At 72.8% G+C, this 899,377-nt stretch carries 837 protein-coding genes, 11 tRNA genes, 4 pseudogenes and 1 riboswitch (2 of these 853 only partly in view); of the genes and pseudogenes, 498 read left to right on the top strand and 354 right to left on the bottom strand.

The window, feature by feature from the left end:
- The 5 genes in view from QDR37_RS04490 to QDR37_RS04470 are tightly spaced (each overlapping or abutting the next) and all read left to right on the top strand, a layout consistent with a single transcriptional unit that may run on beyond the window.
- On the top strand, positions 1-522 hold the 3' portion of the coding sequence (locus QDR37_RS04490; RefSeq protein WP_347882092.1) for an Rv3654c family TadE-like protein. Its footprint begins 78 nt before the window's first position; the window shows 522 of its 600 coding nt (coding positions 79-600); its start codon lies off the left edge, out of view; the stop codon is at positions 520-522.
- Complete coding sequence (gene topA, locus QDR37_RS04485) at positions 449-3,142, top strand: type I DNA topoisomerase (protein WP_347882091.1); 2,694 nt, start codon at positions 449-451, stop codon at positions 3,140-3,142. Before QDR37_RS04490 ends, topA begins: the two co-directional genes overlap by 74 nt.
- A complete protein-coding gene (gene tmk, locus QDR37_RS04480) occupies positions 3,139-3,765 on the top strand; it encodes a dTMP kinase (protein ID WP_279712383.1) in 627 nt (208 codons plus the stop codon). Before topA ends, tmk begins: the two co-directional genes overlap by 4 nt.
- Positions 3,762-4,931: a DNA polymerase III subunit delta' gene (locus QDR37_RS04475; RefSeq protein WP_279712382.1), complete on the top strand. Its 1,170-nt coding sequence runs from the start codon at positions 3,762-3,764 to the stop codon at positions 4,929-4,931. The genes tmk and QDR37_RS04475 overlap by 4 nt, the downstream gene beginning before the upstream one ends.
- The gene (locus QDR37_RS04470) at positions 4,928-6,448 is read left to right on the top strand and encodes an alpha/beta hydrolase (protein ID WP_279712381.1); all 1,521 of its coding nucleotides are present in this window, start codon (positions 4,928-4,930) and stop codon (positions 6,446-6,448) included. Before QDR37_RS04475 ends, QDR37_RS04470 begins: the two co-directional genes overlap by 4 nt.
- A gap of 145 nt (positions 6,449-6,593) precedes the next feature.
- Here the strand turns inward: QDR37_RS04470 and QDR37_RS04465 are convergent.
- Positions 6,594-6,669: transfer RNA gene (locus tag QDR37_RS04465), tRNA-Thr, on the bottom strand.
- A gap of 77 nt (positions 6,670-6,746) precedes the next feature.
- Between QDR37_RS04465 and QDR37_RS04460 the strand changes: the two genes are divergently transcribed.
- The 4 genes from QDR37_RS04460 to QDR37_RS04445 are packed head-to-tail and all read left to right on the top strand — an operon-like array spanning position 6,747 to position 11,353.
- Entirely contained in the window at positions 6,747-7,748 is a 1,002-nt protein-coding gene (locus tag QDR37_RS04460) for a Gfo/Idh/MocA family oxidoreductase (protein WP_279712380.1), read from the top strand.
- Between the two features lie 25 nt (positions 7,749-7,773).
- Positions 7,774-9,201 (top strand): D-alanyl-D-alanine carboxypeptidase, encoded by a 1,428-nt coding sequence (locus tag QDR37_RS04455; RefSeq protein ID WP_279712379.1) that lies wholly within the window; start codon positions 7,774-7,776, stop codon positions 9,199-9,201.
- 39 nt (positions 9,202-9,240) lie between these two features.
- Positions 9,241-9,828: an isochorismatase family protein gene (locus QDR37_RS04450; RefSeq protein WP_279712378.1), complete on the top strand. Its 588-nt coding sequence runs from the start codon at positions 9,241-9,243 to the stop codon at positions 9,826-9,828.
- Between the two features lie 52 nt (positions 9,829-9,880).
- Positions 9,881-11,353 (top strand): NAD-dependent succinate-semialdehyde dehydrogenase, encoded by a 1,473-nt coding sequence (locus QDR37_RS04445; protein ID WP_279712377.1) that lies wholly within the window; start codon positions 9,881-9,883, stop codon positions 11,351-11,353.
- A gap of 138 nt (positions 11,354-11,491) precedes the next feature.
- On the opposite strand, the gene QDR37_RS04440 is transcribed toward QDR37_RS04445, so the two are convergent.
- The 4 genes from QDR37_RS04440 to QDR37_RS04425 form a co-directional block, all read right to left on the bottom strand.
- The gene (locus tag QDR37_RS04440) at positions 11,492-11,773 is read right to left on the bottom strand and encodes a hypothetical protein (protein ID WP_279712376.1); all 282 of its coding nucleotides are present in this window, start codon (positions 11,771-11,773) and stop codon (positions 11,492-11,494) included.
- A 366-nt stretch (positions 11,774-12,139) separates the two neighbouring features.
- Positions 12,140-12,406, bottom strand: a complete 267-nt coding sequence (locus QDR37_RS04435; protein ID WP_279712375.1) for a hypothetical protein — start codon at positions 12,404-12,406, stop codon at positions 12,140-12,142.
- 221 nt (positions 12,407-12,627) lie between these two features.
- A complete protein-coding gene (locus tag QDR37_RS04430) occupies positions 12,628-14,442 on the bottom strand; it encodes an ABC transporter ATP-binding protein (RefSeq protein WP_279712374.1) in 1,815 nt (604 codons plus the stop codon).
- Positions 14,443-14,450: 8 nt separating this feature from the next.
- Positions 14,451-14,666: a hypothetical protein gene (locus tag QDR37_RS04425; RefSeq protein WP_347882090.1), complete on the bottom strand. Its 216-nt coding sequence runs from the start codon at positions 14,664-14,666 to the stop codon at positions 14,451-14,453.
- Positions 14,667-14,829: 163 nt separating this feature from the next.
- Between QDR37_RS04425 and QDR37_RS04420 the strand changes: the two genes are divergently transcribed.
- The 8 genes from QDR37_RS04420 (at position 14,830) to QDR37_RS04385 (ending at position 22,604) form a co-directional block, all read left to right on the top strand.
- Entirely contained in the window at positions 14,830-16,017 is a 1,188-nt protein-coding gene (locus QDR37_RS04420; RefSeq protein ID WP_279712373.1) for a 4-hydroxybenzoate 3-monooxygenase, read from the top strand.
- A gap of 68 nt (positions 16,018-16,085) precedes the next feature.
- Positions 16,086-16,805 (top strand): protocatechuate 3,4-dioxygenase subunit beta, encoded by a 720-nt coding sequence (gene pcaH, locus QDR37_RS04415; protein WP_279713549.1) that lies wholly within the window; start codon positions 16,086-16,088, stop codon positions 16,803-16,805.
- Positions 16,795-17,481, top strand: a complete 687-nt coding sequence (gene pcaG / locus QDR37_RS04410) for a protocatechuate 3,4-dioxygenase subunit alpha (protein WP_279712372.1) — start codon at positions 16,795-16,797, stop codon at positions 17,479-17,481. Before pcaH ends, pcaG begins: the two co-directional genes overlap by 11 nt.
- Complete coding sequence (locus QDR37_RS04405; protein WP_279712371.1) at positions 17,478-18,797, top strand: lyase family protein; 1,320 nt, start codon at positions 17,478-17,480, stop codon at positions 18,795-18,797. Before pcaG ends, QDR37_RS04405 begins: the two co-directional genes overlap by 4 nt.
- Positions 18,794-19,954, top strand: coding sequence for an alpha/beta fold hydrolase (locus QDR37_RS04400; RefSeq protein WP_279712370.1), 1,161 nt, complete (start codon positions 18,794-18,796; stop codon positions 19,952-19,954). The genes QDR37_RS04405 and QDR37_RS04400 overlap by 4 nt, the downstream gene beginning before the upstream one ends.
- A complete protein-coding gene (locus QDR37_RS04395; RefSeq protein ID WP_279712369.1) occupies positions 19,954-20,730 on the top strand; it encodes a CoA transferase subunit A in 777 nt (258 codons plus the stop codon). Before QDR37_RS04400 ends, QDR37_RS04395 begins: the two co-directional genes overlap by 1 nt.
- A 3-nt stretch (positions 20,731-20,733) precedes the next feature.
- Entirely contained in the window at positions 20,734-21,393 is a 660-nt protein-coding gene (locus QDR37_RS04390; protein ID WP_279712368.1) for a CoA transferase subunit B, read from the top strand.
- Entirely contained in the window at positions 21,390-22,604 is a 1,215-nt protein-coding gene (locus QDR37_RS04385) for an acetyl-CoA C-acetyltransferase (RefSeq protein WP_279712367.1), read from the top strand. The genes QDR37_RS04390 and QDR37_RS04385 overlap by 4 nt, the downstream gene beginning before the upstream one ends.
- 3 nt (positions 22,605-22,607) lie before the next feature.
- Here QDR37_RS04385 and QDR37_RS04380 read toward each other — a convergent pair whose 3' ends face one another.
- The 5 genes from QDR37_RS04380 to QDR37_RS04360 all read right to left on the bottom strand — a co-directional run bounded on the left by QDR37_RS04380 (position 22,608) and on the right by QDR37_RS04360 (position 26,174).
- Positions 22,608-23,369 (bottom strand): IclR family transcriptional regulator, encoded by a 762-nt coding sequence (locus tag QDR37_RS04380; protein ID WP_279712366.1) that lies wholly within the window; start codon positions 23,367-23,369, stop codon positions 22,608-22,610.
- A complete protein-coding gene (locus QDR37_RS04375) occupies positions 23,366-23,935 on the bottom strand; it encodes a carboxymuconolactone decarboxylase family protein (RefSeq protein ID WP_279712365.1) in 570 nt (189 codons plus the stop codon). Before QDR37_RS04375 ends, QDR37_RS04380 begins: the two co-directional genes overlap by 4 nt.
- Positions 23,932-24,729: an IclR family transcriptional regulator gene (locus QDR37_RS04370; RefSeq protein WP_279712364.1), complete on the bottom strand. Its 798-nt coding sequence runs from the start codon at positions 24,727-24,729 to the stop codon at positions 23,932-23,934. The genes QDR37_RS04375 and QDR37_RS04370 overlap by 4 nt, the downstream gene beginning before the upstream one ends.
- A 72-nt stretch (positions 24,730-24,801) precedes the next feature.
- A complete protein-coding gene (locus QDR37_RS04365; protein ID WP_279712363.1) occupies positions 24,802-25,605 on the bottom strand; it encodes an alpha/beta hydrolase in 804 nt (267 codons plus the stop codon).
- The gene (locus tag QDR37_RS04360; protein WP_279712362.1) at positions 25,602-26,174 is read right to left on the bottom strand and encodes a quercetin 2,3-dioxygenase; all 573 of its coding nucleotides are present in this window, start codon (positions 26,172-26,174) and stop codon (positions 25,602-25,604) included. The genes QDR37_RS04365 and QDR37_RS04360 overlap by 4 nt, the downstream gene beginning before the upstream one ends.
- Before the next feature lie 110 nt (positions 26,175-26,284).
- Between QDR37_RS04360 and QDR37_RS04355 the strand changes: the two genes are divergently transcribed.
- From QDR37_RS04355 to QDR37_RS04305, 11 genes are all read left to right on the top strand, one after another.
- Positions 26,285-27,199 carry a LysR family transcriptional regulator gene (locus QDR37_RS04355; RefSeq protein WP_279712360.1) on the top strand — a complete coding sequence of 305 codons (915 nt, stop codon included), beginning with the start codon at positions 26,285-26,287 and terminating at the stop codon, positions 27,197-27,199.
- 45 nt (positions 27,200-27,244) lie between these two features.
- A complete protein-coding gene (locus QDR37_RS04350; RefSeq protein ID WP_279712358.1) occupies positions 27,245-28,009 on the top strand; it encodes an SDR family NAD(P)-dependent oxidoreductase in 765 nt (254 codons plus the stop codon).
- Between the two features lie 31 nt (positions 28,010-28,040).
- The gene (locus QDR37_RS04345) at positions 28,041-28,835 is read left to right on the top strand and encodes an SDR family oxidoreductase (protein ID WP_279712356.1); all 795 of its coding nucleotides are present in this window, start codon (positions 28,041-28,043) and stop codon (positions 28,833-28,835) included.
- 25 nt (positions 28,836-28,860) lie between these two features.
- Positions 28,861-29,739, top strand: a complete 879-nt coding sequence (locus tag QDR37_RS04340) for a fumarylacetoacetate hydrolase family protein (protein ID WP_279712355.1) — start codon at positions 28,861-28,863, stop codon at positions 29,737-29,739.
- Positions 29,736-30,581 (top strand): fumarylacetoacetate hydrolase family protein, encoded by an 846-nt coding sequence (locus QDR37_RS04335; RefSeq protein ID WP_279712354.1) that lies wholly within the window; start codon positions 29,736-29,738, stop codon positions 30,579-30,581. Before QDR37_RS04340 ends, QDR37_RS04335 begins: the two co-directional genes overlap by 4 nt.
- A 98-nt stretch (positions 30,582-30,679) precedes the next feature.
- Positions 30,680-31,921: a family 1 glycosylhydrolase gene (locus QDR37_RS04330; RefSeq protein WP_279712353.1), complete on the top strand. Its 1,242-nt coding sequence runs from the start codon at positions 30,680-30,682 to the stop codon at positions 31,919-31,921.
- A gap of 154 nt (positions 31,922-32,075) precedes the next feature.
- Positions 32,076-33,662 carry an ABC transporter substrate-binding protein gene (locus tag QDR37_RS04325; RefSeq protein ID WP_279712352.1) on the top strand — a complete coding sequence of 529 codons (1,587 nt, stop codon included), beginning with the start codon at positions 32,076-32,078 and terminating at the stop codon, positions 33,660-33,662.
- Positions 33,663-33,738: 76 nt separating this feature from the next.
- The gene (locus tag QDR37_RS04320; RefSeq protein ID WP_279712351.1) at positions 33,739-34,680 is read left to right on the top strand and encodes an ABC transporter permease; all 942 of its coding nucleotides are present in this window, start codon (positions 33,739-33,741) and stop codon (positions 34,678-34,680) included.
- Entirely contained in the window at positions 34,677-36,659 is a 1,983-nt protein-coding gene (locus QDR37_RS04315) for a dipeptide/oligopeptide/nickel ABC transporter permease/ATP-binding protein (protein ID WP_279712350.1), read from the top strand. The genes QDR37_RS04320 and QDR37_RS04315 overlap by 4 nt, the downstream gene beginning before the upstream one ends.
- Positions 36,656-37,693 (top strand): ABC transporter ATP-binding protein, encoded by a 1,038-nt coding sequence (locus QDR37_RS04310; protein ID WP_279712349.1) that lies wholly within the window; start codon positions 36,656-36,658, stop codon positions 37,691-37,693. The genes QDR37_RS04315 and QDR37_RS04310 overlap by 4 nt, the downstream gene beginning before the upstream one ends.
- Entirely contained in the window at positions 37,690-38,541 is an 852-nt protein-coding gene (locus tag QDR37_RS04305) for a nucleoside hydrolase (RefSeq protein ID WP_279712348.1), read from the top strand. Before QDR37_RS04310 ends, QDR37_RS04305 begins: the two co-directional genes overlap by 4 nt.
- Before the next feature lie 114 nt (positions 38,542-38,655).
- On the opposite strand, the gene QDR37_RS04300 is transcribed toward QDR37_RS04305, so the two are convergent.
- Positions 38,656-41,265: a family 78 glycoside hydrolase catalytic domain gene (locus QDR37_RS04300; protein ID WP_279712347.1), complete on the bottom strand. Its 2,610-nt coding sequence runs from the start codon at positions 41,263-41,265 to the stop codon at positions 38,656-38,658.
- Between the two features lie 227 nt (positions 41,266-41,492).
- On the opposite strand from QDR37_RS04300, the gene QDR37_RS04295 reads away from it, so the two are divergent.
- The 4 genes from QDR37_RS04295 (at position 41,493) to QDR37_RS04280 (ending at position 46,745) form a co-directional block, all read left to right on the top strand.
- The gene (locus QDR37_RS04295; protein WP_279712346.1) at positions 41,493-43,223 is read left to right on the top strand and encodes an alkaline phosphatase family protein; all 1,731 of its coding nucleotides are present in this window, start codon (positions 41,493-41,495) and stop codon (positions 43,221-43,223) included.
- Positions 43,224-43,486: 263 nt separating this feature from the next.
- Positions 43,487-44,566, top strand: a complete 1,080-nt coding sequence (locus tag QDR37_RS04290; RefSeq protein ID WP_279712345.1) for a substrate-binding domain-containing protein — start codon at positions 43,487-43,489, stop codon at positions 44,564-44,566.
- Between the two features lie 113 nt (positions 44,567-44,679).
- Complete coding sequence (locus QDR37_RS04285; protein ID WP_279712344.1) at positions 44,680-45,444, top strand: ATP-binding cassette domain-containing protein; 765 nt, start codon at positions 44,680-44,682, stop codon at positions 45,442-45,444.
- Entirely contained in the window at positions 45,441-46,745 is a 1,305-nt protein-coding gene (locus tag QDR37_RS04280; RefSeq protein ID WP_279712343.1) for an ABC transporter permease, read from the top strand. Before QDR37_RS04285 ends, QDR37_RS04280 begins: the two co-directional genes overlap by 4 nt.
- Before the next feature lie 134 nt (positions 46,746-46,879).
- Here QDR37_RS04280 and QDR37_RS04275 read toward each other — a convergent pair whose 3' ends face one another.
- The 3 genes from QDR37_RS04275 to htpX all read right to left on the bottom strand — a co-directional run bounded on the left by QDR37_RS04275 (position 46,880) and on the right by htpX (position 49,274).
- Positions 46,880-47,311: an RbsD/FucU domain-containing protein gene (locus QDR37_RS04275; RefSeq protein WP_279712342.1), complete on the bottom strand. Its 432-nt coding sequence runs from the start codon at positions 47,309-47,311 to the stop codon at positions 46,880-46,882.
- 28 nt (positions 47,312-47,339) lie between these two features.
- On the bottom strand, positions 47,340-48,266 hold the full coding sequence (locus QDR37_RS04270; RefSeq protein WP_279712341.1) for a nucleoside hydrolase: 927 nt from the start codon (positions 48,264-48,266) through the stop codon (positions 47,340-47,342).
- A gap of 135 nt (positions 48,267-48,401) precedes the next feature.
- Positions 48,402-49,274 carry a zinc metalloprotease HtpX gene (htpX, locus tag QDR37_RS04265; RefSeq protein WP_279712340.1) on the bottom strand — a complete coding sequence of 291 codons (873 nt, stop codon included), beginning with the start codon at positions 49,272-49,274 and terminating at the stop codon, positions 48,402-48,404.
- A gap of 170 nt (positions 49,275-49,444) precedes the next feature.
- On the opposite strand from htpX, the gene QDR37_RS04260 reads away from it, so the two are divergent.
- From QDR37_RS04260 to QDR37_RS04250, 3 genes are all read left to right on the top strand, one after another.
- Entirely contained in the window at positions 49,445-50,644 is a 1,200-nt protein-coding gene (locus QDR37_RS04260) for an acetyl-CoA C-acyltransferase (RefSeq protein WP_279712339.1), read from the top strand.
- A 78-nt stretch (positions 50,645-50,722) separates the two neighbouring features.
- Positions 50,723-51,730, top strand: coding sequence for a sugar phosphate isomerase/epimerase (locus QDR37_RS04255; RefSeq protein ID WP_279712338.1), 1,008 nt, complete (start codon positions 50,723-50,725; stop codon positions 51,728-51,730).
- 131 nt (positions 51,731-51,861) lie between these two features.
- Positions 51,862-52,725: a TIGR03620 family F420-dependent LLM class oxidoreductase gene (locus tag QDR37_RS04250; RefSeq protein ID WP_279712337.1), complete on the top strand. Its 864-nt coding sequence runs from the start codon at positions 51,862-51,864 to the stop codon at positions 52,723-52,725.
- 8 nt (positions 52,726-52,733) lie between these two features.
- On the opposite strand, the gene QDR37_RS04245 is transcribed toward QDR37_RS04250, so the two are convergent.
- Positions 52,734-53,411 carry a response regulator transcription factor gene (locus QDR37_RS04245; RefSeq protein WP_279712336.1) on the bottom strand — a complete coding sequence of 226 codons (678 nt, stop codon included), beginning with the start codon at positions 53,409-53,411 and terminating at the stop codon, positions 52,734-52,736.
- A gap of 165 nt (positions 53,412-53,576) precedes the next feature.
- Here QDR37_RS04245 and QDR37_RS04240 point away from each other — a divergent pair, with 165 nt between their 5' ends.
- Positions 53,577-53,858 (top strand): GlsB/YeaQ/YmgE family stress response membrane protein, encoded by a 282-nt coding sequence (locus QDR37_RS04240; RefSeq protein ID WP_347882089.1) that lies wholly within the window; start codon positions 53,577-53,579, stop codon positions 53,856-53,858.
- A 68-nt stretch (positions 53,859-53,926) separates the two neighbouring features.
- Here QDR37_RS04240 and QDR37_RS04235 read toward each other — a convergent pair whose 3' ends face one another.
- The 6 genes from QDR37_RS04235 to QDR37_RS04210 all read right to left on the bottom strand — a co-directional run bounded on the left by QDR37_RS04235 (position 53,927) and on the right by QDR37_RS04210 (position 62,811).
- A complete protein-coding gene (locus QDR37_RS04235; RefSeq protein ID WP_279712335.1) occupies positions 53,927-55,168 on the bottom strand; it encodes an alpha-hydroxy acid oxidase in 1,242 nt (413 codons plus the stop codon).
- Positions 55,169-55,185: 17 nt separating this feature from the next.
- On the bottom strand, positions 55,186-56,607 hold the full coding sequence (locus QDR37_RS04230) for a rhamnulokinase (protein WP_279712334.1): 1,422 nt from the start codon (positions 56,605-56,607) through the stop codon (positions 55,186-55,188).
- Between the two features lie 34 nt (positions 56,608-56,641).
- Positions 56,642-58,678, bottom strand: a complete 2,037-nt coding sequence (locus QDR37_RS04225) for a bifunctional aldolase/short-chain dehydrogenase (RefSeq protein ID WP_279712333.1) — start codon at positions 58,676-58,678, stop codon at positions 56,642-56,644.
- A gap of 128 nt (positions 58,679-58,806) precedes the next feature.
- Positions 58,807-59,973 (bottom strand): L-rhamnose isomerase, encoded by a 1,167-nt coding sequence (rhaI, locus tag QDR37_RS04220; RefSeq protein WP_279712332.1) that lies wholly within the window; start codon positions 59,971-59,973, stop codon positions 58,807-58,809.
- A gap of 76 nt (positions 59,974-60,049) precedes the next feature.
- Complete coding sequence (locus QDR37_RS04215) at positions 60,050-60,403, bottom strand: L-rhamnose mutarotase (protein ID WP_279712331.1); 354 nt, start codon at positions 60,401-60,403, stop codon at positions 60,050-60,052.
- Positions 60,403-62,811 carry a glycoside hydrolase family 3 C-terminal domain-containing protein gene (locus QDR37_RS04210; protein ID WP_279712330.1) on the bottom strand — a complete coding sequence of 803 codons (2,409 nt, stop codon included), beginning with the start codon at positions 62,809-62,811 and terminating at the stop codon, positions 60,403-60,405. Before QDR37_RS04210 ends, QDR37_RS04215 begins: the two co-directional genes overlap by 1 nt.
- A 146-nt stretch (positions 62,812-62,957) precedes the next feature.
- Here QDR37_RS04210 and QDR37_RS04205 point away from each other — a divergent pair, with 146 nt between their 5' ends.
- Complete coding sequence (locus tag QDR37_RS04205; protein WP_279712329.1) at positions 62,958-63,950, top strand: LacI family DNA-binding transcriptional regulator; 993 nt, start codon at positions 62,958-62,960, stop codon at positions 63,948-63,950.
- Positions 63,951-63,992: 42 nt separating this feature from the next.
- Here the strand turns inward: QDR37_RS04205 and QDR37_RS04200 are convergent, their stop codons facing one another.
- From QDR37_RS04200 to QDR37_RS04190, 3 genes are read right to left on the bottom strand one after another with little or no spacing between them, the layout of a single operon-like run.
- On the bottom strand, positions 63,993-65,066 hold the full coding sequence (locus QDR37_RS04200) for a LacI family DNA-binding transcriptional regulator (RefSeq protein WP_279712328.1): 1,074 nt from the start codon (positions 65,064-65,066) through the stop codon (positions 63,993-63,995).
- Between the two features lie 54 nt (positions 65,067-65,120).
- The gene (locus QDR37_RS04195) at positions 65,121-67,922 is read right to left on the bottom strand and encodes a glycoside hydrolase family 78 protein (protein WP_279712327.1); all 2,802 of its coding nucleotides are present in this window, start codon (positions 67,920-67,922) and stop codon (positions 65,121-65,123) included.
- Positions 67,923-67,951: 29 nt separating this feature from the next.
- The gene (locus QDR37_RS04190) at positions 67,952-68,737 is read right to left on the bottom strand and encodes a nucleotidyltransferase domain-containing protein (RefSeq protein WP_279712326.1); all 786 of its coding nucleotides are present in this window, start codon (positions 68,735-68,737) and stop codon (positions 67,952-67,954) included.
- 267 nt (positions 68,738-69,004) lie between these two features.
- Between QDR37_RS04190 and QDR37_RS04185 the strand changes: the two genes are divergently transcribed.
- The 7 genes from QDR37_RS04185 (at position 69,005) to QDR37_RS04155 (ending at position 79,673) form a co-directional block, all read left to right on the top strand.
- The gene (locus tag QDR37_RS04185) at positions 69,005-70,378 is read left to right on the top strand and encodes an ABC transporter substrate-binding protein (RefSeq protein ID WP_279712325.1); all 1,374 of its coding nucleotides are present in this window, start codon (positions 69,005-69,007) and stop codon (positions 70,376-70,378) included.
- A gap of 105 nt (positions 70,379-70,483) precedes the next feature.
- Complete coding sequence (locus QDR37_RS04180) at positions 70,484-71,419, top strand: sugar ABC transporter permease (protein ID WP_279712324.1); 936 nt, start codon at positions 70,484-70,486, stop codon at positions 71,417-71,419.
- On the top strand, positions 71,416-72,249 hold the full coding sequence (locus tag QDR37_RS04175) for a carbohydrate ABC transporter permease (RefSeq protein WP_279712323.1): 834 nt from the start codon (positions 71,416-71,418) through the stop codon (positions 72,247-72,249). The genes QDR37_RS04180 and QDR37_RS04175 overlap by 4 nt, the downstream gene beginning before the upstream one ends.
- A complete protein-coding gene (locus tag QDR37_RS04170) occupies positions 72,246-74,849 on the top strand; it encodes a glycoside hydrolase family 78 protein (protein WP_279712322.1) in 2,604 nt (867 codons plus the stop codon). The genes QDR37_RS04175 and QDR37_RS04170 overlap by 4 nt, the downstream gene beginning before the upstream one ends.
- A gap of 32 nt (positions 74,850-74,881) precedes the next feature.
- Positions 74,882-77,350 carry a family 78 glycoside hydrolase catalytic domain gene (locus QDR37_RS04165; protein WP_279712321.1) on the top strand — a complete coding sequence of 823 codons (2,469 nt, stop codon included), beginning with the start codon at positions 74,882-74,884 and terminating at the stop codon, positions 77,348-77,350.
- 138 nt (positions 77,351-77,488) lie between these two features.
- Positions 77,489-78,838, top strand: coding sequence for a carboxylesterase family protein (locus QDR37_RS04160; RefSeq protein WP_279712320.1), 1,350 nt, complete (start codon positions 77,489-77,491; stop codon positions 78,836-78,838).
- Positions 78,839-78,842: 4 nt separating this feature from the next.
- Positions 78,843-79,673 carry a PfkB family carbohydrate kinase gene (locus QDR37_RS04155; protein ID WP_279712319.1) on the top strand — a complete coding sequence of 277 codons (831 nt, stop codon included), beginning with the start codon at positions 78,843-78,845 and terminating at the stop codon, positions 79,671-79,673.
- A gap of 85 nt (positions 79,674-79,758) precedes the next feature.
- Here the strand turns inward: QDR37_RS04155 and ribH are convergent, their stop codons facing one another.
- The 11 genes from ribH to QDR37_RS04100 form a co-directional block, all read right to left on the bottom strand.
- Complete coding sequence (ribH, locus tag QDR37_RS04150; RefSeq protein WP_279712318.1) at positions 79,759-80,244, bottom strand: 6,7-dimethyl-8-ribityllumazine synthase; 486 nt, start codon at positions 80,242-80,244, stop codon at positions 79,759-79,761.
- Entirely contained in the window at positions 80,241-81,521 is a 1,281-nt protein-coding gene (ribA, locus tag QDR37_RS04145; RefSeq protein ID WP_279712317.1) for a GTP cyclohydrolase II, read from the bottom strand. Before ribA ends, ribH begins: the two co-directional genes overlap by 4 nt.
- Positions 81,521-82,144: a riboflavin synthase gene (locus QDR37_RS04140; protein WP_279712316.1), complete on the bottom strand. Its 624-nt coding sequence runs from the start codon at positions 82,142-82,144 to the stop codon at positions 81,521-81,523. The genes ribA and QDR37_RS04140 overlap by 1 nt, the downstream gene beginning before the upstream one ends.
- A gap of 14 nt (positions 82,145-82,158) precedes the next feature.
- Positions 82,159-83,196, bottom strand: a complete 1,038-nt coding sequence (gene ribD, locus QDR37_RS04135; RefSeq protein WP_279712315.1) for a bifunctional diaminohydroxyphosphoribosylaminopyrimidine deaminase/5-amino-6-(5-phosphoribosylamino)uracil reductase RibD — start codon at positions 83,194-83,196, stop codon at positions 82,159-82,161.
- A gap of 67 nt (positions 83,197-83,263) precedes the next feature.
- A riboswitch (FMN riboswitch) is annotated at positions 83,264-83,417 on the bottom strand.
- A 39-nt stretch (positions 83,418-83,456) separates the two neighbouring features.
- Complete coding sequence (locus QDR37_RS04130) at positions 83,457-84,347, bottom strand: alpha/beta hydrolase (RefSeq protein ID WP_279712313.1); 891 nt, start codon at positions 84,345-84,347, stop codon at positions 83,457-83,459.
- Entirely contained in the window at positions 84,344-85,492 is a 1,149-nt protein-coding gene (locus QDR37_RS04125) for an FAD-binding oxidoreductase (protein ID WP_279712311.1), read from the bottom strand. The genes QDR37_RS04130 and QDR37_RS04125 overlap by 4 nt, the downstream gene beginning before the upstream one ends.
- A gap of 53 nt (positions 85,493-85,545) precedes the next feature.
- Positions 85,546-86,274 (bottom strand): HAD family hydrolase, encoded by a 729-nt coding sequence (locus tag QDR37_RS04120; RefSeq protein ID WP_279712310.1) that lies wholly within the window; start codon positions 86,272-86,274, stop codon positions 85,546-85,548.
- Complete coding sequence (locus QDR37_RS04115) at positions 86,271-86,825, bottom strand: GNAT family N-acetyltransferase (RefSeq protein WP_279712309.1); 555 nt, start codon at positions 86,823-86,825, stop codon at positions 86,271-86,273. Before QDR37_RS04115 ends, QDR37_RS04120 begins: the two co-directional genes overlap by 4 nt.
- Entirely contained in the window at positions 86,825-87,832 is a 1,008-nt protein-coding gene (trpS, locus tag QDR37_RS04110) for a tryptophan--tRNA ligase (RefSeq protein WP_279712308.1), read from the bottom strand. Before trpS ends, QDR37_RS04115 begins: the two co-directional genes overlap by 1 nt.
- Positions 87,833-87,901: 69 nt before the next feature.
- A complete protein-coding gene (locus QDR37_RS04105; RefSeq protein WP_279712307.1) occupies positions 87,902-88,738 on the bottom strand; it encodes an exodeoxyribonuclease III in 837 nt (278 codons plus the stop codon).
- A gap of 9 nt (positions 88,739-88,747) precedes the next feature.
- Positions 88,748-90,013: a YihY/virulence factor BrkB family protein gene (locus tag QDR37_RS04100; protein WP_279712306.1), complete on the bottom strand. Its 1,266-nt coding sequence runs from the start codon at positions 90,011-90,013 to the stop codon at positions 88,748-88,750.
- Between the two features lie 106 nt (positions 90,014-90,119).
- On the opposite strand from QDR37_RS04100, the gene ptsP reads away from it, so the two are divergent.
- Positions 90,120-91,763 carry a phosphoenolpyruvate--protein phosphotransferase gene (gene ptsP / locus QDR37_RS04095; protein ID WP_279712305.1) on the top strand — a complete coding sequence of 548 codons (1,644 nt, stop codon included), beginning with the start codon at positions 90,120-90,122 and terminating at the stop codon, positions 91,761-91,763.
- A gap of 93 nt (positions 91,764-91,856) precedes the next feature.
- On the opposite strand, the gene QDR37_RS04090 is transcribed toward ptsP, so the two are convergent.
- From QDR37_RS04090 to sdhC, 10 genes are all read right to left on the bottom strand, one after another.
- Positions 91,857-92,675 carry a DUF559 domain-containing protein gene (locus QDR37_RS04090; protein WP_279712304.1) on the bottom strand — a complete coding sequence of 273 codons (819 nt, stop codon included), beginning with the start codon at positions 92,673-92,675 and terminating at the stop codon, positions 91,857-91,859.
- A gap of 205 nt (positions 92,676-92,880) precedes the next feature.
- Entirely contained in the window at positions 92,881-94,146 is a 1,266-nt protein-coding gene (locus QDR37_RS04085) for a GTP-binding protein (RefSeq protein WP_279712303.1), read from the bottom strand.
- The gene (gene cysD, locus QDR37_RS04080; RefSeq protein WP_279712302.1) at positions 94,146-95,087 is read right to left on the bottom strand and encodes a sulfate adenylyltransferase subunit CysD; all 942 of its coding nucleotides are present in this window, start codon (positions 95,085-95,087) and stop codon (positions 94,146-94,148) included. The genes QDR37_RS04085 and cysD overlap by 1 nt, the downstream gene beginning before the upstream one ends.
- Positions 95,084-95,854 carry a 3'(2'),5'-bisphosphate nucleotidase CysQ gene (locus QDR37_RS04075; RefSeq protein WP_279712301.1) on the bottom strand — a complete coding sequence of 257 codons (771 nt, stop codon included), beginning with the start codon at positions 95,852-95,854 and terminating at the stop codon, positions 95,084-95,086. The genes cysD and QDR37_RS04075 overlap by 4 nt, the downstream gene beginning before the upstream one ends.
- Positions 95,851-97,083 carry an adenylyl-sulfate kinase gene (cysC, locus tag QDR37_RS04070; protein WP_279712300.1) on the bottom strand — a complete coding sequence of 411 codons (1,233 nt, stop codon included), beginning with the start codon at positions 97,081-97,083 and terminating at the stop codon, positions 95,851-95,853. The genes QDR37_RS04075 and cysC overlap by 4 nt, the downstream gene beginning before the upstream one ends.
- Before the next feature lie 50 nt (positions 97,084-97,133).
- Positions 97,134-98,072: a sulfite exporter TauE/SafE family protein gene (locus tag QDR37_RS04065; protein WP_279712299.1), complete on the bottom strand. Its 939-nt coding sequence runs from the start codon at positions 98,070-98,072 to the stop codon at positions 97,134-97,136.
- A 187-nt stretch (positions 98,073-98,259) separates the two neighbouring features.
- A complete protein-coding gene (locus QDR37_RS04060; protein ID WP_279712298.1) occupies positions 98,260-99,051 on the bottom strand; it encodes a succinate dehydrogenase iron-sulfur subunit in 792 nt (263 codons plus the stop codon).
- Positions 99,051-100,970 carry a succinate dehydrogenase flavoprotein subunit gene (gene sdhA / locus QDR37_RS04055; RefSeq protein ID WP_279712297.1) on the bottom strand — a complete coding sequence of 640 codons (1,920 nt, stop codon included), beginning with the start codon at positions 100,968-100,970 and terminating at the stop codon, positions 99,051-99,053. The genes QDR37_RS04060 and sdhA overlap by 1 nt, the downstream gene beginning before the upstream one ends.
- A complete protein-coding gene (locus tag QDR37_RS04050; protein ID WP_279712296.1) occupies positions 100,967-101,422 on the bottom strand; it encodes a succinate dehydrogenase hydrophobic membrane anchor subunit in 456 nt (151 codons plus the stop codon). Before QDR37_RS04050 ends, sdhA begins: the two co-directional genes overlap by 4 nt.
- On the bottom strand, positions 101,422-101,868 hold the full coding sequence (gene sdhC, locus QDR37_RS04045) for a succinate dehydrogenase, cytochrome b556 subunit (protein ID WP_279712295.1): 447 nt from the start codon (positions 101,866-101,868) through the stop codon (positions 101,422-101,424). The genes QDR37_RS04050 and sdhC overlap by 1 nt, the downstream gene beginning before the upstream one ends.
- Positions 101,869-102,166: 298 nt before the next feature.
- On the opposite strand from sdhC, the gene QDR37_RS04040 reads away from it, so the two are divergent.
- The 9 genes from QDR37_RS04040 (at position 102,167) to QDR37_RS04000 (ending at position 111,933) form a co-directional block, all read left to right on the top strand.
- The gene (locus QDR37_RS04040; protein WP_279712294.1) at positions 102,167-103,318 is read left to right on the top strand and encodes a mannose-1-phosphate guanylyltransferase; all 1,152 of its coding nucleotides are present in this window, start codon (positions 102,167-102,169) and stop codon (positions 103,316-103,318) included.
- A gap of 137 nt (positions 103,319-103,455) precedes the next feature.
- Entirely contained in the window at positions 103,456-104,553 is a 1,098-nt protein-coding gene (locus QDR37_RS04035) for a BMP family ABC transporter substrate-binding protein (protein WP_279712293.1), read from the top strand.
- Between the two features lie 80 nt (positions 104,554-104,633).
- Positions 104,634-106,148: an ABC transporter ATP-binding protein gene (locus QDR37_RS04030; protein WP_279712292.1), complete on the top strand. Its 1,515-nt coding sequence runs from the start codon at positions 104,634-104,636 to the stop codon at positions 106,146-106,148.
- A gap of 68 nt (positions 106,149-106,216) precedes the next feature.
- Positions 106,217-107,428, top strand: coding sequence for an ABC transporter permease (locus QDR37_RS04025; RefSeq protein WP_279713547.1), 1,212 nt, complete (start codon positions 106,217-106,219; stop codon positions 107,426-107,428).
- On the top strand, positions 107,425-108,705 hold the full coding sequence (locus QDR37_RS04020; RefSeq protein WP_279712290.1) for an ABC transporter permease: 1,281 nt from the start codon (positions 107,425-107,427) through the stop codon (positions 108,703-108,705). Before QDR37_RS04025 ends, QDR37_RS04020 begins: the two co-directional genes overlap by 4 nt.
- Positions 108,702-109,109: a cytidine deaminase gene (locus QDR37_RS04015; RefSeq protein ID WP_279712289.1), complete on the top strand. Its 408-nt coding sequence runs from the start codon at positions 108,702-108,704 to the stop codon at positions 109,107-109,109. The genes QDR37_RS04020 and QDR37_RS04015 overlap by 4 nt, the downstream gene beginning before the upstream one ends.
- A gap of 112 nt (positions 109,110-109,221) precedes the next feature.
- The gene (locus tag QDR37_RS04010; RefSeq protein WP_279712288.1) at positions 109,222-110,538 is read left to right on the top strand and encodes a thymidine phosphorylase; all 1,317 of its coding nucleotides are present in this window, start codon (positions 109,222-109,224) and stop codon (positions 110,536-110,538) included.
- Positions 110,539-110,548: 10 nt separating this feature from the next.
- Positions 110,549-111,658: an adenosine deaminase gene (locus QDR37_RS04005; RefSeq protein WP_279712287.1), complete on the top strand. Its 1,110-nt coding sequence runs from the start codon at positions 110,549-110,551 to the stop codon at positions 111,656-111,658.
- A complete protein-coding gene (locus QDR37_RS04000) occupies positions 111,655-111,933 on the top strand; it encodes a PTS sugar transporter subunit IIB (RefSeq protein WP_279712286.1) in 279 nt (92 codons plus the stop codon). The genes QDR37_RS04005 and QDR37_RS04000 overlap by 4 nt, the downstream gene beginning before the upstream one ends.
- Before the next feature lie 15 nt (positions 111,934-111,948).
- Here QDR37_RS04000 and QDR37_RS03995 read toward each other — a convergent pair whose 3' ends face one another.
- Positions 111,949-113,571 carry a phospho-sugar mutase gene (locus QDR37_RS03995; protein ID WP_279712285.1) on the bottom strand — a complete coding sequence of 541 codons (1,623 nt, stop codon included), beginning with the start codon at positions 113,569-113,571 and terminating at the stop codon, positions 111,949-111,951.
- On the bottom strand, positions 113,568-114,416 hold the full coding sequence (locus QDR37_RS03990) for a purine-nucleoside phosphorylase (RefSeq protein WP_279712284.1): 849 nt from the start codon (positions 114,414-114,416) through the stop codon (positions 113,568-113,570). Before QDR37_RS03990 ends, QDR37_RS03995 begins: the two co-directional genes overlap by 4 nt.
- A gap of 88 nt (positions 114,417-114,504) precedes the next feature.
- Here QDR37_RS03990 and QDR37_RS03985 point away from each other — a divergent pair, with 88 nt between their 5' ends.
- Positions 114,505-115,941 (top strand): NAD(P)H-quinone dehydrogenase, encoded by a 1,437-nt coding sequence (locus QDR37_RS03985; protein ID WP_279712282.1) that lies wholly within the window; start codon positions 114,505-114,507, stop codon positions 115,939-115,941.
- Positions 115,942-116,088: 147 nt separating this feature from the next.
- Here QDR37_RS03985 and QDR37_RS03980 read toward each other — a convergent pair whose 3' ends face one another.
- Together QDR37_RS03980 and QDR37_RS03975 are read right to left on the bottom strand one after the other, a co-directional pair.
- Entirely contained in the window at positions 116,089-117,894 is a 1,806-nt protein-coding gene (locus QDR37_RS03980; protein WP_279712281.1) for a biotin carboxylase N-terminal domain-containing protein, read from the bottom strand.
- 93 nt (positions 117,895-117,987) lie between these two features.
- Positions 117,988-118,641: a Maf family protein gene (locus tag QDR37_RS03975; RefSeq protein WP_279712280.1), complete on the bottom strand. Its 654-nt coding sequence runs from the start codon at positions 118,639-118,641 to the stop codon at positions 117,988-117,990.
- 40 nt (positions 118,642-118,681) lie between these two features.
- Here QDR37_RS03975 and QDR37_RS03970 point away from each other — a divergent pair, with 40 nt between their 5' ends.
- From QDR37_RS03970 to QDR37_RS03955, 4 genes are all read left to right on the top strand, one after another.
- The gene (locus tag QDR37_RS03970) at positions 118,682-119,905 is read left to right on the top strand and encodes a class I SAM-dependent RNA methyltransferase (RefSeq protein WP_279712279.1); all 1,224 of its coding nucleotides are present in this window, start codon (positions 118,682-118,684) and stop codon (positions 119,903-119,905) included.
- A 117-nt stretch (positions 119,906-120,022) separates the two neighbouring features.
- Positions 120,023-120,721 carry a response regulator transcription factor gene (locus QDR37_RS03965; RefSeq protein ID WP_279712278.1) on the top strand — a complete coding sequence of 233 codons (699 nt, stop codon included), beginning with the start codon at positions 120,023-120,025 and terminating at the stop codon, positions 120,719-120,721.
- The gene (locus QDR37_RS03960) at positions 120,711-121,988 is read left to right on the top strand and encodes an ATP-binding protein (protein WP_279712277.1); all 1,278 of its coding nucleotides are present in this window, start codon (positions 120,711-120,713) and stop codon (positions 121,986-121,988) included. The genes QDR37_RS03965 and QDR37_RS03960 overlap by 11 nt, the downstream gene beginning before the upstream one ends.
- Entirely contained in the window at positions 121,985-123,076 is a 1,092-nt protein-coding gene (locus QDR37_RS03955; protein WP_279712276.1) for a hypothetical protein, read from the top strand. Before QDR37_RS03960 ends, QDR37_RS03955 begins: the two co-directional genes overlap by 4 nt.
- 291 nt (positions 123,077-123,367) lie before the next feature.
- Here the strand turns inward: QDR37_RS03955 and QDR37_RS03950 are convergent, their stop codons facing one another.
- Positions 123,368-123,571, bottom strand: a complete 204-nt coding sequence (locus QDR37_RS03950; RefSeq protein ID WP_279712275.1) for an acyl-CoA carboxylase subunit epsilon — start codon at positions 123,569-123,571, stop codon at positions 123,368-123,370.
- A complete protein-coding gene (locus QDR37_RS03945; RefSeq protein WP_279712274.1) occupies positions 123,568-125,172 on the bottom strand; it encodes an acyl-CoA carboxylase subunit beta in 1,605 nt (534 codons plus the stop codon). The genes QDR37_RS03950 and QDR37_RS03945 overlap by 4 nt, the downstream gene beginning before the upstream one ends.
- Before the next feature lie 61 nt (positions 125,173-125,233).
- Here QDR37_RS03945 and QDR37_RS03940 point away from each other — a divergent pair, with 61 nt between their 5' ends.
- The 3 genes from QDR37_RS03940 to QDR37_RS03930 all read left to right on the top strand — a co-directional run bounded on the left by QDR37_RS03940 (position 125,234) and on the right by QDR37_RS03930 (position 127,610).
- Positions 125,234-126,004: a biotin--[acetyl-CoA-carboxylase] ligase gene (locus QDR37_RS03940; protein WP_279712272.1), complete on the top strand. Its 771-nt coding sequence runs from the start codon at positions 125,234-125,236 to the stop codon at positions 126,002-126,004.
- A 4-nt stretch (positions 126,005-126,008) separates the two neighbouring features.
- Positions 126,009-126,557, top strand: a complete 549-nt coding sequence (locus QDR37_RS03935) for a PH domain-containing protein (RefSeq protein ID WP_279712271.1) — start codon at positions 126,009-126,011, stop codon at positions 126,555-126,557.
- Positions 126,558-126,776: 219 nt separating this feature from the next.
- Entirely contained in the window at positions 126,777-127,610 is an 834-nt protein-coding gene (locus QDR37_RS03930) for a DUF559 domain-containing protein (protein ID WP_279712270.1), read from the top strand.
- A gap of 110 nt (positions 127,611-127,720) precedes the next feature.
- Here QDR37_RS03930 and QDR37_RS03925 read toward each other — a convergent pair whose 3' ends face one another.
- A complete protein-coding gene (locus QDR37_RS03925) occupies positions 127,721-128,203 on the bottom strand; it encodes a GtrA family protein (RefSeq protein WP_279712269.1) in 483 nt (160 codons plus the stop codon).
- Between the two features lie 140 nt (positions 128,204-128,343).
- Here QDR37_RS03925 and QDR37_RS03920 point away from each other — a divergent pair, with 140 nt between their 5' ends.
- The 4 genes from QDR37_RS03920 (at position 128,344) to QDR37_RS03905 (ending at position 132,617) form a co-directional block, all read left to right on the top strand.
- Positions 128,344-129,465, top strand: a complete 1,122-nt coding sequence (locus tag QDR37_RS03920; protein WP_279712268.1) for a 5-(carboxyamino)imidazole ribonucleotide synthase — start codon at positions 128,344-128,346, stop codon at positions 129,463-129,465.
- A gap of 4 nt (positions 129,466-129,469) precedes the next feature.
- Positions 129,470-129,985 (top strand): 5-(carboxyamino)imidazole ribonucleotide mutase, encoded by a 516-nt coding sequence (gene purE, locus QDR37_RS03915; protein ID WP_279712267.1) that lies wholly within the window; start codon positions 129,470-129,472, stop codon positions 129,983-129,985.
- Positions 129,982-131,388 (top strand): LCP family protein, encoded by a 1,407-nt coding sequence (locus QDR37_RS03910; RefSeq protein WP_279712266.1) that lies wholly within the window; start codon positions 129,982-129,984, stop codon positions 131,386-131,388. The genes purE and QDR37_RS03910 overlap by 4 nt, the downstream gene beginning before the upstream one ends.
- Before the next feature lie 80 nt (positions 131,389-131,468).
- Positions 131,469-132,617 (top strand): hypothetical protein, encoded by a 1,149-nt coding sequence (locus QDR37_RS03905; RefSeq protein ID WP_279712265.1) that lies wholly within the window; start codon positions 131,469-131,471, stop codon positions 132,615-132,617.
- A 58-nt stretch (positions 132,618-132,675) separates the two neighbouring features.
- On the opposite strand, the gene QDR37_RS03900 is transcribed toward QDR37_RS03905, so the two are convergent.
- Positions 132,676-134,769, bottom strand: coding sequence for a DUF6541 family protein (locus QDR37_RS03900; protein ID WP_279712264.1), 2,094 nt, complete (start codon positions 134,767-134,769; stop codon positions 132,676-132,678).
- A 185-nt stretch (positions 134,770-134,954) separates the two neighbouring features.
- On the opposite strand from QDR37_RS03900, the gene QDR37_RS03895 reads away from it, so the two are divergent.
- From QDR37_RS03895 to QDR37_RS03865, 7 genes are all read left to right on the top strand, one after another.
- Complete coding sequence (locus tag QDR37_RS03895) at positions 134,955-135,548, top strand: hypothetical protein (protein WP_279712263.1); 594 nt, start codon at positions 134,955-134,957, stop codon at positions 135,546-135,548.
- Positions 135,545-137,896 carry a hypothetical protein gene (locus QDR37_RS03890; protein WP_279712262.1) on the top strand — a complete coding sequence of 784 codons (2,352 nt, stop codon included), beginning with the start codon at positions 135,545-135,547 and terminating at the stop codon, positions 137,894-137,896. Before QDR37_RS03895 ends, QDR37_RS03890 begins: the two co-directional genes overlap by 4 nt.
- A gap of 144 nt (positions 137,897-138,040) precedes the next feature.
- On the top strand, positions 138,041-139,021 hold the full coding sequence (locus QDR37_RS03885; RefSeq protein ID WP_279712261.1) for a glycosyltransferase: 981 nt from the start codon (positions 138,041-138,043) through the stop codon (positions 139,019-139,021).
- Positions 139,018-139,875, top strand: a complete 858-nt coding sequence (locus tag QDR37_RS03880) for a glycosyltransferase (RefSeq protein ID WP_279712260.1) — start codon at positions 139,018-139,020, stop codon at positions 139,873-139,875. Before QDR37_RS03885 ends, QDR37_RS03880 begins: the two co-directional genes overlap by 4 nt.
- A 53-nt stretch (positions 139,876-139,928) precedes the next feature.
- Positions 139,929-141,029 (top strand): UDP-galactopyranose mutase, encoded by a 1,101-nt coding sequence (gene glf / locus QDR37_RS03875; RefSeq protein WP_279713546.1) that lies wholly within the window; start codon positions 139,929-139,931, stop codon positions 141,027-141,029.
- Between the two features lie 88 nt (positions 141,030-141,117).
- On the top strand, positions 141,118-142,914 hold the full coding sequence (locus QDR37_RS03870) for a CDP-glycerol glycerophosphotransferase family protein (RefSeq protein WP_279712259.1): 1,797 nt from the start codon (positions 141,118-141,120) through the stop codon (positions 142,912-142,914).
- Positions 142,911-144,647 carry a hypothetical protein gene (locus QDR37_RS03865; protein ID WP_279712258.1) on the top strand — a complete coding sequence of 579 codons (1,737 nt, stop codon included), beginning with the start codon at positions 142,911-142,913 and terminating at the stop codon, positions 144,645-144,647. Before QDR37_RS03870 ends, QDR37_RS03865 begins: the two co-directional genes overlap by 4 nt.
- A 100-nt stretch (positions 144,648-144,747) precedes the next feature.
- On the opposite strand, the gene QDR37_RS03860 is transcribed toward QDR37_RS03865, so the two are convergent.
- The gene (locus QDR37_RS03860; RefSeq protein ID WP_279712257.1) at positions 144,748-146,163 is read right to left on the bottom strand and encodes a bifunctional cytidylyltransferase/SDR family oxidoreductase; all 1,416 of its coding nucleotides are present in this window, start codon (positions 146,161-146,163) and stop codon (positions 144,748-144,750) included.
- Between the two features lie 112 nt (positions 146,164-146,275).
- Between QDR37_RS03860 and QDR37_RS03855 the strand changes: the two genes are divergently transcribed.
- On the top strand, positions 146,276-148,273 hold the full coding sequence (locus tag QDR37_RS03855) for a glycosyltransferase family 2 protein (RefSeq protein WP_279712256.1): 1,998 nt from the start codon (positions 146,276-146,278) through the stop codon (positions 148,271-148,273).
- A gap of 15 nt (positions 148,274-148,288) precedes the next feature.
- Here QDR37_RS03855 and QDR37_RS03850 read toward each other — a convergent pair whose 3' ends face one another.
- The 6 genes from QDR37_RS03850 to rfbA all read right to left on the bottom strand — a co-directional run bounded on the left by QDR37_RS03850 (position 148,289) and on the right by rfbA (position 153,099).
- Positions 148,289-148,714, bottom strand: a complete 426-nt coding sequence (locus tag QDR37_RS03850) for a Fic family protein (RefSeq protein ID WP_279712255.1) — start codon at positions 148,712-148,714, stop codon at positions 148,289-148,291.
- 75 nt (positions 148,715-148,789) lie between these two features.
- Positions 148,790-148,996: a CopG family transcriptional regulator gene (locus QDR37_RS03845; protein WP_279712254.1), complete on the bottom strand. Its 207-nt coding sequence runs from the start codon at positions 148,994-148,996 to the stop codon at positions 148,790-148,792.
- A 157-nt stretch (positions 148,997-149,153) separates the two neighbouring features.
- Positions 149,154-149,726, bottom strand: a complete 573-nt coding sequence (locus tag QDR37_RS03840; RefSeq protein WP_279712252.1) for a type 1 glutamine amidotransferase — start codon at positions 149,724-149,726, stop codon at positions 149,154-149,156.
- Positions 149,727-149,828: 102 nt separating this feature from the next.
- Positions 149,829-151,226 (bottom strand): bifunctional dTDP-4-dehydrorhamnose 3,5-epimerase family protein/NAD(P)-dependent oxidoreductase, encoded by a 1,398-nt coding sequence (locus QDR37_RS03835; protein WP_279712251.1) that lies wholly within the window; start codon positions 151,224-151,226, stop codon positions 149,829-149,831.
- On the bottom strand, positions 151,223-152,227 hold the full coding sequence (gene rfbB / locus QDR37_RS03830; protein ID WP_279712250.1) for a dTDP-glucose 4,6-dehydratase: 1,005 nt from the start codon (positions 152,225-152,227) through the stop codon (positions 151,223-151,225). Before rfbB ends, QDR37_RS03835 begins: the two co-directional genes overlap by 4 nt.
- The gene (rfbA, locus tag QDR37_RS03825) at positions 152,224-153,099 is read right to left on the bottom strand and encodes a glucose-1-phosphate thymidylyltransferase RfbA (protein WP_279712249.1); all 876 of its coding nucleotides are present in this window, start codon (positions 153,097-153,099) and stop codon (positions 152,224-152,226) included. The genes rfbB and rfbA overlap by 4 nt, the downstream gene beginning before the upstream one ends.
- Before the next feature lie 68 nt (positions 153,100-153,167).
- Here rfbA and QDR37_RS03820 point away from each other — a divergent pair, with 68 nt between their 5' ends.
- Positions 153,168-153,707 carry a VanZ family protein gene (locus tag QDR37_RS03820; RefSeq protein WP_279712248.1) on the top strand — a complete coding sequence of 180 codons (540 nt, stop codon included), beginning with the start codon at positions 153,168-153,170 and terminating at the stop codon, positions 153,705-153,707.
- A gap of 70 nt (positions 153,708-153,777) precedes the next feature.
- A complete protein-coding gene (locus QDR37_RS03815; RefSeq protein ID WP_279712247.1) occupies positions 153,778-155,637 on the top strand; it encodes a DUF4012 domain-containing protein in 1,860 nt (619 codons plus the stop codon).
- A 205-nt stretch (positions 155,638-155,842) separates the two neighbouring features.
- On the opposite strand, the gene QDR37_RS03810 is transcribed toward QDR37_RS03815, so the two are convergent.
- From QDR37_RS03810 to QDR37_RS03795, 4 genes are all read right to left on the bottom strand, one after another.
- Positions 155,843-156,265, bottom strand: a complete 423-nt coding sequence (locus QDR37_RS03810) for a hypothetical protein (RefSeq protein ID WP_279712245.1) — start codon at positions 156,263-156,265, stop codon at positions 155,843-155,845.
- An 89-nt stretch (positions 156,266-156,354) separates the two neighbouring features.
- Positions 156,355-156,810 carry an adenylyltransferase/cytidyltransferase family protein gene (locus QDR37_RS03805; protein WP_279712244.1) on the bottom strand — a complete coding sequence of 152 codons (456 nt, stop codon included), beginning with the start codon at positions 156,808-156,810 and terminating at the stop codon, positions 156,355-156,357.
- A gap of 102 nt (positions 156,811-156,912) precedes the next feature.
- On the bottom strand, positions 156,913-158,142 hold the full coding sequence (locus tag QDR37_RS03800) for a glycosyltransferase (RefSeq protein WP_279712243.1): 1,230 nt from the start codon (positions 158,140-158,142) through the stop codon (positions 156,913-156,915).
- Positions 158,143-158,326: 184 nt separating this feature from the next.
- Entirely contained in the window at positions 158,327-159,610 is a 1,284-nt protein-coding gene (locus tag QDR37_RS03795) for an O-antigen ligase family protein (RefSeq protein ID WP_279712242.1), read from the bottom strand.
- Between the two features lie 122 nt (positions 159,611-159,732).
- Between QDR37_RS03795 and manA the strand changes: the two genes are divergently transcribed.
- Together manA and QDR37_RS03785 are read left to right on the top strand one after the other, a co-directional pair.
- Positions 159,733-161,067 (top strand): mannose-6-phosphate isomerase, class I, encoded by a 1,335-nt coding sequence (gene manA, locus QDR37_RS03790; RefSeq protein WP_279712241.1) that lies wholly within the window; start codon positions 159,733-159,735, stop codon positions 161,065-161,067.
- Between the two features lie 128 nt (positions 161,068-161,195).
- The gene (locus QDR37_RS03785) at positions 161,196-162,449 is read left to right on the top strand and encodes a Wzz/FepE/Etk N-terminal domain-containing protein (protein WP_279712240.1); all 1,254 of its coding nucleotides are present in this window, start codon (positions 161,196-161,198) and stop codon (positions 162,447-162,449) included.
- A 551-nt stretch (positions 162,450-163,000) separates the two neighbouring features.
- On the opposite strand, the gene QDR37_RS03780 is transcribed toward QDR37_RS03785, so the two are convergent.
- From QDR37_RS03780 to QDR37_RS03740, 9 genes are all read right to left on the bottom strand, one after another.
- Positions 163,001-164,548 carry a polysaccharide biosynthesis C-terminal domain-containing protein gene (locus tag QDR37_RS03780; RefSeq protein WP_279712239.1) on the bottom strand — a complete coding sequence of 516 codons (1,548 nt, stop codon included), beginning with the start codon at positions 164,546-164,548 and terminating at the stop codon, positions 163,001-163,003.
- Positions 164,545-165,831 (bottom strand): O-antigen ligase domain-containing protein, encoded by a 1,287-nt coding sequence (locus tag QDR37_RS03775; protein ID WP_279712238.1) that lies wholly within the window; start codon positions 165,829-165,831, stop codon positions 164,545-164,547. Before QDR37_RS03775 ends, QDR37_RS03780 begins: the two co-directional genes overlap by 4 nt.
- Positions 165,828-166,592 carry a CDP-alcohol phosphatidyltransferase family protein gene (locus tag QDR37_RS03770; RefSeq protein ID WP_279712237.1) on the bottom strand — a complete coding sequence of 255 codons (765 nt, stop codon included), beginning with the start codon at positions 166,590-166,592 and terminating at the stop codon, positions 165,828-165,830. Before QDR37_RS03770 ends, QDR37_RS03775 begins: the two co-directional genes overlap by 4 nt.
- Before the next feature lie 8 nt (positions 166,593-166,600).
- Positions 166,601-169,495 (bottom strand): fibrinogen-like YCDxxxxGGGW domain-containing protein, encoded by a 2,895-nt coding sequence (locus QDR37_RS03765; RefSeq protein ID WP_279712236.1) that lies wholly within the window; start codon positions 169,493-169,495, stop codon positions 166,601-166,603.
- 68 nt (positions 169,496-169,563) lie between these two features.
- Positions 169,564-170,211 (bottom strand): hypothetical protein, encoded by a 648-nt coding sequence (locus tag QDR37_RS03760; protein WP_279712235.1) that lies wholly within the window; start codon positions 170,209-170,211, stop codon positions 169,564-169,566.
- A 230-nt stretch (positions 170,212-170,441) separates the two neighbouring features.
- The gene (locus QDR37_RS03755) at positions 170,442-173,306 is read right to left on the bottom strand and encodes a fibrinogen-like YCDxxxxGGGW domain-containing protein (protein WP_279712234.1); all 2,865 of its coding nucleotides are present in this window, start codon (positions 173,304-173,306) and stop codon (positions 170,442-170,444) included.
- Between the two features lie 195 nt (positions 173,307-173,501).
- A complete protein-coding gene (locus tag QDR37_RS03750; protein ID WP_279712233.1) occupies positions 173,502-174,146 on the bottom strand; it encodes a glycosyltransferase in 645 nt (214 codons plus the stop codon).
- Entirely contained in the window at positions 174,143-174,592 is a 450-nt protein-coding gene (locus QDR37_RS03745; protein ID WP_279712231.1) for a UDP-N-acetylglucosamine--LPS N-acetylglucosamine transferase, read from the bottom strand. The genes QDR37_RS03750 and QDR37_RS03745 overlap by 4 nt, the downstream gene beginning before the upstream one ends.
- A 95-nt stretch (positions 174,593-174,687) precedes the next feature.
- Complete coding sequence (locus QDR37_RS03740) at positions 174,688-175,620, bottom strand: glycosyltransferase family 2 protein (protein ID WP_279712230.1); 933 nt, start codon at positions 175,618-175,620, stop codon at positions 174,688-174,690.
- A gap of 439 nt (positions 175,621-176,059) precedes the next feature.
- On the opposite strand from QDR37_RS03740, the gene QDR37_RS03735 reads away from it, so the two are divergent.
- Complete coding sequence (locus QDR37_RS03735; RefSeq protein WP_279712229.1) at positions 176,060-176,683, top strand: hypothetical protein; 624 nt, start codon at positions 176,060-176,062, stop codon at positions 176,681-176,683.
- A 6-nt stretch (positions 176,684-176,689) separates the two neighbouring features.
- On the opposite strand, the gene QDR37_RS03730 is transcribed toward QDR37_RS03735, so the two are convergent.
- Both QDR37_RS03730 and QDR37_RS03725 read right to left on the bottom strand, forming a co-directional pair.
- The gene (locus QDR37_RS03730) at positions 176,690-177,583 is read right to left on the bottom strand and encodes a GDSL-type esterase/lipase family protein (protein ID WP_279712228.1); all 894 of its coding nucleotides are present in this window, start codon (positions 177,581-177,583) and stop codon (positions 176,690-176,692) included.
- Positions 177,584-177,720: 137 nt separating this feature from the next.
- Entirely contained in the window at positions 177,721-179,193 is a 1,473-nt protein-coding gene (locus tag QDR37_RS03725) for a glycosyltransferase family 39 protein (RefSeq protein ID WP_279712226.1), read from the bottom strand.
- A gap of 180 nt (positions 179,194-179,373) precedes the next feature.
- Here QDR37_RS03725 and QDR37_RS03720 point away from each other — a divergent pair, with 180 nt between their 5' ends.
- The 3 genes from QDR37_RS03720 to QDR37_RS03710 all read left to right on the top strand — a co-directional run bounded on the left by QDR37_RS03720 (position 179,374) and on the right by QDR37_RS03710 (position 181,570).
- Positions 179,374-180,312 (top strand): alpha/beta hydrolase, encoded by a 939-nt coding sequence (locus QDR37_RS03720; RefSeq protein ID WP_279712225.1) that lies wholly within the window; start codon positions 179,374-179,376, stop codon positions 180,310-180,312.
- Complete coding sequence (locus QDR37_RS03715; protein WP_279712224.1) at positions 180,309-180,503, top strand: hypothetical protein; 195 nt, start codon at positions 180,309-180,311, stop codon at positions 180,501-180,503. Before QDR37_RS03720 ends, QDR37_RS03715 begins: the two co-directional genes overlap by 4 nt.
- A gap of 80 nt (positions 180,504-180,583) precedes the next feature.
- A complete protein-coding gene (locus QDR37_RS03710) occupies positions 180,584-181,570 on the top strand; it encodes a DUF308 domain-containing protein (RefSeq protein ID WP_279712223.1) in 987 nt (328 codons plus the stop codon).
- A 10-nt stretch (positions 181,571-181,580) separates the two neighbouring features.
- Here QDR37_RS03710 and QDR37_RS03705 read toward each other — a convergent pair whose 3' ends face one another.
- Positions 181,581-182,582, bottom strand: coding sequence for a hypothetical protein (locus QDR37_RS03705; RefSeq protein WP_279712222.1), 1,002 nt, complete (start codon positions 182,580-182,582; stop codon positions 181,581-181,583).
- A 65-nt stretch (positions 182,583-182,647) separates the two neighbouring features.
- Positions 182,648-183,046 carry a hypothetical protein gene (locus QDR37_RS03700; RefSeq protein ID WP_279712221.1) on the bottom strand — a complete coding sequence of 133 codons (399 nt, stop codon included), beginning with the start codon at positions 183,044-183,046 and terminating at the stop codon, positions 182,648-182,650.
- Between the two features lie 242 nt (positions 183,047-183,288).
- On the opposite strand from QDR37_RS03700, the gene QDR37_RS03695 reads away from it, so the two are divergent.
- The 3 genes from QDR37_RS03695 to QDR37_RS03685 all read left to right on the top strand — a co-directional run bounded on the left by QDR37_RS03695 (position 183,289) and on the right by QDR37_RS03685 (position 185,505).
- On the top strand, positions 183,289-184,008 hold the full coding sequence (locus QDR37_RS03695) for an HNH endonuclease family protein (protein ID WP_279712220.1): 720 nt from the start codon (positions 183,289-183,291) through the stop codon (positions 184,006-184,008).
- 149 nt (positions 184,009-184,157) lie between these two features.
- Positions 184,158-185,180 carry a DUF2382 domain-containing protein gene (locus QDR37_RS03690; protein WP_279712219.1) on the top strand — a complete coding sequence of 341 codons (1,023 nt, stop codon included), beginning with the start codon at positions 184,158-184,160 and terminating at the stop codon, positions 185,178-185,180.
- Positions 185,181-185,337: 157 nt separating this feature from the next.
- Entirely contained in the window at positions 185,338-185,505 is a 168-nt protein-coding gene (locus tag QDR37_RS03685; protein ID WP_279712218.1) for a hypothetical protein, read from the top strand.
- A 323-nt stretch (positions 185,506-185,828) separates the two neighbouring features.
- Here the strand turns inward: QDR37_RS03685 and QDR37_RS03680 are convergent, their stop codons facing one another.
- Entirely contained in the window at positions 185,829-187,988 is a 2,160-nt protein-coding gene (locus QDR37_RS03680) for a LuxR family transcriptional regulator (RefSeq protein WP_279712217.1), read from the bottom strand.
- 269 nt (positions 187,989-188,257) lie between these two features.
- On the opposite strand from QDR37_RS03680, the gene QDR37_RS03675 reads away from it, so the two are divergent.
- The 11 genes from QDR37_RS03675 (at position 188,258) to QDR37_RS03625 (ending at position 202,581) form a co-directional block, all read left to right on the top strand.
- Positions 188,258-188,875, top strand: coding sequence for a hypothetical protein (locus tag QDR37_RS03675; RefSeq protein WP_279712216.1), 618 nt, complete (start codon positions 188,258-188,260; stop codon positions 188,873-188,875).
- A 78-nt stretch (positions 188,876-188,953) separates the two neighbouring features.
- Entirely contained in the window at positions 188,954-189,754 is an 801-nt protein-coding gene (locus QDR37_RS03670) for a GDSL-type esterase/lipase family protein (protein ID WP_279712215.1), read from the top strand.
- A 239-nt stretch (positions 189,755-189,993) separates the two neighbouring features.
- Complete coding sequence (locus tag QDR37_RS03665) at positions 189,994-191,187, top strand: glycosyltransferase (protein ID WP_279712214.1); 1,194 nt, start codon at positions 189,994-189,996, stop codon at positions 191,185-191,187.
- 185 nt (positions 191,188-191,372) lie between these two features.
- A complete protein-coding gene (locus QDR37_RS03660) occupies positions 191,373-192,050 on the top strand; it encodes a LamG-like jellyroll fold domain-containing protein (protein WP_279712213.1) in 678 nt (225 codons plus the stop codon).
- Between the two features lie 185 nt (positions 192,051-192,235).
- Entirely contained in the window at positions 192,236-193,663 is a 1,428-nt protein-coding gene (locus QDR37_RS03655; protein ID WP_279712212.1) for a polysaccharide biosynthesis tyrosine autokinase, read from the top strand.
- Between the two features lie 11 nt (positions 193,664-193,674).
- Positions 193,675-195,144: a hypothetical protein gene (locus tag QDR37_RS03650; protein ID WP_279712211.1), complete on the top strand. Its 1,470-nt coding sequence runs from the start codon at positions 193,675-193,677 to the stop codon at positions 195,142-195,144.
- Positions 195,141-196,340 carry a glycosyltransferase family 4 protein gene (locus QDR37_RS03645; protein WP_279712210.1) on the top strand — a complete coding sequence of 400 codons (1,200 nt, stop codon included), beginning with the start codon at positions 195,141-195,143 and terminating at the stop codon, positions 196,338-196,340. Before QDR37_RS03650 ends, QDR37_RS03645 begins: the two co-directional genes overlap by 4 nt.
- Before the next feature lie 231 nt (positions 196,341-196,571).
- Positions 196,572-198,227, top strand: coding sequence for a hypothetical protein (locus QDR37_RS03640; protein WP_279712209.1), 1,656 nt, complete (start codon positions 196,572-196,574; stop codon positions 198,225-198,227).
- A gap of 147 nt (positions 198,228-198,374) precedes the next feature.
- On the top strand, positions 198,375-199,850 hold the full coding sequence (locus QDR37_RS03635) for a lipopolysaccharide biosynthesis protein (protein WP_279712208.1): 1,476 nt from the start codon (positions 198,375-198,377) through the stop codon (positions 199,848-199,850).
- Positions 199,850-201,466, top strand: a complete 1,617-nt coding sequence (locus tag QDR37_RS03630; protein ID WP_279712207.1) for an aminoglycoside phosphotransferase family protein — start codon at positions 199,850-199,852, stop codon at positions 201,464-201,466. Before QDR37_RS03635 ends, QDR37_RS03630 begins: the two co-directional genes overlap by 1 nt.
- Positions 201,463-202,581 (top strand): hypothetical protein, encoded by a 1,119-nt coding sequence (locus QDR37_RS03625; protein WP_279712206.1) that lies wholly within the window; start codon positions 201,463-201,465, stop codon positions 202,579-202,581. Before QDR37_RS03630 ends, QDR37_RS03625 begins: the two co-directional genes overlap by 4 nt.
- Here QDR37_RS03625 and QDR37_RS03620 read toward each other — a convergent pair.
- Entirely contained in the window at positions 202,548-203,147 is a 600-nt protein-coding gene (locus tag QDR37_RS03620; RefSeq protein ID WP_279712205.1) for a hypothetical protein, read from the bottom strand. The genes QDR37_RS03625 and QDR37_RS03620 overlap by 34 nt on opposite strands.
- 227 nt (positions 203,148-203,374) lie before the next feature.
- Here QDR37_RS03620 and QDR37_RS03615 point away from each other — a divergent pair, with 227 nt between their 5' ends.
- The 8 genes from QDR37_RS03615 (at position 203,375) to QDR37_RS03580 (ending at position 212,242) form a co-directional block, all read left to right on the top strand.
- Positions 203,375-205,483: a DNRLRE domain-containing protein gene (locus tag QDR37_RS03615; RefSeq protein WP_279712204.1), complete on the top strand. Its 2,109-nt coding sequence runs from the start codon at positions 203,375-203,377 to the stop codon at positions 205,481-205,483.
- Between the two features lie 201 nt (positions 205,484-205,684).
- A complete protein-coding gene (locus QDR37_RS03610; RefSeq protein ID WP_279712203.1) occupies positions 205,685-207,799 on the top strand; it encodes a DNRLRE domain-containing protein in 2,115 nt (704 codons plus the stop codon).
- A 212-nt stretch (positions 207,800-208,011) separates the two neighbouring features.
- Positions 208,012-209,001, top strand: a complete 990-nt coding sequence (locus QDR37_RS03605) for a sulfotransferase (protein ID WP_279712202.1) — start codon at positions 208,012-208,014, stop codon at positions 208,999-209,001.
- A 120-nt stretch (positions 209,002-209,121) separates the two neighbouring features.
- Positions 209,122-209,349, top strand: coding sequence for a hypothetical protein (locus tag QDR37_RS03600; RefSeq protein WP_279712201.1), 228 nt, complete (start codon positions 209,122-209,124; stop codon positions 209,347-209,349).
- Between the two features lie 196 nt (positions 209,350-209,545).
- Complete coding sequence (locus tag QDR37_RS03595; RefSeq protein WP_279712200.1) at positions 209,546-209,722, top strand: hypothetical protein; 177 nt, start codon at positions 209,546-209,548, stop codon at positions 209,720-209,722.
- 213 nt (positions 209,723-209,935) lie between these two features.
- Complete coding sequence (locus tag QDR37_RS03590) at positions 209,936-211,105, top strand: glycosyltransferase family 4 protein (RefSeq protein WP_279712199.1); 1,170 nt, start codon at positions 209,936-209,938, stop codon at positions 211,103-211,105.
- Positions 211,106-211,532: 427 nt separating this feature from the next.
- Complete coding sequence (locus QDR37_RS03585) at positions 211,533-211,733, top strand: hypothetical protein (protein WP_279712198.1); 201 nt, start codon at positions 211,533-211,535, stop codon at positions 211,731-211,733.
- A 338-nt stretch (positions 211,734-212,071) separates the two neighbouring features.
- Positions 212,072-212,242, top strand: a complete 171-nt coding sequence (locus QDR37_RS03580; RefSeq protein WP_279712196.1) for a hypothetical protein — start codon at positions 212,072-212,074, stop codon at positions 212,240-212,242.
- A gap of 148 nt (positions 212,243-212,390) precedes the next feature.
- Here the strand turns inward: QDR37_RS03580 and QDR37_RS03575 are convergent, their stop codons facing one another.
- On the bottom strand, positions 212,391-214,400 hold the full coding sequence (locus QDR37_RS03575) for an Ig-like domain-containing protein (protein ID WP_279712194.1): 2,010 nt from the start codon (positions 214,398-214,400) through the stop codon (positions 212,391-212,393).
- Between the two features lie 427 nt (positions 214,401-214,827).
- On the opposite strand from QDR37_RS03575, the gene QDR37_RS03570 reads away from it, so the two are divergent.
- The gene (locus QDR37_RS03570; protein WP_279712192.1) at positions 214,828-215,958 is read left to right on the top strand and encodes a hypothetical protein; all 1,131 of its coding nucleotides are present in this window, start codon (positions 214,828-214,830) and stop codon (positions 215,956-215,958) included.
- A 164-nt stretch (positions 215,959-216,122) separates the two neighbouring features.
- Here the strand turns inward: QDR37_RS03570 and QDR37_RS03565 are convergent, their stop codons facing one another.
- A complete protein-coding gene (locus tag QDR37_RS03565; RefSeq protein ID WP_279712190.1) occupies positions 216,123-216,260 on the bottom strand; it encodes a hypothetical protein in 138 nt (45 codons plus the stop codon).
- Positions 216,261-216,722: 462 nt separating this feature from the next.
- On the opposite strand from QDR37_RS03565, the gene QDR37_RS03560 reads away from it, so the two are divergent.
- The gene (locus QDR37_RS03560) at positions 216,723-216,953 is read left to right on the top strand and encodes a hypothetical protein (RefSeq protein ID WP_279712189.1); all 231 of its coding nucleotides are present in this window, start codon (positions 216,723-216,725) and stop codon (positions 216,951-216,953) included.
- 76 nt (positions 216,954-217,029) lie between these two features.
- Here the strand turns inward: QDR37_RS03560 and QDR37_RS03555 are convergent, their stop codons facing one another.
- Positions 217,030-218,049 (bottom strand): glycoside hydrolase family 6 protein, encoded by a 1,020-nt coding sequence (locus tag QDR37_RS03555; protein WP_279712188.1) that lies wholly within the window; start codon positions 218,047-218,049, stop codon positions 217,030-217,032.
- Between the two features lie 315 nt (positions 218,050-218,364).
- Between QDR37_RS03555 and QDR37_RS03550 the strand changes: the two genes are divergently transcribed.
- The 6 genes from QDR37_RS03550 to QDR37_RS03525 all read left to right on the top strand — a co-directional run bounded on the left by QDR37_RS03550 (position 218,365) and on the right by QDR37_RS03525 (position 226,017).
- On the top strand, positions 218,365-219,702 hold the full coding sequence (locus QDR37_RS03550) for a UDP-N-acetylglucosamine 1-carboxyvinyltransferase (protein ID WP_279712187.1): 1,338 nt from the start codon (positions 218,365-218,367) through the stop codon (positions 219,700-219,702).
- Entirely contained in the window at positions 219,699-220,724 is a 1,026-nt protein-coding gene (gene murB, locus QDR37_RS03545; protein WP_279712185.1) for a UDP-N-acetylmuramate dehydrogenase, read from the top strand. The genes QDR37_RS03550 and murB overlap by 4 nt, the downstream gene beginning before the upstream one ends.
- On the top strand, positions 220,721-222,040 hold the full coding sequence (locus QDR37_RS03540) for an oligosaccharide flippase family protein (RefSeq protein WP_279712184.1): 1,320 nt from the start codon (positions 220,721-220,723) through the stop codon (positions 222,038-222,040). The genes murB and QDR37_RS03540 overlap by 4 nt, the downstream gene beginning before the upstream one ends.
- Before the next feature lie 10 nt (positions 222,041-222,050).
- Positions 222,051-223,073: a glycosyltransferase gene (locus QDR37_RS03535; protein WP_279712182.1), complete on the top strand. Its 1,023-nt coding sequence runs from the start codon at positions 222,051-222,053 to the stop codon at positions 223,071-223,073.
- A 112-nt stretch (positions 223,074-223,185) separates the two neighbouring features.
- Complete coding sequence (locus QDR37_RS03530; RefSeq protein ID WP_279712181.1) at positions 223,186-224,436, top strand: O-antigen ligase family protein; 1,251 nt, start codon at positions 223,186-223,188, stop codon at positions 224,434-224,436.
- 132 nt (positions 224,437-224,568) lie between these two features.
- A complete protein-coding gene (locus tag QDR37_RS03525) occupies positions 224,569-226,017 on the top strand; it encodes a polysaccharide biosynthesis tyrosine autokinase (protein ID WP_279712180.1) in 1,449 nt (482 codons plus the stop codon).
- A gap of 138 nt (positions 226,018-226,155) precedes the next feature.
- On the opposite strand, the gene QDR37_RS03520 is transcribed toward QDR37_RS03525, so the two are convergent.
- Genes QDR37_RS03520 through QDR37_RS03510 form a run of 3 tightly spaced genes read right to left on the bottom strand, consistent with a single transcriptional unit; the run spans position 226,156 to position 229,071 of the window.
- Positions 226,156-227,031: a hypothetical protein gene (locus QDR37_RS03520; protein WP_279712179.1), complete on the bottom strand. Its 876-nt coding sequence runs from the start codon at positions 227,029-227,031 to the stop codon at positions 226,156-226,158.
- Position 227,032: 1 nt separating this feature from the next.
- Positions 227,033-228,109: a Gfo/Idh/MocA family oxidoreductase gene (locus QDR37_RS03515; protein WP_279712178.1), complete on the bottom strand. Its 1,077-nt coding sequence runs from the start codon at positions 228,107-228,109 to the stop codon at positions 227,033-227,035.
- The gene (locus QDR37_RS03510; RefSeq protein ID WP_279712177.1) at positions 228,106-229,071 is read right to left on the bottom strand and encodes a glycosyltransferase; all 966 of its coding nucleotides are present in this window, start codon (positions 229,069-229,071) and stop codon (positions 228,106-228,108) included. The genes QDR37_RS03515 and QDR37_RS03510 overlap by 4 nt, the downstream gene beginning before the upstream one ends.
- Positions 229,072-229,767: 696 nt before the next feature.
- Between QDR37_RS03510 and QDR37_RS03505 the strand changes: the two genes are divergently transcribed.
- The 7 genes from QDR37_RS03505 to QDR37_RS03475 all read left to right on the top strand — a co-directional run bounded on the left by QDR37_RS03505 (position 229,768) and on the right by QDR37_RS03475 (position 242,058).
- Entirely contained in the window at positions 229,768-230,604 is an 837-nt protein-coding gene (locus tag QDR37_RS03505) for a hypothetical protein (RefSeq protein ID WP_279712176.1), read from the top strand.
- 473 nt (positions 230,605-231,077) lie between these two features.
- Positions 231,078-231,611 (top strand): hypothetical protein, encoded by a 534-nt coding sequence (locus tag QDR37_RS03500; RefSeq protein ID WP_279712175.1) that lies wholly within the window; start codon positions 231,078-231,080, stop codon positions 231,609-231,611.
- A 1,383-nt stretch (positions 231,612-232,994) separates the two neighbouring features.
- The gene (locus tag QDR37_RS03495) at positions 232,995-234,122 is read left to right on the top strand and encodes a glycosyltransferase (RefSeq protein ID WP_279712174.1); all 1,128 of its coding nucleotides are present in this window, start codon (positions 232,995-232,997) and stop codon (positions 234,120-234,122) included.
- Positions 234,123-234,217: 95 nt separating this feature from the next.
- Entirely contained in the window at positions 234,218-235,669 is a 1,452-nt protein-coding gene (locus tag QDR37_RS03490) for an oligosaccharide flippase family protein (RefSeq protein WP_279712173.1), read from the top strand.
- Positions 235,669-236,697 (top strand): hypothetical protein, encoded by a 1,029-nt coding sequence (locus tag QDR37_RS03485; RefSeq protein WP_279712172.1) that lies wholly within the window; start codon positions 235,669-235,671, stop codon positions 236,695-236,697. Before QDR37_RS03490 ends, QDR37_RS03485 begins: the two co-directional genes overlap by 1 nt.
- Before the next feature lie 2,111 nt (positions 236,698-238,808).
- Positions 238,809-239,855, top strand: coding sequence for a hypothetical protein (locus QDR37_RS03480; protein WP_279712171.1), 1,047 nt, complete (start codon positions 238,809-238,811; stop codon positions 239,853-239,855).
- A gap of 961 nt (positions 239,856-240,816) precedes the next feature.
- The gene (locus QDR37_RS03475; protein ID WP_279712170.1) at positions 240,817-242,058 is read left to right on the top strand and encodes an O-antigen ligase family protein; all 1,242 of its coding nucleotides are present in this window, start codon (positions 240,817-240,819) and stop codon (positions 242,056-242,058) included.
- 61 nt (positions 242,059-242,119) lie between these two features.
- On the opposite strand, the gene QDR37_RS03470 is transcribed toward QDR37_RS03475, so the two are convergent.
- On the bottom strand, positions 242,120-243,460 hold the full coding sequence (locus tag QDR37_RS03470; protein WP_279712169.1) for a polysaccharide biosynthesis tyrosine autokinase: 1,341 nt from the start codon (positions 243,458-243,460) through the stop codon (positions 242,120-242,122).
- A 626-nt stretch (positions 243,461-244,086) separates the two neighbouring features.
- Positions 244,087-246,435: a PKD domain-containing protein gene (locus tag QDR37_RS03465; RefSeq protein WP_279712168.1), complete on the bottom strand. Its 2,349-nt coding sequence runs from the start codon at positions 246,433-246,435 to the stop codon at positions 244,087-244,089.
- A 281-nt stretch (positions 246,436-246,716) separates the two neighbouring features.
- On the opposite strand from QDR37_RS03465, the gene QDR37_RS03460 reads away from it, so the two are divergent.
- Positions 246,717-248,606, top strand: coding sequence for a glycoside hydrolase family 16 protein (locus tag QDR37_RS03460; RefSeq protein ID WP_279712167.1), 1,890 nt, complete (start codon positions 246,717-246,719; stop codon positions 248,604-248,606).
- A gap of 49 nt (positions 248,607-248,655) precedes the next feature.
- Here the strand turns inward: QDR37_RS03460 and QDR37_RS03455 are convergent, their stop codons facing one another.
- The 4 genes from QDR37_RS03455 to QDR37_RS03440 form a co-directional block, all read right to left on the bottom strand.
- Positions 248,656-248,808, bottom strand: coding sequence for a hypothetical protein (locus tag QDR37_RS03455; RefSeq protein ID WP_279712166.1), 153 nt, complete (start codon positions 248,806-248,808; stop codon positions 248,656-248,658).
- Between the two features lie 513 nt (positions 248,809-249,321).
- Complete coding sequence (locus QDR37_RS03450; protein ID WP_279712165.1) at positions 249,322-249,486, bottom strand: hypothetical protein; 165 nt, start codon at positions 249,484-249,486, stop codon at positions 249,322-249,324.
- A gap of 152 nt (positions 249,487-249,638) precedes the next feature.
- The gene (locus QDR37_RS03445) at positions 249,639-250,676 is read right to left on the bottom strand and encodes a M4 family metallopeptidase (RefSeq protein WP_279712164.1); all 1,038 of its coding nucleotides are present in this window, start codon (positions 250,674-250,676) and stop codon (positions 249,639-249,641) included.
- A 93-nt stretch (positions 250,677-250,769) separates the two neighbouring features.
- Positions 250,770-251,060, bottom strand: coding sequence for a protealysin inhibitor emfourin (locus QDR37_RS03440; protein WP_279712163.1), 291 nt, complete (start codon positions 251,058-251,060; stop codon positions 250,770-250,772).
- A 118-nt stretch (positions 251,061-251,178) separates the two neighbouring features.
- On the opposite strand from QDR37_RS03440, the gene QDR37_RS03435 reads away from it, so the two are divergent.
- The 3 genes from QDR37_RS03435 to QDR37_RS03425 all read left to right on the top strand — a co-directional run bounded on the left by QDR37_RS03435 (position 251,179) and on the right by QDR37_RS03425 (position 253,981).
- Positions 251,179-252,492 carry a UDP-glucose/GDP-mannose dehydrogenase family protein gene (locus QDR37_RS03435; protein ID WP_279712162.1) on the top strand — a complete coding sequence of 438 codons (1,314 nt, stop codon included), beginning with the start codon at positions 251,179-251,181 and terminating at the stop codon, positions 252,490-252,492.
- 581 nt (positions 252,493-253,073) lie between these two features.
- Positions 253,074-253,760, top strand: a complete 687-nt coding sequence (locus tag QDR37_RS03430) for an LCP family protein (RefSeq protein WP_279712161.1) — start codon at positions 253,074-253,076, stop codon at positions 253,758-253,760.
- Entirely contained in the window at positions 253,757-253,981 is a 225-nt protein-coding gene (locus tag QDR37_RS03425) for a hypothetical protein (RefSeq protein ID WP_279712160.1), read from the top strand. The genes QDR37_RS03430 and QDR37_RS03425 overlap by 4 nt, the downstream gene beginning before the upstream one ends.
- Positions 253,982-254,312: 331 nt before the next feature.
- Here the strand turns inward: QDR37_RS03425 and QDR37_RS03420 are convergent, their stop codons facing one another.
- Positions 254,313-254,996 (bottom strand): hypothetical protein, encoded by a 684-nt coding sequence (locus tag QDR37_RS03420; RefSeq protein WP_279712159.1) that lies wholly within the window; start codon positions 254,994-254,996, stop codon positions 254,313-254,315.
- Positions 254,997-255,105: 109 nt separating this feature from the next.
- On the opposite strand from QDR37_RS03420, the gene QDR37_RS03415 reads away from it, so the two are divergent.
- A complete protein-coding gene (locus QDR37_RS03415) occupies positions 255,106-256,068 on the top strand; it encodes an FhaA domain-containing protein (protein ID WP_279712158.1) in 963 nt (320 codons plus the stop codon).
- Between the two features lie 4 nt (positions 256,069-256,072).
- On the opposite strand, the gene QDR37_RS03410 is transcribed toward QDR37_RS03415, so the two are convergent.
- Positions 256,073-256,324 (bottom strand): hypothetical protein, encoded by a 252-nt coding sequence (locus QDR37_RS03410; protein ID WP_279712157.1) that lies wholly within the window; start codon positions 256,322-256,324, stop codon positions 256,073-256,075.
- A gap of 161 nt (positions 256,325-256,485) precedes the next feature.
- Here QDR37_RS03410 and QDR37_RS03405 point away from each other — a divergent pair, with 161 nt between their 5' ends.
- Complete coding sequence (locus QDR37_RS03405) at positions 256,486-258,444, top strand: carboxypeptidase-like regulatory domain-containing protein (RefSeq protein WP_279712156.1); 1,959 nt, start codon at positions 256,486-256,488, stop codon at positions 258,442-258,444.
- An 18-nt stretch (positions 258,445-258,462) separates the two neighbouring features.
- Here the strand turns inward: QDR37_RS03405 and QDR37_RS03400 are convergent, their stop codons facing one another.
- From QDR37_RS03400 to QDR37_RS03385, 4 genes are all read right to left on the bottom strand, one after another.
- Positions 258,463-258,642 carry a hypothetical protein gene (locus tag QDR37_RS03400; RefSeq protein ID WP_279712155.1) on the bottom strand — a complete coding sequence of 60 codons (180 nt, stop codon included), beginning with the start codon at positions 258,640-258,642 and terminating at the stop codon, positions 258,463-258,465.
- 143 nt (positions 258,643-258,785) lie between these two features.
- On the bottom strand, positions 258,786-259,853 hold the full coding sequence (locus tag QDR37_RS03395; protein WP_279712154.1) for a hypothetical protein: 1,068 nt from the start codon (positions 259,851-259,853) through the stop codon (positions 258,786-258,788).
- Positions 259,850-261,127, bottom strand: a complete 1,278-nt coding sequence (locus QDR37_RS03390) for an ATP-binding protein (RefSeq protein WP_279712153.1) — start codon at positions 261,125-261,127, stop codon at positions 259,850-259,852. The genes QDR37_RS03395 and QDR37_RS03390 overlap by 4 nt, the downstream gene beginning before the upstream one ends.
- A complete protein-coding gene (locus QDR37_RS03385; RefSeq protein ID WP_279712152.1) occupies positions 261,124-261,786 on the bottom strand; it encodes a LuxR C-terminal-related transcriptional regulator in 663 nt (220 codons plus the stop codon). The genes QDR37_RS03390 and QDR37_RS03385 overlap by 4 nt, the downstream gene beginning before the upstream one ends.
- Positions 261,787-262,090: 304 nt before the next feature.
- On the opposite strand from QDR37_RS03385, the gene QDR37_RS03380 reads away from it, so the two are divergent.
- A complete protein-coding gene (locus QDR37_RS03380) occupies positions 262,091-262,339 on the top strand; it encodes a hypothetical protein (RefSeq protein ID WP_279712151.1) in 249 nt (82 codons plus the stop codon).
- Between the two features lie 34 nt (positions 262,340-262,373).
- Here QDR37_RS03380 and QDR37_RS03375 read toward each other — a convergent pair whose 3' ends face one another.
- Entirely contained in the window at positions 262,374-263,924 is a 1,551-nt protein-coding gene (locus QDR37_RS03375) for a sugar transferase (protein ID WP_279712150.1), read from the bottom strand.
- Between the two features lie 223 nt (positions 263,925-264,147).
- Here QDR37_RS03375 and QDR37_RS03370 point away from each other — a divergent pair, with 223 nt between their 5' ends.
- Complete coding sequence (locus tag QDR37_RS03370; protein WP_279712149.1) at positions 264,148-264,924, top strand: HAD-IIB family hydrolase; 777 nt, start codon at positions 264,148-264,150, stop codon at positions 264,922-264,924.
- A 107-nt stretch (positions 264,925-265,031) separates the two neighbouring features.
- Here the strand turns inward: QDR37_RS03370 and QDR37_RS03365 are convergent, their stop codons facing one another.
- Positions 265,032-265,763 (bottom strand): SOS response-associated peptidase, encoded by a 732-nt coding sequence (locus QDR37_RS03365; protein WP_279712148.1) that lies wholly within the window; start codon positions 265,761-265,763, stop codon positions 265,032-265,034.
- Positions 265,764-265,949: 186 nt separating this feature from the next.
- Between QDR37_RS03365 and QDR37_RS03360 the strand changes: the two genes are divergently transcribed.
- The 5 genes from QDR37_RS03360 to QDR37_RS03340 all read left to right on the top strand — a co-directional run bounded on the left by QDR37_RS03360 (position 265,950) and on the right by QDR37_RS03340 (position 272,976).
- Complete coding sequence (locus tag QDR37_RS03360) at positions 265,950-266,285, top strand: hypothetical protein (protein ID WP_279712146.1); 336 nt, start codon at positions 265,950-265,952, stop codon at positions 266,283-266,285.
- Between the two features lie 72 nt (positions 266,286-266,357).
- Positions 266,358-267,326, top strand: coding sequence for a UDP-glucose 4-epimerase GalE (gene galE / locus QDR37_RS03355; RefSeq protein WP_279712144.1), 969 nt, complete (start codon positions 266,358-266,360; stop codon positions 267,324-267,326).
- Between the two features lie 523 nt (positions 267,327-267,849).
- Positions 267,850-268,167 carry a WhiB family transcriptional regulator gene (locus tag QDR37_RS03350; protein WP_279712143.1) on the top strand — a complete coding sequence of 106 codons (318 nt, stop codon included), beginning with the start codon at positions 267,850-267,852 and terminating at the stop codon, positions 268,165-268,167.
- 271 nt (positions 268,168-268,438) lie between these two features.
- The gene (locus QDR37_RS03345; RefSeq protein WP_279712141.1) at positions 268,439-271,501 is read left to right on the top strand and encodes a glycosyltransferase family 2 protein; all 3,063 of its coding nucleotides are present in this window, start codon (positions 268,439-268,441) and stop codon (positions 271,499-271,501) included.
- The gene (locus tag QDR37_RS03340; protein WP_279712140.1) at positions 271,492-272,976 is read left to right on the top strand and encodes a DUF5719 family protein; all 1,485 of its coding nucleotides are present in this window, start codon (positions 271,492-271,494) and stop codon (positions 272,974-272,976) included. The genes QDR37_RS03345 and QDR37_RS03340 overlap by 10 nt, the downstream gene beginning before the upstream one ends.
- Positions 272,977-273,141: 165 nt before the next feature.
- On the opposite strand, the gene QDR37_RS03335 is transcribed toward QDR37_RS03340, so the two are convergent.
- Positions 273,142-273,582 carry a metallopeptidase family protein gene (locus tag QDR37_RS03335; RefSeq protein ID WP_279712139.1) on the bottom strand — a complete coding sequence of 147 codons (441 nt, stop codon included), beginning with the start codon at positions 273,580-273,582 and terminating at the stop codon, positions 273,142-273,144.
- Positions 273,583-273,656: 74 nt separating this feature from the next.
- Here QDR37_RS03335 and QDR37_RS03330 point away from each other — a divergent pair, with 74 nt between their 5' ends.
- Both QDR37_RS03330 and ahcY read left to right on the top strand, forming a co-directional pair.
- On the top strand, positions 273,657-273,920 hold the full coding sequence (locus tag QDR37_RS03330) for a DUF3499 family protein (RefSeq protein WP_279712138.1): 264 nt from the start codon (positions 273,657-273,659) through the stop codon (positions 273,918-273,920).
- A 145-nt stretch (positions 273,921-274,065) separates the two neighbouring features.
- Complete coding sequence (gene ahcY, locus QDR37_RS03325; protein ID WP_279712137.1) at positions 274,066-275,568, top strand: adenosylhomocysteinase; 1,503 nt, start codon at positions 274,066-274,068, stop codon at positions 275,566-275,568.
- 91 nt (positions 275,569-275,659) lie between these two features.
- Here the strand turns inward: ahcY and QDR37_RS03320 are convergent, their stop codons facing one another.
- Together QDR37_RS03320 and QDR37_RS03315 are read right to left on the bottom strand one after the other, a co-directional pair.
- Entirely contained in the window at positions 275,660-276,595 is a 936-nt protein-coding gene (locus tag QDR37_RS03320; RefSeq protein WP_279712136.1) for a phosphotransferase, read from the bottom strand.
- A gap of 37 nt (positions 276,596-276,632) precedes the next feature.
- Positions 276,633-277,463, bottom strand: coding sequence for an RDD family protein (locus QDR37_RS03315; protein WP_279712135.1), 831 nt, complete (start codon positions 277,461-277,463; stop codon positions 276,633-276,635).
- A gap of 68 nt (positions 277,464-277,531) precedes the next feature.
- On the opposite strand from QDR37_RS03315, the gene QDR37_RS03310 reads away from it, so the two are divergent.
- On the top strand, positions 277,532-278,527 hold the full coding sequence (locus tag QDR37_RS03310; protein WP_279712133.1) for a stage II sporulation protein M: 996 nt from the start codon (positions 277,532-277,534) through the stop codon (positions 278,525-278,527).
- Between the two features lie 15 nt (positions 278,528-278,542).
- On the opposite strand, the gene QDR37_RS03305 is transcribed toward QDR37_RS03310, so the two are convergent.
- The 5 genes from QDR37_RS03305 to QDR37_RS03285 all read right to left on the bottom strand — a co-directional run bounded on the left by QDR37_RS03305 (position 278,543) and on the right by QDR37_RS03285 (position 284,409).
- Positions 278,543-279,442, bottom strand: coding sequence for a GNAT family N-acetyltransferase (locus QDR37_RS03305; protein ID WP_279712131.1), 900 nt, complete (start codon positions 279,440-279,442; stop codon positions 278,543-278,545).
- Entirely contained in the window at positions 279,439-280,287 is an 849-nt protein-coding gene (locus QDR37_RS03300) for a carbohydrate ABC transporter permease (protein ID WP_279712130.1), read from the bottom strand. The genes QDR37_RS03305 and QDR37_RS03300 overlap by 4 nt, the downstream gene beginning before the upstream one ends.
- Entirely contained in the window at positions 280,287-281,162 is an 876-nt protein-coding gene (locus tag QDR37_RS03295; protein WP_279712129.1) for a sugar ABC transporter permease, read from the bottom strand. The genes QDR37_RS03300 and QDR37_RS03295 overlap by 1 nt, the downstream gene beginning before the upstream one ends.
- 79 nt (positions 281,163-281,241) lie before the next feature.
- Positions 281,242-282,588 (bottom strand): extracellular solute-binding protein, encoded by a 1,347-nt coding sequence (locus tag QDR37_RS03290; RefSeq protein ID WP_279712128.1) that lies wholly within the window; start codon positions 282,586-282,588, stop codon positions 281,242-281,244.
- A 105-nt stretch (positions 282,589-282,693) separates the two neighbouring features.
- Positions 282,694-284,409 (bottom strand): DUF4091 domain-containing protein, encoded by a 1,716-nt coding sequence (locus tag QDR37_RS03285; RefSeq protein WP_279712127.1) that lies wholly within the window; start codon positions 284,407-284,409, stop codon positions 282,694-282,696.
- A 135-nt stretch (positions 284,410-284,544) separates the two neighbouring features.
- Between QDR37_RS03285 and QDR37_RS03280 the strand changes: the two genes are divergently transcribed.
- From QDR37_RS03280 to QDR37_RS03265, 4 genes are all read left to right on the top strand, one after another.
- Positions 284,545-285,480, top strand: a complete 936-nt coding sequence (locus QDR37_RS03280; RefSeq protein WP_279712126.1) for an ROK family protein — start codon at positions 284,545-284,547, stop codon at positions 285,478-285,480.
- Positions 285,477-286,265 carry a DeoR/GlpR family DNA-binding transcription regulator gene (locus QDR37_RS03275; protein WP_279712125.1) on the top strand — a complete coding sequence of 263 codons (789 nt, stop codon included), beginning with the start codon at positions 285,477-285,479 and terminating at the stop codon, positions 286,263-286,265. Before QDR37_RS03280 ends, QDR37_RS03275 begins: the two co-directional genes overlap by 4 nt.
- Positions 286,262-287,395, top strand: coding sequence for an N-acetylglucosamine-6-phosphate deacetylase (gene nagA / locus QDR37_RS03270; protein ID WP_279712124.1), 1,134 nt, complete (start codon positions 286,262-286,264; stop codon positions 287,393-287,395). Before QDR37_RS03275 ends, nagA begins: the two co-directional genes overlap by 4 nt.
- Positions 287,396-288,225: 830 nt before the next feature.
- Positions 288,226-288,813: a hypothetical protein gene (locus tag QDR37_RS03265; protein ID WP_279712123.1), complete on the top strand. Its 588-nt coding sequence runs from the start codon at positions 288,226-288,228 to the stop codon at positions 288,811-288,813.
- Positions 288,814-288,817: 4 nt separating this feature from the next.
- Here the strand turns inward: QDR37_RS03265 and QDR37_RS03260 are convergent, their stop codons facing one another.
- The 5 genes from QDR37_RS03260 to QDR37_RS03240 are packed head-to-tail and all read right to left on the bottom strand — an operon-like array spanning position 288,818 to position 294,121.
- The gene (locus QDR37_RS03260; protein WP_279712122.1) at positions 288,818-290,149 is read right to left on the bottom strand and encodes a DUF58 domain-containing protein; all 1,332 of its coding nucleotides are present in this window, start codon (positions 290,147-290,149) and stop codon (positions 288,818-288,820) included.
- 34 nt (positions 290,150-290,183) lie between these two features.
- The gene (locus QDR37_RS03255) at positions 290,184-291,137 is read right to left on the bottom strand and encodes an AAA family ATPase (RefSeq protein WP_279712121.1); all 954 of its coding nucleotides are present in this window, start codon (positions 291,135-291,137) and stop codon (positions 290,184-290,186) included.
- A gap of 25 nt (positions 291,138-291,162) precedes the next feature.
- Positions 291,163-292,317 carry a DUF4350 domain-containing protein gene (locus QDR37_RS03250; RefSeq protein WP_279712120.1) on the bottom strand — a complete coding sequence of 385 codons (1,155 nt, stop codon included), beginning with the start codon at positions 292,315-292,317 and terminating at the stop codon, positions 291,163-291,165.
- Complete coding sequence (locus QDR37_RS03245) at positions 292,314-292,964, bottom strand: DUF4129 domain-containing protein (protein WP_279712118.1); 651 nt, start codon at positions 292,962-292,964, stop codon at positions 292,314-292,316. The genes QDR37_RS03250 and QDR37_RS03245 overlap by 4 nt, the downstream gene beginning before the upstream one ends.
- The gene (locus QDR37_RS03240; RefSeq protein WP_279712117.1) at positions 292,961-294,121 is read right to left on the bottom strand and encodes a hypothetical protein; all 1,161 of its coding nucleotides are present in this window, start codon (positions 294,119-294,121) and stop codon (positions 292,961-292,963) included. The genes QDR37_RS03245 and QDR37_RS03240 overlap by 4 nt, the downstream gene beginning before the upstream one ends.
- A 173-nt stretch (positions 294,122-294,294) precedes the next feature.
- Between QDR37_RS03240 and mtrA the strand changes: the two genes are divergently transcribed.
- From mtrA to secA, 6 genes are all read left to right on the top strand, one after another.
- The gene (gene mtrA, locus QDR37_RS03235; RefSeq protein ID WP_279712116.1) at positions 294,295-294,975 is read left to right on the top strand and encodes an MtrAB system response regulator MtrA; all 681 of its coding nucleotides are present in this window, start codon (positions 294,295-294,297) and stop codon (positions 294,973-294,975) included.
- 11 nt (positions 294,976-294,986) lie between these two features.
- Positions 294,987-296,642 carry an MtrAB system histidine kinase MtrB gene (gene mtrB / locus QDR37_RS03230; RefSeq protein ID WP_279712115.1) on the top strand — a complete coding sequence of 552 codons (1,656 nt, stop codon included), beginning with the start codon at positions 294,987-294,989 and terminating at the stop codon, positions 296,640-296,642.
- A complete protein-coding gene (locus tag QDR37_RS03225) occupies positions 296,639-298,300 on the top strand; it encodes an LpqB family beta-propeller domain-containing protein (RefSeq protein ID WP_279712114.1) in 1,662 nt (553 codons plus the stop codon). Before mtrB ends, QDR37_RS03225 begins: the two co-directional genes overlap by 4 nt.
- Positions 298,301-298,392: 92 nt before the next feature.
- On the top strand, positions 298,393-299,043 hold the full coding sequence (locus QDR37_RS03220) for a phosphoribosyltransferase family protein (RefSeq protein WP_279712113.1): 651 nt from the start codon (positions 298,393-298,395) through the stop codon (positions 299,041-299,043).
- Positions 299,044-299,217: 174 nt separating this feature from the next.
- Positions 299,218-299,961 carry a ribosome-associated translation inhibitor RaiA gene (gene raiA / locus QDR37_RS03215; RefSeq protein ID WP_279712112.1) on the top strand — a complete coding sequence of 248 codons (744 nt, stop codon included), beginning with the start codon at positions 299,218-299,220 and terminating at the stop codon, positions 299,959-299,961.
- Positions 299,962-300,093: 132 nt separating this feature from the next.
- Positions 300,094-302,970 (top strand): preprotein translocase subunit SecA, encoded by a 2,877-nt coding sequence (secA, locus tag QDR37_RS03210; protein ID WP_279712111.1) that lies wholly within the window; start codon positions 300,094-300,096, stop codon positions 302,968-302,970.
- Positions 302,971-303,074: 104 nt separating this feature from the next.
- On the opposite strand, the gene QDR37_RS03205 is transcribed toward secA, so the two are convergent.
- The gene (locus QDR37_RS03205) at positions 303,075-303,530 is read right to left on the bottom strand and encodes an Rv3235 family protein (protein WP_279712110.1); all 456 of its coding nucleotides are present in this window, start codon (positions 303,528-303,530) and stop codon (positions 303,075-303,077) included.
- A 148-nt stretch (positions 303,531-303,678) separates the two neighbouring features.
- On the opposite strand from QDR37_RS03205, the gene QDR37_RS03200 reads away from it, so the two are divergent.
- Positions 303,679-304,245 carry a hypothetical protein gene (locus tag QDR37_RS03200; RefSeq protein ID WP_279712109.1) on the top strand — a complete coding sequence of 189 codons (567 nt, stop codon included), beginning with the start codon at positions 303,679-303,681 and terminating at the stop codon, positions 304,243-304,245.
- Positions 304,246-304,381: 136 nt separating this feature from the next.
- On the opposite strand, the gene QDR37_RS03195 is transcribed toward QDR37_RS03200, so the two are convergent.
- Complete coding sequence (locus tag QDR37_RS03195) at positions 304,382-304,654, bottom strand: helix-turn-helix domain-containing protein (RefSeq protein ID WP_279712108.1); 273 nt, start codon at positions 304,652-304,654, stop codon at positions 304,382-304,384.
- 120 nt (positions 304,655-304,774) lie between these two features.
- On the opposite strand from QDR37_RS03195, the gene QDR37_RS03190 reads away from it, so the two are divergent.
- From QDR37_RS03190 to QDR37_RS03175, 4 genes are read left to right on the top strand one after another with little or no spacing between them, the layout of a single operon-like run.
- The gene (locus QDR37_RS03190; protein WP_279712107.1) at positions 304,775-305,413 is read left to right on the top strand and encodes a hypothetical protein; all 639 of its coding nucleotides are present in this window, start codon (positions 304,775-304,777) and stop codon (positions 305,411-305,413) included.
- On the top strand, positions 305,410-306,657 hold the full coding sequence (locus QDR37_RS03185; RefSeq protein WP_279712106.1) for a P-loop NTPase: 1,248 nt from the start codon (positions 305,410-305,412) through the stop codon (positions 306,655-306,657). Before QDR37_RS03190 ends, QDR37_RS03185 begins: the two co-directional genes overlap by 4 nt.
- A gap of 40 nt (positions 306,658-306,697) precedes the next feature.
- Complete coding sequence (locus QDR37_RS03180; RefSeq protein WP_279712105.1) at positions 306,698-307,585, top strand: aminotransferase class IV; 888 nt, start codon at positions 306,698-306,700, stop codon at positions 307,583-307,585.
- A 46-nt stretch (positions 307,586-307,631) separates the two neighbouring features.
- Positions 307,632-309,140 carry a PAS domain-containing sensor histidine kinase gene (locus QDR37_RS03175; protein ID WP_279712104.1) on the top strand — a complete coding sequence of 503 codons (1,509 nt, stop codon included), beginning with the start codon at positions 307,632-307,634 and terminating at the stop codon, positions 309,138-309,140.
- A 101-nt stretch (positions 309,141-309,241) separates the two neighbouring features.
- Here QDR37_RS03175 and QDR37_RS03170 read toward each other — a convergent pair whose 3' ends face one another.
- Entirely contained in the window at positions 309,242-309,490 is a 249-nt protein-coding gene (locus QDR37_RS03170; RefSeq protein WP_279713545.1) for a WhiB family transcriptional regulator, read from the bottom strand.
- Between the two features lie 289 nt (positions 309,491-309,779).
- Between QDR37_RS03170 and QDR37_RS03165 the strand changes: the two genes are divergently transcribed.
- The gene (locus QDR37_RS03165) at positions 309,780-310,196 is read left to right on the top strand and encodes a hypothetical protein (protein ID WP_279712103.1); all 417 of its coding nucleotides are present in this window, start codon (positions 309,780-309,782) and stop codon (positions 310,194-310,196) included.
- A 6-nt stretch (positions 310,197-310,202) separates the two neighbouring features.
- Here the strand turns inward: QDR37_RS03165 and bcp are convergent, their stop codons facing one another.
- Complete coding sequence (bcp, locus tag QDR37_RS03160; protein WP_279712102.1) at positions 310,203-310,679, bottom strand: thioredoxin-dependent thiol peroxidase; 477 nt, start codon at positions 310,677-310,679, stop codon at positions 310,203-310,205.
- 60 nt (positions 310,680-310,739) lie between these two features.
- Between bcp and QDR37_RS03155 the strand changes: the two genes are divergently transcribed.
- A tRNA-Lys gene (locus tag QDR37_RS03155) sits at positions 310,740-310,815 on the top strand.
- Between the two features lie 1,299 nt (positions 310,816-312,114).
- Positions 312,115-312,822, top strand: coding sequence for a lipoate--protein ligase family protein (locus tag QDR37_RS03150; protein WP_279712101.1), 708 nt, complete (start codon positions 312,115-312,117; stop codon positions 312,820-312,822).
- Between the two features lie 73 nt (positions 312,823-312,895).
- Here the strand turns inward: QDR37_RS03150 and QDR37_RS03145 are convergent, their stop codons facing one another.
- Positions 312,896-313,684: an SDR family oxidoreductase gene (locus QDR37_RS03145; RefSeq protein WP_279712100.1), complete on the bottom strand. Its 789-nt coding sequence runs from the start codon at positions 313,682-313,684 to the stop codon at positions 312,896-312,898.
- A gap of 212 nt (positions 313,685-313,896) precedes the next feature.
- Here QDR37_RS03145 and QDR37_RS03140 point away from each other — a divergent pair, with 212 nt between their 5' ends.
- Complete coding sequence (locus QDR37_RS03140) at positions 313,897-314,883, top strand: sugar-binding domain-containing protein (protein WP_279712099.1); 987 nt, start codon at positions 313,897-313,899, stop codon at positions 314,881-314,883.
- Between the two features lie 2 nt (positions 314,884-314,885).
- Here the strand turns inward: QDR37_RS03140 and QDR37_RS03135 are convergent, their stop codons facing one another.
- From QDR37_RS03135 to QDR37_RS03075, 13 genes are all read right to left on the bottom strand, one after another.
- Positions 314,886-316,544 (bottom strand): glycerol-3-phosphate dehydrogenase/oxidase, encoded by a 1,659-nt coding sequence (locus QDR37_RS03135; protein WP_279712098.1) that lies wholly within the window; start codon positions 316,542-316,544, stop codon positions 314,886-314,888.
- Positions 316,541-318,025, bottom strand: a complete 1,485-nt coding sequence (locus QDR37_RS03130) for an FGGY family carbohydrate kinase (protein ID WP_279712097.1) — start codon at positions 318,023-318,025, stop codon at positions 316,541-316,543. Before QDR37_RS03130 ends, QDR37_RS03135 begins: the two co-directional genes overlap by 4 nt.
- Positions 318,022-319,581 (bottom strand): FGGY-family carbohydrate kinase, encoded by a 1,560-nt coding sequence (locus QDR37_RS03125; RefSeq protein WP_279712096.1) that lies wholly within the window; start codon positions 319,579-319,581, stop codon positions 318,022-318,024. The genes QDR37_RS03130 and QDR37_RS03125 overlap by 4 nt, the downstream gene beginning before the upstream one ends.
- Positions 319,582-319,591: 10 nt before the next feature.
- Positions 319,592-320,626, bottom strand: coding sequence for an ABC transporter permease (locus QDR37_RS03120; protein ID WP_279712095.1), 1,035 nt, complete (start codon positions 320,624-320,626; stop codon positions 319,592-319,594).
- Positions 320,623-322,161 (bottom strand): sugar ABC transporter ATP-binding protein, encoded by a 1,539-nt coding sequence (locus tag QDR37_RS03115; RefSeq protein WP_279712094.1) that lies wholly within the window; start codon positions 322,159-322,161, stop codon positions 320,623-320,625. Before QDR37_RS03115 ends, QDR37_RS03120 begins: the two co-directional genes overlap by 4 nt.
- Positions 322,161-323,516 carry a sugar ABC transporter substrate-binding protein gene (locus QDR37_RS03110; RefSeq protein ID WP_279712093.1) on the bottom strand — a complete coding sequence of 452 codons (1,356 nt, stop codon included), beginning with the start codon at positions 323,514-323,516 and terminating at the stop codon, positions 322,161-322,163. The genes QDR37_RS03115 and QDR37_RS03110 overlap by 1 nt, the downstream gene beginning before the upstream one ends.
- Positions 323,517-323,600: 84 nt before the next feature.
- On the bottom strand, positions 323,601-323,861 hold the full coding sequence (locus tag QDR37_RS03105; RefSeq protein WP_279712092.1) for a biotin/lipoyl-containing protein: 261 nt from the start codon (positions 323,859-323,861) through the stop codon (positions 323,601-323,603).
- Positions 323,858-326,008: a dehydrogenase E1 component subunit alpha/beta gene (locus tag QDR37_RS03100; protein ID WP_279712091.1), complete on the bottom strand. Its 2,151-nt coding sequence runs from the start codon at positions 326,006-326,008 to the stop codon at positions 323,858-323,860. The genes QDR37_RS03105 and QDR37_RS03100 overlap by 4 nt, the downstream gene beginning before the upstream one ends.
- On the bottom strand, positions 326,005-326,898 hold the full coding sequence (locus QDR37_RS03095) for a class II fructose-bisphosphate aldolase (RefSeq protein ID WP_279712090.1): 894 nt from the start codon (positions 326,896-326,898) through the stop codon (positions 326,005-326,007). The genes QDR37_RS03100 and QDR37_RS03095 overlap by 4 nt, the downstream gene beginning before the upstream one ends.
- 125 nt (positions 326,899-327,023) lie before the next feature.
- Entirely contained in the window at positions 327,024-327,401 is a 378-nt protein-coding gene (locus QDR37_RS03090; protein WP_279712089.1) for a VOC family protein, read from the bottom strand.
- A gap of 412 nt (positions 327,402-327,813) precedes the next feature.
- On the bottom strand, positions 327,814-329,010 hold the full coding sequence (locus QDR37_RS03085) for a site-specific integrase (protein WP_279712088.1): 1,197 nt from the start codon (positions 329,008-329,010) through the stop codon (positions 327,814-327,816).
- 343 nt (positions 329,011-329,353) lie between these two features.
- Positions 329,354-330,298 carry a hypothetical protein gene (locus tag QDR37_RS03080; RefSeq protein WP_279712087.1) on the bottom strand — a complete coding sequence of 315 codons (945 nt, stop codon included), beginning with the start codon at positions 330,296-330,298 and terminating at the stop codon, positions 329,354-329,356.
- Positions 330,299-330,603: 305 nt separating this feature from the next.
- On the bottom strand, positions 330,604-331,401 hold the full coding sequence (locus QDR37_RS03075; RefSeq protein ID WP_279712086.1) for an alpha/beta fold hydrolase: 798 nt from the start codon (positions 331,399-331,401) through the stop codon (positions 330,604-330,606).
- A 94-nt stretch (positions 331,402-331,495) separates the two neighbouring features.
- Between QDR37_RS03075 and QDR37_RS03070 the strand changes: the two genes are divergently transcribed.
- Positions 331,496-332,824: a GAF domain-containing serine/threonine-protein kinase gene (locus QDR37_RS03070; protein ID WP_279712085.1), complete on the top strand. Its 1,329-nt coding sequence runs from the start codon at positions 331,496-331,498 to the stop codon at positions 332,822-332,824.
- Positions 332,825-332,879: 55 nt separating this feature from the next.
- Here QDR37_RS03070 and QDR37_RS03065 read toward each other — a convergent pair whose 3' ends face one another.
- From QDR37_RS03065 to QDR37_RS03020, 10 genes are all read right to left on the bottom strand, one after another.
- Positions 332,880-334,448, bottom strand: coding sequence for a phospholipase D-like domain-containing protein (locus tag QDR37_RS03065; protein WP_279712084.1), 1,569 nt, complete (start codon positions 334,446-334,448; stop codon positions 332,880-332,882).
- 59 nt (positions 334,449-334,507) lie between these two features.
- Positions 334,508-335,629, bottom strand: coding sequence for an acyltransferase (locus QDR37_RS03060; RefSeq protein WP_279712083.1), 1,122 nt, complete (start codon positions 335,627-335,629; stop codon positions 334,508-334,510).
- Positions 335,630-335,726: 97 nt separating this feature from the next.
- The gene (locus tag QDR37_RS03055; RefSeq protein WP_279712082.1) at positions 335,727-336,305 is read right to left on the bottom strand and encodes a dihydrofolate reductase family protein; all 579 of its coding nucleotides are present in this window, start codon (positions 336,303-336,305) and stop codon (positions 335,727-335,729) included.
- An 88-nt stretch (positions 336,306-336,393) separates the two neighbouring features.
- Positions 336,394-337,428, bottom strand: coding sequence for a GAF domain-containing protein (locus tag QDR37_RS03050; protein WP_279712081.1), 1,035 nt, complete (start codon positions 337,426-337,428; stop codon positions 336,394-336,396).
- Between the two features lie 164 nt (positions 337,429-337,592).
- The gene (locus QDR37_RS03045) at positions 337,593-337,841 is read right to left on the bottom strand and encodes a PLDc N-terminal domain-containing protein (protein ID WP_279712080.1); all 249 of its coding nucleotides are present in this window, start codon (positions 337,839-337,841) and stop codon (positions 337,593-337,595) included.
- Positions 337,842-337,926: 85 nt separating this feature from the next.
- Positions 337,927-339,171, bottom strand: a complete 1,245-nt coding sequence (locus tag QDR37_RS03040; RefSeq protein ID WP_279713544.1) for an LCP family protein — start codon at positions 339,169-339,171, stop codon at positions 337,927-337,929.
- 199 nt (positions 339,172-339,370) lie between these two features.
- On the bottom strand, positions 339,371-339,505 hold the full coding sequence (locus tag QDR37_RS03035; RefSeq protein ID WP_279712079.1) for a hypothetical protein: 135 nt from the start codon (positions 339,503-339,505) through the stop codon (positions 339,371-339,373).
- A 158-nt stretch (positions 339,506-339,663) separates the two neighbouring features.
- Complete coding sequence (locus QDR37_RS03030) at positions 339,664-339,906, bottom strand: hypothetical protein (protein ID WP_279712078.1); 243 nt, start codon at positions 339,904-339,906, stop codon at positions 339,664-339,666.
- A 66-nt stretch (positions 339,907-339,972) separates the two neighbouring features.
- Complete coding sequence (locus tag QDR37_RS03025) at positions 339,973-340,428, bottom strand: SRPBCC family protein (protein WP_279712077.1); 456 nt, start codon at positions 340,426-340,428, stop codon at positions 339,973-339,975.
- Between the two features lie 116 nt (positions 340,429-340,544).
- A complete protein-coding gene (locus QDR37_RS03020; protein ID WP_279712076.1) occupies positions 340,545-342,389 on the bottom strand; it encodes a glycoside hydrolase family 15 protein in 1,845 nt (614 codons plus the stop codon).
- Between the two features lie 50 nt (positions 342,390-342,439).
- On the opposite strand from QDR37_RS03020, the gene QDR37_RS03015 reads away from it, so the two are divergent.
- Positions 342,440-343,630 carry a mechanosensitive ion channel domain-containing protein gene (locus tag QDR37_RS03015; protein WP_347882088.1) on the top strand — a complete coding sequence of 397 codons (1,191 nt, stop codon included), beginning with the start codon at positions 342,440-342,442 and terminating at the stop codon, positions 343,628-343,630.
- A gap of 7 nt (positions 343,631-343,637) precedes the next feature.
- On the opposite strand, the gene QDR37_RS03010 is transcribed toward QDR37_RS03015, so the two are convergent.
- Positions 343,638-343,898: a hypothetical protein gene (locus tag QDR37_RS03010; RefSeq protein WP_279712075.1), complete on the bottom strand. Its 261-nt coding sequence runs from the start codon at positions 343,896-343,898 to the stop codon at positions 343,638-343,640.
- Positions 343,899-344,001: 103 nt separating this feature from the next.
- On the opposite strand from QDR37_RS03010, the gene QDR37_RS03005 reads away from it, so the two are divergent.
- The 19 genes from QDR37_RS03005 to QDR37_RS02915 all read left to right on the top strand — a co-directional run bounded on the left by QDR37_RS03005 (position 344,002) and on the right by QDR37_RS02915 (position 367,469).
- Positions 344,002-344,559 carry a TetR/AcrR family transcriptional regulator gene (locus tag QDR37_RS03005; protein ID WP_279712074.1) on the top strand — a complete coding sequence of 186 codons (558 nt, stop codon included), beginning with the start codon at positions 344,002-344,004 and terminating at the stop codon, positions 344,557-344,559.
- Positions 344,560-344,617: 58 nt separating this feature from the next.
- Entirely contained in the window at positions 344,618-347,458 is a 2,841-nt protein-coding gene (locus tag QDR37_RS03000) for an MMPL family transporter (RefSeq protein WP_279712073.1), read from the top strand.
- Positions 347,455-349,464: a YhgE/Pip family protein gene (locus QDR37_RS02995; RefSeq protein ID WP_279712072.1), complete on the top strand. Its 2,010-nt coding sequence runs from the start codon at positions 347,455-347,457 to the stop codon at positions 349,462-349,464. The genes QDR37_RS03000 and QDR37_RS02995 overlap by 4 nt, the downstream gene beginning before the upstream one ends.
- A gap of 18 nt (positions 349,465-349,482) precedes the next feature.
- Positions 349,483-350,253 carry a fructosamine kinase family protein gene (locus QDR37_RS02990; RefSeq protein WP_279712070.1) on the top strand — a complete coding sequence of 257 codons (771 nt, stop codon included), beginning with the start codon at positions 349,483-349,485 and terminating at the stop codon, positions 350,251-350,253.
- A 138-nt stretch (positions 350,254-350,391) separates the two neighbouring features.
- Entirely contained in the window at positions 350,392-351,807 is a 1,416-nt protein-coding gene (locus QDR37_RS02985) for a trehalose-6-phosphate synthase (protein WP_347882087.1), read from the top strand.
- Positions 351,807-352,604: a trehalose-phosphatase gene (gene otsB / locus QDR37_RS02980; protein WP_279712068.1), complete on the top strand. Its 798-nt coding sequence runs from the start codon at positions 351,807-351,809 to the stop codon at positions 352,602-352,604. The genes QDR37_RS02985 and otsB overlap by 1 nt, the downstream gene beginning before the upstream one ends.
- A 58-nt stretch (positions 352,605-352,662) precedes the next feature.
- Positions 352,663-354,039 (top strand): MFS transporter, encoded by a 1,377-nt coding sequence (locus QDR37_RS02975; protein WP_279712067.1) that lies wholly within the window; start codon positions 352,663-352,665, stop codon positions 354,037-354,039.
- Between the two features lie 5 nt (positions 354,040-354,044).
- A complete protein-coding gene (gene ilvD, locus QDR37_RS02970; RefSeq protein ID WP_279712066.1) occupies positions 354,045-355,760 on the top strand; it encodes a dihydroxy-acid dehydratase in 1,716 nt (571 codons plus the stop codon).
- A 21-nt stretch (positions 355,761-355,781) separates the two neighbouring features.
- Positions 355,782-357,710, top strand: a complete 1,929-nt coding sequence (locus QDR37_RS02965; protein WP_279712065.1) for an acetolactate synthase large subunit — start codon at positions 355,782-355,784, stop codon at positions 357,708-357,710.
- Entirely contained in the window at positions 357,707-358,213 is a 507-nt protein-coding gene (ilvN, locus tag QDR37_RS02960; protein WP_279712064.1) for an acetolactate synthase small subunit, read from the top strand. Before QDR37_RS02965 ends, ilvN begins: the two co-directional genes overlap by 4 nt.
- 31 nt (positions 358,214-358,244) lie before the next feature.
- The gene (ilvC, locus tag QDR37_RS02955; RefSeq protein ID WP_279712063.1) at positions 358,245-359,270 is read left to right on the top strand and encodes a ketol-acid reductoisomerase; all 1,026 of its coding nucleotides are present in this window, start codon (positions 358,245-358,247) and stop codon (positions 359,268-359,270) included.
- 598 nt (positions 359,271-359,868) lie between these two features.
- Positions 359,869-361,071, top strand: a complete 1,203-nt coding sequence (locus QDR37_RS02950; RefSeq protein ID WP_279712062.1) for an NlpC/P60 family protein — start codon at positions 359,869-359,871, stop codon at positions 361,069-361,071.
- A gap of 25 nt (positions 361,072-361,096) precedes the next feature.
- The gene (locus QDR37_RS02945; protein WP_279712061.1) at positions 361,097-361,501 is read left to right on the top strand and encodes a PPOX class F420-dependent oxidoreductase; all 405 of its coding nucleotides are present in this window, start codon (positions 361,097-361,099) and stop codon (positions 361,499-361,501) included.
- Between the two features lie 14 nt (positions 361,502-361,515).
- Complete coding sequence (locus tag QDR37_RS02940; RefSeq protein ID WP_279712059.1) at positions 361,516-361,944, top strand: hypothetical protein; 429 nt, start codon at positions 361,516-361,518, stop codon at positions 361,942-361,944.
- The gene (locus QDR37_RS02935; protein WP_279712058.1) at positions 361,941-362,333 is read left to right on the top strand and encodes a hypothetical protein; all 393 of its coding nucleotides are present in this window, start codon (positions 361,941-361,943) and stop codon (positions 362,331-362,333) included. Before QDR37_RS02940 ends, QDR37_RS02935 begins: the two co-directional genes overlap by 4 nt.
- Before the next feature lie 22 nt (positions 362,334-362,355).
- Positions 362,356-363,543: a mannitol-1-phosphate 5-dehydrogenase gene (locus QDR37_RS02930; protein WP_279712057.1), complete on the top strand. Its 1,188-nt coding sequence runs from the start codon at positions 362,356-362,358 to the stop codon at positions 363,541-363,543.
- Between the two features lie 89 nt (positions 363,544-363,632).
- On the top strand, positions 363,633-365,222 hold the full coding sequence (serA, locus tag QDR37_RS02925; RefSeq protein ID WP_279712055.1) for a phosphoglycerate dehydrogenase: 1,590 nt from the start codon (positions 363,633-363,635) through the stop codon (positions 365,220-365,222).
- Between the two features lie 76 nt (positions 365,223-365,298).
- Positions 365,299-366,369, top strand: a complete 1,071-nt coding sequence (locus tag QDR37_RS02920; protein WP_279712054.1) for a 3-isopropylmalate dehydrogenase — start codon at positions 365,299-365,301, stop codon at positions 366,367-366,369.
- A complete protein-coding gene (locus QDR37_RS02915; protein WP_279712053.1) occupies positions 366,366-367,469 on the top strand; it encodes a branched-chain amino acid aminotransferase in 1,104 nt (367 codons plus the stop codon). The genes QDR37_RS02920 and QDR37_RS02915 overlap by 4 nt, the downstream gene beginning before the upstream one ends.
- Positions 367,470-367,621: 152 nt before the next feature.
- On the opposite strand, the gene QDR37_RS02910 is transcribed toward QDR37_RS02915, so the two are convergent.
- Positions 367,622-368,482 carry a DNA-formamidopyrimidine glycosylase family protein gene (locus QDR37_RS02910; RefSeq protein WP_279712052.1) on the bottom strand — a complete coding sequence of 287 codons (861 nt, stop codon included), beginning with the start codon at positions 368,480-368,482 and terminating at the stop codon, positions 367,622-367,624.
- Between the two features lie 38 nt (positions 368,483-368,520).
- Entirely contained in the window at positions 368,521-369,030 is a 510-nt protein-coding gene (locus QDR37_RS02905) for a GNAT family N-acetyltransferase (protein WP_279712051.1), read from the bottom strand.
- Positions 369,031-369,082: 52 nt separating this feature from the next.
- Between QDR37_RS02905 and QDR37_RS02900 the strand changes: the two genes are divergently transcribed.
- Positions 369,083-369,853, top strand: a complete 771-nt coding sequence (locus QDR37_RS02900; protein ID WP_279712050.1) for a fumarylacetoacetate hydrolase family protein — start codon at positions 369,083-369,085, stop codon at positions 369,851-369,853.
- 7 nt (positions 369,854-369,860) lie between these two features.
- Here the strand turns inward: QDR37_RS02900 and QDR37_RS02895 are convergent, their stop codons facing one another.
- Positions 369,861-370,223 (bottom strand): hypothetical protein, encoded by a 363-nt coding sequence (locus QDR37_RS02895; RefSeq protein WP_279712048.1) that lies wholly within the window; start codon positions 370,221-370,223, stop codon positions 369,861-369,863.
- A 9-nt stretch (positions 370,224-370,232) separates the two neighbouring features.
- Between QDR37_RS02895 and QDR37_RS02890 the strand changes: the two genes are divergently transcribed.
- The 3 genes from QDR37_RS02890 to QDR37_RS02880 are packed head-to-tail and all read left to right on the top strand — an operon-like array spanning position 370,233 to position 373,774.
- Positions 370,233-371,243: a putative sulfate exporter family transporter gene (locus QDR37_RS02890; RefSeq protein WP_279712047.1), complete on the top strand. Its 1,011-nt coding sequence runs from the start codon at positions 370,233-370,235 to the stop codon at positions 371,241-371,243.
- Positions 371,244-371,300: 57 nt separating this feature from the next.
- Positions 371,301-372,818: a glutamate--tRNA ligase gene (gene gltX / locus QDR37_RS02885; protein ID WP_279712046.1), complete on the top strand. Its 1,518-nt coding sequence runs from the start codon at positions 371,301-371,303 to the stop codon at positions 372,816-372,818.
- A gap of 53 nt (positions 372,819-372,871) precedes the next feature.
- Positions 372,872-373,774: a cytochrome b/b6 domain-containing protein gene (locus tag QDR37_RS02880; protein ID WP_279712045.1), complete on the top strand. Its 903-nt coding sequence runs from the start codon at positions 372,872-372,874 to the stop codon at positions 373,772-373,774.
- On the opposite strand, the gene QDR37_RS02875 is transcribed toward QDR37_RS02880, so the two are convergent.
- Both QDR37_RS02875 and QDR37_RS02870 read right to left on the bottom strand, forming a co-directional pair.
- Positions 373,771-374,958, bottom strand: coding sequence for a DUF6596 domain-containing protein (locus tag QDR37_RS02875; RefSeq protein WP_279712044.1), 1,188 nt, complete (start codon positions 374,956-374,958; stop codon positions 373,771-373,773). The two genes, QDR37_RS02880 and QDR37_RS02875, sit on opposite strands and share 4 nt — an antisense overlap.
- Positions 374,955-375,329: a YciI family protein gene (locus tag QDR37_RS02870; protein ID WP_279712043.1), complete on the bottom strand. Its 375-nt coding sequence runs from the start codon at positions 375,327-375,329 to the stop codon at positions 374,955-374,957. Before QDR37_RS02870 ends, QDR37_RS02875 begins: the two co-directional genes overlap by 4 nt.
- A gap of 180 nt (positions 375,330-375,509) precedes the next feature.
- Here QDR37_RS02870 and QDR37_RS02865 point away from each other — a divergent pair.
- A tRNA-Gln gene (locus QDR37_RS02865) sits at positions 375,510-375,581 on the top strand.
- Positions 375,582-375,664: 83 nt separating this feature from the next.
- Here the strand turns inward: QDR37_RS02865 and QDR37_RS02860 are convergent.
- Positions 375,665-375,952 carry a hypothetical protein gene (locus tag QDR37_RS02860; protein WP_279712042.1) on the bottom strand — a complete coding sequence of 96 codons (288 nt, stop codon included), beginning with the start codon at positions 375,950-375,952 and terminating at the stop codon, positions 375,665-375,667.
- 158 nt (positions 375,953-376,110) lie between these two features.
- Between QDR37_RS02860 and QDR37_RS02855 the strand changes: the two genes are divergently transcribed.
- Positions 376,111-377,019 (top strand): 5'-3' exonuclease, encoded by a 909-nt coding sequence (locus QDR37_RS02855; RefSeq protein WP_279713541.1) that lies wholly within the window; start codon positions 376,111-376,113, stop codon positions 377,017-377,019.
- Positions 377,020-377,043: 24 nt separating this feature from the next.
- Here QDR37_RS02855 and QDR37_RS02850 read toward each other — a convergent pair whose 3' ends face one another.
- Positions 377,044-377,301, bottom strand: a complete 258-nt coding sequence (locus QDR37_RS02850) for a hypothetical protein (RefSeq protein ID WP_279712040.1) — start codon at positions 377,299-377,301, stop codon at positions 377,044-377,046.
- 137 nt (positions 377,302-377,438) lie between these two features.
- Between QDR37_RS02850 and QDR37_RS16400 the strand changes: the two genes are divergently transcribed.
- Positions 377,439-377,861: a GPR1/FUN34/YaaH family transporter gene (locus QDR37_RS16400; RefSeq protein WP_347882086.1), complete on the top strand. Its 423-nt coding sequence runs from the start codon at positions 377,439-377,441 to the stop codon at positions 377,859-377,861.
- Positions 377,862-377,883: 22 nt separating this feature from the next.
- Positions 377,884-379,851, top strand: coding sequence for an acetate--CoA ligase (gene acs / locus QDR37_RS02840; protein ID WP_279712037.1), 1,968 nt, complete (start codon positions 377,884-377,886; stop codon positions 379,849-379,851).
- Between the two features lie 64 nt (positions 379,852-379,915).
- On the opposite strand, the gene QDR37_RS02835 is transcribed toward acs, so the two are convergent.
- The 4 genes from QDR37_RS02835 to QDR37_RS02820 all read right to left on the bottom strand — a co-directional run bounded on the left by QDR37_RS02835 (position 379,916) and on the right by QDR37_RS02820 (position 384,792).
- Positions 379,916-381,601: an endonuclease/exonuclease/phosphatase family protein gene (locus QDR37_RS02835; RefSeq protein WP_279712036.1), complete on the bottom strand. Its 1,686-nt coding sequence runs from the start codon at positions 381,599-381,601 to the stop codon at positions 379,916-379,918.
- On the bottom strand, positions 381,601-383,388 hold the full coding sequence (locus tag QDR37_RS02830; protein ID WP_279712035.1) for an endonuclease/exonuclease/phosphatase family protein: 1,788 nt from the start codon (positions 383,386-383,388) through the stop codon (positions 381,601-381,603). The genes QDR37_RS02835 and QDR37_RS02830 overlap by 1 nt, the downstream gene beginning before the upstream one ends.
- An 89-nt stretch (positions 383,389-383,477) precedes the next feature.
- Complete coding sequence (locus tag QDR37_RS02825) at positions 383,478-384,164, bottom strand: ferredoxin reductase (RefSeq protein ID WP_279712034.1); 687 nt, start codon at positions 384,162-384,164, stop codon at positions 383,478-383,480.
- 34 nt (positions 384,165-384,198) lie between these two features.
- The gene (locus tag QDR37_RS02820; protein ID WP_279712033.1) at positions 384,199-384,792 is read right to left on the bottom strand and encodes a molybdopterin-dependent oxidoreductase; all 594 of its coding nucleotides are present in this window, start codon (positions 384,790-384,792) and stop codon (positions 384,199-384,201) included.
- Positions 384,793-384,880: 88 nt separating this feature from the next.
- On the opposite strand from QDR37_RS02820, the gene moaA reads away from it, so the two are divergent.
- Positions 384,881-386,005, top strand: a complete 1,125-nt coding sequence (gene moaA, locus QDR37_RS02815) for a GTP 3',8-cyclase MoaA (protein WP_279712032.1) — start codon at positions 384,881-384,883, stop codon at positions 386,003-386,005.
- Positions 385,998-386,249, top strand: a complete 252-nt coding sequence (locus tag QDR37_RS02810) for a MoaD/ThiS family protein (RefSeq protein ID WP_279712031.1) — start codon at positions 385,998-386,000, stop codon at positions 386,247-386,249. Before moaA ends, QDR37_RS02810 begins: the two co-directional genes overlap by 8 nt.
- A 140-nt stretch (positions 386,250-386,389) precedes the next feature.
- On the opposite strand, the gene QDR37_RS02805 is transcribed toward QDR37_RS02810, so the two are convergent.
- Genes QDR37_RS02805 through QDR37_RS02790 form a run of 4 tightly spaced genes read right to left on the bottom strand, consistent with a single transcriptional unit; the run spans position 386,390 to position 390,105 of the window.
- Positions 386,390-386,803, bottom strand: a complete 414-nt coding sequence (locus QDR37_RS02805) for a molybdenum cofactor biosynthesis protein MoaE (protein ID WP_279712030.1) — start codon at positions 386,801-386,803, stop codon at positions 386,390-386,392.
- Positions 386,800-387,816, bottom strand: a complete 1,017-nt coding sequence (gene moaCB, locus QDR37_RS02800; protein ID WP_279712029.1) for a bifunctional molybdenum cofactor biosynthesis protein MoaC/MoaB — start codon at positions 387,814-387,816, stop codon at positions 386,800-386,802. The genes QDR37_RS02805 and moaCB overlap by 4 nt, the downstream gene beginning before the upstream one ends.
- A 23-nt stretch (positions 387,817-387,839) precedes the next feature.
- Entirely contained in the window at positions 387,840-389,027 is a 1,188-nt protein-coding gene (gene glp, locus QDR37_RS02795; RefSeq protein ID WP_279712028.1) for a gephyrin-like molybdotransferase Glp, read from the bottom strand.
- 1 nt (position 389,028) lies between these two features.
- Positions 389,029-390,105, bottom strand: coding sequence for a ThiF family adenylyltransferase (locus QDR37_RS02790; protein WP_279712027.1), 1,077 nt, complete (start codon positions 390,103-390,105; stop codon positions 389,029-389,031).
- 97 nt (positions 390,106-390,202) lie between these two features.
- Here QDR37_RS02790 and QDR37_RS02785 point away from each other — a divergent pair, with 97 nt between their 5' ends.
- From QDR37_RS02785 to QDR37_RS02770, 4 genes are read left to right on the top strand one after another with little or no spacing between them, the layout of a single operon-like run.
- Positions 390,203-390,622, top strand: coding sequence for a TOBE domain-containing protein (locus tag QDR37_RS02785; protein ID WP_279712026.1), 420 nt, complete (start codon positions 390,203-390,205; stop codon positions 390,620-390,622).
- Positions 390,619-391,437, top strand: a complete 819-nt coding sequence (gene modA / locus QDR37_RS02780; RefSeq protein ID WP_279712025.1) for a molybdate ABC transporter substrate-binding protein — start codon at positions 390,619-390,621, stop codon at positions 391,435-391,437. Before QDR37_RS02785 ends, modA begins: the two co-directional genes overlap by 4 nt.
- Positions 391,427-392,239: a molybdate ABC transporter permease subunit gene (modB, locus tag QDR37_RS02775; protein WP_279712024.1), complete on the top strand. Its 813-nt coding sequence runs from the start codon at positions 391,427-391,429 to the stop codon at positions 392,237-392,239. Before modA ends, modB begins: the two co-directional genes overlap by 11 nt.
- The gene (locus QDR37_RS02770) at positions 392,236-392,958 is read left to right on the top strand and encodes an ATP-binding cassette domain-containing protein (RefSeq protein ID WP_279712023.1); all 723 of its coding nucleotides are present in this window, start codon (positions 392,236-392,238) and stop codon (positions 392,956-392,958) included. Before modB ends, QDR37_RS02770 begins: the two co-directional genes overlap by 4 nt.
- Positions 392,959-392,970: 12 nt before the next feature.
- Here the strand turns inward: QDR37_RS02770 and QDR37_RS02765 are convergent, their stop codons facing one another.
- Positions 392,971-393,609, bottom strand: coding sequence for an MBL fold metallo-hydrolase (locus tag QDR37_RS02765; protein WP_279712022.1), 639 nt, complete (start codon positions 393,607-393,609; stop codon positions 392,971-392,973).
- A gap of 96 nt (positions 393,610-393,705) precedes the next feature.
- Here QDR37_RS02765 and QDR37_RS02760 point away from each other — a divergent pair, with 96 nt between their 5' ends.
- Together QDR37_RS02760 and QDR37_RS02755 are read left to right on the top strand one after the other, a co-directional pair.
- On the top strand, positions 393,706-395,022 hold the full coding sequence (locus tag QDR37_RS02760) for an aromatic acid exporter family protein (RefSeq protein ID WP_279712021.1): 1,317 nt from the start codon (positions 393,706-393,708) through the stop codon (positions 395,020-395,022).
- A gap of 76 nt (positions 395,023-395,098) precedes the next feature.
- Positions 395,099-395,171 (top strand) — tRNA-Glu (locus tag QDR37_RS02755).
- Here QDR37_RS02755 and QDR37_RS02750 read toward each other — a convergent pair.
- From QDR37_RS02750 to QDR37_RS02740, 3 genes are all read right to left on the bottom strand, one after another.
- Positions 395,153-395,857, bottom strand: a complete 705-nt coding sequence (locus QDR37_RS02750) for a site-specific integrase (protein ID WP_279712020.1) — start codon at positions 395,855-395,857, stop codon at positions 395,153-395,155. The two genes, QDR37_RS02755 and QDR37_RS02750, sit on opposite strands and share 19 nt — an antisense overlap.
- Entirely contained in the window at positions 395,782-396,354 is a 573-nt protein-coding gene (locus QDR37_RS02745; RefSeq protein ID WP_279712019.1) for a hypothetical protein, read from the bottom strand. Before QDR37_RS02745 ends, QDR37_RS02750 begins: the two co-directional genes overlap by 76 nt.
- Positions 396,355-396,937: 583 nt before the next feature.
- Positions 396,938-397,954: a LacI family DNA-binding transcriptional regulator gene (locus QDR37_RS02740; RefSeq protein ID WP_279712017.1), complete on the bottom strand. Its 1,017-nt coding sequence runs from the start codon at positions 397,952-397,954 to the stop codon at positions 396,938-396,940.
- Between the two features lie 230 nt (positions 397,955-398,184).
- Here QDR37_RS02740 and QDR37_RS02735 point away from each other — a divergent pair, with 230 nt between their 5' ends.
- The 5 genes from QDR37_RS02735 to QDR37_RS02715 all read left to right on the top strand — a co-directional run bounded on the left by QDR37_RS02735 (position 398,185) and on the right by QDR37_RS02715 (position 403,714).
- Entirely contained in the window at positions 398,185-399,243 is a 1,059-nt protein-coding gene (locus QDR37_RS02735) for a Gfo/Idh/MocA family oxidoreductase (RefSeq protein WP_279712015.1), read from the top strand.
- A 687-nt stretch (positions 399,244-399,930) separates the two neighbouring features.
- Positions 399,931-400,518, top strand: coding sequence for a GNAT family N-acetyltransferase (locus QDR37_RS02730; RefSeq protein ID WP_279712013.1), 588 nt, complete (start codon positions 399,931-399,933; stop codon positions 400,516-400,518).
- Between the two features lie 110 nt (positions 400,519-400,628).
- Entirely contained in the window at positions 400,629-401,957 is a 1,329-nt protein-coding gene (locus tag QDR37_RS02725) for an ABC transporter substrate-binding protein (RefSeq protein ID WP_279712011.1), read from the top strand.
- The gene (locus tag QDR37_RS02720) at positions 401,954-402,886 is read left to right on the top strand and encodes a sugar ABC transporter permease (protein ID WP_279712009.1); all 933 of its coding nucleotides are present in this window, start codon (positions 401,954-401,956) and stop codon (positions 402,884-402,886) included. The genes QDR37_RS02725 and QDR37_RS02720 overlap by 4 nt, the downstream gene beginning before the upstream one ends.
- Positions 402,887-402,913: 27 nt before the next feature.
- Positions 402,914-403,714, top strand: coding sequence for a carbohydrate ABC transporter permease (locus tag QDR37_RS02715; protein WP_279712008.1), 801 nt, complete (start codon positions 402,914-402,916; stop codon positions 403,712-403,714).
- Positions 403,715-403,803: 89 nt separating this feature from the next.
- Here QDR37_RS02715 and QDR37_RS02710 read toward each other — a convergent pair whose 3' ends face one another.
- Positions 403,804-404,673 (bottom strand): SDR family oxidoreductase, encoded by an 870-nt coding sequence (locus QDR37_RS02710; RefSeq protein WP_279712007.1) that lies wholly within the window; start codon positions 404,671-404,673, stop codon positions 403,804-403,806.
- A gap of 32 nt (positions 404,674-404,705) precedes the next feature.
- Here QDR37_RS02710 and QDR37_RS02705 point away from each other — a divergent pair, with 32 nt between their 5' ends.
- The 8 genes from QDR37_RS02705 (at position 404,706) to QDR37_RS02670 (ending at position 415,252) form a co-directional block, all read left to right on the top strand.
- Positions 404,706-406,133, top strand: a complete 1,428-nt coding sequence (locus QDR37_RS02705; RefSeq protein WP_347882085.1) for a neutral/alkaline non-lysosomal ceramidase N-terminal domain-containing protein — start codon at positions 404,706-404,708, stop codon at positions 406,131-406,133.
- Positions 406,134-406,473: 340 nt separating this feature from the next.
- Positions 406,474-407,403, top strand: coding sequence for a dihydrodipicolinate synthase family protein (locus QDR37_RS02700; protein WP_279712005.1), 930 nt, complete (start codon positions 406,474-406,476; stop codon positions 407,401-407,403).
- The gene (locus QDR37_RS02695) at positions 407,400-408,272 is read left to right on the top strand and encodes an SMP-30/gluconolactonase/LRE family protein (RefSeq protein ID WP_279712004.1); all 873 of its coding nucleotides are present in this window, start codon (positions 407,400-407,402) and stop codon (positions 408,270-408,272) included. The genes QDR37_RS02700 and QDR37_RS02695 overlap by 4 nt, the downstream gene beginning before the upstream one ends.
- Positions 408,269-409,162 (top strand): sugar kinase, encoded by an 894-nt coding sequence (locus QDR37_RS02690; protein WP_279712003.1) that lies wholly within the window; start codon positions 408,269-408,271, stop codon positions 409,160-409,162. Before QDR37_RS02695 ends, QDR37_RS02690 begins: the two co-directional genes overlap by 4 nt.
- Positions 409,159-409,839, top strand: a complete 681-nt coding sequence (locus tag QDR37_RS02685) for a bifunctional 4-hydroxy-2-oxoglutarate aldolase/2-dehydro-3-deoxy-phosphogluconate aldolase (RefSeq protein WP_279712002.1) — start codon at positions 409,159-409,161, stop codon at positions 409,837-409,839. Before QDR37_RS02690 ends, QDR37_RS02685 begins: the two co-directional genes overlap by 4 nt.
- A gap of 193 nt (positions 409,840-410,032) precedes the next feature.
- A complete protein-coding gene (locus QDR37_RS02680; RefSeq protein ID WP_279712001.1) occupies positions 410,033-413,341 on the top strand; it encodes a DUF5107 domain-containing protein in 3,309 nt (1,102 codons plus the stop codon).
- A 141-nt stretch (positions 413,342-413,482) separates the two neighbouring features.
- Positions 413,483-413,854, top strand: a complete 372-nt coding sequence (locus tag QDR37_RS02675; protein WP_279712000.1) for a hypothetical protein — start codon at positions 413,483-413,485, stop codon at positions 413,852-413,854.
- A gap of 225 nt (positions 413,855-414,079) precedes the next feature.
- Positions 414,080-415,252, top strand: a complete 1,173-nt coding sequence (locus QDR37_RS02670) for a hypothetical protein (protein ID WP_279711999.1) — start codon at positions 414,080-414,082, stop codon at positions 415,250-415,252.
- A gap of 109 nt (positions 415,253-415,361) precedes the next feature.
- Here QDR37_RS02670 and QDR37_RS02665 read toward each other — a convergent pair whose 3' ends face one another.
- Positions 415,362-415,727, bottom strand: coding sequence for a metalloregulator ArsR/SmtB family transcription factor (locus tag QDR37_RS02665; protein ID WP_279711998.1), 366 nt, complete (start codon positions 415,725-415,727; stop codon positions 415,362-415,364).
- An 82-nt stretch (positions 415,728-415,809) separates the two neighbouring features.
- Between QDR37_RS02665 and QDR37_RS02660 the strand changes: the two genes are divergently transcribed.
- From QDR37_RS02660 to QDR37_RS02650, 3 genes are all read left to right on the top strand, one after another.
- Complete coding sequence (locus QDR37_RS02660; RefSeq protein ID WP_279711997.1) at positions 415,810-416,247, top strand: arsenate reductase ArsC; 438 nt, start codon at positions 415,810-415,812, stop codon at positions 416,245-416,247.
- Positions 416,248-416,365: 118 nt separating this feature from the next.
- Positions 416,366-417,184 carry an aquaporin family protein gene (locus tag QDR37_RS02655; RefSeq protein ID WP_279711996.1) on the top strand — a complete coding sequence of 273 codons (819 nt, stop codon included), beginning with the start codon at positions 416,366-416,368 and terminating at the stop codon, positions 417,182-417,184.
- An 81-nt stretch (positions 417,185-417,265) separates the two neighbouring features.
- Positions 417,266-417,463, top strand: a complete 198-nt coding sequence (locus QDR37_RS02650; protein WP_279711995.1) for a hypothetical protein — start codon at positions 417,266-417,268, stop codon at positions 417,461-417,463.
- A 76-nt stretch (positions 417,464-417,539) separates the two neighbouring features.
- On the opposite strand, the gene QDR37_RS02645 is transcribed toward QDR37_RS02650, so the two are convergent.
- Genes QDR37_RS02645 through QDR37_RS02625 form a run of 5 tightly spaced genes read right to left on the bottom strand, consistent with a single transcriptional unit; the run spans position 417,540 to position 422,724 of the window.
- Positions 417,540-418,610, bottom strand: a complete 1,071-nt coding sequence (locus QDR37_RS02645; protein WP_279711994.1) for an ABC transporter ATP-binding protein — start codon at positions 418,608-418,610, stop codon at positions 417,540-417,542.
- On the bottom strand, positions 418,607-419,488 hold the full coding sequence (locus tag QDR37_RS02640) for an ABC transporter permease subunit (protein WP_279711993.1): 882 nt from the start codon (positions 419,486-419,488) through the stop codon (positions 418,607-418,609). Before QDR37_RS02640 ends, QDR37_RS02645 begins: the two co-directional genes overlap by 4 nt.
- On the bottom strand, positions 419,485-420,381 hold the full coding sequence (locus QDR37_RS02635) for an ABC transporter permease subunit (protein ID WP_279711992.1): 897 nt from the start codon (positions 420,379-420,381) through the stop codon (positions 419,485-419,487). The genes QDR37_RS02640 and QDR37_RS02635 overlap by 4 nt, the downstream gene beginning before the upstream one ends.
- A 4-nt stretch (positions 420,382-420,385) precedes the next feature.
- On the bottom strand, positions 420,386-421,546 hold the full coding sequence (locus QDR37_RS02630; protein WP_279711991.1) for an extracellular solute-binding protein: 1,161 nt from the start codon (positions 421,544-421,546) through the stop codon (positions 420,386-420,388).
- A gap of 59 nt (positions 421,547-421,605) precedes the next feature.
- Positions 421,606-422,724 (bottom strand): TIGR03364 family FAD-dependent oxidoreductase, encoded by a 1,119-nt coding sequence (locus QDR37_RS02625; RefSeq protein WP_279711990.1) that lies wholly within the window; start codon positions 422,722-422,724, stop codon positions 421,606-421,608.
- 160 nt (positions 422,725-422,884) lie between these two features.
- Here QDR37_RS02625 and QDR37_RS02620 point away from each other — a divergent pair, with 160 nt between their 5' ends.
- From QDR37_RS02620 to QDR37_RS02610, 3 genes are all read left to right on the top strand, one after another.
- A complete protein-coding gene (locus QDR37_RS02620) occupies positions 422,885-423,559 on the top strand; it encodes a phosphonatase-like hydrolase (RefSeq protein WP_279711989.1) in 675 nt (224 codons plus the stop codon).
- Positions 423,560-423,762: 203 nt separating this feature from the next.
- Positions 423,763-426,807 carry an acetoacetate--CoA ligase gene (locus QDR37_RS02615; RefSeq protein ID WP_279711988.1) on the top strand — a complete coding sequence of 1,015 codons (3,045 nt, stop codon included), beginning with the start codon at positions 423,763-423,765 and terminating at the stop codon, positions 426,805-426,807.
- A 7-nt stretch (positions 426,808-426,814) separates the two neighbouring features.
- The gene (locus QDR37_RS02610; RefSeq protein ID WP_279711987.1) at positions 426,815-427,528 is read left to right on the top strand and encodes a 4'-phosphopantetheinyl transferase superfamily protein; all 714 of its coding nucleotides are present in this window, start codon (positions 426,815-426,817) and stop codon (positions 427,526-427,528) included.
- 12 nt (positions 427,529-427,540) lie between these two features.
- Here the strand turns inward: QDR37_RS02610 and QDR37_RS02605 are convergent, their stop codons facing one another.
- Positions 427,541-427,774 carry a hypothetical protein gene (locus QDR37_RS02605; RefSeq protein ID WP_279711986.1) on the bottom strand — a complete coding sequence of 78 codons (234 nt, stop codon included), beginning with the start codon at positions 427,772-427,774 and terminating at the stop codon, positions 427,541-427,543.
- Positions 427,775-427,788: 14 nt separating this feature from the next.
- Positions 427,789-428,817, bottom strand: coding sequence for an NAD-dependent epimerase/dehydratase family protein (locus QDR37_RS02600; RefSeq protein WP_279711985.1), 1,029 nt, complete (start codon positions 428,815-428,817; stop codon positions 427,789-427,791).
- A gap of 463 nt (positions 428,818-429,280) precedes the next feature.
- Here QDR37_RS02600 and QDR37_RS02595 point away from each other — a divergent pair, with 463 nt between their 5' ends.
- Positions 429,281-430,894 (top strand): APC family permease, encoded by a 1,614-nt coding sequence (locus QDR37_RS02595; protein ID WP_279711984.1) that lies wholly within the window; start codon positions 429,281-429,283, stop codon positions 430,892-430,894.
- 196 nt (positions 430,895-431,090) lie between these two features.
- Here the strand turns inward: QDR37_RS02595 and QDR37_RS02590 are convergent, their stop codons facing one another.
- The 3 genes from QDR37_RS02590 to QDR37_RS02580 are packed head-to-tail and all read right to left on the bottom strand — an operon-like array spanning position 431,091 to position 433,218.
- Positions 431,091-431,423 carry an SMR family transporter gene (locus tag QDR37_RS02590; protein WP_279711983.1) on the bottom strand — a complete coding sequence of 111 codons (333 nt, stop codon included), beginning with the start codon at positions 431,421-431,423 and terminating at the stop codon, positions 431,091-431,093.
- Positions 431,420-431,788, bottom strand: a complete 369-nt coding sequence (locus QDR37_RS02585; RefSeq protein WP_279711982.1) for an SMR family transporter — start codon at positions 431,786-431,788, stop codon at positions 431,420-431,422. The genes QDR37_RS02590 and QDR37_RS02585 overlap by 4 nt, the downstream gene beginning before the upstream one ends.
- Positions 431,785-433,218, bottom strand: coding sequence for an FAD-dependent oxidoreductase (locus QDR37_RS02580; RefSeq protein WP_279711981.1), 1,434 nt, complete (start codon positions 433,216-433,218; stop codon positions 431,785-431,787). Before QDR37_RS02580 ends, QDR37_RS02585 begins: the two co-directional genes overlap by 4 nt.
- A 74-nt stretch (positions 433,219-433,292) precedes the next feature.
- Here QDR37_RS02580 and QDR37_RS02575 point away from each other — a divergent pair, with 74 nt between their 5' ends.
- Positions 433,293-434,657 carry an NAD(P)/FAD-dependent oxidoreductase gene (locus QDR37_RS02575; protein WP_279711980.1) on the top strand — a complete coding sequence of 455 codons (1,365 nt, stop codon included), beginning with the start codon at positions 433,293-433,295 and terminating at the stop codon, positions 434,655-434,657.
- A gap of 6 nt (positions 434,658-434,663) precedes the next feature.
- On the opposite strand, the gene QDR37_RS02570 is transcribed toward QDR37_RS02575, so the two are convergent.
- Together QDR37_RS02570 and QDR37_RS02565 are read right to left on the bottom strand one after the other, a co-directional pair.
- On the bottom strand, positions 434,664-435,503 hold the full coding sequence (locus QDR37_RS02570; protein ID WP_279711979.1) for an RIO1 family regulatory kinase/ATPase: 840 nt from the start codon (positions 435,501-435,503) through the stop codon (positions 434,664-434,666).
- Positions 435,504-435,820: 317 nt separating this feature from the next.
- Positions 435,821-436,816, bottom strand: coding sequence for a squalene cyclase (locus QDR37_RS02565; protein WP_279711978.1), 996 nt, complete (start codon positions 436,814-436,816; stop codon positions 435,821-435,823).
- Between the two features lie 97 nt (positions 436,817-436,913).
- On the opposite strand from QDR37_RS02565, the gene QDR37_RS02560 reads away from it, so the two are divergent.
- The 4 genes from QDR37_RS02560 (at position 436,914) to QDR37_RS02545 (ending at position 439,106) form a co-directional block, all read left to right on the top strand.
- Positions 436,914-437,285 carry a DUF1801 domain-containing protein gene (locus tag QDR37_RS02560; RefSeq protein ID WP_279711977.1) on the top strand — a complete coding sequence of 124 codons (372 nt, stop codon included), beginning with the start codon at positions 436,914-436,916 and terminating at the stop codon, positions 437,283-437,285.
- A gap of 72 nt (positions 437,286-437,357) precedes the next feature.
- Positions 437,358-438,230 (top strand): alpha/beta hydrolase, encoded by an 873-nt coding sequence (locus QDR37_RS02555; RefSeq protein WP_279711976.1) that lies wholly within the window; start codon positions 437,358-437,360, stop codon positions 438,228-438,230.
- A gap of 43 nt (positions 438,231-438,273) precedes the next feature.
- Positions 438,274-438,678, top strand: coding sequence for a DUF2255 family protein (locus tag QDR37_RS02550; protein ID WP_279711975.1), 405 nt, complete (start codon positions 438,274-438,276; stop codon positions 438,676-438,678).
- Between the two features lie 56 nt (positions 438,679-438,734).
- Positions 438,735-439,106: a hypothetical protein gene (locus QDR37_RS02545; protein WP_279711974.1), complete on the top strand. Its 372-nt coding sequence runs from the start codon at positions 438,735-438,737 to the stop codon at positions 439,104-439,106.
- Here QDR37_RS02545 and QDR37_RS02540 read toward each other — a convergent pair whose 3' ends face one another.
- Positions 439,107-439,355, bottom strand: a complete 249-nt coding sequence (locus tag QDR37_RS02540) for a zinc-ribbon domain-containing protein (protein WP_279711973.1) — start codon at positions 439,353-439,355, stop codon at positions 439,107-439,109.
- A 151-nt stretch (positions 439,356-439,506) separates the two neighbouring features.
- Between QDR37_RS02540 and QDR37_RS02535 the strand changes: the two genes are divergently transcribed.
- Complete coding sequence (locus tag QDR37_RS02535; protein WP_279711972.1) at positions 439,507-439,758, top strand: hypothetical protein; 252 nt, start codon at positions 439,507-439,509, stop codon at positions 439,756-439,758.
- 79 nt (positions 439,759-439,837) lie between these two features.
- On the opposite strand, the gene QDR37_RS02530 is transcribed toward QDR37_RS02535, so the two are convergent.
- The 3 genes from QDR37_RS02530 to QDR37_RS02520 all read right to left on the bottom strand — a co-directional run bounded on the left by QDR37_RS02530 (position 439,838) and on the right by QDR37_RS02520 (position 442,340).
- Positions 439,838-440,239 (bottom strand): hypothetical protein, encoded by a 402-nt coding sequence (locus QDR37_RS02530; protein WP_279711971.1) that lies wholly within the window; start codon positions 440,237-440,239, stop codon positions 439,838-439,840.
- A gap of 78 nt (positions 440,240-440,317) precedes the next feature.
- The gene (locus tag QDR37_RS02525; RefSeq protein WP_279711970.1) at positions 440,318-440,452 is read right to left on the bottom strand and encodes a hypothetical protein; all 135 of its coding nucleotides are present in this window, start codon (positions 440,450-440,452) and stop codon (positions 440,318-440,320) included.
- Between the two features lie 43 nt (positions 440,453-440,495).
- On the bottom strand, positions 440,496-442,340 hold the full coding sequence (locus QDR37_RS02520) for a phosphoenolpyruvate carboxykinase (GTP) (RefSeq protein ID WP_279711969.1): 1,845 nt from the start codon (positions 442,338-442,340) through the stop codon (positions 440,496-440,498).
- Between the two features lie 112 nt (positions 442,341-442,452).
- On the opposite strand from QDR37_RS02520, the gene QDR37_RS02515 reads away from it, so the two are divergent.
- The 3 genes from QDR37_RS02515 (at position 442,453) to QDR37_RS02505 (ending at position 445,943) form a co-directional block, all read left to right on the top strand.
- The gene (locus QDR37_RS02515; RefSeq protein WP_279711968.1) at positions 442,453-443,871 is read left to right on the top strand and encodes a helix-turn-helix transcriptional regulator; all 1,419 of its coding nucleotides are present in this window, start codon (positions 442,453-442,455) and stop codon (positions 443,869-443,871) included.
- A gap of 35 nt (positions 443,872-443,906) precedes the next feature.
- The gene (locus tag QDR37_RS02510) at positions 443,907-444,770 is read left to right on the top strand and encodes a fumarylacetoacetate hydrolase family protein (RefSeq protein ID WP_279711967.1); all 864 of its coding nucleotides are present in this window, start codon (positions 443,907-443,909) and stop codon (positions 444,768-444,770) included.
- A 171-nt stretch (positions 444,771-444,941) separates the two neighbouring features.
- Positions 444,942-445,943 carry a helix-turn-helix transcriptional regulator gene (locus QDR37_RS02505; protein ID WP_279711966.1) on the top strand — a complete coding sequence of 334 codons (1,002 nt, stop codon included), beginning with the start codon at positions 444,942-444,944 and terminating at the stop codon, positions 445,941-445,943.
- A 4-nt stretch (positions 445,944-445,947) separates the two neighbouring features.
- Here the strand turns inward: QDR37_RS02505 and QDR37_RS02500 are convergent, their stop codons facing one another.
- The 3 genes from QDR37_RS02500 to QDR37_RS02490 all read right to left on the bottom strand — a co-directional run bounded on the left by QDR37_RS02500 (position 445,948) and on the right by QDR37_RS02490 (position 447,480).
- Entirely contained in the window at positions 445,948-446,088 is a 141-nt protein-coding gene (locus QDR37_RS02500; protein WP_279711965.1) for a hypothetical protein, read from the bottom strand.
- Between the two features lie 237 nt (positions 446,089-446,325).
- Positions 446,326-446,493 (bottom strand): hypothetical protein, encoded by a 168-nt coding sequence (locus QDR37_RS02495; protein WP_279711964.1) that lies wholly within the window; start codon positions 446,491-446,493, stop codon positions 446,326-446,328.
- Positions 446,494-446,634: 141 nt separating this feature from the next.
- The gene (locus QDR37_RS02490) at positions 446,635-447,480 is read right to left on the bottom strand and encodes an alpha/beta hydrolase (RefSeq protein ID WP_279711963.1); all 846 of its coding nucleotides are present in this window, start codon (positions 447,478-447,480) and stop codon (positions 446,635-446,637) included.
- Positions 447,481-447,631: 151 nt separating this feature from the next.
- On the opposite strand from QDR37_RS02490, the gene QDR37_RS02485 reads away from it, so the two are divergent.
- From QDR37_RS02485 to thiL, 13 genes are all read left to right on the top strand, one after another.
- Positions 447,632-448,510 (top strand): oxidoreductase, encoded by an 879-nt coding sequence (locus tag QDR37_RS02485; RefSeq protein ID WP_279711962.1) that lies wholly within the window; start codon positions 447,632-447,634, stop codon positions 448,508-448,510.
- Between the two features lie 78 nt (positions 448,511-448,588).
- The gene (locus QDR37_RS02480) at positions 448,589-448,753 is read left to right on the top strand and encodes a hypothetical protein (RefSeq protein ID WP_279711961.1); all 165 of its coding nucleotides are present in this window, start codon (positions 448,589-448,591) and stop codon (positions 448,751-448,753) included.
- Positions 448,754-448,944: 191 nt separating this feature from the next.
- A complete protein-coding gene (locus QDR37_RS02475) occupies positions 448,945-449,163 on the top strand; it encodes a hypothetical protein (protein ID WP_279711960.1) in 219 nt (72 codons plus the stop codon).
- A gap of 174 nt (positions 449,164-449,337) precedes the next feature.
- Positions 449,338-450,375 (top strand): TerC family protein, encoded by a 1,038-nt coding sequence (locus QDR37_RS02470; protein ID WP_279711959.1) that lies wholly within the window; start codon positions 449,338-449,340, stop codon positions 450,373-450,375.
- A 165-nt stretch (positions 450,376-450,540) separates the two neighbouring features.
- Positions 450,541-450,966 (top strand): hypothetical protein, encoded by a 426-nt coding sequence (locus QDR37_RS02465; protein ID WP_279711958.1) that lies wholly within the window; start codon positions 450,541-450,543, stop codon positions 450,964-450,966.
- A 337-nt stretch (positions 450,967-451,303) separates the two neighbouring features.
- Positions 451,304-452,710, top strand: a complete 1,407-nt coding sequence (gene leuC / locus QDR37_RS02460) for a 3-isopropylmalate dehydratase large subunit (protein WP_279713540.1) — start codon at positions 451,304-451,306, stop codon at positions 452,708-452,710.
- Positions 452,710-453,312 (top strand): 3-isopropylmalate dehydratase small subunit, encoded by a 603-nt coding sequence (leuD, locus tag QDR37_RS02455; protein WP_279711957.1) that lies wholly within the window; start codon positions 452,710-452,712, stop codon positions 453,310-453,312. Before leuC ends, leuD begins: the two co-directional genes overlap by 1 nt.
- Positions 453,309-454,679, top strand: a complete 1,371-nt coding sequence (murA, locus tag QDR37_RS02450) for a UDP-N-acetylglucosamine 1-carboxyvinyltransferase (protein WP_279711956.1) — start codon at positions 453,309-453,311, stop codon at positions 454,677-454,679. Before leuD ends, murA begins: the two co-directional genes overlap by 4 nt.
- Positions 454,672-455,454 (top strand): lysophospholipid acyltransferase family protein, encoded by a 783-nt coding sequence (locus QDR37_RS02445; RefSeq protein WP_279711955.1) that lies wholly within the window; start codon positions 454,672-454,674, stop codon positions 455,452-455,454. The genes murA and QDR37_RS02445 overlap by 8 nt, the downstream gene beginning before the upstream one ends.
- Positions 455,447-456,445: an NAD(P)-dependent glycerol-3-phosphate dehydrogenase gene (locus tag QDR37_RS02440; RefSeq protein WP_279711954.1), complete on the top strand. Its 999-nt coding sequence runs from the start codon at positions 455,447-455,449 to the stop codon at positions 456,443-456,445. The genes QDR37_RS02445 and QDR37_RS02440 overlap by 8 nt, the downstream gene beginning before the upstream one ends.
- A gap of 64 nt (positions 456,446-456,509) precedes the next feature.
- Positions 456,510-457,592: a D-alanine--D-alanine ligase gene (locus QDR37_RS02435; protein ID WP_279713539.1), complete on the top strand. Its 1,083-nt coding sequence runs from the start codon at positions 456,510-456,512 to the stop codon at positions 457,590-457,592.
- The gene (locus QDR37_RS02430; protein WP_279711953.1) at positions 457,589-458,095 is read left to right on the top strand and encodes a DUF3515 family protein; all 507 of its coding nucleotides are present in this window, start codon (positions 457,589-457,591) and stop codon (positions 458,093-458,095) included. Before QDR37_RS02435 ends, QDR37_RS02430 begins: the two co-directional genes overlap by 4 nt.
- Positions 458,041-459,072 (top strand): thiamine-phosphate kinase, encoded by a 1,032-nt coding sequence (gene thiL / locus QDR37_RS02425; RefSeq protein ID WP_279711952.1) that lies wholly within the window; start codon positions 458,041-458,043, stop codon positions 459,070-459,072. Before QDR37_RS02430 ends, thiL begins: the two co-directional genes overlap by 55 nt.
- A 472-nt stretch (positions 459,073-459,544) precedes the next feature.
- On the opposite strand, the gene rsmD is transcribed toward thiL, so the two are convergent.
- Entirely contained in the window at positions 459,545-460,111 is a 567-nt protein-coding gene (gene rsmD / locus QDR37_RS02420; RefSeq protein ID WP_279711951.1) for a 16S rRNA (guanine(966)-N(2))-methyltransferase RsmD, read from the bottom strand.
- A gap of 61 nt (positions 460,112-460,172) precedes the next feature.
- Here rsmD and QDR37_RS02415 point away from each other — a divergent pair, with 61 nt between their 5' ends.
- From QDR37_RS02415 to QDR37_RS02405, 3 genes are read left to right on the top strand one after another with little or no spacing between them, the layout of a single operon-like run.
- Positions 460,173-462,353 carry an ATP-dependent DNA helicase RecG gene (locus tag QDR37_RS02415; RefSeq protein WP_279711950.1) on the top strand — a complete coding sequence of 727 codons (2,181 nt, stop codon included), beginning with the start codon at positions 460,173-460,175 and terminating at the stop codon, positions 462,351-462,353.
- A gap of 27 nt (positions 462,354-462,380) precedes the next feature.
- A complete protein-coding gene (gene coaD / locus QDR37_RS02410; RefSeq protein WP_279711949.1) occupies positions 462,381-462,875 on the top strand; it encodes a pantetheine-phosphate adenylyltransferase in 495 nt (164 codons plus the stop codon).
- Entirely contained in the window at positions 462,868-463,524 is a 657-nt protein-coding gene (locus QDR37_RS02405; RefSeq protein ID WP_279711948.1) for an MOSC domain-containing protein, read from the top strand. The genes coaD and QDR37_RS02405 overlap by 8 nt, the downstream gene beginning before the upstream one ends.
- Here QDR37_RS02405 and QDR37_RS02400 read toward each other — a convergent pair.
- Positions 463,521-464,009 (bottom strand): pyridoxamine 5'-phosphate oxidase family protein, encoded by a 489-nt coding sequence (locus QDR37_RS02400; RefSeq protein WP_279711947.1) that lies wholly within the window; start codon positions 464,007-464,009, stop codon positions 463,521-463,523. The two genes, QDR37_RS02405 and QDR37_RS02400, sit on opposite strands and share 4 nt — an antisense overlap.
- Positions 464,010-464,092: 83 nt before the next feature.
- Between QDR37_RS02400 and QDR37_RS02395 the strand changes: the two genes are divergently transcribed.
- The 4 genes from QDR37_RS02395 to QDR37_RS02380 are packed head-to-tail and all read left to right on the top strand — an operon-like array spanning position 464,093 to position 468,251.
- A complete protein-coding gene (locus tag QDR37_RS02395; RefSeq protein ID WP_279711946.1) occupies positions 464,093-465,094 on the top strand; it encodes a TIGR03557 family F420-dependent LLM class oxidoreductase in 1,002 nt (333 codons plus the stop codon).
- A gap of 5 nt (positions 465,095-465,099) precedes the next feature.
- The gene (cofE, locus tag QDR37_RS02390) at positions 465,100-465,930 is read left to right on the top strand and encodes a coenzyme F420-0:L-glutamate ligase (protein ID WP_279711945.1); all 831 of its coding nucleotides are present in this window, start codon (positions 465,100-465,102) and stop codon (positions 465,928-465,930) included.
- Complete coding sequence (cofC, locus tag QDR37_RS02385) at positions 465,927-466,568, top strand: 2-phospho-L-lactate guanylyltransferase (RefSeq protein ID WP_279711944.1); 642 nt, start codon at positions 465,927-465,929, stop codon at positions 466,566-466,568. The genes cofE and cofC overlap by 4 nt, the downstream gene beginning before the upstream one ends.
- A gap of 48 nt (positions 466,569-466,616) precedes the next feature.
- Positions 466,617-468,251, top strand: coding sequence for an alpha-amylase family glycosyl hydrolase (locus QDR37_RS02380; RefSeq protein ID WP_279711943.1), 1,635 nt, complete (start codon positions 466,617-466,619; stop codon positions 468,249-468,251).
- 84 nt (positions 468,252-468,335) lie between these two features.
- On the opposite strand, the gene QDR37_RS02375 is transcribed toward QDR37_RS02380, so the two are convergent.
- The 8 genes from QDR37_RS02375 to QDR37_RS02340 all read right to left on the bottom strand — a co-directional run bounded on the left by QDR37_RS02375 (position 468,336) and on the right by QDR37_RS02340 (position 474,612).
- Positions 468,336-468,878: a hypothetical protein gene (locus QDR37_RS02375; RefSeq protein ID WP_279711942.1), complete on the bottom strand. Its 543-nt coding sequence runs from the start codon at positions 468,876-468,878 to the stop codon at positions 468,336-468,338.
- A 181-nt stretch (positions 468,879-469,059) separates the two neighbouring features.
- Positions 469,060-469,659: a hypothetical protein gene (locus tag QDR37_RS02370; RefSeq protein WP_279711941.1), complete on the bottom strand. Its 600-nt coding sequence runs from the start codon at positions 469,657-469,659 to the stop codon at positions 469,060-469,062.
- Positions 469,656-470,186, bottom strand: a complete 531-nt coding sequence (locus QDR37_RS02365) for a sigma-70 family RNA polymerase sigma factor (protein WP_279711940.1) — start codon at positions 470,184-470,186, stop codon at positions 469,656-469,658. The genes QDR37_RS02370 and QDR37_RS02365 overlap by 4 nt, the downstream gene beginning before the upstream one ends.
- 84 nt (positions 470,187-470,270) lie before the next feature.
- The gene (locus QDR37_RS02360) at positions 470,271-471,104 is read right to left on the bottom strand and encodes a hypothetical protein (RefSeq protein WP_279711939.1); all 834 of its coding nucleotides are present in this window, start codon (positions 471,102-471,104) and stop codon (positions 470,271-470,273) included.
- A gap of 234 nt (positions 471,105-471,338) precedes the next feature.
- Positions 471,339-472,331 (bottom strand): 2-phospho-L-lactate transferase, encoded by a 993-nt coding sequence (gene cofD, locus QDR37_RS02355; RefSeq protein ID WP_279711938.1) that lies wholly within the window; start codon positions 472,329-472,331, stop codon positions 471,339-471,341.
- Between the two features lie 101 nt (positions 472,332-472,432).
- Positions 472,433-473,620 carry a S53 family peptidase gene (locus QDR37_RS02350; protein WP_279711937.1) on the bottom strand — a complete coding sequence of 396 codons (1,188 nt, stop codon included), beginning with the start codon at positions 473,618-473,620 and terminating at the stop codon, positions 472,433-472,435.
- A 145-nt stretch (positions 473,621-473,765) separates the two neighbouring features.
- On the bottom strand, positions 473,766-474,167 hold the full coding sequence (locus QDR37_RS02345; RefSeq protein WP_279711936.1) for a VOC family protein: 402 nt from the start codon (positions 474,165-474,167) through the stop codon (positions 473,766-473,768).
- Between the two features lie 10 nt (positions 474,168-474,177).
- Positions 474,178-474,612 (bottom strand): AraC family transcriptional regulator, encoded by a 435-nt coding sequence (locus QDR37_RS02340; protein ID WP_279711935.1) that lies wholly within the window; start codon positions 474,610-474,612, stop codon positions 474,178-474,180.
- A 92-nt stretch (positions 474,613-474,704) separates the two neighbouring features.
- Here QDR37_RS02340 and QDR37_RS02335 point away from each other — a divergent pair, with 92 nt between their 5' ends.
- The 4 genes from QDR37_RS02335 (at position 474,705) to mutM (ending at position 477,097) form a co-directional block, all read left to right on the top strand.
- A complete protein-coding gene (locus QDR37_RS02335) occupies positions 474,705-475,229 on the top strand; it encodes a DUF177 domain-containing protein (protein WP_279711934.1) in 525 nt (174 codons plus the stop codon).
- A gap of 3 nt (positions 475,230-475,232) precedes the next feature.
- Positions 475,233-475,436, top strand: coding sequence for a 50S ribosomal protein L32 (rpmF, locus tag QDR37_RS02330; RefSeq protein ID WP_279713538.1), 204 nt, complete (start codon positions 475,233-475,235; stop codon positions 475,434-475,436).
- 67 nt (positions 475,437-475,503) lie between these two features.
- Positions 475,504-476,148 (top strand): ribonuclease III, encoded by a 645-nt coding sequence (gene rnc / locus QDR37_RS02325; RefSeq protein WP_279713537.1) that lies wholly within the window; start codon positions 475,504-475,506, stop codon positions 476,146-476,148.
- Positions 476,141-477,097 carry a bifunctional DNA-formamidopyrimidine glycosylase/DNA-(apurinic or apyrimidinic site) lyase gene (gene mutM / locus QDR37_RS02320; protein WP_279711933.1) on the top strand — a complete coding sequence of 319 codons (957 nt, stop codon included), beginning with the start codon at positions 476,141-476,143 and terminating at the stop codon, positions 477,095-477,097. Before rnc ends, mutM begins: the two co-directional genes overlap by 8 nt.
- On the opposite strand, the gene QDR37_RS02315 is transcribed toward mutM, so the two are convergent.
- Genes QDR37_RS02315 through QDR37_RS02300 form a run of 4 tightly spaced genes read right to left on the bottom strand, consistent with a single transcriptional unit; the run spans position 477,054 to position 480,914 of the window.
- Positions 477,054-478,157: an enolase C-terminal domain-like protein gene (locus QDR37_RS02315; protein WP_279711932.1), complete on the bottom strand. Its 1,104-nt coding sequence runs from the start codon at positions 478,155-478,157 to the stop codon at positions 477,054-477,056. The two genes, mutM and QDR37_RS02315, sit on opposite strands and share 44 nt — an antisense overlap.
- Positions 478,154-479,824 (bottom strand): GMC family oxidoreductase, encoded by a 1,671-nt coding sequence (locus QDR37_RS02310; protein WP_279711931.1) that lies wholly within the window; start codon positions 479,822-479,824, stop codon positions 478,154-478,156. Before QDR37_RS02310 ends, QDR37_RS02315 begins: the two co-directional genes overlap by 4 nt.
- Complete coding sequence (locus tag QDR37_RS02305; RefSeq protein ID WP_279711930.1) at positions 479,821-480,453, bottom strand: gluconate 2-dehydrogenase subunit 3 family protein; 633 nt, start codon at positions 480,451-480,453, stop codon at positions 479,821-479,823. The genes QDR37_RS02310 and QDR37_RS02305 overlap by 4 nt, the downstream gene beginning before the upstream one ends.
- Positions 480,450-480,914 (bottom strand): hypothetical protein, encoded by a 465-nt coding sequence (locus tag QDR37_RS02300; RefSeq protein ID WP_279711929.1) that lies wholly within the window; start codon positions 480,912-480,914, stop codon positions 480,450-480,452. The genes QDR37_RS02305 and QDR37_RS02300 overlap by 4 nt, the downstream gene beginning before the upstream one ends.
- 122 nt (positions 480,915-481,036) lie before the next feature.
- On the opposite strand from QDR37_RS02300, the gene QDR37_RS02295 reads away from it, so the two are divergent.
- Entirely contained in the window at positions 481,037-482,875 is a 1,839-nt protein-coding gene (locus QDR37_RS02295; protein WP_279711928.1) for a thiamine pyrophosphate-requiring protein, read from the top strand.
- A gap of 40 nt (positions 482,876-482,915) precedes the next feature.
- Here the strand turns inward: QDR37_RS02295 and QDR37_RS02290 are convergent, their stop codons facing one another.
- Positions 482,916-483,782, bottom strand: coding sequence for an alpha/beta fold hydrolase (locus QDR37_RS02290; RefSeq protein WP_279711927.1), 867 nt, complete (start codon positions 483,780-483,782; stop codon positions 482,916-482,918).
- 107 nt (positions 483,783-483,889) lie between these two features.
- Between QDR37_RS02290 and QDR37_RS02285 the strand changes: the two genes are divergently transcribed.
- Both QDR37_RS02285 and smc read left to right on the top strand, forming a co-directional pair.
- Complete coding sequence (locus QDR37_RS02285; protein WP_279711926.1) at positions 483,890-484,852, top strand: acyl-CoA/acyl-ACP dehydrogenase; 963 nt, start codon at positions 483,890-483,892, stop codon at positions 484,850-484,852.
- Positions 484,853-484,903: 51 nt separating this feature from the next.
- Positions 484,904-488,311, top strand: a complete 3,408-nt coding sequence (gene smc, locus QDR37_RS02280; RefSeq protein ID WP_279711925.1) for a chromosome segregation protein SMC — start codon at positions 484,904-484,906, stop codon at positions 488,309-488,311.
- A gap of 278 nt (positions 488,312-488,589) precedes the next feature.
- On the opposite strand, the gene QDR37_RS02275 is transcribed toward smc, so the two are convergent.
- Positions 488,590-489,396 (bottom strand): shikimate 5-dehydrogenase, encoded by an 807-nt coding sequence (locus QDR37_RS02275; protein ID WP_279711924.1) that lies wholly within the window; start codon positions 489,394-489,396, stop codon positions 488,590-488,592.
- Positions 489,397-489,407: 11 nt separating this feature from the next.
- Entirely contained in the window at positions 489,408-490,295 is an 888-nt protein-coding gene (locus tag QDR37_RS02270; RefSeq protein ID WP_279711923.1) for an NAD(P)-dependent oxidoreductase, read from the bottom strand.
- A gap of 102 nt (positions 490,296-490,397) precedes the next feature.
- On the opposite strand from QDR37_RS02270, the gene ftsY reads away from it, so the two are divergent.
- Positions 490,398-491,273, top strand: a complete 876-nt coding sequence (gene ftsY, locus QDR37_RS02265; protein ID WP_279711922.1) for a signal recognition particle-docking protein FtsY — start codon at positions 490,398-490,400, stop codon at positions 491,271-491,273.
- 62 nt (positions 491,274-491,335) lie between these two features.
- On the opposite strand, the gene QDR37_RS02260 is transcribed toward ftsY, so the two are convergent.
- Positions 491,336-491,851 carry a gamma carbonic anhydrase family protein gene (locus QDR37_RS02260; protein ID WP_279711921.1) on the bottom strand — a complete coding sequence of 172 codons (516 nt, stop codon included), beginning with the start codon at positions 491,849-491,851 and terminating at the stop codon, positions 491,336-491,338.
- 27 nt (positions 491,852-491,878) lie between these two features.
- Between QDR37_RS02260 and QDR37_RS02255 the strand changes: the two genes are divergently transcribed.
- Positions 491,879-492,481: an HD domain-containing protein gene (locus tag QDR37_RS02255; protein ID WP_279711920.1), complete on the top strand. Its 603-nt coding sequence runs from the start codon at positions 491,879-491,881 to the stop codon at positions 492,479-492,481.
- 2 nt (positions 492,482-492,483) lie between these two features.
- Here the strand turns inward: QDR37_RS02255 and QDR37_RS02250 are convergent, their stop codons facing one another.
- On the bottom strand, positions 492,484-493,392 hold the full coding sequence (locus tag QDR37_RS02250) for an aldo/keto reductase (RefSeq protein ID WP_279711919.1): 909 nt from the start codon (positions 493,390-493,392) through the stop codon (positions 492,484-492,486).
- Positions 493,393-493,429: 37 nt separating this feature from the next.
- Here QDR37_RS02250 and QDR37_RS02245 point away from each other — a divergent pair, with 37 nt between their 5' ends.
- The 6 genes from QDR37_RS02245 (at position 493,430) to QDR37_RS02220 (ending at position 498,536) form a co-directional block, all read left to right on the top strand.
- A complete protein-coding gene (locus QDR37_RS02245) occupies positions 493,430-494,452 on the top strand; it encodes an NAD-dependent epimerase/dehydratase family protein (protein WP_279711918.1) in 1,023 nt (340 codons plus the stop codon).
- A 168-nt stretch (positions 494,453-494,620) separates the two neighbouring features.
- Entirely contained in the window at positions 494,621-496,180 is a 1,560-nt protein-coding gene (ffh, locus tag QDR37_RS02240; protein ID WP_279711917.1) for a signal recognition particle protein, read from the top strand.
- A gap of 1 nt (position 496,181) precedes the next feature.
- On the top strand, positions 496,182-496,730 hold the full coding sequence (locus QDR37_RS02235; protein WP_279711916.1) for an MOSC domain-containing protein: 549 nt from the start codon (positions 496,182-496,184) through the stop codon (positions 496,728-496,730).
- 32 nt (positions 496,731-496,762) lie between these two features.
- The gene (locus QDR37_RS02230; RefSeq protein WP_279711915.1) at positions 496,763-497,155 is read left to right on the top strand and encodes a PPOX class F420-dependent oxidoreductase; all 393 of its coding nucleotides are present in this window, start codon (positions 496,763-496,765) and stop codon (positions 497,153-497,155) included.
- Between the two features lie 20 nt (positions 497,156-497,175).
- Positions 497,176-497,994: a GNAT family N-acetyltransferase gene (locus QDR37_RS02225; RefSeq protein WP_279711914.1), complete on the top strand. Its 819-nt coding sequence runs from the start codon at positions 497,176-497,178 to the stop codon at positions 497,992-497,994.
- Complete coding sequence (locus tag QDR37_RS02220; protein WP_279711913.1) at positions 497,991-498,536, top strand: YbhB/YbcL family Raf kinase inhibitor-like protein; 546 nt, start codon at positions 497,991-497,993, stop codon at positions 498,534-498,536. The genes QDR37_RS02225 and QDR37_RS02220 overlap by 4 nt, the downstream gene beginning before the upstream one ends.
- A gap of 70 nt (positions 498,537-498,606) precedes the next feature.
- Here the strand turns inward: QDR37_RS02220 and QDR37_RS02215 are convergent, their stop codons facing one another.
- Complete coding sequence (locus QDR37_RS02215; RefSeq protein WP_279711912.1) at positions 498,607-499,032, bottom strand: ester cyclase; 426 nt, start codon at positions 499,030-499,032, stop codon at positions 498,607-498,609.
- Between the two features lie 131 nt (positions 499,033-499,163).
- Between QDR37_RS02215 and QDR37_RS02210 the strand changes: the two genes are divergently transcribed.
- Positions 499,164-499,961 carry an LLM class F420-dependent oxidoreductase gene (locus QDR37_RS02210; RefSeq protein ID WP_279711911.1) on the top strand — a complete coding sequence of 266 codons (798 nt, stop codon included), beginning with the start codon at positions 499,164-499,166 and terminating at the stop codon, positions 499,959-499,961.
- Between the two features lie 339 nt (positions 499,962-500,300).
- Here QDR37_RS02210 and QDR37_RS02205 read toward each other — a convergent pair whose 3' ends face one another.
- Positions 500,301-501,440, bottom strand: a complete 1,140-nt coding sequence (locus tag QDR37_RS02205; RefSeq protein WP_279711910.1) for a glutamate--cysteine ligase — start codon at positions 501,438-501,440, stop codon at positions 500,301-500,303.
- Positions 501,441-501,559: 119 nt separating this feature from the next.
- Between QDR37_RS02205 and QDR37_RS02200 the strand changes: the two genes are divergently transcribed.
- From QDR37_RS02200 to trmD, 7 genes and pseudogenes are all read left to right on the top strand, one after another.
- Entirely contained in the window at positions 501,560-502,582 is a 1,023-nt protein-coding gene (locus QDR37_RS02200; protein WP_279711909.1) for a 3-oxoacyl-ACP synthase III, read from the top strand.
- Positions 502,579-505,161: an alpha/beta fold hydrolase gene (locus QDR37_RS02195; protein ID WP_279711908.1), complete on the top strand. Its 2,583-nt coding sequence runs from the start codon at positions 502,579-502,581 to the stop codon at positions 505,159-505,161. The genes QDR37_RS02200 and QDR37_RS02195 overlap by 4 nt, the downstream gene beginning before the upstream one ends.
- Positions 505,155-506,129, top strand: coding sequence for an NAD-dependent epimerase/dehydratase family protein (locus QDR37_RS02190; protein ID WP_279711907.1), 975 nt, complete (start codon positions 505,155-505,157; stop codon positions 506,127-506,129). The genes QDR37_RS02195 and QDR37_RS02190 overlap by 7 nt, the downstream gene beginning before the upstream one ends.
- A 197-nt stretch (positions 506,130-506,326) precedes the next feature.
- Positions 506,327-506,797 (top strand): 30S ribosomal protein S16, encoded by a 471-nt coding sequence (rpsP, locus tag QDR37_RS02185; protein WP_279711906.1) that lies wholly within the window; start codon positions 506,327-506,329, stop codon positions 506,795-506,797.
- A gap of 2 nt (positions 506,798-506,799) precedes the next feature.
- Entirely contained in the window at positions 506,800-507,036 is a 237-nt protein-coding gene (locus tag QDR37_RS02180; protein WP_279711905.1) for an RNA-binding protein, read from the top strand.
- Positions 507,037-507,154: 118 nt separating this feature from the next.
- Positions 507,155-507,667: pseudogene (gene rimM, locus QDR37_RS02175) on the top strand (ribosome maturation factor RimM); the annotation flags it as partial.
- Between the two features lie 188 nt (positions 507,668-507,855).
- Positions 507,856-508,548 (top strand): tRNA (guanosine(37)-N1)-methyltransferase TrmD, encoded by a 693-nt coding sequence (gene trmD / locus QDR37_RS02170; protein WP_279711904.1) that lies wholly within the window; start codon positions 507,856-507,858, stop codon positions 508,546-508,548.
- A gap of 373 nt (positions 508,549-508,921) precedes the next feature.
- Here trmD and map read toward each other — a convergent pair whose 3' ends face one another.
- A complete protein-coding gene (gene map, locus QDR37_RS02165; protein ID WP_279711903.1) occupies positions 508,922-509,689 on the bottom strand; it encodes a type I methionyl aminopeptidase in 768 nt (255 codons plus the stop codon).
- Positions 509,690-509,776: 87 nt separating this feature from the next.
- Between map and QDR37_RS02160 the strand changes: the two genes are divergently transcribed.
- The 7 genes from QDR37_RS02160 to QDR37_RS02130 all read left to right on the top strand — a co-directional run bounded on the left by QDR37_RS02160 (position 509,777) and on the right by QDR37_RS02130 (position 514,696).
- On the top strand, positions 509,777-510,286 hold the full coding sequence (locus QDR37_RS02160; RefSeq protein ID WP_279711902.1) for a hypothetical protein: 510 nt from the start codon (positions 509,777-509,779) through the stop codon (positions 510,284-510,286).
- 186 nt (positions 510,287-510,472) lie between these two features.
- Positions 510,473-510,820, top strand: coding sequence for a 50S ribosomal protein L19 (gene rplS, locus QDR37_RS02155; RefSeq protein ID WP_279711901.1), 348 nt, complete (start codon positions 510,473-510,475; stop codon positions 510,818-510,820).
- A gap of 148 nt (positions 510,821-510,968) precedes the next feature.
- Complete coding sequence (lepB, locus tag QDR37_RS02150) at positions 510,969-511,694, top strand: signal peptidase I (RefSeq protein WP_279713536.1); 726 nt, start codon at positions 510,969-510,971, stop codon at positions 511,692-511,694.
- A complete protein-coding gene (locus QDR37_RS02145) occupies positions 511,691-512,392 on the top strand; it encodes a ribonuclease HII (RefSeq protein ID WP_279711900.1) in 702 nt (233 codons plus the stop codon). The genes lepB and QDR37_RS02145 overlap by 4 nt, the downstream gene beginning before the upstream one ends.
- An 11-nt stretch (positions 512,393-512,403) precedes the next feature.
- Positions 512,404-512,727 carry a DUF2469 domain-containing protein gene (locus tag QDR37_RS02140; protein ID WP_279711899.1) on the top strand — a complete coding sequence of 108 codons (324 nt, stop codon included), beginning with the start codon at positions 512,404-512,406 and terminating at the stop codon, positions 512,725-512,727.
- A 294-nt stretch (positions 512,728-513,021) separates the two neighbouring features.
- The gene (locus QDR37_RS02135; RefSeq protein ID WP_279711898.1) at positions 513,022-514,254 is read left to right on the top strand and encodes an MFS transporter; all 1,233 of its coding nucleotides are present in this window, start codon (positions 513,022-513,024) and stop codon (positions 514,252-514,254) included.
- Positions 514,255-514,291: 37 nt separating this feature from the next.
- Positions 514,292-514,696, top strand: a complete 405-nt coding sequence (locus QDR37_RS02130; RefSeq protein ID WP_279711897.1) for a nitroreductase/quinone reductase family protein — start codon at positions 514,292-514,294, stop codon at positions 514,694-514,696.
- A 60-nt stretch (positions 514,697-514,756) separates the two neighbouring features.
- Here the strand turns inward: QDR37_RS02130 and QDR37_RS02125 are convergent, their stop codons facing one another.
- Complete coding sequence (locus QDR37_RS02125; RefSeq protein ID WP_279711896.1) at positions 514,757-515,587, bottom strand: hypothetical protein; 831 nt, start codon at positions 515,585-515,587, stop codon at positions 514,757-514,759.
- Between the two features lie 190 nt (positions 515,588-515,777).
- Between QDR37_RS02125 and QDR37_RS02120 the strand changes: the two genes are divergently transcribed.
- From QDR37_RS02120 to dprA, 3 genes are read left to right on the top strand one after another with little or no spacing between them, the layout of a single operon-like run.
- Complete coding sequence (locus tag QDR37_RS02120) at positions 515,778-516,137, top strand: YraN family protein (protein WP_279711895.1); 360 nt, start codon at positions 515,778-515,780, stop codon at positions 516,135-516,137.
- Positions 516,137-517,675 (top strand): YifB family Mg chelatase-like AAA ATPase, encoded by a 1,539-nt coding sequence (locus QDR37_RS02115; protein WP_279711894.1) that lies wholly within the window; start codon positions 516,137-516,139, stop codon positions 517,673-517,675. Before QDR37_RS02120 ends, QDR37_RS02115 begins: the two co-directional genes overlap by 1 nt.
- The gene (dprA, locus tag QDR37_RS02110) at positions 517,672-518,856 is read left to right on the top strand and encodes a DNA-processing protein DprA (RefSeq protein ID WP_279711893.1); all 1,185 of its coding nucleotides are present in this window, start codon (positions 517,672-517,674) and stop codon (positions 518,854-518,856) included. Before QDR37_RS02115 ends, dprA begins: the two co-directional genes overlap by 4 nt.
- A 5-nt stretch (positions 518,857-518,861) precedes the next feature.
- Here dprA and QDR37_RS02105 read toward each other — a convergent pair whose 3' ends face one another.
- On the bottom strand, positions 518,862-519,974 hold the full coding sequence (locus tag QDR37_RS02105; protein ID WP_279711892.1) for an NAD(P)-binding domain-containing protein: 1,113 nt from the start codon (positions 519,972-519,974) through the stop codon (positions 518,862-518,864).
- Positions 519,975-520,073: 99 nt separating this feature from the next.
- Complete coding sequence (locus QDR37_RS02100; RefSeq protein WP_279711891.1) at positions 520,074-521,684, bottom strand: LuxR C-terminal-related transcriptional regulator; 1,611 nt, start codon at positions 521,682-521,684, stop codon at positions 520,074-520,076.
- 100 nt (positions 521,685-521,784) lie between these two features.
- Between QDR37_RS02100 and QDR37_RS02095 the strand changes: the two genes are divergently transcribed.
- Positions 521,785-522,639, top strand: a complete 855-nt coding sequence (locus tag QDR37_RS02095; RefSeq protein WP_279711890.1) for a metallophosphoesterase — start codon at positions 521,785-521,787, stop codon at positions 522,637-522,639.
- Between the two features lie 42 nt (positions 522,640-522,681).
- On the top strand, positions 522,682-523,593 hold the full coding sequence (locus tag QDR37_RS02090; RefSeq protein ID WP_279711889.1) for a tyrosine-type recombinase/integrase: 912 nt from the start codon (positions 522,682-522,684) through the stop codon (positions 523,591-523,593).
- Here QDR37_RS02090 and QDR37_RS02085 read toward each other — a convergent pair.
- Positions 523,556-524,095, bottom strand: coding sequence for a M23 family metallopeptidase (locus QDR37_RS02085; protein ID WP_279711888.1), 540 nt, complete (start codon positions 524,093-524,095; stop codon positions 523,556-523,558). The two genes, QDR37_RS02090 and QDR37_RS02085, sit on opposite strands and share 38 nt — an antisense overlap.
- Positions 524,096-524,485: 390 nt before the next feature.
- Here QDR37_RS02085 and rpsB point away from each other — a divergent pair, with 390 nt between their 5' ends.
- From rpsB to QDR37_RS02040, 9 genes are all read left to right on the top strand, one after another.
- Entirely contained in the window at positions 524,486-525,535 is a 1,050-nt protein-coding gene (rpsB, locus tag QDR37_RS02080) for a 30S ribosomal protein S2 (RefSeq protein WP_279711887.1), read from the top strand.
- 99 nt (positions 525,536-525,634) lie between these two features.
- Positions 525,635-526,462 (top strand): translation elongation factor Ts, encoded by an 828-nt coding sequence (tsf, locus tag QDR37_RS02075; protein ID WP_279711886.1) that lies wholly within the window; start codon positions 525,635-525,637, stop codon positions 526,460-526,462.
- Positions 526,463-526,620: 158 nt separating this feature from the next.
- Positions 526,621-527,319, top strand: coding sequence for a UMP kinase (gene pyrH, locus QDR37_RS02070; RefSeq protein ID WP_279711885.1), 699 nt, complete (start codon positions 526,621-526,623; stop codon positions 527,317-527,319).
- Between the two features lie 50 nt (positions 527,320-527,369).
- Entirely contained in the window at positions 527,370-527,924 is a 555-nt protein-coding gene (gene frr / locus QDR37_RS02065; protein WP_279711884.1) for a ribosome recycling factor, read from the top strand.
- Positions 527,925-527,929: 5 nt separating this feature from the next.
- Positions 527,930-528,895: a phosphatidate cytidylyltransferase gene (locus QDR37_RS02060; RefSeq protein WP_279711883.1), complete on the top strand. Its 966-nt coding sequence runs from the start codon at positions 527,930-527,932 to the stop codon at positions 528,893-528,895.
- Between the two features lie 16 nt (positions 528,896-528,911).
- Positions 528,912-529,460, top strand: a complete 549-nt coding sequence (locus tag QDR37_RS02055) for a DivIVA domain-containing protein (protein WP_279711882.1) — start codon at positions 528,912-528,914, stop codon at positions 529,458-529,460.
- Between the two features lie 189 nt (positions 529,461-529,649).
- The gene (locus tag QDR37_RS02050) at positions 529,650-530,300 is read left to right on the top strand and encodes a lytic transglycosylase domain-containing protein (RefSeq protein ID WP_279711881.1); all 651 of its coding nucleotides are present in this window, start codon (positions 529,650-529,652) and stop codon (positions 530,298-530,300) included.
- Between the two features lie 14 nt (positions 530,301-530,314).
- Entirely contained in the window at positions 530,315-530,587 is a 273-nt protein-coding gene (locus QDR37_RS02045) for a hypothetical protein (protein WP_279711880.1), read from the top strand.
- Positions 530,584-531,324, top strand: a complete 741-nt coding sequence (locus tag QDR37_RS02040; RefSeq protein ID WP_279711879.1) for an alpha/beta hydrolase — start codon at positions 530,584-530,586, stop codon at positions 531,322-531,324. The genes QDR37_RS02045 and QDR37_RS02040 overlap by 4 nt, the downstream gene beginning before the upstream one ends.
- Here QDR37_RS02040 and QDR37_RS02035 read toward each other — a convergent pair.
- Together QDR37_RS02035 and QDR37_RS02030 are read right to left on the bottom strand one after the other, a co-directional pair.
- On the bottom strand, positions 531,321-532,388 hold the full coding sequence (locus tag QDR37_RS02035; protein WP_279711878.1) for an AI-2E family transporter: 1,068 nt from the start codon (positions 532,386-532,388) through the stop codon (positions 531,321-531,323). The genes QDR37_RS02040 and QDR37_RS02035 overlap by 4 nt on opposite strands.
- Before the next feature lie 21 nt (positions 532,389-532,409).
- Entirely contained in the window at positions 532,410-533,762 is a 1,353-nt protein-coding gene (locus QDR37_RS02030; protein ID WP_279711877.1) for a hypothetical protein, read from the bottom strand.
- Positions 533,763-534,025: 263 nt separating this feature from the next.
- Here QDR37_RS02030 and QDR37_RS02025 point away from each other — a divergent pair, with 263 nt between their 5' ends.
- Together QDR37_RS02025 and QDR37_RS02020 are read left to right on the top strand one after the other, a co-directional pair.
- Positions 534,026-535,765 carry a hypothetical protein gene (locus QDR37_RS02025; RefSeq protein ID WP_279711876.1) on the top strand — a complete coding sequence of 580 codons (1,740 nt, stop codon included), beginning with the start codon at positions 534,026-534,028 and terminating at the stop codon, positions 535,763-535,765.
- 4 nt (positions 535,766-535,769) lie between these two features.
- The gene (locus QDR37_RS02020; RefSeq protein ID WP_279711875.1) at positions 535,770-536,735 is read left to right on the top strand and encodes a tetratricopeptide repeat protein; all 966 of its coding nucleotides are present in this window, start codon (positions 535,770-535,772) and stop codon (positions 536,733-536,735) included.
- A 29-nt stretch (positions 536,736-536,764) separates the two neighbouring features.
- Here the strand turns inward: QDR37_RS02020 and QDR37_RS02015 are convergent, their stop codons facing one another.
- The 3 genes from QDR37_RS02015 to QDR37_RS02005 form a co-directional block, all read right to left on the bottom strand.
- Positions 536,765-538,246: a sugar transferase gene (locus QDR37_RS02015; protein ID WP_279711874.1), complete on the bottom strand. Its 1,482-nt coding sequence runs from the start codon at positions 538,244-538,246 to the stop codon at positions 536,765-536,767.
- A gap of 331 nt (positions 538,247-538,577) precedes the next feature.
- A complete protein-coding gene (glgB, locus tag QDR37_RS02010; RefSeq protein WP_279711873.1) occupies positions 538,578-540,794 on the bottom strand; it encodes a 1,4-alpha-glucan branching protein GlgB in 2,217 nt (738 codons plus the stop codon).
- Positions 540,795-540,828: 34 nt separating this feature from the next.
- Positions 540,829-542,796, bottom strand: a complete 1,968-nt coding sequence (locus QDR37_RS02005) for an alpha-1,4-glucan--maltose-1-phosphate maltosyltransferase (protein ID WP_279713535.1) — start codon at positions 542,794-542,796, stop codon at positions 540,829-540,831.
- A 295-nt stretch (positions 542,797-543,091) separates the two neighbouring features.
- Here QDR37_RS02005 and glgP point away from each other — a divergent pair, with 295 nt between their 5' ends.
- Positions 543,092-545,686 carry an alpha-glucan family phosphorylase gene (gene glgP, locus QDR37_RS02000; protein WP_279711872.1) on the top strand — a complete coding sequence of 865 codons (2,595 nt, stop codon included), beginning with the start codon at positions 543,092-543,094 and terminating at the stop codon, positions 545,684-545,686.
- A 178-nt stretch (positions 545,687-545,864) separates the two neighbouring features.
- On the opposite strand, the gene glgX (QDR37_RS01995) is transcribed toward glgP, so the two are convergent.
- Positions 545,865-547,937, bottom strand: a complete 2,073-nt coding sequence (gene glgX, locus QDR37_RS01995) for a glycogen debranching protein GlgX (protein ID WP_279711871.1) — start codon at positions 547,935-547,937, stop codon at positions 545,865-545,867.
- A gap of 20 nt (positions 547,938-547,957) precedes the next feature.
- Between glgX (QDR37_RS01995) and QDR37_RS01990 the strand changes: the two genes are divergently transcribed.
- From QDR37_RS01990 to gatB, 7 genes are all read left to right on the top strand, one after another.
- Complete coding sequence (locus QDR37_RS01990; RefSeq protein ID WP_279711870.1) at positions 547,958-549,109, top strand: aminotransferase class V-fold PLP-dependent enzyme; 1,152 nt, start codon at positions 547,958-547,960, stop codon at positions 549,107-549,109.
- A 125-nt stretch (positions 549,110-549,234) separates the two neighbouring features.
- The gene (gene mnmA / locus QDR37_RS01985) at positions 549,235-550,329 is read left to right on the top strand and encodes a tRNA 2-thiouridine(34) synthase MnmA (RefSeq protein ID WP_279711869.1); all 1,095 of its coding nucleotides are present in this window, start codon (positions 549,235-549,237) and stop codon (positions 550,327-550,329) included.
- Between the two features lie 67 nt (positions 550,330-550,396).
- Positions 550,397-552,676 carry an NAD-dependent DNA ligase LigA gene (gene ligA / locus QDR37_RS01980; protein ID WP_279711868.1) on the top strand — a complete coding sequence of 760 codons (2,280 nt, stop codon included), beginning with the start codon at positions 550,397-550,399 and terminating at the stop codon, positions 552,674-552,676.
- Positions 552,677-552,820: 144 nt separating this feature from the next.
- Entirely contained in the window at positions 552,821-554,068 is a 1,248-nt protein-coding gene (locus QDR37_RS01975) for an alpha/beta hydrolase (RefSeq protein WP_279711867.1), read from the top strand.
- 40 nt (positions 554,069-554,108) lie between these two features.
- On the top strand, positions 554,109-554,426 hold the full coding sequence (gene gatC / locus QDR37_RS01970) for an Asp-tRNA(Asn)/Glu-tRNA(Gln) amidotransferase subunit GatC (RefSeq protein ID WP_279711866.1): 318 nt from the start codon (positions 554,109-554,111) through the stop codon (positions 554,424-554,426).
- Positions 554,426-556,027, top strand: coding sequence for an Asp-tRNA(Asn)/Glu-tRNA(Gln) amidotransferase subunit GatA (gene gatA, locus QDR37_RS01965; protein WP_279711865.1), 1,602 nt, complete (start codon positions 554,426-554,428; stop codon positions 556,025-556,027). The genes gatC and gatA overlap by 1 nt, the downstream gene beginning before the upstream one ends.
- A 2-nt stretch (positions 556,028-556,029) precedes the next feature.
- On the top strand, positions 556,030-557,553 hold the full coding sequence (gene gatB / locus QDR37_RS01960; RefSeq protein WP_279711864.1) for an Asp-tRNA(Asn)/Glu-tRNA(Gln) amidotransferase subunit GatB: 1,524 nt from the start codon (positions 556,030-556,032) through the stop codon (positions 557,551-557,553).
- A gap of 70 nt (positions 557,554-557,623) precedes the next feature.
- On the opposite strand, the gene QDR37_RS01955 is transcribed toward gatB, so the two are convergent.
- Genes QDR37_RS01955 through QDR37_RS01935 form a run of 5 tightly spaced genes read right to left on the bottom strand, consistent with a single transcriptional unit; the run spans position 557,624 to position 561,436 of the window.
- Positions 557,624-558,574, bottom strand: coding sequence for a proline iminopeptidase-family hydrolase (locus QDR37_RS01955; RefSeq protein WP_279711863.1), 951 nt, complete (start codon positions 558,572-558,574; stop codon positions 557,624-557,626).
- A 20-nt stretch (positions 558,575-558,594) separates the two neighbouring features.
- The gene (locus QDR37_RS01950; RefSeq protein WP_279711862.1) at positions 558,595-559,359 is read right to left on the bottom strand and encodes an SDR family NAD(P)-dependent oxidoreductase; all 765 of its coding nucleotides are present in this window, start codon (positions 559,357-559,359) and stop codon (positions 558,595-558,597) included.
- Position 559,360: 1 nt separating this feature from the next.
- Positions 559,361-559,504, bottom strand: coding sequence for a hypothetical protein (locus QDR37_RS01945; RefSeq protein ID WP_279711861.1), 144 nt, complete (start codon positions 559,502-559,504; stop codon positions 559,361-559,363).
- Positions 559,505-559,551: 47 nt separating this feature from the next.
- On the bottom strand, positions 559,552-560,478 hold the full coding sequence (locus QDR37_RS01940; RefSeq protein ID WP_279711860.1) for a hypothetical protein: 927 nt from the start codon (positions 560,476-560,478) through the stop codon (positions 559,552-559,554).
- A gap of 31 nt (positions 560,479-560,509) precedes the next feature.
- Positions 560,510-561,436, bottom strand: a complete 927-nt coding sequence (locus QDR37_RS01935) for a hypothetical protein (protein ID WP_279711859.1) — start codon at positions 561,434-561,436, stop codon at positions 560,510-560,512.
- 404 nt (positions 561,437-561,840) lie between these two features.
- On the opposite strand from QDR37_RS01935, the gene QDR37_RS01930 reads away from it, so the two are divergent.
- Both QDR37_RS01930 and QDR37_RS01925 read left to right on the top strand, forming a co-directional pair.
- Positions 561,841-562,230, top strand: coding sequence for a VOC family protein (locus tag QDR37_RS01930; protein WP_279711858.1), 390 nt, complete (start codon positions 561,841-561,843; stop codon positions 562,228-562,230).
- 420 nt (positions 562,231-562,650) lie between these two features.
- Entirely contained in the window at positions 562,651-564,153 is a 1,503-nt protein-coding gene (locus QDR37_RS01925) for a methyltransferase (protein ID WP_279711857.1), read from the top strand.
- A gap of 24 nt (positions 564,154-564,177) precedes the next feature.
- Here QDR37_RS01925 and QDR37_RS01920 read toward each other — a convergent pair whose 3' ends face one another.
- Both QDR37_RS01920 and QDR37_RS01915 read right to left on the bottom strand, forming a co-directional pair.
- Entirely contained in the window at positions 564,178-564,669 is a 492-nt protein-coding gene (locus QDR37_RS01920; RefSeq protein WP_279711856.1) for an FBP domain-containing protein, read from the bottom strand.
- A gap of 81 nt (positions 564,670-564,750) precedes the next feature.
- Positions 564,751-565,026, bottom strand: a complete 276-nt coding sequence (locus QDR37_RS01915) for a GNAT family N-acetyltransferase (RefSeq protein ID WP_279711855.1) — start codon at positions 565,024-565,026, stop codon at positions 564,751-564,753.
- Between the two features lie 122 nt (positions 565,027-565,148).
- Between QDR37_RS01915 and QDR37_RS01910 the strand changes: the two genes are divergently transcribed.
- From QDR37_RS01910 to QDR37_RS01900, 3 genes are all read left to right on the top strand, one after another.
- Complete coding sequence (locus tag QDR37_RS01910; protein ID WP_279711854.1) at positions 565,149-566,591, top strand: NAD(P)/FAD-dependent oxidoreductase; 1,443 nt, start codon at positions 565,149-565,151, stop codon at positions 566,589-566,591.
- Positions 566,592-566,682: 91 nt separating this feature from the next.
- Positions 566,683-568,161, top strand: a complete 1,479-nt coding sequence (locus tag QDR37_RS01905) for a cytosine permease (protein ID WP_279711853.1) — start codon at positions 566,683-566,685, stop codon at positions 568,159-568,161.
- Positions 568,161-568,625 carry a nucleoside deaminase gene (locus QDR37_RS01900; RefSeq protein ID WP_279711852.1) on the top strand — a complete coding sequence of 155 codons (465 nt, stop codon included), beginning with the start codon at positions 568,161-568,163 and terminating at the stop codon, positions 568,623-568,625. The genes QDR37_RS01905 and QDR37_RS01900 overlap by 1 nt, the downstream gene beginning before the upstream one ends.
- A gap of 87 nt (positions 568,626-568,712) precedes the next feature.
- Here the strand turns inward: QDR37_RS01900 and mscL are convergent, their stop codons facing one another.
- From mscL to QDR37_RS01880, 4 genes are all read right to left on the bottom strand, one after another.
- Positions 568,713-569,126 carry a large conductance mechanosensitive channel protein MscL gene (mscL, locus tag QDR37_RS01895; RefSeq protein WP_279711851.1) on the bottom strand — a complete coding sequence of 138 codons (414 nt, stop codon included), beginning with the start codon at positions 569,124-569,126 and terminating at the stop codon, positions 568,713-568,715.
- 98 nt (positions 569,127-569,224) lie between these two features.
- On the bottom strand, positions 569,225-569,596 hold the full coding sequence (locus QDR37_RS01890; protein WP_279711850.1) for a VOC family protein: 372 nt from the start codon (positions 569,594-569,596) through the stop codon (positions 569,225-569,227).
- 151 nt (positions 569,597-569,747) lie between these two features.
- Positions 569,748-570,479: a DUF72 domain-containing protein gene (locus QDR37_RS01885; RefSeq protein WP_279711849.1), complete on the bottom strand. Its 732-nt coding sequence runs from the start codon at positions 570,477-570,479 to the stop codon at positions 569,748-569,750.
- Entirely contained in the window at positions 570,473-571,282 is an 810-nt protein-coding gene (locus QDR37_RS01880) for an NAD(P)-dependent oxidoreductase (RefSeq protein WP_279711848.1), read from the bottom strand. Before QDR37_RS01880 ends, QDR37_RS01885 begins: the two co-directional genes overlap by 7 nt.
- Positions 571,283-571,353: 71 nt before the next feature.
- Here QDR37_RS01880 and QDR37_RS01875 point away from each other — a divergent pair, with 71 nt between their 5' ends.
- Positions 571,354-572,187 carry a DUF3097 domain-containing protein gene (locus QDR37_RS01875; RefSeq protein WP_279711847.1) on the top strand — a complete coding sequence of 278 codons (834 nt, stop codon included), beginning with the start codon at positions 571,354-571,356 and terminating at the stop codon, positions 572,185-572,187.
- Positions 572,188-572,224: 37 nt separating this feature from the next.
- Entirely contained in the window at positions 572,225-573,229 is a 1,005-nt protein-coding gene (locus QDR37_RS01870) for a hypothetical protein (protein WP_279711846.1), read from the top strand.
- Here the strand turns inward: QDR37_RS01870 and QDR37_RS01865 are convergent.
- On the bottom strand, positions 573,172-573,666 hold the full coding sequence (locus tag QDR37_RS01865) for a metallophosphoesterase (protein ID WP_279711845.1): 495 nt from the start codon (positions 573,664-573,666) through the stop codon (positions 573,172-573,174). The genes QDR37_RS01870 and QDR37_RS01865 overlap by 58 nt on opposite strands.
- Positions 573,667-573,811: 145 nt before the next feature.
- On the opposite strand from QDR37_RS01865, the gene QDR37_RS01860 reads away from it, so the two are divergent.
- From QDR37_RS01860 to QDR37_RS01795, 14 genes are all read left to right on the top strand, one after another.
- Positions 573,812-574,483: an HAD family hydrolase gene (locus QDR37_RS01860; RefSeq protein WP_279711844.1), complete on the top strand. Its 672-nt coding sequence runs from the start codon at positions 573,812-573,814 to the stop codon at positions 574,481-574,483.
- 44 nt (positions 574,484-574,527) lie between these two features.
- Positions 574,528-574,764 (top strand): DUF3072 domain-containing protein, encoded by a 237-nt coding sequence (locus QDR37_RS01855; RefSeq protein ID WP_279711843.1) that lies wholly within the window; start codon positions 574,528-574,530, stop codon positions 574,762-574,764.
- Between the two features lie 164 nt (positions 574,765-574,928).
- Positions 574,929-575,630: a hypothetical protein gene (locus QDR37_RS01850; protein ID WP_279711842.1), complete on the top strand. Its 702-nt coding sequence runs from the start codon at positions 574,929-574,931 to the stop codon at positions 575,628-575,630.
- Between the two features lie 90 nt (positions 575,631-575,720).
- Complete coding sequence (locus QDR37_RS01845; protein WP_279711841.1) at positions 575,721-576,641, top strand: oxygenase MpaB family protein; 921 nt, start codon at positions 575,721-575,723, stop codon at positions 576,639-576,641.
- A gap of 42 nt (positions 576,642-576,683) precedes the next feature.
- Complete coding sequence (locus QDR37_RS01840; RefSeq protein ID WP_279711840.1) at positions 576,684-577,124, top strand: OsmC family peroxiredoxin; 441 nt, start codon at positions 576,684-576,686, stop codon at positions 577,122-577,124.
- Positions 577,125-577,230: 106 nt separating this feature from the next.
- Positions 577,231-578,328 carry a 3-oxoacyl-[acyl-carrier-protein] synthase III C-terminal domain-containing protein gene (locus tag QDR37_RS01835; protein WP_279711839.1) on the top strand — a complete coding sequence of 366 codons (1,098 nt, stop codon included), beginning with the start codon at positions 577,231-577,233 and terminating at the stop codon, positions 578,326-578,328.
- Positions 578,329-578,330: 2 nt separating this feature from the next.
- Positions 578,331-578,894 (top strand): isoprenylcysteine carboxylmethyltransferase family protein, encoded by a 564-nt coding sequence (locus QDR37_RS01830; RefSeq protein WP_279713534.1) that lies wholly within the window; start codon positions 578,331-578,333, stop codon positions 578,892-578,894.
- Positions 578,891-579,922: an FAD-dependent oxidoreductase gene (locus QDR37_RS01825; protein WP_347882083.1), complete on the top strand. Its 1,032-nt coding sequence runs from the start codon at positions 578,891-578,893 to the stop codon at positions 579,920-579,922. Before QDR37_RS01830 ends, QDR37_RS01825 begins: the two co-directional genes overlap by 4 nt.
- Complete coding sequence (locus QDR37_RS01820; RefSeq protein WP_279711837.1) at positions 579,919-580,407, top strand: GNAT family N-acetyltransferase; 489 nt, start codon at positions 579,919-579,921, stop codon at positions 580,405-580,407. The genes QDR37_RS01825 and QDR37_RS01820 overlap by 4 nt, the downstream gene beginning before the upstream one ends.
- 49 nt (positions 580,408-580,456) lie before the next feature.
- The gene (locus tag QDR37_RS01815; protein WP_279711835.1) at positions 580,457-581,710 is read left to right on the top strand and encodes a DNA polymerase IV; all 1,254 of its coding nucleotides are present in this window, start codon (positions 580,457-580,459) and stop codon (positions 581,708-581,710) included.
- A gap of 142 nt (positions 581,711-581,852) precedes the next feature.
- Entirely contained in the window at positions 581,853-583,967 is a 2,115-nt protein-coding gene (locus tag QDR37_RS01810; RefSeq protein WP_279711834.1) for a hypothetical protein, read from the top strand.
- Between the two features lie 11 nt (positions 583,968-583,978).
- Positions 583,979-584,839: a DUF4397 domain-containing protein gene (locus QDR37_RS01805; protein ID WP_279711833.1), complete on the top strand. Its 861-nt coding sequence runs from the start codon at positions 583,979-583,981 to the stop codon at positions 584,837-584,839.
- Positions 584,836-585,549, top strand: a complete 714-nt coding sequence (locus tag QDR37_RS01800) for a class F sortase (RefSeq protein ID WP_279711832.1) — start codon at positions 584,836-584,838, stop codon at positions 585,547-585,549. The genes QDR37_RS01805 and QDR37_RS01800 overlap by 4 nt, the downstream gene beginning before the upstream one ends.
- 2 nt (positions 585,550-585,551) lie before the next feature.
- Positions 585,552-586,931 carry an MFS transporter gene (locus tag QDR37_RS01795; protein ID WP_279711831.1) on the top strand — a complete coding sequence of 460 codons (1,380 nt, stop codon included), beginning with the start codon at positions 585,552-585,554 and terminating at the stop codon, positions 586,929-586,931.
- Between the two features lie 2 nt (positions 586,932-586,933).
- Here QDR37_RS01795 and treZ read toward each other — a convergent pair whose 3' ends face one another.
- From treZ to glgX (QDR37_RS01780), 3 genes are read right to left on the bottom strand one after another with little or no spacing between them, the layout of a single operon-like run.
- Entirely contained in the window at positions 586,934-588,694 is a 1,761-nt protein-coding gene (treZ, locus tag QDR37_RS01790; protein WP_279711830.1) for a malto-oligosyltrehalose trehalohydrolase, read from the bottom strand.
- Positions 588,691-591,018, bottom strand: a complete 2,328-nt coding sequence (gene treY / locus QDR37_RS01785) for a malto-oligosyltrehalose synthase (RefSeq protein WP_279711829.1) — start codon at positions 591,016-591,018, stop codon at positions 588,691-588,693. The genes treZ and treY overlap by 4 nt, the downstream gene beginning before the upstream one ends.
- The gene (gene glgX / locus QDR37_RS01780) at positions 591,015-593,234 is read right to left on the bottom strand and encodes a glycogen debranching protein GlgX (protein WP_279711827.1); all 2,220 of its coding nucleotides are present in this window, start codon (positions 593,232-593,234) and stop codon (positions 591,015-591,017) included. Before glgX (QDR37_RS01780) ends, treY begins: the two co-directional genes overlap by 4 nt.
- Positions 593,235-593,397: 163 nt before the next feature.
- Between glgX (QDR37_RS01780) and QDR37_RS01775 the strand changes: the two genes are divergently transcribed.
- Both QDR37_RS01775 and QDR37_RS01770 read left to right on the top strand, forming a co-directional pair.
- The gene (locus QDR37_RS01775) at positions 593,398-593,733 is read left to right on the top strand and encodes a hypothetical protein (protein ID WP_279711825.1); all 336 of its coding nucleotides are present in this window, start codon (positions 593,398-593,400) and stop codon (positions 593,731-593,733) included.
- 44 nt (positions 593,734-593,777) lie between these two features.
- Entirely contained in the window at positions 593,778-595,283 is a 1,506-nt protein-coding gene (locus tag QDR37_RS01770) for a molybdopterin-dependent oxidoreductase (RefSeq protein ID WP_279711823.1), read from the top strand.
- A 313-nt stretch (positions 595,284-595,596) separates the two neighbouring features.
- Here the strand turns inward: QDR37_RS01770 and QDR37_RS01765 are convergent, their stop codons facing one another.
- Complete coding sequence (locus QDR37_RS01765; protein ID WP_279711822.1) at positions 595,597-596,505, bottom strand: TIGR03560 family F420-dependent LLM class oxidoreductase; 909 nt, start codon at positions 596,503-596,505, stop codon at positions 595,597-595,599.
- A 52-nt stretch (positions 596,506-596,557) separates the two neighbouring features.
- Here QDR37_RS01765 and QDR37_RS01760 point away from each other — a divergent pair, with 52 nt between their 5' ends.
- Both QDR37_RS01760 and QDR37_RS01755 read left to right on the top strand, forming a co-directional pair.
- Entirely contained in the window at positions 596,558-597,163 is a 606-nt protein-coding gene (locus tag QDR37_RS01760; RefSeq protein ID WP_279711820.1) for a hypothetical protein, read from the top strand.
- A 4-nt stretch (positions 597,164-597,167) separates the two neighbouring features.
- A complete protein-coding gene (locus QDR37_RS01755) occupies positions 597,168-597,452 on the top strand; it encodes a hypothetical protein (RefSeq protein WP_279711819.1) in 285 nt (94 codons plus the stop codon).
- A gap of 22 nt (positions 597,453-597,474) precedes the next feature.
- Here the strand turns inward: QDR37_RS01755 and QDR37_RS01750 are convergent, their stop codons facing one another.
- From QDR37_RS01750 to orn, 5 genes are all read right to left on the bottom strand, one after another.
- Positions 597,475-597,753 carry a metallopeptidase family protein gene (locus QDR37_RS01750; protein WP_279713533.1) on the bottom strand — a complete coding sequence of 93 codons (279 nt, stop codon included), beginning with the start codon at positions 597,751-597,753 and terminating at the stop codon, positions 597,475-597,477.
- 68 nt (positions 597,754-597,821) lie between these two features.
- Positions 597,822-598,334 carry an AAA family ATPase gene (locus tag QDR37_RS01745; RefSeq protein ID WP_279711818.1) on the bottom strand — a complete coding sequence of 171 codons (513 nt, stop codon included), beginning with the start codon at positions 598,332-598,334 and terminating at the stop codon, positions 597,822-597,824.
- Positions 598,335-598,386: 52 nt separating this feature from the next.
- Complete coding sequence (locus QDR37_RS01740) at positions 598,387-598,626, bottom strand: DUF3263 domain-containing protein (RefSeq protein ID WP_279711817.1); 240 nt, start codon at positions 598,624-598,626, stop codon at positions 598,387-598,389.
- 106 nt (positions 598,627-598,732) lie between these two features.
- Positions 598,733-598,808, bottom strand: a tRNA-His gene (locus QDR37_RS01735).
- A gap of 52 nt (positions 598,809-598,860) precedes the next feature.
- The gene (orn, locus tag QDR37_RS01730; RefSeq protein WP_279711816.1) at positions 598,861-599,487 is read right to left on the bottom strand and encodes an oligoribonuclease; all 627 of its coding nucleotides are present in this window, start codon (positions 599,485-599,487) and stop codon (positions 598,861-598,863) included.
- Between the two features lie 114 nt (positions 599,488-599,601).
- Here orn and QDR37_RS01725 point away from each other — a divergent pair, with 114 nt between their 5' ends.
- Together QDR37_RS01725 and QDR37_RS01720 are read left to right on the top strand one after the other, a co-directional pair.
- The gene (locus tag QDR37_RS01725) at positions 599,602-600,507 is read left to right on the top strand and encodes a DUF2090 domain-containing protein (RefSeq protein ID WP_279711815.1); all 906 of its coding nucleotides are present in this window, start codon (positions 599,602-599,604) and stop codon (positions 600,505-600,507) included.
- A gap of 68 nt (positions 600,508-600,575) precedes the next feature.
- Positions 600,576-600,854, top strand: coding sequence for a hypothetical protein (locus QDR37_RS01720; protein ID WP_279711814.1), 279 nt, complete (start codon positions 600,576-600,578; stop codon positions 600,852-600,854).
- A 59-nt stretch (positions 600,855-600,913) separates the two neighbouring features.
- Here the strand turns inward: QDR37_RS01720 and QDR37_RS01715 are convergent, their stop codons facing one another.
- On the bottom strand, positions 600,914-601,984 hold the full coding sequence (locus QDR37_RS01715) for a magnesium transporter CorA family protein (RefSeq protein WP_279711813.1): 1,071 nt from the start codon (positions 601,982-601,984) through the stop codon (positions 600,914-600,916).
- A 116-nt stretch (positions 601,985-602,100) separates the two neighbouring features.
- Here QDR37_RS01715 and QDR37_RS01710 point away from each other — a divergent pair, with 116 nt between their 5' ends.
- Positions 602,101-603,147, top strand: coding sequence for an acyltransferase family protein (locus tag QDR37_RS01710; protein ID WP_279711811.1), 1,047 nt, complete (start codon positions 602,101-602,103; stop codon positions 603,145-603,147).
- Between the two features lie 70 nt (positions 603,148-603,217).
- Positions 603,218-604,438, top strand: coding sequence for a hypothetical protein (locus tag QDR37_RS01705; protein WP_279711810.1), 1,221 nt, complete (start codon positions 603,218-603,220; stop codon positions 604,436-604,438).
- A gap of 1 nt (position 604,439) precedes the next feature.
- Here the strand turns inward: QDR37_RS01705 and QDR37_RS01700 are convergent, their stop codons facing one another.
- On the bottom strand, positions 604,440-604,883 hold the full coding sequence (locus tag QDR37_RS01700; protein WP_279711809.1) for a hypothetical protein: 444 nt from the start codon (positions 604,881-604,883) through the stop codon (positions 604,440-604,442).
- A 96-nt stretch (positions 604,884-604,979) separates the two neighbouring features.
- Here QDR37_RS01700 and QDR37_RS01695 point away from each other — a divergent pair, with 96 nt between their 5' ends.
- Positions 604,980-605,105 carry a hypothetical protein gene (locus QDR37_RS01695; RefSeq protein WP_279711808.1) on the top strand — a complete coding sequence of 42 codons (126 nt, stop codon included), beginning with the start codon at positions 604,980-604,982 and terminating at the stop codon, positions 605,103-605,105.
- Positions 605,106-605,152: 47 nt separating this feature from the next.
- Here QDR37_RS01695 and QDR37_RS01690 read toward each other — a convergent pair whose 3' ends face one another.
- From QDR37_RS01690 to QDR37_RS01680, 3 genes are all read right to left on the bottom strand, one after another.
- A complete protein-coding gene (locus QDR37_RS01690; protein ID WP_279711807.1) occupies positions 605,153-605,422 on the bottom strand; it encodes a hypothetical protein in 270 nt (89 codons plus the stop codon).
- Positions 605,423-605,601: 179 nt separating this feature from the next.
- Positions 605,602-606,612 (bottom strand): endonuclease/exonuclease/phosphatase family protein, encoded by a 1,011-nt coding sequence (locus tag QDR37_RS01685; RefSeq protein WP_279711806.1) that lies wholly within the window; start codon positions 606,610-606,612, stop codon positions 605,602-605,604.
- Complete coding sequence (locus QDR37_RS01680; RefSeq protein ID WP_279711805.1) at positions 606,582-607,343, bottom strand: SDR family NAD(P)-dependent oxidoreductase; 762 nt, start codon at positions 607,341-607,343, stop codon at positions 606,582-606,584. Before QDR37_RS01680 ends, QDR37_RS01685 begins: the two co-directional genes overlap by 31 nt.
- A gap of 59 nt (positions 607,344-607,402) precedes the next feature.
- Between QDR37_RS01680 and QDR37_RS01675 the strand changes: the two genes are divergently transcribed.
- The 7 genes from QDR37_RS01675 to QDR37_RS01645 all read left to right on the top strand — a co-directional run bounded on the left by QDR37_RS01675 (position 607,403) and on the right by QDR37_RS01645 (position 611,815).
- Complete coding sequence (locus QDR37_RS01675) at positions 607,403-608,014, top strand: TMEM175 family protein (protein ID WP_279711804.1); 612 nt, start codon at positions 607,403-607,405, stop codon at positions 608,012-608,014.
- Between the two features lie 161 nt (positions 608,015-608,175).
- Positions 608,176-608,964 carry a CHRD domain-containing protein gene (locus tag QDR37_RS01670; protein WP_279711803.1) on the top strand — a complete coding sequence of 263 codons (789 nt, stop codon included), beginning with the start codon at positions 608,176-608,178 and terminating at the stop codon, positions 608,962-608,964.
- Positions 608,965-608,968: 4 nt separating this feature from the next.
- A complete protein-coding gene (locus QDR37_RS01665) occupies positions 608,969-609,670 on the top strand; it encodes a class F sortase (protein ID WP_279711802.1) in 702 nt (233 codons plus the stop codon).
- Between the two features lie 129 nt (positions 609,671-609,799).
- On the top strand, positions 609,800-609,922 hold the full coding sequence (locus QDR37_RS01660) for a hypothetical protein (RefSeq protein ID WP_279711801.1): 123 nt from the start codon (positions 609,800-609,802) through the stop codon (positions 609,920-609,922).
- Positions 609,923-610,011: 89 nt separating this feature from the next.
- Entirely contained in the window at positions 610,012-610,302 is a 291-nt protein-coding gene (locus QDR37_RS01655) for a hypothetical protein (protein WP_279711800.1), read from the top strand.
- Between the two features lie 159 nt (positions 610,303-610,461).
- The gene (locus tag QDR37_RS01650; RefSeq protein ID WP_279711799.1) at positions 610,462-610,809 is read left to right on the top strand and encodes a nuclear transport factor 2 family protein; all 348 of its coding nucleotides are present in this window, start codon (positions 610,462-610,464) and stop codon (positions 610,807-610,809) included.
- Positions 610,810-610,885: 76 nt separating this feature from the next.
- Positions 610,886-611,815, top strand: a complete 930-nt coding sequence (locus QDR37_RS01645; protein WP_279711798.1) for an META domain-containing protein — start codon at positions 610,886-610,888, stop codon at positions 611,813-611,815.
- Positions 611,816-611,825: 10 nt separating this feature from the next.
- Here the strand turns inward: QDR37_RS01645 and QDR37_RS01640 are convergent, their stop codons facing one another.
- The 5 genes from QDR37_RS01640 to QDR37_RS01620 form a co-directional block, all read right to left on the bottom strand.
- The gene (locus tag QDR37_RS01640) at positions 611,826-612,092 is read right to left on the bottom strand and encodes a hypothetical protein (RefSeq protein ID WP_279711797.1); all 267 of its coding nucleotides are present in this window, start codon (positions 612,090-612,092) and stop codon (positions 611,826-611,828) included.
- Positions 612,093-612,176: 84 nt separating this feature from the next.
- Positions 612,177-612,803 (bottom strand): response regulator transcription factor, encoded by a 627-nt coding sequence (locus QDR37_RS01635; protein ID WP_279711796.1) that lies wholly within the window; start codon positions 612,801-612,803, stop codon positions 612,177-612,179.
- Positions 612,800-613,945: a sensor histidine kinase gene (locus QDR37_RS01630; protein WP_279711795.1), complete on the bottom strand. Its 1,146-nt coding sequence runs from the start codon at positions 613,943-613,945 to the stop codon at positions 612,800-612,802. The genes QDR37_RS01635 and QDR37_RS01630 overlap by 4 nt, the downstream gene beginning before the upstream one ends.
- Before the next feature lies 1 nt (position 613,946).
- The gene (locus tag QDR37_RS01625; RefSeq protein ID WP_279711794.1) at positions 613,947-614,810 is read right to left on the bottom strand and encodes an ABC transporter permease; all 864 of its coding nucleotides are present in this window, start codon (positions 614,808-614,810) and stop codon (positions 613,947-613,949) included.
- On the bottom strand, positions 614,807-615,685 hold the full coding sequence (locus QDR37_RS01620) for an ABC transporter ATP-binding protein (protein ID WP_279711793.1): 879 nt from the start codon (positions 615,683-615,685) through the stop codon (positions 614,807-614,809). The genes QDR37_RS01625 and QDR37_RS01620 overlap by 4 nt, the downstream gene beginning before the upstream one ends.
- 214 nt (positions 615,686-615,899) lie before the next feature.
- Between QDR37_RS01620 and QDR37_RS01615 the strand changes: the two genes are divergently transcribed.
- From QDR37_RS01615 to QDR37_RS01600, 4 genes are all read left to right on the top strand, one after another.
- Positions 615,900-616,565: an SDR family oxidoreductase gene (locus QDR37_RS01615; RefSeq protein WP_279711792.1), complete on the top strand. Its 666-nt coding sequence runs from the start codon at positions 615,900-615,902 to the stop codon at positions 616,563-616,565.
- Positions 616,566-616,575: 10 nt separating this feature from the next.
- Positions 616,576-616,935, top strand: a complete 360-nt coding sequence (locus QDR37_RS01610) for a GntR family transcriptional regulator (protein WP_279711791.1) — start codon at positions 616,576-616,578, stop codon at positions 616,933-616,935.
- A gap of 147 nt (positions 616,936-617,082) precedes the next feature.
- Positions 617,083-618,003 carry an ABC transporter ATP-binding protein gene (locus QDR37_RS01605; RefSeq protein WP_279711790.1) on the top strand — a complete coding sequence of 307 codons (921 nt, stop codon included), beginning with the start codon at positions 617,083-617,085 and terminating at the stop codon, positions 618,001-618,003.
- A gap of 1 nt (position 618,004) precedes the next feature.
- Complete coding sequence (locus QDR37_RS01600; RefSeq protein WP_279711789.1) at positions 618,005-619,615, top strand: polyketide antibiotic transporter; 1,611 nt, start codon at positions 618,005-618,007, stop codon at positions 619,613-619,615.
- A 64-nt stretch (positions 619,616-619,679) separates the two neighbouring features.
- On the opposite strand, the gene QDR37_RS01595 is transcribed toward QDR37_RS01600, so the two are convergent.
- The 3 genes from QDR37_RS01595 to QDR37_RS01585 all read right to left on the bottom strand — a co-directional run bounded on the left by QDR37_RS01595 (position 619,680) and on the right by QDR37_RS01585 (position 621,212).
- Complete coding sequence (locus QDR37_RS01595) at positions 619,680-620,318, bottom strand: class I SAM-dependent methyltransferase (protein ID WP_279711788.1); 639 nt, start codon at positions 620,316-620,318, stop codon at positions 619,680-619,682.
- On the bottom strand, positions 620,315-620,527 hold the full coding sequence (locus QDR37_RS01590) for a hypothetical protein (protein WP_279711787.1): 213 nt from the start codon (positions 620,525-620,527) through the stop codon (positions 620,315-620,317). Before QDR37_RS01590 ends, QDR37_RS01595 begins: the two co-directional genes overlap by 4 nt.
- A gap of 70 nt (positions 620,528-620,597) precedes the next feature.
- Positions 620,598-621,212: a cation diffusion facilitator family transporter gene (locus QDR37_RS01585; RefSeq protein ID WP_279711786.1), complete on the bottom strand. Its 615-nt coding sequence runs from the start codon at positions 621,210-621,212 to the stop codon at positions 620,598-620,600.
- A gap of 180 nt (positions 621,213-621,392) precedes the next feature.
- On the opposite strand from QDR37_RS01585, the gene QDR37_RS01580 reads away from it, so the two are divergent.
- Together QDR37_RS01580 and QDR37_RS01575 are read left to right on the top strand one after the other, a co-directional pair.
- Positions 621,393-621,815, top strand: coding sequence for a hypothetical protein (locus tag QDR37_RS01580; RefSeq protein ID WP_279711785.1), 423 nt, complete (start codon positions 621,393-621,395; stop codon positions 621,813-621,815).
- Positions 621,816-621,881: 66 nt separating this feature from the next.
- The gene (locus QDR37_RS01575; RefSeq protein WP_279711784.1) at positions 621,882-622,343 is read left to right on the top strand and encodes a hypothetical protein; all 462 of its coding nucleotides are present in this window, start codon (positions 621,882-621,884) and stop codon (positions 622,341-622,343) included.
- 21 nt (positions 622,344-622,364) lie between these two features.
- Here QDR37_RS01575 and QDR37_RS01570 read toward each other — a convergent pair whose 3' ends face one another.
- A complete protein-coding gene (locus tag QDR37_RS01570) occupies positions 622,365-622,772 on the bottom strand; it encodes a hypothetical protein (protein ID WP_279711783.1) in 408 nt (135 codons plus the stop codon).
- Positions 622,773-622,975: 203 nt separating this feature from the next.
- Between QDR37_RS01570 and QDR37_RS01565 the strand changes: the two genes are divergently transcribed.
- Entirely contained in the window at positions 622,976-623,407 is a 432-nt protein-coding gene (locus QDR37_RS01565; RefSeq protein WP_279711782.1) for a nitroreductase/quinone reductase family protein, read from the top strand.
- Between the two features lie 5 nt (positions 623,408-623,412).
- On the opposite strand, the gene QDR37_RS01560 is transcribed toward QDR37_RS01565, so the two are convergent.
- The 3 genes from QDR37_RS01560 to QDR37_RS01550 form a co-directional block, all read right to left on the bottom strand.
- Complete coding sequence (locus QDR37_RS01560) at positions 623,413-624,153, bottom strand: alpha/beta hydrolase (protein WP_279711781.1); 741 nt, start codon at positions 624,151-624,153, stop codon at positions 623,413-623,415.
- Between the two features lie 110 nt (positions 624,154-624,263).
- Positions 624,264-624,746 (bottom strand): hypothetical protein, encoded by a 483-nt coding sequence (locus QDR37_RS01555; protein WP_279711780.1) that lies wholly within the window; start codon positions 624,744-624,746, stop codon positions 624,264-624,266.
- A complete protein-coding gene (locus QDR37_RS01550; protein ID WP_279711779.1) occupies positions 624,743-626,008 on the bottom strand; it encodes a hypothetical protein in 1,266 nt (421 codons plus the stop codon). The genes QDR37_RS01555 and QDR37_RS01550 overlap by 4 nt, the downstream gene beginning before the upstream one ends.
- A gap of 281 nt (positions 626,009-626,289) precedes the next feature.
- Between QDR37_RS01550 and QDR37_RS01545 the strand changes: the two genes are divergently transcribed.
- Complete coding sequence (locus QDR37_RS01545; RefSeq protein WP_279711778.1) at positions 626,290-627,543, top strand: glycosyltransferase 87 family protein; 1,254 nt, start codon at positions 626,290-626,292, stop codon at positions 627,541-627,543.
- Here QDR37_RS01545 and QDR37_RS01540 read toward each other — a convergent pair.
- From QDR37_RS01540 to melA, 5 genes are all read right to left on the bottom strand, one after another.
- The gene (locus tag QDR37_RS01540) at positions 627,540-629,150 is read right to left on the bottom strand and encodes a hypothetical protein (RefSeq protein ID WP_279711777.1); all 1,611 of its coding nucleotides are present in this window, start codon (positions 629,148-629,150) and stop codon (positions 627,540-627,542) included. The two genes, QDR37_RS01545 and QDR37_RS01540, sit on opposite strands and share 4 nt — an antisense overlap.
- 237 nt (positions 629,151-629,387) lie before the next feature.
- Entirely contained in the window at positions 629,388-630,779 is a 1,392-nt protein-coding gene (locus QDR37_RS01535; protein WP_279711776.1) for an MFS transporter, read from the bottom strand.
- A complete protein-coding gene (locus QDR37_RS01530; RefSeq protein ID WP_279711775.1) occupies positions 630,773-631,741 on the bottom strand; it encodes an aldo/keto reductase in 969 nt (322 codons plus the stop codon). The genes QDR37_RS01535 and QDR37_RS01530 overlap by 7 nt, the downstream gene beginning before the upstream one ends.
- Positions 631,742-631,783: 42 nt before the next feature.
- Positions 631,784-632,677, bottom strand: coding sequence for a helix-turn-helix transcriptional regulator (locus tag QDR37_RS01525; RefSeq protein ID WP_279711774.1), 894 nt, complete (start codon positions 632,675-632,677; stop codon positions 631,784-631,786).
- Between the two features lie 117 nt (positions 632,678-632,794).
- Complete coding sequence (melA, locus tag QDR37_RS01520; protein WP_279711773.1) at positions 632,795-634,117, bottom strand: alpha-galactosidase; 1,323 nt, start codon at positions 634,115-634,117, stop codon at positions 632,795-632,797.
- 207 nt (positions 634,118-634,324) lie between these two features.
- On the opposite strand from melA, the gene QDR37_RS01515 reads away from it, so the two are divergent.
- From QDR37_RS01515 to QDR37_RS01505, 3 genes are all read left to right on the top strand, one after another.
- The gene (locus tag QDR37_RS01515) at positions 634,325-635,473 is read left to right on the top strand and encodes an FAD-dependent oxidoreductase (RefSeq protein ID WP_279711772.1); all 1,149 of its coding nucleotides are present in this window, start codon (positions 634,325-634,327) and stop codon (positions 635,471-635,473) included.
- Positions 635,470-636,195, top strand: coding sequence for a YoaK family protein (locus QDR37_RS01510; protein ID WP_279711771.1), 726 nt, complete (start codon positions 635,470-635,472; stop codon positions 636,193-636,195). Before QDR37_RS01515 ends, QDR37_RS01510 begins: the two co-directional genes overlap by 4 nt.
- A gap of 169 nt (positions 636,196-636,364) precedes the next feature.
- On the top strand, positions 636,365-637,120 hold the full coding sequence (locus QDR37_RS01505) for an SDR family oxidoreductase (RefSeq protein ID WP_279711770.1): 756 nt from the start codon (positions 636,365-636,367) through the stop codon (positions 637,118-637,120).
- Positions 637,121-637,162: 42 nt separating this feature from the next.
- Here the strand turns inward: QDR37_RS01505 and QDR37_RS01500 are convergent, their stop codons facing one another.
- A complete protein-coding gene (locus QDR37_RS01500; RefSeq protein ID WP_279711769.1) occupies positions 637,163-637,345 on the bottom strand; it encodes a hypothetical protein in 183 nt (60 codons plus the stop codon).
- 169 nt (positions 637,346-637,514) lie between these two features.
- Between QDR37_RS01500 and QDR37_RS01495 the strand changes: the two genes are divergently transcribed.
- The 5 genes from QDR37_RS01495 to QDR37_RS01475 all read left to right on the top strand — a co-directional run bounded on the left by QDR37_RS01495 (position 637,515) and on the right by QDR37_RS01475 (position 642,073).
- Positions 637,515-637,745, top strand: a complete 231-nt coding sequence (locus QDR37_RS01495) for a hypothetical protein (RefSeq protein ID WP_279711768.1) — start codon at positions 637,515-637,517, stop codon at positions 637,743-637,745.
- Entirely contained in the window at positions 637,742-639,061 is a 1,320-nt protein-coding gene (locus QDR37_RS01490; protein WP_279711767.1) for an ABC transporter substrate-binding protein, read from the top strand. The genes QDR37_RS01495 and QDR37_RS01490 overlap by 4 nt, the downstream gene beginning before the upstream one ends.
- 4 nt (positions 639,062-639,065) lie before the next feature.
- Positions 639,066-639,995, top strand: coding sequence for a sugar ABC transporter permease (locus QDR37_RS01485; RefSeq protein WP_279711766.1), 930 nt, complete (start codon positions 639,066-639,068; stop codon positions 639,993-639,995).
- Positions 639,995-640,867: a carbohydrate ABC transporter permease gene (locus tag QDR37_RS01480; protein ID WP_279711765.1), complete on the top strand. Its 873-nt coding sequence runs from the start codon at positions 639,995-639,997 to the stop codon at positions 640,865-640,867. The genes QDR37_RS01485 and QDR37_RS01480 overlap by 1 nt, the downstream gene beginning before the upstream one ends.
- 153 nt (positions 640,868-641,020) lie before the next feature.
- On the top strand, positions 641,021-642,073 hold the full coding sequence (locus QDR37_RS01475) for an amidohydrolase family protein (RefSeq protein ID WP_279711764.1): 1,053 nt from the start codon (positions 641,021-641,023) through the stop codon (positions 642,071-642,073).
- Between the two features lie 120 nt (positions 642,074-642,193).
- Here the strand turns inward: QDR37_RS01475 and QDR37_RS01470 are convergent, their stop codons facing one another.
- Positions 642,194-643,486: an alpha-glucosidase/alpha-galactosidase gene (locus tag QDR37_RS01470; RefSeq protein WP_279711763.1), complete on the bottom strand. Its 1,293-nt coding sequence runs from the start codon at positions 643,484-643,486 to the stop codon at positions 642,194-642,196.
- 103 nt (positions 643,487-643,589) lie between these two features.
- Here QDR37_RS01470 and QDR37_RS01465 point away from each other — a divergent pair, with 103 nt between their 5' ends.
- Positions 643,590-644,405, top strand: a complete 816-nt coding sequence (locus QDR37_RS01465) for a DeoR/GlpR family DNA-binding transcription regulator (RefSeq protein ID WP_279711762.1) — start codon at positions 643,590-643,592, stop codon at positions 644,403-644,405.
- A gap of 28 nt (positions 644,406-644,433) precedes the next feature.
- Here the strand turns inward: QDR37_RS01465 and QDR37_RS01460 are convergent, their stop codons facing one another.
- Positions 644,434-645,609, bottom strand: a complete 1,176-nt coding sequence (locus tag QDR37_RS01460) for a Gfo/Idh/MocA family oxidoreductase (protein ID WP_279711761.1) — start codon at positions 645,607-645,609, stop codon at positions 644,434-644,436.
- Between the two features lie 100 nt (positions 645,610-645,709).
- Here QDR37_RS01460 and QDR37_RS01455 point away from each other — a divergent pair, with 100 nt between their 5' ends.
- Together QDR37_RS01455 and QDR37_RS01450 are read left to right on the top strand one after the other, a co-directional pair.
- Positions 645,710-646,552, top strand: coding sequence for an ROK family protein (locus tag QDR37_RS01455; RefSeq protein ID WP_279711760.1), 843 nt, complete (start codon positions 645,710-645,712; stop codon positions 646,550-646,552).
- A gap of 130 nt (positions 646,553-646,682) precedes the next feature.
- Positions 646,683-647,993, top strand: a complete 1,311-nt coding sequence (locus tag QDR37_RS01450; RefSeq protein ID WP_279711759.1) for a D-tagatose-bisphosphate aldolase, class II, non-catalytic subunit — start codon at positions 646,683-646,685, stop codon at positions 647,991-647,993.
- A gap of 79 nt (positions 647,994-648,072) precedes the next feature.
- Here the strand turns inward: QDR37_RS01450 and QDR37_RS01445 are convergent, their stop codons facing one another.
- The gene (locus QDR37_RS01445) at positions 648,073-649,239 is read right to left on the bottom strand and encodes an amidohydrolase family protein (RefSeq protein ID WP_279711758.1); all 1,167 of its coding nucleotides are present in this window, start codon (positions 649,237-649,239) and stop codon (positions 648,073-648,075) included.
- A gap of 435 nt (positions 649,240-649,674) precedes the next feature.
- On the opposite strand from QDR37_RS01445, the gene QDR37_RS01440 reads away from it, so the two are divergent.
- Together QDR37_RS01440 and QDR37_RS01435 are read left to right on the top strand one after the other, a co-directional pair.
- On the top strand, positions 649,675-650,775 hold the full coding sequence (locus QDR37_RS01440) for an SIS domain-containing protein (RefSeq protein ID WP_279711757.1): 1,101 nt from the start codon (positions 649,675-649,677) through the stop codon (positions 650,773-650,775).
- Positions 650,772-651,719 (top strand): BadF/BadG/BcrA/BcrD ATPase family protein, encoded by a 948-nt coding sequence (locus QDR37_RS01435; RefSeq protein WP_279711756.1) that lies wholly within the window; start codon positions 650,772-650,774, stop codon positions 651,717-651,719. The genes QDR37_RS01440 and QDR37_RS01435 overlap by 4 nt, the downstream gene beginning before the upstream one ends.
- A 249-nt stretch (positions 651,720-651,968) precedes the next feature.
- On the opposite strand, the gene QDR37_RS01430 is transcribed toward QDR37_RS01435, so the two are convergent.
- From QDR37_RS01430 to QDR37_RS01390, 9 genes are all read right to left on the bottom strand, one after another.
- Entirely contained in the window at positions 651,969-654,065 is a 2,097-nt protein-coding gene (locus QDR37_RS01430; RefSeq protein ID WP_279711755.1) for a beta-galactosidase, read from the bottom strand.
- Positions 654,066-654,213: 148 nt separating this feature from the next.
- Entirely contained in the window at positions 654,214-655,476 is a 1,263-nt protein-coding gene (locus QDR37_RS01425) for an MFS transporter (RefSeq protein ID WP_279711754.1), read from the bottom strand.
- Positions 655,469-656,599: a Gfo/Idh/MocA family oxidoreductase gene (locus QDR37_RS01420; RefSeq protein WP_279711753.1), complete on the bottom strand. Its 1,131-nt coding sequence runs from the start codon at positions 656,597-656,599 to the stop codon at positions 655,469-655,471. Before QDR37_RS01420 ends, QDR37_RS01425 begins: the two co-directional genes overlap by 8 nt.
- Positions 656,600-656,706: 107 nt before the next feature.
- Positions 656,707-657,624: a carbohydrate ABC transporter permease gene (locus QDR37_RS01415; RefSeq protein ID WP_279711752.1), complete on the bottom strand. Its 918-nt coding sequence runs from the start codon at positions 657,622-657,624 to the stop codon at positions 656,707-656,709.
- Positions 657,621-658,535 (bottom strand): sugar ABC transporter permease, encoded by a 915-nt coding sequence (locus tag QDR37_RS01410; protein ID WP_279711751.1) that lies wholly within the window; start codon positions 658,533-658,535, stop codon positions 657,621-657,623. Before QDR37_RS01410 ends, QDR37_RS01415 begins: the two co-directional genes overlap by 4 nt.
- A 59-nt stretch (positions 658,536-658,594) precedes the next feature.
- Complete coding sequence (locus QDR37_RS01405; protein WP_279711750.1) at positions 658,595-659,953, bottom strand: extracellular solute-binding protein; 1,359 nt, start codon at positions 659,951-659,953, stop codon at positions 658,595-658,597.
- 26 nt (positions 659,954-659,979) lie between these two features.
- On the bottom strand, positions 659,980-662,088 hold the full coding sequence (locus QDR37_RS01400) for a beta-galactosidase (protein ID WP_279711749.1): 2,109 nt from the start codon (positions 662,086-662,088) through the stop codon (positions 659,980-659,982).
- 123 nt (positions 662,089-662,211) lie between these two features.
- Entirely contained in the window at positions 662,212-663,195 is a 984-nt protein-coding gene (locus tag QDR37_RS01395) for a LacI family DNA-binding transcriptional regulator (protein ID WP_279711748.1), read from the bottom strand.
- Positions 663,196-663,237: 42 nt separating this feature from the next.
- Positions 663,238-664,935: a beta-N-acetylhexosaminidase gene (locus QDR37_RS01390; RefSeq protein ID WP_279711747.1), complete on the bottom strand. Its 1,698-nt coding sequence runs from the start codon at positions 664,933-664,935 to the stop codon at positions 663,238-663,240.
- Between the two features lie 354 nt (positions 664,936-665,289).
- Here QDR37_RS01390 and QDR37_RS01385 point away from each other — a divergent pair, with 354 nt between their 5' ends.
- Positions 665,290-666,186 (top strand): GNAT family N-acetyltransferase, encoded by an 897-nt coding sequence (locus tag QDR37_RS01385; RefSeq protein WP_279711746.1) that lies wholly within the window; start codon positions 665,290-665,292, stop codon positions 666,184-666,186.
- A 58-nt stretch (positions 666,187-666,244) separates the two neighbouring features.
- Here QDR37_RS01385 and QDR37_RS01380 read toward each other — a convergent pair whose 3' ends face one another.
- Positions 666,245-667,462, bottom strand: a complete 1,218-nt coding sequence (locus QDR37_RS01380; RefSeq protein ID WP_279711745.1) for an ROK family transcriptional regulator — start codon at positions 667,460-667,462, stop codon at positions 666,245-666,247.
- 438 nt (positions 667,463-667,900) lie between these two features.
- On the opposite strand from QDR37_RS01380, the gene QDR37_RS01375 reads away from it, so the two are divergent.
- The 5 genes from QDR37_RS01375 (at position 667,901) to QDR37_RS01355 (ending at position 674,149) form a co-directional block, all read left to right on the top strand.
- Positions 667,901-669,808 (top strand): alpha-N-acetylglucosaminidase TIM-barrel domain-containing protein, encoded by a 1,908-nt coding sequence (locus QDR37_RS01375; RefSeq protein WP_279711744.1) that lies wholly within the window; start codon positions 667,901-667,903, stop codon positions 669,806-669,808.
- On the top strand, positions 669,805-670,701 hold the full coding sequence (locus QDR37_RS01370; RefSeq protein WP_279711743.1) for an N-acetylmuramic acid 6-phosphate etherase: 897 nt from the start codon (positions 669,805-669,807) through the stop codon (positions 670,699-670,701). The genes QDR37_RS01375 and QDR37_RS01370 overlap by 4 nt, the downstream gene beginning before the upstream one ends.
- Positions 670,701-671,663, top strand: coding sequence for a BadF/BadG/BcrA/BcrD ATPase family protein (locus tag QDR37_RS01365; protein ID WP_347882082.1), 963 nt, complete (start codon positions 670,701-670,703; stop codon positions 671,661-671,663). Before QDR37_RS01370 ends, QDR37_RS01365 begins: the two co-directional genes overlap by 1 nt.
- Positions 671,664-671,957: 294 nt before the next feature.
- Entirely contained in the window at positions 671,958-673,613 is a 1,656-nt protein-coding gene (locus QDR37_RS01360) for an ABC transporter substrate-binding protein (protein WP_279711742.1), read from the top strand.
- 176 nt (positions 673,614-673,789) lie between these two features.
- Positions 673,790-674,149 carry a DsrE family protein gene (locus QDR37_RS01355; protein ID WP_279711741.1) on the top strand — a complete coding sequence of 120 codons (360 nt, stop codon included), beginning with the start codon at positions 673,790-673,792 and terminating at the stop codon, positions 674,147-674,149.
- Positions 674,150-674,278: 129 nt separating this feature from the next.
- Here the strand turns inward: QDR37_RS01355 and QDR37_RS01350 are convergent, their stop codons facing one another.
- Positions 674,279-674,596, bottom strand: coding sequence for a RidA family protein (locus tag QDR37_RS01350; RefSeq protein ID WP_279711739.1), 318 nt, complete (start codon positions 674,594-674,596; stop codon positions 674,279-674,281).
- A 296-nt stretch (positions 674,597-674,892) separates the two neighbouring features.
- Between QDR37_RS01350 and QDR37_RS01345 the strand changes: the two genes are divergently transcribed.
- Genes QDR37_RS01345 through QDR37_RS01320 form a run of 6 tightly spaced genes read left to right on the top strand, consistent with a single transcriptional unit; the run spans position 674,893 to position 681,520 of the window.
- Positions 674,893-676,428, top strand: a complete 1,536-nt coding sequence (locus QDR37_RS01345; RefSeq protein ID WP_279711738.1) for an amino acid permease — start codon at positions 674,893-674,895, stop codon at positions 676,426-676,428.
- Positions 676,425-677,198: an FCD domain-containing protein gene (locus QDR37_RS01340; RefSeq protein ID WP_279711737.1), complete on the top strand. Its 774-nt coding sequence runs from the start codon at positions 676,425-676,427 to the stop codon at positions 677,196-677,198. Before QDR37_RS01345 ends, QDR37_RS01340 begins: the two co-directional genes overlap by 4 nt.
- A gap of 31 nt (positions 677,199-677,229) precedes the next feature.
- Complete coding sequence (locus tag QDR37_RS01335; protein WP_279713531.1) at positions 677,230-678,576, top strand: glutamine synthetase family protein; 1,347 nt, start codon at positions 677,230-677,232, stop codon at positions 678,574-678,576.
- 2 nt (positions 678,577-678,578) lie between these two features.
- Positions 678,579-679,973, top strand: coding sequence for an aldehyde dehydrogenase family protein (locus tag QDR37_RS01330; protein WP_279711736.1), 1,395 nt, complete (start codon positions 678,579-678,581; stop codon positions 679,971-679,973).
- A gap of 42 nt (positions 679,974-680,015) precedes the next feature.
- Positions 680,016-680,795 (top strand): 3-oxoacyl-ACP reductase, encoded by a 780-nt coding sequence (locus QDR37_RS01325; protein ID WP_279711735.1) that lies wholly within the window; start codon positions 680,016-680,018, stop codon positions 680,793-680,795.
- Complete coding sequence (locus QDR37_RS01320; protein WP_279711733.1) at positions 680,795-681,520, top strand: gamma-glutamyl-gamma-aminobutyrate hydrolase family protein; 726 nt, start codon at positions 680,795-680,797, stop codon at positions 681,518-681,520. Before QDR37_RS01325 ends, QDR37_RS01320 begins: the two co-directional genes overlap by 1 nt.
- 158 nt (positions 681,521-681,678) lie before the next feature.
- Here the strand turns inward: QDR37_RS01320 and QDR37_RS01315 are convergent, their stop codons facing one another.
- The 8 genes from QDR37_RS01315 to QDR37_RS01280 form a co-directional block, all read right to left on the bottom strand.
- On the bottom strand, positions 681,679-682,254 hold the full coding sequence (locus tag QDR37_RS01315; protein ID WP_279711732.1) for a flavin reductase family protein: 576 nt from the start codon (positions 682,252-682,254) through the stop codon (positions 681,679-681,681).
- A gap of 20 nt (positions 682,255-682,274) precedes the next feature.
- The gene (locus tag QDR37_RS01310) at positions 682,275-683,726 is read right to left on the bottom strand and encodes an APC family permease (RefSeq protein ID WP_279711731.1); all 1,452 of its coding nucleotides are present in this window, start codon (positions 683,724-683,726) and stop codon (positions 682,275-682,277) included.
- A gap of 95 nt (positions 683,727-683,821) precedes the next feature.
- Positions 683,822-685,222 carry an LLM class flavin-dependent oxidoreductase gene (locus QDR37_RS01305; protein ID WP_279711730.1) on the bottom strand — a complete coding sequence of 467 codons (1,401 nt, stop codon included), beginning with the start codon at positions 685,220-685,222 and terminating at the stop codon, positions 683,822-683,824.
- Positions 685,223-685,226: 4 nt separating this feature from the next.
- Complete coding sequence (locus QDR37_RS01300) at positions 685,227-686,408, bottom strand: acyl-CoA dehydrogenase family protein (protein ID WP_279711728.1); 1,182 nt, start codon at positions 686,406-686,408, stop codon at positions 685,227-685,229.
- Positions 686,405-687,625 carry an acyl-CoA dehydrogenase family protein gene (locus tag QDR37_RS01295; protein WP_279711727.1) on the bottom strand — a complete coding sequence of 407 codons (1,221 nt, stop codon included), beginning with the start codon at positions 687,623-687,625 and terminating at the stop codon, positions 686,405-686,407. Before QDR37_RS01295 ends, QDR37_RS01300 begins: the two co-directional genes overlap by 4 nt.
- Positions 687,626-687,782: 157 nt before the next feature.
- Positions 687,783-688,643: a carbohydrate ABC transporter permease gene (locus QDR37_RS01290; RefSeq protein WP_279711726.1), complete on the bottom strand. Its 861-nt coding sequence runs from the start codon at positions 688,641-688,643 to the stop codon at positions 687,783-687,785.
- On the bottom strand, positions 688,640-689,578 hold the full coding sequence (locus QDR37_RS01285) for a sugar ABC transporter permease (protein ID WP_279711725.1): 939 nt from the start codon (positions 689,576-689,578) through the stop codon (positions 688,640-688,642). Before QDR37_RS01285 ends, QDR37_RS01290 begins: the two co-directional genes overlap by 4 nt.
- Positions 689,575-690,717 carry an extracellular solute-binding protein gene (locus QDR37_RS01280; RefSeq protein WP_279711724.1) on the bottom strand — a complete coding sequence of 381 codons (1,143 nt, stop codon included), beginning with the start codon at positions 690,715-690,717 and terminating at the stop codon, positions 689,575-689,577. The genes QDR37_RS01285 and QDR37_RS01280 overlap by 4 nt, the downstream gene beginning before the upstream one ends.
- A gap of 590 nt (positions 690,718-691,307) precedes the next feature.
- Between QDR37_RS01280 and QDR37_RS01275 the strand changes: the two genes are divergently transcribed.
- The 4 genes from QDR37_RS01275 to QDR37_RS01260 all read left to right on the top strand — a co-directional run bounded on the left by QDR37_RS01275 (position 691,308) and on the right by QDR37_RS01260 (position 697,171).
- A complete protein-coding gene (locus QDR37_RS01275) occupies positions 691,308-692,210 on the top strand; it encodes a GNAT family N-acetyltransferase (protein WP_279711723.1) in 903 nt (300 codons plus the stop codon).
- Positions 692,207-693,901 (top strand): DUF4091 domain-containing protein, encoded by a 1,695-nt coding sequence (locus QDR37_RS01270; RefSeq protein WP_279711722.1) that lies wholly within the window; start codon positions 692,207-692,209, stop codon positions 693,899-693,901. Before QDR37_RS01275 ends, QDR37_RS01270 begins: the two co-directional genes overlap by 4 nt.
- A complete protein-coding gene (locus QDR37_RS01265; RefSeq protein WP_279711721.1) occupies positions 693,898-695,826 on the top strand; it encodes a DUF5107 domain-containing protein in 1,929 nt (642 codons plus the stop codon). The genes QDR37_RS01270 and QDR37_RS01265 overlap by 4 nt, the downstream gene beginning before the upstream one ends.
- 124 nt (positions 695,827-695,950) lie before the next feature.
- Entirely contained in the window at positions 695,951-697,171 is a 1,221-nt protein-coding gene (locus QDR37_RS01260; protein ID WP_279711720.1) for an SIS domain-containing protein, read from the top strand.
- Between the two features lie 543 nt (positions 697,172-697,714).
- Here QDR37_RS01260 and QDR37_RS01255 read toward each other — a convergent pair.
- The gene (locus QDR37_RS01255) at positions 697,715-698,158 is read right to left on the bottom strand and encodes a hypothetical protein (protein ID WP_279711719.1); all 444 of its coding nucleotides are present in this window, start codon (positions 698,156-698,158) and stop codon (positions 697,715-697,717) included.
- Between the two features lie 536 nt (positions 698,159-698,694).
- On the opposite strand from QDR37_RS01255, the gene QDR37_RS01250 reads away from it, so the two are divergent.
- Positions 698,695-699,609, top strand: coding sequence for an EamA family transporter (locus tag QDR37_RS01250; protein ID WP_279711718.1), 915 nt, complete (start codon positions 698,695-698,697; stop codon positions 699,607-699,609).
- Positions 699,610-699,968: 359 nt separating this feature from the next.
- Here the strand turns inward: QDR37_RS01250 and QDR37_RS01245 are convergent, their stop codons facing one another.
- Positions 699,969-700,268 carry a hypothetical protein gene (locus QDR37_RS01245; RefSeq protein WP_279711717.1) on the bottom strand — a complete coding sequence of 100 codons (300 nt, stop codon included), beginning with the start codon at positions 700,266-700,268 and terminating at the stop codon, positions 699,969-699,971.
- Between the two features lie 629 nt (positions 700,269-700,897).
- Positions 700,898-701,404, bottom strand: coding sequence for a hypothetical protein (locus QDR37_RS01240; protein WP_279711716.1), 507 nt, complete (start codon positions 701,402-701,404; stop codon positions 700,898-700,900).
- A 457-nt stretch (positions 701,405-701,861) separates the two neighbouring features.
- On the opposite strand from QDR37_RS01240, the gene QDR37_RS01235 reads away from it, so the two are divergent.
- Positions 701,862-702,719 (top strand): hypothetical protein, encoded by an 858-nt coding sequence (locus tag QDR37_RS01235; RefSeq protein ID WP_279711715.1) that lies wholly within the window; start codon positions 701,862-701,864, stop codon positions 702,717-702,719.
- A 130-nt stretch (positions 702,720-702,849) separates the two neighbouring features.
- Here QDR37_RS01235 and QDR37_RS01230 read toward each other — a convergent pair whose 3' ends face one another.
- Positions 702,850-704,598, bottom strand: coding sequence for an AAA family ATPase (locus QDR37_RS01230; protein ID WP_279711714.1), 1,749 nt, complete (start codon positions 704,596-704,598; stop codon positions 702,850-702,852).
- An 847-nt stretch (positions 704,599-705,445) separates the two neighbouring features.
- Between QDR37_RS01230 and QDR37_RS01225 the strand changes: the two genes are divergently transcribed.
- Complete coding sequence (locus QDR37_RS01225; protein WP_279711713.1) at positions 705,446-706,570, top strand: site-specific integrase; 1,125 nt, start codon at positions 705,446-705,448, stop codon at positions 706,568-706,570.
- A 23-nt stretch (positions 706,571-706,593) separates the two neighbouring features.
- Here QDR37_RS01225 and QDR37_RS01220 read toward each other — a convergent pair.
- Both QDR37_RS01220 and QDR37_RS01215 read right to left on the bottom strand, forming a co-directional pair.
- Positions 706,594-706,666: transfer RNA gene (locus QDR37_RS01220), tRNA-Arg, on the bottom strand.
- A 14-nt stretch (positions 706,667-706,680) separates the two neighbouring features.
- The gene (locus QDR37_RS01215; RefSeq protein ID WP_279711712.1) at positions 706,681-707,949 is read right to left on the bottom strand and encodes a hypothetical protein; all 1,269 of its coding nucleotides are present in this window, start codon (positions 707,947-707,949) and stop codon (positions 706,681-706,683) included.
- A gap of 130 nt (positions 707,950-708,079) precedes the next feature.
- Between QDR37_RS01215 and msrA the strand changes: the two genes are divergently transcribed.
- From msrA to QDR37_RS01195, 4 genes are all read left to right on the top strand, one after another.
- On the top strand, positions 708,080-708,607 hold the full coding sequence (gene msrA / locus QDR37_RS01210; RefSeq protein ID WP_279711711.1) for a peptide-methionine (S)-S-oxide reductase MsrA: 528 nt from the start codon (positions 708,080-708,082) through the stop codon (positions 708,605-708,607).
- Between the two features lie 192 nt (positions 708,608-708,799).
- Positions 708,800-709,345 carry a single-stranded DNA-binding protein gene (locus QDR37_RS01205; protein ID WP_279711710.1) on the top strand — a complete coding sequence of 182 codons (546 nt, stop codon included), beginning with the start codon at positions 708,800-708,802 and terminating at the stop codon, positions 709,343-709,345.
- An 11-nt stretch (positions 709,346-709,356) separates the two neighbouring features.
- The gene (gene ettA / locus QDR37_RS01200) at positions 709,357-711,039 is read left to right on the top strand and encodes an energy-dependent translational throttle protein EttA (RefSeq protein WP_279711709.1); all 1,683 of its coding nucleotides are present in this window, start codon (positions 709,357-709,359) and stop codon (positions 711,037-711,039) included.
- Positions 711,040-711,041: 2 nt separating this feature from the next.
- On the top strand, positions 711,042-711,521 hold the full coding sequence (locus tag QDR37_RS01195; RefSeq protein ID WP_279711708.1) for a thioesterase family protein: 480 nt from the start codon (positions 711,042-711,044) through the stop codon (positions 711,519-711,521).
- An 89-nt stretch (positions 711,522-711,610) separates the two neighbouring features.
- On the opposite strand, the gene QDR37_RS01190 is transcribed toward QDR37_RS01195, so the two are convergent.
- Positions 711,611-712,474: an acyl-CoA thioesterase II gene (locus QDR37_RS01190; RefSeq protein ID WP_279711707.1), complete on the bottom strand. Its 864-nt coding sequence runs from the start codon at positions 712,472-712,474 to the stop codon at positions 711,611-711,613.
- 67 nt (positions 712,475-712,541) lie between these two features.
- Between QDR37_RS01190 and QDR37_RS01185 the strand changes: the two genes are divergently transcribed.
- Together QDR37_RS01185 and QDR37_RS01180 are read left to right on the top strand one after the other, a co-directional pair.
- A complete protein-coding gene (locus QDR37_RS01185; RefSeq protein ID WP_279711706.1) occupies positions 712,542-713,213 on the top strand; it encodes a hypothetical protein in 672 nt (223 codons plus the stop codon).
- Between the two features lie 115 nt (positions 713,214-713,328).
- A complete protein-coding gene (locus tag QDR37_RS01180) occupies positions 713,329-713,538 on the top strand; it encodes a hypothetical protein (protein WP_279711705.1) in 210 nt (69 codons plus the stop codon).
- A 16-nt stretch (positions 713,539-713,554) separates the two neighbouring features.
- Here the strand turns inward: QDR37_RS01180 and QDR37_RS01175 are convergent, their stop codons facing one another.
- The 3 genes from QDR37_RS01175 to pepN are packed head-to-tail and all read right to left on the bottom strand — an operon-like array spanning position 713,555 to position 717,681.
- Complete coding sequence (locus QDR37_RS01175; RefSeq protein WP_279711704.1) at positions 713,555-713,956, bottom strand: globin; 402 nt, start codon at positions 713,954-713,956, stop codon at positions 713,555-713,557.
- The gene (locus tag QDR37_RS01170) at positions 713,946-715,145 is read right to left on the bottom strand and encodes a mechanosensitive ion channel domain-containing protein (RefSeq protein ID WP_279711703.1); all 1,200 of its coding nucleotides are present in this window, start codon (positions 715,143-715,145) and stop codon (positions 713,946-713,948) included. The genes QDR37_RS01175 and QDR37_RS01170 overlap by 11 nt, the downstream gene beginning before the upstream one ends.
- Positions 715,138-717,681, bottom strand: a complete 2,544-nt coding sequence (gene pepN, locus QDR37_RS01165) for an aminopeptidase N (RefSeq protein WP_279711702.1) — start codon at positions 717,679-717,681, stop codon at positions 715,138-715,140. Before pepN ends, QDR37_RS01170 begins: the two co-directional genes overlap by 8 nt.
- Positions 717,682-717,937: 256 nt before the next feature.
- Between pepN and QDR37_RS01160 the strand changes: the two genes are divergently transcribed.
- The 3 genes from QDR37_RS01160 to QDR37_RS01150 are packed head-to-tail and all read left to right on the top strand — an operon-like array spanning position 717,938 to position 720,969.
- The gene (locus QDR37_RS01160) at positions 717,938-718,447 is read left to right on the top strand and encodes a ribose-5-phosphate isomerase (RefSeq protein ID WP_279711701.1); all 510 of its coding nucleotides are present in this window, start codon (positions 717,938-717,940) and stop codon (positions 718,445-718,447) included.
- A gap of 1 nt (position 718,448) precedes the next feature.
- Positions 718,449-719,534, top strand: coding sequence for a DNA glycosylase (locus QDR37_RS01155; RefSeq protein WP_279711700.1), 1,086 nt, complete (start codon positions 718,449-718,451; stop codon positions 719,532-719,534).
- Positions 719,535-719,538: 4 nt separating this feature from the next.
- Positions 719,539-720,969, top strand: coding sequence for an amidohydrolase family protein (locus QDR37_RS01150; protein WP_279711699.1), 1,431 nt, complete (start codon positions 719,539-719,541; stop codon positions 720,967-720,969).
- Positions 720,970-721,133: 164 nt separating this feature from the next.
- Here the strand turns inward: QDR37_RS01150 and QDR37_RS01145 are convergent, their stop codons facing one another.
- On the bottom strand, positions 721,134-721,382 hold the full coding sequence (locus QDR37_RS01145) for a DUF6458 family protein (protein ID WP_279711698.1): 249 nt from the start codon (positions 721,380-721,382) through the stop codon (positions 721,134-721,136).
- Between the two features lie 132 nt (positions 721,383-721,514).
- Here QDR37_RS01145 and QDR37_RS01140 point away from each other — a divergent pair.
- Together QDR37_RS01140 and QDR37_RS01135 are read left to right on the top strand one after the other, a co-directional pair.
- Positions 721,515-721,585: transfer RNA gene (locus QDR37_RS01140), tRNA-Gly, on the top strand.
- Positions 721,586-721,698: 113 nt separating this feature from the next.
- A complete protein-coding gene (locus QDR37_RS01135) occupies positions 721,699-722,178 on the top strand; it encodes a hypothetical protein (RefSeq protein WP_279711697.1) in 480 nt (159 codons plus the stop codon).
- Positions 722,179-722,227: 49 nt separating this feature from the next.
- Here QDR37_RS01135 and QDR37_RS01130 read toward each other — a convergent pair whose 3' ends face one another.
- Positions 722,228-722,665 carry a GNAT family N-acetyltransferase gene (locus tag QDR37_RS01130; RefSeq protein ID WP_279711696.1) on the bottom strand — a complete coding sequence of 146 codons (438 nt, stop codon included), beginning with the start codon at positions 722,663-722,665 and terminating at the stop codon, positions 722,228-722,230.
- Positions 722,666-722,738: 73 nt separating this feature from the next.
- Here QDR37_RS01130 and QDR37_RS01125 point away from each other — a divergent pair, with 73 nt between their 5' ends.
- Positions 722,739-722,861: a hypothetical protein gene (locus QDR37_RS01125; RefSeq protein ID WP_279711695.1), complete on the top strand. Its 123-nt coding sequence runs from the start codon at positions 722,739-722,741 to the stop codon at positions 722,859-722,861.
- 176 nt (positions 722,862-723,037) lie between these two features.
- On the opposite strand, the gene QDR37_RS01120 is transcribed toward QDR37_RS01125, so the two are convergent.
- From QDR37_RS01120 to QDR37_RS01105, 4 genes are all read right to left on the bottom strand, one after another.
- Positions 723,038-724,429 carry an FAD-binding oxidoreductase gene (locus QDR37_RS01120; protein WP_279711694.1) on the bottom strand — a complete coding sequence of 464 codons (1,392 nt, stop codon included), beginning with the start codon at positions 724,427-724,429 and terminating at the stop codon, positions 723,038-723,040.
- Positions 724,430-724,585: 156 nt separating this feature from the next.
- Positions 724,586-724,912, bottom strand: coding sequence for a hypothetical protein (locus QDR37_RS01115; protein ID WP_279711693.1), 327 nt, complete (start codon positions 724,910-724,912; stop codon positions 724,586-724,588).
- A 224-nt stretch (positions 724,913-725,136) separates the two neighbouring features.
- Entirely contained in the window at positions 725,137-725,343 is a 207-nt protein-coding gene (locus QDR37_RS01110; RefSeq protein ID WP_279711692.1) for a hypothetical protein, read from the bottom strand.
- 3 nt (positions 725,344-725,346) lie between these two features.
- Positions 725,347-725,865 carry a hypothetical protein gene (locus QDR37_RS01105; RefSeq protein ID WP_279711691.1) on the bottom strand — a complete coding sequence of 173 codons (519 nt, stop codon included), beginning with the start codon at positions 725,863-725,865 and terminating at the stop codon, positions 725,347-725,349.
- A gap of 89 nt (positions 725,866-725,954) precedes the next feature.
- On the opposite strand from QDR37_RS01105, the gene QDR37_RS01100 reads away from it, so the two are divergent.
- Positions 725,955-726,884, top strand: a complete 930-nt coding sequence (locus tag QDR37_RS01100; protein ID WP_279711690.1) for an aldo/keto reductase — start codon at positions 725,955-725,957, stop codon at positions 726,882-726,884.
- 138 nt (positions 726,885-727,022) lie between these two features.
- Here the strand turns inward: QDR37_RS01100 and QDR37_RS01095 are convergent, their stop codons facing one another.
- Positions 727,023-727,268 carry a BON domain-containing protein gene (locus QDR37_RS01095; protein ID WP_279711689.1) on the bottom strand — a complete coding sequence of 82 codons (246 nt, stop codon included), beginning with the start codon at positions 727,266-727,268 and terminating at the stop codon, positions 727,023-727,025.
- A gap of 177 nt (positions 727,269-727,445) precedes the next feature.
- Between QDR37_RS01095 and QDR37_RS01090 the strand changes: the two genes are divergently transcribed.
- The 4 genes from QDR37_RS01090 (at position 727,446) to QDR37_RS01075 (ending at position 731,826) form a co-directional block, all read left to right on the top strand.
- The gene (locus QDR37_RS01090; protein WP_279711688.1) at positions 727,446-728,228 is read left to right on the top strand and encodes a universal stress protein; all 783 of its coding nucleotides are present in this window, start codon (positions 727,446-727,448) and stop codon (positions 728,226-728,228) included.
- Between the two features lie 96 nt (positions 728,229-728,324).
- Positions 728,325-730,058: a GAF domain-containing protein gene (locus QDR37_RS01085; RefSeq protein WP_279711687.1), complete on the top strand. Its 1,734-nt coding sequence runs from the start codon at positions 728,325-728,327 to the stop codon at positions 730,056-730,058.
- Between the two features lie 86 nt (positions 730,059-730,144).
- Entirely contained in the window at positions 730,145-730,795 is a 651-nt protein-coding gene (locus tag QDR37_RS01080; protein WP_279711686.1) for a response regulator transcription factor, read from the top strand.
- A gap of 158 nt (positions 730,796-730,953) precedes the next feature.
- Positions 730,954-731,826: an LLM class flavin-dependent oxidoreductase gene (locus tag QDR37_RS01075; protein WP_279711685.1), complete on the top strand. Its 873-nt coding sequence runs from the start codon at positions 730,954-730,956 to the stop codon at positions 731,824-731,826.
- Positions 731,827-731,842: 16 nt separating this feature from the next.
- On the opposite strand, the gene QDR37_RS01070 is transcribed toward QDR37_RS01075, so the two are convergent.
- Positions 731,843-732,322 (bottom strand): hypothetical protein, encoded by a 480-nt coding sequence (locus QDR37_RS01070; RefSeq protein ID WP_279711684.1) that lies wholly within the window; start codon positions 732,320-732,322, stop codon positions 731,843-731,845.
- Positions 732,323-732,416: 94 nt separating this feature from the next.
- On the opposite strand from QDR37_RS01070, the gene QDR37_RS01065 reads away from it, so the two are divergent.
- The 9 genes from QDR37_RS01065 to QDR37_RS01025 all read left to right on the top strand — a co-directional run bounded on the left by QDR37_RS01065 (position 732,417) and on the right by QDR37_RS01025 (position 738,880).
- Complete coding sequence (locus QDR37_RS01065) at positions 732,417-732,995, top strand: DoxX family protein (protein ID WP_279711683.1); 579 nt, start codon at positions 732,417-732,419, stop codon at positions 732,993-732,995.
- 176 nt (positions 732,996-733,171) lie between these two features.
- A complete protein-coding gene (locus tag QDR37_RS01060) occupies positions 733,172-733,633 on the top strand; it encodes a DNA starvation/stationary phase protection protein (RefSeq protein ID WP_279713530.1) in 462 nt (153 codons plus the stop codon).
- A 156-nt stretch (positions 733,634-733,789) separates the two neighbouring features.
- A tRNA-Pro gene (locus QDR37_RS01055) sits at positions 733,790-733,863 on the top strand.
- A gap of 61 nt (positions 733,864-733,924) precedes the next feature.
- A complete protein-coding gene (tig, locus tag QDR37_RS01050) occupies positions 733,925-735,355 on the top strand; it encodes a trigger factor (RefSeq protein WP_279713528.1) in 1,431 nt (476 codons plus the stop codon).
- Between the two features lie 75 nt (positions 735,356-735,430).
- Positions 735,431-735,901 carry a GNAT family N-acetyltransferase gene (locus QDR37_RS01045; RefSeq protein WP_279711682.1) on the top strand — a complete coding sequence of 157 codons (471 nt, stop codon included), beginning with the start codon at positions 735,431-735,433 and terminating at the stop codon, positions 735,899-735,901.
- 117 nt (positions 735,902-736,018) lie between these two features.
- On the top strand, positions 736,019-736,630 hold the full coding sequence (locus QDR37_RS01040; RefSeq protein WP_279711681.1) for an ATP-dependent Clp protease proteolytic subunit: 612 nt from the start codon (positions 736,019-736,021) through the stop codon (positions 736,628-736,630).
- Positions 736,631-736,659: 29 nt separating this feature from the next.
- Positions 736,660-737,337: an ATP-dependent Clp protease proteolytic subunit gene (locus QDR37_RS01035; RefSeq protein WP_279711680.1), complete on the top strand. Its 678-nt coding sequence runs from the start codon at positions 736,660-736,662 to the stop codon at positions 737,335-737,337.
- A 108-nt stretch (positions 737,338-737,445) separates the two neighbouring features.
- Complete coding sequence (locus tag QDR37_RS01030) at positions 737,446-738,303, top strand: alpha/beta hydrolase (protein WP_279711679.1); 858 nt, start codon at positions 737,446-737,448, stop codon at positions 738,301-738,303.
- Positions 738,296-738,880: a TetR-like C-terminal domain-containing protein gene (locus tag QDR37_RS01025; RefSeq protein ID WP_279711678.1), complete on the top strand. Its 585-nt coding sequence runs from the start codon at positions 738,296-738,298 to the stop codon at positions 738,878-738,880. Before QDR37_RS01030 ends, QDR37_RS01025 begins: the two co-directional genes overlap by 8 nt.
- Positions 738,881-738,994: 114 nt before the next feature.
- Here QDR37_RS01025 and QDR37_RS01020 read toward each other — a convergent pair whose 3' ends face one another.
- Both QDR37_RS01020 and QDR37_RS01015 read right to left on the bottom strand, forming a co-directional pair.
- Complete coding sequence (locus QDR37_RS01020; RefSeq protein WP_279711677.1) at positions 738,995-739,729, bottom strand: class I SAM-dependent methyltransferase; 735 nt, start codon at positions 739,727-739,729, stop codon at positions 738,995-738,997.
- Positions 739,726-740,775, bottom strand: a complete 1,050-nt coding sequence (locus QDR37_RS01015; RefSeq protein WP_279711676.1) for an alpha-hydroxy acid oxidase — start codon at positions 740,773-740,775, stop codon at positions 739,726-739,728. Before QDR37_RS01015 ends, QDR37_RS01020 begins: the two co-directional genes overlap by 4 nt.
- 177 nt (positions 740,776-740,952) lie before the next feature.
- Here QDR37_RS01015 and clpX point away from each other — a divergent pair, with 177 nt between their 5' ends.
- Entirely contained in the window at positions 740,953-742,230 is a 1,278-nt protein-coding gene (gene clpX / locus QDR37_RS01010) for an ATP-dependent Clp protease ATP-binding subunit ClpX (protein ID WP_279711675.1), read from the top strand.
- Positions 742,231-742,379: 149 nt separating this feature from the next.
- Here the strand turns inward: clpX and QDR37_RS01005 are convergent, their stop codons facing one another.
- Entirely contained in the window at positions 742,380-744,428 is a 2,049-nt protein-coding gene (locus tag QDR37_RS01005; RefSeq protein WP_279713527.1) for a M3 family metallopeptidase, read from the bottom strand.
- Between the two features lie 75 nt (positions 744,429-744,503).
- Here QDR37_RS01005 and QDR37_RS01000 point away from each other — a divergent pair, with 75 nt between their 5' ends.
- From QDR37_RS01000 to QDR37_RS00990, 3 genes are all read left to right on the top strand, one after another.
- The gene (locus tag QDR37_RS01000; RefSeq protein WP_279711674.1) at positions 744,504-745,127 is read left to right on the top strand and encodes a helix-turn-helix domain-containing protein; all 624 of its coding nucleotides are present in this window, start codon (positions 744,504-744,506) and stop codon (positions 745,125-745,127) included.
- Positions 745,124-745,348 carry a hypothetical protein gene (locus tag QDR37_RS00995; RefSeq protein WP_279711673.1) on the top strand — a complete coding sequence of 75 codons (225 nt, stop codon included), beginning with the start codon at positions 745,124-745,126 and terminating at the stop codon, positions 745,346-745,348. Before QDR37_RS01000 ends, QDR37_RS00995 begins: the two co-directional genes overlap by 4 nt.
- A 315-nt stretch (positions 745,349-745,663) precedes the next feature.
- The gene (locus QDR37_RS00990) at positions 745,664-745,915 is read left to right on the top strand and encodes a hypothetical protein (protein WP_279711672.1); all 252 of its coding nucleotides are present in this window, start codon (positions 745,664-745,666) and stop codon (positions 745,913-745,915) included.
- A 72-nt stretch (positions 745,916-745,987) separates the two neighbouring features.
- On the opposite strand, the gene QDR37_RS00985 is transcribed toward QDR37_RS00990, so the two are convergent.
- The 3 genes from QDR37_RS00985 to valS are packed head-to-tail and all read right to left on the bottom strand — an operon-like array spanning position 745,988 to position 749,297.
- Positions 745,988-746,242, bottom strand: a complete 255-nt coding sequence (locus tag QDR37_RS00985) for a hypothetical protein (protein WP_279711671.1) — start codon at positions 746,240-746,242, stop codon at positions 745,988-745,990.
- 2 nt (positions 746,243-746,244) lie between these two features.
- Positions 746,245-746,691 (bottom strand): GNAT family N-acetyltransferase, encoded by a 447-nt coding sequence (locus QDR37_RS00980; protein WP_279711670.1) that lies wholly within the window; start codon positions 746,689-746,691, stop codon positions 746,245-746,247.
- Positions 746,688-749,297 (bottom strand): valine--tRNA ligase, encoded by a 2,610-nt coding sequence (gene valS / locus QDR37_RS00975; RefSeq protein ID WP_279711669.1) that lies wholly within the window; start codon positions 749,295-749,297, stop codon positions 746,688-746,690. The genes QDR37_RS00980 and valS overlap by 4 nt, the downstream gene beginning before the upstream one ends.
- 155 nt (positions 749,298-749,452) lie before the next feature.
- On the opposite strand from valS, the gene QDR37_RS00970 reads away from it, so the two are divergent.
- Complete coding sequence (locus QDR37_RS00970; protein ID WP_279711668.1) at positions 749,453-750,625, top strand: MFS transporter; 1,173 nt, start codon at positions 749,453-749,455, stop codon at positions 750,623-750,625.
- A gap of 4 nt (positions 750,626-750,629) precedes the next feature.
- Here QDR37_RS00970 and QDR37_RS00965 read toward each other — a convergent pair whose 3' ends face one another.
- Together QDR37_RS00965 and crtI are read right to left on the bottom strand one after the other, a co-directional pair.
- Positions 750,630-751,067, bottom strand: a complete 438-nt coding sequence (locus tag QDR37_RS00965) for a VOC family protein (protein ID WP_279711667.1) — start codon at positions 751,065-751,067, stop codon at positions 750,630-750,632.
- A gap of 85 nt (positions 751,068-751,152) precedes the next feature.
- Positions 751,153-752,691 (bottom strand): phytoene desaturase family protein, encoded by a 1,539-nt coding sequence (gene crtI, locus QDR37_RS00960; RefSeq protein WP_279711666.1) that lies wholly within the window; start codon positions 752,689-752,691, stop codon positions 751,153-751,155.
- Positions 752,692-752,706: 15 nt separating this feature from the next.
- On the opposite strand from crtI, the gene QDR37_RS00955 reads away from it, so the two are divergent.
- The 6 genes from QDR37_RS00955 (at position 752,707) to ndk (ending at position 760,203) form a co-directional block, all read left to right on the top strand.
- Positions 752,707-753,489: a glycosyltransferase gene (locus QDR37_RS00955; RefSeq protein ID WP_279711665.1), complete on the top strand. Its 783-nt coding sequence runs from the start codon at positions 752,707-752,709 to the stop codon at positions 753,487-753,489.
- On the top strand, positions 753,486-754,376 hold the full coding sequence (locus tag QDR37_RS00950) for a prenyltransferase (protein ID WP_279711664.1): 891 nt from the start codon (positions 753,486-753,488) through the stop codon (positions 754,374-754,376). Before QDR37_RS00955 ends, QDR37_RS00950 begins: the two co-directional genes overlap by 4 nt.
- 217 nt (positions 754,377-754,593) lie before the next feature.
- On the top strand, positions 754,594-757,974 hold the full coding sequence (gene ileS / locus QDR37_RS00945) for an isoleucine--tRNA ligase (protein WP_279711663.1): 3,381 nt from the start codon (positions 754,594-754,596) through the stop codon (positions 757,972-757,974).
- Positions 757,967-759,394, top strand: coding sequence for a bifunctional folylpolyglutamate synthase/dihydrofolate synthase (locus QDR37_RS00940; protein WP_279711662.1), 1,428 nt, complete (start codon positions 757,967-757,969; stop codon positions 759,392-759,394). Before ileS ends, QDR37_RS00940 begins: the two co-directional genes overlap by 8 nt.
- A complete protein-coding gene (locus QDR37_RS00935) occupies positions 759,391-759,759 on the top strand; it encodes a DUF4233 domain-containing protein (RefSeq protein WP_279711661.1) in 369 nt (122 codons plus the stop codon). Before QDR37_RS00940 ends, QDR37_RS00935 begins: the two co-directional genes overlap by 4 nt.
- Before the next feature lie 15 nt (positions 759,760-759,774).
- On the top strand, positions 759,775-760,203 hold the full coding sequence (gene ndk / locus QDR37_RS00930; RefSeq protein ID WP_279711660.1) for a nucleoside-diphosphate kinase: 429 nt from the start codon (positions 759,775-759,777) through the stop codon (positions 760,201-760,203).
- A gap of 85 nt (positions 760,204-760,288) precedes the next feature.
- Here the strand turns inward: ndk and QDR37_RS00925 are convergent, their stop codons facing one another.
- Entirely contained in the window at positions 760,289-760,930 is a 642-nt protein-coding gene (locus tag QDR37_RS00925; RefSeq protein ID WP_347882081.1) for a vitamin K epoxide reductase family protein, read from the bottom strand.
- Positions 760,931-761,256: 326 nt separating this feature from the next.
- Here QDR37_RS00925 and QDR37_RS00920 point away from each other — a divergent pair, with 326 nt between their 5' ends.
- Entirely contained in the window at positions 761,257-763,683 is a 2,427-nt protein-coding gene (locus tag QDR37_RS00920; protein WP_279711659.1) for an Rne/Rng family ribonuclease, read from the top strand.
- Positions 763,684-763,774: 91 nt separating this feature from the next.
- Here the strand turns inward: QDR37_RS00920 and QDR37_RS00915 are convergent, their stop codons facing one another.
- Positions 763,775-764,050, bottom strand: coding sequence for a DUF4031 domain-containing protein (locus QDR37_RS00915; protein ID WP_279711658.1), 276 nt, complete (start codon positions 764,048-764,050; stop codon positions 763,775-763,777).
- 189 nt (positions 764,051-764,239) lie between these two features.
- Between QDR37_RS00915 and rplU the strand changes: the two genes are divergently transcribed.
- The 12 genes and pseudogenes from rplU to QDR37_RS00855 all read left to right on the top strand — a co-directional run bounded on the left by rplU (position 764,240) and on the right by QDR37_RS00855 (position 774,159).
- The gene (gene rplU, locus QDR37_RS00910; protein ID WP_279713525.1) at positions 764,240-764,548 is read left to right on the top strand and encodes a 50S ribosomal protein L21; all 309 of its coding nucleotides are present in this window, start codon (positions 764,240-764,242) and stop codon (positions 764,546-764,548) included.
- Between the two features lie 14 nt (positions 764,549-764,562).
- Positions 764,563-764,829, top strand: a complete 267-nt coding sequence (gene rpmA / locus QDR37_RS00905; protein ID WP_279711657.1) for a 50S ribosomal protein L27 — start codon at positions 764,563-764,565, stop codon at positions 764,827-764,829.
- A gap of 80 nt (positions 764,830-764,909) precedes the next feature.
- The gene (gene obgE / locus QDR37_RS00900) at positions 764,910-766,436 is read left to right on the top strand and encodes a GTPase ObgE (RefSeq protein ID WP_279711656.1); all 1,527 of its coding nucleotides are present in this window, start codon (positions 764,910-764,912) and stop codon (positions 766,434-766,436) included.
- Positions 766,433-767,218 (top strand): glutamate 5-kinase, encoded by a 786-nt coding sequence (proB, locus tag QDR37_RS00895; RefSeq protein ID WP_279711655.1) that lies wholly within the window; start codon positions 766,433-766,435, stop codon positions 767,216-767,218. Before obgE ends, proB begins: the two co-directional genes overlap by 4 nt.
- Positions 767,219-767,319: 101 nt before the next feature.
- Complete coding sequence (locus QDR37_RS00890) at positions 767,320-768,594, top strand: glutamate-5-semialdehyde dehydrogenase (RefSeq protein WP_279711654.1); 1,275 nt, start codon at positions 767,320-767,322, stop codon at positions 768,592-768,594.
- A 65-nt stretch (positions 768,595-768,659) separates the two neighbouring features.
- Positions 768,660-768,854 (top strand): hypothetical protein, encoded by a 195-nt coding sequence (locus QDR37_RS00885; protein WP_279711653.1) that lies wholly within the window; start codon positions 768,660-768,662, stop codon positions 768,852-768,854.
- A 54-nt stretch (positions 768,855-768,908) separates the two neighbouring features.
- Positions 768,909-769,481 carry a nicotinate-nucleotide adenylyltransferase gene (gene nadD / locus QDR37_RS00880; RefSeq protein WP_279713524.1) on the top strand — a complete coding sequence of 191 codons (573 nt, stop codon included), beginning with the start codon at positions 768,909-768,911 and terminating at the stop codon, positions 769,479-769,481.
- Positions 769,478-771,061 (top strand): hypothetical protein, encoded by a 1,584-nt coding sequence (locus QDR37_RS00875; protein WP_279711652.1) that lies wholly within the window; start codon positions 769,478-769,480, stop codon positions 771,059-771,061. Before nadD ends, QDR37_RS00875 begins: the two co-directional genes overlap by 4 nt.
- Positions 771,062-771,068: 7 nt before the next feature.
- Positions 771,069-771,438 (top strand): annotated as a pseudogene (gene rsfS, locus QDR37_RS00870) (ribosome silencing factor).
- Positions 771,381-772,544 carry a serine hydrolase gene (locus QDR37_RS00865; RefSeq protein WP_279713523.1) on the top strand — a complete coding sequence of 388 codons (1,164 nt, stop codon included), beginning with the start codon at positions 771,381-771,383 and terminating at the stop codon, positions 772,542-772,544. The pseudogene rsfS and the gene QDR37_RS00865 overlap by 58 nt, the downstream one beginning before the upstream one ends.
- A gap of 47 nt (positions 772,545-772,591) precedes the next feature.
- Positions 772,592-773,182, top strand: coding sequence for a copper resistance protein CopC (locus QDR37_RS00860; RefSeq protein WP_279711651.1), 591 nt, complete (start codon positions 772,592-772,594; stop codon positions 773,180-773,182).
- Between the two features lie 122 nt (positions 773,183-773,304).
- The gene (locus QDR37_RS00855; protein ID WP_279711650.1) at positions 773,305-774,159 is read left to right on the top strand and encodes a Rho termination factor N-terminal domain-containing protein; all 855 of its coding nucleotides are present in this window, start codon (positions 773,305-773,307) and stop codon (positions 774,157-774,159) included.
- A 9-nt stretch (positions 774,160-774,168) separates the two neighbouring features.
- Here QDR37_RS00855 and QDR37_RS00850 read toward each other — a convergent pair whose 3' ends face one another.
- Genes QDR37_RS00850 through QDR37_RS00840 form a run of 3 tightly spaced genes read right to left on the bottom strand, consistent with a single transcriptional unit; the run spans position 774,169 to position 776,532 of the window.
- A complete protein-coding gene (locus QDR37_RS00850) occupies positions 774,169-774,957 on the bottom strand; it encodes an LLM class flavin-dependent oxidoreductase (RefSeq protein WP_279713522.1) in 789 nt (262 codons plus the stop codon).
- A gap of 5 nt (positions 774,958-774,962) precedes the next feature.
- Complete coding sequence (locus QDR37_RS00845; protein WP_347882080.1) at positions 774,963-775,685, bottom strand: RNase H family protein; 723 nt, start codon at positions 775,683-775,685, stop codon at positions 774,963-774,965.
- Positions 775,686-775,722: 37 nt separating this feature from the next.
- Positions 775,723-776,532 (bottom strand): DarT ssDNA thymidine ADP-ribosyltransferase family protein, encoded by an 810-nt coding sequence (locus tag QDR37_RS00840; RefSeq protein ID WP_279711649.1) that lies wholly within the window; start codon positions 776,530-776,532, stop codon positions 775,723-775,725.
- Between the two features lie 103 nt (positions 776,533-776,635).
- Here QDR37_RS00840 and QDR37_RS00835 point away from each other — a divergent pair, with 103 nt between their 5' ends.
- Both QDR37_RS00835 and QDR37_RS00830 read left to right on the top strand, forming a co-directional pair.
- A complete protein-coding gene (locus tag QDR37_RS00835) occupies positions 776,636-777,457 on the top strand; it encodes a PPK2 family polyphosphate kinase (RefSeq protein ID WP_279711648.1) in 822 nt (273 codons plus the stop codon).
- A gap of 40 nt (positions 777,458-777,497) precedes the next feature.
- A complete protein-coding gene (locus QDR37_RS00830; RefSeq protein WP_279711647.1) occupies positions 777,498-778,175 on the top strand; it encodes a ThuA domain-containing protein in 678 nt (225 codons plus the stop codon).
- On the opposite strand, the gene QDR37_RS00825 is transcribed toward QDR37_RS00830, so the two are convergent.
- From QDR37_RS00825 to QDR37_RS00805, 5 genes are all read right to left on the bottom strand, one after another.
- Positions 778,160-778,801 (bottom strand): YitT family protein, encoded by a 642-nt coding sequence (locus QDR37_RS00825; RefSeq protein ID WP_279711646.1) that lies wholly within the window; start codon positions 778,799-778,801, stop codon positions 778,160-778,162. The two genes, QDR37_RS00830 and QDR37_RS00825, sit on opposite strands and share 16 nt — an antisense overlap.
- A 116-nt stretch (positions 778,802-778,917) precedes the next feature.
- Positions 778,918-779,277, bottom strand: coding sequence for a hypothetical protein (locus QDR37_RS00820; RefSeq protein ID WP_279711645.1), 360 nt, complete (start codon positions 779,275-779,277; stop codon positions 778,918-778,920).
- A gap of 71 nt (positions 779,278-779,348) precedes the next feature.
- Positions 779,349-780,338, bottom strand: a complete 990-nt coding sequence (locus tag QDR37_RS00815) for a DMT family transporter (protein ID WP_279711644.1) — start codon at positions 780,336-780,338, stop codon at positions 779,349-779,351.
- Between the two features lie 76 nt (positions 780,339-780,414).
- Positions 780,415-780,864, bottom strand: a complete 450-nt coding sequence (locus QDR37_RS00810) for a DUF1772 domain-containing protein (RefSeq protein ID WP_279711643.1) — start codon at positions 780,862-780,864, stop codon at positions 780,415-780,417.
- Entirely contained in the window at positions 780,861-781,247 is a 387-nt protein-coding gene (locus tag QDR37_RS00805) for a DUF4326 domain-containing protein (protein WP_279711641.1), read from the bottom strand. Before QDR37_RS00805 ends, QDR37_RS00810 begins: the two co-directional genes overlap by 4 nt.
- Before the next feature lie 73 nt (positions 781,248-781,320).
- On the opposite strand from QDR37_RS00805, the gene QDR37_RS00800 reads away from it, so the two are divergent.
- A complete protein-coding gene (locus QDR37_RS00800) occupies positions 781,321-781,845 on the top strand; it encodes a GNAT family N-acetyltransferase (RefSeq protein ID WP_279711640.1) in 525 nt (174 codons plus the stop codon).
- Between the two features lie 243 nt (positions 781,846-782,088).
- Here QDR37_RS00800 and QDR37_RS00795 read toward each other — a convergent pair.
- From QDR37_RS00795 to QDR37_RS00785, 3 genes are all read right to left on the bottom strand, one after another.
- Positions 782,089-782,161 (bottom strand) — tRNA-Ala (locus QDR37_RS00795).
- 66 nt (positions 782,162-782,227) lie between these two features.
- On the bottom strand, positions 782,228-782,626 hold the full coding sequence (locus QDR37_RS00790; RefSeq protein ID WP_279711639.1) for a hypothetical protein: 399 nt from the start codon (positions 782,624-782,626) through the stop codon (positions 782,228-782,230).
- Between the two features lie 403 nt (positions 782,627-783,029).
- Positions 783,030-783,551, bottom strand: a complete 522-nt coding sequence (locus tag QDR37_RS00785; protein ID WP_279711638.1) for an MFS transporter — start codon at positions 783,549-783,551, stop codon at positions 783,030-783,032.
- 70 nt (positions 783,552-783,621) lie between these two features.
- Between QDR37_RS00785 and QDR37_RS00780 the strand changes: the two genes are divergently transcribed.
- Positions 783,622-784,821 carry an MFS transporter gene (locus QDR37_RS00780; protein ID WP_279711637.1) on the top strand — a complete coding sequence of 400 codons (1,200 nt, stop codon included), beginning with the start codon at positions 783,622-783,624 and terminating at the stop codon, positions 784,819-784,821.
- On the opposite strand, the gene QDR37_RS00775 is transcribed toward QDR37_RS00780, so the two are convergent.
- Together QDR37_RS00775 and QDR37_RS00770 are read right to left on the bottom strand one after the other, a co-directional pair.
- Complete coding sequence (locus tag QDR37_RS00775) at positions 784,816-785,985, bottom strand: acyl-CoA/acyl-ACP dehydrogenase (RefSeq protein WP_279711636.1); 1,170 nt, start codon at positions 785,983-785,985, stop codon at positions 784,816-784,818. The two genes, QDR37_RS00780 and QDR37_RS00775, sit on opposite strands and share 6 nt — an antisense overlap.
- Positions 785,986-786,017: 32 nt before the next feature.
- Positions 786,018-786,848 carry a UbiA family prenyltransferase gene (locus QDR37_RS00770; protein ID WP_279711635.1) on the bottom strand — a complete coding sequence of 277 codons (831 nt, stop codon included), beginning with the start codon at positions 786,846-786,848 and terminating at the stop codon, positions 786,018-786,020.
- 52 nt (positions 786,849-786,900) lie between these two features.
- Here QDR37_RS00770 and QDR37_RS00765 point away from each other — a divergent pair, with 52 nt between their 5' ends.
- Positions 786,901-788,301: a glucose-6-phosphate dehydrogenase gene (locus QDR37_RS00765; protein WP_279711634.1), complete on the top strand. Its 1,401-nt coding sequence runs from the start codon at positions 786,901-786,903 to the stop codon at positions 788,299-788,301.
- A gap of 175 nt (positions 788,302-788,476) precedes the next feature.
- Here QDR37_RS00765 and QDR37_RS00760 read toward each other — a convergent pair whose 3' ends face one another.
- The gene (locus QDR37_RS00760) at positions 788,477-789,532 is read right to left on the bottom strand and encodes a phosphatase domain-containing protein (protein WP_279711633.1); all 1,056 of its coding nucleotides are present in this window, start codon (positions 789,530-789,532) and stop codon (positions 788,477-788,479) included.
- A 161-nt stretch (positions 789,533-789,693) separates the two neighbouring features.
- Between QDR37_RS00760 and QDR37_RS00755 the strand changes: the two genes are divergently transcribed.
- Genes QDR37_RS00755 through QDR37_RS00740 form a run of 4 tightly spaced genes read left to right on the top strand, consistent with a single transcriptional unit; the run spans position 789,694 to position 793,037 of the window.
- Positions 789,694-790,614: an ATP-binding cassette domain-containing protein gene (locus tag QDR37_RS00755; RefSeq protein ID WP_279711632.1), complete on the top strand. Its 921-nt coding sequence runs from the start codon at positions 789,694-789,696 to the stop codon at positions 790,612-790,614.
- Positions 790,614-791,309: an ABC transporter permease gene (locus tag QDR37_RS00750; RefSeq protein ID WP_279711631.1), complete on the top strand. Its 696-nt coding sequence runs from the start codon at positions 790,614-790,616 to the stop codon at positions 791,307-791,309. Before QDR37_RS00755 ends, QDR37_RS00750 begins: the two co-directional genes overlap by 1 nt.
- Positions 791,309-792,055: an ABC transporter permease subunit gene (locus tag QDR37_RS00745; RefSeq protein WP_279711630.1), complete on the top strand. Its 747-nt coding sequence runs from the start codon at positions 791,309-791,311 to the stop codon at positions 792,053-792,055. The genes QDR37_RS00750 and QDR37_RS00745 overlap by 1 nt, the downstream gene beginning before the upstream one ends.
- A 7-nt stretch (positions 792,056-792,062) precedes the next feature.
- Positions 792,063-793,037, top strand: coding sequence for an ABC transporter substrate-binding protein (locus tag QDR37_RS00740; RefSeq protein ID WP_279711628.1), 975 nt, complete (start codon positions 792,063-792,065; stop codon positions 793,035-793,037).
- A 68-nt stretch (positions 793,038-793,105) separates the two neighbouring features.
- Here QDR37_RS00740 and QDR37_RS00735 read toward each other — a convergent pair whose 3' ends face one another.
- Positions 793,106-793,744 carry a DedA family protein gene (locus QDR37_RS00735; protein ID WP_279711627.1) on the bottom strand — a complete coding sequence of 213 codons (639 nt, stop codon included), beginning with the start codon at positions 793,742-793,744 and terminating at the stop codon, positions 793,106-793,108.
- Positions 793,745-793,859: 115 nt separating this feature from the next.
- Here QDR37_RS00735 and leuS point away from each other — a divergent pair, with 115 nt between their 5' ends.
- The 5 genes from leuS (at position 793,860) to QDR37_RS00710 (ending at position 802,367) form a co-directional block, all read left to right on the top strand.
- Entirely contained in the window at positions 793,860-796,400 is a 2,541-nt protein-coding gene (gene leuS / locus QDR37_RS00730; protein ID WP_279711626.1) for a leucine--tRNA ligase, read from the top strand.
- Between the two features lie 106 nt (positions 796,401-796,506).
- Positions 796,507-797,115 (top strand): helix-hairpin-helix domain-containing protein, encoded by a 609-nt coding sequence (locus QDR37_RS00725; RefSeq protein WP_279711625.1) that lies wholly within the window; start codon positions 796,507-796,509, stop codon positions 797,113-797,115.
- Positions 797,112-799,433: a ComEC/Rec2 family competence protein gene (locus QDR37_RS00720; protein ID WP_279711624.1), complete on the top strand. Its 2,322-nt coding sequence runs from the start codon at positions 797,112-797,114 to the stop codon at positions 799,431-799,433. Before QDR37_RS00725 ends, QDR37_RS00720 begins: the two co-directional genes overlap by 4 nt.
- Before the next feature lie 11 nt (positions 799,434-799,444).
- Positions 799,445-800,482 carry a DNA polymerase III subunit delta gene (gene holA, locus QDR37_RS00715; protein WP_279711623.1) on the top strand — a complete coding sequence of 346 codons (1,038 nt, stop codon included), beginning with the start codon at positions 799,445-799,447 and terminating at the stop codon, positions 800,480-800,482.
- Positions 800,483-800,540: 58 nt separating this feature from the next.
- A complete protein-coding gene (locus QDR37_RS00710) occupies positions 800,541-802,367 on the top strand; it encodes a helicase HerA-like domain-containing protein (RefSeq protein WP_279711622.1) in 1,827 nt (608 codons plus the stop codon).
- 70 nt (positions 802,368-802,437) lie between these two features.
- Here the strand turns inward: QDR37_RS00710 and rpsT are convergent, their stop codons facing one another.
- Positions 802,438-802,698 (bottom strand): 30S ribosomal protein S20, encoded by a 261-nt coding sequence (gene rpsT / locus QDR37_RS00705; protein WP_279711621.1) that lies wholly within the window; start codon positions 802,696-802,698, stop codon positions 802,438-802,440.
- A 168-nt stretch (positions 802,699-802,866) separates the two neighbouring features.
- Here rpsT and QDR37_RS00700 point away from each other — a divergent pair, with 168 nt between their 5' ends.
- Positions 802,867-804,048, top strand: coding sequence for an aminotransferase class I/II-fold pyridoxal phosphate-dependent enzyme (locus tag QDR37_RS00700; RefSeq protein WP_279711620.1), 1,182 nt, complete (start codon positions 802,867-802,869; stop codon positions 804,046-804,048).
- A 133-nt stretch (positions 804,049-804,181) separates the two neighbouring features.
- Here the strand turns inward: QDR37_RS00700 and QDR37_RS00695 are convergent, their stop codons facing one another.
- The gene (locus tag QDR37_RS00695; protein ID WP_279711619.1) at positions 804,182-804,661 is read right to left on the bottom strand and encodes an NUDIX domain-containing protein; all 480 of its coding nucleotides are present in this window, start codon (positions 804,659-804,661) and stop codon (positions 804,182-804,184) included.
- Between the two features lie 65 nt (positions 804,662-804,726).
- On the opposite strand from QDR37_RS00695, the gene lepA reads away from it, so the two are divergent.
- The 3 genes from lepA to QDR37_RS00680 are packed head-to-tail and all read left to right on the top strand — an operon-like array spanning position 804,727 to position 807,697.
- Positions 804,727-806,574, top strand: coding sequence for a translation elongation factor 4 (gene lepA / locus QDR37_RS00690; RefSeq protein WP_279711618.1), 1,848 nt, complete (start codon positions 804,727-804,729; stop codon positions 806,572-806,574).
- Positions 806,571-807,188, top strand: coding sequence for a DUF1990 family protein (locus QDR37_RS00685; protein WP_279711617.1), 618 nt, complete (start codon positions 806,571-806,573; stop codon positions 807,186-807,188). The genes lepA and QDR37_RS00685 overlap by 4 nt, the downstream gene beginning before the upstream one ends.
- Positions 807,185-807,697: a DUF1990 domain-containing protein gene (locus tag QDR37_RS00680; protein WP_279711616.1), complete on the top strand. Its 513-nt coding sequence runs from the start codon at positions 807,185-807,187 to the stop codon at positions 807,695-807,697. The genes QDR37_RS00685 and QDR37_RS00680 overlap by 4 nt, the downstream gene beginning before the upstream one ends.
- Here QDR37_RS00680 and QDR37_RS00675 read toward each other — a convergent pair.
- Positions 807,673-808,359: an HAD family hydrolase gene (locus QDR37_RS00675; protein WP_279711615.1), complete on the bottom strand. Its 687-nt coding sequence runs from the start codon at positions 808,357-808,359 to the stop codon at positions 807,673-807,675. The genes QDR37_RS00680 and QDR37_RS00675 overlap by 25 nt on opposite strands.
- 381 nt (positions 808,360-808,740) lie before the next feature.
- Between QDR37_RS00675 and hemW the strand changes: the two genes are divergently transcribed.
- Positions 808,741-809,967 carry a radical SAM family heme chaperone HemW gene (gene hemW, locus QDR37_RS00670; protein ID WP_279711614.1) on the top strand — a complete coding sequence of 409 codons (1,227 nt, stop codon included), beginning with the start codon at positions 808,741-808,743 and terminating at the stop codon, positions 809,965-809,967.
- A gap of 3 nt (positions 809,968-809,970) precedes the next feature.
- On the opposite strand, the gene QDR37_RS00665 is transcribed toward hemW, so the two are convergent.
- Positions 809,971-810,336, bottom strand: coding sequence for a DUF4870 domain-containing protein (locus tag QDR37_RS00665; protein ID WP_279711613.1), 366 nt, complete (start codon positions 810,334-810,336; stop codon positions 809,971-809,973).
- A 304-nt stretch (positions 810,337-810,640) separates the two neighbouring features.
- Here QDR37_RS00665 and hrcA point away from each other — a divergent pair, with 304 nt between their 5' ends.
- The 11 genes from hrcA to QDR37_RS00610 all read left to right on the top strand — a co-directional run bounded on the left by hrcA (position 810,641) and on the right by QDR37_RS00610 (position 822,258).
- The gene (hrcA, locus tag QDR37_RS00660; protein ID WP_279711612.1) at positions 810,641-811,672 is read left to right on the top strand and encodes a heat-inducible transcriptional repressor HrcA; all 1,032 of its coding nucleotides are present in this window, start codon (positions 810,641-810,643) and stop codon (positions 811,670-811,672) included.
- 95 nt (positions 811,673-811,767) lie between these two features.
- Complete coding sequence (gene dnaJ / locus QDR37_RS00655; protein WP_279711611.1) at positions 811,768-812,868, top strand: molecular chaperone DnaJ; 1,101 nt, start codon at positions 811,768-811,770, stop codon at positions 812,866-812,868.
- Positions 812,869-812,873: 5 nt separating this feature from the next.
- Positions 812,874-813,614: a 16S rRNA (uracil(1498)-N(3))-methyltransferase gene (locus QDR37_RS00650; RefSeq protein ID WP_279711609.1), complete on the top strand. Its 741-nt coding sequence runs from the start codon at positions 812,874-812,876 to the stop codon at positions 813,612-813,614.
- A 62-nt stretch (positions 813,615-813,676) separates the two neighbouring features.
- Positions 813,677-814,093 (top strand): HIT domain-containing protein, encoded by a 417-nt coding sequence (locus tag QDR37_RS00645; protein ID WP_279711608.1) that lies wholly within the window; start codon positions 813,677-813,679, stop codon positions 814,091-814,093.
- Positions 814,094-814,185: 92 nt separating this feature from the next.
- Complete coding sequence (locus QDR37_RS00640; RefSeq protein ID WP_279713521.1) at positions 814,186-815,268, top strand: PhoH family protein; 1,083 nt, start codon at positions 814,186-814,188, stop codon at positions 815,266-815,268.
- Positions 815,265-815,729 (top strand): rRNA maturation RNase YbeY, encoded by a 465-nt coding sequence (gene ybeY, locus QDR37_RS00635; protein ID WP_279711607.1) that lies wholly within the window; start codon positions 815,265-815,267, stop codon positions 815,727-815,729. The genes QDR37_RS00640 and ybeY overlap by 4 nt, the downstream gene beginning before the upstream one ends.
- A gap of 6 nt (positions 815,730-815,735) precedes the next feature.
- A complete protein-coding gene (locus tag QDR37_RS00630; RefSeq protein ID WP_279711606.1) occupies positions 815,736-817,034 on the top strand; it encodes a hemolysin family protein in 1,299 nt (432 codons plus the stop codon).
- Positions 817,031-817,915 (top strand): GTPase Era, encoded by an 885-nt coding sequence (era, locus tag QDR37_RS00625; RefSeq protein WP_279711605.1) that lies wholly within the window; start codon positions 817,031-817,033, stop codon positions 817,913-817,915. The genes QDR37_RS00630 and era overlap by 4 nt, the downstream gene beginning before the upstream one ends.
- A 178-nt stretch (positions 817,916-818,093) precedes the next feature.
- Positions 818,094-819,392 (top strand): alpha/beta hydrolase-fold protein, encoded by a 1,299-nt coding sequence (locus QDR37_RS00620; RefSeq protein ID WP_279711603.1) that lies wholly within the window; start codon positions 818,094-818,096, stop codon positions 819,390-819,392.
- Entirely contained in the window at positions 819,389-821,932 is a 2,544-nt protein-coding gene (locus tag QDR37_RS00615; protein WP_279711602.1) for a DUF2156 domain-containing protein, read from the top strand. The genes QDR37_RS00620 and QDR37_RS00615 overlap by 4 nt, the downstream gene beginning before the upstream one ends.
- A 113-nt stretch (positions 821,933-822,045) precedes the next feature.
- Complete coding sequence (locus tag QDR37_RS00610; protein WP_279711601.1) at positions 822,046-822,258, top strand: hypothetical protein; 213 nt, start codon at positions 822,046-822,048, stop codon at positions 822,256-822,258.
- A gap of 42 nt (positions 822,259-822,300) precedes the next feature.
- Here QDR37_RS00610 and QDR37_RS00605 read toward each other — a convergent pair whose 3' ends face one another.
- A complete protein-coding gene (locus tag QDR37_RS00605) occupies positions 822,301-823,338 on the bottom strand; it encodes an alpha/beta hydrolase-fold protein (RefSeq protein ID WP_279711600.1) in 1,038 nt (345 codons plus the stop codon).
- Positions 823,339-823,603: 265 nt separating this feature from the next.
- Between QDR37_RS00605 and leuA the strand changes: the two genes are divergently transcribed.
- The 4 genes from leuA (at position 823,604) to QDR37_RS00585 (ending at position 827,638) form a co-directional block, all read left to right on the top strand.
- On the top strand, positions 823,604-825,358 hold the full coding sequence (leuA, locus tag QDR37_RS00600; RefSeq protein WP_279711599.1) for a 2-isopropylmalate synthase: 1,755 nt from the start codon (positions 823,604-823,606) through the stop codon (positions 825,356-825,358).
- A gap of 214 nt (positions 825,359-825,572) precedes the next feature.
- Positions 825,573-825,932 (top strand): hypothetical protein, encoded by a 360-nt coding sequence (locus QDR37_RS00595; RefSeq protein WP_279711598.1) that lies wholly within the window; start codon positions 825,573-825,575, stop codon positions 825,930-825,932.
- A gap of 87 nt (positions 825,933-826,019) precedes the next feature.
- Positions 826,020-826,841, top strand: a complete 822-nt coding sequence (gene recO / locus QDR37_RS00590; RefSeq protein ID WP_279711597.1) for a DNA repair protein RecO — start codon at positions 826,020-826,022, stop codon at positions 826,839-826,841.
- Complete coding sequence (locus tag QDR37_RS00585; RefSeq protein WP_279711596.1) at positions 826,838-827,638, top strand: isoprenyl transferase; 801 nt, start codon at positions 826,838-826,840, stop codon at positions 827,636-827,638. Before recO ends, QDR37_RS00585 begins: the two co-directional genes overlap by 4 nt.
- A 36-nt stretch (positions 827,639-827,674) precedes the next feature.
- Here QDR37_RS00585 and QDR37_RS00580 read toward each other — a convergent pair whose 3' ends face one another.
- On the bottom strand, positions 827,675-828,253 hold the full coding sequence (locus QDR37_RS00580; RefSeq protein ID WP_279711595.1) for an AAA family ATPase: 579 nt from the start codon (positions 828,251-828,253) through the stop codon (positions 827,675-827,677).
- A gap of 135 nt (positions 828,254-828,388) precedes the next feature.
- Between QDR37_RS00580 and QDR37_RS00575 the strand changes: the two genes are divergently transcribed.
- A complete protein-coding gene (locus QDR37_RS00575; protein ID WP_279711594.1) occupies positions 828,389-828,793 on the top strand; it encodes a hypothetical protein in 405 nt (134 codons plus the stop codon).
- 4 nt (positions 828,794-828,797) lie between these two features.
- Here the strand turns inward: QDR37_RS00575 and QDR37_RS00570 are convergent, their stop codons facing one another.
- The gene (locus QDR37_RS00570) at positions 828,798-829,121 is read right to left on the bottom strand and encodes a hypothetical protein (RefSeq protein WP_279711593.1); all 324 of its coding nucleotides are present in this window, start codon (positions 829,119-829,121) and stop codon (positions 828,798-828,800) included.
- A 202-nt stretch (positions 829,122-829,323) separates the two neighbouring features.
- Between QDR37_RS00570 and QDR37_RS00565 the strand changes: the two genes are divergently transcribed.
- The 6 genes from QDR37_RS00565 to QDR37_RS00540 all read left to right on the top strand — a co-directional run bounded on the left by QDR37_RS00565 (position 829,324) and on the right by QDR37_RS00540 (position 836,795).
- Entirely contained in the window at positions 829,324-830,703 is a 1,380-nt protein-coding gene (locus tag QDR37_RS00565) for a glycine--tRNA ligase (protein WP_279711592.1), read from the top strand.
- Positions 830,704-830,721: 18 nt separating this feature from the next.
- Complete coding sequence (locus tag QDR37_RS00560) at positions 830,722-831,447, top strand: DUF2071 domain-containing protein (protein ID WP_279711591.1); 726 nt, start codon at positions 830,722-830,724, stop codon at positions 831,445-831,447.
- A 77-nt stretch (positions 831,448-831,524) separates the two neighbouring features.
- Positions 831,525-832,697: a CoA transferase gene (locus tag QDR37_RS00555; RefSeq protein ID WP_279711590.1), complete on the top strand. Its 1,173-nt coding sequence runs from the start codon at positions 831,525-831,527 to the stop codon at positions 832,695-832,697.
- Complete coding sequence (locus tag QDR37_RS00550; protein ID WP_279711589.1) at positions 832,694-833,866, top strand: acyl-CoA dehydrogenase family protein; 1,173 nt, start codon at positions 832,694-832,696, stop codon at positions 833,864-833,866. The genes QDR37_RS00555 and QDR37_RS00550 overlap by 4 nt, the downstream gene beginning before the upstream one ends.
- Positions 833,867-834,000: 134 nt before the next feature.
- Positions 834,001-835,605, top strand: a complete 1,605-nt coding sequence (locus tag QDR37_RS00545) for an amino acid permease (RefSeq protein WP_279711588.1) — start codon at positions 834,001-834,003, stop codon at positions 835,603-835,605.
- Positions 835,602-836,795 (top strand): geranylgeranyl reductase family protein, encoded by a 1,194-nt coding sequence (locus QDR37_RS00540; RefSeq protein ID WP_279713519.1) that lies wholly within the window; start codon positions 835,602-835,604, stop codon positions 836,793-836,795. The genes QDR37_RS00545 and QDR37_RS00540 overlap by 4 nt, the downstream gene beginning before the upstream one ends.
- Positions 836,796-836,831: 36 nt before the next feature.
- Here the strand turns inward: QDR37_RS00540 and QDR37_RS00535 are convergent, their stop codons facing one another.
- Both QDR37_RS00535 and QDR37_RS00530 read right to left on the bottom strand, forming a co-directional pair.
- Positions 836,832-838,664, bottom strand: a complete 1,833-nt coding sequence (locus tag QDR37_RS00535; RefSeq protein WP_279711587.1) for a glycoside hydrolase family 15 protein — start codon at positions 838,662-838,664, stop codon at positions 836,832-836,834.
- A 191-nt stretch (positions 838,665-838,855) separates the two neighbouring features.
- Positions 838,856-839,311, bottom strand: coding sequence for a YbaK/EbsC family protein (locus QDR37_RS00530; RefSeq protein WP_279711586.1), 456 nt, complete (start codon positions 839,309-839,311; stop codon positions 838,856-838,858).
- A 50-nt stretch (positions 839,312-839,361) separates the two neighbouring features.
- Between QDR37_RS00530 and QDR37_RS00525 the strand changes: the two genes are divergently transcribed.
- From QDR37_RS00525 to QDR37_RS00500, 6 genes are all read left to right on the top strand, one after another.
- Entirely contained in the window at positions 839,362-840,027 is a 666-nt protein-coding gene (locus QDR37_RS00525; protein WP_279711585.1) for a DsbA family oxidoreductase, read from the top strand.
- Positions 840,028-840,172: 145 nt separating this feature from the next.
- Positions 840,173-841,348 carry a tRNA dihydrouridine synthase DusB gene (gene dusB / locus QDR37_RS00520; RefSeq protein ID WP_279711584.1) on the top strand — a complete coding sequence of 392 codons (1,176 nt, stop codon included), beginning with the start codon at positions 840,173-840,175 and terminating at the stop codon, positions 841,346-841,348.
- On the top strand, positions 841,341-842,606 hold the full coding sequence (locus tag QDR37_RS00515; protein WP_279711583.1) for a deoxyguanosinetriphosphate triphosphohydrolase: 1,266 nt from the start codon (positions 841,341-841,343) through the stop codon (positions 842,604-842,606). Before dusB ends, QDR37_RS00515 begins: the two co-directional genes overlap by 8 nt.
- Complete coding sequence (locus tag QDR37_RS00510) at positions 842,603-843,415, top strand: oxygenase MpaB family protein (protein WP_279711582.1); 813 nt, start codon at positions 842,603-842,605, stop codon at positions 843,413-843,415. Before QDR37_RS00515 ends, QDR37_RS00510 begins: the two co-directional genes overlap by 4 nt.
- A 10-nt stretch (positions 843,416-843,425) precedes the next feature.
- The gene (gene dnaG / locus QDR37_RS00505; RefSeq protein ID WP_279711581.1) at positions 843,426-845,309 is read left to right on the top strand and encodes a DNA primase; all 1,884 of its coding nucleotides are present in this window, start codon (positions 843,426-843,428) and stop codon (positions 845,307-845,309) included.
- A 53-nt stretch (positions 845,310-845,362) separates the two neighbouring features.
- A complete protein-coding gene (locus tag QDR37_RS00500; RefSeq protein WP_279711580.1) occupies positions 845,363-846,220 on the top strand; it encodes a dipeptide/oligopeptide/nickel ABC transporter ATP-binding protein in 858 nt (285 codons plus the stop codon).
- Between the two features lie 65 nt (positions 846,221-846,285).
- Here the strand turns inward: QDR37_RS00500 and QDR37_RS00495 are convergent, their stop codons facing one another.
- The gene (locus tag QDR37_RS00495; RefSeq protein WP_279711579.1) at positions 846,286-846,885 is read right to left on the bottom strand and encodes a hypothetical protein; all 600 of its coding nucleotides are present in this window, start codon (positions 846,883-846,885) and stop codon (positions 846,286-846,288) included.
- A 375-nt stretch (positions 846,886-847,260) separates the two neighbouring features.
- On the opposite strand from QDR37_RS00495, the gene QDR37_RS00490 reads away from it, so the two are divergent.
- Positions 847,261-847,860 (top strand): hypothetical protein, encoded by a 600-nt coding sequence (locus QDR37_RS00490; RefSeq protein ID WP_279711578.1) that lies wholly within the window; start codon positions 847,261-847,263, stop codon positions 847,858-847,860.
- An 89-nt stretch (positions 847,861-847,949) separates the two neighbouring features.
- Positions 847,950-849,722, top strand: a complete 1,773-nt coding sequence (locus QDR37_RS00485) for a hypothetical protein (protein WP_279711577.1) — start codon at positions 847,950-847,952, stop codon at positions 849,720-849,722.
- On the opposite strand, the gene QDR37_RS00480 is transcribed toward QDR37_RS00485, so the two are convergent.
- From QDR37_RS00480 to QDR37_RS00455, 6 genes are all read right to left on the bottom strand, one after another.
- A complete protein-coding gene (locus tag QDR37_RS00480; RefSeq protein ID WP_279711576.1) occupies positions 849,643-850,512 on the bottom strand; it encodes a phosphatase PAP2 family protein in 870 nt (289 codons plus the stop codon). The genes QDR37_RS00485 and QDR37_RS00480 overlap by 80 nt on opposite strands.
- Before the next feature lie 176 nt (positions 850,513-850,688).
- Positions 850,689-851,267: a Chromate resistance protein ChrB gene (locus QDR37_RS00475; RefSeq protein WP_279711575.1), complete on the bottom strand. Its 579-nt coding sequence runs from the start codon at positions 851,265-851,267 to the stop codon at positions 850,689-850,691.
- A 125-nt stretch (positions 851,268-851,392) separates the two neighbouring features.
- Positions 851,393-852,193 (bottom strand): hypothetical protein, encoded by an 801-nt coding sequence (locus QDR37_RS00470; RefSeq protein ID WP_279711574.1) that lies wholly within the window; start codon positions 852,191-852,193, stop codon positions 851,393-851,395.
- Between the two features lie 213 nt (positions 852,194-852,406).
- Complete coding sequence (locus QDR37_RS00465) at positions 852,407-853,609, bottom strand: cation diffusion facilitator family transporter (RefSeq protein ID WP_279711573.1); 1,203 nt, start codon at positions 853,607-853,609, stop codon at positions 852,407-852,409.
- Between the two features lie 23 nt (positions 853,610-853,632).
- Positions 853,633-854,025 (bottom strand): metalloregulator ArsR/SmtB family transcription factor, encoded by a 393-nt coding sequence (locus tag QDR37_RS00460; protein ID WP_279711572.1) that lies wholly within the window; start codon positions 854,023-854,025, stop codon positions 853,633-853,635.
- Between the two features lie 66 nt (positions 854,026-854,091).
- Positions 854,092-854,400: a metal-sensitive transcriptional regulator gene (locus tag QDR37_RS00455; protein WP_279711571.1), complete on the bottom strand. Its 309-nt coding sequence runs from the start codon at positions 854,398-854,400 to the stop codon at positions 854,092-854,094.
- Between the two features lie 89 nt (positions 854,401-854,489).
- Between QDR37_RS00455 and QDR37_RS00450 the strand changes: the two genes are divergently transcribed.
- The 3 genes from QDR37_RS00450 (at position 854,490) to QDR37_RS00440 (ending at position 857,305) form a co-directional block, all read left to right on the top strand.
- Positions 854,490-855,998: a permease gene (locus tag QDR37_RS00450; RefSeq protein ID WP_279711570.1), complete on the top strand. Its 1,509-nt coding sequence runs from the start codon at positions 854,490-854,492 to the stop codon at positions 855,996-855,998.
- A 172-nt stretch (positions 855,999-856,170) separates the two neighbouring features.
- Positions 856,171-856,611: a hypothetical protein gene (locus QDR37_RS00445; protein WP_279711569.1), complete on the top strand. Its 441-nt coding sequence runs from the start codon at positions 856,171-856,173 to the stop codon at positions 856,609-856,611.
- Between the two features lie 70 nt (positions 856,612-856,681).
- Complete coding sequence (locus QDR37_RS00440) at positions 856,682-857,305, top strand: DUF305 domain-containing protein (protein ID WP_279711568.1); 624 nt, start codon at positions 856,682-856,684, stop codon at positions 857,303-857,305.
- Positions 857,306-857,479: 174 nt separating this feature from the next.
- Here QDR37_RS00440 and QDR37_RS00435 read toward each other — a convergent pair whose 3' ends face one another.
- The 5 genes from QDR37_RS00435 to QDR37_RS00415 form a co-directional block, all read right to left on the bottom strand.
- Entirely contained in the window at positions 857,480-858,739 is a 1,260-nt protein-coding gene (locus tag QDR37_RS00435; protein WP_279711567.1) for a phosphatidylserine decarboxylase family protein, read from the bottom strand.
- 741 nt (positions 858,740-859,480) lie between these two features.
- The gene (locus tag QDR37_RS00430) at positions 859,481-860,104 is read right to left on the bottom strand and encodes a DedA family protein (RefSeq protein ID WP_279711566.1); all 624 of its coding nucleotides are present in this window, start codon (positions 860,102-860,104) and stop codon (positions 859,481-859,483) included.
- Positions 860,105-860,581: 477 nt separating this feature from the next.
- Positions 860,582-860,977: a BlaI/MecI/CopY family transcriptional regulator gene (locus QDR37_RS00425; RefSeq protein WP_279711565.1), complete on the bottom strand. Its 396-nt coding sequence runs from the start codon at positions 860,975-860,977 to the stop codon at positions 860,582-860,584.
- A gap of 199 nt (positions 860,978-861,176) precedes the next feature.
- Complete coding sequence (locus QDR37_RS00420) at positions 861,177-861,926, bottom strand: phosphatase PAP2 family protein (RefSeq protein WP_279711564.1); 750 nt, start codon at positions 861,924-861,926, stop codon at positions 861,177-861,179.
- A 703-nt stretch (positions 861,927-862,629) separates the two neighbouring features.
- The gene (locus QDR37_RS00415; RefSeq protein ID WP_279711563.1) at positions 862,630-863,289 is read right to left on the bottom strand and encodes a hypothetical protein; all 660 of its coding nucleotides are present in this window, start codon (positions 863,287-863,289) and stop codon (positions 862,630-862,632) included.
- A 305-nt stretch (positions 863,290-863,594) separates the two neighbouring features.
- Here QDR37_RS00415 and mraY point away from each other — a divergent pair.
- The 4 genes and pseudogenes from mraY to QDR37_RS00395 all read left to right on the top strand — a co-directional run bounded on the left by mraY (position 863,595) and on the right by QDR37_RS00395 (position 868,314).
- Positions 863,595-864,697 (top strand): annotated as a pseudogene (mraY, locus tag QDR37_RS00410) (phospho-N-acetylmuramoyl-pentapeptide-transferase).
- Between the two features lie 366 nt (positions 864,698-865,063).
- Positions 865,064-866,296 (top strand): site-specific integrase, encoded by a 1,233-nt coding sequence (locus QDR37_RS00405; RefSeq protein WP_279711562.1) that lies wholly within the window; start codon positions 865,064-865,066, stop codon positions 866,294-866,296.
- A gap of 183 nt (positions 866,297-866,479) precedes the next feature.
- Entirely contained in the window at positions 866,480-867,775 is a 1,296-nt protein-coding gene (locus QDR37_RS00400) for a PQQ-binding-like beta-propeller repeat protein (RefSeq protein WP_279711561.1), read from the top strand.
- Positions 867,775-868,314, top strand: coding sequence for a hypothetical protein (locus tag QDR37_RS00395; protein ID WP_279711560.1), 540 nt, complete (start codon positions 867,775-867,777; stop codon positions 868,312-868,314). Before QDR37_RS00400 ends, QDR37_RS00395 begins: the two co-directional genes overlap by 1 nt.
- Positions 868,315-868,560: 246 nt before the next feature.
- On the opposite strand, the gene QDR37_RS00390 is transcribed toward QDR37_RS00395, so the two are convergent.
- Positions 868,561-869,652, bottom strand: coding sequence for a hypothetical protein (locus QDR37_RS00390; RefSeq protein ID WP_279711559.1), 1,092 nt, complete (start codon positions 869,650-869,652; stop codon positions 868,561-868,563).
- 152 nt (positions 869,653-869,804) lie between these two features.
- On the opposite strand from QDR37_RS00390, the gene QDR37_RS00385 reads away from it, so the two are divergent.
- The 4 genes from QDR37_RS00385 (at position 869,805) to QDR37_RS00370 (ending at position 873,996) form a co-directional block, all read left to right on the top strand.
- Complete coding sequence (locus tag QDR37_RS00385) at positions 869,805-870,554, top strand: hypothetical protein (RefSeq protein ID WP_279711558.1); 750 nt, start codon at positions 869,805-869,807, stop codon at positions 870,552-870,554.
- Between the two features lie 225 nt (positions 870,555-870,779).
- On the top strand, positions 870,780-871,115 hold the full coding sequence (locus QDR37_RS00380) for a DUF4190 domain-containing protein (RefSeq protein WP_279711557.1): 336 nt from the start codon (positions 870,780-870,782) through the stop codon (positions 871,113-871,115).
- A 176-nt stretch (positions 871,116-871,291) separates the two neighbouring features.
- Positions 871,292-871,729 (top strand): hypothetical protein, encoded by a 438-nt coding sequence (locus tag QDR37_RS00375; protein ID WP_279711556.1) that lies wholly within the window; start codon positions 871,292-871,294, stop codon positions 871,727-871,729.
- A 986-nt stretch (positions 871,730-872,715) separates the two neighbouring features.
- A complete protein-coding gene (locus tag QDR37_RS00370; RefSeq protein ID WP_279711555.1) occupies positions 872,716-873,996 on the top strand; it encodes a PQQ-like beta-propeller repeat protein in 1,281 nt (426 codons plus the stop codon).
- Positions 873,997-874,235: 239 nt separating this feature from the next.
- On the opposite strand, the gene QDR37_RS00365 is transcribed toward QDR37_RS00370, so the two are convergent.
- Positions 874,236-874,308 (bottom strand) — tRNA-Asn (locus QDR37_RS00365).
- Between the two features lie 102 nt (positions 874,309-874,410).
- On the opposite strand from QDR37_RS00365, the gene QDR37_RS00360 reads away from it, so the two are divergent.
- Positions 874,411-875,298, top strand: a complete 888-nt coding sequence (locus QDR37_RS00360) for a histidine kinase (protein ID WP_279711554.1) — start codon at positions 874,411-874,413, stop codon at positions 875,296-875,298.
- A gap of 41 nt (positions 875,299-875,339) precedes the next feature.
- Here the strand turns inward: QDR37_RS00360 and QDR37_RS00355 are convergent, their stop codons facing one another.
- Together QDR37_RS00355 and def are read right to left on the bottom strand one after the other, a co-directional pair.
- Positions 875,340-875,612 carry a GNAT family N-acetyltransferase gene (locus tag QDR37_RS00355; protein ID WP_279711553.1) on the bottom strand — a complete coding sequence of 91 codons (273 nt, stop codon included), beginning with the start codon at positions 875,610-875,612 and terminating at the stop codon, positions 875,340-875,342.
- Positions 875,612-876,178 (bottom strand): peptide deformylase, encoded by a 567-nt coding sequence (gene def / locus QDR37_RS00350; RefSeq protein ID WP_279711552.1) that lies wholly within the window; start codon positions 876,176-876,178, stop codon positions 875,612-875,614. Before def ends, QDR37_RS00355 begins: the two co-directional genes overlap by 1 nt.
- Before the next feature lie 81 nt (positions 876,179-876,259).
- On the opposite strand from def, the gene QDR37_RS00345 reads away from it, so the two are divergent.
- The 5 genes from QDR37_RS00345 to QDR37_RS00325 all read left to right on the top strand — a co-directional run bounded on the left by QDR37_RS00345 (position 876,260) and on the right by QDR37_RS00325 (position 881,270).
- A complete protein-coding gene (locus QDR37_RS00345; protein WP_279711551.1) occupies positions 876,260-877,201 on the top strand; it encodes a DMT family transporter in 942 nt (313 codons plus the stop codon).
- 168 nt (positions 877,202-877,369) lie between these two features.
- Positions 877,370-878,602, top strand: coding sequence for a glycosyltransferase (locus QDR37_RS00340; RefSeq protein WP_279711550.1), 1,233 nt, complete (start codon positions 877,370-877,372; stop codon positions 878,600-878,602).
- A 122-nt stretch (positions 878,603-878,724) separates the two neighbouring features.
- A complete protein-coding gene (locus tag QDR37_RS00335) occupies positions 878,725-879,828 on the top strand; it encodes a glycoside hydrolase family 3 N-terminal domain-containing protein (RefSeq protein WP_279711549.1) in 1,104 nt (367 codons plus the stop codon).
- A 54-nt stretch (positions 879,829-879,882) separates the two neighbouring features.
- Entirely contained in the window at positions 879,883-880,497 is a 615-nt protein-coding gene (locus tag QDR37_RS00330) for a hypothetical protein (protein WP_279711548.1), read from the top strand.
- Positions 880,497-881,270 (top strand): PspA/IM30 family protein, encoded by a 774-nt coding sequence (locus tag QDR37_RS00325; RefSeq protein WP_279711547.1) that lies wholly within the window; start codon positions 880,497-880,499, stop codon positions 881,268-881,270. Before QDR37_RS00330 ends, QDR37_RS00325 begins: the two co-directional genes overlap by 1 nt.
- A gap of 6 nt (positions 881,271-881,276) precedes the next feature.
- Here QDR37_RS00325 and QDR37_RS00320 read toward each other — a convergent pair whose 3' ends face one another.
- Positions 881,277-882,071, bottom strand: coding sequence for an alpha/beta fold hydrolase (locus QDR37_RS00320; RefSeq protein WP_279711546.1), 795 nt, complete (start codon positions 882,069-882,071; stop codon positions 881,277-881,279).
- 44 nt (positions 882,072-882,115) lie between these two features.
- Here QDR37_RS00320 and QDR37_RS00315 point away from each other — a divergent pair.
- Positions 882,116-882,189: transfer RNA gene (locus QDR37_RS00315), tRNA-Ile, on the top strand.
- On the opposite strand, the gene QDR37_RS00310 is transcribed toward QDR37_RS00315, so the two are convergent.
- Positions 882,187-882,399, bottom strand: a complete 213-nt coding sequence (locus QDR37_RS00310) for a hypothetical protein (RefSeq protein WP_279711545.1) — start codon at positions 882,397-882,399, stop codon at positions 882,187-882,189. The two genes, QDR37_RS00315 and QDR37_RS00310, sit on opposite strands and share 3 nt — an antisense overlap.
- Before the next feature lie 132 nt (positions 882,400-882,531).
- Between QDR37_RS00310 and QDR37_RS00305 the strand changes: the two genes are divergently transcribed.
- Positions 882,532-883,122: a hypothetical protein gene (locus QDR37_RS00305; protein ID WP_279711544.1), complete on the top strand. Its 591-nt coding sequence runs from the start codon at positions 882,532-882,534 to the stop codon at positions 883,120-883,122.
- 436 nt (positions 883,123-883,558) lie between these two features.
- Positions 883,559-883,702, top strand: a pseudogene (locus QDR37_RS00300) (DUF2510 domain-containing protein); the annotation flags it as partial.
- Between the two features lie 133 nt (positions 883,703-883,835).
- Here QDR37_RS00300 and QDR37_RS00295 read toward each other — a convergent pair.
- Positions 883,836-884,765, bottom strand: a complete 930-nt coding sequence (locus tag QDR37_RS00295) for a DUF5677 domain-containing protein (RefSeq protein WP_279711543.1) — start codon at positions 884,763-884,765, stop codon at positions 883,836-883,838.
- Positions 884,766-885,427: 662 nt separating this feature from the next.
- On the opposite strand from QDR37_RS00295, the gene QDR37_RS00290 reads away from it, so the two are divergent.
- The 7 genes from QDR37_RS00290 (at position 885,428) to QDR37_RS00260 (ending at position 892,710) form a co-directional block, all read left to right on the top strand.
- Positions 885,428-886,336 (top strand): undecaprenyl-diphosphate phosphatase, encoded by a 909-nt coding sequence (locus tag QDR37_RS00290; protein ID WP_279711542.1) that lies wholly within the window; start codon positions 885,428-885,430, stop codon positions 886,334-886,336.
- 199 nt (positions 886,337-886,535) lie between these two features.
- Entirely contained in the window at positions 886,536-887,738 is a 1,203-nt protein-coding gene (locus QDR37_RS00285; protein WP_279711541.1) for a globin domain-containing protein, read from the top strand.
- Positions 887,738-888,931: a globin domain-containing protein gene (locus QDR37_RS00280; RefSeq protein WP_279711540.1), complete on the top strand. Its 1,194-nt coding sequence runs from the start codon at positions 887,738-887,740 to the stop codon at positions 888,929-888,931. Before QDR37_RS00285 ends, QDR37_RS00280 begins: the two co-directional genes overlap by 1 nt.
- Positions 888,932-888,942: 11 nt before the next feature.
- On the top strand, positions 888,943-889,650 hold the full coding sequence (locus QDR37_RS00275; RefSeq protein WP_279711539.1) for a hypothetical protein: 708 nt from the start codon (positions 888,943-888,945) through the stop codon (positions 889,648-889,650).
- Positions 889,651-889,832: 182 nt separating this feature from the next.
- Complete coding sequence (locus QDR37_RS00270) at positions 889,833-891,002, top strand: hypothetical protein (protein WP_279711538.1); 1,170 nt, start codon at positions 889,833-889,835, stop codon at positions 891,000-891,002.
- Between the two features lie 115 nt (positions 891,003-891,117).
- A complete protein-coding gene (locus QDR37_RS00265) occupies positions 891,118-892,305 on the top strand; it encodes a M23 family metallopeptidase (RefSeq protein ID WP_279711537.1) in 1,188 nt (395 codons plus the stop codon).
- A gap of 195 nt (positions 892,306-892,500) precedes the next feature.
- Positions 892,501-892,710, top strand: coding sequence for a hypothetical protein (locus QDR37_RS00260; RefSeq protein WP_279711536.1), 210 nt, complete (start codon positions 892,501-892,503; stop codon positions 892,708-892,710).
- 21 nt (positions 892,711-892,731) lie between these two features.
- Here the strand turns inward: QDR37_RS00260 and QDR37_RS00255 are convergent, their stop codons facing one another.
- Positions 892,732-894,114: an FtsW/RodA/SpoVE family cell cycle protein gene (locus QDR37_RS00255; RefSeq protein WP_279711535.1), complete on the bottom strand. Its 1,383-nt coding sequence runs from the start codon at positions 894,112-894,114 to the stop codon at positions 892,732-892,734.
- 327 nt (positions 894,115-894,441) lie between these two features.
- On the opposite strand from QDR37_RS00255, the gene QDR37_RS00250 reads away from it, so the two are divergent.
- Complete coding sequence (locus tag QDR37_RS00250; protein WP_279711534.1) at positions 894,442-895,692, top strand: LCP family protein; 1,251 nt, start codon at positions 894,442-894,444, stop codon at positions 895,690-895,692.
- A 54-nt stretch (positions 895,693-895,746) separates the two neighbouring features.
- Here QDR37_RS00250 and QDR37_RS00245 read toward each other — a convergent pair whose 3' ends face one another.
- The 3 genes from QDR37_RS00245 to QDR37_RS00235 form a co-directional block, all read right to left on the bottom strand.
- Complete coding sequence (locus QDR37_RS00245; protein ID WP_279711533.1) at positions 895,747-896,565, bottom strand: Pr6Pr family membrane protein; 819 nt, start codon at positions 896,563-896,565, stop codon at positions 895,747-895,749.
- Between the two features lie 126 nt (positions 896,566-896,691).
- Positions 896,692-898,095: an aminotransferase class V-fold PLP-dependent enzyme gene (locus QDR37_RS00240; protein WP_279711532.1), complete on the bottom strand. Its 1,404-nt coding sequence runs from the start codon at positions 898,093-898,095 to the stop codon at positions 896,692-896,694.
- Between the two features lie 338 nt (positions 898,096-898,433).
- Positions 898,434-899,377: the 3' portion of a SidA/IucD/PvdA family monooxygenase gene (locus QDR37_RS00235; protein ID WP_279711531.1), read on the bottom strand. 778 nt of this gene lie beyond the right edge of the window; 944 of the gene's 1,722 nt are visible here — the last part of the coding sequence; the start codon falls outside the window, past its right edge; the stop codon is at positions 898,434-898,436.

Raw genomic sequence — 899,377 nt, 5'->3', positions numbered from 1 at the left:
CATGCCGACCGGGGAGCGGGCACGGTGCTCGCGGTCGGCGTGGTCGCGGCCCTCGCGGCCCTGCTCGTGCTGCTGCTCCCGCTGGCGGCCGTGCTCGCAGCGCGCGGTACGGCGGCGCAGGCGGCCGACGCGGCGGCGCTCGCGGGGGCCGACACCGCGCTCGGCGCCGCACCGGGCGTACCCTGTGACCGTGCCGCTGCACTCGCAGCGGCGAACGGCGCGGCTCTCGCGACCTGCGAGCAGTCCGCCCTCGTCGTGCGCGTCGACGTCGTCGTGACGGTGCTCGGCCTGCCGCTGCACGCCGTCGCCACGGCGGGGCCGCCCGGATGCGCGACCCGGTGTCGAGCGCCGGGTGCCCTACGCAGTCCGTCGGAGGCCGCTGTGTATGGTGTGCGGGATCGCGGCCGGGTCTCCCGCCGCGGACCCCGTCAGGGGAGAGGAGGACGCCGTGCCCGGCACGAAGAAGCTCGTGATCGTCGAGTCGCCCGCGAAGGCGAAGACGATCGCGAAGTACCTGGGTGACGGGTACGAGGTGCAGGCGTCCGTCGGGCACATCCGCGATCTCATCGAGCCGAAGAACCTGCCGGCCGAGCTGAAGAAGGGCTCGCTGGGCAAGTTCTCCGTCGACGTCGACAACGGGTTCGAGCCGTACTACGTGGTCTCCGACCAGAAGAAGAAGACGGTCTCCGACCTGAAGCGCGCGCTGAAGGACGCCGACGAGCTCTACCTCGCGACTGATGAGGACCGCGAGGGCGAGGCCATCGCGTGGCACCTGCTCGAGGTGCTGAAGCCGAAGGTCCCCGTGAAGCGCATGGTCTTCCACGAGATCACGAAGGACGCCATCGCCCACGCCCGTGACCACACGCGGCAGCTCGACACCGCCCTCGTCGACGCGCAGGAGACCCGCCGCATCCTCGACCGGCTCTACGGCTACGAGGTCTCGCCCGTGCTCTGGCGCAAGGTCGGGCCCGGGCTGTCCGCCGGACGCGTGCAGTCCGCCGCGACCCGGCTCGTCGTCGACCGCGAGCGCGAGCGCCTCGCGTTCGTCTCCGCCGGCTACTTCGACGTCACCGCGCACTTCGCCGCCGAGGGCGGCACCGACTTCGCCGCGCGCCTCAACCGGCTCGACGGCCGCCGCGTCGCCACCGGCCGCGACTTCGACGACCGAGGGCGGGTCAAGACCGACGCCCTCGTCCTGTCGGGCGCCGACGCGCAGGCGATCGCCGAGGCGATCGGCACCGGTCACCCCGGGGCGACCGTGCTCTCGGTCGAGTCGAAGCCCTACACGCGCCGCCCGGCCGCGCCGTTCACCACGTCGACCCTCCAGCAGGAGGCCGCGCGCAAGCTGCGGTTCAGCGCCCGGCAGACCATGTCGGTCGCGCAGGGGCTGTACGAGAACGGCTACATCACCTACATGCGCACCGACTCGCCGGCCCTGTCGGCGCAGGCGACGCAGGCCGCCCGCGCGCAGGCCCGCGCGCTGTTCGGCGCCGAGACGGTGCCCGATGCGCCCCGGGTGTACGCGGGGCGCAACAAGAACGCCCAGGAGGCGCACGAGGCCATCCGGCCGTCGGGCGAGGTCTTCCGCACGCCCGACGAGCTCCGCGGCGCGCTCAACACGAACGAGCTGCGGCTCTACGAGCTGATCTGGCGCCGCACCGTGGCGTCGCAGATGATCGACGCGCGGGGCTCCACCGCGTCCGTGGTGGTCGGCGTGCCCGCCGCGGGCCGCGCCGCCGAGTTCACGGCGAGCGGCACGGTCATCACCGTGCGCGGCTTCCTCGCGGCCTACGAGGAGGGCCGCGACGAGGAGCGCAACGCCGACCAGGGCGGCGAGGCGAAGCTGCCGCCGCTCGCGGAGGGGCAGGCGCTCGCGTCGCAGGACGCCACCGCGAACGGTCACGAGACGTCGCCGCCGCCGCGGTACACCGAGGCGAGCCTCGTGAAGACGCTCGAGGAGCTCGGCATCGGCCGTCCCTCGACCTACGCCACGATCCTCTCCACCATCGTCGACCGCGGCTACGTCACCGCCCGTGGCAACGCGCTCGTGCCGAACTGGATCGCCTTCTCGGTCGTCCGGCTCCTCGAGGACTTCTTCGGCGCGCTCGTCGCCTACGACTTCACCGCCGAGATGGAGAACGACCTCGACCGCATCGCCGACGGCGAGCAGGACCGGGTCGACTGGCTCCGAGAGTTCTACTTCGGAGACCCGCAGCACCCCGGGCTGCGCGGCGTCGTCGACAACCTCGGCGACATCGACGCGAAGTCGATCAACTCGATCCCGCTCACCGACGACATCACGCTCCGCATCGGCAAGTACGGGCCCTACCTCGAGGTCGTCGAGCCGGGCGAGCCGCAGGTCGACCCTGAGACGGGCGAGCTGCGCGAGGCCGAGCAGTCGACACGCCGCGTCAACCTCCCTCCGGACCTCGCGCCCGACGAGCTCACCGAGGCCAAGGCCCGCGAGCTCGCCGCCGCGCCGCCGCAGGAGGACCGCGTGCTCGGCGCGCACCCCGAGTCGGGGCGCACGATCATCGCCAAGGACGGCCGGTTCGGCCCCTACGTCACCGAGGTGATCCCCGATGACGAGGCCGGCAAGAAGGGCGCGCCGAAGCCGCGCACCGCCTCGCTGTTCAAGTCGATGTCGCCCGACACCGTCGACCTCGCCACCGCGGTCCAGCTGCTCGACCTGCCGCGCACGGTCGGCGACGACCCGGAGAGCGGCGAGGCGATCACGGCGCAGAACGGCCGGTACGGGCCCTACCTGAAGAAGGGCACCGACACCCGCACGCTGCCCGACGAGGACAGCATCTTCACGGTCGACCTCCCCGGCGCGCTCGAGCTGTTCGCGCAGCCGAAGTACGGCGCGAAGCGTGCCGGCAGCAGCGCGCTCAAGGAGTTCGAGGCCGACCCGGTGAGCGGCAAGCCGATCCGCATCAAGGACGGCCGCTTCGGCGCCTACGTCACCGACGGCGAGACGAACGCGACCATCCCGCGGGGCCAGGACCCGCTGCAGATCGACTTCGCCGGCGCCGTGCAGATGCTCGCCGACAAGCGCGCCAAGGGACCGGCGCCGAAGCGGGCGACCCGCACGGCGAAGCCGCGCACGACGACGGCGAAGCGCACCACGAAGCGCACGTGACCGGGCTGTTCGTCACGCTCGAGGGCGGCGACGCGGTGGGCAAGACCACTCAGGCCGAGGCCCTCGAGGCGTGGCTGACGGCGCTCGGCCGCCGCGTCGTGCGCACCCGCGAGCCCGGCGGCACAGGCCTCGGCGGTGGCATCCGCGACCTCGTGCTGCACCGGCCCGAGGCCATCACCCCTCGGGCCGAGGCGCTGCTCTACGCCGCCGACCGCGCCGAGCACATCGCGACGGTGGTGAGGCCCGCGCTCGCGCGCGGCGACGTGGTGCTGCAGGACCGCTACCTCGACTCCTCGGTCGCCTACCAGGGCGCCGGCCGCGTGCTCGACGCCGACGAGGTGCGCCGTCTGTCGCTCTGGGCCGCGGACGGGCTGCTGCCCGACGTCACCGTGCTGCTCGACCTCGACCCGGCGGTCGGTCGCGCACGCCGTGCCGACCGCGAGCGGTTCGACCGGCTCGAGGCCGAGCACGACGACTTCCACGCCCGGGTGCGCGACGCCTACCTCGCGCTCGCCGACGCCGAGCCGCACCGCATCGTCGTGGTCGACGCGGCGCTGCCGCCGGACGAGGTGCAGCAGCGCATCCGCGCGGTGCTGCAGCCGTGGGTCGGGACGACGGCATGAGCACCGAGACGCCGTTCGCCGAGCTCATCGGGCAGCAGCAGGCCATCGAGTGGGTGACGGCCGCCGCCCGCGACGCGTACCGGGGCGAGCAGTCCACCGGTGCGATGACGCACGCCTGGCTGCTCACCGGGCCGCCCGGCTCCGGCCGCTCGAACCTCGCCTACGCGTTCGCGACCGCGCTGCTGAGCCCCGGCGGCGTGCCCGATCCGGCCGTAGCCGCGCTGGTGGACGCGCGCACGCACCCCGACCTCGCCGTGCTCGCCTCCGAGCGCGTGACGATCACGATCGACGAGGTGCGCCGCCTCGTCACCTCCGCCGCCTACTCGCCGTCGGTCGCCGCGTACCGGGTGCTCGTCATCGAGGACGCCGACCGGATGACCGAGCGCACCTCCAACGTGTTGCTGAAGTCGCTCGAGGAGCCGCCCGAGCGCACCGTGTGGATCCTCTGCGCACCGAGCGAGGCGGATCTGCTGCCGACGATCCGTTCGCGGGTTCGCGTGGTCCGCCTGCGCGTGCCCGATCCCGCCGAGGTCGCCGAGCTGCTCGTCCGCCGCGACGGCGTCGACCCCGCGCTCGCGCTCCGTGCCGCGCAGGAGGCGCAGAGCCACATCGGCATGGCGCACCGGCTCGCGACCGACGCCGACGCCCGCGCGCGGCGCGACGAGACGATCCGCATCGCGTTCGGCGTGCGCAGCGTGCCGCAGGCGGTGCGCAGCGCGCAGCGGCTGCTCGACATCGCGAAGGAGGACTCCTCGGCGCTCACCGAGGAGCGCGACGAGGGCGAGCGCGCCGCGGCGCTGAAGTCGATGGGCGTGCAGCCGGGCGCGGCCGTCCCCCCGCAGCTGCGCAGCATGCTGAAGCAGCTCGAGGACGACCAGAAGCGCCGCGCGACCCGCGGGCTCCGCGACAGCGTCGACCGCATCCTGCTCGACCTGCTCGCGCTCCACCGCGACGTGCTGCTGCACCAGCTCGGCGCGGGACTCACGCCGGTCAACGGCGCGTACGGCGACGACATCGAGCGCCTCGCCACCGACACCCCGCCGACCGCGACGCTCGCGGTGCTCGACGCGATCGCCGACGCCCGCCGGCGCCTGCCGGCGAACGTGCCGCCCCTCCTCGTGCTCGAGGCGGTGCTCGTCACCGCGGCCCTGGAGCGACGCCGGTGAGGCGGGTGCTCGCGCCGCTCGCGGCGCTGCTCGTGCTGCTCGTCCTCGCCGGGTGCGGCCTGCTGCCGACGCCCGACACCACCTCGACCCCGGTGGCGGCCACCACCGCCCCCGCCTCGGCGCGACCGTTCTACGGGCAGCGGCTCGTCTGGAAGGGCTGCGCCGACGGGTTCCGCTGCAGCACCGCGACCGCGCCCCTCGACTGGTCGTCTCCCGGCGGTGGCCGCATCCACCTCGCGCTCACGATGCGGCCGGCCTCGGGGCACCGCATCGGCACCCTGTTCATGAACCCCGGGGGACCGGGCGTCTCCGCGGTCGCGTTCCTGCAGACCAGCGCGAAGCAGATCTTCGACAAGACGCTGCTCGACGCCTACGACATCGTCGCGTGGGACCCGCGGGGCGTGGGCAGATCGAGCGCGGTCGACTGCTACGACACGAAGCGGCTCGACTCCGTGCTGTTCCTCGACCCGGACCTGCCCGAGGGCAGCTCGGCGCTCCGCAGCCGCATCGAGCACGCCGACACCGCGTTCGGGCAGGCGTGCGCGGCCCGCACGGGTGCGCTGCTCGCGCACGTCGACACGGTCAGCACCGTCCGGGACCTCGACATGCTCCGCGCCGCCGTCGGGTCGCCGAAGCTCGACTACTTCGGCTTCTCCTACGGCACGTCGATCGGCGCCGAGTACGCCGACCGGTTCCCGACCCACGTCGGGCGCATGGTGCTGGACGGCGCCGTCGATCCGTCGATCAGCTCGTTCGAGGAGAGCCTCGCGAACACCCGCGCGTTCGGCGCCGCGCTGCAGACCTATCTCGCCGACTGCGTCACACGCAGCTCCTGCCCGTTCCACGGGCTCACCGTCGCGCAGGCGACCTCGACGATCGCGCAGATGCTCGTCGCGCTGCGCCGGTCGCCGATCCGCGCGTCGGACGGGCGCGAGGTGAACAGCGCCTACCTGCGCACGGCGATCGACGCGGCGCTCTACGACCAGGGCTCCTGGCAGTACCTGACGAAGGCGTTCGCGCAGATCCTGCACGGCGAGACCCAGCTGACGCTGGCACTCGCCGACTCCTACGTCGACCGAAGCGACTCCGGCTACACCGACAACCTCTTCGAGGCAATCTACGCGGTCGACTGCCTCGACAAGCCCGTCGAGACCGACCCGGCGGTGCTGAAGGCCGAGGGCCGGCAGCTCGACGCGGCCGACCCGCTCCGCGCGGCGGACAACACGAACGATCTCGGCGACCCGGTCTGCGGCAACTGGCCGGTGAAGGCGATCGGTGCCCCGCACCGGGTGCACGCGGTCGGCTCGCCGCCGATCCTCGTGCTCGGCACGACGGGCGACCCCGCCACCCCCATCGCGTGGGCGCGGAGCCTCGCGGGCCAGCTGCCGAAGGGCGTGCTGCTCACCCTGAAGGGGCAGGGCCACACCGCGTACCGCAACCACGTCGCCTGCATCGACGACCCCGTCGACCGCTACCTCACCTCGGGCGCGGTGCCGTCGGCGGCCACCTGCGGCTGAGGCTCGGACCGCGCGCAGGTACTTCGCCCTCGTGAAGGTGCGGATAGCGCGTGTCGCACCTCCACCCGGGCGGATGACCTCCGCGCGGTACTCCCGCACAACGAGAAGAAGGCACCGACCCTGACGGGACGATGCCTTCTTCTCGTGGAGCCGCCCAAGGGAATCGAACCCTTGACCTATTCATTACGAGTGAATCGCTCTGCCGACTGAGCTAGGGCGGCGGACCGCGTCGAGTGTAATCGATCGCGCAGCGCACCTCACGCGGCGCACCGGGAGCGCCGCGGGCTAGCGTTCGCGCATGACCGATCGGGACGGCCTCGGCTGGGGCATCCTCGCAACCGGGCACATCGCCGGAGACTTCACGCGGGACCTCCACGACGCGGGCCTCCGCGTCGCCGCCGTCGGCAGCCGCACGACGGAACGGGCGCGGTCCTTCGCCGCTGAGCACGACGTGCCGAACGCGCACGGCACGTGGGAGGCCCTCGTCTCGGACCCCTCGGTCGACGTCGTCTACGTGGCGACCCCGCATCCGGCGCACGCCGAGGCGGCCCTGCTCGCGCTCGAGCACGGCAAGCACGTGCTCGTCGAGAAGCCGTTCACGCTGAACGCCCGCGAGGCGGAGGCGGTGGTCCACCTCGCCCGCGCCCGCGGGCTCGTCGCCCTCGAGGCCATGTGGACGCGCTGGCTGCCGCACATGCTCGAGATCCACGAGGTGCTGCGCTCCGGCGAGATCGGCGACCCGCAGCTGCTGCTCGCCGACCACACGCAGTCGCTGCCGAAGGATCCCGGTCACCGCATCAACGACCCGGCGCTCGGTGGCGGTGCGCTGCTCGACCTCGGGGTCTACCCGATCTCGTTCGCCGTCGACCTCTTCGGGCTGCCCGCCGACGTGCAGGTGGCCGCGACGTTCACCACCACGGGCGTCGACCAGCGGGTGTCCGGCACGTTCGTGCACGACGACGGGCGGCACACGGTGTTCAGCACGGCGTCCGACCTCAAGGGTCCGAACCGCGCCGCGATCGTCGCCACCGGCGGCTCCATCGACATCGACCCCGTCTGGTACACGCCGACCGGCTACACGGTGCGGGACGAGCGCGGCGAGGTCGTGCGCACCGGACGGCCGGCGACGTCCGGGCGAGGCATGCAGTACCAGGCGCTCGAGCTCGAGCGATTGGTGCGTGAGGGACGGACGGAGAGCGAGCGGCTGCCCGCCGCGCAGGTCGTGGGCATCATGGCGCTGCTCGACGAGATCCGGCGGCGCATCGGCCTCGTCTATCCCGGCGAGGCCACGCAGGGCTAGATCAGTCCGTCCTTACACTGGCGCGATGGTCCGGCGTCGGACGCTCGCGGTGGCGAGCGGGGTCACCGCTGCCCTGCTGGCGGGCAGCTGGTCGGCGGCGTACGCGCTCTCCGCGCATCCCGCGCCCGCAGCGCGCGCGACGGCGGCATCGGCCGTGCAACCCGCCGGGCAGGTGGCGCGGACCCCGGTCACCGATCCCACGCCGACCCGGACGCCGACTACGACACCGGCGCCCCGCGTCCGTCAGGCGCTCGCCCGGAACTGCTCGATCTCGGCCGCCGCCCGTGATCCGCGGCTCGCGTCGTTCCAGGGTCGCGTGGTCGACGACGCGAGCGGCGAGGTGCTCTTCGACCGCCGCGGCGCCGTGGCCTCGCGCACGGCGAGCGTGCTGAAGCTGCTCACCACCGCGGCCGCCCTCGAGGTGCTCGGGCCCGACCACCGCTTCACGACGACGGTGGTGAAGGGGTCCAAGCCCGGCCAGATCGTCCTCGTCGGCGGCGGCGACGTGACCCTGTCACGCACGCCCGTCGGCACGACCACGGCCTACGCCGGCGCCCCGCACCTCGCGACCCTCGTCGCGCAGGTGAAGAAGGCCTGGGCGGCGGACCCCGCGAACCGCGGGCAGCGCATCACGCAGATCGTGCTCGACAGCTCCTACTTCGGCGGTCCGTCGTGGCAGCCGACCTGGCACGACCAGGACCGCATCGACGGCTACATGCCGCGGATCACCGCGCTGATGGTCGACGGCGACCGCGACGTGCCGAGCGCGCCCGTCTCGTACCGCGGCCTCGACCCCGTCGGGCGCGCCGGTGCAGCCTTCGCCGCGTACTTCGGTCCCGGGGTGACGACGGTGCGCGGCACGGCGCCCGCGCACGCGGCACGGCTCGGGCTCGTGCGCTCGCAGCCGGTGTCGACGCTCGTCCAGCAGACCCTGATCGTGTCGGACAACACGATCGCCGAGGCGCTCGCCCGCGAGACGGCGATCGTCTCCGGCGCCGGCGACCGCTTCACCGACGAGCAGCAGGGCACGGTCACCGGCCTGCAGGGGTACGGCATCGACACGTCCGCGCTGCGCATCGTCGACGGCTCCGGTCTCAGCGACGACAACGCGGTGCCGCCCACCTATCTGACGCGCCTGCTCCACCTCGTCCGGCTGCGCGTCGGATCGCTCGGCGCGATCTACGACGGGCTGCCCGTGTCCGGTCGGACCGGCTCGCTCAGCTACTCGGACCGGTTCCAGGGCGCCGCCGCGCGGGCCGACGGCGCGGTCCACGCGAAGACCGGGTGGATCGACACCGGGTACACGCTCGCCGGCGTGATCCACGCGAAGGACGGCACCCCGCTCGTCTTCGCCTTCTACGCGCTCGGTCACGTCACCGAGTCGACGAAGGCGGCGCTCGACGAGCTGACCGCCGACGCCTGGGCGTGCGGGTCGCACCTGTCGAACCGGTAGGGCCTCGGCACGCGGGAGGGCCTGCCTAGGATCGGGCGCATGGCCCGGGCGCTCCTCGTCATCGACGTGCAGAACGACTTCACCGAGGGCGGCGCGCTCGGCGTCGACGGGGGCGCGGCCGTCGCGGCGGGCATCACCGAGCACCTCCGCGCCCATCGCGGCGACTACGACGTCGTCATCGCGTCGCGCGACTGGCACGACGGCGACAACGACAACGGCGGCCACTTCGCCACCGGGGCCGCCCCCGACTTCGTCGGCACCTGGCCGCGGCACTGCGTGAGCGGCACCCCCGGTGCCGACTACCACCCGGCCCTGGATGCGGATGCGATCGACGTGCACGTGAAGAAGGGGCAGGGGCGTCCCGCCTACTCGCTCTTCGAGGGCACCACCGACGACGGGCGGACCGTCGCCGAGGTGCTCCGCGAGCGCGGTGTCACGGACGTCGACGTCGTCGGCATCGCCACGGACTACTGCGTGCGTGCCTCCGCCCTCGACGCGGTCGGAGACGGCGAGCGCGTCCGGGTGCTCACCGACCTCGTCGCGGGAGTCGCGCCGGCCTCGAGCGCGGCGGCCCTCGAGGAGCTCCGGAGCGCCGGCGTCGTGACGGAGGACAGCGCCTCCGGCTGAGGCCCCAGGGATCCCCTCCTAGGCTCGGAGGTCGAGGACGAGGAGGCGCACGATGGCGGCTGAGGACGAGTCGAGGGTGCTGGGCGACGTGCCCACGGGGCTGCTCATCGGCGGCAGCTGGCAGGACGCGACCGGCGGCGAGCGCTTCGACGTGACCGACCCGTCGACCGGGAAGGTCCTCGTGTCGGTGGCCGACGGGCGTCCCGAGGACGGCATCCGCGCCCTCGACGCCGCTGCCGCCGCGCAGGAGTCGTGGGGGAGGACCTCGCCCCGGAGCCGCAGCGACGTGCTGCGGCGCACGTGGGAGCTCGTGCAGGAGCGCAAGGACGACATCGCGCTGCTCATGACGCTCGAGATGGGCAAGCCGCTGGCCGAGTCGCACGGCGAGGTGACGTACGGCGGCGAGTTCCTCCGCTGGTTCTCGGAGGAAGCCGTGCGCATCACGGGCCGCTACGGCGTGAACCCCGAGGGCACCGGCCGCACCATCGTGTCGCAGCACCCCGTCGGGCCCTGCTACCTGATCACGCCGTGGAACTTCCCGCTCGCCATGGCGACGCGGAAGATCGCGCCCGCGCTCGCCGCGGGCTGCACCGTCATCGTGAAGCCGGCCGAGCTGACGCCGCTCACGACGCTCTACGTGGCGAAGCTGTTCGAGGAGGCGGGCGTGCCCGCCGGTGTCCTGAACGTCGTCCCGACGACGAAGGCCGGTGCGCTCACCGAGCCGGTGCTCGCCGACTCGCGCCTGCGCAAGCTGAGCTTCACCGGCTCGACCCCGGTCGGTGTGAAGCTGCTGCAGCAGGCGGCGGGCAACGTGCTCCGCACGTCGATGGAGCTCGGTGGCAACGCGCCGTTCATCGTCTTCGAGGACGCGGATCTCGACGCGGCGGTCGAGGGCGCGATGCTCGCGAAGTTCCGCAACATCGGTCAGGCCTGCACCGCCTCGAACCGCTTCGTCGTGCACGAGTCGGTCGCCGACGAGTTCGCCGCGAAGCTCACCGAGCGGGTGCAGGCGCTGCCGATCGGCCGTGGCACCGACGAGGGCGTGCGCATCGGCCCGCTCATCAACGAGGCGGCGATCGAGAAGGCCGAGCGCCTCGTGAAGGACGCCGTCGAGCGGGGCGCCACCGAGCGGATCGGCGGCGGGCGCGTCGACCGTCCGGGCACCTTCTTCTCGCCCACGGTGCTCGATCACGTGAAGCCCGGCAGCGACATCCTGAAGACCGAGATCTTCGGGCCCGTGGTGGCCGTCAGCCGCTTCTCCTCGGAGGAGGAGGCGGTGCGCATCGCGAACGACACCGAGTTCGGCCTCGTCTCCTACGTCTTCACCCGCGACCTCGCGCGAGGGCAGCGCATGATCGAGCTGCTCGAGACCGGGATGATGGGCCTGAACGTGGGCGTCATCTCGAACGCCTCGGCGCCGTTCGGCGGGGTGAAGCAGTCGGGTGTCGGCCGCGAGGGCGGCTTCGAGGGCATCCACGAGTACCTCTCGACGAAGTACACGATGACCCCGTCCCCCTTCGCCTGACCCCCTCCCACCCACCCCCGTCGCGGATCCGGATTTCTTGCGCGGATCCGGATTTCTGGTGCGACACCCCGCTTCCCCGGGGTGAGGAGCGGCGTGTCGGCGAGTTTCTCCGGATCCGCGAAGAAGGGGCAGCGGGGATCAGCGGCGAGGTGGGCCCCCGAGCCAGACCCGCCGCACTGCGCCGACCACGAACGGCAGGTCGTCCACGACGAGCCGCTGGCTGAACCGCAGCGGATGCGACAGGAACCAGGCGAGCGTCGCGTCCCGCTCGCGGTCGTGCTCGAACCCCTCGGGTGTGGCGTGGGTCGAGGCGCCGTCGACCTCGACCGGCAGCCAGCCGTCGACGAGAAGGTCGGCGCGGTAGCGCTGCGTGAGCCAGACCTGCGGCTCGACGGGGATGCGAGCATCCTGCAGGCCCACGCGCAGCAGGGATTCGCCCGGCGCCTCCGACCTGGCGTCCGCACGGTCGACCGCCCCTCGATGGTGCTCGGGCAGCAGAGACCGCAGCCTCGACAGCTCGGACGCGGCGAGGAGCGGACTGCGCTGCGCAGGGCTCAGCGCGGAGTCGATCGCCGCGACCAACCACGGCTCGGGGACGCATGACGCCATCTGCAGCAGCACGTCCAGCGGATGCGCGCGATAGCCCTGGGCGGGTTCCGATCGGCGCTCCCAGTGCCACCGCACCCCGCGGTCCTGCCCCGCGACCGCCCGTCGCGACGCGTCGTCGGCGCGGCGGAGCCGAGTGGCGTCGGGTGCCAGGCTGACGTGCAGCAGGCGAGTTGACCGCTAGGGTGTCACGATCCCGTGCTCCGCTGCCCCGGACACGCAGCCGAGCACGCCGCCGACTCGGATCGCCCGGACCGCGCCGCTCGGAAGCGTCGGCAGGCAGTACCAGCCGATGCGCGGCCGCTGCACGATGCCGAGATGCAGCGCACGGGCGACGTCGTTGCGGCTGAGACCCGCTTCGAGGAATCGCTGGAGGTGCGCGACCCCGTCGTGCGCAGCGAGCACCTCGTGGGCGACGAGCTGGAGATGCGCTGCGGCGAGGGACACGGCGGGAAGGGTGGCCCATCCGAAGTCGCTCCGGCGCGCGCTCCCAGGACGGGAGCTCGAACCACGGGCGCTTCAGGGCCTGGGGAGGACCGGATGCACCGATCGCGGATCCGGAAGAACTCCGCGACACGCCGCGCCGCCGGGCTCGGGAGCGGCGTGTCGGACCAGAAATCCGGATCTGCGCAAGAAATCCGGATCCGCGAACGGGGGAGGGGGGAGGGTCAGACGAGGAGCTGGCTGGCCGCCAGCTCGCGGTAGAGCGGTGAGGTGTCCACCAGCTCGTCGTGGGTGCCGCGCGCGAGCACGCGGCCCGCGTCGACCACCACGATCTGGTCGGCGTCGACGACCGTGGAGAGGCGGTGCGCGATCACGACCACGGTGCGGCCGACGGAGGCCGTCTTTAGCGACTCGCGGAGCAGCTGCTCGTTGCGGCCGTCGAGGTTCGAGGTCGACTCGTCGAGCAGCAGGATCGGCGCGTCGGCGAGCAGCGCCCGCGCGATCGCGAGCCGCTGCCGCTCGCCGCCGGACAGCAGCACGCCCTCCTCGCCGACCGGGGCGTCGAGGCCGTGCGGGTGTCGCAGCACCGCCTCGCGGAGGTTCACCGCGTCGAGGGCCCGCAGGCAGTCCTGCTCGGTCGCGAGGGGCGCGGCGAGCATCAGGTTGTCGCGGATCGTGCCGGCGAGCGCCGGGGCGTCCTGCTCGACGTAGCCGAACTGCGCCCGCAGCACCTCGCGGGGGAGCCGCCGCACGTCGACGCCGCCGACCCGCACCGTGCCGGCGGAGACGTCGTAGAAGCGCTCGAGCAGGGCGAGCATCGTGCTCTTGCCGGCGCCGGACGGTCCGACGAGCGCCGTGCGGGTGCCGCGCGGCACCGCGAACGTGACGTCGTGCAGCACGTCGGTCGGGCCGTCCTCACCCGCGTACGCGAACGCCACGGCGTCGAACTCGAGCGCGGGCGCCGCGGGTGCGGCGTCGGCGTTCGCGGGACCGACGAGGTCGGCGTCCTCCGGGTCCTTCGCCGACTCGGCGGGCAGGTCGAGCACCTCGGTGATGCGGCCGAGCGCCCCCAGCGCGGAGGCGACCGAGCTCGCGGCGCCGAACGCCTGGCCGAGCGGCATCACGAGCAGGAAGAGGAAGAAGAGGAACGCCGAGAGGTTCGCGATCGTGGTCGTGCCGGCGGCGACCTGGTAGCCGCCGACGCCGATCACGACGAGGAAGGCGAGGTTCAGCGTGAGGCTCGCGACCGGCACGACGGGTGCCGAAGCGCCCGCGACGCCGATGCCCGCGGCCCACGCCTCCTTCGCCACCGCGATCACGCCGTCGGTCTCGCGCTCGGTCGCCCCGGACGCGCGGATCGTGCGCACGGCGCCGATCGAGCGCTCGACCTCGGCGGTGAGGCGGCCGACCGCGTCCTGCTGCGCGCGGCTCGCGCTGCGGATGCGCCGCGCGAGACCGCCGACCACGAGGATCGCGAACAGGATGATGAGCACCGTGAGCCCGAGCAGCACGGGGTCGACGACGAGCATCCCGATCAACGCGCCGACGAAGGTGACGGCGCCGCCCGCGGCGTCGACGAGCCCCTGCGTGAGCACCGCGTAGAGCAGCGTCGTGTCGGTGCCGATGCGCGAGACGAGGTCGCCGGTGCGGCGCCGGTCGAACTCGGCGACGGGCAGCCGCAGCAGGTGCCGGATGAGCCGCTGCCGGGCGGTGAGCACCACCGAGGTGCCCGTGCGCTGCAGCAGGTAGTGCTGCACGCCGTTCGTGACCGCGGCGAACGCGACGACGACCGCCATCAGCACGATGACGTCGCCGAGCGCCTGCCCGTGCTGCACCCGCTGCACGACCTGCTGCAGCAGCAGCGGCTGCGCGAGCGACGCGAGCGCGCCGAGCACGCTGATGCCGACGACCACGAGGAGCACGGTGCGGTGCTCGGCGAGGTAGGGGAGCAGGTCGCGCAGCCCGGCTCGGGGACCGGTGTCGGTGCCTCGGCGGAAGCGGAACGAGCGAGCGCGTGCGGGCGGGTCGGAGGAGCTCATCGGTGCCGTCATCGTCGCCCGTAGCGCTTATGAACCGCCTGACGGGTGACGCCGAGCAGCGTCGCGATGAACGCCCACGACGCCCCGCCGACGCGGGCGCGGCGCACGGCCACGGCCTCGGCGCGATCGAGCTCGCGGCGCTGCGCGGCGATGCGGCGCAGGGTCTCCATGGGATCCCCGGACTCGGCTGCGGCCACGGTCACGGCGTCCTCCTCCTTCGACACGGTCGTCAACTCTAGTTGACGGACGGACGGTAGTCGCGCACCGATGACCATGTCAACTCGGGTTGACATGGTGATCCTGCCTCTTCCGCTCAGCGGAAGGAGCGGTGCGTGCGGCAGGATCGGCTGCGAGCGTGGGGGCTCGGCGTCGGCGAAGGAGGCGGCAGTGGCGGAACGCACGACGGTCGCGGTGATCGGCGCGGGACCGGCCGGCCTGCTGATCGGCGCCGTGCTCGCCGCGCACGCGGTGCCGTTCGTGATCGTCGAGCACCGCTCCCGCGAGCACGTGCTCTCGCGCATCCGGGCCGGCGTGCTCGAGCAGGCGTCCGTCGACGTGCTCGAGCGATACGGCCTCGCGGAGCGCCTGCACGCCGAGGGACTCGTCCACGGCGGCATCCACCTCCAGGTCGAGGGCGAGCGCACGCACGTCGACTTCCGCGCGCTCGTCGGGCGCACCGTCACCGTCTACGGTCAGCAGCAGGTCGTGCTCGACCTCATGCGCCACCACGACGCGCTCGGCAGCGCGGTGCACTACTCGGCGGAGGACGTGCGGCCCGAAGGGATCGACGGCGACGCCCCGGTGGTCCGGTTCCGTGTCGACGGCGTCGACCACGAGCTGCGCGCCGACTTCGTGGTCGGCGCCGACGGCTACCACGGCGTCTGCCGCACCCTCGTGCCCGACGGGGTCCTCGCGCCCGCCGAGCGCGGCTACGACGCCGCCTGGCTCGGCATCCTCGCTGACGTCGCGCCGAGCACCGACGAGCTGATCTACGCCCTCCACCCCGAGGGCTTCGCCATGCACTCGATGCGCAGCCCCACCGTGTCGCGGCTCTACCTGCAGGTCGACCCGGGTGAGGACCTCGCGCAGTGGGAGGACGACCGGATCTGGGCGGCGCTGCAGGAACGGCTCGGCTCGCCGGGCTGGACCCTCACCCCCGGGCCGATCACCGAGAAGTCGATCACCCCGATGCGCTCCTCGGTGGCGGCGACGCTCGTGTACGGGCGGCTGTTCCTCGCCGGCGACGCCGGCCACATCGTGCCGCCCACCGGCGCGAAGGGCCTGAACGCGGCGATCGCCGACGTCGCCCTGCTCGGCGAGGCGCTCGCGGCGCAGGCCCGCGGGGATGACGGGCCGCTCGCCGCGTACAGCACCACGGCGCTCGCGCGGCAGTGGAAGATCCAGTCCTTCTCGCAGTACATGACCGAGCTGCTCCACGTGCCCGGTCCCGACGTCGCGCGCGATGAGCGCGCGTTCGACTACGCGAGCCGCGTCGGCCGGCTCCGGTACGTCACCGGCTCGCGCTACGCGCAGCAGTCCCTCGCAGAGCAGTACACCGGGTTGGCCATCGCATGACGGATCCCCAGCAGCGCCCCGTGGCGATCCCACCGGGCGAGGAGCCCCAGGCGGCCCTCAGCACGGAGATCGCCGCGGTGCACGAGGGCGCGGCCGGTCGCACCGCCCGGCACGCGCTCCGCGACTTCCCGCCCTACCGCTCCAGCGTGCTCCGGCACCCGACGCACGAGCTCGTGACGGTGGACCCGGAGGAGATCGAGCTCGTCTCGCCCGCCTTCGGGCACGTCGACGTCGACCCGTACGAGAGCGACCTCACCATCCAGCACGCCGGGGAGCCGCTCGGCAGCCGCATCGTCGTCGAGGGCCGCGTCGTCGACGGCGAGGGACGGCCGGTCGCCGGGCAGCTGCTCGAGGTCTGGCAGGCGAACGCGTCGGGCCGCTACGCGCACAAGCGCGACCAGCACCCCGCCCCGCTCGACCCGAACTTCACCGGCGTCGGCCGCACGCTCACCGGCCCCGACGGCTCGTACCGCTTCGTCACGGTGAAGCCCGGACCCTACCCGTGGCGCAACCACCGCAACGCCTGGCGGCCGGCGCACATCCACTTCTCGCTGTTCGGCACCGCCTTCGTACAGCGCCTCGTCACGCAGATGTACTTCCCGGGCGACCCGCTGTTCGCGCTCGACCCGATCTACCAGTCGATCCCCGGTCAGGCCGCACGGGACCGGCTGGTCGCGCGCTACGACCACGACCTCACCGTGCCGGAGTGGGCGCTCGGGTACCGGTGGGACATCGTGCTCACCGGCGCGACCGCCACGTGGCGGGAGGACGAGCACGGTGAGCACTGAGGACACGGGGCACGGCGGCCGCCCCGGCTTCGACACCCCGGCGGGTGCGGTCGCGGGGCAGGAGCATCGCACCGCGGCGGAGGCGCTCGCCGACGAGCAGCCGCTCGAGGGGCTCCCGAACCTCGCGCAGACCCCGTCGCAGACCGTCGGCCCGTTCTTCGGCTACGCGCTGCCCTTCGCAGGCGGTGCCGAGCTGGTGCCGGCGGGACGCCCCGACGCGGTCGTGCTGCACGGGATCGTGCTCGACGGCGCGGGCGATCCCGTGCCCGACGCCCTCCTCGAGCTGTGGCAGCCGGACGCCGCCGGCGTCCTGCCGCACGTCGCCGGCAGCCGGCGCCGCTCCCTCGGCCGGTTCACCGGCTTCGGTCGCACGGGCACCGAGGCCGACGGCGAGTACGCCTTCACGACGCTGCTGCCGGGAGCCGTCGGCGACGGCCCGCGCTGGGCGCTCGTCACCGTCTTCGCCCGCGGGCTCTCGCACCACCTCTTCACCCGCGCCTACTTCGTCGCCGACGGCGAGCCGGATCCGTCGGACGCGCTGCTCGACCGCGTCGGAGCGCGGTCCAGGACGCTGCTCGCGCGGCAGGACGGCCCCGGCAGCTACCGTTTCGACGTGCGGCTGCAGGGCGACGGCGAGACCGTCTTCCTCGACTACCGGGAGGCTCCGGCCCGATGATCGACGTCGGACTGCTCGATCCCGCCACCGGGGACGCCGCCGAGCTCGTCGGCGACGCGGCCTACGCAGCGGCGATGATCGAGGTCGAGGTCGCGCTCCTCGGCGCGCTCGCCGACGTCGGCGCCGCGCCGGCGGTGGAGATCGACCCCGCGGCGCTAGCGGGGACCGTGGACGTCGCGGCCGTCGCGCGGGAGTGCCGCGGCGGCGGCAACCCTGTGATCCCGCTCCTCGGCGCGCTGCGACCGCTCCTGCCGGGCGACGTGCGCGACGTCCTGCACCTGGGCGCCACGAGCCAGGACGTGCTCGACTCCGCGACCATGCTCGTCGCGGCCCGCGTGCGGGAGCGGGTGGCCGCCGATCTCGCGGAGGTGCGCGCGGGGCTCGCGGCGCTCGCCGACGCGCACCGCGGCACCGCGGTCGCCGGCCGCACCCTCGGCCAGCAGGCGGCGCCGACCGTCTTCGGGCTCCGCATCGCGGTGCTGCTCGACGGGATCGACCGCGCCGGCGCCGCGCTGGCCGCGCTCGAGCTGCCGGCGCAGCTCGGCGGCTCCGTCGGCTCCGTCGCGGTGCTCGCCGACGTGCTCGGCCAGGAGCGCGCGGCGCAGGTGCGGAGGCGCTTCGCCGAGCGGCTCGGCCTCACGGAGCGTGCCGGGGTCTGGCACGTCGAGCGCGGTCCGGTCGCCTCGCTCGCGGCGGCGCTCGCGATCCTGCTCGGGGCGCTCGGACGCCTCGGGCTCGAGGTGGCGCAGGGCGCGCGCAGCGAGCTCGGCGAGCTCGACCTCGCGCTCGACGCGGGGGAGGGCGGCTCCTCCGCGATGCCGCAGAAGCGCAACCCCGTCGCAGCCGTGCTGCTCGTCGCCGCCGGCCGGCGCGCCCCCGGCCTCGCTGCGACCGTGCTCGGCGCGCAGCTCGCCCTCGACGACCGTCCCGCCGGGGACTGGCATGCGGAGTGGCAGCCGCTGCGCGAGCTGCTGCGCCTCGCTGTCGAATCCGCCGCGCTCGCCCGCGGCCTCGTCCCGGCGCTCGCCGTCGCCGCCGACCGGATGGCGGCGAACCTCGACGCGACGGACGGCGCGATCCACGCCGAGCGCGCGCAGTGGGCGCTCGTGCCGGCCGTCGGCCGCGCCCGCGCGGCGGCGCTCGTCCGCGACGCGCTCGCGACCGGTGAGGCCTTCGTGCCCGCGCTGCTCCGTCTCGTCGAGGGGGATCCCGAGGCCGCGCCCGCCGTGGAACGGCTCCGCGCCGTCACCGCCTCGGGCGGCCCGGTCGGCCTCTCCGACGCCCTCATCGACGCGTCGATCGGCGGGACGCGATGAAGCCGGTGCTCCGGGCCGTCGTCGACCCCACGACCGCCGACGCCCCGGGCGTGCCGCTGCTCGTGCTCGGTCCCGGCCTCGGCACGACCTCGGACACCTGGGCGGCTGTCGCCGCCCGCCTGATGGGCGCCTTCCGGGTCCTCCGGATCGACCTGCCCGGCCACGGCTCGAGCCATGCCGCTACGGCGCCGTTCACCGTCGCCGACCTCGCCGGCGCGGTCCTCGACCTCGTCGACTCGCTCGGCGGCGGCCGCTTCACCTACGCCGGTGTCTCGCTCGGCGGCGCGATCGGCCTCGAGCTCGCCTGCGGCGCGGGCGCCGACCGGCTCGACGGTCTCGTCGTGCTCTGCTCGAACGCCCGGATCGGCGAGCCCGACGGCTGGACCGCCCGGGCTGCTCAGGTGCGGACGCAGGGCACCGCCTCCATGGTCGCGGGCAGCGCCGAGCGCTGGTTCGCGCCGGGCTTCCTCGCCCGCGAGCCCGACGCCGGGGGTCGCGCGCTGAACCAGCTGCTCGACGTCGACGACGAGTCCTACGCCCGCTGCTGCGAGGCGCTCGCCGCCTTCGACCGCAGCCCGGACGTCGGCGGCATCGCGGTGCCCACCGTCGTCGCGCCGGGCGACTCCGACCCCGTGGTGACGGTCGAGGCCGCCCGGGCGCTCGCCGCCGCGATCCCGGGTGCGGAGCTCGTCGTGCTGCCGGACACCGGGCACCAGGCGCAGCTCGAGCGCCCGGCCGAGGTCGCCGACCTGATCCGCGGCACGCTCGCCCCGGCGACCGACGACCGCTACGCGGCCGGCCTCCGGGTGCGCCGCGCGGTGCTCGGCGAGGCCTACGTCGCCGCCTCGCTGCAGCGGATCACGCCGGAGACGGCCGACTTCCAGCGGTTCATCACCGAGACGGCATGGGGCTTCGTCTGGACCCGGCCGGGCCTCGACCGCCGGATGCGCAGCGCCGTCACGATCAGCAGCCTCGTCACCGCGCACCACTGGGCCGAGCTCGAGCTGCACCTCGCGGCCGGGCTGCGCAACGGGCTCAGCAGGGACGAGCTGGCGGAGATCCTGCTGCAGACCGCGATCTACGCCGGGGTGCCGGCGGCGAACACCGCGTTCGGCGTGCTGCGGCGCGTGCTGGGCGAGAAGGAGGAGGAGCGCTGATGGACAAACGGGTGGCGAGCCCGGCGGAGGCCGTGGCGGACATCCCGAGCGGGTCGTCGATCGCGGTCGGCGGCTTCGGGCTCGTGGGCGTGCCCATCGAGCTCATCCGCGCGCTGCTGGAGCGCGACACCGCCGACCTCGAGGTGGTGTCGAACAACTGCGGCGTCGACGGCTGGGGCCTCGGCCTGCTGCTCGAGCAGGGTCGCATCCGCCGGGTCATCGGCTCGTACGTGGGCGAGAACCGCGAGTTCGCGCGCCAGTACCTCGGCGGCGAGCTCGAGGTCGAGCTCACCCCGCAGGGCACGCTGGCCGAGCGGCTCCGCGCCGGCGGTGTCGGCATCCCCGCGTTCTACACGGCGAGCGGCGTCGGCACGCTCGTCGCCGAGGGCGGGCTGCCGTGGCGGTACGGGAAGGACGGCGAGGTCGTCGTCGCCTCCCCGCCCAAGCCGACCGCCGTCTTCGACGTGCTCGGCGCCGAGAAGGAGTACGTGCTCGAGCAGGCGATCCGCACCGACTACGCCCTCGTGCGCGCCGCGAAGGCCGACCGGCACGGCAACCTCGTGTTCGAGAAGTCCGCGCGCAACTTCAACCCGCTCGTCGCCATGGCGGGGCGCCTCACGATCGCCGAGGTCGACGAGGTGGTCGAGCCCGGCGCCATCGATCCCGACGCCGTGCACCTGCCCGGGATCTACGTCGACCGGGTCGTGCAGCTCACGCCCGAGCAGGCGTCCGACCTGCCCATCGAGAAGCGCACCGTGCGCGAGCGGAAGGAGTAGGCGATGCCCCTCACCAGGGAGCAGATGGCCGCGCGGGCGGCGCTCGAGCTCGAGGACGGCTCGTACGTGAACCTCGGCATCGGCCTGCCGACGCTCATCCCGAACCACGTGCCGGACGGCCTCTCGATCGTGCTGCACTCCGAGAACGGCATCCTCGGCGTCGGTCCCTACCCGTGGGCGGGCGAGGAGGACCCGAAGCTCATCAACGCGGGCAAGGAGACGGTCACCGTGCTGCCGGGCGCGGCGTTCTTCGACTCGTCCGCGAGCTTCGGCATGATCCGCGGCGGCCGCGTCACCGTGGCCGTGCTCGGCGCGATGCAGGTGTCGCGCACCGGCGACATCGCGAACTGGGCGATCCCCGGCAAGCTCATCAAGGGCATGGGCGGCGCGATGGACCTCGTCGCGGGTGCGCAGCGGGTGATCGTCCTCATGGAGCACGTCGCGAAGAACGGCGACCACAAGGTCCTCGCCGACTGCACCCTGCCGCTCACGGGCCGCGCCTGCGTCGACCGCATCATCACCGACCGCTGCGTCTTCGACGTCACCGACGAGGGCCTCCGGCTCATCGAGCTGGCCCCCGGCGAGACGGTCGACTCGATCCGCTCGCTGACCGGATGCGACTTCGCGGTCGCGGAGGACCTCTCCAGCGAGGTGCCCGCGTGACGGAGCTCCGCGAGGCGGTGATCTGCTCGCCGCTCCGGACCCCCGTCGGCCGCTACGGCGGTGCGCTCGCCGCCCTGCCGGCGCAGCGGCTCGCCTCGCACATCGTGACCGCACTCGTGCAGCGCACGTCGCTGCCGGGCGACGCGGTCGACGACGTGATCGTCGGGCAGTGCTATCCGACGATGGAGGCCGCACCGATCGGCCGGGTCGCCGCGCTCGACGCGGGCCTGCCCGTCACCGCGACCGGCTACCAGCTCGACCGCCGCTGCGGCTCCGGGCTGCAGGCCGTCGTGAACGCGGCGATGCAGGTGCAGACGGGCGTCTCGGACCTCGTGATCGCGGGCGGCGTCGAGTCGATGAGCAACGCCCCGTACTACACCGAGGAGGGCCGGCGCGGGCTGCCGCCGGGCTCGCTCGTGCTGCACGACGCGCTCACCCGCGGCCGGGAGCGGGCGGGCGGCGAGCTCCATCTCACCCCCGAGGGGAACCTCGGCAGCGCCGAGCTCCTCCGTCTCGAGTACGGCATCGGCCGGGAGCGGCAGGACGCCTACGCGCTGCAGTCGCACCGGCGGGCCGTGGCCGCGCAGGAGTCGGGTGCCTTCGACGCCGAGCTCGTGCCGGTCGAGGTGCCGGGCCGGAAGGGGTCCGTCGTCGTCGACCGCGACGAGCACCCGCGCGCCGACACCTCCCTCGAGGCGCTCGGGCGGCTGCGGCCCGCGCTGTCGCGCTCGGATCCCGAGGCCACGGTCACCGCCGGCAACGCGAGCGGCCAGAACGACGCCGCCGCAGCCTGCATCGTCAGCACGCCGGAGCGCGCGGCCGAGCTCGGCCTGACGCCGCTGCTGCGCCTCGTCACGTGGGCGGTCGCCGGCGTCGAGCCGCAGCGCTTCGGCATCGGCCCCGTGCCGGCGGCGAACAAGGCGCTCGCCCGTGCGGGGCTCGGCTTCGACGACCTCGACGTGATCGAGCTGAACGAGGCGTTCGCGGTGCAGGTGCTCGCCTGCCTCACCGAGTGGGGCATCGCGGACGACGACCCGCGGCTGAACCCGCGGGGGAGCGGCATCTCGATCGGTCACCCGCTCGGCGCGACCGGCGTGCGCATGCTCGCCACGCTCGCGCACGAGCTGCCGGCGCTCGACGGCCGCTTCGCGCTCGAGACGATGTGCATCGGCGGCGGCCAGGGTCTCGCGGCGGTCTTCGAGCGCGTCTAGCCCTCAGGCCTCGCGGAGCGACGCCGCGGGTTCCGCGCCCAGCGCCCGGGCGATGCCGCGCGTCGTCGTGAGGAGTGCCGGGATCAGCGCGCGTGCGTCCGCGGAGGGCTCGCCGACCACCGAGACGGCGGCGACCGCCTGCCGTCGCACGAGGATCGGCGCCGCGATCGACACGGCCCCCGGCGTGACGTGCTCGTGGAGCTCCAGGTACCCCTGCCGCCGGGCGAGCGCGAGGGCCGCGCGGATCTCGGGCTCGGTCGTCAGCGTCGCGGCCGTGTAGCGCCGCAGCGGGGCGGCGAGCACCGAAGCGACGGTCGCCGGGTCGGCGTGCGCGAGCAGCACCAGCCCACCGCTCGTCGCGTGCACCGGCAGTCGGCCGCCGGCTCGCGAGACGAGCCGCACCGCGGTCCGCGCCCGCAGCCGCTCGACGACGACGGCCTCCGGCGGATCGAGCACGACGAGCTGCACGTTCTCGTGCGTCACCTCGTAGAGGTCCTCGAGGAACGGCAGCGCCACCTCGCGCAGCCCGTGCGCCCGCGGTGCGAGCATGCCGAGCTCCCAGAGCCGCAGGCCGACGCGGTACCGCCCGTCGGGCAGCCGCTCGAGCACCCCCTCGCGCTCGAGCTGCGCGCAGAGGCGGTGGGCGGTCGTGAGCGGCAGGCCGCTGCGCGCCGCGAGCGCGGTCAGGGGCAGCTCGGGCGTGCCGGCGCTGAACGCGGCGAGCAGGCGCATCGCCCGGCCGAAGACGGAGCGCGGCGCGGTCACGGCTCGTCGACGTCGACGCGGAACACCCGCAGCTGCAGCGCGAGCGTGCGGTAGTAGCCGACGAGCGTCGACAGCTCGAACACCGCCCGTGCGCCGATGCGCGCGGCGTCGCCGGCCCACAGCGCGTCGTCGACGTCGCCGTGGAGCAGCGCCCGCGTCACCCGGAGGTGCGCGGCCTCGTCGTCGTCGGCCCCACCCGGCAGGTCGCCCGCGCGCAGCGCGGCGAGCTCGGCGTCGGTGAGCCCCGAGGCGCGGCCGACGGCCTCGTGGGCGTGGCGCTCGAACGCGCAGTCCTCCGCCGCGGCGACGAGCAGGATCGCCGCCTCCCGCACCCGCGGCGTGAGGTCCGCGGCGAAGCGGACCGCGGCCCCGACGGCCTGCAGGGCGCCGCCGAGCTCGGGGGAGAGCAGGAGCGCGTTGAACGGCCCGAGCAGGCCGCCGTCGGCGTCGGTGAGCGCGAAGTGCTGCGGTCCGCTCGCCCGCGGGCCGCTCGCGACCGCGTCGTGGAGCGCCCGCTGCGCCGGGTCGAGCTCGTCCGGCCGCAGGCGCGGGATCCGCCCGGTCACGAGGCGAGCCGCAGCCGGATCTCGTCCGCGGCGGCGCGTACCCGCGGCAGCACGGTCGTGAGCAGCGACTCGACGTCGTGCCGCGCGGCGGAGACCGCGACGTTCAGCGCCGCGACGGTCTCGCCGGCGCTGCCGAGCACCGGCACCGCCACCGACCGCAGCCCGAGCGCGAGCTCCTGGTCCTGCACGGCGTAGCCCTGCCGCCGGATCGTGTCGAGCTGGCCGTCGAGCTCCTCGCGCGAGGTGACCGCGTTCGGGCCGTGCCCCTCGCCGAAGGAGTCGGGCCCGAGGCGCCGGCCGAGGTCCTCGGGCGTCAGGGCGGCGAGCAGCACCTTGCCCATCGAGGTCCACACCGCCGGCAGCGTCGAGCCGACCTGGATGTTCGCGGTCACGAGGTCGGCGTTGCGCAGCCGCACGAGGTAGAGCACCCGGTCGCCCTGGAGCACGCCCAGGTTGACCGTCTCGCCGGTGGCGGCGGCGAGGGCCTGCAGCGGCCGCTCGCTCGCCTGCACGAGCCCCGAGCCGCGGAGCGCCGCGGAGCCGAGGGTGAGCACGGCGACGCCGGGGGAGATGACGCCGTCGTCGGTGCGCTCGACGAAGCCCTCCTCCTCGAGCGTCGCGACGATGCGGAACGCGCTCGGCATGGGGATGCCGGTGCGGGCGACGACGTCGCGCAGCTTCAGCGACCGCGTCGTCTCGTCGAAGAGCCGCAGCACCTGCAGCCCCTTCGCGAGGGATTCGATGCGGTACTGGTTGCGCGCGTCGGGCTCGTCGGGACGGGGGTCAGCGCCCATGGGATGCGCCTCCTCGATCGGTCGCGCCGGCGGCCCGGTCCCGGGCACCGTAGTGAACGGGGAAACGGGGTGTCAACGCGCCGCGGCGCGGAAGCGCTCCCGCGCGAAGCCGATGGCCCGGTCGAAGAGGGCGCCCGCATCGGTCGCCCCGCGCCAGAAGTGGCCCGCACCCCGCTCGCGGTGGAACTCGACCGCGACCCCTGCCGCCTGCAGCGCGGCGACGAGCGCCTCGCTCTGCGCGATCGGCATGAGATCGTCGGCCTCGCCGTGCGCGACGAGGAACGGCGGCAGCGCCGGCGTCACCTGCCGCGCCGGGCTCGCGGCGAGCGCCGCGTCGGGGAGCAGGCCGACCGGGCCGCCGAGCAGGCCCGCCTCGCGCGTGCCCGCGTCGTGGTCGAAGCGGTCGGGGTCGTCGGGGAAGAGGTGCCGGCCGAGGGTCGTCAGGTCGGCGGGGCCGTACCAGTCGATGACGCCCGCGACGCGGTCCGGCGCGGCGATCGCCGCGAGCGCCGCGAGGTGCGCGCCGGACGACTCGCCCCAGAGCACGGGACGCCCCTCGAGGCCGTGCCGGGCGCCCTCCCGCTCGAGCCAGTCGAGCGCGAGGACGACGTCCTCGACCGGCCCCGGGAACCGTGCCTCGCCGCTCAGCCGGTGGTCGACCGAGGCGACCGCGACGCCCGCCGCCGTGATCCGGCCGAACGACGCCGCCTCGGGGATCCCGGGTGTGAACGTGCGGCGGCTGCCGAGTCGCCACCCGCCGCCGTGCACGAACACGACGACGGGGGCGGGCAGCGCCTCCGGCAGGTGCAGGTCGAGCGACAGCGGCCGGAAGCCGATCCGCTCGGCGAAGACGACGTCGCGGAGGACGGTCGTCACTCGGCCTCGTCGAAGCGGAACTCGGGGCGGAACACGGTGCCGTACTTCTCGCCCGCGGCCTGCATCTGCTCTCGGGTCGGCACGAAGATCTCGCCGGGCTCGGGGATGCCGGGCTTGTCGGTCTTGCGGCCCATGGCGTGGAAGAAGCGGCCGAAGCCCGCCGTCGAGGTGCCGAGCACCTTCGACGTCGCCTCGAAGCGGTAGGCGTGCACGATGTTCTTCGGCACGTACGCGAAGTCCCCGGTGGTGAGGACCCGGTCCTCCTTCGTGCCGTGCTCGTCGTCCATCCAGACGTGCACCGCCCCGTCGACGACGTAGAAGATCTCGTGGGTCCACATGTGCAGGTGCGCGGGGATCATGCTGCCCGCGTGGCCCTCGGCGGTGAACACGTCGTACTGGCCCTCGGTCTCGTCGCCCGACAGCAGGATCGTGAAGAGGTCGCCGAACAGCACCGACTTCTCGCCCTCGCCGTTGCCGAGCGTGAAGGGCACGGGCCGGCCGGGCAGGACGCCGGGGAACTGGTCGCGCTCCGCGGACTCGTCCACGCGGTGCGGGGTGTCGATCGACATGGCTGACGGACCTCCTCGTTGAAGTGACCGGGACAGGCTGCGGCACGCAGCGGGTCGAGCGCCAGTCGGACCTGCCTCCCGAGCGGTAGGCGGAGGCTATCGTTCCGCGGATGGACGTCCCCATCACCTCGCTCCAGTACTTCTGCGTGCTCGCCGAGGAGCTGCACTTCGGCGAGGCGGCTCGACGGCTGCGCATCGCCTCGCCCACGCTGAGCCAGCAGATCGCCCGCCTCGAGTCGCAGCTCGGCGCGCGGCTGCTCGACCGCGGACCCCGCCGGGTCGTGCTCACCGACGCGGGCCGCGAGCTGCTGCCGCTCGCGCGCGAGGCGCGGCGCGCGCACCGGGCGGTCCTCGACTGGGCCGAGGCGCGCCGCGGCGGCAGCGGTGTGCTCCGGGTCGGCGTGGTCGCCGCCGGGGCGGGCGCCCTCACGACCGGGATCCTCGCCGCCGCGCTCGAACGCATCCCGGGCCTGCGGCTCGAGATGCGGCGCCTCGGGTTCTTCGACGCGCCGCGCGAGCTGCTCGCCGGCACGGTGGACGTCGCGTTCACGCCGGCGCCGCTGCCGCCGCTCCCGGGCATCCGCGCGATGGAGGTGCTGCGGGAGGGGCGCGTGCTCGTGGTCGCCGCCGCGCATCCGCTCGCGGAACGTCCCTCGGTGCGGATCGAGGAGACCACCGACGAGGTCTTCGTCGCGCCCGCCGGGGGCGACCCGGCGGTGCTCGACGCCTGGCTCGTCGACCCGCGCCCGGATGGCCGGCCGGTGCGACGAGGGCCCACCGCGGACGACATCGAGGGGATCCTCGAGCTCTGCGCGGCGGGCGTCGGGGTGAACATCGCGGCCGCCTCGGTCGCCACGCACTACCGCCGGGACCAGCTCGCCTTCGTGCCGATCGAGGACGTCGCGCCGGCCTCGATCCTGCTCTGCAGCCGCGACGGGGGCGAGGACCCCGTGGTGCGCGTCTTCGAGCAGGTGGCGCTCGACACGGCGTCCGCCGCGGTTGACACCGGAGCACGCGCGACCTAGCGTGAAACCTGCTTTCGCAGAGTGAGACGCGCAAAGGAGCGGAGCATGGGCGACACCGCACCCGACGCCTCATGGCTCGGCCTCCTCGACCGGCGCGTGCTCATCGCCGGCGCCGGCGGCATCGGCGGAGCCTGCGCCCTCGCCTACGAGGCGGCGGGGGCCCGCGTCGCCGTCGTCGATCGCAGCGTCGAGGCCCTCGGCGCCCTCGGCGACCAGGGCTTCACCGGCGAGCGCATCGAGGCCGACCTCACCGCACACGGCGCCGGCAGCGCCGTCGTCGCGGAGACGGTCGCGCGGCTCGGCGGCCTCGACGTGCTGCTGCACGCCGTGGGCATCAACGACCGCCGCCCGATCCTCGACTTCACCGAGGAGGAGTGGGACCGGATCCTCCGCGTCAACCTCTCCACGCTCTTCGGCCTCGCGCAGGCCGCCGGCCGCCACATGGTCGAGCAGGGCTCCGGCCGGGTCCTCGCCCTCTCGTCGGTGTCCGGCCTGCTCGCGCACCACTCGCACGGCCCCTACGCGGCGTCGAAGGGCGGCATCAACCAGCTGCTGCGCGTCATGGCCCGCGAGTGGGCGGCGGCCGGCGTGACCGTGAACGCCCTTGCGCCCGGCTACATCGAGACGCCCCTCACCGCGCACCATCTCGCGGAGCCGGGGAAGCGCGAGGAGCTCGAGTCACAGGTGCCCGCCGGGCGGCTCGGCACCCCCGAGGAGCTGACGGGACCGGCGCTGTTCCTCTCCTCCCCGCACGCTCAGTTCATCACCGGGCACGTCCTCTACATCGACGGCGGGCGCACGCTCGTCTGACCGACCGACACGAGATCGAAGGAGTCCTCGTATGAGCGATCCGACGGAGCCGCGGATCTTCCCGCGGTTCGAGGGCAGGACGGTGCTCGTCACCGGCGCCGGCACCGGGTTCGGTGCCGAGGTCGCGGCCCGCGCGGCGCAGGAGGGCGCGAACGTCGCCATCCACTACCGCAGCTCGAAGGCGGGCGCCGAGCGCACGCTCGAGCGGGTGCGCGAAGCGGGCCGCGACGGCATCCTCGTGCAGGCCGACATCGCGTCCTGGGACGAGATCAAGCGCATGGCTGACGAGGTCTGGGCCGCGTTCGGCGGCCTCGACGTGCTCGTGAACAACGTCGGGGACGTCTCCTCCGAGCAGATGTCGTGGCGCGAGCTGACCCAGGAGGCGCTCGACGCGGTCATCGACGTCGACGTCAAGGGGACGCTGCTCATGACCCACGAGTTCGGCTCGCGGATGCTCGAGCAGGGCCACGGGAGCATCGTCAACGTCGGCTCCACCGTGATCGTGCGCGGGTCGCCCCGCGCGCCGCAGTACGCGGCGGCGAAGTACGGGATCCTCGGCATCACGAAGTCGTACGCGAAGGCCTTCGCGCCCGCGGTCCGCGTGAACACGTTCGCGCCGGGCTTCATGGAGACCGAGCGGCTGCTGAACCGCGAGGACTGGAAGAGCGGGCGCCGCGAGGTGCTGCTCTCGCAGACGCCGATGGGCGTCATCCCGCCGCCCGAGTTCGTCGCGGGCACGTGCCTCTGGCTCGCCACCGACGAGGCGGCCCATCTGACCGGCTCGTACATGCTCGCCGACGGCGGCTTCAACATGGTCGGCGCCTGAGGCCGCCGAGGAAGGATCGTCCGAGATGAAGCTCATCACCTTCGACCAGGGCCGCGTCGCGCGGCTCGAGGGCGACGACGTCGTCGAGCTCGACGTGCCGTCGACCCGCGAGTACTTCGAGCGCGGGGGCGACGTCCGCGAGACGGGGGAGCGGCTGAAGCTGCAGGACGTGCGGCTGCGCGCGCCCATCCAGCCGAGGAAGTTCTTCCACACCGCCGGCAACTTCGCCGCGCACCACGAGGAGCTCACCGCCGTCAGCTGGTCGCACCCCGTGCACAAGGGCATCGTGTTCTTCCAGAACGTCGACGCGGTCATCGGCCCCGACGACGACATCGTGTACCCCGCGAACCTCACGAAGGAGCTCGACTACGAGCTCGAGCTCGCCGTCGTGATCGGCAGGAAGGGCAAGTTCTTCGGCCCCGACGAGGCCGAGTCGTACATCGCCGGTTTCACCGTCTTCAACGACATCACCGCGCGCGACATCCAGCGCCGGGAGATGAAGTCGGGCGTCTTCTCGTTCAGCAAGGGCATCGACACCTTCTGCCCGATCGGCCCGTGGATCGTCACGGCCGACGAGATCCCCGACTACCAGGAGCTCGCGATGGAGCTGCGCGTGAACGGCGACGTGCGCCAGACCGGCAACACGAACGACATGCGGCTCACCATCCCGCAGCTCATCGCGTTCCACTCGCCGCAGGGCTACAGCGCGGGCGACCTGCTCACCACCGGCACCGTCTCGGGCGTCGCCGCGATCCAGGAGAACCCGTTCGACTTCTACCTGCAGCCCGGCGACGTCGTCGAGGCCGAGATCCAGGGCATCGGCGTGCTGCGCAACCGCGTCGTGTCGTGGGAGGACGCCTACGGCACCCCCGAGCCGCAGCCCGCCGTCTCGGTGACCGAATGAGGGTCGCGAACGTCGCCGGCCGCGCCGTCCTCGTCACGGGCGACGGCGTCGGTCTCGACGTCGAGCGGGCCTCGGACGGCCGCTTCGGCGCCGATCCGCAGGCGCTGTTCACCGACTGGGGCGGGTTCGCCGGCTGGGCCGCGGGCGCGACCGGCGAGCCGGACGTCCGGTTCGCGCCCGAGCAGCTCGGACCGCCCGTCCCGCGCCCGCCGCAGGTCTTCGCGATCGGCGTGAACTACCGCGAGCACGCCGACGAGGCGGGCTACCCGCCGGACTCCGCACCGATCACGTTCACGAAGTTCCCGACCTGCCTCACGGGCGCCGACGCGGTCGTCGAGCTGCCGACCGAGACGGTCGACTGGGAGGTCGAGCTCGTCCTCGCGATCGGCACGCGGGCGCGGCGGCTGTCGCGCGAGCAGGCGTGGGAGCACGTCGCGGGCGTGACGGTGGGGCAGGACCTCTCCGAGCGCGTGTCCCAGTCCGCCGGCGCGAAGCCGCAGTACAGCCTCGCGAAGTCGCACGAGGGCTTCGGGCCGACCGGTCCGTGGCTCGTCACGGCCGACGAGCTGCCGGACCGCGACGACCTCGCGATCTCGTGCCGGCTCGACGGCGAGACGATGCAGTCGGGCCGCACCTCGCGGATGATCTACGACGTGCCGGAGCTGCTCGTGCGGCTCTCCGCCGTCTGCACGCTGCTGCCCGGCGACCTGGTCTTCTCGGGCACGCCCTCGGGGGTCGGCAACGCGCGCACCCCGAAGCGGTTCCTCACGCCCGGCGAGGAGCTCGTCAGCGAGATCGAGGGCGTCGGCAGCATCCGCACGCGTTTCCGCGCCGCCCCCTGATCCCGTCCGGCAAGGAGGGCGACGGCACCGGCCGTCGCCCTCCTCGACCATGCCTCCGGCGTCCCTGCACGCCTCCGTCACACGTCCAAGGAGCACACATGCCTGATCCGACCTTCCCCGCCGACTTCCTCTGGGGGGTCGCCACCGCCGGCCACCAGAACGAGGGCGACAACACGACGAGCGACACGTGGTTCCTCGAGCACGTGACGCCGACGATCTTCCGCGAGCCGTCGGGCCGTGCGTGCAACGGCTACGAGCTCTGGGAGACCGACCTCGACCTCGCGGTCGCGATGCACCTGAACTCCTACCGGTTCTCCGTCGAATGGGCGCGCGTCGAGCCGGAGGCGGGCCGGATCGACGAGGCGGCCCTCGACCACTACGAGGCGGTCGTCGACGGTGCGGTCGCCCGCGGGCTCGCGCCGGTCGTCACCTTCAACCACTTCACCGCCCCGCACTGGTTCGCGGCCAGGGGCGGGATGCTCGCCGAGGATGCGGCGCCCCGGTTCGCCCGGTACTGCGACGTCGTCATGGAGCGCTTCGGCGACCGCATCGCGATCGCGATGACCCTGAACGAGCCGAACCTGCCGCGGCTGCTCTCGTTCATCCTTCCGCCGCCCGTGCTCGACCTGACCCGCGCCACCCTCAGTGCCGCCTCCGAGGCGGCGGGGGTCGAGCGGTACCGCGCGAGCAACGTCGTGCAGCCGGAGGACTACGACGCCATCGAGGAGGGGCTCACGGCCGCCCATCGCGCCGGCAAGGCGGCGATCAAGGGCCGCCGCCCGGACCTGCCCGTCGGGTTCTCGATCGCGATGGTCGACGACGTCGCGGCGCCGGGCGGTGAGGCGGCCCGCGACGCGAAGCGGGCGGCCGCGTACGGTCGCTGGCTCGCGCTCGCCGCGGAGGACGACTTCGTGGGCGTGCAGAACTACGAGCGGGTCGTGCACGGCCCGGAGGGGCCCCTCCCGGCCCCTGACGGGGCCGTGCTGAACGAGATGGGGTCCGCCGTCGAACCCGCCTCGCTCGCCGGTGCCGTGCGGTACGCCCACGAGGTGACGGGCGTGCCGGCGCTCGTCTCCGAGCACGGCGTCGGCACCCACGACGATCGGGTGCGGGTCGGCTTCCTGGAGCCCTCGCTCGAGGCGCTCGCCGAGGCGATCGCCGAGGGCGTGCCGGTGCTCGGCTACTGCCACTGGACGCATCTCGACAACTTCGAGTGGGTCGGCGGCTACGGCCCCCGCCTCGGGCTGCACGAGGTCGACAGGACGACGTTCGTGCGCACGCCGAAGCCCAGCGCGCACGAGTACGGACGGCTCGTGAGCCGCTCCCGCCGCCTCGCCTGACCCCTCGTCGACGCCTCGCGACACGTCCTGTTTCGCTCTGCGAAAGTTACTTTTGATTCGCCCGGATCCGTGCTACAACTTCCCGGACATCCCCGCGAGGACCGCGACCGGCGGCCGCGGATCGAAGCCCGGTAAGGCAAAGGAGCCCCTGCTCATGAACCGTCCCTCCCCGACGCCGACGCCGACGGCCCGCTCGGGCGCTCCGTGGCTGCGCCTCGGCGCGGCTGCCGCGGCCGTCGCCCTGGCCACGTCGCTCGCCGCCTGCTCGGGCGGCGCGTCCGGCAGCGCGGGCGGTGCGTCGACGACCTCGACGGTGACCATCGGCGAGAACGCGGACGCCGCGCCGAACGGCTACGACCCGCTGCTCTACTCGGCCGGCCAGTTCAGCTTCTTCGCGGGCCTGTACGACGCGCTGTTCGTCACGGACGCCGCGGGGAACGCGAAGCCGAGCCTCGTCGCCTCCTCGACCACGAGCAAGGACAACAAGACCTTCACGCTGAAGCTGCGCCCGGGCGTGAAGTTCACGGACGGGTCGACGCTCACCTCCTCGCTCGTGAAGCAGAACCTCGACCGCCGGAGCGACCCCACGCTCGCGGCGTACGGGCAGCTGTCGAAGACCGGCAGCAGCGCGATCACCGACATCGCCACCCCCGACGCGAGCACCGTCGTCATCACCTGGGCGCAGCCGCAGGCGAACGGCGCGAGCGCGCTCGCCGACAGCGCGGGCGCGATCGTCGGCAGCAAGGGGATCGCGGACCCCTCGTCCCTGAAGACGACCCCCGACGGATCCGGCCCGTACACGCTCGGCTCCGCGACCCGCGGCAGCTCCTACACGCTGAAGAAGAACGCGAAGGCCTGGGACGCGACGGCGTTCGCGTTCGACACGGTCGTCTTCAAGGTGATCACCGACGCCCAGTCGCTCGCGAACGCGGTCGCCTCCGGCCAGGTCGACCTCGCGGGCCAGCTCGACCCGAGCACGACGAACGTCGTGAAGGCCCGCAGGAGCGTCACCCAGGTCGGCGGCACCATCGTCGGCTTCCCCGTCGCCGACAAGCTCGGCAGGACGAACAAGGCGTTCGCGAAGCCCGAGGTGCGTCAGGCGCTCAGCTACGGCATCGACCGCGCCACCATCGTGAAGGACCTGCACCCCGGCGCGAAGGCGACGGCGCAGCTGTTCCCGTCGGCCGCGACCGGCTTCGACCCGGCGCTCAACACGCAGTACGCGTACGACCCGGCGAAGGCGAAGCGGCTGCTCGCCCAGGCGGGGTACCCGAACGGCTTCTCGATCGACCTCACCGTGCTCGGCAAGCCGACGGACGACGAGGTCGCGATCCAGAAGCAGTGGTCGAAGATCGGCGTCACGCTGAACTTCAAGACCGCCACGTCGACCGACGCCGTCTTCGCGGCGGCCCAGACGCAGCCGCTGCTCTTCGGGCCCTTCAGCATCGGCACGAACCCCGCCGGCTTCGTCGCCGGCGTCGTCTACGGCGGCTTCATGAACCTGCAGCACGCCCAGGACCCCAAGATCGGCGCGGCCCTCGGTCAGGCGCTCGGGTCGACGGGCACCGCTCGGGACGCGGCCCTGAAGAACCTCGACGCCGCGATCACGAACGAGGGCTGGTACATCCCGGTGTACGAGTCGTTCAACTACTTCGGCTACGACGCGAAGAAGGTCGCCAAGCCGGAGCTCTACACGAACTACGGCCAGATCGTGCTCTCGAGCGTCAAGCCCGCGAGCTGACCACACCCAGGGTGGCCGGGCCCCGGCCCGGCCACCCTCCCCGTCCCCGGCAACGGCGCTGACCCAAGGGATCGACATGCTCGCCTACATCGGCCGACGGCTCGCGATCGCGATCGCGACGGTCCTCGCCGCGGTGGTGATCAGCTTCCTGCTCGTGCACGCGACGCCGGGCAGCCCCGGCGCGGTGGTGCTCGGGCCGAGCGGCACCCCGGCGCAGATCGCCGCGAAGAACCACGAGCTCGGCTGGGACCGGCCGCTCTGGATCCAGTTCCTCGACTACCTCGGCCACCTCGTCCGCGGCGATCTCGGTGTCTCGCTGATCGACGGTCGCTCCATCGGCGCGGACCTCGCGGCCCGGCTGCCGGTGACCGCCTCGATCGCCGTGCTCGCGACGCTGCTCTCCGGTGTCGTCGGCATCGTGCTCGGCGTGACCGCCGCGGTCCGCGGCGGCTGGCTCGCCCGGATCATCACCGTCGGGAGCGGCATCGGCCTCAGCCTCCCCGCCTTCTGGGTCGGGATCCTCTTCGTCCTCGTGCTGTCGCTGCAGCTGAACCTGCTGCCGGCGACCGGCTACATCGCGCTCAGCCAGGACCCGCTCGGCTGGCTCGGGAGCATCCTGCTGCCCGTGCTCACCCTGACCGTGGGCGGCGCCGCGATCATCGCCCGCACCGCGGCCGCGGGCATGCGGGAGGCGCTCGGCCAGGAGCACATCCGCACGCTGCGGGCGCTCGGCACGCCGACCTGGCGCATCCGCTACGTGCACGCGCTCCGCTTCACGAGCGTGCCCGTCGTCTCGGTGCTCGGCATCCAGTTCATCGGCCTCTTCGGCGGCTCGGTGATCATCGAGAACCTCTTCGCGCTGCCGGGCCTCGGCCAGGCGAGCCAGGCGGCGGTGTCCGCCCACGACTTCCCGGCGCTCATCGGCGTCGTCATCGTCGCGACCGCCGTGGTCGTCGTCACCAACCTGCTGCTCGACCTCATGGTCGCGGCGCTCGACCCGAAGGTGCGGACCGCATGAGCGTGCTGCCTCTCGACGCGGCCGACGAGGTCGCCCCCGAACCCGCCGCGCCGACGGCACGACGTCGCGGGATGCCGTGGTTCCTCCGCCGCCCCGGCGGCCTGCTCGGCGCCGCCTGGCTCGTGCTCATCGTCGTCGCGTCGTTCACCGCACCCCTCTGGCGCCCGTACCGCGTCGACGACCAGGACCTCGCGCACCGGCTCGCGCTCCCGTCGGGCGCGCACCTGCTCGGCACCGACCCGCTCGGCCGCGACCTGCTGAGCCGCGTCGTGACCGCCGGTGCCGAGCCGCTGCTCGCGTCGTTCGTGACGGTCGTCGTCGCCTTCGGCATCGGCCTGCCGCTCGCGCTGATCGCCGCGGAGCGCGGGCGGCGGGTCGAGCGCGTGCTCAGCCGCTCGACGGAGGTGATGCTCGCGCTGCCGCTCGTCATCATCCTGCTCGCCGTGATCGGCGTGATCGGGGCGCAGACCTACGTCGTCATGGCGGTGCTCGGTGTGCTCATCTCCGCAGCCGTCTACCGGATCATGCTCGGGGTCGCCCAGTCGGTGCGGCAGCGCCTCTACATCGACGCCGCGCGTGTGAACGGCATCGGCTCGCTGAAGGTGAACCTCGTGCACGTGCTGCCGTCGATGGCGACGGTCGCGGCCGTGCAGGCGGCGCAGCTGTTCGGCATCGGACTGCTGATCAACGCGGGCCTCGCCTTCCTCGGCTTCGGCCCGGGCGAGCCGCAGCCGAGCTGGGGCTTCATGATCCAGGACGCCAGCAAGCACATCTACGACGACCCGTGGCTGCTCGTGCCGAGCGGTCTCGCGCTCGCGCTCACCGTGGTGGCCGCGAACGAGCTCGCCGATGCGCTGGCCCACAGGGCCGCCGGCGAGCGGACCGTCGCTCGGCGCCGCCCGGGTCGCACGCCCGCGTCGCCGGCGGACGGAGCGCCGAGTGCGTCCGCCGTGCTCGAGGTCCGCGGTCTCACCGTCGCGGTCGACGGCGGCCCGACGCTCGTGAGCGACGTCTCGTTCAGCCTCGGCGCCGGCCGTGTGCTCGGGCTCGTGGGGGAATCGGGCTGCGGCAAGACGATGACGGCCCGGTCGCTGCTCGGTCTGCTCCCGGACGGCGTCTCGGTGTCCGGCGGCGCGATCCTCTGGCGCGGGCGCGACCTCGTCGGGCTCTCGGAGCGCGAGCTGAACGCCGTCCGCGGCCAGGAGATCGCGATGATCTCGCAGGAGCCGATGGTCGCCCTCGACCCCATGTTCTCGATCGCCTACCAGCTGACGCAGCCGTTGCGCCGCTTCCGGGGCCTCAGCCGCACCGAGGCGCGCTCCACGGCGGTCGAGCTGCTCGAGCAGGTCGGCATCGTCGATCCGGCCCGGGTGCTGAAGAGCTTCCCGCACCAGCTGTCGGGCGGCATGGCGCAGCGGGTCGCGATCGCTCTCGCCCTCACCGGCCGACCGAAGCTGCTCATCGCCGACGAACCCACCACGGCGCTCGACGTGACCGTGCAGGCCGAGATCCTCACCCTGCTGCGGGACCTCGTCCGCGAGATCGACCTGTCGATCGTGATCGTCAGCCACGACCTCGGGGTCGTCGCCGACCTCTGCGACGACGTCGCGGTGATGTACGCCGGTGAGGTCGTCGAGTCCGGCACCGCCGCCGCGGTGCTCGACGAGCCGGCGCACCCGTACACGATGGCCCTGCTGCGGGCGAACCCGCACGTGCCCGAGGGCGCCGCCGTGCCCGTCCGCCTCGCCTCGATCGCCGGCGCGGTGCCGCCTCCCGGCTCCTGGCCGAGCGGGTGCCGCTTCGCGAGCCGCTGCCGCTTCGCCCGCGACGAGTGCCGGAAGCCGTTCCCGGCGCTGCCCGCGCACGGCAGCGGGTCGGTGCGCTGCATCCGCGTCGACGAGCTGCAGCGCGAGCAGGTCACGTGGGACGCCGACGCGGTCGGCGCGGAGCTCGAGACCGGAGCGGGGGTGCCGGCATGAGCGCGGCGAGCGGGACCAGGACGACCGAGGTCGCGGCCGCCGCGCCGGCGCTCGAGGTCACCGACCTCGTCGTCCGCTACGGCACGAGCCGGAAGGCGCGGCTCGCGCCGCCCGCGATCGACCGCGTGACGTTCGACATCCGGCCGGGGGAGACCCTGGGGCTCGTCGGCGAGTCCGGCTCGGGGAAGTCGACGATCGGCAAGTCGGTGCTCGGGCTGCAGCCGCCGACCTCCGGCACGGTGCTGCTGCACGGCCGCGACATCACGAAGGCGTCGCTGAAGGAGCGCCGCGGCCTCGCCGTCGACCTGCGGGTGGTGTTCCAGGACCCGTACTCGTCGCTGAACCCGTCCCGGACCATCGGGCAGACACTCGTCGAGCCCCTCGCGGTGCTCGGCGTGCGTCGCGCCGAGGCGCTGCAGCGGGCGCGGGCCACCCTCGAGTCCGTCGGCCTGCCCGCGGACGCGGCGGACCGGTACCCCGCGCAGTTCTCCGGCGGCCAGCGGCAGCGCATCGCGATCGCCCGCGCGCTCGTCTGCGACCCGAAGGTCGTCGTGCTCGACGAGCCCGTGAGCGCCCTCGACCTCTCCACGCAGGCGACCGTGCTGAACCTGCTCGCCGACCTGCGCGACCAGCGCGACCTCGCCTTCCTCTTCATCGCGCACGACCTCGGCGTCGTCCGCTTCCTCGCGCAGCGGGTCGTCGTGCTCTACCGCGGCCAGATCATGGAGTCGGGTCCCGTTGAGCCGGTGACGCAGGGGCCGCAGCACCCGTACACGGTCGCGCTCACCGCGGCAGCCCCGGTTCCGCGTCCGGCGGAGCAGGCCGCGCGGCGGGAGGCGCGCGAGGCGCTCGGCTTCCGCACCGCCGGTGTCGCGGCTCCGGCTGCGGCCGGCTGCCCGTTCGCGCCGCGCTGCCCGCTCGTCACCGACGTCTGCCGTGCCGAGCGGCCGCCGCTGCGGCACGCCGGCGACAGCCTCAGCGCGTGTCACCACGCGGAGCGGGTGCCGTCGCTGCGGCCCGTGCCGGTCCCGTGAGCGGTCTCCGCGTCGCCGAGCGCTGCCGGGTGATCGTCGACAACGACTGGGCCGGCGACCCCGATGGACTCGTCGCGCTCGCGCACCACCTGCTGTCGCCCGCGAACCGCGTCGAGCTCGTCACGAGCTCGTTCCTCGACCCGGTGTTCGAGTCGCCCGGGGGCGCGGCGCGGGGCGCCGCCCTGGCCGAGGAGCTGATCGACCTGATCGGGAAGGACCGGCGGCCGCCCGTCGTCGCCGGATCCGAGCAGGCGCTGACCCACGCCTCGAGCCCGGCCGCGGAGGCGATCGTCGCCGCCGCCCGACGCGACGACCCGCTCCCGCTGCTCCTCGTCTGCGCCGGGCCGCTCACGAACGTCGCGGAGGCGCTGCGGCTCGCAGCCGACATCGCGACGCGGCTCACGCTCGTCTGGATCGGCGGCGCCGCCGAGGACCGCGGCTTCGAGTACAACCGCGACACGGATCCGGCGGCCGCCGAGCTCGTGTTCGCGGTGCCGGAGCTGGCCATCCGATGGTTCCCGCTCGAGACCTATGAGCGCTGCGCCTACTCGATCGCCGAGCTCGAGCACGACCTGCGCCGCTCCGGTCGGATCGGGGAGTGGCTGTGGGAGCGGTTCGTCACGCTGCCGCTGCCGGAGGGGTTCCCCGTCGGGGCGACCTGGACGCTCGGCGACAGCCCGCCCCTGCTCGTCACGGCGCTCACCGACGCGTCGAGCTCGTCCGTTCTCGAATCGACCGGGGCCGCCGAGCGCCGCCGGTACACGGATGTGGACCTCCGACTGCTCGTCGGGGACCTGCTCGCGCGGCTGCGGCTGCACGAGCAGGGGCGTGACCGGTCCGCTCGGTAGCGCGCGGATCCGGATCGCTTGCGCCCTTCCGGAGTTCCTCAGTGACACGCCGCGGTCGCGCAGACTCCACCGGCGTGTCGCCGAGGATCTCCGGATCCGGGGGTCAGCCGCGGGTCAGCCGAAGCGGTGGCTGCCCGGACCGACGACCGAGATGGATCCACCCGGCGGGGTCACCTCGCACCGGGCGCCCGGCGGCACCTCGACCTCGAGCGCGATCCCGTCGGCGGTCCGGTGCCACGCGCTCCTGATGCGGCCGTACGGGCTCTCGTGCGACGCCTGGGCCCAGTCGAGTCGCGCATCCGGGACGGGCCGGACGGCGAATCGCCGGTAGCCCGGCTCGAGCGGCACGATCCCCGCCGTGTACCGGTGCAGGAACGCGACGACGGCGCCCTTCGAGTAGTGGTTGTGCGACTGCGAGGGCATCCCGTCGGCGTCGTAGCCCGACCAGCGCTCCCAGATGGTGGTCGCGCCCTCGTCGATCATCTTCAGCCAGCTCGGCCACGAGTCCTGGAGCAGCAGGTCGTACGCCACCTCGGCGTGCCCCGCGTCCGCGAGCGCAGGCAGCAGCAGCGGCGTCGAGAGGAAGCCGGTCGTCAGGTGGTCGCCGGCGTCGCGCACGAGCGCCACGAGCTGGGTGGCGATCCGCGCCCGCGCCTCGTCGGGTACGAGGTCGAAGGCGAGCGCGCGCACGCAGTTCGCCTGGTTCGCCGGGCGGACGAGGCCGCTCTCGTCGAGGAACTCGGCCGCCCACGCCTCGCGCACGCGCTCCGAGTAGGCGGCGTACTCGTCGGCCTCCCGCTGCTTGCCGAGCACCGTCGCGATGCGCGCGGCGAGCCGGGTCGAGTGCCGGAGGTACGCGGTCGCGACATCGCTCTTGTCGGCCGCGACGAACGCCGGGAAGCCGAGCCGCTCGACCTCGGGCTCCGGCTCGAGCCACTCGCCGAAGGAGAAGCCGGCGTCCCACAGGTGCTGCTCGTGCGGCAGCGGCTCCGGACGCTCGGCGGCGCGGTCGGGGTGGCGCTGCTCCCGCGCGATCCGCTGCGCGCGGTCGAGCCAGCGGACGAGGGCGGGCCACGCCTCGGCGAGGATCCCCTCGTCGCCCGTGGCGAGGTGCTGCTCGACCGGCAGGATCGCGACGGCGTCGCCCCAGCCGGCGGAGCCGGCGAGAGACGCCGCCGGCCCGTGCGGTCCCTCGGCCGGCGCCTGCGGCGCCACGTTCGGCATGATCCCGTCCGGCCACTGCGCGGCGACGAAGTCCCGGAACCACTTCGTCGCGAAGCCGCCGACGTCGAAGAGGAACGCCGCGGCCGGCAGGAACAGCTGCCAGTCGCCCGACCACCCCGCGCGCTCCCGCGTGGGGCAGTCGGTCGGCACGTCGCACGCGTTGCCCCGGAAGCTCCAGGCCGCGGCCTCGTGCAGCCGGTTCACCCGCTCGTCGCTGCACCGGAACATCCCGATGCGCGGCAGGTCGGTGTGCACGACGACCGCGGTCGCGGAGCCCGGCGCGAGGTCGGCGTCGAGGCCCTCGATCCGCACGTACCGGAAGCCCTTCGTGCTGTGCCGCGGCTCCGCCGTCGCGGGGCCGTCGCCGAGCAGCACGGTGTCGACCTGGCCGGCTGGCAGCGGCTCGGGCAGCATCGGCACCTCGGGCACGAGGTTCGCCTGCGTCACGTCCCCCGAGGGGTCGAGCGCCTCGCCGTAGGTGATCGTGAGCCGCGCCCCCGGGGCGTCGAGACCGCTCAGTCGCACCCAGCCGTTCACGTTCTGCCCGAAGTCGACGACCAGCCCCCGCCCGGCCCGACGCACGGACCGGGCGGGCAGCTCCTCGACTCGGCGCACCGGGGGAGCGGGTGAGGCGACGAGGTTCCCGAGGTCGTGGTCGGCGACGCGCACCGGCCGCCATCCGCCCCGCGGTCCCGGATGCGCGAGGTCGATCGCCTCGCCCGCGATGAGGTCCGCGAGGTGGGAGGACGGCGCCCACGTCCACGAGCCGTCGGTCGTCACCACGGTGCGCGCTCCCCGCTCGCCGTCGAGCTCGAGCTGTGCGAGCAGTCCGGCCGTCGGCCCCCACTGGTCGGCGGCGCGGAACAGCCCGATCTGCCCGCGCCACCAGCCGTCGGACACCTCGACGGCGAGCTCCTGCTCCTCCCCGGCGCAGACCAGCCCGGAGACGTCGAAGGTCTGCACCTGCAGCCGCGACTCGTACTGGGTCCAGCCCGGAGTGAGCTCGGCGTCCCCGATCCGACGTCGGTCGACGTGCGCCTCGAACACGCCGTGCGCGGTGATGTGGAGGCGGGCACGGACCACCGGCTCGGGCGCGCGGAAGCGGGTGCGCAGCCAGGTGGTGGGCCGTCTGCCCGGTTCCGCGGGCGACTCCTCGTCCGGCTCGATCCACCGGGCGGTCCAGTCGGCGGTGCGCAGGAGCCCGCACTCGTACGACGACGGGTCGGACCAGTCGCTCCAGCCCTCGGCCGTGCGGACGCGCACCCGCCACTCGACGCGCTCGCGGCTGCCCGCCGGCGGGATGGGTGCCGTCACGAGCACGGAGTCGCCGCTCGCGACCTCGCCGGTCGTCGTCGCGCGGCCGTCCCTGCGGGTCTCGATCTCGTACGCCTCCTGCCGGAGCGCGCCCTCGGGCAGCCACCAGGACAGCCGCGGGGCCGGCTCGCCGATGCCGAGCGGGGCGACGAGGTGCTCCGAGCGGAGCCGGGTCGGGCGGCTCATCCGCGTCCCTCCGATCGGACCGGCGCCTGCACCGCCCCTCGGCGATGCTACTGAGCCCCGGCGGATCCGAAAGCCGGTTTCTGCCGCACGTCGAACGCGTCGAGGACGTGCTCTCCAGCCCATCTGCAGGAGTCGTTCACCGGCCGTTCCCACGCGCAGGGACCCTCGTTCACCCCGTCCTCGGAGCATCCGAGGCGACCCCCGAGCCTGTTCGAAGGAGCACGTGCATGCCGTCCCGACGTTGGACCCTTCCCGTGGGTGCAGCCGGGTGCGCCGCCGCCCTTGCGGTGGGCGCCCTGCCCGCCGCCGCCCAGCCGGCCACCTCCGAGCACCGCCCGGCGAGCCGTCACGTGCTCCTCCTGTCGGTCGACGGGCTGCACGAGTCCGACCTCGCCCGCTACGTGCGGCAGCACCCGCGCTCGGCGCTCGCCGGCCTCGTGCGGCAGGGCCGGTCGTACACCCGCGCCTCGGCGACCTTCCCGTCGGACTCCTTCCCGGGCATGGTCGCGCAGCTCACCGGTGCCGATGCCGGCACGAGCGGCGTCTTCTACGACGACACGTACAACCACTCGCTGCTCCCCGCCGGCACGACGCACTGCAGCGGCGCCGCCCCGGGCGCCGAGGTCTCGCTCACCGAGGCCGCCGACCGCTCCCAGAACCCGATCACGCTCGACGCCGGTCAGGGCATCCGGAGCTCGTCGCTGGCGGCTCTCCCGACGAACTCGATCGCTCAGACCCTCGCTGCCGCGCCGTCGCTCACGACGGCGATCCTGCAGCTGACGTCGAAGCCGCGCACGCTGCTCGACCCGGCCGCGCTGCCCGTGAACCCGTCGTCGTGCACGCCGGTCGAGCCCTACCAGTACCTGCGCGTGAACACCGTGTTCGAGGTCGCGCACGCGGCCGGCCTCCGCACCGCGTGGTCCGACAAGCACCCCGCCTACGACATCCTGAACGGTCCCTCGGGCAACGGCATCGACGACCTCTTCACCCCGGAGATCAACAGCGTCGCCGACGCCGCGGGCGACGACTGGACGACGGACAACGCGCTGACGCAGGAGTACGACTCCTTCAAGGTGCAGGCGGTCCTCAACGAGATCGACGGCTACGACCACAGCCGGACCCACCGCGTCGGGGAGCCGGCCGTGTTCGGCATGAACTTCCAGACCGTCTCGACCGCGGAGAAGCTGCCCGTCTCGGACGGCCTGAAGGGCGGCTACACGAGCACCGGCGCTCCCGGTCCGCTCCTGCAGCGCGCGCTCGACTCCGTCGACCGGCAGGTGGGCCGCATGCTCGCCGAGCTCCGTCACGAGGGCCGCGCCGGGTCCACGACGGTGATCCTCTCCGCCAAGCACGGCCAGTCGCCGATCCTCCCGCAGCAGCTGCGCCGGGTCGACGACGGCAAGGTCCTCGACGGGCTGAACGCCGCGTGGAAGGCCGCCCACTCGGGCAGCGCCGACCTCGTCTCGTTCTCCGTGAACGACGACGGGATGCTGCTCTGGCTCTCCGACCGGTCGTCCGGCGCCGTGGTGTTCGCGCGGCACTACCTGCTCACGCACTCCGCCCCTGCCAACACGATCAACGACCCGAAGGGCGTGTACTCGACGACCGTCGCCTCCTCGGGGCTCAGCGCGGTGTTCGTGGGCACGGCCGCAGCGCGTCTCGTCGACGCGAAGGCCGGCGACCCGCGCAGGCCGGACCTCATCGGCATCGCTCAGCAGGGCGTCGTCTACACGGGCGGGGTGAAGAAGATCGCCGAGCACGGCGGTGCCGCCTTCGACGACCGCGCGGTGCCGCTCGTGGTCGCCGGTGCCGGCGTGCACCATGCGGGATCCGCATCGTCGGCCCACGTGGCCACGACGCAGATCGCGCCCACGATCCTCGCGCTGCTGGGTCTCGACCCGAACGCGCTGCGGGGCGTCCGTATCGATGGCACGAGGACGCTGCCCGGGCTGCGCTGAGCCGCGAGGGAGGAGGGACGGGCCGGGAGGGCCCGTCCCTCCGTCGTGCGTCCAGGGGGAAGCGGATCGGGACGCAGCAGCCACGCCCTGCTGGGTGCTGCCTGGTCCCCTTCTCTCACCAGGCGAAACGTTTCGTCACGGGATCGTTACCGGATTTCGGGGGTCGGGACCTGGGGGTCTCCCTAGAGTTCGGAGGTCCGCTCCTCGTTGCCGAGGCGCGGAGACGGCCTGCTGCCGTCCAGGACGAGAAGGGTGAAGAAGCCTTGAAGAAGACGATCCTCGGCGCGGCGACGGTAGTCGCTGCGACGACCCTGCTGCTGGCCGGCTGTGCCTCCGGCGGTGGCTCCACGACGAAGAGCACGAGCGGCTCGGGCGGCGGTGCGAAGGCCGCGGCCTCGAAGCGCGCCTGCGTCATCCTGCCCGACACCGAGTCGTCGCCCCGCTGGGAGAACGGCGACCGGCCCGCGCTGCAGAAGGCGCTCACGGGCGCCGGCTTCACCGCCGACATCCAGAACGCGCACAACAGCACCACCCAGTACGCGACCATCGCCTCGGCCCAGCTCAGCAAGGGCTGCGGCGTGATGCTGCTCGTCGACCTGAACGGTGCCGGCGCGCAGGTGCTCACGAAGGCGCACGGCCAGGGCGTGCCGGTCATCGCCTACGACCGCCCGATCCAGGGTGCCGACTACTACGTCTCGTTCGACAACGAGAAGGTCGGCGAGCTCGAGGGCCAGATGATCGTCGACGGCCTGAAGAAGGAGGGCAAGGACCCGAAGACGGCCAAGGTCGTCTGCATGGCCGGCGACCCGACCGACGGCAACGCCGCCTACTTCCTGAGCGGCGCGAAGAAGTCGATGGGTGCCGCCGGCATCCAGTGCGCGTTCTCGCCGAAGGGCACCTGGGACGCCACGAAGTCCGGCACCGAGTTCGCGCAGGCGTACACGGCGCTGAAGGGCAACATCGACGCGGTCTGGACCGCGAACGACGCGAACAACGCGGCCGTCATCACGGTGCTCGACAAGTACAACAAGGTCGTGCCGACGTCCGGTCAGGACGCCTCGATCCCCGGTCTGCAGAACATCCTGCTCGGCAAGCAGTACGGCACGGTCTACAAGCCGTACCAGCTCGAGGCCGACCAGGCGTCGAAGATCGCCATCGACCTGCTGAAGGGCTCGAAGCCGAGCGCTCCGACGAAGGTCGGCGGGGTGCCGTCGTTCCTCGAGACGCCGATCCTCACCACCGCCACGGGCGTCGAGAAGGTCGTGCAGGACGGCAACGCGTCCGTCGCGCAGATCTGCACCGGCGCCGTCAAGAAGGCGTGCGACAAGTACGGCGTCAAGTAATCCCCTCTGGCGCGGCCTGCGCGGTCGGAGCATCCTTCGGGGTGCACCGGCCGTGCAGGCCGCAGCCGGTTCCGGCACCTCCCGCATAGCAGCGGCAGAAAGAAGGAGGGGGCATGGTCGCCCCGATCATCGAACTGAGAGACGTCCGCAAGAGCTTCGGTCCGGTCGACGTACTGAAGGGGGTGAACCTCAAGGTCTACCCGGGTCAGGTCAGCGCGCTCGTCGGCGACAACGGCGCCGGCAAGTCCACCCTCATCAAGGGCCTCGCCGGCGTGCAGCCCTACGACTCGGGCGAGACCCTGATCGACGGCTCGCCCGCGCATCTCGCGACGCCGAAGGAGGCCTCCCGCCTCGGCATCGAGGTCGTGTACCAGGACCTCGCGCTCTGCGAGAACCTCGACATCGTCCAGAACATGTTCCTCGGCCGCGAGGAGACCCACCAGGGCACCCTGAGCAACGGCGAGATGGAGAAGCACGCCTCCGCCACCCTCGGCTCGCTCTCGGTCCGCACCATGAAGTCGGTGCGGCAGAAGGTCTCGTCGCTCTCCGGCGGCCAGCGGCAGACGGTCGCGATCGCCCGCGCGGTGCTGCAGAAGGCCAAGGTCGTCATCCTCGACGAGCCGACCGCCGCCCTCGGTGTCGCGCAGACGGAGCAGGTCCTGAACCTCGTCCGCCGCCTCGCCGATCAGGGCGTGGGCGTGCTCATCATCAGCCACAACCTCGCCGACGTCTTCCAGGTCGCCGACCACATCAACGTGCTCTACCTCGGCACGATGGTCGCGCAGCTGGAGACGAAGGAGACGAACAACAACGACGTGATCGGGTACATCACCGGTCTCAAATCCGTCGAGCCGAGCGCCGCAGGAGCCGCACGATGACCACCACCGAGAACAAGGTGCCGGACCCCGAGCTCGCAGCGGCCGTCGATACGGCGGGCGGCGCGACCGCTCCCGGGATCGCGACCGGCTACGAGGGCACGATCGGTGACCAGTTCAGGGCCTACATCGCCCGGGTGCGCTCGGGGGAGATGGGCATGCTGCCCGCCATCGGCGGCTTCATCGTGCTCTGCATCCTGTTCGAGATCCTGACCCAGGGTGACTTCCTCGGCCTGCTGAACGTCTCCAACCTGATCACGCAGACGGCGTTCCTCGCGATGCTCGCGGTCGCGCTCGTGTTCGTGATCCTGCTCGGCGAGATCGATCTGTCGGCCGGTGTGACCGCTGGTGTCGGCATGGCCGTGTTCGTGCAGCTGAACAACTCGCTCCACATCAACTGGTTCCTCGCCCTGATCGTCTCGCTCGTCGTCGGCATCGTGATCGGCGGCTTCATCGGCTACTTCGTGGCGAAGGTCGGCATCCCGTCGTTCGTCGTCACCCTGGGGCTGTTCCTCGGCTTCCAGGGCCTGCAGCTCGTGCTGCTCGGCAACGGCAACTCGTACCGGATCACCGACCCGTCGGTGCTCGCGATCGAGAACAGCAACATGCCGGTGTGGGCCGGATGGCTGATGTGGGCCGTCATCGTGCTGGTCTCCTTGGGGTCCGCCTTCTACGACCGCACCCGACGGCAGCGCGCCGGCGTCCCGGTGCGGCCGATCAGCATGCTCGCGATCCGCGTCGGCGCGGTCGCGGTCTTCACGGGCATCATCGTCGCCCTGCTGAACCAGGACCGGTCCGTCTCGGTCGTGCCCGTGCAGGGCGTCCCGATCGTCGTGCCGATCGTGCTCGCCATCCTCTGGATCGCGACGCAGGTGCTCGACCGCACCCGCTGGGGCCTCCACCTCTACGCGGTGGGCGGCAACCCGGAGGCGGCCCGCCGCGCCGGCATCAGCGTCGCGGCGATCCGCATCTCCGCGTTCGTGCTCTGCTCCACCCTCGCGATCGTCTCGGGCCTGTTCCAGGCGAGCGAGGTCGGCGTGGTCGGCTCGTCCTTCGGCCAGACGGACGTGCTGAACGGCGTCGCGGCGGCGGTCGTCGGCGGCGTCAGCCTCTTCGGCGGTCGCGGCCGGCTCGTCCAGGGTGTCGTCGGGGCGCTCGTGATCACCGCGATCACGAACGGCCTCGGCCTCATGAGCCTGCCGGGCGGCGTCAACCTGCTCATCACCGGCGGCGTGCTGATCCTCGCCGCCACGGTCGACGCCCTCTCGCGCAAGCGGGCCGGCGCGTCGCTCGCCCGCGTCTGACGCGAGCCGCACACGAAGGGGCCGGGAGCGATCCCGGCCCCTTCCGCGTCTTCCCGTGGCGTCGACGGGCTGGTGCCGCCGAGTCCCGCGTCGTCCGCGGCCGGGGCGGCCGATCGTGCGGATCGGAGCCGCGCTCAGCCCGAGACGACGCCCTTCGTGAGCACGAAGCACCCGTACGGGCGGTCGTCCGTGGTCGCCACGGTGGCGAAGCAGCCCCTCGCGAGGTCGTAGAAGGCGGTGCGCTCGACCGGCGCGAAGCGCACGGCCCGGCCCTCCGCGCTCGAGGCCGCGCGCTCGACGTCGCGGTGCACGTCGAGCACCTCCTCGGGCCGCCCGTCGGGCACCATGCGGAACGCGGCGGGTTCCACGAAGTCGTCGACCGGGAACAGGCTCAGCACGTCACCGATCGCGTCGACGAGCGGCACCGCGGCCAGCGGGATCACCCGCGTCGAGTGCGAGTGCGCGGGGTAGTTGGCGTCGACGACGGCGAGCCGGTCGCCGTGCCCCATCGCGGCGAGCGCCCAGAGCAGGTCGGGGCCGAGGGTGCGGGGGATGCCCTTGAGCATGCGGGTCCTTCCGAGCGGAGCGCGCCGATCAGCGCGCGGCGGCTTCGAGCTTCGCGAACAGATCCTCGAACATCAGCCGGGTGTCGAGTCGTGTGAAGACGCGGATCGCGCGGCCGTTGCCCGTCGGGTGCAGCGTGCCGTCGTCGCCGAAGCGCGGCGCGGGTTCGACGACCGACTCGCTCGACGAGGCGTCCGGCTCGAAGGCCGACTGCAGCGCGGTGAGCAGCACGAGCGGGCTGTCGCCGTACGCGTAGGTCTCGCCCAGGTCGTGCCCCGCTGCCGCCACCGAACGCTGCGCCCCGTCGATCGCCTCGGCGAGCAGCGCTCCGATCGCGCCGTGCGGCCGGATGCGCCGGTCCAGCTCCGCCTGCGACAGCAGGGTCTGCCGGTAGGCGTTCCGCGGCACCTGCCAGACGTCGAGGTCGGAGTCGTTGAAGACGACCTGCGCGGCGACTACGTCGATGGCGGTGTTGTACTCGACGTCGGGCGCGCCCGGCGGGGTGGTGCCGTGGCCCGGGTACTCGGCGCCGCCGATCCACACCACCGTGAGGCGTTCGGCGATCCGCGGCTCGAGCAGCCACGCGCTCGCGATCTCGGTGAGCCCGCCGCCGCAGGCGACGACGAGGGGCAGGTCGGTGTCGTCGCGCATCGCCTCCTCGACGATGGCGCGGGCGGCGGACGAGTCGGCGGGCGTGCGGCGATCCGCGAGGCCGAGGTTCGATCCCGCCATCACGCGATCGTCCGGCAGGCCGAGCGCCGCGAGCACCTCGCGAGCGCGGTCGGCGGCGTGGTCCGCCGTGGCGCCGGAGTCGTCCCACGCGTCGCCCGCGGCGAGGTGCGAGCCGATCACGAGCCGCAGCTCGACCGAGGGGCTGAGCGCGTGGTGCGCGAGCTGGACGAGGCCGTCGGGATCCCCGGCGTAATCGTTGTCGGCGATGACGCGCAGGCGGGGCATCGGTGCCTCCTTCGTCAGCGGGCCGTCGCCCGTCACGCTAGCGCGACGAAGCCCCCGCGGATCAGCCCGCCCTGCTCCGGATCCGTGCCGCTTCGACCGAGCCGGAGCGACCAGGATCCGGAGCAGGGACCTGGATCAGCGGCGGATGCCGGCCGCCATGCTCTCGAGCCGCGCGATGCGCTCCCGCATCGGCGGGTGCGTCGAGAACAGCTGGCCCACGTCCTGGGCGCGGAACGGGTTCGCGATCATGAGGTGGCTCGTGCTCTGCAGCCGCGGCTCCGGCGGGAGCGGCAGCTGCTGCGTGCCCGCCTCGAGCTTGCGGAGGGCCGAGGCGAGGGCGACCGGGTCGCCGGTGAGGGCGGCGCCGTCCTCGTCGGCGTCGTACTCGCGGGTGCGGCTGATCGCGAGCTGCACGACGCCGGCCGCGAGCGGACCGAGGATCAGCAGCAGCAGGGCGCCGAAGCCGCCGCCGCGCTCCTCGCGGTCGTTGCCGCCGCCGAGGAACATGGCCCCGTAGGCGAGGTAGGTGATCACCGACGAGAGCGCTGCCGCGACCGACGAGGTGAGGATGTCGCGGTTGTAGACGTGCATGAGCTCGTGGCCGAGGACGCCGCGCAGCTCGCGCTCCGAGAGCAGCTCGAGGATGCCCTCGGTGCAGCACACGGCTGCGTGCTTCGGGCTGCGGCCCGTGGCGAAGGCGTTCGGTGAGGCGGTCGGCGAGACGAAGAGCGCCGGCATCGGCTGGCCGGCCCGTGCGGAGAGCTCCCGCACGATGCGGTGCATCGCGGGCTGCTCCGCCTCGGTGACGGGGTAGGCGCGCATCGCCTTGATGGCGACCGTGTCGCTGAACCAGAACGAGCCGAGGTTCACGAGCAGCGCGATCGCGAGCCCGATCGTCAGGGCCGCGAGGCTGCGGCCGAAGAGCAGGTAGCTGGCGCCGAGCACCACGGCGCCGAGGAGCCCGAAGAGCAGGGCGGTCTTCAGGCCGTTGTAGTGCCGGTGAGGCATGTCGTTCCTTCCAGGAGTCGTGCACCCTCTGTGTTCGACCAGTCCAACAAACCGCGGCGCTCGACGCTTCCGTCCGGCATATGAGATGCGTATGAACGCCCTGAGAAGACACGACGCGGGCGATGCGGCGTCCGCCGTATCCTCGCGGCAGGACCGCGAAGGAGCGACTCGTGACCGATGTGAAGGACCGACCGGCACCCACGACCGTGCTGCTCGGCTACGCCCGAACCCCGTTCGTGAAGTTCACGGGGCAGTTCGCCGGGATGCCGGCGGTGCGGCTGGGCGCCGTCGCCGCCCGCGCCGCGATGGAGCGGGCGGGCATCTCGCCCGAGGACGTCGACCAGGTCGTCGTCGGCCAGGTGCTGCAGGCCGGGGCCGGTCAGAACCCCGCCCGTCAGACGGCCGTCGCCGCCGGCGTCCCGATGACCCGTCCCGCGATCACGCTGAACGCCGTCTGCCTCTCGGGGCTCGAGGCCGTCACCGAGGCGCACCGGCGCATCGCGCTCGGCGAGGCCGACGTGGTGCTCGTCGTCGGCCAGGAGTCGATGACCGAGGCGCCGCGGCTGCTCGCCGGGTCCCGCAGCGGCTCCAAGTACGGACCCGTCACCATGGTCGACTCGACGGACCACGACGGCCTCACCGACGCGTTCCAGCACCAGAGCATGGGCGCCTCCACCGAGGACTATGCGGGGGAGCGGGGCATCAGCCGTGAGGAGCAGGACGCGTGGGCGCTCCGCTCCCACCAGCGCGCGTCCGCGAGCCGCGGCCGGTTCGCCGACGAGATCGTGCCGGTCGAGGTGCAGCGCGGCCGCGCCACCGCGTTCGTCGAGGCGGACGACGGCATCCGGGACGACGCCTCCACCGAGGCGCTCGCGAAGCTGCGACCCTCGTTCTCGCCGACCGGCACGATCACGGCGGGCAACGCCTCGCCGATCACCGACGGCGCCGCGGCGATCGTCGTCGCGAGCGCGCGGTGGGCTGCGGACCACGGTCGCACGCCGCTCGCCGCCGTCCGCAGCGCCGCGATGGTGGCGGGCCCCGACGTGTCGCTGCTGACCCGGCCGAGCGAGGCGATCGCGCTCGCGGCGAAGCGCGCGGGCGTCGAGCCCGCCGATCTCGCCGCCATCGAGATCAACGAGGCCTTCGCCTCCGTCGCCGTGGTGTCGGTGCGCGAGCTCGGGGTCGACCCGGAGCGGGTGAACCGCGACGGCGGCGCGATCGCGCTCGGTCATCCCATCGGCGCCTCCGGCACCCGCCTCGTCGGGCACCTCGCGCTCGAGCTCGCGCAGTCGCCCGCGGGCACGCTCGCCGCGGCGGCGCTCTGCGGCGGTGGCGGGCAGGGCAGCGCGATGATCCTCGAGGCGCTCTAGGTCGGCCCCGACCTCGCTCCGCTAGCGTCGGCGGTGAGGCGCCGGGCCGCGGGCCCGGCCGGCAGCGAAGGAGCAGCGATGGCGCGACCGATCACCCTGTTCACCGGCCAGTGGGCCGATCTGCCGTTCGAGGAGGTGGCGCGGCTCGCGGGGGAGTGGGGCTTCGACGGCCTCGAGATCGCCTCGTGGGGCGACCATCTCGACGTGTCCCGGCACGCGGACGCCGACTACGTGGCGGGCCGGAAGGCGATCCTCGAGCAGAACGGCCTGCAGGTCTGGACGATCTCGAACCACCTCGTCGGGCAGGCGGTCTGCGACGACCCGATCGACGCCCGGCACCGCGGGATCCTGCCCGACCGGGTATGGGGCGACGGCGAGCCCGAGGGCGTGCGGCAGCGCGCCGCGGAGGAGCTGAAGGACACCGCCCGGATGGCGAAGGCGCTCGGCGTGAAGACCGTGACGGGGTTCACCGGATCATCGATCTGGAAGACGGTGGCGATGTTCCCGCCGGTGCCGGACGAGATGGTCGAGGCCGGGTATCAGGACTTCGCCGACCGCTTCCACCCGATCCTCGACGTGTTCGAGGAGCAGGGCGTGCGCTTCGCCATGGAGGTGCACCCGAGCGAGATCGCCTACGACTACTGGACGGCGCAGCGGATGCTCGACGCGATCGGCCAGCGGGAGTCGTTCGGGCTGAACTGGGACCCGAGTCACATGGTGTGGCAGCAGGTCGACCCGGTCGGCTTCATCGTCGACTTCGCCGACCGGATCTACCACGTGCACTGCAAGGACTCGAAGGTGCAGGTCGGCAACGGCCGCAACGCGCGGCTCTCGTCGCACCTGGCCTGGGCGGACCCGCGGCGCGGCTGGGACTTCGTCTCCGTCGGCCTGGGCGACGTGCCGTGGCAGCGCTGCTTCCGCGCGCTGAACTCGATCGGCTACGACGGCCCGCTCTCGGTCGAGTGGGAGGACGCCGGCATGGACCGCCTCGTCGGCGCCCCGGCGGCGCTCGAGTTCGTCCGCGAGAACGCGGTCGAGCCCTCGGCGGCGGCCTTCGACGCCGCGTTCTCGAGCGCCCGGGACTGATCCGACCTCCTCCGGGAACCGCGTGTAGGTGGTTCGTGCTCGTGTCGGTGCGACACGCGAGGCGCGTACCTACGGCAGAGCGAAGTACCTACACGCGGTTCCTCAGGCGGCGAGTGCCTACGCTGCCGAGCGTGAGCGATACGGGCACGGGGAGCGGCTGGAGCGATCGGCTCGGCACGGTCGGGGTCTGGCGGGGCGGCAACGACGTCGACGCCGGTCTCGCGAGGACGATCGAGGCGCTCGGGTACGGCACGGTCTGGCTCGGCGGCTCGCCGGGCTCCGACCTGCGCCGGGCCGAGGAGCTGCTCGACGCGACCGACCGGCTGCAGGTGGCCACCGGCATCGTGAACATCTGGAAGTCGGACCCGGCCGAGCTCGCCGACTCCTTCTTCCGCATCGAGGAGCGGCGTCCCGGGCGGCTGCTGCTCGGCATCGGCTCGGGCCACCGCGAGGCGACCCCGCAACGCGTCCGCCCGCTCGATGCGATGGCCCGCTACCTCGACGTGCTCGACGAGCGCGGCGTGCCCGTCCACGCCCGCGTGCTCTCGGCGCTGGGCCCGAAGATGCTCGCCATGGCCGCCGAGCGCAGCGCCGGCACGCATCCGTACCTGACGATCCCGTCGCAGACGCGCGAGCAGCGGGAGGCGCTCGGGCCCGAGGCGCTCGTCGCGCCGGAGCAGACGGTCGTGCTCGACACCGACCCGGACTCCGCTCGCCGCGCCGCCCGCGCCTTCCTCGCGGGCTACCTCCGCATGGAGAACTACACGACCACGATGCGCCGAGGCGGCTTCACGGAGCAGGACATCGCGGACGGCGGCAGCGACGGGCTCGTCGACCGCATCGTCCCGCACGGCGATGCTGCCGAGCTCACTGCAGCGCTGCGGGCGCACCTCGACGCGGGTGCGGACCACGTCAACGTGCAGGTGCAGCCGGCGTCCGGAGACGTGGTCGGGCCGCTCACGGCGCTCGCGCGGGAGCTCCGCCTGGCGCGGTAGCCCGCGGCTCAGGACGGGGCGGACGGGACCCAGTTGTCGATGCGCCGGTGGTCGGGCGCGAAGCCGTGCCGCACGCCCCAGAGCACCGCCTGGGTGCGGCTCGTCACCCCAATCTTGCGGTAGACGGAGCGGATGTAGGTCTTCACGGTGTTCGGGCTCAGATAGGTGATCTCGGCGATCTCGGCGTTGCTGCGGCCCTGCGTGATGAGCGCGAGCACCTCGGCCTCCCGGTCGCTGATGCCCTCCCGGCGTCCTGGCCAGTCGAGGCCGAGCGCGGCCGCGGACCGCGGCGGTGCGTCGCTCACGACCACCTCGCCCGCCTGCACGGCCTCGATCGCCGCCACGAGGTCCCGCGCGGCCAGGGTCTTCGACACGTAGCCGCGCACGCCCACGGAGAGGGCCTGGTCGACGAGCTCGCGGTGGAAGTTCCAGGTGTAGACGACCACGCGGTGCGCGTGCGGGTTGTCGACGAGCTGGCGCAGCACGCCCGAGCCGGGCTCGGGCTGCGCGAAGTCGTCGTAGAGCACGACGTCGATGTCGTCGGCGAGCGACTCCTCCGCGTCGATCTCGGCGATCGTGACCCGGTCCTGGTACCGGTCGAACATGTGGGCGAGCCCGATGAGCACGACGTCGTAGTCGTTGATCAGGGCGACCCGGATGGGCCGCGTCCGCGTGTCCGCTGCCACAGGGCCCGGTATACACCTCGGGGTGTGGAGTTCACCCCTAGGGATGTCACCGGATTCCCACCTGAACCTCCGCTGATTCTCACCTGAGCCTGCTCTGATCGCTTCTGCATCCCACGCCTCGGGGTGCCCGCCACGTCGGACACGTGCATCTCGGAGAAGTGGATCATGGGCATCCTCGGCACCATCATCGTGATCATCATCGTGGGGCTCATCGCGGGCTTCATCGCCCGGGCGATCGTGCCCGGCCGGCAGTCGATGGGCATCGGCGCGACGATCCTGCTCGGCATCGTCGGCTCGTTCGTCGGCGGCTTCCTCGGCTTCCTGCTCTTCCACGCCGACCCCCAGGGCGGCTTCATCCAGCCCTCGGGCATCATCGGCTCGATCATCGGCGCGATCATCGTGCTGCTGATCTGGATGGCGGTCCGCGGCCGTCGCACGGCCCGGTAGGGCCCCTCAGCACCTCGATCCGGCGCCGCTCCCTCCTCGGGGCGGCGCCGGATCCGTCTCCCCGGCGGCTAGGCGCGGGCGCGGGGCACGAGGCGCTCGAGCTGCGTCACGTGCTGCGGGGTGAGCTCCTCGAGCGAGTGGGCGCCGAGCAGCTTCATCGTGCGGACGATCTGGTCGGAGAGGATCTGGATCGTCCGATCGACGCCCGCGCGCCCGCCGGCCATGAGGCCGTAGAGGTAGGCGCGCCCGATGAGCGTGAACCTCGCGCCGAGCGCGATCGACGCGACGATGTCGGCGCCGTTCATGATGCCGGTGTCGACGATCACGTCGGTGTCGCGTCCGACCTCGCGGACCACGTCGGGCAGCAGGTGGAACGGGATCGGTGCGCGGTCGAGCTGGCGACCGCCGTGGTTCGAGAGCACGATGCCGTCGACACCCGCGTCGGCGAAGCGCTTCGCGTCCTCGACGCTCTGCACCCCCTTGATCGCGAGCTTGCCGGGCCAGAGGCCGCGGATCACCTCGAGGTCCTCGAAGGTGATCGTCGGGTCCATGGCCATGTCGAGCAGGTCGCCGACGGTGCCGCCCGTCGAGCTGAGCGAGGCGAACTCGAGCTTCGGCGTGGTGAGGAAGTCGATCCACCACCACGGCCGGGGCGCCGCGTCGAGCAGGGTCCGCAGCGTCAGCTGCGGCGGGATCGCGAAGCCGTTGCGCTTGTCGCGGAGCCGGGCGCCGGCGACGGGGGTGTCGACGGTGAAGAACAGCGTCTCGAAGCCGGCCTTCGCGGCGCGCTCGACGAGCCCGTACGAGATCTCGCGCTGCCGCATCACGTAGAGCTGGAACCAGTTGCGGCCGTCCGGGTTCGTCTCCTTCACGGACTCGATCGAGGTCGTGCCGAGCGTCGAGAGCGTGAAGGGGATGCCGGCCTCCGCCGCCGCGCCCGCTCCCGCCGTCTCGCCCTCGGTCTGCATGAGCCGGGTGAAACCGGTCGGTGCGATGCCGAACGGCCACCTCGAGGGCGCCCCGAACACGGTCGCCGTGGTGTCGACGTGCGCCACGTCGCGGAGCACCTGCGGGTGGAACTCGACGTCCTCGAACGCCTGCCGCGCCCGCTGTATCGAGATCTCGGCCTCGGCCGAGCCGTCCGTGTAGTCGAACGCGGCCTTCGGGGTGCGCCGCTTCGCGATGCGCCGCAGGTCCTCGATCGTGAGCGCGGACTCGAGCCGCGCCTTCTTGAAGTCGAGCTCGGGCTTCTTGAACCGCAGGTACTCGAAGACCTCGGCGGGCTTCGGGAACTGGCGCTGCACCGTCATCGGCGATGAGCCTCTCGTCAGGAGCGGGCCCGCGGCGGGAAGACGCGGGGCGGGAAGGACACCTCGACCACGCGGCGGAGCGCCTCGAGGTCACCGGCGAGCAGGCCGTGGGTGCGGGCCTGCACGAGCAGGTTGCCGATCGCGGTCGCCTCGACGGGACCCGCGACCACCGGCACGCCGACCGCGTCGGCGGTCAGCCGGCAGAGCAGCTCGTTCTGCGCGCCCCCGCCGACGACGTGCACGGTGCGGATCGTGCGACCCGTGAGCCGCTCGATGTCGCGGACGGCGTCGGCATAGGCGTCGGCGAGGCTCTGCAGCACGCTGCGGACGAACTCGCCGACCGTCGCCGGCACGCGGCTGCCCTGCTCGGTGAGCAGCGCCTCGATGCGCCGAGGCATGTTCCCGGGGGCGAGGAGCCGCGGGTCGTTCACATCGAACGTTGGCACGTCGGCGGGCGCGTCGGCGGCTTGCGCCAGCAGGGGCTCGAGGTCCTCCGGCTCGCCGGCCTTCGCCCACGTGCGGACCGACTCCGACAGCAGCCAGAGCCCCATCACGTTCTTGAGGAACCGGGTGCGGCCGTCGACGCCGCCCTCGTTCGTGAACCCGGCTTCCCGTGCTTCGTCGGTGGCGAGCGGGGACTCGAGCTCGGTGCCGACGAGCGACCAGGTGCCGCAGGAGATGTAGACGCTGCCGGCGTCGCGCATCGGCACGCCGACGACCGCGGAGGCGGTGTCGTGCGAGCCGACCGTGGTGAGCAGGAGGTCGCGGGCGATCCCGAACTCGTCGCGCGTCGTCGGGGTGACGGGGCCGAGCACCGTGCCGGGGTCGACGAGGTCGGGGAGCAGGTCCCAACGCAGGCCGAGCCGGAGCATGAGGCCGCGGTCCCAGTCGCCGCCACCGACCGGCAGCAGTCCCGTCGTCGAGGCGTTCGTCCGCTCCGCGACCTGCACCCCGGTCGCCCACCAGCCGAGCAGGTCGGGGATGAGCAGCAGCCGCGTCGCCATGTCGAGCACGCCGGTGCCGGCCGACGCCGCCAGCTGGAAGATCGTGTTGAAGGGCAGGTGCTGCAAGCCGTTGCGGCGGTACAGCTCCTCGGCGCTCACCTCGCCGTGCACCGCCTTCACGCCCTCCGCGGTCCGCTCGTCCCGGTAGTGGTACGGGTTGCCGATGAGGCGGATGCCGCGGAGCAGGCCGTAGTCGACGGCCCACGAGTCGACGGCCGCGCCGAGCAGCTCCGGCTCCTCGCGGGAGGCGGCGCCGACGCCCGTCATCGCGGCCGAGTACAGCGACAGCACGTCCCAGTGCAGGCCGTCCGGCAGCCGGACCGGGGTGTTCGGGAACCGCATCACGTGCCGGAGGTGCAGCTCGCCGTGGCCGAACGCGCCGAGGATCACCCGCCCGCTCGTGGCACCGAGGTCGATCGCAGCGACGGACTTCATGGAGTCCGTCCTACTCCTCGCAGCCGGGAGCCGGTCATCGGAGGAAGGCGGCCGCGACGCCCGCATCGACGGGGATGTGCAGCCCCGTGGTGTGGCTGAAGTCGGGGCCGGTGATCGCGGCCACCGCGTTCGCCACGTTCTCGGGCAGCACCTCGCGCTTCAGGATCGTGCGCTGCGCGTAGAACCTGCCGAGGTCCTCCTCGGGGATCCCGTAGGTCTTCGCGCGGTTCGCGCCCCAGCCGGAGGCGAAGATGCCGGAGCCGCGGACGACGCCGTCCGGGTTGATGCCGTTCACCTTCACGCCGTGCTCGCCGAGCTCGACCGCGAGCAGCCGCACCTGGTGCGCCTGGTCGGCCTTCGTCGCCGAGTAGGCGATGTTGTTCGGCCCGGCGAAGACGGAGTTCTTGCTCGAGACGTAGACGACGTCGCCGCCGAGCCCCTGCTCGATGAGGACGCGCGCCGCGGCCTTCGAGACGAGGAACGAGCCCTTCGCCATCACGTCGTGCTGCAGGTCCCAGTCGGCCTCCGTGGTCTCGAGCAGCGGCTTCGAGAGGGACAGGCCGGCGTTGTTCACGACGAGGTCGACGCCGCCGAAGGCGAGCACGGTCGCGTCGATCGCCGCCTGCACCTGCGCCTCGTCGGTGACGTTCGCGGCCACGCCGATGGCGACGTCGGTGCTGCCGAGCTCCGCGGCCGCCGCCTGCGCCTTCCCGAGGTCGAGGTCGGCGATGACGACGCAGGCGCCCTCGGCGGCGAGGCGGGTGGCGATCGCCTTGCCGATGCCGCTCGCGGCACCCGTGACGAGGGCGATGCGGGTGGCGTGGCTCTTCGGTCTCGGCATGCGCTGGAGCTTCGCCTCCTCGAGCGCCCAGTACTCGATGCGGAACTTCTCCGACTCCGGGATCGGGGCGTAGGTCGAGACGGCCTCGGCGCCCCGCATCACGTTGATCGCGTTCACGTAGAACTCGCCGGCGACGCGGGCGGTCTGCTTGTCGGCGCCGTAGCTGAACATGCCGACGCCGGGCACGAGCACGATCGCGGGATCGGCGCCCCGGATCGCGGGGGAGTCCGCCGTCGCATGACGGTCGTAGTACGCCTGGTAGTCGGCGCGGTACTGCTCGTGCAGCTCCGCGAGCCGCGCGAGCTGCTCCTCGACGGTCGCCTTCGCGGGCAGGTCGAGCACGAGCGGCTTCACCTTCGTGCGGAGGAAGTGGTCGGGGCAGCTCGTGCCGAGCGCGGCGAGCCGCGGGTGCTCGGCGCGGGCGAGGAAGTCGAGCACGACCTCGCTGTCGGTGAAGTGCCCGACCTGCGGGCGGTCCGTCGAGGCGAGGCCGCGGATGGTGGGCGCCAGCGCGACCGCGCGAGCGCGGCGCTCCGCCTCCGGCAGCGGCTCGTAGCCGGGCAGCGCCGCGCCGAAGGGCTCCGGCTCGCCGTGCTCCTCGAGGTACGCCTCCGCGGTGCGGATGATCTCGAGGCTGTTCGCCTCGGCCTCCTCGCTCGTGCCACCCCACGCGGTGATGCCGTGACCGCCGAGGATCGTGCCGATCGCCTGCGGGTTCGCGTCCTTGATCGCCGCGATGTCGAGGCCGAGCTGGAACCCCGGCCGCCGCCACGGCACCCACACGACACGGTCGCCGAAGATCTCCTTCGTGAGCCGCTCGCCGTCGGCCGCGGTCGCGATCGCGATGCCGGAGTCGGGATGCAGGTGGTCGACGTGCGCCGCCTCGACGAGCCCGTGCATGGCCGTGTCGATCGACGGCGCCGCGCCGCCCTTGCCGAACAGCGTGAAGTCGAACGCCGCGACCATCTCGTCCTCGCGCTCGACCCCCGGGTAGACGTCGACGAGGGAGCGGAGCCGGTCGAGGCGGAGCACGGCGAGCCCGGGCTCCGTCAACGTGCCGAGGTCGCCGCCCGAGCCCTTCACCCAGAGCAGCTCGACCGGCTCGCCCGAGACGGGGTCGGTCTCGGTGCCCTTGGCGGAGGTGTTGCCGCCGGCGTAGTTCGTGTTCTTCGGATCGGCGCCCAGCCGGTTCGACCGGGCGATCAGGGCGGCGGCGGTGGCGTTGGTCATGGCGTCTCCTCTGGGCACGCCGGTCCTCGCCCGGCGCGCGTCGTGGGAGGTCCGTCCGGCCGATCACATCGGCCGGACTCCCGTTCCCCGGTTCGGATGGGCATCGTGCGTCGGTCGGGGGAGGAGCTTCAGGCTCCCCAGCCCGCCTGGGCGCCGCCGACGCGGTCGGCCTCGATGCGCTCCTGGTAGCCGGACTCCGCGTACGCCCGCATCGGGTCGGCCGGCAGGCCGCGCGAGGCGCGCCACGCGGCGAGATCGGGCCGCACGTCGCGGTAGAAGGCGTCCATGAGGATCCCGTTCGCGCCGAGCACGTCACCCGCCCGCTGCGCGACGTCGAGCGCTTCGCGGTCGAGCAGCAGCGCCCGAGCGGTCATCTCCTGCACGTTCAGCACGCTGCGGATCTGGCCCGGGATCTTCTTCTCGATGTTGTGGCACTGGTCGAGCATGAACGCCACGTCGCTGCCCTCGCCGTACCCGCCGCCTCGGACCACCTCGACGAGGATGCGGAACAGCTGGAACGGGTCGGCCGCCCCGACGATGAGGTCGTCGTCGGCGTAGAAGCGCGAGTTGAAGTCGAAGCTGCCGAGCTTCTTCAGGCGCAGCAGCTGCATGACGATGAACTCGATGTTCGTGCCGGGCGCGTGATGGCCGGTGTCGAGGCAGACCATCGCGCGGTCGCCGAGCGCCGCGACCTGCGCGTACGAGGTGCCCCAGTCGGGCACGTCGGTGGAGTAGAACGCGGGCTCGAAGAACTTGTACTCGAGCACGAGGCGCTGCCCCTCGCCGATCGCGGCGTAGATCTCCTGGAGCGACTCGGTCAGGCGGTCCTGGCGGGAGCGCAGGTCGTCCTGACCGGGGTAGTTCGTGCCGTCGGCGAGCCAGATCTTCAGGTCCTTGCTGCCGGTCTCGCCCATGATCTCGATGCAGCGCAGGTGGTGGTCGACGGCCTTCCGGCGCACGGCGTCGTCGCGCGAGGCGAGGCTGCCGAGCTTGTAGGCCTCGTCCTGGAACGTGTTCGAGTTGATGGTGCCGAGAGCGACGCCGAGGTCCTCCGCATGGCGGCGGAGCGCGGCGAAGTCGTCCACCTCGTCCCAGGGAATGTGCAGGGCGACGGTCGGCGCGAGCCCCGTGAGCTCGTGCACCTTCGCCGCGTCGGCGATCTTCTCGAACGGATCGCGCGGGACGCCGGCCTGCGGGAAGACCCGGAACCGGGTGCCGGAGTTGCCGAACGCCCACGAGGGGAGCTCGATCGCCTGCTGCTCGAGCAGGGGCGTGATGTCAGCGAAGGACGGCATCGTCGTTCAGCCTTTCCTGCGGCGTCCGCGCCGCTTGAATCGTTTCAAGCAAGAGTAGGGAGAGAAGGGCTCGGGGTCAATCACCGGGAGCATCGAGTCGGGCGAGCTGGTCCTCGAGCGAGAAGACCTCGCGGAGGCGTGGCGCGCCCTGGTCGGGACGGGCGCCGGGCAGCGCGACGAAGAGCTCCGCCGACTCCGCCTCCCAGCGCGCAGTGTCGGGGTCCTCGGCGAGCCGCCGCGCAGACGCCGCGTCGTCGTCGGTCTCGTAGTAGCCGATGAGCAGCCCGTCGTCGCGGAGGAACAGCGAGTAGTTCCGGCGACCCGAGCGCTCGATCGCCCGCAGCATCTCCGGCCGGACGGCGCGGTGCCGGTCGATGTACTCGGCGATGCGTTCGGGCTTCACCTGCAGCTGGAAGCAGAGGCGCTCCATCACTCGCCCCCTGCTCCGGCTGCGGGAACCGCGAACGGCGCCTCGAGGCGGACGTCGCGCGACGACACCCCGATGAACGCGACGTGCTCGCCGGGGACGAGACGGCGACGTCCGCTCCCGTCGGCGCGGGCGAGGTCGTCGAGCGGGACGCGCAGCTCGACGCGGCGCTCCTCCCCGGGCTCGAGCCGCACCGCCGCGAAGGCCTGCAGCTGCCGCGGCGGCTGGTCGGCCTCGGGCGGGAAGGCGACGTAGACCTGCGGCACGGCCTTGCCGCGCCGGTCCCCGACGTTCCGGACCGTGACCGCGACGACGACATCGTCGGCGCCCACCGCGGCGCGCGCGTCGGTGAGATCGAACGTCGTGTAACCGAGTCCGTGCCCGAACGGGAAGGCCGGATCCTCGCCCCGGGCGTCGTACCAGCGGTACCCGACGAGCAGGCCCTCGGTGTGCTCGACCGAGCCGTCGGCGCCCGGGTACTGCACCGGGGTCTCGATCGGGGTGCGGTCCTCGGCCGCGGGCCAGGTCGTGACGAGCCGGCCGCCGGGCTCGGCGTCGCCCGTCACCACCGCGGTCAGGGCCGGGGCGAAGCGCTCGCCCGGGAACCAGGCGTGCAGCAGCGCTGCCGGCGGGGCGCCGTCCGGCAGCACGACCGGCCCGGCGCCGAGGGTGACGAGGACGGTCCGCGGGTTCGCCGCGACGACCGCCGCGAGCAGGTCCTCCTGCGACCCGGGCAACCGCAGGCCGTCGGTGTCCATGCCCTCTCCCGAGACGCGGCCGGCGAGCACGACCGCGACGTCCGCGTCGGCGGCGAGCCGCGCGGCGTTCGCGACCCGGTCGTCGGGCTCGCTCCAGCCGAGGCGCAGGTGCGGCCGGATCGGGGAGTGCGGGATCGGGATGCTGATGGCGACGCCGCTCGTGTACTCGACCCGGACGTCGGCCGCGCGGCCCGCCTCGAGGTCGACGGTCGCGAAGAGCGGCAGCAGGGGGCCGACGACGAACGGGGACGCCTCCCGGAAGCCGGAGGCGACCGGGTGGCCGTCGACGAGCAGCACGGCCTCGCCGGCGAGCTCGAGGGCGAGCACGTGACGGCCGCTGCGGGTGGGGACGATGCGCGTCTCGAGCAGGGCCGACCAGGCCGCGGGCGGCCCGTCGGGCGCCTCGACCTCGGCGGACGTCGGCGCGAGCTCGCGTTCCGCGCCGTCGGCGGTGCGGAGGGTGACGCGGATGCCGTGCTCGGTGCGGTCGGCGGGCAGGGGTGGCAGCGGCGCGACGCCGGGTACGCCGGGTGCGCTCGTCACCGTCAGCCGGGCCGCGAGGGTCTCCTCGAGCCCGGGGACGCGGTCCGACGGCGGGACGACCGCGGCGGAGCCGCCGATCACGAGGAGCGCGCCGGCGGTCTCGGGCGCGATCAGCGCCACGCGGGTGCCGTCGGCGAGCGGCAGCAGGTCGCCCTCGTTCCTCAGCAGCACCATGCCCTCGGTCTCGATCCGCTCGGCGAGCGCGAGCGCCTCGGCGCCTCCGAGCGCGCCGGGATCCTCGCGGGGGGCGCGCAGGCCGATGGCCTCGGCCGCCGTGAGCACGTGCAGCACCGCCGCGTCGCGGCGTGCCCGGTCGGCTCCGAGGTGCTCCGGCGTCCGGCCGGCGGCGCCGTCGAGCCCCGGCAGGTCGAGGCCGGCGGCCAGCGCGGCGGCGGGGTCGCGGACGGCGAAGAGGAAGTCCGGGATCGTGACGCCGCGCCATCCCCAGCGCTCCCGGGGCAGGGCGAGCAGGTCGGGGGACTGGCAGACGTACTCGCCGTTCAGCCGGTTGTACGAACCCATGAGCGCCGCGGCACCGTGCCGGACCACCCGGCGGAACGGCTCGAGGTAGAGATCGGCGAGCGTGCGCGGGTCGACCCGCACGTCCATCGCCGGTCCGCGCTGCGGGAAGCCCGATCCGGTGCGCAGCCATTCGAAGCCGTTCGCGACGTAGTGCTTCACGACCGCGAGCACGCCTGCCGCCTGCAGGGACTCGACGATCTGCCCCCCGATCTCTCCGGCGAGCACGGGGTCCTCGCCCAGGTTCTCGCCGGCGCGCCCGGACTGCGGCACACGCGCGAGGTCGAGTGCGGGGCCCAGCAGCGCGTTCCGGCCGGCCGCGAGCACCTCGGCGGCGAGGACCCGGCCGTAGTCCCCGGCGAGGTCGCGGTCGAACGTCGCGGCGAGCGCGAGCGCGGAGGGGAAGGCGGTCGCCCCCGGCACCTCGCGGGCGCCGTTCGGGCCGTCGACGTAGACGAAGGGGACGAAGCCCGGCTCACCCACCCGATCGAACGCGGCGAGCGCGATCGCGTCCCGGTCGGCCTCGGGCAGCGCCGCGAGCCTGACCTCGGCCCGGTGCAGCGCGACGTCCCAGTCGATCGGTCCGTGCATCCTCGCGCCCCCGTTCTGAAACGCTTCAACCGTAGCGGTGGCGGGCTCCGGCATCGAGGGGTTCCGTTGCGTGGGCTTCGCATCGGAGGATGCCCGAGACGGCAGACTGAGCCGGACGAGGCCGGCGGAGCAGGGCGGAGCGGGACATGGCGGTGAGCGTGCGCGACGTCGCGGAGCAGGCGGGCGTCTCCGTCGGCACCGTCTCGAACGTGCTCAACAACCCGGAGAAGGTCGCCGCGGCGACCGCCGAGCGCGTGATCGCCGCGATCGAGGCGCTCGGCTTCGTGCGCAACGACGCGGCTCGGCAGCTCCGCGCCGGAGCGAGCCGGAGCATCGGGCTCGTCGTGCTCGACGTCGGCAACCCGTTCTTCACCGATGTCGCGCGCGGCGTCGAGGAGCGGGCCGCGGAGGAGGGGCTCGTGGTCCTGCTCGCGAACAGCGACGAGCGGCGGGACCGCGAGGCAGCGCACCTCGACCTGTTCGAGGAGCAGCGCGTGCGCGGCCTGCTCATCACCCCGGTCGGCGAGGTGGGGGAGCGCCTGCACCGGCTGCGCGCGCGGGGCATCCCGACGGTGCTCGTCGACCGACTGGCCGGTGAGGGGTTCTCCTCCGTGTCGGTCGACGACGTGGCCGGCGGGCGGCTGGCGGCGCAGCACCTGCTGGACACCGGGCGGCGACGGCTGGGCTTCGTGGGCGGCCCGCTCGAGCTCGGCCAGGTGCGCGATCGCCTCCGGGGTGCCCGCGAGGCCGTCGCCGAGGTGCCCGACGCGCGACTCGACGTGCTCGAGACGCCCGGGCTGTCGATGACGGAGGGCGTCTCAGCCGGCCGCCGGGTGCTCGAGCAGGAGCCGCGGTGCGACGCGGTGCTCGCCGCGAACGACGTGGTCGCCCTCGGCGTGCTGCAGGGGCTGCTGCTCGGCGGGGTCCGGGTGCCGCACGACGTCGCGCTCGTCGGCTACGACGACATCGACTTCGCGGCCGCAGCGGCGGTGCCCATCACCTCGATCCGGCAGCCGCGGGAGCGGATGGGCGCCGAGGCGCTCGGGCTGCTGCTCGCCGAGCTCGACGGCGACGAGCGGCACCGGCAGATCGTGTTCCAGCCGGAGCTCGTGGTCCGGGAGTCGACGGCCGCCCGCTGACGCGCCCGTCCCCGTTCACGGATCCGGAGCGGTCCGGGAGCGTCAGGTGGCGGGCGGCCGCCAGCGCTCCTCCATGGCGGCGCGGCCGATCGTGCTCTCCCGCGCCACGACGTGCGGCTGCAGCACGACGGTGCGGTGGGCGTGCGCGTCGCCCTCGTGCGCCAGCTCCTCGAGCAGCAGTCGGACGCCCTCCTCGCCCATCTCCTCGCCCTGCATGGAGACCGAGGTGAGCGGGATCGCGCCGCCCCACGCGGCGGAGTTGTGGTCGCAGCCGAGCACGGCGACGTCGCCCGGCACGCCGAGTCCGGCCGCGATGAGCGTGCTGATCGTGCCCATGCCGAGCATGTCCGTCACCGCGAGCACGGCGTCGGGCCGCCGGCCCGCCGGGGAGTCGGCGACGTAGCGGCCCGCGACCGCGCCGCCGCCGGCCTCGATGTCCTCGACCTCGAGCTGCTCGAGCCGCACGTCGGGGTGCTCGGCCACGGCCCGGAGCACGCCCCGCCGCCGCAGCGTCGTCGGCTGGTAGTCGTAGCGGCCGCCCACCCAGAGGATGCGCCGCCGCCCGAGCTCGATGAGGTGCGTCGCCGCGAGGTAGCCGACCTGCTCGTTGTCGATGAGCACGGTGCACACGTCGTGCTCGGCGGAGACGTAGTTGAGCAGGACCACCGGCACGCCCCGTCGGCGCACCTGCTCGATCTCGACCCGGGACTCCTGCATCGGCGCGAGCAGCAGCCCCGTCACGCGCGCGCCGGTGAGGAACTCGACGTGCTCGTCCTGGAGCAGGATGTCGCTGTCCGCGCTCGCGAGCTGCAGCCGGAAGCCACGCTCCTTCGCCGCCCGCTGCGCGCCGCTCGCGAGATCGACGAACAGCGAGTTGCGGAAGGTCGGCACGACGGCGCCGAAGGTGCTCGTGCGACCGGACGCCAGGGCGCTCGCCATCGTGTTGCGCGAGAAGCCGAGCTCCGCGATCGCGGCGGCCACGCGGCTGCGCGTCGAGGTCGTCACCTTCTCGGGGTGGTTCAGCACGTTCGACACGGTGCCGATCGAGACCCCGGCGCGGGCCGCGACGTCCTGCAGCGTCGGCGTCCCGCCGCGGGGGAGGTCGTCGCCGGGCACGGCGGTGGACTCTACCCGGCGGGGAGGGACGCCGGTGCGTCCCTCCCCGTGCGGTCACCGCCTCGCGGGGGAGCGCTCCTCGTTCAGCCGCGCGAGCGCCTCGTCGACCGCCGAGCGCGTGCCCGCGGGCACGAAGCGCAGCGCCTCGCCGACGGACCGACCCGGCGTCCAGCGCGTGCGCCGGCGGAAGTCGCTCGCGAGCTTCTCGTCACGCGACTGCAGCGCGGCGACGATGGCGTCGTACGCCTCGCGGTCGTCGATGACCTCGGCGAGCGACGTGCTGTCGTCGACGGCACCGCGTTCAGCGCTGCGGACCGGGAGCGTGACGCTCCAGCGGTGCGTGCCGGAGCCGACCCGTTGCGCGGCCGCGCCGTCGGGCAGCAGCACCTCGGCGGTGGTGTTCGCCGGCACCGTCGCCTCGATCTCGACGGTGTCGCCCTCGCGGTGCCACGCGACGCGGGCGAGCCCGTACGGCGTCTCGTGCGACGCCTCGGCCGAGGTGAGCGCGCCGAGCGGCCGCGGGGCGATGCGGAGCGTGCGGTAGCCGGGCTCGGCCGGGGCGAGGCCCGCGACGGTCCGGTGCAGCCAGTCCGCGACGGCGCCGAAGGCGTAGTGGTTGAACGACGTCATCTCGCCGGGGTTGATGCTGCCGTCCTCGAGCATGCTGTCCCAGCGCTCCCAGATGGTGGTCGCCCCCATTCGCACCGAGTAGAGCCACGACGGGTTGTCGGTCTGCAGGAGCAGCCGCTCGGCGGCGTCGAGGTGCCCGGTCTCGGTGAGCGCGTCGAGGATGAGCGGCGTGCCGACGAAGCCGGTGCCGATGCGGTAGCCGTTGGCGCGGACGAGGGCGGCGAGCCGGTCGCCCATCGCCTGGCGCTGCTCCGGGCCGGTGTTCAGACCGAACATGATCCCGAGCGCGTACCCGGTCTGCGCGTCCGACATCATCCGGCCGGAGTCGGCGACGAACTCGGCGAGGAACGCCGCCCTGATCCGCTCGGCCAGCGCGCCGTAGCGCTCCGCCTCGTCGTGCCGGCCGAGCAGCTCGGCGGCCCGTGCGACGAAGGAGGTCGAGCGGAACAGGTAGGCGCTCGCCACGATGTCGGCGTCGGTGCGCGCCTCGAACGGGTTCTCGGGAGGCGCCGTGGGGTCGAGCCAGTCGCCGAACTGGAACGAGTCCTCCCAGAGCAGCCGGTCGCCGGCCCGCTCGAGCAGGGCGTCGGCCCATGCCCGCATGCTGCCGAGCTGCTGCTCGAGCGCGCCGACGTCGCCGAACCGCTCGTGCAGCACCGTCGGGACGACGGTCGCGGCATCGCCCCAGGCCGCCGCGGGTGCCGGCTCGCCGAGCACCATCGGCACGACGAACGGCACGACGCCGTCGGCGTGCTGCTGCTCGAGGGCGAGGTCCTGCAGCCAGGAGGTGAGGAAGCCGTCGCTGTCGAAGAGGAACGAGGCGGTGGGGGAGAACACCTGGATGTCGCCGGTCCAGCCGAGCCGCTCGTCGCGCTGCGGGCAGTCGGTGGGCACCGACAGGAAGTTGCCGCGCATGCCCCAGACGACGTTCTCGTGCAGGCGGTTCAGCAGCGGCTCCGAGCTCTCGAACCACCCGGTGCGGCGCAGGTCGCTGTGCAGCACGACCGCGGTGACGTCCTCCGGCCGGACGTCGAGACCGGTGAGCTGGGCGTAGCGGAAGCCGTGGAAGGTGAACCGCGGCTCCCAGACCTCCTCGCCGTCGCCCTTCAGCACGTACCGGTCGGTCGCCTCGGCGGCGCGGAGCGGCCGGCGGCCGAGCTCCCCGTGCTCGAGCACCTCCGCGTGCTGCAGCACGACCTCGGTGCCCGCCGTCCCGCGGACGCGGATGCGCAGTCGGCCGACGAGGTTCTGGCCGAAGTCGAGGATCGTGCCGCCGCTCGCCGCGACGACCGTGTCCTGCACCGGCAGCTCCTGCGTCGCGCGCACCGGCGGCGCGACGCGGGCCTGCGGGACCGGGAACCCCTCGGCGACGCGCACGCCGGACCAGGCGCCGTCGTCGAAGCCGGGCGTCGACCAGCCGGGCTGCTCGAGCCGCGCGTCGTAGGTCTCACCGGCGTAGATGCCGCTCGCCGTGATCGGGCCCCCGCCGGTCGCCCGCCAGTCCGGCCCGGTCGTGATCGTGCGGGAGGAGCCGTCCTCGAGCTCCAGGACGAGCTGGAGGGCGACCGCGGGCTGCGGACCGTAGAAGGGCTTCGCGAAGCCGCGGAAGCCGAACCGCTCGGTCCACCAGGCGCCCGCGAGCGTCACGCCGATCGCGTTGCGGCCAGGGGCCACGAGCGCCGTGACGTCGGTGGTCTCGTGGATCAGGCGCCACTGGTACGAGGTCCACCCCGGCTTCAGCACCTGGTCGTCGACCTCCTGCCCGTTGACCTCGACCTGGTAGGCGCCGTGCGCGGTGGCGTAGAGCGTGGCCCGGGCGACCCTTCCCTCGACGTCGAACTCGGTGCGGAGCAGCGCCGGCTGCGCGTCGCGCGGGGGGTCCGCGAGCCCCACCAGCGGCGCCGTCCACTCGCCGTCGCCGAGGAACGCGGCGACGACCGTCGTGGGCTCGCTCCACTCGGAGGTGGCACCGTCGTCGCCGGTGACCCGCACGCGCAGCGTGTGCGCCTCGCGCGGCGCGAGCGGTGCGAACGGCCAGGCGACCAGCACCGAGTCCCGGCCCTCGACGGTGGCGGTGGCGGCACCGTCGAGCTCGAGCTCGGCGCGCGCCTGCAGCCAGCCCTCGCCGTCGGACTCGGTGGTCCAGCTGAGGCGCGGGTTCGGGACGGCGACGTCGGTGCTGTCGGTGCGCAGCTCGGCGCGGACCTGGCGGACGCGGACGGTCATCAGGGCTCCTCACAAGGGGTCGGACGAGGTCAGGAGTACTCGGGCGGCGGCACGCGGGTGCGCCACGCCAGCTCGTTGTCGAGCACGAAGCGGGACAGGCTCGCGTCGCGGGGGAGCGGCCAGTCGGCGGCGCCCTCCAGCAGGCCGAGCACCCGGCGGCCGGCCTCGACCGAGGGGCGCTGCACGACCTCGAGCAGCGCCTCGTCGAAGCCGGTGGGCTTGCGTGGCAGGGCCCGGACCGCCGCCGCGAGGTACTTCGGGCCCGCGAAGCGCACGTGGTTCAGGGCGAGCATCGCCCGCGCGGCCGAGGTCGCGAGGTGCACCGCGGCATGGGCGGCGAGCAGCGGGTCGCCGCGCTCGACGCCCTGCACGAGGAAGTACCCGCCGTGGAGGCGCGCCTGCGCCACGAACGACGCGGCGCGCTCGTCCCACTGCGCCTGGGGCACCTCGGCGACGCGCGCCACGAGGCCGGGGAGCCCGCCGATGCGGTCGAGCACCACGCGGGCGCCGGCGAAGCCGTCGCGCAGCGGGTCGTCCCCCCGCTCGGCGGCCTCCTCGAGGTACCGCGGGCTCGCGAGCTTGACGTCGATGTAGCCGTGCTCGTACGCCACGTCGTCGGTCTCGACGTACGCGAGGCGGCCGGCGTCGAGCGCGGCGGCGAAGCGCTCGTCCGTCACGACGAGGATCACGTCGACGTCGGAGTCCGGTCGCTCGGCCCCGCGGGCGAGCGACCCCGTGAGGATCACGCCCAGCACGCCGTCGTCCTCGCGCTGGCGCGTGGCGTAGCGCTGCAGGGCGTCGTCGTGGTGCCGCACCGAGAGTCCTCCCGCGCCCCGCGAGGGGCGCCGGCGACGGAGCGTCCGGCCGGCGCGGGCGGAGCGTGGCCGTCACTCTACGCACGATCGGGCCGCGCTGTGAATCGTTCCAACGCGAACTTCGGACCGGGGTCCGAAACTTTCCGGCCGTTATCCAGTCGTTACCTGTGCCGCGTTGACGCGCCTCCCGCTCTGGTTCATCCTTTCGGCTTGAAGCGTTTCAAAAGCGCTGCCGGGACGTTCCGGCCACTTACGAGGAGGTAAGCGATGGTCTTCCGCGGAACCGCGGCGAGGACGGCGGTGGCCCTGGGCGGCACCGCCCTGCTCGTCGCCTCACTCGCCGGCTGCTCCGGTGGACTCGGTGGCTCGTCCGCCGGTGGCGGCGGCAGCACCAGCGACACGAGCTCGGGCAAGCTCACGAGCAACGTGACGATCAAGCTGCTCGCGGGCGGCAACGACCCGGTGTCGATCGCGACCGCGAAGCAGTACGCGGCCGGCTTCCACAAGGCCGAACCGAAGGTCACGGTGACGGTCGACACGCGCCCGGGCGGCACCGACGGCGACAACCTGATCAAGACCCGCCTCTCGACCGGCGAGATGGACGACGTCTTCCTCTACAACTCCGGCTCGCTGTTCCAGGCGCTGCACCCGGACCAGACGCTGCAGCCGCTCACGAACGAGCCCTGGGTGAAGAACATCACCAAGGACTTCAAGGCCACGGTGAGCACGAGCAAGGGGACCTACGGCGCCCCGGCGGGCACGACCTTCGCCGGCGGCATCATGTACAACAAGAAGGTCTACGAGAAGCTCCACCTGTCGATCCCGACGAGCTGGGACGAGTTCATCGCCAACAGCAAGAAGATCAAGGCCGCGGGCATCACGCCGGTGCTGCAGACCTACGGCGACACGTGGACCAGCCAGCTGTTCGTGCTCGGCAGCTACGCGAACATCAGCGCGAGCGACCCGCAGTGGGCGACCAAGTACACCGACAACGACCCGAGCGCGAAGTACTCGAAGATGCCCGCGCTCGAGGGCTTCGAGCACACGGCGCAGATCCACCAGCTCGGCCTCGCGAACAAGGACTACGCGTCGCTCACGAACGTGAACGGCCTGAAGGAGCTCGCCGAGGGCAAGGCCGCGCAGTACCCGATGATCGCGGTGGTCATCGGCAACGTGCTGCAGAGCGACCCGAGCAAGGTGAACGACATCGGCGTCTTCCCGATCCCGGCCGACAACGCCTCGGACACCCACCTCACCATCTGGGAGCCGGGCGGCGCCTACATCCCGAAGACGACCACCGGGCAGAAGCTCATCGCGGCGAAGAAGTTCGTCGCCTGGCTGAACTCGCCCGCCGGCTGCGACATCCAGAACAAGACCGGCCTGCCGTCCGGCCCGTACGCGATCAGCCAGTGCAAGGTGCCGAGCACCGCTCCGGCCCTCGTGGCGGACACCCAGAAGTACATCGACCAGGGCAAGTCGGGCGTCGCGCTCGAGTTCCTCTCGCCGATCAAGGGCCCGAACCTCGAGAAGATCCTCATCCAGGTCGGCTCGGGCATCTCGTCGGCGGCGCAGGGCGCGAAGCTCTACGACGACGACGTGAAGAAGCAGGCGCAGCAGCTGGGCCTCAAGGCCTGGGGCTGATCGGGGCTCCGGCTCCGATCCACGGGGGCCGGCGACCATCCAGTCGCCGGCCCCTTCCTCGAAGCACGACACTGGGGAGAGGGTCCGCTCGATGAGGAGTGCAGCATGACGACCGCCACCACGACGTCCGCGCTGAAGCCGGCCGCCGCGCTCACGAAGAACGGCGGCGCCCCTGCCCGCCGCAAGATCAAGTCCTTCTACCCGTCGTGGTTCTACATCCCGGCGATCGCGCTCTACGTCGTGTTCTTCGCGGTGCCGACCTTCGCGTCGTTCTACTTCGCGCTCACGAGGTGGACGCTGTTCGACAACACGTTCATCGGCTTCGGCAACTTCGTCGAGTTCTTCCAGGACCCGCAGCTGATCTCGGGCTTCATCCACACCTTCGAGTACGGCTTCGCCACGAGCGCCGCGAAGGTCGTCATCGGGTTCCTGCTCGCGCTGCTGCTCACCGGTCCCGTCATCGCGCGCGGCTACCTGCGAGCGGTCATCTTCTTCCCGGTGCTCGTCTCGACGATCGGCGTCGGCATCGTCTTCAAGAACCTGCTCGACCCGTTCCACGGCATGGTGAACGGCATCCTCGGCGCCGTCGGGCTGCCGCAGCCGGGCTGGTTCACGGACCCGAAGCTCGCGCTCTGGTCGATCGCCGCGGTCGACATCTGGAAGGGCGTCGGCATCGCCACCCTGATCTTCATGGCCGGCATCGTCGCCATCCCGCAGGAGTACTTCGAGGCAGCGCGCATGGACGGCGCGGGCAGCTGGAAGATCCTCCGCACGATCACGCTGCCGCTGTCGCGCCCCGCGATGGCGACCGTCATCATCCTGTCGCTCATCGGCGGCCTGCGGTCGTTCGACCTCATCTGGGCGACGACGGGCGGCGGCCCCGGCTTCACGAGCGACGTGATCGCCTCCGTGATCTACAAGGAGTACCAGGCCGGGTTCTACGGGCTGTCGACGGCCGGCAACGTGGTGCTGTTCCTCGTGGTGACGGTGATCATGGTGCCGATCTCGTACTTCCTGAACCGCAAGGAGGTCGAGCTGTGAAGGCGCAGCGCACCCGGGCGTGGATCACGGGGGTCATCGCCGTCGTCGTCTCGGTGGTCGTCTTCCTGGTGCCGTTCGTCTACGTCGTCCTGCAGGCGGCGAAGGATCCGGCCGACGCGCAGACGCTCGCCTTCTCGTGGCCGAAGCAGTTCCTCTTCTTCCAGAACCTCGGCGACGTGCTCACCTACAACGACGGCATCATCTTCCGCGCGTTCGTGAACAGCACGATCCTCACGGTGTTCAGCGTCGCGGTCACGACGGTGTTCGCCGCGATGGTCGGCTACGTGCTGCAGCGCAAGCCGAGCCGCTGGAACCCGGTGATCAACTTCTTCGTGCTCGCGGGCCTCATCGTGCCCCCCGCGGTCGTGCCGACGATCTGGGTGCTGCAGGGGCTCGGGCTCTACAAGACCATGCTCGGGATGATCCTCATCGAGGCCACCTTCGGGCTCTCGTTCAACATCCTGCTGTTCCGGGCGTTCGTCGCGACGATCCCGAAGGAGCTCGACGAGGCCGCCGTCATCGACGGCTCCGGGCCGATCCGGATGTTCTTCCGGGTGATCCTGCCGCTGCTGCGACCGGTGCTCGTCACCGTGATCGTGGTGCAGGCCGTCGTGGTCTTCAACGACTTCGCCGGACCGCTCTACTTCCTGCCCGGCGACGAGAACGCGACCGTGCAGCTGACGCTGTACCAGTTCCAGGGGCAGAGCCAGAGCTTCTACAACCTGCTCTTCATGGACATCCTGCTGATCACGATCCCGCCGCTCGTCATGTTCATCTTCTTCAACCGCCAGATCGTCGCCGGCTTGACCAGCGGCGCGGTGAAGGGGTGACGGCGCGCGTCGTCGCGCTCCGAGCCGAGTACCGGGCCGATGCGCTCGGGCTCGGTTCGGCGCGCCCCCGGCTGTCCTGGCGGCTCGAGGGTGTCGCGCCGGGCGTCGACCAGGCGGCGGCGGAGCTCGAGCTCACCGACGACGAAGGCAGGGTGCAGCGCGCCGAGTCGCCGACGCCCGACCGGGTGCTCGTCGACTGGCCGTTCGCGCCGCTCGTCTCCCGGCAGGCCGTCGCGGTCCGCATCCGTGCGCGCCTCGACGACGGCACCACGACCGGCTGGAGCGAGCCGCTCGCCGTCGAGGCGGGCCTGCTCGCCCCGACCGACTGGACCGAGCCGTTCGTCTCGCCGTCGCCCGCCGCGTCCCGGTCGGGGGTGCGTCCCGGGTTCCTGCTGCGCGCCGCGGTCCCGCTCGACGGCGAGGTGCGGCGGGCCCGGATCCGTGCCACCGCCCACGGTGTCTTCACGCTCGCGCTGAACGGCGAGCCCGTGGCCGACTCGGTGCTCGACCCCGCATGGACCAGCTACCGGTCGCGCATCCGCGCGCAGACCTACGACGTCACCGACCGCCTGCGGCGGGGCGAGAACGTGCTCGCCGCGCAGGTCGCGGACGGCTGGTACCGCGGCCACATCGGCTTCGACGGCGGCCTCTGGGACGTCTACGGACCCGACGTGGCGCTGCTCGCGCAGCTCGAGATCACCCGGCCCGACGGTCGTGTCGAGGTCGTGCCGCTCGGCGACCGCTGGCGCTCGAGCGCCGGCCCCGTCACCGCCGCCGGCCTCTACGAGGGGGAGAGCTTCGACGCCCGGCTGCTGCCCGCGGGCTGGGACGCCCCCGGCTTCGACGACACCGGCTGGGAGCGTCCCGCGCTGCTCCCGTCGTCGGACTTCCCTGCGGTGCTCGAGCCTGCGCTCGACCCGCCGATCCGCGTCGTCGGCGAGCTCGCGCCCGTCGCCGTCGAGCGGCGCCCGAACGGCCGCATCCGGCTCGACTTCGGCCAGAACATCGCCGGACGCCTGCGCGTCGAGGTCGAGGGGCCCCGCGGGCACGCGGTGCGGCTGCACCACGCCGAGGTGCTCGAGCACGACGAGCTCGGCACCCGGCCGCTCCGCGCCGCGACCGCCGTCGACACCTACGTGCTCGCGGGAACGGGCCGCGAGCGCTGGGCGCCCGCCTTCACGATCCACGGGTTCCGCTACGCCGAGCTCGAGGACTGGCCCGGGGGGCTCGCCGACGGCGACGTCGTCGCGCAGGTGATCTCGTCGGACCTGCGACCCACCGGTGGCTTCGCGGCGAGCGACCCGCTGCTCACCCGCCTGCACGAGAACGTCGTCTGGAGCATGCGCGGCAACTTCGTCGGGCTGCCCACCGACTGCCCGAACCGCGACGAGCGACTCGGCTGGACGGGCGACATCCAGATCTTCGCGCCGACGGCCGCCTTCCTCTTCGACAGCGCCGGCACGCTGGTCAGCTGGCTGCGCGACCTCGCCGCCGAGCAGCGCTCCGACGGCGCGGTGCCCGACTACGTGCCGTGGCTGCCGCTCGGCTTCTCGCACGGCTTCGAGTCGGCCGCGTGGGGTGACGCCGCCGTCGTCGTGCCATGGACGCTCTACGAGCGTTTCGGCGACGCCGGCGTGCTCGGCGCGCAGTGGCCGAGCATGCGCGCCTGGGTCGAGCACTGCGCCGCGCTCGCCGGGCCGGACGGCCTGATCCGCACCGGCACGCAGCTCGGCGACTGGCTCGACCCGACCGCGCCGCCCGACCGGCCCGCCGAGGCGCGGACCGACAAGTACCTCGTCGCGAACGCCTACCTCGTGCACTCCGCTCGACTCGTCGCGCGGGCAGCAGCCGTGCTCGGCCGTCCGGACGACGAGGTCCGCTTCACCGGGCTCGCCGACCGCACCCTCGCAGCGTTCCTCGCGGCGTACCGCGGCGGCAACGACTTCGGGCCGCTCGGCACCGCTACCGGCCTCTCGCTCGCGATCGGCTTCGACCTGCTGCCGGACGAGGCGGACCGCGTCGCGGCCGGCGCCCGGCTCGCCGAGCTCGCGGCGGAGGGCGGCTACCGCATCCAGACGGGCTTCGTCGGCACGCCGTTGATCCTCGACGCGCTCGCGGCGACCGGGCAGATCGACGCCGCCTACCGCCTGCTGCTCGAGCGCGGCTGCCCGTCGTGGCTCTACCAGGTCGTGATGGGCGCGACGACGACCTGGGAGCGCTGGGACAGCATGCTGCCCGACGGCAGCATCAACCCGGGCGGGATGACGTCGTTCAACCACTACGCCTTCGGCGCTGTCGCCGACTTCCTCCACCGCCGCGTCGCGGGCCTCGCGCCCGCCGCGCCCGGCTACCGCGAGCTGCTCGTCGCGCCGCAGCCGGGTCCGCTCGAGTCGGCGTCCGCCGCGCTCGAGACGCCGTACGGACCGGCGAGCGTCGCCTGGCGGCGGAACGGCGACGACTTCCTGCTCGACGTCGTCGTGCCGACGGGCACGACCGCGACGGTCGTGCTGCCCGACGCCGCGGGCACCCGATCGGTCGTCGGCGCCGGCGCCCACCGCTTCGCCACGACGCTGTCGGAGCCCGCCGGCGTGCCCGCCTGATCCGCCGTTCCCCTCGACCTCCGGAGGTCCCGATGCCCGATGTCGCTCCCCACGCCTGGCCGCGCTCCTGGCGGGGATCCTGGATCGGCCTCGAGCCGCCCGCGGCGCCGGCGGGCGGTGAACCGCAGTGGCACGGGGAGGGCGGCGGCGACTTCGCCCGCACCCTGTTCCGCCGCCGTGTCGAGCTCGCCGCCGTCCCGGCGTCGGCGCCCTTCCGGCTCACCGCCGACTCCCGCTACCTGCTGCTCGTGAACGGGCGCGAGGCCGCACGCGGCCCGGTCCGCTCGCAGCCCCGTCGGCTCCGCTACGACGAGGTCGACCTCGCCCCGTACCTCCGCGAGGGGGAGAACACGGTCGTCGTGCTCGTCACCTACTACGGCGTGCCGAACTCGTTCTGGCAGCCGTCGGCGTTCAACGAGGGCCTCGGGCGGGTCGGCGTGCTCGTCGCGGAGGGCGAGCTCGGCGAGGTCGAGGTCGCCACGGACGGTGGATGGGAGGCGAAGGCGGTGCCGGCGTGGACGGCCGCGCCGCGCGCCGGGATCGACGGCGTGCCCGTCGAGATCCTCGACGCCCGCCTGCTCGACCCGTCGTGGCGCGACGGCGGCGGGCACGGCTGGAACCCTGCCGCGGTGCTGCCGGCGACGCACATCGGCTCGCTCGCGCGGTCGCAGCCGCCAACGGATCCCTACGGCCCCCTGCTCCCGCGGCCGATCGGGCAGCAGGGCGACGACATCGTCCGCCCGCGCAGCGCAGCGGTCGCGCCGCCGGTGCCCGGTGGCGCCGATCCGGGCGACCACCCGGTCGACGACGTGCTGCGCGCCTGGAGCCGGTTCGCCGGCCGCGGCGAGCCGCAGGATCCCGCCGTGCTCGCCTTCGACGCCGGCGCGGGGGAGACGCGCGGCGTGGAGCTCGACTTCGGCCGCATCACCGCCGGGCTCGTCGAGCTCGCCCTCGACGCTCCGGAGGGCACCGTCGTCGATCTGCTGTACCGCGAGAAGCCCGCAGCGGAGCGTGACGCGGAGGAGTTCTCGGTGCCGCGCACCGGTGCGCGCTACATCGCCCGCGGTCATGACGACCGGTTCGAGGCGCTCGAGGTGAACGGCTTCCGCTACGTCACCGCGCTCGTCACGACTCCGGTCGCGGCGCGGGTCGCGATCACGGGGTTCGCCGTCCGCGAGCGCACCTACCCCATCACGGGCGACGCCTTCTTCCGCTCGAGCGATCCCGAGCTCGACGCGCTCTACACGGCGGGCCGCCGCACCGTGACCCTGAACGCGCTCGACGCCTACATCGACTGCCCGACCCGCGAGCAGCGGGCGTGGGTGGGCGACGGCGTCGTGCACCAGTCCGTGCATCTCACCACCTCGACGGACTGGCGGATGGCCGCCTGGTACGTCGAGCTCGGCAACTCCCCGCGAGCCGACGGCATCCTGCCGATGACCGTCGTCGGCGAGATCGAGTACAGCGGCGCGGCGACGATCGCCGACTGGTCGCTCTACTGGATCCGCGGGGTCCGGAACCTGCACCGCTACGCGGGCGATCGCGGTGCGGTGCAGGCCGCGCTGCCGACCGTGCGGCGCATCCTCGAGTGGTACGGGCCGTACCTCGACGAGAGCGACGTGATCGCCGACGTGCCCGAGTGGAACCTCGTCGACTGGTCGAGCCTCCTGCTCACCGGTCGCAGCGCGATCCTCACCGCGCTCTGGGCGCGCGGCCTGCAGGACTACGCCGAGCTCGCCGAGGCGCTGGGCGACGCGGGCTCGGCGGCGTGGGCGCGGGAGCTGCACGGTCGGGCCGCGCGCGGCTTCGAGCAGTTCTGGGACGACGAGCGCGGCACGGTGGTCGACCACGTGCTCGGCGGGCGGCGGGAGCCGGCGGCCTCGCAGCTCGCGGGCGCCCTCGCGATCGTGTCCGGGCTGCTGCCGCAGGAGCGGGTCGGCCGGGTGATCGACTGGATCGGCGATGCCGACCGCTGGGTGGTGCGGTCGTGGATCGGGGGCGACGGCGGTTACGACCAGCAGAAGATCCTCGACCAGATGCGGGGCGTGCAGACCATCGACTGGGACGCGGAGCGCGAGGTCGTCGTCGCCGAGCCGTTCGCCGCGCACGTCGTGCACGACGCGTTCGAGGCAGCGGGCCGCACCGATCTGGTGCTGACGAGCATCCGCCGCTGGTCCGTCTTCCTCGAGGACTACGACACGTTCGGCGAGTGCTGGGGCTGGGGCACGCCGGTGCACGGCTGGAGCTCCACGCCGACGCGCGACCTCGTGGTCGGCGTGCTCGGCGTCACCCCCGCCGAGCCCGGCTTCGCCGTGGCGCGCGTCGCGCCGGCCGTCGGCCTCGTCGAGCGGTTCGAGGGCGCCGCGCCGACCCCGGCGGGGCTGCTCCGCGTCGCGGTCGACGGCACCGCGATCCGCGTCGAGTCGCCGGTGCCGTTCGTGCTGGCCCTGCCCGACGGCACCGAGCAGCGCCACGAGGCGGGCACCATCACCATCCCCTGACCACCTTCGCGGATCCGGACTTCTCGCGCGGATCCGGACTTCTGGCCCGACACGCCGTGATCGCTGGGCTGTGAGCGGCGTGTCGCCGAAGAACTCCGGATCCGCGAACTCGGAGGACGGATGCGCCAGCCTGGTGGGGTGCGCGACGAGCCCGGGCCGCTGTTCCAGACCCCGCTCGGCGCCTACGAGGGCGTCCGCGACGGGGACGTCGTCCGCGTGCTCGGCGTGCGGTACGCGACCGCGGCGCGGTTCGCGGCGCCCGTGCCGGTGCCGCCGCACGAGGGCGTCGTGCGCGCGGTCGAGCCCGCGCCGCTCTGCCCGCAGCCGCTCGCGCCCGGCGGCCGGCTGCTCGGCGACCCGAACCGCGGCGTGACGTACGACGAGGACTGCCAGCGGCTGTCGATCACCGTGCCGGCCGATCTCGCGCCGGGGGAGCGGCTCCCCGTGCTGGTGTGGATCCACGGCGGCTCCTACGTCTCAGGCGGCGGCGACCTGCCGATCGCCGACCCGGCCGCGCTCGTCGCCGGGGAGCGCGTCGTCGTGGTCGCGGTCACCTACCGCCTCGGCGTGCTCGGCTTCCTCGGCGACGGCGCGAGCGTGCCCGCGAACCTCGGGCTGCTCGACCTGCTCGAGGCGCTCCGCTTCGTGCGGGCCGCGGTCGCCGGCTTCGGCGGCGACCCGGAGCGCGTCACGCTGTTCGGCCACTCCTCGGGCGGCGACGCGATCGCGCACCTGATGATCGCGGACGGCGCCGAGGGCCTCTTCCGGCGCGCGGTCCTGCAGAGCGCACCCTTCGGGATCCGCCGGCGCCGCAGCCGGATGACGGCGCTCATGCTCGCCGCCGTCGGGCGCCTCGAGCCGGAGGCCGCCGAGGACGTGCTGTTCGCCGCGCAGGGCCGGGCGCAGCGGGCCGCACGCCGGTTCGGCTACCGGGCGGGGATGCCGTTCGGCGTGCAGTACGGGCACGCGCCGCTGCCGCCGGAGGACCGTGCCGACGAGGCGTGGCGCCGGGTCGCGCCGCGGTTCGACGTGCTCGTCGGCTGGTCCGCGGAGGAGACCGCCCTGTTCGCCGCCCTGGTGCCGGCGATGGTCCGGCTCTTCGCGCTGCCCGTGCTCGGACGGCCGGTCCGGTCCGCGCTGCTGCGCGCCACGACGGACGCCGTCTACCGCCGCGGTGGCCGCGCCTTCGCCACGCTGCTCGCGCGGGCAGGCGCCCGCGTGACGACCTACGAGCTCGCCTGGCGGCCCCCCGGCGGCCTCGGCGCTGCCCACTCGAGCGAGCTGCCGCTGCTGTTCCCGAGCGTGTCCGGGTGGGCGGGGGCCCTGCTGATCGGCGACGTCGACCCGGCCGCGCTCGACCCGCTCGGCCGCGGGATGCGCCGGGCGTGGGCGGCCTTTGCGCGGGACGGCGTCGTGCCCGCGGTGCGGAGCGCGGTGCCGCTCCGCATCCGGCGCCCGGGTCCCCGCCTCTCGGCGATGGGACGATGACGGCATGCCGACGGTGTGGGTGCTCGGAAGTCTGAACGTGGATGCGATCGTGCGGGTCGAGCGTCATCCGCAGCCGGGGGAGACCGTGCTCGGCGGTCCGGTCGACATCCGCTTCGGCGGCAAGGGGGCGAACCAGGCGGTCGCGGCCGCGGGCGCCGGCGCCACGGTGCGCATGATCGGCCGGGTCGGCGACGACGCGGACGGGCGCGCCTACCTCGACTCGCTGCGCCGCCACGGCGTGGACGTCCGCGACGTGCGGGTCGACCCGCGCACCGCCACGGGCCGTGCGGCCATCGCCGTCGATGCGGGCGGGGAGAACACGATCATCGTGTCGCCCGGCGCGAACGCCGCGGTCGACACGACCGACCTCGAACCGCTCGACGCGGTGGCCCCGGGCGACGTGCTCCTGCTCCAGCTCGAGGTCGACCTCGCCGTCGTCGCCGAGGCGGCGAAGCGGGTCTCAGCCCGGCAGGGGCGGGTCGTGCTCAACGTCGCCCCGTACGCGGCGCTGCCGCCGGACGTCCTCGACCTCGGCGACCCGGTCGTCGCGAACGAGAGCGAGGCCGCGGCCCTCGCTGCGGCGGGCGCGACGCCGGGCGAGCTGCTCGTGACCCGCGGCGGTGCGGGCTCCTCCTGGGGCGAGCTCCGCGTGGCCGCGGACCGGGTCGCGGACGTCGTCGACACGACGGGCGCGGGGGACACCTACTGCGGCGCGCTGGCGGCGGCGCTCGCCCGCGGCGAGGACCGTGAGCCCGCGATGCGGGAGGCGTCGGCCGCGGCGGCCCGGAGCGTCACCTGGTCCGGCGCCCAGCCCGACCCGGGCAACCGCGTGTAGGTACTCCGCGCCCGTGTAGGTGCGGAAGCCGGGTGTCGCACCTACACCAGGACGAAGTACCTACACGCGGTACTGGTGGGCGGGTTCAGCGCAGGCCGGAGGCCCGCAGGTCGCGCAGCAGCGCCGCCGTGCGGAGGGCCGCGGCGGCCGCCTCGGCGCCCTTGTCCTCCTTCGACTCCGGGAGTCCGGCCCGGTCGAGGCCCTGCTGCTCGTCGTCGAGGGTGAGCACCCCGAACCCGACGGGCTTGCCGGTGGCGATCGCCACCTGCGTGAGCCCCTGCGTCGCCGCGCTCGACACGTACTCGAAGTGCGGGGTGCCGCCGCGGATGATGACGCCGAGCGCGACCGCCGCGTCGGCGCCCGCCTCGAGCGCCGCCTTCGCGGCGACCGGCAGCTCGAAGCTGCCGGGTACCGCCAGCTCGACGACCCGCGCGCCGGACGCGTCGAGCAGGCGCCGGGCGCCGGCGAGCAGCGCGTCGGCGATCCGCGGATGCCAGGTGCCGTGCACCACGGCGACCGTGAGGCCGGTGCCGTCGACCGGCGTCTCCTCGGGGCGTCCCTCGGCGCTCACCTCGCGCTCCCATCGGCAGCGGCGGCGAGCGGGTGGAGCGCGGCGTCGTCGATGAGGTGGCCCATCCGCTCGCGCTTCGCCTCGAGGTAGGCCTCGTTCACGTCGCCGACGCCGACGACGAGCGGCACCCGCTCAGCGACGTGGACGCCGTGCTCCTCGAGCTGCGCGATCTTGTTCGGGTTGTTCGTGAGCAGCCGCACGTCGTCGACGCCGAGGTCGCGGAGGATCACCGCGGCCGCGACGTACTCGCGGGCATCGGCCGGCAGCCCGAGCGCGAGGTTCGCGTCGAGGGTGTCGAGACCGTCCTCCTGCAGCCGGTAGGCGCGCAGCTTGTTCACGAGTCCGATCCCGCGTCCCTCGTGCCCGCGCAGGTAGACGACGACGCCGCCGTCCTGCTGGATGCGCTCGAGCGCCGCATCGAGCTGGGGGCCGCACTCGCACTTCAGGGACCCGAACGCCTCGCCGGTCAGGCACTCGGAGTGCACGCGGACGAGCGCGCCGGGGCCGGGCTCGCCGACGATCAGGGCGACGTGCTCGTCGCCGTTCAGCTGGTCCCGGTAGGCGCGCACGCGGAAGACGCCGTGCTCGGTCGGCAGGTTCGTCTCGACCTCGAACGTGATGCGCGGCGGGGGCGGCGGGGTGCTGATCCCCACCTGGCGGCAGAGGCCGGGGTTCGCGTCGAGATGCGCGACGATCGCGGCGACGGTGGTCACCGGCACGTCCTCGCGCTCGCCGAGCTCGAGCAGCTGCGGCAGCCGCATCATGGTGCCGTCCTCGGCGGTGATCTCGGCGATCGCCGCGACGGGCTGCAGCCCCGCGAGGCGCATGAGGTCGACGGACGCCTCGGTGTGCCCCGGGCGCACGCGGCTGCCGCCGTCGACGGCGCGCAGCGGCAGCACGTGACCGGGCCGGCTGAGCGCGGACGGCGTCGCGCCGGGGTCGGCGAGCACGTTCAGCGTGTGCGCCCGGTCGGCGGCGCTGATGCCGGTGGCGTGCCGGTCGGCGGCGTCGACGCTCACCGTGTAGGCCGTGCCGCGGGGGTCCTCGTTGAACCGGACCATCATCGGCAGCTCGAGCCGGTCGGCGATCGCGTTGCTCATCGGCGCGCAGAGGAAGCCGGAGCTGTGGTTCACGATCCAGGCGATCGTCTCCGGCGTGGCGTGCTGCGCCGCGATCACGGCGTCGCCCTCGTTCTCACGGCACTCGTCGTCGGCGACGATCACGACCCGCCCGGCGCGGAGCGCGTCGAGCACCTCGGGGATGGGGGTGAGCGCCATCAGCCGACCGCCGTCCGCTCGGGCGCGAACGCGAGCAGCCGCTGCACGTGCCGCGCGAGGACGTCGGTCTCGAGGTTCACGCGAGCGCCCGGTGCGAGCGCACCGAGCGTCGTGGCGCGCAGCGTCTCGGGGATGAGGCTCACCTCGAACCAGAACCCGTCGGCCTCGCCGATGGCCGAGACCGTGAGCGAGACGCCCGCGACCGCGATCGAGCCCTTGTCGACGACGAGCGGAGCGAGATCCTCGGGGAGCGAGAACCGCAGCACGCGCCAGGCGCCCTCGTCGCGCACCGACTCGAGCACGCCGACGCCGTCGACGTGGCCCTGCACGATGTGGCCGCCGAGCCGGTCGCCCACCTGGGCCGCCCGCTCGAGGTTCACGTCGTCGCCCTGGCCGAGGTCCGCGATCGCGCTGACGGCGAGGGTCTGCCCCATGACGTCGGCGGTGAAGCCGCCCTCGTGCCGGTCGACGACGGTGAGGCAGACGCCCGAGACGGCGATGGAGTCGCCGTGGGCGGCGTCGGATGCGGTGAGCGGCGCCGCGACGGTGAGGCGTGCGCCGCCGTCGGGCGTGCGCTCCCAGGCGAGCACGCGCCCGCGCTCCTCGATGATGCCGGTGAACATGGTTCGACTTCCCTTCAGGGGGTGCCCGCAGGATGCGGGCGGGCGGCGACCAGCACGTCGGTCCCGAGCGTGCGCACCTCGCGCACGTCGAGCCGCAGCTGGTCGGCGATCGTGGCGACGCCGAGATCGGTCGTCGCGAGGCGGGAGCCGCCGAGCAGCGTCGGCGCGAGGTAGACGAGCACCTCGTCGACGAGGCCGGCGGCGAGGAACGCGGAGACCAGGGTGGGACCGCCCTCGAGGAAGGCGCTCGTCACCCCCTGCTCGGCGAGCGCCGCGAGCACGGCGGCCGGTTCGTGGCGGCGCACCTGCAGCAGCGGGCGCGGGTGCCGCCGGACGGCGGCGTCGCCGGGCACGTCGCGCCGGCCGACGACGACCGGCAGCGGCTGCGCGGGCAGCAGCCCGTCGGCGCCGCGGGCGGTGAGCGCCGGGTCGTCCGCGAGGGCGGTGCCGGTGCCGACGACGATCGCTCCGTGCTGCGCGCGGCGGCGGTGCACGTCGGCGCGCGCCTCGGGTCCGGTGATCCAGCGGCTGGTGCCGTCGGCGGCCGCGATGCGGCCGTCGAGGCTCGATCCCCACTTCGCCGTCACCCAGGGCCTGCCGAGCCGGATCGCGGCGCGCCAGCGCTCGTTCAGCGCGTCCGCCGCGTCGGCGAGCAGCCCCTCCTCGACGGCGACGCCCGCGGCGCGCAGCCGGGCGGCCCCGCCCGAGGCGAGCGGCAGCGGGTCTCGGGTCGCGAAGACGACGCGGGCGACCCCGGCCTCGATCAGCGCGACGGCGCACGGACCCGTGCGGCCGGTGTGGTTGCACGGCTCGAGGGTGACGACGGCGGTCGCGCCGCGGGCGGCGCCCTCGGGCAGTCGCGAGAGCGCGTCGACCTCGGCGTGCGGGGTGCCGGCGCCGCGGTGGTAGCCCTCGGCGAGCACCTCCCCGTCGGCGGAGAGCAGCACGCAGCCGACCTGCGGGTTCGGGCCGCCCGCGGGACCGAGCGCCGCGAGCTCGAGGGCGCGGCGCATCGCCTGCTCGACGGTCGTCGTCGTGCCGGTGGTGGTCATCGCGGAGTCCTCGGTGGGCAGGCTCCGGGGTGCGCGCCGCGGGCCGTGCCGCGGACGGCACCGCCCACCTCGTGCTTCTCCCATCCAGACTGTGACTGTCGGTCCCGGAGTTCCACCGGATCGGCCCCGCCCTCGTCGCTCCCTCGATGAGGAGCGCCTTCGGACGGGGTTCGCGGACTATGACCGCCGGTTCGGAATTGCACCGACCCCGGAGCACGAAACGTGTAGCTGTGTTGTAGCAGACACGGCGCGGAGCCTTCCTATTCCCGTCGTTCCGTGACGATCCGGTCCGGCCCCAGGAACCGCAGCACCGCGTCGGGGCGCTCGACCGCGGCGAAGTGCCCGGCGCCCTGCAGCACGAGCTCGGCGCCGTCGGGGAGGAGGGCGGCGAGCGCGGCTCCGTCGCCCGCGCCGACGAACACGTCGCGCGCGCCTCGCACCGACCGCACGGGGCAGCGCACACGGCGCCAGGTGGCGAGGTCGTAGGCCGCCGCGGCCCGCGTCGCGAGCAGGAAGGGCACCGGCCGGATCTCGTCCGCGAGCGCCGCGATGACGGCCTCGTCGACGCGTGCGACGTCGGCGAACAGCGGTGCGGCGAGCGGCCGCAGCAGGCCGAGGCGGGCGAGCAGGCGCAGCAGGCCGCGGCCCGAGCGGGGCAGGGCCGCGAGCGCGCGCATGGCGAGCAGCATCCCGGCGAACCAGGGCAGCCGCAGGCCGCCGCGGAGCGGTCGGCGGATCGCGTCGACCACCGCCGCACCGGTCGGCGACACGAGCCCCACCGCGACGGTCGCTCCGGGCTCCCGGGCCGCGAGGTCGAGGGCGACGAAGCCGCCGAGCGAGTGCCCGAGCACGGTCCAGCGCTCGTAGCCGAGCGCACGGGCGACGCCGGCGACGGCGCTGCTCACCGCCTCGACGTCCGCAGGGCGCGCGGGCGCCGCGGACTCGCCCCAGCCGGGCAGGTCCGGCGCGACGACGTCGGGGATCGTCGGGTCCGCGGCGAGCAGCGGCGCCCACGTCGTCCACGAGCCGGCGGCCCCGTGCAGCAGCACGGTGGCGACGGCGCCGGTGCGCCGCCCCGTCCGCACGACGACGGGGCCGAGCGGGGTCGCGACGACCTCGCGGGTGAGCCCGAGGGCGTCCGGATCGATCACACGGGGGATTCGGCGCCGACGGCCGTCGCGGCTGCTGCGAGGGCGTCCCGGTCGGGGCGGATCGCCTCGAGCACGCCGTCGAGCCCGTCGAGGCCCGACGGGACCCCGAGCAGGTCGGCGGCGACCACCTCGCCGAGCGCGGCGGAGGTCTGGATGCCGAAGCCGCCCTGGCCGGCGAGCCAGTAGAGGCCCGGCACCTCGGCGTCGCGGCCGACGACGGGCAGGCCGTCCGGCGCGACGGTGCGCAGGCCCGTCCAGGCGCTCGTCGCGCCCGTCAGCGCCAGGTCGGTGACGGCGTTCAACCGCGCGACGACCCTGGCGACCACGTCCGGGCGCGGCCGCGCGTCCTCGGGCTCGCTCGGCTCGTCCTCGAGCACGCAGCCGAGCAGCGTCGCGCCGCGCGGCCGGAAGTAGAAGGTGTCGGCCGCATCCGCCGCCATCGGCCAGCCCGGCTCGACGGGCCGGGCGGTCGGCTCGACGACCGCGACCGTGCGTCGCTTCGGCACGAGGCCCCGTGGGGCGCCGCCGACGAGCGCCCCCACCCGCTCGGCCCACGCGCCGGCGGCGTTCACGACGATCGCGGCCTCGATCGTGCGGTCCCCGGCCGTCAGGCGCCACCGCTCACCGGCCTGCTCCACACGGGTGAGCGGCGACGACAGCAGGATCCGCACGCCGCCGGCCTCGGCCGCCGCGCGGTACGCCTCGAGCAGCGCCGGCACCCGCACCTCGACCGCGGAGTCGTCGACCGCCGCGTCGCGCAGCAGGTCGGGGCGGAGCGCCGGGAGGCGCCGCACCGCCTCGCGGGCGCCCAGCTCGGTGAGCCCCGGCACCGTGGCGAGCAGGTGCTCGAGCTCGGTCCGGTCGTCGGCGTACGACAGCCAGAGCAGCGGGCGCGGTGTGAAGATCGGCTCGCCGAGCCGCTCCGCGATGCGGGCGACGAGCGGGATCGAGGCGCTCGTCAGCCGCCGGGCGGCGTCCGGCCCGTAGGTCGGCTGCATCTGCTCGGCCGACCGGCTCGACGTGTGGAGGTACAGCGACGGCTCGGTCTCGAGCACGACGGTGCGGGCACGGCCGCGGAGCGCCGCGGCGAGCGACAGCCCGGCGACGCCGCCGCCCACGATCGCGATGTCCACGACGTCCGCCATCCGCGCCTCCCGCCCTGTCCCTGCTCAGGTCTACCGCACGAGCGGGGGCACGATCAGCGGCCGGCGAGCAGGTCGGGCAGGCCGGTGAGGTCCGGCAGCACGGCCACCCCGAGCGCGGCGGCCTCCGCCTGGTGCTCGGGCAGGGGCCGCGCATCGGTCCGGTTCAGCCAGACGCCCGTGAGGCCCGCTCGGGCGGCGCCGACGGCGTCGGTGACGAGGCGATCGCCGATGTAGGCGGCCTCCCCGGGCCGCGCGCCGAACAGCGTGAGCGCGGCCCCGAAGATGCGCGGGTCGGGCTTCGCGACGCCGAGCTCGCCGGAGGTCACGAGGTGCTCGACGCGGTCGGTGAGCCCGAGGGCCTCGAGCTTCGCGGTCTGGAAGGCGAGGTCGCCGTTCGTGATGATGCCGAAACGGACCCCGGGCAGACGCCGCTCCAGCTCATCGAGGCAGGGGAGCGCGTCGTCGTGGAGCCGGAACGCGGCGCGGTAGCGCGCCAGGTACTCCTCGAACCAGGTCTCGGCCTCGTCGTCCTCGAGCACGGTGCCGTAGGGGGCGAGGAAGTCGCGCGCCCGCGCTCGCCGCTGCCCGAGGTAGTCGAGCTCGCCCGTCAGGTAGCGGGCGTAGTGGTGCTCCTCGAGCTCGGTCCACCGGCGCTGCTCGGCCGCGTCGTCGAGGTGGGCGATCCGCTCGAGCGTGTCGAGCGTCGCGAGGAGGCCGTCGTCGACGGCGCCGCGGTGCGAGAACAGGGTGTCGTCGAGGTCGAACAGGACGACGCGGATCACGCGACCGCCTCCGGCCACCCCGGCTTCGGCGCGCGGTCGTCGTCGCGGCGCAGCACCCCGTGCCAGGCGTCCGGGTAGGCGCCGTCGCGGCTCCGGATGCGGCTCGGGGCCTCGCCCGTGTAGGTGAAGCCCGCCCGGCGTGCGGTGCGTGCCGACGGCACGTTGCCCCGGACGCACTCCCAGCGCACGAGCTCCTGGCCCTGCGCGAAGCGGTGGTCGAGCACCGCGGTGAGCGCCTCGACGAGGTAGCCCTGCCCGCGGTACGGGGCGCCCATCCAGTAGCCGACGTCCTCGAGCGCGCGGCGGGCGCTGATCATGCCGAGCAGCTCGTTCGTCGCGGCCAGCCTGATGCCCCACGACTCCTCGCTGCCGTCCCGCCACCCCGGCGCCACGACGTGCTCGAGGAACGCGACCGCGTCCTCCCGCGTGTACGGCGACGGGACGGTCGTCCAGCGCTGCACCTCGGGATCGGCGCAGTACGCCGCGATCGCGTCGACGTCGTCCACCGTCGGCGGCTCGAGGACGAGCCGGGACGTGCGGAGGGTGATCATCAGAGCCTGGGGAACAGGCCGACGCGGTCGTAGACGGCGCGGACCTTCGCGTCGGCGATCCCGGCAGCCCGCTCCGCGCTCGCCGTGAGGATGCGGTCGAGCTCCGCGGGGTCGCGCTGCAGCTCGAGCGCCCGCTCGCGCACCGGAGCGAAGGTCTCGACCACGACCTCGGCGACGTCGCGCTTGAAGTCGCCGTAGCCCCGGCCCGCGTACTCGTCCTGCAGCGTCGCGATCGGCACCCCGCGGAACGCCGACAGGATCGTGAGCAGGTTCGAGACGCCCGGCTTCTCGTCGCGGTCGAACACCACCTCGCGGCCCGTGTCGGTGACGGCGGACCGGATCTTCTTCGCGGTGACGGACGGCTCGTCGAGCATCCAGATCACGCCCGCCTCGCTCGCGGCCGACTTGCTCATCTTCGACGTCGGGTTCTGCAGGTCGTAGATGCGCGCGGTCTCGCGCTGGATGAGCGCCTCGGGCACGACGAACGTGTCGCCGAAGCGGGCGTTGAACCGGCCGGCGAGGTCGCGGGTGAGCTCGACGTGCTGCCGCTGGTCGTCGCCCACGGGCACGGCTGCGGCGTCGTAGAGCAGGATGTCGGCCGCCATGAGCACCGGGTACGCGAAGAGGCCGAGCGACGCGGCGTCGGCGCCCTGGCGGGCCGCCTTGTCCTTGAACTGCGTCATCCGGCTCGCCTCGCCGAAGCCGGTGATGGTGTTCAGCACCCAGGCGAGCTCGGGGTGCGCGCCGACCTGCGACTGCACGAACATCGTCGACCGGGACGGGTCGATGCCCGCGGCGATGTACTGCGCCGCGAGGCTCCGCGTCTGGTCGCGGAGCGAGGCCGGGTCCTGCGGCACGGTGATCGCATGCAGGTCGACGATGCAGTAGATCGCGTCGTAGGCGTCCTGCAGCTCCTTCCACTGCAGGATCGCGCCGATGTAGTTGCCGATGTGCAGCGAGTCGGCGCTCGGCTGGATGCCGGAGAAGAGGCGGGGCTTGTCGGTCATGGCGATGCCTTCAGAACGAGAACGGGGAGGTCCGGCGGGAGCGGCCGGGACGCTGCGGGAGCGGGCGGATCAGAAGCGGTAGTCGACGACCACGGGGGCGTGGTCGGACCATCGCTCGGCGTGCGACGCCGCGCGATCGACCCGGTAGTCGGCGACGCGCTCGCCGAGCCCGGGGGAGGCGAGGTGGTAGTCGATGCGCCAGCCCGTGTCGTTGTCGAACGCCCGGCCGCGGACCGACCACCAGGTGTACGGCCCGTCGACCTCGCCCGCCGCGCGGCGCCCGACGTCGACCCAGCCGAGACCTGCGCCCGCGTTGTAGCCGTCCACGCCCTCCGCGCCGACCCAGCGGTCCCAGTACGCGCGCTCCTCGGGCAGGAACCCGCTCGCCTTCTGGTTGCCGCGCCAGTTGCGCAGGTCGATGCGGCGGTGCGCGACGTTCAGGTCGCCGACCACCACCGCGAGCGGGTTGTGCGCGACGAGCTCGGGCAGCCGGGCCTCCATCGCGTCGAGGAACTTCACCTTCTCGTCCTGCTTCGGGGTGCCCGCCTCGCCGGAGTGCACGTAGGCGGAGACGACGGTGAGGACCTCGTCGCCGACCGAGTAGTCGGCCTCGAGCCAGCGGCCGGCGGTGTCGAAGTCCTCCTCGCCGATCGCGACGCGGTGGATGGTCGCCTTCCCGCGGGACGCGATCGCCACCCCGGCGCGGCCCTTCGCCGTCGCGGCGTCGTGGAGCACGTTCCACTCCGGGCCGAGCAGGCCCTCGAGGTCCTCCGTGCTGGCGCGCACCTCCTGGAGGGCGAGCACGTCGACCCCGCGGCCGTCGAGCCAGTCGCCCATGCCTTTGCGGAACGCCGCGCGCACGCCGTTCACATTGACGGTCGCGACGCGGAGAGTCGTGCCGGGCATGCCCCGAGCCTACCGAGCCGCTCCGGACGACCGGGCCGCCGCCTCCCGCACCTGCTCGGCGTCGGGATCCGGGTCGCCGGTCTCGTGCTGCGCGCGCTCGAACTCGCTCCGCGTCGGCACGGCCGCGCGACGGGCCTCCTCCGCCCGCACCTCCCGCTCCAGCTCGCGCTCGAGCCGCTCGCGCCGTGCCCCGCGCGCGGCGCGCACCCGCTGCTCGAGCGCCTCCCGGTTGCGGTCCGCGACGAGCCGCCGCGCCTGCTCCAGCGCCTCCGCGTCGTCGATCTCGCGCTGCTGCGCCGACAGCGACCGGGGATCGAGGCGCGCCTCCTCCATGCCCACCGCGATCCACGACGCGGCGACGAGCAGGATCTGGCAGCTGAAGTTGAAGTACAGGAAGATCCCGATGAGGGTCGCGAAGGCCTTGAGCAGCGGGTTGGTCGTCGCGCCGCCGAGCAGGCTCGTGCCGACGGTCTGCAGCACGGCGAGCCCGACGCCGCCGATGAGCGCACCGACGATCAGCCGACGGCGGGGGATCCGGATGCCGGAGAGCGCGCGGAACGCGGCCGCGACGAGCCCGGTGTCGATGAGCAGCAGCACGAGCACGCTCACCGCGGTCGCGCCGATCTGCTCGGCGGCGGTCGCCTTGCCGAGGCCGAACAGGCCGAGCACGAACGACAGCGCCGTGTTCGCGAGCAGGCTGATCACGGCGGTGAGCAGCACCACGACGCCGAAGGCGACCGTGTAGCCCGCGTTGATGAGGATCAGCAGCACCGGGATCGTCGTCGGTGGTCCCAGGCGGAACATGATCCGGATCGCCGTGCGCAGCGAGCCGACGAAGCCGATCGCCGTGAGGAGCACGCCGATCAGCGAGAGCGCGGCGCTCCAGCTGAGCGCGGTCGTCTCGGTGAGGACCTTCGCGGAGACGAGGCCCTGGTCCCCGTCGCCCGCGTAGGCGATGAGGCCCGGGATGAAGCGGTTGAGCGACCCGAACACGAGGTCCTGCAGGTGGGGACTGCCCTTCACCACGAACCCCGCCACGGAGAAACCGAGCCACAGCGAGGCGAACAGCGCGAAGATCGCCTGGTACGTGAGGCCGCTCGCGAGCAGCGGGCCGTTGTCCTCGAGGTAGTGGAACCACACGCGCAGCGGGCGCCATGCGAAGACCCGCGTGATGAGGCCCGCGATGCCTCGGGTCGGCTGCGGGTCCGGCTTCGCGCCCGACGCCTCCTCGGCGAGCTCGGCGTCGCGGACGCCCTGCTTGCCCTCGACGCTCATGGGCGCACCGTACTTCCCGTGCCCGCGCGATCGCCTGGACCGTCCATGTGCTTCGGCGGGGCGCGCCGCTACGCTCGGCAGCAGGCGAGCGAGGAGGCGGCTTCCGATGCGACTGACCGGGATCGGTGTGGGACGGGCACTCGCGGTGGGACCGGTCCGGCGGATGCCGGACCCGCTGCCGGAGCCGCCCGAGGGCGCCACCGTCGCCGATCCCGAGGCCGAGATCGCCCGCACCCGCACGGCGCTGCAGCAGGTGTCCGCCGAGCTGCTCCAGCGCGGCGCGCGCGCCGGCGGTGACGCGCGCAACGTGCTCGAGGCGCAGGCCCTCATGGCCGAGGACCCGACGCTGCTCGACGACGTCGTCACGCGCATCACGGGCGGCCGCACCGGCGAGCGGGCGGTCTTCGAGGCGTTCCTCGAGTTCCAGGTGATGCTCGTCGGCCTCGGCGGCTACATGGCGGAGCGGGCCGCCGACCTGGGCGACGTCGCGCAGCGCGTCATCGCGCGCCTCACCGGGGTGCCGGCCCCAGGCGTGCCCGAGTCGGACACCCCGTTCGTGCTCGTCGCCCGCGACCTCGCGCCCGCCGACACCGCGCTCCTCGACCTCACGAAGGTGCTCGCCCTCGTGACCCGCGACGGCGGCCCCACCTCGCACACCGCGATCCTCGCCCGGGCGCGCTCCATCCCCGCGGTCGTCGGGGTGCGCGAGGCCGACGACCTTCGCGACGGGCAGCTGCTGCTCGTCGATGCCGGCGCCGGCACGCTCGACGTCGATCCCGACCAGGCGTCGGTCGACGAGGCCCACCGTCGCATCGAGGAGCGCCGCGCCGCGTCGTCGGGGCCGATCACGCCGGGCGTGCTCGGGGACGGCACGAGGATCCAGCTGCTCGCGAACCTCGGCAACGCGAAGGACGCGCAGGGCGCGGTCGACCTCGGCGCCGAGGGCGTCGGCCTGTTCCGCACCGAGTTCCTCTTCCTCGACGCGAAGTCGGCGCCGACGGTGGGGGAGCAGAAGGCGCAGTACGTCGCGCTGCTGAAGGCGTTCCCGGGTAAGAAGGTCGTCGTGCGCGCGCTCGACGCCGGCGCCGACAAGCCGCTCGCGTTCCTGAACGACAGCGAGGAGGAGAACCCGGCGCTCGGCCTGCGCGGCCTGCGGGTGCTCCGTGAGCGCGAGGACATCCTCCGCGAGCAGCTCACCGCGCTCGCCGAGGCCGGCGCCGAGACGGAGGCCGAGCTCTGGGTGATGGCGCCCATGGTGTCCGAGCCGGAGGAGAGCGCGTACTTCACCGCGCTCGCGAAGGAGCTCGGCATCAGGACCGCCGGCGTGATGGTCGAGGTGCCGTCGTCCGCGCTGCTCGCCGCGCACATCCTCGAGTCGGCCGACTTCGTCTCGATCGGCACGAACGACCTGACGCAGTACACGCTCGCCGCCGACCGGCTGCTCGGCACGGTCGCGCACTTCCAGGACCCGTGGCACCCGGCCGTGCTCCGGCTCGTCGCCGAGGTTGGCCGCGCGGGTGCCGCCGTGGGCAAGAGCGTCGGCATCTGCGGCGAGGCCGCGGCCGACCCGGCGCTCGCGGTGGTGCTCGTCGGGCTCGGCGCGACGAGCCTGTCGATGACGCCGGCGGCGCTCGCCGACGTGCGCGCCGAGCTGCTCACCGTCACGCTCGAGCAGGCGAAGGCGCGCGCCGCGGCGGCGCTCGCCGCGGGCAGCGCGGCCGACGCGCGAGCGGCCGCCGCCTCCGCCTGATACCGGGTGTAGGTACTTCGTCCGCGTGTAGGTGCAGAACGCGGTTCTGCACCTACACGCGGACGCATCACCTACACGCGGTATCGGCGGCGGTCACGCGAGGGCGGCCAGGATCACGGACTGCACCCACGGCCACTCGAACAGCACCTTCGTCCACGTGAAGCGGAGGGTGCGGTAGCCACGCATCGCGGCCATGCCGTCCCGGTACCGGTCCCGCTCGAAGTCGCCGTGGTTCTCGCGGCCGTCGATCTCGACGATCAGGCGTCCCTCGACGAGCAGGTCGACTCGCCCGACGCCGTCGATGTGCACCTGCACCTCGACGCGCAGGCCGAGTCGCTGCAGCAGGTAGCGCCCGACGGATTCGATGCCCGACTCGGCGCGCCCATCGAGTGAACCCAGGAGACGCGCGAGGTCGTCCGGAAGCCGCGGGGCGAGCAGGTCGAGCTCTGCAGCGCGGATGACCCGCTGATGCAGCGCGGAGTCGAGCACAGCGACGGCGTGCTCCGGCGGCAGCGCCTCGAGCAGCTGCAGCACCATCAGCTCCATCGGCACCATGCCGGACACCGCCTCGACCGTCTCGATCCGCGAGGTCCAGTGCAGACGCACGTCGGGCCGCTCGACGTAGGGCAGGTCCGGGTCATCCGGATCGCGCAGGCGGGGCGTGTTGATCGCCACCGCCACGTGCAGCGGCGCGGAGGGCGGGACCCACAGCCCGCGCGCCTCGCCGGCCGAGGTGGCCGTCGCGAGGCCGCCTACCCGTACCGCGCGGACCAGCGGTGCTGGCGTCCCCGATTCCGCGTAGTGGCCTTTGCGCACGAACACGAGCGCCCGCGACGTGAGAGCGGACCGGATGCGCGCCCTCGAGTAGCCCGCGTCGCGCAGCTGCTTCGTCGTCCAGAACCGGTGTCGCACGGCGAGAACGCTGGAGCATGCGCCGTGCGAGCACGTGGTGGCGGGCGATCCTGTGGATGGTGCCGCCCGGATCCCTGCCCTGGGGAGGAGCCCCTCGCAGCACCGCGTGTAGGTGATCCGACCTCGTGTAGGTGCGAAACGCGGTTCTGCACCTACACGAGGACGAAGTACCTACACGCGGTACCTCGGTCTGGGAGGGGCGGGGTCAGACCGTGCCGCGGGCGCCCGTCAGCATGCCGGCGCCGACCGTGCGGTTCGTCGCCTCGTCGACGAGGATGAACGACCCCGTCGCCCGGTTCTCGGTGTACGGGTCGGTGAACAGCGGCAGCGTCGAGCGCAGCCGCACGCGGCCGATGTCGTTCAGCGACAGGCTCGTCGCCTCCTGGTCGCGGTGCAGCGTGTTCACGTCGATCCGGTACGCGATCTCGGTGACCTTCGCCCGCGCCCACCGGGTCGTGTGCTTCAGCGCGTACACCCGCCCGGGTACGAGCTGCGCGCTGCCGTCCATCCAGCAGATCTGCGCGTCGAGGTTCTGCGTGATCGTCGCGGCGTTCTGCGGGCGGCAGATCATGTCGCCGCGGCTGATGTCGATGTCGTCGGCGAGCCGGACGACGACGGACATCGGCGGATAGGCCTCGTCGAGCGGGCCGGCGGGCCCGTCGATCGCGGCGATCGTCGTCTCGAAGCCGCTCGGCAGCACCGTGACCCGGTCGCCCGGCTTCAGCACCCCGCTCGCGACGGTGCCCGCGTACCCGCGGTAGTCGGCGTTCGTCGTCGACTGCGGCCGGATCACGTACTGCACGGGGAAGCGGGTGTCGACGAGGTTCCGGTCGCTCGCGATGTGCACCTGCTCGAGGTGGTGCAGCAGCGGCGCCCCGGCGTACCAGGGCATCCGCTCGCTGCGGTCGACGACGTTGTCGCCGAGCAGCGCCGAGACCGGGATGAACGTGAGGTCGGTGACGCGCAGCCGGCTCGCGAACTCGGTGAACTCGGCGCGGATCGCCTCGAAGACGTCCTGGTCCCAGTCGACGAGGTCCATCTTGTTCACGAGCAGCACGAGGTGCCGGACCCCGAGCAGGGAGGCGAGGAACGCGTGCCGCCGGCTCTGCTCCGAGACGCCCTTGCGTGCGTCGACGAGGATCAGCGCGACGTCGGCGGTCGAGGCGCCGGTGACCATGTTCCGCGTGTACTGCACGTGGCCCGGGGTGTCGGCGACGATGAACTTGCGCCGGGGCGTCGAGAAGTAGCGGTACGCCACGTCGATCGTGATGCCCTGCTCCCGCTCGGCACGGAGGCCGTCGGTGAGCAGCGCGAGGTCGGTGTAGTCGTCGCCGCGCTGGCGGCTGACCTCCTCGACGTTCTCGAGCTGGTCGGCGAACAGCGACTTGCTGTCGTAGAGCAGGCGCCCGATGAGCGTGCTCTTGCCGTCGTCGACGCTTCCGGCGGTCGCGAACCGCAGCAGATCGGCCATCAGAAGTACCCCTCCTTCTTCCGGTCCTCCATCGCGGCCTCGCTCACGCGGTCGTCGCCGCGCGTCGCGCCGCGCTCGGTCATGCGGGCCGAGGCGATCTCCTCGACGACGGCGTGCACCTCGGTTGCCGTCGACGGCACCGCGGCGGTGAGGTTCGCGTCGCCCATCGTGCGGTAGCGCACCATCCGGCGCACCGACCGCTCGCCCTCGCGCAGCCGTACGAACTCGTTGACCGCGTAGAGCATGCCGCCGCGCTCGACGACCTCGCGCTCGGCGGCGTAGTAGAGCGAGGGGAGCGGGATGCGCTCCTCCTCGATGTAGTGCCAGATGTCGAGCTCCGTCCAGTTCGACAGCGGGAAGACGCGGATGCTCTCGCCCTGGTGCACGCGCCCGTTGTAGAGCGACCAGAGCTCGGGGCGCTGGTCCTTCGGATCCCACTGGCCGAAGTCGTCGCGGAAGGAGAACACGCGCTCCTTCGCCCGGGCCTTCTCCTCGTCACGGCGCGCGCCCCCGAACAGCGCGTCGAACCCGTGCTCCTCCGCCGCGGCGAGCAGCACGGGCGTCTGGATGCGGTTGCGCGACCCGTTCGGCTCCTCCTGCACGAGCCCTCGTTCGATCGCGTCGGGCACCGACGCGACGATCAGGCGCAGCTCCTGCCGGGCGACCCACTCGTCGCGGAACGCGAGCACCTCGGGGAAGTTGAGCCCGGTGTCGACGTGCATGATCGGGAACGGCACCCTGGCGGGCGCGAACGCCTTGCGGGCGAGCGCCGAGAGCACCACCGAGTCCTTGCCGCCCGAGAAGAGCAGGCAGGGCCGGCGCATCTCGGCCGCCACCTCGCGGATGATCGCGATGCTCTCCGCCTCGAGCGCCCGCAGGGTGCTGAGCGAGTAGCTGCGCAGCCCTGCGGAGGTCGACGGGCCGGGTGTCGTGACCGTCACGCTGCTCCTTCCGTTGCGGCGGTCGCCGCGATCGTCGCGAGAAGCCGGTCCCGCAGCTCCGGCCGGCAGATCACCAGGTCGGGCAGCCAGGGGCTCTCGCGGTTGTACTCGAGCGGGCCGCCGTCGAGGCGGCTCGTGTGCAGGCCGGCGGCGTGGGCCACGGCGACCGGTGCGGCCGAGTCCCACTCGTACTGGCCGCCGCCGTGCACGTAGGCGTCGGTCTCGCCCGTCACGACCGACATGGCCTTGACGCCCGCGGACCCCATCGGCACGAGCTCGGCGTCGAGCGCCTCGGCGAGCGCGGCGACGAGCGCCGGCGGCCGGCTGCGGCTGACCGCGAGCCGGATCCGCGTGCGGGCGGGAGCGGGGGAGCGCACCGGCTCCGCGGTCGTGAAGGCGCGTCCGGCCCCGGGCATCGCGACGGCGCCGGCGGTGAGGCCGCGGCCGCGCTGCCAGAGGGCGACGTGGACGGCGAAGTCGGCGCGGCCCTCGGAGAACTCGCGGGTGCCGTCGAGGGGATCGATGATCCAGACCCGGTCGGCGGCGAGCCGCACGGGATCGTCAGCGGCCTCCTCGGAGAGCACGGCGTCGCGCGGTCGCGCGGTGGCGAGGGCCTCGGCGAGCAGCGACTGCGCGGCGGCGTCAGCCGCGTCCTTCAGCTCGCGGCCCGCGAGGCCGGTGCTGGCACGCAGGTGCAGCAGCGCGGCGCCGGCACGCTCGGCGAGCTCGGTCGCGAGCCGCTCGTCGTCGGTCGCGCGTTCCGTCATGCGCGGCCCTCCCGCTCGAGCAGCGCCACGACGGCGTCGGCCGCGGCGTCGATGTCGGTGCGGCTCGTGTCGACCACGAGGTCGGCGTCGGTCGGCGCCTCGTAGGGCGAGGAGATGCCGGTGAAGTCGGGGATCAGGCCTGCCCGCGCCTTCGCGTAGAGGCCCTTGCGATCGCGGGCCTCGCACACCTCGAGCGGGGTCGCGACGTGCACGAGCACGAAGCGAGCGCCCTCGCCCTCGACGCGCAGACGCATCTCGGCGCGGCCCTCGGCGAACGGGGCGATCGGCGCGGCGATCGCGGTACCCCCGTGCCGGGCGACGAGCGAGGCGACCCAGCCGATGCGGCGGATGTTCATCGCCCGGCCCTCGGCGTCGAAGCCGAGCCCGGCGGAGAGCAGCGTGCGCACCTCGTCGCCGTCGAGCACGGTGACGGTGCGGCCGGTCTCGGTCAGGCGCGCCTCGACGGCGCGGGCGAGCGTCGACTTGCCGGATCCGGACAGCCCGGTGAGCAGCACGACGCAGCCGCGGCCGGTGCTGCGGCGCCGGTACGGCAGCACCTCGGGCGGCAGCACCCGGCGCTCGGCGGCGGCGAGCCGCTCGGCGAGCTCGGCGAGCAGGCGGTCGTCCTCGTCGTCGGCGAGCAGCACCCGCTCGACGCCGAGCACCTCGCCGGCCCAGCGCTGCAGCGCCTCGTCGTCGGCGAAGGGGGACACGAAGGCGTCGGTCGGGGCGCTCGGGCTCCAGGGGAGCGCGACCGCGATCGCGGAGCCGCCCGCGGCGCCGGACGATGCCGCGGCCGCGACGCCGCCGAGCAGCGCGCCGGCGTCGGCGGTCGCGCGGCCGGTCAGCGCGACGAGCAGCACGAGGCCGTCGCCGGTGGCCTCGCGCGCACGTTCGAGCGCGCGCCGGGTCGGCAGGGCGTGGAACAGCACGGCGGCCGAGGCGCCGAGGACCCGGGCGTCGGCGAGGGACGCCACGCCGCCCGCGCCGCGTTCGAGCGCGGGACGGGGGGCGAGCGGGCGCAGCGGGTGGATGCGTCCCGTCCCGTCCACCTCGGCGACCGGCGTCGACTCGGCGTCCTCGAGCAGCACCGGTGCCGTGCGGCCGTGCGCGAGGCGCAGGCCGGCCGGGGACGCCCCGAGCAGCGCGAGCTCGACGAGGTCGAGATCGGCCGGCGCGGCCCGCACCGCGACGGGCGCCGGGGCGGCGGGGGGAGCGGAGTCGGGCACGGGTTCCTTCGGGTGAGCGGGTCGGAGCGGCGGGAGCGTCGGCGGCCCGGTCAGCGCCGCGGCACGGCGTCCTCGGGCACGACCTGCTGCGGCGTGGCGCGGCGCCGGCCGAACCGGGCCTTCACCCCGATCCAGAGCAGGTTGCCGCCGACGAGCGCGGCGAGCGCGGCGGCGAGCACCCAGGGCGTGGGCACCCCGACGAGCTTCAGCCCCGACGCCATGAGCACGACGGCGAGCAGGCGACGGATGATGCCGCCGGGCACGCGGGTGGCGAGCCATGATCCGAGCAGCACGCCGGGGATGGCACCGACCAGCACGGAACCCGCGATCGAGAGCGAGACGCTGCCGAAGAGCAGGTGCCCGACCACCGCGGAGCCGACGAGCGGCACGGCCTGCACGAGGTCGGTGCCGACGAGCTGCGACGCCCGCAGCCGCGGGTAGAGCAGCAGCAGCACCACGATGATGATCGAACCCGCGCCGACCGAGGTGATGCCGACGATCAAGCCGGCGACCGCGCCGAGCACGATCGTGGCGGCGGGCGCGAACCGCAGCCCGGGCCGCGCGAAGTCGGTGGGGCCCTCGCCGAGCGCGTCGCGGTGGCGCGTCACCCGCACGAGCGCGCGGGCGAGCAGCCCCGCCGCGGCGAGCAGCAGGGCGCAGCCGACGAGCACGAGCAGCGTGGGCTGCACCGTGTCCGTCGGGATGAGCTTCGTGGCGACGGCGCCGAGGAAGGCGAACGGCACCGAGCCGATGCAGAGCAGGCCGACGAGCCGCAGATCCGCGGTGCGGCGCACGAGGTGCACGGCGGCCCCGACCGGCTTCATGAAGAGGCTGACCACGAGGTCGCTCGAGATGGCGGTGAGCGCGTCGACGCCGAAGAGGAAGACGAGGATCGGCGTCATCAGCGCGCCGCCGCCCATGCCGGTCAGGCCGACGAGGGTGCCGATGCCGAGGCCCGTGACGACCATGGGCAGGCTGAACCAGTCCATGTGCGCGTCCAGTTCGGGCTAGGAGCAGGGAGGGTGGCCCCGCGTCGGGCGAATGCGGGGGACGTTAGCGAACTCCCACCGCCGGTGTCCACCGCTCTCCACAGTCGCAGGTTCCGTGCCGCATGCACCGCGTGCCGGCCCTCCGTGGAAGCGGAGCACCGGCACGCGGGAAGGACGTCGGGACGGGTCAGGCGATCTTGACCTTCTCGCGGCTGCGCATGGTGGCCGCCTTGACCTCGCTGATCGCCTTCGTGATCTGGATGCCGCGCGGGCACGCCTCCGTGCAGTTGAAGGTGGTGCGGCAGCGCCACACGCCCTCGCGGTCGTTCAGGATGTCGAGGCGCACCTGGGCGGCGTCGTCGCGGCTGTCGAAGATGAACCGGTGCGCGTTCACGATCGCGGCCGGCCCGAAGTACTGGCCGTCGGTCCAGAACACGGGGCACGAGGTGGTGCACGCCGCGCAGAGGATGCACTTCGTCGTGTCGTCGAAGCGCTCGCGGTCCTCGGCCGACTGCAGCCGCTCGCGGCCGTTCTGCGGCGTCGTGCCGGCCTGCAGGAACGGCTGCACCTGCCGGTAGGCCTCGAAGAACGGCTCCATGTCGACGACGAGGTCCTTCTCGAGCGGCAGGCCCTTCAGCGCCTCGACGTAGATCGGCTTCGTCGTGTCGAGGTCCTTCACGAGCGTCTTGCACGCGAGCCGGTTGCGGCCGTTGATGCGCATCGCGTCCGAGCCGCAGATGCCGTGGGCGCACGAGCGGCGGAACGTGAGCGAGCCGTCCTGCTCCCACTTGATCGTGTGCAGCGCGTCGAGGATGCGGTCGGTGGGCAGCACGTCGACGTCGTAGTCGCGCCAGTACGGCTCGGCGTCGGTCTCGGGGTCGAACCGGCGGATGAGCAGCGTGATCGTCGAGAAGCCCTCGGGCGGCCGGCGCTTGACCCGCACGTCGGTGGCGGCGGGGGCGGGGACGGTGAGTGTCATCAGTACTTCCGCTCCATCGGCTGGTACCGGGTCACGACGACCGGCTTCCAGTCGAGCTCGATGTGGTCGGCGGCGTTCGACGAGTGCGGGTCGCCCGTGAGGTACGCCATCGTGTGCTGCATGTAGTTCGCGTCGTCGCGCTTCGGGTAGTCGTCGCGCATGTGGCCGCCGCGGCTCTCCTTGCGGTTCCGCGCGGAGTACACGACGACCTCGGCGAGATCGAGCAGGAACCCGAGCTCGATCGCCTCGAGCAGGTCGGTGTTGAACCGCTTGCCGCGGTCCTGGATGCCGATGTTCAGGTACTTGTCGCGCAGCTCGTGGATGACCTCGGTCACCTTCGCGAGCGACGCGTCGGTGCGGAACACCTGCGCCGAGGCGTCCATGTTGTCTTGCAGCTCCTTGCGGAGCGCCGCCACCCGCTCGGTGCCGGTCGCGTTGCGGAGCCGGTCGACCAGCTCGCGGACCCCGCGGGCCGGGTCGGGCGGCAGCGGCAGGAACGAGGCGCTGCGGGCGTACTCGACGGCGTTGTTGCCGGCGCGCTTGCCGAACACGTTGATGTCGAGGAGCGAGTTGGTGCCGAGCCGGTTCGAGCCGTGCACGGAGACGCAGGCGCACTCGCCGGCGGCGTACAGGCCGGGCACCACGGTCTCGTTGTCGGCGAGCACCTCGGCCTTCACGTTGGTCGGGATGCCGCCCATCGCGTAGTGCGCGGTCGGCATGACCGGCACGGGCTCGGTGACGGGATCGACGCCGAGGTACGTGCGGGCGAACTCGGTGATGTCGGGCAGCTTCGTCTCGAGCACCTCGGCGCCGAGGTGGGTGCAGTCGAGGAGCACGTAGTCCTTCAACGGGCCCGCGCCGCGGCCCTCCGCGACCTCCTGCACCATGCACCGCGAGACGATGTCGCGCGGCGCGAGGTCCTTGATGGTCGGGGCGTAGCGCTCCATGAACCGCTCGCCCGAGGCGTTGCGGAGGATCGCGCCCTCGCCGCGGGCGCCCTCGGTGAGCAGGATGCCGAGCTTCGCGAGGCCGGTCGGGTGGAACTGGAAGAACTCCATGTCCTCGAGCGGCAGGCCCTTGCGCCAGACGATGCCGACGCCGTCGCCCGTGAGGGTGTGCGCGTTCGAGGTCGTCTTGTAGATCTTGCCGAAGCCGCCGGTGGCGAAGACGATCGACTTCGCCTGGAAGACGTGCAGCTCACCCGTGGCGAGCTCATACGCGACGATGCCGGAAGGCCGCTGCACGACCCGGCCGTTCTCGTCGACCGGGGTCATGACGAGGTCGAGCGCGTAGTACTCGTTGTAGAACTCGATGCCGTGCTTGACGCAGTTCTGGTACAGCGTCTGCAGGATCATGTGACCCGTGCGGTCGGCCGCGTAGCAGGCCCGGCGCACGGGGCTCTTGCCGTGGTCGGCGGTGTGGCCGCCGAAGCGCCGCTGGTCGATCTTGCCCTCGGGCGTGCGGTTGAACGGCAGGCCCATGTTCTCGAGGTCGATGACGGCGTCGATCGCCTCCTTCGCCAGGATCTCGGCGGCGTCCTGGTCGACCAGGTAGTCGCCGCCCTTCACCGTGTCGAAGGTGTGCCACTCCCAGCTGTCCTCCTCGACGTTCGCGAGCGCCGCGGCCATGCCGCCCTGCGCCGCGCCCGTGTGGGAGCGCGTGGGGTAGAGCTTCGTGATGACCGCGGTGCGGGCCTTCGGGCCGGCCTCGATCGCCGCGCGCATGCCCGCGCCGCCGGCGCCGACGATGACGACGTCGTGCCGGTGGTAGTGCACGCCGTCGATCGTGCGCTCGTCGGGGCCCTCGTCGGTCCACGACTCCCAGTTCTCCGGGTCGCGCTGCGGTCCGCCGCGGTTCGAGCCGCGGTCGTTCGCGGTCGCGGCGTCGCGCAGCCGGTTCGTCGGGCTCTCGGACGTCATCGGACCGCCTTGCAGAAGTCGGGGAGGTTCTTCGCGAGCCCGTTGGCCGGGCACGGGTCGAACGTCCAGATCACCATCGTGCCGAGCACGAGCAGCAGCACGGTCGCGGCGATGAGCGCGTACTTGGTGAAGCGGTTCGCGGTGGCGTGCACGACGTAGTCGTTCACGATCGTGCGCATGCCGTTGCTGCCGTGGATGAGGGCCAGCCAGAGCAGCAGCGTGTCGTAGACCATCCAGAACGGGTTCGCGTACTTGCCGGCGATGAACGCGAAGTCGATCTGCCGGACGCCGTCGCCCGTGACGAGGTTGACGAAGAGGTGCCCGAAGATCAGCACGACGAGCACGGCGCCGGACACGCGCATGTAGATCCAGCCCCACTTCTCGACGTTGAAGCGGCGGCCGGGGTGCGTGGGGGCCTGACGGGAGCGAGGAGCGTCGAGCGTCGTGGCCATCAGCGGGGGAACTCCTCGAGGATCGTGATCAGCTGACGCGGCGCGAAGCCGGCCATCACGACGAGCCAGGCGATGATCACGGCCCAGAACATGCCGCGCTGGTGCTTCGTGCCGAAGCTCCAGAAGTCGATGAGGATGATGCGCAGGCCGTTGAAGGCGTGGAACACGATGGCGGCGACCAGCGCGAGCTCGCCGAGGCCCATGATCGGGTTCTTGTACTCGGCGATGACGCCGTCGTACGCCTGCGGCGAGACGCGCACGAGCGCGGTGTCCATGATGTGGACGAGCAGGAAGAAGAAGATGCCGACGCCGGTGATGCGGTGCAGCACCCACGACCACATCCCCTCGTGCCCCCGGTAGACGGTGCCCGCGGGCGCCTTCGGCAGGGACAGCCTGGGGGAGGTGGAGGTCGGCGGCAGCTTGGGCGCGGGTCGCAGTGACACCATCGCTTGAGGGCCTCCTCGATCCGTTGCGTTTGCCTGACGATCCTACGTCCGCGTTCCGACCGGTTCGTGCCGTTCGCGCCCCCGCATGGGGGCGCGGTGGGGCTGGGGGCGACGACCGTTTCCGATCGTCGCCGCGACCCTCCCCATCGCACGGCCGGCCCGCCGACGAGCGGCGGGCCGGAACCGGCGCTGTGGGCCCAGCGCCGGACGCCGTCCCGGCGGCCGGGAAGGACGCGGCCGGGACGGCGCATGTGCACAACCGGTCGCCTGCGACACACCGGCGGATACAGTGGCGCGCATGGCTGAGGGCACCATCCGCTGGGCCGGTCGCGGCACCGAGCCCGACGCGGTCGACCGTTTCTACGCGGTGATCCCCGCGGGCGGCATCGGTTCGCGGCTCTGGCCGCTGTCCCGGGCCGACGCGCCGAAGTTCCTCCACGACCTCACCGGCGCGGGTCAGACCCTGCTGAAGCAGACGTGGGACCGCCTCGCGCCGATCGCCGGCGAGCAGCGGGTCATGGTCGTCACCGGCCGTGCGCACCGCGCCGCCGTCGAGGCGCAGCTGCCCGAGCTCGTCGACGCGAACATCGTGCTCGAGAGCGAGCCGAAGGACTCCTCGGCGGCCATCGGCCTGGCCGCGGCGATCCTCGAGCACCGCGAGCCGGGCGTCATCATCGGGTCGTTCGCCGCCGACCACGTGATCGGCGACGTGCGCCGCTTCCGCTCCACCGTGGTCGAAGCGATCGCGCTCGCCGACGCGGGCTACATCGCGACCATCGGCATCCTGCCGACCGAGCCGGCGACCGGCTTCGGCTACATCGAGAGCGGTGACGCCCTCGCCGTGCCCGGCGCGCCGACCGCGCTCGCGGTCACGCGCTTCGTCGAGAAGCCGGACCTCGACACGGCCCGCTCGTACGTCGAGCGCGGCGGCTTCTTCTGGAACGCGGGCATGTTCATCGCCCGCGCCGACCTGCTGCTCACCGAGATGGCGAAGTCGCAGCCCGAGCTCGTCCGCGGGCTGCGCGAGCTCGCCGCGGCGTGGGACACCCCCGAGCGCGGCGCGCTCGTCGACCGCATCTGGCCGCGGCTCACGAAGATCGCCATCGACTACTCGGTCGCCGAGCCCGCCGCGGCCGAGGGGCGGCTCGCGGTCGTCGAAGGCGACTTCGCCTGGGACGACGTCGGCGACTTCGCCTCGATCGCCAAGCTGCAGTCCGGCGGACGGGGGAGCGACCTCGCGATCCTCGGCGAGCACGCCCGGGTGCTCGCCGACTCGGCGACCGGCATCGTCGTCACCGACAGCGACCGTCTCATCACGCTCATCGGGGTCGAGAACATCGTCGTCGTCGACACGGCCGACGCCCTGCTCGTCACCACGAGCGAGCACGCGCAGCGGGTGAAGTCCGTCGTCGACGCGCTGAAGATCTCCGGCCGCACCGAGGTGCTCTGACCCGAAGGGCCGGTTGCGGATCCGTAACGCCTTCGAGGGGAGGGCCGCACGGCCGTGCGCGGGCGTCCGGCCCGTGGCTAGCCTGTCGGCGGCCGCCCACGAGGCGGTACCCCTGTGCCCTCGACCGGAAGGTTCCCGTGCCCGTTCCCCTGAAGCGCCTCGGCCTCGGCGCCCTCGCCGGCGTCTCCGTGATCGCCCTGCTCACCGGCTGCGGCCAGGCTCCCAAGAGCTCCTCGTCGGGCAGCACGAAGGCCGCCTCCTCGTCGAAGTACCTGCCGTGCATCGTCTCCGACCAGGGCGGCTTCGACGACCACTCGTTCAACGAGCTCGGCCTCACCGGCGTGAAGCAGGCCGCGCAGAAGATCGGGTCGTCGGTCAAGCAGGTGCAGTCGGCCACCGCGAACGACTACGCGTCGAACATCAACAACCTGATCGCGCAGAAGTGCAACATCGTCGTCGCGTCGGGCTTCAACCTCGTGTCGGCCGTGAAGGACGCGGCGGCGAAGAGCCCGAAGACCGACTTCGCGATGATCGACGACAACTCGATCAAGGCCCCGAACGTGAAGCCGGTCGTCTTCGAGACCGACGAGGCCGCGTTCCTCGGCGGCTACGCGGCCGCCGCCTACTCGAAGACCGGTGTCGTCGCCACGTACGGCGGCGCGCAGATCCCGCCCGTGACGATCTACATGGACGGCGTCGCCGACGGCATCGCGTACTTCAACAAGCAGAAGCACAAGAACGTGCGCCTGCTCGGCTGGAACGAGCAGACCCAGAAGGGCACGTTCGTCGGCGACTTCAAGGACCAGAACAAGGCGAAGACGTACACGACGAACTTCCTGAACGCGAACGCCGACGTCGTCATCCCCGTCGGCGGCCCGCTCTACCAGGGCGCCGGCGCGGCGATCAAGGCGTCGGGCAAGAAGGCCGTGCTCGAGGGCGTCGACGCCGACCTGTTCCAGACCGACACCGCCGGCTACAAGGACCTGTTCCTCGTGTCGATCCTGAAGAACATCGCGACCGCGGCGGACTCGGTCGTGACGCAGGCCGCGAGCGGCAAGACGTTCGACAACACCGTCTACGTCGGCACGCTGAAGAACGACGGCGTCGGGCTGTCGTCCTTCCACGGCTACGCGAGCACGGTGCCGTCCTCGCTCCAGTCCGAGCTCGATGCCATCAAGAAGGGCATCAGCGACGGGTCGATCCCCGTCTCGTCGCCCTCGTCCTTCAACAAGTAGGACCGCTGCGGCCCGGCCCTCCCTGCAGGGGAGGCGCCGGGCCGCTCGCCGTCGCGCCACGGAACAGGGAGGATGCAGGCGTGAAGCTCGAGCTGCGCGGGATCACGAAGCGCTTCGGCCCGCTCGTCGCGAACGATCGGATCGACCTCGTCGTCGAGCCGGGGGAGATCCTCTGCCTGCTCGGCGAGAACGGCGCCGGCAAGTCGACCCTGATGAACGTGCTCTACGGCCTCCACCGGCCGGACGGCGGCGAGATCCTGCTCGACGACGCCGTCCAGCACTTCTCCGGGCCGGGCGACGCCATGCGCGCGGGCATCGGCATGGTGCACCAGCACTTCATGCTCGTGCCCGTGTTCACGGTGGCCGAGAACGTCATGCTCGGCCACGAGGCCACCCGCTTCGGCGGCCGGCTCGACCTCGCCGCCGCTCGCGCGAAGGTGAAGGAGATCTCGGACCGCTTCGGCTTCGACGTCGACCCCGACGCGCGGATCGAGGACCTGCCGGTGGGCGTGCAGCAGCGCGTCGAGATCATCAAGGCGCTCTCGCGCGACGCCCGGGTGCTCGTCTTCGACGAGCCCACCGCGGTGCTCACGCCGCAGGAGACCGACGAGCTCATGGCGATCATGCGCCAGCTGAAGTCCGCGGGCACCGCCATCGTCTTCATCACCCACAAGCTGCGCGAGGTGCGCGAGGTCGCCGACCGCATCACCGTGATCCGGCTCGGCCGCGTCGTCGGCGAGGCGTCGCCCACGGCCACGAACGCCGAGCTCGCCTCGCTCATGGTCGGCCGGTCGGTCGAGCTGACCGTCGAGAAGGCCCCGCCGACGCTCGGCGCCGACGCCCTCGTCGTCGAGGACCTCTCGGTGCACGACGCGAACGGCGCCGCGCTCGTCGACTCCGTCAGCTTCACGGTCAAGGCGGGCGAGATCCTCGCGATCGCCGGCGTGCAGGGCAACGGGCAGACCGAGCTGACCGAGGCGATCCTCGGCCTGCAGAGCGGGGTGAGCGGCCGGATCCTGCTCGACGGGCAGCCCCTCACCGGCCGCAGCGTCAAGGGCGTGCTCGCCGCGGGCGCCGGCTTCGTGCCGGAGGACCGGCAGCACGACGGGCTCGTCCCCGAGTTCACGATCGCCGAGAACCTCATGCTCGACCGCTCGGACGGGCCCCCGTTCGTGAAGGGCGGCACCGTGCAGACGGCCGACCTGAACGCGTTCGCCGAGCAGCAGCTCGCCGAGTTCGACATCCGCGCGCAGGGCATCACCACGCGGGTCGGCAGGCTCTCGGGCGGCAATCAGCAGAAGGTGGTGCTCGCCCGCGAGCTCTCGCGCGACCTGCGCCTGTTCGTCGCCGCCCAGCCGACCCGCGGTCTCGACGTCGGCTCGATCGAGTTCGTGCACGAGCGCATCGTCGCCACGCGCGATGCGGGGATCCCCGTGCTCGTGATCTCCACCGAGCTCGACGAGGTCGTCGCGCTCGCCGACCGCATCGCGGTCATGTACCGCGGGCGCATCGTCGGGATCGTCCCGGCCGACACCCCGCGGGACGTGCTCGGCCTGCTCATGGCCGGCGAGACCGCGCCGGCGGTGGCGGCGTGACGGGGACGGAGCCGGCGCCCGTCGCCGAGACCGGCAACGAGGACCTCGCCACGCTCGAGCCGGGGCAGGTGCCGAACGCGGCCGTCCCGGCACAGCCGGAACGGAGCGGCGCCCAGCGGGTGCTCCGCGAGATCCTCACCGGCAACCTGCTGCTCAGCGTGCTCGCGGTGCTCGTCTCGCTCGTCGTCGGCGCCGTGCTCATCGCGGTCACGAGCAGCCAGGTGCTCGCCGCGGCGGGCTACTTCTTCGCCCGCCCCGCCGACACGTTCAGCGCGATCGGCTCGTCCGTCGGCGGCGCGTACGCGTCGCTCTTCCGTGGTGGCGTCTACGACTACACCGCGACCGACCTGCTCGGCGGCCTCCCGCCGCTGCTCAACAGCCTCGACTTCGCGACCCCGCTCATCGCCGCCGGCCTCGGCATCGCCATCGGCTTCCGTGCCGGCCTCTTCAACATCGGAGGCCAGGGCCAGATCCTCATCGGCGGGGCGGTCGCGGGCTGGCTCGGCTTCGCGCTGCACCTGCCCTTCGGGCTCCACCTGGTCGTCGCGCTGCTCGGCGGCCTGATCGGCGGCGCGGTCTGGGCGGGCGTCGTCGGTGTCCTGAAGGCCCGCACGGGCGCGCACGAGGTGATCGTCACGATCATGCTCAACTACGTCGCGATCTACCTGCTCGACTACCTGCTGCACACCCCGGTGCTGCAGGCGCCGGGGTCGAACAACCCGAAGTCGCCCGCGGAGCTGCCGACGGCCGTGCTTCCCGATCTCTTCGGCACCCCGGTGAACCTCGGCTTCCTGCTCGCGATCGTCGCCGTGCTCGCCTCGGCCTACCTGCTGAACCGCTCGAGCCTGGGCTTCAAGCTGCGCGCCGTGGGCGAGAACCCGCCCGCCGCGCGCACCGCGGGCATCGACGTGCGGCGGATCGTCGTGCTCGCCATGGTGATCTCGGGCGTGCTCGTCGGGCTCGCCGGCGCCTACCAGGTGCTCGGGCAGACGACGAGCGGCTTCACGAACGACTTCGACGCGGGCATCGGCTTCAACGCGATCACCGTCGCGCTGCTCGGTCGCTCGCGGCCGTGGGGCGTGTTCTGGGCCGGCATCCTGTTCGGCGTCTTCACGAACGGCGGCTACACGATGCAGGCCGCGAACGCGATCGACCTGAACGTCGTCTCGGTCGTGCAGTCGCTCATCGTGCTCTTCATCGCGGCGCCGCCGCTCGTGCGGGCGATCTTCCGCCTGCCGGCCCCCGGCGCGCCCCGGCGGCAGCGGAAGGCGGCGGCATGACCTCGCTCGAGACGAGCACGACCGGCGCCCTCGTCGGCCGGGACGGGCAGCGCCGCAGCTGGAAGCTGCCGATCGTCTACGGCGTGCTGACCCTGCTCGGCCTCGTGCTGCTCGTCGCCCTCGGCCGCGACGGCGCCGCGTCGTTCGCGCTGTCGCAGTCGGGCGACGCGGTCACGCTGCCGCCGCTCGTGCTGCCGGCCCGCGTCACCGGGATCGTCGCCGTGCTCGTGGCCGCCGCCTGCACCGCGTGGAGCGTGCGGCTCGTCACCGCGCACCGCCGCCAGCCGCTCTGGCTCCCGGTCGTGTTCGCGCTCGTCCTCGTCGTCGGGCTGCTCGCCTGGGCGACGGCGGGCAACACGCTGCCGGTGCCGGGCCTGCTCGCCGGATCGCTCGCGCTCAGCGTGCCGCTCATCTTCGGTGCGCTCGGCGGCGTGATCAGCGAGCGCGTCGGCGTCGTGAACGTCGCGATCGAGGGGCAGCTGCTCGCCGGCGCGTTCGTCTCGGCCGTCGTCGGCTCCCTGACGCACTCGCTGGCCGCCGGGCTCGTCGCCGCCATGGTCGCGGGCATGCTCGTGTCGTTCGTGCTCGCCGCGTTCGCGATCAAGTACCTCGTCGACCAGGTCATCGTGGGCGTCGTGCTGAACGTGCTCGTGCTCGGCCTCACGAGCTTCCTCTACTCGGCGATCCTCGTGCCGGCGTCCGGCGTGCTCAACTCGCCGCCCCAGTTCACGCCGGTGCGCATCCCGGTGCTCTCGGCGATCCCGGTGATCGGCCCGGTGCTCTTCGACCAGACCGTGATCGTCTACCTCATGTACGTCGCCGTGGCGGCGGTCACCTTCGGGCTGTTCAAGACCCGCTGGGGCCTCCGCCTGCGCGCGGTGGGCGAGCACCCGCAGGCGGCGGACACGGTCGGCATCAGCGTCTCCGGCACCCGGTTCTGGAACGTCTCCCTCGCCGGCGCGATCGCGGGTCTCGGCGGTGCCTACTTCACGCTCGCGGCGGTGCCGTCGTTCAGCAAGGACGTGACGAGCGGCGCCGGCTTCATCGCCCTCGCGGCCGTGATCTTCGGTCAGTGGAACCCCGTGCGGGCGACGCTCGCGGCGCTGCTGTTCGGCTTCGCGAGCAACCTGCAGAACGTGCTCGGCATCCTGAACAGCCCCGTGCCGAGCGACTTCCTGCTCATGCTCCCGTACGTCGTCACGATCTTCGCCGTCGCGGGGCTCGTCGGGCAGGTGCGCGGTCCCGCCGCCGCCGGCAAGCCCTACGTGAAGGGATGACCGTGACGATCGACTGGGACGCGCTGCGCGAGGCCGCCGTCGCGGCGAGCCGCAACGCCTACGTGCCGTACTCGTCGTTCCCGGTGGGGGCGGCCGCGCTCGTCGACGACGGGCGCGTCGTCGCCGGCTGCAACGTCGAGAACGCCTCGTACGGGCTCACGCTCTGCGCCGAGTGCGCGCTCGTCTCCGCCCTCGCGATGTCGGGCGGCGGGCGCCTCGTCGCGTTCGCCTGCGTCGACGGGCACGGCGAGCCGCTGATGCCGTGCGGCCGCTGCCGCCAGCTGCTCTACGAGCACTCCGCCGACGGCATGCTGCTCGCGACGGTGTCGGGCGTCCGCACGATCGACGAGGTGCTGCCCGACGCCTTCGGCCCGCGCACCCTGCAGGCCTACCGCGAGTCCTGACCCCGCCCGTCCTGCGCGCACGGGCGCCTGCGTCCCCCGCCCCTACCGGGCGGGGGAGCCCGGCGCGCCGAGCAGCGGCGTGACGGCCGTGCGCACGGGGAAGGATGGGGGCATGGCTGAGGCGTTCGACGCGGTGGAGCTGATCGTCGAGAAGCGGGAGGGGCGGCCGCTCTCGACCGCGCAGATCGACTGGCTCGTCGACGCGTTCACCCGAGGCGTGGTGGCCGACGAGCAGATGTCGGCGTGGGCGATGGCCGTGCTGCTGAACGGCATGGACCGCCGCGAGATCCGCGACCTCACGCTCGCGATGATCGCCTCCGGTGAGCGGATGTCGTTCGAGGGCCTCGGTCGCCCGACCGTCGACAAGCACTCGACCGGCGGCGTCGGCGACAAGATCACGCTGCCGCTCGCGCCGCTCGTCGCGTCGTTCGGCGTCGCCGTGCCGCAGCTGTCGGGCCGCGGCCTCGGCCACACGGGCGGCACGCTCGACAAGCTCGAGGCGATCCCCGGCTGGCGCGCCGACCTGTCGACCGCGGAGATGCGGGAGCAGCTCCGCACGATCGGCGCGGTGATCTGCGCCGCGGGCGCCGGGCTCGCACCGGCCGACAAGCGCCTCTACGCGCTCCGCGACACCACCGGCACGGTCGAGGCGATCCCGCTGATCGCGTCGAGCATCATGTCGAAGAAGATCGCCGAGGGCACCGAGGCGCTCGTGCTCGACGTGAAGTTCGGCGCCGGCGCGTTCCTGCCGCGCCGCGAGCTCGCGGAGGAGCTGGCCCGCACGATGGTCGAGCTCGGCGCCGACGCGGGCGTCCGCACCGTCGCGCTGCTCACCGACATGAGCACGCCGCTCGGGCTCGCGGTCGGCAACGGCGTCGAGGTGACGGAGAGCGTCGAGGTGCTCGCGGGCGGCGGCCCGTCGGACGTCCGCGAGCTGACGATCGCGCTCGCCGCCGAGATGCTCGCCCTCGCCGGCCGGGGCGACGAGGACCCGGCGGCGGCGCTCGACGACGGCCGGGCGATGGACGTGTGGCGCCGCATGATCGCGGCGCAGGGCGGCGACCCGGACGCCCCGATGGCGGAGGCGCGGGAGCGCGAGGTGCTGACGGCGCAGGAGGACGGCGTGCTCACCGCGCAGGACGCGAAGGCGGTCGGGGTCGCCGCGTGGCGGCTCGGCGCGGGCCGCGCCCGCCAGGGCGACCCGGTGCAGGCGGGCGCCGGCGTGCTGCTCGCCGCGAAGCCCGGGGACGCGGTCCGGCGCGGGCAGCCGCTCGCGACGCTGCTCACCGACGAGGCGGACCGCATCCCGCGCGCGCTCGAGGCGCTGTCCGGGGCGTTCCGGGTCGCGCCGGCCGGCACGCCCGTGCCCGACCGGCCGCTCGTCGCGGGCCGGATCGCGGCCGGGAGCGAGGACCCGGGCACGCGCTAGCCTGAACCCCGTGGCGGGGGAGTGGCTTCTGTGGAACGACGTCGATGCCGCGCGCCTGCCGAAGGTGTCGCTGCACGACCACCTCGACGGCGGCCTGCGGCCGGCGACGATCGTCGAGCTCGCGGAGGAGCACGGCGTCGACCTGCCGGCGACCGAGCCCGACGAGCTCGGTGAGTGGTTCCGCGAGTCCGCCGACTCCGGCTCGCTCGTCGACTACCTGAAGACCTTCGACGTCACCACCGCGGTGATGCAGACGGCGCCCGCGCTCACCCGCATCGCCCGCGAGTTCGTGCTCGACCTGGCCGACGACGGCGTGCTCCACGGCGAGGTGCGCTGGGCGCCCGAGCAGCACCTCCGCGGCGGCCTCACCCTCGACGGCGCCGTCGAGGCCGTGCAGGCCGGCCTCGAGGAGGGCGCCGACGAGGTGCGGCGGAGCGGACGGACGATCAGCACCGGGCAGCTCGTCACCGCGATGCGGCACGCGGATCGCGGCCTCGAGATCGCCGAGCTCGCCCTGCGGCACCGCGACCGCGGGGTCGTCGGCTTCGACCTGGCCGGCGCCGAGGCGGGCAACCCGCCGTCGCGGCACCGGGTCGCGCTCGACTTCCTCGCCGAGCACTGGTTCCCCGTCACGCTCCACGCCGGCGAGGCGGCCGGGCTCGACTCGATCCGCTCCGCGCTGCTCGACGGCCGCGCCCTGCGCCTCGGTCACGGGGTGCGCATCGCCGACGACGTCGTCATCACGGGCGAGGACACCGAGAACAGCTACGTCACCGTCGGCCGCCTCGCCCGCTGGGTGCGCGACCGGCAGATCCCGCTCGAGCTGTCGCCGTCGTCGAACCTGCAGACGGGTGCGATCGAGCGCTGGGGCACCGCGATCGAGGACCACCCCTTCGACCTGCTCTACCAGCTCGGCTTCCGGGTCACCGTGAACACCGACAACCGGCTCATGAGCGACACGAGCCTCTCGAAGGAGCTCGTGCTGCTCACCGAGGCGTTCGACTACGACCTCGACGACCTGCTCACGTTCCAGCTGAACGCCGCCGATGCCGCGTTCCTGCCGGTCGAGGACCGCGAGGAGCTCGCCGACCGCATCACGAGCGGGTTCGACGCGCTGTGACGGTCTCGATCCTCACCCTCTGCGGCGCCGGTGTCGGCACGAGCGAGATCCTCCGCGTCTCGGCGCAGCGAGCGCTCGCCCGGCTCGGCATCGACGCGCACGTGACCGCGACGGACGAGCAGCACGTGCGCGAGCTCGCCGAGGACGCCCAGGTGATCCTCACCACCGCCGACCACGCGCAGCGGCTCGGCCGCACCTTCGCGCAGGTGATCGTGGTCGAGAACATCCTCGACCAGGACGAGCTCGCCGCGAAGCTCGCCGACGCGCTCGAGTAGTCCCCCGGGCGCGGCTCAGGCGAGCAGCGCCCGGACGCCGTCGCGCAAGGCGCGGAGCCGGCCGTCGGTCTCGGCCCGTCGCTCCTCGGGCGAGCCCGCGTCGGACCACACGTCGAGGTACGCCTTCAGCTTCGGCTCGGTGCCGCTCGGCCGCACGACGAGGCGGGCGCCCGCGTCGAACGAGATGCGCAGCACGTCGGACCGGGGCAGCTCGCCGCCCTCGAGGAGGTCGTCGACGGCGGTCACCGGAAGGCCGCCGACCGCGGTCGGCGGGTCGGACCGCAGCCGGGCCATGAGCGCCGCGATGCGCGCGAGGTCGACGACGCGGACCGACACCTGGTCGGAGTCGAACCGGCCGATCGCCGCCTCGATCTCGGCGAGCCGGGTGGTCAGGTCGCTGCCGCGATCCGCGAGCCGGAGCGCCTCGCGGAGCAGGACGACCAGGGCGGAGATCCCGTCCTTGTCGTGCACGATCGCCGGTGCGACGAGGTAGCCGAGGGCCTCCTCGAAGCCGAACACGAGGCCCCGGGCGCGGCCGATCCACTTGAAGCCGGTGAGCGTCTCCGTGTAGCCGAGGCCGAAGCGGTCGGCGATGCGGCGGAGACCCGGCGTCGAGACGATCGAGGTGGCGAGCGTGCCGCTGTCCGCCTGCTCCGCCACCGACCAGCCGAGCAGCAGGCCCACCTCGTTGCCGGTGAGCCGCCGGTAGCCGTCGCCCTCCGGCAGCGCGACCGCGAGCCGGTCGGCGTCCGGGTCGTTCGCGAGCACGAGGGCGGCCTTCGATGCGGTCGCGGCGGCGAAGGCCGGGTCGAGGGTGCCCGGCTCCTCGGGGTTCGGGAACGGCGCGGTCGGGAAGTCGGGATCGGGCTGCGCCTGCGACGGCACGACCTCCGGTGCGGGCAGGCCCGCGGCGTCGAGCACGCGGCGCACCGTCTCGAGGCCGACGCCGTGCATCGGCGTGTAGACCCACGGCAGCGCCGGACGCGCCCCCGTGGCGGCGAGCGCGGCCGTCGCCGCGACGTACCGGTCGAGCAGGTCCTCGCCCGCGATGCGCACCTCGGACGACGTCGGCGGGAGGCCACCGGCGGCCACGACGTGCTCGATCTCAGCGAGCACCGCGGCCTCGTCGGGCGCGACGAGCTGCGCGCCCTCGTCCGGGCCGCCCAGGTAGAGCTTGTAGCCGTTGTCGGGCGCCGGGTTGTGCGAGGCGGTGATCATGACGCCGGCGTCGGCGCCGAGCGCGCGGACCGCGAAAGCGAGCACCGGCGTCGGCAGGGCGCGGGGGAGCAGCACGACCGCGACGCCCGCGGCCGCGAGCACCTCGGCGGCGTCGCGGGCGAAGCGGGCCGAGTTGTGGCGGGCGTCGTGGCCGACGACCGCGGTCGGCGTGCCGCTGCGGCGGGCGAGGAACCGGGCGAGCCCCGCGGACGTCTGCATCACGACCACGCGGTTCATCCGGTTGGGGCCCGCGCCGAGCGGACCGCGCAGGCCCGCGGTGCCGAAGACCAGCCGGGTGCCGAAGCGGTCGGCGAGGCCCGCCTCGTCGTGGTCGGCGAGCAGCGCCTCGACCTCGGCCCGCGTCGCGGGATCCGGGTCGATGGCGAGCCACTGGCGCGCTGCGGTCTCGAGGTCGCTCACGGCCGGGCCGCCAGGTCGCGGGCGACGCGGTCGACGATGCGGGCGAGCAGGTCGGCGAGCCGCGGCTCGGCCTCGCGGCCCGCGGCGAGCACCTCCGCATGGCTGAGCGGCTGGTCCGTGACGCCCGCCGCGGCGTTCGTGATGAGCGAGAGGCCGAGCACCTCGAGGCCCGCCTCCCGGGCGGCGATCGCCTCGAGCGCGGTCGACATGCCGACGATCGAGCCGCCGATCGTGCGCGCCATCGCCACCTCCGCGGGCGTCTCGTAGTGCGGTCCGCGGAACTGCACGTAGACGCCCTCGGCGAGCGACGGGTCCACCTCCTGCGCGAGGCCGCGGAGGCGGGCCGAGTAGAGGTCCGTGAGGTCGACGAACGTCGGTCCCTCGAGCGGCGACGCCGCGGTGAGGTTGATGTGGTCACGGATGAGCACCGGGGTGCCCGGCGCCCAGGCGGGGTCGATGCCCCCGGCGCCGTTCGTCAGCACCATCACCCGCGCGCCCGCGACGGCCGCGGTGCGCACGCTGTGCACGACGCGTCGGACGCCGCGGCCCTCGTAGAAGTGCGTCCGCGCACCGATCACGAGGGCGTGCAGGCCGTTCGGCAGCGCGATCGAGGTGAGGGTGCCCGGGTGTCCCGGCACGCCGGAGACGCTGAAGCCCGGCACGTCGGCGGCGGGCACCTCGGCGACGACCTCGCCGAGCCGCCGTGCGGCGGCGCCCCAGCCGCTGCCGAGCGTGAGCGCGAGGTCGTGGCGCTCGACGCCCGTGCGCTCGGTGAGCGCGGCGGCGGCCAGCTCGGCGACGGCGGTGGGCGGGGTCTCGAGATCGTCGAGGGAGGGCTCGGCCATGCCGCCAGCCTAGGGAGAGACGGCGCTGATCGGCCCGGCTCGCGGCCCGTCCGCGCGACGCCGCGGCTCCACCCGGAAGAATGGGGGCATGGCGTACGAGTTCGAGCGCAAGCAGCGCATCGCGGTGCTGGGCGGCGGCCCCGGTGGCTACGAGGCGGCCCTCGCCGGCGCGCAGCTCGGCGCCGACGTGACCCTCGTCGAGCGGGTCGGGGTGGGCGGATCCGCCGTGCTCACCGACGTGGTGCCCTCGAAGACGCTCATCGCCACCGCCGAGGCGAGCGGCGCCGTGCCCGGCGCCTCCGACCTCGGCGTGCAGTTCTTCCTGCCGAACGAGTCCGGACGTGCGGCGCGACCCGACGTGGCGGTCAACCTCGGCGCGGTCAACCGCCGCCTCCGGGCGCTCGCGCGGCAGCAGTCCGACGACATGCGCCGCACCATCGAGCAGGCCGGCGTGCGCATCGTCATCGGCGAGGGGCGTCTCGACGGACCGAGCCGGGTCGTCGTCTCGACGGGGCGCGGCCGCACCGCCACCGACTTCGACGAGATCGAGGCCGACACGATCGTCGTCGCGGTCGGCGCGAGCCCGCGCCGCCTGCCGTCGGCGCAGCCCGACGGCGAGCGGATCCTCACGTGGACGCAGCTGTACGAGCTCGAGGAGGTGCCGGAGCACCTCATCGTCGTCGGCTCCGGCGTCACGGGCGCCGAGTTCGCCTCCGCCTACCTCGCGCTCGGCAGCGAGGTGACGCTCGTGTCGAGCCGCGACCGCGTGCTGCCCGGCGAGGACGCCGACGCGGCCGCGCTGCTCGAGGACGTCTTCACCCGCGGCGGCATGCACATCCTGTCCCGCAGCCGTGCCGTCTCGGTCCGCCGCGACGGCGACGAGGTCGTCGCCGAGCTGTCCGACGGCCGCGAGATCCGTGGCAGCCACTGCCTCATGGCGGTCGGCTCGGTGCCGAACACCGCGGGCCTCGGCCTCGAGGAGGCGGGCGTGCAGCTCGTGCCGTCCGGCCACATCCGCGTGAACCGCGTCGCCTCGACCTCGCGGCCGTCCGTGTACGCGGCCGGGGACTGCACCACGTCGCTGCCGCTCGCCTCCGTCGCCTCGATGCAGGGCCGCACCGCGGTCTTCCACGCGCTCGGTGACGCGGTGAACCCGCTCGAGCTGCGCAACGTCAGCTCGAACGTCTTCACCCAGCCCGAGATCGCGACGGTCGGCTGGTCGCAGAAGCAGATCGAGGACGGCATCGCGCAGGGCGAGGTCTACAAGCTGCCGCTCTCGTCGAACCCGCGCGCGAAGATGCAGGGCGTCTCCGACGGCTTCGTGAAGCTGTTCGCGCGCACCGGTTCGGGCACCGTGATCGGCGGCGTCATCGCGGCGCCGCGGGCGAGCGAGCTGATCCTGCCGATCACGCTCGCCGTCGAGCACCGCCTCACCGTCGACCAGCTCGCGCGGGCCTTCAGCGTCTACCCGTCGCTGTCGGGCGCGATCACCGACGCGGCGCGGGCGATGCACATCGTCGCCTGACCCGGACGCTCACCTTCGCGGATCCGGATTCCTTGCGCGGATCCGGAAGAAGCCGGCGACACGCCGCTGGTGCGGCTCCGGCGGCGGCGTGTCGGTCAGGAACTCCGGATCCGCGAGAGATCTCCGGATCCGCGAGTGCAGCGCCGGTCAGGCGTTGGCAGGGACCGGGGCCTCGTCGAGGATCTCGAGCAGCACCGTGCCGGAGGAGACCGTCGTGCCGGCCGTCGCCGACACCGTGCCGACGACGCCGTCGCGGTGCGCGGTGAGCGGCTGCTCCATCTTCATCGCCTCGAGGACGGCGACGAGGTCGCCCGTGACCACGCGCTGGCCGGGCTCGACCGCCACCTTGACGACGGTGGCCTGCATCGGCGCCTTCACCGCGTTGCCCGTCGCGGCGGTCGCACGACCGGCGGCGGCGCGACGGCGGGGCGGCGGCGCGGGCGCGGCCTGCACCTCGCCGCGGGCGAGCGCGGCGGGCAGCGACACCTCGATGCGCTTGCCGTTCACCTCGACCGTGACGCGATGCCGGTCGTCGGGCGCGGCGATGGCGTCCTGGTCGCCGAGCGAGCCGCTCCACGGCTCGAGCGTGTTGGCGAACTCGGTCTCGATCCACCGCGTGTGCACGGTGAAGCGCCCGTCCTCGGCGGTGAACGCGGGGTCGCGCACCACGGCGCGGTGGAACGGGATGACCGTCGGCAACCCGGCGACCTCGAACTCGGCGAGCGCGCGGCGCGACCGTGCGAGCGCCTCCTCGCGGGTCGAGCCCGTGACGACGAGCTTCGCGAGCATCGAGTCGAACGAGCCGGAGACGACGTCACCGGTGGTGACGCCGGAGTCGACGCGGACCCCGGGGCCGCCCGGCACGCGGAACGCCTGCACGGGACCGGGGGAGGGCAGGAAGCCTCGGCCCGGGTCCTCGCCGTTGATGCGGAACTCGATCGAGTGGCCGTGCGGCACCGGGTCGTCGAAGCCGATCGGACGGCCCTCGGCGATGCGGAACTGCTCGCGAACGAGGTCGAGGCCGGTGACCTCCTCGGACACGCAGTGCTCGACCTGCAGCCGCGTGTTCACCTCGAGGAACGACACCGTGCCGTCGGCGCCCACGAGGAACTCGCAGGTGCCGGCGCCGATGTAGCCGACGTCGGCGAGGATCGCCTTGGAGGCGGAGTAGAGCAGGTCGCGCTGCGCGTCGGTGAGGAACGGCGCGGGCGCCTCCTCGACGAGCTTCTGGTGCCGGCGCTGCAGCGAGCAGTCGCGGGTCGAGACGACGACCACCTTGCCGAAGGAGTCGGCGAGGCACTGCGTCTCGACGTGGCGCGGCTTGTCGAGGTACTTCTCGACGAAGCACTCGCCGCGGCCGAAGGCAGCGACCGCCTCGCGGGTCGCCGACTCGAAGAGCTCGGGGATCTCCTCGCGGGTGCGGGCGACCTTCAGGCCGCGGCCGCCGCCGCCGAAGGCGGCCTTGATGGCGATGGGCAGCCCGACCTCGTCGGCGAACGCGACGACCTCGTCGGCGGTCTCGACCGGGTTCAGGGTGCCGGGCGCGAGCGGGGCGCCGACGCGCTCCGCGACGTGCCGCGCGGTGACCTTGTCGCCGAGCGCGTCGATCGCGGCGGGCGGCGGACCGATCCAGATCAGCCCGGCGTCGATCACCGCCTGCGCGAAGTCCGCGCGCTCGGAGAGGAACCCGTAGCCCGGGTGCACGGCGTCCGCGCCGCTGCGCCGCGCCACGGAGAGCAGCTTGTCGATCACGAGGTAGGTCTCGGCACTCGTGGTGCCGTTCAGTGCGTACGCCTCGTCGGCGAGACGCACGTGCCGGGCGTCGCGGTCCTGATCGGCGTACACGGCGACGGACGCGATGCCCGCGTCCCGCGCGGCCCGGATGACCCGGACGGCGATCTCTCCGCGGTTGGCGATCAGCACCTTCGTGATCCGGCGCTGCTCCGACGTCATGATTCCTCACTGTAACCACCACGCAGGGTGTCCGTTTGGTGCCTCGGCACAGACCTCCCTCCGATCGGCGGTGGAAGGCCTACAAGCGGACGGCTACAGCGCGGGACGACGGGCGCGCCGCAGCTCCGGCCGCCAGAGGTCCGGCCACGCCACCCCGGCGGCGCGGACCAGGTCGCGCAGCGCCGGCAGCGAGAGCCCGACGACCGTCGACGGGTCGCCCTCGATGCGGCGGACGAAGGGTCCTGCGAGGCCGTCGATCGTGAACGCGCCCGCGACGGCGAGGGGCTCGCCGGTCGCGACGTAGGCGGCGAGCTCGTCGTCATCGAGGTCGTCGGCGAACTCGACGAGCGCGCTCGTGCCGACGCCCGCGCCGCTGCCGTCCCGCAGGTCGATCAGCCAGTGCCCGGAGTGCAGGACGCCGGAGCGGCCGCGCTGCTCCCGCCACCGCCGCAGCGCCGCCTCGGCGGTGCCGGGCTTGCCGTGGATGCGGCCGTCGTAGACGAACGCCGAGTCGCCGCCGAGCACGAGCGCGTCGGAGCGCGGCAGCGTCGCTGCGACGGCTTCGGCCTTGGCTCGCGCGAGCAGCTGCACCATCTCGGCCGCGGGCAGCGGGGCACCGGCGGCCTCCTCGGCCGCGCGGACCGCTGCGGGCTCGTCGACCTCGGACGGCCGCACGTCCGGCTCGATGCCCGCGGCGCGGAGCAGGGCGAGCCGCGCGGGCGAGGTGGACGCGAGCACGAGACGCATCCCGTCACGGTAGTGACGCACGATGTGCTGAGGTGGACCCGTGGCGGAACCGCAGCGGCTCGAGGGATGCGAGCTCGAGCTCGACGTGCTCCGCATCGCCCACGGCGGCGTGGCGGTCGCGGACCTCGACGGCCGCGTCGTGTTCGTCGCGGACACCCTGCCGGGGGAGCGGGTGCGCGCCCGGGTCATCGAGGACCGGCACGAGCGCTTCCTCCGCGCCGACACGGTCGCCGTGCTCGAGGCGTCGCCGGACCGGCGACCGCACGTCTGGACCGCTGCGTCGCTCGACCGCGACCCGGTGGAGCGGGCGGGCGGCGCGGAGTTCGGTCACATCGCCCCCGAGCGGCAGCGGGCGCTGAAGACCACGGTCCTCACCGACGCCCTGCGGCGCACCGGCGGCCTGTCCGAGGAGGACGTGGCGGCGCTCGCGCCCGAGGTGCGGGCCGTTCCCGGCCGCTCGGACGGCACCCGCTCGCGCACCCGCATCCGCCTGCACGTCGATCGCGCGGGCCGGCCCGGGCCGTACGCCGCCCGCAGCCGGCACGTCGTGCCCGTCGCCGACCTGCCGCTCGCCGTCGAGCCGCTCGAGGCCCTGCTGCCGCGCCGGGTCCCGGGCGGCGCGAAGGCCGTCGACCTCGTCGCACCGAGCGAGGGGGAGCCCTTCCTGCTCGCCGGGCACCGCGCGCACCACGACGCTGTCGTCGAGCGGGTGGGGGAGCGGCGCTTCGTGCTCGACGCCCGCGGCTTCTGGCAGGTGCACCCCGCCGCGGCCGCGGTGCTGAGCGACGCGGTGAGGCGGGCCGCCGCCGGCCTCGACCCCGCCGCTTCGCACCTCGACCTCTACGGCGGGGTCGGCCTGCTCGCCGCGGCCCTCGCGGACGCGGGCGGCCCCGCGACCGCCGTCACGACCGTGGAGGCCGACGGGGTGGCCTCCCGGCACGCCCGCGACAACCTCGCCGACCTCCCGGCCGCGCACGCGGTCGCCGCCCGGGTCGACGCCTTCCTCGACGGCGAGCAGGAGGCCCGGCCGGGCGCCGTCGTCGTGCTCGACCCGCCCCGGTCCGGCGCCGGTGCCGCGGTCGTGCACGCCATCGCGCGGCTCGAGCCCGCTCGCGTCGTCTACGTGGCCTGCGACCCCGTCGCGCTCGCCCGCGACCTGCGCACGTTCGCCGAGTCGGGCTGGCGGCCTGCGCGCCTCGAGGCGTTCGACCTGTTCCCGAACACCCACCACCTCGAGGCCGTCGCGACGCTCGAGCGCGCCTGAGGCGGGCGCTCGCCCCGAACTGGGGTCGCGGAGCGCCTCGCGCTGGGGGTGTGCCGGACGGTCCAGCCTGTCCCCCGGCGACCTAGACTTCCCGCGTCCGTCCGTCTGGAGCCGAACATGATGACCGCCACCGATCCGACCGAGACCTCGACCGAGACCGTCCGCGTCGCCGTGGTCGACGACCACGAGTCCGTCCGCCTCGGCCTCCTCGCCGCCTGCATGCGCGAGGGCTTCACCTTCGTCGAGGAGGGCGCCACCGTCGCCGAGCTCGTCTCGAAGCTCGCGGGCCGCGAGTGCGACGTCGTCGTGCTCGACCTCTCGCTCGGCGACGGCTCGAGCATCACGGACAACGTGAAGACCATCCAGGCCACCGGCGCCGCCGTGCTCGTGCACTCGATCGCCGACCGCGCCGCGGGCGTCCGCGAGGCGCTCGCCGCCGGTGCCGCCGGCGTGATCCCGAAGTCGGCCGCCACCGCCACCGTCATGGCGGCCATCCGCACCGTCGCCCGCGGCGACGTGCTGAACAACCTCGAGTGGGCGAGCGCGATCGACGCAGACGTCGAGTTCGCGAAGGCCCAGCTCGGCCGGCGCGAGCGCGACGTGCTGAACCTCTACGCGTCGGGCCTGCCCCTGCGCATGGTCGCCGAGCAGCTCGGCATCGCCCCGTCGACGGTCCGCGAGTACCTCGACCGCATCCGCGTGAAGTACGTCGAGGTCGGCCGGCCCGCGCCGACGAAGGTCGACCTGCTCCGCCGCGCGGTCGAGGACGGCATCCTGCCGAACCTCGATGCGGACGCGGTCGACGATGACGACTGAGCAGGCGCCCAGCGCGCAGCGCTCGGTCCCGGATCGGGGCCGGGTGTTCGTCTCGCCGGTCGGCTCGCGCCGCGTCGAGGTCACCCTCGCCGTCGCGATGAGCGTGTTCGGCGTGCTCTTCAGCTTCCAGAGCGTGCCCGCCCTGGTCGGGCAGTGGTCGTACACGGGGACCCCGCTCGGCGTCACCGTGCTGCTGCTCGTCTTCGGCTCGATCACCGTCGCCGGCCTCGCGGCCGTGCTGCGGCAGTGGACGCGGCCGATCTTCCTCACCGCGGCCGTCGCCTACCTGCTCGCGCTCGCCCTGTGGCCGAGCGTGGTGCCTCCGCACGACGGGCTCGTGCACGGCGAGACGCCGTGGATCGTGCAGGTCGCGACCGTGCCCGCCGGGTTCGTCGTCGTCGCGCGGCGCCGCTGGGGCGTGCCCGCCCTCTACGCGCTGCTCGTCGCGGTCTCGATCGGCGTGCTGCGCTCGTCGCCGGCCGGCGGCGACGTCGATGCGCTCCGCGCGACGCTCGACGCCGTCTACGCCTTCGCGCTCGACATCGTGCTGCTCGTGCTCACGGTCGCGGTGCGGCTCGCGGCGGCGAGCGTCGATCAGGCGCAGAACAACGCGCTGCAGCGCTACGCCGCCGCGCAGACGGACCTCGCGATGGAGTCCGAGCGCGTCGCGACCGACGCCCTCGTGCACGACTCCGTCCTCACGACCTTCCTCTCGGCGGCCGCCGCGACCACCCCCGACGCCACGGCGCTCGCCGCGACGATGGCGCGGAAGGCGATGGGCAACCTGACGCGCGCCACCGTCGCCGCCGGCACCGGGCCGCGCGTGCCGCTCTCCGGTCTGCTCGCCCGCATCCGTGACGAGGCCGCGGTCGTCGCCGACCGCTTCACCTTCGCGAGCGACGACACGGCCGGCGTCGAGCTGCCCACCGAGGTCGCCGACGCGCTCGCGGCCGCGGCCGCCCAGGCGATGATGAACAGCGTCAAGCACGCGGGCGGCGAGGACCTGTCGCGCTCGGTCGTCGTGCGGGGACTCGGTGACGGCGCCCTGCGCGTCGAGGTGGCCGACACGGGCCGCGGGTTCGACCCCGCCGCGATCGGCAGCCAGCGGCTCGGCGTCCGCGTCTCGATCGTCGAGCGCGCGCGTCACGCGGGCGCGGAGGTCGAGATCGACACCGCGCCGGGCGCCGGCACCCGCGTCGTGCTGTCGTGGCCCGCCGCAGCGAGGGCGGTCGTCGAGCGCGCCGAGCAGACGGCGGCGGCGCGATGATCACGCTGCCGCGGCGCCTGCTCGTCACCGTCACCGCCGCGTTCTCGCTGTACCACGTCGTCCTCGGTGTCGTGGCCCTGCTCGTGCCGGAGCCGGGGGACACGGCGAAGCAGGCCGCCGTCGCGCTCGCGCACCCCGAGCGCGTCGTGCTCGCGCTCGTGCTGTTCGTGGTCGCCACCGCGCTCTCGCTCGGGATCGGCCGTCGCGTCGAGATCCCCGTGTGGCTCGCCGGGCTGAACGTCGGGCTCTCGCTGTCGATCGCGCTGCTCGGCTCGAGCACCATCCCGCCGTCGGCCCTCGACGGCTACTCCTGGTACGGCACCTGGTACGTCGCGGCGATCGGCACCCTGCTCACCATCACCGCGGTGCGCCGCCACGTCGCCTACGCCTGGTTCGGGCTCGGCCTCGTCACGGCGCAGACCGTGCTCTGGACGCACGACCTCACCGCGATCACCCGGTTCGGCCTGCTCGGCGACGTCGTCTGGGTCGCGATCGCGGCGGTCTTCACGCGGGCGCTCGCCCGTGCGGCGCTCGACGTGCGGCAGTTCGCCCGCGCGGAGCGTGAGGCCGTCGAGTGGCAGGCGGCTCAGGACGCGCACCACTTCGAGCGCCAGGTCCGGCTCACGCAGACGAGCCGGACGGCGCTGCCGATGCTGCGGCACATCGCCGCGGTCGACGGCGACCTCGACGAGGCGGCACGGCGCGAGTGCCGCGTGCTCGAGCAGTCGATCCGCGACGAGATCCGCGGCCGTCACCTGCTGAACGACGCGGTGCGGCGCGAGGTGATGGCGGCCCGCCGACGCGGCGCGGTCGTGCAGGTGCTCGACGACGGCGGCCTCGACGACATGGACCCGGCGCTGCTCGAACCCGTGCTCGACGCCGCCGCTGCAGCGATCGCGGGCGTCTCGTCCGACCGGCTGATCCTGCGCACCGCGCCGAAGGGGTCCGACAAGGCCGTGACGGTCGTCGGTATCTCGGTCGACGCCACGGCCGCCGCGCTCGGGCTCGAGGACGACGACGAGCAGGTCGACCTGTGGCTCGAGCTCGACCGTCCGACGGCGGCTGCGGTCCCCGTGACCACGACCTAGTCCCGCCGCGCGGAATGCTTCGGCGGCAAGGGAGACCGGTCCGCCTGATTTTGTACCCCGATTGTCCTCCGGAAGGCCGACTGCGCACCGCGCGCGGACCGTTCACAATGGAGTGCACCGCGCTCCGCACCTACGGGGCGCGTGTTCCGGACGCCGCGCCGATCAGGGTAAGCAGGCGTGGCGTCGGGGGCGGATCGCTGGGCATTCGGGTTGTCCGTGATCCGGGGTGTACAGGGGCCGGTCTGGGGAGGCCGGCCCCTTTCCCGTTCCCCCGGGTGCTCCGGCGCGGGGTCAGGCGCCGCGCCAGGGGCCCTCGAGCGGCAGCCGCACGGGGCGCATGCCGCGCTCCCAGGCCGATCGGCTGCGGCCCGGCGGCAGCGGCTCGGGCGCGGCTGACCGCTCGACGAGCAGCTGCGCGAACACGGCGGCGATCGCGGCGGTCTCCTCGTCGGTCGCCGAGCCGCCCAGCACGTGCGGCTGCGCGGGATCCGTCACAGCGGGATGTTCCCGTGCTTCTTCGGCGGCACGCTCGCCCGCTTCGTGCGGAGCGCGCGCAGCGCCTTGATGACCGTGATGCGGGTGGCGGCCGGCTCGATGACGCCGTCGAGCTCGCCGCGCTCAGCGGCGAGGAACGGGCTCGCCACGTTGTACGTGTACTCGTTCGCGAGCCGGGTCCGCACGGCGTCGACGTCCTCGCCCGCGGCCTCGGCCCGGCGGATCTCGCCGCGGTAGAGGATGTTCACCGCGCCCTGCCCGCCCATGACGGCGATCTCCGCGGTCGGCCACGCGTAGTTGAGGTCGGCGCCGAGCTGCTTGCTGCCCATGACGATGTACGCGCCGCCGTACGCCTTGCGGGTGATGACGGTGACGAGCGGCACGGTCGCCTCGGCGTAGGCGTAGAGCAGCTTCGCGCCGCGGCGGATGACGCCGGTCCACTCCTGGTCGGTGCCGGGCAGGTAGCCCGGCACGTCGACGAGGGTGAGGATCGGGATCGAGAACGCGTCGCAGAACCGCACGAACCGCGCGGCCTTCTCGCCGGCGTCGATGTTGAGCGTCCCGGCCATGGCGCTCGGCTGGTTCGCCACGATGCCGACCGTGCGGCCCTCGACGCGGCCGAAGCCGACGACGATGTTCGGCGAGTAGAGCGCCTGCGTCTCGAGGAACTCGCCGTCGTCGACGAGGGCCTCGATGACCTCGTGCACGTCGTACGGCTGGTTCGGGCTGTCCGGGATCAGCGTGTTCAGGCGCCGATCGGAGTCGTTCACCTCGATCTCCGCGGTCGACGCGTAGGTCGGCGGGTCGGTGAGGTTGTTGTCCGGCAGGTAGCCGAGCAGCGTGCGCGCGAAGTCGAGCGCGTCGTCCTCGTCGGGCGCGAGGTAGTGGGCGACGCCGGAGCGCGTGTTGTGCGTGTACGCGCCGCCGAGCTCCTCCATGCCGACGTCCTCGCCCGTGACCGTCTTGATGACGTCGGGGCCGGTGACGAACATCTGGCTCGTCTTGTCGACCATGATCACGAAGTCCGTGAGGGCGGGGGAGTAGACGGCGCCGCCGGCGGCCGGCCCCATCACGATCGAGATCTGCGGGATGACGCCCGACGCGGCCGTGTTGCGGCGGAAGATCTCGCCGTACTTGCCGAGCGCGACGACGCCCTCCTGGATGCGCGCGCCGCCCGAGTCGAGGATGCCGATGATCGGCACGCCCGTCTTCAGGGCGTGCTCCATCACCTTGATGATCTTCTCGCCCGCGACCTCGCCGAGGGAGCCGCCGAAGATCGTGAAGTCCTGGCTGTACACCGCGACCTGGCGGCCGTGGATCTCGCCGACGCCGGTGACGACGGCGTCGCCGTAGGGCCGGCGGCTCTCCATGCCGAAGGCGTGGGTGCGGTGCCGCACGAACTCGTCGAGCTCCACGAACGTGCCGTGGTCGAGCAGCTGCTCGATGCGCTCGCGCGCGGTCTTCTTGCCCTTGGCGTGCTGCTTCGCGATCGCGGCCTCGCCGCTCGCGGTCACGGCCTCGTGATAGCGCTCACGGAGATCGGCGATCCGCTCCGCGGTCGAGAGCGGTGAGCTCGCCGGAGCCTCGTCGGTGTCGGTCACGAGCAGGGAGCCTAGTGCCGGGCCCGAGGCGGATCCGGGGCGGCCGCCTAGGCTGCGGCGGGTGGAACTGCCCCGCTCCTCCGCGCTCGTCGCCCGCCTGCAGTGGCTCGACGAGGCGGGCTCGACGAACTCCGAGCTCGTCCGCCTCGCGACCGCCGACGAGGCCGGCTGGCCGGCGCCCTCGGTGCTCGTCACCGACGTGCAGACCGCGGGTCGCGGCCGTCTCGGCCGGGCGTGGACCGCGCCGCCCGGGGCCTCGCTCGCGGTGTCCGTGCTCCTGCGTCCCGCGGTGCCGCGCGACCGGCTCGGCTGGCTGTCGCTGCTCGCCGGCACCGCGATGGCCCGGGCGCTCGCCGGGCTCGGCGTCGCCGCTTCGACGAAGTGGCCGAACGACGTGCTCGTCGGCGGGCGGAAGATCTGCGGCGTGCTCGCCGAGGCGCTGCCGGACGGGGGCGCGGTGATCGGCACCGGCCTGAACCACCGCCTCGCCGAGGAGGCCCTGCCGGTGCCGACCGCGACCTCGCTCGCGATCGAGGGCGGCCCCACGGATCCGGACCTGCTGCTCGCCGCGTACCTGACCGAGCTGCTCGCGCTCGCGGAGCGCTTCGCCGCGGCGAAGGGGGACCCCGACGCGAGCGGTGTGCGGGAGGCCGTGCTCGCGATCTCGGGCACGATCGGGCGTGCCGTGCGGGTGTCGCTGCCCGACGGCACGGCGCTCGTCGGCACGGCGGTCGGCATCGACGCCGACGGCCGCGTGGAGGTGCGCGCCGAGGCGGATTCGCGGATCACCGCGGTGGCGAGCGGCGACGTCGAGCACCTCAGGTATGAATAGGGACATGGCGATCGGGGGGACGACCCGGGCGGCTCCGGCACGGCCCGAGCGACGTCCGGCGAGCCCGTCCTCGCGGGAGACGCCCGAGCACGTCATCGTGCGGCTGCGGCGCTCGGCCCGCCACCTCGTCTGGCCGTCCGCCGCGTTCCTCGTGCTCTGCTTCGGCACCGGCTACTACTGGGGACGGCTGCCCGAGCCGTGGCTGAACGCGGCGCTGCCGATCCTCGCCGCGGTGCTCGTGGTCGCGTGCTCCGGGCTGCCGCTGCTGCTGTGGCTGAACCGCATCACGATCATCACCACCCGACGCCTCATCGTGAAGCACGGCTTCGTCGTGCGCGAGCGCAGCGAGTTCCTGCTCGGCCGCGGCTCCGAGGCCACGCTGCGGCGCGGCCCGCTGCAGCTGCTCACGGGCAGCGGCGACGTCATCGTGCACGCCGGCGCCGACGGCCAGATCACGCTCCGCGACGTGCCGCGGGCGCGCATGGTGCAGCGCGCGGTCACCGACCTCATCGAGCAGGCGGCGGGCACGCCGCTCGCCCGCCGCGCGGGCTGATCCGCCCCGCGCCCCGCGCCCCGCCAGCCACCGATTCGGTCCACGACCGCGGATCCCGTCCCGCAACCGAATCCGGTGCGGATCGGCGGCTGAACCGAATCCGTGGCGACCGGTCAGGGACGCATCCGCTCCTCCCCAGGCGCATCGGACGGGTGCCGGAGCGTTTGCAGAACTGGACAGCCGGGCCCGGATGCTCCCGGCAGCGTGACGATGCGCGGCATGCCGGCACTGCTCGCCCCGATCGCCACCCGTCAGCAGCTCACGCGCTGGGGCTTCACCCGCGTCGAGATCGACCGGCAGGTCGCCGAAGGCCGACTGCAGCGGGTGCGCATCGGATACTTCGCGCGTCCGGATGCGCCACCCGCACTCGTCGCCGCGGTTCGCGCAGGCGGCGTCGCCACGGGTGTCACCGCCCTTCAGCACCACGGTCTCTGGGTACCGGAGGATCCGAGACTCCACATCGCGGTCGCTCCCAAGGCGCATCCGCCGGCGTCCCCCGACGTCGAGGCGCATTGGACGTCGTCGTTCTCGACGCGGCCGGCGACGGGAGCGGCGTTCCTCCCCGTCATGCCGCTCGCCGCCGCGCTCGAGCATGCCCTCGCCGACCTGCCGCCAGAGCTCGCGGTGGCCGTCGGCGACTCGGCCCTGCACCAGCGCCGCATCAGCCGCCGCCTGCTCGACACGATCGTCGAAGGCCTTCCGCGCCGCGTCGTCCGCCGGATCCGGCGGCGGTTCGACGGGCGCAGCGAGTCAGGGCTCGAGTCGATCGCGCGCTATCTCCTGGAGGAGGAGGGGATCGAGTGCGCGGTGCAGGTCGCGATCGACGGCGTCGGCCGCGTCGACCTGCTGATCGACGGCTGGCTCATCGTCGAGCTCGACGGCGCCCAGCACGCCGAGCCGACGCAGATGCGTAAGGACCGCGCCCGCGACGCTGCCGCGGTCCGCCAGGGGTACCGGACGATCCGCTTCGCCTCCGACCGACTGCTGCACCACTGGCCGGAGTGCCTCGCGACCGTGCGGGCGATGCTGGCCGCGGGCGCGCCGCTCGCCTGACGCGCCCGGCCCTCGCGCCAGCGATTCGGACGACGGCAGCGGATCCCGCCGGCCGGCCGAATCCCTGGCGGGCTCGCCGGTGAACCGAATCGGTGGCGGGGGAGAGGGAGCTACTCCGCCGTCGCCGCGTCCGAGACGCGGTTGCGGCGGGCCGGGTGGTACACCCAGTGCCGGTAGAGGGCGAAGCGCACGATCGAGCCGAGGACGAGGCCGATCACGTTCGTCGAGATGTTGTCGGCGAGGGGGCTCGTGAGGTCGAGCAGGTAGTGCGACACCCAGAGGCAGGCGAGGCCCACGAGCATGCCGAGGATGCTCACGAGCAGGAACTCGACGCCCTCGGTCGCGCTGCGCGTGCTGCGGTGCGGCCCGAACGTCCAGTACCGGTTGCCGATCCAGTTCGCGATGATCGCGAGCGCGGTCGAGATCGCCTTGGCGATCAGCGGCCCCTCGTGGATGCGCGCCGGATCGAGCACCGTGAAGCGCAGCAGGTTGAACACGCCCACGTCGACGACGAAGCCGACACCGCCGACGAGCGCGAACTTCGTCAGCTGCGCCCACAGCCCCTGCCGCTCGGGCGCGAGGGCCGAGGTCATCGGTGTCGTCATACGCTCTCTTCGAGGTCTTCGGCGGTTCCCGGACGGGTTCCCGCGGTACGACGAGGCAGCATAAGCGGCGCTGCGCTGAGATCCCGGTCAGACCTGCGGGATTCGGCGGGCGCGTAGGAAGAGGGAACATGCGCGTCGGTGTGATCGGCGGCGGCCAGCTCGCCCGGATGATGATCCCCGCGGCCGTCGGGCTCGGCATCGAGATCGCCGTGCTGGGGGAGTCGGACGACGCCTCGGCGCGCGTCGCCGTGACGCGGGTCGGCGACTACACCGATGCCGACACGGTGCTCGAGTTCGCCAGGGACGTCGACGTGGTCACCTTCGACCACGAGCACGTCCCGCAGCCGGTGCTCCGCGCCCTCGTGGACACCGGTGTCGCGGTCCGACCGGGGCCGCACGCGCTCGCGCACGCGCAGGACAAGCTCGTGCTGCGCGAGCGGCTCGACGCGCTCGGGCTGCCGCAGCCCGTCTGGGCGCGCGTCACCGACCGCGCCGAGCTCGCCGCGTTCCTCGCCCAGGTCGGCGGCAGCGCGGTCGTGAAGACGCCGCGCGGCGGGTACGACGGCAAGGGCGTCCGCGTCGTCACCGACGCCGCGGAGGCGGACGACTGGCTCGCCGAGGGCCCGCTGCTCGCGGAGGAGCTCGTGCCGTTCCGTCGCGAGCTCGCGCAGCTCGTCGCCCGGCGCCCCTCCGGCGAGATCTCCGCGTGGCCGCTCGTCGAGACCGTGCAGGGCGGCGGCGTCTGCCGGGAGGTGCTCGCCCCCGCGCCCGGCGCGGCCGAGCGGCTCGCCGTCGTCACCTGCGACCTCGCCATGCGCATCGCCGCCGAGCTCGACGTGACCGGCGTGCTCGCCGTCGAGCTGTTCGAGACGATCGACGACCGGGTGCTCGTGAACGAGCTCGCGATGCGGCCGCACAACTCCGGTCACTGGACGATCGACGGCGCGACGACGAGCCAGTTCGAGCAGCACCTGCGCGCGGTGCTCGACCTGCCGCTCGGCGCCACCGGCCGCCGCGACGAGTGGAGCGTCATGGTGAACGTGCTCGGCGGCCCCGCCGACGGGGACCTCGACGCGCGCGTGCCGGGTCTCCTCGCCGAGCACCCCACCGTGAAGCTGCATCTCTACGGCAAGACGCCGCGCCCCGGCCGCAAGATCGGCCACGTCACGGCCGCCGGCGACGACCTCGACGACGTCGTCTACCGCGCGCGTGCCGCCGCCGCCCACTTCGACGACGCGCCCGTACGATAGCCCGATGCCGGAGGAGACCCCGATCGTCGGCCTCGCCATGGGCAGCGACTCGGACTGGCCGGTCATGCGCGCCGCGGCCGACCAGCTGACCGCGTTCCGCGTGCCGTTCGAGGCCCGGGTGCTCTCGGCGCACCGCACGCCCCGCGCGATGCTCGACTGGGCCGAGGCCGCCGCCGGCCGCGGCATCCGCGTCGTGATCGCCGGCGCCGGGGGAGCGGCGCACCTGCCGGGCATGCTCGCGAGCGCGACGACCCTGCCCGTCATCGGCGTCCCCGTGCCGCTGAAGCACCTCGACGGCCTCGACTCGCTGCTCTCGATCGTGCAGATGCCGACCGGCGTCCCGGTGGCGACGGTCGCGGTCGGCAACGCCGCGAACGCCGGCCTGCTCGCCGTGCGCATCCTCGCGACCGCCGACGAGCGCCTCGCCGCCGCGCTCGCCGACTACCGCGCCGACCTCGAGCGGCAGGTCGCGGCGAAGGACTCGGCCCTGGCGCAGCAGGCGGCGACGGCGCGGTCGTGACCGCCACCGGCACCCGTTGGACCGCAGGCGCCCCACCCCGGCCCTCCGGCCGCGGCGCCACGCGGGCGATGCTCCGCGACCCCGATCCGCTGAACGTCCCGCTCATGACGCGGCGCGCCTGGTGGCTCGCTGTGCTGCACCTGCTGATCCCGGGCGCTCCGCAGGCGCTCGCCGGGAACCGGCGCCTCGGTCGCTTCGCGCTCGGCGTCTGGCTCGCGTTCTGGATCGCGGCGCTCGCGGGCGTCGTGCTCTGGTTCCTGCTGCCGCAGGTGCCGCTCACGGTCTTCACGAACGTCGTCGGCCTCACGGTGCTGCAGGTGCTGCTCGGCGGGTGGGCCGTGCTCGAGGTCGTGCTCACCGTCAGCACCTTCCGGCTGCTCCGCCTCGTGCGGGTGCGGCCGGTCGCCCGGGTCGGCACCGCGCTGCTGCTCGTCGTCGGCCTCGTGATCGGCGTCGGCGGCGGCGCCTGGGGCGCTTACGCGGCCGGCATCGCCCGCGGCACCATCGGCTCGGTGTTCGGCAGCGGCCGGTACGCCCTGCCGGAGAACGGCCGCTACAACATCCTGCTGCTCGGTGGCGACGCGGGACCGGGCCGGCTCGGACTGCGCCCCGACAGCATCTCGGTCGTGAGCCTCGATGCGCTCACCGGGAAGATGGTGCAGCTCGGGCTGCCCCGCGAGATGAACGACATCCCCTTCGCCCCCGGCTCGCCGATGCTGAAGAAGTACCCGAACGGCTACGGGCACGCCGACCACTGCGACGTCGACGTCTGCCAGCTGAACTCCATCTACACCGAGGTGCAGCTGAAGTACCCGGGGCTCTACCCCGACGCGACGAAGCAGTTCAGCAAGCCGGGCATCGAGGCCACGCGCGACGCGGTCGAGGGCGCGCTCGGCATCCGCATCCAGTACTACGTGCTCGTCGACATGGAGTCGTTCGGCCGGCTGATCGACGCGATGGGCGGCGTCACCGTCGACGTGAAGCAGCGCATCCCGATCGGCGGCCACATGGTGAACGGCACGCTCACCGGCGTGAAGGTGTGGATCGAGCCCGGCCGGAAGCGCCTGAACGGCAACCGTGCGCTGTGGTACGCCCGATCGCGGTACGGCGACGCGCAGGGCGACTACGGGCGCATGGCCCGCCAGCGCGAGCTCGAGACCGCGATGCTGCACCAGATGAACCCGATCACCCTGCTGACGAGGTTCGACAAGATCGCGAAGGCCGGCGCGCTCGCGGTCGACACCGACATCCCGCAGGGGCTGCTCGGCGAGATCGCCGGGCTCGCCGTGAAGGCCCGCACCCAGAAGGAGACGACCATCGAGTTCGTGCCCCCGCGGGTGCAGGACGTGCTCCACCCCGACTGGACGGCGATCCATCGGACCGTGCAGGCGGCACTGCGCTGAGCGGCACCGCTCTGCGCAGGCGGAAACGCGCCCGCGCGAAACGCCTTGCTCCTGCTCGCCCGCCGGTTACCCTCGACGCCGTGACCTCCGTGGTTCGACTCCGCGACACCGTCGTCGCCCCGTCCCTCCGCGTCGCGCGGACCCGCACGCGGGCCGACGTGCTCTTCGCCGTCGTGCTCGCGGTGCTGCTCGCCGTGCACGTCACGATCTTCTTCGCCGTGCTCGCGATCGCCCCGGTCACTGCCGCCGAGCAGCGGAGCCTCGACCTGCTCCACCTGCCCGTGGAGGTGGCGCGGGCGCTGATCCTGCCCTTCCACGCGCTGCTCATCGTGAGCCTCTTCGTGCTCGGCCGCCGCGCCGCGGGGCGATGGGCGGGCCTCGGCGCCGTGCTCGCGATCCTCGCCCTGAACCTGCGCGCCGATCCGACGGCGATCGTCTACGGCCCGAGCATCGCGACGGGGGGCTGGGTGGCCGCGTCGCTGCTCGCCGCCTCGTTCGTCGTGCTGCCGCGTCGCCGGCTGCTCGCCGCCTGTCTGCTCGGCGCCGCCGCGGTCTTCCACTTCCTCACGGCGCTCGCGCTGCCGGGCTTCCTGGTCGCGCTGCTGCTGTTCCCGGCGCCCGACGGGCCGCGCCCGCTCGACCGCGTCAAGGACCTGCTGTCGTTCGCGGGTGCCTGGCTCGCGGCGTTCGCCGCCGGGCAGCTCGTCTGGCTCGCCGACCTCGGCCTGCCGGCCTACTCCGCGCGCGTCGCCGAGTTCCTGCCCGAGTTCACGCCGCACCCGATGGTGCCGCTGCTCGAGCAGCCGTCGATCGTGTTCGCCGCGTGGCACTTCGCGACGCTGACGACCGTCGCGCTCGCCGCGTTCCTCTTCCTCGCCGCGGGCACCGGCGTCGTGCGCTACTTCGTCGTGCCGCGGCCGGAGGAGGTGGGCCCGAAGGCGCTCGTCGTCGCCCGCCGCCTGCCGATCGAGCTCTGGGCGGCCGCGTGCTCGACGGTGCTCTTCGCCGCCTGGTGGACCTTCTCGGGGCTGCGGGTCGTGATCGACCCGAACCTGCCGGCGCTCGTCGCGGTCGTGCCGCTCATCACCGCGATGGCGTACCGCGGCGCGAAGTGGCTGCTCACGGTGAACCGCTTCTGGGCGCTCTGCGGGGCGCTCTACCTGATCGGGCTCATCCTCGCCCGGTCGATCCAGCTCCTCATGACGCTGATCCAGGCGTTCTCCGCGTAGGGAGCGGCGCCGCGCTCGAGCCGCAGCGGTGCGCGCAGCTGCGCGCAGAAGGACGCCGTCAGCCCCAGCAGGCCGTGAGCCGGTAGAGCCTCGTCGTGCCGGACGTCGCGACCAGCTGCACGCCCCGGCCGTGGCTCGCCCGGTCGATGCCGTAGAACGCGCTCGCGGCCTTCCGGTCGCCGTGCAGCCGCTCCGGATCGCCGATCACCCAGTGCACATCGAGATCCCGCACCGCGCGGCAGACGGCCGGATCGGTCGCGTACCTGTCGAGGCTTCCCGCGATCGTCTTGCGCTCGTCGCCCCAGTAGCCGCCGAGGTGCGGGAAGAGCACCCGCCGGTCCCCGAGGGCCATCGCGAGGGCGCTGCCGTTCCAGGGGTTGCCCGCGATCACCTCGCCCGGCGGCACGTACCGGTCGAGGCGCTCGAGCAGCTGCACCTCGGCCGCATCGAGCAGGAGGCCGCCCTTGTCGGACGCGGGGAGCGAGAAGACCGTGCCGATCGCGTCGCTCACGCCCCGCTGAGCGGGTCCGAGCCACGTGACGAGTGCGACGACGAGCGCGACGGTGGTCGCCGCGACGACGAGCGTGCGGGGCCGCGGCTCGCTGCTGCGGAGGCCGCGGCGCCGGAGCGCCCCCGCGACCTCGAGCGCGCCGGCGGTGAGGGTCCAGGCGACGACGGGCGCGCCGATCGTCGGCAGCATCGCGAGGATGCGGAACTTGTCCTTGTCCCAGAGGCCCGTGAGCAGCTTCGCGAAGTCGCTGTCGCTGCCGGCGGCGAAGGCGTAGAGCACGACGACGAGCAGGTAGCTGACGGCCGCCCACCGCAGCCCGGGCCGCACCGCGAGCGCGACGAGGCCGGCGAGCGCCACGGCGGCGAGCAGCCCCGACGGGGGCAGCGGCGACTGGCTGGGGGAGACGAGGCTCGTCGCGAGCAGCCCCTGCAGCAGCGCCTGCCCGAGCTGCTCCTTCGCGCGGGCCGGCCCGCCGTTCAGATGGTCCGAGATCGGGCGGCGGCCGACGTCGTAGTAGGCGAGCACCGCCGCGAGGGCGAGGCCCGCGACGACGATCACCCCGAGCACGAGCAGCACCCAGCCACGCCGCGCCCGCCGCCACCCCTGCGGCCCGGTCGCCGCGAGCGCGCCCATGCGGCTGCTGAACCAGGCCACGAGCAGCGGCGCCGCGAGCACGAGGAGCGACACGATCGAGCGCGGATGCGTGAAGCCGGCCGCGACGAGCCAGCCGAGCAGCAGCAGGAGCACCCGCCACCGCGGCGCCGGCACCTCGGGGCGCCACGGGCTGCGGTCCGGCCAGGGCACCGCCGCCGCGACGAGGGCGAGGCCCACGGGCAGGGTCGTGTACGCCAGGCCGTTCGGGTAGAGCGTGCCGAAGTCGAGCAGCAGGTAGGGGAACGCGACGAAAGCGGAGGCGAGCAGCGCCGCGACGGCCGAGACGAGTGTCCGCTGGAGCGCGGGTGCCTCCTCGCGGCGGAAGCCCGCCCCGCCGAAGAGCGTGCCCGCGGCGAACGCGCAGCCCGAGGCGAACACCGGGCCGGCCGTGCCGATCCACGCGGCGTTCGTCGCGACCGTCACCGGCGCACCGGTCAGCTGCGCCACGAGCGCGACGATCGTGTGCCAGACGGCCGGGTAGAAGGCCGTCGTCTTCGTCGGGTTCGTGAGCCGGTAGAGGTGCAGGCTCGACGCGTCGCCCGTCTGCACGATCGACGCCGCGGCGTTCAGGTGGAACACGGCGTCGTACGTCTGGCTGATCCGGGCGGGGCTCGGCACCGCGGCGAACGCGATGATGCCGACCGCGGCGCTCGCGACGACGACCGCGGCGAGCACCGGCAGGAACGCCGCCGGCCGCCAGGAGCCCCAGACGGGCAGCGGCGCGCCGCGCAGCGCCGCGAGCAGCCGGACGCCGACGAGCACCACCCCGGCGACGACGGTCGTGAGCGCCACCGACCACCAGCCGAACGGCACGGACACGGCGCCGAAGGCGGCGCCTGCGAGCCCGAGCACGAGGAAGCCGAGCGGACCGGCGAGGGCGAGGGCGACCGCACCCCGCAGCCGCAGCGCCACGGCGAGGGCGCCGCCCGGCACGAGCACGACGAGCACGGCGACCGCGATCGGCAGTGCGGCCGCGGACCAGGTCATGACCGCCTCACGGTACAGGGGATCCGCCGCGGCCCGGGCACCGCGCGCCGCTCGCGGGGCCGGCTCGCACGCTCCTCCTCGCACCTTCGTGCGCGGGCGGAGCCCCCCGGACTGGGGGCGAGCGGGCGGGCGAAAGAGCCGTCTCATCGGCGTTTCCGTTCGAGCTTCTTCCTAGCCTGGCCGCCATGGGGGAACACACCGTCTTGCCTTGCCTGCTGCGCGCCGCCGCGGCGACCGCCCTGGCCGCCGCCGTGGCCCTGCCGTTGACGTCCTGCTCGATGCTCGGGAGCTCCCCGGCGTCGGCCGAGACCGCCTCGCCCGCGCCGACCGACGTGATCGACCCGTCGATCCCGACGCCGACCGCCACACCGACCGACCCGTCGACCACCGTCCCGACACCGACTCCTGCCCCGACCGCCTCGACGCCCGGCGACTCGCCCGCCCCGACGCCCGTGCCGAGCACGGTCACGTCCCGCACGTCCGTCACGCCGTTCGTCACCGCGGCGGCCTGGGACGCCCACGCGGGCGCGCTCACCGCGTCCGCCCTCGTGTCCGAGATCGTCGAGCAGGGCGGCACCTGCACGCTCACCGCGACGCAGGGGAGCACTGTGCGCACGGCGACGTCCACCGCCGTCGCGGCGTCGTCGTACACCGCCTGCCCCGAGATGAGCATCCCGGGCGCCCAGCTGTCGAACGGCACCTGGACCGTCCGCGTCACCTACTCCTCGTCCGCCGCCGTCGGCACGTCGGCGGTGAAGACGGTGCAGGTGGCTCGGTGAGCGCCCTGCGCCGCCTCGTCGCCGGCGTCGGCGTCGTGCTCGCCGTCTCCGGTGGGATCGTCGCCACGGCGACGCCCGCCGCCGCGCTCACGCCGCAGCAGATGCTCGCGTCGTTCGACCCGGCCGACATCATCAGCGACCAGGTGATGTTCAACCCGGGCACGATGTCGGCCTCGTCGATCCAGACGTTCCTGAACCAGCAGGTGCCGACCTGCGAGAACGTCAAGTACCAGACGGGTCTGCCCTGCCTGAAGGACTACCGGCAGACGACCACGACCCGCGCCGCGGACCCGATGTGCTCGACGTACGCGGGCGCCCCGAACGAGTCCGCCGCGACGATCGTCTCGAAGGTCTCGCGCGCCTGCGGCGTCAACCCGCAGGTGCTCCTCGTCATGCTGCAGAAGGAGGAGGGCCTCATCCAGGACACGTGGCCGACCTCCGGGCAGTACCGCACCGCGATGGGCTACGGGTGCCCCGACACCGCCGCGTGCGACTCGGAGTACTTCGGCTTCTTCAACCAGGTCTACAAGGCCGCCTGGGCGATGAAGCGCTACACGTCCCCGCCGGGCACGAGCGGCCCTGGCTGGATCGTCTACAACTGGTTCCCCGTCGGCACGCCGACGGCCGTGCTCTTCAACCCCGACTCCAGCTGCGGGGCGAGGACGATCACCATCAGGAACAAGGCCACGGCGAGCCTGTACTACTACACGCCCTACCAGCCGAACAGCGCCGCGCTCGCGGCCGGGTACGGCGTGGGCGACTCGTGCTCCGCCTACGGCAACCGCAACTTCTTCCTCTACTTCACGTCGTGGTTCGGCTCGACCCACTACGCCGTCACGGGCGCGATCAAGACGTTCTGGGCGAGCGCGGGCGGCTCCACCGGGGTGCTCGGCAACCCGACCGCGAACGCCTCGACGACCACCGCGAACGGCGGGGGCACCTGGCAGAACTTCGAGCACGGCACGGTCTACAGCTCGTCGGCCGGGACGTGGATGATGTCGGGCGCGATCCGCAGCGAGTATTACCGCCGCGGCAACACGGGCGGCAGCCTCGGCTGGCCCGCCGGCCCGCAGAAGACGATCCCCGCGAACGGCGGCGGCTCGACGCAGGCGTTCACGAGCGGCGACATCTACTCGTCGGCCAAGGGCACGTACGCGGTCCGGGCGGACCTCCGCGACGCCTACGGGCAGGCGGGCGGCGTCACCGGCCCGCTCGGCTGGCCCACCGCCACGGCCACGCCGCTCGGGACGGGCTGGGTGCAGCGCTTCACCGGCGGCTCGGCGTACTGGTCGAGCACGACCGGCGGCTTCGGGGTCGCGGGCGCGACGGACCAGCACTACCTCGCGCTGAACGGCCCCCAAGGGGTCCTCGGCTGGCCGCGGTCGCTCGCCGCGTCCCGCACCGCGAGCGGCATCACGGGCACGCGCCAGAGCTTCCAGCAGGGCGACATGTACAGCTCGACGGCCGGCACGGCCGCCGTGATGAGCGCCGCCCGTGCCGCGCTCGAGACGGTCTCCGGGGTCCCTGCGGGGTCGACCTCCGGGACGACGACGACGACGGCGCCGCCGGCGTCGGGTGACCTCGGCTGGCCGACCGCCGACGCCGTCGCCGTGACCAGGGCGGGCGGCGGCACGGTGCAGCAGTTCACCGGCGGACGCCTCTATCTGCGCACGGGCGGCGCACCCGCGCCGGTCACCGGCGCGATGCTCCAGGCGTACGTGGCCAAGGGTGAGGTCGCGAGCTCGCTCGGCTGGCCGGTCTCGGTCGCGACCAGCGTCACGGCGCAGGGGGTCACCGGTGTGCAGCAGGTGTTCGACAGCGGCGCGATCCAGATCACGCCGACCGGCACCCGCTACCTCACGAGCAGCATCTGGGGCGACTACCGCGTGAACAGCGGCGTCGCCGGGACGCTCGGCTGGGCGACCGGGAACGCGACGCACAGCGCGCTGTTCGGCCAGGGGTGGTTCCAGACCTTCACGGGCGGCACCGTCTTCTACTCGTCCGTGGCGCGGCAGACGCACCCGCTCACGGGCGCCTGGCTCACCGCCTTCACGGACGCGGGCGGCCTGCCCGGGCTCGGTTGGCCTGGCGGTCTGCAGCGCGTGACGGATGCGGGCGGCGGACGGCTCGTGGTGTGCACGAACGGACGGCTCTACGCCTCGAGCGCCGGCACGGTCGCCGTGACCGGACCGGTGCTGACGAAGTACCTCGCGCTCGGCGCGACGGCGAGCCGACTCGGCTGGCCCGCCGCGGCGGCGACCACCGGCACGACGGGCACCGTGCAGCGGTTCCAGCACGGCACCGTCTCCGTCTCGCCGCACGGCTGGGTCAAGGTCGTCTACTCCTGACCCGAACGGCCTGACGGCGGCCGGATCCCTCCTTCTGCGGGGGTCCGGCCGCCGCCCTCGTTCCCGCGGCGACCCGGCCGGGAGGCCCCCGGTTACACTGGGCGGCGCCGCGCCAGCGGTTCCGCACCGGAGAGCGACGCCCCGATGAGTACGAGCCCCAGCGCCCCCCGACGGGCGACCCCGTCCGTGGTGGCGGTCGTCGTCGCGTACAACCGGCGCGACCTCCTCCTCGAGGCCCTCGGCGCGCTCAAGGCCCAGACCGCGCCCCTCACCGCGGTCGTCGTCATCGACAACCACTCCGACGACGACAGCGCCGAGATCGCCGTGGACTTCTGGCCCGAGGTCGACCTCGTGCGCCTCGCGCGCAACACCGGCGGCGCGGGCGGCTTCGCCACCGGCATGGCGGTGGCGATCGCCCATCACGAGCCCGACTGGGTGTGGGTGATGGACGACGACACGGTCCCCACCGAGAACGCGCTCGAGGAGCTGCTGAAGGCCGTCGAGCAGCCGGGCGTGGTGCTCGCCGGCAGCCGCGTCGTGTGGACCGACGGCCGCGACCACCCGATGAACACCCCGCGGCGCAACCCCTTCGTCGGCCGCGCCGAGCTGCGCGAGGCCGAGTCGCGCGGCGTCGTGCCCGTGCGGTCGTCCTCGTTCGTCTCGATGCTCGTCTCCGCGCGCCGCATCAAGGAGGCGGGGCTGCCGATCGCCGACTACTTCATCTGGAACGACGACTTCGAGTTCTCCACCCGCATGCTCCGCGGCGGCAAGGGGCTCTACGTGCCGCGCAGCGTCGTCGTGCACAAGACGCAGGCCCGCGCCGACACCGACGCCGACCCGGGTGCCCGGTTCTTCTTCGAGGTGCGCAACAAGGTCTGGCTCATGGTGTTCAGCCGCGGCCTCGGCCCGATCGAGAAGCTCGTCTACATCGGGTCGACCCTGCGCCGCTGGATGCGCACCATCCAGAACAGCCGCCAGCGCCGCTTCCTGCTCGTGCAGCTGCGCCGCGGCCTCGCTGCCGGCTTCCGCGGTCGCCCGCGCCTGAACGCCGACGCGCTGTCGGACCTCGGGCCCGTCACCGAGGCGGTCGTCCGGGTCGAGGCGCCGGCCCGCGAGCGCACGTGACCGCGTTCTCGCTGCTGCTGCCGGTCTACGGCCGCGACGATCCGGCCCACCTCCGGCGCGCGTTCGAGAGCGCCGTCCAGGAGCAGACGCGGCGCCCCGACGAGGTCGTCGTCGTGCAGGACGGCCCCGTGCCCGACGCGCTCGCGGCCGAGCTCGCCGCGCTCGTCGGCTCGTCGCCGGTGCCCGCGCGCCTCGTCGAGCTGCCGCACAACCTCGGACTCGCCGCCGCCCTCACGGCCGGCCTCGACGCCTGCGCCCACGACGTCGTCGCCCGGATGGACGCCGACGACATCGCCCTGCCCGAGCGGTTCGAGCGACAGCTCGCCGTGATCGACGAGGGGTTCGACCTCGTCGGCTCGGGACTGCTCGAGTTCGAGGACGACGAGCGCGTCACCATCGGCGTGCGGACGCCGCCGGTGGGGGAGGAGCGCATCCACCGGTACGCCCGCTTCCACCAGCCCTTCAACCATCCGACCGTGATGTACCGGCGGCAGGCGGTGCGCCGCGCCGGCGGCTACGTCGCCGAGGGGCTCATGGAGGACTACTGGCTCTTCGCGCGCATGCTCGTCGCCGGCGCGCGGGTCGCGAACCTGCCGGAGCCGCTGCTCAAGTACCGCGTCGGTGCGGGCGCGTACCGCCGCCGCGGCGGCTGGTCGCAGCTCGGCGCCGAGCTGACGCTGCAGCGGCAGCTGCGCGGCCTCGGCTTCACGTCGCGGCGCGAGGCGCTGCGCAACCGGGTCGTGCGCGGCGGGTACCGGCTGCTGCCGGAGGCGGTGCGCAAGGTGTCGTACCGCGGGCTGCTGCAGCGCGGGTTCCGACGCGGCCGCTCGGGAACGGAAGGCGGGCACCGGTGACGGATCTCCTCGTGGTGGGCAGCGGCTTCTTCGGCCTCACCGTGGCCGAGCGCATGGCGGAGGAGCACGGGCTCTCCGTCACCGTGATCGAGCGTCGCGACCACCTCGGCGGCAACGCGTACAGCGAGCGGGATCCCGAGACGGGCATCGAGATCCACCGCTACGGCGCCCACCTCTTCCACACCTCGAACGAGCGGGTGTGGGCGTATGTGAACCGCTTCTCCGCGTTCACCGACTACGTGCACCGCGTGTACACCGTGCACGGCGGCGAGGTGTTCCCGCTGCCGATCAACCTCGGCACGATCAACCAGTTCTTCCGTCGGGCGCTCCCGCCCGACGCGGCCCGCGCCCTCGTCGCCGAGCAGGCGGCCGAGCTCGGCGACGCCGCGCCGGCGAACCTCGAGGAGAAGGCGATCAGCCTGATCGGCCGGCCGCTCTACGAGGCGTTCATCCGCGACTACACGGCGAAGCAGTGGCAGACGGACCCGAAGGAGCTGCCCGCCGACGTGATCAGCCGGCTGCCCGTGCGGTACACGTACGACAACCGGTACTTCAACGACACCCACGAGGGTCTGCCCGTCGACGGCTACACCGCACTGCTCGAGCGCATGGCCGACCATCCGCGCATCGACCTGCGCCTCGGGACCGACTTCCTCGGCGACGGCGAGCTCGGCAAGGCCGCGACGGTGGGGCAGCTGCCCGTCGTCTACACGGGTCCCGTCGACGCCTACTTCGGCGACGAGCTCGGCTCGCTCGCCTGGCGCACCCTCGACTTCGAGCGCGAGGTGCTGCCGGTCGGCGACTTCCAGGGCACGTCGGTCATGAACTACGCCGACCTCGACGTGCCCTACACGCGCATCCACGAGTTCAAGCACTTCCACCCGGAGCGGCCGTCGCCGCCGGACGCCACCGTGATCATGCGCGAGTACTCGCGGTTCGCCGACCCCGGCGACGAGCCGTACTACCCGGTGAACCGCCCCGTCGACCGCGAGCGGCTGCTCCGCTACCGCGACCTCGCCGAGGGGGAGCGCGACGTCTTCTTCGGCGGTCGTCTCGGCACCTACCAGTACCTCGACATGCACATGGCGATCGCGTCGGCGATCTCGATGGTCGAGAACCGCCTCGCCCCCCGTTTCGACCGCGCCGCCGTCTAGCCCGCGGCGCGACCGCGCGGGTCCCGGTTCCTCCGGGATCCAGAGCGGCGCAGGTGCCGGGGGTCCGGAGTTGGTATCAAGGACTGCCATGCCTGCCGCCCGCCCCCGCTCCGTCGGCTCGATCCCCGACCAGAGCGACCTGATCGACCTCGCGCTCGTCGCGCTCGCCGCCGTCGGCGCGCTCGTCGCGCTGGTCACGGGCGCGGCCCTCGTCGCCGTGGTCGCGGCGCTGCCGAGCCTCGCGGCCGACGTGGTGCGCGTCGTGCGGCCCCCTAGCCTCCGGTCGGTCGCGCGGCGGCTGCTGCTCGACCGCGCGAGCCGGTCGCTCGTGCGCAACGGCGCGGTCGTCGTCGCGGTCGCGGGCACGGCCCGCACCTTCGACGGCGTGCCGACCGGCGACCTCGTCGCGCTGCTCTTCGCCGTCATGGGCGTGCACGGTGCGCTCACCCTCTCGGGCGCGCTGCGCACGCGCCGGCTCGAGGTCGAGTCGACGACGATCCTGTGGCGAGGCCTCGACGTCGCCGGCGCGCTCGATGGCCCCGACCCGCTGCCCGATCCCGTGCGGCGGCTGCTGCCCATCGACGGACGCCGGCTGCTCAGCCTCCTCGAGGTGCTCGTGCTCGCGGGGCTCCTCCTCGCGGCCGCCAGGGTCCCCGCGCTGCCGGTCGTCGCCGCGGCCCTCGTCGTGGTCGGTGCGGGCGCCGTCATGCTCGCGGTCTGGCGCGGATGGGGTCGCGGTCCGGTCCGCGACACCGACTCGCTCGTCGAGGCGGCGGTCGCGCAGCTCGCCCCCGAGGTGGTCTTCTACTTCTCGTCGCCCGCGTCCGGCACCTACGCCCTCACCGTGTGGGCGAGCGTCATCAACGCCGTCCGCCGCCCGGTGCTCGTGCTCGTGCGCGAGGCGGTGCACCTCGAGCAGCTCGACGCGATCACGGCGCCGATGGTCGTCGCGCCCTACGTCGCCGATCTGCTGAAGGTCGTGCCGCCGTCCGTGCGCGTCGTGCTCTACCCGACGAACGTCGTGCGCAACAACGAGATGGTGCGCATCGCGGGGCCGATGCACTGCTTCATCGGGCACGGCGACAGCGACAAGGTGGGCAGCTTCAGCCCGCTGAACCGGCTCTACGACGAGATCTGGGTCGCGGGCCGCGCCGCGGTCGACCGGTACGCGGCCGTCGACGAGGGCATCGACCTCGCCGCCATCCGCGCCGTCGGCCGGCCGCAGCTCGCCGACATCGCCCGGGCGCGACCGCGGCAGGAGACCGACCGGCTCACCGTGCTCTACGCCCCGACCTGGGAGGGCTTCTTCGACGAGGCCGACTACTCGTCGGTCGCGGCGATGGGGGAGCGGATCGTGCAGGGCGCGCTCGACTCGGGCGCCGCCGTGCTGTTCAAGCCGCATCCGCTCACCGGCCACCGCATCAAGGAGGCCGCCGCCGCCCGCAAGGCGATCGAGGAGCTCGTCACCCGCGCCGGGAACGGCAGCCGCGTCGTCGAGAACCGGCCCGACGCGCTCTACGGCGCATTCAACGAGGCCGACGTGCTCGTCTCGGACATCTCGAGCGTCATCACCGACTTCCTCGCCTCGCGCAAGCCGTACATGGTGACGAACCGCCGCGACGTGCCGGACGCCGAGTTCCGGGCGGCGTTCCCGTCCGCCAGCGCCGCCGAGCTGCTCGGCAGCGACCTCGCCGGCCTGCCGCGCGCCCTCGCCGAGGCCGCCGGCCCCGACCCGTTGCGGCCCCGGCGCGAGGCGCTCGCCGAGTACCTGCTCGGCGCGGAGCAGGACCCCATGGCGGCGTTCCTGCGCGAGATCGACGACTTCGTCGCGCGCGCGGACGCCCGGGCCGCCCTGTCCCCGGTGCCGATCGGCCTGCGGAGGTGAAGCCGGCGCTGCGGCTCGTCGCGGTCGGCGGGCTCGCGCTCGCCTACCTGCTCATGGTCGTCTGCGCGCTGCTGCCCGCGCCGGTCTGGTTCCTGCTGCTCACGGCGCTCGCCGTCGCCACCGAGCTCTGGCTGCGCCAGGAGCCCTCCGGGCTGCCGCTGCTGCTCCGCGGCCAGCTCGGCGTGCGGTTCCGACTGCTCTCGGCGGACGTGCTCACGGCGGTGCTCGCCGCGCGGCTGCTGCCCGACCGGACGGCCACCGTCGTGCTCGCCGTGCTCGCCGTCGGCGCGCTGCACCTCGGCCGCGAGGCCGCTGGCATCTTCGCGCGCCGGTACGAGTGGCGCCGCAGCGGCGGTCCGGTCGGCTGGCTCGGTCTCGACGTGCCGGGCCTGCCGGTGCCGGTGCCCCCGCGGCCGGTGCCGACGCTCGACACCACGTTCGCGCTGCTCACCCTCGTGCTGCCGCTCGGCTTCACCGTCGCCTGGTTCACCGACCGCCTGCTGCCGTCCCTCGTGGCCGAGATCGTGCTGCTCGTCGTGGTCGTCGCCTACCTCGCGTGGCGCACGGTGCAGTACGTGCTGCTGAACCGGGTGAGCCGCGACGACGTGCGTGCCGCGGTCCGCGACGCCGTCGGCACGCTCGGCCCCGAGATCGTGGTGCATCACAGCGGCCGGCGCGGCACCGCCGACCAGGTGCTGCGCTGGGTGCCGGAGCTGCGGCGGCTCGGCCGACCGGTGCTCGTCGTCGTGCGCGAGCACACCCACCTCGAGCTGCTGGACGGCTGCGGGCTCCCCGTGGTGTTCGCGCCGCGGAGCCAGGACGTCGAGCTCTTCATGGTGCCGTCGGTGCAGGTCGCGCTCTACCCGTCCGACGCGACGAACATCAACAACCACCTGCTGCGGGTGCCGGGCATCTACGACGTGCTGATCGGGCACGGCGACTCGGACGAGCAGGAGAACCGCAGCCCGGTGGCGCGGATGTACGACGAGGTCTGGGTCGAGGGCCGGCTCGGGCGCGAGCGCTACGCCTACGCGGCGTCCGGGGTGCCGCAGCAGCGCATCCTCGAGGTCGGCACGCCCGCCGGCCCCGCGGCGGCGCCGCTGCCGCCCTCGGACGACCCGCGGCCCGTCGTGCTCTACGCCCCGGCGTGGGAGCACGTCGTCGATGCGACGAACACCTCGTCGCTGCCCGAGCACGGCGAGGCGGTGCTCGACGCACTGCTCGCCCGGCAGGACGTCCGCGTGCTCCTCGCCCCCGCCCGGCCCACGGGCAGCCGGCTCCCGGAGCTCGCCGAGACCCTCGAGGCGATGCGGCGGCGCATCGAGCTCGCCGGACTCGGGCACGCCGTGATCGACCCGGCTCAGCTGCCCGCCGCCCTCGAGGTGGCGGTGCTCGCCGTGGTCGACGTGTCGCCCGTGCTGTCGACGGCGATCCTCGCCGACGTGCCCGTCGGCGTGGTCGCGCTCGGCGGCGCCGACGAGGCGGGCATGCGGGAGGCGTTCCCGTCGCTGCTCGGCGCGACCGTGCTCGTCGACCTGCCCGCCGACGTGTTCGACGCCGTCGACGACGCCCTCGGCGCGGATCGCACGGTGCTGCCGCGCCGCGCGACGGCCGCCCGCATCAGCACCGTGCACGGGGCGGAGGCCTCCGAGCGCTTCGTCGCGGCGATCGAGCAGGCGATCGCTGCGCAGGGCCGCCGCCGCGCCTTCGCCCGCCCGGCGAGTCCGCGCTGAGGGAGGAGCCCGTCCCCGGGCTCCTCGCGGGCACAGGCCGGTTGCCGCGGCCCTCCGCGCGGCGTGTCGCGAGAGCAGCCTGCTCGGCGCAGGTGCGGGGCTAGTCCGTGGCGGGCTGCTGCTCGCCGCGGCGGCGGACGTCGACGATCTGCCCCGTCGCGTCGGACAGCAGCGTGTCGATCGACGCGAGCGCGACGGTCTCGGCCGCGAGCAGGGTGCCCTCGGGCTCCGCGCCGAAGGCACGCGTGCGCATGCCGGTCTTCGTGCGCTCGGGATTGATGCAGTTGACGCGGACGCCCAGGTCGGCCCACTCCTCGGACAGCGACTGGGTGAGGTTCACGGTCGCGGCCTTCGTGGCGGAGTAGACGCCGTAGTTCGCCCGGCCCCGCGTGTACGAGCTCGACGTGAAGTAGAGCAGCTGGCCTCTCGTCTCGCGCAGGTACGGCAGCGACTCCTGCGCGATCATGATCGGCCCGAGCAGGTTCACCTGGATCGACTTCTTCACCGCGTCGTGGCTGAAGGTGTCGAGGCCGCCCATCTCGAGGACGCCGGCCGAGTTCACGACGTAGTCGATGCGGCCGCTCGCCTCGACCGCCTGGCGGAGCGCCTCGACGACCCGCTTGCGCTTGCGGATGTCGGTGCCGGTCGTCGACCGGGAGAAGGCGAAGACGCTCGCCCCGAAGCGCTGGGCGGCGTCGGCGATCGCCTTGCCGATGCCCTCGCTGCCGCCGAAGACGACGACGGTCTTCCCGGTGAGGCGCTGCTCGCGGTCGCTCGCGCTGAGGCCGCCGGGCTCGGAGGACTTCAGCTGGAAGAGCTTGTCGGCGATGAACACGTCGATCGACTCGGTGATCTTCATGTTCTCGTCGGAGCCCGCGACGACCGCGATCGGCACGTCGGGCGTGTACTTCAGCACCACGGTGCAGTCGTCGGTGGCGACGAAGTTGCGGTCGCGCGCGGCGCGCTCGTAGGCGTGCCGGATCGCGGAGAGCAGGAAGCCCTGCGGCGTCTGGCCGCGGCGCAGGAGCGCCCTCGGCGGCACGTCGACGAGCACGTTCGTCTCGGTGTTGATCTGGATGATCGTGTCGGCCGACGGGATCGCCGTGTCGACCGCGCCGTAGTGGTCGAGCGCGTCGACGCAGTCCTGCAGGATGCGCTCGTCGACGAACGGCCGCACCGCGTCGTGGAAGAGCACCTTGCACTCGTCGTCGCCCAGCTGCGCGAGCGCGAGCCGGGTGGTGTCGTTGCGGCTCTCGCCGCCCTCGAACACCCGCGTGAGCTTCGGGTAGCGCCCGCTGTCGATCAACGCCTCGACGGCCGCCATGTGGTTCGGCTCCATCATGACGATGATCTCGTCGATGCACTCGGCCGCGTCGACCGCGGCGATCGTGTGCTCGATGATCGGCTTGCCGGCGATGCGGGCGAGCTGCTTCGGCATGCCGAGGCCGGCGCGGACCCCGACGCCTCCCGCCAGGATCACCGCGACCGTGCGGAGCCGTCCCTCGTCCGAAGCCATGGCGGCGATCCTATGGGAGACCTCCTCGCGGGCTCCGGGACCTCTCCACACCTCCCGAGCGCCTCGTTTCCTCAGGGCCAGGTCATCGACCCTCCCGCTAGCCTCGCCGCCCGTGACCGGGAACGAGGCTTCGGGAAGCGGGATCCGCATCAGCGTGATCGTGGCGGCGTACCGTCCGGGCGACGGGATCACGCGGGTGATCGACTCGCTCGACGCGCAGACGCTGCCGCAGGACGAGTTCGAGACCATCGTGATCGACGACGGCTCGCCCGACGACACCTACGAGCGCCTGCAGCGCTACGCCGAGACCCGGCCGAACATGCGCGTCCACCGCATCGAGAACTCCGGGTGGCCCAGCCGCCCGCGCAACGTCGCCACCGAGATGGCGCGCGGCGAGTGGGTGCTCTTCATGGACCACGACGACTCGCTCTACCCCGATGCGCTGCGCCGCGTCGCGGAGTACGCGGCCGAGACGGGCGCCGACCTGCTCTCGCCGAAGGAGTCGAAGACGTCCGACGTCTGGTGGGGTGTCAACGCCTTGAGCGACGGCAACCTGCCGAACGTGCTCGGCTCGGGCGGCGGGATCGATCGCCTGCTGCCGATGGTGCCGCACAAGTTCTACCGGCGCGCCTTCCTGGCCGAGCACGGGATCCGCTTCCCCGAGGGGCGGCGGATGCTCTGGGAGGACATCTACGTGAACGTCGAGGCGTGGCGGCACGCCCGCGTCGTCTCGGTGCTCGCCGACGCACCCGTCTACCTCTGGCACTCGAGCGAGACGAACAACTCGAAGACCTACGGGCCGCAGACGGGCGAGTTCTGGGACCGCCTCGACCAGCTGTTCGCGTTCATCGACGAGACGCTCGACGGGCCGGAGTTCGCCGAGGCGCGCCGGACGATGCTGCTGCACCAGTACCGCGGGCGCCTCATCGGCCGGTTCGGGCAGATGCTGTCGTACGCGAGCCCCGAGGAGGTGCGGCGGGCGCTCGCGCGCGGCCGCGCCCTGCAGGAGCGGTACATCCCGGAGGAGTGGGACGGGCTGCTCGGCCGCTTCGAGCGCGCCCGCGCGCTGCTGCTGAGGGCGGAGCGGCCCGACCTGCTCCGTGTCCTCGTGCAGGGCGACGCCGATCTGCACGCGGTCACCCGTGCCGACAGGATCGAGTGGCGCGACGGCCGGCTGCACCTGTCGGTCTCGGCCGGCTGGCGGCTCCGGTCGGAGGGCCCGATGCCGTTCGAGCGGCAGGGCGACCGGGTGCTGCGCGTGCTGCCGCCCGCCGTCGCGGCCGCGCTGCCGGCCGAGCTGCTCGACGTCACCGACGACCTGCCGTCGCTCGACGCCTGGGTCGGCATCCGCGCCCGGAGCGAGCGGGTGACCTGGCGGCTGCGGCACGAGCCGGAGCGCCTGTTCGAGCCGGTCGGCGACGAGGGCCGGGTGGCGCCGGCGGTGCGCACCGAGGTCGAGGTCGACCTCGGCACCGCGGCGTCCGGGCACCCGCTCGAGGACACCGTCTACGACCTCTACGGCGCGGTGCGCTGGGGCGGCCTCGCCCGGAGCGCGTCGATCAAGTACGGCAAGGCCGCCCGGGCGGCCCTCCTCGACGGGCGTCAGGCGGTCGCCTACAAGAACAAGAAGGGCAACCTCACCCTCGACCTCGCCGGCCGGCTTCGGAGCGTCGTCAAGGACGCGCGCCCGGGCGAGGAGCACGTGCACGGCGCGGACGGACGACTCACCGTCGAGCTGCCGGAGGCGGTCGTGCACGGCACGACCGCCCTTCCCGCGGAGGTCGTGCTCGAGCCCTCCTCCGGCGGCGAGGCGATCGTCCTCCCGGGTCACCTCGTGGGGGACGCGGAGGGCGCCCGTCTCGAGGCGGCGGGCAGCGTGCCGCCCGGCGACTACGGGCTCGCCTTCCGGACCGGCGCCGGGGGCGAGTCGCTCGAGAGCGCGTTCCGGCTCACCGTGGACGAGTCCGGGGTCATGTCGGCGGCGGGACGCAACGCGCCGCCGCCCGCGCAGGAGACCCTCTCGGACCGGCTGGGCGCGCAGCTCGAGCGCACGCGGAAGCGGCTGCGCACCTCGGCCCGCGAGATGTACTGGGCGATCCGCAGGCGCTGAGGCGGCGAGCGCCGCTCAGCGCCTGGCGGCGGTGATGCGGGTGTGCAGTCGGTGGGCGAGCTCGTTCGTCGCGAGGTAGCCCTGCTGCACCTCACGGAGCAGGCTGAAGATCTCGTTGTCGCTGAACTGCACCGTCGCGCCGTTCAGCTCGAGGAAGACGTTCGTCGCGAGCCAGGCGAGCCGCTTGTTGCCGTCGAACAGCGCGTTGCTGCGCGCGAGGCTCTCCATGAACGCCGCGGCCTTCATCGGGAGAGGGCCGTAGACGTCCATGCCGCGGTACCTGAGCGCGGGCCGGTCGACCGCGCCGATGAGCAGGCCGAGGTCGCGGACGGCCTCGCGGAGGGGCGCCTCGCTGAACATCTCGACGATCTGGACCACGTCGTCGATGCTCAGGTACTCGACGCGGGCGGCCTCCGGCTGCGGCGGGAACGGCTCCGTCATCCTCACCTCAAGCGGTCGGCCTCCCGGGACCCTTGCGCCCGGCTGTGCCCTCCAAGGCTAGGGGCACCAGGCGGTTCACGCCTCCGCGAGGCGGGTGAACAGCGCGGCGTAGGTGGTGAGGAGGCGCTCCGTGGCGGCACGGACGAACTCGGGGTGGTCGGGCCTCGGGGCGGCGATGTCGATCGCCGTCGCCACGGCCTGGTTCTTCGAGCTCTGGAAGGCCCGGGCCAGGCGGGCCAGGGTCGCATCCTCGTCCGCCGACAGTCGCAGGGTCATCGCCATGGCCTCAACCTACGGTAGAAGGTCAAGGTTGTCCGGCATTGCCGACGGCCGTGTCGCGGGGGAGGCGACGGCGCCGCTGGAGAGCGGCGCGAGGGGTTCGCACATCGTGCCCGAGGGGTACGGCCGCGGCGGATGACGCGCCGCGGCGGGCCCGCGATCAGGCCCGAACGGGGGACAGCGTCTCGTCGATGGCCCGGGTGAAGTCGTCGAGGTCCTTCGGGTTCCGCGACGTGATGAGCGTCCATCCCTCCGTGTCGTCGACGACGACGGGCTCGTCCACCCATTCGCCGCCCGCGTTGCGCACGTCGGTCTGCAGGGACGGGTAGGAGGTGAGTCGCTTGCCGCGCAGCGAGCCGGTCTCGACGAGCGTCCACGGCCCGTGGCAGATCGCGGCGATCGGCTTCCCGGCGCCGATGAACCGGGCGGCCACCCGCACCGCGTCGGCCGACTGCCGCAGGTTGTCGGCGTTGATCGTGCCGCCGGGGATCAGCAGCAGGTCGTAGCCGTCGTCGTCCTTCGCCTGGTCGAGCGTCGTGTCGGGCTGCACGATCCGGCCCGGATCCTTGTCGCTCACGAGGGTCTGCGCCGGCCCGTCCGAGGTGGAGGCGATCACGACGCGCGCGCCGCGCTCCTGCAGGTGCTCGACCGGCACCACGAGCTCGTCCTGCTCGATGCCGTAGTCGCTCACGATCGCGAGCACCGAGAACCCGCCGAGGTCCGTCTCCGCCATCGCTCCGCTCCGTCCCGGCGCGGTCCGCCCACGCTCGCTCGCCACGCTCGGCACGGGGTCTGGACGGCCCCTCGCCGAACGGTGGGCGGCGGCTGCGGGCGCTCAGCGGCGGAGGTGGGCCTCGAGGGCGTCGAGCTGGTCGCGGGGGACGAACCCCGTCGCCGCGAGCTTGCCGAGGTCGAGGGTCGAGCGCAGCGGCCGGGGAGCCGCCGCCTTGCCGGCGAAGTACGCCTCCGTCGTCACCCCGGTGACGCGCTCGGGGTCGGCGCCGACGAGCGCGAACACGCGCTTCGCGATCGCGGCCCAGCTCGCAGGCTCGCCGGAGTTCGACAGGTGGTAGGTGCCGAAGGGGGCGCCGGTCGCGAGGAGGTGCGCGATGCCGGCGGCGAGGTCCTCGGCGAACGTGAGGCGTCCGACCTGGTCGTCGACGACCGACGGGTCGACGCCGCGCTCGGCGAGCGACGCCATCGTGCGCACGAAGTTGGCGCCGTCGCCGATGACCCAGCTCGTGCGGACGAGGTAGTGCCGCGGCACCGTGGAGACGAGCGCGTCACCGGCCGCCTTCGTCTGCCCGTACACGCCGAGCGGGGCGAGCGGCTCGTCCTCGCGGTGCGGGTCGCGGCTGCCGTCGAAGACGTAGTCGCTCGAGACGTGCACGAGCGTGATGCCGTTCGCCGTGGCCACCCGGGCGAGCTCGGCGACGGCGGTGACGTTCACCGCCCAGGCCGCGGCGCGGCCCTCCGGCGTCTCCGCGCGGTCGACGGCGGTGTAGGCGGCGGCGTTGACGATCGTGCCGTAGTCGCGCCAGCGACGGCTCGACCAGGCGGCGGGATCGGTGAGGTCGAACGCCGCGCGGTCCGCGAACTCCGCGTCCGGCAGCACCTCGCGCAGGGCGCGCCCGAGCTGGCCGCCCGCGCCGAGCACCAGCGTCCGCCTCGGTCCCATCGGTGTGACGTCGGCGAGCCGCGGGTGCGCGCGGTCCTTCGCGGAGATCTCGACCGAGTCGAGCGCGATCGGCCAGTCGATCGCGACGGTCTCGTCGGCGAGGTTCAGGAAGGTGTACGTCGCGTCGGGCGACCAGTGGTCGTTGACGAGGTAGGTGTAGGCGGTGCCCGCCTCGAGGGTCTGGTAGGCGTTGCCGACGCCGCGCGGCACGAACACCGCCCGCGACGGGTCGATCTCGGCCGTGAACACCGCGCCGAAGGTGGCGCCGTCGCGCAGGTCGACCCAGGCGCCGAAGATCCGGCCCGCGGCGACCGAGACGTACTTGTCCCACGGCTCGGCGTGGATGCCGCGGGTGGTGCCGGCCGCGTCGTTGAAGGAGATGTTGTTCTGCACCGGCCCGAAGTCGGGCACCCCGAGCGGCAGCATCTTCTCGCGCTGCCAGTTCTCCTTGAACCAGCCGCGGTTGTCGCCGGGCACCGGCAGGTCGAGGACGACGAGGCCGGGGATCGGGGTCGCCGTCGCTGCGAGCGCCTTGCCGTGGTCGAAGTCGCTCACTTCGACCCTCGGGCCTGCTGGGCGTAGCGGTCCTCGGTTGCCTGCTTCTGCGGCCTCCACCACGCCTCGTGCTCGCGGTACCAGTCGATCGTCGCCGCGAGCCCGGCCCGGAAGTCCCCGTACTGCGGCCGCCAGCCGAGCTCCGTGCGCAGCTTCGTCGAGTCGATCGCGTAGCGCAGGTCGTGACCGGCGCGGTCCTGCACGTGGTCGTACGCGTCCCTCGGCTGCCCCATGAGCTCGAGGATCAGCTCGACGACCGTCCGGTTGTCCTGCTCGCCGTCCGCGCCGATCAGGTACGTCTCGCCGATCTCGCCGCGCTCGAGGATCGTGAGCACCGCCCGCGAGTGGTCGTCGGCGTGGATCCAGTCGCGCACGTTCCGTCCGGCGCCGTAGAGCTTCGGCCGCACCCCGTCGAGCACGTTGGTGATCTGGCGGGGGATGAACTTCTCGACGTGCTGGTACGGCCCGTAGTTGTTCGAGCAGTTCGAGATCGTCGCCTGCAGCCCGAAGGAGCGCACCCACGCCCGCACGAGCAGGTCGGACCCGGCCTTCGTCGACGAGTACGGCGACGACGGGTTGTACGGCGTGCGCTCCGTGAACCGGTTGGGGTCGTCGAGCTCGAGGTCGCCGTAGACCTCGTCGGTCGAGATGTGGTGGAACCGGGTGCCGTGCCGCCTGGCCGCCTCGATGAGCGTGTACGTGCCGATGATGTTCGTGTCGAGGAAGGGCCGCGGGTCGTGCAGCGAGTTGTCGTTGTGCGACTCCGCGGCGAAGTGCACGACGGCGTCGGCCGCGCCGACGAGCCGGTCGACGAGGGGCGCGTCGGCGATGTCGCCGACGACCAGCTCGAACCGGTCGTCGGGCAGCCCGGCGAGCGACGCCCGGTTGCCCGCGTAGGTGAGCGCGTCGAGCACGACCACCGAGGAGTCGGTCTCGGCGAGCACCAGATGGACGAAGTTCGAGCCGATGAAGCCCGCCCCGCCCGTGACGAGCAGCCTCACGAGTCCCGTCCTCTCTCGAGCAGCGCGAGCAGGTACTGCCCGTAGCCCGACTTCGTCAGCTGCTCGGCGCGCTGCCGCAGGCCCTCGTCGTCGAGGAACCCGAGCCGCCACGCGACCTCCTCGGGCGCGCCGATCTTCAGGCCCTGCCGCTGCTCGATGGTGCGCACGTACTCGCCGGCGTCGTGCAGCGAGTCGTGGGTGCCCGTGTCGAGCCATGCGGTGCCCCGTCGCATCACCTCGACCTGCAGCCGGCCCTGCTCGAGGTAGGTGCGGTTCACGTCGGTGATCTCGTACTCGCCGCGCGGCGACGGCTTCAGGCCCCGCGCGATCTCGATCACGTCGTTGTCGTAGAAGTAGAGGCCGGGCACCGCGTAGTTGCTCTTCGGCTTCGCGGGCTTCTCCTCGAGCGAGACCGCCGTGCCGGAGCGGTCGAACTCGACGACGCCGTAGGCGCTCGGCTCGGCCACCCAGTAGGCGAAGATCGCGCCGCCGTCGACGTCGGTGTACCGGCGCAGCTGGGTGCCGAACCCGTCGCCGTAGAAGATGTTGTCGCCGAGCACCAGCGCCGCCTTCTCGGTGCCCAGGAAGTCGGCGCCGATCACGAAGGCCTGCGCGAGCCCGTTCGGCTCCTCCTGCACGGCGAACGTGATCGAGATGCCGAAGCGGCTTCCGTCCCCGAGCAGGCGGGTGAACTGCTCCGCGTCGTGCGGCGTCGTGATGACGAGCACGTCGCGGATGCCCGCGAGCATGAGCGTCGTGAGCGGGTAGTAGATCATCGGCTTGTCGTAGACGGGTACGAGCTGCTTCGAGATCGCCATCGTGATCGGATGCAGCCGGGTGCCTGAGCCGCCGGCGAGGATGATGCCGCGCATGGGGGGAGTCTGCCCGAACGCGGCCAAGTCGGCGCTGAGGAGCCCCTCGGGGCCCTAGCATCGGCCGGATGCGCCGCAGGACCCTCGCCGAGCGCTTCCGGCTGCGCCTCGTCGGCGTGCTGATCCTCGTCGACGTGGCGTTCGTGCTGCTGGTGACGCTCTGGCCGACCACGGTCGACCGGCCGATCGACCCCGCGCTGCTGCGCTTCCTCGCGGCGCTGCACCGGCACGGGGTGCCGGCGTTCGTGAACTACGACCTCGTGGAGTCGAGCGCGAACGTGCTCTTCTTCGTACCCGTCGGCTTCCTCGCGAACCTGCTGCTGCCGTACCGGCGCATGTGGTTCGCCGCGCTGCTCGGCGCGCTGCTGTCGTGCTGCGTCGAGACCGCGCAGCTGCTGTTCCTGCCCGGCCGGGTCGCGAGCCTGCAGGACGTGCTGCACAACACGATCGGTGCGGTGCTCGGCTGCGCCGCCGCGGTGCTGTTCCGCCGGGTGATCCGGCATCGCGACACCCTGGTCATCCGCGACGCGCTCGAGGGCCGCACGGGCGCCGACGCGCTGCCCGTGACCGTGCCGGCGGCCCCAGAACGGGGCGCGCCGCTCGGCTGAGCATGGAGTTCCTCATCCGGGGCCGGATACCCTGCAGCAGCGCATCCGCCTGGATGAGCGGGAGGCGGATATGGCACGCAGGGCGTGGAGTCGTGGTCGGCGGCGCGTCGCGCTCGCGGGCTGGATCGCGCTCGGGCTCGGGGTGCTCGCCCTCGTCGTCGGCGCCCTGTGGGTCGGCGGCCGCGTGCTCACCGTGGCGAACAACCTCAAAGCGGCGCAGGCGAGCCTCTCGGCGTTCAAGGCCGACGTGCTCGGCACCGGCTCGACGACGACCGCGGAGGAGTACCGCCGCGTCGCCGCCGACACCGGCCGCGCGCGCTCGGCCGCGGCCGACCCGGTCTGGCGCCTCGCGGAGCACGTGCCCTGGCTCGGGCCGAACCTCACCGTGCTGCGGCAGGTCAGCGGCATCACCGACGACCTCGTGAAGGACGGCGTGGGGCCCTTGGCGACGGATGCGAACGGCCTCACCCTCGCCACGTTCAAGCCGAGGGACGGCGCCATCGACCTCGCCGCCATCAAGCGCATCACGCCGGCGATCGGCACCTTCGACGCGGCTGCGCGCCGCGCCGACGCCCGGCTCGCCGCCCTCGACCTGGGGCCCGTGGCCGCGCAGCTGCGCAAGCCCGTGCTGAAGCTGCGCTCGGAGCTGCAGGCCATCACCCCGGTCACCGCCGAGGTGACGAAGGTGCTGCCGGTGCTCTACCCCGCGCTCGGCGGCGACGGGCCGCGCCACTACCTGCTGCTCTTCCAGAACAACGCCGAGGAGCGCGCGAGCGGTGGGAACCCGGCCGCGCTCGCCATGGTCGACGTCGATCACGGCCGCATCACGCTCGGCCAGCAGCCCAACTCGGGCAGCTTCCCCGAGCCGTACAAGGAGCCGGTGCTCGCGTTCCCGCAGAGCGGTGACTGGGACCGGATCTACGGCCAGCACGTCACGCGATACCTCACGAACATCACCTTCACGCCCGACTTCCCGACCACGGCCCAGCTCGCGATCGAGATGTGGCGGCGGCAGTTCGGCGGACAGGTCGACGGGGTGGTCTCGATCGATCCCGTCGCCCTCTCCTACCTCCTGAAGGCCACCGGGCCGATCGGCATCGGCGACAAGCAGACCCTGGGCGCCAAGAACGCCGTGCAGTACCTGCTGTCGACGGTCTACGCGAAGTACCCCGACCACGTGGTGCAGGACGCGGTGTTCGCCTCCGCGGCGAAGGCCGTGTTCACCGCCGTGAGCCACGGCGCGGGCGGCTTCGGTGGCTACGCGAAGGCGCTGAAGCCCATGATCGCCGAGCAGCGGCTCAAGGCCTACAGCGTCCGCAGCGACGAGGAGCAGCTGCTCGCCGACGGGAGGCTCGCGAACATGCTGCCCGCCGACAACAGCGCGCAGACGGTGCTCGGCGTCTACAACAACGACGACGCCACCTCGAAGATGAGCTACTACATGGATGCGACCGTGCATGTCACGGCGAAGATGTGCCCGGCGACGACGCCCACATGGACCGTGTCGACGACCGTCACCGACACGCTGACGCCGGCGCAGGTGGCCACCCTGCCGAAGTACGTCCTTCCGAACCGCAAGCCGATCCCGCCGGGCGGCGACCGGCAGTGGGTGCAGCTCTACGGCCCGGCCGGGGCGAAGCTCGTCTCGGCCTCGATCGACGGCGCACCGGTGCGCTGGGGCGACTCCATCGACGCGCAGACGAACACCGTGACCGATGCCACGGGTGCGTGGCTCGGGAAGCCGGCGGTGCAGGGCGAGATGTACGGGCGTCCCGTCGGGGTCGTGAGCATCACGATGGCCCCGCAGCAGTCGGTGACGGTCGCGGCGGTCTTCAGCGGCGGCACGTCGCCGTCGCGGGACATCGCCGTGAGCCACACGCCGAAGGTGCACGAGGTCCCGGTGACGATCGACCGCACGGCCTGCGGCTGACGCCGGGGCGGGAACGCGGTCGCTCCCCGCGCGGCGCGGCCGGACGTGCCGCGGCGCACGGGCGGGCCGCCTGCCCCGGCCCCTCGGGCAGCACCGGCCGACGGCGCCAGGCGGGGAGGTCGAAGACCCACCCGAGGTGCAGCCGCGCGCGAGCCGCGCGGCGAGCAGCGGGACGGCGACGCCGAGGACGACGCCCCCCGGAAGGTCAGGCGAGCTCCGCCACGCGAGCGATCGGAAGGCGGGCGACCGCGGCGGCGAGCAGCGCGCGCGGCGACCGCAGCCCTACGGGGCTCGTGACGCGCACGGCGCCGTGCAGCCCGACCCGCAGGGGCACCGCGGCGGTGCCGGCGGTGAGCAGGTAGCGGCCCGCTCGCGCCCAGCCGGAGGCCTCGAGCGCGGTGCCCGCGTCGGTGCGGACGAGGCGGGCGGCGAGCAGCAGCCCGCCCGGCACGGCCCTCGCGCGCCGTCGGAGCGGGACGAGCCGCACGAGCACGTCGCCGGGCTCGAGATCGCCGGCGGGCAGCGGGATCCGCATCGCGCGCAGCGAGCCGACGCGCCGGGACCCGGCGGAGACGCGGCCGAGCAGGGCGGCGAGGGGTGGGACGGGGTTCGGCACGTGGACGAGCACGGCGCTCCTTCCGAGGACTTCGGGCGACCCTACGAGCGGGTCGGCCCGATGCCCGGAAGGAGCGCCGCGCGGCGGGAGGAGCAGGAGGGCTAGCCGACCGTCTCCAGCTCCGCGCCCTGCGCCGTGAGCGCGGCGAGCGCCCGGCGCAGCTGGGTGGACGACGTCGACACCGTGTACGGGAAGTACACGACCTCGACCCCGACCGCGGCGAACTCGGCCTCGAGGCGCAGGCCCTTCTCGGTGCCGCGCCAGTCGTCGCCCTTGAAGAAGTGCGTGAAGCCGACGGCACGCCAGGTGTCGAGCTTGTCGGGCACGGTCTCGGCCCGCGCCTCGTCGACGTAGGCGACGCTCCGCACGATCTCGAGGCGCTCCGCGAGCGGGATCACCGGGGTGATGCCCTTCGTGAGCTGCAGCATCTCGTCGGAGACCACGCCGGCGATGAGGTGGTCGCAGCGGCTCTTCGCGTGCTTCAGCAGGTTGAGGTGGCCGATGTGGAACAGGTCGAAGGCACCGGCGGCGTAGCCGATGCGCAGGGGGGCGCTCATGCGGGGGATCTCGATTCGGGTCGGGAGGGGAGCGCCGGCGGGTGGGTGGTCCGCCGGTGGGTGGGTGCGGATGGGTGGTGGGGTGGGCTCGGTTCGGTGGGTTCAGCGCGGCAGGTGCCAGGCGACGGGTTCCGGCAGGGCGACGGGCGCAGGGCGGCGGCCGTCGCTCATGCCGCGGGTGGTGAAGCCGCGGTGCAGCCGCACGGCGAGCGCCTCGTAGGCCTCGGCGACCGAGTCCCAGTCGTAGAGGCGGCGCGTGCGTTCCTGCAGCAGTTCGCCGATGTCGACGAAGCGCAGCGGGTAGCGCTCGACGTCGGTGAGCAGCGGGGCGAGCTGGTTCGGCGAGGCGAAGTAGAGGCCCGCGGTGCCGACGACCTCGCGGTTGAAGACCACCTGCCAGGCGATCACGGCGGTCCCGGCGCCCATGGCGCGGAGCAGCGAGGGGTGCGCGCCGCCGACCCCGTGGCCGTGCACGTAGCAGGCGGCGTGGGCGTAGAGCTGGTCGAGGAGCCGCTCGTCGGTCACGTCGCCGAGCAGCCGGATGCGGGGCTCGGCGTGCGCGAGCTCCTCGATGCGGCGGGTCGTGGCGCTGCGATGCGGCCCGGATCCGACGACGACGATCGGCAGGGTGGCCCCGGAGCGGCGGTAGCCCTCGAGCACGACGTCGACGTGGTGCTCGGGGACGAAGCTCGCGACGACGAGGTGGAAGCCGCCGGGCACGAGCCCCCGCGCCTCGAGGGCGTCGGCGGGCACGTTGCGCACGACGCGGCCGCCGAAGCCGATCAGCTCGCTCGGCAGGCCGTAGGCGTCGTGGACGTGACCGGCCGTGGACTGCACGTCGGCGATGAGCGCGTCGGCCTGCCGGACGGACCAGCGCTCGGCGAAGCGGCAGTAGCGGCGCCCCCAGGCGCCCCACCGGCCGCGCTGCTCCTCGAGGCCCTCGAGGTGGACGGCCACGGCGGTGCCGCGGGCGCGCAGCAGCGGGAGCGCGGGCGCGTTCGAGCCGTCGAAGAGGAAGGCGACGTCCTGCTTCTGCCCGAGCGCCGCGCGGGCACCGGCGAGGGCGGCGCGACCGACCGTGCCGATGTTGCCGTCGCCGAGCGCGGGCAGCGGGACGAGCCGCATGCCGAGGCGTGAGGTGGCCGGCACGTCGAGGCCCGACCCGTAGACCGTCACCTCGTGGCCGCGGGCGACGAGCCGGCGTCCGATCTCCTCGACGGCCGTCCCCGCACCGCTGTCGCCGGCCGCGACACCGCGCGTGCCGACGAAGGCGACGCGCATGCGCTGCACGGGCAGTGCGTGCCGGGGAAGGCGGGTGGGGGAGGAGGTCATGGGGAGGCTCCGGACCGTTCCGCCGGGGACCGGACGGGACGGACGCCGAGCGGTGCGGTCACCGTCGGTCCCGCGGGCGGGGTCGGCGGCGTACGACGCTCGTCGTGGGTAGGGGATGGGACGCTGAGCTGAGACCGGTGCCGCCGACGGGTATCGGAGGCCGGGTACCGGCGTTCGATCGAGACTAGGCGGCGACCGCTTCCGCGCGCGCCCCGTCTTCTGGGGCCAGCCGCACGACGGGCACCCACGGCACCGCCACGGAGAGCATCACGAGCAGCGCCCAGTTGCCCTCGATGAGCAGGCGGCTCTCGGCGAGCGCCTGGGTGAGCAGCGTGGTGAGCAGCAGCAGCGGCAGCACGGTGAGCGGGGCGGGCACGACGGCGAGGCGCAGCGACCGGTAGGCGAGCGAGCCGATCAGCGCCGCGAGCGCGAGCAGCCCGGGGATCCCGAGCTGCATCTGGATGTCGAGGTACGCGTTGTGCGCCTGCAGGTACTGCACGCCGCCGCGCACGACGAGCCGGTCGTAGGGGGCGACCCAGGGCGCCCAGTAGCTGATCCAGCCCCAGCCGAGCACCGGCCGCTGCTCGACGAGGCCGCCGACGATGCGCCAGATCTCGAGTCGTCCGGTGAGGTCGTCACCCTTGCCGAGCAGCGCGAGCACCGGCCCCGACAGGCGCGACGAGCTGAACGCCACGAGCGCGACCACGACCGCGGCGACCACGGTGACGACGACCCGGCCCCGGCGGTGCGAGCGGCGGTAGCCGAGCGCGACGAGGCCCGCCGCGAGCACGGCGAGGCCCGCGACGATCACGGTGCCGGAGCGGGTGAGCGCGACCATCAGCAGGTCGAGCAGCGCGGCGGGCACCGCGAACCGCAGGCGCAGCAGACGGCCCGCGGCGAGCGATAGGACCGTGACGAGCCCGAGCAGCGCGATGAAGCAGGTGAGGTTCGCGTTGCCGACGATGCCCTGGATCCGGCCGCCCGTGAACAGCAGCCCCTGGCTCCAGTAGTAGGCGCCGGGCGCGTTCGAGCCGTAGTCGGTCCAGAACGGGGCGAGCTGGTGCGTCGGCAGCAGGGCGACGACGACCTCGAAGAGCAGCGCCAGCACGAGGTGCACGTGCAGCATGAGCGCGAAGATCCTCACGAGTCGGCGCGCGGGCATCAGCACGAGGAGGGCGGTGCCGACGGCGGCCGTGCCGATCTGGATCGCGCACGCGATCAGCGTGGCGGAGGCGTAGGCCGACCAGGTGGCGGAGATCAGGCAGACCGCGAGGAACGCGGCGAGCGGCAGCGTGTCGACGGTGAGCACCAGCTCCTTCAGCCGCCGCCGGTGGCGCACCAGGACGACCACACCGACGACGAGCAGGAAGGCCGACAGGGCGCCGAAGCCCCACCAGCTGAGCAGGTCGCGCAGGCCGTCGCCGTCCCACAGCGAGAACAGCGCGAGGAACGCGTAGGCATCCGTCATCCGCCTCCGCCGCACGAGGGCCCAACCTACCTTCCGCGTGCGACGGCACCCGGGATCCTGCTCGCACGGAACCGCGCACGGTAGAACGGTCGTCGACCCCGACCGAGCTGAAGGAGCCGTCCATGATCGTCGGTCTCACCAACACCCCTCGCGACTACGCCTGGGGCTCGACCTCCGCGATCGCCGAGCTGCTCGGTCGGCGGCCGTCGGGTGCCCCCGAGGCGGAGTACTGGCTCGGTGCGCACCCGGGCTCGCCGAGCGAGATCACCGACTCGGCGCCGGCGCTCGCCGGCCGGCACCTCGACGAGGTCCTCGCCGCCGAGCCCGAGGCGTTCGTCGGCCCGGGCCGCACGCGGCTGCCGTTCCTCATGAAGGTGCTCGCCGCCGACCATGCCCTCTCGCTGCAGGTGCACCCGGACCCCGAGCAGGCACGCGCCGGGTTCGCGCGGGAGAACGAGGCCGGCGTCGCGCTCGACGCGCCGGAGCGCAACTACCGGGACGACTCCGCGAAGCCCGAGCTGATCCTCGCCCTCTCGCCGGCGTTCGAGGCGCTCGCGGGGTTCCGGCACGTGAGCGAGGCGCGACTGCTGCTCGCCGAGCTGCAGTCGTTCGCAGCCGACGGCGACGACGCCGACGCGATCGGAGCGCTCGCCGATCGGCTCGCCGCCGGTGATCCGGGTCAGGCGGGCTCCACCGGCAGCTCGATGGACGTGAACGCCACCGGCATGCCCGACTCCGGGGTCACCGCACCGGATCACGCGGCGTCGGGCAACCCGCTGCGCGACGCCGTCGAGTGGCTGCTGCGCGGGGGGAGCGACGTCGCGCGGCTCGTGCCGGCGATCGTCGGCGCCGCGGCGCGCGCGTCGGCGACCTCGAGCTTCCGGCGCGAGTTCGACACCGTCGCGAAGCTCGCCGACGAGCACCCCGGCGACCCGGGCATCGTCCTCGCCCTGCTGCTGAACCGCATCACCCTCGCGCAGGGGCAGGCGATGTTCCTGCCGGCGGGCAGCATCCACGCCTACCTCGAGGGCGTCGGCATCGAGGTCATGACGCAGAGCGACAACGTGCTCCGCGGCGGCCTGACGAGCAAGCACATCGACGTCGACGAGCTGCTCGCCGTCACCCGCTTCCAGGCCGAGCCGGTGCCGCTCTCGCACCCGGACTCGCCCGTCGAGGGGGTCCGCGTGTGGCGCGTCGACTCCGACGACTTCGTGCTCGCCGAGGTCGCTCTGGGCGACGCCGCCGAGGTGCACGGCTACCGGCTCGCGGGGCCCGAGCGCACCTCGTTCCGGCTCACCGGGCCGGCGATCGTGCTCACCCTCACCGGCGGCATCACGCTGCAGGGCGCGACGATGCAGGCGAACCTCGCCCGCGGCGACGCCGCCTTCGTGACGCCCGACGAGGGCGACCTCGTCTTCAGCGGCTCCGGGGTCGCCTACGTGACGACCACGCCCTGAACCCCGAAGGGGGACCTGCTGCAGCGGCCGCGGAGGGGCGAGGATCGGGGCACCCACCCCTCGTGACGGCTGTGTGAACCCGGGCACCGCCGCGCTCTTCCCTGCTTCCCGGGCGCTCAGGAGTCCCCGTGATCGAAGCGACCCCCGACCGCACGGTCGATCTGTCGCACCTGCTGGTACGCGTCGGCCGTCGCTGGCCGACCGTGCTCGGCGTCACCGCCGTCGTCCTCGGCGGTGCCCTCGCCGCCGGCCTCACCACCCCCGCCTCGTACAGCGCCACCGCGTCGGTGGCGGTGTCGCCCATCCGGTTCGCGACCGCCGCCGGGACCTGGTACACGCAGGACGTGAACATCAGCACCGAGCAGGCCGCGCTCGGCTCCCGGCAGGTCGCCGACCTGGCGTCCGCCGCGCTGCACGGCTCCGTGGACGCGTCCACGCTCGTGCGGTCGACCTCCGTGGCCGCGCCGCAGGGCTCCGACGTCCTGCAGGTGACCGTCGACGCGAACGACCCGCGTCATGCCGCCACCTGGGCCAACGCGCTCGCCTCGGCCTACCTCACCTTCCGGGCGCAGTCCGCGCAGCAGGCCGCGCAGTCGACGCTCGCGTCGATCGACGTGCAGATCGCGGCGACGGACCCGACCTACCTGAAGACCCTGACGGGCCTGAAGGCGCAGCGGACCGCGCTCCAGCACGTCGGTGACGGCACGGCCCGCGTCATCGGCGCCGCCGTGGCGCCCTCGGCGCCGTCGTCGCAGGGGCTGCAGTCCTTCGTCGTCGGCGGACTCGTCGGCGGCCTGCTGCTCGGCGCGCTCGCCGCGCTGCTCCGCGACCTCGTCGACCGCCGCGTCCGCTTCGGGCGCCGCTTCGGCGACGTGCTCGGCGCCGAGACGGTCGAGCTGCGGGACGACGACGACGAGACCGCCCGGGCGGTGCTGCGCGCCGTGCGCCGCTCCGCCGGCGAGGAGCCCGTCGTCGTGGCCGTGACCGCCGCCTCCGGCTCCGCGGACGCGCTGCTCGACCACATCGCGGACTACGCGCTGCGGACCGGTCAGCGGGTGCGCGTCGTCGGCGCGGACCACCTGCCGGCCGAGCAGCTCGACGGCCGCTTCGGCTTCGTGCCTCAGCCGAGCGACGAGATCGTGCTCCTCGATGCCCGTCACGTGACCTCCGTCACCCGCCTCGCCGTGCTCGGCGACGCCTCCGACGCGGTCCTCGTCGTCGGCGACGCGTCCGCCCGTGTCCGCGACCTGCGCGGCCTCGCCCGCGCGCTGCGCAGCGGGGGCCCGGTCCGTGTCGTGCCGGTGTTCCTGAACCGCTCGGCCGGACGTCCCGCCACGCGCGCCCGCCGGGTGCGGAAGCCCGTGGTGGCGCCCTCCGCCTGATCGCTCTCCCGAAGCGGCCCCGGTCCTCGACGGACCGGGGCCGCTTCGTCGTTCACGGGCGCTGCCCGTTCGCCTCCCGCGCCGCTTGCAGGGGATGCACCCGGGTGCAGGTGCGACACGGGGCCGCAGGCCCGGCAGCCGCGCGAGGAACCTGCATCCGGGGAGCGACTTGCGCAGGCCCCGCCCGGCGCTCGGGCTACGGCCGATGCCGATGCCGATGCCGATGCCGCGTCTCGGTGATCCGCTCCCGTGGCGGTGCGACACGCGCGCCCTCCACCTGCGCCCGGACTACCGACACGCGGTTCCAGGAGGGCGACGTGGCTCCTGGCCACCGTGGCTCCTGGCCGCGTCGGTGCCTCCCGAGCCGCGGCCCCGTTCGCGTCGCCGGATACCTGGCGTAGGTGATCCGCCCTCGTGTAGGTGCGACACGCGGCATCCCCACCTACACGAGGGCGAAGTACCTACACGCGGTACGGCGGTGCCTGGCGGGGGCACGACGACGCCGCGTCCCGCCCTGCAGCAGGACGGGACGCGGCGATCGACCGCGGGGGCTAGCGGGCCGCGACGGGCTCCGCGATCGCGACCGCGACTCCGGTAGCCGCCGCCGTCTTCCGCTTCGGCAGCAGGGCGCCGAAGCCGAGCCGGGAGCGCAGCGCCACCAGCAGCCCGAGATAGACGAGGCCGAGCGCCGTCGCGGCGAGCACGAGCACCGGGACGCTCTGCCCGAGCAGCGCGGCCGCGAGCGACCCGCCGCCCGCGAAGACGACGAGCGCGAGCAGCGCGGGCAGCGCGATGCGCCGCGGCGAGCTGCGGATGCCGAGCTTCACGCCCACCTGCACGGCCGCGAGCACGGTGTCGACGACGATGGAGGCCATCCAGCCGATCGCGGCGCCGGTGAGGCCGAGCGGCGGCACGAGCAGCGCGGTCACGACCGTGAGCGTCGCGAGCTGCACGAGCCGGTTCCCGAGCTGCCACGAGCTGCGGCCGCCCATCAGCAGGATGCTCTGCACCATGCCGGCGGTGGTCGCGAGCATCATCGCGATCGCCACGAGCGCGAGCGGCAGCGCGCCGGCGCGGAACTCCCTGCCGAAGATCGACAGCACGGCGGGCGCGAACACGGCGAGGAGCAGGTAGAACGGCCAGCTCACCGCGACGATGGCGCGCGTGACGTCGAGGAACAGCGCGGACGCCTCGGTGCGGTCCTGCACGGCGAGCGCCCGGCTGATGCGCGGTCCGACCACGATGCGGGCGGCCTGGTCGATCATCGTGCCGGCGCTCACGCAGCGGTTGACGACCGCGTAGATGCCGCCGGCGACGGGGCCGGCCATCGCGAGCACGAGCAGCACGCCGGTCCAGTCGAGCATCCGCTCGATCAGGGTCGACGCGCCGCGCGGCAGAGCGAAGCCCCAGAAGGCGCGGCGGACCGCGGGCAGGTCGACGGGCGCGGTCGCGGCGACCGCGGAGGCGCTGCGCACGGCGCGGACGGTCAGCAGCGCAGCGACCGCCGTGACGATGACGAGCGGTGCGGCCCACGCGCCCGCCACCACCTGCACGGGCAGGCCCGCGGTCATGGCGAGCGCGACGACGGCGAGGCGGGCGACGGGCAGGCCGATGTTCTGCAGCAGCGTGTAGGGCACCGTTGAGCCGAGGCCGCGGGTCGCGCCGAGCAGCACCGCGAGCAGCGCGCCCGCGGCGAGGAACGGGGCCATGATGCGCAGCACCCCGACGGCGTAGGCCGGGTCCTGCGGCGCGACGAGGGTGGCGAGCGGCTCGGCCGCGAGGAGCACCATCCCGGTGACGAGCGCGCCCACGACGGCGACCGGCACGACGGCGCTCCGCACCGTGGCGCGGATGCCCCCGCGCTCACCGAGCGCGATCTGCCGCGAGAGGGTCCGCACGAGGGCGGTGTCCGCGCCGAGCTGCAGCGCGTTCGACACGATCGCGAACAGCGCGATGGCCTGGAAGAAGAGGCCGGTGCCCGCGGCGCCGAGGCCGTTGCCGACGACCTTCGCGAGGAGCAGCGTCGCGGCGGCGCCGACGACGATGCCGCCGAAGGTGGTGCCGCCCGCCTGCACGAGCCCCTCGGGCCGGCGGCTCATCGGAGCACCTCGCCCGTGGCGCGGGCACGGAGCAGCACCCCGGCGATCACCGCGATCGCGATCGTCTGGATCGTGCCGAGGCCGTAGAACCACATCACGGGCACCAGCGCGACGAGCACGGAGTGCAGCCAGAGCGAGGCGGTGCCGGGCGCCCGGCCGGTGCGGACGATCGCGCCGACGAGGAAGACGAGGAACAGGCCGAGGCCCACGAACCCGTACGAGTACATGAGGGTCCAGGCGAGGCCCTGGCTGCCGAGCGGGTAGCCGATCGCGCTGTCGGTCTGCGGGCTCGCCCAGCCGAGGAACGGCGACTCGAGCGTCGCCCGGAACGTGCCGAGGTAGATGTCGCTGCGGGTGGCGGTGCTGTCGCTGTACTGCTGCCGGCCGAGGATCGCGGCGAGCGAGCCGGATGCCACGAGGTAGCCCGCGGCGGCGAGCGCGGTGCCGACCGCCCCGACCGCGACGAGCAGCCGGCCGCGGAGCGCGAGCCGCGCGACGACGTAGGCGATGCCGATGGCGAGGCCGAGGAACATGCCCCGGTTGCTCGTCTGGATGGCGGGCCAGAGCGACACGACGAGCAGCCCGACGAGCGCGACGACCTTCCAGCGCCGGGGCCGCAGCGCGAGGTAGGCGAGCACGACGGGCGTGAGGATCGCGTAGGCGGCGCCCCAGCTGTTCGCGTAGGGGAACGGCGCCGCGGGCCGATCGAACGGATGCGTCGCGCCCCACGGGTGCTGCACCTCGGCGAGCGGCGGGTGGAGCAGCTGCTGCACGAGGCTGTTGCTCTGCAGCGACGCGGGCACGAGGTGGCTCATCGGCGTGGTGAGGTGCACGTCCGGGAAGCGGATCGCGGCGATGCCGAGCACGACGATCGCGATCCAGAGCAGCACGAACGAGGAGAGCACGCGGGCGGCGGGGATCCGCTCCCGCGCGTTCACGTAGTAGAGCGCGGCGACGCCGGCGGCGGCGAGGTCGCCGAAGCGCTGCACGTAGCCGATCGCCTGGTTGCCGGAGTGCAGGCCGACGGCGCACGCGAGCACCCAGGCGAGCAGCAGGAACCACGGCAGCAGGCCCGGGACGATCCGCACGCGGCCGCGGACGGCGAGGTAGACCGCCATGACGAGCGCGAGCAGGATCGACCCGAACGCGGTGGCGCCGAGCGCCCACTCGACCGGGTAGCCGACGATCATCAGCTGCAGCGGCCACGCCGGCAGCACGCCGCGAGCAGCGGCGGGCTCGGGCGCCCGGTGCGGCCGCACCGCGGCCGGAGCGAGGGCGGTCACGACGCGCGCCCGAGCGCGACGAGGTGCGAGTACTTGCGGCGCATCGAGGCGGCCGCGTGCAGGGCGTTCGCGGCGAGCAGCGCCGTGTAGACCATGCCGAAGAGCGCCGGCGCGCCCCAGAGCACGAGGCTCCAGCAGAGCACGCCCGAGTCGGTCGGCAGGGTGAGGAACGACTGCTTCACGCCGCCGCGGCCCGCGGGAGCGCGGTGCTGCCGGCCGCTCAGCTGCTCGGCGAGGATCTGGCTCATGAACTGCCCGACCGCGACGACGCAGTAGAGCAGCGCGACGACCTCGAGCCACGCGGGCGCGCCCTGACGGGCGAGCCCGACGAGCACCGCGAGGTGGATCGCGGGCGTGCGGATCGCGTCGACCACGTGGTCGAGCCACTCGCCGGCGATGCTGCCGCGGCCGGTGAGGCGCGCGACCTGCCCGTCGGCGGAGTCGAGCACGTAGCCGAGGGCGAGCAGCACCCCGGCGGCCACCGCGGGAACGGCCGAGGCCGGGGCCGCGACGACGAGCGCGATGGCGGCGGCCGAGCTGACCGCGCTCGCCGCGGTGACCGCGTTCGGGCCGAGGCCCCACGACGCGAACAGGGCCGCGGGGTAGCGGGCCAGCCGCCGGTTCACCCAGCGGGTGTACGCGGGGAACCCGCTGCCCGGCTTCTGCACGGCGCGGAGCTCGGCGAGGGCCTCCCGGACCCCGATCCGGGGACGGGCGCCCCCGGACCGGGCCGGGAGGAGCATCGGGGCGGGGAGTGTCATCTCGGTCCTCACTGCACGACCGCTTTGAGGTCGAAGCTGGTGTTGGGGGTGCTCTTGTAGTTGGACTGCACCTGGGCGGTGATCACGTTCGTGCCGGTGACGAGCAGCGAGGCGGGCACCTGGAAGGTGACGGGGTTCGCTGCCGCGGTCGTGGTGCTCGGCGCGGAGAGGGCGTAGGTGGTCGCGGTGATGGTGCCGGTGGGCAGGTTGGCGCGGCCGACCTCGGTGCCGTTGACGGAGACGACGATGCCGTCGTCCGCGCGGGTCGTGAGGTTCAGCCCGGTCGTCGGCACGCTGCCGGCGGGGATGGTGAAGGAGCCGCGGAAGGAGCTCCCGAGCGGGTGGCCGCCCGCGCTGAGCGCCGGGAGCTGGGTGGTGATCCCGGTCGGGCCCCAGCCGAGCACGGCCGTGCCGGTCGGCCAGGTGGACGCGTCGTAGCCGGGCGTCTGCCAGTCGGCCGCGGGGGCCGTGGCCTGCGACCAGTACGACCAGGTCGAGCCGGAGTCGACGAGCACCGTGCCGCTGGGCAGCGGCTGACCGGCGACGACGAGCGCGACCTGCGCGGCCGGGGTGCTCGCCGAGCGGTTGCCCGACGGGTCGACGGCGCGGACGAAGTACTTCGCCCCGTCGGGACCGGTCGGGAGCGTGATCGACGTCGCGGTGGTCGTGGCGATCACCCGGTCGTCGCGGAGCACCTCGTACGTGACCGTGCCGCCGCTGTCCGTCGAGGCCGTCCAGGAGGCGGAGACGCCCGTGGTCGACGCCGCGACCTTGAGGTTCGCCGGCGTGGTCGGCGCGGTCGAGTCGTTCGGTGCGAACCGGGCGTAGCCGCCGACCCAGCTCTTCCCGTAGGCGCCCATGCGGGCCCCGGTGAAGTCGCCGCCGACCCAGGTGACGCCGGTCGAGTCGGTGAAGGTCGCCCAGGCGCCGGCGCCCTCGCGGCTCGTGAACGAGGGGCTGAAGGCCGGTTCGTAGACGCCGGTCGCCGCGTTCCAGGCGCCGAGCGCCTCGATCTTCGACGCCCGGGTGAAGTCGGTGACCCTGTGGAAGTCGGTGGTCTGCGTGTTCTCGTACACGCCGAGCCAGCAGTGGCAGCCGCCGTAGACGTTGCTGCCGTCGGTGGCGATGACCTGCCCGTCGCCGCCCTCCATCGACGTCACGTTCGTGGAGGCGAGGCCCAGACCTGCGCGGTTGTAGCTCATGATCTCGTGCTGGCTGCCGCCGATCCACACCCGGCCGCCGACCTCGCGGACGGCCTGCTGGTAGTTGGTCGGGTCGGTGAACCGGAGGGACCACGGGATGACCGAGGCGTCCGTGGTGCTGATCGCGGCACCGCGCACCGTGGGCGTGGTCTTGTCGTTGGCGAAGTAGCCGGCGAAGTAGACGCGGTCGCCCAGCGCCGAGGCGTCGAGCGAGACGACGGTGCCGTCGAAGGCGACGGTCCACCTGGGGTCGGGCGTGCCGTTCGTCACGGACATGCGCACCGCGGAGCGGGAGTAGACCTGCGCGGTCGTGCTGCCGCCCGTGGCGTGCGTGAAGGCGCCGCCGACGTAGAGCCAGCCGTTCTGGACGTCGAGCGAGCGGACGATCACCTTGCCGGCGCTCGTGGACAGCGCGTTGGTCAGCCGGCCCGTGAAGGTGGTGTCGATCGCCCCCGTGGTGGGGTTCAGCACGACGAAGCCGTTCCTCGGGACGCCGTTCACGGTGCTGAACCAGCCGCCGGCCACGATGCGGCCGTCGGGCAGCGTGGCGAGCGCCTTGACCTGCCCGTCGAGCTTCGGTGCGAAGCCCGGCACGAGCTGGCCGGTCCTCACGTCGAACGCGGCGAGGTACGACTGCTGCACCGTGCCCGCGCCCGTGGCGTTCTGCTGCACGTGGTCGAAGTTGCCGCCGACGTACACCTTGCCGTTCGACTCGGTGAAGGCCGACACCTCGGTGTTCTCGATGCCGGTGCCCTGCGCGCCGAGGCCGCTGACGCCCTCGACCGTCTTCATCGCGAGGCTGCTCGCGAGCGGCGCCTGCGCGGAGGCCTGCGTGCCGGAGTCCGGGATGGTGGTGAACACGGCCGAGCTCACGAGCTTCGGCCGCAGGTACATCTGCGCGAAGGGACGCACGTAGCCGGTGGTGGCCTGGTACAGGTAGTCGGTCGCGGCCGCGCTGCCCTTCACGTTCGGGCCGTAGCCGAAGCCGGTCGCCCAGCCGTCGTAGCGGGCGGCGCTGTTCCAGTTGGCGGCATGGTTGACCGTCTGCGTCGACACGTGGTTGTAGGTCAGGTCGCTGCCGAAGGACTCGGTGGTGCCGCCGGTGCCGCTCACCGTGCCGCTCGTCGTCTGGAACCGCCAGGTGTTGAGGCGCTGCACGTCGTCGAACTGCCAGGACCAGTCGGTGCGCGGGGACGCGAAGGTGAAGCGCACCTCCTGCCAGCTCGTGCCGGCCGAGTCCATCGCGCGGCGGATGCGGACGCCGTCCGGCAGCGCGGACACGGGCTGCCCGTTCAGCAGGGCGTCGACGGTCGCGGTGCTCAGCTCGCGGGCGCTGAACGCGGCGGGTCCGGTGATGGTGCTGCGGACGTCCGACGCGGTGCCGTACCCCAGCTCGGACTGGGTCCAGTTGTCGCGCCCGCGGCCGATGAGCACCCAGCCGCCGCCATCCGTGGTCTGGTCGCAGTAGAACTGCTGGGGCGCGCCGAGGGCGGGGGTCTCGAGCCAGTAGACGCCGTCGGGCGAGGAGGGCACGTTCTGCTTCACCTCCCAGCAGGAGGCGGCGGCGGTCGCGGCCGACAGCCCGTCGGGCAGCGGCGTCGCGGCGCTCGCGGACTGCAGGGCCGGTGCGAGCGCCGTGCCGAGCAGGGCGATCGCCGCGCCGGCCGCGGTCGCGGCACGTCGGGGGGAGAGGGACGTCATCGGGAGGGCTCCGTCGGGTGCAGGAGGAGGCGGGGGAGTCGCCGGGCCGGGGGCGAGGGGATCGGGGGTCAGCAGCTCGGGTCGGCGGGGAAGGAGTGCGCGACGATGTGCCAGGTGCCGTCCGTGTAGGCGAGCGAGTAGAGGTTCAGCGCGCGCCGCACGGCCTGCGGGTGTGCGACGACCGGCTTCCCGTGCGCGTCGAGCAGGGTGACGTCGCTCGAGTCGATGCACGCCTGCACGCGGGCCGTCGGCGTCGCCGAGGCCGGGTCGCTGCCGAGCACCCGGACCCCGTCGACGCGGGTCGTGCCGTGGACGGTCCAGCCGTTGCTCTCGAACTCGAGCTGCTGCGCCTGGAGCTCGGCCTTCGCCTGACCGGCCACGACGGGGGTGATCGCGCCGGTGAGCGAGTCGGGCGTGACGCTGTCGACGGCCTGCACGTACGTGGCGACGGCCGCGGTCGCGGAGCGCGTGGTGATCGTGCGGGTCGCGAGCGCCGCCGTCGTGCTCGCCGGGAGCGGCGCGGTGGTGGTGCGCGGCGCGGGTGCCGTCGTGTGCGCGGGAGCGGACGTCGCGGTCGGGGCCGGCGGTGCGGCCGCGGTGCGGTGCGCGGGATGCGCGGGCAGCAGGAGGCCGGCCGCCACGGTCGCACCGACCGTGAGGGTGAGCGCGGTCGCAGCCGTGACGCTGAGGGCGCGGGAGGAGGGGGTGCGGGTCATCGGGGTACCTGTCGGGTCACAGGGGAGGGGAGCGCGCGGGACGCCGGCCTGGGAGAGCCGGCGCCGGGTCCGCGCGAGGTGGGTGATCCATCGTCGGACGGACGCCCCGGCGACCGCGATCCCCAGTACGGGGACCGCGGCCGGAACCGGTCAGCGCGGCCGGAGGACCGCCACGACCGGGACGGGCGTGGCGATCGGGAGGGCGTGCGGGCGGGAGGTCGTCCCCGTCGTCACTGCACGACCGCTTTGAGGTCGAAGCTGGTGTTGGGGGTGCTCTTGTAGTTGGACTGCACCTGGGCGGTGATCACGTTCGTGCCGATGACGAGCAGCGAGGCGGGCACCTGGAAGGTGACGGGGTTCGCTGCCGCGGTCGTGGTGCTCGGCGCGGAGAGGGCGTAGGTGGTCGCGGTGATGGTGCCGGTGGGCAGGTTGGCGCGGCCGACCTCGGTGCCGTTGACGGAGACGACGATGCCGTCGTCCGCGCGGGTCGTGATCGTGAGGCCCGTTCCCGGGACGCCACCCGCCGGGATCGAGAACGATCCGCGGAAGCAGCTGGCGAGCGGCCGCCCGGTTGCGGGCGCGGGGATCTGGGTGGTGATCCCCGTGGTGCCCCAGCCGAGGACCGCCGTGCCCGTCGCCCAGGTCGAGGCGTCGTAGGCGGGAGCCTGCCAGCCGCCATCAGGCGCGGTCGCCTGCGACCAGTACGACCAGGTCGAGCCGGAGTCGACGAGCACCGTGCCGCTCGGCAGCGGCTGACCGGCGACGACGAGCGCGACCTGCGCGGCGGGCGTGCTCGCCGAGCGGTTGCCCGAGGGGTCGACGGCGCGGACGAAGTACTTCGCCCCGTCGGGACCGGTCGGGAGCGTGATCGACGTCGCGGTGGTCGTGGCGATCACCCGGTCGTCGCGGAGCACCTCGTAGGCGACCCTGCCGCCCGAGTCCGTCGAGCCGGTCCACGAGGCCGAGACGCCGGTGGCGGCGGCCGCGACCTTGAGGTTCGTGGGGCTCGTCGGGGCGGTCGAGTCGTTCGGTGCGAACCGGGCGAAGCCGCCGACCCAGCTCTTCGTGGTGCTGCCCATGCGGGCGGCGGTGAAGTCCCCGCCCATCCAGGTCACGCCGGTCGAGTCGGTGAAGACCGCCCAGCCGCCGGCGCCCTCACGGCTCGTGAACGAGGGGCTGAAGCCCGTCTGGTACGCGCCGGTGGTGGCGTTCCACGCGCCCATCGCCTCGATCTTCGAGACCTTGGTCCACGCGGTGCCGGGCTGGTTCCAGACGTGGGTGTGCGCGCCCTCGTAGACCGCGAGCCAGCAGTGGCAGCCGCCGAAGACGGAGGTGCCGTCGGTGCCGAGCACCTGCCCGTCGCCACCCTCGTTCGACATGAGGTTCGTGCTCGCCTCGCGCATGTCCGCGCGGTTGTAGCTGAAGATCATGTGCTCGGAGCCGCCGATCCAGACACGGTCGCCGACCTCGCGGACGGCCTGCTGGTAGCTCGCGCTCGCCGAGGTGAAGTCGACGGTCCACGGGATCACGGCGGCGCCGGCCGTCGTGAGGGCCGCGGCGCGGAGGGTCGGCGTCGTCCTGTCGTTCGCGAAGTACCCGGCGAAGTAGACGCGGTCGCCCGCTGCGGAGGCGTCGAGGCTCACGACCGTGCCGTCGAACTCGGTGGTCCAGGTCCTGTCCGGCGTGCCGTTCGTGACGGAGAGCCGCACGGCGCCCCGCGAGTAGACCTGGGCGGTCGCGCTGCCGCCCGTGGCGTGCGTGAACGACCCGCCGACGTAGAGCCAGCCGCCCTGCACGTCGAGGGCGCGGACGACGGCTTGGCCGCCGCTCGTCGAGAGCGCGTTGATCAGCCGGCCCGTGAAGGTCGTGTCGACCGCGCCGGTCGTCGGGTCGAGCACGACGAGACCGTTCTCGGGTACGCCGTTCACGGTGCTGAAGTCGCCGCCGGCGACGATGCGGCCGTCGGGCAGGGTCGCGAGCGCCTTGACCTGGTTGTCGAACACGGGCGCGAAGCCGGGCACGAGCTGCGCCGTCGTGACGTCGAAGGCGGCGAGGTACGACTGCTGCACCCGGCCCGCGCCGGCGGCGTTCTGCTGCACGTGGTCGAAGTTGCCGCCGACGTACACCTTGCCGTTCGACTCGGTGAAGGCCGACACCTCGGTGTTCTCGATGCCGGTTCCCGCGACGCCGAGTCCGGTGACGCCTTCCACCGTCTTCAGGGCGAGGCTGCTCGGCAGCGGCGCCTGGGTGGAGGCGGGGGTGCCGGTGGCCGGGATCGGGGCGAGGAGGTTCGCGCTCAGCAGCTTCGGGCGCAGGAAGACCTGCGCGAACGGGCGCACGTACTGGCCGCTGGTGGCGCTCTGGTAGAGGTAGTCGGTGGGTGCGGTGCTGCCGACCACGGCGCTGCCGTAGCCGAAGCCGGACGCGTAACCGACCGTCCTGGTCATCGTGGTCTGCACGACGCCCAGGCCGCTTCCGCTGCCGAAGCTCTTCGTGGTGCCACCCGTCCCGCTCACGCCGCCGATCGACCAGGTGGCGACGCGCTGGTAGGCGTCGAACTGCCACGACCAGTCGGTGCGGGGCGAAGCGAGGGTGAGGCGCACCTCCTGCCAGCTCGTGCCGGCGGAGTTCGCCGCGCGACGGATGCGGATGCCGTCGGGCAGCGCGGAGACGGCGCCGTTGTCGAGCAGTCCGTTCACGGTCCGCGCGCTCAGCTCGCGGGCGTCGAAGGCGGCCGGGCCGGTGACCGTCGCGGCCACATCCGCCGGCGCGCCGTAGCCCTCGCCGGACTGGCTCCAGTTCTCGCGACCGCGGCCGAGCAGCACCCATCCGCCGCCGTCGGTGGTCTCGTCGCAGTAGAACTGCTGCGGCGCGCCGAGGGCCGGGGTGTACAGCCAGTAGACGCCGTCTGCGGCGTTCGGGTCGCCCTGCTTGATCTCCCAGCAGGAGGCGGCCGCGGTCGCGGCGGTGCGGCCGTCGGGCGCCGGGGTGCTGGCGCTCGCGGCCTGGGCGACGGGCACGACGGCGGTGCCCAGCAGGGCGATCGCGGCCGCGGCCGCCGCCGCGGCGCGGCGGGGGAGGAGGAGGGGGTTCATGGTGGGGCTCCGTCGGGTTCGGGGGCGGGACGCGCTGTCGGGCGTGCCGGGCCACCGCGAGGGGGAAGGGGTCGGTCGTGGGGAGGCCGGGGTGTCCGCGCTCCGTGCGCGGGCGCTGCTGGAGCGGGCGGTCCGTCGTCGCACGGACGCGGATCCGGCCGCGATCCCCACGACGGGGACCGCGGCCGGCCGGGATCAGCGCGCCTGGGGCACGGCGTCCAGGGGGACGGGGAGCGCGATCGGCACGGGCACCGCGGCGGGCTGCCGCTTGCCGAGCGGGCGGGCGGCGCCCCTGCCGCGGCGCAGCCGCGACCAGTTGACGAAGCCGGCGGGCCGCGAGAGCACGTCCTCGACGACCCGGCCGAGCTCGCGGGCGGTCTCGTCGACGTTCCCGGCGCGGGGGACCCGCCGCACGGAGGCGGGGTCGGCGTACGCCGCGTCGAGTGCGTCGAAGAAGGTCGGCTCGTCCTCGGCGAGGATCGCGTCGCCGGTGCTGGCCATGAACCGCCCGAAGACGATCTGGTGGCTGTCGACGTGCTCGCCGAGGTCGGGGCGCCGCGGCACCGCGATCGGGATGCGGCCGGCGGCCGCCACGTCGAGGATCGAGCCGGGCCCGACCTGCGTCACGACGAGGTCGGCGCCGCGGTAGCGCTCGAGCATCTGCTCCTGCGAGAGCATCGGGACGCCCTCGCCGTACTCGGGGGCGCGCGACGTGCCGTGCTGCACGAACAGCTCGACATCGGCGCCGCGGGTCATGATCCAGTCCTCGACCCAGTCGATCAGGCGGTCGAAGCGGTGGTGGTCGGTGCCGGCCGACACGACGAGCGTGCGGCGGGTCACAGCGCGGGTCCGATCACGAGGGCCTCCGGGTAGATGGCGCGCTGCTGCGGCCACTGGCCGCACATGGCGTCGGAGATGGGGTAGGAGAGCCGGCCGGTGAGGGTCGGGCTGTCGATGCGGTCGAACACCTCGAGGTAGACGGTGTGGATGCGCAGCAGTCGCGCGACGACGAAGAACGGCAGGCTCACGCCCGCGCCGGTCGAGACGACCACGTCGGGCCGCAGCCGCCGCAGGGTGGTGACCGCGAGGCCGAGGTTGCGCATCGCGTTCGGGAGGTTGCGGGTGACGGGGTGGTGGGCCCAGGTGACGGCCTCGTCCTCGAGCGCCGCGATGGCGTCGGGCTTCTGGAACGTCACCCAGTGCCGCTCGTGCTGGGACCACCACTCGCGCATGGTGAGCAGCTGCGCGAGGTGTCCGCCGGTCGAGGCGACCAGGAGGATCTTCATGGGGGGAGGGGTGCTTTCGGGTAGCGGGGAGTGGATGGCGAGGGGTTGGGGCCGGACCGGTGGGGAGTCGGTCCGGAGCGGGAGGGACGGACGGGTTACAGGCCGCGGCCGCGCCGGTTGACGAGGTCGACGAGCAGGGGCGCCGGGGCGAGCCCCGCGCTGATCGCGAGCGCCGCGTAGGCGCGCAGCTGCCGGCGGTCGTTGCGGATCGCGTCGCGCGCCCAGCGGCGCGCCTCGCGGCGGTGGCCGAGGGCGGCGTTCGCGAACGCGATCTGGCCGGCGATCCGGGCGGTGCCCTGCCGGGCGTCGGCGAACTCGGGGAACTTGACGAGCAGGTACGACAGCCCGTCGGCGATGCCCTGCCAGCGGCCGGAGAAGAACGAGGTGCGCTTCCAGTTCACGACGACGAGCGGCTCGACGACGCTGCGGACGTGGCCGACGCGCGTGGCGCGGAGCAGCAGGTCGTAGTCCTCGCCGTACGAGGCGGGCAGCACCTCGTCGACGAGGCCGATCTGACCGAGCAGGTCGGCGCGCCGCAGCAGGAACGTCGACGGGTGGATCTCGGTGATCCGCGAGTCGAGGAAGTCGGTGAACGTCGCGCGGGCCGGGGGGAGCCGCACGTGCGAGCCGCCGGCGGACTCGATGCGCACGCCGCTCGCGATCATCGCCGCATCGGGGTCGGCGCGCCACGCGTCGAGCTGCGCCGAGAGGCGGTTCGGCAGCCACTCGTCGTCGTCGTCGCAGAAGGCGATGAGCTCGGTCCCGGTGGCGAGGATGCCGCTGTTGCGGCCGCCGGCGAGGCCCGGCGAACGGGTGTTCGCGATCGTGCGGAGCGTGCGGCCCTCGGGGACGAGCACGTCCTCGAGCCGGTCGATCTCGACCTGGTCGAAGACGACGGTCACCTGCACCTCGCCCTCGTGGTCCTGCAGGAGGGCGGCGCGCACCGCGGCTCGGAGCAGCTGCGGCCGGCCGCGGGTGGCGATCACGACGCCGACGGCCGGTGCCGGCGATGAGAAGGGCTGCGACATGAGGGGACTCGTTTCTCCGCCGGGGTGCGGCGGACGGGGAGGGAGGATCGGGTCGGGGGGAAGGCGGGTCGGCGGAGGGACGCCTGAGGACGCCGCGCCGAGGCGGGGCGCAGGCGGGAGGACGGGGGCCGGGAGCGGCCCGCTCCGTCAGCGGGCGAGCGTCGGCGCGGGAGCCGGCGGAGTCGCGGAGCGCCGACGCGGGTTCGCGCGGCGCGGGTGCGGGGAGACCGTGGGTGGGGTCATGGCTGCCTGTCGGGTGCAGGTGGGCGGGGGAGGGATCCGGGCGGGGACGGGCCGATGGGTGGCGGTCCGTGGGGATCCCCGGAGGATCAGGGCTCATGCTGTCGCGCGTGGCAGGGGCGCCACCATCCCGTCTTCGGGGTACCCCGGCCGATAGGCTTCGTCCGATGCCGACCGTCGCTCCCTCCGAAGCCCGGGCATGACGGAGCCGGCGCGGCTCCTCGTGGTGTGCACCGCGAACGTCTGCCGCTCGCCCCTCGCGCAGCGCGTGCTGCAGGACCGTCTTCCGGCGTCCGTCGCCCCCCTCGTCGAGAGCGCAGGCACCCGAACGGAGGAGGGCTGGGCCATGTGCCCGGTGTCCGCGTCGGTGCTGCCGGATCCGCAGCGCGACGCGGCGTACGCCGAGGCGCACCGCTCGCAGCCCGTGACGCGGCGGCTCGTCGAGCACGCCGGCCTCGTGCTCACCATGGAGCGGGAGCAGCGGTCCGCCATCGCCCGGCTCGCGCCGGGGTCGCAGGCGAAGGTGTTCACGCTCCGCGAGGCCGCGGCGCTCGCGTCGGTGCTGCAGGAGCGGGGCACGACGCCGGTGGCCGACCTCGAGGCGCTCGCGCGGGCGCTGCACTCGGTGCGCGGCTTCGCGCCGATGCCGCCGCTGGAGCCGGTCAAGCGGCGCTGGTTCCAGAAGCCCGTGCCACCGGAGGATCCGCTGACGATCGTCGACGGCCACGGGCTGCCCGAGCCGGAGCACCTCGCGGCGGTCGAGACGGTGCGCAGCACGACCGAGCAGGTCGCGGCGGCGTTCACCGCCCTGCTGCGCGGCTGACCCGGATCAGGTGCGGCGCTGCAGCGCCGCCCACTCGAGCGCGGCGATCTCGCGGAGGCCGGCCACGGACGGGTGGAAGTAGTCGAGCGGCGACAGCTGCGCGACGGTCGGCTGGTAGTCGTGCAGCGCGCCGCCGTCGAAGACGCAGGTCCTGATCGAGGCGCAGGCGGACTCGAGCGCGCCGTCGAAGTCGGCGATCCGCTGCCGGACGGCCGCGCGGCGCTGCTCGGCCGCCGGGTCGGTGGCGAGCGGGGCGTCGAGCACGGTGCCGCAGCCGCCGAGCGTGCTCCAGAGGAACCGCGCGGTCGAGATCGGCGCGGCGACGGGCAGCAGGTCGGTCACGTCGGGCACCGAGGCGACGAGGATCGTCGCGTCCGGCAGGGCGGCGGCGAGCCGCCGCAGCTGCCCTGCTGCGATCGCGGCGAAGGTCGCGCCGGGCGTCATGTCCGGCAGCGTCGCGCGGCAGACGTCGTTGCCGCCGATCAGCAGGGTGACGAGCGTGGGCCGCTGCGCGATCGCGAGGTCGACCTGTCGGGGCAGGTCGTCGACGGCGGCGCCGGCGCGGGCGTCGTCGTGCACGATCACCCGCGCGCCGGTCTGCTCCCGCAGCCGGGTCGCGATGCTGTGCACGGTGTCGTCGGTGCCCGTCGACCACGATGCCGCGGGGCAGTCGCCGTAGTGGTCGCAGGCGTCGAAGCCGGTGGAGAGCGAGTCGCCGAGCGCTGCCACCGTGATCCGGGATCCGCTGCCGCCCGCGGTCGGTGTGGGGCTCGGGCTCGGCGCGCGGGTGGCGCTCGCCGAGGGCGCGGCGGCGGGCGCCTGCCGCGCGGGCGCGCACCCCGCGAGCAGCCCCGCGACGGCGGCCACGACGGCCACCATCCGCACCCGACGCCCCCGCATCGTGCAATCCTCCCCGCGTTCGAGGCCCGCGCTGCGCGGTCCCCGGTGCGCCCGCGAGCCGGGCGCGGGACCGGCCGGCTCCCCGGGTGGCGCCGATCGAGCTCAGGTGACGGCCGACGGGCGGCTTCGCGAGGTGGTCAGCGAGCGAGGACGACGGCTCGCGTCCATGGGAACCAGCCGGAGGCCTCGACCCGGAGCCCGGCGTGCTCGAAGGCGGCGACGGCCCGCACGAACTCCACCCTGGGCTCCCGGTCGCCGATGACGATCACGGTGCGAAGACCGGCTGCGCGCGCCGCCGCTGTGCGTGGCGTCACCTCCGAGTCCCAGATGCGGTGCCGCTTCGCTCCCGTCCTCCAGACCCCGATGTCGGCCATCCCGGAGAACGTCGCGGCGTACTCCCCGAGCATCTGGCGGGGCGCCCGCGCGGCTGACGGATCGGCGAAGTAGAAGCCCGCCTGCGACGTCCTGTGCTGCGCGACGAACGCGGCGTCCTCACCCCAGTCGACGCCTTTCACGAGCGGTGCCCGCTGGTGCAGGTACACCGGCGCGCAGAGCGCGGCCAGGACGACGACCGCGAGCGCGGAGGCCCGCTTCAGCCGGTTCGCGGCCGCACCCATGAGCAGGGCGGCCGCCGGCAGGGACATCAGGGCGTACCGCTGCACGTACATCGGCTTGCCGAGCGCGCTTCCGAGCACGAGGACGAGCGTCGGCAGCACCAGCCACGGCAGGAGCACCCGGAGCGCCTCCCGTGACGACGGGCCGCTTCGTCGCATCACCAGCACCACGACCCCGGCGATGACCAGCAGCCAGGCGACCCCCTCGTACCAGTACGACCCCACGAACCACTCGGCAGCGATCTGACCGAGCGTCTGCGGGCCGAGCGGTGAGATCCACCCGACCTGGTCCTGCTCGCGGGAGGCGAGCAGGACCAGGGGCGCAGCCGCGAGCGCCGCTGCGCCGTCGGCGACGAGGAGCCGGATCAGGTTGCGTCGCAGCCGAGCCGACAGGAGGACCGTCACGGCGTGCGCGAGGACCACGAGCAGTAGGTACAGGAACAGGTAGGCGGATGCGGCGGCCGCGGCCGCGTAGGCGATCCACCGCCGCCGTGGACCGTCGGCCGCCCAGATGAGCAGGACGGTCAGCCATACGGCGGCCGCCATCGAGAAGCTGTACGACCGCGCTTCGCCCGCGGCCCACATGGTCATCGGCACGGTCAGGAAGAGCAGCGCACCGATGAGCGCGACGCGGCGATCCGCGAGGCGTGCACCGAGGCGGTGCACGCCGACCGCGGCCACGCCGACGGCGATCGCGCTGGGGATGCGCAGCGCCACGATGCTCGAGCCGAAGATCGTGGCCCAGAGGCGCATGGCGAGGTAGTAGGTGGCGTGCACGGCATCGACGTGCAGCGTCACCGTCTTCAGGAAGCTGCCGAGCGGGCGGGTGACGAGCGTCTGCGTGGCCACCTCGTCGGACCAGCCGTAGGGGACCCAGGTGAAGGCGACACCCACGAGAGCACCGAGGAGACCGACCGCGACGGGGGTCGCCCATGCCGGAACCGCCCGGACGGCGGCGACGGATGGCTGGGCGAGCGTCGGGGCGGCGGCAGTCACCGGCCGAACTCTGCCATCACGTGGCCCCCGTTAGAGGGAGGAAACGCGAGCGGTGCCGGTTCTCGCGTCGAGGCGTCCGCCGCGCCGGCGCAGCGCTCCTGCGGGCGCTCACCGATACCGGACCCGTGCCCGTGCCGCGGCAGGATGGATCCGCACCGTCCCGCCCGCGAAGGAGACCCTGTGCCCGTGCACCCGGCGATCGCCGCCCGCCTGCCGCTGCTGCAGGACCTGCCCGCCGACCAGGACTGGCTCACGCTGCCGGAGGAGGCCGCCTCGTTCTTCGCGCCCTACGGCGACTACGCGCTACCCACGTCGGTCGAGGTCTCCGAGCGGCGGATCGACGGCCCGCACGGTCCCGTGCGCCTGCGGCTCTACCGCCCCCGCGACGTCGACGGTCGGGTGCCCGGGCTGCTCTGGGCGCACGGCGGCGCCTTCATCGGCGGCGACCTCGACATGCCGGAGGCGCACGTCGTCGGCGCCGAGATCGCGGCCCGCCGCGGCGCGGTCGTCGCGAGCGTCGAGTACCGGCTCGCGACCGAGACCGTGCGCTACCCGGTGCCGCTCGACGACGTCGTGGCCGCCTGGGAGGCGTTCGCCGGCATGGCCGACGAGCTCGGCCTCGACCCCGCGCGGCTCGGCATCGGCGGGGCGAGCGCGGGGGCGAACCTCGCGGCCGCCGCGGTCCTCCGCGAGCGCGACGCGGGCGGCCGGATGCCCTCGGCGCTGCTGCTCGCCTACCCGGCGCTGCACTTCCCGAACCCCGCGCTGCAGGACGACCTCGCCGCCGAGATGCGGCGGCTGCCGGCGATGCTCCGCTTCACCGCCCGCTCGACGACCGAGATCACCCGCGCCTACCTCGGCCGGATCACGGACATCCCCTCGAACCTCATGCCCGGCCTCGCGGACCTCACCGGGCTGCCGGTCGTGCGGATCGTCGTCAGCGAGTACGACGACCTGCGCTCCTCGGGCGAGCTGTTCGCCGAGCAGCTGACCGAGGCGGGGGTACCCGTCGAGACCACGGTCGCGGAGGGGATGCTCCACGGGCACCTCAACCTGCCGCCCGTGCGGTCGATGCCGGAGGTGAGCCGGTCGCTCGACTTCCTCGCCGAGGGCCTGTGACGCGGCGGCCGCGCGACGGGCGGGTGCGCGCGCTCGTCGTCGTGCTCGTGCTGCTCGCCGTCGCCGGCGCCTTCCTCACCCTGACCGGCCTGGCGCAGCAGCAGCTGCTGCCGCAGCTCGAGGGGGCGAGCCTGCTCGTCGTGGCCCTGCTCTGCATCGTGCTCGCGCTGCGCCGCACCCGTCGCCGCTAGCGCCCCCGGCGCCTGGGGAGATCGCACCCCGGCGGCCACGGGCCGTCGCTAGGCTCCCCGCCGACGAGACGGAGGCATCGATGTCGACCGAGGACCCCTGGGCCCACCCCGGCGGTGAGAGCGCGGAGCGCCGTCCCGCGCCCGCGCGCCCCGCGGGCCGGCCGGCCGACGAGACCGGATCCGCCGCCTTCCCGCCGTCGACGACACCCCTCACCGACGGTCCCGCCGGTGAGGCCGCGTTCCCGCCCCCGGGCGGTGCGACCGCGCTCCCGCCGCCGGGCGGCCCCCAGGGTTTCCCGCCTCCCGGCGCCGCGCTGCCCCCCGGCGGGGGAGCCGCCTTCCCACCGCCCGGCGGCGCGCTGCCCCCCGGCGCGTTCCCCGGCGGCCCCGAGCAGCGGGCGCGCAACGCCCTCGGGGTCACCGCGCTCATCCTCGGCATCGTCGGGCTCGTGCTCGGGTTCGTCCCCTTCGTCAGCTTCCTCGCCGTGCTCATCGCGCTCGCCGCGATCGTGTTCGGCATCGTCGGGCTCACCGCGAAGGACCGGCCGCGCATCGCGGCGATCTGGGGGCTCGTGCTCGGCGCGGTCGGGCTGCTCGTCGCGATCATCGTCTCGGCCATCAGCGTGTTCCTGATCGCGCTCGGCGCCTCGCGGGGCTCCTCGTACTCGAGCAGCCTGCCGTCGGCGGGCGCGAGCGCCGCCCCGGCGCCGACCTTCTCGAGCTCGTTCGGCGCGAACGCCACGGGCCCCTCGCTCACAGCGGGGCGCCACACGGTCCGCTACTCGCTGTCCGGCGGCGGATCCGGCGCGAACGTCGACTACGACGCCTACGCGAACCACCGCTTCGGCTCGAGCCGCGAGCAGGACGTGGCGCTGCCGCACTCGCGCACGCAGACGGTCGCGATCGCCGACGCCGGCTCGTACGCGAACTTCACGATCACGGGCAGCACCTCCGACGCGACGACCCCGCTCACCTGCAGCATCGCGGTCGACGGGCGCACGGTCGTGACGAAGACGGTGCAGCCGTCGTCCTACGCGACGGTCTACTGCTCGTACAGCGCCGAGTAGGCCGCGGCGCTCACAGCCGCGCGAAGGCGCGGTAGTCGCAGCCCTGGCGCTGCAGCACCGCCCTCAGCGCCTTCACCTCGGCGGGGCTGAACCGGCCGGGGGAGGCGGCGGTGAGGCTCGGGTACATGGCGTCGGCCGTGGAGGTGCGGTGGTCGAGGTCGAGCGCGTGGCCCACCTCGTGCGTGATGAGGGACTGCCAGGTGGCGCCGGCGCCGGTGCCGGCGCCGTGGAAGCCCGTGTAGAGCAGCACGCGGCCGTAGGTGATGGCCTCGAAGGTGCTGCTGCCCGTGCGCAGCCAGGCCGCGGCGGGGCCCCCGACGCCGACCTCGCCGGGCCACGCGAAGTGCTGGCCCGCGGTGGTCGAGGCGTCCGTGAAGGAGAAGTAGAGCGTCGGGTCGGTGCGGGAGAACCAGGTCGAGTCGAAGGTGTGGGTCGTCGCGCCCGCGTAGGTGAAGGTCACGCCGGTCTGCGCACCGATGTCGGCCATGACCCGACGGATGACGGGAGTCAGGCCCGCGGGCTCGCCGGCGGGGTTGATCCGGTACTCGATCGGGCGGCAGGCGAGCCACTGCACCGGCATGGAGGGCGCCGCGTGCTGCAGCAGCTCGTAGGTGTGCTGACCCGTGGCCAGGACGGTCGAGTCGACGGCGCGCTCGACCGCGACGTGCGTCGGCGCGGGCTCGGCGCCGAGCGAGGGGGCGGCGACCATGACCGCGGCGACCGCGAGGGCGATGCCGGCGAGCAGCGCGCGGCGCAGCCAGGGACCGCGCGCGGGCAGGTCATCGTCGGCGGGCGGCGCGATCGGCGCCACGACGCGCGGCCGGGCGGCCGGCTGCACCGGCAGGGTCCTCGTCGAGACGCCGACGGGCGCGCCGGCGAGCGGTCGCGGCCGCGACGGAGCCGGCGAGAGGGCGGGATGCGGCCGCAGCGCGCGATCCCGCTCGAGCACGGCGTGCAGGTCCCGGACGGCCGCGGGCGCCTCGGCGGCGTGCCGGCCCCGGTCGGCGCGCACGGGGGAGTGCCCCGGAGCGGCCGGACCTGCGGGCGGGCGCGGGGCGCCGGACGGGCGCTGCACGGTCAGGCGGTCGCCGAGGAGCGGGCGCGGCCGAGCGCCACGGCGAGCACCGCGCCGCCCGCGGCGGCGAGCGCGCCGAGCGCGACGTCGAGCAGGGAGGCGGGGACGCCCGCGACCTGGTGCTGCGCCATGCCGCATACGGCGGCGAGCGCGGCGCCGGCGAGCACGGCGTAGCCGGGGTGGCGGGTCCACCAGGAGAGCGCGAAGCCGAGCGGTGCGAACACGGCGACCTCGCCGAGGTCCTCGAGGGCCCACGTGAGCGGCGCATCCGTGCCCTGCACCTGCACCAGCCAGCCGATCGGCCCGTCGACGTGCCGCGGCCAGAGGAGGAGGGCCAGGAGGGCGGCGGCGATGCCGACCGCGAGGAGCTGGGGTCCGCCGAACCGTGTCCGTCGCTTCACGCGGTCACGGTAGATCGGCGCCCGGGCGCCGCCGGGGAGGCGCGCCAGGACGATTCCGCGCGTGTCGCGCCCCTCGCTCCGATCCAGGGAGGGTCCCGGCGAGGCGGGCCGGAACGTCCGCCCGGGGTGTCGGAGCCCGCCCGGATCCTGTCCGAGCGGGAGGCGGCGCGTCGGCGGCGCTCCGCCGCGGATCCGGCCTACGGTCGGGCCCGGCGACCGTAGGCCGAGGGGACGGAGGCGCCGTGGCGCGACGGGGGAGCCGAGGCGCGGCCCCGGTCGGGCTCGTGCTGCTCGTCGCCGTCCTGGTCGTCGCGATCGGGGCGCTCTCGTCGCTCTCGCGCACGAGCGGGAGCGCCACCACCCCGTCCGTCGCGCCGTCCGCCGGTACCGCGCTCGCCCTGCTCGCGACCCTGCCCGTGCGGGGGAAGGCCCCGCTCACGGGCTACGACCGCGTCCGCGACTTCGGCGCCGCCTGGCTCGACGTCGACCGCAACGGCTGCGACACCCGCGACGACGTGCTGCGCCGCGACCTGACGCGGATCCGGGCCACGGGCTGCAGGGTGCGCTCAGGTGTGCTCGCGGACCCGTACACGAAGCGCGTCATCGACTTCGTCCGCGGCGCGCGGACGAGCGAGGCGGTGCAGATCGACCACGTCGTGCCGCTCGCCGCGGCCTGGCGGACCGGCGCGCAGCGGTTGTCGCAGGCGCAGCGCGAGCGGCTCGCGAACGACCCCATCGAGCTCTTCGCGGTCGACGGCCCGACGAACCAGGCGAAGGGCGATGCGGACGCCGCGAGCTGGCTGCCGCCGAACCGCGCCTTCCGCTGCACCTACGTCGCGCACCAGGTCGCGGTGAAGGCCGCGTACGCCCTCTGGGTCACCCCTGCGGAGCGCGACGCGATGCAGCAGGTGCTCGCGCACTGCCCGTCGACACCGGCGCCGCGCTCCGCCCTGGCGCGCTGACGGCGCCCCCGATCTCAGCCCCGGGCGCCCCCGCACCCAGCCGGCGTTCAACTCGTGCCGGGCGTGTTCACCAGGCGCACCCAAGCGCTGTCAAGGGGTGTTCGGAAAGGTTCTGGGCTGCAACGACCAGTTGCGAGAAGGAGGAACTCATGATCGCAACGCGCGACATCGATCGGATCATCGGCTCGGAAGCCGTGGACAGCGACAACGACAAGATCGGCAAGGTCAGCCAGGTCTACATCGACTCCGACACGGAGCAGCCGACCTGGGCGAGCGTGAAGACGGGCCTCTTCGGCACCCACGAGACGCTCGTGCCTCTCGACAACGCGAACTGGGACGACGACGTGCTGCACGTCGCCGTCGACAAGGCGCAGGTGAAGGACGCCCCGCGCGTCGACCCCGACGCCGAGATCTCGCCCGAGGAGCAGGAGCGCCTCTACGAGTTCTACGGCGTGCACAACCACGGCGGGTCCTCGTTCGGCGGCGGCACCACCGGCTCGACGACCGACGCCGGCACGACGACCACGGTCGGCGGCGCGGACCGGGGCACCATGAACCGCGGCACGACCGACCGGGGCACCACCGGCCTCGGCGACTCGTACGACCGCTCCCGCACCGGCGCGGACGACACCGCGTACGACAGCGACGGGACCACGGGCGGCTTCGCCGGCGGCAGCGCGGGCTTCGACCGCGGCACCGATCGCGGCGCGGACTTCGACCGGGACGCCACCGACCGCAACCGCGCGGGTGGCTACGACACCTCCGGCCCGACCACGGACGACGCGATGACCCGCTCCGAGCAGCGGCTGAACGTCGGCACCGAGCAGACGCAGGCGGGTCGCGCGCGGCTCCGCAAGTACGTCGTGACCGAGCAGCAGTCCGTGAACGTGCCGGTCTCGCGCGAGGAGGTCCGCCTCGACCGCGAGCCCATCACCGACGCGAACCGCGGCGACGCCTACGACGGCCCCGAGCTGAGCGGTGAGGAGCACGAGGTCGTCCTCAACGAGGAGCGACCCGTCGTGAACAAGGAGACCGTGCCGGTCGAGCGCGTCCGCCTCAGCAAGGAGCAGGTCACCGAGAACCGCCAGGTCACGGAGGACGTGGCCCACGAGGAGATCGAGACCGACGGCGACGGCATCGGCGGGAACGCCGGCCGAGGCGACCGCCTCTGATCGGTCCTTCCCGTACGGCGATCGGCGCCGGTTCCGCACCCGCGGGGCCGGCGCCGATCCCTGTCCGGGACCCCCGTTCGTGGGATTTCGGGGGCGTCACGAGGCCTGCGACGATGCCGCTAGGGCTACCCGGCCCACCGGATTGGGGGATCCACTCATGCTCGCGCTCACCGTGATCGGCGCCGTCGTCGCCGTCTGGACGCTCGTCTCGATCGTGCTCGCGCTGCTCATCGGCCGCGCCGCGAAGATCGGCGAGGTCAAGCACCAGGACGCCGTCTTCCTGCGGGACGTCTCCGCGGGCCGCGCGCCCGTCTCCGTCCGCTAGTCCTTCCGCTTGCGCCGAGGGCCGGCGCCGTCAGCCGGCCCTCCGCGCCGCCACCGATCCGGTCCGCAGCACCGGATTCCGCCTTCGGAAGGGATCCGGTGCGAGAACGCCGCTGAACCGAATCGGTGGCGAGCGCCGGGATCCAGGACGCGAGCCGCGATTCAGGACCGCCGGTCCTCAATCGCTGCCCCTTCGACCGAGAAGCCTGAGTTCTGGGCGCCGCGTCGCCGCCACGGTTTCGGTCCGCAGCAGCGGATCCCGCCTCCGGATCGATTCCGGTGCGCGCACGCCGCCGAACCGCATCGGTGGGGGAGCGCCCCGAGTCAGGACGCGCGCTCGACCCGCGGCAGCAGCGGCGCGAGCTCCTTGCGGCTGTGCACGCCGAGCTTGCCGTAGGCGCGGCCGAGGTGCGTCTGCGCCGTCCGCACCGAGATGCCGAGCCGCTCCGCGATGTCGCGGTCGGTGAGGCCCGTCGCCGCGAGCCGCGCGGTCTCGCGCTCCCGGGGCGTCAGCGTCAGCGCCGGCGGCGCGGCCGCCACGACCGGCGCCGCGAGGGTCGGCAGCGCGTCCCGCCAGATCCTCGCGCGGGCGGCTGCGGCGTGCGCGGCCCGGATGTCGAACGCGCCGTGCCGCTCGACCGCGGTGGCGGCGAGCTCGGTCGCGAAGAGCCCCAGGCCCTGGTCCCAGTACCGCCGGGCCACCCGCTCGAGCTCGCGGGGGTCGCCGTCGAGGATCGCGCGGGCGTGGTCGCGCTGCACGTCGCGGCCGGGGCCGCGCGGCACCGCGCCGAGCTCGAGGATGCGCCGCGCCGCGTCCCCGTCGCCGTAGCGGAGCGCCGCGTGCAGCGCGCTGAAGGCCTCGGACGCCGCTCCGTCCGCGGATGCGCGCCGTGCGACGCGGGTGGCGAGCGCGGCGGCGTCGCGGTGCTCGCCCCGCCCTGCGGCCAGCGCCGCCTCGGCGAGGTCGACCGCGCCGGCGAACGCCGGCGGCCGCTCGAGGGGGAGCAGCCGCTCGAACACCTCCTCGGCCTCGTCCCCGCGACCGGCGAGCACGAGCGCCTCGACGAGCGTCGCGAGGAGCAGCGGCAGCGCCGCATCGCGCCAGAGCCCGGGTGCGGACTCCGCCTCGCGGAGCAGGTGCACGGCCCGGCCCGGGTCGCCGGCGAGCAGCCGGCAGCGGGCGAGCAGGTGCGCGAACGGCGCGCGCACCTCGGGACGGCCGGCGAGCAGCGCCCGGTCGTACGCGCGTTCCGCGCGGGCGGTCGCGGCGCGGAGGTCGAGGGTGACGAGGAGGGGGATCGCCGCCTCCGCCCAGTCGAGCAGCGCCGCGTCGCCACCGGGGAGCGCCGCCGCGAGCGGCCGCAGCGCCTCGGCGGCGGCCCGAGCGCGGGTCTCGTCGCCGCGGAGCATCCGCGCAGCCACCTCGGCGATGCCGGCGCGCACCCCGGCGGTGCCGGAGCGCCGTCCGGCGAGGGTCGCCGACAGCAGCAGCGCGTCCTGCAGGCGTCGCTGCAGGAGCAGCAGCGGGATGCGCGCGGCGAGCAGCTCGGGGTCGCGGGGGCGGGTGCGCAGCGCCAGGTCGAGGGTCGTGAGCGCCGCGGCGGGCCGGCGTCGGGCGAGCCCGACGAGCGTCGCCTGCAGGCCGACCGCGGCGGCGGGGCCGGACGGATCCGTGCCGCCGGTCTCCTCCACGAGCCGTGACGCCGTGTCGAGGTCGCCGCGCCGGGCGCGATGCTCGGCGAGCGCGAGCCGCGCCGCGGTGCCGCCACCCGTGTCGATCGCCGAGAGCAGCAGCCGCTCCCGCAGCACGGGCGGGGCGGCGGGGAGGTTCGCGACGAGCATCGCCTCGTCGACGGGCAGCGGCTCGCCGAGCTCGAGCCGCCAGCCGGTGACGGCGATGCGCTCGGCGTCGGTGCGCAGGCGGTCGAGGCCGGCGGCCACGCGGAGCAGCAGGTGCAGCAGGCGCTGCCGCTCGTCGCGGGGCACGCCGTCGAGCGCGACCTCGGCGATCCCGCCGCCGGCGGGCCGGACGGTGCCGGCCGGGTCCGTGACGAGCCAGTCGGGGACCGGCTCGTCCACCGCGACGCGGGATGCGACGGCGGCGGGCACGCGACCGGCCGCGGCGACGAGCCGCACCGCCTCCTGCTGGGGCTCGGGCAGCGCGGCGAACCGCGCGCGGAGGTCCGCGCTGAGCGACGGGGGCAGCGGCGGTGCCGCCGCGAGCCGGACGAGCCCGTCGACGACCCGGAACGTCTCGGGCGACGTCTCGACCAGCTCGCGCAGCGCGGCGGGGGAGCCGCCGGTGCGGTCGAGCAGCACGAGGGCCGCGCCCGACTCCACCGGCGCCCCGAGCAGCTCCTCGACGAGCTTCGCGAACGGGCGCGGCTCGAGCCGGAACGGGCTCGTGCGCGGGCTCGGCGAAGCGGCGCCGGCGGGCTTCGCGGCGCTGCGGGTACGCGCGGGGGAGGCGGCGTCCTGGGGCATGGGTGTGCTCCGAGACCGGGGGTTGGGGTACCCCACCCTGACACCTCCTGGCCACCGAATGGAAGCCATGGGTTCAGATCGCGCAACGCAGAGGTCGGTTCGGCGTCCGGCCTCGTCCGGGTGCGACATCGGCGAACTCGCAGCGCGTGCGCAGCCGTGCTCCTGTCGAATGGCCGCGGAGGGGCCGGTCACACCCTTCGGCCCGTCCGCCTCCGGGCTCGACCGACAGGAGGAGCCGTCATGCCGCGTCCCCGATCCCGGATCGTCCGATGAGCGCCAGATCCGCCGGCCGCATCGCCGCGCTCGTCACCGCGAAGTCGCTCGGCGTGCCGGTGCAGCGCACCGCCCGCACGGACCCCGAGCCCGTGGTGCTCGATGCCGGCAGCACCCGCGGCGAGCAGCAGGGCGTCGCCCAGCCGCTCGTGCCGCAGGTCGAGCCCGGCGCGCTCGTGTCCTCCGGCGAGACGAGCGCCCTGCGCGCGCTCGTGTCGTACATCCCCTCGGAGGCGCTCACCATCTACCTCGCGGGCGTCGCGGCGGTGAACCTCGTGCGGGATCCGTCCACCTCCGGGGAGAAGATCGCCGCAGCGTGGATCCTCTACGTGATCGCGGCCATCGCGAACGCCGCGTTCCTCTGGATCGCGTTCCGCGACAAGTTCCGCGAGTACTCCAGGCGCGAGCTCACCGTGCGGCAGACGCGACCGCTCGCGGCGGCGTTCCTCATCACCGAGCTCGCCCTGTTCGTCTACGCGCTCGCGGTGCCGGGCGGCATCGCCGTCAGCGACCTGCAGTGGCTGCCGCTGGTGCTGCTCATCGGGGCCGCGGTCACCGTCGGGCTCGCGCGCCTCGTGGGCCTCGCGGCCCTGCGCGACGACGCCGAGCTGTGACGGCCGTCTAGGTAGCCCCTTCTGCTCCCGGCGCATGGCGGGCAGAATCTCCGCGCTGGCACGGTGAGGGGGACGGACATGGACCACGGACACCAGGGCGACGGCAGACCGCCGGACGACCCGCTCGCCGCGGGCGCCTCCCACAGCCCGAACCCGCGCTCCGCCACGCTGCTGCGCGTCGGCATCGCCGCGGTGCTCGTGCTGCTCTGCGGCGTGCTCGCCGGCATCGGCGCCGTGCGCGCCGCGGACGAGAGCCAGGCCGCGACCCGTGCCGCGAAGCACTACACGCCCCCGCCGTTCCCGACGCCGACGGCGCCCGCGCCGGTGATCTGGGTGGTCAGCGACGACACCACCGCCGACACCGGCTCGAAGCTGCTGGCGACGCAGCGCTGGCCCGCGCTCGTCGCCGACGCGCTGCACGTGCGCATCGACACGAGGGCGTCCGTCGGCGCGGGCTACATCCGGCAGGGCCAGTCGGCGCGCACGTTCGGGCAGCAGGCGGCGCTCGCGCCGAGGTACGCCGACATCGTGCTGTTCTTCGGCGGATCGAGCGAGCTGAGCGCGCCGCTCGGCGACCTCCAGCGCAACGCCGGGCGCGCGTACGACGCCGCGAGGGCGGCCGCACCGAACGCGAGGATCGTCGTGATCGGCCCCGCGCTGCGCGGTGTCGGCACCGCCCAGCGGCTCGCGCAGGTCGAGGCCGTGCTGCAGCGCGCGGCGGCCGCGGCGCACGCCCCGTGGGTGGACCCGCTGAAGGAGCAGTGGATCGGCACCTCGAGCAACGCGCCGATCCACGGCGACTCGCTCACGACGGACAACGAGCGCGCCCTCGCGAAGCACGTCGAGGCCGTGCTCCGGCCGTTCCTGCCGCACGCCTGAGAGCCCCCTCTTCGGGGGCGAACAGGGCCGGCTCAGGGCGCTGCCCTACCATCCCGCTGCATCAGCGGATACCGTGACCCGATGCCGATCACCCAATCGGCACTGCATCGGTGGCGTGCCCACCACCGGTTGCGAAGGCCCGAACGAACAGGCTCCTGCATGTCCCACGCAGCACATCCCCGTCCCCAGCGCCGGCCGGACGGACTCGACGACGCCGCGCTCGCGGCCATGGTGCCTGGATGAGCGACCGGATCGACGCGGTAGGACCAGCTGTGCCGGGGGGATCCGAGCAGCCGGCCGACGAGCGCACCTTCGGCCTCCGGCCGAGCGCCTGGGAGGCCCCGCTGCCGAACGCGCGACCGCTGACGATCGCGCACGACTACTTCACGCAGCGCGGGGGCGCCGAGCGGGTCGCCGCGGCGCTCATCGACGCGCTGCTGCCCGATCGCGTGGTGACCGCGGTCGTGACGCCGGAGCACACGTTCCCGCTGCCCGCGGGGCAGGTCGAGACGACCATGCTCCAGCAGTCCGAGCTGTTCCGCTCCGACCCGCGGCGGGCGCTGCCCCTGTTCCCGCTCGCCTGGAGCCGCGTGCCGCCGGTGACGGCCGGAGTCGTGATCTGCAGCTCGTCCGGGTGGTCGCACGGCATCCCGGTCACCGGGAACGCCCGTAAGATCGTCTACTGCCACAACCCCGCCCGCTGGCTGTACCAGCCCGACGACTACTTCCGCGAGCAGCCGAAGGTGCTCCGCGCGACGATGCGCCTGCTCGCCCCGCTCCTCGCGCACTGGGACCGCGCCGCCGCCGCGACGGCCGACGTCTACATCGCGAACTCCAGCTCGGTGGCCGAGCGCATCCGCACCGTCTACGGCCGCGAGGCGGTCGTGATCCACCCGCCGGTGACGATCGACCCCGCCGGCGAGCGCGTCCCTGTGGCCGGCCAGCGACCCGGGTACTTCCTCACCGTCGGCCGGGGGCGCGGCTACAAGAACCTGGACCGCCTCGTCGCGGCGTTCGCCGAGCTGCCCGCTGAGCGGCTCGTGGTGGTCGGGGAGCCGCCGCGCGGCGTCGACCTGCCCTCGAACGTCTCGGTCGTGCACGACGTCTCCGACGCCGAGCTGCGGTGGCTCTACGCGAACGCCCGCGCGCTGCTCAGCGTCTCGCACGAGGACTTCGGCCTCACGCCGCTCGAGGCGAACGTGTTCGGCACGCCCGCGCTGCTCGTCCGCGCCGGCGGCTTCCTCGACTCGCTCGACGAGGGCGTCTCCGGTCGCTTCCTCGACGACGACACCCCGGCGGGCATCGCCGCGGCGGTGCGGGCGTTCCCGAAGCGCTGGGACTCGGCGGCGATCGTGGCCCATGCGCAGGACTTCTCCCTCGAGGCCTTCGTCGGCCGGCTGCGGCAGGTCGTCGACCTCCTGCTCGCCGACTAGGCCGAGGATCAGGGCCCTTCGGCCCTGGTCCGTCGTCGATTCCAGGCGATTCCGCGGATCCGGCCGCCGTCTGCCCCCGGAAAGCGGGGCGCATCCGTCGACAGGTCCGGCGGCGCGACCTAGGCTGCGCCGCACCGGCTACATCAGTCGGGACTGACACGGCGCGCGCCGCTCGAGGAGGAACGATGCACCGCACCCGTTGGATGTCCGCCACCGCAGCACTCGCCGTGCCGGCGCTCGTGCTCGCCACCGCGCAGGGCGCCTCGGCCGCCTCCGCGACCGTCGCGTCGTGGGGGATGAACGACACCGGCACGACCATGTCCGACTCGTCCGGCCACGGCCACAACGGCACGCTCCACACCGTGAAGACGGCCCAGCCGGGCTTCGCGGGTTCGTCCTTCGGCTTCTTCGGGCACCCCTCCTACGTGTCGGTGCCGTCGGCGGCCGACCTGAACCCCGGCACCGCGAACTTCTCGTTCACGCTCCACGTCAAGTTCCCGAACCGGCCCTCGAGCAGCGTCGGCGACTACGACCTGATGCGGAAAGGGCTCGCGACGACCGACGGCGGCAGCTGGAAGGTCGAGGTGCTCGGCTCGGGCAAGGCCTTCTGCGACTTCCGCGGAGCCACGCACGAGGGCACCGTGACCAGCACGAACGCCCTGTCGGCCGGGGCGTGGCACACCATCACCTGCACCCGCACGGCGACGACCGTGCAGATCGTCGCCGACGGCGCCACGGTGACGAAGACGGTCACCACCGGCTCGATCAGCAACTCCGGCAGCGTCTTCCTCGGCGCGAAGAACGGCACGGGCGCCGATCAGCTCACGGGGTACCTCGACAGCGTGACCGTCCGGAAGGGGTGACCCCGATGCCCCTCGAACTGGGGACGGCACGGAGCGCATACGCCCGTTCGCGCTGATGGGAACGCCTTTACCGGCGCGGTGCGGGGCCAGTAGTCTGGCCCCTCGGCCGACGGTCCGGCGCCGCACCCGGGCGCTGGAGCCACCCATACGTCGGCCCGTGTTCCCATGAAAGGGGGATCGGTCACGTGAGCCCGCAAGACCTGATCCGACTGCTCCGCCGCTACTGGCTGCTCACCGTCGTCCTCGTGCTGATCGGGGTCGCCTCCGGCATCGGTGCGTCGCTGACGATGAAGCCGATGTACTCCGCCACCTCGACCGCCGTGGTCCAGGTGGCGAGCGACGGCCAGAGCGTGCAGGACGTCGCCGTCGGCGCCGCCTTCGCGCAGAAGGCCGTCGAGACCTTCGCCTCCGTCGCGACGAGCCAGCGCGTGCTCGATCCCGTCATCAAGACCGTCGGGCTGAGCGGCACCACCTCCGCCCAGCTCGCCAAGCGCATCAGCGTCGGCACCTCGACGAACAACCAGGTGATGAACATCACCGCGAGCGACCCGTCCCCGGATCGCGCCGCCGCGATCGCCGACCAGGTCGAGTCGCAGCTGAGCCACGTCGTCGCCACCGCCTTGAACAGCACGACGAAGGGCAGCGCGGCGCCGACCGTCGTGCTCATCTCCCACGCCGACGTCCCCAAGGCCCCCTCCTCGCCGAACACGGGCCTGAACGCGCTCGTCGGCGGCATCCTGGGGCTGCTCGTCGCGCTGGTGCTCATCGGGGTCCGCCGCCTGCTGCTCGACAAGATCGAGTCGGTCGAGGAGCTGCAGTCGATCACCGAGGTCCCGGTCGTCGGCGAGATCGTCCGCGACCGCGGCGTCACCGCGCAGCCCCTCCGGGTGCTCGCGGACCCGCTCGGCAGCTACGCCGAGTCGGTGCGCGACCTGCGCACCAACCTGCAGTACCTCACCACCGCCGAGGGCGCGCAGACGATCGTCGTGACCTCCGCCGCGCCCGGCGAGGGCAAGACGACCACCTCGGTCAACCTCGGCCTCTCGCTCGCCGGCGCGCAGAGCGTCGTGCTCGTCGACGCCGACCTCCGCAAGCCGCGGATCGCCGACGTGCTCGGCATCGACGGCGCCGTCGGTCTCACCGACGTGCTCGTCGGCCGGGTCTCGCTCGACGACGCCCTGCAGACCGTGGGCGACAGCGGCCTCGTGGTGCTGCCCGCGGGCGGCCACCCGCCGAACGCCGCCGAGCTGCTGCAGTCCGCCGCGATGCGCCGCCTCCTCGGCGAGCTGTCGCAGCGCTACAGCACCGTGCTCTTCGACTCCCCGCCCTCGGGACTGCTCTCCGACGCCCGCGTGCTCGCTCGCGAGTGCTCCGGCGCCCTGGTCGTCACCGGCCTCCGCCGCGCGAAGCGCGCGCAGCTGCGCACCACGCTGCAGTCGCTCGAGCGCGCCGGCGCGAAGACCCTCGGCATCGTCGCCACGTTCGTGCCCGGCACGAACTCGGCGTACTACGAGCTCGAGCGCGCCGAGGGCATCGACGTGCAGCGCAAGCGGTCGCGCAGGGGCGCGCCCCGGGTCCGGCCTGCGCAGGCCGACCCCGGCAGCGCCTCCTGACGGGCGCCGGCATGTCGTCCGCGAGCCTGCTGCGGCGCCGGCCGGGCCTCGACGGCCTCGACCTCCGCACCGCGGCGGTCTGGGCCGCCGGCATCGTCGCGGTGCCCGCCCTCGTGCTCGCCGCGGCGACGACGCGGCCGTCGCTCGTCCTCGTCGGCCTCATCGTCGCCGGGGCGGTCGCGGTCGTGCTCGTCGCGACGGTGCCCGCGGCGGTCGTGCCCACCGCGTGGACGCTCATCGTGTTCATCGGCCTCGTGCGCAAGATCACGGCGGGGTCGGCCGGGCACGTCACGAACGACCCGCTGATCGCCGCGCCGTACCTGCTGCTCGTCCCGCTGCTCTTCGCGCGGTTCTGGTGGCAGCCGCGGTACCGGGCGCATCTCTGGATCGCGCTCGTCGTCGCGGTCGACGTCGCCGCCTCGTTCGTGGTCGTGCTGCTCCAGGGCGACTCGTCGCTCGGCACCGTCCGCGCGTTCGTCGAGGAGGCGGTCGCACCGCTCTGCGCGCTCGTGCTCGTGCACCCCGCGCTGCGGGGGAGCATCCGCGCGACGCTCACCACCGTGCGCATCACGACGCTGCTCGCCGGCATCTACGGCATCTGGCAGTACGTCTCGCCGCCGCGGTGGGACCTCACCTGGCTGCAGAGCGTCGTCAGCCAGGGCGTGCAGACGTTCGGCGTGCCGGTCCCGCAGCAGTTCCGGCTGTTCGGACCGCTCAGCTCGCCGCTCTCGTATGCGCTCGTGCTCGCCGTCGGCATCGCCTGCTGGGCGTTCTCGTCCGGCCGGCTGCTGCCGCGGCTCGCGGCGATCGCGGTCATGGCACTGCCGCTGCTGCTCACCGCGGTGCGCACGTCGGTCTTCGCGCTCGTGATCGCCCTGCCGATCGCCGCGATCATCCGGTACCGGCAGCGGGCCATCGTGCCGCTCGTCGTGATCCTCGCGGGGGTCGCTGCGATCCCGACGGTGCTCGCCGGCATCGACCCGAACCTCGTGAACCGGTTCTCGGTCACCGGCCTCAGCCAGGACACCTCCTACAACGCCCGCCTGCAGCTGCTGTCGAACTCGGGCGACGCGGTCTACAGCTGGGGCGGCGGTCCGGGCTCCAGCTCGAGCGGCTCGCTGGTCACCGACAACGGCTACCTGTCGCAGTTCATCGACTACGGCCTGCTCGGCGGCGTGCTGCTCATCGTCCTCGTCGTCGCCGCGCTCGTCGCCTCCGTGCGCTTCGCGCTGCGCTCGACGAGCCCCGCGCGCGGCCTGCCGCTCGTGCTCGTGCTCGTCTACGGGCTCTCCGAGACGAGCGCGCCGGTGATCCAGGGCCAGCAGGGCCTCGTGTTCTGGGTGACGCTCGCGATCCTCGGCGCCGACGTCGCCGTGCGCCACGGCGGGACGCCCGATGACGACCTGCTGACGCGGCGCCCGCGCCGCGGCCGGCACGCGCAGCAGGCCGGACCGGCCGAAGCCGCTCCCGCCGCGCGATGAGCGCCGGCGATCCGGCGGGGCCGACGCGCCTCGTCGTCCTCGACCATGTCGCCCGCCTGTCCGGCGCCGAGATCAACCTGCTCAAGGTCGCTCCGAAGCTCCGCGGGTTCGACGTCACCGTCGTGCTGGCCGAACCGGGCGACCTCGCCGACCGCCTCCGCGCCGCCGGTGCGGCGGTCGAGATCGTGCCGCTCGACCGGCGTGCCGCCGACGTCGCCGCGCAGCAGCGGGGCATCGCCGAGCTGCTCCGCGGGGGGCTCGCGTTCCTCGCCTACGGCGTGCGCCTGCGCCGCGTGCTGCGGCGGCTGCGCCCCGACCTCGTGGTCACGAACTCGTCCAAGGCGCACCTGTACGGCGCCGTCGCGGCTGCGCTCGCGCGCGTGCCGCTCGTCTGCCACGTGCACGACCGCCTCACCGGCGACACGTACGCGCTGCCGGCGCTCCTGCTGCTGCGCGCCGTCTTCGGGTACCGCGCGGCGGGGCTGATCGCCAACTCCGCCTCGACCGCCGCCACCCTCCCGGCGCGGGCGGCAGCGCGGACCGTGGCCCTGCCGTGCCCGGTCGACGAGGCCGATCCGCTCCCGCACCGGCCGTCCGACACCGTCCGGTTCGCGGTCGTCGGCCGCATCAGCCCGTGGAAGGGGCAGGACCTCGCGGTGCGGGCGTTCGCCCGCTGGCGCGAGCGCACGGGGCAGGAGGGGCGGCTCACGATCGTCGGCGGCGCGCTCTTCGGCGAGGACGAGTTCGGCGACGGCCTGCTTCGCCTGCTCGACGAGCTCGGCGTCGCCGACGCGGTGGACGTCACGGGTCACGTCATGCCCGAACGCGTGCAGGAGGTGCTCGCCGGCACCGACGTGCTGCTGCACACGAGCCGCATCCCCGAGCCCTTCGGTCAGGTCGTCGTCGAGGGCATGCACGCCGGCGTCGCCGTCGTGGCCGCCGACGCGGGCGGCCCCGCCGAGATCGTCCACGACGGCGTCGACGGGCTGCTCTACCCGGTCGGCGACCCGGTCGAGCTCGCCGCCGCCATGGAGCGGCTCACCGCATCGCCCGACCTGCGCGCCCGCCTCGCCGCCGCCGGCCGCGAGACCGCGCGGAACTACGCGATCCCTGCTGTGCTGCCGCGCTACGAGGCGTTCCTGCGGCGCGTCGGCGGCCGTCCCGCTCCCGCCCCGTCGGGCGTCGCCCGCGGCTGAGCCCTCGCCCCGGGTACGCAACGGCCGATTGCGCTCGCGGGGCTCCGCAATACGCTGAACGGATCCCCTCGCGGGGAAGACAGGGCTGCGAGCCGCGTCCTGGCCGTCCGGCCTCCTGCGCTCGCGCGCGGGAGTCGGCCGATGAGCGACGTATCACATCCTCTTGGGTGGGATCTGCGACTCGCCGCGCGCCTTCCTGGCCCCCTTCCGGGGGACACCTATCTTCACCGGGTGCCTCGCTCCGGATCGTCCGCCTCCGTCCGTTCCCGCCACGCCGCACCGCGCCCGAAGCGCCGGGGGCCGCTGCTCCTGCCGGTCGGCGTGTTCGCCACCGTGGCGATCGGCGTGACCGGGGTGCTCACGTCGACGAGCGCGAACGCGTTCGCCCCGGGGCCGATCCGGGCGATCCTGCAGACGATCCACTCGCCGCTCGTCGTGAAGGCGCCGAAGGGCAGCGACGACGCCGCCGAGGGCGAGCAGGAGGAGGGGCGCCACTCCGGCACCACCGTGGCGAGGAGCGGCAAGCACGCCGGCCCGGTGCGCGCGCCCGCGTCGACGACGGCCTCCGCCGCCGGCACCCCGTCGACCTCGGCGAGCAGCAGCGCCTCGTCCACCCCGAGCGCGTCGACGGGGGCCCCGTCCTCGCCGGCGGTGCAGCCGCCGGGAGTCGGCACCGGCGTCGCCTCGACCGGCACGCTGACGGACGCGCAGCTGATCGACAGCATCGGCGTGAACATCCACCCGAACTACACGGACACGACCTACGTGCAGAACGGCTCGGCGCAGGTCACGCTGAACGCCCTGCAGGACCTGGGCATCAAGAACGTCCGCACCCGCATCATGACCTCCGCCACCCCCGCCGCGACCTCGTTCGTGAACGGCCTCGCGGCGTCCGGCATCAAGCTCGACGCCGTGGTGGGCACCCCCGACGGCCGCTGGAGCACCTACTCCACGGGCCAGAGCGCACAGCTCGTGCAGGCCGTCACCAACGGCATGTACAAGGGCAAGGTCGCCCAGCTCGAGATGCCGAACGAGTGGGACGCGAACGGCGGCAGCACCTGGGCGAGCGACCTGCAGCGGTTCGACGCCGAGTACGGGCGCGCCCTCGCGCCGACGGGCATCCCGGTGCTCGGTCCGTCGATGGCGCAGCCCGGCAGCTACGCGGGCTTCCGGTCGGCGATCCTCGGCGAGGCGCGCAACATCCACCCCTACGCGGGCACACGGCTGCCCGAGGCGGACAGCGTGATCGGCGCCTGGTCGGCGGACAGCACCCACTCGTCGACCGGCTCGACCCTGCAGGCCACCGAGCTCGGCTGGCACGACGCGCTGAACACCCGCGGCGGCGTCACCGAGGCGCAGCAGGCCCCCTACCTGATCCGCGCCCTGCTCTGGAACCGCACCCACGGCGTCTCGCGCAGCTACATCTACGAGCTGTTCGACCAGCGCCCCGAGCCGGCCATGACGAACCGCGAGATGCACTTCGGGCTCGTCGCGGTGTCCGGCGACGCGGTCGTGCCGGGCACGTGGAAGCAGCGCGCGAAGCCGTCGTACATCCAGCTGAAGGGCCTCATCGGCCGCCTGCAGGACAGCGGCACGACCGCCGGCGCCCCGGTGCAGTACTCCCTGTCGGGCCAGCCGTCGGACGTGTACTCGATGCCGATCGCGCGGGCCGACGGCTCCACCGACATCGCGATCTGGCGCATGGAGGCCCTCGCCGCGGACGGCTCGAGCCCGAGCGCGACCGCGACCGTGAAGCTCGGGGTCCCGGCCTCGGTCGAGGCGTACGACACCGCGACGGGCAGGACCAGCACGCTCAGCTCCTCCGCGACGTCGAGCGTGACGCTGCCGGTGGACGGATCGGTCACCATCCTGCGGGTGAAGCCGTAGCGCAGGCCGCGCACCGGGGCTGTGGACAACCTCGCCCGGAAGAACGGGGCCGTGTAGCCTGACGGCACGCCGGTAGGATCGTCGAAGGCACAGGTCCCAGCACCCACTCGGACGCGCGTCGGCTTGCCTCGTTCCCGGAGAAGATGCGTGTCGACCGATCAGCAGAGCCCGCCGAGGACCGATCTGCGGCGCGCAGGCGCGAAGGGCGCCCTGTACCAGGGCGTCGCGTTCCTGGCGTCGAAGTCGGGCATCATGCTCAGCACGATCGTGCTGGCGCGCATCCTGGCGCCCAGCGAGTTCGGGCTCGTCACCCTCGCGGTGGTGGTCGTCGGCTACGTGCAGACCCTCGCCGACGCCGGTGTCGGCCAGGCGCTCGTCTACATCCCACGGCGTGAGTCGATCGTCAACGCGGCGATCCTCAGCGCACTCGGCACGGGGGTCGCCCTCGCCGTGCTCGGCGTGCTGGCCGCGCCGCTCGCGGCCTCGTTCTTCGCATCGCCGCACCTGGCGCCGCTCGTGCGCCTCTGCGCGCTCTCGCTCATCCCGTCGGCCCTCAACTCGGTGCCCGAGTCGCTGCTGCGGCGCGAGCTGCGCTTCTCCCGCATCACCATCGCCCGCACCGCGCAGGCCGTCACGGTCGCCGGCGTCGCCATCGGGCTCGCCGTGCTCGGCTTCGGCGCGTGGTCGATCGCCTGGGGCAACTTCGCGGGCTCGACCATGTACCTCGTCGCGGGATGGATCGCGCTGCCGCAGCGCCCGGGACTCCGGCTCTGGCGCACCAGCCTCGCCGACGTGCGCGAGGTCGTCGCGTTCGGCTTCCCGGTGGCGGGCGCCACCTTCCTCTCGCGCGCGATCTTCGACGTCGACTACCTCATCGTCGGCAAGCTGCTGGGCGAGACGTCGCTCGCGTACTACACGCTCGCGTTCAAGCTGCCCGAGCTCGCGATCCTCAACGTGTTCTTCGTCATCACGAACGTCACGTTCCCGCTCTACACGCGCGCCCGCGACGATCCCGACCGACTGCGGCGCGGCTACGTGTTCAGCTTCGGCATCCAGTCGCTCTACGGGGTCAGCGCCGGCGTCGGCCTCGCCGTGGTCGCACCGATCGCGATCGCAGTGGTGTTCGGCCCCCACTGGACGCTCGCCGCGGCCCCGCTCGTCGCGCTCGCCCTCTACGCCGCGGTCCGCACCGTCGGCGGCGGCGCGAACGAGGTCTACAAGGCGCTCGGACGTCCGGGGCTCTCGGTCGGCATCTCCGTGGTGCGCCTCGCCGTGCTGGTGCCGGCCCTCGTGCTCGCCACCCGCTGGGGCATCACCGGCGTCGCCTGGATGCAGTTCGTCATGGCTGCGGTGTTCGCGCTGCTCATGCAGGGGGTCGCGCTGCGGGTCATGCAGCTGCGGCCCGGCGCGATGCTGAAGGCGCTCCTGCCGTCGCTCGCCGCGGGCGTCGCCGTCGCCGTGGCGGCCGGCGCCGTGGGGCTGCTGCCGCTGCCGGCGCCGCTGCTCCTCGTGCTCGCGGTGGTGGTCGCCGCGTGCGCGGCCGTCGGCGCGCTCGCGATCGTGCAGCGGCCGTTCCTGCTCGAGACGCTCGCCCTGTTCCGCCGCCGGACCGCGCGCACCTGATGTCGGCACCGACCTCGCCCGTCGTGTCACTGCAGCAGTGGCAGCGGCTCGACTTCCGTTTCCTGCTGCCGGGGGCGGTCGCGACACCGATCGCGCTCGGCGGCCGTCCGGCCGGCGACCTCGCCGAGGCGATCGGCGCGCTCGGGGCGGTCACGGCCCTCGCCGACACTCCCGACGGTTCCGCCGGGCTCGTCGTGCTCGCCGACCCCGACGACGACGACCTGCGCCACGCCGTCGTCGCGTGCCGTCCCGGGGGCTGGGTGTACGCCGAGGTCCGCCCGCGCCGCAGCGCCGGGCGGGGCCGCCGCTCGCTCGCCGCCTGGCGGCGGGCGTTCGTCACGGCCGGACTCGAATCGGTGCGCGTCCACTGGCACCTCCGCGACCTCGCCTCGGCGACCCGCATCGTCTCGCTCGACTCCCGGGCCGCCCTCCGGCGGGTGCTCGGCGCGCACGAGGGGTCGCGCGCCGGACACCTGCGCGCGCTCGCGGGGCGCACCGCGCTCGACCTGCGCCTCCTCGACCGCGTCGCCCCCGAGGGCAGCGTGCTCGCCCGCCGGCCCGATGGGGGAGCGGCGCGGGGCACGGCGACCGTGCTCGAGCAGCTCGCGGCCCAGGCCCTCCCCGCCGACCGCGGGTTCGAGTCGTTGCTGCTCACCCCGCGCGAGCCCACCTCCCGGTACGTCATCGCCTTCGTCCACGAGCGCGGCGACGCCCGCCCTGCGGCCGTGCTCAAGTCGCCGCGCCGCGCGGGCGACGAGGCGTCGCTCGACGACGAGGCCGCCGTGCTCCGCCGCGTCGCGGATGCACTGGGGCCGGCCGGCCCGCGCATCCCCGCGGTGCTCGGCGTCGTGCGCTCCGAGGCCGGCTGCGCCCTGGCGCAGTCCATGGTCACGGGCAAGCCGCTCAGCCCCGCCGTCGTGCGGCGCGACTTCGCCGCGGCGCTCGAGCTCGGCCGCTCCTTCATCGCCGCGCTGCCCGTCACGGTCGGCGCCGCCGACAACGACGGCTGGTACGAGGCCGCCGTCGCCGAGCCGCTCGAGCGGCTCGCGGGCGTCGCCGGGCTCGACGGGCAGATCGGCGAGCTCGCCGCCCGCACCCATGCTGCGCTCCAGCCGCTGCGCTCGCGGCGGCTGCCCGCCGTGCTCGAGCACGCCGACCTCGCCTACCCCAACCTGCTGCTCGGGCAGCGCCCGGACGAGCCGCTCGGCATCATCGACTGGGAGCGCTCCTCGCAGCGGGGAGTGCCCGGCCACGACCTCGTCTTCTACGCGCAGTTCCTCGCCGAGGCGCGCACGGGCGCCGACGACGACGACCCCGACAGCATCACCCGCGCGTTCGACACCGCGTGGACGGGGGGCCAGGGCTGGGCCGTGCCCGTGCTGCGCGGGCACCTCGCCGACCGCGGCGTCGACCAGGAGCTGTGGGGCGCGCTCGTGCTCACCGCGTGGACCCGCACCGCCGCGACCCTGGCGGTCCGGCTCGTGCCGCAGCACGGCGACCCCACCGAGCCGGCCGCCGATGTGGCCGCCTCGGTCGCCGCCTCCCGCGAGCTCGCCCTCTGGCGTCACGCGCTGCTGCTGCTCGAGCAGGGCCGGCTGGGAGGGGTGGTCTCGTGAGCGCATCGCAGGTGGTCGACTGGGACGTGCACGGCCTCGTGCGGGTTCGCGCCGAGGGCGCTCCCGGCGGTGTTCTGCGGCACATCACGGAGGAGCTGCGCGCGCCGGTGCCCGCACCCGCCGGCGAGCCCGACCTGCGCATCACCTTCGTCGACCGGCTGCCCGAGGCGGGCCGGCTGCGCCTGCTCGGCCTCGGCGCCGCCGCCTACGACGACGAGCACTTCTACCTCGTCGGCGCGGGCGGGGCTCGCGCCCGCATCGATCTCGCCGCTGCCGGCACCGCCACCGAGCTCGTCTGCGAGCGGGGCCTGCGCCACGTGCCGCTGCTCGTGCCGCTGCTCGGCCTCCACCTCGCCCAGCGCGACGCGGTGCTGCTGCATGCGGCGTCGTTCGTGCACCGCGGCGTCGGCGTGCTCGTCGCCGGCTGGCAGAAGGGCGGCAAGTCCGAGACCCTGCTGCCGTTCATGGCACACGGGGCCGAGTTCGTCGCCGACGAGTGGACGATCGTGGGCGGCAGCCCCGCGACCATGGCGGGCATCGCGAGCACGGCGCTGTGGGAGTGGCACCTGCGGCAGTACCCGCAGTACTGGTCGAAGCTCGACGCGGGCCAGCAGCGCCGCATCGCCGCATGGCGGGCGGCGCACCGCGCCTACCGGGCCGCGCCGGGCACCGAGCGGCTGCCCGGGCCCGTGCGCCGACGGCTCCAGCGCCTGATGACCGAGGGCGGCAACCCCGTGCAGGCCGCGGGGCAGCTCGATCCCGCGGTCGTGTTCGACGGCCGCGTGCGCACCGACCGCGTCCCGCTGCAACGCGTGGTGCTGCCCGTGGCGACGCTCGATCGAGGCGTCGAGCTCGTTCCCGATTCCGGTGCGGCCATCGCGCAGCGCATGGTGCACTCGCTCGACTACGAGCGCAGCGCCCTCACGACCGCCTACCAGCAGTTCCGGTTCGCGTTCCCGGGGCGCACGAACCCGCTGCTCGAGCGGCTGCCGGTCGACGAGCAGCGCATCCTCACCGCCGCGCTGCAGGGCGTGCCCGCGTTCGAGCTGCGGCACCCGTACCCGGTGCGGCTCGACGCCCTCTACGAGGCGGCGGCGCCGGCGCTCGAGGGCTGAGCGCCCTTGCGGGCCGAGGAGCGCCGCGCGTCGATCGTGCGGATCACGGCCGCGAGCACCGCCTCGCGGTCGGCCCGCACGTCGACGACGGCGGAGGCCGGGAAGCTCGGCAGCAGCCCGCGGTAGCCCTCGCGCATGCGCTCGAGGATCTCGACCGTGTGCTCGCCCTTGCGGGCGAAGAGCACCTCGGCGGGCGCGTCGAGCAGCACCGCGAGGTCGGGGCTCGGCGCGAGCAGGCGCAGCGCGGCGACGCGCAGCGCGAGCCCCGCGCCGTGGTGGCCGCCGTCGAGCCGGAACTCCTGCGGCGCGCGGTCGAGCAGCACCAGCGCGCCGCGGCGCAGCGCGGCGCGCGCCTTCAACCCGTTCGTGACGATGCGGGAGAGGCGCAGGATGCGTCCCCCGCGCGGCAGCTTGCGCAGCCAGTGGTCGCGGTCGGCCTCGGGGGAGAGGCCGCTGTAGAGATAGAGGACCTCGCCCGGGTAGGCCGCGACGAGTGACTGCCCCACCGTGGTCTTGCCGGCGCCGTCCGGGCCGAGCAGGGCGACGCAGTATCCGCGCACGCGCATGAGGGGTCTCCAACAGGTCGGGCCGAGGCGGGTGCGGCGGGGCGCCGCGAGCGTCGCTGCCCAGAGGTCCTCGAGAGTCCGGCACCGCAGTCATACCCGAGGCGGTACGTATTGGCAAGGGTCCCGACCGGGGGTAGTTTGACCCGCCATGCCCCCGTTGGGGGGACGTAATCTCACAACCTCTTATCCCTCCTCGCCGCTGGTGCGGCAGAACGCGAGGAACCCTCATGCGTGCACGACGCCTCCTCGGCGCGCTCGTCGCCGCCGGTGCCCTGATCGCCGGCGGCCTCGTCGCCACCCCGGCGACGGCCGCCACCGGCGACCTCGGCTTCAAGGACCAGTCCTACCTCGGCGCCACCTACCCGGCGACGTCCGACAAGCCGCAGAGCAAGCTGTGGTTCACGGGCGGCTACTGGTTCGCCGACATGTTCGACACCGTCTCGAAGACCTGGCACATCTTCCGGCTCGACCGTCCCACCGAGAAGTGGATCGACACGGGCACGAAGATCGACAGCCGGGTCAACACCCTCGGCGACGCCCTCTGGGACGGCACCCACCTCTACATCGCCTCGCATGTGGTCGCGTACTCGACCGACACCGCCCCGAAGCCCTCCGTGTCCGGCGCGCCCGCCTACCTGACCCGCTACACGTTCAACGCGGCGACCTCGAGCTTCACGCCTGACACGGGCTTCCCGAAGACGATCACCACCCAGTCGAGCGAGTCGATGACCATCGATGAGGACTCGACCGGCACGATCTGGGCCACCTGGACGCAGGTGTCCGGCAACGCGACCTCCGGCTACACGAACGCCGTCTACCTGAACAACGGCACGAGCGGCGGCACCACCTGGGGCACCCCGTTCGTCGTGCCGGTGACGGGCTCGAACCCCTCGCCCGACGACATCTCGAGCGTCGTCAAGTACGGCGGCAACAAGATCGGCCTGATGTGGAGCAACGAGCTCACGCAGTCCGTCTACTTCGCCTCCCACACCGACGGCGCCACCCGCACCACGTGGACGGGCGGCCCGATCCCGGGACTCACGGGCAGCCACTCCGCCGACGACCACCTCAACCTGAAGTCGATCGTCGGCGACAGCGCCGGGCGCATCTTCGCCGCGGTGAAGACGAGCGCCGATGCCTCGTCGACCCGCAAGCCGACCGACCCGCTGCTCGTGCTCGTCGAGTACACGCCGGCCAGCGGCTGGATCAAGTCGACGATCGCGACGCTGGCCGACTGCAACACCCGCCCGCAGGTGATGCTCGACACGCAGCACTCGATCATCCACGTGCTCTCGAGCGCGCCGACGGGCACCAGCTGCGCATCGACGAACGCCCAGACGATCTACGACAAGACCGCGTCGTTCACGAACCCGGTCTTCGCGACGGGGCACGGCACGCCGATCATCCGGAGCGCGGCCGAGACGAGCACGACGACCGAGTACATGAACAACGCCACCACGACGAAGCAGTCGGTGAACGGGAACACCGGCCTGATCGTGCTCGCCGGCGACACCTCGACGAAGACGTACTGGCACGCCGACATCAACCTCGGCGGCGGCACCGGCGACACCACGCCGCCGAGCACCCCGGGCTCCTTCAAGGCGACCGTCGCCAGCAACACGCAGGTCAACCTGTCGTGGACCGCGAGCACGGACAACGTGGGGGTGACCGGCTACCGCGTGTACCGCGGCGGCACCCTGCTCACCACGACGAGCGGCACCACGCTCGGCTACAACGACACCACCGCCGCCGCGGGCACGACGTACACCTACCAGGTGAGCGCGATCGACGCGGCCGGCAACGAGTCGGTGAAGGCGTCCGCCACGGTCACGACGACCGGTGGCACGACGGGCACGACGATCAGCGTCACGCCGACGGCCGACGCCACGGTGCAGTCGGCCAACCCGAGCACGAACTACGGCGCGGCCACCCGCCTCACCGCCGACGGCTCGCCGCTCACCGCCGCGTTCCTCAAGTTCACGGTGTCGGGCAGCTCGGCCTGCACCGTGACGAAGGCCGTGCTGAACCTCACGGTCGGACCCGACACCGGCAACGACTCCGTGTACGGCGGCGACTTCTACGCGGTCGCCGACACCACGTGGACCGAGACGGGCATCACCTGGAGCACGAAGCCCGCCGCCGGCGCGAAGATCGGCAGCATCCCGGGCGCCGTGGCGCTGAACTCCGCGCAGTCGGTCGATGTGACGCCCTACATCACGGGCTACGGCACGTACAGCATCGAGCTCGCCACGACGAACGCCGATGCGGTCGCCTACAAGTCGAAGGAGAGCGCCACCGCGGCCCAGTGGCCGCACCTCGTGGTCACCTGCGGCTGACCCGCCGTCGAGCAGGGGCCGTGCCGGCGGACGCCGGCACGGCCCCTGCTCCGTCTCGCGCGCCGGTCGCATATCTTGAAGTTCGAGGTTAACGCGATCTGATCAGGCATTTTCTTCTGCGTACCCCTTCCCACGGGCCTGGCGGGCAGGGATCCTTGTCCGAACCCGACCCGGTCGGCCAGGAAAGGACTGCGTTCCCCGATGCGCACTCGATCCCTCGGAGCCCTGATCGCCTCCGCCTCCCTGCTCGCCGGCGTGCTCGTCGCCGCCGGTCCCGCGTCCGCCGCGACCGGTGACCTCGGCCACAGCGACCAGTCGTACGCCGGCGCCACCTACCCGGCCACCTCGGACAAGCCGCAGAGCAAGCTCTGGCACGTCGGCGCCACGTGGTTCGCCGACATGTTCGAGGCGACCTCGAAGACCTGGCACATCTTCCGGCTCGACCGCTCGACCGAGACCTGGGTCGACACCGGCACCGTGATCGACACGCGCGTCAACACGCTCGGCGACGCGCTCTGGGACGGCACGCACCTCTACATCGCGTCGCACGTGGTGGCGATCTCGACCGACTACTCGGCGAACCCGTCCACCTCGGGCAACCCGGCCTACCTCACCCGGTACTCCTACAACGCGACGACGCAGACCTTCAGCCTCGACGCCGGCTTCCCGCAGACGATCACCAACCAGTCGAGCGAGTCGATGGCCATCGACGAGGACTCGACCGGCGCGATCTGGGCCACCTGGACGCAGGTGTCCGGCAACGCGACCTCGGGCTACACGAACGCCGTGTACGTGAACGACGGCACGGGCAACGGCACCACCTGGGGCACGCCCTTCGTCGTGCCGGTCACGGGCGCGACCCCGCAGCAGGACGACATCTCGAGCGTCGTCGCCTACGGCGGCAACAAGATCGGCGTGATGTGGAGCAACCAGCTCACGCAGAGCGTCTACTTCGCGAGCCACGCCGACGGCGCCGCGGCGACGACGTGGACCGGCGGCGCGATCCCCGGGCTCAGCGGCGGCTACTCGGCCGACGACCACCTGAACCTCAAGTCGATCGCCGCCGACGCCTCCGGGCGCGTGTTCGCCGCGATCAAGACGAGCGCCGACCAGGATCCGGCGCACACCGCGAGCAGCCCGCTGCTCCTGCTCGTCGAGTACTCGCCGACGGCGGGCTGGACGAAGTCGACGATCAGCACCGTCGGCGACTGCAACACCCGGCCTCAGGTGATGCTCGACACCGACCACTCGATCGTCCACGTCGTCTCCGCCGCGCCGACCGGCACGAACGGCTGCGGCACCACGAACGCGCAGACGATCTACGACAAGACGGCGTCGTTCACGAACCCGGTCTTCGCGGCGGGCCGCGGCACGCCCATCATCCAGAGCGCCGCGGACACGAGCACCACGACCGAGTACATGAACAACCCGACCACGACCAAGCAGAGCGTCACGGCGGCGACCGGCCTCGTGGTGCTCGCGGGCGACACGGCGAACAAGCGCTACTGGCACGCCGACCTGGCGGTGACGGGCGGCACGGCCGACACCACGCCGCCGACCACGCCCGGCTCGTTGACCGCGACGGCGGCGAGCAGCACGCAGGTGCGCCTCGCCTGGACCGCGAGCACCGACGACGTGGGCGTGACCGGCTACCGCGTCTACCGCGGCGGGACGCTGCTCACGACGGTGAGTGGCAACACGCTCTCGTACACGGACACCACCGCTGCGGGGGCGACCACGTACACCTACTCGGTGAGCGCGATCGACGCCGCGGGCAACGAGTCGCCGAAGGCGAGCGCCACGGTGACGACGCCCACCACCACGACGACCACGCTCACCTTCCCGGCGACCGCGGACGCGACGGTGAAGTCGGCGTACCCGACGACGAACTACGGCACCGTCCAGCGGCTCATCGCCGACGCCTCACCGCTGACCGACTCGCTGCTGAAGTTCTCGGTCACCGGCACCTCCACCTGCACGTCGATCTCGACGCGGGTGAAGCTGCGGGTCGGTCCCGACATCGGCGACAACGCGGTCTACGGCGGGGACTTCTCCGCCACGTCGAGCTCGTGGACCGAGACGGGCGTCACCTGGAACAACAAGCCCGCTGCGGGCGCGAAGGTGGGCAGCATCCCCGGCTCCGTGGCGCTCAACACGAGCTACACGGCAGATGTGAGCGGCGCAGTGAAGGGCGACGGCACGGTGAGCCTGCTCCTCACGACGCCGAGCGGCGACGGGGTGGGCTACCTGTCCCGTGAGGTCAGCACGACCTCGTACCGCCCGCAGCTCGTCGTGACCTGCACGAAGGTCGGCTGAGCGGGGCGCAGCGCACCCGACGCGTTATGAGGGGCGTGACGGCGGAGGCCGTCCCGCCCCTCTGCCGTGCGTTCCGGCATGCGGCGCGGACGTCCTCGTCGGAACGGCCTGATCGAATTCGTCAGACACCCTTGATCCGATTCTCACCGTTCTATTAGCGTGTCAGAGCGGCCTGACCCGGGCCCGTTTCGGCACCATCGACAGGGCGGACGATGACGGATCACCCGGACCGCGGCAGCTCCAGGCGCATCATCGTGGTGACCGGCAGCCCGCGCTCGGGGACCACCGCCGTCGGCGACGCGATCGCCGCCGCTCCCGGCGTCATGAGCCTGTACGAGCCGCTGAACCGTACGGTGGGGGACCGGCGGGTCGGCCGCTACTTCGAGGTCCCCGGCACCGCCGACTTCCCCGTCGAGCGCGCCCTCGGGCTCGCCGACGGCGTCGCCGCGCTGCGGCTGCAGCTGAGGTCCGGCATCTTCCCCGACGACCCCGCGTGGCGCCGCGTGGTGAAGATCGTCACCGGCAGCCGCGCCCTCGCCTCCTACCGGCGGGCGCGCCTGAAGCCGGCACCCACGCTCATCTGGAAGGACCCGTTCGCGGTCTTCTGGCTCGACCTCCTCGAGCGCCAGCGACCGGGGGTCGCCTCCGTCGTCACCTACCGGCCGGCGCTCGCCGTCGCCGCGAGCTTCGCCCGGCTCGGCTGGACCTTCAAGCCGCACGAGGTGCTCGCGCACCTGCACGAGGTGGGCGCGTTCGTGCACCCGGTCGCCGAGCGGTTCGTGCACGACCAGGACATGACGAGTCCGGCCCGCAACGGTGCGGCGATCTGGGCGCTCGTCTACGGCTGGCACGCGAACACGGCGTTCAGCGACAGCCTGCTCGTCGACGCGAAGGGCTTCGCGGACGACCCCGGCGCCTACCGGCCGCTGTACGAGCGCCTCGGGCTCGCGTGGACGCCGGCGGTCGAGCGGCGGATCGAGCACTCGCAGGAGACGCCGTCGAAGTCGGCGAAGGCCGCCAAGGCGCCGAGCTACGGCCAGCGGGCGCACACGAAGCACCGCAACCTCGCGGCCATGAACTCGTACTTCTCGTCGATCCTCACGGAGGACGACCAGCGGGTGATCCGCGACGAGCTCGCTCCGATCGAGGAGGACGTCACGGCGCGGCTGTGGCGCGCGGGGCAGGACGCCGTCGCGCGCTGAGGGTTCCTGCACGACGGCCTCACGCATGCGGCGTCGTGATGGTGCCGAGATCGACGTCGTGATGCTGCGGATCCGCTGAACCTTCGCGTTCCATGAGTACGGATTCGGTTGGATTCCCTCATGGCGGCGGGTGCACCGGAGTGGGTGCTGGAGAGACTCGGTGATCGAGCGCGGCCCGTGCTCACGGCGCGCTACACCAGGGAGGGTGGCTGGGAGCGGATCCCGGGCACGACGTTCTCGGATGAGACCGAGGCGCAGCTGCGCGAGCAGGGCGTGACCATGGTCGAGCTGAAGTGGCGGCTGGCGCGCCGCCGGTTCTCGCTCACCACCCACCAGTCCACCTACTGAGCGCCGAGAGCCCGGGAACGCTGGGGAAGACGAGCCGAGATCCCTCCGTCGCGTCGGAAAGAAGAGCTGCGGCGCGGAGCGTTGGGACTCGAAGGATCCAGGTCGGCGTGGCGGTGCCTTCACCCGCCGGTACCCCGGCCACACTGCAGTGGCTGGCATGACCGAGGCAGTGGTAGACCGACGAAGAGTGGGGTCGATGGAGACGATGGAGCAGGCGATCCGACGACGGTCCGACGTGACCGGCGCCCACGGACCCGCACGTCGCATCGGCTCGGCCGTGGCCGGCCCACGTGTCATCGCGCTCGCGCTCGCGCCTTTCGCCGTCGTGACCGCGCTCGCGAAGTGGGCACCGAGCGAGCCAGTCGCGCAGTAGCTGGTCGGGCTCGAAGTCCGAGCCCGAACGATGCCGATGCCCTCCGTCAGCGGCAACCGCTGAAGCTTCCGCTGCTCACACAGGTCACGTGATCGAGCCCCGCTGCCGAGCCACCAGCGGCACTTCGAGTGTGAACGGGAGTGCGTCCGGCACCTGGCTGGTGTGGGGAACTCCGGATCGATCGGCCGCCTCGCCGATAGCATCAGTGGCACTGTGAACGCCGCGCCGACCCCGACTCAGCGGTCGGCGCACCCCCGGCGCAAGAGGATCGTGCACGTCGGCATCGCCGCTCCCGCGGAGCAGCCCGGCGGATTGAACCGCTATGTCGACGACCTCGCTGCTGCCCAGTCAGCCACGCACGACGTGCGAGCCCTCGTGCTCGGCACGCGCGCCTCGCGCCCGTTCTATCGGTTCGTCGGACGGCTCGACCAACCCTTGCCGCGCCGGCTCCTCGGTTTCGTCGCAGCAGGGATGCGCTCGCAGCCGGTCGACGTGGCGCACCTGCATTTCGCGCTGACCGGCGCCGCGTTCCTGGTCGGCCGCCGGCTGGCGCGGAAGCAGGACGGCGCGGTGGTGGTGCACTTCCACGGGCCCTGGGCCGCCGAGAGCCTCGCTTCCGGCGCGCGCGGTCTCAGCATCCGGGTGAAGGCAGTCGTGGAGCGATGGCTCTATGCGCGCGCGGGCAGACTGATCGTCCTGTCCGTCGTGTTCAAGGACCTTCTGCACGAGCGTTATGGCGTCCCGGAGGACCGGATCGTCGTGGTGCCGCCGGGGGTCGACCTCACACGGTTCACGCCTGGGGACCGGGCCGCGGCTCGGCAGCGGCTGGGCCTCCCGGGCGATGTGCCGATCGTCGCCTGCGCACGCCGACTCGTCGCTCGGATGGGCATCGGTGACGCCGCCGAAGCGCTGGCTGCGGCATCGCCGACCGCGCACCTGGTCGTCGTCGGCGACGGCCCTGAGCGCAGCGGCCTGCAGCGCGCTGCCGACGCGGTCCTTCCCGACCGGAATCGCTTCCTCGGCCGGGTGGACGAGGGGACCCTGCTCGACGTCTACCGCGCTGCTGATGCCACGGTCATCCCGACGCTCGAGCTCGAGGGGTTCGGACTGGTCTGCCTCGAATCCATGGCGGTCGACACACCCGCAGTGGCCAGACCGCAGGGCGGACTCGTCGAAGCACTCGCCGGCTTCGCAGGAGGGCGCTTGCTCGCGACCTCGATGACGATCGACGCACTCCGCGCTGCGCTCGCTCAGGTGCTCGACGGACCACCGGACCCCGGAGGGTGCCGCTCGTACGCTGAGCAGTTCAGCTGGAGCCGGGCGGTCGAGCGCATCGACGCGGTGTACGCGGACGCTCAGGGCGCATCTCCGGCCACTCGATAGGTCGAGTCGGTCGGGGATCCCGCCCCGCTCGAGCCCGCGAGGACCGACCGCGACATGGGCTTTGGTCCCGTCGCGCTGTCGGACAGCGGGTCGGCCGCCCCAGCACCTGGAGCATGCGTGAGAAGCCGGTGCTCCACCTCTGTCGGACCTTGCTCCATATCGAATGCGCAGGCCGCCGACCCCGGCGGCGGCGAAGCCGACGAGCGCTTGAACGCGCGTCGCCTCGGTGACGATGCAGCGCGCACGATGCCTCGGACCTTCCGATTCTGAACCGGGTGCCCGTCGACGGCTCGGTCACGATCCTGCCGACGACGAAGGGCTGAGCGATCCAGCGCGCTCGCTGCGGCGTGCTGCTGCCGCGGACGGTTCAGATCGGCGTGGTGAAGTGTTCACCGCCTCGTTCATCGGAGCGAGTGCACTGGCCTCCATGACCGAAGCGCACGTGTCTGAAGAGGTGGGGTCGATGGCGACGATGCACCAGGCTGTGCGACGTGGTACCCGAAGCACGGGGCGCGCGCGTGATGCCGGTACAGCACTGATCACGCTTGCGCTTGCGCCGTTCGCCGTTGTCACCGTGCTCGCCAAGTGGGCGCCGGGCGACGCGCCGGCGCACGAGATGAGCTTCTAGGTCCAGAGGCCACCACTCGACGCGCACGTTACGCGTCCGCTGACATCGGTGCTCGGAACCTTCGTCGTCCCTGAGCCCGGGCGGCCGATCCTGGGCGCTCGTTACGCGGCGCAGCACGGCTGGGACGACGTTGCGGGCTCTCGGCGCGGATCGAGGAGTAGCCGTGGGGGCAACGAGTCACGGCGCTCGCGTCGACGCTTCTCGCTCGCCACGAGGGCTCGAGTGTCGGGCCCGCGGACTGCTGATGCACGTGGCAGCGATCGACCACCACCGCGTACCGGATGCGGCATTGGCTTCGCGGGCGAAGCAGTGGTATCACAGCGGAAGGACGGATCGCGATGATGCAGAGACTGATTCAGGGGGTGGCGAGTGTGGCCACCTTGCACGCCACGGCACGGCACGCTGGTGGGACCTACGCCGGCCTGACGCTGATCGCGCTGGTCCTTGTGCCATTCGCCATCGTCACCGTGCTCGTGGACTGGACTCCGGGCGAGGCGGGGCAGTTCTGATCGAGCGGCGGACCTCTCCCGCTGTGATGCCCTGGACGTCTCGCTGGCCAGGTTCCTGCCGATCGTGACCAGCGCACCCAGTGGCCCGGACCCTGCCGAGGAATCGCCCCGCGGTTCCGGGCCGCCAGGTTCAGCGCAGCGGTTTCGATCAGCTCGCCCCGGTCGTGAACGACCAGGTGTACGCACTCAACGGGTTCCCCGCCAGATCCTTGATCGCCGAGGTCAGCGCGACCGTGTAGGTCGTGTTGGGCGCAAGGGCTCCGGATGGGGTGAAGGTCGCCGTCCCCGACGCGTACGTGACTGCACCCGCTACCGATGACGTGCCCGCTTTCACCGTGAACGACGCACCGCTGACCCCGGTCACGGACTCGCTGAACACCGCCTTCACCAAGGTGGGTGTCGAGGCCGACCCGATAGGCACACCGGTCGCGCCTGAGGCAGGAGTCACCGACTTCACCGTGGGCCTCGGTCCGGTCGAGAAGGTCCACGAGAGCGGCGCCAGCGAGGTTCCTGACGCGTTCTTGATGTCGGAGGTGAGCGAGACCGTGTAGTGCGAGTCGGTCGTCAGGGCGCCGGACGGGGTGAAGGTCGCCGTGTTCGTGGAGCCGTCGTAGCTCAGGGTGCCGGCCACGGAGGCCGTGCCGAGCTTGACCTGGAACGAGGATGCGCTGACGCCGGTCACGGGCTCGTTGAACTGTGCGGTGATCCGCTTCGGTGCGGTCGCCGATCCGACGCCGATGTTCGTCGCTCCGGCGGCAGGGTACTTCGCGATCACGGTGGGCGGTGTGGCACCGGTGACCGTCACCGAGTGCGTCACCGATCCCGTGTAGCCCAGTCCGTCCCGCACCTGGAGCTTGACTGCGTAGGTGCCTGCCGCGGCGAACGCGTGCGTCGTGGTCGGACCGCTCGTCGAGGTGCCGCCGTCGCCGAACGTCCACGAGTAGCTCGTGATCCCCGTGGGGTTGTCCTTGTCGACGGACGCGGATCCGTCGAAGGTGGCGGTCTGGTTCACGCCGGGAGACGAGGGGTTGACCGTGAAGGACGCCGTCGGCGACTCCTCCTTCTGCACGCAGCCGGCGATGCTGTTCGTCGCGTAGTCCTCGTTGCTGAACTCCTCCTGCAGGAAGTAGTGGGCGCCGTTGATCGTCTGGTTGTACTGCGCGCCCGACGTTCCCGAGGCCGTCCCGTAGATGTAGGCGCACTCGTCACCGTTCTCGTAACCGCTGGTGTCGTACCAGGCATTCAGCAAGGGGTCGCTCGCCGCCTCGTTGAGCTCGTGGCTGAGCGGGCTCGTCACGATGTCGGCGTTCGAGTCCCCGTTCGGCGACTGGATGGTCGTGGTGCAGAAGCTCGGCAGCGCGAACGGCATGAGCGCATCGATGAGCGGGGCCGTGGAGCTGCCCTGCCACGTGTGGTAGGCGCAGTACGAGTTCGAGGTGCAGTCCCCGCCCTGGCTTCCGTTCGCGGTCCCGAAGCAGGACTCGACGCCCTTCGGCAGGAACACCGCATAGACGTGGTTCAGGTCGGACGGCAGCGAGTGCCCCCGCACCACGTTCAGGAGCTCCGTCTGCACCTGAGGGTCCGTCACGCACGACGTGAACCCGCTCCCGTCGGGGTAGCGCGAACCGGCCTCCGCGGAGCAGCCCGACGTGGGGAACGGGGTCGAGTCGGAGAGCGCCGTCGCGGCGACGTAGCGGTAGCGGACATGCCCGCTCGAGCTCGTCCACTGCTGGAGAGGAGAGAAGACGTTCGTGGACTTGCCGCTGTCCGCGGCGACGTTCGCGAGGAAGGTGTTGAGCACGCTCTGGTAGGTGCTCGGGAACGTGTAGCCGCTCGGCGCCCAGTAGATGGGGGTGACGGTGATGGGGCCGCTCGTGGCCATCACCGGTCCGCCGTTGTAGATCAGGGGCGGAGTTGTGCCGGGGTAGTAGTAGTCGTTCTTCCCGATCGGTCGATAAGTCGGGGGACAGGGGTGGCCCTTCGCGACGTGCTTCACCTGACGCACGATGCCGCCGATATGACCGTGCTGTCCGGGCGCGTGCTGGACGCAGGGCAGGTCGCCTGCCGCAGCGGACGCCGGTGCGGACGACAGGACGAGGCTGCCGAGACCGAGGGCGACGGCGGCGAGCAGCGACAAGGCGCGGACCGGCTTGCGCATGGGGGTGCCTCCTTGATGCGGCCACTTCATCGAGGCCGTCCGGGACGCATTCACCTCCGGCCGGCGCCCGCCCGTCAAGACCACACTTCCGAGGGCAGCGCATCGTCACTGCTCACTGGTGGGTCGACTCTGAGCGCGCTGCTGATGACGCTCGTGCGAGTGAGCGGTCTGCGCGAACGTCCGTACCGCTTATCGGCAGCGGCATCCGGGCGCCATTCGATGCGGCGAGCGGCGCGGGCTCCGGGGGAGCGAGCTGCGGGGACGTCGTCGTTCGGCACCGTCTCGATCCCCGGATCCGCCGTCTTAGCCGCGGCTGAGCGTCGGGTCGACACGATGCACACGTGAGCCGACTCGGAAGCGATCCGCGGTGATTGAGCGACGACCGCCGCTGCCCCTCGCGGGCCTCGTCGTGCCGGGGCGCGGCGCCGTGGCGCGGGCGATCACGGCGCATCCGTTCCGCGCGCTGTCGCTGGTCCTCGCCGCCGTCAGTGTCGCGCACCTGCTGACCGAGCCCGCGTGGGCAGTCGGGTGGGGCTACGTCCGGTCTGCGGTCCACATTCTCGTGTCGCCGCATTGGTTCGCCCTGTACGCCCTACGTCCTGACATCCAGATGGGGCCGATCACCTTCCTTGTCGGTGCGCCACTCGTGCTGATACTCAAGGGGGACGCCGGCCGGTTCGCTGCCGTGCTCCTGATGCTGCTGATCGGCCTCGCGATCATGCGCGAGGCGCAGCGGATCCTCGCCGCCGAAAGCCCCTCCGCCCGTCGACGGTGGGCGGTCGCCGCCGTGCTGTTCGCGATCGCGTGGCCAGAGCTCGCGGTGCGTTTCGGGCACCTCGACGATGCTCTGGCGCTCTTCTTCGCCGTGCTCGCGATGCGGCTGCTGCAGGACGGACGCACGGTCGCCGCAGGGCTCGCGATCGGAGTCGCTGTCGACTGCAAACCATGGATGCTGCCGCTCGCAGCGGTGCTGCTGTTCGCGCCGCGGCACCGGTGGCCCGCCCTCGGCGTCGTCGTTCTCGCAGTCGTCGTGGTGTGGAGCCCGTTCTTCCTCCTCGATCCGGCCAGCGTGAGGGCCCTGCAGTTCCGCATCCCGGTCTCGTCCGGAAGCACGTTGTGGCTCTTCGGCATCCGCGCCCACGGCACACCGCCGTGGTGCCGTCCGGCCCAGCTGGTCGGAGGCGCGCTCCTCGCCGCGGCTGCGGTTCGTCGCGGGCGTCCGCTTGCGGCGGTCCTCGTCGTCGTGGCCTTCCGGATGCTGCTCGACCCGGGTGCGCACAGCTACTACGCCTCAGGCCTGCTCACAGGAGCCCTGCTCCTCGATCTCGATGCCACCCTCGCGCTCGCCACCTTGGCCGCCCTGGTGCTGGTGCTGGGCCCGGTCTACCTGGTTCCTCCGCGCATCCCCGTCCTCGTCAGCGGGTTCCGTACGGTCGGCATCGTCGCGTCCCTCGTCGCCGCGTTCGCGCTGCCGCTCCACCGCCGGCGAGAGCTCGGGCCACGCGGAGAGCCGCACCGCGTCGACGTTCCTCGATCGTCGAAAGCCGCGGCCCTCTGATCCCGGCTCGTCCTGCCGGGGAGTGGCGCCGCAGGACCGGCCTGCCCGCAATGCCGTCCTGGCGACCGGCGCCGTTCGGCCCGCACGAGCACGATGATGCGACTCCGGAGGCACGCCCCTGGCTCACGGGTACCGTCCGCATGATGCTTGCGCGTCTCCGTGCGTCACTCCACGATGAGCACGTGACCGACGAGCACGACCACGATTCCGCGCACGAGCGCGATCTCGTGAACGAGCCCGAGGGGAGCAATGTGAAGGACCGGGACGAGGTGGCCGGTGGCGACGCCGACCAGATCGCGCAATCGGAGATTCCTTCAGCGGCCGCTGTCGTCCGCGAAGAGGACGCGCCCGCTGATGCTGGTCAGGCGAGGCATGAGGGGGATACCGGTACTGCACCAGAGTGGGAAGAGGCCGCGGCGGCCGTAGCGCCACCGTCGAATCCGTCTCGGCCGGACCCAGCTGTGACGGCAGCGCTCCGCGCCTTCGCGATGAGGGATTCGACCGGACCGGTGCCTGTGTCCCCCCGACCGTCGCCGCGGCCCGTCACGAGCGCGAGCCCGAGTGCTGATCTCGTGGACCAGCCGAGGACGCCGTCGGCCGAGGCCAGGACAGACAAGCCTGCGCAGACGCGCCCCCAAAGATCTTCGGAACGCGCTGGAAGGGAGGCGCGAGGGCGGCGCCGTCCTTTCAGTCGCCGACTCCGGTCGGGTACCGACCCCGCGGCGCGTCTCGAAGGACGTCCGCTGCGGTACATCGCCCTCGTAGTGCTTGCGATCGTGTGGATCGTGCTCCTGGGCGCCGTACTGCTCAAGTTCCGCGCAGAAGAGGATGCCGCCGCGAAAGAGGCGGCGCGGTATGTCGTGCCGGCGCTGCCCACCACCAGGAGGTCTGCGGCTGCACCGCCCGCGCTGCGGACGACACCCACGCCCGTGTCGACGCCGACGCCGACGCCCACAGTCACCTCGGCGGCGCCGACACCGACGCCGCTCGGCTGACCGCCCTTCCCTGCCCGAGATCTACGACGCCCGAGCTGACCGGACGACTCGGCAGGCGAGACGGCGCAGGGGGCGGCTAGAAGTGCGCCCGCGCGATGAGACCGAGGGCGTAGCTCTCCCAGAAGGTGCCGACGGCGGGGCCGCCGTGGCACGGCCCGTCGGAGTTCCCGGGTCGCTTCACCCACAGGAAGGCGTCGACGAGGGGCACATGCGTGACCAGTGTCGGCTTCTTCCCGAGCCCCTGCCCCGGCGGGTTGCACCAATCGCTCCTGGCGGTGCCGACGCCGTTGCGAGAGGTGTCGATGATGAAGTGCTTCCCGCCCACGAGTCGCGAGATGCTCCGCCCGTAGGCGATCTGGGAATCGGTGGACTGGAAGTTGGCGACGTTCACGGCGAATCCCGTCGCGTCGGCCACACCAGCGGCCTTGAGGCGTGAGGCCGCGACCTGCGGCGAGAGCCAGCCGGTATGAGCCGCATCGATGTACACCCACGAACCCTGGTGCGCGAGCACCTTGGTCGCTTCGCTCAGCAGCTGGAGGCGCTGCTGCTGCTGCTGCTGCGTCAGGCACTGGAAGAGCCCCGTCGCGTCGGGTTCGAGCACGATGATGGCCCGGTAGGAGCCGAGTGCCTGCGCGATCGTGCTGATCCAGGACCGGTAGTGTGCGGCGGACTCCGCAGCGGGCAGAGCGGAGTAGGGGCTGCATCCCCGATCGGGGATCGCGTAGGGCACGAGGGTGACCAGTCGATCGGCCTGCGTCGCCTGCGCTACGACCGACTGCACGCGCTGTCGGGTGGCGGTGAGATCGGTGCTCGTCAGCCAGACGCCGGTCGGTTCATCGGCGAGCACCTGCAGCGCCCTCGCTCGATCGTTCATCCCGACCGCGAGCAGCGAGCGCGTCGCCCTCGCGACGCCGGTGCTCGGATTGACCCACAGCGGGGCGGTGAACCGCCCCGTCGCCTCCGTCGTCCGCTGGGCAGGGCCACTGCTCGGGCTGGGGAACAGCTGGTGGAACCAGGTCGCGCCGCCGCTCGGCGCGATCGGAAGGAGCGAGACGCACAGGGCGATGAAACCGGCGGTCATCCTTCGGGGACTCATGGCGGCAGAGGGTAGGCGCCGCCGGCGCCTGGGCCCGTCAACTGTGCGGCGAGTCGTGCGCATCGATCGCTCCGCTGAAATCCGCTGCTTCGACTTTACCGCCGGAGGTGGGAAGGCGGCGTGAGATCGCGCCGTGTGCCGCGACGCCGGCTGAGGGGCGGCTGCCGTGAACGTGCTGAGACGAGGCGTTGAGCAGTGGAAATTCGTGCTGGAACGGATAGCCGAGGCCGATTATCATCACGATGAGGGGCGCGCCCGGAATCCACTCGGTCGTCGCAGAATCAGTTCGACGCGACTTGGTCAGGCGGTTCCGGAATGTATGCGGTGATCGATGGTGGTATCGCTCCCGTCGGCCGGATCACGGTCAGTGGCGCGAAGAACTCGGCCACTCGACTTCTCGCTGCCGCGCTGCTGAGCGACGAGCCGGTCGATCTGAGCAACTTCCCGTCGTCGCTCGTCGACGTCGGGCACAAGATCGGTTTCGCCCGTGCGATGGGGGCTTCCGTCGAGGTCGACGGCGGCGACGGACGCCTGCGCGTCGACGCTCGAGGCTTCACCCCGCACCAACTCGAGCGCGCACAGCTCGACCTGCCCGTCCGCACCACGTACCTGCTCGCGGCTGCGCAGCTCGCTCGATCCGGGGTCGCCTATGTGCCCTACCCCGGCGGTTGCCCCATCGGGCCGGGGCCATCCGGTCAGCGTGGCTACGACCTGCATGTCATGGTGTGGGAACGGCTCGGCTGCACCGTCGAGGAGCGCGCGGACCACATCTACGTGGCCGCCCCGGCGGGTCTCCGAGGCAGCAGCATCGACTTCCCGATCTCGACGGTCGGCGGCACCGAGAACGCGCTGCTCTGCGCCAGTGTCGCCGCCGGCGAGACACGCATCTCGAACGCGTACATCACGCCGGAGATCGAGGACTTGATCAAGCTCCTGCGCCAGATGGGCGCGGTCATCGAGGTCTACGGAACGAGCCATCTGGTGGTGCAGGGACGTGCCGGGCTGCTCGCGGGCGCGCGGATGCCGGTGATGCCCGACCGTATCGAGGCGCTCACATGGATCGTGTACGCCGTCATCGCCCGCGGTGACCTCACCGTCGAGGGCGTGCCGTTCGAGGCGATGGAGGTGCCGCTGACGCACCTGCAGCACGCGGGCATCGACTTCTACGCGAACAGCCGCTCGATCCAGATCAAGCCGGACTGCTTCCCCTCGGGGCGGGTCGAGCCCTTCGAGCTCGCGTGCGGTGCGCATCCTGGCGTGATCTCCGACATGCAGGCCTTCTTCGTGTTGCTCGCCCTCGTCGGCGCCGGCACCTCGCGCATCTACGACTATCGATATCCCGAGCGCATCGCCTTCGTCAGGGAGCTGGCGAAGCACGTCCAGGGGTCGCACCTCGAGGCGATGCCCGGCAGGATCACGGTGCGCGGCCCGGCACGGTTCCAGCCCGCGGTCTCCACCTCGACCGACCTCCGCGGGTCAATGGCCTCCGTGCTCGCCGCTCTTGTGGCGCCGGGCCGCTCGGTCGTGCAGGACGTTCAGATGGCGATGCGCGGCTACGACAACCTCGAGGGCAAGCTGCATCGCCTGGGGTCTCGCATCCAGGTGCACGAGGACGTGTCCCCGGTGGACCGGGAACTGGTCTCCACCGCATGACCGTCGAGACGGCGCGGGCGATCGCGCGCCTCGACGACGTGATCGTCGAGCGCGACCTGCCGCTCAGCCGCTTCACCTCCTGGCGCATCGGTGGGAGCGTCCGATTGGTCGCCGAACCGCGAACCGGCGTCGCCGCCGCCGCAACGGTCGCCACGCTCGCCCGCAGCGGTGAGCCGTGGATCGCGGTCGGTGGCACCTCCAACCTGCTGTTCGATAGCGCGCAGCACGACGAGACCGTGCTGCAGATCGGCGCGCAGATGTCGGAGGTGTCGATCGACGGCCGCCGGGTCGTCGCTCAGGCGGGCGTGTCGGTGCCAGCTCTTGCGCGCGCAGTGGGTGCCGCCGGCCTGACCGGTATCGAGCACACGGTCGGCATCCCCGGCACCCTCGGTGGCCTGGTGCTCATGAACGGCGGGAGCATGCGCCGCGGGATCGGTGAGCGGGTCGTTCGCGTCACCGGCGTCGATCGCGAGGGTGAGCTGGTGCAGCTGACCCAGGAGGAGTGCGAGTTCGCCTACCGCTCGTCCGCGCTGCAGCACCTCGGGATCCTCATCACCGAGGTCGAGCTCGAGCTCGAGCTCGGTGAACCGGCCGAGATCGCAGACCGGATGGATGCGATCGTGAGCTCGCGGGCGGCCCGGTTCCCACTCGACCTGCCGAGCGGGGGATCGACGTTCCTGTCGAGTCCTGAGCTGTACGAATCAGTGGGCCCTCCAGGCAGAGTGATCGAGCTGGCGGGCCTGAAGGGAGTCCGTCGCGGTGGCGCGATGATCTCCGAGCGGCACGCGAACTTCATCGTCAACATCGACGGCGCCAGCTCCGACGACGTCCTCTGGCTGATCGCACTCGCGCGACGCGCCGTGCACCGCGCGACCGGGCACTGGCTCGAGTGCGAGGTCCGCTACGTGTCACCTGCCGGTGCAGTCGTCCCCGCGCACCTCGCTGCCGATCACCGGTGGTCACAGCGCGAGGACGACGACGAGGGCGTCGGGCTGCTGCAACGCAGCGGGTACGGGTCGTGAGCTCCCTCCCCGCGCAGGTCGCGACCGTGCTCTTCGGGCGAGGGGTCATCCGCATCGCTCAGCTCGTCACGTTCGTGCTGCTCGCGCGGTCGCTGTCGGCCGCCCAGTTCGGCTGGTTCGGCGTGCTGACGAGCGCGCTCGCCCTCGCCGCGACGCTCGGCACGCTCGGGCTGCGCCAGTCGTTCGCGTACTGGATCGGGCAGCGTCGGCTGACCGGAGCCGGTGCCGCGGCCACAGGGATCGCCCTCTGGCTACCTCTGACCTTGCTCGCCTCGGCGTTCGTCTACGCCCTGTTCGGTACTCACGCGCCGGTTCACAGTCCCGCGACCGCGGCGCTGATCATCTTCACCAGCATGGCCGGGACCGTGCTCATCACGCTCCTTCAGGGCGTGAACCTCGGCCGTGGCAACATCCGCGCCTTCACGCTCGGCGACACCCTGCCGCGGGTCCTGCTGCTCATCGGTGTGGCGCTCCTGGCCGTCACCGGCACGATGACGCTGGAAGCCTCCCTGTGGGTCCAGTCGCTCTGCTACCTGCTCACGATCCCGACCTCGATCTGGTTCGCGCTTCGCGGCGAGAGGGGAGCCTTCCGGCCCCAGGGGCGGTCCCTGCTCCCGATGCTGCGCTACGGCATCTTCTTCGCGCTCAACCTCTTCCTCATCACCCTGTGCTCGCGGATCTCGATGTTCGTGATCCAGGGGTTCCAGGGAGCACAAGCGGCGGGGCAGTTCTACGCAGCGGTCCGCGTCAACGAGATCTTCCTCGAGGCATCGACGGCGCTCGGCATGGTGATCTTCTCTCGAACCGCGCGACAGGTGGACGCACGTGCGGTGCTCGAGGAGAGCGCGAGGCTCGCGGCGTGGCTGCTCTGGGGGTTCCTGCTCATCGCGGGACTCATCGCCGCCGCCGCTCCGGTGCTCGTCAGGGTGCTGCTCGGCTCGGACTACGAAGGAGCCGCTGGCGCGCTGCAGGTGCTCGCGCTGAGCCTCGCACCGACCGCCGCGACCAAGGTCGTCTACTCGACCATCGCGGGCATCGGCCGGCCCACCTTCGGCACCCCGCTGATCGCGGTCAGCCTCGGAGTGAACCTCGTCGCGTCGTGGCTCCTGGTGCCGGGTCTGGGCGTACCCGGCGGCAGCGCGGCTCTGGTGATCGGTCAGGTCGTGCTGCTCGTCGGCTATGCCATCCTCTGCCGGCGCAACTACCGCATCCCGATGCGGACGTTCTTCCTGCCGCCCCGGTCCGAGGTGGCGGCGCTCGTGACGAGCGTGCAGCGACGATCGAGGACCGCGATCCACGGACTGCTGCAGAGGTGATGGAGACAGCATGAGCGCGAAGGTGTCCGTGGTCACGGGCTACTACAACCGGCGGTCGGTCCTCCGCAGGACCATCACCTCGATTCTCGAGCAGAGCTACGACGACCTCGAGTTGCTCGTGTTCGATGACGCCTCGAAGGACGGGACCGCCGACGAGCTGGCGCGGCTGGCCGACGAGCTCGACGATCCGCGCCTGCGCTTCGTGGTGCACGAGCGCAATCTCGGCTTCGTCACAGGGCTGCGACAGGCGATCTCGCAGACCACGGGGGAGTACATCGCCATTCAAGGGTCAGGCGACGTCTCCCTGCCCGGCCGCATCCGGCTGCAATCCGAGCTGCTCGACGGCGACCCGGGTGTCGGCGTCGTCGGCTGCCACTACGCGAACGTCGTCGAGGCGACCGGGGCCCGGCGGCTCCGCACCCCTGACGCCACGACGATGGACTTCGAGCGGCTCGTGACCCGCGGCAACGTCTTCTCCCACGGTGAGGTCATGCTGCGGCGCAGCTTCTACGAGCAGGCGGGCGGCTACCGCACCGCCTTCACGAACGCCCAGGACTACGACCTGTGGCTGCGGATGATCAGGCTGTGCCGGTTCTCGACGGTGCCCGAGCACCTCTACGACCGGTACATCCAGTTCGACGGCGTCTCGTACGACCCGAAGAAGCTCGCAGTGCACGGCCGCTACTCGATCATCGCGCAGCGGGTCGCGACCCTGCCGCCCAGGGAGGGCGAGCGTCTCGTCGAGCGCCTTCGGAGCGAAGGGCCGCTGGCTCTGGTGACGCCCGAGGACCCGAAGCTGCAGAAGAAGCTGTTCAAGGGCAGCGTCCGTTCGGCGGTGTGGGGAGCGTACGACGACGCGACGGAGATCGCTCGGTCGTACATCACAGGGCGCCTGCCCCGGGTGGCGCTGCTCGTCTTCGCCGCGCTGCTCGGCCGCACCTGGGCTGCGAGGATCCGTGCCGTCGTGTTCCGGCTGCTCGGCGTCGAGGGCGGCGCCGCTTCCGTCGCCTCTCCTCGCGGACAGAGGGCGTAGCGGGGCGATGGCTGGGAGCAGGGGAGTCGTGCAGAGCGGAAGGGCTGCGCCCGCCACCGCGTCTGGAGCCGGCGCTCCCGGGGCGGGGCAGGGCGTTCGGCGGGCGGCGTCCGTGACGGTGCTGGCGATCTGCTCGATCGAGATGTCCAACCCGTTCGACAACTTCCAGCCCTGGAACGTGGTCATGAGCGCGCTCGCGATGATCGCGATCGCCATCGCGATCACGTCCTTGCGTCGTGACCGCACCCAGGAGATGCCGCGCTTCTTCTGGCCGGACCTCGTGTACCTGGCCTACCTCCTGTATTGCGCCCTCTCGACGCTGTGGTCGGTGAGCCCGCTCGCGACGGTCGTGCAGGTCGTCTACGCGGGGATCCTGTGGACCGCGACGTTCGTCGTCCGCACCGTGCGCGCCGAGGAGCAGCTGCGGATGGTGACGAAGGTCGCTGTCGTGCTCGCCTTCCTCTCCTTCGCGGCCATCCTGGTGTTCGGCGATGGTGCCTTCCAGACGCATGTCACGGGGCTCGGTGTCCCCGAACTCCGCGGGGTGTTCAACCATCAGCAGCGTCTCGGCCTCGTGATGGGCACGGTGGTCGGCCTCTGCCTCGTCGCGATGGCCAACGGTCGATTCCGCTCGCTGCTGCCCGGATCGACGGTCTATCGGAGGTTCGCCTTCGTGCTGCTGGGGCTGGCGTTCGTGGCCGCCCTCGCGCGGTTGAACTCCGTCTACATCATCATCGCGCTCGTGCTCACCCTCGGGATGACGCGGGGACCGATCCTCCGGGTGCTCGTCGGGGTCGTCGTCGGCGGATTGCTCGTGTGGGGCGCGTTGAACGCCGCCGACATCTTCAACTCACTCGGGTCCGACGGTGTCGATTTGTCGCTCAGTGGCCGCACGAACGTCTGGGAGCGCACCATCGCCGCGGCGCAAGGTTCCGGACCGTTCGGATATGGGTTCTCGAGCTTCATCAGTCCGGTGTTCGACGCCTATTGGGGTCGTTACCGCGCTCCGCATGCACACGACTCGTTCCTTCAGGCGTATTTCGAGACAGGGATGCTCGGTGTCTGGTTCACCGTCGCGGTCGTGCTCGCACAGCTCGTCGGGGCCATCTGGGTGCGGGTGCGGCTCCAGCGCGTGCCGTACTCGCTGTTCCTGGTGCTCACGACGCTGCTCGCGAGCCTGACGGGCGTGGAGTACGCCGGCAAGCCGAGCACGGTGCTCGCATTGACCTTCCTGGTGCTCGCCGCCGAGCTGCAGGAGGCCACCGTCCAGCCTCGCCGGACCACCAGTCGCGCGCGCCAGCGGGTTGCGCTGATCGGTGCCGCCGGTTCCCCGGATGGCAAGAGCACATCGATACTTTCTTGACGCGGAGGAATGGCTTGTACTCAGTACGTGAAGACGTTCTAATAACGGAGCAGCGGGAGGAACCCGCCCCGCTGCCGATTTCATGCGACGGCGGTGGCCGTCGGCTCGTAGCGCCCGAACGAGGAGTCCTCGATGGAACTGACTGACGCGTTGACCGTGCTCCGGCGGGGGTGGCCCACGATCGTGGCGGTCCTGCTCCTGGGCCTGATCGGTGCGACCGCGCTCTCCCTCGTGCAGCGGCCTGGGTACAACGCAGTCAGCGAGGTCTTCGTGTCGACGCAGTCGGCGAACACGGCCTCCGACCTCACGCAGGGCGGTACCTTCGCGCAGGATCAGGTGAAGTCGTACGCCGACATCGTCCCGACGGCCCTCGTGCTCGAGCCCGTGCGCAAGGCGTTCAGGATCCAGCAGCCGGTGCGTGAGTTCGCGAAGAACGTCACGACGAGCATCCCGCCGAACACGGTCATCATCACGATCGGCGTCACCGACCCTTCGCCGAACCGGGCCGCGGCCCTCTCGAACGCGATCTCCCGCACCTTCGTCGACGCGGTGTCGCGCATCGCGCCGCAGAACGTGAAGAGCGGCGAGAGCCCCGTCAAGATCACGATGCTGCAGCCGGCCGATCCGCCGACTGCGCCGTCGTCCCCGAACCTGCCGCTCTACCTCGCCATCGGCGCAGCGCTCGGGCTCGTGCTGGGCGTGCTGTTCGTCTTCCTGCGCAACCTCCTCGACACCAAGGTGCGCAGCGTCAGCGACCTGAGCGACCTGGTGAGATCCCCGTCGCTCGGCGCCGTCGCCTACGACCTGCGCGCGTTCAGCCACGCGCTACTGACCGGCACCGACCCGCGCTCCGGGCGCCGCGTCGAGGAGTTCCGGCGCCTGCGCACGAACCTGCGGTACCTCTCGACGCTCGCGAAGCGTACGAGCGTGATCGTCACCTCGCCGGGGCCCGGCGAGGGGAAGAGCACCATCGCCGCGAACCTTGCGCTGGTCGCGGCGAATGCGGGGGCGCGGGTCGTCGTCGTCGACGCCGACCTGCGCAAGCCCTCAGTCGCGCCGTACTTCGGCATCGACGGCGGTGTGGGTCTCAGCGACCTCCTCATCGGACGGGTGGGCCTTTCCGAAGCCGTGCAGCACTGGGGGGACGGGCAGCTGGACGTCATCCCCGCTGGTCCGCTCCCGCCGAATCCGACCGACCTGCTCGCGTCCGAGGAGATGCGCGGCCTGGTCCGCCAGCTCGAGGCGCAGTACGACCTCGTCGTCATCGACTCGGCGCCGCTCGTGCCGGTCGCCGACACCGCGGCCCTCGCCCCGGCCGCCAGCACCGTGATGCTCGTCGTCGCAGCAGGCAAGACGACGAAGCATGCGGTGCACACCTCGCTCGCGTCGCTCGATGCCGTCGGCGCCGCCGTGTCCGGCACTGTGCTATCGATGGCGCCGCAGCGGGCGACGGACGGCTACGGGTATGGCTACGGCTACGGGTACGGCTACTCGCCGACCCCCCTAGCGCAAGAGGCGGCAGCGCCGCAGCACCGTCCGGCCCCGGGACTCGGCGAGGCACGCCCGGCTCCTTCCGCCTGAGAGCGGCGGGGCTTCCTGGCCGGCGCCGGCGCGGGGCTCCCGGGCCGGCGCGCCGGCCGGTGCCCTCGCTTGGGCAGAGCCGTCGTGGGGAGCGCGGTCGAACTCGTGCCGGTCGGCTCCTCACTGCCTGCCGTTCGCTTACACCGGCTGGCGGCGCCAGTACGTCTCGACCAGGTCGCGGGTCGAGACGATGTTGCGCTCGCTCGACGCTCCGAACACGATGCTCTCGATGTTCGGAAGACCGCACACCCACCGCACAGCCTCCGCCGGCGGGATCGCGCCCGACGCGAAGATCGACATCGCGATCAGTCTGAAGTCGGCGCGGCGCAGCGCCTCTTCATAGGCCTCGACGCCGCCCGACATGCGGAAGCCCAGCTTGTTGACGTTCGCGCAGACGAGCGGGTTCTCGATCTCCTGCATGCGGAGCGCGTCGAGCAGGCGTGGGACGTTCATCGTGATGAACCCGGGCTCGGCGTTGTAGCGGGTGCGCACATGGTCGGCGAACACCTGGAAGATCTCGTACGCCCCGAGTCCCAGGATGAGGTCGACGGTCACGTTCTGCAGGAAGACGACCGGGGTCGAAGCGTTGCGGAAGGGGCGCATCTCGGCGTCGATCAACAAGGTCGCGACGCCCGCGATGTCGCGCGAGGCGAGTGACCTGCCGCTCCGGACGAGGGCTTCGATCCGGCCGCGCTCGGGCAGGAAGCCCTGCAGGGAACCGATGATCCCCTGCTCCGCCATCGCGTTCGAGTACTTGTGGGCGTAGGGCATGCAGGGGAGGAACTGCTGATCCGGAAACGCCTCCGGGCGCTGCAGAACGCTCGGCACGATGCTGCCGAGCCGGTCGTGCGTCGTGCACATGAATGACCGGATGCCGTTGCGGTTCGCTGCTTCCAGCACCTCGAGAACGGCGTCGTCGGTCTGGAACCTGATCGCCTGGGCACGCGCTTTGTCCTCCGACATGTGGTTCACGCCGAAGAACTGGTTGTCGCCGAAGATGAGCCGGTCGGGCACGTCAGCTCCTCACCCAGAGTCGGCGGCGCGGAGCCACGACCTTCTCGATCTCCTGCTGACGGCCGCTGTTCGCCCCGGTCAGCAGCTCGATGGCCTCGTCGGTGGTGGCGGCGGAGCGGAAGTCGTTCACACCGTCCAACGCTCGGTTCCGCACCCGGGCGACGAAGTCCTCCATCTGGAGCGAGTACTCCTCGCCGCGAAGGTAGTAGGCCACCGGCGGGGTGAGTTCGGCGATGTTGAGGGTCGTCCAGCCCGCCGAGTAGGCGCGTCGCGAGGTCTCCGCGGCGTGCCGGAGGAAGACGCGGATCTCCTGCCGATCGGCGACGATCTTGCCCTCGGCGCCCCAGAGCGAGACCTTGGTGGCCATCTTGCGCTCGGAGGTGTCCGACCAGCTGACGCTCAGGTGCGCGCTCAGCGAGTCGGGCCACTGGAAGGTACCGAGCACCTCGTCCTCGGTGTCCGCCGAGAAGACGGAGGTCATCACCGTGCCGATCGCGGTCTTCGGTGCGCCGAAGAGCCAGGTCAACAGATTGATGGGGTGCGGTGCGTAGTCGTAGAGGGCTCCGCCGCCTGCGCTCTTCTTGCTCCGCCAGGTCGCGTTCGCCGGTCGGACCACCACGGGACCGTAGGCCTCCGCCTCGGCGTGCGTGACCTTGCCGAGCGCCCCGCCCTCGATCAGGTGCTTCATCTCCTGGAACGTGGCCACGTACCGGTAGTGGTAGCCGACCTGGGTCACCAGACCGTTCGCGCTCGCCAACTCGGTGAGATCGATGGACTCGTGAGCGGAGAGCGTGAACGGCTTCTCGCAGAACACGGCGACCCCAGCGGCGAGCGCCGTTCGCACCATCTCCGCGTGGAGGTGATTCGGCGTGGAGATGATGACGCCGTCGAGCCGCTCGGCGGCGAGCATCTCCGGCATCGAGGTGTAGGTGTTGACCCGACCGTATCGGTCGATGAATCCCAGAAGCAGCGTCGACGAGTCGCATACCGCGACGACTTGCGCGCCGGGCGTCGAATTGGCGATGGCGTAGTGCGAGAGCCCCATCTTGCCGAGGCCGACGATTCCGAGCCGGATCATGATGGGTCGCTTCCGGATGAGATGGATTCCTCGGGCCTGGGTAGTGGCACCGAGTCGCGGGGTACGACGCTCATGGTCGTCGCCGCTAGCAGGTCTTCGCGGGTCAGCTCCGGCGCTTCGACGACGCGGGCGATGCCCAGCGAGCGAAGCAGGTCCGCGATCTGGCTCTGGTGGTCGTCGACGTGCTCGTGGCGAGCGCGGCGCCTCGGCACGACCACGGGGAAGCGTCCGGCTTCGAGCAGGGAGAGGATCGTGCCCACACCGGCGTGCGTCACCACCACATCCGCGCGTGACAGCTCGGTCTCGAACTCGGCGGCGCTCAGCTCGACCTCGACGCGGCCGGGCAGGTCGGACCGGTCCGTCGCGCCGAGCTGCCAGGTGGTGCGGGGGCCTACGAGCCCCGTGCGGAGCAGCGCCTCGACGAGGCTGTCGAACCGGTAGCGACGGAACGTGCCGAGCGTGACGAACACCGAGTGCCCGTCCACGTCGGGCGGGGGCTGCTGGACAGCAGGTGCCGGCGCGTATTCGGCGAGGACGCTCGGGTGCGGCTTCCACCGACCGGTCGCCCAGCCCTTGTGCTGCGTGTAGAGGTCTGCGAGGTGCAGAAGGGCGATGATCCGCCCCGACATCGACGGGCCGGTGACGCGGCTCACGCTCTCGACGAAGATGCGTGGCACGTGGTGCAGCGCCGCCTGCGCGAACACGCCGATGGCGAAGGCCGAGCCGGTGCTGATAGCGACATCGAAGCGCTCGTTGATGAACAGCCGGCCGGACTGTCGGAAGGTGCGGAGGACGCCGAATGGATCGCGCGCGCCCACGTAGGGGAGGTACAGCACGCGGCAGCCCTCGAGCAGGGATTCGCTCTGGGGGGTCCTCGTTGTCACCCAGAGCGAATCCGAATGCGCGTTCATGCGCTTCGAGAACCGGCGCAGCTGTGCCAGATGCCCCCCGGTCGACGCCACGAATACGTACTTCCGCGGGCGCTCGTGACCGGAGAGATATGCTCCCGCGGCTGCGGCGTCAGCGTTCGGGGGCACGAACCGAACGCTAGCAGTAGCAGGGTTTTTCTGTCAGGGGCCTGTTAATGGATTGTGGCGCTCGCCCCCGCCGGCTGGGAGAAGGTCCACGGTGGCACTACGTCCTCGACCAGTCAATGGTCAGAGGAAGCGAAGAGTGCACCCGTCGGAGGGGTTGTGCCAACGAGGTCGTTGTCGGTTCGGCGCCTTCGCTCAGCGAAATTGAGATGGCCCTCCTTGAAGGTCGGTGGGCCTCACGGCGAGACTCGTTCCGGTACGACCCCGCGGATCTCCGTATGCGGCGCACCGCGACGCGCACGCCGACCTCTTCGATCAGCACGCGCCCAGAGAGGTGCTGCTGCCCCGTTGCGGCCGCGGCACGTTCGGCGCCCCAAGCAGCCTGGGCGCCCTCGCTGCGGCTCAACGGCATCGGTCTCGAGGAACCGACCGCATCGATCGGCGTCGCGCAGACGCTGATCCGTCGGCGTCCCCCGCATGCATCCAACCGAACCCGTATCTCTATGAAAATCGTCGGCGCTTACCGTCGCGCAATGAACGGTCCGGCAGATCCCTGGGATTCACGGATCACGAGAAGCCATGCATCGCTGTCGAACGCGGCTACCGCGTCCCTACGATGAACAGGTGACCGATCCGGACGAGCACGATCCCGACCTGCCCCACGTTGCCGCCCGGCTGAAGTCGACCGAGGGAGATGGCGGCCGGGAGAAGCCGGCCCCAGCAAACGCCAAACCGCTCGATCAGCCTCACTTGCCGGTCGACTCGGCGGTCCGTGGGATTGACGAGTACGCCGACAGCGAGGACGTCGACCTCAGCGACCTGCCCGAACCGCTCAGCGCGTCGCGGCACTCCTCAGTAAACCAGCCGACCCTGCCCACAGCTCCGGATCCGGCCGTCGAGGCGGCCCGCCGGGCCTTCACAGCGCGAGGTGACGCCGGGCCGGTTGCCCCCCCGCCTCCGACGTACAACCGCACGGGCCCGATGCCGGTAATCGACGCCTCGGCGCCCGACGCAACACCGCGCCCCGCCGCGACCGCTCCGATGCCTGCTCGCATGCCTGCTGCGCCTGAGCCCGCCGTACCGGGCGCCAGCACTGTACTTCCGTCCGGGGAGGCAGCGCCGGGGCCAACCTCAGAGCCCAAGGGGAACCGTGTTCAACCGCAACGGCGGTCGGGGTGGTCGTCGCCGACGTCGAGCAGCCGGCTGCGAGGGCGCGCCGGCTCGAGTGCCTTTGATCGGCGCTGGTTGCAGTACGGCGCCCTCGCGCTCATGGCCCTCATCTGCGTCGTGCTGGTGATCGCCGTCGTGCTGAAGACGCGCGCGGAGGCGGACGCGGCTGCCAAGGAGTCGTCGCGATACGTGCCGCCGACGCTGGCCTCGACCGCTTCGGCTGCGTCGCCGACGCCGCGAGGAAGCACAACACTCTCGCCGGGCCCGACGCTCACGCCCCCTGGCCAGTGAGCCCGGCCGGGCTAGCGAAACAGCACGAGCGACGTACCTCGATCTTCCGAATCGTAATCTGCGCACCTCTGGATCGAAGTTAATGCGCGGAAACGTGTGAGTGAGATCTCCATGCGCGCACGATCCAAGGCGCCGTTCACGTGGTCACGCTCACGGCTATCGTCGCTGCCGGCTTGACGCGCCGAGCACGTTCGATGCGCCCGCGAGAGCCTCTACCGGCTCTTCACGCTGCCCGCAGTCGCCCACAACGGGCCTGACCTCGACTGCAACGGAACCCCCGACTTCCTCGCCGTGTACAGCAGCGGCGCGCTCCTCTTCTACCGCGCACCTCCTACGACTGGGCGCCGAACATCGCCATCACGGTCGACAGTGGTTCGGTACCGCGTACTTGCGGCTGCTGCTGCCTGGCGACCTGAACGGCGACGGCGCCCCCACCTGCTGGGCTGGATTCCTCGGACCACTCGCTATGGCTCATGAGGGGCACCTGCGCGGGTTCGTTCAGCGCCGCGACGCGGCTGGCGACGACGGCGACCTCACCGATCGCCGTGGGCGACTTCACGGGCGATAAGCACGCCAACCTCCTCGATCAGCAGGTGAACGGTGAGGTGCAGTTGCTGCTCGGCTCCGGCAGCGCCACCTTCGGCGCTGCGACCAGCACCGGCACCTTTCCCGCCTCGCTGCAGTTCATCGGGGTCGGTGACTTCGACAAGCAATGCGCCGCCGGCGTGGTCGCTCGAAGCACTACCGGCGCTCTCTCGCTCTACGAAGGAGCCGGCGCGCGCGCGAGGAAGAACGCGACCGCACCGATCGACCTCGGGCAGACGCTCACACCGTCGGCGTTCCCACGGCTGCTCGCCGGCGGTCACCTGAGCGGCGACCTCACGGCGGACCTCGTCTCGATCGACAGCGCCGGCACGATGTGGCGGTACTCCGGGAACGGCGTCAGGACGCTGTCCACCGGAACCCGCATCGGAGGAGGGTGGTCGGCGCTTACCGTGGCGCAGTAGCGAAGGCCTCCCAGTAGCGAAGGCCTAAGCGATCTCGACGGATTCGGGGCAGCGGCGCCAACACTGCCGCATCCCTACGATGAGTAGGTGACCGATCCGGACGAGCGCGATCCCGACCCGCACCGCGACACGGCGCCGGAGGGCACCCTGGGCGAAGGCTCCCGAGAGGTGGGCGCCCCTGCAACCGCTGTGCCGGCCGAGGACAGCGCGCAGGTCGGGCCCGACACCGGGGCGCTGGACGAGTATGTTGACAGCGACGACGTCGATCCGAGCGACCTGCAGGAGTCAATCAGCGCGTCCCGGGACTCGCACGTGATTCAGACGACCATGGCGTCCGCTTCCGACACCGCGGTGAAGGCAGCTTGTCGGGCATTCACGGCTCGAGGCGACACCGGGCCGGTGATGCCTCGCCCCGCGCATGATCGCGCCGGCCCGATGCCGATCGTAGATGTCATGCCACCGGCCGACCTGGCGCCCTTACCGGCCGGGACAGGCCCCGCTGCTACGGACCTCTCGAAGCAGGTCATCGCCCAGATAAACCCCGGGGCAGGAAGCGCCGTCGGTGCGAGAGCCGAACCGGGTAGGAATAGATCGTCGCCTCCAGCAGCGGCGCGGGCGAAACCCGTCACGCTCGGCCCCGTATTCTCGCTCGCGAGTGCAGTTCCGCTCACGCGCATTCGACGGGCGCTGGCTGCGGTAGGGCGTTCTCGCACTGCCGGCCCTACTCTGCACCGTCCTGGTCGTCGCGGTCGTCCTGAAGGGACGAGCAGAAGCCGACACGGCAGCGAAGGACGCCGCACGCAACGTGCCCCCGACGCTGCCTGTGGGAGGTCGCTGTCGCCTACGGTAGCGCCGAGCGCGATCACGCAAAGTCCTACAGGCATGACCTCTCAGTAGACTCAACCAACTATCGCAGGAACCTGCTAGGTAAACGCTTCCGCCGACGATACCAGGGGCTGAGGCGCGCCGCTTCTTCTGCATACCGAAGCGTTACGGAAGCCGTGGTACCAGCGACTTAGCGTTGAAACGAAGACTCAAGTGGTAGGCCTAGTATCGGGGTGGAGGCGAAGCTGAGGGCAGGCTCGCCAGCCGCTGGATTACATCGCAAGAGTGTGCCAATACGGACGACCGGAACCAAAATTACAGGGGCGGAGCACACGACGCTCCGGAGCACCAGCCCTTGAGCCTATAAGTATCGAAGGTGACCACAGTGCGCAGGACGCCGTCGATAGGGCAAGACATGTCGACGCGCGATATTCTCGCGACCCAGACATTCAGTGCTTGGCAGGCTGTCCGCGCCTCGAAGCGGCAATCTCCTCACGTCTGCTACCCGCCCGACGCCTTGACGAGTTCCCGGAGCGAAAAAAGAGTATGGAGTAACCAATGCCTTCGCCGAAGCGTTCAGTAGCAATTCTTGGCACCAGGGGCTACCCGAGCTATTACGGCGGCTTCGAGACTGCGGTCCGGAAGCTTGCTCCGTTCCTGGTCGATGCCGGATGGAACGTTACCGTGTACGGCAGACGAGGAAGCGTTAAGTCAGACGACGCCGATGCAGATGCGCGAGTTGAGTCCGTGCAGACGCACGGCATTCGTACCCCGGCTCTTTCGACGCTAACGCACGGATTCACGGCGGCACTACACGCAGTCATTCGACCGCCCAGCGTCGCACTCGTTATGAATGTCGCCAACGGGTTTGTCCTTCCGCTGCTGCGTCTTCGCGGTATCCCCTGCGTTGTCAACGTCGACGGCATTGAGTGGGAACGTGGAAAGTGGAGTTGGTTCGCTCGACAGATGTTTTTTGCCGGCGCGAAGATGACAGCAAAATTTGCGAACCGCCTCATCTTTGATGCGATCGAAGTAGAAAGACGATGGAGGGCTGACTTCAATGTCACAGGCGACTACATTCCCTATGGCGGCGACCGACGTGGGCAGTTAGAAGCACCTCTTGATCTAGTAAACGGAAGCTACATCCTGCTGGTCGCGCGTTTCGTTCCGGAGAACAGTATCTCCGAGTTCTTCGCAGCCGTGCCTGCGCTTGCCCAAGATTGGCCCGTAGTACTGGTGGGGACCGACCACGGCGGATCGTTCGACGAGGAGGCAAGAAAACTGCAGTTGTTGGCGAACGTACAATGGCTAGGGCACGTTAGCGACGATGATTTATTGCACTCACTCTGGCAACACGCTGGAGTGTACTTCCACGGCCATAGTGTGGGCGGCACGAATCCGGCGCTAGTGCAAGCGATGGCGCTTGGTGCCCCGGTGGTTGCCCGAGACACGGCTTACAATAAGGAAGTTCTCGGCGACAGTGGCGTGTTCGTGCAAGCCACCAGCGAGGAAATCTACGCGGGCGTACGTGCCGTGATGTCCGATCCAGATACGCGTGATCGTCTACGGCAGGAAACTATCCAGCGTGCCCGAGCCAAGTTTACCTGGCACCTTGTCTGTTCTCGCTATGGCGAGGTACTTACGGAATCTGCCAAGGTGCGAGAATCGCCTGGGGAACCTAGCTGAACGATGCGAATGCGACTACGGCTCCTAACAATGCGAGAATAGCCTGCAAAGTCGTATCAATGAACTTTGACCAGTAGACGTATGCCGGGTGCGCTGTGAGATTAGGTACTATCCGTAAGCCAGCTCTGAAGCTATGGTCCACTTTAAGTCGCGGTCAAGTTTCACGCACGCTTTACGGGCAGTGGGGACGGTATGCGCTGCAAATTGCATCCCTGGTGGTTTTGACCCGCCTGCTCCCCCCCAGCGCATACGGCATCGCTGCAATGGGCGCCACTATTACGGGACTTGCAACCGTGCTTTCGGATTTGGGGCTTTCGCTTTCGGCGCTTCGTACCGTGAACATCAGCCAGCAGGAGCAATCAAACCTATTCTGGCTCAACGGGGCCATAGGCATTGGAGCAGGCGCGTTAGTGCTATGCATCGCCCCACTTGCCGCGCAGTTCTATTCATCGCCGGCGGTCGTTGCGTATCTCGGCGCGGTGGCGATGATATTTCCTGCGAGCGGTTTTGCTGTCCAACACCGTGTCCGGCTGCAACTAGCCGGCAGAGTCGGGGTGCTTGCATACGGCGACCTCGCAGCGCAGGCGAGTGGCTTCGCCGCGGCGGTCGCAGCCGCGCTTCTCGAAGGTGGCGTAGGAGCATTGGCATGCGCGATTTTGATACCCGCCTACGTTCAACTACTAATCGCGGTATTCAGCGACCGGTGGAAGCCCTCTCGATTCAACAAAGCAGGATCGATGGCGCATCATCTGCGCTTCGGGCGCAACTCGAGCATTTTGCAGGTGCTGAATTATATCGGATCAAATATAGACACTGTAATGCTCGGTCGCCTACAAGGCACTACGGCAACCGGTCTGTACAACAGGGCATTCCAACTCGTCTCGCTGCCGATTCAACAAATTGCAACTCCTCTGACGCGAGTGATGCTTCCGCACATGGCCAGGGCGATCAGAGAAGGAAGGTTCCCCGAGGAGGTTCAGCGAATACAACGGCGTCTCTGCTGGGTCACACTTCCTCTCCTAGGCATGCTTTTTTCATGCGGGCCGACTTTGGTCAGTACTGTGTTTGGCTCGCGGTGGGGACAAACTGGCAGTCTTGTTCAGGTTCTTGCCATTGGCGGTGCCTTTCAAGCAGCTGGTTACATCTACTATTGGGGGCTGCTTGCCTTGGGGCGCACGTCCTTGCTTTTGTTAACTGAACTTCCGGGTCGAGCATTAGCAATCGTTGGCGTAGTGTCAGTTGCTCCGTCAGGACCGACGGCGGTGGCACAGGTCATGTCAATGTCGTATATTGCAATATGGTGCTCAAGCACTCTGGTTCTGGGGCGTGTCCGCTCTGCGAACTTTCCGAATCTCATAAAACCTGCTCTTGCGCCTTTCATCGCTGCAGTTGTAGGAGCAGTGTGCACTACAGCCCTTGCACGGGTCCTTACGTTTCACTCAGAGCCGAACTTGGTCGTTGTCGTCGTACAAGTCTCGACTTGGATAACGACGACCGCACTCACGGCGGCACTCTTGAGGATGCTCATTCTGATAAGGAGTAGGTGATGCGAGTTCTTACTCTGCCCATGTCTTCGTCTTCTCATGACAATCCGTTCGGCGAACTCTTCATGAGATACGTCGGACAGGAGTGCGAACTCATCACATTTACTTGGCGTCGCGCACTTTTTGATCATTACGACGCCGTGCACTTTCACTGGCCAGAGGCTCTGTTCACCGGCGGCTTCGTAATCAACCTGCGCAATGTAATGCTCTTGTGTGTACTGGCGATGATGAACAAATGGCGCGGGGTCCCGCATATAGAGACTATTCATAATCTTCGGCCGCACCAGCCACGTACCTCGACTGCGAGGCTCGGCCTCGCTATATGGCAGCGGACAGTGTACGTTCGCATCTTCATGGCTGCGACACCGAGGGTGGACGTCGATATGTGGCCAAACGTCTTCCTACCCCACGGAGATTACCGGCCCATCATTCATCCGTACGACGTCTCGGATGCCAAATCGTCGGAACGCGTCCTGCTGTTCGGACACCTGCGTCGCTACAAAGATATCGAGCGTCTTATGAATGCGTGGGCGGACTCGGATGTCACACTACCAAAGCTACTCGTGGTGGGGCGCGCCGAGACAGACTCGTACCTGCACGCGCTGGAGTCGATATCTGCGAGGACTGCCGACCGAGTGCAGCTGCGCAGCGAATCTCTGCCGACAACTGAACTATTGCGCCTCATCAAGACGAGCTCTGCGGTCGTGTTGCCGTATCCGAACTTCTACAATTCCGGAGCTGCGATCCTCGCATTATCTCTAGATGTCCCCGTGGTGCTCTCCCGGTCTTCAGCCTCCGAGGGACTGGCTGCGGAAGTAGGACAGGCATGGGTGCAGCTGCTGCCGACAGCATGGGACGCAAGTGCCTTGCGGAAGTGCCTTGAAGAGCTAGAGGCTCGCGCTCACGAGCGTGACCACGCTCCTTTAAGCGACGCTCGCAACTGGGTGCGTCTAGCAGAGGCGCACGCCAGGGTGTATGCCAAGGCGACCGTCCTCAAGAAGGGGAAGCGGTCGTGGTGGAGTTCGCGATGAGGAAGCCCTCCAGGCCGCCGCGCAGCTCAGCACCACGCGTTCGTGTGGCAGTAGTGCTGCCGTACGGCTATTCCGTGCGGTCCTGGCGCGCTGCTTTTGAACGGGGTCTTCGATGGGACGAGACCCCCTACGGGTACCATCTTGCGGGTCGTGACTACGAGCTTCGCTGGTCGATGGACAAGCGGCGCGTCCTGCCGCTTGCACTACTGGCGAAGGTATCGCGTCGCTGCACGGGAGCAGATCTTGTACACGTTTGGGACAACCGCAAATTGCTCCGCTGGGCCGACGTAATTTGGACTCACACAGAAGCCGAACATCTGGGGGTTGCGCTATGGGGTAGGCCAATGGGCATTAAGGGAACCCCCATACTCGCGCAATCCGTTTGGCTATGGGATAACTGGCTTCGGTGGAGCAGGCTGAAACGTTGGATTGTTGCCTACGCGCTGCGCTCGGCCGCGGTAGAACTGGTGCACAGTGCCGTCAATCGCGCGGTGTCGAATAAGGCGGTTAGAGGCCGAGTCGTTCTACAAGTTCCGTTCGGCACGACCGACATATCTGGTCGAGTAAAGGCCCGCCGGCCTGATGGAGGGAGGCCGCTCGTTGTTGCTCCAGGCAACGATCCCGACAGAGACTGGCTACTGCTGATTGGCGTGGCTCGCTCATTGCCCGCTGTCGACTTTGTAATCTTCTCAAGCAACGTCAACATCAGTGGGGTCCCGCTGCCTGATAACGTGTCTGTTGCAGCAGGGGGCGCGGATACCCTTGCCGAGCTGTACGTGCGTGCCTCGTGCGTCGCTATACCTAGTCGCGAAAATCTGCACGCGGCTGGAGCAACAACTCTCATGGAGGCAATGCAAATCGGCTGCCCGGCCGTCGTAACTGCCACTGGCGGAATAGCAGATTATTTCAAAGTGGCGACGATTTACGCGGTGAACCCTAACGATCCTGAAGCCTTCGCTGCCGCTTTGGAGAGTGCGCTACAGTGCGGCAATCACATGTCGGGTAGGGTCGCCTTGGCCGCGTCCGGGCTGCGGCAGGAAGACTACGTGGCTCGGTACGAGGCGTTAACTGACTGGACACTAGGCTACTCAGCGTTTCCAAGATGGGTATCTGCCTTCGCGCCTGCCCCGGCGGACGGTAATCAAGACAGCGTGCACAATTGAAAATGAGATGGCAACCCCCGCAGGCCACCCAGGCTTTCGTTCGGTAACTGCGGCGGGTCGCGCGGCGATCGAGCTCTTACGTCGTCATTTACACCAAGATCCGGGCTCGACGAAGGTCGCAATGTAGGAAGGGAGGCTAAGCTCTTTTGGATAGCGCTGGTGCGTGGGGAGCTGTGGTGCTTTACTACAGACGAGGTCCAGAGTTCGAGCGGACTCTTCAGAGCCTCTTTTCGCAGACCTGTCCTCCGCGTAGCGTCGTGGTTGTCGATAATTGCTCTGCCGACGGTGTTGTTGGTGAGCTAGAGAACCGCTGGCCTGACGTTCAATTCATCAGACTCGAGCGCAACCTCGGTTATGCAGGAGGGATGAATCGAGGCCTGGCGATGCTCCCGTCCAGCCTAAGTATGGTTGCCTTGCTTACGCATGAAGTCTTAATGGATCCAAATGCCGCGGAAATGTTGATGTCAGCATCTCGGCGATACGAGAGGGCGAGCGCCTTTGGCCCCGTCCTGGCAATGACAGCAACGAATGTCCAGTGGTCTGGGGGAGGGGACTTGACTTGGGCGGGAAACGCGGTGCACAGGTTCACCGACCGTAGGCAAGAGCGCGCGGTCCGCTGGCTTGATGGAGCGTGCATTTTCGCACGCCGTGCTGCTCTAGACCAAATCGGTGGTCTGGACGAAGATTACTTTCTCTACTGGGAGGACGTGGACGTCTCCGCTCGCCTAACACAAATTGGTCCCGTTATGGTCATCCCCAGTGCAGTTGCATGGCAAGATACTGCTGGAACGCCTGTCTACTTCGCGGCGCGGAACAGAGTGCTTTTCTGGCGCAAGAGAAGGAAGCCGCTTCTCGTCACGCTCTCCGTTGTGGCTGTACTCGCACGGATACTCTGGCGAGATCTCAGGAGCCCGGCTCAAGCTGGGCGGCGGCTACAGGGGCTGGTCGATGGTTTCACTGGTGCTCTGCACCTTCGAGGTCAGTAGATCGCACATGCAACAAGAGTCACAGTGGTCATTCTATAATCCTCTTCCTGAGGCCCTTGCTCACTACGAGGAAGAGTTGATTGCAACGTTGCAAACTGCAGGTGTTGTGGTCGGACGGATGAAAGCGACCCCCGTCGAAGGCGTCACAGGTCTTCGCAAAGCAACATCTGCGCTGCGAGCCCTAGGCGAGAGATTGGCGCTTGCACTAAGTGCCCCTTCTATTGAGAGGATAATCGTTCTGTGGCCAGCGTTTGGGTATTTCGACGGTCTGAGTTGGCTTCTGGCTAGCATCGCACGGGATATCACTATCATCATCCATGACGTACGACCCTTGCGTCCTCAGTTCGGCTACGGGGCCCTAGCCTTACGCTCCTGTAGAATCGCGGGGAAGTCGGCCCGTGTTCGGTATGTGTGTCACACCGAGGCTGCTGCGCGAGAGCTACTGGAATTGACGGGCATCTCAGCGAAAGTAGTCCTTCACCCGGTCATGGCCGTCTCATCTGAGGTGGCTTTCACTGAGGAAGCAGCGACCATCCGCGTACTAGGGCAGTTCAAAAGTGCTAGGGACGTTGGCATCCTAGAGCGGATTGCCAGGGACGACCGATTATCGCATTTCCGTTTGCAGATTTGGGGCAGGGGATGGCCAGCGGTTGCGGGATGGGAGGTCCACGATCTCTTCGTTCCCGAGGCAGACTTCCGCCGACTGATCCAAGGTGCGGCGGGAGTAATCATTCCGTACCAGCACTTCTACCAAAGCGGCGTAATGGTGCGAGCGCTGGAAGCGCTCGTCCCCGTCATATGCGTCCGGCACCCGCAACTGGTTGAGCTTTACGGTGCTGATTATCCTGGTATCGTCGACGATACTTCAGCGGACGGGTGGCTCGCCTCGATCGCGGAAGCAGTAAGCGTCTCTAAGCAGTCGATGCAGTACAGGCTCGCTCGCGCGCTAGAGAGGTGCTCTGAGACTTGGACTGACCTTCTAGGCGAAGTGAGCCGGACGAGATGCTAGTGCCAAGAATTTCAGTTGTCGTCCCCTGCAAGGATCGCAATGACATGATACTTGAGTGCCTGCAGAACCTTTGCGAGCAGACGCTCTCGCCTGTCGAGATCATCGTGGTCGATGATGGGTCTGTGAAGCCGATTGCAACGTCGCTCGACGGATACTCCGGTGCTGTGCCCGTGCGAGTGTTCAGGTTCGAGGAGGGGCGGGGCGCCAACGCTGCGCGGAACGAGGGCGTTCGAAGGGCCTCGGGAACGCTCGTCGCCTTTCAGGACTCGGATGATCTTTGGACTCGCGAGAAACTAGAGAAGCAAGTTGCGGCGCTCGCGAGCAGCGACGAAGCTCGAGCGATTAGCTATTGTGGTGTTAGAAAGGTGCTACGCACTGGTGCGGTGCTAGAGGCACCTGCAGTCTTTGATGACTTGCCGCTAACTCGGGGAAATTTCATTAGCACGCAGACCGTTCTCGCTTCCCGCGATTTTCTAGCGGCTAATCCCTTTGATGAGTCGCTTCCGCGACTGCAAGATTGGGAATTGTGGTTGCGCGTCTCGCGCTTCACCAGATTTGTGCCCGTTCGAGAGTACCTGGTGCATGCCAGAGAGCCAATTGACAGCATATCGCGAGAGCCGGGCGCGTACGACGAAGCAATAATAAGGCTGGTGAGCTTGCGGAGAGACGCATTTAGGCAGGATCCCCCGGCGTATGCCCATTTTGCCCGGTCAGCTGTCGCGGCCGCCTTTCGAACTCGTAGGGTGGGTGCAACAGCGCAAAACGTCGCAAGGATGGTTATTTTCGACCTTCTGGGTCGGCGTATGCTGCTGAAGTTCCAGCTGCCTCGTATTCGGGAGAACATGAGCGTGACGACTCTGAGTAGCGGCTCTTCGCCTGAAAGCTCCAAGTAGATTTGCTTGCGATCGGTCTGCTCGTACTCGCCGCCATCGCTGCGATTTTGTTGCCACTTCGTTCCGTCGTGAGCGTACTCGCGCCATTAGCCGCGGCCGTTCCTCCGCCGCTGTATGCTGAGGTCGCGTCCTTGACTGTTCCGCCAGAGTTTGCAGTGATCGTGGCCGCCGTCGTACGTTTAGCGGGTCGGGTGGCGCTTGAGTCGCGCGAAACTACTGTTGAGCGACGGTTTGCGGCGCGTGGCCCGAACGTGCGAATGCCGATTGGTCTTCTCGTCATGTGCCTTGTGCTCGTGGTGATCGTTTCGCTCACCGCGCACGGAGCCCGGCAGGGATCGATTACTGACGTACTCACGGTTCTCGTGGAACTCGTGTCATGTGCACTCGTTTATAAACTGGCCGCCGACCTAGATGTGTTTGACTTCGCGCGGTGGAGAGGCGCCTGGACCCTAATTGTCGTCCTTGCCGTTTCCCTTGGCCTGATGGAACGAGGGAGAGGCACTTACCTTCTGCCCGCGGGGCAGGGAATATTTCATCCAGGTTACCGGGATGGGGTCGTGCGAGCTCAGGCCTTTTTCCCGCATCCGATTGTTTTTGGCGTAAGCGTGGCGGCTATCACCTTAATGTGGCTGCTCGATCGCACTACGACGAAAGTTCGGATACTCGTCGGCGCAGCCGGTATATTGGGCCTCCTCCTATCTGACAGTCGCGGCCCGCTTGCTGCATCGGTGATAGCGATTGCGGCCGCGACCGCGTTTCGTTTCGTGCCGAAGAATGTTCCACGAAGCGCTATCTCGCTTGCGCTTGGCGGACTTGCCGTCGCAGTCAGCATCTACTTCTCCTCCCTCCCAAGTGTTTATGTTGGAGGCGCCAACGAATCAGAGGCGAGTTCTCAGTATCGTATCGCGCTGATTCAAGTGGGGAGTCAGGTCGTCTCCGCCAATCCTTTCGGTTTAGGCCCCGGAGCGCTGCCACCAGGGCTTTTGCTTGTTGATTCTGTTTACGGTGTGCTCGACCTTGCGCACAGCGTGGACAACACGTACTTGATTGTCGCCCTTCAGTACGGCCTGATCGGGTTAGGCCTCGTGATCATAGTTGCGGTGTCGATAGCACGCAGGGCTACTTTGCGTCGATTCTATGGCGCTGAGCCGCGATTGGCACTCTTCGCGGTCCTTGTATTGTTCGCCGCCGAGGGCTTCTCTGTTTCCGAGTTTTCATGGGTGAGTCTGACCGCGATACTGGGTGCGGTATGTGGTCTTCTGTGCTCTCAACGCATCTCAACAGGAAGCACGATGGTCGCTCGCGTCTAGGTACACTCAGCCCCGAGCAGGGGCACGATTGTCCTCTAAATCTGGGTCAGTTCATGTTGCCTCAACGGTTGTGGGCGTACCCGTAAACTCCTGCTGTCGCTCTGCCGGGCGGTACCATGTTCAGGGCAATGCCGAGGAGGGCGCTGTCTGTTGTTGCCAATGTCGTTAGCGACAGATCTAACTGTGTTCGGGTGGTCCTATCTGCTGCAGCGACGATAATAACGCCGTCCACTTGTCCGGCAAGGACTGCAGCATCTGCGACCGGCAGAAGCGGCGGAGAGTCAATGAGTATTTGGTCATACTCGGGCCTGAGTTCTTCGAGCAGCTTATGAAGAGCCCGCGAACCGAGAAGTTCGCCGGGATTTGGTGGCGTTTGCCCTGACGTTAGGATATCCAGGTTGAGGTATGCGGAGCGTTGAATTGCGTGCTCACGCTGTACCTGGCCGACGAGCACATCCGTCAATCCAAGCTCGCCCTCGAGCGCGAAGTAGTCGGCAATCGCTGGCCGTCTTAGGTCTGCGTCGATCAATAGCACCCGTGTCTCTGCCTGAGTGAGCGCTATAGCTAAGTTCGCGGCCGTGGTTGACTTTCCTTCCCCGGCTATCGAAGACGTGATTAAGGTTGTCCGGACTCTCTTGTCGATACTGACGTAGTTCAGGTTGGCGCGCAGAGCTCGGTATGCCTCGGCGGCGGCCCCTAGTTCGTCGTCGCGCATAACCAGACGTGCTGGCTGGTCCCGCTTTGTGAGCAGGAGTTCGCCGACAATGGGGGTGTCGGTTACCTCCTCGAGGTCGGCGCGGGAGTGAACGCGTGTGTCTAATGATTCTCTAAGGACGCTAAGGCCGTAGCCCACAATGAGGCCAGCGAGCGCACCAAGAGTCATCAATAGTGCGAGGGGTAAATTCGATCTTGATACCGGTGGCACGGCCGGCTGAATTCTCGTGATCTTAACTGGTGTGGCTGCTACGCTGGTCAAACTATTGATGCTGTTACTGAGCTGTTCTGTGACAGCGTTCGCCACTGCAGCCGCACGCGTGGCGGATCGGTCTGCGACAGTTATGTCGATTATTACCGTGTCTACGGGTGCTGTGGCTGTGATTTCCGCGGCTAACTGGGATGTTGAGAGCTGCAGGTGAAGCCGCTTGATCACGGGAGAAAGCACAAAAGAGGACGTCGCCACTTGAGCATAGCTCTTGACGGCTTGCTGGGTGAATGACGCTCCTTGGCTCAGTTCGGCGATCGACGAGCTGGACGGTGTTGCCACGTAGGCGCTCGCTGTCGCCTGATATGTTGATGGCTGAACGAGAGCGACAGTCGCGGATACTGCTATGCCTGCTAGGACCGTCGCCAAGATGGTTTGCCAATACCGCCTCCAGATGACGATATAGTCGCGAATTTCCAAAGTATGCTTAATCCCTCCGTCTGGTCGATACTACGATCAGGGTAGTGCCTCTTGAGGCTGATCGGTTGAGGGACATCACTCGTTTCATTGGCGGGCTGCCAGCAGATGCTGAGCCTTCGGTGGTGAGTAGGTTGCGGTGCCGCTGCCTAGAGTGTCAGCCGGGGTCGAGGGCTGCGGATGAGCCCAATCTTCGCCGGTGCTAGGTAGCGGCGTTAGGTCGCCTCGGCCGATGACGGTGTTTGGGCAGTAGCGGAAGAGTGCCGGCAGCGTTGATCCGTGGGTCCGTGGGGACGCCCGTGAGCGGTGCGTTGTCCTTTCGTAAATCCTCTTCCGGCGCTGAGTGGTCGCGAGAGTCCGGCATGAAAGCTTGTCCCGCCCTATGAGATGAGCGGATGCGCATAAGCCGTAACTCGTCGTGCCACAACCTTCGAGGCGGCCCTTCAATGCTTCATGCTTCGGCCGTTGTGGAAATTCGCGAAGGCGGCTCCCGGAGCCAACTCGAAGTAATGCTGGTGTCTGCGATTGAAAGCGGTATATGTCGGTACTTTCGGCCGCATGCGCTCACGAAAGGGGGATTGTCGCGGCTGCGGAAGAGAGGAGTTCAGCCTCTCGCGACCTCCTATGTTTCATCGGGCCACCGCGCTTAGGTCGAAACTCGAGTCGGGTGCGGCATGGTAATTCGTCTGAACCTGTATGGCGATCGTGTTCGTGCCGTCCCGAAGCAGTGACGGCGGCGCGGAGAACGTCACCGGGCTCGCGACCGCGGTCGAGGTGCTCCTCGACGAGGCCGCGTAGGTGCCAGCGCCGATCGTGCCTGATGGCAAGTTGGAGCGGCCCACCTCGGTGCCGTTCACGAACACGATGATCCCATCGTCCGCGCGGGTCTTCAGCGTGAGTCCGCTCGTGGGGATGCCACCGGTCGGGATGGCCACCGTGCGCACATAGTAGGTGGCGAGTGGGTTGGTGCCCGTCGGCAGCGGGATCGTCGTCCTCAGGCTGCTCGAGCCCCAGCCGATCGGGGCGGCGCCGGAGCTCCACGAGGAGGTGTCGAAGCCGGGGGAGGACCAGCCGGACGCCGGCGCGGCGCTCGGGTGCGTGAACGACCAGGTGGAGCCGGCGGGCAGCAGCACCGTGCCGCTCGGCAGCGGGGTGCCCGAGCCGGTCGAGCCACCGGAGCCGCCCGTCGAGGTCGCACCGCTCGCGCTCGCGCTGAGGTCGAACGACGTGTTCGCGGTGGAGTGGTAGTTGGAGTGCACCTCGGCGGCGATCACGTTCGTGCCCGCCTGGAACGCGCTGCTCGGCACGGTGAAGGTCACGGGCGTCGCGACCGCGGTGGAGGTCGTGACCGCGCTCGTCGCGTACGTACCGCCCGTGACCGTGCCAGTGGGCATGTTCGCGCGCTGCGCCTCGACCCCGTTCACGTAGACGACGACCCCGTCGTCCGCGCGGGTCGTGAAGGTCACGGTGCCGAGGGTCGACGGGTCCGCCACCTGCACGGTGCGGCGGTAGTAGGCGGTGAGCGGGTTCGTCGAGGCGGCTCCGGGCTGGATCGCGGTCTTGATGCTCGAGCTGCCCCAGCCGAGCGGCGCGGGGCCGGACTTCCAGGCCGAGTCGTCGAACGACGTGCCGGTCCAGCCGGCGGGGGCGGTCGTCGAGGCCGGGTCGGCGTACGACCAGGTCGAGCCGGCTGGGACGAGCGTGGTGGGCGTCGGGGGCGTCGTGCTGCCGCCGCTCACCGTGACGCTGTGCGAGACGGAGCTGGTCGCCCCACCGTTGTCGGTGACCGTGAGCGTCACCGTGTAGGTGCCGGCGGTCGCGTAGGTGTGGGTGGCGGTGCTGCCGCTGCCGTCCTGCCCGTCGCCGAAGGTCCAGGCGTAGGTGGTGACGGTGCCGTCGCTGTCGCTCGAGGCGGAGCCGTCGACGCTCGCGGTGAGACCGCTCGTGGTGGAGGTGAAGCTCGCGGTCGGTGCGGCGTTCGTCGTGGTCGTCGTGCGCGGCACGCGCGTCACCGCGAGCACGGCGGCGTCGCTCGTCTCGGCGAAGCGGGCGTACTCGCTCGTGCCGCTCTGCACGGTGATGCGGGTGAGGTTCGGCACGGCCGCGCTGATGCCGTAGAAGCTGAGCCACGACGACGAGGTGAGCGGGGTGTCCTTGCGGAACACGTGCGTGTCGCCGTTCATCAGGAACACGGGGGCCCCGAACGCCGTCGACTGTGCCGCGAGCTCCTTCACGATCGAGCCGTAGGCCTGCTTGTACTTCGCGCTCGGCGTCGTGGTGCTCGGGATGAACATGTCGGCCTGCGTCTGGATCACCACGGCGCGGCTGCCGCTCGCCTTCGCCTGGCTGAAGGCCTGGTCGATCCACTGCACGTCGGCTGCGGTGCGCGCCGACTCCTCCGACAGCTGGGCGGAGGTGGCGGCGGTGTAGCCGAGGCCGGTCCAGGTGTCGAGGTCGTTGTCGGAGCCGGGGAGGTTCAGCGCGGCGAAGGTGACGTCGCCGAGGCCGTACCGCACGTTCTCCGGATAGCCCGCCTGCGCGGTGACCGCCATCGGCGCCTTGCCCATGGTGGTGCCGGGCGTCGGGAAGAAGGTGGAGCGGACGGTCGCGAGCTTGTCGAGCGGGTTGCCGGCGCCGGTCGTGGCGCGGTGGCAGTCCGCCCATTCGTTGTCGCCGGGGGTGTAGACGAAGGGCATCGCGAAGCCGTCGAACATCGACTTGACCGAGTCGTAGTACGAGCTCGAGCAGTTCAGCGGGCTGCTGATGTCGCCGACGTGGGTCGTGACCTGCACGCTCGGGTCGGCGTTGATCTGGGAGATGAACCCGGGCAGGTCGGCGTACTGGGTCCCGCCGTAGGGGACGTCGCCGATCACGGCGAAGGTGATGGGCGCGGCGGCGTGCGCAGCGGGGGCGACGCCGAGCACGGCGGTCGTGGCGAGGGCGGCGAGCCAGGCGGCGGCCGTACGGGCACGGGGCATCGGGCGGGTATCCCTTCGGGGGGACCGACGGCGTCGGGGAATCGGGGGACCGATGGGTGGTCGGTCCCGCGCGTGACCCTAATGGGGGGCAGCCGGCGGCGTCGCCGGTTGTCCCCAGGTCGCTGCACCTTCAAGTCGAACTTCAATCGAATACGGCGTGGCATCCGGAACACGCCGCGCGATCTGCAAGGGGAACGTGTCCTCCGCTGGTTACCGTCCCCGCGGCATCTGATCAGGCGGCGCGCCGAAACCGCGCCGGACCAGCGGAAGGCATCCCTGCTATGGACACGCCCGCGCGCGAACCGTCCACCCCGGCACCCCGTCCGCACGGCCGGCACCGCGGCATCGAGCCCGTCGCTCACGACGCGGCGATCGCCACGCTGCTCACCGGTCCGGTGCAGGAGGTGCGGCCGCCGCACCCGAGTGGGCCGATCCCCACCATCGACGCGGCGACCATGGTCGCGACCTCCCCGGACGTCAGCGACGACCAGATCGCATCCTTCCTCGCCGAGGCCGCAGCGCTGCGGGCCGCCGCGCGCCGTATCGCCGTCGAGCCGCCCACCGCGCCGCAGCGGGCGGTCTCGTGGACGCCTCAGCCGATCGAGCCCACCGCGGCCGAGATCACGCAGCCGCTCCGGACGTTCACCCGCCCGCCGATCGTCGCGCCGGGCGCGCCGGCCGCGCCGCGCGCCGCGGCGGTGCCCCAGCCCGCGCGTCCCGCTCCCGCTCCGCGCTCCGAGGCCCCGGCGGTCGCCGCTCCGGTCGCGGCGCAGCAGGGCCCCGAGCCGACTCCCGGCGCGTCGGCCGAGGATGAGGCCACGGCGCCGATGGCTCCGCGGGTACGCGGCGACGAGCCCGTGCCGCCGGTGACCTCCCGCCGGGCGGTCCGACGGGTGCCGTCGCTCCGGTCCGCGCCGTCGCTGCTCGACCGTCCCGCGGCAGCCCCGCGTGTGCAGCACGCTCCCGCTCGGGCGTCCCGGCCGACGCGTCAGGGGGCCTGGCTGCTCAACAGCTGGACCGGCAGCATCGTGCTCAGCATCGCCATCGTGCTCGTCGCCGTCGTCGTGCTGGCGGTCGCCCTTCCCGCCCGCTCCGCGGGCAGCCGCACCGGGGCGCTCGCACCCGTCGACGCCGTCAGCGCCGCGAGCAGCCACGCGGTCGCGGCGACCGGCGCGGACCGGGCCGTTCCCTCCGCTACCACGGTGGGGCGGTCGTCGCGCGGGGTCGGGCCGCATCCGGCGAGCACGCTCCTCACCGCCTTCGCCACCCCGACCCGTGGGCGCGGATCCCGGTCCGCTTCCGCGATCCCGTCCAGCTCATCCGGTGCCTCGCCGAGCATCTCGGGTGCGCCGGTCATCGCCTCCGAACCCGCGCCGCCCATCGGCACGCCGCCCGTCGCGTCCGGCAACGACCTGCCCGCGGGCAGCTGGAACCTCCGCTGGGCGGACGACTTCTCGGGCAGCAGCCTGTCCTCGAACCAGTGGTCGGTGCTGAACGACTCGACGTTCGGCGACGGCAACCAGCAGCTCGAGTGCGAGCTCGCGAGCAACGCCGTCGTGAGCGGCGGCGTGCTGTCGCTCGTCGCGAAGCACGAGTCGAGTCCCGTGACCTGCGGTTCGCACGACTCGCGCTTCCCCGGCGGTCGCTCCTACTCGGGCGCGACGATCGAGACGAAGAACAAGGCCGCCTTCACCTACGGCTACTTCGAGATCCGCGCGAAGCTGCCGATGGCACCCGGCGCCTCGAAGGGGCTCTGGCCGGCGTTCTGGCTGCGGCCGCAGGACGGCGGCGACGGCGAGATCGACGTGCTCGAGACGGTGGGCACGCCCGCCGGCGGCACGGACGACGTGCACCAGACCATCCACGCGGGCTACACGAGCGGCATCGGGCAGCAGGAGCACACGACGAGCTACCCTTCGGGCTCGCTGTCCTCCGGGTGGCACACCTACGGGCTCGACTGGGAGCCCGGATCCATCACCTGGTACATCGACGGCCACGCCACGTACACGCGCACGACCTCGACGACGTCGTGGCTCACGCGGGACTTCTCGCGACCGTTCTTCTTGCGCCTCAACTTCGCCGTCGGTGGCAGCTGGCCAGGATCTCCCGACTCGGCCACTGGGTTCCCCGCGAACTACGGGGTCGACTACGTGCGGGTTTACCAGCACTGAAGCAAGGTCAGGGCTGGAGGCGGTGGCCCGAGCGACTGTCGAGACGACGTCAGGCGAAGCGGTCGAGCTGACAGGCGAGACACGTGCACTCTTCAGCAGCGCGTCGCGCCGCGCGCGCCTCGCGGCGCGTCATCACCTTCGGCTGCTGCGCCTTGGTCTCGTGGGCGGCAACGAACTGGTGCAGGATGCCGGCGATCGACATGGTGGGGCTCCGACTGTCGCGACGCGCGGTTCCGTTCGGGTGCGGGGCCGTCGCGCCGATATCACAAGAGTGCGCTCCGGGATGGAGACCCGCGAGCCCCAGTTCAGGGGATTGAACGGATTACTTAGCCCCAGAGCGATATGGAGGGCGAATCAAGGGTCGCGAGGTGTCGGCGCCAGCAGGGGAGACGGACGTGCTTGCCTTCTCCCGGACCCTCCGCGGCGCGTCCCTAGCGCTCGGCCGGTCGCCGATTGTTCGGCGCGCTTGCAATCGCTGCTGCACTCCTCCGCAGCTTCGCGATCAGCATCTCGACCGCGACGGCGAGCAGGCCGACGGCGACCACTACGGGCAGCGCGGGGTCTTCCGGGGCGCGGTTCGACCAACCGTGATTCCGGCGCGTCCTCGCCCCTCGGTCCGAGCCGCCTCGCAGCAGGCGGACCCACCTGCGGCGCTGCGCGAACGTACCGTGGGGAGGCCGGATCGGCGCGGAAGATTCGGGGGTATTCGGCTCGCTCAGTCCCGGTCCGACCGCCAGAGCAGGGCGAACGGCAGTGTGAAGACGGCGAGCACCACCGGGAGGGCGCGCTCCGTCAGTGTGGCGCGGCGGGGGACCGCCGGAGCGGCGGGTTCGGCGGCGGCCGCCGGGGGAACGACGACGCGGTGCAGCAAGGTGGTCACGGAACGCTCCTTGATCCCGGTCGGGCACCGGGATGGCTGCGCCGCCCGGGTGGGGGATCCGGGTGGGAACGGCGCAGCACGGACGCTACGCGCCGCACCCTTTCAGGGTCAGTCGCCTCTTCGGGGTACAGGAACGGGCGCGACCGGACCGTTCAGTCGGCCTGCACGCCGACCTGCCGCCAGGCGTCCGCCACGGCCTGCTGCTCGGTCGCCCCGTAGAGCGCGGCCGCCTGCTGCGCAGTGACGGCGGCGAACTGCGCGAACGTGGCCGTGCTCGAGAGGGTCGTGCTGGAGATCGTCGAGAACCAGATGTGTCCGGCCTTCTCCCACGCGTTGCCGCCGAGCGCCACCGCGGCGAGGTAGAAGGCGTGGTTCGGGATGCCGGAGTTCGTGTGCACGCCGCCGTTGTCGCTGCTCGTGCGCACGTAGCCGCTCATCGTCGCCGGCTGCGGGTCCCGGCCGCCGAGTTGCGGGTCGTCGTACGCGGTGCCGGGTGCCTTCATCGAGCGCAGCGCCGCGCCGTCGATGTCGCTCGCGAGCAGCCCCGCGCCGATCAACCAGTCGGCCTGCTCGGCGGTCTGGCCGAGCGTCCGCTGCTTCACGAGCGAGCCGAACACGTCGGACACCGACTCGTTCAACGCGCCGGACTGCCCCTGGTACTCGAGGTTCACGAGAGCCCCGGTGACGCCGTGCGTGAGCTCGTGCCCCATCACGTCGACCGCGATCGTGAACCGGTTGAAGAGCACACCGTCTCCGTCGCCGAACACCATCTGGCTGCCGTCCCAGTACGCGTTGTCGTAGTCCTGCCCGAAGTGCACCGTGCCGAGCAGCGGCATGCCGTTGCCGTCGATCGAGTTCCGGCCGTACACGTCCTCGTAGAGGCTCCAGGTGGCGCCCAGGCCGTCGTACGCCTCGTTCACGGCGACGTCGCTCGTCGGGGCCCAGCCCTCGCGGCGCACGAGAGTTCCCGGCAGCGTCTCGCGCGAGTGGCCGTCGTAGATGCGCCGGTCCTCGGCCGGCGCGACCGCGGTTCGCGCGGGGGGCTGGGGTGCGAAGCGGGAGGCGCCCAGCTCCGCGGAGAGGCCGAGGGTGCGCCGCGCGGCCTCTCGCACGCGGTCGTCGCCGTGATCGGCGAGCGCCTCGAGGATGTACGGGGGGACGATCCCGCAGCGCGGGTAGGCGTGGGACATGAGAGTCCTTCCGGTGGTTCGAGCAGCGGAACGACTCCGCACCATAGGGGAGCGCGCCGACGGCCCCACGGGGTTGTCCACCGTGGCAGCTACTCAGGCTCGTCGTGCGAGCAGATCCGCGAGCAGGCGCCGGACGTGCGGGGCGATGGACTGCTCGCCCACCTCGAGCACCTCGGGCGAGGCCGCCCGATCCACCCGCTCGATCTCGAAGCGGTAGACGAATCGGTCGGCCGCTCCCGCGTCCGCGACAGGGCTGCCGGAGCTCGTCGGCAGGGCCGCGAGCAGCCGGCGGATCGTGTCGGGATCCGACACCTCGGTCGCGGCGACGAGCCCGGCGAACCCGCCGCTGCGCTCGATGCGAACCCGAGCCGGATCGGTGCCCATCGCCTCTCCTTTCCACAACTGAGGGAAAGAGTGGCAGGTGCAGTCGCCGATTCGATTGGATTGGTTCAACCGTTCACTGCCGCGGGCGCCATCGCTCGAGGCTGAGGGAGAGAAATCCATGCGCATATCGGTCATCGGCTGCGGCTATCTGGGTGCCGTGCACGCCGCATCGATGGCCGAGCTCGGGCATGACGTCGTCGGCATCGACGTCGATGCCGGCAAGGTGCAGGCGCTCGCCGCCGGCCGGGCGCCCTTCTTCGAACCGGGGCTCGAGGAGATCCTCGACTCGGCGATGCGATCAGGCCGATTGCGTTTCTCCACCTCGACGGCGGATGCGAAGGGCGCACAGGTGCACTTCATCGCAGTCGGCACACCCCAGGCACGAGGGGGCGGAGCCGCCGATCTCACCTACGTGCACGCCGCCGTGGACGGCCTGCTGCCGCACCTCTCGCCCGGCGACCTCATCGCCGGCAAGTCGACCGTGCCCGTCGGCACGGCCGCTCGGCTCGCGGAACGCGTCGAGGCCGCCGGAACGGGAGCGATGCTCGCGTGGAACCCCGAGTTCCTGCGCGAGGGCTACGCGGTCAAGGACACGATCAGCCCCGACCGGCTCGTCTACGGTCTTCCGTCCGGAGATGCCGCACCCGCGGCGCGGAGACTGCTGGACGAGGTCTACGCGACCGCCGTCGGCAACGGCACCCCCGTCGTCGCGGCCGACTACGCGACGGCCGAGCTCGTCAAGGTGTCGGCGAACGCGTTCCTGGCCACGAAGATCTCGTTCATCAACGCGATGGCCGAGATCGCCGAAGTCACCGGCGCGGATGTGACGCAGCTCGCCGACGCGATCGGCTACGACCCGCGCATCGGGCGCCGGTTCCTCAATGCCGGCATCGGCTTCGGCGGGGGCTGCCTCCCGAAGGACATCCGCGCGTTCGTCGCCAGGGCGGAGGAGCTCGGCCGCGGTGAGAGCGTCGACTTCCTCAAGCAGGTCGATGCGATCAACCTTCGCCGTCGGCAGCGGATGGTCGACCTCGTCGTGGAGAGCCTCGGCGACCAGGTCTACAAGAAGAAGGTCACCGTGCTCGGACTCGCGTTCAAGCCCGACTCCGACGACGTCCGCGACTCGCCGGCCCTCGATGTCGCCGTGCAGCTGAACGGTCTCGGTGCCCACGTGATCGCGACCGACCCCGCCGCGATCCCGAACTCCATCCGGCTGCACCCGCAGCTCGGCTTCGCGACCGACACGCTCGATGCGCTGCACGAAGCGGACGCGGTCGTCCTCGTCACGGAGTGGAAGGAGTACCGGACTCTCGACCCGGTCGAGGTCGGGCGGCTCGTCCGCGACAAGCTGATCATCGACGGCCGGAACGTGCTCGATCCCGAGCGCTGGAGGGCAGCCGGGTGGACGTATCGAGGAATGGGGCGACCCTAGGGGCAACCAAGGAGAGTCGCACCCACACTGTTGTTTCGTCAGCGTTCTGTAAGGCCTTCGGCACCTGTTCACCAGAGTCGCATGTGTACGGTCGCTGCACGCGCCGTCCGGCTGGCGTCTGTTCCGGACGTCCGGTGTGAGGAGTCCGTCCCATGAGTATCAGTGCACTGCTGCACCCAATCGCTTCCCACCGCACGGAGACCGAAATGGTTCCCCGTCGTGCTCGTCGCACACGCCGCATCGAGCAGCAGTGCAACTGCTTGGTGTGTCAGTTCGATCGCTTCGCCTGACGCGCTCACGTCACTGCACGCCGGTGGCGCACCATCACCCAAAGAGGTACGGGCGCACGCCCATGCTGTGACGCGGGCCTCGTCCTGCCGCGCTCCGAAGGGTACGTTCGAAGCGCGGGGGACCCGAACGACTCATCTGCCCTCGCCGTAGCCGAGCCGGAGAACGTCGTTTACGACTTTCCGAGCAGGACCTCGCCGGCGCACGTTCTGCCGTCCCGCTCGCCCCTCATCCGACGTCGGCGTTTACGGCGGCGGGTCCTGATCCTCGCCGGCGCCGTCGTCGCATCGGTCGTGCTCATCGCCGTGGCGCCCACCGCGTACTTCCTCGGCTGGCTCTCCGCCTCCTACAACACCCATCGACAGATCGTCGCCGACCCGTTCCCCGCACCGAGTGAGCGGCCGGTCCGTGCCGGAGGCGCCGCGGCTCAGGCGCGGAGGGTGCTGCTGCTCGGCAGCCCGGACGCCAGCCGCAAGCCGACGACGCTCGCCTCGGTCCGTGGCCAGGACTCCACCACGGTGACGCTCATCCACGTGCCGTCGGACCGGCAGCGCGTCTGGGCGCTGTCGATGCTGCCGTCGATGGTCGTCGCGGTCCCGGGGCACGGCCGGATGCCGATCGGCAGCACGGTGCGCGTGGGCGGTGTCGCGCTCGCCGTGAAGGCCATCGAGTCATTGCTCAACACTCGCGTCGACCACGTGGCCGTCGTGCCCGCAGCGGGATTCGGGGAGCTCGCGTCCGCGCTCGGCGGGGTGACGGTCGACAACCCGGGCGCGTTCCACTCCCGTGCCTACGACTTCCCGGTCGGGAAGGTCACGCTCACCGGTGCACGCGCCACCGCCTATCTCTCGGCGACCGCCGATCTGCCTGGCGGCGACGCGGAACGGGTGCAGGACCAGCAGCAGTTCGTCCGCGCCCTCGCTCATGCCATGTGGAGGCCCACACCCTCCTCGATCCGGCGAAGGTGGGTAACGCGGTGAACGCGATCGCGCCCTGCTTGATCGTCGACAACGGACTGGACGCCGCATACCTCGGCGACCTCGCGGTCAGCCTGCGCGATGCTCGGGCCTCGAACATCGGCTTCCTCACGGTGCCGGCGAAGCAGGAGAGCGGAAAGGGCACGGCCGTGCCCGACGGCGCGAAGGTGTCGGCGCTCGCGGCCGACCTGCATGCCGACCGCCTCGACCGCTACCAGCCGTAGGGCGCACCGGCGCTCGGCTCGGCCGTCACCATAGAAACAACGCCCAGGCGAGGCGCATCAGCAGGGGCGGACCTCTTCACGCGACCAACCCCCGTACGCCGGCTGGGCTTCTCCTGGTTCTTCGCCGTCCTAGTGGGCAGGACGCGCCGGCTCCGGGATCAGAACGGCCGCCCGTCAGTGCCCGGCAGGCTTCACGGGGGACCGGCGAACAGTGCCGCCAAGGGCGGCCTAGCTCAGGCGCGAAACGCCCCGGGGACCATAGGGCCCGACCTCGGCGTGCGGGGCAGCCGGCGACGACTCATGCGACCGACGGAGCCGGTTACGGCTTGACTCAGGCCCTGCGAATCCAGTGCAGTGACGCGGGTGCCGGCGGCGCGACGACCGGCTCGAACCGCAGAGCCTCGGCGAGGAACGTGCCGAGCACGAGCGCCGTCTCCCGCGCCTCCTCGACCGTGTGCCGATGCAACGACGCGAGCTCGTGGCCGTCCGCCATCGACAGCGGGTCGGTGGCTTCGCGCTTCCAGTGGAAGGCGCTCGTCTTCACCGCTGGCTCGATCACGGGGATGACGCCGCGGATGGCCTGCAGTGCCGCGGCGAGCGCGGGCAGGTCCGCGGGCGGCGGCGTGACGCCCGCTTGCACGTCCTCGCGGAGGAGGGTGGCGAGCACCCGAGCCTCCTTCACCGTGAACGTCCGCACCTGCGCACCGCGCTGGAGTGCGCCGATGGCGGAGCGCTGGTCGCGCTCGGCGGTGAGGATCAGGCCCGCGTTCGCGACGTCGGCCGGAGTGAGACGCTCGGCGCGATGGCCGGTGAAGAATGCCACTGATGCGGGGCTCACGCCCAGCCGGTCCGCGGCGGCGGTGCACATCGCTGCGCCGACCTGCGCGGTGAGACCACGGCTCGCGATAGCCACGGAGCCGAGCCAGCCCGGCCCGGCGAGCGCCGAGCGAAGTGTGTACTCGATGATCGGCGCGCGGCAGACGTCCGCACCGTCCACGATCAGCAGCGTCTTCAAGCAGCCCCCGTCCTCACGGCTGACCCCAGAGTAGGGGGTGAAGGCCTCAGGCGGACAGCCTGGCTGACAGCGCCGAAGGGCTCGCAAGGGGCGCCGCTAGGGTGCCCGCATGTGGTGGGGGAGCGCGGTGCTCGGCTTCCTGGTGGGCGTGGTGCTCGCCGGGCTCGTCGCCTTCGGGCTCGCTCGCACGCTCATGCGGATCACCACTGTCCGCGACCTGCGCGGGCTCGCCCGTCTCGTGCTGACCGGGCTGCTGCCCGGAACGCGCCGCGACGGCGTCATCGTGCAGCGGGCGCTCGCCCGGCTGCTCAAGGACACCTACTCGGTGATGGCGTCCGGGCGGCGGGTGGCGGCGACGGCAATCGACGTGCACGTGAGCCCCGAGGACTACCGCCTCATCACGAGCTCGATCGGCACCGACGCCGCGGTCGCCGACCTCGTCGAGTTCTACATCGGTTACGCGCGAGAGAACCAGTGGCGGCTCGCCACCGACCCGCTCATCACCATCCGCCGGGACATCTCGCTTCGGCCTCGGCAGGCGTACGCGCAGCGCACCCTCCACCCAGCGGACGAGCCCGACGAGGCCGAGATCACCGCCGAGCTGAACGCGTCCCGGCTCGAGCTGCCGCCCGAGCCGCCCATCGCGCAGCCGACCGAGGTGCTGCCGAACCGCACCGAGACGCCGTTGGAGCGGACCGAGGAGACGGCCCCGGGGGAGCCGTACCCGACGCGGGCCTACGAGGCTTCGGACACCGAGGTGCTCGGCGTCGGCGACCTCGTCGTCGTGCACGGCACCGACGTGCGCACCGTGCCGCGCGAGCGAGGCCGAGCGCTGGTCGGGCGGGCGGACAGCGCCGACATCCGCATCGACCGGCCCGGCGTCTCGCGCGAGCACGTCGAGCTCGAGCTGCGCGAGGACGGCTGGTGGGCGGTGCCGCGGTCGGCGAAGAACGGCACCCTGCTCGACGGCCGATTGCTGCAGGGCCCGGCGCGCCTGCCGGTGGAGGCGACGCTCGGGCTCGGCCGGGGGGTCCGGCTGCAGCTCACCGTCGAGCCGGTGGGGCTGCGCTGAGGCGTCAGTCCGTGTGCCGGATGACCGGGATCGCGCCGGTGGCGAGCGAGACGAGCTTCGGGCCGATGACCGGGATGGATCCGGTCGCGACCGAGACGAAGCGGCCGAGGCGGGCCGCGGCGCTGCTCGTGGGGCGGCGGGGGCGCGGGCGGCGCTTGTTCGCCACCGCGACCGACTGCGCGAACAGCATCGCGGCGACGATCGACACGGCGATCCACACTGCGGTGGCGGTGATCACGATCCCGAGCCAAGGCATGCCTCGGTTGTAGTGGACGCGGCCCCCGAACGCGGGGTGCGACACGGGTCGGCTTCGGCTTCACGGTCCGGTCACGACCGCGCTACCCGTGACGGGAGGCGGGGTGGGGATGGTTGACTGGCCCGCCGGCGGCGCATCGGCGTCGAACGACAGGGGTGCGGGTGACGACAGGCGGCGCGACGCGGGCGATACGGCCGCATCGGCGTCCCTTCGACCTGCTCGCCATCGCCTGCATCGGCGTCGCGATCGTCGCGGCGGCGCTGTTCCCCGCCTTCACCGCGAACGCCGGCGGCACGAAGACGATCCGCGGTGACGTCACCGTCGACGGCGAGGCGGTTCCCTTCATCCGTGTCGGGTTCTGGTCGCCCACAGAGGGCGTCATCGCCCACACCGAGGCCGACGCCGGCGGGCGCTTCACGCTCGATGTGCCCGACGCCATCGACGGCTACGCCTTCGCGGGCGCCGAGCCGAACTCGACCGACGCGATCACCGGCAGCGGGGCCGACGCCGTGGTGCGGGGGATCATCGGCGCGAAGGCGGCGAAGCCGACCTCGACGCCGCTTTACCAGGGTTGGGCCGCGGCGACCGCGGAGAACCTCGCCGGCGGCAAGGCGCAGCTGCACTTCAAGCTGCAGCACCCGGGGCGCATCACCGGCAGCAGCCCGATCGCCGCCAACCGGGTGCAGGCGATCCAGGTGCGGCGGCTCGACCAGTCGGTCGTGCAGCGGCTGTCGCTCGACAAGCACGGCCACTACACGTCCGAGCCGCTCGCGCCCGGCACCTACGCCGTCGCGCTCGTCCCGAAGGCGCCCGACCTGCCACAGGCGGTGCGCGCGGAGGTGGGGAGCGGGCAGACGGTGACGGCGAGCCCGGCCGCGCCGGTGTCCGGCGGCACGATCCGGGGCACCGTCACCGCCGACGGCAAGGCGGTCGGGGGCTCCGTACCGGTGCTCCTGCTGCGCGAGGGCGCGGAGGTGGCGGCGACCACGACGTCGAGCAAGGGCGAGTACACCTTCTCCGGCCTGGCGGCCGGCCAGTACACGGTCACCGCGGGGCAGTACGCGGGGGAGACGGGCACCGCGAGCCGGACGCCGACCCCCGTGCCGATCCCGGATCCGTCGGGCAGCCCGACCCCGAGCCCCACGCCGACGAGCACGCAGACGCTCACCCCCACTCCCACGTCCACGCGGCCGACCGGCCCCGAGGCGGTGCTGCAGCCCGTCGTCCGCACCGCCGACACCGTGCTGCCCGCGTCGGTGGCCGCCGAGCTGCCCGAGGTCCTCGGGGAGGTCGAGGCCGACGTGGCCGCGCAGCCGGCGGGGGAGATCGGTGGGACGGTCACCGGCGGCGCGGCTGCCGCGCCGGTGCAGGTGGTCGCGGAGGACCTCGGCACCCGCGGCATCATCCGCAGCACCACCGCCGACGCGGGCACGGGAACGTACCTGCTCGGCGGCCTGACGCCCGGCGTCCGGTACCGCCTCTACGCCGTCGACCGTCCCTCCGACCTCGCGCAGGCGCGCTACGGCGGCGCGACGATCGAGGCGAGCGCCGGCACGCCGTCGACCGCCGACATCACCATCGGGAAGCCGACGCTGCACCTCACCGGGTCGCTGAACGGTGCGACGAGCGGTTCGGTCGTGGTCGGCGACGCGGCGGTGTTCTCCCGCTCGGCGATGGTCGACTCGACGGGCGCCTACACGGTGAACGGGCTCATGCCCGCCGTCTACGCGGTCACGGGAGTGAGCGCCGGCCGGCTGCCGTCGCCGCCGATCGCGGTATCGGTGCTCGGTTCCGCGACGCAGGACCTCGACGCAGGGCCGGAGCCCGCCACGTTCAAGGCGTGGTTCATCTCCGGGGGCGCCGGCGCGCCGCAGGTCGGCGGCACCGCGAGCGACGCGCGGGGCGACCTCGTGCGGATCGGGCCGCGGCTGCCCGACGGGCAGGTCACCGTGCACGACCTGACCCCCGGGACGTACTCCTACGACGCCGAGTCGTTCATCGGCTCGGCGCCGGTGACGGACGGCCCGTGGTGGTTCGCGCCCCCGGTCGGCACGTTCACCCTGCGCGACGGCGCCACCACCGACGTGGGCCCGGTCGTGCTGCACGTCAAGGCGCACTGAGCGCCCGACGACGTCGGGTCAGGCGGCGCGGGGGTGGATCAGTTCGTCGGCCGTCGCCACCGTGCGGTCGTCGAGCGGTCGGTCGTCGTGGAGCTCGCGCTCGTGGATGAGCGCGCCGGTGATGAGCGCGAGCGCCACGGCGGTCAGCGCCCACACCACCAGTCCCGCCACCAGGGCGAGGATGGTCACGGCTGTCATACCCGGAGGGTGACCGCTGACGCTGTCGGCGCGTTGAGGGACGCCTGATGATCGGCCGTGAACCTGCGGCCGGTCGTCCCGCGGCGTCATTCTGGCTGTGAAGCCCCTGCCATGTCTAGAGGCGATGCAGCAGGAATGGTCCTCTAGCGGTTGCGTCCGGCGCTCGCGGGCCGCGCAGGCGACACGGCGTGGGGGAGCGTCGCGGTCTCGCTGCCGGCGTCGTCGACCGCGGTGAGGACGAGCCCCTCCATGGTCGAGCGGACGCGGCCCACGAAGCGGTCGCCGGTGATCCGCTCGATGCGGCGGGCGAGCCAGTCCGCGGCCTGCTCGCCGGTGCGGCGGTCGAGCGCCGCCTCGTCGACGAGCAGCACGTTGACCCCGCGGCGCCGGGCCGCGCCGACCACCTCGGGCAGCCGTCCCTGCAGCAGCCCGGGCGCGCGGATCTGGTCGCGGAGGGCGCCCTCGAGCACGAGCAGCTCGCGGCGGTCGACGGCGGTCATCGGCCGGCCGTCGGCGATCGCCTGCAGCATCGGTCCCGCCTGCTCGAGCACCGCCTCCGCGGCGCCGCGGCGGGCTCCCGCCCGGGCGGCGGCGGCCTCCTCCGCGGCCCGCGCGCGCCGCTCCGACTCCTGGCTGGCGAGGAACGCGCGGTTCGAGCGGCGGTAGCTGTTCGCGAGCAGGGTGCCCACGAGGAGCGTGGCGAAGTGCCGGTCGACGAGCTCGATGCCCGGCCCGACGCCGAGCCCGCTCGAGGCGGACCAGCCGATCGCGATGCCCGCGGCACCGAGCAGGATGAGCCACGCCTCGGAGTAGCGGCCGGCGAGGGTGAAGCCGAGCAGCACGAAGGTCACCGCGCCGAACGGCCAGGCCTGGTAGCCGCCGACCGGCCTGTCGAGCGGGAGCGTCCAGACGTTCACCCAGATCGATCCGAGCAGGCAGAACGCGAGCACGCCGACGAGCCACGACTCGAGCCGCCACCGGATTATGAGCACGCCGTAGGGGATGCAGATGAGGCCGAGCTCGACGAAGTCCTGGACGCTCACCCCGTCGGTGGTGACAGCGAGCACCGTGTGCACGAGCACGAACAGGACGTAGAAGGCGAGACCGCCGGTGAGCAGCGAGTCCGCGACCCCGCGAACCCGTGGGAAGAACCGTGCACGGCCGAGGCCCCCGTGCCGCAGCGCCTGCGTGACCTCGGTGGTGCTCATCACGACGCCGGAGGCTTGTAGCGCAGCTGCACCCGGGTGCCGACCCCCTGCTGCGAGACGATGACCGCGGAGCCGCCCTCGAGGTCCGCCATGCGGCCCTTGATGCTGCGCGCGATCCCGAGCCGGTTCGGCGGCACCTGCTCGGGGTCGAAGCCGGCGCCGTCGTCGAGCACGTCGACCCGCACCCGGCTGCGGTCGACGAGCACGTGCACCGTGCGGTTCGCCTCGCCCGCGTGCCGCGCCGAGTTGCGCAGCGCCTCCTCGGTGGCCGCGGTGAGCGTCTCGACGGCCTCGGCGGGCAGCGTCACGTCGTCGTGCACCTCGTAGCCGAACACCGCATCCGGCATGAGGTCGGTGGTGACGCCCTGCAGCGCCCAGGCGAGCTCCTCGCCGCTCAGCGCGACCGCGCTGCCGTCGTCGTCGCTGCGGAGCAGGTCGCGGAGCCCCTCGAGCGCGCGCCGCGCGTCCTGCCGGCGCAGCTGCTCGCTGCCGGGCACGTTGCGCGCCGCGGCGAGCAGGGTGGCGAGCACGCGGTCGTGCACGAGCGCGTTGATGCGGGCGCGCTCGCGCTCGCGGGCGTTGTCCGCCGCAGCGGCCGTCACGGTACGCAGCGCCTCGGCCTCGGCGAGCTCGGCGAGCCGTGCGGCGCGCAGCGAGCTGATGCCGAACGCGACGAACGTGATGCAGAACAGCAGGATGTAGAGGGCTGCCTGCAGCGCGTGCAGCCAGTGGCCACGCGTGACGGCGTCGTAGTCGACGAAGGTGAGCAGGGCGGTGGCGACCGTGACGGCGAGGGCACCGAGTCCCGGCAGCGCGATGCCCGCCGCGACGGCGCCGAGCGCGAGGATGTCGTTGATCCACGGTGGCGCGGACGGCAGCGGCCCGCGCCAGGAGGCCGCGATAGGCAGGATGCTCAGCTGCGCCAGCAGGCCCGACAGGGCGCTGATGCCGGCGAGCGTGCGCAGCACCCACACGGGCGCGAGGAAGGCGAGCGCGCCCATGAGCGTGGCCGACAGCACCATGCCGGCGAGCACCGCCTGGATCCACCAGACGGGGTAGTACTCGAACTGCTGCGAGAGCCGCGGGGTGACGAGCAGGCCGAACACGACGCCCCCGGGCAGGAAGCCGAAGGCGAAGACGCGCAGCACCCGCTCTTCACCGGGGCCGCCAGCGAGGCGACGCAGCAGCGGCGAGTCGCTCGGGAGCACATCGCGGGCGGGGGCCGGCGCCGCGGCCCGCCGGTGCGGCGGGCGAGCGCGACCAGCCGCCGTGGTCACGGCTCGTTCGGCGCGGGCAGGAACCCGTCCTCGACGGCGCGCTTGTAGAGGTCGACCTTGGTGACGGCGGGGCGCCCCGCGCGCGCGTACTTCGCGCGGATGCGGCGCACGTAGTCCTCGATGGTGCTCACCGCGATGCCGGCCTCCTCGGCGACGGTCTGCGCGGTGTTGCCGTTCGCGAAGAGGGCGAGCATGCGCTGCTCCTGCGGGCTCAGCCTGGCGTCGCTGATGAGCGGGTCGTTCTCGACCGTCGATGCCCACTCCGCGGTCATCACCGGCTGGCCGTACGCGGCGCGGAGCAGCGCCGAGGTGAGCGCCTGCAGGGGTTCGCTCTTGCGCACGATACCGAGCACCGGTGTGCGGGCCACGGTGCGGAGCAGGTAGGGGCTCTCGCCGCTCGTGAAGGCGATCACGTTGCAGCCGGCGGCGGTGAGCCGCTCGACGTTGTTCGCGGGGGAGGAGCCGTCCTGCAGCCGCAGGTCGAGCACGACGAGGTGGAGGCGTCCTGCCGCGCGCGCGAACAGCCCGTCGACCGTCGGTGCCCAGGCGACGAGCTCGAGCTCGCGGGTGGAGCGCAGCGCGGCGCGGACCGCCGTCGCGATGACCTCGTGGTCGTCGACGAGCCCTACGCGGAGGGTCGCGGGTTGTGCCGGCTGCATGACACCGCTTTCCGGACGCCGTTTCGGGTTCGGAGCCCTTCGGATCCGACTGTACCGCGAGGAATCGCGCACGGATCCGTCGTTGGAAACCCGGATGGGAGCGGAATCGGTAGCGCTCGCGCACGATCGTTGTCACGATGATGCCGCCGGAGCAGCGATTTCGCGCATGCACTCTTTCGCTGTGAAGAACCCGTGTGTTCGGGGCGTCGCGCTGATCCCTCTGCGTGTCCGCCCCGGCTTGCCATCGGATGCGGCACTCTGGTATCTAGCGGGCACCGAGGGCGGCGCCCGACGAGAGGAAGCCATGCGGGCTCGATCGCGCGATGTCGCGGCAGTCGTGGTGCTCATCGTCGCAGGCCTGGTCGCGCTCGCTGCCTGGCATCCCTATGGCCGCTGGGCCTCGCTCGTCCTCGCCCTCGCGGGGCTCGGGCTCGCCGCGGGCATCTACCGAGCGCGACCGTCCGCGTTCCCGCTGCGCGACGACGCAGCGCCGGTCGGCACCGTCTCGGTCGACACGCGGCCGTCGGACGTGCTCGACCACGAGAGCCGCTGAGCGCCCCGACCGGGCCGAGGGCGCCGGCAGCGGCTCAGTAGGCCCCGTCGCGCTTGAGGACGGCCTTGACCGTCTTCAGCAGGATGACGAAGTCGGTGACGACGCTCCAGTTCTCCACGTAGTAGAGGTCGAGCTTCACGCTCTCCTCCCACGAGAGGTTCGAGCGACCGCTCACCTGCCAGAGCCCGGTGATACCGGGCTTGATGAGCAGACGCCGGTTGACGCGGCCTTCGTACACCGCGACCTCGCGGGGGAGCGGCGGGCGCGGCCCGATGAGGCTCATCGTGCCGTTCAGCACGTTGAACAGCTGCGGCAGCTCGTCGAGCGAGTACCGGCGGATGAACGCCCCGACGCGGGTGATGCGCGGGTCGTCACGCATCTTGAACAGCAGCCCGGCGCCCTCGTTCGCGGCCTGCAGGGCGGCGAGCCGCTCCTCCGCGTCGATCACCATGCTGCGGAACTTGAACATCGTGAACGAGCGGCCGGCGACGCCGATGCGCTCCTGCCGGAACAGCACCGGGCCGGGGGAGTCGAGCCGCACCGCGAGCGCCACGAGCGCGAGCACGGGCGAGAGCAGCAGGAACGCGACGCCCCCGAGCACCAGGTCGATGCCGCGCTTGAGAGTGTGGTTGAAGCCCGCGTACTGCGGAAGGTCGACGTGCAGCATCGGCAGCCCGTCGACCGGGCGCATGTGGATGCGCGGGCCGGCCACGTCGGTGAGCTGCGACATGAGGATCAGCTCGGTCTTCGAGTTCTCGAGCTGCCAGCCGAGGTCCTGGATCTGCGCGCGACCGCCCGGGAGGTCGCCGGCGACGATGACCGCACGCGTGTGCGTCGCTCGCACGGTGTCGGCGAGGGTGCGGAAGTCGAGCAGCGGCACCCGCGCGCCGTCCGTGACCAGCTCGTGCGCGCCGCCGAGACCATCGGTGAAGGCGACGCCCGCGGGCTTGTAGCCGGCGTGGTGGTGCTTGACGAGGTCCTTCGTCACCCGCGTCGCGTCCGGGTGGCTGCCCACCACGAAGGCGCCGGTGAGGCAGCCGCCGGCACGACGCCGCGAGATGAGCCACGAACGCCAGAAGTAGCGGTCGAGCAGCAGGCCGCCGAGCCCGACGGGAAGCGCGATGAGCAGGTAGCCGCGCGAGACGTCGTTCAGCTTGACGGCGAGGGCGACGACGGCGAACCCGCCGAAGGCGTAGAGCGTGGCCTTCGCGACGCGCTGGTACTCGACGGTGCCGGACCCGACGAAGCGGGACTCCCGGGATCGGAAGGCCGCGAGCATGCCGAGCCAGAGCACGCCGATCGCGACGGCGACCACGGCGTAGGGGACCTCGGCCTGCTCGACGGGCTTGAGCGGCGAGACGTCGAAGCGGGCCGACTGCGCGAAGAGGAGCGCGAGCGCGACGACGACGGCGTCGGTGGCGATGAGGGCGAGCCGGTAGACGGTGGTCCAGTGCAGGTCGCGGTGCCCCGCGCCGACGAGCTCGGGGAGCCCCGGCGCGGGCGCGAACGCCGTCCCCAGGGAGGAGGAACGGGAGAGCGCGGCGCGACCTTCGGGCAAGGTCTCGCCGAGAGCACTGGATTCCATGGGGTCCTTACTCGGGTCCGTTCGGGCGGAGGAGGATCGGGCGCCGTCGCCGCGGACTCAGGTCTCCCCATGCTTCGCGATCCGGCGCTCAGACGCAACCAGGTTTTTGGGGGCAGATCCTGCCGTTCACGCAGAATCGGTGCGCACGGCCCCTCCCGGACACCTTTCTATGGCACCCTGCGCGGCTGCGAGCGCTCGAAGGTCCTGCCGTACGGTGAGTGCTATGGAGACCCCCGCTGCGCCCGAGCGGCCGCGCCTCGTCGCTTTCGACCTCGACGACACCCTCGCGCCGTCGAAGGCCCCGCTGCCCGATCCGATGCAGCAGGCGCTGCGCGACCTGCTCGCCGTCACGCAGGTGTGCGTGATCTCCGGCGGCCAGATCGACCAGTTCCGCACCCAGGTCGTCGAGCGGCTCGGCGACCTGCCGTCGAGCTCGGCGCGGCGGCTGCACCTCATGCCGACCTGCGGCACGCAGTACTGGCGCCTCGGCGAGGACGGCCTCACCTGCGTCTACGCGGAGGACCTCACCGACGACGAGAAGCAGCGGGCGATGTCCGCCGTCGAGGAGCAGGCGAAGCGCCTCGGCCTCTGGGCCGAGCGGACCTGGGGTCCGGCGCTCGAGGACCGCGGCTCGCAGATCACCTTCTCCGCCCTCGGCCAGCAGGCGCCGCTCGACGAGAAGCGCGCCTGGGACCCGACCGGGGAGAAGAAGAACCGGCTGCGCCAGGCGGTGCAGGAGCAGCTGCCCGACCTCGAGGTGCGCTCAGGCGGGTCCACGTCCGTCGACATCACGCGGCGCGGCATCGACAAGGCGTACGGGATGCGGCGGCTCGCCGATATCACCGAGGTGCCGTTCGACGAGACGCTCTTCGTCGGTGACCGGCTCGATCCCGACGGCAACGACTACCCGGTGAAGGCGCTCGGTGTGCCCACGCGGGCCGTCGAGGGCTGGGAGGAGACGGTCGGGGTCGTCGAGGGGCTCGTCGCGGCGCTGCGCTGACGCCGCCCGCCTCCCGCATTCCGGGCGGGTTCCGACACAGCGGGCGCGACGCGACGCCCGGATCGTCGGAAGGCGCCCGGATTCTGCTGCTGCCTCCGTGCGGCGCGTCAGGCGCGGGTGGAGCCGGGCTGCGGCAGCGGCTGGATCAGCTGCGGACCGTTGTTGCGCACGCTGTTCGCGTCGCGGCTCACCTCGTAGTGGTCGAGCGCGTGGGCGACCTCGAGCGACTCGCGGTCGAGCAGCGCGACGAGCTGCTCGGAGCTCAGGCCGTCGCCGAGCCACGCCTCGTACGCGTCCGGCGTGAGGCAGGCGGGCATCCGGTCGTGCACCTCGCCCGGCGCGACATGCGCGTCGCGGGTGATCACCGCCATGGAGAGATGCCAGCGGTCCGGGTCGTTCTGGTCCTTGGTGCGGTCGGCCCAGGCACTCACGACGCCGGCCATGGCGAGCGCCGAGTCGGGGTCGTGGATGAAGTGCGGCTGCTTGCCCGTGGGGGTGACGACCCACTCGTAGTAGCCGAGCGCCGGCACGAGGCACCGCGCGCTCGCGAAGGCGCGCTTGAACATGCCGGAGGTCGCCACGGTCTCGATGCGGGCGTTGATGGGCTGCGGCTTCGCCCGCTCGTCCTTCGCCCAGGTGGGGAGGAAGCCCCAGTGCACCTCGGCCATGCGCCGCTCGTCGTGGCGCTCGCGGACCACCGGCACGAGCGCCGTGGGCGCCACGTTGTAGTCGTCGGGCAGGTCGCCGAGACCGCCGAGCAGATCGGGGAGCAGGTCGTTCACGGCCTTGGTGACGACGTAGCGGCCGCACATGCGCCCATTTTCCCGCATCCGCAACATGAATGTTCCCCTATAGCAACAGCAGACCATCCGGTTCACCGGTTCGGCGCTGCTCCTTCCGCTGTTCCCCCGGATTTCACCCGCGGGCCCCCTATCGCGAGCGGGGGACAGCGGGGTACAATCTGAGAAAGCGCTGACATCGCGACGGAGCGACCGGACCGATGGAGCGACTGAGGGGAGGACCCGATGAGCACGATCGCTCCGATGCCACCCGCGGCCTCGATCCCCTCGTGCGTCGAGTGGCGCCTTCTCAACCGCAAGCTGTGGGTGGGCCGCCGTGACGGCCGCCCCGTCGGCACGGTCGAGCACGGCCACCGCTATCTCGCGCTCGGCATCGACGGCGAGACCATCGGGGCCTTCCGCACCCTCGAGGAGGCGCAGGCGGCCGTCGCCGCGCCCGAGAGGCTCCAGCAGGCCGAGCCGCAGCACTCGCGCCGCTCGTGGACCGGCATCACGTTCGTGGCGCTGCTCTCGCTCTCGACCGCTGCACTGCTCGGCATCTACGCCTTCCTCGGGCTCTGATCCGCTGCGTGATCCGCGACCGCGCGGCACGGCATCGAGGCGGCGTCCGACCCCGTCAATAGGCTCGCCCGCATGACGTGGATGGTGACGGGCGGCGCCGGCTACATCGGGGCGCACGTCGTGCGTGCGCTCACCGGTGCGGGGCTGCAGGCGCTCGTGGTCGACGACCTCTCGAGCGGCCATCGCGAGTTCGTGCCGGGCGATGTCGAGTTCGTGCGCGGCTCCATCCTCTCCGGCGAGCTGCTCGCCGACGTCTTCGCCGAGCACGCCATCGAGGGCGTCATCCACATCGCCGGTTTCAAGTACGCGGGCGTGTCCGTGCAGCGACCGCTGCACACGTACGCGGTGAACGTCACCGGCACCGCCACCCTGCTCGGCGTGATGGCCGACGCGGGCATCGACAAGATCGTGTTCTCGTCGTCGGCCGCCGTCTACGGCACGCCCGACACCGAGCTCGTCACCGAGGAGACCCCGAAGCATCCCGAGTCGCCCTACGGCGAGTCGAAGCTCATCGGCGAGTGGCTGCTCGCCGACCAGGGCGTCGCGGTCGGACTCAAGCACACCGCGCTGCGCTACTTCAACGTGGTCGGCTCGGGCGACGCGGACCTCTACGACACGAGCCCGCACAACCTGTTCCCGCTCGTCTTCGAGGCGCTGCTCGAGGGGCGTACGCCACGGATCAACGGCGACGACTACCCGACGCCCGACGGCACGTGCGTGCGCGACTACATCCACGTCGCCGACCTCGCGCAGGCGCATGTCGTGGCGGCGCAGCGCCTCGCCGCCGGCGCCGAGCTCGAGCCCGTCTACAACCTGGGCTCGGGCGAAGGGGTGAGCGTCGGCGAGATCATGCGCACCGTGGCGTCGGTCACCGGGCACGAGTTCACGCCCGAGGTCGCACCGCGCCGACAGGGCGATCCAGCGCGGATCGTGGCCTCCGGTGAGCGCGCCGCGCGCGATCTCGACTGGCGCATGCGACACTCGCTCGACGACATGGTCCGCAGCGCGTGGACGGCCCGCACCGCCGCGGCCTCCCGCTGAGCCCGGCCCTCTGCACGGCTTCCCGGCCTCCGGCGTGTCCGATTCGACAAGCGTTATTCCGCTGTGATAGGCGGCGCCCTTGTTCCCGGTTCGCCGATGCCCCTCGAAGAGGGGGCAGTGCCATGTGCGGAAAAGCGCATGCTTCGAACACGAATTCGAACGGCACTGCACTCCGAAAAAAATTTTCCGACTTCTTTGTGTGACATCAGCGTTACGCGCCGACAGTCGTTATCGGCGTGTCGTCAGCATTCGACCCTTGCTCGAAGGTTAGGGGCGGGCGGCGTGTCACTTCGCTCCAATCGGGGAATACTGCCTGATCAGAGGCTGGAAACACGGTTTCCGCACGACGCTGCTCAACCTTCGATGACCACGCGTTTCTGCTGGGACCCGGCGCGTCGCTGAACGAACGCCCGACACGCGGTGGCATGGTTCGCGGCCTTGACGCTGCTCGAACCACATGTGTGTAATTGCTCCCACGCTTTCGGAGCGCGGGGCTTCGAAGCGGTAGAGAGGACGATCAGTCATGACCGTTTCCCCCTTCCAGACTTCGGTTCCTGGCGACTGGTTCGTCGACCCGATCAACCTGGGTGTTCCAAGCGTCCGTCGCGTCACCGAGGACGACGACCCGCTGGCCTGGCAGGCAGATTCCCTCTGCGCGCAGACGGACCCCGAGGCGTTCTTCCCGGAGAAGGGCGGCTCGACGCGCGAGGCGAAGCGCATCTGCAGCTCGTGCGAGGTGCGGGCGCAGTGCCTCGAGTACGCGCTGCAGAACGATGAGCGCTTCGGCATCTGGGGTGGCCTCAGCGAGCGCGAGCGCCGGAAGCTCCGCCGGGTCTCCTGAGGCCCGTCGCAAGAACGACGCGGAAAGGCCGCGGACCCGATGAGGGGTCCGCGGCCTTCCTCGTTCTCGGGCGCCGCGCTGTATCGCTCCTCTATATAAGGAGCGCATGGAGCCGGGCGACGACCGGGCAGCGCCTTCGGCGCGCTGAGGGCTGAGCTGCTGCCTCGTGCGGCGCCGGCGTCGGCGCGACACGCGGGCGACCGAGGGGTATTGCGGGCCTGCTCGGCGGGTCGCCGCCCGTCCGGGGGGTGCCCGCGCCTAGCGTGGTGCGGTGCCGACCTCTGTCACCGCGATCCTCGTCGCGGCCGATGGGGCGGAGTACCTCCGCGACACCCTCGACGCGATCACGCTGCAGACCCGGCTGCCCGACCGCTTCGTCGTCGTGCAGCTCGGGAGCAGCCCGGTCACGACGAGCATCATCGCGGCGATCGAGCCCACCGTCCACGCCCACGTCGGGCCGCGCGCAGGCTTCGGCCTCGCCGTCGCGCGCGGCGTGCGCGCCGCCGGCCTCGAGGCGGGCGACGACCAGTGGCTCTGGCTGCTCGCGAGCGACAACGCACCCGCGCCCGACGCGCTCGAACGGCTCCTGCAGGCCGTCGAGCTCGCGCCGTCGGTCGCGATCGCCGGCCCGAAGCAGATGCAGTGGGACGCGCCCGACTACCTGCACTCCTACGGCGAGACGATGACGCCCTGGGGCACCGCGGTCGAGCTCGCGGAGCCCGAGCTCGACCAGGCGCAGTACGACCGGCAGAGCGACGTGCTCGCCGTCGCCGCCGGCGGCATGCTCGTGAAGGAGCCGGTCTGGCGTGAGCTCGGGGGGTTCGACCCGTCGCTGCCCGCGCTCGACGACGCGCTCGACCTCTGCGTCCGCGCCCGCCTCGCCGGCCACCGGGTGCAGCTCGTGCCCGCCGCGCGGGTGCTCTCCGCCGGCATCGACGCGCCCGGCACGCGTTTGCTCGGCGCCTCGACCACCGAGCCGCGCCGGGTCCGTCTCCGTCGCGAGGCGCAGCTGCACCGTCGGCTCGTCTATGCGCCGCTGCCGGCCGTGCCGCTGCACTGGCTCACGATCCTGCCCCTCGGGGTCGCCCGCGCCATCGGGCAGCTGCTCCGCAAGGAGCCGGGCTCGGCACCCGCCGAGCTCATGGCGGCGCTGCTCGTCTTCGCCACCTGCTTCCCGGGAGTGATCCGGGCTCGCGGGCGGATCGCCCGGACCCGCAGCACCGGCTGGTCGTCGATCGCGCCGCTGCGCCAGCCGTGGCGGGAGGTGCGCCGACGACGCGGGCTGCTCCGCGAGAACGGCCGCGCCCGGCGCCGCGAGCCGGTGCGCTTCCTCGCCGGGGGAGGTCTCGCGCTGACGCTCGCGGTGGCCGCGATCTCGGTGGCCCTGCACCTGCCGCTGCTCGGCGCTCCCGCGCTCGCCGGTGGCGGCCTGCTGCCGCTCGGCGACCTCGGCTCGCTCTGGGGATCGATCGGCTGGGGCGGGCATCCACTCGGGCAGGGCTTCAGCGGGCCGGCCGACCCCTTCGCGCTGGTGCTGGCCGTGCTCGGCACGCTCACCTTCTGGCATCCGTCGACCGCGGTGGTGCTCGTCTGGTTCCTCGCGCTGCCCGTCGCGGCAGCGGGCGGCTGGCTCGCCGCGACCCGCTTCACGCGCCGGCGCAGCCTGCGGATCGTCGGCGGCCTGCTCTGGGCGGCGGCGCCGACCTTCCTCGCGGCCATGGACGCGGGCCGGCTCCCCGCGGTGCTCGTGCATCTCGTCGCGCCCTTCGCGCTGCTCGCCGCGTTCTCCGTGCGGCGGTCGTGGTCGGCCTCCGCCACGCTCGCGCTGCTCGGCGCCCTGCTCGCGGCGTGCTCGCCCTCGCTGCTGCCCGTGCTCGCCGGGTGCTGGATCGCGGCGCTCGTCGTCGCCGCCCTCCGGCCGACCCCGGACGCCCGTTCCCGGCTCGCCCGCGTGATCCCGCTGCCGCTGCCGACCGTCGTGCTGATCCTGCCGCTCATCGCGGAGCAGCTGAAGCACGGCAGCCTCCTCGGCGTGCTCGCGGACCCGGGTCCGGTGCCTGCCGCATCGCCCCGCGCGCACCTGCTCGGTCTGCCCGACGGCCTCGCGACCGTGCTGCAGCTCATCGCGGGCTGGCCCGTCTGGCTCGAGAGCGCGTGGCGCTCCCTCGCGCTGCCACTCGGCCTCGGCGCCTCCGCGTCCGCGCTGCTCGTGCTCGCGCTCTCGGTGCCGCTGCTCGTGCTCGCCGCCGTGGGCATCGTCTGGCCGCGGCGCAGCATGCCCATCCGCGTCGGCATCGCCGGTGTCGGCGGGCTGATCGCCGCGGCGCTCGCCACCCGGCTCGACGTCGTCGCCGACGGCGCCACGCCCGTGGCGGCCTGGGCGGGTGCCGGGCTCTCCATCGCCTGGCTCGGCGTGCTCGAGGCCGCCGTCTGCGGGCTCGACCGCCTCGCGGCCGCAGGGGCGCTCCCGGGCGGCGCGCGGACCGCCCGTGCGATGTCGCGGCTCCGCACGCTCGGTACCGCGATCGTCGGCCTCACCGCTGTCGCCGCCGTGCTCGTCGCGGGCAGCCCGCTGCTGCTCGCGCAGGTGCTCGGTGCGGCCTCCGTGCAGGCGAGCGGCCAGGCGACCGTGCCGGCGATCGTCGCGGCCGAGGCGGCCGACCGGCCCGGCCTCGGTCTGCTCACGCTCACGCCGCAGCCGGACGGCGGGGTCCGCGAGCAGCTGAGCCGGGGGGCCGGCCGCACGCTCGAGCAGCTCTCGACCCTCGCGACCACCGCCGACTTCGGCGAGGGCAGCACCCTCGCCTCGCTCTCGGCCGCCCTGGTGCAGCCGACGGGCGACGACCTGCGCCCGCCGCTCGACGCGCTCGAGATCGGGTACGTGCTGCTCACGCCCGGCGCCGCTGACCCCGGCAGCCGGCAGGCCGCCCTCGACGCCGGGGCGGCGCTCGGCAGCGACCCGCTCTTCAGTGCGGTCTCCACGTCGTCCGCGGGCACGCTCTACCGCTACGTCGACCTGCCCGAGGCCGCCGGTCGCACGCTCGACGCGGCCGCGCCGCGGAACACCGCCACCCCGCTCGGGCTGCTCGTGCTCGTCGTGCAGGGCTCGGTGCTCGGGCTCATGCTGCTGCTCGCGCTGCCGACCGGCCGCCTCGCCGGCCGGGTGCGCCCGGCACCACCGCTGCGCGCCCCGGTCGCCGATGTGGCCAACACGCACGCGGCCGCCGCCCACCGGCCCGTCACGCCCGAGCAGGCCATGGCGCGCGAGCTCCTCGGCCCGGCGCAGGCCGCCGAGCCTGAGGACGTGCGCGAGGAGGTGGCCGCATGGCAGTGAGACTGCGCGTGCTCAGCGCGGCCGGCATCGTGACCGCGGGAGTCGTGGCTGCGGCCCTCGTCGCGCAGCTGCCCGCGGTCGGGCTCGAGCCCCACGTCGCGGTGGCGACCCCGTCGTCCGCGGGTCAGCGGCTCGTCTGCCCCGGCGCGACCATCGCCGTCGGCGCGCCCGGCCACGCAGCCGCGGACCTCTCGGCGTCCGCCTCACCGGAGCGGGTGCAGGGCACGTCGGGCTCCGCGTCCGTCGCCCTGACGACGCTCGCGCGCGGCAACGTGTCCGGCGGCAAGGGCACCGCCGCGCGCCTGCTCACGGCTCCCGCCGCGGCGGGGAGGAACGGGGCGATCGCCGCAGCGCAGTCGCAGAGCGGCGCCGACGGGGACGTCGCCGGGCTCGCCGCGACCGGCTGCGTCGTGCCGGGCAACGACCTGTGGCTCGTCGCCGGTGCGACGACCACCGGGCGCACGACCGTGCTCACCCTCGCGAACGCGAGCGGCGTGACCGCCCAGGTCGCCGTCCGCATCTGGACCGACCACGGGCCGGCCGCCGAGCCCTCGCAGGTGACGCTGCCGCCGCGCAGCCGGCAGGCGCTCTCGCTGTCCGGCGTCGTGACGAACGCCGCCGCCACCGCGGTCGAGGTGACGAGCACCGGCGGTCAGGTCGGCGCGGCGCTCGAGCAGCGCACTGTGCGGGGCCTCGAGTCGGGCGGCGTCGACCTCGCCGGCCCGACCGTCGCCCCCGCCACCGCGCAGACCATCCCCGGGATCAGGATCGTCGACTCCGCGGCCGTCGCCTCCGCCTCGGGAGGCCCTGACACGGCCGACCTCGTGCCGGTCGTCCGCCTGCTCGCGCCCGGCCGCTCCGGCGGCGACGTCGTGCTCCGCGTCACCGGGGCGGACGGCGGCACGGCCCGTACCCTCACGAAGCACGTGAGCGCGGGTGCCGTGACCGACGTGCCGCTCGCCGGCATCGGCGACGGCGTCTGGAGCGTCGCCGTGACGAGCTCGGTGCCGGTCGTGGCCGGCGCCCGCATCTCGGTCGTGCAGAACGCGGGCGGGTCGACCACCGACACCACCGCGACGGGCAGCACCGAGACCGCGGGCAGCATCGGCACCGGCGGTTCGGGCACCACCACCTCGACGGCGCGGGGCATCGACTTCGCCTGGATCGCGGCGGCGCGGCCGCTCGGTGCCTCGGCCGCGGTCGCCGTCGCCCGGGGGCCGTCGCCGAAGCTCGTGCTCGCGAACCCGACCGCCGCCGCGCTGCAGGTGCAGGTGGCGGCCGCGGGCGGCAGCGCCACCACCGTCTCGGTGCCGGCGCACGGCACCGCCGCGACGGATGTCGCCGCCGGCATGCTCACGCTCACTCGCGCCACGGGACTGACCGCCGCGATCGCGTACAGCGGCGGCGAGGGCCTCGCGACCTACCCGGTCGCGCCCGCCGACCAGGCCGCCCACCCGGTCCGCGTCACCCACTGAGCGAGGTTCGCGGGTCCGGATTCCTCCCGCGGATCCGGAGTTCTGCTGCGACACGCCGCGGTGACGCGGCTGCGCGCGGCGTGTCGGCGAGGAACTCCGGATCCGCGACCGGGCGGCGAGCGCCGGGGGAGCGGCGCGCATGCCGGCCGCCGCATGCCTCGGGTGCTAGAAGTGGTGGTACCGGTCGGGCGCGAGGTCCCAGGGGTCCTTGCCGAGCAGCTCGGCGACGGCCTTGAACACGTAGCCCTCGACGTGCATGCGCTGGTGCGCCTCGTCGTCGGCGTGCAGGTGCTGCAGCCGCTCGATCGGCAGTCGGTAGAGCACGACCCGGCGGGCTCCGGCGTCGACCCACCAGCGGTCGAGCCCGCTGGAGGTGACCGAGCGGGGGATGCCGGCGATCTCGAACGAGACGTCGGCGAGCTCCTCGGGGAACTGCCCGCGCAGGTAGTCCGCCGTCTCGGCCACGATGCCTTCGAAGGTCTCCGCGCGGGTGCGCAGCACCGGCAGGTGCGGACCCGTCACCGACGAGCGCAGGCCCCGGCCGTGCCGGTTGCGGTAGCCGCCACGGGCCGACGGCGGGGTGGACACGCGTCGTGACCGGGCCATGCCGGGGATGGTACCCGCCGACGCGCCGAGCGCACCGCCCCCATCCCGGGAGGGCACGCGTACCCTCCCGCGTCATGACGACCAAACGGTCCTGCTCCCGCGTCACCTGTCACGAGCCGGCCGTCGCGACGCTGACGTACGTGTACGCGGACTCCATGGCCGTGCTCGGACCCCTGAGCCTCAAGGCCGAGCCGCACAGCTACGACCTCTGCGCCGACCACGCCGCGCGGCTCTCCGTGCCGCAGGGCTGGTCCGTGGTGCGCATCAGCGAGCCGGAGCCGGACGAGGAGCCGCAACCGGAGCCCGAGCGCAGCCGGGGCACGCTCTTCGGCCTCTGACCCGCCCGAGCGCCGGTTCGCTGACCGATCGACGGAGATCCGGTCCCGCCGCAGCTCCGGCGTGAGGCATCCGGCTCCTCGCGCGCAAGCACTCCGTCGTTCGGTCAGGCGCCAGGGCTGTCGGAGCGTCTGGAACACTGGAGGGATGAGTCTTCTCGAGTCCTCCGTCGATACGGAGCCCGACAGTCCGAGCCTCGAGTTCCGGGTCGCCGACCTCGAGCTCGCCGAGGCCGGCCGACACCAGATCCGCCTCGCCGAGCAGGAGATGCCCGGCCTGATGGCCCTCCGCGAGCGCTACGCCGCGACCAGGCCGCTCGACGGCGCCCGCATCGCCGGCTCGCTGCACATGACGGTGCAGACCGCGGTGCTCATCGAGACCCTCGTCGCCCTCGGCGCGCGGGTGCGCTGGGCGAGCTGCAACATCTTCTCCACGCAGGACGAGGCCGCCGCGGCGGTGGTCGTCGGCCCTGGCGGCACCCCCGCTCAGCCTCGCGGCGTACCGGTCTTCGCCTGGAAGGGCGAGACGATCGAGGAGTACTGGGAGTGCGCCGAGCGCATCTTCGACTGGACCGGTGAGGCGCGCGCCGAGGGCGGCGACTGGTCGGGGCCGACGATGATCCTCGACGACGGCGGCGACGCCTCGCTCCTCGTCCACAAGGGCGTCGAGTACGAGCGCGCCGGCGAGGTGCCCGGCAACCGCGACGGCGACAGCGCCGAGTGGCGCGTCGTGCTCGACCTGCTGCGCCGCTCCCTCGAGCTCGACCCGGAGCGCTGGCAGCGCATCGCCGCCGGCATCCGCGGCGTCTCCGAGGAGACCACCACCGGCGTCCACCGGCTCCACCAGTTCGACCGCGAGGGCATCCTGCTGTTCCCGGCGATCAACGTGAACGACGCCGTCACGAAGAGCAAGTTCGACAACCGGTACGGCATCCGTCACTCCCTGATCGACGGCATCAACCGCGCCACCGACGTGCTGATCGGCGGCAAGACGGCCTTCGTCGCCGGCTACGGCGATGTCGGCAAGGGCGCCGCCGAGGCGCTCCGCGGTCAGGGCGCCCGCGTGCTCATCGGCGAGATCGACCCCATCACCGCGCTGCAGGCGGCGATGGACGGCTACCAGGTCGTGCCGCTCGAGGAGGTGCTCGACCAGGTCGACATCCTCATCACGACGACCGGCAACACCGACGTCGTCACCGTCGACCACCTGGTCGGGCTGAAGCACCTCGCGATCGTCGGCAACGTCGGTCACTTCGACACCGAGATCGACATGGCGGGCCTCGAGGCGCTCGAGGGCGCCGAGCGCGTGCAGATCAAGCCGCAGGTGCACGAGTGGCGCCTCCCCACCGGCCGAAGCGTGCTCGTGCTCTCCGAGGGCCGGCTGCTCAACCTCGGCAACGCGACCGGTCACCCGTCGTTCGTCATGTCGATGAGCTTCACGAACCAGGTGCTCGCCCAGCTCGAGCTCTGGACCTCGCCCGAGGCCTACCCGGTCGGCGTCGCCGTGCTGCCCAAGGTGCTCGACGAGGAGGTGGCACGCCTGCACCTGCCGGCGCTCAACGCGAGGCTCACCCGCCTCACGCCGCAGCAGGCCGAGTACATCGGCGTCGACCCCGACGGCCCGTACAAGCCGGACACCTACCGCTACTGATCCCCACGCGACCGGCCCGGCACCGCGTGTAGGTAATTCGCGCTCGTGTAGGTGCAGAACCGGCTTCTGCACCTACACGAGGACGGATCACCTACGCGCGGTGCGTGTCCGGGCGCCGCAGCCAGGCGCGGAGCCGCTCGGCGTGCTGGGCCAGGTAGTCGCCGAGCGCCTCGACGCCGTGCAACGCGACGGTCAGGTTGATCTGGTTCAGCGCACGTGCCACGAGCAGAGCGTCGAGCAGCGGCTCCGGCAGGTCGGGCCATGGGCGCTGCGTGCGGTACCCGGCCCGGAAGGCCTCCTCGAGTCGGTCGGCCTCCGGGATCCGGCGCAGCGCGGCGAGCGTGAAGGAGAGGTCCTGCACGTCGAGACCGACGACGAGGTCCTGGAAGTCGATCGGCACCAGGCCGCCCCCACGGCTCACGATCGTGTTCGCCGGCGTGAGGTCGCCGTGGAGCAGGTGCGGCGCATGCGGTGCAGCGGCCCATGACCGGTCCAGCGCGTGTTGCGACACCTGCAGCGCCTCGGCGAAGACCTCGCCGCCCGGGAGGGCCGAGACACGATCGGGCAGGCGCCAGTAGAGGACGCGGTCGGCGACCAGCACCCCTTCGGGCGGCCGCGCTTCCGCTGCTCCGTCGTGCAGGCGCGCGCTGAGCGCTCCGAGTGCTGCTGCGGATCGGGCGCTGAGGCGGGTGCGCAGCAGGCGGCCCGGGATCCAGTCGAAGAGGGCGCAGGTGCGGAGCGTTCCGTCCGCCATGGCGACCTCGGTGCCGTCGGCTCCGGCGCGGTTGCGGTGCAGTGCGGGGACGGTCACGCCGCTGGCGCGCAACCGGCGAAGCCAGTCGCCCTCGGCCCGCAGGGTGCGCTCGCCGTGCATCTGCAGCGGGGCCGCGACCCTGAGGGAGTACGCGCCTGAGTCGGTGCTCACGCGGAAGACCGTGTTGAAGGACCGCGCGGCCAGGGTGACCCGGCGCGGAACGAGGTCGTACTGCTGCAGCGCCCGCAGGGCGAGCTCCCGCTCGGCGTCCATCCGTCCATCCTGCCGACGCGTGTGCAGGACGATCGGCTCAGCGGTCGGGGAAGCCGTGCGGGTTCGCCGTCAGCGACTGCTCGAGGTCGGCGAAACGCTCGTGCTCGAGCGTCAGCGCCCGGTACTCGCGCTCGCGGCGGATCGCGCCCACGGCGGCGAGCAGCAGCTCGGGAGCCGTCTCGACCGCCGGCGCGACGAACGGCGCGACCTCGTCCGCGAGCCCGGCCGCGAGTCGGGCGCGGCTCGCCGGCACCATCCGCGGCGCCTGGGCGAGGAACGCGGCGACGCGGCGGGCGAGCGGATCGGGCAGCCGGGCGACGTCCGCGATCGACGCCCACTCGGCGAGCTGCGGCGGCACGGCGATCGCGTTGCTCGGCGGGTTCGGCACCCGCTCGTGCTGGCTGACCGTGCCGGCGAGCAGGTCGCCGAGCCGCTTCGCCCGCCGGTTCAGCAGGCCGACGATGGCGGCGAGGCTGCCGAGCGTGAAGACGATCTCGACCACGCCCGCGAGCGCCCGCACGAACGCGTGCCGCAGCGCGATGCTGCCGCCGTCGTCGCGCACCACGCGCGCGCCGACCGCGAGCTTGCCGAGCGAACGGCCGCGGGTCGCGGTCTCGAGCAGGGTGGGGGCGAGCACGAACGAGACGACCACGTCGACGATGACGAGCGCGCGCGAGATCGCGTCGTCCGCGCCCGCGATCCGGCTCAGCTGCACGATGCCGTAGATGAGGGCGAGGAAGAGTGCGGCCTCGGCGACGAGGTCGATCAGGGCACCGGCCGCGCGGAGCACGAAGCTCGTCGGACGCACCTCGAGAGCCACCGCCTCGCCGGTGACGATGCCGAGCTCGGTCGGGTTCGCGTTCGACATGGGGGCACCAGCCTGCCGGGCGGCGTGCGCCGTGTCGAGCGGCCGCGCTGGACCGTAGGCTCCGTGCCGTGGATCTCGACGCGCTGCGCGCGGCCCGGCAGGGCGAGTGGCAGCGCCTCGAGCAGCTGTCGCGGCACCGCCGCATGGACGGCCGCGGCAGCGACGAGCTGATCCTCCGCTACCAGGACGCCGCCGCCGACCTCTCCGCGATCACGACCACGGCAGGCGCGGTGCCGCTCGCCGACCGGCTCTCGGTCACGCTGTCCCGCGCGCGGATGCGCTTCACCGGCACCGGCGCGAACCTGCTGAGCCAGCTGCCGCGCTTCTTCCTGGCGCAGCTGCCAGCGGCGCTCTACCGGCTGCGCTGGTGGACGCTCGGCGCTGCCGCTGCGAGCGCGGTCGTCGCGCTCGCCTACGGGCTGTGGGCAGCGAACGACCCGCAGGTGCTCGCCGCACTGGGGCGGAACAACGACCTGAAGCAGCTCGTGAACCACGACTTCGTCGACTACTACAGCCGTAACCCCGCGGCGTCGTTCACGAGCCAGGTCTGGACGAACAACGCCTTCATCGCGGCGCAGTGCATCGCCTTCGGCATCGTGGGCGTCTACGTGCCGTACCTGCTGCTGCAGAACGCGCAGAACATCGGCATCACGGGCGGCATCCTCTTCGCCTACGGCCGTGGCGACACGTTCTTCCTCTACATCGCGCCGCACGGCCTGCTCGAGCTGACGAGCGTGTTCGTCGCCGGGGCCGCCGGCATGCGCATCTTCTGGTCGTGGATCGCCCCGGGTGCCCGCACCCGCGCGCAGGCGCTCGCCGAGGACGGACGCTCCCTCTTCATCGTCGCCATCGGGCTCACGTTGAGCCTCTTCGTCTCCGGGATCATCGAGGGCTTCGTCACGCCGTCGCCGCTGCCGTGGCCCGTGAAGATCGGGATCGGCGCGCTCGCACTCGCCGCGTTCCTCGTCTACATGCTCGTCGTCGGGCGCCGGGCCGCGCGGGCGGGGGAGACCGGCGACCTCGACCCGTTCAGCGCGGGGGCCCGGCGCATCCTCGCCGACTGATCGGCGCCGGCCGGCTCAGGTGAGCGGCCGCTCGAGCATCCAGAAGCAGCGCCCCAGCCGCGCGCCGACCGTGCGGGAGTAGAAGGGGATCGCGTCCTCGGCGACCCAGCCGATCTGCGCGGTTCGCACGCCGTCCGCCGCCATGTCGGCGAGGCAGAGCCGTGACAGCACGTCGCCGAGGCCGATGCCCCGGGCGGTCGGATCCGTGGCGATCGGCCCGTAGAGGTTCGGACGGAACACGCCGTGCGCCGCGAAGCCGACCACGTCGTCACCGCGGAAGGCGAGGAACAGGGGAGCGGGGTACCGGGCGGCGGCGAGCAGGGTCTCCCGGTGCCACGACGGCGTCCACGCGGCCGCGGTGTAGGCGTCGAGCGCGGGCACGTCCCCGGGCAGGCAGCGGCGCACCACGATGCCCGCGTCCTCGACGCGGCGCAGCTGCTCGGGCGACGGGGCGATCTCCGGCGCGAGCGCCACGTCCATGTTCCAGACGACGTCCGTGCGGGTGAAGCCGCGTCGCACCAGCAGGGAGAGCGCGGCGGTGTAGCGGACGTCGACCCCGGGCCACACGTAGCCGAGCAGGTCCGCCCCGGCCCGCAGCCGGCGCGCGCCCGAGGCCCGAGCCGCCGCCTCCCAGGCGTCGACGAGCGCCCGGCCGACCCCGCGGCGCCGCGCCTCGGGCACCACCGCGAGCAGGTCGAGGTGGGCGTCGTCGCCCTGCAGGCTGCCGAGCAGCAGCCCGACCGGCTCGCCGTCGTCCTCGGCGATCACCCGCAGCCGCTCCGCGCCGCGCTGGTCCGCCCACAGCAGGGCCGGCAGGTCGGCCGAGTCCTCCGGATCGAGGTCGAGGCTGCGGCTCGCGACGTCGGCGGCGGCCGCCAGGTCGTCGTCGATGGCGATGCGCAGGGCGACCGTCACCGCGACGCGCCCTTCAGCAGCCCGGAGAGCAGGTGGCGCTGCAGCGCGATCACGAGCGCGACCGGCGGCACGACCGCGAGCAGGCCCGCCGCGGCCTGCAGCCCGAGGTCGCTGCTGAACTTGCTCGCGAAGGTCGGGATGAGCACGGTGAGCGGCTGCACATCGGCCGAGCCGCCGTACACGAGCGGGATGAGGAACGCGCCCCAGCTCGCGAGGAACACGACCACCGCGGCGGCGACGAGCCCGGGCGCGACGAGCGGCGCGATGATCCGGATGAGCACGGTGGCGGTGCCGGCGCCGTCGACCCGTGCGGCCGACTCGAGGTCGGCGGGCAGCGAGACGATGTGGCTGCGCAGGATCCAGATCGCGAGCGGCAGCGACGCCGAGGCGAGCACGACGATCACCGCCTGCTGCGTGTTCACCTGCCCGATCGCCGTGGCGTACTGGAACAGGGGGATGAGCACGAGGTAGATCGGCACCGCGAGCGTCAGCGTGATCATCGCGAGCAGCGCGCCCGCGAACCGGAACCGCAGCCGGGCGAACGCGTAGGCGGCCGGCAGCGCGAGCAGCAGCGTGAGCACGGTCGAGCCGACCGCCTGGATCACCGAGTTGCCGGCGGCGACGAGGAACGCGCCCGACGTGGCCGAGCCGTTCAGCAGCCGCGCGAAGTTCCCGCCCGAGATCGCGGCGGGGAGGATCGAGACCGGGTAGATGCGGATGCTCTCGGGCGTCGAGAGGCTGACCACGAGGCCCCAGTAGAGCGGCGCGAGCGACCAGAGCACGATGAGCACCCCGACGACGATCTGCACCGTGCGCCATCCGGCGCCGAGCCGACGTCGCTGCATCAGTACTCCTCCTCGCGGTAGACGCCCCGCAGGTAGACGACCGAGATCGCGGCCGTGACGAGCGTCGCGATCACGGATGCGGCGAAGCCGAGCCCGAAGCCGAAGTCGCGGAACGCGTAGAGGTAGATCTGCGCGGTCATCGTGACCTTGAGCGGGTCGAGACCGACGAGCACGTAGACCTGGTCGAACAGCCCGATCGCGAGCACGGCGGCGTTCAGGAGCACGATCGCGATCGCGGGCCGCAGCAGCGGCAGCGTGATCGTGAAGAACTGCTTCATACGGGTGGCGCCGTCGACGAGGCTCTGCTCGTAGATGTCCTGCGGGATGCCCTCGAGCCCGGCGAGCAGCACGATCACGCCGAGCGGCACCGCGCTCCACGCGACGGTGAGCCCGATCGCGACGATGCCGGCGACCGGCATGTTGAGCCACGCCTGGTACGAGTCGATCAGCCCGAGGGATCTCAGCACCGAGTTGAGCAGTCCGGCGCCCGTCGGACGGAGGATGAACGACCAGAGCACGCCCGAGACGGTGCCGGGCACGGCCCAGGGCAGGATCACGACGGTGAGCGCCGCGGCGCGGGCCCAGCCGCGGAGGCTCTGCAGCCAGAGCGCCATGACGAGGCCGAACACGAACGCGCACAGGGTGATCACGACGAAGTAGCCGGCGGTGTTCAGCAGCGCCTGGTCGAACCCGGTGTCGGTGAGCACCTCGAGGTAGTTGCGGACCCCGATGAACGCGCGGCTCGGGTCGTCGAGCGAGTAGCGCTGGAAGCTGCCGATGATGCTCTGCACGGATGGCGCGAGCACGAGCACGACGATGACGAGCGCGGCGGGGGCGACGAGCAGCAGGCCGAGCCGGTCCGACCGTCGCTGCATGCCGCTGCGCGGTGGCCGGCGCGCGCGAGGGGCGCCGGCCACCGCGGCGGGACGGAGTGTCACAGGGCTCCCCGTCCCGCTACTGCGCGGCGATCTTCTTCGCCTGCGCGGTCAGGCTCGAGATGCCCGCCTGCGGCGTGGTGTGCCCGAGCGCGACCGACTGGATGGTCGATGCGGCCGCGGTGCTGAACTTGCTGTACCAGGTGGGCGTGCCGCCGGGGACGACGGCCTGGATCGTCCCGACCATCGGCAGGATCGTGTCCGCGGACTTCAGGTCGTGCGACGCGGACAGCGCTGTGAGGCCCGCCTTCGTGGTCGGCATCGAGCCCAGGTCGGGGTCCTTGTACGCGGCGACGAGCTGCGGCGTCTTCATCCACCAGGTGATGAACATCGCCGCGGCCTCCTTGTGCGCCGACTGCGTCGGGATCGAGAGGGCCTCCTCGAGGCCGACCGTGGGGCCCTGGTCGTCCTTCTCGCCGGGGATGTGCGTGAAGACGATCTCGTCGCCGGCGATCTTGCTCTTGCCCTTGTCGAGGAACTGGCTGAGCGAGCCGGGACCGGTCGAGAGCACGATGGCGTTCGCGCCGCCCGCGTAGGCGTCGCCGACCTGCTGGTCGGAGAGGCCGATCGAGCCGGGGTCGACGAGCTGCTTCGAGTAGAGCGTGTGGATCAGGGCGAGCGCGTCGGTCGCGGCGGGGCCGTTCGCGAACTCGGGCGCACCGGTCTTCGACAGGATCTGGCCGCCCGAGGCGCGGGTGAGCGCGTACCAGGGCGTCGAGGTGCCCTCGAGCACCGCGAGCGGCAGGCCGATCGGGTACTTCACGATGCCCTTCGACTTCACCGCTTCGGCGTCGGAGACGAGCTCGGTCCAGTTCTTCGGCGGCGTGCTGATGCCGGCCTTCTTCAGCATCGTCATGTCGACCGTCGAGCCGCGGAAGTCGAGCGTGTAGGGCAGGCCGATCTGCTTGCCGCCCTGCACGAACGCGTCCGCGCCGATGGAGTCGCTGATCTGCTGCTTCGTGAGGTACTTGCTGAGGTCCGTGTACCACCCGGCCTTGCCGAACTGCGACACCCAGGTCCAGTCGAGCTCGACGATGTCGGCCGGCGCCTGGCCCGCTGCCTCGGTCGTGACCACCTTGTCGTGGATGCTGTCCCACGCGAGGCTCTGCATCTTGACCTTGACGCCCGTGGCGGCCGTGAACTTCGCGAGGAGCGCGGGCTTCAGCTGCCCCCAGGGCGGCAGCAGCACCGTGATCTGCTGGCCCTTGTAGGCCTTGCTGAGGCTGCCGGGCGTGTAGCCCTTCGCCGGGGCGGCCCCTCCGCCGCTGCTGCCGCCGGCGCCGCAGCCCGTGAGGGCGAGCACCGACAGCGAGAGCGCGACGGCCGCGGCGCCGAGCCGCAGCGGGAACCGACGGGTGGTGGGCATGAGGTGCCTCGCTTCCCCCGGTCACCCTCGACCGGATCCTGAGCGTTCTCGATCGCAACAGCCGCGAAAGGAGCGCGTTCGCTCAGGCGAACTGTAGGACCGCCCTCAGGGGCGGTCAAGGGTCGCCGCGCCGCGTCGCGCGAGATGCGCGATCGCGATGTCCAGCAGCCCCCGCTGCAGGCGCGCGACCTCGGCCGGCAGGTCGATCACGCGGGGGTCGATCACACCGCCGAGCGGGTCGTAGCCGACCCCTTCGTCCCGCATCGTGGCGAGCAGCGCGTCGAGCTCCACGGCGGCCTGCGGGTCGGCGCGGAGCACCCGGATGCGGTCGAGGTCGCGCAGGCCCTCGCGGAGCGCCTCGAAGCGCACGGAGGAGCGCGGGCCGGGGTAGACGAGGAACGCGTCGCCGGACTCCCAGCTGCGGAAGTCGGTGGTGACGAGCGGCTCCGCGTTGAAGCTGTCGTACGCCCAGCGCAGCAGCCCGCTCGCGCCGAACCGCTCGACCTTCCAGCCCATCCACACGCCCTCCGCCGGGCTCGACCGCGTGAAGCTGTTCGGGAAGTTGCCCGTGCAGGTGTAGAGCGTCGTGACGAGGCCGAGCCCGCTCCGGCGGTGAGCGGCGCCGGCGAACACGCCGTCCTCCATCGAGACCGTGTCGTGCCGCACCGAGACCGCGCGGACGCGGTCGAGCGCGGGGTCGGTCATCGAGTCGTAGTCGGTCGCCGCGGAGACACCGAGGCGGCCGCCGGAGACCTCGTCGACGAAGTCGGCGACGGCCATCACGTCGGCGAGGACGCGCTCGTCGAGCGCCATGGTGGTCCGCTCGAGCCAGCCGTGCTGCTCCAGGTGCGGCACGAACGCGGTGAGGAACGGCCCCCAGAGCGCGCGCCACGGCTCGGTTCCCGGCTCGACCGTCACCGTCTCCGACCGGCCGGTCGCCTCGTCGAAGAAGGTGACCGTGTTCGCCCAGCCGACCATGCCGTAGGCGTCGATCTGCCGGTCGATGCCGAGTCCGAGCAGGAACGACACCCAGGTGTCGAAGTCGCCGAAGTCGAAGGAGAGCCTGCCGTCGGCGGCCCGACGCCACGCCACCATCGACTCGTAGACGTCCTCCGTCTGCGACGCCCACGGGTCGCGCACCACCGTGGTCGTGATCACCTTCTGCCCGGCCGCCGCGAGCAGCGCGTAGTACGGGCGCATCGCCTCGAGGTGCGTTTCCGACCAGAGGCCGTCGGCTCCGATGCCGTGCACGCGGGCGATCGCGAACGGGTTCTGCCAGAGGTCGAGCCACGCGGTGGTCGTCGCGGGCAGCGCGAGGTCGAGCACCTCGAGCTCGACGGCGACGGAGAGCGGCTCGCCGCTCGTCCGGATCTCGATGGCGCCGCTGTACCGACCGGGCTCCGCGTCCTGCGGCACCTCGACCGCCACCCGCATCGTGAGCGCCTGGTCGCGGGGCAGCGGCCGGGGCGTGGGTCCGTCGAGCACGTCGGGCACGGGCTGCTGCGGGTTCCCCAGCGACGGGTTGCCGCGGGCCGCCAGCACCTCGGCGACGAAGTCGAGCCGGACCGGCAGCGTGCGCCCGCCCGCGCTCGTGATGCGCGCTTCCGCGGCGACCTCCGGCAGGTCCTCGTCGGCCCAGAGCACGATCGGCACCGCGACGACGTCGCCGCGCCAGGCGACCGGGCGCCAGGTGCGCTCCTCAGGCCGCGCCCGCAGCTCCGCAAGCGTGCGTCGTGGGTAGTCGGTGTCCGACTGGCCGGTCACCGTGTGGAGATGGGGGTCGCCGACCGTCGCGTGCAGACCGGCGCTGGAGTGCTGCATGGGGCGACCGTACTGGCTCTGGATCGCGCGAGCGATGAGCCAATATGATCGCGCATCGCCGGATCGCTCACGTTCCGCTCACATGGACGCGGCATCGGCACGAGGAGGCGCCGTGACGTGGCTGGAGCAGCGCGCATGACCGATCCCGCGCACCGGCTCGACCCGGGAGCGCCCGTCATCGCCATCGACGTGGGGGGCACCGACACGAAGGCCGCCGCCGTGCGCGCCGACGGCACAATCGCGAGCGTCCTCCGTGTGCGGACGCCGCCCGCCGGACCCGACGCCGGGCAAGCGGTCGTCCGGCTCGCCGCCGACCTCGTGCAGCGGTTCCGCGACGAGGATCCCGCGTTCGAGCCCGCCGCGCTCGGCCTGCTGGTCCCCGGCGAGGTCGACGAGCGCAGCGGCATCGCCCGCTACTCCGCGAACCTCGGCTGGCGCGACGTGCACCTGCGGGCGCTCGCCGAGCTCGAGACCGGCCTGCCGGTGGCGCTCGCACACGACGTCGGGGGCGCCGGCGAGGCGGAGTACCGGCTCGGCACCGGCGCGGCGTATCGCGACGTCGTCTTCCTCGCCGTCGGCACGGGCATCGCCGCCGCGCTGTTCCTCGACGGACGCCCGTACCGAGGCGGCGGCCTCGCGGGCGAGATCGGCCATGCGCCCGTCGCCGAGGGGCCCGAGTGCTTTTGCGGCGGCCGCGGCTGCCTCGAGGCGGTGTCGTCCGCAGGGGCGATCGCACGACGCTTCGGCACCCGCACGGGCCGGACCGTGCCGGGCGCGAGGGAGGTGCTCGAGCTCGCGCAGGCGGGCGACCGCGACGCGGCCATCGTCTGGGAGGAGGCCCTTGACGGCCTTGCGCTCGCGCTGCACACCGTCGTCGCCCTGCTCGACCCCGGCGCGATCGTGATCGGCGGCGGGCTGTCCGAGGCAGGCCCCGCGCTCTTCGATCCGCTCCGCGCCCGCCTCGAGCGGCGGCTCACGATCCACCGGCCGCCGGCGCTGCTCCGCGCCGCGCTGGGCGAGGACGCGGGGGTGCTCGGCGCCGCCCTCCGGGCCAGGGCGGTGGTGGGATGAACCGCGCCGATCGTCTGAACGCGATCCTCGAGCTGCTCGGCGAGTCGGGCCGGGTCGAGGTGGAGACGATCATGCGCGAGCTCGAGGTGTCGGCGCCGACCGCCCGACGCGACCTCGACGCGCTCGCCGGCCAGCAGCTGCTCACCCGCACCCGCGGCGGGGCGCTCAGCCACTCCGTCGCCTACGACCTGCCGCTGCGCTACAAGCGCGCACGGCACGGCGACGCGAAGGCCCGCATCGCGGCCGCCGCGAGCGACCTCGTGCGGCCCGGCGACGTCGTGGGCCTGAGCGGCGGCACGACGAGCACCGCGATCGCGGCCGCGCTCGCCGCCCGGCCCGATCTGATGGCGTCCGGCGCGCAGCCGAGCCTCACCGTCGTGACGAACGCGCTGAACATCGCGGTGCAGCTCGTCGTGCGGCCGCAGATCAAGACCGTCGTCACGGGCGGCGTCGCGAACCCCCGGTCGTACGAGCTGGTCGGCCCGTACAGTACGAGCGTGCTCGACCAAATCACCGTCGACCTCGCCTTCATCGGGGTGAACGGGGTGAGTCCCGACGTCGGCGGCACCGTGCACGACGAGCGGGAGGCGACGATCAACGCCCTCATGGCGCACCGGGCCGCCAAGGCCGTCATCGTCGCCGACTCGAGCAAGATCGGTCGTCGCGCCTTCGCGACGCTCGGCGTGCCCGACGCCGTGCGCACGCTCATCACCGACGACGGCATCGCGGACGAGCAGCGCGCCGCCTTCGAGGAGCGCGGCTTCGAGGTGATCGTCGCCCGATGAGCATCCGCATCGAGCACGCCCGCATCGTGACCGACGGCGCCGTGCTCGACGACGGCTGGGTCCGGTTCGAGGGGAACCGCGTCAGCGCCGTCGGCCAGGGGGCCGCCCCCGTGGGCGACGACGAGCTCGTCGACGCCGCGGGCCGCTGGCTGACGCCCGGCTTCCTCGACCTGCACAGCCACGGGGGCGGGGGCGGCGCGTACGACGGCGGGCCGGAGGCGATCCGGGCCGGACTCGCGTTCCACCGCGCGCACGGGACGACCCGCAGCGTGCTCTCGCTCGTCACCGCGCCGCAGGAGCACCTCGTGGAAGCGCTCCGCGACGTCGCCGCGGTCGCCGCCGACGACCCGCTCGTGCTCGGCGCGCACCTCGAGGGACCGTTCCTCGCCGAGGGCCACAAGGGTGCGCACGACCCCGCCGTGCTCCGCGACCCGGATCCGGCCGAGGTCGCGGCGCTGCTCGACGCGGCGGGCGGCACCCTGCGGATGATCACGATCGCGCCCGAGCGCGCCGGTGCCGAGGCCGCGATCCGCACCCTTCTCGACGCCGGCGTGGTCGTCGCCCTCGGCCACACCGACGCGGGCTACGACGTCGTGCGCCGCGGCTTCGCGGCCGGCGCGACGGTGCTCACGCACGCCTACAACGGCATGGCCGACCTGCTGCACCGCGACCCCGGACCCGTCGGCGCCGCCCTCGACAGCCCCGGCGTCACCCTCGAGCTCATCGCCGACGGGGTGCACGTGCATGACGCCGCATCCCGCGTGCTGTTCGCGTCGGCACCCGGCAGGGTCGCGCTCATCACCGACGCGATCGCCGCCGCCGGGCAGGCCGACGGCCGGTACGTGCTCGGCGGCCTCGACGTCGTCGTGCAGGACGGCGAGGCGCGGCTCGCGGAAGGCGGCTCGCTCGCCGGTTCCACGCTCACGCTCGACGCGGCGTTGCGACGCGCGGTGCAGTCGATCCGGGTGCCGATGCCGGTCGCGGTCGCCGCGGTCACCTCGACACCGGCGCGTGCGCTCGGCCTCGACGACGAGCTCGGCCGCCTCGCTCCCGGCTACGCCGCAGACGCGGTGCTGCTCGACGACGACCTCTCGGTGGCCGCCGTCTGGGCGGCGGGGGAGCGACTCTAGACGCGCTGTGGACAACGGCTGCGACCGTCGCGGCCCTGCCCTACGGTGTGGCGCATGTTCCGGGGGACGCGTCGACTCGGCTTGGCGACCGTAGCCGCGGCAGCGGTCGTCGCTGCGCTCGCGGGGTGCGCGGGAACGGCAACTCCTTCCGCAAGCCACTCATCGAAGGCTTACACATCAATCGCCCCGGCCGCTGGCGCGACATCCGGCGTGGCAATCGCAACGAAGCTCTATCGGTCCTATATCGCGGCTAACGACAGCGTCCTGGCTGATGGCGGCAAACGCCCTGAACGTGTGCGTCCTTATCTGACAACGCAGCAGTACAGGGCTGCGCTTAGCGAGTTCAGCGGGCTGGCGAAACGAGGTCAACGACTGGGCGGCCACACGCTTGTTAAGCGGACAACCCCCCAACAAGCCAATCAAGCCGACTCTCGGGTGCACTTGTATGTGTGCCTAGACATCTCGCATGCACGAGTGATCGACGCTGTTGGTCGGGACGTAACACCTCGCGGGCGCGAGTCAGAGGGCACACTTGTCGTGGCCGTCGCTTCGACGCCCGCAGGGTGGCGTATTGAGTCGAGTAAGCCATGGCACGGTTCCTCAATCTGCTAGCGGCCGCTGCCCTTCTGGGAGGATTTCTAGTGGTCCTTCTACCTGCCAGTGCGAAAGCGGACGAAGGTTGCTCTGCGACTTTCTTCTTCAACGACACATGCTCCTCAGGCAACACAGACAACGGAGGGGTCGACGTAGTCGGCACGCGCACGGACGATCAGGGCGGCTCGCCGGGCCGGGGCGGCACTCCCGGCAACCGCGCCCAGCCGCTGACTCCCGTGCAGATCCGAGCGCTGCTCGACCAGATCTGCATCGGCGACGGCACGTGCAGCGACGCCCGCGGCGGCGGTGCGCTCAACCCGCTGCTGCAGCCGACGAAGCCCGGCAAGCCCGGCCGCGGCGGCAAGGCGCCGACGAGTGTGACCTCGACCGATGTCGCCCGCTTCCTGCCCGCTCTCGGTGCGCTGCACACGGAGCCCGACGGGTGGGCGGCGGTCGGCACGCCCACCAACTTCTGGGCCGACGTCACCGCGATCACCGTCGACGGTCGCCTGCTCGGCGGTGTCGCGCAGGTGCGGTTCACGCCGCAGCTGTTCCGCTGGAGCTACGGCGACGGGTTCGAGCGGGTGACGGCGACCGCCGGGTCCTCCTGGGCCTCGCTGCACCAGGACGAGCTGACCGATACGCCGACGAGCCACGTCTACACGACCCGGGCGAAGCGCGAGACCGCTGTGGAGGTCGTCTACTCGGCGGAGTACCGCATCGGCGCCGGGCGGTGGCTGCCGGTCGTCGGCGCGGTCGTCGCGTCGCCCACTCCCGCACCGCTGCTCGTCGTCAGCGAGCGCACCGTGCTCACCGCCGGCTGACCGCTCAGAGTCGCCCGGCTGCCTTCAGCGCGAGGTAGCGGTCGGCGAGCGCCGGCGGCAGGTCGGCGGGCGCGCCGGTGACGACGTCCGCGCCGACGCGGCGCACCGCCGCGGCGAGCCGGGACGTCTCGAGGAGGCTCCGCTCCGCCGCTGCGGCGAGGTAGACGGCATCGCGGTCGGCGCGGTCCGTGGTCATCGCGAGCACGGCCGGGTCGGTCACCGATGCGACGACCACGGTGTGCCGGTGCGTCAGCTGCGGCAGCATCGAGAGCAGGCCGCGGGCGGTGCCGACGCCCTCGAGCGACGTGAGCAGCACCACGAACGCGTGCTGCGACGTGAGCTGCCGCACGAGCCCCGGCACGGCCGACCAGTCGGTCTCGAGCAGCTCGGGCTCGACGGGCGCCATCGCCTCGACCATGCGGTGGAGCACCTCGCCGGCGGCCGCGTCGTGCACGCGGGCGCGGATGCGCCGGTCCCAGACGAGCAGGTCGACGCGGTCGCCCGCGCGCGTGGCGAGCGCGGTGAGCAGCAGCGAGGCCTCGAACGCGGTGTCGAGCCGCGGCTCGTCGGCGATACGGGCGGCGGCGGTGCGGCCCGCGTCCACGAGGAGCACGATGCGCCGGTCGCGCTCCGGGCGCCACGTGCGCACCATGAGCCGGCGGCCCGCGCCGGGCAGCGAGGCGTTGCGCGCGGTGGCGCGCCAGTCGATGGAGCGCACGTCATCCCCGCGCACGTACTCGCGCAGCGAGTCGAACTCGGTGCCCTGGCCGCGCACCTGCAGCAGCGTGCGGCCGTCGAGCTCGCGGAGCCGCGCGAGCCGCGAGGGCAGGTGCCGGCGCGACCGGAACGGCGGCAGCACCCGCACGGCGCCCGGCGCGAGCAGCGTGGCTTGGCGTCCGGCGATCCGCAGCGGGCCGAGCGAGCGCACCGTCACCTGCTCGGTGCGGCGCTCGCCGCGACGGATCGGGGTGAGCGTGGTGCGGAAGGCGCGGCGCTCGCCGCCGGGCAGGTCGAGCGGCCATCGGCTGGGATCCGCGCCGGCGGAGGGCTGCCAGGCGTCGCGCACCAGGCCGGAGATGCGGCGCTCGCTGAGGTTCGTGACGAGCAGGGTCGCGCCGACGGGCTCGCCGAGCCGCACGGCGTCGGGCAGCTCGCGATCGAGCCGCACGCGCCGCGGCGACGGGGCGACCAGCACGTCGAGCGCGACGAGCAGGGCCACGAGCAGCAACCAGCCCACGAGGGTGGCACCCGCCGCCGTCGCGCCGAACGAACCGAGCACGACGATCGGCACGACTCCGACGAGGAGCAGCAGCGGCACCCGCCCGGTCAGGATCACGCCCGCCTCCCACCGCGGGACGTGTGACTTGCCCTCACAGGGGGACCTGCACGTTCGCGACGACGCTGCGCAGCACCGCGTCGACCGAGACGCCCTCGAGCTCGGCCTCGGGGCGCAGCCGGATGCGGTGCCGCAGGACGGGCAGCGCCATGTCCTGCAGGTGGTCCGGGGTGAGCGCCGGAGCGCCGCGCAGCCAGGCCCATGCCCGGGCGGCGGCGAGCAGCGCGGTCGCGCCGCGCGGCGAGACGCCGAGCTGCACGCTCGGCGCGTTGCGGGTGCCGCGCACGAGGTCGACGGCGTAGCCGAGCACGTCGGGGGCGGCCTGCACCTCGCGCACGGCGGCACGGGCCCGCGCGAGGTCGTCGGCCTGGAGCACGGCGCGGACACCGGCGGCGCGGAGATCGCGCGGGTCGAAGCCAGCGGCGTGCCGGGTGAGCACCTCGACCTCCTGCTCGCGCGGCGGCAGGTCGAGCACGAGCTTCATCAGGAAGCGGTCGAGCTGCGCCTCGGGCAGCGAGTAGGTGCCCTCGTACTCGACCGGGTTCTGCGTGGCCGCGACGAGGAACGGGTCGGGCAGCGGACGGGAGACGCCGTCGACCGTGACCTGGCGCTCCTCCATCGCCTCGAGCAGCGCGGACTGCGTCTTCGGCGGCGTGCGGTTGATCTCGTCGGCGAGCAGCAGGTTCGTGAACACCGGTCCCGCGCGGAAGTCGAAGCGGCCGGTGCTCGCGTCGAAGACTGTGGAGCCGGTCACGTCGCCCGGCATGAGGTCGGGCGTGAACTGCACGCGCGTCGTCGTGAGGTCGAGCGAGGCCGCGAGCGAGCGCACGAGCAGCGTCTTCGCGACGCCGGGCACGCCCTCGAGCAGCACGTGCCCGCGGGCGAGCAGCGCGATGATCAGGCCGGTCACGGCCGCGTCCTGCCCGACGACGGCCTTACCCACCTCGGTGCGGACGGCGGTGAGTCGGGCGCGGAGGTCGTCGGTCATGCTTCGGTTCCTTACCGTTCGGTGATCAGGGGGCGACGGCGCGCCGCACGTCGGCCTCGAGGCGCGCGAGGTCGTCGGAGAGGCGCACGAGTGCCGAGTCGGAGGCGGGCGTCGCGTCGAGGAGCAGGGCGCGGACCGCGGCGAGCGGGCGGCCGGTCGCGGCGGCGGCCGCCGCTGCGAGCTCGTCCACGCCGGCGGTGCGGGAGAGGCCGAGCAGGGGTGCGATGCGCCCGAGCGCGCCGATCCGGAGGGCGTCGGCGGCGCGGAGCCGCGACCCCGAGCGCGCGTAGAGGCGCGCGCGGCCCTCGACGGTCTCGCGGGAGCGGACCACGACCGGCAGCTGCTCGACGACGAGCGGACCCAGGCGCCGACCCCGCCAGAACGCGGCCGTGATGCCGCTCAGCAGGAGCAGCAGCGCCACGGGCGTCACCCAGCCGGGCGTGAGCTGCGCCACCGTGGGGCGGGCGCCGAGCGCCGTGTCGAGCGGGCTCGGGGTGTACCAGGTGAGCGCGGATCGCGCGCCGAGCACGTTCAGGGCGACGGCGCCGTTGCCCGCGGTGGCGATGTGCTCGTTCTCGAAGGGCAGCGCGTCGGCGAGCAGCACCACCGACGTCGCGCCGTTGCGTCCGGCGACCAGCTGCGCGCGGCCGGCGCCGTCGGAGTAGCAGGCGGTGCGGCCGGCCGAACGGAGCGAGTGCGTCGCGCCGGAGAGCGCCAGCGCGCCGGCTCGAGCGGCGAGCGCCGAGCCGCAGCCGGGCTGCACCGTCGTCCCGTCGGGGAAGCCCGCGGCACTGGTGCCGGGCAGCACCTGTCCGAGCGCGGTGGCGCCGGGCTGCACGACGACCAGCCGGTCGCTGCGGGCGAGCAGCTCGCGCCACGCGCGTGCGGGCAGCAGCCCGTCACGGTCGTCGACGAGCAGGGTGCCGCCCTGCGGCACGTCCGTGAGCCGCGTCGCCCGCGTCACCTGCACGCCCTGCTGCTCGAGCACGGCGCGCAGCGCGCGCGCACCGGCCGGCGCGGCGTTGTCGGGCCCGAAGGCGGTGCCCGTGCCGCCGCCCGCGCGCGACAGCAGCGCGACGACGGCGAGCAGCAGCACGACGGCGGCGCCGACCCCCCAGAAGCGCAGGCGGCGCACGGACTGCCCGAGCGTCGGCGTGACGGCGGGGGCGGCGGCGGTCATGCGGGCACGGCTCCGGTGAGCCGCGGCCGGGCGGTGGCGACGCGGTCGTCGAGCGCGGCGATGTGCTCCGCCTCGTCGCGCGTGCCGGGCCGGCCGGCGTAGCGGACCGCGTCGAACACGTCGGCGGCGGCGCGCAGGGCCTCGCGCTCGTCGGGGAAGGCTTCGGCGGCGCGGCGGGAGAAGCCGGTGGCGGTGGTGCCGGGGAACACGGCCACCACCGTGCGCTCGTCGAGTCCGCGGGCGAGGGCGCGGAAGCGCTCGACGATCGCGGCGGAGAAGTCGCCCCCGGCGAACGCGGCTCGTGCGGCGGCCCGCAGCTCGTCGGCGGTGCGGCGGTCGTCGTCGCCGAAGAGCGAGGCGCCGACGCGGCTGCGACGGTTGAAGCGGGGCAGCCCGTAGAAGAGCACGGCCGCCACGACGACGGCCACGACCACCACGAGCGCGACGACGAGCAGCACGGTCGGCGTCCCGGTTCGGCTGTTGAGGAACAGGTCCTGGAACCACTTCAGCACTGCCTGGGCGATCAGGTCGAACGGCGTCGGCTTCGCCTGCTGGTACGGCGCCTTCGCCAGCTCGTCGACGAGCCACTGCCGCGCCTGGTCCCCGGACGGCTGCACCGGCACCGAGAGGAGCGCTCTCGCCGTCACCGCTTCGCGGGCTCGAGCGGGTCGGGGCCGCCGAGCTCGACGTAGCGCTGCAGCTCGAGGTCGAGGCCCTCGCTGCGGATGCGTCGGTCGAGGTAGATGAGCGACAGCGACGCCAGCTGCGCGATCTGCCCGATCGCCCCGACGATCACCGTGACGACGGTCGCCGGCAGCGAGGTGAGCAGGATCGTCGGCAGCATGCTCGCGATGTCGTCGCCCGAGGTCGGGGTGCCGCCGTTCGGGAAGACGAGGCCGCCGAGCGCGCCGCCGAGGAGGCTGAACGGCAGGCTGACGACCTGCCCCGCGAACCAGACGATCACGAAGACGAGCAGGATCAGGCCGAGGCTGCGCCAGAACGCGCCCCGCAGCAGCACCCAGGAGCGGGCGATCGCCGCCCGGATGCCGAGCCCTTCGAGCACGATGGCGCTCGGCACCGTGGCGAGCTTGACGAGCAGGAAGCAGTAGGCGACCGCGTAGGCGGCGCCGCCGACGAGGCCGAGCAGCACCGCGAGCAGCACGCCGACCGTGCCGGTGGCCGCGACGCCGACGACGAGCAGCGCGAGCGCCACGATGGCGACGAGCTGCGCGGCACCGAGCAGCAGCGCGTAGCCGAGGAGCGGCCAGAACGAGCGGGCGGCGCGACGGAAGGCCTCGCCGAGCGTGGGGCGCTCGCCGAGGGCGCCCCGGGCGACGACGTGCACGATCAGCCCCTGCAGCAGGGCGTTGCCGATGACGCTCACGGCGAGCAGCAGCAGGCCGGTGAGCACGCCCTCGGCCGCCGTTCCGGCGAGGATCGCGCCGCGGTCGGCGGCGCTCGCGCGGGAGATGCGGTCGACGGCGGAGATGCCGACGCCGTAGACGAGCCCGTAGGTGAGCGCGCTCTGCACGACGTTGATGACGAGCGTGGGCAGCACGGTGGCGCGCGGGTTCCAGCGCAGCACCGCGAAGGCGCTGCCGAGCAGCTGCCCGAACGACAGCGGGTGCAGCGGGATGAGGCCCGGCCGCGGCGGCGGGACGTAGCCGGTGCCCGGCTGCGGCGCGACCGGCGCCGTGGCTGTGGGCGGCGGAGGCTGCCACCCGGGGATCCGCTCGCCGTAGCGCGGCGGCTCGTCGCCCGCGCTGCCCGAGGGCGAGGCCCAGACGTCGCCCTGATCAGCCATGCGTCCACTCTTCCACGGCGCAGCGGACCGGGGCGGGAGACGTGCCGCCCTGTGCATCGATCGCGGGTGCCGCTCTGCACAGGCGCCGCGCCGCCCCCGCAGGGAGGCGGGCTCGGCATTATCCTGGGCGCACTCGGGCGGACCCGCGCACGAGACCGAGCCGGGAGACAGCCATGGCGCAGCGCATCCTCGTCGTCGACGACGACACGGCGCTGGCCGAGATGGTCGGCATCGTGCTGCGCGCCGACGGCTTCGAGCCGGTCCTCTGCCCCGACGGCGCGAAGGCGCTCGCCGCGTTCCGCGCCGCCAAGCCCGACCTCGTGCTGCTCGACCTCATGCTGCCCGGCAGCGACGGCATCGAGGTGTGCCGCCAGATCCGCGGCGAGAGCGGCGTCCCGATCATCATGCTCACGGCGAAGTCCGACACCGCGGACGTGGTGAACGGCCTCGAGTCGGGCGCCGACGACTACATCGTCAAGCCGTTCGACCCGAAGGAGCTCGTCGCCCGCATCCGCACGCGTCTCCGCCCCACGCAGGCGGTGTCGGGGCAGCGCCTGCGCATCGGCGACCTCACCGTCGACGCGGCCGGCCACGAGGTGCTCCGCGGCGAGCAGCCCATCCAGCTCACCCCGCTCGAGTTCGACCTGCTGCACACGCTCGCCTCGAAGCCGCACCAGGTCTTCACCCGCGAGATGCTGCTCGAGCAGGTGTGGGGCTACCGCTACAAGGCCGACACCCGCCTCGTGAACGTGCACGTGCAGCGCCTCCGCGCGAAGGTCGAGGTCGACCCCGAGAACCCGCGCATCGTCACCACCGTGCGCGGCGTCGGCTACCGCGCGGGCGCCGCGGTCTGACCGGGCAGCCGATGCCCGCCGTCGTCGCACGGCCCTCGCCGACCGTCCGCATGCTGCAGCTGCGGCGCTCCGCGGCGGCCCCCGCGCGCCTCTGGCGGCGGTCGCTGCGCCTCCGCACGGTCGTGATCACCGTGGTGCTGTCCGCGGTCGCGCTCGCCGCGGTCGGCGGGGTCATCTCGTACAGCATCGCCCGCGGGCTGTTCACCGACCGGCTGAACCAGGAGCTCACGGTCTCGGCCCGCGCGACCGTCGCGGCGCAGTCGGTGCTGAACGGCGCCACCTCCACCGACCAGACCGCGCTCGAGAACCTGCAGCTCGCGGCGATCCAGCAGGTGCACGACGCCGCCACACCGAGCGGCATCGCCTGGCTGCGCAGCCCCGGGCAGGTCGACCCGTTGGCCCTGCCGGTCGCGACGAGCCCCGACGGCGCCGATCAGGTCGTCACCGAGCAGATCCGGCAGGCCGTCGAGAGCTCCGGCACGCAGCAGTACCAGTCCGTCGCGCTCACTGCGACGAACGGGCAGCTGCACCCCGGCGTCGTCGTCGGCGACGTGCTGCAGCTCGGCGGCACCCAGTACGAGCTGTACCTCATCTACGACCTGCAGGACGTGCAGAGCACCCTCGACTTCGTGCAGCGCACGCTGCTCATCGGCGGCCTCGTGCTGCTGCTGCTCATCGGCGCCGTCACCACGGCGGTCGTCACGATGGTCATCACCCCGCTGAAGCAGGCCGCGAAGGTGAGCGAGGAGCTCGCCGCCGGCCGCCTCGAGCAGCGCATCCCCGAGCGCGGCGAGGACGTGGTCGCCACCCTCGCGCGCTCGTTCAACCGGATGGCGGACGGCCTGCAGCGGCAGATCACGCAGCTCGCGAACCTCTCCCGGGTGCAGCAGCGCTTCGTCTCCGACGTCTCGCACGAGCTGCGCACACCGCTCACCACCATCCGCCTCGCGAGCGACGTGCTCTACGACGCCCGCGACCGGGTCGACGCGCCCACGGCGCGAAGCGCCGAGCTGCTGCGCGACCAGGTGCAGCGCTTCGAGGCGCTGCTCGCCGACCTGCTCGAGATCAGCCGGATGGACGCGCAGGCCGCCGACGTGGCGGGCGAGCCGACGAACCTCGTCGACCTCGTGCGCGAGTCCATCGAGTCGCTCGACGGGCTCGCCCGCGACACCGGCACGCCGGTCGAGCTCGTGGCGCCCGGCGGCCACGTCGAGATCGAGGTCGATCCGCGGCGCATCGCGCGCATCGTGCGGAACCTGCTCGCGAACGCCATCGAGCACGGCGAGGCCCGGCCGGTGGTCGTCACCGTCGACAGCTCGGAGCGCGCGGTCGGCATCGGCGTGCGCGACCACGGCGCCGGCATGCCGGCGGCCGACGCGGAGCGCGTCTTCGACCGCTTCTGGCGCGCGGACCCGTCTCGGCAGCGGCGCATCGGCGGCACGGGGCTGGGCCTCGCGATCAGCCTCGAGGACGCGCTGCTGCATCGCGGCACGCTCGAGGTCTGGAGCCGCACGGGCGACGGCACGAACTTCGTGCTCACCCTGCCGCGCGGTCCGCTGGACTCGGCCGCCCCGGGGCCGGTACCGCTCGTGCCCGCGGACGCGCGCTCGCAGACGCGCGACGAGGCGCCGGTCGCGGTGCCTGAACGCGCCGGGGTGGGATCGTGAGGCGCGCCGGCGTCGCGGCGGCGCTCGTGGTCGCGACGGTGCTGCTCGCCGGCTGCGCCACGATCCCCACCTCCGGTGACGTGCAGGCCGGTCCCACGCAGGCCGCCGATGCGCCCGAGGTCGTGCTCGTGCCCGCCGCGCCCGCCCGCGGCGAGACGCAGCTGCAGATCGTGCAGGGGTTCATCGCCGCTGCCGCGGGTCAGCAGAACGGCTACGCGATCGCGCGCAAGTTCCTCACCCCGGCGTTCGCGAAGACGTGGAAGCCGCGGGCGCGCGTGCTCGTGCACGAGGACTCGCTCACCTACCGGCAGGGCGCCCCCACCGCGGTCACGGCGTCCGTGCCGGCCACCGCGCAGGTCGACGCGAGCGGCGCCTTCGCCATGCTGCCTGCGCCGCAGCCGACGGCGCTGCGCTTCACGCTCGCCCGCATCGCGGGGGAGTGGCGCATCGACCACGCGCCCGACGGGGTCGTGCTCGGGCAGGACTACTTCGGGCACGTCTTCCAGACCCGCGCCGTGCAGTACTTCACGCCCGACTACGAGCGCGAGGTGCCCGACCTGCGGTGGTTCCCGGTCGGCCGCCTGAGCCCGACCGACGTCGTGAAGGCGCTGCTCGCGGGCCCCGCCGCGCCGATCCGGCCGCCCGTCGTCGCCACCGCGTTCCCCCACGGCACCCGCACGGCCGGGGTCGACGTGACGAACGGGGTCGCGACCGTCGCGCTGCGCACCGGTGCCGCGGTGCCGTCGAAGCAGGTGCTGCAGCGGATGAAGACGCAGCTCGTCGACACCCTGACCGGGCTCGACGGCATCGCGCAGGTGCAGCTGTCGGTGAACGGCGCGAACCTGGCCGTCGTCGGCTCGTCGCTGCGCCCGAGCGGGCCCGCAGCGGCGCCGCTCGTGCTGCGCGGATCGACGCTCGGCTACCTCGCGGGCTCGCGCCTCACGGCCGAGACGACGCTCGGGCCGCGCCTCGTCGACCTGAAGCCCGCCGCCGTCACCATCTCGACGAGGCAGCATCTCGCCGCCGTGCTCGGCAGCGCCGGCGTCTCCGTCGTCACCCCGACCGGGTCGACGGTCGTCGACAAGGGCTCCGACCTCGTGGCGCCGACGCTCGACCAGGACGGCTGGACCTACAGCGCCTCCCGCAGCGATCCCACGCAGCTCGGGGCGTTCGACACCAAGGGCCACCAGTCGCAGCTGCTCACCGGGTTGACGACCACTGCGAGCAACGAGCTGAACGCGATCGAGGTCTCTCCCGACGGCACGAGGATGCTCGTGCTGAGCCAGGGCGACGACGGGCCGAAGGCGTTCGTGGCGGGCATCGTCCGCGGCTCCGACGGCACGCCGACCGGCCTCACCGATGCGCGCTACCCGGTGACGCTGCCGGCCGGCACGGCCATCGACGCCACCTGGGTCGACACCGGATCGGTCGCCGTGCTCGAGTCGGACCCGAACGGCGACCAGATGACGCTCCAGTCGCTCGGCGGCGAGGCACGTCCGCTCGGCCGTCTCCAGAACGCGGTGGCGGTCGTCGGCGGCTCGGGGCAGGACGACCTGCGGGCGCTGCTGTCGAACGGCGACCTCGCCCAGCTCGACAACGGCGTGTGGCAGGCGCTGCAGCCCTCGACCGACGCCGCGCTGCTCGCCGTGCAGCGCTGACCGCTCCTCCCCAGGCCGTCTCGCGCGCCGTGCCGGGGGCGGATCCGCCGTATGCCCCGGGCTGCGCTCGTGCGGACCGGCATCCTGCCGCGGTGATCCCCGTCGCCCGTCCCGTCGCGTCCGCGCTGCTCGAGCTCGTGCTGCCGCTGCCCTGCACCGGCTGCGGCACCGTCGGCCCGGCGCTCTGCCCGCTCTGCCGCGCGGCCCTCGCGCCCGTGGTGCAGCGCCGCGCCGTCGGACGCTGCGCGCTGCCGGTCTCGAGCGGCCTCGTCTACGACGGCGTCGCCCGGCGGGTGCTGCTCGCCTACAAGAACGAGGGCCGCACCGATCTGCGCGTGCCCCTCGCGGCCGCCCTCGCTGCGGCCGTCCGCGACGCGCTCACCGCGGTGCCGGGCGACGGCGTCGCGCTCGTGCCGATGCCGCCGACGGTGCGCTCGCGGCGCGACCGCGGCTACGACCCCGTGCGGGTGCTGCTGCGCCGCGAGCGGCTGCCGGCCAGCCGGCTGCTCGCGCTGCGCCGCCGATCCGCGGATCAGGTCGCGCTCGGCCGGGCGGGTCGCTTCGAGAACGTCGACGGCAGCATGTCCGGGCTGCCCGCCGCGGCCGGCGCCCGCGTCCTGCTCGTCGACGACGTGGTCACCACCGGCGCGACGCTGGTGGAGGCCGCGCGGGCGCTCCGCGCGGCGGGTGCCGAGGTGCTCGGCGCCGCGACGGTGGCGAGCACGCCCCAGCGCGGACGATGAGCCTCGGGAAGGGCAGAAGGAGGGGAGGACAACACGGAGGTCGAGTGTCTAGTGTGCGTCTACGGCGTTCAGGAAGACCGTTCGGGTCCTTCCGGAGCGGGCAGCTCGCATGCGGGCGGCCCGGCGGAGCGACCATCCACTCGGACGGCGCGCCGCAGTTCGGGGAGCAACGGCATGGACATCACGCTCATCGGCCGCAACGTCGGGATCACGGACCAGTTCCGCTCCTACGCCGAGGAGAAGTCGGATCGGGTCGCCGCCCTCGCGGATCGGGCGCTCGCGCTCGAGATCCGCCTCCTTCGTCACCACGAGACGAACGGCACCGCCGGCGACGACCGCGTCGAGATGACGCTCATCGGCCCCGGACCGGTGATCCGCGCGGAGGCGGCCGGTCCCGACAAGTTCGTCGCCTTCGACACGGCGCTGAACAAGCTGATGGAGCGGGTGCGCCGAACGAAGGACCGTAAGAAGCTGCATCGCCGCGGCAGCGGCATGACCGGCCTCGCCGAGGCGGCCGCCGGCGACTTCGCGGGCCTCGACGTGACGCCGGCCGACGGCGACCGGATGATCTGGGCCGAGACCGGCGGTCAGCAGCCGGCGACCCTGCCGGCCGACGACGAGCCGGGCGACGAGTACGGGGTGCAGGACGACTACAGCCCCGTCGTGATCCGCCGCAAGTCGTTCCCGGCCGAACCGATGACCGTCGACGACGCGCTCTACCGGATGGAGCTCGTCGGCCACGACTTCTACCTCTTCCTCGACCGCGAGACCGGCTGCCCGAGCGTCGTCTACCGCCGGGTCGGCTGGAACTACGGCGTCATCGCGCTCGACGGCTCGGAGTCCCCGGGGGAGCAGGGCGGCGCAGGGAGCGCGGTCACCCGCCAGACGCGGGAGGCGTTGCAGACGACGAACGCCTGATGCCGCTGCAGGCTCACCGCTCATGCGGTGAGCCTGCACGCCCCTGCGGGCGGTGGGGCGCCGCGACCCCGAGAACGGGGGACGGTATCGTTGCCGGTTGATCAACGCCCGCCGAAGCGTCAGGAGATCCAGGTGGCATCGCTGCTCGAGAAGGCGCTGCGCGTCGGGGAGGGCCGCACGCGGCGCAAGCTGGAGCGGATCGTCAAGACCGTCAACCATCTCGAGGACGACTTCCGGCAGCTCACCGACGACGAGCTGCGGAACGAGACCGCCGAGCTGCGTGAGCGCTACGCGAACGGCGAGACCCTCGACGACCTGCTCCCCGAGGCCTTCGCGGCCGTCCGGGAGGCCGCGAGCCGCACGATCGGCCTCCGGCCGTTCGACGTGCAGGTGATGGGCGGCGCGGCGCTGCACCTCGGCAACATCGCCGAGATGCGCACCGGCGAGGGCAAGACCCTCGTCGCCACGATGCCCGCATACCTGAACGCGATCGCCGCTCGTGGCGTCCACGTCGTCACCGTGAACGACTACCTCGCGTCGTACCAGTCCGAGCTCATGGGCCGCGTCTTCCGCGCCCTCGGCATGACGACCGGCGTGATCCTCTCCGGCCAGACGCCGGAGCAGCGCCGCGAGGAGTACGCGGCCGACATCACCTACGGCACGAACAACGAGTTCGGCTTCGACTACCTGCGCGACAACATGGCGTGGTCGCCCGACGAGCTCGTGCAGCGGGGCCACTACTTCGCGATCGTCGACGAGGTCGACTCGATCCTCATCGACGAGGCCCGCACGCCGCTCATCATCTCCGGTGCCGCGAGCGGCGAGGCGAACCGCTGGTTCGCGGAGTTCGCGACCATCGCGCGCCGCCTGCGGCCCGGGGTCGACTACGAGGTCGACGAGAAGAAGCGCACCGTCGGCGTGCTCGAGCCGGGCATCGAGGTGGTCGAGGACCACCTCGGCATCGACAACCTCTACGAGTCGGCGAACACGCCGCTCATCTCGTTCCTGAACAACGCGATCAAGGCGAAGGCCCTGTTCAAGCGCGACAAGGACTACGTCGTGCTGAACGGCGAGGTGCTCATCGTCGACGAGCACACGGGACGCATCCTCGTGGGCCGCCGCTACAACGAGGGCATCCACCAGGCGATCGAGGCGAAGGAGGGCGTCGAGGTCAAGGCCGAGAACCAGACCTACGCCACTATCACCCTGCAAAACTACTTCCGGCTCTACAAGAAGCTCTCCGGCATGACCGGCACGGCCGAGACCGAGGCGGCCGAGTTCATGTCGACGTACAAGCTCGGCGTGGTCCCGATCCCGACGAACCGGCCGATGCAGCGCGTCGACCAGTCCGACCTCATCTACAAGAACGAGCAGGCGAAGTTCGGGCAGGTCGTCGAGGACATCGCCGAGCGGCACGGGAAGGGCCAGCCGGTGCTCGTCGGCACGACGAGCGTCGAGAAGAGCGAGTACCTCTCGAAGATGCTGTCGCGCAAGGGCGTGCGGCACGAGGTGCTGAACGCGAAGAACCACGCGCGCGAAGCGGCGATCATCGCGCAGGCGGGCCGGGCCGGCTCCGTCACGGTCGCGACGAACATGGCGGGCCGCGGCACCGACATCATGCTCGGCGGCAACGCCGAGTTCCTCGCGGTCGCCGCGATGACGGCCCGTGGGCTCTCGCCGTCCGAGACCCCGGACCAGTACGAGGCCGAGTGGGACGGCGTCTTCGACGCGGTCAAGCGCGAGGTCGCGTCCGAGGCCGAGCAGGTGGTCGCGCTCGGCGGTCTCTACGTGCTCGGCACCGAGCGGCACGAGTCGCGCCGCATCGACAACCAGCTGCGCGGCCGCTCGGGCCGGCAGGGCGACCCGGGCGAGAGCCGGTTCTACCTGTCGCTCACCGACGACCTCATGCGGCTCTTCAACGCGGGTGCCGCCGAGGCGCTCATGGGCCGCTCCGGGGTGCCGGACGACCTCGCGATCGAGTCGAAGGTCGTGTCCCGCGCGATCCGGTCGGCCCAGTCGCAGGTCGAGGCCCGCAACGCGGAGATCCGCAAGAACGTCCTCAAGTACGACGACGTGCTGAACCGTCAGCGCGAGGCGATCTACGCCGACCGGCGCCACATCCTCGAGGGCGACGACATCCACGAGCGCGTGCAGTCGTTCCTCGACTCCGTCATTGAGGCGGTCATCGAGTCGCACACCGGTGAGGGCTCCGGCGAGGACTGGGACTTCGACGCGCTCTGGGCCGAGCTGAGGACGCTGTACCCGATCTCGATCACGATCGAGGAGGTGCTCGCCGAGGCGGGCGGCAGCAAGGGCCGCGTGAACCGCGACTTCATCAAGCGCGAGATCCTCTCCGACGCGAAGCTCGCGTACGCCCGCCGCGAGGAGCAGCTCGGTTCCGCGCCCATGCGCGAGCTCGAGCGGCGCGTCGTGCTGTCGGTCATCGACCGGCGCTGGCGTGACCACCTCTACGAGATGGACTACCTGAAGGACGGCATAGGCCTGCGCGCCATGGCGCAGCGCGACCCGCTCGTCGAGTACCAGCGCGAGGGCTTCGCGCTGTTCCAGACGATGATGGGGCAGATCCGCGAGGAGTGCATCGGGTTCCTCTTCAACCTCGAGGTCGAGGTGAGCCCGGCGTTCGGCGCCGAGCAGCCTCAGGTCGCCGCGAAGGGCCTGGGCGCCGCGCCGGCCCCCGTCGAGACGCTCCGCTTCACCGCGCCGACGGATGACGGCAGCGTCGAGGTGCGCAACCAGCGCGGTCTCCTCGAGCGGGCCGCGACGGCGCAGGCGCAGCTCGCCGCCGCGCAGCAGGCGTACGAGCAGCTCGGTCCCGAGGAGCAGCAGGAGCTCGACGCCGCGCAGCACCAGGCCGGCGGCCGTCCGCAGCCGCAGCGGCCGCCGATGCCGCCGCGCCAGGGCAGCGGTCGCGGCGCCTTCGGGCAGCAGACCGGTGGCGGCGCGCCGCAGAACCGGCAGGAGCGCCGCGCCGCGAACCGCGGGCAGTAGCCGGCGGCGGCCGTCGGCCGCCGCCCCGGATGCAGCACCGCGTGGGTCGGCAGGACGCGGCGCCGTCCTGCGGGCGGGGCGCCTGGGGTCGGTGGGGGAGCGGGTTAGAGGACGTGCAGCGCCGTGGCGCGCCACCGGTGGTCGAGGCCCTCGAGGCGCATCGCGACCGCGCGGGTGCGGGTGCGGCCGTGCAGGATGACGGTCGCCTCGACCACGCCGTCGGCGGGGAACGTGATGCGGGTCGCGGCGAGCCGGTGGACCGGCCGCACCGGTGACTGCTTGCGCGCCGCACGACCGCGGGCGGCGAGCACGACCCGACGGAGCAGGTGCTTGTAGACGTCCTCGGTCATCCAGCGCGCGATCTGCTCGAGGTCGCGCGCGCCCGCGAGCACCTCGAGCACGCTGCACGCGAGGTTCTCGACCAGAGGCTGCGGATCCGGCAGCGCCGACGTGGGCGTCGGCTGCCGGCCGAAGTAGTCGTCCGTGTCGACGGCGGACAGGCGGCCGGCCTCGGCTCGCAGCACGGCGCGGGCAGGCACGGGCGGGGGAAGGGCGGTCACTGCGGTGGCTCCGATGGGTGCGGGAGACGTGCCGCCTGGGTGGGGCGACCAGCACAGGTAACCACGACGTCTCGGCTGACGTCCAGGCGTTCTAACGGATTGGGGATAACTCCGTTCAGGCGACGCTCGGCGCTTGTACGGTGCGGCGATGCGCTGGGACGAGCTGTTCGCCGACCTCGAGGCGCAGCTCGAGGCGGGCCTCGGCGCCGAGGAGCGGGTCGGCGAGGCGGAGGAGGAGCGCCTGCGGCTCGGGCGGCTCTCGCTGCGCGACCGCATCGCCGCCATGGGGCACGGCCGCCGTCCGGTGCGCATCCGCCTCGTCACCGGCGCGCTGCTCGACCTCGCACCGCGCACGCTCGGTCGGGACTGGATCGCCGGCGACCTCGCCGGTGGCGCGCAGGCGATCCTGCCGCTGACCGGCGTCGGCGCCCTGCTTCCCACCGCCGAGCAGATCGGCCTCGAGCCGCCACCTCCGCGGGAGGGCGCGCTCACCGACCGCCTCGGCCTACCCTTCGTGCTCCGCGATCTCGCCCGGCGGCGTCGCACGCTCGAGGTGACGACGCGCAGGGGCGTCCTCACCGGGACGCTCGACCGGGTCGGTCGTGACCACGTCGACCTCGCGGTGCACCCGCTCGACGAGCCGCGCCGCAGCACGTCGGTCGTGCGGCTCGAGGTGCTGCCGCTCACCGAGGTCGTGCTCGTCCGGGTCGACTAGACGCGGAGGGGTGCGTCCCGCTGATCGAACGACGGAGATATCGGTGAGGGCGGCCGCGCGCGGCTGAACTCGAGCCACGACGGTGCAGATCTCCGTCGTTCGGTCAGTGCGTCGGCCGACCCCTCAGGTCGTCGGCCTAGAGCAGGTCGCCCCGCAGCTCGGGGAGGATCTCGTACTCGGCCTGCTTCCAGTGCGCCATGCGGCGCGCCTCCTCGTAGCGGGCCTCGATGAACGCCTCGAGCTCGGCTCGCTCGATGCGCCAGTGCCCCGCCGCACCGATCTTGATCGCCGGCAGCTCACCGCTGCGGACGAGCGCGTAGGCCTGCGACGCGGACACGTTCAGCAGCTGCGCCGTCTCGGCGATGGTGAGGAACCGGCCGACCTGATCGTCGGTCGCGGGTGGGGTCATGCGGCGATCCTGGCATCCGCCGAGTCGCTCCGCCGGGCGACCCCGGCCCCTCTGTGGATAAGTACGGACCCCCTCGCGAGGCTCTCGGTCAGCATGAGCGCCGACCACGGAAGGACCGACATGGCCACGCTCGCCCTCCCCGCCCCGCGGCGGTTCCGCTTCGACGCGCGCATCGCCGTCGGGGTGCTGCTCGTCGCGCTGTCCGCTGCGGGCACGACCGCGCTGGTCGGCGCGCTCGAGCGCACGACCACGGTCTACCGCGCGGCTGAGCCGCTCACCGCGGGCGTGCGCATCACCGCCGACGACCTCGTGCCGACGCCGGTGCGGCTCGGTCAGCAGTCGCCGCTCTACCTCGCCGGCACGTTGCCGCAGGCGGGCTACGTCGTGACGCGCACCGTCGCGCAGGGCGAGCTCGTGCCGCTCTCCGCGCTCGGCTCGGTCTCCGGGGTCGACACGGCCCGCATCGTCGTGCCGCTGTCGACGCGGCTCGCGGGCACGATCGGCGTCGGCACGGTCGTCGACCTCTGGGCCGCCCCGAAGAAGGCGGGCAGCGCCACCGAGTTCGGTGCGCCGGTCGTGCTCGTGAGCGGCGCCACCGTCTCGAAGATCGGCACCCCGAGGTCGGGCATGCTCGCGACGCAGCAGGACAACACCGTCGAGGTGCAGGTGCCGCGCGACGAGGTCGCCGGCGTGCTGCAGGCGGTCGCCGGCGGCGCGCAGCTCTCCGCCGTCGCCGTCGCGGCACCGGTGCAGCGATGACCGAGCTGCTCCTCAGCCTCACCCCGCAGGTGGAGGACCGCCTGCTGCCGCAGCTCGTCGACGCCGGGGTCGCGGTGGCGGCCCGGCCCGCGACGGCGGTCGAGGCGATCGCCGCGCTCGGTCGGCTCGCGGTCGACGGTCTGCTGGCCTCCGCGTCACCGCGGCACCTCGATGCCGCCCTCGTGCAGGCGGTCCGTACCCGCGGGCTGCCGCTCGTCGTGCTCGCCGGCTCGCGTGCCGAGCGCGAGCACGCCCAGGCGCTCGGCCTCGCCGACGTGCTCGACGCGGACGGTCCGCTCGACGCCGCGCTCACCCGGCTCCGGGAGCCGCTGGCGGCCGTCGTCCGGCGCTCGGACCCCGACGAGCCCGAGGGGGCGCCGGTGCGCTCGCGCGGACGGGTGATCAGCGTCTGGGGACCGACCGGGGCGCCCGGACGGACGACCACCGCGATCGCGCTCGCCGCCGAGCTCGCCGCGACCGGTGCCCGGGTCGCGCTCGTCGACGCCGACACGCTCGGTGCCTCGATCGCACCGGCGCTGGGCCTGCTCGACGAGGCGCCCGGCCTCGCTGCCGCCTGCCGGCTCGCCGCCGCGGGGACGCTCTCCGCGACGGAGCTCGACCGCGTGGCGCAGGCGGCGCGGGGGAGCCGAGGCGATTTCGCGGTGCTCACGGGCATCGGCCGACCGGCCCGGTGGCCCGAGCTGTCGCACGACCGCGTGACGAAGGTGCTCGAGCAGTGCCGCGACTGGGCCGACGTCACCGTGGTCGACGCGGGCTTCAACCTCGAGGCCGACGAGGAGATCGTCTCCGACCTGTTCGCCCCTCGGCGCAACGCGGCGACGCTCGCCGCGGTGCAGGCGGCGGACACCGTCGTGGCGGTCGCCGCCGGGGATCCGGTCGGTCTCGCGCGGTTCGTCCGCGCGTACGGCGACCTCGTCGAGACGGTCGACCCGTCGCGCGTGAAGGTGCTCGTCACCAAGGTGCGCGCGAGCGCGGTCGGCCTCGGGGCGGCGAGCCAGATCCGGGCGAGCCTGCTGCGCTTCGGCGGCATCGACGACGTGACGCTCGTGCCCGACGACGCGAAGGCGTGCGACGCGGCGCTGCTCACGGCGCGCCCGCTGCCCGAGGCGGCCCCGCGCTCGGCCGCGACGACGGCGCTCCGCCGCTTCGTCGCCGACGAGCTCGCCGGGCGTGCGGCCCCGGCCGCGCGCCGAGGGCTGCTCCGGCATCCCGCGCTCGCCTGAGCGGACAGATCCGGGCCGCCACCCGCGCAAGAATCGGCGCATGCCGAACCGCGTCCTCGCCGTGCTGCCCGCCCCATCCGTCGCCGACCGCCGCGAGGCGGGGGAGGCGGCCTTCCGGATGGCGGACCCGGACGCCCCGCAGATCGAGGTGCTCGATCTCGGCATCACCCGTGGCGACGGCGTCTTCGAGACGATCAGCGTCGCGGGTCGGCGCGCGCAGGCCGTCGAGCCTCATCTCGCGCGACTGGCGCGCTCCGCGGCGATGCTCGAGATGCCCGAGCCCGACCTCGCCGCCTGGCGGGCCGCGACGTTCGCCGTCGCCGCCGCGCTGCCCGAGGTGCCCGAGGCGTTCGTGAAGCTCGTCTACACGCGCGGCGTCGAGGGCGGCACGCGCACGACCGGCTACGCGTTCGGCGAGGTGTCGCCCGACCACACCGTCTCGCGCACCGAGGGTGTGTCCGTCGTCGTGCTCGACCGCGGCTATCGGCACGACGTGCGCACCACCGCGCCGTGGCTGCTGCAGGGCGCGAAGACGCTCTCGTACGCGGTGAACCGCGCGGCGGTCCGCGAGGCGCACCGCCGCGGTGCCGACGACGTGCTCTTCATCTCCTCCGACGGCTACCTGCTCGAGGGCCCGACCGCGAACCTGCTGCTGCGCCGCGGATCCCGGCTGCTCACGCCCCCGACCGACCTGCCGATCCTCGCGGGCACGACGCAGGCCGACGCGTTCGCGTACGCCGAGCAGCAGGGGCTCGAGGCGGCGTACGAGCCGCTCACCCGCGACGACCTCGACGCGGCGGACGCGCTCTGGCTCGTCTCGAGCGTGCGGCACGCGGCGCCGATCCGGGCCGTGGACGGCGTCGCGCGGCAGATCGACGCGGCCTTCAGCGCAGGACTGAACGAGCACCTCATCGCCCGCCGCGACTGACGGTCCCGACGGGGATGGGCGGAAATCCCGCCCGTAGAATCCTGCGATGCCCACGATGAGCGAGCTGGTCACGGCCCACACGCGGTCGTCGGAGGAGGACCTCAACTGGCTGCACGCGCTGCTCGGTGACCTGCAGCTGCTGGCCGACCTCGCCTTCGCCGACATCGTGCTGTGGACGCCGTCGGCCGACGGCTCGTTCGTGGCGGTGGCGCACGCGCGCCCGTCGAGCGCCGCGACGCTCTTCTACCGCGACTTCGTCGGCCAGATCGTGAAGCCCGACTGGCGGCAGCTCGTCACCGACGCGTTCGAGCGCGGCGAGATCCTCGACTCGTCGGCGCCCGACTGGTTCGAGGAGACGCCGACCCGCGTGCGGGCGGTGCCGGTGTTCCGGCGCACCTCGCCGTCGGCGGTCCCGCAGCAGGTGCTCGGCCCGCTCGCGGTGCTCACCCGGCACACGAACCTCTCCGAGGCGCGCATGCCGAGCCGGCAGGAGCTCACGTTCAACGACTGCGCGAACGACCTCTTCCGCATGATCGCCACGGGCGACTTCCCGCAGCTCACCGCGCCGACCGCCCCGCGCCGTGGTGCGCCACGCGCCTCCGACGGCCTCATCCGCCTGGACGCGGACGGCGTGGCGATCTTCGCGAGCCCGAACGCGCTGTCGGCGTTCAACCGCATCGGGTTCGGCGGCGAGCTCGAGGGGGAGTCACTCGCCGAGGTCGTCACCGATCTCGTGCCCGAGCGGCTCAGCATCGACGAGACGCTGCCGCTCGTCGTCACAGGCAAGGCCCCGTGGCGCAGCGAGATCGAGGCGAAGGGCGTCACCGTCTCGCTCCGCGCGATCCCGGTGAAGCACGACGGCGACCGGGTCGGGGCGATCGTGCTCTGCCGCGAGGTCACGGAGCTGCGGCACCAGGAGCAGGAGCTGCTCACCAAGGACGCGACGATCCGCGAGATCCACCACCGGGTGAAGAACAACCTGCAGACGGTCGCGTCGCTGCTGCGCATCCAGGCGCGGCGGTCCACCTCCGACGAGGCGCGCGAGTCGCTCTCGCAGGCGACGCGGCGGGTCTCGGCGATCGCGCTCGTGCACGACACCCTCTCGCAGGGGCTCACGCAGAGCGTCGACTTCGACGAGGTGTTCGACCGGGTGCTGCTGCTCATCGCCGAGGTCGCCTCGTCGCACGGCACCCGGGTGAAGCCGATGAAGAAGGGCGCGTTCGGCGTGCTGCCGAGCGACTACGCGACGCCGCTCTCGCTCGCGCTCACCGAGCTCGTCACGAATGCGGTGGAGCACGGACTGAAGGACCGCGACGGCACCGTCGTCATCACCGCGCGCCGCTCCGACGAGGGGCTCACGGTGAGCGTGCGGGACAACGGCGTCGGTCTCGCCGAGGGCAAGGTCGGCTCGGGGCTCGGCACGCAGATCATCCGCACGCTCATCGAGGGCGAGCTCGGCGGGATCATCGACTGGCACACCATGTCGGGCCGGGGCACCGAGGTGACCGTGGCAGTGCCGTTCCGGTTCGACCAGGGCTCGGTCGGCGTCCGCTGAACCCGGGGAGCGGTGTCAGTACTCGCTGACATCGTCCCTGGACGTGCGACGGCCCCGCCGGTGCCGATGCACCGCGGGGCCGTCGAAGCGGAGAGGGTCGGTCAGGCCGAGCGACGCGCGCGAGCGGCACGGCGCTTCAGGGCGCGACGCTCGTCCTCGCTGAGGCCGCCCCAGACACCCGAGTCCTGGCTCGTCTCGAGCGCGTACTGCAGGCACTGCTCGGTGACGGAGCAACGTCCGCACACCGACTTGGCTCGGTCGATCTGATCCACTGCCGGACCGGTGTTGCCGATCGGGAAGAACAGCTCGGGGTCAGCGGTGAGGCAGGCTGCTCGATCACGCCAATCCATGCGCGGGCGCTCCTTCATCTTCTCGTTGCCCGGGCGCAGCGCAGTCGTCTGCGGCCCGGAGGTCGTGAGGTCGCTCGGCATTCATTCGGGTGGGTGCCGGAAGATGCTGCTACCGGGCCTGCAAAGGCTCGGCAGGGGGTCAGGGACCTTCCAGCCGGTGCCACCGCGTGCCCACGGCAGTGGGGGCACCGAAACCAACCGGAAACATGCTGGCACACGGTCGTTCACCCTCACAAGGGTGCGATGGTTGGATGTGCCTGTGAGGTCGGACCGCGGAAACCGAGGTTCCTTGACCGTCAAGCAACAGGATCCGCAGCAGCGGCCACCGAGACCGTTGCTCGTCGCTGCGGTGCTCGTCGCCCTGGAATCCCTGGGCACGCTCGTGCTCGCCGTCGTGCTGCTCGTCTCGCTGCTCGGCGCGAAGGCCGGCTCGGTGGACACGGGCAGCAGCATCGCCCTCGCGCTCACCGTGCTCGTGGGCGCGGTGCTGCTCGGCGCGGTCGCCTACGGCCTGTTCCGCGTCGCGAAGTGGGCCCGCCCGGCCGCGCTCGTCTGGCAGCTCGTGCAGCTGCTCGTCGGCTTCGACGCGTTCCAGGGCGCGGGCGCGCGGCCCGACCTCGGCGCGCTGCTGATCGTGCCCGCGGCCGTGGTGCTCGTGCTGCTCTTCACGCCGTCGGTGTCGGCGGTCATGCGACGCGAGCGCTGAGTCGGGTCAGTCGAGGCCGAGCTTCTTGCGGAGGCTCGCGACGTGCCCGGAGGCCTTCACGTTGTAGAGCGGCAGGCGGACGGCCCCGTCCTCGTCGATCACGAACGTGGACCGGATCACGCCGGTGACGGTCTTGCCGTACATCGACTTCTCGCCGTAGGCGCCGTAGGCCTGGTGGACCGTCAGGTCCTGGTCGGAGAGCAGCGGGAAGTTCAGCGCCTCCTGCTCGGCGAACCTCGCGTTCGCGGCCGGCTCGTCCTTCGAGACCCCGATCGCCTGGTAGCCGGCTGCCTGCAGCGAGTTCAGGTTGTCGCGGAAGTCGCAGGCCTCGGTGGTGCAGCCCGGGGTCATGGCCGCGGGGTAGAAGTACAGGACGACCTTGCGTCCGCGGAAGTCGGAGAGCCCGACGGGCGCGCCCGACGAGTCCTGCAGGCGGAAGTCGGGCGCGGTGCTGCCGGCCTCGAGGCGGGTCGTCGTCGTCATGAGTGGCCTCCCGGCGCCATGCTAATCTTGCTCGTCGGCCCGCTTCGAGCGGGCGAACGCGCGCCTCTAGCTCAATTGGCAGAGCAGCTGACTCTTAATCAGCGGGTTCCGGGTTCAAGTCCCGGGGGGCGTACCAGATTCCCTGATCAGCCGAGAGTTGCAGACAGCACGCGGCCAGCCTCGTCGGCGTGTGTCACCGAAAAGTCACCGTTAACGAGCTGCAGCGGCGTGACCGCAACTCCTGCGTCGTGCCGTGACCACGTTGCTGTGAGGCGCCGTGGCCGGTCCTCCGCCGATGTGGAGCTCATGATCTGTCTGGCGTGACGTGGTCGGCGAGTGTCGACCCAACGGGCGCTGGTCGGCCCTGGCCCGGCGTCCAGCCGGGCAGGGTCGGAGAAGGTCGCGGTTCCGCAGCCGACCTTGAACTTCGCTCGCTTTCGAAACAGGAGCAACCCCTTCGCGGCGTTCGCACATGCGGGGCTTCGATAGAAAGGCGGGGCGCACAGCAACGGCGCCAAGTCGCGCGCAATTGCATGGATTCGGAGCGGGTTGGTCCGGTCGGGCTCATGGAGCAGTACTGCAATTTCAGTTCCTTCCGTCGCCTCGCAGCGGCGGCCCGCTCCTCCGTGAAGAAGTCGGGCACTGTCTTGGTTGCTGCCATGCCGAAGTTCTTCTCGTAGACGGCTTGGCCCGACAGGAATTCGGCTCCGCTTCTGCGCAGGGGACAGAGCGCAGCCGTCGGTGAACGTTACTTCGCCCGCGTAACGGCGCTGGCGGCCGGCAGCGGTATTGGCTGGAATGGCGCACGACCGCCGTCGAGACCCCTCGCAAGACCCCTCGCAAGGTGCGTCGTTCGGCGCGAGGGGTCTTGCGAGGGGTCTTGGTGGGTCTCGCCCTGTCCTGGCCTGCCACCTCGGCTGGCGCCGCTCCCGAACCACCCACACACAACTTGAAGTTGTGAGTGGGTGGTTCGGGAGTACAGGTGGCAGGCCAGGACAGGGCAGAACAAGTGGTGTGAGGAGTGAAGGAGGAAGAACGAGAGGTGAAGGAGCAAGGAGGGGTGAAGGGGACCAATCGAGGAGCGGGTGGCAGAGGGACTGAGAGGAGATTCGCGAGGAGGGGAGTGAGAGGAGCCTAGGAGTGTGGAAAACAGACAAGGTCAGGTGAGGTGAGGTGAGGTGAGATGCGGCGGCGAGGCGCGTCGGGCAGGGGAGTTGGGTTCGGAAAGGTCGATTGAGGATCAGCCCGCGATCGATGACCGAAAACGTGCCCAGGACCTTGGAGCGGCAAATCTCGCATCAATCTCACGCCAAGCACGGCGATCGATCTGCTGCGCTCCCGGGCGCTCCATGCTTGTGGAACCAGCCGCCGCAGCATCTGCGTGCTGCCGCATCCAAGCCGCGCGATCCCAACCGCCGAGTGCCACGATCGGCGCATGAGCACCGTTCGCCTGATCGACGCGACCACCGGTGACGCGACGGACGACCTCGAGCTCAGCGTCCGCCTGCTGCGGGCGATGACCCCGGGCTCAACGACCCGCCTGGTTCGCTGGTACCGGCCGCTCGCCACCGCCGCCTTCAGTCGGCGCGAGACGCGTGTGCCGGGCTTCGACGAGGCCGTCTCGGCCGCTGCCGCAGCGGGGTACGTCCCCGCGGTCAGGCCCACCGGGGGTCGTGCCGTCGTTTACGACGCCGCGAGCGCCGTGATCGACCTCGTCGAGCCGATCGATCCCGACGAGGGGCATCGAGCCGTGTACCAGCGCGTCGCGGACGCGGTCGTCGAAGTGCTCCGGGATCTGGGGGCGGATGCAGCCGTGGGGGAGGTGCCGGGGGAGTACTGCCCCGGCGACTTCAGCATCGGTGCGCGCGGGGTCGTCAAACTCGCGGGAATCGCACAGAGGGCGACGCGCGACGGGCGGCTCACCAGCGTCGTGCTCTCCGTCCAGCCGTCCCCACAGGCGCTGGCGCTGCTCACCGAGATCTACGACGACATGGCGTTCGCCTGGGATCCCTCGACGTTCGGCAGCCTCGAGCATGAGCTGGGCACCGAGGTGCCGGCGGACCTTGCAGAGCGCCTCTGCGCCGGCCTCGCTCCGGAGGGGCTCGAGGCCCGCCGCTGGAGCGGGGAGACGTACGACGCCTGAGCGCGTGACGCCCCCCTGACCGCGCTCCGTCGGTCAGGGCCCGCAGTGAGCACGAGGCGTTCGTCGCTCGGCGTCACCAGATGACATGCCCGCCGTCGACCAGCAGGTCGGTGCCTGTGACGAACCGTGCCGCATCGCTCAGCAGAAACGCCACCGCCCCGGCGATGTCGTCGGGCTGCGCATTCCTGCCGAGCGGCGTGTCCGCGGCGTACCCGTTCATCGCGTCGATCTGCTCCGGTCGCTCGGTCATCGGCGTGTAGGTGTAGCCGGGACTGACGCTATTGACGCGCACCCCATGCGGAGCCCACTCCCAGGCGAGGCTCCGGCCGAGCTGCACGACGGCGGCCTTGGCGGCGTTGTAGTGCGCCTGGTGCAGCCCGCGGTTGGCGATCGTGGCCGACATGGACGCGATGTTGACGATCGCGCCACCGCCTCCGCGGATCATCGCCCGCCCCTCCGCCTGTGCGGAGAGGAAGACGCCGGTGAGGTCCACGTCGATCACGCGCTGCCACTGCTCGCGTGGCATGTCCTCCGCGGGTGCGGCGTTCGCGATGCCGGCGGCATTCACCCCGAGCCGAAGTGCACCGAGGTGCTGCTCGATCCGCTCGATCGCAGCCCGTAGACCGGCCTCGTCCGTCACGTCCGCGGGTACGGCAATGGCCCTACCACCCGCCTCCTCGACTGCGGACACGGTCCCGGCGATGCTGCTCGATGGCAGGTCGACGCAGCCGACCGCTGCACCGGACTCCGCGAGCACCATGGCGATCGCTCGGCCGATCCCGCTGCCCGCACCGGTGACCACGGCGGCTGCGCCGTCGAACCCGAATCGAACGCGTTCCATCGTTCCGTCCTCGACTTTCATCCGGTTGTGCAGAGTTCGCTGCTCCGCGTCGTTCGACCTCGCTGGTCGTCGCTGCTGCCCGGTTCCGCGTCGATGCTCGAGGCCTTGGCCCGCGCCCCGAGCCGAAGACCGCGGCTCTTCACAGACTGCGCACGAGCCGCGGCGAGCGGCGCGCCCTGTGGGACGATGACCGGGGACGCGGATCGCCCGACGGCGTCCTGGCAAGGAGTGCTATGTCCGACTCGGGGCCGGATCCGACGCAGACGCGTGGTACCCCTGGCCGCGCCGAACCCGTCGACGTCGCCACCGTCGTCGAGATCGCTCGTCGGTACTACCTCGACGACTGGTCCAAGGTCGCGCTCGCCGACGAGTACGGCATCAGCCGCTTCCAGGTCGCCCGCCTGCTCAAGGAGGCGCGCGATCGCGGCATGGTCCGCATCGAGATATCGGCGGACGGCATCATCGACGTCGAGCTGGGCGCGCGGGTCGCCGATGCGCTCGGACTGCGCGAGGCGGTCGTCGTCGCGGCGACCCCCGCGCAGACGACGGGGGTCGTCCTGCGGCACCTCGGCAAGGGGCTCGCCGACCTGCTCTCCCGCGACGTCGCCGAGGGGCAGGTGCTCGGGCTCACGTGGAGCCGGGTCGCCGACGCGGCGGCCGAGCAGCTGGCCCATCTCGAGCGATGCACCGTCGTCGAGCTCGTCGGCCCGCTCTACCTCGACGGCGAGGTGGTCGGAGCGGGGGACACGGCACGCCGTTTCGCGGAGATCGGCGGCGGCGAGGCGGTGCCCATGTACACGCCGATGATCCTCGACAGCGCCGCGACCGCCGCGGCCCTGCGCTCCTCGCCCGAGGTGCGCGACACGCTCGCGTGGCACGACCGCCTGGATGTCGCCGTCTTTTCCATCGCCCCGTGGGGCTCGGAGCAGTCGCGCCTCTATCGCTGGCTTCCGTCGGAGCTGCGCCGGCTCGGGCACGAGCTGGGTGCCTGTGGCGAGATCAGCGGACGGGTCTTCCGAGCGGACGGCACGCCGCTGCCGGAGGTCATCGACGACCGTCTGATCGGTGTCACCCTCGAGCAGATGCGCGCCGCGCGGCTCTCGGTCGGGACGAGCCGCGGCCGGGGCAGCGTGACGGCGATCCGCGCCGCGGTCCGCATGGGGCTCATCGACGCCCTCGTTACCGACTCCGACGCCGCGGCCGCCCTTCTCGCCGACTGACCTCACTGCGGAACGGCGGCAGCCGGGACGAACTTCCGCAGGTAGCGCTCGTAGTCGGCCGTCTGCTCGGCGACGACCTCCTCCGGCCAGCCTGCGTCGCGGACGAGCACCTCGCCGATGGCGTCGAGATCCGCTCGGCCCTGGTCGTCGTCGAGCCCCGTGAGGACGCGGCGCGCAACCACGTCCCCGACGGTGCCGGCCGACTCCCGCTCGACGGCGAACACCACCTCCGCGGCGGTGAGGCCGGGCGCGCTCCCCACCTGATGCCACAGGTCGCGGCTGCGGGCGAGGCTCTCGACCTCGACGGCACGGGTGCCGTACAGATCGATCAGCCGCTCGCGGACGGCCGGCTCGGCCGCCGAGGCGCCGAGGTAGTGGTGGCGGAACGCGGTGAAGTCGGCGGTACGCGCTCCGGGCAGGCGCCGCAGCGGTCGGCGCGCCGCGCGGCGCACGCCGAGATCCTTGAGCAGCAGGGCGACGACGTCAATCGCGAGCGACCGGAAGGTCGTCAGCTTGCCGCCGATCACCGAGTAGAGCCCGTCCACCGGGTCGTCCTTGTCGGTGCCGTGCCGATGCACGGTGTGCCGCCTCGTGATGTCGCCGGTCGGACCCGTCGGCTGGTAGGGGAGCGGGCGCACGCCGGTCCACGCCCACTTCACGTCCGCCAGCGCGAGGTCGGCCCCGGGGAGCACGAGATTCGTCTCGCGGAGGATGTACTCAATCTCGTCGGCGTCGTTGGTCGCCGTGTCGAGCTCGCCCTCGAAGCGGACGTCGGTGGCCCCGATCAGGTAGCGCCCGAGCCACGGGATGACCATCATGGGGCGGGCGTCGGTGAGGGCCTCGTAGTAGAGCGCCACACCCTCCGGCGCGCCCGGGAACCGGTCGACGACGAGGTGCGTGCCTTTGGTGCCGCCCATGAGCGGTCGGGCCCCCTCGCCACGTCCGAGCACGCGATCGACCCACGGCCCGGCGGCGTTCACCACCGCCCGCGCGGTGACCCGGTGCGTGTCCCCGGAGAGCCCGTCGACCGCCGCCACGCCCCGCACCCGCCCGCCGTGCTGCGTGATCTCCTCGACCCGTGCGTGGTTCAGCACCAGTGCGCCCGCGTCCTGCGCGGCGAGGGCGAGCTCGACGCTCAGGCGCTCCGCGCGCTCGATCTGCCCGTCGCTGTACGCGGCGCCACCCTGCAGCCCGTCCGTCGAGAGCCCCGGCACGAGGCGGAGGGCGCCCTGCGGGTCGTAGACGCGGTGGAGCGGCAGCGTCTTGTCATAGGACAGGACGTCGTAGGCGACCATGCCGGCGCGCAGCACGATCGCCGGGTGCTGGTTGCGCTTGTAGAACGGCAGCAGGAAGCGCAGCGGCGACACGAGGTGCGGTGCGGCGTGGAGCAGCCACTCGCGGTCGCGCAGCGACTCGCGGACGAGGCGGATGTCCGCGTGCTCGAGGTACTTGAGGCCACCATGGATGAGACGGCTGTTCCACGCCGAGGTGCCCGAGCCGAAGTCGTCCTTCTCGAGGAGCGCGACCGAGAGGCCGCTCGCGGCGGCCTGCAGCGCGGTCGCGCACCCGTTCACGCCGCCGCCGATCACGACGACGTCGAACGCGGTCACGTCGGCGCGCTGCCACGCGTCACGGCGGGCTCCACCTCCCGTGCTGCTCATACTGGGGACTCCTCTCTCGGACGCTCGAGCACCTGGTGCACGAGCTCGCTCCAGCGGTCGTAGCCGCGCCTCGCGTAGTCGGGGTCGCCGGGCTCGAACCGGCTGGCGCCCGACGCCGCGTCCGGCAGGGCGAGCTCCTGCTCGCCGCCGCGCGCCGCGGCCATCGCGACACCCGCGCAGGTCAGCTCGGAGAGCGCCTGGCGGACGACGGGGACCCCTGTCAGATCGGCCAGCAGCGCGCACACGTAGTCGCTTCGCGATCCGCCGCCGTCGACGCTCAGCGTCGACACCGGGCCGAGCGCGTCCGTCGCGGCGAGCATCAGGTCGTGGATCTGGAAGGCCATGGCCTCGAGTCCGGCCCGGACGACGTCGGCCGGCGTGCTGCTCATCCCGAGCCCCGCGAGCACCGCCCCCCGCCCCGACGGCCAGCGGGGCGCGCCGAGCCCGGCGAACGACGGGACCAGTAGGACCCGGTCGTCCTCAGACGCCGCGCGACCGATGCTGATGTCACGAGGGACGTCGCGCGCCCCGACGACGTGGTCGTTGACCCAGCTGTTCGTGTAGCCGCACGAGAACGCGGAGCCCTCGAGCTCGTACTGCAGCGGACCCTGCTCGGCGCTCCAGGCGAGCGAGGTGAGCAGCCCGTCCGCGTCGGCGCGGCGGTCGCCGAGGTGCACGCAGACGACGCCCGAGGTGCCGAGCGTGGCCTTCGCCGCGCCAGGCGTCTCGCAGCCGTGCCCGAGCAGCGACGCCTGCTGGTCCGCGAGCACCCCGGTGATCGGGATGCTCGCGCCCGTCACGTCGGGATCGGTGACGCCGAACATCCCCGAGCTCGGGAGCACCGCGGGCAGGCAGTGCTCGGGAACGCCGAGCGCATCGCAGAGTTCCGCGGACCAGGCACCCGTCCCGATGTCGAGCAGCTGCGTGCGCGACGCGTTGGTCGGCTCGGTGGCGTGCACGCGTCCCGCTGTCAGGACGTGCAGCAGGAAGACGTCGATCGTGCCCACGGCGAGATCGCCTCGGGCCGCGGCGGTCGCGACCTCGAGCGAGGTCTCGAGCAGGTGGACGAGCTTCGAGCCGAAGAAGAACGTCTCGTTGGCGAGCCCGGTGAGGGCACGGATCCGATCCTCACGGCCCTCCCGGCGCCAGCGGTCGACCACGGGCCGGCTCTCCTCGGAGAGCCACATGATCCCGGGAGCCAGGGCCCGGCCGCTGCTGCGGCTCCAGGCCAGCAGCGTCTCGCGCATGTTGGTGAGGCCGAGCGCGGTCACGTCCTCACCGCCGCGACGGCACTGCTCGAGCGATGCGCGCACCACCGCGACCGTCGCCTGCGCGAGCATGTCCGGATCGATGTGCACGGCGCCGCGCGGTCCGTGGTCGAGCGGGAGCGGCCGCTCCGCCAGCACCCGGGAGCCCTGCGGACCGAAGACGATCGCCCGGACCGCGTGCGTTCCGCAGTCGACCGCCAGGACCGAGCTCACGCCGGCCCCGTGCGGGAGAGGCGGTGCAGCCGGCCGAACGCCGGGCTCACGGCGTCGCTGACCTCGCGGTAGATCTCGAAGTACTCCTGGTACCGGGCGTGGTTCGTCTCGTCCGGGTCGAGGTGCTCGATGAGCCGCGCGTTGCGGCGTGCGACGTCGAACCCGTCGAACACCCCGGTGCCGATGCCGGCGAGCAGCGCGTCGCCGAGAGGTGCGCCGATCCGCTGCTGGAGCAGGGCCGAGGGCATGCCGAACACATCCGTGATGACCCGTCGCCACACCTCGCTGCGCGCGCCCCCCTCGTTGAAGACGAGCGGCTGCCGCACCTCGAGGCCGGTCCGCTGCAGCACCGTGAACGAGTGGTAGAGCGCGTAGGCCACGCCCTCGAGGAAGGCTCGGACGAGGTGTCCCCGGCTGTGGTGCAGGGAGAGCCCGAAGACCACGCCGCGGGCGGAGGCGTCCCAGATGGGCGAGCGCTCGCCCATGAGGTAGGGCAGCACGATCAGGCCCTCGCTGCCTGCCGCGATGTCGCGCGCCTCGAGGGTGAGGAGGTCGTAGGGACTCACGCCGAGCGACGGCGCGACCTGCACCTCGGTCTGACCGATCGTGTCCCGGAGGTAGCGGAGCGCTTGGCCGCCGGTCGTCGTCACGGCGACCGCGGACCAGGTGTCGGCCGGCGAGGTCGTGTAGGGGATGTTCACCATCCGCAGCCCGTCCGGATCCGAGAGGTACTCGCGGTTGCGGTGCACGACGCCGAGCACCCCCGAGGTGCCGAGGTTCAGCTGCACGTCGCCCGCCTCCACAGCCCCGCCGGCGATCCAGCCCGCGTTGCAGTCGACCTGGCCGCCGACGACGGGAATGCCGGCGACCAGTCCGGTCTGGGAGGCCGCTGCCGACGTGGTCGTGCCGACGATCTCGACGCAGTCGACGAGCTCGGGCAGCAGGGCCGCATCGACGCCGACGGCGGCGAGGACGCCGTCGTCGAACCGTCCCTCCCGGATGTTGTAGGCGACGCCAAAGAACGCGGCGGAGCTCCGGTTCAGGGTCGCCCTGCCGGTCAGCCTGGCGGCGATGAAGCCGTCGATCGTGAGCGCCTTGCTCGCCCGTGCGAGGACCTGCGGACGGTGCCGCGCGAACCAGACGACGTTCACGAGCGCCGGATGGTCCTCGATCCTGTTCGCGGTGAGCGCCTCGATCCGCGCCTCGCCGACGCGCTCCCGGATCTCGGCGACCTCGGCGGTGGCACGCCGGTCCATGAGGTTCAGCCCGGGCGCGACCGGGCGCAGCGCCTCGTCGACGAGCACGAGCGACGGCAGCGCGCTCGACACCCCGATGCCGCGGATGCTGTCGGCGCCCGCGCTCGACTCGAGGAGGACGCGCTGCACGAGCTCGCAGGCGACCGTCCAGTAGTTCTCCGCGTCGTGCTCCGACCAGCCCGGTTGCGGGTGGTGGATCGGGTACTCGCGGTACGCGTAGGCGAGCACGTTCGCCTCGTCGTCGATCAGCGTCGCCTTCGCGCCACCGGTGCCGAAGTCGATGCCGAGCAGGGTCCCCATCGGCGTGGCGCTACTTGACGATCTGCAGGCGGCGCCGGTCGAGCGTCAGCAGCACCGCGAGGACGACGACGAGCCCCTGCACGATCTGCTGCGCCGCGGGCGAGAACCCGAGGATCAGCATGCCGTTGCCCAGCTCGACGAGCAGGAGGGTGCCGATGAGGCCGCGCCCCGCGCCGCCCTGGCCGCCGGAGAGCGGCGTACCGCCCATGACGATCGCCGCGATCGAGGGCAGCAGGAAGGCGTTGCCGACCTCGCTCGTGGCCGCCGTGGTGGAGAAGAGCAGAGCGATGCCGGCGATGCCGCAGCAGAGCCCGCTGACCCCGAAGGTGAGCGTCTTCACCCAGCGGACGCGCACGCCGAGGACTCCGGACGCCCGCTCGTTGCCGCCGATCGCGTACACGAAGCGACCGGTCGCGGTCCTGCGCAGCCAGATGATCATGACCGCCCAGACCACGACGGCGTAGACGAGCGGGAGCGGCACCAGACCGAGCAGGCTCTTGTTGAACATCGGCGTGAGCGGGCCGGCCGGCAGCTGCACCGGGAAGCCGCCGGAGGCGAGCAGGGCGATGCCGCTGATCGCGAAGGAGGTGCCGAGCGTCACGAGGAACGACGGCAGCCGGAGGTAGGCGATGATCGCGCCGTTCAGGAGACCGACGAGCAGACCGAGCGGGATCACCAGGAACACGGCAGGCTGACCGAGCGCCTGCGCTGCGAGCCCCGCGAACACCGCCGTGAGCGAGACGATCGCGCCGACCGACAGGTCGATCGAGCCCATGAGGATCGGGCCCGTGCCGGCGACGACGACGAGCAGCAGGATCGAGGTCTGCTGCAGCATGCTGTCGATGTTGCCGCCGGACAGGAACTGCGGGTTCAGGGCCGTGAAGATCGCCGGCAGGATCACGAGCGCCGCGAGCAGCGAGATCGTCTGCAGCCGGTCCTTCAGCGGTCGTGCCGGGCGCTTCGCGGCGGTCGCTTCCGGCGCCGCTGCGGTGCCCGGCTCCGCCGGCGTGGCCGGTCCGACAGCGGGTGCGGTGGTCTGGTTCATACGAGCGCCTCCTCGAGCTCGGCGAGCGTGGGCTCCTGCACACGGCAGTCGAACTGACCGCTGACTGCGCCGTCTCGGAGCATGATGAGCCGATCGCACACCGGGACGACCTCTTCCGGTTCGTCGGTGACGATCAGCACAGCGACCCCGGACGCCGCGGCATCGCGGACGAACCCGAAGATCGCGGTCTTCGCATGGACGTCGATGCCACGCGTGGGGGACTCGAGCACGAGCAGGCGGCCCTGCCCGGCGAGAGCCCGGGCGACCAGCAGCTTCTGCTGGTTGCCGCCGGACAGGGAGTCCGCGGGCTGGTCGTCGCTCGCGACCTTCACCCCGAAGTCCCTGATGAGCGCCTGCGCATGCACGGCCTCCTCCTTGCGGTTGCGGGCGAGCCGTCGCCGGCCCTCCGCGATCGCCGCCACCGACAGGTTCCACCGCACGGGATGCAGCAGCGAGAGGCCTTCGCCCGCCCTGTCCGTGGGGACGAAGCGCACCCCGTGGCCGACGGCGTCGACCGGACCGCCCTGCAGCCGGTGCCCCTCGACGCGGACCTCGCCCGCGAGCGGCTTCAGCAGCCCGGCGACGGCCCGGGCGATCCGCCCCTTCTCCTCCGCGGGGCTCACGATCGCGAGCACCTCGCCCGTGTCCAGGGTGAGGTCGATCGGCTCGGCGAGCCCCGGCACGAGGAGCCCTTCGACGTCGAGCACCCGCTTGGGGGCGGCCGGGCGCTCGGCCCGGGACAAAGTCGCCGTCTCCGCGTCACCCAGCATCAGCGCGGCGAGCTCGGCTGGGCCCGTGGAGTGCGGGTCGGGCTCGCCCACGGCGCGTCCGTCGCGGAGCACGAGGATGCGGTCGCTCCAGTTCAGGAGCTCCGCGCCCCGGTGCGTCGTGAGGACGACGCCCATGAGCGAGCGGATGCGGTTCAGGTGCGACTCGAGGAACGCGACCTGCGACGCGGTGAGGCCGCTCGTCGGCTCGTCGAGCAGCAGCACGGGTTCGGCGATGTTCCGGATCCGGGCCATGTACAGCGCCTTCGCGATCTCGAGCAGCTGGCGCTCGGCGAGCGACAGGGTCCCTGCGGGCGCCGCGGCGTGCAGGTCGCCGAGCCCGACCTCCTGGAGGAACGCGTCGGCGATCTGGGCGGAGTGCTTCCGCGTCACGAAGCCCGCCTTCCGCACCCGCGACTCGTTGCCGAACGTGAGGTTCTCGCCGACCGTCAGGTTCTCGATGATCGAGAGCTCCTGGAAGATCCGGATCACCCCGCGGTCGACCGCGCCCGCATAGGAGCCCGGCGTGTACGGCTTGCCGGAGCGGGTCATGGTGCCGCCGTCCGGCTTGACGGTGCCGGACAGGATGTTCAGCAGCGTCGACTTGCCCGCGCCGTTGTGCCCGGCGAGTCCGAGGACCTCGCCGATGCGGAGCGAGAGCGAGACGCCGTCGAGGGCCGGGACCCCGCGGTAGACCTTGCGGAGGTCCCGGGCCTCGAGGATCGGCTCGCCGCGCGCGGGCTCGCGCGCGGCGCGGGCGGTGCTCATCAGTACGAGATTCCGAAGACGGACTTCTTTGTGGTCGTCTTCTTCACCGCGTCGGCGAAGGGGTTGTTCTTCGCGTGCGACGCGTACATCTGCGTCAGCTTGTCGACGTTGCCGGCGTCGATCGACTTCTGCAGCGCGTCGGGGAATTTGAAGCCCGACGGCTTCGGTACGCCGAGGTCCTTCGCGAAGAACGACTCGGGCTCGTTGACGGCGAGGGCGACGCCCGTGTCCCAGTCGTTGGGGTTCAGGTGCCGGGACATCTTCTTCCAGTCGAACCCGAGCGGGTTCGCGTTCGCGGCCCTCTGGTACTCCTTTACGGCGTCCTTCGTGTCGAGCACGACGGCGTCCTGGAACATCATGAGCTCGAGCGGGTCGAGCTTCACGCCGTGCGCGACGTCGAATGCGCGGACGACCATGTAGCCGCCGAGCCACGAGCCGTAGATGGACTGGACGGCGACGACGTTCGGGCCGTCGACGAGCTTCTGCAGGATCGCGGCCTGCTCGTCGGTGCTGCCGACCTTGATGTGCGTGTTGCCCTTCTGCTCGAGGACCGACACGGCGCCGAGCGCCTCGGACGAGTTGTGGCAGATGATCGCGTCGATGTTGGAGTGCTTCGCGAGGAACGCCTGGACGACGGGACGGGTGTCCTGGCCGTTCTGGTTGCCGTACTGCGTGTCGAGCACCTTGATGCCCGGGAACTTCGCGACGGCCTGGTCGAAGCCCTTCTTCCGCAGGGCGGAGGTGCGGTCGGTGGGCGCGCCGTTCACGTAGCAGACGTTGCCCTTGCCGCCGATCGCCTTGAAGACGGCCTCCGACATCGCCTGCTGGCCCGCGATCTCTCGCGGGTAGTTGAGCAGCGCGTAGCCGCCGCCGAACGACGGGTCGCTCGGCACGCTCCACGGCGTCGCGGAGAACGAGGTGTCGAACGGGATCTTTTGCTTCGAGAGGATCGATCCGATCTGCTTCACCGCGTCGTTGTTGAACGGGAAGGTCATCACCTGCGTCACGCCTGCGGCCGACGCGGCCTGCATCTGGCCGATCTGCGTCTGCGCCGAGGAGTTGTAGCTCTGCATCCGGAAGTTGATGCCGAGCGCCTTGGCGGCCTGGCTGCCGCCGATCTGCCACAGCGTGAAGTACTCGTTGTCGAGGGTCGGCACCGACGCGAGCACGAGGCCCGGCTTGCCGCTGCCACCACCGCTGCCGCCGCCGCTCCCGGAGGTGGACCCGCCCGACCCGCCTCCCGTGCCGACCTGGTCGCTGCAGGCCGCGAGCACGCTCGCGCCCCCCACCGATGCGATGCCCAGGCCCAGCGCCTGGATGAACTTCCGACGATCGAACTGCCCGAGACCGGTCATGGCTCGCGCCCTCCTCATTGAGAACGAGTGGTGATTACAGGGATTTGATGCGTGCAGGGATGGATGGAGGTGAGAGGCGCGCCGTCAGCCGGCGGGTGCCTCCTCGCCCTCCTCGCCGATGTAGGCGATGACGGTGCCGGACTCGACCTCGGCGCCCTCGGGGAACAGCTGCTTCAGCAGCACGCCTTCCGCGACGCTCTCGACGTCGAGCTCGGTCTTGTCGGTCTCGACCGACAGCAGCGGGGCGCCGAGCTCGACGAACTCGCCCTCGGCGACGAGCCATTTGGCGATGTACCCGCCGCTCACGGTCTGCCCCAGCTCGGGCATGAGAATGGCCTCGCTCACTGCTGGCCGTCCTTCCTCTCGGGTGCACGGCCGGTGCCGGCCAGCACGGTGTCGATCGCCCGCGCGATGTCCGCGCGGGTCGGCAGGACCGCCTCTTCCAGCCAGGGGGCCATCGGCATCGGCACGTCCTTGCTCGCGACGCGCTGCACGGGCGCGGCCAGCACGTCGAAGAGCTCGCTGCCGACTCGCGCGGCGACCTCGGCGCCCCAGCCGCCGGTGAGGTGCCCCTCGTGGGCGATCACGAGCCGTCGCGTCTTGCGGACGCTCGCGAGGATGTTGTCCCAGTCGAACGGTGCGATCCACACGGGATCGATCACCTCGACGGACACCCCGCGCTCGGCGAGCTCCTCGGCCACCGCCAGTGCCGAGTACAGCTCGCGGAAGGTCGCGAGCACCGTCACATCCGTGCCTTCGCGCCGCAGTCGCGCCTGGCCGACCTCGGTGACGTAGTCGTCCTCGGGAACGAAGGCCCGGGTGTCGACGCTGCCGGCCTCCTTGCGGCCCTTCGAGCCGTACAGGAGCTTGTGCTCGAAGACGAGCACCGGGTCGGGGTCGCGGAGCGCGGCCCGGATGCCACCCTTCGCGGTGTAGGCGTCGGAGATGCAGAGCACCTTGATGCCCGGGACGTTCAGGAACATGCTCTCCGGCAGCTGCGAGTGCTGCGCGCCGCGCTGCGACGACCCGACGGGGCTCCGCAGCACCATCGGCACCTGCACGCGGCCGCCGGACATGTACCGGAGCTTCGCCGCCTCGTTCACGATCTCGTCCATGCCCTCGAAGACGAAGTCCGCGTACTGCAGGTCGGGCAGCATCTTCAGGCCGCCGATCGCGGCGCCGATCGAGACGCCGAAGATCGCCTTCTCGCTAATCGGGGTGTCGACCACACGGTCGCGGCCGAACTTCTCGGAGAGGCCGAGGTAGATCGCGAAGGCGCCGCCCCAGCCGCCCGGGACCCCGACGTCCTCGCCGAGCAGCGTGACGGTCGGGTCCTGCTGCATCTCAGCCTCGATGCCCTCGCGGAGGGCTTCGGCGATCGTCAGCATGCGCTCCTCGGGGCCCGGTTCGAGCACCGGGCCGACGGGGACGGACCGCGGGGGCGCCGCGTAGACGACCGACGGGTCGACCGCGCTCTCCGGCGACGGCTTCGGGTCGTTCTGGGCGAATTTCAAGGCCTCCTTGATCACGGCCTTGCCGGCATCGACCGTGGCCTTTACCTCGTCCTCGGTGGCCGTGCCCTCCTCGACGAGCACGCGCGAGAGCTGGTCGATCGGGTCGCGGCCCTTCCAGAACGCCTCCTCATCCTTCGTGCGGTAGCCGCGGGAATCGCCACGGCTGTGGCCGAGGTAGCGGTAGGTCTGGATCTCGAGGAGCGTCGGGCCCCCGCCGGTCCGGGCGCGCTCGACGGCCCGCTCCATGGCCTCCCGCACCGCGAGCACGTCCATGCCGTCGACCTGCTCGCCGGGGATGCCGTACGCGGCGGCCTTCGACGCGATGTCGACGTTCAACGTGGTCTCGTGGAACGGCGTGGACGCGCCGTAGAGGTTGTTCTCGCAGGCGAAGACGACCGGGAGCCGCTTCACGGCGGCGTAGTTCACGCCCTCGTGGAAGGCGCCCTCGTTCACCGCGCCGTCACCGAAGAAACAGGCGACGACGTCGCCCTCGCCCCGGCGCTGCAGCGCGTAGGCGAGCCCGGGCGCGATCGTGATGCCACCACCGACGATCGCGATCGACGGCAGAATGCCGAGGTCGGGGTCGCCGAGGTGCATCGACCCACCACGGCCGCCGAGCGCGCCGGACTCGCGGCCGTAGATCTCGGCGAGCGCGACCTCCGGCGACATCCCCTTCGCGAGGGCGTGACCATGGGGGCGATGGGTGGAGGTGATCCAGTCGGAGCGCCGCAGCGGGGAGCACACGCCCACGGCCGACGCCTCCTGGCCCTGCGCCTGGTGGAGCGTGCCGGGGATCTCGCCCTGTAGGTAGCGCAGATAGGCCGTCTGCTCGAACCAGCGGATCTCGACCATGCGCTGCAGCAGTCCGAGCGCTTCGTCCTTGCCGAGGCGCTCGAGCATCGTGCGGTGGATGCCACGGGCGCGGTCCTCGGCCGCCTCGAACGACTCGCGGACCTCGGGGCTCTCGATGCTGCTCATCGGACCGCCCCCGACGAGCCGAAGACCTGCATGAGCCGACGGATCTCGTCGGTGAGCGCGCGGCCGGCGACGATGTTCACGTCGCGGTCCTCGCGGGAGCCGATCAGCAGGTTCGGATCGTTCTGGCTGTCCGGAGCGGGATCGAGGGCCGAGCGGAAGACGTGCTTCAGCTTCGTGCCCACGTTCACCTTCGTGATGCCCGCCTCGACCGCGGCGCGCATCTGATCGGCGGGCGTGCCGGATCCGCCGTGCAGCACGAGGGGCACGTCGACGGCGGCGTCGATGTCGCGGATGCGGTTCACGTCGATCTTCGGCACGTAGTCGGAGGTGACGAAGTGCACGTTGCCGACGGCGACGGCCAGGGCGTCTACCCCCGTGGCGCCGACGAAGCGGACCGCCTGGTCGACCTCGGTCATAGCACCGATCGATGTGTCAATGGAGCCGTCGACCGACATCTCGCTGAGCGCGCCGACCTCGCCCTCGACGGCGACGCCCACGGCGTGCGAGGCGAGCACCAGCGCGCTCGTGTCGCCGACCAGCCGATCCCAGTCCCAGCCCTGGGTGTGCATCATCACCGAGTTGTACCCGGAGCCGAGGGCGCCGACGGCCTCCTCGAAGCTGTCCGCCTCGTTGAAGAGGATGCTGGCGGGCACCGAGGTGCGTGCGGCGAGGGCCTCGCAGACCCGGCCGTAGATCGCGACCCCGTGGGTGCGGAGCCACTGGTGGTTCGTCGACAGGCCGCCGATGCCAATGATGACCGGCGAGCGCTCGGCCTCGGCGGCGGCGATGGTGGCCTCGAGGGAGTAGAGGTCCCAGGACTCGAAGTAGCCCACAGCGTAGCGACCGGCTTTCGCGTCGCTCAGCAGCTGGGGGAGTGGAACGATCGGCACGGTTCTCCTTGCTTCCTTGCAGGTGTCCGGCGGCGGATCGAGTCGAACTGCGGCGTCGACCGCCCTTCGCTCAAGTGTGATGCTCATGTGAGTGCACGTCAAGTGCGTCGTGCCTCGGACAAGGGTCAGGCCGTCTCGGTGAGGCCCATCAGGTTGCCTGCCGGGTCCTCGAACTGCGCGATCACGAGGTCGGTGCGGGGGGAGCGGGCGGCGTCGAGCACCTTCCGCCCGCCGAGCCGCTCGACCTCCGCAAGGGCCGCGGCCACGTCCGGGACGGCGACGTAGACGAGCACGTGCCGTCCGAAGGCTGCGCCGCCTCCCACGCCGCCCTGCAGGTCCGTCCCGAGCCGACGGACGAAGCCGTAGGAGCCGTGCTCCTTCTCGATCGTGCGCGACACCTCGTTCCCGGTGTCGTACTCCCATCCGAAGAGGCGGCGGTAGAACTCCTGCAGCCCGTCCGGATCCGGACCGGTGATCTCGACGTGCACGACGGGTTGTGCCACCGCTCGTTCTCCTTCGAATCGACGGATCACCAGCGTGCGCATCTCAACTGAGATTCACAAGTGTGCAACTTGTGCTTGATGCGGCCGGGGAGACGCCTGCCGGGCGCGACCAGCGGGTCGCCTTGAATTGATGAGCGGCGGATGCTACAGCGGGCGGGTCGCCGTCGAGCGACGCATCTCGACCGGATGAGAGGTTCTGCGAGTCGGGACCGCGGGAACCCTAGGAGCCGAGTCCGTCTCCTGCCTGCGGTGACCTCTCGAGAACAGCCACGGTATGGCTTGAAGGCAAGGGGGTCAGGAGCTGATGCGACGGCAGCACGGAGACGGGGGTGGTTGCGGACCTCCTCACGCGCGGACGCGGTGGCGGATCCGAGAAGGCGGGGCAGCGATAGCCCGGTACCCATAGGGACGCTCAGGCATCGCTGCGGGGGATGATCCAAATGGTCGATGGGGGCTGTTGGTCATCGGGCCAAAGGTCGAGTTCCTGCAGGACGGTCGCGGCGCCAGTGGAGCGCGCTCTGCGGCCCATGTAATGATCGAGGGTCAGGCTCGGGTGCGCATGCCCGAACTGGTCAGCGGCGTCGCGAGCGGACATGCCAGCTGCGTCCATCAACGTCGCGACGGTCCTGCGGAAGACGTGGCTCGTCAGGTCCGTTCGCCCAGCGGCGTCGAACGCCTGCCGAAGACCGCGCCGGGTGTTCGACGGGTCTCGGAGGCCGCCGCTGAATGGGGCGGGGAAGACCGCTGCGACCGCGCCTCGGCTGCGGGCGCCGGCACGGGATCGCAGCATCTGCATGCACCAGGGCGGTGGCTCGATGATCCGATCGCCCGAGGGAGACTTCGAGCGGCCCACCACCAGTCCCTGGCCCTTGAGGCGCAGCACCGTGCCGTGCAGGTGCACGGTTCCGGCCTCGAGGTCGACGTCGTGCCAGCTGACTGCGCAGGCCTCACCGATCCGTGCCCCGGTTGCGGCGAGGAAAGCGACGAGGTCGGGCAGATCCAGCGTCACCGCTCGCGGGTTCTGGAGGAGGGCCGTATGGAGCTCGCGCACCTCGGTGGCAGTCAGCGCGGTCGGTCGCCGCTTCGGCGTGCCGGGGATCCGAGCGACGTCCCGGCAGGGGTTCGTCGGGAGCGCGTCATGTCTCACCGCAAGCCCGCAGATCCCGGACAGCACGCTGCGACACACCCGTGCGGTGGCGGGACCGTGCTGGGCGCGGATGGTCGCCAGGTGGCGGTCGACGAGGCCGACAGAGAGCTCGCGAATCCGCACCTTCCCCAGCGCGGGCAGGATCTGTCGCCGCAATTGGTCCGCGTACGCCTGTCGTGTCGAGGGGCTCTGCGATTCCAGCGCGGTGAACCACTGCGCGGCGACATCCGCGACTCTCGAGTCACCGGTGATGAGCTCCGCGGCACCGCTGCGGCCGCGATCGCGTAGTGCGAGCTGCAGTGCCTGCTCCGCGCCGCCGCGGGTCTTGGCTGCGCGCTGCAGCTGCCGAGTGACGCCGTCGAAGTCCCGGACGCGGACCCGCGCGCGCCAGATCCCGGCGGCCTGGGAGAGATGGATCCGTCCATGGGTGCCGAGTGCGAGCTCGGGTCGTCCAGTCGTCATCGATTAGTCACCCTTTATGTCGGAATCCCGCGCGGAGCCGTGCGTGTGCACGCTACGCCGCAATACCGACAATCGCAGGCTGACCAGCGGTTCTGCTAAGTCCTGCCATATCCTGATATGACCGATATTCCAATCAGCGGGTTCCGGGTTCAAGTCCCGGGGGGCGTACTGAACAGAAGCCCTGGTCGAGCGGAGCGCTCGACCAGGGCTTCTTCGTTCTCGGGCCTGTCCCGCCCGCGTCGGTCGGCGAGGATCTTCGCACGCCACGCCGCTGACCAGGCGGGACCCCATGCACCGCTCGCATCAGTACGCGACGACCGTCGCCACCGCGCTGCGAGAGGCGTTAGGTCCCGGTCGCGAGCGGGTAGCGGAAGGTGCGGTAGCTGCGCGGCACCGCGGCCGCCGAGGTGCTCCCGTTGGCGACGCCGACGAGCAGCGACGGGACGCCGTTCTCGTCGATGACGACAGTGGCCCCTTCGGGCTCCATCGAGCCACCCTCGTAGGAGCCGTCCGGCTTGCGCGAGTTGTCCGAGGCGTCGATCGGCGGAGCGACGGCTTCCCCGTTCGCCCAGCTGTACTCGGTGATCAACGCCGGGTCTCCGCCCGCCTTGTCGCTGGCTGCTCCGGTGTAGAAGAAGAACCGGTTCCCGAAGCTGCAGAAGCCCTGGTGCGTCGGCGGCCAGTCAGCGGTCGCGATCTTCCCCGTCGGTCGCGACAGGTCCCCGACCACGAAGTGCGACCATTCGTGGCGCGTGTACTCGGGTCCTCCGCCACCCTGGTGCCGGAGCGAGACCGCATCGGTCGAGACGTCGAGAGACGGGTCGAGCGGGTACCCGGCGCCCTCGATGACAGTGGTCGCAGCGCCGCGGCTGGCGACCCCTGGGGTGTAGGGGAGCCGGACCAGGTCGTACGGGCGTCCGCTCGCGTCCGGGGCGAACCAGCAGGAGTACACGACCCGGATCCCTGCCTCCATCCGCACGATCAGGCCCATGCCGTGCCCGCTGTCCGGAAGGGTCATGCAATCGAGCAGCGATCCGTCCGGAGCCAAGCGCGAGACCACGATGTCGCCCACCTTCAACCCCGCCGGGTCGGACAGGCGACTCGTTCCTGCGCTCGCCTGCGTCGTGTACCACTCGCGCGTCTGCGGCAGGAGCGTGAAGCTCTGCAGCGTCGCCATCGCTGCCGGATGCAGCTCCAGAGCCGGGACCGGCGCGCCGATGAACGGCGGCCGGGACGGCTTCGCCGAGGCTGCGTGCGGCGCGCCGGACCGCGCGTCCCCGGACGTCAAGTGGATTCTTGCGCCGGAGGCGGCAGCGGCGACAGCGCCGCCGACCGCGGAAAGCAGCGCGGCACCGCCTGCCAGCACCTCTCGACGGGACAGTGCGCCGCCGCGGGCCATCCCTCCCCGGCTCATACTGCACAGTAGTTCGACGTCGTGGCCGGGTCGGTGCACGCCAGCGGTGGCCGAGCAACTGCGTCGTGATCAGCCGGGTTCCGGATTCAAGTCCCGAGGGGGCGTACAGCACAGGGGCCCTGGTGCGAGCGGAGCGCTCGACCAGGGCTTCCTCGGTCCCAGCAGCGGTGCCGCGCGCCTCAGGCCGCGAGGAAGTCGGCGATCCGCGCCCCCCACCCCCGGATCGCATCGGGGGTCGACGCGACCTCGAGCTCGGCGTCGGGCAGCTGCTCCGCGAGGTACTCGCCGGTCTCGACGGGATGGCTCGGGTCGGTGGTCCACGACAGGACGAGCACCGGGTGCCGGATCGCGTGCAGCGCGTCCTCGTCGGGGAGGACGCTGGCGGCCGCGCCGCGCAGGACCGAGGGCAGCAGCGCCTCGATCACCCCGCTGCTGCGCGGCTTGCTCCAACCGCCCTCCCTGAGGAGCGGCGGCAGTGGAGCGGCGTTCATCATCCGGCGCCACGCGTCCATCCCGCGCAGCTCGACCATGTCGGCGATGGCGAGGTAGAGCTGCGTCTGCTGCTCACGCGCCGGACCCCGCGTCGGAGGGATCACGAGCACCAGTCGGCGGAAGCGGGACGGCACGCGGCTCGCGGCCCAGAGCAGGGTGCCGCAGCCGGTGGACTCGCCGAGCGCGTCGATCGGCGCCTGCGGCGACACCGCGTCCGCCACCGCGAGGAGGTCGTCGGCGAGCACGGGCCACTCGTACTGCGCGGGATCCGGGTTCCCCGTCGACTCGCCATGACCCCGGGTGTCGAACCGCACGAGCCGGGTACCCCGGTGGGCGATCCCGCTCCAGTCGAGGACGCCGGCCTCGTCCTCCCACTGCCTGCTCGTCGTGAGCGAGTGGGTCGCGAGGAGCGTGCGGGCCGCGTCGTCGGGTCCCGAGGCGCTGTACGCGATCGTCGCGTCAGGTCGGGACAGCGAGAGTCGCACCGGCGCATCTTACGGAAGCGCGCCTGATGCCCTCCTCACGACCAGGCCCTCCGTGGGACCCTCTGAGGGCGCCACCGCGACGAGAGGAGGATCCGTGCAGGACGCGCTGGAGCCCCTCGCCGCGGCCGCGGTGCTGCAGGGCCGGTACGTGGTCGGGCAGGTCCTCGCCCAGGGCGAGGGGTCGGTCGTTCATGCCGCCCGTGACGTGCTCATCGGGCGCGACGTCGCGGTGAAGGTCTTCCCCGCGCGAAGCGCCGGCGGCGTGGACGTGCGCACCCAGGAGGGGGAGGCGCGCATGATCGCGGGCCTGAACCACCCGGCACTCGTGACGCTGCTCGACGCCGGGACCCACATGACCGAGGACGGCGAGTCGCGGGTGTTCCTCGTGCTCGAGCTCGTGCCGGGCGGCGACCTCGGTCGCCGGCTGCAGCAGGGACCGATGTCCGTCGTGGAGGTGGGGTACCTCGCCTGGGACCTGCTCGGCGCCCTCGAGCACATCCACGAGCAGGGCATCTTCCACGGGGACATCAAGCCCACCAACGTGCTGCTCGCCGAGGCGCGCAACCGGCCGCCTGCCGCGAAGCTCGCCGACTTCGGGATGGCGGCGCTGCGCGAGCAGCTCGGCCGGCCCGTCGCCCACCTGATGCAGTCGGACTTCTTCAGCCCCGAGCAGCGGCGAGGCGGGCCCGTGACCCCCGCGACCGACGTCTACTCGCTCGGCCTGGTGCTGCGTGAGGCACTCACCGGACGGCACCCCGGCGCCGCGGCCGCGCTGCTCGACGTCCCGGAGGGCCTGGCGGCGCTCCTGGAGCGGATGGTGCAGATCGACGCGGCGCTCCGCCCGGCGGTCGAGGAGGCCAGGGCGGCGGTCCGCGAGCTCCTCGTCGACCTGCTGGGCGTCCGGCGCCCCGAGGCGGTGGATCCCGAGTCGGAGCGGCTCGAGGCGCTGCGCGAGTACAACCTGCTCGACGCGCACCCGGATCCGGAGTTCGACCGCATCACCGCCCTCGCGGTGCGCCTGTTCGGGGTCCCGGTCGCGATCATCACCGTCGTGCACGAGCACAAGGTCCTGCTGAAGTCCCGGCAGGGCATCGCGGTCGCCGAGGTGGACCGCAAGCGGGGCCTCGGCAGCCCGGGCGGCCTGCACGACGAGACGCTCGTGATCGAGGACGTGCTCACCGACCCGCGGACCGCGGATCTCCCGAGGGCCGCGGACAGCCCCTACCGGTTCTACGCCGGCGTGCCCCTCATCACGCGGGAGGGGCACAACCTCGGCACGCTGGCGATCCTGGACGAGCAGCCCCACGTCTTCTCGAGCGACCGGATCTCGATCCTCGAGGACCTCGCCGCGATGACGATGCACGAGATGGAGCTGCGCCGCGCGGCCCGACGGATCGCGCTGCAGGCCCTCGAGGGCCGCTGAGGTCGCCGACCGCGGCGGACACGGCGCGGGACCTCCGGAAGGTCGGGGCGGCTCGTCAGAACCGGTTCGCGCGCCGCAGCGCCTGCGGGCGCCCGTCCGGGTCGACGGCGAGCCGGGCGAGCGGAGAGGCCCAGAGCCGCTGCAGCCGGGACACCGGCTCGGTCGTGTGCGCCCGGGCCCGCGAGTCGGGCCGGGGCCCCGGACGGCCCGCACGGTGCCAGCTGTCGAGCGTCCGCGCCCGGTCCTTCCAGAGCCGGAAGCCCGCGGTGGGGTCGAGGAGCCGCGGATCGTCCTGCTCGAGCCCGAGGTGCTCGGCCCAGAGCTGCAGCCGCAGGTCGCGGACGAGCCGGGGCTCGCTGCCCTGGTCGACCACGGCGCAGGTGAGCTCGCTGTCGTTGGTCCAGGAGCGGCGGTTGAAGTTGTCGGAGCCGCACGTCATCCAGGTGTCGTCCACGATGCACACCTTCGCGTGCACGTAGATCGGCGTGCCGGCGGCGTTCTCGAGGTCGTAGACGGCGAAGCGGTCGGGGGCGGCGCGACGGAGCATCGACACGGCCCGCACCTGCCCCAGCCGGCTGGGCGGCCCCACCAGGGGGCCGTCCGAGTCCGGGTACCTCGGCACGACGACGATCACGTGCAGCCGGGGGTGCTTGCGCAGCGCGACCGCGATCGCCGAGGCGACCTCCCGCGACCAGAGGTACTGGTCCTCGATGTAGATGAACGACTCGGCGCGGGCGAACGCCTTGCCGTAGGCGCGGGCGATGCTCCGCTCACCCTCCGGCGCGAACGGGAACGCGGGCCGCTTCTGCCCGTAGGTGCGCAGCAGCTGCACCGCGTGCGAACCGGCGGGGGGCGGAGGCGGCGCCGTCGCCGGCAGGGGACGCGGATGGCGGGGCATCCGCGCCAGGCGCTGCATGAGCATCCGGTACGGGGTGCGCCGGTCGAGGGGTGCGGGGTCGTTCCACCGCTCCGCGAACACCGCGAGCACGTCGGCGACGACCGGGCCGCGCAGCTCGAGCGCCGCGTCGTGCCATGGCGCCCGCTTCCCGTACCGCGGGTCCATCTCGAGCGACTGCGGGTCGCCCTCGTGCGCGGCGTCGTCGCGCCGGCTGTGGCAGAGGTCGATGCCGCCGACGAAGGCGACGTCCTTCGCGGCGTCGTCCCGATGCCGCAGCACGAACAGCTTCTGGTGATGCGACCCGAAGACGCGGACGCGCTGGTCGAGGAGCACCTCGCCGCCCGCGTCGTTGATCCGGCGTCCGAGCAGCTCGTTCGCGCGCCCGCTGATCGGTGCGGAGAGGCGCTCACCGTGGGACCGCCAGACGAGGCCGCGGACCTCGACGCCGCGCCCGGCGAGATCGGCGAGCAGGTCGCCGATCGTCGGCCCGTGCGGCATGAGCAGCTCGTCGGGGTCGCCTCGCCAGTCCGTGAACCACACCCGGTCGCCGGGCCGCAGCGCGGCGAGCTCCTCCGCCAGCCGGGCGAAGTAGGTCGCGCCGTGCACGAGCGGCGTGACGTGGTTCCCCTCCGCCCACGCCGGTCCGCCGGTCGGCCCGTCGTCGATGTCGGTGGCGGGGTTGCCGCGCTCGGCGCGCGTCAGGAACCAGGCCGCCGGGTCGCTCATGGGGCCACTGTGGCGCACCGGCGCCCGGAGGCGCACATCGGTTGCCAGCGCGTCGGGCGCTACCCCGAGACGACGGAGCCCGGGGGCACCGGCCCCGCGGAACGACCGACCGTGCGGCGCCGCCCCGGCAGCGCGAACAGCCAGGGGAACGCGATCCGGTCGAGCAGCCACCACAGCGCGAGGGGGAGTGCGACACCGGCGATGGTGCCGAGGGCGACGTGCACCCCGGGGGAGTCGACTCCGGCCTTCGAGAGGATGATCCGCATCCCCGAGGCGAAGGTGATGCTCGCGAGGAAGATCTGGAGGGTGTGCCGCCCCACGAAGGCGAGCCAGTCGCACGCCCGAGTCGATGCGAGGAGGTGGCTGACCGCCAGCACGACGACGAGTCCGACGGCGGACGTGAAGAACCCGAGCGCCACCGTGGCGACGGTCACCGGTCGTCCGTCGACGGCGGTCGGCGGCGTCGCGTCGGTGGTGAAGACCGACAGCCAGTAGAGCGCGGAACCGGCGACAGTGATGGCGACGGCGGGCACGAGACGGATCGCCACGAGCGCCGACATGAGCGCCTCCGAGCCGAGCGCCACGCCCGCGAAGTAGAAGACCCAGAGGCCGAGCCCCTGGAGGCCGGCCCATGCCGGGTCGGAACCCCAGAAGACCAGGCTCACCACCGCGCTGCCGAGGAGGGCTGCGGCTGCTCGCGGCCGGCTCCGCCACGGCGCGACGAGCACTGCCAGGGCCGTGACGACGATCAGCCACGGCAGGAACCAGAGCTGCCCGATCGGTCTCGCCAGGTCGAGCACCCCGAGCAGCGACGTCGGCGTGTTCACGAGCTTCGCGGTGGCGACCTTCGTGAGGCCCTCGATGAACGACCAGAGCACGTAGAGGTACAGGAAGAGCCCGTCCCGGCTCACCAGATACCGCCAGCGCCCCTGTCGCGCCGCCGCGGAGCGGACGAACACCCCGGCGAGGAATGCGAAGACCGCCACATGGAACAGGTAGAGGAACCGATCCCAGTCCCCGAACGTCGCGCTCGTCCCGTCGAGCAGATGCGCGCTCGCGAGGCCCCGGTCGACATGCCCGAGCACGATCGCGATGATCGCGATGCCGCGGGCGATGTCGATGGCCGGGTTCCGGCGTCGGAGCACGCCTGCATCGCGATGCCGTTCGGCGACGGGGGGCATGGACGCGCAGCGTAGGGAACCGCGACTCCGCATCCACTAAGAATTCAACGGCGTGCGCGGACGGCACGCCTCGGGACTCCTCGGACCCGGGACGCGCTCAACCGCCGGACGCCGGCGCCGTCCTTCCGGCCGCGGTTCTCGCGACGCGGAAGCGCAGGATGGTCGTCCGATCCGAGCGGGCGCTGCTCACGGGCTCGAGCACGGTGCGCGGCGCGGCGAACCGGGTGCCCCCGCCCAGCAGGATCGGCAGCGCGTAGACGAGCACCTCGTCCACGAGCCCCTGCTCGAAGCACTGCCGGGCGACGTCGGCGCCGAGGATCTCCAGATCCCTGTCGCCGGCGGCGGCGAGCGCGGTGGCGACCGCCGCGCGGATGTCGCCCTCGAGGATCGTCACAGCCGGCGCGGGCGGGTCGAGCGGCCGATGGGAGAGGAGGAACATCGGCCCCTCGAACGGGTAGTCGGTGCTGTCGGGGCGCTCGGCCGCCATGCGCGCGCCGACCTCCCAGGTGCGCCGGCCGACGAGCATCGCGCCCGTCGCGCTCGCGATCTCGGCGAGGTCCTGCGGATCGACCAGGTCGGACAGGGCGAGGCCGCCGCCGAAGTCCATCGAATCCCCGGGGCCGGCGATGAAGCCGTCGATCGACACGCATCGGTTCACGACCACCTTGCCGGTCATCCTGCGCTCCCTTCTCGCCCGCCCCGAACGGGCCGATGCCGCGCTGATCGCGCCGCAGCGCTCGTCGCGGCGCTGACCTCGGCGGCCGTCAGGCGCCGATGACCCGCGCCTCGGTGAGCAGCGCCAGGTCGCGCAGGGCGTCGACGTCGTCGTCGAGCAGTCGGTGGGGGCGGGTGTCGTAGACGCAGAGCACCCCGATGCGGTGGCCGCCGATCGACTGGATCGGGTGCCCGGCGTAGAAGCGCACGAGGCGCCCGTCGGCGACCCGGGGGATGTCGTCGACGGGCATCTCGCGGAGGGTGTCGTGCAGGATGGTCGGCCCGGATCGCTGGATCGCGCGCCCGCAGAGCGACTTCTCCGTGGAGCGCTCGCCGCGGTGCAGACCGGCGGCCGCGAGCGACCACTGGACGTCCCGGCCGATGATGTTCAGCTCCGCGAAGCGGGTGCCGAAGCGTTCACCGGCCTGCTCGACGATCCGCTGCAGCACCTCGTCGTCGGGGCGGTCGCGCAGCGACAGCGCCTCCACGGCCCGCGCGCGGTCCGCGTCGACCTCGTCGCCGGACCCGTCGGAGCGGTCGGCGTCGTGGCCGGTGTCGGGCTTCGTCGTCAGCTGCAGCCGCCGGGCGATCGCCGCGGCGGCGGCCTTCGGCGTCTCGAGCGCGGCAAGGATGGGTGCGGCCCCCGATGAGCGCCCGGCCTCGGCCTGCTTCGCCGCGGCGCGCTCGTCACCGAGGACCACGGCGAGGAACTGGCCCGCCGGCGACATCTGGCCCAGGATCGCGGCGCGAAGCCGGTCGATGCGGATGCGGGCCCGCGACGACTGGTCCGATTCCGCTGCGGAGAGCAGCACGACGGCGTCGTAGCGCGAGATGCGCAGCGCGGTGAGGCCGTTCAGCACGGCCCGGAACATCGATCGGAGCTCCCAGACCACGTCGACGTCGATGCCGCGCCGGGTGCTCAGCCAGAGCCGGTCGGCGAGGTCCTCGGGCAGCTGCGCGAGCGCCCGGCGGCGGTCCTGCGCCCGCAGCAGCGAGCGGCTGCCGAGCACGAGCACGCGCTGCGGCCCGGCACCCGTGCGGTGGAGCCGGCGGACCGCGAAGGCCCCCCAGAGCACTCCGCGCACGGACGGCGCTTCGCTCGTCCGACGGCCGTCCGTCGCATACACGGCGCTCACTATCGGGTACCGAATTGAATGATCGCTGACGAAGTGCTCAATCAGTGGCGCGAACACGGGCAGTCTGCGGGAAGGCGGCGCCGTGTCTGGTAGGAGAACGTGCGGGGACGACCTCAGCGCCGCGCGACGCGGAGCGCCTGCGGCAGCGCGCGACGGCCGAGCAGCGCGTAGGCGAGCGGACCGAAGGGCTGCACGACGCTCGACAGGGCCCAGGCCCAACGGGGGCCGCGGACGAGGGCGGGGGAGCGGCGTCGCAGGTCGACCAGCATCCAGCAGGTCGTCGCGGCTTCGAGCAGCCCGCCCGCCACGACGAGCCGCTGCTGGGTCGGGGTGAGGTCCTGCCAGGTGCGCTTCTCGGCCATGCCGCGGATGCTAGAACGCCGACCCGCGCGCCGCATCAGCCGAAGGGCCGCCGTCGCCGGCGAGGTCGCGGGATCCGGCGGAGCGTCAGCCGCCGGCGGCCACCGAGCAGACCCGCTCGTTCGCGGTCTGGCCCGTGAGACCGCTCGTCGCGGAGGAGGTGCTCGACGACGTCGAACCCGTCGAGCTCGACGGCGAGGCGCTCGGCGAGGACGGCGGCGGCACGGAGGCGGTCGCCGACGAGGTGCCGGTCTCGGCGACCGCCGAGCTCGAGCGGAGGTTCGAACCGTTCAGGCTGATCGCCTCGTCCCGGTCGACGAGCGACAGGAGCGTGGTCGCGAGGGCCGCGTCCGGCACCACCTTGTTCGGGTCGGCCGGGTCCTCGGTCGTCGGGTACTGCACGAAGGCGATCTTCGACAGCGGCACCTGCTTCAGCGCGAGCGCCATGGTCACCATGGTCCGCACGTCCGCGAGCGAGGTCGACAGCGTCACGTTCTGAGCCGCTGCGGAGCCCAGCGCGAAGAGCGCGGTCGGGCTCATCAGCGTGCTGCTGCTCGTCATCTTGCGAAGGAGCGACGACATGTAGGCCTGCTGCGAGGCGATGCGGCCGAGGTCGCTGCCGTCGCCGACGCCGTGCCGGCTGCGGAGGTACGCGAGCGCCGTCCTCCCGGTGACGGTCGAGACGCCGGCCGGCAGCACCAGGCCCGCGGCGGGATCGTCGATCGCCTTGGTCGTGCACACCTGCACCCCGCCGACCGCGTCGGCCATCGCGACCGTCCCGGCGAAGCTGAACAGCGCCGCGTAGGGGATCCGCAGACCCGTGACCTGCTCGACGGTGGCGACGACGCAGCCGAGCCCCCCGCGCCCGATCGCCGTGTTCAGCGGCTCCGCCGTCACGGCGGTGGACACCTGCTTCGTCGCGGCATCGGTGCACCGCGGCTGATCGATCACGAGGTCGCGCGGCAGGCTGACCACCGTCGCGCTCCGATGGTCGGCGGCGACGTGGACGAGGATGTTCACGTCGTTCAGCGTCGCCTCGCGGGCCGCGCCGTACCCGCTCTGGCCTCTCGAGTTGTCCTCGCCCACGAGCAGCACGTCGAACGAGCCGCTGAACGCGCTGACCTCCGGCGTGGTCTCCGTCTTCCCGCTGCCGATGTCGACGGCTCTGCTCTGCAGCTCGCTCGTCAGGCGCCATGCGGCGACCGCGGCGAGCGACCCGGTGGAGACGACCGCGACCGCCACCCCGATCGCGACGAGGCGCAGGACATGCGTCCACGGCCGCGCACGTCGCCGCGCGCGTCCGTGCCGCACGGTGACGGGGCGCTCTGCCATACCCACGGAGGTTCCTCGGATCCGGCGGTCACCGGAAGATCCCGGCGATCACAGGATGAGCACGACCGGTGAGCGCGGGCCCTGGAGGGCATGTGCAGCGCCGATGGCTGCGCTGCGAGGTCCCGGTCCGTCGGGGAGCCGGCTGCTCCGGATCGTGGTCGCTTCCGGAGGCCCGGAGCGGCGAGGATCCGGAGCGGGATCAGGCGGCGCGCGTCGCGCCGCAGTCGTCGCAGACGGCGCGGATGCCGCCGTGGGCGCGCAGCAGCGTCAGCGCGTCCCCGCAGTCGGCGCAGATGCTGCCGCTCAGACCGTCGAACTCGTCGTCGTCGACCATTCGTCCTCCTCGGATGCGAGAGGCCGGGCCGGGTCGTGGGTGCGACCCTCGGGTGGCGGCGCCGGCATCCCGAGAGGACATTGTTACTGCTGCTTAACGTAGAAGGGAAGTCCGCGCGCGGGGGCAGGGCAGCGCTCCTCCCGCTCGCGCCGGTCGCGCTACGGCCGCCGGCCCTCGAAGCGCGAGAGCCGCCACTGCCCGAACGCCTCGAGCGCCGCGTCGACGTCGGAGTACGGCCCCCTCGGGGGCGCGGCGGGACCGTCGGCGGGGTCCTCGAGCTCGACGCCCTCGCCGCGGCGCACGACGGTCGCGACGACCGCCTCGCCGCGCGGACGTCCCGTCTCGACCACGAGCCAGCGGCCGTCGCCGTCGGGCTCCGCGGTCAGCCCCTCGAACGCCATCAGCGGCCCCGGGACGACGAGCGGCCCACCTGCGGGTGCAGGCGGGCCGCTCGATCCGCGGACGACTCAGTCGCGGGGCACGTCACCGCGCCACGCGCCCGTCTCGCTCGGGGTGCTCTCGATGAACTTCTTGAAGTTCTCGAGGTCCTTCTTCACCGAGTGGTTGTCGATGCCGAGCACCTGGCCGACCTTCTCGGTGGCGTTCTGCGGCTGCCAGTCGATCTGCACCGCCACGCGGGAGGAGGTGTCGGAGAGCTTGTGGAACGTGACGACGCCGGCGTTCGTGGTGCCGTCGGTGCTCGCCCATGCGACCCGCTCGTCGGGGTGCTGCTCGGTGATGACCGCGTCGAACTCGCGCTCGACACCGCCGATCTTCACGCGCCAGTGGTTGTGGGTGTCGTCCTGCTGCACGATCTCCTCGACGAAGCTGAGGAAGTGCGGGAACGACTCGAACTGCGTCCACTGGTTGTAGGCCTTGTCGACCGGCACGTCGACGTCGATGGTCTCGATGATCTGCGCCATGCGGGATCCTTCCGTTGTCCTGGTCAGCGCCCGACGGTAGGGAGAGCGGCTGGACGGAGTCCGGGTGCTCGGGGGGAGCGGCCTGAACGTCAGCGGAGACGCGGCGGACGGGGGCGTCAACGCACCGGTCGGTCCGCGCCGCGTTGGATCGCGTCCGCCGCCCGGACCAGCGCGAGGTGCGAGAGGGCCTGCGGCGTGTTCCCCGCCTGCCGGCCGCCCTGCACGTCGTACTCCTCGGAGAGCATCCCGACGTCGTTGGCGAGACCGAGCAGCCGCTCCATGAGCGCCTCGGCCGCCTCCCGCCGTCCGCTCGCCGCGTACTGCTCGACGAGCCAGAAGGAGCAGGCGAGGAAGGGGTACTCGCCCGGCGGCAGCCCGTCGGCGGCAGCCGCCGTGCGGTAGCGGAGCACGAGGCCGTCGGGCATGAGGTCCTGCTCGATGGCCGTGACCGTGCCGAGCATCCGCGGGTCGTCCGGCTCGACGTACCCGACCTGCGGCAGCACCAGCAGCGACGCGTCGACCTCCGTCGTCCCGTAGGCCTGCACGTACGTGCCCCGCTCGGCGTCGAAGCCGTGCTCCTCGATCTCGGCGCGCACCCGCTCGCGGAGGTCCCGCCACGTGTCGACCGGCCCGTCGAGGCCGAAGCGCTCGACGGCGCGCACGGCGCGGTCGAAGGCCGCCCACACCATGACGCGGGAGTGCGTGAAGTGCTGCTCGGGTCCGCGCATCTCCCAGATGCCGCTGTCCTTGCGCTGCCAGTGCTGCTCGGTGAACGACATGAGCGCCCGCTGCAGCGGCCACGCGTGCCTCGCCTCCTCGAGGCCGTGCTCCCGGGCGTCGGACAGCGCCACCATCACCTCGCCGATCACGTCGGCCTGGTACTGGTCGACGGCGCCGTTGCCGATGCGCACCGGCGCGCTGCCGAGGTAGCCGGGCAGCGTCGAGACGATGCGCTCCGGCAGGTCGCGCTCGCCGGCGAGGCCGTACATGATCTGCACGTCGGCCGGGTCGCCGGCGATCGCGCGCAGCAGCCAGCCGCGCCACTGGTCGGCCTCCAGCCGAAACCCGTGCTCCATGAGCACCGACAGCGTGAGCGCCGCGTCGCGCAGCCACACGTAGCGGTAGTCCCAGTTGCGCTCGCCGCCGAACTGCTCCGGCAGCGAGGTCGTCGCGGCCGCCGCGATGCCGCCGGTGTCCTCGTGGGTGAGCGCCCGCAGCAGGATGAGGGAGCGGACGACCGCCGCGTGGTACGGCCCCTCGTGCTCGATGTCGCGGGTCCAGCGCCGCCACCACTCGAGGCTCGCGTCGATGCTCCCGTCGACGTCGAGCCGGTCGGGGACCGGGCGGTGCGACGGGTACCAGGTGAGGGAGAGGTCGACGACGTCGCCCGCCGTGAGCGCGAACTCGCCCTGGTGCGTCGTGCCCTTCGCCTTCAACCGCGGCCCCCGCACGACGACCGCGTCCGGGCCCGCGACCGCGAGCAGGGCCGGCGTCGCCTCGTGCCGCTCCGCCTGCCGCATCCAGGGCACGGCCGCGGAGTAGAGGAACCGGATGCGCAGGTCCTGGTGCATCGTCACCGTGCCGGACACGCACTGCACCCGCCGCACCATGTCGGCCCGGCGGTTGCCGTGTGGCATGAAGTCGGTCACCTCGACCACGCCGGTCGCGGTGGTCCAGGTGGTGACGAGCATGAACGTGCCCTCGAGGTAGGCCCGGGTGCTCGTGGCGTCCGGGTCGGCCGGGGCGACGAGCCAGCGACCGTTGCTCTCGTCGCCGAGCAGCGCGCCGAACATGCTGGGGGAGTCGTAGCGGGGGAAGCAGAGCCAGTCGATGCTGCCGTCGCGCCCGACGAGGGCCGCGGACTGGCAGTCGCTGATCATCGCGTAGTCCTCGATGGGGAGGGGCATGGCGCCATCCTGGCCCCGCCTCCGCTGGGCTCGGTATGGTCGGGGGCCGTGCACTCCTCGGGAATCGGCGCTCGCCGCCCCGCCCGGAGAGCGGGGGGAGCCCCGTGAACCTGTACGAGCTGTGGATCGCGATCCAGGCGAGCACCTGGGGTCGGGTCGTCTTCGACGTCGTCGCCGGCGCGGCCGCCGCGATCGTGGTCGCCGAGGCCGTGGGGCTCGCGGTGCGCGTCGTCGCCCGCCGCCGCGCGTGGCCCGAGCGGAGCATGCGCCGCCTCCGCCGCCCGTTCCGCGTGCTCGCGGTCGTGCTCGGCGCCTGGCTCGGCCTCGACACCGCGCTGTTCCGCACCGTCCGCGGCGGGTGGGACGAGGTCCTCGCGGTCCTCGTGATCGGCGCCGGCGCCTGGTTCGCCGCGGCCGTCGTGTCCTTCCTCGTCGACCTCGGTCTCGGGCGCTACCGGGTCGACGTGCCGGACAACCGGGTCGCGCGACGGATCCGCACGCAGATCCTGATCATCCGCCGCGTCGCGGTCGCCGCGATCGTCGTCGTCGCGCTCGCCGCGATCCTGCTCACGTTCCCGTCCGCGCGTGCGGCGGGCGCGAGCCTGCTCGCCTCCGCCGGCGTCGCCTCGATCATCGCCGGCCTCGCCGCGCAGTCGACCCTCGGGAACGTGATCGCCGGCATGCAGCTCGCGTTCTCCGGCGCGATCCGCGTCGACGACGTGGTCGTCGCCGACGGCCAGTGGGGCCGCATCGAGGAGATCACGCTCACCTACGTCGTCGTGCACGTCTGGGACGACCGGCGCCTCGTGCTGCCCTCCACCTACTTCACGACGAACCCGTTCGAGAACTGGACGCGCACCTCGTCGCAGCTCATGCAGTCCGTCGAGCTCGACCTCGACTGGCGCGTCGATCCGGGCGCGATGCGCGACGAGATGCACCGGATCCTCGGCCGCACCGGTCTCTGGGACGGCCGGGTGGCGGTGCTGCAGGTCACCGACGCCGTCGGCGGCGTGGTGCGCGTGCGCATCCTGCTCACCGCGGTCGACGCCCCGACCCTGTTCGACCTGCGCTGCTTCGTGCGCGAGGAGATGATCCGCTGGCTGCACGAGCAGGCGCCCGAGGCGCTGCCGCGCACCCGGATCCTCAGCGGCGAGCGCGAGCGCAGCGTCGCCGCGGAGCCCGCGAACGCGAGCCGGCGCACCGACCGGGAGCTCTTCAGCGGCTCGCCGTCGGCCGATCGGCGGAGTCGCGACTTCACCGGCCCGACTCCCGTGCAGGAGTCGAAGGAGGGCTGAGCGGGCGTCAGGCCTTCGTGCGCGCCCGCTTGATCGGCTTCGGGCCGGTCGCCGGCTGCGGCTGCTTCTTCGCGTCGGGGTCGTCGACCTCCTGCGACTCGATGCGCACCGTGCCGACCGCGACCATGAAGCTGAGGATCCACGACGCCCACGTGAGCACCGTGCGCCAGTCCGCGGGCGCCTTCCGCTGCTGCCGCACAGCGCCGATGCCGGAGATCAGCGCGGACACGATGACGGGGCTGAAGAGGTACTTGCGCAGAGTTCCCATGACCTTCCGAGGCTACTGGGCCTCCGATGCGTCCGGCGTGAGGAGAGCCTGGGAAGCGGTGCCTACGCAACCGGACTGACCGATCGTGCAGTACGCTCGCCCGGTGCCGTCCGGAGCCTCCCAGCTGGTGCAGGCCGCCCTACGCTCCTTCGCCGCGTCGGGCTTCGAGGGCGCCTCGCTGCAGCGCATCGCCGACGCCGCGGGACTGTCGAAGTCGAGCGTGCTCTACCACTTCGACAGCAAGGAGGCGCTGCTCGACGCCGCGCTCCGCCCCGCCGTCGTCGACCTCCGCGACCTGCTCGGCACCGCCGACCTCGACGACCCGGCCGGCACCCAGGCGTTCCTCGCCCGGTTCGTCGACTTCCTCTTCGCCCACCGCCTGGAGGTCGCCGTGCTCGTGAACCACGGCAGCGCGCTGCGCGGGCAGCCCGTCGTCGACGAGGCGGACGCCCTCGTCGTCGAGGTCGCGCACCGCCTCCGTCCCGCGGACGCATCCGACCGCGACGCCGTCCGTTTCGGGGTCGCGCTCGCCGGCGCCGCCTTCGTGCTCGTCGGCGCGGACCGCTGGGCGACGGAGCAGCTGCCCGACGAGGAGCTCAGGCCGCTCCTCGCCGCCGTGCTCGCCGAGCTCGTGCTGCCCGCGGCACCCCAGCCCGCCTGACCATGCCTCCCGTGACAGCGGCGTCGCGACCGACCCGATCAGAAGGACGCTCCAGGTCATGACCGCCTTCCTGTACCGCCTCGGCAGGCTCGGGCACGCCCACCCGTGGCGCGTCGTGGCCGCCTGGGTGCTGCTGCTGCTCGCCTTCTGCGTCGCCGGGTTCGGCTTCGGCGGCAAGCTGGCCGACTCGTTCACGATCCCCGGCACCGAGTCGCAGGCGGCGCTCGACCGCCTCGACGCCGTCTTCCCGCAGGCCGCGGGCGGCAGCGCGCAGGCGATCCTCGTCGCCCCCGCCGGCTCCCGCATCGACGGCACGCGCGAGAAGGCCGCGATCGGCGACATGGTCTCGGCGATCACCCGCATCGACGGGATCGAGAGCGCCTCGAGCCCCTTCAGCACGTACTCCACGAAGGCCGTCTCGGACGATTCCCGCGCCGCGATCATCAGCGTGCAGTTCTCGAAGGCGGACTCGTCCGTCACGGCCGCGACGAAGGACGCGCTGCAGCGGACGGGCTCGATCGCCCGGGCCGCGGGGCTCTCCGTCGCCTTCAGCGGGCAGGCGTTCCAGCAGCAGACCGTCGGCGTGGGCGTCACGGAGGGGCTCGGCCTGCTCTTCGCGGGCGCCGTGCTCGTCGTCACGTTCGGCTCGCTGCTCGCCGCGGGGCTGCCGCTGCTCTCCGCGGTGATCGGCGTCGTGCTCTCGTACGCGGCGATCCGCCTCGTCGCCCTGTTCACCGACGTCTCGACCTCGGCGCCGACCCTCGCCCTCATGCTCGGGCTCGCGGTCGGCATCGACTACGGCCTCTTCATCATCTCCAGGCACCGCGAGCAGCTCGCCACGGGGACGCCCGTCGAGGAGTCGATCCCCACGGCCGTCGCGACCGCCGGCACCGCCGTGGCGTTCGCGGGCACGACCGTGATCATCGCGCTGCTCGGCCTGCTCATCGTCGGCATCCCGTTCCTGTCGATCATGGGCGTCGGTGCGGCCTTCGCCGTGCTCGTCGCCGTCGCCGCCTCGGTGAGCCTGCTGCCGGCGGTGCTCGCCCTCGGGGGCAGCCGCTTCGTGCCGAAGCCGGGCAGCCGCACGGCGCGACGGGCCGAGGCCGCCGTCCGCGGCGACGTGCACACGATGGGTGCGCGCTGGGTCGCCCTCGTCGCCAAAGCGCCGGTCGTGGCGGTGGTCGCGGTCGTCGCGGTGCTCGGCGTGCTCGCGATCCCGGCCGCGAGCCTCGAGCTGAGCCTGCCGAACAACGGCAGCCAGCCGGTCGGCTCGAGCTCCCGCACCGCTTACGACCTCACCGCGAAGGAGTTCGGCCCGGGCCGCAACGGGCCGCTGCTGATCCTCGCCGACGTCACGCAGAACAACGACTTCATCACCGCCCTCGACCGGATGAAGGCGCGCATCGCGGCGCTGCCCGACGTCGCCGCCGTCGGCACCCCGACCCCGAACCGCACGCTCGACTCCGCGATCCTCCAGGTGATCCCGAGCTCGGGGCCCGCGTCGCCCACCACGATCCGGCTCGTGCAGCGGATCCGCGCGCTCGAGCCGGACTTCCGGCACGACTACCGGATCCCGATCGCCGTCACGGGGACGACCGCGGTGCAGATCGACATCTCGACCCGGCTCGGCAACGCACTGCTGCCCTTCGGGCTCGTCGTCGTGGGCCTCTCGGTGCTGCTGCTCATGGCCGTGTTCCGCTCGCTCGTCGTGCCGCTGAAGGCCGCGGTCGGCTTCCTGCTCTCGCTGCTCGCGAGCATCGGGGTCACCGTCGCGATCTTCCAGTGGGGCTGGTTCGGCGGCCTCGGCACTCAGCCGGGCCCGCTGCTGTCGTTCCTGCCCGTGCTCGTGATCGCGATCCTGTTCGGCCTGTCGATGGACTACGAGGTGTTCCTCGTCGCGGGCATGCGCGAGACGTGGGTGCACAGCCGCGACGCGTCGTTCGCGGTGCGGCGGGGCTTCACCCAGGGCGCCCGGGTGGTCACCGCGGCGGCGCTCATCATGGTGTTCGTCTTCGCCTCGTTCATCCCCGAGGGCGGCGGCACGATCAAGCCGATCGCCTCGTCGCTCGCGGTGGGCATCGTCTTCGACGCCTTCCTCGTGCGGATGACCCTCGTGCCCGCCGTCATGCTGCTGTTCCGCCGCGCGGCCTGGTACCTGCCGCGCTGGCTCGACCGCCTGCTGCCCTCCGTCGACATCGAGGGCGAGGGGCTCGTGCGGCACCGCGAGCAGCTCGCCTGGGCGGCGGGGGAGCAGGACTGGCTCGTGAGCGCCGCGGGCCTCGTGCCCGAGGCGCCGTTCACCACCGCACCGTTCGACCTGCGGGTGCGCCGGGGCGAGGTCGCCACGCTGCCGGTGCCGGCCGGCGTGCGCAGGGGTGTCGTCGCCACCCTCACCGGCCACCTGCTGCCGGGCGCCGGCGAGCTGCAGGTCGACGGGCACCCCGCGCCGACCGAGGCCGCCGACGTCCGCCGGCTCGCCGCGCCCGTGCTCGACGACGGCACCGCCACCGCCGTGCCCGTCGGCGAGCTGATCGCCGAGCGCCTCCGCGCCGCCCCGCGCCGCCAGCGCAGCGGCTCCACCGGGCTGTGGCTCGAGCGGATCCGCCTCGCCGTCCCCGCGCTCGGCCCCGGTCCGCGTGCGCTGTCCGGGCGCACCCCGCTCGGCGCGCTGCTCGCCGAGGAGCGCCTCGTCGTGCTCGCGGCCGCCGCGCTCGCCGGCGGCGCGGAGCTCGTCGTGATCGACGCCGGCGACATCGGCGCCGACGCCGAGCGACGCCTCGCGCTCGCGCTTCGCACCCTCGCCGACGACGGCGCCACCGCCGTCCTCGTCACCGCCGCGGCCGACCCCGCCGCCGCGACCCCCACGCTGCCCCTGAGGAAGGTCCCCGCCTCGTCATGACCCGACGCTCGTTCCGCCGGATCGCGCTGCTGCTGCTCGTCGCGATCGTCCCCAGCCTCGTGCTCGGGGTGTTCATCGGCGCGCTCGCCGCCGCCGACAAGGGCAGCGCCAGCGTGCCCGCCGCCATCGTGAACAACGACCGCCTGATCCAGACGAAGGGCGCCGACGGCAAGGCCACGACCATCGCCGCCGGCCGGCTCGTCGTCACGAACCTCACGAAGCCCCCGGCCTCCGACGCCACCGGCGCGAGCATCGAGTGGCGGCTCTCGAACGCGAGCCAGGCGAAGGACCTCCTCGACTCGGGCGCGGTCTACGCCATCGTGACGATCCCGAAGGACTTCTCGAAGTCGATCTCGTCCGTCTCGAGCACCGACCCGCAGCGGGCGCGCATCAGCATCGAGACGGACGACGCCCACGGCTACATCGTGAGCCAGCTCTCGTCGTCGCTCGGCACGTCGCTCACCGCGACGCTCGGCAGCACCATCAGCCGCAGCGTCATCGAGGGCCTCTACGGCGGCTTCGCGAGCCTGCGCACCGGCATCGGCAGCGCCGCGACCGGCGCCGACTCGCTCGGGTCGGGCGCCGGACGGCTCGCCGGCGGCCTCGGCAGGCTGGCGGGCGGCCAGGACGGCATCGCCTCCGGCGCCGCATCGCTCGCCTCCGGCGCCGCACAGCTCTCCTCCGGCGCGGACTCGCTCTCCGCCGGCCTCGACCAAGCGGCGACCGGGGCGAGCGACCTCTCGAGCGGCGTGCAGCGCTACACGGGCGGGGTCTCCTCGCTCGCCTCCGGCCTCACCACGGCAGCGTCGAGGTCGTCGGGCCTGCAGTCGTACCCGCGGCTCGCCACGGCTTACGCGAACGGCGTGTCCGGCGCAAGCGACGGCCTGAAGCACGTGCTCGCCGACCCGACGCTGCCCGCGGCCGACAGGGCGGCGATCGCGAGGATCCAGGGCGGCCTCGCCGCGCTCGCCCAGCAGAACGGCGCCCTCACGGGCGGCGCGCAGGGCGCCGCGGGCCTGCAGTCCGGCGTCGCGCAGAGCGCCGCGGGCGCGCGGACCCTCGCCGCGAACGGCGCCTCGCTCGCCTCGGGCGCCGCGGCCCTGCCGTCCGGGCTCCGCCAGAGCGCGTCGGGCGCGTCGTCGCTCGCCGCCGGCGCCACGAACGTCGCCTCCGGCGCGGACTCGCTCTCGGCGGGCGCGGCGAGGATCGCCACGGGCATCCGCTCGAGCCAGGCGGGCGCGACGAAGCTCGGCGACGGCGCCACCTCGCTCGCGTCCGGGCTGCGGAAGGCCGTCGCAGGCCTGCCCGACACGACACCCGAGCAGCGCACCCGCATCGCGCAGGCGGTCTCCGACCCGGTGCAGGCCTCCGCGGTGCGGCGCCACGAGACGACGAGCATCGGCGCGATCGTCGCGGCGCTCATCATCCCGGTGAGCCTCTGGATCGGTGCGGCCGCGGCGGTGCTGCTCTTCGGCGCGCTGCGCCGGCGACTGCTGCCGACCGGCATCGGCACCTCGCGGCTCGTCGGCTCGGCGCTCGGCCGCGGCGCCGTGCTCGCCGCGCTGCAGGCGCTCCTGCTCGTGGCCCTGATGGAGCTGACGCTGCACCTCGACCTCGGCACAGCCGGGCTCGCGCTGCTCGTCTCGGTCGTCGCGGGCATCGCGTACTTCGCGGTGCACCAGCTGCTCACGGCGCTGTTCGACCGGGCCGGCACCGTCTTCTCGATCGTGCTGCTCGGCGTGCAGCTCGTCGCCGTCGGCGGCCTCTACCCCATCCAGCTCGTGTCGGCGCCGTTCCAGGTGATCAGCCCCTACCTGCCGCTCACCGCCGCGGTGAGCGCGCTGCAGGCGATCATCACCGGCGCCGGGGGAGCGGCGGTCGGCGGCGGCATCGCCACGCTCGCCCTCACCGGCCTGATCGCCTACGTGCTCACCGTCGCGGTCGTCGCGCGCCGCCGGACGTCGGTGGCGCTGTTCGCGCCGCCCGCCGCGCCCGCGCTCGGGTAGCCGTCCTAGCCTGCGGCCGTGGCAGGCACCTTCGTGAAGCGCCGTCCGGACGCCCCCGCCGGCTTCTTCGAGGCGGAGGCGGCGGGACTCGCCTGGCTCGCGGCGGCCGGCGGCGCCCGCACCGTCGCGGTGCTGGCGGTCGCCCCGGGCTCGATCGAGCTCGAGGCGCTGGATGAGGCGCGGCCCACCGCCGCGCACGCCCGCGCGTTCGGCGCGGCGCTCGCCCGCACCCACGCCGCGGGCGCCGCCGCGTTCGGCGTGCCGCCCGACGGCTGGGACGGCCCCACCTTCATCGGCGACCAGGCCCTGCCGACGCGACGCGACGGCTGGGACGAGTGGGGCGCCTTCGTCGCCGAGGCCCGGGTGCTGCCCTACGCGCGGCGGGCGGCCGATCGCGGGCACCTCCGCCTGGAGGAGCTCGAGCTCGTCGAGCAGGCCTGCGGGCTCCTCGCCTCCGGCGACCTCGACGACGACGAGCGGCCCGCGCGCATCCACGGCGACCTCTGGAACGGCAACGTGCTCTGGACCGAGGGCGGCGCGGTGCTGCTCGACCCGGCGGCGTCCGGCGGCCACCGCGAGACCGACCTCGCGATGCTCGACCTCTTCGGCTGCCCCTTCCTCGACGCGGTCCTCGAGGGCTACGACGAGGCGCAGCCGCTGCGACCCGGCTGGGAGGCGCGGGTGCCGATCCACCAGCTGCACCCGCTCGCGGTGCACGCGGCGAGCCACGGTCGGAGCTACGCGGCGCCCCTCGTGGCGGCCGCTCAGGCCGTGCTCGATCTCGGCTGAGCGCCGGTCGCTATCCTCCGGACGGCGGCTCCCCGGCCGCGACACCGTGAAGGAGGCCGCATCATCGACGGCGAGCAGGGCAGCGGATCCGACCGGTACTCCTTCGTGGTCGTGAGCAACCGCCTCCCGGTCGACCGCGTGACCGCACACGACGGCACGCCCTCCTGGAAGCCCTCGCCCGGCGGTCTCGTCACCGCCCTCGAGCCCGTGATGCGCAGGAACCACGGCGCCTGGATCGGCTGGACGGGGGTCGCCGACGACCCGATCGAGCCGTTCGAGTCCGACGGGCTGCGCCTCTTCCCGCTCACCCTCTCCGAGCAGGAGGTGGAGCAGTACTACGAGGGGTTCTCGAACGACACCCTCTGGCCGCTCTACCACGACGTCATCGCGCAGCCGAAGTACGCCCGCGAGTGGTGGGAGGCGTACAGCCGCGTCAACGAGCGCTTCGCCGACCGCGCCGCCGAGGTCGCCGAGCAGGACGGCACCGTGTGGGTGCAGGACTACCAGCTGCAGCTCGTGCCGCGGCTGCTGCGCGAGCGCCGCCCCGACCTCACCATCGGCTTCTTCAACCACATCCCGTTCCCGGCCTACGGGCTGTACTCGCAGCTGCCGTGGCGGCAGCAGATCGTCGAAGGGCTGCTCGGCGCCGACCTCATCGGCTTCCAGCGCCGCGCCGATGCGGGCAACTTCCTCCGCGCGGTCCGCCGCCTCTTCCACATGCCGACCACGCACAACCGGGTCGAGCTGCTGCCCGCGGGCGCGGGCCGCTGGCCCAACTCGGGCAGCGAGAAGCCGCGCAGCGTCGTCGCCCGGCACTTCCCGATCTCGATCGACACGAAGGCGTACGTCGACCTCGCCTCCTCCGAAGCCGTCCGGCGGCGGGCCGAGGAGATCCGGCACGACCTCGGGGACCCGAGCACGATCATGCTCGGCGTCGACCGGCTCGACTACACGAAGGGCATCGGCCACCGCTTCACCGCCTACGCCGAGCTGCTCGCCGAGGGCAAGCTCGACGTGAACGACACCGTGCTCATGCAGGTGGCGAGCCCGAGCCGCGAGCGGGTCGAGTCGTACAAGGCGCTCCGCGACGAGATCGAGCTCACCGTCGGGCGGGTGAACGGCGACTACGGCACCATCCGGCACAGCGCGATCAGCTACCTGCACCACGGCTACCCGCGGGAGGAGATGGTCGCGATGTTCCTCGCGGCCGACATCATGCTCGTCACCGCGCTGCGCGACGGCATGAACCTCGTGGCGAAGGAGTACGTCGCCTCCCGCGTGGACGACGACGGGGTGCTCGTGCTCAGTGAGTTCGCGGGCGCCGCGGACGAGCTGAAGCAGGCCCTGCTCGTGAACCCGCACGACATCGAGGGGGTGAAGCGGGCGATCCTGCACGCCGTGCACATGCCGCGCAGCGAGCGGCGTCAGCGGATGCGGGCGCTCCGGGCCCGGGTCGTCGAGCACGACGTCGCCCGCTGGTCGCAGGACTTCCTCGACGCCCTGGCCGTGATCCGACCCTCGGCGAGCACGCGGGAGCTCGCCGAGACCGACTGATGCCCGCGGCCGCCGCGCCGATCGATCAGGCGCTCTCCGACGACCTCGCGGCGCTCGCGAGGACACCGCGGCTGCTCGTCGCGCTCGACTTCGACGGCACGCTCGCGCCCGAGGTCGACGAGCCGGACCGGGCCCGCGCGCTGCCCGAGGCGCGTCGCGCGGTCGAGCGGCTGCTCGCGATGCCCGCCACCCGCGTCGCCCTCGTCTCCGGCCGTTCCCTCGACGACCTCGAGCGCGTCTCGCACATGGGCAGCGACGTGCTGCTCGTCGGCTCGCACGGCATCGAGCTCCGCCTCGACGATCCGGACGACGTGATCACCCTCACGAAGCACGAGCAGCAGTCGATGGCGGTGCTCGCCGAGGTGCTCGACCAGGTCGCGGGCGTGCTCGACACGGTCCGCATCGAGGAGAAGCCCGCCGGCTACGCGCTGCACACCCGGCTCGCGACCGACCGGCACAGCCGCGTCGCGCACCTCGTGGCGCTCTCGGAGGCGCAGGCCGAGGTCGAGGACCTCAAGGTGCGGCTCGGCAAGAACGTCATCGAGTTCTCGGTGCGCAGCACGACGAAGGGCGAGGCCGTCGAGCACCTGCGGCGCTCGACGCGGGCGACCGCGGTGCTCTACGCGGGCGACGACGTGACGGACGAGGACGCGTTCGCCGCGCTCGGCCCGGAGGACGTCGGGCTGAAGAGCGGATCGGGCGAGACGATCGCGCCGCATCGCGTCGCCGGGCCCCGCGAGGTGGCGGCGGTGCTGAACCTGCTCGCCGATCTGCGCGCGGAGGCCCGCCCCCGCTGACGCGGCCGTCTCCCCTCGGACGTGGAGGGGCGTCAGGAGCGGGCGCTAGCGTCGTCCGGTGACCGCCGCGGACGTCTCCCTCCGGGCGGCGTTCACCGGGGATCGCGGGCGCCTGCTCGCCGGCCTGCTCTTCGCCGAGTTCGGCACCGCGGTCCAGGCGATCGCGCAGGGCGCCGTGCTGCCGCTCGCCTCCCGCGAGCTGCACGGCGCCGCCCTCTACGGCGCCACGCTCTCGGGGCCCGGGCTCGCCGGGATCCTCTTCGCCGTCCTCGGACCGGCGCTGAGCGCCCGCCTCGGCCCGCGGGGCACCCTGCTCGGGTCCACCGTCGTCTACCTCGTCGGGGTGCTGCTCGCCGTGCTCGCCCCGACGATGGCCCTCGTCCTCGCGGGCCGGCTGCTGCAGGGCGCCGCCGCGGGTCTGCTGAACGCCTTCGGGCTGAACGCGGTCGGCGCCCTCTACGAGGACGCCCTACGGCCCCGGGTCGTCGCCACGTTCTCGTTGGCGTGGCTGCTGCCCTCGATCGTCGGCCCGGTCGTGAACGCCGCCGTCGCCGAGCTCGCCGGCTGGCGGGCGGCGATGGCCTGGCCGGCGCTCCTCGTGCTGCTCGCGCGGCTCGTCATCGGTCGCTCCGCGGGGCTGCTGCCCCGCGCTCCCGGAGGCGTGCGGACGCCCTACGCCTCCAGCCTCCTCGTGCTCGCCGGGCTGGCGCTCACCGCGCTCGCGCCGGGTCTCGATGCCGCTCTCCGCCTGCCCGGGTGGATCGCCGGGCTCGCGCTCGCCACCGCGGCGGCGGTCCGCGTCGTCGTCGTGCTCACCGCGGCCGAGCGGGCGAAGCGGCTCGTCCTCGGGGTCTACACGGGCATGATCGTCGCCTACTTCGGCGGCGAGGGGCTGCTGCCGCTCGGCCTCATCGACATCGCGCACGTGGGCGTCGCGGGCGCGGGTGCGGCCCTGGCGGCCGGCGCCGTCTGCTGGTCGCTCATGAACCTGCGGCCACCGGGGGAGCGGGTCCGTCGCGTCGCGCCGCCGCTCGCCGCGGCGGGCATCACCACGGCCCTGCTCGCGCTCGCCGCGACCGTGCTGCCCGGGCTCACGGGTCCGCTGCCGCTCGTCGTCGCGCTCGTCGCGTGGGCGGTCGCGGGCAGCGGCATGGGCCTGTCGTGGACGAGCCTCTCGTCGGCGACGTTCGAGGGGGCCGCGCAGGCGGACGTGCCGGCGCTCTCCGCCGCCATCGCCTTCGCGCAGGGCACCGGCGGCGCCGCCGCGTCCCTCATCGGCAGCGGCTTCTACTCGGTCGCCGCGGGCGTGCTGCCCGACCGGCTCGGGATCGGCGGCGGCTACCTCGTCACCGCCGCGGTCGCCGTCGCGACGCTCGTCGTCGCGGCGCTGCTGGCGGCCCGGCCCCGGGCCGCCGCGGCGCCGCCGGTACGCTGATCGCCATGCCGGATCCCGCCTCCTCCAGCCCCGACATCGACGTCAAGCCCCGCTCCCGGGTCGTCACCGACGGCATCGAGGCCACCACCTCGCGGGGCATGCTCCGTGCGGTCGGCATGGGCGACGACGACTGGGACAAGCCGCAGATCGGCATCGCGAGCTCGTGGAACGAGATCACGCCCTGCAACCTCTCGCTCGACCGTCTCGCGCAGGCGGCGAAGGAGGGCGTGCACGCAGGCGGCGGCTACCCGCTGCAGTTCGGCACCGTCTCGGTCTCCGACGGCATCTCGATGGGCCACGAGGGCATGCACTTCTCGCTGGTCTCCCGCGAGGTGATCGCCGACTCCGTCGAGACCGTCATGCAGGCCGAGCGCCTCGACGGCTCCGTGCTGCTCGCCGGCTGCGACAAGAGCCTTCCCGGCATGCTCATGGCGGCCGCGCGCCTGAACCTCGCCTCGGTGTTCGTCTACTCCGGCTCGATCGCGCCGGGCTGGGTCAAGCTCTCCGACGGCACGGAGAAGGACATCACGATCATCGACTCGTTCGAGGCCGTCGGCGCCGTCAAGGCGGGGCGGATGAGCGAGGCCGACGCGAAGCGCATCGAGTGCGCCTTCGCCCCCGGCGAGGGCTCCTGCGGCGGCATGTACACCGCGAACACCATGGCGTCGGTCGCCGAGGCGCTCGGCATGGCGCTGCCCGGCTCGGCCGCGCCGCCCTCGGCCGACCGCCGCCGCGACTACCTCGCCCACCGCTCGGGCGAGGCCGTCGTGAACCTGCTGAAGCAGGGCATCACGGCACGCGACATCCTCACGAAGGAGGCGTTCGAGAACGCCATCGCCGTCGCCATGGCCTTCGGCGGCTCGACGAACGTCGTGCTCCACCTGCTCGCGATCGCGCACGAGGCCGAGGTCGAGCTCACCCTCGACGACTTCAACCGCATCGGCAGCCGGGTGCCGCACATCGGCGACCTGAAGCCCTTCGGCCGCTTCGTCATGAACGACGTCGACCGCGTCGGCGGCGTGCCCGTCGTCATGAAGGCGCTGCTCGAGGCCGGGCTGCTGCACGGCGACTGCCTCACGGTGACCGGGAGGACGGTCGCCGAGAACCTCGCCGAGATGGACATCGCGCCGCTCGACGGCACCGTGCTCCGCAAGCTCGACGACCCCATCCACGAGACCGGCGGCCTCACGATCCTCACCGGCTCGCTCGCCCCCGAGGGCGCCGTCGTGAAGACCGCGGGCTTCGACGCCGCGGTCTTCGAGGGCCCCGCGCGCGTCTTCGAGCGCGAGCGCGGCGCGATGGACGCCCTCACGAACGGGGAGATCTCCGCCGGCGACGTCGTCGTCATCCGCTACGAGGGCCCGAAGGGCGGGCCGGGCATGCGCGAGATGCTCGCCATCACCGCGGCCATCAAGGGGGCGGGCCTCGGCCGCGACGTACTACTGTTGACCGACGGACGATTCTCGGGCGGCACAACCGGCCTGTGCATCGGCCACATCGCACCGGAGGCGGTGGACGCAGGTCCCATCGCGTTCATCCGCGACGGCGACCCGATACGGGTCGACATCGCCGCCCGCACGCTCGACGTACTCGTCGACGAGGCAGAGCTCGCAGCCCGCCGCACCGGCTGGGCGCCCCTGCCTCCCCGGTACACCCGTGGCGTGCTCGCCAAGTACAGCAAGCTCGTGCGCTCGGCCGCCGTCGGCGCCGTGACGGGCTGACCCTTCGTCGTTGGAGAGGCCATGACCATCCCGATCCCCACCCCGCTGCGCGCCGTGCCGCGTCCCGCCCCCGGCGGCGAGCACGCCACCCGTGCCCCCGAGCCCGAGGTCATCACGGGCGCCGAGGCGGTCGTGCGCACGCTCGAGCTGCTCGGCGTCACCGACGTCTTCGGGCTGCCGGGCGGCGCGATCCTGCCCGTCTACGACCCGCTGCTCGACGCCGAGCACATCCGGCACATCCTCGTCCGGCACGAGCAGGGCGCCGGTCACGCGGCCGAGGGCTACGCCGCCGCGTCGGGCCGCGTGGGCGTCGCCATCGCGACCTCCGGACCGGGCGCCACGAACCTCGTCACCGCCATCGCCGACGCCTACATGGACTCGGTGCCGCTGCTCGCGATCACCGGCCAGGTGTTCTCGACGCTCATGGGCACCGACGCCTTCCAGGAGGCCGACATCGTGGGCATCACGATGCCGATCACGAAGCACTCCTTCCTCGTCACGGACGCCGCCGACATCCCCGCGGCGATCGCATCCGCGTACCACATCGCCTCCACGGGCCGTCCCGGGCCGGTGCTCGTCGACATCACGAAGGACGCGCAGCAGAACCGCGCCCCCTTCGTCTGGCCGGTGAAGCTCGACCTGCCCGGCTACCGCCCGGTCGCGAAGGTGCACGGCAAGCAGGTGCAGGCAGCCGCCGCGCTGCTCGCGAGCGCGCGCCGTCCGGTGCTCTACGTCGGCGGCGGCGTCGTGCGCGCCCGGGGCTCGAAGGAGCTGATCGACCTCGCCGACGTCACCGGCGCCCCGGTCGTCACCACGCTCATGGCGCGCGGCGCGTTCCCCGACAGCCACCCGGCGAACCTCGGCATGCCCGGCATGCACGGCACCGTCCCGGCGGTCCTCGCGCTGCAGGAGTCCGACCTCCTCGTGTCGATCGGGGCCCGGTTCGACGACCGCGTCACCGGCAAGGCGTCGCTCTTCGCGCCGAACGCCAAGGTCGTGCACATCGACATCGACCCGGCCGAGATCGGCAAGATCCGCTTCGCCGACGTGCCGATCGTCGGGGACGCGAAGGAGGTCTGCGGCGACCTCGCCGAGGCGTTCCGCGAGCAGACCGCCGGCGACGACCGCGCCGCGGGGGAGCGGTACGCCGACTGGTGGGAGTACCTGCGCGGCCTGCAGAGCGAGTTCCCGCTCGGCTACGCGCCCACCACCGACGGGCTGCTCTCGCCGCAGCTCGTCATCAAGCGCATCGGCGAGCTCTCGGGCCCCGAGGCCGTCTACGCCTCCGGCGTCGGCCAGCACCAGATGTGGGCGGCGCAGTTCATCAAGTACGAGCGCCCCGGGTCGTGGCTGAACTCCGGCGGCGCCGGCACGATGGGCTACGGCGTGCCCGCCGCGATGGGCGCGAAGGTCGCCGAGCCCGACCGCGTGGTCTGGGCGATCGACGGCGACGGCTGCTTCCAGATGACGAACCAGGAGCTCGCCACGTGCGTGCTCAACCAGATCCCGATCAAGGTCGCGATCATCAACAACTCGTCGCTCGGCATGGTCCGCCAGTGGCAGACCCTCTTCTACGACGGCCGCTACTCCAACACCCACCTGAACACCGGTCACGGCACCGCCCGCATCCCCGACTTCGTGAAGCTCGCGGAGGCCTACGGCGCGCTCGGCATCCGCGTCGAGCGCGAGGAGGAGGTCGACGACGCGATCCGGCTCGCCCTCGAGACGAACGACCGCCCCGTCGTGCTCGACTTCGTCGTCTCCGCCGACGCGATGGTCTGGCCGATGGTGCCGCAGGGCGTCAGCAACTCGTACATCCAGTACGCGCGCGACCACGCGCCGAGCTGGGAGGGCGACGAGGCGCCCGACGGGCAGGACCCCGACCTGTACCTGCCGTCGGCCGACCCGCAGGACGAGTCCCGCAACCCGACCGCACCCCGCAAACGATGAGCCACGTCCTCTCCCTGCTCGTCGAGGACAAGCCCGGGCTGCTCACCCGCGTCGCCGGGCTCTTCGCGAGGCGCGGCTTCAACATCGAGTCGCTCGCCGTCGGGCACTCCGAGGTGCCGGGCCTGTCGCGCATCACCGCGGTCGTCGACGTCGAGGACCTGCCGCTCGAGCAGGTCACGAAGCAGCTGAACAAGCTCGTCAACGTCATCAAGATCGTCGAGCTCGAGCCCACCTCGTCGGTGCTGCACGAGCACGTGATGATCAAGGTGAAGGTCGACAACTCGACCCGCAGCCAGGTGCTCGAGATCGTCGAGCTCTTCCGGGCCTCGGTGGTCGACGTGACGACGGAGGCCCTCGTCATCGAGGTGACGGGCGACACCCAGAAGACCGGCGCGCTGCTCAAGGTGCTCGAGCCGTACGGCATCCGCGAGCTCGCCCAGTCGGGGCTGCTCGCGATCGGCCGCGGCCCGAAGAGCATCACCGAGCGCATCCCGCGCCCATGAACCGAACCCCAACGAAAGGCACGGACGCACAGTGACCGAGATCGTCTACGACAACGACGCCGACCTCTCCCTCATCCAGGGCAAGAAGGTCGCCGTCATCGGCTACGGCTCGCAGGGCCACGCGCACGCCCTCAACCTCCGCGACTCGGGCGTTGAGGTCGTCGTCGGCCTGCAGGAGGGCTCGAAGAGCCGCAGCAAGGCCGAGGACGCCGGCTTCCGCGTGCACACGCCCGCCGACGCGGCCCGCTGGGCCGACGTGATCGTGGTCCTCGCGCCCGACCAGGTGCAGCGTCACGTCTACGCGAACGACATCGCGCCGAACCTCGCCGACGGCAAGGCGCTGCTGTTCGGCCACGGCTTCAACATCCGCTTCGGCTACATCACGGCGCCCGACAACGTCGACGTCGTCATGGTCGCCCCGAAGGGTCCCGGCCACACCGTGCGGCGCGAGTTCGAAGCCGGCCGCGGCGTACCCGTGATCGTCGCCGTCGAGCAGGACGCGAGCGGCAAGGCGTGGGACCTCGCCTGGTCGTATGCGAAGGCGATCGGCGGCCTGCGCGCGGGCGGCATCAAGACGACCTTCACCGAGGAGACCGAGACCGACCTGTTCGGCGAGCAGGCCGTGCTCTGCGGCGGGCTCAGCCAGCTCGTCCAGTACGGCTTCGAGACGCTCACCGAGGCGGGCTACCAGCCGCAGATCGCCTACTTCGAGGTGCTGCACGAGCTGAAGCTCATCGTCGACCTGCTCTGGGAGGGCGGCATCGCGAAGATGCGCTGGAGCATCTCCGACACGGCCGAGTACGGCGACTACGTCTCCGGCCCGCGCGTCATCTCGCCCGAGGTGAAGCAGAACATGCAGGCGGTCCTGAAGGACATCCAGGACGGCACGTTCGCGAAGCGCTTCATCGGCGACCAGGACAACGGCGGCAAGGAGTTCCTCGAGCTGCGCGCCAAGGGCGAGCAGCACCCGATCGAGGAGGTCGGCCGCGAGCTGCGCTCGCTCTTCGCCTGGCGCAACACCTCCGACGACTACGTGGAGGGCCGCGCCGCTCGTTGAGCGGCGGGCCCGCCACTTCGTCCTGACGCTGCGTTCATGTGCGGGATGCGCGAGCGCATCCCGCGGGAAGGGCCGCGCCGCTCGTTGAGCGGCGGTCGCTCCACTTCGTCCTGACGCTGCGTTCATGTGCGGGATGCGCGAGCGCATCCCACAGGAGGGTCGCGCCGCGCGCTGATCCCCCACCTCCTCGGAAGCGGGTCCCGGCTGTCGCCGGGGCCCGCTTCCGTCGTTCCGGCGCGCCATGCGGCTCACTCGAGCCGCATGGGTGACGTCCAGGCGCCTTCCTGCCGTCGTCCCGGCAACTCCCCGACACGCTTCTTCAGCGATTACGCAGACACGCCGTTCTGTTACCGATCCGCAACGCCGGACACGGCGTGTTCGCGGGTTCCCTTCGGCGTGTCGCGTTGACACGCGCCGCTCAGTTGTTCTGCGCGGATTGTGTGATCGTGCGCGGGTGTTGCTACGGTGCCCCCGACCAGTCGACACCCCGGCTCGCCTCGCGCACTCCCCACTGCGGTACCCCCAAGCGGCAGACCCCAGCCGCTTCCGCAGCCCTGCGCGCCGTGCCGCGACCCCCGCCGTGCAGGAGACCTCTGTCGTGAACCCCCGTAGGACGCGCCGCACCGTCGCGGCCGCGCTCGGCGCCGCCGCCGCACTCACCCTCGCCGTTCCCGCGCTGTCAGGCGCCGTCGCGGCGCCCGCCGCCCCCTGCTCGTCGGTCAGCGTCGACGTCGGCACCACGGCCGCGGCCCGCGCCGCGGTCACGCGGATCACCGCCTGCCTCGGCACCGTCGAGCGCACGGCCGAGAAGGCCGGCCGGGCGGCGCAGATCAGCGCCGAGCGGTACCACCGGGCGGCCGACGCCGCGGCGAGCGCGGCGCAGCAGGCGCACGCCGCCGACCTCGCCGCGCGGGCCGCCGCGGCGAAGGCCCGCAAGTCGCGGGCGCAGGCCGGCCTCGTCGCCGTGAACCTCGCGCGGCACGGCAGCGACGACGGCACGACCGGGCTCATGCTCGATGGCGGCGGGGCGGAGCGCGTGCTCTACGGCCTGAGCCGCATGTCCGAGCTCTCGGTGCAGTCCGTGCGCCTGTCCCGCATCGCCGCGCAGGACAGCCGCACCGCCGCCGGCCTGCAGGCGAAGGCCGAGTCCGCCTCCGCAGCCGCCCAGCGCACCGCCAGCGCCGCCGCCTCGGCCTACACCACGGCCCGGGCCGAGGCGACGGCGACCGCGGAGGTCGTCCGACGTCAGCAGGCCCTCCAGCACGTCCTGCAGGCGAAGCTCGCGACCCTCGTCGCCCGGGACCGTGCCGTCGCCGCGGCTGCAGCCGCCGCGACGAGGGCGGCGGCGCCGGCCGTGGCGCCCGTGACCCCGTCCGGGGCCTCCGGCTCGTCGTCCGGCAGCGCGCCGGTCCGCTCGAACGGCGCCGCCGGCGCCGAGGCCGTCGCCTTCGCCCGCGCGCAGATCGGCAAGCCGTACGGCTTCGGCGCCGCAGGGCCGTCGGCCTACGACTGCTCCGGGCTCACCATGGCGGCCTACGCGGCGGCGGGCATCGGCATCGGCGGCCACACGGCGACCGGCCAGTACGCGGCCGCCGCGGCCGCCGGCCAGCTCGTGCCGTTCGCCGACGCGCAGCCCGGAGACCTCGTCTTCTACACGGACGGCGGCGGCGACATGTACCACGTCGCGATCTACGCGGGGGGCGGCAGCATGATCGAGGCGCCGTACGCGGGCGTCCCGGTTCGCGAGACCGCCGTCCGCGGCTACCAGCTCGTCGGCGAGGTGGCGCGCCCCGGCGCCTGATACGCCGCGGGTAGGGTTCCGGACCATGCCGCTCGGACCCGATCTGGCCGCCGCGGGACGCCGTCGGTACGTCTCGCTCACGACCTTCCGCCGCTCCGGCGTGCCCGTCGCGACGCCGGTCTGGGTGGCGCCGTACGGCGACGCGCTCGTCGTCACCACGCACGCGAGCACCGGCAAGGCGAAGCGGCTGCGCAACGACCCGGCCGTCGAGCTGCGCGAGTGCGACGCGCGCGGCCGGGTCCGGCCGGGCGCGCCGGTCGTCCTCGGCCGCGCCGAGGTCCTCGACGACCCCGCCGACCACGAGGGCCCGCTCGCCGCCCTCGGCCGCAAGTACGGGCTGGTGTTCGGCGGGTTCCAGCTGATCGAGCGGCTGGCCGAGCGGCGCGGCGCGAAGCGTGTGATCCTGCGCATCACCGACCGCGCCGCCTGAGAGGATCGACGGCGATGACCGATCCCGACGTCGACGACGAGGCGCTCTCCTGGGCCGGCGACGATCGGCTGCAGGTGGGTGGTGGGACCGCGCCGAGGCCCGCCCGCGTCCGCGTCCCGCGTGACCCGGCCGCGCCTCAGGGCGGTCTCGCGCTCGTGCTGCTCGGCGTGCTGGGCGGGATCGCCCTCCTCGAGACGCTCGGCTGGATCCGCAGCGTCACGAGCGCCACGATGGCGGCCACGGTCACCGGCGGCACCGGCGACCCGGTCTCGGCGGCCGGCTACGCGGTGAACGTGATCGGCCGGATCGCCGCCGTGGCCGCCGCGCCGCTCTGGTTCGTGCTCGCCGCCTGGCGCATCCGCACCCCGTCACGTCGCGTGGCGTGGCTCCTGCTCGGGGCGGTGGTGCTCGTGCCGTGGCCGGCGCTGCTGGGACTGCTGTGAGCGCCGATCCGGGCACCGCGGCCGAGCCCCGCCGGAGCGACGCGGCCGCGGAGGCCGCGGAGCGCCGGGCCCGCCGCCGCCTCGCCTCGCTCGCCGTCGCCCTCGCCTTCCTGCTCGCGTTCCTCTGGGAGCTGCTCGGCGCCGTGTCGAACCTGCTCGCATGGCTCGGCTTCGCCGCCGTGGTGCACAGCAGCCTGAGCGCCTTCGCGTGGGTCGTGCTCGCCGCCGGCATCGCCGTGCCCGTGCTCACCTACGGCGCGACCGTCTGGCTCGGGCGGCGCCAGGCGCCCGGACGCCTCGCGCTCATGCTCCTCGTCGCGTTCTGCGCCTCCCAGGCGCTCACGCTCACCGTGCTCGCCGTCTTCCAACGGGGGATCGGTGTCCGCTGACGCGCCGCGCTAGCGTGGCGGCGTGAAAGCGATCCAGTTCGGTGCGGGCAACATCGGGCGCGGGTTCGTCGGGCAGCTGCTCGAGCGCAGCGGCTACGAGGTCGTCTTCGCGGACGTCGTCGACAGCCTGATCGACGCGCTCGCCGCCGCCGAGTCGTACACGGTGCACGAGATCGGCGAGGGCGGCACCGACTCGGTCGTCTCGAACTTCCGCGCGATCAACAGCCGAACCGACGAGGACCGCCTGATCGACGAGATCGCCACGGCGGACATCATCACCACCGCGGTCGGCCCTCGCGTGCTGCCGTTCGTCGCGCCGGTGATCGCCCGCGGCATCGCCCGGCGCATCGAGGCGGGGGGCGAGGTGATCGCTGGTCCCGACCAGCGGCTCGCGGTCTTCGCGTGCGAGAACGCGATCAACGCCACCGACGCGCTGAAGGGCCTCGTGGTCGCCGCGCTGCCCGAGTCGGAGGCCGACGCCCTCGATGCCGTCGCCGTCTTCGCGAACACGGCGATCGACCGCATCGTCCCCGCGCAGGATCCCGCCGCAGGCCTCGACGTGACGCTCGAGCCGTTCTTCGAGTGGGTCATCGACCGCACGCCGTTCGGCGGCGAGCCGCCGGCCATCGATGGCGTGCACTGGGTCGACGACCTCGCACCGTTCATCGAGCGCAAGCTCTTCACGGTGAACACCGCGCACGCGACGGCCGCGTACCACGGCTTCGTCCGCGGCGTCCGCGGCATCACCGACGCCATCGGCGACCCCGCGATCCGCTCCGAGGTCGAGGGCGCCATCGCCGAGACCCGGTCGCTGCTCGTCCAGAAGTTCGGCCTCGACGAGGCGGAGCAGCGCGCCTACGGCGAGACGATCCTCGGGCGGCTGTCGAACCCCGACCTGCCCGACACCGTCGAGCGCGTCGGCCGCGGGCCGCTGCGCAAGCTGAGCCGCAACGAGCGCTTCATCGGGCCGGCCTCGCAGCTCGCCGAGCGCGGGATGCCCCGCGACCATCTGCTGCGCGCGGTCGAGGCGGCGCTCGCGTTCGACACGGAGGCCGACGCCGAGAGCGTCGAGCTGCAGGCGATCCTGCGTCGCGAGGAGCCGGACGGCGCCGTCACGGTGCTCACGGGCATCGAGCCCCGGCATCCGCTGTTCGCCGACCTGCTGCCGCTCTTCCGCGCGCGGTCCGAGGCGCTCGGGCGCGGTCGCTGACCTCCGACGTCATGCGGTCGGGGCGCTGCAGCAGGCGCCAATAGGCTGGCCGCGGCCCGCACCCGCCGCCCCGAGGAGGACCGACGACCGTGACCAAGCCGATCGTGCTGCTCGCGGAGCAGCTGTCGCCGGCCACCGTGGACGCCCTCGGCCCGGACTTCGACGTGCGCGAGGTCGACGGCACCGACCGTCCGGCCCTGCTCGCCGCGCTCGCCGACGCGGACGCGCTGCTCGTCCGCTCCGCGACGAAGGTCGACGCCGAGGCCATCGCGGCCGCGCCTCGGCTGCAGGTCGTCGCCCGCGCCGGCGTGGGACTCGACAACGTCGATCTGCCCGCCGCGACGAAGGCGGGCGTCATGGTCGTGAACGCGCCGACCTCGAACATCGTCTCGGCCGCCGAGCTCGCGATCGGGCACCTGCTCGCCCTCGCCCGCCACCTGCCCGACGCGCACGCGTCGCTGAAGGCGGGGGAGTGGAAGCGCTCCCGCTTCACCGGTGTCGAGCTCTACGACAAGACCGTCGGCATCGTCGGGCTCGGCCGCATCGGCACCCTCGTCGCCCAGCGCCTCGCGGCGTTCGGCGTCACGCTCGTCGCCTACGACCCGTACGTGACGCCCGCCCGCGCGCAGCAGCTCGGCGTCGGCCTCCTGTCGCTCGACGACCTGATGCGCCAGGCCGACTTCGTCACCGTGCACATCCCGAAGACACCGGAGACCACCAGCCTCATCGGCGCCGAGCAGTTCGCGGTCGCGAAGCCCTCGTTGCGCATCGTGAACGCGAGCCGCGGCGGCATCATCGACGAGGACGCGCTCGCGCGGGCCCTCGCCGAGGGGCGCATCGCCGGCGCCGCGCTCGACGTGTTCGTGCAGGAGCCGCCCGCGAACGCGGCGCTGCTCGCGCAGCCCACCCTGCAGGTCACGCCGCACCTCGGCGCCTCCACCGACGAGGCGCAGGAGAAGGCGGGCGTGGCCGTCGCGCGGAGCGTCCGGCTCGCGCTCGGCGGTGAGCTCGTGCCCGACGCGGTGAACGTGGCGGGCGGCGTGATCGACCCGTACGTGCGGCCCGGCATCCCCCTCGTCGAGAAGCTCGGGCAGGTGTTCGCCGGCCTCGCCGACGGTCCCGTCGCGACCCTCGACGTCGAGGTGCGCGGCGAGCTCGCCGGCTACGACGTGAGCGTGCTGAAGCTCGCGGCGCTGAAGGGCTTCTTCGCGAGCGGCGTCAGCGACCACGTCTCCTACGTGAACGCGCCGCTGCTCGCCGAGGAGCGCGGCCTGCAGGTGCGGCTCATCACGGACCCGGTGAGCACCGACTACCGCAACGTCATCGCCCTCCGCGGCGCGACGACGACCGGCAGCACCCACAGCGTGGCCGGCACGCTGACCGGCCCGAAGCAGGTCGAGCGGATCACCGAGGTCGAGGGCTACGAGGTCGACGTGGCGGTCGCGCCGCACCTCGTCGTCTTCACCTACACCGACCGCCCCGGCATCGTCGCGCAGTACGGCGCGCTGCTCGGCGAGGCGGGCATCAACATCGCGGCCATGCAGATCGCGCGGCGGGCCGCCGGCGGCGAGGCGCTCAGCGTGCTGACGATCGACTCACCCGCGGCGCCCGAGGTGCTGCAGGAGGTGTCGCGGCGCATCGAGGCCACGAGCCTGAAGGCGATCGACCTGGTCGACTGAGCCGCTCCGGACCCCTCTGATCGCGTCCCGGCACGGGCGCTAGCCTGATCGGGCGCGACAACGAGGGGAGCCACCTGTGTCCCGACGCATCCGCCTCGCCGTCATCGGCGGCGACGGCATCGGTCCCGAGGTCGTGGGCGAGGCGCTCAAGGTGCTGCTCGCCGCGGTCGGCGACGCCGCCGAGATCGAGACGACCGAGTTCCGGCTCGGCGCCGAGCGCTTCCTCGCCACCGGCGACGTGCTGCCCGACGCCGAGCTCGCCGCGATCGCCGAGCACGACGCGATCCTGCTCGGCGCGGTCGGCGGCCGCCCCGGCGATCCCCGCCTCGCAGGCGCGAACATCGAGCGGGGTCTGCTGCTGAAGCTGCGCTTCGCGCTCGACCACTACGTGAACCTGCGGCCCACGGTGCTCTACCCGGGCTTCCCGAGCCCGCTGGCCGACCCCGGCGCGGTCGACTTCGTCGTCGTCCGCGAGGGCACCGAGGGGCCCTACGCCGGCAACGGCGGGTCGCTGCGCACCGGCACCGACGCCGAGATCGCCACCGAGGTGAGCGTCAACACGGCCTACGGCGTGCGTCGCGTCGTCGCATACGCGTTCGCGAAGGCCGCCGAGCGCCGGAATCGGCTGACGCTCGTGCACAAGACGAACGTGCTCACCTACTCGGGCGCGCTCTGGCGGCGCATCGTCGACGAGATCGGGGCCGACTACCCGGACGTCGTCGTCGACTACCTGCACGTCGACGCCGCGACGATCTTCCTCGTCACCGACCCGGCCCGCTTCGACGTGATCGTCACCGACAACCTGTTCGGCGACATCCTCACCGACCTCGCCGCGGCGATCGGCGGCGGCATCGGGCTCGCGGCGTCCGCGAACCTGAACCCGGACCGCGCCTTCCCGTCGATGTTCGAGCCGGTGCACGGCTCCGCGCCCGACATCGCGGGCACCGGCAGGGCCGACCCGACCGCGGCGATCCTCTCGGCCGCCCTGCTGCTCGACCACGTCGGCCTCACCGAGGAGGCAGGCCGGGTCACCACCGCCGTGCTCGACGACCTCGCCGCGCGCGACGGGTCCGCCCGCACCACAACCGAGGTCGGGGACGCGGTGCTCGCCGCGCTGCCCCGCCGCGCTGCGAAGGAGTCCCGTTGACCGACACCGCCACGATCCCGCTCGAGTTCACGACGACGCCGTCGCAGCAGGCGAAGGCCGACGCCGAGCGCGAGGCGATCCTCGCCGACCCGGGCTTCGGCAAGTACTTCACCGACCACATGGCGACCATCTCCTGGAGCGTCGACGAGGGCTGGCACGACGCCCGGGTGGTGCCGTACGGGCCGCTCTCCCTCGACCCGGCGTCCGCGGTGCTGCACTACGCGCAGGAGATCTTCGAGGGTCTCAAGGTCTACCGGCACGCGGACGACTCGATCTGGGCGTTCCGGCCCGAGCAGAACGCGCTGCGCATGCAGCGGTCGGCCGCGCGGCTCGCGCTGCCGCTGCTGCCGGAGGGGCACTTCCTCGCCGCGGTGCAGCGCCTCGTCGAGGTCGACAAGGCCTGGGTGCCGGGCGCGCCCGAGACGAGTCTCTACGTGCGGCCGTTCATGATCGGCAGCGAGGCGTTCCTCGGCGTCCGCGGTGCGCACGAGGTCGACTTCCACGTGATCGCCTCGCCTGCGGGCGCCTACTTCTCCGGCGGGGTGAAGCCCGTGAGCATCTGGCTCTCGCAGGAGTACACGCGCGCCGGTCGCGGCGGCATGGGCGCGGCGAAGACCGGTGGCAACTACGCGGCGAGCCTCCTGCCGCAGGCCGAGGCGTACGAGCAGGGCTGCCAGCAGGTGCTGTTCCTCGACGCGGAGGAGCGGCGCTACGTCGAGGAGCTCGGCGGCATGAACATCTTCTTCGCGTACGGCGACGGCCGCATCGTCACGCCGGCGCTGTCGGGCACGATCCTCGAGGGCATCACGCGGTCGAGCATCATCGCGCTCGCGGAGGAGCGCGGGCACACCGTCGAGGAGCGGCGCTTCTCGATCGACGAGTGGCGCGAGGGCGTCGAGTCCGGCGCGATCACCGAGGTGTTCGCGTGCGGCACCGCCGCGGTCGTCACCCCGATCGCGCAGGTGAAGGCGCAGGACTTCACGATCGGCTCGGCCGGGGCTCCGGCGGGCGCGCTCACGATGAGCCTCCGCGAGGAGCTGACCGGCATCCAGTACGGCCGCCGCGAGGACCACCACGACTGGATGGTCCGCCTGGCCTGACCTCCTGCCCCGCTCCGGTCGCAGTCCGCGTCGCGCTCGCGCTGAGCAGGGCGACGCGAGCTGCGACCCGGTCGAGGACGCGGCGGCGCCCGTGCGCAGGTGGAGTCGTTCCCGACCCGCCGGACCGGCGCGAGCTGCGACCGGAGTGCGGGTCAGCGGGTGATGCCGAGGCGGCTCAGGGCGCGGTCGGCGAGCGGCTTGCCGCCCGTCTGGCACGTCGGGCAGTACTGCAGCGACGAGTCCGCGAAGCGCACCTGGTGGATCGTGTCGCCGCACACCGGGCAAGCCTCGCCGGTGCGGCCGTGCACGCGCATCCCCGACCGCTTCTCGCTCTTCAGGTCGGACGCGGCGAGCCCCTCCGATCGGCGCACGGCGTCGGCGAGCAGCTCCCGCATCACCGTGTAGAGGCGCGCCACGTCGTCCGGCGCCATCGACGCGGGCTTGAAGGGCGACATCCTCGCGGCGTGCAGGATCTCGTCCGAGTAGGCGTTCCCGATGCCCGCGATCAGGCCCTGGTTGCGGAGCACCCCCTTGATCTGCGCGCGGCCGGCGCCGTGCAGGATCTCGGCGAAGCGCTCCTCGGTGAAGGCGGGATCGAGGGGATCCGGTCCGAGCGTCGCGATGCCCGGCACGGTCAGCGGGTCGGTCACGACCCAGATCGCGAGCCGCTTCGTCGCGCCCGCCTCCGTGATCGCGAGTCCGGAGCCGTCGCGGAGCGCGAGCCGCCCGGCCATTGCGCCGCGGCCGGTGCGGGGCTTCGGCAGCACGTCGTACCAGCGGATCCAGCCGGCCTTCGCGAGGTGGACCACGACATGCAGCGACTCGAGGTCGAGGTCGAGGAACTTGCCGTGGTGCGTCACCTCGCGCACCTCGAGACCGGCGACCGCGGAGAGCGGCGGGTCGAAGGTCTTCAGAGCGGAGATCGACGTGACGTCGAACCGCTCGACGACCTGCCCCTCGAGCCGCTGCGACAGGTCGACGGCCAGGGCGTGCACCTCCGGCATCTCGGGCATGCGCTGATTCTGCTCCGATCAGGCGGTCCATGCGCCGACTACGGCGTCGCCCACACCTCGTCCGCGCCGTCCTCGCCCTCGACGTCGAGGTCCGGGCGGCGCTCGAGGCCGATCGCGGCGGCGACGCGGGCGCTCGCGGTGTTGGCGGGCCGGACCCGCGCGACGACCGGCCTGCCCGGATCCACCTCCTGCGCCCGCCGCACCGCCTCGGCCGCCGCCTCCCGCGCGACGCCGCGCCCTTGCGCCTCGGGCAGCAGGCGGTAGAGCAGGTTCCACACCGGCCGGTCCGCGAGGCGCACCGCCTTGACGCCGCACACGCCGAGGCCGGCGCCGTCCTGCTCGACGACCCAGTAGCCGAGCCCCGCGTCCCACTGCTCCTGCCAGCGGCGCACCAGGTCCCGCGCCTCCTCGAGGGTGTGCAGCGCATCCGACGGGTTGTGCCGCACCCCGTCGGGATCGTTCAGCAGCGTGAGCACGAGCGGCGCGTCGTCCTCCGCCGGGCGGCGCAGCAGGAGGCGGTCGGTGCGGACGCGCTCGAGGGAGGGCACCGCAGCATGCTCCTCCCGGCTGCCTTCCCCGGGCTCTCAGTAGGCTCGGGGAGTGAAGATCGCGCGGTTCACCTCGGGCGGGAGCGACCCGCAGTTCGGCATCATCGACGACGAGGACCTCGTCGTCCTCGAGGGCGACCCGATGTACCGGGGCTTCGAGTCGACGGGGGAGCGCATCCCGATCGCCGAGGCCCGGTTCCTCGCGCCCGTGATCCCGCGCTCGAAGATCGTCTGCGTCGGGATGAACTACCCGGAGCACAAGGAGGAGCTCGCCCCCGGGTCGAGCGACCGCCCGGTGATCTTCCTCAAGCCGAACACGGCGATCATCGGTCCCGGCGACCCGATCCAGATCCCGCCGGTCGAGGGCCGCATCGTGCACGAGGGCGAGCTCGCCGTCGTCATCGGCTCCGTCGCGAAGCGGGTGCGGGCCGAGGACGCCGACGACGTGATCTTCGGCTACACGATCGCGAACGACGTCTCCGCGCGCGACGAGATGTTCGCCGACGGCCAGTGGGCGCGGGCGAAGGGCTACGACACGTTCTGCCCCATCGGTCCCGTGATCGAGACGGAGATCGATCCCCGCGGCGTCGACATCCAGACCTTCGTCGACGGCGAGCCGCGCCGGCGCGGCAACACCCGCGACATGATCCACGGCATCCCCGAGATCATCGAGTACGTCTCGGACGTCTGGACGCTGCTCCCCGGCGACCTCATCCTCACCGGCACCCCGGCCGGCCTCGGCGGCTTCGTCGACGGGCAGACCGTCGAGATCCAGATCCAGGGCATCGGCCGGCTCGTGAACCCGGCCCGCAACCGCGGGTGACCCGGGCTCAGGGCAGCGAGACGAGCCGCGCGGCGAGGGCCTGCTCCGCCTCCCGCAGCGGCACGGGGCGGCAGGCGAGCAGCCGCCAGCGCTGCTCGGCGCCCTCCGGATCCGTGAAGCGCCCGACGGCGAGCGCGCGTCGCACCCGATCCACCGCCTCGTCCCGCCGGTCCGCCTCCGCGGCCAGGACCACGCGTGCGCGGACGACCGCACCCGCCGGCTCGGTCGTGGTGCGGTGGGGTGCGAGCGGGCAGGGACCGGGGTGCTCGAGCGCGCCGCAGAGCGCGACCGTGACGGCGCCGCCGAGCGCCCTGACGTCCGCGCCCTCCCCGAGCTCCGCCTCCGCTTCGACGGCGAAGGCCTCCCGCATCGGGACAGCATGGTGAGCGAGGAGGGCCGCCCGCAAGCCCGCGGTGCGCGGCTGCGCCCCGTCGCCGGGCTGGGAGTCGCGCTCGCGGCGGTGCTCGCCGGGCTGCTCGTGCACCTCGCCCTGCCGGCGGTGCCGCAGCTCACCGTCTGCCTCGTGCTCGGCGTGGTCGCGGCGCAGGTCCCCGCGCTCGTGCCGGTGCTCGACGGGCCGTTGAAGCCCGGTCTCGCGCTCGCGTCCCGCCGCTGCATGCGCATCGGCATCGTGCTGCTCGGCCTGCAGCTCGTCGTGGGCGACCTGCTGCGGCTCGGGTGGCCGACCATCGCGGCCGTGGTCGTCGTGACCCTGGTCGCGTTCGGTGGCACCTACCTCATCGCGCGGCTCGCGCGGCTGCCCGGGAACGAGCCGATCCTGCTCGCCGCCGGGTTCGCGATCTGCGGCGTCTCCGCCGTCGGTGCGATGGCGGCCGTCACGCGCAGCGACGCGAAGGAGCAGGCCCGCCCGGTCGCGCTCGTCACGCTCTGCGGCACCCTCGCGATCGTCGTGCTGCCGCTGCTCGCCGCCGCCGCGGGCATGTCGACGGCGGCGTTCGGCCGCTGGACCGGCGCCGGCGTGCACGACGTCGGTCAGGTCGTGGCGACCGCGCAGGAGTGGGGGAGCGCCGCGCTCGCCGTCGCCATCGTCGTGAAGCTGCTCCGCGTGCTGCTGCTCGCCCCGATCGTCGCGACGACGGGGCTCGTCCTGCGCGGTCGGGGAGCCGGTGCGCTGAAGGCGCCGATCGTGCCCCTGTTCGTCGTCGGGTTCGTCGTCGCCGTCGCGATCCGCAGCCTCGTGCCGCTGCCGCCGGTGCTGCTCGCGACCGCGGCCACGGTGCAGACGGTGCTGCTCGGCATGGCGCTGTTCGGCCTCGGCACCGGCATCCGCTTCCGCGCGCTCGCGGGTACGGGCCTGCGGACGGCGGTCGTCGGGCTCGCATCATGGGCGCTCATCGCGGTGGCGGCGCTCGCGGTCGTCGCGGCCTGAGCCGCCCCGAGGGGGACGCCCGGAGCGGGGCCGCCGCCGATCGGTAGGCTTGCGGGAATGGTCGATGCGCACCCGTTCTCCACCGCCACCGGCAGCGACGTGCGGGTGCGCTTCTGCCCCTCGCCCACCGGGTTGCCGCACGTCGGCCTCGTCCGCACGGCGCTGTTCAACTGGGCGACGGCGCGCCACTACGGCGGCACCTTCGTGTTCCGCATCGAGGACACCGACTCCGCGCGCGACTCGGAGCAGTCGTACGAGCAGATCCTCGAGGCGCTCGCCTGGATGGGGATCGACTGGGACGAGGGCATCGGCGTCGGCGGCCCCCACGGCCCGTACCGACAGAGCCAGCGGGGCGACATCTACCGGGACGTGATCGGGCGGCTCCAGTCGGCCGGCCACCTCTACGAGAGCTACCTCACGGCCGAGGAGATCGAGGCGCGCAACCGCGCCGAGGGCCGTGCGGTGCAGCAGGGCTACGGCAACTGGGAGCGCGACCTCTCCGACACCGACCGGCAGCGCTACCGCGACGAGGGGCGGCAGCCGGCGCTGCGCCTCCGTGTGCCCGACGCCGACCTCTCGTTCGACGACCTGGTGCGCGGTCCCATCACGTTCCCGGCCGGCAGCTTCCCCGACTTCGTGCTCGTGCGCCCCGGCGGCCAGCCGCTCTACACGCTCGTCAACCCGGTCGACGACGCCCTCATGCGGATCACGCACGTGCTCCGCGGCGAGGACCTGCTGCCGTCGACACCGCGGCAGATCGCGCTCTACCACGCGCTCATCGACATCGGCCTCGCCGAGTGGGTGCCGCGCTTCGGGCACCTGCCGCTCGTGCTCGGCGAGGGCACGAAGAAGCTGTCGAAGCGCGACCCCGAGTCGAACCTGTTCCTGCACCGCGAGCGGGGCTTCCTTCCCGAGGGGCTGCTCAACTACCTCGCGCTGCTCGGCTGGTCGCTCTCGCCCGATCGCGACGTGTTCAGCCGCGACGAGCTGGCGGCCGCCTTCGAGCCGGGGCAGGTGAACCCGAACCCGGCGCACTTCGACCTGAAGAAGGCCGAGGCGATCAACGGCGACCACATCCGCCTGCTCGACCCGGCCGACCTCGCGAACCGGATGCTGCCCTACCTGCAGCTCGCCGGTGTGCTGCCGGAGCAGCCCGACGACGCGCAGCTGCGGCTGCTCGCCGACCTCACGCCGCTCGTGCAGGAGCGGATGCAGCTGCTCGGCCAGGCGCCCGGCCTGCTCCCGTCGTTCTTCGTGACGGCGGATGCGCTCGTCGTCGAGGACGACGCCCGGAAGTCGCTGCCGGCGAACGCGGGCACCGTGCTCACCGCGGCCCTCGAGGCGCTCGAGCGGGTCGACGCCTGGAGCGTCGAGTCGGTGCAGCAGGCGCTGCAGGGGGCGCTCATCGACGGGCTCGGCCTGAAGCCGCGCGTCGCCTTCGGGCCGGTGCGCGTCGCCACCTCGGGCCGCCGCGTGTCGCCGCCGCTCTTCGAGTCGCTCGCGCTGCTCGGCCGCGACGAGACGCTCGCCCGCATCCGCGCCCTCGCCGCGACCGTTCCCGCCGCCACCCCGTGAGCGCGCCGGGCGCCGACCGCCCGGAGCCCGCGACCGTGCGCCGTGGATCACGTGTGGCGGTCGCCGTGGGGGCCGCGGTCGTGCTGGCGGTCGCCGTCGTGCTCGCCGCCCGCGGGCTGCGGGCCCTGCCGGCCGTCCAGGCGTTCGTCGCGCGCTACCCCGGCGAGGCCCCGCTGCCGGCGGACGCGCCGGTCGGCTTCCCCGCGTGGCTCGCCGTGCAGCACGCGCTGAACGCGCTGTTCCTGCTCTTCACGGTCCGCTCGGGCTGGCGCCTGCACCGCGCGGGCCGCCCGACGACGTTCTGGACGAGACGCAACACGGGCCTCGTCCGCACCCGCAACCCGCCCGTCCGGATCGCCCTCGACCTCTGGTCGCACTACGTGGCCGACACGCTCTGGGTGCTGAACGGCGTCGTGTTCCTCGTGCTGCTGCTCACCACCGGCCAGTGGCTGCGGATCGTGCCGACGAGCCCCGCGATCGTGCCCGCGGCCCTGTCGACCGCCCTGCAGTACGTGTCGCTCGACTGGCCGACGACCGACGGCTGGGTCGACTACAACGGGCTGCAGGCGCTCAGCTACTTCTCGGTGGTCTTCGTCGCGGGCCCGCTGGTGACGCTCACCGGCCTGCGGCTCGCGCCGGGCTTCGCGGCGCGGCTGCGCTTCCTCGATCGCGTCCTCCCGCTGAGGGCCACGAGGGCGCTCCACCTCTGGACCATGGTGTTCCTCGTCGTCTTCACCGCCGGCCATGTCCTCCTCGTGCTCGCGACCGGGGCCCTCAGGAACCTGAACCACCTCTACGCGCTGCGCGACGACACCTCGCCGGTCGGTCTGCTCGTCTTCCTCGGGACGCTCGTCGTCACCGCGCTCGTCGTGCTCGCGGTGCGGCCCGGCCTCGTGCAGCGCAGCGCGGCCCGCACGGGCGACCTGCTCGAGCGACCTGCGCGCCCGCGGCGCTAGCGCCGGGCCTGCCGCTCGAGCCAGGCGCGCACCGCGGGGTCGTCCGTGAGGGCGATCGCCGATGCGAAGGCGTCCGTCGCGTCGAGGCCAGCCTCGGCGAGCAGCGCGGCCCGGGCCGCGGCCGCGGGCTGGAACGTCGGCGGGGCGTCGACCTCGTCGAGCAGCGCGAGGCCGGCCCGGGGCCCGTCGACGCGAGCGACGGCGACCGCGTGCGCGACCCGGGCGCCGAGCGTGGGGGAGACCCGGACGAGCGCGGCCGACAGCCGCCTGACGGCCTCGTGGTCGACCGACCCCGTCGCGGCGCGGGCGGTGTGGGCGGAGCGGAGCGCGGCCTCGAGCTGGAAGCGGCCCGGTCGCCCGAGCGCCGCCGCCCGCCGCAGGTGGGCCTCGCCCTCCGCGAGGAGCGCCCCATCCCAGTCCGCGGGATCCTGCTCGTCGAGCGGCACGTACGCGGCGCCTGCGGGCCGGTCGACCGCCGCCGCGAGGTGCACGAGCGCGGCGAGCCCGAGCACCTCCGGGTCGTCGGCGAGGAGCTCGGCGAGCAGCCGGGCGAGGTGCAGGGCCTCCCCACGGAGGTCCGCGTCGCGGCCCCGCTCGCGCCCGACGGCGTAGGCGCCGTAGACCGCCTCGAGCACCGCGGGCAGCCGCTCGCCCCAGCGCGCGCGGTCCGGCACGCGGAAGGCGATGCCCGCGTCGCGGATGCGCCGCTTCGCCCGGACGAGCCGCTGCGCCATGGCCGGCACGGGCACCGCGAACGCGGACGCGATGCGCCGGGCGTCGAGGCCGAGCACGGTCTGGAGCATGAGCGGCGTGCGCGCGGCGGGGTCGACGCCGGGATGGGCGCAGACGAACAGCAGTGCGAGCAGCCGGTCCGGGAACGCGTCGGCGGGCAGGTCCTCGGCCGGGGTGTCCGCGTCGGCGTCGTCGAGGGGCACCGACGTGCGCTGCGCGGCCGAGCGCAGCACATCGGTGCGGCGGCGGCGGGCGACGGTGAGCAGCCACCCCTCCGGGCTCATCGGCACGCCGTCGCGCGGCCAGGTCGCGAGGGCGCGCTCGACGGCGTCGCCGAGCACGTCCTCCGCGAGCGCGAGGTCGCGGGTGGGTGCGGCGAGCACCGCGATCAGCCGGCCCCAGGAGCGCGCGACCACCTCGGCCACCACCGCCCTCGCGTCCGCGTCGATCACGCCGGCCGCCAGGACCCGTCGACGAAGCGGACGGCCGCCGGTCGAACCTCGACCGCGCCCCAGGTGGCGGACGGCGCACGGCCCGCCCAGTCGAGGGCCTCGTCGAGCCCGTCGACCTCGATCACGAACGAGCCGCCGATCTGGTCCTTCGTGTCGGCGAACGGGCCGTCCTGCACGTGCAGGGCCCCGTCGCGGGCCGTGACGGTGGTGCTCGCCGTCGACGGCTGCAGCACCTCGGCGGAGCGCAGCACGCCGGCCTCGTCGAGCGCCTCGGCGTACGCGCGGAACGCCTCCATGCCGGCCTCGAGCGCCTCGCGGCCGAGCTGCTCCTCGGACATCTCCGGGTAGTGCAGGAACAGGGTGTAGCGCATCGGATCCTCCTTCAGCGGCCGGACGATCCGACCTTCTCACTCACAAGGACGATCGAGCAGGGCTCCGATCGACACCCCGCACGCGACTCGGGGCGGCGACGCGGAACGGCGCCCGCGGCGCTCTGGTAGAGTCCTTCACCGGCCTTCGGGCCGCCCGCGCCGGGCCTCCGGCAGGCGCGTTGGGGTATGGTGTAATTGGCAACACGGCTGATTCTGGTTCAGTTGTTCTTGGTTCGAGTCCAGGTACCCCAGCTCTGCACCCTCGTCTGATCGAGGCTGCGTCTCTCCCGCCTGGGGCCTCTCCCGCCTGGGGCTTCTCCTGCACGGGCGGCCGGCTACAGGCCGCGGACGGTCTTCGTCTGCGGCAGCCCGCAGATCCGGCAGGTCCTCGTCACGACGCCGTCGATGCGGTCGGGCAGGTCACGTCCCTCGTCGGGGTCGGGGTAGACGTGCACCTCGATCTGCTTGAGCACGGTCCAGCGGCCCCACTCGTGCACGTGGTCGTCCGTGATGCGCGGCTGGCGCTCCTGGCCCGGATTCGACCGGCGGAGCGACACGGCGACGACGACGGCCACGACCACCACGATCGCGAGCAGGACCGCGACCGCGTCGACCGCGATCATCGAAGACCTGCGATCCGGGTGGCGGAGGCGGGCACCGGGTGTGCCATGCGTCGATTGTCGCGCGGCGGACGGCGGGCGGGAAGCGGTGGCCTGGGGAATCGGCCCGACGCGCCGTCGGCACCCCGGCCACACTGGGCACGGTGAGCGACGACCACCTGATGCTGCTGGACACCGCGGCCCTCTACTTCCGCGCGTTCCATGCGCTGCCCGAGACGATCACCGCGCCCGACGGCACCCCGATCGGCGCGGTCCGCGGCCTGCTCGACATCGTCGCCCGGCTCGTCACCGACTTCCGGCCGGGCCGCCTCATCGCCTGCTGGGACGACGACTGGCGGCCCGCGTGGCGGGTCGAGCTCGTGCCGTCGTACAAGGCGCACCGGCTCGAGCGCCGCGGGACCGACGGCCGCGACGTGGAGACCGTGCCCCCGGCGCTGACGGCGCAGGTGCCCGTCATCCGCGAGGTGCTGGGCGCGCTGCGGATCCCGGTCGTCGGGAAGCCGGGCTACGAGGCCGACGACGTGATCGGCACCCTCGCCGCGACGGCGGACGGTCCGGTCGACGTCGTGACGAGCGATCGCGACCTCTTCCAGGTGATCGACGACGCGCGCGGAGTGCGGGTGCTGTCGGCCGTGCGCGGCATGCGCAACCTCGAGACCGTCACCGACGCCGTGCTGCGCGAGAAGTACGGGATCTCCGCCGCGCAGTACGCCGACTTCGCGACGCTGCGCGGCGACCCGTCCGACGGGCTGCCCGGCGTCCCCGGCATCGGCGAGAAGACCGCGGCGGGGCTGCTCGCCGAGTTCGGCGATCTCGACGGGCTGATCACCGCCGCGGCCGATCCCGCGGTGCCGCTCGGCGCGACGGTCCGCGGCCGCATCCGCGACGCGGGGGAGTACCTCGAGCGCGCGCGACGAGTGGTCGCAGTCGTCCGCGACCTCGACCTGCCCGCCGCCGACGGCGCCGTCGGTCTGCCCGCGGACGCCGCCGAGGACTTCACCGCCCTCGCCGAGCGGTGGGGGCTCGGCGGCTCGGCGACCCGGGCGCTCACCGCGCTCGGGAGCGCCTGAGCCGCCGCTCCCCTCGAGCCGTCGTCACGCCGCTCGTCGCAGCGTGACGACCTCCTCGCCACCCGGGTCCTGCGTGGCGGGGTGCTCGACCAGCGCGATGACGCGGTTCGCCATGAACCGCGCCGTGCGCACCGGGGTGCCGCCCCGCGTCACCTCGACCACCTCGACGAGCCCTCGTCCCGATCGCACGTCGAGCCGTCGCCCGGCCCTCGTCGCCTCGATCTCGTACGTCCTCGTGTCGCCGCCCGCATCGACGACGACCTCGACCCGATCACCCTTCATCAGCGTCTCCTCGCCACTCCTGTCATCGGATACAACACCGCTGGTCGGACACCTGTTCCGGATGGCCGCACGGCTTGCGAGCGAGATGTCGGGCGTTCCCGGTCGGATGCGCGGGAAGGGAGGGGGAGGGCCTCGTTATGCTGCACCTGGAGGGGGACGACGAGGCGCCCGTTCGAGAAGGAGCACTGCAGTTGGCCAACGCTTCGCGGACCCGATCCGCATCCGCCACGGTCATCCCTCAGACCCGGGCGCCCGACTCGGCTCCGCCGGCAGCGGGCGCGGCCGGCGTCGGCGTCCTCATGTCCGCCCTCCTCACCGTCACGGCCTCCACGACGGTCGAGGCTCTCCGCATGTCCGGCGCGCTCATCGCCCTGCTCGCGCTGCCGGCGCTCACGTTCCTGCTCCTCGCGATCGGTGAGCCCGCCGGCGCCGAGGGCAGCACGCACCTCGGTGGCCACCTCGGCATGCTCTCGGCGCTCGTCGCCTCGTCCATGTCGTTCCCCATCGTCCTCAACGGCACCGGGAAGCGCAGCGTGCTGCCGGTGCTCCCGCGCTCCTGACGCAAGAAGGAAGGCCTGGTCGATGACCGACACCGCATCCCCGACCCTCGACAACCTGTCGCACGAGGACCGTCGCTTCCCGCCGTCCGACGAGTTCGCGGCCGCCGCGAACGTCACGGCGGATGCGTACCGCGAGGCGTCGGACGACCGGCTCGCCTTCTGGGCCGACAAGGCCCGGCGGCTCGAATGGGAGACGCCGTTCACCGACGTGCTCGACTGGTCGAACCCGCCGTTCGCGAAGTGGTTCGCCGACGGTCGCCTCAACGTGGCGGTGAACTGCCTCGACCGGCACGTCGAGGCTGGCCTCGGCGACCGGGTCGCCTTCTACTTCGAGGGCGAGCCCGGTGACACCCGCACGATCACCTACCGCGAGCTCACCGAGGAGGTCTGCCGCGCCGCGAACGCGCTCACCGACCTCGGGGTGCAGGCGGGCGACCGCGTGGCGATCTACATGCCGATGATCCCCGAGACGGTCGTGGCGATGCTCGCCTGCGCGCGGCTCGGGGCGCCGCACACGGTGGTGTTCGGTGGCTTCTCCGCCGAGGCGCTCGCCACGCGCATCGCCGACTGCGACGCCCACGTCGTCATCACCGCCGACGGCGGCTGGCGACGCGGAGCGGTCGCGCCGCTGAAGCCCGCGGTCGACGAGGCGCTGAAGCAGTGCCCCGACGTGTCCACCGTGCTCGTCGTCCAGCGCACCGGCAACGAGGTGGCGTGGACCGAGGGCCGCGACCACTGGTGGCACGACACCGTCGCGACGGCGTCGTCGACGCACGAGGCGCAGGCGTTCGAGGCCGAGCACCCGCTCTACGTCATGTACACCTCGGGCACCACGGGCAAGCCGAAGGGCATCCTGCACACCTCCGGCGGCTACCTGACCGGCTGCGCCTGGACGCAGTACGAGGTGTTCGACCTGAAGCCCGAGACCGACGTCTACTGGACCGCGGCCGACATCGGCTGGGTCACCGGCCACTCGTACATCGTCTACGGGCCGCTCGCGAACGCCACGACGAGCGTGCTCTACGAGGGCACGCCCGACTTCCCCGAGAAGGACCGCTGGTGGTCCATCGTCGAGAAGTACAAGGTGTCGATCCTCTACTGCGCGCCCACCGCGATCCGCACTCACATGAAGTGGGGCACCTCCTTCGCGGCGAAGCACGACCTGTCGAGCCTGCGGGTCATCGGCAGCGTCGGGGAGCCGATCAACCCCGAGGCCTACGTCTGGTACCGCACCCACATCGGCGGCGAGCGCACGCCGGTGGTCGACACGTGGTGGCAGACCGAGACCGGCTCGGTGATGATCAGCCCGCTGCCCGGCGTGACGGCCGGCAAGCCGGGCGCGGCGATGACGCCGCTGCCGGGCGTCTCGGCCGACGTGGTCGACGACGCGGGGAACCCCGTGCCGAACGGCTCGGGCGGCTACCTCGTGCTCACCGAGCCGTGGCCGAGCATGCTCCGCACGATCTGGGGCGACGACGCGCGGTACGAGGAGACCTACTGGTCGCGCTTCCCGGGCCGGTACTTCGCCGGTGACGGCGCGAAGAAGGACGCCGACGGCGACCTGTGGCTGCTCGGCCGCGTCGACGACGTGATGAACGTCGCCGGTCATCGGCTGTCGACCACCGAGATCGAGTCGGCGCTCGTCGCCAACCCGAAGGTCGCCGAGGCCGCCGTCGTCGGCGCCTCCGACGAGACGACCGGTCAGGCGGTCGTCGCGTTCGTGATCCTGCGCGGCGAAGCGGGCGACGGCGGCCCGCACGTCGTGCAGGAGCTGCGCGACTTCGTCGCCGAGCAGATCGGCAAGATCGCGCGACCCCGGCAGATCATGGTCGTCGCGGAGCTGCCGAAGACCCGCTCCGGCAAGATCATGCGCCGGCTGCTCCGCGACGTGGCCGAGAACCGCTCGGTCGGCGACGTGACGACGCTCGCCGACACGACGGTGATGGACACGATCCGCGAAGGCATGGCCACCGCGTCGCAGGAGGACTGAGCCCCGAAGCGGTCCGACGGGCGCCTCCCGCGGGAGGCGCCCGTCGTACTGTCCAGGGCCGGGATCAGCTCGGCGCGCCGATGCCGACCGTCGCGACCTGCATCAGGTGGTCGCTGCCCTCGTAGGCGCGGTCGACCCGGGTGCTGCTGCCCGCGGCGAGGTGCAGCACGTTCGCGTAGCGGAACGAGTACGGCGAGCGCTTCAGCAGGATGTAGTCGATGCGGCGGGCGGGGTGGTCCCACCGGTGCACGGTGAGCGGGTAGCCGTAGTCGGCGCCGTCGGTGCCGTTGCAGCCGTTGTAGGTGTGGAAGTACGTGCCGTAGCGCACGGTCGTCGCGGCCGCGTCGAACCAGCCGCGCTGCACGAGCGCCCGCTGGCCCGGTGTCGGGTCGAAGAGCGCGTCGGCGTTCAGGTCGCCGCCGAGCACGACCGGCAGGTGCCCCGCCACCCCGTCGATGTACGTGTCGAGCGCACGCGCCTCCGTGTCGCGGAGGGTCGCGAGCTGCGTCGTGTGGCCGGACGGGAGATGCACGGCGACGGCCACGAACCGGCGTCCCGAGGATCGCACGGTGAAGGCTGCCCACGACAGCCAGCGGTCGGTCAGCGTGCTCGGCCACCCGGCGACGTGGAGGGTGAAGCGCGGCGAGATCGTGCCGTGCGCGCCGAGCGTCAGCCTCGCGGGGTCGTAGAGGATCTGCGTGCCGAAGGTGAGGTGCCCCGCGGACGGGTGCGCGCGCTCGAAGTCCTGGACGGCCTGGTCGCCCTGCGGGAACACGTCCGCGTAGCCGCCGCCCGCCGCGAGACGGTGCGCGAGGTCCGTGTGCTGCGTGAGGCACCACCGGTTCTGGCTCGGGACGTTGTGGCACGAGGGGTCGAGCCCCTGCGTCGTGAGCTCGGCGGTGAGCAGCAGGTCGGGGTGCGCGGCCAGCACGGTGCGCGCGACCCGCGACGCGCGCGCCGGCCACTGGTTCGACGCGCTGGCGCCGATGGTCGCGTTCAGCGAGTTGACGTTCCAGGCGGCGACGGTGACGGGCGAGACGCCGGCGGGCACCGGCGTCGCCGCGCCGGCGAGGGCGCGCGCGGTCGGCACCGAGACGCGGTACGCCTCCGCGGGCGAGCTCGTCCGGTGCATCACGGCGCTCGGATCGAGGCCGTTCGACTGCACGACCCGCACGAAGATCCCGTTGCCCGTGCCGCGGCCGAGCTCGGCCCGCACCGCGGCGGGCACGGTGACGACGAACGTGCGCTGCGTCGCGGGGTACCAGCTCGTGCGGAAGTGGAAGGTGTTCGTCGAGGCGTCGCCGCCGGCCATCACGCCGATGCGGGTGGCGGTGCCACCACCCGTCGCGTGGACCACGAGGGTGTTCCCCGTGCCCGCGCTCGCCGTGACGCCGGTGATCGCATCGGGGTAGCCGGCGGTCGGCGTGGCCCGGACCGTCGTGCTCGAGCCGGCGAGTCCCCGCGCGGCGACGGTGGCCGTGAGGGTCGTGCCGTTCGGAAGACCGCTGATCGTGATCCGCCGCTCGCTCACCGCGCGGGTCGTGCCGTTCCACCGGACCGCGTAGCCCGTCGCGCCCGGTACGGCGTCCCAGGCGAGCGACACGGTGCCGTTCCCGGCGACGGTGCGCACCCGCGGGTCGGGCGCGGTCGCGGCGGTCGCCGGCGCGGCGAGCAGGCCGCCGATGCAGCCCGCGGTGACGAGCGCGGCGACGCCGGCCGCGGCGCGGACCCGGATCCTCCTCGCAGCCATCAGCCGTGGACCTTCGGGTCGGCGATGCCGATCGTCGCGAGCTGCAGGTTGTGGTCCGAGCCCTGGTAGTCCTTGACGAACACGCCCCCTGCGGTGTGCACGACGTTCGCGTAGGCGTAGGTGTGCGGCGAGCCCTTCACGAGGATGTAGTCGATGCGGCTCGTCGGGTACTGGTGCATCACGAGGCGGTCCGGGTAGCCGTCGTCGACGCCCCCCGCGCCGTTCGTCGCGTTGGCGGTGCTGAGGCGCATGCCCGCGACGCTCCGGTTCGGCGTGGCCGCCGCGTCGAACCAGCCCTGGCGCACGAACGACAGGTTGCCCGCCTGCGGATCCCACGCCCCGAAGCTGTTGAAGTCGCCCGTGAGCACGATCGGCAGCGAGGTGCCGTCCGCCTGCAGCGCCTTCGCGTCGAGCCAGGGCCCGAGCAGGTCGGCCTCGGCCTTCCGCGCGGCCGCGGCGGCCGCGGTGTCGCCGGCGGGCAGGTGGATGGTGGCGGCGAGGAACGCCCGTCCGACCGGCTGCCCGTTCACGAGGGTGCGGAACACGCCCCAGGCGCCGAGCCGGTCGCCGCCCGTGACGGCGTCGTAGCCGGGGACCTTCAGGTCGAGGTCGGGCGAGATGAACCCGGTGCGCACGACGGCGAGGCGGGCCGGGTCGTAGAAGAGCTGCGAGTCGATGACCGCACGCTGACCCGTCTGCTGCTCCGCCCAGACCGCCGCGTTCGCGGTGGGGTCCGCGATCCGGTAGGGCACGGGCACAGCGGCGGATCGGGTCGCGAGAGCGGCCTCGAGGTCGTTGTACTGCTCCGGGCAGTAGACCCACTGGCCGTTCTCGTGGTGCACGTGGCACCCCGTGGTCGAGCGTGCGGTGTCGAGCTCCTGGAAGCCGATGAGGGCGGGGCGCGCGGCCTCGACGGTCCGCACGATGCGTGGCAGTCGGCTCAGCCACCGGTTCACCGGCGACATGCCGGAGGACGCGGGAAGGCTCTGCACGTTCAGCGAGGCGACGGCGAGGCGGGTGACCGGCTCATCGACGACGGGAGCGCCGGCGAGGGCCCAGACGCCGCCCGCGGTGCCGTTACCGGCCTCGTAGGCGAGCGGGCGGTACTTCGCCGAGAGGGAGAAGCCCAGCTGCTTCGCCGGATCCGCGGCGCGTGCGTTCGACTGCACGACCTTGACGAACACGGGGTTGCCGGTGCCGGCGCCGAGGGCGGCGCGCAGGCGGGCGGGCACGGTCAGCGTCACGGCATGCACGGCCGCCGGGTACCAGGGGCTTCCGAAGTGGTTCACGGAGGTCGTGCTGTTCGCCCCGGCGATCACGGCCACCTGCCGGGCGGGGCCCCCGCCGGTCCAGGTCACGCGCACCTGGTTCGGGCCCGCGGCCTCGGCGTGCACGCTCGTGAGCTTGCTCGGGGTGTTCGCGCGAGGCACCGCCGTCAGCACGGGCGAGGACGCCTGCGCGCCGACCGCGGAGACGCGGATCGAGTAGTTGCGGAGGTTCGTCACGCCGCTGATCGCGACGCTCGTGCCGGTCGTCGTCACCGTGCGGCCCGTGTCGGTGCCGGCGCCCCAGTGCACGACGTACCCGGTCGCCCCGGGCACCGTCCCCCAGGCGGCGGAGACCTGCCCGTCGCCGCCGGCGGTCGTGACGGCGATCGGTGTCGTCGCGGCTGCTGCGGGCAGGGCGGAGAGGCCTGCGCCCGCGACGACGGCGCAGCCCGCGGCGGTGAGCGCGCTCGCTCGGAGCAGGCGGTGGCCGCGCATGGCGCGGCGCTTCTCGGTGCGCATTCGGTGTCCCCCCGGTCTCGGATGCGACGAGGGGCGAGCCTAGGAGCAGAGCGGCGCGCATCTCGCGTCCCAGAACGCGGGGGAGGCGGTCAGCCGGTGGGGCCGAAGCGCTCCGTGCGGATGCGGGCGGGCTGGTGGCCGAGGCGCAGCAGGGCGTCGGCGACCGACTCGACGAACCCGGTGGGTCCGCACACGTAGACGGTGGGCGAGGCGTCGGGCGGGAACGCCGCGCGGGCGAGGTCGTCGATCCCGATGCGGTGCGGGACCACCGACGAGCCGGGAGGCACACGCCGGGAGTACTGCACGGTGAGGCCGAGCGCGTGGCCCGCGATCCGTTCGAGCTCGTCCCGGTAGAGGAACCGGTCGGGCCCGGTGAGGCCGTAGAGCAGCCGGAAGGGCGCCGCGCTGCGGACCGCGGTGCGCGTGCGCACCATCGCCATCAGCGGCACGATGCCCGAGCCGCCGGCGATCAGCTGCACCGGCTCACGCTGCGACTCGCGCCAGACGAACCAGCCGCCGATCGGGCCGCGCACCTCGAGCACGTCGCCGACCCCGACCTCGTCGACGAGGTACGGCGACACCTCGCCGTCCTCGAAGCGCTCGACGGTGATCTCGATCGGCTGCGCGCCCGTGGCGGACGCCAGGGAGTAGGAGCGCTGCGCCGTGTAGCCGTCCTCGGCCGTCAGCCGCACGTCGACGTGCTGGCCGGCGGTCGCCGGGGCGAGGTCGGGGACGTCGAGCAGCAGGGTCCGTGCCGCCGCCGTCTCGCGCCGCACGCCGACCACGGTGGCGGGGACGAAGGCGTTCGGATCAGCGATACCGCTCCTCCCGCCACGGGTCGCCGTGCATGTGGTAGCCGAGGTCCTCCCAGAAACCGGCGCGGTCGTGCTCGAGCAGCGTGAGGGAGTTCACCCACTTCGCGCTCTTCCAGAAGTAGAGGTGCGGCACGAGCAGCCGGGCCGGTCCGCCGTGCTCGGCGGGGAGGGGCTGCCCGTCGTACTCGAACGCCACCCACGCCTTGCCGCCGCGGACGTCGTCGAGCGGCAGGTTCGTCGTGTAGCCGCCGTAGCAGCCGGCGAGCACGAACGACGCGCTCGTGTCGAGGCCGTCGAGGAAGCGGTCGACCGGGACGCCCCGCCACTCGGTGCCGAACTTCGACCAGCTCGTCACGCAGTGGATGTCGGTGGTGATCCGCTCCGGGCCGAGCGCCTGCATGCCGGCCCAGTCCCACTCGCGGCGCTCGCCGCGCTCCGTCGTCACTGTGAAGCGCCAGTCGTCCTCACGGATGCGCGGGGTGATGCCCGCCGTCAGCACCGGGAAGCCGGACTCCTCGTACTGCCCGGGCGGCAGGTTCGGGTTCGTGCTGCGGCGCCGGCCGCGGAAGCCGGGGGAGAAGACGGCCATTCCTATCCTTCCGCCAGTCGCTGCTGACCATCGTTCCATGCCCCGGCGACGGGCATCCGCGCCCAGCGCGCTGTGCGAGAGTGAGCCGGTGCCCGCGGTGAACATCGGCCTGCCCCATGCGGCCGTGCGCGTGCCCGATGCGCCCGCGACGGACCGGCCGGCCGACGACCGGCTCGTCGATCGCTTCGGCCGCGTCGCGCGCGACCTGCGGGTGTCGGTGACCGAGAAGTGCTCCCTCCGCTGCACCTACTGCATGCCCGAGGAGGGGCTGCCGCCCATCGCGCGCGAGCGCCTCATGACGCCGGCCGAGATCGCGCGGCTGGTCGGCATCGGGGTGCGCGACCTCGGCGTGCGCGAGGTGCGGTTCACCGGTGGCGAGCCGCTGATGCGTGCCGACCTCGCCGAGATCCTCGCGGCCGCCCGCGAGGCCGCCCCCGGGGTGCCGCTCGCCCTCACCACGAACGGGGTGGGCCTCGACAAGCGGCTGCCCGCGCTGCTCGCCGCGGGGCTCACCCGCGTGAACATCTCCCTCGACACCGTCGACCGGCGGCATTTCGCCGACCTGACGCGGCGCGACCGGCTGCCGGCCGTGCTCGCCGGCATCGAGGCGGCCCGCGCGGCCGGCATCACGCCGCTGAAGGTGAACGCGGTGCTCATGCGCGAGACCCTCGACGACGCGCCGGACCTGCTCGCCTGGGCGGTCGGCGCCGGGGTGCGGCTGCGCTTCATCGAGCAGATGCCGCTCGACGCGGACGGGGTGTGGAGCCGCGACGCGCTCGTCGACGCCGCGCAGCTGCTCGCCGTGCTGCGGCGGCGGTTCGTGCTCACGCCGATCGGCCGCGACGATCCCGCGGCGCCCGCGGAGGAGTGGCTGGTCGTCCCTCGGGGCACGGCCGCCACGTCGCACGGCGACGCGTCGGAACCGGCGCCGATGGGCCCATCCGGCCCGGCGACGGTCGGGATCATCGCGTCGGTGACGCGCTCGTTCTGCGTCGAGTGCGACCGCACACGGCTCACCGCGGAGGGCACCGTGCGCTCCTGCCTCTTCGGTGACGACGAGACGCCGTTGCTGCCGCTCGTGCGGGCTGGCGAGCCGGACGCGGTGATCGCGGACGCCTGGCGCGCGGCGATGTGGGGCAAGCAGGCCGGCCACGGCGTGGATCGCGCGGACTTCGCCCGCCCCATCCGCTCGATGGGGGCGATCGGTGGCTGACGAGGTGGCCGTGACTGTGCGGTACTTCGCCGCGGCGGCCGAGGCCGCCGGTCGCGATGAGGAGGTGCTCGAGATCGAGCCGACCGCGGCGGCGCTCCGCCGGGTGCTCGCCGAGCGGTACGGCGCCCCGATGACGCGCGTGCTCGAGGTCGGCAGCCTGCTGGTCGACGGCGTCGTCACCCGCGACCCGGACCGTCCGATCCGGTCGAAGGTCGACGTCCTCCCGCCCTTCGCCGGCGGCTGAGTCCTCACGCCGACCCGCAGCCTTCTCGCGGATCCGGAGTTCCTGGGCGACACGCCCCGCGGCTCGTCAGTACGCGGCGTGTCGTGGCAGATCTCCGGATCCGCGCAAGAAATCCGGATCCGCGAAGGTGGGGGGTGGGGTCAGAGGTTGACCCAGGCCGTCGTGCCGTCGGGGGAGTGCTGACGCTTCCAGATCGGCACGGTGGCCTTGATCTCGTCCACGAGGTCGCTGCAGGCCGCGAACGCCTCGGCGCGGTGCGGGGCGGCGACCGCGGCGACGAGGGCGACGTCGCCGATGCCGAGCTCGCCGACGCGGTGCGCCGCGGCGACGGTCAGCCCCGTCCGGTCGGCGACCGCCCGGCACGCCGCCGCGAGGAAGGCCTGCGCGTCCGGGTGGGCGGAGTAGTCGAGGCGCGTCACCGCCTCGCCCTGGTCGTGGTTCCGGATGACGCCCCGGAAGGTGACGAGCGCGCCGTCCGCGGCGCTGAGCACGGCCGCCTCGACCGCGTCGGCGTCGAGCGGCGCGTCGGTGACGACCGCGAAGGCGACGCTCACCGGGGCTCCTCCACGGGGTGCTGCGGCGACTGGTGGGCGCCGTGCGCGTGATCCGGGGTGCCGTGCACCTGGCGGAGCAGATGCGGCAGCAGGTCGGCGAGCACCGCCAGGCCGTCGTCGACGCCGCCGGGGGAGCCGGGCAGGTTCACGACGACCGTCTCGCCGGCGAGGCCCGCGACGCCCCGGCTCAGTGCGGCGGTGGGGGTGCCGCCGCGGGCGCGGATCGCCTCGGCGACGCCCGGCAGCGCTCGGGTGAGCAGCGGAGCGGTCGCGTCCGGGGTCCGGTCGGTCGGGCTCGGGCCGGTGCCGCCGGTGGTGAGGAGCACGGCCGGACGCTCGGCGAGCGCGGTGCGCAGCGCGGCGGCGACGTCGGCATCGGCGACGACCCGGGCCGCGCCCGTGCGGATGCCGGCCCCGTCCAGCCACTCGACGATCCGCGGGCCGGTGGTGTCCTCGCGCGTCCCCGCGGCCGACGTGGTCGAGACGACGAGCACGACGCCGCCCGCGACCGGTCGGTGCTCGGGACGCCCGTCCGGCTCGTCCTCCCGGGTCCATGTCCCGGACTTGCCGCCGGTCTTCGACGCGAGCCGGACGTCGGTGAGCACCGCGGCGGGGTCGACGGCCTTGATCATGTCGTGCAGCGCGAGACCGGCGACCGCGACGGCGGTGAGCGCCTCCATCTCGACGCCCGTGCGGCCGGTGGTGCGCGCGGTCGCCTCGATCTCGACCGTGTCGCCGGCGAGCACGAGGTCGACGGTGACGCCGTCGAGCGGCAGCGGGTGGCAGAGGGGGATGAGCTCGCCCGTCCGCTTCGCGCCCGCGATGCCCGCGATGCGGGCGGTGGCGAGCGCGTCGGCCTTCGGCAGCCCGTCCGCCGCGAGCAGCCCGACGACCTGCGCGGTGGTGACGACCCGGCCGCGAGCCACGGCGACGCGGCGCGTCACGGCCTTGCCGCCCACGTCGATCATCCGGGCGCGGCCGTCCGCGTCGAGGTGCGTCAGCCCGTCGGTCATCCCGACATTCTCCCGGGCGCGGCTCAGAGGGGGACGACCGCGACGAGGTCCCCGGCCGCGAGGCGCTCGACCTCGGCGGGCACGTCGAGCAGCACGTCCGCCGCCGCCATCGTCGCGACGAGGTGCGAGCCGGGCCCGGACACCGGGACGACCGTGCCGTCCCGGACGCACCCGCGCAGCCACTGCCGGCGTCCGGCGGGGGACCGGATCGCCTCGGCGAGCGGCAGCGTCCGCGGCTCGAGCGGCGGCAGCCCGGCCGTCGCGCGGAGCAGCGGCCGCACGAAGACGGTGAACGAGACCTGCGTCGAGACCGGGTTGCCGGGGAACCCGATCACCGGCACGCCCGCGACGACGGCGGTGGCCTGCGGACCGCCGGGCTGCATCGCGACCTCGACGACCTCAGCGCCCCGGGGCTCGAGCACCTGCCGGACGACCTCGAAGTCCCCTTTCGAGATGCCGCCGCAGGTGAGCACGAGGTCGGCCTGGGCGACGGCCGCGTCGAGCGCCCCCGCGAACGCGGCCGGATCGTCGCCGGTGCGGACCACGCGGACGACGTCGCCGCCGCTCTCCGCCACGAGGGCGCGCAGCGCGGTGGCGTTCGCGTCGTAGATCTGCCCCGGTGCGAGCGGTGCGCCCGGGTCGGCGACCTCCTCGCCGGTCGTCAGCACCGCGACCCGAGGGCGGCGCCGCACGGCGACCGCCGCGACGCCGACGGCGGCGAGCGCGGCGAGGTGCCGCGGCGCGAGCCGGACGCCCGCGGCCACGACCAGGGCGCCCGCCTGGACGTCGCTGCCCGCCTCGCGGACGAACTCCCCAGCGGTGCGGGGCGCGAGCACCCGCACGCCGCCCGTCGCGGGCGCCGTGTCCTCCACCGGGACGACGCAGTCGGCGCCCTCCGGCAGCGGCGCGCCCGTCATGACCTTGAGCAGCGTCGCGAGCGGGAGCACCGCCGCCGTCGCCGGGGCCGCCGCGACGACGCCGCCGACCGGCAGCACGAGGGGTGCGGCCGCGACCTCGGCCGCCCGGGCCGCGTAGCCGTCCATCTGCGAGTTGCGGAACGGCGGCAGCGCGATCGGCGCGATGACGTCGTCGGCGTTCAGCCGTCCGAGGGCGTCCGCCAGGACCAGCCGCTCGTTCCCGAGCGCGCCGAGCACCGGGCCGAGCAGCGCCGCGACGCGCGCGGCGTGCTCGTCGACGGTGCGGCGGCCCACGTCAGTAGCGGGGGACCGAGGGATCGACGCGGCGGCTCCAGCGGTCGATGCCGCCCTTCATGGAGCGCGCGTCGAAGCCCGCGGCGCGCAGCCGCTCCGCGGCGTCGGCGCTGCGCACCCCGCCGTGGCAGTAGGCGATCACCGGGCGGTCCTTGTCGAGCTCGCCCGCACGCGACTCGAGGGAGCCGAGCGGGATGAGCGTCGAGCCCGGCAGGCTCGCGATCTCGGCCTCCCACGGCTCGCGCACGTCGACGAGCTGCACGTCGGCGCCGTCCGTGATCAGGTCGGACACCTCCTCGACGGTCACGTCGTGGTCGTCCGTCATCCGGGTCTCCGTTCCGGTCGGTCCCGGCGGGTCTGCCGGGAGGTACTCGATCTCGCGCACCGTCGCCGAGAGCGCGTCGACCACGAGCACGCGCCCGACGAGCGGCCGGCCGACGCCGCTGAGCAGCTTCAGCACCTCGGTCGCCATCAGGCCGCCGATCGTCGTGCAGAGCGACGGCAGCACCCCCGACACCGCGCAGGTGGCCACCGCGTCCTCGGCCGGCTCGACGGGGAAGAGGTCGCGCCAGCGCGGACCGGGCGCCGCGGCGACCCCAACCTGACCCGCGTAGCCGGTCGCGGAGCCCCAGACGAGCGGGATGCCGGCGGCCGCGGCGGCGTCGTCGAGCAGGTAGCGGACCGGCAGGGAGTCGGTGGCGTCGACGAGCAGCGTCGCGCCGGCGAGCACCTGCGGGGCGGTCGACGCGTCGAGCATGAGGCCGACGCCGCGAACGAGCGCGCCGGGCGCGGCGTGCGGCTCGAGCGACGCGACCGCCGAGTCGGCCTTCGGGCGCCCGACGTCGTCCGCGCTGTGCAACGTCTGCCGGTGCAGGTTCGTCTCGTCGACCACGTCGCCGTCCACGACCACGACCTCGCCCACCCCCGCCGCGACGAGCACGGGCAGCACGGCGGAGCCGAGCCCGCCGGCGCCGACCACGACGACCCGGGCCGCCGCGAGGCGCCGCTGCCCCTCGCGGCCGAAGCCCGGCAGCGCGGCCTGCCGCGCGAAGCGCAGGTCGGGGCGCACATCGGTCACCCGCCGATCCTGGCATCCGCGGCCGGGACGTCGGCGCAGCAGCCGCACCTGCGCCACTACACTCGGCCTCGATCACGCATCCGCGGAGGAGGAGCCCGTGCCCGACCGCATCCGCGTCGCCGAGGCGGCGGCGCTCCTCGGTGTCAGCGACGACACCCTGCGCCGGTGGGCCGACGCCGGCCGCATCACGGTGAGCCGCGACGGCGGCCGCGCCACGGTCGACGGCGCCGAGCTCGCCGCGCTCGCCACCGAGATCGCCGCGGAGTCGCCGCTCGCGCGGCGCATGCCCGAGGAGGGCGTCTCGTCGGCGCGCAACCGCATCCCCGGCATCGTCACCCGGGTGGTCCGCGACGGCGTCATGGCGCAGGTCGACCTGCAGGCCGGCCCGTTCCGGCTGGTCTCGCTCATGAGCCGCGAGGCCGCCGACGACCTCGGCCTCGAGCCCGGCGTGGTCGCGACGGCATCGGTGAAGGCGACCACCGTCGTCGTCGAGGCCGCGAAGCGGAGCGCGCGGTGACCCGTCGCCCGCTCGCCGTCGTGCTCGCCGCCGTCGCGGTGCTGGCCCTCGCCGGGTGCGCGGAGCCCGCCTCGGACGCCGCCCCGGCCGCGACCGCCTCCGCGACCGCGTCCGCGTCGGCGACCCCGACGGCCGCGGCGCTCAGCGGCACGATCGTCGTCGACGCCGCCGCGTCCCTGAGCGGCGTGCTCCCGCCGATCGCGACCGCGTTCGAGCAGGCGCACCCCGGCACCACGGTGCGGCTCACCTTCGGCGGCAGCTCCGCCCTCGCCGCGCAGATCGTCGCCGGCGCACCGGTCGACGTGTTCGCCGCGGCGAGCACGAAGACGATGCAGACCGTCAGCGACGCGGGGCTCGCCGCAGCCGGTCCCGTCGTGATCGCCCGCAACGAGCTCGAGATCGCCGTGCCGCCGTCGAACCCGGGGAAGGTGACGGGTCTCGCCGACTTCGCCGACGGCGCGAGGACCATCGTGGTCTGCGACGCGAAGGTGCCCTGCGGCGCCGCGGCGCAGCGGGTGTTCGCGCTCGCGAAGGTGGCGGCGAAGCCGGACAGCTACGAGCCCGACGTGACGAGCGTGCTGAACAAGGTCGAGCTCGGCGAGGCCGACGCGGGCCTCGTGTATCGCACCGATGTGCTCGCGGCGGGCGGCAGGGTGAAGGGCATCCCGTTCCCCGAGGCCGCGAAGGCGATCACCGCGTACCCGATCGCGCCGCTCAAGGGCTCGGCGCACAGCGCCCTCGCCGCCGCCTTCGTCGACGAGGTCGTGCAGCACGGCGCCGCGCGGCTCCGGGCAGCCGGGTTCCTTGGCCCGTAGGCGCCGGACGCGGCGGCTCCCCGTCGCCCTCGTCGTGCCGGCGGCGCTCGGCGCGCTGCTCCTCGGCGGACCGCTCGTGGCGCTGCTCCTCCGCGCCCCGTGGATCGCGCTGCCCGCGCTGCTCGCCGGCCCCGTCGTGCTGCCGGCGCTCGGCCTCTCGCTCGGCACCGCGCTCGCCTCGACGGCGATCTGCCTCCTCGTCGGGGTGCCGCTCGCCGCAGCCCTCGCCGGATCGGACGGCTGGCCGCTGCCACTCCGCCGTGCCGCGCGGGCGCTCGTCGCGACCCCGCTCGTGCTGCCGCCCGTGATCGGCGGCATCGCGCTGCTGCTGCTGCTCGGCCGCACCGGGCTGCTCGGCCGCCCGCTGCTCGCCGCGTTCGGCATCGGCATCCCGTTCAGCACGACCGCGGTCGTGCTCGCCCAGGCCTTCGTCGGGCTGCCGTTCACGGTGCTGAGCGTCGAGGGGGCGCTCCGCGGCGTGGACCCGCGGTTCCCGGCCGCCGCGGCGACGCTCGGCGCGTCGCCGTGGATCGTGTTCTCCCGCGTGGTGCTGCCGCTCGCCGCTCCCGGCGTCGCGGCCGGCGCGGTGCTCAGCTTCGCCCGCGCCCTCGGCGAGTTCGGCGCCACGATCACGTTCGCGGGGAGCCTCCCGGGCGTCACGCAGACCCTGCCGGTCGCGGCCTACGTGGCGCTCACGGACGACCTGCCGGCCGCGCTCGCGATCGCCGTGCTGCTCGTCGTCGTGTCGGCCGCCGTGCTCGTCTCGCTCCGCGAGCGCTGGCTCGTCGGGCTGCGGCCGTGAGCGGGGCGCTCGAGGCGGTGCTGGGCGTCCGCCGCGGCGCCTTCACCCTCGACGTGCGCCTCGAGCTCGCGCCCGGCACCGTGCTCGCCCTGCTCGGCCGGAACGGGGCCGGCAAGTCGACCGCGCTCGCCGCGCTCGCCGGGCTCACCGCGCTCGACACCGGCCGGATCGTGCTCGACGGCCACGTGCTCGACGATGCCGCCGGCGGACGGCTCGTCCCGCCCGAGCGCCGTCCCGTCGGCACCGTCCTGCAGTCGGCGGCACTGTTCCCGCACCTCACGGCGCTCGACAACGTGGCGTTCGGGCTGCGCACCGCGGGCGCCTCCCGGGAGGCGGCGCGGCACCGCGCGATGCACGCCCTCGAGCGGGATGGCCTCGCCGATCTCGCCGATCGTCGTCCCGCCGCGCTCTCCGGCGGTCAGGCAGCGCGGATCGCGCTCGTGCGCACCCTCGTCCGCGAGCCCGCTCTGCTGCTGCTCGACGAGCCGCTCGCCGCGATCGACGCCGAGCAGCGCCCTCCGCTCCGCGAGCGCATCGCCGCGCGGCTCGCCGCGTTCCCCGGCTCGACGGTGCTCGTCACGCACGACGTCCGCGACGCCGCCGTGCTCGCCGACGAGGTCGCGGTGCTCGACGGCGGCCGGCTGGTGCAGCGCGGCCCGCTCGCGGCGCTCCGCGAGGCCCCGGCGAGCGAGACGGTCGCCCGCCTCGTCGAGGGGTGACCCGGCGACGCCCTAGATGTCGAGCACGTCCTCCGGCTCGAGCGCGTGGTACTCGCCGCCCGCGGCCTCGGTGACGTCCTTGAGTCGGGCGTCGGACAGCTGCTTGCCGGCCGCGGAGAGCACGCCGTAGTGCGTCGGGAAGGCGCGCTTCGGCTTCACCGCCGTGACGAAGTCCATCGCCTCGCTGATCTTCAGCCACGGCGCGCCCGCGGGCGCCGCGAGCGTGTCGACCTCGACGCCCTCCGGGACGGTGAACGAGTCGCCGGGGTAGTAGAGGCGGTCGTTGATGAGCACGCCGACGTTGTCGACCACCGGGATCGACTGGTGGATCACCGCGTGCCGGCCGCCGAAGAAACGCAGCGCGAACCCGCCGACCTGCACCGTCTCGCCGGGATGCACGACCTGCACGTCGAAGCCCTCCGCCGCCTTCGCGACGCCCTCGGGTCCGAGGACCACGGCCTTCGCGTTGTCGCCGAGGATGCGCCGCAGCTGCTCGGGCGTCCAGTGGTCCGCGTGCTCGTGCGTGATGACGATCGCCTGCACGTCGCGGAGGCCGAGGACCGGGTTCACGAGGCCGCCCGGGTCGACGACGAGGCGGCGCCCGCCCTCCTCGACGACGAGCGCGGCGTGTTCGAGCTTCGTGATGCGCATGCGGCGAAGCCAACCACGCGCCCCCCAGGATCCGCTGCGCGGCGGTGCTGCAGGCGCTCTCGGTACTCTGCAGGTCTCCAGCCCAGGGATCACCACATGGCGGCAGCATCCGAGCGGCGGCGGATCAGCGCCCGGCTCCGGCTGCGTCGTGCCCTCGACTGGATCTGGCCGGCGCTGCCCACCTCGTGGGCGGAGGTGCCCGCCCGGCTCCGGCCCGCGGCGGCGCAGATCGCGCGCCTCACGATCGCGGCGGTCGTGGCCTACCTCGTCTCGCACCTCGTCTCGCCCGGCATCCTCGACCTCACCGCGCCGCTCACGGCGCTGCTCGTCGTGCAGGCGTCGACCGTCGGCACGCTGCTCATGGGGCTCGTCCGCGTCGGCGCGGTGCTCACCGGGGTGCTCGTCGCGGTCATCGTCTCGACGTGGGTCGGGCTCTCGTGGTGGAGCCTCGCGATCGTCATCGCCGCGTCGCTCGTGCTGGCGCGGGTGCTGCGGCTGGGGGAGCAGTCGCTCGAGACACCGATCAGCGCGATGCTCATCCTCGCCGTCGCCGCGCCGGGGCTCGCGGCGGAGGTGCGGATCGGCAACACCCTGATCGGCACCGTGGTCGGGATCCTCTTCTCCCTGCTCGTGCCCGTCGCGATCCCGAACGCCGAGGCGGGTGACGCCGTGCGGCGCGTCGCGCGATCGCAGGCAGCGCTGCTCGACGAGATCGCGCTGACGCTCGGGACCCGCGCGCCCGACCCGGAGGAGGTGGCCGCGTGGCTCGGCTGGGCGGAGCACCTCGCGGCCGACATCGCCGCCGCCTCGGCGGCCGTGCGCGCCATCGAGCAGACGCGCATGCTCAACCCCCTCGCGCTCACCGCCGCGAAGGTGCACCCCGCGCTGCGGTCTGCCCTCGACCGGCTCGACCGCTGCCTGGCGGCGGAGCGGGCGCTGCTCGTGCTCATGGCGAAGGAGGGCTCGGAGCGCGGCGACGCGGGCGGGATGTCGGCGGGGGAGCTGCGGCGGGTGTTCGCCGTGGCCCTCGACGACCTCGCGACCGGGCTGCGCGCCTTCGGCGACCTGATCGGTGCCGACTACCGCGGTGGGGATCCGGAGCGGATCGAGATGATCGAGCGCACCCTCGACGCCGTGCGCGAGGCGCGTGCGGTGCTCACCGAGCTCGCGCTGCTCGACATCGACCCGCGCGAGCGCTCGGACCTCTGGATGCTGCACGGCTCGGTGCTCGCCGCGGTCGACCACCTGCTCGACCAGCTCGACCTCGAGCGCGAGGAGCCGGTGGCCGTCGCCCGGGCGGCCCTCGCCCTGCCGGTCGCCCGCTCCGGGGCGCGCACGCGCTTCGGTGCGTGGTGGCGGCGCCGCGCAGCGGGCTCACCCCGGTCGCGCTCGAAGGAGGCCGCCGAGAGGTGAGCGTCGGCGGGCGTCGGAACCGCGCTCCGCGATGTGGCATACTTGTCAGCCGTTGCGGCGCGCCCGCAACGCGCTCGGCCCCATCGTTTAGCGGCCTAGGACGTCGCCCTCTCACGGCGGTAACGCGGGTTCAAATCCCGCTGGGGTCACGAGCAGAAACCCCCGGTTCGCCGGGGGTTTCTTCGTTTCTGGAGGGCTCGACACGGAGCCTGTCGGGGCTTTTTGCCCACATGTTGCCCACATCCGTCTGCAACGCCGCGCGATCCAGCGCCACTGCAACGGTGTCCAGGTCGTCGTCGAACAGGTCCGCGTACACGTCGAGGGTGATGGCAGCCGAGGCGTGCCCGAGCATCCGCTGCACGGCCTTCACGTTCGCGCCGGCCTGCACGGCGAGGCTCGTTGCAGTGTGCCGAAGCTCGTGCGGCGTGAAGCCGGGCTGTCCGATCGAGTCAGCGGCGGGATCGAACCAGCCGTCGCGGAAGCTCCGGTTCCGCAGCCAGGTCCGAGTCCGTGCTCCGAAGAGCACGGACGCTTCAGGTGCGCGTCCGGCGACCTGCACCCGTAGTGGGTCGAGGAGGAATCCGGGAAACGGGATCGACCGGTGCTCGTAGTCCTTCGGTGCCTCGACTCGCTGGTACCCCTTGTCCATGACGACCGTCTGGCGCACCTCGAGGCGCGCCCGTCTCACGTCGACGTCGATAGGCCGCCGTCCCGAGAGCTCGCCCCAGCGCAGGCCGCCGTAGGCCAGCACCATGACGATCAGCCCATAGCCGAGCTCATTGCCGTTGGAGCGGGCGTTGACCTCGAGCGCCAGTGCGGCGACCTGCTCGTGCAAGAGGTAGCGCTTTTTACCCGGACCACTCTCGGTGGCTTCAGACGCAGAGCGGGGTTCGCGACGACGCGGCCGTCCTCGACCGCGAGTTGCAGCGCTCCCGACAGGACGGTGACCATCTTGCGGACCGTGTCCGGCGCACCCGGCAGCTCTGCAGCCCACCGCTGCACCTCGAGCCGGCTGAGTTGCCCGATGGGGGTCCGTCCGAGTTTGGGACGGACTTGGTTCTCGACGATCCCTTCGACGCGCGTGCGGGTGGTAGCCCACAGGTCCTTCCGGCATGCGAGCCAGATGTTCATCCACTCGGACACTGTGACTTTCGCGAGTGCGGGATCGACGAACGACCCCCTGGCTTTCGAGACCTCGACCGAGGCGAGGAACAGTTCCGCCTCGCGTTGAGTCCGGAACCCTCGCTTGTCGCTCTGCGAGTAGTCGGGCTTCCGGTGCCGGACGCGGTAGCGGCGTCCCTTCGCGGTGTCGTACGGCTCGATCGACCCCATGATGTCCTCCAGCAACTGGAGTTCACTACGTGCAGCGAGCGCTGGAGCGCGCAAGGCCGTGTCAGACCGATTGACGCGCACATGCGACCTGTGGAGGAGTCGGGAGACCTGTAGGTGCCCTCTGGTCGCCGGGGCGGCAACCTACGGAGAAGTGTCGGAGTGAGTGCAGGAGATGGCACAAGTCGTCACTTCCGCGCATTTCCGAGCATCCTGCTGCTCAGGACATCGCAATCGAGTGCTGAGTTCCGCAGTCGATGTGGTGAGTATGCGATGGCCTTGAGGGGGTGTCGCGCGGGTAGGTGCCCACGAGAACCCGCTTCCCGCAGATGGGTGCGGAGACGGCTACTGCGGAGACGGCTACTGCAATGTCCAGATCGCGTGCAGGCGATCGCTGTCGACCCGTAGATCCCATCCCACTGTCGCGAAAGTGTCGTGGGGCGCCTTACGTCCCGAGCATCGCCAGACAGTGAGTGGCTTGTCACAGAGGTAAGCGCGAGCAGAGTCCTGCTCGTGAGCCTCTTGAAGTACGACCCAGAGCGAGCCAGCGTGCCGATGCTACGGACGCCCTGCGCTCGAAGGCGCATCAATGTCCGGGCGCCGCTCCAGTGCTATCGCGCAACATCAGCTGCACGTCCTCGAGATCACCTGAAGCACCAGCCTCCGGGAGGTCGAGGAGGATGCGTGCTGCTCGGACGCCCATCACGTAGCCGGGCAGCCGAACCGTCGTGATGGACGGGACGGCGACCTCCGCGAAAGCGAAGTCGTTGAAACCGGTGACCGCGACGTCATCGGGAACCCTGATCCCGAGTCGAGCGGCGCTGCCGAGCACGCCCATCGCGAGATAATCATTTCCGCACATGATGGCCGTCGGCCTGCTGCTTCCTCCCAGCAGATCGAGGCCCGCCTCCAGGCCGGCGCGCGGCGAGAAGCCCGTCGCCTTCCGGACGTCCGCGGCACCGCCGAGGCCTGCGGCATCCAGGGCGTCGCGGTACCCGCGGGTCCGCTGTTCGAGCGCCGACCAGTGTTCGACGGTGTTCAGGTAGGCGATCCGCTTATGCCCGAGATCGATGAGGTGCTGACACAGTCGATAGCTGCCCTCGTAGTCCTTCGCAGACACGGAACGGACCCCGCGCCCGAGGGGCGAATGCTCCTGCAGCAGCACCAGAGGTCGCCCACGGCGAGCCAGCTGATTGAACGCTCGGCGGCGCTCCTGCTCCGGGCCGGACAGCAGCAGAACCGCGCCATCCACGCGTCCTTCGTCGAGGTGCCGGGCGACACTGTCCAACGTCTGGCCCGGCACGTACGAGTCGATCAGCAGCGAGTTGCCCTCCTGCCGCAGCTCGGCACTCATGCCGGCGAGGAAGAGGTCCGTCAGTGGGTCGGCGAGGTAGTCCTTCGCCGCGTCGCCGATGAAGAACGCGAGCGTCCGAGTGCTTCGTGATCGCAGCCCCCGCGCGGACGAGTTCGGTCTGAAGCCGAGCGAGTCGATTGCCGCCCGCACTCGTGCCTCGGTATCACGCCCCATCCGGTTGGTGCGCCCGTTGATCGTGTTCGAGACGGTCTGGACCGACACGCCGGCTGCTGCCGCGACGTCCTTCATCGTGGGCGCCGAACGGCTCTCTGCTGGCCGCGCCGGGCGCTGTCTCGTCATGGTCTCCGTATAGCTCGGGTCTCACCGCCCCGGCAACGGCCGAGCCTAGCCGCGACGGTCTGAAGCGTCGGCGCGGAGTGGCGGTCTCCTGCGCTTGTGTGGCTGTGGTAGAACGATAAACCTGCGGTCGATGGCGCCACGCCCCGACCGGACCAACGAGTCGGAAGAGGAAGACAGTCGTGCAGAGTCGGATTCGGATCGGTGTCCTTGGGGGCGCGGGCGAGGCAGCAGAGGGTCACATCAGGGGCTTCCAGGCCGACCCTCGTGCGGAGGTCCTGGGAATCTGGGACGTGAACCACGACGCGGCCGTGAAGCGTGCCGCGGACGCGCGGATTCCCGAGGTTCACGACACCCTCGAGTCCCTCCTCGCGAGCGACGTCGACGCCGTCGTCGTCTGCACCCCCGACCACCTCCACGCGGAGCATGTCACCCAGGCGCTGCAGGCCGGCAAGCACGTGCTGTGCGAGAAGCCCGCTGCCACGAACCGGGACGATGTCGCGGGCCTCGTGCGCCTGGTGCGCGAGACGGGCCTCACCTTTCTGGCCGGCAACAACTACCACTTCCGTCCCGACTACCGCGCACTCGTCGAGGCGTACCGGAACGGCGACATCGGCAAGGCGTGGCTCGCAGAGGGCGACTACGTCTCGAACCTGCAGGCGATGTACGGGGCCTCGGGCCGCACGCCGTGGCGCAGCGACAGCAGGAACCCGCAGAACATCCTGCTCGGGGGCGGCGTCCATCCCATGGGTCTGATGCTGTGGGCGCTTCAGGACGAAGCCGTCGAGGTCATGGCCTACAGCAACCACCTCTCCGAGCCGGTGCTGCCCATCGACGACTGCTACGTCATGATCATCAAGTTCAAGGGCGGCGCCATCGGGCGCATCACCGCGGCCGCGGGCAGCCGTGGCCATGTGCCCGACGGCGGCCACATCGCCCTCCGGGGGACCGCTGGCAGCCTCTGGGGAGGCAAGCTGTACCGGGACGACGAGCACCGGGGGCACCCCGCCGTCGTGGAGCGTGATTTCGAGGCCGAGACGGCGGATCAGCCGCCTCGCGTGACGGACACCATCCAGGTGCATTACTGGGCCGAGCAGGCCGAGCACTTCCTCGACTGCATCGAGGGCAAGGCGAAGCCCCTGACCTCCGTCGAAGACGCCGGGCGCATCGTTGCGACGCTCGCTGCTGGAGTCGAGTCCGCACGTACAGGGAAGCCTGTCGCAGTCGACAACAACTTCTAGCCGAGGCCCGGCGGGGGCTGCGATCACGGTCGCAGCCCCCGCCGGACACCGGGCGACCGCACCGGTGGAGATCGCCGGTGCTCGCTTCGTGCTGACGAGCGCCCGCATGGGCCCGGCTCGCCTCGGTGGCGCCCCGGTTCCTCGAGGCCCTCGGTGCCTGGGGGCCGGGGCGGGTCCGTCAGCGTTCGTGCACACCCGTGGAAGGCGGCGTATGGCGCTCGATGTGCAGCTCCTGGAGGCGCGTGAGTCTGCGGTGAGCCGTCTTGGCCGTTCTTCGGTGGGTGCGTGCTCTCGCCGGGGATCGGGCCGCACCAATGGTTCCGCCTGTGGGGCCGGTGTCGAGGGTGCGGGGGTCCGCGCCTTCGGACGTCCACCGGGCCCGAGGGCTCGGCCTCTGCCTGTTCAACGGGGGCACTGCCGCCGAACCTGGAGGGGCTCGTTCTGCGGCCTCGTGCACCGCGCCCCGCCCGTCGGCAGCTTCGTATTGCGGCGTTGCAGTGTCCACAGTAGCCTCGGTCGAACGTTCAACCAGGGGGATGAGGGAGGCGGGGGCCGGTCTGCGACGACGCAGCGCGGGTGGCCCACCTTCCCGGGACCGCGGCCGGTCTCCGGCCGGCGAGAGGGTCGCGCCCCGCACACGGGTGGTTCGCCAGGTCTCACTCAGTCAGCTCAATGCGGAGGTCAACGATGAGTACGCACGCGTCCGACCAGTACGAGTCGCTGCTGATGCGGTTGCCCAAGTTGACCGCACTGCCGCCACTGCCAGCACACGTCGCAGTCGCCGGACCCACCGACGCCGCGGACCTTGCCACGCTGCTCGACGTCGCCTTCGAGGAGCACTGGGACGAGGAGCGGGTCCGTCGAGAGCTGTTCGACGACGCGACCGTGCGATGCACGTTCGTGATCCGCGACGGCGACCGCATCGTTGCGACAGCCTCGGAGCGCTACGTGGACGGCTACGACGGCGCCGGTTACCTGCACTGGGTCGCCTCTCACCCTGATGCGCGGGGACGCGGCCATGGCGTGGCCGCCACCGTCGCAGTACTCCACGCATTCCTCGCGCAGGGCGTCTCGGCCTCGGTCCTGGAGACGGACGACGAGCGGCTCGCTGCGATCGCCGTGTACCTGAGGCTCGGGTACGTCCCGGTGTATCGCTCGCCGCAGCACGAACTGCGTTGGTCCGCGATCTTCACCGCTCTCGGTGCCCGGCGTCAGCCCCCGTCGCCCCGGCCAGACGGGAACGGCGTCAGTCACGCGGCTCGTAGCGCCGGCTAGCGCTGCGGTCCCTGCCCGACTGCTGGACGCCCTCCGCGACGCCGTCCCATGAAGTCAGTACACGCTCACGGAGAACTCCTGAGCGATCCACCGCACATGAAAGGAACCACATGAACACCGCTCTGAGCAGGCGAGTATTCCTCGGCGCGACAGGAAGCGCGGCGATGGGCATCGCACTTTCCGCGTGCAGCGGCCCACAGGGAGCGGGAAGCGCCGGTGGAGGAAAACTGACTGGCCCGATCACCTTCTGGACGGGCTATCCCACGACGGACTCGAACGACAAGAGCAAGACCCCTCAGCAGTTCTGGATCTACCAGGCGGCGCAACGATTCACCAAGAAGACGGGCGTCCAGGTGAAGATCGAACAGCTGCCCGGTGACGCGACCATGTTCACCAAGATCCGCACGGCCGCGATCGGCGGCGGCGGCCCCGACGTCGCGAACGTGTGGTCAGGCTCCTACGCCCTCGGCATCAAGAGCTTCCTGGAGCCCATGGGACAGTACTTCAACTCGAACGACATGTCGCAGCTGTCGGGCTGGGCGGCCGTGAGCGACGGCTTCGACCCGCGCAAGAAGGACACCCTCTTCGGCGTGCCCGACGGCACCGATGGTGCCCAGGTCCTGATGTTCGACAAGAGGGTGCTGGCGAAGGCGGGAGTGGACCCCAGCACCTGGCCGACGACCTACGACGCCTGGGTGGCGCAGCTCGACAAGATCAAGGCCTCCGGCATCACCCCGCTCTCGCTCGGCCAGAACGCGCTGCCCTTCATCCTGTTCGACACGTGGCTCGCGCAGGTCGTCGGCGGGTCGGCGGGGATCTTCGCGTTGAGCACCGGCAAGCGCAAGTTCAGCGACCCGGCGATCCTCGACGTCGCCAAGAAGGTGGTGGCCCTTCGCCCCTACGCCCTTCCCGGCGCAGCGAGCACCACCGACGACCAGGCGTTCCAGCAGCTCCTCGCCGGCAAGGCGGCCATGGCGCTCGGCGGCGCCGGGGGGACGTTCGAGCTGCAGCAGCGGTTCAAGGGCAACGGTGGGCTGGCGAAGCTCCCGAACGTCGCCGCGAACGGCATCCAGGGCGGGACGGTGGGCGGCGCGGGCGTCGCATTCATCGTCCTGAAGAACTCCAAGCACAAGGAGAGTGCGGTGGCGTTCATCAAGCACCTCCTGAGCGCCTCCGAGCAGCGACGGTTCGCCGCGAGCAAGGACCCCGGGCCGCTGGTCGGGCGCACCGACGCCAAGGACTACTACACCGATCCGCTCATCAATCAGCTCCAGCAGTGGAGCACCGATGCGGCGAACACCTTCTGGCCCGACAACACGTTCCCCGCCGACCTCGTCAACGAGCTCGGTGCGCAGATGCAGCTGCTGTGGAACGGGTCCATCAGCCCGAGCCAGTTCCTCGCGCGGCTCGACGCGAAGCGCGATTCCCTGAAGCCGTGACCACGCCCCTCCTGTCGAGGTCGGGCGCGCCCGCGGTCAAGAGCGGGAGCCGGCGTCGCCGGCTGTCGAGGCGCGAGGCGGTCCTGGCCTACGCCACCGCCGTGCCGGCGGTCGTGGTGATGGCGGTGCTGCTGTGGGTCCCCGTCGTGTCGACGGTGGCCCACAGCTTCACCAAGTGGGACGGCATCACCTCGACCTGGACAGGACTGGGGAACTACGCCTCCGCATTCGCCGGCGGCCAGCTCCTCCAGCTCTTTCAGACGAACCTCGTGTTCCTGGCCTCGATCCCAGGGATCTTTCTGATCTGCATCATCACGTCGGTCGTGCTGTGGGAGAGGGTGCCGGGCTGGCGGTTCTTCCGGTCCGTCTACTACCTGCCCACGGTCCTGTCCAGCGCCGTGGTCGGGATCCTCGCGAAGGTGCTGTTCAGCCCGCAGGGCGCGGTGAACGCGCTTCTCGGCCAGGTCGGGCTCAGCGGGTTGGAGACCGACTGGTTCGGTCATACCGGTACGGCTTGGGCAGTGCTGGTCGGCGCGTTCTACTGGCAGACCTTGGGACAGGGGGTGCTCATCTTCCTCGCCGGCCTGTCGGCCATCCCATCCGAAGTGGTCGAGGCCTCGCAGATCGACGGGGCCGGGTGGTGGCGGCGCCTGTTCCAGGTGATCCTTCCGCTGCTGACTCCCACCGTCGGATACTTCCTGCTGACCAACGTGATCTTCGTCCTGGTTGATCTCTTCGCGCTCGTCTACGTGACCACCGGGGGAGGTCCGGGTGGTTCGACGACCCCCATCGACTTCCTGGTCTACCAGAAGGCCTTCCAAGACGGTGACCTGGGTTCGGCCTCGGCGCTGGCGGTTCTTCTGCTCGTGATAACGCTCGTGTTCTCGTCTCTCCAGATACTCATTCTGCGACGCGTGGGGGGTGACTGAATGGGTCAGCGGCTCGTTCGAGTGGTCGTGGTTGGGCTGCTCTCGCTGCTCGCCCTCCTCGCCGTCTATCCGATCCTCTTCATGGCGATCGGTTCGGTGAAAGGGACGTTCGAGTTCTTCGACTCCCCGCTGGCGCTTCCGAGGAACTGGTTCAACTTCGAGAACTATCGGGCGCTCGCCAGCCGTTTCGATCTGATCCGCCTGCTCGGCAACACCGGTGTGTACGCCGGAGTGGCTCTTGCGCTGAGCCTGTTGCTCGCTCTGCCGATCAGCTATGCGTTGGCGAAGCTGTCCTTCCCCGGCCGGAGGATCCTGTTCGGCCTCGTGGTGGGGAGCATGGGGATCCCGACCATCGCCATCCTCATCCCGGATTACCTGTTCTTCGTCGGAGCCGGCTTCGGGGGCACCGGCGTCTCGGTGATCGGGGTCTGGACGGCTCGCTCACTTCCCGGCACGATCTTCCTCCTCACCGCGCTGCTGCGCGCTCTTCCGAGCGAGCTGATCGAGGCGGCGAAGCTGGACGGCGCGGGCTACCTGAAGACGATGACGAGTGTCGTGGTGCCGCTCAGCGTTCCGGGCCTGGTCACGGCTTCGATCTTCAGCCTGACCGCCTGGTGGAACGACGTGCTGATCCCGGTCGTGTTCCTGCAGGAGGGGTCCGCCCAGACGATCACCGGAGGCGTGGCAACCCTCGGCCAGCGGCTCGCGACGCAGGACTTCCCGCTCACGATGGCCGGTCTGCTGGTCGCAGCGGCTGCGCCGATCCTGCTGTACCTCCTGTTGCAGGGCTACATCAGGCGCGGCCTGGTCATGGGTGCCGTGAAATAAGCGGAGCTCCGGCGGACGAGGGGCGGGTCCAGGTCGACCTGGGCCGCCCCTCGTCCGTCAGGGGTGCGGCGAGGGAGGACCGGTCCCGATCACGTGCCGTCGGCGACCTGGGCCCGCCCGGCAGCCGGAGCCGGCATCGGCGGCCGCATGAACCGGGCTCGGGGGAGCTGCTGCGCCAGGACGCCGCCGTCGACGACGAGGCTCTGCCCGGTGATGTAGGACCCTGCAGGGGATGAGAGCAGCACGACGGCGCCTGCCACGTCGACGGGGTCTGCGAATGCGCCGCCGAGGGGGATGTGCTCCTCGTAGTACTGACGGAAGGCGGGCCAGTCGAGCGAGAAGTCGTCGGCCATTCCGGTCTCGATCATCCCGGGACAGACGGAGTTGACGGTGATCCCGAAGGGGCCGAGCTCGACGGCGAGGCTCTGCGCGAGCATCTCGAGCCCGGCCTTCGAGACGTTGTAGGCGATCAGGCCCTGCTCGGCGACCTGGCCGTTCTTGGACGAGATCATGATGATCCGACCACGGCGCCCCTCGCCGATCATGCGGGTGCCGGTGGCGCGGGATAGCAGAAACGGTGCGTCGAGATTGACCGCGAGGGTGCGCCGCCACGTCTGGAGATCGTGATCCGAATACCAGGCGAGGGTGGATATGCCGGCGTTGTTCACAAGGATGTCGAAGCCGCCCAGCTCGGTCCAGATCGTGTCGACCACCGTGTCCAACTCGTCGAGGGAAGCGAGATCCGCGCTGAACCAGTGGAGACGCCGGCCAAGGGATTCGGCAGCACGTCGAAGCGCCGGGGTCTCGGGGCGTGCGGGATGCTCGATGACGGCCACGTCGGCACCGCAGGCCAGCAGCTCCGTCACGAGGGCGGTGCCGATCCCGCCTCCGCCACCCGTGACCACGGCGCGCAAGCCCTCGAGCGAGAAGTTCGAAAGTCCTCTAGGGGCGTGATCCATCGTCGTTCCTCGAGCTCGGGGCGCCGTCTGGCGTGCGCCGGGTGCTGCCTAGTGTAACGTTCAACCTACCCGAGGCGAGGGGGAGGACAGTGGTGTCGGAGCCGGGCGAGTGGCGGCCGCCGTCGTCGAGACTGGCGAGTGGAGTCGCGCGTGCCGACATCACGCCACCGGTCGGGACCCCCACGCGGAACTGGGCCGCGGCGAGGTCGCAGGTGAGCTCGGGTGTCCATCGCCCGCTCACCGTCACCGTCTGGGCGATCGTCGCCGGGGATGGCAGTCGTGGAGCGGTCGTCTCGCTGGACCTCGGATGGTGGCGTACCGGGGCGGATGAGCGACGCGTGCGGGAGCGGGTGCTCTCGGCGAGCGGCTTGAGCGACCTCGAACTGCTCCTGCACCTCACGCACACCCATGCGGGGCCGTACCTGCATCCGGAGCCGGACAGCGAGGCGGCGACGCTCGTCGAGGACTACCTGAACGGATTGGCCGACACCGTCGCGAGCACCGTCCGGGAAGCGTTTGCGGGAGCGGTCCCGAGCGTCGTGACCTGGGGCCGAGGCTGGTGCGGTCTCGCGGTGAACCGTGACCTTCCGGCCGGTGACCGCGAGGTGATCGCGTTCAACCCGAACCGTGAAGCGGACGGGACCGTCGTCGTCGGACGCGTGACGGACTCCGACGGAGGAGTGCTCGCGGTCATCGTGAACTACGCCTGCCACCCGACGACGCTTTCCTACCCGAACACGCTCACCTCTCCCGACTGGGTCGGGGCCGCGCGCGAGGTCGTCGAGCAGGCGAGCGGGGCGCCGTGCCTTTTCCTGCAAGGGGCGTCTGGCGACCAATCTCCCCGTGACCAGGCAACCGGTGACACGGCGGTCGCCGATGCGAACGGGCGTCAGCTCGGTCACGCCGTGCTCAGCGTTCTTCACGGGCTCCCGGCCCCCGCAGCCCGACTGATGCGGGACGGGGTCGTGGAGTCCGGAGCACCGCTCGGGCTGTGGGCCAGCGCCCCGTTCGCCCCCGATCCGACGGTTCGGTTCAGCCGTGAGGAGATCGACCTCGAGCTCGCGTCGGCGCGGGTGCCGGACACCGACGATGTGGTGACTCGAGAGCGTGCGCTCCGCAAGAGCCTCCTGTCCGCCGAGTACGTCCGCGACGGACGTGGCGTGCACCCGTTGTGGGTGTGGCGGCTCGGTGACGCCGCCATCGTCGCGCACCCGGGGGAGGCGTACTCCGCCTTCCAACGGAGCCTCCGCGAGGCCCACTCCGACCAGGCCGTCGTGGTGATGAACTGCACCAACGGACCTGGCTTCGTCTACCTGCCGGCGGCGAGCGACTACCGAACTCAGAAGTACCCCGTCTGGCAGACCCTTGTCGGGCCGGGGAGCCTCGAACGCCTGACGGATGCCGCAGCTCGGCGGCTGGATGCCGTCTTCGCCTCCGACGAGGTCACCGGTGCGCAGTGACGCCCGGTTCGTCCGCGACGAGGTAGCGCTCCTGCACCGGGCCCCGTTGCTGGAGGACGGGAACGTGGGCGCGCTCGACCTGCCGAGCGGACGGCTGGACATCGAGGTCGCCACGGAAGTCCTGGCACGCCGCCCACAGGCCTGGGCTACCAGCAGATCCCCCGTACCGGCGCGGATCACCGCGGCTGTACGCCGAGCGCGTCCTACCGGCGCCCATGGGATGTGACCTCGATCTCCTGGTCGGGCCTCCCGACGAGGAGCGGTTCGTCGAGCCGATCGTAGGTCGTTCGTGATGATGGAAAGCGAGAGAGAAGTGTCCGAAGCAGCAGTTCTATCCGGGGTGCTCCCAGTGCTCCAGACACCGTTCACCGCCGAGGACCGGCTCGACCTCACCGCGGCCGCCGAGGAGATCCGCTGGGCGGTCGGGCACGGCGCCGACGGGATCACGATCGGCATGGTGTCGGAGGTGCTCCGGCTCTCGGACCTGGAACGGAACGAGCTCACGGAGGCCGTGGTCGAGTGCCTCGGCCCCTTGCCGGCGGTGGCGAGCTGCGGAGGCGAGAGCACCGCGCGTGCCGTCGAGGCGGCCGTGAACGCCGAGTCCCGCGGCGCCGCGGCGCTCATGGCCATTCCCCCGCTGCACGTCGCGGTCGGAGAGGACGCCCACGTCGAGTACTTCTCGGCGATCCTGGACGCCACCACCGTTCCGCTCGTCGTTCAGGACGCGAGCGGCTACGTCGGCCGCCCGATGAGCACGTCCGTCATCGTGCGGCTGAGTGACGGGTTCGGGCCCCGCGTGATGGCCAAGCCCGAGGCGGAGCCTCTCGGTCCGAACCTGAGCCGGATGCGTGACGCCGTCCGGGGCAAGGTTCCGCTCTTCGAAGGCAGCGGAGGCATCGCTCTCGTCGACAACTTCCATCGTGGCATCGCGGGGACGATGCCGTCGGTCGATCTCGTCTGGGCGATCCGGGCCGCCTGGGATGCGCTGGTCGCCGGCGACGACGAGGTGGCTTACGACGTGATCGGAGCGCTCTCGGGAATCGTCATCATGCAGAGCGGCCTGGACGCCTACGTGGCCATCGAGAAGTACCTGCTGGTGAAGCAGGGCGTGCTCCCCGACGGGCGGCAGCGCGGGCCGGTGAACTACAGCATCGATCGCGAGTCGCGCGAGGAGATCGACCGCCTGTTCGACCGCCTGGATCGCGTGGTCTCGCGCAGTGGGTACGACCCTCGCGCCTCCGAGGTGCCGGCCACCGGGAGGACGGCATGACCACGCTGGAGCTGCACGTGCTGGGCGGCCAGCGGTACGAGCTCGGTGAGGGAGCCCGCTGGATCGACGGCAGGCTTCACTACGTCGACATCCTCGCCGGTCACGCCTACTCCTGGGCGGGCGATGGTCCTCGCCTCGAGGTCGCGTCGTCCGAGCCGCTCGGCGCCATCGCCCCGGTCGCCGGTCGTGCGGACCTTCTGGCGGTGGCCGAGGGCATGTCCATCACCGTCGCCGAACGGGGGAGTGGACCCGAGGAGCGCATCGCTCGGTCGCCCTTGCCGGGCGCGCGCGCCGGACTTCGAGTGAACGACGCCTGCGTCGACCCGTACGGCGGCCTGTGGGTCGGCGCCATGCCCACCGAAGGGGCTGAGCCCGTCGGTGCGGTCCACCGGTTCGGGCCCGACGGTCCGGTGACCCTCCGCCAGGGGATCGTGTGCCCGAACGGGCCGGCCTTCACGCCCGACGGGCGATTCTTCCTCGCCGACACCACCGAGTACAGGATCTGGACGGGGCGGTTGGGGCACGACGGGCGACCGCACGGGTTCGAGCCGTTCGCGACGGTCCACGGCGGCTATCCCGACGGGATGACGGTCGATGAGGAGGGGACGCTGTGGGTCGCGATATGGGGGGCCGGCCGAGTCGACCGCTACGACACCGACGGCCGGCTGATGCACAGCATCCGGCTGCCGGCCTCCCAGCCCACCTCGGTGTGCCTGATGCCCTGGGAGGGACGGCAAGCGGCGGTCATCACCTCGGCTCGCCAAGGTCTCGCTGACCCGGGCGGGGAGGACGGGGCCCTCATGGTCGTCGACGTCGGAGTCGGGGCGCCGCCGGCGACGGCGTGGGTTCGCGAGGAGGTCGTCCCGTGATCTCAGGCGACCGCCAGTTCGACGTGCTCGCGGTCGGCGAGGCCATGGTGCTGATCACGCCGGAGGGGCGGCTGTCGGACGCCGACACGTTCCGAGCGGACGTGGCGGGCGCGGAGTCGAACGTGGCGCTGCACCTCGCTGCCCTTGGGCGGCCCGTCGGCTGGGCCGGTGGACTCGGCGACGACGCGCTCGGCTTCCGCGTGCGCCGCCGCCTCGAGGCGGCCGGCGTCACGGTGTTCGCCGCTCCGGCCAGCGCCGCCCCGACCGGCGTCATGTTCAAGGACCCGCACCCGGGCGGCTCCGTCGTCTCCTACTACCGACGCGGTTCTGCCGCATCACAGCTGGGCGCAGGCTTCGCGAAACTCCTGCCGCTTGCGGATGCCCGCGTTGTGCACCTCTCCGGCGTCACGCCCGCGCTCGCTCCGGGCTGCGCGAAGCTCGCCGATGCGATCGTCTCGCGCGCCCGTTCGTGCGGCACGACGGTTTCGTTCGACGTGAACTTCCGTCCTCGGCTCTGGCCCGCCGACCGAGCGGCTGCCGTGCTGCTCCGGCTCGCGCGCGCCGCCGACATCGTGTTCGTGGGCCGGGATGAGGCGGCAGCGCTCTGGGCGACCGACGACCCCGATTCGATCCGAAGCCTGCTCGGCGGACCGCACACCGTCATCGTGAAGGACGGAGCGGTCGGGGCCACGGAGTACCTGGGCGCGGAGTCCACCTTCGTCCCGGCACCGGTCATCGAGGTCGTCGAGCAGGTGGGAGCTGGGGACGCGTTCGCGGCAGGCTACCTGTCCGCGTGGCTGGCCGGCTCGCCGTCTGCGGATCGCATGACGACCGGGCACTCGGTCGCGGCGCTGGCCATGTCCACCGTGTTCGACGTGCCGACGCCATGACGATCACCCCGGACGAGTCGAACGAATGGTTCGACCGCATGTTGCAAGCGATACCGCTCATGGCCATCCTGCGTGGTCAGGGACCCGCAAGAAGCGTGGAGCTCGCCGTGGCGGCGTGGGAGCTCGGTATCACCCTCGTGGAGGTGCCCATCCAGACGGCGGAGGATGTCGCCAGCTTCAGGGCCGCCCGAGACGCGCGGCCCGACCGAGCGCTCGGCGTGGGCACGGTGATCGGTCTCGAAGAACTGCGGGCCGCTGAACGGATCGGCGCACAGTTCGTGGTGTCTCCAGGTATCGACGCCGTGGTCGTGACCGAGTCGCTCGCACGCGGTATCCCGATCCTTCCAGGAGTCGCGACTCCGACCGACCTTCAGCTGGCGTTCGGCCTCGGGCTCCGGTGGGTGAAGGCATTCCCGGCCTCTGTGCTCGGCACCGAATGGATTCGAGCGATGCAGGGACCGTTCCCCGCGGCCCGCTTCGTGGCGACGGGAGGCATCGATGCACGTAATGCATCGGACTTCCTCGCGGCAGGAGCGCGCGCTGTCGCGGTCGGGTCCGCGCTGCGGGACCCCCAGGAGCTGGCCCGGGTACTTCTCGCGGCCCCCGGGCTCGCGGCCCCCGGGCTCGAGGCGACCGACCTCTCCGCGGTTCTGCGGGCGGCTGTGGAACCCGGGTAGCGATGCCCGCGTCCTCCTCGACATCGACACGATCGACGAGCCGGAGCACCGCCGGGGATCCGACGCCGAGGAGGACGTCATCCTTCTGCCCCGCAGACACCGACCGACTGCGTCGGGTCAGGAATCGAACTGCGGCAGGCGCCAGGGAGACTCCAGCCGCAGCCACGGATCGCATTCTTGAAGTGAGGCCCTGTTGAGCGACGAGTCGAGAATCATCCTTCCTTCCGCGCCTGCGGATCAAGCAGAGCTGCCCGTCAAGTGCTGGTTCGAACCCCTGCTGATCGACACATACGATGTGGCAGCGCCTGACGGATATCCGCAGTTCCTCGACGCCCGCGTGTACCAGGGGTCGTCCGGCAAGGTCTTCCCGCTGCCGTTCCACGACCGCGTCGAGGTCGAGAAGCAGCCACGCGCGTGGCGAGGGGTCCATCTCGAGAACCACTGGCTCCGTCTCCTCATCCTTCCGGAGCTGGGTGGCCGCGTTCACATCGCCTACGACAAGTCCCTCGACTACGACCTCTTCTATCGAAACAACGTCGTCAAGCCGGCACTCGTCGGCCTGACGGGGCCCTGGATCTCGGGGGGCGTGGAGTTCAACTGGCCGCAGCACCACCGGCCCGCGACCTTTCTGCCGACAGAGGTCGCGATCGAGCGCGAGGAAGACGGCAGTGTCACGGTCTGGTGCTCTGACCATGATCCTTTCGCCCGTATGAAGGGTATGCACGGCATCCGCTTGCGACCTGACTCCTCGGCCATCGAGGCGAGGGTGCGCCTCTTCAACCGGTCCGAGGAGACGCAGACCTTCCTGTGGTGGGCCAACGCCGCCGCCGCGGTGAATGACGAATACCAGTCCTTCTTCCCAACGGACGTGCATCATGTGGCGGACCACGCGAAGCGTGCGGTCGTTGAGTTCCCACGTGTGCGGGGTCACTACTACGGAGTCGACTATGTGGCGCGCATGGACGCCGCCCATCCCGACGGGGACCGGATCGACTGGTACCGCAACATTCCCGTGCCGACCTCCTACATGGTCACGCAGACTGCGGACTCGTTCTTCGGCGGATACGACCACGGACGGGAAGCGGGCTTCGTGCACTGGGCGGACCGAGCTATCTCGCCCGGGAAGAAGCAGTGGACTTGGGGCAATGCGCCGTTCGGCCGTGCCTGGGATGCGAACTTGACCGACTCGGATGGTCCGTACGTCGAGCTGATGGCGGGTGTCTTCACCGATAATCAGCCTGACTTCTCGTTTCTTGCGCCCGGTGAGACGAAATCGTTCAGCCAGTTCTGGTACCCGATCTCGCGGATCGGCCCTGCCATGCAGGCGAGCCGGGAAGCCGCGATCCGGGTGGAGGCGATCGAACCGAAGCGAATCAGGGTGGGCGTCGCGACCTCGATCGTCGCTCAGGGCCTGAGCATCGTCTTCCGCGCCGCGTCAGGTGCCCTGCTGGGCTCGCTGCAGGCCGACAGTGCGCCGGGCGCGCCCGTCGTCGCCGACTGGAACCTTCCGCACGGCGTTGAGCCTGCGGAGCTCGCCGTCGAGGTGCGGCACGGCGGACGCACCCTTGTCCGGCACGCGTGGAGACCTTCCCGCGATGACGAGAACGACGACGAACCGCTCCGCGCGGTCGCGCCTCCCGCTCCCCAGGAAGTGGGGAGCGTCGAGGAGCTGTACCTGATCGGGCAGTACCTCAAGCAGTACCGCCATGCCACCCGGTCGCCGGAGCCGTACTGGCGGGAGGCCTTGCGCCGGGACCCGGGCGACGTGCGATCGAACCTTGCGATCGGGACCCTCCACTACGGCGCGGCACAGTACGCCGAAGCGATCGAGTACCTGCAGCGCGCAGTCGATCGCGAGACCCGATGGGTGCCGAACCCCGCCGATGGCGAGGCCCACTACCGGCTAGGGCTGGCGCTGCGTCGAGCGGGGCAAGATCGGCAAGCGCGACGAGCTTTCGAGAAGGCCACGTGGAACGCGGCGCAGGCCGTTCCGGCGCATCTGGCGCTGGCCCGCGCGCTCGCACCAACGGATCCTGCGTCGGCGCTCGAGCACGCCCGTCACGCGATGCGCCGCGACGTCGAGAACCTGCAGGTCCGGGACGTGCTCGTCGTGTTGCTCCGCCGGCTCGGATCAGTGCGGGAAGCCGAGCGCCTGCTGGCGGAGACGCTCCGACTCGACCCACTGGACGTCTGGGCGCGGCATCTCGACGGTCAGCAGGCCTCAGACGACTCGACCGCAGTGCTCGACCTCGCGCTCGAGTACGCCTCGATCGGTCAGTCGGACGAGGCGATCACCCTGCTGGAGCAAGCCGAGTCCCTCGCGAAATCGAGGCCCGCCGGCCAGGTGAATGTCGGGCCCCTCGCAGCCCTCCATCGCGCCGCGCTCGCCCTGGGCGCCGGCGAGACGGCCGCCGCACGAGCGGCCATGGCAGACGCCGCGACGCAGGACCCCACCCACGCCCTTCCCAGCCGACTGGACGACGTGGATGCCCTCGAGGCCGTCCTCGCCTTCGATCCTGATCAACCGATTGCTCAGGCGATGCTGGGGAGCTGGTACTTCGACCGCGGACGGATCGTCGATGCCGTCGAAGCCTGGCGAAGGGGCATCGACGCTGACCCCGACGGTCCGCTCGTGGCGCTGCTCCACCGAAACCTGGGCATTGCCGCTTACAACCACGACCAGGACGCGGCCGAAGCGGTCGTCCGCTTCGACGCCGCGCGAGCCGCCCACAGGAACGATGCACGCCTTCTGTACGAGGCCGACCAGCTCGCGTCCCGGACAGGCGTCCGGGACGAGTCGCGGCTGAAGCGTCTCGACGAGCAGCCCGATCTTGTCGCCTCACGCGACGACCTCGTGGTGGAACGCGCGCGGCTACTGATCGCCGTCGGGCAACCCGAGGCGGCGCAGAATCTCCTACTCAGTCGGCAGTTCCAGCCCTGGGAGGGCGGGGAGGGCGTCGTGCTCGCCGCGTGGGACAAGGCTGCGCTTGAAATCGCTCGCCGCGCGCTGCAGGACGGCGAGGCGACGACCGCGGTTGATGCAATCGAGGGCGCACTCAACCCACCTGCGAACCTCGGCGAAGCACGACACTTCCTTGCGACCACCGCCGACCTCCACCTCGCGCTCGGTGACGCCTACCTTGCACTCGGGCGCCCCGATGACGCCCGCGAGGCCTGGGAGTCAGCGGCCGCCGCGAGCGGCGACTTCACCGACATGGCGCCAGGCACATTCACCGAGCGCAGCGCATGGTCCATCGCCGCGCTCCAGCGCCTCGGCCGCAGCGATGAAGCGATCAACCAGCTCGAGCGATTGGACGATCACATCGCCAGGGAAGCCGCGCGACCCGCCGTCATCGACTTCTTCGCCACGTCGCTGCCCTCGATGCTGCTCTTCAGGGACAATCCAGCAGAGGAACGGGACGCACACGTCGCGCGCTTGCGCACGCTGAGAAACGAACTGGCGAACCAGATAGCCGCTGCTCAACACGACTCGGACCGCTGACCACGCGGGTTCAAGTCCCGCTGGGGTCACGAGCAGAAACCCCCGGTTCGCCGGGGGTTTCTTCGTTTCTGCAGCCGGCTTCGCCGACTCCCTGGCGTGGCCCTGGCTCCGGGTGCAGGATGTGCGCGTCACGACGAACTGATGACGCAGTCCGCGCGCCGCGTGGAGCGTCCGACCAGAAGCGAGACGCCGATGGCGCTCACCCTCCACCTGCACCGCTCGAGCGCGGTGCGATCGGCGCCGGCGCCGTCGCCCGTGCTGCCTCCGCGCTTCGGGGTCAGGACGGCGACCGTGAGGATGCAGGTGGTGCCGTTCTGGAAGGTCCTCAACCTCGCAGCCTCGGCTGACGCGTCGGGTCCGGGCGGGCTGCATCTCGTGGGATCCGGCGAGACCGACTTCGTGTGCGGGCGTTGTCAGCGATTGCTCGCATCCCACCTCGATGGGGCCGACCTGGTGAACAGGGCGTTGATGTGTCCCGCCTGCCACCACTGGAACCGGGTGCCCAGAGCCTGAACCCGGTCGATCCCCGCACGGCGTCGGCGGCAGCCGGGTCCACCGGCGCCTCGACGTCGTCGCCGCTCGCGCGCACGTCGCACCAGGAGGAGAAGCGAGCGCGCCCTCAACCCGGCCCCATCGCGGCACCCGACCCTGTCGGTGCCCGAAAGCGGGGTGGGGCGTCGCCGAGCTGATCTCTAGCGTGGGGAGCCGAGTCCATCTGAGATCGTACGAGGGGAAGCGGTGCTCGAGCAGACCGACCGCACCGCCGCCGAGGGAACACGGATCCCCGTGCTGGACCCGCTCGCGGCGCGGCCATGGATTCCGCTGGTCGTGGTGGCCGCGACGGTTCTCGCCGCGCACCTCGGGACGCGGGACTGGTCGTGGCACTACATCGCGCGGGGCGTCCGAACCCTGTTCTCTCCCGTGGGGCTGCACCTGTACGCGCTGCACCCCGAGCTGCAGATGGGGCCGCTCACGTTCGCGCTGGGGGCGCTGTTCGTGATCGTCCTCAAGGGCGCTGTCGGCAGCGTGGCTGCAGACGCGGTCATGATGGTCGTAGGGCTTCTCGCCGTGCGGGAGATCCGAACCCTGATCGACGTCTCGGATGCTTGTGCACGCCGTAGGTGGTTCCTGGCGAGCGGTCTCGTGCTGGTGGCGTGGTCCGAGGTGGCGGTGCACTGGGCACACCTCGACGACGCCATGGCGCTGCTGCTCGGCGTCGTCGGGGTCCGTCTCGCGCGATCGGAGCGCTTCCTCCCGGCCGGTCTGGTCCTCGCGCTCGCGATCGGCTTCAAGCCTTGGGCGGTCCCGTTCGTCGCCGTGCTGCTGCTCGCCGACCGACGGCGACTTCTCGCGGCGCTCGGGATGCTCGGTGGCCTCTCGGTGCTGATCTGGGGGCCGTTCCTGCTCGCGGACCCGTCTTCGGTCGGGGCGGGGCGATTCGGCATCCACGTCGAAGCGGCCTCCACGATCCACCTGCTGCACCTCGCTCATGGCACGACCCCCGCCTGGTGCCGTCCGGCGCAGCTGCTCGGGGGTCTCCTGCTCGCCGGTCTCGCCGTCCGACGGGGCCGCTGGCCGGCCGTGCTCCTCGTCGTGATCGCCCTGCGGATGCTCATCGATCCCGCGGCGAAGAACTACTACGACAGCGGCCTGATCCTCGGAGCGGCGCTGTTCGACGCCGCCGGCGCCACGGCTGCGGTGCCGATGCTGACGCTGATCGCGTTCCTCGGCGTCTATCTGCCCTCGTACCTGCTCGCCGGCACGCCGACCCTGCAGGCGATCGTCCGCACCGCGGCCCTGATCGTCCCGCTCGTCCTCGGCCTCGTCGCACCTTCCGCCACTGCACCGCACGCGTCACCGCGCCCGGAGGAGAAGCCGCTGATGCGTGACGCGACGACCGTGAAGGTCTGACGGACCCGGCCCCCGGTTCATCGGGCCGGGGGCTCCTCCCGTCCCGGGCGGTCAGCACCGCGAGCAGGACGGCACGGTTCGAGCCTGGTCTGCGGCTCGTGAACCGCGGTCAGACGGTGGTGAGGAGCTTCGCGACCGCGTCGAGGGAGCCGGGGACGAGGCGGTAGAAGGACCAGGTGCCCCGCTTGGAGCGGGTGAGGAAGCCGCAGTCGACGAGCACCTTGAGGTGGTGCGAGACGGTCGGCTGCGAGAGGCCGAGCGGCTCGGTGAGGTCGCAGACGCAGGCTTCCGCGTCCTCGTGCGCGGCGATCATCGAGACCAGCCGGATCCGCACCGGATCGGCGAGGGCACGGAGGACGGCGGCGAGGTCGCCGGCGCCCGCGGTGCTGATCGGCTCGCGGGTGATCGGGCTGCAGGCCTCGCCGACGCAGCAGGCGGCGCTCGTGACCGTGACGGGGATCAGAGTCGTGGTCATGCCGAGATCCTGACATCTTCATTGACGGTTGTCGATGGATGCGGTCTACTTTCCATCGATCGTCATCGATGAAGGAGCCGACGTGCCGCAGCCCGAGCCCACCGTCCTGTTCGTCTGCGTGCACAACGCCGGCCGATCGCAGATGGCGGCCGGCTTCACCGCCGCCCTCAGCGGGGGACGGGTGCGGGTCCTGTCGGCGGGGAGCGAGCCTGCCGACCGCATCAACCCGACGGCCGTCGCGGCGATGCAGGAGGTCGGCGTCGACATCTCCGGCAACCAGCCGCAGGTGCTCTCGGTCGACGACGTCCGGGCCTCCGACGTGGTCGTCACGATGGGCTGCGGCGACGCCTGCCCCGTCTTCCCGGGCAAGCGCTACGAGGACTGGGAGCTGCAGGACCCCGCCGGCCTTCCCCTCGAGCAGGTGCGCCCCATCCGCGACGAGATCCGATCCCGCGTGCGCGCGCTGCTCGACGAGCTGCACGTGCCGGTGGAGGCCCCCGAGAAGACGGAAGGGAGGTGACCGGACATGGACGACCAGACCTGCTGCGGCGGCATCTGCTGCTGACGCCCACCACCCGCTCGAGCAAGGACCCAGCCGAGCGGGTGGAGCGCGCCGGGAGCCGGGCAGGATGGCTGCGGTGAGCGCTGTTCCGGGACCCTCGCGGCAGCGGACCGCTCAGCTGCTCCGACGCCTCGGCGCCGAGCTCCTCGGCACCGGCCTGCTCGTCGCGATCGTGATCGGCTCCGGCATCGCCGCGCAGCGGCTCTCGCCCCACGACATCGGGCTCGAGCTGCTCGAGAACAGCCTCGCCACCGCGCTCGGGCTGCCGGTCCTCATCCTCATGGTCGGGCCGGTCTCCGGCGCGCACCTGAACCCCGTCGTCTCCCTCGCCGACTGGATCATCGGACGGCCCGCCCGAGCCGGCCTCCGCGGGCGCGAGGTGCCGCTCTACGTCCTCGCGCAGGTCCTCGGCGCCGTCGCCGGCGCGCTCCTCGCGAACGCGATGTTCGGCCTCCCTCCCGCCGTCGCCACCACGAGCAGAGCCACCCCGCCGCACCTCCTCGCGGAGGCCGTCGCCACGGCGGGACTCGTGCTCCTCGTCTTCGCCCTCGCCCGGAGCGGTCGGAGCGCCGCCGCTGCCCCGGCGGTGGGGGCCTACATCGGTGCCGCGTACTGGTTCACCAGCTCGACGTCCTTCGCCAACCCGGCCGTCACCGTCGCCCGCATGCTCTCCGACACCTTCGCCGGCATCGCCCCCGCCTCGGTCCCACCGTTCCTCGTGGCGCAGCTCATCGGCGGCGGCCTGGGGGTGCTGCTCGTGCGACTGCTCTACCCCGACGGGGCAGCGGCGGCGAGCACCGTCGTCGACGGGCCGTCCCTGCGCCCCGCCGAGCGGGACGGCACCCCCGCCGCGGACCGGACGGCACGCCCGGGCTCGCGACGCGCCGACGGCTGAGAGGGCGACGCCCGTGCCGACGGCGGCTCAGCCGGGGGCGCCCGGTCCGCGGCGGTGCTCCACGCCGCTACGGTCTCCGATGTGTCAACCGACTTCAGCGCCGACGAGGTGGTCCGTGAGGTGACGAACACCCTCGCCGAGAAGTTCCCGGGGCTCGATCGGAGCACGGTCGAGGAGATCGCGCGCGACGAGGTCGACAAGTACGTCGGTCGGCCGGTGCGCGACTACATCGCGGTCCTCGCCCAGCGGGACGCGAAGCGCAGGCTGAAGCAGCTCTGACCCGCGCCGGAGCTCGTCCTCCGCGCCGTGCCGCGGGCGCCCGCGCCGCGCTGCCGGCCGTCGCGACCGACGCGGCTCAGCGCGCGCCGACCGCCACAGGCCGTCCGAGGAAGGCCACGTGCACCTCGGAGCCGTGCTCGAGGGCGGTGTCGACGGCGTGCTGCACCGTCACCAGGGCGCCGTCCGCGGCCAGACGCAGGGTCGTGCGCCGCACGGCACCGAGGAAGCTCGTCGCGACGACCGTCGCCGCGAGACCGTCCTCGGCGATCGCGAGGTCCTCGGGCCGCACGAAGACGGACACGGGACCGTCCGGCCGGCCGCTCGGCAGCGCCTCGAGCCCCACCCCGTGCACGGTGACCCTCGCGCCGTCGAGCACGCCCGGGAGGCGGTTGGAGAGCCCGACGAAGTCGGCGACGAACGCGCTCACCGGCCGCAGGTAGAGCTGCTCGGGCGTGCCGATCTGCTCGATGCGCCCGGCGTTCATGACGGCGACCCGGTCGGCGACGGCGAGCGCCTCCTCCTGGTCGTGCGTGACGAAGAGGGTCGTGATCCCGGTCTCCTGCTGGATGCGGCGGATCTCGTCGCGCAGCTGCACGCGGACCTTCGCGTCGAGCGCCGAGAGCGGCTCGTCGAGCAGCAGCACGCGAGGGCGCGTGACGAGGGCCCGGGCGAGGGCGACCCGCTGCTGCTGGCCTCCGGAGAGCTGGTGGGCGAACCGGCCGCCGAGGGCACCGAGCCCGACGAGGTCGAGCGCCTCCTGCGCCCGGATCCGGCGTTCCGCCGCCGCGACGTGGCGCATCTCGAGTCCGAACGCGACGTTCTGCAGCACCGTCATGTGCGGGAACAGCGAGTACGACTGGAAGACCATGCCGATGTCGCGTCGGTGCACGGGGGTCGACTCGACGTCGGCGTCGCCGATGCGCACGTGGCCGCCGTCGATGCGCTCGAGGCCGGCGAGGGCGCGCAACGCGGTGGTCTTGCCGCAGCCGGACGGCCCGAGCAGCGCGACGAGCTCGCCGGGCGCGAGCGCGAGGCTCACCCCGTCGAGCGCGCGCTGCCCCGTGCCGTAGTCCTTCACGACCTCGACGAGCTCGACGGGCGTGCCGTGCTGAGCGAGCGACGGGCGGGCGGGGGAGAGGGTGGTCATCGTCGGGGCCTCCTCGATCGGCCGAGCGCTCCCACCGTGCTGATCACGACGAGGAGCAGGAACACGAGCAGCAGCGCGCCGAGCGCGAAGATCGTCGCCACGTAGGGGTCCGTCTGCTGCAGGAGCAGCAGCGCGGTCTGGAAGGTCGTGCGGCTCAGCACGTTCGCGATCGTGAACTCACCGAGGACGACCGAGATCGTGAGCAGGCACGACGAGAGCAGCCCGCGGCGCAGGTTGGGCAGGATCACGCGGAGCACGGTCGCCGGCCACGAGGCGCCGAGCGAGCGCGCGGCCTCGGCGAGCACGACGACGTTGAACGTCGAGAGGTTCGCGCGGATCGGCCGGTAGGCGTACGGCAGCACGATCACGCCGATGGCGAGCGCGAGCGTCCACGCGTCCGGGCCGACGAGCGCGCCGACGACCTGGTAGACGGGCACGAAGCCGACGACGAGCACCACCGTGGGCACCGAGATCGGCAGCAGGCACACGAGCTCGAGCACCCGGCGCGCCGCCGGGTAGCGGAGCTCGGCGAGCAGCATCGCGGGCAGGAGCAGCACCAGCACGATCGCGACCGTGAGCACGCAGATCCCGAGCGAGTTCGTGAGCCCCGTGAACAGGTCGGCGTAGTTCGACGCCTGCGCCGGGTCCAGGATCGCCGCGTAGTGCGCGGCCGTGATGGCGCCGCTGCCGGCCTGCTGCACCGTGAACCAGGCCATCGCTGCGAGCGGCACGAGGAACAGCGCCCCGGCGACCACGAGCACCGCGAGGCCCGTGACGGCCGACGGGACCGCGCCGGTGAGGACGCCCGACCGCGCGCGGGTGCGCACACGCGGCGTGGGCACCGCGTCGAGCGGCGGCGGGACCGCTGCGGCGGTCATCGCTGCCACCGCCGCGTGCGGCGCTCGAGGGCCGCGTAGCCGGTCATCAGCACGGCCATGATCGCGACCATGCCGAGTGCGAGCACGCCGGCGGTGTTCGCGACGCCCACGATCGTCTCGCTCGTCAGCTGCTGCTTGATCGCGAGCGGCACGATGCCGCCCTGGTCGATGAGCGCCGCGGCGGTCGCGTAGGAGGAGAAGGCGTTCGCGAAGAGCAGGATGACGCTGCCGAGGAATGCCGGCGCGAGCACCGGCACCCCGACGCGCAGCCAGTACTGCAGCCGCGTGCCGCCGAGCGTCGCGACCGCCTCGCCCCACTGCGGCTTCAGGCCGTCGAGGGCGGGCAGGAACGTGAGCACCATGAGGGGGACCCCGAAGTAGGTGTAGGGGAGGAGCAGGCCGCCGACCGTGTAGAGGAACGGCCCGTTCCCGTTGATGTCGACGTGCAGCACGGCCTGGATGAGCCGGGTCACGAGCGCCTCGGGCCCGACCGTCGCGATCCAGGCGAAGGCGAGCATGACGCCGCCGAACTGGGCCAGCACGCTGCTCGCCGAGTCGACGACGGCGCGGAGGGCGCCGTCGGGCCGGGCGGCGGTGAGCGCCCAGGCGATGAGCGCGCCGAGCACGGCGCTGACGCCTGCGGAGACCGCCGACACCCACACCGAGTTCCAGAAGTCCTTGAGGATCACGGGGTCGGTGAACGCGGCGAGGTTCGCGAGCGTCGGCGTCCCGTCGGCGGCGAAGAAGCCGCTCGCGACCGCGATGACGCCCGGGATCCCGAGGAACAGGACGACGTAGACGCCGAAAGGGGCGAAGCCGAGCCAGCCGACCCCGCGGCGCCGGAGCGATGCTCCGGCGCCGCGGCGTCCGACCCGTACGGATGCGGCGGTCATCGGCTCAGCCGACCGTCTGCGACCACTTCGACTTGAGCAGCGCGGCGGCGGCGGCAGCCTGGTCGCTCGTCAGCTGCACGAAGCTCGACGGCGGGGTGCCGACCGTCTTCAGCACCGCGGTGTCGACCGTGTTCTTCTGCTGCATCGCGCCGAGCATCGCGGGGTAGGCACCGGCGGCGAGGTAGAGGTTCTGCACCTCGGGGGTGTAGATCCACTCCTCCCAGAGCCGCGCGGCGGCCGGGTTCGGCGCGTTCTTGTTGATCGCCTGGTTGTAGTAGCTGCCGAGGGCGGTCCCGGGCAGCACGAGCGTCTTCCAGTTCGGGTTCGTGCCCGAGCCGCCCGCCGGGCCCCAGGCGAGGTTGTTGTACGACCACTGCAGCACGACGGGGGTCTGCCCCGAGTTCACGGTCGCCTGCGTCGGCAGCACCGAGATGAAGTTGCCGGCCTTCTTCAGCTTGCCGAAGAAGTCGATGCCGGGCTGGATGTCGGACGCCTGCCCGCCGGACTGCAGGGCGGCCAGGTAGACCGCGCTCGCGGCCTCGTTCGCCGCCGTCGGGTCGCCCTTGATCGCGACCTTGCCCTTGTAGGCGCTGCCGAGCAGATCGGCGAGCGACTTCGGTGCGGGCACCTTCGACGAGTCGTACCCGATGGACATGAGGCCCGTGTAGTCGTAGATCCACTTGCCCGACGGGTCCTTGAAGGCCGCCGGGACGTCGGCCCAGTTCGCGACCTTGTACGGCGCCATCATGTCGAGGTTCTGGTCGAGCACGGCCGTGCCGAGATCGAACACGTCGGGCGCGTTGCTGCCGGTGCCCGCCGACTTCGCGGCGGCGATCTCGTCGGCGGAGGAGCCGTTCGGGTTCTCCGAGGTGATCTTGATCTTCGGGTACTTCTTCTCGAAGCCGGCGATGATCTTGCCGTAGTTCGCCCACGACGGCGGCAGGGTGATCACGTTGAGGTGACCCTCGGCCTCAGCGGCCGCGACGAGGCCCTTCTGACCGCCGAGCGCGGCGGCGCTGGTCGCCTTCGCGGCCTTGGCCTTGTCGCCGGCGCTGGCGCCGGACGCGGCGCCGGAGCAGCCGGAGAGGGCCGCGGTGAGCGCGCCCACGAGGGCGAGCGCGGCGAGCGCGCGCGGGAGTCGGCGCACGGTGGTGCTGGTTCGCATGGTTCCTTCCAGGGGGACGGTGCCCGGGCAGTCGCCGGGCACGATGGGCGTGACCGGCATCAACCGGTCACGAGCTCTTCGGCGAGCACCGTGCGGGCGAGCCCGAACGCGGTGGTCATGCCGACGCCGGTGGTGACGGCGGCGACGGTGACGCCGGGGATCGGCTCGGCCACGAGGAACGGGTCGAGCGGGCTCGACGCGTAGACGCCGCGCCAGCGGCGCCGCACGGTGAGGGGCGAGCCGAGCAGCCGCTCGAACTCGCTGAGCAGCAGCACGTCGTCGGCCTCGTCCTCGAACGGGGTCTCGGTCACCCCGTAGGCGTGCGTGTCACCGAGCACGAGGCGCCCGTCGGGACGCTGCGTGAGCATCAGGTTCACGCCGGCCTCGAGCAGGCGCGGCGCGCTCGCCGCGACCTCCTCACGCACGAGGGACGCGGCCGGCTGGGCCGCGAGGCCCTCGTACCGGAGCATCGAGGTGCCGGTGAGCACCGCCGGGTCGACGCGGATCCCACCCGGGGCCTCGACCTCGAGCATCCGCAGCCGGCAGCGCCGCACCTCGGCCTCCTCGGCGAGCCCGGGGAGCAGCCGGTCGACGTCGTGACCCACCGCGACCACGACCCGGTCGGCCCGGATGCGCCCCCGGTTCGTGAACACGCACTCCTCGCCGACGTCGAGCACGTTCGTGCGGCGCAGGAAGCCGACCCCGCGCTCGGCGAGGAGCCGCGCGAGCGCGGGGATCGCGGTCGGCGCGTCGACGCGGAGGTCGAGGGGCAGCGATGCGGCGCCGGTGAGCCCGGCCGGGGAGAAGCCGAGCCGCTGCCGCGCCTCGGCGGGGTCGAGCAGCTCCGCCTCGCCGGGCCGGGCGACCGCGAACTGCTCGAGCACGGCGAGCTCGGCGGCCGAGCGTGCGACGACGGTGGTGCCGCACTGCAGCACCGGGAAGCCGGCGTCCGCGCCCGCCTCGATCCAGTCCTCCCGCGCGGGGCGGGCGAGCTCGAGGATCCGGCCCGCCTGCGCCGTCGTGCAGATGTGCCCGAAGTTGCGCACGCTCGCGCCGACGGCGAGCTCGTCGCGGTCGACGACGAGCACCTCGTACCCGGCGCGGGACGCGTGGTAGGCGTGCGCCAGGCCGACGATGCCGGCGCCGACCACCACGAGGTCGGCACGTCGTTCTCTCACGGCGGCCAGCGTGCCCCGTCCGGAGGCGCGCGGACCCTTCCACGATCGACCGTGCACGCACTGTTCGCCCGCCGGACACCGGCCGTGGATCCGGCGAACCGCAGGTGAACGGTTCGCGACATCGCCCGCCGGGAGCCGCGGCATCGGAGAGACTCCGCGCGTGCCGATCCGACTCGCCTCCCTCGACATGGCCGGGACCACCGTCGACGAAGGGGGTGCCGTCTACACCGTGCTGCGCGAGAGCGTCGAGGAGGCGACGGACCGGATGGTCTCCGACGAGCTGCTGTCCGCCTGGGTCGGGACCTCGAAGCTCCTCGCCATCCGCGGCCTGCTGCGTGGGCTCGGGGAGGACGAGGCCAGGGCGCCGGAGATCTTCGCCGGGTTCGCCGACCGCCTCGCCGCCGCCTACGAGGCGGACCCGCCGACCCTGCTGCCCGGGGTGCGGGAGGCCGTCGATGCGCTCCGGGGGGACGGCGTCGCGATCGGGTTGCAGACCGGGTACACGCGGGAGGTGGCCGAGGCCCTGCTGCAGACCGTCGGCTGGCGGGTCGGCGACGACGTCGACGCGCTCGTCACCGCCGACGAGGTGCCCGTCTCCCGGCCCGCGCCCTATCTGGTGTTCGGCACGATGGCGGCGACGGGCGTCCAGGACGTCGCCGAGGTCGTGGTCGCGGGCGACACGGCGAACGACCTGCTCGCCGGCAGCCGGTCCGGCGCGAGGTTCGTGGTGGGGGTCCTCACCGGAGCGCACACCGTCGCCGAGCTCGGCGCGGCGCGCCACACGCACCTCGTCGCGAGCGTCGCCGACCTGCCCGCCCTGCTCGCGGAGGCCTGACGCTCCGACGCGGGCGGGCTCCCGGCTGCGCAGCAGCGCGTCCCGGTGATCCGGTTCCGGCGTTGTCCGTCGCGCCGGCATCCCGGCTCGCCGCTCTCCACAGGGAGCGGGGCGTGACGGGAGATCCTGTTCGCTGTGCGATCGTTAGGAGCCCCGAATTTCTCGGAGACCCCCCGAAACGCCTCGATCTCCCGAAGGTCTCGATGACGACGTCCGCCGACCGCGCCCGCTCCGGGGCCCGGCAGCGCCCGCAGATCGCCGATCTCCGGACGCGCTGCAGCGCGGCGGCCGGCGCCGACCTCGGGTCGCCCCAGGCGATGCACCGGTGGTCCGTCGACCACTACCGCGAGTTCTGGCGCGTGCTCCTCGATTGGGCCGACCTCGCGTGGGAGGGCTCCGCCGACGTCGTGAGCACCTCCGACGACGTCGAGCACGCCCGCTTCTTCCCTGACGTGCGGCTGAACTACGCCGAGAACCTGCTCCGTCCGCTGGAGGGCGTCGACGACGCCACCACGGCGGTCACCGCGGTGCACGGCGACGGCAGCGTCGAGCGCCTGAGCCGGGCGCAGCTGCGAGCCCGCGTCCGCGTCACCGCCACGGCGCTCGCCGCCCGGGGCATCGCGCCCGGCGACCGCGTCGTCGTGCTGGCACCGAACAACGCCCGCGCCGTGGTGCTCGCCCTCGCGGTGATCGCGGTCGGCGGCACCGTGTCGCTCGCGATGCCCGACATGGGCCCGACCGCGCTGCTCGGGCGCTTCAGCCAGATCGATCCCACGGCGCTCGTCCTCGACAGGGGCGGTCCTGATCGGGGCGGCGCATCCGGCCCGCAGGGCGGGTCCGGGGACCGGCTCGACGCCCTGGTGGCCGGGCTGCCGACGCTCCGCCAGGTGCTCGTCGCCGACGGCGGCCCGCTCCCGGGGTTCGACGGCCTCGAGGTCTCGGCGCTCGACGCCGAGGCCGACGACGCGGCGGGGGAGCCGGTGCCGTGGCAGCGGCTGCCGTTCGACCATCCGATCTTCGTGATGTTCAGCTCGGGCACCACCGGTCCGCCGAAGGCGATGCTGCACGGCGCGGGCGGGGTCCTCCTCGAGCACGTCAAGGAGCACCGCCTCCACATCGACCTCGACGCGGCCGACACCTTCTTCCACCACACCACGACGGCGTGGATGGTGTGGAACCGGCAGCTGTCGGCGCTCGTCACCGGCGCGGGCATCGTGCTCTACGACGGGCCCGTGCGGGGCCCCGAGACCCTGTGGCGGCTCGTGGCCGACCACGGCGTCACGGTGTTCGGGGCGAGCCCGCCCTACCTGCAGCTCTGCCAGGACTCGGGCTACCGCCCGCGCGACGAGGTCGACCTCCGCCGCCTCCGCGCCGTGCTCACCACGGGCGCCGTGCTGCACGACTGGCAGTACGACTGGTTCGCCGACGCGGTCGGCCCGCAGCCGCTGCAGTCGATCGGCGGCGGCACCGACATCCTCGGTGCGTTCGTGCTCGGGCACCCCGAGCTGCCCGAGCTCCGCGGCCGCAGCACCACGCGCAGCCTCGCCCTCGACGTCGTCGCGGTCGACGACGACGGGCGGGAGGTCGTCGGCTCGGTCGGCGAGCTCGTGTGCCGCAACCCCTTCCCGTCCCGCCCGGTGGCCTTCCTGAACGATCCCGACGGGCAGCGGTACCACGAGGCCTACTTCGTGCAGCACCCCGGCATGTGGACGCACGGCGACCTCATCGACGTGGCGGAGGACGGCTCCGTCCGCTTCCACGGACGCTCGGACGGCGTCCTCAACATCGACGGCGTCCGCATCGGTCCCACCGAGATCTACACGATCGTGTCGCGGCTGCCCGAGATCGCCGCGACGATGGCCGTCGAGCAGCGCGATCCCGAGCGCGCCGGCGCCTCCCGGCTGGTGCTCCTCGTCGTGCTCGCCGCCGGGCAGCGGCTCGACGACGCGCTGGCCGAGCGCATCCGGGCGGTCCTCCGCCGCGAGGGCTCGGCCGCACATGTGCCGTCGCTCGTCGTCGCCGTGCCCGAGCTGCCGACGACGCACAACGGCAAGCTCTCGGAGCGCGCGGCACGCGACGTGCTGAACGGCGAGCGTCCCCGCAACGAGTCCGCGCTGAAGAACCCGCAGTCGCTGCAGACGATCGCCGCCGCGGTCGCGGAGGCCGGCCGGCCGGCCGCTCGGGTCGAGCCCGTCGCACCGGTGCCGTCCGGCGGCGAGCGCGGCGCCGACACGGCCGCCCGCCTGTTCCGCGAGACGCTCCGCCGCCCGGTCGGTGAGACGGTGAACTTCTTCGACGCCGGCGGTACGTCGCGCGAGTCGATGTCCCTGCTGCGCCGGCTGCGGATCGAGTCCGGGCGCGCGGTCTCGATGGACGCGTTCCTCGACGACCCGACGATCCGCGGGCTCAGCGACGTGCTCGACCGCAGCCCCGCCACGGCTGCCGACGAGGTCACCGTGCAGCTGCTGCGCGCCGGCACCGACCCGTCGGCCGTTCCGCTGCTGCTCATGCAGGGCGTGCACGGCGACGTCGACCTCTACCGCTACCTCGTCGACGACCTCGACACCGACGGTGACGTGTACGGCGTCTTCGGTGCGATGCACGGCGCCGACGGTCGACGTCTTCGCGTCGAGGAGACGGCGGACCGGCTCGTCGCCGGGGTGCTCGCCTCGGACGCCGTGCACGGCCCGGTCGCCATCGCCGGGTACTCGTTCGGCGGCCTCGTCGCCTACGACCTGGCCCGTGGCCTCGCGGCCGCCGGGCGTGACGTCGCGTTCCTCGGGCTCCTCGACCCCAGGCCGCCGATGGCGAGCCTCAAGGGGCCCGAGCGGCTCGCGCGGCGTGCGGCGTCGTTCCTCGCGATGTTCGTGCCGGGCTTCTCCGACACGACGATCACCACCGCGATCGCGAACCGCTTCCGCCGGCAGACGCTCACCGCCGAGCAGCTCATGCTGCTCGACTCGGTGCGCATCGCCCGGTCGTTCCGCGTCGAGCCCTACGACGGCCCCGTCACCTTCTTCCGTGCCAGCCGTCGCATCCCGGTCATCTCCCATCTGCTCTACGCCTGGCGGCGCATGGTGCCCCGCCTCGAGGTCGTCGACGTGCCGGGAGCCCACTTCGACCTGTTGAGCCAGGAGCACGCGCCGGTCGTCGCCGCCCGGATCTCGCGGGCGCTCCGCGCCGCGCACGCCAGGCGAGTCGGTGTCCCGGTCGATGCGGCGGGCGGAGGCCCGCCGCCCGGCGGATAGCCCGCCGATGGCTGCGCGCGCATCCGGGATCGCCGTCGCGGCGCCCTCCGGGGCGCGTCCGTGGCAGGTCGCTGTCGACGTCCCCGGTGTGCCACCGGGGGTCGCTGTCCGGGTGCTGCGGCTCGAGCTCGCGGAGCCCCGGGTCGACCTCGATGCCGCAGCCACGGTGCTGAGCCCCGCGGAGCGGGAGCGCGCGGCCCGCGGCGCGCCGAGCGTGCGGCGCCGGCGGATCCTCGTCCGCGCGGCGTTGCGCGACCTCCTCGCCGAGGTGCTCGGCACGACTCCCGCCGCGGTCCCGCTCGCCCCCGAGCCCGGCCGCCCCCGTCTCCTCGGGACGGCCTGCGGCGTGGTGATCGACGCCAGCTGCTCGAGCAGCGGCGACGTCGGACTGGTCGCGGTGGCGCAGGCCGCACGCATCGGCGTCGACGTCGAGCGCCTCGCGCACGACGACCTGCGCATCGCCGCGGAGGAGGGCTGGCTCGCCCCGGGGGAGCGCGACGCCATCACAGCCCTGCCCGTCGCCGAGCGGGGGCGCGCGCTCACCCGGGCGTGGGTCCAGAAGGAGGCGGTGCTGAAGGGCGAGGGCAGCGGCCTCCGCGCCGATCCGTCGTGGACCGTGACGCCCATCGCCGAGCGGGGCCGCGTGCGGCGGTGGTGGCTGCTCCCGCTCGAGGTGCCGCCGGCCTTCGTGGCGAGCCTCGCGGTCGCTCCTGCCGAGTGAGCGGCGAGGCCCTCATTCCGGCGGGGTGAGCTTCGCCCGCATCGTCGCCAGGTCGTCCGTCCAGATCGAGGCGTCGGCGCGCACCGCGACGACCGCGCCGTCCAGCAGCGAGGTGCGGATGCGCACGCCCGCCGCCCGCGCCAGCCCCCGCACGCGACGCCGGACGTCCTGGGCGTCCACGCCGGGCGGCACACGGCGGGCGGCCTGCTCCTCGTCGCGCGCCCCGTGCCACAGCGCGAGCGCCATCCGCTCCTCCTCGGTCACACGAGCCCGTTCGCGACCAGGCTCCGGCCGGCGGCGAGGATCGCCTCCCGCGCGGGCCGCGGCTCGATCCCGAGCGCGGTCCGCATCCGGGTGATGTCGACCTCCTTCACGAAGCCGAGGTCGGCGGCGACCGAGCGCAGCTCGGGCCGGAACCGGGCCGATGCCCGCACGACGACGTCCGGCATCCTCCGGGTCGGCACGCGCGCGGCCGCTCGGCCGAGCCCGGCCTTCAGCACGAGGGCGATGTCGCGCATCGCGACCGCGGGCTCACCGCTCGACACGAGCACCCGCTGCCCCGCGACCGCCTCGGCGCGCAGCGCGGCGACGTGCGCCAGGGCCACGTCGCGGACGTCGACGATCGGGATGAAGAGGTCCGGCAGGGCCGGCATCGCTCCGCGCAGCAGGTTCTGCACGACGTGGTTCCCGCCGGAGACGGCGCCGCCGAGCACGGGCCCGAGCACCGCGACCGGCAGCAGCGCGACGAGCTCCGGACCGTTCCCCTCGGCGGCGAGATCCCAGGCGGCGCGCTCCGCGAGGATCTTGCTGCGGCCGTACGCGTCGACGCCCTCGCCGTCGAGCGGCGACCAGTCCGCCTCCGTGAACGGCCCGTGGTCGTGCGGCTGCCCGAAGCCGACCGCGTGGAAGGCGGAGGTGAGCACCACCCGGCGCACCCCCGCGTCGCGGGCCGCCCGCAGCACCCGGAGCGTGCCCTCGCGGGCCGGGCGGATCACCTCGTCCTCGTCCGCCACGTGCCCCGGGCGCACCGGTGAGGCGACGTGCAGCACGGCGTCCGTGCCGGCCACCGCGTCCGCCCAGCCGCCGTCGTCGAGCAGGTCCGCCTCGACGAAGGTCAGCTCCTCGCCGCGCGTCATGCCCGCATCGAGCAGGGCGTCCCGCACCCCGGGCGCGCTCCGCAGCGAGCGGACGGTCGTCCGCACCCGGTGGCCCTCGTCGAGGAGCCGGAGCACGACGTGCCCGGCGACGAACCCCGAGCCCCCGGTCACGAGGACCTCCTGCTGCGCCATGGGCCACACCTTCCGCGCGGCTGATCCGTCCGCGCCCCCATCGTCGTCCGCAACGGGGCCCCCAGCCACCCCGCCCTCCGTCCGCGAGCGCCGTGGTGGACATCTGGGCCCGAATCGATACGCACATTCGCCCGATCGGCCATGCAGGGAGGGGTTCCCCGGCCCTAATCTGTGACGACCTCACCGGTGAGGCGAAAGGGTCGTGCGTGGAAGCTCTCCTGTCGGACGCCGTGCTCGCGCAAGCGGGTAGGGCCGGCGCGCGCACGACCGCGGAACCGCGGCGCACCCGCCACGAGCCGCAGCAGGCCGAGCGCGTGATCCGCGGTGGCCGCCCTCCCGCACCGGCGCTCACGACGCCCGGTCCCCCCACCGCGCGCACCGAGACGAGGCGGCCATCCGGGTCGTCCGAGGTCGACCCATCCACGAAGCCCGGCGCGAGGACGCGCCGGAAGGAAGGACGCTCATGACCAAGCTCCTGCCCGGCGACGTCGGCGGCCTGAAGGGGACCGCCGACGGACGGGACAAAGGACTGAAGCGCGGAGCCATCGGGCTCGTCGGCAGCGTCGTCGTCGGCGTCGCATCGACCGCCCCGGCCTACAGCCTCGCGGCGAGCCTCGGGTGGATCGTCGTCGGTGGCGCGTCGCCCGCCGGCGTCAAGGCCCCGGCGATGATCCTGCTCGCGTTCCTGCCGATGTACTTCATCGCGCAGGCGTACAAGGAGCTGAACACCGTCGACCCCGACTGCGGTACCACGTTCTCGTGGGCGACGCGGGCGTTCGGCGCGATCACCGGCTGGATGGGCGGCTGGGGCATCATCATCGCCGACGTCATCGTGATGTCGAACCTCGCGTACATCGCGGGCCAGTACACGTTCACCTTCGTCGGCGGCTTCGGCCTTCCGGCTGTCGCGGCGCTCGCCGGCAACATCTGGGCGTCGACGGCCGTGGGCCTCATCTGGATCGCCGTGATGACGTACATCTGCTACCGCGGCATCGAGATCTCCGCCCGCCTGCAGTACTTCCTGCTCGGCTTCGAGGTCGTGCTGCTCATCCTCTTCGGCGTCCTCGCGCTCGGCAGGGTCGCGACCGGCAACGGCGAGCCGTACTCGATCGGCTTCGACTGGAGCTGGCTCAGCCCGACGGGCCTCGACTTCGGCGCGGCCATCTGCCCGGCGCTGCTCACCGCGATCTTCCTCTACTGGGGCTGGGACAGCGCGGTCTCGATCAACGAGGAGACGAAGGACCCCGGCAGGACCCCGGGCCGCGCCGCCATCCTCTCGACCGTCCTGCTGCTCGCGACCTACCTGCTCATCACGATCGCTGCCGTCTCGTTCGCGGGCGTCGGCGACAAGGGCATCGGGCTCGCCAACCCGGCGAACTCCGGCGACGTGTTCTCGTCGATGGCGCCTGCGGTGTTCGGCAACGGCGTGATCGGGCACATCCTGCAGGTGCTGTTCGCCGCGACGATCCTCACCTCGGCGTCGGCGTCCACGCAGACGACGATCCTGCCGACCGCCCGCACCTCGCTGTCGATGGCGGCCCACAAGGCGCTGCCGAGCCACTTCGCGCGCATCCACCCGAAGTACCTGACGCCGACCTGGTCGACGATCGGCATGGGCATCGCGTCCGCCGGGCTGTTCCTCCTGTTCTCGCTGATCAGCCAGGGCCTGCTCGCGGCGCTCATCGCCTCGCTCGGCCTGATGATCGCGTTCTACTACGGCCTCACCGGGCTCGCGTGCGTGTGGTTCTACCGTCGCGTGCTCTTCACGAGCGTGCGCAACTTCGTGTTCAAGGGGCTGATCCCGTTCGCCGGCGCGGTGTTCCTCGCCGTGGTGTTCGTCTACGGCCTCATCTCGTTCGCCGCACCGGACTGGGTGCAGGACCCGATCACGGGCAAGAACGTGACGATCTTCGGGGTCGGCGCGACCGCGATCGTCGGCGTCGTCGGCATCCTCATCGGGTTCGTCTTCATGGGCATCTGGTGGTCGCGGAACGCGTCGTACTTCCGGGGCGAGGTCATCCCGCGGGCGCCGTACATCGAGGGGCAGGCCGTGCAGGGCGCCCCGCCGGTGATCTGAGCCGACGGCTCCGAACCGGAGGAGGCCGGTCGTCGCATCCGCGGCGGCCGGCCTCCTCCGTCTCGGATGGGAGGGCCGGGCGGTGCTGTCGGGCGCTCGGACCGAGGGGGTGCTGTCAGGCGCTCGAACCGCGGCGGCGCTGTCGGGCGCTCGAACCGAGGCGGTGCTGTCAGACGCTCGTACCGAGGCGGTGCTGTCAGACGCTCGTACCGAGCTCCAGCAGCGCGACGCCCAGGATGATGACGACGATGCCGAGCACCGCCATGCGGGTCAGGCGGTCGCGGAACAGCACGCGCCCGAGCACCGCGGTCGCCGCGACGCCGATCGCGGCCCAGACCGCGTAGACCGTGCCGACCGGCAGCCCGGCCGCGAGCACGGCGCCGAGCAGCGCGAACGAGGCGACGTAGCCGACGACGACCACCGTGATCCAGGTGCGCCGCCGGCGCCGCTGCGGGTCGGCCAGCGCCCGGAGCGCCAGGGTCGCGGCGACCTCGGCCGCGATCGCGAGCGCGAGCAGCGCCCAGCTCACGAGGACCGCTCCCCGGCGGGACGGTCGCCGAGCTCGACGAGCAGCACGCCGACGATCACGAGCACGATGCCGCCGACCGAGAGCGGGGTGAGCGCCTCGGCGAACAGGAACGCCGCCACGACGGCGGTGGCGGCGACGCCGATCGCGGACCACAGCCCGTAGGCGACGCCGACGCCGAGGCCGCGCTTCAACACCACGCCGAGCAGCAGCGTCGAACCGACGTAGCCCGGGATCACGACGAGCAGCCACCAGGGCTTCTCGAAGCCGCCCGCCGCACGGAACGCGAGCGTCGCCGAGACCTCGAGCACGATCGCGAGCGCGAGCGGCGGGAGCGGGCTGCGCCGCCGCGTGCGCACCTCCGTCATGAGTCGAACCCGATACCGAGGAGGCCGGCGAGCTTGATCAGCGGGGTGTCCTCACCGGTGCGGTCCGACTTGGCGACGGCGCGGCGCATCAGCTGGATGAGGGGATAGGCGAGCGGCTCGGGCGGGATCGGCACGGGCAGCCGGCGCGACATCGTCAGCCGGGTGCGGTCGGTGTCCGCGCCCTCGAGCAGGTCGAGCATGGTCTCGGCGCCGAAGCGCGTGGCGGCCACCCCGAGCCCCGTGTAGCCGGCGCTGTAGGCGACCCTGCCGCCGCGGGCGGTGCCGTGGAAGGCGACGAGCTGCGTCGACATGTCGATCGCGCCGCCCCAGCGGTGGGTGAACCGGACACCCTGGAGCTGCGGGAACGTCGAGAAGAAGTGGTCCGCGAGCCGCTCGAACGTCTCGGGGCGCTGGTCCTGGGCTTCCCGGATCGCGCGTCCCAGGTGGTAGATCGCGTCGTACCCGCCGAAGAGGATCCGGTCGTCCGCCGTCTTGCGGGCGTAGTGGAACTCGCGGCCCGAGTCGGTGATGCCGTAGCGGCCCGTCCACCCGATGGCGGCGAGCTGCTCCGCGGAGAGCGGCTCGGTCATGAGCACGTAGTCGTAGATCGGCACGGTGAAGAGGCGCAGCGCCGGCAGCAGCGCGGGGAAGGCGTTCGTGGCGAGCGCGGCCCGTGCCGCCCGGACGGTGCCGTGCCGGGTGTCGACCTCGACGCCCGCGGAGGTCGTGCGCAGCCGTCTCGCGGGCGAGTGCTCGTGGATCTCGACACCGAGCCGCTCGGCCGCGGCTGCGAGACCCCAGGCGAGCTTCGCGGGATGCACGTAGGCGCAGCCGTCGGGGGAGAGGACGCCGGCGCGGAAGAGCGGGGAGTCGGCGTGGCGCGCGAGATCGCGGCCGAGCAGGAAGCGGTCGTTCCCCGCGGCCGACTCGAGCAGCCCGGCGACCTGGTGCGGCTCGGTGGCGACCGTGAGGATGCCGGTGGCCTCCCACTCGGCATCGATGCCGTACCGCTCGAGCGTTGCGGCGAGCTCGCGCTGGTTCTCGGCGGCGAGCCGGTCGAGCACGCCGAGCTCGTCCGGGAAGTGGCGCCGCCCGTTCTCCTCGCCGTGGGTGAGGCTCGGCTCGCAGAACCCGCCGTTGCGGCCGCTCGCGGCCCACCCGATCCGGCGCCCCTCGAGCAGCACGACACGCCGGTCCGGGTCGCGCTCCTTCGCGATCAGCGCCGTCCAGAGGCCGCAGAACCCGCCGCCGACGATCACGAGGTCGGCCGTCGCGTCGCCGCGGAGCGCCGGGCGCGCGGCGGGACGGGCCGGGTCGTCGAGCCAGAACGGCGTGGTCGAGGCGTCGGCGAAGCTCGCCCGCAGCGTCTCGGGGTCGTGCCGCAGCCGGTGCCCGTACGCCTGCTCGGCGCGCTCCGCGGAAGAGTCCACGGCATCACGATGCCGTACCGCGCCGACGACCGGCATGGCGCCGCCGGACGGTGCCGGTCGGTACCGTCGCCATCATGGACAGCGCGAGCGGCGGGGCTGCGACGCAGGTCGACGTGGTCGTCGTGGGGGCGGGGGTGGCCGGCCTCACCGCCGCGCGGCTCCTGGCCGCCGCTGGTCGACGGGTCGTCGTGCTCGAGGCCCGCGACCGCGTCGGCGGCCGGGTCGTCACGGATCGGAGCGACGGGCTCGTCACCGACCTCGGGGCGTCGTGGATCCACGGAGTCGCGGGCAGCCCCGTGGCCGCCGCGGCCGAGGCGTTCGGCATGCGGACGGTCGAGTTCACGGTCGGCGGCTACCAGGCGTTCAGTCGGCCGATCGCCTACTACGGCCCGGACGGCACGAGGCTCCCCGACGGCCTCGTGCACCGCTTCGTCGCGGACGTCGAGGCGGTCGACGCCGCCCTGCAGGAGCTGCTGACCGGGTCGGCGCCGGAGGCGACGTACCGCGACGTGACCGAGGCGGCGATCGCCCTGCAGGGCTGGCCGGCCGAACGGGCGGAGCGCGTCCGCGAGCACCTCGCGCACCGCGCCGAGGAGCAGTACGGCGTCGCGATCGACGAGCTCGCCGCGCACGGCCTCGACGACGATGCGATCGACGGCGACGAGGTCGTGTTCCCCGACGGCTACGACCGTCTTCCGCAACGGCTGGCGGAGGGGCTCGACGTCCGGCTCGAGCACGTCGTGACGCGAGTGCGCTGGTCCGAGGACGCCGTCGCGGTCGAGACCGGACGCGGGAAGCTCGCGGCGACCGCAGCGGTCGTGACGGTGCCCGTCGGCGTGCTGCAGGCGGGCGACGTGCGCGTCGAGCCGCCGCTGCCCGAGCCGGTCGCCGGCGCCCTCGGACGGCTTCGGATGAACGCCTTCGAGAAGGTGTTCCTGCGCTTCCCGAGCCGCTTCTGGGACCCGGACGTCTACGCGATCCGGCAGCTCGGACCCGAGGGCCGCATCTGGCACTCCTGGTACGACCTCACGCGCCTCGACGGGGTGCCGACGCTGCTCACCTTCCTCGCGGGGCCAGCGGCGCGGCGGCTGCGCGGTGCGCCGGAGGAGGAGGTCGTCGAGTCCGTCCTCGCGCAGCTGCGCCGCCTCTTCGGCGACGCGGTCGGCCGTCCCACCGCCGTGCAGGTCACCGCGTGGCAGGACGACCCGTTCGCCCGCGGCTCCTACGCCTTCATGCGCCCCGGGTCGACGACGTCGGACCACGACCTGCTCGCGACGCCGATCGGGGGCGTGCTGCACCTCGCCGGGGAGGCGACGTGGACCGATGACCCGGCCACGGTCGCCGCGGCGATGTGCTCCGGGCACCGCGCCGCGAAGCGGATCCTCGCCCGGGCGGTGCCGCTCGAGGACGCGTGGCGACCCGGGGTCCGCCTCGGCTGACCGCGCTCACCACCGCGATCCGAACGCCTCGCCGATCAGGTCCGCGAACAGCTCGTCCTCCTCGGCCTCGACGCCCTGGCGACGGAACCATTCGCAGACGTTGTGGCAGTCGCGCTGCAGCATCGCCGGGCCGTTCGGGTTCGCCGCGATGTCGACGAGCTGGGGCAGGTCGATGACCACGACCCGCTCCCGGTGCACGAGCAGGTTGTAGGCCGACAGGTCGCCGTGCGCGTATCCCGCGCGGGCGAACCCGCGCAGGATCTCGGCGACCTGGGCGAAGCGGTCCGTCGCCTCGTCGCCACGGGGCCGCGTCTCGGCGAGCCGTGGGGCGGCGGCGTTGCCGTCGCCGATGAACTCCATGAGCACCTCGGTGCCCGAGATCTGCACGGGGTACGGCACGGGCACGCCGCGCTCCCACATCGAGCAGAGCGCCACGAACTCGGCGCCCGCCCACTGCCCGGCGGCGACCGCCCGCCCGTGCGCGCTGCCGCGGGCGACCGCGCGGGTGTCGCGCGTGTTCCGCATCCGGCGGCCCTCCTGGTAGGCGGCGGAGCGGTGGAAGTCGCTCGTCTCCGTCCCCCGGTACCGCTTGGCGGCGAGCAGGCACGACTCGTCCGGCCGGTCGGGCACGGCCCGCTCGAGCAGGAAGAGGTCGGCCTCCTTGCCGGTCTTCACGATGCCGAGCTCGGTGTCGACGGCGTCGGCCGAGGTGACGATCCAGTCGGGATGCGGCCGCGGACCGCGCTCGGTGGGGGTGGTGGACGGCCAGGTCGACCAGCGCTGGCCGGCGCCGGGCTCGAACAGCGAGAACTGCAGGGATTCGACGGACTCGTCGAAGAACGACATCGGTGTCTCCAGGAAGGGCCGGAGACCGCCGAAGATCTGGTTACGCGGCGGCCCCGAGGAACGAGTGGATGGGGGAGGGCACGCCGACGACGGTCATGGCTCGCTTCCTTCTCCTCGTTCCGGCCGCGCGGGAGATCCCGTCGCGCGTCAGCACGCTAGCGGTGCGGGCGCGGGAGCGCCAGGGGCGCCGTCCGCGCGGTGCCTCGTCCCACGGCTTCCTCGCGGCGCGGTCGAGCCGGAGCGTGTCCGACTCGTCCGGGCGAGGATCGCCCGCCTTCGCGCCGGGTGCGTCGACCCCCTTTCGTGCCGACGTGCGATCACGCCGCCGACGTGCTGAGGGATCCGGCGCCCTCCCACCAGTCGAGCACCCGCAGCGCGTGCAGCGTGAGCCACTTCGACTGCTGCCCGGGTGGCACGTCGACCTCGAACCACACCCGGCCGGGGTGGCGGCGCTCCTGCCGCCAGCGGCCGTCCTCGTCGCGGTCGGCCTCGAGCAGCGCGATCGCCTCGGCGAGGCGCGGGTCCGGCGGCGTGCCGTCGTGCTGGGAGGCGGACCGGAAGTGGTCGAGCGCCTTGAGCGCGCTGTAGTACCAGCGGAACGGGTAGGCGAGGTGCGCCACCCACGGGGCCGCGTACTCACCCGTGGTGCGGCGGCGGAGCAGGTGCCGCTCGAGCAGGTACTCCTCGCCGGCGTGGCGAGCGGCCGTGAGCTCGGGGGTGCCACCGGTGCGCTGCTCGTACTCGAGCAGCCCGCGGATCGCGTTGACCGTCGAGTGGAACGACGAGCGGGTGGAGCCGTTCACCCACTCGCAGTTCCAGCCGCCGTCGGGCAGCCGGTGCTCGACGAACCACGCCGCGAGCGGCCGCACGTCGGCGCCGAGCCACGCGCCGTTCGCGAGCGTCCAGGCGTTGATGCAGGCGTCGACCTCCCCGCCCCAGTAGGGCAGGTCGTCGTAGTCCCACCGGCTGTTCGCGGCGAGGCGCGCGGCGGTGTCGCCGAGCACCGCGGCGTCGACGCCCCACTCGCGCAGGTCGTTCAGCGCCCAGGTGGTCGCGGTGTACGGCTGCCCCTGGTCCTCCCCGGCCTCGGGCCCGGAGAAGTCGAAGTCGGCCGGGAAGTACGAGCCGCCTGCCCACTGCCCGTCGGGGTCCTGCAGCGCGAGCAGCCGGGCGCCGAAGCCCTCGGTCGCGACGCGCTCGCGGGTGGCGCGCCACCGGGCCTCGGGCGCGCCGAGCAGGTCGCGCTCGACCTGCCAGCGCAGGGCGGGGTCGCTGTCGAGCAGCCAGTCGCGGGTCGCGTCGTCGGGTCCCATGCCGCGACGCTATCGAGCGCGACCGACGGCGGGTCGGTGGGATTGCCGACCCCGTAGACCGTTCCCTTCAGCCGCGACCGGTGCCACGATCGGCGGCATGAGCTCCGACGAGGTGGACGTCTACTTCGCGGCGCAGCCCGAGCCGAAGCGGTCGACGCTCGAGGAGATGCGTCGGCGCATCCTCGCCGTGGTGCCGGAGGCGGAGCAGGGCCTGTCGTACGGGGTGCCCGCGTTCTCCGTCGACGGTCAGGTCGTCGCGGGGCTCGCCGCGTTCGCGAAGCATCTCGCGTACCTGCCGCACAGCGGCGCCGTGCTGTCCGCGCTCGAGGACCGGCTCGGCGACCGCGCCCACACGCCCGGCTCGCTGCACTTCGCGGTCGACGAACCGCTGCCGCAGGAGCTCGTCGTGGCCCTCATCGAGGCGAAGCGCCGTGACCTCGACGCGCGGCCGCGGAGGAGAGCGCTGTGAGCGCGTGCCGCCGACCGCGACACGGCCCGCCCTCCCGCCGGCGCTCGGTGATGCGTCATACACTCCTTCGTCGTGGTTGATCAGTTCCTCGACCGCCCGCACGCCCGCATCGCCTACGGCATCGACGGCCCTCCCGGGCCCGAGGGCGTCCTGGTCGTCTCGCACGCCCTGACCACCAGCCGCGCGTACGAGCGCGGCGTCGGCCTGTTCGAGTGGGCACTGGTCGCCGACGCCGGCCGGTGGGTCGTGCGCTTCGACCGCCGCGGCCACGGCGAGTCCACCGGCCGCGCCGAGGTCGACGACTACCGCTGGCCGACGCTCACCGACGACCTCCTCGCGGTCGCCGGAGCCGTGAGTCCCGAGGAGCCCGTCGACGGGCTCGGGGAGTCGACGGGCTGCATCCTGCTGCTGCGGGCCGCCCTCGCCGCGCCCGAGCGGTTCCGGCGGCTCGTGCTCGTCGCGCCTCCGACCGCATGGGAGACGCGGCGCGACCAGGCCGAGCTCTACCGCGCGGCCGCCGACCTCGTCGAGCAGCGCGGCATCGACGCCTGGATCCGGGCGGCGGCGGTGCTGCCCCGGCCGCCGATCCTCCGTGACGGCGGCTGGCAGCGGAACCCCGTGCCCGCGCTACCCGAAGCGCTGCTGCCCTCGGTGATGCGCGGCGCCGCCGACAACGATCTGCCCGACCCGGAGGAGCTCGCGGCGCTGTCGCACCGGGTGCTGATCCTCGCGTGGGACACGGACCCGTCGCATCCGCTCAGCACCGCCGAGCGGCTGCAGGCAGCCCTGCCGGACGCCGAGCTCGAGGTGGCGACCACCCCGGACGGGATCCGCGGCTGGGGCGAGCGGGTCGCCGCGTTCCTCGCCGAGGGCGGGTCGGAGCACGGGCCGATCGACATGTCGGAGCTCGACGCGGACGCGATCGAGCTGCAGTCGGCCGGCTGAACCCCGACCTCCCCGCTCGCGGCGACCGGGCCGGAGGCGCACCATGGAGCGCACGACGGAAGGGGCCGGCATGGCGGGATGGACGGCGGACGAGCTGGATCGGCTCGGCCGCGAGGGTGAGCTGCGCATCGCCGGCCGACGGGCGGACGACTCCCTCCGCGAGCCGGTGATCATCTGGGCGGTCCGCGCCGGCGGCGCCCTCTACGTGCGGAGCGTGCGCGGCGCGACCGGCGGCTGGTACCGCGGCGTGATCGCACGGCACGAGGGGCACATCGACTCCGCGGGGATCGAGCGCGACGTGCGGTTCGAGGACGTCCCGGTCGGCGACCCCGTGCAGGACGTGCTCGACCGGGCCTACGCGGACAAGTACGGGGCCGGTTCGAGCTCGGTGCGCGCGATCACGGCCGACGCCGCCAGGGCGACGACGCTGAAGGTCGTGCCGCGCTGACGGGTGCACCGCGCCTGCCGCGGTTCCTCCGGCTCTGGCGGTACGCGCTGACCGCGGTGCTCGGGCTGTCCCGACGTCCCGCGCCGCCCGCAGGGGGCGAGCGGCGACGGAACGCCGCCGCCTCGTCGTTCGAGGCGCCGGCCGAGGCGGCCAACCCGCTGCAGTTCGGCCGCGCCTACCAGCTGCCGCCGTTCGGGCACGGCAACGGGCTCGACGCGCTCTTCTGGACGCCGCTCGCCGAGCTGGCGCCCGGCCAGGTCGATGCGGTGCTCGAGGCGCTCCGCGCCCGGGGCATCCCTGCCTGGGCCGCCCCGGCGCGACGGGAGACCCGGCCGACGCCGGAGGGCAGGCACGACCTGTGGGTCGCGTCCGGGGAGCTGAACGATGCGCAGGAGGCCGTGATGCGCGCTCTCGCCGAGCGGCGCTGATCAGCGGCCGCGGGCCGCCGATTCGAGGCCACGCCTCGCCTGCCGCTCGGTCAGGCGGGTCTCGCCGCCGCAGCTCGTGCAGCGGTTCACGTACCGCCGCGAGAACGTGAGGACCGGGATGAAGAAGAGCGTGAGCCGGTTGCCGACCTCGAGCACCTCCTGCCGGGCGTCCTGACCGCAGTAGGAGCACCGGAACCGCACCACGCCGAGCAGGGTGGCGACGCCGCGGACGCCGAGCAGGAGCAGCATCCGCGCAACGCTGGCATGTCCGCCTGCGCGGCGCCCCCACGAGCCGGGCGCCCGCCGATCCCTCGGCGTGGCGCGCAGGATCCCGTCACGTCGGTCGGCGCAGACTGAATGCAGGATCGAACGAGGACGTCGTACGGAAGGGCCGCATTCGATGCACGTCAGCGAGATCATGGGCACCCGCGCGCAGGTCGGCGACCTGCGACGAGTCGGGGTCGAGTACCCGCCTGAGCAGCGGCACCGCGTCATGGCGGCCGCCGTCGACCTCTACCGCGAGCTCGGCATCGACGTCGAGGTCGAGGGCAGCCGCATCTCGATCGAGTGCGGACGCGGCATGGCGGCCCCGCTCATGGGCCTGCTCGAGCGGCGCACCGGCTATCCCGGCTTCAACGAGTGGTGGAACTGACCCCACCCGTTCTCGCGGACTCCGCACCCGCGCGGCCGTCACGCCGCTTCGGGCCGTGGGCCCGGTCCGACCTCCCGGGCTAGGCGAGGAGGGTCGCGGAGCCGGTCGTCGGCACGCCGCCCGCCTCCGCGGCGCCGAGCAGCTCCGGGTCGTCGGTGACGAGCACGTCGGCCTGGAGGCGCGTCACCGCGAGGTACTCGGCCGGCCAGGTGACGGGCAGGCGCTGGTCGGAAGCGATCCGCCAGGCGGTGGCGCGGGAGACCCGGTCGGAGAGCAGCCGGATCCGCATCATCGCGAGCCCGCGCAGCAGCTCCTGCGCGCCGCGCTCGTCGCGCCGTCCCGCGCGGACCTCCTGGAAGAGCCGCTCGAGCACCTGCGACTTCAGCAGCGCGGGCGCGACCAGCGCGTGCTCGGCGGGCAGGTCGGCCCCGTCCTCGAGCAGCCGCAACGCAGTCGGCGCGTCGATCGCGAAGCGGGTCATGCCGCGATCCTGGCAGCCGGCGGGGACCGCTGCCAGGATCGCGGCGGACCGTCAGCGCGGTCCGTCAGCGCGGCTCGGTCAGCGCGGGACGGTCGTGCCGCAGTAGTGGCACGTCCAGTAGCGGTGGTCGCCGCGGCCGGCGGGCTGCAGCTCGACGAGGCACTCCTCGCAGCCGGGGGCCTGCTCGAGGCGGGAGACCGTCGTGGTGCTCATGGCTTCGTCCTCTCGGATCGGGTGGAACGGGTGGGAGCGGGGGTCAGGCGTACTCGCCGAGCTGCCAGCGCAGCCGGGTGAGCCGGCGGGCGAGCGACCCGGGCACGCGGTCGCCGAAGCGGGCGAAGAAGGCGGCGATCTGGTCGCACTCGCGTCGCCAGCCGGTCGCGTCGACCGTGAGCAGCTCGCGCACGTCGTCGTCGGGCAGGCCGAGGCCGTCGAGATCGAGGTCGTGCCGGTACGGCAGCAGCCCGATCGGGGTCGGCACGGCATCGGCCTCGTCCTCGAGTCGCGCGACGATCCAGTCGAGCACGCGGATGTTGTCGCCGAAGCCGGGCCAGAGGAACCGGCCGTCGGCGTCGCGGCGGAACCAGTTCACGCGGAAGATCCGGGGCGCCTTCGCGCCGAGGCGCTCGCCGATGTCGAGCCAGTGCTGCCAGTGGTCGGCCATGTCGTAGCCGCAGAACGGCAGCATCGCGAAGGGGTCGAAGCGGAGCGCGCCGACCGGGCCCTCGGCCGCGGCGGTCTGCTCGCTCGCGATCGTCGCGCCGGTGAAGACGCCGTCCACCCAGTCCGCGGCCTCCGACACGAGCGGCACGTTCGAGGTGCGCCGGCCGCCGAAGACGATCGCGTCGAGCGGCACGCCGTCGTGCGCGTCCCAGTCGTCCGCGAGCACCGGGCACTGGTCGGCGGGCGAGGTGAAGCGGGCGTTCGGGTGGGCGGCGGGGCGGCCCGACGCCGGGGTCCAGGGCTCGCCGCGCCAGTCGATCAGGTGCGCCGGCGGCGTGGGCGTCATGCCCTCCCACCACACGTCGCCGTCCTCGCGCAGCGCGACGTTCGTGAAGATCGTGTTGCCCCACATCGTCGCCATCGCGGCGGGGTTCGTCGCCTCGCTCGTGCCCGGCGCGACCCCGAAGAACCCCGCCTCGGGGTTCATCGCCCAGAGGCGGCCGTCGGGGCCGGGACGCAGCCAGGCGATGTCGTCGCCGAGCGTCTCGACGCGCCATCCGGGCAGCGTCGGCTGCAGCATCGCGAAGTTGGTCTTGCCGCAGGCCGAGGGGAACGCCGCGGCGAGGTGGTACGCGCGGCCCGCGGGGCTCGTGACGCGCACGAGGAGCATGTGCTCGGCGAGCCAGCCCTCGTCGCGCGCCATCACCGACGCGATGCGGAGCGCGAAGCACTTCTTCGCGAGCAGCGCGTTGCCGCCGTAGCCGGAGCCGTACGACCAGATCTCCCGCGTCTCGGGGAAGTGGGCGATGATCTTCACCGCGTTCGACGGCCACGGCACGTCCGGCACCGCCCCGCCGTCGGGACCGGCGAGGGGGGCGCCGACCGAGTGCACGGCGGGCACCCACTCGGCCGTGTCGCCGATCTCACCGAGGGCGGCGTCGCCCATCCGGGTCATGATCGCGGTCGACACGACGACGTAGGGGGAGTCGGTGACCTGCACGCCGACCTGCGAGATCGCGCCGCCGACGGGGCCCATCGAGAACGGCAGCACGTACATCGTGCGGCCGCGCATCGCGCCGTCGAAGCGCTCGCGCAGCTCCCCGCGCATCACGGCCGGATCCCGCCAGTGGTTCGTCGGGCCGGCGTCGGCCTCGTCCTCGCTGCAGATGAAGGTGCGGTCCTCGACGCGGGCGACGTCGTCGGGGTCGCTCCGCGCGAGGTAGCTGTTCGGCCGCCACTCGGGGTTCAGCTTCACGAGGACGCCGTCGGCGACCATCCGCTTCAGCAACCGGTCCTGCTCGGCGCTGCTGCCGTCGCACCAGACGACGCGCTCGGGCTGTGTGAGGGCGGCGAGATCCGCCACCCAGGCGTGCAGGGCGCGGCGGCCGCGGAAGGGGTGCGGAGCGGTCTCGGTTCGGTCGACGGGCAGGCTGCTCATGGCGGCTCCGATCGGGAAAGGTCCGGGGTCTCCCTCAGGTTCTCGCTGTTCAGGCGCGTTGTGTCCCGCTAGGGTCGGGAAAGATCGGCAGAACTTTCCCGAAGGAGAAGAAGTGGACCGGCTGCTCGTGGGACGGTGGATCCGCGCGCGCCGCCGCGCGGCCGGCCTGACCCTCGACGACCTCAGCGAGCGCTGCGGGGTGGCGCCGAGCCGGCTGTCGCTCTTCGAGAACGGTCGCCGCGAGCCACGTCTGTCGCAGCTGCAGGCGATCGCGGACGGGCTCGGCGCCTCGCTGCAGGACATGCTCGCCGACGAGGCGCCCGACGAGCGGACGGCGCTCGAGGTCGAGCTCGAGCGGCTCCAGTCGGCGCCGCTCTACGCCGAGCTCGATCTTCCGGTGGTGCCGGCGTCGCGCACGCTGCCGCAGGACGCGCTCGAGGCGCTCGTCGGGCTGCACCGCGAGCTGCGCCGCCGCGCGGCCCAGGCGATCGCGACGCCGGAGGAGGCGAGACGGGCCAACACGGCGCTGCGGCTGCGCTCGCGGGAGCGCGACAACCACATCCCCGAGATCGAGGCCGCGGCGGCCGAGCTGCTGCGGGTGGTCGGCCACGAACGGGGGGCGCTCACGCACCACACCGTGAGCCTCATGGCGAAGCACCTCGGGTTCTCGATCATCCACGTGAACGACCTGCCGCACTCCACCCGCTCGGTCACCGACCTCGAGAACATGCGGATCTACCTGCCACCTGCCTCGATCCCCGGCGGCCACGGCCTCCGCGCGCTCGCGCTGCAGGCGATGGCGCACCGGGTGCTCGGCCACCGCGAGCCGAAGGACTACGCCGAGTTCCTCGAGCAGCGGCTCGAGATCAACTACTTCGCGGCCTCCTGCCTGCTGCCGGAGGCGGCGAGCGTCGCGTTCCTCGCCGCCGCGAAGCAGCGGCGCGACCTCGCCGTGGAGGACTTCCGTGACGCGTTCGGCGTCACGCACGAGGCCGCGGCGCTGCGGATGACGAACCTCGCGACGAAGCATCTCGACCTGCCGCTGCACTTCCTCCGCGTCGGCGACGACGGCGCCATCTACAAGGCGTACGAGAACGACGACCTGCCGCTGCCGACCGACGTGTCGGGCTCGGTCGAGGGCCAGCTCGTGCACCCCTCGTGGGCCGCGCGGGCCGCCTTCCGGCGCACGAACCGCACGACCGAGTTCCACCAGATCACCGATACACCGGCCGGCTCCTACTGGTGCTCGGTGCAGACCGGCACCTCGGCGAGCGAGGAGTTCTCGATCACGGTCGGGGTGCGGTTCGCCGACTCGAAGTGGTTCCGGGGCCGCGAGACGACGCAGCGGGCCGACGCCCGCACGGCCGGCGACGCGAACGAGGACGCGGAGCTCCAGCGGCGGTGGCGCGGCAAGGCGTGGCCGAGCGCCAAGCTGCACGCGCACATCCTGTCGCCGCTGCCGACCGGCACGTTCCCCGGCGTCGACGACGCCGAGGTCGCCCGCTTCCTCACCGCGCACGCCGGGGGCTGAGCGGCCGGCCACCTCGTCGTGCCAGTCTCGATCGCATGAGGCTGGTGCGCATCGGTGCGGTGGGGGAGGAGCGCCCCGGCGCTCTGGTCGACGACGAGTCGTACGTCGATCTGTCCGACGTCGTCGAGGACTTCGACGAGCGGTTCTTCGGCGCGGGCGGCCTCGACCGCATCCGCCCGGTCGTCGAGGAGCGGGTCGAGCGCCGCGAGGGCGTGCGGCCGCTCGCCGGGCAGCGGATCGGGGCGCCGATCGCGCGCCCGCACCAGATCCTCTGCATCGGCCTGAACTACCGCGACCACGCGGCCGAGACCGGGCAGGCGGTGCCCACCGAGCCGATCCTGTTCACGAAGTCGCCGAACACGCTCGTCGGGCCGAACGACGACGTGCGGATCCCGCGCGGGTCGACGAAGCCCGACTGGGAGGTCGAGCTCGGCATCGTGGTCGGGCGGCGCACGAGCTACCTCGACAGCGTCGAGGAGGCGCGCGACGCGATCGCCGGCTTCGTGCTCGTCAACGACGTGAGCGAGCGGGCGTTCCAGATGGAGCGCGGCGGGCAGTGGAGCAAGGGCAAGTCGGCCGAGACGTTCAACCCCACGGGCCCGTGGCTCGTCACCCCGGACGAGATCGACGACGTGACGGACCTCGGGATGTGGCTCGACGTGAACGGCCAGCGGCGGCAGACCGGCTCGACCGCCACGATGATCTTCGACCCCTCCGTGATCGTGCACCACCTCAGCCAGTTCCTGGTGCTCGAGCCCGGCGACCTCATCGACACCGGCACCCCGCCCGGCGTCGGGATGGGCATGAAGCCGCCGGTGTGGCTGCAGCCCGGGGACGTGATGGAACTCGGCATCGACGGCCTCGGCACCCAGCGGCAGCGCGTGCTGGCACCGCGATGAGCGACGCGACCGCAGCCCGCGGGGGCTCCGACACCGGCGCCGGCCGCGCCACCTGTTGACGCCTGCCGCTGCCGATGCGCGGGGGATGCCAGGATCGATCCATGTCGATGAGGCGACGGCGCGCCCCCGGGCGCGGCAGAGCGGCTGCGGCGTCCTGAGGCGGCAGGCAGCATGACGCAGGAGCCGAGGGATGGTCGACCCCGCGCCGAGGTCGACCCCGTCGCCGCAGGCGACCGGTCCGCCGTGCGGATCGAGTCGGCGGGCCGCGACCCGGAGCAGGCGCTCGCCGCCATCTCGCCGCTGTACGAGGGCATGCGCTGGTCGTCCAGGCGCACGGAGGCCGCGTACGACTACCGCTACGCCGCCGTCGGCGACGCCGCGCTGACGCTCCGCACCTCGCGCATCAGCGGGTCGATCCGGGGCGAGATCCCCCCGGGCGACGAGATGGTCGTGCAGTGGATCAGCCGCGGGACCGGCGTGGTCGACCCGGACGGCGACGCCATGGTGATGCGGCCCGGCGCACCCACGCTCTTCCCCGTGCACCGGCCGTTCGTGTTCGAGTACACCGACTACGACCAGCGGATCGTGCACCTCGACCGGGCGCTCGTCGAGGGGGTCGCCGGGGAGCGGCTCGCCGAGCCGTCGGGAGGGTTCCGGTTCGACCACCGCAGGACGCCCTCGCCGTCGGCCGTGGCGCTGTGGAACGACACGGTGGGGCTCGTGTCCCGCACCCTCGCTCGCGGCGAGGTCGGCGAGCTGCTCTGGTCGGAGCTGACGCGGCTGACGGCCGTCGGTCTGCTCGAGCTCTACCCGCCGGGCGCCGCCGACCTGCCGGCGGCGCTGCTCGAGCCGGGTGCGCAGCGCATCCGCCAGGTCGTCGAGCACATCCACGAGCACGCCCAGCTGCCGCTCACGCCGACCGACCTCGCGCGGGTCGCCGATGTGTCCGTGCGGACTCTGCAGGAGTCGTTCGCGGCGGTGCTCGGCCAGTCGCCGATGGGCTACGTGCGCGCGGTGCGCCTCGATCGTGCGCGCGACGACCTGCGGGCCGCCGTGCCGGGGACGAGCGTCGGGCGCGTCGCCCAGCGCTGGGGCTTCGCGCACCTCGGCCGCTTCTCGGCCGAGTACGGTCGCCGGTTCGGCGAGCGGCCGAGCGAGACGCTGCGCCGCTGAGCGGTCAGCGCTCCGAGCGGCCGCAGGTGTCGCAGCGCCAGCGCCGGCGGGAGCCCGGGTCGACGATCGCGGACATCGCGACGCCGCACCTGCGGCAGCTGCGGGTGCTGTAGATGGGACCGGTGGCGGAGGGCGTCAGCGACATCGGAGCTCCTCTCGACCGGTCGGGGACCGGTCTGAGCCCGGCTCCGTCGCCGCACCGCTCGATCCGATGGCGACGCTACGCGCGGCGATCCGCCTCGCCGCACGCTCCGCGCGGATCGGACAGGGGTTCCGGGCGCACCGCGCGGAACGGACAGCCCGGGCGTGACGAGCGCGCCCGGGCCGCTTCGGCCACGACGGGCGACCCTCGCGCCCGAGCGCGGCGAGGTGGAGCGGGGTGTCAGCCCTCGGCCTGCAGCGCGCCGTCCTCCGGGTCGTCGAAGTCGAAGCGCGCGGCCTCGGCCTCCCAGACGTCCTCGAGGCCCGCGGCCACGTACTCCTCGCGCAGCTGCGCGAACCGGCGGCGCAGCCGCTCGAGGGAGAGCGAGATCGGTTCGTCGGCAGCCATGCGGGCACCGTAGGCCACCGAGTGCGCCGATCCTGCCCTGGAGGGCGGCTCGTCGGCGAGCCTCCGTGGCGCTCGAACCGCCGCCGCGCGCAGGGTGCACGTCGCCCGGACGCGCGCCGGGAGCGGGGCGCGTCCCGCCGGTCAGCGCCCCGACCGCAGCCCCTGGAGCCACGTGAGCACCGCGCCGGTGAGCGGCAGCTCGACGGCCGGATCGGCGTGCAGCGCCCCCTCGATCACCCGGAGGGTCACCGCCGCTCCGTGGGCGCGGAGCGCCTCCGCGAGCGCGAGGGTCTGCTGGTGGGGGATCAGGCGGTCGCCGGTGCCGACCGCGAGGAAGAAGGGCGGCAGGGAGGGCGCCGAGGCGAGGTAGGACACCGGGTTGGCCCGCGCGGCGATGTCGGGCACCTCCTGGATCGGCGCGCCGAGGAAGCGGGACTCGGGCGAGTCGGGGGCGTCATGGCCCTGCACCGGTCCCTCACCGCCCTCCGGGGGATGCTCTGCGGTCTGCCGGTCCATCACGAGGAAGTCCGAGGGCGCGTCGAACGCGACGACGCCCGCGACCGAGGCGTCGTCGCCCGAGCTGCCGAACTCGGTGCGGCGCCCGCCCGTGACGCCGAGCATGGTGGCGAGGTACCCGCCCGCCGAGCGGCCCCAGGCGACGACGAGGTCCGGGTCGAGCGACCACTCCTGCGCCCGCGCCTTCAGCAGCGCCACCGCCTGCGTCACGTCCTGCACGGCGGCGGGGAAGCGCGCCTCGGGGGAGAGGCGGTACTCGACGGACGCGACGGCCCACCCGGCGCGCAGCAGCGCGGGCAGCGCGCCGAGCTCCCAGGTGCGGTTGCCGAGGCGGAAGGCGCCGCCGTGCAGCGCGACGACCACCGGTCGCGGTCGCGCCCCCGTTCCGGGCAGGTAGAGGTCGAGCACCTGGTTGGGCGACGTCCGCCCGTAGGCGAGGGTGGTGTCGGGGCGGATCGTGCCGTCGGTCATCGCGCGGGGAGTCCCTTCGGTCCGCGGGCACGGGAGGCGGCGGGAACCGCGCGCAGCGTAGCGGGTGCCCCTGTCGGCTCATCGGGAGCACCGTGGCCGCCGGGCGCCGGCGTTCGGAGGCCGCTCAGGCAGCAGCGCCGAGAGTCGCAGCATGACCTCCTCCGCGCTCCTCGGCGATCGGCCCGTCTCGCGCATCGGTCTGGGGGCGATGCAGCTCGCGGGGCCGCGGGTGATGGGGCCGCCCAGGGACCCCGACGCGGCGCGGGCGGTGCTGCGGCGCGCGATCGAGCTCGGCGTCGACCACCTCGACACCGCGCAGTACTACGGGCCCGACGTCGTGAACGAGCTCATCGCGGACACGCTGTTCCCGTACCCGGGGTGGCTGCGGCTCGTCACCAAGGTCGGCGCCCGCCGCGACGACCGGGGCGGCTGGCCGCCGGCGCAGCGGCCGGAGGAGCTCCGCACCGCGGTGGAGGACAACCTGCGCTCGTTGCGGCTCGAGCGGATGGACCTCGTGAACCTGCGGCTGCCCGACGAGGGCGAGCTCGTGCCCCTCGCGGACCAGATCGGCGAGCTCGAGGCGCTGCGGCGCGAGGGCAAGCTCGAGCTGATCGGCATCTCGAACGCCTCGGCGGAGCAGGTGCGGCTCGCGATGGCGCTCACGACGATCAGCGAGGTGCAGAACCCGTACAGCATCCTCGACCGCGCCGACGAGGCGGTGCTCGAGCTCGCCCGCAGCGAGGGCGTGCCGTACGTGCCGTTCTTCCCGCTCGGCTCCGCCTTCACCGGCGGCCCGCGCCGGCTCGCGAAGGATCCGGCGATCACCGAGGTCGCGGACCGCCACGGCGCCACCCCGACGCAGGTCGCGCTCGCGTGGCTGCTCGCCCGGTACGACCGCATGCTGCTCATCCCGGGCACCGGGTCGGTCGCGCACCTCGAGGAGAACCTCGGCGCCGCCGACGTGGCGCTCGACGCCACCGATCTCGAGCGGCTCGAGGGGGTGCAGCAGCTCGGCAACCCCCTCGGCTGACCTGCCGAAGGCCTGGGGCGCCGCGCGGGCGCCCGCCTACCATGGAAGGCGCCCGGACCGACCGAGGAAGGAGCGCCCGTGCGCCTGCTGTCCCGCCTGCTCGCGGCCGTCGACCGCTACGCCGTCACGAACCCGCTGCTCGGCTTCGCGCCCCGGCCCCATGCGACCGGGCTGCCGTCGGTGCCGGCACCGCGCGGCGGCGACTGGGACCGCGCCCTCGTCACCGAGCTGCTCGAGGGCTGACCCGAGCCGCGTCCACCCGGCGGACGACGCGGGACGGTGGTCGAGCAGGGTCGTGCACCTGCGGCAGCACCACGCCGAGCGCGACGACGGCTCGGCGCCCCGCTGCCGAAGCGGGAGCCGACGCGCGACAGGTCTCGCGCGTCCAGCCGACGTTCGGCCTTCTCCGCCCCGATCCGGCCACACTTCCGGATGTGGGTACCTCAGAAGCGCCGGTCAGTCTGCTCTACGGCCTGATGTCGCTGATCGTCATCGGCCTCGGCGTCGCGATCATCGTCTGGGAGACCGGCGCCACCCGGCGGGCGCTGCAGACGCGGTGGGGGTTCCTGCTCGGCGGCGTCGCGCTCATCGTGTTCGGCGGTCTCGTCGCGATCTCACAGGCGATCCCGCTGCTCCTCCCGGTCGTCAGCTGACCCGGTGAGGACCCCCGCCCGGTAGGGTGAGCGGCACGAAGGGGAGTATCCCGTCTTCGCTCGCCCCGTCATCACGGCCCCGAACGCTTCCGGGCCCGGGGGAGCGGCAGCCGATCGGCTGGGGAGAGACGTTCGGAATCGACGCACGCCCGCCGATCCCGTGAGGAACCCGACATGTCGATCGTCCCCGTCCCGTTCGAGATCGCCTCGCTCGCGGTGCTCGTCCTCGTCCTCGTCGGCGACATCGTGCTGGCGTACCGGAACAAGGAGGCGCCGAGCACGCGCCAGTGCGCGATCTGGGTCGGCGTCTACGCCGCCCTCGCGCTCGGCTTCGCGGGCCTGCTCGTCCCCGTCGCGGGGCCCGACCACGCGGTCGAGTTCCTCGCCGGCTGGCTGACCGAGTACTCGCTCTCGATCGACAACCTCTTCGTGTTCCTCGTGATCATGGCGGGCTTCGCCGTGCCGAGGCGGAACCAGCAGGAGGTCCTCATGTGGGGGATCATCCTGGCGCTCGTCTTCCGCGCGGTCTTCATCCTCGTCGGCGCGCAGCTCATCGCCTCGTTCAGCTGGATCTTCTACCTGTTCGGCGCCTTCCTCATCTACACCGCGGCGCGGCAGGCCTTCGGCTCGGAGCACGGCGACGCGCAGAGCAGCGGGCTCGTGCGCTTCGCGAAGCGGCATCTCGCCGTGACGGACGACTACGACGGGCACCGGTGGCGCACGACCGTCGGCGGCCGCCGCATGTGGACGCCGGTCGTGCTCGTGCTCGTCGCCCTCGGCAGCACCGACGTGCTCTTCGCGCTCGACTCGATCCCCGCGATCTTCGGCATCACGCAGTCGCCGTTCATCGTCTTCACGACGAACGTCTTCGCCCTCATGGGCCTGCGGCAGCTCTACTTCCTGCTCGGCGACCTCGTCGAGCGCCTCGTGTACCTCAAGTACGGGATCGCCTTCATCCTCGCCTTCATCGGCGTGAAGCTCGTGCTGCACGCCCTGCACGAGAACTCGCTGCCGTTCCTGAACGGTGGCGAGCACCTCGACGGCGTGCCCGACATCGGCACCGGTGTCTCGCTCGCGGTCATCGTGCTCTCGATGGCGGTCGCGACCGTCGCGAGCCTCGTCGCGATGCGGCGGCGGACGGTCGAGCCGGTCTCGCGGCAGGAGCGGCTCGAGCGCGCCGCACCGGGACACCACGGGCACCACGGGGACTGACGGAGGCGCGTCCGCTCGGTTCGTCCTGCTCCGGTCCCTTTGGGCCGAAGCGGGAGGGCGCGGGAGCGCGACCGGTCGGGAGCAGCCGGAAGGGGATGCTCCTCGCATCCTGGGACTCGGCCGGGACCGGCGCGGCGGGCGGGCCACCGATCTACCATCGCTGTCGTGCTCCGCGGCCCGTTCCGGCGCCGCGGCGACGCTTCCGTGCCGTCGCGGGCGGGGGCGACGCCGCCCGCCCGCTTCCCCTCGCATCCGGCGACGATGCTCCGCACCGACGCCTGGCGGCCGCTCGTCGCCGTCGCGGACCAGCGCATCCGCGCCCACCGGCACGAGGACCTCGCGGTCGGCGAGCTGCTCGAGTCGCTGTCGGTCGAGGTGGGTGACATCGTCGCCGCGCAGCCGCCGCAGGTGCTCGAGGCGGCCTGGCGCGAGTGGGTGAAGGCGTGCGCCGCCGAGGGCCGGCTCGTGCCGGCGCTGCCCGCGGGCGCCGCGGGCGCCGAGACGGTCGAGGCGGCGCTCGCCGTGCACGCCGACCTCGCCGCGCTCGTGCCGCAGCTCGTCGTCAGTCGCCTGAGCGAGAACATCCGCTGAAGCGCCCCACCGATCCGCGCCGCCTGCTCCGGATCCTCGCCGCTCCCGACCGCCCGAAGCGGCACGGATCCGGAGCAGGAGCGGCACGGGCGGACGCGAGGCGCCCCCGGCCGCCGGAAGGCCGGTGATACGATCGCGATCGTGCGCCCGGGCCTCCTCCTTCTTCGCCGCCGCGACGAGGCCTGACCGCCCCGGCTCCCTCGTCGCGGAGTAGCGGCCTGCCGGGGACCACCCACTTCGACTTCCCGAAGGACCGCACGTGACCGACAGCACGACCGCGCCCGCAGCCTCCGCCGCGTCGACGCAGCGCACCCCGAGCACCCGTACCGCCAAGACCCTGGCCGAGAAGGTGTGGGACGCCCACCTCGTGAAGCGCGGGGAGGACGGCGCCCCCGACCTCATTTACATCGACCTCCACCTCGTGCACGAGGTGACGAGCCCGCAGGCGTTCGACGGCCTCCGCGCCGAGGGCCGGCCGGTGCGCCGCCCCGACCTCACGATCGCGACCGAGGACCACAACACCCCGACGGTCGACATCGACAAGCCGATCGCCGACATCACGAGCCGCACGCAGATCGAGACGCTCCGCCGCAATGCGGCCGAGTTCGGCATCCGGCTGCACCCCCTCGGCGACGCCGAGCAGGGCATCGTGCACGTCGTCGGCCCGCAGCTCGGCCTCACGCAGCCCGGCATCACGGTGGTCTGCGGCGACTCGCACACCTCGACGCACGGCGCGTTCGGCGCCATGGCGTTCGGCATCGGCACGAGCGAGGTCGAGCACGTGCTCGCCACGCAGACCCTGCCGCTCACGCCCTTCAAGACGATGGCGATCACCGTCGAGGGCACGCTGAAGCCGGGCGTCACGGCGAAGGACGTCATCCTCGCCGTCATCGCGAAGATCGGCACGAACGGCGGCCAGGGCTACGTGCTCGAGTACCGCGGCAGCGCCATCCGCGCGCTCTCCATGGAGGGCCGGATGACGATCTGCAACATGTCGATCGAGGCGGGCGCCCGCGCCGGCATGGTCGCCCCCGACGACACGACGTTCGCCTACCTGAAGGGCCGCCCGCACGCCCCGAAGGGCGAGCAGTGGGACCAGGCGGTCGCGTACTGGCGCACCCTCGCGAGCGACGACGACGCCGTGTTCGACGCCGAGGTGTTCCTCGACGCGGACGAGCTCGAGCCGTTCGTCACCTGGGGCACGAACCCCGGTCAGGGCGTCACCCTGGCGGGCGCGGTGCCCGACCCCGCGTCGATGGCCGACCCGCAGCAGCGGGCCTCGGCCGAGCGGGCGCTCGAGTACATGGACCTCGCGCCCGGCACGCCCATGAAGGACATCCGGGTCGACGCGGTGTTCATGGGCTCCTGCACGAACAGCCGCATCGAGGACCTCCGCGCCTTCGCGTCGATCGTGAAGGGCCGCAGGAAGGCCGACGGCGTGCGCGTCATGGTGGTCCCGGGCTCCGCCCGCGTGCGGCTCGAGGCCGAGGCCGAGGGGCTCGACAAGGTGTTCACCGACTTCGGCGCCGAGTGGCGGTTCGCCGGCTGCTCGATGTGCCTCGGCATGAACCCCGACCAGCTCGCGCCGGGCGAGCGCTGCGCGTCGACGAGCAACCGCAACTTCGAGGGCCGGCAGGGCAAGGGCGGACGCACGCACCTCGTGTCGCCGCTCGTCGCCGCGGCCACCGCGATCCGTGGCACCCTCTCCAGCCCCTCCGACGTCGCAAGCGAGGTCCTGGTCTGATGGAGCCGTTCACCACGCACACCGGCGTCGCCGTCCCGCTGCAGCGGTCGGCGGTCGACACCGACCAGATCATCCCCGCCGTCTACCTGAAGCGGGTGACGAAGACCGGGTTCGACGACGCGCTCTTCGCCCACCTGCGGCAGCAGCCCGACTTCGTGCTGAACCGCCCCGAGTACGTCCGCGGCTCGATCCTCGTCGCCGGTCCGGACTTCGGCACGGGCTCGAGCCGCGAGCACGCCGTCTGGGCGCTGCGCGACTACGGCTTCCGCGCCGTGTTCAGCCCGCGCTTCGGCGACATCTTCCGCGGCAACAGCGGCAAGCAGGGCCTGCTCACCGGCGTCATCCCCGAGCCCGAGATCGAGCGCGTATGGCGCGCCTTGGCGGCGCAGCCCGGGATCGAGGCGACGGTGGACCTCGAGGCGCAGACGCTCGCCCTGCCCGGCCTCGCCGTGCCCTTCGAGATCGATGCCTACACTCGCTGGAGGCTCCTGGAAGGGCTCGACGACATCGGGCTCACCCTGCGCGACGAGACGCGCATCACCGAATTCGAAGCAGGCCGCGAAGCATGGCGGCCGACGACCCTGCCGATTGGGACCCCTTGAGCAATCTGATCACGGACGCGCAGCGCGCCGGCGCGAGCGTCGGGCTCACCTTCGACCGCATCACCATCGAGGGCGGCCACCCGCTGCAGGGTGACGTCGACGTGCGCGGGGCCAAGAACCTCGTCACGAAGGCGATGGTCGCCTCGCTGCTGTCCGAGGGCGTCAGCGTGCTGCGCGACGTGCCCGACATCAGCGACGTGCGCGTCGTCCGCGGGCTGCTCGAGATCCACGGCGTCACCGTCAAGGAGGGCCCCGAGCCCGGCGAGCTGCTGCTCGACGCCGGCAACGTGCGCACGGCGCACATGCGCGAGATCGACGCGCACGCCGGCTCGAGCCGCATCCCGATCCTGTTCTGCGGGCCGCTGCTGCACCAGCTCGGCGAGGCGTTCATCCCCGACCTCGGCGGCTGCCGCATCGGCGACCGGCCGATCAACTTCCACCTCGACGCGCTGCGCAAGTTCGGCGCCGTCGTCGAGAAGCTGCCGTCGGGCATCCGGCTCTCGGCGCCGAACGGCCTGCACGGCGCGCACGTGCACCTGCCGTACCCGAGCGTCGGCGCCACCGAGCAGACGCTGCTCACCGCGGTGCGCGCCGAGGGCGTCACCGAGCTGCGGAACGCCGCGATCGAGCCCGAGATCATGGATCTCATCGCGATCCTGCAGAAGATGGGCGCGATCATCTCGGTCGAGCCGAACCGCGTGATCCTCATCGAGGGCGTGAAGGAGCTGAAGGGCTACACCCACCGCGCGCTCTTCGACCGCAACGAGGCCGCCAGCTGGGCCTCGGCCGCCCTCGCCACCCGCGGCGACGTGTTCGTCCGCGGCGCGGTGCAGGAGCACATGATGACCTTCCTCAACGTGTTCCGGAAGGTCGGCGGCGAGTTCGACGTGCAGGAGAGCGGCATCCGCTTCTGGCACCCGGGCACCGCGCTGAAGCCGGTGGTCATCGAGACCGACGTGCACCCCGGCTTCATGACCGACTGGCAGCAGCCGCTCGTCGTGGCGCTCACCCAGGCCGACGGCGTGTCGACGATCCACGAGACCGTCTACGAGAACCGCTTCGGCTTCACCGAGGCGCTGCAGAAGATGGGCGCCGACATCCGCGTGCACCCGCACGGCTTCGCCGCCCCGAACCGCCGCGTGCCGCGCCGTGAGCTCGAGCAGGCCGCCGTCATCACCGGCCCGACGCCGCTGCACGGCGCCGACATCGAGGTGCCGGACCTGCGGGGCGGGTTCTCGCACCTCATCGCGGCGCTCACCGCCGAGGGCACCTCGACCGTGCGCAACGTCGGCATCATCAGCCGCGGCTACGAGAACTTCGAGAGCAAGCTCCAGGCGCTGGGGGCGCGCTTCACGGTCGATGTCTGAGCCCTCCGCCGAGGACCGGTCCCGCTGGGGCCGGCCGAAGCAGGAGAAGCTGCGCCCGTCGCTGTTCTGGGCGCTCGGTGTGGTGGTGGTGCCGTTCGTCCGCGGCACCGCGACGCTCCGGATCCGGAACCGGGAGAAGCTGCCCGCGACCGGGCCGTTCATCCTCGCGCCGAACCACTACTCGAACATCGACCCGCTCGTGATGGCCGTGGTGGTCTGGCGACTCGGCCGCGCGCCGCGGTTCCTCACGAAGGCGTCGCTGTTCAAGGTCCCCGTCGTCGGGTCGGTGCTCCGCGGTGCCGGCCAGATCCCGGTGCAACGGGGCGGCCTGCAGCGCGGCGCGATCCCGCTCGACGCGGCGAAGCGCCTCATCCGCGACGGCCAGGGCGTCATCGTGTACCCCGAGGGGTCGCTCACCCGCGACCCCGACCTCTGGCCGATGCGCGGCAAGACGGGCGCGGCCCGGCTCGCGCTCGACCTCGGGCTGCCGGTCATCCCCGCCGCGCACTGGGGCACGCAGGGGCTGCTGCCGCGCTACGGCAAGCGGCTCGTGCTGCGGCCCCGCGCGCACATCGACATCGTGTTCGGCGATCCCGTCGACCTGTCGCCGTGGCAGGGCCGGGCGGCCGAGCAGACCGCGCTGCAGGAGGCGACCGAGCGCATCATGGCCGCCGTCACCGGCCTCGTCGCCGAGCTGCGCGGCGAGCAGCCGCCGGCCGAGCGCTGGGACCCCGCGAAGCACGGGCAGACCGAGACGGGGCGCTTCGGTGAGTGAACCCGTCGCCGTGCTCGGCGCGGGCAGCTGGGGCACCACCTTCGCGAAGGTGCTCGCCGACGCGGGCAACGACGTCGCGCTGTGGGCCCGCCGGCCGGCGCTCGCCGAGACCATCCGCCGCCGGCGCCGCAACGACGACTACCTGCCCGGCATCCAGCTGCCCGAGCTGCGGGTCGACACCGACCCCGCGGTCGTGCTCCGGGGCGCGGGCATCGTGTTCCTCGGGGTGCCGAGCCAGTCGCTGCGTGGCGCGCTCGCCGAGCTCGGCGGCCTGGTCGAGCCGGACGCGCTCGTCGTGAGCCTCGCGAAGGGCGTCGAGAACGGCACGAACCTGCGGATGAGCGAGGTCGTGCGCCAGGGTCTCGGCGTGCCGGCGGAGCGGATCGCCGTCGTCTCGGGGCCGAACCTCGCCACCGAGATCGCCCGTGAGCAGCCGACGGCCGCCGTCGTGTCGTCGGTCTCGATCGAGACCGCGAACCGCGTCGCGACGGTGTGCACGAACCGCTACTTCCGCACCTTCGTGAACACCGACGTGATCGGCACGGAGTTCGGCGGCGTGCTGAAGAACCTCATCGCGGTGGCCATCGGCATCGTGGTGGGCGTCGGGTACGGCGACAACACGAAGGCGTCGATCCTCACCCGCGGGCTCGCCGAGATGACGGCCTTCGCGGTCGCCTTCGGCGCCCAGCCCGAGACCCTGTCGGGGCTCGCGGGGCTCGGCGACCTCATCGCGACGAGCGAGTCGCCGCTGTCGCGGAACAACCGCGCCGGTCGCCTGCTCGGGCAGGGCTACACGAAGGACGACGTGCTCCGCACGATGGACCAGGTCGCCGAGGGGCTCACGTCGGTCGAGCCCGTGCTCGCGCTCGCCGCCGAGCGCGGCGTCGAGATGCCGATCGTCGCGCAGGTCGCCGAGGTGCTCGCCGGCACGCTCGACCCGCGCGACATCGCGCCCCACCTCACCACGGATCCGGCCCCGGTCGGCGAGTAGCCGCCGGAGCGGGCGCACTACGCTCGATCCGGGCCGCGGGCCCCGGAGGAGGACCGTGAGCGACGTGACGCCGAGGACCCGTGTGGCCGTCGTGTTCGGCGGCCGGTCGAGCGAGCACTCGATCAGCTGCGCGACCGCGGGCGGCGTCCTCGCGGCGATCGACCGGGAGCGCTTCGAGGTGATCCCGATCGGCATCACCCGCGACGGCGCCTTCGTGCTCGAGCGCGACGACCCGTCGGCGTTCGCCCTCGACCCGAACGCGCTGCCCGAGGTGCGCGACGACGGCACGCGCGTCCTGTGGCCCGAGTCGGCGACGAGTCGCGAGCTGCGCGTCTTCGACGCCGACGGCTCGGTGCGCTCGCTCGGTGACGTCGACGTCGCCTTCCCGATCCTGCACGGGCCGTTCGGCGAGGACGGCACGATCCAGGGCCTCTTCGAGCTGCTCGGCATCCCGTACGTCGGCAACGGGGTGCTCGCGTCGGCGCTCGGCATGGACAAGCACTTCACGAAGTCGGTGCTGCAGGCGGCCGGGGTCCCGGTGGCACCCTGGGTGACCGTCACCGCGGCCGACCGCGCGGGCGATCGGGAGTGGCTCCGTCGCCGCCTCGCCTCGCTCGGCTTCCCGGTGTTCGTGAAGCCCGCCCGCGCGGGCTCGTCCGTCGGCGTGACGAAGGTCGAGGGGCCCGACGGCCTCGACGCGGCCCTCGACATCGCCTTCGCCGAGGACTCCCGCGTGCTCGTCGAGCGGGGCATGACCGGGCGCGAGCTCGAGATCGGTGTGCTCGGCGGCCGCGACGGCGGTCCGACCCGCGTCTCGGCCGTCGGCGAGATCGTGATCACCGGGCGCGACTTCTACGACTTCGCCGCGAAGTACCTCGACGCGCCGGGCGTCGAGCTGGTCTGCCCAGCCCCGCTCGGCGAGGGGGAGCAGTTCGAGCTCGAGCGCCTCGCGGCCCGCGCCTTCGACTCGATCGGCGGCGAGGGCCTCGCCCGCGTCGACGTGTTCCTCACCGACGAGGGCTTCGTGGTGAACGAGATCAACACGATGCCCGGCTTCACGCCGATCTCGATGTTCCCGCGGTGCTGGCAGCAGTCCGGGGTCGCGTACCCGGACCTGATCACGGAACTGATCGCCCTCGCCCGATGAGGCGGGCGCTGCTCGCCGTGCCCGCGGCCGCCGCCGCGCTCGCCCTCGCCGGCTGCGCGCCGACCGTCGCCATGACGCCCGCGCCCGACGCGACCGCGAGGGCGTGCGCGGCGCTGATCGTCCGGCTGCCCGCCTCGCTCGGCACCGCCGGCAAGCGCGAGACCGACGCGCAGGGGACCGCGGCGTGGGGGAGCGCCCCCGACGTGACGCTCACCTGCGGTGTGACGCCGCCCGGGCCGACGACCGCGGTCTGCCTCCCCGTCGACGGCGTCGACTGGGTGATCGACGACCGCTCGTCGAGCAGCCCTGCGGTCTACGTCGCGACGACCTTCGGCCGGACGCCCGCCACCCGCGTCGTGCTCCAGGCGAGGGGCGCGGTCGCCTCGAGCGACGCGCTCCCGCCGATCTCGGAGGCCGTCAAGGCGGCGATGCCGACGGTCGACCGCCGGTGCATCGCCTCGCCGCCGCCCGCCGCCTCGGCCTCGCCGAGCCCGACGCCGTGAACGACACCCTCGGCGCGGTCGGCGAGCTCGCGGCGCTCGCCCGCATCCTGCCGCGCCTGCCCGGGGCCGCGGCCGCGCTGCTCGGGCCCGGTGACGACGCGGCCGTGCTCCGCGCCGGCGGCCCGATCGTGCTGACGACCGACGGGATGGTCGAGGGCCCGGACTTCCGCCGCGCCTGGTCGACGCCGTTCGAGCTCGGCTGGAAGGCCGCCGCCACGAACCTCGCCGACGTCGCCGCGATGGGCGCCGTGCCCACCGCGCTGCTCGTCGCGCTGACCGCGCCGGCCGACACCCCGGTGCCGCTGCTCGAGGGGATCGCGGACGGCCTCGCCGCGGGCTGCGGCGCCCTCGCGCCCGGCTGCGGGGTGGTCGGGGGCGACCTCAGCGTGTCGCCGGTGCTCGCGCTGACGGTGACCGCGGTCGGTGAGCTCCCCGGGCCCGTGGTCCGGCGCGACGGCGCCCGGGCCGGTGACCGGATCGCCTATGCGGGGCGGCTCGGGCTCGCGGCCACGGCCCTCCGCCTGCTCTTCGCCGCCGAGGATGCCGATGCGGTCGCCGCGCTCCGCGCGCGGGCGCCCGAGCTGCTCGCAGAGCAGCTCGCGCCCCGGCCGCCGCTCGCGGCCGGCCCGGCCGCCGCACGAGCCCGCGCCACCGCGATGCTCGACGTCTCCGACGGCCTGCTGCTCGACGCGTCCCGGATCGCGCGCGCGAGCGGCGTCGTGCTCGATCTCGATCCCGAGCGCCTCGCGCCGGACGTCGACGCCGTCGCGGCCGTGGTCGGCGACCGGGATGAGGCGCTGCGCCTCGTGCTGACCGGCGGCGAGGACCACGGCCTCCTCGCCTGCTTCCCGCCCGGCCCGTTGCCCGAGCCGTTCCGGCCGCTCGGCGTCGTCCGCGCCGGGGAGGCGGCGGTGCTGCTCGACGGCCGCGAGCCGTCGGCGCACCGCCCGGGCTGGGACTCCTTCACCGCCTCCTGACGTCAGAGCCGTGACGGGACTCCCCGCCGCTGCAGCGATGCAGGACGAAGAGACGTATTCAGGGACGCCGGTCCTGCATCCCTGTCGGGTGGACCGCTCGGCCTGAATCGGGGCACCGCGTGCCCGCCGCCGACTCGGCCGACGGCACCGGGTGCCGTCGGAACCTCCGGTCGGCCCGGGTCCTGGCGCCCCGCCCGCCACCGATTCGGTCGACGGCACCGGATCCCGTCCCCGGTCCGAATCCGTGGCGCACAGGCGGGTGAGCCGAATCCGTGGGGGGTAGCGGTGCGGCTGCAGGAACTCAGGACGAAGGCACGCCCGCAGGATCGCCGGTCCTGCATCCCTGTCGGGTGGACCGCTCGGCCTGGATCGTGGCGCCGGGTGCCCGCTACCGATTCGGTCGACCGCACCCGATTCCGCCCCCGGTCCGAATCCGTGGCGGGAACGCCGCTCGGCCGAATCGGCGGCGGGGTCAGACCGCCTCGAGCAGGTGCAGCGCGGTGTTGCCGTACGAGCGCACGCGGTCCGGCTCGAAGCCCTCCGGCCAGGCGGGCGCGCCGCCGCGCGCCGAGCGCTCGACGACCACGACCGCGCCCGGCTCGAGATGCGGGTGCAGCGCCTCGAGGTCGCCGAGCAGGGCGATGTCGGGCTGGTCGTAGGGCGGGTCGAGGAAGACGAGGTCGAAGCGCGCCTCGGCCGGCAGGGAAGCCAGGTAGCCGCCGACCGTCTTGACGACGATCCGCACGTCGAAGCCGGGCGGCGCGCCCCGGCGCAGCCGCGCCACGTTCTCGCGGAGCGCCTTCGCCGCGCCGTTGCTCCGGTCGACGAGCACCGCGCTCGTGCCGCCGCGGCTCACGGCCTCGAGCCCGAGCGCGCCCGAGCCCGCGTACAGGTCGAGCACGCGGGACCCCTCGATCGCGTCGCGCGCGGCGAGGGCCGAGAACAGGGCCTCACGGACGCGGTCGCTCGTCGGGCGCGTCGCGCTCGCCGGAGCGGTGAGCGGCAGGGAGCCCGCCCAGCCCGCGATGATCCTCGGCACGTCACCAGCCTTCCGCATCTCGCGCCCCCGCCGGGTCGGTGCCCCCTTCTAGCATGAGGACATGCCGGGGCCGCTCGATCAGAAGCTGGCGCCGATCGTGGGTGAGCGCACCGCGAAGGTGCTGGCCAAGTCGCTCGACCTGCACACGGTCGGCGACATGGTGAGCCACTACCCGCGCCGGTACGTGAAGCGCGGCGAGGTGAGCCGCCTCGACGCCCTGCCGCTCGACACCGACGTCACCGTCGTCGCCGACGTGCTCCGCGCCGCGTCCCGGCCGATGATGGGCCGCCGGGGCACCCGGCAGGAGGTGCTCATCTCCGACGGGTCGGGCACCCTCACCCTCGTCTTCTTCAACCAGCCGTTCCGGGTCGACCCCGACAAGCCCGGCGCGCTGCAGGCCGGTGTGCGCGGCATGTTCAGCGGCAAGGTCCGCGTCTACCGGGGCATGCGCGAGCTGATGCACCCGCGCTACCAGCTGTTCGACAGCGAGGGCGACGCGCCCCCCGACCCCGCGCTCGACGCCGAGGCGGCGCGCCGCTGGGCCGAGCTGCCCGTGCCGATCTACCCCGCGTCGGCGGCCATCGAGACGTGGAAGATCCAGCAGGTCATGGGGCTCGTGCTCGACCACCTCGTCGGGCTCGAGGACCCGATGCCGCTCGAGGTGTGCCGCACCGCGCGCCTCATGGGCTACGAGCCGGCGCTGCGCCGCATCCACCAGCCCCAGCACGACGGCGACTGGATGCAGGCGAAGCGCACGCTGCGCTTCCACGAGGCGTTCCTGCTGCAGACGGCGCTGCTGCAGCGACGCGCGATCCGCGCCATGTTCGCGGCCACGCCGCGCACGCCGCAGCCGGGCGGCCTGCTCGAGCGCTTCGATGCGAGCCTGCCGTTCGAGCTCACCGACGACCAGAAGCTCGTCGGCACCGAGATCGCCACCGACCTCGCGGGCGACGTGCCGATGCACCGGCTGCTGCAGGGCGAGGTCGCCTCCGGCAAGACGCTCGTCGCGCTGCGGGCGATGCTCGCGGTCGCCGAGTCGGGCGGCCAGTCGGCGCTGCTCGCGCCCACCGAGGTGCTCGCCGCGCAGCACCTGCGCTCCATCGCCGCCTCGCTCGGACCCGACCTCGCCGCCGAGCTCATGCCGACGCTCGTCACCGGCCAGATGCCGGCCGCCGACCGTCGCCGCGCCGCGCTCCGCCTCGTCACGGGGCAGGCCCGCATCGTCGTCGGCACGCACGCGCTGCTGTCCGAGTCGACCGAGTTCTACGACCTCGGGCTCGTGGTCGTCGACGAGCAGCACCGGTTCGGCGTCGAGCAGCGCGAGCTGCTGCGCCGCAAGGGCAACGCCCCGCACACGCTCGTCATGACGGCGACGCCCATCCCGCGCACCGTGGCGATGACCGTCTTCGGCGACCTCGAGACCTCCACCATCCGGCAGCTGCCGAAGGGCCGCGCGCCCATCGAGTCCTACGTCGTGCCGCTGGCCGAGAAGCCCGGCTGGATGCCGAACGTCTGGCGCCGGGCCGGCGAGGAGACCGCGAAGGGCCGGCAGGGCTACGTCATCTGCCCCGCGATCGGCGGTGACGAGGAGGAGGGCGAGCTGCTGCCCGCCGACGACGAGACGCAGCCGCGCGCCACGGTCGCCGGCACGCTCAAGGACCTCCGAGCGCATCCCGCGCTCGCCGGGCGGCGCGTCGAGGCGCTCACCGGGCGCATGTCGGGCGACGAGAAGGACGCCGTGATGCGCGAGTTCGCGGCCGGGAAGATCGACGTGCTCGTCGCGACGACGGTCGTCGAGGTCGGCGTCGACGTCGCCAACGCCACGTTCATGGTCGTGCTCGACGCCGACCGGTTCGGCGTCTCGCAGCTGCACCAGCTGCGCGGCCGCGTCGGTCGCGGCGGCCTGCCCGGGCTCTGCCTGCTCGTCACGACCGCCCCCGAGGGCACCGTCGGGCACGAGCGCGTCACCACGGTCGCGGCGACCACCGACGGCTTCGACCTGGCGCAGGCCGACCTCGAGCTGCGCCGCGAGGGCGACGTGCTCGGCGCGAACCAGTCGGGCACGAGGTCGCAGCTGAAGCTGCTGCGCGTCACCCGCGACGGCGACATCATCGCCGAGGCTCGCGACGCCGCCGCCCACGTGCTCGAGCAGGACCCGTCGCTCGAGCACTACCCGGCGCTCCGGGCCGCCATCGAGCGCTCGAGCGACGAGGACACGCGCGCCTTCCTCGACAAGAACTAGCGCGCGGGCCGCCGATAGCGTTGCGCCATGCGCGTCGCCGTGGTCCCCGGATCGTTCGACCCCGTGACGCTCGGGCACCTCGACATCGTCGGTCGCGCCGCGCGGCTCGTCGACCGGCTGCACGTGCTCGTCACCCACAACCCCGCGAAGGCCGGCCTGCTGCCGTTCGAGCAGCGCGTCGACCTCGTCCGCCGCGCGATCGACCGGGCGGACATCGCCGGCGACGTCGTCGTCGACGCCCTCACCGAGGGGCTGCTCGTCGACTACTGCACGCGGGTCGGCGCGCAGGCGCTCGTGAAGGGCATCCGCACGCCGAGCGACACCGAGTACGAGACGTCGATGGCGATCGTGAACCGCGACCTCGCCGGCATCGAGACCGTCTTCCTCATCGCGGATCCCGCCACCGCGCACGTGTCGAGCTCGCTCGTGCGGCAGGTCGCGTCGCTCGGCGGCGACATCCGTCCCTACGTCCCCGCCGTCGTCGCCGACGCGCTGCAGCCCGACGGGCCGCGCCGTGGCTGACGGCGGGAGCGGCCTCGTCGTCGCGGTCTGCCGGGTCCACGCGCTGCTGCCCGATCGCGGCAACGGCGTGACGGGCATCGACAAGCGCCCGGTCGACGGACCCGTGCGTGCGAAGCGCTTCGGGCTGTTCGGCGACGTGCAGGCCGACCGGCAGCACCATGGCGGCGAGCACCAGGCGGTGTACGCCTACGCGGAGGAGGACGCGGAGCGGTTCGCCGCCGACCTCGGCCGCGCGGTGCCGCCCGGCCTCTTCGGCGAGAACCTCCGCACCCGCGGGGTCGACGTGACCGGCGCGGTGATCGGCGAGCGCTGGCGGATCGGCGGCGCGCTGCTCGAGGTGACGTCGCCCCGCAACCCGTGCGGCACGTTCGAGCGCCGGCTCGGAATCCGCGGCTGGGTCGCGACCTTCGCCGCGGCGGGCGCGCCCGGCGCCTACTTCCGCGTGATCCGTGCCGGCAGCCTGCGCGCGGGCGACGCGATCGAGGTGATCGACCGGCCCGAGCACGGCGTCACCGTCGGGCGATGGTTCGTGCACGAGGACCCGGCCGACGCCGAACGCCTCGTCACCGCCGCCGAGATCGGGCTCGTCCGCCTGCACCCCGGCCTGCGCGACGCCGTCGACCGGTCGCTGCGCAAGGCGGCCGGCTAGAGCTCGACCTGCTCGTTCTCCCCGCCGCTGTAGGGCCTGCCGGTCGCCTTCGCCTTCGCGAGGCTCAGCAGCGTCGCGACGCGGCCGCCCGGGGTGTCCCAGTACTCCGCGGCCTCGGCGTGCACCTTGATGAGGGCGATCCTCGGCGAGTCCGGCCCGTCGGGGAACCACGCCTCGACCGCCTTGTTCCAGAGCCGCCGCTTCTGGGCGTCGTCCTGCACGACCTCGGCGCGGCCGTTCAGGGACACCCAGGTGTCGTTCGAGCTGACCGTGACGTTCACGTCGGGGTGCAGGTGGATCTGCGACACCTTGCGCGACTCGCCCTCGGAGAAGAACCAGAGGTCGCCGTCGAACTCGACCTCCTGCATCGCCATCGGCCGGCTCGCGAACGTGCCGTCCGCGTCCACCGTCGTCAGCATCGCGAAGCGCTGGCCCTTCACGAGGCTCGCCACCTTGCGCTGCGCCTCCGTCGTCCCATCCGTCATGCCGCCATGCAAGACGCCGCACCTGCCCGGAGGCTGCGCACTCGCAGGACGTCCGCGGGGAGCCGGGTGGGACACTGGGGGACGTGGGAGACCTGAGGTTCGGCTACGCCGCCATGCTCGAGCAGTTCCATCCGACGGAGGCCGTCGAGCTGTCCGCCTACGCGGAGTCGAAGGGCTTCTCGGGCGTGATGGCGGCCGACCACTTCCAGCCGTGGGTGCCCGCGCAGGGCCAGAGCGCCTTCGTCTGGAACGTGCTGACCGCGGTGGGGGAGCGCACGAAGGGCGACTTCGGCCCGGGCGTCACCGCGCCGAGCTTCCGCTGGCACCCGGCGCTCGTCGCCCAGGCGTCGGCGACGCTCGCCGCCATGTACCCGGGCCGCCACTGGCTCGGGCTCGGCTCCGGTGAGGCGCTGAACGAGCACATCGTCGGCGGCTACTGGCCCGAGACCGCCGAGCGCATCAACCGCATGTTCGAGGCGATCGAGATCATCAACAAGCTGTTCACCGCCTCCGCCGCGGGCAAGGACACGAAGTTCGAGGGGAAGTTCTTCAAGCTCGAGTCGACCCGCCTCTGGACGATGCCGGAGCAGCGGCCGCCGCTGCTCGTCGCGACCGCCGGGCCCGTGACCGCGAAGCGCGCGGGCCGCTCCGTCGACGGGCTCATCACCGTCGGGGCGCCGCTCGAGAAGATCTCCGGCCTCTTCGCGAAGTTCGACGAGGGGCAGCGCGAGGCGGGCAAGGACCCGGCTGCCGCGCCCCGGATGCTCCAGGTGCACCTCTCCTGGGCGCCGACCGACGAGGAGGCGCTCGCGAACGCGATGCACGAGTGGCCGAACGGCGGCATGAAGTTCCCGAAGGGCGACATCCGCAGCCCGTTCGAGTTCGAGCAGATGGCGAAGCTCGTGCGGCCGGAGGACTTCGAGGGCCGGCTCGTCATCTCGTCCGACCCCGACGTGCATCGCGCCGCGCTGCAGCGCTACGCCGACCTCGGGTTCGACAGCATCTACCTCCACAACGTCGGCCGGAACCAGCGCGAGTGGATCGACGTCTTCGCTCGCGACGTGCTGCCCAAGGTGCACCGCTGAGCGCCGTGGAGCCGGGCGGGCCGCCCTCGGACGTCCGCTGCACGGCGCCGGAGGGCATCGGCGAGGTCGAGGCGGGGGCGGACCTCGCGGCGCTCGTCGCCGACGCGCTCGGCACGCTCGAGGCCGGCGACATCGTCGTCATCTCGAGCAAGGTCGTCTCGAAGGCCGAGGGACGGCAGGTGGAGGCGGCCGACCGCGAGCAGGCCATCACCGACGAGACCGTGCGGGTCGTCGCCACCAGGCGGCAGCCGAACGGCGCCCTGACCCGCATCGTCGAGAACCGGCTCGGCATCGTGGGCGCGGCGGCCGGCGTCGACGCGAGCAACGTCGCCGAGGGCACCGTGCTGCTGCTGCCCGAGGATCCGGACGCCTCCGCGCGCGCCCTGCGCACCGCTCTCGGCGCGCGCTTCGGGGTCGCGGTCGGGGTCATCGTCACCGACACGCTCGGCCGCCCCTGGCGGGTCGGGCAGACCGACGTCGCGATCGGTGCCGCCGGCATCACCGTCGTCGACGACCTCCGCGGCAGCCTCGACGCGACGGGGCGCCGCATGGACGTCACCGTGGTCGCCGTCGCCGACGAGATCGCTGCGATGGCCGACCTCGTGAAGGGCAAGGCCATGAACCGGCCCGTGGCGCTCGTGCGCGGCCTCGGCCGGCTCGTCACGGAGGACGACGGACCGGGCGCGCGCACCCTCGTGCGCACCGGTCCGGACGACATGTTCCGCCGCGGCACCGACGAGGCCTACGCCGACGGCTACCGCGACGGGTATGCGGAAGGATCCCGGGAGCAGGCGGGTTACACCGGGGACGACGTCGGGAACGGGAGAGACGGATGATCGACTGGGTCGTGATCGTGCCGATCAAGCGGTTCAGCGACGGCAAGAGCCGGCTCGACCCGCGGGCGGACCGCGCCGAGCTCGCCGAGGCGATCGCGCGCGACACCCTCGACGCGGTCGCGGGCAGCGAGCGGGTGCACATGCTGCTCGTCGTGACCGACGACGCCGACCTCGTCGACGACCTCGCCCTGCCGGTGGCCGCGACGGTGCGCATCCAGCGCCGGCCGGGCCTCAACAACGCGATCGCCGAGGGCCTGCGGTACGCGGAGCAGTCGTGGCCGGAGTTCGGCCAGGCCGTGCTGCTCGGCGACCTGCCGGCGCTCACGACGGAGGACCTCGACGAGACGCTCGCGGCCGCGGAGGAGCTGCCACTCGGCATCGTGCCCGACACGCAGGGCACGGGCACCGTGATGATCACCGCGCAGCCGGACGTCCCGCTGCTGCCCGCCTTCGGCGTCGGCTCCGCCGAGCGGCACCGTCAGCTGGGCCACCGGCTGCTCCGCGCGCCCGCACGGCTGCGCCGCGACGTCGACACCTCCGACGACCTGCAGGCCGCGGTCCAGCTCGGCGTCGGGCGGCGCACCGCGGCGGCGCTCGGTCTCGCGCTGGCGGTCGTCGACGCCGAGTACCGCCTCTAGATCGTCCGACCTTGCGCGCCGGTCCGTCCGTCAGGACAGACTGAGCCCATGGCGGAGCGCGAGCAACGGGAGCGGCGCGGCACGCCGCGGCAGCAGCAGGGTCCCGACACCGAGTCGGACTCGCGCGACTGGATCCACCACTCGGTCGTCTACGGCATCGACGTGCTCCGCTTCGCCGACTCCGACGGTGACGGGGACGGCGACCTGCCGGGGCTCATCGACCGGCTCGACCACATCGAGTCGCTCGGCGTCGACTGCCTGTGGCTGCTGCCCTTCTACCCGAGCGAGCGGCGCGACAACGGCTACGACATCACGAACCAGCTCGGCGTCGACCCCCGCGTCGGCACCCTCGACGACTTCCGCCGGCTCGCTCAGGAGGCGCACTCCCGCGGCATCCGCCTGATGCTCGACCTCGTGCTGCACCACACCTCCGACCTCCACGCGTGGTTCCAGGCGGGGGAGTCCGATCCGCGCTCCCGCTTCCGCGAGTACTACATCTGGAGCGAGGAGGAGCCGCCGGACAGCGAGCAGCAGAGCGCCTTTCCCGGCGAGCGCGGTGCCGAGGACGGCATCTGGAGCTGGTCGGAGCGGGCGCAGGCGTACTACCGGCACAAGTTCTACGACTTCGAGCCCGACCTCCGCATCGCCTCCGACGCGGTGTGGGAGGAGGCCAAGCGCATCATCGACTTCTGGGTCGCGATGGGCGCCGACGCGTTCCGCATCGACGCGGCAGGCGAGCTCTGCGCGCCGACCGGCATCCCCGGTGCCGACGCCGACCTCGGGCAGCGGCTCGACGACCTCCGTGCGTACCTGCAGGAGCGGGCGCCGGGCGTCGCGCTGCTCGGTGAGGTCGACCTGCCGGCGAAGCAGCTGCCGCAGTACGTCGAGCCCGACCGGATCGACCAGCTGCTCGCCTTCCTCCCGAACAACAACCTGACCTACGCGCTCGCCACCGAGGACGCCGAGCCGCTGCTGCGGGCCGTCTCCACCCACGAGGCGGTGACGAAGCACGCGGGCTGGCGGCAGTTCCTCCGCAACCTCGACGAGCTGAACATGGCGCAGCTCACCGACGCGCAGCGCCAGGAGGTCTTCCGCGTCTTCGCGCCCGATCCGGACATGCGCATCTACGGGCGCGGCATCCGCCGGGCGTGGGCGCCGATGATGGGCGATCCGGCACGCCTGCGGATGACGCTGAGCCTGCTGTTCGCCCTGCCCGGGAGCCCCCTGCTCGTCGCGGGGCAGGAGATCGGCATGGGCGACGACCTGTCGCGCGAGGGGCGCTCCACCGTGCGGCTGCCGATGCAGTGGACCGCCGATCCGAGCGGGTTCTCGTCGAGCCGCCAGGGCGAGGCGGCCGGCTACCTCGTCGACGGCCCGTACGGGGCCCGGGCGGTGAACGTGGCGGACCAGGACGGTGATCCGGGCAGCCTGCTGAACCTCACCAGGGCGCTGATCCGGCTGTTCCGGGAGCACCCCGGCATCGCTTCGCCGCGGACGAAGACCCTGAAGGCCGACACCTCCGTCGTCGGGTTCCGCTACGGCGACGTGATCGCGGTGCACAACCTCGCCGGGGGCGAGCGCCCGCTGCCCAAGAAGGCCGTCGGTGCCGAGCCGCTGCTCGCGGAGCGCGTCGAGGGCGACCGGCTCGGCGCCTACGGCTTCCTCTGGGCGCGCCTGTCCTGACCCCTCGATCCTGCTCCGGATCCTCGCCGCTCCAGATCCCTGAGAACGGCAAGGATCCGGAGCGGGCGGGACATCGGTCGTCGGTCATCGATCGTCGAGCCGTCGCAGCAGCCGGTCGATCCGCGGCAGCACGCGCCGCTGCTGCACGACTGCGAAGGTGCCGAGCGCGAGCCCGAGCACGACGAGCACGCCGCCCCAGAGCGCCGCTCGTGGGACCGCGACCAGTCCGTAGGCGCCGAACAGCACGATCAGCCCGAAGAAGGGCGCGGCGAACCACCGACTGCGGGCGACCCGTCGCCGGTCGATCTCGAGCTGCTGGCGCCAGCCGTCGCGGTCGGCGTCGGCCGGCACCTCGCCCGTCTTCAGCGCCTGCTGGAAGTCCGCAGCGGCGGCGGTACCGCCGACGCGCCGCCGGCGCCGCGCCACCGCAGCGGTGAGCACGCTCGCGAGGACGAGGCCGTAGACGAGTCGGAGGACCAGGGAGAACGGCGTCAGGTGGTGGTCGGCCGCGCGCAGGCCGATGCCGACCCCGGTGACCAGCACGAAGAGCACGACGAAGTAGACAGGCAGCGGCATCCGCTGCAGGAAGCCCCGGAAGCCCGAGGGCGCGGGTCGCTGCGAGGTCACGAGTGGAACGTGATCGCGACGACGGTCTGCCGACCGGCGATATCCACAGGCGGAAGAACGAGAACGCGGATCCGGAATTCCTGCCCGACACGCCGCTGGGGGAGGGGGAAAGGACGGCGTGTTGTGAAGGAATTCCGGATCCGCGAGAAAAGTCCGGATCCGCGAAAGGGGGACCGGGAGCTCAGTCGGTCGGCGTGCCGACCGTGGCGTGCACCGAGACGTGCAGGGTCGCCTTCGGCGACGGCACGTGATGCGACTTCGGGGTGCGGAGGGCCTTCGACGCGCGCGCCTTGGCCTTCGCCTCGGCCGCGACCGTGGCGCCGGGCGCCGCGGCGGCTGCAGCGGGCCGTGCCGCGGCGGCGGCGGCCGACGTCGCCGGAGCCGCGGACGCCGCCGGAGCGGCAGCGGCCCGGCTCGCCGACGGCGTCGCGGCCGCGGTCGTCGTGGTCGTCGCACCGATCGTGGGGACCTGCGGCGCCGGCGCCGCGCCGCCACCGACCAGGTGCTGCACCGCGCCGAACGTCGCCTGCGGCACCCCGGGGGTGAGGGCCGCGGCCGACAGGCCGGTGCCGAGCGTCGCCACGACGGCGAGGGTCACGACGGCGCCGCCGCGACGGCCGAGCCGACGCCGACGGGGTCGCATGCGCGCCGCGACCTCGAGGGACGGGGCGGGGGCCGGCGTCCGGGCGAGGTCGCGCAGGTCGCCGAGCGCCGACTCGAGCGCGTCGTCGTCCGGCAGGTCGCTCTCCTCGAGCAGCCGCCGGATCGATTCGTCGTTCATACGAGCACCTCCTCAGCGACCCGGCCCCGGAGGGCGATCAGCGCGCGCCGCTGCAGCTGCTTCACGGCGCCGACGCTGCGCCCCATGACGCGCGCCGTCTCCTCGAGCGGCAGGTCGGCCACGATGCGGAGCGCGAGCACGTCGCGGTGGTCGTCCTCGAGCGTCGCGAGCGCGGCGACGGCGCTCGAGCGGGCCGCGACCACCTGGTCCTCCGCCGACTCGACCGTCCGGCGGTCGCCGTCCGGGTCGTACTCGACATGCAGGGGGCGGCGGGCCGTCGCCCGGTGGTGGTCCACCGTGCGGGCGTGGGCGATCGTGAACAGCAGGGTGCGGATGCCCGGCATCCCGCCGTGAGCGTCCGCGAGACGCGGGTACAGCGCGAGGAACACGTCCTGCGTCACCCCTTCCGGATCATCGACGCCGCGCGCCCGCAGGTAGCCGGTCAGGGGTCCGGCGAACTCGCGGTACGCGGCGGTGAACAGCTCGGCCGTGTCCGGCTCCTGCTGCTTCGTTCGCGTTCTCAGCACATCCCACCTCGGCGGCGGACGCTACCCGGACGGGTGCGGCTGAGGTGGCCGCCATGCCGCACCCGCCCGGAGCCCACGGGACGCTCAGTCGCGGCCGCTGTGCGCCGTCGCACGCGCCGAGCCGGAGTGCTTCTCCGTGGATGTGGAGGCGGACACCGAGGCGTCCTGCCCGTCGGAGGAGTCGGACTCGGTCACGTCGGACGAGTCGCTGCCCCCCTGGTTCTCGTTCTGGTTCTCGTTCACGTCGCCCTGGTCGTCGGACGTGTCCGCCTCGGTCGAGCCCGACACCCCGGTCGAGTCACCGACGCCGGCCTCGGTGGAGGTGGAGGTGGAGGTACCCGTGGAGGTGGAGGTCGACTCGTGGAACGCGGCGAGCACCGTGGCGCAGAGCGCCTGGATGTCGTCGGCGGTGCCGGCCGAGCGGCTGCCGGCGGCCTGGGTCGCGGCCTGCGCGAGCGCCTTGTACGCGGTCGACTTCGTGCCGAGGCCGTGGTGCGTGTAAGCCGTGCAGAGCCCCTTGCCGGCGGGGCCGGTCACGTCGGGGCCGACCGGGACGGTCGTCGTCGTGGTGGTCGTCGTGCCGGTCGTGCTCGACGTGCCGTCGGTACCGGTCGTCGTGGTGCCGGTCGTCGTGGTGCCGGTGGTCGCCCCCTCGGTCTGGCTCGGGTCGGGCGACTCGCTCGGGTCGGGGGACTGCGTCGGGTCGGCGGTCTCGGTGGCGTCCGGCGCCTCGGTCGCGTCGGCGCTGACCGCGGTGTCCTCGGGGGAGGGGGCACCGACCAGCTCGTGGGCCTGCTCCTGCAGGTCGCTCGGCAGCGCGCCCGAGTAGGTGACGGCCGTGCCGCCGCCGACGACGGTCGTGACGGCGATGACGCCGATGGCGGCCTTGCTGGTGAGGAGGGCGGAGAGGATAGGCATGGACGACTCCTGGGTCTGTGTTCGGGCCGGGGGGCCGCGGGCGACGCCCGCACAGGAGGAATCGTTCGAAGGGCCTCCGGGGTTACGCGATCCCGGAAAAAAATCTCGCGGATCCGGAAATTCTTCGCGGATCCGGAATTCCGCCCCGACGCGCCGCTGTTTCTCGCGATATCGCGGCGTGTCGCCGAGGAATTCCGGATCCGCGCGATAGAGGGATCCGCCGGTGAGGCCGGCTCAGCGGCGCGCGAACGTGCCCGCGAGGTCGAGGGCCGCGGTCGCGATCGCGGCCGACGTCGCCTCGTCGTGCATCCAGAGGGGCACGGCGCGGGTCGCGAGGCCGTCCGCCTCGAGCCCGGGTACCGCGTCGGCGTCGGCGAGGTCGACGAGCCAGCCGTCGAGCAGGCCGCCGCTCGCACGCGCGCCGTAGTGCCGGGCGACGGCCGCGGCGCTCGTCTCGACGCCGATCGCCGAGAGGCACGCGTCCGCCATCCCGCGCACGACGGCACCGCGGATGACGGGCGAGACCCCGACGACCGGGGCGCGGGTGGACGTGACGGCGTCGCGGATGCCGGGGATGCCGAGGATCGTCCCGATCGACACGACCGGGTTCGACGGGGCGAGCAGCACGACGTCCGCCTCGCCGATCGCCTCGAGCACGCCCGGCGCGGGCGACGAGTGCTCGGCGCCGGGCTGCAGGAATGCACGCGCCGGGACCTTCGCGCGCGTGCGCACCCACCACTCCTCGAAGTGCAGCTCCCGCTCCTCGCCGTCCTCGACGACCGCGACGTGCGTCTCGACCTCGTCGTCCGTGGCGGGCAGGAGCCGCACGCCGATCGGCCAGCGGGCGGCGAGCCGTTCGACGACGGCGGAGAGTGGCAGCCCGTCCTTCAGCAGCGCCGTGCGGGCGATGTGCGTGCCGAGATCGAGGTCGCCGAGGGTGAACCACGGCCAGCCGACGCCGTACGCGGCGAGCTCGCCGCTCACCCGCTCGGTCTCGCCCGCACGGCCCCAGCCGCGCTGCTCGTCGTTCACGCCCGCGAGCGCGTAGAGCAGCGAGTCGAGGTCGGGGGTGACGCGGAGCCCGGCGAGCCAGAGGTCGTCGCCCGTGTTCGCGACGACGGTGATCTCCGGCGGCACGGCGGCGGCGCGGGCCGCGGCGCGCAGCCCCCGGACGAAGCGGGCGCCGCCGACGCCGCCGGCGAGCACGGTCAGACGGGTGGCGGGCACCCGGAGAGCGTACGGGCGCCCCGCTGCCGGAACGACGGAAGCGGGCGGCCGCGGACCCCTTGGGGGGATCGGCGACCGCCCGCTTCGGGACGGACGGGGCGTCAGCCGAGGCGGCTGCCGCGACCCGTGTTGAGGTCGTACCCGGCACCGGCCGCGGCGCCGTTGTTGCCGCTCGTGATGTCGCGGAACGTGAGCGACGAGCCGTAGACGGTCGCCGGGGTCACCTGCGTGCCCGCGATCGCGGAGCGGGCGGCCCACATCGGGGTCGCGGCGCTCGTGCCGCCGACGGTGAACCAGCCGGTCGTGCCCGAGTACGGGGTCGAGTCGTAGACGGCGACACCCGAGGCGGGGTCCGCGTCGAGCGACACGTCCGGCGTCGCGCGCTTGCCGGCGCAGCCGACGGCCGCGTACTGCGCGAACGCGGACTGCGCGGCGGGCGCGGACTCGTAGAGGCTGCAGCCGCCACCGCTCGAGCTCCAGCCCGTCTCCGAGGAGAACGCCCCGGTCGTGTCGAAGTGCAGGGTGGTGCCGCCGACCGAGACGACGTAGGGCGAGGCCGACGGGTACTGGGCGGGCAGGCCGGAGTCGCCGGCCGCGACGAAGTAGCTGATGCCCCGGCCCTGGAACGCGGTGTCGAGCGACGACTCGGTCGAGGTCTCGGGCGCGCCCCAGCTGTTCGAGACGAAGCCCGCCTTCGTCGCCGCGGTCCTCACCGCGGTCGTGAGGTTGCCGAGCGACGACGAGGTCGCCTCGACGAGCACGAGCTTCGCGGCGGGCGCGACGGCGTGCGCCCACTGCAGGTCGAGGCTCGTCTCGAGCGCCCACGTCGGGTCGGAGGCCGGGTACGTCGTGGCCTTGCCCGACTGGTTCAGCTTCGTGAAGCAGCCGCTCGCGCTCGTGCAGCCGGGCAGGCCGAACTGGGTGCTGAAGGTCTGCAGGTCCGCCTCGGCGGTCGGGTCGTCGTACGCGTTCACGATCGCGATCGTCTGGCCGGAGCCGGCCGTGCTCGACGTCGGGAAGCCGTAGACGCTCTTGATCGTCGCGGGCGCGAGCCCGGTCGGGCCGGTCGTCGCCATCGGCTTGCCGACCGAGTCGGCGGTCACCTCGGCCTGGCAGGCGGCGTGGCCGGCCTGCGGGTTCGTGCACACGTGCACGCTGTGGAGGGCGGCCTCGGCCGAGCGGTGCGCCGCGCCGGACGGGTGCGTGGCAGCCATCGCCGGCAACGCCCCTCCGATCAGCAGCGCGCCGACCGCGGCGACGCTCACCCCCGTGGTTCGTCGGACAGACATGTCCGCCTTTCTGTTCCCCCTGAAGGACCGCGGGTCACGGTCCACGGGAACGCTAGGCGAACAGGTGTACGAGCCGACAGGTCCGCGAACGGGGGATGAGAAGGCGCTGATCTGGCGGGGCGACCAGGGATTCGAGCGGCGTGCCTCAGCCGGCGGCAATCCGGATCGTGTTGCCCGACGGGTCGCGGAAGGCGCAGTCGCGCGGACCCCACGGCTGATCGATGGGCTCCTGCAGCACCTCGGCGCCGGACGCCCGGACCCGCTCGAACAGCGCGTCGACATCGTCGGTGCGGAACACGATGGGCGAGAGCGAGCCCTTCACGAGCAGCTCCTGCAACGCGTCGCCGTCGGCCTGCGAGCGGCCCGCGTGCGGGTCGGAGAGCACGATCTCGAGGCCGTCGGCCTCCGGGCTGCCGAGCGTCACCCAGCGGTGACCGCCCGAGGCGACGTCGGAGCGCACCTCGAGCCCGAGCGCGTCGCGGTAGAAGGGGAGGGACTCGTCGGGGTCGTTCACGACGATGGGGCAGAAGCGCAGCGAGAGGGCCATGGCCGGAACGCTAGGCGGACCGCCGTGCCGCCGCTTCTCCGATCCTGCTCGACCGCCGCGGGCGCGTGATCGCGCGAGCGGTGCAGTCGGGCATCGCGTCGACCGCGGGGTGCAGCCGGGCGCGGTAGGCGCTCGGCGTCTCGCCCGTCAGCTCGCTGAAGCGCGAGCTGAACGACCCGAGCGACGTGGCGCCCACCGCCATGCAGGCGTCGGTCACCGTCGACCCGCCGCGGAGCAGCGCCATCGCCCGCTCGACCCGCCGGGTCATGAGGTAGCCGTACGGCGTCTCGCCGTAGGCGTCCTTGAACCGCCGGGAGAAGTGCGCCGGCGACATCGCGGCCCGCTGCGCCATCGTGACGACGTCGAGCGGCTGCGCGTAGTCGCGGTCGATCAGGTCGCGGGCGCGGCGGAGCAGCACGAGCTCCTGCATCCGCTGCGGCGACATGGTGCGGACGGTACCAGCGGGGGCGATGCGGCGCACCGGTCGGCGGACCGGACGCCAGAGGCAGGCGGGTTCCGGCGGTAGAATTCCTGGTCGTGACGCCGAAGAACCCCTATCTCCTGAACGTCCGGGACCTCGTGCGGCACCCCGGCGAGCTGCGTGAGCGCGACCTCGATCTCGCCGTCCCGGAACGCCTCGGCGAGGGCCTGGTCGCGGTGCAGGAGGGCACGGCACTCCACCTCGACGTGCGCCTCGAGAGCCTGCACGAGGGCGTCCTCGCCTCCGGTACGGCCTCGGCGACCGCGACGGGCGAGTGCGCGCGCTGCCTCGCGCCGGTGTCGCTGCCGGTCGAGGTCGAGTTCGCCGAGCTCTTCGGGTATCCTGCCGAGGAACCGTTCGACCACGTGCTCCAGGGCGACATGCTCGACCTCGAGCCGGTGGTGCGGGACGCGGTGGTGCTGGCACTGCCCTTCCAGCCCGAGTGCGTCGACGGTTGCGAGGACCTCGACCTCGGCCCCGACATCCGCCTGATCACGGCGGACGAGGAGAAGCCCCTCGATGCGCGCTGGGCCGCGCTCTCCGGGTTCACGGCCGGGTCGCCCGACAGAGAAGAGGATTGAGTCATGGCGGTTCCGAAGCGCCGGAAGTCCCGGGCCAACACCCACGCCCGCCGTTCCCAGTGGAAGGCCGAGGCGCCTCAGCTGGTCAAGACGATCGAGAACGGCAAGGTCGTCTACTCGCTCCCGCACCGCGCCCGCGTGGTCGAGGGCTCGGACGGCGTCCCGCTGTACCTCGAGTACAAGGGCCGCCGGGTCGCCGACGCCTGACGCCGCGGGCGCACCCGCGCCCGCGCAGACCGACGCCGAGCGGCTCCGTGCCGCGCTCGGCGTCGAGATCGACCCCGCGCTCCTCGAGATCGCGCTGACCCACCGGTCGTTCGCGTACGAGCACGGCGTGCCCGACAACGAGCGGCTCGAGTTCCTCGGCGACAGCGTGCTCGGCCGCGCCGTCACGGCGATGCTCTACGAGCGGTTCCCGGACGAGCCCGAGGGACGGCTGGCGAAGCGCCGCAGCGCGCTCGTCTCGACCGTCGCCCTCGCCGCCATCGCGCGCACGCTGGGGCTCGGCGAGCACCTGCGGCTCGGGCGCGGCGAGGAGCGCACCGGGGGCCGCGCGAAGGCGTCGCTGCTCGCCGACACGATGGAGGCGCTGATCGGCGCCGCCTTCCTCTCCGTCGGCAGCGAGGCCGCCGAGGCGTTCGTGCTCCGGCTCGTCGCGCCGCTGCTCGACGAGCCCGGCCGCTTCGGCGCCGCCACGGACCCGAAGACCGCGCTGCAGGAGGTCGCCGCGCAGCGCGGTGCCCCGGCGCCCGTCTACGCCGTCACCGCGTCCGGCCCGGAGCACGCCCGCGTCTTCGAGGCCGTCGTCACCGTCGGTGCGCTCACCACGGCGACCGGCACCGGCACGAGCAAGAAGCAGGCCGAGGGCGCCGCGGCGCTCGCCGCGTTCACCGGTCTCGCCGGGCACCCGGATGCCTGAGCTGCCCGAGGTCGAGGTCGTCCGCGCGGGCCTCGAGCCCGTCGTCGCGGGTGCGCAGGTGACCGGCGTGGAGGTGCTCGAGGCCCGCTCGCTCCGCCGGCACGACGGCGACGCCGCCGACTTCGAGGGCCGGCTCACCGGACGGCGCATCCGCGCCGCAGTCCGGCGCGGCAAGTTCCTCTGGTTCCCGCTCGGGTCACCTGGCGGCGAGCCGGGCGAGGCGCTGCTCGCGCACCTCGGGATGAGCGGGCAGATGCTGCTCCGCACCGGCGACGCGCCTGCCGATCGGCTGCTCCGCGTGCGGATCACGCTCGAGAGCCCGGCGCACGGCGACCTCGCGGTCGCGTTCGTCGACCAGCGCATCTTCGGGTCCCTCGCGCTCGACCGGCTCGTCCCGACGCCGGATTCCGCGCCCGGCGGCACCGGCGACGACCTTCCCGCGGTGCCGTCGCAGGTCGCGCACATCGCCCGTGACCCGCTCGACCCCGCCTTCGACGACGACGGCTTCGTCGCCGCGCTCCGCGCCCGCCGCACGGGTGTGAAGCGGGCGCTGCTCGACCAGGGGCTGGTCTCGGGCATCGGCAACATCTACGCCGACGAGGCGCTCTGGGCCGCCCGCCTCCACTACGACGCACCCACCGCCGAGCTGCCCGAGCAGCGGGTCCGCGAGCTGCTGGCCGAGCTGCGCGCCGTGCTCGAGCGGGCCCTCGCCGACGGCGGCACGAGCTTCGACGCGCAGTACGTCAACGTGAACGGCGCCTCGGGGTACTTCTCGCAGCGCCTCAACGCCTACGGGCGGCAGGGTGCGGCGTGCGCGCGCTGCGGCACGGTGATGGTGCGCGAGGCGTTCATGAACCGGGGCAGCCACTTCTGCCCCGCCTGCCAGGTGCTGCAGACCGCGCCGGTCACCGCACCCGGTAGCGCTCGGCGTCGGGCCGCCGCAGGCTGAGCCCGAGGCCCGGGCCGTCCGGGGGCCGGGCCGCCCCGCCCGTCGGGTCGGCCGTGCCGTCGAAGAGCATCGACTCGATGCGCACGTGGTCGTGGAACCACTCGAGGTGCCGGAGGTTCGGCACGGTCGCGGCGATCGGCACGTGCACGTTCGGCACGCAGTGCCCCGAGATCTCGAGCCCGAACGAGCCGGCGACCGCCGCCGCGCGCAGCCAGCCGGTCACGCCGCCGCAGCGCGACGCGTCGGCCTGGAGGCAGTCGACGCTCCCCGCTGCGAGCATCCGCCGGAAGTACTGCGGGTCGTGGCCGTACTCGCCCGCGGCGACGTCGGGGGCGACGTGCTCGCGCACGAAGCGCAGGCCGTCGAGGTCGTCCGACGAGACGGGCTCCTCGAACCACACCGGCCGGTCCGGAGCGGCCCGCTCGGCGACGCGGATCGCCTGCTTCGCCGAGTAGGCGCCGTTCGCGTCGACGTAGAGCTCGGTGTCGTCGCCGATCACCTCGCGGGCGAGACGGATGCGGGCGAGGTCGCGCTCGACGCGGGTGCCCCACGACTCGCCGATCTTGATCTTCACCCGCGGGATGCGCTGCTCGTGCACCCAGTGCCCGAGCTGCTCGCGGGTCCGCGCCTCGTCGTAGGTGGTGAAGCCGCCGCTGCCGTAGACCGGCACGTCGTCGCGCACGGCGCCGAGCAGCCGGGTCAGCGGCAGGTCGAGCAGCCGCGCCTTGAGGTCCCAGAGCGCGATGTCGACCGCCGACACCGCCTCCATGCCGACACCCGGGCGCCCATCGTTGCGGATGGCCTCGACCATCCGGTCGTTCGCCCGCGACGGCGAGGTCGCGTCGCCGCCCGTCGCGATGCCGGCCAGCCTTCCCTCGATCAGCGCCGCGACGGCGGGTGGCCCGTAGGTCCAGCCGAGCCCCGTCGTGCCGCGGGCGGTCGCCTCGACGAGCACCAGCGTCGAGGAGTCCCAGGCGATCGTGCCGTCGCCCTCGGGCGCGTCCGTCGGGATCGTGTAGACCGACACCTCGACGCGCTCGACGGCGGGCCCCGCGCTCATGCCGCCGCCCCCGCGGGCACCTCCGTGGCCGAGGGCATCGGCCGCGTCGCGAGCGCATCGGCGACCCGGGCGGCGTTCGCCATGATCGAGAGCGCGGGGTTCGCGCTGCCCTGCGTCGGGAAGACGCTGCCGTCGGGGATCACGATGTTCGGCACGGCGAACGCCCGGCACTCGCGGTCGACGACGCCGTCCCGCTCGGTCGCGCCCATGCGGGCGCCCCCGACGAGGTGCGCGTAGCGCTTGATCGTGATGACGTCGGTGCCGCCGGCGGCGCTGAGGATCTCGCTCATCACCGTCGTGGCCGCGTCGACGAGCATCTTGTCGTTGTCGCACTGCGAGTACGACATGTGCGCGACGGGCAGCCCGTGCCGGTCCTTCTCCTCCGACAGCGTGATGCGGTTCTCCGCGAGGGGCAGGAACTCGCAGAGCGCGCCGAGGCACGCCCAGTGCACGTAGTCGCTCATCCGCTCGCGCAGCTCCCGCCCCCAGTGGCCCTGCGCGGCGACGTGCTCGGCCCAGGTGATCGGCAGCGGCGAGACGGTCTGGATGGAGAACCCGCGCTTGTACGGCTTGCTCGGGTCGGTCTCGTAGAACTGCTCGGTGCTCACCTCGGGCGGCGGCGCCTTGTACATGCGGATCTCGGAGTCGAACCGGGCAGCGGTCTGCGGAGCCCCCTGCACCATGAGGTAGCGGCCCACGAGGTCGAAGTCGTTCAGCATCCCGTTCGGGAACCGGTCGTTCGCCGAGTTGAGCAGCAGCCGCGGCGTCTCGATCGAGTAGCCGGCGACCGCGACCATCCGCGCCTTCTGGAAGTGCTCCCTCCCGTTCCGGAGGTAGTGGACGCCCGTGGCGAGCCCGGTGCGCTCGTCGAAGCCGATGCGGCTCACCATCGTGTCGGGGCGGATCTCGACGCCGTGCTCGATCGCGTCGGGCAGGTGCGTGATGAGCGGCGAGGCCTTGGCGTTCACCTTGCAGCCCTGCAGGCAGAAGCCGCGGTAGATGCAGTGCGAGCGGTGCCCGAAGCGGCCGTTCGAGATCGCGACCGGGCCGACGCGTGCCTCGATGCCCGCCGCCAGCGCGCCGCGCTGGAACACCTCGCCGTTGCCCCCGACGGGGTGCGGCGACTGCGGGTAGCGGTGCGGCACGCCCCACGGCCAGGGCTGCCCGGCGACCGGCAGCTCCTCCTCGATGGCCTCGTAGTACGGCTGGAGGTCGGCGTAGTCGATCGGCCAGTCGGCGCCGACGCCCTCGTTCGTGAGCTCCTTGAAGTCGCTCGGGTGGAAGCGCGGGGCGTAGCCGGCGTAGTGGATCATCGAGCCGCCCACGCCGCGGCCGGAGTTGTTCGAGCCGAGCGGCACGGGGTCGCCGCCGCCGATCGTGCGCGGCTCGGTCCAGTAGAGCTTGTGCGAGCCCGCCTCGTCGCTCACCCAGTCGGCCTCCGGGTCCCAGAACGGGCCGGCGTCGATGCCGACGATGCGCCACCCGTGCCGGGCGAGCCGCTGCATGAGCGTGCTGCCGCCCGCGCCGCAGCCGACGACGACGAGGTCGACCTCGTCGTCGTCCCCGAAGGTGCGCATGCCCTCGCGGAGCGCCTGGTTCGTGCGGCGGTGGTCGGCGGGCAGCAGCCACGCCGACTCGTTCCGCTTCCGGACGTCTCGGTACCTCATTCGTCGTCCCGGTCCTTCGTCGGGTCGGCCGACGGCACCCGGTCCTCCTGCTCGAAGGGCTCGCGGGCGTCGATGCCGATGTTCTTGTAGCCGCGCGGGTAGGCGGGCCCCGGCCAGCCCATCTCGTCCCATGCCGCCGGATGCGCGTAGTAGGCGGTGCACGTGTAGCGCAGGAGGAGGTCCCACGTGTGGCCGCGGTTCAGGTCGTGCCACCGCTCGTCCTGCGAGGTGTGGAGCGCGTGCAGCAGCGCGTGCTGCTCGGCCGCCGGCAGCTCCACGAAGGTGGTGCCGTTGCGCTGCCGCGCGTCGTCGTCGAGCCCCGCGAGCACCTGGCGCCACACGTCGTGGTCGACGGGCATGTCGTCGTAGTGCCAGCCGTCGGTCTCGTCCTCCGTGAGCCGGTGGTCGATCGAGGCCGCGAGGTGCGCGGCCAGCTCGTCGTCGAGGTCGAGGAGCTGCCCCACGAGCGCGGTCGCGGTGGCGAACTCGTGCCCGTTCAGGTAGACGGGGGGATGCGGTGGCCGGACCCGCGACAGCACGAGCTCGCGCGTCGCGGCGTCCCAGGCGGGAGCCTGCGCGAGCACCCGGAAGGTCGGGAAGCGGTCCTCCGGCGCCTGGCCACCGCTCATCGCTCGCGCCGCAGCACGGCCGCGAGCAGGCCCATGCCGCCGACGACGGTGACGAGCAGCGGCGCGAGGATCGGCGGCCCCATCTCGACGTTGTAGGTGAAGTTGCGCCAGCCGCCGGGCTTCTGCGCGACCCCGCGGGCGTGCAGGTACACCCCCTGCAGGCCGTTCGCGACGATCGCGGCCGAGGTGATCGGGAGCGCGGTCTTCGCCATCCGCTTGCTCACGACCCCGGCCACGCCCGCGACCGCCCCGACCGGCCCGAGGACCACGGGCAGCCACATCAACCGGTTGCCGAAGCTCGCCTTGTCGTGCTCGAAGTAGATCTCCGCCGCCATGACGAGCGCGCCCGCTGCGGTGAGCGCCGAGAGGCTGCGCTCGAAGCGCCCCGTCTCGACGTTCTTGAGCAGGCGGTCGATGCCCACGAGCGGCGCCTCCACCACGGCGGCCTGCCGTCTTCCCATCCCCGTCTCCCTCCACGTCGAGCAAGGACTCATGCAGAAGTGCATCACTTGAGTCTCGACATCCGCTGAAGAAGCGGTTGCAGCATTCGGGAGACCGCAGCACGAGGAGAGGGAGACCCGGGATGGCCAAGATCAACGTCAGCGAGTTCGTGATCCAGCGCATCAAGGAGTGGGGCGTCAGCCGCGTGTTCGCCTTCCCGGGCGACGGCATCGGCGAGCTCGACGGGATGCTCGGCAAGGCCGACCGGGACGGCGTCGGCCTCGACTACGTCCGGCCGACGCACGAGGAGATCTGCTCCCTCATGGCGACGGCGCACGCGAAGTTCACCGGCGAGGTCGGCGTCTGCATCGCGACGTCGAGCCCCGGCGCCTTCCATCTGGTCAACGGGCTCTACGACGCGAAGAGCGACAACGTGCCGGTCGTCGCGATCGTCGGGCAGCAGGGGCTCGCCTCGCTCGGCACCTTCACGCAGCAGGAGAACAACCTCGAGCGGCTCTTCGCCGACGTCGCCTGCTACGTCCAGACGATCGTGTCGCCCGAGCAGGCGCAGGCCGTGATCGACACCGCCTTCCGCACGGCGAGGGCCCGGCTCGAGCCGGCCGTGATCGTGCTGCCGCACGACGTGCAGGCGATGGCGTTCGAGCCCCCGACGGCGGCGCACTGGATGTCGCGGTCGAGCGCCGTGCCGGTCTCCACCCGCATCGCGCCGGCCGCGAGCGAGATCGCGAAGGCGGCCGAGATCCTGAACGCCGGGGCGAAGGTGACGCTGCTCGTCGGCGCCGGCGCCCGCGGGGCGACGGACGAGGTGCTCGAGGTGGCCGACCTGCTCGGCGCCGGCATCGTCACGGCGCTGCGCGGCAAGGACGTCGTCCCCTCCGACGTGCCGCACCACACCCAGCAGGTCGGGCTGCTCGGCAGCCTGCCGAGCCTGCACCAGATGCGCGACTGCGACACCCTGCTGATGATCGGCACGAACTACCCCTACGGCGAGTTCCTGCCGAAGACGGGCCAGGCGCGCGCCGTGCAGATCGGCCTGAAGCCGGAGCAGCTCGGCCTGCGCTACCCGACCGAGGTGAACCTCTGGGGTGACGCGAAGGCGACCCTCGAGGCGCTGATCCCGCACCTCGCCCGCAAGACCGACCGGTCGTGGCAGGAGGGCATCGCCGAGGCCTTCGTCGGCTGGGAGCGCGAGATGCACGACCAGGCGGTGCAGTCGTTCCCCGACGGCGGCAACCCGCGACGCGTGTTCCTCGAGCTGAACGAGCGGCTGCCGCACGATGCGATCGTCACCTGCGACGCCGGCACCACCGCCGACTGGTACGGCCACCACATCCGGCTGCGCCGCGGCATGATGGGCGACCTCTCCGGCCGGCTCGCCACGATGCTCGCCGCGATGCCGTATGCCGTGGCGGCGAAGTTCGCCTACCCCGACCGCCCCGTGATCTGCACGATCGGCGACGGCGCGTTCCAGATGCTCGGCATGAACGAGCTCATCACCGTGAAGAAGTACCTGTCGCGGTGGACGAACAAGCAGTTCATCATCGCGGTGATGCACAACGACGACCTCGCCCAGGTGTCGTGGGAGATGCGCACCGAGGACGGCAACCCGGTGTGGCCCGGATCGCAGGACGTCGAGAGCGTCGACTACGCCGGCTGGGCCGAGCTGCTCGGGTTCAAGGGCATCCGGGTGCGCAGCGACGACGAGGCCGGCAGCGCCTGGGACGAGGCGTTCGCCCACCAGGGGGTCACCCTGATCGACGCGTACGTGACGCGGAACGCGCCGCCGCTGCCCGCGAAGATCACGAAGGAGTACCGCGACAACACGATCAAGGCGCTGCTGAAGGGCGACCCGTACGAGAAGGACTCGATCGTCGACTCGGGCGTCGCGATGGCGCACGAGGGCATCGACCGCGTGAAGGGCGCGCTGCACCTCGGCAGCGGCGCCGGGCAGCGCGACTAGGCGCGTCCGCCGGGGCCGGGACGGCGCCGCCGTCCCGGCCCTACTGCTGCGGCAGCCTCGGCGCGCCGTGGTCGCGGACCTCCGCGGGCAGCGAGCCGTGGTTCGGCGCGACGTGCGCGAGGATCCGCTCCCACTGCGTCGCGATCGCGAGCGGACCGCTGCCCACGGCCACCTCGACCGTGGCGTGCGGCAGCCGCTTCGCGTACCAGGCCGCGTCGTCCTCGTCGGCCACGGGATCGCGGTCGCCCACGAGGACGACGGTCTCGGCCTCGACGCTGCCCATGCGCTTCACCCAGAAGTCGTCGGACATCAGCACGCGGTCGGTGTCGATGCCGACCTTGCCCTGCAGGAACGCGTCGTCGACCATCCGCTGCAGGCGGCCACGGAGCCCGGGCAGGGCGAGGTCGGGGTCGTCGTCGGTCACGTGCAGCGCCGCGGGCGAGCGCGGTGCGATGAGCGCCCGACGGGCGAGCTTGCGCAGGCCGCGCTTCGCCGGTGCGCCGACGAGCGCGAGCCGGTCGACCCGGTCGCCGTAGGTCGCCGCGAAGGCGAGCGCGACCGCGGCGCCGGTGCCCCAGCCGACGACGCCCAGACGGACGAAGTCGCGGTCGTCCGTGTGCGTCTCGGCGGATCGGGTGGCTTGCCGCAGGTAGCCGGCGACGTCCTCGACGCGGTCCTTCAGCGACGGCAGCGTGTCGGCGGGCAGCGGCTCCGAGGAGCCGTAGCCGGGGCGGTCGAGCGAGACGACGTGCACGCCCCAGCGCTCGGTCACGCCGGGGTTCGGGTCGAAGGAGGCCGAGCCCGGGGTGGGGTGGCAGAGCAGCACGAGGCGGTCGGCCTGGGGGTCGCCGGCGGTCGAGAGTCCGAGGCGCCGCCCCGACGGCGCCGCGATGAGACGGTCGGCCACGGTCAGCAGGTCGACGGGGAACGGGGGCGCATGGCCGCAGTCTGCCAGCCCGCGGGCTCCCGGCCCTTGGCGATCTCCGTACCTCCGCCGGGTGGAAGCATGGAGGGGTGACGGGTGCGGGGGAGCGGGCGCGGCGCGTGGCCGACGAGGTGCTCCTCCCGGATGCCGCCGCGGTCGACCGCGCCGATCGGGTGCCCGCCGCGCACCTCGCGGCGCTCGACGGTGCCGGGCTCACCGGGCTCGCCGCGGCGGAGCCCGACCTCGCGACCCGGATCGACGTCGCCGCGGCGCTCGCGGGCGGCTGCCTCGCCACCGCCTTCGTCTGGCTGCAGCACCAGGGCGCGCTCGCGAACGTGCTCCGCGGCCCCGCCGGGCTGCGCGAGCGCTACGCCGCGCCCCTCACCGACGGGCGCCTCCGGGCCGCGATCGCGATCACCGCGCTGCGGCCACCGGCGCCGCTGCGCATCCTGCCGAACGGCGCCGGCTGGCGGCTCACCGGCCGCGCCCCATGGGTGACCGGCTGGGGGAGCGCGGGCGTCGTGCTCGTCGCGGCCCTCGACCCGGACGGCGTCGTCCGGCTCGTCCTCGTCGACGCCGACGCCTCGGCGTCGCTCGCCGCGGAACCGCTCGACCTCGTCGCAGCACGCGCGAGCCGCACGGTCACGCTGCGCTTCGACGGGCTGCGCGTGGCGGCGGACCGGCTCGTCGCGTCCGTGCCGCTGGATGAGTGGACGGCGCGCGACGCCGCGGGGCTCGCCGGCAACGGCGCCCTCGCGCTCGGCGTCGCGGAGCGCGCCGCGCGGCTCGCGGAGGACGACCGGCTCCTCGCCGAGGTCACCCTCGTCCGCACCCGGCTGCTCGAGGCGGACGTCGACGCGCTCCCGGACGCCCGCGGCGCCTGCTCGGCGCTCGCGCTGCGCGCCGCCGCGGTGCTCACCGTCCTGCGCGGCTCCTCGAGCGTGCTCGCTGGCAGCGACGCCGAGCGGCTGCTGCGGGAGGCGCAGTTCCTGCTCGTCTTCGGCAGCCGGCCCGCGATCCGGGACGCGCTGCTGCCGCGGCTCGCGGGCTGATCAGGCGATGTCCGCGCGCGCCGCTACGGTTGCAGCGGCGCGGGAGGAAGCGTGCATCTGAAGAGCCTGACGCTGAAGGGCTTCAAGTCCTTCGCGCAGGCGACCGTGTTCGCGTTCGAGCCCGGTGTCACCTGCATCGTCGGGCCCAACGGGTCCGGCAAGTCGAACGTCGTCGACGCGCTCGCGTGGGTCATGGGCGAGCAGGGCGCGAAGACCCTCCGCGGCGGCTCGATGGCCGACGTGATCTTCGCCGGCACCGCGTCGCGCGGACCGCTCGGCCGCGCCGAGGTCGTGCTCACCATCGACAACACCGACGGCGTGCTGCCGATCGAGTACAGCGAGGTGACGATCAGCCGCACCCTGTTCCGGTCGGGTGCGAGCGAGTACGCGATCAACGGCCGCGGCGTGCGGCTGCTCGACGTGCAGGAGCTGCTCTCCGACTCGGGGCTCGGGCGTGAGATGCACGTCATCGTCGGGCAGGGGCAGCTCGACCAGGTGCTGCGGGCGTCGCCCGAGGAGCGCCGCGGCTTCCTCGAGGAGGCCGCGGGCATCCTCAAGCACCGGCGGCGCAAGGAGCGCACGCTGCGCAAGCTCGAGTCGATGCAGGCGAACCTGACCCGCCTCACCGACCTCGCCGACGAGCTGCGGCGGCAGCTGAAGCCGCTCGGCGCGCAGGCCGAGGTGGCGCGCGAGGCCGTCGCGATCCAGGCCACGGTGCGCGACGCGCGCACCCGGCTGCTCGCCGCCGACGCGGCCGGGCTCGCGCGTGCGGTCGCGGGCCTCGAGCAGCAGCGGCGCGACCTCGAGCTCGAGCGCGAGGTCGCCGCCGATGCCGAGCGGGCCCTCTCGAGCCGGGCCGACGAGCTCGAGCGCGAGGAGGCGGACGAGCGGCTCGACGTCGCCCGACGCGCCGCGCTCGAGCTCGAGGCGGTCCAGCAGCGCCTCCGCGCGCTCGCGCAGCTCGCCGCGACCCGGGTCACGCTGCTCGGTCCCGACGAGCCGCTCGCCGCGGTGCCGTCCGAGGCCGCGCTGCAGGCGCCGCACGACGAGCTGGGGCGCCTCGAGCCCGCGATCGCCGCGGCCGAGGCCGCGCTCGGGGCGGCCACGAGCGACCAGCAGCAGGCGCAGCACCGCCTCGACGAGATCGACGCGTCGATCGCCGGCGACGCCGCGCGCATCGGCGAGGCCGACCGGCGGGTCGGTGCCGCGGCGTCCCGCGTCGCCGAGGCCGAGGCGGCGCTCGCCGCCCGTACCGCCGAGGCCGGACGCCTCACCGATGCCGCCGCGGCGGGCGCCGTTCGCGTCGACGAGGCCCGGGCGGCCGTCCCCGAGGCGCCGCGGCCCGGGGAGACGGGCGGCGACCACGGCGAGCAGGCCCGCGAGGCCGAGGCGGCCGCGTCCGCTGCGCTCGAGGACGACCGGGCGGCCCTCCACGACGCCGAGCGCGAGCTCGCCGGGCTCGATGCCGCGATCGCGGCCCTCCGTCTCGCCGAGCCGCCCGCCGACGGCACCGCCGCGCTGCTCGAGCAGCGGCGCGAGGGCCTCGGTCCACGGGTGCGCGAGGTGCTGCGGGTCGACGGGGGCTGGACGGCCGCGATCGCCGCCGTGCTCGGTCCCCTCGCGGAGGCCGCGATCGCCGCCTCCGGCGCCGTCGCGCTCGACGCCGCAGAGACGGCCGACGGGGCAGCGGCAATGCTCGTCGCCGCGCCGGAGCGCCGGCCCGAGCCGGTCCCGGCCGTCGACGGCACGGTGCCCGCTCGGGACGTGGTGCAGGCCCCTGACGGTGTGCTCGACCTGCTCGCGGCGGTGCTGCTCGTCGAGGACCTCGCCGCGGCGCGGGTCGCGCTGCCCGCCCTGTCCGACGCCCGAGCCGTCCTCGTCACGCGCGGCGGCGTCGTGCTGCGGCCGGCCGCGGTGACGACGCCCGGCGCGGGACGCAGCGGGCTCGAGCTGCTCGAGGAGCGCGAGCGCGCCGAGCGGCGCCGGGCCGCCGTCCTCGAGGCGGTCGAGGCGCTCCGCGCCCGGGTCGAGGCGAACCGTGGCGCCCTCCGCGGCGCGCGTGAGCGCGCCGCTGCGGCCGCAGCCGAGGCCCGCCGGCTCGAGAGCGCGGCCCGCGAGGCCGAGCGGCGCCGCGCCACGGCCCTCGCCCGCCTGGAGTCGGCCGAGGCCGAGGCCGAGCGGCTCGCGGCCCGGGCCGAGCAGGCCCGCGAGGCGGTCCGGCCGGCGCAGGCGGCGCTCACGGAGGCCGAGGCGGCGCTCGAGCAGGCGCGGGCCGAGCCGCGCCCGGTGCTCGACGCCTCGCGGCGCACCGAGGCCCTGGCCGCCGTCGAGGCCGCCCGCGAGCGGGGCCTCGCGGCCCGCCTCGAGCTCCAGCGCCTGCAGGACCGTCGGGCGGCCGAGCGCCGGCGCATCGCGGAGGCCGAGCGGTCGGCCGTCGCCGCTCGGCGCGCGCGCGCGGAGGCCGAGGCGCGAAACGAGCGGCGTCGCCGGCAGCGCGCCGCCGCCGAGGGCGTGCTCGCCGAGCTGCCGGTCGTGCAGGCGTCCGTCGACGCGTCCGTGACCGAGGCGCGGCTGCAGCTCGCCGATGCGACCCGTGAGCGCGACGCCCGCAGCGGCGCGCTCCGCACGGCCCGGGTCGACCTCGGCCGGGCCCGCGCCCGGCTCGCCGAGCTCGAGGCGCGCGCCCGCGACCTCGACATGCGCGGCTACGAGCAGCAGGTCTCGCTCGGCGCGCTGCTCGAGCGCGCCCGCAGCGAGCTCGGCCTCGACGAGCAGGGCCTGCTCGAGGAGGCGGATCCGCAGCTCGACCGCACGGCGGAGGAGCGCCGGCTGCGGCAGGCGGAGCGGCGGCTCGCCCAGCTCGGCCGGGTCAACCCGCTCGCGCTCGAGGAGTTCGCGGCGCTCGAGCAGCGGCACGCGTTCCTCACCGAGCAGCTCGCCGATCTCACCCGCACCAGGCAGGACCTGCTCCGCATCGTGGCCGAGCTCGACCAGCGCATGGCGGCGGTGTTCGAGGCGGCCTACGCCGACACCGAGGCGGCGTTCGCACGGATCCTCCCGGTGCTGTTCCCCGGGGGCACCGGACGGCTCTCCCTCGTCGGCGACGACCTCGACACGTCCGGCGTCGAGGTGTCGGTGCGGCCCGCGGGCAAGCGCATCGAGCGGCTCTCGCTGCTCTCCGGTGGCGAGCGCAGCCTTGCGGCGATCGCGTACCTGCTCGCGATCTTCACGGCCCGGCCGAGCCCGTTCTACATCCTCGACGAGGTCGAGGCGGCGCTCGACGACGCGAACCTCGGGCGGCTGCTCGACGTGCTCTCGTCGCTGCGCGAGTCCTCGCAGCTCATCGTGATCACGCATCAGAAGCGCACGATGGAGATCGCCGACGCCCTCTACGGGGTCTCGATGCGGCAGGACGGGGTCTCGGCCGTCATCGGCCAGCGCATGACCGCCAGCGCATGACCGCGACCGCGTGAGCGGGCGCGGACCATGAGCGCAGAGCAGCCGCTACCCTCACCGCCGCCGCCGCCGGCTCCTCGTTCGAGATCCCGGTGCGGGGTGGGACTCGAGGGAGGCCGGCGACGGCCGCAGCGAGCAGTCGGACGGGCTGTGTTCACGGAGACCCCTTCCGGGATATCCGTGACCCATCGGGTAGCGGCTGTGGGACAACCGTAATTCCGTCGTCCTATTCGCCACCATCCCGCATTACGGGGACATTTCTCGCATTCCGAATGCGCTTGCTATGCGCGGGAGAAGGCGCTCGCGCGATCGATCTGATCGCGCGTGAGGCGGATGCCCGTGTAGCGCTCGAACTGCAGCGCGGCCTGCAGGGCGTGCACCTCGGCCCCCGTCAGCACCGGGAGACCGGCGGACCGCGCGAGGCGCACGAGCGGGGTCTCGACGGGAAGCGCGACCACGTCGAACAGCATCCGAGCCGCCCGCACGAGCGACTCGTCGAACGCGAGCGCGTCCGCATCGCGTCCGGCCATGCCGAGCGGGGTGACGTTCACGAGCAGATCCGCCGGCTCCGGCTCGGCGACCCAGCGGTACCCGGTCCGGTCGGCGAGCGTCCGTCCGGCAGCCGCGTCGCGGGCGACGATCGTCACCGCCTCGAACCCGGCGCGGCGGAACGCCGCGGTCACCGCTGCCGCCATGCTGCCGCTGCCGCGGACGGCGACCCGGAGGTCTCGCGGCACGCGCTCCCGGTCGAGCAGCTCGGTGACGGCCTCGACATCGGTGTTCGCCGCGGTGAGCACGCCGTCGTCGTTCACGACGGTGTTCACCGCCTCGATCGCGGCTGCCGAGTCCTCGACGATGTCGACGAAGGGGATGATCGCCGATTTGAACGGCATCGACACCGAGCAGCCCCGGATGCCCAGGGCACGCACGCCCCGCACCGCGCCCTCGAGATCGGTCGTCGTGAACGCTTTGTAGACGAAGTCGAGCCCGAGCTCGTCGTAGAGGAAGTTGTGGAACCGCGTGCCGAGGTTGCTCGGCCGTCCCGCGAGCGAGATGCAGAGGAGCGTGTCCTTCGAGAGCGTCGGCATGCTCCCCGACGCTAGACCGCGGGCGCGGCGCCCGCGGGGGCGAAGCTCGCGGCCACCGCCGCGATGTCCTCCTTGCCGTGGCCCTCCTCGCTCGCCTGCGCGAACAGGGCGACGAGCGCGTCGACGAGCGTGGTCGGCACACCCGCCTCGGCGGTGGCGGTCCGGATGAGCCGCAGGTCCTTGAGCAGCCCGTCGAGGCCGAACTGCGGGTCGAAGCGCTGCTCGAGGATCGCACTCCCCTTCAGCTGCAGGTAGGCGCTGTCGGCGGCCCCGCCCGAGATCGTCTCGAGGAACCTCGCCGGATCGATGCCGAAGCCGCGCGCCTGCTCGATGCCCTGGGCGGTCGCGGCGGTCAGCGCGGCGACCCACGAGTTCGCGACGAGCTTCAAGGCGCTCGCCGGGCCGGGCTCGTCGCCGAGCCAGACCGTCTTCGCGCCCATGGCGTCGAACGCGGGCTGCACCAGGTCGCGCGTGCGCGCGGGGCCGGCGGCGAGGATCGCGAGCCTGCCCTCCTCGGCGGGCTGCTTCGTGCCGACCATCGGCGCGTCGACCATCGTCAGGCCGTGCTCCTCGGCGAAGCGCGCGAGCCGGGCGATGCCGTCGCGGCCCACGGTCGCGGACTGCACCCAGACCGCGCCGTCGCGCATCGCGCCGGCCGCCTGCTCCATGACCTCGGCCACCGCGTCGGCGTCGAACAGCATGGTGATCACGACGTCCGCCTCGTGCACGGCGTCCTCGAGCGTCTCCGCGACGACCGCGCCGTCGCCGGCGAGCGGACGCGCGCGGTCCGCGTGCCGGTTCCAGACCGTCACGGGCAGACCGGCACGCAGCAGCGAGTGCGCCATGCCGACGCCCATCGTGCCGGTGCCGAGCAGGGTGATCCGCGGGGTGTCGGGCATGGGGTCTCCTCGTCGCTGTCACGTGCGTCGGCACGCTACGTCCGCGCCGCTGGGCGCGGGCCGCCAGCCCGATGGAAGCCGCCTCGCGGCTAGCCTGGAGCCATGGCGGAGCGCACCCTGTCGTTCGGCGCGCGGCTGCGTGGCCTGTTCCAGACCGTCCGGGTCATCGACGACGACACGTGGGACGACCTCGAGGCCGCGCTCATCGGCGCCGACTTCGGCCCCGACATCACCGAGTCGATGATCACGGACCTCAAGGAGAAGGTCGAGAAGTTCCGGGTCACCGACCCGCGCGACCTGCAGCGGATGCTCCGCGAGGACGTGGAGGAGCGCCTCGCCGGGTTCGACCCGACCCTCAAGCTCTCCGCACGCCCCGCCGTGGTGCTCATGGTCGGCGTGAACGGGGTCGGCAAGACCACCACGATCGGCAAGTTCGCGAGGTTCGTCGGGAACTACGGTCGCTCCGTCGTCGTCGGCGCCGCCGACACGTTCCGCGCCGCCGCGGTCGAGCAGGTCGCGACCTGGGCCGAGCGGGCGGGCGCCGAGGTGGTCCGGCCGCAGCACCCGGGCCAGGACCCGGCGTCGGTGGCCTACCAGACGGTCGAGCACGCGATGCGGACGGGCACCGAGATCGTGCTCATCGACACCGCCGGGCGCCTGCACACCAAGGGCGGCCTCATGGACGAGCTCGGCAAGATCAAGCGCGTGGTCGAGAAGCTGACGCCGATCAGCGAGGTCCTCCTCGTCCTCGACGCGACCACCGGTCAGAACGGCGTCGTGCAGGCCGAGGTCTTCATCGAGCACGCGGGCGTCACCGGGCTCGTCATCACGAAGCTCGACGGCACCGCGAAGGGCGGGTTCGTGCTGCGGGTCCAGGACGAGACGGGCCTGCCGGTGAAGCTCATCGGCCAGGGGGAGCGCATCGGCGACCTCACCGGCTTCACCCCGAGCGTCTTCGCCGCGGGCCTCGTGGGCTGAGCGCCTCCTCCCTCTCCGGCGCGTGCCGCTTCCTGCGGTTCCGCGGCGCCCGGAGCCGACCGTCAGGAGGAGGCGCGGTAGGCGGTGCCGAGCTCGCGGTAGGTCGCCGCGTTGCGGCGGATGCCGTCGAGCTCCTCGTCGGTGATCGACCGGCGCACCTTCGCCGGCACGCCCGCGACGAGCGAGCGCGGCGGGACGGCGGTGCCCTCGAGCACGACCGCGCCGCCCGCGACGAGCGAGCCGGTGCCGATGACGGCCCCGTTCAGCACCGTCGCGTTCATGCCGACGAGCACGTCGTCCTCGATCGTGCAGCCGTGCACCACGGCGCCGTGCCCGACGCTCACGTTCCGCCCGATCCGGGCGGGGGAGCCGGGGTCGCAGTGGACGACGACGTTGTCCTGCAGGTTGCTGCCCTCGCCGAGCTCGATTTCGTCGCGGTCGCCGCGGAGCACCGCGCCGAACATCACGACGGCGTCGGCCCGCACCCGGACGCGGCCGATCAGGGTCGCCGTGGACGCGATGAACGCGGAGGGGTCGGTCTCGGGCAGCACGCCGTCGAACGGCAGGATCGGAGCCACGTCGGCACGCTAGGCCAGGATGCGGGCATGCGCCTGATCGAGATCCCGGTACCGTCCACGCCGGCGGCCGTCGCCGCCCGCGAGGTCGCCGCGCGGTACTGCAGCCCGGCGCTGCTGAACCACTCGGTGCGCTCCTGGTACTGGGCGCTCGGCTTCGCGGACGCGCTCGGGGTGCCGTCCGCGGATCCCGAGCTGCTCCACGTCGCCGCCCTGCTGCACGACGTCGGGCTCGTGCCCGTCTTCGACAGCCACACCGCGCCGTTCGAGACCGCGGGCGGGCACGTCGCGTGGGTGCTCGCCGCGGGCGCCGGGTGGCCGGCGCCTCGCCGCGACCGCCTCGTCGAGGTGATCGAGCGGCACATGTGGCGCGAGGTCGACCCGGGGGAGGACCCCGACGGGCACCTGCTCGAGATCGCGACGGGCCTCGACATCTCGGGCGCCCGCCCCGACGTGCTGCCCGCCGACCAGGTCGCGGAGGTGCTCGCCCGGCACCCGCGGCTCACCCTCGCCCGTGAGTTCGGTGCCTGCCTCACCGACCAGGCGGCGCGCAAGCCCGCCTCGCAGGCCGCGCGCCTCGTCGCGGGCGGCCTCGACCGGCGGCTCGCCGAGAACCCGCTCGAGCGGGCCTGAGCTCAGCGGACGGAGCTCATCCGCTCGCGCAGCTCGTCGTCCACGTCGAGCTCGAGCGCGGCGTGGACCGTCTCCCAGACCGCCTGCGAGGTCGCTGCGACGACCGGTCGAGGATCGGAGGCGTGGCCGGCGAGCCACGCCAGCGCGAGCGCCGCCGTGCTCGTGTCGCGGTCCCGCGCGAGGTCGCGGAGCACGAGCAGCGCCGGCAGCGCGGGGTCGGTCGCGGTCGTCCGGGGCGCGCCCGCTGCCGCCGCCCGCTCCGCCGCCTCCTCCGCGGCGACATGACGATCGGTGAGGCGCCCGCTCGCGAACGGGTTCCGGGGCAGCACGCCGAGGCCCTCGCCGACTGCGAGCGGCATCAGGTCGCGCTCGTCGCCGCGTTCGAGCAGGTTCATCCGGTTCCGCACGAAGGCCGGCCGCGGCACGCCCTCGCGGTCGGCGGCGGTGAGCAGGGCCTCGAGCCTCCACACGTCGACGCCGGCGGCGCCCCAGGCCCGGAGCCGCCCATCCTCGATCGCGCTCGCGAGCAGCGCGAGGGTCTCGGGGAGCGGGGTGGCGGCATCCGCGCCCGCGAGCCATCCCAGGTCGACGCGGCCGAGCCGCCGCGACGCGGCCTCGAGCGCCCTCGAGATCCGGGCGGGGGAGTGGTCGGCGCCGCGCTCCGGGCCGGCGGTCCCGCCGAGCCCCGCGAGCACGACCGCGTCGTCCGGCTGCCGCTCCTGCAGGAAGCGTTCCGCCGCGGTCTCGCCCTCGGCCGCGAGGTCGGTCACGTCGACCGCCCGCACGCCGACCTGGTCCCAGGCCTCGCCGAGCGCGTCGACGCCTCGGGCCACCGGCAGCGGTGCCCGCGGCGCGCCGGCCACGATCCGGGTCACGTCGAGGCCGGTCGTTCCAAGGGGGGCGGACTGCACCTTCCGGACGGTAGCCGCTCGGCGGTTGACTGGTTCCGTGAAGCTCCTCGTGCTCGGCGGCACCGGCTGGCTCGGCCGGGCGGCCGCCGTGGAGGCCGCGTCCCGCGGTCACGACGTCGCCTGCCTCGCCCGCGGCTCCTCGGGCGGCGCCCCGGACGGCGCCCGCCTCGTCGTCGCCGACCGCGATCGCACCGCCGCGCTCGATGCGGTGCGGAGCGAGGCCTGGGACGCGGTGCTCGACGTCGCGACGCAGCCCGGGCAGGTGCGCCGCGCCGTCGCCGCGCTCGAGCCTGCCGCCGCGCGCTACCTGTTCGTCTCGACGAGCAACGTCTACGCGGACCAGGGCGCGCCGGGGCAGGACGAGCACGCCCCGCTGCTGCCGGCGCTCGAGGCCGACGTGGCGGGCATGGAGCAGTACGGCGAGGCGAAGGTCGCCTGCGAGCAGGCGGTGCTCGGCGCGTTCGGCGCGGACCGGACGCTGATCGCGCGCGCCGGCCTGATCGGAGGGCCGGGCGACCGGTCCGGCCGCTCCGGGTACTGGCCGTGGCGGCTCGCCCACCCGTCGGATCCGCGCGGCGTGCTCGTGCCCGACGCGCTCGGCGCCGCGGTCGCGGTGATCGACGTGCGCGACCTCGCGACCTGGCTCGTCGACTCGGCCGAGCGCGGCACCGCGGGCGTGTTCAACACGAGCGGTGAGCCGCTGCCGCTCGGCGAGCACCTCGCCGTCGCCGCGCGCGTCGCCGGGTACACGGGGCCGCTCGTCCCGGCGCCCGAGGCGTGGCTGCGCGAGCACGGGGTCGACATCTGGATGGGGCCGCGGTCCTTGCCGCTCTGGATCGACGACCCCGCCTGGCGGGGCATGAACAGCCGCGACACCTCCCGCGCGCGCGCCGCGGGACTCACGGCCCGGCCGCTCGAGCAGACGTACGCGGACGTGCTCGCGTGGGAGGACGCGCGCCCGCAGCCCGGCCCGCACGGCGCCGGCCTCACCGACGCGGAGGAGCGCTCCCTCCTCGACCAGTACGTCCACGGACCTGGCTCGATCCGCGTCGCGCCGTAGGTCCTGGCGCAGCAGCACGGCGTGCCACGAACACGCCCCGCTGGTACCGGCGCGCTGCGCAGCAGCGGACGGTCGTGCGGGTGGGGAACGGTGGAACGAGACCCGCACAGGCTCGCGGCGGGGGAGCGCCGCGGCGATCGCGGACGCCGCCGGTAGGATTCGACGGCTATGGCTACCTTCGGCACGCTGTCCGATCGGCTCACGCAGGCCCTCGCGAACCTGCGCGGCAAGGGCGTCCTCACCGCCGCGGACATCGACGGCACGGTCCGTGAGATCCGGCGCGCCCTGCTCGACGCCGATGTGAACCTCGACGTCGTCAAGCGCTTCACCGGGACGGTCCGCGAGCGCGCGCTCGGCGCCACCTTGAACAAGGCGCTGAACCCCGCGCAGCAGGTGGTGCAGATCGTCAACGAGGAGCTCATCGGCATCCTCGGCGGCGAGGAGCGGCGGCTCACGTTCGCGAAGCAGCCCCCGACCGTCATCATGCTCGCCGGCCTCCAGGGCGCGGGCAAGACGACCCTCGCCGGCAAGCTCGCGAAGTGGCTCGAGTCGGAGGGCCACGCGCCGCTGCTCGTCGCCTGCGACCTGCAGCGCCCGAACGCCGTGCAGCAGCTCCAGGTCGTCGGCGAGCAGGCCGGCGCCGCCGTCTACGCGCCGGAGCCCGGCAACGGCGTCGGCAACCCGGTCCGGGTCGCGAAGGACGCGATGCGGTTCGCCCGCGACAAGCAGTACGACGTCGTCGTCATCGACACGGCCGGCCGCCTCGGCGTCGACGCCGAGCTCATGAAGCAGGCCGCCGACATCCGCCGCGCGACGGATCCCGACGAGGTGCTGTTCGTCCTCGACGCGATGATCGGCCAGGACGCGGTCACCACCGCGAAGGCGTTCCAGGACGGCGTCGACTTCACCGGCGTCGTGCTCACGAAGCTCGACGGCGACGCCCGCGGCGGCGCCGCGCTCTCGGTCGCGAGCGTCACCGGCCGACCGATCCTCTTCGCCTCCACGGGCGAGCGCCTCACCGACTTCGAGCCGTTCCGGCCCGACCGCATGGCGAGCCGCATCCTCGACCTCGGCGACATCCTCACGCTCATCGAGCAGGCGCAGCAGGCGTTCGACGAGCGCGAGGCCGTCGAGATGGCGCAGAAGCTCGCCACCGCCACCTTCACGCTCGACGACTTCCTGAAGCAGATGCAGCAGCTCCGCAAGATGGGCTCGCTGAAGAAGATGATCGGCATGCTGCCCGGAGCGCGCGGCATGCGCGAGCAGCTCGAGAACTTCGACGAGCGCGAGATCGTGCGCACCGAGGCGATCATCCAGTCGATGACGCCTGCCGAGCGGCAGAACCCGAAGCTCCTGAACGGCTCGCGGCGCCTCCGCATCGCCCGCGGCTCGGGCATGACCGTCACCGACGTGAACCAGCTCGTCACCCGCTTCGACCAGGCCGCGAAGATGATGAGGACCGTGGCTCGCGGCGGGGTGCCGCAGGTGCCCGGCATGGGCCCGATCCCCGGCGTGCGTCCCGGCGCGAAGCAGCAGGGCAAGAAGAAGCAGGGCGGATCCCGCTCGGGCAACCCGGCGAAGCGCGCCGCCGAGAACGCGGCGCTCGCCGAGGGGCGCGCCGCACGCCCCGCCGCATCGACCGGCGCGGGCTTCGGCCTCGGTGCGGGCGGCGACGGGATGCCGAGCGAGGACGACCTCGCGAAGATGCAGAAGCTGCTCGGCCGCTGACGTGCCGGCTGCCGCGGTCGTCGTGGGCGTCGCCCGCAGCCCGCGCCACGCCTTCTCGAAGGACGCGGAGCCCGCGATCACGCTGGTCGAGGGGCTCGGCGTCGAGGGCGACGCGCACGCGGGCACGACCGTGCAGCACCGCTCCCGGGTGCGGCGCGATCCGACGCAGCCGAACCTGCGCCAGGTGCACCTCATCCCGATCGAGGTGCTCGAGGACGCGGCGGCGGCCGGCTTCGTCGTGCCGCCCGGCGCGATGGGGGAGAACGTCACCACGCGCGGCGTCGACCTGCTCGGCCTCCCGACCGGCACCCTGCTCGAGCTCGGGCCGGACGCGGTGGTGCGGGTCACCGGCCTGCGCAACCCCTGCTCGCAGATCGACGACCACCAGCGGGGCCTGCTGAAGCAGATGCTCGGCCGCGACGACCGCGGCGAGGTCGTGCGGCGAGCCGGGGTGATGGGCGTCGTGGTCGCGGGCGGCGTGGTCCGCCGGGGTGATCCGGTCGCGACCGTGCTGCCGGACGGCGCGCACGTCGCCCTGCAGCCGGTCTGACCCCTCAGCCGTCGCTGCCTAGGCTGCCGGGCATGCCGCTGCCCGACGACCTCGTCGCCCTGCTGAAGCGCCGCGCCGTCTGCTACCTCGCGACGACGATGCCGGACGGCTCCCCGCAGGTGACGCTCACCTGGGCGGACACGGACGGCGAGCACATCCTCATCAACACGGTCCGGGGGCACCAGAAGACCCGCAACGTCGAGCGCGACCCGCGCGTCGCCGTCGCGCTGTCGGACCCCGACGACCCGACGCGCTTCCGGCAGGTGCGCGGTCGGGTCGTCGCCCTGCGGACCGACGGCGCCGAGGAGCACATCGAGGCGCTCGCGCAGCGCTACACCGGTGGCCCCTACCGCTGGTGGGGCGGCCGTGACCAGGAGCGGGTGATCCTCGCGATCGAGCCGCGACGGATGTCCGGCACCGGCTGATCCGCGGCAGGATCACGCAGGTGACCCCCGAGCAGCTCCGCGACCTGTACGACCAGCGCCTCCGCCCCTGGGTCGAGCCCGATCCGGCACCCGGGCTGGTGTTCGAGCGCTTCGGCGACCTCGTGCGCGTCACGGGCCGCCGGCAGGGCTTCGTCGAGACGGGACCGGACGTGGGGCTGCGGGGCGCGGAGCTCGACGCCGCGATCGCGGCGCACCGCGACCACTTCGCCGCCCGCGGCGAGGAGCTCGAGTGGAAGACCCGAGCCCACGACCTGCCCGCCGACCTGCCCGATCGGCTGCTCGCCGCCGGCTTCGAGCCGGAGCACGCCGAGACGGTCGTCGTCGGTGTCGCCGCCGACATGGTCGACGCGGCAGCCGAGCCCGAGGGCGTCCGGATCCGCCGGACGGCCGATCCCGACGACTACGTCCGGATCGCGGCGATGGAGTCGGCGGTGTGGGGCGAGGACTGGAGCTGGCTCGCTCCGGACCTCGAGCGTGAGACGGCGCACGATCCGGAGCACTTCCTCGTGTTCGTCGCCGAGGCGGACGGCGAGGTGGTCTCGGCGGCGTGGCTCGCGAACAAGCCGGGCACCGGGTTCGGCGGCCTCTGGGGCGGCTCCACGCTGCCGGGTTGGCGACGCCGCGGGATCTACCGCGCCCTCGTCGCCGTCCGGGCTCGCGCCGCCCTCGAGCGGGGCGTCGAGTACCTGCAGGTCGACGCCTCGAAGGACTCGAGCCCCGTCCTCGAGCGCCTCGGCTTCGTGGCCGTCACGACGACGACGCCGTACGTCTGGCGTCCAGGTCGCGCTCAACCCGCGATGCCTACCGTGCGGCCATGAGCGATCGCGACTACGACCCCTACGCCCGGCTCGACCCGGTGCCCTCGTTCTCCCTCACGAGCGACGACGTCACCCACGGCCAGCCGCTGAAGGCCGCCCAGTACGGCGCGGACGCCGGCGGCCAGGACGTCTCGCCGCAGCTGTCCTGGTCGGGTGCCCCGGCCGGTACGAAGAGCTTCGCCGTCACCGTCTTCGACCCCGACGCCCCGACCGGCTCGGGCTTCTGGCACTGGGCGGTCGCGAACATCCCCGCGACGGTCACGTCGCTGCCCGCCGGGGCCGGATCGCAGGGCGGCACCCTGCCCGACGGAGCGACGCCGGTGCTGAACGAGATGCGGCTGCCGCACTTCATCGGCGCGGCCCCGCCGCAGGGCACGGGCGTGCACCGCTACTTCGTGGTCGTGCACGCGGTCGACGTCGACCACCTCGAACTCGACCCGCAGAGCACGCCCGCGGTGCTCGGCTTCAACCTGCACTTCCACACGCTCGCCCGCGCGATCCTCGTCGGCACGGGCGAGTTCGAGGGCGCCGGCGCCGCGTGATCAGCGCGGCCCCCTTCTCGGGCGCCGGGTGACGAGGGGCGGGCGGCCGCGGCCGCCCGCCCCTCGTCCGTCAGGCCAGGCCGAGCTGCTGCAGCATCCCGAGCTGGTCGGTCGAGCCGTAGCGGTCGGTCATCCGGCCGTCGGCGCCGAACCTCCCGACCTGGATGCCCCGCACCCGGAACGATCTCCCGGTCGGGGGGTGGCCGAGGAAGTCGCCGGTGTGGGTGCCGGTGACGTCGAACACGGCGGTGACGTACTGGTCCGTCGCCTCGACGACGACGGGATGCAGCTCGACGTCGGAGAAGGCGTCCCCGAACTGCTGCCAGAACGCGCCGATGCCGCGCCAGCCCCCGGGCTGGTCGGGCGCCGGGTCGTGATCGGTGAAGTCGTCGGCGAGCACCTCGTCGAGGCGGTCGAAATCCTTCGCGGCGACGATCTCGCCCATCCGGGTCTGCGCGGCGAGGTTCATCTCGGAGCGCGGCTTCGCGTCGGTCATGCGGTTCCTTCCGGTCGTGCGGCCGATGCCGGACGGCACCGCGGGCATGCCTACGTGACCCGACGCAACGGCACCTGGCCGTCGCGTCCGATGCGGCTGAGCGCTCAGGGAGGGTTTCCTAGGGTCGAGGCATGAGCTCCGCCTTCCGGCCCGAGGACCGCCCCGTCCGCATCGGCGTGCAGATCGCCCCCCAGCACGCCTCGTACCCCGAGCACCGTGACGCGGTGGCACGCGCCGAGGAGCTGGGCGCCGACATCGTCTTCAACTGGGACCACTTCTTCCCGCTGTCCGGCGACCCCGACGGGCTGCACTTCGAGGCGTGGACCGAGCTCGCGGCCTGGGCTGAGCAGACCGAGCGCATCGAGCTCGGCCCGCTCGTGAACTGCAACAGCTACCGCAACCCCAACCTGCAGGCCGACATGGCCCGCACCGTCGACCACATCTCGAACGGCCGGCTCATCTTCGGCACCGGCTCCGGCTGGGCGGATCGCGACTACCGCGAGTACGGCTACGAGTTCGGCACGGCGGGCAGCCGGCTCGACGACCTCGCTCGCGACCTGCCGATCATCCGGGACCGCTGGGACCGGCTGAACCCGAAGCCGGTGCGCCGCATCCCGATCCTCATCGGCGGCGAGGGGGAGAGGAAGACGCTGCGCATCGTCGCCGAGCACGCGGACGTGTGGCACAGCTTCGTCGATCCCGACGGGCTGCAGCACAAGCTCGACGTGCTGCAGCGGCACGCGGACGCGGTCGGCCGCGACGTCGCCGGCATCGAGATCGGCAACGAGCTCGGCGGCCGCGACGACGCCACCGCCGACGCGCTCTTCGCGGGCGGCGCGCGCCTCTTCACGATCGGCATCTCGGCGCCCGACTTCGAGTGGGGCGAGGTGCGCCGGTGGCTCGCCTGGCGCGACGCGAAGAACGCCTGACGCCACGCACCTGCCGCCCGTGGCCGCTCGTCGGCTGCGCCGGTACCGCGTGGAGGTGATCCGTCCGGCCGTAGGTGAGGAACGGCGTTCGTGCACCTCCACGAGGGCGCATCACCGACACGCGGTCGCCCGCGGTGTGGGGAGGCGATGTGGTGCCCTATCCAGGACAGGCGCGTCCGTTCAGGCCCGGCTGCCCTCGACCGGGGCAGCGGCGCCCGCCCATCCTGGATCCGGGTGTCGCTGCCGCCACGGATCCGACTCCCGGCGCCGGATTCCGCCTCCGAACCGAATCGGCTGCGGACACGCCGCTCAGCCGGATCCGCGGCTCGCGTCGGCGCGTCAGCGCCGAGGGAAGCCCTCGCGCAGCTCGCGGGCGAGCGACTTCACGACCGCCTTGAGGTCGCCGCCCGCTGCGGCGGCGGCGACCGCCTGGCGCTCGTAGGAGGCGCCGACGTCGATGATCCGCTCGAGGTCGTGCAGCTCGGCCGAGCAGCCGAGGCGCTCGGCGATCGGATCGAGCCGGGCGATCAGGTCGCGGGTGTCCTCCTCGACGAGTCGCTCATCGCCTGCGCTGTTCACGATCACGATGGCGTCCATGCCGTAGCGGGCGGCCCGCCACTTGTTCTCCCGCACGAACCACGGCTGCATGCTCGGCAGCTCCTCGCCGCGGTCGAGGCGCTCGGAGAGGTCGTCGACGAGGCACTGCACGAGCGCGGCGAGCGCCCCGACCTCGAGCGTGGTCGGCAGCCCGTCGCAGGCGCGCGTCTCGACGGTGCCCCACTTCGGCGACGGGCGGATGTCCCAGCGGATCTCGTCCCACGAGTCGATGACCCCGACGTGCACGAGGTCGTCGACGAGCGACTCGTACTCGCTCCACGCCTGCAGCTGCGGCGGCAGGCCCGCGGTCGGCAGCTGCTGGAACAGCATCGCGCGGCTCGAGGCGTAGCCGGTGGCCGCGCCGCCGTAGAACGGGCTCGAGGCGCTGAGCGCCTGCAGGTGCGCGTAGTAGGGGAGCAGCCCGTTCAGGATCGGCAGCGCCTTCTCGGGATGGTCGATGCCCACGTGCATGTGCACGCCCCAGATGAGCAGCTGCCGCCCCCAGAACTGCGTGCGGTCGATCAGGGTGACGTACCGCTCCTTCGCGGTGATCTCCTGGTGCTCCCAGCGGCCGAAGGGGTGCGTGCCGGAGCCGACGAGCTCGAGGCCGCGCCGGTCGGCCTCCTCGTTCACCGCCTCGACGGTGCGCTGCAGGTCGCCCACGGCCTCGCCGACGGTGCGGCTCACGCCGGAGACGACCTCGACCGTGTTCGTGAGCAGCTCGCTCGTGATCTTCGAGATGCCGCGCTCGTCCTCGATGCTGAGGTGCTCGAGCATGGCGGGCGCTGCGGGTGCGAGGTCGCCGGTCTGCTGGTCGACGAGCGCGAGCTCCCACTCGAGGCCGAGCGTCGAGCGGTCCGAGGCGGCGAACCGGATGGCCATGGGACAATCCTGACAGCCCGGCACCAGTCCGTCCTCCGGAACCGGTGACGCGTCAGAAACACGGCAGACTTGGCCGGTACGGCGCTCTCCCGCGCCGCCGGAGAAGTTGGAGTCAGCCCGTGAACGGAAACGCGACGTCGACGTATCGCAACGTCGCACTGCTCTCGGTCGCCAGCGTGGTGGCGCCCCTCGTCACCACGTCGTTCGAGATCGAGCGGCGGCTCGAGCCCATCCTGCGCAAGCTCCGCCTTCCCACCGGGCTGCTCGAGCGGGTGGCCGGCGTGATCGAGCGCCGTAACTGGAGCGCCGACCTGTCGCTCGACGACGCCTCGCTGCAGGCCGGCAACGCCGCGCTCGCCGAGGCCGGGGTGAAGCCGGGCGAGATCGGTCTGCTCATCAACACCTCGGTCACGAAGCGGCACATCGAGCCGAGCGTCGCGGTGCGGCTGCACCACGGGCTCGGCCTGCCGTCGAACGCCATCAACTTCGACATCTCGAACGCCTGCCTCGGCTTCGTCAACGGCATGAACCTCGCGGCCAGCCTCATCGAGTCGGGTCAGATCGACTACGCGATGGTGATCGACGGCGAGGACGTCAGCGACATCCAGGTCAACACCATCAAGCGGCTCTCGCAGGAGGGCCTCGGGCGCGAGCAGTTCATGGCCGAGTTCGCGAGCCTCACCCTCGGCTGCGGCGTCGCGGCCGCCGTGCTCGGCCGCCTCGACCGGCACCCCGAGGGCCACCAGATGATCGGCGGCATCACGCGCGCAGCGACGCAGTTCAACGACCTCTGCGTCGGCACCATGGAGGGCATGTTCACGAACTCCAAGGCGCTGCTGAAGCGTGGCATGGAGCTCGTGACCGCCGCGTGGTCGGAGGCCAAGCGCGACTGGAACTGGTCCGACATGGACCGCTACATCATGCATCAGGTGTCGGACGTGCACACGAACGCGTTCGTGAAGGCGGCGGGGCTCGACAAGGAGCGCGTGCCGCTCACCTACCCGAAGTACGGCAATGTCGGCCCCGCGTCGATCCCGATCACGCTCGCGCAGGAGTCGAAGACCCTGAACAAGGGCGACCGCGTGCTGCTCTGCGGCATCGGCAGCGGCATCAACACCGCGATGCTCGAACTGGCGTGGTGAGCGCGGCCGCTCCCGCCGCACTGCCGCCCGAGGGCCTGCCGGGGCTCGACCGCGCCTGGTCGCGGCTCGTCACGGCGCCGTCCTCCGACGGTGCGCGCCGCACGTGGCACCTGCTCGACACCGGCCCGGCCCTCGAGGCCGCGGGCGTCCGGCCCGTGGGCACGGTGCTCGCGGTGCACGGCAACCCCACCTGGAGCTACCTCTGGCGCGAGGTCGTCGCCGCGTCCCTGGAGGCGGAACGGCCGTGGCGCGTCGTCGCCGTCGACCAGCTCGAGATGGGCTGGTCCGAGCGCACCGGTGCGCCCCGCACGGTCGCCGACCGCGTGCGCGACCTCGGGCTGCTCACCGACGCGCTCGGTCTCGACGGCCCGGTCGTCCCGCTCGGCCACGACTGGGGCGGCATCGTCGCGATGGGCTGGGCGGTCGACCACGCCGCTGACACGGCCGGCGTCGTGCTTGCGAACACCGCGCTGCCGGACCCCACGGAGGACGTGCTGCCGGGCCTGCTCCGCTTCGCCCTCACACCCGCGGTCACCCGTGCCGGCACGTCGGGCACCACCGCGTTCCTCGAGACGACGCTCCGCATCGCCCACCCGCCGCTGCCGCCCGAGGTGCGTGCGGCGTACCGCGCGCCCTACCGGGGCGCCGCTCGCCGAGCGGGCATCGAGCAGTTCGTGCGCGACATCCCCGCCGACCCGTCGCATCCGTCGGCCGCCGAGCTCGCCCGCATCGCCGAGGGGGTCGGTCGCCTCGCCGTGCCGGTCCTGCTGCTGTGGGGCCCTCGCGACCCGGTGTTCCAGGAGCGCTACCTCGCCGGCCTCATGCGCCGGATGCCGCACGCCGACGTGCACCGCTTCGAGGGCGCGGGCCACCTGCTGCCCGAGGACGTGGCGCTCGCGCCCGTGATCCGCACCTGGCTCGAGACCCGTCTCGGCGGCGACCGGCCCGCCGAGCTCGCTGCCTACCTCGACGCCGCGCCGTACGAGCCGCTGTGGAGCGTGCTCGACGCCCGCCGCGACGAGTCGTCGACCGCGCTCGTCGAGATGCGGGGCGGCACGCGCCCGCCTCGGGTCGTGTCCTGGCGGCTCCTCGCGCGGCGCATCGAGTCGATCGCGGCCGGCCTCCTCGCCGTCGGCGTGCGACGTGGCCAGCGGGTCTCGCTGCTCGTGCCGCCCGGCGCCGACCTCACCGCGGCGCTCTACGCCTGCCTGCGCATCGGCGCGGTCGTCGTCGTCGCCGACGCGGGTCTCGGTCTCCAGGGCATGACCCGGGCCGTGAACGGCGCCCGCCCGGACTGGATCATCGGCGTGCCCGCCGCGCTCGGCATCGCCCGCGCCCTCGGCTGGCCCGGCGTCCGGATCCTGGCGGGCGGCGCCTCGCCCGCCCTGCGGAACGCGATCGGCGCCCGGCACACGCTCGCGGAGCTCGCGGCGACCGGCGACGGCGTCGGGCTCCCGCCGGAACCGGCGCCCGACGACCTCGCGGCCGTGCTCTTCACCTCCGGCTCGACCGGCCCGGCCAAGGGCGTGCGGTACACCTACCGGCGCCTCGCCGGCGTGCGCGATGCGCTGCGCCGCGAGTGCGGCCTCGGGCAGGGCAGCGGCCTCGTGGCGGGCTTCGCTCCGTTCGCCCTCCTCGGGCCCGCGCTCGGCTGCCGCACCGCCACCCCGGAGATGGACGTGACGCGTCCCGCGACCCTGACCGCGGAGCGGCTCGCCGCGTCGATCGCCGCCGTCGACGCCGACTCGGTGTTCCTGTCGCCCGCGGCCATGGCCAACGTCGTCGCGACCGCCGACGAGGCGGCGGCGTTCGAACGCATCCGCCTCGTGCTCTCCGCGGGCGCCCCCCTCGGCGGCCCGCTGCTCGATGGCGCCGCCCGGGTCTTCCCGCAGGCGACGATCCGCACCCCGTACGGCATGACCGAGTGCCTCCTCGTCACCGACGTGACGCTCACGGACATCCGTGAGGCCGGCTCGGGGAACGGCGTCTGCGTCGGGCGGCCCATCACGGGCGTCCGCGTGCGGATCGCGCCGCTCGACGCGGACGGCGTGCCGCACGGGTCCCGGGTCGTCGCGCCGGGGACGACCGGCGAGATCGAGGTGAGCGCCCCGCACATGCTCACCGGGTACGACCGGCTCTGGCTGACCGACCGGCGCGCCCGGGCGGGCACGTCCGCGCAGCCGTGGCACCGCACCGGCGACGTGGGGCACCTCGACGAGCAGGGGCGTCTCTGGGTCGAGGGCCGGCTGCAGCACGTGATCGTGACCGCCGACGGCGTGGTCACACCTGTCGGGGTGGAGCAGCGCGCCGAGTCCGTCGGCGTCCGCCGCGCCGCAGCCGTCGGGGTCGGTCCGCGGGGCACGCAGCAGCTCGTCGTGGTCGTCGAGGACCGTCCGTCCGGGCTCGTCGAGCCCGCGCTCGCCGACTCGGTCCGGGCCGCCGTCGGCGAACCGGTCGCGGCCGTGCTCGGTGTGCCGCGGCTGCCGACCGACATCCGGCACAACTCGAAGATCGACCGCGCGCTGCTCGCGCGGTGGGCCGAGGCCGTGCTCGCGGGCGAGCGGCCGCCGCGGTGGTGACACCGACGTCGGTGCTCGTCACGGGCGCGAGCGGCTACCTCGGCGGAGCGGTCGCCGCCGCGCTTCTCGCCGACGGCGTGCGTGTCCGCACGCTGCAGCGCCGGCCGTCGGGTGTGCCGGGTGCCGAGGACGTGCTCGGCACGGTGACGGATGCGGATGCGCGCCGCGCCGCCGTCCAGGGCGTGGACGCGGTGGTGCACCTCGCGGCGAAGGTGACCTTCACCGGCGACCCGGCCGAGTTCGCCGCGATCAACGTGCAGGGCACCCGCGACCTGCTGCACGACGCGAAGGACGCCGGTGTGCGCGGCTTCGTCCACGTGTCGTCCCCGTCCGTCGCCCACACCGGCCGCTCGATCATGGGGGAGGGCGCCGCGCCGGCCGAGCCGCAGCGGGCGCGGGGCGAGTACGCCCGGACGAAGGCGGCCGCCGAGCTGATCGCGCTCGCCGCGGACGAGCCCGGTCTCGCCGTCACCGCCGTCCGGCCGCATCTCGTGTGGGGTCCCGGCGACCCGCAGCTCGTCGCCCGCGTGCAGGACCGCGCGCGTCGCGGGCGACTGCCGATCGTCGGCACGGGCGCCGCGCTCGTCGACACCTGCTACATCGACGACGCCGTCACCGGCCTCCTGGCGGCGCTGCGACGGCTCGAGGTGACCCACGGCAACGCCTACGTGCTCACCTCGGGGGAGCCGCGGCCGATCGGCGAGCTCTTCGCCGACTTCTGCCGCGCCGCCGGGGTGCGTCCGCCGTCCCGCCACGTGCCGGTCCCCGTCGCGAAGGCCGTCGGCGCCGCCGCCGAGCTGGTGTGGCGCATCCGGCCGGGCGACGACGAGCCGCCCATGACACGCTTCCTCGCCGAGCAGCTCTCCACCGCCCACTGGTTCGACCAGCGACGCACGCGCCGCGACCTCGACTGGACCCCGCCGGTGGGCGTCAGGCGAGGGCTCGAGCGGCTCGCCGCGCACGCCTGATCGCACCTCACGGGTCGCCACGCCGTGGCCGTCCGCGACCAGGGTGCGCGTCTGGCAGAATGGTCCGTCGGGTCCGCGAGCCCCGACCCTCTATCCGGGCATCGCGGGCGAATCGTCTCGGAGCCGCCGTCGGGAAGCCCCACGTTTCCGGTGTCGGACAGGCTCCATCCATTCGTCTCGCATGTGAGGAACACCAGTTGGCCGTCAAGATCCGCCTGAAGCGGCTCGGCAAGATCCGAGCCCCCTACTACCGCATCGTCGTCGCCGACTCGCGCAGCAAGCGCGACGGCCGCGTGATCGAGGAGATCGGCAAGTACCACCCCACCGAGCACCCCTCGGTCATCGAGGTGGACTCGGACCGCGCGCAGTACTGGCTCGGTGTCGGCGCGCAGCCGACCGAGCAGGTCGCCGCGCTGCTCAAGCTCACGGGTGACTGGGGCCGGTTCAAGGGCGACGCCTCCGCGACGAACCGCGTCGAGGTCCGCGCCGAGAAGCAGGCCTTCCAGCCCGAGGAGCGCAAGAACCCGGTGCTGCGCCCCAAGGACTCGGTGAAGGACGCCGAGGCCGCGACGCGCGCCGACGCGGCCGCCGACGAGGAGCGGGCCGACGAGCTCGACGCCGGCACCACCGTCTCCCACGAGACGCCCGAGCAGGCCGACAACTCCTGACCATGCTCGAATCCGCGCTCCAGCACCTCGTCAAGGGGATCGTCGACCACCCGGACGCCGTCCAGGTGGTGTCGCGGTCGACCCCGCGCGGCGAGGTGCTGGAGGTGCGGGTCGACCCGGCCGACCTCGGCCGCGTCATCGGCCGCGCGGGCCGCACCGCGAAGGCCCTCCGCACGGTCGTCGGCGCGCTCGCCGACGGCCGCTCCGTCCGCGTCGACGTCGTCGACGTGGACCGTTGAGTTGCGCGGTGGAGCTGTGAGCGACGGCGATCTCCCGCCGTCGCCGCGACCCCAGCGCGAGGCGCCGTCCCGGCGCCTCGGTAACGCCAAGGCCCGCTCCGCCCAGACGCAGCTCCGGGTGGGACGGCTCACCAAGGCCCACGGGCTGAAGGGCGGCATCAAGCTCGAGCTCTTCACCGACGACCCCGAGCGGCGCTTCGTGCCCGGGGCGTCGTTCTCGCTGCAGGTGCCCGAGACGTCGCCGTGGCACGGGCGGCGCCTCGAGCTCGCCGAGCTGCGCTGGTACAACGGCCACCCGGTCGGCTTCTTCAAGGACGTCCCCGACCGCAGCGCGGCGGAGAGCCTGGTGAAGGCGATCCTCTGGGTCGACCAGGACCCGGCCGAGCCCGCCGAGCCCGACGCCTGGTACGACCACCAGCTCGTCGGCCTCGAGGTCGTCCGTGACGGGAAGGTCGTCGGCGTCATCGACCGCCTCGAGCACCTGCCGGCGCAGGACCTCCTCGTCGTCCAGGCGGGCGAGCGGGAGGTGCTCGTACCCTTCGTGCGGGCGATCGTGCCCGAGGTCGACGTGGAGGGACACCGGGTCGTGGTGACACCGCCGGAGGGGCTGTTCGAGGACCTGCCCGACGAGCCGGACGAGCGCGGTGAGCAGCCCGCCGGGGCCGAGCAGGGCAGCGGTCACGACCGCGGCGGCGACGTCGCGCATCACGACGACGCACCCGAGCACGGCCGCGGCGAGCGCGAGCGGCGCGAGGCGTCGGAGGCCGCGCTCGAGGACGAGCGCCGCATGGCGGGGGAGCCCGGCAGCACGGACGACGCGTGATCGTCGAGGTCGTCTCGATCTTCCCCGAGCTCGTCGGCCTGCTCGACGTCTCGCTGCTCGGCAAGGCCCGCGGCTCGGGCCTGCTCGAGGTGCGGGCGCACGACCTTCGCGACTTCACCCACGACCGGCATCGCACCGTCGACGACACCCCCTACGGCGGTGGGGCCGGCATGGTGATGCGACCGGAGCCGTGGGGCGAGGCGCTCGACGCGGTCCTCGCCGACGGGCCCGCGCCGCTCGTCGTCTTCCTCACGCCCGCGGGCGAGCGCTTCGACCAGGCGATGGCGCGGCGGTTCGCGGCCGAGGAGCGACTCGTCTTCTGCTGCGGCCGCTACGAGGGCATCGACCAGCGCGTGATCGAGCACACCGCGGCGCGTGCGCGGGTGCTGGAGGTGAGCCTCGGGGACTTCGTGCTGAACGGCGGCGAGGTCGCGGCGCTCGCGATGATCGAGGCGACCGCGCGGCTGCTGCCGGGTGTGATCGGCAACCCCGAGAGCCTCACCGAGGAGAGCCACGAGTCCGGGCTGCTCGAGTACCCCGCCTACACGAAGCCGGCCGAGTGGCGCGGCCTCGAGGTGCCGCCCGTGCTCCGCTCGGGTGACCACGGCGCCGTCGCGCGCTGGCGGGCGGCGCAGTCGCTCGAGCGCACCCGCCGGGTCCGCCCGGACCTGCTGCCGCCTGAGGCCTGAACCCGCCGCCGGGTAGTCACTGGACACCGATTCGGTCGACGGCAACCGATCCCGCCCTTGGTCCGAATCCGGTGCAGGACCGCCGATCGACCGAATCGACGGCGCAGGTGCTTAGGACGACGGCACCGGTCCAGGACGCCTGGTCCCGAATCGTGGTCGGGCCGACCCCTGGTCCTGAATCCGGAGACGCGCCGCCATGGATTCGGTCGACCGCAGCGGATCCCGTCCCTGGTCCGAATCCGGTGCGGGAACGCTTCTCGACCGAATCCCTGGCGCACGGATTCAGGACGGCGGCGCCGCTTCAGGACGCCTGGTCCTGGCTCGTGGTCGACTCGACCGCACGTCCTGAGCCCGAGCAGCGGAGCGCGGCGCCTCAGTCCCGGGCGGTGAGGACGATCGGGTCGCCGTCGGTAATCGCCACGGTGTGCTCGGTGTGCGCGCCGCGCGAGCCGTCGACGCTGCGGAGCGTCCAGCCGTCCTCGTCGGTGCGGATGCGGTCGGTGGTCTCGAGCAGCCACGGCTCGATCGCGATCACGAGACCGGGCCGCAGCTTCAGCCCCCGGTGGGGGCGGCCGTCGTTCGGCACGTGCGGGTCGCCGTGCATGGTGCGGCCGACGCCGTGACCGCCGAACTCGAGGTTCACCCGGTAGCCGGCCGCGCGGCACACGTCGCCGATCGCGGCCGAGAGGTCGCCGAGCCGCATGCCGGGCCGGGCGCGCTCGATCGCGGCCGCGAGGGCCTGCTGCGTCGTGGCGACGAGGCGCTCGTCCTCCGGCCGCGCCGTGCCGACGATCACCGTCAGCGCGCTGTCGGCGACCCAGCCGTCGACGCTCGCTGCGAAGTCGAGGCTCACCATGTCGCCGTCGCGCAGCCGGTAGTCGTACGGGAGGCCGTGGAGCACCGCGTCGTTCACCGAGGTGCAGAGGACCTTGCCGAAGGGCATCGCGCCGAACGAGGGGTGGTAATCGATGTAGCAGCTCTCGGCGCCCCGCGCGCGGATCATCTCGTGCGCGATGCGGTCGAGGTCGAGCAGGTTGACCCCGACCTTCGCCTCCGCCTGCAGCCGGGTGAGGACCTCGCCCACGAAGCGGCCGGCCGGGCGCATCGCCTCGAGCTCGGCGGGCGTGCGCAACTCGATCACCGTCCGACCCTAACCGGCCCGCGCGGGGCCCCGACGCCCTCGGCGAACGGCCGCGGGCGCCGCGGAGCCGCGGCCTACGATGCCGCCATGCGGATCCTCCGTTCCCCAGGAAGCGCGCTCGGCCGCGCCTTCTTCGTCTGGCAGTTCGCGGCCGCGGTCGTGCTGCCCCTCTGGGTGCTCGTCGGGTACGCGATCTGGGGGCACGGCCTCGGCGGGCTCCTCGGCATCGCCCTGCTCGCCCCGCTGCTCGTCGTGGTCGAGCTCGCCCTTGCGCTCCTCTTCAGCGCCCGCGCCTCGGTCCGCCGTCCGCGCTCCCTCGACCGACGCCCGATCGCCGTGCTCACGGTCTTCCATCTCGCGGTGATCGGCCTCGGGTTCTTCGGGCCGGGGGCGTCGTGGTTCGGCGTGCTCGCGATCGCCGCCGCGCTCGGCGCGGGCTGGCTCGGCGGGGCGCTGCTCGTCCGCGAGGTCCGCGACCGGATGCGCGCGACGCTCGCCGCGGTCGGCTACCCCGGGAGCCCGCAGGCGCCGGTCGACGCGAAGCCGCTCGACGCCGGCGAGTACGTCGTGGTGAAGGCGGGCGAGCCCCGCCGCTGAGCGCCCGGGCGGCCCGTCCGCCGGGTGATCCGGGGTCGAGGTCCGCCGTGTGGCACAATGGTCGATCGTGCCGCGGCCGGTCCTGCCGCAGGGGGACCAGCTTCTCGCTGCCGCGGCGCTTCGCTTCCCGGCGCACACCCGCGCCCACGATCCGGCCGTCCGGCGGCGGCCCAGAAGGAGAACGTCATGAGCCTGCTCGACGTGGTCGACGCAGCGAGCCTGCGGTCCGACATCCCGAACTTCCGTCCCGGCGACACCGTCAAGGTGCACGTGAACATCGTCGAGGGCAACCGCTCGCGCATCCAGGTCTTCCAGGGCGTGGTCATCAAGCGCTCCGGCTCCGGCGTGCGCGAGACCTTCACGGTCCGCAAGGTCAGCTTCCAGGTGGGCGTCGAGCGCACCTTCCCGGTGCACTCGCCGGTGATCGACCACATCGAGATCGTCACCCGCGGCGACGTGCGCCGCGCGAAGCTCTACTACCTGCGTGAGCTCCGCGGCAAGAAGGCGAAGATCAAGGAGAAGCGCGAGGTCTGAGGCCTCGCTCCTCCCTTCCGTGGCGTCCGCGCCGCGCCGTCCGGTCCAACCGGCGGCTGCGGGGCGGGCGCCACGTACACTTTCCCGCGGCGTGCGGCCGCGCACGGATCGGGGGAGCAGGACCATCGTGACCGAGACCCCGACGCCGGTGACGCACGAGCGTCCGAGGCGCCGGGCCAAGCACCGCGGCCGTGGCGCCGGGGCGTTCCTCCGCGACCTCGCCGTGATCGTGGTCGTGGCGATCCTCGCGTCGTTCCTGATCAAGACGTTCCTGATCAGGTCGTTCTTCATCCCGTCGCAGTCGATGGAGGACACGCTCCTCGTCAACGACCGCATCCTCGTGAACGAGCTCGTGCCGCACCTGATGCCGCTCGAGCGCGGCGACGTCGTCGTCTTCAAGGACCCCGGCGGGTGGCTCGACGCCCCCGCGCCGGTCGCCCAGAACCCGGTCGCCGGCGCGGCCGACTGGGTGCTGTCGCTCTTCGGCCTGTCGTCGCAGGACGCCAACGACCACCTCATCAAGCGGGTCATCGGGCTGCCCGGCGACCACGTCACCTGCTGCAACGCCCTCGGCCAGATGAGCGTGAACGGCAGCCCGCTCGACGAGCCGTACGTGCTGAAGCAGCCGGGCACGACCGCCGTCAGCGGCACCTCGTTCGACGTGACGGTGCCCAAGGACTCGCTCTGGGTCATGGGCGACAACCGGTACGACTCGAAGGACTCCCGGTACAACACCGACACCGCGACGCACGGCTTCGTGCCGATCAAGGACGTCGTCGGCCGGGCCTTCGTCATCTCCTGGCCGGTGACGAGGTGGACCTACCTCTCGAACTACCCGGACACCTTCGCCGGGGTGGCCAAGGGCAGCGGGTGACCGCGGGCCGTCCTCCGGGTCTCGCCGTCGAGCGCGCACTGCTCGAGGGCGGCGCGACGCTCGTGCTCGGCTGCGACGAGGTGGGCCGCGGCGCGATCGCCGGGCCCGTCGGCGTGGGCGTGGCGGTGCTCGACCCCGGGCGTCGTCGCATCCCGAACGGGCTGCGCGACTCGAAGCTGCTGCCCGAGCCCGACCGCGTGGCGCTCGCGCCCCGCGTCGAGTCGTGGACGGCGGCCAGCGCCGTCGGCCTCGCCACCAACGCCGAGATCGACGGGCTCGGCATCTCGCGCTGCCTCGGCCTCGCCGGCGCCCGCGCCGTCCAGGCCCTCGCCGTCGCGGGCGTCGGCCTCGCGCGCGCCGTCGTGCTGCTCGACGGCAACTGGGACTGGCTCACCCCGGGTCTCGTCGCGGCCGGCGTCGCGGTGCTGCCGACGGTGGTGACGCGCATCAAGGCCGACCGCGACTGCGCCGCGGTCTCCGCCGCGAGCGTGCTCGCCAAGGTGCACCGCGACGACCTCATGATCGACCGGCACGCGGTCCACCCGGTGTACGGCTGGCGCAGCAACAAGGGCTACGCCTCGCGCAGCCACTACGCGGCGCTGCGCGCGCACGGCCCGTGCGACCTGCACCGCGCCACCTGGCTGCACCGGCTCGACGACGACGCCGACGAGCCCGGCGATCCGGCCGAGCGACCGTAGACTTGGCCGGGATGGACGACGACGAGATCGAGGACTACGACCGCGAGGTCGAGCTGGCCCTGTATCGCGAGTACCGCGACGTGGTCAGCCAGTTCAAGTACGTCGTCGAGACCGAGCGGCGCTTCTACCTCGCCAACGAGGTGGAGCTGGTCCGGCGCGACACCGAGCACGACTTCTACTTCGAGCTGTCGATGCACGACGTGTGGGTGTGGGACGTGTACCGCTCCGACCGGTTCGTGAAGAGCGTCCGGGTGCTCACGTTCAAGGACGTGAACGTCGAGGAGCTCTCCGCGAAGGAGCTCGAGCTGCCGCAGGAGCTCGCGCTCGACGAGTGACGCGGAGCGCCCCGCCCCGGGCGCGAGGGCGGTACCGCGTGTAGGTACTTCGTCCGCGTGTAGGTGCCGATCGCGGCGCGTCGACCCACACGAGGGTGGATCACCTACGGCCGGTCGTCCGCACCCGGCCCGTCGCGCAGCTCCACCGATCGATTCCGTCCGGAGCCCCGCCCCGGGCGCGTCGGATCGCGTTCCCGCAGGTTCCATCCGCTTGGATGGATTCGACGACGGCGTCACGTCTCGCGCGGCCCCTGCCCGCGCCGGCCTCCCCGGGAGGCCTCCGCCTTCCGTTCGATGGGTCCCCCGAAGTTGTCCTCGCGTCCTGCTCCACCGATCGCTCCTGCCTTCCCCTGGGTCGGCCTCCTCACCCTCGCCGGCGCGATCTTCGTGTCCGTGACGAGCGAGTTCCTGCCCACGGGGCTGCTCCCTGAGATGGCGCACGACCTCGGCGTGAGCGTCGCGACGACCGGCCTGCTCGTCACGGTGTTCGCGGGCACGGTCGTCGCGGCGACCACCCCGCTCGCGACGCTCACGAAGCGCTTCCCGCGCAAGGCGCTCGTCATCGCGGTGCTGCTCGTCATCGCGGTCGCGAACCTCGGCGCGGCGCTCGCGCCGACCTACGGGGTGCTCGTCGCCGCGCGGGTGCTCGGCGCGTGCGCGCACGGCCTCTTCTGGGGCGTCGTCGCGACCTACCCGACCTACCTCGTCTCCGGCCGCCACCTCGGGCGCGCCCTCGCGATCACCGCAGCCGGCGGCTCCGCCGCGTTCGTGCTCGGCGTCCCGGTCGGCACCGCCCTCGGCCACCTCCTCGGCTGGCGAGCCGCGTTCGCGATCATCGCCGGCGCCGTCGTCGTGCTCGCCGGCGTCGTCGTCGCCTACCTGCCGTCCGCGCCGCGCAAGCGGGAGACCGCGACGGGAGAGATCCCGCTGCCGGTGCGCCACGACCGCTCGATGCGCGGCGTCGCCCTCATCTGCGCGGTGATCGTGACGCTGCTCGTCGGGCAGAACGTGCTCTCGACGTACGTCGCCCCGTGGCTCGTCGAGCAGGCGCACCTGCCGTCCGCGTCGGTGCCGCTGCTGCTGCTCGTCTTCGGGGCGGCGGGTGCGCTCGGGCTCGTGGGAGCCGGCATGCTCGCCGATCGCGCGCCGCGACGCGGCTTCGCCGCGATGATCCTCGTCGTGATGGCGGCGGTGCTCGTGCTGGCGCTCTGCACCCGCAGCACCCCGCTCGTCGTCCTGGCCGTCGCGATCTGGGGGATGGCCTTCGGCGGCGTGCCCGCGATGCTGCAGACGCGGATGATGCGGACCGCCTCGCCGCAGGTGCGTGACCTCGCCGGGGCGCTGCAGACCACCGCCTTCAACGTCGGCATCGGTGGCGGCGCGCTGCTCGGATCCCTGCTGATCATCGATGCCGGTGTCGGCGTGCTGCCGGTCGCGTCGCTGCTGTTCCTCGCCGCCGGGCTCGCGCTCAGCTTCGCGCCGGAGGCGGTGCGCCTCGGCGCCCGCCGCCTCGCGCCCACCGGCTGACCTCGACAGGGAGCGCAGGGTCCGGCAGGCTCGCCGGATGGGTGCCCACGAGGTCGATCCGCGGGTGATCGCGCAGTTCCGGGCCGGCGGTGCCGTCGAGGGCATGCATCGCGAGCGGCTGCTCCTGCTGACGACGACCGGCCGGCGGTCGGGGCTGCCGCGGACCTCGCCGATGATGTTCGAGCGGGACCCGGACGGCCCGATCGTCATCGCGAGCAACGACGGCGCCCGCACCGACCCCGCCTGGTTCCGCAACCTCGTCGACGAGCCCCGGGTGCACGTCGAGCTGCCCGACCGCGCCGGCTCGGCCGTCGCCGAGGTGCTCGACGGCGAGGAGTACGCGGCGGCGTGGGCCGCGCTCGTGGCCCGCTCGCCCTTCCTCGAGGAGCACGCACGACGGGCCGGACGTCGCATCCCGCTCGTGCGCCTGCGGCTCGCCTGACGGCGGACACGGGTGTGCCCCGGGACCGCTGAGCCCCGGGGCACACCCGTCGTGCAGCGCCTAGCGCAGCTCGATCGTGCGGACCATGCCCATCAGGGCGTGCGGCACGCCGTGCTCGTCCGGCCAGAAGCAGAGGAGCGCGTAGTGGCCCCTCGGCAGGTCGTACGTCGACAGCTGCGAGGTGCCGGGCGACAGCACACCGGTGCTGTAGTCGGCGCCGTGCGGCGCGAGGATCGTCGACGGATCACCGTTGGTCTGCAGGACCTTGAGGACCTGCGCACGCGTGACGCCCGGCTTCAGCTGAGCCAGCTCAGCGAAGTGGTAGTCCGTCGCGTCGTTGTCGAAGCGGAGCAGGCCCTCGTGCCTGATGCTCGCCGGGTTCGACGCCCAGACCATGTCCTTGACGGCGCGGATCTCGTTCGGCGACTCCGGGACGGCGCGCGCGTCGGTGCTGCCGGTCACCTTCAGGACCGCGACGTCGGACGCCTTCAGGCTCTGGGCTGCCGTGTCGACGAGGTAGTAGGTGCCGGCGTGCAGCACCTGCCAGAAGTCGGAGCCGGAGAAGACGGACGCGCCGCCGAGGCCCGCGAAGTCGCGCTCGACGCGGCTCGCGTCGCCCTTCGTGTTGAGCGCCATGCCGTCGGCGAGCAGCGTCTGCACCGAGGCGCCGTGCTTCGGCTTCGCGAGCTGCACCGACTGACCGGCGGCGCCCTCGAGATCGAAGCGGACGAGGCCCGCGTGCACGGTGTGCGCGGTGGAGATCGTGCCGGTGGAGCTCACCGTCACGTGCAGTGTGGAGGAGCCGGTCGAGGCGTTCGCCGCGCCTGCGGTGGCGACGGAGAGGCCGAGTGCGGCCGTCGTGGCGAGCACGACCGTGAGGATCTTGCGCATCGGAGTCGAAGCGTTCCTTTCTTGGGGGGTCGCGGGTCAGCCTGGACCGTCCGGGCGGGGCCGCCCATACGTCGAAACACGTATCCATGCCCCGCACGCCCCTCCTCCCCAGGGCACCGGGCGGATCGTCGGGAGCCCTGAGAGCGCTTCCGCGGGGTGCCGGGCTCCCAGGCGCCGCCACCCTGGCTCGGTGACCCAGAACGACGACCTCGGTCGGCGCGGCGAGCGCCTCGCCGCCGACTACCTCGCAGGCCTCGGCTACCGCATCATCGACCGCAACTGGCGCTGCCCCTCGGGTGAGATCGACCTCGTGGCCGTCGACGGCGACGAGCTCGTCATCGTCGAGGTGAAGACCAGATCGAGCACCGCCTTCGGCGATCCGCTCGAGGGCGTGACCGACGCGAAGCTCACGCGCCTCTGCGTGCTCGCGGGCGCCTGGCGGCGGGCGCATCCGGGCGTGCGGACCGGCGGCTCCCGCATCGATCTCGTCGGCATCGTCGCCCCGCGGACGCGCCCGGCCGCGATCGACCACCTGCGGGCGGTCGCCTGATGGGCGGTGCCGGCCGCGCCACCGCGGTGGCCCTGCTCGGGATGACCGGCGTGCTCGTCGACATCGAGGCCGCCCTCACGAACCAGAAGCCCGGCATCAAGCTCGTCGGGCTGCCCGACGCCGCGCTGCGGGAGGCGCAGGTGCGCATCCGCAGCGCCATCGAGCACTCGGGCTTCGAGATGCCGAAGCGGCACCTCACCGTCAACCTGTCGCCGGCCGCGCTGCCGAAGCACGGCTCGGCGTTCGACCTCGGCATCGCGCTCGCGGTGCTCGTCACGCAGGGCGTCGTCGACGCGGAAGCCGTGGGCGACGCCGTGCACCTCGGCGAGCTGGGCCTCGACGGGCGGGTCCGGCCGGTGCCGGGCGTGCTGCCCGCGGTGCTCGCCGCACGGCGCGACGGCCGCGGCACCGTCGTGGTCGCCGCGGGCGACGCCGACGAGGCGCGGCTCGTCTCGGGCGTCCGCGTGGTGCCGGTCGCGAGCCTCCGCGATCTCGCGATCGCGCTCGGCGCCGAGCTCGATCCGGTGCCGGTCGAACCGGTGCCCGCGCCGGTCTCGCGGCGCCGCGTCCCGGTCGTGCCCGACCTCGCCGACGTGGTCGGCAACCGCGAGGCGGTCGAAGCGCTCGTCGTCGCCGCCGCCGGCGGCCATCACCTGCTGATGGTGGGGCCGCCCGGCGCGGGCAAGACGATGCTCGCGGCGCGGCTGCCCGGGCTGCTGCCCGACCTCGACGACGGAGCCGCGCTCGAGGCGACGTGCGTCGCCTCCATCGCCGGTGAGGGGCTCCCCGAGGGCGGCCTCCACCGCAGGCCGCCGTGGGAGGCGCCGCACCACACCGCCACGGCGGCGGCGCTCGTGGGCGGCGGCAGCGGGCGCATCCGGCCGGGCGCCGCGGCGCGGGCGTCGGGCGGCGTGCTCTTCCTCGATGAGGCGCCCGAGTTCTCCGCAGCAGCGCTCGAGGCCCTCCGGCAGCCGCTCGAGTCGGGTGAGATCACGATCGAGCGCGCCACCGTGACGGCCCGCTACCCCGGCCGGTTCCAGCTCGTGCTCGCGGCGAACCCCTGCCCGTGCGGCCAGTTCGGCTCGGTGGACGGCGACTGCACCTGCCCCGCGTCCGTGCGGCGGCGGTACCTCGACCGCCTGTCCGGACCCCTGCTCGACCGGGTCGACCTGCGGGTGCGGCTCGACCGTGTCTCGGCGGCGCAGCTGCGGATGACCGACGAAGGCGGCGGTCCGACCACCGAGGAGGCGCGGGGACGGGTGCTCGCCGCCCGGCAGCGCACCGGGGCGCGTCTCGCGGGCACGCCGTGGACGACGAACGCGCAGGTGCCTGGCCCCTGGCTGCGGGCGCCCGACCGGCGGCTCGCGCCCGAGGTGCGGGCGCCGCTCGATGCGGCGCTCGAGCGGGGCCTGCTGTCGATGCGGGGCTACGACCGCGTGCTCAGGGTGTCGTGGACGCTCGCCGACCTGGCCGGCATCGACCGGCCCGGCCGTCGCGAGGTCGGCGCCGCCCTCACGTTGCGGGGAACCGTCCGATGAGCCGGCTGCTCGGCATCGACCGCGAGGCCGTGCGGGCCGCGGCGGCAGGGGTGCGGCGCGGCGAGGAGCTCGACGACGACGCCGCCGCCGAGGTCTTCGCGCGCGGCGCGTGGACCGGCCTCGTCGAGCCCGGCGACCGGGTGGCCGGAGCGCTCGTCACCGCCTACGGCGCCGCCGCCGCGCTCGACGCGACGCGGACCGGCGCGCTGCCGGCCCTTCCCGAGGTGGCCGCGGCCACCGATCGCTGGGCGCCCCGCCTCGAGGCGCAGCTCGCCCTGCGGGCGTTCCGCAACGCGGCCCACCTCGGCGCCCGGCTCGTGCTGCCCGGCGACGCGGACTGGCCCGACCGGCTCGGCGACCTCGGCCACCACACCCCGATCGCGCTGTGGTGCCTCGGCGCCCCCGAGCGGCTGACGGCGGTCCAGCGCTCGATCGCGCTGGTGGGCGCGCGGGCGTCGAGCGGCTACGGCGAACGCCTCGCGACGGAGGCGTCCGCAGGTCTGGCCGACCGCGGCTTCGCGATCGTCTCCGGCGCCGCGTACGGGATCGACGGCGTCGCCCACCGCGCGGCGCTTGCGAGCGGGGGCACCACGATCGCGGTGCTCGCGGGCGGGCTCGATCGCTTCTACCCGGCGGGGCACGTCCAGCTCCTCACCCGCATCGCCCGCGAGGGCGCGGTCGTGGCCGAGCTGCCACCCGGGTTCGCGCCCACCCGGTGGCGGTTCCTTCAGCGGAACCGGGTGATCGCCGCGCTGGCCCAGGCGACGGTCGTGATCGAGGCGGGGGCGAGATCCGGCTCGCTCAACACCGCGGCGCACGCCGGATCGATCGGGCGTCCGGTCGGCGCCGCACCCGGCTCCGTGTTCTCGGCGACCTCGGCCGGCTGCCACCGGCTGCTCCGCGAGTTCGGTGCGGTGTGCGTCCGCGATGCGGCGGACATGGCCGAGCTCGTGACGGGCCCGGGGGAGCAGGTCCCGCTCGAGGGCCTCCACCTCGACCGGGCCGGGGACCCGACCGAGCAGCGGGTGCTCGACGCCCTCACGGGCCGGCCGCGGCCGGTCGTCGAGATCGCGCGCGGGTCGGGGCTGTCGGTCGCGGACGCGCTCGGTGCGCTCGGCATGCTGCAGCTGACCGGTGCCGCGCGGGAGACCACGGGTGGCTGGGCGCGGGGGCGCGCCTGAGACGCTCAGGCCGCGACGGTGTGGGATCGACGTCGCGCGGGAGCGAGCAGCGCGCGCAGCACCGCGCGAGCGTCGCGGTCCATGCCCTGGATCGTGCCCGAGGCGGCCGAGTACTGGAAGTCGAGGCCGACGAAGCCGAGGCCCGGCACGCGGTCCGCGATGCCCTCGGTCTGCACCGGCTCGCCGTCGTCGTCGAGCGCGCCCTCGACATCGAGGAAGCGCAGGTCCGGACGGGACCCCGTCGCCCACACGATCGTGCCGGGGCGGAGCACGTCGCCGCCCGCGACGACCGGCAGGCCGTTCCGTGCGCCGACCACCCGGCCGAGCCGCCGTACACCCGCCGCATCGAGGTGCGCGAGCTTGTTGCGGATGAGCAGCAGGCCGTGGTCCCGCAGCCGCTCCTTCATCCTGCGCCCCATCGGCGTGCGCACGGTGAGGTGGCGCAGCGCGAAGAGCATCGCCGTCGAGGCGAGGCGCCCGCGCGGCGAGTCGAGCTCGAACGGCGTCTGCCCCGGGTGGCGACCGGCGAGGACGGTCTCGTGCCCGGCACGCGCGGCGTCGAGCGCGATGTCGGTACCCGAGTTGCCGGCGCCGACGACGAGCACCGGGCCGGGGGCGAGCCCGGCGGCGCTGCGGTAGCCGAGCGAGTGCAGCTGCGGGATGCCCGGATCGAGCAGGTCTGCGAAGGGCGGGACGACGGGCCGGCGGTGCGCGCCCGTCGCCACGACGACGGCGTCGGCGAGGACGCGGGAGGCGGCCCCGGCGCTCGTCGTCTCGAGCACGAAGGTGCCGTCGGCCCGGCGGCTCAGCCGGTCGACCCGGACCCCGCAGCGCACCGGCAGCGCCTCGCGGCGCACCATCGCCTCGAGGTGGTCCGCGAGCTGCACGCCGGTGGGGCAGTCCCACCGGGCCATCGGCAGCGGTGCGCCGGGCGGGCTCGCGTAACGGCGGTAGCTGAACAGCCGGAGCGACTCGTAGCGCTCCCGCCACGCGTCGCCGACCCGCTCGTGCTCGTCGAGGATCACGGAGCGCAGCCCGCGCTCGGCGATCCGCCGCCCCGTGATCAGTCCCGCGACGCCGCCCCCGACCACTGCGACGTCGAACCGTTCCACGCTCATGCCGTCCTCCTCGTGCTCGCCCCGCACGGTAGGAGCGGCCGGAGGTCGCGCTCATCGGCAGGAATGACCATTCCGCGAGTCGACGGTGGCGCGGGATGCTCAGGCGCGCTCGAGGAGACCGTGCTCGTACCCGTACGCCGTCGCCGCCGCGCGGTTCGCGAGCCGCAGCTTCGCGAGGATGTTGCCGACGTGCCGTGCGACGGTGCGGTCGCTGAGGTGCAGGGTCGCTGCGATCGCGGCGTTGCTCGCGCCGCTCGCCACGAGCCGGAGCACCTCGAGCTCGCGCGGGCTCAGTCCCTCCGCGCCGGAGGCGGCCGTCGACGGTCGCCGAAGCCGCTCGAGATCGGACTCGGCGCCGATGCGGGCGAGGTCGCGCTCAGCGGCCTGCCGCTCCGCGAGCGCGCCGTCGCCGTCGCCGAGCGCCTTCATCGCCCGGGCGAGCACGAGGCGCGTGCGCGCGGTCTCGTAGACGGCCTCGACGGCCCGGAAGGCGGCGCAGGCCGAGCGGAGGGGCCCGAGCGCCGCCTCGGCCTGACCCTGCGCGAGCAGCACCGCGCCGCGCGCGCGGCCGGCCTGACCGTGCGGCACGGCAGTCGCGAGGCCGCCGGCGAGGGCCGAGAGCTCGCCGGCCGCCGCCTCCGCGACCGCGAGGTCCGGCAGCGCGAGCGCGACCTCGACGAGCGCGTCGAGCAGGTCGGCCCGCTCGTTCGGCACGCGGGCCTCGGCGAGCGCGCGGCGCAGGCCCGACACCGCGACGGCGGGTGCGCCCTGCGCGAGCCGCAGCAGCGCGAGACCGGGCTGCACCTCGTGGCCGGCCTCGGCCGCCTCCCGGTACGCGTGCTCCGCCTCCGTGGTCCGCCCGGTCAGCCGGAGCAACTCGGCCTCCCGGTAGCGGACCGCGCCCGGCGGGATGCGGTGCTGCACGACGCGCAGGTCCGCGACGAGCCGCTGCGCCTCGCGCCAGTCCCCGTGCACCTGCAGCAGGGTCGCGCGGTGCAGCAGGCACTCGCCGCGGAAGGGGACGAGGCCCTCCTGCGCCCGGCACCAGGCGTCGAGCGCGCCGGTCCACTCGCCGGCCCGCTCGAGGTCGCCGCGCCCCATGCAGCTCGCGATGACTCCGCAGAAGCCCGCTCCCGCCGCGAGGTCCCCGGCCTCGCCGCGGGCGACGGCGAGCATGACGCGGTCCATGCAGGCCATGCCGCGCTCGACCTGCCCGAGCCCGACGAGGCTCCGACCGCAGCCGAGCGCGGCGATGGTGAGCAGATCGCCGTCGCTCTCCCGATCGGCGATCGCCAGCGCCCGCTCGGAGCGCTCCGCCGCGCCGGCCAGGTCGCCGTCCGCGGCACGCATCGCGGCCTCCGCGACGAGGAGCCGAGCCGCCGTGATCGAGTCGGACGGCTCGCCCGCGGCGAGTGCCGCGAGGCGGCCGGCCCACGCGGCCGCCTGCGCGAACGCCCCGCGGTTGGCGAGGCTCCAGCCGATCCAGAACACGCACCGCGACGCGGCGTCCCGCGCCCCCGCGTCGAGGTGCGCGTGCGCCGCGCGATCGAGCACCGGGACGGCGTCCGCGCCCTGGCCGGTGAGCTCGAGGGCGATACCGAGCCGCTCCAGCCCGTCGGCGTCGAGCGTCCCGTCGGCGTCCTCCCGGCGCAGTCGCGCGACCTCGGCCCGCCAGTCGACGCGCACGAAGCGGGTCGGCGCGGCGTGCACGGCACCTCCCGGGATCGGTGGTCGGGAGCGTAGCCCCGGGGAGGTCCGCCCGCGACGCCCCCGACAGCCGCCCGTCGGGGCCGGTCGATAGCGTGCGGCCATGACGCGCGAGCCCACCGCCACCCATCGTCTCGGCCACGTCTCCGACAGCCACTTCACCCGCACCGGCCTGCTGCACGGCGACGTCGCCACCGCCGACACCTTCCACGCGGCGCTCGAGGCGCTCGAGGCGAGCGGCATCCCGTTCGACGCGCTCGTGCACACGGGCGACGTCGCCGACGACGGCGATCCCGTCAGCTACGAGTCCGCGCGGAGCACGACGGAGGCGGTCACGGCGCGCACCGGCTGGCCCGTCCTCTGGGTGCCCGGCAACCACGACGTCCGCGAGCCGTTCGCGCGGCATCTGCTCGACGCGCCCGGCACCGGCGAGCCGCTCGACCAGGTGCACGACGTCCGCGGGCTCCGGGTGGTCGTGCTCGACACGTCGATCCCGCAGCACGTCGAGGGCGGCCTCGACGCCTCCCGGACCGAATGGCTCCGCGCGCAGCTCGCCGAACCGGCGGAGCACGGCACCGTCCTCGCTCTGCACCACCCGCCCGTGCCCGTCGAGGTCACCGGGCTGCAGCGGCTGCACCTCACGGGGCAGGACGAGCTCGCCCGAGTGATCGAGGGCTCCGACGTCCGCGCGGTGCTCGGCGGCCACCTCCACTACCTCACGAGCAGCGTGATCGCCGGCGTCCCCGTGTTCGTCGCGCCGGCGACCGCCTACGTCATCCGGCTCACCCGGCCCGGCGGCGGGGTCGTCGGCGCAGACGGGGGCCGCGCCGCCGGGGTGCTCTCGCTCTACGACGACGGCCGCGTGGGCTACAGCCTGCTCGGCACCGACCCGGTGCGCGTCGTCGCCGAGACGCCCGACTCGTACTTCGACTCGATGGGCGTCGACCTCGAGCGGTGAGCCGCCGCGGCGTACCGCTCGCCGCCGGTCCATCCTGTCGGCATGCTGCTCGCCGACGCGGTCCGCGACCACCGGGGCTTCCTCGAGCACGAGCGCGCCTACGCCGCGAACACCGTGGACGCCTACGGGTCCGACCTCGCCGATCTCGTCGTGTTCGCCGGGCAGCGCGGCATCACCGACGTCGCAGGGCTCGACCTCGAGCTGCTCCGCGACTGGCTCTACGCCGCGACCACCGGTGGCCTCGCCCGCGCCACGCTCGCCCGCCGCGCCGCCGCCGCTCGGAGCCTCACCGCCTGGCTGAAGCGCACCGGCGCGGCGGACATCGACGCCGGAGCCCGTCTGCGCGCGCCGAAGGCGCAGGGCCGGCTGCCGCGCGTCGTCGGCAGCGACCAGATGCGCGGGCTCTTCGAAGGGCTCGAGCAGCGGTGCGCCGACGGCGATCCCGCAGCGCTCCGCGACCTCGCCGTGCTCGAGGTGCTGTACGGGTCCGCGCTGCGCGTCAGCGAGGCGTGCGGCGCGGACGTCGACGACATCGACCTGGGTGCGCTCACGATCCGCGTCACCGGCAAGGGCGACAAGCAGCGCGTCGTGCCGTTCGGCGTGCCGGCCGCACGGGCCCTCAGCGCCTACCTCGACCGCGGGCGCCCGGCGCTCGCCGCGCGGGGGAGCGGCGCCGGACCGGCGCTCTTCCTCGGCGACCGGGGCGGCCGCATCGGCCCGCGGAGCGTCTACCGGCTCGTCGCACGCCTGCTCGAAGCCGTCCCCGGCTCCGGGCCGTCCGGTCCGCACGCCCTGCGTCACTCCGCCGCGACGCACCTGCTCGACGGCGGCGCCGACCTCCGCGCGGTGCAGGCGATCCTCGGCCACGCGAGCCTCGGCACGACGCAGATCTACACGCACGTGTCGATGGAACGGCTCACCGAGAGCTACCGGCTGGCGCACCCCCGGTCGTAGCGGTCGCGCTCGGTAGCAGCACCGCCCGCTGCAGGCCGCCGAGCAGGAGCAGCGGCGACACGTACTCGCCCCGGATCCGCGCGCCGATGTGGAGCACGCCGTCGGGATGCGTGCCACCCGCCGCCACCGCACCGATCGCCTGGCCGCGGAGCACGGTGTCACCCAGGTGGACGCGCGGCGTCAACGGCTCGAAGCTCGAGCGGACGCCGTCGCCGTGGTCGATCGCGACGACCCCGCGGTCGACGATCGTCCCGGCCCAGACGACGCGGCCGTCCGCGGGGGCCGTGACCGTGGTGCCGGCGGGTGCTGCGACGTCGATGCCGCGGTGGCCGCCGGCGTAGGGCCCGGACGGTGCGACGAACGGGCGTGCGACGCGATGCGGGGCGGGCACCGGCCACGACCAGCGTGGCAGGGGAGCGGCTCGCGCCTGTGACGGCACGGCCGCACCCGTCAGCAGCGCCGCCGCAGCGAGGACGACGCCTGCGACCGGGACCCTGAGCACGTGCTCACCCTGCGCCCGCGCGCCGGCGGCCGAGCGCGAGACGTGCGACCGGGGGAGTCCGGCGCTGCTGCAGCCGGCCTGGGGAGGAGCGGATCGTGTGCGCTCGACGGCCGCCGGCCGAAGGGCTGGTCCGGCCGGTCCGGGCTGGCGGCGACGCCCGCCGGGGGACGCCGGGTCGCGGGTTCAGACCCCGTTCCGGGGGTTGGTAGACTCGTGGCCGCATCCCGCGCGAGCGGGGTGACTTCGCGCGCCCGATCCAGGGCGGCTCTCGTCCATCGGTCCTCCGTACCGGAGGTGGACGGGCCGTCGGGCGCCAGGGCCGGACCGCAACGGGCGTTCCGGCGACAACCGCAAGCGCGCCGGATGCGGCGCGAGGAACGAGGAACGGCCGTGGCCGTCGTCACCATCCGCCAGCTGCTCGACAGCGGCGTGCATTTCGGGCACCAGACCCGCCGCTGGAACCCGAAGGTCAAGCGTTTCATCCTGACCGAGCGCTCGGGCATCCACATCATCGACCTGCAGCAGTCGCTCGCCTACATCGATAAGGCCTACGACTTCGTCAAGGAGACGGTCGCCCGCGGCGGCACCGTGCTCTTCGTCGGCACGAAGAAGCAGGCCCAGGAGGTCATCGCCGAGCAGGCGACCCGCGTCGGCCAGCCCTACGTGAACCAGCGCTGGCTGGGCGGCCTCCTCACGAACTTCACCACCGTGCACAAGCGGCTGAACCGCCTCAAGGAGCTCGACGCGATCGACTTCGACGACACGACGCGCGGCTACACGAAGAAGGAGCTGCTGATCCAGCGTCGCGAGCGCGACAAGCTCGAGAAGACCCTGGGCGGCATCCGAAACCTGTCGAAGACCCCGAGCGCGATCTGGGTCGTCGACAGCAAGCGCGAGCACCTCGCCGTCGACGAGGCCAAGAAGCTCGGCATCCCGGTGATCGGCATCCTCGACACGAACGCCGACCCGGACGAGCTCGCCTACCCGATCCCGGGCAACGACGACGCCATCCGCTCCGTCGCGCTGCTCACGCGGATCATCGCCGACGCCGCGGCCGAGGGCCTGATCCAGCGTCACCAGGGCTCGAGCCAGGAGGCCGCCGAGCCGCTGGCCGAGTGGGAGCGCGAGCTGCTGCAGGCGGACGCCGGTGCCGACTCGAACGCGCCGGAGCCGACGACGCAGGCGGCCGACGCCGCCGCTGACGCGGACGCCGCCCCGGAGGCCGCCGCTGACGCGGAGGCCGCACCCGAGGCCGCCGAGGCCGAGCAGGGCGCGACGACCGAGGAGAACGACGCGGACGCCGAGGCCGACGCCGACCTGCAGAGCCAGGCCGTCGACGGGCTCGTGCCGCAGCACTCCCCGCAGACCGAGGCCGAGGTCGAGACCCAGGAGGACGCCTCGACCACGCCCGAGCAGAAGCGTCCCGCCACCGGCGCCTGAGCCGCGCGGACCCATCAGCGCCTCGGGAGCGCACCGCGGGGATCCGCGGGCGCTCCCGATCCGCGCTTCCTGAAGCACATCGACCGAAAGGAGTCGGCTATGGCGTCGTTCACCGCCGCTGACGTGAAGACCCTGCGTGACCGCCTGGGTGCGGGCATGCTCGACAGCAAGAACGCCCTCGTCGAGGCCGACGGCGACATGGACAAGGCCGTCGAGATCCTCCGGGTCAAGGGCCTGAAGGGCGTCGAGAAGCGCTCCGGCCGCGCCACCACCGCCGGCCTCGTCGCCGCGAAGGCCGGCGACGGCGTCGCGACCCTGCTCGAGCTCGCGAGCGAGACCGACTTCGTCGCGAAGAACGAGCGGTTCATCGACCTCGCCCAGAAGGTGCTCGACGCCGTCGTGGCCGCCGGCGCCTCCGACCTGGAGTCCGCGAAGGCCGCGCCCATCGGCGGGCAGACGGTCGAGGCCTTCATCAACGACGAGGCCGCGCTGCTCGGCGAGAAGGTCGAGCTCCGCTCGGTCAAGCAGGTGAAGGGCGACGAGTTCGCCGTCTACCTGCACAAGACGAGCAAGGACCTGCCGCCGCAGGTCGGCGTCGTGCTCGGCTACACCGGCACCGACGCGGAGACCGCCCGCTCCGTCGCCCAGCACATCGCGGTGTTCGAGCCGCGCTACCGCACCCGTGAGGACGTGCCCGAGGACGTCGTCGCGCACGAGCGGCAGATCGTCGAGGAGACGGCGCGCAACGAGGGCAAGCCCGAGGCGCAGCTCGCGAACATCGTGAACGGCCGGCTGAACGGCTTCTTCAAGGAGGTCGTCCTCGACGACCAGCCGTACGCCCGCGACAGCAAGGTGGCGACCGGCAAGGTGCTGAAGGACGCCGGCATCACGGTCGTCGACTTCGCCCGCACGAAGGTGGGCGCGTAAGCACCACCCCTGCTCCACCGAAGCGCGGTGGTCGTGGTCCCGCCACGGCCGCCGCGCTTCGTCGTTCCAGCCGGGCGGCCAGGACCTGACCGGGCTCCCACCCGGAGCGGGCAGCGCTCCCGATACGCTCGACGGCGACCCCCCGAAACGGAGGAAGCATGCGCCGAGTCGTCCTCAAGCTGTCCGGAGAGGCCTTCGGAGGAGGCACGCTCGGCGTCGCACCCGACATCGTCCAGTCGATGGCCCGCCAGATCGCCCAAGCGTCGTCCGAGGCGCAGGTCGCGGTGGTCGTCGGCGGCGGCAACTTCTTCCGCGGCGCCGAGCTGAGCCAGCGCGGCATGGACCGCGGCCGTGCCGACTACATGGGCATGCTCGGCACGGTCATGAACGCGCTCGCGCTGCAGGACTTCCTCGAGCAGGCCGGCGCCGAGACCAGGGTGCAGTCGGCGATCGCGATGACGCAGGTCGCCGAGCCGTACATCCCGCGCCGCGCGATCCGGCACCTCGAGAAGGGCCGCATCGTCATCTTCGGCGCCGGCGCCGGGCTCCCGTTCTTCTCGACCGACACCGTCGCGGCGCAGCGCGCGCTCGAGATCCGCGCCGACGAGGTGCTCGTCGCGAAGAACGGGGTCGACGGCGTCTACACGGCCGATCCGAACCAGGACCCGACCGCGGTGAAGCTCGACACCCTGACCTACGCGGACGCGCTGCAGCAGGGCCTCAAGGTGGTCGACTCCACCGCCTTCAGCCTCTGCATGGACAACCGCATGCCCATGCGCGTCTTCGGCATCGACGGCGACGACACGATCACCGAGGCGATCCGCGGGGCCGAGGTCGGCACCACGGTCCGTCCGTGACGCTCAGCCCGCACGCATAGACTTCGGAGGCTGTCGATGAAGGGACTGTCGTGATCGCGGACGTGCTGGCCGAGGCCACGGATCGGATGGCGAAGGCCGTCGAGGTCGCGAAGGACGACTTCAACACCGTGCGGACGGGCCGGGCGAACCCGGCGCTCTTCCAGCGGATCCTCGTCGACTACTACGGCAGCCCGACGCCGCTCGGGCAGCTCGCCTCGCTGCAGGCGCCCGAGGCGCGCATGCTCGTCGTCACGCCGTACGACAAGAGCGCGCTCAAGGAGATCGAGAAGGCCATCGCGACCGCGCCGAACCTCGGGGCGACGCCGACGAACGACGGGCAGATCATCCGCGTCGTCATGCCCGAGCTCACGCAGGACCGCCGCAAGGAGTTCGTGAAGATCGTCCGCGGCAAGGCCGAGGACGCGAAGGTCGCGGTGCGCAACATCCGCCGGCGCGCGAAGGACGACCTCGACGCGCTGAAGGGCGAGGTCGGCGACGACGACGTGTCGCGGGGCGAGAAGGAGCTCGACGGGCTCACGAAGCGGCACATCGATCTGATCGACGACGCGTTGAAGCGCAAAGAAGCCGAACTGCTCGAGGTCTAGCGTCCATGGCGCAGCACCCCGGCCGAGCGCGACGTGTCCGGACGACGGCCGAGCTGCAGGAGCAGCTGCGCGTCCGGCGGCTGCAGCTCGACGAGGCGAACGCGCGCATCAACGCGCGCTCCGGACGCAACCTCCTGCCGGCGATCATCGTCGGCCTGCTGCTCGGCGCGGCCCTGCTCACGAGCCTCCTCGTCGAGAAGCGGTTCTTCCTCGTCGTCGCCGTCGTGCTCGTCGGCTTCGCTGCGTTCGAGCTCGCGGGGGCGCTCCGTGCGGGAGGGATGCGCGTCCCACGGGTCGGTTCCGCCGTGGCGGGGGTGCTCGCGCAGCCGTTCGCCTATGCGGCGATGGTGCCGGTCGCGGGCGCGACCCGTCCCGACCCGGTCGCGCCGCAGGGCTGGCTGCTCACGCTGCTCGGCGCCGTGCTGCTCGCCGGGGCATGGCGGCTCGCGCAGATCCCGAGGCACCCCGCGCCGCCGCGGGCGCTCGGCCGCGACCTCGTCGCGACCGCGTTCGTGCAGCTCTACGTGACCGGGCTCGGCACCTGCGCGAGCGTGCTCACCGCGCAGCCCGGCGGCCAGTGGTGGACGTTGTCCTTCGTGGTGGTCGTCGTCGCGACCGACCTCTTCGCGTACGTCTCGGGGCTCACCTTCGGCAAGCATCCGATGGCGCCCCGGATCAGCCCGAAGAAGACGTGGGAGGGCTTCGCCGGCTCCGCGATCGCCGCGATCGCCGCCGCGACGATCCTCGCGCCCCTGGTGCTCGACGAGCCCATCTGGTTCGGTCCCGTCTTCGGCGCCGTCGTGCTCCTCGCCGGCACGCTCGGCGACCTCGGCGAGTCGATGATCAAGCGCGACGTCGGCATCAAGGACATCTCGGGCTGGTTGCCGGGCCACGGCGGGTTCCTCGACCGCATCGATTCGATCCTTCCTGCCGCCGCCTCGGCGCTGCTCCTGCTGTTCCTCGCACGCTGAGTGCAGGATGTCGACCATGTCGACGACCTTCCCCCGCACCCGCGGCCGCCGCCTCGGCTACGACCCCGACGAGGTCGACACGTTCCTGAGCGACGCGCGCGCCGCGTTCGACGACAAGCGGCAGCAGGCGCCGCTCACCGCGGCCGACATCCGCCGCACGGCGTTCTCGATGCAGCGGGGCGGCTACGCGACCGCCGCGGTCGACGCCGCGCTCGAGCGGCTCGAGGACGCCTTCGCGACCCGGGAGCGCGACCGCGCCCGCCGCAGCGCGGGGGAGCGGGCCTACTACGCGAACACCCGCACCATCGCGAAGGAGATCATCGGGCGGCTCGACCGGCCCGAGGGGCATCGCTTCGACCGCACCGGGCTGCTGCAGGTGGGCTACGCCGTGAAGGACGTCGACGCCTTCGCCGAGCAGGCGCGCGCGTACTTCGAGGAGGGCGCGAGGTTCGCGGTCGACGACGTGCGCGGCGTCGCGTTCCGCCCGGCTCGCAACGGGTACCGCGAGGCGCAGGTCGACCTGCTGATCGACGCCCTCGTCGAGGTCATGCTCGCGGTCCGATGAGGGGCGCCCCCGCGGCGCGGATGACGCGCCGAGACCGGACCGTGATCTTCTCGACCCCCTGGATAGGCTGACGACATCGTGGGCAGGCACACCGACTTCGTTCCCTCCGCCGCTTCGCAGCGCTCGAGCAGCGCTCGAACCGCACCCGGCGGTGTCCGACGGACCCGTCCGGTCCACCCCGGGACCGCGGTGCCCGCGGCCGCGCCGGCGACCTCGTACCGGCGGCCGTTCTCGCGCAGCCGCAACGCGCTCAGCGCGTTCGCGATGCTCGCGTGCGCCGGCATCGCCCTCGTGAGCGTGAGCGACCCGTACGCGGGCGCGACGGCCGCGCCGTTCTACCAGAAGCCCGAGCAGGCCCCGGTCGACAAGGTGCAGCGGTTCGCGATCCAGGGCGGCTACGTGCTCGTCGACGTGAAGCGCGACAAGTTCCAGGCCGTGAAGCCGGTCGTCGTCGTGCATCAGACCGCGCTCGCCGCGACGGGCGGCAGCGCCGACGTCGCGCTCGCGAGCGCCGCGACCGCCCCGGCCTACACGACGCCGACGGGCACCGCCCAGGCGTACGCGGCCGGCCTCGTCGCCGCTCGCGGCTGGGGCGCCGGCGAGTTCAGCTGCCTCGTGAACCTCTGGAACCGCGAGTCGGGCTGGAACACGCACGCCTACAACCCGAGCGGCGCCTACGGCATCCCGCAGTCCCTGCCGGGCAGCAAGATGGCGGCGTTCGGCGCCGACTGGCAGAACGACTACAAGGTCCAGATCCAGTGGGGCCTCAGCTACATCTCCGGCTCCTACGGCAGCCCCTGCGGCGCATGGAACTCGGAGATCTCGCGCGGCTGGTACTGACACCCTTAGGTCGCGTGCCCCGTCGCAACCGCTCCTCGGGCGAGGAGCCGCCGCCCCTCCGTGTCGCGGGCGGCCCCCGCCTGGAGACCCGTCGCGGCCGGCAGTGGAACGTGCAGCCCATCTCGGCCGCGCAGGCGCTGAAGGCCTACGTCTGCCCGGGCTGCGGGCTCGGGATCGCGGAGGGGGTGCCGCACCTCGTCGTGTGGCGCGCCGACGGCGTGCTCGGCGACACGGCCGATCTCGAGGCGCGACGCCACTGGCACGCGCACTGCTGGCGGATCGCATGAGCGGGCTCGTCGAGATCCGCAGCGGAACCGAGCTCGTCGCCGACCGCGAGGAGATCGAGCTCACGACGGTCGACGGCCTCGTGCTCGTCGGCGAGCTCGCGACGCCGGTCGACCGCGAGCCGGTCGCCACCCTCGTCTGCCTGCACCCCCTGCCGACGCACGGCGGCTTCATGGACTCCCACGTGCTCCGCAAGGCCGCCGCGCGCCTGCCCGCGCTCGCGGGGATCGCGGTGCTCCGCTTCAACACGCGCGGCACGAGCAGCCTCCGCGGCACGAGCGAGGGCGAGTACGACGGCGGCGTCGCGGAGCGCTACGACGTCGCCGCCGCGATGACGTTCGTCGCCGAGCGCGGCCTCCCCGCGCCGTGGCTGCTCGGGTGGTCGTTCGGCACCGAGCTCGCGCTCAAGTACGGGCTCGGGCACCCGATCGCCGGCGCGGTGCTGCTCTCGCCGCCCCTGCACCGCGCGACCCCGGGCGAGGTCGCGGCCTGGCACGGCTCGGGCGTCCCGCTCGTCGTCGTGGTGCCCGAGCACGACGACTTCCTGAAGCCGCCGGAGGCCAGGGAGGGCTTCGCGGCCGTGCCCGAGGCGCGGCTCGTCGTCGTCGAGGGCGGCCGCCACCTCTGGGTGGGGGAGCCGCAGGTGCGCCGGGTGCTGGACGAGATCGTCGCCGCGGTGGTGCCGGATGCCGCACCCCTGCCGACGGAGGTGCCCCGCGAGCTGGTCGCGAGCGGCTAGAGCTCGGCCTGCCGCGGCACGATCACCTGCTCGACGATGAGGAGGATCGCCGCCGCGACCGGGATCGCGATGAGCGCGCCGAGCACACCGAGCAGCGTGCCGCCGACGAGCGCGGCGATCACCACGACGACGCCCGGCACCTTCACCGCGCGGTTCATGATGTTCGGGCTCAGCACGTAGGCCTCGATCTGCATGTAGACGATGTAGTAGACGGCGACCGCGAGCCAGGTGGGCACCCCGAAGAAGGTGGTGTCCGTCGGCGCCAGCGCGAACTGCCCCGCGACGATGAGCGCGGCGCCCGAGACCGTGCCGACGAGCGGGATGAGGCTGCCGATGAAGGCGATGAACGCGAACACGGCGGCGAGCTGGCCGCCGAGCACCGACAGCATCGCGAAGCTGAGCAGGCCGTTGATCAGGGCGAGGCCGACCTGGCCCATCACGTACCGGCCGACCGCCTGGAAGATCTGCTCGGCGATGTCGGCGAACTTCTCGCGCCGCGACATCGGCACCAGCCGGTAGAGCGCCGACTTGAACACGTCGATCGACGCGGTGAAGTAGAGGGTGAGGATCACGACGACCACCGCGCCGGCCACGCCGCCCGCGATGCCGAGGCCGACCGCGAGCACGCCGCCCGTGATGTTGCCCGCGTTCCGCTGCAGGTAGGTCGAGGTCTGGTCGACGATCGACTGCACGTCGACCGACGGACCGACCGTGTCCTGCACCTGCTTCAGGAACGCCCGCCATGACGCGGTGTTCTGCGTGAACCGGATGATGGTCTGCACGAGGTTCGAGGCCTGCGAGACGATCACCGGCACGACGAGCGTCAGGATCAGGGCGAGCACCCCGAGCACGACCACCACGACGACGAGCAGCGCGAGCCACCGCGGCAGCCGGAGGCGCTGCAGCAGCGACACCATCGGGTCGAGGCCGAGCGACAGGAACGCGGCGGCGCCGACGTAGGTGAGGACCGTGGCGAGGTGCGTGACAGCGACGCCCGTCGCGATCGCGACGAGCACGCCGAGGCCGCCGATGAGGCCCGTGCGGAACGGGCTGTGGATGCGCATCGAGGACCGGGGCTCGCGGCGCTACTCGACGTCGACGGGCTCGGTGGAGCGGAGCGCGCCGCGCAGCGACTCGAAGTACTGGGCGATCGCGTCGCGCTCCTCGCGGAGCTCGGCGAGGCGCTCCTCCGCGTCGCGGACGAGCCGGGTCGAGCGCTCCTCCGCCTCGGCGAGGATCGCCGCGGCACGCTGCCGGGCATCCGTCACGAGCTCGGCCGCCTCGGTCTCGGCGGCCTCGCGGCGTCGGCGGCCGTCGATCTCGATGGTCGTCTCGAGCGCGTCGGCCTCGAGCCGCTTGTCGGCCGCCCGGCGGATCGCGTCGGCGAGCTGCGCGTTCGCGTCGTCGAGGTAGCGCTGGGTGGAGGCCACGGCCTCCTGGTGCCGGGCGAGGTACTCGCGCTCCGCCTCGTCGCGACGGGACTTCATCTCGACGTCGAGATCGAGCCGCGCCTGCTCGACCTCCCGCGCCGTCTCGGCGCGGAGCTCGGCGAGGTCGGCGGCGAGGGCGTCGCGGCGCGCGTCGTGCTCGCGGGACTGCGCGATGCGCGCCTCCTCGAGCTCGTCGGCGAGGTCGGCGCGCGCCTGCTCGGCCTCGCGGTCGAGGTCGGCCCGCATCTGCTCGGCCTCGCGGTCGAGGTCGGCCCGCATCCGCTCGAGCTCGCGGTGCAGGTCGGCCCGCCCGGCCTCGATCTCGCGCTCGAGCTCGGTGCGCGACACCTCCGTTTCGCGGACCAGTCGGGCGGCCTCCTCGCGCGCGGCGGCCGTCTCGCGCTCGACGACGATGCGGAGCTCGGCGGCCTCGCGCTCCGAGGAGGCGCGGATCGCGGCGGCCTCGCGCTTCGCGGTCCCGCGGGTCTCGGCGGCCTCGGTCGCGACGGCGCCGCGGATCGCGGCCGCCTCGCGGAGCGCGTCCTGCGTCGTCGTCTCGGCGTTCAGCTCGGCCCGTTCGCGGGTCTGGTCGGCCTCGAGCCGGGCCGCGGAGAGCGTCGCCTCGGCCTGCTCGCGCGCGTCGGCGAGCAGGCGCTCGGCGAGCTCGGCGGACTCGAGCCGCTGCCGGTCGACGTCGGCCTGCGCCGTGGAGCGGAGCCGCTCCGCGTCGATGTCCGCCTGCGCGATGACCCGGGTCGCCTGCTCCTCCGCGAGGCGCAGCAGGCTCTCGAGCCGGTGGCCGAGACCCGAGTAGGTCGGGCTGCCGACCTCCTCGAGCTCGCTGTCGAGCTCCTCGACGCGGGCGGACAGGCGCTTCACCTCGCGCTGCGCCTCGGCGAGCCCGCTGCTCGCCTTGACGAGCTCGCGGCGCAGCTCCTGCATCGCCCGGTCGACCTCGTCGCGGTTGTACCCGCGCATCGCGATGGTGAAGCCGGACTCGTCGGACACGTGTCGCTCCTCGTCAGCGGAAGGTTCTCGGGCGCGCGCCCCGCGCGTCGGGCCCAGTGTAGGAGCGGAGGCGCGCGTCACCCGGATGCGGGGCTCGGCGATTCCGCGTGGCGCAGCGGGATGCGCGGCGGCCGCTGGCTATGCTGCCCCGATCCGTCGCGGCCCCCGGATGCGGGCCACCGCCGTGGCGGCTTCCGCGCCCTGACGCCGACGCGCCGCCGATCCCGGCGGTGCCCGTCCCGACGAGAACGAGGAGGACCGCCGTGCGCTTCGTGCTCGCACTCGTGACCTTCGTGGTCGCCGCGGTCCTGATCGGCCTCGGCATCGCGCAGCGCACCGTGCTGCTGCCGCAGGACCACACAACCGTCCGCGCCGGTGTCCCCGCGGGCGTCCGCTACGTGGTCGTGCCCGGATCGGTGCTGAACGCGCACCCGGGGCAGCAGCAGCTGCATCTCGCCGGGTCCTCGAAGGTCTTCGCCGCGTACGGCCGGCAGGCCGACGTCACCGCCTGGCTCTCGGGCCAGCGGTACGCCACGCTGCGCGTCGACGCCGCCGGGAAGGCGCTGCCGCCGGTCGTGTCGACCGCCCCGGTCGTCGCGGGGCTCACCGGCGGCCACCCGGATCCGAACGGCTCCGACCTCTGGGTCGACCAGCAGGCGGCGACCGGCCGGCTCGACTGGAACGTGAAGGTGCCCTCGGGCGTCGCCGTCCTCGTCGCGGCCGACGGCACGGCCGCAGCGCCGTCGACGATCGCGCTGAGCTGGCCGGTGCGCGTCGCGACCCCGCTCGCGACCCCGCTGATCATCGGGGGCAGCGTGCTCGCCGTCGTCGGGCTGCTGCTCTACATCTGGGCGCTCGTGCACCTGCGCCGTCGCCGCGGCCCCCGTCGCCGCCCGCCCGCCAAGCTGCCGAGGGCGCCGCATCCGCGGGTCCACACCACCAGGCCGCAGCTCGTCGCCACGGCGAAGGGCCGCAGGGCGGTGCGCCGCACCGCCCTGATCGCGAGCGTCGCGACGGGAGCCGTCCTGCTCACCGGCTGCCAGTCGACCTCCCGTCCCGTGCTCGTCGCCGCCACCTCCGGCGTGCACGTGACCGCCGCGGCGGTCACCGAGGAGCAGGCGACGCGCATCGTCGCGAGCGCCGCCGAGACCGCGCAGCTCGCCGACCGGCGGCTGTCGGCGTGGACGCTCCGGAACCGCTTCGACGGGCCCGCCCTCGTCCTGCGCCGCGCCGCGTACCTCGTGAAGCAGAAGGACCCGCGGAGCGCGCTCCCGCAGGCGATCCCCGTGGCCCCCGACGCCCTCGTGAACGTGATCCTCCCGGAGACGACCGCGGCGTGGCCGCGCACGCTCTTCGCCGTGGTCAGCAGCCGCAGCGCGCCCCGGAAGGTGGCCCCGGTCGCCCTCACGCTCGTCCAGGCCACGCCCCGCGACGGCTACAAGGTGCGCGACGAGATGTCGCTGCTGCCCACCACCGTGCTGCCCTCGCTGCCGTCGGTGACCGCGGGCGCGTCGCGCCTCCAGCCCGACACCGGCCTGCTGCGGGTCGCCCCGCGCGAGCTCGCCGCCGACTACGGCCGCCTGCTGCGCTGGGCGCATCCGAAGGAGAGCGCCCTCTTCGACACGTCCTCCGACGCGCTGCTGCAGGCCGTGGGCACCGCGGCGAAGAAGAAGGCGGTCGACGCGCTCGGCGGCACCGCCGGCATCACGTTCACCGACGTCACGCCCGACCCGGCCGACGTCGTCGCGCTCGCCACGGCGGACTCGGGGGCGATCGTCGCCGTCGACCTCGCCGAGACGTGGACGGTGAAGCCGAGCAAGGACGGCGTCAAGGTGACCCCGAGCGGCGCGACGAAGATCCTCTCGAAGGTCGACTCGACGACGAAGGGCATCGCCTCCACCTACGGGTACCAGCTGCTGTTCTCGGTGCCGTCCGCCGCCTCGTCGGAGCGCGTCGTGCTGCTCGGCTACGCTCAGGGACTGATATCCGCGAAGGAGTTGTGAGCACGTGGCCGCAGTCCCCGGCGCTTCCCTGAGCGGGCTCCGGGGGGCGGTCGACCTCTCGCCCCTCGTCGCCCGGCAGTCCCAGCCGTCCCCGTCCGCCCCGAGCGGCGCCTCCGCCGAGGGCGCCCCCGGCGACGGCGCACCCGTTGCGGGCGTCGTCGTGGAGGTGGGCGAGGCCGACCTCGCCCGCGTCGTCGAGCTGTCGAGGACGGTGCCGGTGGTGCTCGCGGTCGTCGCCCCGTGGAGCACGCCGTCGCAGGAGCTGCTGCCCGCGCTGCAGCACGTCGTCGAGGAGGCCGCGGGTCGCCTGGTGCTCGGCGTGGTCGACCACGACGCGAACCCGCAGCTCGTCGCCGACCTGCAGGCGCAGGCCGTGCCGACCGTCGTCGCCGTGATCGCGGGACGCCCCGTCCCCCTCTTCGCGGGCGCGGTGCCCGAGGACCAGCTGCGGCCGCTGTTCGAGCAGGTGCTCGCCCTGGCGGCGCAGAACGGCGTGACCGGTTCCGTGCCGATGGGGGAGGGCGCCGCCGCTCCCGCCGAGGAGCCGCAGCCCGAGCCGCTGCCGCCGCTGCACGCCGAGGCCTACGAGGCCATCGGCCGGCAGGACTACACGGAAGCGGCGCGGCTGTTCCGCACCGCGATCGCGCAGGACCCGCGCGACACCGCTGCCGTCGCCGCGCTCGCGCAGGTCGAGCTCCTCGACCGGCTGCAGTCGCTGCCCGAGGACGCCCGCACCCGTGCGGCGAGCGACACGAAGGACGTCGAGGCCGCGCTCGCGGTCGCCGACCTCGACATGGCCGGCGGCCACGTCGAGGACGCGTTCGCCCGGCTGCTCGACACCTTCGCGGTCGTCGCGGGTGACGACCGCACGGTGCTCCGCACGCGGCTGCTCGACTTCTTCGCGATGATCGGCGCCGACGACCCCCGGGTCGCCGCCGCCCGCCGCCGCCTCACCTCGCTGCTGTACTGACGTCGCCCCGGGGCGGGGCCCCGGCGTCGTCAGTAGGCGCCGTCGGAGGTGAGCACCGCCTTCGCGGTCCGCCAGAGGATCGACAGGTCCTGCGTCATCGACCAGTTCTCCACGTAGTACAGGTCGAGCCGGATGCCGTCCTCCCAAGCGAGGTTCGAGCGACCGCTCACCTGCCAGAGGCCGGACAGCCCCGGCGTGACGGCGAGCCGCCGCAGCTCGCGGCGGTCGTAGTCGGAGACCTCCTCCGGCAGCGCGGGACGCGGCCCCACGAGGCTCATCTCGCCCCGCAGCACGTTGAGCAGCTGCGGGAGCTCGTCGATCGAGTAGCGCCGCAGGACCTGGCCGATGCGGGTGACCCGGGGGTCGTCGGCCATCTTGAAGAGGCCCTTGCCGCGGCCGGCGACGAGCTCTGCGCGGCGCGCGTCGGCGTCGGCGCTCATCGACCGGAACTTGAGGATGCTGAACGGCTCGCCGTTCCGGCCGATGCGGGTCTGGCGGTAGAAGACGCCGCCGGGGCTGTCGGAGGCGATGAGCACGGAGACGACCGTGAGCAGCGGCGCGAGGATCACGAGGGCGAGCGCCGAGGCGCTGATGTCGAAGGCGCGTTTCGCGTACCGGCCGAGGCCCGAGTAGTGCGGCGTCTCGACATGGATCAGCGGGAGGCCGGCGACCGGCCGCAGGTGGATCCGCGAGCCGCCGACGTCGGTGAGCGAGGGAGCGAGCACGAGCTCGTGACGGCGCGGCTCCAGCTGCCAGGCGAGGTCGCGGATGCGCTCGGGCGGCAGGTGGTCGCTGCTCGTCGCCACGACCGTGTCGGCCCCGAGGGAGCGGAGCGCGCCCGGCACCTCGTCGACGGGGCCCACGACGGGCAGTCCGCCGACCTCGCCCGAGTCGGGTCCGTCGGTGAGGGCGACCCCGACGACGCGGTAGCCGTGCGCGGGCTGCCGCGCGAGGTCGCGGGCCGTCTGCAGGACGGTCGCGGTGGAGCCGATCAGCACGACCCGGTGCGCGAGCTCCCCGGCCGCGCGGCGGGCGTGCAGCCACTTCCGCCACGTCCAGCGCGAAGCGAGCACGGCGCTCGAGCCGATCGGGAAGACCGCGAGCACCCAGCCGCGGGAGAGGTCGAGACCGAGGAAGAACGACGCGACCACCGTGACGGCGAACGCGGCGAAGCCCGCACGGAGCACGCGGCGGTACTCGGTCGCGCCGTTGCCGATCTCGCGCTCGTCGCGGCTGTCGAGGATCGCGAGCAGCGCGAGCCAGACCACGCCGACGAGCAGCGACAGCTGCGGGTAGGTGAGCCACGACGTCTCGCCGTCGTTCCGCAGGGGCACCGGGGCGGGCGACGGGCCGAGCCAGGCGAGCTGGCAGGCGGCGAGCGCGGCGGCCACGACGAGGACGTCGGTGACGAGGAGGCGGCGCGCATAGCGGACGGACCAGCGCCGGGGTGCGACGGCGACGGCCCGCGAGCGCAGCGACGGCGCCGACGCGGAGAGCGGGGAGGTGGTCATGCGGGGGAGTCCATTCGGGTGGACGCGGCGGCGGCCCCTGGGCAGGGCGGACGTCGGGCGGGGGGAGTGCGGGGTCGTCCTCGGGGAAGGCCGGCCGGGTGCAGCGGGGACTGCGGAGGTGCTGTCGCCGGGGGAGCGACGGAGAACCCGAGGGGTATCGGGTCCGCTCTCGACCGTAGCGAGCGGCGCCCTGCGGGGGCAAGGGAGCCGAACGCCGCGAGCACCCCCTCTTCGCGGCACACACGACGGAGAACGGGCGGCTTCCGGCGGTCCGGGCGTCGTTCCGCGCCCGCTTCGTCGGAAGCCGCCCTGGATCAGCGGTGCCGGTGCTTTACCCGCGCGGCTTGGGCCGCAGGAACAGGGCGCCGAGCGGCGGCAGCGTGAGCACCGCCGAGGCCGGGTGGCCGTGCGAGGGCTCGTTCTCGGCCACGACGGAGCCGTAGTTGCCGACGCCCGAGCCGCCGAACTCCTCGGCGTCCGAGTTGAGCAGCTCCTCCCATGTGCCGGCGAACGGCAGCCCGACGCGGTAGTCGCCCACCGGCCGGCCGGAGAAGTTGAACAGCGCCGCGACGGGGTTGCCGTCTCGGTCCCAGCGGAGGAAGCCGAGCACGCTGTTCGCCGCGTCGCTGCCGTCGATCCAGCTGAAGCCGGCCGACGACGAGTCCTGCTGCCAGAACGACGGGTTCTCGCGGTACACGCGGTTCAGCTGCCCGACGAACGAGAGCAGCCCACGGTGCGCTGGCTGGTCGAGGATCCACCAGTCGAGGCTGCGGTCCTGGCTCCACTCGCTGCGCTGCCCGAACTCCTGGCCCATGAACAGCAGCTGCTTGCCGGGGTGCGCCCACATGAAGGCGAGGTACGCCCGCACGTTCGCGAGCTGCTGCCACGGGTCGCCCGGCATCTTGCCGATGAGCGAGCCCTTGCCGTGCACGACCTCGTCGTGGCTGATCGGCAGGATGAAGTTCTCGCTGAACGCGTACAGGAACGAGAAGGTCAGCTCGTTCTGGTGGTAGCTGCGCCACAGCGGGTCGTTCGCGATGTACCGCAGGGTGTCGTTCATCCACCCCATGTTCCATTTGAGCCCGAACCCGAGCCCGCCCTGGTGGGTGGGATGCGTGACGCCGCCCCAGCTCGTCGACTCCTCGGCCATCATCAGGACGCCGGGGTGCAGCTTGTAGGCGGTGGCGGTGGTCTCCTGCAGGAAGCTGATCGCCTCGAGGTTCTCGCGGCCGCCGTAGCGGTTCGGCAGCCACTGGCCGTCCTCGCGGGAGTAGTCGAGGTAGAGCATCGAGGCCACGGCGTCGACGCGGAGGCCGTCGACGTGGAACTCGTCGAGCCAGTACAGCGCGTTCGCGACGAGGAAGTTGCGCACCTGGCTGTCGCCGTAGTTGAAGATCAGGGTGCCCCAGTCCTGGTGCTCGCCGAGCCGGGGGTCGCTGTGCTCGTAGAGCGGCTGGCCGTCGAACTGCGCGAGGGCGAACGCGTCCTTCGGGAAGTGACCCGGCACCCAGTCCACGTAGACGCCGATGCGCGCCTGGTGCAGTCGGTCGATCAGGTACTTCAGGTCGTCGGGGTGGCCGTAGCGCGAGGTCGGCGCGTAGTAGCCCGTGACCTGGTAGCCCCACGACGGCTCGAACGGGTGCTCCGCGAGCGGCAGGAACTCGACGTGCGTGTAACCCGTCTCGTGCAGGTAGTCGATGAGCTGGTCGGCCGCGTCGCGGTAGCCGAGGCCCTGCCGCCAGGAGCCGAAGTGCATCTCGTAGACGCTGATCGGCTGGTCGGTCGGGTTCGCTGCCGCCCGGGCGCTCATCCAGGCGGAGTCGCCCCAGCGGTAGCTGCTCTCGGTGACGACGGAGGCCGTGGCGGGCGGCTGCTCGGTGTGCCGCGCCATCGGGTCGGCCTTCTCGATCCACTCGCCCGCGGCGGTGAGGATCTCGTACTTGTACGCGTTGTAGGGCGCGAGCTCGGGGATGAAGAGCTCCCACACGCCGGTCTTGTCGAGCCGCCGCATCGCGTGCAGCACGCCGTTCCAGTTGTTGAAGTCGCCGATCACCCGCACGGCCTGCGCGTGCGGCGCCCACACCGAGAAGGCGGTGCCCCAGGCGCTGCCCGAGACGCCGTGCACCTGGCGGTGGTGCGAGCCGAGCATCTCCCAGAGGCGCTCGTGGCGGCCCTCGCCGAAGAGGTGCAGGTCGACCTCGCCGACGGTCGGCAGGTAGCGGTACGGGTCGTCGGCCGTCCACTCGACGTCGCCCTCGTAGCGGGTCTCGAGCACGTAGTCCTGGAAGCCGGCGCCGCTGACGCCCTGCCAGACGCCCCAGCCGACGTGGTCGAGGCTCACGCGCTCGCCCGACCCGAGCACGGCGGTGACCTCGAGCGCGAGGGGCCGGAGCGTGCGGATGACGACGGCGTCCCCGTCGCCGATCGGATGCTGGCCGAGCACCGAGTGCGGGCCGGAGTGCGAGCCGTTCGCGATGTGCTCGAGCACGTCGTCCGCGGGCCGCGGGGCCTCCGGCAGCGGCGTCGTCGCCTGCTTCGATGTGGGCATCGGGATCTCCTCCTCGCCGACCCGGGAACCCGGGTCAGCCCTCGACGTGCAGGATGTGGACCGGCTCCGCGAACGGGTCGAGGCGGACGTAGTCGTCCGTGCCCCAGTACCAGACGGAGTCGGTGATCAGGTCGTGCGCGGGGAAGCTCTCGCCGGCCGGCCGCCCGAACAGGGTCGGGTCGAGGTGCACGGTCGTCTCACGGCTGCCGTGCGGGTCGAGGTTCGCCACGACGATGATCGCGTCGGACCTGCCGCTCTCGGTGAACTCGGCCTCGACGTACTTGCTGAACACGAGCACCGAGTCGTCGTCGCTCCAGTGGAACCGGATGTTGCGCAGCTGGTGCAGCGCGGGGTGCGAGCGGCGGATCGCGTTCAAGCGGGTGAGGTACGGCGCGAGGGTGCGCCCGAGCATCGCGGCCTTGCCCCAGTCGCGCGGCCGGTACTCGTACTTCTCGTTGTCGATGTTCTCCTCGGACCCGGGCCGCGCGACGTCCTCGTACAGCTCGTACCCGGAGTACACGCCCCAGCTGGGGGAGCTCGTCGCGGCGAGGGCGGCGCGGATCTTGTAGGCCGCGGGGCCGCCGAACTGCAGGTACGGGGTGAGGATGTCGTGCGTGTTCACGAAGAAGTTCGGCCGCAGGTAGTCGGCCGTCTCGGTCGACAGCTCGGTGAGGTACTCGGTGAGCTCCTGCTTCGTGTTGCGCCAGGTGAAGTACGTGTAGCTCTGCTGGAAGCCGACCTTCGCGAGCCCGCGCATCATCGGCGGGCGTGTGAACGCCTCCGAGAGGAAGATCACGTCAGGGTGGGCGCTGTTCACGTCGTGCAGGAGCCGCTCCCAGAAGCCGAGCGGCTTCGTGTGCGGGTTGTCGACGCGGAAGATGCGGATGCCCCGGTCGATCCACACCTGGAAGATGCGCCGCATCTCGGTGTACGACCCCTCCGGGTCGTTGTCGAAGTTCAGCGGGTAGATGTCCTGGTACTTCTTCGGCGGGTTCTCCGCGTACGCGATCGAGCCGTCCGGCAGGGTCGTGAAGAACTCGGGGTGCTCGGTCACCCACGGGTGGTCGGGCGAGGCCTGCAGCGCGATGTCGAGCGCGATCTCGAGGTCGAGCCGGGCGGCCGAGTCGAGGAAGTACGCGAAGTCCTCCTCGGTGCCGAGGTCGGGGTGGATCGCGTCGTGACCGCCGGCCTCGCCGCCGATGCCGTAGGGGGAGCCGGGGTCGTTCGGACCCGCGACGAGGGTGTTGTTCGGCCCCTTGCGGTTCGTGCGGCCGATGGGGTGCACCGGCGGGATGTAGACGACGTCGAAGCCCATCTCCGCGATCGCCGGCAGCCGCTTCGCCGCGGTCCGGAACGTGCCGGACGTCCACGAGCCGTCCTCGTGCTTGACCGCGCCCTCGGAGCGGGGGAAGAACTCGTACCAGGCCCCGTAGCCGGCGCGCGTGCGCTCGACGCGGAGCGTGCGGGTGGGGCCGAGGGTCGTAAGGCTCGCGATCGGGTCCTGCTCGATCGCGGCCGTGACGTCGTCGGCGAGGACGAGCCGCAGCCGCACGTCGGCGTCGGCGGTGGTGTCGCGCAGGCTCGCGGCGAGCTCGGTGAAGCGCCGGCGCACGTCGTCGGTGCGCCGCTGCTCCTGCGCGGCGCGCTCGAGCAGCAGCGCGCCCGACTCGAGCATCAGCTCGACGTCGATGCCCGCGGGCACCTTGATCTCCGCGTCGTGGCGCCAGGTGCCCCAGTCGTCGGCCCAGGCCTGCACGCGCCAGGTCCACGACCCGGTCTCGTCGAGGCGGTGCAGCGCCGTGAACCGGCCGAGGCCGTGGTTGACCTCGGTCATGCGGCGGCGCACCTCCCGGCCCGACGGCGCGGTGAGCAGCACGTCGGCGCCGATGACGTCGTGCCCCTCCTTGAAGACGGACGCCGAGAAGGGGACCACCTCGCCGTCGTACGCCTTCGCGGGCCAGAGGTCGTCCGGCTGCTGCGGGGCGAGGTCGAGGATCGGGATGCGCCCGAGCACCGGCTTCCAGGCCTCGGCCTTCGGTGCCTGGCGCCTGGCCTGCGTCGCCCTCGTCGAGGCGGTGCCGGCGCGACCCTGCCGGGTCGACCTGGCCGCTGCCCCGTCCGTTCGCTGGATGTCAGCCACGAGGTCACTCTACGAGGGGCCCCGGTGCCGGGCCCTGGGCTTTCGCTGCACGCGGGAACGGCTCGGGGAGCGGCGCTCCCGCCTCCCTGGCAGGAGGCGTCCGTTCCCGTATGGTGACGTCCGTTCACGCCCGCTGATCAGAGGAATGCCGAGCGAAGTGAAAGCCATCCGCCGATTCACCGTCCGGACGGTGCTGCCGCAGTCGCTGTCCGCGCTCGACGCGCTCGCCGCCAACCTCCGCTGGTCCTGGCACGAGCCGACCCGGCAGCTCTTCTCCGAGATCGACCCCGTGATCTGGCGCGACATCGCCGGTGACCCGGTCGCGCTGCTCGGTGCCGTGAGCCCCGCGCGCCTGGCGGAGCTCGCCGTCGACCAGGCCTTCGTGCAGCGCGCGAACGCGCTCCGCGACGACCTCGACCGCTACAAGCGCGAGCCGCGCTGGTACCAGTCGCTCTCCGGGGCGCCGAAGCACATCGCCTACTTCTCGCCCGAGTTCGGCATCGCCGCCGCGCTGCCGCAGTACTCGGGCGGCCTCGGGATCCTCGCGGGCGACCACCTGAAGAGCGCCTCCGACCTCGGTCTGCCGCTCACCGGCATCGGCCTCTTCTACCGCGCCGGCTACTTCAAGCAGTCGATCTCGGGCGACGGGTGGCAGCAGGAGGCCTACCCGGTGCTCGACCCGGACGGCCTGCCGCTCACGCTCACGCGCCACCCCGACGGCGCCCCGGCGCTCGTCTCGCTCGCCCTGCCGTACGGCCGCACGCTGCACGCCCGCATCTGGCAGGTCGCCGTCGGCCGCGTCACGCTGCTGCTGCTCGACACGGACATCCCCGAGAACGAGGAGTCGCTCCGCAGCGTGACCGACCGCCTCTACGGCGGCGGCGGCGAGCACCGGCTGCTGCAGGAGCTGCTGCTCGGCATCGGCGGCGTGCGCGCGCTGCGCATCTGGACCGAGATCACGGGCGCGCCGCAGGCAGAGGTGTTCCACACCAACGAGGGCCACGCGGGCTTCCAGGGCCTCGAGCGCATCTCGACGCTCATCACCGACGGTCTCGGCTTCGCCGAGGCGCTCCAGGTCGTCCGCGCCGGCACCGTGTTCACGACGCACACGCCGGTGCCCGCGGGCATCGACCGCTTCGACCGCGGCCTCGTGCAGCAGTACTTCTCGGGCGACCTGCTGCCCGGCGTCGACGTGTGGGAGGTGCTCGCGCTCGGCAGCGAGACCTACCCGGGCGGCTCGCACGACGTGTTCAACATGGCCGTCATGGGCCTGCGCCTCGGCCAGCACGCGAACGGCGTCTCGCAGCTGCACGGCGACGTGAGCCGCGGCATGTTCGCGGGGCTCTGGCCGGGGTTCGACCAGGCCGACGTGCCGATCTCGTCCGTCACGAACGGCGTGCACGCGCCGACGTGGACGGACCCGATGCTGCTGCGCCTCGCGGAGGACAAGCTCGGCACGTCCGACACCACGGCGGCCGAGTGGGACTCGAACGCCGTCACGGACGCCGACATCTGGAACGTGAAGAACCGGATGCGCGCGAACCTCGTCGCCGACGCGCGCCGCCGCATCACCGACGCCTGGCACGGCGAGAACCCGGGCGCCTCGGCGCCGGCGTGGTTCGACGAGGTGCTCGACCCCGACGTGCTCACGATCGGCTTCGCCCGCCGCGTGCCGACCTACAAGCGCCTCACGCTGATGCTGCAGGACGAGAAGCGGCTCGCGTCGCTGCTCACGTCGAAGAAGCGGCCGGTGCAGCTCGTCATCGCCGGCAAGTCGCACCCCGCCGACGACGAGGGCAAGCGGCTCATCCAGAAGCTCGTGCGCTTCGCGCAGGACCCGGAGCTGCGCCGCCGCATCGTGTTCCTGCCGAACTACGACATCGCGATGGCGCAGGTGCTCTACCCGGGCTGCGACGTGTGGCTGAACAACCCGCTGCGCCCGCTCGAGGCCTGCGGCACGTCGGGCATGAAGGCGGCCCTGAACGGTGCGCTCAACCTGTCGATCCTCGACGGCTGGTGGAACGAGTACTACGACGGCGAGAACGGCTGGGCGATCCCGTCCGCCGACTCGGCGGGCGACGCCGCCGAGCGCGACGAGCTCGAGGCCGAGAGCCTGTACGACCTCATCGAGAACCAGATCGCACCGCGGTTCTACCGGCGAGACGACCGCGGCGTGCCGTCGCGGTGGATGCGCTCGGTGCGGCACACGCTCGCGACGCTGTCGCCCGAGCTGTCGGCCGACCGGATGGTGCGCCAGTACGTGCAGCAGCTCTACATACCCGCCGGCAAGGCGGCCGCCGCGATCAGCGACAACGACTTCGCGGGCGGCCGCGAGCTCGCCTCCTGGAAGAACCACGTCTCGTCGTCGTGGAGCGGCGTCTCCGTCGTGCACGTCGAGTCCGGCGGTCTCGCGCCCGTGCCGCAGGTCGGCGACGCGCTGCACGTGCGCGCGCAGGTGCAGCTCGGCGTGCTCGACCCGGCGGACGTCGCGGTGCAGGTCGTCTACGGCACCTCCCGCGAGGGCGACGAGCTGCAGCACACGAGCGTGGTCGAGCTGTCGCCGCTCGAGGACGACGTCACCGACCCGCTCGCGCCGATGACGGGCACGATCTACCTCGACGGCTCGAAGACGTTCGCCGGCACCGTGACGCTCGAGCGTCCCGGGTCGTTCGGCTACAACGTGCGCGTCGTGCCGAAGAACCAGTACCTCGCGAACTCCTCGGAGATGGGCCTGGTCGCGGTCGCGCACTAGCGCCGTGGAGCGGAGGGCGGAGGTCCTGTCGGACCTCCGCCGCGACGCCGGCGCCGAGGCCCATCCCGGGCCTCGGTCGAAGACGCCGCGTAGGGAGTTCGTCCGGGTGCAGGTCCGGAACCACGATCTCGACCTCCACGAGAGCCGATCACCTACACGCGGTGTCCCGCTTCAGCGGTCACTCCGCGCGGAGGAGCAGCAGGGTGGGGCCGTCGACCGCGACCTCGTCGCCGGGGGCGAGCGGGGCGCCGCCGGGCGCGTCGTCCGCGCTGCTCCAGAGCGGCGTGAAGCGCGTGATGCCGTCGTGCTGCGGCATGACGACCGTGGTCGGCCACTCGTGGCCGTGCACGACCACCAGCGTGCTGTTCCGGCCCGGTGCGTCCGGCAGCGTCCGGGCGAGGTACTGCAGGGTGCGGTTCTCGCTCGTGAGCCAGGCCGCGTCGTCCATCCGCACCCCGCCGCGGTTGTACCAGTGCATCTCGGTGGCGCCGTCGATCGCGCCGTCGTCGCCGGCGTAGCGCGACGGGCGCAGCGCCGGGTTCTCGTCGCGGAGGCGGATCAGGCGCCGCACCGAGTCGTGCAGCTCGCGCTGCCAGTCCGCGAGCCGCCAGTCGAGCCAGGTGACGGGCGCGTCGTGGCAGTAGGCGTTGTTGTTGCCGCGCTGGGTGCGGCCGTGCTCGTCGCCCGCGAGGAGCATCGGCACGCCTGCGGAGAGCAGCAGCGTGCCGAGCAGGTTGCGCATCGCCCGGCGACGGTCGGCGAGGACCGCCTCGTTCCGCGTCGGCCCCTCGACGCCGAAGTTGAACGAGTGGTTGTTGTCGGTGCCGTCGCGGTTCGACTCGCCGTTCGCGAGGTTGTGCTTCTGGTTGTAGGCGGTGAGGTCCGCGAGGGGGAAGCCGTCGTGCGCGGTCACGAAGTTCACGGACGCGAGCGGCGCCCGCTCCCGCCCGAACCGCGGGCTCGAGCCGGCGAGTCCGGTGGCGAGGCCCCCGATGCCCTCGCGGGGCCAGCCGCCGCCGCGCAGCACCTCGACGTCGGTGAGCCAGAAGTCGCGCACGGTGTCGCGGTAGCGGTCGTTCCACTCCGACCACCCGGCAGGGAAGCCGCCCGTCTGCCAGCCGCCGAGGCCCACGTCCCACGGCTCGGCGATGAGCTTCACGCCGGCGAGCGCCGGATCGTCGCGGAGCGCGGCGAGCAGCGGGGAGTCCGGCGTGTAGGTGACGGCGCCGTCGCGGCCGAGCGTCACCGCGAGGTCGAAGCGGAACCCGTCGATGCGGACCTCGTTCGCCCAGTACCTGACCGAGTCGAGCACGAGACGCTGCACGACCTCCTGCGAGTGGTCGAGCGTGTTGCCGCAGCCGGTGGTGTCGATGTACCGGCCGTCGCCGCCCTGCCGGTAGTAGGTGCTGTTGTCGAGACCGCGGAAGCTCGTCGTCGGGCCGTAGCGGCCCTCCTCGGCGGTGTGGTTGTAGACGACGTCGAGGATCACCTCGAGGCCCGCCTCGTGCAGCAGCCGCACCATGCCCTTGAACTCCTCGAGCACCGCCTGGGGCCCGGCCGCCTGCGCGGGCAGCGAGGCGTACTGGCCGTGCGGGGCGAAGAAGCCGACCGTGTTGTAGCCCCAGTAGTTGGCCATGCCCTGCTTCATGAGCCGCCGCTCGCTGGTGGAGGCGTGCACGGGCAGCAGCTCGACGGCGGTGACGCCGAGGTCCTTGAGGTAGTCGATGGTGCTCTCGTGCGCGAGCCCCGCGTAGGTGCCGCGCAGGTGCGCGGGGACGCTGCGCAGCTGCTTCGTGAGCCCTCGCACGTGCGCCTCGTAGAGCACGGTGCGCTCGAGGGGCGTGTGCGGCTTGCCGGCGCCGCCCCAGTCGAAGTCGTCGGTGACGACGGCGCCGCGCCAGGTCTCCTGGTCGACGCGGACGAGGCCCTTCGCGTACGGGTCGAGCAGGTGGAGGTCGGGGTTGAACGCGTCGCGCGGGCCGCTCGGCCCGTCGGCGCGGATCGAGTACCGCCGTCCCGGCGCGAGCAGCGGGGAGCTGCCGCTCCACACGCCGCCCTCACCGCGGCGGAGGCGCACCGTCTTCTCCACCCAGTAGGGGTCGCGCTCGTCGAGGAGGCACAGCTCCATCCGCTTCGCGGTGGCGCTGAACACGCGCACCTCGCCGCCGTCGGGAGTGAGCCGCACGCCGAGATCGCGGAGGTGGTCCTCGGCGCGAGGGTCGGTCGCCGCCTCGAGGGGAGCCGCCTGCATGCCCGTACCCTATGCAGGTCATGGCCGCCTACCTGGACCACGCCGCCGGGTCGCCGATGCGGGCCGCCGCCGCCGCGGCCCTCGTCGAGGCGCTCGGGCGCGCCGGCAACCCGTCGTCGGTGCACCGGCACGGGCAGGCCGCGCGGGCGATGCTCGAGGACGCCCGCGAGCGGCTCGCGGCGCTGCTCGACTGCGCGCCGCTCGACGTCGTGCTCACCTCGGGCGGCACCGAGAGCGTGAACCTCGCGATCACCGGCGCCTACCGGGCCGGTGCGGCGGCAGGCAGGCGCGGCGTGCTCGCCCCCGGCGGCGAGCACGCCGCGACCGTCGAGACGATCGACGCGCTCGTCTCGAGCGAGGGCGCCGAGCTCGTGCCGCTGCCTGTGGACGGCGACGGCCGGCTGTCGCCGGCGGTGCTCACCGGCGCGCTCGACGAGCACGGCGCCCCCGCGCTCGTGACGGCGCTGTGGGCGAACAACGAGGTCGGCACGGTGAACGACGTCCCGGCCCTCGCCGGCGCAGCCCGCGCCGCGGCCGTGCCGCTGCATGTCGACGCGGTCGCCGCCTTCGGCTCGGTGCCCGTGCGGTTCCGGGCCTCGGGCGCCGCGCTGCTCAGCGTCTCGGCGCACAAGGTCGGCGGGCCGCCCGGCATCGGCGCGCTCGTCGTCGACCGGTCGGTGCGGCTCGAGCCGGTGCTCCACGGCGGCGGCCAGGAGCGCGGCCTGCGCTCCGGCACCCAGCAGGCCGCGGCCGCCCGCGCGTTCGCCGTCGCGGCCGAGGCGGCGACGGAGGACCTCGAGCGGGAGGCCGACCGGCTGCGGCGCCTCCGCGACCGCGCGCTCGCCGGGGTGCTCGCAGCGCTCCCCGGGGCGGTCGTCCGCGGCGCCGATCCGGCTGTCCCGGGTGCGCGGCTGCCGGGCAACCTGCACCTGACGGTGCCGGGCGCGAACGGCGAGGACCTGCTGCTGCTGCTCGACATGGCCGGGGTCTCGGTGAGCACCGGATCCGCGTGCCTCGCGGGCGTCGCCCGCGTCTCGCCCGTGCTGCTCGCGATGGGTCTCCCGGCCGAGGAGGCCCGCGGCGCGCTCCGCATCACGTTCGGGCACTCGTCGACCGAGGCCGACGTCGACGCGCTGCTCGCGGCGCTGCCCGCGCTCGCCGCCGTCGCCTGACCCGCCTCGTCCCCGGACGTCCGCGCAGGCCCCTGGGCGGGCTGGTCCTGCGGGACGCACCGGATCCCGCACGGCGCACGCCGGTCCGGCCCCGCCGGGGCCAGGCGGCGCCTACCCTGGACGCCGTGCGGGTGCTGGCGGCGATGAGCGGGGGAGTGGACTCCTCCGTCGCGGCCGCCCGCGCCGTCGAGGCCGGGCACGACGTCACCGGCGTCCACCTCGCGCTGAACCGCAACCCCGGCACGCTCCGCGAGGGCAGCCGCGGCTGCTGCACGGTCGAGGACGCGCTCGACGCGCGTCGCGTCGCCGACGTGCTCGGCATGCCCTTCTACGTGTGGGACTTCAGCGACCGCTTCGCCGAGGCGGTGGTCGACGACTTCGTCGCCGAGTACGCCGCCGGCCGCACCCCGAACCCGTGCCTGCGCTGCAACGAGCGGATCAAGTTCGCCGCGCTGCTCGATCGCGCCGTCGCGCTCGGCTTCGACGCCGTCTGCACCGGGCACTACGCGCTCGTGCGCACCTCGGCGGACGGCCGCCGCGAGCTGCATCGCGCCTCCGACGAGGCGAAGGACCAGTCGTACGTGCTCGGCGTGCTGACCGGCGAGCAGCTCGCGCACGCGATGTTCCCGCTCGGCGAGACGCCGTCGAAGGCGCTCGTCCGCGCGGAGGCGGAGCGCCGCGGGCTGCGGACCGCCCGCAAGCCCGACAGCCACGACATCTGCTTCATCCCGGACGGCGACACCCGCGGCTGGCTCGCCGACCGGCTGGGCCGCGCGCCGGGCCCCGTGGTCGACGAGGCGGGGGAGCAGGTCGGTCGGCACGACGGCGCCGTCGCGTACACCGTCGGCCAGCGCCGGGGCCTCTCGCTCGAGCGGCCCGCGCCCGACGGCCGGCCGCGCTTCGTGCTCGAGGTGCGCCCGGCCACGAACACGGTGGTCGTCGGACCGAAGGAGTCGCTCGCCGTCGGCGAGCTCGCCGGTGCGCGGTGGAGCACGACGGGGGAGCCGCTGCCGGAGCGCTTCGCCTGCGCGGTGCAGGTGCGGGCTCATGCCGATCCGGTGCCCGCGACCGCCGCGGTGACGCACGGCGAGGTCGTCGTCCGCCCCGATGAGCCCATCGCGGGGCTCGCGCCCGGGCAGAGCGCCGTGCTCTACGACGGCACCCGCGTGCTCGGCCAGGTGACGGTCGACCGCACCGTCGCCGCGACCGCGCTGGCCTGATCGGGGCCGCCTTTCCGGCGGCTGCGGGATCTGTGGAGAACCCGCCGTCCTGTCGGTGGCCGCTCCTATGCTCGGCCCCGTGAGCGACACCGTGCGCACCGAGCCCGATCCGGCCGCCGCCGAGCAGGTGCGGGTGCTGACCGACCGCATCCGCGAGCTCCGGCACCAGTACTACGAGGGCAACGGCTCCACGGCGTCCGACGCCGAGTACGACGAGCTGGTCCACCGGCTCGAGCGGCTCGAGACCGAGCACCCCGAGCTGCTGCGCCCGGACAGCCCCACGCAGACCGTGGGCGGCGCCCCCGAGACCACGCTCTTCGCGCCGGTCGTGCACGCCGAGCCGATGCTGAGCCTCGACAACATCTTCAGCCGCGACGAGCTCTCGGCCTGGTGCGACCGGGTGCACCGCGACGCGGCCAAGGCCGCGCCCGACCGTCCGGTGCGCTGGCTCTGCGAGCTGAAGATCGACGGGCTCGCCATCAACCTCCGCTACGAGCACGGCGTGCTCGTGAGCGCGGCCACCCGCGGCGACGGCGTCACCGGCGAGGACGTCACGAAGAACGTCCGCACCATGGGCACCATCCCGGCGCGCCTGAAGGGCACGAACCACCCCGACCTCGTCGAGGTGCGCGGCGAGATCTTCTTCCCCGTCGCGGCGTTCGACGCGTTGAACGCGCGGCAGGCCGAGGCGGGCGAGCGCGTGTTCGCGAACCCGCGCAACGCCGCGAGCGGATCGCTGCGGCAGAAGGAGGAGGGCAAGAGCGAGGCCCGCCTCCAGCTCATGCGCGACCGCATCCGCAGCCTCCGCATGCTCGTGCACGGCATCGGCGCGTGGCCCGTCGAGCAGATCGAGGCCGAGACCCCCGTCGAGTCGCAGAGCGAGGTCTACGGGCTCCTGTCCGAGTGGGGGCTGCCCACCTCGAGCCACTTCCGGGTCGTCGACACGGTCGACGAGGTGGCCGCCTACATCGAGCACTACCGCTCCGCGCGCGCCAGCGTCGAGCACCAGATCGACGGCATCGTCATCAAGGTCGACGACCTCGACCTGCACGTGGCTCTCGGCGCCACGAGCCACGCCCCGCGGTGGGCGGTGGCCTTCAAGTACCCGCCCGAGGAGGTGCACACGCGGCTGCTCGACATCGTCGTCTCGATCGGCCGCACCGGCCGGGCCACGCCGTTCGCCGTGATGGAGAAGGCGCGGGTCGCGGGTTCCGAGGTGCGCCAGGCGACGCTGCACAACCAGGAGGTCGTCAAGCAGAAGGGCGTGCTCATCGGCGACGTCGTCGTGCTCCGCAAGGCGGGCGACGTCATCCCCGAGGTCCTCGGCCCGGTCGTCGAGCTGCGCACCGGCGACGAGCGCGAGTTCGTCATGCCCGCCGACTGCCCCGAGTGCGGCACGCCGCTCAAGCCGGCGAAGGAGGGCGACATCGACCTGCGGTGCCCGAACTCGCGCAGCTGCCCAGCGCAGGTGCGTGGCCGCGTCGAGCACATCGGGTCCCGCGGCGTGCTCGACATCGAGGCGCTCGGCGAGGTCGCCGCGGCCGCGCTCACGCAGCCCGACGAGCCCGCGGTGCCGCCGGTCGTCACCGAGGCCGACCTCTTCGACCTCACGATCGAGCAGCTGCTGCCGATCCGCACGATCGTCCGCGACCCCGAGACCGGCTTGCCGCGCCTCACCGACGACGGGTCGCCGAAGCGGGTCTCGCCGTTCGTGAAGAAGAACGGCGAGCCCTCGAAGCAGGCCCTCGACCTGCTGGCGAACCTCGAGCAGGCGAAGACCCGCGACCTGTGGCGCTTCCTCGTCGGACTCGGCATCCGGCACGTCGGACCGGTCGCGGCCAGGGCGCTCGCCGCGCACTTCGGCTCCATCGCCGCCATCCGTGCCGCCGGCCAGGAGCAGCTCGCCGCCGTCGAGGGCGTCGGCCCGATCATCGCCGAGGCGGTCGTCGACTGGTTCGCGATCGACTGGCACCGCGAGATCGTCGACCGCTGGGCGGCAGCGGGCGTGCGCCTCGAGATCCCCGGGCACCCGGGGCCGGGACTCGCGGAGGAGCGCGAGCGCGGCCCGCTCGACGGGCTCACCGTCGTCGTCACCGGCACGATCGAGGGCTTCACCCGCGAGGAGGCCGAGGAGGCCGTCGTCGCCGCCGGCGGCAAGGCGGGCTCGAGCGTCTCGAAGCGCACCGCGTTCGTCGTCGCCGGGCCCGGAGCGGGCAGCAAGCTGCAGAAGGCCGAGCAGCTCGGCGTGCCGCTGCTCGACGCCGACGGCTTCCGTCGCCTGCTGGAGGAGGGGCCGGAGGCCGTCCGCGAGGCCGCCCCCGGTCCCGAGGAGCCTCCCGCGGGATGACCGCGTGGACGTCCGGTCCCTGTTAGCAGATCGTGTCTGCGTGGGGACTGGCGCCCCCCGTCCGGGTGTCCCTAGTGTGAGGGTCACGCGGGGGGCGTGGCGGTTCCTTCCCCCTGTGCGCTCGAACGCGGGGGAGGTGCACCGATGGCCGGTCGCGTGCTCGCTCTGCTCGTCGCCGCGTCCCTCACCATGGGCGCCGTCGCCGCACCCCCGGCCGTGCCGACCGCGCTCGTCGCCCCCGACCGCCGCGCCGCCGACGAGGCCGTCGCCGACCTCACCAGCGCCGTGACCCGGGGAGACGCGGACCGCGCCCGCATCGACCTGGACGCGCGGGTGCTGGCCGCCACGGAGCCCGCGCCCGCCCGCACGGCCCGCTGGTGGCACGGGCTTCCCGCCGAGGCGCGCACACGGCTGCTGCGCGTCGCGCCGCAGGTGATCGGCAACCTCGAGGGCGTGCCCTACGACACCCGCGACACGGCGAACCGCTCGGCGCTCGCCGCCGGCCTCGCCGACGCCCAGCGGCAGCAGTCCCAGGGCACGGGACGCGGCGAGGGGGTGGTCCTCGCGCAGCGGCTCGCCGCGCTCGAGCAGGTCGCCGCTGCCCTCGAAGCGCCCCCCGGCGGCCCGCGTCGTGAGCTCGTCACGCTCGACGTGTCCGGTGGCCGCGCCGCGGTCGCCGTCGGCGACCTCGCCACGGCGGAGGCCGTCGACTTCCTCGTGCCCGGCATGTACTTCACCGTCGCGGATCAGATCGTCGACTGGACCGACACCGCGGCCGCCCTCCAGGCCCAGCAGCACGCCCTGGCGCCGCGCCTGAGGTCCGGCACCTCGGCGGTCGTCGCCTGGATCGGCTACCGCACCCCGGACGTCTTCGGCGTGCTCTCCTTCGGCGCCGCGCGAGACGGGGCGCTGCGGCTCGCCGACGCCGTGAACGGCCTGAACACCGTCCGGGGCGGCGACCGGCCCTACCTCGCGGTGCTCGCCCACTCGTACGGCGCGACCGCCGCGCTGCTCGCGCTGCAGGCGCACCTCTTCTCCGCCGACGCGCTCGCGATGATCGGGGCGCCGGGCAGCCCCGCCCAGTCGGTGAAGCAGCTCGCCGTGCGCAGCGGTCAGGTCTATGTCGGACACGCCGTCTGGGACGGCGTCGCCACGAGCGGCTTCTTCGGCAGCGACCCGGCGAGCCCCGGCTACGGCGCGGTACCGCTCGGGACCGCCGGGGGCCGGGACCCGCTGACCGGCGCCCGGCTCACGTCCGCCGTCGGTCACATGGGCTACTTCGCGCCGACGAGCGAGGCGATGCGCAACCTCGCGCTCGTCGGCGTCGACCGCGGCGACCGGGTCACCTCCGATGCGAGCACGGGTACCGGGGTCCTCGCCCTGGCCCGCTGACCGTCCGGGCGGCCCGCCTCGCCTTCCTAGGATGGAGGCCATGAGCGATGCGACCCCGCCGGCCGTGATCACCGCCGCGGAGGTGACGCATCTCGCCGGACTCGCGCGCATCGCGCTGCGGCCCGACGAGATCGAGCACCTCGCCGGCGAGCTGACCCAGATCGTCGACGCCGTGGCGCGGGTGCGCCGCGTCGCGACCCCCGATGTGCCCGCGACCAGCCATCCGCTGCCGCTCGTCAACGTGCTCCGCGACGACGTGGTCGGCGCGGTCCTCACGCCCGAGCAGGTGCTCGCCGGTGCCCCCGCGGCGCAGGACGGCCGCTTCCGCGTGCCCGCGATCCTCGGCGAGGAGCAGTAGTGGCGGGGGAGGCGGAGCTCGTCCGCCTGACCGCGGCCCAGCTCGCCGAACGGCTCGACCGGCGCGAGGTCTCGAGCGTCGAGGCGGTCCGCGCGCACCTCGACCGCATCGCGTCGGTCGACCCCGACGTGCACGCCTACCTGCACGTGGCGGGGGAGCGGGCGCTGCAGCAGGCCGAGCACGTCGACCGCGACCGCGCCGAAGGACGCGCCGCGAGCCCGCTCGCCGGCGTGCCGGTCGCCATCAAGGACGTGCTCTGCACGCTCGACATGCCCTCCACCGCCGGCTCGCGCATCCTCGAGGGCTGGGTGCCGCCCTACGACGCGACCCCGGTGGCCCGGCTCCGCTCCGCGGGCCTGGTGCCGCTCGGCAAGACGAACATGGACGAGTTCGCCATGGGGTCGTCGACCGAGCACTCCGCCTACGGCCCGACCCGCAACCCGTGGGACCTCACCCGCATCCCGGGCGGCTCCGGCGGCGGCTCCGCGGCGGCCGTCGCCGCGTTCGAGGCGCCCGTCGCGCTCGGCAGCGACACGGGCGGCTCCATCCGCCAGCCCGCGGCCGTCACCGGCACGGTCGGTGTGAAGCCGACGTACGGCGGCGTGTCCCGGTACGGCTCGATCGCGCTCGCCTCGTCGCTCGACCAGGTCGGACCCGTCTCGCGCACGGTGCTCGACGCGGCGCTGATCCACGACGTCATCGGCGGCCACGACCCGCACGACGCGACGAGCCTCGAGGAGGACTGGCCGTCGTTCGCCGCGGCCGCTCGCGAGGGCGCCGCGGCGGGCTCCTTCGAGGGCCTCCGTATCGGCGTCGTCCACCAGCTCGACGGGGCCGGCTTCCAGGCCGGCGTTCGGCAGCGCTTCGGCGAGGCGCTGAAGCGCATGGCCGAGCGCGGCGCCGAGGTCGTCGAGGTGCAGGCCCCGAACTTCGAGTACGCGCTCGCCGCGTACTACCTGATCCTCCCGGCCGAGGCGTCGAGCAACCTCGCCCGCTTCGACGCGGTGCGGTACGGCCTGCGCGTCGACCCGGGCGACGTCACCGTCGAGCAGATGACGGCGCTGTCGCGCGAGGCAGGGTTCGGCCCCGAGGTGAAGCGCCGCATCATCCTCGGCACCTACGCGCTCTCCGCCGGCTACTACGACGCCTACTACGGCAGCGCCCAGCAGGTGCGCACGCTCGTGCAGCGCGACTTCGACGCGTGCTTCGCGCAGGCCGACGTGCTCGTCTCGCCGTCCGCGCCGACGACCGCCTTCCCGCTCGGCGAGAAGCTCGCCGACCCGATGGCGATGTACCTGAACGACATCACGACGATCCCCGCGAACCTCGCGGGCGTGCCCGGCCTCGGCATGCCGATCGGCCTCGCGCCCGAGGACGGGCTGCCGGTCGGCCTGCAGCTCATGTCGCCCGCGCGCGAGGACGCCCGCCTCTACCGCGTCGCCGCCGCCCTCGAGGCCGTGCTCGAGGCCGAGTGGGGCGGGCCGCTGCTCGACCGCGCGCCCGCGCTCGGCCTGCACGGCGCCGGCGGCACCATCCGCTCGACGCCGGGCACGGCCCCAGCTCCTGGCGCCGGCACCGAACCCGACGGAGGGACGGCCTGACCATGGCTGCACCGAACGCCACCGACGTGCTCCTCGACTACGACGAGGCCCTCGCGAAGTACGAGCCCGTGCTCGGCTTCGAGGTCCACGTCGAGCTGTCGACCGCGACGAAGATGTTCTCCGCCGCGCCGAACCCGGCCGCGGGAGACGACCCGGCCGCGCCGAACACGGCCGTCGCGCCTGTCGACATGGGCCTGCCGGGGTCGCTCCCGGTCGTGAACGCCGAGGCGGTGCGCTACTCGATCTCGCTCGGCCTCGCGCTCGGGTGCTCGATCGCGGAGTCCTGCCGGTTCGCGCGGAAGAACTACTTCTACCCGGACCTCGGCAAGAACTACCAGATCAGCCAGTACGACGAGCCGATCGCCTTCGAGGGCTCGGTCGAGGTCGAGCTCGAGGACGGCACCCTCTTCCAGGTGCCGATCGAGCGGGCGCACATGGAGGAGGACGCCGGCAAGCTCACCCACATGGGCGGGGCGACGGGCCGCATCCACGGCGCCGACGCGGCGCTCGTCGACTACAACCGCGCGGGCGTGCCGCTCGTCGAGATCGTCACGAAGCCGATCTTCGGCGCGGAGCACCTCGCCCCGCAGCTCGCGAAGGCGTACGTGGCGACCATCCGCGACATCGTGCGCTCGCTCGGCATCAGCCGTGCCCGCATGGAGCGCGGCAACCTCCGCTGCGACGCGAACGTCTCGCTCCGGCCGCGCGGCGAGACGCGGCTCGGCACGCGCACCGAGACGAAGAACGTGAACAGCCTCCGCAGCGTCGAGCGGGCCGTGCGCTACGAGATCCAGCGCCAGGCCGCGATCCTCGAGGCCGGCGGCTCGATCGTGCAGGAGACCCGGCACTGGCACGAGGACACCGGCACGACGAGCGCGGGCCGGCCGAAGTCCGACGCCGACGACTACCGGTACTTCCCGGAGCCCGACCTGCTGCCGATCCGGCCCTCGGCCGAGCTCGTGCAGCAGCTGCGGGCGGCGCTGCCCGAGTCGCCGACCCAGTTCCGCCGTCGGCTGCAGGCCGACTACGGCTTCACCGACTCGGAGTTCCGCGACATCCTCAACGCGAACGTGCTCGTCGAGCTCGAGGAGACCGTCGGGGCCGGCGCGGCGCCCGCGCAGGCCCGCAAGTGGTGGCTCGGCGAGATCCTGCGCATCGCGAACGCGCGCGGCGTCGAGCCCGGCTCGCTCGTGTCGCCGCTGCACGTCTCCGAGCTCATCGCCCTCGTCGAGACGGGCGAGCTCACCGACCGGCTCGCTCGGCAGGTGCTCGAGGGCGTCGTGGCGGGGGAGGGCAGCCCCGAGCACGTCGTGAAGGCCCGCGGGCTCGCCGTCGTGTCGGACGACTCCGCGCTGCTCGCCGCGATCGACCAGGCGCTCGGCGAGCAGCCCGACGTGCTGCAGAAGATCCGCGACGGCAAGGTGCAGGCCGCCGGCGCGGTCATCGGCGCGGTCATGAAGGCGATGCGCGGCCAGGCCGATGCGGCCCGGGTCCGCGAGCTCGTGCTCGAGCGCGCCAACGCCTGACGTCCCCCGGGCTGCTCCGGATCCTTGCCGCTCTGCCGGGCTGAGAGCGGCAAGGATCCGGAGCAGGCGGCTAGAGCGACTTCAGGAAGTCGAGCAGACCCGGGAAGTAGTGCGTCGGGTCGTCGAACTGCGACAGGTGGCTGCCGTCCGGGCAGTGCAGGTAGCGGCCGTTCGGCAGCTGCTCCGCCATCCACCGCATGTACTCGGGATCCATCGTGTCGTGCGTCGCGCCGATGGTGAGGGTCGGCACCGTGATGCGGCCGAGGTCGCCGGAGCGGTCCCACGTCTCGAGCGAGCCGGAGAGGCCGAGCTCGGAGGGGCCCTGCATCGGTACGTAGACGTCGGGGTTGATGTGCGCGAGGCTCCGGACGGCGGGCTCCGGCCACTCGTCCGGCGGGAAGCGGCAGACGTGCTGCTGGTAGTGGTGCTCCATCAGCAGCTCCTCGTAGCGCGGGTCGTCCGTCGCGCCCGTGGCCTCGAGGCGCTGGATCTCGGCGAGCGCCTCCTGATCCATCGCCGGCATGAGCACGTCGTGGGCGTAGGCGTTGTAGGCCGGCGCGCTCGACATCATGTTCGAGATGACGAGCCCCTTCAGGTGCTCCTGGTGGTGCAGCGCGTACTCGAGCGCGAGCAGGCCGCCCCACGACTGGCCGAGCAGCACGAGGTTCGACGCGTCGAGGCCGAGCGCGCGGCGCACCTGGTCGACCTCGTCGACGAAGCGGCCGAGGTCCCACAGCGAGGGGTCGGTCGGTCGGTCGCTGCGGTACGAGCCGAGCTGGTCGTAGTAGTAGTACTCGACGCCCTCCGGCGGCAGCCAGAGGTCGAACGGCTCGTAGAGCTCGTCGGTGGCGCCGGGGCCCCCGTGCAGCAGGAGCACCTTGAGGTCGGGGTTCGTGCCCACCCGGCGCGTCCAGACCCGGAAGTCGCCGATCGGGGTCGTGACGGGCACCATCCGGTTGCCGCCCGCGACGACGTCGCGCGGATCCCAGGTGCTCGTGTCGTAGTAGGACGCCTGCGTCATGCCTCCACGCTATCGACGCCTCATCGGAGGTAGGAGGCGCCGTTCGCGTCGAGCACCGCGCCGCTCACCCAGAGCGGGGCGTCGGTGGCGAGCCAGGTGACGACGTCCGCCACCTCGTGCGGCTGCGCCACCCGGCGGAAGGGGCTCTGGGCGCGCACCGCGTCGCCGTCCGGGCCCTCGAGCACCGATCGCGCCATGTCGGTCTCGACGAAGCCCGGAGCGACCGCGGCGGCGAGCACGCCGTGCGGCGCGAGGGCGAGCGCGAGCGACTGCGTCATCGCGTGCAGGCCCGCCTTGCTCGCCGCGTATGCGGCCGTGACGGGCTCGCCCCGGTACGCGCCGCGCGACCCCACCGCGACGACCCGACCGCCTCCCGCCCCCTCGGGACGAGAGCGGAGGTGGTCGACGAGCAGCCAGGCGAGGTTCGCGGGCCCCACGAGGTTCGTGTCGAGCGTCCGCCGCCAGGCGTCGCGCCAGCCGGCGTAGTCGATCGCGTCGATCGGATGCGCCTCGTACACCCCGGCGTTCAGCACGAGCACGTCGAGGCCGCCGAGCGCGGCGATCGACTGCGCGACGACCGCCGCGCACACGTCCGGATCCGTGACGTCGCCGACGACGACGGCGTGCCCGTCGCCCTGGAGCGCGTCGCGCACGGACTCCGCGGCCCCGCGGTCGCGACCCGCGTGCACGACCACCCGGCATCCGGCCCGCGCGAGCGCCGTCGCGATCGCGGCCCCGATGCCGCGGCTGCTGCCCGTGACGAGGACGCGCCCTCCTCCGCCCACGTCAGCGCCGGCGCCGGACGAAGAACACGACCGCGACCACGATCAGCACCGCGACGGCGAGGAGCACGACCACCATCCCGGCGGCGTTCGCACCGCTGCCGAGGTTCGTGGCGGCGGGGAACGGGAGCGTCGAGGGAAGGGCCATGGCAGGAACCTACGAGCCCTGCCCGCGAAGGCTCCGAGCGGGGCGCGTCAGTACTGGACCTTGCACGACACGTCGTAGTCGAGGCCGCCCGAGACGTACTGGGTGAGCGCGATCCGGCCGCCCGTGAACGGGGTGACGGAGCAGTTCGACTGCGCCGTCTTCTGGCTCGGCGCGCCGGCGCCCCACTCGGGCACGCCGATCAGCGGGCTCGTGCTGCCGTCCGGTCGCGAAGGCACGGTGGCGCCCGTGCCGCCGACGATCGTGCGGTACTGGGCGGTGGTCGAGTACACGCCGACGCTGCCGGCGCCGCCGACCGTCGTCAGGTAGTCGGCTGCTCCGGCGAGCGACGCCGCGTTGCTCGCGGTGTCCGTCGACGACCAGGTGTTGCTCGTCTCGACGTCGAGCCACCACTTGCGGCCCGTCAGGTCGCCGAGCTGCTCCTTCGCGTACTCGACGGCCTGCTCGGCGCGGACGAAGCCGTAGACGTAGGCGCACTCGGGGCCGTACGGCGTGCCCTTCGCGCCGCAGCCGACGGCGTTGCCCGACGGGTACGTGACGCTGGCCACCGGCAGGGCGCCGGTCGGACCCGGGCTGGGCGCGGCATTGGGCCGGTCGCTGTCGGAGACGGGCCACCACGAGGCCTGCGCGCCGGCGTTGCCCGTGTTGACGTAGAGCCCGGCGGCCGGCTGCGTCGCCGTGCCCGGGGTCGTCCGCGCCCAGGCGAACTGGCCGCCCAGGCAGGGGTTGTAGTTCGCGGCGTTGCCGCCGTTCACGCCGACGAGGCCGAAGAGCGCGCCGCTCGGGGTGCTCCTCCCGCACTGCGGGTACGAGATGTCGTTCCCGGTCGTGGCGGCGGTCGCCGACGGGCCCGTCCGCTCGGGCTGGAGCGGCGACGCCGACGCCGCGGTGGGCGCGAGCAGCGCGAGCGCGGCGGCGAGCGCGGGGACGACGGCCAGCAGCGATGATGGACGCATCCGCACAGGGTGCCGCATTCTCGGCGGTTTGTCAGGCCTTTCGCGTGCCTGTCGCCGACGCGGATCGCAGCACGGTCTGCAGGCGGTGCGCGTCGAAGAACCGGACGACCGCGGCCGGGTGGAAGTTCGAGGCGTCGCCGTGGTTCCCGATCGTCGGCGTGTAGACGACCGAGCCGCCTGCAGCGCGCTCCGCGGCGGCGAGCCGTCGCGCGTTCAGGGCGGCCGACACGACGGTGTCGTGCGCGGAGGCCCAGATCATCATCGGCACTCGGGGCACCGCGACGGGGGAGACGACCGAGCGGTCCGCGCCGGCCCAGTCGCGGCGGATCCAGCCGGCGAAGCGGTGCTTCGTCGCCATGGTGCGCAGGTCGTACACGGGGTACCAGGCGGTGACGGCGCGGACGCCGGGCACGGTGCGCGCGAGCCGCATCGTGGCGAGCCCGCCCATCGACTCCGCCATGAGGAAGACGTCGTGCAGGCCGTAGGCGCGCTCGGTGCGGGCGATGAGCGTGCGGTAGTCGGCGACGCTCGCCGCGTCCCCCCACGCCCGGCCGCCGGCGTCGGCCGCGAGCACGACGTAGCCGTGCTCGACGAGGTCGTGCACCACCCCGGACTGCCGGCGGTCGTCGACGATCGTGCGGCGGCCCTCGCCGCTGCCGTGGACGAACACCGCGAGCGCGCCGTTGCGGTGGGGCGGCGCGACGACGAGCGAGCCGGCGGCCGCATCGTCCACGATCCGGCGCTCGGCCCAGGTGTTCACCACGGGCTTCAGCCCCGTGCCGCGAGCGACACCGGCCGCGGCGTCCTCCGTCGCTGCCGGCGTCGGTGCCGTCGCGACCGGCGGCGTCCCGGGCGTCGACGGTGCGCACGCCGCGAGTGGCGTGGTCGCCACCGCCACCACGAGCGCGGCCGTCAGCACGCGGATCCGGGCGACGGCCCGGCCGTGGGGAACGGGCACGACGTCCTCCAAGGCTCCTCGGGCGCGCGACCACCGCGCGCCCGACCAGGCACAATCGGGCACGACCGCCCGGGCATTCCCGCCACGCGGCGGGCCGTTACCGAACCGTGCCTCGAACTGGGGTGGTCAGAGGATCGCCCTGCCGCCCGTCACCGCGACGCGCGCCCGAGACGTGGCTGCGCTCGTTCGAGGCGGTCGTCGCATCATCGCACCGTCGGCTGGGAGGCGGAGGGCTCGACGGGACTCCGCGGCCGCGTCGCTGCCTCGGGATCGTGGGGGTGCGAGAGAGCGCCGATGGCGTCTGCGGGACCGCGTCGCGCTCTCGCGGCCGTTCCGGTCGTCGGCCCGCCCCGTTACGCTTCGGGCGCGGCCACCCCGTGCGGCGTCCGCGGACGGAGGCAGCGGTGCTCGAAGGTGCGAACACGTTCTCCGGGATCTCGGTCGACGACATCGATCAGGCCCGCGCGTTCTACGGCGGCCGGCTCGGCCTGCAGGTGAAGGAGCAGATGGGCGGCCTCGTCGCCACGCTGCCCGACGGCGCCGAGCTGTGGATCTACGCGAAGCCCGACCACCAGCCGGCGACCTTCACGGTGCTGAACTTCGTCGTCGACGACCTCGAGGGCACGGTCGACGCGCTGAACGCGGCGGGCGTCGCGACGCGCATCTACGACGACCTGCCGTACCCGGCCGACGAGCGCGGCATCGTGCGCGGTCGCGCGGCCGGATACGGGCCCGACATCGCCTGGTTCAAGGACCCGGCGGGCAACGTGCTCGCGGTGCTCGACCGGGGCTGACCTCGCCGCTTCGCCGACCCGCTCGGCGTCGCCCGGAACGGCGTCGGACCACGTCCGGTGATACCACTCCTGGTACCACCGCCCCGACCCCGGATCGTCCTGATCGGCCCCTGACCAGGCGTTCTTCTGCAAGCGCCTCAGGCGCTCGGGCCGGTCGCAGAGGGCTCGCAGCGAATCGTTACCGAAAGCCCCCGGAACGGGGTGCACGACACGGGGGAGCCCGATCCGGGCCTCCGATTACGCTGCACACAGCCCCGAGGACGAACCTCTTCTCTTCACTCACCGCCGTCGGGGCCCCTGCTCGGGATGTCCGATCGTCCCGACGCTGCGGGATGCGCGACGCGATCGAGACCTCGCGTCGCGCATCCCGCCGAAACCGCTCCCGGCCCGCTGCCCGCATCGCGGCGACAGGATGGTCGGATGCAGGAGCATCCCGAGCCCGCGCTCGTCGAGCGGCTGCGGCACGACCTCGACGCCGCCGGCTACACCGTCGACGGGCTCGAGGCGGCCTGGGGACCCGTCGCGGCCGCGGCACTCGGCCGCGACGACCCGGTGCCGGCCCTCGCCGAGCTCGACCGGCGCCCCGCGACCGCGGTCCGGATCCTCGGCCGCCTCCTCGTGCTCGGCGACCCCGTGCCGGGCGCCGCGCTCGCCGAGGCGCTGCCCACCCTCGGCCTCGAGGGCGCCGAACGGCTCGGGCTGATCCGTCGGGACGGCGAGCTCGTCGCCCCGGCCGCGGACCTGCGGCCGTTCGCCCTCGCCGACGAGCACGGCGTCGCGTCGTGGTGGATCGTCTCCGACCTCGGTGAGCTCGCCCTCGGCGGCGAGCTGCCGGAGGAGCACGTGCTCGGCGCCGGCGCCGCGTCGTCGACGCTGGCGGGGCTCACCCTGCCCGCGGCCGGGTCGGTGCTCGACCTCGGCACGGGTAGCGGGGTGCAGGCGCTGCAGGCCGCGCGCACCGCCGACCGTGTCGTCGGCACCGATGTGTCGCCCCGCGCCCTCGGGTACGCCCGGCTCAACGCGGCGCTGAACGGGGCGGAGCTCGACCTCCGGCTCGGCAGCCTGTACGAGCCGGTCGCCGGGGAGCGGTTCGACCGGATCGTGTCGAACCCGCCGTTCGTGATCACGCCTCGGCGCGTGGGGGTGCCCGAGTACACGTACCGCGACGGCGGTCTGCCGGGCGACGGGCTCGTCGAAGCCGTGGTGCGGGGAGCCCGCGACCACCTCGCGCCCAGGGGCGTCGCGCAGCTGCTCGGCAACTGGGAGGTGCACGGCGACGAGGTCGCGGCGCGCGAGCGCGTGCTCGGCTGGGCCGACGGCCTCGACGTGTGGGTCGTGCAGCGCGACCTGCTCGACCCCGCCGAGTACGCCGAGACCTGGGTCCGCGACGGCGGAGCCCAGCCGGGCGGCCGGCGCTGGCGGGAGCTCGTGCGCCTCTGGCTCGACGACCTCGCCGACCGCGGCGTCACCGCGATCGGCGCCGGCTACGTGACCCTCCGGGCGCCTGCGGCGGGGGAGCGGCCGACCCTGCGGCGCTTCGAGCACCTCGCCGGACCGGTGTCCGGGGTGGGCCGGGCGCTCGCCGTCGGCCTCGCCGGGCACGACGCGCAGGCGGCGCTCGGCGACGACGCGCTCGCCGCGCAGCGGCTGCGGGTGGCGCCGGACGTCACCGAGCACCGCCACTACTGGCCGGGCGCCGCCGACCCGACCGTGCTCGAGCTGCGGCAGGGCGACGGGTTCACCCGCACCCGCCGCGTCGACACGGCGACGGCCGCGATCGTCGGCGCCTGCGACGGCGAGCTCCCGCTCGGCGACCTCGCCGCGGCGGTCGCGCGCCTCCTCGACGCCGACCCGGAGGCCGTGCTCCGCGCAGCCCTCCCCGAGACGCGGGAGCTGCTCGTCGAGGGCTTCCTGCTGCCCTGAGCCGGTGGATCGGGGCGGGCGGGCTCAGGCCGCGCCGAGCAGCCCGTCGGTGAAGGCGTCGAGCCGCGACTGGAGCCCCTCGATGCGGCGCTGGAGGATCTCCTCCGGCGGCAGCTGCATCGGCGCCGGTGGCGGCGTGATGCGGATGGTGGCGGAGCAGCCGAGGTCGGAGCAGATGTAGGTGCCGATCGTGTCGCCGTTGCGGCCGGCCTCGCCGGGCCGCGGCGCCGCGAACAGCGAGACCTGGGCGCCGGGCTGCGGCGTGTGGCAGAGGTTGCACATGGCGTTGATGCCGCCGCGGATGCTCGGGTTGCTGCGCAGCGCGAGCGAGACGGGCCGGTCGCCCTTCCACACCGTGAGGTAGGCGCGCTGCGGGGCGCGGGCGTCGTGCCAGCCGAGGTACTCGCGCTCGTCCCAGACGACCTCGTGCAGACCGGGCATCGGGACGCGCTCGGCGTCGACCTCCGGCACGTTCACGAAGGAGGCGCGGATCTGCTCTTCGGTCAGCGGCTGCATGGTCCTCTCGGCACCGCCCTGGCTCGATCAGCGGCCCGAACAGTGTAGGCGCGGACCGGCCGAGCGGGATGCGCCGATCGGTCAGCGGCGGCTGTAGTCGGGGTGCTCGGCGAGGAAGTTGCGCACCATCGAGCACTGCGCGATCGGCTTCAGCCCCGCGGCGAGGGTGTCGTCGAGGGCGGCGCGCACCATGCGCGTGCCGTAGCCCTGGTGCTCGTGCGACGGCGCGATCTCGCTGTGGATGAAGATGCGTCCGTTGCCCGTGTCGCGGTAGACGACCTCGCCGATCACCTCCCCTTCGAGCGAGGCGAGGTAGCGCGTGTGCACGTCGTCGTGCACCGTCTCGAGTTCCGGCATGGCGTCATCCTGCCCGATGCCCGGGGGGACCGCGGCCCCCGTCGGCGGAGCCGGGTGGGGTGGTCGACGCTCCCAGTCGCGGTCGGCCAGGATCGGGTCGTGCGCTCCCGGCGGTCCGCGGCATGACGGACCTCGACGTCGTCGTGATCGGCGCGGGCCCGAACGGGCTCGCCGCTGCGGTGACGCTCGCCCGGGCGGGTCTCTCGGTGGCTGTCTACGAGCGGGCGGACACGGTCGGGGGCGGTGCGGGCAGCGCCGAGACGACGTTGCCCGGCTTCCGCTCCGACCTCGGGTCGGCGGTGCACCCCATGGCGTTCGCCTCACCGTTCTTCCGCCGCTTCCGCCTGGCCGAGAAGGTGCCGTTCGTCACGCCCGAGCTCTCCTACGCGCACCCGCTGGACGGCGGCCGGGCGGCACTCGCCTGGCGGGACCTCGACCGGACGGTCGAGGGGCTCGGAGCGGACGGCCCCGCCTGGCGGCGCCTGCTCGGCCCACTCGTCGAACGCGCGAACGACGTCGTCCGGTTCACCACGGGCCCGGTGCTGCGCATCCCGCCGCAGCCGCTCGTCGCCGCCCGCTTCGGCCTCGCCGCGCTCGATCAGGGCACGCCGCTCTGGAACCGGCGGTGGCGCACCGAGGCCGCGCCGGCCCTGCTCACGGGCGTCTTCGCGCACACGATCCGCCGGCTGCCGTCGCCCGGGCCGGCCGCCGCGGGGCTCGCCCTCGCCGTCGCCGGCCACGCGGGCGGCTGGCCGATCCCGGTCGGCGGCACGCAGGCGATCGCCGACGCCCTCGCGGCCGACGTGCGCGCGCACGGCGGCCGCATCGAGACGGGCCACCCGGTGCGGTCGCTCTGCGACGTGCCGACGGCCCGCGCCGTCCTCTTCGACACGAGCGTGCCCGCGCTGCTGTCGATCGCGGGCCGCCGGCTCGCGCCGCTGCTGCGCACGCTGCTCGTCGGCTTCCGCTTCGGCAACGGCGTCGGGAAGGTCGACTTCGCGCTCGACGGGCCGGTGCCGTGGGCGAACGAGGACGCCCGGGCGGCCGGGACCCTGCACCTCGGCGGCACCCGGGCGCAGATCGCGGCGAGCGAGAACGAGGTGGCGGCGGGCCGCTTCCCCGAGCACCCCTACGTGCTCGTGTCGCAGCCGACCGTGCTCGATCCGACGCGCGCACCGGCGGGCAAGCACGTGCTCTGGACCTACCTGCACGCACCTCGCGGCTCGACGGTCGACCCGACCGAGGCGGTGACCGCGCAGATCGAGCGCTTCGCGCCGGGCTTCCGCGATCTCGTGCTCGCCTCGAGCGCGCGGAGCGCGGCCGAGATCGAGCGATGGAACCCGAACTTCGGCGGCGGCGACATCGCGACCGGTGCGGTGAGCCTGCCGCAGCTGCTCGCCCGGCCGGTGCCGTCGGCCGACCCGTGGCACCTCGCCGACGGCGTCTATCTCTGCTCGGCCGCCGCCGCGCCCGGGCCCGGCGTGCACGGGATGGGCGGCTACCTCGCGGCGCGCAGCGTGCTGCGCCGCGAGTTCGGCGTGACCGCGCCCCCGGATCTGGCGTGACGGGGGCGCCCTGTGTTTCCAGGGCGTTACGGGGCGGCAGCAGGTCAGTAACGGCACCGGAACCGTCCCTGACGTTCCCTACGCTTGTGCTGTGACGACCCTCGACGCGCCGCCCGTCCGCAAGCCGATCGTTGAGACGGGTGGTATCGAAGCCATCCCCGTCGACCGCCGCCACGGCTCCCCGTGGCAGCTCCTCGCCACCTGGTCCGCCCCGAACCTCGAGTTCGCGACGGTCTTCGTCGGCGTCATCGCCGTGGCCTTCTTCGGACTCGGCTTCTGGCAGGCGATGCTCGCGCTCGTGCTCGGCAACGCGCTCGGCAGCATCACCCATGGCATCCTGTCGAGCTGGGGACCGCGCGACGGCGTCGCGCAGATGGTGCTCGGCCGCACGGCGTTCGGCACGCGCGGCAACATCCTGCCCGCTGCGCTCAACACGCTGATGGCGGGTCTCGGCTGGTTCGCCACGAACTCGGTGAGCGGCGCCTTCGCCCTCACGAGCCTGCTCGGCCTGCCGATCTGGCTCAGCCTGCTCATCATCGTGGTGCTGCAGGTCGCGGTCGCCTTCATCGGCCACGACCTGGTGCAGCAGTTCGAGCGGTACGCCACGATCGTCCTCGGCATCATCTTCCTGGCCGCGACGATCTTCGCCCTGGCCACCGGCGCGCTCGCGCACGGCGCGAACCACGGCCCGTCCGGCTTCAACGCCGGCTTCGGCGGCTTCACGGTCGCCGCGGCCGCCGCGTTCGGGTACGCCGCCGGCTGGAACCCGTACGCCGCCGACTACACGCGGTACCTGCCGGTCCGCACCTCGCCGCTGAAGACCGGTCTCGCCGCCGGGCTCGGCGACTTCGTCTCCTGCACCGTGCTCATGGCGGCGGGCGCCGCCGCGGCGACCGTGCTCGACTTCGGCAAGGGCAACCCCACCGACCTCTTCACGTCGGCCGCGGTGATGCCGGTGATCGTCGGCAAGCTCGCGCTGCTCGGCATCTTCGTCGGCGCGATCGCCGCGAACGCCCTGAACATCTACTCCGGCGCGATGAGCTTCCTCGCCGCCGGCGTCAAGATCCCGTTCAACCTGCGCCGCGCGATCGTCGCGGCCGTCTTCGGCGTCGTCGGCTTCTTCATCGCGCTCGTCGCGGCGGGCGACCCGAAGAACACGTACGAGAACTTCCTCCTCGTCATCGCGTACTGGATCGCGCCGTGGCTCGGTGTGGTGCTCGTCGACCGCTACCTGCGTCGCGGCACCCGGATCGCCGCGTTCCTCGCCGACGACGCCCGGTACACGAACTGGTCGGGCCTCATCTCCCTCGTCGTCGGCATGGTGCTGTCGATCTGGCTCTTCTCGAACCAGACCTTCTACACCGGCGTGCTCGTGGCGCCGACGGAGAAGTTCAGCAGCGGGTTCGTCAGCGACTACGGCATCGGCGACCTGACGCCGTTCGTGGGCTTCATCGTCGCGGCCGTCCTGCACCTCGTGCTCGTGCGGGTGTTCAAGCCGGAGATCGGCGCGCCGCTGCCGGCGGACGGCTACGAGGAGCCCCACCACGTCGACGCCGCCTCGGCGGCCTGATGAGCGACGGACGCCGCTACGTCACGGACGCCGAGAAGCTCGAGGTCGCGAAGGAGCAGGCCCGCGAGGGCGCCCGTGAGGGCGGCATCCCGATCGGCGCCGCGCTCTTCGACGCCGACGGGCGGCTGCTCGGGTCGGGCCACAACCGCCGGGTGCAGCACGACGACCCGTCGGTGCACGGCGAGACCGACGCCTTCCGCAACGCCGGACGGCAGCGCTCCTACCGCGACACGACGATGGTCACGACGCTCTCGCCGTGCTGGTACTGCTCGGGCCTCGTCCGGCAGTTCGGCATCGGCCGCGTCGTCGTCGGCGAGGCCGAGAACTTCGTGGGCGGGCACGACTGGCTCGCCGAGCACGGCACCGAGGTGGTCGTGCTCGACGACCCCGAGCTGATCTCGATGATGAAGGACTTCATCGAGCTGAACCCGGCGCTGTGGAACGAGGACATCGGCGAGGACTGACCCGCCCCGATCCTGCCTGCTCCGGATCCTTGCCGCTCCGACGACGTGGAAGCGGCAAGGATCCGGAGCAGCGGTCGTTCCGGGGGCTCAGTCCGCGATGATCGGCACCACGTCGCGGGTGCAGAACATGCACACGCTCGCGTCGACCGGGATGAAGCTCCTGCAGTGGTCGCACTCGCGGTTGCCCTGCGCGCCCGCCGCCTCGCGGCCCGTGGCCCGGCGGATCGCCTGCACGATGAGCATGATCGTGAACGCGAGCAGCAGGAACCCGAGGAACACCGTCAAGAAGTGCCCGTAGCGGATGTGCGCGCCGTTCAGCACGATCTCGAGGGCGTTGAAGTTCGGCTTGCCGAAGATCGCCGCCACGAGCGGCAGGATCACGTCGCCGACGAGCGACTCGACGACCGCGGCGAACGCCGCGCCGATCGCGAGGCCGACCGCGAGGTCGACGAGGCTGCCCGAGAAGGCGAAGTTCTTGAAGTTCGTGAAGAGGGTGCGCACCCGTGGCTCCGTCCTCGCCCGCGGCCCTGCAGGCGTCCGTCGGTCGCATCGTGCCGTTGCGGCGGCGGGGCCGTCAACGCCCGGCACGGGCGTCGCGGTCAGCCCCGGTGCGGCAGCTGCTGCAGCGTCCAGCGGTTGCCGTCCGGGTCCGCGAAGGTGACGAACCGGCCCCAGCCCTGCTCGTCGACCGGCGAGGCGTCCACCCCGGCGTCGAGCAGCTCCTGCCTGGCCGCGTCCGCGTCGTCGACCACCGCCATGACGGCCTTCAGCGAGCCCGGCGCCATCTCCGAGAGGCCCGTGCCGAAGGCGATGGAGCAGCCCGAACCCGGCGGGGTCACCTGCACGAATCGGATGTCCGGGGTCGGGCTCGCGTCGTGGTCGGCCGTCCAGCCGAGCTGCTCGACGTAGAACCGCTTCGCGCGGTCGACGTCTGTCACGGGCACGACCACGACCTCGATGCTGGCGCGCACGACGCCCTCCTCCCGGCGCTCCGTCGCGCCGTCCGCCGCCAGCATCCCGCCGCGCACCGACGCGGCGCCAGCGTTCCGCGGTGGCTGTGGCGTCGCGCGGTGGGCATGCGTACCGCGCCACGCCAGAAGTACCGCGCGACGCCGGACGGGGTCAGCCCTCGAGGAAGCGGCGCAGGGTGAAGGCGTTGCGCACCGCGTTGCCGGCGCCGTCGTTGTTGAAGTAGGCGAACACCTCGTGGCCCGCGGACTCCCACTCGCGGATCCGGTCGGCCCACCACCCGAGGTCGGCGTCCGAGTAGGAGCCGGCGTAGAGCGCCTGGTCGTCCGGGCCGTGCAGCCGGACGTAGACGCGGCGGGCGGTCGCGCGCAGCACGCACGGCAGCCCGGCGCCGCTCATCACGCAGTAGGCGGCGTCGTACCGCTCGAGGATCCGGTACACCGCGTCGTCGTCCCACGAGGGGTGACGGAGCTCGACCGCCGTCGGCATCCACGTCGGGACCCGCTCGAGGAAGTACTCGAGCCGCGCGTCGTCGCGCTCGTGGTCGGGCCGCAGCTGCACGAGCAGCATCGCCCGCTTGTCGCCGAGCTCGTGCCAGCCCGCTTCGATGCGCGTGAGCCACTCCTCGGGTCCGTAGAGGCGCCGGGCGTGGGTGAGCCCGCGCGGCGCCTTCACCGACAGCTGGAAGCCCGGCGGCAGCCGCTCGCGCCAGCCGGCGAAGACGGCGGGTCGCGGCCAGCGGTAGAAGCTCGCGTTCAGCTCGACGGTCGGGAACGCGGCGACGTAGCGCTCGAGCCGTCGGCCGGGCGGCAGCCCCGGCTCGTAGAGCACGCCGGACCAGTGGTCGTACGACCAGCCGGAGGTGCCGATGTGCGCCACTACCACCGCCGCCCGAGCGGCTTGGCGGGGTCGGCCCAGTCGCCGCCGAGCGGCGCGGACCCGAGCGGGGGCACATCGGCGGCGGACGCGTACCCGAGCTCGGCCGCGACGAGGCCGGCGTACGCCTCGGCGTCGTCCCGGGGGTGGTAGCCGAGCGCGCGGCCCGCCTCGAGCGACACCACGCCCCGCGTGTTCGCCGAGACGCCCCAGACGACGACGTGCCCCGGCCTCGCGTCCGGCGCGGCGAGCAGCAGCCGCACGAGATCGGCCGGGGAGAGCCAGACCGACAGGGCCCGGGCGGTGCGGGGCCGCTCGTCGAACGCCACGATCCGCGCGGAGACCACGCGCATGCCGAACCGGTCCGCGTAGAGCTGCGCGAGCGCCTCGCCCGCCACCTTGACGACCCCGTAGTACGAGTCGGGCCTGGGCGGCAGCAGCGCGGTCCCGGCCTCGTCGGCGGGCGTCGCGCCGACCGCATGGCCGGAGCTCGCGATCACGGTGACCGGCACCGCCGCCTCGCGGGCCGCCTCGAGCGCCACCCGGACCGACTCGAGGTTCACCCCGACGAGGTCCGCCCACGCGCGCTCCTCGGGGAAGCCGGCGAGGTGCACGAGCAGGTCGGCCCCGCGGGCGGCCTCCGTCATGGCCACCTGGTCGGTCGCGGAGGCGAGCACGACCTCGTCCTCGGCGGACGCCGCGGGCGGCTGCCGGAGGTCGAGCAGGCGGAGCGACCAGCCGGCGTCACGGAGCAGGGGCGTGATCGCGGTGCCGACGCGGCCCGCGGCGCCCGTGAGCAGGATCCTCGGCACGTGGTGTCCCTCCGGGCGACACGCTAGCGGGCACCGCCGGATGCGGCCGGGCGCCGCTTACCGTCGACGCCATGAGCTGGGACCGGTACAGCACGGACGTCCTCTCCGACGACGGCTGGCGCCGCAAGGCGCCGCCGCCGAAGGTGGTCGAGGCGCTTCGCGGCACGGTGGTCGAGGAGGTCCAGAGCGGCTTCGTCGGCGCCGTCGTCGGCGTCGAGGGCCGCATGGTGAAGCTCGAGGACCGCCGCGGCAAGGTGCGGGTGTTCCCGATCGGACCCGGCTTCCTCATCGACGGCGAGGCCGTCGCGCTGCGGGTGCCGAAGGCCAGACCCACGACCGGCCCGCTGCGCAGCGCCTCGGGCTCCTTCGCCGTGACCGACGCCCGTGCCCGCGTCGCGCGCGCGAGTCGCATCTTCGTGGAGGGCCGCCACGACGCGGACCTCATCGAGAAGGTGTGGGGCCACGACCTCCGCGTCGAGGGCGTCGCCGTCGAGTACCTCGAGGGCGTCGACCACCTCGAGGCCGTGCTGCAGGAGTTCAAGCCCGCGCCCGGCCGCCGCGTCGGCGTGCTCGTCGACCACCTCGTGAAGGGCAGCAAGGAGAGCCGCATCGCCGAGGCCGCGGCGCGGCCCTGGGACGGCGAGGTGCTGATCGTCGGCCACCCCTACATCGACATCTGGCAGGCCGTGAAGCCCGAGCGGCTCGGCATGAAGGCGTGGCCCGTGATCCCGAAGGGGATCGAGTGGAAGCACGGCATCTGCGCGGCGCTCAAGTGGCCGCACGAGGACCAGGCCGACATCGCCGCGGCCTGGCAGCGGATCCTCCGCCGGGTGGACTCGTACGCGCACCTCGAGCCGGCGCTGCTCGGCCGGGTCGAGCAGCTGATCGACTTCGTCACCTCCTGACGCGGGCGCCGTCTGCCGTCCCTCCTACGCTGCGGGGGTGGACGACGTCGTCGCGTGGCTGCTCGAGGGTGATCCCGCCGTGCGCGGGCAGGTGCTCCGCGACCTGACGGACGCGACCGACGAGCAGATCGCGGCCGAGCGCACGCGGGCGGCGACCGAGGGCTGGGGTGCGCGGCTGCTCGCGGAGCAGGGCGAGAACGGCCTGTGGGACGGCGGCGTCTACCGGCCGGGCTGGGTGGACGAGTCGCGGCCGTTCTTCGACGCGTGGACCGCCACCCACTTCGCGCTGTCGCTGCTGCGCGAGCTCGACCCGGATCCCGCGTCGCCCGCGGTGCGCGTCGCGCTCGATCGCGTGCGCGAGCAGGTGCGCTGGGACATCGGCGACCGCCCGTACTTCGAGGGCGAGGCCGAGCCGTGCGTGAACGGCGCCGTGCTCGTCAACGCGATGTGGGCGGGCGAGCCCGGCGACCGCGTCGTCGAGGCGCTGCTCGATCGCCGGCTGCGACGTGAGGGGTGGAACTGCTTCGACCGGGACGGCGGCGGCACGTTCTCGTTCCACTCGACGCTCGCGGTCGTGGAAGGGCTCCTGTCCTTCGAGCGGGCCGGGGGCTCGCATCCCGAGGCGCGCCCGGCCCGGCTCGCGGCGGAGGAGCTCCTGCTCGAGCGGTCGCTGCTGCACCGCCTGTCCGACGGCGAGCCCGCGGATCCGCGCTTCGCGCTGCCGGCGTTCCCGGCGTGGTGGTACTACGACGTGCTCCGCGCCCTCGACCACTTCCGCCTCGCGCGCCCCGGGGGCGACCCTCGTCTCGCCGACGCGATCGCCGTGCTGCGGCGTCTGCGCCGGCCGGACGGGCGGTGGCGCATCGAGCAGACCCACATGGGACCGACCCTCTTCGAGCTGAGCGGCGAGGAGGAGGGGCACCCGAGCCGGATGGTCACGCTGCGGGCGCTCCGCGTGCTCCGATGGTGGGAGGCGCTGCCGGATCAGAGCCGGCGCAGCGACCAGGAGATCCGGCCGCCGTCGAGCTCGAGCAGCCCGTAGGTCCGGTGCGGCTGCCGCCGCCGGTCGGTCGGGGAGCCCGGGTTCAGCAGCCGCAGACCGCGGGGCGTCGTCGTGTCCCAGGGGATGTGGCTGTGCCCGAAGACGAGCACGTCGAGGTGGGGGAACCGCTCGTCCATGCGCCGCTCGCGGCCGACCGAGGGCCCGGTCTCGTGCGTCACCGCGATCCTGACCCCCTCGAGGGTCGCCTCCGCCGTACCGGGAAGCCGCGCGTGCAGCGCCGGGCCGTCGTTGTTGCCCGCGCAGCCGAGCACGAGGGGCGACCGGGCGTGCAGCAGGTCGAGGGTCGCCTCGTCCACCCAGTCGCCGGCGTGCACCACGCCGTCGGTGCGGTCGAGCTCGTCGAGCACCTCGGGCGGCAGCGCCTTCGCCCGTGCCGGCAGGTGCGTGTCGGCGAGCACGAGCAGGCGGAGCACCACGCGCCGAGTCTGGTCCCTCGGCAGCCACATCCTGCGGCTTCCGGGACGTCGGAGCGGCACGAGGTCGTGACCGCTCAGGCCTCCGGCCGGCGATCGGCTGCCGTCACGCGGCTGCCGGTCAGGGCGCTCGGATCTACTGGGGGGCATGCCCGGGCCCGCCTTCGCCGCCGTCCTGCTCGACATCGACGGCACGCTCGTCGACTCGAACTACCTGCACATCGAGGCGTGGAGCCGCGCGTTCGCCGACGTCGGCGCGCCTGTGGCCGCCTGGCGCATCCACCGCTGCATGGGCATGGACTCCGCGAAGCTGCTCGACGCGCTGCTCGGCGACGGGGTGGAGCGGTTCGGCGACGAGGCGAAGGCGAAGCACTCCGAGTACTACCTCGCGATGGCGGACCGGCTGCGGCCATTCGAGGACGCGCAGGACCTGCTCCGCACGCTGGCGGCGCGCGGCTTCCGGGTGGTGCTCGCGACCTCGGCGCCGGCGGAGGAGTTCGCGCTGCTGCAGCGCACGCTGCAGGTCGACGACGCGATCGCCGAGTACACGACGTCGGAGGACGTGGGGCAGGCGAAGCCCGCCCCCGACATCGTCGAGGTCGCGCTGCAGCGGGCCGGGGTCGCGGCGGAGGAGGCGATCATGGTCGGGGACGCGGTGTGGGACGTCGACGCGGCCAGGCGCTCGGGCGTGCCGACGATCGGGCTGCGCAGCGGCGGCGTCTCCGCCGCCGAGCTGCAGGAGGCCGGCGCGGTCGCGGTCTACGAGGATCCGGCGCAGCTGCTCCGCGAGCTCGACGCGAGTCCGCTGATCAGCGCCTGATCGTTCATGGCGGGCTGTCGGAGGGCTCGCCTAGCGTCGACCGCATGAGCGACGACAAGAGCGAGACCCTGGGCGGACCCGAGGGGTCGTCCACCGAGAAGGACCCGAGCACGTGGGTCACGGGCGACGAGCCCGCGACCGGCGCGCAGAAGAGCTACCTCGACACCCTGGCGCGCCAGGCCGGCGAGGAGATCTCGGCCGACCTCACGAAGGCCGAGGCCTCGGAGCACATCGAGCGGCTGCAGGAGAAGACGGGCCGCGGCAGCGGCAGCGACTCCTGATCGCCGCCGCGGGCGGCACGGGCGGGTACCCGCCGCCGGCACCTCCCGCGGCAGCGGCCGCTGAGCAGCGGATCCTCAGGCTCCCATCCGACCGGCAGGCGCCACCCCGGTGCCTCATACCCGCCCGCCGTAGGTTCGGCGCCCACGACGTCAGGAGCACGACGATGGGCTTGATCGACCGCCTCTTCGGCAGGCAGGACGACGACGACCGGTACGGACGCGCAAGGCCGGGCCGGCGGCCGCTCTCGGACGACGAGCGCGCCGTCGAGCGCTACCGCTACCTGCTGCGCACGGCACCGCCGGACGCGATCGAGGAGGTGCACACCGAGGCGTTCGCGAAGCTGACCCCGGAGCAGCGTCGCCTCGTCTTCGACGAGCTCGCCCGGTCGACCTCACCCGCCGACCGTCCGCGCAGCGACGACCCGCGGGTGCTCGCCCGCAGCGCGACGCGCGCCGAGGTGCGGCAGCCCGGCTTCCTCGAGCGCTCCTTCGGCGGCTACGGCCCGGGCGGTGGCTACGGCCCGGGCGGTGGCTACGGCGGCGGCTACCGGGGACCCGGACTCGGCGCCACCATCGGCGGCTCGCTGCTCGGCACGGTGGCGGGCGTGGTGATCGGCTCGGCGGTCGCCGATCTGCTGCTGCCCGGCATCGGCGACCTCGCCTCCACCGGGTTCGACGCCGACATGGCGGGCTTCGACGGCGACGGAGGCTCCGGCGACGGCGGGTTCGACGGCGGAGGCTTCGACGGCGGCGGGGGCGATGTCGGAGCGGGGGACTTCGGCGGCGGGGACTTCGGCGGGGGTGACTTCGGCGGCGGAGGCGACTTCGGGGGCGGGGGAGACTTCGGCGGCGGCATGGACGTCTGACGCCCCCGCGTCCTTCCGGTCCTCTGTGACCCGACGGCGGCGCGAGGGCTCTCGGCCGGCGTCCGGCGACGGCGCTCGCAGAATGGCGGCATGGGGCCCCTCGAGATCCTGCGGTCGCGGATCCTCGAGGTGCTCTCCGGGCAGTCCGGTGGCGTCCCCGAGTGGACGCAGGAGCTCGCGCGCGGCGACGACGCCGGCTACTTCGAGCCCGACGGCCCGGTGTGGACGGTCCACCGCGACGTCGCGACCCTCGTCGCGGGCCCCCGGGCGCTGCTGCTGCAGGCCCTGCATCCGGGCGCGATGGCGGGCGTGCACGACCACTCGCGCTACCGCGAGGACCCGTTCGGCAGGCTGAACGGCACGATCCGCTGGATCACCACCGTGAGCTTCGGCAGCACCGAGCAGGCCCGGCGGGCCACCGGCTTCGTGCAGCGCATCCACGAGCACGTCCGCGGCACCTACCCCGACACCGCGGGACGCCCTGTGGCGTACGCGGCCGCCGACCCCGACCTGCTCTCCTGGGTGCACCTCGCCTTCACCGACTCCTTCCTCCGCACGCACCTGCGCTTCTCCGCGCGCCCGATCCCCGGCGGTCCGGACGCCTACGTGCGCGAGTGGGCGATCGCCGGGGAGCTGATGGGCGTCGTGGACCCGCCGCGCTCGGTCGCCGAGCTCGACGCGCAGCTCGACGCCGTGCGCGCGACCGGGGTGCTCCGCGTCGACGAGCGGGTGCAGGACGCCGTGCACTTCATCCGGCACCCGCCGCTGCCGAGGCTGCTGCTGCCCGTCTACCCGCTGCTGTTCGGGGGCGCGGTCGCCGCGCTGGCGCCCTGGATGCAGCAGCTGCTCGGCCTCACCCCGCCCGGACCGATCGGGCAGGCCGGCACCCGCACGATCCTCGCCGGCACCGCCGCGCTGCTCGGGCCGGCCGCCGCCGTCGGCGCCGCCCGGACGCGCCTCGCAGCCCTCGCCTCGCCCTCGGAGACGTCCAGGTCCACCGCCGAATACTGACGGGAGCCCCGGGACCGACGGGGACGACGACGAGGAGGCACCATGCCCACGCGCACCGCACGCACCGCCTGGGACGGCGGACTGCAGGACGGCTCCGGCCAGGTCGAGCTCTCGAGCTCCGGCGCCGGCACCTACGAGGTCTCCTTCCCGCGCCGCACGGCCGACGACGCCGGCGGTGTCACGAGCCCGGAGGAGCTGATCGCCGCGGCGCACTCCGCCTGCTACGCCATGCAGCTCTCGGCGGTCATCGCCGAGGCCGGTGGCACGCCCCACTCGCTCGACGTGAAGGCCGACGTGTCGCTCGGTCCCGATCGCGCCGGCGGCTTCCGCATCACCGGCATCGTGATCACCGTGCAGGGCGAGGTCGAGGGGCTCGACGCGTCGGGCTTCGAGCAGGCCGCGCAGAACGCGAAGGAGACCTGCCCCGTCAGCAAGGCGCTGACCGGCACGGAGATCACCCTGCACGCCTCGCTCGTGCAGTGAGGTCAGGGGTGCGGGGACGGCGGGGCGTCCCCGCACCCGACAGGGCCGCCGAGATCGGTTCCCGACGGCGCAGGGCCCCCTCCGGCCCCGTGTTACGGTCCCGCTCATGACGCGCATCGCCGCCGCAGCGACGGCCCTGCCGGCCCACGCGTACGCCCAGAGCGCGATCACCGAGCTGATCGCGCCGATGGTGACCGGCGACCCGAAGAAGCAGGCGCTCCTGCGCCGGGTGCACCGCGCTGCGCAGGTCGAGACGCGCCACCTCGTGCTGCCGCTCGAGGAGTACCGCACCGCGCTGACCTTCGGTGAGACGAACGACCGCTTCGTCGGCGAGGCCACCCGGCTCGCGGGCGACGCGATGCGCCGCGCGCTCGACTCCGCCGGGGTGCGGCCGGAGGAGGTCGACTTCATCGTCTTCACCTCGGTCACCGGCATCTCGGCGCCGTCGGTCGACGCGCTGCTCGTGCCGCTGCTCGGCCTCCGCGACGACGTGAAGCGGATGCCGATGTTCGGGCTCGGCTGCGTCGCCGGCGCGGCGGGCATCGCCCGCGTGCACGACTACCTCGTCGGCCACCCCGACGACGTCGCCGTGCTGCTCTCGGTCGAGCTCTGCTCGCTGACCGTGCAGCGCGACGACGACTCCATGGACAACATCGTCGCGAGCGGCCTCTTCGGCGACGGCGCGGCGGCCGTCGTGCTCGTCGGTGACCGTCGCGCCCGGCGGACCGGCGCCGCAGGGCCGCGCGTCGTCGACACCCGCAGCCGCCTCTACCCGGGCAGCGGCGACATCATCGGCTTCCGCCCGAGCGAGACCGGCTTCCGGGTCATCCTCACCGCGGGCGTCGTCGAGGTGATCGACGCGAACTTCCCGGGCGACGCCCGCGGCTTCCTCGCCGCGCACGGCCTCACGGTCGAGGATGTGCGCGCCTGGGTCGCGCATCCCGGCGGCCCGAAGGTGCTCGACGCCTTCCAGCGCGGACTCGGCCTCAGCCCCGAGGCGCTCGAGCGCAGCTGGCGCTCGATGGCCGCCGTCGGCAACCTCTCGTCCTCGAGCGTCCTGCATGTGCTCGCCGGCGAGCTCGACGCGCCGCACGACGCGGGCGACCACGGCCTGCTCTTCGCCCTCGGGCCCGGCGTCAGCGCCGAGTTCGTGCTGCTCGAATGGCCGGAGGCGACCGCCGCGGCCCTGCCGGTCGCGGCCTGACGATGGTCGCGGCCTTCTCGGCCGGCTGGGGCGTCGCGTACGCCTGGTACCTCGGCCTCCTCGGGCTCACGGCCGCCGAGCGGCTGCTCGAGCTCGTCGTCTCGGCGAGCAACGCGCGCTGGGCGCTCCGCCGCGGTGGCTGGGAGGCGGGTCGCGGGCACTTCCCGGCGATGGTCGCCCTGCACACGGGGCTGATCCTCGCCTGCGCGGTCGAGCCGGTCGTCGCCGCGCGCCCGTTCCTGCCCGCGCTCGGCATCCCGATGGCGGTCGCCGCGCTCGCGGCGCAGGGCCTGCGCTACTGGTGCATCCTCTCGCTCGGGCGCCGCTGGAACACGAGGATCGTCGTCGTGCCCGGAGCGCCGCTCGTCCGCCGGGGCCCCTACCGGTTCCTGCCCCACCCGAACTACGTGGTCGTCGCGGTCGAGGGGGCCGTGCTGCCGCTCGTGCTCACCGGATGGGTCACGGCCGTCGTCTTCACGGTGCTGAACGCGGTGCTGCTGCTGCGCTTCCGCATCCCGGCGGAGGAGCGGGCCCTCGCCCGGGCGCTCGAGGGGGCGCGCGGATGACCGCCGACCTCGTCGTCGTCGGAGGGGGCCCCGTCGGCCTCGTCACGGCGCTCGAGGCCGCTCGCGCGGGCCTCGAGGTCGTCGTCGTCGAGCCGCGCGACGTGCCGGTCGACAAGGCGTGCGGCGAGGGCCTCATGCCGGGCGCGCTCGAGGTGCTCGACCGGCTCGGCATCGAGGTGCCGGGCGCGCCCATCCGCGGCTTCCGCTACGCCGACGAGCGGGTCGTGGCCGAGCACCGCTTCCGCGGTCCCGCAGGGCGCGGCGTCCGGCGGCCCGTGCTCCACGCCGCGCTCGCCGCGGCCCTCTCGGCGCACGGGGTCCCGCTGCTCCGAGCGCGCGTGGAGCGCCTCGAGCAGGACGCCCGGGGCGTCGACGTCGCCGGGATCCGCGCCCGCTACGTCGCCGGAGCCGACGGCCTGCACTCGACCGTCCGGCGTCTCGCCGGGCTCGAGGGACGGGCGGCGCGCCGCCCGCGGTACGGCCTGCGCCGTCACTGGCCCGTGACCCCGTGGACCGATCTCGTCGAGGTGCACTGGCGGCCGGGCTTCGAGGTGTACGTGACGCCCGTCGGCCCCGCCGAGGTGGGCGTCGCGGTGCTCGGCGCGCGCGGTCTCGACCTCACGACCGCCGTCGCCGCATGCGCCCCGGTCGCCGAGCGGCTCGCCGGTGCCCGACCCGCCGACGCGGTGCGCGGCGCCGGGCCGCTGCGGCAGCGCTCGACCGCGCGCGTGCGGGGGCGCATCGCCCTCGTCGGCGACGCCGCCGGGTACGTCGACGCGCTCACCGGCGAGGGGCTCGCGGTCGGCTTCGCCTCGGCCCGGGCGCTCGTCGCGGCGGTCGCGGCCGACGACCTGGCCTCCTACGAGCGGGCGTGGCGCCGCACGGCACGGGCGCAGCGTCTCGTGACGGAGGGGGTGCTGCGGCTCGCCACGTCGCCGCTGCGCCGCGCGGTCGTCCCGATCGCCCGGGCGGTGCCGCCGGCCTTCGGCACCGCCGTCGACCTGCTCGCGGGGACGGGCGCGGCATGACGGGGTTCACGGTCCGGGAGACGGTGGAGGACGACTGGCCGCGCGTGAAGGCGCTGCGGCTGGAGATGCTGCAGGACACCCCGATCGCCTACCTCGAGACCTTCGACCAGGCGCGCCGACGGCCCGAGTCGCACTGGCGCGCCCGCGCCGCTCGGGACGACGGAGCCCTCCGGCTCGTCGCCGAGACCGACGACGGCCGCTTCATCGGCACGATGGCCGGCATCCTCCAGGGCGGTCCGACGCTCGTCGGGGTCTACGTCGCCCCCGACTTCCGCGGCCGGGGCAAGGGGGTGTTCGACGCGCTGCTCGACGGCGTCGAGGCCTGGGCCGCGACGCTCGGCGACACGCTCCGGCTCGAGGTCAACGAGTTCAACCCCCGCGCGCGAGCCGCCTACGAGCGGCGCGGCTTCGTGCTGACCGGCCGGACGGTGCCGCACCCGCTGCCGCCGCCCTCCCGCGAGCTCGAGATGATCAGGCGCCTGTGACGACGCATCCCGTTCGCGGCATGTCGCCGGTCGCTGGCAGGATCGCCCCGTGACGACGAAGGGCGGGCAGGGCACGCGCCAGGTGTCCGACGCCGCCGTCGACAGCAGCCGCGCCACCGTGCTCCACGTCGACATGGACGCGTTCTTCGCGAGCGTCGAGCTCCTCGAGCACCCCGAGCTGGTGCACCGGCCCGTGATCATCGGCCACGAGGGCGGCCGCGGCGTCGTCACCTCCGCGAACTACCCGGCGCGCCGCTTCGGTGTGCGCTCGGCGATGCCCGTCTCGCGGGCGCTGCGCCTCTGCCCGAACGCGGTCGTGCTGCCGCCGCACTACGACCGCTACCGCGAGGCGTCCGAGACGGTCATGGGGATCTTCCGCGACGTCACGCCCGTCGTCGAGCCGCTCAGCATCGACGAGGCGTTCCTCGACGTCGCCGGTGCGGTGCGCCTGTTCGGGCCCCCGGCCGGGATCGCGGCAGCGATCCGCGCGCGGGTGCTCCGCGAGACGGGTCTCACCTGCTCCATCGGCGCCGGGGCGAGCAAGTTCATGGCCAAGCTCGCCTCCACGCGCGCGAAGCCCGACGGGCTGCTCGTCGTGCCGCCCGAGCAGGCGCTCGCGTTCCTGCACCCGCTGCCCATCGAGGCCCTCTGGGGCGTCGGGCCCGCCACGCAGCAGTCGCTGCAGCGGCGCGGCATCCGCACGGTCGGCGACCTCGCAGAGACGCCCCGACCCGTGCTCGAGGGCTGGGTCGGGCAGTCCGCGGGCAGCCGCCTCCACGACCTCGCGTGGGCACGCGACCCGCGCCGCGTCACGCCGCACCGCGCCGAGAAGAGCATCGGGCACGAGAACACGTTCGGCACCGACATCCGCGACGAGGCGGCGCTGCGCCGCGAGCTGCTCGAGCAGGCCGGCCGGGTCGCGGTGCGCCTGCGCCGGGCCGGCTACCGGGCCCGCACCGTCTCGCTGAAGCTCCGGTTCGCCGACTTCAGCACGATCACGCGCTCCCACACCCTCGCCGAGCCGACCGACGTCGCACGGCGCATCCACGACGAGACCTGCGCCCTGCTCACCGCGGTCCGGCTGCAGGGCCGCGCCGTCCGCCTGCTCGGCACCCGCGCCGAGCAGCTGGTCCCGGCCGACGACGACGTCCCTGGGCTCTGGAGCGACGACGAGCAGTGGCGGGGGGCCGAGAGCGCCCTCGATCGGGCCACTGCCCGCTTCGGGCGCGACGCGCTGCGCCCCGCCGCCCTGATCGGCGCACGGCAGCGCGACCGCGAACGACTCGTCGACGGCGAGGGCTGACGATGGGCGGCGCTGCGCTGGACGGGACCGTGGTGGACGACGCGGTGCGGCGGGCTCCCAGCCGCTCCCGCCATGCTGATCGCGTGGCGGGGGGCCGGGGGACTGCTCGCGCGCCCGAGACCGGGCGCGCCCGCTCGTCGGCATGAGCGCCGACGAGCCCGAACCGCGGTTCGAACCGCCGACCGGCACCGCCCGCGGGCGGCGCCGCGAGTCCTCGCGCCATCGCGGCGACCGCTTCGCCGGGCTGCCGCCCTGGCTCGCGTGGACGTTCCGGCACGGCGTGCCGCTCATCTCGCTGCTGCCGGCGGTGCTCGCCGTCGCGCTCGCGCAGGGACTCAGCCCGCAGGCCCAGCAGCTGCCCACCGGGGATGCGCGGTTCGCCTTCGCGGGTGCGTTCGCGATCACGCAGCCGGGCGCGCTCGGCGGTCCACCGCTCGCCGGCGTGCCCGCCTTCGGCTGGGTCGAGCTCGGGCTGCTGCTGCGCGCCCTCGGCGGCAGCGCCGCGCCGCTGCTCGCGGCACGCTCGGCGCTGCTGCTGCTCGCGGTCGTCACCGTCGCGCTGACGTGGTGGTGCTGCCGCCGGGCCGGAGCGAGCGGCCTCGCCGCCGGCGCCGCCGCCGCGGTCGCGGGAGTCGCGCCGATCGCCGTCGCAACCCACGCCACGGTGTCGGTCGCCGCCATCGCCGTGCCCTGGCTGCTGCTCGCGCTCGCCCTCGCGCCGCCGGGCGGCGACGTCGCCCCACGACGCGCCGACCTCGCCGCGCTCGGTGCGGGCGCCGCTGCCGCGCTCGCGGTGCTGACGGCGCCGCCCGCAGCCGTCGCGCTCCCCGGCCTCGCTTGGGGCGCCCTCGCGAGCGGCTCCGCGAGGGCACGGCTACGGCTCGTGGACGACGTGCCGCGGCCATCCGCGCCGCGGCGGCGCGCGGTCCTTCTCGCGGCGGGGTTCGTCGCGGTGCTCGTCGTCGCCGGCGTCGTCGCGCTCGTGCTCGGCAGCCGGCCGCGCACGCCGGCCGGCTCGGTCGCCGCGGGCATCGCGGCCGCGGCCGCCGCGCAGGCGCCGTTCCCCGCCGCCGGCAGCGCCGCGATCCCGGCGTGGCTCGGCGCCGACCCGCTCACGCTGCTCGTCGCGCTCGTCGCACTCGCGCTCGCGGTGCGCTCCCGTCGTCTGCTGCCCGCGTCCGTCACCGCGCTGCTCGTGCTCGTCGGCTCGCTCTGGCCGGACGGCCACGACGCCGTCGGTCCCGTCGCGCTGCTGCTGCCCCTCGCGGCGCTCGCGATCGCCGCCGCCGTCGACGAGGCGGTCGTGCTGCTCGGGCATCCGCGGCTCCAGCGCAGCGTGGTCGGCTCCGGCTGGCTCATGGGCGTCGCCGCCGTGCTCGTCGTCGCCGCGGTCGTGTGGGCGACCGGGCTGCCGCGGCTGCAGCCCGGCCCCGACGGCGCGGTCGCACAGGCGAGCGGCTGGCTGCGCACGAGCGTGCCCGCCGGGCAGGTGGTGCTCGCCGAGCTCCCCGCCTGGCCGACCCTGCAGGCCTCGTCCTCGCGGCCCGTCGGCTGGTACGCGCCGCCCGTCACCGCGGGACCGGCGCCGAGCAGCCCCGGATGGAGCCGCGCCGACTACGTCGTGAGCGTCGGCGCCACCCCCCAGCCGACCGGCAGCGCCGCCGCGGTGCTCGGCCGGGCCGAGACCGTCGCCCGGTTCCGGTCGGGGACCGAGTCGGTGCGGGTGCTCGCCGTCGCGGGCGGTGCGGCGGGCCGCGGCTCCGGATCGCAAGCGGGCTCGGCTCCGAGCCCGAGCCCCACCCCGTCGTCGAGCACCACCCCCTGGCCGGGGTCGCAGCCCACCCCGACGCCGCCGTCCGCCGCGCAGCTGCAGGCGTCGGCCGCCGCCCGGCGTCAGGCCGGGGCGCAGCTCGCCCAGAACCCTCGCATCACCCTCACCGGCGCCGATCGTGCGGCCCTCGAGGCCGGGCTGGTCGACAGCCGCGTCGCGATCGTGCTCGCTCAGCTCGCGGCCGTGCACCCGATCACCGTCGCGGGCTTCCCGCGCGTGTCGACCGACGGATCCGAAGTCCTTCGTCAGGTACTCATCAGTACCGTCGACGGCAAGCGCGTACCGGGGGACCCGCGAAGCACGGATGTGCTGCTGCGATACCTGTCGAGGTTGCGCGGCATGTTCGCGACATCATCGCTCGGCGCCACCACCGGCGGCGTCCTGGCCACCTTCCCGCCCGACCCCACCTTCGTCCCACCGTCCTGAGGAGCCCCCCGATGTCCCGCCTCCGCCCCCGCTCCCTCGGCGTGCTGGCCGCCGCCTCCGCGACGGCCCTCGTGCTGCTCTCCGCCGTCCCCGCATCCGCCGCGGGGAGCACCGGCTGGCTGCGGCTCGCCCACCTCTCGCCCGACACCAAGCAGGTCGACGTCACCCTCACGAGCCTCTCCGGCCAGACCGTCGTCGAGAAGCTCTCGAAGGTCGGCTACGGCGACGTGTCGCCCTACATCACGCTGCCGACCGGCACCTACGCCATCGCGATGGTCCCCGCCGGGGCCCCCGCCTCGACGACGCCGGTCGTGAAGGCCGCGGTCAGCGTCGTGAACGGCAAGGCCGAGACCGTCGCCGCGATGAACTTCAACAAGGACATCGAGACGCACGTGTACAGCGACGACCTCGCGTCGGCGACCTCGAACTCGGTGCGCGTGCGCGTGCTCGAGGCCTCGGCGAACCACCGGACGGTCTCCGTGAAGTCCGGCTCGACGACCATCGACAGCGGCCTCGGCTTCTCGAAGGTGAGCGGCTACGCGACCGTGCCGGCCGGGAACGTGCCGATCACGGTCTCCGCGGGCTCGACCACGGCGACCAGGTCCTTCTCCTTCCCGAGCGGCAGCGTCCACACCCTCTTCGTGCTCGACACGGCGCAGGGCGGCCTCACGGTCAGCACCGTGCTCGACAGCGCGAGCGCGGCGCTCGTGCCGCAGGGCTCGGTGAACACCGGCGGTGGTGCGCTCGTCGGCGGGGACGCCGCCCTGGTCCCGGTCGCGGCGCTGCTCGCGGCGGTCGCGGCCGCCGGCGCCGCGGGCACCGGCCTGCTGCTGGTGCGGCGGCCGCGGCGCACGGGGGCAGCCCGGGCATGACGCAGGCGGACGGGGCCGCTGCGGGGCGGCCGAGGTCGTCGCGGCGGGTCCGTCTCGTGCGGCTGCTCGTGGCAGCCGCGGTCGTCGCCGACGCCGCGGTGCTCGGCGGCTCGGCGGCGGTGCTCGCCGCGCAGGCGCAGGCGGCGCACGCGGCGCAGGTCGCCGCTGCCGAGCGGCGGGCAGCGCTGCACCTCGCGGCGGTGAAGACCGCGCGGGGCGCCGCGGACGGCCTGCAGGATCCGTCGACGCCCGCGCCGGTCCAGCGCAGCACGGCGAAGCCCGTGCGCATCCTGATCCCGGCGATCTCGGTCGACGCGAACCTGCAGCGTCTGCACCGCGACGCGAAGGGTGTGCTGCAGCCGCCCGACGTGTGGGCCGACGCCGGCTGGTACGCCGAGGGCGTCGTGCCGGGCGACACCGGACCCGCCGTGATCGCCGGACACCTCGACACGACGAAGCGGGCGGCCGTCTTCGTGGCGCTGCGGCAGCTGCGCCCCGGCGATGTCGTGCAGGTGCGCATGTCGGACCAGCGGACGGTCACCTTCCGGGTCACCTCGAGCAAGGTGGTGCAGAAGGCGCTCTTCCCGACGACCGAGGTCTACGGCCCGACCCCCGACGCCGAGCTGCGGCTCATCACCTGCAGCCAGCCCTTCGACGAGGTGCACGGCGTCTACGCGGACAACCTCGTCGTGTTCGCGACGAAGGTCTGAAGGTGCGCGACGCTCCCGAGTCGGCCGCCACGTCGTACCGACCTCCGGGGGCCGTCGTGACCGCGCTCTGCCTGGTGCAGTTCGTCGACGTGCTCGGCGTCACCGCGGCGACGACCGCGATCCCCGCGATCGTGCACGATCTGCGCGGGGACAGTTCCTCGGCGGCGCTGCTCGGCAGCGTGTACGCCGCCTCGTTCGGTGCGCTGCTCGTGCCTGCCGCGCGGGCCGGCGACCGCTACGGCCACCGCCGCGTCCTGCTCACCGGCATCGTGGCGTTCGGACTCGTCGGCGTGCTCGCCGCCTTCTCGAGGGACGTGCGGCTCGTCGTGCTCGCCCGGGCGCTGCAGGGCGCCGCGGCCGCGGTGTCCGTGCCGTCGGCGCTTCGGATCCTGCTCGCGGCCGCGCCGCTCGATCCCGCTCGGCGGACGGCGGTGGGCATGTGGAGCGCCGCGGGAGCGGTGGCCGGGGCGTGCGGCTTCCTCGCGGGCGGCGTGCTGACGCAGACGGCGGGCTGGCAGGCCGTGTTCTGGATCTCCGGACCCGTCGCTGCCGTGCTGCTGCTGCTGCTCGTACCCCTGACGGCCGTCGCGGCCGCCGGCGGCGACCGGGACCAGCGGCTCGGCATCCTCGGCGGCGGGATGCTCGGCGCCGCGGTCGGGGGCGTGGTCCTCGGCGCCGCGCTCGTCGAGGGCCCGTCGACCCGGCTCGCCGGAGCGGCCCTGATCGGCGCAGGCGCCGTCCTCGGGGCGCTCCTCGTGCTGCAGCAGCGGCGCGCGGACGTCCCGCTGCTGCCCGCCGGAGGACTGCGCGACGCCAACCTGCGGACGGGGGTCCTGGCCTCGTTCGTGAACACCGCGACGACGAGCAGCGTCGCGGTGCTGGCGACGCTGCAGCTGCAGAGCGTGCTCGGGCTGCCGCCCGTCGTCGCGGGACTCGCGCTGCTGCCGATCAGCGCGGGCGCCGTCGGCGGCTCCCTCGCCGCGCCGTGGATCGGGGCACGTCTCGCGCCTCGTCGGGCCGCAGCGGCCGGGCTCGGGGGCATCGTCATCGGCGACGCGGCCTTCGCCGTGACCGTGCCCTCGCTCGGCTGGACGGTGGTCGCCGCGGTGATCATCGGACTCGGTCTCGGGGCGGCGTCGGTGCCGGCGACGGCGATCGGCACGGCCGTGCCCGCGGCGCTGGTCGGCGGCGCGACCGGGGTGGTGAACACCGCGGCGCAGCTCGGGACGGCGCTCGGCACCGCCGTGCTCGTCGTGCTCGCCGGCGTGATCGGCCGGTTCGGCGTCCCGACCGCCGCCGCGGCCGCCGCGCTGCTGGCGGCGGGGACGGCGGTCCGGCTCGTGGTCCAGCGACCGCCGGCCGCTCCCGCGGCGGCCGGCTGAGCTCAGGCGACGACGATCGCGGCGGACTCGGGCGGCAGCACGAGCGTCGTGCCGTCGGCCGAGACCCCCTGAGCGGTCGAGAGCACGAGCGCGCCCGGCACGGCGACCCGCGTCTCCGCGTCGCCGAGGTTGACGCCGACCGTCACGGGACCGCGGCGCAGCACGAGCCACTGCGCCGCCGCGTCCACCAGCACCCGCGTCTCGAGGAACCGCGGGTCGGTCAGCTCCGGCAGACGCCGGCGCAGGTCGAGCAGGCGGCGGTGCAGGTCGAGCAGGGCGCCGTGCGGGCCGGCGCCCACCTCGTCCCAGTCGAGCTTCGACCGGGTGAAGGTCTCGGGGTCCTGCGGGTCGGGCACGACCGCCGGGTCCCAGCCCATCTTGGCGAACTCCGCGATGCGGCCCTTCGCGGTCGCCTCCCCGAGCTCCGGCTCCGGGTGCGAGGTGAAGAACTGCCACGGCGTCGATGCGCCCCACTCCTCGCCCATGAACAGCATCGGGGTGAACGGCGTGGTGAGGTTCAGCACGGCGCCGATCGCGAGCCGCGCGGGGGAGAGGGTCGCCGAGATCCGGTCGCCGGTGGCCCGGTTGCCGATCTGGTCGTGGTCCTGCAGGAACGTGACGAGCCGATGCGTCGGCAGCGTGAGCAGGTCGATGGGGCGCCCGTGGTGCCGCTCCCGGAACGTCGACATCGTGCCGTCGTGGAAGAAGCCGCGCTGCAGCACCTTCGCCAGCGCGTCGAGGCCGGCGAAGTCCTCGTAGTAGCCGGTCGTCTCGCCCGTGAGCGCGACGTGGAGGGCGTGGTGGAAGTCGTCGCTCCACTGCGCGTCGAGCCCGTAGCCGTGCGCCTCCCGCGAGGTGATGAGCCGCGGGTCGTTCATGTCCGACTCCGCGATCAGCGGAAGCGGGCGGCCGACGTGGGCCGAGAGCACCGCGACCTCGACCGCCAGCTGCTCGAGCAGGTGCTGGGCGCGGTGGTCGACGAGCGCGTGGACGGCGTCGAGCCGCAGCCCGTCGACGTGGTACTCGTTCAGCCACATCAGCGCGTTGTCGATGATGTACCGCCGCACCTCGTCGGACTCGGGTCCGTCGAGGTTCACGGACGAGCCCCACGTGTTGCCGCCGAGCTCGGCGAGGTACGGCCCGTACTGCGGCAGGTAGTTGCCGGACGGCCCGAGGTGGTTGTAGACGACGTCCTGGATCACGGCGAGCCCGCGCCGGTGGCAGGCGTCGACGAAGCGCTGGTACGCGGCCGGCCCGCCGTAGGTCTCCTGCACGGCGTACCAGAGCACCCCGTCGTAGCCCCAGTTGTGCGTGCCGTTGAACGCGTTGACGGGCAGCACCTCGACGTGTGTGACGCCGAGGTCGACGAGGTGGTCGAGCCGCTCGATCGCGGAGTCGAGCGTGCCGGCGGGGGTGAACGTGCCGATGTGGAGCTCGTAGATCGACCCGCCGGCGAGCTGGCGGCCCGTCCACGCGGCGTCCTGCCACTCGTGGGCGCCCGGGTCGAACCGCTGCGACGCCTCGTGCACGCCACGCGGCTGCCGCCGGGAACGCGGGTCGGGCAGCAGCCGGTCGTCGTCGCCGAGCAGGTAGCCGTACTCGGCGTCGGGCGCGACATCGGTCAGCTCGCCCTCGCGGGGCGACCACCAGCCGTCGTCGCCGCGAACGAGCTCGTGCTCCCGGCCCTGCACCCGCACCCGCACGCGCTCCGGCTTCGGCGCCCAGACGGCGAGCGGATGGCGGATGGTCGTCGTGTCGGTCACGGCTTGCCTCCCACGGGGACGAACAGGGCGACGGGGTAGTGCTGCAGCGCATCGGCGAGGCGCAGCTCTCCCGACTGGTGCTCGGCGCCCGTGAGCACGTCGCGCACGGGCGAGGAGCCGAGGTCGATCGCGGTGTCGCGCCAGCCGCCGCGCGCCGCGAGGCCGATCGGCAGGCGGGTGGCCACGGTCATGGCGCCGCCGCGGTCGAAGGCGACGACGTGCTCGGCGGCGGGTCCGGTCGCCTGCACCGGGGTGTAGCCGGTGAAGAGGTCGGGCCGCTCGCGCCTCGTGCGCAGCGTGTGCGCGACGAGGAGCAGCTTCGCGGCGCCGGTGTCGTCCAGCAGCGGCAGCGCGCCGGCGTCGATCTCCGCGAGCAGCCGGCGGCGCAGCGCGTAGTCGACCGGGCGGCGGTTGTCGGGGTCGACGAGGGAGGTCTCCCACAGCTCGCTGCCCTGGTAGACGTCGGGCACGCCCGGGGCTGTGAGCTGCAGCAGCTTCATGCTCAGACTGTTCGACCAGCCGGCGGCCTGCACGCGCTCGACCGCGCGGCGGATCACCGCGCCGACCCGCTGGTCGTCGTACACGGCGTCGACGGCCGCGTGCATCCGCTGCTCGAACGCCTCGTCGGGCGCGGTCCACGTGGTCGAGACGCCCGCTTCTCGCGAGGCCTTCTCGGCGTAGGCGTGCAGCCGCTCCCGCTCGATCGGCCACGCGCCGACGGCGGCCTGCCAGAGCAGGTTCGCGAACGTCGGGTCGCCGAAGGGCGCGAGCCGCTCGAGCTCGTCGACGATCGACCCCCACTCGTCCGGCACCTCGGCGAGCACGTCGATACGGGCGCGGACGTCCTCGCCGCGCTTCGTGTCGTGCGTCGAGAGCGTCGTCATCGCGACGGGCCAGCGCTCCTGCCGCCCGGCCATCCGCCGGTGGAAGCGCTCGACGGTCTCGCTGAAGTCGTGCGGCTCGCCGCCGACCTCCGTGAGGCTCGTGAGGCGTGGGTAGCGGTAGAACGCGTTGTCCTCGACGCCCTTCGCCATGACCATGCCGGAGGTCTGCTGGAACCGCTGCGAGATCGGCGACCCGACGCGCTTCAGCAGGCCGACGACCGCGGCGATCGGCTCGGTGAGGTCGGGGCGGCGCCGCGTCGCGTCGGCCGCCGCCTGGTCGAGGTGCTCCTCCCCGCGGGGCAGGTACGAGCGGTAGACGGGGAAGTCGGTGAGCAGCTCTCCGACGGCATCGGCGACCGCGTCGGGGTCCTGGTCGGTGTCGTGCACGCCCTCGCGGACGAGCCGCAGGACCTCGGAGTGCAGGATCCCGTCGGCGACCGATCGCTTCGTCGTGTGGACGAGCTCGTGCCAGTCGACCGGCTCCGTGGCGAGGCGCGAAGCGAGATCGGTGAGCGGCGCCTCGCCGGCGGGGTCGACGAGCACCCGGTCGAAGTCGCCGAGTGCGTCGTAGCCCGTGGTGCCGTCCGTGGCCCACTCGTCCGGCAGCGGCTCGTCGCCTTCGAGGATCTTCTCGACGAGCACGTAGGTGCCGCCGGAGGCCTCGGCGAGCCGGTCGAGGTAGGCGCCCGGGTCGAGCAGGCCGTCCGGGTGGTCGATGCGGAGGCCGTCGGCGAGGCCGCGCCGCACCCAGTCGAGGATCGCGTGGTGCGACTCGTCGAAGACCCACGGCACCTCGACGCGGATCGCGGCGAGGGTGTTCACCGCGAAGAAGCGCCGGTAGTTGAGGTCCGAGTCGGCGCGTCGCCAGTCGACGAGCTCGTAGGCCTGTCGATCGTGGACCGTCCTCGCGTCCGCGCCGTCGTCGGCGGTGCCGGGCCGGATCGGGTACCGGTTCTCGTAGTAGGCGAGCTCGCCGTTGCGCACCTCGAGCCTCGCGAGGTCGTCGGCCGACCCGAGCACCGGGATGCGGATGCGCCCGTTCCCGAAGTCCCAGTCGACGTCGAACGCCTCGGCGTAGCGCGACTCCCGGCCGTAGGTGAGCAGGTCCCACCACCAGGGGTTCTTCGCCGGGGTCGCGACGCCCATGTGGTTCGGCACGATGTCGACGAGCACGCCGAGCCCGACGCCGTGCGCCGCGGTGGCGGCCTCCTCGAGGCCGCGGTCGCCGCCGCGGGACGGGTCCACGCGGTCGTGCCGCACGACGTCGTAGCCGTGCTGCGAGCCCGGCTCGGCCTCGAGCAGCGGCGACAGGTAGACCCAGTCGACGCCGAGGTCGCGCAGGTAGCCGGTGAGCTCGGCCACCGAGTGCAGGTCGAACGCGTCGGTGACCTGGATGCGGTAGGTCGAGACGGGCGTCCGGGCCGGCGGGGTGCGACTCATCGGCCGGCTGCCGGCTTCGTCGCCGTCTGGGCCGCAGCGGGACCCGTGTTCTGGGCGTTCGCGAGCACCGCGAGCGACGCGGCCACGGAGTGGTCCGGCTCCGACTCCTGCTCGGTGTGGGCCCGGAGCACGACGAGCGAGCGCCCGTCGACATCGATGTGGTCGCCGGGCGCGAGGCCGATGCGGTCGGTCGACTGCCCGGAGGTGTCGACGACCACGTCCCAGCCGGCGCCGAAGCGGCCGGAGGGGATCGTGAAGGCGATGGGGTCGTCCGCGGCGCTGAAGAGCAGCAGGAAGTCGACGTCGGTGACGGTCTCGCCGCGCACGTCGCGCTCGCGGAGACCCTCGCCGTTCAGGTACACGCCGACGGCCTTGCCGAAGCCGCTGCCCCAGTCCTTCTCCTGCATCTCGGTGCCGTCCGGGAGCAGGAACATGATGTCCGGCAGCGGGGCGCCCTCCTCCCGCGGCTGCGGACGGCCGTTGAAGAAGCGGCCGCGGCGGAACGTCGGGTGCTCCTTGCGGAGCCGCGAGATCGCCGCGGTGAACTCGATGAGCGGCTGATCGGCCTGGTCCCAGTGCATCCAGCTGATCTCGCTGTCCTGGGCGTACGTGTTGTTGTTGCCGCCCTGGGTGCGGCCCAGCTCGTCGCCGTGCAGGATCATCGGCACGCCCTGGCTGAGCAGCAGGGTGGCGAGGAAGTTGCGCTGCTGCTTCGCACGCATGCCGAGCACGGCGGAGTCGTCGGTCTCACCCTCGACGCCCGAGTTCCACGACCGGTTGTGCGACTCCCCGTCGTTGTTGTTCTCGCCGTTCGCCTCGTTGTGCTTCTCGTTGTACGACACGAGGTCGCGCAGGGTGAAGCCGTCGTGCGCCGTGACGAAGTTGATCGAGGCGACCGGCTTGCGGCCCGAGTTCTCGTACAGGTCGGCGGAGCCGGTGAGGCGCGACGCGAACTCGCCGAGCGTCGCCGCCTCGCCCCGCCAGAAGTCGCGGACCGTGTCGCGGAACTTGCCGTTCCACTCCGACCACTGCGGGGGGAAGTTGCCGACCTGGTAGCCGCCGGGGCCGATGTCCCAGGGCTCGGCGATGAGCTTCACCTGGCTCACCACCGGGTCCTGCTGCACGAGCTCGAAGAAGGTCGACAGCCGGTCGACCTCGTAGAACTCGCGCGCCAGGGTGGCGGCGAGGTCGAAGCGGAAGCCGTCGACGTGCATCTCGGTGACCCAGTAGCGCAGCGAGTCCATGATCAGCTGCAGCGAGTGCGGGTGGCGCACGTTGAACGAGTTGCCGGTGCCCGTGTAGTCCATGTAGTACCGCTTGTCGTCGTCGACGAGGCGGTAGTAGGCGGCGTTGTCGATGCCGCGGAACGACAGGGTGGGCCCCATGTGGTTGCCCTCGGCCGTGTGGTTGTAGACCACGTCGAGGATCACCTCGATGCCGGCGGCGTGCAGCGCCCGCACCATCGACTTGAACTCCTGCACCTGCTGGCCGAGCTGCCCCGTGGCGGCGTACTCGTTGTGCGGGGCGAAGAAGCCGATCGTGTTGTAGCCCCAGTAGTTGCGGAGGCCCTTGTCGAGGAGGGTCGAGTCCTGCACGAACTGATGGACGGGCATCAGCTCGATCGCCGTGATGCCGAGCCGCTGCAGATGGTCGATGACGACCGGATGCGCGATCGCCGCGTAGCTGCCGCGCTCCTCCTCCGGGATCTCGGGGTGCAGGTGCGTCAGGCCCTTCACGTGGGCCTCGTAGATCACCGTCTCCTTGTACGGGGTGCGCGGCAGGCGGTCCCCGCTCCAGTCGAAGAACGGGTTGATGACCACGGAGAGCATGACGCTGCCGGCGGAGTCCTCGTCGTTCGTCGAGTCCGGGTCGCCGAACGTGTACGAGAACAGGGACTGGTTCCAGGTGTACTCGCCGACGGTCGCCTTCGCGTACGGGTCGAGCAGCACCTTGTTCGGGTTGCAGCGCAGCCCGTTCTTCGGGTCGTACGGGCCGTGGACGCGGAAGCCGTAGCGCTGCCCCGGCTGGATCTGCGGCAGGTAGGCGTGCCAGACGTAGGCGTCGACGTCGACGAGGTCGATGCGGGTCTCGGTGCCGTCCTCGGAGAAGAGGCACAGCTCGACCTGGTCGGCGACCTCGGAGTAGATCGCGAAGTTGGTCCCGCTGCCGTCGAAGGTGGCGCCGAGGGGATACGGGCTGCCGGGCCAGGTCTGCACGTGGGGCTCCTTGTGTGGGGTCCGTGTCGGAGAAGCGGTGTCGGAAAAGCGACAGTGCACCGTAGCCGCGGCAGCCTCACGGAAGACCCTGAACGGCAGGGGGCGCCGGGACCCGCAGCGCTCTCCCAGACGCACGGCGGCCCGGTCTCGGTACCGTGCCCGCATGACGAACCTCGCGGTCCAGCTCGCCGACACCGTCAAGTCGTTCGGCGTCTCCGCCGTGTACGGCGACGCGCAGGAGATCGAGGGCACCACCGTGGTGCCGGTCGCGCTCGTCGCCTACGGCTTCGGTGCCGGACAGGGGGAGGGACCCGACGGCGAGGGCAGCGGCGGTGGCGGTGGGGGCGGCGGCTACACGCTGCCGATCGGCGCGTACATCGGCGACAGCCTCGGCGTGCGGTTCCAGGCGAACCCGGTGGCGCTGCTCGCCGTGGGCATCCCGTTCACGATCGTCGCGGGGCGCGCCCTCGCGCGGATCATCAAGGCGCTGAAGAAGTAGCGCTCCCGCGCAGTCGCGCCCGCACGCGGAGGTAGCCTCCGGCCGTGCACAGGGACGGCATCGGCGCGCTCGCCGGGCTCGCGGCCGCCGCGGTCGCGGTCGGCGCGTCCGAGCTCGTCGCCGCGCTGCTGCGCCCGTCGGCGAGCCCGCTGCTGTCGGTGGCCTCACTCGTCATCGACCTGACCCCGCCCGGGGTGAAGGACGCCGTCATCGGCCTCTTCGGCACCGGCGACAAGGCGTTCCTCGTCGTCGTGCTGCTCGTCGTGCTCGCCGCCGCGGCAGCCGGTGCGGGCGTGCTCGAGGCGCGGCGGGCGCCCGCCGGCCGGCTGCTCACCGTGGCGCTCGCCGTCGGGGCGGCCGTCGCGGTCGTCACGCGCACGGGCGCGTCGCCGCTCGACGTCGTGCCGACGCTCGTCGCCGCGCTCGGGGCGGTGGTCGTGCTCGGCCGGCTCACCCGTCCGCTGCGCGAGCCGGGCGGTGCGGGCCCCTCCCGCCGCGCGCTGCTGCTCGGTGCCGGCGTCTGGGCCGGGCTCGGCATCGTGGCTGCGGCGGGCGCCGAGGCGATGCAGGCGCCGGCGCGGCGCGCCGCTGCGGCGATCGCCCGCATCCGGCTGCCGCGGCCCGTCTCCCCGGTCGGGCCGCTGCCCGCGGGCGCGCAGCTCGACGTGCCGGACCTCGCGCCCCTGATCACCCCGACGCCCGACTTCTACCGCATCGACATCGCCCTCTCGCCGCCGCAGCTCGACCCGGCCACCTGGGCGCTGCAGGTCACGGGCGAGGTCGAGCGGCCGCTCACGCTCACCTACGCGGAGCTCGCCGGCATGCCGACGCGGGAGAGCCGCACCACGATCATGTGCGTCTCGAACGAGGTCGGCGGCGACCTCATCGGCAGCGCGGTGTGGCAGGGGATCCCGATCCGGGACGTGCTCGAGCTCGCCCGCCCGAGGGCGGGCGCCGACATGGTGCTCTCGTCGGGCGCCGACGGGTTCTCCGCGAGCACGCCGCTCTCCGCGCTCACCGACCCGGGGCGCGAGGCGCTGCTCGCGATCGGGATGAACGGCGAGGTGCTGCCCGAGCTGCACGGGTTCCCGGTGCGCATGATCGTGCCGGGGCTCTACGGGTTCGTGTCCGCGACGAAGTGGCTGACGCGCCTCGAGGTCACGCGGTTCGACGCGGCGACCGCGTACTGGACGACCCGCGGGTACTCGGCGAAGGCGCCGATCAAGGTCGGCAGCCGCATCGATGTGCCCGACCGGGCGATCTCGGCCGGCGTCGTGACGGTGGCGGGCGTCGCGTGGGCCCAGCACACCGGCATCGCGCGCGTGCAGCTGCAGGTCGACGACGGGCCGTGGCGCGACTGCGAGCTCTCGACCGAGGTGACCCCCGACCTGTGGCGGCAGTGGCGGTTCCGCTGGACGGCGACGACGGGGACGCACCAGGTCCGCGTCCGCGCCACCGACCGGCACGGCCTCGTGCAGACCGCGAGGATGCAGGGCGTCGCGCCCGACGGTGCCACCGGCCTGCACACCGTGACGCTCCACGTGCCCTAGCCGGCGCCTGCTCGCGCCCCCGGCCGCCACCGGTTCGGACGGGAGCACCGGATCGCGCCCCTGGACCGAATCGGGTGCGGGAACGCCGGTGGGCCGAATCGGTGGCGGGTGGTCGCCGGGAGCGGCCAGGATCCAGGACGCCGGCGCGGATGCAGGACCGTGCGTCCTGAACGCCGCCGCGGTGGTCCATCCGACTGAATCGTGGCGGCGCGGCCGCCGCCGATTCGGACGGGAGCACCGGATCCCGCCCCTGGACCGAATCGGGTGCGGGAGCGCCGGTGAGCCGAATCGGCGGGCACCGACGAGCGGCGCCCTAGAGCAGCGCCTCGGCCAGCACCTCGAGGTGCTCGAGGTCCTCCATGTCGATGACCTGCAGGTAGACGCGGTCCGCGCCGAGCTCGGCGTAGCGGCCGACACGGTCGGCGACCTCCGCGATCGTGCCGCCGAGGGCTTCGGCCCGCAGCTGCACCGGGTCGGCGCCGATGCGCTCCGCGCGCGCCCGGAACTCCTGGTCCGTGCGTCCGACGACCGTCTGGTGCGCGACCGACAGCCGCAGGTCGCCGTCGGGCCGTCCAACGTCGCGCGCCGCCGCCCGCACGCGGTCCAGCGCGGCGCCGATCGCGGCCTCGTCGGCGAAGGCGGCGTTGTACTCGGTCGCGAAGCGGGCCGCGAGCGCCGGCGTGCGGCTCGGGCCCATGCCGCCGATGATGAGCGGCACGCGGGCCTGCATCGGCTTCGGCAGCGCCGGGGCGTCCTCGAGCCGGTAGTGCTCGCCCGTGAACGAGAAGGTCTCGCCGAGCGGGGTGCTCCAGAGCCCGGTGACGATCTCGAGCGACTCCTCGAGCAGCCCGAACCGCTTCGGCGGGAACGGGATGCCGTACGCGCGGTGCTCCCGCTCCATCCAGCCGGTGCCGAGGCCGAGCTCGGCCCGGCCGCCCGACATCGCGTCGACCTGCGCCACCTGGATCGCGAGGATGCCGGGGTGCCGGAACGTCGCGCTCGACACGAGGGTGCCGAGCCGGATGCGGCGCGTCTCGCGGGCGAGACCGGCGAGCGTGGTCCAGGCGTCGGTCGGCCCGGGCAGCCCGTCGCGGAACTGCGCGTGGTAGTGGTCGCTGCGGAACCAGCCCGTGAACCCGAGCTGCTCGGTCGCCTGCGCATGGGCGAGCTGGGTGGCGTACGACGCCCCCTCCTGCGGTTCGGTGAAGACGCACAGCTCCATGCTCCGAGCCTAGGCTGGCGGATCCGGGGACCGCCGGGGGAGGCGAGGCACCGTGGACGCGCTGCCCGCCGCGCCGCCGGGCGCCACGCCGGCGACCGCCGTGCTCGAGGCGGTGCGCCCGCGGCTCGGGAGCGCCGGCGTCCTGCTGCTCGACGGCCGGTCCGGCAGCGGCAAGACGACGCTCGCGGCGTGGCTCGGCGCCAGGCTCGGCGCGCGCGTGCTCGCCGTCGAGGACCTCTACCCGGGCTGGGACGGGCTCGAGGCCGCCGCTGCGCTGCTCGCCGAGCGCGTCCTGCCGGCTCTGCGGCGTGGCGAGGCCGCCTCGTGGCCGACCTGGGACTGGGCGGCCGATCGGCCGGGTCCGCCGGCGAGCCTGCGCCCCGGTGGGCGTCTCGTCGTCGAGGGATGCGGCGCGCTCACCGGCGCGAGCCGAGCGCTCGCCGACGCCGCGGTGCTGCTCGACGTCGACGACGCGGTGAGGCGGCAGCGGATCCTGCACCGAGATCCGCCCGAGGCGATGCCGGGCCACCGCCGCTGGGCGGCGCAGGAGCGGCGCGCGCGGGTCAAGGACCCGCAGCCCCGGCTCGCCGACCTCGTGCTGCGCGGCGGGGTCGCGCTGCCCGGTCAGAGGATCACCAGTGCTCCGGCGCTACCGTGACGGCATGAGCGATGCGACCCAGTCCGCCGAGCCCAGGAAGTACGTCGCGGAGTACGCGGGCGGCCCGCTCGACGGCCAGACCGAGCACCGCTTCCTCGTCGACGGTCAGCCGGAGGAGCGGCTCGCGCAGCTGGCACTCGTCGACGGCACGGAGGCGATGTTCGACTACGTCGCGGGCGAGCGGCGCCAGCTGAACGGCGAGACCTACGTGACCTTCACGTTCGACGCCGACCTCAGCGACACCCTGCAGGGTCAGGCCGACCCGAACGAGGAGTCGCGACACCTCTGAGCCGCAGCGCCGGACCGGGGGCTCAGGCCCAGCCGAGCTCGTGCAGCCGGTCGTCGTCGAGGCCGTAGTAGTGGCCGATCTCGTGCACGAGGGTCGCGTGGACCTCGTCGCGCAGCTCGTCCAGCGTCTCGGCGGTGTCGAGGTGCGGCAGCCGGTAGATCACGATGCGGTCGGGCAGCTCGCCGAAGCCGTACCGGTCGCGGGAGGTCAGGTCGACGCCCTGGTAGTGCCCGAGCAGGGTCTCGCCGTCGCCGGGCTCGTCCTCGATGACGAACGCGACGTTCTCGAGGCCGTCGAGCATCTCGTCGGGCAGCGCGTCGAGCTCGTCGCCGACGAGGTGCTCGAACTCCTCCTCGGAGAGCCGGAGCGTCACGCCGTGCCGATCCGGCGCAGCACGCGGGCGGCCGCCTCGTCGGCGGACAGCACAGCGGTGTCGAGCACGAGGCGCTCGCCCGTCCACGGCTCGACCTCGCGGGTGCGCACCTCGTGCCAGGTCGGCGGCACCAGGTTCTTCACCGACACCGTGCGCGTCTCGATGCGCCGGCGGTGCTCGACGGTGTCGCTGCAGACGAGCTCGACCTGCAGCGCCGCGGTGCGCGCGGCACGGCCGGTCTCGGCCCAGGCGTCGCGCGTGACCCGCAGGGGGTTGACGCACTCGACGACGACACCGAGGCCGAGCGCGAGCTGCTCCGCGGCGAGGGCGTAGGCGACGGCGTAGCCCGAGACGCCGACGGGTCCAGCGAGGTCGGCGTGGTCGCGGAGCGCCTGCTCCACCGTGTCGACGCGGATGAAGCCGACCCCGAGCCGCTGGGCCACGAGAGAGGCGACGGTCGTCTTGCCGGTGCCCGGCAGACCGCCGACGACGACGAGCGGACCGGTCATGCGGCCTCGCCGCCGCGCGTCCTCTGCACGGGGGAACCGTAGCGGGCCGCGCTCAGGCCGCCCGACGGAAGCGGTCGCGCTCGTGACGCAGCTCGGCGCGGCGCTCGACACGGGCGACCACGCGCGGGTACGCGTCGACGACCTCGGGTCGGCGCGCGAGCCGGTCGAGCCGCTCGTAGTAGCGCGCCGCGCTCATGCCGAGGCGGTTGCGCAGCGCGTCGACCTTGGCGGGGGTGTGGCGGGGGTTGCGCTCCTCGAACTCGAGGAGCCGGATGTCCTGGTGCGTGAGCATGCCACGATTATCGAACACACCTCCGACACCGCTGCTCGTACACGTGTTCGGTGTGCTACGACGAGCGCGGGACGCGCCGAGGCGGCGCCCGGAGGACCGGGGGAGATGGGGTGGACGACGGGACTCGAACCCGCGACTTCCGGCACCACAAGCCAGCGCTCTACCAACTGAGCTACGCCCACCACGGCCCCGTGCGCGCAGCGCGGAGCGCCGTCGAGTCTAGCGCAACGCCGGTCAGGCCTTCGGAACCGCGCTGTGCGCGAAGGCCTCGACGACCTCGGCGGCGGCGGCCTGCGCCTGGTCGGAGGCCGGCCCGGGCTGCGCGACGAACGCGGTGCGCCGGTAGTAGGCGAGCTCGCGGATGGACTCGAGGATGTCGGCGAGCGCCCGGTGGCCGCCGTGCTTGGCGGGCGCGTTGTAGTAGACGCGCGGGAACCAGCGCTTCACGAGCTCCTTGATGGAGGAGACGTCGATGCTGCGGTAGTGCAGGTGCGTGTCGACCCGGGGCATCTGCCGCACGAGGAACGAGCGGTCGGTGCCGATCGTGTTCCCCGCGATCGGCGCCTGCCCGGGCGCGGTGAAGCGCTGCAGGTACTCGAGCACCTTCGCCTCGGCCTCGCCGAGGCTCACGCCGTGCTGCATCGCCTCGAGCAGCCCCGAGCTCGTGTGCATGTCGCGGACGACGGGACCCATCTGCGCCAGGGCGGAGTCGTTCGGCTTGATGACGATGTCGAACCCCGGATCGAGCACGTTCAGCTCGAAGTCGGTGACGACGGCGGCGACCTCGACGAGCTCGTCGACCTCGAGGTCCAGACCGGTCATCTCGCAGTCGATCCAGACGAGGCGGTCAGCAGCAGCCATCCCGCGAGTCTACTGAGCGCCTCGACGAGGCGCCGAGGGCCCGGTCAGGAGCCGCTTCCGCCGGTCGCCCCACGTGCTCGGGGCGGACGCAGGGACCGCGCGGAGGATTGCCCCATGGCAGTCCCGACCCCGCTCCTCCTCCTCGCGATGGACCAGCGCGACAGCATCGAGCAGAAGCTCTACGACCTCGATCGCGCTCCGACGCCGCAGCAGGCGGCGAGCATCGCGGCGAACAAGCTGCTCGTCTTCCGCGGCCTGCTCGACGCGGTCGAGTCGCTGCCGTCCGGCGTGCGCCCCGGCTTCCTCGTCGACGAGCAGTACGGCGCCTCGCCGGCCGAGCTCGCGGCCGCCGACGAACGGGTGACGCTCGCGATGCCGATCGAGGCGAGCGGGCAGCAGTGGTTCGGCTTCGCCTACGGGGACGACTGGCAGCGGCACGCCGAGTTCTTCGGCGCCGACCACGCGAAGGTCCTGATCCGCGACAACCCCGCGCTCGACGCCGGGGAGCGCCACGGCCAGGCCGAGCGCCTCGCCGCGGTCTCGCGCTGGTCGCGCGAGCACGGGCACGACCTGATCCTCGAGCTGCTCGTGCCCGCCACGGACGACGACCTCGCCCGGGTCGGCGGCGACCAGGACCGGTACGACCGCGAGGTGCGACCGGGGCTCACCGCCCTGGTGATCCGCTTCCTGCAGGACGCGGGCGTCGAGCCGGCGATCTGGAAGATCGAGGGGCTCGACACCCGCGAGGCCGCCGAATCGATCGTCCAGGCCGCGCGGCGCGACGGTCGGGACGCCTCCTGCATCGTGCTCGGCCGTCACGCGCCCAAGGAGCGGCTCGACGCGTGGCTGCGCGTCGCGGCGCCCGTGGAGGGCTTCGTCGGCTTCGCCATCGGCCGCAGCATCTGGTGGGACGTGCTGGAGGGACGCCTCGACGGGTCGCTCGACGAGGACGAGGCGCGTCGGCGCATCGCCGAGCAGTACAGCGGCTACGTCCGCACCTACCTCGAGGCGCGCGGCTGACCCGGATGATCGCTGTGCGTTCGTCGAGAGGCGGCAGCGCCGCGGGAGGCCGGGCGTAGCGTCCCGCCATGACAGACGAACGCAGCACGACGGGCGACGACGACACGATCGCGCGCCCGTTCGACCAGACGAACGGCATGACCGACATCGGCGGCGAGACCGACGGCACGGCCAGGAGCGACACCGAGAGCGCGGCCGAGCGGTCCGACGGCGACGGCCTCGACGGCACGGTGGCCGGCGACCGCCTCGACGGCGCCGAGGTCGGCGACGACCGGGAGCGCGGCGCGGACGAGGAGGACCTCGGGTTCGGCGGCCCCGCCGCGGCAGGAGGGCTCCAGCGCGGCTGAGCCCGCAACGCGACGACGACGCGGACCCTGCCGAGGAGGCGGGGTCCGCGTCGCCGCGCTCAGAGCCAGCCGCGGCGCTTCAGCAGCAGGTACAGCCCCCCCGCGAGCAGGACGATGAGGACGGTGCTCGTGATGAAGCCCCATTCGTGCGCGAAGCCGGGGTACGGCACGTTCTGTCCGTAGAAGCCCGTGATCGCGGTGGGCACGGCGATGATCGCCGCCCAGGCGGCGAGCTTCTTCGTCACCTCGTTCAGCTCGTTGCTCTGCTGGTTGAGGCTCGTCTCGAGCACGTTCGCGACGAGGTCCCGGTCGCTCTCCACGTCGTCGCCGATGTGCAGCACGTGGTCGTACACGTCCTGGTAGTAGGGCTGCAGCCGGTCGGGGACGAGATGCCCCTCCTCCGCGTGCAGCAGCCGGCCCACGACGTCGCGCATCGGCAGGGTCACGCGGCGCAGCGTCGCGAGGTCCTTGCGCACCTCGAAGCCGCGGCGCCGGATGTCGAGCCGGCTGTCGTCGTCGAAGAGGGCGTCCTCGAGCCCTTCGACCGCGTCGCCGACGCGGTCCACAGCCCGTGCCTGGCCGTCGACGATCGCGTCGAGCAGGCCGTGGAGGAGGCCGCCGACGCCGGCGCTCGTCACCCATCCCGCGCTGTCCCAGCGTGCGACGAGCGCGTCGATGTCGAAGTCCGCCTTCCGCACGGTGATGAGCGCCCGCTCGAGCACGAACGCGCTCACCTCGCTCGTGCGCAGCCCGTCGTCCTCGGCGTCGACCGCGTACACGTTGAGGAACAGGTGCGACGCGTAGCGGTCGAGCTTCGGCCGCTGCCGGTCGTGCACGGCATCCTCGATCGCGAGCGGGTGCAGCCCGAACTCCTGGGTGACGATCGCGAGGTCCTCGATGTCGGGGTCGTAGAGGTCGAGCCAGACGAACGAGGCCGGGTCCTCCTCGAGCCGCTCGCTGAGGTCCTCCGCCGGGAAGCCCTCCTTCGCGAGCGCGCCGTTCCGGTACCAGCGGGTGCGGGTCGGGCAGGTCGGCGGCCGGTCGGCGCTCACGCTCGGCGCATCCGCGCCGGGCTGCCCGGGGTCGCCCGGCGCGGGCTCCGGGAGCGGCAGGAGGTCGTCGATGCTCACGCGCCCACTGTGGCCCGTCCCGGCTGAGGGCCGCGCAAGAATCGAGGCCGCGCGTCGAGCGTGATCAGGGGGGCCGTATTCACCACGCGTTGGTGTTTCCGCGGCATCCTGGAGGGGTGACCCGCACCGAGACGCCCCCGGCCGCGGCGTCCAGCACGCGGGCAGCGCGCGACCCGTTCTTCGACAACGCGAAGCTCGTGCTGATCGTGCTCGTCGTGCTGGGGCACAACTGGTACCCGCTGACGGACCAGTCGCCCGTGATCAAGGCGGCCTACGAGGTCGTCTACACGTTCCACATGCCGGCGTTCGCGCTCGTATCGGGCTACCTCTCGACGCGCTACGACGGCGGCCCGAGCCAGATGCGCAAGCTCGTGCTCACCGTGCTCGTGCCCTACCTGATCTTCGAGACCCTGTACGCCTGGCAGGCCTCGGTGCTCTCGCATCAGCCCTTCAACCTGCACTTCTCGAGCCCGATCTACGTGACCTGGTTCCTGGTGTCGCTCTTCGTCTGGCGGCTCAGCGCGCCCCTCTGGCGCGCCGTGCCGCAGCCGGTCGTGATCGCGTTCGCGGTGTCGCTCGTGTCGGCGATCACCGTGCCGAGCAACGTGTTCTCCCTGGCGCGGACCCTGCAGATGCTGCCGTGGTTCGTGATCGGCATGCAGCTGCGTCCGGAGCACCTCGAGCGTCTCCGCGTCATCCCGGTGCGCATCGGCGCGGCGGTCGCGTTCGTCGTGGCGGCGGTCCTCGCCGCCACCGTCGGGCAGGGCCTCGATCTCCGGTGGTTCGACCGCGAGTACACGGACATCGACCTGCATGTGACGATGCTCCGGTTCGTCGGGCAGACGGCCCTGCTCGACCTCGCCACCGTCGTGCTGGTGGCCGCGGCGCTCGCCCTCATCCCCACGAAGGCGTCATGGATGACCGCGCTCGGGGGGGCGACCATGTACCCGTTCCTGCTGCACGGCCTGGTCGTGCGGTTCGCCCAGCACTACGGGGTGCACGACACCCTGGCGTCCTGGGGGCCGCCCGGGCTGGCGGTGCTCACGCTCGGCGCGATCGGGCTCGCCCTCGTGCTCGGGCTGAGACCGGTGCGGGTCCTCACCGCCTGGGCGGTGCAGCCGGCCGACACCTGGCTCCGCCGGCCGCGTCTCAGCCCTTCCTGAGCCTGCCGCGGGGCACGCTGCGAGGCAGGCACGGTGCCCGCCGTTCCCGGCGGGCGGACGGGGGAGCAACGTGACCACGACGCAGGGGACCGCGGTGCCGGTCGCGAGGGCGGCTGCCGCACCGGCCTGGACACGACGGGCCTGGGTGCCCGTCGTCGGGATCTTCGCGGCCTCGCGGGTGCTGAGCACGGTGCTGTTCCTGCTCGCGGTGCACTTCGCCCGGCCCACGTCCCGCATCGGCACCCACGCGACGCTGGTGAGCGCGATGGCCGCCTGGGACGGCCAGTGGTACAAGCTCGTCGCCTTCTCCGGCTACCCGATCCACCTGCCGCCGCCCATCGGCGGGGTCAACCAGACGAGCGCCTGGGCGTTCCTGCCCGCCTACCCGTACCTCGTCAAGATCCTCGCCTTCGGGAACGACCGGCTGTGGGACCCCGTGGCCGAGCTCACCTCGACCGCGTTCGGCTTCGGCGCCGCGCTGCTGCTCGCTGCGCTGCTCCGGCCGCACGTCGGGCGTCGCGGTGCGCTCGTCGGCGTGCTCGTGTTCTCGTTCGCTCCGCTGTCGTTCATGCTGCAGGCCGCATACGCCGAGTCGATGGGGCTGTTCCTGCTGCTCGCCGTGCTGCTGCTCGTCGACCGGCGCCGCTACCTCAGCGCCGTCGCGCCGACCCTGCTGCTCGCGTTCACCCGGCCCGGCGTGCAGGCGGTCGCGCTGACGGTGGCGCTCGTCGTCGGCGTGCAGCTCCTGCGTGCGCGACGCGGCGGCCCGCGCCCTCCGCGGCGCGAGCTGACCGGTGCCGCGGTGCTCGCCGCCGTCGCGGCTGTCTCGGGGTTCGCCTGGAGCTGGGTCGCGGCCGCCGTGACCGGCGTGCCCGACGCCTACCTCCGCACCGAGCTCGCCTGGCGCGAGACGTGGACGGGCGACGCGCACTTCACGCCGGGCACCTCATGGCTCTGGGCGGCGGACTTCTGGTTCGGGCGCTTCGGCCCGATCGTGCTCGCGGTGCTGCTGGCCGGCTTCACGGCCCTGCTGCTGACGCCGTGGATCCGCCGGCTCGGCGACGTGAACCGCCTGTGGCTGCTCTCCTGGGCGCTCTACCTGCTGGGGGTGTTCTTCCCGCAGTCGAGCACGTTCCGGCTGCTCATGCCGATGGCGCCCGCGGCGGGTGCCTTCGCGACGATCCGCAGCCGCACGGTGCTCGGCGTCGTGCTCGTGGTGTCCGTGCTGCTGCAGGGGCTGTGGCTCTACCGCACCTTCGGCAGCTGGCAGCACTTCTGGGCCATCCCGTAGCTCACGCCACGGTCTTCAGCGCCGGCTTCCACCTGAGGACCAGCACCCGATCAGGCAGCCGCACCCGCGCCGGCTGGCCCGGGCCCCAGACGATCGGCAGGGGCAGCACGAAGTGCTCGACCCGCCGAGGCCCCCTGCAGACCCTGCCCGTCTGCTGCAGCTGGACGTCGTCCCGCTGCGGGGCGGTCGAGGTGACCCCTTCCAGGTAGAGCCGGCAGGGGGTCCGGGGGCTCACCGTCAGCACGATCCCGCGGTGGTACGGCGCCCACGAGACCGCCGCGGCGTAGGAGGCCGCGACGTGCCCGATGTCGGTGAGGCCCCGCGGGCCCGTGCGGATGCTGCCGTGCACGAGCGAGCGCGGGTACAGCAGGCCCGCCGTGAGCGCGACGACGAACACCGCGGCGACCACCGCCGCCTTGATCCCGATCCGTGGCACCCCGCGCATCCGGCCCCCTTCCGCCGCGACGAGCGAAGCGGACGCCCCGGTGAGGTCGCGCTGAGACACGAGCGCCGGAGGCGCGATCGGCGGCAGAATGTGGGGATGCTCGTCTGCCCCGGATGCCGGAAGTCGGAAGCCGTGCAGGTCGCCGCCGCCGCTCCGGACGCGGCGCAGCGCTGGTCCGCGCGCTGCGAGCTCTGCGACCACGCATGGAGCTTCGACGACTGACGCGGTCGGACGGTTCGGTCGGCCCTCGAGCGCAGACCCGAACCCGCTCAGCGGGACGGGCCGCGCGTCACGTGCCGGCCGCCGCTCGCGACGAGCCGGAGCCGGGGCGGCGGGGGAGCGGGCCGCCGGAGCGCGGCGAGGATCGTGACGGCCGCCCCGAACAGCGCGGCGAGGAGCAGATCGACGAGCACGCCGTGACCGGTGGTCGGCCGGTCGTCGAGCAGCAGCACCGCGGCGGCGAGGACCGCGGCTCCCGCGAGCAGCGCGGGCAGGGGCAGGGCGCGTGCGCGACGCGCGCGACCGGGGGATCGGGGCATGGGGGAGGCTTCCCAGAGGCCGGCGGGGACCGGCTGCGGGCGGGGCCGCTGGGTGGGCGGCCGAGGCATCCGAGGATGCGGGGTAGCGGCATCCTCCTCCGGCCACGGCCTTGGCGCCGCCCCCAGCGCGAGGGACGTGGGGGCGGTCGGCGGAGGGCTGAGGGCGGGACTCGGGCGCGTCAGCGCGCCGGGTGGACGACGGCGAGCACCGGCCGGTGCCGTGCGCCCGAGCGGTCCTCGCCGTGCAGCACCGAGTAGCCGTCGAGTCGCCAGCCGCTGCCGAGCAGCACGTGGTCGAGCGGCATCCCGAGCAGCGGCGGCACCGCGGTCGGCCAGGTGCCGACGCTCGCCGCGCCGGCGATGCCCGCCGCGTCATGGCAGCCGCCGAGCGCGGCGCCGAGGGTGTCGAGCGTCGCGTTGAAGTCACCGACCGCGACCACGTCGGCAGCACGGCACTGCGCGGCGACCCAGCGGAGGTCGGCGTTCCAGTCGGCGTTGCCGCGCAGGGACGGCTGCGCGGCGTGCAGCGCGACCAGGCGGGGCAGCCCCGGCCGCAGGGGCACGAGCGCGGCCGACCGATGCGGGGCCGCCGACGATCCCACACGCGCGGCGTAGCCGGCGAGGGGCGTGCGGACGAGCACCGCCGTCTCCACCTCGCTGTCCCTCGTCGCCGCGAAGGCCCGTACCGGCATCCCGGCCGCCTGGAACGCTGCGGCATACGTGGCATGCGCCGCCGTGAGGATCTCGGGCAGCACCACGACGTCGGCCCGCTCGCGGACCGCGAGGCGCGCGACCTCGGACGGCGGCACGAGGTCGCCGTTGACGTTCCACTCGAGGATGCGGATGCGCCCCGCGGCCACCGGGGGCGGCTGCCGGTCGGCGAACCCGCGGACGGCGGCGACCACACCGAGCAGGAGCGCTCCGGTGAGCAGCCCCGCGGCGAGCAGGAGCCCCGCGCGGCGGACCCGCGGCGCGACCAGGGCGACGCCCGTCGCGACGAGCGCGAGGACGGCGGCGCCCGCGGTCAGCGCGTTGCGCGGTCCGAGCAGGCCCGCGACGACGGGCAGCCGGGCGAGTCCGAGGGGACCGGCGAGATCTGCGGCGGCAGCGAGCAGCACAGGGGCCGCGGCGAGCAGCCACGGCAGCCCGCCCCGGCCCGTCAGCCCGCCGCGCGGCGCGCCGCGAGCCACGCGTCGAACCCGTTCGCGACGATGCGCTCGTCGTGCACGTCGGCCGCCTCGGGCGAGGCGAGCCAGCGGATCGGGTCCGCCATGACGCTCGCGGGCAGCACCGGCATGCCCGCTGGGCGCTCGAGCCCGTCGACCATGCCGGTCTGTGTCGCGCCGCCCGGCAGCAGCAGGTTCACCCGCACGGGCGAGTCGGCGAGGTCGGCCGCCATGATGCGCGACAACGCCTCGGACCCGGCCCGCGAGGGGCCGTAGGGCACGAAGCCGCGGCGGTTCATCGTGCCGTGGTTCATGCTGATGTTCACGACCCGGCCGGCGCCCGCCTCGAGCAGCCGCGGCACGACGGATCTCGCGACGAGGAAGTAGCCCGTGAGGTTCGTGTCGACGACGGCGCGGAACCCCTCGACGGGCACCTGCCAGAAGCCCTGCGGTCGCACCGCGAACGCGGGGTTCACCGTGCGCATGCCGAGTCCCGCGTTGTTCACGAGGAGATCGAGCCCGCCGAGCCCGCCGAAGGCCTCCTCGACGCCGCGCTCGACGGCCGCCTCATCGCGGACGTCCATGCCGATGCCGATCACCCGGGGGATCCTCGCCGCGACCGCCGCCGCCCGATCGGCCGAGCGGCCGGTGAGCGCGACACGGGCGCCCGCCTCGGCCAGCGCCTGCGCCATCGCGAGCCCGATACCGCTCGTGCCGCCCGTGACGAGCACACGGACGCCGTCGAGCCGACCCATCGCCACCTCCCGTCGCTCCCGCGACCCTGTCACGACCGTCCGAGGATTACCGTGAGCGCGTGCGCACCGGGCGGCTCGAAGCCTTCAGCGACGGCGTCATCGCGATCGCGATCACCCTGATGGTGCTCGAGCTGCCGAAACCGCACGGCGCGACCTGGCTCGCCCTGCGCGACGACCTGCCGGTGCTGCTCGCCTACCTGCTCAGCTTCGTCTACCTCGGCATCTACTGGAACAACCACCACCACATGCTCGCGGTGTCCAGGCGCGTGAACGGCACCGTGCTCTGGGCGAACCTGCACCTGCTGTTCTGGCTGTCGCTCGTGCCGTTCGTGACCGGCTGGCTGAGCGAGCAGAAGAACCCGGAGCCCGTGCCGGTCGCGGTCTACGGCATCGTGCTGCTGCTCGCCGCCGTCGCCTTCTTCCTGCTCAGGGCGGCGCTGCTGCGCGTGCACGGCGGAGCGTCCCGGCTCTCGGAGGCCGTGGGGCGCGACCGCAAGGGCACGCTGTCGCCGGTGCTCTACCTCGTCGGCATCCTGCTGTCGTTCGTGCAGCCGTGGCTCGGTCTCGGCGTCTACGCCCTGGTCGCCCTCATCTGGTTCGTGCCCGACCGACGCGTCGAGCGGGTGGTCGCCCAGGACCACGAGGAGGGCCTGCTGCGCGAGGAGCGCTGACGGCGCCGCGGGGGCGGCGACCAGGCCCCGCGCGCGCCCCGCGACCTGAAGAGAGTCTGGGAAAAGCCGAAGGCGTCCCATCGATCCCGCTGATGCCCCCGAAGTCCTGAGCACGAGGGAGCCGACCCGGCGCCCGCTCTGCACCCAAGGGGTTCGATCTCATGAAGAAGTCAGCGTTCGCGCTCGTGCCCGCGGTGGCACTCGGCGCCGCGATGCTCGGTTCCGCCGCTCCGGCCATGGCGGACAGCCAGTCCTCCTGGTCGTACGAGGCCCAGCTGCACGCGCTCAACAACAGCGGCGGCACCGGCGTCGCGATGGTCACGCTCAAGGGCGACCAGGTCACCGTCGACGCGAAGGTCTCCGGGCTCGCGATGAAGTTCAACGGCAACGCCTACCCGCACGTGGCGCACATCCACGACATGGGCTCCGGCGAGTGCCCCATGCCGAGCGCCGACAAGAACGGTGACGGCGTCATCTCCACGCCCGAGGGTGCTCCCGCCTACGGCGGCATCGGCGCCACGCTCACGACGAGCGGCGACACGAGCCCGAAGTCGGCGCTCGACCTCAAGCGCGCGTTCGGCATGGGCGGCAGCTTCAACTACCACCGCACCTTCACCCTCGACGCCGCGACGCTCGCCGAGGTGAAGAAGGACAACGCGGTCATCGTCGTGCACGGCCTCGACCCCGCCAAGCTGAGCGCGAAGGCGCAGAAGGAGGACAGCAGCCCGCTGACGAAGGACCTCCCGCTCGCCGCGACGGCCCCCGCCCTGTGCGGCCCGCTGCACGCGACGCAGATGTCCGGCATGCCGACCGGCGCCGCCGGCACCGGTGGCGGCATGCAGACCTCGACGACCAACGACGGCATGCTCGCCGGTGGTCTCGCCCTGCTGCTCGGCTCGGCCGCCGCGTTCGTCGCGAGCCGCCGCGTCGCCGCGAAGCGTGCGCGCTGATCGCATGAACACGGGTGAGCGCCGTCGCACCGGTCGGATCCTGACCGGCGCGGCGGCGCTCGCCGCTGCGGGCGGCGCGGTCCTCCTCGGCTTCGGCCTGCTGGGGGCCGCGCCGTCGGCGCCTCCCGGATCCTCCGGGATCCACGCCGTGCACGACACCCCCTCCGCGAGCGCGGCGCCGACGACGCCCGCACCGGTCGCAGCGACCGCCACCCCTGCGCCCACCCCGAAGGTGGTCGCGCTGCCGCGTTCCGTGCCGACGCATCTCACCATCCCCGCCATCGGCGTCGACTCGTCGCTGATGCAGCTCGGCCGCAACGCCGACGGCACCCTCGAGGTGCCGCCGTACGACAAGAGCGCGCCTCCCGGCTGGTACCGCGGCTCGCCCACGCCCGGCCAGGTCGGCCCGTCGGTGATCCTCGGCCACGTCGACACCTACAAGGCCGGCCCGGTCGTCTTCTACCGGCTCGCGCAGCTGAAGCCGGGCGACCTCGTCGACGTGCGCCGGCAGGACGGCCGCGCCGCGGAGTTCCGGGTCTACCGCGTCGAGAACGTGCCGAAGAAGCGCTTCCCCACGATCGACGTCTACGGCGACACCGCCGGACCCGAGCTGCGGCTCATCACGTGCGGCGGCGACTGGGACCCCCAGGCCCACGACTACGCCGACAACACGGTCGTCTTCGCGTCGCTCGTGACGAAGGGCTGACACCCCTTCCTCCACCCGGCCGGCCACCCCCGGTCTGGGGAACGCGCCCGGAGCGCGCCTCCCGGTACGGTTCCCGCGTTCCGGTCGCCCCCGGTCGCACCCACGACCTCGGCCGGTGGAGGTCGTTCCATGTACGAGAACGAGTTGACGATGCGGTTCTGCATCCCCTGCGGGCGGATGCTCGAGCTGCGCGGCGAGGTCGAGCAGCGCCACTGGGAGTGCCCCGACTGCCACCGCTCCGCCGCCGCCTGACTGCGGAGTCCCCGAGACCGCGACCGCTTCCTCTTGTCCGCGAGTCGCCGCGCGAGCATCGTGACCCCATGGTGCTGCAGGCGGTTCCGATGCCCGAGTCCCCGTCCGGACGGTGGACGTGGGAGGCCGCCCGCGGCGCCACCCGCGCGGTGCGGGTCTCGCCGCACGCCCCGTCCGGTCTCGTGACGGTCAGCCTCTGGCGCGACGATCGCTGCGTCGGCAGCCTGCGCCTGTCGCCCGCCGAGGTCGCGTCGCTCGCGAACAAGCTGACGGGCGCGCTCGCCGAGCTGGTCACGGACGCCGTCGCTGATCCGCTGACCGGCGCGCGCCTCGCCGCCATGGAGGCACGCCTCACCGCCCTCGAGGACGCCGCCGGCTGACATGGATCAGGGCCGCCGGCCGGGCGCGGCGCAAGAGTCGTTCGCCCGTGCCGGAACGCGGTTCTCCGGTGCCAGCATGCGGTCCGGTGCCGCTGCGGCGAGGAGGCCTTGCAGCGGCGCCTCCGCGCGCCGGCCTCCCGCACGGAAGGACGGTCGCCGATGACGGATGCGGACCTGGAGCTGATCCGGCGCTGGAACCAGGAGAACACCGACCCGCAGGCGATCCGCGAGATCGTCTCGCCGGACTTCGTGGCGCACATGGAGGACGGCGACATCCGCGGACCGGACGGCTGGATCGAGTTCGTGACCGGCATGGGCGAGCACTGGACCGACCTGCGGGCGGGCCAGGAGGAGGTCATCGCCTCCGGAGACCTCATCGGCGAGCGCTGGTGGCTCAGCGGGAAGCGGCCGGACGGCACGGTCTCACGGATCCGGGGCATCACCATGCACCGCGTCTCGGGCGGACGGCTGCAGGAGGACTGGGTCGTCACCGAGGAGGAGCAGTAGCGCACCGCGTCCGTGCCGGGATGCGAGCACGTCGCACCCGCTGAGAGGAACCGCGGCTCCCCGCACACCCCCGGGTATGCGCATCCTCCTCTCGCGGCTCGGGGCGGCGGCGGCCGCGTCCCTGGCGCTCACGCTCGCGGGATGCGCCGGAACCTCGGGCGCGGCGGCGCCGATGACCGCGCCTGCCTCGACGGCGACCCCGACCCCGGCCTCCGCGACCGGGCCGACCTGCCACCCCGCCGAGATCCTGCCCTTCGAATGCGGCACCTACCGCTCGGTCTGGGGCGCGAAGCCGGTGGTGGGCGACGCCGGCGGTCCGGCGAAGGATCCGCTGACGTTCTCGGTCGACGCGGCGCGCTCCGGTCTCGTCGTGCACGCCGTCGGCGCGCACTGCTTCACGGCCACGCAGCCCGTCCGGCTCGAGGGGAAGCGCCTCGTGCCGATCGGCCGCGGCACCTACGGGCGCGGCGGCTGCGCCGGCGAGGGGGCGAACACGAAGGACTGGGCGTACGCCTTCCTGCGCGGCCCCCATCGAATCGACGCGAGCACCGGCGGCCTCGCCTTCGACCTGGGCGCCGCGATGGTCACCTTCGACCACGAGGGCGTCGCCCCGCTCGGCAGCACGCCGGTCGCCCGGAACGACCGCGCCTGCGTGCCGGCGCACGTGCGGCCGTTCTCGTGCGGCACCTACCGGTCGGTGAGCGGCAGCGGCACGCTCACGTTCCTCGCGGCGCACCCCTACCGGCTGTCGTTCGAGCACATCAACGGCGGGCTGACCGCTGAGCTCATGGGTCGGTGCAACGCGTTGGGGGCCGCGGTCGAGCCGGACGGCGACGAGCTCGTCGTCGTGGGCGTCGGGAGCACCCTCATGGGCTGCACGGGTGCTCCCGGAGCGGAAGACGCCGCCTTCTTCCGCATCCTCACCGGCGCGCTCCGGTTCCAGGTGAGCGGGAGCCGGCTCACGGTCACGAAGGGCGCGTCGAGCGCGGTCTTCCGACGCGGATGAGGACCGTTCGTCAGCCCGGCCGGACGGGGTCGTCCGGCGCTGCATCCCCGTCGTCCCGCGCCGCTGGCCGCCGCACGGGCGCAGCTGCGTCCTCGGCGTCGTCGAGCCTGCGGTTGCGGCGCACGCCGTAGGCAGCGAGCCCGATCTGCAGCACGCCGAGCGCCGCGAACCACCACCCGAGCTCGTGCACCGTGGGCGTCTCGATCAGCCCGATCACGATGAACGCGACGCCGAGGACCATCTGCAGCATCTGGCCGCCGTTGCTCCGCCGCACCACGCCAGTCTGCTCCGCGGAGGAACGACGGCAGTGCGGATGAGCGGTGCGGTGCCCATCGGGGACGGTGCATGCCGTGCGGCGCCGTCAGCGGGGGAGCAGCCCCAGCTCCATCGCGCGGGTCACCGCCCGCGTGCGATCGCTCACCCCGAGCTTCTCGAACACGTGCAGCAGGTGCGTCTTCACCGTCGCCTCCGCCAGGTGCAGGTCGCGGCCGATCTCGGCGTTGCTGCGTCCGTCGGCGACGCGGCCGAGCACCTCGCGCTCACGGTCGCTGAGCCGCGGAGCGGTCTGCTGCTGACGGATGCCGCGGGCGAGTGCAGCGGCGATCGCGGGCGCCATGACGGTGCCGCCCGCGGCGACCGATCGGATGCCGGCGAGGATCTCGCGCTCAGGCGCCGCTTTGAGCAGGTAGCCGCTCGCGCCGGCGGCGATCGCCTCGAGGATCGCGTCGTCCGTCTCGTAGGTCGTGAGCACGACGACCTTCACGTCGGGCAGCGCCGCCGTGATCCGGCCGGTGGCGGCGGTGCCGTCGAGGCCGGGCATCCGCAGGTCCATGAGCATCACGTCGGGGCGGGTGGCGAGCGCCGCGGTGACGGCGGCCGCGCCGTCGGTGACCGCGTCGACCACCTCGACGTCGTCGGCCTGGGAGAGGAGGGCCACGATCCCGGCCCGCACGATCGGATGGTCGTCGGCGACGAGGACCCGGATCACGGCACCGCCGCTCGAGCGGACAGCGGGATCCGCACGCGCAGGCTGGTGCCGCCGCGGGGACCGCTCGTGAGCCCGACGGTGCCACCGACGAGACCGACCCGGTCGCGCATGCCCGCGACCCCGAAGCCGCGCTCGCCGGCGTCGTCCGGCAGCCCCACCCCGTCGTCGGTGAGCGCGAGCTCGACGTCGCCGTCCGTCGCGGCGATGGTCAGGACGACCGCGCGCGCGGCGGCATGCTTGCGGATGTTCGCGAGCCCCTCCTGGGCGCAGCGCAGCAGCACCACCTCGAGCTCCCGGGGCACGTCCGCCTCCACGGTCGCGGCGACGGCGACGCCCGTCTCGCGCTCGAACCGCGTCGCGAGCGTCGCGACCGCCGCGGCGAGGCCGCCGTCGAGCGGCACCGGTGCACCCGCGGCGACGAGCGTCCGCGTCTCGGTGAGCGCGGAGCGGGCGGCCTCCTCGAGCAGCGGCAGGTCCGGGTCGTCCGGGTGCCGGCCCGCCGCGCGCTCCGCGAGCATCACCACCCCGGCGAGGCTCTGCGCGATCGTGTCGTGGAGCTCGCGCGCGAGCCGCTCCCGCTCCGCCGAGATCCCCGCCTCGCGGCTCAGCGCCGCCGCTTCCTGCTGGGCGTGCTGCAGGCGCTCGGCGAGCAGCCGGCGCTCCTCGCTGAGCCGTGCGATGCGGGTGATCCAGACACCCATCACGAGGCTGAAGCCGAGCGAGAGCCCCTCGACGACCGCGGCCTCCACCGGCGCGCCGGTCGAGACGGCGTAGCCGACACCCACCGCGAGGGCGACGGCGATGTTCGCGGGCACGGCCCGGCGCACGTCGGGCGCGAGCGTCCAGACGAGCGGGAACGCGACCGACTGCCAGATCGCGAAGGCCGGATGCGCCGTCGCACCGACGAGCGCGACCGCCACGATCACCGCGGTGAACACCGCCCAACCGGGACGCCCGTCGAGCGCGTGACGTCCGAAGGCCCACCAGCAGGCGAGGAACACGACGAGCGCCCCAGCGACGACGACCGGCCGCGCACCGGGGGTCGAGAGCGCGACCACGGCGAGGGCGACCGCGCTGGCGGCGACCGCGCCGAGGTGCCACCACAGCAGCTCTCCGGGGGCCGCGTCGACCTCGGTCGTCACCTCAGCGATCCTTCCGCACCCAGCGGAAGGTCGTGAGCGCGATCCCCAACCCGGCCAGCGTCCACGCGGCGATGACGAGGGCGGCGGTGCCGAGGTCCCAGGTGCCGGTCTGCTCGACCACGGCGAACCGCTCCGGGAGGAACACCGACCGCATGCCCTGGGCCACCCACTTGAGCGGGAAGATGCCGGCGACGGTCTGCAGCCAGCCGGGCAGCTCGGCGAACCGGAAGTAGACGCCTGAGATGAACTGCAGCACGAGCAGGATCGGCACGACCACGGCGGTCGCCGACCGGCCGGAGCGCGGCAGACCGGACATCCCCACGCCGAGCGCCACCGACATGACGACCGACGCGGCGAAGATCCAGGCGAACCGCCCCCACAGCGCCACGGTGCCGGGCAGCGCGACGCCGAAGAGCAGGTGCGCGACGGCCAGCAGCAGCACGAGCTGCGCGACGGCGGTCACGACCACCGTGCCGACCTTGCCGAGCAGGTAGGCGGTCACGGGCAGCGGCGTGCCGCCGAGTCGCTGCAACGTGCCGTCGCTGCGCTCGCCGGCGATGTCGATGGCGAGGTTCTGCACGCCGGAGAGCAGGATCCCGGAGGCGACGAGGCCGGGCAGGTAGTAGGCCGGGAAGGTGACGCCTCCGCGGCCGTCCGGTCCGGCCCCGATCGTGCCGGACGCGCTGAACGCGGCGGCGAAGATCACGAAGATCAGGGTCGGGAACAGGAAGGCGAAGAACACGGCGTCCGGGGCGCGGAAGTAGCTCCGCAGCTCGTAGCGCGTGCGCTCGAGGCCGAGCGCGACGAGGGACGGGCGGCGCGGCCGGCCCGGCGCGACGAGCGGGGTGGTGTCGAGCGCGGTCATGCCGGCTGCTCCTCTCGGGATCGGTGGCTGCGGAGCAGGTCGAGGTAGACCTCCTCGAGGCTCGGTCGGACGACCTCGAGGGCGTCGGGCTCGCCGCCCGTCGCCACAAGGGACGCGACGAGACGTCCGGGGTCCTTCGTGCGCTGCTCGTGCACCCCGCGCGCGTCGCGCCACCGCACGAGCGGGATGCGAGCGCCGGCGGATCCGATGCGATCGGCCGGCCCGACGTCGACGAGGCGGCCGCCGGCGATCACGGCCGCGCGGTCGGAGAGCGCCGCGGCCTCGTCGAGGTCGTGCGTCGTGAGCAGGATCGTCGTGCCCTCGCGCTTCAGCCGCCGGATCAGGCCCCAGAACCGGTGCCGCGCCTCCGGGTCGAAGCCGGTGGTCGGCTCGTCGAGGAACAGGAGCTCGGGGCGGCCGATGATGCCGAGCGCGACGTCGAGGCGACGCCGCTGGCCGCCGGAGAGCGCCCGGACCGGCTGCCGTGCGGCAGAGGCGAGGCCGACGGCGTCGAGCACCTCGTCGACGTCCCGCGGCGCCGGGTAGAAGGCCGCGAAGTGGGCGAGCTGCTCCCGCGCCCGGGCGCTCCCCGCGTCGCCGGTCGACTGCAGCACGACGCCGATCCGGGCCTTCCAGTCGAGTCCGCCCCCGGCCGGGTCCGTGCCGAGCACGCGCACCGTGCCGGCGTCCCTGCGCCGGTAGCCCTCGAGGATCTCGACGGTCGTCGACTTCCCGGCGCCGTTCGGGCCGAGCAGGGCGACCGTCTCACCGTGGGCGACCTCGAAGGTGACGTCGTCGACCGCGATCCGCTCGCCGTAGCGCTTCACGAGGCGCTGCACCGACACGGCGGGGGATCCGGAACCTCGATCGCTCATGCGCCGATCCTCGCGAGCGGGCGCGGCGGGCACAGCGGGCGTGCGGTGGAGATCGGCTCAACCGATCGGTGGATGCGCGCGTGCGCAGCCCTTGTACTGCGGCCGCCGGCTGCGCCCTCCCGCCGGCTGCGCCCTCCCGCCGGCTGCGCCCTCCCGCCGGCCGCGCATCGAGCGCCCACCGCTCGGCGGCCGCTCGCGTCGCTAGGGTGCGGTGATGCCCGTCGCGCTCGTCACCGGTGCCGCCCGCGCCAACAGCATCGCCGCCGGCATCGTGCCGCGGCTCGTCGCCGACGGCTGGGACGTGGCCACGACCGACCTCTTCGGCACGGACTTCGACTGCGACCTCTCGGATCCCGCGGCACCGGAGCGGCTGATCGAGCAGGTCGCCCGCGAGCGCGGCCCGGTCGGCGCCCTCGTGCTGAGCCACGCCCACGACGTGCTGAGCGGCATCCTCGACACGACCGCCGAGAGCTTCGACGCGCACGTCGCGATCAACGCCCGCGCGAGCCTGCTCCTCATCGCGGCGTTCGCCCGTCAGATCCCCGCGGACGGCGGCGCGATCGTCGCCCTGACGAGCGACGCGACCACCGGCAACCTGCCCTATGGGGCCTCGAAGGGCGCGCTCGACCGGATCGTCATCTCCGCCGCCCGCGAGCTCGGCCCGCGGGGCGTCTCGGCGAACGTCCTCAACCCCGGCCCCGTCGACACCGGCTGGATCAGCCCGGAGCTGCACGAAGCGCTGGCGCCCCAGCATCCGCTCGGGCGGCTCGGCCGCCCCGAGGACATCGCCGGGGTCGTCGCGTTCCTCGTCTCGCCCGCGGGGCGATGGATCTCCGGCCAGCTGCTGCACGCCGACGGCGCCTTCTCGGCGCGGTTCTGAGGCGCCGGCCGTGATCGTCGTCGATGCCGCGTCGGGGGAACCGCCGTTCGAGCAGGTGCGCGCGCAGCTCGCCGCGCAGATCCGCACCGGCGAGCTGGCGCCGGGGGAGCGGCTGCCGACCGTGCGACGCCTCGCGGAGGACCTCGGGATCGCCGCGAACACGGTCGCTCGCGCCTACCGCGAGCTCGAGACGGAGGGCCTCGTCGCCACCGGCGGCCGGAACGGCACGACGGTCGCCTGGTCGCCCGATGCGGGCCGACGGGAGCTCGAGCAGCTCGCCGCGCGCTTCGCGGAGCGGGCCCGGGCGCTCGGCACGGATCCGCGCGAGGCGCGCGGGCTCGTCGACCGGGCGCTCGGCCTCGACCGCTGACGCGGTGCATGCACCGCTGCCTCGGTCGGCTCGCTGCGCTCGCCGCGCGGTGCGGTCACCCGGATCGGGCGGTGTCGCGCGCCGTCCGCGCGACACGCGGGACCTTCGGACGCTGTCGGGCCCTTGCGGCGGGCGCACCATGACGGCATGGATGCGGTGATCCGGGCCGAGGGCCTGCAGAAGCGTTTCGGCAGGGTCCGAGCGCTCGACGGGCTCGACCTCGTCGTCGATCGGGGCGAGGTGCACGGCTACCTCGGCCCGAACGGCGCGGGCAAGACGACGACGATCCGCATCCTGCTCGGCCTGGCCCGCGCGACGAGCGGCAGGGTCGGCGTGCTCGGCGAGGACCCGTGGCGGGCGGCGGCCGCCCTGCACCGGCGGATCGCGAGCGTGCCCGGTGACGTGGTCCTCTGGCCGAACCTCTCCGGCGGCGAGACCGTCGACCTGCTCGTGCGGCTCCGCGGCGGACGCACGGACACGGCGGAGTACCGGACCGTGCGCAGGGAGCTCGACGAGGAGTTCCAGCTCGACCCCGGCAAGAAGGCCCGCAGCTACTCGAAGGGCAACCGCCAGAAGGTCGCGCTGATCGCCGCGTTCGCGGCTCCGGCCGAGCTGCTCGTGCTCGATGAGCCGACGAGCGGCCTCGATCCGCTCATGGAGGAGGTCTTCGTCCGCCGGCTCGAGGCCTTCGCCGCGGGCGGCGGCAGCGTGCTGCTCAGCTCGCACATCCTCAGCGAGGTCGAGCGGCTCTGCACCCGGATCTCGATCGTGCGGGCCGGCCGGGTCGTCGAGTCCGGCACGCTCGCGCAGCTGCGGCATCTCACCCGAACCGCCTTCTCGTTCGATCGCGGCGACTCCCGGGAGGGCGCCCTCGCCGCGCTGCCGGGCGTCCACGACCTCGTCGTGGACGACGGCCGCGTGCGCTTCACGGTCGACCCCGATCGCATCGACGCGCTGCTGCCCGAGCTCGGCCGGCTCGCCGTGACGGGACTGCGGGTCGCGCCGCCGTCGCTCGAGGAGCTCTTCCTCCGGCAGTACGGCGACGTGCTCGAGCCGCAGGAGGCCTGACGTGCTCGGCACGCTGCTGCGCTTCCGGCTGCGCCGCGACCGTCTGCGGCTCGGGCTCTGGGTGGCCGTCCTGTTCCTCCTCAGCCTCCTGATCGTCTCCGAGGTGCGGGACACCTTCGGCACGCTCGCCTCGCGCGTCGCCACGCTCCGGATCCTGCTCGTCACCCCGGCCGTGCTGCTGTTCCGCGGAACGCCGCAGGGCACGAGCAGCGGCGACTTCGTGGCGGTGCTCGGGCTCGCCTTCGTCGCGCTGCTCGTCGGGCTGATGAGCACCTTCCTCGTGGTGCGGCACACCAGGGCGGAGGAGGAGGACGGCCAGGCGGACGCCGTCGCCGCGACGGCCGCCGGGCGCCGGCTCCCGACGCTCGCCGTGCTGCTCCACGTCGCGCTCGCCGATCTCCTCGTCACCGTCGCGATCGCCGCGGGCCTGCTCGCCGGCGGCCTGCCGGTCGGAGGATCCGTGCTGCTCGCCGCCGGCTGCGGCATGTGCGGGCTCGTGTTCGCGGGCGTCGCCCTGCTGCTCGCGCAGGTGCTCCCGACCGCCCGGGCCGCGAACGGCGCCTCGGCGGCGGTCGTGGTGGCGGCGTACTTCGTCCGCGGCATCGGCGACGCCGCGGGCACCCCGCATCCCGAGACGTTCACGCTGACGCCGGCGTGGCCGAGCGCGTTGAGCCCGATCGGCTGGGCGCAGGCGATCCACCCGTTCGCCGACGACGACCCCGCGCCGCTGCTGCTCGGACTCGTCGCGTCCGTCGTGCTCGCCGCGGCCGCGCTCGCGCTCGCGGAGCGCCGCGACGTCGGCGCCGGTCTCGTCGCCGCCCGGCGTGCGCGCGAGCACGCCTCGGCGTGGCTCGGCGGCCCGTTCGGGCTCGCGGTGCGGCTCGAGCGCCTCTCCCTCGCCGGCTGGATCGTCGGCCTCGTCGCGTTCGCAGCGCTCATGGGCGGCCTCTCGGTCGCGGTCGTCCACCAGCTCGACCAGGCGGGACCGGGCATCGCGACCGTGATCAACCGGCTCGGCGGCAGCAACGGCACCATCCAGCAGGCGTTCGCGAACCTCGGCGCGCAGTTCGGCGGGGTGCTCGCCGCCGCGATCTGCGTGCAGGCCGCCCAGCGGCTGCGGCAGGAGGAGGCAGCCGGTCGCGCCGACGCCGTGCTCGCGACCGCGACGGGACGCGTGCGGTGGCTGCTGTCACACCTGCTCCTCGCGGCGCTCGCGGCCGCGGTCGGGCTCGAGCTCGCCGGGCTCGTCGCGGGGTGGCTGTCGGACGGCGGCGAGGTCGACTCGGGAACCTGGCTGCTCGCCTTCCTGTGGCAGCTGCCTGCTGCGCTCGTGTTCCTCGGGATCGTCGCGCTCGTCTTCGCGGTCGTGCCGCAGGCGACCGTGCCCGCCGGCTGGCTCGTCTTCGCCGCGGCGGTCTACCTCGGCATCTTCGGCCCGCTGTCCGGCGTGCCCGACTGGGCGCGGCACCTCGCGCCGTTCGCCGACGTGCCGGCACCCGCGCTGCCGACGACGTCGTACACCGGGGGAGCGGTGCTCGCCCTCGCTGCCGTCGTGCTCGTCGTGGCCGCGGTCGTGCTGTTCGGGCGGAGGGACACGCGGCCGGTGGGGTGAGGCTGCGGGCGCGCGGGCGCTCCATCGGCGCAGTCGCGCCGGCGTCGACGGGCTGAGACGGGCGTCAGCGAGCCCGTCGGGCGACGAGGTGGGCTGCGATCCGGCCGTTCGGGGTCGGCGCGCTCCCGGTTCCGAGCACGTCGAACCCCGCCTCCTCGACGGCGTCGGCGATGCAATGCATCGGCCAGGTCCACGCGGTGACGACGCGATGCTCGAAGCGTTCGAGGGCCGGCCCGGTGAAGAAGCCGAGCAGCAGGCCGCCGTCCGGCTCGAGCGCCTGGGCGAAGGCACGCAGCACGGCGGGGACCTCGGCGGGGTCCGTGTGGATCAGCGAGAACCACGCGAGCACGCCGCCGAGCGATCCCGCCGGCAGCCGGAGGTGGCGCAGGTCGCCGAGGCGGAAGGGGATGTCCGGGTGCTCGCGCCGGGCGTGCGCGACGAACTCCGGTGTCGCGTCGACGCCCCGCACCTCGAGCCCTGCGGCGGCGAGGAACGCGGACCAGTGACCGGGGCCGCAGCCGGCGTCGAGCACGGCGCCGCGCAGCGTCCCGGCCCAACCGCCGATCACCGCCCGGTCGTCGGCCGAGGCCTTGTCCGCGGCGCCGAAGAGCTCGATGTAGGTGGGCGCCCAGGTGCCGTAGGAGTCGCGGACGGTGCCGAGCGTCGCCGTGGGCCGCTCTGCCGCACGTTCGGGCTCCGTCACCGGCTGACGGCGGGGAGGTCGACGACTGCCCCGGCGTCGCCCGGCAGCCACGCGCCCTCGATGCCGCCCGGCGCACCCCACCCGTCGCCGCGGCGCCCGATGCCCGCGTCGCCGCGCAGGATCCGGCGGGCGCAGGGGACGCCGCTCACGCCGGCGCCGATGACGAGCACGTCGGGCAACAGGCGGTCGTCGACCGGTCGCCGGCGCACGTCGTTCGTCGTCGGCCGGTGGTGCGCGTCGTCACGCGCCGATCCTGCCGCACGGTGCCGACGCGGCCGATCAGTCGAGGTCGACCTCGACGACGGCACCCCGTCGCAGCGCCGTCACGACGTCGCGGAGCAGCCGCACCGCCCCGACCGCGATCGCGACCGCGATGACGCCCGCGACGACCGGATCGAGCCAGAAGAGACCGTGCGCGGCGGCGATGATCGCACCCGACACGGCGACCGCTGCCGCGGCGCCGGCGTCCGAGGCGGTGTCGAGCAGCACCGAGCGCATGTGCAGGTCCTCGGATCCCGCGCCCCGGCCGAGCACGAGCACGCCGGTGCCGAGCACCACCACCGTTCCGAGCGCGGCGACGAGGATCGGCAGACCCGGCACCTCCGGGCTGCCCTGCACCAGGCGCAGCACGGCGCCGACGATCACGGCGGCGCAGACGCCGAGCAGGATCACGACGTTGACGAGCGCGACGACGTTCGTCGCGCCCGCTCGGCCGTGGCGGTCGCGCAGGTGCACCGCGAGCAGGCCGAGGGCGAGCGCGAAGGCGTCGCCGAGGGAGTCCCCTGCGGTCGCGAGCAGCGAGACCGAGCCGACCACGAGGCCGACGACCGCGAGCGCCACGACCAGGGCGAGGTTCAGCGCGAGCACGACGGCGAGACGACGTGCCTGCGTCATGCCGGGTCCTTCCGCTCGGTTCCCGACGATCCCACACCGCGCGCTCGAACCGGTCCCGGCCGCTGCTCGGTCGGGGCAATCGGACGGCTCCTCCGCTGCGAACCACTCGGGGAGCGCATGAGCGGCGGAACGGTTCCGTCCCCGTCCCGCTGCTCGTCCCGCGTCGAGGAAGGAGAGGTCATGGCCGGCCTCGCCGTCGATCGAGCCCCCCTCTCCTTCCTCGCGCTCCCACGGCGGCAGCCGCAGCGCCACCTGCTCGCGTTCCTCGCCGCCGTCGCGGCCTTCGCCCACGTGCCGGTGATCGCTCCGCACCTCGATGAGGCGCCGTACATGGGCGTGCTGTTCATCCTGCTCACGGTGGGGTGCCTCGTGCTCGGTCTCGCGGCGCTCGTCCGCGACTCCTCGGCCGTGTACACGGCGTCCGCCGTGGTCTGCGGCCTCGCGGTGATCGGGTACGTCGCCACCCGGCTCGTCGCCTTCCCGATGCTCTCGGACGACGTCGGCGACTGGTTCGAACCGCTCGGTGTGCTCTCGGTGCTCTCCGAGTCCGCCCTCGTCGCCGTGGCGATCGGGGCGCTCGCGAGCCGGCCCCGGCACCGCTGACCCGCCGGTATCGAGCCCGGCGCGCGAGTTGCGCCGGAGGCCGGACGCGGGGTGGGATGGCTCCTCGTGCCTGCCGACCTCGCCTCGCCGCCCTCCTCCGCGTCGGGGGCGCTCCGGAGCACCGGAGCGAGGACGCGCGTGGTGCTCGCCTGGCTGCTGCCCTCCGGTCTGCTCGCGGTCGCGCTGCTGTGGCTGCTGCCGTTCGCGAGCCGGAGTGCGGCGGCCCCGCCGCTCGTGGACCAGGCGCCGGGCAGCTGGGCGGTGCTCGGGATCCTGCTCGTGTGGGCCGTCTCCCTGGCGGCCTTCGCCACCTACGGCGAGCGGCGCCGGCGTCCCGCGACGCGGGCCTGGACCGCGGTGCAGGTCGTGCTGCTGCTCGCGGTGCTCACCTGGGCGCTCCCGCCGCTGCTGCTCGCGGCACCGCCGCCCGTCGCGCTCACGGTGTCGTGGACGGCGCACTTCGTGCTGCCCACCGCCGCGATGATCCTGTCGGCCGTGCAGGCGGTGCTGCTGTTCTTCAGCGCGTGAGCACGGCGCTCGAGCGCTCGCTCAGGCCGGGGCGATGCGCTCGTCCTCGAGCTCGACGAGCCAGCCGGCGAGCCGCTCGTCGCCCTCCTCGACGCGGTGGATGCCCACTCCTTCGACGGGACGACGTGTGCCGGTCGTCGTCGTGAGCGGCTCCTGGTGCGCGGTCCCGTGCGCTGCGGTCCAGGTGCAGCTCCCGAGCTGCGTCATCTCGACGTAGACCGCCGCGATGGCCGTCACCGTGCCCGTGATCCGCACCGGGTCGGCGCCACCGACCTCGGCGTAGCGGTCGAACCGCCACACGATCTCATCGAGCTCGGTGCCGAAGTAGCCGCCCTGGTCGCGCCGCGCGACCCGATCCACACGATCGCCGATCGCGAGCCGCTCGCCGTACTCGCCGAGCTCGGACTCGGAGCAGAGCACGCGCAGCATCCGGACAGTCTGGCCGGTCCGCCTCGCGTGAGCGGCCGGCGCTCCCCGCGACGGGGGAGCGGATCCACGAGCGCGGCGCAGCTCGCGACGCAGGGCATCCGTGCGACCGAGAGAGCGTCGCGGACTGCCGCACGCCCCGGACGTCGCCGGGTCGTGTGATCCTTCGTGGAGCAGCGCTGCTGACCACAGGACGGAGACAGACGATGGCGAACAGCCCCGAGAGCTGGAACGACAAGGTCATCGCGGAGTTCCGCGACAACAACGGCACGGTGACGCGGTTCGGGCGCAACCTCGTGCTGATCCATCACATCGGCGCGAAGACCGGCACGGAGCGCGTCGCACCGGCGCGAGCCATCCGCGACGACCGCGACACGTGGCTGGTCGCGGCCTCGAAGGGCGGCGCTCCGGACAACCCGGGCTGGTACTACAACCTGATCACCCATCCGGACGTGCGGATCGAGACGCCCGACGAGGGGATCGTCGCCGTCCACGCCGAGGTGCTGCAGGGCGCGGAGCGCGACGACGCGTGGGAGCGCTTCAAGGAGGCCGCTCCCGGCTTCCGGGACTACGAGCAGAGGACCACCAGACGGATCCCCGTCGTCGTCCTCCGGCGGACGGGCGCCCACGGGGGCTGAGCCCGCTAGGCCCTGGCGCGGATCTCGTCGAGCGCGGTGCGGAGCGCCTCGAACGACGGGTGCGCTGGGTCGATGACGACCATGTGGTCGCCGTCGACCACGGCGACGGACGCGTCCTGCCCCGCCTCGCGCGCCTTGGCGACGTAGGAGTCCGACTGGTTCATCGGCACGACGTCGTCCGCGGAGCCGTGCACGATCCGCACGGGCACCCGGGGCACGACGCGGATCGCGGGGTCGGCCGCCGCGTAGCGGTCGAGATGCGTCGCCGGGGTGCCGCCGAGGAAGTCGGTCACGGCGCCGTTCCCGATGCGCTCGTGCGCGCCCAGGCGCAGGTCGAGCACGCCGGCGAGGCTGACGGCCCCGGCCAGCGGCACGCCGCCGCCCGGCCGCGAGAGCGCCCACACGGCGAGGTGGCCGCCGGCGCTGTGGCCGACCGTGATCGTCGGCCCCGGCTCGAGCCCCGCCGCCGACGCGGCGACGGCGAGGTGCTCGATCGCAGCGGCCGTGTCGTCGAGGGTCGTCGGGTAGCCGCCACCGTTCGGCAGCTGCCGGTACTCGATCTGCCAGACGTGCCACCCCTCCGCGACGAGGGCGTCCGCGAGGGGGGTGGGGCCGTCGAAGTAGTCGGGCGTCCCGCGCCAGAAGCCGCCGTGGATCAGGACGACGGTGCCTCGCGCCCTGCCGCCGGCGGGGTGGAGCATCCCGTACTGCATGGGACCGTCGCCGTACTCGAATCGCTGCGCCACGGTCCGGACGCTACCGGGCCGGGATGAGGGCGGACTCCCGCGGAGCCAGGGCTGGTCTCAGCGGGTCCAGCCGCCGCGACGCTCGACCGAGGGGTCGGTCGCCATCGGCCTCAGTCGGCGTCCGAGGCGTTCCGCGGATGCGGCGCCGCGGTCCCGTCGCGCAGCCGCAGCGACATGGACCCGACGAGGACCTTCACCTCGCGTCGCGGGTCCGGCAGCGCCGGGAGCGGCACCGCGAAGCGCTCGACGGTGCGCCGTCCGGCCGAGCAGGGCGACCCGGTCTCGACGGCGTCGACTTCGACCCGCCCCGGCGCCGTCGAGGTGATGCGGACCACGTGCACGCGGCATCCGCCGCGCGGACGCGCGACGAGCACGACGGAGCCCTTGTGCGGCCCCCACCGCAGCGTCGGCCGGTAGTCGAGCGATCCTGCCCGCAGGTGCGCCAGGCCCTCCGGGCCCGAGCGCGCGCTGCCGTGGACGGCGGAGCGGGGGACGGCCAGCGTCGCGGCGACGGCGAGCGCCGCGACGAGCACCGGCACCGCGCTCAGCATCCGCAGACGCCTGCGGCCGCCGGTGGCGGCAGCGGCGGTCACGGCACGCTCCAGAAGAACTGCCACCCGCCGAAGGAGTAGTAGAGCCAGAGCGCCTGCAGCGCGACGCTGCCGCCGAGCACCGCGAGCACGACACGCCGGCTCCGCACCGCGGCGAGCGCGCCACCCGCGGGCGCCATCGGGAGCAGCAGCCGGAAGGTACTCGACTGCGGGAACAGCACCGCGAGCAGGTAGAGCCCCCAGGCGAGCGACCACGCCCAGACGGTCAGGCCGCAGCGCCGCAGCGCGCCGCTGCAGAGCAGCGCCGCGAAACCGCCGAGCACCGCCGCGAGCAGCAGCGGCGCCCACCGGCCGGCCCAGAACCACGCCGCCTCGATCCACGACAGGCCGGGGACGAACGGCGTGATCCCGGTGTAGGTGAGACGCCAGGACAGCTCCGTCCGCAGGTAGGCGTCCTGATCCCCGGTCACCGCTGCGGCGATCCACGGCCAGGCGAAGCCGGCCACCCCGGCCGCCACGAGCAGCACGACCCCCCGAGCGAGCTGGCCACGGGTCATCCCGGTGCGGGCGCGGCGCGCGACGACGGCGCGCACCACCAGGTGGATCAGCACCGCCAGCGCGAGCGCCTGCACGCCCGGGCGGGTGAAGGCGAGCAGCGCGGTCGGCGCGATCGCGCCGAGGTACCGATGCCGGTCGATGAGGCAGAGCGCCGCGAGCAGGAGGAACAGGCCCATGGACTCGGCGTAGGCGGCCTGCAGGATGAAGGCGACGGGCGACAGCGCGAACAGCCACACGGCTCGCTGGGCGCCGCGCTCGCCCACCTGCGGGCGCAGCAGCAGTGCGAGCAGGACCGCGCAGCCGAAGCCGAAGGCGGTGGAGAGCAGCTCGGCGGACACCTGCCAGAGCGCCGGATGACCGAAGGTCAGCAGCTCGGCGAGCCAGGGGTAGGCCGGGAGGAACGCCCAGGCGTTGGTCTCGACGAGGCCCCCCTGCCCGACCGGCAGGTGCCCGGGGTAGCCGGATCGCGCGATGAGCTCGTACCACTGGCCGTCCCACTGCGCCATGGCGTGCCAGATCGTGGCGTGCTGCCCGATGCGCGATCCGGGACGGGCCAGCGCCATCACCAGCAGCCAGAGGCCGGTCGAGACGAGGCGGGAGGCGGCGAACGCGAGCAGCGCGCGCGACCACCACGGGAGGGGGCGGCGGATCCGGACGGCGGTGAGCTCGCGCAGCGTCTCGGCGGACGGGGTCCGGGGCGGGGCGCTGCGGGTGGCGCTCGGTCGGGCGGTCGTCGTGACGAGCACGTGGCTCCAGACGGTTCGGGTGAGTGGTGGAACGAGTCGGGGCCGACCGGCCGCGCCACCGGCGGCCGCGGGGTCGTCCCGCCGCTCAGGATCGGTGGGGAGTCCGTCGCGGAGGTGTCCGGCAGGTGTCGTGTCGTCGACGTTCCGGGAGGTCCTCCGGCCCCCTCGTGCCGATGCGATCCCGGCGACGGCGGGCTCGTCCTCGCGACCACGACGCGACACGGGGCAGCGTCGGCGCTCCGGATCCTGGGTGCACGCGGCCCGCTGCCTACGCTGACGCGATGACGGCCGTCGCGCGCAGCGCCCTTCGGGGGCGCGTCGGCGCTCGGGTCGCGCTCGCGGTCTCCTTCGTCGCCGTGCACCTGCTGCTCTGGTGGGGCAACACGGTCCGGATCCAGAACACGTCGTCGTCGGACACGCACGTCTACCTCGCGTGGATGGAGGAGTGGATCCGCACCGGTCGACTCGTCGGGGTCGACCTGCCGTGGGTGTACCCGATCGGGGCGCTGCCGCCGATGCAGCTCGCGCTCGTGCTCGGACCCGCCTCGTACCTCGCGGTCTGGGTGGCGATGGTCACGCTCCTCGACGCCGTCGCGATGGTCCTGCTCGCGCGTCGCTCGTTGCCTGCCGCCTGGTGGTGGCTCGCGTGCATCGCGCTGCTCGGGCCCGTGGGCCTGTCGCACCTCGACGGGGTGTCCGTACCGTTCGCGGTCGTCGGCGTGCTCGCGATCCGTCGGCGCCCGGCGGTCGCCGCGGCGCTGTTCACGCTGGCGGCCTGGATCAAGGTCTGGCCGGCGGCGATGGTCGCCGCCCTCGTCGTCGCGGGTCGCCGACGCCTCGCGGTCCTGCTCGCCGCGGCCGGTACGTGCGCCGCGGTGGTCGCGGCCGCCCTGGTCGCCGGCGCGCGCGGCACGCTGTTCTCCTTCATCGGTGCGCAGGCCACCCGGGGTCTGCAGATCGAAGCCCCCGTCTCCAGCCCCTGGCTGCTCTGGGGCGCCTTCGGAGGAGACGCGCGGATCTTCTACGACCGCCGGATCATGACGTTCGAGGTGCAGGGGCGCGGCGTCGGCACGGCCGCGGCGGTCATGACGCCGGTGCTCGCCGTCGGCGTCGCCGCGGTCGTCGCACTCGCCCTCGTCGCGCTGCGGCGGGGACGGGACCGGGAGGAGGTCCTCGCGTTCACCGCCCTGGGGCTCGTGTCGGCGCTGATCGCGTTGAACAAGGTCGGATCGCCTCAGTACTACGACTGGCTCGTGGCCCCCGTGCTGCTCGGGCTGCTCAGCACGCGGGCGTTCCGGCTGCCCGCGGTGCTCGTGCTCGTCGTCTCGGCGCTCACCTTCCTCATCTACCCGGTCGGCTACACCGCGATCCTCGGACTGCAGCCGGCCATCGTCGGGGTGCTCGCGCTCCGCGACCTCGCGGTCGTGGTGCTCTTCGCCTGGTCGCTCTGGCGCCTGGCCGTCCTCCAGCGGCGGCCGGGCTGGGGGACGAGGCCTGCACGCCCGCCGGGTGCAGGCCTCAGCCCCGGCAGCTAGCGGCGCCGGTCCACGAAGGGCTGCGGGACGCCGATCCGGCCGTCCGCCCACGCGTAGTACGTCGTCGAGCCGGAGGACGCGTTGTCGGTGTAGTCGCCGAAGTTCGGGTTGATGAGCGACGACGTGGCCGACCAGTCGGTGGCGCCCGTCGTGATCCGCACGTCCTTCGCCTGGGTGGTGGGGGCGGTCCTGGTCTCGGCGAAGTAGTCGGTCCGCGTCGAGTTCGGGCCCGCCAGCCTGCGGTCGTACCACGATGTGGCGATCGATCCGTTCGCCCGCACGCTCACCGCGGGGAGGAAGTGCAGCGCGGAGGAGCTGTCGTCGTTGACCTTCGCGATGGAACCGCTCACGGTCAGGTCCATCGGCAGGGCCCGCATCCAGATGTCGCCCAACGGGTGCGCGCTCGCGTCGTTCCACACGACCACGACCTTGCCCAGCGGGGCGTCCACCGCGATCCGCGGGAAGTCCTGCCCCTGCCCGCGGTTGTAGCCCGCGATCGCGACCGCGTCGAGGGACTTCACGCCGCCGGCGCGGCTGGCGTTGTGCTGCCCGAGCGTCACCACCCTCGGCCGGGTCGGGCCGCCGACGACCGGCGTGGTCGCCGTCGCGGCGACGCGAGCGACGTGGATGTAGACGTACGGGTCGCCGTCGAAGAGGTTGGATCCCGCGTTGCGCTCCCACGCGACGTAGGCGTCGCCGTTGCGAGCGACGGACACGTAGGCGCCCACGTCGAGGGTGTTCGACTCCTCGGGCCAGACCGTGATCGCGCTGCTCCAGGCCCTCGAGCTCAGGCCGCCCGGGTCCGTGGGCACATGTGCCCGCACCATCTCGATCTGTCCGGTCCCGTGGTGGGGGCCGCCGAAGAACTCCCGCGTGTACGACACCGCCAGCGTCCTCGTGGTCGAGTCGTAGCCGAGCCAGTCCTTGTCGAGGAACGCGAGGTCCGGGTCGGGTGTGCCGCCCTTGTCGCTGAACAGCGGGCACGCGTCGCCGCCGTCGGCCGCCACCACGGGCAGGCCGAGCGCGGCGGAGCCGTCGGCCCTGACGCGGACGATCTCGACGGCGATCTGGAGCCGCGCCGTGCGTCCTCCGGTGCAGTCCGGCGCGGCGGACGGGAGGTAGAGGCTCCCGACGGCGAAGTGGCTGCTGTCGAGACGGACGACGGACGGGTCGCCGAACCACTGCTGGTTCGGCTGCGAGTTCCGCAGACCGATCAGATCGTGGAAGTGCCTTCCGCCGTCGACCGAGACGCCGAGGCCCGTGCCGGAGGCGCTCGGGGAGGTGGAGGGCTGGACGAGGGCGCCGCTGATGTCGTTCCAGGCCGCCACGACCGTGCTGCCCGAGGCCGCGATCGCGGTCTCGCTCTGTCCCGCGGCGACATCCCTGCTCGGGTCGTTGGCGTCGACGTTCGTGCCGAACGCGATCCGGCTCCGGTTCGACTGCGCCGACGCACCCTGGGCTCCGGACGGCGGATCGAACCAGGCCCGAGCCCCGGCGGACAGGATCCTCGTATCGATCCTGCCCGGGCTTCGCCCGACGGCCGCGGCCGCCGCCGACATGCTCGACGCGGTGGTTCCTGCGGCCACGACCGCCAGTGCGACCGCCAACGCGACAGGGCGGGACGCCCTTCCGACCTGTGTCATTTCCGCTCCCCGATCTCGGCCCGGGCGTGCCGCCGAACGGAGATGTTCGGCGCTGTCGCCACTGGTCTCGGGGTCATCGTGCTCGTCCTTCTGACGATGGTCAGGAGGCGAACGACCGGGGATCGGCTTCGTGAGGGCGGCTTCACCGCCGCCGAGCAGGGCGTGCCGCGACGCCTCGGGCGCGGGCCGCCCGGGGCGGATTCAGCTGACCCCGGACCTGAGCGGCGTTCGCGCCGCGGCGATCACCACGACCACGACCAGCGCTCCCGCCGTGAGCATGCTCGCCTGCATCCCCTCGACGAACCGTTCGGGGGCGGCGACGAGCGCGCCGAAGACAGCGATCGCCACCGCCCCGCCGATCTGACGGAAGGTGTTGAACACGGCGCTCGCCGTGCCGGCGAGTCGCTGGGGCACGGCGGCGAGCACGATGCCCGAGGTCGGCGGCATCGCGAACGCGCCGCCGAAGCCGGTGAGCGCGAGCATCCCGGTCACCAGCACGGAGCTGTCCACCGGAGCCACTGCGGCGATCGCGAGGTCGCCGATCGCGAGCACGCTCATGCCGACGATCACGGGGACGCGAGCTCCCCACCGGTTGGTGGCGCGCCCGCTCGTGAGGTTGCCCGCGATGCTGAACGCGGGGGAGAGGAGGAACAGCAGACCGGCGTGCAGCGGGTCGAGGCCGAGGTGCTGCTGCAGGTACAGGCTCACGAGGAACGCGGTGCCGAAGTTCGAGACCATGAAGGCGAAGCCGAGGGCGAGCGCGAGCCGGACCGGCGCAGGCCGGAAGACGCCGAGCGGCATCATCGGATGCGAGCCGGACCGCTGCGACAGCACGAACGCGACGAGGCCGGCGGCCGCGAGCGCGAAGCCGCCCAGGATCACCGGCGATCCGTAGCCGAGCGCGCCGCCCTCGATCAGGCTGCCCACCAGCGCGGCCAGGGTCACCACCGCGAGGATCTGCCCGAGGAGGTCGAAGCGCGCGGGGCGGGTGGGGGAGGGATGCACGCGCACCAGGAGCAGGAGCATCAGCAGGCACGGCGGCAGGTTGATCGCGAAGACGAGCCGCCAGTCGACGGCCGCGAGGAGGCCGCCGAGCGGCGGCCCGACGGTCCCGGCGATCGCGCCGCCGACCGCCCAGATGCCGAGCGCTCGTGCTCGTGCCGCCGGATCGGGGTACGCCTCGCGGATCAGCGACATCGAGGCCGGCAGGAGCACGGCCGCTGCCGCGCCCTGCAGCACTCGCGCGGCGATGAGCAGGCCCAGCGCCGGCGCCAGCGCGCAGCCGGCGGACGCGACCCCGAACAGGGCCGTGCCGATCGCGATGCCCCGCTTCGCGCCGGTGCGGTCGGCGAGGTTGCCGCCGAACAGCAGCAGTGACGCGAACACGAGCGTGTAGGCGTCGATCACCCACTGGCGACCGGTGGCGGTGCCGCCCAGGTCGGCCGAGAGACGAGGGAGCGCGAGGTTGACGATGAGGATGTCGAGCGTGATCAGGAAGAACCCGATCGACCCGATCGCCAGGGCGCTCCCGGGGCGACGGACGCGGTCGTCGGGGGCCGGTGGGTTCTCCGGGTGCGCCGCCGGGGTCACCACCAGAACGGCGCCTGCGGCCGGTAGGGCGCCTCGAGCGCAGCGACCTCCTCAGCCGTGAGCTGCACGTCGAGGGCGGCGACCGCGTCGGCGAGGTGCGAGGGCCTCGTGGCGCCGACGACCGGTGCGGACACGACCGGGTTGCGGAGCACCCATGCCAGCGCGACGTGCGCCATCGGGATCCCGCGTGCCTCGGCGACGCGCTGCACGGCGTCCACGACGCCCTCGTCGTCGGGCGCGTCGAACGCCTTGGCGACCTCGTCGGTGCTGGAGCGGCGGGTCTGCTCGCCCCACGGCCGCGTGAGCCGCCCTTTGCCCTGCGGCGAGTAGGGCACGAGGCCGACGCCGAGGTCGGCGCAGAGGGGGATCATCTCCCGCTCCTCCTCGCGCTTCAGCAGGTTGTACTGGTCCTGCATCGACACGAAGCGGGTCCAGCCGCCGAGGTCGGCGGCGTGCTGCAGCTTCGCGAACTGCCACGCCCACATCGACGACGCGCCGAGGTAGCGCACCTTGCCCGCCTTCACGACGTCGTGCAGCGCCTCCATCGTCTCCTCGACCGGCGCCTCGTCGTCGAAGCGGTGGATCTGCCACAGGTCGATGTGGTCCGTGCCGAGGCGGGTGAGCGAGGCGTCGACCTGCTCGAGGATCGCCTTCCGCGACAGGCCTCCGCCCCCGGGGCCGGGATGCATGCGGCCGTGGACCTTCGTCGCCAGCACGATGTCCTCGCGCCGCGCGTAGCGGCGGATCGCGCGGCCGACGAACTCCTCGGAGCTGCCCTGCTGGTACGTGTTCGCGGTGTCCCAGAACGTCACGCCGAGCTCGACGGCCTGCCGGAAGAACGGCTGCGACGCCTCCTCGTCGAGGGTCCACGAGTGCAGGCCCCGCGTCGGGTCGCCGTAGCTCATGCATCCGAGTGCGATGCGGCTGACCCGCAGCCCGGTGCTGCCGAGGCGGGTGTGCTCCATGCGTATCTCCTTCGTCCAGGGCGGGTCGGGGGCTGTCGCGGCTCAGCGGCCCCGGGCGAGGGCACGCGCCGCCGCATCCGTCGCGATGTCGTGGCTCGCCGCCCAGCTGGCGAGCAGCCGAAGATCGGTCTCCGACGGCGATCCCGGCTCGGCGCTGTAGATGACGAGCGTGAGTCGCGGGTCGGCCGCGAGCCCCGCCACCTGGTACTGCAACGTGAGCTCGCCGACGAGCGGATGGCGGAACGTCTTCGCGCCGGTGGCGTGCTGCCGGACGTCGTGCGCGGCCCAGCGGTGACGGAACTCGTCGCTCCTCGTCGAGAGCTCGCCGACGAGGTCGTGCAGGTCGCGGTCGTGCGGATCCCGGCCGGCCTCCGCGCGCAGGCTCGCGACGCTGTCCGAGGCGACGTCGTCCCAGTCCCGGTAGAAGCGCTGGGCGGCGGCGACGTCGAGGAACTGGAAGCGCGCCAGGTTGGCGAGCTCCCCGTCGGGCGGCGACGCGGGGGCGTAGAGCACGCGGGCCAGCGCGTTCGTCGCGAGCAGGTCCATGCGGCCGTTGCGGACGAACGCAGGACCGGCCGTGATCGCGTCGAGGGTCTGCTGCAGCAGCGGCGGCACGGTGCTGCTGCTGCGACGTCGCCGTCGCGGCAGCGGTGCGTCGTGCGCGGTGCGGGCGAGGTCGAAGAGGTGGGCGCGCTCCGCGTCGTCGAGGCCCAGCCCGGTCGCCACCGCATCCAGGACGGCGTCGGACGCACCGGACAGGTTCCCCCGCTCGAGTCGCGCGTAGTACTCGACGCTCACACCGGCGAGCGCGGCGACCTCGCCGCGCCGCAGCCCGGGCACGCGGCGGTCACCGCCGCCCGGCAGCCCGACGGCCTCCGGCGTCACCCTCGCGCGCCGAGTCGTGAGGAACTCGCGCACCTCGCCCCGGTTGTCCACGCCTCCACGGTAGGAGCACCGTCCCGGCGGTGGGATGCCCTGGCGGAGCACCTCGCTCGACCGCGCGGAGCACGTCGCCGAGCCCGGCGGCTCACGCCTCCGCCGGCGGGCACGCCGTCAGCGTGATCCGTCCGCGCTCACCGGCGCTCGAGCCCAGCGGGGGAGCACGTCGCCGTGCGCCGCGACCAGCGCGTCGCACAGGTCCCAGATCCGGTCGACCGGAAGGGCCGCCGCGGTGCTCGGGTCGAGCATGGCCGCGTGCCGGATCGCTCGCGGGTCCTCCCGCAGGACCGCCTCGATCGTCAGCTCCACCACGTTCAGGTAGGACCGGTTGAGCGCCGCGCAGACGGCCGGCAGGTCGCCCACGTGCCACGGGTGCACCCCGCTCGCGTCGACGGACGCGCCGACCTCCACCGGCGCACCGGCGGGCAGGTTGCCGATGAGCCCGGTGTTCGGCGTGTTCACCTGGATCACGCGCGGCGACCCCGAGACGACGCTGTGGATGATCTGCGGCGCGTACTCGACCGCGCCGTCCGGCAGGCGCACCTCCTCGCCCCGCTCGAGGGCCGTCCGGACCTGCTCCGACTCGCGCACGTCGTCGGCGTTCGCGCGCAGCCGGTCCGACACCCCGGGCAGCCGCAGCCGGTCCACCTCGTCCGGCCGCGGCAGGTACCAGGGCACGTACTCGCTGTTGTGCTTGCTCGTCTCGGTGGGGAAGAACCCGAAGCGCCGGTACATGTCCACGCGGAGCGAGCGGCGCAGCTCCGGGTCGGCGCGGATGCGCGCATCGAGGCGGTCGTACAGGTTCTCGCCGGCGTGCTCGAAGCGCAGCACCCATGCCTGGTGGTTCACCCCCGCGGACGTCCAGACCACCTCCTCCCGATCGACCCCCAGCAGCGCGCAGAGGTCGGCGACGGTGTGGTGCACGGAGTGGCAGAGCCCGAACGCCTTCAGCGAGGGCGCGATCCTCGCGAGGTACCCGATGCTCATCGCCATCGGGTTCGTGTAGTTGAGCAGGAAGGCGTCCGGGCACGCGACGGCCATGTCCTCGGCCAGCTGCCGCAGGAACGGCAGCGTCCGGACGCCGCGGAGGATCCCGCCGATGCCGAGCGTGTCCCCGACGGTCTGCCGCACCCCGAACCGCTCGGGCACCTCGAGGTCCGTCGCGGCCGCGGCCGCCCCGCCGATGAGGACCGTGTTGATCACGAAGTCCGCGCCCTCGAGCGCGTCGCGCCTGCTCGCGTGCATGCTCACGCGCGGCGCTGCGCCGAGCTGTCGCGCGACCGACTCGGCGACCATCCCCGCGGTCGCGAGCCGAGAGGCGTCCACGTCGTGCAGGCGCAGCGCCGCGGTCGCGAGCTCGGGGAACGCCAGGATGTTCGCCACCAGGTCGCTCGTGAACTTCACGCTGCCCGCACCGATGAAGGCGACCGTCGTCATCGTTCCTCCGCTCGTCATCACCGGACGGCGGCGCCCTGCGCGCCTTCTGTCCTCGGAGCGGCTCGCCCGAGCCGAACGCTAGCGACGGCGCACCGGTGGGCTGATGAAGCACGCAGCTCGACTGAGCGGTCGCCTCGATCCGGGAGGACGGTTGTCTAGCGTGATCGGCGTGGTGGTTGCGGCAGCGGCACGGAACGCGTGCGCACGATGAGCGTTCGCACGTTCGACGTCGTGGTCGTCGGAGCGGGCATCGCCGGCGCGGCGGCGGCGCAGCGCGCCGTCGAGCTGGGGCTGACCACCGCCGTCGTCGAGGCGGGGCGACCCGGGCGCGCCACCACCGCGGGGGCGGGGATCATCTCGGACTACGGGCTCGAGGACGGGCAGCTGCACCGTGCCTGGCTCGACCTCGTCCGATCGAGCACGGCCGAGTACGCGGCGCTGATGGCGCGGCTCGGCGACGGCGCGGAACGGCGAGCACGCTACGGGGTCGTCGGCGAGGTCGTCCTGGCGACCACCGACGGCGAGCGGCAGGAGCTGGACCGGTTCCGGCACGAGCTCGACGCGCTGCCCCTCGGCGAAGGCCGCCCCGATGTGCAGCGGGTGACCGGCGGCGACCTGCGGGCGCAGTGGCCCGCCATCCGGCGGGACCTCGAGGGCGTGTCCATCTCGTCCACCGCGCGCGTCGACGGGAGCTCCCTCGCGGACCTGCTTCTGGAGCGGGCGCGGACGGGCGGGGCCGCGTGGTTCCAGGGCGCCGCCCGGTTGCAGCCTGGCCGGCGGGTCACGGTGCATGTGGGCGACGACGTGCTGTCCGGCGGGACGGTGGTGGTGGCGGCGGGGGTGTGGAGCCCGCAGCTCCTGGCGCCGCTCGGCGTCCCGCTCGCGGTGACGCCGGATCGCGGCCAGATCCTGCACCTCGCCGGCGGGCCGGAGGCGGCGGACGCGCCCGTCCTGAAGACGTTCGGGGGCCCGTACCTCCTCGGGTTCCCAGGACCGCGGATCGTGATCGGGGCGACCCACGAGGTCGGCGGGACCCCGACCCCCGAGGTCCGCGCGGGCGATCAGCTCGCCGTGCTGCAGCACGCGTTCGCCGTCGCGCCCGGCCTGGCCGCGCACCGGATCCTGGAGACCCGCGTCGGCTTCCGGCCGGCCTCACCGGACGGGCTGCCCCTGATCGGTCCGGTGGCGGACGGCGTCTCGGTGCTCAACGGCCTCGGGTCGTGGGGCCTGACGCTCGGGCCGATGCTCGGCCGGCGTCTCGTGGACGGCCTGCTCGACGTCGACGACGCGCAGCAGCCGGACCTCGGCTTCCTGTCGCCGATGCGGCCCGACGCGGTGCCGGCGTCGATCCGATGAGCGCCCCGGGTCGAGCAGCGGGGACGGCGCGACGACACGCGCTCGTCGTCGCGCTCACGTTCGTCACCGGAACGGTCGACGCGCTCGGCTTCACCGACCTCGGGGGCGCGTTCTCGAGCGTGATGACCGGGAACATGGTCCTTCTCGGGATCCGCTCCGCCTCGGGCAGCTGGCTGGAAGCCGGTCATGCGGGCCTCGCGATCCTCTCGTTCGTCCTCGGCGTCCTCGGGGGCGCCCGCATCGCCGGTCACCCGCGCGCCGGCGAACCGGTGTGGCCGCGGCGGGCGTCGGTGGCGCTCGGCGTGGAAGCGGTGCTGCTCGGCGGCGTCGCGATCGTCTGGATCGTGCTCGGCGGGGCGCCCGGACCCGAGGTCCAGCAGGTGCTCCTCGCGCTGTGCGCGGCAGCGCTGGGGGTGCAGAGCAGCGCGGTGCAGCGGCTCGGCGTCAGCGGCCTGTCGTCCACGTACCTGACCGGCACGCTGACGACCCTGGTCGCCGGCGTCGCTGCGCGCAGGCCCGCCGCGGTGCTGCTGCCCAGCCTGCTCGTGCTCGCGGCCCTCGTGGTCGGTGCGGGCGCCGGCTGGGCGGCGTCGGCGGCGGTCCGGCCCGTCGCGCCGCTCGTCGCGCTCGTGCCCTTCCTCGCGATCCTGTCGGTGGCGGCCCTCACGCGGTGGGCGCAGCCGACGCACGTGGACGTCGGGACCGCGGCCGCGTCTCGATGAGCCGGGCGCCGTGCCGGTCAGCCGGACTGCGTGCTCGTCGCCGTCGTCGGAGGCCGGCTCCCTGCCCCTCGTCGATGCGGGGGACGGGTGCCCGGTGGGATCCGGACCCCCGGGTCGACGACGCGCGCTGGCGCTAGCCTCGCCGACGGAGCGGAGAAGAGGGGCGACGGTGCGAGGACTGGAGGGGCGCGGGGTCTGGGTCAGCGGCGGCACGCGCGGCATCGGGCTGGCGGCGGCGCGGCGGCTGACGGACGAGGGTGCGCGGGTCTGGATCAGCGGTATGGAAGCCGAGGACGTCGAGCCGGCGGTCGCGGCGAGCGGCGCCGTCGGCGGCGGCGTCTGCGACGTCGCCGACGAGGCCCAGGTCGTCGCGACGCTCGCAGACGCGGAGGCCGCCACCGGAGGGCTCGCGATCGTGCTGAACAACGCCGGCATCGCCCGGCGCGACGCCTTCCTCGACCTCCCCGTCGAGGCGTGGGACCGGACGATCGCGGTGAACCTGCGCGGCATGTTCCTCGTCGCCCAGCACGCGGCTCGGCTGCTGCGGGACGCGGGGCGCAGCGGGTCCATCGTCAACATGGCGTCGACCAACGGGCTGGCGGCGGAGGCCGACTACGCGCACTACAACGCCTCCAAGGGAGGCGTCATCCAGCTCACGCGGACCATGGCGGTGGAGCTCGCGCCGTTCGGCATCCGGGTGAACGCGCTGTGCCCCGGGTACATCCAGACCCCGCTGAACGCGTCGATCGCGGCCGGCCTCGACCCGGACTTCGCGGATCGCTACGCCCGCGAGCGGATCCCGCTCGGTCGTGCGGGCACCGCCGAGGAGGTCGCGGCGGCCTACGCGTTCCTCGCCTCCGACGAGGCGTCGTTCATCACGGGGGCGACGCTCGTCGTCGACGGCGGCCAGCTCGCGGTGATGTGAGGTCCGGCGCGGCCGCCGCGTCGACCGCCCGGACCCATGCCGTCACGGACGCGGCGGCAGCGGCCGCCGCGCGCAGGCGGGCAGCGGCTCGCCGTGCGCCGCGACGAGCGCGTCGCACCGCTCCCGGATCCCGTCGACGGGCGGCATCGGCTTCCGGGCCCCCGTCACAGCCGCGAGGTCGTGCAGCGACGCGCCGGAGGGGTGCGCCCCGACGGAAGCGCTCACTTCGAGTGCGCGATCCGCTCCACGATGCGCGGGTGCGGCGTCATCATCGATCGCAGGTTCCACGCCCACGGATACCGTTTCCGTGCGCGGAACGGCGGTCCCGCAGGCGGAACGGACGCGACGGCACGGGCCGCCGCCCCGACGACCGGATCGACGACGGAAGAGCGCGATGATGCGACAGACAGCGATGGCGGCGGCGCTGCCGCGTCCCACCGGTGCCTGGTCGCGCGCCGCCTCGGGTCGGCCCGGCGCCGAGGGAGACGGACGTCCCGCCTCCGGGCCCTCCGTCTGCACCGCGCCCCACCCGGGCCGAACCACCGTCCACGTCACCCTGCCGCCCGGCCTGCTCATCGAAGCGGGCGTGGTGGCCATCACTGCTGCGAAGGAGCACGCGGAATGAATCGGAAGTCGGGCCTCAGGCTCGTGGCCGGAGTCGCGGTGGCGGCGCTGAGCAGCGCCCTGCTCGCCGGGTGCAGCACCGCGGGTGGGTCGTCCTCCGGGCCCGTCGACACGAAGGCGCCGGTCAAGCTCACCTGGTGGACGGGTCAGGCGGACGCGCCGGAGGCGACGCTGGTCAAGCTCGCGCAGGAGTTCCACAAGGACCACCCGAACGTGACGATCGACGTCTCCTCAGGAGCCCCGACCGTCGACGACCTCCTGCAGAAGGTCACCGCCGGGTTCGCGAGCAACAAGTACCCGGACATCTCCTACGCCTTCGGCAGCTGGACCGGCGCCCTCGCCTCGAGCGGGCGCATGCAGGACATCACGAAGCTGGTCGCGAAGCCCTCCGTGCACTGGGACCAGTTCCCGGCCTCCGGCCGGCAGACGGCGAGCCCCGGCGGCAGGACGATCGGCTTCCCGTCGGTGATCGACAACCTCACGCTCATCTACAACAAGAAGATCTTCGACGCGGCGCACGAGGCCTACCCGACGAACGACTGGACCTGGGACCAGTTCCGCAGCGCGGCGAAGCGCCTCACCGACAAGTCGAAGCAGATCTACGGCACCGCCTACCCGGTCGACGGGTCCGAGGACACCACCTGGCGGTTCTGGCCCCTGCTCTGGCAGCACGGCGGCCAGATCCTCAGCTCCGACGGCAAGAAGTCGGCGTTCGACTCCAAGGCCGGGGTCGACTCGCTGACGCTCCTCCAGCAGATGGCCGTCACCGACAAGAGCACCTACCTCGACCAGACCGACCAGAAGTTCGAGAACCTCTTCACCTCCGGCCGCATCGCGATGATCCCGGACGGGCCGTGGCTGATGACGAACCTCAAGGACGCCCACACGGACTACGGCGTGGCGTTCCTGCCCGGGACGAACGGCGACCACACCACGGTCTCGGGCCCCGACATCTGGGCGCTGTTCGACCACAAGGACGCGAACCGCAGCTACTGGTCGTACCAGCTCATCAAGTGGCTGACCGACCCGGCCCAGGACGTGCGCTACAACGTGGCGCTCGGCAACCTCCCCATGCGCCCCGCGGCCGAGCAGAGCATGCCCGAGTACCAGGCCTTCCTCAAGGAGTATCCGGGGGTCGACGTGATGATCGCGAACTTCAAGAACGTGAAGTTCGCGCGGCCCACCGTGTCCGGCTACCCGGGTCTCTCCACCGCCTTCGGCAAGGCGGTGGCGGGCGTGCTGCAGGGGCAGGGCGACCCGGCCTCCGCGCTGAAGCAGGCCGCCTCGGCGGCCGACTCGGCGCTCGCGAAGGGGTGACGTGGTGACGCACACCGCGGTGCTCCGAGGCAGTCCGAGCAGGGCACGGGCCCGGCGCCTCGGCTCGGCGAAGCGCACGGTCGAGGGGTGGGGGTTCGTCGCTCCGGCCACGATCCTCATCCTCGGTCTGTCCATCTTCCCGGCGGCGTGGGCATTCCTGCTGTCCCTCGAGAAGTGGAACGGGTTCAGCACCCCCACGTTCCTCGGCGGCGGCAACTACGCCGAGATCGTGGGCGACCAGCAGTTCTGGGACGCCTTCGGGCACACGGCGCTCTACGTCGTGCTCTTCGTCCCCGCCTCGGTGCTCGCCGGCCTCGTGCTCGCGCTGCTGCTGAACGGGCGCATCCGGTTCGTGGGCGTCTACCGGACGGCGATCTTCGTGCCGTTCGTCGTCTCCCCGGCGACCACCGGCATCCTCACCAACTACCTGTTCGACCAGCAGTTCGGCATCGTGAACCACGTGCTCGGGGTGGTCGGGCTGCCGCAGCAGGGCTGGCTGACGGACCGACACCAGGCCATGCTCGTCATCGCGATCATGTCGCTGTGGGGGTCCGCGGCTTTCACGACCGTGATCTACCTCGCCGCGCTCCAGGACATCCCGGCCGAGCTCCTCGAGGCGGCCGCCATCGACGGCGCGAACCGCTGGCAGGCCTTCTGGAAGGTGGTCTGGCCGGAGCTCGCCGCCGTGACGGTCTTCGTCACGATCTGGCAGACGGTGCAGGCGACCCAGCTGTTCGACCTCGTTTACACGACGACGCGGGGCGGCCCCCTGAACGCGACGGAGACGATCGTCTACTACCTCTGGGACACCGCGTTCCACCAGTTCCAGTTCGGCTACGGCTCGGCGGTCGCCTACGTGCTCTTCGGCGGCACGCTCATCGTCACCCTGATCTTCGTGCTGGTGTCGCGCCGCAGGTCGAGCGAGGTGATCTGATGACCGCCGTGCTCCGCCGCCCGACGGCCGCCGCCCCGCGCGCCCGGGGCCGGCGCCGCATGCTGCCGTTCAGCCCCCGGCACATCGCGCTCATCCCGATCGCGTTCGTCTTCGCGGTGCCGCTGCTGCAGATGTTCCTCGCGGCGCTCTCACCCTCCGCGGAGCTGATCCAGTACCCGCCGCCCTTCATCCCGAGCCACCTCACGCTGAGCGGCTTCCAGCGGCTCTTCGCCCAGTCCGACATCCTGCGGTGGCTCGGCAACACGGTCATCGTGTCCGTGGTCGCGATCGTGTCGAACCTCGTGCTCTGCTCGCTCGCCGGGTACGGGTTCGCGCGGCTGAGGTTCCACGGCAAGAACTTCGGCTTCTTCGGCATCCTCGCGACGATCATGATCCCCACCCAGGTGCTGATGATCCCGACCTTCGTGATGTTCGCGAGCGTCGGGCTGACGGACACCCTCGGCGCGGCGATCGTGCCGTGGCTCGCGAGCTCGTTCGGCGTGTTCCTCATGCGCCAGTTCTTCCTGTCGCTCCCGGCCGAGCTGGAGGAGGCGGGGCTCATCGACGGCTGCAACCGGCTCCAGGTCTTCTGGCGCATCGTGCTCCCGCTCGCCAAGCCCGCGCTCGCCACCCTCGCGATCTTCACGCTGCTCGGTGCCTGGAACGACCTCGTCTGGCCGATCATCGCGATCAACAACCCGGGGGCCTTCACGCTCCAGCTCGGCATGGCGAACTTCCAGGGCGTGCGGCGCACGGACTGGGCGCTCCTCATGGCCGGCAACGTGGTCGCGACCCTGCCGCTCGTCCTCTTCTTCGTCGCGGCGCAGAAGCAGTTCGTCGCCACCATGACGTTCTCGGGGCTCAAGGGCTAGCGCAGCCCGCACGGCGTCAGCGGCGGGGCCGCCACCCACTGATCCCGGCGCAGCGGCGCCGCGTACCGAAGGATCCCGATCATCGACGCCGCATCCAGGCCCGACCCGCTCCCGCTCCCGCTCGAGGCGTACCGTCCCCGCACGGAGCTCGTCGTGGACGTCCACGTGCCCGAGGCGGCGCGCCACCCGGCCGTCGACGCGCACACCCACCTCGGGCGGTGGCTGTCCTCCTGGGTCGGCAGGGAGGGCGAGTGGCTCCTCGGCGACGTCGACGAGTGGCTCGCCGCGACCGAGGCGCTCGGCGTCCGCGGCTTCGTGAACCTGGACGGCCGGGCGGGGGACGAGCTCGAGGCGAACCTCGACCGCTTCGACCGGGCTCACCCGGGCCGCATCGCCACCTTCTGCCACCCGGACTGGGCGCTGCTCGGTCGGCCCGGCTGGCCGGATCTGCTCGCCGAGGGGCTGCTGCGCTCCGCCGCTGCGGGCGCCGCCGGGGTCAAGGTCTGGAAGGACCTCGGCCTCGGGCTCGAGGACGGTGACGGCGCCCTCCTGATGCCCGACGACCCGCGGCTCGGTCCCCTCTGGGACGCTGCAGCGGAGGCGGGCATGCCGGTGTGGTGGCACGTCGCCGACCCCGTCGCGTTCTTCCGCCCCGTCGACGGACTGAACGAGGCGTACGAGCAGCTGCTCGAGCGGCCTGACTGGTCCTTCGCGGCTCCGCGCTTCCCGCGGTTCGAGCGGCTCATCACCGCGATGGAGCGCGTCGTGGCCGCGCATCCCGCGACGACGTTCGTGGCCGTGCACGGCGGCTGCTACGCGGAGAACCTCGGCTGGGTCGCGGGGATGCTCGAGCGGCATCCGCGTTTCCACATCGACATCGCGGCGCGCCTCGCGCAGCTCGGGCGGCAGCCTCGCGCGTTCCGCGACCTCGTCGTCCGCTTCCCGGACCGCGTGCTCTTCGGCACGGACACGCTGCCTGCCGCACCCGACGGCTACACGACGGACACCGGCCTCGCGGAGGTGTACCGCCGGCACTTCCGGTTCCTCGAGACCGCGGACGAGCACTTCCCGCACGACGGCGAGGAGCCCTCGTCGAGCGGTCGGTGGCGGATCTCCGGCGCCGACCTGCCCGACGAGGCGCTCCGGGCGGTCTACGGCGGCAACGCGGCCCGGCTGGTCCCGCAGCTCGGCGCGGCGATCGCCTAGTCGTCCCGTCGCAGGCGACGGACCCTGACGCCTGCGCCGAGTCGGTGGTGGCGCGCCGACCCGGCCCCGCCCGCACGGTGGCGGGGCGAGGCCGGGCTGCGGCGGGGGATCAGGCCGAGGTCAGCGCAGCGCCTCCGGCATGAGCTCCCCGTGCGCGGCGGTGAGCTCGTCGCAGAGCGCCCAGATCTGCTCGGGGGTGAGGGTCGAGGCGGCGTTCGGGTCGACGAGCACCGCCTGCCGCACCAGCTCCTTCGACCCGGTGCGCATCGCCTCGATGGCGAGGCCCGCGACGTTGAGGTAGGAGCGGTTCAGGGCGGCGGCCTGCGGGGGCAGGGCCCCCATCGGGACCGCGCGGACACCGTCGCCGTCGACGATGTGCGGCACCTCGACCGCCGCGCCCTCCGGCAGGTTGTCGATGAGCCCGTGGTTCGGCACGTTCGCGTGGATCTCGCGCCGGGTGCCGGTGACGATCGAGTGGATCACCTGCGGGGCGTACTCCGCCGCACCCTCGTGGAGCTCGAGCGGGCGCCCCGAGGCGAGCGCCGCCTTCGCGTCCTCGAACTCCGCGACGTTCTCCTCGCTGATCCCCACGTACTGCAGGGGCTCGAGCCGGAACCGCTCGATCTGCTCCTTCGATCGGAGGAACCAGGAGAGGTACTCGCTCGAGTGCTCGCTGGTCTCCGTCGGGTAGTAGCCGATCCGCTTGTAGATCTCGACGCGCACGCGCCGCTCGAGCTCCGGGTCCTCGCGGATCTTCTGCTGCAGCGCGGGGTACAGGCTCTCGCCGTCCCGGCTCCACTCGAGCAGCCACGCCTGGTGGTTGACGCCCGCGGCCCGGAAGTGCGTGCCCTCGAGCGGCACGCCGACGAGCTCGCAGAGACCGTCGACGGTCCAGTAGACGCTGTGGCAGAGCCCGAGCGTCCTGATCTCCGGAGCGACGACGGAGGCCCACCACACGTTCATCGCCATCGGGTTCGTGTAGTTGAGGAACAGGGCGTTCGGGCAGAGCTCCTGCATGTCCTTCAGCAGCGCCGACAGGAACGGGAAGGTGCGCAGGCCGCGGAAGACGCCGCCGACGCCGGTCGTGTCGCCGATCGTCTGCAGCAGGCCGTACCTGGCCGGGATCTCGAGGTCGCGGCGCGTGCCGGCGATGCCGCCGATCTGCACCATGTTCACCACGAAGTCGGCGCCCTCGACGGCGACGCGGCGGTCGGGGGTGGCGGTCAGCGTGATGGACGCGCCCGAGCGCTCCGCCACCTGCCGGGCGGTGCCCTCGGCGACGGCGAGCCGCTCCGGGTCGATGTCGTGGAGGCGGAGGTCGATGTCGTGGAGCTCGGGGGAGCGGAGGAGGTCCGCGAGGAGCTGGCGGGTGAACACCACGCTCCCCGCACCGATGAAGGCGACGGAAGGCATGCCGCCGATCCTTGCAGCGGGACTGCGCACTCCCGCCAGCCTCGTTGCGTCACCGGCGCGAAGTGCGCAATCCTGCTGCTCGTTTCTGGCGGAGGAGGATCCCATGGGCCAGCCGGCAGGGTTGCGGCTCCCGCACGTGGCATCGGCGAAGCGTGCCGACCGGATGCTCGCCGTGCTGAAGTCGGTGAACAGCCGGGGAGCGGTGGGGCTCGCCGAGCTGGCCGCCGAGCTGAAGGTCTCGGCGGCGACGCTGCGCCGGGACCTCGCCGACATGGAGGACCAGGGCCTGCTCATCCGCACCCACGGCGGCGCGCGGCCCCAAGCGGTGCACGACGAGATGCCGGTGCACCTGCGGGACCTCCAGGCACCCGAGGCGAAGCGCCGCATCGCGTTCCGGGCCGCCGAGCTGATCCCCGCCGGCCACTACGCGGTGGCGCTCACCGGCGGCACCACCACCGCGGAGATCGCGAAGGCCCTCTCCCGGCGCACGCAGCTCACGATCATCACGAACGCGCTGACGATCGCGCTCGAGCTCGCGGCTCGTCCCACCACGAAGGTGATCCTGACGGGCGGCATGGTGCGTTCGAGCTCCTTCGAAGCGGTCGGCGTGCTCGCCGAGAACACCTTCAAGGCCGTGAACGTCGGCACCGCCATCCTCGGCGTCGACGGCATCAGCGCCGGTGGCGGGGCGACCACCCACGACGAGGTGGAGGCACGGACGAACCACGCGATGGTGGAGCACGCCCAGCGGGTGATGGTGGTCGCCGACGGCTCGAAGGTGGGCCGGGTGACCTTCGCGAAGATGGCGGACACGAGCGAGATCGACGTGCTCGTCACCGACACGACCGCCGACCGCGACGAGCTGGAGCGGCTGCGGGACGCCGGCGTGACGATCCACCTGGTCGAGCCTCGTCGCTGACCGGGCGGCTCCCGGAGGAGCGGTGCGGTCACCCGCCGAAGTGGGCGACCAGCGCGGGGTCGAGCTGCGGGATGTCGCGGGGCGTGCTGCCGTCGCGGAGGGACTCCGCGGCGAGGGCGCCTGCGGCGACGGCCTCGCGAGCGGCGATCGGCGACACCGCGGTCGGGGCACCGGTGGCGACGTGGCGGAGGAACTCGGCCATGGTCAGGAAGTCCGCCTGCTCGTGCCCTTCCCCCTCGCCCTGGATGGGGACCTCGATGTCGCCCTCGAGGGACCACGTGCGGCGGCGGTTCCAGATGCGGATCACACCGCCGGGGGTGTCGCCGAAGTTCTCCAGGCGGCCCCGCGTGCCGATCACCGTGTAGTTCCGCCAGTAGTCGGGCGTGAAGTGGCACTGCTCGTAGGAGGCGGTGACCCCGTCACCGAGGTCCATGAGCATCATCGAGACGTCCTCGACGTCGATGACCGGGTTCAGGGCGGTCTGCTCGAGGGGCGGCCAGTTGTCGAACGAGAACCACTCCGGCATCACCTCGCCGTCGTGGCTGCGCCGGTCGGTCACGTCGCCGTAGACGGTGAGGGTCCCGAGCCCCGTGACGCGCTTCGTCGAGCGTCCCGCGAGCCAGTGGATCACGTCGATGTCGTGACTGGCCTTCTGCAGGAGCAGGGAGTTCACCCGCGCCCGCTCGGCGTGCCAGTCCTTGAAGTAGTAGTCCCCGCCGTTGCCGACGAAGTGGCGGCACCACACCGCCTTCACGTCGCCGATCTCACCCGCGTCGATCAGCTGCTTCATCTGCTTCACGACCGCGCTGTGCCGCATGTTGTGCCCGACGTACAGCCGGGCACCGCTGCTGACCGCGGCCTCGAGGAGGCGGTCGCAGTCCGCCAGGGTGATCGCCATCGGCTTCTCGAGGTAGACCGAGATACCGGCCTCGAGCAGCGGCAGGGTCACGGCGGCGTGCGTGTCGTCCGGCGTCGTGACGATCGCGGCGTCGAGCCCCGCGGCGACGGCGTCCTCGACCCGCGCGTGCACGGCGACATCGGGGGAGAACCACTTCGCGGCGCGGGCCCGCCCCGCCTCCGTGGTGTCGACCGCCGCGACGAGCCGAGCGGGCGTGTCCGTGCGCCCGACGTGCTCGGCGATCTCCGCGCGCTGCCCGATCCCGATGATGCCGACGCGCAGCGCGCCGCCGTTGCCCTCGCTCATTCGGGCGAGTATGCCGCCGCGGAGGCGGGCGGCGCCGAAGTGCGCATTCCGACAGCGCGATTCCCCGAGCCGGGTCCTGGCGATGCGGAAGGCTGGCGGCATGGCGGTTCTGGGGGTCGACGTCGGCGGCACAGCGGTGAAGACCTGGCGCGAGGACGGGTCCGGCGGGGTCGCGGGCACGGTCCCCACCCCGCGGGGCGACACCACCGGCGAGCGCACCGCCGACCTCGTCGCCGAGCTGGTGCGCGCCGCCGGTGACGTCACCGCGGTGGGTCTCGCCGTCCCGGGGATCGTCGACGCCGCCGCCGGCGTGTGCCGGAGGTCCGTGAACCTCGGCTGGCAGCAGGTGCCCATCGGCTCGCTCGTGGCGGCCCGTATCGGCCGTCCGGTGGTCGTCGCGCAGGACGTCCGCGCCGGCGCGGCGGGGGAGCGCCTCGCGGGCGCGGGCCGGGGACGGGACGGGAGCCTCCTCTTCGCCCCGATCGGCACCGGCCTCGCGCTCGCCTGGGTCGACGAGGACGGGAGCCCGCTCGGCACCGCGTACGCCGGTGAGGCGGGCCAGCTCCGTCACCGGTCCGGGCCGTACGCGGGCCTCCGCGTCGAGGAGATCGCCTCGGCGGGCGGTCTCGCCCGCCGGTTCGGTGCCGACGAGGCGAAGGACGTGCTCTCCGCCCGGGACGCCGGCGACGCCCGCGCGGCCGCGATGTGGACCGAGACCGTCGAGGCGATCGCCGAGGTGCTCGCGTGGGCGATCGCGCTCACGGCACCGGCGACGATCGTCGTCGGTGGCGGGCTCGTCCGGGCCGGGGATGCGCTCCTCGAGCCGCTCCGCGCGTCCCTCGCCGCGCGGCTCGACCGCTTCCCCGAGACGCCGGTGCTGGCGGCGGAGTGCGGCACCGACTCCGCGGCCATCGGCATGGCTCGGCTGGCCGCGCGCGTCTGACACCGCACCGGCTCGGGCAGCGCTGCGCGAACCGCTCAGCGGTCCCGAGCGTTTCGCTCGACGGGTGGCGTGCCGGACGGACGTCGCCCCACGATGGCAGGACCACATCCGATCGAGAGGGCGAAGCGGCATGACGGATCACCTCGGCGCGGTCCTCCGCGCGCACAAGGCCGGGGAGTCGGTCGGCGTCACCTCCGTGTGCTCCGCTCACCCGCTGGTGCTCGTCGCCGCGATGCGGCAGGCCGCCGCCGACGGGGGGTTCCTCCTCGTCGAGGCGACGTCGAACCAGGTCGACCAGTTCGGCGGTTACACCGGCATGCGCCCCGCCGACTTCCGCGACTTCGTGCTGCGGATCGCCGACGACGAGGGCTTCCCGCGGGACGCCGTCGTGCTCGGCGGCGACCACCTGGGGCCCAACGCCTGGCAGTCGGAGGAGCCGGAGCCGGCCATGCAGAAGGCGGTCGACCTCGTGGCCGCCTACGCCGCAGCGGGCTACACGAAGCTCCACCTCGACTGCAGCATGCGCCTCTCGGGCGACCCCGAGCCGCTGCCGGACGCCCTCGTCGCCGAGCGGGCCGCCCGCCTGCTCGCCGCGGCCGAGGACGCCGCTCCGGATCCCGCCGCGATCCGGTACGTGATCGGCACGGAGGTGCCTGTGCCGGGCGGCGCTCACGAGACGATCGACACCCTCGCTCCGACCCCGCCGGACGCCGCGAGGGCGACGCTCGACGCGCACCGCGCCGCGTTCCGCGCCGCCGGTGTCGAGCCGGCGTGGAGCCGTGTGATGGCGCTCGTCGTGCAGCCGGCGGTCGAGTTCGACCACGTCCGCGTCGTCGACTACGACCCCGCACGCACGGTCGAGCTGCAGCACGTGCTCGACGACGAGCCGGCGATGGTGTTCGAGGCGCACTCGACGGACTACCAGCTGCCGGAGGCGCTCGCCGCGCTCGTCACCGACCACTGGGCCGTGCTCAAGGTCGGACCCGGCCTCACCTTCGCGCTGCGCGAAGGGGTGTTCGCGCTCGCCGCGATCGAGCAGCAGCTGATGCCGGAGGGCGAGCGCTCGGACGTGATCGACGTGATCGAGCAGGTCATGCTCGCCGACCCCGGCCGCTGGGAGCGCTACTACGAGGGCGACGCGGACGAGCAGCGGGTCGCTCGCCGCTTCAGCTACAGCGACCGGATGCGGTACTACCTGCCGGACCCGCAGATCGTCGCCGCCTTGGACCGCCTGCTCGCGAACCTGGCTCGCACGGGCGTGCCGGAGCCGCTGATCAGCCAGTACCTGCCCGAGCAGTACCTCCGGGTGCGTCGCCGGGAGCTCGGCGCCGACCCGCGCGAGCTCCTGATCGACCGGGTGCGCGACGCCCTGCGGCCGTACTCCGCCGCCACCGTCCCGGCTGGGACGGGCGAACCGGAGGCGCCTCGCATCGACCGATGAGCACGATCGTCGCGACCCTCCGCGGCCCCGCCGATGGGGTCTCGCCGGGCGTGCGCGCAGCAGGCCGGGTCCCACCGCTTCAGCCGACCGCCCACCGCCCCTGCCGCATCACCCGGGCCACCCGGAGGGCGTGACCCGGGGCTCCGGGTTCGAGCACGACGAGGTTCGCGGGCGTCCCCGGGACGAGGTCGCGCTGCAGCCCGAGGAAGCGCGCGGCCGCCGCGGAGGTGAGCTGCACGAGCTCGGGCAGGGCGGTGTCCGTCGCGGCGTGGAGGCGCATCGCCGAAGTGCCGAGGGTGGAGGTCGACCCGGCGAGCGAACCGCCGGGCGCCCGGGCGACGCCGTTCCGGACGGTGCGGCCGTCGTACTCCCCGTCGCCGAGGCCGGTCGCCTGCATCGCGTCGGAGACGAGGGCGACGCGACCGGGGGCGACGCGGCGGACGAGGCGGAGCGTCTCGTCCGCGAGGTGCAGGCCGTCCCCGATGACCTCGACGTGGGCCGTCTCGGACTCGAGCGCGGCCGCGACCGGCCCTGGGTCACGCCCGGAGATCGGGGGCATCCCGTTGAACAGATGGGTGAACGCGCTCGCCCCGTCGGCCAGGGCTGCCCGCGCGGCCTCCGCCGAGCAGGCGGTGTGGCCGATGGCGACCCGCACGCCGCGCTCGACGAGGAGACGGATCGCCGCCGCGGCTCCGGGCAGCTCCGGCGCGAGCGTGACCATGGTCAGGGTTCCGGCCGCGGCGTCGAGGAGTCGGCGCAGCTCGCCGAGATCCGGCAGCCGGAGCAGAGACGGGTCATGGGCGCCGCGGCGCTCGGGGGACAGGTAGGGGCCCTCGAGGTGCAGGCCGACGAGCGTGCCGTCGCGGACCAGGGGGGCGAGGAGCGCGAGCTGCCGCTCGAGGACCGCCGACGGCGCGGTCCCGATCGAGGCCATGAGGTCGGTGGTCCCCGCGGCGAGGTGGTGCGCGGCGACCGCGCGAGCGCCGTCGGCGTCGCAGGACCGGAAGTCGTGCCCCAGTGCGCCGTGCGCGTGCGCATCGACGAACCCGGGCAGCACGACGGCGTCGGCGATGTCCTCGTCGACGGGCCTCGGCGGCCGGCCACCGCCGACGTCGGCGATCAGGCCGTCTCGGATCGTGACCCACGCGGGCGCCCGCTCCCCGGACGAGGTGACGAGACGCCCGACGGCCAGGACCACCGACGGGTCCTGCTCGGAGGGACGGGCGTCGACCGAGGGAGCGGGCACCTCGCCGACGGTAGTGAGAGGCGGCCGTGGAACCCACCGTCCGGGGCGTGCTGCTGAAGACGCGCACTCCGAGTGCGTGCCTGCAGCAGCAGCGCGTCACCGCGTGCGGCCGGGGGAGCGATCGCCGACGAGGCGGCCGGCCGCGCCGGGATGCGGACGCGGCATCCACTCCCGCAGTTCGGCTGCGCGGATGGACGGGAACGCTGCGCGGGTCGGCGGAGCGAGGAGCGGAGGCCCGCCGGACGGCCGATCAATCGCTCACTCGGCCCGCGCGTTCTCGGTGCCTCCGTAGCGCTCAGCCGCTCCGCGCAGCAGGATTGCGGCGACGGGCGGCTGACGCCGCGCACGTCGGGCGGCGGTCACCCGCGCCCATCCTCCGCCGCTTGCCGGCCCAGCTCGAACGGAGCCCGCCCCGTGACCGACACCCTTCCGCGCGTGGGCGAAGGCACCGCGACCGAGCGCGAGATCGGCCAGCAGCCCGGCGTGTGGAGGGAGGCGGCCGCCCGCATCCGCGAGCGCCGGTCGGAGCTCGACGGCTTCCTCGCGCCGCTGCTCGCCCGTCCGGAGCTGCGGATCGTGCTGACCGGGGCCGGCACGTCGGCGTTCATCGGTGAGGTCGCCGCCCCGTTCCTCACGGGACGGCTGCGCCGGCGGGTCGACGCGATCGCGACGACCGACCTCGTGGCGGACCCCGTCGAGCTGCTCGCCGAGGACGTCCCGACCCTGCTCGTCTCGTTCGCGCGGTCCGGCGACAGCCCGGAGAGCGCCGCGGCGACCGCGGTCGCCGATCAGCTGCTGGCCGACGTGCATCACCTCGTGATCACCTGCGACCCGAGCGGTGCGCTGCACCGGGCCCATGCCGGGCGGGACGACTCGTTCGTGCTCGAGATGCCGGCGCGCGCCAACGACGAGGGCTTCGCGATGACGTCGAGCTTCACCTCGATGCTGCTGTCGGCGCTGCTCGCGCTCGGCGGCGACGCCGATGTCGAGGCGCTCGCCGCCGCCGGCGAGTGGGTGCTCGGGCAGCGATCCCGCATCGAGGCGCTCGTCGTGCGCGAGCCGGCCCGCATCGTCTACCTGGGCAGCGGCAGCCTCACGGGCCTCGCCAGGGAGTCGGCGCTGAAGCTGCTCGAGACCGCCGCGGGCCGGATCGTCGCCGTGCACGACTCGTCGCTCGGCTTCCGGCACGGTCCGAAGGCGCTCGTCGACGCGAACACCTTCGTGATCGTGTTCTCCTCGGGCAACCCCTACACCCGCGCCTACGACGACGACATCGCCGCGGAGCTGCGCGGCACGATGGGGGAGGAGGGGGTGCTCACCGTCACGGCGGGCGAGCCCGGCGCCGGTCGGTTCGCGATCCCCGGCCTGGACGGTCTGCCCGACGCGCTGCTCGCCCTTCCGTACATCGTGTTCGGGCAGCTGTTCGCCCTGCACACCTCGCAGCACTACGGCGTCAGCACCGACGACCCGTTCCCCAGCGGCACCGTCAACCGGGTCGTGCAGGGCGTCACGATCCACCCGCTGCCGAGCCGGTGAGCCACTACCTCGGTGTCGACGGCGGCGGCACGAAGACCGCCTTCGTGCTCGCTGACGAGACCGGGACCCCCCTCGCCGAGGTCACAGGGCCGGGCACCTACTACTTCCCGGTCGGCATCGACCTGGTCGAGCGCGTGCTGCGCGACGGCGTCGCCCGGGTGACCGCCCAGGCGGGGGTGCAGGTCGAGACGATCGACCGCGCGTTCGTCGCGCTGCCCGGGCACGGCGAGGCGAGCGGCGACATCGCCGAGCTCGATGCCATCACGAGGCGGGTGCTCGGGCACGACCGATTCGACGTCGGCAACGACGCCGTCGCGGGCTGGGCGGGATCGCTCGGTGGGGTGGACGGGATCAACATCGTCGCCGGCACCGGGTCGATCGCGTACGGCGAGTGGCGCGGCGCCGCGCACCGTGCCGGCGGCTGGAGCGAGGTCTTCGGCGACGAGGGCTCCGCCTACTGGGTCGCGGTGCGCGGGCTGAACGCCTTCTCGCGCATGAGCGACGGCCGCCGCACGAGCGGGCCGCTGCACGCGGCCATCCGGCAGCGGGTCGGAGCGGCGACCGACCTCGACGTGATCGGTGTCGTGGTCGACGGCTGGGGTGCCAAGCGGGACCGCATCGCGTCGCTCGCGCCGGCCGTCACCGAGGCCGCTCGAGCGGGCGACACGGCGGCGCAGGCCATCGTCCGTGACGCCGGCGCCGAGCTCGCGGCGCTCGTCGGTGCCGTCCGTGCCGGACTCGGGGTGGCGGCGGGGGAGACCCTGCCGGTGTCGTACTCCGGCGGGATGTTCAGCGACCCCGGTATCCGCGCGGCGTTCGAGGCCGCCCTGCCTCCGGACTCCGAGCTGCGGGAGCCCGTCGCCGGCCCGGCGCTCGGCGCCGCGCTGTACGCGCGCCGCCGAGCCGAGGTGCTCGGGCACACGGCCTCCGCCAGCGATCGCTGACAGCCCACCGACTCCGGTTCCCGCACACGGCGCCGGGGACCTTCAGGGGACGACATCGGGTGTCGCTCGGCCTGCGACGGCGCTTCGGCGACGACCGCGCCTTCGCGGTCCAGCGGTCCAGCGGTCCAGCCTGCTGCGGGCGCTCGACCCGAGGGGGGCCCACTGCGCCCTCCGGGATCCGGCGAGTGAGGAGTCGCCGCCGGTCGCACCCCCGTCCCGGCACGGGAGTGCGACCGGCGGAGCTCCGCGCTAGCGCCCGCTCACGAGGACGAGCGTCTCGCGTGCCGCGAGCTCGATCGGGGTTCCCTGGGGATGGTGCGCGCCGGTCTCCACGTTCCGGACGTCCTCCGGAGGCACCACGGTCACGGGCCCTGCGGACCAGTTCGTCGCGAACGTCAACGGGCCTCGCGCTGTCGTGGCGGTGCCGACGCTGACCTCGGGAGCGGCCTGCCAGCGCCGCGCGGCCGGCTCGGGAACGAGCCAGGCGGCGATCCCGCGAGCCAACGCCGGGTTCGGGACGGTCGCGATCATGGTGATCCGTCCCATGGCGACCTGCCTCGTGGTCACCGCAGCGCCGAGTGGCAGCTCGCCCGGCGCGAACTCCGCCAGCACCTCGGCGTCCTCGACGTGGAACGCGTCGGCCCAGCCGAGCCCGGCGGCGGACGGGTCCAGGCGCAGCGGGCTGCCGGGAGTCGCCGATACCGCCAGCGGTTCGCGAAGGTTCGAGAACTCGTCGTACCAGACGCCGGCGTCCTCGCTCAGGCGAGGCGGGGCCACCTCCTGACGCGCCCGCGCGACGCCGTCGGCGTAGCCCGCACGGATGCCGAGGACGAGATGGCCTCCGGCCTCGGCGTAGCGACGCAGGTGCTCCAGCAGGTCGTCCTCGGCGATGTAGAGCGCGGGGGCGACGAGCACCGGGAACGCGGCCGCGAGCTGCTCGGGAGCGGTCTCCAGGAGCTGGGCCTCGGAGCGCACGCGCACCTGCACCCCGGCCTCGAACAAGCCCCGGTAGGTGGCGCGGACGATGCGCTCGTACGCGTTCCGATCCGGCCCGTCGTCCGGGAGGGAGAGCGGCGGGGTGAACTCGTACGCCCACTTGCTCTCGAGCGAGTGGACGAGGAGGACGTCGGCGTCGGGCACCAGGTCCTCGACGTACGGCGCGAGCGCCTCGAGCGTGCGGCCGAGGGCCTGCACCTCCCGGTAGATCCGGCCGGGGCGCTGGCTGTGCGGCAGCACACCCATCCAGTAGGTCTCGGCGCCGAAATGGAGGCTGTGCCAGTGCCAGTACTCGATGGCCCGGGCGCCGCGGGAGACCATGGCCAGCGCGGCCTGCTTCAGCTGGCCCGGGAACGGCGGGTAGTTGTCGTGCGACCCGCCGATCGCCTGCGCGTTGGTCTCGGTGACGAGGAACGGCGCCTGCTTGGTCGCGAACGCGCGGTCGCTCCACTGGAAGATGCCGTCGACGCCCGTGCTCCACCAGAGCTCGGCGCCGCCGACCTCCGTGCCGTGGGTCATGCCGTCCTGCATCAGGTAGTAGTTGTTGCCGGACGACACGTCCAGGTCGCGGGCGAGGCCCACATCGTCGATCTGAGGCCGGGAGTAGGCGATGCACGTCGTCACGAACTGGTCGTCGCGGGCGTACTCCCGGACGACGGCGGCCTGCCAACCGATGAGCTCGGTCGGCAGGGTCGACTGGTACCTGCGCCACTCGAGGTCGTAGGACGGCACCGTGTTCCCATCGGGGCGCCACAGCTCGTCCCACTCCGCGATCCGGTGGGACCAGTAGACGAGGCCCCAGGCCTCGTTCAGCGCCTCGACCGAGCCGTATCGTTCGCGCAGCCAGGCCCGGAAGCCCTCGAACACCCCCGGGTTGTGCGTGAGGTGCAGGCCCGGTTCGTTGTCCACCTGGTAGCCGATCACAGCCGGGTGATCCGCGTAGCGCTCCACCACCTTCCGGACGACCCGCTCCGCGTAGCGCCGGTAGACCGGGTGGCTCTGGTCCATCTCCTGGCGGGCGCCCCACGGCAGCGGCGTGGCCGTCGAGACCTCCGCGGCGATCTCCGGGTGCTTCACCTGGAGCCAGGGCGGCACGGCATAGGTGGGCGTGCCGAGGATCACCGCGATGCCCCGTTCGTGCGCCCCGTCGAGGACCGGCTGCAGCCAGTCCAGCACGAACTCGCCGTCCCGCGGCTCCCACGTGGACCACACCGACTCGCCCACCCGGATGACGGTGAAGCCGGCCTGCTTCATCAGGTCCAGGTCGGTGGCGAGGTCGGTCGTCTGCTGGTACTCCGTGTAGTACGCGGCTCCGAAGAGCACACCCTCGATTCTCGGTTCGCTCGTCACGCGCAGCACTCCATGTTTTCGATCACATGGACAGGCTAGAGGTAGCGGGGATCCACTCGCTCCGCCTGCCGCGGAGCGGCGCGAGCCCGTTCAGAGAACACCTCGCGACGGCTGCGGGCGGTCCTTGCAGCACCGCGCTGCCGACCGTCTACAGGGGTGTGACGCCGTCCGCTGTCGGCGGTTCCCCGGCCGTGGAGCCGCCGACAGCACGGGACCGTCCTGGTCCCCGGACGGCCGACGGGGCGAGGCAGGCCGCGACCGTCACCAGCACGAGGACCGGCACGATCGCAGCGCGCAGCCCGGCCTGCTGGCCGATGAACCCGAGGACCGGAGGACCGCCGAGGAACGCGACGTAGCCCCAGGTGGCGACGTAGGCCACCCGCTCGGCCGGATGGTGCTCGGAATCCGCGGCGGCCGCGACCGCGACGGGGAAGCCCAGCGCTGCTCCGAGGCCCCAGAGCGCCGTGGCGACGACGGCCACGAGTCCGTCGTCGATGAAGCTGATGGCAGCCGCGCCGGCCGCGGCGAGGATCCCGCTCGCGAGCAGGACCGTGCCGCGGCCGATCCGGTCCACGACGGGCCCGCCGAGAAGGCGTCCCGCTGCCATGGCGGCGACGAAGAGCACGTACGAGGCGGAGCCGAGCACCGGTGGGAAGCCGTGCCCGTCGACCATGAGCAGCGGCAGCCAGTCGTTGGCCGAGCCCTCCGCCAGCGCCAGCCCGAGCAGCACCGCGCCGAGCAGGGTGAGGCGCGGGTCCGTCCACAGCGCCGGACGCCGGGCGTGCTCGGCCGGCGCGCCCGCTCCTCGCAGGCGCTTTCCCACGTCGGGGGAGACGTGCCGGATCGTCGCGGCGAGGGCGAGAAGGTCGAGGACCGCGACGAGCGCGAGATGGATCGCCACGGGGAGGTGGATCGCGGTGAGCAGCATGCCGGCGACGCCGCCGACGACGGTCCCCACGCTGAAGCAGCCGTGCAGGGCAGGCAGCACGGACCGGCCGAGTCCCTGCTCGACCGCCGCGCCCTCGATGTTCGCCGCGACCTCGCTGCTGCCCATGCCGTACCCGGCCAGCGCGAGGCCCAGCGCGACCACGGCCGGCGAGGCGGCGAGTGCGCCGAGGGCGATGGCGGCGGCGCCCGCCGCCAGGCAGCCCGTGCCGTTCAGGATCATGCGGCGGGCGCCCAGACGGGCGACCAGCGGGCCCGACGCGAGGAGCCCGCCCATCGATCCGGCGGTGAGCGCGAACAGGATCAGCCCCACCTCGGCGGTCGAGGCGTGCAGCAGATCGCGGACGTCGGGCGTGCGCGACACCCAGGACGCGAGCGTGAGGCCCGGAAGGAAGAACAGGACGAACAGCGCAGCGCGACGTCGTCTGAGGTCGGCGGTCACGGGCAGCGGCTTCCCCTCATCCATCGCGACCCCCGATGAGACCGGCGCTCCCGCTCCACGGCTGGCGGGAGGTGCGGACGGCGTGCCCCTCCCGTGCGGCGCGATGCACGAGATGACCGAGGTAGGCGTCGTGGGACGCGTCGGCCAGGCCGTAGAACCCCGCTCCGCCGCGGACGAACTCGGACATCCTGGCGAGCACCGTGGCGATGGCGAGCTCGTCGTCGGTCAACCTCGCGCCGGCGAACGGGTTGCGGTAGATCACCTCGGCGCCGAGCGTGATGCGGTCGAGGTGCGGCCCCTCGAGATCGCCGTCGCTCCCGGGCTGTCGCCGGGTCAGCTCGAGCCGGAACGGCTCGGTCGGTGACTCCAGCCACCGGACGGTGTCGTCCGTGAGCTCGCCGCGCACGCCTCGGACCGAGACGTGGCGGCTCCGGACGGGGGAGAAGTACTGCTCGTCCGCGAAGTCGTACAGGCCCACCGTGCCGTCGTCGAAGACGAGCTGAGCCAGGGTCCGCTCGGAGGTGCGCTCCGCCGGCTCCGTCGCCCATCCGTCGAACCCGTAGGAGGCCATCGTGCGCTCCGGGAAGGTCCGAGCGGTGATCTCGGCCTCGCGGAAACCCGTTCCGAGGATCGCGCGGAGCAGGCTGATGCCGTGGTAGTCGTGCGCCGCGGAGACCGCCGCCGACACGGGGTCGCCGAGCCGCCCCGACCGCACGACCGCCAGTCGCGCGGCGTGCTGCGGCTGGAACCGGTATTGCTCGGCGACCTGAAGCGGCGAGTCGGCTCCGAGGCTCCGGAACAGGCGCTGCAGTTCGGGGACGTCCGCGGCCGGCGGGGTCTCCAGAAGCACGGGCACCCGCCGGACGATCTCCGCGGCCAGCTGCCCCGCCACGCCGCGCGGCACGGCCACGACGACGAAGTCGTACCCGAGACGGAGGAACTCCGACAACGAGGTGGTCGCCGCCGAGCCCCACACGTCGCGTACCCGTGCAGCGGATCCCTCGGTATGGGCGAGCACGCCGCCGATGGAGATGAGGGCCGGGCACTCCTCGGCGACCCGGCGGAAGAACTCCGAGCGCCAGCCGGTCCCCACCAGGCCCACGCGGGCCGGTGCAGAACCGCCGGGCTCGGGCGGAGGCGTGCTCACTCGTCGTGTCCGTTCGCTCCGTGTCGGGCCCGTTCGTTTCCCCCGGCGGCCGGAGCGACCGCGGGGGAGGGGCGTGTGCGGGGCAGGAGCACGCCGTCAGCGCAGGCTCACCCCTTGACCCCGCCCGTGCCCAGGCCGGATTGCCAGTACCGCTGCAGGAAGAGGAACGCGACGATCAACGGGAGCACGGAGACGAGCGATCCGGTGATCACGGAGGAGAACATCACCTGGGCGCCGCCGCCACCCGATGCCCGCGACTGCCACTGCGTGAGGCCGACCGTGACGGGGAACAGGGCCGGGTTGTTCAGCATGATGAGGGGCAGGAAGTAGTTGTTCCAGGTGTCGACGAGCGTGAACAGCAGCACGGTGACGATGCCGGGGGCGAGCAGGCGCAGCGCGATCGAGTACAGGATGCGGAACTCGCCGGCGCCGTCGATGCGCGCCGCCTCCAGCAGGCCGTCGTCGACCGCCTCGGCGGCGTAGACCCGCATGAGGTAGACGCCGAACGGGCTGATCAGGGACGGCAGCACGATGGCGAGCGGGGTGTCCGTGAGGCCGAGGGCGCTGAACAGCAGGTAGGTCGGGATGGCGAGGGCGGTGCCGGGCACCATGATCGCCCCGAGGATGACGCTGAAGATCAGCCTCCGTCCGACGAAGCGGTACTTCGCCAGGGCGAACCCGGCGGCGGTCGCGAAGATCGCCGCACCGACGGCGCTGCCCACCGAGTACATCAAGGTGTTCAGCAGCCACTGCCCGAAGACGCCGTGGTCCTGCGTGAACGTCTGCTGGAGGTTGTCGAACAGGCTGAAGCGGCTGAACCACAGGCCGAAGCTGTTGAAGATGTCCGCATTCGACTTCGTGGAGGTGATCACGAGCCACACGATGGGGAGGAGGAAGTAGGCGAGCGACACCCACACCATGACGGTGAGCACGGTGCTCGGGCGCCGGTGCCGCGCCACGGTGCGGCGTCTCGGGGAACGGGCGACGGCTTCCGGAACGAGTGCGTCGGACACGGAGACGGTCATTCGCCGCCCGCCTTCCTGTTGGTGAGGGTCTGCACCACGTAGGAGATCACCATGATGATCAGACCGAGGACGAACGCGATGGCCGCCGAGTACCCCAGGTCCTGGTTCACGAACGCCACGTTGTAGGCGTAGAGGTTCGGCGAGAAGTCGTTGCCGATGGCGTTCGGCGCGAGCACGCCGAGGATGCTGGGCTCGCTGAACAGCTGGAACGAGCCGATGATCGAGAAGATCACGGTGAGGAGGATCGCCTGGCGGATGGCCGGGATCTTGATGCTCACGGCCACTCGGATCGGACCGGCGCCGTCCATCTCGGCCGCATCGAAGAGCTCGGCCGGGACGGCCCGCAGGGCCGAGTACAGGATGATCATGTTGTAGCCGATGAACTCCCAGCAGACGATGTTCATGATCGCGCCGAGGATGTTGCCGGAGCTCAGCAGGTTGAGGCTCCCGAGGTTCAGCGCCTGCGTGATCTGGGAGAGCAGCCCGTAGTTCGGGCCGTAGAGGTAGCCCCACATCAGCGTGGCGACCACGCCGGGGATGGCGTACGGGAGGAACACGATCAGTCGCGCGACGCGACCGCCCCGCAGGCGACCGGAGTCGATCGCCAGGGCGAAGAACAGGGCGACGCACAGCATGATCGGCACCTGGACGACGAGGAACAGCGCCACCCGACCGAAACCCGCCCAGAAGTGCGGGTCCGTGACGACGCGCGTGTAGTTCGCGAGCCCGGCGAAGGTGGCGCCGCCGACGAGGCGGTCGATGAAGGTGCTGAGGTAGGCCGCGTAGCAGATCGGGACGATGAACAGCCCTGCGAACAGCAGGACGAACGGGAGGACGAGCAGAACGCCGGTGCGCGCTTGTGCCCGATGGATCGAGGCGCGGCGGCGGACGGGCCGTGCGGCGAGAGACATGGCGCTCCTCTTCAAGACGGGACCGGTGCCGGGCGGCGGACCGCCCGGCACCGTGTCGTTCAGCTGACGGTGAAGCCCTGCTGCTTCGCGTACGCGACGACGGCCTTCTGCCAGGCGCTGAGCCCTGCCTTGAGGTCGCCCTTCTCGGCGATCGCCTTGCCGAGCGTCGACGTGTACGAGGAGAACAGGTAGTCGGTGATGGGCGGCCAGTCGAAGTGCTCGTCCACCGTCTTGGAGATGTCGGAGAACTGCTGGTTCACCTGCTGCCCGCCGTAGAACGCCGACTTCTGTCCGACGAAGGCCGGGTCCGAGAGCGTCGCGGTGGTCGTGGGGAACAGGAACTGCTTGGTGGCGAGCAGCTTCGTCGACGCCGGGTCGGAGTTCAGGAACGCGGCGAAGGCGTACGCGGCCAGCGGGTGCTTCGTCCCCGTGATCACGGCGTCGGAAGAACCGCCCCAGTTGCCGGCGACGTTCGCGCCGGCGGTCCACTGCGGGAGCGGCGCCGCGCGCCAGTCACCGGACGTCGACTTGACGGCGCTCTGGAGGAAGAGCGGCGCCCACGCCGCGGTCGGCCAGCTGGCGTAGGTGCCGTTGGTGAGGGCCTTGTACCAGTCGTTGTCGAAGTCGGGCGAGGTCGCGACGTACCCCTTCTGGATGAGGCCCTGCCAGTAGCCGACCACGGCCTGCGCCTCGGGGCTGTCGAGCTTGATCGTCAGGTTCTTCTTGCCGTCGTAGGTGAACGGCTTGGCGCCGCGCTGCCAGAAGAGCCCGATGAGCTGGCCCGGGTCGCTGCCCGGCAGGTCGCTGATGTAGTTGCCGGTCTTGGCCTTGATGGCCGCGGCGTCCTTCGCGTACTCGTCCCAGGTGGCGGGCGCCTTCGTGATCCCGGCCTTCTCGAACACGTCCTTGCGGTAGAGGTTCCCCATGGGGCCCGCGTCCTGCGGGATGCCGTAGACGCCGGTGGAGTCGGCGACCTGGTTCCAGACCCAGCCGACGTACTTGCTCTTCAGCGACGTCGCGCCGTACGGGGCGAGGTTCACGAGGCTGTTCGTCACGCGGAACGAGGGGATGAACTGGTACTCGATCTGCGCGATGTCCGGTGCGCCCTTGCCCGCCTTGAGCGCGGTGCGCAGCTTCTGGTAGAGCACCGACGCCCCACCGGGGTCGACGACGTTCACCGTGATCTTGGGGTACTTCTGCTCGAAGAGCTTCGCCTCCTCCTCGATCCCGGGCACGCCGGCCCAGAAGGTGAGCGTGGTGGGCGTGTTCAGCGCCTTCTTCATCTCGGAGGCCGAGGCGGGCTGCGCCGACTTCGCGCCGGCCTGCCCCGGCGTCGGCGGGGTGCAGCCGGCAAGGGCGGCGATCGCGAGTCCGGACAGGGCGCCGACCGCGGTCCATCGTCTGAGTGCTGTTCTCATGGTGCTCCTTCGTTCGGGGCTGGGGATCACTCGGCTGAGCGGTCCGCGTCCACGAGGACCGCGGCGCCGCGGGCCTCGAGGGGGATCTGGGCGCCGGCGGGGTACCGCTCGCCGGTCTCGGGGTCGAGGACGTCGGCCGGCGCCACCACGGCGGCGGGCTCGCCCGACCAGTTGCTGACGAAGGTGAGCGACCCTCGGGCGCCCGTACCGGTCGTCACGCTGACCTGCGGCGGGGCCTGCCAGCGGCGGCCGGCCGTATCGGGGACGAGCCATGCGCCGATCGCCCGTGCGAGCTCGGGGTTGGGGACGGTGGCGATCACCGTCAGCCGTCCCGAGGCGAATCGGCGCGACGTCACGGCGGCGCCGGCCTCGAGCTCCGAGGGAGCGAACTCGGCCAGGACCTCGGCGTCCTCCACCTGCAGCGCATCGACCCAGCGGATGCCGGCCGCGCCCGCACCGACACGGAGCGGGCTGCCGTCCGGGGCGCTCACCGCCAGTGGCTCGCGGAGGTTGCTGAACTCGTCGTACCAGACGCCCGCGGCGTCGGCGAGCCTCGGCGGTGCCACCTCCTGGCGGGCGCGCGCGATCCGATCCGCGTAGCCGGTGCGGGTGCCGAGCACGAGGTGCCCGCCCGCCTCCGCGTAGGCCCGCAGGTGCGCGAGCAGCGCGTCGTCCGCGATGTAGAGCGCGGGCGCCACGAGGACGGGGTGCCGCCGGGCGAGCTCGGCCGGTTCGAGCTCGAGCACCTGGCGGTCCGAGCGCACCCGGACCTGGGCGCCGGCCTCGAACAGCCCGCGGTAGGTGGCCCGGAAGATGTACTCGTACGCCTTCGTGTCCGGGCCGTCGTCCGGCAACGACAGCGGCGGCGTGAACTCGAACGCCCACCGGCTCTCGGCCGAGGACACGACCAGCACCTCGGCGTCCGGCTCCAAGCCGTCCACGTAGGGGCCGACCTTCCGAAGGGTCTCGCCGAGGGCCTGCACCTCGCGGTAGATGCGCCCGGGCCGCTGGCTGTGGGGGAGGACGCCCATCCAGTAGGTCTCGGTACCGAAGTGCAGCGAGTGCCAGTGCCAGTACTCGATGGCGCGCGCTCCGCGCGCCACCATCGCCAGAGCCGCCTGCTTCATCTGGCCGCGGAACGGCGGGTAGTTGTCGTTCGATGCCCCGACCGCCTGGGCGTTCGTCTCCGTGACGAGGTACGGCGCCTGCTTCGTGGCGTAGGCGCGGTCGCTCCACTGGTAGAGCGTGTCCACGCCGGTGCTCCACCAGCTCTTGCTGCCACCCACCTCGAGGCCGTGGGTCAGCCCCTCCTGCATCAGGTAGTAGTTGTTGCCGGCGTTGATGTCGAGCTCCGCGGCCAGGTCCGCGTCGTCGATCTGCCGCTGGGCGTACGAGATGCAGGTGGTGACGAACTGGTCGTCGCGCGCGTACTCCCGCACGATCGCCGCCTGCCACGTGATGAGGTCCGTGGCGAGGGTCGCCTGGTAGCGGCGCCAGTCGAGGTCGTAGGAGGGGACGGTGTTGCCGTCGGGCCGCCACAGGTCGGTCCACTCGGAGAGGCGGTGCGACCAGTAGACGAGTCCCCACGCCTCGTTCAGGGCGTCCACGGTGCGGTAGCGGTCCTGCAGCCACTCGCGGAAGCCCTCGAAGACGTGCTCGTTGTGGGGGAGGTGCTCCCCGGGCTCGTTGTCCACCTGGTAGCCGATGACGGCGGGGTGCGCGGCATACCGCTCGACCATCTTGCGGATGACCCGCTCGGCGTAGCGCCGGTAGACCGGGGAGCCCTGGTCCATCTCCTGCCGGGCTCCCCAGGGCACCGGGCTCCCGGTCGGCTCCTCGGCCGCGATCTCGGGGTGCTTGACCTGCAGCCACGGGGGGATCGCGTACGTCGGCGTGCCCAGGATGACCGCGATGCCACGCTCGTGCGCCCCGTCGAGCACGGGCTGGAGCCAGTCCAGCTCGAACTCCCCGTCGCGGGGCTCCCAGGTCGACCAGACCGACTCGCCCACGCGGATGACCGTGAAGCCGGCCTGCTGCATCAGGTCCAGGTCGGTGGCCAGGTCGGTCGTCTGCTGGTACTCCGCGTAGTACGCGGCGCCGAACAGCACACCGGGGAAGGTGGGAGGCGTCGTCATCGATGGAACCGTCCTGCCCGATGTGATGGATAACATCGCGAAATGTGATGGATAACATCGGGCCCGGGCGACCGTACCGGGGCCGTCGCCCGGGTGCAACACGGGAGACGGCGTGGCGTGCTTTCAGCGGGTCGTCGTCGACCCGCGAGCCATGAGGCGGGGCGGCTGCAGCGGCGGGACCCCTGCGCCGGGCCAGCCCTCGATGCGTGCGACGAGCGAGTCGAGCATGTGCGCGCCCTCGCCCTCCTGGTCGACGCTGACCGTGCTCAGCGCCGGCTGCAGGTACTGGGCCTCGGCGACGTCGTCCGTGCCGATCACGCTCACGTCATCGGGCACCCGGAGTCCGCGCCGCGCCAGGGCCGCGATCAAGGCGATGGCCATGCTGTCGTTCCCGGCGCCGATGGCCGTGATCCCGAGCTCGCGCACCGGGATCGAGGTGCCGAGCGCGTAGGCGGAGGCGGCGCTCCAATCACCTTCCCCCTGCCAGAGGACGCTCCCGCCGCGGGCGGCGATGGCCTGGGCGAAGCCGTCCTGACGGTGGCGGGCCGCCAGCCACGTGAGCGGGCCGGCGAGGTAGCCCACGCGGGTGTGCCCCAGGTCGGTGAGGTGCTCCGCGGCGACGCGTCCGGCGATCTCGTTGAGCGGGGACTCGCCTTCGACGGTCACGTCGCTGACCATGGGCAGCTCGGCCCCTCGCTCGGCGATGGCCTGCGTCACGAGGGTGGACTGCGCGACCGCGATCACGCCGGCCACCTGCTGCCCGAGGATCAGGGAGAGCGCCCTGCTCACGTCGTGGGCGTCGTTGCCGTCGACGGCCACGATGTCCAGGAGGTACCCGCGCTCGCGCGCCGCGCTCGTCAGCCCGTTGAGGAGACGGACGGGGCCCGACAGGTCGAGGCGATGAGCGAGGACGCCGAGCCGGTTGACGCGCCCGCTGCGCAGGTAGCGAGCGGCGGAGTTCAGCCGGTATCCGAGGGCGTCCAACGCCGCCTGGACCCGTTCTCCGGTCTCGGGGCGGACGTGCTCGGACCCGCGGAGGTATCGGCTCACCGTCTGGTGGGAGACCCCCGCGACCTTCGCCACGTCGTAGATGGTCACACCCGTCACGATCTAGAGCATGCCAGTCGGTGCGCGGGATCCGCGGTCCCGTCAGGAGCGGCCGTCGAGCCGCTCCCCGGAGAGGGACACCGCAGTGGCGCCGTCCTCCGCGGCCTGGGAGAGCGCGCCTCTGATCTCGGCGATGGGAAGGCCGACCCGATGGTGCCGTCGGCCGGTGCCCGCCTCCTGCCACGGATGAGGCCCGTCGAGCGGCCGGTACTCGATGCCGAGCGCGGCCAGCCTGGGCAGGTGGTCGGCGAGACGGTCGAGGAATCCGGGCGTGGATGCGGCGGGTCTGCCGGTCCACGCGGCTTCGGCGAGCGCGCAGGCCCTCGGCCACGCCATGTACTCGACGTGACGCTCGCTCTCCATCATCTCCGTCCACAGCTGGAACTGCATCCCGAGGACCCGGCTCCGCACCTCGTCCCCCCACCGGGCGTCGAGGGGGTCGAAGCCCGCCGCGTCCTCGAGGGTGATCGGGCCGCCGATCGCGAGGGGCTCGCGCTCGTCGGCGGCCTGGTAGTAGTCGAGATAGGTCGGGAACACGGGAGCGAGCACGACGTCATGACCCCGCTCGGCCGCTTGCCGAGCGACGTCCGTCCCGCGCCAGCACGTCACGACGGCGGGGGGCGCGTCGTCCGGGCTGTTCGCGAACGCGTCGTCCCACATCACCATGACTCGTCCCTGCGTCGTCAGCCAGGCGCCGAGGTCGGTCATGAACCGGTTGAACAGCTCCCCGACCGAGGCGATGCCCTCGCGCCGCATGTACTCGGACACGGCGGGGTCCCGCTCCCAGTTCCCGAGTCGCGTCTCGTCGCCGCCGAGGTGGATCCACGGGCTGGGGAAGACGGCCAGCACCTCGGTGAGCAGGCGCCGGAGGTGCTCCTGGACCTCGGGCAGCGGCGAGACGAGCGAGTTGGAGATGCCCCAGTGGGTGAGCACCGAACGGGACTCGTCCTGCGGCCCGAACTCCGGGTAGGAGGCGAGCAGGGCGCCCGAGTGGCCGGGCAGCTCGATCTCGGGGATGACCACGATCCCGCGGTCGGCGGCGTAGGAGACCAGCTCCGCGAGGTCGCTCGATGAGTAGAAGCCCCCGTGGGGGGTGCCGTCCGTCTCGGGCTCCTCGTCGAAGTGGGTCACCTGGCTCGCAGCGCGGACGGAGCCGACCGAGTTGAGTCGCGGGAAGGCGTGGCTCTCGACCCGCCATCCCTGGTCGTCGGTGAGGTGGAGGTGGAGCCGGTTGATCTTGTGCGCCGCGAGCGTGTCGACGAAGTGCAGCAGGAAGCGCTTCGGGAAGAAGCGACGTGCCACATCGAGCAGTGCGCCACGCCACGGAAGCGCCGGCGCGTCCTGGATGGTGCAGGTGCGCAGGCGGACGTCGCCGAGGGGTGCGCGACTGAACGCCTGCGCGGGCAGCAGCTGCCGAAGGGACTGGAGTCCGTAGTGAAGGCCGTCGGCGGTCGAGCCGCTGATGCGGATCCCGGCCGCGGAGACCTCGAGCTCGTACGCCTCCGCGCCGACCACGCGGGTCGTGAGCTCGAACCGCAGGTCCGCGGATGCGCCGGGCTGCACCGCGTCGACGGGAGGCAGGAACGACATCACCCGGACGAGTCGGGATCGGTCGCTCCGCGCGAGGTCGCCGAAGTCGGCCGTGATCCCGTGGGCGGGAAGCAGGAAGACGTCGTCACCCCAGCTCACGTCGGCCGGCGACGGGATCAGGGACGGAGTCGGCAGCGGGGGATTCTTCACGAGGTGGAACTCCTGACGGCGGCGGTTGGCGCGCTCATGTTATCGGTCACCTGCGCGGGTGGATCCGGCGACCGGCGGTGTCGCCGGAGCGACATCGCGGCAGCGGCAGCGCCCTGCGCCGAATGGTCGAGACCCGTGCTCGAGATCCTCGGCGCCGCCCCGTCGCTCGGCGGCGCCGACGAAGCGGGCCGGCGTGCCGAGGGGCCCCCAGGTCGACGCAGCGAGTTCCGTGCGGAACGTAACTAACCTGTTAGCGTCCCGTCATCACTGGAGCGAGGCGCTGTCGGCTCCGGGACCTCGCACGAAGGCCCGGAGTGGTTCGCCACTCGCGCGCGACCGAACGGAGCCCCGACCATGCGTGATGTCGACCTGCGCGAAGCCGTCCCGTCCGACGAGAACGACGTGGCCTCGATCGCGGAGCGGGTGCTGCTCCCCGCGGACTCGAGCGACCGGGACAACCTGCGGCGGTTCCTCTGGGAGACGCCGGACATGATCCGGGTGGCGGCAGTCCAGGACCAGCGGCTCGTCGGCGCCGCGTTCGGGACCACATCCCGTGCGCCGGCCTCCACCGACGCGGGCTCGGTCGCGTTCCTCGTCGTCCACCCCGATCATCAGCGCCGCGGGGTCGGCGGCGCCCTCCTGACCGAGGTCGAGCGTCGCTTCGCCGCTCGGCGCGTGAACGTCGTATCGGCCGGGGGAGGACTGCCCCGCTTCTGGTGGGCCGGCGTCGACGAGGAGTACCGGGCCGCCCTCCAGTTCTTCCGCAAGTCCGGCTACGTCGAGAGCGACGAGACGGTCAACATGACCGCCCCCACCGGTGCGGGCGAGACGGAGTCCCCGCTGCCGGCGGGGGTCTCCATCGAGCGCCTCGACGCCGGCACCTGGCCGTCCTTCCATGCCTGGCTCAGGGACGAGTGGACGGACGAGTTCTGGGCGTGGGCCGACGAGGTCGAGCCCGCTCTGCACCGCGAGCCGCCCAGCTGCTTCATCGCGCTGCGGGACGGGAGGTTCCTGGGTTTCGCGGCCTACGACACCAACCGGCATGGATGGTTCGGACCGATGGGCACGAGCCCGGAAGCGCGTGGAACCGGCATCGGGGCCGCTCTGCTGCGGCGCTGCGCCAAGGACCTGCGGGAGCTGGGCGACCAGGCGTTCGACATCGGCAGCGCCGGGCCGAGGGACTTCTACCGGAAGACCGTGGGCGCCGAGATCTCGCGCCGGTTCCTCCTCCTGAGGAAGACGCTCGACTGAGCTCGAAACCGCGGCGGCGCACGGGTGCGCCGCGTTCGGCGGGCCGGACCCCGGTGGGTCAGGGGGTGCGGCGGCGTCGGTGGTAGGGCAGCTCGACCGCGCCGAGCGAGTGACGGACGGCTCCCTGGACGACGGCCTCGTCGCCGAGTGTCGAGACCTCGAGAGCGGGCTGGTTCAGCTCGTGGACGCCGATCCCGTCCCTCAGGAGGGAGAGCAGGAGGTAGCCGCCCCGGGCCATCGGGCCACCGATGACGACGAGCTCGGGGTCCACGATCGCGCGGACCGCAGCGACGCCGAAGGCGAAACGTCGACTGACCTCACGCAGGGCCTCGACGGCCGGCCGGTCACCGTCGATCGCCGCATCGATCAACCCGTCCAGCGCTTCGTCGGGGCTCGTGCTCGAGGCGCGGGACCCGTCGCGGTCGTACCCGCTCTCCCGCGCGAGGCGCAGCGCCTCTCCGGCGCCGGCCCAGCTCTCGAAGGGCCCGAGCCGGGCCCGAGCCGGTTCGGGCGCGATCTGCGACCCTCGCAGCTCCAGGAATCCGAGGTCGCCCGCGTCGTTCGACACGCCACGCAGCAGCTGGCCCCCGACCACGATGCCGGCGCCGATCCGATGGCCCCAATGCATGTAGACCAGGGAGGCGCTCAGTCGGCTCGTGCTCTGGCGGTGCGCGCGCTCCCCTTGCGTCGCGAGCTTCACATCGTTGTCCAGATGGACGGGGCACCGCAGGGCGTCCCCCAGGCGCCGGTGGAGTCCGGCTCCCGACAGCTCGGGCATGCTCGAGCTGAGGCCGATCCGGTCGCCGGCCGCATCGACGATCCCGGGCACGCCGACGGTGGCGAACCAGACGTCCTCCACGGACAGCCGTGAGTCACGGAGGCGCCGGTCGACGCCATCCGCCAGCGCGGTTGCGACGTCCTCGCCGGAGGCTCCCACGGGGAGCTCCGCCTCGCCGGAGGCGACGACCTCGCCGACCAGGGTGCCGACGCCGAACCGGACGCGCCCGAGGCTGACGTGAGCGCCGACGACGTATCCGGCCTCGGCTCTGAATCGCACCTGTTGGGCGGGGCGCCCCGCCCCGGTGGGGCTCGGCACCGGGTCGGAGAACTCGACGAGCCCATCCGCTTCGAGAAGGGCGAGCGCCCGGCTCACCGCCTGCCGGGAGAGCGCCGTGGATCGGGCGACCCCCGCGACGGTCAGCGGTGAGGAGGCGCGCAGGACGGCCAGGATCGCTGACGAGTTCACCTCGCGCATGAACTCCGGGCCCGCAGCCACGACCCGCTCCCGCTGAGCCGGGTCGCCGAGGTTCACGAGCTCAACCGCATCTGCGTCTGCGGGGGAGTCGTCGACCCCGGACCGCGGCGGTAGTGTGAGCCATAGTTATGTACCGGTCCTAAATATTCCGGAGGTCTCGTGCCTGCATCTTTCACCGATGCTCCCCGCGTCGATCCGCCTCCATGGGGCGACGCGGTGCGTGGCCTCGCTGAACGAGTCGCGGGACGCGCGGCGAGCTCCATGCGATTCATGCAGCTGCCGGGGGAGGGCCGCCGGTACAGGTATTCCGCGTCCGAATCCATATTGACTGTCTGCGCCACTGATCCGATTAGCGCCGCCGTCGGATTGCATGCATATCTCCGGGCAGTATGCCACATCGCCATCTCTTGGGATACGACTCTTCCCGTCTCCGCCCTGATCATCCGGGACACGGAACCGATGGAAGGGCAGGCGGAGGTCGCCGAGGGGTACTACTTCAACTTCTGCACCTTCAGCTACACCGTCGCGTACTGGGACTGGGACAAGTGGGAACGCGAGGTGGATTGGATGGCCCTCAACGGGATCACGATGCCCCTGAACGTCCTCGGCCACGAATCCGTCCTTCATCGGGTCTACACGGAAGTCGGGTTGAACGACGAAGAGGTGCGCGCATTCCTGGGCGGTCCGGGATATCTGCCTTTCCAGTACATGGGGTGCCTCGATTCGTTCGCAGGACCGCTGCCGACGTCCTGGATCAGGAAGCACGAGGAGCTCGCGGTCCGGGTGCTGGACCGTCAACGATCCCTCGGCATGACCCCGGTGCTTCCTGCGTTCACCGGCCATGTCCCGGCGCAGCTCGCGGGACCGACCACCGGGACGCGGACGTGGGACGAGTTCACCACGCACGTGCTCCACCCGGCCGACCCTCGCTACGCGGAGCTGTGCCGGCGGATCACCGAGATCCAGATGCAGACGTTCGGCTCCGATCATCTCTACGCCGCGGACCCGTTCATCGAGATGATCCCCGTCGATGCCGACCCGGCCCACCCCGGTCGAGTCGCCCGAGCGACCATCTCGGGCCTCGTCGCGGCGGACCCCCAGGCCGTGTGGGTGCTCCAGTCCTGGCCGTTCTCCTTCCAGGACGACTTCTGGACCGAGGACCGCGTCGCGTCGTTCCTCGATGCGATGCCGGCGGAGCACAGCCTCATCCTCGACCTCTGGGCCGAGACGAAGCCGATGTGGAACCGCTCGGATCGGTTCCGCGGGAAGCCGTGGGTCTGGTGCGCACTGCTCAACTTCGGGGGCCGGACGGACCTGATCGGGAACCTCTCGACCGTCGCCGACGGGTTCCACGAGTCGCTGACGGGAGACAACCCGCCCATCGGCTGGGGGCTCGCGATGGAGGGCACGAGGAACAACACCGCGCTGTTCCAGCGCGTCGCAGAGGCGGCGTGGTCCGGTCCTGCGCCGTTCGATCACTGGCTCCGGGACTTCGTTCGGCACCGCTACGCGGGGGCGGAGAGCGAGGACCTGGTGGACGCCTGGCGCGCGCTCGCCTCGAGCGTCTACAAGGAGACGAGCCTCGATGTGCTGACCGGTCACTTCCGCGGGGCCCTCACGGCCAAGCCGAGCTACGCGGAGACCCTGGCACCGGACCGTCTCGCTACGCGCCTGTGGGGATCCCGCCCGTATGACCCGGCGATCCTCGTCCGGGCCTGGCGGCTGCTGATCGAGGAGGCGGAACGACGTCCTCGGCTTCTCGACGGTGAGCTCGGCCACGACCTCATCGAGGTCGGCCGGGTGGTGCTCTCCCACGTCGTCGACCAGCACCTCGTGGCGACCGTTCGGGAGGCCGCTCGGTCCTCGGGCGAGACGCCGGAGGCGCTCGGCCGGTTCCTCGCGGTGTTCGACGACCTCGATCGCCTCCTTGCGTGCCGCCCGGAGTTCACCCTCGAGCACTGGGTCGGTGAGGCGGAGGCGTGGGCCGAGGACGAGGAGGAGCGGCGCATCCTGCGCGACAACGCTCGTCGGATCGTGACCGTGTGGGACCGGCCCGGTCCGCCGAACCTCGACGACTACGCCGCGCGGACCTGGTCCGGCCTCGTCGGCGGCTACTACAAGGACCGTTGGACGGCATGGGCGCGCGGCCTCTTCGAGGCCGTGCGCTCCCCGAGCGCGGAGCACGACCAGCGCCTGGGTGAGCGGCTCCTCGACATCGAGCGGACGTTCCTCGAGCGCGGGCCGGATGCGCAGCCGCGACCGACCACGGATGTCGCGTCCCTGGCTCGCCGGCTGTTCGAGGCCCACGCCGGCGCGCTCCGCACGTCCACCGACGTGGCCTCCCAGACCGTGACGGGATCGAGATGACCGGCGACCTGACCACTGAGACGCGCAACCCCGCGACCGCGCACATCGACTCCGCCGAGACGGCCGAGATCCTGGAAGCGCTCTACCGGGAGGACCTCGTCGGCGTCCATGCGGTGCGCCGTGCGGCAGCGACGACCGCCCGGGCGGTGGAGGAGACCCTCCGACGCGTCCGCGCCGGCGGCAGCATCCACTACTTCGGGGCGGGGGCTTCGGGGCGGATCGCGGTGCTCGACGCGACCGAGATCAGACCCACCTTCGGCGCCCCGCCCGGACTCTTCACCGCCCATTTCGCCGGGGGTTCCGAGGCGCTGTTCGATTCCTCGATCGACCGGGAGGACGCCGAGGATTCGGGCGGCGAGGATGCTGCCGGCCTCGGACCCGCCAGTGTCGCCATCGGCGTGACCGCCTCGGGCGCGACGGCCTACGTGACCGGGGCGCTTCGCGAGGCGCGCAGGCTCGGCGCGCTCACGGTGCTGATCACCTGCAACCCGAACGCGGCTGCCGGCGAGCACGCGGAGATCACGATCGTCGCCGATACCGGGCCGGAGGCCCTGACGGGGTCCACTCGGCTGAAGGCGGGCACGGCGACGAAGGTCCTCCTCAACTCCTTCTCGACCGCCCTCATGATCAGGCTCGGTGCGGTGTACTCCAACCTGATGGTGAACCTCGTCCCCTCCAACGACAAGCTGCGGCGCCGAGCCGTCGCCGTGCTCACGGAGGCGACCGGGCTGGATGAGGCCCGGTGCCGCGAGATGCTCGAACGTGCGGACGGATCCACGCCCGTGGCGCTGGTGGCGTTGCTGTCGGGCCGGGGCGTCGACGAGGCTCGCGGTGCGCTCGACCGATCGACCGGGGTGCGCGCGGCCGTCGAGCTGCTGAGGGACACCGACTAGTGGCGGTCGCGTCTGGTGATGGGGGCGTCCTCGCCGGTGTCGATGTGGGCGGTGGTGGGGTCCGGGTGCGGCTCGCGTCCTCCGGCTCGGAGATGGAGTCCCGCATCGACCGGCCGGTCCCGCGGCTCTCCGGCAGAGTCGACGTCGATACCGTCGCCGACCTGGTCATCGGCGCGGTCCAGCGCGGGCGACGCGAGCTCGGTGCCTCCTCCGTCAGCGCGATCGGCATCGGCATGACCGGGATACCCGGGCTCGTCGACAGCCCCGAGCGACTCGCTCGCACCCTCCAACGGGCTCTGCATGCGGAGCGCGTCGTGGTCGCCGGCGATTCGGTCACCACCCACGCCGGTGCGTTGAACGGCGACCCCGGGGTCGTGATCGCCGCGGGTACGGGCGCCATCGCGCTGGGGAGAGGTCAGGACGGCGTCTGGAAGCGGTCGGACGGTTGGGGGTACCTGGTCGGCGACGAGGGAAGCGGGGCCTGGATCGGACGGAGGGGCATCGCCGCAGGCCTTCGGGCGTGGGACGGCAGGCGCGGAGGCTCGGAGCTCCTCCTCGCCGCGCTCCTGACCGAGTTCGGCGATCCTGCGACGCTCGTCGACCGCATCTACGGCGACGCCCTCGCCGCCCACGTCCTCGCGGGCTTCGCGCGGCCGGTCGCGGCCGCTGCGAACGCGGGTGATGCCGTCGCGCGGGAGATCTGGGCGGATGCGGGGCGGCGACTCGGCCGGACCGCTGTCGCTGCGGTGACGGGGGAACCGCTCTTCTCCTGGGGCGGACGGCTGTTCGACGTCGGCGATCTGCTGCTGCTGCCGTTCCACCAGGAGGTCCGGCGATGCGTTCCCGACGCGCGCTTCGTGCCGCCCCAGGGTGGCTCCGCGCGTGGTGCGCAGCTCCTCGCGGGCAAGGCGCTGGAGGACGCCCTGCCGAGCCAGCCACCTTTCCTGTTCGTGTACGGCTAGGTGCTCCGCGACCGCTCCTTCTCCTCGCCCGGCGTCGGGGAGGAGCCCTCACGGCGCTCCGGGTCTCCGCACCCCGCCGCATGCGCACCGCGGAACCCAGAGCGACGACCGTGGTGATGGGCGTGCCCGAGTGGCTGTCGGTGCGTCTCCACGAATAGATGCGTGCGAGACGTATCTATCTTTGCTAGGTTGCCCGCGACGACGATGTCTCGGTTCGAGCTCCTTCCCCCCTCGGGGTAGCCGCGTTCGCAGGTTCGTCGCGACGGTCCGGTCAGCAGTGAGGAAGGACGAGCAATGCAGTCATCCCGTTCATCGAGGCTGCGTCGCCTCATCGCGTCCGCGGCAGCCGTCGCCGCGACGGTCGTGCTCGCCACCGGGTGCACGTCGGGCGGGGCGTCCTCCGGCTCCAACGCGGTCATCAGCATCGCGAACACGACCGGAGCGACCTGGACCTGCGGGTTCAACCCGTTCAACCCGGCGGTCAACGGCGAGTCGTTCGGGTTCGCCTACGAGCCGCTCGTGTTCGTGAACGCGCTCAAGAACGCCGCGCAGACGCCGATGCTCGCGACGAAGGCGACGTGGTCGACCGACTTCAAGACCCTCACGTTCGCGACGCGGCACGGTGTGAAGTGGAGCGACGGCAAGCCGTTCAGCGCGGCGGACGTCGCCTTCACCTTCAACCTCCTGAAGAAGGACCCCGGGCTGGACCTGAACGCGCTCTGGTCCTCGTCCGGGCTCCAGTCGGTCTCGCAGTCGGGCCAGGACCAGGTCGTGTTCCAGTTCAAGGCACCCGCGCAGCCGTACTTCTACTACATCGCCGATCAGACCCCGATCGTGCCGATGCACATCTGGTCGACGAGCGCCGTCGGGAACCCGGTCAGCTTCGCGGACGCCAAGCCGGTCGGCACCGGCCCGTACACGGTCGCGCGCTGCACGCCGCAGAACATCCAGTACTCCGCCAACCCCACCTACTGGCAGCACGGGAAGCCGACGGTCAAGACGGTCAACTATCCCGCGTACACCGAGGCCGCCCCGGCGAACCAGGACCTGGCGAGCGGGAAGGCCCAGTGGGGCGGTCAGTTCATCCCGAGCATCGACAAGTACTACGTCGCCCGGGACAAGGCGCACAACCACTACTGGTTCCCGCCGACCTCGAACGTGAGCCTGGCGTTCAACCTCAAGCACCCCGTGACGAGCAAGCTCGCGGTGCGGCAGGCCATCGCGTACGCGGTGGACCGCGGCACGGTCTCGAAGATCGGTGAGAACGGCTACGAGCCGGCCGCGAACCAGTCCGGCATCGTCCTGCCGACGTTCCGCTCGTGGTACGACAGCGCCCTCGCCGGTCAGTACGACTACACGCAGAACCAGTCCAAGGCGAAGGCCCTTCTGGCCTCCGCCGGCTACTCCGCGAGCAACCCGCTCAAGCTGAGCGTGCTCACGGTCAGTGGCTTCACCGACTGGGACGCGTCACTGCAGGAGATCAAGCAGGAGCTCGCGCAGGTGAACGTCCTGCTCACCGTGCAGGACCTCGCGGGCCAGACGTACAACACCCGCCTCTACAAGGGCGACTTCGACGCGGCGTACATCTCCGAGACCGGCGGCCCGGCCCCGTACTACGAGCTCCGGCAGATGCTGCTCAGCGCGAACAGCGCACCGCTCGGCCAGAACGCCACGTCGAACTTCATGCGGTTCTCCGACCCCGCGGTCGACGGGCTGCTCAACCAGTACGCGAGCGCCTCGGAGACGGAGCAGCACGCGATCGTCAGTAAGCTTCAGAAGGTCATGCTCACGCAGGTGCCCGTCGTTCCGATGACCGAATCGGTGAGCTGGTCCCAGTACGAGACGAAGACCATCAGCGGATGGCCGACCGCGTCCGACCCGTACGCGCTGCCGGCGCCGTACGCGTACCCCGACGAGGAGCAGGTGCTGCTGCGGCTGAAGGGGAAGTGATCACCGGCGCGCGCTCGGAGGGTCGGACACCAGGTGGGTCACGATCCGAGAGGGCGTGATCGGCAGCGATGCTCCGTGAGCCCCTCGCGCTCCCGCCGGCGCGAGGCAGCGGAGCTGCGCCGCCCGTAGCCTGAGTCCGGACTTCTCGATCGAAGCCCGACGTCGGGGGGATGAGCATGACCAGACCGAAGACCGTGGTGCACGTCTTCCACGACGACGCGGACTCGCCGCGGACGGGCAGTCGCGTCGCGCAGCGTGTCGCCGAGGTTGCAGCCGAGCGCGGGGTCGAGATCGAGGTCTTCTGCTTCGGGCCGGCTCAGCGGCGGCTTGCCGGCGACGGCACCGAGGCCGGCGGCGTGTTCAACGACCAGATCGACGCGCTCGTCGCGAGCGGTGTGCGGGTGGGCGCATGCGTGAACTCCGCTCGAGCGGAGGGCACCGAGGCGGCTCTGCGGGCGCGCGGCGTGGTGCTGAGCGTGGCTCGCGACGAGTTCGTCCGCTTCACCCTCGAGGGCGCCACGGTCATCACGTTCTGACGCCGTCGCGCGGTGAGCGCGATCCCGCTTCCACCGCGGTCATCGTGATCCACCTCGCGGGATCGGACCCCGCGCCGGCCTGTTCGCAGGGCGACGTCCGCGGAGGCTCGGCCGCCTGGACGAGGCTCGTCAGTCGACCTTCGCGGTCATCCGGATGGAGATCAGCAGGTCGGGCACGCTCACGCCGAGCTTCGCGACGAACCGTGCTGGGGGAGGGCCGGTGATCCATCCGGCGTAGACGGCATTCATCGCGGCGAGGTCCTCCGGGTCGTCGAGCAGGATCCCGACCTCGACGACGTCGGCCGCTGAGACGCCCGCGGCGGCGAGGATCGCCCCGCAGTTCGACAGCGCCTGTCGCGTCTGCGCCTCGAGGCCGTCCGAGAGGGCGCCGGTGGCGGGGTCGGCTCCTGTCGTGCCGGAGAGGATCAGGAGCGAGCCGGCTCGCACCGCCTGGCTGTGGAGCGGCGAGCGCGGCGCATCCGGCGTACTGACCACGTCACGGACAACGGCGGCTCCTCACCTCTCCGCAGAACGGAGTCCCGTACCGCCGGCCCGGGCCGGAGAAGCCCGCCCGCTCGGTCTCGTCGGAGCCGAACCGGCTCGGGCGTCGCGGGGGAATCGGGGCGAGCCCGACCTGCCGACGCCATACGTCTGAACTCAGACCATTGACGCAGGGCCGGTGCCCTCGGCAGCATGGGCAGCGATCCCCGTACCGGTCCCTCGATGGAGAGGAAGAGCCACGAATGAGTGTTGAGTCGCCGTCCGAGGTGGAGGACGCCGACGCCGCCGGCCTCGCCGCCCTCGGCTACAAGCAGGAGCTCCGGCGGGGGATGAGCGGGTTCTCGAACTTCGCCGTGTCCTTCTCGATCATCTCGATCCTCGCCGGCTGCATCACCTCGTACAACATCGCGCTGAAGTCCGGTGGCCCGTCCGCCATCGACCTGGGATGGCCCCTGTGCGGCGTCTTCGTGCTCTGCGTCGCGCTCGCGATGGCCGAGGTCTGCTCGAAGTACCCGACCGCCGGCGGCCTCTACTTCTGGGCCGGGCGCCTGGCCAAGCGCAACAAGCGTGAGTGGGCGTGGTTCGTCGGCTGGTTCAACTTCCTCGGTGAGGTCGCCGTCACCGCCGCCATCGACTACGGCGCGGCGGTCACGATGATGGCGTTCGCCAACCTCGTCTGGGGCGTGCCGGTCGGCGCGGTGAGCACCTACGTGCTGTTCCTCGTGCTCATCGTCGTCCACGGCCTGCTGAACACCTTCGGCGTGAGGCTCGTCTCGCTGCTGTCCAGCGTCTCGGCCTGGTGGCACATCGCCGGCGTGCTCATCATCGTGGCCGCGCTCTGGATCCTGCCGACGCACCACCAGTCCGCCGGCTGGACCTTCACGGCCTGGCACAACGAGACCGGCTGGACCTTCGGGCCCTACGTCTTCCTCATGGGGCTGCTCATGTCCCAGTACACCTACACCGGGTACGACGCGTCCGCGCACGTGGCCGAGGAGACGAGGAACGCCGCGATCGCGGCCCCGAAGGGCATCGTGATGAGCGTCCTCGTCTCCCTCATCGGCGGCTGGATCCTGCTCTTCTCGATCACTGCCGCGATCCAGAACGGCTCGCAGGCGGGGCTCGCCAAGCTCGCCGCCTCGCCCACCGGGCTGCCGCCGGCGCAGATCTTCCTCGACGCGCTGAACAACCCGACGCTCGCGAAGTTCCTGCTCTTCATCGTGTGCGGTGCGCAGTTCTTCTGCGGCATGGCGTCGGTGACCGCGAACTCGCGGATGAGCTACGCGTTCTCCCGCGACAACGCGATCCCCGGCGCGCGGCTCTGGGCGAAGGTCAACCCGCGCACGGGCACGCCGACGAACTCGATCTGGCTGTGCGTCGTGCTCGCGGCCGTCCTCACCGCCCCCGCGCTCGTGAACCTCACCGCCTACCTCGCGGTGACCTCGATCGCGGTGATCGGTCTCTACATCGCGTACGTGACGCCGGTGCTGCTGCGGCGGCTCGACCGCGACTTCGTGCCCGCGGTCTGGAACCTCGGCAGGTGGAGCGCGGTCATCGGCTGGGTCGCGGTCGCCTGGGTCGTGCTCATCGTCATCCTGTTCGTGCTGCCGCCCGTGACGCCCATCACCGCGGACACCTTCAACTACGCGCCGATCGCGGTCGTCGTCGTGGCGGTGTTCGCCACGGTGCTGTGGTTCGCCCGCGGTCGGAAGCACTTCATGTCCCGTGAGGAGGGCGTGCACCTCACCCGTGACGCCGAGGAGCTGCTGGAGGAATGACCGGCAGCGAGGGGGAGCCGGACGAGGCGGAGGAGACCGCGGGCGTCCCGGCCGTGGACTCGGCGCTCGTCGACGTCGTGCTCCGGCCGGTGCGCGGCCACATGGCCTTCGAGTCCTGCATCGAGCAGCTCGGTTCGGCGATCCGGCTCGGGATCTTCCGCCCGGGTGACCGGCTGCCGAGCGAACGGGAGCTCGCGGACCGACTCAGCGTCTCGCGCGCAACGCTGCGGGAGGCGATGAGCGCGCTGCGGGCCGCCGGGTTCGTCTCGACGTCGCGGGGACGCGGAGGCGGCACCGTCGTCGAGACCGCCGCCGGCGACTGGACCGCTGCGCCGATCACGGGGACCGACCGGAAGGCGGAGATCGAGGACCTCACCGTCTTCCGGTCGGTCATCGAGCCCGGTGCGGCGTACCGCGCCGCGCAGAGCGACCTCTCGGCCGACCAGCGGCAGCTGCTCACCGGCTGCCTCCACGCCCTCGCGGGCGCCGGCTCGCCGAGCGAGTACCGGCAGGCCGACGCGCGGCTGCACCTCGCGATCGCCGCGGTCTGCGGATCCGATGCGCTCTCGAGCGCCTGCGGCGCCGTGCAGGTGCGCATCCATCAGTTCCTCGCCGAGATCCCCTTCCTGCAGAAGAACATCGAGAGCTCGGACGAGCAGCACCGGGTGATCGTGCAGGCGATCCTCGACGGCGACGCGGACCGAGCCCGATTCGTCATGCAGGACCACTGCGCCGCCACCGCCGCCCTCCTGAAGGGCCTGCTGAAATGAGAACGCACCTGTGACACTCCGCAACGACCGCATGCTGAGCGTCGAGCAGCTGCGCGAGGGCATCCTCGGCGGCGAGATCGACACCGTCGTCCTCGGCTTCACCGACATGCAGGGCCGCCTCCAGGGCAAGCTCGTGCACGGCGCGTTCTTCCTCGACTCCGTGCTCGGCCACGGCACCGAGGGCTGCGACTACCTCCTCGCCGTCGACGTCGAGATGAACACGGTCGACGGCTACGCGATCTCGTCCTGGGACAAGGGCTACGGCGACATGGTCTTCGAGCTCGACCTCGACACCATCCGCCGCCTGCCGCACCGGCCGGGCACCGTGCTCATCCAGTGCGATCTCACCCTCGAGGACGGCACGCCGGTGCACGTCTCGCCGCGCGCGATGCTCAAGGCGCAGATCGAGCGGGCCGCCCGGCTCGGCTACACGGCGCTGGCCGGCACCGAGCTCGAGTTCGTGATCTTCGAGGACTCGTACGAGGACGCCTGGCGGTCCGGCTACCGCGACCTCACGCCGGCGAACCTCTACAACGTCGACTACTCCATCCTCGGCTCGAGCCGGGTCGAGCCGCTGCTGCGCGACATCCGCAACCTCATGTATGCAGCAGGCCTCGAGCCCGAGTCGGCCAAGGGCGAGTGCAACTTCGGCCAGCACGAGATCGCGTTCAAGTACGCCCCTGTCCTCACGACCGCCGACAACCACACCGTCTACAAGACCGCGGCGAAGGACATCGCCTCGCAGCGCGGGAAGTCGATCACCTTCATGGCGAAGCCGAGCGCGCGCGAGGGCAACTCGTGCCACATCCACATGTCGCTGCGCGGCACCGACGGCTCGCTCGCCTTCTGGGACGAGGCGACCGGTGCGGCGACCCCGCTCTACGACTCCTTCATCGCCGGCGTCCTCGCCACCATGCGCGAGTTCACGCTCTTCTACGCGCCGAACATCAACTCCTACAAGCGCTTCGCGAAGGGCTCCTTCGCGCCGACCGCCGTCGCGTGGGGCCACGACAACCGCACCTGCTCGGTCCGGCTCGTCGGGCGCGGGTACGCCGCCCGGATGGAGAACCGGTTGCCCGGCGGGGACGTGAACCCCTACCTGGCCCTCGCCGCGATGCTCGCCGGCGGCCTCCACGGGATCGAGCAGGGGCTCGAGCTCGAGCCGGAGACCCGGGGCAACGCCTACGAGTCCGGCGCCCCGACCGTGCCCACCACGATGCGCGAGGCGCGCGAGCTCCTCGCCGCATCCGCGATCGCGCGCGACACCTTCGGCCAGGACGTCGTCGACCACTACCTCAACTACGCCGACGTCGAGCTGGCGGCCTTCGAATCCGCGGTGACGGATTGGGAGCTCAAGCGCGGATTCGAGAGGCTCTGAGCATGCGCCTGCCCACCAGTCCCTACGCCGCCGGCGGCGTCCACCAGGTGCTCGACCCGGCGAGCGCCGCGCCCGTGACGGACGTCACGCTCGCCGATCTCGCCGAGACGGATGCCGCGATCGAGCGCGCGCATCGCGCCTACCCGGCCTGGCGGGCGATCGCGCCGGGCGAGCGCGCCCGCCTCCTGCGGTCCTTCGCCGCGGCGGTCGACGCCCACATCGACGAGCTCGCTCAGCTCGAGGTGCTGAACTCCGGGCACACCATCGGCAACGCCCGGTGGGAGGCCGGCAACGTCCGCGACGTGCTCACCTACTACGCGGCGGCTCCCGAGCGGCACTTCGGCCGGCAGATCCCGGTGCCCGGCGGCATCGACGTGACCTTCCACGAGCCGCTCGGCGTCGTCGGGATCATCGTCCCCTGGAACTTCCCGATGCCCATCGCCGGCTGGGGATTCGCTCCCGCGCTCGCTGCGGGCAACACCGTCGTGCTGAAGCCCGCCGAGCTCACCCCCCTCACCGCGCTCCGGATCGCCGAGCTCGCGCTCGAGGCGGGGATCCCCGAAGGCGTCTTCACCGTGGTGCCCGGCAAGGGCGCCGTGGTGGGGGAGCGGTTCGTGACCTCCCCGCTCGTCCGCAAGGTGTGCTTCACCGGCTCGACCGAGGTCGGCAAAGGCATCATGCGCGGCTGCGCCGACCAGGTGAAGCGGGTGACGCTCGAGCTCGGGGGCAAGAGCGCCAACATCGTCTTCGCCGACGCCGACCTCGAGCAGGCGGCGGCCACGGCTCCCGGCGGCGCGTTCGACAACGCGGGCCAGGACTGCTGCGCCCGCTCGCGCATCCTCGTGGAGCGCAGCGCGTACCACCGCTTCCTCGAGCTGCTCGAGCCCGCGGTCACGTCCTTCCGGGTGGCGGACCCGCGGAACGAGGACGCGCAGATGGGCCCCCTGATCTCGGCGAAGCAGCGGGACTCGGTCGCCGCCGGGATCGACGGCGCCGACATCGCGTTCAGCGGGCGACGCGGTCCGGACGGAGGCGGGTTCTGGATGGCGCCCACCGTCGTGATCCCGCGCTCCCTCACCGACCCGGTCTGGACCAAGGAGCTGTTCGGGCCGGTCGTCGCCGTGCTGCCGTTCGACGACGAGGCCGACGCCATCGCGAAGGCGAACGACACCGAGTACGGCCTGTCGGGGTCGATCTTCACCCGGGACCTCGGGCGCGCCCTCCGCGTCGCGCGGGCCGTGGAGTCCGGCAACCTGTCGGTCAACTCCCATTCCTCGGTCCGGTACTGGACCCCGTTCGGCGGGTTCAAGCAGTCAGGGCTCGGACGTGAGCTCGGTCCGGACGCCCCGGACTCCTTCTCCGAGACCAAGAACGTCTTCATCAGCACCGACGCCTGACGGGCGTCCGCGCGCACGTCACCGCAAGAGAGGCAGAACCACATGGGCAAGCTCGACGGCAAGGTCGGGGTCATCACCGGCGGATGCAGCGGGATCGGTCTCGCCACCGCCAGGAAGTTCGTCGCCGAAGGGGCCGAGGTCGTCATCGGCGACGTCGACGCGAAGAACGGACCCCGGATCGCCGAGGAGCTCGGCGGCGCGTTCGTGCAGGTCGACGTGACCGACGCCGAGCAGGTCGACGCCATGTTCGCCCTCGCGAAGCAGCGCTTCGGGGCCGTCGACATCGCCTTCAACAACGCCGGCATCTCGCCCGCGGACGACGACTCGATCCTGAAGACGGGCATCGAGGCGTGGGACCGCGTGCAGAAGGTCAACCTCACCAGCGTCTACCTCTGCTGCAAGGCAGCCCTGCCGTACATGCTCGAGCAAGGCAGCGGCTCGATCATCAACACCGCGTCGTTCGTCGCGCTGATGGGCGCCGCGACCTCGCAGATCTCCTACACGGCCTCCAAGGGCGGCGTCCTCGCGCTCACCCGCGAGCTCGGCGTGCAGTTCGCCGGCAAGGGCATCCGCGTGAACGCGCTCTGCCCCGGACCCGTGAACACCCCGCTCCTGCGCGAGCTGTTCGCGAAGGACCCGGAGCGCGCGGCCCGACGGCTCGTGCACATCCCGATGGGGCGGTTCGCCGAGCCGGAGGAGCTCGCGAACGCCGTCGCGTTCCTCGCCAGCGACGAGGCGAGCTTCATCACCGCGACCGAGTTCCTCGTCGACGGCGGTCTGACGCACGCGTACGTGACGCCCCTCGAGTCCGACTTCGCGTGATGCCGGCGGCGCACACCCCGGTCATCGGGATCACCACCTACCGGCAGCCGGCGGCCTGGGGGACCTGGCGCGACGTGAGGGCGGACCTCCTGCCGTCCGACTACGCGATCGCGGTGGAGCGGGCCGGCGGGGTCCCGCTGCTGCTGCCGGTGCTGGCGTCCGCGGAGGCGGCGGCGGCCGCGGTCGCCCGGGTCGACGGACTCGTGCTCGCGGGCGGGGCAGATCTGAACCCGGCGCTCTACGGCGAGCAGCCGGACCAGAGCGTGCTGACCTGGTACGACGACCGCGACGCCTCGGAGCTGTGGGTGCTCGCCGCCGCGGACGCGGAGGAGCTGCCGGTTCTCGGCGTCTGCCGCGGGATGCAACTCATGGCCACGGCTGCCGGCGGCGCGCTCGTGCAGCACCTGCCCGACGTCGTCGGGCACGCCGGCCACTCGGGCACGCCGAGCGGCTACGGCGAGGTCGAGGTGCGGCTCGAGGAGGGCACCCGCATCTCCTCGTTGCTGCACCGCGGCTTCACCGCCCCGTGCCACCACCACCAGGCGGTCGCCAGCCACCCCGGCTACGTCGCGGCCGCGCACGACGCGGACGGCGTCCTGCAGGCGATGGAGGCCGAGGGCGAGCGGTTCAAGGTCGCCGTGCAGTGGCACCCGGAGGCGAGCAGCGACGCGGGCCTGTTCGAGGGCCTCGTCGGGGCGGCGCAGGAGGCGCGGGGCCGGTCCTGACCGGGACGGGCGCCCGCCCGAGCAGCCGATCGTCGGCCGCGCCGCCGCAGCACCCGGAACGTCGCCGTCTCGTGGCCGGGAGTCAGACGGGCGCCGGTTCGGATCCCGTCACCGGCGGAGCGGGGCTCGACCGGGCGGCCACCCGCCCGGTCGAGCCGTCAGCCGTCATGGCGTGTGTGCGGGCCCAACGCGTGGTAGCCGCGGTTGTGGTACACGAGCGGAGCCTCGTCGCCGTCCTCGTCAGGGAGCGCCGCCTGCAGGGCATGCGCTGCGATCACCGTCGAGGTGCCCGCCTCCATGCGCTCGATGACGCGGGCGCGGATCCAGACGTGCGCGGCGGGGAAGTACGGCTCGCCGGTGAGGAGTCGATCCCAGATCGACCGGTCGGCGAACCGGTCGATCCCGCTCGTCGCGCAGAGCCGGGCGAGGTCGACCTGGGCCGCTCCGAGCAGGTGCACGATCACGGTGTCCGCGCGCTGCAGGGTGGGGGAGGCTGAGGAGCTGCTCGAGACGGAGAAGATGAGCAGCGGCGGCTCGGCGCTCACCGAGAACACCGAGGTGGCGGTGAGACCGACCGGGCCGTCGCCGGCGTCGGCGGTGATGACGGCGACCCCGGCGGCGTGATTCCGGAACGCCGTCTTGAAGTCCGCCGCACTGAGCCCGCCGAGACGAGCGGTGCCGGCTCGGTGGTCGTTCGCCGGCTCGGCGCCCCCGCGAGTGATGTGCTGAGTCATGTCGTCGTCGTCCCGTCCGGTCAGTCGACCTCGGCGCCCTTGCGGACGCGGGCGACCACCGGGCCGAGTACGAACGCCGCGGCGAGCAGCACCAGCACGCCGATCGACAGCGGTCCGTAGGACTTCTCGCCGACCAGCGTCGGCAGGTTGAGCAGGATGACCACGAGGAAGGCGACGAGGCCGACGAGGCCGATCACGGGTGCGACGACCGCCCGCCACGTGCTCACACCGCGGCGGTCGCGACGGAAGATCGCCAGCACCGCGGCACTCGTGAGCGCGAGCAGCAGCACCACGCCGACCGAGGAGATCCCGCCGAGCCACGTGTAGAACTGCGCGATCGGGTCGAGGCGCAGCCCGACGGCGAGGGCGAGGAGGGCGAGCACGATCCCGCTCGTGAGCAGCGACGAGCGGGCCGGCGACGCCCAGCGCGGGTGCGCGATCCCCAGACCGGAGTGGATCACGCCCTTGCGGGCGAGCGAGAAGAAGTAGCGGGTCGCGATGTTGTGGAACGACAGGATGCACGCGAAGAGGCTCGTCACGAACAGCACCTGGATGAGGTGCTCGCCGACGGTGCCCAGGTAGCGGCCTGCGGTGGTCGCGAGGATGGTGCCGGCGTTGCGGCCCGCCTTGTCCGCGATGCCGGTCTGGCCGTTGCCGCTCACGAGCGCCCAGCTCGAGACCGTGTAGAACACGCCGATCGCGATCAGGGCGATGTACGTGGCGCGGGGGATGGTGCGGTCGGGGTCGCGGGCCTCGTCACGGAAGACGGCGGTGGCCTCGAAACCGATGAACGACAGGATCGCGAACAGGATCGCGAAGCCCGGTGCGCCGGAGACGAGCGTCTTCGGGTCGGCGAGGGCGGTGGAGTACCCCTCGGGGCCGCCGCCTGCGAACACGATGGCCGCGTCGAGCGCGAGGACGATCAGCACCTCGGCGACGAGCATGACGGCGAGCACCCGGCCGGAGAGCTCGATGTTGAAGTAGCCGAGCAGGGAGACGGCGGCGAAGCCGACCAGCGCATAGACCCACCACGGCACGTCCGGCACGCCCCACGACTGCAGCAGGGCGTTCGCGCCGGGGCCGAGCAGGCCGAAGACGCCGGCTTCGAGCGTGAGGTACGACAGCAGCGCCGTGAACGCGGTGCCGAGGCCGGCGGCGCGCCCGAGGCCCAGATCGACGTAGGCGTAAAACGCGCCGGCGGACCGGACGAAGGGGGTGGCGGCGGTGAAGCCGACTGCGAAGAACAGCAGCACGGCGGTCGCGACCACGTACGTCGACGGGAAGGCCGCGCCGTTGCCGAATGCGATGCCGAGAGGAACGGGGCCCCCGATCACGCCGAGGGGTGACGCGGCGGCCACGACGATGAAGACGATGCTGGCCACGCCGAGCGAGCCGCGCAGCGCACCACCCGTCACAGCGCGTTCCGGCGCTTGCGCTGCCTGGTCGGTCGTGGGCAGGGAGCTGGTCGTCATGGTGACTCGAGTCCTTCGTTCAGGGGCCTGGGTCGCGACGGTAGCGAGGAGGAAGTGCCTGGAAACGACCGTTACCGACTGTTGCGGCCGGTGCGTTACGCCCGGTTTCGTCCGGCGTCCTCGGGAGTCGGCACGTCGATGCGCACGGTTGCGGCGGGGTGCGGCGCTGCCGTCCGCGGGCCGGAGCCGAGCTTCTCGCGCAGCGTGCCGGGGGCGTAGTCCCGCTTGAAGCGGCCGCGAGCCTGGAGCTCCGGCACGAGCAGGTCGACGACCTGTTCCCAGGCCTCGGGGACGACCGTTGCGGCCAGGTTGAACCCGCGTACGCCGGTCTGCTCGACGATGCGCTCGATGCCGTCGGCCACGGTCGCGGCCGATCCGACGAGCACGGGCCCGTCGCCGCCGACGCGGACGTAGTCGGCGATCTCGCGCGGCGTCCACCGCTTCGTCGGATCGGTCGCGGTGAAGGCGTCGACCGTCGACTGGATCGCCTGGCTCTCCTCCCGCTGCAGCACGCGGTCCGGGTCGAGGGCCGCGAAGTCGATGCCCGTCCAGCCGGAGATGAGCACCTGGGCGCCGACCGGATCCGCGACCTCGAGGTACTCCTCGAAGCGCCGTCTCGCATCCTGGTCGGTCTCGGCGACGACGACGGTGAGCTGCTGGATCACCGGCACCGGGGCGCGTCCCGCGGCCTCGACGGCGTCGTTCGCGGCCGCCACCTGCCGAGCGAGCACCTCCGTGCTCGGCGCGGCGACGAAGATCCCCTCCGCGTGGCGGGCCGCGAAACGCAGGCCACGCGGCGAGGCGCCGGCCTGGAAGAGGAACGGCGTGCGCTGCGGAGACGGCTCGGCGAGATGGATGCCCGGCACGGTGAAGAACTCGCCGCGATGCCCGATCGGGTGCACCCGCGACGGCTCCACGTACACAGCGCGCTCGGCGTCGAGCACGACGGCGTCGTCGTCCCAGCTGCGCTCCCACAGCTTGTAGCAGACCTCGAGGTACTCGTCGGCGATGTCGTAGCGGCGATCGTGCGCGACCTGACCGGGAACGCCGAGATTCAAGGCGCCGCTGTTCAGGTACGAGGTGACGATGTTCCAGCCCACCCGTCCGCGGGTGAGGTGGTCGAGGGTCGACATGCGCCGCGCGAACGGGAAGGGGTGCTCGAACGACACGGACGCGGTCACGGCGAGGCCGAGGTGCTCGGTCGCATGCGCCATCGCGGGCAGCAGCTGCACGGGGTCGTTCACCGGGATCTGTGCGGCGGAGCGCAGGGCCGCGTCCGCACCGGCGCCGTACACGTCGTAGACGCCGAGCACGTCGGCGAGGAACACCGCGTCGAGGCGGCCGCGCTCCAGGGTGCGGGCGAGCTCGACCCACCACTCGATGTCCAGGTACCTGCGCGACTGATCGCGGGGGTGCCGCCACGTGCCCGCGGACAGGTGCCCGGGCGTGTTCATCGTGAAGGCGTTGAGGATCAGCTCGCGGTCGGCCACGGGCATCGGGTCACTCCTGGTTCCGGGCGGGGCTCACACCGACCGCCCACTCGTACGGCGGTTCGGCGTCGTTGACAAGGGCGTCTCCGACGATGCGTGCCTTGAAGGCGGCGGGGTTGTGCGAGGCGACGGTCCTGGCGTTGCGCCAGTGGCGGTCGAGCAGTCGCGGCCGGCCCGTGGCCGACGCACCGAGCGGGTCGAACAACGCGGACGCCGCCTCGATCGCGAGCGGACCGACGACGACCTGCGCCCGAGCCGCGGCGAGCTCGGCGTCGCGCTTCGTCGCCGCGCCGGTGCTCGCGGCCTCGAGCACCGAGCTCGCGCCCACGACGATCGCCTCGGCGGCAGCGGCCGATGCGGAGATGCGGCCGACGATCTCGAGCAGCTGCGGGTCGCGTCGGCTCTGCGCGGCCGTCCCGTGGCTGAAGACGCGCGCGCGGTCCTGCAGCTCCGCGACGACGTCCCGCTCGACGGCGGCGCTGATCCCGGCGAGGACGGCGACGAGCACCAGCTGGTAGAAGGCCGTCTGCGTCGGGAAGCGGTCCGCGAAGTCGTAGACGTGCTCGGCGACCGCGTCCTCGAACACGGCCGTCCCGGTGCCGGTGAGCCCCTGGCCGAACCCGTCCCAGTCGTCGAGCACCGTGACGCCCGCCTGGTCACGCCGCAGGAGGGCCGCGTACTCGTGCCCCTCCTCGTCCGAGGCCGTGGCATCGATCCACTCCGCGAAGATGCTGCCCGTCGTGTAGTACTTCCGGCCGGTCACCGACCACCGATCGCCGTTCCGGCGCAGACGGGTGGCGGTTCGGCCGACCGCCACCGTGCCGACCTCGGTGACCGCGTTCCCGACGGTCTCGCCGTTCACGAAGCGCCGCAGCCAGGCGTCGCGCTCCCCGCCGGGCGCCGCGGCGAGCCGGTCCTCGACGAAGGCGAAGTGGCCACGCAGCGCCTGTGGAACGTGCGGGTCCGCGGCCGCGAGGCGCGTGAGCAGCAGGAACAGCTGCCGGATCGTCGCACCGCCGCCACCGAGCTCGGCCGGCACCCGGAGCGCCGTGAAGCCGGACGCCTGAAGCAGCCGGATCTGCTCGAAGGGCAGCGTCCGCTCGCGCTCGCGATCGAGGGCGTGCTCGCCGATCTCGGCGAACACGGGGGCGTAGCGGTCGAGCAGCGCCGCGTCGGGAACGGTCCCGCTCATGTGTAGAGCGAGACGGGCTGCACGGTCCCGTTCAGGAAGTGGGCTCCGACTTCGACCTTCTTGTAGTCGACAGGATCATGAAGGCTGTGGGTGCGCACGTCGCGCCAGAAGCGGTCCAGCCCGACCCGGTTGCTGGTGGCGCTCGCTCCGGTGGCCTCGAAGACCCGGGCCGAGACCTCGAGTCCAACCTCGGTGGCGACGACCTTGAGCGCCGCGACCTCGACCTCGATCCGAGCGCGGTCCTCCCATGTCGCTGCGTGCCCGAGTGCGACGACGTCGTCGTAGCGGCGGTTCAGCCGGTCCGCGAGCGCTTCGACGGCGGCGGTGCGGGCGACCAGCTCGCCGAACAGGCGGTGCACGAGCGGGTCGTCGGCGTAGCGGTCGGCGGCGCTCAGGAACCAGGCATTCTGCCGAGCGCGGGTGACGGTGCGAGCCGTGGCGAGCGCCCCCTGAGCGACCGCGAGGTAGAGGTTGCCGAACAGGAGCTGCACGCCCGGGGTCACGATCGACGAGAACGGGTGACCCGTGTCGGTGCCGATCACGTCTTCGTCGGTGACGAGCACGTCGTGGTACTCGACCGAGCCGCTCGCCGTCGCGCGCATGCCGAGGTGATCCCAGTCGTCGAGGTGACGCACACCGTCACGACGGGCGTCGATCGCGAAGACCAGGGCCTGCCCGTCGTAGGCGCCGCCCTCGGCGACTGCGGAGGCGAGGATGACATCGGCGGCGCTCGCTCCTGTCGCGAACCGTTTCCTCCCGGTCAGGCGGTAGGCCTGCCCGTCCGCCGTGAGCCGGAGGTCCGGGCTGACAGGGTTCAGCGAGTCGCTCCAGAACCACCGCCGCTCCGCGGTCCTGCGGAACCAGGCAGCCCGGCGCTCTCCCTCGCCGTAGAAGCCGATGCAGGCCTGGTTCAAGTAGGAGTAGCCGACGACCAGCCCGAGCGAGGCGTCGGCCTGCGCGAGGTGGCGAAGAACGCCGAATGCGGTCTCCCAGTGAGCGCCCCGGCCGCCGTGCTCCGCGGGCACGATCAGATCGGCCAGGCCCGCCGCGCGGACGAGGGCGAGTGCCTCCTCGAGGCCGGCGCCCGCGCGGTCGCGATCGGCCGCGCCCTCGTTGAGCTCGGCCGCGACTTCGGCGGCCAGGCGGAGCCACTGCTGCTCCGTCTCCTGCGCTCGACCGGTCCACGGACTGGCGGTGATCGGTGTGGTGCTGGTCATCGCTCCCCGGTTCGTTGGTGCTGGCCATGGTGGCGGCGCACCCGTGCACCGATCGAGTCCTCCCGCAACGAGGCGTAACCGTCCGCGCCGTGACAGGCGCCACGCGGGCGTGGAGCGTGGCCGCCCTGATGTGACGGCGCGGCTGCCGGGGGCCGGGCTATCGGGATGCGCCTTTGAGGAGACCGGACACGAGATACCGCTGGAGCAGCACCACGAGAAGTGCCGGGACGGCGAGGCCGAGAAGACCTGCGGCTGCTTGAACGCCGAGGTCCTGGGCGAACTTGGTCGCGAAGGTCGGAACCAGCAGGGTCAGCGTCTGTGTGTTCGGGGAGTTCGTGAAGATGCCAGGGAGCAGGAACGCGCCCCAGGCACCGAGGAAGACGACGACGGCGGAAGCCACGACGCCGGGGGCGACCAGGGGGCCGACGATGCGGATCAGGACGCCGCCGGTACTGCAACCGTCGAGCCGAGCCGCTGCCTCGAGGTCCGCAGGTAGGGATGCGATATGGCTCCGCAGGATCCACACCGCCAGGGGTACGGAGCCCGAGGCAAGAATCAGGATCACGAAGAACGGGACATTGATCTGGCCCGCCTGCACGGCGAACTGGAACAACGGGATCATCACAAGGTAGACCGGCATCGCCATCGTTGTGACGAGCAGCGTCAGGATGGTGCCGGATCCCCTGAATCGCAGTCGCGCGAACGCATACGCCGCAGGCAACGCAAAGAGCAGTGTCAGCGCCGTCGCGCCGACAGCCTGCAGCGCGGAGTTCCCGATCGCCATGAAGAAGCGCTGTGCGTCCGGATTCGCAGGGTCGAGGACTGCTGCGTAGTTCGACCAGGTGAACGAGAACGGCAGGATGGGGGGCGGCGACTGGTGAATGCCCGCCGGCGTGGAGAAGCTGACGACCACGCCCCAGTAGATGGGGATCAGCGACCAGCCGATCACGATGACGCCGACGATCGCCTGTATCACGCGGCGAGTGGCATGATGCTTCGTTGGTGCCTTGAAGGTCACATCTGCTCCTCGCGATAGACGACCTTGAGAAATACCGCCGCGATGAGCGTGGTCGCCACGGTGGTCAGGATCGATGCCGCATAACCCAGCCCGAAGTTGAAGTCACGGAAGGCGTAAAGGTAGGTCTGACCGATCAGGGAGATCTTGTTCGGGTCGAATCCCGCGAGGACATACACCTGGTCGTAGATGCCGATGGCGGAGACCGCTGCGTTGACGAGCACGATTGCAAGTGCAGGTCTCAGCAGCGGCAGCGTGATCGAGGTGAACCGCTGCAGCGCGGTAGCGCCGTCGACATAGCTCTGCGCATAGAAGTCTTCCGGGATGGATTCGAGCCCGGCGAGGAAGATGATCGCCCCGAGCGGCACGAGGCCCCAGCAGAACGACAACGCGATGAAGACCTGCCCCCACAGCGGTGAGGCGATCCAGATCTGCGGCTGATCGATGACCCCCAGCGATTCGAGCACACCGTTGAGCAGACCGCTGCCGGTCGGATTGAGGATGAACGACCAGAGGTTGCCGGCGACCGTCCCGGGCACGGCCCACGGGAGAATGATCAGTGTGAGGGCGATCACCCGCGCCCTGCCGCCGAGGCTCTGCATCCACATGGCCATGAGCAGTCCGAGCAGGAGCGCTACGACGACCGCCACGACGATGTAGACGCCCGTGTTACGGACCGCCTGCAGGAAACTCGGATCCAGTAGCGCGTTGAGATAGTTCCGCAGACCGATGAAGTTATGCGCCGTTGGATTCGTCAGGTCGCCCTGGCGGAAGCTGTCGATCGTGCTCTGGACCGCGGGGAAGAAGATCAGCAGGGCGATGATGATCAGGGCGGGGGTCACCAGCACATAGGCACTGGTGACCTCCCGGGCGCGAAGCGACCAGCGACTCCGCACTCCCTCGCGGCGGCTCAACTGCATCCGCTCGCTATCGGTCATTGTTGAGCGTTGAGCGCGTTGACCTGGCTGACGAGACCTGCGACCCCCTGCCCAGAGGACTTGCTGCCGACCGCCACCGACTGAACCATCGAAGCCACGTTGCTGGAGAACTTCGAGTACCAGGTCGGCGAGCCTCCCTCGAAGATCGGCTTGATGCCCATCGCCGCGTCGACAAGGGGCTGACCGCCCGCGAGCTTCCCTTGCGACACGAGCGTCTTGAGCGCTGCGGCGTTCGGCGGCAGCAGGCCGGCAGCGGCGTAGGCCGCGTTCAGCTGGTGCTCCTGGAGGTACCAGTTGACGAAGAGCGCCGCGGCCTCCTTGTGCGTGCTCGCCTTGGGGATGCCCATCCCGTCTTCGAGACCGACGGACCCGGCGGAGGGAGATCCATCGGGCGTCGGCAGCGTCGTGAAGGTGACCTGATCCGAGCTGATCTTGCTGTTCGACGGCTGCGCGTAGTAACCGAGGCCCGCGGGGCCGCCGGAGAGCATCACTGCCGAGTCGCCGTTGCCGAATGCCTGACCCACCTGCTGGTCGGTGAGGTTCACGGAACCCGGGTCGATCAATTGCTTGGAGAAGAGCGTGCGGATGAGATCGAGGGCTTTTGCCCCCGCGCCGCCGGCCTGGAACGCAGGCTTGCCGTTCTTGAGGACCGCGTTCCCCGACGCCCGCACGAGCGCATACCACGGAGTGGCGGCGCCTTCGGTGATTGAAAGCGGCTCGGCGACGGGATACTTCACGACCCCCTTCGACTTCAGCTTCTCCGCGGTCGTGATGAGCTCGTCATAGGAGGTGGGGGGTTTGTTGATCCCGGCCTTCTTGAGCAGCGTCATGTTCCAGAGCGTTCCGCGGAAGTCGAGGTTCCACGGCAGTCCGATCGTCTGCCCCTTGTAGGCGAAGAGGCTTTGCCCGAGGTCGTTCTTGATCGTGCTGCTCGGCACCCATTTCTCGAGGGGCTCGAACCAGCCCGCGGCACCGACTTGCCCGATCCACGCGGGGTCCAGGTAGACGACGTCGGCGAAGGCGGTGTTTGCTGCCCCTGCCGTCACGATCTTGTCGTGGATGACGTCGTACGACGGGTTCTGCATGTGCAGCTTGATGCCGGTCGCCTTCGTGAACTCGGCCAGCGTGCTCTTGGGCATGCCCTGATAATTCGGGAGTCCCACCTCCAACGTCGTGCCGGAGTACTTCTTGGTGAGGACGCCGGGCTTGAAGCCCGACGCAGATCCACTTCCACTGGCAGTGGCCCCCGCGCTGCACCCGGCAAGGCTCGCGACAAGGCTGACGGCTACCAGGACGGGCGTGAATGCACGACGCATCTGCTGGTGTGCTCGCCGATGCGCGGAAGGGCCATTCATAGTTGCTCCTCAGTGAGCTGGAGTCCGATCAGTGGCGTCATTCGTGACGGTCCGACCGATGAGTCGTGTGTGACAGGAGTAGGTCCTGCAGGGCTGGACCTGAGGCTCGGGCGAGACGCTAGGACAGCGAATGTCACGATCGTGTCTCGGTGCAGCACATGAGCAGTCGGGATGCGCACTTGCACGCGTGCGTTGACGCCGCCACTGCTTCTTGGGGAGCGTCTGCTGCCGAGCGCTGATGGGCAGACGGTCTTCTTCATTGTCGAGCGACTTGCGCTCCGTTCGTCTCAACCGTCGAGCAACGATCTGGGCGCACGAGGGCAGGCGATCGGTGTCCTGTACGGACGATTCTCATTAGCGAACGGAATGCGTAGATGTCTGTGGTGGTCCGGGTCGTCGATTCGCAGACGCTCCATTCCCACGCGGCCGTTGTTGCCGAGGCCTTCGCGGCGGAACCTGATCCGGAAGCCATCGTCCGCTGCGTGGACGTGGACGTCGCCGGCCGGTCCACGATTCGCTTCGCAGCCGAGCGCAACGGGCGCACCGTCGGCATCGCTGTAGCTGGACTGCAAGGGAAGTCGGCGTTCCTCGACCTGATAGCGGTCAGCCCCGACGTCCACGGAATGGGCGTAGGGCGCTCGCTCCTCGAGTCGTTCGAGGATTCGCTCGGCGGCCGCGGCGCGGAAGAGTTCCGCGTCGGCAACAGCACGCTGGGTTACGTGTGGCCAGGGGTGTCGAACAGGCGCTCCGCCGCGTTGGCGATGCTCATCCGCCACGGCTACACGCGTACCGACGTTGCGACGGACCTCGGAGTCGATGTGACCCGTCCCTTCGTCGGGGACGGCGCCGTCGAACGCCTGGCTGCTCACGGCGTGACCATCCGTCGCGGCACCCCGGACGATCTGGCGAGCGCTCGGGCCTACATCGAGTCGACCTTCACGGTCACCTGGGCCAACGAGGTCGAGTACGGGCTGACCCGCCCGGGGGCAAGCGTGTGGTTCGCCGAACGGGGGGGCCAGATCGTCGGATTCGTCGCAGTCGGCGTGTTCCGGCAGCACGTGCTCGGTCCCATCGCGACCGACCCGAAGCTGCAAGGCGGCGGGGTGGGTGGAGAGCTGCTCCGTCGAGGACTGACCGATCTTCATGCCGCCGGCGTTCGCCACGTCCGAATCGGGTGGTCCGCCGAATCGGCCTTCCCGTTCTACTCGAGGACCGTCGGCGCGTCCTGCGTCGACACCTTCTGGATGTTCACGAAGAAGAACGGGGAGATGCAGTGACGACCGAGCCCGTTGGCGCCGGCAGCTGGGACATCGCTGTGGTGAACAGCCTGGTGAAGGTGCACCCGGATTACGCCCCGCGGGCGTCCGACAGGGATCTCTACCTGAGCACCACGCTCGGGGAGCCTGTCTCCTTCCAGGTAGCGGTCCGCCCGCCGGCCACCGGCCATTTCCAGCCCCAGGAGACGCTTCACGTCAGCGTCGAGCCGGGCGACGGAGCACGCGCCACGATCCAGACCGTCGAACTCGTGCCGAACGACCTCCCGTCGTTCCGGCAGCACGACGACGGGTACGAGCGCGACGAACCGGGTCTGTATCCCGACCTCCTACGCCTGGCCCCCGACGGCCTCTTTCGGCCGCTGCTCGCGGGTTGGAGCGCCGTCTGGATCGACATCCAGGTCGATGACCCGCAGCACGCAGGAGATCGGCACATCCAGGTCGAGCTGACGCGCGGCGACACGGTGCTGCTCTCCGCGACGCTCGAGCTGTTCGTCGCTCCCGTGACGCTCGCTCCGTTGTCCATCGTCAACACGGCCTGGCTGTGGCTGCAGTCCATCGCGGAGTACCACGGCGTCGAGGTGTTCTCTGAGCCCCACTGGCACCTGATCGATCGTGCTGTCGCTGCAGCGAGTCATGCACAGATCAATTCGCTGCTCACCTCGGTGTGGACTCCTCCGCTCGAGACCGAGGTGGGCGCTCGACTCCTCACTACGCAGCTGGTGGACATCCACCGCGTGGGAGGCCGGTACCGGTTCGATTTCGCGAAGTTGAAGCGTTGGGTCGAGATCTGCCGACGCCATGGAATCGTTCACCTTGAGATCGCCCACCTCTTCACGCAGTGGGGAGCGCATGCGACTCCCTCGATCTGGGTCTCGGTGGATGGGGCGCTCACGGAGGAGTTCGGGTGGCACGTTCCGGCGGTGGACCCGGGCTACCGGCGATTCCTCGAAGCCTTCATTCCCGCTCTCACGACGTTCCTGGAGCAGAACTGGTCGCTTTCGAACGTTCTCTTCCATCTCTCGGACGAGCCCGAAGGGGAGTCAGGGCTCGCCGGGTATCGCGCCGCGCGTGAAGTGGTCGGCGAGCTCCTCGAAGGATTCACGGTCGTCGATGCCCTGAGCGACGTCGAGCTCTTCGACGAGGGCTTGATCGAATGCCCCGTGGTGGCGACGGACGCCGTCATGCCCTTCTTGGAGCGCGCTGTTCCCAACCTGTGGATCTACTACTGCGTCGGACAGGCTCGAGATGTCGCCAACAGGTTCATGGCGCTTCCATCGAGTCGTAACCGCGTGCTGGGTCATCAGCTCTTCGCTTTCGGCTGCGGCGGTTTCCTGCACTGGGGATTCAACTTCTATTCCACGCGGCTCTCGCGCGCGCGACTCGATCCCTACGCGAACACAACAGCGGGAGGTGCTTATCCCGGGGGAGACGCATTTCTCGTATACCCGGGTATGGACGGCGAGCCGGAGGCGTCGATCCGATCCCGCGTGTTCGCGCAGGCCATGTACGACCATCGCGCGCTCACGATGCTCGCCGCCCTGGGGGACACCGGCGCCCGCGAGCTCATCGACACCGATGGCGATGGGGGCGCGTTGCGATTCGACAAGTTCTCCTACGACGACGGCCATTACCTGCGGGCGCGCGCCGAGGTCAATGCGAGGCTCTCGGCGCTCGAAGGTGTCGCTCGGTGACGCCGCGCGGGAACGGAGATGGTTCGCCTCCGACGACCACGCTGACCTTCTCCTCGGTGTCCTTGCACGGCGCTGGCCTGGGGGCCGAAGGCGACTTCCCGTTGATCGGCCTCGTTCGAGGCGGACACGGCGACGCCGGCGGCCTTCGCGACGCAAGTGCGGTCTCCGTCGCGCCGTACACCCCGTGGGCGTCGTACGGACGCCAGCACCGGCCCTTCAGCGCTCAGGTCGCGACGCTCGAGAACGAGCACCTGAAGGCGACGTTCCTCACCGAGTTCGGCGGCAGGCTCTGGTCCTTGGTCGAGAAGTCCTCAGGGCGTGAGCTCCTCCACCAGCCGGCGTCGGTCCAGCCAGCGAATCTCGCGCTTCGGAACGCTTGGTTCCCGGGTGGGGTCGAGTGGAACCTCGGCGTGCGAGGTCACTGGGGACTCACCGCCGACCCGGTTCACGTCGGCTTGGTCGAGACACCGGCAGGGCCCGTGCTGCGGATGTGGGAGTTCGAGCGGCTGCTGCGCGTCGTATGGCGCATCGATGTCTGGCTCCCGAGCGACTCGCGCGCGCTCTTCGTGCGCCCCTCGATCACGAACACCACAGGCGCGGCGATGCCGATGTACTGGTGGTCGAACATCGCGGTACCACAGCAGCCGGACTCTCGGGTGATCGCACCAGCCCATTCAGCCCAGCGGTACGGCTACGCCCCCGAGCCGATTCGTCTGGAGTTCCCCGTCGTCGAGGGGATCGACTTCAGCTATCCGGAGGGCGCTCCCGCCACCGAGGACTTCTTCTTCGACATCGAGGACGCCGACGCGCCGTGGATCGCGGGCGTCGACGGTACGGGCGCGGGGTTGTTCCACCTGTCGACGTCGCGACTCGTCGGGCGGAAGCTGTTCGTCTGGGGCGCGTCGCGAGGAGGACGGCGTTGGCAGACCTGGCTCTCCGGTGACCGTGCCTACTACGAGATCCAGGCAGGTCTTGCGCCGACGCAGTTCCTGTACGAGACGCTGCCGTCCGGAGCCACATGGTCCTGGACCGAGGCGTACGGCTCGGTGCGTAGCGCCGTCGACCGCTCCACCGGCTCTCCTTGGGACGGTGCGATCCGGTCCACCCGGGCAGCCATCCACGACGTGGTCTCGATCGAGCAGCTCCACCGCGAGGACGCGGCAGCCGCGACGTGGTCGGCCCGGGAACCGGATCACATCCCGAACGGGCGCGCCTCGGCCTGGGGCGCGCTCGAGGTGCAAGCGGGCAATCTGCCGCACACCCCCGCCACGCCGTTCAACCACATGCAGCTCGGTCCGGCTCAGCGGCCGTGGGCCGAGTTCGTCGTCAGCGGACGGTTGCCCGTGTGCAAGCCTCCCGCACCCGCGGTCTCCGGCCATGAGTGGCTGGAGCGCCTGAGGACGACGAGCAGCAACTGGCACGACCTCCTCCAGGTGGCCCTCGTGGAAGTCAGCGTCGGACATACGGACGACGCCATCGCCTCGCTGTCGGCTTCGATCGACCTCGAGGACACCCCGTGGCCACGACGCCATCTCGCGGTGCTCCTCTCGCTCAGAGGGCAGCACGAGGAAGCCGTCACACATCTCGCGGCAGCGCTCGCAAGCCTGCCCGAATCGCTGCAGCTGCTCACTGACGCGCTCGAGATCTACCACCGTGCAGGTCGGCCCGACCGCATCCTGTCCGCTGTCGAGGCGGCCAGCCCGACCTTCCGTCGGGCCGGGCGAGTTCGCTACTGGGAGGCGCGCGCCGCGCTGAGGACCGGCGATGTCGCTCGCGCGTCGCACATCATCGAAGAGGGCATCGAAATCCCCGATCTCCGGGAGAGCGACGACATGCTCGAGCGCCTCTGGACGGAGTGGCAGGCGGCGACGAACAGCGACCTTCCCCTGCCTGAAAGCTGGGACTTCCGGATGTACAACGAGTAGCGCACCCGGATCGGCGCGGAACGCCCTATCCGAGCCAGAGGCACGAGTCGCCCGAGGCGACCGTTCTCTCTATCGCTCGGAGCACGCTCGCTCGCGGGCTGCCCATCTCGAGCAGCTCCCGCCGGTGCTGTTGCTCGACGGGCGCGGGATGCTCTCCGCTTCTCCCCACCTCGACAGGCGACACCCTTCCCTACGGAGACCATCGATGACCGATACCACCATCCCGCCTGCCCACGTCGGCGTGGGAACCGCGACCGAGCGGGAGATCAGCCAGCAGCCCGATGTGTGGCGCGAGACAGGCCGGATGGTCGCGGGCCTCCGGACCGAGATCGAGGCCTTCCTCGCGCCGCTGCTCGCCGAGCCGGACCTGCGGATCGTGCTCACCGGCGCTGGCACCTCCGCGTTTGTCGGCGAGGTCGCCGCGCCCGCGCTGGCCCGCCGACTCCGGCGGCGGGTCGATGCTGTCGCGACGACAGACCTCGTCTCGGACCCGCTCAGTCGCCTCGCGGAGGACGTGCCGACGCTGCTGGTCTCCTTCGCGCGCTCCGGTAACAGCCCGGAGAGCCTTGGAGCCACCGACCTTGCTGATCGGGTGCTCAGCGACGTGCACCACCTCGTCATCACCTGCGACCCGGTGGGGCAGCTCTACACGGCGCACGAGGGGCGCGCGAGGTCTCGCAACCTGGTCACCCCGCGCAGAGCGAACGATGAGGGCTTCGCGATGACCTCGAGCTTCTCCTCGATGCTGCTCACCGCGTTGCTCGTCTTCCTCGGGGATGATGAGGCTCTCGTAGAGGCGCTCGCAACCGCGGGGGAGCAGGTGCTCGAAGCGCGGGATCGGGTGCAGCGGCTCGTCGAGCGCGACCCTGCGCGGATCGTCTACCTCGGCAGCGGCTCCTTGACCGGCCTTGCGCGCGAGTCCGCGCTGAAGGTTCTCGAGGTCACCGCCGGCCGCGTCGACACCTACTTCGACTCCTCACTCGGCTTCCGGCACGGGCCGAAAGCGGTGCTCGATGACCGAACCCTCGCAGTCGTCTACGGGTCGAACGACCCGTACATCCGCCGGTACGACGACGACATGACACGCGAGCTCCGCGCCGCGCTGGGCGGGGCTTCGGTGCAGGCGCTCTCTGCGGGCCGCACGGCACCGGCCGCGGACTTCGGCATCGATGGCGTGGAGGGCGTCGACGACGCCTTCCTCGCGCTGCCATTCGCCGTCTTCGCGCAACTGATCGCCCTACACGCTTCGGTCCGGGCCGGCGTTCCGACCGACAACCCGTTCCCGGGCGGAGCCGTGAACCGTGTCGTCCAGGGAGTCACGATCCACCCGCTCGAGGGCCGCTAGGTCGGGGCGATCGCGGCGCCACATCAGGGACTACCGGCGCCGCGAGCAGGACTCGATCCTGCAATCCACGGAGAAGTGTCGGAGTAGTTGCGGGAGCTAGCAAGTGATGGCTTCACTGGTCGTCTCCGAGCTCACCGGCTGATGCGCAGCGTCCTTGAAGGATTGGACGCAGGGTCTCGAGTGGAAGTCCGTTGCGAGACAGGAGACGGGTCGTCCCCAACGACCACGACATCGGTAAGCCGCCGCGTCGCCCAGTCCGAGTGTCGATGGCCGACATCATCGAAGCGATCGAACTCGACATGGACACCGCCCTGCCGGGCGAGCCGAGCAGCCGGAGCCATGCAGTCTCGCGTCTGCGGACGGTGGTATAGCGCCACCTCGTCGCCCTGGCCGCGCCCGGCGTCCTCGTCTCGGTCGCGTCACCGCGGCACAAGCAACGGACTGCTATACCGAAGCGCGACGTGAGGACGGACCCCCTAGCCGCGCGCCCGCGGTGTCCGCCGCGCGATGCGAGGACCGTCTGCACCCGATCTCGAGCCGCTCTCAGGTGCAGTGGTCGAAGTCGACCGTCCGGTCGACGACGAGCTTTCCGTCGGCGTATCGGACCTGAATGGTTCGGCGAGCGACTTCGTCGGCGTTCGAGGGGGATGAGCCGACACGGTTCAACCGGAACGTCTCCACGAAGTGCGAGCCGTTCGCAGAAGCGGTGAAATGCCGTACCTGGTCACCCACATACTTGACCCCGGTGTCGGTCGTGCCCCTCACGTGGATGTTGATGCGGCCGCTGAGGTGCTGCGGGGACTGGTAGGAGTAGACCTCCTCGATGAACCCGGTCAGGTAGGTCGTTTCCCCGGTGCAGGGGTTCGTGTACGTGTAGTCGACCGGATATCGCGACTGCTGGTTGTTGATGTTGCTGGCGAGCGCCGGCGTTGCGGCTCCGAGGGTGAGGGCCGCGGTTGCGGCGGCAGCCAAGAGTGCATGACGCATGGGGTCTCGCTTTCGCTGGAGTCGGATGGGTTCGGCGCCGGCGCAGCGCCTGACGTCGCGGCGCCGCCGTCTCTGCGGGCAGAGCCTCGACCTCACCGCGCACGCCTATCTAGACCGAATGGGCCCTAGCGGACACCCTTCCCGCCCGTGTAGGTCCCGTCAGGTGGAGGGCAGATAGGGGACCGTTCGTCCTCGATGAATAGGGCCTGATCGCGGAGGTTGTCGGCGGCGCCGAGGCCCCGTGCCCCTGCCGCCTGCTCCGCCTCGATGCGCTGACCGTCCGCACGGCCTCTGAACTGGGCCAGCCCCGCAGCGCGAGATGCAGCCTGTAACAACTAGTAGGTAGGTTGGTACCGTGAGCTCGTGAGAACTCCGCACCACAGCATCCGAAGGACGGCTCACGGTTCAGCTTCGAAACCGGCACGTCGACCTCGCTCTCGGCGACGTCCGCATGCTCCGGGAAGCGACGGGTTCTGCTTTCGTGCAAGGCGCGAGCGAGCCTGCCGAAAGAGCTGTGGCTGGACATCATGAAGAGGATGAGCCTCCCGGACCTCTGTTCGGCCATACTGTGTGCGGTCCTGTGGGGATTCAATTTCGTTGTCATAGCGATAGGTCTTCAGGACTTCCCTCCGCTGCTCTTCGCCTCTCTGCGGTTTCTTCTCGCCGCGGTCCCAGCGATGTTCCTTGTTCGGCGTCCCGGTCTCGGGTGGCTCAGGGTCGTGCTCATCGGGCTGCTGATGAGCGTGCTTCAGTTCGGAGCGTTATTCGTCGCGATGAAGCTGGGTATCGGGGCGGGCCTGGCGTCGGTCGTCATTCAGTCGCAGGTCGTCTTCACGGCGCTCATCGGCGCGCTGACCTTGCGTGAGCGTCCGAGTGGGGGTCGGACCGTGGGCCTGCTGATCGCCGTATGCGGCCTCTGCGTCATAGGAATAGGCGCTTCGTCCACGAGCTCGGTCGCGGGCTTCGTCTTGTGCCTTCTCGCGGGATTGGCTTGGGGTGGCGGCAATGTGCTCACCCGGGCGACGTTGCCCGCGCGCCCCTTCGCGCTTCTTATCTACAGCAGTGCCGTCGCGCCGCTGCCGTTGCTCGGGCTCTCCTTGGTCACGGAGGGGCCCGCGAGCGACCTGCACGCCCTCCTGAGCCTGAACCTGATGGGGGTCCTGGCCCTTGTTTATGTCTCCGGCGGCGCTACCCTCATCGGTTTCGGTCTGTGGTACCGGCTTCTCTCTCGTTATCCCGCTGACAGTGTGGCGCCGTTCACGGTGCTCGTGCCCATCGTTGGTCTGCTCTCGGCGTGGGCGGTCTTGGGCCAAGCTGCGACCCCCACCGATCTGCTCGGTGCGGCGATCGCCGTTGCTGGTCTGGTCGTCATACACGGCTGGGGAGCACGAGGGGGCGGTAGAGGTTCCCCGCCTCCGCCACGCGGCGGCTACCGGAAGGAGTCGACGTAGGGCGGCGAGCAGCGTCGGTGCGCGACGGGCTCAGCAGGCACGCCAATAGCGCGTGCACGCAGACCGGAGCGGGCTTGGACGGAGGACCCGATCCTTCATCCGGGAAACAGCATGGAGGTCAGCAGGTGGACAAGGTCCAGTCGTCGTGGTCCATCGCCGCCCGCCACGGCCGCAACGAACTCCGGTATGCGGTCGGGCGGGATGGCTCTCGGGCCGGGGCGATCGTCTTCTGCTGATTGCGAAGCGGAATACACAGCACCGCACGCGCTGTCGAAGGACTTCTTCACTGGACCGATCGCGCGAGCGCTGTCAATCAGGCGATGCGCTTCGCGACGGTCGGGATGCCGCGAGGCCCCTGATCAGAACTCGTTCTCGAGGTTCGCCTCGACCCGCGTACGGTACGCATCGGTGGTCGTCGCCTCGGTCACCTCCACCGAGCGGACCGACACCGGCACGGCGACAGCCGCGGCCATCTCCTGGATCACGTCGCGCAGTGCGGCGTCGAGCAGCGCGACCGGGTCGCCCCCGGCGTCGCCGACGTAGAGCCGTGCCTTGACCTTGATCGTCGCGTCAGAGCCGCCGCGCCCAACGGGGAAGGCGGAGCAGCCGTCCAACGTCAGACCACGCCGGCCGAACGGCTTGCTCGCGCGGAGCGTCATGGCCCGTACGAACTGGGGGGCGCCGAGCCGAGCGACCCCGCAGAGAGCTGTGCATTCGTAGCGGACCTTCATCCTTCGACGGTAGCCCGCTCGCGTCGCCGATCCGGCCCGAGTGGCAGGACGCGGTCCATGGATCGACATCGAGCGTCGGAGCGAGCCCCAGCGGCGAGCGCGAGAACCCGGTCGAGAACGACCTCGAGTCGGTCGTCGGCTCATTGCGTGGGCAATGCGTGGGGAGCTGTCCTCCCCGGGTGGACGAGGAGGTGCCCGAAGCGACCCCTCATCAGGCAGAACGTGCGCCCCGAGCAGGACTCGAACCTGCAACCTACGGATTAAGATTTGCAGGTTTCGCTCAGTGCTCGGGAATCACCATATGAGCCCTGACCGGGTATTTTCTATCACCATGACTTCGCTCAATCACCAGAATACGTCTCCAATGTTCGGGGTAAGTTCGGGGTTGAGCACCTGCAATTTGTTCTGCGAAGCGGGCCGTCGAGAGTCGGGGTGAACAAGTCGGGCGACCACTCGACGCGTCTCGGCAGCAGGCGAGCGAGACGCCTTGCGAGTGAAGACGAGTTTGGATGGACCTCCTCGCTCACCGCTCCGCGTCAGAACCCTGCGCCGGAGCGCTAGCGGCGACCTACATCAGCCAGCAACGATGGGAGGAAGGCGAACACCGGCGCAGCGTTACCGTGTACCGAGGTACCGCTCTCAATTCGCACCGGTTCATTCCGGTCCTTGTAGCGCAGCTCGAGGACCATGCTCCAGGGCTTTTCAGCGGGACCGTTCGACTCGAGGAGCGTGGCTTCGTACAAGGCCGCCCGGGGTGACGCGACGACCTTGCTCGGTTGCCAGGCAGTCCCGCCCCGAAGCGTGGTCGGCGCAAGCTCGAGCCGCATGTGCTTGGTGAAGACGGTCGCCGAGGCGGTCGTGTCGAAGCCGTCGGTTGTGAAGCCGCCGACGGCGAACTGGATTTCCTGGCCGCTGGCCATCGTGGCGAGCCGCTCGACCGCTGTCCCAGCCCATTTGCGGGCTATCTCGTTCCCTCCGTGGAACGGGTTTGTCCACTGTGCGTCCGATAGGACTAGCCAGTCGTAGATCTGCTGGAACGGGCTGTCGTCTTCGGCGTCGGTCACAAGCCACATCATTGAGCGTGGGTCGGACAGTGCGGATCGCGCCCGCAGAGTGACATCTCGCAGGCAGATTAGTGAGAGGCTCCGAGCGGTAAAGTCTGACGCGACGGTGCGGTTGGTCGCTACCGCATGCCGTGGCGGACGAGGCTGTGATCGCACCTTGAGCGACTGTCGTAGCAGCCTGGTAACAATAAGAATGCGCATTTTCATCAGCAGCGTTCGACGTGGCCTCGAGGTTGAGCGGGACGCGATTCCGGGCCTCATCCGTGCCCTTGGCCACGAGCCAGTGCGGTTCGAGGACTTCACTGCGCAGTCCGTGCCCAGCAGGCAGGCGTGTCTCGACGCCCTCGAGACGTGTGACGCGTACTTGTTGTTATTGGGCCCGTATTACGGCTATGTATTCCCAGAGACTGGCCAGTCCGCGACTCACGATGAGTGGGTAGACGCTACGCGTCGAGGCATGCCAAGGTACGTATTTCGCAAAGCGGGCGTCGAGCTCGATGCCGAGCAAACTAACTTTGTGCAGCAGTTAGGTGACTATGGCGCGGGCAGGTTTTATGCCACGTTCGACGATGCTGCGGCTCTGCAATCGGAAGTCGCCGGAGTGATCAGAGAACTAGAGAATGCGCCAAGTGCGCTTTCCTTTCAATCTCTTACTGATCCGATCGAGATTCATTGGCTGAATGAAAACCCACGCTCCGGCTTCAACGTAAGCAGTGATCGACCTCGTCTCGAGGTACACGTTGTGCCCATAGGGGTTCCGGCTCTGTCGCGGCGGCTGATTGAGCAATTATCCGCTGGACTGCCACAACGAGTGCGTGCTTCGGGGTTGGTTAGTTCAACGGAGGCGCTCGAACTCACCCCCTCCGCGACCGTTGCGGTCCTGACGGTGCCCCCTCCTACGGAGCGCGGTCGCTGGGATGGACTAAAGCCCGGATCGCTCGCATCCATCAGTGTTTATCAGGATGGGGCTGTCGCCATCACGTTCAATCTGCCGGGGGACCAAATGGGAACAATTTTGGATCCGCAAGACCTTGCAATGCGGACGGCCGCGGCGCTTAGGCTAGCCGGGCAGGTTGATATCACGGGCGCTGCCGAAGTTGCAATAGGAATCGGGCTGACTCGAGGTTCCATGGTGTCCGCCGGAACTGTCACCGGCGTCTCGCGAAACTCGGGCCAAATGCGTATGAGTGCGGAGCCAAGTCGAGTCGAACCTGATGAACGAATCAGTCGAGCGGTGCTGGATCGCGGAGCTGATGAGGTCGCCGCAGGCTTAGCTCGGGCTTTGTTTTCGGAATTTCAGAAGAGCGGGCGTTAACTTGAGGTCAAGTGCAATTTAATCGATTCGCATCCGAGAGCGCTATGGGCTGTATCGTCGCGGTCCAGACTTTCTTGCGGCACTGACCCGTGCGCAGCGCCAAGGTCTCACGAGGAGGCTTCGAGATGGGTCAGTTGTCGATGCTCTTGTGCTGCGACGGTTCCGATGCCGCCGACGCGGTGGGAGGCCGCAGCTGAAGTTCTGTTGAAGGCGTAGCGCGAGTGAACTCCAACCAGTAGCCGACGAAAGGTTCCGGTGTGAGGACCGTAATTCGGTGTCGCCCGGGTTCGATCGGTTCGACTCGAACCAGGCGCGCGTCGGCGACCGCGCTTCCGCCGACAGGAGTCCGGAATTCGGTTGCGGGTCCTGCGCGCTCCGCGAGCATGATCGCGTGCGCGACGCGCTCCACAGCAACGTTCAGCAGCACCTCAACATCCCCATGCAGATCCAACTCGTATGCAGCCCAGAGGGCGGCCTCGTCGATACCAGACGGTTGAGCGGCTGCCGCCGTAGCTTGCACTACCCCTTTTGTGGAGATGTTCAGAACCTGCTCAAGATTGCCCATGTGCAACCAGAGACCGTGCAGTCGAAGGATGTCGATGATGCGGTCGCGTCGAAGTACGACGGCAGACTCGGGATCGCTTTGCTGCCTCAACCAATCCGCGCGGCTTGCCGGATCTGACGGAATCCCTGCGCGATTCGCTTCTCGGGTCACGGGTTGCAGCACGTGCTGCAGTTGTCCTGGTTCGGAGGCGAAAGCCGCCACGAGGTCTCGCTCCAGCGCTGGCAGCTGATTCACGGCCCGCTGTACGCCATTATCAAAAAGTGCATCAAGGTCGGCGATTGCCTTTACATCGACCCCGAGCTTGGTGCAGATCTCTAGCCACACTCCAACCGAGCCGCTTCCGCCACAATCGATCAGCTCTGTCTGAGCAACCACCGCCGGTTCAACCAGACGGGTCAGCGCAGTCGTGAATGCCGCGACGTCTGTTGATCCCTCGAGCAAGACCGGTCTCGGCGCAAAGGCGAGTTGTGCCACGAGTTGCGGATTCTGCAGGACCGAGGCTGTTACAGAAATCTCCTGCACGTCAAGCACACCCTCACTAACGCGCATCGGTAGACGTCCCGGAGCGAAGAGCCAGATTGCTTTCAGGTCGTCGAATGACCGAGGGCGTATGAAGCTCGGTTCATGGGTGACGATGATCGCCCGCTTGCCGGTCCTCGCACACTCGCGGTTCAACTCAGTGAGCCACATGCGCGCCATCGCTGGATGCAGATGGAGTTCCGGCTCGTCGATAACGAGCAGACGCGTGTCGGCTCGGTAGATAGCAGTCAGCAGCACTACTAGTTCGCGGAGTCCGTGGCCCTCGTCTCGGAGGAGCGAGTACTCGACATCGTCAATGCGAACGTAGGGATCGAGGAAGCCAGCGCTCTCTCGGAGGTCAAGGACCCGTCCAAGCGTACGTCGAACGAAAGCCGCCACACGCAACCACACCTCGGGCTGCTCACGCAGCGCGTAAAGCTCGTCAGATGCTTCGCCGCCCGCCGTACCCGTTTGTTGCATCTGTTGCATCTGCTGCCGCTCTTCGTCGCCGAGCGGTACTCCTTTGAATGCGGTCGGCACTGACCCCCAGCCGTAGTTCACGAAGCTCATGAGGCCCGTGAGGCGATCCGTGGACAGCAGGCGCCCGTTTAGCTGGCTCCGGATCGCGCGCGCGGTGCGCGACTTGCCACTGCCGTTCCGACCGATGAAGAACTGCACTGGAGGTGACCAGTCGTCGATCGTGAGGACTGGCTCGTTGGAATCTCCTGGTCGCAGCCCAAAGACTTCAGCCCGCGACACGGTCACGGGCGTGAGGGAGGACTGCGCAGCCGTCATGGAACGATCCTCTCGCTTTGTCGGGTGATCGCCCTCGTACTCACCGCGACGGGCGCCTGCAAGTGCGTCACGCCGCAGACGGGTGCTCCGCGTGCGCGCGCTCGTGAGCGCTTCTCGCAAGTAGGCATCTGAGGAGATCGGCTTGCATCGGCTCGAGTGGTGTTCCTCGTCCCGAACCTCACCGTCGGAGCTCTGAGACGGCCGTGCACGCGCGCCGCTGAGGACCGGTGGAGGTGGGTTCTCGTCACGATCGTGACAGCTGGTCTGCTCGTGGGCGTCGTCGGACCCCTCGCCGACCCCCTCGTCGAGTGCGAGGGGTCGAGCGAGGCGTTTCGGGCGTCTTGCCCTGTCCTGGCCTGCCACCTCCGCTGGCGCGGCTCCCGAACCACCCACACACAACTTGAAAAGCAGTTGCCTGTGGGTGGTTCGGGAGTACAGGTGGCAGGCCAGGACAGGGCAAGAAAAAGAGGAGTTGCAGTGAGGGCGGGAATGTGGCAGCAAGGGAGCGGGGAGGCGTGGGAAAGGGGATAGATGAAATGAGCGGAGCGCGGGAGAGCAAGAGGAGAAGGCGAATGAGAACGGGCGTGAATTCGAGCGGGTCAGGCGCGAGTGAGAATGGGCAGGGTCGCTCAGGTTGCGGCAGGAATGGGCGGTCGCTCGAGCCGGTCGGTTTGCTCGATCCGGTTTGGCTGTGGTCTTGCTGGCTGCCCTGGGGGCAGCGGTCCGAGAAGCCGTGTCAGGGCGTGTCCGAGCTCCGACGCAGAATCGCGCTGCCGAGCGGGGTTGCGGTCGGCAGAGAGGCCGGTTGATGGGGCGCCCGAGAATGCCGATCAGCACGCATGGCACCGTGAACCTTCGCGAGGTCGAGCCCGGCGTCTGGCGCGCGAGGACGCTGTACCGATTCCCGGACGGCACGCGGAGGCAGGTCGAGCGGTTCCGCGCAGGAAGGACGGGAGCCAAGGCGGCCAACGCGCTCATGGAAGCGCTCGTCGATATGGCGAGTCCGACCGACGGCGACCTCAAGCCGAGCACCCCGCTCTCGGTAGCGGCCGAGCAGTTCGTCGTCGCGAAGGGCGACGCCGGCTTGGCAGCGGGATCACTCGCTGAGTACGAACGCGTCGTCCGCCGGGTGATCGTGCCCCGCATCGGAGATCTGCGTTTGGCGGAAGCGACGCCAGGACGGTTGCAAGCGTTCTTCACGGCGGTGACAAAGGACCACGGGCCCGGGACGGCGAAAACGACGCGCTCCGTGCTGTCCGGCATCCTCGGCATGGCAGTGCGGGCTGACGCCCTGCGGACGAATCCCGTGGCTCAAGTCGCAGCCATCCGCCGAGGTACGTCACGTGCTTCGACCGCGCTCCAGCTGGACACTGTGCCGACCTTCATTCGGACGGTCATGGACGACCCAGAACTGCGACGTGCGGACGTCGGCGACCTGCTCGCGTTCATGGTGATGAGCGGGTGCCGCATTGGGGAGGCCCTAGCCCTCACGTGGGAGCGCGTCGATCTCGCAGCCGCGAAGGTCACGTTCGACGCGACAGTGGTTCGGGTCCCTGGGAAGGGGCTGCTGCATCAGCAGCACGGGAAGACCGCTGCGTCGACTCGGACGATCTCCGTCCCTGTGCAAGCAGTGGCGCTCCTCGAGCGCCGCGATCGGATCGCGACGGTCGTGTTCCCGAGCCTGTCGGGAACGCTTCGCGACCCGATCGACGCCGAGTCCGTCTGGCGGCGGAACCGGGATCGCCTCGGCTACTCGTCCTACACGAGCCACTCGCTGCGGAAGACGACGGCGACAGCACTCGACGTCGCCGGCTTGAGCGCCCGCGCGATCGCGGAGTACCTCGGACACTCGAAGCCGTCCTTGACGCAGGACGTCTACATGAGCCGCAACGTCGGAAGCGCATCCGCAGCCGATCACCTCGGTCGAATGTTCGGGGTTTCCTCGGGGTCGACTCCTGCGCCGGAACCTTAGTTGGGACCTGACCAGGGATTCTGCGCCCCGAGCAGGACTCGAACCTGCAACCTACGGATTAGAAGGCCGTTGCTCTATCCATTGAGCTATCGGGGCAACGACGCAGGAGCCTACCGGCGGCTGCTCCCGGCCTTGTCGTCGAGCGGCACGATGCCCTCGCCGCTCTTCGTGCGGTCGTGCACCGAGCTCGCCGCGACCGGCGGCGGGGTCTTCAGGTTCATCGACTGCTGCGTGATGTCGGCGTCGTCGTCGTACTCGTCGAGCCAGTCCGGCTTCTCCGCAGGCGGCTGGAGCCTCGGTGGCTTCGCCTCCTGCAGCGGCACGGCGCTCGTGGCGCTCGCCGCGGCCATGGCGGTCTCGAGGAACTCGCTGCGCGGCAGGACCGGCGTTCTCGGCGCGGCCTCAGGCGCGTCGGCGGGAGGCTCCTGCTGCTTCCGCTGCTCGGCGACCGCACGCTCCGGGTGAGGAGCGGCGGACGGCTCCACCGGGGCGATCGGCTGCTCGACCTCCTGCGACTGGGACTGGCGCGCCCGGTCGAGCCGCACCGCGGCTGCGATGTCGCGCGCCTCGAGCCGGTGCCGCTGCACGGTGACCGGCTGCGTCGACGGCGGCTCATCCGTGGTCCGCTCGACGGCGACCGCCACCGCGGGCTCCACGCGCGGAGCCGGAGGAGCGCCCGCGGGCTCGGCGAGCGGCTCGTCCGGCGGCTGCGGCACGGCCGGAGCGGCCGGGTCGCTCGGAGGCGCCTCCGCCACCGACTCCACCGCCGTCTCCGGCGCGCGCTGCGGCAGGACGGGCTCCGCCTTCGGCTGGTGCACGGCGCCGTCGGCCGCAGCGGGCTTCTTCGACCGCTCCGCCTTCGGCGGCTCCGCAGGGCGTTCCTTGCGGGGGACCGGCGCGGTGGACATCCGCTCGACGTCCGGACCGAACAACCGCTTCGCCCGGCCGGGCTTCTCGAGCCAGGCGAGCAGGCGCTCGCGCACCTCGTCGACCTCGACGGGCGCCACCGGACCGCCGATCGCTGCGCGCTGCAGCGCGTCGATGCGGAGCGACGCCCACTGCGCCGCGAGCGTCGCGCCCGTGCGGGGGAGCAGCCGCGTGCGGACATCGGCCTCCACCCGGAGGCGGGAGAAGCGCTTGCGCTCGCTGCGCTCGGCGTCGTCCCACGCCGCCGCGATGCGCGCGCTCTCGACGAGCGCGGCCACGGCGGTGGTCGCGGCCTCGCCGTCGGCCCGGCGCAGCAGCGTCCGGACGGCGGCGCGCGCGATGAGTGCCGCGACGACGCCCGCGACGAGGATCGCGATCGCCGGGACGATCGCCCCGTCGAGCACCCGCGAGCCTCCGGGCGACTGCAGCCAGCCGGTGAACCCCTCCCACATGGCGGGCAGGATACGGGACCGCTGTGACGCTCCCATGGCTGTTCCCTCCCTGCGGCCGGGGAACACGGCTCCGGCGCCCGTGGTTCACTCCACTGCGGCGCCCGGAGGCGCCGAGTTCAGGAGAGGGAACATGGAAACCTTCGTGCTCGCCGGTGGCTGCTTCTGGTGCCTCGACGCGGTGTACCGCTCGCTCGACGGCGTCAGCGACGTCGTCTCCGGCTACACCGGCGGCCGCATGGCGAACCCGAGCTACGAGGCCGTCTGCACGGGCATGACCGGTCACGCGGAGGCCGTCGCCGTCACGTTCGACCCCGACGTGATCCCGCGCGACGTGATCCTCGACGTCTTCTTCACGCTGCACGACCCGCGCCAGCTGAACCGCCAGGGTCACGACGTCGGCACCCAGTACCGGTCGGCCATGTACTACGCGAACGACGAGCAGCGCGAGCTGTTCGAGTCCGCGATCGAGCGCGCCGCCGACATCTGGGACGGGAGGATCGTCACCGAGCTGACCCCGCTCGGCGAGTTCTACCGCGCCGAGGAGTACCACCAGGACTTCTTCGCGAAGAACCCGAACCAGGGCTACTGCCTCGCCGTCGCGCTGCCGAAGGTGAACAAGGTGCGCAAGTCGTACGCGCAGTACGTCAAGGCCGCGTAAACCGCTCCTCCCCAGCCCCCTGCCGCGCCGCCCGCTGTCCACCGGACCGGGCGGCGCGGTCGTTCCCGCCCGTCCGGCGGCCACGCTGTCGGCACGGGATCCGGTGGCGTCTCATCCATCGGCACGGGCAACGCGCCGCCGGATCCCGACCTCGCATCTGCGGCAGGGTGCCGCGGCAGGAAGGGGAGGACCATGGGCGACCGCATCACCGTCATCGGAGTGCTCGGGCAGGAGCCGGCGGAGCGCGCGACGAGCCGCGGCTCGCTCGTCACGTTCCCGGTCGCGTCGCGTGACCGCCGGCGCGACGCGCAGGGCAACTGGGGCGACGGGCCCACCAGCTGGTACCGCGTCACCGCCTGGGGCGAGCTCGGTCACAACGCGCTCACGTCGCTGCACAAGGGACAGCGGGTCATCGTGCAGGGCGACCTCAGCGTCAACGAGTGGGACGGGCAGGACGGCCAGCGTGCCCGCTCCGTCGAGATCCGCGCGCTCGCGCTGGGGCACGACCTCGCGTTCGGCACGAGCACGTTCGTGCGCGGCGAGCGGCCGCAGCCCTCGGATGAGCGACCTGCGACGGGGGAGCGACCGGCGGGCGGGGCACCGCAGGCCGAGCAGCCCGCGGCACCGCGAGCCGACCGCAGCAGCGAGTGGGGCGCGCCGCTGTCGGACCCGGAGGTCCAGGCGCCAGCCGCTACGCCCGCAGCGAGCGACGCCGAATGGCTGACCACGCCCTTCTAGACTCGTCTCCCATGGCGGAATACATCTACTCGATGGTCCGCGCCCGCAAGGCGCACGGCGACAAGGTCATCCTCGACGACGTGACGATGTCGTTCTTCCCCGGCGCCAAGATCGGCGTCGTCGGACCGAACGGCGCGGGCAAGTCGACGATCCTCAAGATCATGGCGGGGCTCGACACCCCGAGCAACGGCGAGGCCCGGCTCACGCCCGGCTACACCGTCGGCATCCTCATGCAGGAGCCCGAGCTCGACGAGTCGAAGACCGTGCTCGAGAACGTGCAGGACGGCGTCGCCGAGATCCGCACGAAGCTCGCCCGCTTCGATGCCATCGGTCTCGAGATGGCCGAGCCCGACGCCGACTACGAGAAGCTCGGCGACGAGATGGCGAAGCTCCAGGACGAGATCGACGCCGCGAACGCCTGGGACCTCGACTCGCAGCTCGAGCAGGCCATGGAGGCGCTGCGCACCCCGCCGGGCGACGCGCAGGTGTCGGTGCTGTCCGGCGGTGAGAAGCGCCGTGTCGCGCTCTGCAAGCTGCTGCTGCAGAAGCCCGACCTGCTGCTGCTCGACGAGCCCACCAACCACCTCGACGCCGAGAGCGTGCTCTGGCTCGAGCAGCACCTGCAGCAGTACCCGGGCGCCGTGCTCGCCGTCACCCACGACCGGTACTTCCTCGACCACGTCGCGCAGTGGATCGCCGAGGTCGACCGCGGTCGCCTCTACCCCTACGAGGGCAACTACTCGACCTACCTCGAGAAGAAGCGCGAGCGCCTCCAGGTGCAGGGCAAGAAGGACGCGAAGCTCGCGAAGCGCCTCGCCGACGAGCTCGACTGGGTGCGCTCGAATGCGAAGGGCCGGCAGGCGAAGAGCAAGGCGCGCCTCGCCCGCTACGAGGAGATGGTCACCGAGGCCGAGCGCACGAGGAAGCTCGACTTCGAGGAGATCCAGATCCCGGTGGGTCCGCGCCTCGGTAGCCAGGTGATCGAGGCGAAGGGCCTCGAGAAGGGCTTCGACGGGCGGGTGCTCATCGACGGCCTCACGTTCACGCTGCCGCGCAACGGCATCGTCGGGGTCATCGGCCCGAACGGCGTCGGCAAGACCACCCTGTTCAAGTCCATCGTCGGCCTCGAGCCGCTCGACGGCGGCGACCTCAAGGTCGGCGACACCGTGAAGATCTCGTACGTCGACCAGAGCCGCGGGGGCATCGACCCGAAGAAGACGCTCTGGGAGGTCGTCTCCGACGGGCTCGACTACATCCAGGTCGGCAGCACCGAGATCCCGTCACGCGCCTACGTGTCGACGTTCGGCTTCAAGGGCCCCGACCAGCAGAAGCCGGCCGGCATCCTCTCCGGCGGCGAGCGCAACCGGCTGAACCTCGCGCTCACGCTGAAGCAGGGCGGCAACCTGCTGCTGCTCGACGAGCCGACGAACGACCTCGACGTCGAGACGCTCGGCAGCCTCGAGAACGCGCTGCTCGAGTTCCCCGGCTGCGCGGTGGTCATCACCCACGACCGGTGGTTCCTCGACCGCATCGCGACGCACATCCTCGCCTACGAGGGCACGCCGGAGCAGCCGGGCAGCTGGTACTGGTTCGAGGGCAACTTCGAGTCGTACGAGCAGAACAAGGCCGAGCGTCTCGGCCCCGAGTCGGTCGGCGTCGGCCGCGGCGTGTACCGCAAGCTCACCCGCGTCTGACCGTGCGCCTGCACGTGCCGGTCTCGCTCCGCTGGAGCGACATCGACGCCTACGCGCACGTGAACAACGCCGCGATGCTGCGTCTCCTCGAGGAGGTGCGCATCGAGGCGTTCTGGGTGACCGGCGAGTCGATCGACTCGACCGACGGGGTCGGCCCGCGCGTGCTCGACGGCAGTCCCGGCGCCGACACGCTGAGCCTCATCGCGCGGCAGGAGATCGAGTACCTGCGGCCGATCCCGTACCAGCGCACGCCGCTCGACGCCGAGGTGTGGATCGGGCGGATGGGCGGGGCGAGCCTCGAGCTCGGCTACGAGATCTACAGCACGGCCGGCGTCGAGCCGCGGGTGCTCTACACGAAGGCGGCGACCACGCTCGTGCTCGCGAACGCGTCCGACTCGAAGCCGCGACGTATGACCGACCGGGAGCGCGAGGCGCTCGCGCCCTACGTCGACGAGCCCGTCGTCTTCAGCAAACGCCGCTGAGTCCGCAGCCCGCTCCGGATCCTCGCCGCTCTGCCGGTCCGATTCCGACCAGGATCCGGAGCAGAGCCGGCTCGGAGGGCCGGGAAGCGTCAGTGCGGCACCCGCACCATGCCCTCCTGCGCCACCGACGCGACGAGCAGGCCGTCGCGGGTGAAGATCCGGCCGAGCGCGAGCCCGCGGCCACCGCTCGCGCTCGTCGACTCCTGCACGTAGACGAGCCACTCGTCGACCCGGACGGGGCGGTGCCACCACATCGCGTGGTCGAGGCTCGCCGCCTTCAGGCCCGGCTGCGCCCACGGGATGCCGTGCCGCCGGAACGTCGGCTCGAGGATCGTGTAGTCGCTCGCGTAGGCGAGCGCGGCGCGGTGCAGCGCCGGGTCGTCGGGCAGCGGGCCGATCGCCTTCAGCCACACCGCCTGGTGCGCGACCCGCTCGCCCTCGACGGCGAGGAAGACGGGCGAACCGACGTGCCGCATGTCGAACGCGCGGCCCGTCGCCCAGTACTGCGCCATCGGGTGGTCGATGGCGGAGAGCACCTTCCGCTCGTCCGGCAGGTCCTCGGGCATCGGCAGGTCGTCGGGCATCGGTGCCTGGTGCTCGAGGCCCTCGTCCTCCGTCTGGAACGACGCGATCATCGACAGGATCGGCACGCCGCGCTGGTACGCCTGCGTGCGGCGCGTGCTGAACGAGCGGCCGTCGTGGATCCGGTCGACCGCGAACGTGATGGGCACGTCGATCTCGCCCGGCCGCAGGAAGTACCCGTGCATCGAGTGGATCGGGCGCTCGGGCCCGATCGTGCGGGTCGCGGCCGCGACGGACTGCGCGAGCACCTGCCCGCCGAACAGCCGGCCGCCGGGGTTGTAGAGCGCCGGTCCCGTGAAGATGTCCTCGCTCGTCCTCGCCCCGGTGTCGGTGAGGTCGAGGGCGGCCAGAAGGGTGGCGAGCGGGTCCACGCGTGCTCCTCGCGTCGGGGTGTCCGGGGCCGCGGGGAGGCGGCCCCACTACGGTAGTGGGACGCCCATGGACCGTACCCTCGAGCTGCCGGACGCCGCCGCGCTGGCCGACCTGCGCACCTATCTCGGCCGCGCGGACCGCATCGACCGCTCCTCGGTCCGGCTCGTCGCCGAGGCCGGCGTGCTCGCCGTCTACACCGCCGTGCTCTACCCGTCGGGCCTGCTCGACGAGACCCCCACGGTGCTCGGGCTCCGGACCGTCGCGGTGCCGCCGGAGCTCGAGCTCGACGCGGTCGTCCCCATCGAGTCGCTGGTCGCCCGCCTCGAGCGCGCGCGCGCCGAGGAGGGCGAGCCGCTCCGCGTCGGCGTGCCCGCCGAGGTGCACACCGTCACCTGGGCGGGCGTCGCGCCGCCCCGCACCGGCTGGCACGCCGTCGGCCAGGTGGAGGCGAGCGTCCTGCTCGAGACCGCCCGCGACGGCATCGTCGAGGTCGCCGCCGCCCTGCCCGACAACGCGGGCGAGGCGATCGTCCGCCGCATCCGCAGCGAGGTGTGGGGGCGCACGATCGACGGCGTCGACCACGTGCCGGCGGGCGCCGCGTTCGCCGCGCAGAGCCTCGGCTTCCTCGGGGACCCCTACGAACCGGTGCCGATCCACGACAACGGCCCGTGGACGCGTCTCAGCACCGAGCGCGGGTACGTGCTCGTGAAGCGCCGCGCCTGGTCGCTGCAGGGCTGAGCCGCCCGGAGGACCCCGAGCCGGGGGCCTCCCGCAGGCCGCGGGATCCGTGGGAGCCGCGCCTCCCTCGCTCTGGGGCGTCGCCGCTCGCAGCCGCGCTGCCTAGGCTCGCGCCGTGACCGAGACCCGTCCGCTGCCGCAGGTCGCGCAGGGCGCGGGTGCGACGTCCGCGCTGACGGCGGTCGTCGCGGTGCTCGCAGCGCTCGGCCTCGCCCGCGCCGCGGCGCGGATCCTCGGCCTCGTCGTGCTGCTCGCCGTCGTGCTCGGCACGGTCGGGACGCTGGTCGGCGGCATCCTGCTGCTGCGCCTCACGCTGCACTGGTGACCGCCGCGGGTCGGGCCTACTCCTCGAAGGTGTTCACCATCGCGAGGGCGGCCCGCTCGAGGTACGCCCACAGCTCCGCCTCGTAGAGCGGCGGCAGCTCGAGCGAGTCGACGGCAGCGCGCATGTGCGTGAGCCAGCGGTCGCGCTGCGCCGGGTTGACCTTGAACGGCATGTGCCGCATCCGCAGTCGCGGGTGCCCGCGCTGCTCGCTGTACGTCGTCGGGCCGCCCCAGTACTGCTCGAGGAACCCGGTGAGCCGCTCGGCGGCGGGCCCGAGGTCCTCCTCCGGGTAGAGCTCGCGCAGCGGCGGATCCTCCGCGACGCCCGCGTAGAACCGCTGCACGAGCTTCTCGAAGGTCGGGCGGCCACCGACCGCCTCGTAGAACGAGCCGCCGGGGGCGGGCGGGTCAGCGGACATCGTCGACCTCGTCCGGTCCCGCGGCGCCCTGCCGCCCGACGGCGCCCGGCTGCCCGGAGGCCCCGCGCGCGCCGGCCCGCGGCCTCGTGGGAGGCACGCTCGGGGCGGTCGCGCCAGGCAGCGCCTCGGCGGCCACGGGCGCGTCCTCGGCGGCCGGACGCGCCGCCCGGGCCCGAGGGCGCCGGGTGGCCGGCGGGTTCCAGCTGAGGGGTCGCACGCCGCGGAGCGCGCCGGCCTGCTCGAAGGAGGGCAGCGGGGCGCTCGAGATCGCGGTCGGCTCGACGCCGGCGGCGACGAGCGCCTCGCGCATGTGGGTGCGCAGCGACCAGGCCACGTCGTCCTTCGTGTTCGTGCGGGTGCGCACGACGAGGCGCAGCACGACGCCCTCGGCCGTCACCGACTCGAGGCCCCAGAGCTCGGGCTTCTCCATGACGCTCTGCCGCCACTGCGGGTCGTCGAGCACGGCCGTCGCGACGGCGAGCAGCCGCTGCTGCACCGCGTCGACGTCGATGCCCTTGGGCACGGTGACGTCGACGACGGCGCGCGCCCAGCCCTGCGACATGTTGCCGATGCGCGTCAGCTCGCCGTTGCGGACGTACCAGAGCACCCCGTTCACGTCCCGCACCTGCGTGACCCGGATGCCGACGGCCTCGACCATCCCGGTGGCGAGATCGGTCGTCACGACGTCGCCGACGCCGAGCTGATCGTCCGCGACCATGAACAGTCCGCTGAGCACGTCCTTGACGATGCTCTGCGCGCCGAAGCCGAGCCCCGCGCCGAGCGCCGCGGTGATCAGGGAGAACGCGCCGGTGATGTTCGGGTTGATCACGCCCACGATGCTGATCAGCGCCACGATCGCGACGATCGTCGAGACGAGGTTGTTCAGCACCGACCCGAGTGTGCGGGTGCGCTGCACGACCCGCGCCGCGCTCACCGGGGAGGCGAGCAGGGCCTGCGTGTCGTCCGCGCGGCCCCGCCGCTTCACACCGGTGACGACCCGGTTGACGAACATCCGGATCAGCTGGTGCGCGATGGCCCGCACCACGAGCGCGATCAGGATGATCACGACGACCTGGATCACGATCCAGAGCGCCTGCCCGAGGCCCGAGGCCCAGAACCGGTCGAGGTCCGTCCGGACCGTCGTGGCCGAGACCGCCTGCAGCAGCCGGCCGAGCACGGCGTCAGTCACGCGCATCCCGCGCCTGGGCAGCGAGCGCGCGCTGCACGCCGGCCATGTTCTCGACGACGACGCGACGCATCGCGGTGGTCCCCGGGTGCGCGTCGAGCCACTGCTGCGACGCCGACACGAGCCGGCGGTCGGCGAGCGGCGACGGGTACAGGCCGCGGGCGAGCGCCTCGGCGATCGCATAGCTGCGGGTCGCCCAGATCTCGTCGATGGCGGCGAAGTACTGCTCGACGTAGGGCTCGAGCAGGTCGGTGTCGATGGCGCGGCGGAAGCCGAGGCAGGTCGCCCGCACGGTCGCGTTCGGCAGCGCGGCCGAGTCGACGACCGAGGCCCAGGCGGCCTGCTTGCCCTCCGCGGTGGGGATCGCGGCGCGGGCGTGCGCGGCCGACTCGCGGCCGGTCGCGGTGTCGTCCGCGGCGAGCGTCGCGGTGATCTCGGCCTCGCCGGCCTGGCCGCCGGCGACGAGCGCGATGAGCAGCTCCCAGCGCAGGTCGGTGTCGACCTGAAGGCCCTCGAGCGGCTCCTTGCCCGACAGCAGGCGGCGCACCGCGGCGAGCTGCTCGTCGGTGCGGGCGAGCGCGGCGAGGTTCTTCGCGAACTGGAACTGCGCGTCCGAGCCGGCCTCCGCCTGGTGCAGCAGCGCGAGCACGCCGTCGCCGAGGGCGGTGAGGGTCTCCTCGCGCACCTCCGGCGCCACGTAGCTCGCGGCGACGAGCGCCGCCTGCTGCAGCACCGTGCGGAGGGTGGTCGACTCGGTCTCGGCGCCGATGTTGTTCAGCACGAGGCGGACGAAGTCGCGCGGGCGGGCCTCCGCGTCGCGGGTGGCGTCCCACACCGCGCTCCAGACGAGGGCGCGGGCGAGCGGCGACTCGATCTTCGCGAGGTGCGCGATGGCGGTCTCGAGGCTCTCCTCGTCGAGACGGATCTTCGCGTAGGCGAGGTCGTCGTCGTTCAGCAGCACGAGCGCGGGGCGGCGCGTGCCGACCAGCTCGGCCACGTCGGTGCGCTCGCCCGCGACGTCGAGCTCGAAGCGCTCCGTGCGGACGAGCCTCTCGCCGTGCAGCTCGTAGAACCCGATCGCGAGGCGGTGCGGCCGGATCGTCGGCTGCTCCTCGCTCGCGGTCTGCCGGATGCCGAACGCGGTGATGCGGCCGTCGGCGTCCGTGTCGATCTCGGGCGTCAGCGTGTTCACGCCGGCGGTCTCGAGCCAGGATGCGCTCCAGCTCGTGAGGTCGCGGCCGCTCGTGGCCTCGAGCTCGGCGAGCAGGTCCTTCAGCTCCGTGTTGCCGAACGCGTGCTTCTGGAAGTACGTGCCGACGCCCTCGAGGAACGGCTCGCGGCCGACGTAGGCGACGAGCTGCTTCAGCACGCTCGCGCCCTTCGCGTAGGTGATGCCGTCGAAGTTCACCTGCACGGCCTCGAGGTCCGGGATCTCGGCGACGATCGGGTGCGTGGAGGGCAGCTGGTCCTGCGTGTAGCCCCAGCTCTTCTCCATGATGTTGAAGGTCGTCCAGGCCTCGGCCCACTCGGTCGCCTCGGCGGTGGCGAGCGTGGAGATGTACTCGGCGAACGACTCGTTCAGCCAGAGGTCGTTCCACCACTTCATGGTCACGAGGTCGCCGAACCACATGTGGCCGAGCTCGTGGAGGATCGTGACGACGCGGCGCTCCTTCACGGCGTCGGACACCTTCGAGCGGAACACGTACGACTCGACGAAGGTGACGGCGCCCGCGTTCTCCATCGCGCCCGCGTTGTACTCGGGCACGAAGAGCTGGTCGTACTTGTCGAAGGGGTACGGCACACCGAAGATGCGCTCGTAGAACTCGAAGCCCTTCTTCGTGATGTCGAAGACGTAGTCGGCGTCGAGGTGCGCGAAGAGGGAGGCGCGGGCGAAGGCGCCGAGGGGGATCGTGCGGCCGTCGCTGCTCGTCAGCTCGTCGCGCGCCACCTGGTACGGGCCGGCGATGAGCGCGGTGATGTACGACGAGATCCGCGGGGTCGACTCGAAGCGCCACGTGGCGGTGTCGCCCTGCACCTCGGGCTCGGGCGTCGGCTGGTTCGAGACGACCTGCCACCGGGCCGGCGCCGTGACGGTGAAGCGGAACTCGGCCTTGAGGTCCGGCTGCTCGAAGACCGCGAACATGCGGCGCGAGTCCGGCACCTCGAACTGCGAGTACAGGTACACCTCGTCGTCGACCGGGTCGACGAAGCGGTGCAGGCCCTCGCCGGTGTTCGTGTACATCGCGTCGGCGACGACCCGCAGCTCGTTCTCCTCCTGCAGGTCGGGCAGCTGGATGCGCACGCCGTCGCTCACCGCGGCCGCGTCGAGCTCGGTGCCGTTCAGGGTGACCGAGTGCACCGTCTTCGTGATCGCGTCGATGAACGTGGACGCGCCGGGCGTGCCCGTGAACCGCACCGTCGTGGTCGAGCCGAACACCTCCGCGCCGCGCGTGAGGTCGAGCTCGACGTCGTAGGTGGTGGGCGAGACGAGCCCCGCTCGCTCCTGGGCCTCGACGCGGGTGAGGTTCTCTCCGGGCATTCGCGCTCCTCGTGGGTCTGCCGCCGGTTACGGCCGACCACCCTACTGACGCCACCGGGGGTCACCGGGCCCTGCGCGGCCCCCGGCGTCCGCCGTCCCCACCTTCGCGGATCCGGATTTCTCGCGCCGTTCCGGACTTCTGCAGCGACACGCGGGGGAGGAGGGGATGGGCCGCGGCGTGTCGAGGAGGAATTCCGGATCCGCGGTCAGGAGGTGGAGGCCGAGGGGCTCGGCGCGCCGCTTCTAGACTCGGCGCATGCGCGTCCACATCGGGACCGACCACGCCGGGCTCGAGTTCGCCCAGCAGCTGAAGGACCACCTCGAGCAGAGCGGCCACGAGGTCGTCGACCACGGCCCCACCGAGTACGACCCGCTCGACGACTACCCGTCGTTCTGCATCAACGCCGCGATCGGCGTCGTGAACGACCAGGCGGCGGGCGTCGACACCCTCGGCGTGGTGTTCGGCGGCTCCGGCAACGGCGAGCAGATCGCCGCGAACAAGGTGGAGGGCATCCGCGCCGCGCTCATCTGGAACGAGTCGACCGCGCTGCTCGCCCGGCAGCACAACGACGCGAACGTCTGCGCGATCGGTGCCCGCCAGCACACCCTCGAGGACGCGCTGCACCTCATCGACCTGTTCCTCGCCGAGCCGTTCTCGAAGGAGGAGCGGCACGCGCGGCGCATCGCGCAGCTCGCCGAGTACGAGCGCACCGGCGCGATCGCGGGCCACCCGATCGACGCCGCTGTGCAGCGCATCGGCGACTGACATGCCCGAAGGCCACTCGCTCCACCGCATCGCGCTGCAGTTCCGACGCAACTTCGTCGGTCACCGTGCCGCCGCCTCGAGCCCCCAGGGCCGCTTCGCCGCGGGCGCGGCGCTCCTCGACGGCCGGGTGATGGTCGCCTCGAGCGCCGTCGGCAAGCACCTGCTGCTCGAGTTCGAGGGCGAGCGCACCCTCCACGTCCACCTCGGCCTCTACGGCGCGTGGGACTTCGCGGGCGAGATCACCGCCGACGCGACGCTCGCCTCGGCGAACGGCCGGATGGGGCAGACGAACCAGCGGGGCACGTTCCTGGATCAGATCGCGGGCGACACGATCGACCCGTCCGCCGAGACCCCGGACGGTCTCGAGGCCGCGGCGGACGGGGGAGTGGTCGCCGACGCGCTGCCCGAGTCGAGCCTCGGGTCGATCGGCGCTCCCCGCCGTACCCGCCTGCGGATGGCGGAGAGCGAGCGCGGCGAGGACGTCGAGCTCACCGAGTTCCCGCCCGAGCCGATCGGCCAGGTCCGCCTGCGCCTGCTCATCGACACCGCGGTCGCCGACCTGCGCGGCCCGACGGCCTGCGAGGTGTTCGACCCCGACCAGGTGCGCCGGCTGATCGCGAAGCTCGGCCCCGACCCGATGCACGACTCGGGCAAGGCCGCAGAGGACCGCTTCGTCGCGGCCGTCCGGAAGTCGGGCAGCCCGATCGGCCTGCTGCTCATGGACCAGAGCGTCGTCGCCGGCATCGGCAACGTCTACCGGGCAGAGCTGCTGTTCCGCGCGCGCCTCAACCCGCACACGCCGGGCAAGGAGATCTCCGTGCCCGCGCTCCGGAAGCTCTGGCGCGACTGGGCGCATCTGCTCGCGATCGGCGTGCGGACCGGGCAGATGATGACCCGCGACGACCTCGAGACCGAGGAGCAGTACCGCAACGCGCTCGCGAGCCGGGACGAGCGGCACTTCGTCTACAAGCGCACCGGGCAGAAGAGCCCCCGCGGGCGCGGCGAGGTCGTCATGGAGGAGATGGGCGGCCGAAACCTCTACTGGGCGCCGGGCTGGCAGACGCTGCCCCGCCCGAAGCGGGACTGACCCGGTGCCGGACCTGCTGCTGCACCGCGCCCGCCTCGGCGCGGGGCTCGTCGACGTCCGTATCGAGGACGGCCGGATCACGGCGCTCGCCCCGCAGCTCGACGCCGGGCCCCTCGAGGTCGTCGAGGCCGACGGGCGCCGGCTGCTCCGCGGGCTGTGGGACGAGCACGTCCACATGACGCAGGCGGCGCTCGCCGCGTCGTGGATCCAGCTCGGCGGCGCGACCTCGGCCGCCGAGGCCACGGAACTCGTCCGGCGGGGTGCCGCGGAACAGCCCGGAGACTGGCCGCTGCTCGGTATCGGCTTCCGCGACGGCGTCTGGCCCGACCTCCCGACCCGCGCCGCGCTCGACGCCGCGGCGGGGGAGCGGCCCGTCGTGCTGACGAGTCACGACGTGCACGCGGTCTGGCTGAGCAGCGCGGCGGGCCGGCGGTTCGGCGTCGAGCTCGACGACTCGGGCCTGCTCCGCGAGGGCGCCGCGTTCGCCGTCGCGCGCGACGTGCGGGAGCTGTCCGAGGCGTCCGCGGATCCCGCTGTGGCCGCGCTCGCCGAGCAGGCGGCGCAGCGCGGGGTCGTCGGCATCGTCGACTTCGAGATGGCGTGGAACAAGGACCCCTGGCTCCGGCGTGCCGCTGCCGGCTTCGCCGCGCTCCGTGTCGAGGCGGCCGTCTACCCCTTCGACCTCGACCGCGCGGCCGACGAGGGCCTCTGCACGGGCGCCGCCCTCGACGACGACCTCGGCCTGCTCTCCGTGGGGCCGCTGAAGACGCTCATCGACGGGGCGCTGAACACCCGCACCGCCTACCTGGCCGAGCCGTACCCCGACGGCACGCGCGGGCTGCTCACCGTGCCCCCCGACGAGCTGCGGGCGCTGCTCACCCGGGCGCGGGAGGTGGCGCTCACCCCGGCCGTCCACGCGATCGGCGACGCCGCCGTGAAGTCCGCGCTCGACGCGTTCGAGGCGACCGGTGTGAGCGGCCGCATCGAGCACGCGCAGCTCGTCGCGGACGCGGACCTGCCGCGGTTCGGGCGGCTCGGCGTGACCGCGAGCGTGCAGCCCGGACACCTGCTCGACGACCGCGACGTCGCGGAGCAGCACTGGCCCGGCCGCACCGGCCGCGCCTACCCGTTCCGGCGCCTCCTCGACGCGGGTGCGACGTTGGTGCTCGGCTCGGACACCCCGGTGGCGCCGCTCGACCCGTGGCTCGCGATCCGCGCCGCCGTCGAGCGGACGGGCGACGAGCAGCCGCCGTGGCACGGCGAGCAGCGGATCACGCTGGGGGAGGCGCTCGCGGCCTCGACCCGCGGCCGCGCCGAGCCCCGCGTCGGCGACGCGGCCGACCTCGTGCTCCTCGACGAGCCGCTCGAGCGGATGTCCGCCTCAGGCGTTGCCGCGACGCTGGTCGCCGGCCGCTTCACCCACCGCCGCTTCTGACCCGGCCGCCACCGATTCGGCTCAGCCGCCCACGCGCCATGCATTCGGACCTGGGGCGCGATCCGCTGCGTCGTTCCGAATCCGCGGCCACCGCTTCGACCGCCCCCGCGATCGAGGAGCGCGCGAGGGCGCGTCCCAAGACCGGGGCGATGGCTGGAGCTCCGCTAGTACCGCGGGCCGCCGTCGATGTCGCGGCGCGTGACCCGCTCACCCGACACCGGGTCGACCCGGGTCGTCGAGGTGCTGCTGCGCCGGACGAACAGCAGCACGAGCCCGACGACGAAGACGACGATGCCTGCGATCATCAGGATGTAGCCCGTCGTGGCGAGGTCGATCACCCCGATGGTGACGTGGACGGCGAACGCGAGGATCGCGCCGATGACGAACAGGGCGACGCCGGTTCCGATGCTCATGCTTCAACGGTCCCACCGATTCCGTAGCGGCGACTGGCAGCGCGCCAAGGAGCGACGGGTCGTCCTCGCCGCGTCGGACGGAAGGGGGCCGCGGAGCCGGGTACCCTGGCACGGCCCGCGCGAGCGGGCGCCGGGGATGTAGCTCAATGGCAGAGCTCCAGTCTTCCAAACTGGTGGTGCGGGTTCGATTCCCGTCATCCCCTCCGGTAGAAGCCCTGGCAGGACACCTGTTCCTGCTGGGGCTTCTACCGTCTCTGGCCCGCGATCCCCGCGGAAACCCCGCCAGTGTCCGACGGCACCCCTACGCTGGCGCACCGTGAGCGGTGTGTTGGCCTGGGTCGCCGCGCCCGCGTTCTTCATCCCGACCGTCAGCGCGCTGGTCGTCGCCGCCATCACCGGCGCTGTGAAGCCGACGCGGCGGGTGTGGGCGGTGCTGTTCCGCACGCTCGGCCGCGGCGCAGCTTGGGCGGCGTCGTTCCGCCTCGTGCACAAGAGTCGCGTGCGCCCGCATCGACCGGCGCCGCTCAAGCCGGTGCGGTGGATCGCGGCGCAGGGGCCTGGGCCTGACCAGGTGCGGCTCGTCAACACGGCCTCCGGCGTGGCCCGCAACGTGCGCGTCGACGACAACTACAGCACCAAGGTGCTCGACGACGCCCAGTGGGAGCTCTTCCCGCAGCAGGCCGTCTTCAAGTGCGCGGTGGACCGGTTCCAGGGCTACGCGTCGGTGAAGGTGTCGTGGTCAGACGAGCGCGGCGACCCGCAGCCGACTGAGTCTGTCGAGGTGCAGCCCTTCTAGCGGCTCAGCCGCGGGCGACGAACGCCTCCAACCCAGTGATGCCGGATCGTCAGTCGAAGGCGTAGCGCAGCACGTTCGTCTCGCGCTTCGCGAAGCCGACCGACTCGTAGAGCGCGATCGCGGCCGTGCGCGAGGGGCGCGAGGTGAGCTCGAGGGACCGCAGCCCCGCCTCCCGGCCCTGCCGGATCAGCGCGTCCATCAGCGCCCGGCCCGCGCCCCGCCCGCGCGCGGCCTCGTCGACCACGACGTCCTCGATGTGCCCGCGCAGCCCGGTGGGCGCCGGCACGATGACGAGGGTCGCCATGCCGATCACCGCGTCCCCGTCCCGCGCGACGAAGAGGGACGTCGCCGGGTTCGTCACGACCTGCTCGATGAGGCCGGCGTCGAACACCGCCGAGGACGACAGCTGCGGCAGCAGTCGCTGCACGGCCGCGGCGACCTCCTCGTCGAGCGCCTCGACCTGCTCCACCCGCACCGCGTCCGCCATGACGCCACCGTAGGGCCGCGGGATCCGAGCGTCCCGGCCCGGCGTTGTCGGACGGCGCCCGTACACCTGCCTCGTGGCGAGCGCGACGTGCGACCGGTGCGGCGGCAGCCGCCTCGTGGAGGTGCGGCTGCCGGAGCACGACGCGCCCGAAGCGGTGCTCTGCGTCGCGTGCGGCGCCGTCTCCCCAGCCGGCTGATGCGGTGCGCCCGTCAGGTCGTCCTGCGACCGCAGCCCGACCAGCCGCTCACCGGGCCGGATGCATCGCCTCGTCGTACGCCGCCCTCGCCGCACGGGACGCGGTGCGGGCAGAGGGCGGCGCAGTCGCCGAGCCACCGGGCGGGCGGCGCCTCCTCGCCGAGGCGCCGCCCCTCGTCACTCCGCGGGCGGGATGTTGAAGTTGCGGTGGAAGACGTTCTGCGGGTCGTACGCGGCCTTGATCTGCCGCAGCCTGTCCCACTTCGGCCCGTACGACTCCTGCAGCAGGGCCGAGTCGCTCTCGGCGAGTCCGTTGATGTAGGCGCCGGGGCGCGCGAGCGGCTTCAGCTGGTCGGTGAGGCCGCGCACCCACTGCCGGTCGAGCTCGAGTAGGTCGGGTGCGGGGCAGACCGCGATCGTGAAGACGCCGTAGCCCGGCTTCCGGCTGCCGCTGAACGCGGTGGTGTCGTCCGGCACGTCGGAGTAGGCGGCATCGAGGCGGTAGAAGGCCACGATCGAGAGCGGCGACGACTTCTTGGGCACCTCGCGCACGAGCACGTCGATCGCCTCGTCGGTGATCTCGTCGAGGTAGACGGCGCGCTCGTAGGCGTACCCGCCCCACGCGTTCGCCTCGTCGGTCATCGACTGCAGCGCCGTGTACGGCATCGGGGTCGCGATCTCCCACTTCGGCGGCAGCGAGCGGCGGATGCGCTCGATGAGGGACGCGTGCTCGTCGGGGTCGCCGAAGCCGTCGATCCAGAGCGCCCAGCCCGGCTCGCCCTGGAACTCCGGCGGCACGAACGGGGCGAGCGGCGCGTTCAGCGCGACGATGAGCACGTTGAGGTCCCGCGAGAGCGTCGGGATGAGCTCGCGCGCCAGCCGCAGCACGTCGTCGCCCTGGTCGAGCGACCAGAACAGCATTCCCATCTGCACCATCGGTCCCAGCTCGTGCAGCTGGAACTCGAACTCGGTGACGACGCCGAAGTTGCCGCCGCCGCCCCGGATCGCCCAGAAGAGGTCGGGCTCCTCGGTCTCCGAGGCATGGCGGATGCGACCGTCGGCCGTCACGACCTGTGCCGAGCGCAGGTTGTCGATCGTGAGGCCCGCCTTCCGGGTGAAGTGACCCATGCCGCCGCCGAGCGTCAGGCCGCCGACGCCGGTGTGGCTCACGATGCCCGCCGGCACGGCGAGGCCGTGCGCCTGCGCGGCCGCATCGAGGTCGCCGAGCAGGGCGCCGCCGCCGACGCGCGCGGTCCGCGCCTCCGCGTCCACCGCCACCGTCCGCATGCCCGAGAGATCGATCACGAGGCCGTCGTCGACCGTCGAGGAGCCCGACACGCTGTGGCCGCCACCACGGACCGCGATCTCGAGCCCCTGCGCCGTCGCGTAGGTGACGGCCGCGGCGACATCCTCCGCGCTCGCGCAGCGGGTGATCACGGCGGGTCGGCGATCGATCGAGCCGTTCCACCGCTTGCGCGCCTCGTCGTACTCGACGTCCTGCGGGGTGATCACGGTGCCGCCGAAGCCGGACCGGAGCGCGTCGAGCGGATCGTTCAGGATCTGAGTCACGGAGACCTCCAGGCCGCGGAGGAGGCAGCCCCGTCGCTGCCCCTCGATGCCCCGCCGCCGCGGCCGACAGTAGGACCGGAACGGTTCGACGAGCAAGGCTTCTGGCCCGGGCCCAGGGGCCGGGGGCGCGGCGGCACCCGCCCCCGATGCGGCCGATCAGGCGAGCGTCGAGCGGGGCGCGGCGATCGCTGCGATGGACACGAGGAGCAGCACTGTCGCGAGCAGCAGGACGACGCCCAGCGCCACGGATCCCACGACGGCGGTCCGCCTCGCCGCAGAGGTGAGCCGCGCCAGCCGGAGCAGCGCGCCGAGACCGATCGCGGTGCCGATCAGCACGACGACCGCACCTGCGGCGAGCGGTCCCGCGACCGCCGCGAGCACGACCGCGGGGCTGAAGGGCGCGTAGGCGCTGAAGGTCGGTGCGCAGCCGACGAGGAGGAGGGGAGCGGCGAGGCTCGCGACCGTCAGGATCAGGCGGGCCACGACCGCACGCTAGCCCGGCGCTCGGCCGGAACCCGTCGGGAGCGGCGGTTCCGGCACGAGCACGGGCGACCTCGGCCAGGACGGGCGCCCCTCCCGCCCGTCGTGGGGCGCACGATCGGAGCGATGGGCGGGCGCGTTCCGACATTCCGGACGTCGTTTCGCGCCCGCCTTGTCGGAGCCGGCCCGGAGATGGGCGCAGCGGGGGGAGCGGCGCGGTCGCGCGCTCAGCCGGTCGCCCCACGCACCAGGAGCACGACGAGCACCACCGCGACGAACGCCCAGATCAGCGCGAACAGCACGATCATCCAGACCGGCACCCGACCGCGTCGAGCCCGCTGCGCCCGCAGGATCACCACGAGGATCACGCTGAGCCAGCCGGCGGTGAGCAGGAACCCGAGCAGCGGCGAGAGCGCCGCGGAGCCGTCGAGCATCGGCTAGTGCGCCACCAGCACCTCGAGCAGGCCGACGGCCGCGCCGATGAGCGCCACCGTGACGCCCGCGGTGATCGCCGTGAGCGGGGCCGGCTCGCCGGTCCAGTGCGCGATCACGACGCCGACGGCCGCGAGCCGCAGCGCGACCACGGCGACGCCGATCGCCACCGCCGCGAGCAGCGGCATCACCCCGAGCGCGCCGAGGAGCACGACCAGCGCCGGCAGCACCCCTGCGCTCGCGATCGGCAGCGCGTCGCGCAGCTCCCTCGGCAGGGAGGCGGCGTGCTCCTTCGAGTCCCGGCCGAGGCGGTCGCCGATCGCGTCGGACACGACGTGCGCGACGTAGGTGATGACCGTCGTGAGCGCCACCGCGAGCGCGCCGATCACGGGTCGCTCCGCGTCGATCTCGACGGTGAGGAGCGCCCCGAGCACGAGGACGTCGCCGTACACGTAGGCGCCGATCCGGCTGCGCGCACGCTCCACGGGCAGCCCGGTCGCGAGCCGGGGCGTCGACGCCGTCACCCGAGTGCCCCCATCCCTCACCGTCGTCGGCGCGCGAGGCGACCGATCGTCTCGGCGCGCGCCGAGACGGCACACGGTAGGACAAGACCGTGAAGAACCTCCCCATCCCCGGATTCGACCTGCCCGTCTCGAACGTGGTCCTCGGCCTCATGCGGATCGACGAGATCTCCGCGGAGGAGGTGCGCACCCTCGTCGGCACCGCCCGCGACGAGGGCATCACCTTCTTCGACCACGCCGACATCTACGGCGCGCACGACCACGACTGCGAGCAGCGCTTCGGCGATGCGCTGCAGCTGAAGGCGTCGGACCGCGAGCAGATGATCATCCAGAGCAAGGTCGGCCTCCGCGACGGCTTCTGGGACTTCTCGAAGGAGCACATCCTCGAGAGCGTCGACGGCTCGCTGAAGGCGCTCCGCACCGACTACCTCGACGTGCTGCTGCTGCACCGCCCCGACACGCTGATGGAGCCGGAGGAGATCGCCGACGCGTTCGACGCCCTGCAGACCGCCGGCAAGGTGCGGCACTTCGGCGTCTCGAACCAGACGCCCGGTCAGATCGAGCTGCTGCGTCGCAGCGTCCGCCAGCCGCTGCTGTTCAACCAGGTGCAGCTGTCGATCACCCACGCGAACCTGCTCACGCAGGGCATCGCGGCGAACATGAACGGGCTCGACCAGTCCATCGACCGCGACAACGGGATCCTCGAGTACTGCCGCCTCAACGACATCACGCTGCAGGCGTGGTCGCCGTTCCAGAAGGGCTTCTTCGACGGCGTCTTCCTCGGCGACCGCGAGCACTACGCCGAGCTGAACGACGCCATCGACGACATCGCGAAGCGGTACGACGTCACGCCGACCGCGATCGCGGTGGCGTGGATCACGCGGCACCCCGCGAACATGCAGGTCGTCCTCGGCACGACGAAGGCGCAGCGCGTCAGGGAGTCCGCGGCCGGCTCGGACCTGCCGCTCACGCGCGAGGAGTGGTACCGGCTGTTCAGCGCGGCGGGGCATCTGCTGCCCTGACCACGGGAAGCGGGAGGGTGGGTCCGTCCAGGATGCCGCTTCGCGGACGGACCCACCGGAAGCACGACCGGAGTCGCCCGACGAGTCTCCGCGGGGGCCGCCCACGGCGGCACCCCTTCCGGGATCCGGCCACGTCTGCTACCGGGACGGCACCACCGTCCGCACGCCGGGCACCCCGAGCGCCGCCGCGACGACCGCGCGCAGGAGGACCTCGTCGTCCGGCAGGCCGCCGAGCCGCACCACGCCGTCGCGAGCGGCGACTGAGACCGGGCCGACGCGGCGCAGCACGGGGTGCGTGAGCACCGCCTCGACGCGTCGGCGAAGGTCCACGTCGGCGAGGTCGGGCGGGTCGAGGGTGACGTGCGGGAACGCGAGGACGGACATCGGGCCTCCTGGTGCGGGTCGACCACCGTCACCCGGGCGCTGCGGCCGAGGAAGGGTCGAAGGTCCCGTCGCGGGTCGCTCGCCGGGCTGCCTGGCCGGCCGGCCGGGACTTTGGACCCTTGGGCGCTCTCCGAACCGAGGGCGACGCTCGAGCGGGGCCGAGCGGATGGAGCAGGCGTGTTCGAGCGGGTTCTCGTCGCGTGGGACGGCTCGGAGCGAGCCCGGGACGCCGCGGAGTGGAGCGCGGACCGGCCGGCGACCCGCTCCGTCGTGCTGCTCCACGTCGACGACGGCGTCGCACCCGCACCGACGGCGCAGGACGCGGAGGAGGCCGCCCGCGGCCTGCGCGGCAGGCGTCCGGGCCTCGAGGTGCGCACCGAGGTCGTCCGCGGCGACCGCGAGTCGGAGCTCGCCCGGCATCGGCCGGACACGATGCTCGTGCTCGGTGTCGCGGGCTGCGACGCGATGCGCTTCCCGCTGCGGTACGGGCTCGCAGCGCGGCTCGTGGCGCACGCGGCAGTCCCGGTCGCGCTCGTACCGTCCGACGCGCGGGACCGGCACGGCGACGTCGTGGTCGGGTCCGACGGCACCGCAGCCTCGGAGGCCGCCGCGCTCGTCGCCGCCAGCGAGGCGGAGGATCTGCGGGCGCCGCTCGTCGAGATCGCCGTGCGGCACGGGGGAGCGGTCTACGACACCCGGCCGGAGGCGATCCGGATGCTGCAGCAGCAGCGGAGCAGCGTGCGCCGCTTCCTGCACCGGAGCGCTCGAGCGGGATCGGCAGCGCCCGGCGACGCGGTGCTCGAGCTGGCGGTCGCCGCCCGCGACGCGGCGCTGCTCGTGCTCGCTCGCGGCGAGGGCGGCGCGGGGCGCGAGCCGGTCGCGCACGAGATCGCGACCCGCATCAGCGCGCCGATGATCTTCGTGAAGGAGACGGATCTGCCGTTCGCCGCGACCGCCTGAGGGCGCCGGGAAGATGCGGGAAAACCCGCATGCCCCCGGCGGGGGCCCGTCCTACACTGACGAAGGTCCCCATCCCTTCGTCGCTAGGACGCCCGCATGTCCGAAGCGTCGCCGGTGGTCATCGACCCGCCCGACCCGCCGATCTCCTTCCCGGATCCACCGCGCGCCGAGCTGGATCGCAGGATCAGCGACCTCGTCGAGGCGGCGAACGAGGTGCTGCTCACGCAGGGGCGGCTGCGGGTCCTGCTCCGAGCGAACCAGGCGATCGTCAGCGAGCTCGACCTCGCGGCGGTGCTGGACCGCGTCGTCGACGCCGCGCGCGACCTCACAGGAGCCCGCTTCGGTGCCCTCGGCCTCGTCGACGACCGCGGTGCGCTCGACCAGATCGTCCAGTCGGGGATGACGGAGGAGGAGGTCACCGCCATCGGCGGTCTGCCCGTCGGGACCGGCCTGCTCGGCGCGGTGATGCACTCCCGCGACCCGGTCCGGCTCGACGACTACCGCACCCACCCGCAGGCCGGCGAGCTGCCCCCCGGGCACCCGCCCGTGCACGACTTCCTCGGCGTCCCGGTCCGCGTGCGCGGCGTGCTCTTCGGCAGCCTCTACCTCGCCGGGCAGCCCCGCGGGGCCTTCTCCGAGGAGGACGAGCAGCTCGTCCGCTCGCTCGCCTCGACCGCGGGCTTCGCGATCGCGAACGCCCGGCTCTACTCCGACATGCGGCACCGTCAGCAGTGGGCGGCGGCGTCGGCCGAGGTCACGGCGCACCTGCTCGCGCCGGGCGACGGCAACCCGCTCACCCTCGTGGCCGACCGGGTGCTCGAGCTCGCCGACGCCGACAGCGTGTTCGTCACGATGCTCGACGACGACCCCGAGCGCATCAACATCGTCGAGGTGCGCGGCAGCGATCCGACGGGACGGCTCGGCCGGACCGTCCGCACGCGGGGAAGCGCCTCGGAGCCGGTGCTGCGCACCGGCGAGCCGCGCCGGCTCGACGAAGCAGCGACGGACGCGCTCGGCGTGTCCTACCTCAAGGAGTTCGGGCCGCTCCTGATCCTGCCCCTCAGCACCGGGACACGCGTGCTCGGCACCCTCGTCGTGGCCCGGCGCCGCGGCCGGCGCAACTTCAGCGAGGCCGACGCCGCGATGGCGCTCGACTTCGCCGGCCGCGCGGGCGTCGCGCTCGAGCTGCACGCGGCCCGGAACGACCAGGAGCGCATGCTGCTGTTCGAGGAGCGCAGCCGGATCGCCCGCGACCTGCACGATCGCGTGATCCAGCAGCTCTTCGCCACGGGCATGCAGCTGCAGAGCGTGCTCGGCACCATGCCGCCGGGGCGAGGCGCCGACCGGGTCGATGCGGCGGTGAGCAGCCTCGACGCGGCGATCGCGCAGATCCGCCGGGTGATCTTCACCCTCTCGACGACCGACCACGTCGGCCCCGGGGAGACCGCGCGGCAGCGGCTGCTCGACCTGCTCCGCGAGCTCGGCGCCTCGCTGTCGCTCGAGCCCGCGCTGTCGTTCGCGGGGCCCGTCGACGGCGTCGTCGACGCCGCGCTCGGCGACGAGCTGCTCGCCGTCGTCACCGAGGCGGTCACGAACGCGGTGAAGCACGCGCACGCCGCGTCCGTCTCCGTCGCGGTGTCGGCCGGGGCCGACGGGCTCACCGTCGTCGTCACGAACGACGGGCCGCCGCCCGCCTCCGACGGACGCCGCAGCGGCCTCGCGAACCTCGAGGAGCGCGCCCGCCGGCGCGGCGGCTCGATGGTGCTCGCCGCCGACGGAGGACGGACCGCGCTCACCTGGACCGTGCCGCTGCCGGAGTCCGCGACGTGAGCGCGCCAGTGCCGAAAGGCCCTGGACCGGGGCAGGGGCGGCCGTCAGGATCCCGACCAGCCCCGTCTTCCCAGAACGGACGCAGCATGCCGGACCCCACGACCGTGTTCCTCGTCGACGACCACGAGCTCGTGCGGCGTGGCGTCGCCGAGCTGCTCGAGGGGGACCCGGGCATCCGCGTCGTGGGCGAGGCCGAGACGGTGGAGCAGGCGCGCGGCCGGATCCTCGCGGTCCGCCCCGACGTGGCCCTGCTCGACGTGCGGCTGCCGGACGGCAGCGGCATCGACCTCTGCCGCGACCTCTCGAGCGCTCTGCCCGAGGTGCGCTGCATCATGCTCACCGCGTACGACGACGACGAGGCGATGGTGTCGGCGGTCATCGCGAACGCCGCCGGCTACGTGCTGAAGGACATCCGCGGCAGCGGCCTCATCGACGCCGTCCGGACGGTCGCAGCGGGCCGGTCCGCGCTCGACGCGGGGCTCGTGCGCGCGGTGCGCAGCCGCCTGCGCGACCAGTCCGAGGACCCGCGGCTCGCCTCGCTCGGGCCGCGCGAGCGCGACGTGCTCGCGCTCATCGCCGACGGGCTGACGAACCGTCAGATCGGGGTCCGGCTCGGCCTCACCGAGAAGACCGTGAAGAACTACGTGTCCAGCCTGCTCGCGAAGCTCGGGCTGCAGAGCCGCACGCAGGCGGCGGTGCTCCACCTCGGGGCCCACGCCGCCGACCACCGCCACTGACGCGCGCCCGCCTTCGCGGATCCGGAGTTCTCCCGCGGATCCGGAGTTCTGCGACGACACGCCGCGCTCCGAGGGGTGCCCTCGGCGTGTCGGCCGGGAACTCCGGATCCGCGAGCAGGGCCAGCGAAGCGCGCAGCGGAGCAGGCCAGGATGGAGGCGTGACCAGCGTCGGTGCGATCTTCCTGCCCTCGATGCCGCCCGAGCGCCTGCGCTCGATGGCGCTCGCCGCGGACGAGTCGGGGCTCGAGCAGCTCTGGCTCTGGGAGGACTGCTTCAAGGAGAGCGCCGTCGCGAGCATGGCCGCCGCCCTGGCCTGGACCTCCTCGGTGCGGCTCGGTGTCGGCCTCATGCCGGTGCCCATGCGCAACGTCGCGACGACGGCGATGGAGGCGGCCACCCTCGACCGGCTGTTCCCCGGCCGCGCGATCGTGGGGGTCGGGCACGGCGTGCTCGACTGGATGGGTCAGATCGGTGCTCGGGCCGCCTCGCCGCTCACCCTGCTCGGCGAGTACCTCGACGCGCTGCGGGCGCTGCTCGCGGGGGAGACCGTCACCACCGAGGGCCGCTACGTGCGGCTCGACGGCGTCGCGCTCGACCACCCGCCGGCCGCGCCGCTCAAGGTGCTCGCCGGCGCCGAGGGCCCGAAGACCCTCGAGCTCGTCGGTGCGAAGGCCGACGGCGTGATCCTCACCGGCGGCACGACCCCCGACCAGGTCCGCCTCGCCCGCGAGCGCATCGACGCCGGCCGCGAGCGCGCGGGCCGCACCGACCCGCACGAGATCGTGAGCTACGTGATCGTCGCCACCGGCGACGGCGCGGCCGAGCGGCTCGAGGCGGAGCGCGGCCGGTGGGGGTTCCCGCAGGGTGCGGACGTCGGCGTGACGGGCGACGCGGCCGCGATCGCCGAGGGGCTCTCGCGATGGGTCGATGCGGGCGTCGACACCGTCGTGCTGCAGCCGACCGCGGACGAGCCGGACCCGGAGGGCCTTGTCCACCTCCTCGGCGAGGAGGTCCGGCCCCTGCTCGCGTGAGCGGCCGTCGAGGGGCTCAGGGCAGGCGGCAGGGGAAGGCGATGCGCGCGATCCGATCGTCCGGAGCGGCGGCGTCCACGTCGCCGAGGTAGACCTCCCGGGGCGCTCCCGTCGTCTCGCCGCCCCGCTGCTCGATCCAGGCCACGACCGCGTCGTACGCGCGGAGCACGCCGGGGTACTCGAGCTGGGCCCGGCTGATCGTGGTGAAGGCCTCGTCGTGCGCAGGCTCCGTGCGGTGCTCCGCGGCGACGCGCGAGACGTCGCCGTCGACGGGGGTGCAGGCCTCGACCGGCCCGTCCTCGTCCTCGCTCACCGGCCCGTGGAAGACCGCGAACGGCGCGCCGGCGATCGCGGCGGCGGAGCCGACCGCGGCACGCTGGCGCTCGAACGCGCCGCGCACGAAGTCGGCGAGCGCATCGACGCGCAGCCGGCGCTGCTCCGTCAGCACGGTGCGCTCCGGCACCCTCTCCACGGCCACCTCGAAGGCATCGCCCATGCCGCGAGTGTGGTCGCCGGGCCTGCCGACTCCCGGGGAATCGATCAGGCGGGGTCAATACCGTCGGGGCAAGCCGATTCGGAAGGAGCCCCTCATGGACTTCGGCAAGCTCGTCGTCCGCCTCGTCGTCGGCGGATTCTTCACCGCGCACGGCCTGCAGAAGCTGCGCGGCTCGTTCGGCGGGCCCGGCATCGAGGGCACGACGCAGATGATGCAGGCGCTCGACATGCACCCCGCTCGCCGCAACGCGTTCGCGGCCGCGCTCAGCGAGACGCTCGGCGGCGCCGGCATCGTGCTCGGGGCCGGCACGCCGTTCGCCTCGGCGGCGCTCATCGGCACCATGGCCACGGCGATCCGCAAGGTGCACGCCCCGAACGGCCCGTGGAACGCGAGCGGCGGCTGGGAGTACAACGCCGTGCTCATGGCGGTGGTCGCGGGTCTCACGAACGACGGCCCCGGCGACATCTCGTTCGACGCGCTGCTCGGGCACCGCCGCTGGGGTCTGCCGTGGAGCCTCTTCGCGCTCGTCGCCGGCATCGGCGGCTCCGCCGCGGCGATCGAGGCCGGCCGTCGCAGCGCGCCCGAGGGCGGCGACGGCGGCTCGAGCACGCCGCAGTCGACCGACGACGCGAGCGAGGGCGCGACCGCCGAGTCCGCCGACGCGGGCATCTAGCGCGTCCATCGGCGGCGTTCAGGCCGCGTCCACCCGCACCTCAGCCGCGCTGGTTCTACTGGGAGGCACCGCCGGTCTCCGTGAGCCCGGCGGAGCCGACAGGAGGAGAACAGCCCATGACCGACACGAAGGACACGAAGCTCCGCACCGACATCGTCTCGGTGCCGCAGGCATCGATGGACATGGAGACCGTCAACAAGGTCCTCCAGTACCTGTCGCCGATCGTGGTGAACTGCCAGGCCCTCGTCATCGACGGCAAGCAGGCCCACTGGCACGTCCGCGGCGTCAACTTCATCGCGGTGCACAAGCTGCTCGACAAGGTCGTGCAGCACGCGCAGGCCTACGCCGACGCGGCCGCCGAGCGGGTCGTCGCGCTCGGCCTCCCGGTCGACGCGCGCCTCGCGACGGTCGCGGCGAAGAGCACGCTGCCCGAGATACCGGACGGCTTCCACAACTACGACGTGATGATCAGCCAGGTCGTCGGCCAGATCGACGCCACGCTGAAGGTCGTCCGCGACGCGATCGGGGGGCTCGACGACAGCGACCTCTCGAGCCAGGACGTCTGCATCGAGATCGAGCGCGGGATGGTCGAGGACCGCTGGTTCCTCGCCGCGCACCTCGCGGGCAACCAGGGCTGAGCGGCAGGGCGACGAGGGGCGGGGTCCCGAGCGGACCCCGCCCCTCAGCCGCGTCCGGCTGACCCCGCTACACTCGACGCGGCCGATCCGCCCTCGAGGCGGAGCGGTGCGAGCGGGCAGCCGCGGGCACGCTCCGCGTACGCCGTCAGCGGGCCGCGGGGCGTAGCTCAGCTTGGTAGAGCGCCCGCTTTGGGAGCGGGAGGCCGCAGGTTCGAATCCTGTCGCCCCGACTCAGGCAGCAGGAAGCACACGGATGCGAAGGGTCGCATCCCGAAAGGAAACGTGACCGCCATGGTCGTGACGACCGTCGAGAAGCTGAGCCCGACGCGGGTGAAGCTCGCCATCTCCGTGACGCCGGAGGAGCTCCGGCCGAGCATCACGCACGCCTACGGCCACATCGCCGAAGAGGTGCAGATCCCCGGCTTCCGCAAGGGCAAGGTGCCGCCGCCCATCATCGACCAGCGCGTCGGCCGCGGCGCGGTGCTCGAGCACGCGGTGAACGAGGGCCTCGACCGCTTCTTCCGCGAGGCCGTCGAGGCCAACGACCTCCGGCCGCTCGGCCGCCCCGAGGCCGACATCACCGAGTGGCCGGACGCGAAGGACTTCTCGGGCGACCTCAAGGTCACCGTCGAGGTCGACGTGCGGCCCGAGATCCAACTGCCGGCGCTCGACGGCGTCACCGTCGCGGTCGAGCCGGTCGAGGTGACCGACGAGGACGTCGCGAACGCGGTCGACGAGCTGCGCAGCCGCTTCGGCACCCTCGTCACCGTCGAGCGGCCCGCGAAGTCGGGCGACTTCGTGCAGATCGACCTCGTCGCCGTCATCGGCGACGAGCAGGTCGACTCGGCGAACGCCATCTCGTACGAGATCGGCTCCGGCGAGCTGATCGAGGGCATCGACGACGCGCTCGACACCCTTACCGCCGGCGAGACCACCACCTTCCGCTCCACGCTGCTCGGCGGCGACCACGAGGGCGAGGAGGCCGAGATCACGGTCACCGTCCTCTCCGTGAAGGAGCGCGAGCTGCCCGAGCTCGACGACGAGTTCGCCCAGATGGCGAGCGAGTTCGACACCCTCGACGAGCTCCGCGCCGACGTGCGCTCGCAGGTCGAGCGGCAGAAGGCCTTCGGGCAGGTGTCCGAGGCCCGCGACAAGGTCGTCGACGCGCTGCTCGCGCAGGTCGAGGTGCCCGTGCCGCAGCAGCTCATCGACGACGAGGTCACCCGTCACCTCGAGGCCGAGGGCCGTCTCGAGGACGACGTGCACCGCGCCGAGGTCGCCGAGTCGAGCGAGAAGGCGTTCCGCTCGCAGCTGCTGTTCGACACGATCGTCGAGGCCGAGAACATCACCGTGTCGCAGGACGAGCTCGCGCAGTTCCTCGTGCAGAGCGCGCAGCAGTACGGCATGCAGCCGCAGGAGTTCGTCGAGGTGCTGCAGCAGAACAACCAGCTGCCGTCGATGATGAGCGAGGTCGCGCGCAGCAAGGCGATCAGCGTGCTGCTCGGCCGCGTGAAGGTGCAGGACACCACCGGCAAGCCCGTCGACCTCAGCGACTTCGTCGTCACCGACTCGCCGCAGGACATCGCCGACGAGGAGACCGACGAGCCCGTCGAGGTCGTCGCCGAGGCCCCGGTGCCCGCCGACGACGCGGCGCCCGCTGCGGCCGCCGCGGAGCCCGAGGCGAAGCCCAAGCGCTCGCGCGCGAAGACCCCGAAGGCCTGACCCGCCTTCCCCGACGGGGCCCGGTGCTGCCTGCGCCGGGCCCCGTCGGCGTTCCGGCCCTATACGGTTCCGGACGTGACGACGCTGCAGCCGCTCCGGGTGCGTGAAGCCGGCGCAGGCGACATCGAGGCGATCGCCCGGGTGATGCTCGACGCGCGCAGGGCGGCGGGGGAGCGCTTCCCGCCCTCGGTCCACGACGACGCCGAGCTCGTGCCGCACCTGCTCCGCGATGTGCTGCCGGTCGCGGAGGCGTGGGTGGCGGAGCGGGACAGCCGGGTGGTCGGGGTGCTGGTCCTCGAGAACGATCTGCTCGACTCGCTCTACGTCACCCCCGACGCGCAGGGCCGGGGCATCGGGACCGGCCTGCTCGCGCTCGCGAAGGAGCGCCGTCCGGAAGGGCTCCGGCTGTGGGTGTTCGTGAGCAACGAGCCCGCCCGCGCGCTCTACGAGCGCCACGGCTTCGTCGTGATCGGCGGCTCGGACGGCGAGGCGAACGAGGAGGGAGCCCCCGACCTGCTGCTCGCCTGGTCGCCGACGTCCGGCTGATGCCGAGCGATCGCTCAGCGGCTCCGGGTCTGCCTGCGGCGAACACGGCGGGACGAGCAGGGACCGCTCACTAGCGTTGTCGTCGATCCTGAACCACACGAATGGAAGTCGAACCACATGGCCGACATGAGTCCTCAGCCCAGCGTCTTCGACCGCCTCCTGCGCGATCGCATCATCTGGCTCGGCAGCGAGGTGCGCGACGAGAACGCGAACGAGATCGCGGCCAAGCTGCTGCTGCTCGCCGCGGAGGACAGCGAGCGCGACATCTACCTCTACATCAACTCGCCCGGCGGCTCGATCACGGCCGGCATGGCGATCTACGACACGATGCAGTTCGTGCCGAACGACATCGTCACGGTCGGCATCGGCATGGCCGCCTCGATGGGGCAGCTGCTGCTCACCGCGGGCACGAAGGGCAAGCGCTACATCACGCCGAACGCCCGCGTGCTGCTCCACCAGCCGCACGGCGGGTTCGGCGGCACCTCGTCCGACATCCAGACGCAGGCGCAGCTCATCATCGACATGAAGAACCGGCTCGCGCAGATCACCGCGGAAGCCACGGGCAAGACCGTCGAGCAGGTCAACGCCGACGGCGACCGCGACCGCTGGTTCAGCGCCGAGGAGGCCCTCGCCTACGGCTTCGTCGACCACATCCGCGCCTCGGCCGCCGACGTCACCGGTGGTGGCGGCACCGACCAGGCGCAGACCGTCAGCGCCGCGAACCTCTGACCGCCGAGCCGAACAGACAGGACCCCTTCATGCAGACCCCCACGTTCCAGGCGGCCGGCTCGCTGCCGATGATGCCGTCGTCCCGCTACATCCTCCCGAGCTTCGAGGAGCGCACGGCCTACGGCTACAAGCGGCAGGACCCGTACGCGAAGCTGTTCGAGGACCGCGTCGTGTTCCTCGGTGTGCAGATCGACGACGCCTCGGCCGACGACATCATGGCTCAGCTGCTCGTGCTCGAGAGCCAGGACCCCGACCGCGACATCATGATGTACATCAACTCGCCCGGCGGCTCGTTCACGGCGATGACGGCCATCTACGACACGATGCAGTACATCCGCCCGCAGATCTCGACCGTCGTCCTCGGCCAGGCCGCGTCGGCCGCAGCGGTCATCACCGCTGCCGGCGCGCCCGGCAAGCGGCTCGCGCTGCCGAACGCGCGCATCCTCATCCACCAGCCGGCCACCTCGGGCGGCAGCGGGGGCCAGGCGAGCGACATCGAGATCCAGGCGGCCGAGGTGCTGCGCATGCGCACCTGGCTCGAGGAGACGCTGTCGAAGCACTCGAACCGCACCGTCGAGCAGGTCAACCGCGACATCGAGCGCGACAAGATCCTGAACGGCCAGGAGGCCCTCGAGTACGGCCTGGTCGACCAGGTGCTCACCACGCGCAAGCAGGCACCGGCCACCCCGGCGCTCGCACGGGCGTAGGCATCACCCCTTCCGAAGGGCGGGACCATCCGGTCCCGCCCTTCGTCGTTCCCCGGCGCCGCCTGAGTGCCCTTGCTCCGCAGGGCTAATGCTATTAGCATGCTTGCTATGAACATGAGCGGGACGGGCGCCGTGCGGCTGCTCCAGCGGCCCGAGGGTCGCATCGCGTACACCGACGAGGGCGCTGGGCCCCTCGTGCTCCTCGTGCCCGGCATGGGGGACCTCCGTTCCGTCCACGACGGCCTCGCGGCACATCTGCTCGGCGCCGGCTGTCGCGTCGTGGCGGCGGACGTCCGGGGGCACGGCGACAGCGACGCCACCTTCTCTGATGCGGGCGATTCCGCCACCGCCTCCGACCTCGTCGCGCTGCTCGACGCCCTCGACGAGCCCGCGGTGGTCGTCGGGAGCTCGTTCGCCGGTTCCGCCGCGGTGATCGCCGCCGCCGAGCGACCGGATGCCGTCGCCGCGCTCGTGCTGATCAGCCCGTTCCTCCGGGAGCCCACGTCGCCCGCGGTGATGCGGCTGAACCGCCTCCTCTACCGTGCGCTGTTCGCTCGGCCCTGGGGCGTCGCGGCCTGGGCGTCCTACTACGTCCGCGTGCTGAACCGGGGGCGTGCGCCCGAGGGCCTCGCGCAGCACGTCGCCGAGATCCGCGCATCGCTCCGCCGTCCCGGCCGGCTCGCCGCGTTCCGGCGGCTGGCTGTGCGGCTCGACCACCACGAGGTCGAGCCGCACCTCGACGGGGTCCACGCCCCGGCGCTGGTCGTCGTCGGTGATCGCGACCCCGACTACCGCGACCCCGCCGCGGAGCTCGCGTGGATGGGGCGGCGGCTCTCCGCCCGGACGCTGCTCGTGCCGGAGGCCGCGCACTACGCCCACGCGCAGCGGCCGGACATGGTGCTGGCCGCCGTCGACGACTTCCTCGGCGGGCTACGGCCCGGTGGGGGAGGCTGGGCCCGTGGCTAGGGCCGGGCTGTCGCGCGACGCGGTGGTCGATCTCGCCGTGCGTCTCATCGACGAGGCGCCCGGCTCCGCCGACCGGCTGACGCTCGCGGCCGTCGCCGCCGAGGCGGGCGTCGCGGTCCCGAGCCTCTACAAGCACATCACTTCGCTCGCCGACCTGCGGCGGGCCGTCGCGCTGGTCGCGCTGCGCGAGCTGGTCCGGCGGTCCGCCGCGGCCACGGTCGGCCGCTCCGGACCCGATGCCCTCCGTGCGCTCGGAACCGCGATCCGTGCCTACGCGCGGGAGCATCCGGGTCTCTACTCCGCGGCCCAGGTCTCACCGGAGGCGGACGACCCTGCGAGCGCCGAGCTCGCCGCCGCGGCGCTCGATGCCGTGGAGCTGGTCGCCGCGGTGCTGCGGGGGTTCGCTCTGCCCGAGACGCGGCTCGTCGACGCGGTGCGGGTGGTGCGCTCCGCCGTCCACGGGTTCGTCCTGCTGGAACGCGCCCACGGCTTCGGCATGCCCGAGGACGTCGACCGCAGCTTCGACGCGCTGCTCACGGTGCTCGTCGACGGGGTCGCCGCGCTCGCCCGGTCCTAGCCGTCCGTCCTCCACCTGCGGCACTCGCGGCGTTCCGGCTTCCGCACCGGGTTCAGTGGACACGCCGCCGCGGACTGCGAAGCCGGGACGCCGTGGTCATCGCGGCGCAGCCGCTCAGACGCGGGTCGCGACGAGGACGAGCTCGAGGCCGGGACGGTCGGGCGCCTCCCGCACGTCTTCGACGGCGAATCCCGCGGCCGCGAGGGACGTCTCGAGCTCCTCCTGCGTGCGGAACCGCAGCGTCGAGTGCGACACGAGCGCCTCGCCCTCGCGCGGGAAGCGATAGGTGGTGCGGAACGACACGAACGGGAGCTCGACGCGCGTGACCTCGCCCTCCGTCGTCACCTCGCCCACGCCCGGGACCGACCGGCGCAGCAGGCTGTGCTGCGGCGTCCACCCGAGCCACGCCCGCGCCTCGGGGCGCCGGCTCTCGAGGACGAGGGTGCCGCCCGGCCGCAGCGCGCGAGCGATGCCGGCGAGCGTCGCCGCCCAGTCGTCGTCGGTGAGGAACACCTGCGCGACGTTGCCCGTCATCACCGCGGCCTCGACCTGCAGCAGCGGTGGCAGCGTCGTCGCGTCGCCGAGCAGCCAGCGCACCCGGCCGGCGCCGGGCTTCGCACGAGCGACGTCGAGCGACGCCGCGGCGGGATCGACGCCGGTGACCTCGATGCCGCGCTCGGCGAGCCGGAGCGCGAGCACGCCGGTGCCGCAACCGACGTCGAGCACCGAGCGCGCGCCGCGCTCCTCGAGCAGCGCCACATAGGCGTCGAGGTCGTCCCGCCGGTCGTCGAAGACGTCGTAGAGAGCCGCGAGGCGCGGGTCGGCGAAGTGCGGGTCGGGGCCTCTCACGCCGGCACGACGAGGTCGGGCGTGAGGTCGGCGAGGGCCGGGGCGCCGAGCAGGTCCATCGCGGTGACGAGCTCGCCGTGGAGGGCGTCGAGCACCGCCCGGACGCCGCGCTCACCGCCGGTGGCGAGCCCCCACATCACCGGGCGGCCGACGAACGCCGCCCGGGCGCCGAGCGCGATCGCCGTGGCCACGTCGATGCCGCTTCGCAGGCCCGAGTCGACGTACACCTCCACCTCGTCGCCGACCGCCTCGGCGACCTCGCGCAGCGCGTACGCGCTCGGCACGGAGGTGGCGAAGGCGCGCGCCCCGTGCGTCGAGACGAGCACCGCGTCGGCTCCCGCGTCGACGACGCGGCGGGCGTCGTCGCCCCGGACGACGCCCTTCACGACGATCGGCAGCCCGCTGCGCTCCCGCAGCCAGCCGATGGCGTCGAGACCCAGGGACCGGTCGAACCAGCCGCCCTCGCCCCGCGCCCGCTCGCGGACGTCGGGATCGAGGTTCGTCAGCCGTTCGGCCTCGGGGGAGAGCGGCCACTCCATGGGGTCGACCGAGTAGGTCGCCTCAGGGGACGGGTGGTGCAGGCCGGTGATGTCGACCGTGAGGATCAGTGCTCTCGCGCCCGCCGCGACGGCGCGATCGACGAGCTGCTCGGGGATCGCGCGGTCGCGGAACAGGTAGACCTGGAACCACCACGGCGCACCCGTCGCCGATACGTCGTCGAACGGCACCGCGGTGTTCGTCGAGACGCCGAGCAGCGACCCGAAGCCGGCTGTCGCGCGGCCCGTCGCCCGCTCGCCCAGGGGATCGGCGGCGACCTGCTGCGCCATCGGTGCGACCAGCACCGGGCTCGCCACCGGCGTGCCGAGCACGGCGGTCGCGGTGTCGGTGCCGCCCGCGCCCCGGAGCACGCGCGGCCGGTGCAGGAACCTCGCCCACGCGTCGACCGACCGCTCGACCGAGTCGGGTCCGGCCCCGGCGCGGAAGTAGTCGTAGACATGCGGAGGCAGCCGATCCGCGGCCCTCCGCTCGAGATCGAGGACGTCCATCCCCGCATCCTCCCGTGCTGCGCCGACGACGCTCCGCCAGGTCCGCATGCGGCGCCGCTCGCCGACGTCGGAGATCCGCCCTGCGTGTCGCGAAACGCGCCGCGACACGCTGCTCCCGGCTCCTGTGCAGCGGGTTAGAGTCGACGCACCGTCACCGGACCAGGGGGAGAGACGCGTATGGCTCGAATGGGCGAGAGCGCCGACCTGCTCAAGTGCTCCTTCTGCGGGAAGAGCCAGAAGCAGGTTCAGCAGCTGATCGCGGGCCCCGGTGTGTACATCTGCGACGAGTGCGTCGAGCTGTGCAACGAGATCATCGAGGAGCGCCTCGCCGAGGCCGCCGACGACAGCCCCAACGACTTCGACCTGCCGAAGCCCAAGGAGATCTACTCCTTCCTCGAGGAGTACGTCATCGGCCAGGAGGCGGCGAAGCGCGCCCTGTCCGTCGCCGTCTACAACCACTACAAGCGCGTCCGCGCCCGCGGCAGCCTCGCGCCGGCCGACGCGATCAAGGACGACATCGAGATCGCGAAGTCGAACATCCTGCTGATCGGCCCCACCGGCTGCGGCAAGACCTACCTCGCGCAGACCCTCGCGAAGCGGCTCAACGTGCCCTTCGCCGTCGCCGACGCCACGGCCCTCACCGAGGCGGGCTACGTCGGCGAGGACGTCGAGAACATCCTGCTCAAGCTGATCCAGGCCGCCGACTACGACGTCAAGCGGGCCGAGACCGGCATCATCTACATCGACGAGGTCGACAAGATCGCCCGCAAGGCCGAGAACCCGTCGATCACGCGCGACGTCTCGGGCGAGGGCGTGCAGCAGGCGCTGCTGAAGATCCTCGAGGGCACCACGGCGAGCGTGCCGCCGCAGGGCGGTCGGAAGCACCCGCACCAGGAGTTCATCCAGATCGACACGACGAACGTGCTGTTCATCGTGGCGGGCGCGTTCGCCGGGCTCGAGCAGATCATCTCGCAGCGGGTCGGCAAGAAGGGCATCGGCTTCGGCGCCCAGCTGCACTCGAAGCTCGACGACAAGATCCTCTTCGGCGAGGTGCTGCCCGAGGACCTGCACAAGTTCGGGCTCATCCCCGAGTTCATCGGCCGCCTCCCGGTCGTGACCACCGTGCTGCCGCTCGACCGCGACGCCCTCATGGAGATCCTCACCGAGCCGAAGAACGCGCTCATCAAGCAGTACCAGCGCATGTTCGAGCTCGACGGGGTCGACCTCGAGTTCGACCGCGGCGCCCTCGAGGCCATCGCCGACCTCGCCGTGCTGCGCCAGACCGGCGCGCGCGGCCTCCGGGCGATCCTCGAGGAGGTGCTCGGCCCCGTGATGTTCGAGGTGCCGTCGTCCACCGACGTCGCCCGCGTCGTCATCACCCGCGACTCGGTCATCGAGAACGCGGCACCGACGATCGTGCCGCGCAAGCGCCTCCGCCAGGAGAAGAGCGCGTAAGACGCTGGTGCTGCGAAGGCGGGTCCCGGACTCCGGGGCCCGCCTTCGTCGTTCCCGCGTCACCACCGGTCCGGTCGGCAGCAGCGGACCCCTCGGGTCCGGGTTCCGTGCCGGATCGCCGCTCCGCCGGATCGGTGGCGGGAGCGGCGTCAGGCGAGGCCGCGGCGCTCGAGCAGTGGCTCGATCGCGGCGTCGCGGCCGCGGAACTCGCGGAAGGCCTCGAGGGGATCCCGGGAGCCGCCCGCGGCGAGCACCACGGAGCGGAAGCGGTCGCCGTTCTCCCGCCGCAGGCCGCCGTGCTCCTCGAACCAGCGGACCGTGTCGGCGTCGAGCACCTCGCTCCAGATGTACGCGTAGTAGGCGGCCGAGTAGCCGCCGGAGAAGACGTGGGCGAAGTAGGTGGACGAGTAGCGGGGCGGCACCTCGGGCAGGTCGAGCCCCGCCGCGGCGAGCGCGTCGCGCTCGAACGCGGCGACGTCGGTCACCGCCTCGGCGGCCTCGACGTCGAGCCGATGCCACGCCTGGTCGAGCGCCGCCGCCGCGAGGTACTCCGTCGTGGCGGCGCCCTCGCCGAAGCGGCGTGCTTCGCGGATCCGGTCGGCCAGCTCCGCCGGCATCGGCTCCCCGGTGTCGATGTGTCGGGCGTAGCCAGCGAGCACCTCCGGCCAGAGCGCCCACATCTCGTTCACCTGGCTCGGGAACTCGACGAAGTCGCGGGGCACGTTCGTCCCGGCGAGCGTGGGGAACGTCACGGTGGCGAAGAGCCCGTGCAGGGCGTGCCCGAACTCGTGGAAGAGCGTCTCGGTGGTGTCGAGCGTGAGCAGGGTCGGCTCGCCCGGCGGCGGCTTCGGCACGTTGAGGTTGTTGATGACGACGGCCTGGTCCTGCCCGAGCAGCCCGACCCGGTCGACGAGCGAGTTCATCCAGGCGCCGCCGCGCTTGGTCGGCCGCGTGTAGAGGTCGAGCAGGTAGAGCCCGAGCACGCGCTCCTCGTCGCGCACCTCGAAGACCCGCACCTCCGGCAGGTACCCGGCGAGGTCGTCCCGCTCCGTGAGGGTCAGCCCGTAGAGCTCGTGCGCCGCGCGGAAGACGCCGTCGCGGAGCACCCGCTCGGCCTCGAGGTAGGGGCGCAGCGCGTCGGTGTCGACGTCGAAGCGCGCCCGCCGCTCGCGCTCGGCGAGGTAGGCCTGGTCGGCCGCGGTGGGGTCGCCTGGGAGCCCGGCGTCGGTGGCCCGCCGCTGGAGCGCCCCCACCTCGTCGCGCGCGTTGCGGACCGCGGGCGGCACGAGCCGCTCGAGCATCGCGGTGACGGCGGCGGGCGTGCGGGCGGTCTCGTCGGCCGTGACCACGGCGGCGTGGTCGGGGAAGCCGAGCAGACGTGCCCGACGCGCGCGCAGCCGCACGATCTCGAGCAGCACGGGGCGGTTGTCGTGCTCGCCGTCCCGGCCGCCGCGGGCGAGCGAGGCGGCGAGCAGCCGCTCCCGCACGTCCGCCCGCTCGAGCGAGGCGAGCGCCGGCTGCATCGTCGGCAGCACGAGGGTCAGCAGCCAGCCGTCCAGCCCGCGCTCCCGGGCGGCAGCGGCGGCCGCCGAGACGAGGTCGGCGCCGAGTCCCGCGAGCTCGGCCTCCTCGGTGAGGTGCAGGGCGAGGTCGTTCGTGTCGGCGACGAGGTTCGCGTCGAACCGGGTCGTCAGCTCCGACAGGCGCTCGTTCAGCGTCCGCAGCTCGTCCTTGGCGCTCGCCTCGAGGCCGGCGCCCGCGAGCACGAACTCGGTGCGGATGCGTTCGGCGAGGTAGCGCTGCTCGGGATCGAGCGCCTCGCGCCCGGCCCAGACCGCCTCGATGCGGGCGTAGAGGCGCCCGTTGAGACGCAGCGCGTCGGCGTGGGCGGCGAGCCGCGGCGCGATCAGCGCCTCGAGCTCGCGGATGAACGGGGTCGCGTCCGCGGAGGCGAGGGTGAAGAACACCGCGGACACCCGGCGCAGCACGTCGCCGCTCGTCTCGAGCGGCTCGAGGGTGTTCGCGAACGAGGCCGGCTCGTCGACCGCCACGATCCGCGCCACGGCGACGAGCTGGTCCGCCATGCCCCGCGTGAACGCGGGCTCGTAGTGCTCGGGCCGGATCGTGGTGAAGGGCGGCAGACCGGCGGGGAGGGTGCTCGGCTCGAGGAAGGGGTTGTCCGTCACCCCCACGAGCATACGGAGGGGCTTCACCAACAACTCGTTGCAAAGATCCGCGTGCAAAGAACCATTTGCAGTGGTAGCGTTGCGATCATGGCGGGTGAGCAGCACAGCGAGGCGAGACAGGTCGGTGTCGAGGCCCTCAAAGCGCTCGCGCACCCGCTGCGCGTCCGGCTGTTCAGCGCCCTCAGCAGCTACGGGCCGGCCACGGCGAGCGCGCTCGCCGCCCGGCTCGGCGAGTCGAGCGGTTCGACGAGCTACCACCTGCGCCAGCTCGAGAGGCACGGCTTCGTCCGCGAGGACGTGAGCCGCGGCAACGCCCGCGACCGGTGGTGGGAGCGCGTGCCCGGCCCGATCGAGCTCGAGAGCGCATCCGAGGCCGCAGGCCCCGCCGGCGCCCTCATCGAGGCCGAGTTCCAGAAGGTCGAGAACGAGCGCCTCGCCGACTACCTGCGTGCCCGCGACGAGCAGCCCGAGGAATGGCGCCGCGCCACCCAGATCTCCTCGGCCACGCTTCGGCTCAGCGCCGACGAGCTGCTCGAGCTGGGGGAGCGGTTCGACCTGCTGATCGACCGCTACCGCGGCCGCCCCGACGACGGGCGAGGACGACGACGCATCGACGTGCACTTCCGTGCGTTCCCGGTCGTCGACCCCGGTCCGTCCCGATCCCAAGAACCACGAACCGATCCGGAGTCCCCGGAAGGAGCACAGCCATGACCATGACCGCACCGAACTCGCGCCACGCCGGCGCGCAGATCGTCGACAGGCGCCCTCTCGATACGCCGCGCGTCTCGCTCGTGGATCGCACCCTGATGCAGGTCGGGCTCGCGCTGCTGCTGCTCGGCGAGCGCCGCGCCGCGGCTCCGCGACCTGCCGGACGGGCCCGCATCGACACCGCCGGCCGCCCGACCGCGGAGATCTTCCGTCAGTTCTGCTGAACCTCTTGTCACGGCGAGCGCCGACGCGCTACGGTCGACCGCTCGCCGGAATCAGGAAGGAGGCGAGGAACATGACCATCGAGAAGCTCTGGATCTGCTCCCGCCCCGCCGCCGGCCCGATCGCAGCACGCTGACCTCAGCGCCGCATCGCATCCCGCCCGGGGACGCTCCCCGCTGACCGCTGCGCCTTCTGAGTCGCCGGTCCCGCGTCGCGCTCGTCGACGCGCCCCCCGCCCGATCGAGGGCGACCGCTCCGCCACGCCCGTGCGCGGACACCCGGCTGCGGTCCGCAGCCAGCGAAGAAGAGGAACCATCATGCCCACGACATCCGTGGCTCCCGGCGTGCGGGAGGTCGACGCGACGTGGCGGGACCAGGAGCTGCCGCCCCTCAGCGCGGTCGACCGGCTCGCGCTCCGCGCGGGCGTCGCCCTCATCCTGTGGGGACGCCGTCACGCGCTCGTCGCCGACCGGCGCGAGCAGGCGCGGCTCGCCGGCACCGCCGACGTGCTCGACCGCGAGCGCACCGCGGTGCTCGAGCGCCGCGTCGCCGCCGGCCCCGTCCGATGACCGACCGCACGACGAAGCAGGAACGCCCCGCCTCCCTCGACAGGGAGACGGGGCGTTCCGCGTCTCTGAGCCTCAGTCCTCGGCGGTGTCGAGCTCGACGCTCGTGATGAGCGCGGCGTCCTCGCCGGGCACCATCCGCACCCGGGTGCCGTCGTCGAGGTCGACGAGCGGCCGGTCCTCGAGGTAGGTGAGCGTCCAGCCCCAGCCGCGGGTGTCCTGACCCGCCGAGCGGAGCTCCTCCTCCACGGCGCGGATCGAGGCGCGCATGGCCTCGGGCAGCGTGCCGGGCGCGGCCTGGCCGACGCCCCAGCGGGTGCCGAGCCGCACGATCAGGCGACCGGCAGGTCGTGCAGCACCCAGCCGCCCGTCGAGGCGGCGAACTTGTCGAAGAGCGCCTTCGCGGCCGCGTCCTCCGGCTTCGCGAGCCAGCGCACCGACGAGCGGTGCTCCTCCTCGCTGCGGGTGCGGATGTGCTCGATGAGCGCGGTCGCGACGCCCTGCCGGCGCGAGCGCTGCGCGACGTAGACGTCCTCGATCATCGTCGCGGTGTCGCCCTGCAGCAGCCGGGTCACGGTCTCGAAGTGCGCGAGCCCGACGACCTTGCCGAGCGCGTCGGTGGCGAGCACGCCGTGCGCGTCGTCGGTCTGCAGCCGCGTCCAGATGCGCATCACGTTCTCGTCGGAGAGCTCGACGTGCGCGTCGGCGCCGAACTCGAGCAGCAGCTCGTACCAGGCGAAGAAGTCGCGCTCGGTCAGCGGCTTGATGGTCACGGTCATGACCGGCCCCCCTGTTCCGTGTCGGGTGATGCGAACACGACGTCGGTGACCGCGACGCTCCCGCTCCCGTCGCCGAACGACAGGGCCGAGATGCGCCCTGCCGCCCCCACGTCGCCGGCCACGAGTGCGAGCCGGGAGACGGCGTCCTCGGGGCCGGTGATGCGAGCCGATGCTACCGGCGTGCGCTGCGACACCTTGGCATCGGTCTTGGCGCGTCGGATCCCGATCAGGGCCGCGCTCGCGGCCTCGAGCACGGCCGGATCGCCGTCCACGCGGAGCGGCTCGGGCCACGCCGACACGTGCACCGAGCCCTCGTGCGCCCAGCGCCACGCCTCCTCCGTCGCGAACGGCAGCACCGGCGCGAGCAGCTTGAGCAGCGTGTCGAGGGCGAGGCGCAGCGCCGAGATCGCCGAGTCGCGGGCCGCCTCGTCGTCGCCGTACGCGCGGTCCTTCACGAGCTCGATGTGGTCGTCGCAGAACGTCCAGAAGAACGGCTCGACCGCCTCGAGGGCGCGGGCGTGGTCGTCGGCCTCGAACGCGGCGGTGGCCTGCTCGATCACGACGTCGAGCGCCGCGAGCATGGCGAGGTCGAGCGGCTCGGTGACGGCGCCGACCTCGGCGGTCGGGTCGCCGAGCCCGAGGATGAACTTCGCCGCGTTCAGCACCTTGATCGCGAGCTTCCGCCCCTTGCGCATCTGCGTCGGGTTCGTCACGTCGAGCGCCGCGTCGGTGCCGAGCCGGCTCGACGCCGCCCAGTAGCGCACGGCGTCCGAGCCGTGCTGGGCGAGGATGTCGGCGGGCGTCACGACGTTGCCCTTCGACTTCGACATCTTCTTCCGGTCCGGGTCGACGATGAAGCCGCTGATGGTCGCCGTGCGCCACGGCAGCGCGCCGTGCTCGAGCTCGCTGCGCAGCAGGGTCGAGAACAGCCAGGTGCGGATGATGTCCTGCCCCTGCGGGCGCAGGTCGAACGGGAACACCGCGTTCCAGAGCCGCTCGTCGCGGAGCCAGCCGCCGGCGAGCTGCGGGGTGAGGGACGACGTCGCCCAGGTGTCCATCACGTCGACCTCGCCGACGAAGCCGCCCGGCTTCCCGCGCTGCTCCTCGGTGAACCCCGGCGGCACGTCGCTCGACGGGTCGATCGGCAGCGCCTCGGCCTCGGGCGTCAGCACCGCGTCGTAGCGGGGGTCCCCCTCGTCGTCGAGCCGGTACCAGACCGGCAGCGGCACGCCGAAGAAGCGCTGCCGCGAGACGAGCCAGTCGCCGTTCAGGCCCGTGACCCAGTTCTCGAACCGCACGCGCATGAACTCGGGGACGAAGTCGAGCTCGCGGCCGCGCTCGAGCAGCCGTTCGCGCAGCGCCTCGTCGCGGGCGCCGTTCACGAGGTACCACTGCCGGGTCGACACGATCTCGAGCGGGCGGTCGCCCTTCTCGAAGAACTTCACGGGGTGCGTGATCGGCTTCGGCTCGCCCTGCAGCGCGCCGGACTCGCGCAGCTGCTCGACCACCGCGGCGCGCGCCGAGAACACGGTCTTGCCGGCGAGCTGCGCGTACGCCGCCCGGCCGGCGTCGCTGTCGATGGCGGCCGGCGGCTCGGCGATGAAGCGGCCGTCGAAACCGATCACCGTGCGGGTGGGCAGGTCGAGCTCGCGCCACCAGGTGACGTCGGTCAGGTCGCCGAAGGTGCAGATCATGGCGATGCCGGTGCCCTTGTCGGGCTGCGCGAGCCGGTGCGCCACGACCGGCACCTCGACGCCGAACAGCGGCGAGCGCACGGTGCGGCCGACGAGGTCGCGGTACCGCGCGTCCTCGGGGTGGGTCACGAGCGCGACGCACGCGGGCAGCAGCTCGGGACGGGTCGACTCGATCACCACGTCGCCGTCGGGGCCCGCGAACGCGATCGCGTGGTACGCCCCCGGCTGGTCGCGGTCCTCGAGCTCGGCCTGGGCGACGGCGGTGCGGAACGTCACGTCCCAGAGGCTCGGCGCCTCGGCCTGGTACGCCTGGCCGCGCTCGAGGTTCTTGAGGAACGCGCGCTGCGAGATGGCGCGGGCGTCCTCGCCGATGGTGCGGTAGGTCTGCGTCCAGTCGACGCTCAAGCCGAGCGTGCGCCAGACCTCCTCGAACTTGCGCTCGTCGTCGACGGTGAGGCGCTCGCAGAGCTCGATGAAGTTGCGGCGCGAGATCGGCCGCTGGTCGGCCGCCTTCGCGCTCTTCGCGGCGCCCTCGGCGGGTGGCGTGAACTCGGGGTCGTAGGGCAGCGACGGATCGCAGCGCACGCCGTAGTAGTTCTGCACGCGGCGCTCGGTGGGCAGGCCGTTGTCGTCCCAGCCCATCGGGTAGAACACGCGCTTGCCGCGCATCCGCTGGAACCGCGCGATCAGATCGGTGTGCGTGTAGCTGAAGGCGTGCCCGATGTGCAGCGAGCCCGACGCGGTCGGCGGCGGGGTGTCGATCGAGTAGACGCCCTCACGGCCGCCCTCCACGCCGGGGAAGCGGTGGACGCCCTCCTGCTCCCAGACCGCGGACCACTTGGTCTCGAGGCCCTCGAGGGCCGGCTTGTCGGGCACGGCGGCGGACGTCGGTCGGTCTGCGGCGAGGGTCATGACGGTCTCCTGGAGCGATATGTGCGGCACCGTGTCGGTCCCGGACGTCGCCGGGGGTGCCTGACTGTGGGCCCCGAAGGGCTGCCTCCAGGGTAGGGGACGGGGCGCCTGCGGCCGCGTGGGAAGGTGCCGAGCGAGCGCCTAGCGTTGAGGACGTGCGCGGCGGGGGATGGCGGAGGGTCGTGCCCGCCATCGCGATGCTCGGCTGGGGCGGCAACCACTTCACGCCGCTGCTGCTGCTCTACCGGCAGCACGAGGGATACACCTCCGTCGAGGTGGACCTGCTCTTCGCGCTCTACGTGCTCGGCATCGTCCCCGGCTTCCTCGTCAGCGGGCCGCTCTCCGATCGCTACGGGCGGCGGCCGCTGCTGCTCGCGGGCGTGGCGCTCGGCTGCGTCGGCAGCCTCGTGCTCGCGTTCGGCGCCGCGTCGGTGCCGGTGCTCGGCGTCGGCCGCTTCGTCTCGGGCGTCAGCGTCGCCGTCGCGATGGTCGTCGGCAGCAGCTGGATCAAGGAGCTCTCCGCCGCCGACCACGTCCCCGGGCCGGTCGCGGCCCGGCGCGCGTCGCTGACCCTCACCGCCGGCTTCGGACTCGGGCCCGCCGTCTCCGGGGTGCTCGCGCAGTGGGGTCCCGCGCCGACGCTGCTGCCGTACCTCGTGCACGTGGCGCTCACCCTCGCGGTCACCCCGCTGCTGCTCCGCGCGGCCGAGACGCGGCACGGCGCCGACCGCTCGCGGCCGCTGCTCGCCGATCTCGGCGTGCCCCGGGACGTGCGCCGACGCTTCCTCACCGTCGTCGCGCCGGCCGCGCCCTGGGTGTTCGGCTCCGCGGGGCTCGCCTTCGCCGTCACGCCCGCGCTCGTCGCGTCGCGGACGGGCGCCGACGCGGTGGTCTACGCCACGCTGCTCGCGGTGGTCGCACTCGCCTTCGGGGCGGGCATCCAGCAGGTCGCGATCCGCATCGGACGGTGGACCGGCGGGCGGCAGCTGCTGCTCGGCCTCGCGCTCGCGGTGCTCGGCACCCTGCTCGCTGCCCTCGAGGCGGTGCTGCTCTCCCCGCCGTTCGGCCTGCTCGTCGCGGCGGTGCTCGGCTGCGCGTACGGGCTCTGCCTCGTGTCCGGGCTCACCGAGGTGCAGCGGATGGCCCGGCCCGACGACCTGGCCGGCGTCACCGCGGTCTACTACAGCCTCACCTACGTCGGGTTCGTCTTCCCGGTGGTGCTCGCGGCGCTCGCGCCGCTCGCGCCCGAGGCCCTGCAGCTCGTGGTGCTCGCGGCGCTCACGCTCGCCGCCGCGATCCCCGTGGCGCGGAACCTCCGCCGCGCCTGACCACTCACTGCAGGCAGAACTCGTTGCCCTCCGGATCGCGCAGCTGGTAGTAGCGCTCCTCGAACGGGCCCCACCGCTGGTCGACGAGACGAACGACCTCGGCGCCGAGCGCCACGAGACGGTCCTTCTCCGCGTCCAGCTCGTCGCGGCTCGGCGGCCGGCCGGGCGTCGCGGACACGTCGAGGTGCATCCGGTTGCGCTCGCCCGGCGACTTCGGCCGGTCGGCGTGCTGGAAGAGCAGCCGGGGTCCTGCACCCGCCGGATCCTCCGCGAGCCCGCGCTTCGCGAGCTCGCCCTCGGTGAGGCCGCCGGCGAGCAGCTGCTGCTTCAGCTCGCCCTCGAACCGCCGCTCCGCGTAGCCGAGCGCCGCCGCCCAGAACGCGGCGAGCCGCTGCGGATCGACCGCGTGCACGGTGACGTTGCCGACCTTCGAGACCGCCATGCCGACCTCCTCCTCCTCCATCCCGATCGCAGCACACGCCGGAGCCGCGCGCCAGGTCCGGTCCCCAGGAACCGGCGTTCAGAGGTCACGCGTCGACGGGGGAGAGGAGGCGCTCGAGCGGTGTCGAGGAGCGGTCACCGACGATCCGCTTGTAGGCGAGCTGCGCCGAGAGCAGCACGACCGGCATGCCGATGCCCGGGTTCGTGTTCGCGCCGACGAAGTAGAGGTTCCGCACCTTCCGGCTGCGGGTGTCCGGCCGGAAGATGGCCGTCTGCGTGATCGTGTGCGCGAGGCCGAGCGCCGAGCCGCCGTAGGCGTTGTACCGGGCGGCGAAGTCGCGGCCGCCGAAGACCCGGCGGTACCGGATGCGCCTCGCGAGGTCCGGGATGCCGAGCTCGCGCTCCATCAGGGCGACGATCGCGTCGGCGTGCCGATCGAGGTCCGCCTCGGACACGTCGAGCCGCGGCGGCACGGGCACCGTGACGAAGAGGTTCTCCATGCCCTGCGGCGCGACGGTCGGGTCGGTGACGCTCGGCGCGCAGACGTAGAGCGACGGGTCGTCAGGCCACTCGGTCCGCTCGAAGACCTGCGCGACGTTGTGGCGCCAGTCGCGCGAGAGCAGCAGGTTGTGGTGCGTCAGCTCCGGCACGCGCCCCTCGACGCCGAGGTAGAGCAGCAGCGCCGACGGCGCGAGGGTCCGGTTCCGCCACCACCGCTCGGAGAAGCCGCGGGCCGAGGGCGGCAGCAGCTCGGTCTCGGTGTGGTGGATGTCCGCGTTCGAGACGACGAGATCGGCCTCGACGCGCTCGCCGTCCTCGAGCACGACGCGGCGGGCGCGGCCGCCCTGCACCTGGATCTCGCGCACGGGCGCGTCCGTGCGGTACTCGACGCCCAGACCGCGGCCGATGCGCACGAGGGCCTCGACGACCTCGTGGATGCCGCCGCGGGGGTAGTAGACCCCGAGCTCGAAGTCGATGTGGCTCATCATGCTGTAGAGCGCAGGGGTGTTGTACGGCGAGGAGCCGAGGAACACGAGCGAGTACTGCATGATCCGCTGCAGGTCGGCGGTGCGGAAGAACCGCTTCACGTAGCGGTCCATGCTCGAGAGCACCGCGAGGCCACGGCCCGCCTTCGCGAGCTCGGGGTCGAACAGGTCCCCGATGCCGCCGTAGTTCTTCTGCATCAACCGGGTGACGGCGACGTCGTACTGCGTCTTCGCTCGGGCGAGGTAGTCGCGCAGCCGCGGGCCGGCGCCCGGCTCGAGGCGCTCGAGCGCCGGGATGTCGCGCTCGAGGTCGGAATGGATGTCGATCGTGCGGCGGTCGCCGAGGAACAGCCGGTAGCTCGGGTCGAGCCGCACCAGGTCGAGGTGCTGCTCCACCGGCTCGCCGATGAGGTCGAAGAACCGCGCGAAGACGTCGGGCATGAGGTACCAGGAGGGCCCCATGTCGAACACGAAGCCCTCCGCCTCGAACCGCGCCGCCCGGCCGCCGAGCGACTCGTTCTTCTCGAGCACGACGACCCGCCGGCCCGTCCTCTGCAGGAGGATCGCGAGCGCCAGCCCGCCGAGGCCGCCGCCGACGATCACGACGCGCTCGTTCCCAGCGTGGTCGGACGGTGCCACCGCAGGATTCCTTCCGTGACGACGGGCGCCCGCACCCGGCCCCAGCGATGGGGGAGCACCATCAGCGTCATCATCCCAACCCTCGACGAGGCCGCGTGGCTGCCGCGGCTGCTCGCGGACCTCGCGCAGCAGACGAGGGCGCCCGACGAGGTGATCGTCGCCGACGGCGGCTCCGCCGATGCCACGGAGGCGATCGCCGAGGCGGCGGGCGCCCGCACGCTCCGCTCGGCCCGGCGCGGCGCCGCCCTGCAGCGCAACGCGGGTGCGGTCGCCGCGGGCGGCGACGTGCTCGTCTTCGTCGACGCGGACGTGCGGCTGCCGCCCCGCACGCTCGAGCGGCTGCTCGCGTCGATGGAGCGCCGGCGGCTCGACGTCGCCTGCCCGTGGTTCCGGCCCGACCCCGGCGACCCGCTGCTCCACGTCTTCTTCACCCTGCTCGACGTCGTGTTCGTGCTCACGGCGCCCGTCGTGCCGTCGGGCGGCGGGGGCCTGATCGCGGTGCGCCGCGACCTCTTCGCGGCGGTCGGGGGCTTCGATCCCGCCTACCGGTTCGAAGACATGCGATTCCTGCAGGCCGCCGGCTGGCTCGGGCGGTACCGCGTCGTGCTCACCCCGGTGCACTTCTCCGACCGTCGGTTCCGCCGCGACGGGCGCTTGCGGACGATCGGCACCTACCTGCTGCTCGGGGTGCTGTTCGCGTTCGGGCTGCATCGCACCGCGAACCGCGTCGGCTACCGTTCCGGTCCGTACGAGGCCGAGGCAGCGGGTTTCGCGGAGGCCGGGGAAGGACGCCGGTGAGCGGCGAGCACGGGGTGCGGATCGCCCGCGGAGGGCCCGCGACGCTGCGGCGCCTGCTCGCGCTGTCCCGGCCGCGGTTCTGGGTCTACCTGCTCGGGCCGTGGGCGATCGGCATCGTCGCGGCGAGCGGGGACCCGCCCGACCCCCGCCTGCTCGTGCTCGGGCTCTGGTGCACCCTGCCGGCGAACCTGCTGATCTACGGGGTGAACGACCTCTACGACCGGCCGAGCGACCGCATCAACGGCAAGAAGGGGTCGTACGAAGCGCTGCTCGACCCGAGCGAGGACCGGACGCTCGTGGTGGCGATCCTCGCCACGAACCTGCCGTTCCTCGCGCTGCTGCCCTTCCTCCCGCTCGCCGCGATCGCCTGGGCCGCCGTGCTCCTCGTGCTCGGCGTCGGCTACTCGGCGCCCCCGCTGCGCTTCAAGGCCCGGCCGTTCCTCGACTCGGCGTCGAACCTCCTCTACGCGGTGCCGGGGCTGGTCGCCTTCACGACGGCCACGTCCGCGACCCCGTCGCCCGCGCTCGTCGTCGCTGCGGCGCTCTGGTGCGCGGCGATGCACGCCTTCTCGGCCGTGCCCGACATCGACGCGGATCGCAGCGCCGGGGTCCCGACGATCGCGACCCGGCTCGGCGCCCGGGGCACCCTGGTCGTCTGCCTCGTCCTGTGGCTCGTCGCCGCCGCGCTCGTCGTACCGGCGCTGCCCGTCTTCGCGCTCGCGGCCGGCCTCGCCTACCTGCTGCTCGGCGTCGCCTCGCTCCGGGCCGTGGGCGGGGCGCGCCCCTCGCTGTTCGCGCTCTACCGGATCTTCCCCGTCGTGAACACGGTCGTCGGCGCAGGCCTGTTCTTCTCGATCTTCTGGCTGCGCGCACCGCTGCTGCGCTGAGCACGCGGCGGCTACACTGCCGGTCAACGACTGCGATCCGGCCATCACCGGGGAGTCTCCGGAAGAACGCCGAGCGATCGGTCAGTAGAACCGGACGGGCCGGCCCGTCACCGCCGAGCAGAAGGAGTGGGCGCCGCCCCCGTGCGGCGTCAAGCGGGGTGGTACCGCGTCGGCGACGGCGTCCCCGTGCAGCGAGAGCGAGCACGGGAGGACCCGAATGGCCTATCCGAAGGACGGCGGCGAGCCGACGTCGCCGAGCCCCCGCTTCCCCGACGTCGAGCGTGAGATCCTCGCCTTCTGGGCGGCCGACGACACGTTCCAGGCGTCCGTCGACCAGCGCGCCGGTGCACCCGAGTGGGTGTTCTACGACGGTCCGCCGTTCGCGAACGGGCTGCCCCACTACGGCCACCTGCTCACCGGGTACGCGAAGGACGCGTTCCCGCGGTACCAGACGATGCGCGGCCGGCAGGTGCACCGCCGCTTCGGCTGGGACACGCACGGCCTGCCCGCAGAGCTCGAGGCGATGCGCCAGCTCGCGATCACGACGAAGGACGAGATCGAGGCGATGGGCGTCGGCGCCTTCAACGCCGAGGCCCGCGCCTCCGTGCTCCGCTACACGCGCGAGTGGCGCGACTACGTGACGAGGCAGGCCCGCTGGGTCGACTTCGACCACGACTACAAGACCCTCGACCCGCAGTACATGGAGAGCGTGCTGTGGGCGTTCAAGCGCCTGCACGACCAGGGTCTCGCCTACGAGGGCGTGCGCGTGCTGCCGTACTGCTGGAACGACGAGACGCCGCTGTCGAACCACGAGCTGCGCATGGACGACGACGTCTACAAGCGCCGCCAGGACCCGTCGGTCACGGTCACCTTCCCGCTCGTCGGCGAGAAGGCCGAGGCGCTCGGGCTCACCGGCGTGCGGGCGCTCGCGTGGACGACGACGCCGTGGACGCTGCCCACGAACGCCGCGCTCGCGGTCGGCCCCGACATCGAGTACGTCGTCGTGGCCGGCGGCCCGTCGGGCACCGCGGACTCGGAGGCGCCCGACTCGACCGGCGACACCGCCGGTCTCGAGCGCGAGGTGCTCGGCGGTGAGTACCTCCTGGCCGCGAGCCGGCTCGGCGACTACGCGAAGGACCTCGGCTACGGCTCCGCGGACGAGGCCGCCGCCGGCGTCACGAAGCGGCTGCTCGGCCGCGACCTCGACGGCGTGCACTACGACCGCCTGTGGGACGTCTACGCCGACGAGCGCTGGGGCATGCAGCACGCCTGGCGCGTGGTCGTCGCCGACTACGTCTCGACCGAGGAGGGCACGGGGCTCGTCCATCAGGCACCCGCCTACGGCGAGGACGACCAGCTCGTCTGCGCCGCCGCCGGCATCCCGACGGTCGTCTCGGTCGACGCGGGTGCGCGGTTCCTGCCGATGTTCGAGGGCACCGAGCTCGCCGGCGTCGCGGGACTGCAGGTGTTCGAGGCGAACCGTCCGCTCATCCGCCTGCTGAAGGCGAAGGGCCGGCTGCTGCGCGAGCAGTCGTACGAGCACCCGTACCCGCACTGCTGGCGCTGCCGGCGGCCGCTCATCTACAAGGCGGTCACCAGCTGGTTCGTGCGGGTGACCGCCTTCCGCGACCGCATGGTCGAGCTGAACCAGCGCATCACCTGGGTGCCCGACAACGTGAAGGACGGGCAGTTCGGCAAGTGGCTCGCGGGTGCCCGCGACTGGTCGATCAGCCGCAACCGCTACTGGGGCACGCCGATCCCGGTGTGGACGAGCGACGACCCCGAGCACCCGCGCACCGACGTGTACGGCTCGCTCGCCGAGCTCGAGCGCGACTTCGGCCGGCTGCCCCGGAACCCCGACGGCGAGGTCGACCTGCACCGCCCGTACATCGACGAGCTGACCCGGCCGAACCCCGACGACCCGACCGGGCGCAGCACGATGCGCCGCATCGAGGACGTGCTCGACGTCTGGTTCGACTCCGGCTCCATGCCGTTCGCGCAGGTCCACCACCCCTTCGAGAACAGCGAGTGGTTCGAGGCGCACTCACCGGCCGACTTCATCGTCGAGTACATCGGGCAGACCCGCGGCTGGTTCTACCTGCTGCACGCGCTGTCGACCGCGCTGTTCGACAGGCCGGCGTTCTCGACGGTCGTGAGCCACGGCATCGTGCTCGGCAACGACGGCCAGAAGATGTCGAAGTCGCTGCGGAACTACCCGGACGTCTCCGAGGTGTTCGACCGCGACGGCTCCGACGCGATGCGCTGGTTCCTGCTCGCGAGCCCGGTGCTGCGCGGCGGCAACCTCATCGTCACCGAGGAGGGCATCCGCGAGGGCGTGCGCCAGGTGCTGCTGCCGCTCTGGAGCACGTACTACTTCTTCACGCTCTACGCGGGCGCGGAGGACTACGACGCGGTGCGCCGCACCGACTCGGCGGACCCGCTCGACCGCTACCTGCTCGCCGCCACCGGCGACCTCGTGCGCGGCATCACCGCGGACCTCGACGGCTTCGACACGAGCGGCGCGACCGCGCGGCTGCGCGACTTCGCCGACCTCCTCACGAACTGGTACGTGCGGCGCAGCCGCGAGCGGTTCTGGGCCACCCGCTCCAGCGAGGGCCTGACGCCGGAGTCCCGGGACGCGTTCGACACCCTCTTCACGGTGCTCGAGACGGTCTGCCGGCTCGCGGCACCGCTGCTGCCGCTCGTCACCGAGAAGGTGTGGCGCGGGCTCACCGGCGGGCGCAGCGTGCACCTCGCCGACTGGCCGGACGCCGCCGAGTTCCCGTCGGACCCGGCGCTGGTGACCCGGATGGAGCGGCTCCGCGAGATCACGTCAGCGGCCCTCGCGCTGCGGAAGGAGGCCGGCCTGCGGGTGCGGCTGCCCCTCGCCTCGCTCACCGTCGTCGCCGCCGACTCGGCCGACCTCGCGGGTCTCGGCGAGGCGATCCTCGCCGACGAGCTGAACGTGAAGCAGGTCCTGTTCGAGGCGGAGGACGCCGGCAGCGCCGCGCAGCACGGCGTCACCGAGCGGCTCTCCGTCTCGGCCCGGGCGCTCGGCCCCCGCATCGGCAAGCAGGTGCAGGACGTGCTCAAGGCCGCGAAGGCGGGCGACTGGCGGAAGCAGGGCGACGACCTCGTGGTCGGGGGTGTGCCGCTGCTGCCCGGCGAGTACGAGCTCGTGCTCGAGCGCTCGGGTGCCACCGAGGGCAGCGCGCTCGCGCTCCTGCCCGGCGGCGGGTTCCTCCTGCTCGACACCCGGGTCACCCCGGAGCTCGAGCTCGAGGGCCGGGCGCGCGACTTCATCCGCGACGTGCAGCAGGCGCGTCGGACCGCGGGCCTCGCGGTCACGGACCGCATCGAGCTCGCCGTCGAGGGCGACCCCGACCTCGTCCGCATGCTCGAGGTGCACGGCGACCTCGTGCGGGCCGAGACGCTCACCGAGTCGCTCGACGTCGCCCCCGCCTCGGCGGGGACGACCGATCGGGTGCAGCGCTGGGCCGACGGCACGCTCACGCTGATCGATCGCGGCGGGTGGGGCGCCGTCGAGGGTGCGCGCTTCGAGCTGCGGCGCGCGGGACGGATGGTGCTCGATGTCTGACTCCACGGCGATGACCGCGTTCCTCGACGCGATCTACGGTCGCGTCGGCGAGGTCGCGCCGAAGCCGCGGCTCGCGCCGACACGGCGCGCGCTCGAGCTGCTCGGCGACCCCCACCGGTCGTACCCGATCGTGCATCTCACCGGCACGAACGGGAAGACCTCGACGAGCCGGATCACCGAGAGCCTGCTCCGCGCGCACGGCCTGCGCACCGGCCTCTTCACGAGCCCCGACCTCGGCCGGCTGAACGAGCGCATCGTCGTCGACGGCGAGCCGATCTCCGACGAGCGGCTGCTCGAGGCGTGGGCCGACATCACGCCGTACCTCGAGATGACGGACCGCGAGCTCGAGGCCGCGGGGGAGCCGTCGCTCACGTTCTTCGAGGCCCTCACCGTGCTCGCCTACGCCGCCTTCGCGGACACGCCCATCGACGTCGGCGTCATCGAGGTCGGCATGGGCGGCGAGTGGGACGCGACGAACGTGGCCGACGGGCAGGTCGCCGTCTTCACGCCGATCGACCTCGACCACACGCAGCGACTCGGCAGCACGGTCGACGCGATCGCGCGCACGAAGAGCGGCATCATCAAGCCCGGCCGCTCGGTCGTCTCCGCCCGCCAGCATCCCGAGGCGCTCGCCGAGCTCGAGCGCGCCGCCGAGCTGAACGAGGCCGACGTGACGCTCGAGGACCGCGACTTCCGCGTGCTCGGCCGCACGCCGGCCGTCGTCCCCGTCGGCTCGGCCGACACGCCGGGCGGAACCGGCGCGTCGGTGCCGGCCTCCAGGGGCCCAGGCCAGGTCGTCGACGTCCAGGGGCGTGCGGGCCGCTACGAGCGCCTGTTCGTGCCGCTGCTCGGCGCGCACCAGGCCGAGAACACCGCGGTCGCGATCGCCGCCGTCGAGACGTTCGTCGGCGGCGGGAAGCAGCCCATCGCCCGCGAGGTGCTCGACGAGGGCCTCGCGCAGGCGACCTCGCCGGGCCGGATGCAGGTCGTGTCGAGCGCGCCGACGCTCGTCGTCGACGCCGCCCACAACCCGCACGGCGCGGCGGCGCTCGCCGCGGCGCTCACCGAGTCGTTCTCGTTCTCCCGCCTCGTGGCGGTGCTCGCCGTGCTCGGCGACAAGGACGCGGCGGGCATCATCCGCGCGGTCGAGGGCGTCGTCGACGACTTCGTCGTCACGACCGCGCCGTCCGACCGGACGACCGACCCGGACGAGCTCGCCCGCACCGTCGTCGGGATCGTGGGCGCCGACCGCGTCGTCGTCGAGCCCGACCTCGAGCGGGCGCTCGAGACCGCGCGCGAGCTCGCGGTCGACGCGCCGGTGGATGAGGGGCGGGCGGGCGGCGTCGTCGCGTTCGGCTCGATCACGCTCATCGCGAAGGTGCTCCAGCTCGCCGGCGACGACGACTGGTCGGCTCCGTGACCGACGCCCGCGCACCGCGGACTCGCCGTCCGCGGGGTGCGCAGGCGAGCCTCGCCTCGATCGTGCTCGGCCTCGAGTTCGTGGTGGTCCCGCTCGCCGCGCTGGTGGTGTTCGGGCTGCACCACGACATCAGCCCGCTCGTCGCGTTCGGGGGCGGCGGCGCGGTGCTCGCGCTCATCCTGGTCGCGCTCGCGCTCACCTCGCGCAGCCGGGCGGGCATCGCGCTCGGCTGGGTCGTGCAGGTGCTGCTCGTCGCCGCCGCCGTCATCGATCTCGCCATCGGCATCGTCGGGGTCGTGTTCCTCGGCTTCTGGCTCTACTGCATGATTGTCGGGGCCCGGCTCGACCGCCGGGCCGCTCGATAGCGCGAGGAGGCAGCCGTGGCGGAGTCCGTCGAGGAGACCCTGGTGCTCGTGAAGCCCGACGGCGTCGCGCGCAACCTGACCGGCGAGATCCTTCGCCGCATCGAGGCGAAGGGGTACGCGCTCACCGACATCCGCTGGGTCCAGGCGAGCCGGTCGCTGCTCGAGCAGCACTACGCCGAGCACCAGGGCAAGCCGTTCTTCGAGCCCCTCGTGGAGTTCATGGAGTCCGGCCCGATCGTCGCGATGCGCATCGCGGGGGAGCGGGTCATCGAGGGCTTCCGCTCGCTCGCCGGCACCACCGACCCGACCACCGCCGCGCCCGGGACGATCCGCGGCGACCTCGGCCGCGACTGGGGCCTCCGGGTGCAGCAGAACCTCGTGCACGGCAGCGACTCGGCGGCGTCCGCCGAGCGCGAGCTGGGCCTCTGGTTCGCCCGGCGCTGACGCCTTCTCCGGCCTCGCGCGGCGTTCACGGCGCCGCGCCGCAGGCATGCGGAGCGCGCGACGCCACAGGTCCCGCGCGAGACCGTCAGAGGTACGCGAGCACGTTCAGGCGCAGCTGTGCGATCACCGCGACCGCCACGTAGGCGAGCAGGCAGATCAGCGGCGTGAACCCGTAGGCGGCACGGGCGACGCGACGTACGCCTGCGCCGAGCGGCAGGTTGCCGCGGCTCAGGTTGAAGAGCGTCGTGGCGACGAACATCGGGATCACGACGCTCCACACGAGCATGCACCAGGGGCAGAGCGTGCCGAGCAGGAAGACGCTCACGCCGATCAGCCAGATCACGAAGCCGATCGCGAAGAGCATCCCGAGGTTGAAGACGGCCCAGAACCAGCGCGGGAAGCGGGCCCCCGCGAGCACCGACACGCCGACGAAGATCGGCGCCGGGAAGCACACGAGCCCGATGAGCGGGTTCGGGAAGCCGAAGGCGCTGCCCTGCGGCGAGCCGAGGTTCTTGCCGCACTGCACGAGCAGGTTGAAGTCGCAGGACAGGTTCGACGACGGGTGGGTCAGCGCCTGGAACTTGTCGAGGGTCAGGGCGAACGCGGCGACGAGGCCGATCACGCCGCCGACGATCAGCAGGATCGCGAGGGCGGTCGGCCGGTCGCGCTCGTCGGGCACCGTGACACCGGTCGCGGGCTCGGCGACGGCGGGCTCCTGCACGATCACGCCCGGCAGTATCGCACCGGGGCGTCCCGACGGCGGGAGGCCCGGGTGGGGGACGGCGGCGCGGCGGAGGGTCGTGCGATAATGCCTGCAGGTCGTCCGCGTGCGTCGCACGGGGAGGCCGAACGCTTCGACAGGCCCGCACCCTGCGGGCCGAGATCCGGGGGAACCCGGCGGCGCTTGTCCCGCCGCGCGCGCCGATCCCGACGCGCGACACATGGATTCCGCCGAGCCAGGCAGCAGCACGAGCCGCCGTCGGGCCGGCGCAGAGCACAAGGAGACGGCAGGGTCTCGAGCCCGGCCGCACCCGCGTGAGGAGTGCACCAGCGATGGTGGAGTACGAGAACGACGGAGCAGGCCAGGAGCAGGGCGAGGAGATCGAGCGGACCGCGCCGCGCCGCAGACGGCGCAGCGCCCCGGTCCGCGCGGCCGATGCGAACACCGCCCCCGCTGTCGGCGAGCCGCTCGTCCCCGACGCGAACGGCGAGGACGAGCAGGGCGAGCAGGACCTGATCGTGCCGCCGGACCCCGAGTCCACCGAGCCGGCCCAGGCGGGCGGCGGGCACCCGGAGCGCAGCGCCGACGAGGCGCCCGCCGAGGAGCTGCCCGCACCCGCCGCCGAGGCCGACGCGCCCGCCTCGGGGGAGCCGTCCACGACCGACGACGCCGACCCCCACGCCGCGGGTTCGCCCGACGGCGACGCCGAGGCCGAGGCCGGCGCTCCGTCGTCGCGTCCGAGCCTCGCCGTGCTGTTCCAGGCGCCGCCCGCGCTGCCGCAGCAGCCCGCGGGTCCGCTCGAGGTGCCGCAGGACGACGACGAGCCCGAGCAGGACGAGGCGGAGGGCGACGGGACCCCGTCGCGCCGCTCGCGTCGCCGCGCCCGCAAGCGGTCCACCGGCGGCCAGGCGGGCGCCGAGGGCACCGTCACCGAGGTCGTGCCGAAGGCGAAGCCCGTCAGGGAGCTCATCACCGAGCCGCAGAAGCTGAAGGGCTCGACCCGGCTCGAGGCCAAGCGCCAGCGCCGCCGCGACGGCCGTGACGCGGGCCGGCGCCGCACCGTGGTCACCGAGGCCGAGTTCCTCGCCCGCCGCGAGTCCGTCGACCGCCGCATGATCGTGCGCAACAACGGCGACCGCATCGAGATCGGCGTGCTCGAGGACGGGATCCTGGCCGAGCACTACGTCGCGAAGAGCCAGAACGTCTCGCTCATCGGCAACGTCTACCTCGGCCGCGTGCAGAACGTGCTGCCGAGCATGGAGGCCGCCTTCGTCGACATCGGCCGCGGCCGCAACGCGGTGCTCTACTCCGGCGAGGTCGACTGGGAGGCCGCGAGCGACCGGCTCGGCGAGAAGGGCTCGCAGGCCCGGCGCATCGAGCTCGCGCTGAAGCCGGGCGACCGGGTCCTCGTGCAGGTCACGAAGGACCCGATCGGCCACAAGGGCGCCCGCCTGACCAGCTCGGTGTCGCTGCCCGGCCGCTACCTCGTCTACGTGCCGAACGGCTCGATGAACGGCATCTCGCGCAAGCTGCCCGACACCGAGCGCGCCCGGCTCAAGCGCATCCTCAAGGACGCGCTGCCCGACTCCGCCGGCGTCATCGTGCGCACGGCCGCCGAGGGGGCCACCGAGGAGCAGCTCGTCGTCGACGTGCAGCGCCTCGCGAACCAGTGGGCCGAGATCCAGCACCTCGTCGAGACCGCGAGCGCCCCGGCGCTGCTGCACGGCGAGCCCGACCTGCTCGTGAAGATCGTCCGCGACGTCTTCAACGAGGACTTCACGAAGCTCGTGATCCAGGGCGACGAGGCCCGCGCGGTCATCGAGCGGTACCTGTCGCAGGTCGCGCCCGACCTGCTCGAGCGCGTCGAGCGCTGGGACGGCGACGGCGACGTGTTCGCGGAGTTCCGCGTGCACGAGCAGATCGAGAAGGCGCTCGACCGCAAGGTCTGGCTGCCGTCGGGCGGCTCGCTCGTCATCGACCGGACCGAGGCGATGACCGTCATCGACGTGAACACCGGCAAGTTCGTCGGCTCCGGGGGCAACCTCGAGGAGACGGTGACGAAGAACAACCTCGAGGCCGCGGAGGAGATCGTCCGTCAGCTCCGGCTGCGCGACATCGGCGGCATCATCGTCATCGACTTCATCGACATGGTGCTCGAGAGCAACCGCGACCTCGTGCTGCGCCGCCTCGTCGAGTGCCTGTCGCGCGACCGCACGAAGCACCAGGTCGCCGAGGTGACCTCGCTCGGGCTCGTGCAGATGACCCGCAAGCGGCTCGGCGTCGGCCTCGCGGAGTCGCTCGGCGAGGCGACCCCGCAGCCGGAGGCGCCGAAGCAGGACCAGCGCCGCCGTCGCGGCGGCGGTCAGCAGCAGCAGCAGCCGGCGCCGCAGCGGCAGTCCGCGACGCACGCGATCACCGACGGCGCGAAGACGATGCTCGCCCAGATCGCAGGCGCCACGCTCGCGAACGGCAAGCAGGTCGAGCCGGATCGGGGCGAGCACGCGCCCGAACCGGTGCACGTGCCCGAGCCCGCGACCGCGCGGTCCGCGCCGTCCGAGGCCGAGCCCGATGCTCCCGCGGTGCTCCTCGACCTGCCGGTGGAGCACCACGAGGCCGCCCCGCAGCTGCCGAAGGACGAGGCCGCGGGCCTGCTCGACTCGGTGCTGAACGCGCTGCCCGCGCCGAAGCGCCCGGGCGAGGGCCGTCGCCGATCCCGCCGCGTGAGCACCCCGGCGCTCACCCCGGGTCAGAACGACTGACCGCCTGCTCCGGATCCTTGTCGCTGAGACGCACCGAGAGCGACACGGATCCGGAGCAGGTGCGTTCGGGCGCGGTCCCGCGCCCGCTGCGCTATCCGGTCCGGGCGCGGTCCCGCGCCCGGACGCGCAGCCCGCTCGCGATGAGGCGGCGCGTCAGCTCGCCCGCCGTGACCCGCTCGGCGCCGAGCGCGACGAGCTCGGGGATCCGCTCCTCGGGCACGTCGTAGTGGTCGAGGTCGAAGCCCCGGCGCGGCACCCCGGCGCGGTCGGCGAACGCGTGCAGCTCGTCGAGCGACGCATCGCTCACGAGGTGCGCCCACAGGCGCCCGTGCGCCGGCCACATCGGTTCGTCGACGAGCACGGTCACCTGCTCATCGTCGCACCGCGTGCCCGGAGGATCCGGGACGGCGTCGGCACCGGGGTCCGGGATGGGCTATCCTCGAAGGTCGGTGCGGAAGCCGTCGCCCGAGGTGGGCTTCCCGACACCGGTTCCGACTTGGGTCCTCGCAGCCGTGCAGGCTCGCCCGAGGCCCGTGACATGGAGTTGAGGCTCGAAGTGGTCTATGCGATCGTGCGCGCCGGTGGGCGCCAGGAGAAGGTCGAGGTGGGCACCGTCCTCACCGTCGACCGCCAGAAGCCCGGCGAGGACGGCACGGTCCGCTTCGCCCCGGTGCTGCTCGTCGACGGCGAGAAGGTGACCAGCAAGCTGGCCGACCTCGCCGCGGTCACGGTCACGGGTGAGGTGCTCGAGCACACCCGCGGCCCGAAGATCGTGATCCAGAAGTTCAAGAACAAGACCGGGTACAAGAAGCGCCAGGGCCACCGCCAGGAGCTCACCCGCGTCAAGATCACCGCGATCGGCTGAGGAGCGACACCGACATGGCACACAAGAAGGGCGCGAGCTCGACCCGCAACGGTCGCGACTCCAACGCGCAGCGACTCGGCGTGAAGCGCTTCGGCGGTCAGGTCGTGAAGGCCGGCGAGATCATCGTCCGCCAGCGCGGCACGCACTTCCACCCGGGCGCGAACGTCGGCCGCGGCGGCGACGACACCCTGTTCGCCCTCGAGGCGGGCGCCGTGCAGTTCGGCGCGAAGGGCGGCCGCAAGGTCGTCAACATCGTCGTGCCGGAGACCGTCGAGGTCTGACCGCGCGAAGCAGTTCGTCGTGAGCGGGCGGGTCGAGCATTCGACCCGCCCGCTCACGCTTTGAAGGAGGAGGAGGCGTCATGGCGACGTTCGTCGACTCCGTGACCCTGCACCTCACGGCGGGTCACGGCGGCAACGGCTGCGTGTCGATCCGGCGGGAGAAGTTCAAGCCGCTCGCCGGACCCGACGGCGGCAACGGCGGAGACGGCGGCGACATCGTGCTCGTCGCCGACCCGCAGGTGACGACGCTGCTCGGCTACCACCGGGCCCCGCACCGCTCGTCCGGGAACGGCGCGCCCGGCATGGGCGACGACCGCGACGGCGCGAACGGCGAGCCGCTCGAGCTGCCGGTGCCGGTCGGCACGGTCGTGCACGGCGAGGACGGCGAGGTGCTCGCCGATCTCGAGGAGCCGGGCGTGCGTGTCGTCGTCGCGGCAGGCGGTCGCGGCGGCCTCGGGAACGCCGCGCTCGCGACCCCGAAGCGCAAGGCCCCCGGCTTCGCGCTGCTCGGCACCCCGGGCGACCAGCTCGACGTCCGGCTCGAGCTGAAGACGGTGGCCGACGTCGCCCTCGTCGGCTTCCCCTCCGCCGGCAAGTCGAGCCTCATCGCCGCGATGTCCGCTGCGCGGCCGAAGATCGCCGACTACCCGTTCACGACCCTCCAGCCGAACCTCGGCGTCGTCGAGGCGGGCTCGACCCGCTACACGATCGCCGACGTGCCCGGCCTCATCGAGGGCGCGAGCGAGGGCCGCGGGCTCGGCCTCGACTTCCTGAAGCACATCGAGCGCTGCAGCGTGATCCTCCACGTGATCGACTGCGCGACGCTCGACCCCGGCCGCGACCCGCTCACCGACCTCGACGTGATCCTCCGCGAGCTCGCCGCGTACCCCGTGCCCGCGGGGGAGCGTCCCCTGCTCGAGCGCCCGCAGCTCGTCGCGCTGAACAAGATCGACGCGCCCGACGCCCGGGAGCTCGCCGCGCTCGTCCGTCCCGACCTCGAGGCCCGCGGCTACCGCGTCTTCGCCGTGTCCGCGGCGAGCCACGAGGGCCTCGCGCCGCTGTCCTACGCCCTCGCGGGGCTCGTCGAGCAGGACCGCGCCGACCGCGCCGCGGCCGCGCAGGCGCCCCGCATCGTGATCCGGCCGAAGCCGCTCGACGAGCAGCAGTTCCGCGTGCAGGTCGAGTCCGACCAGGGCGAGCCCCTGTTCCGGGTGCTCGGGGCGAAGCCGGAGCGCTGGGTGGCGCAGACCGACTTCGCGAACGACGAGGCGGTCGGCTACCTCGCCGACCGGCTGAACAAGCTCGGGGTCGAGGACGCGCTGTTCCAGGCCGGTGCGCAGGCCGGCTCGACGGTCGTCATCGGCCGCGGCGACGGTGTGGTCTTCGACTGGGAGCCGTCGCTGTCCTCGGCCGCCGAGCTCATGGTCGCGCCACGCGGCAGCGACCCGCGCATCGCGGGGGAGCGGCCCCGCCGCACCACGCAGGAGCGCCGCGAGGAGTACCGCGAGCGCATGGACGCGAAGAGCGCCGCCCGCGCCGACCTCGACGCCGAGCGCCGCGCCGAGCGCGCCCGGGAGGAGGCGCTCCGCGAGGGCGGCAGCCGGTGACGGCCCCGTCCGTCCCCGAGCAGGTGCCGGCGGCCCAGCGCATCGTGGTGAAGGTCGGCTCCTCGTCGATCAGCGGGGAGCGGGCCGGGCAGGTCGTCCCGCTCGTCGCCGCGCTCGCCGCCGCGCACGGCCGCGGCACGGAGGTCGTGCTGGTCTCGTCCGGCGCGATCGCGACCGGCCTGCCGCACCTGCGGCTCGACGGCCGCCCCCGCGACCTCGCCGTGCAGCAGGCGGCCGCGGCCGTCGGGCAGAACCTGCTCGTGAAGCGCTACCAGGAGCAGCTCGACCGCTTCGGCATCGTCGCGGGCCAGGTGCTGCTCACCGCGGGCGACCTCGAGCACCCGAAGCCGCGCGGCAACGCCGAGCGTGCGCTCGACACCCTGCTGTCGCTGCGGATCCTGCCGATCGTGAACGAGAACGACACCGTCGCGACGCGCGAGATCCGCTTCGGCGACAACGACCGGCTGGCTTCGCTGGTCGCCGAGCTCGTCGGGGCGGACCTGCTCGTGCTGCTCTCCGACGTCGACGCGCTCTACACGCGGCCGCCGAAGGATCCGGGCGCCCGCCCCATCGCCTTCGTCGCCGCCGGCGACCCGCTGGACGGCGTCGAGGTGGGGGAGAGCGACACCGGTGTGGGCACCGGCGGCGCCGCCACGAAGCTCGCTGCGGCCCGGTACGCGGCGGGCTCCGGCATCGCCGTGCTGCTCACCGCGACCGAGCACGTCGACCGCGCCCTCGCCGGCGAGCGCGTCGGCACCTGGTTCGAGCCCGCGCCGCGCTGACGGAACGACGGCGGATCGCGCCGCCCGGGACGCCGCACGCGGGTCCGGCCGATGGGACAGCAGGAGCGCCGTCGTTCCGTCAGGCTCTACACTTCCTGCGCATGACGGACACCCTCGCGGCGCCCTCGACCACTGGCGCGCAGGCCCGCTTCGCGGCGGCGAAGGCGGCGTCGAAGCCGCTCGCGACCGCGACGGCGGCGCAGAAGAACCGGGCGCTCGAGGCGATCGCTCACGCCCTCCTCGCCGGGGTCGAGCGGATCGTCCCGGCGAACGCGCGCGACCTCGAGGCCGGGCGCCGGAACGGGCTGTCCGCGGGGCTCCTCGATCGCCTCGCGCTCGACGAGCGCCGCATCGGCGCGCTCGCGGACGCGGTGCTGCAGATCGTCGCCCTGCCCGACCCCGTGGGCGAGGTGCTCCGCGGCAGCACGCTGCCGAACGGGTTGAAGCTGAGCCAGGTGCGGGTGCCGTTCGGCGTGGTCGGCGCGATCTACGAGGCGCGGCCGAACGTGACGGTCGACATCACGGCACTCGCGCTGAAGAGCGGCAACGCGGTGGTGCTCCGCGGCGGCACCGCCGCGGAGCACACGAACCGGGTGCTCGTCGAGCTCATCCAGGAGGCCGTCGCCACGGCCGGCCTGCCCGCCGACGTGGTGCAGACCATCGACGAGTTCGGCCGCGACGGCGCCGCCGAGCTCATGCGGGCGCGCGGGCTCGTCGACGTGCTCGTGCCGCGCGGCAGCGCCGGGCTCATCGACACCGTCGTCCGCGAGTCGACCGTGCCCGTCATCGAGACCGGCGCCGGCGTCGTCCACGTCTACCTCGATGCGAGTGCCGACCCCGCGATGGCGGCGTCGATCGTGGTGAACGCGAAGACGCAGCGGGTCGGCGTCTGCAACGCGGCAGAGACGCTGCTCGTGCACCGCGACGCCGCCGAGCGGCTGCTGCCACCGGTGCTCGGCGCGCTCCGCGACGCGGGGGTGACGTTGCACGCCGACGAGCGCAGCCGGGCGATCGTCCCGGGGCTCGAGCCCGTCAGCGACGAGGACTGGGCGGCCGAGTACTACTCGCTCGACCTCGCGGTCGGCGTCGTCGACGACCTCGACGCCGCGCTCGAGCACATCGACCGCTGGTCGACCCACCACACCGAGACCATCGTCACGAACGACCTCGCCGCCGCCGACCGGTTCCTCGCCGAGGTCGACTCGGCGGTCGTCATGGTGAACGCCTCGACGCGCTTCACCGACGGCGGCGAGTTCGGCTTCGGCGCCGAGGTCGGCATCTCCACCCAGAAGCTGCACGCGCGGGGGCCGATGGGGCTGCCCGAGCTCACGAGCACCAAGTGGCTCGTGCGCGGGTCGGGCCAGATCCGGTCCTGAGCCCGAGCGCTCTAGGATCGTTCCCCGACCGCATCCCCGTCCGTCCCCGCCCGAGGAGGCCGCTCTTGTCGCTGCTGACCGCTCTGCCGACCGTGTCCGCGGAGCACCCGCTGATCTTCCCGGCGCCCGTGTTCCCGCTCATCGCGATCGCGGGCTTCCTCGTGCTCGGCTTCGTCGCCTGGTCGTACCGCGACGTCGCGCACCGCCACGCCGGCAAGCGCGGCGGCTCCTCGAACCCGCCGCACGGCCCGTCGCACTAGCGGGGAGCCGTCTCCCTCGACACGCCCGCCCCGACACCCGGCCGCCGCGCCCGGATCGGGGTCATGGGCGGCACCTTCGATCCCGTGCACCACGGCCACCTCGTGGCCGCGAGCGAGGTGCAGCGGGTCTTCGACCTCGACGAGGTCGTCTTCGTGCCCACGGGTGAGCCCTGGCACAAGCACACGGTCACCCCGGCCGAGCACCGCTACCTCATGACGGTCGTCGCGACGGCCTCCAACCCGCGGTTCACGGTGTCGCGCGTCGACATCGATCGCGGCGGCACGACCTACACGGTCGACACGCTGCGCGACCTGCAGGCGCAGCGCCCGGACGCCGACCTCTTCTTCATCTCGGGCGCCGACGCCATCGCGCAGATCTTCGAGTGGAAGGACATGGACGAGCTCTGGAAGCTCGCCCACTTCGTCGCGGTGACCCGTCCGGGCCACGCCCTGACCGTCACCGGGCTGCCCGCGGAGCGGGTGAGCGTGCTCGAGGTGCCCGCTCTCGCCATCTCCTCGACGGATTGTCGAGCGCGTGTGCGACACGGCGCACCCGTTTGGTACCTCGTTCCGGATGGTGTGGTTCAGTACATCAGCAAGCACCGGCTGTACAGGAGCGAACCATGAGCATGTGGCAGGACGAGTCCTTCCGCGGGAGCCGCAGCGGCACCGGCGTGGACACCGCCCGGGCTGGTGAGCCCCGCGCCGACGGCAGGCAGCCGATGAGCCGGCGCGAGGCGCGCGAGGCCGAGCGCCGCGCCGCGGAGGCCCTCGCCGAGGGCCGGATGCACCCGAGCGGTGTCGTCGACTTCGGCAACGCCGACCCGCGGGGCCGCATCGACCCCGAGCAGGACTTCTCCGCGCAGAACACCGCCGACATCTGGGCCGCGCTGTCGCGGCGCGCCGATGCGCCTGCGCCCCAGCAGGAGGCCCCGCAGCCGCCCGCCGACTTCCGTCCCGCGATGCCGCAGTCGTTCGGTCGCGGGCCGGCGACGGGTCCGTCGTCGGTGTCGGGCGAGCTGCTCGACCGCGTCCGCGACGCCGTGCTGCGCCGTGAGCGCGAGCCCGAGGTGCTGCCGACCGCGCGCATCCCCGTCCAGCAGCCGGTCGAGCCGCCGCACAGCCGGCGCGACCGCCGCGCCGCGCAGGCCGCGGAGCTCACCGAGGACGGCATGCCCGCCGCCTGGTTCAGCGACGCGGCGCCCGCCTCGCAGGTGCCCGCCGCGTTCGGCGGCCCCGCCTCGGTCGAGTACGAGGACTACGACGACGCGCCGACCGTGGCGATGTCGATGCCTGCCCTCGACCGCGCCGCGCTCGAGGCGCAGGCGCCGATGACGGCGCCGGTCGGCCTGCCGCAGTTCTTCGTCGAGCCCCAGGGCGACGACGCGCTCTCGTTCTCGAGCCCGACGCCCGTCGCCACGCCCGGCCGGCACCCGTTCGAGGTCGCCCAGCAGGGCCCCGCCTTCCTCGAGCCGCAGGGCGGCGAGGTGGACCACTACGAGTACGACGACGAGCCCGAGCAGCAGGCGATCCCCGGCTGGGGCGCGCCCGCAGCCACGGCGTGGAGCAACGTCCCCGCCGAGCCGCAGCAGGAGGCGGCCTCGTGGGCGCCCGAGCAGCTGGGACCGCCGTCCGAGATCACCGACCTCGCCGGCTTCGAGGCGCTCATCCGCCGCGCCCGCTCGGCGCAGACGGGTCAGTCGGCCGCGCAGGCGCCGCAGGCCGCGCCGCGCCGCATGGAGCAGCCGCGCCAGGCGCCGCTGCCGTGGAAGGAGCCGGACGAGCTCGACGAGCACACCGGGTTCCTGGGCCGCGGCACGACGACGAGCGGCACCGGCGGTGCGCTCATCCTGCCGAACGACCCGCAGCCCGACCTCACGCAGGCCGTCAGCGGCACCGGTGACATCTTCATCACCGGATCGCTGAACCTGCCGAAGCGGCTCGCGCAGACCGGCGCCCCGATCGACGCGATCGACTCGCCCGACGTCGACCGGCTCTACGAGCACGCGCAGGAGGACCACGCGCCGGGCGTGAAGCCGGTCAGCGCGAACCGCGCCATCAGCGGCGCCGGCTCGGGCAAGGCGATGCTCGGTGGCCGCCGCCTGAGCGCCAACATCCTGCCGACGGTGCTCGCGATCATCGCGGGCGCGATGGCGGTCGGTGTCGTCGCGCTGCTCGTCGGCAGCTGGGTGCTCAAGCTATTCTGATGAGGTCGTGAAGCCCTCCCAGATCCTCGTCCAGCAGGCGGCCGATGCCGCCTGGGAGAAGAACGCCGCCGACCTCGTGGCGATCGACGTGTCGTCCCGGCTCCCGCTGACCGACGCGTTCCTGCTCGCCTCGGGCAGCAGCGAGCGCAACGTGCTCGCGATCGCCGACGCCGTCGATGAGCGGCTCACCGCCGAGGGCGTGCCGCTCAAGCGGCGCGAGGGCCGCGGCCAGGGGCGCTGGGAGCTGCTCGACTTCGGCGACCTCGTCCGTCCACGTCTTCCACCAGGAGGACCGCGCCTACTACGGCCTCGAGCGGCTCTGGCGCGACTGCCCCGCGCTGCCGCTCGGCCGTTCCGGCGAGGCCGCCGCCTCCTGATCGCGCCCGCACCTCCCGCGGCGCAGCCGGGGCTCCGGCCCGAGCGGCTGCAGGAGGCCGTCGACCTCGTCCGTGCCCGGGGCGCGACGGCGCAGCTCGTCGTGCTCCACCGGGGCCGTCCGGTGCTCGACCTCGCCTTCGGCTGCCGCCGCGACGCCCTGTTCTGGAGCTTCTCCGCGGGGAAGCCGTTCACCGCGGTCGTGGTGCACCGGCTCGCCGATCTCGGCGCGCTCGGCCTCGACGATCCCGTCTCGCGCTGGTGGCCGGAGTTCGGGCGTGCGGGCAAGGAGGCGGTGACGGTCCGTCAGGTGCTGCAGCACCGGGCCGGGTTCGGCGGCCTCCGGGTGCTCGGCGACGCGGCCGTGATCACGGACCCCGACCGCGCCCTCGCGCGGGTCGCCGCCGCACGCCCCGCCTGGGCCCCCGGCACCGAGCCCGGCTACAGCCCCATCGCCGCCGGTTTCGTGCTCGGTGAGGTCGTCCGGCGGGTGACGGGGCGGCCGTTGCCGGACGTGCTCGACGAGCTCGTGCTCCGTCCACTCGGGCTGGGCGACACGCACCTCGGCCTGCCGTCGGCGCTGCTGGGTCGCGCCGTGCCGGTGCGGGGCGCCGGCCTGCTCGGCCTCGTCGTGCAGGCGGACGTGAACCGCGCCGCCGTCCGCCGCGCCGTCATCCCGGCCGCGGGCGTCTCGACCACGGCCCGCGACCTCGCCCGCCTCTACCTCGCGCTGCTGCGAGGCGGGCGGCTCGGCCGCGCGCGGATCCTCTCGCGGCGTGCGCTCGATGCGGCGCTCGCGCCGCCGCCCGACGACCGGCTCGACCGCGTCGCGCGCTACCCGATCCGCTGGACCGCGGGGTTCCAGCTCGGCGGCCCGCGGAGCGTGCCGGGCACGGTGAGCCCGTTCGGCGCGAGCAGCAGCCCGCGCGCATTCGGGCACAACGGCAGCAACTGCTGCATCGCCTGGGCGGACCCCGACCGCGACCTCGTGCTCGTGCACCTCACGAACCGGGTCGGCTGGCCTCTCCCTGACCTCCGCTACCACGCCGCGGTCGCCGAGCGCGTGCTCGCCGCGGTGCCGCCGACCGTCCTCGCCGACGACCGGTGAACCGACCCCCGGGTGCGGACGTCGGAACCGCCCGCAGAAGGAGCCCCATGCCGCTGCCCGACGCGCCACGCCGGACCCGCCGCTGGCGCCTGCCGGCCGCCCTGGCGCTCGTCGCCGCCGTGCTGCTGCCGGCCGTCCCGGCATCGGCGCACGACTTCCCGACGGGCAGCAGCCCGAAGGCGGGCAGCACGGTCACCGCGCCGCTCAAGTCGGTGAGCGTGACGTTCGACGAGGCGGTGCTCACCTACGGCAGGGGCTCGACCGTGCTGCGGGTGATCGGCCCCGAGGGGAGGCACTTCGAGACGGCGTGCCCGACGGTGACCGACCGCACGGTGTCGGTGACGACGCGGCTCGGGGGATCGGGGCGCTACACGGTGTCGTGGCGGGTGGTGTCGGCCGACGGGCATCCCGTCACCGACTCCCTCGCCTTCACGTACCGGGCGCCCTCGGGCACCGCCGCCGCGGGCGGCAGCACCGACGGCCCGGCCTGCGGCGCCGGCACCGGAGCGCCGCGGGCCGCCTCCTCGAGCGGCACCAGCGGGGTCGTGGTGCTCGTCGCCGTCGTCGGCGGGCTGCTCGTGCTGCTCGTGGCCGCAGCGGTGGTGGTCGCCGTCCTCCTCACGCGCCGCCGGGGCTGAGCGCCGGAGCTGCTGCTCTGCGGATCCACGCCTCAGCCGTCTCACAGGCCCTACCCCGGCGGATGGCCTCGAATCGAGGGCAGGTGCGGGCGGTGCTGCCCGCGGAGGCAGGAGGAACGGGAATGGCCGATCAGCCGGGCAACCAGACACCGGACACGCCGGACGTCAGCGAGACGGAGCTGCGGGGCAGGAAGGTCGACGACCTGCGTGATGAGGCCCGGCGGGTCGGCGTCGAGGGGGCGTCGTCGCTGCACAAGGAGGAGCTGGTGCACGCGATCGCCCGGGCGCGTCAGGCGGCTGCGGACGGCGGCTCGGGCGGCGGATCCTCCGGCGGCTCACATCGCGGCGGGTCGGGATCCGGGAGGAGGAGCTCGGGCGAGGAGCCGGGCAACCAGACGCCGGACACGCCCGAGGTGAGCGAGACCGAGCTGCGGGGCAGGAAGGTCGACGACCTCCGTGACGAGGCCCGGCGGCTCGGCGTCGAGGGGGCCTCATCGCTGCACAAGGAGGAGCTCGTGCAGGCGATCGTCGCGGCCCGCACCTCGGGTGGAGGCCGGTCCGCGGACGGCGGCGACGAGCCGGGCGACCTCGGTGCCGGTCCGGACGGCGGCCACGTGCGCACGGGCCCCGAGACCTCGAAGTCGATCAAGTACTCGCAGGAGATCACCTCGACCGACGAGGAGCCGGAGCGCAAGGGCCGCAGCCTGGTCACGACGCACCACGAGGTGATCCGCGAGTGGGCCGAGGCCCGCGGCGGCCGCCCGGCGACCGTCGACGGCACTGAGCACGGTGACCACCTCGGCGTGCTGCGCTTCGACTTCCAGGCACCGACGAAGGGCCTGCGCGAGGTCTCGTGGGACGAGTGGTTCGAGACCTTCGACCAGCGCCGCCTGAACTTCGTCTACCAGGAGGAGCGCACGGACGGGCACCGGTCGACGTTCTTCATCCTCGAGAGCCCTGACCGCGAGGACGGCTGACCGCGGAGGTCAGCGCCGGGGGAGCCCCAGCGCGGCGCCTGCGGTCTCGGCGAACCCGATCAGCTCGTCGAGGCCGCCGCTGCGCGTGATGGCGCGGAGCACGACCTCGTCGACTCCCTCGAGGTAGGCGGCGACGCCGGCGGCGAGGTCGGCGTCGTCCCGGGGCAGCACCGTGTCGAGCGGCCCCACGCCCTGGCGCGCGAAGTTCGCGGCGTAGGCCGGCACCGCCGCGTACCGGCGCGCCTCGGTCTCGAGCGCCTCGCGGGCGTCGTCCTCGACGACCGTCCGGGCGTAGGCGACCACCCGCAGCCCGGGTGCGACCGCGCGCAGCTCCGCCGCCTGCGTCGCCGCGTGCTCGGGGGTCACCCAGTTCAGCAGCACGGCGTCCGCTGTCTCGGCCGCGAGCGCCCGCATGCGCGGGCCGAGCGCGCCGACCGCGACCCGGGCGGTCGTACCGGCTCGCAGCGCGGCGACCGCCTCGCGCACCCGGGCGAGGGCACCGGCGCGGCCGGCGCCGGAGCCGATGCCGATGGTGAGCCGGTCCTCCGGCACGCGCGTGGCGCGCACCGCGGCGAGCACGTCGTCCGCCGGTCGACGGTCGAGCGGGATCACGCCGGCGGCGAGCCGCAGCCCTGGCGCGGCGGCGCCGGCCGCGGCGAGGCCCGCCAGCGAGTCGCCGCCCGGGGTGTCGTTCACCCAGATCCCCGTGAACCCGCACTGCTCGACGTGCGGAGCGAGCGCGCCGATGGCCTCGGGCCCGAGCGCGCCGGGCACCCCCAGCGAGACGTCGCCGTGCATGCCGGTCAACCCGCGGAACGAGCGCGCCGCGACGGCCGGAGCGCGTCGCGGACGAGCCCGCGGAGCACCTCGTCGGCCGGCAGCCCGGCCTCGCGGGCGATGCGCTCCAGCCGCTGCCACTCGTCGGCGGTGAGTCCGACCGGTACGACGCGGGCGGCATCGGGCTCACCGAGGTCGAAGAGCGCCGCGCTCGGCGCGGGTGCCGGCGGCGCCGGGGAAGCGGATGCGGGACCCGGGCGCACCGCCGGAGCGGTGCCACCCCGCCGGGCGGGGAACCCGGGGCCCGTGGGGACGGCCGCGCCCCGCTGGTAGGCGGTCGCCACGGCGCGGGCGCGCTCGTCGGCGGCCTCGTTGAGCGGGTGCCCGACATGCCCCCGCACCCACTCGAAGCGGTACCGGCGTCCGGCGAGCGCCTCGTCGAGCTCCTGCAGCAGGTCGACGTTCATCACCGGCTTGCCGTCGGCCTTGCGCCAGCCCTTGCGCTTCCAGCCGGCCATCCACTTCGTCGCGGCGTTGATGACGTACTGGCTGTCGCAGAGCACGAGCAGGTCGTCGTCCACGCCCTCCGTGGCGCGGAACAGCTCGAGCACCGCCTTCAGCTCGCCCATGTTGTTCGTGCCGTGCTTCCAGCCGCCGGCGGCCCAGGCCTCGTCGTCGATGTACCAGGCCCAGCCCGCGGGACCGGGGTTGCCGAGGGCGGAGCCGTCGGCTGCAGCGGTGATCGTCACCGCGCCATCGTAGGAAGCCGCGACGCGTGCGGCGGTGTCACGAGCCGGTCGGCGCGAACCACGGCGGGTGGACGACGATCCTCGGCGGCGCCTGGTCGACGGCGTCGAAGAGCGCCCGCACCCGCGAGCGCATCGGCTCGTTCGGCACCCCGAGCAGCAGGACGTCCGAGAGCGGCACCCGCTCGGGCACGAGCACCTCGACCGCACCGAGGTCGCGGTCCTCCCTGCCCGCGCGGGCGATCGCGCGACCCGGGTCCCCGAGCGTGAGGGTCGTGGCCGGCGCGGAGGCGTCCCCGTCGGCGACGACGACGTCGGACCCGAGCCGCTTCGCCTCGACGACGAGCATCACGTACTGCGTCGACGCCGTGCGGCGGGCCTCGTCGGACCAGTGCGGGCCCTCGGCGCCGTCGCGCAGCTCGGTCCAGCGCGTGCCGTCGGGGGCGAGCGCGAACGGCACGAAGTCGGCGGCGGTGCGGCCGTCGCCGACGTCGCGCGCTGCGCGCAGCTGCCGGACGATCGGGGCGGTGACGTCGACGTCGGGCTGCGCGCCGGCCCCGATCGCGACGATCGCGCCCTCCAGCAGGATCGACTCGAGGTTTCGGACGTGGGTGACGTGGTACAGCCGCCGGGTCGCGAACGCAGGCCCCGACGGCGCCGCCGCCCGCGTCGGGCTGCTCGTGCGGGTCGGGCTGCTCGTGCGCGGCCGCCGGGCAGCCGTCGCGGTCGCGATCGCGGTCCGGGTCGCGCGCGTCGCATCGGCGGTCACCGTCGGCGGCGGCTCGACCGCCCTCCGCGGGAAGCAGATGTCGCACAGGCCCTCGTCGAAGCCGTGGATGCATTCCGCCACTGGTCGCCGCCCCTCCCGCTCGTCGCCGGCCGTCAACGCTACGCCGTCGGGCGCTGCACGGACGCCCGGCGTGCGCCCGGCGGGACCGCACTAGCCTGCGGCTGTGCCCGCACCGCTGCCGGCGATCGCCGACTCCCCGCTGAACGACCTCGACCCGGCCTCGACGCCGGGCGTCGGCTCGCGGAAGGAGGCGGAGCGCGAGACCGACGCGCGCGGCACCGAGCTCGCCGACCTGCAGGAGCGGCTCTACGCCGACAGCCGCGTCGGCGGCGGCCGCTCGGTGCTGCTCATCCTGCAGGCGATGGACACCGCCGGGAAGGGCGGCATCGTCCGGCACGTCGTCGGCCGCCTCGACCCGCAGGGGGTGCAGCTGCACGCCTTCAAAGCGCCGACGGAGGAGGAGCGCCAGCACGACTTCCTCTGTCGCATCCGCCCGCACCTGCCCGGCCCTGGCATGGTCGCGGTGTTCGACCGCTCCCACTACGAGGACGTGCTCGTCGCCCGGGTCCACGGGCTCGTGGGGGAGGACGAGATCGAGCGGCGCTACGCCGCGATCGTCGACTTCGAGCGGCAGCTCGTCGCGAACGGCACGGTGCTCGTCAAGGTCATGCTGCACATCTCGAAGGCGGAGCAGGGCCGGCGGCTGCGACGCCGGCTCGAGCGGCCGGACAAGCGCTGGAAGTACAACCCGCACGACGTCGACGAGCGGGCCCGGTGGGCGCAGTACATGGACGCGTACGATCGCGCGATCCGCCGCACGGCGACGCCCGAGGCGCCCTGGCACGTCGTGCCCGCGGACCACAAGTGGTACGCCCGGTGGGCGGTCGAGGTGCTGCTGCTCGACGCCCTGCGTCGCATCGATCCGCAGTGGCCGCAGCCCGACCTCGACGTGCTGGGCGAGCTCGAGCGGGTGGCCGCGAGCTGATGCCCGGCGGACCCTGCCCCGAGCGCGATCGGCCGAGGCCGTGAGCGACGAGCTGCTGCGCGCCCGGGTGGTGTCCGGATCCGGGCGGTTCGCCGACCCGTGGCATCCGTTCGCCGAGACCTCCGCCGCGCTCGCGCGCATCGCGCACGAGCGCGGCTTCGACGTCGAGGTGCGCGCGGACGTCGCGGCGGCGATCGGCGGCGGCGACCCGGTCGACCTGCTCGTGCTGAACCTCGGCGATCCGGCCGAGGCCGACGCCGCGGAGGACGACCGCGTCCGCGAGGGGCTGCTGCGGCACGTCGCCGCCCGTGGGGGGCTGGTCGCGGTGCACAGCACGCTCACCGGCCTGCGGATGCTGCCCGACCGCCGCTCGCTGCTCGGCGGGGTGTGGGTGCACGGCGCCTCGATGCATCCCGAGTACGGCGAGGCGCAGGTGCGGGTGCTGCCGGCGACGCACCCGATCACCGAGGGCCTCGCCGACTTCGTGGTCGACGACGAGCGGTACGCGTCCCTCGACGTCGAGCCGGACCTCGTTCCGCTGCTCGCGCACGAGCACGAGGGCGCCCTGCACCCGCTGCTCTGGGCGCGGCAGGTCGGCGCTGCCCGCGTCGTCGCGGACGCGCTCGGGCACGACGGCGCGTCGTACCGCAGTCCCGAGCACCGCGAGGTGCTCGGCCGGGCGATGGTGTGGGCGGCGGGGGATCAGGCGCCGAGGTAGCGCCCCGGCCGGTGGTTGATCGCGAGCACGAGGTTCAGCACGACGTCCCCGGCGACCGATGCGGCGACCACCGGCAGCGGGGTGACGAGCGCCGAGAGAGCGAGCACGACGGCGTCGAGGCCGAGCTGCACCCAGCCGGCGCGCCAGCCGAGCCGCTCCTGGGCGAGGAGCGCGACGATGGTGAAGCCCCCGAGGCTCGCGCCGTGCCGGAAGAGGAAGAGCACCGCGAGCCCGAGCAGCAGGTTGCCGACGAGCGTGCCGTAGACGGGCGCGAGGTGCTCGAGCGGCAGCGCGGCCGGCGTGAGCGCGGTGAGGGCCGAGACGAGCGCGATCGCGACGACCGAGCGGATCGCGAAGCCCCACCCCTTGCGCAGACCGGCGAGCAGCAGGAACGGCAGGTTGACGACGACGTAGATCGTCCCGAAGCCCCACGGCAGCACGTGCTCGAGCAGCAGCGCGAGGCCTGCCGTGCCACCGGTCACGGCGCCCGCGGCGGACAGGAGCCGCAGCCCGAGCGAGGCGACGACGACGCCCGTGGCGATCCCCGCGACGTCGTCGACCCAGGTGTGGCGAGGGGCCGCGGCGGTCTCGGACGCGATCCGCGTCCCGGGCGTCGCACTCGTCATGGCAGCAGCGTGCCTGCGAGCGGGCGTCTCGCGCAAGCCGACGAGCATGCACTGCGCATTCTGCTCGTGATCGGCCCGTTCCGGAGCGATGTGCGCAGTGGACGGTGGCTCGTGCTTCAGGAACCCCAGGTCACCGGGGCGGGCGGCACCGAGGTCGGCGCGTGCGCCACGGCGAGCAGCAGCAGGAGCAGCACGCCCAGATCCCCGGCGACGGTGACGGCGACCGCCGCGAGCCCGAGGCGGCGTCCGCGGCCGTCGAGCACGGCGTGGAGCCCGAGCAGCAGCGGGAGCACGAGCAGCGCGCTGTCGGCCACGAGCAGCCGCGCCGGCGGGAGCGGCGGGACGCCCCCCACCGCTCCGCCGGCGTGACGCGCATCGGCGAGTGCCGCGGCGAGCGGCACCGCGACGAGGACGATGGCGGCGACCAGCGCAGCGGCGCCGAGCACCTGTCCGCGGTCCGCCGGCGACTCGTCCACGGCGGCAACCTGCCACCCGCGCTCGGTGGCCCGGGAGAGGCGGAGGCCTCTGGCGGCGAGCGGTACGGCGATCAGTCGGTCATCGCGCCGACCGGCAGCTCGGCGGGCGGCGGCGCGTCCACACCGAGCGGTGCCGCGTTGCGCGCACGCACGAGACCCATGACGGTCATCGTGCCCGCGAGCACGACGACCCCGAGCCACTGGGTCGGGCTCAGCACGACGTGGAACACGAGATAGCTGACGAGCACGGTGGTGAGCGGGAAGGCGAGCTCGGCGATCGTCGCGGCCGACGCCGGGGTGCCCTGCAGGCCGCGGTAGTAGACGAGCAGGCTGAGCAGGCCCGGGACGAGCGCGAGCAGCACGAGCGCGATCGCCGCCTTCAGATCGACGCGGCCGAAGGCGCCGAGGTCGCCGTTCAGCGGCAGGACCACCGAGACGGCGAGCAGCCCGAAGAACAGCCGGAGCGCCGTCAGCTCCTTGAACGGCATCTTCGCCCCGAGGCGGCGGCCGAGGACCGTCCCGAGGCCCCAGAGGGCCGCGGCGGCGAGAGCGAGCAGCGCGGGGGCGAGCCCCTGCACATCCACGGAGAGCGGGTTCGCGAACGCGATGAGGTAGGCGCCCAGCAGCCCGAGCACGAGGTAGGCGACGAAGCGGCGGCGCACGTGCTCACCGAGCAGGAGGTGCGCACCAGCGACCGCGACGAGCGGCTGCACCTGCTGCAGCAGCGCCGGGGTGGTCGGGCTGCCGAAGGTGAACGCCGTCGTGAAGAGCAGGGTCGCGAGCGCGGAGGCGCCGCAGCCGAGGACGACGAGGAACACCCAGTCGAGCGCGGTGAACGACCGGGCCGCACGACGGAGGCCGCGGACGACGAGGGGGATCACGAGCAGCGTCGGCAGCGCGTGCTCGACCCAGACGATCAGCGTGGTGGGCAGGTTGAGGGCGAGGCCCTGCCGGAGCAGCGGGTCGGTGCCCCACATCGCGGCGGCGAGCGCGACGAGTCCGAAGCTCGCGCTGCTCGTCGGCCGCCACAGGGCGCCGTCGCGGGAAGTGGTCGCGGTCATCGGGTACAGCCTCGCAGGTGCGGGATGCGTACGTGGTGCAGGTGCGTCGAGAGGCCGGCTCGCTCCGCTCCGGCTCCTACCCCACGGCGAGGGCGGTCGCGAGGAGCACGAACGCGACGAGCGCGGCGGTCGAGCGCACCACGTCGATCCGCTCCCAACGGACCACGGTGCCCCGCCAGTCGTCCGGCGGCGCGGTGGGATCCCACGAGTCGACGCGGATGTTGACGGGCACGGTTCCGGCGAACGACACCACGAGGAAGACGGCGAGCGCGGCGGCGCCGGCGATGCGGAGCGGTGTCCCCGGGCGAGGCACGGCGACGAGCACCGCCCCGAGGGTCAGCGCCGCGGCGGGCAGCATCACGGCCGGCACCACGATCCGCAGGCGGCGCACGAGCGCTTGCCGGGCGAGCAGGTGCGGAAGATCGGGCAGCGCGCGGAGGGCCGGCTGCACGCCCCAGCGCACGAGGAGCTCCTCGCCGGCGAGCACGCCCGTCAGCACCACCGCGAGCAGCCCGACGACGTTCACGGGTGGAACGCCCCCGCGGGCCCGTTCGCGATCTCGAGCAGCGCGTCGGCGTGGCAGGGGCCGCCGAGCGGGCACCAGCAGGCGAGGTCGTGCCCGCGCAGCTCGTCCCGCGCCTCCTCGATGCGCGGACGGCCGCTGCGCCCGACCGCGGTCGGCACCCAGGCCCGGTAGGCCGCGACCGCCTCGGACCGGGTGAGCGGATGCGTGTCGTCGTAGACGGCGAGCCCGCCGTGCTCCCACAGGCCCGGATCGCGCTCGCGGTGCTGCCTCGGTGTCTCGCCGATCACGAACGGGTTTCCCCAGTACCCCGGGCGGGCGACCGTGATCGTCCCCTCGGGCTTGCGCCAGCCCTTCCGGCGGCTCAGCTGCACGCGCTCCGGCATGCACCCATGGTGCCCGCGTTCCGGCCGTCCATCCGCGCTGGACCGCCGCCGGGCGCGGGGTGAGGATCGAGCGGTGATCACGCTGCCTGAGCGGCCGCGCCTGCGACCGCCGTCCGAGGCCGTCCGCGTCTCGTACCTCGTCGGCGAGCAGGCCGACTGCGTCCACGAGCGCAAGGACCCCTCCTGGTTGGGGTCGGCGAGCGAGGACTTCCCCGCGCACGTGCGCCGGATCGGGGGTGTGCAGGAGCGCTGGGGCGTGCCGTCGGAGGTGCTGTGGTTCACCGCGGGGGAGCACTACCTGGGCACGCTCGTGCTGCGCCACCGCCTCACGCCGGAGCTGGAACGCGTCGGCGGCCACATCGGCTACCACGTGGTGCTGCCGTGGCGCCGCCAGGGGCACGCGACGGCGATGCTCCGGCAGGCGCTGCCGCTCGCCCGCGCGGCCGGGCTCGAGCGCGTGCTCGTGACCTGCGCGACGCGCAACGCGCCGTCGGCGCGGGTGATCGAGGCGAACGGCGGGCAGGAGGACGAGCCCTCCGGCGAGGAGCGGCGGTTCTGGATCGTCGTGCCACCGGACCGGGACGGGCCGGGGCGGTGAGGTCCGTCGATCAGGCGTGCTGCATCCAGAGGTCGTCCTCGACGGAGGTCGCGGTACCGGTCTCGCTGTCCGCAAGACAGGGGCGAGCTGAGGGGACTCGATCCCACTCGAGCCGGCGGCACATCGCCCGCGACGCTGCGCCGGACTGCTCGAGCGGGGCCCACCCTTGTGACGGCCTTCCCGATCTCTCAGCCGCACAACGGAAGAAGGCCCCGCCCAAGGGGCGGGGCCTTCTTCCGTTCGTGGATCTGAGGGGACTCGAACCCCTGACCCCCTGCATGCCATGCAGGTGCGCTACCAGCTGCGCCACAGACCCTCGGTGCCACCGAAGCGGCCCAGCAAGACTACACCGATCCGGTCGCGGCCGCTCCGGCGCGACACGTCAGGAGCCGTGCGAGGGCTCCGCGAGCAGCGGGCCGACCTCCTTGCTCGTCCGCGACGCCCAGTCCGTGCTGCTCACCGACGCGAGCACGACGACGAGGATCCCCGCGCCCGCGATCGTCCACCAGAGCGGATGCGCCTGCAGGAGGAACGACGCGCCGATCTTCCGGCCGCCGCCCGACGCGCCGGTGATCGAGCCGGCCACCGCGATGCCGAGCGACGTGCCGATCTGGCGTCCCGTCGAGGTGATCGCCGCCGCCGCGCCGCCCTGGTCGTTCGGCATCCCGGAGACCGCCGTGTTCGTGATCGGCGCGTTCACGAGCCCGAAGCCGATGCCGAAGAGCGCGAAGACGCCGACCACGATCAGGATCGGCGACGACGCCGTCGTGACGGTGAGCACGAGCGCGGCCGCGACGAGGAAGATCCCCGCGGGCGTCCTGCAGCGCGAGCGTGTTCGTGAAGAGGAACGCCGCCCACGAGCCGAATGCGGCGACGGCCGCGACGATCGCCGCGGAGAACGGCACGCTGTGGAAGAAGCGCGGGTCGATCAGGGCGTCGTCGCGGTGCAGCTCGTACGGCACGAAGGCGGCGAGCGCCGCGACGCCGACCACGAACGCGCCGATGATCACGGGCGACGTCCACCGCAGCTGCGGTCCCTCGATGATGCCGAAGACGATCGCGGCGAGGGAGACGATCACGAGCACCTGTGCCACCGGGTCGAAGCGCCGCACCCGCTCGGCCTTCGACTCGGGGACGAAGAGCCCGGTGAGCACGATCGCGGCGATCACGACCGGCACGTTCACTCAGAAGATCGACCGCCAGCCGACCGACTGCACGAGCAGGCCACCGACGAGCGGGCCGAACCCGAGCGAGACGCCGCTGATCGCACCCCAGACGCCGAGGGCGCGCGCCCGCTGCCTCGGGTCCGTGAACGTGTTCGTCACGATGGACAGCGAGACGGGGTTCAGCATCGCGCCGCCGACGGCCTGCACGACCCGTGAGGCGATGAGCATCCCGTCGTTCAGCGCGAAGCTGCAGGCGAGCGAGCCGAGCCCGAAGATCACGAGCCCGACCTGGAACACGCGCCGCCGGCCGAACCGGTCGCCGCTCGAGCCGGCGAGCACGAGCAGGCTCGCGAGGGTCAGCGTGTAGGCGTCGAGGGTCCACTGCAGGCTCGACACCCCCGCGTGCAGCTCCGTGCCGATCGAGGGCAGGGCGACGTTCGTGACCGTGGCGTCGAGCACGACGATGAAGAGGCTGAGGCAGCAGATCACGAGGATGAGCACCGGGTGCCGGTACCGCTTCGACAGGTCGGTGTCGCTCACCGCAGAAGGCTAGGCACCGGTTCCCACACGCTCGGCGCGCCTCCACCCGGCTGCTAGCGTTCGTCCAGGGATGACGGGCGCGCAGAGCACGGGACGGCCGGCGCTCGCCGTCGTCGTCGCGGCGGTCGTGCTCGTCGGCCTCAACCTGCGCGGCCCGCTCGTCGCGGTGCCGCCGGTCGCCGGTGCCGTCCGCGCCGATCTCGGCATCTCCGCCCCGCAGCTCGGCCTGCTCACGTCGATCCCGGTGCTCTGCTTCGGGCTCGGCGCGCCGCTCGCGCTGCTCGTCGTCCGGCGGCTCGGCGCCGAGCGTGCGGTGCTCGTCTGCCTCGCCGGCATCGTCGTAGGCGTCCTGCTGCGCTCGACGGGCGGCTTCGGCCTCGCGCTCGCGGCGACCGTGCTGCTCGGGCTCGCCATCACGGTCGGGAACGTCGCGGTGCCGGTGCTCATCCGCGCCGACGTCGCGCCTCGCGGCCGCGGCACGGTGACCGGTCTCTACTCGAGCGGCCTCAACACGGGGACCATGCTCACCTCGGTCGGCACCGCCCCGCTCGCCGAGCTGGTCGGCTGGCGCGGTGCGACCGCCGCGTGGGACGTGCTCGCGCTCGTCGCCGCCGGGTACTGGCTCGTGCTGCTCCGCGGCCGCCGCCGCGACGTGCTCCCGCTCGCCGCCGGGGAGCCGCGCGCCGCTGCTCGGCGCGATCTCGCGGACGCCCTGCCCTGGCTGCTCGCCGTCACGTTCTCGGCGCAGGCGTTCAGCTACTACGGGCTCACGGCATGGCTGCCGAGCCTGCTCTCCGACGAGCTCGGCCTGCCGCCATCGGGCGCGGGCGACGCGTCGGCGATCTTCCAGATCGCGGGACTGCTCGGCTCGACGCTCGTCCCGGTCGCCACCGGGCGCATCGGACCGCGCCGCGCGCTGCTCGCCGTCGGGGTGCTCTGGGTGGTCCTGCCGATCGGGCTGCTGCTCGCGCCCGGGCTGTTCGCGCTCTGGTCGGTGGTCGGCGGCGCCGCGCAGGGCGGCGGGTTCTCCGCGATCTTCGCGATCCTCGTCGTCGCAGCCCGCGACGAGCGGCACTCGGCCTTCCTGTCCGCGTTCGTGCAGGGGGTCGGCTACGTCGTCGCCGCCGCCGCGCCGACCCTCGTCGGCGCGCTGCACGCGGGCAGCGGGGGCTGGGCCGCACCGCTGCTCGCGGTCGTCGTCTCGACCTCGCTGTTCCTCGTCGTCGGCGGGTTCGCCGCCGTCAGCGCCGCGCGGCGCACGCCGTCATGACGGCAGCGGCCCGAGCAGCGACGTCGCGATCGTGCCGAGCGCCGAGTCGGCCGTCGACGGGTTGAAGGCGCCGGCGAGCACGTCGCGGTAGAGCCGCGCCAGCTCGCTCGAGGCCGCGTAGCCCGACCCGCCGCCGACGAGGATCGCCTCGTCGACCACCGCCTTCGCCTGCTCCGTCACCCGCACCTTGAGGCCCGACGCCTTCGCGAACCAGCGCGACCCGTGGTCGACCTGCTCGTCGAGGTCGCGCGCGAGCGACTGCACCTGCGCGTCGAGCCCGTCGTCGAGCAGCGCAGCGCTCGCGATGCGTCGGCGCACGTCCGGGTCCTGGGAGCGCGGCGCGCCGCCCAGGCGGGCGGAGGTGCGGCGCCCGGCGGCCTCCACGGCGAGCGCGACGGCGCGGTGCGCGATCCCGGCGTAGACCGAGGCGAGCAGGATCTCGAAGTCCACGAAGACCCCGAAGATCAGCGGATCCGGGTTCGGCCCGGGCGGCAGGCGGCGCACGATCCGGTCGGCCGGGATCACGGCGCCGTCGAGCATCGTCGTGTTGCTCTGCGTAGCGCGCTGCCCGAGCGTGTCCCAGTCCTGCCGGATCTCGATGCCGCGGGCCTCCCGGTCGAGGAAGCCCCAGACGATGCGGGGGGCGTCGTCGCTCGTCGAGTCGAGCCCGAAGGTGCCGAGGCGCGTCCAGACGGGGGAGAGCGAGGTGAAGGTCTTCGTGCCCGTGTAGGCGTAGCCGCCGTCGGGCAGGGGCTTCGCGTCGACGCTCGAGCCGAACAGCACGAGGTCGTTGCCCGCCTCGCTCACCCCGAAGGCGAACACCTCGCCGCGGGCGGCCTCCTCGAGCACGAAGTCGAGGGACCCGTCGCCGCGCTCGGTCAGCGTGCGGGCGACCGCGGTCCAGACGAGGTGCATGTTCACGGCGAGCGCCGTCGCCGGCGCCGCCTGCGCGAGACGCGTCTGCTCGGCGGCGAGCTCGGCGAGGGTGAGGCCCGCGCCGCCGAACCGCTCCGGCACGATCGCGGCGAGGTAGCCCGCGTCGCGCAGCTCGGCGAAGTCCTCGGTCGGGAAGGCGTTCTCGCGGTCGTAGCCGGCCGCGCGGCGGTGCACCCGCTCGAGCAGCGCGTCGTCGAGGAGGCGCCGGACTCCGGTGGGATCGCTCACGGCCGCACGGTAGCAAGGCGCGCCGAGCCGGCTCAGAGCGTCGAGCCCGCCGTCAGCAGCGCGACGACGAGCAGCAGCGCGGCCGCCATCACGGCGCGGAACGGCGTGCGGTCCGGGTGGCGGCGCAGACCCGTGACGAGGCCGCCGATCGCGGTGGCCGCGCTGACGACGACGAGGAGGCCGCCGACGGGCTGCAGGTGCGCCCCGACCAGCACGACGACGGCGGCGAGCAGCACGACGACCCCGGCGACGACCACCGACACCCGTGCGCCGAGCCGCTGCGGCAGCCCGCGCGAGCCGGCTGCGCGGTCGGCCTCGACGTCCGGTACGACGTTCGCGAAGTGCGCCGCGACGCCGAGCGCCACCCCGGCCGTGGTCGCCCAGAGCGCCGGCGCCTGCGGCGGCGTCCGCAGCAGCGTGGCGAGCGCGGGCAGGCTGCCGAAGCTGAGCACGTAGGGGACCACGGAGGCGGCGGTGCGCTTCAGGCCCAGGTTGTACGCCCAGGCCGAGGCGACGAAGCCGACGTGGAGCAGCCCGACCGGGACGGCGGCGACGAACGGCAGCGCGAGCCCGGGCACGAGGGCCGTGAGCGCGGCGGTCCGGAGGGTCGCCGGCGCGATCGCCCCCATCGCGGCCGGCTTGTCCGTGCGTCCCGCGGCCGCGTCGGCGCCCCGGTCGAGCCAGTCGTTCGACCAGCCGACGGAGAGCTGCCCGAGCAGCATCCCGAGGGTGAGCAGCACGGCCCGCGGCGGGGTCGCGCCCGCGGCGAGCGCGAGACCGAGCGTCACGAGGGTCACGACCACCGCCGGACCGGCGTGCGCGCTGCCGATCAGCGCGCGGGCACCCCCGCCCTCTCGGACCATCCGCTCATTCTGGGTTCGGAGGGCGCCCAGCGCGCGTTCGTACAGTTCCCACGTGGCTTCTGAATCGACGCTCCTCATCCTCGGCGCCAGCGGTGACCTCACGAAGCGGCTGCTGCTGCCGGGCCTCGGCAGCCTCATCACGGGCGGCGACGAGGCCGACCTGCGGCTGCTCGACGGCCTCACGATCCTCGGCTCCGCCCGGTCCGAGCGAGCGCGCGACGACTGGCAGGGCGAGATCCGCGAGGCGTTCGAGGGCGTCGGTGCGAAGGGTGACCTCGCGCGGGCGCTCATCGAAGGCGCCGACTACGTCGCCGCCGACCCCACGGAACCCGACGGGCTGAAGCGGCTGCTCGACGCCGCGAAGGGCGACCTCGTCGTCTACTTCGCGCTGCCGCCGGCCGTCATCACGAAGGTCGCCGACGTGCTCGCCGACGTCGACCTGCCCGAGCGCACCGTGCTCGCGATCGAGAAGCCGTTCGGCGGCGACGCCGAGAGCGCCGCGGCGCTGAACGAGCAGCTGCGGCGCATCGTGCCCGAGGACCGCATCCACCGGGTCGACCACTTCCTGAACCACCGCGCAGCGCTCGGCATGCTCGCCACCCGCTTCAACAACCGCATCCTGGAGCGGGCCTGGAACGCCGACGACGTCGAGCGGGTCGAGATCGTCTACGACGAGACCCTCGGGCTCGAGGGCCGCGCGTCGTACTACGACACCGCCGGCGCCCTCCGCGACATGCTCCAGTCGCACCTGCTGCAGGTGCTCGCGATCGCCGCGACCGAGGCGCCCGTCTCGCTCGACGCGACCAACCTCCGCGACGCGCTCGCCACGGCGCTCCGCGCGACGCGCGTCTGGCCGCACGGCAAGGTCTTCCCGAACACCGACCAGCCCTCGCGCCGCGCCCGGTACACGGCCGGGACCGTCGGCGACAAGCAGCTGCCGGACTACGTCGACGAGGAGGGCGTCGACCCGGACCGGGGCACGGAGACCCTCGCCGAGATCGCGCTCGAGGTGAACACCGCACGCTGGGCGGGCGTGCCGTTCGTGCTGCGCTCCGGCAAGGCGATCGGGAACCCGCGCGACGAGATCGCCCTCACCTTCCGGCCGCTGCGCTTCGTGCCCGGCGGCCAGACCGGCGAGGGCCGGCGCGAGCGGGTCGTGCTCGGCTTCAAGCCTCCGCGCATCGAGGTCGCCTTCACCTCGGGCGGCGGCGACATGCCGTTCGAGCTCGAGGCCGCGACGCTCGAGGGGACGCTGCCGAAGAGCCCCGTGACCGAGTACGGCGAGGTGCTCCGCGGCGTGCTCGGCGACGACCCGACGCTCTCGGTCCGCGGCGACGTGGCCGAGCAGTGCTGGCGCATCGTGCAGCCGATCCTCGACGCGTGGCAGCGCGGCGAGGTGCCGCTCGACGAGTACCCGGCGGGCAGCGCGGGCCCCGACTCCTGGCAGTCCTGACCCGGCCGGCACCTCCGTATGCCGTCGGGACACCTGGAGCCCGACGAGCGCATACGGGAGTCCCGAGGGCGAACGCGCGTCACGCGGTGGCTGTGGTGCCGCGCGGTACGCATGCCTACCGCGCTGCGCCAGGGGTACCGCGCGACGTGAGGCGAGCCGGCCGCGGCGTCACGGGCTAGAGCAGGCCCGCGCGCTCGAGCTCGGTGGCGAGGCCCTTGCCGTCGGGCGACGAGAACCACGGCACGTCGACGCCGCGCGGACGCACCTCGCGCGAGCGTCCACCGGCGAGCACCGCCTCGCCGGGGGAGAGGCGGCGGATGCACACGGCCGCGACGTTCTGCGGGTGCGCCTCGGCGAACGCGCCGTAGATCTCCTCGTCGTGCTGCCCGTCGTCGCCGATGAGGAGCCACCGCATGTCCGGGAACTCCGCCGCGAGCCGCTCGAGCTGGTCGACCTTGTGCTGCCGTCCCGAGCGGAAGATGCGGTCCGGCGTCGGGCCCCAGTCGGTCAGCAGCAGCGGCCCGGGCGGGTAGAGGTTGCGGTTCAGGAAGCGCTGCAGCGCGGGCGCGACGTTCCACGCGCCCGTGGAGAGGTAGATGACGGGCGCCTGCGGGTGCGCCTGGTGCAGCCGGTCGTAGAGCACCGCCATCCCGGGCGTCGGCGTGCGCGCGTGCTCGTCGAGCACGAACGAGTTCCACGCGGCGAGCAGCGGTCGGGGGAGCGCCGTCACCATGACCGTGTCGTCGATGTCGGACACGACGCCGAAGGGCGCGGTCGGATCGAGCACGAAGACGTTCGTCTCGACCTCGTCCGTGCCGCCCGGAACGCCCTCGGTGCGGAGCGTGACCGTGCGCCAGCCCGGCTCGAGGGGGGACTCGACGCGGGCGTCGATCACGCCGCCGCGGTCGGCGACCACGTGGTGCACCTCGTCCCCGACGGTGACCTGCACCGGCTGCCCGTCGACGGCGATGCTCGTGAAGCTGCGCCAGCCGCGGACGGACTCGGCGCGGGTCGTGCCAGGCCGCGCCGGGATGAGCACCCGGCCGAGCACCCGCACCCAGCCGGGTGCGCCGTAGCCCGTGTAGGGGATGACGGTCGGCACCTGGCCGCGCCGCCTCGCCCGCTGCTCGCGGAACTCGCGGATGGCGTCGTCGAGGCGCATCGCGCGCCCCATCGCCTCCTCGACGGCGGGGCTCGGCGCATGGCGCCGACGCGCTCCGGGGCGTGCCATGCGACCGATCCTTCCAGACCCGCCGCGGTCGCCGCCGCCGCCCCCCTCGGCTGGATCGTTACGCAGCGGGAAGATCGGCGCTGGCCGCGTGTCAGTGCGCATGCATAGAGTGACCGAGCCGCACGGGATCCGCCCGGGCACGCCGAAGGGACCGCCGCACCGTGTCCATCGAGTTCCGATCCGTCTCCAAGACGTTCGACGATGGCACGACCGCGGTCGAGGACTTCTCGCTCACGATCCCGTCGCACGAGACGACCGTGCTCGTCGGCTCGTCCGGCTGCGGCAAGACCACCCTGCTGCGGATGATCAACCGCATGGTCGACCCCACCAGCGGCTCGATCCTCATCGACGGGCAGGACATCGCCGGTGTCCCGCCGGTCGGACTCCGCCGCAGCATCGGCTACGTCATGCAGAACTCCGGGCTGCTGCCGCACCGCACCGTGGTCGACAACGTCGCGACGGTGCCGATGCTCACCGGCGTGCCGAAGCGCAAGGCCCGCACCGACGCGCTCGAGCTGCTCGACCGGGTCGGCCTCGACCGCGGTCTCGCCAACCGCTACCCGGCGCAGCTCTCGGGCGGCCAGCAGCAGCGCGTCGGCGTCGCCCGCGGGCTCGCCGTCGATCCGAACGTGCTGCTCATGGACGAGCCGTTCGGTGCCGTCGACCCCATCGTCCGCGACGAGCTGCAGCGCGAGCTGCTCCGCCTGCAGCGCGAGCTCGGCAAGACCGTCGTCTTCGTCACCCACGACATCGACGAGGCGTTCCTGCTCGGCAACCAGGTCGTGATCCTGCAGCGCGGCGGGCGCATCGCGCAGGCCGGGACGCCGAAGGAGATCCTCGCGAACCCGGCCGACGAGTTCGTCGCCGACTTCATCGGCGCGAAGCGCGGCAAGCGGGCCCTGCATGCCGAGCGCGTCGACGGCGACCGCGTGCTGCTCGTCGACGCCGCAGGCTACGCCGCGGGCATCGTCGAGGCGCCCGGCGGCCGCATCAGCGTCGACGACCTCGCCCTCGCCGAGGCGGGCGCCGGCCCCAAGTCGCGCAGCGTCTCGAACAAGACCGACCAGGCGGGCGACGCCTGATGGACTGGGTGTGGACTCACGCCGGAGCGATCTGGGCGCTGGTGCTCGAGCACATCGGGCTCTGCGTGCCGCCGATCGTCCTCGGCTTCGTGATCTCCATACCCATCGGCTGGTGGGCGAGCCGCAACGCCGCCGTCCGCAGCGTGCTGCTCACCGTGGGCAACATCCTCTACACGATCCCGGGCCTCGCCCTCGTCGTGCTCATCCCGGTGATCCTCGGGGTTCCGCTCCTGAACCCGGTCAACATCGTCGTCGCGCTCACGATCTACGCCCTCGCCATCATGGTGCGCTCGGCCGCGGACGCGTTCGCCTCCGTCCCTGAGGGCGTGCAGCAGTCCGCGACCGCTCAGGGCTTCTCCGGCGCACAGCGCTTCCTCACGGTCGAGCTGCCGCTCGCGGGCCCGGTGCTGCTCGCCGGCATCCGGGTCGTGTCGGTGAGCACCATCAGCCTCGCCACGGTCGGCTCCCTCGTCGGCATCAGCAGCCTCGGCGATCTCTTCACCGACGGCTTCCAGCGCAACTTCCTGCTCGAGGCCGTCGTCGGGTTCGTGCTCGTGCTCGTGCTCGCCGCCGTGTTCGACGTGCTCCTGTCGACCGCCGGGCGACTGCTCATGCCCTGGACCCGCGGCGCCCGGCTGTCGTCCCGCGCGGCGCGGACCGTCGCCATGCCCCTGGCCCCGGCGGTGCGCCGCTGATGCTCTTTCTCCAGGCGATCCAATGGATCCTCACCCCCGCCAACTGGCAGACGGTGAACTTCGGCCCCGGCATCGGCGGCGAGCTCGTCGCGCACCTCTGGCTCACGTTCCTCAGCACGCTCGTCGCCGCGGTGATCGCGGTGCCGATCGGGCTCGCGATCGGGCACACCGGGCGCGGGCGCGGGGGCGCGATCCTCATCGGCAACGTCGTCCGTGCGTTCCCGACGCTCGGCCTGCTGTCGATCCTGCTGCTCGTCCTCGGCCTCGGGCTGCCACCCGTCGTGCTCGTCTTCGTGCTGCTCGGCATCCCGCCGCTGCTCGCCGGCGCCTACGCGGGCGTCGAGTCGGTCGACAAGCAGGCCATCGACGGGGCCCGCGCGGTCGGCATGTCGGAGTGGCAGGTGCTCACGAAGGTCGAGGTGCCGCTCGCGCTGCCGCTGCTGCTCGGCGGCCTGCGCAGCGCCGTGCTGCAGATCATCGCGACGGTGACGCTCGTGTCGAACTACGGCTCCGACAGCCTCGGCCAGTTCATCATCTCGGGCGCGGCCACCAAGGACTACGTGCAGATGACCGCCGGCGCGATCCTCGTCACGGTCCTCGCCCTCCTCGCGGACGCCGTCCTGGCGTCCGCCCAACGCATCACCACGCCGCGCGGGGTGCTCCGCGGCGCGGGGAGTCGAACCACAGCACGCGGACGGCGACCGCTGACCGCACCAAGTGGGGCACCCATCTCGGAAGGAAGCTGATCCCCTCATGACCATCTCCCGCAGAGGCGCCCTCGGCGCCGCCACCGCGGTGCTCGCGGCCGCGGCGCTCTCGCTCACCGGTTGCTCGAGCTCGAACAGCCTGAGCGGCTCCGGCTCGTCCCCGAAGGACACGCCCGCCGCGTCGTCGAGCGGCGGCTCGAGCACCAGCGCGGGCGGCGACTCGATCGTCCTCGGTTCCGCGAACTTCCCGGAGAACGAGATCCTCATGTACATCTACGGCAACGAGCTCGCGAAGAGCGGCTACACCGTGTCGTACAAGCCGAGCATCGGCGCCCGCGCCGCCTACATCGCGGCGCTCAAGTCCGGCGAGATCAACCTCGTGCCGGAGTACGCGGGCAGCATCCTGTCGTACCTCGACAAGAGCGCGAACGCGAAGTCGGGGTCGGCCGTGAAGACCGCGCTCGACGCGGCGCTGCAGAAGGAGAGCCTCAAGGCCTCCGCGTTCTCCGAGGCGGCCGACTCCGACTCGCTGAACGTGACGCCGGCGTTCGCGAAGCAGCACTCGCTCAGCTCGATCGGCGACCTGAAGAACGCGGGCTCCGTCACCGTCGCCGCGAACCCCGAGTTCGCGTCGCGGCCCGACGGCATCCCGGGGCTCAAGTCGGTGTACGGCCTCTCGAACATCCAGTTCAAGGCGATCAACGACAGCGGCGGCAACACGACGCTGAAGGCGCTGCTCGGAGGCCAGGTGCAGGTCGCCGACATCTACTCGACGACCCCGTCGATCCTGCAGAACAAGCTCGTCACGCTGAAGGACCCGAAGAACCTCTTCGCGTCGCAGCAGGTCGTGCCCGTCTACAGCGCATCGAAGGACTCGAGCAAGCTCACGGCCGCGCTCGACAAGGTCTCGCAGGCGCTCACGACGCAGGATCTGCTCAAGCTGAACGAGCAGGTGTCGGGCAGCACGAAGACGGACCCGCAGACCGCGGCGAAGGACTGGCTGTCGAGCAAGGGCCTCTGACCCCTCGCACCAGGAACGCCCCGGATCCCGCGCAGGCGGGGCCCGGGGCGTTCCTCGTCGTCGAAGCGCTAGCGATGCCGGGTGCTGCGCCGCTCGAAGCGGTGCAGCACCCGCTTGCCGAGCGCGATCACCACGAGGAAGAGCACGACGGCGCCGAGCACGATCCACGCGGCGGAGTGCAGCTCGCCCGACAGGGCCCGGTAGCTCGTCCCGGCGGCGGTTCCGGCGGTGACGTAGATCAGCGCCCACAGCACGCAGGCGGGCGCCGTCCAGGCCAGGAACCGCCGGTAGGCGAAGTCGCTCATCCCGACGGTCACCGGCACGAGGGCGTGCAGCACCGGCAGGAAGCGCGACAGGAACACGGCGAAGCCGCCGCGCCGCTCGATCCAGCGCTCGGAGCGCTCCCACTGCCGCTCGCCGATGCGGCGCCCGAGCCGCGTGCGGCGCAGCCGCGGCCCGAACCAGCGCCCGATCGCGAACCCGACGCTCTCGCCGGCGAGCGACCCGACGACCACCGACACGAGCAGCAGCAGCCACTCGAGCACGCCGCGGTTCGCGGTGCTCGTGAAGAGGACGATCGTGTCGCCCGGCACGAGCAGCCCGATGAACAGCGACGTCTCGCAGAACATGCCGACCGCCGCCACGAGGTACCGCCAAGGCCCGAGGGCGGCGAGCGCCTCGAGCGCGCCCGTCAGCCAGGCGTCCACCGGATGCCCCTTCGGATCAGCGGATCCCGGCCGCGGGCAGCGACCGGACGATCAGCGTAGGGCCCGGACGCCCTAGGGTTGAAGGCTGTTCCAAGGCGATCCGGAGGAAGCGTTCATGGCCGAGACCGACCACGACGACGTGCCCGAGTTCCAGCAGCTGCAGGCGAAGTGGCTGCCGGTGTGGGACGCCCTCGAGCCGTTCCGGACCGACGACCCCGCCGACACGCGGCCGCGCAAGTACGTGCTCGACATGTTCCCGTACCCCTCCGGGGATCTCCACGTGGGGCACTCGGAGCAGTACATGCTCGGGGACTTCCTCGCCCGCTACTGGCGGCAGCGGGGCTTCAACGTGCTCCACCCGATCGGCTGGGACTCGTTCGGCCTGCCCGCCGAGAACGCCGCCATCAAGCGCGGGGCCGACCCGCGGCAGTGGACGTACGACAACATCGCCCAGCAGCGCGAGACCTTCCACCGCTTCGGCGTGAGCTTCGACTGGACGCGCGTGCTGCACACGAGCGACCCGGAGTACTACCGCTGGAACCAGTGGCTGTTCCTGCAGCTCTACAAGATGGGGCTCGCGTACCGGAAGGACAGCTGGGTCAACTGGGACCCGGTCGACCAGACGGTGCTCGCGAACGAGCAGGTGCTGCCCGACGGCACCTCGGAGCGCTCGGGCGCGGTCGTCGAGAAGAAGAAGCTCACGCAGTGGTACTTCCGCATCACCGCGTACGCCGACCGGCTGCTCGACGACCTGAAGCAGCTCGAGGGCACCTGGCCCGCCAAGGTGCTCGCGATGCAGCGCAACTGGATCGGACGCAGCAACGGCGCCGAGGTCGAGTTCCGGGTCGAGGGCCGCGACGAGCCGATCACCGTGTTCACGACCCGGCCCGACACCCTGTACGGCGCGACGTTCATGGTCGTCGCCCCCGAGTCCGACCTCGCCGCGGAGCTCGTCCAGGGCGCGCCGGCGGCGATCGCCGAGCCGTTCGCCGCGTACCTCTCCCGCGTGCAGTCCGAGACCGAGGTCGAGCGCCTCTCCGCCGACCGCGTGAAGACCGGCGTCCCGCTCGGACGGCACGCGATCAACCCGGTGAACGGCGAGCGGCTGCCGATCTGGGCGGCCGACTACGTGCTCGCCGACTACGGCACCGGCGCGATCATGGCCGTGCCGGCGCACGACCAGCGCGACCTCGACTTCGCCCGTGCCTTCGACCTGCCGGTGCGGGTCGTCGTCGATCCGACGCAGCCCGTCACCGGGATGATCCCGGTGATCGCCCCGGGCGAGCCGATGCCGGACGCGGAGTCGGCCGACCCGCTCGTGACGGGCGTCGCGATCGCCGGCGAGGGGCGGCTCGTCAACTCCGGGCCTCTCAACGGCCTCTCGAAGGCGAACGCCATCCCGCGGATGATCAAGGAGCTCGAGGCCGCGGGAACGGGTCGCGGCGCGAAGAACTACCGGCTGCGCGACTGGCTCATCTCGCGGCAGCGGTTCTGGGGCACCCCGATCCCGATCATCCACACGGCCGACGGCCGCGAGGTGCCGGTGCCGGAGGACCAGCTGCCCGTCGTGCTGCCCGAGACCGAGGGCCTCGACCTGAAGCCCAAGGGCACCTCGCCGCTCGGCGCGGCCGAGGAGTGGGTCACCGTGCCGAGCCCGATCGACGGCAGCCCCGCACGTCGCGACGCCGACACGATGGACACGTTCGTCGACAGCTCGTGGTACTTCCTGCGCTTCCTGTCGCCGCACGACGCGACCCGGCCGTTCGACCCCACCGAGGCGGAGAAGTGGGCCCCCGTCGACCAGTACGTCGGCGGCGTCGAGCACGCGATCCTGCACCTGCTCTACGCGCGGTTCATCACGAAGGTGCTCTACGACCTCGGTCTCGTCGGCTTCACCGAGCCCTTCAGCGCGCTGCTGAACCAGGGCATGGTGCTCTCCGGCGGCCAGAAGATGTCCAAGAGCCGCGGCGGCGTCGACCTCGGCACCGCCATCGACGAGTGGGGCGTCGACGCGATCCGGGTCGCGATGGCGTTCGCCGGGCCGCCGGAGGACGCGATCAACTGGGAGGACGTCCACCCCACCGGGTCGATGAAGTTCCTCGCCCGCGCGCTCCGTCTCGCGAGCGACGTGACGAGCAGCAGGGACGTCGCCTGGGCGAGCGGCGACGAGGCGCTCCGGCGCGTGACGCACCGCCTGCTCGCGGACGCGCCGGGGCTCGTCGAGTCGTTCAAGTTCAACGTGCTGATCGCTCGCGTCATGGAGCTGACGAACGCGGCCCGCAAGGCGATCGACTCGGGTCCCGGACCCGCGGACGCCGGCGTGCGCGAGGCGGTCGAGACCATCGCGCTCGTGCTGAGCCTCGTCGCGCCGTTCACGGCCGAGGAGATGTGGGAGCGGCTCGGCTACGAGCCGTCGGTCGTCCTGTACGGCTGGCGGAAGGCCGACCCGACCCTGCTCGTCGAGGAGTCCGTGACCGCGGTCGTGCAGGTGGACGGCAAGGTGCGCGCCCGCCTGGAGGTGTCGCCGACGATCACCGCGGACGACCTCGAGCGGCTCGCGACCGGCAACGACGTCGTGCAGCGCAGCGTCGGCGGGCGCCGCATCGCGCGCGTCGTGGTCCGCGCGCCGAAGGTCGTCTCGATCGCCACCGAGTAGCACCGGGCGGGCATCCAGTCCTCCCCAGGCCGGCCGCGCGGCCCGTACGCGGGCCGGCCCTGGGACGGAGCGCCGGCGCGGGAAGCGGCGCACCTAGCGTGCCCGCATGGATCCGCTCCTGACCAAGCTGCTGCCGGCCGATCCCCGGCGGCGCCGCGTCACCGTGCTGCTCGGGGTCGGTGCGGCGGCGATCGTGCTCGCCGTCTCGGTCGCCGTCGCGGCGGTGGGGGCCGACGGCAGCGTGGTCCGGGTGACCGCCGCTCCGCGCTCGGTCGTGCCCTCACCCGCGCCGTCGACGCTGCTCGTGCAGGTGGCGGGCGCCGTGCGGCACCCGGGCGTCGTCACGGTGCCCGAGGGGTCCAGAGCGCTCGACGCGATCGCCGCCGCGGGCGGCACGACCGGCTCGGCCGACGAGTCGCAGGTGAACCTGGCGGCTCGGGTCGCCGACGGGCAGCTGCTGCTCGTGCCCACGCGCGGCGCCGCCTCCACCAGGTCCTCCGCAGGCCCGCCCGCCGGCGCGGCAGGGCCGGTCAGCCTCAACGCCGCGACCGAGCAGCAGCTCGAGACCCTGCCGCGCATCGGGCCCGCGACGGCGCAGCGCATCCTCGCCTGGCGCAGCGCGCACGGCGGGTTCGCGAAGGTGACCGACCTGCTGCAGGTCGGCGGCATCGGCCCGAAGACCCTCGCGGGGCTCCAGGGGCTCGTCGTCCCGTGAGGCGACTCGCCGCCACCGGCCTCCTCGTGCCGGCGGTGCTCGCCGAGGGTGCGGCCGCGGCGCTCACCCTCGTGCCCGAGGCGACGGGCGGCGTGCTCCTGGTCTCGGGCGTCGCGCTCGTGCTGCTCGGCGTCGTCGCGATCGCCCGTCGGCGCCTCGCCCCGGTGCGCGTCGCGGCGGCGGTCGCCGCAGTCGGCGCCGTCGCCCTCGCCGTGCTGCTGCGGCTGCCCGCCCGCGAACCCGACGTGCCCCTCGCCGAGGACGTCGCGGCCACCCTTCGCGTCGACGCGGTGCGGGTGTCGAGCACCAACGACCACGCCGGCGCGCTCACCGCGCGGCTCGTCGTGAGCGCGACGCTGCTCGAGGTGCGCGCCGCGGGCTCGACCGTACGGGCGTCGGCGCCGATCCTGCTCTTCGCCGATCGGCTGCCGCGAGGCGGTCGTGTGCCGGGCGCGGTCCTCACCGGCACCCTGAAGCTGCGCGGCGCCGCTCGCGGCGACGACGTCGCGCTCACCGCCGGCGCTCGTGGGCCGCTCCGCCTCACGTCCCCGGCACCGCCGGTGCAGCGGGTCGCCGCCGCGCTGCGGACGGGGCTGGCCGCGCGCGCCGTCGCCCTCCCCGGCGACGGGGGAGCGCTGCTGCCCGGGCTCGCGATCGGCGACACCGACCGGGTGCCCGAATCGCTCGATCTCGCGATGAAGGGCTCGTCGCTCAGCCACCTGACCGCCGTGTCCGGGGCGAACTGCGCGGTCGTCACCGGGGCGGTCCTCGCCCTCGCCGGGCTCCTGCGGCTGCCGCGTCCGGCGCGCATCGTGGTGGCGCTCGCGGCGCTCGCCGCCTTCGTGCTGCTCGTCACACCGCAGCCGAGCGTGCAGCGCGCCGCCGTGATGGCGGCCGTGGGGCTCGTCTGCCTCGCCGCCGGACGCACCGCGGGCGGCGTGCCCGTGCTCGCGCTCGCGGTGCTCGGGCTGCTGCTGAGCGACCCGTGGCTCGCCCGCCAGCCCGGGTTCGTGCTGTCCGCCCTCGCCACGGGCGGCCTGCTCCTGCTCACCCGGCCGATCGCAGCCCGGCTCGAGCGGCTGCTGCCGCCACCGCTGGCCCTCGCCGCGGCCGTGCCCGTCGCCGCGCAGGTCGCCTGCCAGCCGGTGCTGGTGCTGCTGCAGCCCGCCGTGCCGCTCTTCGGGGTGGTCGCGAACCTGCTCGCCGAGCCCGCCGCGGCGGGAGCCACCGTGCTCGGCCTGCTCGCCTGCGTGCTGCTGCCGCTCGTACCCCTGCTCGGCTCGGCGCTCGCGGTGCTCGCCTGGTTCCCGGCGGCCTGGATCGCCGCGGTCGCCCGGACCGCGGGTGATCTGCCGAGCGTGGGATGGCTCGCCGGTCCGGCCGGCGCGGCCCTCGCCGCCGTCGCGACCGCCGCGGTGCTCGTCGCCCTCACCCGCCGGGCCCCGCCCGTCGTGCGGGCGGTGGCCGCGGCGCTCGCCGTCGTGGTCGGCATCTCCACGGCCGGAGCCGCGGTCGGCGCCGGTACGGGCCGCCTCGTGGGCATGCCGTCCGACTGGGAGATCGCGGCCTGCGACGTCGGCCAGGGCGACGGCCTGGTGCTGAACGGCGGCGGGGGCGCGTACGCGGTCGTCGACACGGGCCGGAAGGCCCAGGCGCTCGCACGCTGCCTCGGCCGCCTCGGCGTGCGGCACGTCGACGTGCTCGTGCTCACGCACTACGACGCCGACCACGTGGGCGCGGCACGATCGCTCACGGGCCGCGTCGGCACGGTGCTCGTCGGTCCGAGCGACGGGCCGGCGGCCGAGGAGCTCCGCGGGGCGCTCGCCGCTGGCGGCGCCCGCGTGCAGCAGGTGCACCGGGGCGAGCGCCTCCGCGTCGGGCGGATCGTGCTCGACGTGCTCTGGCCGACCGACCCCCTCGGACCGCTCGGCACCGGCAACCCCGCGAGCATCACGCTGCTCGCGACCGGGCGGCTTCGATCGCTCCTCACCGGCGACCTCGGCGAGGACGCCCAGAACGCGCTCCTCGTGGCGGGCCCGCTGCCGCACGTCGACGTCGTCAAGGTGGCCCACCACGGGTCGGCCGACCAGAGCCCCGCGTTCTACGCCGCGGCCGGCGCCGGCGTGGGCCTCATCTCGTGCGGGCTGCACAACGACTACGGCCACCCGACCGCACGGCTGCTCCGCATCCTGCGGAGCAACGGCGTGCAGCCGTTCCGCACCGATCAGGACGGCCTGCTGCTCGTCACCGCCGAGGCGGGAACGGCCCGGGTGTGGAGCGAGCGGCCGGTCACGGCGGCCGTCTGGGCCCCCGGGTAGGTTCGAGCCTCGTGGCGGCACGCGCGGGATCGACGAGAGCGACGGCGGCGAAGGCCGCCGGCCCGCGCATCCCCGTGCTCGTCTGGGACGAGGTGCGTCCGGCGCCGGTCGTGCTCGTCTCCGGGCCCGAGGACCTGCTCGCCGAGCGCGCGACCCGACGGCTGCGCGAGGTGCTGGCCGCCGCCGATCCGAGCCTCGAGGTGAGCGACCTCGACGCCTCGAACGCGGCCCCCGGCGACCTCAGCACCCTCGCGAGCCCGTCGCTGTTCGGCGAGCCCCGGCTCATCCGCGTCACGGCGGTCGAGCGGCTGACCGACGGCTTCCTCGCCGAGGCGATGCGCTACCTCGAGGCCCCCGCCGACGACACGACGCTCGTGCTCAGGCACTCCGGCGGCACCCGCGGCAAGCGCCTGCTCGACGCCGTCCGCGGCGGGCTCGGCGGCGGCGTCGAGGTCGCGTGCGCCGAGCTGAAGCGCGACGCCGACCGGTCCGCGTTCGCGGCCGCCGAGTTCCGCGCCGCGAGGAAGCGCATCAGCCCGGGCGCGCTCCGGGTGCTCGTCTCGGCGTTCCAGGCCGACCTCGCCGAGCTCGCAAGCGCCTGCCAGCAGCTCATCCGCGACACCGCCGGCGATGTCACCGAGGCGACGGTCGAGACCTACTACGCGGGCCGCGTCGAGACGAACGCGTTCGCCGTGGCCGACGCGGCGCTCGCTGGTCGGCGCGGCGACGCGCTCGTGCTCCTGCGGCACGCGATCGCCACCGGCGCCGATCCGGTGCCGATCGTCGCCGCGATCGCGTCGAAGGTGCGCACGATGGCGCGCATCGCCGACGCGCACGGCAGCAGCGCCCGCGTCGCGAGCGAGTACGGGCTCGCCCCGTGGCAGGTCGACCGGGCACGGCGCGACCTCGAGGGCTGGCAGTCCGACGGCGTCGGCCGCGCGATCCTGCTCGTCGCCGAGACCGACGAGCGCGTGAAGAGCGGCGCGCGCGACCCCGAGTACGCGGTCGAGCGCCTCGTCGCCTTCCTCGCGGGCCGCGGCGAGGGCTGATCGCGCTCGACGGGGCGTGAAGCGCGATGCGAGGATGCGACCGACGGAAGGCGGACGCATGACCGACAGCGCGGTGGAGCAGGCGAAGCAGGCGGCCGCGGCCGCCGCGGCTGAGGCGGAGCGCCTCCAGCAGGAGGCGGCGGCGGCCGTCGCCCGGGCGCAGGCCGCCGCCGCTGCCGCGGCGGCAGCGGCCTCCGCCGCGAGCGCGCCGCCCGAGGCCCCCGCGGCGCCGCCGGAGTCGCCGTCGTCCGCCCCGTCCGCATCCGCTCCGGCGGCATCCGGGCCGCTCAGCGCCGACGAGGTCGCGGCCATCCGTGCCGGCTACGCCTTCCCGTCCGCCGCGCTCGAGCTCGGCGCGCTGCTGAACGGTGAGCCGGTCGCCGATGCACCGGTCCGGGTCCCGCTCGCCATGCTGAACCGGCACGGGCTCGTCGCCGGGGCGACCGGCACCGGCAAGACCCGCACCCTGCAGGCGCTCGCCGAGCAGCTCTCGGCGCACGGGGTGCCGGTGTTCGCGGCCGACATGAAGGGCGACCTCTCGGGAGTCGCGACGCCCGGCACGTCGAACGCGCGGCTGCTCGCCCGCACCGCGGCGATCGGGCAGGACTGGCAGGCCGCGTCGTTCCCGGTCGAGTTCTTCTCGCTCGGCGGGGCCGGCCGCGGGGTGCCGATCCGGGCGACGGTCGCGGGCTTCGGGCCGCTGCTGCTCGCCCGCGCGCTCGGCCTCAACGAGACGCAGGAGTCGAGCCTCGCGCTCGTCTTCCACTACGCCGAGGGCGCCGGGCTCGCGCTGCTCGATCTCGCCGACCTCCGTGCCGTGCTGCAGCACCTCGCGAGCGCCGAGGGCAAGGCCGACCTCGCCGGGCTCGGCGGCATCTCGCCGGCGACGATCGGGGTGATCCTGCGCGAGCTCGTCGGCTTCGCCGACGGCGGGGCCGACACGTTCTTCGGCGAGCCCGAGATCGACACCGCCGAGTTCCTCCGCACCGCGCCGGACGGCCGCGGCATCGTGAGCCTGCTCGAGCTGCCGAGCGTGGCCGACCGGCCGCAGCTCTACTCCACGTTCCTCATGTGGCTGCTCGCCGACCTGTTCAACGACCTGCCCGAGGTCGGCGACGCCGAGAAGCCGAAGCTCGTGTTCTTCTTCGACGAGGCGCACCTGCTCTTCACCGACGCCTCGAAGGAGTTCCTCGACCAGATCACCCGCACGGTGCGGCTCATCCGCTCGAAGGGCGTCGGCATCTTCTTCGTCACGCAGACGCCGAAGGACGTGCCCGGCGATGTGCTCGGCCAGCTCGGCTCACGCGTGCAGCACGCGCTGCGCGCCTTCACCCCGGACGACGCCAAGGCGCTGAAGGCGACGGTGTCCACGTACCCGCGGTCGGGCTACGACCTCGAGCAGGTGCTGACGGGCCTCGGCATCGGCGAGGCCGTCGTCACCGTGATGAGCGAGACCGGCGCCCCGACGCCGGTGGCCTGGACGCGGCTGCGGGCGCCGCAGTCGTCGATGGGTCCGAGCCCCGACGCGACGATCGACCGCACCGTGCAGGGCTCGCCGCTGCAGGCGAAGTACGGCACGGCGCTCGACCGGGAGTCGGCCGCCGAGATCCTCACCGCGAAGATGAACGCCGCGAAGGCGAAGGCCGACGCGGACCCGGCCGCGAAGGCGCAGGCGAAGGCCGACAAGGAGCGGGCGACGCAGGAGGCCGCGGAGCGTCGGGCGCAGGCGCAGCAGGAGCGCGAGCAGGAGCAGCACGCGGCGGCGCAGCGGCGTCAGGTGCAGCAGGGCGCGCAGATGATCGGCAAGGTGCTCGGCTCGCGGGCGACGCAGCAGGTGCTCTCCGGGGTGCTCGAGGGCATCTTCGGCACCCGCCGCCGGCGCTGAGCGGACGCAGGAACGGCGAAGGACCCGCCCCCCTCAGGGAGGCGGGCCCTTCGCCTGCGCGATGCGCGGCTCAGAGCGCGGAGACCTGCTTCGCGATCGCCGACTTGCGGTTCGCGGCCTGGTTCTTGTGGATGACGCCCTTGCTCACGGCCTTGTCGAGCTTCTTGCTCGCGACGGCGAGGGCGGCGGCCGCCTTGTCCTTGTCGCCGGCGGTGACAGCGGTGCGGACGGCGCGGATGTGCGTCTTCAGCTCGCTCTTGACCGCCTTGTTGCGGTCGTGCGCCTTCTTGTTCGTGATGATGCGCTTCAGCTGCGACTTGATGTTGGCCATGCGGATCGCTCCTAACGAAGATCGTGGCGAGGCGACGGTGCGCCTCGGTCGGCCCGGCGCGAGGGCGCGCCGAAGGCCGGAAAGCCGACGGACAGCCTAGCAGCGCCGCAGGCCCGCTACACGCCGCCCGGCAGCCGGCAGCGGTCGGCGCCGGGGTTGAATGGCGGGATGCCGTCGTTCTCCCGCACCGCGCTCCGCGTGCCCGGCTCGGGCATCCGCCGCATCCACGAGATCGCCCTCCGCATGCCGGACGTGATCGGCCTCGCCGTCGGGGAGCCCGACCAGCCGGTCGGGCCGCACGTGCTCGCCGCCGCGAGTGCGGCGTGGCTCGCGGACGACACCGACTACACCGCGAACGCCGGCATCCGCCCGCTCCGCGAGGCGATCGCCGCCCGCTCACGGGCGCTGCACGGCACGCGGATCACAGCGGAGCAGGTCTGGGTGACGCCCGGCGGCACCGAGGCGCTCTACCTCGCCCTCGCCCTCGTGCTGGATCCGGGCGACGAGGTGCTCGTGCCCGATCCCGGCTACCCGGCCTTCACGACCTCGCCCCGGATGCTCTCGGCGATCCCCGTGCCCTACCGGCTCGATCCGGCCGCGGGCTTCGAGATCGACGCAGCCGGCCTCGAGCGGCTCGTCACGCCCCGCACCCGCGCGATCGTCGTGAACTCGCCGTCGAACCCGCTCGGCGTCGTGCAGCCGGAGCCCGTGCTCCGCGCCGTGCTCGACGTCGCCCGGCGGCACGACCTCTGGGTGATCAGCGACGAGGTCTACGAGGCCTTCGCCTACGGGCGGCCGCACGGCAGCCTCGCGGCGCTCGACCGCGACGACCGCGTGCTCACCGTCTCGTCGCTGTCGAAGACGTACGCCCTCACGGGCGCCCGCGTCGGCTGGCTCGTGGTGCCGGCGGACCCGGATCTCGAGCTGACGCTCCGCACCTACCAGGAGGCGATCGTCTCCTGCGTGAACACCCCGGCGCAGCACGCAGGCGTAGCGGCGCTCACGGGCCCGCAGGACTCCGTCGAGCAGGCTCGCGAGCACTACCGCGGGAACCTCGACGCCGCGAGCCGGCTCCTCACCGAGCGGGGGCTGCCGCACCTCGTGCCGCAGGGCGCCTTCTACCTGTGGATCGACGTCTCCGCCGTCAGCGGCGGCGACGTCGCATCCTGGGCGGAGCGCTTCCTGCGCGAGCAGCGCGTCTCCGTCGCGCCGGGCAGCGCGTTCGGCGCCGCGGGGGAGGGCTGGATCCGGGTCTGCGCGGCGGCGTCGCGGGCGGACCTGCTCGCGGGCCTGGAGCGGCTGCCGCTCGGGGCGGGGAGCCCCGCCCTGCCCGCGGTCATCGGCGCCTGACCGCTGCTCCCTGCAGCGCCCGATCCGCGAGACGACGAGCCGATCGCGGGACGCTCCACCGCGATCGGGCCTGCCCACCGCACCCGGTCCTGCACATCGCGCACGCGCGCCTGCTCACGCGTTCGAGGGGCGGCTACTCCTCGGGCCGCAGCTCGATCACGGTGTCCGGCCGCTCCTCGAGGGCGTGCCGGATGCGCCGCAGGTACCGCTCCGGCATCGGGGGCAGCGCGTCGATCGGGAACCAGCCGACGTCCGTCGACTCGTCGTCGCCGACGTGCGCGTGGCCGGACACGTAGCGCAGCCGGTAGGTGTGGTCGGTGAACCGGGTGCGGTCGCCGTTCGGGTACTCGTACTCCATCGTCACCGACACCGCCGCGAGCCGCTCCACCTCGGCGACGACGCCCGCCTCCTCGAGCACCTCGCGCACCGCGGTCTCGGCGGTGTGCTCGCCGGGCTCCACGATGCCGGCGACGGGGCTCCAGTCGCCCGAGTCGGCCCGCTTCACGAGCAGCAGCCGATCGGCGTCGACGACGACCGCGGTGGTGCCGATCAGCCAGAGCGGCGCGGTGCCGATGCGCTCGCGCAGCCGCAGGACGAACTCGGGGGTGGGCATGGGAGCCGAGGCTAGCCGCCGCCCTCCGCGGAGAGGGGCCCAGATGATGCGACACTGGTGCGGCTATGGCACCCCGCGCGCAGCAGCCCCTCGAGCCCGCCGCGACGAACCCCGAGCGCATCCGCAACTTCTGCATCATCGCCCACATCGACCACGGCAAGTCGACGTTGGCGGATCGGATGCTGCAGATCACGGGCATCGTCGACGAGCGGGCCATGCGGGCGCAGTACCTCGACCGCATGGACATCGAGCGCGAGCGCGGCATCACGATCAAGAGCCAGGCCGTGCGCATGCCCTGGTCGAAGGACGGCGCGACCTATGCGCTGAACATGATCGACACCCCGGGCCACGTCGACTTCACGTACGAGGTGTCCCGGTCGCTCGCCGCGTGCGAGGGCGCGATCCTGCTCGTCGACGCGGCGCAGGGCATCGAGGCGCAGACCCTCGCGAACCTCTACCTGGCGCTCGAGAACGACCTCGAGATCATCCCGGTCCTGAACAAGATCGACCTGCCCGCGGCCGAGCCCGACAAGTACGCGCTCGAGCTCGCGCAGCTGATCGGCGGCGACCCCGAGGACGTGCTCCGCGTCTCCGGCAAGACCGGCGTCGGCGTCGACGCGCTGCTCGACCGGGTGATCGAGCGCATCCCCAACCCGGTCGGCGACCCGGACGCTCCGGCGCGGGCCGCGATCTTCGACTCCGTGTACGACGCCTACCGCGGTGTCATCACCTACGTGCGCATGGTCGACGGACGCCTCTCCTCCCGGGAGCGCGTGCAGATGATGTCGACCCGCGCCACGCACGAGCTGCTGGAGATCGGCGTCTCGTCGCCCGAGCCGCAGCCGACGAAGGGGCTCGGCGTCGGCGAGGTCGGCTACCTCATCACCGGCGTGAAGGACGTGCGTCAGTCGAAGGTCGGCGACACGGTCACGAACGCGGCGAAGCCCGCCGCGCAGGCGCTCTCCGGCTACACGGAGCCGAAGCCGATGGTGTTCTCGGGGCTCTACCCGATCGACGCCTCCGACTACCCGGACCTCCGCGAGGCGCTCGACAAGCTGAAGCTCTCCGACGCCGCGCTCGTCTACGAGCCCGAGACCTCCGTCGCGCTCGGCTTCGGGTTCCGCTGCGGCTTCCTCGGCCTGCTGCACCTCGAGATCGTCACCGAACGGCTCGAGCGCGAGTTCGGCCTCGACCTGATCGCCACCGCGCCGAGCGTCGTCTACGAGGTGCACACCGACGACGGCAAGGAGCACGTCGTCACGAACCCGAGCGAGTTCCCGACCGGCAAGGTCGCGAGCGTGCTCGAGCCGATGGTGAGGGCCGCGATCCTCACGCCGAAGGACTACGTCGGCACCGTCATGGAGCTGTGCCAGAGCCGGCGAGGCAGCCTGCAGGGCATGGAGTACCTCGGCGAGGACCGGGTCGAGCTTCGCTACACGATCCCGCTCGGCGAGATCGTCTTCGACTTCTTCGACCAGCTGAAGAGCCGCACCCAGGGCTACGCGTCGCTCGACTACGAGCCGAGCGGGCAGCAGGAGGCCGACCTCGTGAAGGTCGACATCCTGCTGCAGGGCGACCGGGTCGACGCGTTCAGCGCGATCGTGCACCGCGACAAGGCCTACGCCTACGGCGTGCTCATGACCGAGCGCCTGAAGCAGCTGATCCCGCGGCAGCAGTTCGAGGTGCCGGTGCAGGCCGCGATCGGCGCCCGCATCATCGCCCGCGAGTCCATCCGCGCGATGCGGAAGGACGTGCTCGCCAAGTGCTACGGCGGTGACATCACCCGCAAGCGCAAGCTGCTCGAGAAGCAGAAGGAGGGCAAGAAGCGCATGAAGATGGTCGGTCGCGTCGAGGTGCCCCAGGAGGCGTTCATCGCCGCGCTCTCGGGCGAGACGGAGACGGCGAAGCGATGAGCGCCGCCCCGAAGCGCCGGGCGACCGCCATCGAGGACGACCGCGGGCTCAACTACACGGTGATCGGCGCGACCCTGTCGCCCGACGTCGTCGCGTTCCCGCCCTCGGGCTTCCGCCCGAACACCGTGAGCCACCGGCTCGGCAGCGGCGCGCCCCGCTTCGAGATCGCGAGCCGTCACCTCATGACGTGGGGCGTGATGACGAGCGCCGGCGTCGACGTCGACGAGATCGTCGCCGAGCCGGCGCGGTCGTCGGCGCGCGGCGTCGGGCCGCTGTTCCTCGAGGACGGCACGCCCTGGATCACCCCCGGCATGACCGCGGTGCTGTCCGGCAGCGGCACCCCGGTGATCGACGGGCCCATCAAGGTCGTCACCGTGCTCGAGGAGCCCGGCCGCGTCGGCTTCGTCTGGGGCTCGCGCCCCGGGCACGCGGTCGCCGTCGAGCGGCTCTTCCTGCTCGAGCACGAGGACGACGACTCGGTCGTCTTCACGGTCCGCTCCATCTCCCGCCCCGCGGGCGGGCGCAACCCGCTCGCAGCGGTCGCGCAGCGCTCGGCGCAGCAGAAGGCCGACGAGCGCTTCGCGAAGGCGCTGCACCCCTCCCGCGCGGCGTGACCGTCCGGCCACCGCTGCCGGCCGGCACGGTGCTCACCGACGCCCGGCCCCCCGGGTACCGCGTGCTGCACGCCGCGGCGGTCGTCGGACGCGCGGAGGAGCTCGCCGGGCTCGGCGAGGCGGTGCTCCGGTGGCGGCTGCAGCGGGGGAGCGGCATCCGCGTCACCGACGGCGCCGGGCAGGACGCCCCGCCGGTCGCCCTCGGCGCACGGGTGCGCATCGAGATCCCGCTCGTCGTGGCCCTCGGGCTGCGGCTCGCGACCTCGGCGCCCGCCGTGATCACCGTGGTGCTGCAGGAGCCCGACCGCATCGGCTTCGCCTACGGCACGCTCCCCGGGCATCCGGAGCGGGGCGAGGAGTCGTTCGTCGTCGCCCGCCGCGGCGACCGCGCGGTGCTCGAGGTGCGGGCGCTGTCGCGGCCGGCGTTCCCGTACTCGCTCGCGGCCCCCGTGAACCGGCGCTTCCAGCGCCGCTACTCGGCGCGCTACCTGCGGGCGCTGCTCGGCTGAGCGAGGCCGGCGAGTGCGTCGAGGAGCGCCGGCAGCCCCGAGACGAGGTCGTCGACCACGAGCCGCGCGCTCGTGCCGCGCAGGGTGGCGGAGTCGTAGGCGCCGGTCGCGACGGCGAGGAAGGGCAGGCCCGCCGCGTCCGCCGCGACGCCGTCGGCCGGGGTGTCACCGAGGATCACGGCGAGCGAGTCGCCGAGCTCGGCTCGCGCCCGCTGGACGAGGTCGGCGCGCACGGGCGTCGCGTCGCCGAACCACGACCGGTCCCAGTCGAACAGCGCGGGGTCGAGCCCGGCGCTCGCGAACTTCGCGCGGACCCGGGTGGGGGAGTTGCCGGTGAGCAGCCCGTTCGTCCAGCCGGCCGCCGAGACGGCAGCGAGCGCCGCGGGGACGCCCGGCGCCTGCCGTCGCGCGTGCTCGCCGCTGTACGCGTGCTCGGACAGCGCGTTCAGCCGCTCCGTCACCTGCGGCAGCAGGGCGGCGTCGAACCCGTAGGCGTGCAGCCGTGCGGTGAGGATGCCGGCGTCGGTCATCCCGTGCTCGTTCGGCGCCGCGTCCTCGGGGACCACGCCGGTCACCGCGGTGATCGCCTCGTCGTAGAGCCGCCCGGCTCGCGCCGCGTTCAGCAGCAGGGTCCCGTCCACGTCCCAGAGCACGACCTTCACGCCGACCATCCTCCCCGAGCGGTCGACCGAGTACCGCGCGGAGGTGATCCGTGTGGTCCGAGCGGTGGCGCCTCACCACGGATTCGGCTGACCGGCGTCCGCGCCGCGGATCCGGTCCAGGGGCGGGATCCGGTGCCGTCGTCCGGATCACTGGCGGGTGCGCGCCGGCGTGCAGGATCACCGGACACGTCCTCCATCGATCAGGACCATCGGTCCTGCACCCGGATCCCCGGTCCTGAAGGCGGGCCGCCACGGATTCGGCTGACCGGGGTCCGCGCCACGGATCCGGACCAGGGGCGGGATCCGGTGCCGTCGACCGGATCGGTGGCTGGAACGAGGGCGCGGCGCGGGGAGACCCGCCGCGGACCGCATCATGGAGGGATGCCCTCCGCGCTCCCGATCGCCGACCCGGCGCCCGAGGACGGCCTGCTGCCGCCGACCGCCGCCGAGGGCGCGGACGCGCGGCGCTTCGGGGTGTACCTGCACGTGCCGTTCTGCCGGGTGCGCTGCGGGTACTGCGACTTCAACACGTACACCGGCGACGAGCTGCGCGGCGCGAAGCGCTCCGACTACGCGGCCCAGGCCGCCGCCGAGGTCGCCTTCGGGGGCGCGGTGCTCGGCGCCTCGGGCGTGACCGCCCGTCCCGCGTCGACGGTGTTCGTCGGCGGCGGCACGCCCACGATGCTGCCGGCGGCCGACCTCGCGCACATGCTCGACGCCGTCCGGTCGACGTTCGGCCTCGCCGCCGGTGCCGAGATCACCACCGAGGCGAACCCCGACTCCGTCGACGCGGACTCGCTGCGGGCGCTGAAGGACGCCGGCTTCACCCGGGTCTCGTTCGGCATGCAGTCGGCGGTGCCGTCGGTGCTCGCGACCCTCGACCGCACGCACGACCCGGAGCGGGTGCCGCTCGTGGTCCGCTGGGCGCGCGAGGCGGGCCTCGACGTGAGCCTCGACCTCATCTACGGCACGCCGGGCGAGACGCTCGACGACTGGCGGACGAGCCTCGAGGCCGCGATCGCGCTCGGGCCCGACCACGTCTCGGCCTACGCGCTCATCGTCGAGGACGGCACCGCGCTCGCGCGGCGCATCCGCTCGGGTGCCCTGCCCGAGCCCGACGACGACCTGCAGGCCGAGCAGTACGACCTCGCCGACGAGCTGCTCGGCGCCGCCGGCTACGCCTGGTACGAGGTGAGCAACTGGGCGCGCTCGCCCGAGCACCGCTCGCGGCACAACCTCGCCTACTGGACGGGGGAGGACTGGTGGGGTGTCGGTCCCGGCGCGCACAGCCATGTCGGCGGCGTGCGCTGGTGGAACGTGAAGCACCCGGCCGCCTACGGGCAGCGGATCGCGGCGGGCGTCTCACCCGCCGCCGGTCGCGAGACGCTCGACGCGGCGTCGCGGGCGCTCGAGCGGGTGCTGCTCGAGACGCGACTCGCGGACGGCATGCCGGTCACGCGCATCGACGCGTCACGGCGCGCCGAGGTGGCGGGCCTCATCGCCGACGGCCTCGTCGACGGGCGGGCGGCGGTCACCGGCCGCGTGGTGCTCACGCGGCCGGGACGCCTGCTCGCGGACGCCGTCGTGCGCCGGCTCACGCCGGCCTGACGGCTACTTGATGAACTGGATGGTCAGCGGGTAGCGGTACATCTCGCCCCGGTTCGCCGCCACGGCGGCCAGGATCGAGAACACGATGTTGACGACCCAGGCGGCCAGCATGAGGAAGACGCCGACCAGCACCAGCGTGAGCAGCGCGCCGACGACGTAGGCGATCGCCACCGTGATCTGGAAGTTCAGCGCCTGGCGCGAGTGCTCCCGCACGAAGCTGCTGCGGTCCTTCAGCACCAGGTAGCCGATGAGCGGTGAGATGAAGCCGATCAGGATGCCGCCCACGTGGATGAGGGTGGCCCAGAGCCGTTCGTCGCTCTGGCTGAGGGGCTGCGCCGCCGGGTAGGCCGGCGGGGTGTTCTGCGTCATGGTCGGGCGCTCCTGTCAGCGGAAGGGCAATGCCGGCCCACGAGCGGATGCTCGGGCGCGGGTCCGGCGAGGGAGCGCGCAGGGCTCGGCGGCGTCCGCGTCCGTGCGGTCGCTCATGCCTGCCCTCGCTCCCGGTGGGGTCGCACCGCCGCCCGTCTCCGCGGACCTCGGCGCGCCGAACCGCTCGATCGTCGGTTCGCGCTCAGGTTAGGCGCAGGCGGATGTGCTGCACCAGAGCCCATCCGCGCGCCCTCTGGCCTAGAATTGGCAGTCCAGGATCCCGAGTGCCAGGACGGGAGGTGGCATGGTCACGGAACGCGGTCTCGAGGTGCTGCGCGTCATCGTGCAGGACTACGTCGCCTCGCGGGAGCCGGTCGGCTCGAAGAGCATCGTCGACCGGTACCGCTTCGGCGTCTCCGCGGCGACCATCCGGAACGACATGGCCGCCCTCGAGGAGGACGGGCTCATCGCGGCCCCGCACACGTCCTCGGGGCGCGTGCCCACCGACAAGGGCTACCGCATGTTCGTCGACCACCTCGCCGACATCCGGCCGATGACGCCGGGTCAGCGGCAGGCCATCCAGACCTTCCTCGGCGCGGGCGACGACCTCGACGACGTGCTCACCCGCACGGTCCGCCTGCTGTCGCAGCTGACGAACCAGGTGGCGCTCGTCCAGGTGCCCGTGCCGCTGCGCTCGCTCGTGCGGCACCTCGAGCTCGTCCGGCTGTCGCCGACCCGGCTGCTCGTCGTGCTCATCACCGACGCGGGCAACGTCGACCAGCGCACCGTCGAGCTGTCGCACGAGACGGGGCAGCGCGTCGACGAGACCGCCCTCGCCGACCTCCGCGCCCGCATCAACACGGCGCTCGCGGGTCGCGCGCTGACCGAGGCCGCACCGCTGCTCAACGAGCTCGCCGCCTCCGCGCCGCCGGAGCGCGCCGCGGTCGTCGATCGCGTCGCCCAGGTCGTCGCCGCCCAGGTCGACGAGCGTCGCCAGGACCGGCTCGTCATGGCCGGAGCGGCGAACCTCGCGCGCACCGAGAAGGACTTCCCGGGCAGCATCCTCCCCGTGCTCGAGGCCATCGAGGAGCAGGTGGTCCTGCTGCGCCTCTTCTCCGAGATGGAGCTCGACGCCCGCGGCGTCTCGGTGTCCATCGGCCGCGAGAACCCCGCCGAGGGCCTCACCGAGACCTCGATCCTCACCGGCGGCTACCGGTCGCCGGCGGGCGAGCTCGCGCGCATCGGCGTCCTCGGACCGACCCGGATGGACTACTCGGGCAACATGGCCGCGGTCCGCGCGGTCGCCCGCTACCTCACCAAGCTCCTCGGCGAGTAGCGCCGAGCACCCCGAGCGGGGCGCGACCGCGCACCCCGTACCCTCGAACAGCGGATCGACCCGCGGCGACACCGGCCGCGGAAGAAGGGCGGCCTGTGGCTGACCACTACGAAGTCCTCGGCGTCGCCAGGGACGCCTCCTCGGACGACATCAAGCGGGCGTACCGGCGGCTCGCGAGGCAGCTGCACCCCGACGTGAACCCCGGGCCCGAGGCGGCCGAGCGGTTCAAGGACGTCACGCACGCCTACGACGTGCTCTCCGACCCCCGCCAGCGGCAGGAGTACGACCTCGGCGGCAGCGGGGGCCCGGGCGTCGGCGGCTTCGGCTTCGGCGACATCTTCGAGACCTTCTTCGGGCAGGCCGGCGGCGGACGCATGGGTCCGAAGTCCCGGAAGGAGCGCGGCCAGGACGCCCTGCTCCGCGTCGAGGTCGACCTCGAGGACGTCGTCTTCGGCACGCATCGCGACCTCGAGATCGACACCGCCGTGCTCTGCGACGTCTGCCACGGCGACTGCACGCAGCCCGGCACCTCGCTCGCCACCTGCGACATCTGCCACGGCACCGGCCAGATCCAGCGCGCGGTCCGCTCGCTGCTCGGCAACGTGATGACCACGACGCCGTGCACGGTCTGCCGGGGCTACGGCACGGTCATCCCGTACCCCTGCGTGAACTGCGCCGGCCAGGGCCGCGTCCGCGCCCGGGTCTCGGTGCCGGTCGACATCCCCGGCGGCGTCGAGACCGGCCTGCGGCTGCAGCTCGCCGGCATGGGCGAGGTCGGTCCCGCGGGCGGCCCGAACGGCGACCTCTACCTCGAGGTCAAGGTGCGCCACCACGACGTCTTCAGCCGCTCCGGCGACGACCTGCTCGCGACGCTCGAGGTGCAGATGGCCGATGCCGTCATGGGCACGGAGGTCACGCTCGAGAGCCTCGACGGGCCCGTCGACATCGAGGTGCGGCCCGGCGTGCAGAGCGCCGACGTGCTCACGATCCCCGGCCGGGGCATCACCCGGCTGCGCGGCTCGGGCCGCGGCGACCTCCGCATCGGCGTGCAGGTGGTGACGCCGACGAAGCTCGACGGCAAGGAGCGCGAGCTCATGCGGCAGCTCATGAAGCACCGCAAGCCGAAGCCGCCGCAGTTCGCGCACTTCCAGCAGGGGCTCTTCACGAAGCTGCGCGACCGCTTCCTCGGCGTCTGACGGCCGTGGCGCACCTCTACCTCACGGACGGCGTGACGGGCGCCGCCGAGGGCGCCGCGGTCGTGCTCGAGGGCGACGAGGGCCACCACGCGGCCGCCGTCGCGCGGATGCGGGTCGGTGAGCGCGTGCTCGTCGGCGACGGCCGGGGGCGGGTGGCCGACGCGGAGGCGACGGGCGTCGCGAAGGACCGCGTCGAGCTGCGCGTGCTCGCGGTGCGGGACGAGCCGGCACCGGTCCTCCGCATCCTGCTCGTGCAGGCGCTCGCGAAGGGCGGCCGCGACGAGCTCGCGATCCAGGCGGCGACCGAGCTCGGCGTCACCGCCGTCGCGCCGTGGCAGGCGGCCCGCAGCGTGACCCGCTGGGAGGGCCGCAAGGCCGGGTCGGGCGCCGCGCGCTGGGCGGGCATCGTGCGCGAGGCGGGCAAGCAGGCGATGCGCGCGTGGTCGCCCGAGGCCCTGCCGCTGCTCACCACGGAGGAGCTCGTCACGCTCGCGGGGCAGCGGTTCACCGTGCTGCTCGACCCGGAGGCGCCGCAGCGGCTCGTCGACGCGGTGCCATCGCCCGTGCCCGGCGGGGAGCTCGTGCTCGTCGTGGGTCCCGAGGGCGGCGTCGCCCCGGAGGAGGCCCGCGCGCTCGTCGACGCGGGCGCCGTCCCGGCCCGGATGGGACCCACGGTGCTGCGCACCTCGACCGCCGGCCCCGCCGCCCTCGCGGCGCTCGCCGTCCACCTCGGCCTCTGGCCCTGAGCGCCCGACGCTTCCCGGATCCGCCCGGCCGGTGCCCAGGGACCCCGGTAGAATCGGCGGCCATGGTCGAGCGGGAGAGCACCCAGCCCTCGGTCTTCATGCGCATCCTGCGCGGCGAGATCCCGGGCGACATCGTGCTGCAGACCGACGACGTGTTCGTGCTGCGCGACATCGCCCCGAAGGCGCCCGTGCACCTGCTCGTCGTGCCGAAGACCGACGAGTACCGCGACGTCCGCGAGCTCGCCGCCGGCGACCCGCGGCTGCTGCAGCACATGGTCGAGGTCGCGGCCACCGCGGCGCAGCAGGCGGGCGAGACCGACTTCCGCCTCGTGTTCAACACCGGCCTCGGCGCCGGGCAGACCGTCTTCCACGTGCACGCGCACGTGCTCGCGGGCGACTCGTCGGCCGGCCGCGTGCTCGACGAGAGCAGCATGACCGAGGGGCGCGGCGACCCGCACGAGAAGGAAAGGACCTCTTGACCGACGCCGACGAGGGCTACCGCACGACCGGGCGGCGCAGCGCCAGCAGCGTCACCCGCCGCTACCCCGCAGCGGGCTCCGAGACGCGCACGATGTCGGTCGACGGCATCGCCATGGTGCGGCTGCTCGGCCCGCAGGACCGGCTGCTCGGCCAGATCGAGAAGCAGTTCCCGCTCGTCGAGGTGCTCGTGCGGGGCAACGAGATCACCTTGGTCGGCGAGCCCGGTCAGGTGCACGCCGCCGAGCGGCTCATCGAGGAGCTGCTCCAGATGGTCAGGAACGGCCAGGAGCTCGGCCCGGTCGACGTCGACTCGAGCGCCCGCATCCTCACCGACGACCAGAGCTCGTCGCCCGCCGAGCTCCTGAGCCAGGCGATCCTCACCGCGCGCGGCAAGAGCATCCGGCCGAAGACCCTGGGGCAGAAGGCGTACGTCGAGGCGATCGACCGCAGCACGATCACGTTCGGCATCGGGCCGGCCGGCACCGGCAAGACCTACCTCGCCATGGCGAAGGCCGTGCAGGCGCTGCAGCAGAAGCAGGTCAACCGCATCATCCTCACCCGGCCCGCCGTCGAGGCGGGGGAGCGGCTCGGCTACCTGCCCGGCACGCTGACCGACAAGATCGACCCGTACCTGCGGCCGCTCTACGACGCGCTGAACGAGATGATGGACCCCGAGCTCGTCCCGAAGCTCATGGCCTCGTCCACCATCGAGGTCGCGCCGCTCGCCTACATGCGGGGCCGCACGCTGAACGACTCGTTCGTGGTGCTCGACGAGGCGCAGAACACGACGCCCGAGCAGATGAAGATGTTCCTCACGCGGCTCGGCTTCGGCTCGAAGATGGTCGTCACGGGCGACATCACCCAGGTCGACCTGCCGAACGGCGTCTCGGGCCTGCAGACGGCGCTGAACGTGCTGCGGCAGGTGCCCGACATCCACTTCTCGATGCTCGGCAGCGAGGACGTCGTGCGGCACTCGCTCGTCGGCCGCATCGTCGACGCGTACACGAAGTACGACGCCGAGCGGCAGGCCGCGGCCGCGGCCCGCCGTGCCGACCGGCAGGAGCAGGGGCCGGAGCCGCAGGGCACCCGCCTGCCCACCGACTACCGGCCGCCGCAGAACCGCTCGGAGCGACGCGCCGCCGAGCGGACGCAGAGCGGGGGGCGGCACCGGTGAGCGTCGAGCTGAACAACGAGTCGGGCGTGCCCGTCGACGAGGGCGCCATCCAGCGGCTCGTCACCTTCGGGCTCGACCTGCTGCACGTGCACCCCGATGCCGACGTCGCGATCCTCTTCGTCGACGAGGCCGCGATGGAGCAGCTGCACGTGCAGTGGATGGACGAGCCGGGCCCCACCGACGTGCTCAGCTTCCCGATGGACGAGCTGCGGCCGGGCACCGACGACGCGCCCACCCCGCCGGGGCTGCTCGGCGACATCGTCGTGTGCCCGCAGGTCGCCGAGTCGCAGGCGAGGAGCGCCGGCCACTCGACGCTCGAGGAGATGAAGCTGCTCACCGCCCACGGGCTGCTGCACCTGCTCGGCTTCGACCACGCCGAGCCCGAGGACGAGCGCGAGATGTTCCAGGTGCAGCGCGACATCCTCGTGGGCTTCGCGATGCAGGAGAAGCAGCGCCGCTAGGCCGCCATGGTCGCCCTCTTCCTCGTCCTCGCCTTCGTGCTCGTCGCGTTCGGCGGCCTCCTCGCCGCGTGCGACGCCGCGATGGTCACCCTGTCGCGCGCCGAGACGCAGGAGCTCGCGATCGGGTCCCGGTTCCGCGGGCAGCTGCTCTCGATCGCCGCCGACCAGGGCGGGCACCTGAACGCGGTGAACTTCCTCCGCGTGCTCGCCGAGACCTCGGCGGCGGTGCTCGTGACGCTCGCCATCGCGGGCGTCGTGCACGAGCCCTGGCTCGTGCTGCTGATCGCCGCGGTCATCATGACCGGCGTCTCGTTCGTGCTCGTGGGCGCGAGCCCGCGCAGCGTCGGCCGGGTGCACGCCCGCGTCGTGCTCCGGGTCGCGGCGCCGGTGATCCGCGGCGCCCGCCTGCTGCTCGGGCCGCTCGCGAACGTGCTCGCCTGGCTCGGCAACATCGTGACCCCCGGGCGCCCGCGCACCGCGACGTTCACCTCCGAGGAGCAGCTGCTCAGCATGGTCGACGAGGCCACCGAGCTCGACGTGCTCGAGCAGGACGACCGCGAGCTCATCCACTCGATCTTCGAGTGGGGCGACACGGTCGCGCGCGAGGTGATGATCCCGCGCACCGACATGGTCACGGTCGAGGCCGGCACGCCCGCCGAGCAGGCGCTTCGCGTGCTGCTCACCCGCGGGCTCTCGCGGGTGCCGGTCACCGCGGGCGACGCCGACGACATCCTCGGCGTCGTGCACCTGCGCGACCTCACCCGCCTCCAGCTCGAGCATCCGCGGGCGCTCGCCTCGACACCCGCCTCCGAGCTCGCCCGGCCCGCGCTGTTCGTGCCCGACTCGAAGAAGGCCGACGACACGCTGCGCGAGATGCAGCGGGAGTCGAACCACCTCGCGATGGTCGTCGACGAGTACGGCGGCATCGCCGGCCTCGTCACGCTCGAGGACCTCATCGAGGAGCTCGTCGGCGACATCGCCGACGAGTCCGATCGCGGCACCCCCGACGTCGAGGAGCTCGGTCCCGACACGTGGCTCGTCTCCGCGCGGCTGCCGCTCGACGAGCTCGGCGACCTCGTCGGGCTCGAGATCGAGGACGAGGACGTCGACTCGGTCGGCGGCCTGCTCACGAAACGGCTCGACCGCCTGCCCCTGCAGGGCGACGAGGTGGAGGTCGACGGGCTGCGCCTCAGGGCGGAGCGCACGGAGGGACGGCGCCGAGGGCTCACCCAGGTGCTCGTGCGGCGCGCCGGGCCGGCGCCGCAGACGGACGAGGAGGAGGCGGCGAAGGTGATCGGGGCATGAGCACGTACCGGGCGGGGTTCCTCACCTTCGTCGGACGACCGAACGTCGGCAAGTCCACCCTCATGAACGCGCTCGTCGGCGAGAAGGTCGCGATCACCTCGCCGAAGCCGCAGACCACGCGTCGCGCCATCCGCGGCATCGTGACGCGGCCCGACGGGCAGCTCGTGATCGTCGACACCCCGGGCCTGCACCGGCCGCGCACCCTGCTCGGCGAGCGGCTGAACGACGTCGTCGCCTCGACGCTCGCCGACGTCGACGTGGTCGGCTTCTGCGTGCCCGCCGGCGAGGCGATCGGCCCCGGCGACCGCTTCATCCACGACCAGCTCGCCGGCTACCCGAAGGCGAAGCGCATCGCGATCGTCACGAAGATCGACGCGGTGCCGCGCGAGCGGGTCGCGGCGCAGCTGCTCGCCGTGTCCGCGCTCGAGGAGTGGGCGAGCGTCATCCCGGTCTCGGCGCAGGACCGCCTGCAGCTCGACGTGCTCGCCGGCGAGGCGCTCGCGCTCATGCCCGAGTCGCCGCAGCTGTACCCGGACGAGGCGGTGACCGACGAGTCGACGGAGCAGCGCATCGCCGAGCTGATCCGCGAGGCGGCGCTCGAGGGGGCCCGCGAGGAGCTGCCGCACAGCCTCGCGGTCACGATCGACGACATCGAGGACGAGGAGTCGTTGACCCGCGTCTACGCGAACGTCTGGGTGGAGCGCGACAGCCAGCGCATCATCATGATCGGCCGTGGCGGCTCCCGGCTGAAGCAGGTCGGCTCGGACGCCCGCGCCCAGATCGAGCGGCTGCTCGGCCGCAAGGTCTTCCTGTCGCTCCACGTCAAGGTCGCGAAGGAGTGGCAGCGCGACCCCCGGGCGCTGAACCGCCTCGGCTTCTGACACGGCGCCGGCACGGCGTCGCATCCCGGGCGGCTGCCGGTTCCCCGCGGACTCGCCGTGACCGCGGGGTGATTCGCGCTCCCTCAGTGCCCGCACCGCACCCTCGAATGTCGGAGGTGGGGAACATGCGACGCACGACCGTGCACGCGGAGCCGAGCGGCGAGCCCGGTTCGAAGCGGTGAGCGGCTGGCTGCTCGACCTGCCGATCCAGACCACGCGGGTGCTCGTGCCCGTCTACGCGGCCGCGGCCGTGCTGGTCGTGGCGCTGCTGGTGCCCGTCCCCGGGGTCCGCAGCAGGCTGCGCGTCTTCTGGCCCGTCGCGCTGCTCGCCGCCGGCCTCGGCGCGCTCGCCGGTTCGCTGCTCGTCTACGTCGTCGTCGACGTCGAGGACGTCTTCGGGGCGCCGGCGTCGCTCGTCATCCGCGGCGCCGCGGCCGCCGCGGGGGCCGGGGTGGGCATCGCCGTGGCGAACCTCGTGCGCACCCGCTGGTGGCGCAAGATCGTCGCGATCCTCACGATCCCGCTCGTCGTCGCGGCCGGGGGGCTGCTCATCAACCGCGACGTCGCCTACTACCCGAAGCTCGGCGACGCGCTCGGTCTCACCGGCGTCTCGGCGCTCGTGCTCGGCCACGGCAACGACGCGGAGGCCTCGCTGAAGACCTGGCGCGCGCCGGCCGGCATGCGCAGCACCGGCCGCGTCGGCACGGTCACCATCCCGGGCACCGAGTCCCACTGGCACGGCCGAGCCGCGTGGGTCTACGAGCCGCCGGCCGCCCTCGTCAAGAACCCGCCGAGGCTGCCGGTCGTCATCGCCTTCTCCGGGCAGCCCGGTGGACCCGAGGACGTCTTCCTCGCAGGGAACCTGCAGGGCACGCTCGACGGGATCGCGAAGGCGCACCACGGCATCGCGCCGATCGTCGTGGTGCCGGATCAGCTGGGCAGCTACAACGTGAACCCGGAGTGCGTGAACTCGAAGATGGGGAACGTCGAGCGCTACGTCGTCGACGACGTGCGGGAATGGGTGCTGCAGCACCTGCCCGTCTCGACGAGCCGCAGCGAGTGGTCCGTCGCCGGCTTCTCGGAGGGCGGCACGTGCGCCGTGCAGTTCGGCACCGGCTACCCGGCGATCTTCGGCTCCTACCTCGCGATCTCGCCCGAGCTCGGCCCCATCAACGGCAGCGTCGCCCGCAGCGTGCGGGAGGCCTTCCACGGCAGCCTCGCCGCCTTCAAGGCCGCTCAGCCGGTCGCGATCATGCAGCGCAAGCGGCCCTACCGGCATACCCTGGCGCTCTACTGCGTCGGCGCGAACGACAAGCGCTACGGCGCGGTCATCGCAGCGCTCGCCCGGGCGTCCCGCTCGGCGGGCATGCGCACCTCGACGACGGTGCTGCCGGGCGTCGCGCACAACTGGAACACGGGGGCGGCGGGCTTCGCCTGGGGACTGCCGAAGCTGCTGCCCGACTGGGGGATCTCATGACCGCGCAGGAGGTCGTCGCGCCGCACGTCCGCTGGTCGGCGCGGCTGTCCTGGCTGCTCGCCTACGTGCGTCGCGCCCCGGCGTCCGTCGCGCTCGCCGCCACGCTGCTCGTCGTCGCGATCGCCGACGGCTCGTTCGTGCGCGCGCCACGGGTCTTCGACGTGCCGCCGGCCGTCGCGCACCGGCATCCCGCCGAGCTGCTGCGGCTCCTGGCCGGCGTGCTCGTGACCCACGACGCGCTCGAGCTGCTCATGGGGCTCGCGGCGCTGCTCATCCTGCTGGCGGCGGTCGAGCGGATCATGGGCACGGCGTGGACGCTGCTCGCCTACGTCGTCACCTCGCTGCTCGGCGTCGCGCTCGGCGTGGGGCTGCAGTCGCTCGGGGTCCTCACGCACGCCTTCTGGACGACGCCGGCCGCCGGCGTGCCCGCGGCCGGACCGCTCCTGCCCGTCGCCGGCGCGCTGCTCACGTCGAGCGCCTTCGCGGGCCCGCTCTGGCGTCGCCGCATCCGCCTCATCGGGCTGACCGGCGCGGTCGTGGTGCTGCTCTACTCAGGCCAGCCCGGGGACCTCTACCGGCTGCTCGGTGCGCTCAGCGGGCTCGTGCTGGGGCTGCTGCTCGCCCGGCGTCGGCCGACGCTCACCTGGCCGCGCAGCTCGCATCACGAGGTGCGCAGCCTGCTCGCGTCCCTCGTCGCGGTCGGCGCGCTCGGACCGTTCGTGGCGCTCGTCGCGCCGCGCGGGTACGGGCTGCTGCGACCGCTCGGACTGCTCTTCCGCGACCCGCTGCCGCCGGCCGGCGCCCTGCGCGCCGACTGCCGGGTCCCGCATCCGGCCGCGGCCTGCGCTCACGTGATCGCCCTCACCCGGCTGAACGGGCCCGGACCCGTGCTCCTGACGGTGCTGCCGCTCGTCGTGCTGCTCGTCGCCTCGTTCGCGATGTGGCGCGGCCGCCGAATCGGCGCCCTCGTCGCGGCAGGCGTCAACGCCGTGCTCGCGGTGCTCGCGGGCATCTACTACGGTTTCCTGCCCGCGGTGCTCGACCCGGACCAGCTGCTCACGTCGAGCGGTGCCGCCGGACCGAACCTGCAGACGATCCTCGCTGTCGCAGTGCCGGCCGGCGTGGCGATCACCCTGCTGCTGACGCTCCGCCACTTCGACGTCGTGCCGACCCGCCGCGCCGCCGCCGGCTTCCTCCTCGCCACCGGCACGGCGCTCGTCGGCACCGCGGTCGCCTACCTCGGGCTCGGCACGGCGCTCGCCGCGCAGTTCCACCCGCACGTCGCGTTCGCCGACCTGGTGCTCGACCTGCCCGAGCGCTACGTGCCGCCGGGCTTCCTCCGCTACCGGCGGCTCGACTTCGAGCCGGTCTCGCCCGCGGCGCAGATCCTCTACGGCTGGACGGGCCCCATCGCCTGGCTCGTGCTGCTCGGGGCCCTGCTCGGCACGGCGTCGTCGCGGCGGAGCCCGCGGCTGCCCCGCGAGTCCGAGCGGCTGCGGGCGATCCTCCGCACCGGATCGAGCGGCTCGCTCGGGCACATGGCCCTCTGGCCGGGCAACCGCGTCTGGTTCTCGCAGGACGGCCGCCACGCGGTCGCCTACCGCGAGGTGAACGCCACCGCCATCACGGTCGGCGAGCCCGTCGGCCCGGAGGACGGCGCCCTCGAGGCCGCCCGCGCCTTCGCGGTGTTCTGCGACGACGCGGGCCTCACCCCGGTCTTCTACGCGGTCCGGCCCGGGTTCGCGGACGACCTGGGCACGGGAGCCGGGGACGACCCCGGCAGCGGGGCTCCCTGGCCCTCGATGCTCATCGGCGAGGACACCGTGCTCGAGCCCGCCACCTTCTCGATGAAGGGCAAGCGCTGGCAGGACGTCCGCAGCTCGCTGAACCGCGCCGAGCGCGCCGGAGTGACCGCGGTCTGGACCGACTGGGAGTCGTGCTCGCGCACGGTCCGCTCGCAGATCACGGCCATCTCGGAGGAGTGGGTCGCCGAGAAGCGGCTGCCGGAGCTCGGCTTCACCCTGGGCGGCATCGAGGAGCTGAAGGACCGCGAGGTGCGGCTCCTCGTCGCTCTCGGGCCGGGGGAGCGGGTCGAGGCGGCGACGAGCTGGCTGCCCACCTACCGGGACGGCGCCGTCGTCGGCTGGACGCTCGACTTCATGCGCCGGCGCCCTGACGGCCTGAACGGCGTCATGGAGTTCCTCATCGCCTCGATGGCGCTCCGGGCGAAGGAGGAGGGCGTCGCGTTCGTGAGCCTCTCCGTCGCGCCGCTCGCCGTGTCGGACGACGACTCGGGCGAGCTGCCGCGGGCGCTCGGGACGCTCGCCCGGGTGCTCGAGCCCGCCTACGGGTTCAAGTCGCTCGCGGCGTTCAAGGAGAAGTTCCAGCCGTCCCTGCGCCCCCTGGTCGTGGCCTACCCGGATCCGATCGCGCTGCCCGCCATCGGTGTCGCGATCGCCCGCGCCTACCTGCCGGACCTCGGCCTCGCGTCGACCGCGCGCCTGCTCGGTGCGCTCGTCCCCGAGGACCAGAAGGCCTGACGGAGCGTGCGCGCTGGTCGTCGCCGTCGGGACGCGGTGGGGACGACCAGCCGGCGCCCACCCGGGGTCTGCGCCTTCGGCTCGCCGTCTCGGCCCTCGACGGCATCGCTCTCGTGCTGGCCGCGGTCCGCCTGCTGTCGGAGGCGACCCCGCGTGGGCCGCGCCGGTCGCTCGCGGTGCCCGCGGCCTGCGTGATCCTCGTGCTGCTTCGTTCCCGGGTGCTGCCGGCGTCCTCGCCGGCGGTCGCCGGGGTCGTCGGGGGCGTGCTCCTGCTCGGTTCCCGGCGTCCGGCACGGGTCGTCTCGGCGATGACGGCCGAGGGCTGAGGCCCGCCGGCGACCGCTCCGGGTCATCGGGAGCGGCGGGCGTCAGTGCCCGGCAGCCGCCTTGGCCGCTGCGGCCGGGCTGAGGTGCCACCAGCCCACGAGCCGGTCGAACGCCCACCACAGCACCGCGTGCGCGACCCGCCAGTCGTGCTTGCCCGGCTGCGGCTTGTAGGCGACCGTCATGCCCGCGGCGCGGGCGTGCCGCGCCATGATCGGGGCGACCCAGCCGAGCTTCCTGTCGTTCGTGCCCGCGCCGAAGAAGGCGCGCATGCCGTGGTAGGGGGCCCCCGCCTGCAGCAGCGCGAACGGGGTCGCCCGTTCATAGGCCGCGCGGCTGCCGCCGAAGCCGGTCGCGATGGTGTGCGCGAGGCTGCCGTACGCCGGCACCTCCTCGCCCGAGACGTCGACGAGCGAGCCGAAGATGTCGGGGTGCTTCGCCCCCAGCTGGATCGAGCACGTGCCGCCCTCGGAGAAGCCCGCGATCGTCCAGTCCTGCCGGTCGGCGAGGGCGGGGAGGTGCGCCAGCGTCCAGCGGCGCACGTCGACCGTGAGGTACGTGTCCACGTTCCCGATGGGGGAGTCGACGCACATCGGGTTCTTCGGTCCCGCGCTCAGCTGGTCGGGGATCACCACGATCGGCGCCCGGCCGCCGTTGCGCGCCGCGATGCCGTCCATGATCGTCTGGATGCGCGCGAGGACGATCACGTCGCTCGGCTGCGCGTGCTTGCTCTGCCCCGAGAGCGCCATGACGACCGGGAACCTGCCCGCGTTCTTCTGCCGAGCCGCGGCCGGCAGGTACACGAAGCCGGGTCGCGCGGGGAAGTGCGAGACGGTGCCGGGGATCCGCACCTGCGTGACCGTGCCGCGGTAGCGGGCGGCCACCGTGCTCGTCGGCAGGGGCGTCGGGGTCGGAGAGGGCGTCGCGGGGGTCGCGGAGGCCGTCGCGGGGGCTGCGGCGTGCGCGGCGTGCGCGGGGACGTGATCCGCCCCGACGACGAGCGCGCCGCCGCCGAGGGCCGCCGCGAGCACGGCACCCACGACCGCCGGCGTGAACCGGCCCCGACCCGCGCGCTTCGTCATCGTCCGTCCTCCTCCGGCCGGGCGTCCACCGGCCCGGGGCACACTAGGGCGCTCGGGGCGGTGCGGGGTCGGGTCGCCCGCGGCGCGTCCCAAGGTTCCAGAGCCCTGATTTTCCGGGGCTCCCTGCTGCCCGCAGTGGTATCCTCGCGTCCGTGCAGCGGGTGCTCCTCCTCCTTCGTCGCCGCGACGGGGCCTAGTCTCAGGCCTTCCTCGTCGCGGAGTGCTCCCATGGCCTTCTCCGACGAGATCCGAAGGAACCCAGCACATGCAGAACCGTCAGCAGCCCTCACCGATGCCGATCCATCGGTACCGGCCGTACGCGGCGCAGTTCACCGTCGACCTGCCCGACCGCACGTGGCCCACGAAGACCATCACCCAGGCGCCGCGCTGGTGCGCGGTCGACCTCCGCGACGGCAACCAGGCGCTCATCGACCCGATGAGCCCCGAGCGCAAGCGCCTCATGTTCGACCTCCTCGTCCGCATGGGCTACAAGGAGATCGAAGTCGGCTTCCCCTCCGCGAGCCAGACCGACTTCGACTTCGTCCGCGACCTCATCGAGCAGGGCGCGATCCCCGACGACGTCACCATCCAGGTGCTCACCCAGGCGCGCGAGCACCTCATCGCCCGCACGTACGAGGCGATCCGCGGCGCGAAGCAGGCGATCGTCCACCTCTACAACTCGACGAGCATCCTGCAGCGCGACGTCGTCTTCCGCACCGGGCGGCAGGGCATCGTCGACATCGCCCTCGAGGGCGCGCGGCTCTGCAAGCAGTACGAGCAGACCGTGCCCGGCACCACCGTCTACTACGAGTACTCGCCCGAGTCGTACACCGGCACCGAGCTCGACTTCGCGGCCGAGATCTGCAACCGGGTGCTCGAGGTGTTCGTGCCCACGGCGGAGCGGAACGTCATCATCAACCTGCCCGCGACGGTCGAGATGGCGACGCCGAACGTCTACGCCGACTCGATCGAGTGGATGAGCCGGCACCTGCACCACCGCGAGCACGTGATCCTGTCGCTGCATCCGCACAACGACCGCGGCACCGCGATCGCCGCGGCCGAGCTCGGCTACCTCGCGGGCGCCGACCGCATCGAGGGCTGCCTGTTCGGCAACGGCGAGCGCACCGGCAACGTCGACCTCGTCGCGCTCGGGCTGAACCTGTTCAGCCAGGGCATCGATCCGCAGATCGACTTCCGCGACCTCGACCGCATCCGGGCCACCGCCGAGCACTGCAACCAGCTGAAGGTGCACGAGCGCAGCCCCTGGGCCGGCGACCTCGTCTACACGGCCTTCAGCGGCAGCCACCAGGACGCCATCAAGAAGGGCTTCGAGGCGATGGCGGCGGCCGCCGAGGCGACGGGCAGGTCGGTCGACGAGCTCGAGTGGGCGGTGCCCTACCTGCCGGTCGACCCGAAGGACCTCGGCCGCAGCTACGAGGCGGTCATCCGCGTCAACTCGCAGTCCGGCAAGGGCGGTGTCGCGTACCTGCTGAAGACGGACCACTCGCTCGACCTGCCACGCAAGCTGCAGATCGACTTCTCGCACGTCGTGCAGGCGAAGACCGACGCCGACGGCGGCGAGGTCACGAGCGACGAGATCTGGGCGATCTTCAACGACGAGTACCTGCCCGCCCGCGACCCCGACGCGAAGTGGGGCCGCTTCGAGCTGCTCCGCACCCGCACCTCGAGCGACCTGGGCGGCGAGATCGAGCTGGGCGTGCGGCTCCGGGTCGACGACCACGAGGTCGAGGCCGAGGCGCGCGGCAACGGGCCCATCGACGCCTTCCTGCGCGTCATGGAGCAGCAGGGGTACCGCGTCACGCTGTACGACTACGTCGAGCACGCGATGAGCTCGGGCGGCGACGCGAGGGCGGCGGCCTACGTCGACCTCGACGTGAACGGCACGCGGCTCTGGGGCGTCGGCATCGACCCCGACATCGCCACGGCGTCGCTGCGCGCGATCGTGTCGAGCGTGAACCGCGCGGTGCGCGCGCACGTGCCGGCGCTCGAAGCGGTCTGATCGCGGCCGTCGCACGAGGCGCTCTCGTGCGACGGCCGAACCGGCTTTCCTACCGCCGTCGTGGTGCGGTTCGGGGAGCGACACGCCGCGCACCGGGGTTCCCCGGGCACGGCCCGGCGTGATGCGTTCGTTATCCGCGAAATCCGTATGGGAAGGGGAAACTTTCCGTGAACGCTGCTGGCGGGTCGCTCGTCCGTCGGGCACCCTGTTCCGCATGACGCTCACGACTTCGACGCTCGACTCCGTCATCGTCATCTGGCACGTGGCGGTCAACAACGGCGACGGGGCCACCGCCGCCGCGGCCTGCACCGAGGACGTCGTGCTCGGGGACCTCACCGGAGAGGTCGCCGGGCGGGACGTCATGCGACGCTGGGTGGAGAGCGCGGGGGTCCGCCTCATGCCGCGCGACTGCTACGACGTGCCGGGTGGCATCGTCGTGGCGCAGGACGCCGTCGCCGAGGGCGGCGCTCCCACGACGGTCTTCTCGGCCTTCGGTCTGCGCAACGGCTCCATCTCGAGCATCCACCGCTTCCCGAGCCTCGAGGAGGCGCGCGCCTTCCGGCTCGCGGCGTAGGGGACCGTACGGCGGCGGCACCTCGACGGGTGCCGCCGCCGCTCCCGCTCCGGCGACGATGTCGTCCCGGTGGGGGAGAATCGAGCGGTGCCGACCTACCGTGACGAAGCCGTCGTGCTGCGCACCCACTCGCTGGGTGAGGCCGACCGCATCGTCACCATGCTCGGCCGGCGCCGGGGCAAGATCCGCGCCGTCGCGAAGGGTGTCCGCCGCACGACGAGCCGGTTCGGCTCGCGGCTCGAGCCGTTCATGGTCGTCGACCTGCAGTGCTACGAGGGCCGCAGCCTCGACGTGATCCAGCAGGCCGAGTCGCTCGGCGCCTACGGTGCGCCGATCGTCGCCGACTACGCGGCCTTCACCGCCGCGAACGCGATCGTCGAGACGGCCGACCGGCTCACCGACGAGGCGTCGCAGCAGCAGTACCTGCTGCTCGTCGGCGCGCTGCGCAGCCTCGCCCGCGGCGAGCACGGCCCGTCGCTCACCCTCGACTCCTACCTGCTGCGGGCGCTGTCGATCGCCGGATGGGCGCCGACCTTCGGCGACTGCGCGGTCACGGGCGAGCCCGGCCCGCACACGGCGTTCGTCGCGCAGCTGGGCGGCGTGGTCGCCGACGCCGTCGCCCCGCCCGGTGCGCCGCGGCTCACCCCCGACACGATCGCGCTGCTCGGGGCCCTCCTCATGGGCGACTGGGCGGTCGCCGACGCCGCCGCGCCCCCGGTGCGCGCCCAGGCCTCCGGCGTCATCGCCGCCTACACGCAGTGGCACCTCGAGCGCGGCCTCAAATCGTTGAACCACCTCGACAAGGGCATCAAGCTCGACCCGAGCCTGCGGCGCCGGCCGCGGACCGAGGCGGTCGAGAGCGCGCTCATCGAGGCCGCGGCCGTGCCCACCGCTGTGCCCGCGACATGATGGCACGGGTCCAGCTCGATCCGATCCGGCCCGTGGACTGGACGGGGGAGACCCCGCCGGCGTTCGCGCGGGTGCCGGAGCACGTCGCCATCGTCATGGACGGCAACGGCCGTTGGGCGAACCGCCGCGGGCTGCCGCGCATCGAGGGCCACCGGGCCGGCGAGGCGTCGCTGCTCGACGTCGTCGCCGGGGCGCTGCAGGCCGGCGTGAAGCACCTCTCCGCCTACGCCTTCTCGACCGAGAACTGGTCGCGGTCGCCCGACGAGGTGCGCTTCATCCTCGGCTTCAACCGTGAGGTGCTGCGGCGCCGGCGGGAGCAGCTGAACGAGTGGGGCGTCCGCATCCGCTGGGCGGGCCGCACCCCTCGGCTCTGGCGCACGGTCATCGGCGACCTGCAGGCGGCGGAGGACCTCACGCGCGACAACCGCACCCTGACCCTCACCATGTGCATCAACTACGGCGGGCGTGTCGAGATCCAGGACGCCGTGCGCCGCGTGGCGCAGGAGGTCGCCGCCGGGCGCCTCAAGCCGAACGCGATCACCGAGCGGACGATCGAGCGGCACCTCTACCTGCCCGACATGCCCGATGTCGACCTCTTCGTGCGGTCCTCGGGCGAGCAGCGCACCTCGAACTTCCTGCTCTGGCAGTCCGCGTACGCCGAGCTCGTGTTCCAGGACACGCTCTGGCCCGACTACCGCCGCACGCACCTCTGGGACGCGATCACCCAGTACGCGGACCGCGACCGGCGCTTCGGGGCGGCCGTGGACGCCCCGAAGGCCGACGAGCCGTCCCCCTGAGCCCGGCTGCTCCGGATCCTCGTCGCTTCGGCGGGCTCAGAGCGACGAGGATCCGGAGCGCGTGCCCGGGTCGGCGCCCGCCTCGAGCAGCGCGAGCAGCCGTCGCGCGTCGCGGCCGTTGCGGATGCGGACGAGCCGCACCCCCGGGTGCTCGGCGAGCGCCTCGCGCACCCGTCCCGGGTAGATCCCGTAGGTGCGCATCGCCCAGCGCACGATGTGCTCCGGGTCGGTGAGGATCGTCGCGAGCGCGGGCTCGACGTTGCCGTTCCACAGCTCGAGGCGCCGCAGCCGCCGGCGGAGCGTGCGGCGCACGACGCGGGCGAGCACGACGCGGCGCGGCAGGTCGAGCCAGACGAGCAGGTCGGCGCGGGCGGCGAGCACCGGCCGGGCCACGTCGTACTGCCACTCGGTCACCCAGGCGTCGGAGTCGGCGAGCGCCTGCACGTGCGCGGCGAAGTCGGGGTTCGGCGTCCAGCCCGCGTGCCAGTGCACCGCGTCGATCTCGGTGTGCGGGATGCCTGCTGCCCGTGCGACCGCCGCGGCGAGCGTCGTCTTGCCGACGCCGGAGGGGCCGGCGACGAGCACGCGCCGGGCGCGGAGCGGGGCGGCTGGCACGTCTCGACGGTACCGAAGCGGTTCGAAGCGTCCGCTCATGCACCGGTCCTACCGTGACGCCGTCAGCGCGGCCCGGTACCGGACTCTCCGTCGCATCCGACGGGCACGGCCGCGCGGGGATGGGAGGGCGGCCGGATGGAGACCGCGGAGATGATGCGCACCATGACGATGCCGAAGGGCATGGACATGGACATGTCGATGATGCAGGAGTGCATGGAGGCGTGTTCGAGCTGCATGCAGGCCTGCCTCATGTGCTCCGACGCGATGATGGCGATGGACGGCATGGGCCGGTGCGCCGCGATGTGCATGAGCTGCGCCGACGTGTGCGACGCGACGATGCGCATGATGATGCGCCCGACCGGCATGGACATGGACGCGATGCGGGCGATGCTGCAGGCGTGCATGTCGATGTGCCGGGCGTGCATGGAGGAGTGCCGCTCGCACATGGACATGAGTGAGCCGTGCCGCATGTGCATGCAGGCCTGCGAGGCGTGCATGCACGCCTGCCAGGCGATGATGGGCGCGATGCCCGCGATGTGATCGCCTAGTGCGCCACGCTGATCCGGCGGGGGCCGGCGGCGAGCACCCCGAACGCCTCGTGGAGCGCGACGGGTGCGCCCGGCGCCAGCTCCCCGCCGAGGTCGGCGTGATGCCACACCTCGATCACCTCGTCGCGGGCGAAGGTCCGCAGCTCGACCGTGCCGTCAGCGTCCGCGCGCTGCACGATCGCGTCGATCCAGCCGCGACGTCCGGCGACGGCGAGCCGGAGCCGCATGAGCGTGAGCGCGTGCCCCGGCCGGTCGTCCGCGCACATCGCGCCGTGCTCGCAGACGCTCGTGATGCGCTGCGGGTGCGGGACGCGGGCCATGGCGGATGCCTCTCTCGATCGGGACGGTGGAGCAACGGTAGGCGGGTGAGGCCCGGATGCCCGCGCACCCCCTGTCACGGATCGTCATGGTCGCGGCGAGGGTGCCCGATCCGCGAGCCCCAGAGGGGGTGAGCCGGTCCGGGTAGGCTCGAGCGACGAATCAGCGGGACCGACAGCCGGTCGGCCCCGGGACGGGAGCTCCGTGGCCGCCTCGCTCGACGCCGTGATCGCCCTCGCCAAGCGGCGGGGGTTCGTGTTCCAGGCGGGCGAGATCTACGGCGGATCCCGGTCCGCGTGGGACTACGGCCCCCTCGGCGTCGAGCTGAAGGAGAACATCAAGCGCCAGTGGTGGCGCACGATGGTCCGTGGCCGCGACGACGTCGTCGGGCTCGACTCCTCCGTGATCCTGCCGCGCCAGGTGTGGGAGGCGTCCGGCCACGTCGAGGTGTTCAGCGACCCGCTCGTCGAGAGCCTCCACACGCACAAGCGGTACCGCGCCGATCACCTGATCGAGGCGTACGAGGCGAAGCACGGCCACCTGCCGGCGAACGGGCTCGCCGACATCAACGACCCCGAGACCGGGCAGCCCGGCTCGTGGACCGAGCCGAAGCCGTTCTCCGGCCTCATGAAGACCTTCCTCGGGCCCGTCGACGACGAGCAGGGCATGCACTACCTGCGTCCCGAGACCGCGCAGGGCATCTTCGTCAACTTCGCGAACGTCGTCACCTCGGCCCGGATGAAGCCGCCGTTCGGCATCGGCCAGATCGGCAAGAGCTTCCGCAACGAGATCACGCCCGGCAACTTCATCTTCCGCACCCGCGAGTTCGAGCAGATGGAGCTGGAGTTCTTCGTCCGTCCCGGCACGGACGAGGAGTGGCACCAGTACTGGATCGACGAGCGCCACCGCTGGTACACCGACCTCGGCATCGCCGAAGGCAACCTGCGCCTCTTCGAGCACCCGAAGGAGAAGCTCTCCCACTACTCGAAGCGCACGGTCGACATCGAGTACCGGTTCGGCTTCACCGGTGGCGAGTGGGGCGAGCTCGAGGGCATCGCCAACCGCACCGACTTCGACCTCTCGACCCACGCGAAGGCGTCGGGCGCCGACCTCAGCGTGTTCGAGCAGGCGACGGGGGAGCGCTGGACCCCGTACGTGATCGAGCCTGCGGCCGGCGTGACCCGGTCGCTCATGGCGTTCCTCGTCGACGCGTACGCGGAGGACGAGGCCCCGAACACGAAGGGCGGCGTCGACAAGCGCACCGTGCTGCGGCTCGACCCGCGGCTCTCGCCCGTGAAGGCGGCCGTGCTGCCCCTGTCGCGCAACGAGCGGCTCTCGCCGCTCGCCCGCGAGGTCGCCGCCGACCTGCGCAAGGACTGGAACGTCGAGTTCGACGACGCCGGCGCCATCGGCCGCCGGTACCGCCGTCAGGACGAGATCGGCACGCCGTTCTGCGTGACGGTCGACTTCGACTCGCTCGACGACCACGCCGTCACCGTGCGCAGCCGCGACTCGATGCAGCAGGAGCGGGTCGGCCTCGACCGGCTGCACGGCTACCTCGCCGCGGCGCTCGTCGGCGCGTGAGCCGCTGACGTCCCCGCCGTGACGCCGGAGCCGGTCTCGCCGCAGGCGCCGGCGCTGCCGGGGGCCGCCGTCATCCGGCAGCGCTGGCGCGACGCCGTCTTCCTGCACTGGCGCGTCGATCCGGCCGTCGTCGCGCCGCTGCTGCCCGGCGGCACGCGGCCGGACGAGCACGACGGCGACACCTGGGTCGGCCTCATCCCGTTCCGGCTCGAGGCGTCGGCGTTCCTCCGGCTCCCGCCCGTGCCGGTGCTCGGCACGTTCCTCGAGACGAACGTGCGGCTCTACTCTGTCGACGAGCGCGGGCGGCGCGCGGTGGTGTTCCGCACCCTCGAGGCCCAGCACCTGCTGCCCGTCCTCACCGCGCACGTCGGGCTCGGTCTGCCCTACCGCTGGGCGCGGATGCGGTCGCGGCGACGCGGCGACGAGCTCGCGTACGCGTCGGAGCGCCTGCCCGCCGGCCGTCCCCGCACCCGCATCCGTGTGCGCCTCGGCGAGGAGGCCGTGTCGGGCGACCCGCTCGCCGACTTCCTCACGGCGCGCTGGGCGATGCACGTGCAGCGGGGTCGGCGCACCACCTACTGGCGCAACGAGCACGAGCCGTGGCGGCTCTTCCGCGCCGAGCTGCTCGAGCTCCGCGACGAGCTGCTCGCCGACTCGGGGCTCCCCGGCCTCGCGGGCCGCCCGCCGGACTCGGTGCTGTGGTCGCCGGGGGTCACCACGCGGTTCTCGGCGCCCGTCCGGTGAGCCTCGCCGCCCGGGACGCCTCCTAGGATCGATGCTCGCGCCGCGGTCGTCGTGCCGGCGCCGACGGAGGACGAGGCATGCGGGCGCATGATCGAGGGCAGGATCCCGCGATCCTCGCCGGGGTCCGCGTCGCCGACTTCTCGCGCGTGCTGGCCGGGCCGTACGCGACGATGATGCTCGCCGACTTCGGCGCCGACGTCATCAAGATCGAGGGCCCGGACGGCGACGAGACGCGCGCGTGGCGGCCGCCCGCCGACCCGCAGGGGAGCTCGACGTACTTCGCCGCGGTGAACCGCAACAAGCGCTCCATGACCTGCGACCTCGCCGGACCGGACGGCGCCGCGGCGAGGCGCCTCGCCGCCACGGCCGACGTCGTCGTCGAGAACTTCCGCCCCGGCGTCATGGAGCGGTTCGGGCTGGGCTACGAGCAGCTCGCCGCCGTGAACCCGCGGCTCGTCTACTGCTCGATCACCGGCTTCGGCCGCGGCGCCGGCGCCGAGCTGCCGGGCTACGACCTCATCGTGCAGGCCCTGGGCGGTCTCATGAGCGTCACCGGCGAGCCCGAGGGACGCCCGATGAAGGTGGGCGTCGCGCTCGTCGACGTGCTCACGGGGCTCAACGCGTTCAGCGCGGTGCTGCTCGCCCTCCGCCGCCGCGAGCAGCGGCCGGGACCGCAGCGGATCGACGTCGACCTGCTCTCGTCGCTGCTCGCCGGCCTCACGAACCTCGCCGCCGCCACCCTCACGACGGGCGAGCCGCCGGGGCGCTTCGGCAACGCCCACCCGAGCATCGCGCCGTACGAGACGTTCGAGACCGAGGACCGCATGCTGGCGATCGCGGTCGGCAACGACCGGCAGTTCGCCGCGCTCTGCCGCACCCTCGACCTGCCGGACCTGCCGCTCGACCACCGGTTCGACGACAACCCCTCGCGTGTGCAGCACCGGAGCGAGCTCCGCGAGGTCCTCGAGGCACGGCTCCGCACCGCGCCGGCGAGCGAGTGGCAGGAGCGCCTCACCGCCGCGCGTGTGCCCGCCGGAGCGGTGAGCACGGTCGACGAGGCCTTCGCCCTCGCCGAGCGGCTGGGGCTCGGCCTCGTGACCGGCGCGCCGGGAGCGGGGCGTCAGGCCGCGAACCCCATCCGCATGAGCAGCGGCTCGCCGACCTACCGGATCCCGCCGCCACCGCTCGGCGACCGCGGTCCGCTCGGCTGGTCCGACGAGCGCGACCCCGACGAGGAGGCCCTCGCATGACCGATCCCGCCGACGCCCTCGCGGCGGTCTTCGACACCGCGGCGCTGCTCGCCCCGGAGGAGCGCGCGTGGCAGCAGCGCGCCCGCGACTTCGCGGCCGAGCGCATCCGCCCCACCATCGACGAGGACTTCGAGCGCGCCCGCTTCGCGGCCGAGCTCGTGCCGGAGCTCGGCGCCGCGGGGTTCCTCGGCATGCACCTCGCGGGCTACGGGTGCGCCGGCGCCGGACCGGTCTCGTACGGCCTCGTGTGCCTCGAGCTCGAGGCGGTCGACTCCGCGTGGCGCACCTTCGTCTCGGTGCAGGGCTCGCTCGCGATGTCGGCGATCCGCAAGTACGGCTCCGAGGAGCAGAAGGCCGCGCTGCTGCCCGACCTGGCGGCCGGCCGGAGGATCGGCTGCTTCGCGCTCACCGAGCCCCAGGGCGGCAGCGACCCGGGCACCATGCGCACGGTCGCGAGGCGCGACGGCGACGACTGGGTGCTGACCGGGTCGAAGCGCTGGATCGGGCTGGCGAGCGTCGCCGACGTCGCCGTCGTCTGGGCCGCGACCGACGACGGCGTCCGCGGCTTCGTCGTCCCCACCGCGACCCCGGGCTTCCAGGCGGTCCCGATCCGCGGCAAGCTCTCCATGCGCGCCTCGATCCAGTGCGACGTCCACCTCGACGAGGTGCGGGTGCCCGCCGACGCCCTGCTGCCCGGCGCCCGCGGGCTCTCGGGTCCGTTCGGCTGCCTCAACGAGGCGCGGTTCGGCATCGTGTGGGGCGTGCTCGGCGCGGCCCGTGCCTGCATCGAGGCGGCGCTCGGGCACGCCACCGGGCGGGTCGTGTTCGGCGAGCCGATCGCCGCCCGCCAGCTCGTGCAGGCGAAGCTCGCGGACATGCTCGTGGAGTACGAGAAGGGCGTGCTGCTCGCCATGCATCTCGGGCGGCTGAAGGAGCGCGGCGCGCTCCCGCCCGTGCAGATCAGCGTCGGCAAGCTGAACAACGTGCGCACCGCGATCGCGATCGCGGGCACCGCCCGCTCGCTGCTCGGCGGCGACGGCGTCACCGACCGCTTCCCGGTGATGCGGCACCTCGCGAACCTCGAGTCGGTGCGCACCTACGAGGGCACCGACGAGGTCCACCAGCTCGTGATCGGCCGCGCGCTCACGGGCATCAGCGCCTTCTCCTGAGCCGCGTCCACGAGCCCATCCGGCGCCGCTGGCCCCGCCGCCTCCGCTGTCAATAGGATCAGCCGTCGCTCGAGGACGAGCCCCTTCCGGCACCCGCCGGAGCCTCCTCGCGCGCCCGGCGAGGAAGGCATCCGATGACCGCACGGCCGCCCGTGGTCCGCGACGACACCGACGAGAACGACCGGCTGATCGGGCTCGGCTACCGGCCCGAGCTGCGGCGGGTGCTCGGGCTGTTCGACAACTTCAGCATCGCCTTCTCGTACCTCTCGCCGATGGTCGGCGTGTACTCGCTCTTCGTGCTCGGGGCGGGCGCGGCGGGACCCGCCTACATCTGGCTGATGATCCCGGTCGTCGCCTTCATGCTGCTCGTCGCCCTCGTCTTCGGCGAGCTCGGCAGCCACTACCCGCTCGCCGGCGCCCTGTACCAGTACGCGAAGCGCAGCGTGAGCCCCGCCTACGGCTGGTGGGTCGGCTGGATCTACGGTCTCGCGCTGCTCGTCACGGTGGCGAGCGTCGACACGGGCCTCGTCGGCTACCTCGCCGCGCTGCTGAACGACCTGTTCGGCCTGAAGCTCGATCCGACGAACCACGCGCTGATCCTCGGGGCCACCGTCGCCCTCATCGTCGTGCAGACCATCGTCAACACGGTCGGCGCCAAGGCGATGGGCTACATCAGCCGGCTCGGCGTGTACGTGGAGACCATCGGCACGTTCGGGGTGGCGATCGCGCTCGCCGTCGTCGGCTTCCACCACGGCTTCGACTTCCTCTTCACCTCCCACGGCGCCGAGAGCGTGAAGACGAACACCCTCGGCGTCGACTTCGGTGGCTCGTGGATCGGCGCCGCGCTCGTCGCGGTGCTCGCGCACAGCTACATCTTCTACGGCTTCGAATCGGCCGGCGACATCGCGGAGGAGACGAAGAACGCGTCCCGGCAGGTGCCGCGCGCGATGCGCTCCGCCCTGCTCTACGGCGGCATCGCGTCGTTCGTGCTCGTCGCGGGGCTGCTGCTCGCCACGCCCGCGACCGCGAAGGGCTACGCCTCCGCCGTGTCGTTCTCGGGCGGCGTGCCCGTCATCCTCGGCGCGCTGCCGCAGTGGCTGCAGGACGTGTTCCTGCTCGTCGTCCTCATCGCCTTCTTCTCCTGCGGCACCGCGGTGCAGGGGGCCGGGTCCCGGCTGCTGTTCTCCTACGCCCGCGACCGCCAGCTGCCGGCGAGCGGCTGGATGCGGCGGGTGTCGCCCCGCTTCCAGACGCCGGCGAACGCCCTGCTCGTGGCGGGGGTGGTGCCCGTGCTGTTCACCCTGCTCGTGAACATCAACCCGGCGAAGGACGTGCACATCCTCTGGTTCGTGTTCCCCGCGGGCATCAACGCGCTGACCGCGCTCGTCTCGTTCGGCGTCTCGGGGATCTACCTGTCGTTCCTGCTCACCGTGATCGGATCGATGATCGCGCGCAGCCGCGGCTGGCAGCCCGCCGGCGTCTTCCGGCTCGGCCGCTGGGGGTGGCCGGTCAGCATCGCCGCCGCGCTCTACCTCGCGGTCATGCTCATCGACATCGTGCTGCCGAGCGGGCTCTCGAGCCCCCGCGGAGCGCTCTTCAACCTCGACTGGATCACACTCGCGGTGATGGTGGTGCTGCTCGCGATCGGTGCGGTCTACTTCCTCGTCGCCCGGCCCGACCGCCGCGGTCCGGTGCCGGCGGGGGAGGACACCGAGGACGTCGTGCCGGTGGGCCGCTGATCGCCGCCGCGCCCGCGGAGCCCGACGGGACGAAGCGCTGGGACGTCCTCGTCGTCGGCGCCGGCCCCGCGGGGTCGTCCGCGGCTCGGGCCGCCGCGCTCGCCGGCGCCCGGGTGCTGCTCGTCGACGCGGCTCGCTTCCCGCGGTACAAGACGTGCGGCGGCGGCCTGATCGGCGCCTCGCTCGCGGAGCTGCCGGCCGAGGCCGCGGCGGCGGTCGTGCGCCGCATCGACACCGTCACCGTCGCGCGGAAGGGCGGCCGTGCGCGCGCGATCCGCTCGACGAGGCCCTTCCTCGCCCTCACCGACCGCGACCGGTTCGACCAGGCGCTCGTCGACGCGGCGGTCGCAGCCGGAGCGGTCTTCCGCGACGGTGTCCGCGTGCGGCGCCTCGAGGAGATCGAGGGCGGGGTCGCGGTGCACACGACCGACGGCGTGGTGGTCAGCGCGTCGGTCGTGGTCGGCGCGGACGGCTCGGCCGGGGTCGTGGGCCGTTTCGTCGGCGTCCGCATCGGGCGCTCCGATCTCGGTCTCGAGCTCGAGCTCGAGCTCGAGCTGGCCGGCATGGAACCGGGGTGGGCCGGCCGGGTCCACCTCGACTGGGGAGCCGCTCCCGGCACGTACGGCTGGGTGTTCCCGAAGGCGGATCGCCTCACGGTCGGTGTCATGGAGCGCAAGGGCGACGGCGGCGCCACGAGGCGGTACCTCGACCGGTTCGTGCACGAGCTGGGGCTCGGCGGTCTGCCGGTCGAGCGCTCGTCCGGGCATCTCACCCGATGGCGGGAACCCGGTTCGCCGGTCCGCCGGGGGCGGGTGCTCGTCGCCGGCGACGCCGCGGGCCTGCTCGAGCCGTGGACCCGCGAGGGCATCTCGTTCGCGCTGCGCTCCGGCCGGGCGGCGGGTGAGGCGGCGGCCGCCGGCGCTCGGAACGGCGTCGCCCGGCTCGAGCAGTACGCGCAGATGGTCCGCGTCGAGCTCGAGCCCGAGCAGCGCGGCGGGGCCCTGCTGCTGCGCCTCTTCGAGCGCCATCCGCTGCTCGTGCACCTCGCGCTGACCCGGACGGGGCGCGGCGCGGACGCCTTCGTGCGGGTGTGCCGTGGCGGGCTGAGCATCCCGGACGGGCTGCGGCGGCACCCGCTGCTGCGGCGCCTGGCGGTCGTGCTCGCGGGGGACGACCGCGCCCGGTCGTGAGCCCAGCCGCCCGCAGGCCCCGCTGTGCCGTCGCGGTCAGGCTCCTCGGGGAGCCTCCGAGACGTCGGCGTCGGCGATCGCCTGGGCGGCGAGGACGAGGCCCAGGTGGCTGAACGCCTGCGGGAAGTTGCCGAGGAGCTCGCCGGTCGATGCGTCCACCTCCTCGGCGAGCAGCCCGAGGTCGTTCGCGGAACCGGCGGCCCGATCGAGCACCTCGGCCGCCTCGGCAGGGCGGCCCGTCCGTGCCAGGGCCTCGGCGAGCCAGAAGGTGCAGAGCAGGAAGCTGCCCTCCGCGCCCTCGAGCCCGTCGTCGCCGCGGTAGCGGAGCACCAGACCGCGTTCGTCCGACAGCGCGCGGCGCACCGCGTCGACCGTCGCCACGATCCGCGGGTCGTCGGCCGGCAGGAACCCGACGAGCGCGACGAGCAGGACCGCGGCGTCGAGCTCGTCGCTGCCGAAGCTCTGCGTGAACGCGCCGACGCGGGGGTTCCAGCCCCGCTCGAGGATCTCCTTCGCGATCTCCTCCCGGACCTCGGTCCACCGCGGGAGCCGGTCCATGACCCCGAGGAGCTCCGCCAGCCGGACGCCGCGGTCGAGCGCCACCCACCCCAGCAGGGCGCTGTGCAGATAGCGCTTCAGCGGACCGCGGACCTCCCAGATGCCGGCGTCCGGCTCGCGCCACGTCGCGCAGACCGTCTCCACCGCGTCGACGAGCAGGCGGCGGGTGGTGCCCTCGATGTCCCCGAGCTGCTCCCGCAGCTCCCACGCGGCGTCGAGCAGCGCGCCGTACACGTCCTGCTGCCGTTGCCCCCAGGCGCCGTTGCCGACGCGCACCGGTCGGCTGTCGCGCCATCCCGCCAGGTGAGGCAGCTCCCGCTCGGTCAGGTCCCGCTCGCCGCCGATGCCGTACATGATCTGCAGCGGTACGCCGCGGCGCAGCTGGGTCGCCGCGGCTCTGGCGAGGAAGGCGAAGAACCGACCCGCCTCGTCCGGGCAGGCCGCGACGTAGAGGCCGCGGAGCGTGAGACTCGCGTCCCGCACCCACGTGAACCGGTAGTCCCAGGTCCGACCCGTGCCGACCCCTTCCGGGAGGCTCGTGGTCGCAGCAGCCACGACGGCGCCCGTGTGCGCGTAGGTGAGTCCCTGCAGGACGAGGCCGCTGCGGTGCACGAGGTCGCGGTGCGGGCCCCGGTACGACTGGTGCAGGTCCGACCAGCTGCGCCAGGCGGCCTCGGTGTCGCGGAGCCGGGACAGGATCGCCGCTGCGGTCCATGGACGAACCGGCGGGGACCAGCCGTCGGCCTGCTCCATCGCCACCGCGAGCCGCTGGTTCGCCGTGAGCCGGATCCGTCCCCGAGCGCTCGCACCGTCGAGCGTGAGCGGGGCCTCGATCGAGAGGACGAGCTGCGTCGCCGCGCCGACCGCGAGGACGCCGCCGGGTACCTCCTCGAGGATCGGATGCACGAGACCGAACTCGGGCCTCGGCGCCCATGCGACCTCGAGGTCCACCTCGCCGTCCACGCAGGTCGCGGTGCGGAGCAGCACACCCGGTGATGCCGCGCCGATGTCGTGTCCGCGCTCGTCCGGGCCGAGCGCGAGGGCGTCGACCACCTGCACCCGACCGGTCGAGCACGTCCAGGTCGTCTCGAGCACGAGCGTCTGCGGCAGGTACCGACGCGTCGGCACCGCAGCCGGGTCGGCGGGTCGAACAAGCAGGTGACCGGCCTCGTCGTCGAGCAGGCGGGCGAGCACCGCGGGGGAGTCGAACCGCGGCAGGCACAGCCAGTCGATGGAGCCGTCGCGGGTGACGAGCGCCCCTGTGCGGCCGTCGGAGAGGAATGCGTGATCCGCGATCGGGACCGTGCTCATGCGGCGTCGCCTCACCGAGCTCGGCGATCGATCCGGCACCGATCGGCGGGCCCGTGCTCACGATACGACCGCCCGTGTCGGCCGAAGTCGCCCGCGATCCGCCGTACGCTCCGGGCGGCTTCCGACGATGCGGGCGCGGAACGACGCCCGGATCGTCGGGAGTCGCCCGGAATCCGAAGGGCGGGGACGCCTCAGCCGCTGATGTCGGCGACGGTCGCGTCGAGGCCGCGCAGTAGGGCGTCCGCGTCGACGAAGGCGCTCAGGCCGTGCTCGCCGGCGCCCATCGCGATGCGGCCCGCGATGCGCTCGTCGGCGAAGACGGGCCACGGCGTGCTGCTGCCGAGCGGCGTGATGGTGCCGCGCTCGTAGCCGGTGGCGTCGAGGGCCTGGTCGGCGGCGGGCAGCTGCAGCTTGTTCACCCCGACCGCCGCGCGGAGCTTCGGCCACGAGATCTGCCGGTCGCCGGGGATGAGCGCGAAGAGGAACGAGCCGTCGCTCCGCTTCACGACGAGCGACTTCACGATCCTGCCCGGCTCGATGCCGAGCAGCGCCGCGGCCGCCTCGAGCGAATCGGCTTCGGGCCGCGTCACGATCTCCACGGGGATCCCGCGCGCCTCGGCGTCCTCGAGCACCCGTTCGCGTCCCACGGCACCGAACCTAAGGGAATACGTCGGGGTGTCCGCCGGTCGTCCTTCCCGTGACGGACGCCGTGAGGATCGACATCTGGTCGGACATCGCCTGCCCCTGGTGCTACATCGGCAAGCGGAGGTTCGAGGAGGGCGCTCGCCGCGCGGGCGTGCCGGTCGAGGTCGAGTACCACTCGTTCGAGCTCTCGCCCGACACCCCGGTCGACTTCGCCGGCAGCACCGCCGAGTTCCTGTCGGCGCGGAAGGGCATGCCGCTGCCGCGGGTGCACCAGATGCTCGAGCAGGTGACGGGGATCGCGGCGAGCGTCGGCCTCGACTACGACTTCGACCGCGTCGTGCACACGAACACGGTGCTCGCGCACGAGCTGCTCCACCTCGCGAAGGCGCGCGGCCGCCAGCTCGAGACCGCGGAGGTGCTCTTCCGCGCCTACTTCGTCGAGGGCCGGCACGTGGGTCGCGTGGACGACCTGGTCGCGCTCGCCGCGGAGGCGGGGCTCGATCCCGAGGAGGCGCGCACGGCCTTGGAGACGCACGAGTACCTCGGCGCCGTGCACGCCGACCAGGCGCAGGCCGCCGCCTACGGCATCCAGGGCGTCCCCTTCTTCGTCATCGACGGACGCTACGGGGTGTCCGGCGCGCAGGACGCCGAGGTGTTCGCCGGTGCCCTGCGGCAGGTCGCCGCGGAGCAGCAGGCCGAGCAGGAGGTCGTCCGGTGACCGGTGAGCGACCCGCGTTCACGATGCTCGGGGGCGCCGCTCCCGGGTGCGAGGGCGAGGCCTGCCTGGTGCCGCCGGCCGACGAGGCCACCGCCGCGGAGTAGCGCGCTCCGGCGTGTCGTCGGCGGCTGGGACAATGGACCCCATGTCCACGACCCTCGCTCCCGCGCGGCCGCTCGCCATCGGGCCCCTCCGGCTCGCTGCGCCCGTCGTGCTGGCGCCCATGGCGGGCATCACGAACACCGCCTTCAGGCGGCTCTGCCGCGAGTTCGGCGCGGGCCTGTACGTCAGCGAGATGATCACGAGCCGCGCGCTCGTCGAGCGCACGCGCGAGTCGATGCGCCTCATCCGGCATCACGACTCCGAGACGCCCCGCTCCGTGCAGCTCTACGGCGTCGACCCGCTCACGGTCGAGCGGGCGGTCACGATGCTGCGCGACGAGGACCGCGCCGACCACATCGACCTGAACTTCGGCTGCCCGGTGCCGAAGGTCACGCGCAAGGGCGGGGGAGCGGCGCTGCCCTGGAAGCTCGACCTGTTCCGCGAGATCGTCGAGCGCGCCGTGCAGGCCGCGGGACCGCTGCCGCTCACGGTGAAGATGCGCAAGGGCATCGACTCCGACCACCTCACCTACCTCGAGGCCGGCCGCATCGCCGAGGGCGCCGGTGTGGCGTCCATGGCGCTGCACGCGCGCACGGCTGCCGAGTTCTACTCGGGGCACGCCGACTGGGGCGCCATCACGAAGCTGAAGGAGACCGTGACGGGCGTGCCCGTGCTCGGCAACGGCGACATCTGGTCGGCCGACGACGCGGTGCGCATGATGGCCGAGACCGGCTGCGACGGCGTCGTGGTCGGGCGCGGCTGCCTCGGCCGTCCGTGGCTGTTCGGCGACCTGGCCGCGGCGCTCGGCGGCGGCACGGACGCCCCTGCGGCGCGGCCGTCGCTCGGCGAGGTCGCCCGCGCCTTCCGCCGGCACGCCGAGCTGCTCGTCGAGTTCTTCGGCGACGACCCCGACGGCGGCGAGCACCGCGGCTGCCGCGACATCCGCAAGCACGTCGCCTGGTACTTCAAGGGCTACGGCGTCGGCGGCGCCACCCGCGCGGCGCTCGCGCAGGTCGAGTCGCTCGCGCAGCTCGACGAGCTGCTCGCCACCCTCGACCTCGATCAGCCGTACCCCGGTGAGGCCGCCGAGGGCCAGCGCGGCCGTGCCGGCAGCCCGAAGTCGCCGTCGCTGCCGGACCGCTGGCTCGAGTCGCGCACCCTCGACACGGCGGGCCGCGAGCACCTCGCGGGCGCCGAGCTGGACACGAGCGGTGGTTGACCGCGGGGGCGACCCCGCCGCCGACGCCTCCTACGGCGAGCAGGACCGCGAGCGCTGGCTGCCCGAGGACCACTCGTCGCGCCGCAGCGACTTCGCCCGCGACCGCGCCCGCCTGCTCCACTCGAGCGCGCTGCGCCGGCTCGCCGCCAAGACGCAGGTGCTCTCGCCGACCATCGGCCTCGACTTCGCCCGCAACCGGCTCACCCACTCGCTCGAGGTCGCGCAGGTGGGTCGCGAGCTCGCCGGCAGCCTCGACCTCGCTCCCGACGTCGTCGACACCGCGTGCCTCGCCCACGACCTCGGGCACCCGCCGTTCGGCCACAACGGCGAGCGGGCGCTCGCGGAGTGGGCCGACGACGTCGGCGGCTTCGAGGGCAACGCGCAGTCGCTGCGCCTGCTCACCCGCCTCGAGCCGAAGGTGTTCGGGCAGGACGAGCAGCCTTACGGCCTGAACCTCACGCGGGCCAGCCTCGACGCGAGCGTCAAGTACCCGTGGGGTCCTGGCGAGGCGGTCGAGGACCCGAGCGGGCGGCAGAAGTTCGGGTACTACCCCGACGACGCCCCGGCGTTCGCGTGGCTGCGGCAGGGGGCGCCCGAGCACCGCCGCTGCGTCGAGGCGCAGGTCATGGACCTCGCCGACGACATCGCGTACTCGGTGCACGACTTCGAGGACGCGGTGGTCGCCGAGTCCGTCGACGTCGCCGCGCTCCGGTCGAACGCGGCGCAGCGCGACGTGGTCGCGGCGATGTCGGCCTGGGTCGGCGGCGAGTTCGACCAGGACGAGCTCGTCGAGGCGCTGCACCGGCTGCGCGCGCTCGACGTCTGGATCCTCGACTGGGACGCCTCGCGGCGGGCGCACGGCGCGCTCAAGAACCTCACGAGCCAGCTCATCGGCCGCTTCGCGGGCGCCGCGACCCAGGCGACCCGGCGGGCGCACCCGGCCGCCGACCTCGTCCGGTTCGGTGCCGACGTGGTCGTGCCCCGTGGCATCCAGGCCGAGATCGCGGCGCTCAAGGGGGTCGTCGCGGCATTCGTCATGGCGCACGACACGCGGCGTCCCGTGTACCTGCAGCAGCGCGAGCTGCTCCAGGAGCTCGCCGACGCGCTGCTCGCGCATCCGCAGCACCTCGACACGGCCTTCGCGAGCGACTGGCGTGCCGCCGCCGACGACGCGGCCCGCAAGCGCGTCGTCGTCGACCAGGTGGCGAGCCTCACCGACCAGTCGGCGCTGTCCTGGCACGACCGCATCCTCGGATGAGCCGCGCTCGGCGGCTGCCGTCCGCCGCGGGGCTGCAGCTCGAGGCGGCGCTGCTCGGCGGCGGCCTCCGCGCCCTCCTGCTGCAGCTCACGCACCCGGCGGTCGGGCACGGCGTCGCCGATCACAGCGACTTCGCCACCGACCCCCTCGCCCGGCTGCACGGCACGCTCGTCTACGTCTACGTGGTCGCCGCCGGCGGTCCCGCGGCGCTCGCGCGCGTCACCGAGCGCGTGAACCGCCTGCACGGACCCGTCGTCAGCGCGCCGGGGGAGCAGCTCCGCTACGACGCGAACGGCGCCGGCCTGCAGCTCTGGGTCACGCTGACGCTCGCCGACACCGCGGTCCGCATCGTCGAGGCCGTCTGGGGTCGCCTCCCGGAGCCGCTGCTCGAGGAGCTCATCGCCCGCATGGGCGCGCTCGGCACGACACTCGGCATGCCCGGCGCGCGCTGGCCGACGACACGCCCCGAGTTCGACGCGGCGGTCGCTCGGGGCACGGAGCAGCTCACGCTCGACGACACCACCCGCGCGGTGATCGCGGCGCTGTTCCGCGCCGAGGGAGCGCCGCGCTGGGTGCGGGCGGCGCTGCCGTTCCTCGTCGCCGCGACGCTGCCCACGCTGCCGGCGCTCCGGGCGGAGCTCGAGCCGCTCGTGCCCGTGCGGGTGCCCGACCTGCTGCCGCTCGTGCGCCGCGTCGCGCCCGTGTACCGGGCGCTCCCGGCGTCGCTGCGGCGCCTGCCCGCGCGCCGGATCCTCGACGCGGAGCGACGCGGGGCCGCGGGGCGAACCCGCGTCGGCGCCGGAACCTAGACTGCTCGGCATGGCCGGCCGCATCCGCCAGAGCGACATCGAAGAGGTGCGGGCTCGGACCAACATCGCCGACGTGATCGGCGAGCAGGTCACGCTGAAGCCGGCGGGCGTCGGCTCGCTGAAGGGCCTCTGCCCCTTCCACGACGAACGCAGCCCCAGCTTCAACGTGCGGCCCGCGGTCGGGCGCTATCACTGCTTCGGCTGCGGCGAGAGCGGCGACGTCTACAGCTTCCTGCAGAAGCTCGACCACGTCACCTTCGTCGAGGCGGTCGAGCGCCTCGCCGCCCGCATCGGCTTCCAGCTCACCTACGAGGACGGCGGCCCGGCGCAGGACGCGGGCAACCGGGTGCGCCTGCTCGACGCGAACAAGGCCGCCGCGGAGTTCTTCGCGGAGCAGCTCGCCACTTCCGCGGCCGAGCCGGGGCAGCGCTTCCTCGCCGAGCGCGGCTTCGACCAGCAGGCAGCGGCGCAGTTCGGCCTCGGCTGGGCCCCGAAGTCGTGGGACGCGCTCACGAAGCACCTCCGCGGGCGCGGCTACACCGACGCCGAGCTGCAGGCGGCGGGGCTCGTCTCGAAGGGCGACCGCGGCGTCTACGACCGGTTCCGCGGCCGCCTGGTCTGGCCCATCCGCGACCTCACGAACGCCACGCTCGGCTTCGGCGCGCGGCGCCTGCTCGACGACGACCAGGGCCCGAAGTACCTGAACACCCCCGAGACGCTCGTGTACCACAAGTCGCAGGTGCTCTACGGGCTCGACCTCGCGAAGCGCGACATCGGACGCACGCATCGCGTCGTGGTCGTCGAGGGCTACACCGACGTGATGGCGCTGCACCTCGCCGGCGAGCCGACCGCCGTCGCCACCTGCGGCACGGCCTTCGGCGTCGACCACATCAAGGTGCTGCGTCGCGTGCTCGGCGACGACTCCGCGAGCCAGGGCGAGGTCATCTTCACCTTCGACCCCGACGCCGCCGGGCAGAAGGCGGCGGTCCGGGCGTTCGCGGAGGAGCGCCGCTTCAGCGCCCGCACCTCCGTGGCGGTCGGCGGCGACGGGCTCGACCCCTGCGACCTCCGGCAGCAGCGCGGCGACGCGGCCGTGCGGCAGATGCTCGAGGCCCGCAAGCCGATGTTCGAGTTCATCCTGAAGCGCATCCTCGGCGACCACGACCTCGACACCGTCGAGGGACGGGCCGCCGCGCTGCGGGCCGCGGCTCCGGTCGTGGCCGACATCCGCGACCCCGGCCTGCGGCCGGGGTACACGCGCGAGCTCGCCCGATGGCTCGGTCTCGACGTGCCCGACGTCGAGCGCGTCGTCGGGGCCGCAGGCCGCTCTCGCACGGCACCCAACGACCGGCCGCCGGGCCGGGGTGACGCGCCGGCGACCGCGCCCGTCGCCACGAGGCCGGCGGAGCGCCCGATCACCCTGCGGTCGCTGCCGAACGATCCCGCCACCCGGCTCGAGCGCGAGGCGCTCCTCATGATCGTGCAGGTGCCGCACCTCGTCGGCGGCGAGCTCATCGTCCGCGCCGCGACGGCGGGGTTCGCGAACAAGTCCCTCGCCGTGGTGCGCGACGCCATCGCCAGCCAGCTCGGCGCGCTCGGCGGGGCCGGCTGGCTCGAGCGCCTCGTCGCCGAGGTGCCGCCGCCGGTGGCGCCGCTCGTGCAGGAGCTCGCGTTCCTGCCGCTGCCCGCACGCACCGAGGACGAGGAGGTGCTGCGGCGCATCGCGCAGTCGACCGTCGCCGCGCTCGTCGACCGGCACCTACTGCGGCAGAAGGCCGAGCTGGTGCGGCAGCTGCAGCGCAGCGAGGGCAGCGCCGATCCCGAGCGGCTGCGCGAGATCCGCCAGCGCCTCGTCGGGGTGGAGGCCGACCGCCGCTTGCTGCGCGGAGCCTGACCGGAATCTCTTCACGCCCGCTCGGTACACTCGCTTCCCGCGAAAGGGGAGCGGTGGCGCGGATACGGAGACTGGACGGCGACAGCGGGTCGGTCGTCGTCGCGCGCGATCTCTCGATCGACTACCCGGGCCGCCATGGCGCGGGCCGCTTCGAGGCGGTGCAGGGCATCGACCTCACCATCGAGGCCGGGGAGCTGTTCGGCGTCGTGGGCGAGAGCGGCGCGGGCAAGTCCTCGCTCGCCCGCGTGCTCGCGGGCCGCGCGGGGCGGGCGAACGAGGGCCCGACGATCAGCGGCGGCTCCCTGACGGTGCTCGGCGTGCCGCTGCGGAACGTCGGTGAGCGCACCCGCCGACTGCTCACCGCCGGCATCGGCTTCCTGCCGCAGCACGCGGGCCGCACGCTGCGCGCTGACCTCACGGTCGCCGAGAACGTCGCCGAGCCGATCTTCGAGCGCGACCGCCACTACGACCAGCGCGACGCGGGGCGCCGCGCGGCCGAGCTCCTCGACGCGGTGCAGCTGCCGCTCGGGGTCATGGCGAAGTACCCGTACGAGCTGTCGAACGGGCAGCGGCAGCGGGTCGCGATCGCGCGCTCGCTGATCCTCGAGCCGCGCATCTGGATCGCCGACGAGCCGACCGGCGGGGTCGATGTGACCGTGAAGGGCCCCGTGCTCGACACCCTGCTCGAGCTGCAGAGCGACCGCGTCTTCACGGCGCTCATCGTGAGCCACGACGCGTCGGTGATGCGCCGGCTCACGGACCGCATCGCGGTGCTGCACCGCGGCACGATCGTCGGCCTCGGACCGGTCGAGCAGGTGCTCTCCTCGCCCGACCACCCGTACATCCGGGGGCTGCGCCAGGACTACGAGCTGCGGACCGGGCCGATCGTGCTACCGGGCGACTCGGAGTAGGGGCCCGACGCCGAGCGCCCCGGCGCTTCCCCCGAGGGGGAGCACCGGGGCGCTTCGGTGTCGGATCAGAACGCAAAGAGGCCGGTGGACCCATTCGTCGCGCTGCCGTAGGTCACGACGACCGCGGACGGGGTCGCGGTCACGGCGGACGGCGTCGCAGTGGCGCCCGCGGTCGTGGCGGACGGCGTCGCGGTGGTGGCGGCGGCGGTGGCGTCGGCCGAAGCGGTTGCCAGTGCAGCGCTCGGGTCGGCGGTCACGGCGCTCGGCGAAGCCGCGTTCACGGCCTGCGCAGCCGCCTGAGCTGCTGCGTCGGCGCTGCCTCCGAGTGCGAAGGTCGCGGCGGCCGCTGCATCCGCAACAGGGCACAGGGTCGAGTCGATCGAACCGTTCAGGTGGTACTGGCCGTTGAAGTCGGCGAAAGCCGAGATGAGGTCATACCAGTGCTTGCCGTTGGTCATCCCGCTGTGGTCGTCCCACGAAAGGATGTTGGTGCCGGACGTGCTCTGGAACACGTACGGGTGAGTCGTGCTGCCCGTGGAGTGGCAGAAGCCGACTTTGCCGGAAGCCGAAACGGCCTGCGCCGGAACGGCGACCGCGACGGCGGCCGCGGCGGTGAGCGCAACGGCGCCGCTCAGAGCGACGACGCGAGCGCGGATGGTGGACATTCGATTTCCTTCGAAATGACGGTTGCGCGGCGCGCTTCCTTCTGCACCGCTTCGTCCGGAGTTCGGGCGACGAATTGATTCAACCGTCAAGCGATATGCGATATCAGCCCCCATTCGGGGTTCCCCGATTCCCCTTTCCGGGTGATTCCACCTCCGTTCGCTGTCCCGGCGCGGATTCGTGTGTCACGGGCTTTCCGGATCGAAAGGACGCGGGATATTCCGGAGGGGAAGAAGTCTGATGATCCGGAATTCCAGCGCAGGGCACGAGTCGTCGTGGGAGCTTCGGGCCGCTGGCGCGGAGCGGCACCTGACGCGGTCGATCGAGAGGCTGCACAATGCGCACGACCAGTGACGAGGCCAGAGACGGGAGCACCGATGGGCCGGCTCGCGATCGCCGCTCCGCGAACGACCACCCTGCTGGGTGGCGCCGGCCTCGCGATCGGTGCGGCGCTCGCCCTGCTCACCGTGATCGCGGCGCCGGAATGGAGCGCGCTGCCGCTCTCCGAGATCGTGCTGCTCGTCTCGGGGTGCGTGCTCGCCTTCGGCCTGCAGCGGGAGCACGGCATCACCGGTGACACGTCGCTCGGGCGTCCGGCCCTCGTGCTGCTCCTCGGCGGCGACCTGATGCTCGACCTGCTCGCGCGGCTGCTGCCGGACGGCCAGGCCGCGCCCGCGGTCATGGCGGGCGCGCTCGTGCTCGTCGCGGCGGCCGGCGTGGTCGGAGCGGTGGACGTCGCCCGCGCCGGTGTGCTGCGCGGCGTCGCGCGGTTCGCGCTGCTGCCGGTCGCAGCGGTCGGTGCGCTCCTGGCGGTCCCGCAGTCGGTACCGCTCGACGGGATGGACGTGGGTCCGCTCATGCTCTCGAGCGGACCCGTGCGACTGCTGCTGCTCCTGATCGCCGGCGTCCTCATCGCCGTCCACGGGAGGGTCGCCGGGCTCGTGCGTGCTGCACGGCTGGCGCGACGGAAGTGGTGAGGCGGCGCAGAAGCAGCGCCGCCGTAGTGACGGTGGTTCCCCTGATCCGGTCGTCAGCCGTTGTCGGACCCCCATGACTTGATGCGGCTATGGCGGACGACCCGGAGCAGCAGCCCGACGACGACGGCTTCGCGGCTCTCGACGCGCGCGAGGCGCTCTTCACCGGCGCGCTGCAGCGGGCCGACCGGATCGCGAACCAGGCGCGGGCGATGCGGCTGCAGGTGATGCTGGCCGGTTTCGACGCGATGGTGCTCGAGGAGCAGGCCGAAGGCCGCACCGTCGAGCTCGACGGCCCGTGCGCGCGGGCGTTCCTGCTCCACCAGAGCACCGTGCTGCGCATCCCGCGCCAGACGGTGCTCCGGCAGCTCGAGGCCGGGTGGACGCTCCGCGAGCGCCTGCCGCAGACCTGGGCCGTCCTGCTCGAGGGCGGCTGCGCGACCGAGGCGGCCACGGTCGCGGCCGACGAGTGCGAGGGCCTGCGGGGCGAGGCGCTCGCCGAGTTCGACCGCGTCGCCGCCGGCCTCGTGGCGCAGCACCGCCCCAGCGTGCTCGTCCGACGCCTCGGCGCGCTGCGCGACCGCCTCGATCCCACGGCCGTCACCGGGCGGCATCGCCGGGCGAGCGCCGGCCGCTGGGTCACTGCGCGTCCGGAGCCCGACGGGCAGGGCGTGCTCACCATCCGCGGCACCGCGGTCGACGTCGCGGCCTCGTACGACGCCATCCGCACCGCCGCCATCGCGGCGCACGGGCGCGAGGGGGAGTGCCGCACGCTCGGTCAGCTGATGGCCGACGTGGCGGTCGACCTGATCCTGCAGAACGCCCGTCGGGACGCCCCCGACGCGTCCGACCCCGCCTACCCCATGGAGCGCATCGGGTCGCTACGGGTGCCGCACCGCAAGGCGGTCGAGCCGTCGGTGCTCGTGCTCATCCCGGCCTCCTCGGCGACGGGCGCCGACGACCAGCCCGCCGAGGTGGCCGGCATGGGGTCGATCGACGCCGAGGTCGCGCGACGCATCGTCCAGCACGCACGGTCCTGGAGCCGCGTGGTGGTCGATCCCGTCGACGACGCGGTGCTCGCGATCGACGCCAAGGAGCGGTACATCCCGAGCGGGTTGAAGCGGCTCATCCATGCCCGCAACCCCAGCTGCGTCGGCGACGACTGCGGCCTGCCTTCCCACCGCATCGACCTCGACCACGTGGTCCGGGTCGAGCACGACGGTCGTACCCGCCACGACAAACCTGCAACCGCTCTGCCGTGCAGCGCATCGCATGAAGCACGAGGGCTGGTGGGACGTCCGCATGACGCCGGATGCGGCGTCGATCCGGCGGTCGAGGTGGGGCGCGACCCGGGTCGTTCCACCGGTGCTTCGCGTGCGCACGAGCGGCACCGCCTCGGGTCCCGGCGACTGCCCGTTCTGATCGGCTCCTGTCCGCCCGACCAGCGCCTGCTACCCGGCCGCCCCGTTGCCGGCGCCGCAGGTCAAGCAGCGCATCTCCGTGCCCCAAGCGGTCTCGACGATGTGCAGGACGCCGTCGAAGCGGGCTCCGCATCGCCAGCACGCCACGACGGCGGTTCCGCTCGCGGAGCCCTCCGGGATCGACATGTCCGCAGCGTCGAGCCCCGCAGCGCGGTCCGGCCGGTGCACACCGGCGGACGACAGCTCGAGGGTCATCCCCGCACTCTCCGCCACGGTCACTCAGAAGACCGCAAGGAGCCGGGAACGAGGGGCTGCTCGCACGACCGGGTCGCGCGCCCCGGGGAGTCGGATCGAGCCGTTGCCGTTACCGGCTGGGCGCGGGGCCGGTCGCCGGCTCGGGGGCAGCCGCTCCGCGAGCCCGGCGGCGGTGCTCCCGAGCGGTGAGGTACAGCCGATGCGCGGTGATGACGACGGCGAGCCACGCCGTGCCGAGGAACCACCCGGCGAGGACGTCGGTGAACCAATGCGCGCCGAGCACCACCCGGGTGAGCCCGACGATGATGGCGACGAGCGCGCCGACGGCGATCGTGACGGTGCGCGCGAGCGCGGAGTGCTGCCGCAGGATCAGCAGGTAGACGATGACGCCGGCGATCGCCGTCGTGCTCGTCGTGTGCCCGCTCGGGAACGAGAACGACGACTCGAACGGCGGCGCGGCGTCGATGAGCGGCGGCCGGTGCCGCCCGACGACGCCCTTCCCCACCGTGGTCATCACGACCGAGCCGAGGCCGGTCGCGGCGATGAGGATCGCCGGCGTCCACGCCCGCCGGATCGCGACGAAGAGGACCGCGGACGCGGTCGCGATGATCGGCATCCCCACCCCGCCGAAGGCCTCCGCGATCACGGCGCAGAACGTGTCGAGCGGACCCGAGCGGAGGTGCACCACGGCCCGCAGGACCGGGAGGTCCAGCGCCGCGACGCCGTCGCGTTCGGTGACGGAGTCGTACACGACGTCCAGCGCGAAGGCGAGGGCGACGATCGCGACGCCGCCGAGCACCAGGATCAGCACGAGCGCCGCGCGATCGCCGAGGCGCGCGGCCAGCCGGTCGCCCAGCCGGGCGAGCAGCGCGCCTGGCCGGCTGTGCCAGCGAGTCAGGTCGGATCGGCCGACGAAGCGATCCTCCTCGAGCTCGGCGGCATCGCCGCTGCTCGGCCTCTCGGACCCGGCGCCCGACATCGCGCTCCTCTCGCACGGCTCCTGCGCACATGCGCGCATCGTCCCGATGCTTGCGGGCCCTGCTGAACGAGCGCCCTGCGCCGATGCCTCAAGCGGGAAGATGCCTCATCCCGACGGGCGGTGCTCCTGCCGCTCGACAAGGTACCTGCGGGCGCTGCACGGGGCTGTGAGCGAGGTCACTCGGGCGGGTGGTCCGTCACGTCCGCGAAGGGCGCGGCGGACCGCATCGCGGAGTAGACCCGTTCCGCGTAGTCCTGCAGCAGTGCCTGACAGCCGTGCAGCCGGTGCTCGGCCTGTCGTGCCTCGCGGAGCTCGAGCACGTCCCGGCGCTTCAGGTCGCGGAACCATCGACGGAGGCGGTCGAGGCTCTGCTCCTCCTCCTCGAGCTCGCCGAACGTGAACTTCTGCTTCGCGATCTCGCGGGCGATCTCCGCCTCGAACTTGCCGCAGTCGGCCTCGAACTCGCTCCACTCGTCCAGACGAGCGGCGACGAACGCCGCTTCGATCGTCGCCTCGCTCTCGGTGTCCCGGAGGGCGACGTCGGCGAGCGCGAAGGTGCCGCCGCCGCTCCGACAGATCTCAGCGGCGCGATCGATGGCGGGCTGGACGGCGGCCACGGCTGGGAGCGCCCATGCTCCGGCCGCCACGGGAACCGCCCCTGCGCGCCGCAGCTCACGCCAGACGGCGACCCGGTAGCGCGAGGGCTGCGACGGCAGCTGCACGAGCGCGAGCACCCAGCGCACACGGTCCGGCACGACCGCCAGCGTAGGCCGGGCCCGGATCGCGCGGGTCGTGTCGTGGGGGTCGTTCGTCCCGCAGCGAGACGCTCCGGCTCAGCGGTCGTGACCGCCGAGCCGGAGCGTCCGTGGGAACTTCGTGACTACAGGGTGCTGCCGTCGTCCGAGGGAGCGGCGCGGCGAGCCGCAGGCGGGGCACCCTGGGCCGTGGCTCGCGCCTGGTCGGCGCGCGCCTGCAGCTGCTCCGTCGCGCTCGGTGCGGTCTCCGCCGCGGCCTTGGCCCTCGGGGCCTCGGCCTCGATGCGGGCCAGGTAGGTCTCCCAGCGCTGCTGCATGGGCTTGATGAGGCCGCCGCCGACGCCGACGATGATGACGCCGGCGATCGTGGCGAGCACGGCGATGAGCACCGGGGTGGTGACCGTGATCGCGATGCCGAGCTGGTTCACCGCGGCGATGATGCCGAGGAAGATGATCCCGATGCTCGCGAGGTTCGCCAGGATCTTGCCGTAGGAGAGGCCGCCGAGGATGCCCTCGATGAGCGTCTTCGCGGCCGCGGCGATGGCGGCGGTGACGATCACGATGATGATCGCGACGACGACCTGAGGCAGGTAGGCGATGATCGTGGCGAGCAGCGTGCTGATCGGGTTCGGGCCGAAGACGCCGAAGGCGAACTGGAGCACGAACAGCACGAGGGCGTAGTAGACGATCTTGGCGATGATGTCGCTGGGGTCGATGTTGGAGCCGGCGAGCGCGCGCCGGATACCGCCGCGCTCGACGAGCCGATCGAACCCGACGCGGCTGAGCACCTTCGCCAGTGCGCGGGAGATCAGCCGGGCGACGATGAGTCCGACGATCAGGATGACGAGTGCCAGCAGCAGCTTCGGCACGAACGACACCACCAGGGCCAGGCCGGCGGCCAGGCTGGCGGACAGGAAACCAGGCATGGGAAGACTCTCCACTTCTCGGGCACGCGGTTACTCATGACCGCGTAACGGACCTGATCAGAGGTGTTCGAGGGTCTGCTGCAAGAACTACTAGCGTTCTCTGGGTCTCCACTAGAGGTCCCTTGGGTGCCGACTCTCGCCCGTGGGGCCGCTCGACTTGAAGGATGGGCCGGAGAACGGCCTCGCGTCCCCGTGGGGACGCGAGGCCCTCGATCATGTGGTGATCGCGGTGACGGTCATCCGGTCGACGGTGTGGAGGTGCTCGCGGAGCTCCTCGGCGGCCTCGGCGGTGATCGCTTCCGCCTCCTGCAGGCTCAGGGGACCGACGACCACCACGGCTTCGCCCTGGAGCCGGTGGCCCACCCAGCGCAGGCGCAGCTCCCGCACCTCGCGCACGCCGCCGACGTGCCCGAGCGCGTGCTCTGCGTTGGCGATCAGGTCGGGCTCGATGCCGTCGAGGAGGCGCCGGCCGATGGATCGGATCGTGCCGATGAGCAGCACGAAGATCGCGATCGCGATGAGGATGCCGATGATCGGATCGGCGAGCGGGAAGCCCAGCCACACGCCGAGCGCGCCGACCACCACGGCGAGCGAGGTGAAGCCGTCGGTGCGGGCGTGCACGCCGTCTGCGACGAGCGCGGCGGAGCCGATGCGCCGGCCGACGCGGATCCGGTAGATCGCCACGGACTCGTTGCCGAGGAATCCGATGACCCCGGCGACGGCGAGCCAGCCGAGGTTGTCAGGCGCGTGCGGGTGGATCAGGCGGTCGATCGACTGCCAGGCGGCGACCACCGCCGACAGCAGCACGACGACGACGATGAACAGGCCGGCGAGGTCCTCGGCGCGGCCGTAGCCGTAGGTGTAGCGGCGCGAAGCGGGGCGGCGGCCGAGCACGAAGGCGACCCAGAGCGGCACGGCGGTCAGGGCGTCGGAGAAGTTGTGCACCGTGTCCGCCAGCAGCGCCACCGAGCCGGTGACGAGCACCAGGGCGAACTGCAGGATCGTCGTGCCGAGCAGCACGAAGAGGCTCACCTTCAGTGCGCGGACGCCTTCGCGGCTGGCCTCCATCGCGTCGTCGACGGCGTCGGCGGCGTCGTGCGTATGCGGTACGAACAGCTCGTGCAGGAACCCGAGCACACCGCCGTGATGGTGATGGTCGTGCTCGCCGTGGCCGTGGCCGTGGTGGTCGTGGTCGTGGTCGTGGGCGTGCTCGTGCTCGTGGGCGTGGGCGTGGGCGTGGGCGTGGGCGTGGGCGTGGGCGTGGGCGTGGGCGTGGGCGTGGGCGTGGGCGTGGGCGTGGGCGTGGGCGTGGGCGTGCTCGTGCTCGTGGGCGTGCTCGTGCCCGTGCTCGTGGGGGTGGGCGTGCTCGTGCTCGTGGTCGTGGGGGTCCTCGTGGCCGTGGCCGCGGCGCCCCACGTCCCTCGAATGGTGCGATCCGCTCACTGCTGGATCTCGACCTTCAGGTCCTCGGCCTGCGCCGCGGCCGCGTGGTGGTGCCGGGGGCTGTTCGTGAGCGCGTGCTCCGCCTGGAAGATCGCATCCGTCACCAGCTGGTGCGCATGCTCGTTGGCCAAGCGGTAGAAGACCCGCTGCCCGTGGTGCCGGGCCGTCACCATCCGCGCCATGCGCATCTTGGCCAGGTGCTGCGAGACGGTCGTCGGCGGCCGGTCGACGATGTCCGCGAGGTGGTTCACCGACAGCTCCTCCGCGTCCCGAAGCGCGAGCACGATGCGAACCCGAGTGGCGTCGGCGAGCAGGGAGAACACCTCGACCGCCAGCTCCACGTACTCGCTGTCCGGGAACCGCCCACAGCGCTGCATATCTTCACTCATGCGAAGATTCTGCCACTTCGGTCTGCAGCGGGCGTTCCACCTCCGAAGCGGCCCGCGAGGTCCGGGTCAGGACCTCACGAGGCGACTGATCGCATCGGTCGCCTCTCTGATGCGTTCCTCGGCGACCGTGCCCCCGCTCTGTGCGGCTTCGAGGACGCAGTGGCTGAGGTGGTCCTCGAGGAGGCCGAGGGCGACGGCCTGCAGGGCGGAGGTCATCGCTGACACCTGGGTGAGGATGTCGATGCAGTACTGCTCGTCATCGACCATCTTCTGCAGGCCGCGCGCCTGGCCCTCGATGCGGCGCAGCCGCTTCAGGTAGGCGTCCTTGTTGGAGATGTACCCGTGCGCGTGGGCCGTCTCGTCGAGCTCCGGCATCCGAGCCGCCTTTCGTCGCCGCGGTCCATCCTGCTGGCACCACGCCGGACCGAGTATACCGGAGGGGGGTATAGTCGCCGGCGGCTGCGGTGGTCGCAGGGTGGGAGACGACGGTGAACATCTTCGAGTGGATCGGACATGCGCTGGCGATGGCCGGGAACATGGCCTGGGAGATCCTCTGGCCCCTGATCCTCGGATTCACGCTCTCCGCGATCATCCAGGCCGTGGTTCGGCGGGAGCGCGTCACGCGCTTGATGGCAGGGGACTCGCCTCGCGCGCTGGCCATCTCCACCGGGCTCGGCATCGCGTCGTCGTCCTGCTCCTACGCGGCGGTGGCGCTGGCGAGGTCGCTGTTCCGGAAGGGAGCGAGCTTCACGTCGGCGATGGTGTTCGAGATCGCGTCGACGAACCTCGTGGTGGAGCTCGGCATCATCCTCGCCCTCGCGATGGGGTGGCAGTTCACGCTGGCGGAGTTCATCGCCGGGCCGATCATGATCGTGTTCGTCGCCCTGCTGTTCCGGCTGTGGATGCGCCGGCGCATCGTCGAGGCCGCGCGCGAGCAGGCGGACAAGGGGGTCGCCGGCTCGATGGAGGGCCACGCCGGCATGGACATGTCGGTGCAGATGGACGCCCCGTTCGCGAAGCGCCTGTTCTCCCGAGCGGGCCTGACCTCGACCAGTCAGTACTTCGTGATGGATTGGGCCGCGGTGCTCCGCGACATCGTGATCGGTCTGCTGATCGCCGGCGCGTTCGCCGCGTGGGTGCCGAAGGAGTTCCTGCAGACGGTGTTCCTGGCGAAGGACCCGGCGCTCGCGTTCATCCTCGGGCCGCTGATCGGGCCGCTGGTCGCGGTGGTCAGCTTCGTCTGCTCCGTCGGCAACGTGCCGCTGGCCGCCGTGCTCTGGAACGGCGGCATCTCCTTCGGCGGCGTGATGAGCTTCATCTTCGCCGACCTGATCATCATCCCGATCCTGCTGATCTACCGCCGGTACTACGGGACGAGAGCGGCCCTCCTGATCGCCGGGACGTTCTACATCGCGATGGCCGCTGCCGGCTACGCGATCGAGCTGCTGTTCACGCCACTCGGGCTCGTGCCTGAGAGCCGCAACGCGGCCGTGCTCGAGTCCTCCATCAGCTGGAACTACACGACCTGGCTCAACATCGTGTTCCTCGCGATCGCAGCAGTGCTCGTGTTCTGGTTCTACAAGTCCGGCTCGGGCCCGATGCTCCACATGATGGGGGGCTCCCCGGACGCGGAGCACGACCACGGCGCTCACGACCACGGCGCTCACGACCACGGCGGCCACGACCACGGCCACGGCGCTCATGGCCACGGCAGCCACGACGCACATGCTCACGCGGGTCATGGCGTCGGCACCCACGATCATGCCGGTCACGATCACGCGGCGCACCATCACGCGGGCCACGACCACGTCGGCCACGACCACGACCACGTCGGCCACGACCACGATCACGACGCCCACGAGCACCCAGCCGGGAGCGACGCGGACTCCGAGCACTCGATGCACCACGGCCAGTCGACCACGACCGAGCCGCACCGGCCCGACCACGAGCACCACGACCACGGGACGCACTGATGACCTGGACCACGACCTGTCGTCGTTGCGGTGCCCCGATCAGCGCGGAGGACGAGGATCAGCTCGTCGCCATCGTCGAGCAGCACGCGCGCGATCACGGAGGAGCCCACGGGCGCCACATCCCCAGCAGGGAGCACATCCTCGCGCACGCTCAGCGCGACGACAGCGGTCGATGACCTCCTCGCCGTCCCGAACGCACGGGGGCTCGCGCCGAGCGCCCGGTGCGGTCGCGGTCGCGCTGCTGCTCCTGAGCGCCGTCGTGCTCACCCTCGCGGCGGCCCACGCGATGTGCATCCCCGCTCACAGCAGGATGAGCGGCCCGACCGCCGTGTCGGAGATGGGTCAGGACGTCACCGCCCACGTCGCGAGCGCCCACGTCTCGGGCATCGGTATCGCCGCTGCGACCGCCACGCACTCGATGCTGGGCCTGCTGGACTGCGTCATGGCCGGCATCGCCTGCCTGCTGATCGCCCTGCTTCTCGTCGGCTTGCTGCGACCCCGGCACATCCCAGCCGCGCGGGGCGCCGAGAGCCGTCCGTCACGCGGCCCACCCCGCCTCCGGATCCCTACCCGCGCACCGTCATTGACCGTTCTCTGCGTCAGTCGGACCTGAAGCACGCTCCCGCCTGGCTCGCCCGGGCGACGCTGCTCACCGAACCGACCGACCTGACAGGACTTCACCCATGCGCATGCGCATCCACCTCGCCGTGCTGCCCGCGATCGCCGGCACGCTCCTCCTCGCCGGCTGCGCCGGTAGCACCCCCGACCACAGCTCCATGAGCGGCATGGACATGCCGAGCACGAGCACGAGCTCGATCCCCAGCAGCACAGGCACCGACGGCGCACACAACGACGCCGACGTCATGTTCGCGACCATGATGATCCCGCACCACGCACAAGCGGTTCAGATGGCCGACATGCTGCTCGCCAAGCCGGACGCCGATCCGAAGGTGCGGGCGCTGGCGCAGAGGATCAAGGCGGCTCAGTCGCCCGAGATCACCGAGATGAACCGGTTCCTGACGTCCTGGGGCGCTCCGGCCGTCGCGCCGACGCCCATGACGATGGGCGGCATGAGCGACGGCATGATGTCCGGCGACGACATGGCCGAGCTCGAGCACGCCGACGGGAAGGCCGCCTCGACGCTCTTCCTGCGGCAGATGATGCAACATCACCGCGGCGCCATCACCATGGCCGACGCCGAGCGCAGGACCGGCGCGAGCCCGGCCGCGAAGACGCTCGCCGCGAGGATCGTCACCGCGCAGACCAGCGAGATCGACCTGATGAGATCGCTGCTCGCTTCCCTGTGACCGAGCCGGCGGCGCGACACCAGCTGCGCGCCGCCGGTTCTGCGCGATCACTCTCACCGCGAGTCAGCCGCGCCGGACGGACGTGCGGAAGCCGGTCCTGCCCGGCTCGCCGGCGTCACCGGCGAGCCGGGCACGGGCGGCCCGCTCGCCCTCGGACCGCGGTGACCGCCGGCGTCAACGCCTCGATGCGGCGACGGCGAGATGCGTGTTCACCCGCTTGAGCGGGGCCTGCGGGTCATGCGGCTGCGGCGTCGCGTCGAGAGCGAAGTCGCGGATCGCGCCCGGCTCGAAGACGAGGCAGTAGGTGGAGCCGCCGAACTGGAAGTGACCGAGCTCCTCGCCCTTGTCGAGGTGGTAGCCGCGCTTGACGTGCCGCGCGATCCTGCAGGAGGACACCTCGACCATGCCGATCTGGACGACGGCGACGAGCCCGAGCACGGGGTCGTCGGCCTGGATCAGGATGATGGCGCGGGTGGCGACGTGGGCGAGGTAGGCCTGCGAGTTGGTCGGTTCGGTCGCGTTCTCGAGCTCGGAGTCGGCCTCGGAGTAGTACGTACCGGGCTGCACGAAGGCGCGCACGACCGTGCCGGCGACGGGGCTGTGCCAGCGGTGGTAGTTGTTGGCGCTGAGGTAGGCCTGGTAGACGGTGCCGCCGACGAACTGCCCGACCGACTCGTCGTGGGCGAGCATGTCGTCGAGTGAGTACGGCTGGGTCTTGATCCAGAACCGGTCGCGTCGCTGCACGTTCATCGTGATGCCGTAGGGAGTGGACTCGCAGGCGCTGACGACGACCTTGTCGTCCTTGGGGGAGGCGACGGGCCTCGCGCCCTCCTTGAGGCGACGGGTGAAGAAGTCGTTCCAGGACGTGAAGCCCCAGTGCTCCCGCTCGGGATCGTGCTCGAAGTCGTCCATCCCGAGCGTCTCGCGGGCCTGGTCGGACAGCCATCCGGACGGCGAGTCGTTCAGGACGTAGCGAGAGTCGGGGCTGTCGAGGAACGCGCACCAGGCGTTGAGCACGTCCTTCAGCGCGGCGTTCACGCGGGCGTCCCGGAAGAACGCGAAACCTGCCGTCGTGCCGCTCGGCCAGTCCAGGACGGCGGCGAGGGGCGTCGCGGCGATCGACTCCCCGAACTCGGGCGCCCGGTTCAGCACCTCGCTCATCATGCGCAGCAGCTCCGGCCAGCTCTCCACCGGGCGCTGGCCGTACTCCTTCCCCCGAGGCGCCTCCGCCACCATCCGCTCGGCGTACATCTTCAGCACCGGGTCGTGCTCGACGAGCTCCTCGAGCCGTGCCACCGCCGGATGCAGCGTCAGCTGCTCACCCAGGTCTGCGACGCGCTGGCGATGGCGGTCCAGCCAGGACTCCAGGTCCTCCTGCTCCGGCAGCCACCCCGCCTTGCGGCGCACATCGATCGAGCTCGGTTCCTTCGCCATATGCGCAACCTAGAGCGAGGCGGTTGAGGATCCGGGCGACGGACCAGCGGACGCGCCCTGGTGGCGTCGGCGACACCGGGCGAAGTGCTCCTGCCGGGTCACCCAGCGATGGGCGATCCGGCAGGGTGCCGCACCGCAGGAGATCGCGGTGATCAGGAGATCGATTCGGGCATCAGCCGTCACGACCGCAACAACGAGGTCGAGTTCCGGTGGCGTTGGACCTGCGTCGACAACGAGAAATCGGCAGTTCTGCCGATGGAGCGCTCGTGGTCGGTCGATGACCGTTCTCGGCTTCGTGAGCACCGATCCGCCGCCCCGTGCGCCGGTCCACTCACGGCGGTCGTCATCGCTTCGGGCCTTCTCGGCTTCTGGCTCCTCCAGCGGGGGCACGGAGCCGAGGACTCCGCCGTTGAACCCTCGGGCTGCGGCAGCGACCCGCATGTGCACAGAGCAGCACGCGCCCTCGGGGTTCGCGACGATCTGAAGGGCCCCGAAGAAGGCGAAGCCGCACCGTCAGCAGGCCGTGGACGCGACGCTGCGCTCCGAGGGGGATCGGAGGACGGCGGCTCCTTCAGAAGTCGGCGAGGACCGACGGCGAGGGTCTCGATGAGACTCTGTGACAGCACCACCGGGGGCGCCCTCGTTGAGAGCGACTCGGGCGCCCGGCCACGGTAGGGAGGTTCACGCGCTGGACCACGAGCGGCCTGTGGATGAGCGCGAGCAGCCTGACTGCCGCGGGCGTCAGCCCTCGGTCTCGGCGCGCCGCTCTGCCAGGTGCTTGCGGACGCGCCAGACGATGACGGCGATGACGACGAGCGCGATGACGCCGACGGCGAGGTCGCGACCGACCGACTTGGCGACCAGCTCGTAGGAGTTGCCCGCGAGAAAGCCCAGGAGGACGAACCCGGTGCCCCAGGTGATCCCGCCGGCGGCGTTGTAGGCGAGGAAGCGGCGGTAGGGCATCCCGGAGGTGCCCGCCAAGGCGGGCATGACGGCGCGGAAGAACGCCGTGAAGCGGCCGAGGAACACCGCGCTGCCGCCGCGGCGCTGGAGGAACGCCAGGGCTTTGTCGAGCTTCTGGCGGCGGCGGCGGAGGAACTTCGCCTTCAGCAGCCTGGTCCCGAAATGCTTCCCGACCTCGTAGCCGACGCTGTCGCCGATGACCGCGGCCAGGACCACGATGACGATCATCAGCCACAGCTGGACGTGGCCCTTCTCGGCCACGACGCCGCCGAGCACGGCGGCAGTCTCGCCGGGGATGACGAAGCCGACGAAGAGCGCGTCCTCCGCGAACACCAGCAGTCCGACGAGCGTGTAGGCGAGGAGCGCGTTGACGTTGAGGATCGCGTCGACAACAGATCCCATGTGCTTCCCCCGTTCGGATACGGCGCCGAGCCGTCATCTACATTCCTTGTAGAGACTATGGAGATCGGGTCGGTGAAGCCTGTGGTTCCGCGGTGAGGTCTCCGACCGTGCGTGACCACTCAGGGTTCGAGTGCGACCGGCCGAGAGGGCCGTCCTGAGGGCGCAGTGGAGGATCGAGAGCCGCGCGTTGAGGCCCCCGCCGCGAAGCCGGTGAGAGCGGCGGCCAGCAGCAGTGATCCGGTTGTGTCCAGCAGTGGCGTCGAGGGGGTGCGCGGGGGGTCGGGCGCCGCGGCGATCCGACGAGGTGCTGGACCGGCTGAGCGGAGGGTCGGGATGACCTGCGGCGCGGCCGGCGGCCGCGGAAGCGAGCTGCTGCGAGGAGCTGGTGCGGGCACCTCCTCAACCGCTCGCTGAGCGCCCGCGCGGCTCGCGGCGATCAGGGGCGCGGCACGAGCGGCAGGTCGACGGCGGATCGCATCAGCGTCCGTCTGGCAGCTTGAGGAGTCGGCGAAGAAGGTCGCCGTCGCTGACCGCAAGGTCCTCGACGAAGTGCGACAGCACGGCATCGCGGTCGCGTCGGCCGTCAAGCCGGCGGCGCAGCTCGCGGGCGGCGAGCTCGGCAGGGTCGATGGCTCGTGAGTAGGCGAACGACCTCCCGCTCTTCCGCCGGGTCAGCAAGCCCTTCTCGTGCATCCGGGACAGCACCGTCACAACAGTGGAGTACGCCAGGGGTGCGGGGGAGGTGCTGTTCAGCTGCGTGCGGACCTCGCCTGGGGTCATCTCCCGCCCACTCGCGGCCAGGAGCTCGCCGACCTGCTCCTCGAGGGCCCCGGAGGGGCGCCGGTGGGTGGTCCGCTCGTTCTCCGACGGCACCGGGTGTCTCCTGTCCTCCGGAATCTCGACACGTGCTGGAGAAGTGCTACGGGGAATCGTAGATGGGTGCGGTGCGGCGGTCAGGGCCCCTCCGTGCGGAGGTGTCGGCGCGCTATCCCCGAGGGGCCCGGGCGCTCCTGTCGACGGGCGGCATCATCGGTGAGACCGTGAGACCGAGGCCCGGTGCTGCACCTCGGGTTCAGGCGTGCGGTAGCGCCGATCGGCCTCGGCGTCGAGCCCAGGTCGCCTCGAGCCGCGCTTGGATGCGGCGCCCCCGAGCACTGTCGAAGGCGGCCGAGACGAGCAGCGCCACCCCGAGGACAACGCCGAGGCTGGCGAGCACGTCCGTGGGGAAGTGGTCGGCCAGGTACACCCGACTCACTGCCACAGCAGCCGCGTACGCGAGGGCCACGAGTGCGGCGACGACCCGGAACCGCCCCGTGCCGACGAGGGCGAACCACACGATGAGCACGATGATCGCTGCCGTGGCGGTGTGGCCGCTCGGGAAGCTCGCCGACCCGTCGGGGGCCGCGAGCTCGAGCGACGCCGGGGGACGCGCCCGGTCGACCGCCGCCTTGATCAGGTACACGGTGCCCCAGGCCGTTCCGGCGGTGACGAGGAGCTGCGCCGCCGACCGCAACCGTCGCCGGATGAGCAGGATGACCAGCCCGACGGCAAGGGCGGCGAGTCCGACGACTTCCTTCGCCGCGGCCGTGAAGCCGAGCGCGAGCGCGGTCCCGATCGGGGAACGCCAGTGGGAGAGGGCGACGTCCACGTGGAGATCCCGGCGCCCGAGTTGCGGCAGGTGGACGAGCAGGCCGACGAGCAGCACCGCGAACAGTGCCGCGAGGCCGACGAGGACCCGCGTCCAGGGCGAGCGGAGCGCGCGGGCCGCCTGTTCGGCCAGATCCGCGCCGGCTCCGCTCTCGCTCCAAGGCATCGTCACCATGACACGTCCTTCCGGGCGGCGGGATGCCGACCCGTCACCCAGGGTCCGTGCCGCGTCAGGAGAATCGGTCGAGACGCGCCGACGACGGGGCGTTCCGGATCCATGACCGGCTGATCACCGGTACCGCCGTGCGGGCACGGTCGCAGCCGGATGAGACAGCATGCGCGTCTGCTCCTGGAACCCGGTGGCCTCTCCGGCGACGTCCGTGGGTTCGGCCGCGTTCCGGACCCGTGCTCGAACTGCTCGTCGCCCTCAGAGGGCCGCGCCACCAGCGGCGCGGCGGGCGGCGCGAATCGGGTGGGGCAGGGCCGACCCGAGGTGGCGAAGGAGCACGGGTGCGACGCTCGGTCGCGATTCGGCTGCCGCCGCTTCACGACCCGCGAGAGACCACGAGGGGCGGAGACCGCCAGCTCAGTGAGCCGGCATCGACGACGGGGATGTGTGCACGTCATGAGCAGGCGGCGACGCTCACATAGGGCGGGATGCGGCGTCGTTCCAGCCGCGAAGTGTTGACGAAGTGCCCCACGCAGATCAGCCTTTTCAAAGAAGGGCTGATCAGGAGGAGCTGTTGCTCCCCGACCTGGACTCGAACCAAGAAGCCGCCGAGATGGTTCCGCGTCCACTGGCGCTCATCGAGCTGTGAAGCCGTAGAGAACGCCGGAGGGGCGGCCAGCAATGCTGGCCGCCCCTCCGATCGAACGGGTCAGTTGTCGCCGTTGTCCATCGAGTCGCCGTTGACAGCGGTTCCGGCGGAGCTCACGGGCGCCGTCACGGAGACCTTGGTGCTGCTCGACGAGCCATCGCCCTGGTGGTCGGTGGAGTCGCTGTTCTGCTGGTCGCTCTGGTCGCCCTGGTGGTCGGTGGAGTCGCTGTTCTGCTGGTCGCTCTGGTCGCCCTGGTGGTCGGTGGAGTCGCTGTTCTGCTGGTCGCTCTGGTCGCCCTGCTGGTCGCTGGAGTCGCTGTTCTGCTGGTCGCTCTGGTCGCCCTGCTGGTCCTCGCCGGACCCCGAGGTGGTCGATGACGTGGACTGGACCGGCGTCGAGGCCGCGGTGTCGGTGGGCTCCGGGCTGGCGGTGTCGGTGGGCTCGGCGCTCGCGGTCTCGGTCGGCTCCGCGCTCGCGGTCTCGGTGGGATCAGGAGCGGCCGTCTCCGAAGGGTCCCCGCTCGGCGTGCTGGTCACGGTGTCCGAGGACGGCGTGGTCGGAGCCGGCGCGGGTGCCCCGATGAGCACGTGCGCGCTGCTCTGCAGGTCGCTCGGAAGCACGCCGGCGTAAGCAGCGGCACCCGTGCCTCCCACCGCGATGAGACCGGCCGAGACGGCGAAGACGGCCTTCCCGGCGACCAATGAGGTGAACAAGGACATGAATTCTCTCCCCCAAGAGAAAGTGGTGAAGCCGCACGGAATTTCGGTCGGCCTCGCGAAGAATAGGAACTTCTACAAATGAAGTCGAGGATCTTTCCCGATCTGGGGGTGTCGGCGCCTCGCGACTTCGAGCAGTGGCGCAGCGTCACCCGTGGCTCCGACTGAGAACGAGGAGCGTTCGGGACTCGTACTCCTGCCCGGTCGCAGAGTCACCTGACCCGCCGCGCTTCCTGCAGGAGGGGTCGGTGGGGACGAAACTACGCTGACCACCGGGGCGGACCTGCGGGGTCGACCGTGGAGGGGTGTTGCTCGGGATCCTCGTGGCCGGCGGAACGGCGCTGCTGTTCACCCTGTTCGTCACCCCACTCTTCGCCCGCATGATGAGCCGCCTGCGGTGGGGGCAGCCGATCCGCGTCGACGGACCGGTCACGCACCAGACCAAGCAGGGCACCCGAGCATGGGCGGCGCCGTGATCATCCTCGCCGCAGTGCTCGCGTACTTCGCCGGCGCGCTGTCCAGCCGACGTCCGGTCGCGGCGAGCGCCCTGCTCGAGCTCCTGCTGCTGGTCGGGCTCGGACTCGTCGGATTCGTCGACGACCTGCTGAAGGCCCGCAAGCGGAACAGCGCGGGGCTGAGCGGCTGGGCGAAGATCGGCGGGCAGACGGTCGTGGCGGCCGTCTTCGCCGTGCTCGCGCTCCTCACCCCCGCACGGCGCGGCGTCACCGCGGTGAGCGAGACGATCTCGGGATTCCGCGACACCAGCTGGGACTGGGACCTCTCCCACCGGTTCGGGCCGGCCGCTGCAGCGATCGTGTTCACTGTCTGGATCGCGCTGATGGTGCTCGGCTCATCCAATGGGGTGAACATCGCCGACGGGCTCGATGGGCTGGCTCCGGGCGCGGCGTTGATCTCCTTCGCGTGCTACCTCGCCATCACCTTCTGGCAGTTCGAGCAGGCCTGCAATGCCAGCAACATCCGCCTGCAGAACGTCTACAAGTGCTACGCCGTGCGTGACCCGCTCGACCTTGCGATCGTCACGGCGGCGATCACCGGCGCACTTGTCGGGTTCCTGTGGTGGAACACCGCACCCGCGCACATCTTCATGGGCGACACCGGGTCCCTCGGCCTCGGTGGCGCGCTCGCCGGGCTCGCCGTCCTCACGCGCACCGAACTGCTCCTGCTGATGATCGGCGGACTCTTCGTCATCGTCACCGGATCCGTCATCCTGCAGCGCGCGTACTTCAAGGTGACCCACGGGCGCCGGATCTTCCTCATGAGTCCGCTGCACCACCACTACGAGCTGAAGGGATGGGCCGAAGCCACCGTCGTCTCCCGCTTCTGGATCATCGCGCTCGTCTGTGCAGCGTCGGGAACGGGCGCCTTCTACCTCGACTGGGCCCTGCATTGATCAGTCCCCGTAGCCAGACCTCGAGAGGCGTGACGAAGCCAGGGCTCGTGGTGGGTCGCTCCGGGAGGTGCTCACTCCGCACGGAAGGAGAGCGCTGGGGACGCCGATGAGGAGAGGGTGGCGTCGTTCGTGCCGGTGCGCGCCGCCCCGACGAGGTAGCCGAGCGAACCGGCTGCAGCGCCTCGTGTTGACAACGCGCTGAACGCAGATCAGCCCTTCCGAAGAAGGGCTGATCAGGAGGAGCTGTTGCTCCCCGACTTGGACTCGAACCAAGAACCTGCCGGGACGGTTCCTGACCGTTTCGTGAGATAGCAGGAGTTCGAAGAAGATCGCTCTGACCAGGGGTTGTCCTTGGAGCGTGTCATCGTGGAATCACTCGAGATGTCAGAAATCTGCACTCAAAGTGTTGACGAAGTGATGACGAACGGAGCGGTCGTGGCCAGGACGGTGCTGTCCCTCGGTGAGCACGGACGGATCGGGGTGTTCAAGACGGCCGGCCTGTGGCGAGCTCGAGTGCGGATCCGCGACTACGACGGCGTCATCCGTCAGGTGCAGGGCGCGGGGCGCTCACGGGATGCCGCGGAGCGCGCACTTCAGCGGGCCCTGCGAGACAGACAGATGTCCGCGCTGGGGGACCTGCTCTCGCCTCGCTCGAAGTTCTCGGAGGCTGCCGAGAAGTGGTACTCCGAGCTCACCGAGCTCAGTCCGTCCACGATGCAGGCCTACCGCGTGCGGCTCGACAAGACCGTGCTGCCGGCGCTCGGCAACGTCCGGGTGCACGAGCTGTCGGTCGGGCTCATAGACCGGCACCTCAAGGCGGTGAAGACGCGGCACGGTGCCGCGGCCGCGAAGCAGACCAAGACCGTGCTGTCCGGCGTCTGCGGGCTGCTGGCTCGCCACGACGCCATCGCCACGAACCCCGTCCGCGATGTCGCTCGTGTCTCGACCCTGCCGAAGCATCCGCCTATGGCGCTGAGCGTGGCGCAGCTGCGGGATGTCGTGACCTGGTTCCGCGCGGACGAGGTGGCGCAGTCGCGGGACCTGCCGGACCTGGTGGCCTTCCTTGCCGGCACGGGACTTCGCATCGGTGAGGCGTGTGCCCTCACGTGGGCGGACGTCGACCTCGAGGAGGCGACGGTGCACGTGCACGGCACCGTGCTGCGCATCCGGGGCGTCGGACTCGTCGTCGGCGCCACGAAGTCCCGGGCCGGTCAGCGCACGATCGAGCTGCCCAGCTGGCTGGTCGAACTCCTTCGAGCGCGTCGAGGAGAGGCCGACCGCCCCGTCTTCCCTGCACCGCTCTCGGGCGGCTGGCGCGACCCGTCGAACACCTCGCACTGGGTGAAGGACGGCTTCATGTCCATGGGGTTGTGTGACTTCACCTCGCACACGTTTCGGAAGAGCGTCGCCAGCATCTTGAGCGATTCAGGCGTCAGTCCTCGAATCATGGCGGACCAGCTCGGCCACGCGAGGCCGTCGCTGTCGCTGGACGTCTACCTCGGCCGCAGCAAGCGGGTCCGAGGGGCGAGCGGCGCCCTCGAGCAGGTGGGCGCAGTCGAGGGAGCTGCTCGAGCCGAGCCTGTCCACAGTCCCGACTGAGCGGCCACGGCTTCCGCCGTGCGCGTTAGGGTCGCCTCACCCCCCCCGTACTGCTCTCACCCAGGAGCCTTGATGCGATTCCGCATGTCCTTGTCGACGTCCTACGAGTCGCACTCGCGTGCAGCGGGAAAGGGGGGCGATCGCGGTCGCGGCGCGAGGCGCCGCTCCGCTTGGGGTCGAGCAATGACTGCGTCGGCGGTCCTCGCGTGCGCTGTGCCGCTCCTGCTCGCCTCGCCGGCGGGAGCGACGACCGTGGACCAGTGGACCGCGAGCAGCGGTGACTCCGGGAACGCCGCGACGAACGCGGGGGAGACGGTGATCACGGCGAGCCGCGCGTCGCAGGTGCACACCGCGTGGACCTCGACACTCCGGTCCGCCACACCGTACGCGCCCGTTGTCCTCGGCGGGGTCGCCTACCGGGTCCTCACCACCGGCAACACGAACGACCCGTCCACCTTCATGGCGACGTCGGCCAAGACGGGAGCCAAGCTCTGGACGCTCGCTCTGCCCGGCGGCGCGGACTACATCCAGGGGATGACCGCGACGAGCTCCAAGGTGCTGATCTCCTTCATCGGCAGTACGCATCCCGGGGGAGTCCTCGCTGTCGACACGGCGCATCACAGCATCGCCTGGCGTAGCGCCCTGCCGGCTTCGACGATTGCGGGCGTCGACGCGTCATACCCGGAGCGGCCTTGTACCGACGGGTTGCGGGTGTACGTGCCCGGCTCGAGCAACGTCATCAACGCGTATCGCCTCACCGACGGGGCGCTCCTCTGGAAGGCGCCGATCACCTTCAACAGCAGCGGCGTGCAGAACCGGGTCGACGGGCTAGCCGTCGGGAACGGCTTCGTCTTCACGAGCGGCGAGGAAGGTGTCATCGCCTACAACTCCGGCACCGGGAAACGCAGCTGGCGCAGCGCCAAGGGGACCTGGGGCGCGCCTGTCGTGGCGGGTGGTCGTCTCCTCGCCTCATCGGTCACGGGCATCGAGGCGCTGCCGGCAGCGGGCTGCGGCACCTCCACGTGCAACCCGCTCTGGAGCACCTCGGTGAGCGCGGCCGACTACACCGGCGCGACGATCTCCGCGGCGGACGCGTCGTCGGTGTTCCTGACCTACCGCACTACACGCGCCGGCGGCCCGACCGCGTGTGCCAGCGGTTACATCGGTCACGTGGCACGACTTTCCGCCAGCACCGGGCACCTGCAGTGGACCACCTCGGTCGGCGACTTCACCACCGGCCTCGTGCACGGCGGCAGCACGATCTGGCTTTTCAACGAGTACCTCAACAGCAGCTGCGTCTACGCGGAGCGGATCCTCGCCTACTCAGCGGCGGCCACAACCGCCACGCCGCTCGCACGGCTCGACCTGCCGTCGAGCTACGGCGGCTACCCGCAGACACTCGCTATTGCTGACGGCACCCTGTTCGGGCAGACATGGGCGGGCGGCCGGCTCGTCGCCTACCGGATCCCGAACACCTGATGCCTCCGCGCGACCGCCAGCCGCTGCGCGAGCAGCGCTTCCGCTTCCTGACCATCGCCATCGCCGGCGCCGTCGGCATCACGATCGTCTACGTCGTTCAGGCGATCGGCCATCATCGGCCGATCAGCCCGATCGCCCTGCTGATCGCGGTCCCATTTGCACTCGTGATCGGCGTGCCGGGCATCCTCATCGGCCAGCGGATCGGGCGCGGGATCGTCGGCGACCGCATCGAGGTCGCCTTTCGCGAGCCCGGCACGACGAAGTGGCGCCACGGCCGCCTCACGATCAGCCCCGGTCAGGTCACGTTGGAGCGATACCGGTGGCAGGTCCGCATCCCGAGCGGCGACCGCCGCGAGTACGGGGTGACGGGGCTGGATGACACCGGCCAGCGCCCGTCGCTGCGTCAGATCATGTCGGTCAACCCGCAGTTGCACATCGCGGTCCTCCACACCACGGCCGGAGACCTCGAACTCGCGGCCTTCCCGAGTCGGATCACGGAGTTGCAGAGACGGCTCGGGGAACCCGGAACGGGGTCCTGAGACCAATCCCGCAGCCGGGTTGGACGGTGGCACCGGGCGGGCGAGGCAAGTCGTCCCCGTGTGCCACTGAGGCCCCGGCTCGCTCTCAATACCCGTCTCTCGATACTCCTATTGAGGTGACAGGTTTCGAGACGCGTGCTGCAAATCGAAGGACGCGCCTGGCGTCCTGCGGACCGATCTCTGACTCCCTCACGCTGCTGTTCCATTTCGAGGACCTTCCCAGACAAACGCTGCGACCGCTCCCGGTCAGGACTGTCCAGCCAGCCTGGCCATCAGGTTGACAGTGGCGAGAAAAGACCAGAAGACCCAGTCGAGGTAGTCCTCGCTGTAGTCGGTACGCTGTCCGTCGCGCTGGTGCCGAATTGCGTAGTTGTTAGCGATATCGAAGAGGGCGGACTCGTCCTTGCTGTGCACCGCAGTTCTCAGCTCCTTCCGCTGCCGCTCCAGTTCACCCGCGAGCAGGTTGAGGGCGGATCGCTTCTGCGGCAGGGATGCGTCTCTCTCCCGGTACAGCCGTACTGCTTCCGCTGTGGCGGTCGGAGCCGCGGAGGAGTCCGACGCCTGCGCTTCGGCTAGCGCATCGAGGCCGGAACCGAAGTGGCGCACTAACCGTCCGCGCTCAGCGCCGCGCTGACCCAACCGCAGTGGCACGTCATGCCGCGCGAGCACCTCGTTCATGCGCCAGCGGTAGACGGCGCCCCCAGCTGCGCGATCGGGGTCGTGGTAATGAGGCCCGCACTCGCCATACTCGTGAAAGGTTGCAGTGCGGGGCCGCTGCGCGCTGTCGTGAAAGAACTCGATGAGAGTGAAGACCGTCGGATCCTCCATGAAGTCCACGTCCGCTTCTGACAGAGGCCAGGTCATCTTCATGTGCGTGGCCTCCTGTATCGATTGCGTAACTCGGTCGTAGTCCGTGGGGTTGTCGACGCACTCTCGCGGCATCAGGTTCGGAAAGTAGCCCTCGTCCTGAAACCGGTCGATCAAGCGCACGACGTCACCCGCGAGAGGGTGAAGCGGGGATGCGGACTGCGCTCCGACGTGACCATTTCGTTCCGCCCAGTAGCGCGGCGGTACGTACGGGCGCAGACGGGCCTCGTCCTCCAGAAGAGTGAACAGCCACGGGCGTGCGCTCATCGGAACAGTTCCGCTCGCGAAGGGTCCAAAGGATGCGCCGGTGTCGTCCCTGAAGCGGATCGCAACGTCGCTGTCGTGGTACGCCTCAACCAGCAGGTGAGTGATGGCGCTGGCCACCTGCTCGTCGGGCAATTTCACGACGCGTTGCGCCTCCCACTCAAACAAGGCTTTCGGCCAGGTCAGCGCGTACTCGGGGTCCACCACGGCGGCCAGGGTAGACAGTCGTGCGCTATCCGCTCCAAAAGCGGGTCGGCGAGGCCCAGCGGCCCTCGGCCAGCGGATCCGTTTCGAGTGTCTCGCCTTGCTCGTCAGCAGCGCGGGGACGCGGACTACGCTCGTTCAAGGGGGTAGTAGACGTGTCTAGCGGGACCGCCGGCACTGCCCCGGCTGACCTGTCGGCGTACTGGTCGACGGTCGCGCAACTGTGTCCAGTTCTCGCTCTCGGCCTCATCCTGGAACTGAGGAGAAGGGCTCAACGCCCTCGCGATCGTGTCCAGCGTTTCGTCGATCCGCTAGCAGTGCTCTGCGCGATCCTCAGTTTGGTCGGCACGTTTGTCGTGGCTCTGTACGTCCTAGCGACCGGCAAGGCGGTCACCTCGCCGGAAAGCTCCGTGTGGTCGCTCGCGTACGTCCTCGTCGTTCTGACGGTGCGGCCAGCGCTGTCGCTACTTGGCGCCGGCGCCTCACCCATAGTTGCAGTGGCCGCGCGGTTGCTGCCCTTCACCCCGAGAGCACGCCAGCACCGCGAGTTGCAGCGACTCCAGCGCCGCCTCGAGCGACTCATGCTGGATTCGCTCGACAGCCTGGAGGGGTTCGAGGCTCGAATCGCGCGGGTGCGCGCCTCAGTGGATGAGATGCACAAGCACAGCGGACTTTCTGATAGCGACCTCGGGCGAATCCGCCGCGAGGTGGATTCGATCGAAGCCGACCTTCCGGAGGGCGAGGACCTGCTCGCCGACATCGTGGAGCAATTCGTACAGGTCGAGGACCTCCGCCGTCGGACCTCGGCCACCCACTTCTCCGAGGAGGACCGAGCAGAGTTTGATCGCCTGTGGCGCGAGGCAGCGGATATGGAAGGACGGCTGAACGACGAGCAGAAGGACTGAGCGGGATGCGCTGCGCAAGCGGGATCGAAGTTGCGGCCCCAGCCGTCCGTCCTCCTAATAGTGCTGGGGCGACCCGGACGCGGTTCGAGGTAGCGGACTAGGGTGCGCCTGTGGCGCCTATCGCCTCAATCCTCGAAGGCCACTTCGTCTTCTGGGGGGTGGCGAGTTGGTGGGTTGTCCCCTGTTCGGGGGGTGGTGCACTCGTACGGGTTGAGGAGAATCGCTGTGCTCGGCGTCGACCCCCGGACGTCGCATCACCCAATGCATTTGGAGCATCTGATGGCGAACTCGCCTGCATACGACCAGCCCTCGACTGCCCCCGCATCGTCCACGCGATTCAACGTGATGGCGATCCTGGCAATCATCTTCACGTTCGTTTTCTCCCCGGCTGGCATCGTGCTGGGGATCATCTCGCTGTCACAGATCCGCCGCACGGGCGAGCGCGGGCACGGGCTGGCGATGACGGCGCTGATCCTGAGCGTGATCTTCCTGCTGCTCAGCATCGTCATCGATGTGGCGGTGCTGCCGCACATGCTGAGCACGGCCAGCACCGTCAAGTGAGCGAACCGGTGCCAGCCGGGCAACCAGAGCCCGGCTGGTATCGCGACGGCCCTGGCGCAGGCGACCTGCGGTGGTGGGACGGCGGCACGTGGACTGACCACCGTCGGTCCGATGCCCCTCGGCCCGGCGCGGTGCATCAGCCACCGCTGCCACCCGGTACTTCGACGAACACCTGGATGAACTGGGTGCTGGTGCTCCTGCCGGCGCTCATGCTGCCGGTGTCGCTGCCGCCGCTGCTGTCGTTCCAGACCTTCGCCCACCAGGCCGCCACACTCCGCGCTGACCCGAGCCATCCGGCCCTGCCTGCCGGGCTGCTCGTGACCATGCTCACCAGCCAACTGCTCGGCCTAGTCCTGATGGCGGCCATCGTGGTGCTGTCCTATTTCGACTGGAAGACCCTCCGCGCCCGCGGCATAGCTCAACCATTCCCGTGGGCATGGAGCTTCCTCAGCGTCGTCTACGTCGTCGGCCGACAGGTCGTCGTCCACGCCCGAACCGGGCGGGGACTGGCAGCCCTGTGGGTGTTCCTTGCCGGCTACGCCGCCGTCACCCTCGTCTACCTCGGCATCTTCGCCAGCGTCTTCGGCACAATCTCCACCACCACGCACCCGTAGTCCGCCCCTTTGGCGAGCGCGCCGAAGAACCCCGATCCTTTGTGGGACGTTGGGGGGCGGACCAGCAGCGTCTTTCCTCCTCTTCATTCGTGGCGCGTCAACGCCCACTTGCGGCTTTCACGTGGGTTACAACGCGCACGGCTCGCACCGAGCCCATGGACTCCGCGAGTTGCGGCCAGGCGTTGGTTTTATCGACCTTCCGTCTCTTGAGGACTCTGCACCCACCGCTCGACCATCTCGTCAGGTTACGAACAGCAGGGGCCCGCGCCAGCGACCACGCCGGTCGCTGCGAGCCACCGGCACGCATTCAGCGGTTCACCCCTCGGCGGCACACCCCTCGCAAGACCCCTCGCAAGACCCCTCGCGAGGTGCCTCGTCGGGTGCGATGGGTCTTGCGAGGGGTTTTGGTGCGTCTTGCCCTGTCCTGGCCTGCCACCTCGGCTGGCGCCGCTTCCGAACCACCCACACACAACTTGAAGTTGTGAGCGGGTGGTTCGGAAGTACAGGTGGCAGGCCAGGACAGGGCAAGTGAGTTCGGTGGTCAGTGTTGGTTGAGGGGACGCGGAGTGGTGCTGAGGAGGGAAGGAAGGTGGATGAGCGTAGGACGGGGAAGCGAGCGGAAGGGAAGGAAAATGAGGAGGTGCGAGGGGGTCAATGGGTGGCGAAAAGGATAGGGGAGAGGTAAGAAGGCGGAGGGAGGGGGGAGTGTTAGGAGGCGGAAAGGGAAGGCGATGGGCTGTGTATGACCGACGAGTAGATGGGGCTGCGCCTGATCAGGCTTGTGTGATCCTCCTAACGGCGGCATCCGGTCGTAGGCATAGGTGATCACTGCTTGACCCCGTTGATCGCGCCCTCTAGGAATAGGTCAACCCGAATCTTCCGAGGATGATGTGCGCCCTTCGCCCAGCCCTGCCCGACTCCGCGCTGCACTTCGCCCGAGCAAAGCGGTCGCGATAGCTGCCACAGCGCTTGCAACTGCCATTCTGTTGGTCGGTCTCAGTGCCGCAACCGGTGCAAGCGCCTCCACCGTCCCCGCGGATCGGTGGGCGACGAGTTCCGGTAACGCCGGTAACGCGGAGGTCAATGCGGGAGAGACCGCGCTCACCGCATCGAGTGCGCCGTATGTGGCGTTCCGGTGGAAGCTGGGCGTCGACGCGGGCATCTACGAGCAGGGGCCCGTCATCGTGAACGGTGTCGCCTACATGACCTCGGACTGGACCATCACGAGGGCGCCGTCGCTGCTCGCCCTGAGCGTGAAGACCGGCGCAGTGCTCTGGACGCTGCCGATACCCCCTGACCTCCTCCCTGAGCACGGGATGACCGTGACGGGCAATCGACTACTGATCGGCTACCGCTGGGGCGGCCCGACCTATATGCACCAGGCGACTCCCGGCGGGGTGATCGCCATCGACCTCTCCACCCGGCGCATCGTCTGGCACAGTGCGCTGCCGTCCGAGAACGGCAGCAGTACCGAGGCGCTCCAGCCCTACAGCGACGGCAAGCAGGTGTACGTCAGCGGGGCCCAGAACGCCGTCGTCGCCTTCCGCCTCTCGGATGGGAAGCTCCTCTGGCACGTGCCCGCGCCGCAGAACCCGCGCGAGAACCCTCCCGCGATCGACGGCATGGCCGTGACCGGAGGGCAGGTGTTCGTCGTCGACGGAGAGGGGCTCGTCGCGTTCGACGGGCTGACGGGCAAACGGTTGTGGTCGTCCTCGGTCGCCACCGGTGGCCCCGTCGCCGCGGACGGCAGGATCTTCGTGATGACCTTCTCCGGGGTCTCCGAGTTCTCCGCGGCCGGTTGTGGAAAGTCCGTGTGCAGTGCGACCTGGTCGACCAGGATCCCGCACCACACGCTCCCGCAGTACGTCTTCCTCATGTCGGCCGACAGCGCGAGCCTCTTCGTGACCTACAACACCCAGGACGGCAGCACGAACGGTTGCTACGGCACCGGGTACAACTCCCTGGCCCGGCTCTCGGCACGCACGGGGCAGATTCTGTGGAGCGCGAGGCTGGGTCTCGGGGTGCGCGGGGTCGTTCACGCAGGAGGCCTTCTTTGGGCGATCGAGGACATTGCGGCTGGTCCCTGCGACTATCCGTACGCACGGCTCATCGCCGTGTCGGCCACCTCGACCACAGCACCGAGGGCACTGCTGCAGATCCCCCTACCCGACTACGACCTCGCCGGGCAGCAGCTCGCGGTAGCCGGCGGCACCGTCTTCTACAAGGCGGCCAACATCCTGCGCGGAGCGCGAATCAAGGGGCAGTGACGGAACGAAGACGGGCATGCCCGTCGGTTGCCAGTCGCTGACGTGCTGGAAGCGCGCGCCGGACCAGCCGGCTGGCTTCGCCTCGTCGGGGGTGGGCGTGCCCGACACGCACGGATGGCGGACGCTCAGCCAAGGCGGCCTGAGTCGCCGCACCGACACCAAAGTGGTGACGAAGTGATGACGAAGCGCTAAACGCAGATCCGCCCTTCCGAAGAAGGGCTGATCAGGAGGAGCTTTTGCTCCCCGACTTGGACTCGAACCAAGAACCTGCCGGTTAACAGCCGGCTGCTCTGCCAATTGAGCTATCGAGGAATGCGGACGGGGCGATGTCGCGCCGGAACAGTGTAGCGCGGTCCGGCGCGGCGCTCCCCGTCCTCTAGGGCGGCGCGTCGCCGCCTGCCTAGACTCCGCAGCGTGCAGATCCTCCCCCTCGCTGCGCTCGTCGCCGGCGTGCTGCTCGTCCTGACCGTCGTGCTCCTGCTCCTCTGGCTCCGCTCGGCCCGAACCGTGCGCCGCCTCCGTGCTGAGCGCCACGCGACCCATGCCGACGCCGCCCGCCTCGAGCTCACGATCGCCGACCTCGCGGGCCGGCTCCGCATCATCCGCGAGCTGCTCGACGTCGGCGTACGGCAGGTGTCGAGCATGGTGTCGCACGCCGAGGGCGCCGCCTACGCCGCGTCCGGCGACCCCGAGGTGGCGGCGCGTACCGCGCGCGGCATCGTCGAGACGGGGCGCAGCGCCCTCGCCGACATGCGTCGCGTGCTCACCCTCGTCCGCGAGAGCGATGCCGACGACGTGCCGCAGCCGCAGCTGCGCTCGGCGCGGGAGCTGCTCGACGTGATGCGCGACCTCGGGCTGCGGATCCGCTTCGAGGAGATGGGTGAGCCGTACGAGCTCTCGAGCGCGGCCGAGCTGGCCGTGTACCGCACCCTGCAGGAGGCGCTCGCCAACTGCCTGCAGTACGGCGGTCCCGGCACCGAGGCGCACGTCGTGTTCACCTGGACGGCGAGCGGCCTCGCGGTGCGCGTCGACGACGACGGCCTCCGCAGCGCGGTGCGTGCCCAGAACCTGTCGCCCGAGGAGGAGGCGGCCGAGCTGGCCTACGGCATGGCGGACGACCTCCGCGCCCTCACGCAGGAGATCACCGGCGCGGGCCTCAACGAGATGCGGGCGCGAGCGGCGGTGTTCGGCGGCACGGTGACGGCGACCGAGGTGCCCGGCGTCGGGTTCTCGATCGCCGCGACCTTCCCGACCATCCGCCACCACAACGGCGTGCACGGGGTCGACCTCAGCCGGCGCTGACACCGGCGCGGAGCGCGGGCCGAGCAGCAGGCCGAGGCGGCTCAGGCGAGCAGCGCGGCGCGCTCCGGGTGCGCCTCGAACCAGTCGGCGACGTACCAGCACATCGGGCGGATGCGCTTGCCCTTCGCCTCCACCGCGTCGACGGCGTGGGCGACGATCAAGGCCGCGTAGCCGTTCCCGCGGAACGGCGGATTCGTGAAGGTGCGCGTCATCGAGACGACGCTGCCGTTGTCGGCGTAGTCGAGCACCGTGACGACCTGACCATCGATGCGTCCCACGTAGCGGGAGCGGTCGGCCTCGTGCTCGATGTCCATCACGCCTCCAGGTCGTCGACGCCCGGCAGCCAGGCGTTGCCCGGCTTGCCCCACCGGTTCGCTGCGATCGCCTTCCGCGCGCGGCGCGCGTGCAGGAAGTCGAGCCGGTCGACGTAGAGCGTGCCGTCGAGGTGGTCGTACTCGTGCTGCAGCACGCGCGCGAACCAGCCCGAAGCGCTCACCTCGACCGGCTGCTGGTCGAGGTCGACGGCCACCATGCGCGCGGCGGGGGAGCGGCGCAGCGCGAAGCGCTCGCCGGGCACCGAGAGGCACCCCTCCGACTCGGCGTCCTCGTCGGGCTCGCCGATCGGTGTCGGCGCGAGCCAGAGCTCCGGGTTGATGGCGACGCCCCGCTGCGGGCCGGCCGGGTCGTGCTCGTAGCTGTAGACGAACAGCCGCAGCGGCACCCCGACCTGGGGGGCGGCGAGCCCGACCCCGGGCGCCTTGTCCATCGTCTCGAACATGTCGGCGACGAGCGCCTTCAGCGACTCGTCGAACTCGGTCACCGGCTTCGCCGGGGTGTGGAGCACCGGATCCCCGGTGATCCGGATCGGCAGTACGGTCATCTCGGCCCTTCCGCGGCCCGTCCATCGGGGACTCCAGCGTATCGAGCGGCCCCGGGAGTCCTCCGTCTGTACAGTGCAGCCGTGCCGCCCTCGCTCGCCGTGCTCGCGCGCCTCCACCTCGAGGTGTCGCTGAACTCGGCTCAGGCGGTCGGCATCCCGATCGCCCTGGTCGGCGCGGTCTTCCTCAGCCTCGGTGCGCAGTTCCAGTCGCGGGGCGTGACGAAGGTCGAGGAGCGCTCCGGGGCGCAGGGCGACGGCCTCGGCTTCGGTGAGCTGCTCGCGCTGCTGCGCCGGCCGTCGTGGGTGCTCGGCACGGTGATGCTCGGCCTCGCGATCGTGCTGCAGCTGACGAGCCTCCGCTTCGCGCCGCTCATCGTCGTCCAGCCGCTCGGCGCGATCGCCCTCGTCGTGACCGCGATCCTGAACGCCCGCGTCACCCGCACGCCGCTCAACCCGCGGACGGTCCGGGCGATCGCGCTCTGCGTCGGCGGCGTGGCCGTCTTCGTCACCGTCGCCGCCTTCGTCGCGACCGACCTGCCGATCTCCGACGCCGACCTGCTCACCATCGTGCTCACGCTCGCGGTGGTGCTCGTCGTCCTCGGCTCCCTCTACGCGATCTTCCGCAAGCGGATGACGCCGATCGCGTACATCATCGGCGCGGGCGTGCTCTACGGATTCGTCGCGACGATCGCGAAGACCGTGATCAACCGCATCCTGCAGTCCCAGTTCGACCTGCTCACCGCGGTCTGCCTGCTCGGCCTGCTCGCCGCGGGCTTCGGCGGCCTCTACCTCGTGCAGACCGCCTACTCGGTCGGGCCGCCCGACCTCGTGATCGCCGGCCTCACCGTCGTCGACCCGATCGTCGCCGTCGGCATCGGCGTCGTCGTGCTGCACGAGGCCGCCGGGGCGCCGTGGTGGGCGCCGATCCTCTTCCTGCTGACCGGCGCGGTCGCCGTGTTCGGGGTGTTCCAGCTGGCCCGCTACCACCCGCAGCTGCAGTCCATCACCGAACCCGCCCCCTGAGGCGCGCCGCGGGGTCCTGCCGGGGCTCCCGGGGTTCTGCGCTACCGTCGAGGCGGCCCGAACCGCCCTCCGGACCCTCGGGGGGCTCGACCGTCGAGGGGATCCGCCATCAGCGACACCACGGACAGCGGTGCGCCCGCGGCGTCCGAACGCCCTCTCGTCGTGCTGATGGGTGGCGACACCTTCGCACCCGACGTGAACGGCGCGGCGAGCTTCACGATCCGCCTCGCGACCGGCCTGGCCGCCCGCGGCCACGACATGCACATCATCGCGCAGAGCCACGACGGCCGTGAGGGCGCGTTCCGCGAGGTGCACCTCGGGCAGACGCTCACGGTGCACCGGCTGAAGAGCATCCCGTGGCCGCTCCACGACTGGCTCCGGTTCGTCCACCCCTGGGCCATCCACGGGCACGCCCGCCGCATCATCCGGGAGATCCGGCCCGATGTGGCGCACGCGCAGTCGCACATGCTGATCGGGCGCGGGCTCATCACCGAGGCGTCCAAGGCGAAGACGCCCCTCGTGGTGACGAACCACTTCATGCCCGAGAACCTCATCGAGCACACGCCGCTGCCCAAGTTCGTCTGGCCCCTCGCGATCGCGGTCGCCTGGAAGGACGTCGCCCGGCTCTACCGCAAGGCGGCGTTCCTCACGACGCCGACGAAGCGCGCCGCCGCGTACCTCGAGTCGAAGACGGGTCTGCGCGGGGTGCACGCCATCTCGTGCGGCATCCGGATGAGCGACTACACGCCCGACTTCGAGCCGAAGCCCGACAACCGCATCGTGTTCTGCGGCCGCGTCACCGGCGAGAAGATGCTGCCCGACCTGCTCCGCGCGGTGGCGAAGCTGCCCGCCGACCTCGACGCGCAGCTCGACATCGTCGGCGACGGCGACCAGCGTCGCGCGCTCGAGCACATGGCGCAGCGACTCGGCATCCGCGAGCGGGTGCACTTCCCCGGCCGCGTGAGCGACGAGGAGCTGCGGCGCATCCTCACCCGCGCCACCGTGTTCGCGATGCCATCGACGGCCGAGCTGCAGTCCATCGCGACGATGGAGGGCATGGCGTCCGGCCTGCCGGTCGTCGCCGCCGACGCGATGGCGCTGCCGCACCTCGTGAGGGACGGCGAGAACGGCTACCTCTTCCCGCCGCGCGACGTCGACGGCCTCGCCGACCGCCTCGAGCGCGTGCTGCGCATGCCGCAGGAGGAGCGCCTCGTCATGCAGCAGGCGTCGCTGCGTCTGCTCGAGCCCCACGACATCGACACGACGATCACGTTCTTCGAGCGGCTGTACCGCGGCGAGGACGTCGCCGACCCCGTCACCGAGGTGCCGCCGCTCACCGAGAAGCTGCGCGACCAGTTCCGCTCGCTCGCGAAGCGGGCCCGGAGCGCGATCGCGGATTGAGCGCGCCCCGGGGTCGCCGACGCGCGCCCGCCGTCCTCCGGGTCGCGGCCGCCGGGCTCCTGCTGCTGCCGCTCGCGGCGTGCAGCGGACCGGCGCCGAGCCGCTCGACGCCCTCTGCGAGGGTGACCGCCACCCCGGCGCCGACCGTGCCCACCGCGACGGTCGCCCCGCCGGTGGCGACCCCGTCGCCCAGCGCGACGACGATCGCGGGCCGCGCCGCCGCGATCGTCGGCGGCATGACGGCGCGGCAGCAGGCGGGCACCGTGCTCATGACCGCCGGTACCGTCGACGAGCTGCCGGGTCTGGCCGGCGTCGTCCGGCGCTATGCGCTCGGCGGCGTCATGGTGCGCGGGCGCAGCACCGCGAGCGTCGCGACGGTCGGCAGCGCGGTGTCCGCCGCTCAGGCCGCCGCGCCCGCCGGGCTGCCGCTCCTCGTCGCCACCGACCAGGAGGGCGGCGAGGTGCAGGTGCTCCAGGGCGCCGACTTCGGCGCGATCCCGAGTGCGGTCACCCAAGGCACGTGGGGCGCGGGCCGGCTCACGGCGTCCGCCGCCACCTGGGGGAGCGCCCTCCGTCGCGCCGGCGTCGACCTGGACCTCGCCCCGGTCGCCGACACCCCGTGCCCCGGCATCACGAACCCGCCGGTGGCCGCGCTCGACCGCCAGTACAGCGACGACCCCGCTGCGGCCGCGACCTCCGTCGCCGCAGCGGTCCGGGGCTTCGCGCAGGGCGGCGTCGCCACCACGGTGAAGCATTTCCCGGGTCTCGGGTGCGTCACCGCGAACACCGACACCACGGCGCAGGTCGTCGACGACACGATCACGGAGACGAGCCCGCGGCTGCGGTCGTTCGAAGCGGGTATCGCCGCCGGCGCGGCCGCGGTGATGATCTCGAGCGCGACCTACACGAAGATCGACCCCGGTCGCCCGGCGGTGTTCTCGCCGGTCGTGATCGGCGACCTGCTCCGCACCCGGCTCGGCTTCTCCGGCGTCGTCATGACCGACGACGTGGGCGCGGCCGTCGCCCTGAAGGCCTGGTCGCCGGGGGAGCGGGCGGTGCGCTTCGTCGACGCCGGCGGCGACCTCGTCCTCGACATCGTGCCTGAGGACATGGGGCCGATGTCGGACGCGCTCACCGCGAAGGCGACCGCGGACCCGGGCTTCGCGACGAAGCTGCGCGCGGCGGCCCAGTCGGTCGTCGCGGCCCGTCTCCGGCTCGCGCAGTAGACGCATCGCCCCGAGCGGACCGGCGTACCCTGCCCGCATGGCTCGAGGGTCGCGATGATCGGCACGCTGATGGACGTCTCCGTCGGGACGGCCGTGCTCGACACGCTGCTGATCGGCGGCGCGAGCGCGACCGTCGTGGTCGGCGCCGCGGTGACCTCGGCCGTGGTCGCCCTGCGCCGGGTCCGGCGCAGCGCGTCGGTGACCGCCGCCTCGCTGCGGATGCGGATGATCCGCGAGACCGGGCCGCGCCGCGACGTCGTCCGGCTGCGGCTCGACCTGCTGCAGGCCGTCGAGGGCGGCCGCACCGCGATCGGCACGGCGGACACGCGCTCCGGCTTCCCCGGTGAGGCGCCCGCGCTCTTCAAGCGCATCCAGGCCGAGGCCCGCGTCGTCGACCAGCACCTGCGGGTGCTGCAGGACGAGGACGACCGCGACCGGCTCCGCGCCGCCCTGCCGGCGCTCCGGCAGCGGGTCGGCGAGCTCGTCGAGCTCGTGCGCGACCTGCGCGCCGCCGTCGCCGCCGGGCTGCAGGCCGCCTCCGACGGCGCGATGAGCGAGCTCCGTGCCGATGTGGCGCGCGAGGTCGCCGCGCTGCGCGCGGGCCAGGACCGGCTGCGCGACCCGAGCGGGCTGCCCACCCCGCCCACCTGGACCAAGGGAGCGATCTGATGAACCTCGGCACCCGCATGCGGAACCTGTTCCGCATCAAGGCGAACCGCGCGCTCGACCGGCTCGACGACCCGCGCGAGTCGCTCGACGACAGCTACGACCGCCAGCTCGACCTGCTCGCGCAGCTGCGCCGCGGTCTCGCCGAGGTCGCCACCGCGCGCAAGCGGCTCGAGCTGCAGGGCGAGGAGATCGGGGCCCGCTACGAGCGGCTCGGCGACCAGGCGCAGGAGGCGATGGATCAGGGCCGCGAGGACCTCGCCCGCATCGCCCTCGAGCGCCGGTCGGGTCTCGAGCAGGAGATCGTGCAGCTGCGCGGCCAGTTCGAGACGCTGTCGCAGCAGGAGGAGCGGCTCGTCGAGAACGAGCGGCGCATGTCGGCGCGGGTCGCCGCCTTCCGCACGCAGAAGGAGACGCTGAAGGCGACCTACACCGCCTCGGCCGCGCAGGTGAAGGCGAACGAGAGCGTCGCCGGCATCAGCGGTGACCTGAACGGCGTGGGGCGCGCGGTCGACCAGGCGAAGGACAAGGTGCGCCAGATGCAGGCGCGCGCCGCCGCCACCGACGACCTCATCGCCCGCGGTGTGGTGCAGGACCAGACGGCCACGCCCGACGAGGACCTCGACCACCAGCTCGCGAAGGGGCGGTCGTCGGCCGACATCGAGCGGCAGCTGCAGGCGATGCGCGAGCAGCGCCGCCGGGGCGCGGTCGGCGGCGGGTCCGGCTGGCTCAGCATCGGCCGGGCGCCCTCCGGCGACGAGCAGCCGACGGGCTGACGCCGCTCAGACGTCGAGGAACGCCGCGATCCGTTCCGGCCAGGCCCTCAGAGCGGCCGGGGTCCGGGCGACCTCGAGGGCCGCGTGCGGGAGCAGCTCGGCGAGCCGCTGCGCGGTCGAGACCGGGTGGCCCGGGTCGTCCGGCCACGGCAGCAGCAGCACCTCGTGCGGCAGGGCCGCGACCGCGTCCTCGGACGGGAAGTCGGTGCGCGCCGCACCTCGCAGCACGGTCGGCAGCAGGTCCTCCCGCACATCCGGCGGCGGCGTCGGCCACCAGCCGCCGGCCTCGAGGATCGGCAGCGGCGGCAGCGCCGCGCTGCCGTGGACGAAGGCGTCGAGCCCGCGCTCCTCGATGAACCGCGCTCCGGCCTCGTAGACCGCGCCCTGCGCAGCCCTGGTCGCCCACGCCGTCGGCGGGATCACGAGCACGAGCCGTCGGAACCGCTCGGGGCGCTCGGTCGCCGCCCAGAGGAGGGTGCCGACGCCCATGGAGACACCGAGCGCGTCGATGGGTCCGGTCGCGGCCACCTCGTCGAGCAGCGCGAACAGGTCCTGCGCAAGCGCATCCCAGCGGTAGTCGTCCGCCTCGAGCCGCCCGGTGGAGCGGCCGTGCGCGCGGGCGTCGTAGCGCAGCAGGCGCCGGTCGGGCGACGCGAGCGCCGACCAGCGGAACGGCCCCGCCTCCTCGACCGCACGGGAGGAGGTGAGCCCGTGCAGCGCGACGAGCATCCGGCCGCGGTCGCCGCCCTCGAGCGAGTAGGCGAGCCGGGCGCTGCCGAGGTCGAGGAACGAGTCGCTCACCGCGCCAGCCTAGGGAGACGGCGCTCCCGGCTAGGGTGAGCGGCGGGGCGGTAGCTCAGCCGGTTAGAGCAGCGGACTCATAATCCGTCGGTCACGGGTTCAAGTCCCGTCCGCCCTACTCGCGGAACCCCGCGCCGGGACGAGACTCAAGCATGTCGCGCCGGGCCTGCCGCCACAGGACCTCGCCACGCTGGCGCAAGAGGTGCCGCAGCTCCTCGCGGTCCTGCTGCGGCGTCTCGCCGAAGAAGTTCCGCACGGCGCGCTGGGCCGTCGAGGCGTCCGAGAACCCAACGAACTTGGCTACCTGCTCCCAGGTCGCGCCGGCCACGCGCAGGGCCCACGCGCGCTGTGCTCGCTGCGCGGCGTCGGCGCGCTGGCGCTGGTGGCCGTTGCCGGCCCTGGGGGCAGTTGGTGGGCATCGCTCATACGGTTTGTGTCCCACCCCGGCTAGCGTCGGCCTGTGAGCGACCCGCCCCCGCAGCTGTCTCGCGAGTTGCTCGAGCGGGGCGTCGGCCGCGTCTCGATAGCCGACGCGGAGCTCCACCTCGTCGTCCATCAGCTCTACCTGTCGCTGGTGCTGCCCGGAGGTTATGCGGCCTACGTGGCACCGGACGAGCTCGGCCGTTTGATCGAGGGCTGCCGAACCATGCTCGAGGTAGTCCGACTGTCCACGGAAGTCTGGGAGGCGGTGAAAAGCGCGCTGGCGTTTGCTGCCACAGCACATCGGCGGCGGAACTCGATTATCCACAACGCCTGGTGGCCGACCGAGGGCCAGGGCGGCTGGACCGGGATGATCGTTCCGTGGGCGAAGGCCGCGGTCGGCCGAGCTACCAACCCGGTCCTGCGTCCGGGCGACCTTGAGGCCGCGTGCGAGCAGCTCATCGATGCGAAGTACCGGATTCAGGCGGTGTGGTGGCTGTGGCTCGACACGTCTCCGGACGCGGGCGGATCTGGCCACCGCAGGCGACCGGAGAAGCACGAGGGTTGGCTTCGCATCATGCAGGGCCACTACAGGGAAGCGAACGGCTTCCTGATCATCGACCCCGAGTAGCGAGGCGGTCCCGATTTTCGCGATTTTCCGGCCGCACGCCGCGACGGGCAGCGTATGGGGACCGCCCGCTCGTGACCGAAAGCGGAGGGTAGGGGGGTGTGGGCGAGGCAACAGGGCGCTGCCCTCGCCGCCGACGCAGACCGCTCCGAGCAGCACTCCGAGAACGGAGACGACGACGACCGCACCACGCACTCTCCGGCTGTCCCAGCTCGGTCAGCCCGCCTGCTTCCTCTGCGGCCAGCGCTTCCCTTCCGCAGCTGAGCGCGACGAGCACGAGCGAATCGAGCGCGACGCCTTCCAGCAGGAGCAGCTAGGGGCAGCGGAGCTCATCGGCAACCACCTGCGAGGGCAGCAGCGCGAGCTGCTCGACCTCGAGGCCGCGCGCGACTAGAACCTCCGCGACAAGTAATCCACAGCGCCCCAACGCTCCTGTTTGATGCGGTACGCAGCCCCTACGCTCCGGACCATGACGACGAACGCGCCCGCCGCCAACCCCGGCTGGTACCCCGAGCCCGGCAACCCGGCGATGCTGCGCTACTGGAACGGCTCCGACTGGGAGGACTTCCGTCAGCCCGCCGTTGCCGCTCCGGTAGCACCCGCCGCGCGCAACAGCGCGGCCGTCGTCGCTCTGGTCTTCGGCATCATCGACGCCTGCCTCACGCTCACCGTCATCGGAATCTTCCTCGCACTGCCGGTGGCCCTGGTTGCGCTGATCAGTGGGTGGGTCGGCCTCGGCCGCGCGCAGCGGCTCGGCCGTCGTAAGACTGCTGCCTGGGGGTTCGTGCTGGGCGCTCTGCCTTGGCTTCTCGCTGGCCTCGGCCTGCTGATTCAGGCGGCGCATCCGCAGTAGTGCCGGCGCTGTCCTCGGCGAGTCGGATGGTGTCGCTGATGCCGAGTTGGCGCGCGAGCGTGCGGAGCTGACTCTGTGCGCGCGGCTTTGGCAGGATCGAGTCGAGTGCGGTCTCGGCGTGGACGACCATGCACAGCAGGATCCCGAGGCCGGCCGTCGTCCACGCCGGCGTTAGGCCCGGTCGCTCCCGGAACCCGAGTCCGAGCGGTGCGGCTGCAGACTGCTCGACCTGCTCGAGCCACTCGTCGGCCATGAGCGGCGAGGGATGCGACAGGCCGGACAGCACGCGGTAGTCGACGTGCAGCGCCGCTCCGCCGGCGAGCTCCTCCATCCGGAGACGGATCAGTCGGCCCGCATCCGTCTCGTCCGCCTTGAGCTCGGTCACGAGCTCGCGCGCTTCCGCAAGCGCCTCCTCGACGTCGACGAGGCGCAGCGCGGCCATGTCGTTGAGCGCCTTACGCCGGTCGACCGCGCCCGCGTAGAGAAAGCTGCGGGTCTGTTCGGGCGCGACGGATAGCCAGGCTGCGGTCATGGCGCATTCCATCGCGGTGCGCATGACCGGAACCGCCGCGAACGGCAGCCCGGCGGCGTAGAGCGCCAGCGCGCCACGGGCCATCTCCACCGTGTGCGCCGCGAAAGCGTAGACGAGCGCGAGGTTCACCGGCTCCGCCCGGTCCGCTGGTATCTCGAGCGCCCGACCCGTGATCTTCGGAAACAGGTCGATGACCCGGCGGAGCTGGTGGGTCAGCTCGGGAGCGGTGCGGAACACGGGGGCGGTTCGGTTGGCGCTCACGGTGCCCACGGTCACAGGGGCCACCGACACCGGACAGGAAGCGGACAGGGAACGGACCTACGCCGGTGCTGGCCTTGTCGAGACGTGTTGTGCTCCGAAAGGAGCCGCCCACCGGGGGAGCTGCAACACTGCCGAGCTGAAACAGGCCAATTCCGGCAGCCTCGGACCTCATAATCCGTCGGTCACGGGTTCAAGTCCCGTCCGCCCTACGGACGGTTTCGAATCGTCGCCGGGGACCGTCGCTCGCCCGCCAGCGCCGCGACCCACGCCTCGATGCGTTCGCTCGTCACAGCCGCGATGCGCGCCCGCCCGAGCCGGGGCGACGTGTACCGGCCGTAGCCCTGCCGGTAGGACGGCGCAGTGCGCGGCTCCACCCTGCAGCGACGGCCCGCTGCGCTCTCGTGTGGTTCGCCGCTCGCCATCCGTGCCGTCTCGCAACCACGCCGGGCGAGCGACGGCAGGCGTCCCCGAGCGGAGGCCGGCCACGATTTCGCGACATCCGTTCGCGCGGACCCGTTGCCACGGGCATGTCGCGTCGGCACAGCGCGGCGCCGGTTTCTACGATGCCAGTAGAAGTAGCGCCGCGTCGGCCGGTCTCTCCGATCAGGGCCGCTCCTTCGCCGCACGGTCCAGCTGAAAGGGCTCCCACCATGCACCACCACATGACCTACCTCGAAGCGATCGTCATGGGAGCCCTTCAAGGCGTCTCGGAGCTGTTCCCGGTCTCGAGCCTCGGGCACTCGGTGCTCATCCCTGCGCTCGTGGGAGGGCAGTGGGCGAAGGACTTGAGCGTGAGCGCCCCGGAGTCGCCGTACCTCGCGTTCATCGTGGGCCTGCACGTCGCCACTGCTCTGGCCCTCATCCTCTTCTTCTGGCGCGACTGGCTGCGGCTGATCGGTGGTCTGATCTCCTCGATCCGTCATCGGCGCATCGCGACCACCGCGGAGAAGATGATCTGGCTGCTGATCCTTGCGACGATCCCGGTCGGTATCGCGGGACTCCTCCTGGAGCACCTCTTCCGCACGGTGCTCGGCAAGCCGCTGCCCGCGGCCGCCTTCCTCGTGGTCAACGGGGTGATCCTCTTCGTCGGCGAGCGGCTCCGCCGCCGAGGCGCCCGTGCGGAGCGGGCGGTCGACGGGCTCGCCGTCGCCCCGGGCAACCCGGTCGAGGACGACATGGCCATCTCGCGTATCTCGATCCGCCGTGGCGTGCTCATCGGTGCGACCGAGATCCTCGCCCTGCTGCCCGGCATCAGCCGCTCCGGTGTCGTGATGGTCGCCGGAATGGCGGCCGGACTCACGCACCGCGAAGCCGCCCGGTTCTCGTTCCTGCTTGCGACCCCGGTGATCCTTGCCGCCGGCGTGCTCAAGGTCCCGGACCTGCTCGGCCCGCTCGGGGCAGGGATCCGCGGGCAGATGCTCGCCGGAAGCGTCGCCTCCTTCATCGGCGCGCTGCTCGCCGTCGCCTTCCTCGACCGGTACTTCCGGACCAAGACCCTGTTGCCGTTCGCCGTCTACTGCGTGGTCGCGGGTGTCCTGGCCCTCGTGGTGTTGCTTCTCCGACCCGCGTGAGGCTGTCGGTCGGCGCCGGCCGAGGCGCGCGAACGGTGTCGCCCATCGTTCGTTTGCTCCCGCGTCTCCCGCACCGTTAGGTTCTTTCCCAGCGTTCGGGGGTGTCTGCGCCGCAGGCTGGATGCGCTGAGGCGCTGCGCACCGCTGTCGGGGAAGCACCCGGAGGCGCACGCGCTCGGATGCGAAGGGGGTTTCGGCGATGCTGTCGGATGCTGCACTGCCTGTGGTCCAGGCGACGCTTCCCGTGGTCGGGGAGAACATCGAGGAGATCGCGACCCGGTTCTACCGGCACCTGTTCGAGCAGCACCCGGAGCTGATCGACGGCGTCTTCAACCGCGGCAACCAGGCCGACGGTCGCCAGCAGCAGGCGCTGGCCGGCTCGGTGGCCGCGTTCGCGGGCTACCTCGTGTCGAACCCCACGAACCTGCCGGATCACCTCCTGTCGCGGATCTCGCACAAGCACGCCTCGCTCGGCGTGCAGCCGGATCACTACGAGGTCGTCGCGGAGAACCTGATGTGGGCGATCGGCGACGTGCTGGGCGACGCCGTCACGCCGCAGGTCGCGGGCGCGTGGGGCGAGGTCTACTGGCTGATGGCGAACATGCTCATCAACCAGGAGCGCGGACTCTACGGCGCGGTCGGGCTGACCCCCGAGACCGTCTACAGCCGGTGGCGCGTCACCGAGCGGACCCAGGAGACGGCGGACACCGTGACGTTCGTCGTCGAGCCGCTCGACCACCACGACGTCAAGCCGTCGCTGCCGGGCCAGTACGTGACGGTCCGGCTGCGCATGCCCGACGGCGTCCTGCAGCCCCGGCAGTACAGCCTCACGCGGGCCGACGACGGCGAGCACCGGGTCTTCGCGGTGAAGCGTGTCCGCACGCCGGGCAAGCCCGACGGCGAGGTGTCGAACCTGCTCCTCGACCAGGTGCAGGTCGGTGACGAGCTCGAGCTGTCGGCCCCCTTCGGCGACGTCGTGCTCGAGTACACCGATCGCCCGCTCGTGCTCGCGAGCGCCGGCATCGGCATCACCCCGATGGCCGGGATGCTCTCGCACCTCGTGGGCAGCGGCACCCGGCGTCAGGTCCTGTTCCTCCACGCGGACGACTCCGCCGACACCTACGCGCTGCGCGAGCAGGTGTTCGCCGACCTCGAGCGGCTCCCGAACGCCACCGCGGCGACGTGGCTGCTCGACACCGCCGGCGCGGACGGCCTCGACGCGGAGCAGGGCTTCATGGATCTGCGCGACCGGGAGCTGCCCGCCGACGCCCAGTACTACCTGTGCGGTCCGCTGCCGTTCATGCAGTCCGTCCGCTCCCAGCTCATCGAGCGGGGCGTGCCGGCGCGGGACATCCAGTACGAGGTGTTCGGGCCGGACCTCTGGCTCGCCGACTACGCCTGATGGACACCGCTGAGCTGAAGCGGACGTGGGCGCTCGCCCAGAGCCTCGGTGACGAGGTGCCGCTCTACTTCTACTCCCACCTGTTCCTGTCCCACCCCGAGCTGCGGGCGATGTTCCCGATCTCGATGGCCACCCAGCGGGATCGGCTCGTGGGTGCGCTCGGGCGCATCGTGTCGAACGTCGACCAGCTCGACGAGGTGACCGCCTTCATCCAGCAGCTGGGCCGCGACCACCGGCGGTTCGAGGTGATCGCGGCACACTACAACCACGTGGGAGCCTCGCTGCTCGCGACCCTCAAGCACTTCCTCGGCGAGCAGTGGACGCCCGAGCTCGCGTCGGACTGGGCGGACGCCTACGGAGTCATCGCCACCGTGATGGTGCAGGCGGCCGAGGCCTCCGAGGAGTCGAGCCCGTCGTCCTGGGCCGCCGAGGTGACGGCGGTGGAGCGACGCGGCCTGGACGTCTCGGTGATCCAGGTCCGCCCCGAGCCTCACCTGCCGTTCGCGCCCGGCCAGTCCGTGGCGATGGAGATCCCCGCGCGCCCACGGCTCTGGCGCTACTACAGCCCCGCCAACGCGCCGCGGCCCGACGGCAGCCTCGAGCTCCACGTGCAGATGGTCCCGGGCGGCCAGGTGAGCAGCACGATCGTCCGCTCCCTCCAGGTCGGTGAGACCGTCCGGCTCGGCTCCGCCGTCGGTCAGGAGCTGACGCTCGACGAGACCGAGCGCCACCGCGACCTGATCATGGTCGCCGGCGGCACCGGCCTCGCCCCGCTGCGGGCCCACCTGGAGCGGATCGACCACGAGTGGCAGGCGACCGGACGGGCCCCTCGGGTCCAGCTGTTCCACGGCGCGCGGCTGCCCTGGGGCCTGTACGAGAACCGGCTGCTGAAGAACCTGGCGACCCGCCCCTGGTTCACCTACACGCCGGTGGTCTCGGACGACCGCAGCTATCCCGGTCGGAAGGGCTACGTCGGCGACGCCGCAGCCGACTCGGGCTCGCTGCGCGGGCTCCTCGCCCTCGTGTGCGGTTCACCCGAGATGGTGCGGCACACCGTCTCCCGCCTCCGTGCCGCAGGAATCGCGCACACGGACGTCCGCTTCGAGCAGTTCGCGACCCTCGACGAGGACAGCCACGCGGAGCACCATCACAGTCATGACGCGCAGCCGGCGGGGCTGCCGCGCAGCGAATAGGGGGATAACGCGTGATGCAGAACGGGATCGAGCTCGACAGCCCTGCTCCTGACACCGCGACGGGGCCGGAGAACGACCTCGCCGTCGCGGTGAGTCACCTGCCGGACGTGCACTCGATCGAGTTCACGAAGAACAGGAACGGGGCCTACGACCGGCTCGAGGTCGACCGGTTCATGAGCCAGCTCGCGCAGGCGATCGCCGAGGTGCGCGCCGCCACGCCGAGCACCCGCCAGGAGCTCGCGACGCTGCGGGCCGAGAACGCGAGGCTGCGTGGCGCGTCGGGCGCCGACTTCGAGCAGGAGATCACGACGGGGGCCGTGTCGCTGCTCACCCAGGCGCAGCTGATCGCCGACAAGGCGATCGCCGACGCGGAGCAGTACGCGCGCGACCTGGTGCTCACCGCGCGCACCCAGTACCGCGAGATCCTGGACCGCGCGGAGGCGAGCGCCAGCGAGGCGGCGGCGACCGCCGGCGCCCAGCAGCAGCTGCACGGGCCGGCCGTCCCCGAGATCGAGTACGTCCGCACCTACGCCCACGTCGCGCAGATCCAGCTGCGCTCGGTCCTCGAAGCGCTCACCGAGCAGGTCGACCGTCTCGGCACCCTGCCGCAGCCCGCGCAGCAGCCCCAGGCCGCGACGCGGCGGGACGCCGACGAGGGGCCCACGGGGGAGCCCGACTGGGCGCCGACGAGCTCCGTGCCGGTCGCCCACCAGGGCTGAGGACCCTGCGCGACCCCGGTGAGCAGCGCCTGCAGCGCGCTGCACCGGCCGTTGTCCCCTAGCGGGGCCGGCGACGGAGTGGGACCATCCGGCCCTCCTTCGAATCGGGGTGCAGAATGGCCCGCTCCGGCGCGCGTCGACCCGGTCGCCGGCCCGGGACGGCCGCGCTCCGGCTCCTCGGGGTGCTGCTGCTGATCGCCGTCGCCGTGCTGTTCGCCGCACCCGCCGCCGCCGTCGACTACGGCCACGACGTGTCCTGGCCGCAGTGCCAGGGCGGTCTCCCGATGCCGCCGGCGACCACCGCGTTCGTGGTCGTGGGGCTGACCCACGGGCTCGCCTTCACAGAGAACCCCTGCCTCGGCGAGCAGATGCGGTGGGTGCGCGATCACCGCGTCCGGGCGCAGGCGTACCTGGTGGCCACGTTCCCCACGCCGGCGCAGTACGACACCTACGGCACAGGCGGTCCCTGGCCCTCCAGCACCCGGGCCGACCGGCTCCGGAACGTCGGGTACGCCGAGGGGCGCGCCGCGCTCGGGTCCCTGAACGGCGTCCGCTGGCATCCGGAGCGCGTGTGGGTCGACGTCGAGCCCCGCCCCCGACAGCCGTGGCCGACCTCGACAGCGACGCAGCGGCAGGAGAACCGGTTCGTCATCGCCGGGATCCTGGTCGCGCTGACCGACGCGGGGCTCCGCTCCGGCGTCTACTCCTACCCGAACGGCTGGCGGGACATCACCGGCTCGTGGTCGCTCCCGTCCGTGCCCGTGTGGTCGGCGGCGGGGCGTCTCGACTTCGCCAGCGAGGCGTCCGACCTCTGCGTGCAGCGCGGCTTCTCCGGCGGCACCGTCCAGCTCGCGCAGTGGACCGACGGCACCTACGACCACGACATGACGTGCAGCGACGTGTACCAGGCCCACGTCGCGACGATCGGCTGGCTGCCGAGCGTCACGGACGGCGCGACCGGAGGGACGACCGGCCGCTCGCTCTCGCTGGAGGCGCTCCGGCTGTCGGTGGCGGGCAGCCGGTGGTCGGGCGACCTCCTGTGGCGCGGCCACGTGCAGCGGATCGGGTGGCAGCCGTGGGCGACGTCGGCGTCGCCGATCGGCACGACGGGGCGCGGTCTGCGCCTCGAGGCGTTCGAGCTGCGCCTCACGGGGACCCTGGCCGCGCACTACCGCGTCCGCTACCGCGCCCATGTGCAAGGCGTCGGCTGGCAGCCCTGGCGCATCGACGGGGCCGTGGCCGGCACCGTGGGGAGGGGGCTCCGCATGGAGGCCGTCCGGATCGAGCTGGTTCCGAACGTCGCTCCGGCATCGACCGCGACGGACGCAGCACACCTGCAGCCTCTCGCCTGACCGCCGCGGCCCCGCGCGCCTCCGCGCCGCTCCGTCGGACCGGCTTAACGTAGGAGGGATCCTGCTCGGGGAAGGACGACCGCTGCTTCCGCTCGCTGCGCGCCGCCTCCCGCTGGTGCTCCTGGCCGTGTGGGTCGTCGCCGCCCTGCTGGTCGCCGTCTCCCTGCCCGCTCAGGCGGCTCGCGCCGAGTCCTATCCGAGCTGGTCCGACGTCGAGCGCGCTTGTTCCAGCGAGCAGGCGAAGCTGCGCGAGATCGCCCGTCTCGAGAAGGCCCTCGCGTCGCTCCGGAGCCGCGCCGCAGGCGCACGCCGCGAGGCGAACCGGCGCGCGGCCGAGTACGAGCGTGCGCAGGAGGCGCTCACCGCGTCGACCTACCGTGCCTGGCAGCTCGACCGGCAGGCCGCGGCGAGCCGGGCTCGCGCCGCCCGCTCGACGGCCCGCGCCGGCCGGATGGCCGCGGGGATCGCCCGCTCGAGCAGCACGAGCCTCACCGCGCGGCTCCTGCTCGACGACCAGGGGACCGGGCTGCTGAGCCGTCTCGAGATGCTGCAGCAGCTCGCGAAGGCCTCCGACGCCATCGCCAGCACCGCGCGGCGCGACCGCGACACGGCGGCAGCGGTCGCCGGGCAGGCCCGGACGGTGCGCGCAGCCCTTGCCGGACTGGCCGCGGCGGCGCAGCGGACGTTCGCCGGCGCCCGCGACGCTCAGCAGCGCGCCGACGAGGACCTCGCGGCGCAGCAGGCGAACGAGGCCACGATGCAGGCGCAGCTCGCGGTCCTCCGCGAGAACCGCCGGGCGACGCAGGCCGACTACGACAAGGGCGTGGCGGCGCGCAGAGCGGCCGCGGCCGCGGCCCGTGCCGCAGCAGCAGGCGCGTCCGCCGCGGTGGGCGCGTCCGGTTGGGCCCTGCCGGTGAGCGGCTGGATCAGCGACCCCTACGGGCCGCGCCCGAACGCGCCGGTCGAGGGGGTGCGCCCGTTCCACGCCGGCACCGACCTCGCCGCCGCCTGCGGGACGCCGGTGCACGCCGCATCCGCGGGCACCGTGAGCTACGCGGGCTGGCTCGGCACCTACGGCAACTTCGTGCTCATCGACCACGGCGGCGGGATCCAGACGGCCTACGGGCACAACGCGAGCATCGCCGTCGGCATCGGGACGCGGGTCGCCGCGGGCGAGGTCATCTCGCAGCTCGGCAGCACGGGCGCGTCCACCGGATGCCACCTGCACTTCGAGGTCCGGGAGGGCGGCTCCGGCATCGACCCCGTCCCCTTCATGCGGGCCCGCGGCGTCACGCTCGGCTGAGCCGGCCCGCTCACGAGGCGGGTGCGACGCGAGACGGGCGTGGTTCCCCGTTCGCCCGCGTCGCGACTCCGCACTCCCCGTGGCGCGACCCGGGCTGGAGCTCGGCGCTGTCGAGCCGCGAGCCCGAGCGCATCGGTGGAGGCACTGGTGCGGGACTCGCAGCCCGCGGCGACCTCCCGGAGTCAGAATCCATCCGTGACGGACGAGGAGCAGGTCGATCGGCCCGTGTGGGACCTGCACGTGCTCGCCCTCGCCCTCGAGGCGCTCGAGCAGGACCTCGAGCGCACGACGGACCCGTCGGAGCACCGCGAGCTCACCGAGCAGATCCGGCTGCTGACCGCCCGGATCGACCGTCTGATCGGCGTCGCGACGCCGGGTGACGGGGGCATCGGGCGCCGGCGCTGATCGCTCCGGGCCGAAGCGCGGTCAGATCGTCGTCCGAGGTGCGCTGCGCACGGTGTCGGAGATGCGCAGCAGCAGCGCGGCGAGCATCCAGTTCGCGAGCAGCGACGACCCGCCCGCTGCGAGGAACGGTGTGGTGAGGCCCGCCTCGGGCATCACCCGGAGGACGCCGCCGATGACGACGAAGCACTGCAGCGCGAACTCGAAGGCGAGACCGGCCGCGAGCAGCGTGCCGTAGTCGTCGGGGGCGGAGAACGCGACGCGGAGGCCGCGCGCGACGAAGAGGAGGTAGAGGCAGAGCAGGGCGAACAGGCCGACGAGGCCGATCTCCTCACCGATGGACGCGACGATGAAGTCGCTGTCGGCGGCGGGAGTGAGGTCCGGTCTGCCGAGGCCGAGCCCGGTGCCGAACAGGCCCCCGTGCGCGAGGCCGAAGATGCCGTTCACCAGCTGGAAGCTGCCGCCGGGCTGGTTGTAGAGATCGCCGTCGAAGGCGCTCAGCCAGTTCACGAACCGGCCGTCGATGTAGGGCAGCAGCTGCGCGGAGGCCCACCCTCCGGCGGCGGCGAGCAGCAGGCCGAAGAGCGGCCAGCTGCGACGGCCGGTGGCGACGTAGAGCATCGCGACGAACATGCCGAAGATGAGCACCCCGGTACCGAGGGCGTGCTCGCCGACGATCACGAGCAGCGCGACGATCCACACCACGAGGATCGGCCCGAGATCGCGGCCGCGCGGGAGCCGGTGGCCGAGCACCCGCCTCCCCACCGTGGCGAGCGCATCCCGTCTCGTGGTGAGGAAGCCGGTGAAGAAGAAGGCGAGGAAGAGCTTGCCGAGCTCCGCAGGCTGGAAGCTGAGCGGGCCGACGTGGATCCAGACGTCGGCGCCGGCGTTCGCGACGCGGAGGCCGGGCACGAGCGGCAGCAGCAGGAGGACGACGGCCGCGACCATGCTCAGGTAGGTGTACCGCTGCAGTCGCCGGTGGTTCCTCACGACGAGCAGCACCACGATCGCTGCAGCCACCGCGAGGGCGGTCCAGACGATCTGCTTGGTGCCGTCGTCCGTGTGGTTCGCGATGCCCGTGGGGGAGAGGTCGATGCGGTAGACCTCCGCGATCCCCACCCCGTTCAGGGCCGTGGCGATCGGCACGATGAACGGATCCGCGTCGGGGGCGACGAAGCGCAGGACGACGTGCAGCGCGAGCACGGCGGCCGCCGGGACGGCGGTGAGCGCGGCGATCCGTGAGTCGATCCGGCCGAGCGCGCCGAGCTGCACGAGCAGGATCGCCGAGGCCGAGACGCCGACGGCGAGCAGCAGCAGACCGAGCTCGATGTTCCGAAGCCGAGTCGATCGCCGCAGCCGCGGGGCCGCGGTGGGAGCCGGACGCTCCAGCACGGTCGTCATCGCCATCGGCTCTCCTTCGCTCAGGACGGGAGAAGCCAATCGGGAGAGACGGTCAGGTGACGCTGAGGGTGCGGCGTCGAGGGGCGGCCGGCGGTCGTGGTGGAGAGCCCGGGAGTCGAACCCGGCTGGGCCGCCCAACAGCGACGCTCCCCACATGGCACGTTATCCGTGCTCCCCGCCGCGCGCGAGGTGAGGAGCGCGCCCGGGCGTGTCCGATCGGTGTCGCCCGCGGTGACCGCGGCGCGCCCGGGGGATGCTCACCGCGGTCTGAGCGCCGCTTCCATACCGTCTGCACGACAGGGCCGCAGCAGCGCGGAGGCGAGGTGGGTGCGCATGGGACGGAGGCTCGACGCGCCGGTGCTCGCTGGGGAGCGACATCGTGCGCGATCCCGCCGCGACGACCTCCGGGTCCCGCTCGCAGCGCTGCGCATCGCGGGCGTCGTGGTGATCGTGCTCGCCATCAGCGCGGCGTCCATCGCCGGCATCACCGCGTGGCGGCTCTCGCACGAGCTGGCGTCCCGGGCCGTCGACCTCGGCGGGCGTGCGGCCCCCGCAGCGCTCTCCGGCGGGTTCGACGTCCTGATCGTCGGCGTCGACAACGCACCCGGCCAGTCCTCCTGGGGTGCCGCGCGGCAGGCCACGATGAACGACGTCGACATCGTCGTGCACATCGCCGCCGACCATCGCAGCGGCGTCGTGCTGAGCATCCCGCGCGATCTCGTCATCGATCAGCCGGCCTGCCCCGATCCGCGGTCGAAGCAGGTCGCGGCAGCGGTGCAGCAGATGCCGTTGAACACGGCGTTCTCGCGCGGCGGCCTCGGCTGCGTGGCGCGCACCGTCGCGCACCTGACCGGGTTGACGATCCCGTACGCCGCCCAGTTCAGCTTCCAGGGAACGGTCGCCATGGCGGACGCCGTCGGCGGCGTGCCCGTCTGCGTCGACCACGCGATCCACGACCCGTACTCGGGGCTCGACCTGCCCGCCGGTCGCTCGGTGATCACGGGCCGAACCGCGCTCGCCTACCTGCGGAACCGTCACGGCGTCGGCGACGGCAGCGACCTCGCGCGCATCTCGTCGCAGCAGGCGTACATGTCGGCGCTCATGCGCAAGATGACGAGCAGCAGCACGCTGACGAGCCCCCAGCGGCTCTACGCGCTCGCCTCCACCGCCGCGACCGCGGTCACCCTGTCCACGTCGATGGCGCGCATCGACACGCTCGTGTCGATGCTGCTCGCGGTGAAGGGCATCCCGACCTCGCAGATGGTCTTCGTGCAGTTCCCGACCGAGCCGGACCCGGCGAACCCGAACAAGGTCGTCCCCGCCGCGGCGCTGGCGTCGGCCCTGCTGCACCGCGTGCAGACCGATCAGCCGGTCCGGCTGGCGGCGTCCACCCGCGGGTACAGCACGACGGTCAAGGCGCCGCGAAGCACCCCGTCCGCCGCGCCCCGGAGCACGCAGGGCTCCAGCGCCGCCCCCTCGGGCCCCGCCCCGACGGCGAGCCCGAAGCGGGCGGGCTCCGCGCTGTCGGGCCTCAACGGACAGACGGCGGCGCAGCAGACCTGCTCGCGTTCGAGCAGCGGCTGAGGCGGACCACGGGATGCAGCCGGGTGGGGCGATGCTGCCGCGGAGCCGGTTCGCCTACCCGGATCGATCGGCCGGTCGAGGTCGCCGACCGGCGGCCGGGGTGGACGCCGCCGGCTCCTCCGACGCCGGCTCGACGACGACCCGGCCCGCCCGACGCGCAGCGACGAGGTCCTCGAGCCGCCACGCGCCCACAGCGAGCACGCCGAGGAGCAGGACGACGAGCGTCAGCACCCCGACCAGGACGAGCACCGGTGCCCATCCCGCTGCGTGCGGGTCGAGGAAGCCGTACGGGTAGTAGTAGGGCGTGCCCTTGATCTCGTCGGGCACGAGCGGTGCGCGCACGAAGGTGTAGACCAGCCAGCCGATCGGGAACGCGAGTGCCCACCACGCCGTCCGGAACGGCAGCCGCCGGCGACGCGGCGCGACGAGCCAGTCGAGCAGCACGAGGGTCGGCGCGACGACGTGCATCACCTCGTTCGCCCAGTCGAGCTGCGAGCCGGGCGGCACCGGCGCCGACCGCAGCAGCAGGTTGTAGACGATGCCGGCGATCAGGATCGCGGGCAGGAATGCGAGCCGGAGGACCGTGTACCACCGGGAGGTCGCACCGCTGCCCCGCAGCAGCAGCAGGCCGCCCAGCACGAGCAGCGCGCCGCACGCGAGGTTCGCCTCGTGGGTGAAGGCGCTCAGGAAGTCCGCGGTGCGCAGGCCGAGGTCGTGCAGGCGGATGCGCTGCCAGTAGGCGAGGCTCACGCGGTACTGGCCGGCGATCCCGACGACGAGCAGCAGCCCGGCGATGATCCGCAGCGCCGCGAGCAGGCGCGCACGGCGCGATCCTGGGACGTCCTGCCCCTGGGACGTCGGCAGCGCCGTCACGGACCGCCCCCCTTCGCCGTCGAGGACGCCCGGAGCCTAGAGCGAGGGTCGGACGCGGACCCGAGCCGAAGGTCCCCGACGGCGGGGGAGCAGGCCGCAGCCGCGGTCGCGGCGGGAGGCGACCGGCTAGCGCAGCGTGTCGAGGATCTCGACGAGCTTCTCGAACGTCGTGAGCGGGCTGATGATCGCGAAGCGCAGCACGGGCTCGCCGTCGTGCGAGCTGGGGACCACGAAGGCGAGCTGCTCCTCGAGCACCCGGTCGGACCAGGCCTTGTAGTCGGCGGCGTTCCAGCCCTCCCGGCGGAACACCACGACCGACAGCTGCGGATCGCGCACGAGCGAGAGCTCCTCGCGCGACGCGATCTCGTCCCCGATGCGCTTCGCGAGCTCGATGCCGTGGTCGATCGCCGCGCGGTAGCGCTCCGTGCCGTGGGCGGCGAGCGAGAACCACAGGGGCAGGCCGCGGGCGCGCCGGGTGAGCTGCACCGCCAGGTCGGAGGGGTTCCAGTCCGCGCCCTCGGTCAGGGTGTCGAGGTACTCGGCGCGCTGCGTGTGCGCGCGGCGGGCGCCGGTCGGGTCGCGGTAGATCAGCGCGCACGCGTCGAAGGGGGCGAAGAGCCACTTGTGCGGGTCGACGATCACCGAGTCGGCGTGCTCGACGCCGGCGAACGCCTGCCGCATCCGCGGCACGAGCATCGCCGCGAGGCCGTACGCACCGTCGACGTGCAGCCAGACGCCGCGCGCGGTCGTGACCTCGGCGATCGTGGCGATGTCGTCGACGATGCCGAAGTTCGTGGTGCCCGCGGTGGCGACGACCGCGAAGACCGCGTCGCCCTGCTCGTCGAGCACCCGCGCGACGGCGTCGCCGTGCAGGCGCCCGCCCGCGTCGGGCTGCGCGGTGGCGATGTCGATGTCCATCACGTCGGCCGCCGACGCGATCGACGAGTGCGCCTCGGCGCTGCAGACGACCACCCAGCGGCGGGGGTCCTCCCGGCCCGCGGCGCGGTTCCGGCGACGCGCCGCGTCGCGCGCGGCGACGAGCGCGGAGAGGTTGCCGATCGTGCCGCCCTGCACGAAGACGCCGCCCGCCTCGGCCGGCAGCCCGAACTCGCGGGCGAGGAAGTGGAGCACGTCGTTCTCGGCGAAGACGGCGCCCGAGCCTTCCTGCCATGAACCGCCGTACACCGAGCTGGCCGACACGATCACGTCGAAGGCGACGGAGGCCTTGCTCGGCGCCGACGGGATGAACGAGAGGTACGCGGGGTGGTCGGTCGAGAGGCAGGCGGGGGCGAGCACGTGCTCGAACAGCGAGATCGCGCGGCGCTCGCCGATGCCGTCGGCCGTGATCGTGTCGCCGGCGAGACGGGCGAGGTCCTTCGGGGAGAGCGGCTTGTCGAGCGGCACGTCCTCGTAGAGCACGCGGCGCCGCGCGTAGGCGAGCACGCCGTCGATGAGCGCAGCCGCCTCGTCCGAGGTCGCGTGCATCCGGTCGGCGTCGGTGGTGAGGGAGTCGCCTGGAGCTGCAGCCATGCGCCCACACTACGAGCCGCGGACCGCCGCGGCTCGCGGCGTGCCGAGGCTGCTGATCACTTGATCAACAAGGCGGCCCGAGCGGGCTCAGGGGCCGACCGTGGCGATCGCGGCGATGACCACGACGGCGAGAGCGAGGGCACCGGCGAAGGGGCCCCACCCCGTCAGGTGCGGGTGCGGATGCGAACCACCTGCCTGCAGCGCCATGTGCGTTCTCCTCTTGCGTCGACGGCCTCGATGCCGTATGCGCACTATCCCGCGCTTCCCCCATCGCGGAACCGGGAAACGGTCACGAAACGGCGTCGATCGGATCGGAGTTCGCTGAAGAACCGGCCTGATCAGTCGACGGCGACCCCGGGCGGCACGCGCGGGGTGTCGGGCACCGGCGCGTCCGACCGCTGCCGGGGGAGCAGGTCGAACCGCAGCGGCGTCTCCTTCGCGAGCACGAACACCTCGATGGCGTGCTTCAGGAACGCCTCGATCGGGGTGATGCCCTGCAGCACGAGGTCGATGTGGAAGAGCACCCACTGCTGCAGCCAGCACGCGTCCTTCGCCCAGATGAACGAGCGCAGCAGGCTGTTCGTGCTCAGCTGCCGCTGCGCCGCGCGTCGCATCGAGCGTTCGCTGCGGGGCTCCGCGACGCAGAGCGAGTAGACCGCGAGGTCGGCGGCGTTCGTGGCGCGCATCGGGCCGAACGTCGTCCAGAGCGCGGTGGTCGAGGCGAGCGCCGGCAGCTCCGGCACCTGGAAGTGGTGGAAGAGCTTCGAGGCAGGGTCGAGTGCGAACGGCTCGCCGTCCTTCGTGAGGCCCAGGGTGTCGATCCCGCTGCGGTTGCCCGTCGCCCAGATCACGACGTCGGCGGGCAGCGTCCGTCCGTCCTCGAGCACGAGGCCGTCCTCGTCGAAGCGCACCGGGTTCCCGATCGTGTGCGGCACGTGGGCGATGTCGCGCCGCTGCGTGGCGCAGAGCACCCCGCCGTGGAAGTGCGTGAAGTCGGTGTGCGGCCGGCCGTAGGTGACGAGGTAGCCGGACGACCAGTGCAGCACCGCGCCGAGCCGCTTCGACACCCCGGTCCAGATCACGGTGGCGAGGTAGGAGAGGCCGCGGATGCGGTCGATCGGCTTCGCGTCGTGCAGCAGCGCCTCGTACCGGTAGAAGAGGTAGGGCTTGCGCATCACCCAGGTGAAGTTCTCGTAGCCGGCGCGGCGCAGCCCGAGCACCATGTCGCACGCCGCCTTGCCGCCCCCGACGACGACGACGTGCCGGTTCGTCCGGATGATCT

Source organism: Amnibacterium sp. CER49 (assembly GCF_029846255.1).
Taxonomy (GTDB): Bacteria; Actinomycetota; Actinomycetes; order Actinomycetales; family Microbacteriaceae; genus Amnibacterium.
Note: the sequence above shows the minus strand (reverse complement) of the source record. Positions and strands in the feature narration are given on the sequence as shown.

What these genes read in the sequence shown, in the direction of transcription:
- QDR37_RS00750 (WP_279711631.1), top strand. Translation starts at nt 790,614, where the DNA reads ATGGACTGGGTGTGGACTCACGCCGGAGCGATCTGGGCGCTGGTGCTC.
- gatB (WP_279711864.1), top strand. Translation starts at nt 556,030, where the DNA reads ATGGCTGCACCGAACGCCACCGACGTGCTCCTCGACTACGACGAGGCC.
- QDR37_RS00555 (WP_279711590.1), top strand. Translation starts at nt 831,525, where the DNA reads ATGCGGGCGCATGATCGAGGGCAGGATCCCGCGATCCTCGCCGGGGTC.
- QDR37_RS01080 (WP_279711686.1), top strand. Translation starts at nt 730,145, where the DNA reads ATGCCGGACCCCACGACCGTGTTCCTCGTCGACGACCACGAGCTCGTG.
- QDR37_RS03415 (WP_279712158.1), top strand. Translation starts at nt 255,106, where the DNA reads ATGTGGTGGGGGAGCGCGGTGCTCGGCTTCCTGGTGGGCGTGGTGCTC.
- QDR37_RS01945 (WP_279711861.1), bottom strand. Translation starts at nt 559,504, where the DNA reads ATGGCCCTTCCCTCGACGCTCCCGTTCCCCGCCGCCACGAACCTCGGC.
- QDR37_RS04185 (WP_279712325.1), top strand. Translation starts at nt 69,005, where the DNA reads ATGGTCTTCCGCGGAACCGCGGCGAGGACGGCGGTGGCCCTGGGCGGC.
- QDR37_RS04020 (WP_279712290.1), top strand. Translation starts at nt 107,425, where the DNA reads ATGACCTCGCTCGAGACGAGCACGACCGGCGCCCTCGTCGGCCGGGAC.
- QDR37_RS00645 (WP_279711608.1), top strand. Translation starts at nt 813,677, where the DNA reads ATGGTCGAGCGGGAGAGCACCCAGCCCTCGGTCTTCATGCGCATCCTG.
- QDR37_RS03175 (WP_279712104.1), top strand. Translation starts at nt 307,632, where the DNA reads ATGCCCACGATGAGCGAGCTGGTCACGGCCCACACGCGGTCGTCGGAG.
- QDR37_RS02345 (WP_279711936.1), bottom strand. Translation starts at nt 474,167, where the DNA reads ATGGCCCTCTCGCTGCGCTTCTGCCCCATCGTCGTGAACGACCCCGAC.
- QDR37_RS02495 (WP_279711964.1), bottom strand. Translation starts at nt 446,493, where the DNA reads ATGGCTGCCGACGAACCGATCTCGCTCTCCCTCGAGCGGCTGCGCCGC.
- QDR37_RS03400 (WP_279712155.1), bottom strand. Translation starts at nt 258,642, where the DNA reads ATGACAGCCGTGACCATCCTCGCCCTGGTGGCGGGACTGGTGGTGTGG.
- QDR37_RS02965 (WP_279712065.1), top strand. Translation starts at nt 355,782, where the DNA reads ATGACCATCCCGATCCCCACCCCGCTGCGCGCCGTGCCGCGTCCCGCC.
- QDR37_RS00455 (WP_279711571.1), bottom strand. Translation starts at nt 854,400, where the DNA reads ATGCCGGAGCTCGACGAGACGGCCCACGCGCACGGGTACATCTCCAAC.
- QDR37_RS03620 (WP_279712205.1), bottom strand. Translation starts at nt 203,147, where the DNA reads ATGCGCGTGCGCGGATACTGCGTCGCCCTGCTCGGCCCGGACGGCGCC.
- QDR37_RS00255 (WP_279711535.1), bottom strand. Translation starts at nt 894,114, where the DNA reads ATGGCGATGACGACCGTGCTGGAGCGTCCGGCTCCCACCGCGGCCCCG.
- QDR37_RS03180 (WP_279712105.1), top strand. Translation starts at nt 306,698, where the DNA reads ATGCCGAACCGCGTCCTCGCCGTGCTGCCCGCCCCATCCGTCGCCGAC.
- QDR37_RS02530 (WP_279711971.1), bottom strand. Translation starts at nt 440,239, where the DNA reads ATGACCCGCTTCGCGATCGACGCGCCGACTGCGTTGCGGCTGCTCGAG.
- acs (WP_279712037.1), top strand. Translation starts at nt 377,884, where the DNA reads ATGACCGACACCGCATCCCCGACCCTCGACAACCTGTCGCACGAGGAC.
- QDR37_RS04010 (WP_279712288.1), top strand. Translation starts at nt 109,222, where the DNA reads ATGGCTGAGGCGTTCGACGCGGTGGAGCTGATCGTCGAGAAGCGGGAG.
- QDR37_RS04105 (WP_279712307.1), bottom strand. Translation starts at nt 88,738, where the DNA reads ATGCCCGGCACGACTCTCCGCGTCGCGACCGTCAATGTGAACGGCGTG.
- tsf (WP_279711886.1), top strand. Translation starts at nt 525,635, where the DNA reads ATGGCGTCGTTCACCGCCGCTGACGTGAAGACCCTGCGTGACCGCCTG.
- QDR37_RS16400 (WP_347882086.1), top strand. Translation starts at nt 377,439, where the DNA reads ATGCTGCACCTGGAGGGGGACGACGAGGCGCCCGTTCGAGAAGGAGCA.
- QDR37_RS01480 (WP_279711765.1), top strand. Translation starts at nt 639,995, where the DNA reads ATGACCGCCGTGCTCCGCCGCCCGACGGCCGCCGCCCCGCGCGCCCGG.
- QDR37_RS01975 (WP_279711867.1), top strand. Translation starts at nt 552,821, where the DNA reads ATGGCCGGTCGCGTGCTCGCTCTGCTCGTCGCCGCGTCCCTCACCATG.
- QDR37_RS00285 (WP_279711541.1), top strand. Translation starts at nt 886,536, where the DNA reads ATGCTGTCGGATGCTGCACTGCCTGTGGTCCAGGCGACGCTTCCCGTG.
- sdhC (WP_279712295.1), bottom strand. Translation starts at nt 101,868, where the DNA reads ATGGTGTCACTGCGACCCGCGCCCAAGCTGCCGCCGACCTCCACCTCC.
- QDR37_RS01750 (WP_279713533.1), bottom strand. Translation starts at nt 597,753, where the DNA reads ATGCTCGACGGCCTCGAGAACGTCGCGTTCGTCATCGAGGACGAGCCC.
- QDR37_RS03685 (WP_279712218.1), top strand. Translation starts at nt 185,338, where the DNA reads ATGCTCGCGCTCACCGTGATCGGCGCCGTCGTCGCCGTCTGGACGCTC.
- QDR37_RS04455 (WP_279712379.1), top strand. Translation starts at nt 7,774, where the DNA reads ATGGTCCGGCGTCGGACGCTCGCGGTGGCGAGCGGGGTCACCGCTGCC.
- QDR37_RS02305 (WP_279711930.1), bottom strand. Translation starts at nt 480,453, where the DNA reads ATGAGCGGTGGCCAGGCGCCGGAGGACCGCTTCCCGACCTTCCGGGTG.
- QDR37_RS04315 (WP_279712350.1), top strand. Translation starts at nt 34,677, where the DNA reads ATGAGCGTGCTGCCTCTCGACGCGGCCGACGAGGTCGCCCCCGAACCC.
- QDR37_RS01955 (WP_279711863.1), bottom strand. Translation starts at nt 558,574, where the DNA reads ATGACGCAGGCGTCCTACTACGACACGAGCACCTGGGATCCGCGCGAC.
- QDR37_RS03010 (WP_279712075.1), bottom strand. Translation starts at nt 343,898, where the DNA reads ATGGGAACTCTGCGCAAGTACCTCTTCAGCCCCGTCATCGTGTCCGCG.
- QDR37_RS01345 (WP_279711738.1), top strand. Translation starts at nt 674,893, where the DNA reads ATGAGTGTTGAGTCGCCGTCCGAGGTGGAGGACGCCGACGCCGCCGGC.
- QDR37_RS03935 (WP_279712271.1), top strand. Translation starts at nt 126,009, where the DNA reads ATGGCGATCGGGGGGACGACCCGGGCGGCTCCGGCACGGCCCGAGCGA.
- QDR37_RS00700 (WP_279711620.1), top strand. Translation starts at nt 802,867, where the DNA reads ATGCCGTCGTTCTCCCGCACCGCGCTCCGCGTGCCCGGCTCGGGCATC.
- galE (WP_279712144.1), top strand. Translation starts at nt 266,358, where the DNA reads ATGACGTGGATGGTGACGGGCGGCGCCGGCTACATCGGGGCGCACGTC.
- QDR37_RS02645 (WP_279711994.1), bottom strand. Translation starts at nt 418,610, where the DNA reads ATGACCACCCTCTCCCCCGCCCGCCCGTCGCTCGCTCAGCACGGCACG.
- QDR37_RS03820 (WP_279712248.1), top strand. Translation starts at nt 153,168, where the DNA reads ATGCGCCGCAGGACCCTCGCCGAGCGCTTCCGGCTGCGCCTCGTCGGC.
- QDR37_RS03585 (WP_279712198.1), top strand. Translation starts at nt 211,533, where the DNA reads ATGACCGAAGCGCACGTGTCTGAAGAGGTGGGGTCGATGGCGACGATG.
- QDR37_RS02685 (WP_279712002.1), top strand. Translation starts at nt 409,159, where the DNA reads ATGACGATCACCCCGGACGAGTCGAACGAATGGTTCGACCGCATGTTG.
- melA (WP_279711773.1), bottom strand. Translation starts at nt 634,117, where the DNA reads ATGACGACGGTCGCCTTCATCGGTGCGGGCAGCGTGAAGTTCACGAGC.
- QDR37_RS00400 (WP_279711561.1), top strand. Translation starts at nt 866,480, where the DNA reads ATGACTGCGTCGGCGGTCCTCGCGTGCGCTGTGCCGCTCCTGCTCGCC.
- QDR37_RS02640 (WP_279711993.1), bottom strand. Translation starts at nt 419,488, where the DNA reads ATGACCGCCGCAGCGGTCCCGCCGCCGCTCGACGCGGTGCCCACGCCG.
- QDR37_RS03190 (WP_279712107.1), top strand. Translation starts at nt 304,775, where the DNA reads ATGGCCACGCTCGCCCTCCCCGCCCCGCGGCGGTTCCGCTTCGACGCG.
- QDR37_RS03120 (WP_279712095.1), bottom strand. Translation starts at nt 320,626, where the DNA reads ATGAACCAGACCACCGCACCCGCTGTCGGACCGGCCACGCCGGCGGAG.
- QDR37_RS02490 (WP_279711963.1), bottom strand. Translation starts at nt 447,480, where the DNA reads ATGACCGACGGCACGATCCGCCCCGACACCACCCTCGCCTACGGGCGG.
- QDR37_RS01185 (WP_279711706.1), top strand. Translation starts at nt 712,542, where the DNA reads ATGGACCGTACCCTCGAGCTGCCGGACGCCGCCGCGCTGGCCGACCTG.
- QDR37_RS01450 (WP_279711759.1), top strand. Translation starts at nt 646,683, where the DNA reads ATGACGGATCACCTCGGCGCGGTCCTCCGCGCGCACAAGGCCGGGGAG.
- QDR37_RS01820 (WP_279711837.1), top strand. Translation starts at nt 579,919, where the DNA reads ATGACGGGGTTCACGGTCCGGGAGACGGTGGAGGACGACTGGCCGCGC.
- cofC (WP_279711944.1), top strand. Translation starts at nt 465,927, where the DNA reads ATGATCGACTGGGTCGTGATCGTGCCGATCAAGCGGTTCAGCGACGGC.
- QDR37_RS02125 (WP_279711896.1), bottom strand. Translation starts at nt 515,587, where the DNA reads ATGCGCAAGATCCTCACGGTCGTGCTCGCCACGACGGCCGCACTCGGC.
- QDR37_RS04430 (WP_279712374.1), bottom strand. Translation starts at nt 14,442, where the DNA reads ATGAGCTCCTCCGACCCGCCCGCACGCGCTCGCTCGTTCCGCTTCCGC.
- QDR37_RS02350 (WP_279711937.1), bottom strand. Translation starts at nt 473,620, where the DNA reads ATGTCTGTCCGACGAACCACGGGGGTGAGCGTCGCCGCGGTCGGCGCG.
- QDR37_RS02540 (WP_279711973.1), bottom strand. Translation starts at nt 439,355, where the DNA reads ATGCTGCTCCTGCTCGGCGTCCGCGGCGTCGCCACCCTGCTCGGCGTG.
- QDR37_RS02430 (WP_279711953.1), top strand. Translation starts at nt 457,589, where the DNA reads ATGAGGCGGGCGCTGCTCGCCGTGCCCGCGGCCGCCGCCGCGCTCGCC.
- QDR37_RS01235 (WP_279711715.1), top strand. Translation starts at nt 701,862, where the DNA reads ATGCCAAGGTACGTATTTCGCAAAGCGGGCGTCGAGCTCGATGCCGAG.
- QDR37_RS02610 (WP_279711987.1), top strand. Translation starts at nt 426,815, where the DNA reads ATGGCTGCGCGCGCATCCGGGATCGCCGTCGCGGCGCCCTCCGGGGCG.
- QDR37_RS03290 (WP_279712128.1), bottom strand. Translation starts at nt 282,588, where the DNA reads ATGCCCACCACCCGTCGGTTCCCGCTGCGGCTCGGCGCCGCGGCCGTC.
- QDR37_RS00340 (WP_279711550.1), top strand. Translation starts at nt 877,370, where the DNA reads ATGGGTGGCGACACCTTCGCACCCGACGTGAACGGCGCGGCGAGCTTC.
- QDR37_RS00535 (WP_279711587.1), bottom strand. Translation starts at nt 838,664, where the DNA reads ATGAGCACGGTCCCGATCGCGGATCACGCATTCCTCTCCGACGGCCGC.
- QDR37_RS04015 (WP_279712289.1), top strand. Translation starts at nt 108,702, where the DNA reads ATGACCGTGACGATCGACTGGGACGCGCTGCGCGAGGCCGCCGTCGCG.
- QDR37_RS02605 (WP_279711986.1), bottom strand. Translation starts at nt 427,774, where the DNA reads ATGGCGCTCGCGCTGTGGCACGGGGCGCGCGACGAGGAGCAGGCCGCC.
- QDR37_RS01295 (WP_279711727.1), bottom strand. Translation starts at nt 687,625, where the DNA reads ATGACCAGCACCACACCGATCACCGCCAGTCCGTGGACCGGTCGAGCG.
- QDR37_RS00685 (WP_279711617.1), top strand. Translation starts at nt 806,571, where the DNA reads ATGAGCGCCGCCCCGAAGCGCCGGGCGACCGCCATCGAGGACGACCGC.
- QDR37_RS02210 (WP_279711911.1), top strand. Translation starts at nt 499,164, where the DNA reads ATGAGCTCCGCCTTCCGGCCCGAGGACCGCCCCGTCCGCATCGGCGTG.
- QDR37_RS02730 (WP_279712013.1), top strand. Translation starts at nt 399,931, where the DNA reads ATGAGTACGCACGCGTCCGACCAGTACGAGTCGCTGCTGATGCGGTTG.
- QDR37_RS03365 (WP_279712148.1), bottom strand. Translation starts at nt 265,763, where the DNA reads ATGTTGCGGATGCGGGAAAATGGGCGCATGTGCGGCCGCTACGTCGTC.
- QDR37_RS01855 (WP_279711843.1), top strand. Translation starts at nt 574,528, where the DNA reads ATGAGCGACGACAAGAGCGAGACCCTGGGCGGACCCGAGGGGTCGTCC.
- QDR37_RS00480 (WP_279711576.1), bottom strand. Translation starts at nt 850,512, where the DNA reads ATGTCGGGCGCCGGGTCCGAGAGGCCGAGCAGCGGCGATGCCGCCGAG.
- QDR37_RS03285 (WP_279712127.1), bottom strand. Translation starts at nt 284,409, where the DNA reads ATGCAGCACTCCAGCGCCGGTCTGCACGCGACGGTCGGCGACCCCCAT.
- QDR37_RS03485 (WP_279712172.1), top strand. Translation starts at nt 235,669, where the DNA reads ATGCGAGTTCTTACTCTGCCCATGTCTTCGTCTTCTCATGACAATCCG.
- QDR37_RS01175 (WP_279711704.1), bottom strand. Translation starts at nt 713,956, where the DNA reads ATGTCCGCTGACCCGCCCGCCCCCGGCGGCTCGTTCTACGAGGCGGTC.
- QDR37_RS02850 (WP_279712040.1), bottom strand. Translation starts at nt 377,301, where the DNA reads ATGAAGGGTGATCGGGTCGAGGTCGTCGTCGATGCGGGCGGCGACACG.
- QDR37_RS03110 (WP_279712093.1), bottom strand. Translation starts at nt 323,516, where the DNA reads ATGACCGGTCTCGGGCAGTTCGATCGTCGGAAGTTCATCCAGGCGCTG.
- QDR37_RS02220 (WP_279711913.1), top strand. Translation starts at nt 497,991, where the DNA reads ATGAGCGATCGCGACTACGACCCCTACGCCCGGCTCGACCCGGTGCCC.
- QDR37_RS03170 (WP_279713545.1), bottom strand. Translation starts at nt 309,490, where the DNA reads ATGGATTGGCGTGATCGAGCAGCCTGCCTCACCGCTGACCCCGAGCTG.
- QDR37_RS00375 (WP_279711556.1), top strand. Translation starts at nt 871,292, where the DNA reads ATGAACTGGGTGCTGGTGCTCCTGCCGGCGCTCATGCTGCCGGTGTCG.
- QDR37_RS00510 (WP_279711582.1), top strand. Translation starts at nt 842,603, where the DNA reads ATGAGCCGCGCTCGGCGGCTGCCGTCCGCCGCGGGGCTGCAGCTCGAG.
- QDR37_RS03320 (WP_279712136.1), bottom strand. Translation starts at nt 276,595, where the DNA reads ATGGACGCCGAGCGGGAGCTCGCCCTGCGGGCGCTGCAGCAGTACGAC.
- QDR37_RS02910 (WP_279712052.1), bottom strand. Translation starts at nt 368,482, where the DNA reads ATGCCCGAGATGCCGGAGGTGCACGCCCTGGCCGTCGACCTGTCGCAG.
- QDR37_RS02710 (WP_279712007.1), bottom strand. Translation starts at nt 404,673, where the DNA reads ATGGATCACGCCCCTAGAGGACTTTCGAACTTCTCGCTCGAGGGCTTG.
- QDR37_RS04370 (WP_279712364.1), bottom strand. Translation starts at nt 24,729, where the DNA reads ATGGGCGCTGACCCCCGTCCCGACGAGCCCGACGCGCGCAACCAGTAC.
- QDR37_RS01745 (WP_279711818.1), bottom strand. Translation starts at nt 598,334, where the DNA reads ATGACCGGTCCGCTCGTCGTCGTCGGCGGTCTGCCGGGCACCGGCAAG.
- QDR37_RS03885 (WP_279712261.1), top strand. Translation starts at nt 138,041, where the DNA reads ATGAGTACGAGCCCCAGCGCCCCCCGACGGGCGACCCCGTCCGTGGTG.
- QDR37_RS02565 (WP_279711978.1), bottom strand. Translation starts at nt 436,816, where the DNA reads ATGGGACCCGACGACGCGACCCGCGACTGGCTGCTCGACAGCGACCCC.
- QDR37_RS03040 (WP_279713544.1), bottom strand. Translation starts at nt 339,171, where the DNA reads ATGGCAGAGCGCCCCGTCACCGTGCGGCACGGACGCGCGCGGCGACGT.
- QDR37_RS04225 (WP_279712333.1), bottom strand. Translation starts at nt 58,678, where the DNA reads ATGACCAACGCCACCGCCGCCGCCCTGATCGCCCGGTCGAACCGGCTG.
- leuS (WP_279711626.1), top strand. Translation starts at nt 793,860, where the DNA reads ATGGCCGAGACCGACCACGACGACGTGCCCGAGTTCCAGCAGCTGCAG.
- QDR37_RS01900 (WP_279711852.1), top strand. Translation starts at nt 568,161, where the DNA reads ATGAGCGACGGACGCCGCTACGTCACGGACGCCGAGAAGCTCGAGGTC.
- QDR37_RS01355 (WP_279711741.1), top strand. Translation starts at nt 673,790, where the DNA reads ATGACCAGACCGAAGACCGTGGTGCACGTCTTCCACGACGACGCGGAC.
- QDR37_RS04445 (WP_279712377.1), top strand. Translation starts at nt 9,881, where the DNA reads ATGGCGGCTGAGGACGAGTCGAGGGTGCTGGGCGACGTGCCCACGGGG.
- QDR37_RS04075 (WP_279712301.1), bottom strand. Translation starts at nt 95,854, where the DNA reads ATGACGGAACGCGCGACCGACGACGAGCGGCTCGCGACCGAGCTCGCC.
- QDR37_RS01205 (WP_279711710.1), top strand. Translation starts at nt 708,800, where the DNA reads ATGGGCGACCGCATCACCGTCATCGGAGTGCTCGGGCAGGAGCCGGCG.
- QDR37_RS00430 (WP_279711566.1), bottom strand. Translation starts at nt 860,104, where the DNA reads ATGGGATCTGTTGTCGACGCGATCCTCAACGTCAACGCGCTCCTCGCC.
- QDR37_RS03870 (WP_279712259.1), top strand. Translation starts at nt 141,118, where the DNA reads ATGCCTGCCGCCCGCCCCCGCTCCGTCGGCTCGATCCCCGACCAGAGC.
- QDR37_RS03645 (WP_279712210.1), top strand. Translation starts at nt 195,141, where the DNA reads ATGAGCGCCGGCGATCCGGCGGGGCCGACGCGCCTCGTCGTCCTCGAC.
- QDR37_RS03840 (WP_279712252.1), bottom strand. Translation starts at nt 149,726, where the DNA reads ATGGCGGAGACGGACCTCGGCGGGTTCTCGGTGCTCGCGATCGTGAGC.
- QDR37_RS01130 (WP_279711696.1), bottom strand. Translation starts at nt 722,665, where the DNA reads ATGGCGGACGCGGTGCGGGTGGAGCAGGTCGAGGCGCTCGACGAGGAG.
- QDR37_RS00585 (WP_279711596.1), top strand. Translation starts at nt 826,838, where the DNA reads ATGATGGCACGGGTCCAGCTCGATCCGATCCGGCCCGTGGACTGGACG.
- QDR37_RS01840 (WP_279711840.1), top strand. Translation starts at nt 576,684, where the DNA reads ATGCCCACGCGCACCGCACGCACCGCCTGGGACGGCGGACTGCAGGAC.
- QDR37_RS03765 (WP_279712236.1), bottom strand. Translation starts at nt 169,495, where the DNA reads ATGACGTCCCTCTCCCCCCGACGTGCCGCGACCGCGGCCGGCGCGGCG.
- QDR37_RS01405 (WP_279711750.1), bottom strand. Translation starts at nt 659,953, where the DNA reads ATGAGAACAGCACTCAGACGATGGACCGCGGTCGGCGCCCTGTCCGGA.
- QDR37_RS01070 (WP_279711684.1), bottom strand. Translation starts at nt 732,322, where the DNA reads ATGGGCGATGCCTTCGAGGTGGCCGTGGAGAGGGTGCCGGAGCGCACC.
- QDR37_RS03065 (WP_279712084.1), bottom strand. Translation starts at nt 334,448, where the DNA reads ATGAGCGACCCGGCGGCCTGGTTCCTGACGCGCGCCGAGCGCGGCAAC.
- QDR37_RS01285 (WP_279711725.1), bottom strand. Translation starts at nt 689,578, where the DNA reads ATGACCGATAGCGAGCGGATGCAGTTGAGCCGCCGCGAGGGAGTGCGG.
- QDR37_RS03690 (WP_279712219.1), top strand. Translation starts at nt 184,158, where the DNA reads ATGATCGCAACGCGCGACATCGATCGGATCATCGGCTCGGAAGCCGTG.
- QDR37_RS02535 (WP_279711972.1), top strand. Translation starts at nt 439,507, where the DNA reads ATGCACGTCAGCGAGATCATGGGCACCCGCGCGCAGGTCGGCGACCTG.
- QDR37_RS01860 (WP_279711844.1), top strand. Translation starts at nt 573,812, where the DNA reads ATGCCCGGGCCCGCCTTCGCCGCCGTCCTGCTCGACATCGACGGCACG.
- QDR37_RS04255 (WP_279712338.1), top strand. Translation starts at nt 50,723, where the DNA reads ATGGCGCGACCGATCACCCTGTTCACCGGCCAGTGGGCCGATCTGCCG.
- lepA (WP_279711618.1), top strand. Translation starts at nt 804,727, where the DNA reads ATGGCACCCCGCGCGCAGCAGCCCCTCGAGCCCGCCGCGACGAACCCC.
- QDR37_RS04340 (WP_279712355.1), top strand. Translation starts at nt 28,861, where the DNA reads ATGAAGCTCATCACCTTCGACCAGGGCCGCGTCGCGCGGCTCGAGGGC.
- ptsP (WP_279712305.1), top strand. Translation starts at nt 90,120, where the DNA reads ATGCGACTGACCGGGATCGGTGTGGGACGGGCACTCGCGGTGGGACCG.
- QDR37_RS01230 (WP_279711714.1), bottom strand. Translation starts at nt 704,598, where the DNA reads ATGACGGCTGCGCAGTCCTCCCTCACGCCCGTGACCGTGTCGCGGGCT.
- murB (WP_279712185.1), top strand. Translation starts at nt 219,699, where the DNA reads ATGACCGTCGAGACGGCGCGGGCGATCGCGCGCCTCGACGACGTGATC.
- QDR37_RS01245 (WP_279711717.1), bottom strand. Translation starts at nt 700,268, where the DNA reads ATGACGCTCCGCGCGAGCAAGCCGTTCGGCCGGCGTGGTCTGACGTTG.
- QDR37_RS02635 (WP_279711992.1), bottom strand. Translation starts at nt 420,381, where the DNA reads ATGACCGCCGCATCCGTACGGGTCGGACGCCGCGGCGCCGGAGCATCG.
- QDR37_RS04195 (WP_279712327.1), bottom strand. Translation starts at nt 67,922, where the DNA reads ATGACCGTCCGCGTCCGCCAGGTCCGCGCCGAGCTGCGCACCGACAGC.
- QDR37_RS03555 (WP_279712188.1), bottom strand. Translation starts at nt 218,049, where the DNA reads ATGAGTCCCCGAAGGATGACCGCCGGTTTCATCGCCCTGTGCGTCTCG.
- QDR37_RS03965 (WP_279712278.1), top strand. Translation starts at nt 120,023, where the DNA reads ATGATGACCGCCACCGATCCGACCGAGACCTCGACCGAGACCGTCCGC.
- QDR37_RS03370 (WP_279712149.1), top strand. Translation starts at nt 264,148, where the DNA reads ATGGAGACCCCCGCTGCGCCCGAGCGGCCGCGCCTCGTCGCTTTCGAC.
- QDR37_RS03250 (WP_279712120.1), bottom strand. Translation starts at nt 292,317, where the DNA reads ATGACCGCCGCCGCCCCCGCCGTCACGCCGACGCTCGGGCAGTCCGTG.
- QDR37_RS00290 (WP_279711542.1), top strand. Translation starts at nt 885,428, where the DNA reads ATGACCTACCTCGAAGCGATCGTCATGGGAGCCCTTCAAGGCGTCTCG.
- QDR37_RS03295 (WP_279712129.1), bottom strand. Translation starts at nt 281,162, where the DNA reads ATGCAGCGACGGTCGGACCGGCTCGGCCTGCTGCTCGTCGCCCCCGCC.
- QDR37_RS01495 (WP_279711768.1), top strand. Translation starts at nt 637,515, where the DNA reads ATGATGCGACAGACAGCGATGGCGGCGGCGCTGCCGCGTCCCACCGGT.
- QDR37_RS02130 (WP_279711897.1), top strand. Translation starts at nt 514,292, where the DNA reads ATGGGTGCCCACGAGGTCGATCCGCGGGTGATCGCGCAGTTCCGGGCC.
- mtrA (WP_279712116.1), top strand. Translation starts at nt 294,295, where the DNA reads ATGGCGCAGCGCATCCTCGTCGTCGACGACGACACGGCGCTGGCCGAG.
- QDR37_RS03575 (WP_279712194.1), bottom strand. Translation starts at nt 214,400, where the DNA reads ATGCGCAAGCCGGTCCGCGCCTTGTCGCTGCTCGCCGCCGTCGCCCTC.
- QDR37_RS01585 (WP_279711786.1), bottom strand. Translation starts at nt 621,212, where the DNA reads ATGACGCAGGCACGTCGTCTCGCCGTCGTGCTCGCGCTGAACCTCGCC.
- leuA (WP_279711599.1), top strand. Translation starts at nt 823,604, where the DNA reads ATGCAGAACCGTCAGCAGCCCTCACCGATGCCGATCCATCGGTACCGG.
- QDR37_RS02230 (WP_279711915.1), top strand. Translation starts at nt 496,763, where the DNA reads ATGCCGCTGCCCGACGACCTCGTCGCCCTGCTGAAGCGCCGCGCCGTC.
- QDR37_RS01765 (WP_279711822.1), bottom strand. Translation starts at nt 596,505, where the DNA reads ATGGAGCTGTGCGTCTTCACCGAACCGCAGGAGGGGGCGTCGTACGCC.
- QDR37_RS01805 (WP_279711833.1), top strand. Translation starts at nt 583,979, where the DNA reads ATGTCCCGCCTCCGCCCCCGCTCCCTCGGCGTGCTGGCCGCCGCCTCC.
- QDR37_RS03330 (WP_279712138.1), top strand. Translation starts at nt 273,657, where the DNA reads ATGACGACCAAACGGTCCTGCTCCCGCGTCACCTGTCACGAGCCGGCC.
- QDR37_RS04300 (WP_279712347.1), bottom strand. Translation starts at nt 41,265, where the DNA reads ATGAGCCGCCCGACCCGGCTCCGCTCGGAGCACCTCGTCGCCCCGCTC.
- QDR37_RS04460 (WP_279712380.1), top strand. Translation starts at nt 6,747, where the DNA reads ATGACCGATCGGGACGGCCTCGGCTGGGGCATCCTCGCAACCGGGCAC.
- QDR37_RS01845 (WP_279711841.1), top strand. Translation starts at nt 575,721, where the DNA reads ATGGGGCCCCTCGAGATCCTGCGGTCGCGGATCCTCGAGGTGCTCTCC.
- QDR37_RS00470 (WP_279711574.1), bottom strand. Translation starts at nt 852,193, where the DNA reads ATGCCTGGTTTCCTGTCCGCCAGCCTGGCCGCCGGCCTGGCCCTGGTG.
- dusB (WP_279711584.1), top strand. Translation starts at nt 840,173, where the DNA reads ATGTCCACGACCCTCGCTCCCGCGCGGCCGCTCGCCATCGGGCCCCTC.
- QDR37_RS00605 (WP_279711600.1), bottom strand. Translation starts at nt 823,338, where the DNA reads ATGACGAAGCGCGCGGGTCGGGGCCGGTTCACGCCGGCGGTCGTGGGT.
- QDR37_RS01375 (WP_279711744.1), top strand. Translation starts at nt 667,901, where the DNA reads ATGGAAGGGCAGGCGGAGGTCGCCGAGGGGTACTACTTCAACTTCTGC.
- QDR37_RS03525 (WP_279712180.1), top strand. Translation starts at nt 224,569, where the DNA reads ATGGAACTGACTGACGCGTTGACCGTGCTCCGGCGGGGGTGGCCCACG.
- QDR37_RS04240 (WP_347882089.1), top strand. Translation starts at nt 53,577, where the DNA reads ATGGGCATCCTCGGCACCATCATCGTGATCATCATCGTGGGGCTCATC.
- QDR37_RS00665 (WP_279711613.1), bottom strand. Translation starts at nt 810,336, where the DNA reads ATGACGCAGAACACCCCGCCGGCCTACCCGGCGGCGCAGCCCCTCAGC.
- QDR37_RS00855 (WP_279711650.1), top strand. Translation starts at nt 773,305, where the DNA reads ATGGCCGATCAGCCGGGCAACCAGACACCGGACACGCCGGACGTCAGC.
- manA (WP_279712241.1), top strand. Translation starts at nt 159,733, where the DNA reads ATGATCGTCGGTCTCACCAACACCCCTCGCGACTACGCCTGGGGCTCG.
- QDR37_RS03920 (WP_279712268.1), top strand. Translation starts at nt 128,344, where the DNA reads ATGCGCGTCGGTGTGATCGGCGGCGGCCAGCTCGCCCGGATGATGATC.
- rpmF (WP_279713538.1), top strand. Translation starts at nt 475,233, where the DNA reads ATGGCGGTTCCGAAGCGCCGGAAGTCCCGGGCCAACACCCACGCCCGC.
- QDR37_RS01455 (WP_279711760.1), top strand. Translation starts at nt 645,710, where the DNA reads ATGGCGGTTCTGGGGGTCGACGTCGGCGGCACAGCGGTGAAGACCTGG.
- QDR37_RS01910 (WP_279711854.1), top strand. Translation starts at nt 565,149, where the DNA reads ATGACGGACCTCGACGTCGTCGTGATCGGCGCGGGCCCGAACGGGCTC.
- tig (WP_279713528.1), top strand. Translation starts at nt 733,925, where the DNA reads ATGGTCGTGACGACCGTCGAGAAGCTGAGCCCGACGCGGGTGAAGCTC.
- QDR37_RS02510 (WP_279711967.1), top strand. Translation starts at nt 443,907, where the DNA reads ATGAGGCTGGTGCGCATCGGTGCGGTGGGGGAGGAGCGCCCCGGCGCT.
- QDR37_RS03550 (WP_279712187.1), top strand. Translation starts at nt 218,365, where the DNA reads ATGTATGCGGTGATCGATGGTGGTATCGCTCCCGTCGGCCGGATCACG.
- ffh (WP_279711917.1), top strand. Translation starts at nt 494,621, where the DNA reads ATGGCTACCTTCGGCACGCTGTCCGATCGGCTCACGCAGGCCCTCGCG.
- QDR37_RS04325 (WP_279712352.1), top strand. Translation starts at nt 32,076, where the DNA reads ATGAACCGTCCCTCCCCGACGCCGACGCCGACGGCCCGCTCGGGCGCT.
- hemW (WP_279711614.1), top strand. Translation starts at nt 808,741, where the DNA reads ATGCCCTCCGCGCTCCCGATCGCCGACCCGGCGCCCGAGGACGGCCTG.
- dnaG (WP_279711581.1), top strand. Translation starts at nt 843,426, where the DNA reads ATGGCCGGCCGCATCCGCCAGAGCGACATCGAAGAGGTGCGGGCTCGG.
- QDR37_RS00415 (WP_279711563.1), bottom strand. Translation starts at nt 863,289, where the DNA reads ATGTCCTTGTTCACCTCATTGGTCGCCGGGAAGGCCGTCTTCGCCGTC.
- QDR37_RS02830 (WP_279712035.1), bottom strand. Translation starts at nt 383,388, where the DNA reads ATGCGCACCGAGAAGCGCCGCGCCATGCGCGGCCACCGCCTGCTCCGA.
- QDR37_RS00630 (WP_279711606.1), top strand. Translation starts at nt 815,736, where the DNA reads ATGGTCGCCCTCTTCCTCGTCCTCGCCTTCGTGCTCGTCGCGTTCGGC.
- QDR37_RS00355 (WP_279711553.1), bottom strand. Translation starts at nt 875,612, where the DNA reads ATGGACATCGAGCACGAGGCCGACCGCTCCCGCTACGTGGGACGCATC.
- QDR37_RS03680 (WP_279712217.1), bottom strand. Translation starts at nt 187,988, where the DNA reads ATGCCCCAGGACGCCGCCTCCCCCGCGCGTACCCGCAGCGCCGCGAAG.
- QDR37_RS02870 (WP_279712043.1), bottom strand. Translation starts at nt 375,329, where the DNA reads ATGCGCTACACCCTGTTCCTGCACTACCCGGAGATGTCCGAGGAGCAG.
- QDR37_RS01280 (WP_279711724.1), bottom strand. Translation starts at nt 690,717, where the DNA reads ATGCCCAAGAGCACGCTGGCCGAGTTCACGAAGGCGACCGGCATCAAG.
- QDR37_RS03380 (WP_279712151.1), top strand. Translation starts at nt 262,091, where the DNA reads ATGCGGGCTCGATCGCGCGATGTCGCGGCAGTCGTGGTGCTCATCGTC.
- QDR37_RS01320 (WP_279711733.1), top strand. Translation starts at nt 680,795, where the DNA reads ATGCCGGCGGCGCACACCCCGGTCATCGGGATCACCACCTACCGGCAG.
- QDR37_RS01065 (WP_279711683.1), top strand. Translation starts at nt 732,417, where the DNA reads ATGGACTTCGGCAAGCTCGTCGTCCGCCTCGTCGTCGGCGGATTCTTC.
- QDR37_RS04215 (WP_279712331.1), bottom strand. Translation starts at nt 60,403, where the DNA reads ATGGAGCGCCTCTGCTTCCAGCTGCAGGTGAAGCCCGAACGCATCGCC.
- QDR37_RS04235 (WP_279712335.1), bottom strand. Translation starts at nt 55,168, where the DNA reads ATGACGGTGCAGCGCCAGTTCCCGAAGCCCGCCGAGGTCTTCGAGTAC.
- QDR37_RS04085 (WP_279712303.1), bottom strand. Translation starts at nt 94,146, where the DNA reads ATGGCCGATCTGCTGCGGTTCGCGACCGCCGGAAGCGTCGACGACGGC.
- QDR37_RS00965 (WP_279711667.1), bottom strand. Translation starts at nt 751,067, where the DNA reads ATGGCGGTCTCGAAGGTCGGCAACGTCACCGTGCACGCGGTCGATCCG.
- QDR37_RS00440 (WP_279711568.1), top strand. Translation starts at nt 856,682, where the DNA reads ATGCGCATGCGCATCCACCTCGCCGTGCTGCCCGCGATCGCCGGCACG.
- QDR37_RS03610 (WP_279712203.1), top strand. Translation starts at nt 205,685, where the DNA reads ATGCGCACTCGATCCCTCGGAGCCCTGATCGCCTCCGCCTCCCTGCTC.
- QDR37_RS03985 (WP_279712282.1), top strand. Translation starts at nt 114,505, where the DNA reads ATGGCGTACGAGTTCGAGCGCAAGCAGCGCATCGCGGTGCTGGGCGGC.
- QDR37_RS01800 (WP_279711832.1), top strand. Translation starts at nt 584,836, where the DNA reads ATGACGCAGGCGGACGGGGCCGCTGCGGGGCGGCCGAGGTCGTCGCGG.
- QDR37_RS04065 (WP_279712299.1), bottom strand. Translation starts at nt 98,072, where the DNA reads ATGGACTGGTTCAGCCTGCCCATGGTCGTCACGGGCCTCGGCATCGGC.
- moaCB (WP_279712029.1), bottom strand. Translation starts at nt 387,816, where the DNA reads ATGACCGACGGGCTGACGCACCTCGACGCGGACGGCCGCGCCCGGATG.
- QDR37_RS01810 (WP_279711834.1), top strand. Translation starts at nt 581,853, where the DNA reads ATGAGCGCCGACGAGCCCGAACCGCGGTTCGAACCGCCGACCGGCACC.
- QDR37_RS02060 (WP_279711883.1), top strand. Translation starts at nt 527,930, where the DNA reads ATGGCGCAGCACCCCGGCCGAGCGCGACGTGTCCGGACGACGGCCGAG.
- QDR37_RS01410 (WP_279711751.1), bottom strand. Translation starts at nt 658,535, where the DNA reads ATGTCTCTCGCCGCACGGCCCGTCCGCCGCCGCGCCTCGATCCATCGG.
- QDR37_RS04335 (WP_279712354.1), top strand. Translation starts at nt 29,736, where the DNA reads ATGAGGGTCGCGAACGTCGCCGGCCGCGCCGTCCTCGTCACGGGCGAC.
- QDR37_RS00545 (WP_279711588.1), top strand. Translation starts at nt 834,001, where the DNA reads ATGACCGCACGGCCGCCCGTGGTCCGCGACGACACCGACGAGAACGAC.
- QDR37_RS01460 (WP_279711761.1), bottom strand. Translation starts at nt 645,609, where the DNA reads ATGAGCGAGGGCAACGGCGGCGCGCTGCGCGTCGGCATCATCGGGATC.
- QDR37_RS03580 (WP_279712196.1), top strand. Translation starts at nt 212,072, where the DNA reads ATGATGCAGAGACTGATTCAGGGGGTGGCGAGTGTGGCCACCTTGCAC.
- raiA (WP_279712112.1), top strand. Translation starts at nt 299,218, where the DNA reads ATGGACATCACGCTCATCGGCCGCAACGTCGGGATCACGGACCAGTTC.
- ahcY (WP_279712137.1), top strand. Translation starts at nt 274,066, where the DNA reads ATGAGTCTTCTCGAGTCCTCCGTCGATACGGAGCCCGACAGTCCGAGC.
- QDR37_RS02340 (WP_279711935.1), bottom strand. Translation starts at nt 474,612, where the DNA reads ATGTCGCCGCAGCGGATGCAGGAGCTCGTGCTGCTCCGCCGCGCCCGC.
- mtrB (WP_279712115.1), top strand. Translation starts at nt 294,987, where the DNA reads ATGCCCGCCGTCGTCGCACGGCCCTCGCCGACCGTCCGCATGCTGCAG.
- QDR37_RS03860 (WP_279712257.1), bottom strand. Translation starts at nt 146,163, where the DNA reads ATGGCTTCGGACGAGGGACGGCTCCGCACGGTCGCGGTGATCCTGGCG.
- QDR37_RS02860 (WP_279712042.1), bottom strand. Translation starts at nt 375,952, where the DNA reads ATGATCGCGGTCGACGCGGTCGCGGTCCTGCTCGCGATCGTGGTGGTC.
- QDR37_RS01325 (WP_279711735.1), top strand. Translation starts at nt 680,016, where the DNA reads ATGGGCAAGCTCGACGGCAAGGTCGGGGTCATCACCGGCGGATGCAGC.
- QDR37_RS01110 (WP_279711692.1), bottom strand. Translation starts at nt 725,343, where the DNA reads ATGCTCGACGGCTCCGCGGCGCTCTCGCCGCTGCTCGGGTTCCTGCTC.
- QDR37_RS02470 (WP_279711959.1), top strand. Translation starts at nt 449,338, where the DNA reads ATGTCGATCGTCCCCGTCCCGTTCGAGATCGCCTCGCTCGCGGTGCTC.
- QDR37_RS03350 (WP_279712143.1), top strand. Translation starts at nt 267,850, where the DNA reads ATGACCGTTTCCCCCTTCCAGACTTCGGTTCCTGGCGACTGGTTCGTC.
- htpX (WP_279712340.1), bottom strand. Translation starts at nt 49,274, where the DNA reads ATGCCTCACCGGCACTACAACGGCCTGAAGACCGCCCTGCTCTTCGGG.
- QDR37_RS01315 (WP_279711732.1), bottom strand. Translation starts at nt 682,254, where the DNA reads ATGACTCAGCACATCACTCGCGGGGGCGCCGAGCCGGCGAACGACCAC.
- QDR37_RS01740 (WP_279711817.1), bottom strand. Translation starts at nt 598,626, where the DNA reads ATGCTCACGCACCAGGACATCCGGCTCCTCGAGTTCGAGGAGCGCAAC.
- QDR37_RS00940 (WP_279711662.1), top strand. Translation starts at nt 757,967, where the DNA reads ATGTCTGACTCCACGGCGATGACCGCGTTCCTCGACGCGATCTACGGT.
- QDR37_RS03630 (WP_279712207.1), top strand. Translation starts at nt 199,850, where the DNA reads ATGTCGGCACCGACCTCGCCCGTCGTGTCACTGCAGCAGTGGCAGCGG.
- QDR37_RS03100 (WP_279712091.1), bottom strand. Translation starts at nt 326,008, where the DNA reads ATGAGCAGCATCGAGAGCCCCGAGGTCCGCGAGTCGTTCGAGGCGGCC.
- QDR37_RS00420 (WP_279711564.1), bottom strand. Translation starts at nt 861,926, where the DNA reads ATGGTGACGATGCCTTGGAGCGAGAGCGGAGCCGGCGCGGATCTGGCC.
- QDR37_RS01725 (WP_279711815.1), top strand. Translation starts at nt 599,602, where the DNA reads ATGGCAGTCCCGACCCCGCTCCTCCTCCTCGCGATGGACCAGCGCGAC.
- QDR37_RS00250 (WP_279711534.1), top strand. Translation starts at nt 894,442, where the DNA reads ATGGGACGGAGGCTCGACGCGCCGGTGCTCGCTGGGGAGCGACATCGT.
- QDR37_RS04355 (WP_279712360.1), top strand. Translation starts at nt 26,285, where the DNA reads ATGGACGTCCCCATCACCTCGCTCCAGTACTTCTGCGTGCTCGCCGAG.
- QDR37_RS02745 (WP_279712019.1), bottom strand. Translation starts at nt 396,354, where the DNA reads ATGGGGTCGATCGAGCCGTACGACACCGCGAAGGGACGCCGCTACCGC.
- QDR37_RS03410 (WP_279712157.1), bottom strand. Translation starts at nt 256,324, where the DNA reads ATGCCTTGGCTCGGGATCGTGATCACCGCCACCGCAGTGTGGATCGCC.
- QDR37_RS02570 (WP_279711979.1), bottom strand. Translation starts at nt 435,503, where the DNA reads ATGTCGTTCTTCGACGAGTCCGTCGAATCCCTGCAGTTCTCGCTGTTC.
- QDR37_RS02380 (WP_279711943.1), top strand. Translation starts at nt 466,617, where the DNA reads ATGGCGGAGCGCGAGCAACGGGAGCGGCGCGGCACGCCGCGGCAGCAG.
- QDR37_RS01925 (WP_279711857.1), top strand. Translation starts at nt 562,651, where the DNA reads ATGCAGGAGCATCCCGAGCCCGCGCTCGTCGAGCGGCTGCGGCACGAC.
- QDR37_RS03755 (WP_279712234.1), bottom strand. Translation starts at nt 173,306, where the DNA reads ATGAACCCCCTCCTCCTCCCCCGCCGCGCCGCGGCGGCGGCCGCGGCC.
- QDR37_RS03055 (WP_279712082.1), bottom strand. Translation starts at nt 336,305, where the DNA reads ATGACCGGCAAGGTGGTCGTGAACCGATGCGTGTCGATCGACGGCTTC.
- QDR37_RS02505 (WP_279711966.1), top strand. Translation starts at nt 444,942, where the DNA reads ATGACGCAGGAGCCGAGGGATGGTCGACCCCGCGCCGAGGTCGACCCC.
- QDR37_RS03980 (WP_279712281.1), bottom strand. Translation starts at nt 117,894, where the DNA reads ATGACGTCGGAGCAGCGCCGGATCACGAAGGTGCTGATCGCCAACCGC.
- QDR37_RS02765 (WP_279712022.1), bottom strand. Translation starts at nt 393,609, where the DNA reads ATGCGCATCACGAAGCTCGAACACGCCGCGCTCGTCGTCGAGGAGGGC.
- QDR37_RS04205 (WP_279712329.1), top strand. Translation starts at nt 62,958, where the DNA reads ATGGCGGTGAGCGTGCGCGACGTCGCGGAGCAGGCGGGCGTCTCCGTC.
- QDR37_RS03315 (WP_279712135.1), bottom strand. Translation starts at nt 277,463, where the DNA reads ATGTCGAACGCGAACCCGACCGAGCTCGGCATCGTCACCGGCGAGGCG.
- QDR37_RS02890 (WP_279712047.1), top strand. Translation starts at nt 370,233, where the DNA reads ATGGTGAGCGAGGAGGGCCGCCCGCAAGCCCGCGGTGCGCGGCTGCGC.
- QDR37_RS03500 (WP_279712175.1), top strand. Translation starts at nt 231,078, where the DNA reads ATGAGGGGCACCTGCGCGGGTTCGTTCAGCGCCGCGACGCGGCTGGCG.
- QDR37_RS01330 (WP_279711736.1), top strand. Translation starts at nt 678,579, where the DNA reads ATGCGCCTGCCCACCAGTCCCTACGCCGCCGGCGGCGTCCACCAGGTG.
- QDR37_RS03805 (WP_279712244.1), bottom strand. Translation starts at nt 156,810, where the DNA reads ATGAGCGCCCCCCTGCGCATCGGCTACGCCGCCGGTGCCTTCGACCTG.
- QDR37_RS03035 (WP_279712079.1), bottom strand. Translation starts at nt 339,505, where the DNA reads ATGGTCGACGACGACGAGTTCGACGGTCTGAGCGGCAGCATCTGCGCC.
- QDR37_RS02575 (WP_279711980.1), top strand. Translation starts at nt 433,293, where the DNA reads ATGGACAGCGCGAGCGGCGGGGCTGCGACGCAGGTCGACGTGGTCGTC.
- QDR37_RS02370 (WP_279711941.1), bottom strand. Translation starts at nt 469,659, where the DNA reads ATGAACGACGAATCGATCCGGCGGCTGCTCGAGGAGAGCGACCTGCCG.
- QDR37_RS01570 (WP_279711783.1), bottom strand. Translation starts at nt 622,772, where the DNA reads ATGCTGCGCGTGCTCTGCTCCGAGTCCGAGCTCGGCGAGTACGGCGAG.
- rfbA (WP_279712249.1), bottom strand. Translation starts at nt 153,099, where the DNA reads ATGCGCGGCATCATCCTCGCCGGCGGCTCAGGCACCCGGCTGCATCCG.
- QDR37_RS02310 (WP_279711931.1), bottom strand. Translation starts at nt 479,824, where the DNA reads ATGAGGTACCGAGACGTCCGGAAGCGGAACGAGTCGGCGTGGCTGCTG.
- QDR37_RS04295 (WP_279712346.1), top strand. Translation starts at nt 41,493, where the DNA reads ATGCCGTCCCGACGTTGGACCCTTCCCGTGGGTGCAGCCGGGTGCGCC.
- QDR37_RS03115 (WP_279712094.1), bottom strand. Translation starts at nt 322,161, where the DNA reads ATGAGCACCGCCCGCGCCGCGCGCGAGCCCGCGCGCGGCGAGCCGATC.
- QDR37_RS01835 (WP_279711839.1), top strand. Translation starts at nt 577,231, where the DNA reads ATGACGCGCATCGCCGCCGCAGCGACGGCCCTGCCGGCCCACGCGTAC.
- QDR37_RS01755 (WP_279711819.1), top strand. Translation starts at nt 597,168, where the DNA reads ATGAGCGATGCGACCCAGTCCGCCGAGCCCAGGAAGTACGTCGCGGAG.
- QDR37_RS03385 (WP_279712152.1), bottom strand. Translation starts at nt 261,786, where the DNA reads ATGCAGCCGGCACAACCCGCGACCCTCCGCGTAGGGCTCGTCGACGAC.
- QDR37_RS01005 (WP_279713527.1), bottom strand. Translation starts at nt 744,428, where the DNA reads ATGCTCGTGGGGGTGACGGACAACCCCTTCCTCGAGCCGAGCACCCTC.
- QDR37_RS03955 (WP_279712276.1), top strand. Translation starts at nt 121,985, where the DNA reads ATGATCACGCTGCCGCGGCGCCTGCTCGTCACCGTCACCGCCGCGTTC.
- QDR37_RS01700 (WP_279711809.1), bottom strand. Translation starts at nt 604,883, where the DNA reads ATGCGCGGGGTGCCACGGATCGGGATCAAGGCGGCGGTGGTCGCCGCG.
- QDR37_RS01530 (WP_279711775.1), bottom strand. Translation starts at nt 631,741, where the DNA reads ATGGAGCACACCCGCCTCGGCAGCACCGGGCTGCGGGTCAGCCGCATC.
- QDR37_RS01875 (WP_279711847.1), top strand. Translation starts at nt 571,354, where the DNA reads ATGAGCTGGGACCGGTACAGCACGGACGTCCTCTCCGACGACGGCTGG.
- QDR37_RS04310 (WP_279712349.1), top strand. Translation starts at nt 36,656, where the DNA reads ATGAGCGCGGCGAGCGGGACCAGGACGACCGAGGTCGCGGCCGCCGCG.
- QDR37_RS03745 (WP_279712231.1), bottom strand. Translation starts at nt 174,592, where the DNA reads ATGAAGATCCTCCTGGTCGCCTCGACCGGCGGACACCTCGCGCAGCTG.
- def (WP_279711552.1), bottom strand. Translation starts at nt 876,178, where the DNA reads ATGACCGTACTGCCGATCCGGATCACCGGGGATCCGGTGCTCCACACC.
- QDR37_RS00330 (WP_279711548.1), top strand. Translation starts at nt 879,883, where the DNA reads ATGATCGGCACGCTGATGGACGTCTCCGTCGGGACGGCCGTGCTCGAC.
- QDR37_RS01680 (WP_279711805.1), bottom strand. Translation starts at nt 607,343, where the DNA reads ATGGGTCGGCTCGACGGCGTCCGTGTGCTCGTCACGGGCGGCACGAGC.
- QDR37_RS02520 (WP_279711969.1), bottom strand. Translation starts at nt 442,340, where the DNA reads ATGAGCAGCCTGCCCGTCGACCGAACCGAGACCGCTCCGCACCCCTTC.
- purE (WP_279712267.1), top strand. Translation starts at nt 129,470, where the DNA reads ATGCCGGAGGAGACCCCGATCGTCGGCCTCGCCATGGGCAGCGACTCG.
- QDR37_RS03000 (WP_279712073.1), top strand. Translation starts at nt 344,618, where the DNA reads ATGACCGCCTTCCTGTACCGCCTCGGCAGGCTCGGGCACGCCCACCCG.
- QDR37_RS01665 (WP_279711802.1), top strand. Translation starts at nt 608,969, where the DNA reads ATGAACACGGGTGAGCGCCGTCGCACCGGTCGGATCCTGACCGGCGCG.
- ilvN (WP_279712064.1), top strand. Translation starts at nt 357,707, where the DNA reads ATGAGCCACGTCCTCTCCCTGCTCGTCGAGGACAAGCCCGGGCTGCTC.
- QDR37_RS02275 (WP_279711924.1), bottom strand. Translation starts at nt 489,396, where the DNA reads ATGCCGACGCTCTCGAAGGACACGCTCCTCTGCATCTCGCTCGCGGGA.
- QDR37_RS04275 (WP_279712342.1), bottom strand. Translation starts at nt 47,311, where the DNA reads ATGCTCAAGGGCATCCCCCGCACCCTCGGCCCCGACCTGCTCTGGGCG.
- QDR37_RS02300 (WP_279711929.1), bottom strand. Translation starts at nt 480,914, where the DNA reads ATGGGAAGACGGCAGGCCGCCGTGGTGGAGGCGCCGCTCGTGGGCATC.
- QDR37_RS01385 (WP_279711746.1), top strand. Translation starts at nt 665,290, where the DNA reads ATGCGTGATGTCGACCTGCGCGAAGCCGTCCCGTCCGACGAGAACGAC.
- QDR37_RS00860 (WP_279711651.1), top strand. Translation starts at nt 772,592, where the DNA reads ATGCCGCTGCCCGACGCGCCACGCCGGACCCGCCGCTGGCGCCTGCCG.
- QDR37_RS02095 (WP_279711890.1), top strand. Translation starts at nt 521,785, where the DNA reads ATGACGCGCGAGCCCACCGCCACCCATCGTCTCGGCCACGTCTCCGAC.
- QDR37_RS00550 (WP_279711589.1), top strand. Translation starts at nt 832,694, where the DNA reads ATGACCGATCCCGCCGACGCCCTCGCGGCGGTCTTCGACACCGCGGCG.
- mutM (WP_279711933.1), top strand. Translation starts at nt 476,141, where the DNA reads ATGCCTGAGCTGCCCGAGGTCGAGGTCGTCCGCGCGGGCCTCGAGCCC.
- QDR37_RS00575 (WP_279711594.1), top strand. Translation starts at nt 828,389, where the DNA reads ATGGAGACCGCGGAGATGATGCGCACCATGACGATGCCGAAGGGCATG.
- bcp (WP_279712102.1), bottom strand. Translation starts at nt 310,679, where the DNA reads ATGACGACGACGACCCGCCTCGAGGCCGGCAGCACCGCGCCCGACTTC.
- QDR37_RS04350 (WP_279712358.1), top strand. Translation starts at nt 27,245, where the DNA reads ATGGGCGACACCGCACCCGACGCCTCATGGCTCGGCCTCCTCGACCGG.
- QDR37_RS00460 (WP_279711572.1), bottom strand. Translation starts at nt 854,025, where the DNA reads ATGAGTGAAGATATGCAGCGCTGTGGGCGGTTCCCGGACAGCGAGTAC.
- QDR37_RS00435 (WP_279711567.1), bottom strand. Translation starts at nt 858,739, where the DNA reads ATGGCGAAGGAACCGAGCTCGATCGATGTGCGCCGCAAGGCGGGGTGG.
- QDR37_RS04040 (WP_279712294.1), top strand. Translation starts at nt 102,167, where the DNA reads ATGGCTGAGGGCACCATCCGCTGGGCCGGTCGCGGCACCGAGCCCGAC.
- QDR37_RS01145 (WP_279711698.1), bottom strand. Translation starts at nt 721,382, where the DNA reads ATGAGCATCGGAACCGGCGTCGCCCTGTTCGTCATCGGCGCGATCCTC.
- QDR37_RS01335 (WP_279713531.1), top strand. Translation starts at nt 677,230, where the DNA reads ATGCTGAGCGTCGAGCAGCTGCGCGAGGGCATCCTCGGCGGCGAGATC.
- QDR37_RS02400 (WP_279711947.1), bottom strand. Translation starts at nt 464,009, where the DNA reads ATGACGGATGGGACGACGGAGGCGCAGCGCAAGGTGGCGAGCCTCGTG.
- QDR37_RS01690 (WP_279711807.1), bottom strand. Translation starts at nt 605,422, where the DNA reads ATGCCCCGATCCCCCGGTCGCGCGCGTCGCGCACGCGCCCTGCCCCTG.
- QDR37_RS02445 (WP_279711955.1), top strand. Translation starts at nt 454,672, where the DNA reads ATGTCTGAGCCCTCCGCCGAGGACCGGTCCCGCTGGGGCCGGCCGAAG.
- gltX (WP_279712046.1), top strand. Translation starts at nt 371,301, where the DNA reads ATGGTCGATGCGCACCCGTTCTCCACCGCCACCGGCAGCGACGTGCGG.
- QDR37_RS04320 (WP_279712351.1), top strand. Translation starts at nt 33,739, where the DNA reads ATGCTCGCCTACATCGGCCGACGGCTCGCGATCGCGATCGCGACGGTC.
- QDR37_RS02135 (WP_279711898.1), top strand. Translation starts at nt 513,022, where the DNA reads ATGGGTCCCCCGAAGTTGTCCTCGCGTCCTGCTCCACCGATCGCTCCT.
- QDR37_RS01400 (WP_279711749.1), bottom strand. Translation starts at nt 662,088, where the DNA reads ATGACGACGCCTCCCACCTTCCCCGGTGTGCTGTTCGGCGCCGCGTAC.
- treY (WP_279711829.1), bottom strand. Translation starts at nt 591,018, where the DNA reads ATGAGTCGCACCCCGCCGGCCCGGACGCCCGTCTCGACCTACCGCATC.
- rpmA (WP_279711657.1), top strand. Translation starts at nt 764,563, where the DNA reads ATGGCACACAAGAAGGGCGCGAGCTCGACCCGCAACGGTCGCGACTCC.
- QDR37_RS02675 (WP_279712000.1), top strand. Translation starts at nt 413,483, where the DNA reads ATGACGCAGTCCGCGCGCCGCGTGGAGCGTCCGACCAGAAGCGAGACG.
- QDR37_RS03930 (WP_279712270.1), top strand. Translation starts at nt 126,777, where the DNA reads ATGCCGGCACTGCTCGCCCCGATCGCCACCCGTCAGCAGCTCACGCGC.
- QDR37_RS00890 (WP_279711654.1), top strand. Translation starts at nt 767,320, where the DNA reads ATGACGGACACCCTCGCGGCGCCCTCGACCACTGGCGCGCAGGCCCGC.
- ribA (WP_279712317.1), bottom strand. Translation starts at nt 81,521, where the DNA reads ATGGCGCTCACCCCCATCCCCGAGGTGCTCGACGCGCTCCGCGCCGGG.
- QDR37_RS03600 (WP_279712201.1), top strand. Translation starts at nt 209,122, where the DNA reads ATGGCGGCGGGTGCACCGGAGTGGGTGCTGGAGAGACTCGGTGATCGA.
- QDR37_RS01155 (WP_279711700.1), top strand. Translation starts at nt 718,449, where the DNA reads ATGCCCGAAGGCCACTCGCTCCACCGCATCGCGCTGCAGTTCCGACGC.
- QDR37_RS03795 (WP_279712242.1), bottom strand. Translation starts at nt 159,610, where the DNA reads ATGACGGATGCCTACGCGTTCCTCGCGCTGTTCTCGCTGTGGGACGGC.
- QDR37_RS03730 (WP_279712228.1), bottom strand. Translation starts at nt 177,583, where the DNA reads ATGCGGGGGCGTCGGGTGCGGATGGTGGCCGTCGTGGCCGCCGTCGCG.
- QDR37_RS02035 (WP_279711878.1), bottom strand. Translation starts at nt 532,388, where the DNA reads ATGCGCATCCACAGCCCGTTCCGCACGGGCCTCATCGGCGGCCTCGGC.
- glf (WP_279713546.1), top strand. Translation starts at nt 139,929, where the DNA reads ATGGCGGAGGAGCACGGGCTCTCCGTCACCGTGATCGAGCGTCGCGAC.
- QDR37_RS01645 (WP_279711798.1), top strand. Translation starts at nt 610,886, where the DNA reads ATGCGCATCCTCCTCTCGCGGCTCGGGGCGGCGGCGGCCGCGTCCCTG.
- QDR37_RS01060 (WP_279713530.1), top strand. Translation starts at nt 733,172, where the DNA reads ATGGACATGGAGACCGTCAACAAGGTCCTCCAGTACCTGTCGCCGATC.
- QDR37_RS00745 (WP_279711630.1), top strand. Translation starts at nt 791,309, where the DNA reads ATGCTCTTTCTCCAGGCGATCCAATGGATCCTCACCCCCGCCAACTGG.
- QDR37_RS02760 (WP_279712021.1), top strand. Translation starts at nt 393,706, where the DNA reads ATGGCGGCAGCATCCGAGCGGCGGCGGATCAGCGCCCGGCTCCGGCTG.
- QDR37_RS03125 (WP_279712096.1), bottom strand. Translation starts at nt 319,581, where the DNA reads ATGGGGACCCTGCTCGGCATCGACTTCGGCACCGGTGGCGCGAAGGCG.
- QDR37_RS03440 (WP_279712163.1), bottom strand. Translation starts at nt 251,060, where the DNA reads ATGGGCACCGATCCGGCTCGGGTTCGCATCGAGCGCAGCGGCGGGTTC.
- QDR37_RS02595 (WP_279711984.1), top strand. Translation starts at nt 429,281, where the DNA reads ATGACCAAGCTCCTGCCCGGCGACGTCGGCGGCCTGAAGGGGACCGCC.
- coaD (WP_279711949.1), top strand. Translation starts at nt 462,381, where the DNA reads ATGCGCGTCGCCGTGGTCCCCGGATCGTTCGACCCCGTGACGCTCGGG.
- QDR37_RS01415 (WP_279711752.1), bottom strand. Translation starts at nt 657,624, where the DNA reads ATGACCGTCTCCGTGTCCGACGCACTCGTTCCGGAAGCCGTCGCCCGT.
- QDR37_RS02500 (WP_279711965.1), bottom strand. Translation starts at nt 446,088, where the DNA reads ATGTCGCTGACGCCCTCCGCCACCGGTCCCATCTACAGCACCCGCAGC.
- QDR37_RS04400 (WP_279712370.1), top strand. Translation starts at nt 18,794, where the DNA reads ATGAAGCCGGTGCTCCGGGCCGTCGTCGACCCCACGACCGCCGACGCC.
- QDR37_RS03650 (WP_279712211.1), top strand. Translation starts at nt 193,675, where the DNA reads ATGTCGTCCGCGAGCCTGCTGCGGCGCCGGCCGGGCCTCGACGGCCTC.
- QDR37_RS02835 (WP_279712036.1), bottom strand. Translation starts at nt 381,601, where the DNA reads ATGGCTGCGAGGAGGATCCGGGTCCGCGCCGCGGCCGGCGTCGCCGCG.
- QDR37_RS04210 (WP_279712330.1), bottom strand. Translation starts at nt 62,811, where the DNA reads ATGCACGGACCGATCGACTGGGACGTCGCGCTGCACCGGGCCGAGGTC.
- QDR37_RS01605 (WP_279711790.1), top strand. Translation starts at nt 617,083, where the DNA reads ATGGATGCGGTGATCCGGGCCGAGGGCCTGCAGAAGCGTTTCGGCAGG.
- QDR37_RS03595 (WP_279712200.1), top strand. Translation starts at nt 209,546, where the DNA reads ATGGAGACGATGGAGCAGGCGATCCGACGACGGTCCGACGTGACCGGC.
- QDR37_RS00780 (WP_279711637.1), top strand. Translation starts at nt 783,622, where the DNA reads ATGACGGGCGCGCAGAGCACGGGACGGCCGGCGCTCGCCGTCGTCGTC.
- QDR37_RS03670 (WP_279712215.1), top strand. Translation starts at nt 188,954, where the DNA reads ATGGACCACGGACACCAGGGCGACGGCAGACCGCCGGACGACCCGCTC.
- rhaI (WP_279712332.1), bottom strand. Translation starts at nt 59,973, where the DNA reads ATGCCGTCCTTCGCTGACATCACGCCCCTGCTCGAGCAGCAGGCGATC.
- clpX (WP_279711675.1), top strand. Translation starts at nt 740,953, where the DNA reads ATGGCTCGAATGGGCGAGAGCGCCGACCTGCTCAAGTGCTCCTTCTGC.
- QDR37_RS02180 (WP_279711905.1), top strand. Translation starts at nt 506,800, where the DNA reads ATGCTCGAATCCGCGCTCCAGCACCTCGTCAAGGGGATCGTCGACCAC.
- QDR37_RS02940 (WP_279712059.1), top strand. Translation starts at nt 361,516, where the DNA reads ATGACCGATCCCGACGTCGACGACGAGGCGCTCTCCTGGGCCGGCGAC.
- QDR37_RS00760 (WP_279711633.1), bottom strand. Translation starts at nt 789,532, where the DNA reads ATGGCACGCCCCGGAGCGCGTCGGCGCCATGCGCCGAGCCCCGCCGTC.
- QDR37_RS01490 (WP_279711767.1), top strand. Translation starts at nt 637,742, where the DNA reads ATGAATCGGAAGTCGGGCCTCAGGCTCGTGGCCGGAGTCGCGGTGGCG.
- QDR37_RS02600 (WP_279711985.1), bottom strand. Translation starts at nt 428,817, where the DNA reads ATGGCGCAGCAGGAGGTCCTCGTGACCGGGGGCTCGGGGTTCGTCGCC.
- QDR37_RS01310 (WP_279711731.1), bottom strand. Translation starts at nt 683,726, where the DNA reads ATGACGACCAGCTCCCTGCCCACGACCGACCAGGCAGCGCAAGCGCCG.
- glgB (WP_279711873.1), bottom strand. Translation starts at nt 540,794, where the DNA reads ATGCCCACATCGAAGCAGGCGACGACGCCGCTGCCGGAGGCCCCGCGG.
- QDR37_RS03900 (WP_279712264.1), bottom strand. Translation starts at nt 134,769, where the DNA reads ATGACCTGGTCCGCGGCCGCACTGCCGATCGCGGTCGCCGTGCTCGTC.
- pyrH (WP_279711885.1), top strand. Translation starts at nt 526,621, where the DNA reads ATGCGCCGAGTCGTCCTCAAGCTGTCCGGAGAGGCCTTCGGAGGAGGC.
- QDR37_RS01085 (WP_279711687.1), top strand. Translation starts at nt 728,325, where the DNA reads ATGTCCGAAGCGTCGCCGGTGGTCATCGACCCGCCCGACCCGCCGATC.
- QDR37_RS02140 (WP_279711899.1), top strand. Translation starts at nt 512,404, where the DNA reads ATGGACGACGACGAGATCGAGGACTACGACCGCGAGGTCGAGCTGGCC.
- QDR37_RS02820 (WP_279712033.1), bottom strand. Translation starts at nt 384,792, where the DNA reads ATGGCCGTCTTCTCCCCCGGCTTCCGCGGCCGGCGCCGCAGCACGAAC.
- QDR37_RS03460 (WP_279712167.1), top strand. Translation starts at nt 246,717, where the DNA reads ATGGACACGCCCGCGCGCGAACCGTCCACCCCGGCACCCCGTCCGCAC.
- QDR37_RS01465 (WP_279711762.1), top strand. Translation starts at nt 643,590, where the DNA reads ATGGGCCAGCCGGCAGGGTTGCGGCTCCCGCACGTGGCATCGGCGAAG.
- QDR37_RS00595 (WP_279711598.1), top strand. Translation starts at nt 825,573, where the DNA reads ATGACGCTCACGACTTCGACGCTCGACTCCGTCATCGTCATCTGGCAC.
- QDR37_RS01470 (WP_279711763.1), bottom strand. Translation starts at nt 643,486, where the DNA reads ATGCCTTCCGTCGCCTTCATCGGTGCGGGGAGCGTGGTGTTCACCCGC.
- QDR37_RS02055 (WP_279711882.1), top strand. Translation starts at nt 528,912, where the DNA reads ATGTCGACGACCTTCCCCCGCACCCGCGGCCGCCGCCTCGGCTACGAC.
- QDR37_RS02560 (WP_279711977.1), top strand. Translation starts at nt 436,914, where the DNA reads ATGAGCTCCGACGAGGTGGACGTCTACTTCGCGGCGCAGCCCGAGCCG.
- ftsY (WP_279711922.1), top strand. Translation starts at nt 490,398, where the DNA reads ATGGCGGAGCGCACCCTGTCGTTCGGCGCGCGGCTGCGTGGCCTGTTC.
- QDR37_RS04100 (WP_279712306.1), bottom strand. Translation starts at nt 90,013, where the DNA reads ATGAGCGTCGAGGGCAAGCAGGGCGTCCGCGACGCCGAGCTCGCCGAG.
- QDR37_RS00805 (WP_279711641.1), bottom strand. Translation starts at nt 781,247, where the DNA reads ATGCCGGAGCGCGTGCAGCTGAGCCGCCGGAAGGGCTGGCGCAAGCCC.
- QDR37_RS00825 (WP_279711646.1), bottom strand. Translation starts at nt 778,801, where the DNA reads ATGACGAGTGCGACGCCCGGGACGCGGATCGCGTCCGAGACCGCCGCG.
- QDR37_RS03740 (WP_279712230.1), bottom strand. Translation starts at nt 175,620, where the DNA reads ATGTCGCAGCCCTTCTCATCGCCGGCACCGGCCGTCGGCGTCGTGATC.
- obgE (WP_279711656.1), top strand. Translation starts at nt 764,910, where the DNA reads ATGGCGACGTTCGTCGACTCCGTGACCCTGCACCTCACGGCGGGTCAC.
- QDR37_RS03845 (WP_279712254.1), bottom strand. Translation starts at nt 148,996, where the DNA reads ATGGCGATGACCCTGCGACTGTCGGCGGACGAGGATGCGACCCTGGCC.
- QDR37_RS03195 (WP_279712108.1), bottom strand. Translation starts at nt 304,654, where the DNA reads ATGACCCCACCCGCGACCGACGATCAGGTCGGCCGGTTCCTCACCATC.
- QDR37_RS03240 (WP_279712117.1), bottom strand. Translation starts at nt 294,121, where the DNA reads ATGGCTGATCAGGGCGACGTCTGGGCCTCGCCCTCGGGCAGCGCGGGC.
- QDR37_RS00740 (WP_279711628.1), top strand. Translation starts at nt 792,063, where the DNA reads ATGACCATCTCCCGCAGAGGCGCCCTCGGCGCCGCCACCGCGGTGCTC.
- QDR37_RS03335 (WP_279712139.1), bottom strand. Translation starts at nt 273,582, where the DNA reads ATGGCCCGGTCACGACGCGTGTCCACCCCGCCGTCGGCCCGTGGCGGC.
- QDR37_RS04125 (WP_279712311.1), bottom strand. Translation starts at nt 85,492, where the DNA reads ATGGCGGACGTCGTGGACATCGCGATCGTGGGCGGCGGCGTCGCCGGG.
- QDR37_RS00615 (WP_279711602.1), top strand. Translation starts at nt 819,389, where the DNA reads ATGACCGCGCAGGAGGTCGTCGCGCCGCACGTCCGCTGGTCGGCGCGG.
- QDR37_RS00995 (WP_279711673.1), top strand. Translation starts at nt 745,124, where the DNA reads ATGACCATGACCGCACCGAACTCGCGCCACGCCGGCGCGCAGATCGTC.
- rpsT (WP_279711621.1), bottom strand. Translation starts at nt 802,698, where the DNA reads ATGGCCAACATCAAGTCGCAGCTGAAGCGCATCATCACGAACAAGAAG.
- QDR37_RS03150 (WP_279712101.1), top strand. Translation starts at nt 312,115, where the DNA reads ATGAGCACCGTTCGCCTGATCGACGCGACCACCGGTGACGCGACGGAC.
- QDR37_RS04050 (WP_279712296.1), bottom strand. Translation starts at nt 101,422, where the DNA reads ATGGCCACGACGCTCGACGCTCCTCGCTCCCGTCAGGCCCCCACGCAC.
- QDR37_RS01255 (WP_279711719.1), bottom strand. Translation starts at nt 698,158, where the DNA reads ATGCGTCATGCACTCTTGGCTGCCGCCGCAACCGCGGCCCTCACCCTC.
- QDR37_RS00485 (WP_279711577.1), top strand. Translation starts at nt 847,950, where the DNA reads ATGGCGGACGACCCGGAGCAGCAGCCCGACGACGACGGCTTCGCGGCT.
- QDR37_RS04395 (WP_279712369.1), top strand. Translation starts at nt 19,954, where the DNA reads ATGGACAAACGGGTGGCGAGCCCGGCGGAGGCCGTGGCGGACATCCCG.
- QDR37_RS01620 (WP_279711793.1), bottom strand. Translation starts at nt 615,685, where the DNA reads ATGAGCGATCGAGGTTCCGGATCCCCCGCCGTGTCGGTGCAGCGCCTC.
- QDR37_RS00875 (WP_279711652.1), top strand. Translation starts at nt 769,478, where the DNA reads ATGAGCATGTGGCAGGACGAGTCCTTCCGCGGGAGCCGCAGCGGCACC.
- QDR37_RS00770 (WP_279711635.1), bottom strand. Translation starts at nt 786,848, where the DNA reads ATGGTCCGAGAGGGCGGGGGTGCCCGCGCGCTGATCGGCAGCGCGCAC.
- QDR37_RS03605 (WP_279712202.1), top strand. Translation starts at nt 208,012, where the DNA reads ATGACGGATCACCCGGACCGCGGCAGCTCCAGGCGCATCATCGTGGTG.
- QDR37_RS03710 (WP_279712223.1), top strand. Translation starts at nt 180,584, where the DNA reads ATGTCGACCGAGGACCCCTGGGCCCACCCCGGCGGTGAGAGCGCGGAG.
- QDR37_RS00710 (WP_279711622.1), top strand. Translation starts at nt 800,541, where the DNA reads ATGACCGACAGCGCGGTGGAGCAGGCGAAGCAGGCGGCCGCGGCCGCC.
- QDR37_RS01670 (WP_279711803.1), top strand. Translation starts at nt 608,176, where the DNA reads ATGAAGAAGTCAGCGTTCGCGCTCGTGCCCGCGGTGGCACTCGGCGCC.
- QDR37_RS03200 (WP_279712109.1), top strand. Translation starts at nt 303,679, where the DNA reads ATGCGCTGGGACGAGCTGTTCGCCGACCTCGAGGCGCAGCTCGAGGCG.
- QDR37_RS01215 (WP_279711712.1), bottom strand. Translation starts at nt 707,949, where the DNA reads ATGTGGGAGGGGTTCACCGGCTGGCTGCAGTCGCCCGGAGGCTCGCGG.
- QDR37_RS04405 (WP_279712371.1), top strand. Translation starts at nt 17,478, where the DNA reads ATGATCGACGTCGGACTGCTCGATCCCGCCACCGGGGACGCCGCCGAG.
- ileS (WP_279711663.1), top strand. Translation starts at nt 754,594, where the DNA reads ATGGCCTATCCGAAGGACGGCGGCGAGCCGACGTCGCCGAGCCCCCGC.
- QDR37_RS02215 (WP_279711912.1), bottom strand. Translation starts at nt 499,032, where the DNA reads ATGACCGACGCGAAGCCGCGCTCCGAGATGAACCTCGCCGCGCAGACC.
- leuD (WP_279711957.1), top strand. Translation starts at nt 452,710, where the DNA reads ATGGAGCCGTTCACCACGCACACCGGCGTCGCCGTCCCGCTGCAGCGG.
- QDR37_RS00920 (WP_279711659.1), top strand. Translation starts at nt 761,257, where the DNA reads ATGGTGGAGTACGAGAACGACGGAGCAGGCCAGGAGCAGGGCGAGGAG.
- QDR37_RS02695 (WP_279712004.1), top strand. Translation starts at nt 407,400, where the DNA reads ATGACCACGCTGGAGCTGCACGTGCTGGGCGGCCAGCGGTACGAGCTC.
- QDR37_RS03465 (WP_279712168.1), bottom strand. Translation starts at nt 246,435, where the DNA reads ATGCCCCGTGCCCGTACGGCCGCCGCCTGGCTCGCCGCCCTCGCCACG.
- QDR37_RS02040 (WP_279711879.1), top strand. Translation starts at nt 530,584, where the DNA reads ATGAGCGGGCTCGTCGAGATCCGCAGCGGAACCGAGCTCGTCGCCGAC.
- QDR37_RS03045 (WP_279712080.1), bottom strand. Translation starts at nt 337,841, where the DNA reads ATGGCCGAGAAGCGCACCTGGCAGGACCTCACCCCGACCCAGCAGCGG.
- QDR37_RS03025 (WP_279712077.1), bottom strand. Translation starts at nt 340,428, where the DNA reads ATGGCGCAGATCATCGAGACCATCGACGTCGACGTGCCGGTCGACAAG.
- QDR37_RS00725 (WP_279711625.1), top strand. Translation starts at nt 796,507, where the DNA reads ATGGATCCGCTCCTGACCAAGCTGCTGCCGGCCGATCCCCGGCGGCGC.
- QDR37_RS02725 (WP_279712011.1), top strand. Translation starts at nt 400,629, where the DNA reads ATGAACACCGCTCTGAGCAGGCGAGTATTCCTCGGCGCGACAGGAAGC.
- ettA (WP_279711709.1), top strand. Translation starts at nt 709,357, where the DNA reads ATGGCGGAATACATCTACTCGATGGTCCGCGCCCGCAAGGCGCACGGC.
- QDR37_RS03960 (WP_279712277.1), top strand. Translation starts at nt 120,711, where the DNA reads ATGACGACTGAGCAGGCGCCCAGCGCGCAGCGCTCGGTCCCGGATCGG.
- QDR37_RS03140 (WP_279712099.1), top strand. Translation starts at nt 313,897, where the DNA reads ATGTCCGACTCGGGGCCGGATCCGACGCAGACGCGTGGTACCCCTGGC.
- QDR37_RS01625 (WP_279711794.1), bottom strand. Translation starts at nt 614,810, where the DNA reads ATGACCGCGCTCGACACCACCCCGCTCGTCGCGCCGGGCCGGCCGCGC.
- QDR37_RS01850 (WP_279711842.1), top strand. Translation starts at nt 574,929, where the DNA reads ATGGGCTTGATCGACCGCCTCTTCGGCAGGCAGGACGACGACGACCGG.
- nagA (WP_279712124.1), top strand. Translation starts at nt 286,262, where the DNA reads ATGAGCATCCGCATCGAGCACGCCCGCATCGTGACCGACGGCGCCGTG.
- QDR37_RS03085 (WP_279712088.1), bottom strand. Translation starts at nt 329,010, where the DNA reads ATGACGACTGGACGACCCGAGCTCGCACTCGGCACCCATGGACGGATC.
- QDR37_RS01300 (WP_279711728.1), bottom strand. Translation starts at nt 686,408, where the DNA reads ATGAGCGGGACCGTTCCCGACGCGGCGCTGCTCGACCGCTACGCCCCC.
- ligA (WP_279711868.1), top strand. Translation starts at nt 550,397, where the DNA reads ATGCTCGGCCCCGTGAGCGACACCGTGCGCACCGAGCCCGATCCGGCC.
- QDR37_RS03340 (WP_279712140.1), top strand. Translation starts at nt 271,492, where the DNA reads ATGGCAGTGAGACTGCGCGTGCTCAGCGCGGCCGGCATCGTGACCGCG.
- QDR37_RS01510 (WP_279711771.1), top strand. Translation starts at nt 635,470, where the DNA reads ATGAGCGCCCCGGGTCGAGCAGCGGGGACGGCGCGACGACACGCGCTC.
- QDR37_RS02295 (WP_279711928.1), top strand. Translation starts at nt 481,037, where the DNA reads ATGGCCAAGATCAACGTCAGCGAGTTCGTGATCCAGCGCATCAAGGAG.
- QDR37_RS00640 (WP_279713521.1), top strand. Translation starts at nt 814,186, where the DNA reads ATGTCGGTCGACGGCATCGCCATGGTGCGGCTGCTCGGCCCGCAGGAC.
- QDR37_RS04345 (WP_279712356.1), top strand. Translation starts at nt 28,041, where the DNA reads ATGAGCGATCCGACGGAGCCGCGGATCTTCCCGCGGTTCGAGGGCAGG.
- QDR37_RS00240 (WP_279711532.1), bottom strand. Translation starts at nt 898,095, where the DNA reads ATGGCTGCAGCTCCAGGCGACTCCCTCACCACCGACGCCGACCGGATG.
- QDR37_RS04180 (WP_279712324.1), top strand. Translation starts at nt 70,484, where the DNA reads ATGACGACCGCCACCACGACGTCCGCGCTGAAGCCGGCCGCCGCGCTC.
- QDR37_RS00850 (WP_279713522.1), bottom strand. Translation starts at nt 774,957, where the DNA reads ATGCACGGCGACGTCTCGCTGGGGGTGCCCGGCGCGCTCGGGCCCGAG.
- QDR37_RS04450 (WP_279712378.1), top strand. Translation starts at nt 9,241, where the DNA reads ATGGCCCGGGCGCTCCTCGTCATCGACGTGCAGAACGACTTCACCGAG.
- pepN (WP_279711702.1), bottom strand. Translation starts at nt 717,681, where the DNA reads ATGCCCGGAGAGAACCTCACCCGCGTCGAGGCCCAGGAGCGAGCGGGG.
- QDR37_RS02160 (WP_279711902.1), top strand. Translation starts at nt 509,777, where the DNA reads ATGCGGATCCTCCGTTCCCCAGGAAGCGCGCTCGGCCGCGCCTTCTTC.
- QDR37_RS02315 (WP_279711932.1), bottom strand. Translation starts at nt 478,157, where the DNA reads ATGAGCGCGGGGCCCGCCGTCGAGCGCGTCGAGGTGTCGGTCTACACG.
- QDR37_RS04285 (WP_279712344.1), top strand. Translation starts at nt 44,680, where the DNA reads ATGGTCGCCCCGATCATCGAACTGAGAGACGTCCGCAAGAGCTTCGGT.
- QDR37_RS02740 (WP_279712017.1), bottom strand. Translation starts at nt 397,954, where the DNA reads ATGAAGGACGTCGCGGCAGCAGCCGGCGTGTCGGTCCAGACCGTCTCG.
- QDR37_RS01915 (WP_279711855.1), bottom strand. Translation starts at nt 565,026, where the DNA reads ATGCCGGAACTCGAGACGGTGCACGACGACGTGCACACGCGCTACCTC.
- QDR37_RS00395 (WP_279711560.1), top strand. Translation starts at nt 867,775, where the DNA reads ATGCCTCCGCGCGACCGCCAGCCGCTGCGCGAGCAGCGCTTCCGCTTC.
- QDR37_RS02015 (WP_279711874.1), bottom strand. Translation starts at nt 538,246, where the DNA reads ATGACCACCTCCCCGCTCTCCGCGTCGGCGCCGTCGCTGCGCTCGCGG.
- QDR37_RS00490 (WP_279711578.1), top strand. Translation starts at nt 847,261, where the DNA reads ATGGGCCGGCTCGCGATCGCCGCTCCGCGAACGACCACCCTGCTGGGT.
- QDR37_RS03895 (WP_279712263.1), top strand. Translation starts at nt 134,955, where the DNA reads ATGGGGGAACACACCGTCTTGCCTTGCCTGCTGCGCGCCGCCGCGGCG.
- QDR37_RS04060 (WP_279712298.1), bottom strand. Translation starts at nt 99,051, where the DNA reads ATGACACTCACCGTCCCCGCCCCCGCCGCCACCGACGTGCGGGTCAAG.
- QDR37_RS02270 (WP_279711923.1), bottom strand. Translation starts at nt 490,295, where the DNA reads ATGCCCGACACCCCGCGGATCACCCTGCTCGGCACCGGCACGATGGGC.
- QDR37_RS03185 (WP_279712106.1), top strand. Translation starts at nt 305,410, where the DNA reads ATGACCGAGCTGCTCCTCAGCCTCACCCCGCAGGTGGAGGACCGCCTG.
- QDR37_RS02205 (WP_279711910.1), bottom strand. Translation starts at nt 501,440, where the DNA reads ATGGCCATCCGGTTCGCCGCCTCGGACCGCTCGACGCTCGGCCTCGAG.
- QDR37_RS03975 (WP_279712280.1), bottom strand. Translation starts at nt 118,641, where the DNA reads ATGCGTCTCGTGCTCGCGTCCACCTCGCCCGCGCGGCTCGCCCTGCTC.
- QDR37_RS02485 (WP_279711962.1), top strand. Translation starts at nt 447,632, where the DNA reads ATGACCTCCTCCGCGCTCCTCGGCGATCGGCCCGTCTCGCGCATCGGT.
- gatC (WP_279711866.1), top strand. Translation starts at nt 554,109, where the DNA reads ATGAGCGATGCGACCCCGCCGGCCGTGATCACCGCCGCGGAGGTGACG.
- QDR37_RS00325 (WP_279711547.1), top strand. Translation starts at nt 880,497, where the DNA reads ATGAACCTCGGCACCCGCATGCGGAACCTGTTCCGCATCAAGGCGAAC.
- QDR37_RS01830 (WP_279713534.1), top strand. Translation starts at nt 578,331, where the DNA reads ATGGTCGCGGCCTTCTCGGCCGGCTGGGGCGTCGCGTACGCCTGGTAC.
- QDR37_RS03360 (WP_279712146.1), top strand. Translation starts at nt 265,950, where the DNA reads ATGAGCACGATCGCTCCGATGCCACCCGCGGCCTCGATCCCCTCGTGC.
- QDR37_RS00980 (WP_279711670.1), bottom strand. Translation starts at nt 746,691, where the DNA reads ATGACCGTGACCATCAAGCCGCTGACCGAGCGCGACTTCTTCGCCTGG.
- hrcA (WP_279711612.1), top strand. Translation starts at nt 810,641, where the DNA reads ATGGTCACGGAACGCGGTCTCGAGGTGCTGCGCGTCATCGTGCAGGAC.
- QDR37_RS03770 (WP_279712237.1), bottom strand. Translation starts at nt 166,592, where the DNA reads ATGACACTCCCCGCCCCGATGCTCCTCCCGGCCCGGTCCGGGGGCGCC.
- QDR37_RS04475 (WP_279712382.1), top strand. Translation starts at nt 3,762, where the DNA reads ATGAGCACCGAGACGCCGTTCGCCGAGCTCATCGGGCAGCAGCAGGCC.
- QDR37_RS01940 (WP_279711860.1), bottom strand. Translation starts at nt 560,478, where the DNA reads ATGCGTCCATCATCGCTGCTGGCCGTCGTCCCCGCGCTCGCCGCCGCG.
- QDR37_RS04115 (WP_279712309.1), bottom strand. Translation starts at nt 86,825, where the DNA reads ATGATCACCCTCCGCACGTCCCGGCTCGTCCTCGAGCCGCCGACGGTG.
- QDR37_RS02895 (WP_279712048.1), bottom strand. Translation starts at nt 370,223, where the DNA reads ATGCGGGAGGCCTTCGCCGTCGAAGCGGAGGCGGAGCTCGGGGAGGGC.
- QDR37_RS02525 (WP_279711970.1), bottom strand. Translation starts at nt 440,452, where the DNA reads ATGAGCACCACGACGGTCTCCCGCCTCGAGCAGGCCCCCGGCTGCGAG.
- QDR37_RS03800 (WP_279712243.1), bottom strand. Translation starts at nt 158,142, where the DNA reads ATGACCTCCTCCCCCACCCGCCTTCCCCGGCACGCACTGCCCGTGCAG.
- QDR37_RS03375 (WP_279712150.1), bottom strand. Translation starts at nt 263,924, where the DNA reads ATGGAATCCAGTGCTCTCGGCGAGACCTTGCCCGAAGGTCGCGCCGCG.
- QDR37_RS00495 (WP_279711579.1), bottom strand. Translation starts at nt 846,885, where the DNA reads ATGTCCACCATCCGCGCTCGCGTCGTCGCTCTGAGCGGCGCCGTTGCG.
- QDR37_RS02585 (WP_279711982.1), bottom strand. Translation starts at nt 431,788, where the DNA reads ATGACGGAGGTGCGCACGCGGCGGCGCAGCCCGCTCCCGCCGCTCGCG.
- QDR37_RS01030 (WP_279711679.1), top strand. Translation starts at nt 737,446, where the DNA reads ATGAACATGAGCGGGACGGGCGCCGTGCGGCTGCTCCAGCGGCCCGAG.
- QDR37_RS03735 (WP_279712229.1), top strand. Translation starts at nt 176,060, where the DNA reads ATGACGGAGCCGGCGCGGCTCCTCGTGGTGTGCACCGCGAACGTCTGC.
- sdhA (WP_279712297.1), bottom strand. Translation starts at nt 100,970, where the DNA reads ATGACGTCCGAGAGCCCGACGAACCGGCTGCGCGACGCCGCGACCGCG.
- trpS (WP_279712308.1), bottom strand. Translation starts at nt 87,832, where the DNA reads ATGACCGACAAGCCCCGCCTCTTCTCCGGCATCCAGCCGAGCGCCGAC.
- QDR37_RS03660 (WP_279712213.1), top strand. Translation starts at nt 191,373, where the DNA reads ATGCACCGCACCCGTTGGATGTCCGCCACCGCAGCACTCGCCGTGCCG.
- ribD (WP_279712315.1), bottom strand. Translation starts at nt 83,196, where the DNA reads ATGACCACCACCGGCACGACGACGACCGTCGAGCAGGCGATGCGCCGC.
- msrA (WP_279711711.1), top strand. Translation starts at nt 708,080, where the DNA reads ATGGAAACCTTCGTGCTCGCCGGTGGCTGCTTCTGGTGCCTCGACGCG.
- QDR37_RS01695 (WP_279711808.1), top strand. Translation starts at nt 604,980, where the DNA reads ATGCTCGTCTGCCCCGGATGCCGGAAGTCGGAAGCCGTGCAGGTCGCC.
- QDR37_RS01425 (WP_279711754.1), bottom strand. Translation starts at nt 655,476, where the DNA reads ATGGATGAGGGGAAGCCGCTGCCCGTGACCGCCGACCTCAGACGACGT.
- QDR37_RS04270 (WP_279712341.1), bottom strand. Translation starts at nt 48,266, where the DNA reads ATGCCCCGCCTGCGCGTCATCGCCGACAACGATTACGCCGGGGATCCC.
- QDR37_RS03145 (WP_279712100.1), bottom strand. Translation starts at nt 313,684, where the DNA reads ATGAAAGTCGAGGACGGAACGATGGAACGCGTTCGATTCGGGTTCGAC.
- QDR37_RS02115 (WP_279711894.1), top strand. Translation starts at nt 516,137, where the DNA reads ATGGGCGGTGCCGGCCGCGCCACCGCGGTGGCCCTGCTCGGGATGACC.
- QDR37_RS01545 (WP_279711778.1), top strand. Translation starts at nt 626,290, where the DNA reads ATGACGGCCGTCGCGCGCAGCGCCCTTCGGGGGCGCGTCGGCGCTCGG.
- QDR37_RS02360 (WP_279711939.1), bottom strand. Translation starts at nt 471,104, where the DNA reads ATGCCTATCCTCTCCGCCCTCCTCACCAGCAAGGCCGCCATCGGCGTC.
- QDR37_RS01000 (WP_279711674.1), top strand. Translation starts at nt 744,504, where the DNA reads ATGGCGGGTGAGCAGCACAGCGAGGCGAGACAGGTCGGTGTCGAGGCC.
- QDR37_RS03925 (WP_279712269.1), bottom strand. Translation starts at nt 128,203, where the DNA reads ATGACCTCGGCCCTCGCGCCCGAGCGGCAGGGGCTGTGGGCGCAGCTG.
- QDR37_RS04155 (WP_279712319.1), top strand. Translation starts at nt 78,843, where the DNA reads ATGCCGACGGTGTGGGTGCTCGGAAGTCTGAACGTGGATGCGATCGTG.
- QDR37_RS03135 (WP_279712098.1), bottom strand. Translation starts at nt 316,544, where the DNA reads ATGAGCAGCACGGGAGGTGGAGCCCGCCGTGACGCGTGGCAGCGCGCC.
- era (WP_279711605.1), top strand. Translation starts at nt 817,031, where the DNA reads ATGAGCACGTACCGGGCGGGGTTCCTCACCTTCGTCGGACGACCGAAC.
- valS (WP_279711669.1), bottom strand. Translation starts at nt 749,297, where the DNA reads ATGACCCTCGCCGCAGACCGACCGACGTCCGCCGCCGTGCCCGACAAG.
- QDR37_RS01720 (WP_279711814.1), top strand. Translation starts at nt 600,576, where the DNA reads ATGACAGACGAACGCAGCACGACGGGCGACGACGACACGATCGCGCGC.
- QDR37_RS00695 (WP_279711619.1), bottom strand. Translation starts at nt 804,661, where the DNA reads ATGCCCACCCCCGAGTTCGTCCTGCGGCTGCGCGAGCGCATCGGCACC.
- QDR37_RS03300 (WP_279712130.1), bottom strand. Translation starts at nt 280,287, where the DNA reads ATGCAGCGACGTCGGCTCGGCGCCGGATGGCGCACGGTGCAGATCGTC.
- QDR37_RS01250 (WP_279711718.1), top strand. Translation starts at nt 698,695, where the DNA reads ATGAGCCTCCCGGACCTCTGTTCGGCCATACTGTGTGCGGTCCTGTGG.
- QDR37_RS02255 (WP_279711920.1), top strand. Translation starts at nt 491,879, where the DNA reads ATGCGCCTGATCGAGATCCCGGTACCGTCCACGCCGGCGGCCGTCGCC.
- QDR37_RS02615 (WP_279711988.1), top strand. Translation starts at nt 423,763, where the DNA reads ATGACGACGTCCGCCGACCGCGCCCGCTCCGGGGCCCGGCAGCGCCCG.
- QDR37_RS04330 (WP_279712353.1), top strand. Translation starts at nt 30,680, where the DNA reads ATGCCTGATCCGACCTTCCCCGCCGACTTCCTCTGGGGGGTCGCCACC.
- QDR37_RS02105 (WP_279711892.1), bottom strand. Translation starts at nt 519,974, where the DNA reads ATGAGCGTGGAACGGTTCGACGTCGCAGTGGTCGGGGGCGGCGTCGCG.
- QDR37_RS01275 (WP_279711723.1), top strand. Translation starts at nt 691,308, where the DNA reads ATGTCTGTGGTGGTCCGGGTCGTCGATTCGCAGACGCTCCATTCCCAC.
- QDR37_RS01990 (WP_279711870.1), top strand. Translation starts at nt 547,958, where the DNA reads ATGGCCGCCTACCTGGACCACGCCGCCGGGTCGCCGATGCGGGCCGCC.
- QDR37_RS02995 (WP_279712072.1), top strand. Translation starts at nt 347,455, where the DNA reads ATGACCCGACGCTCGTTCCGCCGGATCGCGCTGCTGCTGCTCGTCGCG.
- QDR37_RS00815 (WP_279711644.1), bottom strand. Translation starts at nt 780,338, where the DNA reads ATGACCGCGACCACTTCCCGCGACGGCGCCCTGTGGCGGCCGACGAGC.
- QDR37_RS03760 (WP_279712235.1), bottom strand. Translation starts at nt 170,211, where the DNA reads ATGACCCGCACCCCCTCCTCCCGCGCCCTCAGCGTCACGGCTGCGACC.
- QDR37_RS03030 (WP_279712078.1), bottom strand. Translation starts at nt 339,906, where the DNA reads ATGGCGTTCGAGGGGCTGACCGCGGAGCCCGACGGCGACGGCCGCTGG.
- QDR37_RS00990 (WP_279711672.1), top strand. Translation starts at nt 745,664, where the DNA reads ATGCCCACGACATCCGTGGCTCCCGGCGTGCGGGAGGTCGACGCGACG.
- QDR37_RS01035 (WP_279711680.1), top strand. Translation starts at nt 736,660, where the DNA reads ATGCAGACCCCCACGTTCCAGGCGGCCGGCTCGCTGCCGATGATGCCG.
- QDR37_RS04140 (WP_279712316.1), bottom strand. Translation starts at nt 82,144, where the DNA reads ATGTTCACCGGCATCATCGAGGAGCGCGGGCGCGTGCTCGCCTGGGAG.
- QDR37_RS02665 (WP_279711998.1), bottom strand. Translation starts at nt 415,727, where the DNA reads ATGACCACGACTCTGATCCCCGTCACGGTCACGAGCGCCGCCTGCTGC.
- QDR37_RS01015 (WP_279711676.1), bottom strand. Translation starts at nt 740,775, where the DNA reads ATGGACGTCCTCGATCTCGAGCGGAGGGCCGCGGATCGGCTGCCTCCG.
- QDR37_RS01515 (WP_279711772.1), top strand. Translation starts at nt 634,325, where the DNA reads ATGAGCGTTCGCACGTTCGACGTCGTGGTCGTCGGAGCGGGCATCGCC.
- QDR37_RS01580 (WP_279711785.1), top strand. Translation starts at nt 621,393, where the DNA reads ATGGCCGGCCTCGCCGTCGATCGAGCCCCCCTCTCCTTCCTCGCGCTC.
- QDR37_RS01370 (WP_279711743.1), top strand. Translation starts at nt 669,805, where the DNA reads ATGACCGGCGACCTGACCACTGAGACGCGCAACCCCGCGACCGCGCAC.
- QDR37_RS01920 (WP_279711856.1), bottom strand. Translation starts at nt 564,669, where the DNA reads ATGCAGCCGCTGACCGAAGAGCAGATCCGCGCCTCCTTCGTGAACGTG.
- otsB (WP_279712068.1), top strand. Translation starts at nt 351,807, where the DNA reads ATGCCCGCGGCCGCCGCGCCGATCGATCAGGCGCTCTCCGACGACCTC.
- QDR37_RS01565 (WP_279711782.1), top strand. Translation starts at nt 622,976, where the DNA reads ATGGCGAACAGCCCCGAGAGCTGGAACGACAAGGTCATCGCGGAGTTC.
- glgX (WP_279711871.1), bottom strand. Translation starts at nt 547,937, where the DNA reads ATGCAGGCGGCTCCCCTCGAGGCGGCGACCGACCCTCGCGCCGAGGAC.
- QDR37_RS03850 (WP_279712255.1), bottom strand. Translation starts at nt 148,714, where the DNA reads ATGACGGAGCCGTTCCCGCCGCAGCCGGAGGCCGCCCGCGTCGAGTAC.
- QDR37_RS02945 (WP_279712061.1), top strand. Translation starts at nt 361,097, where the DNA reads ATGCCGCTCGGACCCGATCTGGCCGCCGCGGGACGCCGTCGGTACGTC.
- rplS (WP_279711901.1), top strand. Translation starts at nt 510,473, where the DNA reads ATGAGCCTGCTCGACGTGGTCGACGCAGCGAGCCTGCGGTCCGACATC.
- QDR37_RS02415 (WP_279711950.1), top strand. Translation starts at nt 460,173, where the DNA reads ATGCCGGGGCCGCTCGATCAGAAGCTGGCGCCGATCGTGGGTGAGCGC.
- QDR37_RS01825 (WP_347882083.1), top strand. Translation starts at nt 578,891, where the DNA reads ATGACCGCCGACCTCGTCGTCGTCGGAGGGGGCCCCGTCGGCCTCGTC.
- QDR37_RS03435 (WP_279712162.1), top strand. Translation starts at nt 251,179, where the DNA reads ATGCGCATATCGGTCATCGGCTGCGGCTATCTGGGTGCCGTGCACGCC.
- QDR37_RS02550 (WP_279711975.1), top strand. Translation starts at nt 438,274, where the DNA reads ATGGAGCGCACGACGGAAGGGGCCGGCATGGCGGGATGGACGGCGGAC.
- QDR37_RS01305 (WP_279711730.1), bottom strand. Translation starts at nt 685,222, where the DNA reads ATGCCCGTGGCCGACCGCGAGCTGATCCTCAACGCCTTCACGATGAAC.
- QDR37_RS03275 (WP_279712125.1), top strand. Translation starts at nt 285,477, where the DNA reads ATGAACCGCGCCGATCGTCTGAACGCGATCCTCGAGCTGCTCGGCGAG.
- QDR37_RS01095 (WP_279711689.1), bottom strand. Translation starts at nt 727,268, where the DNA reads ATGTCCGTCCTCGCGTTCCCGCACGTCACCCTCGACCCGCCCGACCTC.
- QDR37_RS01160 (WP_279711701.1), top strand. Translation starts at nt 717,938, where the DNA reads ATGCGCGTCCACATCGGGACCGACCACGCCGGGCTCGAGTTCGCCCAG.
- QDR37_RS01340 (WP_279711737.1), top strand. Translation starts at nt 676,425, where the DNA reads ATGACCGGCAGCGAGGGGGAGCCGGACGAGGCGGAGGAGACCGCGGGC.
- QDR37_RS03615 (WP_279712204.1), top strand. Translation starts at nt 203,375, where the DNA reads ATGCGTGCACGACGCCTCCTCGGCGCGCTCGTCGCCGCCGGTGCCCTG.
- QDR37_RS02855 (WP_279713541.1), top strand. Translation starts at nt 376,111, where the DNA reads ATGCTGCTGGACACCGCGGCCCTCTACTTCCGCGCGTTCCATGCGCTG.
- QDR37_RS03255 (WP_279712121.1), bottom strand. Translation starts at nt 291,137, where the DNA reads ATGACCGACGACCTCCGCGCCCGACTCACCGCCGTCCGCACCGAGGTG.
- QDR37_RS04360 (WP_279712362.1), bottom strand. Translation starts at nt 26,174, where the DNA reads ATGTCGATCGACACCCCGCACCGCGTGGACGAGTCCGCGGAGCGCGAC.
- QDR37_RS01360 (WP_279711742.1), top strand. Translation starts at nt 671,958, where the DNA reads ATGCAGTCATCCCGTTCATCGAGGCTGCGTCGCCTCATCGCGTCCGCG.
- QDR37_RS01650 (WP_279711799.1), top strand. Translation starts at nt 610,462, where the DNA reads ATGACGGATGCGGACCTGGAGCTGATCCGGCGCTGGAACCAGGAGAAC.
- orn (WP_279711816.1), bottom strand. Translation starts at nt 599,487, where the DNA reads ATGGCTGCTGCTGACCGCCTCGTCTGGATCGACTGCGAGATGACCGGT.
- QDR37_RS00570 (WP_279711593.1), bottom strand. Translation starts at nt 829,121, where the DNA reads ATGGCCCGCGTCCCGCACCCGCAGCGCATCACGAGCGTCTGCGAGCAC.
- QDR37_RS03495 (WP_279712174.1), top strand. Translation starts at nt 232,995, where the DNA reads ATGCCTTCGCCGAAGCGTTCAGTAGCAATTCTTGGCACCAGGGGCTAC.
- QDR37_RS02090 (WP_279711889.1), top strand. Translation starts at nt 522,682, where the DNA reads ATGCTGCTCGCCGACGCGGTCCGCGACCACCGGGGCTTCCTCGAGCAC.
- QDR37_RS04230 (WP_279712334.1), bottom strand. Translation starts at nt 56,607, where the DNA reads ATGAAGTCCGTCGCTGCGATCGACCTCGGTGCCACGAGCGGGCGGGTG.
- ilvD (WP_279712066.1), top strand. Translation starts at nt 354,045, where the DNA reads ATGCCGGATCCCGCCTCCTCCAGCCCCGACATCGACGTCAAGCCCCGC.
- QDR37_RS01655 (WP_279711800.1), top strand. Translation starts at nt 610,012, where the DNA reads ATGCCCGAGTCCCCGTCCGGACGGTGGACGTGGGAGGCCGCCCGCGGC.
- dprA (WP_279711893.1), top strand. Translation starts at nt 517,672, where the DNA reads ATGAGCCGGCTGCTCGGCATCGACCGCGAGGCCGTGCGGGCCGCGGCG.
- QDR37_RS00445 (WP_279711569.1), top strand. Translation starts at nt 856,171, where the DNA reads ATGACCTCCTCGCCGTCCCGAACGCACGGGGGCTCGCGCCGAGCGCCC.
- QDR37_RS03665 (WP_279712214.1), top strand. Translation starts at nt 189,994, where the DNA reads ATGAGCGACCGGATCGACGCGGTAGGACCAGCTGTGCCGGGGGGATCC.
- QDR37_RS03675 (WP_279712216.1), top strand. Translation starts at nt 188,258, where the DNA reads ATGAGCGCCAGATCCGCCGGCCGCATCGCCGCGCTCGTCACCGCGAAG.
- QDR37_RS03990 (WP_279712284.1), bottom strand. Translation starts at nt 114,416, where the DNA reads ATGGCCGAGCCCTCCCTCGACGATCTCGAGACCCCGCCCACCGCCGTC.
- QDR37_RS03455 (WP_279712166.1), bottom strand. Translation starts at nt 248,808, where the DNA reads ATGTCGATCGCCGGCATCCTGCACCAGTTCGTTGCCGCCCACGAGACC.
- QDR37_RS01660 (WP_279711801.1), top strand. Translation starts at nt 609,800, where the DNA reads ATGTACGAGAACGAGTTGACGATGCGGTTCTGCATCCCCTGCGGGCGG.
- QDR37_RS03780 (WP_279712239.1), bottom strand. Translation starts at nt 164,548, where the DNA reads ATGAGCCGCCGGCCCGAGGGGCTCGTGCAGGCGGGCGGCACCACCTTC.
- QDR37_RS03280 (WP_279712126.1), top strand. Translation starts at nt 284,545, where the DNA reads ATGACCGATCCCGCGCACCGGCTCGACCCGGGAGCGCCCGTCATCGCC.
- QDR37_RS03515 (WP_279712178.1), bottom strand. Translation starts at nt 228,109, where the DNA reads ATGATCCGGCTCGGAATCGTCGGCCTCGGCAAGATGGGGCTCTCGCAC.
- QDR37_RS02630 (WP_279711991.1), bottom strand. Translation starts at nt 421,546, where the DNA reads ATGCGAACCAGCACCACCGTGCGCCGACTCCCGCGCGCGCTCGCCGCG.
- QDR37_RS01775 (WP_279711825.1), top strand. Translation starts at nt 593,398, where the DNA reads ATGACGAACCTCGCGGTCCAGCTCGCCGACACCGTCAAGTCGTTCGGC.
- QDR37_RS00280 (WP_279711540.1), top strand. Translation starts at nt 887,738, where the DNA reads ATGGACACCGCTGAGCTGAAGCGGACGTGGGCGCTCGCCCAGAGCCTC.
- QDR37_RS01615 (WP_279711792.1), top strand. Translation starts at nt 615,900, where the DNA reads ATGCCCGTCGCGCTCGTCACCGGTGCCGCCCGCGCCAACAGCATCGCC.
- QDR37_RS04165 (WP_279712321.1), top strand. Translation starts at nt 74,882, where the DNA reads ATGCCCGATGTCGCTCCCCACGCCTGGCCGCGCTCCTGGCGGGGATCC.
- QDR37_RS03535 (WP_279712182.1), top strand. Translation starts at nt 222,051, where the DNA reads ATGAGCGCGAAGGTGTCCGTGGTCACGGGCTACTACAACCGGCGGTCG.
- QDR37_RS03480 (WP_279712171.1), top strand. Translation starts at nt 238,809, where the DNA reads ATGGTTTCACTGGTGCTCTGCACCTTCGAGGTCAGTAGATCGCACATG.
- QDR37_RS04280 (WP_279712343.1), top strand. Translation starts at nt 45,441, where the DNA reads ATGACCACCACCGAGAACAAGGTGCCGGACCCCGAGCTCGCAGCGGCC.
- QDR37_RS03815 (WP_279712247.1), top strand. Translation starts at nt 153,778, where the DNA reads ATGGCACGCAGGGCGTGGAGTCGTGGTCGGCGGCGCGTCGCGCTCGCG.
- QDR37_RS01040 (WP_279711681.1), top strand. Translation starts at nt 736,019, where the DNA reads ATGGCCGACATGAGTCCTCAGCCCAGCGTCTTCGACCGCCTCCTGCGC.
- QDR37_RS03445 (WP_279712164.1), bottom strand. Translation starts at nt 250,676, where the DNA reads ATGTCCCACGCCTACCCGCGCTGCGGGATCGTCCCCCCGTACATCCTC.
- QDR37_RS03060 (WP_279712083.1), bottom strand. Translation starts at nt 335,629, where the DNA reads ATGCCCCCCGTCGCCGAACGGCATCGCGATGCAGGCGTGCTCCGACGC.
- QDR37_RS04390 (WP_279712368.1), top strand. Translation starts at nt 20,734, where the DNA reads ATGCCCCTCACCAGGGAGCAGATGGCCGCGCGGGCGGCGCTCGAGCTC.